859 protein-coding genes, 5 tRNA genes, 19 pseudogenes and 3 riboswitches (2 of these 886 cut by a window edge) are annotated in these 903,797 nt (G+C 69.0%); of the genes and pseudogenes, 363 read left to right on the forward strand and 520 right to left on the reverse strand.

From position 1 onward, the window contains the following. From ACEL92_RS20320 to nuoN, 9 genes and pseudogenes are all read left to right on the forward strand, one after another. A protein-coding gene (locus ACEL92_RS20320; protein WP_374022456.1) for an NADH-quinone oxidoreductase subunit G crosses the window boundary here: on the forward strand, positions 1 to 2,106 show its 3' portion. 312 nt of this gene lie to the left of the window's left edge; 2,106 of the gene's 2,418 nt are visible here — the last part of the coding sequence; the start codon falls outside the window, past its left edge; the stop codon is at positions 2,104 to 2,106. 11 nt (positions 2,107 to 2,117) lie between these two features. Next, positions 2,118 to 3,380 carry an NADH-quinone oxidoreductase subunit NuoH gene (gene nuoH, locus ACEL92_RS20325; protein ID WP_374026301.1) on the forward strand — a complete coding sequence of 421 codons (1,263 nt, stop codon included), beginning with the start codon at positions 2,118 to 2,120 and terminating at the stop codon, positions 3,378 to 3,380. Further along, positions 3,373 to 3,918 (forward strand): NADH-quinone oxidoreductase subunit NuoI, encoded by a 546-nt coding sequence (gene nuoI / locus ACEL92_RS20330; RefSeq protein WP_374022457.1) that lies wholly within the window; start codon positions 3,373 to 3,375, stop codon positions 3,916 to 3,918. Before nuoH ends, nuoI begins: the two co-directional genes overlap by 8 nt. A gap of 20 nt (positions 3,919 to 3,938) precedes the next feature. Further along, positions 3,939 to 4,727, forward strand: coding sequence for an NADH-quinone oxidoreductase subunit J (locus ACEL92_RS20335; RefSeq protein ID WP_374026302.1), 789 nt, complete (start codon positions 3,939 to 3,941; stop codon positions 4,725 to 4,727). Continuing rightward, positions 4,724 to 5,023 (forward strand): NADH-quinone oxidoreductase subunit NuoK, encoded by a 300-nt coding sequence (gene nuoK / locus ACEL92_RS20340; protein ID WP_007168303.1) that lies wholly within the window; start codon positions 4,724 to 4,726, stop codon positions 5,021 to 5,023. Before ACEL92_RS20335 ends, nuoK begins: the two co-directional genes overlap by 4 nt. 21 nt (positions 5,024 to 5,044) lie before the next feature. Beyond that, positions 5,045 to 6,931, forward strand: coding sequence for an NADH-quinone oxidoreductase subunit L (nuoL, locus tag ACEL92_RS20345; RefSeq protein ID WP_374022458.1), 1,887 nt, complete (start codon positions 5,045 to 5,047; stop codon positions 6,929 to 6,931). Continuing rightward, a pseudogene (locus tag ACEL92_RS20350) lies at positions 6,931 to 7,008 on the forward strand (16S rRNA (guanine(966)-N(2))-methyltransferase RsmD); the annotation flags it as partial. The gene nuoL and the pseudogene ACEL92_RS20350, both read left to right, overlap by 1 nt. Beyond that, entirely contained in the window at positions 7,005 to 8,606 is a 1,602-nt protein-coding gene (locus tag ACEL92_RS20355) for an NADH-quinone oxidoreductase subunit M (RefSeq protein WP_374022459.1), read from the forward strand. The pseudogene ACEL92_RS20350 and the gene ACEL92_RS20355, both read left to right, overlap by 4 nt. Next, positions 8,603 to 10,192 (forward strand): NADH-quinone oxidoreductase subunit NuoN, encoded by a 1,590-nt coding sequence (gene nuoN, locus ACEL92_RS20360; protein ID WP_374022460.1) that lies wholly within the window; start codon positions 8,603 to 8,605, stop codon positions 10,190 to 10,192. Before ACEL92_RS20355 ends, nuoN begins: the two co-directional genes overlap by 4 nt. Before the next feature lie 2 nt (positions 10,193 to 10,194). Here nuoN and ACEL92_RS20365 read toward each other — a convergent pair whose 3' ends face one another. Genes ACEL92_RS20365 through ACEL92_RS20385 form a run of 5 tightly spaced genes read right to left on the reverse strand, consistent with a single transcriptional unit; the run spans position 10,195 to position 14,322 of the window. Further along, entirely contained in the window at positions 10,195 to 10,644 is a 450-nt protein-coding gene (locus ACEL92_RS20365; protein WP_374026303.1) for a hypothetical protein, read from the reverse strand. A 7-nt stretch (positions 10,645 to 10,651) separates the two neighbouring features. After that, positions 10,652 to 11,917, reverse strand: a complete 1,266-nt coding sequence (locus tag ACEL92_RS20370; RefSeq protein WP_374022461.1) for a DUF58 domain-containing protein — start codon at positions 11,915 to 11,917, stop codon at positions 10,652 to 10,654. Between the two features lie 7 nt (positions 11,918 to 11,924). Beyond that, positions 11,925 to 12,899, reverse strand: coding sequence for an AAA family ATPase (locus ACEL92_RS20375; protein WP_374022462.1), 975 nt, complete (start codon positions 12,897 to 12,899; stop codon positions 11,925 to 11,927). Then, entirely contained in the window at positions 12,896 to 13,378 is a 483-nt protein-coding gene (locus ACEL92_RS20380; RefSeq protein WP_374022463.1) for a hypothetical protein, read from the reverse strand. Before ACEL92_RS20380 ends, ACEL92_RS20375 begins: the two co-directional genes overlap by 4 nt. Continuing rightward, positions 13,375 to 14,322, reverse strand: a complete 948-nt coding sequence (locus ACEL92_RS20385; protein WP_374022464.1) for a DUF4129 domain-containing protein — start codon at positions 14,320 to 14,322, stop codon at positions 13,375 to 13,377. Before ACEL92_RS20385 ends, ACEL92_RS20380 begins: the two co-directional genes overlap by 4 nt. A gap of 145 nt (positions 14,323 to 14,467) precedes the next feature. Between ACEL92_RS20385 and ACEL92_RS20390 the strand changes: the two genes are divergently transcribed. Beyond that, the gene (locus ACEL92_RS20390) at positions 14,468 to 15,853 is read left to right on the forward strand and encodes a 13E12 repeat family protein (protein WP_374022465.1); all 1,386 of its coding nucleotides are present in this window, start codon (positions 14,468 to 14,470) and stop codon (positions 15,851 to 15,853) included. A 40-nt stretch (positions 15,854 to 15,893) separates the two neighbouring features. Further along, positions 15,894 to 16,499 carry a class I SAM-dependent methyltransferase gene (locus tag ACEL92_RS20395; protein WP_374022466.1) on the forward strand — a complete coding sequence of 202 codons (606 nt, stop codon included), beginning with the start codon at positions 15,894 to 15,896 and terminating at the stop codon, positions 16,497 to 16,499. A gap of 25 nt (positions 16,500 to 16,524) precedes the next feature. Here ACEL92_RS20395 and ACEL92_RS20400 read toward each other — a convergent pair whose 3' ends face one another. Together ACEL92_RS20400 and ACEL92_RS20405 are read right to left on the reverse strand one after the other, a co-directional pair. Further along, positions 16,525 to 17,397, reverse strand: a complete 873-nt coding sequence (locus ACEL92_RS20400) for an SDR family NAD(P)-dependent oxidoreductase (RefSeq protein WP_374022467.1) — start codon at positions 17,395 to 17,397, stop codon at positions 16,525 to 16,527. Continuing rightward, positions 17,394 to 17,996, reverse strand: a complete 603-nt coding sequence (locus ACEL92_RS20405) for a TetR/AcrR family transcriptional regulator (RefSeq protein ID WP_374022468.1) — start codon at positions 17,994 to 17,996, stop codon at positions 17,394 to 17,396. Before ACEL92_RS20405 ends, ACEL92_RS20400 begins: the two co-directional genes overlap by 4 nt. A gap of 75 nt (positions 17,997 to 18,071) precedes the next feature. Between ACEL92_RS20405 and ACEL92_RS20410 the strand changes: the two genes are divergently transcribed. Together ACEL92_RS20410 and ACEL92_RS20415 are read left to right on the forward strand one after the other, a co-directional pair. Further along, positions 18,072 to 19,208, forward strand: a complete 1,137-nt coding sequence (locus ACEL92_RS20410; RefSeq protein WP_374022469.1) for a phosphotransferase family protein — start codon at positions 18,072 to 18,074, stop codon at positions 19,206 to 19,208. Then, the gene (locus ACEL92_RS20415) at positions 19,208 to 20,323 is read left to right on the forward strand and encodes a hypothetical protein (protein ID WP_374022470.1); all 1,116 of its coding nucleotides are present in this window, start codon (positions 19,208 to 19,210) and stop codon (positions 20,321 to 20,323) included. The genes ACEL92_RS20410 and ACEL92_RS20415 overlap by 1 nt, the downstream gene beginning before the upstream one ends. Positions 20,324 to 20,326: 3 nt before the next feature. On the opposite strand, the gene ACEL92_RS20420 is transcribed toward ACEL92_RS20415, so the two are convergent. The 4 genes from ACEL92_RS20420 to ACEL92_RS20435 form a co-directional block, all read right to left on the reverse strand. Next, complete coding sequence (locus ACEL92_RS20420; RefSeq protein WP_374022471.1) at positions 20,327 to 20,950, reverse strand: GntR family transcriptional regulator; 624 nt, start codon at positions 20,948 to 20,950, stop codon at positions 20,327 to 20,329. Positions 20,951 to 20,998: 48 nt separating this feature from the next. Beyond that, complete coding sequence (nnhA, locus tag ACEL92_RS20425) at positions 20,999 to 22,144, reverse strand: 2-nitroimidazole nitrohydrolase (protein WP_374022472.1); 1,146 nt, start codon at positions 22,142 to 22,144, stop codon at positions 20,999 to 21,001. A 96-nt stretch (positions 22,145 to 22,240) separates the two neighbouring features. Continuing rightward, on the reverse strand, positions 22,241 to 23,602 hold the full coding sequence (locus tag ACEL92_RS20430; RefSeq protein WP_374022473.1) for an LLM class flavin-dependent oxidoreductase: 1,362 nt from the start codon (positions 23,600 to 23,602) through the stop codon (positions 22,241 to 22,243). Next, entirely contained in the window at positions 23,599 to 24,840 is a 1,242-nt protein-coding gene (locus tag ACEL92_RS20435; RefSeq protein ID WP_374022474.1) for an MFS transporter, read from the reverse strand. The genes ACEL92_RS20430 and ACEL92_RS20435 overlap by 4 nt, the downstream gene beginning before the upstream one ends. 186 nt (positions 24,841 to 25,026) lie before the next feature. Between ACEL92_RS20435 and ACEL92_RS20440 the strand changes: the two genes are divergently transcribed. Beyond that, complete coding sequence (locus ACEL92_RS20440; protein ID WP_374022475.1) at positions 25,027 to 26,373, forward strand: flavin monoamine oxidase family protein; 1,347 nt, start codon at positions 25,027 to 25,029, stop codon at positions 26,371 to 26,373. Here ACEL92_RS20440 and ACEL92_RS20445 read toward each other — a convergent pair. Beyond that, positions 26,368 to 27,324, reverse strand: coding sequence for an alpha/beta fold hydrolase (locus ACEL92_RS20445; protein ID WP_374022476.1), 957 nt, complete (start codon positions 27,322 to 27,324; stop codon positions 26,368 to 26,370). The two genes, ACEL92_RS20440 and ACEL92_RS20445, sit on opposite strands and share 6 nt — an antisense overlap. A 123-nt stretch (positions 27,325 to 27,447) precedes the next feature. Here ACEL92_RS20445 and ACEL92_RS20450 point away from each other — a divergent pair, with 123 nt between their 5' ends. Next, positions 27,448 to 28,803 carry a flavin monoamine oxidase family protein gene (locus ACEL92_RS20450; protein ID WP_374022477.1) on the forward strand — a complete coding sequence of 452 codons (1,356 nt, stop codon included), beginning with the start codon at positions 27,448 to 27,450 and terminating at the stop codon, positions 28,801 to 28,803. Here the strand turns inward: ACEL92_RS20450 and ACEL92_RS20455 are convergent. The 3 genes from ACEL92_RS20455 to ACEL92_RS20465 form a co-directional block, all read right to left on the reverse strand. After that, a complete protein-coding gene (locus ACEL92_RS20455) occupies positions 28,800 to 29,207 on the reverse strand; it encodes an STAS domain-containing protein (protein ID WP_374022478.1) in 408 nt (135 codons plus the stop codon). The genes ACEL92_RS20450 and ACEL92_RS20455 overlap by 4 nt on opposite strands. Positions 29,208 to 29,617: 410 nt before the next feature. Next, complete coding sequence (locus tag ACEL92_RS20460) at positions 29,618 to 30,706, reverse strand: helix-turn-helix transcriptional regulator (protein WP_374022479.1); 1,089 nt, start codon at positions 30,704 to 30,706, stop codon at positions 29,618 to 29,620. 42 nt (positions 30,707 to 30,748) lie between these two features. Then, a complete protein-coding gene (locus tag ACEL92_RS20465) occupies positions 30,749 to 31,930 on the reverse strand; it encodes a glycosyltransferase (RefSeq protein ID WP_374022480.1) in 1,182 nt (393 codons plus the stop codon). A gap of 171 nt (positions 31,931 to 32,101) precedes the next feature. Between ACEL92_RS20465 and ACEL92_RS20470 the strand changes: the two genes are divergently transcribed. Continuing rightward, positions 32,102 to 32,971 (forward strand): chemotaxis protein CheB, encoded by an 870-nt coding sequence (locus ACEL92_RS20470; protein ID WP_374022481.1) that lies wholly within the window; start codon positions 32,102 to 32,104, stop codon positions 32,969 to 32,971. Between the two features lie 5 nt (positions 32,972 to 32,976). Here the strand turns inward: ACEL92_RS20470 and ACEL92_RS20475 are convergent, their stop codons facing one another. From ACEL92_RS20475 to ACEL92_RS20485, 3 genes and pseudogenes are all read right to left on the reverse strand, one after another. Further along, positions 32,977 to 34,818, reverse strand: coding sequence for a CheR family methyltransferase (locus ACEL92_RS20475; protein ID WP_374022482.1), 1,842 nt, complete (start codon positions 34,816 to 34,818; stop codon positions 32,977 to 32,979). 47 nt (positions 34,819 to 34,865) lie between these two features. After that, on the reverse strand, positions 34,866 to 35,624 hold the full coding sequence (locus ACEL92_RS20480) for an STAS domain-containing protein (protein ID WP_374022483.1): 759 nt from the start codon (positions 35,622 to 35,624) through the stop codon (positions 34,866 to 34,868). After that, positions 35,617 to 36,622: pseudogene (locus ACEL92_RS20485) on the reverse strand (chemotaxis protein CheB). The gene ACEL92_RS20480 and the pseudogene ACEL92_RS20485 overlap by 8 nt, the downstream one beginning before the upstream one ends. Positions 36,623 to 36,757: 135 nt before the next feature. Here ACEL92_RS20485 and ACEL92_RS20490 point away from each other — a divergent pair. Beyond that, entirely contained in the window at positions 36,758 to 37,015 is a 258-nt protein-coding gene (locus tag ACEL92_RS20490) for a Rho termination factor (protein ID WP_374022484.1), read from the forward strand. Here the strand turns inward: ACEL92_RS20490 and ACEL92_RS20495 are convergent. Continuing rightward, positions 37,009 to 37,587: a nucleotidyltransferase family protein gene (locus ACEL92_RS20495; RefSeq protein WP_374022485.1), complete on the reverse strand. Its 579-nt coding sequence runs from the start codon at positions 37,585 to 37,587 to the stop codon at positions 37,009 to 37,011. The genes ACEL92_RS20490 and ACEL92_RS20495 overlap by 7 nt on opposite strands. A gap of 316 nt (positions 37,588 to 37,903) precedes the next feature. Here ACEL92_RS20495 and ACEL92_RS20500 point away from each other — a divergent pair, with 316 nt between their 5' ends. The 3 genes from ACEL92_RS20500 to ACEL92_RS20510 are packed head-to-tail and all read left to right on the forward strand — an operon-like array spanning position 37,904 to position 40,451. Then, on the forward strand, positions 37,904 to 38,845 hold the full coding sequence (locus ACEL92_RS20500) for an acyl-CoA dehydrogenase (RefSeq protein ID WP_374022486.1): 942 nt from the start codon (positions 37,904 to 37,906) through the stop codon (positions 38,843 to 38,845). Between the two features lie 7 nt (positions 38,846 to 38,852). Further along, on the forward strand, positions 38,853 to 39,626 hold the full coding sequence (locus ACEL92_RS20505; protein WP_374022487.1) for a PIG-L deacetylase family protein: 774 nt from the start codon (positions 38,853 to 38,855) through the stop codon (positions 39,624 to 39,626). A gap of 60 nt (positions 39,627 to 39,686) precedes the next feature. Continuing rightward, the gene (locus ACEL92_RS20510; RefSeq protein ID WP_374022488.1) at positions 39,687 to 40,451 is read left to right on the forward strand and encodes an endonuclease/exonuclease/phosphatase family protein; all 765 of its coding nucleotides are present in this window, start codon (positions 39,687 to 39,689) and stop codon (positions 40,449 to 40,451) included. 13 nt (positions 40,452 to 40,464) lie between these two features. Here the strand turns inward: ACEL92_RS20510 and ACEL92_RS20515 are convergent, their stop codons facing one another. Together ACEL92_RS20515 and ACEL92_RS20520 are read right to left on the reverse strand one after the other, a co-directional pair. Beyond that, entirely contained in the window at positions 40,465 to 40,740 is a 276-nt protein-coding gene (locus tag ACEL92_RS20515; RefSeq protein ID WP_374022489.1) for a DUF3349 domain-containing protein, read from the reverse strand. A gap of 136 nt (positions 40,741 to 40,876) precedes the next feature. Then, entirely contained in the window at positions 40,877 to 41,113 is a 237-nt protein-coding gene (locus ACEL92_RS20520; protein ID WP_374022490.1) for a CsbD family protein, read from the reverse strand. 182 nt (positions 41,114 to 41,295) lie between these two features. On the opposite strand from ACEL92_RS20520, the gene ACEL92_RS20525 reads away from it, so the two are divergent. From ACEL92_RS20525 to ACEL92_RS20550, 6 genes are all read left to right on the forward strand, one after another. After that, positions 41,296 to 42,105, forward strand: a complete 810-nt coding sequence (locus ACEL92_RS20525; RefSeq protein ID WP_374022491.1) for an SDR family oxidoreductase — start codon at positions 41,296 to 41,298, stop codon at positions 42,103 to 42,105. Positions 42,106 to 42,414: 309 nt separating this feature from the next. Next, on the forward strand, positions 42,415 to 42,786 hold the full coding sequence (locus ACEL92_RS20530; RefSeq protein ID WP_374022492.1) for an STAS domain-containing protein: 372 nt from the start codon (positions 42,415 to 42,417) through the stop codon (positions 42,784 to 42,786). Between the two features lie 233 nt (positions 42,787 to 43,019). Then, positions 43,020 to 43,418, forward strand: coding sequence for a heme-binding protein (locus tag ACEL92_RS20535; RefSeq protein ID WP_374022493.1), 399 nt, complete (start codon positions 43,020 to 43,022; stop codon positions 43,416 to 43,418). Positions 43,419 to 43,524: 106 nt separating this feature from the next. Then, positions 43,525 to 44,580 (forward strand): DNA topoisomerase IB, encoded by a 1,056-nt coding sequence (locus ACEL92_RS20540; protein WP_374022494.1) that lies wholly within the window; start codon positions 43,525 to 43,527, stop codon positions 44,578 to 44,580. 224 nt (positions 44,581 to 44,804) lie between these two features. Further along, complete coding sequence (locus tag ACEL92_RS20545; RefSeq protein WP_374022495.1) at positions 44,805 to 45,773, forward strand: glycosyltransferase; 969 nt, start codon at positions 44,805 to 44,807, stop codon at positions 45,771 to 45,773. Between the two features lie 16 nt (positions 45,774 to 45,789). Then, on the forward strand, positions 45,790 to 47,010 hold the full coding sequence (locus ACEL92_RS20550) for a glycosyltransferase (protein WP_374022496.1): 1,221 nt from the start codon (positions 45,790 to 45,792) through the stop codon (positions 47,008 to 47,010). A gap of 9 nt (positions 47,011 to 47,019) precedes the next feature. On the opposite strand, the gene ACEL92_RS20555 is transcribed toward ACEL92_RS20550, so the two are convergent. Continuing rightward, positions 47,020 to 47,898, reverse strand: a complete 879-nt coding sequence (locus ACEL92_RS20555; protein ID WP_374022497.1) for a glycosyltransferase family 2 protein — start codon at positions 47,896 to 47,898, stop codon at positions 47,020 to 47,022. Between ACEL92_RS20555 and ACEL92_RS20560 the strand changes: the two genes are divergently transcribed. The 10 genes from ACEL92_RS20560 (at position 47,897) to ACEL92_RS20605 (ending at position 60,072) form a co-directional block, all read left to right on the forward strand. Next, a complete protein-coding gene (locus tag ACEL92_RS20560) occupies positions 47,897 to 48,970 on the forward strand; it encodes a UDP-glucuronic acid decarboxylase family protein (protein WP_374022498.1) in 1,074 nt (357 codons plus the stop codon). The two genes, ACEL92_RS20555 and ACEL92_RS20560, sit on opposite strands and share 2 nt — an antisense overlap. An 8-nt stretch (positions 48,971 to 48,978) precedes the next feature. After that, a complete protein-coding gene (locus tag ACEL92_RS20565) occupies positions 48,979 to 50,619 on the forward strand; it encodes a carbamoyltransferase (protein ID WP_374022499.1) in 1,641 nt (546 codons plus the stop codon). Next, the gene (locus tag ACEL92_RS20570; RefSeq protein WP_374022500.1) at positions 50,616 to 52,109 is read left to right on the forward strand and encodes an HAD-IIIA family hydrolase; all 1,494 of its coding nucleotides are present in this window, start codon (positions 50,616 to 50,618) and stop codon (positions 52,107 to 52,109) included. Before ACEL92_RS20565 ends, ACEL92_RS20570 begins: the two co-directional genes overlap by 4 nt. After that, entirely contained in the window at positions 52,106 to 53,122 is a 1,017-nt protein-coding gene (locus ACEL92_RS20575) for a glycosyltransferase family 9 protein (protein ID WP_374022501.1), read from the forward strand. Before ACEL92_RS20570 ends, ACEL92_RS20575 begins: the two co-directional genes overlap by 4 nt. Then, complete coding sequence (locus ACEL92_RS20580) at positions 53,119 to 53,688, forward strand: SIS domain-containing protein (RefSeq protein WP_374022502.1); 570 nt, start codon at positions 53,119 to 53,121, stop codon at positions 53,686 to 53,688. Before ACEL92_RS20575 ends, ACEL92_RS20580 begins: the two co-directional genes overlap by 4 nt. Further along, entirely contained in the window at positions 53,688 to 55,091 is a 1,404-nt protein-coding gene (locus tag ACEL92_RS20585; RefSeq protein WP_374022503.1) for a PfkB family carbohydrate kinase, read from the forward strand. The genes ACEL92_RS20580 and ACEL92_RS20585 overlap by 1 nt, the downstream gene beginning before the upstream one ends. Position 55,092: 1 nt before the next feature. After that, positions 55,093 to 55,788: an SDR family oxidoreductase gene (locus ACEL92_RS20590; RefSeq protein WP_374022504.1), complete on the forward strand. Its 696-nt coding sequence runs from the start codon at positions 55,093 to 55,095 to the stop codon at positions 55,786 to 55,788. Then, a complete protein-coding gene (locus ACEL92_RS20595) occupies positions 55,779 to 56,750 on the forward strand; it encodes a glycosyltransferase family 9 protein (RefSeq protein ID WP_374022505.1) in 972 nt (323 codons plus the stop codon). The genes ACEL92_RS20590 and ACEL92_RS20595 overlap by 10 nt, the downstream gene beginning before the upstream one ends. After that, positions 56,747 to 58,048 carry a UDP-glucose/GDP-mannose dehydrogenase family protein gene (locus ACEL92_RS20600; RefSeq protein ID WP_374022506.1) on the forward strand — a complete coding sequence of 434 codons (1,302 nt, stop codon included), beginning with the start codon at positions 56,747 to 56,749 and terminating at the stop codon, positions 58,046 to 58,048. The genes ACEL92_RS20595 and ACEL92_RS20600 overlap by 4 nt, the downstream gene beginning before the upstream one ends. Positions 58,049 to 58,278: 230 nt before the next feature. After that, positions 58,279 to 60,072, forward strand: coding sequence for a thiamine pyrophosphate-requiring protein (locus tag ACEL92_RS20605; protein WP_374022507.1), 1,794 nt, complete (start codon positions 58,279 to 58,281; stop codon positions 60,070 to 60,072). A gap of 111 nt (positions 60,073 to 60,183) precedes the next feature. Here ACEL92_RS20605 and ACEL92_RS20610 read toward each other — a convergent pair whose 3' ends face one another. Beyond that, the gene (locus tag ACEL92_RS20610; RefSeq protein ID WP_374022508.1) at positions 60,184 to 60,834 is read right to left on the reverse strand and encodes a UdgX family uracil-DNA binding protein; all 651 of its coding nucleotides are present in this window, start codon (positions 60,832 to 60,834) and stop codon (positions 60,184 to 60,186) included. A gap of 76 nt (positions 60,835 to 60,910) precedes the next feature. Further along, the gene (locus ACEL92_RS20615) at positions 60,911 to 61,471 is read right to left on the reverse strand and encodes a hemerythrin domain-containing protein (RefSeq protein ID WP_374022509.1); all 561 of its coding nucleotides are present in this window, start codon (positions 61,469 to 61,471) and stop codon (positions 60,911 to 60,913) included. A gap of 325 nt (positions 61,472 to 61,796) precedes the next feature. Between ACEL92_RS20615 and ACEL92_RS20620 the strand changes: the two genes are divergently transcribed. Together ACEL92_RS20620 and ACEL92_RS20625 are read left to right on the forward strand one after the other, a co-directional pair. Beyond that, the gene (locus ACEL92_RS20620) at positions 61,797 to 62,801 is read left to right on the forward strand and encodes a sensor domain-containing protein (RefSeq protein WP_374022510.1); all 1,005 of its coding nucleotides are present in this window, start codon (positions 61,797 to 61,799) and stop codon (positions 62,799 to 62,801) included. Positions 62,802 to 62,810: 9 nt separating this feature from the next. Next, positions 62,811 to 63,779, forward strand: coding sequence for an aldo/keto reductase (locus tag ACEL92_RS20625; RefSeq protein ID WP_374022511.1), 969 nt, complete (start codon positions 62,811 to 62,813; stop codon positions 63,777 to 63,779). A 53-nt stretch (positions 63,780 to 63,832) separates the two neighbouring features. Here ACEL92_RS20625 and ACEL92_RS20630 read toward each other — a convergent pair whose 3' ends face one another. The 4 genes from ACEL92_RS20630 to ACEL92_RS20645 form a co-directional block, all read right to left on the reverse strand. Then, on the reverse strand, positions 63,833 to 64,618 hold the full coding sequence (locus ACEL92_RS20630) for an SDR family oxidoreductase (RefSeq protein ID WP_374022512.1): 786 nt from the start codon (positions 64,616 to 64,618) through the stop codon (positions 63,833 to 63,835). A gap of 202 nt (positions 64,619 to 64,820) precedes the next feature. Continuing rightward, the gene (gene glgX / locus ACEL92_RS20635; protein WP_374022513.1) at positions 64,821 to 66,971 is read right to left on the reverse strand and encodes a glycogen debranching protein GlgX; all 2,151 of its coding nucleotides are present in this window, start codon (positions 66,969 to 66,971) and stop codon (positions 64,821 to 64,823) included. A 69-nt stretch (positions 66,972 to 67,040) separates the two neighbouring features. Beyond that, a complete protein-coding gene (locus ACEL92_RS20640; RefSeq protein ID WP_374022514.1) occupies positions 67,041 to 68,222 on the reverse strand; it encodes a zinc-dependent alcohol dehydrogenase in 1,182 nt (393 codons plus the stop codon). 60 nt (positions 68,223 to 68,282) lie between these two features. Next, on the reverse strand, positions 68,283 to 68,990 hold the full coding sequence (locus ACEL92_RS20645) for a GAF and ANTAR domain-containing protein (protein WP_374022515.1): 708 nt from the start codon (positions 68,988 to 68,990) through the stop codon (positions 68,283 to 68,285). Between the two features lie 314 nt (positions 68,991 to 69,304). On the opposite strand from ACEL92_RS20645, the gene ACEL92_RS20650 reads away from it, so the two are divergent. Continuing rightward, positions 69,305 to 70,615, forward strand: coding sequence for an NAD(P)/FAD-dependent oxidoreductase (locus ACEL92_RS20650; RefSeq protein WP_374022516.1), 1,311 nt, complete (start codon positions 69,305 to 69,307; stop codon positions 70,613 to 70,615). Between the two features lie 6 nt (positions 70,616 to 70,621). Here the strand turns inward: ACEL92_RS20650 and ACEL92_RS20655 are convergent, their stop codons facing one another. The 3 genes from ACEL92_RS20655 to ACEL92_RS20665 form a co-directional block, all read right to left on the reverse strand. After that, on the reverse strand, positions 70,622 to 71,614 hold the full coding sequence (locus ACEL92_RS20655; protein ID WP_374026304.1) for an IS481 family transposase: 993 nt from the start codon (positions 71,612 to 71,614) through the stop codon (positions 70,622 to 70,624). A 267-nt stretch (positions 71,615 to 71,881) separates the two neighbouring features. Beyond that, a complete protein-coding gene (locus ACEL92_RS20660; protein WP_374022517.1) occupies positions 71,882 to 72,418 on the reverse strand; it encodes a DUF1360 domain-containing protein in 537 nt (178 codons plus the stop codon). 73 nt (positions 72,419 to 72,491) lie between these two features. Beyond that, positions 72,492 to 72,854 carry a helix-turn-helix transcriptional regulator gene (locus ACEL92_RS20665; RefSeq protein ID WP_374022518.1) on the reverse strand — a complete coding sequence of 121 codons (363 nt, stop codon included), beginning with the start codon at positions 72,852 to 72,854 and terminating at the stop codon, positions 72,492 to 72,494. A gap of 146 nt (positions 72,855 to 73,000) precedes the next feature. Between ACEL92_RS20665 and ACEL92_RS20670 the strand changes: the two genes are divergently transcribed. Next, complete coding sequence (locus ACEL92_RS20670) at positions 73,001 to 73,450, forward strand: Hsp20/alpha crystallin family protein (RefSeq protein ID WP_374026305.1); 450 nt, start codon at positions 73,001 to 73,003, stop codon at positions 73,448 to 73,450. Between the two features lie 87 nt (positions 73,451 to 73,537). Then, positions 73,538 to 74,218 carry a PAS and ANTAR domain-containing protein gene (locus ACEL92_RS20675; RefSeq protein ID WP_374022519.1) on the forward strand — a complete coding sequence of 227 codons (681 nt, stop codon included), beginning with the start codon at positions 73,538 to 73,540 and terminating at the stop codon, positions 74,216 to 74,218. Here the strand turns inward: ACEL92_RS20675 and ACEL92_RS20680 are convergent. Beyond that, positions 74,213 to 75,589, reverse strand: a complete 1,377-nt coding sequence (locus ACEL92_RS20680) for a wax ester/triacylglycerol synthase family O-acyltransferase (RefSeq protein WP_374022520.1) — start codon at positions 75,587 to 75,589, stop codon at positions 74,213 to 74,215. The two genes, ACEL92_RS20675 and ACEL92_RS20680, sit on opposite strands and share 6 nt — an antisense overlap. A 230-nt stretch (positions 75,590 to 75,819) precedes the next feature. Here ACEL92_RS20680 and ppsA point away from each other — a divergent pair, with 230 nt between their 5' ends. Then, entirely contained in the window at positions 75,820 to 78,240 is a 2,421-nt protein-coding gene (gene ppsA / locus ACEL92_RS20685) for a phosphoenolpyruvate synthase (RefSeq protein WP_374022521.1), read from the forward strand. A gap of 41 nt (positions 78,241 to 78,281) precedes the next feature. Here the strand turns inward: ppsA and ACEL92_RS20690 are convergent, their stop codons facing one another. The 4 genes from ACEL92_RS20690 to ACEL92_RS20705 form a co-directional block, all read right to left on the reverse strand. Beyond that, positions 78,282 to 79,169, reverse strand: coding sequence for a 3-oxoacyl-ACP synthase (locus tag ACEL92_RS20690; RefSeq protein ID WP_374022522.1), 888 nt, complete (start codon positions 79,167 to 79,169; stop codon positions 78,282 to 78,284). Beyond that, positions 79,153 to 80,259, reverse strand: coding sequence for a 3-oxoacyl-ACP synthase III family protein (locus ACEL92_RS20695; protein WP_374022523.1), 1,107 nt, complete (start codon positions 80,257 to 80,259; stop codon positions 79,153 to 79,155). The genes ACEL92_RS20690 and ACEL92_RS20695 overlap by 17 nt, the downstream gene beginning before the upstream one ends. A gap of 268 nt (positions 80,260 to 80,527) precedes the next feature. Beyond that, positions 80,528 to 81,988, reverse strand: coding sequence for an AAA family ATPase (locus ACEL92_RS20700; RefSeq protein WP_374022524.1), 1,461 nt, complete (start codon positions 81,986 to 81,988; stop codon positions 80,528 to 80,530). Between the two features lie 15 nt (positions 81,989 to 82,003). After that, a complete protein-coding gene (locus ACEL92_RS20705; protein WP_374022525.1) occupies positions 82,004 to 82,891 on the reverse strand; it encodes a universal stress protein in 888 nt (295 codons plus the stop codon). A gap of 188 nt (positions 82,892 to 83,079) precedes the next feature. Here ACEL92_RS20705 and otsB (ACEL92_RS20710) point away from each other — a divergent pair, with 188 nt between their 5' ends. After that, positions 83,080 to 86,715: a trehalose-phosphatase gene (gene otsB, locus ACEL92_RS20710; protein WP_374026306.1), complete on the forward strand. Its 3,636-nt coding sequence runs from the start codon at positions 83,080 to 83,082 to the stop codon at positions 86,713 to 86,715. A 121-nt stretch (positions 86,716 to 86,836) separates the two neighbouring features. Beyond that, complete coding sequence (locus ACEL92_RS20715) at positions 86,837 to 87,628, forward strand: universal stress protein (protein ID WP_374022526.1); 792 nt, start codon at positions 86,837 to 86,839, stop codon at positions 87,626 to 87,628. A 7-nt stretch (positions 87,629 to 87,635) separates the two neighbouring features. Here ACEL92_RS20715 and ACEL92_RS20720 read toward each other — a convergent pair whose 3' ends face one another. From ACEL92_RS20720 to ACEL92_RS20770, 11 genes are all read right to left on the reverse strand, one after another. After that, positions 87,636 to 88,004, reverse strand: coding sequence for an STAS/SEC14 domain-containing protein (locus ACEL92_RS20720; protein ID WP_374022527.1), 369 nt, complete (start codon positions 88,002 to 88,004; stop codon positions 87,636 to 87,638). Positions 88,005 to 88,038: 34 nt separating this feature from the next. Then, a complete protein-coding gene (locus ACEL92_RS20725; RefSeq protein ID WP_374022528.1) occupies positions 88,039 to 88,917 on the reverse strand; it encodes a universal stress protein in 879 nt (292 codons plus the stop codon). Between the two features lie 12 nt (positions 88,918 to 88,929). Next, the gene (locus ACEL92_RS20730; RefSeq protein WP_374022529.1) at positions 88,930 to 89,451 is read right to left on the reverse strand and encodes an N-acetyltransferase family protein; all 522 of its coding nucleotides are present in this window, start codon (positions 89,449 to 89,451) and stop codon (positions 88,930 to 88,932) included. Positions 89,452 to 89,537: 86 nt separating this feature from the next. Continuing rightward, complete coding sequence (locus ACEL92_RS20735) at positions 89,538 to 91,187, reverse strand: GAF domain-containing protein (protein WP_374026307.1); 1,650 nt, start codon at positions 91,185 to 91,187, stop codon at positions 89,538 to 89,540. 176 nt (positions 91,188 to 91,363) lie between these two features. After that, positions 91,364 to 92,035 (reverse strand): response regulator, encoded by a 672-nt coding sequence (locus ACEL92_RS20740; protein ID WP_374022530.1) that lies wholly within the window; start codon positions 92,033 to 92,035, stop codon positions 91,364 to 91,366. Between the two features lie 58 nt (positions 92,036 to 92,093). Beyond that, a complete protein-coding gene (locus ACEL92_RS20745) occupies positions 92,094 to 92,918 on the reverse strand; it encodes a universal stress protein (protein WP_374022531.1) in 825 nt (274 codons plus the stop codon). A 1-nt stretch (position 92,919) separates the two neighbouring features. Beyond that, positions 92,920 to 93,684: a universal stress protein gene (locus ACEL92_RS20750; protein WP_374022532.1), complete on the reverse strand. Its 765-nt coding sequence runs from the start codon at positions 93,682 to 93,684 to the stop codon at positions 92,920 to 92,922. 64 nt (positions 93,685 to 93,748) lie between these two features. After that, the gene (locus tag ACEL92_RS20755) at positions 93,749 to 94,741 is read right to left on the reverse strand and encodes a 1-phosphofructokinase family hexose kinase (RefSeq protein ID WP_374026308.1); all 993 of its coding nucleotides are present in this window, start codon (positions 94,739 to 94,741) and stop codon (positions 93,749 to 93,751) included. Between the two features lie 11 nt (positions 94,742 to 94,752). Next, on the reverse strand, positions 94,753 to 95,100 hold the full coding sequence (locus ACEL92_RS20760) for a hypothetical protein (RefSeq protein ID WP_374022533.1): 348 nt from the start codon (positions 95,098 to 95,100) through the stop codon (positions 94,753 to 94,755). A gap of 8 nt (positions 95,101 to 95,108) precedes the next feature. Beyond that, positions 95,109 to 95,378: a DUF1918 domain-containing protein gene (locus ACEL92_RS20765; protein WP_374022534.1), complete on the reverse strand. Its 270-nt coding sequence runs from the start codon at positions 95,376 to 95,378 to the stop codon at positions 95,109 to 95,111. Between the two features lie 43 nt (positions 95,379 to 95,421). After that, the gene (locus ACEL92_RS20770) at positions 95,422 to 96,408 is read right to left on the reverse strand and encodes an NAD(P)H nitroreductase (RefSeq protein ID WP_374022535.1); all 987 of its coding nucleotides are present in this window, start codon (positions 96,406 to 96,408) and stop codon (positions 95,422 to 95,424) included. 389 nt (positions 96,409 to 96,797) lie between these two features. Here ACEL92_RS20770 and ACEL92_RS20775 point away from each other — a divergent pair, with 389 nt between their 5' ends. Together ACEL92_RS20775 and ACEL92_RS20780 are read left to right on the forward strand one after the other, a co-directional pair. After that, on the forward strand, positions 96,798 to 97,778 hold the full coding sequence (locus ACEL92_RS20775; RefSeq protein WP_374022536.1) for an NAD(P)H nitroreductase: 981 nt from the start codon (positions 96,798 to 96,800) through the stop codon (positions 97,776 to 97,778). 102 nt (positions 97,779 to 97,880) lie between these two features. Beyond that, positions 97,881 to 98,297 (forward strand): pyridoxamine 5'-phosphate oxidase family protein, encoded by a 417-nt coding sequence (locus tag ACEL92_RS20780; RefSeq protein ID WP_374022537.1) that lies wholly within the window; start codon positions 97,881 to 97,883, stop codon positions 98,295 to 98,297. Here ACEL92_RS20780 and ACEL92_RS20785 read toward each other — a convergent pair. From ACEL92_RS20785 to ACEL92_RS20805, 5 genes are all read right to left on the reverse strand, one after another. Further along, positions 98,257 to 99,711, reverse strand: a complete 1,455-nt coding sequence (locus tag ACEL92_RS20785; RefSeq protein ID WP_374022538.1) for a bifunctional lysylphosphatidylglycerol flippase/synthetase MprF — start codon at positions 99,709 to 99,711, stop codon at positions 98,257 to 98,259. The two genes, ACEL92_RS20780 and ACEL92_RS20785, sit on opposite strands and share 41 nt — an antisense overlap. 8 nt (positions 99,712 to 99,719) lie before the next feature. Next, entirely contained in the window at positions 99,720 to 100,511 is a 792-nt protein-coding gene (locus tag ACEL92_RS20790; RefSeq protein WP_374022539.1) for a universal stress protein, read from the reverse strand. Between the two features lie 29 nt (positions 100,512 to 100,540). Continuing rightward, positions 100,541 to 101,182, reverse strand: coding sequence for an SRPBCC family protein (locus ACEL92_RS20795; RefSeq protein WP_374022540.1), 642 nt, complete (start codon positions 101,180 to 101,182; stop codon positions 100,541 to 100,543). A 96-nt stretch (positions 101,183 to 101,278) separates the two neighbouring features. Beyond that, positions 101,279 to 102,073 carry an HPF/RaiA family ribosome-associated protein gene (locus ACEL92_RS20800; protein WP_374022541.1) on the reverse strand — a complete coding sequence of 265 codons (795 nt, stop codon included), beginning with the start codon at positions 102,071 to 102,073 and terminating at the stop codon, positions 101,279 to 101,281. A 63-nt stretch (positions 102,074 to 102,136) separates the two neighbouring features. Next, on the reverse strand, positions 102,137 to 102,622 hold the full coding sequence (locus ACEL92_RS20805; RefSeq protein WP_374022542.1) for a flavodoxin family protein: 486 nt from the start codon (positions 102,620 to 102,622) through the stop codon (positions 102,137 to 102,139). Between the two features lie 340 nt (positions 102,623 to 102,962). On the opposite strand from ACEL92_RS20805, the gene ACEL92_RS20810 reads away from it, so the two are divergent. Next, on the forward strand, positions 102,963 to 104,360 hold the full coding sequence (locus tag ACEL92_RS20810) for a trypsin-like peptidase domain-containing protein (protein ID WP_374022543.1): 1,398 nt from the start codon (positions 102,963 to 102,965) through the stop codon (positions 104,358 to 104,360). Between the two features lie 56 nt (positions 104,361 to 104,416). Here the strand turns inward: ACEL92_RS20810 and ACEL92_RS20815 are convergent, their stop codons facing one another. The 9 genes from ACEL92_RS20815 to ACEL92_RS20855 all read right to left on the reverse strand — a co-directional run bounded on the left by ACEL92_RS20815 (position 104,417) and on the right by ACEL92_RS20855 (position 112,909). Then, positions 104,417 to 105,025, reverse strand: a complete 609-nt coding sequence (locus ACEL92_RS20815) for a hydrogenase maturation protease (RefSeq protein ID WP_374022544.1) — start codon at positions 105,023 to 105,025, stop codon at positions 104,417 to 104,419. Then, on the reverse strand, positions 105,022 to 106,314 hold the full coding sequence (locus ACEL92_RS20820) for a Ni/Fe hydrogenase subunit alpha (protein WP_374022545.1): 1,293 nt from the start codon (positions 106,312 to 106,314) through the stop codon (positions 105,022 to 105,024). Before ACEL92_RS20820 ends, ACEL92_RS20815 begins: the two co-directional genes overlap by 4 nt. Then, the gene (locus ACEL92_RS20825; protein WP_374022546.1) at positions 106,311 to 107,069 is read right to left on the reverse strand and encodes an oxidoreductase; all 759 of its coding nucleotides are present in this window, start codon (positions 107,067 to 107,069) and stop codon (positions 106,311 to 106,313) included. The genes ACEL92_RS20820 and ACEL92_RS20825 overlap by 4 nt, the downstream gene beginning before the upstream one ends. Beyond that, complete coding sequence (locus ACEL92_RS20830) at positions 107,069 to 107,923, reverse strand: FAD/NAD(P)-binding protein (RefSeq protein ID WP_374022547.1); 855 nt, start codon at positions 107,921 to 107,923, stop codon at positions 107,069 to 107,071. The genes ACEL92_RS20825 and ACEL92_RS20830 overlap by 1 nt, the downstream gene beginning before the upstream one ends. Continuing rightward, positions 107,916 to 109,040, reverse strand: a complete 1,125-nt coding sequence (locus tag ACEL92_RS20835; RefSeq protein ID WP_374022548.1) for a 4Fe-4S dicluster domain-containing protein — start codon at positions 109,038 to 109,040, stop codon at positions 107,916 to 107,918. Before ACEL92_RS20835 ends, ACEL92_RS20830 begins: the two co-directional genes overlap by 8 nt. A gap of 57 nt (positions 109,041 to 109,097) precedes the next feature. Next, a complete protein-coding gene (locus ACEL92_RS20840) occupies positions 109,098 to 109,226 on the reverse strand; it encodes a hypothetical protein (RefSeq protein ID WP_374022549.1) in 129 nt (42 codons plus the stop codon). Between the two features lie 32 nt (positions 109,227 to 109,258). Continuing rightward, complete coding sequence (locus ACEL92_RS20845; RefSeq protein ID WP_374022550.1) at positions 109,259 to 110,257, reverse strand: NAD(P)H nitroreductase; 999 nt, start codon at positions 110,255 to 110,257, stop codon at positions 109,259 to 109,261. 124 nt (positions 110,258 to 110,381) lie between these two features. Then, the gene (locus ACEL92_RS20850) at positions 110,382 to 111,560 is read right to left on the reverse strand and encodes a cation:proton antiporter (RefSeq protein WP_374022551.1); all 1,179 of its coding nucleotides are present in this window, start codon (positions 111,558 to 111,560) and stop codon (positions 110,382 to 110,384) included. A gap of 56 nt (positions 111,561 to 111,616) precedes the next feature. Then, positions 111,617 to 112,909, reverse strand: a complete 1,293-nt coding sequence (locus ACEL92_RS20855) for an MCE family protein (RefSeq protein ID WP_374026309.1) — start codon at positions 112,907 to 112,909, stop codon at positions 111,617 to 111,619. A 164-nt stretch (positions 112,910 to 113,073) separates the two neighbouring features. Here ACEL92_RS20855 and ACEL92_RS20860 point away from each other — a divergent pair, with 164 nt between their 5' ends. Then, complete coding sequence (locus ACEL92_RS20860) at positions 113,074 to 113,562, forward strand: glutathione peroxidase (RefSeq protein WP_374022552.1); 489 nt, start codon at positions 113,074 to 113,076, stop codon at positions 113,560 to 113,562. Positions 113,563 to 113,742: 180 nt separating this feature from the next. Then, positions 113,743 to 114,765 carry a methyltransferase gene (locus tag ACEL92_RS20865; protein WP_374026310.1) on the forward strand — a complete coding sequence of 341 codons (1,023 nt, stop codon included), beginning with the start codon at positions 113,743 to 113,745 and terminating at the stop codon, positions 114,763 to 114,765. A gap of 91 nt (positions 114,766 to 114,856) precedes the next feature. Here the strand turns inward: ACEL92_RS20865 and ACEL92_RS20870 are convergent, their stop codons facing one another. Both ACEL92_RS20870 and ACEL92_RS20875 read right to left on the reverse strand, forming a co-directional pair. After that, positions 114,857 to 116,161 carry an EAL domain-containing protein gene (locus tag ACEL92_RS20870; protein WP_374022553.1) on the reverse strand — a complete coding sequence of 435 codons (1,305 nt, stop codon included), beginning with the start codon at positions 116,159 to 116,161 and terminating at the stop codon, positions 114,857 to 114,859. Between the two features lie 102 nt (positions 116,162 to 116,263). Continuing rightward, on the reverse strand, positions 116,264 to 117,490 hold the full coding sequence (locus ACEL92_RS20875) for a PucR family transcriptional regulator (protein ID WP_374022554.1): 1,227 nt from the start codon (positions 117,488 to 117,490) through the stop codon (positions 116,264 to 116,266). Between the two features lie 112 nt (positions 117,491 to 117,602). Between ACEL92_RS20875 and ACEL92_RS20880 the strand changes: the two genes are divergently transcribed. From ACEL92_RS20880 to ACEL92_RS20905, 6 genes and pseudogenes are all read left to right on the forward strand, one after another. Further along, positions 117,603 to 118,430, forward strand: a complete 828-nt coding sequence (locus ACEL92_RS20880) for an alpha/beta hydrolase (RefSeq protein ID WP_374022555.1) — start codon at positions 117,603 to 117,605, stop codon at positions 118,428 to 118,430. A 33-nt stretch (positions 118,431 to 118,463) separates the two neighbouring features. After that, positions 118,464 to 120,077, forward strand: coding sequence for a benzoylformate decarboxylase (gene mdlC, locus ACEL92_RS20885; RefSeq protein ID WP_374022556.1), 1,614 nt, complete (start codon positions 118,464 to 118,466; stop codon positions 120,075 to 120,077). Between the two features lie 10 nt (positions 120,078 to 120,087). Then, entirely contained in the window at positions 120,088 to 121,914 is a 1,827-nt protein-coding gene (locus ACEL92_RS20890; RefSeq protein ID WP_374022557.1) for an FAD-binding oxidoreductase, read from the forward strand. A gap of 240 nt (positions 121,915 to 122,154) precedes the next feature. Further along, positions 122,155 to 122,826, forward strand: a complete 672-nt coding sequence (locus ACEL92_RS20895) for an alpha/beta hydrolase fold domain-containing protein (RefSeq protein WP_374022558.1) — start codon at positions 122,155 to 122,157, stop codon at positions 122,824 to 122,826. A gap of 62 nt (positions 122,827 to 122,888) precedes the next feature. Beyond that, positions 122,889 to 123,269, forward strand: a pseudogene (locus ACEL92_RS20900) (cytochrome P450); the annotation flags it as partial. A gap of 27 nt (positions 123,270 to 123,296) precedes the next feature. Further along, entirely contained in the window at positions 123,297 to 124,124 is an 828-nt protein-coding gene (locus ACEL92_RS20905; RefSeq protein WP_374026311.1) for a cytochrome P450, read from the forward strand. 127 nt (positions 124,125 to 124,251) lie between these two features. Here the strand turns inward: ACEL92_RS20905 and ACEL92_RS20910 are convergent. From ACEL92_RS20910 to ACEL92_RS20935, 6 genes are all read right to left on the reverse strand, one after another. Next, positions 124,252 to 124,328 (reverse strand) — tRNA-Met (locus ACEL92_RS20910). A 139-nt stretch (positions 124,329 to 124,467) separates the two neighbouring features. After that, positions 124,468 to 125,004 carry a cupin domain-containing protein gene (locus tag ACEL92_RS20915; protein ID WP_374022559.1) on the reverse strand — a complete coding sequence of 179 codons (537 nt, stop codon included), beginning with the start codon at positions 125,002 to 125,004 and terminating at the stop codon, positions 124,468 to 124,470. A gap of 217 nt (positions 125,005 to 125,221) precedes the next feature. After that, positions 125,222 to 125,926 carry a nitroreductase family protein gene (locus tag ACEL92_RS20920; protein ID WP_374022560.1) on the reverse strand — a complete coding sequence of 235 codons (705 nt, stop codon included), beginning with the start codon at positions 125,924 to 125,926 and terminating at the stop codon, positions 125,222 to 125,224. A gap of 18 nt (positions 125,927 to 125,944) precedes the next feature. After that, positions 125,945 to 126,595, reverse strand: a complete 651-nt coding sequence (locus tag ACEL92_RS20925; RefSeq protein ID WP_374022561.1) for an HD domain-containing protein — start codon at positions 126,593 to 126,595, stop codon at positions 125,945 to 125,947. A gap of 186 nt (positions 126,596 to 126,781) precedes the next feature. After that, positions 126,782 to 128,218 carry an FAD-dependent oxidoreductase gene (locus ACEL92_RS20930; RefSeq protein WP_374022562.1) on the reverse strand — a complete coding sequence of 479 codons (1,437 nt, stop codon included), beginning with the start codon at positions 128,216 to 128,218 and terminating at the stop codon, positions 126,782 to 126,784. A gap of 114 nt (positions 128,219 to 128,332) precedes the next feature. Further along, entirely contained in the window at positions 128,333 to 128,983 is a 651-nt protein-coding gene (locus ACEL92_RS20935) for an HD domain-containing protein (RefSeq protein ID WP_374022563.1), read from the reverse strand. A gap of 199 nt (positions 128,984 to 129,182) precedes the next feature. Between ACEL92_RS20935 and ACEL92_RS20940 the strand changes: the two genes are divergently transcribed. Beyond that, positions 129,183 to 130,133: a GlxA family transcriptional regulator gene (locus ACEL92_RS20940; RefSeq protein ID WP_374026312.1), complete on the forward strand. Its 951-nt coding sequence runs from the start codon at positions 129,183 to 129,185 to the stop codon at positions 130,131 to 130,133. Between the two features lie 3 nt (positions 130,134 to 130,136). Here ACEL92_RS20940 and ACEL92_RS20945 read toward each other — a convergent pair whose 3' ends face one another. Further along, entirely contained in the window at positions 130,137 to 133,118 is a 2,982-nt protein-coding gene (locus ACEL92_RS20945; protein WP_374022564.1) for a UPF0182 family protein, read from the reverse strand. Positions 133,119 to 133,196: 78 nt separating this feature from the next. Next, complete coding sequence (locus ACEL92_RS20950; protein ID WP_374022565.1) at positions 133,197 to 134,219, reverse strand: PDZ domain-containing protein; 1,023 nt, start codon at positions 134,217 to 134,219, stop codon at positions 133,197 to 133,199. A gap of 77 nt (positions 134,220 to 134,296) precedes the next feature. Here ACEL92_RS20950 and ACEL92_RS20955 point away from each other — a divergent pair, with 77 nt between their 5' ends. The 3 genes from ACEL92_RS20955 to ACEL92_RS20965 all read left to right on the forward strand — a co-directional run bounded on the left by ACEL92_RS20955 (position 134,297) and on the right by ACEL92_RS20965 (position 138,028). Beyond that, the gene (locus tag ACEL92_RS20955) at positions 134,297 to 135,676 is read left to right on the forward strand and encodes a zinc-dependent metalloprotease (RefSeq protein ID WP_374022566.1); all 1,380 of its coding nucleotides are present in this window, start codon (positions 134,297 to 134,299) and stop codon (positions 135,674 to 135,676) included. A 78-nt stretch (positions 135,677 to 135,754) separates the two neighbouring features. Beyond that, positions 135,755 to 136,558: a TOMM precursor leader peptide-binding protein gene (locus ACEL92_RS20960; protein ID WP_374026313.1), complete on the forward strand. Its 804-nt coding sequence runs from the start codon at positions 135,755 to 135,757 to the stop codon at positions 136,556 to 136,558. 126 nt (positions 136,559 to 136,684) lie between these two features. Continuing rightward, positions 136,685 to 138,028, forward strand: coding sequence for an ABC1 kinase family protein (locus tag ACEL92_RS20965; RefSeq protein ID WP_374022567.1), 1,344 nt, complete (start codon positions 136,685 to 136,687; stop codon positions 138,026 to 138,028). Here ACEL92_RS20965 and ACEL92_RS20970 read toward each other — a convergent pair. The 3 genes from ACEL92_RS20970 to ACEL92_RS20980 all read right to left on the reverse strand — a co-directional run bounded on the left by ACEL92_RS20970 (position 138,025) and on the right by ACEL92_RS20980 (position 140,781). Then, positions 138,025 to 138,294, reverse strand: a complete 270-nt coding sequence (locus ACEL92_RS20970) for a WhiB family transcriptional regulator (RefSeq protein WP_374022568.1) — start codon at positions 138,292 to 138,294, stop codon at positions 138,025 to 138,027. The two genes, ACEL92_RS20965 and ACEL92_RS20970, sit on opposite strands and share 4 nt — an antisense overlap. Before the next feature lie 137 nt (positions 138,295 to 138,431). Then, on the reverse strand, positions 138,432 to 138,587 hold the full coding sequence (locus tag ACEL92_RS20975; RefSeq protein ID WP_374022569.1) for a hypothetical protein: 156 nt from the start codon (positions 138,585 to 138,587) through the stop codon (positions 138,432 to 138,434). A gap of 94 nt (positions 138,588 to 138,681) precedes the next feature. Further along, on the reverse strand, positions 138,682 to 140,781 hold the full coding sequence (locus ACEL92_RS20980) for an ATP-dependent DNA helicase UvrD2 (protein WP_374026314.1): 2,100 nt from the start codon (positions 140,779 to 140,781) through the stop codon (positions 138,682 to 138,684). A gap of 115 nt (positions 140,782 to 140,896) precedes the next feature. Between ACEL92_RS20980 and mrx1 the strand changes: the two genes are divergently transcribed. After that, the gene (gene mrx1 / locus ACEL92_RS20985) at positions 140,897 to 141,151 is read left to right on the forward strand and encodes a mycoredoxin Mrx1 (RefSeq protein ID WP_374022570.1); all 255 of its coding nucleotides are present in this window, start codon (positions 140,897 to 140,899) and stop codon (positions 141,149 to 141,151) included. Positions 141,152 to 141,289: 138 nt separating this feature from the next. On the opposite strand, the gene nudC is transcribed toward mrx1, so the two are convergent. The 4 genes from nudC to ACEL92_RS21005 all read right to left on the reverse strand — a co-directional run bounded on the left by nudC (position 141,290) and on the right by ACEL92_RS21005 (position 149,946). Further along, positions 141,290 to 142,186: an NAD(+) diphosphatase gene (gene nudC / locus ACEL92_RS20990; protein ID WP_374026315.1), complete on the reverse strand. Its 897-nt coding sequence runs from the start codon at positions 142,184 to 142,186 to the stop codon at positions 141,290 to 141,292. A 196-nt stretch (positions 142,187 to 142,382) separates the two neighbouring features. Further along, the gene (locus ACEL92_RS20995) at positions 142,383 to 143,453 is read right to left on the reverse strand and encodes a TrkA family potassium uptake protein (RefSeq protein ID WP_374026316.1); all 1,071 of its coding nucleotides are present in this window, start codon (positions 143,451 to 143,453) and stop codon (positions 142,383 to 142,385) included. Positions 143,454 to 143,542: 89 nt separating this feature from the next. Continuing rightward, positions 143,543 to 146,845, reverse strand: a complete 3,303-nt coding sequence (locus ACEL92_RS21000) for an ATP-dependent helicase (protein ID WP_374022571.1) — start codon at positions 146,843 to 146,845, stop codon at positions 143,543 to 143,545. Then, on the reverse strand, positions 146,812 to 149,946 hold the full coding sequence (locus tag ACEL92_RS21005; protein ID WP_374022572.1) for an ATP-dependent helicase: 3,135 nt from the start codon (positions 149,944 to 149,946) through the stop codon (positions 146,812 to 146,814). The genes ACEL92_RS21000 and ACEL92_RS21005 overlap by 34 nt, the downstream gene beginning before the upstream one ends. 108 nt (positions 149,947 to 150,054) lie before the next feature. On the opposite strand from ACEL92_RS21005, the gene ACEL92_RS21010 reads away from it, so the two are divergent. The 3 genes from ACEL92_RS21010 to ACEL92_RS21020 are packed head-to-tail and all read left to right on the forward strand — an operon-like array spanning position 150,055 to position 151,387. Beyond that, positions 150,055 to 150,249 (forward strand): hypothetical protein, encoded by a 195-nt coding sequence (locus ACEL92_RS21010; protein WP_374022573.1) that lies wholly within the window; start codon positions 150,055 to 150,057, stop codon positions 150,247 to 150,249. Between the two features lie 47 nt (positions 150,250 to 150,296). After that, positions 150,297 to 151,082 carry an alpha/beta fold hydrolase gene (locus ACEL92_RS21015; protein WP_374022574.1) on the forward strand — a complete coding sequence of 262 codons (786 nt, stop codon included), beginning with the start codon at positions 150,297 to 150,299 and terminating at the stop codon, positions 151,080 to 151,082. A 2-nt stretch (positions 151,083 to 151,084) separates the two neighbouring features. After that, positions 151,085 to 151,387, forward strand: a complete 303-nt coding sequence (locus ACEL92_RS21020) for an MGMT family protein (protein ID WP_374022575.1) — start codon at positions 151,085 to 151,087, stop codon at positions 151,385 to 151,387. Here the strand turns inward: ACEL92_RS21020 and ACEL92_RS21025 are convergent. From ACEL92_RS21025 to ACEL92_RS21035, 3 genes are all read right to left on the reverse strand, one after another. Continuing rightward, positions 151,384 to 152,238 carry a TIGR02569 family protein gene (locus ACEL92_RS21025; protein WP_374022576.1) on the reverse strand — a complete coding sequence of 285 codons (855 nt, stop codon included), beginning with the start codon at positions 152,236 to 152,238 and terminating at the stop codon, positions 151,384 to 151,386. The two genes, ACEL92_RS21020 and ACEL92_RS21025, sit on opposite strands and share 4 nt — an antisense overlap. 36 nt (positions 152,239 to 152,274) lie before the next feature. Further along, a complete protein-coding gene (gene moeZ / locus ACEL92_RS21030; RefSeq protein ID WP_374022577.1) occupies positions 152,275 to 153,453 on the reverse strand; it encodes an adenylyltransferase/sulfurtransferase MoeZ in 1,179 nt (392 codons plus the stop codon). 248 nt (positions 153,454 to 153,701) lie between these two features. Next, a complete protein-coding gene (locus tag ACEL92_RS21035) occupies positions 153,702 to 154,727 on the reverse strand; it encodes a DUF3152 domain-containing protein (protein WP_374022578.1) in 1,026 nt (341 codons plus the stop codon). Positions 154,728 to 154,927: 200 nt separating this feature from the next. Here ACEL92_RS21035 and ACEL92_RS21040 point away from each other — a divergent pair, with 200 nt between their 5' ends. Then, the gene (locus ACEL92_RS21040) at positions 154,928 to 155,614 is read left to right on the forward strand and encodes a TetR/AcrR family transcriptional regulator (protein WP_374022579.1); all 687 of its coding nucleotides are present in this window, start codon (positions 154,928 to 154,930) and stop codon (positions 155,612 to 155,614) included. Here ACEL92_RS21040 and ACEL92_RS21045 read toward each other — a convergent pair. Beyond that, complete coding sequence (locus ACEL92_RS21045; RefSeq protein WP_374022580.1) at positions 155,601 to 155,870, reverse strand: DUF3107 domain-containing protein; 270 nt, start codon at positions 155,868 to 155,870, stop codon at positions 155,601 to 155,603. The two genes, ACEL92_RS21040 and ACEL92_RS21045, sit on opposite strands and share 14 nt — an antisense overlap. A gap of 206 nt (positions 155,871 to 156,076) precedes the next feature. On the opposite strand from ACEL92_RS21045, the gene ACEL92_RS21050 reads away from it, so the two are divergent. Beyond that, positions 156,077 to 156,790 carry an MmpS family transport accessory protein gene (locus ACEL92_RS21050; protein ID WP_374022581.1) on the forward strand — a complete coding sequence of 238 codons (714 nt, stop codon included), beginning with the start codon at positions 156,077 to 156,079 and terminating at the stop codon, positions 156,788 to 156,790. 75 nt (positions 156,791 to 156,865) lie between these two features. On the opposite strand, the gene ACEL92_RS21055 is transcribed toward ACEL92_RS21050, so the two are convergent. Next, positions 156,866 to 157,585, reverse strand: a complete 720-nt coding sequence (locus ACEL92_RS21055) for a ferritin-like fold-containing protein (RefSeq protein WP_374022582.1) — start codon at positions 157,583 to 157,585, stop codon at positions 156,866 to 156,868. A gap of 254 nt (positions 157,586 to 157,839) precedes the next feature. On the opposite strand from ACEL92_RS21055, the gene ACEL92_RS21060 reads away from it, so the two are divergent. Then, positions 157,840 to 159,336 (forward strand): DEAD/DEAH box helicase, encoded by a 1,497-nt coding sequence (locus tag ACEL92_RS21060; protein ID WP_374022583.1) that lies wholly within the window; start codon positions 157,840 to 157,842, stop codon positions 159,334 to 159,336. Between the two features lie 17 nt (positions 159,337 to 159,353). Then, positions 159,354 to 160,574, forward strand: a complete 1,221-nt coding sequence (locus ACEL92_RS21065; RefSeq protein ID WP_374022584.1) for a hypothetical protein — start codon at positions 159,354 to 159,356, stop codon at positions 160,572 to 160,574. Positions 160,575 to 160,682: 108 nt separating this feature from the next. Here the strand turns inward: ACEL92_RS21065 and ACEL92_RS21070 are convergent, their stop codons facing one another. Then, positions 160,683 to 161,483, reverse strand: coding sequence for a ParA family protein (locus ACEL92_RS21070; protein ID WP_374022585.1), 801 nt, complete (start codon positions 161,481 to 161,483; stop codon positions 160,683 to 160,685). Between the two features lie 110 nt (positions 161,484 to 161,593). Here ACEL92_RS21070 and ACEL92_RS21075 point away from each other — a divergent pair, with 110 nt between their 5' ends. Genes ACEL92_RS21075 through ACEL92_RS21085 form a run of 3 tightly spaced genes read left to right on the forward strand, consistent with a single transcriptional unit; the run spans position 161,594 to position 163,772 of the window. Then, a complete protein-coding gene (locus ACEL92_RS21075) occupies positions 161,594 to 162,205 on the forward strand; it encodes an acid phosphatase (protein WP_374022586.1) in 612 nt (203 codons plus the stop codon). Continuing rightward, positions 162,202 to 163,299 (forward strand): isochorismate synthase MenF, encoded by a 1,098-nt coding sequence (locus ACEL92_RS21080; protein WP_374022587.1) that lies wholly within the window; start codon positions 162,202 to 162,204, stop codon positions 163,297 to 163,299. The genes ACEL92_RS21075 and ACEL92_RS21080 overlap by 4 nt, the downstream gene beginning before the upstream one ends. Beyond that, positions 163,296 to 163,772: an N-acetyltransferase family protein gene (locus tag ACEL92_RS21085; RefSeq protein WP_374022588.1), complete on the forward strand. Its 477-nt coding sequence runs from the start codon at positions 163,296 to 163,298 to the stop codon at positions 163,770 to 163,772. Before ACEL92_RS21080 ends, ACEL92_RS21085 begins: the two co-directional genes overlap by 4 nt. Here the strand turns inward: ACEL92_RS21085 and ACEL92_RS21090 are convergent. Continuing rightward, a complete protein-coding gene (locus ACEL92_RS21090) occupies positions 163,724 to 164,167 on the reverse strand; it encodes a hypothetical protein (protein WP_374026317.1) in 444 nt (147 codons plus the stop codon). The genes ACEL92_RS21085 and ACEL92_RS21090 overlap by 49 nt on opposite strands. Before the next feature lie 85 nt (positions 164,168 to 164,252). Between ACEL92_RS21090 and ACEL92_RS21095 the strand changes: the two genes are divergently transcribed. Both ACEL92_RS21095 and whiB1 read left to right on the forward strand, forming a co-directional pair. Beyond that, positions 164,253 to 165,233: a diacylglycerol kinase family protein gene (locus tag ACEL92_RS21095; RefSeq protein WP_374022589.1), complete on the forward strand. Its 981-nt coding sequence runs from the start codon at positions 164,253 to 164,255 to the stop codon at positions 165,231 to 165,233. A gap of 271 nt (positions 165,234 to 165,504) precedes the next feature. Further along, a complete protein-coding gene (gene whiB1 / locus ACEL92_RS21100; protein ID WP_007168139.1) occupies positions 165,505 to 165,759 on the forward strand; it encodes a transcriptional regulator WhiB1 in 255 nt (84 codons plus the stop codon). 66 nt (positions 165,760 to 165,825) lie between these two features. On the opposite strand, the gene ACEL92_RS21105 is transcribed toward whiB1, so the two are convergent. Together ACEL92_RS21105 and ACEL92_RS21110 are read right to left on the reverse strand one after the other, a co-directional pair. Beyond that, entirely contained in the window at positions 165,826 to 167,325 is a 1,500-nt protein-coding gene (locus ACEL92_RS21105) for a sensor histidine kinase (protein ID WP_374022590.1), read from the reverse strand. A 56-nt stretch (positions 167,326 to 167,381) separates the two neighbouring features. Beyond that, the gene (locus tag ACEL92_RS21110) at positions 167,382 to 167,597 is read right to left on the reverse strand and encodes a biotin/lipoyl-binding carrier protein (RefSeq protein WP_044512934.1); all 216 of its coding nucleotides are present in this window, start codon (positions 167,595 to 167,597) and stop codon (positions 167,382 to 167,384) included. 194 nt (positions 167,598 to 167,791) lie between these two features. Between ACEL92_RS21110 and ACEL92_RS21115 the strand changes: the two genes are divergently transcribed. Continuing rightward, positions 167,792 to 167,866 carry a 50S ribosomal protein bL37 gene (locus ACEL92_RS21115; protein WP_011728008.1) on the forward strand — a complete coding sequence of 25 codons (75 nt, stop codon included), beginning with the start codon at positions 167,792 to 167,794 and terminating at the stop codon, positions 167,864 to 167,866. A 7-nt stretch (positions 167,867 to 167,873) separates the two neighbouring features. On the opposite strand, the gene rsrA is transcribed toward ACEL92_RS21115, so the two are convergent. Together rsrA and ACEL92_RS21125 are read right to left on the reverse strand one after the other, a co-directional pair. Continuing rightward, a complete protein-coding gene (gene rsrA / locus ACEL92_RS21120; RefSeq protein ID WP_374022591.1) occupies positions 167,874 to 168,176 on the reverse strand; it encodes a mycothiol system anti-sigma-R factor in 303 nt (100 codons plus the stop codon). Continuing rightward, complete coding sequence (locus ACEL92_RS21125) at positions 168,173 to 168,820, reverse strand: sigma-70 family RNA polymerase sigma factor (RefSeq protein ID WP_374026318.1); 648 nt, start codon at positions 168,818 to 168,820, stop codon at positions 168,173 to 168,175. The genes rsrA and ACEL92_RS21125 overlap by 4 nt, the downstream gene beginning before the upstream one ends. A gap of 305 nt (positions 168,821 to 169,125) precedes the next feature. Between ACEL92_RS21125 and ACEL92_RS21130 the strand changes: the two genes are divergently transcribed. Next, positions 169,126 to 169,974 (forward strand): SDR family oxidoreductase, encoded by an 849-nt coding sequence (locus ACEL92_RS21130; protein ID WP_374022592.1) that lies wholly within the window; start codon positions 169,126 to 169,128, stop codon positions 169,972 to 169,974. Then, a complete protein-coding gene (locus ACEL92_RS21135; RefSeq protein WP_374022593.1) occupies positions 169,974 to 170,453 on the forward strand; it encodes a YbaK/EbsC family protein in 480 nt (159 codons plus the stop codon). The genes ACEL92_RS21130 and ACEL92_RS21135 overlap by 1 nt, the downstream gene beginning before the upstream one ends. Before the next feature lie 182 nt (positions 170,454 to 170,635). Here ACEL92_RS21135 and ACEL92_RS21140 read toward each other — a convergent pair whose 3' ends face one another. Next, complete coding sequence (locus ACEL92_RS21140) at positions 170,636 to 171,760, reverse strand: oxygenase MpaB family protein (RefSeq protein ID WP_374022594.1); 1,125 nt, start codon at positions 171,758 to 171,760, stop codon at positions 170,636 to 170,638. A gap of 47 nt (positions 171,761 to 171,807) precedes the next feature. Then, positions 171,808 to 172,065, reverse strand: a complete 258-nt coding sequence (locus ACEL92_RS21145) for a hypothetical protein (protein WP_374022595.1) — start codon at positions 172,063 to 172,065, stop codon at positions 171,808 to 171,810. Here ACEL92_RS21145 and ACEL92_RS21150 point away from each other — a divergent pair. After that, positions 172,052 to 173,005 carry a hypothetical protein gene (locus ACEL92_RS21150; RefSeq protein WP_374022596.1) on the forward strand — a complete coding sequence of 318 codons (954 nt, stop codon included), beginning with the start codon at positions 172,052 to 172,054 and terminating at the stop codon, positions 173,003 to 173,005. The genes ACEL92_RS21145 and ACEL92_RS21150 overlap by 14 nt on opposite strands. Here the strand turns inward: ACEL92_RS21150 and ACEL92_RS21155 are convergent. The 4 genes from ACEL92_RS21155 to ACEL92_RS21170 form a co-directional block, all read right to left on the reverse strand. Further along, positions 173,002 to 176,178, reverse strand: a complete 3,177-nt coding sequence (locus ACEL92_RS21155) for an adenylate/guanylate cyclase domain-containing protein (RefSeq protein ID WP_374022597.1) — start codon at positions 176,176 to 176,178, stop codon at positions 173,002 to 173,004. The two genes, ACEL92_RS21150 and ACEL92_RS21155, sit on opposite strands and share 4 nt — an antisense overlap. Before the next feature lie 174 nt (positions 176,179 to 176,352). Further along, the gene (locus ACEL92_RS21160; protein ID WP_374022598.1) at positions 176,353 to 177,174 is read right to left on the reverse strand and encodes an alpha/beta fold hydrolase; all 822 of its coding nucleotides are present in this window, start codon (positions 177,172 to 177,174) and stop codon (positions 176,353 to 176,355) included. Positions 177,175 to 177,207: 33 nt separating this feature from the next. Next, positions 177,208 to 178,899 (reverse strand): PHA/PHB synthase family protein, encoded by a 1,692-nt coding sequence (locus ACEL92_RS21165; RefSeq protein WP_374022599.1) that lies wholly within the window; start codon positions 178,897 to 178,899, stop codon positions 177,208 to 177,210. Next, positions 178,896 to 180,413, reverse strand: a complete 1,518-nt coding sequence (locus tag ACEL92_RS21170; protein WP_374022600.1) for a long-chain fatty acid--CoA ligase — start codon at positions 180,411 to 180,413, stop codon at positions 178,896 to 178,898. Before ACEL92_RS21170 ends, ACEL92_RS21165 begins: the two co-directional genes overlap by 4 nt. A 142-nt stretch (positions 180,414 to 180,555) precedes the next feature. On the opposite strand from ACEL92_RS21170, the gene ACEL92_RS21175 reads away from it, so the two are divergent. Further along, complete coding sequence (locus tag ACEL92_RS21175; protein WP_374022601.1) at positions 180,556 to 181,779, forward strand: PucR family transcriptional regulator; 1,224 nt, start codon at positions 180,556 to 180,558, stop codon at positions 181,777 to 181,779. Here ACEL92_RS21175 and ACEL92_RS21180 read toward each other — a convergent pair. Continuing rightward, entirely contained in the window at positions 181,776 to 182,357 is a 582-nt protein-coding gene (locus ACEL92_RS21180; RefSeq protein WP_374022602.1) for an HdeD family acid-resistance protein, read from the reverse strand. The genes ACEL92_RS21175 and ACEL92_RS21180 overlap by 4 nt on opposite strands. 260 nt (positions 182,358 to 182,617) lie before the next feature. Here ACEL92_RS21180 and ACEL92_RS21185 point away from each other — a divergent pair, with 260 nt between their 5' ends. Continuing rightward, positions 182,618 to 182,812: a hypothetical protein gene (locus ACEL92_RS21185; RefSeq protein ID WP_068181865.1), complete on the forward strand. Its 195-nt coding sequence runs from the start codon at positions 182,618 to 182,620 to the stop codon at positions 182,810 to 182,812. Between the two features lie 3 nt (positions 182,813 to 182,815). Here the strand turns inward: ACEL92_RS21185 and ACEL92_RS21190 are convergent, their stop codons facing one another. Continuing rightward, complete coding sequence (locus ACEL92_RS21190) at positions 182,816 to 184,126, reverse strand: PucR family transcriptional regulator (protein WP_374022603.1); 1,311 nt, start codon at positions 184,124 to 184,126, stop codon at positions 182,816 to 182,818. A gap of 138 nt (positions 184,127 to 184,264) precedes the next feature. Between ACEL92_RS21190 and ACEL92_RS21195 the strand changes: the two genes are divergently transcribed. Then, on the forward strand, positions 184,265 to 186,049 hold the full coding sequence (locus ACEL92_RS21195; protein WP_374022604.1) for a DUF3556 domain-containing protein: 1,785 nt from the start codon (positions 184,265 to 184,267) through the stop codon (positions 186,047 to 186,049). Beyond that, entirely contained in the window at positions 186,046 to 187,467 is a 1,422-nt protein-coding gene (locus ACEL92_RS21200) for a phytoene desaturase family protein (protein ID WP_374022605.1), read from the forward strand. Before ACEL92_RS21195 ends, ACEL92_RS21200 begins: the two co-directional genes overlap by 4 nt. 241 nt (positions 187,468 to 187,708) lie before the next feature. Here ACEL92_RS21200 and ACEL92_RS21205 read toward each other — a convergent pair whose 3' ends face one another. Beyond that, entirely contained in the window at positions 187,709 to 188,575 is an 867-nt protein-coding gene (locus ACEL92_RS21205; RefSeq protein ID WP_374022606.1) for a 3-hydroxyacyl-CoA dehydrogenase family protein, read from the reverse strand. Positions 188,576 to 188,738: 163 nt separating this feature from the next. Between ACEL92_RS21205 and ACEL92_RS21210 the strand changes: the two genes are divergently transcribed. Then, entirely contained in the window at positions 188,739 to 190,151 is a 1,413-nt protein-coding gene (locus ACEL92_RS21210) for an HNH endonuclease signature motif containing protein (protein WP_374022607.1), read from the forward strand. Positions 190,152 to 190,166: 15 nt separating this feature from the next. Here ACEL92_RS21210 and ACEL92_RS21215 read toward each other — a convergent pair whose 3' ends face one another. Next, positions 190,167 to 190,931 (reverse strand): SOS response-associated peptidase, encoded by a 765-nt coding sequence (locus ACEL92_RS21215; protein WP_374022608.1) that lies wholly within the window; start codon positions 190,929 to 190,931, stop codon positions 190,167 to 190,169. Positions 190,932 to 191,124: 193 nt separating this feature from the next. On the opposite strand from ACEL92_RS21215, the gene aroA reads away from it, so the two are divergent. Then, the gene (aroA, locus tag ACEL92_RS21220) at positions 191,125 to 192,408 is read left to right on the forward strand and encodes a 3-phosphoshikimate 1-carboxyvinyltransferase (protein WP_374022609.1); all 1,284 of its coding nucleotides are present in this window, start codon (positions 191,125 to 191,127) and stop codon (positions 192,406 to 192,408) included. Next, positions 192,405 to 193,385, forward strand: coding sequence for a ribosome small subunit-dependent GTPase A (gene rsgA, locus ACEL92_RS21225; RefSeq protein WP_374022610.1), 981 nt, complete (start codon positions 192,405 to 192,407; stop codon positions 193,383 to 193,385). The genes aroA and rsgA overlap by 4 nt, the downstream gene beginning before the upstream one ends. Here rsgA and ACEL92_RS21230 read toward each other — a convergent pair. Continuing rightward, positions 193,372 to 193,845, reverse strand: coding sequence for a winged helix-turn-helix transcriptional regulator (locus tag ACEL92_RS21230; RefSeq protein WP_374022611.1), 474 nt, complete (start codon positions 193,843 to 193,845; stop codon positions 193,372 to 193,374). The genes rsgA and ACEL92_RS21230 overlap by 14 nt on opposite strands. 94 nt (positions 193,846 to 193,939) lie before the next feature. On the opposite strand from ACEL92_RS21230, the gene ACEL92_RS21235 reads away from it, so the two are divergent. The 3 genes from ACEL92_RS21235 to ACEL92_RS21245 are packed head-to-tail and all read left to right on the forward strand — an operon-like array spanning position 193,940 to position 196,679. Continuing rightward, a complete protein-coding gene (locus ACEL92_RS21235; RefSeq protein ID WP_374022612.1) occupies positions 193,940 to 195,112 on the forward strand; it encodes an acetyl-CoA C-acyltransferase in 1,173 nt (390 codons plus the stop codon). Further along, positions 195,112 to 196,194 carry an NmrA family NAD(P)-binding protein gene (locus ACEL92_RS21240; RefSeq protein ID WP_374022613.1) on the forward strand — a complete coding sequence of 361 codons (1,083 nt, stop codon included), beginning with the start codon at positions 195,112 to 195,114 and terminating at the stop codon, positions 196,192 to 196,194. The genes ACEL92_RS21235 and ACEL92_RS21240 overlap by 1 nt, the downstream gene beginning before the upstream one ends. Beyond that, positions 196,191 to 196,679 carry a DUF302 domain-containing protein gene (locus ACEL92_RS21245; protein WP_374022614.1) on the forward strand — a complete coding sequence of 163 codons (489 nt, stop codon included), beginning with the start codon at positions 196,191 to 196,193 and terminating at the stop codon, positions 196,677 to 196,679. Before ACEL92_RS21240 ends, ACEL92_RS21245 begins: the two co-directional genes overlap by 4 nt. On the opposite strand, the gene ACEL92_RS21250 is transcribed toward ACEL92_RS21245, so the two are convergent. Beyond that, complete coding sequence (locus ACEL92_RS21250; protein WP_374022615.1) at positions 196,676 to 196,861, reverse strand: hypothetical protein; 186 nt, start codon at positions 196,859 to 196,861, stop codon at positions 196,676 to 196,678. The two genes, ACEL92_RS21245 and ACEL92_RS21250, sit on opposite strands and share 4 nt — an antisense overlap. Positions 196,862 to 197,165: 304 nt before the next feature. On the opposite strand from ACEL92_RS21250, the gene ACEL92_RS21255 reads away from it, so the two are divergent. The 4 genes from ACEL92_RS21255 (at position 197,166) to ACEL92_RS21270 (ending at position 200,330) form a co-directional block, all read left to right on the forward strand. Beyond that, entirely contained in the window at positions 197,166 to 198,008 is an 843-nt protein-coding gene (locus tag ACEL92_RS21255; RefSeq protein WP_374022616.1) for a TetR/AcrR family transcriptional regulator, read from the forward strand. Between the two features lie 46 nt (positions 198,009 to 198,054). Further along, positions 198,055 to 198,423, forward strand: a complete 369-nt coding sequence (locus ACEL92_RS21260) for a hypothetical protein (protein ID WP_374022617.1) — start codon at positions 198,055 to 198,057, stop codon at positions 198,421 to 198,423. Between the two features lie 41 nt (positions 198,424 to 198,464). After that, complete coding sequence (locus tag ACEL92_RS21265) at positions 198,465 to 199,700, forward strand: FAD-dependent oxidoreductase (RefSeq protein ID WP_374022618.1); 1,236 nt, start codon at positions 198,465 to 198,467, stop codon at positions 199,698 to 199,700. Positions 199,701 to 199,829: 129 nt separating this feature from the next. After that, a complete protein-coding gene (locus ACEL92_RS21270; RefSeq protein WP_374022619.1) occupies positions 199,830 to 200,330 on the forward strand; it encodes a nitroreductase/quinone reductase family protein in 501 nt (166 codons plus the stop codon). Positions 200,331 to 200,358: 28 nt separating this feature from the next. Here ACEL92_RS21270 and ACEL92_RS21275 read toward each other — a convergent pair whose 3' ends face one another. The 6 genes from ACEL92_RS21275 to ACEL92_RS21300 form a co-directional block, all read right to left on the reverse strand. Further along, positions 200,359 to 200,895, reverse strand: a complete 537-nt coding sequence (locus ACEL92_RS21275) for a hypothetical protein (protein ID WP_374022620.1) — start codon at positions 200,893 to 200,895, stop codon at positions 200,359 to 200,361. Between the two features lie 195 nt (positions 200,896 to 201,090). Beyond that, positions 201,091 to 202,374, reverse strand: a complete 1,284-nt coding sequence (locus ACEL92_RS21280; protein ID WP_374022621.1) for a fatty acid desaturase — start codon at positions 202,372 to 202,374, stop codon at positions 201,091 to 201,093. 98 nt (positions 202,375 to 202,472) lie between these two features. Next, the gene (locus ACEL92_RS21285) at positions 202,473 to 203,666 is read right to left on the reverse strand and encodes a ferredoxin reductase (protein WP_374026319.1); all 1,194 of its coding nucleotides are present in this window, start codon (positions 203,664 to 203,666) and stop codon (positions 202,473 to 202,475) included. A gap of 96 nt (positions 203,667 to 203,762) precedes the next feature. Continuing rightward, positions 203,763 to 204,266: a hypothetical protein gene (locus ACEL92_RS21290; RefSeq protein ID WP_374022622.1), complete on the reverse strand. Its 504-nt coding sequence runs from the start codon at positions 204,264 to 204,266 to the stop codon at positions 203,763 to 203,765. Beyond that, complete coding sequence (ppk2, locus tag ACEL92_RS21295; protein ID WP_374022623.1) at positions 204,263 to 205,123, reverse strand: polyphosphate kinase 2; 861 nt, start codon at positions 205,121 to 205,123, stop codon at positions 204,263 to 204,265. The genes ACEL92_RS21290 and ppk2 overlap by 4 nt, the downstream gene beginning before the upstream one ends. A gap of 40 nt (positions 205,124 to 205,163) precedes the next feature. Beyond that, a complete protein-coding gene (locus ACEL92_RS21300) occupies positions 205,164 to 206,585 on the reverse strand; it encodes a wax ester/triacylglycerol synthase family O-acyltransferase (RefSeq protein WP_374022624.1) in 1,422 nt (473 codons plus the stop codon). 182 nt (positions 206,586 to 206,767) lie between these two features. On the opposite strand from ACEL92_RS21300, the gene ACEL92_RS21305 reads away from it, so the two are divergent. Next, complete coding sequence (locus ACEL92_RS21305; protein ID WP_374022625.1) at positions 206,768 to 207,307, forward strand: Rv3235 family protein; 540 nt, start codon at positions 206,768 to 206,770, stop codon at positions 207,305 to 207,307. Between the two features lie 9 nt (positions 207,308 to 207,316). Here ACEL92_RS21305 and ACEL92_RS21310 read toward each other — a convergent pair whose 3' ends face one another. From ACEL92_RS21310 to secA, 6 genes are all read right to left on the reverse strand, one after another. After that, a complete protein-coding gene (locus ACEL92_RS21310) occupies positions 207,317 to 208,468 on the reverse strand; it encodes a cation:proton antiporter (protein ID WP_374022626.1) in 1,152 nt (383 codons plus the stop codon). 4 nt (positions 208,469 to 208,472) lie between these two features. Beyond that, positions 208,473 to 208,955 carry a cation:proton antiporter regulatory subunit gene (locus ACEL92_RS21315; protein ID WP_374022627.1) on the reverse strand — a complete coding sequence of 161 codons (483 nt, stop codon included), beginning with the start codon at positions 208,953 to 208,955 and terminating at the stop codon, positions 208,473 to 208,475. A gap of 72 nt (positions 208,956 to 209,027) precedes the next feature. Next, positions 209,028 to 209,783: a methanethiol S-methyltransferase gene (mddA, locus tag ACEL92_RS21320; RefSeq protein WP_374022628.1), complete on the reverse strand. Its 756-nt coding sequence runs from the start codon at positions 209,781 to 209,783 to the stop codon at positions 209,028 to 209,030. 69 nt (positions 209,784 to 209,852) lie between these two features. After that, positions 209,853 to 211,403, reverse strand: coding sequence for an HD domain-containing phosphohydrolase (locus ACEL92_RS21325; RefSeq protein ID WP_374022629.1), 1,551 nt, complete (start codon positions 211,401 to 211,403; stop codon positions 209,853 to 209,855). Positions 211,404 to 211,436: 33 nt separating this feature from the next. After that, positions 211,437 to 212,183 carry a hypothetical protein gene (locus tag ACEL92_RS21330; protein WP_374022630.1) on the reverse strand — a complete coding sequence of 249 codons (747 nt, stop codon included), beginning with the start codon at positions 212,181 to 212,183 and terminating at the stop codon, positions 211,437 to 211,439. Between the two features lie 144 nt (positions 212,184 to 212,327). After that, complete coding sequence (secA, locus tag ACEL92_RS21335) at positions 212,328 to 215,153, reverse strand: preprotein translocase subunit SecA (protein ID WP_374022631.1); 2,826 nt, start codon at positions 215,151 to 215,153, stop codon at positions 212,328 to 212,330. Between the two features lie 69 nt (positions 215,154 to 215,222). On the opposite strand from secA, the gene ACEL92_RS21340 reads away from it, so the two are divergent. Then, positions 215,223 to 215,474 (forward strand): hypothetical protein, encoded by a 252-nt coding sequence (locus ACEL92_RS21340; RefSeq protein ID WP_374022632.1) that lies wholly within the window; start codon positions 215,223 to 215,225, stop codon positions 215,472 to 215,474. On the opposite strand, the gene hpf is transcribed toward ACEL92_RS21340, so the two are convergent. The 12 genes from hpf to ACEL92_RS21400 form a co-directional block, all read right to left on the reverse strand. After that, on the reverse strand, positions 215,450 to 216,118 hold the full coding sequence (hpf, locus tag ACEL92_RS21345) for a ribosome hibernation-promoting factor, HPF/YfiA family (protein WP_374022633.1): 669 nt from the start codon (positions 216,116 to 216,118) through the stop codon (positions 215,450 to 215,452). The genes ACEL92_RS21340 and hpf overlap by 25 nt on opposite strands. Before the next feature lie 323 nt (positions 216,119 to 216,441). Further along, the gene (locus ACEL92_RS21350) at positions 216,442 to 217,074 is read right to left on the reverse strand and encodes a ComF family protein (RefSeq protein WP_374022634.1); all 633 of its coding nucleotides are present in this window, start codon (positions 217,072 to 217,074) and stop codon (positions 216,442 to 216,444) included. A gap of 156 nt (positions 217,075 to 217,230) precedes the next feature. Next, on the reverse strand, positions 217,231 to 218,991 hold the full coding sequence (lpqB, locus tag ACEL92_RS21355; RefSeq protein ID WP_374022635.1) for an MtrAB system accessory lipoprotein LpqB: 1,761 nt from the start codon (positions 218,989 to 218,991) through the stop codon (positions 217,231 to 217,233). Beyond that, complete coding sequence (gene mtrB / locus ACEL92_RS21360; RefSeq protein ID WP_374022636.1) at positions 218,988 to 220,661, reverse strand: MtrAB system histidine kinase MtrB; 1,674 nt, start codon at positions 220,659 to 220,661, stop codon at positions 218,988 to 218,990. Before mtrB ends, lpqB begins: the two co-directional genes overlap by 4 nt. Positions 220,662 to 220,674: 13 nt before the next feature. Next, on the reverse strand, positions 220,675 to 221,361 hold the full coding sequence (mtrA, locus tag ACEL92_RS21365) for a two-component system response regulator MtrA (protein ID WP_007168097.1): 687 nt from the start codon (positions 221,359 to 221,361) through the stop codon (positions 220,675 to 220,677). An 80-nt stretch (positions 221,362 to 221,441) separates the two neighbouring features. Continuing rightward, positions 221,442 to 222,131 carry a dTMP kinase gene (locus ACEL92_RS21370; RefSeq protein ID WP_374022637.1) on the reverse strand — a complete coding sequence of 230 codons (690 nt, stop codon included), beginning with the start codon at positions 222,129 to 222,131 and terminating at the stop codon, positions 221,442 to 221,444. 92 nt (positions 222,132 to 222,223) lie between these two features. Further along, positions 222,224 to 223,696, reverse strand: coding sequence for an adenosylhomocysteinase (gene ahcY, locus ACEL92_RS21375; protein WP_374022638.1), 1,473 nt, complete (start codon positions 223,694 to 223,696; stop codon positions 222,224 to 222,226). 102 nt (positions 223,697 to 223,798) lie between these two features. Then, a complete protein-coding gene (locus ACEL92_RS21380; protein WP_374026320.1) occupies positions 223,799 to 224,431 on the reverse strand; it encodes a TetR family transcriptional regulator in 633 nt (210 codons plus the stop codon). A gap of 14 nt (positions 224,432 to 224,445) precedes the next feature. Further along, positions 224,446 to 224,628 carry a rubredoxin gene (locus ACEL92_RS21385; RefSeq protein WP_374022639.1) on the reverse strand — a complete coding sequence of 61 codons (183 nt, stop codon included), beginning with the start codon at positions 224,626 to 224,628 and terminating at the stop codon, positions 224,446 to 224,448. Next, positions 224,625 to 224,798: a rubredoxin gene (locus ACEL92_RS21390; protein ID WP_374022640.1), complete on the reverse strand. Its 174-nt coding sequence runs from the start codon at positions 224,796 to 224,798 to the stop codon at positions 224,625 to 224,627. The genes ACEL92_RS21385 and ACEL92_RS21390 overlap by 4 nt, the downstream gene beginning before the upstream one ends. Then, complete coding sequence (locus ACEL92_RS21395; RefSeq protein ID WP_374022641.1) at positions 224,795 to 226,060, reverse strand: alkane 1-monooxygenase; 1,266 nt, start codon at positions 226,058 to 226,060, stop codon at positions 224,795 to 224,797. The genes ACEL92_RS21390 and ACEL92_RS21395 overlap by 4 nt, the downstream gene beginning before the upstream one ends. A gap of 262 nt (positions 226,061 to 226,322) precedes the next feature. Further along, positions 226,323 to 227,834, reverse strand: a complete 1,512-nt coding sequence (locus ACEL92_RS21400) for an amino acid permease (protein ID WP_374022642.1) — start codon at positions 227,832 to 227,834, stop codon at positions 226,323 to 226,325. 101 nt (positions 227,835 to 227,935) lie between these two features. On the opposite strand from ACEL92_RS21400, the gene ACEL92_RS21405 reads away from it, so the two are divergent. Beyond that, a complete protein-coding gene (locus ACEL92_RS21405) occupies positions 227,936 to 229,327 on the forward strand; it encodes an FAD-dependent oxidoreductase (RefSeq protein WP_374026321.1) in 1,392 nt (463 codons plus the stop codon). A gap of 16 nt (positions 229,328 to 229,343) precedes the next feature. On the opposite strand, the gene manA is transcribed toward ACEL92_RS21405, so the two are convergent. The 4 genes from manA to ACEL92_RS21425 form a co-directional block, all read right to left on the reverse strand. Next, positions 229,344 to 230,570: a mannose-6-phosphate isomerase, class I gene (manA, locus tag ACEL92_RS21410; protein WP_374022643.1), complete on the reverse strand. Its 1,227-nt coding sequence runs from the start codon at positions 230,568 to 230,570 to the stop codon at positions 229,344 to 229,346. A gap of 9 nt (positions 230,571 to 230,579) precedes the next feature. Further along, on the reverse strand, positions 230,580 to 231,680 hold the full coding sequence (locus ACEL92_RS21415) for a TobH protein (RefSeq protein WP_374022644.1): 1,101 nt from the start codon (positions 231,678 to 231,680) through the stop codon (positions 230,580 to 230,582). Beyond that, positions 231,677 to 233,074, reverse strand: a complete 1,398-nt coding sequence (locus tag ACEL92_RS21420) for a phosphomannomutase/phosphoglucomutase (protein WP_374022645.1) — start codon at positions 233,072 to 233,074, stop codon at positions 231,677 to 231,679. The genes ACEL92_RS21415 and ACEL92_RS21420 overlap by 4 nt, the downstream gene beginning before the upstream one ends. A 121-nt stretch (positions 233,075 to 233,195) precedes the next feature. Continuing rightward, complete coding sequence (locus ACEL92_RS21425; protein WP_374022646.1) at positions 233,196 to 233,645, reverse strand: DUF3499 domain-containing protein; 450 nt, start codon at positions 233,643 to 233,645, stop codon at positions 233,196 to 233,198. Positions 233,646 to 233,818: 173 nt separating this feature from the next. Between ACEL92_RS21425 and ACEL92_RS21430 the strand changes: the two genes are divergently transcribed. Next, positions 233,819 to 234,241 (forward strand): metallopeptidase family protein, encoded by a 423-nt coding sequence (locus tag ACEL92_RS21430; protein ID WP_374026322.1) that lies wholly within the window; start codon positions 233,819 to 233,821, stop codon positions 234,239 to 234,241. Positions 234,242 to 234,268: 27 nt separating this feature from the next. On the opposite strand, the gene ACEL92_RS21435 is transcribed toward ACEL92_RS21430, so the two are convergent. After that, positions 234,269 to 234,607, reverse strand: a complete 339-nt coding sequence (locus ACEL92_RS21435; protein ID WP_007168083.1) for a WhiB family transcriptional regulator — start codon at positions 234,605 to 234,607, stop codon at positions 234,269 to 234,271. Positions 234,608 to 234,960: 353 nt separating this feature from the next. Here ACEL92_RS21435 and cofD point away from each other — a divergent pair, with 353 nt between their 5' ends. The 4 genes from cofD to ACEL92_RS21455 are packed head-to-tail and all read left to right on the forward strand — an operon-like array spanning position 234,961 to position 239,420. Next, complete coding sequence (gene cofD, locus ACEL92_RS21440; RefSeq protein WP_374022647.1) at positions 234,961 to 235,962, forward strand: 2-phospho-L-lactate transferase; 1,002 nt, start codon at positions 234,961 to 234,963, stop codon at positions 235,960 to 235,962. Beyond that, on the forward strand, positions 235,959 to 237,299 hold the full coding sequence (locus tag ACEL92_RS21445) for a coenzyme F420-0:L-glutamate ligase (RefSeq protein ID WP_374022648.1): 1,341 nt from the start codon (positions 235,959 to 235,961) through the stop codon (positions 237,297 to 237,299). Before cofD ends, ACEL92_RS21445 begins: the two co-directional genes overlap by 4 nt. A 10-nt stretch (positions 237,300 to 237,309) precedes the next feature. Continuing rightward, positions 237,310 to 238,884 carry an Eco57I restriction-modification methylase domain-containing protein gene (locus ACEL92_RS21450; RefSeq protein ID WP_374022649.1) on the forward strand — a complete coding sequence of 525 codons (1,575 nt, stop codon included), beginning with the start codon at positions 237,310 to 237,312 and terminating at the stop codon, positions 238,882 to 238,884. Beyond that, positions 238,881 to 239,420 (forward strand): NUDIX hydrolase, encoded by a 540-nt coding sequence (locus tag ACEL92_RS21455; protein WP_374022650.1) that lies wholly within the window; start codon positions 238,881 to 238,883, stop codon positions 239,418 to 239,420. Before ACEL92_RS21450 ends, ACEL92_RS21455 begins: the two co-directional genes overlap by 4 nt. 22 nt (positions 239,421 to 239,442) lie before the next feature. Here the strand turns inward: ACEL92_RS21455 and ACEL92_RS21460 are convergent, their stop codons facing one another. From ACEL92_RS21460 to rfbD, 3 genes are read right to left on the reverse strand one after another with little or no spacing between them, the layout of a single operon-like run. Next, the gene (locus tag ACEL92_RS21460) at positions 239,443 to 240,522 is read right to left on the reverse strand and encodes a sugar phosphate nucleotidyltransferase (RefSeq protein WP_374022651.1); all 1,080 of its coding nucleotides are present in this window, start codon (positions 240,520 to 240,522) and stop codon (positions 239,443 to 239,445) included. Then, on the reverse strand, positions 240,515 to 241,423 hold the full coding sequence (locus ACEL92_RS21465) for a glycosyltransferase family 2 protein (RefSeq protein WP_374022652.1): 909 nt from the start codon (positions 241,421 to 241,423) through the stop codon (positions 240,515 to 240,517). The genes ACEL92_RS21460 and ACEL92_RS21465 overlap by 8 nt, the downstream gene beginning before the upstream one ends. Then, positions 241,416 to 242,303: a dTDP-4-dehydrorhamnose reductase gene (rfbD, locus tag ACEL92_RS21470; protein WP_374022653.1), complete on the reverse strand. Its 888-nt coding sequence runs from the start codon at positions 242,301 to 242,303 to the stop codon at positions 241,416 to 241,418. Before rfbD ends, ACEL92_RS21465 begins: the two co-directional genes overlap by 8 nt. 98 nt (positions 242,304 to 242,401) lie before the next feature. Between rfbD and ACEL92_RS21475 the strand changes: the two genes are divergently transcribed. The 4 genes from ACEL92_RS21475 (at position 242,402) to ctpC (ending at position 247,130) form a co-directional block, all read left to right on the forward strand. After that, complete coding sequence (locus tag ACEL92_RS21475; protein WP_374022654.1) at positions 242,402 to 243,874, forward strand: LCP family protein; 1,473 nt, start codon at positions 242,402 to 242,404, stop codon at positions 243,872 to 243,874. Continuing rightward, a complete protein-coding gene (locus ACEL92_RS21480) occupies positions 243,862 to 244,575 on the forward strand; it encodes a TIGR03089 family protein (protein WP_374022655.1) in 714 nt (237 codons plus the stop codon). The genes ACEL92_RS21475 and ACEL92_RS21480 overlap by 13 nt, the downstream gene beginning before the upstream one ends. A gap of 87 nt (positions 244,576 to 244,662) precedes the next feature. Continuing rightward, a complete protein-coding gene (locus ACEL92_RS21485; RefSeq protein WP_066949897.1) occupies positions 244,663 to 244,944 on the forward strand; it encodes a DUF1490 family protein in 282 nt (93 codons plus the stop codon). A gap of 11 nt (positions 244,945 to 244,955) precedes the next feature. Then, positions 244,956 to 247,130, forward strand: coding sequence for a manganese-exporting P-type ATPase CtpC (gene ctpC, locus ACEL92_RS21490; protein WP_374022656.1), 2,175 nt, complete (start codon positions 244,956 to 244,958; stop codon positions 247,128 to 247,130). 5 nt (positions 247,131 to 247,135) lie between these two features. Here the strand turns inward: ctpC and ACEL92_RS21495 are convergent, their stop codons facing one another. Further along, positions 247,136 to 247,795, reverse strand: a complete 660-nt coding sequence (locus tag ACEL92_RS21495; RefSeq protein WP_374022657.1) for a cation transporter — start codon at positions 247,793 to 247,795, stop codon at positions 247,136 to 247,138. Positions 247,796 to 247,860: 65 nt separating this feature from the next. Further along, positions 247,861 to 249,465 (reverse strand): AMP-binding protein, encoded by a 1,605-nt coding sequence (locus ACEL92_RS21500; RefSeq protein ID WP_374022658.1) that lies wholly within the window; start codon positions 249,463 to 249,465, stop codon positions 247,861 to 247,863. 117 nt (positions 249,466 to 249,582) lie between these two features. Here ACEL92_RS21500 and ACEL92_RS21505 point away from each other — a divergent pair, with 117 nt between their 5' ends. Both ACEL92_RS21505 and ACEL92_RS21510 read left to right on the forward strand, forming a co-directional pair. Continuing rightward, a complete protein-coding gene (locus ACEL92_RS21505) occupies positions 249,583 to 250,497 on the forward strand; it encodes a class I SAM-dependent methyltransferase (protein WP_374022659.1) in 915 nt (304 codons plus the stop codon). Between the two features lie 13 nt (positions 250,498 to 250,510). Next, entirely contained in the window at positions 250,511 to 251,704 is a 1,194-nt protein-coding gene (locus tag ACEL92_RS21510) for a CoA transferase (protein WP_374022660.1), read from the forward strand. Positions 251,705 to 251,708: 4 nt separating this feature from the next. On the opposite strand, the gene ACEL92_RS21515 is transcribed toward ACEL92_RS21510, so the two are convergent. From ACEL92_RS21515 to ACEL92_RS21540, 6 genes are all read right to left on the reverse strand, one after another. Next, complete coding sequence (locus ACEL92_RS21515) at positions 251,709 to 252,149, reverse strand: response regulator (RefSeq protein WP_374022661.1); 441 nt, start codon at positions 252,147 to 252,149, stop codon at positions 251,709 to 251,711. Further along, positions 252,146 to 253,687: a CHASE3 domain-containing protein gene (locus tag ACEL92_RS21520; protein WP_374026323.1), complete on the reverse strand. Its 1,542-nt coding sequence runs from the start codon at positions 253,685 to 253,687 to the stop codon at positions 252,146 to 252,148. The genes ACEL92_RS21515 and ACEL92_RS21520 overlap by 4 nt, the downstream gene beginning before the upstream one ends. Positions 253,688 to 253,758: 71 nt before the next feature. After that, complete coding sequence (locus tag ACEL92_RS21525; protein WP_374022662.1) at positions 253,759 to 254,952, reverse strand: PP2C family protein-serine/threonine phosphatase; 1,194 nt, start codon at positions 254,950 to 254,952, stop codon at positions 253,759 to 253,761. A gap of 136 nt (positions 254,953 to 255,088) precedes the next feature. Beyond that, entirely contained in the window at positions 255,089 to 256,258 is a 1,170-nt protein-coding gene (locus ACEL92_RS21530; protein ID WP_374022663.1) for an acyl-CoA dehydrogenase, read from the reverse strand. Positions 256,259 to 256,273: 15 nt separating this feature from the next. After that, positions 256,274 to 256,792 carry a 5-(carboxyamino)imidazole ribonucleotide mutase gene (gene purE / locus ACEL92_RS21535; protein WP_374022664.1) on the reverse strand — a complete coding sequence of 173 codons (519 nt, stop codon included), beginning with the start codon at positions 256,790 to 256,792 and terminating at the stop codon, positions 256,274 to 256,276. Continuing rightward, positions 256,783 to 258,057 (reverse strand): 5-(carboxyamino)imidazole ribonucleotide synthase, encoded by a 1,275-nt coding sequence (locus tag ACEL92_RS21540; RefSeq protein WP_374022665.1) that lies wholly within the window; start codon positions 258,055 to 258,057, stop codon positions 256,783 to 256,785. Before ACEL92_RS21540 ends, purE begins: the two co-directional genes overlap by 10 nt. Positions 258,058 to 258,154: 97 nt before the next feature. Here ACEL92_RS21540 and ACEL92_RS21545 point away from each other — a divergent pair, with 97 nt between their 5' ends. Next, positions 258,155 to 258,814: a GtrA family protein gene (locus ACEL92_RS21545; RefSeq protein WP_374022666.1), complete on the forward strand. Its 660-nt coding sequence runs from the start codon at positions 258,155 to 258,157 to the stop codon at positions 258,812 to 258,814. Here ACEL92_RS21545 and ACEL92_RS21550 read toward each other — a convergent pair. Genes ACEL92_RS21550 through ACEL92_RS21560 form a run of 3 tightly spaced genes read right to left on the reverse strand, consistent with a single transcriptional unit; the run spans position 258,769 to position 261,678 of the window. After that, positions 258,769 to 259,287 carry a PH domain-containing protein gene (locus tag ACEL92_RS21550; protein ID WP_073876268.1) on the reverse strand — a complete coding sequence of 173 codons (519 nt, stop codon included), beginning with the start codon at positions 259,285 to 259,287 and terminating at the stop codon, positions 258,769 to 258,771. The genes ACEL92_RS21545 and ACEL92_RS21550 overlap by 46 nt on opposite strands. A 10-nt stretch (positions 259,288 to 259,297) precedes the next feature. After that, positions 259,298 to 260,104 (reverse strand): biotin--[acetyl-CoA-carboxylase] ligase, encoded by an 807-nt coding sequence (locus ACEL92_RS21555; protein ID WP_374022667.1) that lies wholly within the window; start codon positions 260,102 to 260,104, stop codon positions 259,298 to 259,300. A gap of 17 nt (positions 260,105 to 260,121) precedes the next feature. Further along, the gene (locus ACEL92_RS21560) at positions 260,122 to 261,678 is read right to left on the reverse strand and encodes an FAD-binding protein (protein ID WP_374022668.1); all 1,557 of its coding nucleotides are present in this window, start codon (positions 261,676 to 261,678) and stop codon (positions 260,122 to 260,124) included. Positions 261,679 to 261,713: 35 nt separating this feature from the next. Here ACEL92_RS21560 and ACEL92_RS21565 point away from each other — a divergent pair, with 35 nt between their 5' ends. The 7 genes from ACEL92_RS21565 (at position 261,714) to ACEL92_RS21595 (ending at position 268,270) form a co-directional block, all read left to right on the forward strand. Continuing rightward, a complete protein-coding gene (locus ACEL92_RS21565) occupies positions 261,714 to 263,354 on the forward strand; it encodes an acyl-CoA carboxylase subunit beta (protein ID WP_374022669.1) in 1,641 nt (546 codons plus the stop codon). A 68-nt stretch (positions 263,355 to 263,422) separates the two neighbouring features. Next, positions 263,423 to 263,680, forward strand: coding sequence for an acyl-CoA carboxylase subunit epsilon (locus ACEL92_RS21570; protein WP_374026324.1), 258 nt, complete (start codon positions 263,423 to 263,425; stop codon positions 263,678 to 263,680). Then, positions 263,677 to 264,309 carry a nucleoside triphosphate pyrophosphatase gene (locus ACEL92_RS21575; protein WP_374022670.1) on the forward strand — a complete coding sequence of 211 codons (633 nt, stop codon included), beginning with the start codon at positions 263,677 to 263,679 and terminating at the stop codon, positions 264,307 to 264,309. The genes ACEL92_RS21570 and ACEL92_RS21575 overlap by 4 nt, the downstream gene beginning before the upstream one ends. A gap of 124 nt (positions 264,310 to 264,433) precedes the next feature. Further along, positions 264,434 to 265,327 carry a sulfurtransferase gene (locus ACEL92_RS21580; RefSeq protein WP_374022671.1) on the forward strand — a complete coding sequence of 298 codons (894 nt, stop codon included), beginning with the start codon at positions 264,434 to 264,436 and terminating at the stop codon, positions 265,325 to 265,327. Further along, on the forward strand, positions 265,324 to 265,761 hold the full coding sequence (locus ACEL92_RS21585; RefSeq protein ID WP_374022672.1) for a SufE family protein: 438 nt from the start codon (positions 265,324 to 265,326) through the stop codon (positions 265,759 to 265,761). Before ACEL92_RS21580 ends, ACEL92_RS21585 begins: the two co-directional genes overlap by 4 nt. Before the next feature lie 108 nt (positions 265,762 to 265,869). Continuing rightward, on the forward strand, positions 265,870 to 267,669 hold the full coding sequence (locus ACEL92_RS21590) for a biotin carboxylase N-terminal domain-containing protein (RefSeq protein ID WP_374022673.1): 1,800 nt from the start codon (positions 265,870 to 265,872) through the stop codon (positions 267,667 to 267,669). Between the two features lie 178 nt (positions 267,670 to 267,847). Next, a complete protein-coding gene (locus ACEL92_RS21595) occupies positions 267,848 to 268,270 on the forward strand; it encodes an STAS domain-containing protein (protein ID WP_374022674.1) in 423 nt (140 codons plus the stop codon). Here the strand turns inward: ACEL92_RS21595 and ACEL92_RS21600 are convergent. The 4 genes from ACEL92_RS21600 to ACEL92_RS21615 form a co-directional block, all read right to left on the reverse strand. After that, on the reverse strand, positions 268,241 to 269,029 hold the full coding sequence (locus ACEL92_RS21600; RefSeq protein WP_073876198.1) for an RNA polymerase sigma factor SigF: 789 nt from the start codon (positions 269,027 to 269,029) through the stop codon (positions 268,241 to 268,243). The genes ACEL92_RS21595 and ACEL92_RS21600 overlap by 30 nt on opposite strands. Then, positions 269,026 to 269,463 carry an ATP-binding protein gene (locus tag ACEL92_RS21605; RefSeq protein WP_374022675.1) on the reverse strand — a complete coding sequence of 146 codons (438 nt, stop codon included), beginning with the start codon at positions 269,461 to 269,463 and terminating at the stop codon, positions 269,026 to 269,028. Before ACEL92_RS21605 ends, ACEL92_RS21600 begins: the two co-directional genes overlap by 4 nt. Before the next feature lie 383 nt (positions 269,464 to 269,846). After that, positions 269,847 to 270,158 carry a protein UsfY gene (usfY, locus tag ACEL92_RS21610; RefSeq protein WP_374022676.1) on the reverse strand — a complete coding sequence of 104 codons (312 nt, stop codon included), beginning with the start codon at positions 270,156 to 270,158 and terminating at the stop codon, positions 269,847 to 269,849. Positions 270,159 to 270,254: 96 nt separating this feature from the next. Next, positions 270,255 to 270,638, reverse strand: a complete 384-nt coding sequence (locus tag ACEL92_RS21615; protein ID WP_374022677.1) for a hypothetical protein — start codon at positions 270,636 to 270,638, stop codon at positions 270,255 to 270,257. A gap of 298 nt (positions 270,639 to 270,936) precedes the next feature. Between ACEL92_RS21615 and ACEL92_RS21620 the strand changes: the two genes are divergently transcribed. Genes ACEL92_RS21620 through nei2 form a run of 3 tightly spaced genes read left to right on the forward strand, consistent with a single transcriptional unit; the run spans position 270,937 to position 276,958 of the window. Beyond that, positions 270,937 to 271,608 (forward strand): TetR/AcrR family transcriptional regulator, encoded by a 672-nt coding sequence (locus ACEL92_RS21620; protein WP_374022678.1) that lies wholly within the window; start codon positions 270,937 to 270,939, stop codon positions 271,606 to 271,608. 36 nt (positions 271,609 to 271,644) lie between these two features. Beyond that, positions 271,645 to 276,189: an ATP-dependent helicase gene (locus ACEL92_RS21625; RefSeq protein ID WP_374022679.1), complete on the forward strand. Its 4,545-nt coding sequence runs from the start codon at positions 271,645 to 271,647 to the stop codon at positions 276,187 to 276,189. A 13-nt stretch (positions 276,190 to 276,202) separates the two neighbouring features. Next, a complete protein-coding gene (nei2, locus tag ACEL92_RS21630) occupies positions 276,203 to 276,958 on the forward strand; it encodes an endonuclease VIII Nei2 (protein WP_374022680.1) in 756 nt (251 codons plus the stop codon). Positions 276,959 to 276,961: 3 nt separating this feature from the next. Here nei2 and ACEL92_RS21635 read toward each other — a convergent pair whose 3' ends face one another. Beyond that, complete coding sequence (locus ACEL92_RS21635; RefSeq protein ID WP_374022681.1) at positions 276,962 to 277,879, reverse strand: PHB depolymerase family esterase; 918 nt, start codon at positions 277,877 to 277,879, stop codon at positions 276,962 to 276,964. Between the two features lie 167 nt (positions 277,880 to 278,046). Between ACEL92_RS21635 and ACEL92_RS21640 the strand changes: the two genes are divergently transcribed. Further along, positions 278,047 to 278,397, forward strand: coding sequence for a DUF732 domain-containing protein (locus ACEL92_RS21640; RefSeq protein WP_374022682.1), 351 nt, complete (start codon positions 278,047 to 278,049; stop codon positions 278,395 to 278,397). Positions 278,398 to 278,700: 303 nt separating this feature from the next. Here the strand turns inward: ACEL92_RS21640 and mgtA are convergent, their stop codons facing one another. The 3 genes and pseudogenes from mgtA to ACEL92_RS21655 form a co-directional block, all read right to left on the reverse strand. After that, positions 278,701 to 281,331 (reverse strand): magnesium-translocating P-type ATPase, encoded by a 2,631-nt coding sequence (gene mgtA / locus ACEL92_RS21645; protein ID WP_374022683.1) that lies wholly within the window; start codon positions 281,329 to 281,331, stop codon positions 278,701 to 278,703. Continuing rightward, a complete protein-coding gene (locus ACEL92_RS21650; RefSeq protein WP_374022684.1) occupies positions 281,328 to 282,320 on the reverse strand; it encodes a magnesium transporter CorA family protein in 993 nt (330 codons plus the stop codon). The genes mgtA and ACEL92_RS21650 overlap by 4 nt, the downstream gene beginning before the upstream one ends. Before the next feature lie 36 nt (positions 282,321 to 282,356). Further along, a pseudogene (locus ACEL92_RS21655) lies at positions 282,357 to 282,647 on the reverse strand (phosphate uptake regulator PhoU); the annotation flags it as partial. A gap of 466 nt (positions 282,648 to 283,113) precedes the next feature. Between ACEL92_RS21655 and ACEL92_RS21660 the strand changes: the two are divergent. After that, positions 283,114 to 283,731 (forward strand): DUF5994 family protein, encoded by a 618-nt coding sequence (locus tag ACEL92_RS21660; protein ID WP_374022685.1) that lies wholly within the window; start codon positions 283,114 to 283,116, stop codon positions 283,729 to 283,731. A gap of 299 nt (positions 283,732 to 284,030) precedes the next feature. Next, positions 284,031 to 286,379 (forward strand): heavy metal translocating P-type ATPase, encoded by a 2,349-nt coding sequence (locus tag ACEL92_RS21665; protein ID WP_374022686.1) that lies wholly within the window; start codon positions 284,031 to 284,033, stop codon positions 286,377 to 286,379. Here the strand turns inward: ACEL92_RS21665 and ACEL92_RS21670 are convergent. The 4 genes and pseudogenes from ACEL92_RS21670 to ACEL92_RS21685 form a co-directional block, all read right to left on the reverse strand. Continuing rightward, positions 286,368 to 287,525, reverse strand: a complete 1,158-nt coding sequence (locus ACEL92_RS21670; RefSeq protein ID WP_374026325.1) for a PPE family protein — start codon at positions 287,523 to 287,525, stop codon at positions 286,368 to 286,370. The two genes, ACEL92_RS21665 and ACEL92_RS21670, sit on opposite strands and share 12 nt — an antisense overlap. Before the next feature lie 104 nt (positions 287,526 to 287,629). Then, positions 287,630 to 288,769 carry a PPE family protein gene (locus ACEL92_RS21675; RefSeq protein ID WP_374026326.1) on the reverse strand — a complete coding sequence of 380 codons (1,140 nt, stop codon included), beginning with the start codon at positions 288,767 to 288,769 and terminating at the stop codon, positions 287,630 to 287,632. A gap of 210 nt (positions 288,770 to 288,979) precedes the next feature. Beyond that, positions 288,980 to 289,786 (reverse strand): annotated as a pseudogene (locus tag ACEL92_RS21680) (MBL fold metallo-hydrolase). A gap of 34 nt (positions 289,787 to 289,820) precedes the next feature. Beyond that, on the reverse strand, positions 289,821 to 290,135 hold the full coding sequence (locus ACEL92_RS21685; RefSeq protein WP_374022687.1) for a hypothetical protein: 315 nt from the start codon (positions 290,133 to 290,135) through the stop codon (positions 289,821 to 289,823). Here ACEL92_RS21685 and ACEL92_RS21690 point away from each other — a divergent pair. The 3 genes from ACEL92_RS21690 to ACEL92_RS21700 all read left to right on the forward strand — a co-directional run bounded on the left by ACEL92_RS21690 (position 290,128) and on the right by ACEL92_RS21700 (position 292,034). After that, complete coding sequence (locus ACEL92_RS21690; RefSeq protein WP_374022688.1) at positions 290,128 to 290,772, forward strand: ester cyclase; 645 nt, start codon at positions 290,128 to 290,130, stop codon at positions 290,770 to 290,772. The two genes, ACEL92_RS21685 and ACEL92_RS21690, sit on opposite strands and share 8 nt — an antisense overlap. An 11-nt stretch (positions 290,773 to 290,783) precedes the next feature. Beyond that, positions 290,784 to 291,239, forward strand: a complete 456-nt coding sequence (locus ACEL92_RS21695; RefSeq protein WP_374022689.1) for an SRPBCC family protein — start codon at positions 290,784 to 290,786, stop codon at positions 291,237 to 291,239. A 207-nt stretch (positions 291,240 to 291,446) separates the two neighbouring features. Next, positions 291,447 to 292,034, forward strand: a complete 588-nt coding sequence (locus tag ACEL92_RS21700) for a hypothetical protein (protein WP_374022690.1) — start codon at positions 291,447 to 291,449, stop codon at positions 292,032 to 292,034. Between the two features lie 312 nt (positions 292,035 to 292,346). Here the strand turns inward: ACEL92_RS21700 and ACEL92_RS21705 are convergent, their stop codons facing one another. The 3 genes from ACEL92_RS21705 to ACEL92_RS21715 form a co-directional block, all read right to left on the reverse strand. Beyond that, positions 292,347 to 293,207, reverse strand: coding sequence for a pseudouridine synthase (locus ACEL92_RS21705; RefSeq protein ID WP_374022691.1), 861 nt, complete (start codon positions 293,205 to 293,207; stop codon positions 292,347 to 292,349). Between the two features lie 7 nt (positions 293,208 to 293,214). Then, positions 293,215 to 294,957 carry a glycerol-3-phosphate dehydrogenase/oxidase gene (locus ACEL92_RS21710; protein WP_374026327.1) on the reverse strand — a complete coding sequence of 581 codons (1,743 nt, stop codon included), beginning with the start codon at positions 294,955 to 294,957 and terminating at the stop codon, positions 293,215 to 293,217. Positions 294,958 to 295,022: 65 nt separating this feature from the next. Continuing rightward, the gene (locus tag ACEL92_RS21715) at positions 295,023 to 296,438 is read right to left on the reverse strand and encodes an NAD(P)H-quinone dehydrogenase (protein WP_374022692.1); all 1,416 of its coding nucleotides are present in this window, start codon (positions 296,436 to 296,438) and stop codon (positions 295,023 to 295,025) included. 93 nt (positions 296,439 to 296,531) lie between these two features. Here ACEL92_RS21715 and ACEL92_RS21720 point away from each other — a divergent pair, with 93 nt between their 5' ends. Together ACEL92_RS21720 and ACEL92_RS21725 are read left to right on the forward strand one after the other, a co-directional pair. Continuing rightward, complete coding sequence (locus ACEL92_RS21720) at positions 296,532 to 297,011, forward strand: gamma-glutamylcyclotransferase (RefSeq protein ID WP_374022693.1); 480 nt, start codon at positions 296,532 to 296,534, stop codon at positions 297,009 to 297,011. Between the two features lie 62 nt (positions 297,012 to 297,073). Beyond that, the gene (locus tag ACEL92_RS21725) at positions 297,074 to 297,919 is read left to right on the forward strand and encodes an alpha/beta hydrolase (protein WP_374026328.1); all 846 of its coding nucleotides are present in this window, start codon (positions 297,074 to 297,076) and stop codon (positions 297,917 to 297,919) included. Here ACEL92_RS21725 and ACEL92_RS21730 read toward each other — a convergent pair. Genes ACEL92_RS21730 through ACEL92_RS21740 form a run of 3 tightly spaced genes read right to left on the reverse strand, consistent with a single transcriptional unit; the run spans position 297,916 to position 300,985 of the window. After that, positions 297,916 to 299,094: an amidohydrolase gene (locus tag ACEL92_RS21730; protein WP_374022694.1), complete on the reverse strand. Its 1,179-nt coding sequence runs from the start codon at positions 299,092 to 299,094 to the stop codon at positions 297,916 to 297,918. The two genes, ACEL92_RS21725 and ACEL92_RS21730, sit on opposite strands and share 4 nt — an antisense overlap. Continuing rightward, positions 299,091 to 300,284 carry a M20 family metallopeptidase gene (locus ACEL92_RS21735; RefSeq protein WP_374022695.1) on the reverse strand — a complete coding sequence of 398 codons (1,194 nt, stop codon included), beginning with the start codon at positions 300,282 to 300,284 and terminating at the stop codon, positions 299,091 to 299,093. Before ACEL92_RS21735 ends, ACEL92_RS21730 begins: the two co-directional genes overlap by 4 nt. Positions 300,285 to 300,319: 35 nt before the next feature. Next, positions 300,320 to 300,985 (reverse strand): cutinase family protein, encoded by a 666-nt coding sequence (locus tag ACEL92_RS21740; RefSeq protein ID WP_374022696.1) that lies wholly within the window; start codon positions 300,983 to 300,985, stop codon positions 300,320 to 300,322. Positions 300,986 to 301,041: 56 nt separating this feature from the next. On the opposite strand from ACEL92_RS21740, the gene ACEL92_RS21745 reads away from it, so the two are divergent. After that, the gene (locus ACEL92_RS21745; protein WP_374022697.1) at positions 301,042 to 301,848 is read left to right on the forward strand and encodes a purine-nucleoside phosphorylase; all 807 of its coding nucleotides are present in this window, start codon (positions 301,042 to 301,044) and stop codon (positions 301,846 to 301,848) included. Further along, entirely contained in the window at positions 301,849 to 303,477 is a 1,629-nt protein-coding gene (locus ACEL92_RS21750) for a phospho-sugar mutase (RefSeq protein ID WP_374022698.1), read from the forward strand. It begins immediately after the preceding gene. A gap of 3 nt (positions 303,478 to 303,480) precedes the next feature. On the opposite strand, the gene upp is transcribed toward ACEL92_RS21750, so the two are convergent. Beyond that, a complete protein-coding gene (gene upp, locus ACEL92_RS21755) occupies positions 303,481 to 304,104 on the reverse strand; it encodes a uracil phosphoribosyltransferase (RefSeq protein ID WP_374022699.1) in 624 nt (207 codons plus the stop codon). A 185-nt stretch (positions 304,105 to 304,289) separates the two neighbouring features. Between upp and ACEL92_RS21760 the strand changes: the two genes are divergently transcribed. Genes ACEL92_RS21760 through ACEL92_RS21770 form a run of 3 tightly spaced genes read left to right on the forward strand, consistent with a single transcriptional unit; the run spans position 304,290 to position 307,467 of the window. After that, complete coding sequence (locus tag ACEL92_RS21760) at positions 304,290 to 305,099, forward strand: alkaline phosphatase family protein (RefSeq protein WP_374026329.1); 810 nt, start codon at positions 304,290 to 304,292, stop codon at positions 305,097 to 305,099. A 44-nt stretch (positions 305,100 to 305,143) separates the two neighbouring features. Next, positions 305,144 to 306,442, forward strand: coding sequence for a primosomal protein (locus tag ACEL92_RS21765; RefSeq protein WP_374022700.1), 1,299 nt, complete (start codon positions 305,144 to 305,146; stop codon positions 306,440 to 306,442). 41 nt (positions 306,443 to 306,483) lie between these two features. Then, on the forward strand, positions 306,484 to 307,467 hold the full coding sequence (locus tag ACEL92_RS21770; protein ID WP_374022701.1) for a VWA domain-containing protein: 984 nt from the start codon (positions 306,484 to 306,486) through the stop codon (positions 307,465 to 307,467). 4 nt (positions 307,468 to 307,471) lie between these two features. On the opposite strand, the gene ACEL92_RS21775 is transcribed toward ACEL92_RS21770, so the two are convergent. After that, positions 307,472 to 308,479, reverse strand: a complete 1,008-nt coding sequence (locus ACEL92_RS21775) for a VWA domain-containing protein (RefSeq protein WP_374022702.1) — start codon at positions 308,477 to 308,479, stop codon at positions 307,472 to 307,474. A 49-nt stretch (positions 308,480 to 308,528) separates the two neighbouring features. After that, positions 308,529 to 309,557: a cupin domain-containing protein gene (locus ACEL92_RS21780; protein WP_374022703.1), complete on the reverse strand. Its 1,029-nt coding sequence runs from the start codon at positions 309,555 to 309,557 to the stop codon at positions 308,529 to 308,531. A 151-nt stretch (positions 309,558 to 309,708) separates the two neighbouring features. Here ACEL92_RS21780 and ACEL92_RS21785 point away from each other — a divergent pair, with 151 nt between their 5' ends. Beyond that, a complete protein-coding gene (locus ACEL92_RS21785) occupies positions 309,709 to 310,380 on the forward strand; it encodes a GntR family transcriptional regulator (protein WP_374022704.1) in 672 nt (223 codons plus the stop codon). A gap of 92 nt (positions 310,381 to 310,472) precedes the next feature. After that, the gene (locus tag ACEL92_RS21790) at positions 310,473 to 310,757 is read left to right on the forward strand and encodes a GlsB/YeaQ/YmgE family stress response membrane protein (protein ID WP_374022705.1); all 285 of its coding nucleotides are present in this window, start codon (positions 310,473 to 310,475) and stop codon (positions 310,755 to 310,757) included. A 49-nt stretch (positions 310,758 to 310,806) separates the two neighbouring features. Here ACEL92_RS21790 and ACEL92_RS21795 read toward each other — a convergent pair whose 3' ends face one another. From ACEL92_RS21795 to ACEL92_RS21810, 4 genes are all read right to left on the reverse strand, one after another. After that, complete coding sequence (locus ACEL92_RS21795) at positions 310,807 to 311,898, reverse strand: adenosine deaminase (protein WP_374022706.1); 1,092 nt, start codon at positions 311,896 to 311,898, stop codon at positions 310,807 to 310,809. Continuing rightward, complete coding sequence (locus ACEL92_RS21800) at positions 311,895 to 313,181, reverse strand: thymidine phosphorylase (RefSeq protein WP_374022707.1); 1,287 nt, start codon at positions 313,179 to 313,181, stop codon at positions 311,895 to 311,897. Before ACEL92_RS21800 ends, ACEL92_RS21795 begins: the two co-directional genes overlap by 4 nt. 15 nt (positions 313,182 to 313,196) lie before the next feature. Further along, the gene (locus ACEL92_RS21805; RefSeq protein ID WP_374022708.1) at positions 313,197 to 314,336 is read right to left on the reverse strand and encodes an alpha/beta hydrolase family protein; all 1,140 of its coding nucleotides are present in this window, start codon (positions 314,334 to 314,336) and stop codon (positions 313,197 to 313,199) included. 65 nt (positions 314,337 to 314,401) lie between these two features. Continuing rightward, positions 314,402 to 314,803, reverse strand: coding sequence for a cytidine deaminase (locus ACEL92_RS21810; RefSeq protein WP_374022709.1), 402 nt, complete (start codon positions 314,801 to 314,803; stop codon positions 314,402 to 314,404). A 242-nt stretch (positions 314,804 to 315,045) separates the two neighbouring features. Between ACEL92_RS21810 and sdhC the strand changes: the two genes are divergently transcribed. The 4 genes from sdhC to ACEL92_RS21830 are packed head-to-tail and all read left to right on the forward strand — an operon-like array spanning position 315,046 to position 318,428. After that, the gene (gene sdhC, locus ACEL92_RS21815) at positions 315,046 to 315,384 is read left to right on the forward strand and encodes a succinate dehydrogenase, cytochrome b556 subunit (RefSeq protein ID WP_374026330.1); all 339 of its coding nucleotides are present in this window, start codon (positions 315,046 to 315,048) and stop codon (positions 315,382 to 315,384) included. After that, on the forward strand, positions 315,381 to 315,851 hold the full coding sequence (locus ACEL92_RS21820; protein ID WP_374022710.1) for a succinate dehydrogenase hydrophobic membrane anchor subunit: 471 nt from the start codon (positions 315,381 to 315,383) through the stop codon (positions 315,849 to 315,851). The genes sdhC and ACEL92_RS21820 overlap by 4 nt, the downstream gene beginning before the upstream one ends. Before the next feature lie 4 nt (positions 315,852 to 315,855). Further along, the gene (gene sdhA, locus ACEL92_RS21825) at positions 315,856 to 317,628 is read left to right on the forward strand and encodes a succinate dehydrogenase flavoprotein subunit (protein ID WP_374022711.1); all 1,773 of its coding nucleotides are present in this window, start codon (positions 315,856 to 315,858) and stop codon (positions 317,626 to 317,628) included. Further along, positions 317,628 to 318,428: a succinate dehydrogenase iron-sulfur subunit gene (locus ACEL92_RS21830; protein WP_374022712.1), complete on the forward strand. Its 801-nt coding sequence runs from the start codon at positions 317,628 to 317,630 to the stop codon at positions 318,426 to 318,428. Before sdhA ends, ACEL92_RS21830 begins: the two co-directional genes overlap by 1 nt. Here ACEL92_RS21830 and ACEL92_RS21835 read toward each other — a convergent pair whose 3' ends face one another. Beyond that, a complete protein-coding gene (locus ACEL92_RS21835; protein WP_374022713.1) occupies positions 318,429 to 319,502 on the reverse strand; it encodes a diguanylate cyclase domain-containing protein in 1,074 nt (357 codons plus the stop codon). It abuts the gene before it with no gap. Positions 319,503 to 319,642: 140 nt separating this feature from the next. Here ACEL92_RS21835 and ACEL92_RS21840 point away from each other — a divergent pair, with 140 nt between their 5' ends. Beyond that, positions 319,643 to 320,248 (forward strand): carboxymuconolactone decarboxylase family protein, encoded by a 606-nt coding sequence (locus ACEL92_RS21840; RefSeq protein WP_374022714.1) that lies wholly within the window; start codon positions 319,643 to 319,645, stop codon positions 320,246 to 320,248. On the opposite strand, the gene ACEL92_RS21845 is transcribed toward ACEL92_RS21840, so the two are convergent. After that, positions 320,220 to 321,122: a sigma-70 family RNA polymerase sigma factor gene (locus ACEL92_RS21845; protein ID WP_374022715.1), complete on the reverse strand. Its 903-nt coding sequence runs from the start codon at positions 321,120 to 321,122 to the stop codon at positions 320,220 to 320,222. The two genes, ACEL92_RS21840 and ACEL92_RS21845, sit on opposite strands and share 29 nt — an antisense overlap. 90 nt (positions 321,123 to 321,212) lie before the next feature. Here ACEL92_RS21845 and ACEL92_RS21850 point away from each other — a divergent pair, with 90 nt between their 5' ends. Further along, positions 321,213 to 322,547: an aspartate aminotransferase family protein gene (locus ACEL92_RS21850; protein ID WP_374022716.1), complete on the forward strand. Its 1,335-nt coding sequence runs from the start codon at positions 321,213 to 321,215 to the stop codon at positions 322,545 to 322,547. Here the strand turns inward: ACEL92_RS21850 and ACEL92_RS21855 are convergent. Next, positions 322,522 to 322,767, reverse strand: a complete 246-nt coding sequence (locus ACEL92_RS21855; RefSeq protein ID WP_374026331.1) for a hypothetical protein — start codon at positions 322,765 to 322,767, stop codon at positions 322,522 to 322,524. The genes ACEL92_RS21850 and ACEL92_RS21855 overlap by 26 nt on opposite strands. Before the next feature lie 226 nt (positions 322,768 to 322,993). Between ACEL92_RS21855 and ACEL92_RS21860 the strand changes: the two genes are divergently transcribed. From ACEL92_RS21860 to nagA, 3 genes are read left to right on the forward strand one after another with little or no spacing between them, the layout of a single operon-like run. Then, complete coding sequence (locus ACEL92_RS21860) at positions 322,994 to 324,235, forward strand: D-alanyl-D-alanine carboxypeptidase family protein (RefSeq protein WP_374022717.1); 1,242 nt, start codon at positions 322,994 to 322,996, stop codon at positions 324,233 to 324,235. Positions 324,236 to 324,255: 20 nt separating this feature from the next. Next, on the forward strand, positions 324,256 to 325,572 hold the full coding sequence (locus tag ACEL92_RS21865) for a sugar porter family MFS transporter (protein ID WP_374026332.1): 1,317 nt from the start codon (positions 324,256 to 324,258) through the stop codon (positions 325,570 to 325,572). Further along, on the forward strand, positions 325,563 to 326,696 hold the full coding sequence (gene nagA, locus ACEL92_RS21870) for an N-acetylglucosamine-6-phosphate deacetylase (RefSeq protein WP_374022718.1): 1,134 nt from the start codon (positions 325,563 to 325,565) through the stop codon (positions 326,694 to 326,696). Before ACEL92_RS21865 ends, nagA begins: the two co-directional genes overlap by 10 nt. Here nagA and yhjD read toward each other — a convergent pair. Both yhjD and trpS read right to left on the reverse strand, forming a co-directional pair. Beyond that, a complete protein-coding gene (gene yhjD / locus ACEL92_RS21875; protein ID WP_374022719.1) occupies positions 326,693 to 327,721 on the reverse strand; it encodes an inner membrane protein YhjD in 1,029 nt (342 codons plus the stop codon). The genes nagA and yhjD overlap by 4 nt on opposite strands. Before the next feature lie 7 nt (positions 327,722 to 327,728). Continuing rightward, complete coding sequence (gene trpS, locus ACEL92_RS21880) at positions 327,729 to 328,748, reverse strand: tryptophan--tRNA ligase (RefSeq protein ID WP_374022720.1); 1,020 nt, start codon at positions 328,746 to 328,748, stop codon at positions 327,729 to 327,731. A 269-nt stretch (positions 328,749 to 329,017) separates the two neighbouring features. Between trpS and ACEL92_RS21885 the strand changes: the two genes are divergently transcribed. Next, positions 329,018 to 329,815, forward strand: a complete 798-nt coding sequence (locus ACEL92_RS21885) for an alpha/beta fold hydrolase (protein ID WP_374026333.1) — start codon at positions 329,018 to 329,020, stop codon at positions 329,813 to 329,815. Here the strand turns inward: ACEL92_RS21885 and ACEL92_RS21890 are convergent. Both ACEL92_RS21890 and ACEL92_RS21895 read right to left on the reverse strand, forming a co-directional pair. Then, entirely contained in the window at positions 329,808 to 331,034 is a 1,227-nt protein-coding gene (locus ACEL92_RS21890; RefSeq protein ID WP_374022721.1) for an NADP-dependent isocitrate dehydrogenase, read from the reverse strand. The genes ACEL92_RS21885 and ACEL92_RS21890 overlap by 8 nt on opposite strands. A gap of 43 nt (positions 331,035 to 331,077) precedes the next feature. Continuing rightward, on the reverse strand, positions 331,078 to 333,315 hold the full coding sequence (locus tag ACEL92_RS21895; RefSeq protein WP_374022722.1) for an NADP-dependent isocitrate dehydrogenase: 2,238 nt from the start codon (positions 333,313 to 333,315) through the stop codon (positions 331,078 to 331,080). Between the two features lie 147 nt (positions 333,316 to 333,462). Then, a riboswitch (SAM riboswitch) is annotated at positions 333,463 to 333,579 on the forward strand. 165 nt (positions 333,580 to 333,744) lie between these two features. Between ACEL92_RS21895 and ACEL92_RS21900 the strand changes: the two genes are divergently transcribed. From ACEL92_RS21900 to ACEL92_RS21910, 3 genes are read left to right on the forward strand one after another with little or no spacing between them, the layout of a single operon-like run. Beyond that, positions 333,745 to 335,124, forward strand: coding sequence for a bifunctional o-acetylhomoserine/o-acetylserine sulfhydrylase (locus tag ACEL92_RS21900; RefSeq protein WP_374022723.1), 1,380 nt, complete (start codon positions 333,745 to 333,747; stop codon positions 335,122 to 335,124). An 11-nt stretch (positions 335,125 to 335,135) separates the two neighbouring features. Next, complete coding sequence (locus ACEL92_RS21905) at positions 335,136 to 336,269, forward strand: homoserine O-acetyltransferase (protein ID WP_374022724.1); 1,134 nt, start codon at positions 335,136 to 335,138, stop codon at positions 336,267 to 336,269. Further along, positions 336,266 to 337,000: a class I SAM-dependent methyltransferase gene (locus ACEL92_RS21910; RefSeq protein WP_374022725.1), complete on the forward strand. Its 735-nt coding sequence runs from the start codon at positions 336,266 to 336,268 to the stop codon at positions 336,998 to 337,000. The genes ACEL92_RS21905 and ACEL92_RS21910 overlap by 4 nt, the downstream gene beginning before the upstream one ends. A gap of 108 nt (positions 337,001 to 337,108) precedes the next feature. Here the strand turns inward: ACEL92_RS21910 and ACEL92_RS21915 are convergent. Further along, positions 337,109 to 339,070 (reverse strand): annotated as a pseudogene (locus tag ACEL92_RS21915) (APC family permease); the annotation flags it as partial. Positions 339,071 to 339,117: 47 nt separating this feature from the next. Next, positions 339,118 to 341,046: pseudogene (locus ACEL92_RS21920) on the reverse strand (APC family permease); the annotation flags it as partial. 649 nt (positions 341,047 to 341,695) lie between these two features. Between ACEL92_RS21920 and ACEL92_RS21925 the strand changes: the two are divergent. Next, positions 341,696 to 343,432 (forward strand): annotated as a pseudogene (locus tag ACEL92_RS21925) (NAD-binding protein); the annotation flags it as partial. Between the two features lie 187 nt (positions 343,433 to 343,619). On the opposite strand, the gene ACEL92_RS21930 reads toward ACEL92_RS21925, so the two are convergent. Next, positions 343,620 to 345,086 carry an FAD-binding protein gene (locus tag ACEL92_RS21930; protein ID WP_374022726.1) on the reverse strand — a complete coding sequence of 489 codons (1,467 nt, stop codon included), beginning with the start codon at positions 345,084 to 345,086 and terminating at the stop codon, positions 343,620 to 343,622. A 257-nt stretch (positions 345,087 to 345,343) separates the two neighbouring features. Here ACEL92_RS21930 and ACEL92_RS21935 point away from each other — a divergent pair, with 257 nt between their 5' ends. Then, on the forward strand, positions 345,344 to 345,829 hold the full coding sequence (locus ACEL92_RS21935; protein ID WP_374022727.1) for a DUF732 domain-containing protein: 486 nt from the start codon (positions 345,344 to 345,346) through the stop codon (positions 345,827 to 345,829). A gap of 7 nt (positions 345,830 to 345,836) precedes the next feature. Here ACEL92_RS21935 and ACEL92_RS21940 read toward each other — a convergent pair whose 3' ends face one another. Continuing rightward, positions 345,837 to 346,118, reverse strand: coding sequence for a DUF3017 domain-containing protein (locus ACEL92_RS21940; protein ID WP_374022728.1), 282 nt, complete (start codon positions 346,116 to 346,118; stop codon positions 345,837 to 345,839). Continuing rightward, positions 346,115 to 346,960, reverse strand: a complete 846-nt coding sequence (locus tag ACEL92_RS21945; protein ID WP_374022729.1) for a bifunctional methylenetetrahydrofolate dehydrogenase/methenyltetrahydrofolate cyclohydrolase — start codon at positions 346,958 to 346,960, stop codon at positions 346,115 to 346,117. Before ACEL92_RS21945 ends, ACEL92_RS21940 begins: the two co-directional genes overlap by 4 nt. 251 nt (positions 346,961 to 347,211) lie before the next feature. Here ACEL92_RS21945 and ACEL92_RS21950 point away from each other — a divergent pair, with 251 nt between their 5' ends. From ACEL92_RS21950 to ACEL92_RS21960, 3 genes are all read left to right on the forward strand, one after another. Then, the gene (locus ACEL92_RS21950; RefSeq protein WP_374022730.1) at positions 347,212 to 348,420 is read left to right on the forward strand and encodes an NADH:flavin oxidoreductase; all 1,209 of its coding nucleotides are present in this window, start codon (positions 347,212 to 347,214) and stop codon (positions 348,418 to 348,420) included. Between the two features lie 70 nt (positions 348,421 to 348,490). Beyond that, positions 348,491 to 351,133 (forward strand): FHA domain-containing protein, encoded by a 2,643-nt coding sequence (locus tag ACEL92_RS21955; protein WP_374022731.1) that lies wholly within the window; start codon positions 348,491 to 348,493, stop codon positions 351,131 to 351,133. Between the two features lies 1 nt (position 351,134). Continuing rightward, positions 351,135 to 353,696 (forward strand): ATP-binding cassette domain-containing protein, encoded by a 2,562-nt coding sequence (locus ACEL92_RS21960; protein WP_374022732.1) that lies wholly within the window; start codon positions 351,135 to 351,137, stop codon positions 353,694 to 353,696. Positions 353,697 to 353,698: 2 nt separating this feature from the next. On the opposite strand, the gene ACEL92_RS21965 is transcribed toward ACEL92_RS21960, so the two are convergent. From ACEL92_RS21965 to ACEL92_RS21990, 6 genes are all read right to left on the reverse strand, one after another. Further along, entirely contained in the window at positions 353,699 to 354,250 is a 552-nt protein-coding gene (locus tag ACEL92_RS21965; RefSeq protein ID WP_374022733.1) for a pentapeptide repeat-containing protein, read from the reverse strand. Beyond that, entirely contained in the window at positions 354,247 to 354,843 is a 597-nt protein-coding gene (locus ACEL92_RS21970) for an ATP/GTP-binding protein (RefSeq protein WP_374022734.1), read from the reverse strand. The genes ACEL92_RS21965 and ACEL92_RS21970 overlap by 4 nt, the downstream gene beginning before the upstream one ends. Next, the gene (locus ACEL92_RS21975) at positions 354,824 to 355,210 is read right to left on the reverse strand and encodes a DUF742 domain-containing protein (RefSeq protein WP_374022735.1); all 387 of its coding nucleotides are present in this window, start codon (positions 355,208 to 355,210) and stop codon (positions 354,824 to 354,826) included. The genes ACEL92_RS21970 and ACEL92_RS21975 overlap by 20 nt, the downstream gene beginning before the upstream one ends. Before the next feature lie 6 nt (positions 355,211 to 355,216). Beyond that, positions 355,217 to 355,615, reverse strand: a complete 399-nt coding sequence (locus ACEL92_RS21980; RefSeq protein ID WP_067280579.1) for a serine protease inhibitor — start codon at positions 355,613 to 355,615, stop codon at positions 355,217 to 355,219. After that, positions 355,612 to 358,389 carry an ATP-binding protein gene (locus ACEL92_RS21985; RefSeq protein WP_374022736.1) on the reverse strand — a complete coding sequence of 926 codons (2,778 nt, stop codon included), beginning with the start codon at positions 358,387 to 358,389 and terminating at the stop codon, positions 355,612 to 355,614. Before ACEL92_RS21985 ends, ACEL92_RS21980 begins: the two co-directional genes overlap by 4 nt. Positions 358,390 to 358,624: 235 nt before the next feature. Then, complete coding sequence (locus ACEL92_RS21990) at positions 358,625 to 359,230, reverse strand: trans-aconitate 2-methyltransferase (protein WP_374022737.1); 606 nt, start codon at positions 359,228 to 359,230, stop codon at positions 358,625 to 358,627. Positions 359,231 to 359,247: 17 nt separating this feature from the next. On the opposite strand from ACEL92_RS21990, the gene ACEL92_RS21995 reads away from it, so the two are divergent. Further along, complete coding sequence (locus ACEL92_RS21995; protein ID WP_374022738.1) at positions 359,248 to 359,712, forward strand: tRNA (cytidine(34)-2'-O)-methyltransferase; 465 nt, start codon at positions 359,248 to 359,250, stop codon at positions 359,710 to 359,712. Positions 359,713 to 359,748: 36 nt separating this feature from the next. Then, positions 359,749 to 360,075, forward strand: coding sequence for a YciI family protein (locus ACEL92_RS22000; RefSeq protein WP_374022739.1), 327 nt, complete (start codon positions 359,749 to 359,751; stop codon positions 360,073 to 360,075). Here ACEL92_RS22000 and ACEL92_RS22005 read toward each other — a convergent pair whose 3' ends face one another. Continuing rightward, complete coding sequence (locus ACEL92_RS22005; RefSeq protein WP_374022740.1) at positions 360,076 to 360,720, reverse strand: nitroreductase family protein; 645 nt, start codon at positions 360,718 to 360,720, stop codon at positions 360,076 to 360,078. It lies immediately after the preceding gene. Positions 360,721 to 360,742: 22 nt separating this feature from the next. On the opposite strand from ACEL92_RS22005, the gene ACEL92_RS22010 reads away from it, so the two are divergent. Then, positions 360,743 to 361,153, forward strand: coding sequence for a TIGR03667 family PPOX class F420-dependent oxidoreductase (locus tag ACEL92_RS22010; protein WP_374022741.1), 411 nt, complete (start codon positions 360,743 to 360,745; stop codon positions 361,151 to 361,153). A gap of 9 nt (positions 361,154 to 361,162) precedes the next feature. Here the strand turns inward: ACEL92_RS22010 and ACEL92_RS22015 are convergent, their stop codons facing one another. Continuing rightward, a complete protein-coding gene (locus ACEL92_RS22015) occupies positions 361,163 to 364,453 on the reverse strand; it encodes an error-prone DNA polymerase (RefSeq protein ID WP_374022742.1) in 3,291 nt (1,096 codons plus the stop codon). Between the two features lie 175 nt (positions 364,454 to 364,628). On the opposite strand from ACEL92_RS22015, the gene ACEL92_RS22020 reads away from it, so the two are divergent. Next, positions 364,629 to 365,975, forward strand: coding sequence for a wax ester/triacylglycerol synthase domain-containing protein (locus ACEL92_RS22020; protein WP_374022743.1), 1,347 nt, complete (start codon positions 364,629 to 364,631; stop codon positions 365,973 to 365,975). Positions 365,976 to 366,016: 41 nt separating this feature from the next. Continuing rightward, entirely contained in the window at positions 366,017 to 367,144 is a 1,128-nt protein-coding gene (otsB, locus tag ACEL92_RS22025; RefSeq protein WP_374022744.1) for a trehalose-phosphatase, read from the forward strand. Here the strand turns inward: otsB (ACEL92_RS22025) and ACEL92_RS22030 are convergent. Then, positions 367,141 to 368,016, reverse strand: a complete 876-nt coding sequence (locus tag ACEL92_RS22030) for a MaoC/PaaZ C-terminal domain-containing protein (RefSeq protein WP_374022745.1) — start codon at positions 368,014 to 368,016, stop codon at positions 367,141 to 367,143. The genes otsB (ACEL92_RS22025) and ACEL92_RS22030 overlap by 4 nt on opposite strands. A gap of 83 nt (positions 368,017 to 368,099) precedes the next feature. On the opposite strand from ACEL92_RS22030, the gene ACEL92_RS22035 reads away from it, so the two are divergent. From ACEL92_RS22035 to ACEL92_RS22045, 3 genes are all read left to right on the forward strand, one after another. After that, entirely contained in the window at positions 368,100 to 368,813 is a 714-nt protein-coding gene (locus ACEL92_RS22035; protein WP_374022746.1) for a histidine phosphatase family protein, read from the forward strand. A gap of 104 nt (positions 368,814 to 368,917) precedes the next feature. Beyond that, positions 368,918 to 370,921 (forward strand): SDR family oxidoreductase, encoded by a 2,004-nt coding sequence (locus tag ACEL92_RS22040; protein ID WP_374022747.1) that lies wholly within the window; start codon positions 368,918 to 368,920, stop codon positions 370,919 to 370,921. 42 nt (positions 370,922 to 370,963) lie between these two features. Next, positions 370,964 to 371,707 carry a 2OG-Fe dioxygenase family protein gene (locus tag ACEL92_RS22045; RefSeq protein WP_374022748.1) on the forward strand — a complete coding sequence of 248 codons (744 nt, stop codon included), beginning with the start codon at positions 370,964 to 370,966 and terminating at the stop codon, positions 371,705 to 371,707. A gap of 25 nt (positions 371,708 to 371,732) precedes the next feature. Here the strand turns inward: ACEL92_RS22045 and cmaA1 are convergent, their stop codons facing one another. Further along, the gene (gene cmaA1 / locus ACEL92_RS22050) at positions 371,733 to 372,611 is read right to left on the reverse strand and encodes a cyclopropane mycolic acid synthase CmaA1 (RefSeq protein WP_374022749.1); all 879 of its coding nucleotides are present in this window, start codon (positions 372,609 to 372,611) and stop codon (positions 371,733 to 371,735) included. Between the two features lie 39 nt (positions 372,612 to 372,650). On the opposite strand from cmaA1, the gene ACEL92_RS22055 reads away from it, so the two are divergent. Genes ACEL92_RS22055 through ACEL92_RS22065 form a run of 3 tightly spaced genes read left to right on the forward strand, consistent with a single transcriptional unit; the run spans position 372,651 to position 375,334 of the window. After that, positions 372,651 to 373,679, forward strand: coding sequence for a nucleoside hydrolase (locus ACEL92_RS22055; protein ID WP_374022750.1), 1,029 nt, complete (start codon positions 372,651 to 372,653; stop codon positions 373,677 to 373,679). Next, entirely contained in the window at positions 373,676 to 374,134 is a 459-nt protein-coding gene (locus tag ACEL92_RS22060; RefSeq protein ID WP_374022751.1) for a hypothetical protein, read from the forward strand. Before ACEL92_RS22055 ends, ACEL92_RS22060 begins: the two co-directional genes overlap by 4 nt. A gap of 45 nt (positions 374,135 to 374,179) precedes the next feature. Further along, on the forward strand, positions 374,180 to 375,334 hold the full coding sequence (locus tag ACEL92_RS22065) for an alpha-hydroxy-acid oxidizing protein (RefSeq protein ID WP_374022752.1): 1,155 nt from the start codon (positions 374,180 to 374,182) through the stop codon (positions 375,332 to 375,334). Positions 375,335 to 375,487: 153 nt separating this feature from the next. On the opposite strand, the gene ACEL92_RS22070 is transcribed toward ACEL92_RS22065, so the two are convergent. After that, positions 375,488 to 376,351, reverse strand: a complete 864-nt coding sequence (locus tag ACEL92_RS22070; protein WP_374022753.1) for an LLM class F420-dependent oxidoreductase — start codon at positions 376,349 to 376,351, stop codon at positions 375,488 to 375,490. An 87-nt stretch (positions 376,352 to 376,438) separates the two neighbouring features. On the opposite strand from ACEL92_RS22070, the gene ACEL92_RS22075 reads away from it, so the two are divergent. Further along, entirely contained in the window at positions 376,439 to 377,026 is a 588-nt protein-coding gene (locus tag ACEL92_RS22075) for a TetR/AcrR family transcriptional regulator (protein ID WP_374022754.1), read from the forward strand. 86 nt (positions 377,027 to 377,112) lie between these two features. Here the strand turns inward: ACEL92_RS22075 and ACEL92_RS22080 are convergent, their stop codons facing one another. Both ACEL92_RS22080 and ACEL92_RS22085 read right to left on the reverse strand, forming a co-directional pair. After that, positions 377,113 to 378,645, reverse strand: coding sequence for a DNA polymerase Y family protein (locus ACEL92_RS22080; RefSeq protein ID WP_374026334.1), 1,533 nt, complete (start codon positions 378,643 to 378,645; stop codon positions 377,113 to 377,115). A 38-nt stretch (positions 378,646 to 378,683) separates the two neighbouring features. After that, positions 378,684 to 379,352, reverse strand: a complete 669-nt coding sequence (locus ACEL92_RS22085) for a hypothetical protein (protein ID WP_374022755.1) — start codon at positions 379,350 to 379,352, stop codon at positions 378,684 to 378,686. Positions 379,353 to 379,441: 89 nt separating this feature from the next. Between ACEL92_RS22085 and ACEL92_RS22090 the strand changes: the two genes are divergently transcribed. Beyond that, positions 379,442 to 380,032 (forward strand): hypothetical protein, encoded by a 591-nt coding sequence (locus ACEL92_RS22090; protein ID WP_374022756.1) that lies wholly within the window; start codon positions 379,442 to 379,444, stop codon positions 380,030 to 380,032. Between the two features lie 60 nt (positions 380,033 to 380,092). Here ACEL92_RS22090 and guaA read toward each other — a convergent pair whose 3' ends face one another. The 4 genes from guaA to ACEL92_RS22110 are packed head-to-tail and all read right to left on the reverse strand — an operon-like array spanning position 380,093 to position 385,366. Beyond that, on the reverse strand, positions 380,093 to 381,676 hold the full coding sequence (gene guaA / locus ACEL92_RS22095; RefSeq protein WP_374022757.1) for a glutamine-hydrolyzing GMP synthase: 1,584 nt from the start codon (positions 381,674 to 381,676) through the stop codon (positions 380,093 to 380,095). Positions 381,677 to 381,723: 47 nt separating this feature from the next. Further along, positions 381,724 to 382,104, reverse strand: coding sequence for an SRPBCC domain-containing protein (locus tag ACEL92_RS22100; RefSeq protein ID WP_374022758.1), 381 nt, complete (start codon positions 382,102 to 382,104; stop codon positions 381,724 to 381,726). Beyond that, positions 382,101 to 384,941 (reverse strand): RND family transporter, encoded by a 2,841-nt coding sequence (locus ACEL92_RS22105; protein WP_374022759.1) that lies wholly within the window; start codon positions 384,939 to 384,941, stop codon positions 382,101 to 382,103. Before ACEL92_RS22105 ends, ACEL92_RS22100 begins: the two co-directional genes overlap by 4 nt. Then, entirely contained in the window at positions 384,938 to 385,366 is a 429-nt protein-coding gene (locus ACEL92_RS22110) for an MmpS family transport accessory protein (protein WP_374022760.1), read from the reverse strand. The genes ACEL92_RS22105 and ACEL92_RS22110 overlap by 4 nt, the downstream gene beginning before the upstream one ends. A gap of 183 nt (positions 385,367 to 385,549) precedes the next feature. Here ACEL92_RS22110 and ACEL92_RS22115 point away from each other — a divergent pair, with 183 nt between their 5' ends. The 3 genes from ACEL92_RS22115 to ACEL92_RS22125 are packed head-to-tail and all read left to right on the forward strand — an operon-like array spanning position 385,550 to position 387,771. Then, positions 385,550 to 386,353: an SDR family NAD(P)-dependent oxidoreductase gene (locus tag ACEL92_RS22115; RefSeq protein ID WP_374022761.1), complete on the forward strand. Its 804-nt coding sequence runs from the start codon at positions 385,550 to 385,552 to the stop codon at positions 386,351 to 386,353. Between the two features lie 2 nt (positions 386,354 to 386,355). Then, the gene (locus ACEL92_RS22120) at positions 386,356 to 387,192 is read left to right on the forward strand and encodes an SDR family oxidoreductase (protein ID WP_374026335.1); all 837 of its coding nucleotides are present in this window, start codon (positions 386,356 to 386,358) and stop codon (positions 387,190 to 387,192) included. A 12-nt stretch (positions 387,193 to 387,204) separates the two neighbouring features. Beyond that, positions 387,205 to 387,771, forward strand: a complete 567-nt coding sequence (locus tag ACEL92_RS22125; protein WP_374022762.1) for a TetR/AcrR family transcriptional regulator — start codon at positions 387,205 to 387,207, stop codon at positions 387,769 to 387,771. Positions 387,772 to 387,798: 27 nt separating this feature from the next. Here ACEL92_RS22125 and ACEL92_RS22130 read toward each other — a convergent pair whose 3' ends face one another. Further along, positions 387,799 to 388,995, reverse strand: a complete 1,197-nt coding sequence (locus ACEL92_RS22130) for an acyl-CoA dehydrogenase family protein (RefSeq protein WP_374022763.1) — start codon at positions 388,993 to 388,995, stop codon at positions 387,799 to 387,801. A gap of 61 nt (positions 388,996 to 389,056) precedes the next feature. Here ACEL92_RS22130 and ACEL92_RS22135 point away from each other — a divergent pair, with 61 nt between their 5' ends. From ACEL92_RS22135 to ACEL92_RS22160, 6 genes are all read left to right on the forward strand, one after another. Beyond that, the gene (locus ACEL92_RS22135) at positions 389,057 to 389,704 is read left to right on the forward strand and encodes a TetR/AcrR family transcriptional regulator (protein WP_374022764.1); all 648 of its coding nucleotides are present in this window, start codon (positions 389,057 to 389,059) and stop codon (positions 389,702 to 389,704) included. Between the two features lie 233 nt (positions 389,705 to 389,937). Then, entirely contained in the window at positions 389,938 to 391,014 is a 1,077-nt protein-coding gene (locus ACEL92_RS22140) for an NmrA family NAD(P)-binding protein (protein ID WP_374022765.1), read from the forward strand. Next, positions 391,011 to 391,829 (forward strand): class I SAM-dependent methyltransferase, encoded by an 819-nt coding sequence (locus tag ACEL92_RS22145; RefSeq protein WP_374022766.1) that lies wholly within the window; start codon positions 391,011 to 391,013, stop codon positions 391,827 to 391,829. Before ACEL92_RS22140 ends, ACEL92_RS22145 begins: the two co-directional genes overlap by 4 nt. Further along, positions 391,826 to 392,629: a class I SAM-dependent methyltransferase gene (locus tag ACEL92_RS22150; RefSeq protein WP_374022767.1), complete on the forward strand. Its 804-nt coding sequence runs from the start codon at positions 391,826 to 391,828 to the stop codon at positions 392,627 to 392,629. Before ACEL92_RS22145 ends, ACEL92_RS22150 begins: the two co-directional genes overlap by 4 nt. Before the next feature lie 93 nt (positions 392,630 to 392,722). Next, complete coding sequence (locus ACEL92_RS22155) at positions 392,723 to 393,463, forward strand: beta-phosphoglucomutase family hydrolase (protein WP_374022768.1); 741 nt, start codon at positions 392,723 to 392,725, stop codon at positions 393,461 to 393,463. Next, positions 393,460 to 395,826, forward strand: a complete 2,367-nt coding sequence (locus ACEL92_RS22160) for a glycoside hydrolase family 65 protein (protein WP_374022769.1) — start codon at positions 393,460 to 393,462, stop codon at positions 395,824 to 395,826. The genes ACEL92_RS22155 and ACEL92_RS22160 overlap by 4 nt, the downstream gene beginning before the upstream one ends. Positions 395,827 to 395,829: 3 nt before the next feature. Here ACEL92_RS22160 and ACEL92_RS22165 read toward each other — a convergent pair whose 3' ends face one another. Continuing rightward, positions 395,830 to 396,396: a TetR/AcrR family transcriptional regulator gene (locus ACEL92_RS22165; protein WP_374022770.1), complete on the reverse strand. Its 567-nt coding sequence runs from the start codon at positions 396,394 to 396,396 to the stop codon at positions 395,830 to 395,832. 61 nt (positions 396,397 to 396,457) lie between these two features. Here ACEL92_RS22165 and ACEL92_RS22170 point away from each other — a divergent pair, with 61 nt between their 5' ends. Next, the gene (locus ACEL92_RS22170) at positions 396,458 to 397,351 is read left to right on the forward strand and encodes a TauD/TfdA dioxygenase family protein (RefSeq protein WP_374022771.1); all 894 of its coding nucleotides are present in this window, start codon (positions 396,458 to 396,460) and stop codon (positions 397,349 to 397,351) included. A gap of 6 nt (positions 397,352 to 397,357) precedes the next feature. On the opposite strand, the gene ACEL92_RS22175 is transcribed toward ACEL92_RS22170, so the two are convergent. Genes ACEL92_RS22175 through guaB form a run of 3 tightly spaced genes read right to left on the reverse strand, consistent with a single transcriptional unit; the run spans position 397,358 to position 401,881 of the window. Beyond that, a complete protein-coding gene (locus ACEL92_RS22175) occupies positions 397,358 to 399,103 on the reverse strand; it encodes a GMC oxidoreductase (protein WP_374022772.1) in 1,746 nt (581 codons plus the stop codon). A gap of 53 nt (positions 399,104 to 399,156) precedes the next feature. Beyond that, positions 399,157 to 400,284: a GuaB3 family IMP dehydrogenase-related protein gene (locus ACEL92_RS22180; protein ID WP_374022773.1), complete on the reverse strand. Its 1,128-nt coding sequence runs from the start codon at positions 400,282 to 400,284 to the stop codon at positions 399,157 to 399,159. A 7-nt stretch (positions 400,285 to 400,291) separates the two neighbouring features. After that, on the reverse strand, positions 400,292 to 401,881 hold the full coding sequence (gene guaB, locus ACEL92_RS22185; RefSeq protein ID WP_374022774.1) for an IMP dehydrogenase: 1,590 nt from the start codon (positions 401,879 to 401,881) through the stop codon (positions 400,292 to 400,294). Positions 401,882 to 402,043: 162 nt separating this feature from the next. Between guaB and ACEL92_RS22190 the strand changes: the two genes are divergently transcribed. Then, complete coding sequence (locus ACEL92_RS22190) at positions 402,044 to 402,454, forward strand: DUF5319 domain-containing protein (RefSeq protein ID WP_067280469.1); 411 nt, start codon at positions 402,044 to 402,046, stop codon at positions 402,452 to 402,454. On the opposite strand, the gene ACEL92_RS22195 is transcribed toward ACEL92_RS22190, so the two are convergent. From ACEL92_RS22195 to ACEL92_RS22205, 3 genes are all read right to left on the reverse strand, one after another. Beyond that, positions 402,451 to 403,209: an anti-sigma-D factor RsdA gene (locus tag ACEL92_RS22195; protein ID WP_374022775.1), complete on the reverse strand. Its 759-nt coding sequence runs from the start codon at positions 403,207 to 403,209 to the stop codon at positions 402,451 to 402,453. The genes ACEL92_RS22190 and ACEL92_RS22195 overlap by 4 nt on opposite strands. Next, positions 403,196 to 403,771, reverse strand: coding sequence for a sigma-70 family RNA polymerase sigma factor (locus ACEL92_RS22200; RefSeq protein ID WP_066945594.1), 576 nt, complete (start codon positions 403,769 to 403,771; stop codon positions 403,196 to 403,198). The genes ACEL92_RS22195 and ACEL92_RS22200 overlap by 14 nt, the downstream gene beginning before the upstream one ends. 90 nt (positions 403,772 to 403,861) lie before the next feature. After that, positions 403,862 to 404,680 (reverse strand): tetratricopeptide repeat protein, encoded by an 819-nt coding sequence (locus tag ACEL92_RS22205; protein ID WP_374022776.1) that lies wholly within the window; start codon positions 404,678 to 404,680, stop codon positions 403,862 to 403,864. Positions 404,681 to 405,034: 354 nt separating this feature from the next. On the opposite strand from ACEL92_RS22205, the gene ACEL92_RS22210 reads away from it, so the two are divergent. The 3 genes from ACEL92_RS22210 to ACEL92_RS22220 all read left to right on the forward strand — a co-directional run bounded on the left by ACEL92_RS22210 (position 405,035) and on the right by ACEL92_RS22220 (position 406,798). Next, on the forward strand, positions 405,035 to 405,343 hold the full coding sequence (locus ACEL92_RS22210) for a WhiB family transcriptional regulator (RefSeq protein ID WP_046184677.1): 309 nt from the start codon (positions 405,035 to 405,037) through the stop codon (positions 405,341 to 405,343). A gap of 77 nt (positions 405,344 to 405,420) precedes the next feature. After that, positions 405,421 to 406,152, forward strand: coding sequence for a superoxide dismutase family protein (locus tag ACEL92_RS22215; protein ID WP_374022777.1), 732 nt, complete (start codon positions 405,421 to 405,423; stop codon positions 406,150 to 406,152). Positions 406,153 to 406,396: 244 nt separating this feature from the next. After that, on the forward strand, positions 406,397 to 406,798 hold the full coding sequence (locus ACEL92_RS22220) for a hydrogenase (protein WP_374022778.1): 402 nt from the start codon (positions 406,397 to 406,399) through the stop codon (positions 406,796 to 406,798). 40 nt (positions 406,799 to 406,838) lie between these two features. Here ACEL92_RS22220 and ACEL92_RS22225 read toward each other — a convergent pair whose 3' ends face one another. The 6 genes from ACEL92_RS22225 to ACEL92_RS22250 all read right to left on the reverse strand — a co-directional run bounded on the left by ACEL92_RS22225 (position 406,839) and on the right by ACEL92_RS22250 (position 412,526). Next, positions 406,839 to 407,231 (reverse strand): ester cyclase, encoded by a 393-nt coding sequence (locus tag ACEL92_RS22225; protein ID WP_374022779.1) that lies wholly within the window; start codon positions 407,229 to 407,231, stop codon positions 406,839 to 406,841. 56 nt (positions 407,232 to 407,287) lie between these two features. Continuing rightward, entirely contained in the window at positions 407,288 to 408,010 is a 723-nt protein-coding gene (locus tag ACEL92_RS22230) for a hypothetical protein (RefSeq protein WP_374022780.1), read from the reverse strand. A gap of 66 nt (positions 408,011 to 408,076) precedes the next feature. Then, positions 408,077 to 409,606 carry an adenylate/guanylate cyclase domain-containing protein gene (locus tag ACEL92_RS22235; RefSeq protein ID WP_374022781.1) on the reverse strand — a complete coding sequence of 510 codons (1,530 nt, stop codon included), beginning with the start codon at positions 409,604 to 409,606 and terminating at the stop codon, positions 408,077 to 408,079. A gap of 72 nt (positions 409,607 to 409,678) precedes the next feature. Continuing rightward, on the reverse strand, positions 409,679 to 410,035 hold the full coding sequence (locus tag ACEL92_RS22240) for a hypothetical protein (protein ID WP_374022782.1): 357 nt from the start codon (positions 410,033 to 410,035) through the stop codon (positions 409,679 to 409,681). 159 nt (positions 410,036 to 410,194) lie between these two features. Beyond that, entirely contained in the window at positions 410,195 to 411,280 is a 1,086-nt protein-coding gene (locus ACEL92_RS22245) for an IS630 family transposase (RefSeq protein ID WP_374021365.1), read from the reverse strand. 43 nt (positions 411,281 to 411,323) lie between these two features. Continuing rightward, on the reverse strand, positions 411,324 to 412,526 hold the full coding sequence (locus ACEL92_RS22250; protein ID WP_374022783.1) for a cytochrome P450: 1,203 nt from the start codon (positions 412,524 to 412,526) through the stop codon (positions 411,324 to 411,326). Between the two features lie 301 nt (positions 412,527 to 412,827). Here ACEL92_RS22250 and ACEL92_RS22255 point away from each other — a divergent pair, with 301 nt between their 5' ends. Beyond that, the gene (locus ACEL92_RS22255; RefSeq protein ID WP_374022784.1) at positions 412,828 to 413,511 is read left to right on the forward strand and encodes a TetR family transcriptional regulator; all 684 of its coding nucleotides are present in this window, start codon (positions 412,828 to 412,830) and stop codon (positions 413,509 to 413,511) included. Positions 413,512 to 413,748: 237 nt separating this feature from the next. Here the strand turns inward: ACEL92_RS22255 and groL (ACEL92_RS22260) are convergent, their stop codons facing one another. The 15 genes from groL (ACEL92_RS22260) to glmS form a co-directional block, all read right to left on the reverse strand. Then, positions 413,749 to 415,371 carry a chaperonin GroEL gene (gene groL, locus ACEL92_RS22260; RefSeq protein WP_374022785.1) on the reverse strand — a complete coding sequence of 541 codons (1,623 nt, stop codon included), beginning with the start codon at positions 415,369 to 415,371 and terminating at the stop codon, positions 413,749 to 413,751. Between the two features lie 85 nt (positions 415,372 to 415,456). Next, positions 415,457 to 415,759 (reverse strand): co-chaperone GroES, encoded by a 303-nt coding sequence (gene groES / locus ACEL92_RS22265; protein WP_007167930.1) that lies wholly within the window; start codon positions 415,757 to 415,759, stop codon positions 415,457 to 415,459. Positions 415,760 to 415,959: 200 nt separating this feature from the next. Further along, positions 415,960 to 416,985 carry a tRNA (adenosine(37)-N6)-threonylcarbamoyltransferase complex transferase subunit TsaD gene (gene tsaD / locus ACEL92_RS22270; RefSeq protein WP_374022786.1) on the reverse strand — a complete coding sequence of 342 codons (1,026 nt, stop codon included), beginning with the start codon at positions 416,983 to 416,985 and terminating at the stop codon, positions 415,960 to 415,962. After that, a complete protein-coding gene (rimI, locus tag ACEL92_RS22275; protein ID WP_374022787.1) occupies positions 416,982 to 417,452 on the reverse strand; it encodes a ribosomal protein S18-alanine N-acetyltransferase in 471 nt (156 codons plus the stop codon). Before rimI ends, tsaD begins: the two co-directional genes overlap by 4 nt. Continuing rightward, positions 417,449 to 418,072, reverse strand: a complete 624-nt coding sequence (gene tsaB / locus ACEL92_RS22280; RefSeq protein WP_374026336.1) for a tRNA (adenosine(37)-N6)-threonylcarbamoyltransferase complex dimerization subunit type 1 TsaB — start codon at positions 418,070 to 418,072, stop codon at positions 417,449 to 417,451. Before tsaB ends, rimI begins: the two co-directional genes overlap by 4 nt. Next, the gene (gene tsaE / locus ACEL92_RS22285; RefSeq protein ID WP_374026337.1) at positions 418,069 to 418,539 is read right to left on the reverse strand and encodes a tRNA (adenosine(37)-N6)-threonylcarbamoyltransferase complex ATPase subunit type 1 TsaE; all 471 of its coding nucleotides are present in this window, start codon (positions 418,537 to 418,539) and stop codon (positions 418,069 to 418,071) included. Before tsaE ends, tsaB begins: the two co-directional genes overlap by 4 nt. A gap of 40 nt (positions 418,540 to 418,579) precedes the next feature. After that, positions 418,580 to 419,632 (reverse strand): alpha/beta fold hydrolase, encoded by a 1,053-nt coding sequence (locus tag ACEL92_RS22290; RefSeq protein ID WP_374022788.1) that lies wholly within the window; start codon positions 419,630 to 419,632, stop codon positions 418,580 to 418,582. Positions 419,633 to 419,684: 52 nt separating this feature from the next. Beyond that, positions 419,685 to 420,860, reverse strand: coding sequence for an alanine racemase (gene alr, locus ACEL92_RS22295; protein WP_374022789.1), 1,176 nt, complete (start codon positions 420,858 to 420,860; stop codon positions 419,685 to 419,687). Between the two features lie 47 nt (positions 420,861 to 420,907). Then, the gene (locus ACEL92_RS22300; protein WP_374022790.1) at positions 420,908 to 421,498 is read right to left on the reverse strand and encodes a sensor domain-containing protein; all 591 of its coding nucleotides are present in this window, start codon (positions 421,496 to 421,498) and stop codon (positions 420,908 to 420,910) included. 77 nt (positions 421,499 to 421,575) lie between these two features. Next, positions 421,576 to 422,958, reverse strand: a complete 1,383-nt coding sequence (locus ACEL92_RS22305) for a glutamate decarboxylase (RefSeq protein ID WP_374022791.1) — start codon at positions 422,956 to 422,958, stop codon at positions 421,576 to 421,578. Between the two features lie 14 nt (positions 422,959 to 422,972). Beyond that, positions 422,973 to 424,403 carry an NAD(P)H-hydrate dehydratase gene (locus ACEL92_RS22310; RefSeq protein ID WP_374022792.1) on the reverse strand — a complete coding sequence of 477 codons (1,431 nt, stop codon included), beginning with the start codon at positions 424,401 to 424,403 and terminating at the stop codon, positions 422,973 to 422,975. 33 nt (positions 424,404 to 424,436) lie between these two features. Then, entirely contained in the window at positions 424,437 to 425,114 is a 678-nt protein-coding gene (locus ACEL92_RS22315; RefSeq protein ID WP_374026338.1) for a rhomboid-like protein, read from the reverse strand. A gap of 74 nt (positions 425,115 to 425,188) precedes the next feature. Beyond that, positions 425,189 to 426,019 (reverse strand): DUF4436 domain-containing protein, encoded by an 831-nt coding sequence (locus ACEL92_RS22320; protein ID WP_374026339.1) that lies wholly within the window; start codon positions 426,017 to 426,019, stop codon positions 425,189 to 425,191. A 47-nt stretch (positions 426,020 to 426,066) separates the two neighbouring features. Then, the gene (locus tag ACEL92_RS22325) at positions 426,067 to 426,963 is read right to left on the reverse strand and encodes a DUF4436 domain-containing protein (protein WP_374022793.1); all 897 of its coding nucleotides are present in this window, start codon (positions 426,961 to 426,963) and stop codon (positions 426,067 to 426,069) included. A 258-nt stretch (positions 426,964 to 427,221) separates the two neighbouring features. Further along, on the reverse strand, positions 427,222 to 429,087 hold the full coding sequence (gene glmS / locus ACEL92_RS22330) for a glutamine--fructose-6-phosphate transaminase (isomerizing) (RefSeq protein WP_374022794.1): 1,866 nt from the start codon (positions 429,085 to 429,087) through the stop codon (positions 427,222 to 427,224). A 615-nt stretch (positions 429,088 to 429,702) separates the two neighbouring features. Between glmS and ACEL92_RS22335 the strand changes: the two genes are divergently transcribed. The 4 genes from ACEL92_RS22335 to ACEL92_RS22350 are packed head-to-tail and all read left to right on the forward strand — an operon-like array spanning position 429,703 to position 432,256. After that, positions 429,703 to 429,924, forward strand: coding sequence for an Rv1535 family protein (locus ACEL92_RS22335; RefSeq protein WP_374022795.1), 222 nt, complete (start codon positions 429,703 to 429,705; stop codon positions 429,922 to 429,924). Between the two features lie 23 nt (positions 429,925 to 429,947). Beyond that, a complete protein-coding gene (locus ACEL92_RS22340; protein ID WP_374022796.1) occupies positions 429,948 to 430,787 on the forward strand; it encodes a dienelactone hydrolase family protein in 840 nt (279 codons plus the stop codon). A gap of 25 nt (positions 430,788 to 430,812) precedes the next feature. Beyond that, on the forward strand, positions 430,813 to 431,163 hold the full coding sequence (locus tag ACEL92_RS22345) for an ester cyclase (protein ID WP_374026340.1): 351 nt from the start codon (positions 430,813 to 430,815) through the stop codon (positions 431,161 to 431,163). Between the two features lie 49 nt (positions 431,164 to 431,212). Further along, complete coding sequence (locus tag ACEL92_RS22350; protein ID WP_374022797.1) at positions 431,213 to 432,256, forward strand: LLM class F420-dependent oxidoreductase; 1,044 nt, start codon at positions 431,213 to 431,215, stop codon at positions 432,254 to 432,256. A gap of 4 nt (positions 432,257 to 432,260) precedes the next feature. On the opposite strand, the gene ACEL92_RS22355 is transcribed toward ACEL92_RS22350, so the two are convergent. The 11 genes from ACEL92_RS22355 to eccCa form a co-directional block, all read right to left on the reverse strand. After that, positions 432,261 to 433,637, reverse strand: coding sequence for a hypothetical protein (locus ACEL92_RS22355; RefSeq protein ID WP_374022798.1), 1,377 nt, complete (start codon positions 433,635 to 433,637; stop codon positions 432,261 to 432,263). 2 nt (positions 433,638 to 433,639) lie between these two features. Beyond that, positions 433,640 to 433,969: a hypothetical protein gene (locus tag ACEL92_RS22360; protein ID WP_374022799.1), complete on the reverse strand. Its 330-nt coding sequence runs from the start codon at positions 433,967 to 433,969 to the stop codon at positions 433,640 to 433,642. A 108-nt stretch (positions 433,970 to 434,077) separates the two neighbouring features. Next, positions 434,078 to 434,722 carry a hypothetical protein gene (locus ACEL92_RS22365; protein ID WP_374022800.1) on the reverse strand — a complete coding sequence of 215 codons (645 nt, stop codon included), beginning with the start codon at positions 434,720 to 434,722 and terminating at the stop codon, positions 434,078 to 434,080. Positions 434,723 to 434,904: 182 nt separating this feature from the next. Beyond that, a complete protein-coding gene (locus ACEL92_RS22370) occupies positions 434,905 to 437,244 on the reverse strand; it encodes a hypothetical protein (RefSeq protein ID WP_374022801.1) in 2,340 nt (779 codons plus the stop codon). A 170-nt stretch (positions 437,245 to 437,414) separates the two neighbouring features. Next, a complete protein-coding gene (gene glmM / locus ACEL92_RS22375) occupies positions 437,415 to 438,761 on the reverse strand; it encodes a phosphoglucosamine mutase (RefSeq protein WP_374022802.1) in 1,347 nt (448 codons plus the stop codon). Positions 438,762 to 438,910: 149 nt separating this feature from the next. Continuing rightward, on the reverse strand, positions 438,911 to 439,375 hold the full coding sequence (gene rpsI / locus ACEL92_RS22380) for a 30S ribosomal protein S9 (protein ID WP_374026341.1): 465 nt from the start codon (positions 439,373 to 439,375) through the stop codon (positions 438,911 to 438,913). A gap of 17 nt (positions 439,376 to 439,392) precedes the next feature. Next, positions 439,393 to 439,836 carry a 50S ribosomal protein L13 gene (gene rplM, locus ACEL92_RS22385; protein WP_374022803.1) on the reverse strand — a complete coding sequence of 148 codons (444 nt, stop codon included), beginning with the start codon at positions 439,834 to 439,836 and terminating at the stop codon, positions 439,393 to 439,395. A gap of 220 nt (positions 439,837 to 440,056) precedes the next feature. Next, a complete protein-coding gene (locus ACEL92_RS22390) occupies positions 440,057 to 440,353 on the reverse strand; it encodes a WXG100 family type VII secretion target (RefSeq protein WP_374022804.1) in 297 nt (98 codons plus the stop codon). Positions 440,354 to 440,367: 14 nt separating this feature from the next. Next, positions 440,368 to 440,685 (reverse strand): WXG100 family type VII secretion target, encoded by a 318-nt coding sequence (locus tag ACEL92_RS22395; RefSeq protein ID WP_374022805.1) that lies wholly within the window; start codon positions 440,683 to 440,685, stop codon positions 440,368 to 440,370. A gap of 51 nt (positions 440,686 to 440,736) precedes the next feature. Beyond that, positions 440,737 to 441,963 carry a type VII secretion-associated protein gene (locus ACEL92_RS22400; protein WP_374022806.1) on the reverse strand — a complete coding sequence of 409 codons (1,227 nt, stop codon included), beginning with the start codon at positions 441,961 to 441,963 and terminating at the stop codon, positions 440,737 to 440,739. Beyond that, the gene (gene eccCa, locus ACEL92_RS22405; protein WP_374022807.1) at positions 441,960 to 445,661 is read right to left on the reverse strand and encodes a type VII secretion protein EccCa; all 3,702 of its coding nucleotides are present in this window, start codon (positions 445,659 to 445,661) and stop codon (positions 441,960 to 441,962) included. Before eccCa ends, ACEL92_RS22400 begins: the two co-directional genes overlap by 4 nt. Before the next feature lie 148 nt (positions 445,662 to 445,809). Between eccCa and eccD the strand changes: the two genes are divergently transcribed. Together eccD and mycP are read left to right on the forward strand one after the other, a co-directional pair. After that, positions 445,810 to 447,177, forward strand: a complete 1,368-nt coding sequence (eccD, locus tag ACEL92_RS22410) for a type VII secretion integral membrane protein EccD (RefSeq protein WP_374026342.1) — start codon at positions 445,810 to 445,812, stop codon at positions 447,175 to 447,177. Beyond that, positions 447,174 to 448,466 (forward strand): type VII secretion-associated serine protease mycosin, encoded by a 1,293-nt coding sequence (gene mycP, locus ACEL92_RS22415; protein WP_374022808.1) that lies wholly within the window; start codon positions 447,174 to 447,176, stop codon positions 448,464 to 448,466. Before eccD ends, mycP begins: the two co-directional genes overlap by 4 nt. Here mycP and eccB read toward each other — a convergent pair. After that, positions 448,434 to 449,801, reverse strand: a complete 1,368-nt coding sequence (gene eccB / locus ACEL92_RS22420; RefSeq protein ID WP_374022809.1) for a type VII secretion protein EccB — start codon at positions 449,799 to 449,801, stop codon at positions 448,434 to 448,436. The two genes, mycP and eccB, sit on opposite strands and share 33 nt — an antisense overlap. Before the next feature lie 120 nt (positions 449,802 to 449,921). Here eccB and ACEL92_RS22425 point away from each other — a divergent pair, with 120 nt between their 5' ends. Both ACEL92_RS22425 and ACEL92_RS22430 read left to right on the forward strand, forming a co-directional pair. Then, a complete protein-coding gene (locus ACEL92_RS22425) occupies positions 449,922 to 450,767 on the forward strand; it encodes a cutinase family protein (protein WP_374022810.1) in 846 nt (281 codons plus the stop codon). A gap of 57 nt (positions 450,768 to 450,824) precedes the next feature. Next, positions 450,825 to 451,445: a cutinase family protein gene (locus tag ACEL92_RS22430; RefSeq protein WP_374026343.1), complete on the forward strand. Its 621-nt coding sequence runs from the start codon at positions 450,825 to 450,827 to the stop codon at positions 451,443 to 451,445. Here ACEL92_RS22430 and truA read toward each other — a convergent pair. From truA to infA, 8 genes are all read right to left on the reverse strand, one after another. Further along, positions 451,442 to 452,311 (reverse strand): tRNA pseudouridine(38-40) synthase TruA, encoded by an 870-nt coding sequence (truA, locus tag ACEL92_RS22435; protein WP_374026344.1) that lies wholly within the window; start codon positions 452,309 to 452,311, stop codon positions 451,442 to 451,444. The two genes, ACEL92_RS22430 and truA, sit on opposite strands and share 4 nt — an antisense overlap. Continuing rightward, positions 452,289 to 452,927, reverse strand: coding sequence for a 50S ribosomal protein L17 (rplQ, locus tag ACEL92_RS22440; protein WP_374022811.1), 639 nt, complete (start codon positions 452,925 to 452,927; stop codon positions 452,289 to 452,291). Before rplQ ends, truA begins: the two co-directional genes overlap by 23 nt. A 59-nt stretch (positions 452,928 to 452,986) precedes the next feature. Next, entirely contained in the window at positions 452,987 to 454,030 is a 1,044-nt protein-coding gene (locus tag ACEL92_RS22445; protein WP_055403402.1) for a DNA-directed RNA polymerase subunit alpha, read from the reverse strand. Between the two features lie 186 nt (positions 454,031 to 454,216). Further along, positions 454,217 to 454,822: a 30S ribosomal protein S4 gene (gene rpsD, locus ACEL92_RS22450; protein ID WP_067273257.1), complete on the reverse strand. Its 606-nt coding sequence runs from the start codon at positions 454,820 to 454,822 to the stop codon at positions 454,217 to 454,219. A gap of 11 nt (positions 454,823 to 454,833) precedes the next feature. Next, positions 454,834 to 455,250, reverse strand: coding sequence for a 30S ribosomal protein S11 (rpsK, locus tag ACEL92_RS22455; protein WP_046182344.1), 417 nt, complete (start codon positions 455,248 to 455,250; stop codon positions 454,834 to 454,836). Positions 455,251 to 455,256: 6 nt separating this feature from the next. After that, on the reverse strand, positions 455,257 to 455,631 hold the full coding sequence (gene rpsM / locus ACEL92_RS22460; protein WP_007167900.1) for a 30S ribosomal protein S13: 375 nt from the start codon (positions 455,629 to 455,631) through the stop codon (positions 455,257 to 455,259). 208 nt (positions 455,632 to 455,839) lie between these two features. After that, the gene (rpmJ, locus tag ACEL92_RS22465) at positions 455,840 to 455,953 is read right to left on the reverse strand and encodes a 50S ribosomal protein L36 (RefSeq protein ID WP_003879483.1); all 114 of its coding nucleotides are present in this window, start codon (positions 455,951 to 455,953) and stop codon (positions 455,840 to 455,842) included. 40 nt (positions 455,954 to 455,993) lie between these two features. Beyond that, entirely contained in the window at positions 455,994 to 456,215 is a 222-nt protein-coding gene (gene infA / locus ACEL92_RS22470; RefSeq protein ID WP_003418601.1) for a translation initiation factor IF-1, read from the reverse strand. Between the two features lie 254 nt (positions 456,216 to 456,469). Here infA and ACEL92_RS22475 point away from each other — a divergent pair, with 254 nt between their 5' ends. From ACEL92_RS22475 to ACEL92_RS22515, 9 genes and pseudogenes are all read left to right on the forward strand, one after another. Continuing rightward, on the forward strand, positions 456,470 to 458,155 hold the full coding sequence (locus tag ACEL92_RS22475; protein ID WP_374022812.1) for an FAD-dependent oxidoreductase: 1,686 nt from the start codon (positions 456,470 to 456,472) through the stop codon (positions 458,153 to 458,155). 7 nt (positions 458,156 to 458,162) lie between these two features. After that, positions 458,163 to 458,522, forward strand: a pseudogene (locus ACEL92_RS22480) (cyclic nucleotide-binding domain-containing protein); the annotation flags it as partial. A gap of 783 nt (positions 458,523 to 459,305) precedes the next feature. Then, positions 459,306 to 459,668 (forward strand): annotated as a pseudogene (locus tag ACEL92_RS22485) (sensor histidine kinase); the annotation flags it as partial. 627 nt (positions 459,669 to 460,295) lie between these two features. Beyond that, positions 460,296 to 460,868 (forward strand): exonuclease domain-containing protein, encoded by a 573-nt coding sequence (locus ACEL92_RS22490; RefSeq protein ID WP_374022813.1) that lies wholly within the window; start codon positions 460,296 to 460,298, stop codon positions 460,866 to 460,868. 169 nt (positions 460,869 to 461,037) lie between these two features. Next, positions 461,038 to 461,895: an LLM class F420-dependent oxidoreductase gene (locus ACEL92_RS22495; RefSeq protein WP_374022814.1), complete on the forward strand. Its 858-nt coding sequence runs from the start codon at positions 461,038 to 461,040 to the stop codon at positions 461,893 to 461,895. A gap of 21 nt (positions 461,896 to 461,916) precedes the next feature. Beyond that, positions 461,917 to 462,783 (forward strand): LLM class F420-dependent oxidoreductase, encoded by an 867-nt coding sequence (locus tag ACEL92_RS22500; protein ID WP_374022815.1) that lies wholly within the window; start codon positions 461,917 to 461,919, stop codon positions 462,781 to 462,783. 26 nt (positions 462,784 to 462,809) lie between these two features. Further along, positions 462,810 to 463,805 carry a dTDP-glucose 4,6-dehydratase gene (rfbB, locus tag ACEL92_RS22505; protein ID WP_374022816.1) on the forward strand — a complete coding sequence of 332 codons (996 nt, stop codon included), beginning with the start codon at positions 462,810 to 462,812 and terminating at the stop codon, positions 463,803 to 463,805. 1 nt (position 463,806) lies between these two features. Beyond that, a complete protein-coding gene (gene rfbC / locus ACEL92_RS22510) occupies positions 463,807 to 464,415 on the forward strand; it encodes a dTDP-4-dehydrorhamnose 3,5-epimerase (protein ID WP_374022817.1) in 609 nt (202 codons plus the stop codon). A gap of 230 nt (positions 464,416 to 464,645) precedes the next feature. Next, on the forward strand, positions 464,646 to 465,785 hold the full coding sequence (locus ACEL92_RS22515; protein ID WP_374022818.1) for an acyltransferase family protein: 1,140 nt from the start codon (positions 464,646 to 464,648) through the stop codon (positions 465,783 to 465,785). Between the two features lie 111 nt (positions 465,786 to 465,896). Here ACEL92_RS22515 and ACEL92_RS22520 read toward each other — a convergent pair whose 3' ends face one another. The 7 genes from ACEL92_RS22520 to ACEL92_RS22550 are packed head-to-tail and all read right to left on the reverse strand — an operon-like array spanning position 465,897 to position 470,935. Next, positions 465,897 to 466,289 carry a hypothetical protein gene (locus ACEL92_RS22520; protein ID WP_374022819.1) on the reverse strand — a complete coding sequence of 131 codons (393 nt, stop codon included), beginning with the start codon at positions 466,287 to 466,289 and terminating at the stop codon, positions 465,897 to 465,899. Further along, positions 466,286 to 467,203, reverse strand: a complete 918-nt coding sequence (locus ACEL92_RS22525; RefSeq protein WP_374022820.1) for a metallophosphoesterase — start codon at positions 467,201 to 467,203, stop codon at positions 466,286 to 466,288. The genes ACEL92_RS22520 and ACEL92_RS22525 overlap by 4 nt, the downstream gene beginning before the upstream one ends. After that, positions 467,200 to 467,598, reverse strand: a complete 399-nt coding sequence (locus ACEL92_RS22530) for a cupredoxin family copper-binding protein (protein ID WP_374022821.1) — start codon at positions 467,596 to 467,598, stop codon at positions 467,200 to 467,202. The genes ACEL92_RS22525 and ACEL92_RS22530 overlap by 4 nt, the downstream gene beginning before the upstream one ends. Before the next feature lie 24 nt (positions 467,599 to 467,622). Beyond that, on the reverse strand, positions 467,623 to 468,324 hold the full coding sequence (locus ACEL92_RS22535) for a Rieske (2Fe-2S) protein (RefSeq protein WP_374022822.1): 702 nt from the start codon (positions 468,322 to 468,324) through the stop codon (positions 467,623 to 467,625). Then, positions 468,321 to 468,869: an RNA polymerase sigma factor gene (locus ACEL92_RS22540; RefSeq protein ID WP_374022823.1), complete on the reverse strand. Its 549-nt coding sequence runs from the start codon at positions 468,867 to 468,869 to the stop codon at positions 468,321 to 468,323. Before ACEL92_RS22540 ends, ACEL92_RS22535 begins: the two co-directional genes overlap by 4 nt. 33 nt (positions 468,870 to 468,902) lie before the next feature. Then, positions 468,903 to 470,342, reverse strand: a complete 1,440-nt coding sequence (locus ACEL92_RS22545; protein ID WP_374022824.1) for an NAD(P)/FAD-dependent oxidoreductase — start codon at positions 470,340 to 470,342, stop codon at positions 468,903 to 468,905. A 20-nt stretch (positions 470,343 to 470,362) separates the two neighbouring features. Then, positions 470,363 to 470,935, reverse strand: coding sequence for a TetR/AcrR family transcriptional regulator (locus ACEL92_RS22550; RefSeq protein WP_374022825.1), 573 nt, complete (start codon positions 470,933 to 470,935; stop codon positions 470,363 to 470,365). Between the two features lie 83 nt (positions 470,936 to 471,018). Between ACEL92_RS22550 and ACEL92_RS22555 the strand changes: the two genes are divergently transcribed. The 5 genes from ACEL92_RS22555 (at position 471,019) to mmsB (ending at position 476,051) form a co-directional block, all read left to right on the forward strand. Further along, on the forward strand, positions 471,019 to 471,897 hold the full coding sequence (locus tag ACEL92_RS22555) for an SDR family oxidoreductase (RefSeq protein ID WP_374022826.1): 879 nt from the start codon (positions 471,019 to 471,021) through the stop codon (positions 471,895 to 471,897). Between the two features lie 15 nt (positions 471,898 to 471,912). Next, complete coding sequence (locus ACEL92_RS22560; protein ID WP_374022827.1) at positions 471,913 to 472,404, forward strand: pyridoxamine 5'-phosphate oxidase family protein; 492 nt, start codon at positions 471,913 to 471,915, stop codon at positions 472,402 to 472,404. Positions 472,405 to 472,477: 73 nt separating this feature from the next. Further along, positions 472,478 to 473,998 (forward strand): CoA-acylating methylmalonate-semialdehyde dehydrogenase, encoded by a 1,521-nt coding sequence (locus tag ACEL92_RS22565; RefSeq protein ID WP_374022828.1) that lies wholly within the window; start codon positions 472,478 to 472,480, stop codon positions 473,996 to 473,998. Between the two features lie 6 nt (positions 473,999 to 474,004). Continuing rightward, positions 474,005 to 475,165 carry an acyl-CoA dehydrogenase family protein gene (locus ACEL92_RS22570; protein WP_374022829.1) on the forward strand — a complete coding sequence of 387 codons (1,161 nt, stop codon included), beginning with the start codon at positions 474,005 to 474,007 and terminating at the stop codon, positions 475,163 to 475,165. Between the two features lie 10 nt (positions 475,166 to 475,175). Then, positions 475,176 to 476,051 (forward strand): 3-hydroxyisobutyrate dehydrogenase, encoded by an 876-nt coding sequence (gene mmsB, locus ACEL92_RS22575; protein WP_374022830.1) that lies wholly within the window; start codon positions 475,176 to 475,178, stop codon positions 476,049 to 476,051. On the opposite strand, the gene ACEL92_RS22580 is transcribed toward mmsB, so the two are convergent. Next, the gene (locus tag ACEL92_RS22580) at positions 476,048 to 476,746 is read right to left on the reverse strand and encodes a TetR/AcrR family transcriptional regulator (protein WP_374022831.1); all 699 of its coding nucleotides are present in this window, start codon (positions 476,744 to 476,746) and stop codon (positions 476,048 to 476,050) included. The two genes, mmsB and ACEL92_RS22580, sit on opposite strands and share 4 nt — an antisense overlap. Positions 476,747 to 476,778: 32 nt before the next feature. Between ACEL92_RS22580 and ACEL92_RS22585 the strand changes: the two genes are divergently transcribed. Continuing rightward, the gene (locus ACEL92_RS22585) at positions 476,779 to 477,648 is read left to right on the forward strand and encodes an alpha/beta fold hydrolase (protein WP_374022832.1); all 870 of its coding nucleotides are present in this window, start codon (positions 476,779 to 476,781) and stop codon (positions 477,646 to 477,648) included. A 2-nt stretch (positions 477,649 to 477,650) separates the two neighbouring features. Here ACEL92_RS22585 and ACEL92_RS22590 read toward each other — a convergent pair whose 3' ends face one another. From ACEL92_RS22590 to ACEL92_RS22610, 5 genes are read right to left on the reverse strand one after another with little or no spacing between them, the layout of a single operon-like run. Then, positions 477,651 to 478,157, reverse strand: a complete 507-nt coding sequence (locus ACEL92_RS22590; protein WP_374022833.1) for a MarR family transcriptional regulator — start codon at positions 478,155 to 478,157, stop codon at positions 477,651 to 477,653. A gap of 6 nt (positions 478,158 to 478,163) precedes the next feature. After that, complete coding sequence (locus ACEL92_RS22595) at positions 478,164 to 479,219, reverse strand: histidinol-phosphate transaminase (RefSeq protein ID WP_374022834.1); 1,056 nt, start codon at positions 479,217 to 479,219, stop codon at positions 478,164 to 478,166. Next, positions 479,219 to 480,229, reverse strand: coding sequence for a 3-oxoacyl-ACP synthase III family protein (locus ACEL92_RS22600; protein ID WP_374022835.1), 1,011 nt, complete (start codon positions 480,227 to 480,229; stop codon positions 479,219 to 479,221). Before ACEL92_RS22600 ends, ACEL92_RS22595 begins: the two co-directional genes overlap by 1 nt. 4 nt (positions 480,230 to 480,233) lie before the next feature. Beyond that, a complete protein-coding gene (locus ACEL92_RS22605; RefSeq protein ID WP_374022836.1) occupies positions 480,234 to 480,881 on the reverse strand; it encodes an SRPBCC family protein in 648 nt (215 codons plus the stop codon). Continuing rightward, the gene (locus ACEL92_RS22610) at positions 480,862 to 482,607 is read right to left on the reverse strand and encodes a thiamine pyrophosphate-binding protein (RefSeq protein WP_374026345.1); all 1,746 of its coding nucleotides are present in this window, start codon (positions 482,605 to 482,607) and stop codon (positions 480,862 to 480,864) included. The genes ACEL92_RS22605 and ACEL92_RS22610 overlap by 20 nt, the downstream gene beginning before the upstream one ends. A gap of 79 nt (positions 482,608 to 482,686) precedes the next feature. On the opposite strand from ACEL92_RS22610, the gene ACEL92_RS22615 reads away from it, so the two are divergent. Further along, the gene (locus ACEL92_RS22615; protein WP_374022837.1) at positions 482,687 to 483,382 is read left to right on the forward strand and encodes an ABC transporter ATP-binding protein; all 696 of its coding nucleotides are present in this window, start codon (positions 482,687 to 482,689) and stop codon (positions 483,380 to 483,382) included. Continuing rightward, positions 483,382 to 485,871, forward strand: a complete 2,490-nt coding sequence (locus tag ACEL92_RS22620) for an ABC transporter permease (RefSeq protein WP_374022838.1) — start codon at positions 483,382 to 483,384, stop codon at positions 485,869 to 485,871. Before ACEL92_RS22615 ends, ACEL92_RS22620 begins: the two co-directional genes overlap by 1 nt. On the opposite strand, the gene ACEL92_RS22625 is transcribed toward ACEL92_RS22620, so the two are convergent. From ACEL92_RS22625 to secY, 8 genes are all read right to left on the reverse strand, one after another. Then, complete coding sequence (locus ACEL92_RS22625; protein ID WP_374022839.1) at positions 485,858 to 486,484, reverse strand: class I SAM-dependent methyltransferase; 627 nt, start codon at positions 486,482 to 486,484, stop codon at positions 485,858 to 485,860. The two genes, ACEL92_RS22620 and ACEL92_RS22625, sit on opposite strands and share 14 nt — an antisense overlap. Next, on the reverse strand, positions 486,481 to 487,068 hold the full coding sequence (locus tag ACEL92_RS22630; RefSeq protein WP_374022840.1) for a DUF4389 domain-containing protein: 588 nt from the start codon (positions 487,066 to 487,068) through the stop codon (positions 486,481 to 486,483). Before ACEL92_RS22630 ends, ACEL92_RS22625 begins: the two co-directional genes overlap by 4 nt. Further along, positions 487,065 to 488,267 carry an FAD-dependent monooxygenase gene (locus ACEL92_RS22635; protein WP_374022841.1) on the reverse strand — a complete coding sequence of 401 codons (1,203 nt, stop codon included), beginning with the start codon at positions 488,265 to 488,267 and terminating at the stop codon, positions 487,065 to 487,067. The genes ACEL92_RS22630 and ACEL92_RS22635 overlap by 4 nt, the downstream gene beginning before the upstream one ends. An 8-nt stretch (positions 488,268 to 488,275) precedes the next feature. Further along, positions 488,276 to 489,010 (reverse strand): anti-sigma factor, encoded by a 735-nt coding sequence (locus ACEL92_RS22640; protein ID WP_374022842.1) that lies wholly within the window; start codon positions 489,008 to 489,010, stop codon positions 488,276 to 488,278. 32 nt (positions 489,011 to 489,042) lie between these two features. Beyond that, entirely contained in the window at positions 489,043 to 489,579 is a 537-nt protein-coding gene (locus ACEL92_RS22645) for a sigma-70 family RNA polymerase sigma factor (protein WP_374022843.1), read from the reverse strand. 162 nt (positions 489,580 to 489,741) lie between these two features. Then, on the reverse strand, positions 489,742 to 490,542 hold the full coding sequence (map, locus tag ACEL92_RS22650; protein ID WP_374022844.1) for a type I methionyl aminopeptidase: 801 nt from the start codon (positions 490,540 to 490,542) through the stop codon (positions 489,742 to 489,744). 2 nt (positions 490,543 to 490,544) lie between these two features. Continuing rightward, positions 490,545 to 491,090, reverse strand: coding sequence for an adenylate kinase (locus ACEL92_RS22655; protein ID WP_374022845.1), 546 nt, complete (start codon positions 491,088 to 491,090; stop codon positions 490,545 to 490,547). Next, positions 491,087 to 492,412, reverse strand: a complete 1,326-nt coding sequence (gene secY, locus ACEL92_RS22660; protein WP_073879353.1) for a preprotein translocase subunit SecY — start codon at positions 492,410 to 492,412, stop codon at positions 491,087 to 491,089. The genes ACEL92_RS22655 and secY overlap by 4 nt, the downstream gene beginning before the upstream one ends. A 232-nt stretch (positions 492,413 to 492,644) precedes the next feature. On the opposite strand from secY, the gene ACEL92_RS22665 reads away from it, so the two are divergent. Then, a complete protein-coding gene (locus tag ACEL92_RS22665; protein ID WP_374022846.1) occupies positions 492,645 to 493,547 on the forward strand; it encodes a class I SAM-dependent methyltransferase in 903 nt (300 codons plus the stop codon). A 57-nt stretch (positions 493,548 to 493,604) separates the two neighbouring features. Here the strand turns inward: ACEL92_RS22665 and ACEL92_RS22670 are convergent, their stop codons facing one another. Next, the gene (locus ACEL92_RS22670) at positions 493,605 to 494,270 is read right to left on the reverse strand and encodes a GNAT family N-acetyltransferase (RefSeq protein WP_374022847.1); all 666 of its coding nucleotides are present in this window, start codon (positions 494,268 to 494,270) and stop codon (positions 493,605 to 493,607) included. Between the two features lie 9 nt (positions 494,271 to 494,279). Continuing rightward, entirely contained in the window at positions 494,280 to 495,641 is a 1,362-nt protein-coding gene (locus ACEL92_RS22675; RefSeq protein WP_374022848.1) for an FGGY-family carbohydrate kinase, read from the reverse strand. 30 nt (positions 495,642 to 495,671) lie between these two features. Between ACEL92_RS22675 and ACEL92_RS22680 the strand changes: the two genes are divergently transcribed. Genes ACEL92_RS22680 through ACEL92_RS22695 form a run of 4 tightly spaced genes read left to right on the forward strand, consistent with a single transcriptional unit; the run spans position 495,672 to position 499,261 of the window. Continuing rightward, positions 495,672 to 496,652, forward strand: a complete 981-nt coding sequence (locus ACEL92_RS22680) for an NAD(P)-dependent oxidoreductase (RefSeq protein ID WP_374022849.1) — start codon at positions 495,672 to 495,674, stop codon at positions 496,650 to 496,652. Further along, positions 496,649 to 497,302: an L-fuculose-phosphate aldolase gene (locus ACEL92_RS22685; protein ID WP_374022850.1), complete on the forward strand. Its 654-nt coding sequence runs from the start codon at positions 496,649 to 496,651 to the stop codon at positions 497,300 to 497,302. Before ACEL92_RS22680 ends, ACEL92_RS22685 begins: the two co-directional genes overlap by 4 nt. Continuing rightward, positions 497,303 to 498,220, forward strand: coding sequence for an MBL fold metallo-hydrolase (locus ACEL92_RS22690; RefSeq protein ID WP_374022851.1), 918 nt, complete (start codon positions 497,303 to 497,305; stop codon positions 498,218 to 498,220). A 3-nt stretch (positions 498,221 to 498,223) separates the two neighbouring features. Beyond that, complete coding sequence (locus ACEL92_RS22695; protein WP_374022852.1) at positions 498,224 to 499,261, forward strand: dihydrodipicolinate reductase; 1,038 nt, start codon at positions 498,224 to 498,226, stop codon at positions 499,259 to 499,261. A 10-nt stretch (positions 499,262 to 499,271) separates the two neighbouring features. Here the strand turns inward: ACEL92_RS22695 and ACEL92_RS22700 are convergent, their stop codons facing one another. Next, a complete protein-coding gene (locus tag ACEL92_RS22700) occupies positions 499,272 to 500,126 on the reverse strand; it encodes a helix-turn-helix transcriptional regulator (RefSeq protein ID WP_374022853.1) in 855 nt (284 codons plus the stop codon). Positions 500,127 to 500,200: 74 nt separating this feature from the next. Here ACEL92_RS22700 and ACEL92_RS22705 point away from each other — a divergent pair, with 74 nt between their 5' ends. Beyond that, positions 500,201 to 500,839, forward strand: a complete 639-nt coding sequence (locus tag ACEL92_RS22705; protein WP_374022854.1) for a class I SAM-dependent methyltransferase — start codon at positions 500,201 to 500,203, stop codon at positions 500,837 to 500,839. On the opposite strand, the gene ACEL92_RS22710 is transcribed toward ACEL92_RS22705, so the two are convergent. Beyond that, entirely contained in the window at positions 500,836 to 502,068 is a 1,233-nt protein-coding gene (locus ACEL92_RS22710; protein ID WP_374022855.1) for a zinc-binding dehydrogenase, read from the reverse strand. The genes ACEL92_RS22705 and ACEL92_RS22710 overlap by 4 nt on opposite strands. Before the next feature lie 191 nt (positions 502,069 to 502,259). Between ACEL92_RS22710 and ACEL92_RS22715 the strand changes: the two genes are divergently transcribed. From ACEL92_RS22715 to ACEL92_RS22725, 3 genes are read left to right on the forward strand one after another with little or no spacing between them, the layout of a single operon-like run. After that, the gene (locus ACEL92_RS22715; RefSeq protein ID WP_374022856.1) at positions 502,260 to 503,204 is read left to right on the forward strand and encodes a class I SAM-dependent methyltransferase; all 945 of its coding nucleotides are present in this window, start codon (positions 502,260 to 502,262) and stop codon (positions 503,202 to 503,204) included. Next, a complete protein-coding gene (locus ACEL92_RS22720; protein ID WP_374022857.1) occupies positions 503,201 to 504,109 on the forward strand; it encodes a class I SAM-dependent methyltransferase in 909 nt (302 codons plus the stop codon). Before ACEL92_RS22715 ends, ACEL92_RS22720 begins: the two co-directional genes overlap by 4 nt. A 22-nt stretch (positions 504,110 to 504,131) precedes the next feature. Continuing rightward, positions 504,132 to 505,046 (forward strand): class I SAM-dependent methyltransferase, encoded by a 915-nt coding sequence (locus ACEL92_RS22725; protein WP_374022858.1) that lies wholly within the window; start codon positions 504,132 to 504,134, stop codon positions 505,044 to 505,046. Between the two features lie 3 nt (positions 505,047 to 505,049). Here ACEL92_RS22725 and sppA read toward each other — a convergent pair whose 3' ends face one another. After that, positions 505,050 to 506,822, reverse strand: a complete 1,773-nt coding sequence (gene sppA, locus ACEL92_RS22730; RefSeq protein ID WP_374022859.1) for a signal peptide peptidase SppA — start codon at positions 506,820 to 506,822, stop codon at positions 505,050 to 505,052. A gap of 39 nt (positions 506,823 to 506,861) precedes the next feature. Between sppA and ACEL92_RS22735 the strand changes: the two genes are divergently transcribed. Beyond that, on the forward strand, positions 506,862 to 507,788 hold the full coding sequence (locus ACEL92_RS22735; RefSeq protein ID WP_374022860.1) for an LLM class flavin-dependent oxidoreductase: 927 nt from the start codon (positions 506,862 to 506,864) through the stop codon (positions 507,786 to 507,788). On the opposite strand, the gene rplO is transcribed toward ACEL92_RS22735, so the two are convergent. The 11 genes from rplO to ACEL92_RS22790 form a co-directional block, all read right to left on the reverse strand. Further along, entirely contained in the window at positions 507,789 to 508,229 is a 441-nt protein-coding gene (gene rplO, locus ACEL92_RS22740; RefSeq protein ID WP_374022861.1) for a 50S ribosomal protein L15, read from the reverse strand. Then, positions 508,226 to 508,423: a 50S ribosomal protein L30 gene (rpmD, locus tag ACEL92_RS22745; protein WP_374022862.1), complete on the reverse strand. Its 198-nt coding sequence runs from the start codon at positions 508,421 to 508,423 to the stop codon at positions 508,226 to 508,228. The genes rplO and rpmD overlap by 4 nt, the downstream gene beginning before the upstream one ends. Next, positions 508,423 to 509,100, reverse strand: a complete 678-nt coding sequence (gene rpsE / locus ACEL92_RS22750) for a 30S ribosomal protein S5 (protein WP_067779045.1) — start codon at positions 509,098 to 509,100, stop codon at positions 508,423 to 508,425. The genes rpmD and rpsE overlap by 1 nt, the downstream gene beginning before the upstream one ends. Positions 509,101 to 509,138: 38 nt before the next feature. After that, positions 509,139 to 509,507, reverse strand: coding sequence for a 50S ribosomal protein L18 (rplR, locus tag ACEL92_RS22755; RefSeq protein ID WP_073879405.1), 369 nt, complete (start codon positions 509,505 to 509,507; stop codon positions 509,139 to 509,141). A 41-nt stretch (positions 509,508 to 509,548) separates the two neighbouring features. Next, positions 509,549 to 510,088, reverse strand: a complete 540-nt coding sequence (gene rplF, locus ACEL92_RS22760) for a 50S ribosomal protein L6 (protein WP_374022863.1) — start codon at positions 510,086 to 510,088, stop codon at positions 509,549 to 509,551. A 10-nt stretch (positions 510,089 to 510,098) separates the two neighbouring features. Then, entirely contained in the window at positions 510,099 to 510,497 is a 399-nt protein-coding gene (gene rpsH, locus ACEL92_RS22765; RefSeq protein ID WP_260744019.1) for a 30S ribosomal protein S8, read from the reverse strand. Positions 510,498 to 510,581: 84 nt separating this feature from the next. Continuing rightward, positions 510,582 to 510,767 (reverse strand): type Z 30S ribosomal protein S14, encoded by a 186-nt coding sequence (locus tag ACEL92_RS22770; protein WP_003873499.1) that lies wholly within the window; start codon positions 510,765 to 510,767, stop codon positions 510,582 to 510,584. A gap of 4 nt (positions 510,768 to 510,771) precedes the next feature. Next, entirely contained in the window at positions 510,772 to 511,335 is a 564-nt protein-coding gene (rplE, locus tag ACEL92_RS22775) for a 50S ribosomal protein L5 (protein WP_374022864.1), read from the reverse strand. A 1-nt stretch (position 511,336) separates the two neighbouring features. Next, a complete protein-coding gene (rplX, locus tag ACEL92_RS22780; protein WP_067273078.1) occupies positions 511,337 to 511,654 on the reverse strand; it encodes a 50S ribosomal protein L24 in 318 nt (105 codons plus the stop codon). After that, the gene (gene rplN / locus ACEL92_RS22785) at positions 511,655 to 512,023 is read right to left on the reverse strand and encodes a 50S ribosomal protein L14 (protein WP_003403649.1); all 369 of its coding nucleotides are present in this window, start codon (positions 512,021 to 512,023) and stop codon (positions 511,655 to 511,657) included. Between the two features lie 189 nt (positions 512,024 to 512,212). Then, complete coding sequence (locus ACEL92_RS22790) at positions 512,213 to 512,761, reverse strand: DinB family protein (RefSeq protein ID WP_374022865.1); 549 nt, start codon at positions 512,759 to 512,761, stop codon at positions 512,213 to 512,215. Positions 512,762 to 512,830: 69 nt separating this feature from the next. Between ACEL92_RS22790 and ACEL92_RS22795 the strand changes: the two genes are divergently transcribed. Next, on the forward strand, positions 512,831 to 512,953 hold the full coding sequence (locus tag ACEL92_RS22795; protein WP_374022866.1) for a hypothetical protein: 123 nt from the start codon (positions 512,831 to 512,833) through the stop codon (positions 512,951 to 512,953). Between the two features lie 13 nt (positions 512,954 to 512,966). Here ACEL92_RS22795 and ACEL92_RS22800 read toward each other — a convergent pair whose 3' ends face one another. After that, complete coding sequence (locus ACEL92_RS22800; RefSeq protein ID WP_374022867.1) at positions 512,967 to 514,475, reverse strand: HNH endonuclease signature motif containing protein; 1,509 nt, start codon at positions 514,473 to 514,475, stop codon at positions 512,967 to 512,969. A 176-nt stretch (positions 514,476 to 514,651) separates the two neighbouring features. Between ACEL92_RS22800 and ACEL92_RS22805 the strand changes: the two are divergent. Then, positions 514,652 to 515,920: pseudogene (locus tag ACEL92_RS22805) on the forward strand (integrase core domain-containing protein). Positions 515,921 to 515,998: 78 nt separating this feature from the next. On the opposite strand, the gene ACEL92_RS22810 reads toward ACEL92_RS22805, so the two are convergent. From ACEL92_RS22810 to ACEL92_RS22820, 3 genes and pseudogenes are all read right to left on the reverse strand, one after another. Continuing rightward, positions 515,999 to 516,961, reverse strand: a complete 963-nt coding sequence (locus ACEL92_RS22810; protein ID WP_374026346.1) for a DUF4436 domain-containing protein — start codon at positions 516,959 to 516,961, stop codon at positions 515,999 to 516,001. Positions 516,962 to 517,135: 174 nt separating this feature from the next. Next, a pseudogene (locus ACEL92_RS22815) lies at positions 517,136 to 517,243 on the reverse strand (SUMF1/EgtB/PvdO family nonheme iron enzyme); the annotation flags it as partial. Between the two features lie 100 nt (positions 517,244 to 517,343). Further along, positions 517,344 to 518,294 (reverse strand): DUF4436 domain-containing protein, encoded by a 951-nt coding sequence (locus ACEL92_RS22820; protein ID WP_374022868.1) that lies wholly within the window; start codon positions 518,292 to 518,294, stop codon positions 517,344 to 517,346. 344 nt (positions 518,295 to 518,638) lie between these two features. On the opposite strand from ACEL92_RS22820, the gene pstS reads away from it, so the two are divergent. After that, positions 518,639 to 519,769 (forward strand): phosphate ABC transporter substrate-binding protein PstS, encoded by a 1,131-nt coding sequence (gene pstS / locus ACEL92_RS22825; RefSeq protein WP_374022869.1) that lies wholly within the window; start codon positions 518,639 to 518,641, stop codon positions 519,767 to 519,769. 8 nt (positions 519,770 to 519,777) lie between these two features. Here the strand turns inward: pstS and ACEL92_RS22830 are convergent, their stop codons facing one another. The 15 genes from ACEL92_RS22830 to ACEL92_RS22900 form a co-directional block, all read right to left on the reverse strand. Next, the gene (locus tag ACEL92_RS22830) at positions 519,778 to 520,707 is read right to left on the reverse strand and encodes a DUF4436 domain-containing protein (protein WP_374022870.1); all 930 of its coding nucleotides are present in this window, start codon (positions 520,705 to 520,707) and stop codon (positions 519,778 to 519,780) included. A gap of 43 nt (positions 520,708 to 520,750) precedes the next feature. After that, positions 520,751 to 521,431, reverse strand: a complete 681-nt coding sequence (locus ACEL92_RS22835) for a hypothetical protein (protein ID WP_374022871.1) — start codon at positions 521,429 to 521,431, stop codon at positions 520,751 to 520,753. Then, entirely contained in the window at positions 521,412 to 523,772 is a 2,361-nt protein-coding gene (locus ACEL92_RS22840) for an arylsulfatase (RefSeq protein ID WP_374022872.1), read from the reverse strand. The genes ACEL92_RS22835 and ACEL92_RS22840 overlap by 20 nt, the downstream gene beginning before the upstream one ends. Positions 523,773 to 523,887: 115 nt before the next feature. Further along, a complete protein-coding gene (rpsQ, locus tag ACEL92_RS22845; protein WP_374022873.1) occupies positions 523,888 to 524,220 on the reverse strand; it encodes a 30S ribosomal protein S17 in 333 nt (110 codons plus the stop codon). Next, entirely contained in the window at positions 524,220 to 524,453 is a 234-nt protein-coding gene (gene rpmC, locus ACEL92_RS22850) for a 50S ribosomal protein L29 (RefSeq protein ID WP_067274850.1), read from the reverse strand. The genes rpsQ and rpmC overlap by 1 nt, the downstream gene beginning before the upstream one ends. Next, positions 524,453 to 524,869, reverse strand: a complete 417-nt coding sequence (gene rplP / locus ACEL92_RS22855; protein WP_374022874.1) for a 50S ribosomal protein L16 — start codon at positions 524,867 to 524,869, stop codon at positions 524,453 to 524,455. Before rplP ends, rpmC begins: the two co-directional genes overlap by 1 nt. 3 nt (positions 524,870 to 524,872) lie before the next feature. Further along, on the reverse strand, positions 524,873 to 525,706 hold the full coding sequence (rpsC, locus tag ACEL92_RS22860; protein WP_374022875.1) for a 30S ribosomal protein S3: 834 nt from the start codon (positions 525,704 to 525,706) through the stop codon (positions 524,873 to 524,875). After that, positions 525,706 to 526,254, reverse strand: a complete 549-nt coding sequence (gene rplV, locus ACEL92_RS22865) for a 50S ribosomal protein L22 (protein WP_374022876.1) — start codon at positions 526,252 to 526,254, stop codon at positions 525,706 to 525,708. The genes rpsC and rplV overlap by 1 nt, the downstream gene beginning before the upstream one ends. Continuing rightward, complete coding sequence (rpsS, locus tag ACEL92_RS22870; RefSeq protein WP_007167837.1) at positions 526,251 to 526,532, reverse strand: 30S ribosomal protein S19; 282 nt, start codon at positions 526,530 to 526,532, stop codon at positions 526,251 to 526,253. Before rpsS ends, rplV begins: the two co-directional genes overlap by 4 nt. Positions 526,533 to 526,541: 9 nt before the next feature. Then, a complete protein-coding gene (gene rplB / locus ACEL92_RS22875; protein ID WP_083176347.1) occupies positions 526,542 to 527,384 on the reverse strand; it encodes a 50S ribosomal protein L2 in 843 nt (280 codons plus the stop codon). Positions 527,385 to 527,406: 22 nt separating this feature from the next. Beyond that, on the reverse strand, positions 527,407 to 527,709 hold the full coding sequence (rplW, locus tag ACEL92_RS22880) for a 50S ribosomal protein L23 (protein WP_046183668.1): 303 nt from the start codon (positions 527,707 to 527,709) through the stop codon (positions 527,407 to 527,409). After that, positions 527,710 to 528,366 carry a 50S ribosomal protein L4 gene (gene rplD / locus ACEL92_RS22885; RefSeq protein ID WP_374022877.1) on the reverse strand — a complete coding sequence of 219 codons (657 nt, stop codon included), beginning with the start codon at positions 528,364 to 528,366 and terminating at the stop codon, positions 527,710 to 527,712. It abuts the gene before it with no gap. Further along, positions 528,366 to 529,019, reverse strand: a complete 654-nt coding sequence (gene rplC / locus ACEL92_RS22890) for a 50S ribosomal protein L3 (RefSeq protein ID WP_067753501.1) — start codon at positions 529,017 to 529,019, stop codon at positions 528,366 to 528,368. Before rplC ends, rplD begins: the two co-directional genes overlap by 1 nt. 14 nt (positions 529,020 to 529,033) lie before the next feature. Continuing rightward, positions 529,034 to 529,339, reverse strand: a complete 306-nt coding sequence (gene rpsJ / locus ACEL92_RS22895; protein WP_003873519.1) for a 30S ribosomal protein S10 — start codon at positions 529,337 to 529,339, stop codon at positions 529,034 to 529,036. A gap of 337 nt (positions 529,340 to 529,676) precedes the next feature. Next, a complete protein-coding gene (locus ACEL92_RS22900) occupies positions 529,677 to 530,282 on the reverse strand; it encodes a TetR/AcrR family transcriptional regulator (RefSeq protein ID WP_374022878.1) in 606 nt (201 codons plus the stop codon). 143 nt (positions 530,283 to 530,425) lie between these two features. Between ACEL92_RS22900 and ACEL92_RS22905 the strand changes: the two genes are divergently transcribed. Further along, positions 530,426 to 532,021 (forward strand): MFS transporter, encoded by a 1,596-nt coding sequence (locus ACEL92_RS22905; protein ID WP_374022879.1) that lies wholly within the window; start codon positions 530,426 to 530,428, stop codon positions 532,019 to 532,021. A gap of 651 nt (positions 532,022 to 532,672) precedes the next feature. On the opposite strand, the gene mftG is transcribed toward ACEL92_RS22905, so the two are convergent. The 7 genes from mftG to mftA all read right to left on the reverse strand — a co-directional run bounded on the left by mftG (position 532,673) and on the right by mftA (position 539,217). After that, positions 532,673 to 534,112: a mycofactocin system GMC family oxidoreductase MftG gene (mftG, locus tag ACEL92_RS22910; RefSeq protein ID WP_374022880.1), complete on the reverse strand. Its 1,440-nt coding sequence runs from the start codon at positions 534,110 to 534,112 to the stop codon at positions 532,673 to 532,675. Positions 534,113 to 534,120: 8 nt separating this feature from the next. After that, positions 534,121 to 535,533, reverse strand: a complete 1,413-nt coding sequence (gene mftF / locus ACEL92_RS22915) for a mycofactocin biosynthesis glycosyltransferase MftF (RefSeq protein WP_374022881.1) — start codon at positions 535,531 to 535,533, stop codon at positions 534,121 to 534,123. 49 nt (positions 535,534 to 535,582) lie between these two features. After that, a complete protein-coding gene (mftE, locus tag ACEL92_RS22920) occupies positions 535,583 to 536,314 on the reverse strand; it encodes a mycofactocin biosynthesis peptidyl-dipeptidase MftE (protein ID WP_374022882.1) in 732 nt (243 codons plus the stop codon). Between the two features lie 166 nt (positions 536,315 to 536,480). Beyond that, positions 536,481 to 537,671 carry a pre-mycofactocin synthase MftD gene (gene mftD, locus ACEL92_RS22925; RefSeq protein WP_374022883.1) on the reverse strand — a complete coding sequence of 397 codons (1,191 nt, stop codon included), beginning with the start codon at positions 537,669 to 537,671 and terminating at the stop codon, positions 536,481 to 536,483. A gap of 3 nt (positions 537,672 to 537,674) precedes the next feature. After that, a complete protein-coding gene (mftC, locus tag ACEL92_RS22930) occupies positions 537,675 to 538,841 on the reverse strand; it encodes a mycofactocin radical SAM maturase (protein WP_374022884.1) in 1,167 nt (388 codons plus the stop codon). Beyond that, a complete protein-coding gene (gene mftB / locus ACEL92_RS22935; RefSeq protein ID WP_374022885.1) occupies positions 538,838 to 539,131 on the reverse strand; it encodes a mycofactocin biosynthesis chaperone MftB in 294 nt (97 codons plus the stop codon). Before mftB ends, mftC begins: the two co-directional genes overlap by 4 nt. Next, positions 539,116 to 539,217: a mycofactocin precursor MftA gene (gene mftA, locus ACEL92_RS22940; protein WP_374022886.1), complete on the reverse strand. Its 102-nt coding sequence runs from the start codon at positions 539,215 to 539,217 to the stop codon at positions 539,116 to 539,118. The genes mftB and mftA overlap by 16 nt, the downstream gene beginning before the upstream one ends. A 91-nt stretch (positions 539,218 to 539,308) precedes the next feature. Here mftA and mftR point away from each other — a divergent pair, with 91 nt between their 5' ends. Together mftR and ACEL92_RS22950 are read left to right on the forward strand one after the other, a co-directional pair. After that, the gene (gene mftR / locus ACEL92_RS22945; protein WP_374022887.1) at positions 539,309 to 539,905 is read left to right on the forward strand and encodes a mycofactocin system transcriptional regulator; all 597 of its coding nucleotides are present in this window, start codon (positions 539,309 to 539,311) and stop codon (positions 539,903 to 539,905) included. Then, a complete protein-coding gene (locus tag ACEL92_RS22950; protein ID WP_374022888.1) occupies positions 539,902 to 540,948 on the forward strand; it encodes a DUF2332 domain-containing protein in 1,047 nt (348 codons plus the stop codon). The genes mftR and ACEL92_RS22950 overlap by 4 nt, the downstream gene beginning before the upstream one ends. 3 nt (positions 540,949 to 540,951) lie before the next feature. On the opposite strand, the gene ACEL92_RS22955 is transcribed toward ACEL92_RS22950, so the two are convergent. From ACEL92_RS22955 to rpsL, 8 genes are all read right to left on the reverse strand, one after another. Next, entirely contained in the window at positions 540,952 to 542,130 is a 1,179-nt protein-coding gene (locus ACEL92_RS22955; RefSeq protein ID WP_374022889.1) for an NAD(P)/FAD-dependent oxidoreductase, read from the reverse strand. Positions 542,131 to 542,155: 25 nt separating this feature from the next. After that, positions 542,156 to 542,974 (reverse strand): mycofactocin-coupled SDR family oxidoreductase, encoded by an 819-nt coding sequence (locus ACEL92_RS22960; protein WP_374022890.1) that lies wholly within the window; start codon positions 542,972 to 542,974, stop codon positions 542,156 to 542,158. 49 nt (positions 542,975 to 543,023) lie between these two features. After that, positions 543,024 to 543,860 (reverse strand): SHOCT domain-containing protein, encoded by an 837-nt coding sequence (locus tag ACEL92_RS22965; RefSeq protein WP_374022891.1) that lies wholly within the window; start codon positions 543,858 to 543,860, stop codon positions 543,024 to 543,026. A gap of 90 nt (positions 543,861 to 543,950) precedes the next feature. Next, positions 543,951 to 544,706: a PE family protein gene (locus ACEL92_RS22970; protein WP_374022892.1), complete on the reverse strand. Its 756-nt coding sequence runs from the start codon at positions 544,704 to 544,706 to the stop codon at positions 543,951 to 543,953. 131 nt (positions 544,707 to 544,837) lie between these two features. After that, positions 544,838 to 546,028, reverse strand: a complete 1,191-nt coding sequence (gene tuf, locus ACEL92_RS22975) for an elongation factor Tu (RefSeq protein WP_007167815.1) — start codon at positions 546,026 to 546,028, stop codon at positions 544,838 to 544,840. A 169-nt stretch (positions 546,029 to 546,197) separates the two neighbouring features. Beyond that, entirely contained in the window at positions 546,198 to 548,303 is a 2,106-nt protein-coding gene (gene fusA / locus ACEL92_RS22980) for an elongation factor G (protein ID WP_073880591.1), read from the reverse strand. A 72-nt stretch (positions 548,304 to 548,375) separates the two neighbouring features. Beyond that, the gene (gene rpsG / locus ACEL92_RS22985) at positions 548,376 to 548,846 is read right to left on the reverse strand and encodes a 30S ribosomal protein S7 (protein ID WP_067274907.1); all 471 of its coding nucleotides are present in this window, start codon (positions 548,844 to 548,846) and stop codon (positions 548,376 to 548,378) included. Beyond that, positions 548,846 to 549,220: a 30S ribosomal protein S12 gene (gene rpsL, locus ACEL92_RS22990; RefSeq protein WP_007167812.1), complete on the reverse strand. Its 375-nt coding sequence runs from the start codon at positions 549,218 to 549,220 to the stop codon at positions 548,846 to 548,848. The genes rpsG and rpsL overlap by 1 nt, the downstream gene beginning before the upstream one ends. A gap of 256 nt (positions 549,221 to 549,476) precedes the next feature. Between rpsL and ACEL92_RS22995 the strand changes: the two are divergent. Continuing rightward, positions 549,477 to 549,568 (forward strand): annotated as a pseudogene (locus tag ACEL92_RS22995) (hypothetical protein); the annotation flags it as partial. A 61-nt stretch (positions 549,569 to 549,629) separates the two neighbouring features. Here ACEL92_RS22995 and ACEL92_RS23000 read toward each other — a convergent pair. Continuing rightward, complete coding sequence (locus tag ACEL92_RS23000) at positions 549,630 to 550,280, reverse strand: TetR/AcrR family transcriptional regulator (RefSeq protein WP_374022893.1); 651 nt, start codon at positions 550,278 to 550,280, stop codon at positions 549,630 to 549,632. 137 nt (positions 550,281 to 550,417) lie between these two features. On the opposite strand from ACEL92_RS23000, the gene ACEL92_RS23005 reads away from it, so the two are divergent. The 3 genes from ACEL92_RS23005 to ACEL92_RS23015 all read left to right on the forward strand — a co-directional run bounded on the left by ACEL92_RS23005 (position 550,418) and on the right by ACEL92_RS23015 (position 552,268). Beyond that, a complete protein-coding gene (locus tag ACEL92_RS23005; RefSeq protein WP_374022894.1) occupies positions 550,418 to 550,786 on the forward strand; it encodes a DUF3060 domain-containing protein in 369 nt (122 codons plus the stop codon). Between the two features lie 77 nt (positions 550,787 to 550,863). Next, the gene (locus ACEL92_RS23010) at positions 550,864 to 551,319 is read left to right on the forward strand and encodes a DUF3060 domain-containing protein (protein ID WP_374026347.1); all 456 of its coding nucleotides are present in this window, start codon (positions 550,864 to 550,866) and stop codon (positions 551,317 to 551,319) included. A 178-nt stretch (positions 551,320 to 551,497) separates the two neighbouring features. Beyond that, complete coding sequence (locus ACEL92_RS23015) at positions 551,498 to 552,268, forward strand: DUF732 domain-containing protein (RefSeq protein WP_374022895.1); 771 nt, start codon at positions 551,498 to 551,500, stop codon at positions 552,266 to 552,268. Between the two features lie 8 nt (positions 552,269 to 552,276). Here ACEL92_RS23015 and ACEL92_RS23020 read toward each other — a convergent pair whose 3' ends face one another. From ACEL92_RS23020 to ACEL92_RS23065, 10 genes are all read right to left on the reverse strand, one after another. Beyond that, a complete protein-coding gene (locus ACEL92_RS23020; protein WP_374022896.1) occupies positions 552,277 to 553,044 on the reverse strand; it encodes a crotonase/enoyl-CoA hydratase family protein in 768 nt (255 codons plus the stop codon). After that, on the reverse strand, positions 553,041 to 553,760 hold the full coding sequence (locus ACEL92_RS23025) for a PaaX family transcriptional regulator C-terminal domain-containing protein (protein WP_374022897.1): 720 nt from the start codon (positions 553,758 to 553,760) through the stop codon (positions 553,041 to 553,043). The genes ACEL92_RS23020 and ACEL92_RS23025 overlap by 4 nt, the downstream gene beginning before the upstream one ends. A gap of 2 nt (positions 553,761 to 553,762) precedes the next feature. Then, positions 553,763 to 554,701, reverse strand: a complete 939-nt coding sequence (locus ACEL92_RS23030; RefSeq protein ID WP_374022898.1) for a crotonase/enoyl-CoA hydratase family protein — start codon at positions 554,699 to 554,701, stop codon at positions 553,763 to 553,765. Between the two features lie 46 nt (positions 554,702 to 554,747). Then, complete coding sequence (locus ACEL92_RS23035) at positions 554,748 to 556,376, reverse strand: acyl-CoA dehydrogenase family protein (protein WP_374022899.1); 1,629 nt, start codon at positions 556,374 to 556,376, stop codon at positions 554,748 to 554,750. 51 nt (positions 556,377 to 556,427) lie between these two features. Then, positions 556,428 to 557,258 carry a PHB depolymerase family esterase gene (locus tag ACEL92_RS23040; RefSeq protein ID WP_374022900.1) on the reverse strand — a complete coding sequence of 277 codons (831 nt, stop codon included), beginning with the start codon at positions 557,256 to 557,258 and terminating at the stop codon, positions 556,428 to 556,430. A gap of 11 nt (positions 557,259 to 557,269) precedes the next feature. Further along, positions 557,270 to 558,025 (reverse strand): deoxyribonuclease IV, encoded by a 756-nt coding sequence (locus ACEL92_RS23045; RefSeq protein ID WP_374022901.1) that lies wholly within the window; start codon positions 558,023 to 558,025, stop codon positions 557,270 to 557,272. Between the two features lie 133 nt (positions 558,026 to 558,158). Further along, positions 558,159 to 562,109: a DNA-directed RNA polymerase subunit beta' gene (locus ACEL92_RS23050; protein ID WP_374022902.1), complete on the reverse strand. Its 3,951-nt coding sequence runs from the start codon at positions 562,107 to 562,109 to the stop codon at positions 558,159 to 558,161. A gap of 41 nt (positions 562,110 to 562,150) precedes the next feature. After that, positions 562,151 to 565,672 carry a DNA-directed RNA polymerase subunit beta gene (locus ACEL92_RS23055; RefSeq protein ID WP_374022903.1) on the reverse strand — a complete coding sequence of 1,174 codons (3,522 nt, stop codon included), beginning with the start codon at positions 565,670 to 565,672 and terminating at the stop codon, positions 562,151 to 562,153. 394 nt (positions 565,673 to 566,066) lie between these two features. Then, positions 566,067 to 567,077, reverse strand: a complete 1,011-nt coding sequence (locus ACEL92_RS23060) for an ABC transporter ATP-binding protein (RefSeq protein WP_067274942.1) — start codon at positions 567,075 to 567,077, stop codon at positions 566,067 to 566,069. 169 nt (positions 567,078 to 567,246) lie between these two features. Then, positions 567,247 to 568,740, reverse strand: a complete 1,494-nt coding sequence (locus tag ACEL92_RS23065; protein WP_374022904.1) for a carotenoid oxygenase family protein — start codon at positions 568,738 to 568,740, stop codon at positions 567,247 to 567,249. Between the two features lie 71 nt (positions 568,741 to 568,811). Here ACEL92_RS23065 and ACEL92_RS23070 point away from each other — a divergent pair, with 71 nt between their 5' ends. Then, positions 568,812 to 569,498, forward strand: a complete 687-nt coding sequence (locus tag ACEL92_RS23070) for a TetR/AcrR family transcriptional regulator (protein ID WP_374022905.1) — start codon at positions 568,812 to 568,814, stop codon at positions 569,496 to 569,498. Positions 569,499 to 569,547: 49 nt separating this feature from the next. Here the strand turns inward: ACEL92_RS23070 and rplL are convergent, their stop codons facing one another. The 6 genes from rplL to ACEL92_RS23100 all read right to left on the reverse strand — a co-directional run bounded on the left by rplL (position 569,548) and on the right by ACEL92_RS23100 (position 576,682). Beyond that, positions 569,548 to 569,940: a 50S ribosomal protein L7/L12 gene (gene rplL, locus ACEL92_RS23075; RefSeq protein WP_374022906.1), complete on the reverse strand. Its 393-nt coding sequence runs from the start codon at positions 569,938 to 569,940 to the stop codon at positions 569,548 to 569,550. A gap of 43 nt (positions 569,941 to 569,983) precedes the next feature. Further along, a complete protein-coding gene (gene rplJ / locus ACEL92_RS23080) occupies positions 569,984 to 570,598 on the reverse strand; it encodes a 50S ribosomal protein L10 (protein ID WP_374022907.1) in 615 nt (204 codons plus the stop codon). Positions 570,599 to 570,856: 258 nt separating this feature from the next. Next, positions 570,857 to 571,762 (reverse strand): ROK family protein, encoded by a 906-nt coding sequence (locus ACEL92_RS23085; RefSeq protein WP_374022908.1) that lies wholly within the window; start codon positions 571,760 to 571,762, stop codon positions 570,857 to 570,859. A 5-nt stretch (positions 571,763 to 571,767) separates the two neighbouring features. Next, the gene (locus ACEL92_RS23090; protein WP_374022909.1) at positions 571,768 to 572,379 is read right to left on the reverse strand and encodes a malonyl CoA-ACP transacylase; all 612 of its coding nucleotides are present in this window, start codon (positions 572,377 to 572,379) and stop codon (positions 571,768 to 571,770) included. Then, positions 572,376 to 576,530 carry an NEW3 domain-containing protein gene (locus ACEL92_RS23095; protein ID WP_374022910.1) on the reverse strand — a complete coding sequence of 1,385 codons (4,155 nt, stop codon included), beginning with the start codon at positions 576,528 to 576,530 and terminating at the stop codon, positions 572,376 to 572,378. Before ACEL92_RS23095 ends, ACEL92_RS23090 begins: the two co-directional genes overlap by 4 nt. Beyond that, positions 576,521 to 576,682: a hypothetical protein gene (locus tag ACEL92_RS23100; RefSeq protein ID WP_374022911.1), complete on the reverse strand. Its 162-nt coding sequence runs from the start codon at positions 576,680 to 576,682 to the stop codon at positions 576,521 to 576,523. Before ACEL92_RS23100 ends, ACEL92_RS23095 begins: the two co-directional genes overlap by 10 nt. 103 nt (positions 576,683 to 576,785) lie before the next feature. On the opposite strand from ACEL92_RS23100, the gene ACEL92_RS23105 reads away from it, so the two are divergent. The 8 genes from ACEL92_RS23105 to ACEL92_RS23140 all read left to right on the forward strand — a co-directional run bounded on the left by ACEL92_RS23105 (position 576,786) and on the right by ACEL92_RS23140 (position 584,711). Then, positions 576,786 to 577,358 carry a DinB family protein gene (locus tag ACEL92_RS23105; protein WP_374026349.1) on the forward strand — a complete coding sequence of 191 codons (573 nt, stop codon included), beginning with the start codon at positions 576,786 to 576,788 and terminating at the stop codon, positions 577,356 to 577,358. 146 nt (positions 577,359 to 577,504) lie between these two features. Then, positions 577,505 to 578,848 (forward strand): ABC1 kinase family protein, encoded by a 1,344-nt coding sequence (locus ACEL92_RS23110; protein WP_374022912.1) that lies wholly within the window; start codon positions 577,505 to 577,507, stop codon positions 578,846 to 578,848. Beyond that, complete coding sequence (locus ACEL92_RS23115; RefSeq protein WP_374022913.1) at positions 578,848 to 579,765, forward strand: alpha/beta fold hydrolase; 918 nt, start codon at positions 578,848 to 578,850, stop codon at positions 579,763 to 579,765. The genes ACEL92_RS23110 and ACEL92_RS23115 overlap by 1 nt, the downstream gene beginning before the upstream one ends. A gap of 87 nt (positions 579,766 to 579,852) precedes the next feature. Then, complete coding sequence (locus ACEL92_RS23120) at positions 579,853 to 580,713, forward strand: cyclopropane mycolic acid synthase family methyltransferase (protein ID WP_374022914.1); 861 nt, start codon at positions 579,853 to 579,855, stop codon at positions 580,711 to 580,713. A gap of 120 nt (positions 580,714 to 580,833) precedes the next feature. Next, positions 580,834 to 581,715, forward strand: coding sequence for a cyclopropane mycolic acid synthase family methyltransferase (locus ACEL92_RS23125; RefSeq protein WP_374022915.1), 882 nt, complete (start codon positions 580,834 to 580,836; stop codon positions 581,713 to 581,715). Between the two features lie 82 nt (positions 581,716 to 581,797). Then, the gene (gene mmaA4, locus ACEL92_RS23130; RefSeq protein WP_374022916.1) at positions 581,798 to 582,694 is read left to right on the forward strand and encodes a hydroxymycolate synthase MmaA4; all 897 of its coding nucleotides are present in this window, start codon (positions 581,798 to 581,800) and stop codon (positions 582,692 to 582,694) included. Between the two features lie 94 nt (positions 582,695 to 582,788). Beyond that, the gene (locus ACEL92_RS23135) at positions 582,789 to 583,484 is read left to right on the forward strand and encodes a YciI family protein (RefSeq protein ID WP_374022917.1); all 696 of its coding nucleotides are present in this window, start codon (positions 582,789 to 582,791) and stop codon (positions 583,482 to 583,484) included. Positions 583,485 to 583,493: 9 nt separating this feature from the next. Beyond that, the gene (locus tag ACEL92_RS23140) at positions 583,494 to 584,711 is read left to right on the forward strand and encodes an RNA polymerase sigma factor (protein ID WP_374022918.1); all 1,218 of its coding nucleotides are present in this window, start codon (positions 583,494 to 583,496) and stop codon (positions 584,709 to 584,711) included. A 12-nt stretch (positions 584,712 to 584,723) separates the two neighbouring features. Here the strand turns inward: ACEL92_RS23140 and rplA are convergent, their stop codons facing one another. From rplA to ACEL92_RS23200, 12 genes are all read right to left on the reverse strand, one after another. Continuing rightward, positions 584,724 to 585,431, reverse strand: a complete 708-nt coding sequence (rplA, locus tag ACEL92_RS23145) for a 50S ribosomal protein L1 (protein ID WP_374022919.1) — start codon at positions 585,429 to 585,431, stop codon at positions 584,724 to 584,726. A gap of 72 nt (positions 585,432 to 585,503) precedes the next feature. Then, positions 585,504 to 585,932, reverse strand: a complete 429-nt coding sequence (rplK, locus tag ACEL92_RS23150) for a 50S ribosomal protein L11 (RefSeq protein ID WP_066952006.1) — start codon at positions 585,930 to 585,932, stop codon at positions 585,504 to 585,506. Positions 585,933 to 585,962: 30 nt separating this feature from the next. Then, positions 585,963 to 586,706, reverse strand: a complete 744-nt coding sequence (nusG, locus tag ACEL92_RS23155) for a transcription termination/antitermination protein NusG (protein WP_374022920.1) — start codon at positions 586,704 to 586,706, stop codon at positions 585,963 to 585,965. Between the two features lie 26 nt (positions 586,707 to 586,732). Beyond that, positions 586,733 to 587,185 (reverse strand): preprotein translocase subunit SecE, encoded by a 453-nt coding sequence (secE, locus tag ACEL92_RS23160; protein ID WP_374022921.1) that lies wholly within the window; start codon positions 587,183 to 587,185, stop codon positions 586,733 to 586,735. Between the two features lie 146 nt (positions 587,186 to 587,331). Then, positions 587,332 to 587,404, reverse strand: a tRNA-Trp gene (locus ACEL92_RS23165). A 144-nt stretch (positions 587,405 to 587,548) separates the two neighbouring features. Then, positions 587,549 to 588,049 carry a (3R)-hydroxyacyl-ACP dehydratase subunit HadC gene (hadC, locus tag ACEL92_RS23170; RefSeq protein ID WP_374022922.1) on the reverse strand — a complete coding sequence of 167 codons (501 nt, stop codon included), beginning with the start codon at positions 588,047 to 588,049 and terminating at the stop codon, positions 587,549 to 587,551. Positions 588,050 to 588,063: 14 nt separating this feature from the next. Further along, entirely contained in the window at positions 588,064 to 588,492 is a 429-nt protein-coding gene (gene hadB, locus ACEL92_RS23175; protein ID WP_374022923.1) for a (3R)-hydroxyacyl-ACP dehydratase subunit HadB, read from the reverse strand. Beyond that, positions 588,479 to 588,958: a (3R)-hydroxyacyl-ACP dehydratase subunit HadA gene (gene hadA / locus ACEL92_RS23180; protein WP_374022924.1), complete on the reverse strand. Its 480-nt coding sequence runs from the start codon at positions 588,956 to 588,958 to the stop codon at positions 588,479 to 588,481. Before hadA ends, hadB begins: the two co-directional genes overlap by 14 nt. 51 nt (positions 588,959 to 589,009) lie before the next feature. Beyond that, a complete protein-coding gene (gene rpmG, locus ACEL92_RS23185) occupies positions 589,010 to 589,177 on the reverse strand; it encodes a 50S ribosomal protein L33 (protein WP_007167776.1) in 168 nt (55 codons plus the stop codon). Positions 589,178 to 589,222: 45 nt separating this feature from the next. Continuing rightward, a tRNA-Met gene (locus tag ACEL92_RS23190) sits at positions 589,223 to 589,296 on the reverse strand. 52 nt (positions 589,297 to 589,348) lie between these two features. Further along, a tRNA-Thr gene (locus ACEL92_RS23195) sits at positions 589,349 to 589,421 on the reverse strand. A 79-nt stretch (positions 589,422 to 589,500) separates the two neighbouring features. Beyond that, the gene (locus ACEL92_RS23200) at positions 589,501 to 589,710 is read right to left on the reverse strand and encodes a type II toxin-antitoxin system VapB family antitoxin (RefSeq protein WP_374022925.1); all 210 of its coding nucleotides are present in this window, start codon (positions 589,708 to 589,710) and stop codon (positions 589,501 to 589,503) included. Positions 589,711 to 589,820: 110 nt separating this feature from the next. Here ACEL92_RS23200 and ACEL92_RS23205 point away from each other — a divergent pair, with 110 nt between their 5' ends. Genes ACEL92_RS23205 through ACEL92_RS23215 form a run of 3 tightly spaced genes read left to right on the forward strand, consistent with a single transcriptional unit; the run spans position 589,821 to position 592,143 of the window. Continuing rightward, positions 589,821 to 590,534: an MBL fold metallo-hydrolase gene (locus tag ACEL92_RS23205; protein ID WP_374022926.1), complete on the forward strand. Its 714-nt coding sequence runs from the start codon at positions 589,821 to 589,823 to the stop codon at positions 590,532 to 590,534. Positions 590,535 to 590,594: 60 nt separating this feature from the next. Further along, the gene (locus ACEL92_RS23210; protein ID WP_374022927.1) at positions 590,595 to 591,428 is read left to right on the forward strand and encodes a hypothetical protein; all 834 of its coding nucleotides are present in this window, start codon (positions 590,595 to 590,597) and stop codon (positions 591,426 to 591,428) included. A 19-nt stretch (positions 591,429 to 591,447) separates the two neighbouring features. Next, entirely contained in the window at positions 591,448 to 592,143 is a 696-nt protein-coding gene (locus ACEL92_RS23215; RefSeq protein WP_374022928.1) for a crotonase/enoyl-CoA hydratase family protein, read from the forward strand. A 220-nt stretch (positions 592,144 to 592,363) separates the two neighbouring features. Here the strand turns inward: ACEL92_RS23215 and cynS are convergent, their stop codons facing one another. Further along, positions 592,364 to 592,819 carry a cyanase gene (cynS, locus tag ACEL92_RS23220; RefSeq protein WP_374022930.1) on the reverse strand — a complete coding sequence of 152 codons (456 nt, stop codon included), beginning with the start codon at positions 592,817 to 592,819 and terminating at the stop codon, positions 592,364 to 592,366. 39 nt (positions 592,820 to 592,858) lie between these two features. Beyond that, complete coding sequence (locus ACEL92_RS23225) at positions 592,859 to 593,374, reverse strand: nitroreductase family protein (RefSeq protein ID WP_374022932.1); 516 nt, start codon at positions 593,372 to 593,374, stop codon at positions 592,859 to 592,861. Between the two features lie 178 nt (positions 593,375 to 593,552). Between ACEL92_RS23225 and ACEL92_RS23230 the strand changes: the two genes are divergently transcribed. Genes ACEL92_RS23230 through recD form a run of 4 tightly spaced genes read left to right on the forward strand, consistent with a single transcriptional unit; the run spans position 593,553 to position 602,701 of the window. Next, positions 593,553 to 594,419 carry a cyclopropane mycolic acid synthase family methyltransferase gene (locus ACEL92_RS23230; RefSeq protein WP_374022934.1) on the forward strand — a complete coding sequence of 289 codons (867 nt, stop codon included), beginning with the start codon at positions 593,553 to 593,555 and terminating at the stop codon, positions 594,417 to 594,419. 39 nt (positions 594,420 to 594,458) lie between these two features. Continuing rightward, positions 594,459 to 597,731 (forward strand): exodeoxyribonuclease V subunit gamma, encoded by a 3,273-nt coding sequence (gene recC, locus ACEL92_RS23235; protein WP_374022935.1) that lies wholly within the window; start codon positions 594,459 to 594,461, stop codon positions 597,729 to 597,731. Positions 597,732 to 597,740: 9 nt separating this feature from the next. Next, positions 597,741 to 600,995 (forward strand): exodeoxyribonuclease V subunit beta, encoded by a 3,255-nt coding sequence (gene recB / locus ACEL92_RS23240; RefSeq protein ID WP_374026350.1) that lies wholly within the window; start codon positions 597,741 to 597,743, stop codon positions 600,993 to 600,995. Continuing rightward, positions 600,992 to 602,701, forward strand: coding sequence for an exodeoxyribonuclease V subunit alpha (recD, locus tag ACEL92_RS23245; RefSeq protein WP_374022937.1), 1,710 nt, complete (start codon positions 600,992 to 600,994; stop codon positions 602,699 to 602,701). The genes recB and recD overlap by 4 nt, the downstream gene beginning before the upstream one ends. A gap of 11 nt (positions 602,702 to 602,712) precedes the next feature. Here recD and ACEL92_RS23250 read toward each other — a convergent pair whose 3' ends face one another. Beyond that, the gene (locus ACEL92_RS23250) at positions 602,713 to 603,273 is read right to left on the reverse strand and encodes a phospholipase D-like domain-containing protein (RefSeq protein WP_374022939.1); all 561 of its coding nucleotides are present in this window, start codon (positions 603,271 to 603,273) and stop codon (positions 602,713 to 602,715) included. Between the two features lie 13 nt (positions 603,274 to 603,286). Continuing rightward, positions 603,287 to 604,405, reverse strand: coding sequence for a DUF2235 domain-containing protein (locus tag ACEL92_RS23255; protein WP_374022941.1), 1,119 nt, complete (start codon positions 604,403 to 604,405; stop codon positions 603,287 to 603,289). Between the two features lie 88 nt (positions 604,406 to 604,493). Between ACEL92_RS23255 and ACEL92_RS23260 the strand changes: the two genes are divergently transcribed. Further along, positions 604,494 to 605,252, forward strand: a complete 759-nt coding sequence (locus tag ACEL92_RS23260; RefSeq protein ID WP_374022943.1) for a TVP38/TMEM64 family protein — start codon at positions 604,494 to 604,496, stop codon at positions 605,250 to 605,252. 146 nt (positions 605,253 to 605,398) lie between these two features. Here ACEL92_RS23260 and ACEL92_RS23265 read toward each other — a convergent pair whose 3' ends face one another. Beyond that, positions 605,399 to 606,013 (reverse strand): TetR/AcrR family transcriptional regulator, encoded by a 615-nt coding sequence (locus tag ACEL92_RS23265; protein WP_374022945.1) that lies wholly within the window; start codon positions 606,011 to 606,013, stop codon positions 605,399 to 605,401. Between the two features lie 110 nt (positions 606,014 to 606,123). On the opposite strand from ACEL92_RS23265, the gene ACEL92_RS23270 reads away from it, so the two are divergent. Both ACEL92_RS23270 and ACEL92_RS23275 read left to right on the forward strand, forming a co-directional pair. Next, positions 606,124 to 606,696: a carboxymuconolactone decarboxylase family protein gene (locus tag ACEL92_RS23270; RefSeq protein WP_374022946.1), complete on the forward strand. Its 573-nt coding sequence runs from the start codon at positions 606,124 to 606,126 to the stop codon at positions 606,694 to 606,696. A gap of 37 nt (positions 606,697 to 606,733) precedes the next feature. After that, entirely contained in the window at positions 606,734 to 607,726 is a 993-nt protein-coding gene (locus ACEL92_RS23275) for a hypothetical protein (protein ID WP_374022948.1), read from the forward strand. 81 nt (positions 607,727 to 607,807) lie between these two features. Here ACEL92_RS23275 and ACEL92_RS23280 read toward each other — a convergent pair whose 3' ends face one another. Continuing rightward, complete coding sequence (locus ACEL92_RS23280; RefSeq protein WP_374022949.1) at positions 607,808 to 608,761, reverse strand: class I SAM-dependent methyltransferase; 954 nt, start codon at positions 608,759 to 608,761, stop codon at positions 607,808 to 607,810. Between the two features lie 7 nt (positions 608,762 to 608,768). Beyond that, positions 608,769 to 609,719 carry a class I SAM-dependent methyltransferase gene (locus ACEL92_RS23285; RefSeq protein WP_374022950.1) on the reverse strand — a complete coding sequence of 317 codons (951 nt, stop codon included), beginning with the start codon at positions 609,717 to 609,719 and terminating at the stop codon, positions 608,769 to 608,771. Between the two features lie 154 nt (positions 609,720 to 609,873). Between ACEL92_RS23285 and ACEL92_RS23290 the strand changes: the two genes are divergently transcribed. Next, positions 609,874 to 612,249: a YbhN family protein gene (locus tag ACEL92_RS23290; RefSeq protein WP_374022951.1), complete on the forward strand. Its 2,376-nt coding sequence runs from the start codon at positions 609,874 to 609,876 to the stop codon at positions 612,247 to 612,249. Between the two features lie 15 nt (positions 612,250 to 612,264). On the opposite strand, the gene ACEL92_RS23295 is transcribed toward ACEL92_RS23290, so the two are convergent. Next, the gene (locus ACEL92_RS23295) at positions 612,265 to 614,892 is read right to left on the reverse strand and encodes a GH92 family glycosyl hydrolase (protein ID WP_374022952.1); all 2,628 of its coding nucleotides are present in this window, start codon (positions 614,890 to 614,892) and stop codon (positions 612,265 to 612,267) included. A gap of 191 nt (positions 614,893 to 615,083) precedes the next feature. Here ACEL92_RS23295 and ACEL92_RS23300 point away from each other — a divergent pair, with 191 nt between their 5' ends. Next, positions 615,084 to 615,758, forward strand: coding sequence for an LpqN/LpqT family lipoprotein (locus ACEL92_RS23300; protein ID WP_374022953.1), 675 nt, complete (start codon positions 615,084 to 615,086; stop codon positions 615,756 to 615,758). Positions 615,759 to 615,846: 88 nt separating this feature from the next. Beyond that, positions 615,847 to 616,332 (forward strand): hypothetical protein, encoded by a 486-nt coding sequence (locus tag ACEL92_RS23305; RefSeq protein WP_374022954.1) that lies wholly within the window; start codon positions 615,847 to 615,849, stop codon positions 616,330 to 616,332. Between the two features lie 4 nt (positions 616,333 to 616,336). On the opposite strand, the gene ACEL92_RS23310 is transcribed toward ACEL92_RS23305, so the two are convergent. Genes ACEL92_RS23310 through ACEL92_RS23325 form a run of 4 tightly spaced genes read right to left on the reverse strand, consistent with a single transcriptional unit; the run spans position 616,337 to position 618,764 of the window. Then, complete coding sequence (locus tag ACEL92_RS23310; RefSeq protein WP_374022955.1) at positions 616,337 to 617,017, reverse strand: PAS and ANTAR domain-containing protein; 681 nt, start codon at positions 617,015 to 617,017, stop codon at positions 616,337 to 616,339. Then, positions 617,002 to 617,370 (reverse strand): hypothetical protein, encoded by a 369-nt coding sequence (locus ACEL92_RS23315; protein WP_374022956.1) that lies wholly within the window; start codon positions 617,368 to 617,370, stop codon positions 617,002 to 617,004. Before ACEL92_RS23315 ends, ACEL92_RS23310 begins: the two co-directional genes overlap by 16 nt. Positions 617,371 to 617,406: 36 nt before the next feature. Further along, entirely contained in the window at positions 617,407 to 618,054 is a 648-nt protein-coding gene (locus ACEL92_RS23320; protein WP_374022957.1) for an NAD(P)-dependent oxidoreductase, read from the reverse strand. Then, positions 618,051 to 618,764: a hypothetical protein gene (locus ACEL92_RS23325; protein WP_374022958.1), complete on the reverse strand. Its 714-nt coding sequence runs from the start codon at positions 618,762 to 618,764 to the stop codon at positions 618,051 to 618,053. The genes ACEL92_RS23320 and ACEL92_RS23325 overlap by 4 nt, the downstream gene beginning before the upstream one ends. A 133-nt stretch (positions 618,765 to 618,897) precedes the next feature. Between ACEL92_RS23325 and ACEL92_RS23330 the strand changes: the two genes are divergently transcribed. The 4 genes from ACEL92_RS23330 to ACEL92_RS23345 all read left to right on the forward strand — a co-directional run bounded on the left by ACEL92_RS23330 (position 618,898) and on the right by ACEL92_RS23345 (position 621,626). After that, positions 618,898 to 619,344, forward strand: a complete 447-nt coding sequence (locus ACEL92_RS23330; protein WP_374022959.1) for a MarR family winged helix-turn-helix transcriptional regulator — start codon at positions 618,898 to 618,900, stop codon at positions 619,342 to 619,344. A gap of 248 nt (positions 619,345 to 619,592) precedes the next feature. Continuing rightward, complete coding sequence (locus ACEL92_RS23335; protein ID WP_374022960.1) at positions 619,593 to 620,408, forward strand: SDR family NAD(P)-dependent oxidoreductase; 816 nt, start codon at positions 619,593 to 619,595, stop codon at positions 620,406 to 620,408. Positions 620,409 to 620,517: 109 nt separating this feature from the next. After that, complete coding sequence (locus ACEL92_RS23340; RefSeq protein ID WP_374022961.1) at positions 620,518 to 621,030, forward strand: MarR family winged helix-turn-helix transcriptional regulator; 513 nt, start codon at positions 620,518 to 620,520, stop codon at positions 621,028 to 621,030. An 86-nt stretch (positions 621,031 to 621,116) separates the two neighbouring features. Further along, positions 621,117 to 621,626, forward strand: a complete 510-nt coding sequence (locus ACEL92_RS23345; protein WP_374022962.1) for a hypothetical protein — start codon at positions 621,117 to 621,119, stop codon at positions 621,624 to 621,626. Positions 621,627 to 621,635: 9 nt separating this feature from the next. Here the strand turns inward: ACEL92_RS23345 and ACEL92_RS23350 are convergent, their stop codons facing one another. The 3 genes from ACEL92_RS23350 to ACEL92_RS23360 are packed head-to-tail and all read right to left on the reverse strand — an operon-like array spanning position 621,636 to position 623,883. After that, the gene (locus ACEL92_RS23350; protein WP_374022963.1) at positions 621,636 to 622,172 is read right to left on the reverse strand and encodes a VOC family protein; all 537 of its coding nucleotides are present in this window, start codon (positions 622,170 to 622,172) and stop codon (positions 621,636 to 621,638) included. Between the two features lie 24 nt (positions 622,173 to 622,196). Continuing rightward, a complete protein-coding gene (locus tag ACEL92_RS23355) occupies positions 622,197 to 622,970 on the reverse strand; it encodes an SDR family oxidoreductase (RefSeq protein ID WP_374022964.1) in 774 nt (257 codons plus the stop codon). Positions 622,971 to 622,989: 19 nt separating this feature from the next. Then, on the reverse strand, positions 622,990 to 623,883 hold the full coding sequence (locus tag ACEL92_RS23360) for an NAD(P)-dependent oxidoreductase (RefSeq protein WP_374022965.1): 894 nt from the start codon (positions 623,881 to 623,883) through the stop codon (positions 622,990 to 622,992). Between the two features lie 203 nt (positions 623,884 to 624,086). Between ACEL92_RS23360 and ACEL92_RS23365 the strand changes: the two genes are divergently transcribed. Continuing rightward, positions 624,087 to 624,773, forward strand: coding sequence for a helix-turn-helix domain-containing protein (locus ACEL92_RS23365; protein WP_374022966.1), 687 nt, complete (start codon positions 624,087 to 624,089; stop codon positions 624,771 to 624,773). On the opposite strand, the gene ACEL92_RS23370 is transcribed toward ACEL92_RS23365, so the two are convergent. Continuing rightward, the gene (locus ACEL92_RS23370) at positions 624,741 to 625,889 is read right to left on the reverse strand and encodes a galactokinase (protein ID WP_374022967.1); all 1,149 of its coding nucleotides are present in this window, start codon (positions 625,887 to 625,889) and stop codon (positions 624,741 to 624,743) included. The genes ACEL92_RS23365 and ACEL92_RS23370 overlap by 33 nt on opposite strands. Continuing rightward, positions 625,886 to 626,965: a galactose-1-phosphate uridylyltransferase gene (gene galT / locus ACEL92_RS23375; protein WP_374022968.1), complete on the reverse strand. Its 1,080-nt coding sequence runs from the start codon at positions 626,963 to 626,965 to the stop codon at positions 625,886 to 625,888. The genes ACEL92_RS23370 and galT overlap by 4 nt, the downstream gene beginning before the upstream one ends. A gap of 107 nt (positions 626,966 to 627,072) precedes the next feature. On the opposite strand from galT, the gene ACEL92_RS23380 reads away from it, so the two are divergent. Then, complete coding sequence (locus ACEL92_RS23380) at positions 627,073 to 629,328, forward strand: FUSC family protein (protein WP_374026351.1); 2,256 nt, start codon at positions 627,073 to 627,075, stop codon at positions 629,326 to 629,328. Here ACEL92_RS23380 and ACEL92_RS23385 read toward each other — a convergent pair. Further along, positions 629,298 to 629,705 carry a hypothetical protein gene (locus ACEL92_RS23385; RefSeq protein ID WP_374022969.1) on the reverse strand — a complete coding sequence of 136 codons (408 nt, stop codon included), beginning with the start codon at positions 629,703 to 629,705 and terminating at the stop codon, positions 629,298 to 629,300. The genes ACEL92_RS23380 and ACEL92_RS23385 overlap by 31 nt on opposite strands. 271 nt (positions 629,706 to 629,976) lie before the next feature. After that, complete coding sequence (locus ACEL92_RS23390) at positions 629,977 to 630,849, reverse strand: alpha/beta fold hydrolase (RefSeq protein ID WP_374022970.1); 873 nt, start codon at positions 630,847 to 630,849, stop codon at positions 629,977 to 629,979. 110 nt (positions 630,850 to 630,959) lie between these two features. Here ACEL92_RS23390 and ACEL92_RS23395 point away from each other — a divergent pair, with 110 nt between their 5' ends. From ACEL92_RS23395 to ACEL92_RS23410, 4 genes are all read left to right on the forward strand, one after another. Further along, positions 630,960 to 631,856 carry an NYN domain-containing protein gene (locus ACEL92_RS23395; protein WP_374022971.1) on the forward strand — a complete coding sequence of 299 codons (897 nt, stop codon included), beginning with the start codon at positions 630,960 to 630,962 and terminating at the stop codon, positions 631,854 to 631,856. After that, entirely contained in the window at positions 631,843 to 633,036 is a 1,194-nt protein-coding gene (locus tag ACEL92_RS23400; protein WP_374022972.1) for an MFS transporter, read from the forward strand. Before ACEL92_RS23395 ends, ACEL92_RS23400 begins: the two co-directional genes overlap by 14 nt. 153 nt (positions 633,037 to 633,189) lie before the next feature. Beyond that, positions 633,190 to 634,428, forward strand: coding sequence for a cytochrome P450 (locus ACEL92_RS23405; RefSeq protein WP_374022973.1), 1,239 nt, complete (start codon positions 633,190 to 633,192; stop codon positions 634,426 to 634,428). 103 nt (positions 634,429 to 634,531) lie between these two features. After that, a complete protein-coding gene (locus tag ACEL92_RS23410; RefSeq protein WP_374022974.1) occupies positions 634,532 to 635,881 on the forward strand; it encodes a hypothetical protein in 1,350 nt (449 codons plus the stop codon). A 17-nt stretch (positions 635,882 to 635,898) separates the two neighbouring features. Here the strand turns inward: ACEL92_RS23410 and ACEL92_RS23415 are convergent, their stop codons facing one another. The 5 genes from ACEL92_RS23415 to ACEL92_RS23435 all read right to left on the reverse strand — a co-directional run bounded on the left by ACEL92_RS23415 (position 635,899) and on the right by ACEL92_RS23435 (position 643,504). Beyond that, complete coding sequence (locus tag ACEL92_RS23415; RefSeq protein WP_374026352.1) at positions 635,899 to 636,981, reverse strand: 2Fe-2S iron-sulfur cluster-binding protein; 1,083 nt, start codon at positions 636,979 to 636,981, stop codon at positions 635,899 to 635,901. 3 nt (positions 636,982 to 636,984) lie between these two features. Continuing rightward, positions 636,985 to 637,887, reverse strand: a complete 903-nt coding sequence (locus tag ACEL92_RS23420) for an alpha/beta fold hydrolase (protein WP_374022975.1) — start codon at positions 637,885 to 637,887, stop codon at positions 636,985 to 636,987. 15 nt (positions 637,888 to 637,902) lie between these two features. Further along, positions 637,903 to 638,811, reverse strand: a complete 909-nt coding sequence (locus ACEL92_RS23425) for a metal-dependent hydrolase (RefSeq protein ID WP_374022976.1) — start codon at positions 638,809 to 638,811, stop codon at positions 637,903 to 637,905. Between the two features lie 19 nt (positions 638,812 to 638,830). After that, positions 638,831 to 642,070, reverse strand: a complete 3,240-nt coding sequence (locus ACEL92_RS23430; protein WP_374022977.1) for a thioester reductase domain-containing protein — start codon at positions 642,068 to 642,070, stop codon at positions 638,831 to 638,833. 447 nt (positions 642,071 to 642,517) lie between these two features. Beyond that, positions 642,518 to 643,504, reverse strand: a complete 987-nt coding sequence (locus ACEL92_RS23435) for a retinol dehydrogenase (RefSeq protein ID WP_374026353.1) — start codon at positions 643,502 to 643,504, stop codon at positions 642,518 to 642,520. Positions 643,505 to 643,590: 86 nt separating this feature from the next. On the opposite strand from ACEL92_RS23435, the gene ACEL92_RS23440 reads away from it, so the two are divergent. Then, complete coding sequence (locus tag ACEL92_RS23440; protein WP_374022978.1) at positions 643,591 to 644,460, forward strand: oxidoreductase; 870 nt, start codon at positions 643,591 to 643,593, stop codon at positions 644,458 to 644,460. Positions 644,461 to 644,542: 82 nt separating this feature from the next. Beyond that, positions 644,543 to 645,463, forward strand: coding sequence for a DMT family transporter (locus tag ACEL92_RS23445; RefSeq protein ID WP_374022979.1), 921 nt, complete (start codon positions 644,543 to 644,545; stop codon positions 645,461 to 645,463). Positions 645,464 to 645,471: 8 nt separating this feature from the next. Here the strand turns inward: ACEL92_RS23445 and ACEL92_RS23450 are convergent. Then, positions 645,472 to 645,555: transfer RNA gene (locus ACEL92_RS23450), tRNA-Tyr, on the reverse strand. Positions 645,556 to 645,624: 69 nt separating this feature from the next. Here ACEL92_RS23450 and ACEL92_RS23455 point away from each other — a divergent pair. The 4 genes from ACEL92_RS23455 to ACEL92_RS23470 all read left to right on the forward strand — a co-directional run bounded on the left by ACEL92_RS23455 (position 645,625) and on the right by ACEL92_RS23470 (position 650,501). Then, the gene (locus ACEL92_RS23455) at positions 645,625 to 646,116 is read left to right on the forward strand and encodes a YajQ family cyclic di-GMP-binding protein (protein ID WP_067749264.1); all 492 of its coding nucleotides are present in this window, start codon (positions 645,625 to 645,627) and stop codon (positions 646,114 to 646,116) included. A gap of 24 nt (positions 646,117 to 646,140) precedes the next feature. Continuing rightward, the gene (locus tag ACEL92_RS23460; RefSeq protein ID WP_374022980.1) at positions 646,141 to 647,625 is read left to right on the forward strand and encodes a flavin-containing monooxygenase; all 1,485 of its coding nucleotides are present in this window, start codon (positions 646,141 to 646,143) and stop codon (positions 647,623 to 647,625) included. A 41-nt stretch (positions 647,626 to 647,666) separates the two neighbouring features. After that, the gene (locus ACEL92_RS23465) at positions 647,667 to 648,692 is read left to right on the forward strand and encodes an NAD(P)H-dependent glycerol-3-phosphate dehydrogenase (protein ID WP_374022981.1); all 1,026 of its coding nucleotides are present in this window, start codon (positions 647,667 to 647,669) and stop codon (positions 648,690 to 648,692) included. A gap of 246 nt (positions 648,693 to 648,938) precedes the next feature. Next, positions 648,939 to 650,501 (forward strand): SulP family inorganic anion transporter, encoded by a 1,563-nt coding sequence (locus ACEL92_RS23470; protein WP_374022982.1) that lies wholly within the window; start codon positions 648,939 to 648,941, stop codon positions 650,499 to 650,501. Here ACEL92_RS23470 and ACEL92_RS23475 read toward each other — a convergent pair. The 3 genes from ACEL92_RS23475 to grcC1 form a co-directional block, all read right to left on the reverse strand. Then, positions 650,467 to 650,868: a type II toxin-antitoxin system HicB family antitoxin gene (locus tag ACEL92_RS23475; protein WP_374022983.1), complete on the reverse strand. Its 402-nt coding sequence runs from the start codon at positions 650,866 to 650,868 to the stop codon at positions 650,467 to 650,469. The two genes, ACEL92_RS23470 and ACEL92_RS23475, sit on opposite strands and share 35 nt — an antisense overlap. Before the next feature lie 139 nt (positions 650,869 to 651,007). Then, a complete protein-coding gene (gene htpX, locus ACEL92_RS23480) occupies positions 651,008 to 651,862 on the reverse strand; it encodes a zinc metalloprotease HtpX (RefSeq protein ID WP_374022984.1) in 855 nt (284 codons plus the stop codon). Between the two features lie 72 nt (positions 651,863 to 651,934). After that, a complete protein-coding gene (gene grcC1 / locus ACEL92_RS23485) occupies positions 651,935 to 652,951 on the reverse strand; it encodes a nonaprenyl/(2E,6E)-farnesyl/geranylgeranyl diphosphat synthase (RefSeq protein ID WP_374022985.1) in 1,017 nt (338 codons plus the stop codon). 15 nt (positions 652,952 to 652,966) lie between these two features. On the opposite strand from grcC1, the gene menJ reads away from it, so the two are divergent. Continuing rightward, positions 652,967 to 654,214, forward strand: coding sequence for a menaquinone reductase (menJ, locus tag ACEL92_RS23490; protein ID WP_374022986.1), 1,248 nt, complete (start codon positions 652,967 to 652,969; stop codon positions 654,212 to 654,214). A 91-nt stretch (positions 654,215 to 654,305) separates the two neighbouring features. Continuing rightward, positions 654,306 to 654,659 carry a DUF732 domain-containing protein gene (locus tag ACEL92_RS23495; protein WP_067213104.1) on the forward strand — a complete coding sequence of 118 codons (354 nt, stop codon included), beginning with the start codon at positions 654,306 to 654,308 and terminating at the stop codon, positions 654,657 to 654,659. A gap of 7 nt (positions 654,660 to 654,666) precedes the next feature. Here the strand turns inward: ACEL92_RS23495 and ACEL92_RS23500 are convergent, their stop codons facing one another. Continuing rightward, a complete protein-coding gene (locus ACEL92_RS23500) occupies positions 654,667 to 655,359 on the reverse strand; it encodes a demethylmenaquinone methyltransferase (protein WP_374022987.1) in 693 nt (230 codons plus the stop codon). A 56-nt stretch (positions 655,360 to 655,415) separates the two neighbouring features. Here ACEL92_RS23500 and ACEL92_RS23505 point away from each other — a divergent pair, with 56 nt between their 5' ends. The 4 genes from ACEL92_RS23505 to ACEL92_RS23520 all read left to right on the forward strand — a co-directional run bounded on the left by ACEL92_RS23505 (position 655,416) and on the right by ACEL92_RS23520 (position 660,194). Then, positions 655,416 to 656,240 carry an SDR family oxidoreductase gene (locus ACEL92_RS23505; protein ID WP_374022988.1) on the forward strand — a complete coding sequence of 275 codons (825 nt, stop codon included), beginning with the start codon at positions 655,416 to 655,418 and terminating at the stop codon, positions 656,238 to 656,240. A 99-nt stretch (positions 656,241 to 656,339) separates the two neighbouring features. Then, positions 656,340 to 657,803, forward strand: a complete 1,464-nt coding sequence (locus tag ACEL92_RS23510; protein ID WP_374022989.1) for an FAD-dependent oxidoreductase — start codon at positions 656,340 to 656,342, stop codon at positions 657,801 to 657,803. A 238-nt stretch (positions 657,804 to 658,041) separates the two neighbouring features. Beyond that, positions 658,042 to 659,280 (forward strand): cytochrome P450, encoded by a 1,239-nt coding sequence (locus tag ACEL92_RS23515; protein WP_374022990.1) that lies wholly within the window; start codon positions 658,042 to 658,044, stop codon positions 659,278 to 659,280. A 122-nt stretch (positions 659,281 to 659,402) separates the two neighbouring features. Then, entirely contained in the window at positions 659,403 to 660,194 is a 792-nt protein-coding gene (locus ACEL92_RS23520; protein ID WP_374022991.1) for an RNA polymerase sigma factor, read from the forward strand. On the opposite strand, the gene ACEL92_RS23525 is transcribed toward ACEL92_RS23520, so the two are convergent. From ACEL92_RS23525 to ACEL92_RS23555, 7 genes are all read right to left on the reverse strand, one after another. Next, complete coding sequence (locus ACEL92_RS23525; RefSeq protein WP_374022992.1) at positions 660,168 to 660,785, reverse strand: FHA domain-containing protein; 618 nt, start codon at positions 660,783 to 660,785, stop codon at positions 660,168 to 660,170. The genes ACEL92_RS23520 and ACEL92_RS23525 overlap by 27 nt on opposite strands. A gap of 139 nt (positions 660,786 to 660,924) precedes the next feature. Further along, on the reverse strand, positions 660,925 to 662,079 hold the full coding sequence (locus ACEL92_RS23530; protein ID WP_374022993.1) for a glycosyltransferase family 4 protein: 1,155 nt from the start codon (positions 662,077 to 662,079) through the stop codon (positions 660,925 to 660,927). Between the two features lie 88 nt (positions 662,080 to 662,167). After that, complete coding sequence (locus ACEL92_RS23535) at positions 662,168 to 662,683, reverse strand: hypothetical protein (RefSeq protein ID WP_374022994.1); 516 nt, start codon at positions 662,681 to 662,683, stop codon at positions 662,168 to 662,170. A 7-nt stretch (positions 662,684 to 662,690) separates the two neighbouring features. Next, positions 662,691 to 664,316 (reverse strand): 2-succinyl-5-enolpyruvyl-6-hydroxy-3-cyclohexene-1-carboxylic-acid synthase, encoded by a 1,626-nt coding sequence (gene menD, locus ACEL92_RS23540; protein WP_374022995.1) that lies wholly within the window; start codon positions 664,314 to 664,316, stop codon positions 662,691 to 662,693. A 100-nt stretch (positions 664,317 to 664,416) separates the two neighbouring features. Continuing rightward, positions 664,417 to 665,199, reverse strand: a complete 783-nt coding sequence (locus ACEL92_RS23545) for an alpha/beta fold hydrolase (RefSeq protein ID WP_374022996.1) — start codon at positions 665,197 to 665,199, stop codon at positions 664,417 to 664,419. After that, positions 665,196 to 666,122, reverse strand: a complete 927-nt coding sequence (locus tag ACEL92_RS23550; protein ID WP_374026354.1) for an o-succinylbenzoate synthase — start codon at positions 666,120 to 666,122, stop codon at positions 665,196 to 665,198. Before ACEL92_RS23550 ends, ACEL92_RS23545 begins: the two co-directional genes overlap by 4 nt. Before the next feature lie 50 nt (positions 666,123 to 666,172). Then, positions 666,173 to 667,777, reverse strand: a complete 1,605-nt coding sequence (locus ACEL92_RS23555; RefSeq protein WP_374022997.1) for an amidohydrolase — start codon at positions 667,775 to 667,777, stop codon at positions 666,173 to 666,175. 66 nt (positions 667,778 to 667,843) lie between these two features. On the opposite strand from ACEL92_RS23555, the gene fadD8 reads away from it, so the two are divergent. After that, entirely contained in the window at positions 667,844 to 669,445 is a 1,602-nt protein-coding gene (gene fadD8, locus ACEL92_RS23560; RefSeq protein ID WP_374022998.1) for a fatty-acid--CoA ligase FadD8, read from the forward strand. A gap of 4 nt (positions 669,446 to 669,449) precedes the next feature. On the opposite strand, the gene ACEL92_RS23565 is transcribed toward fadD8, so the two are convergent. Then, positions 669,450 to 669,995, reverse strand: coding sequence for a TetR/AcrR family transcriptional regulator (locus ACEL92_RS23565; RefSeq protein WP_374022999.1), 546 nt, complete (start codon positions 669,993 to 669,995; stop codon positions 669,450 to 669,452). Between the two features lie 82 nt (positions 669,996 to 670,077). Between ACEL92_RS23565 and ACEL92_RS23570 the strand changes: the two genes are divergently transcribed. The 10 genes from ACEL92_RS23570 to ACEL92_RS23615 all read left to right on the forward strand — a co-directional run bounded on the left by ACEL92_RS23570 (position 670,078) and on the right by ACEL92_RS23615 (position 678,367). Next, positions 670,078 to 670,956: an aldo/keto reductase gene (locus ACEL92_RS23570; RefSeq protein WP_374023000.1), complete on the forward strand. Its 879-nt coding sequence runs from the start codon at positions 670,078 to 670,080 to the stop codon at positions 670,954 to 670,956. A gap of 103 nt (positions 670,957 to 671,059) precedes the next feature. Further along, positions 671,060 to 671,515 carry a nitroreductase family deazaflavin-dependent oxidoreductase gene (locus ACEL92_RS23575; protein ID WP_374023001.1) on the forward strand — a complete coding sequence of 152 codons (456 nt, stop codon included), beginning with the start codon at positions 671,060 to 671,062 and terminating at the stop codon, positions 671,513 to 671,515. 13 nt (positions 671,516 to 671,528) lie between these two features. After that, positions 671,529 to 672,431, forward strand: a complete 903-nt coding sequence (locus ACEL92_RS23580) for a 1,4-dihydroxy-2-naphthoyl-CoA synthase (protein ID WP_374023002.1) — start codon at positions 671,529 to 671,531, stop codon at positions 672,429 to 672,431. An 86-nt stretch (positions 672,432 to 672,517) separates the two neighbouring features. Continuing rightward, positions 672,518 to 673,411 (forward strand): SDR family oxidoreductase, encoded by an 894-nt coding sequence (locus ACEL92_RS23585; protein WP_374023003.1) that lies wholly within the window; start codon positions 672,518 to 672,520, stop codon positions 673,409 to 673,411. Positions 673,412 to 673,441: 30 nt separating this feature from the next. Then, a complete protein-coding gene (locus ACEL92_RS23590; protein ID WP_374023004.1) occupies positions 673,442 to 673,849 on the forward strand; it encodes a VOC family protein in 408 nt (135 codons plus the stop codon). A 97-nt stretch (positions 673,850 to 673,946) separates the two neighbouring features. Continuing rightward, positions 673,947 to 675,194: an anion permease gene (locus tag ACEL92_RS23595; protein WP_374023005.1), complete on the forward strand. Its 1,248-nt coding sequence runs from the start codon at positions 673,947 to 673,949 to the stop codon at positions 675,192 to 675,194. After that, on the forward strand, positions 675,194 to 675,493 hold the full coding sequence (locus ACEL92_RS23600) for a hypothetical protein (protein ID WP_374023006.1): 300 nt from the start codon (positions 675,194 to 675,196) through the stop codon (positions 675,491 to 675,493). The genes ACEL92_RS23595 and ACEL92_RS23600 overlap by 1 nt, the downstream gene beginning before the upstream one ends. A gap of 56 nt (positions 675,494 to 675,549) precedes the next feature. Further along, positions 675,550 to 675,852 (forward strand): DUF3349 domain-containing protein, encoded by a 303-nt coding sequence (locus ACEL92_RS23605; RefSeq protein WP_374023007.1) that lies wholly within the window; start codon positions 675,550 to 675,552, stop codon positions 675,850 to 675,852. A 68-nt stretch (positions 675,853 to 675,920) separates the two neighbouring features. Beyond that, positions 675,921 to 677,003, forward strand: coding sequence for an o-succinylbenzoate--CoA ligase (menE, locus tag ACEL92_RS23610; protein WP_374023008.1), 1,083 nt, complete (start codon positions 675,921 to 675,923; stop codon positions 677,001 to 677,003). Positions 677,004 to 677,014: 11 nt separating this feature from the next. Then, positions 677,015 to 678,367, forward strand: coding sequence for a hypothetical protein (locus ACEL92_RS23615; protein WP_374023009.1), 1,353 nt, complete (start codon positions 677,015 to 677,017; stop codon positions 678,365 to 678,367). Positions 678,368 to 678,371: 4 nt separating this feature from the next. Here ACEL92_RS23615 and ACEL92_RS23620 read toward each other — a convergent pair whose 3' ends face one another. Genes ACEL92_RS23620 through ACEL92_RS23630 form a run of 3 tightly spaced genes read right to left on the reverse strand, consistent with a single transcriptional unit; the run spans position 678,372 to position 681,302 of the window. After that, complete coding sequence (locus ACEL92_RS23620; RefSeq protein WP_374023010.1) at positions 678,372 to 679,031, reverse strand: DUF2064 domain-containing protein; 660 nt, start codon at positions 679,029 to 679,031, stop codon at positions 678,372 to 678,374. Continuing rightward, the gene (locus ACEL92_RS23625; protein ID WP_374023011.1) at positions 679,028 to 679,681 is read right to left on the reverse strand and encodes a glycosyltransferase family 2 protein; all 654 of its coding nucleotides are present in this window, start codon (positions 679,679 to 679,681) and stop codon (positions 679,028 to 679,030) included. The genes ACEL92_RS23620 and ACEL92_RS23625 overlap by 4 nt, the downstream gene beginning before the upstream one ends. Before the next feature lie 7 nt (positions 679,682 to 679,688). After that, positions 679,689 to 681,302, reverse strand: a complete 1,614-nt coding sequence (locus ACEL92_RS23630; RefSeq protein WP_374023012.1) for a hypothetical protein — start codon at positions 681,300 to 681,302, stop codon at positions 679,689 to 679,691. A 279-nt stretch (positions 681,303 to 681,581) separates the two neighbouring features. Here ACEL92_RS23630 and ACEL92_RS23635 point away from each other — a divergent pair, with 279 nt between their 5' ends. Then, positions 681,582 to 683,240, forward strand: coding sequence for a hypothetical protein (locus tag ACEL92_RS23635; RefSeq protein WP_374023013.1), 1,659 nt, complete (start codon positions 681,582 to 681,584; stop codon positions 683,238 to 683,240). A gap of 5 nt (positions 683,241 to 683,245) precedes the next feature. Here the strand turns inward: ACEL92_RS23635 and ACEL92_RS23640 are convergent, their stop codons facing one another. Then, positions 683,246 to 684,274 (reverse strand): NAD-dependent epimerase/dehydratase family protein, encoded by a 1,029-nt coding sequence (locus tag ACEL92_RS23640; RefSeq protein ID WP_374023014.1) that lies wholly within the window; start codon positions 684,272 to 684,274, stop codon positions 683,246 to 683,248. Beyond that, positions 684,271 to 685,048, reverse strand: a pseudogene (locus ACEL92_RS23645) (S-methyl-5'-thioadenosine phosphorylase). The gene ACEL92_RS23640 and the pseudogene ACEL92_RS23645 overlap by 4 nt, the downstream one beginning before the upstream one ends. A 75-nt stretch (positions 685,049 to 685,123) precedes the next feature. Between ACEL92_RS23645 and ACEL92_RS23650 the strand changes: the two are divergent. Further along, positions 685,124 to 685,996, forward strand: coding sequence for a 1,4-dihydroxy-2-naphthoate polyprenyltransferase (locus ACEL92_RS23650; RefSeq protein ID WP_374023015.1), 873 nt, complete (start codon positions 685,124 to 685,126; stop codon positions 685,994 to 685,996). A 108-nt stretch (positions 685,997 to 686,104) separates the two neighbouring features. Further along, positions 686,105 to 687,112 carry a beta-ketoacyl-ACP synthase III gene (locus tag ACEL92_RS23655; protein WP_374023016.1) on the forward strand — a complete coding sequence of 336 codons (1,008 nt, stop codon included), beginning with the start codon at positions 686,105 to 686,107 and terminating at the stop codon, positions 687,110 to 687,112. Here ACEL92_RS23655 and ACEL92_RS23660 read toward each other — a convergent pair. Beyond that, on the reverse strand, positions 687,106 to 687,471 hold the full coding sequence (locus ACEL92_RS23660; RefSeq protein WP_374023017.1) for a DUF4229 domain-containing protein: 366 nt from the start codon (positions 687,469 to 687,471) through the stop codon (positions 687,106 to 687,108). The two genes, ACEL92_RS23655 and ACEL92_RS23660, sit on opposite strands and share 7 nt — an antisense overlap. A 46-nt stretch (positions 687,472 to 687,517) precedes the next feature. Between ACEL92_RS23660 and ACEL92_RS23665 the strand changes: the two genes are divergently transcribed. After that, positions 687,518 to 687,679: a hypothetical protein gene (locus ACEL92_RS23665; RefSeq protein ID WP_374023018.1), complete on the forward strand. Its 162-nt coding sequence runs from the start codon at positions 687,518 to 687,520 to the stop codon at positions 687,677 to 687,679. A 4-nt stretch (positions 687,680 to 687,683) separates the two neighbouring features. On the opposite strand, the gene ACEL92_RS23670 is transcribed toward ACEL92_RS23665, so the two are convergent. Genes ACEL92_RS23670 through ACEL92_RS23705 form a run of 8 tightly spaced genes read right to left on the reverse strand, consistent with a single transcriptional unit; the run spans position 687,684 to position 695,328 of the window. After that, the gene (locus ACEL92_RS23670; RefSeq protein WP_374023019.1) at positions 687,684 to 688,973 is read right to left on the reverse strand and encodes a MinD/ParA family protein; all 1,290 of its coding nucleotides are present in this window, start codon (positions 688,971 to 688,973) and stop codon (positions 687,684 to 687,686) included. A gap of 36 nt (positions 688,974 to 689,009) precedes the next feature. Then, positions 689,010 to 689,987 carry a c-type cytochrome biogenesis protein CcsB gene (ccsB, locus tag ACEL92_RS23675; RefSeq protein ID WP_374023020.1) on the reverse strand — a complete coding sequence of 326 codons (978 nt, stop codon included), beginning with the start codon at positions 689,985 to 689,987 and terminating at the stop codon, positions 689,010 to 689,012. Beyond that, complete coding sequence (locus tag ACEL92_RS23680) at positions 689,984 to 691,573, reverse strand: cytochrome c biogenesis protein ResB (protein ID WP_374026355.1); 1,590 nt, start codon at positions 691,571 to 691,573, stop codon at positions 689,984 to 689,986. Before ACEL92_RS23680 ends, ccsB begins: the two co-directional genes overlap by 4 nt. Positions 691,574 to 691,620: 47 nt before the next feature. Continuing rightward, complete coding sequence (locus tag ACEL92_RS23685) at positions 691,621 to 692,400, reverse strand: cytochrome c biogenesis CcdA family protein (protein WP_374023021.1); 780 nt, start codon at positions 692,398 to 692,400, stop codon at positions 691,621 to 691,623. Continuing rightward, a complete protein-coding gene (locus tag ACEL92_RS23690; protein ID WP_084187684.1) occupies positions 692,397 to 692,969 on the reverse strand; it encodes a TlpA disulfide reductase family protein in 573 nt (190 codons plus the stop codon). The genes ACEL92_RS23685 and ACEL92_RS23690 overlap by 4 nt, the downstream gene beginning before the upstream one ends. Before the next feature lie 17 nt (positions 692,970 to 692,986). Further along, on the reverse strand, positions 692,987 to 693,595 hold the full coding sequence (locus ACEL92_RS23695; protein ID WP_374023022.1) for a histidine phosphatase family protein: 609 nt from the start codon (positions 693,593 to 693,595) through the stop codon (positions 692,987 to 692,989). Next, positions 693,595 to 694,926: a glutamate-1-semialdehyde 2,1-aminomutase gene (gene hemL / locus ACEL92_RS23700; RefSeq protein ID WP_374023023.1), complete on the reverse strand. Its 1,332-nt coding sequence runs from the start codon at positions 694,924 to 694,926 to the stop codon at positions 693,595 to 693,597. The genes ACEL92_RS23695 and hemL overlap by 1 nt, the downstream gene beginning before the upstream one ends. A gap of 57 nt (positions 694,927 to 694,983) precedes the next feature. Further along, the gene (locus tag ACEL92_RS23705) at positions 694,984 to 695,328 is read right to left on the reverse strand and encodes a hypothetical protein (protein WP_374023024.1); all 345 of its coding nucleotides are present in this window, start codon (positions 695,326 to 695,328) and stop codon (positions 694,984 to 694,986) included. A gap of 73 nt (positions 695,329 to 695,401) precedes the next feature. Here ACEL92_RS23705 and ACEL92_RS23710 point away from each other — a divergent pair, with 73 nt between their 5' ends. After that, complete coding sequence (locus ACEL92_RS23710; RefSeq protein ID WP_374023025.1) at positions 695,402 to 695,797, forward strand: nitroreductase family deazaflavin-dependent oxidoreductase; 396 nt, start codon at positions 695,402 to 695,404, stop codon at positions 695,795 to 695,797. Positions 695,798 to 695,866: 69 nt separating this feature from the next. Beyond that, a complete protein-coding gene (car, locus tag ACEL92_RS23715) occupies positions 695,867 to 699,427 on the forward strand; it encodes a carboxylic acid reductase (protein ID WP_374023026.1) in 3,561 nt (1,186 codons plus the stop codon). Between the two features lie 4 nt (positions 699,428 to 699,431). Here car and ACEL92_RS23720 read toward each other — a convergent pair whose 3' ends face one another. From ACEL92_RS23720 to ACEL92_RS23735, 4 genes are read right to left on the reverse strand one after another with little or no spacing between them, the layout of a single operon-like run. After that, positions 699,432 to 700,784, reverse strand: a complete 1,353-nt coding sequence (locus tag ACEL92_RS23720; protein ID WP_374023027.1) for an amino acid permease — start codon at positions 700,782 to 700,784, stop codon at positions 699,432 to 699,434. Positions 700,785 to 700,813: 29 nt separating this feature from the next. Further along, positions 700,814 to 700,942 (reverse strand): hypothetical protein, encoded by a 129-nt coding sequence (locus ACEL92_RS23725; protein ID WP_374023028.1) that lies wholly within the window; start codon positions 700,940 to 700,942, stop codon positions 700,814 to 700,816. A gap of 53 nt (positions 700,943 to 700,995) precedes the next feature. Continuing rightward, positions 700,996 to 702,351 carry an MFS transporter gene (locus ACEL92_RS23730; RefSeq protein WP_374023029.1) on the reverse strand — a complete coding sequence of 452 codons (1,356 nt, stop codon included), beginning with the start codon at positions 702,349 to 702,351 and terminating at the stop codon, positions 700,996 to 700,998. A 4-nt stretch (positions 702,352 to 702,355) separates the two neighbouring features. Beyond that, the gene (locus ACEL92_RS23735; RefSeq protein ID WP_374023030.1) at positions 702,356 to 703,510 is read right to left on the reverse strand and encodes an LLM class flavin-dependent oxidoreductase; all 1,155 of its coding nucleotides are present in this window, start codon (positions 703,508 to 703,510) and stop codon (positions 702,356 to 702,358) included. Between the two features lie 421 nt (positions 703,511 to 703,931). Here ACEL92_RS23735 and ACEL92_RS23740 point away from each other — a divergent pair, with 421 nt between their 5' ends. Then, complete coding sequence (locus ACEL92_RS23740; RefSeq protein ID WP_374023031.1) at positions 703,932 to 704,798, forward strand: alpha/beta hydrolase; 867 nt, start codon at positions 703,932 to 703,934, stop codon at positions 704,796 to 704,798. 9 nt (positions 704,799 to 704,807) lie between these two features. Then, a complete protein-coding gene (locus tag ACEL92_RS23745; RefSeq protein ID WP_374023032.1) occupies positions 704,808 to 706,955 on the forward strand; it encodes an acyltransferase family protein in 2,148 nt (715 codons plus the stop codon). Between the two features lie 325 nt (positions 706,956 to 707,280). Here the strand turns inward: ACEL92_RS23745 and ACEL92_RS23750 are convergent, their stop codons facing one another. Next, positions 707,281 to 707,967 (reverse strand): Rv0518 family GDSL lipase, encoded by a 687-nt coding sequence (locus ACEL92_RS23750; protein WP_374023033.1) that lies wholly within the window; start codon positions 707,965 to 707,967, stop codon positions 707,281 to 707,283. 93 nt (positions 707,968 to 708,060) lie between these two features. Beyond that, positions 708,061 to 709,299, reverse strand: coding sequence for an acyltransferase family protein (locus ACEL92_RS23755; RefSeq protein WP_374023034.1), 1,239 nt, complete (start codon positions 709,297 to 709,299; stop codon positions 708,061 to 708,063). A gap of 315 nt (positions 709,300 to 709,614) precedes the next feature. Between ACEL92_RS23755 and ACEL92_RS23760 the strand changes: the two genes are divergently transcribed. Next, entirely contained in the window at positions 709,615 to 710,040 is a 426-nt protein-coding gene (locus ACEL92_RS23760) for an STAS domain-containing protein (protein ID WP_374023035.1), read from the forward strand. Here ACEL92_RS23760 and ACEL92_RS23765 read toward each other — a convergent pair. The 7 genes and pseudogenes from ACEL92_RS23765 to ACEL92_RS23795 all read right to left on the reverse strand — a co-directional run bounded on the left by ACEL92_RS23765 (position 710,027) and on the right by ACEL92_RS23795 (position 716,348). Beyond that, entirely contained in the window at positions 710,027 to 710,290 is a 264-nt protein-coding gene (locus ACEL92_RS23765; protein WP_374023036.1) for a hypothetical protein, read from the reverse strand. The two genes, ACEL92_RS23760 and ACEL92_RS23765, sit on opposite strands and share 14 nt — an antisense overlap. Next, on the reverse strand, positions 710,287 to 710,799 hold the full coding sequence (locus tag ACEL92_RS23770; RefSeq protein ID WP_374026356.1) for a DUF3093 domain-containing protein: 513 nt from the start codon (positions 710,797 to 710,799) through the stop codon (positions 710,287 to 710,289). Before ACEL92_RS23770 ends, ACEL92_RS23765 begins: the two co-directional genes overlap by 4 nt. A gap of 49 nt (positions 710,800 to 710,848) precedes the next feature. Then, positions 710,849 to 711,835, reverse strand: coding sequence for a porphobilinogen synthase (gene hemB, locus ACEL92_RS23775; RefSeq protein ID WP_374023037.1), 987 nt, complete (start codon positions 711,833 to 711,835; stop codon positions 710,849 to 710,851). Positions 711,836 to 711,941: 106 nt separating this feature from the next. After that, positions 711,942 to 713,600 (reverse strand): uroporphyrinogen-III synthase, encoded by a 1,659-nt coding sequence (locus ACEL92_RS23780; protein WP_374023038.1) that lies wholly within the window; start codon positions 713,598 to 713,600, stop codon positions 711,942 to 711,944. A gap of 23 nt (positions 713,601 to 713,623) precedes the next feature. Then, the gene (gene hemC / locus ACEL92_RS23785) at positions 713,624 to 714,568 is read right to left on the reverse strand and encodes a hydroxymethylbilane synthase (RefSeq protein ID WP_374026357.1); all 945 of its coding nucleotides are present in this window, start codon (positions 714,566 to 714,568) and stop codon (positions 713,624 to 713,626) included. 13 nt (positions 714,569 to 714,581) lie between these two features. Further along, on the reverse strand, positions 714,582 to 715,952 hold the full coding sequence (locus ACEL92_RS23790; protein WP_374023039.1) for a glutamyl-tRNA reductase: 1,371 nt from the start codon (positions 715,950 to 715,952) through the stop codon (positions 714,582 to 714,584). Positions 715,953 to 715,959: 7 nt separating this feature from the next. Continuing rightward, positions 715,960 to 716,348 (reverse strand): annotated as a pseudogene (locus ACEL92_RS23795) (glutaredoxin family protein). 59 nt (positions 716,349 to 716,407) lie between these two features. Here ACEL92_RS23795 and ACEL92_RS23800 point away from each other — a divergent pair. The 7 genes from ACEL92_RS23800 (at position 716,408) to ACEL92_RS23830 (ending at position 722,845) form a co-directional block, all read left to right on the forward strand. After that, positions 716,408 to 716,716, forward strand: a complete 309-nt coding sequence (locus ACEL92_RS23800; protein ID WP_374023040.1) for a WXG100 family type VII secretion target — start codon at positions 716,408 to 716,410, stop codon at positions 716,714 to 716,716. After that, positions 716,709 to 716,999: a WXG100 family type VII secretion target gene (locus tag ACEL92_RS23805; protein WP_374023041.1), complete on the forward strand. Its 291-nt coding sequence runs from the start codon at positions 716,709 to 716,711 to the stop codon at positions 716,997 to 716,999. Before ACEL92_RS23800 ends, ACEL92_RS23805 begins: the two co-directional genes overlap by 8 nt. Positions 717,000 to 717,003: 4 nt before the next feature. Continuing rightward, a complete protein-coding gene (locus ACEL92_RS23810) occupies positions 717,004 to 719,463 on the forward strand; it encodes a putative adhesin (protein WP_374023042.1) in 2,460 nt (819 codons plus the stop codon). Beyond that, a complete protein-coding gene (locus ACEL92_RS23815) occupies positions 719,460 to 720,257 on the forward strand; it encodes a hypothetical protein (protein WP_374023043.1) in 798 nt (265 codons plus the stop codon). Before ACEL92_RS23810 ends, ACEL92_RS23815 begins: the two co-directional genes overlap by 4 nt. Positions 720,258 to 720,438: 181 nt before the next feature. Beyond that, the gene (locus tag ACEL92_RS23820) at positions 720,439 to 721,350 is read left to right on the forward strand and encodes an HAD family hydrolase (protein ID WP_374023044.1); all 912 of its coding nucleotides are present in this window, start codon (positions 720,439 to 720,441) and stop codon (positions 721,348 to 721,350) included. 45 nt (positions 721,351 to 721,395) lie between these two features. Then, entirely contained in the window at positions 721,396 to 721,908 is a 513-nt protein-coding gene (locus ACEL92_RS23825; RefSeq protein ID WP_374023045.1) for a MaoC family dehydratase N-terminal domain-containing protein, read from the forward strand. Between the two features lie 10 nt (positions 721,909 to 721,918). Next, positions 721,919 to 722,845: a cyclopropane mycolic acid synthase family methyltransferase gene (locus ACEL92_RS23830; protein WP_374023046.1), complete on the forward strand. Its 927-nt coding sequence runs from the start codon at positions 721,919 to 721,921 to the stop codon at positions 722,843 to 722,845. A 99-nt stretch (positions 722,846 to 722,944) separates the two neighbouring features. On the opposite strand, the gene ACEL92_RS23835 is transcribed toward ACEL92_RS23830, so the two are convergent. From ACEL92_RS23835 to ACEL92_RS23875, 9 genes are all read right to left on the reverse strand, one after another. Then, on the reverse strand, positions 722,945 to 724,030 hold the full coding sequence (locus ACEL92_RS23835) for a lysophospholipid acyltransferase family protein (protein ID WP_374023047.1): 1,086 nt from the start codon (positions 724,028 to 724,030) through the stop codon (positions 722,945 to 722,947). Then, on the reverse strand, positions 724,012 to 725,139 hold the full coding sequence (locus tag ACEL92_RS23840) for an SDR family oxidoreductase (RefSeq protein WP_374023048.1): 1,128 nt from the start codon (positions 725,137 to 725,139) through the stop codon (positions 724,012 to 724,014). The genes ACEL92_RS23835 and ACEL92_RS23840 overlap by 19 nt, the downstream gene beginning before the upstream one ends. Before the next feature lie 51 nt (positions 725,140 to 725,190). Continuing rightward, positions 725,191 to 725,292 carry a 30S ribosomal protein bS22 gene (locus tag ACEL92_RS23845; RefSeq protein ID WP_003402602.1) on the reverse strand — a complete coding sequence of 34 codons (102 nt, stop codon included), beginning with the start codon at positions 725,290 to 725,292 and terminating at the stop codon, positions 725,191 to 725,193. 123 nt (positions 725,293 to 725,415) lie between these two features. Continuing rightward, positions 725,416 to 725,670 carry a cell division/environmental response transcriptional regulator gene (locus tag ACEL92_RS23850; RefSeq protein ID WP_046185670.1) on the reverse strand — a complete coding sequence of 85 codons (255 nt, stop codon included), beginning with the start codon at positions 725,668 to 725,670 and terminating at the stop codon, positions 725,416 to 725,418. Positions 725,671 to 725,810: 140 nt separating this feature from the next. Then, positions 725,811 to 726,686, reverse strand: coding sequence for a pyrroline-5-carboxylate reductase (gene proC, locus ACEL92_RS23855; RefSeq protein ID WP_374023049.1), 876 nt, complete (start codon positions 726,684 to 726,686; stop codon positions 725,811 to 725,813). A gap of 27 nt (positions 726,687 to 726,713) precedes the next feature. Continuing rightward, complete coding sequence (locus ACEL92_RS23860; RefSeq protein ID WP_374023050.1) at positions 726,714 to 727,556, reverse strand: thioesterase family protein; 843 nt, start codon at positions 727,554 to 727,556, stop codon at positions 726,714 to 726,716. A 15-nt stretch (positions 727,557 to 727,571) separates the two neighbouring features. Next, positions 727,572 to 728,414: a sugar phosphate isomerase/epimerase family protein gene (locus tag ACEL92_RS23865; protein WP_374023051.1), complete on the reverse strand. Its 843-nt coding sequence runs from the start codon at positions 728,412 to 728,414 to the stop codon at positions 727,572 to 727,574. Between the two features lie 23 nt (positions 728,415 to 728,437). Next, the gene (locus ACEL92_RS23870; protein WP_374023052.1) at positions 728,438 to 729,370 is read right to left on the reverse strand and encodes a hypothetical protein; all 933 of its coding nucleotides are present in this window, start codon (positions 729,368 to 729,370) and stop codon (positions 728,438 to 728,440) included. After that, on the reverse strand, positions 729,367 to 730,383 hold the full coding sequence (locus tag ACEL92_RS23875) for a Ppx/GppA phosphatase family protein (RefSeq protein WP_067306251.1): 1,017 nt from the start codon (positions 730,381 to 730,383) through the stop codon (positions 729,367 to 729,369). The genes ACEL92_RS23870 and ACEL92_RS23875 overlap by 4 nt, the downstream gene beginning before the upstream one ends. A gap of 120 nt (positions 730,384 to 730,503) precedes the next feature. Here ACEL92_RS23875 and ACEL92_RS23880 point away from each other — a divergent pair, with 120 nt between their 5' ends. Next, positions 730,504 to 731,298: a hypothetical protein gene (locus ACEL92_RS23880; RefSeq protein WP_374026359.1), complete on the forward strand. Its 795-nt coding sequence runs from the start codon at positions 730,504 to 730,506 to the stop codon at positions 731,296 to 731,298. A 260-nt stretch (positions 731,299 to 731,558) separates the two neighbouring features. Here ACEL92_RS23880 and ACEL92_RS23885 read toward each other — a convergent pair whose 3' ends face one another. Both ACEL92_RS23885 and ACEL92_RS23890 read right to left on the reverse strand, forming a co-directional pair. Continuing rightward, on the reverse strand, positions 731,559 to 734,498 hold the full coding sequence (locus tag ACEL92_RS23885) for an RND family transporter (RefSeq protein ID WP_374023053.1): 2,940 nt from the start codon (positions 734,496 to 734,498) through the stop codon (positions 731,559 to 731,561). Continuing rightward, positions 734,495 to 734,917, reverse strand: a complete 423-nt coding sequence (locus ACEL92_RS23890) for an MmpS family transport accessory protein (protein ID WP_374026360.1) — start codon at positions 734,915 to 734,917, stop codon at positions 734,495 to 734,497. The genes ACEL92_RS23885 and ACEL92_RS23890 overlap by 4 nt, the downstream gene beginning before the upstream one ends. A gap of 477 nt (positions 734,918 to 735,394) precedes the next feature. Here ACEL92_RS23890 and ACEL92_RS23895 point away from each other — a divergent pair, with 477 nt between their 5' ends. Further along, on the forward strand, positions 735,395 to 735,607 hold the full coding sequence (locus ACEL92_RS23895) for a ferric uptake regulation protein (protein WP_374023054.1): 213 nt from the start codon (positions 735,395 to 735,397) through the stop codon (positions 735,605 to 735,607). Positions 735,608 to 735,629: 22 nt separating this feature from the next. On the opposite strand, the gene regX is transcribed toward ACEL92_RS23895, so the two are convergent. The 6 genes from regX to ACEL92_RS23925 all read right to left on the reverse strand — a co-directional run bounded on the left by regX (position 735,630) and on the right by ACEL92_RS23925 (position 741,627). Beyond that, positions 735,630 to 736,313, reverse strand: coding sequence for a two-component sensory transduction protein RegX (regX, locus tag ACEL92_RS23900; protein WP_007167631.1), 684 nt, complete (start codon positions 736,311 to 736,313; stop codon positions 735,630 to 735,632). A gap of 94 nt (positions 736,314 to 736,407) precedes the next feature. After that, positions 736,408 to 737,628, reverse strand: a complete 1,221-nt coding sequence (locus ACEL92_RS23905) for a sensor histidine kinase (protein ID WP_374023055.1) — start codon at positions 737,626 to 737,628, stop codon at positions 736,408 to 736,410. A gap of 151 nt (positions 737,629 to 737,779) precedes the next feature. Further along, positions 737,780 to 738,529: a phosphoglyceromutase gene (locus ACEL92_RS23910; RefSeq protein WP_374023056.1), complete on the reverse strand. Its 750-nt coding sequence runs from the start codon at positions 738,527 to 738,529 to the stop codon at positions 737,780 to 737,782. A gap of 10 nt (positions 738,530 to 738,539) precedes the next feature. Continuing rightward, positions 738,540 to 739,049, reverse strand: coding sequence for a YbjN domain-containing protein (locus ACEL92_RS23915; protein WP_374023057.1), 510 nt, complete (start codon positions 739,047 to 739,049; stop codon positions 738,540 to 738,542). Further along, the gene (gene mshA / locus ACEL92_RS23920) at positions 739,046 to 740,347 is read right to left on the reverse strand and encodes a D-inositol-3-phosphate glycosyltransferase (RefSeq protein WP_374023058.1); all 1,302 of its coding nucleotides are present in this window, start codon (positions 740,345 to 740,347) and stop codon (positions 739,046 to 739,048) included. The genes ACEL92_RS23915 and mshA overlap by 4 nt, the downstream gene beginning before the upstream one ends. A 29-nt stretch (positions 740,348 to 740,376) precedes the next feature. After that, positions 740,377 to 741,627 carry an ROK family protein gene (locus tag ACEL92_RS23925; RefSeq protein WP_374026361.1) on the reverse strand — a complete coding sequence of 417 codons (1,251 nt, stop codon included), beginning with the start codon at positions 741,625 to 741,627 and terminating at the stop codon, positions 740,377 to 740,379. Positions 741,628 to 741,869: 242 nt separating this feature from the next. On the opposite strand from ACEL92_RS23925, the gene ACEL92_RS23930 reads away from it, so the two are divergent. Next, on the forward strand, positions 741,870 to 742,631 hold the full coding sequence (locus tag ACEL92_RS23930; protein WP_374023059.1) for an SDR family NAD(P)-dependent oxidoreductase: 762 nt from the start codon (positions 741,870 to 741,872) through the stop codon (positions 742,629 to 742,631). On the opposite strand, the gene ACEL92_RS23935 is transcribed toward ACEL92_RS23930, so the two are convergent. After that, entirely contained in the window at positions 742,603 to 743,979 is a 1,377-nt protein-coding gene (locus tag ACEL92_RS23935) for an Ig-like domain-containing protein (RefSeq protein ID WP_374026362.1), read from the reverse strand. The genes ACEL92_RS23930 and ACEL92_RS23935 overlap by 29 nt on opposite strands. A 21-nt stretch (positions 743,980 to 744,000) precedes the next feature. Then, positions 744,001 to 745,107, reverse strand: a complete 1,107-nt coding sequence (locus tag ACEL92_RS23940) for a UDP-N-acetylmuramate dehydrogenase (protein WP_374023060.1) — start codon at positions 745,105 to 745,107, stop codon at positions 744,001 to 744,003. A 26-nt stretch (positions 745,108 to 745,133) separates the two neighbouring features. Between ACEL92_RS23940 and ACEL92_RS23945 the strand changes: the two genes are divergently transcribed. From ACEL92_RS23945 to ACEL92_RS23955, 3 genes are read left to right on the forward strand one after another with little or no spacing between them, the layout of a single operon-like run. Beyond that, on the forward strand, positions 745,134 to 745,658 hold the full coding sequence (locus ACEL92_RS23945; RefSeq protein ID WP_374023061.1) for a DUF2505 domain-containing protein: 525 nt from the start codon (positions 745,134 to 745,136) through the stop codon (positions 745,656 to 745,658). A gap of 26 nt (positions 745,659 to 745,684) precedes the next feature. Continuing rightward, complete coding sequence (locus ACEL92_RS23950; RefSeq protein WP_374023062.1) at positions 745,685 to 746,515, forward strand: carbon-nitrogen hydrolase family protein; 831 nt, start codon at positions 745,685 to 745,687, stop codon at positions 746,513 to 746,515. Next, a complete protein-coding gene (locus tag ACEL92_RS23955; protein WP_374023063.1) occupies positions 746,512 to 747,555 on the forward strand; it encodes a DUF2993 domain-containing protein in 1,044 nt (347 codons plus the stop codon). The genes ACEL92_RS23950 and ACEL92_RS23955 overlap by 4 nt, the downstream gene beginning before the upstream one ends. Before the next feature lie 7 nt (positions 747,556 to 747,562). On the opposite strand, the gene deoC is transcribed toward ACEL92_RS23955, so the two are convergent. The 6 genes from deoC to ACEL92_RS23985 all read right to left on the reverse strand — a co-directional run bounded on the left by deoC (position 747,563) and on the right by ACEL92_RS23985 (position 751,676). Beyond that, complete coding sequence (deoC, locus tag ACEL92_RS23960) at positions 747,563 to 748,249, reverse strand: deoxyribose-phosphate aldolase (protein WP_374023064.1); 687 nt, start codon at positions 748,247 to 748,249, stop codon at positions 747,563 to 747,565. Next, positions 748,249 to 748,665, reverse strand: a complete 417-nt coding sequence (locus ACEL92_RS23965; RefSeq protein WP_374023065.1) for a DUF2599 domain-containing protein — start codon at positions 748,663 to 748,665, stop codon at positions 748,249 to 748,251. Before ACEL92_RS23965 ends, deoC begins: the two co-directional genes overlap by 1 nt. A gap of 4 nt (positions 748,666 to 748,669) precedes the next feature. Then, a complete protein-coding gene (locus ACEL92_RS23970) occupies positions 748,670 to 748,957 on the reverse strand; it encodes a DUF2516 family protein (protein ID WP_067282206.1) in 288 nt (95 codons plus the stop codon). A 78-nt stretch (positions 748,958 to 749,035) separates the two neighbouring features. Continuing rightward, positions 749,036 to 749,641, reverse strand: a complete 606-nt coding sequence (locus ACEL92_RS23975; RefSeq protein WP_374023066.1) for a heparin-binding hemagglutinin — start codon at positions 749,639 to 749,641, stop codon at positions 749,036 to 749,038. 146 nt (positions 749,642 to 749,787) lie between these two features. Beyond that, on the reverse strand, positions 749,788 to 750,210 hold the full coding sequence (locus ACEL92_RS23980; protein WP_374023067.1) for a helix-turn-helix domain-containing protein: 423 nt from the start codon (positions 750,208 to 750,210) through the stop codon (positions 749,788 to 749,790). Positions 750,211 to 750,293: 83 nt separating this feature from the next. Further along, the gene (locus ACEL92_RS23985) at positions 750,294 to 751,676 is read right to left on the reverse strand and encodes a DUF445 domain-containing protein (protein ID WP_374023068.1); all 1,383 of its coding nucleotides are present in this window, start codon (positions 751,674 to 751,676) and stop codon (positions 750,294 to 750,296) included. 133 nt (positions 751,677 to 751,809) lie between these two features. On the opposite strand from ACEL92_RS23985, the gene ACEL92_RS23990 reads away from it, so the two are divergent. Together ACEL92_RS23990 and pcaA are read left to right on the forward strand one after the other, a co-directional pair. After that, complete coding sequence (locus ACEL92_RS23990) at positions 751,810 to 752,529, forward strand: TetR/AcrR family transcriptional regulator (RefSeq protein ID WP_374023069.1); 720 nt, start codon at positions 751,810 to 751,812, stop codon at positions 752,527 to 752,529. A gap of 189 nt (positions 752,530 to 752,718) precedes the next feature. Then, positions 752,719 to 753,582, forward strand: coding sequence for a cyclopropane mycolic acid synthase PcaA (gene pcaA / locus ACEL92_RS23995; protein ID WP_374023070.1), 864 nt, complete (start codon positions 752,719 to 752,721; stop codon positions 753,580 to 753,582). A 39-nt stretch (positions 753,583 to 753,621) separates the two neighbouring features. On the opposite strand, the gene ACEL92_RS24000 is transcribed toward pcaA, so the two are convergent. The 3 genes from ACEL92_RS24000 to ACEL92_RS24010 form a co-directional block, all read right to left on the reverse strand. Next, on the reverse strand, positions 753,622 to 754,485 hold the full coding sequence (locus ACEL92_RS24000) for a 3-hydroxybutyryl-CoA dehydrogenase (protein ID WP_374023071.1): 864 nt from the start codon (positions 754,483 to 754,485) through the stop codon (positions 753,622 to 753,624). 188 nt (positions 754,486 to 754,673) lie between these two features. Further along, on the reverse strand, positions 754,674 to 755,960 hold the full coding sequence (aceA, locus tag ACEL92_RS24005; RefSeq protein ID WP_374023072.1) for an isocitrate lyase: 1,287 nt from the start codon (positions 755,958 to 755,960) through the stop codon (positions 754,674 to 754,676). Between the two features lie 271 nt (positions 755,961 to 756,231). Then, complete coding sequence (locus tag ACEL92_RS24010) at positions 756,232 to 757,026, reverse strand: acyl-ACP thioesterase domain-containing protein (protein ID WP_374023073.1); 795 nt, start codon at positions 757,024 to 757,026, stop codon at positions 756,232 to 756,234. A gap of 160 nt (positions 757,027 to 757,186) precedes the next feature. On the opposite strand from ACEL92_RS24010, the gene ramB reads away from it, so the two are divergent. Beyond that, positions 757,187 to 758,611 carry an acetate metabolism transcriptional regulator RamB gene (gene ramB / locus ACEL92_RS24015; protein ID WP_374023074.1) on the forward strand — a complete coding sequence of 475 codons (1,425 nt, stop codon included), beginning with the start codon at positions 757,187 to 757,189 and terminating at the stop codon, positions 758,609 to 758,611. Next, a complete protein-coding gene (locus tag ACEL92_RS24020; protein ID WP_374023075.1) occupies positions 758,608 to 759,198 on the forward strand; it encodes a carboxymuconolactone decarboxylase family protein in 591 nt (196 codons plus the stop codon). The genes ramB and ACEL92_RS24020 overlap by 4 nt, the downstream gene beginning before the upstream one ends. On the opposite strand, the gene ACEL92_RS24025 is transcribed toward ACEL92_RS24020, so the two are convergent. The 6 genes from ACEL92_RS24025 to ACEL92_RS24050 are packed head-to-tail and all read right to left on the reverse strand — an operon-like array spanning position 759,189 to position 763,741. Continuing rightward, a complete protein-coding gene (locus ACEL92_RS24025) occupies positions 759,189 to 759,461 on the reverse strand; it encodes a hypothetical protein (protein ID WP_374023076.1) in 273 nt (90 codons plus the stop codon). The two genes, ACEL92_RS24020 and ACEL92_RS24025, sit on opposite strands and share 10 nt — an antisense overlap. Positions 759,462 to 759,468: 7 nt before the next feature. After that, on the reverse strand, positions 759,469 to 760,863 hold the full coding sequence (gene lpdA, locus ACEL92_RS24030) for a dihydrolipoyl dehydrogenase (RefSeq protein WP_374023077.1): 1,395 nt from the start codon (positions 760,861 to 760,863) through the stop codon (positions 759,469 to 759,471). A gap of 33 nt (positions 760,864 to 760,896) precedes the next feature. Next, complete coding sequence (locus tag ACEL92_RS24035) at positions 760,897 to 761,460, reverse strand: hypothetical protein (RefSeq protein ID WP_374023078.1); 564 nt, start codon at positions 761,458 to 761,460, stop codon at positions 760,897 to 760,899. Beyond that, positions 761,453 to 761,731, reverse strand: a complete 279-nt coding sequence (locus tag ACEL92_RS24040; RefSeq protein WP_374023079.1) for a putative holin — start codon at positions 761,729 to 761,731, stop codon at positions 761,453 to 761,455. The genes ACEL92_RS24035 and ACEL92_RS24040 overlap by 8 nt, the downstream gene beginning before the upstream one ends. A gap of 19 nt (positions 761,732 to 761,750) precedes the next feature. Then, on the reverse strand, positions 761,751 to 762,218 hold the full coding sequence (locus ACEL92_RS24045) for a DUF779 domain-containing protein (protein WP_374023080.1): 468 nt from the start codon (positions 762,216 to 762,218) through the stop codon (positions 761,751 to 761,753). Further along, positions 762,218 to 763,741, reverse strand: a complete 1,524-nt coding sequence (locus ACEL92_RS24050; RefSeq protein WP_374023081.1) for an aldehyde dehydrogenase family protein — start codon at positions 763,739 to 763,741, stop codon at positions 762,218 to 762,220. The genes ACEL92_RS24045 and ACEL92_RS24050 overlap by 1 nt, the downstream gene beginning before the upstream one ends. A 66-nt stretch (positions 763,742 to 763,807) precedes the next feature. Here ACEL92_RS24050 and ACEL92_RS24055 point away from each other — a divergent pair, with 66 nt between their 5' ends. The 4 genes from ACEL92_RS24055 to ACEL92_RS24070 are packed head-to-tail and all read left to right on the forward strand — an operon-like array spanning position 763,808 to position 767,623. Continuing rightward, positions 763,808 to 765,877, forward strand: a complete 2,070-nt coding sequence (locus ACEL92_RS24055; RefSeq protein ID WP_374023082.1) for a prolyl oligopeptidase family protein — start codon at positions 763,808 to 763,810, stop codon at positions 765,875 to 765,877. Positions 765,878 to 765,887: 10 nt separating this feature from the next. Next, on the forward strand, positions 765,888 to 766,199 hold the full coding sequence (locus tag ACEL92_RS24060) for a hypothetical protein (protein WP_374023083.1): 312 nt from the start codon (positions 765,888 to 765,890) through the stop codon (positions 766,197 to 766,199). Positions 766,200 to 766,206: 7 nt separating this feature from the next. Beyond that, positions 766,207 to 767,124 (forward strand): crotonase/enoyl-CoA hydratase family protein, encoded by a 918-nt coding sequence (locus ACEL92_RS24065; protein ID WP_374023084.1) that lies wholly within the window; start codon positions 766,207 to 766,209, stop codon positions 767,122 to 767,124. A 52-nt stretch (positions 767,125 to 767,176) separates the two neighbouring features. Beyond that, complete coding sequence (locus tag ACEL92_RS24070) at positions 767,177 to 767,623, forward strand: DUF5078 domain-containing protein (RefSeq protein ID WP_374023085.1); 447 nt, start codon at positions 767,177 to 767,179, stop codon at positions 767,621 to 767,623. A 62-nt stretch (positions 767,624 to 767,685) separates the two neighbouring features. Here ACEL92_RS24070 and ACEL92_RS24075 read toward each other — a convergent pair whose 3' ends face one another. The 3 genes from ACEL92_RS24075 to ACEL92_RS24085 all read right to left on the reverse strand — a co-directional run bounded on the left by ACEL92_RS24075 (position 767,686) and on the right by ACEL92_RS24085 (position 771,916). Further along, positions 767,686 to 770,616 carry an RND family transporter gene (locus tag ACEL92_RS24075; RefSeq protein ID WP_374023086.1) on the reverse strand — a complete coding sequence of 977 codons (2,931 nt, stop codon included), beginning with the start codon at positions 770,614 to 770,616 and terminating at the stop codon, positions 767,686 to 767,688. Further along, a complete protein-coding gene (locus ACEL92_RS24080; protein WP_374023087.1) occupies positions 770,613 to 771,161 on the reverse strand; it encodes an MmpS family transport accessory protein in 549 nt (182 codons plus the stop codon). Before ACEL92_RS24080 ends, ACEL92_RS24075 begins: the two co-directional genes overlap by 4 nt. Positions 771,162 to 771,229: 68 nt before the next feature. Next, the gene (locus tag ACEL92_RS24085) at positions 771,230 to 771,916 is read right to left on the reverse strand and encodes a TetR family transcriptional regulator (protein WP_374023088.1); all 687 of its coding nucleotides are present in this window, start codon (positions 771,914 to 771,916) and stop codon (positions 771,230 to 771,232) included. An 83-nt stretch (positions 771,917 to 771,999) separates the two neighbouring features. On the opposite strand from ACEL92_RS24085, the gene ACEL92_RS24090 reads away from it, so the two are divergent. Further along, the gene (locus ACEL92_RS24090) at positions 772,000 to 773,727 is read left to right on the forward strand and encodes a cytochrome c biogenesis protein CcdA (RefSeq protein WP_374023089.1); all 1,728 of its coding nucleotides are present in this window, start codon (positions 772,000 to 772,002) and stop codon (positions 773,725 to 773,727) included. On the opposite strand, the gene ACEL92_RS24095 is transcribed toward ACEL92_RS24090, so the two are convergent. Together ACEL92_RS24095 and ACEL92_RS24100 are read right to left on the reverse strand one after the other, a co-directional pair. Beyond that, positions 773,724 to 774,593, reverse strand: a complete 870-nt coding sequence (locus tag ACEL92_RS24095) for a hypothetical protein (protein ID WP_374023090.1) — start codon at positions 774,591 to 774,593, stop codon at positions 773,724 to 773,726. The genes ACEL92_RS24090 and ACEL92_RS24095 overlap by 4 nt on opposite strands. Positions 774,594 to 774,605: 12 nt before the next feature. Then, entirely contained in the window at positions 774,606 to 775,130 is a 525-nt protein-coding gene (locus ACEL92_RS24100) for a mycothiol transferase (RefSeq protein WP_374023091.1), read from the reverse strand. A gap of 54 nt (positions 775,131 to 775,184) precedes the next feature. Here ACEL92_RS24100 and ACEL92_RS24105 point away from each other — a divergent pair, with 54 nt between their 5' ends. From ACEL92_RS24105 to ACEL92_RS24115, 3 genes and pseudogenes are all read left to right on the forward strand, one after another. Then, positions 775,185 to 776,936 (forward strand): amidohydrolase family protein, encoded by a 1,752-nt coding sequence (locus ACEL92_RS24105; RefSeq protein ID WP_374023092.1) that lies wholly within the window; start codon positions 775,185 to 775,187, stop codon positions 776,934 to 776,936. A gap of 38 nt (positions 776,937 to 776,974) precedes the next feature. Then, positions 776,975 to 777,547 (forward strand): annotated as a pseudogene (locus ACEL92_RS24110) (PPE family protein); the annotation flags it as partial. A gap of 63 nt (positions 777,548 to 777,610) precedes the next feature. Beyond that, positions 777,611 to 778,003 carry a pyridoxamine 5'-phosphate oxidase family protein gene (locus tag ACEL92_RS24115; RefSeq protein WP_374023093.1) on the forward strand — a complete coding sequence of 131 codons (393 nt, stop codon included), beginning with the start codon at positions 777,611 to 777,613 and terminating at the stop codon, positions 778,001 to 778,003. Between the two features lie 157 nt (positions 778,004 to 778,160). Here ACEL92_RS24115 and groL (ACEL92_RS24120) read toward each other — a convergent pair whose 3' ends face one another. Next, positions 778,161 to 779,786, reverse strand: coding sequence for a chaperonin GroEL (groL, locus tag ACEL92_RS24120; RefSeq protein ID WP_068083393.1), 1,626 nt, complete (start codon positions 779,784 to 779,786; stop codon positions 778,161 to 778,163). A 204-nt stretch (positions 779,787 to 779,990) separates the two neighbouring features. After that, entirely contained in the window at positions 779,991 to 780,557 is a 567-nt protein-coding gene (locus ACEL92_RS24125) for a TetR/AcrR family transcriptional regulator (RefSeq protein ID WP_374023094.1), read from the reverse strand. A 103-nt stretch (positions 780,558 to 780,660) separates the two neighbouring features. Between ACEL92_RS24125 and ACEL92_RS24130 the strand changes: the two genes are divergently transcribed. Beyond that, on the forward strand, positions 780,661 to 781,575 hold the full coding sequence (locus ACEL92_RS24130; RefSeq protein WP_374023095.1) for an SDR family NAD(P)-dependent oxidoreductase: 915 nt from the start codon (positions 780,661 to 780,663) through the stop codon (positions 781,573 to 781,575). 54 nt (positions 781,576 to 781,629) lie between these two features. On the opposite strand, the gene ACEL92_RS24135 is transcribed toward ACEL92_RS24130, so the two are convergent. Continuing rightward, a complete protein-coding gene (locus ACEL92_RS24135; protein ID WP_374023096.1) occupies positions 781,630 to 782,319 on the reverse strand; it encodes a M24 family metallopeptidase in 690 nt (229 codons plus the stop codon). A 31-nt stretch (positions 782,320 to 782,350) separates the two neighbouring features. Here ACEL92_RS24135 and ACEL92_RS24140 point away from each other — a divergent pair, with 31 nt between their 5' ends. Next, on the forward strand, positions 782,351 to 782,854 hold the full coding sequence (locus ACEL92_RS24140; RefSeq protein WP_374023097.1) for a cupin domain-containing protein: 504 nt from the start codon (positions 782,351 to 782,353) through the stop codon (positions 782,852 to 782,854). Here ACEL92_RS24140 and ACEL92_RS24145 read toward each other — a convergent pair. The 3 genes from ACEL92_RS24145 to ACEL92_RS24155 form a co-directional block, all read right to left on the reverse strand. Next, positions 782,851 to 783,009 (reverse strand): hypothetical protein, encoded by a 159-nt coding sequence (locus tag ACEL92_RS24145; protein ID WP_374023098.1) that lies wholly within the window; start codon positions 783,007 to 783,009, stop codon positions 782,851 to 782,853. The genes ACEL92_RS24140 and ACEL92_RS24145 overlap by 4 nt on opposite strands. An 81-nt stretch (positions 783,010 to 783,090) precedes the next feature. Further along, positions 783,091 to 784,533, reverse strand: coding sequence for a flavin-containing monooxygenase (locus ACEL92_RS24150; RefSeq protein WP_374026363.1), 1,443 nt, complete (start codon positions 784,531 to 784,533; stop codon positions 783,091 to 783,093). Continuing rightward, complete coding sequence (locus ACEL92_RS24155) at positions 784,533 to 785,015, reverse strand: VOC family protein (protein WP_374023099.1); 483 nt, start codon at positions 785,013 to 785,015, stop codon at positions 784,533 to 784,535. The genes ACEL92_RS24150 and ACEL92_RS24155 overlap by 1 nt, the downstream gene beginning before the upstream one ends. 74 nt (positions 785,016 to 785,089) lie before the next feature. Here ACEL92_RS24155 and glp point away from each other — a divergent pair, with 74 nt between their 5' ends. Then, a complete protein-coding gene (gene glp / locus ACEL92_RS24160) occupies positions 785,090 to 786,295 on the forward strand; it encodes a gephyrin-like molybdotransferase Glp (RefSeq protein ID WP_374023100.1) in 1,206 nt (401 codons plus the stop codon). Position 786,296: 1 nt separating this feature from the next. Here glp and ACEL92_RS24165 read toward each other — a convergent pair whose 3' ends face one another. After that, positions 786,297 to 787,493 carry an MFS transporter gene (locus ACEL92_RS24165; protein ID WP_374023101.1) on the reverse strand — a complete coding sequence of 399 codons (1,197 nt, stop codon included), beginning with the start codon at positions 787,491 to 787,493 and terminating at the stop codon, positions 786,297 to 786,299. Between the two features lie 65 nt (positions 787,494 to 787,558). On the opposite strand from ACEL92_RS24165, the gene ACEL92_RS24170 reads away from it, so the two are divergent. The 3 genes from ACEL92_RS24170 to ACEL92_RS24180 are packed head-to-tail and all read left to right on the forward strand — an operon-like array spanning position 787,559 to position 791,318. Then, positions 787,559 to 788,281 carry a phosphatidylserine decarboxylase gene (locus ACEL92_RS24170; RefSeq protein ID WP_374023102.1) on the forward strand — a complete coding sequence of 241 codons (723 nt, stop codon included), beginning with the start codon at positions 787,559 to 787,561 and terminating at the stop codon, positions 788,279 to 788,281. Beyond that, positions 788,278 to 789,141 (forward strand): CDP-diacylglycerol--serine O-phosphatidyltransferase, encoded by an 864-nt coding sequence (gene pssA / locus ACEL92_RS24175; RefSeq protein ID WP_374023103.1) that lies wholly within the window; start codon positions 788,278 to 788,280, stop codon positions 789,139 to 789,141. Before ACEL92_RS24170 ends, pssA begins: the two co-directional genes overlap by 4 nt. After that, positions 789,138 to 791,318, forward strand: a complete 2,181-nt coding sequence (locus ACEL92_RS24180; RefSeq protein WP_374023104.1) for an AAA family ATPase — start codon at positions 789,138 to 789,140, stop codon at positions 791,316 to 791,318. Before pssA ends, ACEL92_RS24180 begins: the two co-directional genes overlap by 4 nt. On the opposite strand, the gene ACEL92_RS24185 is transcribed toward ACEL92_RS24180, so the two are convergent. Beyond that, positions 791,292 to 791,888 carry a TetR/AcrR family transcriptional regulator gene (locus tag ACEL92_RS24185; RefSeq protein WP_374023105.1) on the reverse strand — a complete coding sequence of 199 codons (597 nt, stop codon included), beginning with the start codon at positions 791,886 to 791,888 and terminating at the stop codon, positions 791,292 to 791,294. The two genes, ACEL92_RS24180 and ACEL92_RS24185, sit on opposite strands and share 27 nt — an antisense overlap. A gap of 21 nt (positions 791,889 to 791,909) precedes the next feature. On the opposite strand from ACEL92_RS24185, the gene ACEL92_RS24190 reads away from it, so the two are divergent. Next, positions 791,910 to 792,731: a hypothetical protein gene (locus ACEL92_RS24190; protein ID WP_374023106.1), complete on the forward strand. Its 822-nt coding sequence runs from the start codon at positions 791,910 to 791,912 to the stop codon at positions 792,729 to 792,731. Positions 792,732 to 792,854: 123 nt separating this feature from the next. Beyond that, positions 792,855 to 794,309 carry an MFS transporter gene (locus ACEL92_RS24195; protein WP_374023107.1) on the forward strand — a complete coding sequence of 485 codons (1,455 nt, stop codon included), beginning with the start codon at positions 792,855 to 792,857 and terminating at the stop codon, positions 794,307 to 794,309. A gap of 54 nt (positions 794,310 to 794,363) precedes the next feature. On the opposite strand, the gene ACEL92_RS24200 is transcribed toward ACEL92_RS24195, so the two are convergent. From ACEL92_RS24200 to ACEL92_RS24230, 7 genes are read right to left on the reverse strand one after another with little or no spacing between them, the layout of a single operon-like run. Further along, positions 794,364 to 795,179, reverse strand: a complete 816-nt coding sequence (locus ACEL92_RS24200) for an enoyl-CoA hydratase/isomerase family protein (RefSeq protein ID WP_374023108.1) — start codon at positions 795,177 to 795,179, stop codon at positions 794,364 to 794,366. Beyond that, positions 795,176 to 796,198, reverse strand: coding sequence for a TIGR03617 family F420-dependent LLM class oxidoreductase (locus tag ACEL92_RS24205; RefSeq protein WP_374023109.1), 1,023 nt, complete (start codon positions 796,196 to 796,198; stop codon positions 795,176 to 795,178). Before ACEL92_RS24205 ends, ACEL92_RS24200 begins: the two co-directional genes overlap by 4 nt. A 16-nt stretch (positions 796,199 to 796,214) precedes the next feature. After that, the gene (locus ACEL92_RS24210; RefSeq protein WP_374023110.1) at positions 796,215 to 796,841 is read right to left on the reverse strand and encodes an LON peptidase substrate-binding domain-containing protein; all 627 of its coding nucleotides are present in this window, start codon (positions 796,839 to 796,841) and stop codon (positions 796,215 to 796,217) included. Next, on the reverse strand, positions 796,841 to 797,971 hold the full coding sequence (locus ACEL92_RS24215; RefSeq protein ID WP_374023111.1) for a glutamate--cysteine ligase: 1,131 nt from the start codon (positions 797,969 to 797,971) through the stop codon (positions 796,841 to 796,843). Before ACEL92_RS24215 ends, ACEL92_RS24210 begins: the two co-directional genes overlap by 1 nt. Beyond that, the gene (locus ACEL92_RS24220) at positions 797,961 to 798,680 is read right to left on the reverse strand and encodes a superoxide dismutase family protein (RefSeq protein ID WP_374023112.1); all 720 of its coding nucleotides are present in this window, start codon (positions 798,678 to 798,680) and stop codon (positions 797,961 to 797,963) included. Before ACEL92_RS24220 ends, ACEL92_RS24215 begins: the two co-directional genes overlap by 11 nt. A 24-nt stretch (positions 798,681 to 798,704) precedes the next feature. After that, positions 798,705 to 799,181, reverse strand: coding sequence for a LytR C-terminal domain-containing protein (locus tag ACEL92_RS24225; protein ID WP_374023113.1), 477 nt, complete (start codon positions 799,179 to 799,181; stop codon positions 798,705 to 798,707). Between the two features lie 18 nt (positions 799,182 to 799,199). Next, positions 799,200 to 799,508: a DUF3263 domain-containing protein gene (locus ACEL92_RS24230; protein ID WP_007167558.1), complete on the reverse strand. Its 309-nt coding sequence runs from the start codon at positions 799,506 to 799,508 to the stop codon at positions 799,200 to 799,202. Between the two features lie 201 nt (positions 799,509 to 799,709). On the opposite strand from ACEL92_RS24230, the gene ACEL92_RS24235 reads away from it, so the two are divergent. From ACEL92_RS24235 to ACEL92_RS24255, 5 genes are all read left to right on the forward strand, one after another. Beyond that, positions 799,710 to 800,303, forward strand: a complete 594-nt coding sequence (locus tag ACEL92_RS24235) for a peptide deformylase (RefSeq protein WP_374023114.1) — start codon at positions 799,710 to 799,712, stop codon at positions 800,301 to 800,303. Further along, entirely contained in the window at positions 800,303 to 801,073 is a 771-nt protein-coding gene (locus tag ACEL92_RS24240) for a GNAT family N-acetyltransferase (protein ID WP_374023115.1), read from the forward strand. Before ACEL92_RS24235 ends, ACEL92_RS24240 begins: the two co-directional genes overlap by 1 nt. Before the next feature lie 26 nt (positions 801,074 to 801,099). Continuing rightward, a complete protein-coding gene (locus ACEL92_RS24245) occupies positions 801,100 to 801,906 on the forward strand; it encodes an exodeoxyribonuclease III (RefSeq protein WP_374026364.1) in 807 nt (268 codons plus the stop codon). Positions 801,907 to 802,120: 214 nt separating this feature from the next. Beyond that, the gene (locus ACEL92_RS24250; RefSeq protein WP_374023116.1) at positions 802,121 to 802,582 is read left to right on the forward strand and encodes a hypothetical protein; all 462 of its coding nucleotides are present in this window, start codon (positions 802,121 to 802,123) and stop codon (positions 802,580 to 802,582) included. 50 nt (positions 802,583 to 802,632) lie between these two features. Then, the gene (locus ACEL92_RS24255) at positions 802,633 to 807,027 is read left to right on the forward strand and encodes an HAD-IC family P-type ATPase (RefSeq protein ID WP_374026365.1); all 4,395 of its coding nucleotides are present in this window, start codon (positions 802,633 to 802,635) and stop codon (positions 807,025 to 807,027) included. Here ACEL92_RS24255 and ACEL92_RS24260 read toward each other — a convergent pair. Beyond that, positions 806,993 to 807,070: pseudogene (locus ACEL92_RS24260) on the reverse strand (hypothetical protein); the annotation flags it as partial. The gene ACEL92_RS24255 and the pseudogene ACEL92_RS24260 sit on opposite strands and share 35 nt — an antisense overlap. A gap of 63 nt (positions 807,071 to 807,133) precedes the next feature. Between ACEL92_RS24260 and ACEL92_RS24265 the strand changes: the two are divergent. Beyond that, entirely contained in the window at positions 807,134 to 807,409 is a 276-nt protein-coding gene (locus tag ACEL92_RS24265; RefSeq protein WP_139273001.1) for a hypothetical protein, read from the forward strand. Here ACEL92_RS24265 and ACEL92_RS24270 read toward each other — a convergent pair. From ACEL92_RS24270 to ACEL92_RS24280, 3 genes are all read right to left on the reverse strand, one after another. Continuing rightward, positions 807,406 to 811,254, reverse strand: coding sequence for an ATP-binding protein (locus tag ACEL92_RS24270; protein ID WP_374023117.1), 3,849 nt, complete (start codon positions 811,252 to 811,254; stop codon positions 807,406 to 807,408). The two genes, ACEL92_RS24265 and ACEL92_RS24270, sit on opposite strands and share 4 nt — an antisense overlap. Then, a complete protein-coding gene (locus ACEL92_RS24275) occupies positions 811,251 to 811,607 on the reverse strand; it encodes an STAS domain-containing protein (RefSeq protein WP_374023118.1) in 357 nt (118 codons plus the stop codon). Before ACEL92_RS24275 ends, ACEL92_RS24270 begins: the two co-directional genes overlap by 4 nt. An 85-nt stretch (positions 811,608 to 811,692) precedes the next feature. Next, positions 811,693 to 812,382, reverse strand: a complete 690-nt coding sequence (locus ACEL92_RS24280) for a PAS and ANTAR domain-containing protein (RefSeq protein ID WP_374026366.1) — start codon at positions 812,380 to 812,382, stop codon at positions 811,693 to 811,695. Between the two features lie 121 nt (positions 812,383 to 812,503). Next, positions 812,504 to 812,614, forward strand: a riboswitch (TPP riboswitch). On the opposite strand from ACEL92_RS24280, the gene thiC reads away from it, so the two are divergent. From thiC to ACEL92_RS24305, 5 genes are all read left to right on the forward strand, one after another. Next, positions 812,607 to 814,247, forward strand: a complete 1,641-nt coding sequence (thiC, locus tag ACEL92_RS24285) for a phosphomethylpyrimidine synthase ThiC (RefSeq protein ID WP_374023119.1) — start codon at positions 812,607 to 812,609, stop codon at positions 814,245 to 814,247. It overlaps the preceding riboswitch by 8 nt. Continuing rightward, positions 814,244 to 815,092, forward strand: a complete 849-nt coding sequence (gene thiD, locus ACEL92_RS24290) for a bifunctional hydroxymethylpyrimidine kinase/phosphomethylpyrimidine kinase (protein WP_374023120.1) — start codon at positions 814,244 to 814,246, stop codon at positions 815,090 to 815,092. Before thiC ends, thiD begins: the two co-directional genes overlap by 4 nt. 73 nt (positions 815,093 to 815,165) lie before the next feature. Next, a complete protein-coding gene (locus ACEL92_RS24295; protein WP_374023121.1) occupies positions 815,166 to 815,798 on the forward strand; it encodes an alpha/beta family hydrolase in 633 nt (210 codons plus the stop codon). A gap of 83 nt (positions 815,799 to 815,881) precedes the next feature. Further along, entirely contained in the window at positions 815,882 to 816,265 is a 384-nt protein-coding gene (locus tag ACEL92_RS24300; RefSeq protein ID WP_374026367.1) for a MarR family winged helix-turn-helix transcriptional regulator, read from the forward strand. Between the two features lie 19 nt (positions 816,266 to 816,284). Next, positions 816,285 to 817,154: an LLM class F420-dependent oxidoreductase gene (locus ACEL92_RS24305; protein ID WP_374023122.1), complete on the forward strand. Its 870-nt coding sequence runs from the start codon at positions 816,285 to 816,287 to the stop codon at positions 817,152 to 817,154. A gap of 16 nt (positions 817,155 to 817,170) precedes the next feature. Here the strand turns inward: ACEL92_RS24305 and ACEL92_RS24310 are convergent, their stop codons facing one another. The 7 genes and pseudogenes from ACEL92_RS24310 to ACEL92_RS24340 form a co-directional block, all read right to left on the reverse strand. Beyond that, the gene (locus tag ACEL92_RS24310; protein ID WP_374023123.1) at positions 817,171 to 818,670 is read right to left on the reverse strand and encodes a peptidase; all 1,500 of its coding nucleotides are present in this window, start codon (positions 818,668 to 818,670) and stop codon (positions 817,171 to 817,173) included. 217 nt (positions 818,671 to 818,887) lie between these two features. Beyond that, positions 818,888 to 819,229, reverse strand: a complete 342-nt coding sequence (locus ACEL92_RS24315; protein ID WP_374023124.1) for a hypothetical protein — start codon at positions 819,227 to 819,229, stop codon at positions 818,888 to 818,890. A 911-nt stretch (positions 819,230 to 820,140) separates the two neighbouring features. After that, a pseudogene (locus tag ACEL92_RS24320) lies at positions 820,141 to 821,609 on the reverse strand (HNH endonuclease signature motif containing protein). Positions 821,610 to 821,642: 33 nt separating this feature from the next. After that, positions 821,643 to 823,115: a M28 family peptidase gene (locus ACEL92_RS24325; RefSeq protein ID WP_374023125.1), complete on the reverse strand. Its 1,473-nt coding sequence runs from the start codon at positions 823,113 to 823,115 to the stop codon at positions 821,643 to 821,645. Next, complete coding sequence (locus tag ACEL92_RS24330; RefSeq protein ID WP_374023126.1) at positions 823,112 to 824,614, reverse strand: M28 family metallopeptidase; 1,503 nt, start codon at positions 824,612 to 824,614, stop codon at positions 823,112 to 823,114. Before ACEL92_RS24330 ends, ACEL92_RS24325 begins: the two co-directional genes overlap by 4 nt. Before the next feature lie 52 nt (positions 824,615 to 824,666). Beyond that, positions 824,667 to 825,092 (reverse strand): DUF2752 domain-containing protein, encoded by a 426-nt coding sequence (locus tag ACEL92_RS24335; RefSeq protein ID WP_374023127.1) that lies wholly within the window; start codon positions 825,090 to 825,092, stop codon positions 824,667 to 824,669. Positions 825,093 to 825,108: 16 nt separating this feature from the next. Further along, a complete protein-coding gene (locus ACEL92_RS24340) occupies positions 825,109 to 825,444 on the reverse strand; it encodes a CD225/dispanin family protein (RefSeq protein WP_046183018.1) in 336 nt (111 codons plus the stop codon). Between the two features lie 380 nt (positions 825,445 to 825,824). On the opposite strand from ACEL92_RS24340, the gene ACEL92_RS24345 reads away from it, so the two are divergent. Both ACEL92_RS24345 and ACEL92_RS24350 read left to right on the forward strand, forming a co-directional pair. After that, positions 825,825 to 826,349, forward strand: coding sequence for a serine/threonine protein kinase (locus tag ACEL92_RS24345; protein ID WP_374023128.1), 525 nt, complete (start codon positions 825,825 to 825,827; stop codon positions 826,347 to 826,349). A gap of 63 nt (positions 826,350 to 826,412) precedes the next feature. After that, on the forward strand, positions 826,413 to 826,934 hold the full coding sequence (locus tag ACEL92_RS24350) for a serine/threonine protein kinase (RefSeq protein WP_374023129.1): 522 nt from the start codon (positions 826,413 to 826,415) through the stop codon (positions 826,932 to 826,934). Between the two features lie 4 nt (positions 826,935 to 826,938). On the opposite strand, the gene ACEL92_RS24355 is transcribed toward ACEL92_RS24350, so the two are convergent. The 4 genes from ACEL92_RS24355 to thiO are packed head-to-tail and all read right to left on the reverse strand — an operon-like array spanning position 826,939 to position 829,652. Then, positions 826,939 to 827,697, reverse strand: coding sequence for an SGNH/GDSL hydrolase family protein (locus ACEL92_RS24355; protein WP_374023130.1), 759 nt, complete (start codon positions 827,695 to 827,697; stop codon positions 826,939 to 826,941). Beyond that, positions 827,694 to 828,452 (reverse strand): thiazole synthase, encoded by a 759-nt coding sequence (locus ACEL92_RS24360; protein ID WP_374023131.1) that lies wholly within the window; start codon positions 828,450 to 828,452, stop codon positions 827,694 to 827,696. The genes ACEL92_RS24355 and ACEL92_RS24360 overlap by 4 nt, the downstream gene beginning before the upstream one ends. Then, the gene (thiS, locus tag ACEL92_RS24365) at positions 828,445 to 828,642 is read right to left on the reverse strand and encodes a sulfur carrier protein ThiS (RefSeq protein WP_374023132.1); all 198 of its coding nucleotides are present in this window, start codon (positions 828,640 to 828,642) and stop codon (positions 828,445 to 828,447) included. Before thiS ends, ACEL92_RS24360 begins: the two co-directional genes overlap by 8 nt. Beyond that, a complete protein-coding gene (gene thiO / locus ACEL92_RS24370) occupies positions 828,639 to 829,652 on the reverse strand; it encodes a glycine oxidase ThiO (protein ID WP_374026368.1) in 1,014 nt (337 codons plus the stop codon). Before thiO ends, thiS begins: the two co-directional genes overlap by 4 nt. Before the next feature lies 1 nt (position 829,653). Next, positions 829,654 to 829,762, reverse strand: a riboswitch (TPP riboswitch). A gap of 36 nt (positions 829,763 to 829,798) precedes the next feature. Between thiO and thiE the strand changes: the two genes are divergently transcribed. Next, positions 829,799 to 830,470, forward strand: a complete 672-nt coding sequence (gene thiE, locus ACEL92_RS24375) for a thiamine phosphate synthase (protein WP_374023133.1) — start codon at positions 829,799 to 829,801, stop codon at positions 830,468 to 830,470. Here thiE and ACEL92_RS24380 read toward each other — a convergent pair. After that, positions 830,442 to 831,068 carry an NUDIX domain-containing protein gene (locus ACEL92_RS24380; RefSeq protein ID WP_374023134.1) on the reverse strand — a complete coding sequence of 209 codons (627 nt, stop codon included), beginning with the start codon at positions 831,066 to 831,068 and terminating at the stop codon, positions 830,442 to 830,444. The genes thiE and ACEL92_RS24380 overlap by 29 nt on opposite strands. A gap of 134 nt (positions 831,069 to 831,202) precedes the next feature. On the opposite strand from ACEL92_RS24380, the gene glnX reads away from it, so the two are divergent. Genes glnX through ACEL92_RS24395 form a run of 3 tightly spaced genes read left to right on the forward strand, consistent with a single transcriptional unit; the run spans position 831,203 to position 835,769 of the window. Next, entirely contained in the window at positions 831,203 to 832,522 is a 1,320-nt protein-coding gene (gene glnX / locus ACEL92_RS24385; RefSeq protein ID WP_374023135.1) for a protein kinase G-activating protein GlnX, read from the forward strand. Continuing rightward, positions 832,519 to 833,499 (forward strand): glutamate ABC transporter substrate-binding protein, encoded by a 981-nt coding sequence (locus ACEL92_RS24390; protein WP_374023136.1) that lies wholly within the window; start codon positions 832,519 to 832,521, stop codon positions 833,497 to 833,499. The genes glnX and ACEL92_RS24390 overlap by 4 nt, the downstream gene beginning before the upstream one ends. After that, a complete protein-coding gene (locus ACEL92_RS24395; protein ID WP_374023138.1) occupies positions 833,499 to 835,769 on the forward strand; it encodes a serine/threonine-protein kinase PknG in 2,271 nt (756 codons plus the stop codon). Before ACEL92_RS24390 ends, ACEL92_RS24395 begins: the two co-directional genes overlap by 1 nt. 117 nt (positions 835,770 to 835,886) lie before the next feature. Here the strand turns inward: ACEL92_RS24395 and ACEL92_RS24400 are convergent, their stop codons facing one another. Further along, positions 835,887 to 836,747, reverse strand: a complete 861-nt coding sequence (locus ACEL92_RS24400) for a DUF559 domain-containing protein (RefSeq protein WP_374026369.1) — start codon at positions 836,745 to 836,747, stop codon at positions 835,887 to 835,889. 84 nt (positions 836,748 to 836,831) lie between these two features. Here ACEL92_RS24400 and ACEL92_RS24405 point away from each other — a divergent pair, with 84 nt between their 5' ends. After that, the gene (locus ACEL92_RS24405) at positions 836,832 to 838,145 is read left to right on the forward strand and encodes a DUF1800 domain-containing protein (RefSeq protein ID WP_374023140.1); all 1,314 of its coding nucleotides are present in this window, start codon (positions 836,832 to 836,834) and stop codon (positions 838,143 to 838,145) included. 10 nt (positions 838,146 to 838,155) lie between these two features. Further along, a complete protein-coding gene (locus ACEL92_RS24410) occupies positions 838,156 to 839,337 on the forward strand; it encodes a DUF1501 domain-containing protein (protein ID WP_374023141.1) in 1,182 nt (393 codons plus the stop codon). Here the strand turns inward: ACEL92_RS24410 and ACEL92_RS24415 are convergent. From ACEL92_RS24415 to fgd, 3 genes are read right to left on the reverse strand one after another with little or no spacing between them, the layout of a single operon-like run. Further along, positions 839,326 to 840,483, reverse strand: coding sequence for an acetate kinase (locus ACEL92_RS24415; RefSeq protein WP_374023143.1), 1,158 nt, complete (start codon positions 840,481 to 840,483; stop codon positions 839,326 to 839,328). The genes ACEL92_RS24410 and ACEL92_RS24415 overlap by 12 nt on opposite strands. Continuing rightward, positions 840,476 to 842,557, reverse strand: a complete 2,082-nt coding sequence (gene pta, locus ACEL92_RS24420; protein WP_374023145.1) for a phosphate acetyltransferase — start codon at positions 842,555 to 842,557, stop codon at positions 840,476 to 840,478. The genes ACEL92_RS24415 and pta overlap by 8 nt, the downstream gene beginning before the upstream one ends. Beyond that, complete coding sequence (gene fgd, locus ACEL92_RS24425; RefSeq protein ID WP_374023147.1) at positions 842,550 to 843,560, reverse strand: glucose-6-phosphate dehydrogenase (coenzyme-F420); 1,011 nt, start codon at positions 843,558 to 843,560, stop codon at positions 842,550 to 842,552. The genes pta and fgd overlap by 8 nt, the downstream gene beginning before the upstream one ends. 34 nt (positions 843,561 to 843,594) lie before the next feature. Here fgd and ACEL92_RS24430 point away from each other — a divergent pair, with 34 nt between their 5' ends. Further along, the gene (locus ACEL92_RS24430) at positions 843,595 to 844,338 is read left to right on the forward strand and encodes an MBL fold metallo-hydrolase (RefSeq protein ID WP_374023149.1); all 744 of its coding nucleotides are present in this window, start codon (positions 843,595 to 843,597) and stop codon (positions 844,336 to 844,338) included. A 42-nt stretch (positions 844,339 to 844,380) separates the two neighbouring features. Here the strand turns inward: ACEL92_RS24430 and ACEL92_RS24435 are convergent, their stop codons facing one another. From ACEL92_RS24435 to ACEL92_RS24445, 3 genes are read right to left on the reverse strand one after another with little or no spacing between them, the layout of a single operon-like run. After that, the gene (locus ACEL92_RS24435) at positions 844,381 to 844,890 is read right to left on the reverse strand and encodes a GNAT family N-acetyltransferase (protein ID WP_374023150.1); all 510 of its coding nucleotides are present in this window, start codon (positions 844,888 to 844,890) and stop codon (positions 844,381 to 844,383) included. A gap of 7 nt (positions 844,891 to 844,897) precedes the next feature. After that, the gene (locus ACEL92_RS24440; protein ID WP_374023152.1) at positions 844,898 to 845,761 is read right to left on the reverse strand and encodes an SAM-dependent methyltransferase; all 864 of its coding nucleotides are present in this window, start codon (positions 845,759 to 845,761) and stop codon (positions 844,898 to 844,900) included. 4 nt (positions 845,762 to 845,765) lie between these two features. After that, a complete protein-coding gene (locus ACEL92_RS24445; protein ID WP_374023153.1) occupies positions 845,766 to 846,128 on the reverse strand; it encodes a DUF3054 domain-containing protein in 363 nt (120 codons plus the stop codon). Positions 846,129 to 846,197: 69 nt separating this feature from the next. Between ACEL92_RS24445 and ACEL92_RS24450 the strand changes: the two genes are divergently transcribed. The 6 genes from ACEL92_RS24450 to ACEL92_RS24475 are packed head-to-tail and all read left to right on the forward strand — an operon-like array spanning position 846,198 to position 851,975. Then, positions 846,198 to 846,944, forward strand: coding sequence for an SDR family NAD(P)-dependent oxidoreductase (locus tag ACEL92_RS24450; RefSeq protein WP_374023154.1), 747 nt, complete (start codon positions 846,198 to 846,200; stop codon positions 846,942 to 846,944). Between the two features lie 4 nt (positions 846,945 to 846,948). After that, entirely contained in the window at positions 846,949 to 848,133 is a 1,185-nt protein-coding gene (locus tag ACEL92_RS24455; protein WP_374023155.1) for an acyl-CoA dehydrogenase family protein, read from the forward strand. After that, on the forward strand, positions 848,134 to 849,282 hold the full coding sequence (locus ACEL92_RS24460; protein WP_374023156.1) for an acyl-CoA dehydrogenase family protein: 1,149 nt from the start codon (positions 848,134 to 848,136) through the stop codon (positions 849,280 to 849,282). It abuts the gene before it with no gap. Next, a complete protein-coding gene (locus ACEL92_RS24465) occupies positions 849,282 to 849,944 on the forward strand; it encodes a TetR/AcrR family transcriptional regulator (RefSeq protein WP_374023157.1) in 663 nt (220 codons plus the stop codon). The genes ACEL92_RS24460 and ACEL92_RS24465 overlap by 1 nt, the downstream gene beginning before the upstream one ends. Before the next feature lie 5 nt (positions 849,945 to 849,949). Next, a complete protein-coding gene (locus ACEL92_RS24470; RefSeq protein WP_374023158.1) occupies positions 849,950 to 850,558 on the forward strand; it encodes a hypothetical protein in 609 nt (202 codons plus the stop codon). Positions 850,559 to 850,595: 37 nt separating this feature from the next. Next, positions 850,596 to 851,975 carry an NAD(P)/FAD-dependent oxidoreductase gene (locus ACEL92_RS24475; RefSeq protein WP_374026370.1) on the forward strand — a complete coding sequence of 460 codons (1,380 nt, stop codon included), beginning with the start codon at positions 850,596 to 850,598 and terminating at the stop codon, positions 851,973 to 851,975. A gap of 8 nt (positions 851,976 to 851,983) precedes the next feature. Here the strand turns inward: ACEL92_RS24475 and ACEL92_RS24480 are convergent, their stop codons facing one another. The 6 genes from ACEL92_RS24480 to ACEL92_RS24505 all read right to left on the reverse strand — a co-directional run bounded on the left by ACEL92_RS24480 (position 851,984) and on the right by ACEL92_RS24505 (position 857,969). Beyond that, positions 851,984 to 853,210, reverse strand: a complete 1,227-nt coding sequence (locus tag ACEL92_RS24480) for an O-succinylhomoserine sulfhydrylase (RefSeq protein ID WP_374023159.1) — start codon at positions 853,208 to 853,210, stop codon at positions 851,984 to 851,986. Further along, the gene (locus tag ACEL92_RS24485; RefSeq protein WP_374023160.1) at positions 853,207 to 853,638 is read right to left on the reverse strand and encodes a rhodanese-like domain-containing protein; all 432 of its coding nucleotides are present in this window, start codon (positions 853,636 to 853,638) and stop codon (positions 853,207 to 853,209) included. The genes ACEL92_RS24480 and ACEL92_RS24485 overlap by 4 nt, the downstream gene beginning before the upstream one ends. Then, positions 853,635 to 854,840: a formate-dependent phosphoribosylglycinamide formyltransferase gene (purT, locus tag ACEL92_RS24490; protein WP_374023161.1), complete on the reverse strand. Its 1,206-nt coding sequence runs from the start codon at positions 854,838 to 854,840 to the stop codon at positions 853,635 to 853,637. The genes ACEL92_RS24485 and purT overlap by 4 nt, the downstream gene beginning before the upstream one ends. 29 nt (positions 854,841 to 854,869) lie before the next feature. Continuing rightward, on the reverse strand, positions 854,870 to 855,508 hold the full coding sequence (locus tag ACEL92_RS24495; protein WP_374023162.1) for a PaaI family thioesterase: 639 nt from the start codon (positions 855,506 to 855,508) through the stop codon (positions 854,870 to 854,872). Continuing rightward, a complete protein-coding gene (locus ACEL92_RS24500) occupies positions 855,505 to 856,803 on the reverse strand; it encodes an adenylosuccinate synthase (protein ID WP_374023163.1) in 1,299 nt (432 codons plus the stop codon). The genes ACEL92_RS24495 and ACEL92_RS24500 overlap by 4 nt, the downstream gene beginning before the upstream one ends. 254 nt (positions 856,804 to 857,057) lie before the next feature. Then, on the reverse strand, positions 857,058 to 857,969 hold the full coding sequence (locus ACEL92_RS24505; protein ID WP_374026371.1) for a histidine phosphatase family protein: 912 nt from the start codon (positions 857,967 to 857,969) through the stop codon (positions 857,058 to 857,060). Positions 857,970 to 858,207: 238 nt separating this feature from the next. Between ACEL92_RS24505 and ACEL92_RS24510 the strand changes: the two genes are divergently transcribed. The 3 genes from ACEL92_RS24510 to ACEL92_RS24520 are packed head-to-tail and all read left to right on the forward strand — an operon-like array spanning position 858,208 to position 860,564. Continuing rightward, entirely contained in the window at positions 858,208 to 858,843 is a 636-nt protein-coding gene (locus tag ACEL92_RS24510) for a peptidase M50 (RefSeq protein ID WP_374023164.1), read from the forward strand. Between the two features lie 9 nt (positions 858,844 to 858,852). After that, the gene (locus ACEL92_RS24515; protein WP_374023165.1) at positions 858,853 to 859,626 is read left to right on the forward strand and encodes a site-2 protease family protein; all 774 of its coding nucleotides are present in this window, start codon (positions 858,853 to 858,855) and stop codon (positions 859,624 to 859,626) included. Positions 859,627 to 859,667: 41 nt separating this feature from the next. Next, on the forward strand, positions 859,668 to 860,564 hold the full coding sequence (locus ACEL92_RS24520; RefSeq protein ID WP_374023166.1) for a cation diffusion facilitator family transporter: 897 nt from the start codon (positions 859,668 to 859,670) through the stop codon (positions 860,562 to 860,564). Here the strand turns inward: ACEL92_RS24520 and ACEL92_RS24525 are convergent. Beyond that, positions 860,561 to 860,983 carry a DUF3151 domain-containing protein gene (locus tag ACEL92_RS24525; RefSeq protein ID WP_374023167.1) on the reverse strand — a complete coding sequence of 141 codons (423 nt, stop codon included), beginning with the start codon at positions 860,981 to 860,983 and terminating at the stop codon, positions 860,561 to 860,563. The genes ACEL92_RS24520 and ACEL92_RS24525 overlap by 4 nt on opposite strands. A gap of 123 nt (positions 860,984 to 861,106) precedes the next feature. Between ACEL92_RS24525 and ACEL92_RS24530 the strand changes: the two genes are divergently transcribed. Next, a complete protein-coding gene (locus tag ACEL92_RS24530; RefSeq protein WP_374023168.1) occupies positions 861,107 to 861,937 on the forward strand; it encodes a hypothetical protein in 831 nt (276 codons plus the stop codon). Here ACEL92_RS24530 and fbaA read toward each other — a convergent pair. Continuing rightward, complete coding sequence (gene fbaA / locus ACEL92_RS24535) at positions 861,934 to 862,968, reverse strand: class II fructose-bisphosphate aldolase (RefSeq protein WP_374023169.1); 1,035 nt, start codon at positions 862,966 to 862,968, stop codon at positions 861,934 to 861,936. The genes ACEL92_RS24530 and fbaA overlap by 4 nt on opposite strands. 86 nt (positions 862,969 to 863,054) lie before the next feature. Between fbaA and ACEL92_RS24540 the strand changes: the two genes are divergently transcribed. Further along, entirely contained in the window at positions 863,055 to 863,765 is a 711-nt protein-coding gene (locus tag ACEL92_RS24540; RefSeq protein ID WP_374023170.1) for a DedA family protein, read from the forward strand. Here the strand turns inward: ACEL92_RS24540 and ACEL92_RS24545 are convergent. Both ACEL92_RS24545 and ACEL92_RS24550 read right to left on the reverse strand, forming a co-directional pair. Next, positions 863,724 to 865,673: an acetoacetate--CoA ligase gene (locus ACEL92_RS24545; protein WP_374023171.1), complete on the reverse strand. Its 1,950-nt coding sequence runs from the start codon at positions 865,671 to 865,673 to the stop codon at positions 863,724 to 863,726. The two genes, ACEL92_RS24540 and ACEL92_RS24545, sit on opposite strands and share 42 nt — an antisense overlap. Further along, the gene (locus tag ACEL92_RS24550) at positions 865,670 to 866,791 is read right to left on the reverse strand and encodes a glycoside hydrolase family 76 protein (RefSeq protein ID WP_374023172.1); all 1,122 of its coding nucleotides are present in this window, start codon (positions 866,789 to 866,791) and stop codon (positions 865,670 to 865,672) included. Before ACEL92_RS24550 ends, ACEL92_RS24545 begins: the two co-directional genes overlap by 4 nt. Before the next feature lie 28 nt (positions 866,792 to 866,819). Between ACEL92_RS24550 and ACEL92_RS24555 the strand changes: the two genes are divergently transcribed. Both ACEL92_RS24555 and eutC read left to right on the forward strand, forming a co-directional pair. Beyond that, positions 866,820 to 868,229, forward strand: a complete 1,410-nt coding sequence (locus tag ACEL92_RS24555; protein ID WP_374023173.1) for an ethanolamine ammonia-lyase subunit EutB — start codon at positions 866,820 to 866,822, stop codon at positions 868,227 to 868,229. Then, positions 868,226 to 868,960: pseudogene (gene eutC, locus ACEL92_RS24560) on the forward strand (ethanolamine ammonia-lyase subunit EutC); the annotation flags it as partial. The gene ACEL92_RS24555 and the pseudogene eutC, both read left to right, overlap by 4 nt. Here the strand turns inward: eutC and ACEL92_RS24565 are convergent. The 8 genes from ACEL92_RS24565 to ACEL92_RS24600 are packed head-to-tail and all read right to left on the reverse strand — an operon-like array spanning position 868,935 to position 877,543. Next, a complete protein-coding gene (locus ACEL92_RS24565) occupies positions 868,935 to 870,125 on the reverse strand; it encodes a VWA domain-containing protein (protein ID WP_374023174.1) in 1,191 nt (396 codons plus the stop codon). The pseudogene eutC and the gene ACEL92_RS24565 sit on opposite strands and share 26 nt — an antisense overlap. A 6-nt stretch (positions 870,126 to 870,131) precedes the next feature. Further along, on the reverse strand, positions 870,132 to 870,776 hold the full coding sequence (locus tag ACEL92_RS24570; RefSeq protein ID WP_374023175.1) for an SRPBCC family protein: 645 nt from the start codon (positions 870,774 to 870,776) through the stop codon (positions 870,132 to 870,134). A gap of 13 nt (positions 870,777 to 870,789) precedes the next feature. Next, positions 870,790 to 871,668 carry an AAA family ATPase gene (locus ACEL92_RS24575; RefSeq protein ID WP_374023176.1) on the reverse strand — a complete coding sequence of 293 codons (879 nt, stop codon included), beginning with the start codon at positions 871,666 to 871,668 and terminating at the stop codon, positions 870,790 to 870,792. Continuing rightward, the gene (locus ACEL92_RS24580; protein ID WP_374026372.1) at positions 871,665 to 872,534 is read right to left on the reverse strand and encodes an XdhC family protein; all 870 of its coding nucleotides are present in this window, start codon (positions 872,532 to 872,534) and stop codon (positions 871,665 to 871,667) included. Before ACEL92_RS24580 ends, ACEL92_RS24575 begins: the two co-directional genes overlap by 4 nt. A 51-nt stretch (positions 872,535 to 872,585) precedes the next feature. Next, a complete protein-coding gene (locus ACEL92_RS24585) occupies positions 872,586 to 874,985 on the reverse strand; it encodes an aerobic carbon-monoxide dehydrogenase large subunit (protein ID WP_374023177.1) in 2,400 nt (799 codons plus the stop codon). Beyond that, positions 874,982 to 875,458 (reverse strand): (2Fe-2S)-binding protein, encoded by a 477-nt coding sequence (locus ACEL92_RS24590; protein WP_374023178.1) that lies wholly within the window; start codon positions 875,456 to 875,458, stop codon positions 874,982 to 874,984. Before ACEL92_RS24590 ends, ACEL92_RS24585 begins: the two co-directional genes overlap by 4 nt. 2 nt (positions 875,459 to 875,460) lie before the next feature. Then, positions 875,461 to 876,339, reverse strand: a complete 879-nt coding sequence (locus ACEL92_RS24595; protein ID WP_374023179.1) for a xanthine dehydrogenase family protein subunit M — start codon at positions 876,337 to 876,339, stop codon at positions 875,461 to 875,463. A 43-nt stretch (positions 876,340 to 876,382) separates the two neighbouring features. Continuing rightward, positions 876,383 to 877,543, reverse strand: coding sequence for an XdhC family protein (locus ACEL92_RS24600; protein ID WP_374023180.1), 1,161 nt, complete (start codon positions 877,541 to 877,543; stop codon positions 876,383 to 876,385). Positions 877,544 to 877,565: 22 nt separating this feature from the next. Between ACEL92_RS24600 and ACEL92_RS24605 the strand changes: the two genes are divergently transcribed. Next, complete coding sequence (locus tag ACEL92_RS24605; protein ID WP_374023181.1) at positions 877,566 to 878,531, forward strand: LysR family transcriptional regulator; 966 nt, start codon at positions 877,566 to 877,568, stop codon at positions 878,529 to 878,531. A gap of 130 nt (positions 878,532 to 878,661) precedes the next feature. Here ACEL92_RS24605 and ACEL92_RS24610 read toward each other — a convergent pair whose 3' ends face one another. From ACEL92_RS24610 to clpB, 6 genes are all read right to left on the reverse strand, one after another. Continuing rightward, the gene (locus ACEL92_RS24610; protein WP_374023182.1) at positions 878,662 to 879,312 is read right to left on the reverse strand and encodes a TrmH family RNA methyltransferase; all 651 of its coding nucleotides are present in this window, start codon (positions 879,310 to 879,312) and stop codon (positions 878,662 to 878,664) included. Further along, positions 879,309 to 880,163: a hypothetical protein gene (locus tag ACEL92_RS24615; RefSeq protein ID WP_374023183.1), complete on the reverse strand. Its 855-nt coding sequence runs from the start codon at positions 880,161 to 880,163 to the stop codon at positions 879,309 to 879,311. Before ACEL92_RS24615 ends, ACEL92_RS24610 begins: the two co-directional genes overlap by 4 nt. Positions 880,164 to 880,218: 55 nt before the next feature. Further along, the gene (pyrE, locus tag ACEL92_RS24620; RefSeq protein WP_374023184.1) at positions 880,219 to 880,782 is read right to left on the reverse strand and encodes an orotate phosphoribosyltransferase; all 564 of its coding nucleotides are present in this window, start codon (positions 880,780 to 880,782) and stop codon (positions 880,219 to 880,221) included. Next, positions 880,760 to 881,533, reverse strand: a complete 774-nt coding sequence (locus tag ACEL92_RS24625) for an SDR family NAD(P)-dependent oxidoreductase (RefSeq protein ID WP_374023185.1) — start codon at positions 881,531 to 881,533, stop codon at positions 880,760 to 880,762. Before ACEL92_RS24625 ends, pyrE begins: the two co-directional genes overlap by 23 nt. Positions 881,534 to 881,587: 54 nt before the next feature. Further along, positions 881,588 to 882,448, reverse strand: a complete 861-nt coding sequence (gene ttfA, locus ACEL92_RS24630; RefSeq protein WP_374023186.1) for a trehalose monomycolate transport factor TtfA — start codon at positions 882,446 to 882,448, stop codon at positions 881,588 to 881,590. 157 nt (positions 882,449 to 882,605) lie between these two features. Next, positions 882,606 to 885,152, reverse strand: coding sequence for an ATP-dependent chaperone ClpB (gene clpB / locus ACEL92_RS24635; protein ID WP_374023187.1), 2,547 nt, complete (start codon positions 885,150 to 885,152; stop codon positions 882,606 to 882,608). A 133-nt stretch (positions 885,153 to 885,285) separates the two neighbouring features. Here clpB and ACEL92_RS24640 point away from each other — a divergent pair, with 133 nt between their 5' ends. Beyond that, on the forward strand, positions 885,286 to 885,699 hold the full coding sequence (locus ACEL92_RS24640; RefSeq protein ID WP_374023188.1) for a DUF3060 domain-containing protein: 414 nt from the start codon (positions 885,286 to 885,288) through the stop codon (positions 885,697 to 885,699). A 6-nt stretch (positions 885,700 to 885,705) separates the two neighbouring features. Here ACEL92_RS24640 and ACEL92_RS24645 read toward each other — a convergent pair whose 3' ends face one another. Further along, positions 885,706 to 886,386, reverse strand: coding sequence for a TetR family transcriptional regulator (locus ACEL92_RS24645; RefSeq protein WP_374023189.1), 681 nt, complete (start codon positions 886,384 to 886,386; stop codon positions 885,706 to 885,708). 73 nt (positions 886,387 to 886,459) lie between these two features. On the opposite strand from ACEL92_RS24645, the gene ACEL92_RS24650 reads away from it, so the two are divergent. Together ACEL92_RS24650 and ACEL92_RS24655 are read left to right on the forward strand one after the other, a co-directional pair. Then, positions 886,460 to 887,632: an FAD-binding oxidoreductase gene (locus ACEL92_RS24650; protein ID WP_374023190.1), complete on the forward strand. Its 1,173-nt coding sequence runs from the start codon at positions 886,460 to 886,462 to the stop codon at positions 887,630 to 887,632. A 2-nt stretch (positions 887,633 to 887,634) separates the two neighbouring features. Then, positions 887,635 to 888,537 carry an aldose 1-epimerase gene (locus ACEL92_RS24655; RefSeq protein WP_374023191.1) on the forward strand — a complete coding sequence of 301 codons (903 nt, stop codon included), beginning with the start codon at positions 887,635 to 887,637 and terminating at the stop codon, positions 888,535 to 888,537. 69 nt (positions 888,538 to 888,606) lie between these two features. Here the strand turns inward: ACEL92_RS24655 and ACEL92_RS24660 are convergent, their stop codons facing one another. From ACEL92_RS24660 to ACEL92_RS24680, 5 genes are all read right to left on the reverse strand, one after another. After that, positions 888,607 to 888,990 (reverse strand): heat shock protein transcriptional repressor HspR, encoded by a 384-nt coding sequence (locus ACEL92_RS24660; RefSeq protein ID WP_067268708.1) that lies wholly within the window; start codon positions 888,988 to 888,990, stop codon positions 888,607 to 888,609. Further along, positions 888,990 to 890,168, reverse strand: a complete 1,179-nt coding sequence (gene dnaJ / locus ACEL92_RS24665) for a molecular chaperone DnaJ (protein WP_374023192.1) — start codon at positions 890,166 to 890,168, stop codon at positions 888,990 to 888,992. The genes ACEL92_RS24660 and dnaJ overlap by 1 nt, the downstream gene beginning before the upstream one ends. A 53-nt stretch (positions 890,169 to 890,221) precedes the next feature. After that, a complete protein-coding gene (gene grpE / locus ACEL92_RS24670; protein ID WP_374023193.1) occupies positions 890,222 to 890,884 on the reverse strand; it encodes a nucleotide exchange factor GrpE in 663 nt (220 codons plus the stop codon). Beyond that, positions 890,881 to 892,743: a molecular chaperone DnaK gene (dnaK, locus tag ACEL92_RS24675; RefSeq protein ID WP_374023194.1), complete on the reverse strand. Its 1,863-nt coding sequence runs from the start codon at positions 892,741 to 892,743 to the stop codon at positions 890,881 to 890,883. Before dnaK ends, grpE begins: the two co-directional genes overlap by 4 nt. Before the next feature lie 239 nt (positions 892,744 to 892,982). Continuing rightward, positions 892,983 to 893,483 carry a winged helix-turn-helix transcriptional regulator gene (locus tag ACEL92_RS24680; RefSeq protein WP_374023195.1) on the reverse strand — a complete coding sequence of 167 codons (501 nt, stop codon included), beginning with the start codon at positions 893,481 to 893,483 and terminating at the stop codon, positions 892,983 to 892,985. 74 nt (positions 893,484 to 893,557) lie between these two features. On the opposite strand from ACEL92_RS24680, the gene ACEL92_RS24685 reads away from it, so the two are divergent. After that, a complete protein-coding gene (locus tag ACEL92_RS24685; protein WP_374023196.1) occupies positions 893,558 to 893,950 on the forward strand; it encodes a nuclear transport factor 2 family protein in 393 nt (130 codons plus the stop codon). A gap of 160 nt (positions 893,951 to 894,110) precedes the next feature. Further along, positions 894,111 to 895,559 carry an amino acid permease gene (locus ACEL92_RS24690; protein WP_374023197.1) on the forward strand — a complete coding sequence of 483 codons (1,449 nt, stop codon included), beginning with the start codon at positions 894,111 to 894,113 and terminating at the stop codon, positions 895,557 to 895,559. Here ACEL92_RS24690 and ACEL92_RS24695 read toward each other — a convergent pair. Next, positions 895,556 to 896,119, reverse strand: a complete 564-nt coding sequence (locus ACEL92_RS24695) for an NTP transferase domain-containing protein (protein ID WP_374023198.1) — start codon at positions 896,117 to 896,119, stop codon at positions 895,556 to 895,558. The genes ACEL92_RS24690 and ACEL92_RS24695 overlap by 4 nt on opposite strands. Before the next feature lie 51 nt (positions 896,120 to 896,170). Between ACEL92_RS24695 and ACEL92_RS24700 the strand changes: the two genes are divergently transcribed. The 4 genes from ACEL92_RS24700 (at position 896,171) to ACEL92_RS24715 (ending at position 900,564) form a co-directional block, all read left to right on the forward strand. Continuing rightward, on the forward strand, positions 896,171 to 898,504 hold the full coding sequence (locus ACEL92_RS24700) for a xanthine dehydrogenase family protein molybdopterin-binding subunit (RefSeq protein ID WP_374023199.1): 2,334 nt from the start codon (positions 896,171 to 896,173) through the stop codon (positions 898,502 to 898,504). Continuing rightward, positions 898,501 to 899,388, forward strand: coding sequence for a xanthine dehydrogenase family protein subunit M (locus ACEL92_RS24705; RefSeq protein WP_374023200.1), 888 nt, complete (start codon positions 898,501 to 898,503; stop codon positions 899,386 to 899,388). Before ACEL92_RS24700 ends, ACEL92_RS24705 begins: the two co-directional genes overlap by 4 nt. After that, the gene (locus ACEL92_RS24710; protein WP_374023201.1) at positions 899,381 to 899,866 is read left to right on the forward strand and encodes a (2Fe-2S)-binding protein; all 486 of its coding nucleotides are present in this window, start codon (positions 899,381 to 899,383) and stop codon (positions 899,864 to 899,866) included. The genes ACEL92_RS24705 and ACEL92_RS24710 overlap by 8 nt, the downstream gene beginning before the upstream one ends. Positions 899,867 to 900,015: 149 nt before the next feature. Continuing rightward, entirely contained in the window at positions 900,016 to 900,564 is a 549-nt protein-coding gene (locus tag ACEL92_RS24715) for a hypothetical protein (protein WP_374026373.1), read from the forward strand. Positions 900,565 to 900,589: 25 nt separating this feature from the next. Here the strand turns inward: ACEL92_RS24715 and ACEL92_RS24720 are convergent, their stop codons facing one another. Further along, a complete protein-coding gene (locus ACEL92_RS24720) occupies positions 900,590 to 901,774 on the reverse strand; it encodes a tyrosine-type recombinase/integrase (protein ID WP_374023202.1) in 1,185 nt (394 codons plus the stop codon). Positions 901,775 to 902,229: 455 nt separating this feature from the next. Between ACEL92_RS24720 and ACEL92_RS24725 the strand changes: the two genes are divergently transcribed. Both ACEL92_RS24725 and ACEL92_RS24730 read left to right on the forward strand, forming a co-directional pair. Continuing rightward, positions 902,230 to 902,634 carry a hypothetical protein gene (locus ACEL92_RS24725; protein WP_374023203.1) on the forward strand — a complete coding sequence of 135 codons (405 nt, stop codon included), beginning with the start codon at positions 902,230 to 902,232 and terminating at the stop codon, positions 902,632 to 902,634. A gap of 381 nt (positions 902,635 to 903,015) precedes the next feature. Next, positions 903,016 to 903,797 carry the 5' end (the start) of a hypothetical protein gene (locus tag ACEL92_RS24730; protein WP_374023204.1) on the forward strand. The gene runs 1,222 nt beyond the window's last position, so only the first 782 of its 2,004 coding nucleotides appear in the window; it begins with the start codon at positions 903,016 to 903,018; its stop codon lies off the right edge, out of view.

Raw genomic sequence — 903,797 nt, forward strand, 5'->3', positions numbered from 1 at the left:
GTGATGGAGCTGCTGCTCATCAACCACCCGCTGGATTGCCCGATGTGCGACAAGGGCGGTGAGTGCCCGCTGCAGAACCAGGCGATGTCCAACGGCCGCGCCGATTCTCGCTTCACCGACGTCAAGCGCACCTTCGCCAAGCCGATCAACATCTCCGCCCAGGTGCTGCTGGACCGCGAGCGCTGCATCCTGTGCGCCCGCTGCACCCGGTTCTCCGAGCAGATCGCCGGCGACCCCTTCATCGACATGCAGGAGCGGGGCGCCCTGCAACAGGTCGGCATCTACGCCAACGAGCCGTTCGACTCGTACTTCTCGGGCAACACGGTGCAGATCTGCCCAGTCGGCGCGCTGACCGGAACGGCCTACCGCTTCCGCGCCCGCCCGTTCGACCTGGTGTCCAGCCCCAGCGTCTGCGAGCACTGCGCGTCCGGCTGCGCCCAGCGCACCGACCACCGGCGCGGCAAGGTGCTGCGCCGGCTGGCCGGTGACGACCCCGAGGTCAACGAGGAGTGGAACTGCGACAAGGGCCGGTGGGCGTTCACCTACGCGACCCGACCCGACGTGATCACCACTCCCCTGATCCGCGACGCGGACGGCGCTCTGGTGCCCGCGTCGTGGTCGCACGCGATGGCGACGGCGATCCGCGGCCTCGAGGCCGCGCGCGGACGCACGGGTGTGCTGGTCGGCGGCCGGGCGACGCTAGAGGACGCCTACGCCTACTCGAAGTTCGCCCGAATCGTGTTGGACAGCAACAACATCGACTTTCGGGCCCGCCCGACCTCGGCCGAGGAGGCCGGCTTCCTGGCGTCACACATCGCCGGACGGCGCAACGTCAGCTATTCCGATCTGGAGTCGGCGCCGGTCGTGGTGCTCGTCGGGTTCGAGCCCGAGGACGAGTCCCCCATCGTGTTCCTGCGACTGCGCAAGGCCGCCCGCAAGCGCGGGCTGCCGGTGTACGCGGTCGCGCCGTTCGCCACCCGGGCGCTGGTGAAGATGTCCGGGCATCTGATCAAGACCGCTCCCGGGAGCGAGGCCGCGGCGCTGGACGGGCTGGCCACCGGCGAGGTGGGCGACCTGCTGTCCTCGCCCGGCGCGGTCATCATGGTCGGCGAAAGGCTGGCCACCGTGCCCGGCGGATTGTCCGCCGCGGCGCGGCTCGCCGGAACCACCGGGGCCGCGCTGGCGTGGGTGCCGCGCCGGGCCGGCGAGCGCGGCGCGCTGGAGGCCGGCGCGCTGCCCACCCTGCTGCCCGGCGGCCGCCCGCTTGACGACGAGACCGCCCGCGCCCAGATCGCGGCGGCGTGGCACGTCTCCGAATTGCCCTCCGCCGGTGGGCGTGACGTCGAGGGCATCCTCGCCGGCGCCGCCGACGGGTCGCTGGGCGCCTTGCTGGTGGGCGGTGTCGAACCCGACGACTTCCCCGATCCAGAAGCCGTACTGGCCGCGCTGGACGCCGCGGGCTTCGTGGTGAGCCTGGAGCTGCGGCAGAGCGCGGTGACCGAGCGCGCCGACGTGGTGTTCCCGGTCGCGCCGACGGTGCAGAAGGCCGGCGCCTTCGTCAACTGGGAGGGCCGCTACCGCCCCTTCGAGCCGGCGCTGCGGGGCACCATCGCGCAAGCCAGCCAGTCCGACCACCAGGTGCTCGACGCGCTGGCCGAGGAGATGGGCGTCTATCTGGGGCTCTCGACCGCCGAAGCCGCCCGCACGGAACTGGCCGGGCTGGGCACCTGGGACGGCGGCTGGGCGGCCGGCCCGTCCGTCGCGACGCCGGAGCCGGCCACGTCGCCGGAAAAAGGACAAGCTGTGCTCACCGGCTGGCGGATGCTGCTCGACAACGGCCGGATGCAAGACGGCGAACCGCATTTGGCCGGCACCGCACGCACACCCGCGGTTCGGCTGTCCGCCGACACGGCCGCCGAAATCGGCGCCCGCGACGGCGACGCGGTGACCGTCAGCACGCCGCGGGGATCGATCAGCCTGCCGCTGCTCATCACCGACATGCCCGACCGGGTGGTGTGGCTCCCGCTGAACTCGCCGGGTTGTGCCGTGCACCGGCAGCTGGGCGTAACCCTGGGCAGCACGGTGAACATCGGAGTGGGATCATGACGACGAACCCCCTGTCCGACTTCGGACACGACACCTGGTGGCTGGTGCTGGGCAAGGCGCTGGCCATCTTCGTGTTCCTCATGCTCAACGTGCTGGTCGCGATCCTGCTGGAGCGCAAGATCCTCGGCTGGATGCAGCTGCGACCCGGTCCCAACCGCGCGGGGCCGTGGGGCACGCTGCAGAGCCTGGCCGACGGAATCAAGTTGGCGCTCAAGGAAACCATCACCCCCGGCGGCGTCGACAAGTTCGTCTACTTCGCGGCGCCGGTCATCTCGACGATCCCGGCGTTCACCGCGTTCGCGTTCATCCCGTTCGGCCCGGTGGTGTCGGTGTTCGGCCACCGCACCCCGCTGCAGCTGACCGACCTGCCGGTCGCCGTGCTGTTCATTCTCGGGCTGTCGGCGATCGGGGTGTACGGGATCGTGTTGGGCGGCTGGGCATCCGGGTCCACCTACCCACTGCTGGGCGGCGTGCGCTCCACCGCCCAGGTGATCTCCTACGAGGTGGCGATGGGACTGTCGTTCGCGGCGGTGTTCCTCTACGCCGGCTCCATGTCCACGTCGGAGATCGTCGCCGCGCAGGACCGGGTCTGGTACGTGTTCCTGCTGCTGCCGTCCTTCGTGATCTACCTGATCTCGATGGTCGGTGAAACCAACCGCGCCCCCTTCGATTTGCCCGAGGCCGAGGGCGAGCTGGTCGCCGGCTTCCACACCGAGTACTCGTCGCTGAAGTTCGCCATGTTCATGCTCGCCGAGTACGTCAACATGATGACGGTCTCGTCGCTGGCCACCGCGTTGTTCTTCGGGGGCTGGCACGCGCCCTGGCCGATCGACATGTGGGCGGGCGCCAACACCGGATGGTGGCCGGTGCTCTGGTTCACCGCCAAGATGTGGACCTTCCTGTTCATCTACTTCTGGCTGCGCGCCTCGCTGCCCCGGCTGCGCTACGACCAGTTCATGGCGCTGGGCTGGAAGCTGCTGATCCCCGCCTCGCTGGTCTGGGTGTTGATCGCGGCCGTGATTCGCACCATGCAGAACCAGGGGTATGCGCACTGGACCCCGGTGCTGGTGGTCAGCAGCATCGTGTTCGCCACGGCGCTGGTGCTGTTGCTGCGAAAACCGTTCGCCACGCCGGGCATTCGCGCGCTGGAGCGACAGCTCCGCCGCCAGGCCAAGCAGCTGCCCGCCGGACAGACCTCCACACCCGTATTCCCGACACCGCCGCTGCCGATGAAGTCCCTGGCGGCTGCGAGCAAGGAGAAAGCACGTGGCTAGATTCTTGGACGCCGTGGCCGGCTTCGGCGTGACGTTCGGATCGATGTTCAAAAAGAACGTCACCGAGGAGTATCCGGAGAAGCCGGGCCCCGTCGCGCCGCGCTATCACGGCCGTCACCAGCTCAACCGGTACCCGGACGGCCTGGAGAAGTGCATCGGTTGCGAGCTGTGCGCGTGGGCCTGCCCGGCCGACGCGATCTACGTCGAGGGCGCGGACAACACCGAGGAACTCAGGTATTCGCCCGGGGAACGCTACGGCCGGGTCTATCAGATCAACTATTTGCGCTGCATCGGCTGCGGCCTGTGCATCGAGGCCTGCCCGACCCGCGCGCTGACGATGACCAACGACTACGAGATGGCAGACGACAACCGCGCCGACCTGATCTACGAGAAGGACCGGCTGCTGGCCCCCCTGCTGCCCGGCATGACCGCGCCGCCGCACCCGCGCGCGCCCGGCGCCACCGACAAGGACTACTACCAGGGCAATGTCACCGCGGACGGCCTGCGGGAGACCGAGAAGGCCGGGGAATCCCGGTGACTGGGTCCACGGGCCAGCTCCTGGCCGCCAACCTGGCTTCCGACACCATCATCCGCACCTCCACCGGTGAAGCGGTGGCGTTCTGGGTGCTGGGCGCGCTGGCGCTGATCGGCGCGATCGGGGTGGTGCTCGCCGTCAACGCCGTGTACTCGGCGATGTTCCTGGCGATGACGATGATCATCCTGGCGGTGTTCTACATGATCCAGGACGCGCTGTTTCTGGGTGTCGTCCAGGTCGTGGTCTACACCGGCGCGGTGATGATGCTGTTCTTGTTCGTGCTGATGCTGATCGGCGTGGATTCCGCAGAATCCCTGAAGGAGACGCTGCACGGTCAGCGCATCGCCGCGGCGCTGGCCGGGATCGGCTTCGGTGTCCTGCTGATCGCGGCGATCGGCACCGCCGCGACCGGCGGCTTCGCGGGCCTGACCACCGCCAACGCCAACGGCAACGTGGAAGGGCTTGCGGCGCTGATCTTCTCCCGTTACCTCTGGGCGTTCGAACTCACCAGCGCGCTGCTCATCACCGCCGCCATCGGGGCGATGGTGCTGGCCCACCGCGAACGCTTCGAGCGCCGCAAGACGCAGCGGGAGCTGTCGCAGGAGCGATTCCAGCCCGGCGGGCACCCGACCCCGATGCCCAGCCCCGGTGTCTACGCGCGCCACAACGCCGTCGACGTGGCCGCGCTGCTGCCGGACGGGTCGTACTCGGAGCTGTCGGTGTCGCCGATCCTGCGCAGCCGCGGCGCCGACGGCAAGGCAACTCCCTCCCGTCAGGCGAGCCCCTCCCTATCGCAAGGTGGCACCTCGTGAATCCGGCCAATTACCTGTATCTTTCGGCCCTGCTGTTCACCATCGGAGCCTCGGGCGTGCTGCTGCGCCGCAACGCCATCGTGATGTTCATGTGCGTCGAGCTGATGCTGAACGCGGTCAACCTGGCGTTCGTCACGTTCGCGCGGATGCACGGCCACCTGGACGGGCAGATGATCGCGTTCTTCACGATGGTGGTGGCCGCGTGCGAGGTCGTCGTCGGGCTGGCCATCATCATGACGATTTTCCGTGCCCGCAAATCGGCGTCGGTGGACGACGCGAACCTACTCAAAGGCTGACATCGCCAATATGGGGCCAACATGACTCACTACACCTGGCTGCTGGTGGCGCTGCCACTGGCGGGTGCCGCGATCCTGTTGTTCGGCGGCCGACGCACCGACCCGTGGGGGCATTGGCTGGGCTGCGCCACCGCGCTCGCGGCGTTCGGCGTCGGCCTGAGCCTGCTGAGCGAGCTGCTCGGCCGCGGCGCCGAGGACCGCGCCATCCACCAGAAGGTGTTCACGTGGATCCCGGTCGGCCAACTGCAGGTCGACCTCGGCCTGCAAATCGACCAGCTGTCGGTGTGTTTCGTGCTGCTGATCTCCGGAGTCGGGTCGCTCATCCACATCTATTCGGTCGCCTACATGGCCGAAGACCCCGACCGGCGAAGGTTTTTCGGCTACCTCAACCTGTTCCTGGCCTCGATGCTGTTGCTGGTGGTCGCCGACAACTACGTGGTGCTCTACGTCGGCTGGGAAGGCGTGGGCCTGGCGTCCTACCTGCTGATCGGGTTCTGGTACCACAAGCCCACGGCGGCGACGGCGGCGAAAAAGGCGTTCGTGATGAACCGCGTCGGGGACGCCGGGCTGGCGCTGGGAATGTTCTTGATGTTCAGCACCTTCGGCACGCTGTCCTACGCCGGGGTGTTCGCCGGGGCGCCCGCTGCGAGCCGCGGCGCGCTGACGGCGATGGGCTTGCTGCTGCTGTTGGGCGCCTGCGCCAAGTCCGCGCAGGTCCCGCTGCAGGCGTGGCTGGGTGACGCCATGGAGGGCCCCACCCCGGTGTCCGCGCTGATCCACGCCGCCACCATGGTGACCGCCGGCGTGTACCTGATCGTGCGGTCCAACCCGCTCTACAACCTGGCGCCTGACGCGCAAACCGCGGTCGTGATCGTCGGCGCCGTCACGCTGCTGCTCGGCGCGTTCATCGGCTGCGCCAAGGACGACATCAAGCGCGCGTTGGCGGCATCCACGATGAGCCAGATCGGCTACATGGTGCTGGCCGCCGGGCTGGGCCCGGCCGGGTACGCGTTCGCGATCATGCACCTGCTCACCCACGGCTTCTTCAAGGCCGGGCTGTTCCTCGGCTCCGGCGCGGTCATCCACGCCATGCACGAGGAACAGGACATGCGCCGCTACGGCGGATTGCGCGCGGCGCTGCCGATCACCTTCGCCACCTTCGGTCTCGGCTATCTGGCGATCATCGGCGTGCCGCCGTTCGCGGGCTTCTTCTCCAAGGATGCGATCATCGAGGCCGCGCTGGGCGCCGGTGACGCCCGTGGTTACGTGCTGGGCGGGGCCGCGCTGCTGGGCGCGGGCGTCACCGCGTTCTACATGACCCGCGTGATGCTGATGACCTTCTTCGGCAAAAAGCGTTGGGGCCCAGGCATCCATCCCCATGAGGCGCCCGGCCTGATGGCGTGGCCGATGATCCTGCTCGCCGTCGGCTCGGTGTTCTCGGGTGGGTTGCTGGCGTGGCGGGGCACCCTGCAGCGCTGGCTCGAGCCGGTCGTCGGGAAACACGAAGAGGTGACGCACGCCTTCCCGGTGTGGATCAACACCGCCCTGGCGCTGGGCGTCGTCGCCGTCGGGATCGCGGTGGCCTACCGGTTGTACGCCACGGCGGAAATCCCCCGGGTGGCACCGCTCGCCGTTTCGCCGGTCACGACGGCCGCGCGCAGGGACTTCTACGGCGACGCCTTCAACGAGGAGGTGTTCATGCGCCCCGGAGCCGAACTGACCCAAGCGCTCGTCGACGTCGACAACGCGGGCGTGGACGGCTCGGTGAACGCGCTGGCCGCGCTGGTGGGCCGGACTTCGAATCGCCTGCGGGGGCTGCAAACCGGCTTCGCCCGCAACTACGCATTGTCGATGCTGACGGGCGCGGTACTGGTGATCGCGCTGATCCTGGCGGTGAAGCTGTGGTGAATCGCGCCGGCGACGACGCAGTGGGGGCACCACCCGCTTGCGGGGGACGGAGCGATGAGGAGGAGTGGCGCCGATGAACACCGTTCCGTGGCTGAGCGTCCTGTGGCTGGTGCCGTTGGCCGGCTCGGTGCTCGTCATCCTGCTGCCTCCGGGGCTGCGCCGGCTCGCCAAGTGGACGGGCCTGGTCTTCGGCGTCCTGACGCTGGCCGTCGCGATCGTCGTCGCCCTCGGCTTCAAATCCGGTGGCAGCACGTACCAATTCGTCGAAAGCCATTCCTGGATACCGGCTTTCGGCGCGACCTACTCCCTGGGTGTCGACGGCATCGCCGTGGTGCTGGTGCTGCTCACCGCGGTGCTGATCCCGGTGCTGCAGGTGGCCGGCTGGAACGACGGGGATGGTGACGACTCGTCTCGAAGCGGCGAACGCAGCCCGCGCGGCGTGCACGCCTACGTCGCCCTGACGCTGGCGATCGAGTCGATGGTGCTGATCTCCGTGGTCGCGCTCGACGTGCTGCTGTTCTACGTGTTCTTCGAGGCCATGCTCATCCCGATGTACTTCCTGATCGGGGGCTTCGGCGGCGGTCCGGGCAGGTCACGCGCGGCGGTGAAGTTCTTGCTGTACAACCTGTTCGGCGGGTTGATCATGCTGGCCGCGGTGATCGGGCTGTACGTGGTCACCGCGCAGCACGGATCGGGCACCTTCGACTTCCGCGAGATCGTGGCCGGCGTCGCCTCCGGCCGCTACGGCGCCGACTCCGCGGTGTTCAAGGCGCTATTCCTGGGCTTCATGTTCGCGTTCGCCATCAAGGCGCCGCTGTGGCCCTTCCACCGGTGGCTGCCCGACGCCGCGGTCGAGGCCACCCCCGCGACAGCGGTGCTGATGATGGCCGTGATGGACAAGGTCGGCACCTTCGGCATGCTGCGCTACTGCCTGCAGCTGTTCCCCGGCGCCTCAACGTATTTCCGCCCCCTGATCATCGTTCTGGCGGTCATCGGGGTCATCTACGGAGCGATCGTGGCCATCGGGCAGACCGACGTCATGCGCCTGATCGCCTACACCTCCATTTCCCACTTCGGGTTCATCATCCTGGGCATCTTCGTGATGACGAGTCAGGGCCAGAGCGGGTCGACGCTGTACATGCTCAACCACGGCCTGTCCACGGCGGCGGTGTTCTTGATCGCGGGATTCCTGATATCCCGGCACGGCAGCCGGAAGATCGCCGACTACGGCGGGGTGCAGAAGGTGGCGCCCATCCTGGCGGGCACGTTCCTCGTCTCGGCCATGGCCACCCTCTCGCTGCCCGGCCTGGCGCCGTTCATCAGCGAATTCCTGGTGCTGCTGGGCACTTTCAACCGGTACTGGCTGGCCGCCGCGTTCGGTGTGACCGCGCTGGTGCTGTCCGCCATCTACATGCTCTGGCTCTACCAGCGCATGATGACCGGCCCGGTGGCCACCGGCAACGAGAAGATCGGTGACCTGCGGGCGCGCGAATTGGTCGTGGTGGCACCGCTGATCGCCCTGCTTTTCGTGCTCGGTGTCTACCCCAAGCCGGTGCTCGACATCATCAACCCCGCCGTCGAGAGCACCATGACCACGATCGGCCAGCACGATCCCGCGCCGAGCGTGCCGGCCGTCAACCGCGCACCCCGGACAGCCGAAGGACCGCGACGATGACACTCCCCACGCCCAGCATCGAGTACTTCCTGCTCTGCCCGACGCTAATCGTGTTCGGCGTCGCCGTGGTGGGAGTCCTCGCGGAGGCGTTCCTGCCCAGGCGGGTTCGCTACGGCGCGCAAGTGACGCTGGCCCTCGCCGGTCTGGTCGCGGCGTTCCTGGCGACCGTAAAGGTGGCCCAGTCAATTCCGGCCTCTGGCCGCGCGACGGTGTTAGGCGCCATGGCCATCGACCGCACAACCCTGTACCTGCAAGGCACGGTTCTGCTGGTCGCGGTGCTGGCGGTGATCTTCATCGCCGAGCGCACGCAGGCCAAGGCGGAGAACAAGGTTGCCGCGGGCGTGGGGGCCGCCCGCCCGGCCGGTCTGGACTCGTTCACCCCGCAGGCCTCCGCGGTTCCCGGCAGCGACGCCGAGCGCGACGCGGAGCGGGCCGGGGCCGCGCAGACCGAGCTGTTCCCGCTGGCGATGCTGTCCGTCGGCGGCATGATGGTGTTCCCGGCGTCCAATGACCTGTTGACGATGTTCGTTGCGCTCGAAGTGCTTTCGTTGCCCCTGTATCTGATGTGCGGCCTGGCCCGGCATCGGCGCCTGCTGTCCCAAGAGGCGGCGATGAAGTACTTCCTGCTGGGCGCGTTCTCGTCGGCGTTCTTCCTGTACGGCGTGGCGCTGCTGTACGGCGCGACCGGCACGCTGCTGCTGACCGGAATCCGGGATGCACTGGCGGCGCACGGGGACACCTCGATGGCGTTGGTGGGTGTCGCGCTGCTGGCGGTGGGCCTGCTGTTCAAAGTCGGTGCGGTGCCGTTCCATTCGTGGATTCCGGACGTCTATCAGGGCGCGCCCACCCCCATCACCGGGTTCATGGCGGCGGCCACCAAGGTCGCGGCCTTCGGCGCCCTGCTCCGCGTGGTCTACGTCGCGCTGCCGCCGCTGCACGATCAGTGGCGCCCGGTGCTGTGGACCATCTCGATTCTCACCATGGCGGTGGGGACCATCACCGCGGTGAACCAGACCGACGTCAAGCGCATGCTGGCCTATTCGTCGGTCGCCCACGTCGGGTTCATCCTCACCGGCGTCATCGCCGACAACCAGGCCGGCCTCTCGTCCACGCTGTTCTACCTGCTGGCCTACAGCTTCAGCACCGTCGGCGCCTTCGCCATCGTGAGCCTGATCCGCGACGCCGACGGCGTCGAGGACGCCACGCTGTCGCACTGGGCTGGGCTCGGACAGCGCTCACCCATTGTGGGCGTGATGTTTTCGATGTTCCTGCTGGCCTTCGCCGGCATCCCGCTGACGAGCGGATTCGTCAGCAAGCTCGCCGTGTTCAAGGCCGCCGCCCAGGGGGGCGCGGCACCGCTGGTGATCATCGGTGTGGTCGCCAGTGGTATCGCCGCGTACTTCTACGTGCGGGTGATCGTGTCGATGTTCTTCACCGAGGCGACCGACGACACCCCGCACGTGGTGGAGCCGGGCATTCTGAGCAAGGCGGCGATCGCGGTGTGCGCCGTGATCACCGTGGCCTTGGGCATCTTCCCGCAGCCGCTGCTCGACCTGGCCGACCAGGCCGCCCAACTGCTGCACTGAGCTCAGCCCAGGAACGGGCGCACCGCCAGCACGTAGACCGCCAGCGCCGCCAGCGGCGCGGCCAAGGGCAACCACGGCAAGTGCATCGGGAACCACGTCGCGACCAACCCGGCGAACGTAAAGCTCACGGCCCCAACCATGGTCGGCCAACTGCCCAGCACCGCCACGGCCGACGCACCGGCCGCGTGGCGGCACACCAGATACGCGGCCGCGCACAGCCCGGACAGCGCAACGAACACCAGCGGCGGGTCGGACAGCGCGATGGTGGCCACCGACAGCAACACGGCAAGCGTTGCTGCAGGGCGAAATGCCGCTCCCCCGATCACCGCGATCAGCGCCGCCACCCACGCGGCCACCGCCGGCCCGCGCGATCCTTCGGCGGCCAACCCCACCATCAGCAACCCGAACGCGGCCGAGAACACCGGGGCCCACAGCCGCGGCAGTGTGCCCATGTCGGCGCTAGACACGGAGCCGTCCTCGCACCCGCCGTCGGCGGTCCGGCAGCACACCCATGGATTGCTCCAATCCGCCGTCCTGATGCCACAGCACGATGTCGACGCCGACGGTGGCCATGTCGCGGTACATGGCGGACCGCTGCAGCGCCCACATCCGGTTCACCAGCGGATCCTGCTCGCCCTCGAACGGGGTGCGGTCCAGGATATCGACGGCGATGACGACATGGCCGCGCCTGCGCAGATCGATCAGCGCGAGCGCGAATTCGGTATCCAGCAACGTGGAGAACGCGATGACGATCGCGCCGGCGGGGACGGCCGCGCGGGGCGCCAAAGTGCCCGTGGTGTTTTCGAATCGATCGCCGGCGCCGAGCACCGTGTCGAGCACCCGATAAAACTGGCGCTGCCCGATGTCGGCGCCCAGCCAGCGCGGGTGGTTGCCGCCCAGGGCGACGATCCCGGCGCGATCACCGTGCCGAAGGGCGGTCTGCACGACCTGCGCGGCCCCGCGCACGACGCGCTCGGTGGCGGCGGTCGCCGGGCCCGCCGGCTGCCGATACGTGTCGATCAGCACCACCACGTCGGCGGCGCGGTCGGTGAGGCGCTGCGTGACATGCAGCTGGCCGCGGCGCGCGCTCACCGGCCAATTCACCGCGCGCAGTTGGTCTCCCGGCACGTAGGCGCGGATGTCGGCATACTCGACGCCCGGGCCGACGTGCCGGGTGAGATGGGCGCCCAGGCGGTCGAGCAGCTCGGTCTGCGGGATGGGCGTCGACTGCGGCGGCGTCAGCGGAAACACGATGACTTCCGCGGCGTCGACGACGGCCGTGCCAGACAGCAGCCCGCCCCGCGCCACCGCGTCCACGCGGGCCCGGATGAAGTACCGGCCCCAGCGTTGCGCCGTCGCCGCAACCGTTTTGGCGTCGCGGGAATCGGCGTCGAGAATGTCGAGCTGCATCCCCTCGACGGGCGGAATCGTGACCTCGATCGCGGAGGTTCCCGGTGCCGCGTCGTCCTCCGTCACCCAAATGCGCAGCCGCGCCCGGTCGTCTTCGAAGCATCGCTGCGCATCGGGGTCACCGTGCACGCGGACCGTCGGCACGGGTCGTTGCCAGCTGATGGAGCACAGCACGCCGAGCAGCGGCGCCGCGAATGCGATCAGCTGCCACCGCGCGCCGATCACCGCGGCCGCCAGCGCCAACCCCGCGCAGGTCGCGATGGCCCGCGTCAATGATGATGCACGCCACCGGAATTCGACCTCACGGGCGGTCACGCCGCACTCATCCGGGACCTCCCTGGCCGCCGGTCCGCGGTACCGGCAGGCGGCGCAGCAACTCGGCGACGACGTCGGCGCCCTGAATTTTTCGCACCCACATCTCCGGGCGCAGGGTGATCCGGTGCGCGACCGCCGGGATGGCGAGCGCCTTGACGTCTTCGGGGATGACATAGTCGCGGCCGAGCAACAGCGCGCGGGCGCGGGCGAGTTGGACCAGGTCGAGTTCGGCGCGCGGGCTGGCGCCCACGGCCACCTGCGGATGATGCCGGGTGGCGTTGGCGAGCGAGACCACGTAGTGCAGCACGTCTTCATGCACGGTCACCTGCTCGACCGATTCCCGCATCGCGAGCAGGTCGCGCGCATCGACGACCTGGTTCACGGTCGGCTCGTTGGACCCGCGGTCGAGGCGGCGGCGCAGCATCGCGGTCTCGTCGCGCTCGGAGAGGTAGCGCAGTTCCAGGCGGATCGCGAAGCGGTCGAGCTGCGCTTCGGGCAGCGGGTAGGTGCCTTCGTACTCGATCGGGTTGTCGGTCGCGAGCACGATGAACGGCTTTGGCAGCTGGTGTGTTTCGCCGTCGATGCTCACCTGGCCCTCGGCCATCGCCTCCAGCAGCGCCGCCTGTGTCTTGGGCGGTGTGCGGTTGATCTCGTCGGCGAGCAACAGGTTGGTGAAGATCGGTCCGGGTCGGAAGGCGAAACGGCCCGATTGCATGTCGTAGATGGTCGAGCCGAGCAGGTCCGCCGGCAGCAGGTCCGGGGTGAACTGCACGCGGGTGAACTGCAGACCCAACGCGGCGGCGAACGACCTGGCGATCAGCGTCTTGCCCAGACCGGGCAGGTCCTCGATCAGGACGTGGCCGCGCGCGAGCACCGCGGTAAGGATGAGCGTGAGCGCGGAACGCTTACCCACCACCACGCGCTCGATCTCGTCGAGCACCGCCTCGCAGTGCGCTGTGGTTGTTGCCGCCGGCAGCGTCATACCTGTTCCAACTTTCGCAGAATCTCTTCCAGCGCCGCGCGGCCGGGGCCGGGCCGGCGGTCGCCGGTCGGTGCGACGTTGTTCGGGTTAACCCATTCCCACAGGTCGGTCCCGAAGAGCATCTGACCGCTCGCCTGATACGCCACGGGATCTTTGGATCGCCGTTCCCCCGTGGCCATCTCGTACCTGCGCGCGAGCATCGGACGCAGGTGCCGGTCCCAGTCCACGCGGGTCGACTCCGACCACCGGATCGTCGTCGCGGTGTTGGACAGCCAGCGACGCAACGAATCGCCGAGCTCGTCGGGCTCTTCTTCGCCCTCGAACTGCATTCCGCGTCCCAGCACGCGTCGGACGGTGAGCAACACCAGCGCCAGCGCGCCACCGGAGGCGGCCAACACCAGCCGCCGATCGTCTTGGATCAGGGCCAGCAGCTCGATCCCGACGATCAGGCAGACGCCAAGGGCCAGAGTCTTTTTCATGCGGGACTCCGGGATCTCAGTTCATCGAGCACCAACTTCAGAACGCGCACGGCCACGTCACGGTGGCCCTCGTTCATGACGTGCGGGCTGAACCGCGCCTCGGCGAACAGGCTTACCAATTGCACTGCGTTGTCGGCGTGCAGCGCATGGTGCTCGACCGCCCGGGCCAACACCTCGGTCGGGGTGTCGAAGTCCTGCGGGGCGGCGCCGGGAACATTGGCGAGCTCGCGCTCCATCGCCGCGTAACAGGCGATGATCGCCTCGCGCGGTTCACGGCTGAGGTCGGTCATCGCGGCCAGCCCGCGTTCGGCCGCGCGCGCCAGCGATTCCGAACGGGTCGGCGGCGCCGCGGATTCCACAAAGTCGTCGCCGGCGGTGGCCGGGGTCGACGCGCGCCCGCGGCGCCGCGACATGACGACCGTCCCGGCGGCGATGATCAACATCGTCGGGACGGTCGCGGCGAGCAGGATGCCGAACATGTCCCCGTTGGGCGGATGTGGGCGCCGCGGCGCCGGTGCGTTGGCGTGCTCGCCGGATGCAGCAGCGGTCGCCGGCGAGGGCGGCGCCTGGGCGTCGCCGTGGGCGGACAGCAGGCGGGACCCGACCAGCACGATCGACAGCCACGCGGCCAGGACCGCCAGCCCGATGATCACCACGCGCCAGCTCGGCCGGCCCCTGCCGGTGCCCAGCATCTCGGACAGCTGGCCGGCCTGCGGGGCCGCCGCGCGGGGGTCCCGCAACCGCGCGATGACCGCGATCGCCACCAGCGTGAGCGCCGCCCCGAGGATCGCCACCACGAATATCAGCGCCGCACCGCTGCTCGCGGGTTCGTCGCGCGGCCCGCGCGGGGAGGCCGGTAGGTAGCCGCGGAGGGCGGCCGAGATGACGAGCAGCAGCACGATCAGGGCGACGACCCGCCCCGTGGCCTTGTCCACACCAGGCATTGGCACACCACTCGACCGGTTGGCTTTGCCTCATCCTGGCACGTCAGGCCGGGGGTTATCCACAGTCCGCAGTTCATCCACAAATCTCGATTCGACTGATGATGTTCGAATGTGCGTTCGATAGCGTGAGGGGGTGGGTCTCCGGATGAGCGCCGAACAGGCTCGAGAGCAGATCGCCGCCGCTCTCGACGCGATCGACGCCGCCCACGACGTGCTGCGGGAGACCTCCTCGGACGTGGTCGGCAACGACTTCCGCCTCGGCGTCGCCGAACGGCTGGAGACGCAGGAGCGCACCAACCGGGGGTTGATGTACCGGTTCTTCGCGGAAATCGCCGACCCGCCCGACGGCGGCGGGTTCGTCCCGGCGGTCCGCGACACGCTGTGGGCGCGGCTACGCATCACGCCCAACGAGATCACCCGCCGCTTCCGGCTCGCGGCCCGGATCCGGCCGCGGCGCTCGCTGACCGGGCCGCCCGTGCCCCCGGAGCTACCGGAATTGGCGGCCGCCGTGGCGGCGGGTGCGGTCGGCGAAGACCACATCAGGACGGTATGCGCGGCCGTGGATGTGCTGCCAACCTGTGTGTCACCCCTGGAAGTGGCCGACGCCGAGCGCGCGCTGGTGCGGCACGCGGCCAAACTCGACGCCGGGGTCGTCGCCAAGCTCGGCCGGCGGATCGCCGACCACCTCAATCCCGACGGCCTCTTCAACGACCGGGACCGGGCCCGCCGCCGCGGATTGCACCTAGGCCCACAGGGTCCCGACGGCATGTCGCCGCTGTCCGGCCTGCTCGACCCCGAGGCCCGCGCCTACTTCGAGGCCGTCCAAGCGGCCGTGCGGCCCGGGCGCCACGAACCGGACTCCGCGGCCGACGACCCGGCGGCGCGCGACCGGCGCACACCGGCGCAGCGCCGCCACGACGCATTCAAATGGGGACTCGAGACCGCCGTGGCCTCCGGCCGGCTCGGGACGCACCGCGGTCACCCCGTGACCGTGGTCGCCACGACCACGTTGGCCGAACTCGACCGCGCCGCACACGCGGTCGTCGACTCGTCGATACCGATGCCGGCGCCCGCCAGGACGGGTGGCGATTCGAGCCTGCCGATGCGGGACCTGATCCGGATGGCCGCCAAGGCAATTCACTACCTGGCGGTGTTCGACGAGCACACCGGCCGCCCGCTGTACCTGGGCCGCCAGAAACGTCTCGCCACCGCCGACCAGAGGCTCATCTGTTACGCCCGCGACCACGGTTGCACACGGCCCAACTGCCTCGAACCCGGCTACCACTGCGAGGTCCACCATTGCCCGGATTGGGCGGGCGGTGGTCAAACCGACGCGGACAAGCTCTTCTTCGCCTGCGGGTGCGACCACGCCGCGGCGAGCCGGGGCGACTGGCGCACCGAGGTGACCGACGACGGGCGGCTCGGCTGGACGGATGGCGACGGGCCACCCGAGGTGAACCGGGCTCACCATCCGGACGAGCTCCTCCGCGGCGATCCCGACCCGCCGGACGGCCACCAATCGGGCCGCTGAACTGCTCGCCAAGTGGGACGCCCGGTGAGACACTCAGCGGGTGCCGCCGCATCGGGATGTCGCCGCGTTCGACGAACGCGCCGCCGGCTACGACCGCGGCTGGCGCGGCCGGCTGCACCACGAAATCGCCTATCGCACCGCGCACCTGGCCGTGGCGACCGTCACCGCTCCCGAGTACGTGCTCGACGTCGGATGCGGCACAGGCTACCTGTTAGGGCTGCTGGCCCGCCGCTACCCGAACGCCAAACACCTCAGCGGGATCGACGCCGCCCCGCAGATGGTCGCCGTCGCAAGGGCTCTCGCCCGCGACCCGCGGTTGAGCTTCAACCGCGGGGTGGCCGAAGAGATCAATTATGCCGACCGCGTTTTCGATCTGGTCGTCGGCAGCACGTCATTCGATCACTGGTCCGACCAGCTGGCCGGGCTGACGGAGTGCGCTCGGGTGCTGCGGCCCGGCGGACGCCTGGTGCTCGTCGACCAGTTTTCGCTGGGGCTGCTGCCGACCCTCGCCATCGGCCGTCGCGGCAAGGCCCGCACCCGGCGCCGCGCCGAACGCCTGCTGCTGCAGGCGGGATTCCGCTCGCCGAAATGGCAGCGCCTGCACGCCGTGATCGTCAACGCCGTCACGGCGACCAAGCCCGCCTAGTCGTGGCCTGCAGCGACCAGCCCGCCTAGTCCAGCTGGAAGGGCCGGAAACTGCCGTCGAGCACCTGCAGATGGCCGATCGTGCGGCCCGTGACCTGCCCGGGATCGACCAACGCTAATTGGACTGCCGCCCTTGCGAATTCGTCGGCGGCCGCGGTCTCGTCGAACTCGCGGGCATAATAGGCCAGCCCGGGGGTGAGGATCGGCTTCGACGGCGACAGGGCGTTCACCGCGATGCGGTGGTCGGCCAGATCGTAAGCCGCGCACTGGGTCAGGTGCTCGAGCGCCGCCTTGGACCCACCGTATCCCGGCAGCACCCCGCCGCTGCGGCCCGGGTACGGGCCGTCGCCGGGGATCCTTGACGCGACCGAGGTGATGTTGATGATCGTCCCGCCACCGGCATCGATCATGTCGGGACAGACCAGCTGCATCAGCTCGTAGGCGGCGAACACGGCGATCTCGAAATGCCTGCGGTACGCCGCCAGCGGGATGCTGACGAACCCCGGCCAGCCGGCTTTGGCGGCGCCGCTGGCCGGCTTGGCGGACTTGGCGCGCCGCTCGGCGCCCGGCGTCGGCGGGCGGCCAGGGGCGGTGAAGGCAGCATTGTTGACCAGAATCGTGATGGGCCCCAGGGCTTCTCGCGCGGCGCCCACCAGTCGCGCGATGTCGTCCCGGTCGGTCAGATCGGCGCGGACAGCCACCGCGCGCCCGGCCGCCGCCTCGATTTCGGCGACGGTCTCGCCGATGGTGCCGGGCAACCGCTCATCCCACACCTGCTCGGTGCGCCCGGCCACCGCCACGGCGGCGCCCTCGGCAGCGAGGGCCAGCGCGATCGCCCGGCCCAGCCCGCGACTGGCGCCGGTGACGATCGCGGCCCGCCCCGACAGGCGCCCCGTCATCGCGTCACCCCGTGCACCACGATGGCGGTCGTCTGCTCCACCCACGCATCGTCGAGCTCGTCCTCCGGGCGCAGCAGCATGCGCAGCATCGTCGCTCCGCCGATCAGCTCGATCAACCGGTCCGGGTCCACGTCGGGATGGGCTTCACCCCGGTCGACGGCGTCACTGAGCCGCACCCGCACCGTCGCGAACAGGTCCGCGAAGCGGGACATCACCCGGGCGTTCAGCGCGGGGTCGGCCGTCATGTCGGCCACCAGCCCCGGCAGGGCGGCCCGGACGACCGGGGTGGTGAAGACGTCGCGGGTGGCCTTGATCATCATGCGGATGTCGGCGGCGATGTCCCCGGCCGGCGCCTCCAGCGCGGTCGGCGCCACCGGAAAGGCCGCCTCGTGCACCAATTCCGCCTTACTTGACCACCGCCGGTACAGCGCGGATTTCGTGGTTCCCGCCCGCTCGGCGACCGCCGCCAGGCTCAGGTTCGAATAGCCCATTTGGACAAGCAGTTCCGCGGTGGCAGATAGGATGGCCGAGTCGATACGCGGGTCCCGCGGGCGACCGGCGCCGGGGGCCTTGTCAATGGCGGACTGGTCTGCTTTCATAACGCTACCTACCGTATCGTAATTGCCGCGCCGAAGTCTCGAAGAGAACTGAAGTCTCAAAGAATGGAGGCACCCGTGGCCAACGAACCCGTGCTCGACAAGGTCGACCGACTTCAGCGCTCCAGCCGAGACGTCACGACACTACCCGCGGTGATGTCGAAATGGCTGTCGACCGTGCTGCCGGCCGGCGCCAACCCGGAGGTCACCGTCGAAAGCGGCGTCGACTCGACAGGCATGTCCTCGGAAACCATCATCCTGACCGCCCGCTGGCAGCAGGACGGCGAGCCGATTGAGCAGAAGCTGGTGACCCGGGTTGCCCCCGCCCCCGAAGACGTGCAGGTCTTCCCCACCTATCGGCTTGACCACCAGTTCGAGGTGATCCGCAAGGTCGGCGAAATCACCGACGTCCCGGTCCCGCCGGTGCGCTGGCTCGAACCCACCGGTGACGTGCTGGGGACGCCCTTCTTCGTCATGGACTACGTCGACGGTGTGGTGCCCCCCGACGTCATGCCCTACACGTTCGGCAACAACTGGTTCGCCGACGCCCCCGCCGAACGCCAGCGCCAACTGCAGGACGCGACCGTCGGGGTGCTGGCCAAACTGCATTCAATTCCTAACGCGCAGAACATGTTCGGATTCCTGTCCGAAGGCCAAGAGGGCGACACCGCGCTGCGCCGGCACTTCAACTGGGTGCGGTCCTGGTACGACTTCGCGGTGCCCGACATCGGCCGCTCACCGCTGCTGGAGCGGACCTTCGCCTGGCTGGAGGACCACTGGCCGGCCGACGAGGCCGGCCGCGAGCCGGTACTGCTCTGGGGCGACGCGCGGGTGGGCAACGTGTTGTACCGCGACTTCTCCCCGGTGGCGGTGCTCGACTGGGAAATGGTCACGCTCGGGCCGCGCGAGCTGGATGTAGCGTGGATGATCTACGCCCACATGGTGTTTCAACAACTGACCGGTCTGGCCGGCCTGCCCGGCCTGCCGGAGGTGATGCGCGAGGACGACGTCCGCGGCACCTACCAGCGGCTGACCGGCGTGGAAGTCGGCGACCTGCGCTGGTTCTATGTCTACTCGGGCGTCATGTGGGCCTGCGTGTTCATGCGCACCGGCGCGCGCCGGGTGCACTTCGGCGAAACCGAGAAACCCGACGATGTCGAGTCGCTGTTCTACCACGCCGGGTTGATGAGACGTCTTATCGGAGAGGACAACTAATGCTCGGACCGCTCGACGAGTTCCCGGTACATCAGATCCCCCAGCCGATCGCGTGGCCGGGCTCCTCGGACCGCAACTTCTACGATCGCTCCTACTTCAACGCCCACGACCGCACCGGCGACATCTTCGTCATCAGCGGCATCGGCTACTACCCCAACCTCGGTGTCAAGGACGCGTTCTTCCTCGTCCGGCGCGGGGATATCCAGACCGCGGTGCACCTGTGCGATGCCATCGACCAAGATCGGCTCAACCAGAAGGTCAACGGCTACCGGATCGAGGTCATCGAGCCGCTGCACAAGCTGCGGCTGGTCCTCGACGAAACCGAAGGTGTGGCAGCCGATCTCACCTGGGACGGCCTGTTCGACGTCGTGCAGGAACAGCCGCACGTCCTGCGGTCCGGCAACCGGGTGACGCTGGACGCCCAGCGGTTCGCGCAGCTGGGCAGCTGGAGCGGTCGCATCGCCATCGACGGCGAGGAGATCTCCGTCGACCCCGCGACCTGGCTCGGCAGCCGTGACCGGTCCTGGGGCATCAGGCCGATCGGCGAACCCGAACCCGCGGGCCGGCCCGCCGACCCTCCCTTCGAGGGCATGTGGTGGCTCTACGTGCCCATGGCGTTCGACGACTTCGCCATCGTGCTGATCATCCAGGAGGAGCCCAACGGCTTCCGCTCGCTCAACGACTGCACCCGGATCTGGCGCGACGGCCGCGTCGAGCAGCTGGGCTGGCCGCGGGTCAAGATCCACTACCGGTCCGGCACCCGCATCCCCACCGGCGCGACCATCGACGCCACCGCCCCCGACGGCACACCGGTCCACTTCGACGTGGAGTCCAAGCTGCCGGTGCCCATCCACGTCGGCGGCGGCTACGGCGGCGACTCGGACTGGCTGCACGGCACGTGGAAGGGCGAGAAGTTCGTCGAGCGGTTGACCTACGACATGACCGACCCGGCAATCGTCGCGCGGTCGGGTTTCGGTGTCATCGACCACGTCGGCCGCGCGCTGTGCCGCGACGGCGACGGCGAACCCGTGGAGGGCTGGGGGCTCTACGAGCACGGCGCGCTGGGCCGCCACGACCCCTCGGGCTTCACAGACTGGCTCACCGTCGCGCCGTAGCCCTTACGACCCGACGTCGGTCGGGCTCCCGTGGCAGTACGACAGCACATGCTCGCGTACCAGCTCGCCGACATTCGGATCGCGCCTGGCGAAGGCGTCGACGATTGCGGTGTGATCGTCGACGTTGTCGTGTAATCCGGTGCGAAGTAGGCGGAGCGACAGGTTTGTCCACACTTCGATGCCGAGCGATTCCCACACCGCGAGCAACACTGCGTTGCCCGAACTCGCGACGATCTCGCGGTGGAACGCGACGCCGGCCCGAACCTGCATGCCGACGTCACCCAACTCCGCGGCTCGCCGGATCTCGTCGGTATGCCGCTGCAATGCCGTCACATCACCGGCCAGCTTGTCGACCGCAAGTGAGGCCGCGAGGCCTTCCAGAGCTGCTCGCACGGGGTACATCTCGAGCAGGTCGCCGGCACCGATGTCGCGCACCCGCGCGCCCTTGTTCGGTTCCGAGCTGACCAGCCGCAGTGCTTCCAGATCGCGCAGCGCCTCGCGCACGGGCGCTTGGCTGACGTTCAGCTCGGTGGCGACCTGGCGTTCCACGATACGGTCACCGGGTTGCCACCGACCGCTGATCAGCCCGTCGAGCAGCACACCCAGAATCTGTTCGCGAAGCGGCATGCCCCGAACTTCAGGCCGCCCGTCGGACGCGTTGGACACCGCCTAACTCTAGGCCTGCCGCCAGACCCGGTTGCGGACATCGGCGAGAGTCGGCCCGGGCTCCCGGTCTATCTGCATCACCCGACACTTGATGCCGCCACACGCCTTCCGGATCTCAGTACCGGTTACTTCGATAACCTGCACGCCGGCGGCCCGGATTTTCTCGTTCGTCCGGTGGCAGTCCGCGTGGGCGATCACCTTGCCGGGCTCGAGCAACAGCACATTGCACGGCGCGAGGAAGTCGCGCTGCTCTTCTGGATCCGCTTCGATCAGCTCGAAGTTGTTGTCGTACAACCAGGTACGCGCCTCCCAGTCCAGCGCTGCCGGTGAGACGATGAGCTTTCCCACGTCGATCGCGTTGATGTTGATGTCCGGATGCGCGCAGGCACCGGTGGCTTTGTTGAAGAAGCCTTCCACGGCGGGCCGCAGTTGCAGGTTGTGAAACTCCTCGGTGCCGCTGGTTCTGGATATAGCGTCGACGAATTGGTCCGTTCCACGCTGGTCGTACGAGGCCGATAAACAGGTGACCAGCACCTCCTCGGCGATCATGTTGCAGGCGCCTGGCTCCATTGCGCCTTCGGTGATCGCGACAAGCGGCGGAATGTTCAACGTGTTCCACGCCCACTTGGCGAGGTACTCGGTGACGCCGACCATGCCGGGCAGGAATCCGAAACGCGAAATGACCGATCCGCCGCGCCAAATCGAGCCCCAGGACAAGAACACATGGCCCATCAGTGGCCCGTAGGCATTGGTCGGCTCGTCGGGGTAATCGATCCAGTGCACCGTGATGCCATTGCTCTGCAAAGCCGTTGCCAATTCCTCGGTTTCGCGTTGAAACGCGGCCAGGTCGACCGGGCCACGGTCCGGGACACCCATCAGGCCTTGGAAAAACGCCGGGTTCTGCCGGTATTGCGGGCTCTGATCGTGGATGGTGTGTTCGGTCGGCATGTGCAGGGCAACCTCGGTCAATCGGCCGATGCCGTTGAAACCGAACGAACGCCCCGCTACCGCCTCGGCCTGGTACGTCCGGTAGTCCGCCTGATGTGTGGCGCGCACGAACTCGTAGGTGCTGATGCCGTCCCGATAGTGCGGGATGTCCGCCAGCCGCCAATCCTGGTAGGCGCGGGCAGATTTGGGTGCGTCGATGGCTGTCATCTGATTCCTCCGGCGTAAGTGGACTCGCTCCATGTCAATCTGATCGATGATCGATCATTTGTCAAATGGGTATATCGCTCGCTCCGGAGCCCACCGCTAGCCTCGCCGGTGTCGCGCACCGGGGTGGTCGTCAGCCAGCAACGGGCCGGCGCCGCCGAGCCGCTCGCGCAGCGTGGCACGCGGCACGCTCTCGGGCACCCGACCGCGGCGCCGCAACTCCGGGACCACCAGGTCGGCGAAGTCGGCGAAGGTGCCCGGCGTCGTCACGTAGGCGACGTTGAACCCGTCGACGTCGGCCTCCTCGACCCACCGCTCCAACTCGTCGGCCACCTCGGTCGGCGAACCGACGAGCACCGGCCCGCGGCCGCCGATACCGATCTCGTCGGCGAGTTCCCGGACCGTCCAGGCGCGGTCGGGGTCAGCGGTGGTGAAGGATGCCAGCGCGGAGCGGTTCGCGTCCGTCTCGACGTAGCGCAGCGGCTCGTCCGGGTCGAGCTCGGCCAGATCGACCCCCGTCCAGCCGCCGAACAGGGCCAGCGCGCCGTCCGGGCTGACGAAGCGCCGGTAGTCGGCCAGCTTGGCCTCGGCGGCCGCGCGGGTCTCGGCGACCACCGGGGTAACCATGGTGAACACCTTGATGGACCGCGGATCACGCCCCAACTCCGCGGCGGCGCCGCGCAGTGCGGCGACCGGACGCCGCACGATCTGCGGCGTCGGCCCGGACACGAACACCGCCTCGGCGTGGGCCGCGGCGAACCGGACGCCGCGCGGCGACGCGCCGGCCTGGAACAGCACCGGGGTGCGTTGCGGCGACGGCTCGCACAGGAAGGGGCCGGGCACCGAGAAGTAGCGGCCCTTGTGCTCGATGTCGTGCACCTTCGCCGGGTCGGTGAACACCCCGCGCCGCGGGTCGCGCACCACGGCGTCGGCCTCCCACGACGCCTCCCACAGCTTGTAGCAGACCTCGACGTACTCCTCGGCGATCTCGTAGCGCCGGTCGTGCGGGATCTGCGCGTCCAGGCCCAGGTTTCGCGCGGCGCTGTCCAGGTACGAGGTGACGATGTTCCACGCCACCCGCCCGCCGGTGAGGTGATCGAGGGTGGTCAGCCGGCGGGCCAACGCGTAGGGCTGCTCGTAAGTCAGCGACAGGGTGATGCCGAAGCCGAGGGTGTCGGTGACCGCCGCCATCGCCGACACGGCGGCGGTAGGGTCGTTGACCGGGAACTGCGCGGCGTCGCGCACCGCCGCGTCCCGCGAGCCGCCGTACACGTCGTAGACGCCCAGCACGTCGGCGAGGAACAGCGCGTCGAAGCCGCCGGCCTGAAGGATGCGCGCCAGGTCCGTCCAATACCCGAGCTCGCGATAGCGGTGGCCCTGATCGTCGGGATGGCGCCACAGTCCCGCCGACTGATGCCCCACGCAGGCCATGTCGAAGGCGTTGAGGTAGATCCTGCTCACAGGCTCGCCCGGTCCGCGCCGGTTTCGCGCGCCGCGTAGGCCGACGCGAAGGTGAGGGCCGCCAGCACCGCGAAGTAGCCGACGATCAGCCAGGGGCTGCCGCCGCCGGCGGCCAGCAGCGCCGCGGCGATCAACGGCGCGAAGCCCCCGGACAGCACCGCGCCGATCTGGTAGCCCAGCGACGAGCCGCTGTAGCGCACCCGGGTGTCGAACAGCTCAGCGAACCACGCGGCCTGCGGCCCGTACATGGCGTCGTGAACGACGTTGACGCCGAAGACGATTGCGGCCACCACGGCGATCGACGAGCCGCTGCCGGCCGCCACGAAGAACAACGCGAGCGCCAAGACGCCGGCGAGCGCGCCGAACAGGTAGGGCGGGCGCCGCCCCACCCGGTCCGACAGCAGCGCCCAGCCGGGGGTGCTGAGGAACCCCAGCGCCGACGAGATCGACACCGCGATCAGGCCGATCGAGCTGCCCTTACCGAACGAATCCTGAAGGTAGGTAAGCGAATACGTGGTCAGCAGCACGAACAGTGCAATCTGCGACAGGCGCAGGCCCGTCGTGATCAGCACGTTGCGCGGTTGGGTGCGCAGCACCTCGAGCACCGGCAACCGCAACAGGTCGTCGCCCTCCCTGAGCCGTTCGAAGATCTCCGCGTCGGTGAGCTTCAAGCGCAGAACCAGCCCGAGCGCCACCAGAACCGCGCTGAGCAAGAAGGGAATTCGCCATCCGAAGGCCAAGAAGCCGGCCGCGCCGGTCGCGCTGCGGGTGACGTAGAACACCGACGTCGCGAGCAGCATGCCGGCCGGGGAGCCGAGCTGGGTGAAGCTGCCGAGCAACCCGCGCCGGCCCGGCGGCGCGTGCTCCACCGACAACACGGCCGCGCCGCCCCACTCGGCCCCCACGGCAAGCCCCTGCAGCACCCGCAGCCCCGCCAGCAGCACCGGGGCCAGCAGACCCGCCTCGGCATACGTCGGCAGCAGGCCGATCGCCGTCGTGACCAGACCCATCACCAGCAACGCGGCCACCAACACGGCCTTGCGGCCCAGCCGGTCCCCGAAATGCCCGGAGACGATCGCGCCGATCGGCCGGGCGCCGAATCCGGCCGCGTAGGTCGCGAAGGTCGCCAGGGTCCCGGCCGTCGCGGACACGTGCGGGAAGAACAGCGGCTTGAAGACGAGGGCGGAGGCGGTGGCGTAGAGGTAGAAGTCGTACCACTCAATGGTGGTGCCGACCATGCTGCCTAGGGCTACCGTTCGCAGATTCGGCCGGGTTTGAAGTGCCGAGGCGGTGGCAATCACGTGGACGCAGCGTAGCCAATGTGCCGACGTCAGCGTATGTTTGCCCTCGCCGTGATGCGAACGCCGGAATCGGCGGCGGCATTCGGCCTACGAAATCGCAAGAATTGCGGTTGACTGTTCCCCGTGCCAAATCCGCCGTGGATCGTCGACGTGGTCGTGGTCGGTGCGGGGTTTGCGGGGCTTGCCGCCGCGCGTGAGCTGGCACGCCAGGGCCATGACGTGGTGGTCTTCGAGGGCCGCGACCGCGTCGGCGGTCGGTCCTTCACCGGCAGCGTGGCGGGGCTGCCCGCCGATCTGGGGGGCACGTTCGTCGGGCCCACCCAGGACGCCGTCCTGGCGTTGGCGGCCGAGCTCGACGTCCCGACCATTCCGACCCACCACGACGGCAAGAACGTGATCCACTGGCGCGGCTGGACGCATTCCTACCGCGGCACCATCCCCAAGCTTTCGCTGACCGGGCTGCTCGACATCGGCCGGTTGCGGTGGCAATTCGACCGGATCGCCCGCAGCATCCCGGTGGACGCCCCATGGGAGGCGCGCCGGGCGCGCGAACTCGACGACGTCTCGCTCGGCGGCTGGCTGCGCTCGGTGCGCGCCACCGCGTCGTCGCGTGACCTGCTCGCGATCGTGTCCCGGGTGACCTGGGGGTGTGAGCCCGACGAGGTATCGATGCTGCACGCGGCCCGCTACACGCACGCCGCCGGCGGCCTAGACCGGCTGCTCGACGTCGAAAACGGCGCCCAGCAGGATCGTTTTCCGGGCGGCACCCAGCAGATCGCCGAGGCCGCGGCCGCCGAGCTCGGCACCCGCGTCGTGCTGGACGCGCCGGTCCGCCGCATCGACCGGCACGGCGCGGGGGTCACGGTCACCACCGACGTCGGCCAGGCAGAGGCCGGGTTTGTGGTGGTCGCGGTCCCGCCCGCCCACCGCGCGTCGATCGAGTTCGCTCCGCCACTGCCCACCGAATATCACCAACTCGCGCGGCATTGGCCCCAAGGCCAGCTCAGCAAGGCCTATGCGGCGTACTCCACGCCGTTTTGGCGCGCCAACGGCTTCTCCGGCCAGGCGCTGTCGGACACGGGGCCGGTGTTCATCACCTTCGACGTCAGTCCGCACGCCGACGGGCCGGGCATCCTGATGGGGTTCGTCGACGCCCGCGAGTTCGACGAGCTCGCCCCCCAGCAACGTCGGCACGCGGCATTGACCTGCTTCGCCAGGCTGTTTGGCGACGACGCGCTCAAACCGCTCGACTACGTCGACCACCGTTGGGGTGCAGAGCAATTCGCGCCCGGCGGCCCCACCGCCGCGGTTCCTCCGGGATCGTGGACACGATTCGGGCCGTTCCTGCGCGAGCCCGTCGGCCCGATTCACTGGGCCGGCACCGAGACGGCAGACGAATGGACGGGATTCCTCGACGGCGCTGTTCGGTCCGGCCAGCGGGCGGCCGCCGAAATCACCGCCTTGCTATGAACTGATCGCCACGTCGTGGATCACCGATTCGGCGAGCGCCCGCAGGTGCCGATTCACCTCGCGCGGGTGTTCCAGCATCGAGCAGTGGCCGCCCGGCAGCTCGACCAGGCCGACGACGTTGGGCGCCGTGCTTGCGATCCTGCGGGCCTGGCTGATCGGGGTCAGCCGATCACGTTCGCTGCCGATGACCAGCGTCGGAACCGTCAAACCGTCCAGCTCCAGGTATCGCGACCCCAACGCGGCGACCAGCATCCTGGCGCAGCCGGCGCGTCCCGCGGGTGACGTCTGTTCGAAGAGCTGGTGGACGATCCTGGCCACGCCCGGGTCGGCGTCCTTGCCCACCGCCAGCATCCCGACCAGGTAACGGCTCGGAATCCGGGCGGCGGTCGGGATCGGGAACCCACCGAACGCGTTGATCAGCGCGCGGGCTGCGACGACTCGCGCGGGCGAAAGCCCTTGCGGCACCGAGAGCAACTGCACCTTGCGGACCAGATCCCCGGTGGTGGTGTTGATCAGCGCGACGGCGTCGGCGCGCCGGCGAACCATGTGCCGGTACCGCGCCGACCACGCGGCGATGGTGATGCCCCCCATCGAATGCCCGGCCAGCACGGCGCGCTCGTGCGGCGCCAAGGTCGCATCCAGCACCGAATTAAGGTCGGAGGCAAGGTATTTCAGGCTGTAACCGCCGCGGCGCGGCATGCCGCTGCGCCCATGGCCGCGATGGTCGAAGGCGATCACGCGGTAGTCGTTGGCCAGATCCGCGATCTGGTACGCCCAGGCCCGGATGGCGCAGGTGATGCCATGCGTCAGGACGATGGGGTAACCGTCGGCGGGCCCGAAGACCTCGGCGTGCAGGCGGGTGCCGTCGGTGGCCTTGACGCTCACGGTCTGGCTGGGGGGCAACACGTCGGGATAGGGGTCGACCGCGCGAGCCGATCGCCGAGCACTCATCGCCGCTCCCCCATTCAACTCGGCCTCGTCGCCGCAGTTAAGGACTGTCGCAAGTTTATCCCCAAGGTCCGTTCGGATTCGGCAATTCCGGCAAACCGTTTCTCGTATGAGACGCTAACACCCGTGTACCCGATGTCCCGTCGGGAATTCATCGCGGCGACGGGCGGCGGACTGTTGGCCTCCTGCGCCCCACGTCGTCCGCCGCCCGTACGGCCGCCCCCACCGGACACCCGGTCGATCCTCGTCATCGGGGCGGGAATGGCCGGCCTGTCCGCCGCTCGCGCCCTGGCCGACGCGGGATGGCCGGTACGGGTGATCGAGGCCCGCGACCGCATCGGCGGCCGGATCCACACCGACCGAGACTGGGGCGCACCGCTGGAGATGGGAGCGTCCTGGATCCACGGCACGGCGGACAACCCGTTGCGCGAGTTGGCGCGGCAGGCTCAGGCCCAATTGGTCACGACCGACTACTACGGCTGGGCCAAGCTGGTCATCGATCCCAAACTCCCACGGCTGGACTACGACCCGACGCCGTGGCGCGCTTTCGTGGAGCAGGCCCGCTACCAAGTCGGCGGCGGCAGCCTGGCGGCGGCGGTCGACGCCGCGGCCGGCGCCGAAGGTCTCTCGGACGCCGACCGCGCCCAGTTGGCCTTCTACCTCACCACCGAGATCGAGGACGAATTCGCCGCCGACGCGGATCAACTGTCCGCCATCACTTTTGACGAGGGCGACTACACCGGCGGCGACCAGGACGTCATCACGAACGGCTACGACGCCCTGCCGAGGCTCCTCGCCAGCGGGCTTCAGGTCGACCTCGACACGCCGGTGACCGGGATCGCGCAGCGGGACGACTCCGTCACCATCCGCGCAAAAGATCGGTCGTTCCAGGGCCCCGCCGTGATCGTCACCGTCCCGCTCGGCGTGCTGAAAGCCCGTGCCATTTCCTTCGATCCGCCCCTGCCGAGCCGCCACAGCCGCGCGGTTGACGCCCTAGGCTTCGGGGTGTTGTCCAAGAGTTTCTTCCGCTTCGACCGGCGCGGCTGGACGGTGGACAGCGCCTTCTATCAATACCTCGCCGCCGAAGGCGGCATGTGGGCCCAGTGGTTCACCCTGTCCGCGGCGGCAGGCCCAATCGTCATGGCGTTCAACGCCGGCGAGCGCGGCCGTGCCGTGGAATCCTCGACCCCGCAGGATTTGATCGCCACCGCCCAGCCGGTGGCTCGCCGCCTGTTCGGCGGCGCCGTGCCCGTGGAGGTCAAGACATCGAACTGGAACGCCGACCCGTATGCGCGCGGGGCCTACTCGTTTCACGCGCCCGGCTCCGGCCTCGACGACCGGCGCCGGTTGCAAGAACCGATCGGCGACCGGCTCTACCTGGCCGGCGAGGCGGTCGGAATCAACAACCCGGCCACCGTGCACGGCGCCATGGCCAGCGGTCGCCGCGCCGCGGACCAGTTGATGCACCGGCTGGGCCGCTAGGATGCGAGCTCGCGGAGTCGCGCAGCCCGGCGCTGCGGCTCGTGCTGGCGGGCCGGGCCCGAAACCAACCGCCGACGGGCAGTGGTCGAAGCTTCGATGTGCGCCAGTGCCGCATCGACCGAGTCGGCGATCGGCAGGCCGTGGTCGGGCAACAGCCGCGTGAGCCGGCGCAGCGCCGCGCCGCTGACTATGCTGCACCGCAGCTGGGCCTTCCGATGCTCCTCGTTGAGGTCGAGCAGCGCTCGAAGGCCCGAACCGGCAAGGAAATCCAGGCCGCTGAGGTCGAGGACCAACGGGGCCCTCAACCGCGAGAAACGGCGAATCACATCGGCGACCAGGTCGGTGTTGGCCGCGTCGACCTCACCGTCGATGCGCAACACCGTGGCGGTGCTGCGGGCGTGCACATGGACTTGGGCTCCGGCGCAATCGATTTGGTAGCGGCTACGAGGTTCTCCGAGCAGCTCGGGCTTATGTCGATTGAGTGGTCGATCGGGTGTACGTAGATCAGGTGAAGCAGTCATGGAGATGCGCCCTTCTGGCTTGACAAGGCAGGGCAAGCGACGACGGTGTCCGTTTGGCGCCCGTTGATACGGCAGCTGGGGACTCAACCTGACCCAAGCCTACCGGCAATATCGGCCGCCGGTGCGCTTCAGCGCCAACCCAAGTTCGCTCGCACGAGGAGAATCGGCCTTCAACCAGGCGGTTTCGCCTGCGGCTCGCCGTGCGAAAAATGCTGTCCGGCGTGTTCGTTCGGCGACCTGGCCCGGAACTGCTGCGCAGCGGGTGTGACCTGCGGCTCAGCGGCGTGTCGCGGTCATGACCCCGCGGTCATGTGCCGGAGGGTGGTGTGCGGGCTCTGGCCGTACGTCTGCCGGTACAGCACCGCGAATCGGCCGGTGTGCGCGAATCCCCACCGCTGGGCGATTTCGGTGACGGTGCTGTGGGACGGCGTGCCGGCCAGCAATTCTTGATGCGCCCGGCTGAGGCGAACGCGGCGAATGTATTCCGTTGGCGTGCTACCTAGTTGGCGGCGGAAGAGGTACTGCACCGCCCTGGGCGTGAGGTGCACCGCGGCCGCGACGTCGTTGATGCTGACGTCCCCGGCGGCATGCCGATGGATGAAAGAGACTGCGTCCTTGAGCGTTTCGGGCAGCTCGGGTTCGTTGGCCAGGTCAAGCTCCGTGACGTTGGACGGGTAACACTCCAGCAGCGCGCCGGCCAGCAGTGGGGCCAGCCCCGCCACCACGAGTGGCTGGTGGGGGGTGTCCGGGCCGGCCAGGGTCAGTGCAACGTAATCCAGCGCCCGATGCCACGCTCGCACGGCCGCCCGCGAACGCGGACGCCAATCGAGGAAGTGGATCTGCCGGGGCAGCGGCGCATGCAAATCCGCGGCGACCCTGTGCAGCACATCCGCGGCGACGCTCACCACGTCGAACCGTGCGCCGTTGCAGTGCAACACGCATGGCATGCCATGGGCGACCAGCACCGGGAAGTCCGCCGTGGCGGGCGGACCGCCGGCAAAGCTCATCGAGCCGCCCCGGGGCTGGACCACGACGACGTTGTCGGAGGCCGCGATCTCCAACGCGGCGCGCCCCTGGATCATCACGTCGTCGACCGCCACGGCGGCCCCCTCGCACCGCCGATGGGATACGGCCGAGCGGCTCGTGAGTCCGGCGATGCGCCAGGCGGGGTTGTAGGCGCCGGCGAAGAACTGCCGCGCGGCCTGCGGATCGACGGTGCGGAATTGGTCGTGCCGAAGCGCCGAACCCGCACCCCGAGCGTGCCGCCCTGCGTCGCCGCCGGTGCGGGGAAGGTCGGCTTGGCCCGCACAGGGCAGTCGGCCCACCGCACCGGCAACCGCACCGGGGCCGGTGTTATCGGTAACGCTCGTCAAGGCGGTCATAGTCGGCGCTCCCCCAGGGTCTTGCGCGCTGCTCTCATTGCATCACCGCAGGCCCGATGACTGCAAGCGCTGCGGCGACCAAGATGGGGAGCCCGCCCGTTGGTAGATGTTGAGGCAGTCGAGCGCGATCCGGTCCCAGGCATAACGAGACAGTGCGCGGCTGCGGCCCGCCGAACCCATGCTTTGACACTGAAAGCGCTGGGCGAGAAGAGTTCTCAACGTCGCGGATAATCCGGCGGGGGCGTCCGGTGGCAGCAGTAGGCCGGTGACGTTGTCCACCACGGCGTCACTGAGCACCCCGAGGTCGTAGGCGACCACCGCAACGCCACTGGCCATCGCCTGTAGCGCCGCGGTGCCGCGCGGAGGCTGCCGCGGGGTACAGGCGAGCACGTCGGCGGATCGCAGCAGCATCGGCAGTTCGTCACCGGAAACGGTGCCCGCGAACTGGACCCGCTCGGACACCCCTAACGCGGCGGCCAGAAGTTGTAGCCGGACCCGCGCCTCGTCGTGCTCATGAATTTGGTTTTCCGTCTCCGCCAGCACCAGCTCCGTGGCCGGGAGCCTGGGCAAGGCTCGGATGAGGATGTCGAACCCGTTGCGCGGCAGCGGGTTTGGCGCAAGGCAAAGGATGCGATGCAGGTCGGTGCGGGCCAGCGCCGGGCCGCAGGAGTTGTATCGCTCGACGTCCACCCCGCTGGTCAAGGCTGACACTCGCGCGCGGCTGTGGCGCAACCGCGCGAGCGCATCGACGTCATCGGAACTCTCACCCGTCACCCACGTCGCGCTGCGCGCCAGGAGCGATTCGACGCGCAGCCGTGCGACCTCTTGCGGCGTTTCCCCGCCGGTTCTGGTTCCGCACGTTGCCGCCAGCCCCAGGAAGCTCTGGACGGTCGGTATTTCTCGCCGCCAGGCGGCCAGCTGGGCGGCCAAACCGCCGAGCCAGCCGTAGGCGTGCACGACGTCTGGCAACTCAGCGGACCACTCTGCTGCAAGCGCCCCCGCCCAGTCGCCGACGTAGGGCAGCACGTCCAGGGCTGACTTCGGCGCGCACGGACCGGCGGACACCATCACCGTGCGGTGGGTGTCGGAGCCGGTTCCGTCGCGGCGGTGACCCCTGCCACGGACGAATCTAGTGACCTCATTGCCACGGGCCGCCAGCGCGGCGGACAGTTCCTGTGGGTCGTCAGCGACGATGTCGTCGCCACTGACGATCGCAATCCTCACCTCAACCCCCTTGCGTCGCCCATGGCTGGGCGTACCCGGCCCGGTACCCGCGAAACTGTGGCGGCGCGGCGGTTTCGCCTGACACACCGTCGTTTCGCATACCGGATAGGCGCACTGGGCCGGATCGCTCGCCGGACTGTTGTTGGGGCCTCGGTTTGGAAGACTGGAGCGGTGGCGAGCGACCCGTATCGGCCCGCCGTCGAGTTGGTAGTCCTGCTGGCGTCGGCGGGGGGTTTGGCCGCGTTGTCGACGGTTCTGCGTGATCTGCCGGGCGACCTTCCGGCCGCCATCGTCGTGCAGCAACACCTCGGTGACCACGACAGCGTGCTGCCGGCGATTCTTCGGCGGCAGACCGCGCGGCGGGTGAGTTGGGCGCGCGACGGCCAGCCGCTGGGGCCCGGCCAAACGATCATCTGTCCTCCGGGAATGTGCCTGGTCCTGACCCCGGATGGCCGCTGCCGCCTGCGTACGTTGCGGGACCCCGGTGTTCGTCGCTTCGACCTGATGCTGCGCTCGGTCGCGGAATCGTATGGGCCGCGCAGCGTGGCGGCGGTGTTGTCCGGCTCCGGGCAGGACGGGGCGGCGGGCACCGCGGCGATGAAGCGCGCCGGCGCGATCGTGATCGCGGAGAGCCCGGACACCGCCCAGTATTCGTCGATGCCGGTCGCCGCGGCGCGGGCCGGCGCCGACCTGGTGCTGCCGATCCACCGGATCGGGCGGGTGTTGGCAGACGTCGTCGAGGGCGGGCCGCTGCCGGACGAAGATCGCGGTTTGAGCTGGGCCCCGCCGGCCGAAGAAGTCGGCGCCGTGGCCCCACCCGCGCCGTGGGAGCATGATCCCGAGAACACCGCGGCGGGCCGGGCCGAACTCGCCGGATTGCGCGCCGCCGAACTCAGCCGGAGGCGTAAAGACCTTTCCGCGGGAATGCGCGCCACCGCCCAGTCGGTGGCGATGGCCCGGCGCAGGGCGGCGGAGTCGCGGCGCCGCGCGCAACTGGCGCACCAGGCGGCCGAGGAAGCGGCCGCGCGGTGGGAACAGTGACGCGGCTAGCTCACGACCTCCATGAGCAACAGGGCGCCCGCGACCGTTCCCTCGCCCGACCGAAACGACGTGCACGTGACGCGCACCCGGGTCGATCGCCCCCGGCGGTTGATCGCGTCGACTTCCGTCTCACCGGAGCTGTCGGCGTCCACGAACGCATTGCCAATCAACGGCCGCACTCCGTCCAGCGGCAGGCCGATGTCCAACGCGGTCAGTCGGTTTCCCACCGTCTCATCGGACCGCAGGCCCCACAGCTCTTCGCAGCCGCGGTTCCACAGGATCACCTTCATCTCGCGGTCGACCACCACCATGCCCATCTGGACCGAGTCGACCAGCGAATCCAGGACGACCTTCGCCTCGTCGAGTTCGAGGCTGCGTTCCCGCAACATGTCGTTGATGGTGTGCAGTTCGTCGTTGGTGGACTGCAGTTCCTCGTTCATCGTCTCGAGCTCTTCGTTGGTGGACTGCAGCTCCTCGTTCGTGGTCTCCAATTCCTCGACGGTGGACTGTAGTTCCTCGTTGGTGGTCTCGAGTTCCGCGTTGGTCGACTGCAATTCCTCGTAGGCCGCTTCCAGCTGGCGATTGGTCTGGACCACCTTGTCCAGCAGGGCCCGCGTCGCGCTGACGTCGAAGAACACGATCGACACGCCCAGCAGCCCGTTCTCGGCGTCGACCAGCGGATTGACGTGGATCTCGAACCACACCGTCTCGGCGCCCGGGCGCTGCCATTTGACGTCCTGGATGCGCGCCGAGCGCCGCTCCACCTTGGCCTGCTCCAGGTAGGCGCGCAGTTCGACCGGACGGTAGGACACCTCGAGGTCGCGCAGCAGCCGACCGATGTCGCGGGCCGAGAGCCCGAACAGCGTCTCGGCCTGCTGGTTGATCATCGCGACGGTGTCCTCACCGGTCACCACGATCTGAGCCACCGGGCTGGCGCGGAAAGCCAGGTCGCGCACCGTCGTCAGGCCCGTCAGATCGACATTGCGGTCGTAGAAAGCCCCGGTGGGGTCGAAGCGCTCCACGCCGGTGTGGCTTCCGACCGCCTTCCGAAAGATCCGGTGTTTGAGGTTCAACGGGGTGAACCGATCCCCGTGGCTGAGCAGCATCTCGGCGTGCCCGAGGAACAGCGCGCCCTGCGGTGCGAGCGCAAAATGCAAGCGGCCCAGGACGTTTCGTTGGGTCTCGGCGTTGAGGTACATCAGGGTGTTGCGGCACACCAGCAGATCGACGCGGGAGATCGGCGCATCCTTGACCAGGTCGTTGCGACCGAAGATCACCGCGCGGCGCAGATCCTTGTGAAACACGTAGCGTCCGTTGACCTGTTCGAAATAGCGTGACAGCAGGTCGGGCGGCACCGCCTCGACGGCCTTGGCGTCATAGGACGCGGTGCGCGCCTCGGTCAGCGCGTCCTCGTCGATGTCGGTGGCGTAGATCTTGACCCGTTGCCGGAAGCTCTCCGCGCCCAGCACCTCGGCCAGCAGTATGGCCAGCGTGTAGGCCTCCTCGCCCGACGCGCATCCCGCGCTCCACACCCGAATCGGATCGCTGGGACCGCGCTCGGCCAGCATCCGCGGGATGACCTCGGAGCCGATGTACTCCCAGGCCTCCGGGTCGCGGAAGAAGGCGGTGACGTTGATCAGGATGGTGTTGAAGAGCGCCGCGAATTCGTCCGAGCTAGCCTGCAGGAAGTCGAGGTATTCCTCGAAGGCGCTGTAGCCTGCCTGATCCATGCGGCGGCGGACGCGGCGCATCAGCGACGTGCGCTTGTACCCGGTGAAGTCGAAGCCGCGGGAATCCCGCATGTAGCGCAGCAGGGCCTCGAAAGCCTCATCGGTCGTGCCATCCATGCAAGTCCCGTCCAAATCGAGCGAAGACTTGAACACTACTCGCGGCGTCAGATCCGATCTTCGCGACCGACCATCGCCCAGACGGTCTTGCCCGACGAGGTGGGGGTGGCGCCCCACGTCCGACACAGCGCGGAAACGATGGCCAGGCCGGACACGATTTCGGCACCTCGCCGGGCGTCCTCGTGCCGCAAGGGCAGCTGGTCGTTGCCATCCTCGACGGCGACGGTGACGGCCCCGCGATGGCTTTCGACGATCAGCACCGGCGCGCTCTCGGTGTGGTCGAGCGTGTTTTCGATGAAGACGGTGGCCACTGTGGTCGCGACGGGAGCCAACACGCGTTGGTCCCATTCGGTGAGCCAGTCGGTGACGACGGTCCGGGCCATCGCGAGGGTGCCGTTCGAGCGGGGCAGCTCCGTGCGCGCGCGGCGCCGGACGTGCCGAGACGTTCCGCGGGCGGCGTCCAGCGCCAACCCGCGGCTCGCGTACACGGGCACGTACCGGGTCACGCCGGTCTTCATAATCGCCCGCCGGACGGACGGCTTGGTGGACACCAGCAGGATGGGGACGTCCGGCCAGGTGCTGACGTGCCAGCGGGCGCTGGTGAAGACGGTCCAGGCCGTTTCCGTCGGCACAGTGAGCTGGTCGACGTCGACGACCACCGCGGCGGGCTGGTCCAGCGCGGCCTTGATCACGGTGTCGCGCAGGCCTCGATACGTCGAGCTGTCCAGCACGCCATCCACCACCAGGATCGGGACGTCGAGTTGCGGGTCCGTGTCGACACGGATGGCCGGGCTCCGCTTAACCACCGCGTTCACCATCGCTCGACAGCCGGTCGCTGAGCACCCTGAGCGCGCGTTCGGATTCTTCGGCGAGGCCGGTGTAACGCACGTTGAGCGGACCGGGCCCCGCCTTCTGCGCCATCCCCCGCGCCAGTCGGGCCTTCTCCTGCAGGCTGCGCAGGGCCACCCACAGCGCACCCTCGACCTCGCTGTCCCGCGCGGCGAGCAACGCGTCGGTCGTCCAGGCGTGCCCGACCTGGCAGCGGAAGTTGCCCTCGCTGATGGAGACCAGGGAGCCGTTGCAGTCCGGGCAGGTGTACCCGGATGGGGTGCCCAGTTGTTGGGTGTCGAAGTCGGTCGAAATCCGCGCCATCATGGCGATCCGATTCTCGAGTTCCATGCCGACGTCGCGTTCCACGTTGGTTTCCTTCGTCTTCTGGTGCGACAGCTCCTTGAGGATCGCGCCAATGTCGGCAGCCGCCGCCTCACGGTCCAGCACGCCGGCGTCGCGCGCGTTGGCCGGCATCGCCGGGAACAGCGCGTCGTCGGGTGATTGGCCGATGGTGACGCCGCCGCGGGACCGAATGGCGCCCAAGCCCAGCACGCCGTCGTCCAGCACGCCCGAGAGCAGGACGCCGATCGCGCGGGGGCCGAACTCCAGGGCGACCGAGCGGAACAGCGCGTTGATCGCCGGCCGGTGCCCGTTCTCGGTCGGCCCCTGGGACAGCACCACGCGATGGTCGGCGGCCAGTAGGTGACGGTCCGGCGGGGCGACGTAGATGCGCGCCGGTTCGAGATTCGCGCCGTCCTGGGCGGTGACGGCCGGCAGCGGGCCGCTGCGGTCGACGATCCGCGCCAGAACGCTCGGCGCGCCCGGGGGTATGTGCAACGTGATCAGGTAGGCGTACGGCACGTCCGGCGACAGCCCCGCCACCAGCTTCGACAGCGCCTCCACTCCCCCCCGCGGAGGCGCCAACCGCCACCACGCCCCGCAATTCGCCGTTTTCGCCAGTCGCCCCGATCACCACTTTCGACTACCCGTCTCAATGGTAGGTAACCCACCGCGTCGGGATAGCTGTCGACGATGTCGCAGACCTGGGGTTTTCACGACGGTCACCGCGGGCACCCTGAGGTGTCTGATTTGGACAGGAGGGTGAACGATGCCGAACTCGTCGATCAAGAACGAAAAGCTGTACGAGGACCTACGCAAGCAGGGCAACTCCAAAGAGAAAGCGGCCCGGATTTCCAACGCGGCGGCCGCGCGGGGCAAGTCCTCGGTTTCGCGCAAGGGCGGCAAGTCGGGCTCATATCAGGACTGGACGGTTCCGCAGTTGCGCAAGCGGGCGAAAGAACTTGGCATGTCGGGGTATTCGAGCCTGACGAAGGACAAGCTGGTAGCCAAGCTGCGCAATCACTGAGCGGTGAGGCCGAGCCGCTCGACGAGCACCAGGAAGGCGACCGCGTAATCGTTGTCGGCGGTGCACGCCCGAATCCGGTCCCAGTCCAGCTGCTCACGGACGGCACGCACGGCCGGTAATAGCTTGGCGAAGTCGCAGTAGTGCTCGCCCAGCGAACGCAGTTGCTGGATGAGCACCATCGTCGGCGGCAGCACGGGCATCCTGATGGCCAGCACGTCGTGCTCCTCGGCGCAGTCCAGCGTCGACGATTCCACCCGTACGCCGTTGAGGCGGTGCAGCACATCCACCACCGTCTCGCCGTTGCGTGCCTTGAACAGCCAGTCCTCCGGGGGACGCTCGACCGCGAAGCCCGCGTCGCGCAGCGTGGCCACCGCCTCGTCCACGTCGGACTCGGCCACCACCAGATCCACGTCGTGCGTGGGCTCCGGCGCGCCGTAGGCCCACAACGCGTAGCTGCCCGCCAGCGCGAAGCGTGGGCCGTTCTCCTTGAGCGCCGACGCCGCACCGCGCAGCGCTTCCCGCAGCTGCGTGTTGGATGCGGGCGCGTCGAGGTGGGTCTCGATGGGTGCCATGGTGCATAGGTCATACCCCGCTCGCGGCCGCTACAACCTGCGCTAATGCGGCGAAAGATTGGTAAGTCCGTTTAACTTGCGGCCAATTGGGCAAGTCCTTCGGGGTGTCAACTGCTTGGCTCAGCGCCTACGAAGCCGCTGTAGTGATCCCCGCCCGCAACGAGCGGGCGGAGTCGACTCGCCTGCACAGGGGCGACCGCTTGCCTCGCACCACCGGCCTTTCCGCCACTATGTCGGCACGAACCCGGGCTCGGGCGCCACAAGGGTTCGCTCAGCACCTCAGGCAACTGGGGAGATCGGCGGCGGGTGATTACGCGTGACGGCGGGACTGGTCAGGCATTGGCTGGAGTCGGGACGACTCGAGCTGCCACTGCCCGCCTCGGGACGCACCGCGGAACGCTGGCAACGCCTTTCGTCCTTGGCGGAGGAGAACATCGTGGCGGCCAGGGTCGCCGAATCGCATCTCGACGCGGTGGCAATCCTGCACGAATTGGGCGGTAAGCCGCCGGAATCGGGCCAGCTGTGGGGCGTCTGGGCGGCCGAATCCCCGGACGCGGTGCTCACCGCTACCGACACCAACGGCGCCTTCACGCTGACGGGCACCAAGGTGTGGTGCTCGGGCGCCGGATTCTGCACCCACGCCCTGGTGACCGCCCGCCTCGAAGACGGCACCCGGGGGCTGTTCGCCGTGCAGGTGACCGACGCGAGCGTCAAACCGCTGCCGAGCACCTGGTGGAACGCCGGCATGGCCGGCAGCGACACCCGGCCGGTCCAGTTCACCAATACTCACGCCGTCGCGGTGGGCGATCCGGGCGATTACGTGAATCGGCCGGGGTTCTGGCACGGCGCGATCGGTGTGGCCGCCTGCTGGCTCGGCGGCGCCCGCCGGGTGGCCGATCCGCTGTACCGTTGCGCCAGAAGCGAATCCGCCGACGCCTATTCGTTGGCGCACCTCGGCGCCGTGGACGCCGCGCTGGCCGCCAGCGACGCGATCTTGACCGCCGCCGCGGCGCAGGTCGACTCCGACCCGTTCGACCGGACCGGCACCGTCCAACTGCTGGCCCGCCGCGTCCGCACGGTGGTTGAACACGCTGTCGACGAGGCCATCACCCGCACCGGCCGCGCGCTGGGACCGGGGCCGCTCTGCCAGGACGGCCGGCACGCCCAGCGCGTCGCCGACCTGAGCATCTACATTCGGCAAAGCCACGCCGAGCGCGACCTCGCCGAGCTCGGTCAGCTCGCGGGTCGCCAGCGCTGAGGACGCCGTGAGGACCGCGCCGATCAGCAACCGCGCCCGGTTCGCGGCCAAGCCGCTGACCCACGGCGGTACCCCGGCGCCATTGTGGCTGGCCGCTTTTGAGCGTGCTCCCCTGCCGCCACTCGACCTCACGGGCTGTCGCCGCCTGATCGTCGTGGCGGCCCACCCGCACGACGAGACCCTGGGCCTGGGTGCGACGATCGCGGCGCTGACCGCGTCCGGCGTCGACGTCCGGGTGGTGTCGGTCAGCGACGGCGGCGCTGCTGCGCCCGGCGCGACGCTGTCCGGCCGGATTCGGCTGTCGACGACTCGTCGATACGAACTGCGCAGGGCCGCAAGCATTCTGGGGGTCGCTCAGCCGATGCGGCTGGGATTGCCCGACGGCGAACTGGCCAACCACGAGGACCGGCTGACCGGAGCCCTGGCCAAGATACTGCAGTCCACCGGTCCCGAAACCTGGTGTGCCGCCACCTGGCGGGGCGACGGGCATCCCGACTACGAGGCGGTGGGACGCGCCGCCGCGGCGGCATGCGCGCGCACCGGCGTCGCACTGTTGGAATATCCGGTCTGGATGTGGCACTGGGCCACCCCGGGTGACCCCGTGGTGCCGTGGGACCGCGCCCGCTCGGTCCCCGCGACCGGCTTGGCCATAAATCGCAAACGCCAGGCGGCGCAATGTTATCGGAGCCAAATGCGGCCCGGTCGCGATGACACGCCGGCCATTCTGCCGCCGTTCGTCCTGCAGCGGCTGCTAACGGTCGGAGAAGTCGTCTTCCGCTGACGTCCGGTTGTCCGAGCCGCCCATGACTGCGCGGTCTTGAAAGTGGGTAGGAGAAACCCTATGCGTGTGGCGACCTTCAACATTTTGCACGGTCGCACCGTCGGCGACGGCGTCCAGGTGCAGCGGTTGCGGGACTGCGTGCGCCGGCTGGATCCCGACGTGCTCAGCCTGCAAGAGGTCGACTGTGATCAGCCGCGGTCCGAGCGGGCCGACCTCACCGCCGTAGCGGCCGACGCGATGGGCGCCGTCGAGCACCGGTTCGTGGCCGCGATCTCCGGCACGCCCGGGGCGACGTGGATGGCCGCCACGGGTCGCGAACAACCCGGGACCGCGGCCTACGGAATCGCGCTGCTGTCCCGGTACCCGGTGGCCAGCTGGCAGGTGGTGCGGCTGCCGCGCATCCCGATGCGCTTCCCCATGTACCTGCCGGGCCCCAACCGGGTCATGGTGGTCGACGAGGAACCCAGGGCGGCCGTCATCGCGCGGCTGCGCACCCCGATGGGCGAGCTGACCGTGGCCAACACGCACCTGTCGTTCGTCCCGGGCTGGAATCGGCGCCAGCTGCGCCAGCTGGTGCACGACCTGCGCGGCTTCCCGGGCCCGCGGCTGCTGACCGGCGACCTCAACATGACACCCAAATCCGTGCGGCGCTGGTCGGGCATGCGGGCGTTGGCCGCCGCCGCGACGTTTCCCGCGCACGCCCCCGACCGCCAGCTGGATCACATCCTGACCGACGATCGCCGCCTGCGCGGCAAGGCCGTCACGGCCGAGCCCATGGACATTTCCGACCACCGGCCGCTGGTCGTCGACCTCGAACACGCGTGACTCGGCGTGACGGCTATCCCAGCGCGCTGAGCCGGTCCTTGACCCGCGCGATCTCGTCCACCGAGGGCAGCGCGTCGATGACCCGGGTGATTTCCACCCCGACGTCGACGTTGGAGATCGAACGACCCTTTCCGACTTGCAGCTTCGTCGCGATGGTGGCGACCTCGCCGTCGGACACCCGGCGCGGCAGCAGCGCCAAGACCGGCGCGTAGCCGCATGCGGGTGCGCCCGTGGGGTATCCCGCGCGCAGGAACGCGACGATGTTCAAGACGCGATCGTTCAGGCCCATCTTCCACCTCGCTCATCCGGTCGTAGCCAGGAATAGCCGGACCGGACGGTTTGAAACCCGCCACGGCGCCGAAGCTAAAAAGGGAAGCGAAAAAGGGGCCCGGCCCCTGGTGGGACCGGACCCCTTCGTCAACGTGCTACTGGTTGTCCTTCTGACGCTCCTCGGCGGCCTTCGCGCCGGCCCGGGCGGACTCCGCTTCGGCCTCCTTCTTGCCGGCGTCGCGCTGAGCGTCGGCCTTATCCTGCTGAGCCTGACCCTCTTCGACCAGGTCGTTGCGGCCGAGGACGGCCCCGCCGGCCTCCTTGACCTTGCCCTTCAGGCCTTCGACGGCGCCCGTGACGGCTTCCTGTGGTCCGCTCTTCTGATCCCCCATGGATCAACCTCCCTTTGATTGCTGTGCGTCTCGCTCCTATGGCGTTCCCGGCGGTGGCCGCGCCAAACGCGCTAGCCGGTGTGCGTGCGGTCACGGAATGATTCCAGCTTCGAGATCGACCGTTTGGGATGCGATCGGCTGGGTGGTAATGAGCGACCACCAACGAAAGCGGGTGAGGTCTCTTGACCACCGTCGCCGTGATCGGTGCGACCGGCACCGCCGGCGCCCGCGTCGTCGCCAGGCTCAAGGCCCGGGGCGTCGCGGTCGTCGAGCTGTCGCGCGCGCAGGGCGTCGACGTCCTCGACGGGGAGAGTCTGTACCGGGCGCTCAAGGGCGTCGACGTCGCGATCGACGTCACCAAGCCGACGCCGCACGACGGCTACCCCACTATCACCGAGGCCCTGACCACCGCCTCTCGCAACGTCATGGGTGTCTGCTCCGCGCGCGGCGTCCAGCGTCTGGTGGTGTCGACGATGGCCGGCATCGACTATCCGGTGTTCGACGGCCTGCCCTACTTCGAAGGCAAGCGGGCGGCAAAAGAGACCCTGCTCGAGGGCCCGGTCCCGACCACGGTCGTGAAGTCGACCCCGTGGTACGAATCCGCCACCGGCCCCGCGGGGCCGGTGAATTGTGACAGGGACGAGGTGATCGTGGAGGACTGGCTGATTCAGCCCGTCGCGGCCGACACGGTCGCCGACGTCCTGGTCGAGGCGGCCCTGGGACAGACGCACACCCCACGCACCATCGCCGGCCCGAATGCCATCCGGTTGCCCGAGTTGACCTCGAAAGTGCTTGCCCAGCAAGGTGATAACCGCCCCGTGCGGGTGGTTCAGCCTGCGGTTCCCGCGCTCGCCTCGGGAGCGCTGCTGGCTCCCGAGCGCGCGGTGATCGTCGGGCCCGACGTCGAGACCTGGCTCCAGACGGTGAAAACGGCCGGCACCGACGGCGACGACGGCGCGACGCTGCAGAAGCCGGATTTCTCCCGGACCTGACCGGTCGTCCCCAGCCAGAAAACGAAGAGTTGCCGGCGGGGGAGGGCCATTGGGCACCAAACGCGCTGGTCGGGGGCGTGACCCACGCCAGGTCACTACGGGGCGAACTCATTCCCCCTATCCCACTGGCGGCAAAGGCGTTACGGCCACCCTCACGTTGAAATCCACAGCTGCCCTCACGTGAGCGGCCGTGGGAATCGGTCGCTCTCCACATTCCTTGAGATTTCGACGGGCGACGATATGACTGCTCAACCCTACGAACACCGGCTCCATTGCTACGAAATCGACTGTGCCGGAGCAAGACTGGACGTGCAGGCGCACGGCCTGGCCACCGTGCTCTGCGTCACTGGCGAGATCGACGCGTCCAACGCCGACCTCATCGCCCAGGCGATCCGCCGCTTCGTGCGGCTGGGGGCCCCGCTGATCCTGGACTTCAGCCGCGTGGAGTACATGGGAAGCGCCGGTCTTCGTGTGCTGCTGCTCCTCCAGGACGAGTGTCAGCTCGCCCTGCTGCACTGCAGCGTGATCGGCGGCGTCACCCTGCGACGGCTCACCCGTCTGGTCACCGGCCTCGGCCTGCCCTTGGTCGATTCGGTCGGCGAGGCGCTCCAACTCATCCACGGAACCGAAAAGGGCCGCAGCGGCGGTGACTTAAGGTCACGATTAAGTCACGATCGGTGATCACGAATCCTTAAGAATTGCCCTCCTGTTCCTAAGATTTCTCAGCATCGCCCGACGGATTTGACCGTTCGCTTAGTGAACGCCCACGTTCCGTGGCCGCATCGATCGATTCGCCGTCCTTTCGGGTGTCGCGAACGAAACGGCCGCCGTTGACTTTCCGCTACCTTGGTTTTCGAGGATCGGGAGCCTCTTCTGGCAAGCATCAATTCGCAATTTCGAAGGACACACTGATCATGAAAATCAGCAGTATCGTCGCGCGCCGGCGTCTGGCCGGCATCAGCGCCGGCTGCCTGCTCGGGGGAATCACGATGGGTATCGTCGGCGCGCCGTCGGCGGCCGCGGCGCCCGACTGCAGCCCGGGCGGGGTCAACGCCACCGTCTCCTCGGTGCAGGGCTCGGCCGAGCAGTACCTGGCGGCACACCCTGGCGCCAACGACGTGGTCAGGGCCGCCTACGGCCAGCCGCGCCCGGAGGCCGAGTCCAACCTGCGGGGCTACTTCACCGCCCACCCCCAGGAGTACTTCGACCTGCGCGGCATCCTGGCACCGATCGGCGACACGGAACGACAGTGCAACGTCAAGGCCCTGCCGCCGACGCTGGAGTCGGCCTATCAGGAGTTCATGGCCGGCTGATACCGGCTCGAAGCGACCCGCCACAGCGCTGTGGCGGGTCGTTTCGCATCACGTGTGAACGGCCCGTACGGCGGGTATTGAGCACTCAACGTGACTGGAGGGAAAGATGCGGCTGCGTCGCAGTGTGCTGAACAAGCCGGGGATCGCGCGCAAGCGCAGGGGCAAGGGCTTCGCCTACTACGGTCCCGACGGCGAGCTGCTGTCCGACCCCCAAACCCTGCAGCGCGTCAAGGATCTCGTCATCCCGCCGGCCTGGAAGAACGTGTGGATCTCGCCGCATCCAAACGGCCACATCCAGGCCGTCGGCGTGGACGCCGCAGGCCGCCGCCAGTACCTCTACCACACCGCATGGCAGCAGGAACGCGCCGAAGAGAAGTTCGACCGCGTCCTGGAACTGTCCACGCGGCTGCCACACTGGCGCGCGGTCATCGCAAACGATCTGGGGCGCAACGGCTTAACCCGTAAGCGGGTGCTCGCGGTGGCGTTGCGGCTGCTCGATCGCGGCTACTTCCGCGCCGGCAGCGAGCAGTATGCCGAAGAGAACGAGTCGTACGGTCTGGCCACCCTGCTGTGTGAGCACGTGCAGGTCCGGCGCGAAGCGGTGGCATTCGACTTTCCCGCCAAGAGCGGCGTGCGTCGCACGGTGGAAATCGAAGACCCCGAAGTGGTCAGGGCCGTGCGCGCCCTGATGCGCCGGCCCAACCGGACCGAACGACTGCTCGTGTGCCGCACCGCAACCGGGTGGCTCGACGTTCGGTCCGACGACCTCAACGTCCGCTTCAAGGAGCTGGTCGGCAACGAATTCACGGTCAAGGACCTGCGCACCTGGCACGGGACGGTGCTGGCGGCCACGGCGTTCGCCGATGCCGATCCTGCCGTCTCGCAGCGGGTGGCCAAGCGCGTCGAGTCCGCCGTCATGAAAGAGGTTGCCGAAGAGCTCGGTAACACCCCGGCGGTGGCCCGCGGCTCTTATGTGGATCCTCGCGTCGTCACCGGGTACGAGCAGGGGCTCACGATCGCCGCGGCGGCGCGGCGCGCCGAACGCGCGCGTGATCCCGACGCGGCTCAGGAAATTCTGGACAAGGCCACCCGCATGCTGATCCGTCGAGTGGCCAAGGGCCACAGTGCTGCAACGACCTCCGCGCTGCCGAAGAGCGCCTGACCCACGCCGGCAAACCGCTTCTCGCCCGCGGCTTTTCGTCGCACGTCCTTGACAGTTCGCTTCACGGATACCGCGAGGGCCCGAAGGCGAGGCGCGACGCTATGAGTCAATTCGACTGGACGCTAAGGCCCGACGATCGCGGCGGCGCGGCAGATCCGCGGGGCGAAGTGCTTCTCTCGGAAAAGTACCGTTTAACGAAGTACCTATAGGGTATTTCGCCCGCCATGGCTGATCCGGGGCGAGCAAAGAATGTGCTGGTGTGGCACGTCCATGGCTCCTGGACCGAATCGTTCGTTGCGGGCGGCCACCGCTACCTGGTGCCGGTGGCAGGCGACGGCGGCGAAGGGGGCATCGGGCTCGCGGGACGGTTCTGGCCCAACGCTCAGGAGGTCCCGCTCGAAGACTTGGGGCGCGAAGACATCGATCTGGTTGTGCTGCAACGCCCGCACGAGGCCGCGCTCGTCGCTCGCTGGGCGGGCCGCCGGCCCGGCTCCGAGCTGCCCGCCGTCTACGTCGAGCACAACGCGCCCCGCCCCAGCCCCGCACAGAGCCGCCATGTGGTCGCCGACCGCACCGACATCCCGCTGGTGCACGTCACCGACTTCAACCGGCTGATGTGGGACAACGGCCGGGCCGCGACCCGGGTGATCGACCACGGCATCGCCGACCCGGGCCCTCGCTACACCGGCGACATCCTGCGGGCGGCCACCATGATCAACGAGCCGCTGCGCCGCAACCGCGTGGTCGGCGCCGACCTGCTCGCACCGTTGTCGGCGTACGCGCAGATCGACGTGTGGGGCATCGGCACCAAAGACCTTCGCACCGACCAGGGGGGCGTGACCGGCCGCGGCGACCTCGCCGCGCCGGCGCTCTGGGATCAGATCGCCCGCAGACGCGTCTACCTGCATACCGCCCGCTGGACCTCACTGGGGCTCTCGCTCATCGAGGCGATGTTTCTTTCGATGCCCGTGGTGGCCGTCGGCACGACGATGGCCCCGCTCGTAATCCCTTGCGAGGCGGGTGTTGTCAGCGCTGACGTCGACACCTTGGGGGCTGGCCTGCGCGACTTCATCAACGATGCGGCCACTGCGGCTGCGGCCGGCAAGGCGGCGCGCGAATTTGCCTCAGCCCGGTTCGAGCTGGGGCGCTTTCTCGCCGATTGGGACCAAGTGATCGAGGAGCAGTGCAGATGACCGGAAGGGAGCCCGCATGAGGATCGCGATGATCTCCGAACACGCCAGCCCGCTGGCACACCTGGGCGGCGTGGACGCGGGTGGCCAGAACGTCCACGTCGCCGAACTGTCGTCCGCGTTGGCGCGGCGCGGCCACGACGTGGTGGTGTACACCCGCCGCGACGATCCGCACCTGCCGGAATGCGTCGAGACCGAGCACGGCTACTCGGTCGTGCACGTCCCGGCGGGACCGGCCCGTGTGTTGCCCAAAGACGAACTGCTGCAATACATGTACGCGTTCGCCCGGCTCCTCGACGCGCAGTGGGTCGCCGATCGCCCCGACGTGGCCCACGGCCACTTCTGGATGTCGGGGGTGGCCACCCAGCGTGCTGCCCGACCGTACGACATCCCGACCGTGCAGACGTTCCACGCGTTGGGCCTCGTCAAGCGGTTACACCAGGGACTCGACGACACCAGCCCGGACTGCCGCGTCAGCGTGGAGGCCAGGATCGCCCGCGACGCCGACTGGGTGACCGCCACCAGCACGGATGAAGTCTTCGAGCTGGTGCGCATGGGCCGGGCCCGGTCGCGGACCTCCGTGGTGCCCTGCGGCGTGAACATCGACACGTTCACCCCGGACGGTCCGATCGCGCCGCGCGGCGACCAACCGCGCATCGTATCGGTCGGACGGCTGGTGCCGCGCAAGGGCTTTGATACGTTGATCCGGGCCTTGCCGCGTGTCCCGGGCGCCGAGTTGGTGGTCGTGGGCGGCCCGGCGCAGGCGGATTTGGCCGATGACCCCGAGGCGCAGCAGTTGCAACGGTTGGCCGCCCAGCTGGGCGTGGCCGACCGGGTCCGGCTGCTTGGCGCCGTCACCCGCCACGAAATGCCCGCGTTGCTGCGGTCCGCCGACGTGGTGGCGTGTACGCCCTGGTACGAGCCGTTCGGGATCGTGCCGCTGGAGGCCATGGCCTGCGGCGTCCCGGTGGTTGCCACCGCGGTCGGCGGGATCCGGGACTCGGTGGTCGACGATGTCACCGGGCGGCTGGTGCCGCCCAAAGACCCGGCCACGCTGGGCGACGCCATCGCAGCGCTGCTCGACGATCGCGCACGCCGCCGGGCACTGGGTGCGGCCGGCCGCGAGCGCGCCCGCGCGCGTTACACCTGGGACCGGGTGGCGGCCGACACCGAGCGCGTTTACGAAAAGCTGGCACCGGCGCGCCGTGAAGTGAGCGCCCCGAGCAAGCGCTCCGGGTGACGTTGTGGTTCAGTCGCTTTCCAGCATCCGCAGCGACCGCTCGACGTCGTCGGACAGACGCCGGCGCGCGCGCAACGCGGCCGGAAGCGCGACCAGCGCCTCGAACAACGCCCGCGCGTGTGCCGTGTCACGAGCGGCGGCCCAGGCCAACGTGGCGGTCGTGCTTACGCACCGACCGGCGGGCCGGCGCAGGCACGCGGTGAGCATGGCGTTGCGCACCTCGCGGGCATGCTGGACGGCGCTGGATGAACGCGTTTCCGAGGGTTGGTGGTACGCCACCAACGCGGGGCAGAAGCACAGATCCCAACCCGCCGCGGCCAAATCCCAAGCCAAGAGGCTCTCCTCACCCCGGAAATGCAGGATGGGGCTGAACCCGCCGACCGCTTCGAAGGCGGCCTTGCGCACCACCGCCGAGCACGATTGGAACCCCAGGATCGACGGTCCGGGCAGGTTTGGGTGCCTGCCCAGCGGACTGTCGGCCAGCTTGGCGACGAAGGGATCGTCGCGCTGCTGCGGCCACATGACGGTGCGGGCGGCCAAAACCGCTACGGTGGGGAACTTTTCGAACACTCCCTCGGCGATCGGGACGGCGTCCGGCGCCCACCACGAGTCGTCATCGCAGAAGGCCACATATGGCGTGCCACATCGCGCCACCCCGGTGTTGCGCGCGACCGCGCCCTCGTTGCGGTCCAGCGGGATGACGGTGATCCGACCCGCCGAACGCGCCGCGATCCGAGTGACCTCCCGCACAGAATCATCGCGAGAAGCGTTGTCCACCACCATGATCGGGCACGCTGTGGTGTCCAGCAGGCGGTCTAGCACGGTGCAGAGTTCGTGCGCGCGGTCCCGCGTCGCGATGACAAAGGAAGTTAGGGGCTTGGTCGCCATGACTGGTGCAGCTACCCGAAATGCGCTCGGTGAAACACAGTTTCGCCACCAGGACAGCGGGTATGAGGGCCCGGTGCGTTCGCTTTCTCGAGTGTTGATCACCGGCGGTGCCGGGTTCTTGGGCGCCCACCTGTGTAACAGGTTGCTCGACGCAGGCGCGGAGGTGGTCAGCGTCGACGACCTGTCCACCAGTTCGCCGGCCGCGACGGACCGATTGGCCGGGCTTCCCGGATACCGGTTCGTCAGGCACGACGTGTGCGATCGTTCCGTGATCGACCGGGTCGGCACCTCTTTCGACACCGTCTTCCACCTGGCGTCACCGGCCTCCCCCGTCGACTATCAGCGACGGCCGATCGAGACGCTGCGCGCCGGGTCCGCGGGCACCGCGACGGCGCTGGAGATCGCCGAACGCGGCGACGCCCGGTTCGTCCTGGCGTCGACCAGCGAGGTGTACGGCGACCCTGAGGTACATCCGCAGCACGAAAGCTACTGGGGCAACGTGAATCCGGTGGGTCCGCGCAGCGTGTACGACGAGGCGAAGCGGTTCGCGGAGGCCCTGACGTTCGCCCATCATCGTCTCGGCCGGGTTGACGTCGGAGTGGCGCGCATCTTCAACACCTACGGCCCGGGCATGCGCGCCGACGACGGCCGGATGGTCCCAACATTCTGCTATCAGGCGCTGCGCGGCGAGCCGATGACCGTGTCCGGCACGGGGCTGCAGACCCGCTCGCTGTGCTACGTCGACGACACCGTTGCGGGGTTGATCGCCCTGGCGCGCAGGGATTTCAGCGGGCCGGTCAACATCGGAAATCCCGCCGAGCTGACGGTGCTGGCGGCCGCCGAGCTACTCCGGGAATTGGCCGGCAGCAGGTCGACCATCCAGTTCACCCCGCCGGCGCAGGACGACCCGCAGCGCCGCTGCCCCGACATCACCGTCGCCCGCGACCGGTTGGGCTGGGAGCCGCGAGTGGACTACCGGACCGGGCTCGCCGCCACCGTGGCGTGGTTCCGCGCGGCGGCCGATGACCCGGGCCGGGCCCTCGTCTCGGCCGCTGACCAGTTGGCACAGTAGGAGGTGCGGTGCGAATTCTCGGTGTCAATGCGGTGTTTCATGACCCCGCCGCGGCGTTGGTGGTCGACGGCCGGGTAGTGGCCGCGGCCGAAGAGGAGCGGTTCTCCCGGCGCAAGCACGGCAAGCAGGCGGTCCCCTTCTCGACCTGGGAGGTGCCCGCCGCGGCAATCCGATGGTGCCTAAAGCAGGCCGGCGTCGCCGCCGAAGAGATCGATGCCATCGGCTACTCCTACGACCCGGCCCTGATGCACGAGGAGCCGGTCGACCCGCGGGGCCTGGACCAAGACTGGGAGTACCTGCGCACCATGTACGCGGAGCGCGCACCCCGGTTCCTGACTTCTGCCGTGCCGGGCCTCAATCCGGCCGTGGTGCGCCACGTCCGCCATCACGTCGCGCACGCCGCGTCGACCGCGCTCGCCTCCCCGCACCCCGACACCGCGGTGCTGGTGGTGGACGGCCGCGGGGAACGCACCTCCATGCTGGCCGGCGTGTACCGCGACCACAAGCTCGACGTGCTGGCCTCTCAGCCGCTGCCGCACTCACTGGGGTTGCTCTACGAAAGCCTCACCGAGCATTTGGGTTTCGCGCGGTCCAGCGACGAGTACAAGGTGATGGCGATGGCCTCCTACGGCGAGCCGCGCTTCGCCGAGCAGCTTCGTGAGCGCGTCTACGCCTGCGGCGACGGCGGGTTTCGCACCGAGCCGATCGCGTGGAAGGAGCTGGCACCGCCCCGCCGGCCGCATGACGAGACGCTCGACCCGGTGCACGCCGATCTGGCCTGCAGCGTGCAGCGGGTGATCGAAGACGTGCTGCTGGACCTGGTCGCCTGGCTGCGGGAGCGGGCCGACGGCGACGCACTGTGCCTGGCCGGCGGCGTGGCGCTCAATTGCGTTGCCAATACCCGCATCCACGCCGAGAGCGGGTTCGATCGCGTGTGGGTGCAGCCCGCCTCCGGTGACTCCGGCACGGCGCTCGGTGCGGCGCTGAGCCTGGCCGCGTCGTTCGGCGAACCGATCGCGCCGATGCCGTCGGCGCAGCTGGGCCGCGGCTGGTCGGACGAACAGATCGAGGCCTCGCTGCGGGAAGCGGGCGTCAGCTTCGAGCGCCCGCACGATGTGGCCGCCGCGATCGGTGACGCACTGGCCGAAAACCGGTTGGTGGGCTGGTTTCAGGGCCGCGCCGAATTCGGGCCCCGGGCCCTCGGCGGGCGCTCGCTGCTCGCCGATCCGCGGCACGCCGCCAATCTGGAGCGCCTCAACGCCGTCAAGGGCCGCGAGCAGTTCCGGCCCGTCGCGCCCATGGTGCTGGCCGAGCGCGCCGCCGAAATCTTCTCCCGCGGGCCGCTTCCCAGCCCATACATGTTGTTCGTCCACGACGTCGCCGAGGGCTGGCGTGACCGCATCCCCGCGGTCACCCACGTCGACGGGACCGCCAGGATCCAGACCGTCGACGCGGCCGCCGATCCACGACTACACGCGACCATCGGCCGGTTCGCCGAGCGCACCGGCGTCCCCGTGGTGGTGAACACCAGCTTCAACACCGCGGGGCGGCCCATGGTGGACAGCCCGCGCGACGCCCTGGAGGTGTTCGGCAGTTCCCCGATCGACGTGCTGGCCTTGGGCTCGTACGTGGTCAGGCGGCGCCGATGACCACCTACTACGCGATCGTGATACCGACCGTCGGCCGGGACTCGCTGCGGCGCTTGCTCATTGCGCTGGAGCAGGGATCCGGGCCAGGGCCCGCGGAGGTGGTGGTGGTCGATGACCGGCCGCGGCCCGCCACCGAACTACCGGTGGGCGGCGGCCTGCCGGTCCGCGTGCTGCGCAGCGGTGGGCGCGGGCCGGCGGCGGCGCGCAACGTGGGCTGGCGCGCCGCCGGCACGCCGTGGGTGTGCTTTCTGGACGACGACGTGGAGCCGGGCCCGGACTGGAAGTCGGCGTTGGCCATCGACCTCAAGGCCGCCGACGCCGCCGACGCCGCCGGCTCTCAGGCGGTGATCGAGGTGCCCGCGCACCGATCCCGCCGACCCACCGACGACGAGCGCCGCACCCTGCGGCTGTCGCAGGCGCAATGGATCACCGCCGACATGGCGTACCGGCGCGACATGCTGGTGTCGGTCGGCGGTTTCGATGACCGGTTCCCGCGCGCCTTTCGCGAGGATTCCGACCTGGCGGTGCGGATCGTGGCGGCCGGCGGGGCGATCGTGCGCGGTGAGCGTCGCTCGACCCATCCCGTGGCGGCGGCGACCTGGTGGTCGAGCGTGCGCGCGCAGGTCGGCAACCGCGACAACGCGCTGATGAGCCGCAAGTACGGCCGCACATGGCGGGCCATGATCGGCGAGGGGCCGGGCAGGATGCCGGCGCACGCGGGCACCACGCTGGCGGGCGGCGCCGCCGTCCTGGCCGGTCTGCTGGGCCGCGGCCGCGTTTGCCGCGCCGCGGCGTGGGCCTGGCTGCTGCTGACGGCGGAATTCGCCACCCGGCGCTGGCTCGCCGGCCCTCGCAACCTCCTTGAGGCCGCACGCCTTTCGGTGACCAGCGCGGTCATTCCGCCGGTCGCCGTCGCGCACCGGCTTGCCGGCGAGTGGGCGTTTCGCAACGCCCGGCGCGATCCGCCGCTCGCCGTGCTCCTCGACCGCGACGACACCCTGATCGTCGACCGGCCCTACCTCAACGATCCCGGGGGCGTCCGGCCCACCCACGGGGCCCAGCGCGCACTCGACCGGCTGCGCCGGCGCGGCTTGTTGCTGGCCATCGTGACCAACCAGTCCGGCGTGGCGAGGGGGCTGATCAGCCCGCAACAACTCGCCGCGGTCAACGCCCGGGTGAACCAGCTTCTCGGCCCGTTCGATTCCTGGCAGGTGTGCGTGCACGGCGAAGCGGACGGCTGTGCGTGCCGCAAGCCGCGCCCCGGCCTGGTGCTGGCGGCCGCCGACGCGCTGGCGGTGCCGCCCCAACGATGCGTGCTGATCGGCGACGTCGGCAGCGACGTGCAGGCCGCCCTGTCCGCCGGCGCCGGGGCGGTGCTGGTGCCGACCGGCCGCACCCTGGTCGACGAGGTCGACCACGCGCGGGCCCACGCCCGGGTCGCCGCAACCCTGGGCGACGCCGTGTCGTTGGTGCTGCGGGAGTGCCGATGAGCACGGCGGTGGTGGCGCGGCTGGACAGCGCCGGCGACGTCTTGATCACCGGACCCGCGGTGCGAGCGGTGGCCGCCCACCACGACCGGGTCACCATGCTGGTGGGGCCGCGGGGCCGCGACGCGGCCGGACTGCTCGTCGGGGTCGACGAGATCGTCGAATGGCAAGCGCCCTGGGTGGATTTCGCATCACCCGAGCTGACCGCCGCGCACGCCGACGCGCTGATCAAGCAGCTGCGCGACATCGCGCCCGCCAAGATGTACATCTTCACGTCGTTCCATCAGTCCCCGCTGCCGCTGGCGCTGCTGGCCCGGATGGCGGGCGTGGGTTGGGTGGGCGCGATCTGCGTCGACTACCCCGGCACCCTGCTCGACCTGCGCCACCCGGTGCCCGACGGGATTCCCGAACCGGAGCGGGCGCTGTCGTTGGCACAGGCGGCCGGTTGCCGCCTGCCACCCGGCGACGACGGCGCCCTGCGGATCCGCGCCGTCGACCCGCTGCCCCCCAGACTGGCGAAAAGCGTTGGCACGCAGCCGTTCGTCGTCTTCCATCCCGGCGCCGCGGTGCCGGCGCGCCGACCCAGCACGAAGCGCAGCGCGGCGATGGTCGCGGCGTTGACCAACGCGGGCTACCGGGTGCTGGTCACCGGCGGCCCCGACGAGGCGGAACTGACGGCGGCGGTCGCCGACGGCCGGGCGCTGGACCTCGGCGGGCGGACCAGCTTCGCCGAACTGGCGGCGCTCTTTTCGAAAGCGCGGGTGGTCGTTGTTCCCAACACCGGGCCGGCGCACCTGGCCGCCGCCGTGGGCACGCCGGTCGTGTCGTTGTTCGCGCCCGTGGTGCCGGCCGCCCAGTGGCGCCCCTACGCCCGGCAAGTGCGCGTGCTCGGTGACCAGTCCGCGCCGTGTCGCGCCAGCCGGGCCCGGGTCTGTCCGGTGCCGGGACATCCCTGCCTGGACCACATCACCGACGCCGACCTGCTCGACGCGGTGCGACAAGGAGGACAGCCATGATCGAGGCGCACTTCGCCGCGTTGCGTGAGGCGGTGGGCCGCAACAGCGCCGAGGCGACCCGGCTGCGCGGCTGGGGCGGTCACCTGGCCGCGGTGCTCTCCGCCGGCGGCCGGCTGCTGGCGTGCGGAAACGGCGGCAGCGCCGCCGAGGCGCAGCACCTCACCGCCGAACTGGTCGGGCGATTTCAGGAAGAACGAAATCCCATGTCGGCGATCGCGTTACACGCCGACACCTCGGCGCTGACGGCGATCGGCAACGACTACGGCCTCGAGGAGGTGTTCGCGCGCGGCGTGCGGGCGCACGGCCGGCCCGGTGACGTCCTGGTGGCCCTGTCGACCAGCGGCACGAGCCGAAACGTGGTGGCCGCGGTCAAGGCGGCGCACGACGCGGGCATGGTGACGTGGGCGCTGACCGGCCGCGGGCCCAACGAGCTGGCGGCCATGTGTCACGACGCGATCTGCGTGGACGCCCCCAGCACGGCCACCGTCCAGGAGGTCCACCTGATGCTGGTGCACGGACTGTGCATGGCGCTCGACGACGTCTTGCTGCGACGGGAGGCGTCGTGATGCCCAAACCCCTTGTCATCGTGGGTGATTCGATTCTCGACGTCGACATCCTGGGCTCCGCGTCCCGGCTCAGCCCGGAGGCGCCGGTGCCGGTGGTCGACGCCGAAAGCCAGGTGCAGCGGCCGGGGGGCGCCGGCCTGGCGGCCCTGCTGGCGGCCAGGAGCGAGACTCCGGTGGTGTTGATCACCGGCATCGCCTCGGACGGCGCGGGGCGACGGCTGCACGACCTGCTGGTCGTCGCGGGGGTCAGCGTCCTGCCGTTGCCGATGAGCGGAACCACCGTGACCAAGACCAGGATTCGGGCGCGCGGTCAGTCGATGCTGCGCGTGGACCGGGGGGACGCCGCCCCGGTCGACGGTCCGCTTCCCGTGGAGGCGGTGCAGGCCCTGGCCCGCGCCCGGGCGATCTGCGTGGCCGACTACGGCGCCGGTGTCACCGCGCTGCCCGCCCTCCGGGCGGCGCTGACCGAATCGGCGGCCCGGACCCCGGTGGTGTGGGACCCGCACCCGCGGGGCGCCGCCCCCGTGCCCGGCTGCGCGCTGGTGACGCCCAATCACGAAGAGGCGCAGCTTTTCTGCGGCGGGGCCGGCGATGGCGGGGAGGCGCTGCTGCGTCGATGGGAGGCCGGCGCGGTGTGCATCACCCGTGGCGCCCAGGGCGCCCGCCTGTACGGGCCGGGGGTGACCGCACGGCACATCGGCATCCCGGCGGGATCGACCGCCGGGGCGGCCGACGTCTGTGGGGCCGGCGACCGATTCGCCGTCGCCGCGGCCGTGGCCCTCGGCACCGGCGCCGACCCCGTCGCCGCGGTGCAGGCGGCGGTCGCCGACGCGGCCCGATTCGTCGCCGCAGGCGGCGCCGCGGCGGTATCAACCCCTCTGCCCACCAACGGTTTCGACGTCCTGGGCGAGGACAGCCGGGCCGACGACCCGATCGACGCGGTCGCCCTGGCCGCGCGGCTGCGGCGCGAGGGACGCGTGTTGGTGGCCACCGGGGGATGCTTCGATCTGCTGCACACCGGCCACATCCGGTTGCTGCGGCAGGCCCGCGAACTCGGCGACGCCCTGATCGTGCTGGTCAATTCGGACGCGTCCGTGCGGGCGCTGAAGGGGGCCGGACGCCCGGTGATGCGCGACGTCGACCGCGCCCGCGTCCTGGCGGCGCTGGCCTGCGTCGACGGGGTGACGATCTTCGACGGCCTCACCCCGGAACGGATGCTGGAAACGCTGCGGCCCGACATCTGGGTCAAGGGCGGCGACTACGTCACTGCCGAGCTGCCCGAGGCCGACGTGGTGTACCGCCACGGCGGCGAGGTGATCATCCTGCCAACGGTGGCGGGTTACTCGTCCTCCCGTTTGATCGCCGCGGCGTCTTCCCGCGGCCCGACAACCGAAAGGTCTTGATATGACGTCACGTTCGCTCGGCGGTGTACTGATCTCCGGCGGCTCATCGGGGCTGGGGGCGGCCACGGTGGCCGCCGTGGCGCGACAAGGCGGCCTGCCGCTGGTGATCGACAAGAAGCCGCCCGCCGCCGACGTGCCCTATGCCGCTTGCGATCTGGCCGACACCAGCGCCGTCGCGGCCGCGGTCGAGTCGCTGGCCGAGCAGGCCGGCGGTCGGCTCACCGGTGTCTTCACCGCGGCAGGCATCGACTCCTGCGGCACGCTCGAACAGGTTCCGGCCAAGGAGTGGGAGCAGGTCATCGCCGTGAATCTGGTCGGCACCGCGGCCGTCGTCCGGGCCGCCCTGCCCTACCTGCGGGCGGCGCAGGGGCGCATCGTCACCTGCGCCTCGACCCTGGGCATCAAGGCGGTCGGGGACGCCACCGCCTACTGCGCGTCCAAATTCGGGGTCGTCGGCTTCACCCGCGCCCTGGCGGCCGAACTGGCGGGCGAGGTGGGCGTGACGCTGCTGATCCCCGGCGGCATGCACACCCCGTTCTTCGACGGGCGCGCTGAGCAATACAAGCCGCCGGCGGACGCCAAGCTGAACCAACCCGGCGACGTCGCCGAGACGGTGCTGTTCACCCTTTCTCAGCCCGCCGGGTGCGAGGTGCGCGAGCTCGTGGTGTGCGCCTCGACGGAGTCGTCGTGGCCTTAGGGCTCGAGCCCGCCCCGGACGTCGACGGGGCCGACAGCATCGTCGTGCTGCGCGCCCTGGGGCTCGGTGACCTGCTCACGGCGGTGCCCGCCCTGCGCGGGCTGCGCCGGCGATACCCTCAGGCCCGCGTCATGCTCGCCGCCCCCGACCGCTACCGCGACCTGGCCATGCTCACCGGCGCGATCGACGAACTCCTGCCCACCACCTGCCTGGGCGACGTGCAGCCGTTGCCGGTCCCGCCCGGGCTGGGCATCAACCTGCACGGCTGCGGACCGGAAAGCATCGAGCACCTGCTTGCCTGGGCGCCGCGGGCGGTGCTGACCCACCACCACCAACGCCACCCCACGCTCAAGGGACCGCCCTGGGAGCCGGACCTGCACGAGGTCAACCGCTGGTGCGCGCTGCTCGAGTGGGCCGGAATCCCCTGCGACGCCGGTGATGTGCTGATACCGCGGCCCGCGGGGATTCCGTTCGACCAGACCGGCGCCGTCGTGATTCATCCGGGCGCCTCCGCGCCGGCGCGGCAGTGGCCCGCGGACCGTTTCGCCGCGGTCGCCGCGGCGCTCAGCGACGACGGCTACGAGGTGATCATCACCGGATCGGCTTCCGAATTCGGTCTCGCGCACCAGGTTGCCCGTGCGGCAGGCCTGCCCCGCACCGCGGTGGTGTCCGGGCTGCTCGACCTTCCCGCGTTGACGGCGCTGGTGTCCGATAGCCGGCTGGTGATCTGCGGGGACACCGGCCTGGCACACCTGTCCGCCGCGACGGGCACGGCGTCGGTGGTCCTGTTCGGGCCCACCGCCCCCGCCCGGTGGGGCCCGCGCGGCCCGGCACCGCACATCGCGCTGTGGACCGGCGGCGTCGGCGATCCGCACGCCGCCGTGCCGCACGAGGGGTTGCTGTTGATCACGGTCGCGCGGGTGCTGTCCGCGAGCCGGCAGATTTTGAGGGAGGGCGCATGAGCGAGCCGCTCGTCGGCGTGGTGGGTGTCGGCTACGTCGGGCTGACCACCGCCGTCTGCGTGGCCGACCGCGGGCGGAACACGGTCGCCGTGGACATCGACCCCGCGCGCGTGCGCAGGCTGTCGGCCGGCGTCGCGGTGATCGACGAACCCCAGTTGCCCGACATGTTGCGGGCGGGGCTGGCCCGCGGCCTGCTGGCATTCAGCGCCGACTTCGGCGCGCTGGCCGAGCGCGACGTCGTGTTCGTCTGCGTGCCCACCCCCAGCGCCGACGGGGGGGAGGCGGACCTGGGCGCGGTGGAATCGGTGATCGAACGGCTGGGCGGCGTCCTGCGGCCCGGCGCAGTGGTGGCGCTGAAATCGACGGTGCCGGTCGGCACCACGTCTTCGATGGCGAAGCGCTTGCGCCACAAGGATATTCGTGTCGTCTCCGCCCCCGAGTTCCTCCGGGAGGGGCGGGCCGTCCATGATTTCCGCCACCCGGACCGGTTGGTCATCGGAACCCTCGACGAAGCGGCGGCCCGGCTGGTGCAGCGGTCCTATGGGCTCGGCGCCGACCGCGTGCTGCGGATGAGCCCGGAGAGCGCGGAGCTGGCCAAGTACGCCAGCAACGCCTTCCTCGCGGTCAAGCTGTCGTACACGAATTCGCTGGCGGCGCTGTGCGCGCGGGTCGGCGCGGACATCGACGACGTCACGGGCTGCATGGGGGCCGACCGCCGGATCGGACCGGAATTCCTGCGACCCGGCCCGGGCTGGGGCGGTTCCTGCCTGCCCAAGGACACCGCGGCGCTGGTGCACACCGCGCGCCGGCACGGCGTGCCATTCGCCGAGGTCGAGGCGGCTCGGCAAACCAATACCGCTCAGGCGCAACGCATCGCCGCGGCGCTGCGGCAAATCATTGGCCGGCCGCTCTCGGCGTGCCGGATCACCGCCTTCGGCCTGACCTTCAAGGCCGCCACCAGCGACACCCGCGACTCCCCCGCGCTCGCGGCGTGCCTGGAACTGTCGACGGCCGCGGCGCAGGTCATGGGTTACGACCCGCAATTGCCCAACATCGACCAAGCCGTCTTGCAGGGCAGCCGGGTGACCGCCGTCGACGATGCGTACCTCGCGGCCAAGGCGGCCGACGCGATCGTGGTCCTGACCGAGTGGCCGCAGTTCCGCGACCTCGACTGGGGCGTCATTGCGCGAGACGCGCCGCAGGCCGTGGTGTTTGACACCAGGAACGCCCTCGATCCGGCCGTCGTGGCGGCCGCGGGCCTGAGCTACGTCGGAAACGGTGCGCCGCACGGCTTTTAGCCGATGGCCGCCGACCGGCGGCGCGTTCACAGGAAACCCGACGAATAACGGCGGCGATCTCGGGTATGCACCGTTCGGTGGGAAGCGCTTCAGCCTGCCCATTCTCGCCACTGCGGTCGAAACGGACGGCCGTGGGCCTTCGCGGCAAACCGCACGCCCCCGTGGATCTAGGGCCGGCAGGCGTAGGTAGCGAATCGTCATCGAAAACCGTCTGTCTAGGAGGAACACCAATGGCTAAGCAAGAGGTCTCGGACTACCTACTGGAGCGCTTGCGCGCCTGGGGTGTCGAGCACGTGTTCGGCTACCCCGGTGACGGCATCAACGGACTGCTCGGCGCGTGGGGCCGCGCGGAGAACAAGCCGAAATTCATCCAGTCGCGCCACGAGGAGATGAGCGCTTTCCAGGCGGTCGGCTACGCCAAATTCACCGGTCGGGTCGGGGTCTGCGCGGCCACGTCGGGACCGGGCGCCATCCACCTGCTCAACGGCCTCTACGACGCCAAGCTCGACCACGTCCCGGTGGTGGCCATCGTCGGCCAGACCAACCGCACCGCCATGGGCGGCAACTACCAGCAAGAGGTCGACCTGCTGAACCTGTTCAAGGACGTCGCCAGCGACTACGTCCAAATGGTCACGGTCCCCGAGCAATTGCCCAATGTGCTGGACCGCGCCATCCGGATCGCCATGACCCAGCGCGCCCCGACGGCGTTGATCATCCCGAGCGACGTGCAGGAGCTGCCGTATTCGCCGCCCGAGCACGCGTTCAAGATGGTGCCCTCCAGCCTGGGCATCGAATACCCCGAGATCGCGCCCGGCGACGCGGCCGTCGCGCGTGCGGCCGACATCCTCAACGCGGGCAAGAAGGTCGCCATCCTGGCCGGCACCGGGGCGCGCGGGGCGCACCAAGAGCTCAGCGAGGTCGCCGACCTGCTGGGCGCCGGGGCGGCCAAGGCGCTGTTGGGCAAGGACGTGCTCTCCGACGAATTGCCTTGGGTCACCGGCTCTATCGGCTTGCTCGGCACCCGGCCCAGCTACGAGCTGATGCGCGACTGCGACACGCTGCTCACCGTGGGCTCCAGCTTCCCCTACACCCAGTTCCTGCCCGAATTCGGCCAAGCCCGCGCGGTGCAGATCGATGTCGACGGCCGGCTCATCGGGATGCGCTACCCGTACGAGGTGAACTTGGTCGCCGACGCGAAATCCGCGCTGCGCGCGCTGATTCCGCACCTGCGCCGCAAGGACGACCGGTCCTGGCGGGAGACGATCGAGAAGAACGTTGCCCGCTGGTGGGAGACCATGGACAAGGAGGCCCACGTCAGCGCCGATCCGATCAACCCGATGCGGCTGTACTCCGAACTTTCCCCGCAGCTGCCCGACGACGCGATCGTGACGGCCGATTCCGGCTCGGCGGCCAACTGGTACGCCCGCAACCTGCGCTTCCGGGGCCAGATGCGGGGTTCGCTGTCCGGCACCCTGGGCACGATGGGTCCCGGCGTGCCGTACGCGATCGGTGCGAAATTCGGCAACCCGGGGCGGCCCGTCATCGCGTTCGTGGGCGACGGCGCCATGCAGATGAACGGCATGGCCGAACTGATCACGATCAAGCGGTACTGGCCTGAGTGGGACGACCCGCGACTGGTCATCGCGATCCTGCACAACAACGACCTCAACCAGGTCACCTGGGAGATGCGCGCGATGGCCGGATCGCCGAAATTCCATGAGTCCCAAGCGCTTCCGGATGTCGACTTCGCGGCCTTCGCGGGCGGACTGGGCCTGAATGCGATGGCCATCAAGGATCCGGACGAGCTTGCGGACGCCTGGCGCCACGCGCTGTCGGCGGACCGGCCGACCGTGCTCGACGTATTCACCGATCCGAACATGCCGCCCATCCCGCCGCACGCCACCTGGGATCAGTTCAAGTCCGCCACGGCCGCCGTGCTGTCCGGTGACGAGGACCGCGTCGGCTTCGTCAAGGTCGGCCTGAAAACCAAGGCGCAGGAGTTCATGCCGCACAAGAAGCCATGACGGGTCGCCGAGCGTGCACTGACTGCGATTTCTCGGCGATTTTTCGACGATTTTTCGCGGAGGCTACACGCTCGGTGATCGGCGGCCCGAATGCCTGGCAGCTCGAAGCTCTCACAGGTTGGAGGCAGCGCTGCGCAGGTCGTCGACGAAGAGCCGATAGGCCTCCTCGCGTCCATCACTGCGATCGCGCAGCACGGCCGACGGATGAACCGTCGCCACCACGGTCGGCTCGGGCTCGACATCGACGACGGAGGCGGGCAGCCTCAACTCGCGGCCGCGCTGGGCGGAGACCCGAAAGTCGGCTCCCAGCAACGATTGTGCCGCGGTCGCGCCGAGACACACGACGACCTGCGGTCGCACCGCCTCGATCTCGGCGATGAGCCAGGGCCGGCAGGCGACCACTTCGGTGCGGCCCGGCTTCTGGTGGATCCGTCGTTTGCCGCCCTTGCGGGTGAACTTGAAGTGCTTGACCGCGTTCGTCTCGTACGTCACCGCGGGATCGATGCCGGCGTCTTCGAGGGCGCGGGCCAGCAGTCGCCCCGCCGGCCCGACGAACGGCTCACCCGCGCGATCCTCCTGGTCGCCAGGCTGCTCTCCCACCAGCATGATCGGCGCGCCCGGATGCCCGCGGCCGAAAACGGTCTGGGTGGCGTCGGCGAAAAGCGGGCAACCGCGGCAACATTGCGCCGCGGACCGAAGCGAATCCAGCCCCCGCTCGACGGGCAGATAATGCGCGGCACCCGGCGCCTTGGTTGCGGTCATAGCGCCTCCTCACCTAACCGGCGGAGGGCTGGGGCGCCCCCACCCGCGTCGAGCGGGGGCGCCCCATCGAGTCGTGCTAGCCCTTGCCGACGATGGCGTCGCGGGCTCGGTCGAGCATCGCCGCGAACGGTCCCGCGGCCAGGTTGGCCGCCTGCGACTCGACCCCGGCGTGCGGCCGGGTCGGCGCGATCGCCTCGGCGAGCTTGGCCGCGCGGCCCATCCGCGCGAGCTCCTCGCCGCTCAATTCCTGGCCCAGCTTGGAGAACTCGTCGTGCTCCTCGTGCTCGGCATGCTCGACGACCGCATCGCGCAGCTGAGTCAACAGGCTGGTGAACTCCGCGCTGTCCACGTCGAGTTTCTCCAGCTTCTGCAGGACCGTCTTGGCCTCGTGCTCCTCGTGCAGTCGCTCGTCGACCACCGCTTCCCCGTCGGAAAGCTTCCGCTTGGCCCGCGGGTGCACGATTTCCTCCTCGGCCGTTTCGTGGACGGCCAGCAGTCGCCGCAGCGCGACGAACGCCTTTTCGCGTTCTTTGCCCGTCGCCGCCAAGGTTTCGGCGAACAACGACTTGATCTGCTGGTGTTGACTGACAAGAAAGTCGACCACATCGGTGGGCGACTTGATGGCGCTCCGAGCCATGGTGTCCTTCCCATCTATTCCGCGCGCGGGCTGTTGCGCGCTCCCGGTCGGCTACCCGACGAAACCGGCGACCAAACGGTAGGGCCCACTACCGGTGGGGTAGTTCCTCATCACGTCGCGAACGAGGAGAACGCTTGTGGCCACCGGAATGCGCAGGCGTGCGGCGATCCTGGCAGCGCTGGTCGTGCCGGCTGGCGGTGCGGCGCCGGGGGATGTAGCTGACCTCGGCCGACGTGCCGGATGTGGGGGCCGTCGCCAACCTGCGCCTGCGACGCCCCGGCTTCGGCTACATTTCGGGCAGGTTGGCCGGTAAGGAGGCGCTGGCGTGACCAACCCGCAGGACCCGTATTGGCAGAACCCCTATACGTACGACCCGCTCGGTCGGGTTCCGCCCACACCGCCCCCGGTGGAACCGCCGCCCGCCCTCGCACCCCCGCCCGCCCTGCCCTACCGGCCGCCGGTCAACGTGTTGGCGACGCTGTCGCTGGTGTTCGCGTTCGTGTTCGCGCCCGTCGGGGCGATTCTGGGCCACGCCGGGCTGGCGCAGATCCGCCGCACCGGGGAGCTCGGCCGCGACCGCGCCCGGGTGGGGCTGGCGCTGTCGTATGCGTTCATGACCCTCGCCGTGGTCGCCGTCGTCGCGTGGGCCACCCTGGGCGCGGCGCCGTCCACCCAAACCGCCGAGCCCGACACCACGACCAGCGCGGCACCCCCGGCGCCCCCGGGCCCGGTCGCGCCGGACGCCCTGCCGGCGTTACTGCCCGGTGCCGACGCCCTGCGCACCATCACGTCCGATCAGAACCTTGAGGCCGGCCAGACGTGGGACAACCCGGGCCGCTCCAGCGCGCAGGGAGCCATCGACCGGCCGGAATGCTGGGGCAGCATCGCGCCCGGAACGCCCGACGCTTACGCCGACGGCGGCAGCACCGGATACCGCGCGGCGGAGTTCCGCGACTCGCGCAGCTTCCTGAAGTCCACCCAGGTCATCGAGGCGGTCGTGGCCTTCCACGACCCGGCGGCCGCGCGGGCGCAGCTGGCGAATTTGCTGGCGGGATGGCGCCAATGCGGCGGCACGACCGTGACGCTGACTCCCCCCAACGGGGAGGCGCTGACGTTTTCGGTGGGCGCACCCGCCGACGCGGGTGACGGCGTCACCACGCTGGATCTGACGCCCCGGGGACTGCAGATCCGCTCGGCCCGCGTGATCGCGGCCAAGGCCAACGTGATCGTCGACCTGATGGTCTCCTGCAGCGGCACGACGGACGCCGCCCAGCCGCGGCTGGGCGGGCTGGGCATCGCCAACTACGTCCTGGGAAAGGTGCCTGGCTAGGCTTGCCCCATGAGGTATGTCGACGTCGACGGAGTGGGCCGGGTCAGCCGGATCGGCCTGGGCACCTGGCAGTTCGGGTCACGCGAGTGGGGCTACGGGGAGAGCTACGCCGCCGGCGACGCGGGTGAGATCGTGCGCCGCGCGCTGGCGCTTGGGGTGACGCTGTTCGACACCGCCGAGGTCTACGGGCTCGGCAAAAGCGAGCGCATCCTCGGCGCGGCGCTCGGCGACCAGCGCACCAACGTCGCCGTGGCCAGCAAGATCATGCCGGTGGCGCCGTTCCCCGCCGTGGTCAAGCAGCGCGAGCGCGCCAGCGCGGAGCGGCTGGGCCTCGACCGCATCCCGCTCTACCAGATCCACCAGCCCAATCCGGTGGTTCCCGATTCGGTGATCATGCCGGGCATGCGCGACCTGCTCGACGCCGGCAAGATCGGCGCGGTCGGCGTCTCCAACTACTCGCTCGCGCGGTGGCGAAAGGCCGACGCCGCGCTCGGCCGACCGGTGATCAGCAATCAGGTGCACTTTTCGCTGGCCCACGCCGGAGCGCTGGAGGACCTGGTGCCCTTCGCCGAGCGCGAGAACCGCATCGTGATCGCCTGGAGCCCGCTCGAGCAGGGGCTGCTGGGCGGTAAGTACGGCGTGGACAACCGGCCCGGCGGCATCCGCGCGGTGAACCGCTACTTCGGCACCGAGAATCTGCGCCGCGTCGAGCCGCTGCTGCAGACGTTGCGTGACGTCGCGACCACCGTCGGTGCCAAGCCGGCGCAGGTGGCGCTGGCCTGGCTGATCAGCCTGCCCGGCGTCGTGGCCATCCCCGGCGCGTCCAGCGTCGAGCAGCTCGAGTTCAACGTGGCCGCCGCCGACATCGACCTGCCCCCGGACGCCCGCGAGGCGCTCACCGGGGCGGCCCGCGCCTTCCGCCCTACCTCGGCCCGGCGGTTCGTGACCGACCTGGTCCGCGAGAAGCTTCGCCGCTAGGTCTCAGGCGGCGACCCGCCACGCCCGGGCTACGCCCGCGCTTGCGATCGCCGCTAGGACCCGCCGACGGCGGAGTCGGCGAACGCGGCCGGGCTGGCCGGCGCGCCCCTGGCCACCACCACCGGCATCGAGGTCGCCGCGTTGGTCCGCAGGATCGTGTGCACCACGTCGATCAGGTCCTCGACCGGCATCAGCTTGCCGGGCATGCACCCGCGGGCGGCCCACAGCGGGACGGCCTTCATGGCGAGGTCCATGTCCCAGTCGATGTTCATCCCCGTCGCGGCGTCCCCCTCGCCGCCCGCGCACTCGCCGACGATCAGCGTGGTGAAGCCGATGTCGGGGTGCTCGGCCCGCCACGCGTCGACCATCCGTTCCAGGGCCGCCTTGCTGACGCCGTAGGCGCCCAGGCCGGGCCACGGCGGGCCGAAGGTGCCCGCGTCGGACGACAGGTAGACCGCCTTGCCCGCGGAGACCGTCAGGTGCGGCACCGCCGCGGCGGTCACCAGCGCCGCCCCGATCACGTTGGTGTCGAAGATGCGCCGCCAGGTGGCGGCGTCGGTGTCGACCATGCGAACCAACGGCCCGACGGCCGGCGTGTACACGATGTTGTCGATGCCGCCCAGGGCGTCAGTGGCGGAGGCGATCGCCGACCGGCACGACGCCTCGTCGGTGACGTCGCATTCGATGGCCACCGCGCCCGGGCCCGCCTCCCTGGCCGCCGACTCGATGCGCTCGCGGCGCCGGGCCAGCAGCGCGACCTGATCGCCCCGCTCGGCGAGGCCGATACCAATGCAGCGGCCGAGCCCGCTCGAGGCGCCCACCACGACTGTCCTTGACATATTTGCCCTCTCTTGTAACGAGCTGCCGTGGGCAAAAACCTACCGGATATCACCCGGCGCATGTCGATGGCTGGGCAGCTTAATTCCGGACGACGGTGTTCCGGTCCCCCGGACATGGCTTCGTCCGCCGGGCCGGATCGCGTCAACCGAGTCGCCGGGAAGGGCGGTCGAGCGCCACCGCTCGACGATGGTCGGGGGCGGATCAGCCCCCGTCGGGGGCCTTCAGCACCACCGCGGTGTGCGCGTCGACGGTGAGGGTGCCCCCGCCGGGCACCTCTTCCGCGGGCGTCTCCTCCTCCGGGCCGGTGAAGACCACGAGTTGCCAGGCAGCGCCGAATTCCTTTGGCGGCAAAGTGAACTCGATCGACTCGTAGTGGGCGTTGAAGCAGAGCAGGAAGGAGTCATCGAGTACCCGCTGTCCCCGGGCGTCGCGGTCCGGGATGCCGTGGCCGTTGAGGAACACCGCGACGGACTTCGCGAATCCGGCGCCCCAATCCTCCTCGGTCATCTCGGTGCCCTCGGGGGTGAACCAGGCGATGTCGGGTAGCCCGTCCTGGCCGCGGCGTCCCAGCGGCTTGCCCGAGAAGAACCGGCGCCGGCGGAACACCGGGTGGTTGGCGCGCAGCGCGGACACCAGGCGGGTGAACTCCAGCAGGCCGTTGTCGGCCTTCGACCAGTCGATCCAGGTGATCTCGTTGTCCTGGCAGTACCCGTTGTTGTTGCCGTTTTGCGTGCGGCCCAGCTCATCGCCGTGGCAGATCATCGGCACACCCTGCGACAGCAGCAGCGTGGTGAGGAAGTTGCGCTGTTGGCGGGCGCGCAGCGCGTTGACCTCCGGGTCGTCGGTGGGGCCCTCCACACCGCAGTTCCACGACCGGTTGTGGCTCTCGCCGTCGTTGTTGTCCTCGCCGTTGGCCTCGTTGTGTTTCTCGTTGTAGGACACCAGGTCACGCAGCGTGAACCCGTCGTGGGCGATGACGAAGTTGATCGACGCGACCGGGCGGCGCGCGGTGTGCTCGTAAAGGTCGGCCGAACCGGTCAGCCGGTAGGCGAACTCGTCGAGGGTCGACGGCTCGCCGCGCCAGAAGTCCCGGACCGCGTCGCGGTATTTACCGTTCCATTCCGTCCACTGCGGCGGGAAATTGCCCACCTGGTAGCCACCCGGGCCGACGTCCCACGGCTCGGCGATCAGCTTGACCTGGCTCACCGTCGGATCCTGTTGCACCAGTTCGAAAAAGGCCGCCAACCGGTCCACATCGAAGAATTCGCGGGCCAGCGTCGCGGCCAGGTCGAACCGGAAGCCGTCGACGTGCATCTCGGTCACCCAGTAGCGCAGCGAGTCCATGATCAGTTGCAGCGCGTGCGGGTGCCCGACGTTGAGGCTGTTTCCCGTGCCGGTGTAGTCCATGTAGTAGCGCTTGTCGTCGTCGACCAGCCGGTAATAGGCCGGGTTGTCGATGCCGCGCATCGACAGCGTCGGGCCCATGTGGTTGCCCTCGGCCGTGTGGTTGTAGACGACGTCGAGGATGACCTCGATGCCGGCCTCGTGTAGGGCCCGCACCATGGCCTTGAACTCCTGCACCTGACCGCCGGGCGAGGTGGCGCTGGAGTACTTGAAGTCGGGGGCGAAGAACCCGATCGTGTTGTAGCCCCAGTAATTCGACAGACCCTTGTCCACCAACGTCGAGTCGTTGGCGAAGTGGTGCACCGGCATCAGCTCGATGGCGGTGACGCCGATGCTCTTGAGGTGCTCGATGATCACCGGGTGCGCGACGCCCGCGTAGGTGCCGCGCAGCTGTTCGGGGATGTCGGGGTGGGTTTGCGTCAGGCCCTTGACGTGCGCCTCGTAGATGACCGTGTCGGCGTATTGGTGGTCCGGCGGCCGGTCGTTGCCCCAGTCGAAGTAAGGGTTGATCACCACCGACTTGGGCATGAACGCGGCCGAGTCGTCGTCGTTGCGGCTGTCCGGGTCACCGAAGTTGTAGCTGAACAGGGCCTGGTCCCATTCGAACGAGCCGTCGATGGCCTTCGAGTACGGGTCCACCAGCAGTTTGTTCGGGTTGCACCGCAAGCCGTTCTGCGGGTCGTACGGCCCGTATACGCGGTAGCCGTAGCGCTGGCCGGGTTCGATGTTGGGGATGTAGGCGTGCCAGACGAACCCGTCGACCTCGGGCAGCGCCACGCGGCTCTCGGTGCCGTCGGCGTCGAACAGGCACAGCTCCACCCGCTCGGCCACTTCGCTGAAGACGGCGAAATTGGTGCCCGCCCCGTCGTAAGTGGCGCCCAGGGGGTAGGCGCGGCCCGGCCACACCTCTCCAGTGGGTGTGGGGGCGGAAGCTTCAGCGGATGTCATGGCGCAATCAATACCCTACCCAGGCCTCCCCCAAACGGCGGTTCGGAAGGCCTTGCGGCTAAACGGTTTTCAAGGCCGCAACATGACCTTCACCGCCCCGTCCTGCTTCTTCTGGAAAATTTCGTAGGCGTGCGGGGCCTGGTCCAGCGGCAGCACGTGGGAGGCGAACGCGTCGACTCCCAGCGGGTCGTCGTCGGTCAGCAGCGGCATGATGTCGTCCACCCAGCGCTTGACGTTGGCCTGGCCCATCCGCAGGGTCACCTGCTTGTCGAACAGGGTCAGCATCGGCAGCGGGTCGGCCATCCCGCCGTACACGCCGATCAGCGATATCGTGCCGCCGCGGCGCACGACGTCGATGGCGGAGTACAGGGCGTGCAGCCGGTCGACACCGGCGGTCTGCATGAGCCGCTTGCCGATGAAGTCCGGCAACATGCCGGTGGCCTGCTGGGCGAACTTGGCCGCCGGGGAACCGTGCGCTTCCATGCCCACCGCGTCGATCACGGAGTCGGAGCCCCGCCCGTCGGTCAGGTCCCGGATCACGTCCCCAAGCGGGGAATCGAGCCGCTCCAGATCGATGGTGTGGATGCCGCGCTGCGCGGCGCGGCCCAGGCGCTCGGCCACCAGGTCGACCGCGATCACCCGATATCCCAGGTGATCGGCGATGCGCGCGGCCATGTCACCGATGGGGCCCAGGCCGAGCACGGTGACCGTGCCGCCGTCCGGGATGTCGGCGTAGGCCACCGCCTGCCAGGCCGTGGGCAGCACGTCGGATAGGTAGACGAACCGCGAATCTGGCGGTCCCACAGGGACTTTGATGTGGGTGAACTGTGCTTGGGGGACGCGCAGCAGTTCGGCTTGCCCGCCGGGTACCTCACCGTAGAGCTCCGAGTAGCCGAACAGCGCAGCCCCCATGCCCTGCTCGCGCACCTGGGTGGTCTCGCACTGGGTGTAGAGCTGTTGGCCACACATGTAGCAACTGCCGCAGGAGATTTGGAACGGGATGACGACCCGGTCCCCCACCCGCAGGTCGCCCGTTTCGCCGCCGACCTCTCGCACGATCCCCATGGGTTCGTGCCCGAGGACGTCCCCGGGTTTCATGAACGCACCGAGAATCTCGTACAGGTGCAGGTCCGACCCGCAGATGTTGGTCGACGTGACCTCGATGATGGCGTCGGAGGGCTTCTCGATCTTCGGGTCGGGCACCGACTCCACCCGCACATCGCGCTTGCCGTGCCACGTGACAGCCCTCATGTGCGTGGCGCATACCCGCCGGGCGCGGTCCGAAACGCGGCGTCCCGTCGCCGGCCTGCGTCAGCGGTGCCGGCGCTTGAGGGGATGCTCGTTGTCGACGAGCGACTTCGCGATGTCGATCAGCCGGGTGTTGGATTTCTGCGAGAGCCGGGTGAGCAGCTCGAACGCCTCGACCGCGTCCAGATTGAACCGCTCCATGATGATGCCCTTGGCCTGGCCGATCATGTCCCGCGACGCGAGGGCGCTGCGGAATTGGTCCTGGCGGCGAAACATCGACCACGCCAGCGCGATGTGCGTGGCGAAGACCGCGCCCAGCTCCACCGAATCATCGGGGAATGCGTGTGGCCGCTCGGCGTAGAAGTTGAGCGCGGCCATGGTGCCGCGGTCCACGAACAACTCGTAGGACAGGATGGACCGGATCGGCGTCTGCTCGATCGCGTACCGCCGATACCGCGGCCATCGCTGGTCCTCGGCAAGGTCTTCCACATGCATTACGTGGTGTCGCCATGCGGCGTCCAGGCAAGGCCCTTCCCCGTAGCGGTCCTGGATGACGTCCAAGATGACCGGGTAACGGTGCGTGGCGGCCACGTTGACGACCGACTTGCTGCGTTCGGCCAGGGTGATCCCGGCGTATTGGGAGCCCGCCACGTGCATGACGCCGTTACCGATGAGTTGGTTGAGCCCCGCGGTGGTATCGGTCTCCTGGCGCTCGAGGCTGGACACCAGTACGGCCAGCTGAGTGACCACCACTGCATTGCCGTCTTGCATGGCACCCCCTCTCGAAGGTCTGCCCCCCCGGCTACGCCTGGGCGACGAATCTGGGCAGGCCGCTTTCCGAGAGCAATGCCCCGTTGATTCAAGCTTCCGGACGGCATTTCGGTGCGTCAACCCACCAAACGAAGTCTAGGGGCCACAATACGAAGCGCAACCCGCCGCTCGGTGGGCGGCCGCATCGCGCGATTATCTTCCGCCCCACCGCGTACACGTAATGCAATCGCGCTCAACGGTTTTCGCGGCGGCCGCCGACGGTCCCGCCGCGACGACTCGGGTCTTCGCGCGCAAGCCGTCCTACACTCGGATTGGTGACCTCAATCGTGATCGTTGGCAGCGGCTTCACCGGATTCACTTGCGCACACCGTTTGGCCCGCATCCTGCGGCGACGGCGCGCGGAGGTCGACATCACGATCATCTCCCCGGTGGACTACATGCTGTACACGCCGTTGTTGCCCGACGTCGCCGGCGGTGTGGTGGACGCCCGGTTCGTCGCGATCCCGCTGGCCAACACCCTCAAAGGCGTGCACGCCGTGCGCGGGCGCGTGGACGGCGTGGACTTCGACCGGCGCACGCTGACCTGGTGCGATCCGGAGGAACGCAACCACACCATGTCCTGGGACCGGCTGGTGCTCACGCCCGGTTCGGTGACACGGTTGTTCGACGTGCCGGGGTTGGCGACCTACGCGCGCGGGTTGAAGACCACGGCCGAGGCCCTCTACCTGCGAGACCATTTCGTGGAGCAGCTCGAGCTGGCCAACATCGAGGACGACCCTCAGGTTGCGGCGGCGCGGCGCACGGTCGTCGTGGTCGGCGCCTCCTATTCGGGCACCGAGCTGGTGGCACAACTGCGCGCGCTGGCCGACGCGGCGGCCAAGCAGATGCGCTTCGACCCGGCCGACGTCGAGTTCTTGCTCCTCGACCTGGCGGAACAGGTGATGCCGGAGGTGGGCAAGAAACTGGGTGACGCCGCGCAGAAGGTGCTCCGCCGGCGCGGCATCGACGTCCGGCTCGGCGTGACACTCAAGGAGGCGCACGCCGATCACGTTGTGCTCAGCGATGATTCGCGCGTCGATACCCGCACGATCGCGTGGGTGACCGGTGTCACGGGGGCGCCGTTGATCCAGGAGCTGGGCTTGCCGACCGAGCGGGGCCGGCTCAAGGTCGGGGCGGATCTTCGGGTACCGGAGCAGCCGGACGTGTTTGCGGCCGGTGACGCGGCCGCCGTCCCCGACCTGACCCAGTCCGGCAAAATCACGCCGCCGACCGCCCAGCACGCCACACGCCAAGGCAAGGTGCTGGCGCGCAATGTGGCCGCCAGCCTCGGCTACGGCAGCCCGAAGGAGTACAAGCACCGCAACCTCGGTCTGGTGGTCGACCTGGGGCCGTGGCATGCGGTGGCCAATCCGCTGAACATCCACCTGTCCGGGCTGCCCGCGAAGTTCGTGACCCGGTCCTACCACCTGTACGCGATCCCGCGCGGGGTCAACCGGTGGGCGGTTTCCCTGGCCTACCTGACTGACCTACTGTTCGACCGGTCGGTGGTGTCCATCGGGTTGACGTCCGAGGAGGACGCGCAGTTCGCGGCCAGCGAGGGCATCCCCATGCCGAAGACCGGCTGAGCGCGTCTAGGTGTACTGCCCAGGCAGGTTGGTCAACCGTGTGATGGGTGGGACCTTTCCGATCGCTGAGTGTTGCCGGTGGTGATTGTAGGTGTGCAGCCAAGCCGGTAGGGCTGAGCGGCGGGTGCGTTCATTGGGGTAGTGCCTGGTAAAGGCCCATTCGGCGGCCATGGTGCGGTGGAATCTTTCGATTTTGCCGTTGGTCTGGGGACGGTAGGGCCTCGTCCGCTTGTGGAGAATGTTGAGTTCAGTGCAGGCGGCCTGCCAGGCGCGAGAGCGGTAGCAGGAGCCGTTGTCGGACAAGACGCTTGCGACGAGGACCCCGCGGGCTGCGAACCAATCCACCGCGCGACGTAGCACCGCGATGGCTGTTTGTGCGGTCTCGTCGTCGTGGATCTCGGCGTAAGCGACCCGGGAGTGATCATCGATGACGGTATGGACAAAGGCATGTCCTAACAGCACGTCACGGTGTCGGTTGCGGGGCACATCCGGGGTTGCGGCGCGGTTCTTCTTGCCTTGGCCACGGCCAACGAATCGCCAACCCCCACCGGTGGGAATGTTGCCGAGCTTTTTGACATCGACATGGACCAGTGCACCAGGAAGATCATGTTCGTAGCGACGGATCGGCTCGCCAGTGCGGATATCGATGTGCGACAACCGGTTCAGCCGGCAGCGCACTAGCACCGCGTGCACCGTGGACGCCGACATCGACAACCTTGAGGCGATGGCGATCGGTGAGAGTCGGTGCCGCCACCGCAACTCCACAATCCGGCGCACCATCACCTGCGACGTGCGATTCGGACTGTGATGAGGCCGGCTGGACCGATCGCTCATCCCGGTGGCACCCATCGCCGCGTACCGCGATGCCCAGCGTTTGGCGGTCGGCCAGGACACGTGAAAATACTCGGCGGCCCGAGAAATCGGCCAGCCCTCTTCAACGACACGGCGCGCGAGCAACAACCGCCCGCGCGGAGTCAAAACGGCATTAGCGTGGACCACGAAGGTCTCCTGTTCGTTGTGGGTGCAGTGGTAGCAGCTCCACTCCACGACAGGAGACCTTCACCCATCAACGACCGCTACAGCGTGTCGTCACACTTCCTCAACCAACCTGCCTGGGCAGTACATCTAGGACGGGCTCGCTCCGACTGACGGGTCCGGCGCGAGATCGCGAGATATAAGTGAGTGCGGCGCGCGCCGGCGCGGCGTCGCAACCGTTTATATGTCGTGGATGCAGCCGGGCGGACCGGCTGAGCGCGCCTAGGCGCGTCAGCCCTCGGCCGACTGCTGCGCCATGGCGTAGGCGAGCTGCAGAAAGTCGGCGCCGGTCAACACGGTGAAGACGCCGGCGACGAGGCGGGTGAACCGCGGCGCGAACACCAGGCCGATGGCGAAGCCCGTCGCCACCCACATGTCCAGGCAGAACGGGCAGGTCAGCAACTCGCCGAGGCTGTGCCGAAGCGGGCTTTCGTCGCGGACCTCCTCCATGACCTCCGCCGGCCCGCCGCTGCCGGTGAACCGGGTGAACGGCGCCCGCAACGGACTCGTCACCGCGTCCTTGCTAAGGGTCCGCGAGAGCTTGTGGGTGCCGAGGGTCACGGTGACCAGGTCCTGGATGCGCCACCGCGTCGGCAACGTGCGCCCGGTGAGCAGCGCGGCCACGGTCGCGACGACCACCACGGCGCCGTAGATCGCCAGCACCACCAGGTAGCCGCCCAGCGGCCGCGGCTCGTCGCCCCGGTACTCGTCCGCTGCGCGCCGTGCGCCGTCGACCACCTGGCTCTTGGCCTCCGCCACCTCTGCCATTGCCTCTCCTTCGCTAGGGACAGGTGGCTGGGTACCCGATGTGGGTAAACGCAATCGGCGGACCGCAGCCGCCTCAGGCGTCCAGGCGCGAGGACTTCCCGGTTTTCGCGGCCTGCCGCAGCGTCCGGTTGGTGGACCGCAGGTCGGTGTTGGCCGCCGAAAGCGTCGCGTTGTGGTCCTCGAGCTCTAGGATGCGCGCGATGCCGGCGAGGTTGACGCCGGCGTCGACCAGCTCGCTGATGCGTTTGAGCCTGGCCAGGTCGTCGGCGCTGTAGCGCCGCGTCCCGCCGCCGCTTCGCGCCGGCGTGATCAGCCCATATCGTTCGTACAGGCGCAACGACTGCACCGCGATGCCGGAGAGTTCGGCGGCCACCGAGATGCCGTACACGCCGTGATTGGGCGCCGGGGCGCCGAAATCGCCGCGTTGATCGGTCATCACGCGTCTCCTCGAGAAGCTACGGGGTCAGAAAATCTGTTTATCATACTTGCGACATTTGTGTCGACGGTGCTATATAAAATCTATGTCATTGGACATAGGTAATTGCCAGACCACAGCCTAGATTGGAGTGAGAGGTGACCACCATGCTGATGCGTTCCGATCCGTTCCGTGACCTCGACCGCTTCGCCCACCAAGTGTTCGGCACCGCCGCCCGGCCGGCGGTGATGCCGATGGACGCCTGGCGCCAGGGCGAAGAATTCGTCGTCGAGTTCGACCTGCCCGGCATCAACGCCGACTCGCTCGACATCGACATCGAGCGCAACGTCGTGACCGTGCGGGCCGAGCGGCCGGCCGTCGACCCCAACCGGGAGATGCTGGCCACCGAGCGCCCCCGCGGGGTATTCAGCCGGCAGCTGGTTCTCGGCGACAACCTCGACACCGACAAGATCGAGGCCTCCTACCGCGAAGGCGTTCTGCAACTGAAGATTCCGGTGGCCGAGAAGGCCAAGCCGCGCAAGATCACCGTCGGTCGCAGCGACACGCACAAGGCCATCGACGAGAACGCCTCGCACCGCGAGGTCATCAACGCCTGATATCCCGGCGGGGGCGGCGGCTCGGGTCCGCGTGATCCGCACGGGCCGCCGCCCTCCGCCGGCTCAACGGCATGGAGCCCGGGTGCGATGAAGTGGGAACTCGACGGTCAAGCGGCCAGCGTCGAAGAGGCGTTGGCCGGCGGTGCCGCGCAACCCGCCGGCTGGTTCCGCTTCTACTTCACCGATCAGCGCTGGGAGTGGTCGGAACAGGTGCAGCGGATGCACGGCTATGAGCCGGGCACCGTCACGCCCACCACCGAACTGGTGCTCTCACACAAGCATCCGGAGGATCGCGGCCAGGTCGCGGCCACCATCGACCAGATCGTGCACGCCCGGCAGGCGTTCAGTACACGCCATCGCATCGTCGACACCGCCGGCAACGTGCACCACGTCGTCGTGGTGGGCGACCGGATCTTCGACGATGACGGCGACGTGGTGGGAACGCACGGGTTCTACATCGACGTCACCCCGGCCCCGGGGCAGTCGAAGGAGGAGCTGGTCAGCGAGAAGCTGGCCGCGATCAGCGAGAACCGGGCCGGCATCGAGCAGGCCAAGGGCATGCTGATGCTGGTCTACGGCCTCAGCGCCGACGCGGCTTTCGAGCTGCTGAAATGGCTTTCACAGGAGGCCAATATCAAGCTGCGCCCACTCGCCGAGCAAATCGCCGAGGACTTTCGTCGCGCCGGCGCGCGCCTCGACGCCCAGTCGGAGTTGGACCACTTGCTGTTGACCGCGCACCAGCGCGTCGCCCCACCCGACAGGTCATGACGATTTGCGGCGCCTCTTGCGGGCGGCCGCGACCAGCTGCGCCATGCCCTCCTCGATGCCGGCGGCCAGCGCGTCGATGTCGGGAGCGGTGTCGTAATCGGCGGTGATGCCGAAGACGAACGTGTCGGCGTAGCTGAGCATGGCGACGCCGGTGCGCACCTGAAGGGCGATCGGCGGGATCGGCAACAACTCCAGCACTCGGCGGCCCATCAGCCGCTGCCGGCTCCGCGGACCCGGCACGTTGGTTGCCAGCGCGACCACCGCTCGCTGCGGTATCCGGGAGAGCAGACGAATAGCCCACGCGGACAGGGCAAATGGGGTGCGCTTGGCTGCCACCACCATCGCGCTGCCGCCCGCGCTCTGTCCGCTGGCCTTGGCGTGGCTGAGTCGATCGTGCACCAGCTTGAGCTGCTGCACCGGGTCCGCCTCGTCAACCGGAAGCAACGGCAACATCGCCGACACCCGGTTGCCGGCGACGTTGAAGTGATCCACCGCCCGGACCGAAACCGGAACGAGGGTGCGCAGCGAGTCGGGGCCCGGGTGCTCACCGCGCGCCAGCAAGACGCCGCGATAGCTGTTGGTGATAACCGCCAGCGCAACGTCATTCAGCGTGACCCCGAAGGTCCGTGCCACCTTTCGCATGTCCGTCAGCCGGGCGCGGGCAGCGCTGTAGCGCCGCATCGTGGTCACCGGCCCGTGCAGCGACGATTCGGGCGCGGGGTGTAACAGCCCGGCGGCGAGCTCGGCCGCGCCGATCGCCGCGTGTTCGGCGACGGCCACCGCACCGAATGCGTCGCGTCCGATGCCGCTCGCCCACCTCAACGGGTTGAGGCTCACCTTCGCCGGATCCGAGCGGGCCGGCGACCTGCCGGCGCCGACGTCGGCGGCGAAGGTGTCACCGTCCCCGTCGTCGCTGAACTTCGACAACAGCTGCGTGGTTGCGATGCCGTCGGCGATGCAGTGGTGAATCTTGGTCAGCACCGCCCACCGATTTCGGCTGAGCCCCTCGATGATCCAGCACTCCCACAGCGGGCGCTCGCGATCGAGCCGGCGCTCCATCAACGACGCGATCAACTCGAACAGCTCCGCGTCGCCACCGGGACGCGGCAGCGCAATGCGGTGCAGATGGCGCGCGAGGTCGAAGTGCGGATCGTCCACCCAGTTCGGCGGGCGCAGGTCGAGCGGATGGGTCCGCAGCACCTGCCGGCAGCGCGGGATCGTCGCGACCCGTTCGGAAAACGACGCGAAGAACTCCTCATACGTCGGGGCCGGCCCCTCCACGATCGACACCCCGCCCACCGCGAGGCTCACGTGCGGATCCGAATCCTCGACCTCCAGGAAGCCGGCGTCCAGAGCGGTCAATTGGTCCACGGTGCTACTTTCCGCGGCGCAACGCGCTGCTGGCAGGGCCGTAAGTCCTCAACTACTGAGGCCAAACGGCGGCTGTGGCGGCACGCCGCCGCGCATATCGTGAGCGGGGTGACAGGAGAGCAATTGAGCAGCGAGGCAGGTGCTTTCGCCGCCGCCTCCCGCCGGATCTACGTCGATCTGCAGTCGTATCAACGAAGCGCGCTGATGTGGCCCACCGGAGGAAGAACACCATGAGCGATTACACCTACGTCCGCTTCTTCGAAGAGATCGGCATCTCCGATGTCCCGCTGGTCGGCGGGAAGAACGCCTCGCTGGGGGAGATGTTCCAGAAGCTGACCGGTCAGGGCGTGCGGGTCCCGCACGGGTTCGCGATCACCGCAGAGGCCTACCGGCACGTGCTGGACAGCGCCGGCGCCTGGGACGCGTTGCACGCCGCGCTGGACGACCTCGACCCCGACGACGTCACCGCGCTGGCACGCAAGGGCAAGCGGGCCCGCGAAATCGTCTACGGCGCAGGCCTTCCCCCGGAGCTGGCCGCCGAGATCACGGCCGCCTACCGGCAGCTGCAGGAGGAATACGGAGAAGATGTCAGCCTGGCCGTGCGCAGCTCGGCGACCGCCGAAGACCTGCCGACCGCCAGCTTCGCCGGCCAGCAGGAAACCTTCCTCAACATCAAGGGCACCGAGAGCCTGCTGGACGCCTGCCGCCGCTGCTTCGCGAGCCTGTTCACCGACCGCGCCATCCACTACCGGATCGACCAGGACTTCGACCACTTCAAGGTGTCGCTGTCGATCGGCGTCATGAAGATGGTGCGCTCCGACCTGGCCTCGTCGGGGGTGATGTTCACCCTGGACACCGAATCCGGCTTCCACGACGTCGTTTTCATCACCGGCGCCTACGGGCTCGGCGAGAACGTGGTCCAGGGCGCCGTCGACCCCGACGAGTTCTACGTCCACAAGCCGACGTATCAGGCCGGCCACCGGGCGGTGCTGCGCCGGCTGATCGGGGACAAGGCGGTCAAGATGGTCTTCGTCGAGGGCGAAACGAAGAACACCACCCGCAACATCCCGACGCCCAAGGCCGACCGGGCCCGGTTCTGCGTCACCGACGACGACGTCCTCGAGCTGGCCGGCTACGCCTGCGCAATCGAGGACCACTACGGGCGGCCGATGGACATCGAATGGGCCAAGGACGGTCTCGACGGACGGCTCTACATCGTCCAGGCGCGCCCCGAAACCGCCGCCTCGCAACGCAGCCAGACGGTGATCGAAAACTACGTGCTCGAGGGCAAGGGCGCCCAGCGCAAAGACGTGCTGGCCGAGGGCCGCTCGGTCGGCGAGAAGGTCGCCACGGGCGCCGCCAGGCGGATGGACAACCTCGGCAGGCTGTCGGAGTTCCAGCCCGGAGACGTGCTGGTCGCCGACATCACCACGCCCGACTGGGAACCCATCATGAAGATCGCCGCGGCCATCGTCACCAATCGCGGCGGACGCACCTGCCACGCGGCGATCATCGCCCGCGAGCTCGGCATCCCCGCCGTCGTCGGCGCGGGCGACGCCACCACGAGCGTGCCCGACGGCGAGCTGGTCACGGTGTCGTGCGTGGAGGGCGACACCGGGCGGGTTTACCGGGGACAGTTGGGCTTTCGCGTCGATCACACGGAGGTGTCCGACCAGGAGCGTCCGCACACCCAGATCATGCTCAACCTCGGCAACCCGGACCTGGCGTTCAAGACGTCGTTTTTGCCCAACGATGGCGTGGGGCTGGCCCGGATGGAGTTCATCATCAGCGAGTACATCCGGGTGCACCCGCTGGCCCTGCTGCACCCCGACCGGGTGGACGATCCCGAGGCCCGGCGGACCATCGACACGCTGACGTACGCATATTCCGACGGCGCCGAATTCTTCGTGGAGCGCCTGTCGGAAGGGATCGGCACCATCGCCGCCGCCTTCTGGCCCAAGCCCGTCGTCGTGCGGATGTCGGACTTCAAGACGAACGAGTACGCCAGCCTGGTCGGCGGCAGCGGCTTCGAGGCGACCGAGAGCAACCCGATGATCGGCTTCCGCGGCGCCTCGCGTTATGCGCACCCGGCCTACGCCGAGGGATTCGCGCTGGAGTGCCGGGCGATGAAGCGGGTGCGCGAACAGATGGGGCTGACCAACGTCGTGCTGATGGTGCCGTTCGTGCGTCGGGTGGCCGAGGCGGACCTGGTGCTGGCGGAGATGGCCAAACACGGTCTGCGCCGGGGGGACAACGGGCTCAAGGTGTACGCGATGTGCGAGATCCCCAACAACGTCATCCTCATCGACGAGTTCGCCAAGCGCTTCGACGGGTTCTCCATCGGGTCCAACGACCTCACCCAGCTGACTCTCGGCGTCGACCGGGACAGCGAGATCGTGGCCTTCGACTACGACGAACGCGACGAGGGCGTCAAGGAGATGATCCGTCTGGCCGTCGAGGGCTGCCGCCGCAACGGGATTCACTCCGGGTTGTGTGGTCAGGCACCGTCGGACTACCCCGACATGGCCGAGTTCCTGGTGCGCTGCGGCATCGACTCGATCAGCCTCAACCCCGACGTGGTGGTCAAGACCACCCGGCGGGTCCTGGACCTCGAGCGTGCGGCGCAATTGCCGAGCGTCACGCCAGCGTGACGCCTGGGCTCGAGCGTCACGCCAGCGTGACGCTCGAGCCGTCAGGGCCGGGGCGGCTGGCGATACAGGGCGGCGCCGGCGACAACGTCGGCCCCTGCCGCGACGAACAGGACCCGCGCGCCCGCCGGCAATCGCTCGGCCCGCCGCCCGAACGCGGCGGCCAGGGCCGCGGTGTGCATGCGTTCGTCGTCGGCGACACCAATGTCCTCGACCGGCACGCCCAGCCGGGCGGCCAGCGCGGCGCGGTATCCGGGCCGGGCGGGGGCGGCGACGATCGCGTCCACGTCCGACAACCGCACCGACTGCTCGGCAAGGCACGCCGACACCGCCCGCCCGGCCGCCGCGGCGAACCGCTCGTCCATCGTCGCCGACTCGGAGAAGCGCAGGACGTTGCGGGAGTCGGCGAAACCTACCGTGGCAGTGAAGGTTTCGTCGCCCGCTTCACTCGGGTCGTGCACCCAGGAGACCCGGCTGAGGCCGCAGTCGCCGTCGTACCAGCCGCACAGCATCGCCGCGCCGGCGGCCGAGAATCCGAAGTGCTCGCTCATCCCGTGCCCGGGGTCGGCGTCGCTGGCGACCACCAGCGCGCGCCGGATGGCGCGGCTGCGCATGAACCCGTCGACGATCTGGAGCGCCGTCAGCAGCCCGCACGTGCCGTTGGCGATGTCGAAGGAGAAGGTGCCGTGGGCGCCCGCGTGCGGGTCCTCCGGGTTGGCGCCGATGTCGTCCTGAATCAGCGCGGCGAGCGCCGGCTCACCGAGGTTGCGGTCGCGGTAAATGCCGGCGTTGACGACGAGGTCGAGGTCCGCGGCATCACATCCGGCCCGCTTGAGGCAGTCCTTGGCGGCGGCGACGGCCAGGTGCAACGCGCTGTGGCGCCCCCGTAGCCGCGGATGCGAGACGTCGATCCGATCAATCACCGTGCCCATAGCGGTTCACCACATCCTCGTCCAGGGTCAACAAGACCACGCCGATTTCCAGCCCGGAGGCCAACGCCAGCAACGCGATTCGCTCTCCGGGTCTGATCCGTCCTGCCTCGAGTTCCTCGACGAGCGCCACCGTGTGGGTGGTGGAGGCGGTGTTGCCGTAGCGGTCGACGGTGATCACCGCGTCGTGGCGTGGGCCGTCGCCGAACACCTCCGACATCCGGGCCATTCCCTTGCGGATGGCGCGTGCAGACGTCTGGTGGGTGATGACGTGGTCGATGTCGTGGATGGAAAGGCCCACGGTGTCAAGCACTTCGCTCAACAGCAGCGGGGTGTTCGCGATCGCGGCCTTCTGGATGGCGCGGGAATTGGTGAACATCCGGGCGCCCGGGTCATCCCCCTGCGGATACGCCAGGCAGAGCCGGCTGTAGTCGGCAACGGTGGTGAATCCCGCCAGGGCGATGCCGGCCGAACCGGCCGGCGCCCGCTCCAGCAGCAGCGCCGCGCCGGCGTCGCCCAGCGTCAGGCAGGCCAGCTCCTTGCTCATGATGTTGCGGATGTGCCGAGCGGCATTGTTGGAAAGCTGCGAGATGTACTCGCCGCTGACGACGAGCCCCCGCTCGACGACGCCCTGGCGAATCCAGTTGTTCAAAATCGTTACGCCCGTGAGCATTCCGGCGCACGCGTTGGAGACGTCGAACGTCATCGCGTTCACCGCCCCGATCCCCCGCGCCACGGCGCTGCTCATGGTCGGCTCGAGCCACTGGGTCAGCCCGTCGCGAAACTTGGTGATGCTGCAGCTGAGCACCACGTCCAGCTCCCCCGGATCCTGCTGCGCGGTGGCCAGGCAGTTCAGCGCCGCCGAAGTGGCCAAGGTGTAGGAATCCTCGTCGCCCACCGACACCCGGCGTTCGCGGATCCCGGTCAGCCGTTCCAGGTCGATGTGGGTGCGGTGGCGGGTGGACGCCATGAGCTCGTCGGTGCTCAGGTGAGTCCCGGGCAGGTGCCGGCCCGCGGCCGCGACCCGCGCGACGAAGGGGGTTGCCTCGGCGCTCCTCTCGGTTGCTTCCATCACCAGCCAGTGCCGAGTCATCGGTCGCATCTCCTTGGCATGTCGGTCACCCCCGCATCTCGAGGACTTCGGTTACCGGACGCCGGGCGGTGGGTTGCGGGTGTGCGTTGCAGCGAAGGCGCACGGCACACGAGCGCCACCGCATCCCGGATGACCTGCTGGGTCGGCACTTTCGCGTCCATCTGCACCATCTCGTCGATTTCGGTGAGCCAAACTGTATGCCCGATGCGCCACGTGCGGGCAGGGCCGTTGGTCCCCGACGGCCGGGACGTTGGAATCCTGAGGACGGTTACGTCGAGCGCGCCCAGAGGTCGTGCGCCTTGCGAGCGACGAGGTCGGGGCCGCGCGAGGTGTCGACGATGTGTGCGCTGTCCCAACCGGCGCGCTGGGCCGCCAGCACGGCGGCGATCTCCGGGGTTACCTCCGAGTTGCCCGGGGGCCTGGTCGCGATCCGTCCGCCGGCCGCCTGGGGCTGCACGGAGCACATGAGTTCGACCATGACCGAACGGGTTTCCTCGGCCAGCCAGCGGGCCCCCGCCCGCGCGTCGGGATCCCGCCAGGTGCCGTCCAGGATCACCGATTGTCCGCCCCTCAGCAACGGGCGCGCACGGTTCAGGACTGACTCGTAAACCACCGCCACGTTGTCGGCGCTGTACAGCCCGGCATCGAGCACGCCCGAGTCTCCGCCGATGGCACCCACGTCGCGCAGCTCCCGGCGCACGTCGTCGGTGGAGATGACCTGGGCGCCAACGCGCTCCGCCAGCCCGCGCGCGAGGGTCGACTTGCCGGTGCCCGGGTTGCCACCGACGAGCGCCAGCCGGATTGCGCCGCTTTCCAGGTGGCCGGCCGCCATCGCGAGGTGGCGGTTCGCGTCCTGGGCCGCGGCGGGTTTGCCCTGCGACAGACGGACGCAGTCCACTTTCGCCCTGACCACCGCGCGGTAAGCGATGTAGAAGTGACACAGCGACAACGGCGGCCGATCGCCCGAGTGCGTGGCGTAACGCTCGAGGAAGAGGTCGGCGAGGTCCTTACGCCCGAGGAACTCGAGATCCATTGCGAGGAAAGCCGCGTCGTCGACGCCATCCACGTAACGGAGTTCGTCGTCGAACTCCAGGCAGTCGAGCAGCGCCGGCTTTCCGTCCACCCAGAAGATGTCGTCGGTGAGCAGGTCCCCGTGCCCGTCGACGATGCGCCCCTCCTCCACGCGGCGGTCGAACAGGGGCGCGCGACCCGAGATGTATTCGCCCGCAAGGCGCTCGATGCGTGCCACGGCCTCCGGAGACACCCCGGGCATCGACGCATCCGCGTAGCGCCGAAGTTCCGCCAGGTTGTCGCGCCAGCGGCGTTCGATCGCAGCCGGCGCGCCGTGTGCGCTGACAACCGGGCTCCGCTGGGCGTGGTGGTGAAAGCGGGCCAAGACGTCCGCGATGGCGTCCAGCGCGTCCCGAACGGATTCCTCCGGGCCGCGAAGGGCGATGGCGGCCAGCCGATCTTCGTCGCGGTAGCGCCGCATGACCACGACCGGTTCGGGTGGCCCGCCCGCCGGATCGGACAGGTGCGCGACCCCGAGGTAACTGTCGGGCGACAGCCGGCTGTTCAGCTCGACTTCCCGTTGGCAGGCGCGTTCGCGCTGCTGCGGCGCGCGGAAATCGAGGAAGTCGGTCCGCACGGGCTTCTTCGCCTTGTAGGCCCGGTCCCCGGCCAAAATGACGACGCCGGTGTGGGTCTCGTGCAGATCGAGGAACGGCACGGCGGCGGCGCTACCCTAGGACGGCCGCGCGACGATCACCGGCATGCGGACCGAGTGCACGACGGCGTTGCTGACCGACCCCAGCAGCACCCCGGTCAGGCCGCCCCGGCCGTGGCTGCCCACGACGACGAGTTGGGCGGACTCCGACTGCTCGGCGAGCTGCCGGGCCGGGCGGTCGGACACGACGACCCGGTGCACGGTGACGTCGGGATAGCGCTCCTGCCAGCCGGCCAGCTGTTCGGCCAGGCTCCGCTCGGCTTCGCCCTTGACCGCCGCCCAGTCCACTCCGGGCAGTTCGAAGACGTCGACGTCACTCCACGCGTGTACCGCGGTCAGGGCGACACCGCGACGCGAAGCCTCGTCGAACGCGACGGCCACCGCCACCTCGGAGGCGGGCGAGCCGTCGACGCCCACCAGGACCGGCGCCTGCTGGGGATGTTCCATGAGCGGATCCTCGTCGCGGATGACGGCGACCGGGCAGCGCGCGCCGCGGACCACGCTGCTGCTCACCGAACCCAGCAGCAGCCTGCCAATCGCCCCGCGTCCGTTGCTGCCGACGACGACCAGCTCGGCCTCTTTGGACATCTCGACCAGTGTGGGCACCGGGGGCGCACAGCGCAGCTCGCTTCGGACGTCGATCTTGCGGCCCGTGGTGACGGCGTCCTCGGCGATCTTGACCGCCTGCTCGAGCACCTCCCGCCCTTGCTCCTCCTGCCAGACGGCCACGCCGGTCGACAGCGGAAGGGCCGGATACATCGGCACCATCGCATTCACCATGTGGACGACGGTCAGCGGGACGTTTCGCAGCGCCGCGTCACGGGCCGCCCAACAGGCGGCGGCATTCGAGGCCGGTGATCCGTCTACTCCGACGACGATGCCGTGGCGGTTTGCGAGTGCGGACATGATGTTCTCCCTCTCCTCGCCGAAAACGCTATGGCGCGACCGACCGTCGATCATGAGGCTTTTGTCACCAACCACATGGACATGAGGCCCCCTTGCGCCGCCGAGCCTTGACGGGCACCTGGCGCTGGAACATCGTCAGAGGCGTGACTGAATGGCCTGTCACCGTCGATGGGCGTTACCACGACGCGGTGATTCTCGGGCTCGACTGTGTGATCGAACACACGGCGCCGGACGGCGTCGAGGCCCGCGATTCGACCGCGGTGTTGCTGCGGCGGCTGCGCGAGGCCGGCATCGCCGCCGCCGTCTATTCTTCGGGCCGCGACTGCGCACCCCTGTTGCACGCCGCGGGAATTGGGGAATTGGTCGGCGTCGCCGTCTGCCCGGCCGAAGCCGCCGTGCCCGCCGATGCGGCGCTGACCGTGGCGCCGGCCCGCCTAGGGGTGCGCCCGGTCCGCTGCGTCCTTGTCGACTGCGACGCAACGGGAATCGCGGCCGGCCGTGAGCACGGCTTCGGGCTCGTGATCGGGCTCGAGCGCAACGGGGGCGGAGACGAGTTGGTAACCCGCGGGGCCGACGTCGTGGTCGCCGACTTCGCCGAGATCACGGTCCGGCGCGGCGGCGCCCCGCTGTCGACCATCCCGGACGCGACGGGTGTCTACAGCCAGCTGAAGGAACTGGTGGCCAGCCGGCGGCCGGCGGTGTTTCTCGACTTCGACGGCACGCTGTCCGAGATTGTCGCCCACCCGGCGGCCGCCGCGCCGGTCGAGGGTGCGCCCGAGGCGCTGCGCGCGCTCGCGGCACAGTGCCCCGTCGCGGTGATCAGCGGCCGCGAAGTGGGTGATCTGCGCGACCGCGTGCGGGTCGACGGGATCTGGTACGCGGGCAGCCACGGCTTCGAGCTCGTCGCACCCGACGGGACCCACCACGAGAACGCCGATGCCCTCGGCGCCATCGACGCGCTGGCGCGGGCGGCCGACCGCTTGACGGGGCTGCTCACCGACGTCCCGGGGATCCACTTGGAGCACAAGAGGTTTGCGGTCGCTGTACACTATCGCCACGTCGACGCGGAACAGGTCGACGGGGTGATCGCGACGGTACGCAAGCTCGCGCGGACGGAATGCCTGCATATCACGATGGGTCGCAGGGTTATTGAAATTCGCCCCAGCGTCGACTGGGACAAGGGCGCGACGCTCAACTGGATCCTCCAACAAATCCAGGGATCGGCCGGTGGCGCGGTGCTGCCGATCTACGTCGGCGACGACATCACCGACGAAGATGCCTTCGATGCGGTCGAATTCGACGGGGTAGGAATTGCGGTGCGGCACAACGAGGATGGTGATCGCCCGTCCGCGGCATTCGCCAGCCTGGCGGATCCGTCCGCGGTGCGCGACTTCGTCCGGCGGCTGGCCGACGACCTGCACGAGGCGACGTCCGAGCCGAACGACGCCTGGGAACTGGTCTACGAAGGTTACGATCCGGCCTACGAGCGGCTGCGCGAAACGCTGTGCACCGTCGGCAACGGCTATGTCGCCACCCGCGGCTGCGCGCCCGAAGCGACCGCATCCGAGGCGCATTACCCGGGGACCTATGTGGCGGGCGTCTACAACACCCTGGCCGACCGCGTCGCCGGCCGGACGATCGAGAACGAAAGCCTCGTCAACCTGCCCAACTGGCTGCCGCTGACCTTCCGGATCAACAGGGGACGCTGGTTTCACATCGATGACGCCGAATTGTTGTCCTATCGCCAGACCTTCGACCTGCGACACGCGACGCTGACGCGCACGCTGCGATTCTCCGACGGTGCGGGCCGGATCACGACAATGACCCAGCAGCGGTTCGCATCCATGCACCAACCGCATCTGCTGGCCATGCAGACCACCATCCTTGCGGAGAACTGGTCTGGCACCGTCGAGTTCCGGTCCCTGCTGGACGGCAGCGTGGGCAACACCATGGTCGAGCGCTACCGGTCGCTGTCGAGCAGGCACCTCACCTCATCGGCGATCGACGAATTCGCCGACGAGTCAGTGATTTTGCGGACCGAGACGTCGCAGTCGCGCATCGCCATCGCGGTGGCCGCCCGCACCACCGTGTGGTGTGATGACGCCCGGGCAGTAGCGCAGTACAACACCGTGGCCGAACCCGACCGCGGCGGTCACGACATCCAGGTGAGGCTCGCCGCGGGCCAATCCGTGAGCTGCGAGAAAATCGCGGCCGTCTTCACCGGCCGGGACAACGCGATATCTGAGCCGGCGAGCACCGCGCAGCTGCACCTGGACGCCGCCGGCCGCTACGCTGAGCTGCATCGTCAACACGCCCGGTCCTGGGACCTGTTGTGGGAACAGTGCGCCATCGGCCTGACCGACGGCGCCGACGCGCTGCGGATCCTGCGGTTGCACCTGGTGCACCTGCTGCAGACACTCTCGCCGCACACAGCCGAACTCGACGCCGGGGTGCCGGCCCGGGGCCTGCATGGCGAGGCCTACCGCGGACACGTTTTCTGGGACTCGCTGTTCGTTTCCCCGGTGCTGAGCGTGCGCATGCCCAATGTGGCACGCTCGCTGCTGATTTACCGGTATCGGCGGCTGCCGGAGGCCCGCCGGGCGGCACACCGGGCCGGCTATCTGGGCGCGATGTACCCCTGGCAGTCGGGCAGCGACGGGCGCGAAGTCAGCCAGGAAGTGCACCTCAATCCGGAGTCCGGCCGCTGGAATCCGGATGCCAGCGCCCGGGCGCACCACGTGGGTCTGGCCATCGCCTACAACACCTGGCAGCACTACCAGGTGACCGGCGACCGGCAGTTCCTCGTCGACTACGGCGCCGAGATGCTCGTGGAGATCGCGCGTTTCTGGGTGGGGCTGGCCAGCTTCGACGAGTCCCGTGGACGCTACACGATCAAGGGCATCGTCGGGCCCGACGAGTTCCATTCGGGCTATCCGGGCAAGGAATACGACGGCATCGACAACAACGCGTACACCAACGTCATGGCGGTCTGGGCCATCCTGCGGGCGATGGACGCGTTGGACCTGCTGCCGCTGCGGGACCGCCTGGACCTCGTCGGCAAGATCGGCCTGGCGAGCGACGAGCTCGGCCGGTGGGAGCACGTGACGCGGCGCATGTTCGTTCCCTTCCACGACAACGTGATCAGCCAGTTCGAGGGCTATTCCCAACTGGCGGAGCTGGATTGGGACGGATACCGGCAACGCTACGGCAACATCCAGCGGCTCGACCGCATCCTGGAGGCCGAGAACGACAGCGTGAACGACTACAAGGCTTCCAAGCAGGCCGACGTGTTGATGCTGTTCTACCTGCTGTCGTCGGACGAGTTGCTGGCCCTGTTCGGCCGGCTCGGGTACCGCTTTGCGCCCGAGCGGATTCCGGAGACGGTGGACTATTACCTCGCGCGCACCTCGGAGGGGTCGACGCTTTCCGCCCTGGTTCATTCGTGGGTGCTCACCCGCGCCAACCGGCACCACGCGATGAAGTACTTCGTGCAGGTGCTCGCCTCCGACATCGTCGACATCCAGGGCGGCACCACCGCGGAGGGCATCCACCTGGCGGCGATGGCCGGCAGCATCGATCTGCTGCAACGGTGTTTCACCGGGCTGGAGACCCGTGACGACCGGCTGATCCTGAGCCCGCAATGGCCGAACGCGCTGGACCCGATCGAGTTCCCGTTCGTCTATCGCGGCCAGCGGCTGCACCTTCGGGTCAGCGGGCGCGCGGCCGAACTGACCTCCGAGGCCGGCAACAGCGCAGCGGTCACGGTGGAATGCCGTGGCCGCGTGCACCAGCTGCTGCCCGGGCGCACGGTCGGGGTCGCCTGAGGCCGGTGACCTATGCCCGCGAACGGGGGCCGAACGGCCCTGCTGAACCGCGCCGCGCCCCCAATAACGTGACCAGTGCCGGGCCCTCAGGGCACGCCAGCCAGTCTCCCAGGAGGAAGCGATGAACAATCCGCAGCAGCGGATCGTGGTGGGTATCGACGGCTCGGACGCCGCGATCAACGCGGCCAAGTGGGCCGCCGCAGAGGCCGTCAGCCGTGACGTCCCGCTTCGGCTGATCCACGCCATCCCCCGGCGGACCGCCGGTGACGACAGCCTGGATGTCGAATACGCCCAATCCGCGCTGCGCGCCGCCGACGCGGCGCTTGCGGCCACCGATCAGCCGGTGAAGGTCGAATGCGACATCGTGCGCGGTTCCTCGGAGGACGCGCTGATCGACGAATCACGGGATGCGGCAATGGTTTGCGTCGGTTCGGTGGGTACGGACTGGATGGCCCGCAAGGTGCTGGGCTCGACCGCGGACTCCTTGGCGCATAAGGCGCACTGCCCGGTGGCCGTGATCCGCCACGGCGCCAAGCCGGGCGACGCATTCGTCGCCGTCGCCGTCGGTGAATCGGACAGCAGCGACGCCGTGCTCGAGCACGGGTTCCGCGAGGCGCGGCTGCGTGCGGCGCCGATCCTGGCGATGGGTGTCTGGCGGTGGGGACTCGGTGAGATTCCGTACAGCCAGCTGAACCATCGGCTCGGCCCCTGGGTGGCGCAGCACCGCGACATCCATGTCCAGCCCGCCGCGGCCAGACGCGGCGCGGCTGAATTCCTTACCCACACAGCCGAACCCGTTCAGCTCGCGGTGGTGGGCGGCGAGGATGCGGACAAGGTCGCCCGCATCGTGGGCCCGATCGCCGCGCACCCGAGCGGGAACGCGGGGTGCTCGGTGCTCGTCGTGCGTGACTGACGCCGAACTACCCGGCCGCCCACTGGGTCGCGCTGTCGAGCTCGTCCAGCGAGAACAGGGCGAACTCGCCTGGGACCAGCCACGCCACGGCGTGCAGGACGTGAGCGACCCAGTCTTTATCTGAGACCACCGCGATCCGCTTGAACGCCGCATGGTGCGGCAGCACGGTGCCCAAACCCAGCTTGAGGTCCTCGAGGAAACCGCCCGGCCCGAATCCCTCGTAGTCGGGGGCGATCACCTCCACGATCCGGACCTCGCCCGCCTCAAGCACACGCTCGATCTCGGGTTTGAAGTCACGCAGCTCGTCGCCGCGCAGCCGGCCCGACACCCGGATGCCGATCACGTTCTCCGGCATGTCCGGCAGCAGTTCGATCATGTCCCAGCCTCCTTCACGGGCACGCCTGTCTTCGTCAACGGACAACCAACACGGGCACTCGCGCCGACTGCGCCACGGCGGAGCTCACCGAGCCGAGCAACATTCCCGGAAATCCGCCACGGCCGCGGCTACCGACCAAAACCAGCTGAGCGTGCTCGGATTCCTTCAGCAGCCATTCGGAAGGCTTGTCGCAGCACACCTTTCGCTCGACGTGCACGTCGGGGTAGCGGTCATGCCAGCCGGCCAGGCGTTCGGCCAGGGTTTCCTGCGCTTGGATCTCGCGGTCGTGCCAGTCCATGCCGAGGATCGGGAACACCCCCACGTCGCTCCAAACGTGCACCGCCACCAGCCCGACCCCCCGGCGCGAGGCCTCGTCGAAGGCCAGGGCGGTCGCGTTCTCCGACGCGGGAGATCCGTCGATGCCGAGCACCGCCGGCGCGGCGGGATCCGGCACCGCCCCGTCGGCGGAGTGAATGACGGCGACGGGGCAGTGGGCGTAGTGCACGAGTCCCGCGGTCACCGACCCCAACAGCAGGCGACCCACCGCGCCGAGCCCCTGGCTGCCGGCGACGATCATCCCGGCGTCCTTGGAGGCCTCGATGAGCGCCGGGACGATGGCGGAATACACCGTCTCCGTGCGAATTTCGGGAGGTTTGGAGCCGCCGACGCTGCCATTGAGCGTCTTGCGGGCCTGGTCGATGACGTGCTGAGCGCTGTCCTGCTGCCATTCGGGCATGTCGGCGTACAGCTGCCCCACCGGCCAGCCGACCACGACGGGGGGCACCGCGTGCACCAGCGTGACGGGCAGGTCACGCATCAGGGCCTCCCGTGTCCCCCAGGCCACGGCGGCATCGGATGCCGCCGAACCGTCGACACACACCAGTACGCCGTGTTTCTTCGCACCTCGCGTCATTGTCCCGCTCCTTTACACGTCGTCGGGCAGCTCGATCTCGAGATGGCGCACCGAGCCGTAACCGATTGGCCGGCAAGGCCAGCCGAGATCGATGAAGACCGTCAGCATCGGGTGGTTCTCCGTGAGGACATCGGCGATGAACCGTTCGATGCCGTGTGCCCGTGCGACCTCGGCCAGGTGCTTGAGCAGGGCCGTGCCCACGCCCACCGAATGATCCTCGTGCGCAACGATGATCGCCACCTCCGCCACCCGCGGATCGTCGACGACGACGCAGTGCGCCACGCCGATCAACCGGTCGGCGTCGAAGGCGCCGAGGGCGTACAGCCCGTCGGCCGGCTCGGTGAGCTTCGCGGCGAGCTCGTGCAGCGGCGACGGCCGCAGCGTGAAGAAGCGGAAGTACCGGTCATGATCCGACAGGTGCTCGTGCAGCGCCAAAACGGCCTCGGCGTCTCCAAGGGTCAGGCAACGCAACGACACCACGCGTCCGTCGAGCAACCGAGCAGTATCCGTGGCCTCCACCGACCGATCACTCACGACATCGACGCTAACCCGGGGCGGCGCGGTCGGGCAGGGTCGTTAGACCCGAAGGCCGCTCCCTTTGGTCCCGCTGGGGCTATCCGTTATTGATCGATGAGCGGGGCGACCCAGTGCACCCGGGTGCCGCCCTCCGGTGGGCCGGTGATTTCGCAGGCACCGCCAAGTTGTTCTGCGCGGCGCCTCATGTTGGTCAGGCCGCTGCTGCGCGTGTTGGCGTCGGGAATGCCTGAGCCGTTGTCGGAGACATCCAGGACGAACATGTCGGCGACGCTGATGTCGACGGTCAGCCGCGACCCGCCGGAATGCCGCATCGCGTTGCTGACGGCTTCCGCGGTCACCGCTTCGGCGTGGTCGGCAAGCTCCCCGCCGACGGCGGTCATCGGTCCGTGCATGCGCACGGTGGTCACGATGTCGCGGTTCTCCGTCAGGTCGGCGACCACCTGTTGGATGCGGCGCCGGAAGTCCCCGCTCTTACCCAGCGGGGACTTCAGCTGGAAGATCGTCGTGCGGATCTCCTCGATGATGGTCTGCAGATCGTCGAGCGTGCGGTTGAGCCGGTCGGCAACCTCCGGGGAGCGCGCCCGCGCCAGGGTTCCCTGTAGGTCCATGCCGGCGGCGAAAAGCCGCTGGATGACGTGGTCGTGCAGATCGTGCGCGATGCGTTCCCGCTCGGCCAGGATGGTGACCTGCCGCGCGTCGTCTCGTGCCGCCGCGAGCACCAGCGCCATCGCGGCGTGCGTGGCGAAATCGTTGACCAGATCGAGGTAACTGTCGTCGAACGGCGGCTGGTCGGCGCCGCGGGCGATGGCGATGACGCCGACGACCTCGTCGCGGGCGCGCAGCGGCATCAGGATCGCCGGTCGCTGCCCGACATCGGTGAAGGCCTGTATCGGGTACCGCAGTGTCTCGGTGATGAGCGGTTCGCCGGAGCGGAACACGGTGCCGCTGGTGGAGGCGTCGACCGGTACCCGTTGGCCGACCACCTCGTCGGCGTGCAGGCCGACTGCCGCGGAGACGACCAGCGTGTCGACCTCGTCGGCGGGCGTGTCGGGATCGTCAGGCACCAGGACGATCGCCTGCTCGGCATCGGTCAGGATGCGGGCCTGTTCGGCGATCAGCTGCATCGGGCGCCGGTGCGGGGCGGCGCTGGACAGCAGCGCGGTGGTGATCTCGCGGCTGGCCTCCATCCACTTGACGGCCGTCCGCTCGCGCTGGAATACCTGCGCGTTGTCGATGGCGACCGCGGCGGCGAACGCCAGCGCGCGGGCCGCCACCTCGTCGGAGTCGGAGAACACCCGCTTGGGGTCGACGTGGGTGAGATAGAGGTTGCCGAATACGGTGCCGCGGATGGTGATCGGCACCGCGAGGAAGGCCCGCATCGGGGGGTGATGTTCGGGGAACCCGACCGCGGCCGGATGGGCGGTCAGATCCGCCATCCGCAGGGCCGGCGTGTCCAGCAGCGACAAGCTGAGCAGTCCCTTGCCCACCGGCAGGTGTCCGATGCGGGCGGCCGTGTCGGCGTCCATGCCCTCGTGGACGAACCTGACGAGGTTGCCGTCGGGATCGCGGATGGCCAGGGCACCGTAGGGCGCCGAGGTCAGCTTCCGGGCCGCGCCGATGATCCGGTGCAGCGTGGCGTCGAGGTCGAGGCCCGCGCCGATCTCGACGATGACGCGGAGCAAGAGCTCCATCTGGTCGCGGGCGGCCAGCAATTCGTCGAGCTGCTCGTGCATCCGCCCGACCAGTCCACGCTGGCCGAGTCCTGCGAATGCCGAGCCGCTGTCCTCGCTCGTCAACCCGTCCTACCTCCCCGACACTTTTGCTCAATGTCAGATGGCAAGATCAGCGTAGTCGCACTTTGTCAAGCGCCCAAGCGAAGATTCCGCGTCGATGACGTGACGCTTGGCGGCTAGTTGGCCGGCGCTTCGTTCGGCGGTTGGGAACGGCCGGGCCGTTGGTCGAGCTTCGACGCGAACACCGCCGCCTGGGTGCGGCGTTCCATGCCGAGTTTGGCGAGCAGCCGCGACACGTAGTTCTTCACCGTCTTCTCGGCGAGGAACATCCGGGCGGCGATCTGCCTGTTGGTCAGGCCCTCGCTGAGCAGGCCCAGCAGCGTTCGCTCCTGCTCGGTGAGGCCGGACAGCGGGTCTTCGCGTTCGGCCGCGCCGCGAAGCTTCGCCATCAGCGCGGCCGCCGCCCGATTGTCCAGCAGCGACTTGCCCGCCCCCACCTCCTTGATGGCGTGGGCCAGCTCCATGCCCTTGATGTCCTTGACCACGTAGCCGCTGGCGCCGGCCAGGATGGCCTCCAGCATCGCCTCGTCGGAGGTGAACGACGTCAACATCAGGCAGCGCAGGTCGGGATGATCCGAAACGAGGTCCCGGCACAATTCGATGCCGTTGCCGTCCGGGAGCCGCACGTCGAGCACGGCCACGTCGGGCCGCAGGGCCGGGATGCGCGCCTTCGCTTCCGAGACGGAGCCCGCCTCGCCGACGATTTCGAGCTCGGGGTCCGAGGCCAGGAGGTCGGCGAGACCGCGTCGGACCACCTCGTGGTCGTCGACCAGGAAAACCTTGACCATTGAGAACCCTTCCGCCGGTCGTACGACCTCAATATCACACATTCGTCATCGCCCGAGCTCACAAATGTTGCCGATTCACGACCAACAGCGAACAGCGGGCGTCCTGCATCACCGAGCTGCCGACCGGTCCCACGAGTTCGGCCACATGCTGACGGTTGTGCGCACCGACGATCACTAATCCGACCGGCCCATGCGGGGCGGCCAGGTAGTCGAGCAGTCCCCCGTGGATTGCCACGGATTCGACGCGCAGGCGAGGATGGCGTCGCTTCCAGTGGGCCAGCCGGCGGTCCAGGTCGGCGAGTGCCCGGCGATCAGCCTCGCTGCCCCACACGCCGTGTTCGCTCGGTGGGGTCCGCCGCGACACGACCGCCTGAAGGGCGGCCCCGCGCAGCAGGGCCTCGTCGACGGCGGCGTCCAGCAACACCGAGTCCGGGGATCCGTCGATCTCGACGACCGCCTTCTCTTCGGATCTCGGGCGGTGGTCGTCGCGGCCGCGGACGATCGCCGCCGGGCAATGCGCCGAGACGGCCAGCGCCGCGGCGGTGGAGCCGACCCGGCCCGGTTGAAAGTGGCGCAGCCCGACCGCGCCCACGCAGACCATGGCCGCCGACGCCGAGGAGCGAATCAGCGACCCGACCGCGGGTCCGTGGGCGATCTCCGTCTCGATCGCCACCGGCCTTCCGGTGGCCCGGATCGCGGTCACCGCCTGGGCGATCGCGAGCTCCGCCGGCTGTTCACCGTCGGCGGCCTCCGTCGCGTAGAGCAGGCGCAGCGGGACGTCACGACTCACCGCCTCGTCGACCGCCCACAGGGCCGCGCGAATCGCCGCCTTGGAACCATCGATGCCGGCGACGATCGACTTGGGTCGGGCGGGCGAATTCATCTCAGTGGCGGACCACGAGCACCGAGCAGTCGGGGTAGCCGACGATCGGATGGCAGTTCGGGGTGACCAGCCCCGCGATCTCTTCGGCATCGGCACTGCCGACAACCGCGAGTTCGATTGTGCCGCCCGGCTTTTCGCTCGGCTTGGCGCCGGTGCCCGCGGCGACGGTCTGGACGTGGACGTCCGGATAGCGACGTACCCAGCTGTCCAGCCGCCGGTCGATCTGCCGGACGGTGGCGTGGCGGCGCCGCCCTTCCTCCATGGCCTGGTGGACCACCTCGTCGTTGTCGGGCTCGTCGTTGAGGACGACGGCGATCACCCCGAGCTCCGTCGGCGATCCGTCCGGGTTGGTGCGGATGATCGCGACCGGGCAGTGCGCGCGCGCCACCAGGCCGGCCGCGGTGGGGCCCAACAGCCCGTCGGACGCCCATCCCCGCCTGGCGGTGCCGACACAGACCAGGGCCGCGTCCTGCGACTGGTCGATCAACGCCTGCGCGGGATCCCCGGAGACGATCGCCGTCTCGATCTCGACCGCCTTGCGCTCGGCGTGAATGGCGCATTCCGCTTCGGACAGCGCGATTTCGCCGCGTTCGACTTCCCATTCGGAGGTGGGGCCCGATCCGGCGCGGCGCGGGGGGATGACATAGACCAGGCGCAGCGGCAGCTGCCGGCCGATCGCCTCGTCGATCGCCCACTTCGCCGCGTTGACCGCGGCTTTCGAGCCGTTGACGCCCACCACCACGGCCTTGGCGTCCAGCTGGTTCATGTCGGCTCCTGATGGTTGCGGTCGCTTCCAGGCTATTGCGCCGATGCCCGCGCAGGAGGGGCCGTTAGGCCCCAGCCGCGAAGTCGTTCGGCCCCACCTCCGCCGGTTCGGCGACCAGCTCGAACAACCGCTCCACGTCGGCACGCTCGAAGACCGCCGTCCCGGGCGTCATCAGCATCGCCGCGCCCGCCGCGATCCCGTATCGAACCGACTTGGCGAGCGGCCACCCGTGCGTGATGCCCACCGTGATCGCGGCGACCATCGCGTCGCCGGCCCCGACGCCGCTGCCGCTTCGCATCGGGACCGCCGGAAAGCGTTGGCTCGCATGGCGTGTCGCGAGCAGCGCGCCGTAGGACCCCAGGGACACCACGACGACCAGCGCGCGGCCGTTGTCGATCAACTGATGGGCGGCGGCCAATTGCTCGGACTCGGTGGCGAGCCGGCGACCGAGGCATTCCCTCAACTCGCGCACGCTCGCCTTGAGCAGGTACACGCCCGAGGAGATGTGCTGCAAGCCGCCGCCGGAGGTGTCCAGAATCAGCTTCACGCCCAGCTGCCCGCAGATGTCGGCGACCCGCTGGTAGTAGTCCGCTGGCACCCCCGGCGGCAGACTGCCGCTTGCCACAACGACTTCGGCCGAGCGGGCGGCCGACGCCAGTTCCTCGAGGCATTGCTTCTGCTCGAACGTGTTCAGCTCCGGCCCCGGCAGGACGAACCGGTATTGCTGGCCCGTGCTGGTCTCGTTGACGGTGAAACTCTCGCGGGTCTGGGCGGCGATCGGGATCTCTCGGAACGGCACCTCCGCCTCACCGAGCAGCGTGGTGACGAGACCACCGTGCGACCCGCCCGCCGGGAACACCGCCAGCACCGGGCTGCCGAGGACCTTCGCGATCCGCGCGACGTTGATGCCGCCACCGCCCGGGTCGTAACGCGTCGCCGAGCAACGCAGTTTGTCGGTCGGCCGCACGACGCCGACGCTCGTGGTGATGTCGAGCGCCGGATTCATGGTCAGCGTGACGATCCTTCGGCTCAGCGCCCGATCGGCCGGCATCCCCATCTCCCTCGCGGCTAGAGACCTCTCCTGGATCCCTTGCACCATTGACGGATTTCATCCGACCAGTACGCCGTAATCGGCGGTAGGGACCGAAGTCCCAGGCTTGCGGGTCGTTCGGCGGGTCGGCGTTTGCGGCGCAGCTCGGCCATGTAGGCCAGCACCCGGTTGAGGATGAGGCCGTAGGCATCGCCGTCTTCGGTGAGCCGCACCAGGCCGCGGTGGCGCAGGAAGCCATCCAGGCGCTGATCCAGGCGCCAGTCGACGTAGGCGTGGCCGGCGTAGGGCGAGTGCAGGAATTCGAACGCGAGCTCGTCGACGTCGGCATCGGTGATCGACGGGCAGCCGTCAGTGGTGGAAGGCATTTGGCTGTTCACCTGACTCGGGGGTGATCCCGAATGGCGGCCTGCACCGCGGCGAATCGTGATCGCGCCCGCTCGTCGGCGGCCCGCTGCTCGGCGGCGGTGACGACGATGGCGTCCGGGCCCGGGAACACGGTCGCCTCCTCCCCGGTTGCCAGCCACCGCACGCGGTAGGGCGGTTCACCGCCGGGGGAACGCACGGAGGTGATCAGCCCGCGCAGATCCGGGCGCCCGATTGTGCCGCTCTTGATGACGAGCCAGTCTCCGGCCTCGGCAATCATCGTCGACTCCCTTCGAAACCCTTGGGCCACAATCCGAGCCGCGCTAGCGGCGTATCTCCAGCACGTCGCCGAGGGGCCGCCGCGGCGTCGGTTCCGGGCCGCCCTTGCCCGCCAAGGCGGTGCCCACCCGGATCAAAACCTGGGGCACCGCTTCGGCGTCGGCGATCAGCTCGCGGACCATGTCGCGGCTCGCCGGCAGCTCCGTCACTTGGGTTACGGTGCACGTAGCCAGCCCGGCGATGGTGCATTCCAGCAGGATCGCCGAAAGCGCCTGGCCGCAACGGAACGCGTCGGCGCGGGTGTCGCCGGGGGTGGACAGCACGAGCACCTCCGCTTGATCCTGCAGGCCCGCCGAATTCGGCTGGGCATTTGCGTCGGCCGGAAACCGACGGTTCACGTCGACGGCGCGGCGCTGCGCGTCGCTGGCGAGCGCGGCCGTGGGAATGCCGTCGTCGTGCCGGCCCGGCGCTGTCCACCAACGCAATTCGTGGTGGTATACGTCGTCGTAGCGGCGCAGCGCCTCGGTGAGGCGTGCCGCCTCCACCAGCCGCGGCCGCGCCTCGTCGGCCAGCACGTCGAGGAATACCAGGCCGGGATCGAAGGCGCTGCGCAACATCGGCTCGAACGACGCCCAGTCCCGCGGTGTGCCGAACGGCCGCCGGTCGGTCCTGCGCCGCAGTATCGCCGCCGCACGATCGCGCCGGGCCGTGGCGACGTAGTCGGTCGGGAAGAAGTCGATCGAGGCCAGGTGGTCGAGGTTGTTCGGGTTGGGAAACTCGTCGGCGCCCGTCCCCCACCCGTCGGCCGCCATCGCGACCCGAAAATGGTCGAGCACCGCGCCGCAGCTGATGATCGACTCGCGGCCGGAGCCGTCGGCTGAGGGCACGATGCGGTCCGGGTCGGCAAACAGGTCGACGGTCGGGCCGCCGGCGACCCATCGCCATGGCTGGGTGTTGTGCAGTGAGGGGGCGCGGCAGGCGAGCTCCACCGCCCTGGTGAGCACCTTGGTGTCGACCGTTGTCGGAGTCATCGCTCGTCGCCTCTCCTTTCCTACCAGGACCCTCGGGCATGCGGGCGGCGGGCGCCAGGGTCCTTGGTCCCCGGTCATTGGATCCGCGGGTCGACTGATGACCTTCGTCTCTATTGCGGCGCTGGCCCTGGGCAAACGATGAAGGCGACCGCGCAGCCCGATGGCGCCACCTCTTTCCGCCATCAACGAGCTGCTGGACCAGGCCACACCCAGCGAAGTGAGGCGCGACGACCAATGGGACAGCCCACATGCGACGGCTTGTTGAGGTTACGGAGTCGGATTCCGCATCGCTGCGAACAGCGACCTACATGGAGAAGAACGCGTCCACTGTGTGAGCCGCCAATTGCTAAGTGGGCAGGGTTTTTCGAGGGAACGGAAAGGGGGTCGGCATGAGGGGCACGACGCCGGGCATCGAGGTGCTCGAGAAGGCGGTGCTGCTCGCCTGCCGCGCCCCCTCGGTGCACAACAGTCAGCCCTGGCGCTGGGTGACCGAGGACGGCGTTTTGCGGCTGTTCGTCGACCGTCGCCGGGCGACACCGGCGACCGACCGTTCGGGCCGGGAAGTGATCCTGAGTTGTGGTGCCGTGCTGGACCACCTCTGCGTCGCCATGACCGCCGCGGGCTGGAAACCGAACGTCCGGCGGCTTCCCGACCCGGACGACCCCGACCAACTGGCGGCGGTCACCTTCAGCCCGCTCGAGCACGTCACCGACGCCCAGCACCGCCGCGCGGAGGCGATGCTGCAGCGTCGCACCGACCGGCTTCCGCTGGGCAGACCCACCTATTGGAAGCTGTTCGAGCCCGCCCTGGCCGAGGCCATCGACGGCACCGTGGTCAGCCTGGACGTGCTCGCCGAAGAGGTGCGCCCGCTGCTGGTGGAGGCGTCACAGCTCACCGAGGAGCTGCGCCGCGACGACTCGTACTATCACGCCGAACTCGATTGGTGGACTTCGTCCTTCGTGTTGGCCGAGGGGATGCCGCCCAGCGCCCTGGCCTCCGACAAGGAAAGCTGGCGGGTGGACGTGGCCCGCGGCTTTCCGGTCAGGAGCCACGCGGACCGCCGCGGCGACGTCAAGGTCGACTGGGCGAAAATCCTGGTGCTGTCGACGCCCGGGGACACCACGCCGGAGGTGTTGCGGTGCGGCGAGGCGCTGTCGACGGTGTTGCTGGAATGCACGGTGGCCGGGATGGCGACCTGCCCGCTCACCCATCTGATCGAGCTCGAGGAGAGCCGGGACATCGTGCGCGAACTGGTCGGTCGGTATGGCGAGCCGCAGGTGCTGATCCGCGTGGGGATCGCGCCGCCACTGGAGCAACTCCCGCCGGCGACCCCGCGGCGCCCGTTGGCCGATGTCCTGCAGATCCGGTAAACGATCGTTGGTCCCCGGTTCGCGGGACTTTCGGCCGGTGCTCGGGGTCGGCCGGCGCAATACCATCGGGGGTGTAGCGCTTTTCGATGAAGGGGATCACCGATGTCACTGCTCGATGATGGGGTTTCCATCCTGCCGGTGAACGAATGCTGGGACCTGATGGCGGGCGTGACGCTGGGTCGGCTGGTCACCAGCGTCGGTAATCAGCCCGAGATCTTCCCGGTCAACTACGTCGTGCAGCGCCACACGGTGCTGTTTCGCACCGCCGAGGGGACCAAGTTGGTCAGCACCGCGATCAACAACCGGGTGCTGTTCGAGGTCGACGACCACAACGTCGCCGAGGGGTGGAGCGTGATCGTCAAGGGCGTGGCGCGCTCCCTGCGCAGCAACGAGGACATCGAGGAGGCCGAACGCGCCCAGGTGCTGCCCTGGACGGCCTCGGAGAAGTCACATTTCGTGCGGATCATTCCCGAGATCGTCACGGGCCGCCGGTTCCGCTTCGGCGTCCCGGTGGAATGATCCGCGGCGAAGTCGACCGGATCCGGCGCGGGCGCGGCACGAACTCCAGGGACAGCAGCACCAGCAGCGCCGCCGGAATGTGGTGGGCGCACAGCACCACGTAGCGCCGCTGCGACAGCGCGTGGAACTTGCGCAGGTACCGGTACAGGGACTCCAGCCGGATCAGCGGGTCCAGCAGGTGGATGAGCCGCAGCGCGGACCGTTGCAGTGGGCCGGGCCTCGCCGCTTCAAAAATTTCCGGGAACGCCGCGAAGGCGAGGGAAAGACGCTCTCCCCCAGCCTTTTCCGCATGGGCGATCATGTCGACGCTGAGCCGCTCGTCGACGCCGTTGGGGGCCTCCGGGCGGCGGAACGGCACGTCGAGGCTGACTTCGGATCCCCCGCCGGCGGTGAGGTATCGGTGAAAGGCGACCGCCCGCCCGTTCCGGTCCCGCGCGACGGCCAGCGTGAAGCCCGGGTAGCGGCCCTGCAGCGCGCCGTCGAGGTTCATGCAGAAGCCGCGGTCGGTGCGCGCGGCCCGGTGTGCGGTGTACAGCACCTCGGTCAACTCGGCCAGCACGGCGCCGCCGAGGTGTTGTTCGTCGAACATCTCGGTAGTGACGCCGCAGTTGCGGGTGCGCTGCACCGCCTGGCGCAGGTTACGGAAGCGGCGCCCCCTCAGGGTGAAGTGGCGGATGTCGACGACGACATCGCGACCGATCGGCACCGACAGCATCGGCTGGCCGACCGTCTCCCTGCGCCACAACCCAAGGTGGCCTTCGCCGGCGGCCAACACGATGATCTGCCAGCCGTGGGCCCGGCACATGCGGACGAAATCGGCTGTCAGCGCGTCGAATCGGGTCGCGTCACCGATCGGGTCGCCGCTGACCACGGCGAAACCCAACCGCGTGCGGTAGGCGATGGCCGCGGTGCCCTCGGCGTTGAAGTGATAGCTCTTGCTCGACTGCATCGCGAACGGCGCCAACGGATCTCCGCGCGTGGCGTCGACCAGGCCCCACACCCGACCCAACAGCTCCGGCTGCGCCCTCGCCGTGGTGGGCAGCATCAGCGTGAGCCCGCTGCTGGCGATCAGCACATTGCCCAGCACCGTCCAGGACACGACATGCGCCCCGAGGCCGGCCGCCACCGCGGCGGCGGCGTACATCGCGTGGGCGGTGGTCACCGGGCGGCCCAGGAAGACGCCGCGGGCGATCATGGCGGCCGCCGCCAGCAGCGCCACCGACCAGCCGAACCGGCCCGGAGCGACGCGTTCGTAGCCCAGATGTTGGCGGGCGACCAGCACCACCAGCCAGAGCAGGACGCACAGCAGCATCAGCACACTGACGCGGCGCGCCGCCGGCACATCGGCGCCGACCAAGATCCGTTCCCCGCCGCGCGCCGTGTTGGCGCCGTGGCCCCTGGGACTGCTGCTCACCGCGCGCTCTAGCGGACCACGAGCACGGAGCATTCGGGGTGGCGGAACAGCGGATGCCCTTGGGGGCCGACCAATTCCGCCAGCTGCCGGGCCTCGTCGCCGCCGATGACGGCGAGCTGCACCCGCTCGTCGTTGGCGCTCAGGTAGCCGGTGATGGCCTGCCGCGTGGTGATCGGATAGACCCGCACCTCGGGGTATTGCCGGCCCCATTCCGCCACCCGGCGTTCGAACGCGCCGTCGCCGTGCTCGGTGAGTTCCTCGGGGCGGCCCCCGAGGACAAGCATGGGGGCGCGGCGCAGTTTCGCTTCCGCCGCGGCGAAACTCACGACGGCGTCGTTGTCCGGCGCGTCCGTCATGCGGACCACGAGCCAATTGATGTCCGGTGGCGGCCGATCGGAGCCGGTCCGCATGACCGCGACTGGGCATTGCGCCTTCTCGGCGAGCTCGGTCGCCGTCGAACCCACGATTGAGCGCGCGTAGCGCCCGATGCCGACGCAACCGACGCAGATCAGCTCGGCGTCCGAGGACGCCTCCAGCAGCACCGAGCTCGCGGGGCCCCGCGACACTTCCGTTTCCACCGAGACGGCCTTCTTCGTGGCCTCTACCGCCAGTCGCGCCTCCACGAGCGACTTCTCGGCGTGTGCGAAGTCGCGCTCGTAGTCTTCCGGCGACTCGTGCGTCGGCTTGATGACCGAGACCAGACGCAGTGGCGCGCTGCGGATGACGGCCTCGTCTATGCCCCACAGCGCGGCCGCGATCGCGGCCGATGAACCATCGATTCCCACCAGGATTGGTTTCATCGTCAGACCCTTTCCGCTGTAGAAGTGTGTCAACGCGTTTGGACGGACGGGCGGATCGGCACCGCCGGGGCGAGCCGCTCTGCCCGTCGCTTGACGGTGAGCAACACCGCGCGTGTCCCGAGTGAGATCAGCGGCCTGGCCAGTTCGAGGGCGAACACCTCGCCGGGGTAGCGCAAGCCGAGTCGGGCGCGCGCGAGGAGCCGGACCCGGTCTTGCCAATGTGGTTGCAGGTGAAACGACACGACCGCGTTCCAGGGCGGTTCGGATCGCGTGGCAGTGAGCACGACGTAGTTTTCGGGCGCGATCTCCGTGACCTGTAACGTCACCCCGTCCGGCAGTCCCAGCCAGCCTTCGGAAGCCAGGCGGATCACGTCGCCCACCCGGAGCCCCTCATTAGCAGGTTGGTTTGCAACGGTTTCCGGCCGCGGGACACCGCCCGCAGCCCTGTTCCGGCCCATCTGCATCAGCCACGACCACACCGCGGGCGCGGTCGCGTCGATGTCGACCGCCTCGGTCGTCTGCACGGCCGGATCGCCCACCACGGTGTCCCCCGGGACTCGCATCTGCGACTCGGCCTTGGTGGCGCCCCAATTGCGGTAGTACCTGCGCGCGCAGTAGAGCACGGTGAGCAGCGCCGCCGTTTGGGCGAAGCGCTTTCTCGTGTTGGCCATGGCGCCAGTGTGCGTGGGGCGTCGTGATGCCTGCGAGGGTCCTAGGTCCTTGGTGCGGCCGCCAATATGCCCTGTGCACCCACCCGGAGCGCCGCCCTAGGCGGCCGGGGTGATCAGGCCGTAATGCCCGTCGTACCGGTGGTACAACACGCTGGCGCAACCGTAGGCGGCGTGGATGAAGAACAGGAACGGCAGGCCGAGCATGGCCAGCCGGTCTTCGGCTCCCTCTTCGGTGAGACAGGGCAGGGGTTGCCGGCTGATGGTGACGGGCAGCGTGTGCCGACTCACCTGATCGGCCAGCGCCGGCGCGGCCAGCGCGAGGCGGTAGCCCGTCGGTCCGCCGCGGTACAGCACGCCTGCGGTGCCGGTGCCCTTCTCGGTGAATAGGTGGAAGTCGTAGTCGAGCAGCTCCATTTCGCGGGCGGCCTCGTCGAGGGTGCAAGGCGCCAGCGTGAACGACTTGCGGCGGATGACGCGGCGCTGGTTCGCCTGGCGGGGAAAGTGGTTCGGCCGGTGCGCCGGCTCGGGCTCGCGGCGCCATTCGTCGGCCGCCGCCGCACCCGGGCGCGCCTCCCAGTGTTCGGCGGCGCGTTCCAGGCGGCGTCGCAGCCGCGCCGCGACAAGGTCGACGGCTTCCCGCGCCGTGTCGGCCTGGACCTGGGCGCGGATCAGCCGGCCGCCGACATCGAGGTTGACCTGGGCGACGACGGGCCGCTGCACGGCCGGATCGCGGTGCCGGGTCAGCCGCACCCGGGCGTGCAGCACCGGCCGGCTCGCATACCGCGTGAGCTCACCGATCTTGCGGCGGGCGTATTCGGCCGCGGCGGGATGTTCGTCACGGGCGGTGACCTGGACGTCGATCTCCTGTGGCGCTTGCATGCTGTGGCTCATAGGTCAGTGTTACGTCACGGAAACTGTTGCGGGGCAGGGTCAAAGGTCACCGGATCGCCGTCGTCAGGACGCCGCCTGGGAGCCCCCGGCACGCTTGCGCATCCGAGCGGCGAACGCCGCGGCCCGGCCGAGGTCGTGCTCGTTGGGCCGCCCACGGTTGATGCCGCCGATGAACCCGAAGGGTCCCACCGTGTCGAACCCCCGGCACGAGAACGATCCGATCACCTCGAAGCCCTTCTGCTCGAGCTTGTCCCGAATGGGCCTGTGGTAGCCCAACAATGGAATCTCGCGCGCGCCGCTGGTGAAGAACGTGAAGGCCGCGGTGTGGTGGTCGGCAACAGGGAGCTGACGGATCAATCTCCGCAGCCTCGCATCGGCCATCATGTAATAGATGCCGGTGCCGAACCCGACGAGGTCGTAGTCGTGAACGATGTCGGGTCCGACCGACTCGGGCGTGACGACCTCGGCATCCAAGACCTCGGCCATCCGGTTGGCGACCAGGCGAGTGTTTCCGTGTGATCGGGAAGCGCACACGATGAGCGACCTCATGGCCCACTCCTTTGCGCGAACGTGGCTGGGACGATTCCATGCTGCGTAGCGACGGGTGCCCGGAGAAGGGTGCAAAGGCACCCCGGCTCGGGGCCTTGGTCACTTTTCGAACGGAGGTCCCTCGCGGTCGGGACTTCGGTCCCTATCGGCGTGTCCGGCGAACCGGTCAAATGAGTGTTGTGACTGTGACAGTTCCGAGAGCGAAGCGCAATACCGTGGAAAGCGTTGTCGGGGCGGAGGTAATCAAACTCGAGTCGCATCCGGCGTGGATTTCGGCGCGGCGATACGAAGCTGAGCTGCTCGAGTCGATGCGCCGTCACCCGTCATCGATGGCCGGTTCGTGATCCGCCGCATAGCGGACGCGCCGGCCCGCAGGATGACGGCGGTGGTGGCGGCGGCGCTGCTGCTTGCCGGTGCGCCGGGCGTCGCTGCCGCCGACAGCGGGCGGCCGCAGGCCAAGCCGGAGGAACGGGCGGCGGCCCTGATCCGGCCGTCGATCATGTATCTCGCAGGTGAGGGCTACGGTCTGGTCCGGTTGCCCAGCGGGGAGATCCTGTCGCAATTCGGGCGGGGATCCAGCATGCCGTTCCTGGCGACGTGGAACTGCACCGCCTTCGTCGTCAACCCCGACGGCTGGGTGGCGACGGCAGGTCACTGCGTCGACCCGGCGAGCGCCACCGAACTGATACTCAAGCGGGCCGTCGAGGAATATCGAAGCGACTTTCCGAATGCGCCCGAGTCGAGCGATCCCGCGGCCACGTTGGAGTGGTTGCAGAAGAACGCGCGGGTGGAAGGGGACGCCGTCGGCCAGGGCCCCCATGTGGGTGTCGCGCTGATGTCCGGTACGGGAACCAAACTCGCGGACAAGATCGTCGCCAACGTCGTAGAATTCCGGCCCCTCGGAAAGGGCGACGCCGCTCTTCTCAAGGTGGCCAAGCACAACCTTCCGTCGTCCGAGCTCGCCACCGACGCCGAGGTCGCCATCGGAACGCCCGTCCTCGCGGTCGGCTTCCCCGAGAGCACCCAAAGCGTCACCGGCGCATCGCTCGACCCCACCTATAAGAGCGGCAAAATCAGCAAGAAGTCGATGTCGGGAACCAATCCCGCATACGAGATCGACGCCGCGATGACCGAAGGCATGAGCGGTGGCCCCACAATCGGGTTGAACGGCAAGGTGATCGGCGTGAACAGCTTCGCGCCCGCCGGCGAGACGCAGCCGTTCAACTTCATCGGCCCGGCCGACGGTGTGGCCGCGATCTTGGCCGGCAAGGGCGTCAAGCCGATGCTCGGGCCCGCCGACCAGTTCTATCGCAAGGGGCTGAGCGCCTTCTACGCCGGTCACTACACCGACGCGATCAGCGAGTTCGACCAGACTCTGGCGATGTCACCCGGCTACCCGGGTCTGGAGGACCTCAAGACAACCGCGGTCAACCTGCGCCAGCAGTACGGGGACTCCTCGTCGCTGAGCGGTGCGAATCTGTTGTGGTACATCGTCATCAGCGTCGTGTCGGTAATCGTCCTTGCCGCCGGAGTGGCCGTGCTCGGGCGGCGGAGGCGCCGGCCCCCGGCGCCCGACGTGCAGCCGCTGCGCCTGATGCCCCGACACGAGGAGGTCGAGGAACCGCACTTCTGCGCGCAGTGCGGAGCCGAGCACCATCCGACGGAACGGTTCTGCCCCAACTGCGGCAAGCACATCGACCTCCCCGCGGCGACGCGGGGTACCGGGTTGAGATCTTGACCGCTCGCACATCGCCGTAAAGGCCCGCACCCGGGAAGCCCTTGCCCGGCAAGGCTTCAGCGTCCTGACCCAAATCGACGTCCGGGCGAGGCTGCAGGCGCAGCTCGGCGTGGAGCTGGAGCGGGCCGGCCCTCATCGCCATCGCTGCCGAAATCACCGAGAATCTCCGTGCTGCGATCGCGTTGTCGACGAAAGCGATTGATCTCGGTGGCCACCATGCCGACCAGCACCGGCACGGCCCGGGCGACGCGAGGGGTTAGCCCGGCACCCTGGCCGGTATCCGCGGCCTCGACGGCGAAGACCACGATCGCGTCGGGTACCCGTTCGAGCTCTCGAGCCAGGGCGCGGGTGCGGCCGATGTCGATGTGGTGGGAGCTCAAGCCCCGGGGTTGGGTGGGCACGCCGTTGACGTCATAGCGGTGGATGCGACCCGGGTACGCCGGGTCGGCGAGCGCCGCGTCGATGACCACCGCCAGCCCCGCCCCCGTCCACGCCTCGACCAGTCCCATCGGCTCGGCGATACCCGTTCGCACAACGACATTCGGCCAGGCGAGATCGCGCAACGCGTCGGCGGCGGCGACGCCGACGCCGTCGTCGCGCCGGTAGCCGTTGCCGAGCCCGATGATCGCCACCCGGTGGGCGGCGGCGCCGCCGTTCGCGGTCATCCTCGCTCCACCGTCAGCTTCAAGAAGTGCGCCGAACACGAGATACAGGGGTCGTGGCTGCGGATCAGCCGCTCGCACAGCTCGGTCAACGCGGCATCGTCGAGCGAAAGGTGGCCCGAAACGAGATGGGCCAGGTCGGCTTCGATGGCCCCCTGGTTCTGCGACGTCGGCGGGATCATCGTCGCCGCCGACACCAACCCGTCCTCGTCGATTCGGTAGCGATGGTACAGCAGCCCGCGGGGCGCCTCGCTGACCCCGTGGCCGACGCCCGCTCGCGCCGGGACGTCGACGAACGGCCGCGAGGGGCGCCGGTATTCGGCGATGATGCGCAGCGACTCCTCGATCGCGTACACGACTTCGACGGCACGGACGACGATGCTGCGGAACGGGTTTCGGCATTCGTCCGAGAGGCCGGCCTCGGCGGCCGCTTGCGCGGCGATCGGTGACAGCGCGGAAGCGTTCAGCGAGTACCGGGCCAGCGGGCCGGTCAAATAGCGACCACCGTCGAGCGTCGCATGCAGGGCGGTGGAGTGCGGCAGCTGCGATTCGGCGACGTGCGCGGTGAAGTCGGCGACGGGGAACACCGGGCCGGCGCTGCGCGCGATGACGCCGTTCTCGATCGGGTAGGCGTCCGGCGCGGTGAGGGCCAGGAACTCGTGGTCCACCTCGAGATCGGGGAATTCGAATCCCGACACCCACAGGACCGTCGCCACCGCGTCGTCCAGCGCGCGGCGCAACTGCTCTTCGATCGGCGCGAAGTCCGATCTCGTTGGCACGGAGTAGAATCCGCCGAGGCGCACGTTGACCGGATGGATGGCCCGGCCCCCCACGAACTCCATCAGCCGGTTGCCCGCCTTCTTCAGCGCGAGCCCCCGCTCGACGACCTCCCGATGGTCGCGCGCCATGCCGACGATGTCGGGGTAGCCGAGGAAGTCCGGTGCGTGCAGCAGGTAGATGTGCAGCGCGTGACTGTTGATCCACTCGCCGCAGTACAGCAGCCGCCGCAGGGCGACGAGCTCCTCGTCCACCCGAACCCCGCAGGCGTCCTCGATCGCGTTGCAGGCGCTGACCTGATAGGCGACCGGGCAGATGCCGCAGACCCGGGCCGTCAGGTCGGGCGGCTCGGTATGGGCGCGTCCGCGCAGGAACGCCTCGAAGAAGCGGGGCGGCTCATAGATGTTGAGCTGCACGCTGTGCAACGCACCGTCACGCAGCGTGACGTGAAGCGCGCCTTCGCCTTCCACCCGCGTCAACGCGCCGACGCTGAGCGTGCGTTCGGACGAGTTCATGGGCGGTCCCGTTCGGCGGCGAACGCGGCCACGTTGAACGTCGAGAACACCCGGTCGACGCCGCCGTCTGACATCCCGTCGCGGCGCAGCAGCGGGATCAGTGTCGCGGTTCGCGGCGCCGCGGAGGGGCCGAAGCAGCCGTAGCAACCGCGATGGTGGCTGGGGCACAACGCCCCACAGCCGGCGTGGGTGACCGGCCCCAGGCACGGAATCCCCTCGGCGACAACCACGCACGTCACCCCGCGCAGCTTGCACTCGGTGCACACCGTCTTGGCCGGCAGCCGCGGCTTGCGCCCGATCAGCAGGGCCGCCAGGGTGTCGAGCAGCTGGCCCCGGTCGATCGGGCAGCCCGGCAACTGGTAGTCGACCTTGACGTGTGCCGACGCCGGCGTGGACGTCGCCAGGGTGTCGATGTATTCCGGCCTGGCGTAGACGACGGAGGTGAACTCGGTGATGTCGGCGAAGTTGCGCAGCGCCTGCACTCCCCCGGCCGTGGCGCAGGCTCCGATGCTGACCAGCACCTTCGACTGCTGCCGGATCTCCCGGATGCGTTGCTCGTCATGCCGGGTGGTGACCGAGCCCTCGACCAGCGACACGTCGTAGGGGCCGCCGACCGTCGCGCTCGAGGCCTCGGCGAAGTTGGCGATCTGCACCTGGCCGGCGAGGGTGAGCAGTTCGTCCTCGCAGTCCAGTAGGGTCAGCTGACATCCGTCGCAGGAGGCGAACTTCCACACGGCCAGCGTGGGTCGGCTCATCACAGCTCCTTCACCCGCAGCAGCGGTCCGGCGACGTCGTAGCCGACCACCGGGCCGTCGCGGCACAGCAGCAGCGGCCCCAGTTGGCAATGCCCGCACAATCCCGCACCGCACTGCATGTTCCGCTCCAGGGAGACGCGGATATTCTCGGCCGCAACGCCTTTCGCAAGCAGGGCCTCGGCGCCAAACCGCAGCATCGGCTCGGGGCCGCACAGGAACGCGGTCGTCCGATCGGGGTCAAGGACGAGCCGCCCCAGCGGCTCGGTGACCAGGCCGACCTCGCCGTCCCAGCCCGGGGTCTTGGCGTCGACGATCAGATGCAATTCGATCTGGGGGTCCTGCGCCCACTTTTCGAGCTGAGCGGCAAAGACGAAGTCGGCCTGTGAGCGGGCGCCCACGACGAGCGTCACCTTGCCGTAGCGTGACCGATCGGCCAGCGCCCCAAGTATCGCCGGGCGCAACGGGCACAGCCCGACGCCGCCGGCGACCAGCACCAAATCGCGGCCGACGGCTTCGGCGAGCCCCCACGTGGTGCCGAACGGGCCCCGCACCCCGATGACCGTCCCCGGCTGCGCGTCGTGCAGGGCGCGACTGACCGCGCCGACCGCGCGAATGGTGTGCGTGATCGAGCCGTCGGTGACCGTGGGATCGCCACTGATCGAAATCGCGGCCTCGCCGACGCCAAACGCGTAGAGCATCATGAACTCTCCGGGCTGCGGTGCGCGCAACACCCCACCGAGCGGTTCCAGGCACAGGGTCGCCGAGTCCGGGCTTTCCACCACGCGGCTGCGCACCCGGTACGGGTTGGGCGCCATCACCGACGAGGGCGCGGCGACGGCCGCCGCGTCAGTCATCGCGGGCCATCTTGTTCATCTCCTCGGTGATGTCGATCCCGGTGGGACACCAGGCGATGCACCGCCCGCAGCCGACGCACCCGGACATGTCGAACTGGTCATGCCAGGTGCCGAGCTTGTGCGTCAGCCAATGCCGGTACCGCGAGGCGCCGGACTGGCGGACGCTGCCGCCGCCATGGATGTAGGTGAAATCCGGCTCGAAGCACGAGGCCCAGTGCAGCCAGCGCTCCGCGTGCTCACCGGTCAGATCGCTGACGTCTTCGGTGCTGGTGCAGAAGCAGGTTGGGCACACCATGGTGCAGTTGCCACACGTCAGGCAGCGGCTGGCGACCTCGTCCCACTGCGGCGATTCGCGCGAACGGACCAGCAGATCACGCAAATTCAAGTCGGGCATCTGGCGACCCTTGCGATGCGACGCGGCTTCCACCGCGGCACGCGCCGCACTGAACTCCGCGTCGTCGGCCGTCCGGTGTGGGACGGCCGCGAGGACGTCGGCGCCCTCCGGGGTACCCACCTCGACCACGTAGGTCACGTCGTCACCGTCGAGTCGCTCGGTCAGCGCCAAGTCGTAGCCCGGGCCGGCCGCGGGACCCGTACCCATCGAGGCGCAAAAGCACAGCCCCCCAGGCTCGGTGCAGTTGACCGCGATCACGAAGATCTGCCGATGCCGGCGCACGAAGGAACCGTCGCGAAACTCGCCGCGGCCGAGGACGCGATCAAGCGTCGCGATCGCCGCCAGGTCACATCCGCGCACACCGAGGAACGCGTAGCGCGGAATCTCCTCCTCCGCCCCGCCATCGGAGAAGCCGTCCCGGGTGCCCGCCCACAGCCGGCGCCGCGCCGGGTGCAGAAACTGCTTCCAGGACTGCGGCCCGGCCGAGTGCCCGAACGCGGCGTCGTCGTCGCGGCGGCGCACCCGATAATGCCCGGGAGCCACCTCGACGCCCCACCCCCGCGGTAGGTCGGCGGCAGAATGCAATTGATCGAGGACAATCGCGTTGTCCCGCAACGTCGGACCGATCACGCGGTATCCCCGCTCGATCAGTACCTCGACGAGGCGATGTAACCCGGCGGTGCCGAATGAGGCGGCACCGTAATCCTCGCCGCATCCGCCCATCGGCTCACCATCTCCAGTTCGGCTGTGCTGTATAGGGGTTCGCCACGGTGACACCAGCTACGACGCCTCGGCCCGCGCGACCAGGACGACCAGCGCCTCGATGCGGTCCGAGCGGCGCAGCAACGGGTTGCGGTCGAAAACGCGCGCCAATCGCCAGCGGCGGGGGTTGAAGGTGAATGTGTCCATGGTTTCCTCTGCGCCACAACGGTTTCGCCGATTCAGAGGGTGACCCGGCGCTCGTGATCGGTCATCCATTCGACGAAGTCTCCCAGCTCGCGCCGCGGCGTGGCCGGCAACGGGTCCGCGTTGATCGGCGCCCACCCGACGCGCAGCAGCATCTGCGGGTAGTGGCTGTCGCCGAAGATGTCGGATTGGACCGCCGCGCGAGTGCCGGGCGTTTCCAGCGGTTCGGTCACCGGGCAACTGACCAGCCCCAGCGACGTCGCGGTGAGCAGCACGACGCTGGTCGCCTCACCGGCGCGCAGCTGGGCGAGACGGTCGTCGTCGCGGGTGCCCAGCGCCAGCACCACGGCGTTGTCGTCGGCCGGCGAGGAGTCGGGCGGCATCGGCAGCACCGGGCCGGCGAAGAAGCGACCCGGGATCTTCGCGGCCGGGTCCGGCGCGGGCGTGTTGCGGGCGGGAACGCCGGCCACCGACGCGTAGCGGCCGCTCCACGCCGCCAGCTCGGCCAGATAGTCCTGGTTCAGGTGATCCCGGACGGACTGCGCGACGATCTTCCGCAGGTTGTCGAGGTCTTCGACCTGGCACAGCGTCACCCCGTTGCGCGCCGCCCGCGCCGCCATCAGGGCGACGTCTCCCACCGGCACAGGCCACGAGCTGTAGTTGCGCCGGTCGGTTCGCCGTCGCGGGATGGCGGCGGCCAGCGCGATGTCGACGGAGTCGGCCCCATGCGGCGAAAGTTCAAGCGCGGCAAGATGACTCGGGTCGGCGGGATTCGGCAACCGGGTCACCTTGGACAGCCACCCGACCGCCGCCAGCGCGACGACGCAATGATGCAGCGCCGCACCGCAACTCAGCATCAGGTCCCGACCGTCCGGGTCGATGTTGGGCAGTTGGCGGCTGTCATCGGAGTACAGGTGCAGGCTCGTCGCGTCCACCCGCCACCGCCAGGGTTGCGAGTTGTGCACCGAGGGCGCCCGAGATGCCAGGCTAAGGACCGTCCGGACCATGCCGGCATCCGGAAAGCGGGCGTTCATGGGTCGTTCCCCTTCGGTCTTGCGTCGTCTTACCACGATCGCGGATCCCCGCCCGTCCGACGAGGGCACGACGGCTCTAGCGCAAGGGACTTTGGGCCAATCGCGCAGCTGGGCGGGCGACGCTTCAGTCGTGCCTTCGAGGCTCCGGATGTCCCACGGCGGTGGGGTCGTTGGTCACCTGGCTTCGCGACGCAAACGCGCCCGCGATCGAGGTGGCGGCGATCGTCAGCAGGGCGCCGAACATCAGCGCCGACGCTTCGCCCGCGACCAGGAGGTGTTCCTCGGTGCCGATTGTCGCCGCAGCCACCGGCACGCCGAGCTGCGCGGCCGACAGCACCGCCAGGGTCAGCGGTTGGCCGAGCAGCCTGCCGGCGCAGTGGGCCAGGACGGCGCCGAGGCCGAGCCCCGCGCCGAGCAGGATGAGTTTCGGGTGCGACCCCAGTTCGCGCACCTGCAGCGAAGCGCCGAGCCAGACGAAGAACAGCGGGCTGAAAAACCCCTCGGTGATGCCGAACAGCTGACGCGCCAACCGTCGCGGTTCGCCGACCATGCCGACCACCAGGCCCACCGCGAAGCCCGCCAGCATGACGGACACCCGCGCGCTCACGGCGAGCGCCGCCAGGCCGAACAGCACGATGAGGCTGGTCCGCAACTCCAATGCGAACCGGCGCTTCTCGGAGTAGACGTGCAGACGGCGGCGCCAACCGTCGGATCGGCGCAGCAGCAGGTACAACACCACCGCGCAACCCCCGATCGCCAGCGCACCCAGCGCGGCCGTCGGCGCGTGGCGTAGATCAATCACCAACGGCAGCAACACGATACATGCGGCATCGGCGACCGCTACCTGTGCGGTCACGGCGATCACCTGCGGCCCCTGCAGTTTCAGCGAGTCGATCACCGGCAGCGCCAAGGCCGCCGATGACGAGGCCATCAAGACCCCGTACATCGCCGCGTGCCCGGTCCCGAAGGCCGCCGCCAGGCCGACACCGAGCGCCACCGCGACGGCGCCGGCCAACCCCGCGCGCGCCAGCGCCCGCGGTAGCGACGAGCGCAACGCGCCGGCGCGCACCGGGACGTGCGTGCCGACGACGAACATGACCAGCGCGAAGCCGATGTTGGCGAGTAACTGGAACGTCGGGTTGGTGACGTCGACGAGGCCCAGCCCGGTTCGGCCGACGACCAGGCCCGCAATCAGCTCACCGATGATCACCGGGATCCGCAGGCGCGGCAGCGCGGCCAACAGCGGGCCGGCCAGCCCGATGGCGGTCAGCAGCGCCAGGGTGTGGAACCCAAACCCGGCCACGTCACCAGTCCCTGTCCGCCAGCACGAAGTTATTCTGCATTCTTCGCGCCGCGGTGCTAGGGATTGATCGTGTTGTCCCCCACCTGGCGGCCCCAGACGTATTCGATCGCGTACGGCGAGCCGGTGTCGAGATGGTTGTACGGGGCGATGCTGTTCCCGGTGTCCATCACCAATTCCGGTGCCGGCCACAGGTGACGGGTGATGGGCTGCCAGCACCCCGGGGCGCCGCCCGGCCCGCCGCGCGCGTTTACCCGCGGCAGGTTTTCGGGGTAGGTATACGGGTTCGGCGCGCCGCCGACGACGCCGGCCAGGCCGCCGACCAGACTGGCGATGGTGGCCACCGCCGACACGGGATTGGCCAACAGTCCCAGCCCGGACAGCGCCTCGGTGTTCATGTTCAGCGAGTAGCCGTTGAAACCGCCCTCGGAGGCGCCGGTGAGGGGCACCACGTCGTGGTAGTTGCGCAGCGTGCAGTAGATCGCCGGGCTGTAGGTGTCCAGCAGCTGCGCCGACGGCACCAGGTCCTGCGCGCCGCGCGCCAGGTACGGGCCGCCCTTGTTGAAGATGTCGGCGCCGGTGTTGCCGAACCCGGCCGCCGAGAGCAAGGCCTGATCCAAGTCCTTCTGCTGCCGGTTGATGGTGCGCGACGTGATCACCGCGTTGTTCAGGAAATCGAACAGATCGGGTGCGGCGTCGGCGTAGGTGTCCCCCAGCCCGGCCAGCAGCTGGACGTCGCGGCGCGCCTGCGGCATCTGCGGATTGACGTCATCGAGGACCGCGTTGGCGTTCACCACCGATTGGCCGAATTTGTCGCCGAGGCCGGTCAGCGCCTGGGCGGCGGCGCTCAACGTCAGGTTGAGTTTGACCGGATCGACCTTCTCGTTGATCGACACGATCGTCTGGAACAGCGTGTTGATCTCGGTGGTCACCGACCGCGCGTCGATCACCGTATGCGGGCTGATTCGTTGCGGTGACGGGTCTTTCGGCGTCGTCAGCGACACGTACTTGCCGCCGAACACCGTGGTCGCCTTGATGTCGGCGTCGACGTTGGCCGGGATGAGCGACAAATAACGCGGGTACACCTCGAGCGTGAACTTGGCGGCCGGCTTGCCGTCGCGCACCGTCTCGGAGATGTTGCCGACGCGGCCGATCTCCACCCCGTTATAGGTGACCTTCGAGCCGGGATCCATCACCAGCCCGGCCCGTGACGCCAGCATCGTCAGCTTCGTCTTCGCGGTGAACCCGCCGCGGAACTGCACGTATACCAGGGTGAAAACGATGGCCAGGATGATCAGCACGCCCACCGCGATCCATCGGTACGGCGGGAGCCGTTGGGAGTTGATCTGCACCGGCGAAGACGTTGGCACCAGCGCCTCACACCCCCCTGCGTCTCGTTCCCGGCCCCGCACGCGTATTCAATAACGAAGTCCACAGGAATCTACCTTGGGGGCGGTCATTATGCGAACCGCCGTTTGCAGAATCAGGAGCCGGGATTTGCGTTAGCGTCGTCGGCGTGACCCTCAAAGACATCCCCTTGACCACCCTCGACGGCCGGCCGACCACGCTGGCCGAATTGGCCGACGGCGCAACGCTGGTTGTCAACGTCGCCTCGAAGTGTGGACTCACTCCGCAATACACCGCCCTGGAGAAGCTCGCCGAGGACTATGGCGAGCGCGGCTTGACCGTCGTCGGCGTGCCCTGCAACCAGTTCATGGGCCAGGAGCCGGGCACAGCCGAGGAGATCCAGGAGTTCTGTTCGACGACGTACGGCGTGACGTTCCCGCTGCTGGCCAAGGCCGACGTCAACGGCGACGACCGGCATCCGCTCTACGCCGAGCTGACCAAGGCCGCCGATTCCGCCGGCGAGGCCGGCGACATCCAGTGGAATTTCGAGAAGTTCCTGATCGCGCCCGACGGTCAGGTGGTGCAGCGGTTCCGGCCCCGTACCGCACCGGACGCGCCCGAGGTGATCAGCGCCATCGAGGCCGTGCTGCCCGGATAGGGGCATATCAGCTACCACCCTGGGCGAAGATGCGCCACGCGAACGATCGGTCAGACGCCCACTGCCGCGACTGCCACGGCCCCGAGCCCAAGGAGAACGATGCCGCCGAATCCACCGACATCGACCCCGAAGCTGCCACCCGCCCGGGTGGCTCGCGCTGTCGAGCGCGTCCGCCATCACGTGGGGCGCTTATACCAGCGACTGGCACCTCCGCCGATCACGGTCGTTGACATCATCTTCGGGGCCTTTCTGTCGCAGGCCGTCGCCGCGTCCGCCCAACTCGGTGTCGCCGACGCGCTTGCTGCGGGCCCATTGACCAAGGAGGAGCTGGCGCAGCGCGTCGGGGCCGACCCGGACAGCCTGGCGCGGCTAATGCGGTTGCTGATCAGCCGCGGCGTGTTTCGTAGGCGCCGCGACGGCCGTTACGCGCTCAACGCGCTGGCCGACACGTTGCGCACTGACTCACCTGTCTCCATGCGTGGGATTGCCCTGTTGTACGGCTCGCCGCAGCATCGGGCGAACTGGACGCGGCTGGCGGATGCAGTCCGGACCGGGGAGCCGAACCCGCCGAAAGTGTTAGGAAAGGACCTCTTCGCCTACCTCTCCGATGACCCCGAGTTCGCTGAGATATTCAACGATGCGATGACCTCAACGTCGTCGGTGTTAGAAGCAGCGGTGGTCGCGGCATACGACTTCGCCAATTTCGGCGTCATCGCCGACATTGGTGGCGGCCACGGCCGGCTACTGTCGTCCCTCCTCGCCGCCGCACCCAATGCCCGCGGTGTGCTGTTCGACCTCCCGCAGGCTGTCGAGGGAGCACCGCCGGTGTTGACCGCACACGGTGTCGCCGACCGCGTGACAGTGGTCGGCGGGTCGTTCTTCGAAAGCGTGCCGTCCGCTGATGCCTACGTGATGAAGAACGTCATCCACGACTGGCCCGATGACAAAGCCATCGCGATCCTCGGCACCATCAAAGCCGCGGCCCCTGCGGGGGCGAAATTGCTGCTGCTGGAGATGGTCGTCCCCGATCACAACCGCGAATACCTCGGCCACTATGCCGATATAGAGATGCTGGTTTTGGCGGGCGCCTTGGAACGCGGCCTCGAGCAGTGGACCGACCTCCTGCGGCGCGGGGGCTTCCGGTTGCAGCGCGTGGTGCAGACGGCGGGCCCCCTGTGCGTCATCGAAGCCGTGCCCACTTAGAGGCGCCGGGACACCGCCCGGCATGCCTCATCGTCGTTCCTTCTTTGGGGCACGAAGACGCCCCCGGCGTTCCGTTGTGTCGGCGAGCGGATCACCCCGACACCAGGGGGCGCCGCGCGGCACGCTCGCGCGGGCTGACTCGCCCGGCGCGGCATGGCCGGGCGTCTGGGTGAGGTCGTCCAAGGTAGAAGCCTTGGCCGTATTCGACACCGAGACGGATCAGCGTCTGTAACTGGCCGGCTGTCTCCACAGCTTCAGCCACTACCTTCGCGTGGAGCTCGGATGCCAGCGTGTTCAGTGCAATCGTCAACGCACGTTTGGCGGGATCGTCGTCCACGCCGGTGATCAACTCCCCGTCGATCTTGATGACGTCTGGACGGAGTCGCAGCAGTTGGGTGAAGCTGGCATATCCGGCGCCGGCATCGTCGACTGCCAGCTGTATCCCGCGGCGACGAAGACGTTGCAGACCCGCGGCTAGGTCATCGGGAAAGGGTTCGTGCTCGGTGATTTCCACGATCAGCGCCCGGCCCTGGCTCGCCAGCACGTCGTGAATCGCCGGCTCCAGCGCTGCGCGGGGACTCAGGTTGACGGCGACCGGACAATCAGTGGCGATACGGCGAGCGGCGGCCAGGACTGCGCAAAGCGCGGCATGTTCCAAGTCGACACCCCGGCCCAGGCGGCGGGCAGCGCTGAACCATTGCGTCGGGGTCAACTCCGGCGATGCGGGAAAACGTGTCAACCCTTCGTACGCAAATGTCGCACCACTTGCCAGATGGACGATGGGTTGGAAGGCGGCGCGCATGGCCTCCGGTTGCGCCATCACAGCGTCCAGCCGATCTTGCAGCCCCTTGAGCTCCACCGCTTCCGGTAGCATCACCGAAGCGACGAATTGCGCCGTGATGGCGTGCTGCCCGGGCTCGCCGTTGTCGGCCATCACGTAGGTCAAGGCGGAAACGAATTCACTGATCGCGCGCATCAGGTCGACATCTGCCTCGTTGAATGCATTCGGGGCTTTCGCGGCCAGCAACAGCGAGCCGATGGTGTCGTCGTTGTGCATCAGCGGAATCACCGCCCATGACCGGGTGCCCCACTGGGCGTTCATCGCGCGGACGCGTTGCGACAGTCGTGGGTCGACCTGCGCATCGTCGATGAGTTTCGGTCGTTTCTCCCGCGCGACGAGGCCCTGAAAACTGCTCTGCTTGGGCACCACGAAACCCGGCGTATTCGCAAGCACGCCGTGCCCGGAAACTGCCACGTACTCGTTATCGCTGGCACGCAGCAGCGTAATGGCCGCTCCATCAGCTTTGGGTAACAGGGCGCAGGCCTGTTCAGCGATGCGGCTCATCAACGACACTGGATCCGTCAACGTGGCCAGCGTCTGAACCAACCTCTCCACTTCACCGCCTCACCCAGGCCATCCGAGGGACGTTGTCGTCAGCAAGGACGATACCGATGTGCGCGCGAACGCGTGGGACCTTCAAAGACTGAATAAAAACCCTTAAGGAGCCGGCGGCCCAGCGGTCGTGGGCGGTGTCGACTGTGCGCCTGAAGCTTCGAGCGCCAGCGCGACTTGGGCCAGCCAGATGTTGTCGGTTAATGGCTTTCCGGTGAGCTCGGCGAATCGCCGCAGTCGGTAATTCACGGTATTGCGATGACAATGCATTTTTTTTGCCGTTGCCGCTACCGACTGGCCGAGTTGTAACCAACTTTGGACGGTGCTGATCAGCGGTTGGGCTCGCTCGGCCGGTAGCTGGAGCACCGGTCCTAAGGTGGCGGTCACGACAGCCTCGGCCACGTCGGGTGAGCTGGCGAGTAATACGGCCAGCACGTCGCGGTTGTAGCGAGTCGTCGGTCGGTCGTTGGTGGAGGCGGACATGGCGACTAGTGCCTGCGCGCGGGCTTTCGAGCAGTCCGCGATCGCGGTGAAGGGGCTGCTGAGGCCGATCAGGATCGGGACGTTGGCGCAGGCGTTCTCGGCGATGCTGTCCAGCGCGTCGGCGCGGCTCGGTCGAAGGGCCACGATCCCCAGTTGCGAATGAGATGCGAGGCGAAACCACGAACCTTGGACGGCGGGGTGCGCAGAGATCAGTGTTTCGATGTCGGGGGGCGCCGGCGCGGCCACAGGCGCGGCGGTGGCGGCCGCCATCACCGATAGCTGGCCTGTCCGGGGCAGGCCGAGGGCGGCGACAGCGTCCCAGAACGCCGCTCCGATGCTGGATTCGTTGAAGAGCACCGTATCGAGTAGGGCGGCTCGCACCTGTTCGTTGCGCCGCGCATCGCGGATCTCTATTTCACGGAAAACCGCATGCGCGCGAAGCGAATTGGTGTTCATCCACGCGAAGATGGACGGTGTCGCAGCGATGAGAGCTTCGTTGTCGAGTTCGTCGGTGACCGCCAGTTGTGCGAGCTCGTCCCAGATAGCCGCCGCGCCGAGGCGGTAGGCGTGCAACAAACTCGACAGTGTCAGGCCCTGGCTGGCACGATGACGCATTCGATTTGCGGTGTCGAGATCCCAGTGACCAGGATCGGCGCCGAGTTCAATCCAGGCGAGCATTTCCGCCAGGTAATCGGCGATGTTGTCGCGGACAGCGTCAGCGCTGTATTCACCGCTGGGAAGGTAGTCAGGGACTTCAGTGCCAAGCCGCGCGAGCACCTTCGTCACGATCTTGTCCGACTGTTGCCGCACGCGATCGACGAGCCCTGTTTGCGGTCGCTGCTGCAACATGTATCGAATCGTAAAGCGCCGCACGCCGTTGTGCCGGGGCACAAGGTGCGAGATTGCTACTTTGGGCTGCCGTTCATTGTGAAGCGCGCTTGCGGCAGCCACGATTCATGTCATGAACGCCGCCCCTGAGCAAACCATCGTTTTGGTCCACGGCCTGTGGATGACGCCGCTTGCGTGGGAGGACTGGGTAGCGCGTTACCGAGCCCGCGGGTTCACCGTCCTGACGCCGGGTTACCCGGGCGTGGCCCCGGGCCCGGCCGGGGTCGCAGCGCTTCGAGAGGACCCCTCACCGTTGGCCGACCTCGGGGTGCGGGAGGTCATGGATCATCTCGCCGAGCTCATCGGCGAACTCACCGAACCGCCGATCCTGATGGGCCATTCCTTCGGCGGTACTTTCGTGCAGCTCCTGCTTGACGCCGGTTATGGGCGAGCCGGAGTGTCCATCGACGGCGCGGCCGTCAAGGGCATCAAAGCGCTGCCGTTCTCCGAGATTCGGGCTACGTTTCCGGTATTGAAAAACCCTGCCAACCTGCGCCGCGCTGTGCCCATCACGGCAGCGCAATTCCACTACGCGTTCACCAACACACTCACCGAATCGGACTCCCAGGTCGCCTATGAGCGTTACGCGGTGCCGGTACCGGCGCGAATCTTGTTCCAGGGAGGCCTGGCCAATTTCACGCACGACGCGGCCACCACCTACAACTTCGCCAACGACGATCGCGCGCCGTTGCTGTTCATCGCCGGTGGCCACGACCACATTCTGCCGCCCGCGGTGCAGCATGAGAACTACACGAAGAACACCGAGCACTCGGCCGCGATCACCGCCTACAAGCTCTTCCCTGAGCGAGACCATTTCACTTGCGGCGCACCGGGATGGGAAGAAGTCGCCGACTTCGCCTTGAACTGGGCGCTGAATCCCGTAGCCGGGGAACTCGACTAACTCTTCTTTTCACTCACACGAAAGCGGCCACCCATGACCACAGTGCGCGACGCCATCCTCGACCTGTTCCGCTCACACAATCTGACCACCTGGTTCGGCAACCCCGGCTCATCGGAATTGGCTCTGCTGCAAGACTTTCCCGACGACTTCCGCTACTTCTTGGGTCTGCAGGAAATGATCCCGGTCGGGATGGCCGACGCCTACGCGCAAATAACCCGCCGTCCCGCGGTGGTCAATCTGCACACCGCCCCTGGCATGGGTAACGCGCAAGGCCAGATCTACAACGCCTACGTCAACAAAACCCCGCTGATCATCACCGCGGGCAACCAGCGCCGCAACATGCAAAACCAGTACTGCCTGCTGACCAATCACGAACCCACCGCGGTGCCTAAGCCGTTCATCAAGTGGGCAGCCGAACCCGCAATCGCCAGTGAGTCCCCGGCCGTGCTTGCCCGCGCGATCCACGTGGCCACCACCCCGCCGATGGGCCCGGTGTTCGTCTCCCTGCCGATGGACGACATGCCGATCGAACTGACCGACGACCAACTCGCCGACATCGCGGTGGTGCGCGATCGCACCGTGACCCACGCGGCCGGCTTCCCGACCGAGCTGGCGGAGCAGGTCGGCGCACAACTCGACGCCGCCACCTCGCCGGCGATCATCGTCGGCGGCGATATCGACCGCTACGACGCCTACGACGCGGTGATCGAGCTGGCCGAGCGCACCGAATCACCCGTGTACACCGCACCTTTGACCGGTTGGAGCGGCTTCCCGGAGAATCACCGGCTCTATCACGGCGCACTGCCCCCCGGGGCGGGCTGGATCTCCGGACTTCTCGGGGGCCATGACCTGATCCTCACGATCGGGACGCCGGTGTTCCGCTACTACCCGTTGGTACCGGGGCCCTACCTGCCCAGCGGCGCACGTTTGATCCAGATCACCAACGATCCCGACGAGGCCGCCCGCGCCCCCGTCGGCGACGCGATCGTCGCGGATATTCGCACCGCGGCGCGAGCCTTGGCGGCGGCGGTCAAACCCACCCAGCGCTCCGCACCCGCGCCGCGCGCCGCGGTCCCGCAACGGGTCTCGGAGCAGGTGCCGCTCAAGCCCGCGGATCTCTGGACCACCGTCGGTCATGCCGCGCCCGCGGACACACTGTGGGTGAGCGAGGCCGGCAGTAACGAGATTGCAATTACGGAGAGCATCCGTCCGGGAAATCCGCTCTCGCATCTGTCCTCCGCAGGCGGCGGACTCGGCTGGGGCTTGCCGGCATCCGTCGGTGCTCAAATCGCGGCGCCCGACCGCCCGGTCGTGTCGTTGATGGGCGACGGCTCGATCCAGTACGCGATCACCGCGCTGTGGAGCGCGGCACGCTACAACGTCCCGCTCACCATTGTCGTCGCGTCCAACGCCGAGTACGGCGTGGTCAAAGAGTTCGGCGTGTGGGAGAAGACCCCGAACGTCCCCGGGCTCGACATCCCCGGCCTCGACATCGTCGCGACCGCGGCCAGCTACGGCGTCGACGCCCACGAAGCACACAGCTCTGACGAGGTATTCGAGTTGGTGAAGGCCGGCATCGCCGACCGCGACCGACCCACCCTGATCAACGCCCGCACGACACCCGTGCCCGGCGGATTCGGCAGCTAGGAGACATCTGGTGGATGACACGATCGTTGCGGCGTTTGCCGAAGCGCTTCATGGCGGTGACGCGGTGGCCAGTGACGATGCCGCGTTAGCCGAAAATAGCAAGGACTATTGGGGTTTCGGCCAACAACCGGGCCTCGTGTTGCGCCCGCGCAGTCGCGACGACATCGTCGCCGCAGTCAAAGTCGCGGCCGAACATCATGTTTCGTTGGTTACCCGCGCCGGCGCTTCGAACTGCAGTGCCGGAGTCATGGCCGCCGCGGACCGCGTGGTGATCGATCTAACCCAGATGAACCGGGTCCTCGATATCAACCCGACAGCTCGCACCGCCCGGGTCCAGCCCGGTGTCATCAACTTCGATCTGCAGCAGCAGCTAGCCCCGCACAAACTGGTGTTCTCCCCCGACCCGGTCTCGGCACACCTGGCGAGCATCGGCGGCAACATCATCGAAAACGCTGGTGGCCCGCACGCTCTCAAATACGGCGTCACCTACAACCACGTCCTGAGCGTCGAAGCGGTTCTGGCTGATGGCTCAGTGATCAATGTCAACGCGGGCGACGACGGCCCGGACCTGCTCGGGATTTTGATCGGCTCCGAAGGCACTCTGGCGATCCTCACGGAGGCGACCGTCGCGTTGCGCCCCATCGCGCCGGTCACTCGCAGCCTGATGGGCAGCTTCACCACCGCCCGGGAGGCAGCCGAAACCATCTCCGCGATCATCCGGACCGGGACCGTGCCCGCGGCCGTCGAATGGCTCGACCGAGCCGGCATCAACGGCCTGCAGCAGTTCACCGACACCGGCTATCCCACCGACGCCGACGCGATCGTGCTCATCGACGTCGACGGAACCGCCGCCGAGGTCGATCGCGACGCCGCGATCGTCGAAAAGGTCTTGCGACAACACGCCACCGAGGTGCGCCGCGCCGATGACGACGATGCCCGCGCCAAGCTCTGGTATGGACGCCTCCACGCCCCGGACGCCGTAGTGCACAGCGGCAAAGGCTTCTTCATCGGCGACGTCACCGTTCCACGCCAACACATTCCGGAGATGCAGCAGGCAATCCAGGACGCCGCCAAACGACACTCGGACGCCCTGTTGTTCATCGCCGTGACCGGACATGCCGGCGACGGGGATCTACACCCGACCACCTTCTACGACAAGGAGAACCCCGACGCGCCCGCGGCGTTGGAGGCCGCCAACAACGAAATCATCGAAGCGGCACTAAAACTGGATGGCACCATCACCGGCGAGCACGGCGTCGGCACCGAGAAGATCCAATTCATGACCAAACGCTTCACCCCGGTCGAGATCGCCGCCCAACGCGTCCTCAAGCAGGTCTTCGATCCCGCGCACACCTTCAACCCCGGCATCATGCTGCCCGAACCTTCACCAGAAGAACCCGCGCTGCCCGCGTTCGAAGCCGCCGTGCGCGCGGCGCTCGAAGGTCATCCGACCTTCGCGGCGCACGCCGACGGCGAGGACACCACGGTCGAGGTCAACACCGGCAACTTGAACCTGGTGGTCGGCGCCGCGGTCACCCTCGGCGACCTCTCACGCAGACTCGACGAGCAGGGTGTGACCTGCCCGGCCGTCCCAACCGAGGGCCTCGACCGCACCGTCGGCGAGCTGATCGCCAACGCCACCGGCGAGGAACGTCTAGAGGTCCGCCACGGGCTGCTCGGCGTCGAGGTCGTCCTGCCCGACGGCGCCGCGGCCCGCTTCGGCGGCCAAAACATGAAAGACGTCGCGGGCTACGACACCAAACGGCTATTCATCGGCGGCAGAAACGCATTCGGCACCGTCACCAGCGCTGTCTTCAAGATTGCGGTCGTACGGTAGCCAATGTCCTGGCAGATGCATGCCATCGCGACCTACGGGCGACTCGTCCGTCGACCTCGCACCTATGCCACGGAGCGGAGTGCGCGCGCTTTTCTCAACCGGCCCAAGAAAAGCGGTGAACCGCCCCCGCGGCTCGCCACCTCAGGTCGCTACCATCTGACCAGTGCCACCGTGGGCGGGTTCGATTGCTACACAGTACAATCAGCGAGCGGTGAGCCCACGTCTGCCCGCGGCCCGTCGGTGATCTACGTCCACGGGGGCGCCTACGTCAACCAGATCCAACCCGCGCATTGGAAGCTCGTCTGCGCGATCGCCGACGCAACCCGGCACCCCGTACACGTCCCCCTCTACGGACTCGCGCCGCAGCACCACGCCGAGGAAGCGATCGACTTCCTAGGACAGGTGATCAGCCAGGCCGCGCATGATGGGCCCACCTATCTGGCCGGAGACTCCTCCGGCGCGGGCCTGGCGCTCGCCGCGACCCAGGCGACCATCAGCGCCGGAGCCACCCCGCCGCTCGGGCTCACGCTGATCAGCCCCTGGCTTGACATCGCACTGACCAATCCCGCCATCCCAAGCCTCGCCAACCGCGACCCCTGGCTCGCGGTCCCCGGCCTACGCGAATGCGGCCGCGTATGGGCCGGACGCCTCCCGGCGGACGACTACCGGGTCAGCCCCATCTTCGGTGCGCTGCAAGACCTTCCACCCATCGACCTCTACATCGGCGACCGCGACATCTTCGTCGCCGACTGTCGTCGGCTGCGGGATAGCCTCGGCACCGGCCGCATCACCTACCACGAGCAGCCCGGGGCAATCCACGTCTACCCGCTGCTGCCCGTTCCTGAAGCCAAGCCCGCACGCCGCGGACTGCTCAGCCACATCGACGCCCTCGTGAAAAGTGACGAACTTTGACCCGTCGCACAGTGGCCCTGCCGCACACCACCACACTCGAAAGCCTGCGTTTCACGGCGCTGGTGGCGCTGCCCAACCTTGCCGAGGGCCTCTTCAGCCGCCGGCCCGCGGTAACCGCTGCGCTCGACCGAGCCCGTGTCGCCCGTCGCGCACACCGGCTGCTCACCGCGCTGCACCGGCGTTACGGTGATGGACCGATCTGGGTGAAAGTGGGCGGCAAACCCGCGCTGCTCGTCTTCGGGCCCGACCAGATCCGGTTCGTACTCTCCCGCGCGCCAGAGCCGTTCGCGTCCGATCCCGAACCAAAACGCTCCGGAATGACCAAGTTTCAGCCGCACGCCCTGACCATCTCTCGAGGCAGCCATTGGTCGGACCGTCGCCGATTCACCGACGCCGTGCTGGCGCACGCCACGGGTGGCGGCGCGATCGCGGATCGATGCGACGGGGTCGCTCGTGAGGAAGCACGGTCTATGCCCGACACGCTTACGTGGCCGCAGTTCCACGGCGCGATACAACGAGTCGCGCGGCGAATCATTCTCGGCGACAAAGCAACCGACGACAAGCAAATCTCGGCGCAACTCGTGACGCTGATGGCCAAAGCCAACCCACCCGGCAAGGGAGACCCCGAGCTTTTCGACACCTTCCTGACCGCGCTGGACCGCTACGTGAAGGCCGCGGACGCACACAGTCTCGTCGGACAATTCGCCGCGGCGCCCGCCTCCGACATCACGTACCCGACCCACCAAGTCATTCACTGGATGTTCGCGATGGGTGACACCCTGGCCATCAACCTCTGGCGCTGCCTGATGCTGCTGGCCACTCACCCCGCCATCCTCGCGAAGGCGCAGAACGGGATCAATGAAGGAAGCGGCCGCGACTACTTGGCCGGCTGCCTCTCCGAAGCGATGCGCCTGTGGCCCACCACGCCGATGCTGGCGCGAACCCTGACCCGGGCCACCGCGTGGGATGGTGCGACGGTGCCAGGAGGAACACAAATCATGATCGTCAACACCTTCAACCACCGCGACACCACCCGGTTCCCGGGGGCCGATCGCTTCGATCCTGCTGATTGGACCGAAGGAGCCGCTCGCACATCCTGGTCGTTCAACTTTTTCAGTCACGGCCCGCAGGGCTGCCCCGGTGCCGATCTTGCGCTCCAGCTCGGCACCGTCATATTGACCGAACTACTGGGCGAGCGCAGCCCTGCGGCTACCGGCGCCAGACTCAACCCAGACCAACCGCTGCCTTTGGCGCTCGACCATACGCGGGTCGAGATTCGGTTCACTCGCCGCGACTGATAGCACCACGACACAATTCAACGGTTGTGGGCGCTCGTTTTCGCAGCTGCGGCCCAGAGCTAGCCAGCGTATGTTGCCATACGGCATGAAAATGACCCCCAGGCTTACGCCTGAGGGCCATTTCCGCTGGTAGCGGGGACAGGATTCGAACCTGCGACCTCTGGGTTATGAGCCCAGCGAGCTACCGAGCTGCTCCACCCCGCGTTGGTGAATGCCAGGTTACCGAACCCGCATCACGGCGACCAAATCGCCCTGTCAACGGCCTTTCGGCGGCGAGATTGCCGCCACGGTCGCGGATCGTGCGACGAGCACAGCCGGCACGGCGACCTCGGCGAGGCCGGTCTCAGTGCGACGGCGGGTTCAGGCCGTACCGCCGCGCGATGTCGTCCATCCAGCCGGGCGACCCGTAAGTCAGCCCGTACTTGTCGGCCAGCTCAGCGAACTCGGGCAGCTCGTGCAGGACCTTGCCGACCGGGTCGTCGGCGTGCTCGACGAGCAGCTCCCCGAGCTCGCGGAAATAGTTCTCGAAACCGCCCGGCGTGATGACCTCGATGATGCGGCCGGGCTCGCTGCCGGCGTTCCACATCGCGTGCATCTGCCCGCGGGGCTTGGTGATGTAGCCCCCGGGCCCCAGCACCACTTCGCTGTCGTCGGAGCGGAAGCCGATCTCACCGGCCAGCACGATCGAGTGCTCGTCCTCGCGGGTGTGCATGTGCGCCGCCGTGAGCAGGCCGACCTCGAACGGGTGCTCGACGATCGACACCTCACCCCCGTTGGTCTCACTGGTCAGTTTGAACACCGCCCCGAAACCCGGGAGGGCCACATACTCACCCTCCCCGGGCTGCACGACGGTGACGCCGATTTCACCCGCACCGGCCATGTGACCCACCTCCCGGACCTGTTATACCGCGGCGCGGCCAGCCACGCCCCTTATCGGGCCCGGTCATCCTGAGGACGCCCGCGCCATTCCGGTTTGCCGTCGCCGCTCTCGACCACGTGCGGCGGGGTCATGAATTCCACGACGGGTCGGAAACCTCCAGCATGTCCCGACTGTCGGCTGGTGTCATGGTCCGGGGAACGGATGGCTCACCGCACCGCTATCCGACAGCGGCCAGGCCGGTCGTCGCGACCTCTTGAGGCGACCATAGCGGCTCCGGCACCTCGACACCGAACGGGGCGTCCCAGCGGTTGCGGGACGAAACCTCGTGCACGGGGCGACGATTGGCCGCCACGCCCCACTTTCCCAGTGGGTAGCCCAGGGTCAGCATGGCCGACATCTTCCAGCCTTCTTCGACGGGCACGCCCAGCATCTCGTTGACCTTGTCTCGGAAATTGTTGAGCACCATCGTCATGACGCCACCGACGCCCTCGGCGCGTGCGGCGAGCAGGGCGCTCCAGATCGCGGGGTAGATGTTGGCGCCGCCGAGATCGTCGATCGCGAACACGAAGAGCAGTAGGGGAACTTCGTCGAAGTGGTCGGCCAGGTAGTTGCCGGAGCCTTTGATCCGGCGCATCGTCTCGGCGTGAGCGGTGAGGTCCGCGCCGGGCCCGGGCACGACCATCGGTCCCTGCCCCGTCTGGAACTTCTCGTATTCGAGGGCGCGGGCCTGCCGGAACAGTTCGCCGAACTCGTGGATGAGTTGCGGATCGTCGACGGCGACGAAGTGCCAGCGTTGGGTGTTGCCGCCGTTGGGTGCGCGGACGGCCGCATCGAGTATGCGGGCCTGCACGTCCAGCGGGATCTTGTCCGGCCGCAACCTGCGCATCATCCTGGTGGTGTACAGCGCCTCGTGAATCTCCATTTTTCCACTCCCTTCCGGTTATTCGGGCCAATTGCTGTTGAGAACGAAGTCGACCATGTTTCCCGGCTTGAACGTGGGGTCGAAGTGCGCCAACACGTCGGCGTTCATCGTCCCGAAAGTCGTATCGGGGCGGTGCTTCATGCCGTCGTTGAAGGCCGCCAGGATCCGGTTCTTGAAGTCGGGGCGCGGGTGGGCGGCGGTCACCGCATCGACGACTTCCGGGTCCAGCGCCTCGAGCCCGACACCGACCACGTCGGTCTTGACGCCGGCCGCCAGCAAGGCGGTTTCGGGGTCGAGGCGTGCGGGGACTTCGGGCGTCGAGTGCAGGGCGATGCCAAGCCAAACCTTGTCGGCGTCGGATTGTCCGACGCCGCGCTCGAGCAGGAAGTCGCGCGCCGCGTCGGCGCCGTCCAGCTCGAAGCGCTGCGTCGACGTGCCGTATCGCGCGGTGAGGCCGAGGTCGTGGAACATTGCCGCGACGTAGAGCAGTTCGGGGTCCGGCGTCAGGCCGAGGCGGCGACCGTGCAGCGCGCCGAACAGGAACACCCGCCGGGAATGGTGGAAAAGCACATCCTCTTCGGCGCCGTTGATGAAGTCGGTAGCGTCCCGGACGAGTGCCGTGTCGGGGATGTCGATGCCGGCTATGGTCTCGACGGACTGGGTTGCCATGACCGCTTCTCCTTCGGTGGACTGGCTCCATCTTCCGGCTGGGCGCGGTCATTCACCGGTGCCGTTCCGGCCGTCTTTCCCACAGAATCCGCCGTCGTCGGTGATTCGTCTCGCCCCGGGCGCTACGCACCGCGGTCAAGGATGGCGGTCACCCCCACGCCAGAGGTCAGATCCCAAGCGTCGTTCTCACTTCGTTGCATGGAGTTCTTTGTTCGGTGCGCGCATGCGCCTTCCGGGTTTGGCGATCATCTGCAGCATCGTCGCCGGATGGAACAACTCGGCGCGAGGGCTGACCATGTTCATCATCCGCAGGAACTTCTGGACCATCACCGGCTCGGTCTCCGCGGCGGACAGCACGTGGTCCAAGAAGGCGTTGCGGAGCCGCACGGACACCGTTCGATTCCCAGATATCTGCGGCAACGCCAGATCAGAACTCACTGCGGCCCGCCATGCCACCCCAATCTCTTTGGCGGACAGGCTGAAGAACCGCCGCGGCAGGCCCTGTTCGCCTTCCTCGAGACAGTCGCGTAGGACCATCGCCTCGATGGCGGCGACCGACATTCCCTGCCCGTAAAGAGGATTGAAGTTGCACATGGCATCTCCCATCACGATCAGGCCGTCGGGCGTGCGCTCCAGGTTGTCGTAGCGCCGCCACCGGTTAGAGGGGAACTTGTACTGCGCGACGCCTGAGAGTGGTTCGGCGGACCGCGCGGCGGCCAGGGCATGCGGGGGCGCGATATCGGTCAGGCTGTTAAGCAAAGTGGCGCGATCGGTGGGCGCCGGCCGCCCGGCCAGCGTTTGCACCGCGAGCACGTAGGTGTCGTTTTCTCCCCCGAACATCGCGAATGCCCTGGGGCGGCCCGGCTCGGCAGCGTTGATCGTGAAGTTTTCCCGCAACGTGCCCGTCGCTACATGGACGCGCATGCTGGCGTACGTGACGTGCACCAGCAATGTGTCTTCGCGCGGACGCCGATAGCCAAGTTGCTCGAGAAACAATGGGGTGCGTGAGCCACGCCCGGTGGTATCCACGACAAGATCCGCCGTGATGGTCCGTTCGGCCCCGGAGTCGCGCGGAGCCAACACCACACCGGTCACGCGGGAACACTGCGGGGTCGAACTCAGCCGCACGACGTCGTGGGCATCCAGGAACGTCACGTTGGGAATGCCGCGAACGCGGCGACGCAAATTCCACTCGAGAAATGGCCGGTGCGCGTGATGAATAACGATCGACTCCGGCTCGGGAACCTGGCCGGAACGAAGCAGCGGGTGCCCGGCGAAGGTCAAGTAGAGCCGCGATAAATCGCCGTCGTTCCAGACGCGCGCGCCGCCGGCGACCAAATCGTCGAGGAAGCCGGGGAATAGCTGGTCCATGATCCCTGCCGCCCGGGTTGGCAGGGTGTGAGGCTGGGCGCCCTGCGGCACCCCCCGGCGGGTCACCGGACCGTCCGGGAGGACGTCGCGTTCGACCACGGTCACGGTGGCGTAGAAGTCGGAAAGCACCCGCGCGGCCAGCAGCCCACTGATGCTGGCCCCGAGAATTACTGCGGTGCCTCTAGATTCAGGCAAGCTCATCTCCAAACTGTGTTTGACGGGCGTCGGCCACGTGGTCGGCGTCGTCGCCACGAAACACGTTTAGCCGCAACCCTTTAGCGGTACACGGCAAGTATCCGGCGGGGACCGCTGTGATATCGATGCGATTTCGGACCGCTATCGCACAGTTCGCGACATCACCGGCGCCTATTCGGGCCAGGTGTTGTCGAGGATGATCTCGACGAAGTCGTCACGGCGGAATGTCGGGTCGAAGTGCTGCAGCACGTCGGCGTTGACCGTGCCGAACGTGCTCTGCGGGCGATGCTTCATGCCTTCGTTGAAGGCGGCCAGGATTCGCCGCTTGAAATCGGGCCGGGGGTGCACCGCAGTGACGGCGCCGAGGGCTTCGGCGGAAAGGTCGTCACGTCCGATGCCCAGCACATCGGTTTCGACACCGGCTGTGACCAAGGCGATTTCGGGCTCGAGGAACTCGGGGATGCCGGGGGTGGTGTGCAGCGCGATGCTCAGCCACACTTTGGCGGCGTCGGCCTCGTCGACGCCCCGTTCCAGCAGGAAAGCGCGCGCCGCGTTGGCGCTGTCTACCTCGAAGCGCAGGGTCGAAGTGCGGTAACGGTCGGTGAGGCCCAGGTCGTGGAACATCGCCCCGGCGTACAGCAGTTCCGGGTCCGGTTCCAGGCCCCGGCGGCGGCCCTGCAGGACGCCGAACAGGAACACCCGCCGCGAATGGTCGAAGAGCAGGTCGTCCTCGGCGGCGCGGATGAACTCGGTGATGTCGCGCACGAGTGGGGTATCCGGTATGACGACGTCGGCGATACTTTCGGCGTGTGGGGTGACCATGATCAACCTCCTGTATGGGGTGGGCAGTGATCAGTATTCGCGCTCGCGGCCCAGGCCGCCCTGGTCTTTGAGCCGTCTCCACCACAGAAAGCGACGCGGTCGCGGTCGCCCGCCGGCCCGCTAGGCGCCCAGGCGCCATGTTTCCCACGAATTGCGACACAATGAGTCCGTGGCTCAAGCCGGTGTGCCAGCGCGAGTAATGGTGATGGTCGTCTTCGACGACGTGACGCTCTTGGATGTCGCGGGCGCGGGTGAGGTATTCGCCGAGGCCAACCGGTTCGGCGCCGATTACCGGCTCAAGATCGCCTCGGTGGACGGGCGCGACGTCACAACTTCGATCGGGACCCGACTGGGCGTCACCGACGCCCTCTCGTCGATCGAGTCCGCCGACACCGTCATGGTCGCCGGCAGCGACAACCTGCCCCGGCGAGCGATCGCTCCCGAGCTCGTCGAGGCGATCAAGTCGCTCGCGGGCCGCACCCGGCGGCTGGCCTCGATCTGCACGGGTTCGTTCATCCTGGCGCAGGCGGGCCTGCTCAACGGGCGGCGCGCCACCACCCACTGGCACGACGCCCGGCTATTCGCGCGCGCCTTCCCCGATATCACCGTCGATCCCGACGCGATCTTCGTCCGCGACGGCCACGTGTTCACCTCGGCTGGGATCTCGTCCGGCATCGACCTGGCGCTGGCGTTGGTCGAAATGGACTACGGGACCGAACTGGTCCGCAACGTGGCCCGGTGGCTGGTGGTTTACCTCAAGCGCGCGGGGGGCCAATCACAATTCTCCGTGCTGGTCGAAGCCGACCCGCCGCCGCAGTCGCCGCTGCGCGCGGTCATCGACGCGGTCGCGGCCAACCCGGCCGGCAACCACAGCGTGCAGTCCCTTGCGGCCAGGGCGTCTCTGAGCACGCGTCAGCTGACCCGGCTCTTCCAATCCGAGCTGGGGATGACCCCGGCCCGCTACGTCGAGCTGGTTCGAATCGACTTCGCCCGCGGCGCACTCGAATCCGGCCGGTCCGTCAGCGAGACCGCGGGCATGGCCGGCTTCGGCAGCAGCGAGACGCTGCGGCGGGTGTTCGTCAACCATCTGGGCATCAGCCCGAAGGCCTACCGGGAACGGTTCCGAACGGCCGGATTGGCCGGGGCATGAGGTCTACTTGGTGTTGTTGTACTTGGTGATCGCGTCGTCCAGCCGCTGCAGCGCGGCGCCGTAGCCGGCGAAGTCGCCCTTCTTCTGGGCGTCCTTGGCCGCGCCCAGTGCGGCCTGAATCTCTTGCAGCGCAGCGGATTTGGCTGGTGACAGCGTCACCGACCCGTCCGGCACCGGCGGAACCGCCGCCGGCGGAGGCACCCCCGGCGGCCCGGCGGGCGGGGGCGGCGTAGCAGGCGGGGCCGCCTGCGGATTACCGGCGTCGGTCGGCTGGATGCCCGTCGCCGCCGCGCCCGCGCCCGGACCGAACAGCCCCGTCAACGCGTCACGCACCGTCGGGCCGTACCCGATCTTGTCGTTGTACATCATCGCCACCCGAATCAGCCGCGGGTACGACGACGCGGCGTCGCTGGCCCCCGGGGACGCGTAGACGGGCTCGACATACAGCAGGCCGCCCTGACCCACCGGCAGGGTGAGCAGGTTGCCCCAGCGGATGCGGTTCTGGTTGTCGCGCCCGATCACGCCGAGGTCCTGTGACACCGCCGGGTCGGTGGTGATGGCGTTGTTGGCCAGCTTGGGGCCGTTCACCTGACCCGGAATGGTCAGCACGGTGATCCTGCCGTAGGTCGCCGGGTCGGAGCTCGCGCTGATGTAGGCGGCCAGATAGTCGCGTTTGAACCTGTTCATCGCGCTCGTCAGCTGATACGACGACGAATTATCGTTCTTGGCAATGTTTTTCGCCACGATGTAATAGGGCGGCTGATAGCTGCTGGCGGTCGGGTTCGGGTCCAGCGGCACGTCCCAGAAGTCCGAGGTGGAGAAGAACGTCACCGGGTCGTTGACGTGATACTTGGCAAGCAGCATCCGCTGCACCTTGAACAGGTCCTCGGGATAGCGCAGGTGCTCGGCCAGCTCGGGGGTGATGTCGCTCTTCGGCTTCACGGTTCCCGGGAACACCTGCATCCACGCCTTGAGCACCGGGTCCTGCTCGTCCTGCTGGTACAGCGTCACGGTGCCGTCGTAGGCGTCCACCGTGGCCTTCACCGAGTTGCGGATGTAGGAGACCTGCTTGTCAGGGGCCAGCTTGTTGAACGCCACCTCGTTCGAGTCGGCGGTGGCCGATTCCAGCGAGGTGAGCTCGGAATAGGGGTAGTTGTCCAACGTGGTGTAGCCGTCGATAATCCACACCAGTCGCTTGTTCACGATCGCCGGATACACCGAACTGTCGGTGGTCAACCAGGGCGCCACCGCCTCCACCCGGCGGGCCGGGTCGCGGTTGAACAGGATCCTGCTGTTGGCGCCGATCACGTTGGAGAACAAGAAGTTTCGCTCCGCGAACTTCGCGGCGAACACGCTGCGGGACAGCCAATCCCCCACGGGCACTCCCCCGAGCCCAGTGTAGGTGTAGTTCTTGGTGTCGCTGCTGGTTTCGTAGTCGTATTCGCGGTCGGCGCCGTTGCGCCCGACAATCGCGTAGTCGGCGGACGTGTTGGAGATGACGGGCCCGTAGTAGATGCGCGGCTGCTCCAGCGGCGCGGGGCCGTCGGACACCACGTTGCCGTTGGCGCCGACGACGTTCACCAGAAACTCGGGATAGCCGCCGTTCTGGTTGGGGTCGTTGGCGACGCCGCGCACCGTGTTCGCCGGGGAGGCGATGAACCCGTTGCCGTGGGTGTAGACGCTGTGCCGGTTGATCCAGTCGCGCTGGTTCTCGATCAGCCGGTCGGGGTTGAGCTCGCGGGCCGCGACGACGTAGTCGCGCAGCGAGCCGTTGCGGTCCACGTACCGGTCGATGGACAGCTGGTCGGGGAAGTAGTAGAAGTTCTTGCCCTGCTGGAACTGCGTGAACGCCGGGCTGACGATGGTCGGGTCGAGCAACCGGATGTTGGAGGTGGTCGCGCGGTCGTCGGCGACCTGCTGGGCGGTGGCCTGCGTGTCACCGGCATAGGTGCGGTAGGTGACGACGTCCGACGTCAGGCCGTACGCCTGCCGGGTCGCCGCGATGCTGCGGCTGATGTATTCGCTTTCCTTCTGCGCGGCATTGGGTTTGACGCTGATCTGCTCGACGATCAACGGCCACCCGGCGCCCACGATCAGCGACGACAGCAGCAGCAATACCAAGCCGATGGCGGGAATGCGCAAGTCGCGCAGCACGATCGCGGAGAACACGGCGGCGGCGCAGATCAGCGCGATCGCCATGAGGATCAGCTTGGCCGGCAGCACCGCGTTGATGTCGGTGTACCCGGCACCGGTGAAGGGCTTTCCGCCGCGGGTGTGCGACAGCAACTCGTAGCGGTCCAGCCAGTACGCGACCGCCTTGAGCAGCACCAGCAGCCCCACCACGGTGACCAGCTGGATGCGCGCCGAGCGGCTCAGCGCGCCGGTGCGCCCGGACAGCCGGATCCCGCCAAAGATGTAGTGGGCCAGCAGGTTCGCCACGAACGCCAGGAAAACGGCGACGAACAGGTAGCTGAGCAGCAGCCGGTAGAACGGCAGCTCGAACGCGTAGAAGCCGAGGTCCTTGCCGAACTGCGGGTCCCGGATGCCGAAGTCCCCGCCGTGCATGAACAGCTGGATGCGCACCCAATAGCTCTGCGCGATGATGCCGGCCAGCAGGCCGATCGCGACCGGAACCCCGATGCCCACCAACCGCAACCGGGAAAGGACCACGGCGCGGTACCGCGCGACCGGGTCGTTGTCGTTGCTGGGCACGAACACCGGGCGGGTGCGGTAGGCCACCGCGAGACCGGCGAACACGATGCCGCCGACCAGCAGGCCGGCCACCAGGAAAACCACGAACCGGGTGACCAGGACGGTGGAAAACACCGAGCGATAGCCGAGCTCGCCGAACCACAGCCAGTCCACGTACGCGTCGACCAGCCGCGGACCGGCGAGCAGCAAAGCGATCACGCCCAGGGCGATCAGGATCAGAATCCGGCTACGCCGGGTCAGCTTCGGCATCCGTGCGGTGGGCCGCATCCCCACTGGCTACGCTCCCTGCTCGATTGATCGACGGTGACAACTCTACGCATCGCGCGACCTGCGATCCGGCCCGCTCAGCTTCTAACAGCTCGGCGCCTGACCCCCCGAACTGATCGCGTGCAGGGCGTCGACCGCCTGGCTGAGGGTCTCCACCTTCACCAGGCGCAGGCCGGACGGATTATCCGAGTTCGCCTCGTAGCAGTTCTTGGCCGGCACCAAGAAGACCGTCGCGCCCGCCGCGTGGGCGGCGACCATCTTGTGGGTGATGCCGCCGATCTGGCCGACCTTCCCATCGGCGGATATGGTGCCGGTCCCCGCGATGAACTTCGACCCGGTGAGGTCACCGGTGGTCAGCTTGTCGACCACCGCCAGGCTGAACATCAGGCCGGCCGACGGCCCCCCGACGTTGGCCAGGTTGAAGTCGACGACGAAGGGCGCCCAGGGGGCGGTGAGCACGGCGACGCCAAGGAAGCCGTAGTCGCGATCCTTGTTCGCGCCCAGCGTAATTTGGGCCACTCCGGCCGGCTCGTTCTTGCGCCGGTAATCGATGGTCACCGCCTGGCCGGGTTTGGTGTTCTTGAGCAGCCCGGTGAACTGGTCGACGTCGGCCACCGGGATGCCGTTGACCGCGTCGATGGCGTCGCCGTCCTTCAGCTTGCCCGCCGACGGACCCGGATCGGTGACCTTGGCGACCGTGACCGCGGCCGGATACTTCAGATATCCCAGCGCGGCGTACTCGGCGCTGTCCTCGGACTCCTTGAAGTCCGCGTTGTTGGCCTTGTCGACCTCGTCCCGCGACTTGCCCGGCGGGTAGATCAGGTCGCGCGGCACCAGCTGCTCCTGGCCCGAAAGCCACAGCGTCAGCGCTTCGCCGAGGGTGAGCTGGTCGCGCTGGGACACCGTCGTCATGTTGAGGTGGCCGGTGGTCGGATGCGTCGCGGTGCCCTCGATCGCCACCACCTGCTTGCCGTCGACTTCGCCGAGCGTGTCGAAGGTGGGGCCGGGGCCCAGCGAGACGAACGGAACCGTCACCACCGCGAGCAACACGCCGAAGACCAGGATCGGCACCAGCGCGACCATCAAGGTCAGAATCCGCCTGTTCACGCCGATTACACTAGACGGAGCCCGCCGCCCCGGTTCAGCCACAAGCTGACCCCGAGGGCACCCACCCTGTTCCCCCGGTGAGTACCGTTGACGGTATGGCTGACCTGCCTTTCGGCTTCTCCCACGGGGAAGACCCCGACAAACCCGGGAAGAAAGATCCCAATTCGGGCTCTGGCGGCTCCGATCCGTTCGGCGCTTTCGGCATGAGCGGTGATTTCGGCATGGGCGACCTGGGGCAGATCTTCACCCAGCTGGGTCAGATGTTCTCCAGCGCGGGCGCCGGGATGGCCGGGGGTGGACAGTCGGGTCCGGTCAACTACGAGCTGGCGCGCCGGGTGGCGACGAACTCGATCGGGTTCGTGGCGCCGATCCCGGCCACGACACACTCGGCGATCGCCGACGCCGTGCACCTGGCCGAGACCTGGCTGGACGGCGCCACGGCGCTGCCCGCCGGCACCAGCAAGGCGGTGGGTTGGAGCCCGGCCGACTGGGTCGACAACAGCCTGGATACCTGGAAGCGGTTGTGCGACCCGATGGCACAACAGATTTCGACGGTGTGGGCGTCGTCGCTGCCCGAGGAGGCCAAGAGCATGGCCGGCCCGCTGATGGCGATGATGTCGCAGATGGGCGGGATGGCCTTCGGCTCCCAGCTGGGGCAGGCGCTGGGCCGGTTGTCGCGCGAGGTGCTGACGTCCACCGACATCGGATTGCCGTTGGGCCCCAAGGGGATTGCGGCGATCCTGCCCGACGCGCTCGAGTCGTTCGCGGCCGGCCTCGAGCAGCCCCGCAGCGAGATCCTGACGTTCCTGGCCGCCCGCGAGGCCGCCCACCACCGGTTGTTCAGCCACGTGCCGTGGCTCTCCAGCCAGCTGTTGGGCGCCGTCGAGGCCTACGCGAGGGGCATGCAGATCGACATGAGCGGAATCGAGGAACTGGCCCGCGACTTCAACCCGGCGACGCTGTCCGACCCCGCGGCCATCGAAAACCTGTTGGGGCAAGGCGTTTTCGAGCCCAAGGCCACCCCGGCGCAGACGCAGGCGCTGGAACGCCTCGAGACGCTGCTCGCGCTGATCGAGGGCTGGGTGCAGGTGGTGGTCACCGCGGCCCTGGGCGACCGGATCCCGGGGGCGGCCGCGCTGAGCGAGACGCTGCGCCGCCGCCGCGCCACCGGCGGCCCGGCCGAACAGACCTTCGCGACGCTGGTGGGCCTGGAGCTGCGGCCCCGCAAGATGCGCGAAGCCGCCGCGCTGTGGGAGCGCCTAACCGAGGCCGCCGGCGTGGATGCTCGCGACGCCATTTGGCAACACCCCGACCTGCTGCCCGAGGCCGAAGACCTCGACGAGCCGGCCGGCTTCATCGACCGCGTCGTCGGCGGCGACACCAGCGGGATCGACGAGGCGATCGCCAAGCTCGAGGAGAACCCCGAGGGCCCCGGCCCTGGCCCTGTGGATAGCTGACCGGGGCACTTACCCCCGGCGTGGCACAGTGCAGCCGTGTCACCGGCCGCGCTTTCCACCTATGCGCTGAACCCCGCCATGCCGGTGCTGCTGCGGCCCGACGGCGCGGTCCAGGTCGGCTGGGATCCCCGCCGCGCGGTGCTGGTGCGGCCACCGGGCGGCCTGGCCGCCGCGGAGCTGGCGGCGTTGCTGCGAACCATGCGATCACCCACACCCCTGGCCGAGCTGCGGCGGCGCGCCGTCGACCGCGGTTTGCGGGACGCCGACGGCCTGACGGACCTGGTCGACCAGCTGGTCGGTGCGGGCGTCGCGACCGAATGCGTGAACTCCCGCGGCCGGGCGCCGTCCATCCGGGTCCACGGCCGCGGCCCGCTGTCGGAGCTGCTCGTCGAGGCGTTGCGCTGCTCGGGCGCCCGGATCGCCCGCAGCAGTCAGCCGCACGCCGCCGTGTCGGCCACCGCCGTCGACCTGGTGGTGCTGTCCGATTACCTGGTGGCCGACCCGCGCATGGTCCGCGACCTGCACGCCCAGGGCGTGCCCCACCTGCCGGTGCGGGTCCGCGACGGCGTCGGGCTGGTCGGCCCGCTGGTCATTCCCGGCACGACCAGCTGCCTGGGCTGCGCCGATCTGCATCGGCGGGACCGTGACGCGGCCTGGCCCGCGATCTCGGCCCAGCTGCGCGAAACCGTCGGGGTGGCCGACCGGGCCACGCTGCTGGCGACCGCGGCGCTGGCGCTCAGCCAGGTGAACCGGGTGATCGCCGCCGTGCGCCAACAGGACGCGGTCCCACCCCAGACGTTGAACGCCACGTTGGAATTCGATCTCAACGCGGGCGCCATCGTCGCGCGGCGTTGGACCCGGCACCCGCTGTGCTCGTGCTGACGGGCCAGCTGGCCGACGTTGCGGTGCTTGTCCAGCTGCCCTGCGGGGGCGACCTGGAGGCGCCGCGCCGTGCGCCGCCCGCGAGCGGGGTGTTGCGAAGATCAACCACGAGGCGCGTGGAACGTCATGGATGATGGATACGTGGCAGACATCAAACGCGGCCGGGCGGCGCGCAACGCGAAGCTGGCCAGCATCCCGGTCGGCTTCGCCGGCCGCGCGGCGCTCGGCTTCGGCAAGCGGCTGACCGGGAAATCGAGGGACGAAGTCCAAGCCGAGCTGATGGAGAAAGCCGCCAACCAGCTGTTCACCGTCCTAGGCGAGCTCAAGGGCGGCGCGATGAAGGTCGGCCAGGCCTTGTCGGTCATGGAAGCCGCCATCCCGGACGAGTACGGCGAGCCCTACCGCGAGGCGCTGACCAAGCTGCAGAAGGACGCCCCGCCGCTGCCCGCCAACAAGGTGCACCGGGTGCTCGACGCCCAGCTGGGCACCAAGTGGCGGGAACGGTTCAGTTCGTTCGACGACAAACCCATCGCCTCGGCCAGCATCGGGCAGGTGCACAAGGCGGTCTGGGCCGACGGCCGCCCCGTGGCCGTCAAGATCCAATACCCCGGCGCCGATGAGGCGTTGCGCGCCGACCTGAAGACCATGCAGCGAATGGTCGGCGTGGTCAAACAACTCGCTCCGGGCGCCGACGTCCAGGGCATCGTCGACGAACTGGTCGAGCGCACCGAGATGGAGCTCGATTACCGGCTGGAGGCCGACAACCAGCGCGCCTTCGCCAAGGCCTACGAGGGCCACCCCCACTTTGCGATACCCCACGTCGTCGCCAGCGCGCCCAAGGTCGTCGTCCAAGAATGGATCGACGGGCTGCCGCTGGCGGAGATCATCCGCGACGGGACCCGCGAGCAACGTGACCTGATCGGCACCCGGCTGCTCGAACTCACCTTCGACGCGCCCCGGCGGCTGGGAATGCTGCACGGCGACGCGCACCCGGGGAACTTCATGCTGCTCCCCGACGACCGGATGGGTGTCATCGACTTCGGCGCGGTCGCACCGCTGCCCGGCGGCTACCCCATCGAGCTCGGCATGACGATCCGCCTGGCCCGCGACAAGAACTACGACCTGCTGCTGCCGACGATGGAGAAGGTCGGCTTCATCCAGAAGGGCCAGCAGGTGTCGGTGCGCGACATCGACGAAATGCTGCGCCAGTACGTCGAACCCATCGAGGTCGACGAGTTCCACTACACCCGCAAGTGGCTGCAGCGCATGACCGTGGGCCAGATCGACCGGTCGGTGTCCCAGATCAAGACGGCCCGGCAGATGGACCTGCCGCCCAAGCTGGCCATCCCGATGCGCGTCATCGCGTCGGTGGCCGCGATCCTGTGCCAGCTCGACGCGCGGGTGCCGATCAAGGCGCTCTCCGAGGAGCTGATCCCCGGCTTCGCCGAGCCAGACACCGCGGTCATCTAGGCGGCGACCTCGTTCTTGCGCGGGCGCCCGCGCGGTCGTTTGAAGCTCAGGATCGCGCCGCGGTCGAGGATTTCGCCGCCCCACACCCCCCACGGCTCGGCCCGCTCCAGCGCCGCCGCCAGGCACTGGCGCCGGATCGGGCAGCCCGCGCAGAGCGCCTTGGCGCGCTCGAGGTCGGCCGGGGTCTCGGCGAACCAGAGATCGGGATCGCCGGCGTGACACGGCAACGCCGGCGACGGCTGTCTGGGGACTGTCAGTGCCGACATGTCCTGCTCACCTGCTTCCTGGTCGGGGCTTGCCTATTTCGGTGATCCGGACCAGGGAGCGGGCTTTCGCCCGAAAAGACTGTGGCCACGGATCCTTGACTTCGGGTCCGTGGCCATTCGGTATGAAAACCGGGGAGTTACGTAGCCATTCGGTGGACCTCGAGTCCTGCGGACGCGTTCGTCGCGGCGGCGGCGCGATGCTTCAACGCGGCCGCCGGCACGGCGGTGGCGGCATGCTTGAGCGTGGCCGCCGCGGCGGCCACGTCCACACCGAACGCGTCGTTGATCATCATGGCCACCTCCCTTCGTCGTGCCAGAACGCAGCTTCGAGGGTAAACCGTCGCCGACATGCGGCACAAACGATTTTCTGACCTGCGCCTTTGCCGGTCAGCGGCCGCGCACCAAATCCAGCACGTCGGGCCCGTACTGCTCCAGCTTGCGCGCGCCGATGCCCGGGATCGCGATCAGCGCGTCCTCGTCCCCGGGCCGCAACTCGGCGATCGCGATCAGCGTGTTGTCGGTGAAGACGACGTAGGCGGGCACCTGCTGCTCCTTGGCGACGTCAAGCCGCCACGCCTTGAGCCGCAGCAGCAACTCTTCGTCGACGTCGGCGGCACACGTCTCGCACCGCCGCAGCATGACCGCCGCCGCGGTGGCCAGGTCCTTGTTGCAGATCCGGCAGCGCGCCGCGGGCCCCCGGCTGCGCCGGGTTCTGTTGGGGGCGGCGTCGGCGCGCGCCTGCGGCGCGATGCCGTTGAGGAACCGCGACGGCTTGCGGCCCTGCCGTCCACCCGGGTTGCGGGCCAGCGCCCAGCTGAGTGCCAAATGTATTCGGGCCCTAGTGATTCCGACGTAGAGCAGCCGTCGCTCCTCCTCGACCGCCTCGCTTTCGGGGCCGTGCGCCAACGCGTGCGAGATGGGCAGCGTGCCGTCGGCCAGCCCGACCAAAAACACCGCATCCCACTCGAGCCCCTTGGCGGCGTGCAGCGAGGCCAGCGTGACGCCCTGCACCACCGGCGGGTGCCGCGCGTCGGCGCGCAAGCGGAGCTCGGCGAGCAGGCCGGCGAGGTCCAGCTGCGGACGCTGCGCCACCTCCGCGTCGACCAGCTCCGCCAGCGCGGTCAGCGCGTCCCAGCGCTCCCGTGCGCGGGTGCCCACCGGCGGCTCGGCCGTGAGCCCCAGCGGCTCCAGGACGGCCCGCACCACGTCGGGCAGCGGCCCGTCGGCGCCGCGCTCGGCCGCCCGCTGCAGCGCCAACAGCGCCTGCTTGATCTCCTGCCGGGTGAAAAAGCCCTCGCCGCCGCGGACCTGATAGGGGATGCCCGCCTCGGTCAGCGCCTCCTCGTAGGCCTCGGACTGCGCGTTGACCCGGTACAGCACGGCGATCTCCGACGCCGGGGTGCCCGCCTCGATCAGCCGGGCGATGGACGCCGCGACGGCGGCGGCCTCGGCGGGTTCGTCGGGATGCTCGTGGAACGACGGCGCCGGGCCCGGCGGGCGCTGCCCGGTCAGGTGCAGCTTGCTGCCGGCGACCCGGCCGCGGGCCGCGGCGATCACCTGGTTGGCCAGCGACACCACCTGCGGGGTGGAGCGGTAGTCGCGCTCCAGGCGTACGACGGTGGCGTCGGGATAGCGCCGCGAGAAGTCCAGCAAATACCGCGGTGAGGCCCCGGTGAACGAGTAGATGGTCTGGTTGGCGTCGCCGACCACGGTCAGGTCGTCCCGGTCGCCCAGCCACGCCGTCAGCACCCGCTGCTGGAGCGGCGTGACGTCCTGGTATTCGTCGACGACGAAACAGCGGTAGCGGTCCCGGAATTCGTCGGCCACGGCGGCGTCGTTCTCGATCGCGGCCGCGGTGTGCAGCAGCAGGTCGTCGAAGTCGAGCAGCGTCACCGATTCGTCGCGGGCCTTCAGCGCCTCGTACGCGGCGTAGACCGTCGCGACCCGGGCGGCGTCGAGCGGGATGTCCCGCCCGGCCGCGGCCACGGCGGCCGGGTACTCCTCGGGGGTGATCAGCGACGCCTTGGCCCACTCGATCTCGCCCGCCAGGTCGCGGACGTCGTCGGTGCTGGCGTTGATCCGGGAGCGGCTGGCCGCCCGCGCCACCACGGCGAACTTGGTGTCCAGCAGCTGCCAGCCGGTGTCGCCGACCACCCGCGGCCAGAAGTACCGCAGCTGCCGGTGCGCCGCGGCGTGAAACGTCAGGGCCTGCACCCCGCCCACGCCGGTGTCCGCGCCCGCGGCGGCGCCCAGCGTGCGCAGCCGGGACCGCATCTCCCCCGCCGCCCGCTGGGTGAACGTGACGGCCAGCACCTGTGCGGCGGCCACATGACCGCTCGCCACCAGCTGCGCGATCCGGTGCGTGATGGTGCGGGTCTTGCCCGTTCCGGCGCCCGCGAGCACGCAGACCGGGCCGCGGGGAGCCAGCACGGCCTCGCGCTGCTCGTCGTCCAGTCCGGCGGTCAAGGCGTCGGCGACCATCGGCATGGCGTCCATCTTGGCAGCGATGGGCGACAAACCGCGGCCCCGGCCGGCGCGCGTCGGGATATGGGTGTGGTGTTCCGGCGCGGAACACATCGCCGCCGGGCTACGTTAACGAGCTATGACCACTGCCCCGATCACCGTCTACACGACCTCATGGTGTGGCTATTGCCACCGCCTCATGACTGTGTTGAAGTCCAACGGAATTCCGTACGAGGCGGTCGACATCGAGCATGACCCCGCGGCGGCGGAATTCGTCGGGTCGGTCAACGGCGGCAACAGGACGGTCCCGACGGTCAAGTTCCCCGACGGGTCGACGCTGACGAACCCGAGCGCCGCCGAGGTCAAGGCCAAGCTGGCCGAGGCCGGCGCCTGAGCGGCCGCCGCCGCGTGGCGGCCTGCTCGGCACTCACCTGGCTATGACGAGCATCACATCCAATTTGATAGGCCTGCAACCCTATTCGTACGCCAGCGCAGTCCTGCAGACCTCGACCCGCGTCAACTAGCGCGCGGGTCAGTCGATCGCCGCCCAGGATTCGATGATCACGCGTGCGATCGAGATCGACCCGGGCAGCAGCAGTTTCGAATCCGCCGAGCTGGACCAGTCGCCCGCCGCGAGCGCCGCGCGCACTTCGTCGCGGGTGAACCACGCCGCCTCGGCGATCTCGCCGTCGTTGAACGCGAATTCCTCGCTCGGGTCCGCGACGGCGTGGAAGCCGACCATGAGCGAGCGCGGGAACGGCCAGGGCTGGCTACCCAGGTAGCGCACGTCGCGCACGGTGAGGCCGATCTCCTCGCGGATCTCGCGGGCGACGCAGACTTCGAACGATTCACCGGCCTCGACGAATCCGGCCAACAGCGAGAACATCCGCTCCGGCCACACCGCCTGGCGGGCCAGCACCGCGCGGTCGCCGCCGTCGTGGACCAGGCAGATCACGGCCGGGTCGATGCGCGGAAACTCCTCGTGCCCGGTGACCGGGTTGACCCGCGCCCAGCCCGCCCGGGCCGGGCGGGTCGGCGAGCCGTCGACCGAGCTGAACCGCGCGGAATCGTGCCAATTGAGCAGCGCGACCGCCGAGGGGACCAGCTGGCTGCTGGTGTCGTCGAGGATCGACGCCAGGCCGCGCAGGTTCACCACCTCGGCGTGCACATGTTCGTCTTCCGGAGCCTCCAGCGCGCCGCGAATCGCCCACACGTGACGGCCGTTGTCGATGCGGCCCAGAAACACCGCGTCCGGTGGCGGCTTGTCGGCCAGCTTGGCCGCGGAGCCCAGCACCACCCGGCCGTCGGCGACCAGCACCTGACTGCGTGAATCCACGCGCAGCAGCGCCGCGTCCGCCCAGCCGGCCGCGGCCGCGTCGACGTCGGTGCGCAACTGGTCGGCCCGGTCGGCGCCGACGCGCGACAGCATCGGAACGTTCCGCAGCTGAAAGTCCGCGATGCCCACTAGCCCCTGCCTCCGTGGCGACCCGCCGCGACCGGCTCCGCCGCTCTTGCGATCGCCCTGCCTGCGTGGCGACCCGCCGCGACCGGCTCCGCCGCTCTTGCGATCGCCCTGCCTGCGTGGCGACCCGCCGCGACCGGCTCCGCCGCTCTTGCGATCGCCACTAGTGCCCCGCGTGCCGGATGTAGAGCAGCCGGTCGTTGGCTTCGACGGCGTCCACCTCGGGCGCGCCGATGCGCAGCAGGTGGCCGTCGCGCACGACGCCGAGCACGATGTCGCGCAGATGCCGCGGGGAGCCGCCGACCTCGGCCGGCTCCACCTCGCGTTCAGCGATCGCCAGCCCGAAGTCCGGCGTGAGCAGGTCCTCGATCATCTCCACCACGCTGGGCGTGGTGGTGGCCAGCCCCAGCAGCCGGCCGGCGGTCGCCGAGGAGACCACCACCGAGTCCGCGCCCGATTGCTGCAGCAGGTGCTGGTTTTCCGCCTCCCGGATGGAGGCCACGATCTTGGCGTTGGGGGCGATCTCCCGGGCGGTCAGTGTGACCAGCACCGCCGTGTCGTCGCGGCTGGTGGCAACGACGATCGACGCCGCGTGTTGCGCCCCGGCCAGCCGCAGCACGTCGGCCTTGGTGGCGTCGCCGTGCACGGTGACCAGGCCCGCGGTCGCGGCGTGCTCAAGGGTGCTGCGATCCGTGTCGACGACGACAACCTCGCCCTGAGCGGCCTCGTCGCTGAGGATCGCGGCGACCGCCGTCTTCCCCTTGGTGCCGTAGCCGATCACGATCGTGTGGTTGCGCACTCTGCTCCTCCAACGCTGAATCTTCCACCCCTGCCGGGACCGCTCGGAGAGCACCTCGAGGGTCGTGCCGACCAAGACGGCCAGGAACGCGATCCGCAGCGCGGTGAAGATCAGGGTGTGAACCAAACGCGCGGTTTCGGTGTACGGGGTGATGTCGCCGTAACCGGTCGTCGACAGTGACACCGCGGAGAAGTACACGCAGTCCAGAAAGGTCAGCGGCGCGCCGCGCACGTCGCGGTATCCGGTGCGGTCCGCGTAGACGATGACGGCGGCCGCGAACAGCACCACCAGCGCGATGGCCACCCGGCGCGTGATCACCCGGATGGGGCTGGCGTGGTCCTCGGGGATGCGCACCACGCCGACCAACTGGTGGCCTCGCTGGGCGGTCAGCGTCTCTTCGAGACCGCTCAGTTGCCGCGACCTACCGTTGCGCACGGCGGTCCGTGATCGGCTCAACGCCAGCGCAGGAGACACGCACGACTCAATGTAACCACGATCGCGACCCCGGTACCCGGCAGCGCGAGTCACCCGACGGCGGGCTCGGCCAGCAGCCCGGCCAGTTCGGCGGGGGCGGGCAGATCGTCGGGAGCGACCGTGGTGCGCGCGCGCACGTAATAGAAGGCCGTGTGCACCGACGATTCCGGGACACCGGACAGGGCGGCCCACGCCAGGCGGTAGACGGCGAGCTGGACGGCGGCCTGCCGCATGGCTTCCGGCCCGCGGGGCGGTTCGCCGGTCTTCCAGTCGACGACCGTGGCGCCGCCGTCGGGGTCGGCGAACACCGCGTCGATGCGGCCGCGCACCAGGGTGTCGCCGATCGGCATCTCGAAGGGCACCTCGACGGCGATCGGAGTGCGTGCCGCCCATGGTGATTCGGTGAACGCGGTCTGCAATGCGGCCAGCTCCCGGGTGTCGCCGACGTCGGAATCCGCCGCACCCGGTAGGTCCGCGAGGTCGAACAGGCACTCGGCGCCGTAGAACTGCTGCACCCACGCGTGAAATGCGTTGCCCAGCAACGCATGCGGGTCGGGCCGCGTCGGCAGCCGATGGCGCAGCCGCTGCGCCGCGCCCGCCGGGTCGCGGGCCAGGTCGACCAGGCCGCTGACCGACAACTGGCTGGGCAACGCCGCGGGCGGCGGCTGGACCGCCCGCGCCCGCTCGGCGAGCAGCGCGTCGACGTCGGAGGCCCAGCCCTCGATGTCGGCGCCTTCGTCACCGGCGTCGCCCGACATCGCCCGGGAGACCAGCGCGGCGCCGCGCTCGACATCGCCGCGCCGGCCGGCCAGCGGATCGGCGGGCCAGACGGCTTCCAGGGCGTTGTCGCGCAACGGATTCCGGTCACCGTCGGCCGGCGCCGGCGCCCATTGATCCACCATGCCGCAGGGGTCCCCGGCCGCGGCTGAACGCTCGATGACGTCCTTGATCTCGCACAGGAAATCCGACGGCCCGCGCGGTTTGATGCCGGTGGCCCCCCAGTGGTGGCCGGACACCAGCAGGGTGTCCTCGGCCCGGGTGACGGCGACATAGAGCAGCCGGCGCTCCTCGTCGACGCGCCGCTGCTCGAGCCGGCGGCGGTGCTCGGAGATCTTGTCGGACAGCTGCTTTCGGTTGGTGACGGCCGAGGTGTCCAGCACCGGGATGCCCAGCGCGCCTGCGGAGGCACGGTCGCCGCGCAGCAGCGGCGGCAGCTCCGCCGCGTCGGTGAGCCAGGTGCTTCGGGACGCGGTCGACGGAAAGATCCCGCCCGACAGGTGCGCCACCGCGACCACCTGCCACTCCAGCCCCTTCGCGGAGTGCACCGTGAGCACCTGGACGCGGTCGCGCGCGGCCACCACCGGAGCGGGCGGCAGCCCGTTCTCGACCGAATCGGCCACATCCAGAAAGGCCAGCAGACCCGATACCGACGCCGTTGCCGAACGGTCGGCCGTGGTCACGACGTCCGCTCGTTCAGCGTAGCTGGCGACGACGTCGGCGAACGCGTCGAGGTGTTCGGTGCCGCTCCAGCCCGCGTGCACCCCGGTCGCGGCGCGGACGTCGCAGTCGACGCCGAGCACCCGGCGCACCTCGGCGACCAGGTCGGGCAGGGCATGGCCGAGGTGGCCGCGCAGCGCGCGCAGCTCGGCGGCCAGCGCGGTGATGCGCTGATACCCCACGGCCGAATACCCTTCGGCCGGACCGGGATCCGCGATGGCGTCCGCCAGGCAGGCGGTGTCGGCATCCGGGCCGGCCGCCATCGCGATCTCTTCCGGCGCGGACGCCCCGCCCCCGCCGTCGCACAGCGTCCGCGCGCGCCGCCAGAGCGCGGCGACGTCGCGGCCGCCGAGGCGCCAGCGCGGACCCGTGAGCACCCGCATCGCCGCCGCGCCGGCGGTCGGGTCGGCGACAAGCCGCAGCATGGCCACGACGTCGGCGACCTCAGGGACCGACAGCAGCCCGGCCAACCCGACAACCTCGACCGGCACGCCGCGGGCGCGCAGCGCGTCGGCGATGGGCGCGGCGTCGGCGTTGCGACGGACCAGCACCGCGGCGGTCGGCGGCCCCGCGCCGTCGGCCCGCCGGTACCGGGAGGCGAGCTCGTCGGCGATCCACTCCCGTTCGGCCTGCACATCGGGCAGCAAGGCGCAGCGGACCGTCCCCGGCGGGGCGTCCGGGCGCGGCCGCAGCGCGTGCACCGCGACGGACCTGCGGCGCGCCTCCGCCGAGATGGCGTTGGCCAGCCGCAGGGTGCTCGGCGGGTTGCGCCAGCTGGTCCGCAGCTCCAGGACCGGCGCGGGCGTGCCGTCGGACAGCGGGAAGTCGGTGCTGAAGCGCGGCAAGTTGGTCGCCGAGGCCCCGCGCCAGCCGTAGATCGACTGGATCGGGTCGCCGACGGCCGTCAGCGCCAGCCCGTCGTCGACCCCACCGCCGAAGAGTGCCGACAGGGCGACCCGCTGGGCGTGCCCGGTGTCCTGGTACTCGTCGAGCAGCACCACCCGGTACCGGCCGCGCAGTTCCTCGCCGACCCGCGGGTGATCGGCCGCCAGCCGTGCCGCGCAGGCCATCTGGACGCCGAAGTCCATCGCCTTGGCGGTCCGCATCCGCTCAGCCAGCGCGTCGAGCAGGGGCACCAGCTCGGCGCGCTGGGTCTGGGTGTCCGACAGCCGCAGCAACCACTGGCTGGGGCCGCGGTCGCGCTGATAGGGGCCCGCCGGCAGGGTGTGGATCAGCCGCTCCAGCTCCACGTGGGTGTCGCCGAGCTGGCGGGTGTCCACCAGGTGTTCGGCCAGCTGACCCCACAGCCGCAGCACCATCGACGTCACCGCGGCGGGGGTCTTGTCGGTGTGCAGGTCCCCGCGGTACCCGCTCACGACGTCGAAGGCCAGCTGCCACAGCTCGGTCTCGCCGAGCAGCCGGGTATCGGGCTCGATGGGCAGCAGCAGCCCGTAGTCGCGGATCAAGGAGCCGGCGAAGGCGTGGTAGGTGCTGACCGTCGGGGCGCCCGCCGGTTCCGCGGGCGCCGCGCCGTCGGGACCCAAACCGACGCCGGCCAGCCGGGCGAGGCGGGACCGCACGCGGCGCAGCAGCTGGCCGGCGGCCTTGCGGGTGAACGTGAGTCCGAGCACCTGGCCGGGTTCGGCGTAGCCGTTGGCGACGAGCCACACCACCCGCGCGGCCATGGTCTCGGTTTTGCCCGCACCGGCGCCGGCGATCACGACCAACGGTCCGGGCGGGGCCGCGATGACGGCGGCCTGCTCGTCGGTGGGCGGGAAAAGCCCGAGCGCGCAGGCCAATTCGGCCGGGCTGTAGCGCGCGGTCACCGCGCCGCCCCGTCCGCGTGGGCCGGGCACGAGGGCCGTATCGGGCAATGTGAGCAGCCATCGTTGCGCCGGGCGACGAACCGGGGACCGGCGGTCGCCTCGGCGGCGCGAATCACCAGCCGGCGCCATTCGTCGCGCGCGGCCGGCGTCAGCGGATCCTGTTCGCGCTCCGTGGCACCCGAGGCCCCGGCCTTGCCGACGTAGACCAGCCGCGCGCCGCCGGGCTCCTCACCGGCCGCGACCATGCCCTCGGCCACCGCCAGCTGATACATCGCCAGCTGGGCGTGCTGCTGGGCGTCGTCCTTGCTGACCGGCGTCTTACCGGTCTTGACGTCGACGATCACCAGGCGGCCGGCGGCGTCGCGTTCCAACCGGTCGACCCGGCCGCGCAGCCGGACCTCGCCGCCGCCGTCGCGGGATGCGGCCAGGGTCCCGTCGATCTCGACCTCGACGCCGACCTCGGTCAGCGCGCCCCGGGTCTGCGCCCGCCACTCGACGAAGGCCTCGATCATCGCGCGGTGCCGCGCCAACTCGTTGGCCGAATGCCACTCCGCCTCGAAGGGCAGGTGCCGCCAGGCGCGCTCCAGATCGGCCAGCAATTCCGTTGCGCTTCTCCGTGATTGGGCCACCAGGGCGTGCACCACCGAACCGATGGTCGAGCGCAGATCGCGCGGGTTGGTGCCGCCATGCCGTTCGGCCAGCCAGCGCAGCGGGCAGTCGTTGAGCGTCTGCAGGGTCGACGGGGTCAAGGTGACGGCATCGCCGTCGCCGTGCAGCGGTTCGCTGGTGCTGACCGGGGTCAGGCCGTGCCAGCCGGCCGGGTCGGCGCCGGGCACCCCGGCCCGGGCGAGCCGCGCCAATTGCGTTGCCGCACAGGCCCTGGTGGCGTCGTCGACCGCCCCGTCGGGCGCACACACGACACCGCGCAGCCGGCCCACCACGGCCGCCGCGGACAACACCCGCGGCGCCGAGGGGGGTTGTGCGGCAGCAGGATTCGCGCCGGCGTCGGACCACTGCGCGAGCTCGTAGAAAAACGCCGAGGGGAGCGCGGCCTCGTTGTCCCCGCCGCCCGCGTCGCCGTCCACGGCGGTCACCAGCAGCCGGCGGCGGGCCCGGCCCATCGCGGCCACCAGCAGCCGACGCTCCTCGGCCAGCAGCGGCGCCCGCACCGACGCGTCCTCGGTGACGCCGTCCAGCACGTCCAGCAACCGCTGGGTGCCCAGCACACCGCCGCGCGGAACGGTGTTGGGCCACAGGCCCTCCTGCAACCCGGCGATGACGACCATGTCCCACTCGTGGCCCAGGGCGGCGTGGGCGCTGAGCACCCGCACCTGCTCCACCGCCGACACCGGCTCCTGGTTCACGCTCGGCAGGTGCAGCGCGGCGACGTGGTCGACGAGCCCGCGCAGCGACGCGCCCGACGTGCGGGAGACGTACTGATCGGTGATGTCGAACAGCGCCGTCACCGCCTGCAGGTCCCGGGTGGCCTGCGCGCCGGCGGGGCCGCCGCGCTCGGCCGCCGACAGCCAACGGCGCTGCAGGCCGGAACGCTGCCAGGCCGCCCACAGGGTGTAGCGCGGGTCTTGGCCCGCGCGATGGCAGCTCGCGGCCGCGTCCAGCACCGCGCGCACCCGCTGCACCGGGCGAAGCTGCGGTCCCGAAAGCGGGGTGGCGCCCGACAGCGCGCCGGCCAGCAGGTCCGCGACATCGCGCGGCGCACGATCGGCGTTGGCGCGCTGCAGCGTTCGGCGCAGCTGTCGCAGCGAGACCGGGTCGACGCGGCCGATGGGACCGGCCAGCAGCGCCAGGGCCCGTTCGCCGTCCAGCCCGTCGGCGGTGGCCGCCAGGACGGTGAGCAGGGCGCGGGCCGCCGGCTCGTCGGACAGCGATCCGCTGGCCCCCGGCGCGGCCACCGGCACCCCGGCGGCGGCCAGCGCGCGCGGCAAGCGGGCGCCGGCCCGCGGCACCGAACGGACGATGACCGCCATCTGCGACCACGGCACGCCGTCGACCAGGTGCGCACGCCGCAGCGCGTCGGCGATCATCGTGGCCTCCGCGTGCGCCGACGCCGCCAGGCGCACCATGACCGAGCCCTCCTCGGGCCCGGCGCCCTCGATCCGCCTGCCGGGACTGTGGCCGGGCAGCCGGCCCGCGACGCCGCTGACGGCGCGCGCCACCGCCGGTGCGCAGCGATGCGAGACCGTCAACGTCACCGACGGCGAATCCTCGTCGAGGAGGCCGGCGGATTCGCCGCCCCGGAAGCCGAACACCGCCTGATTGGGGTCGCCGCCGATCACGGCCAGCTCGGCACCCGCCGCGAGCACCCGAACCAGGCGGGCCGCCTGCGGGTCGAGCTGCTGGGCATCGTCGACCAACAAGACCCGCACCCGGGCCCGCTCGGCGGCCAGCAGTTCGGGATCGACCGCGAAAACCTCCAGGGCGGCGCCCACCAGTTCCGCGGCGCCCAGCGCGGGCGTCGTCGCCTGGGGCGAGGCCGTCCCGACCGCCGCCCGCAGCAGCATCACCTGCTCGTACTGGCGCGCAAACCGGCCGGCGGCGGCCCATTCCGGACGCCCGCACCGACGACCCAGCCGCTCCAGCTCCAGCGGGTCCACACCACGTTCCGCGCAGCGCGCCAACATGTTTCGCAGTTCGGTGGCGAAGCCCACGGTGGCCAGCGCGGGCTGCAGGTGGGCGGGCCACGCCGTCGCCGCGCGCGGCCCATCCTCGAGGTCACCGGCCAGCAACTCCCGGATGATGGCGTCCTGCTCAGCGCTGGTAACCAGTCGCGGCGGCGCATCGCCGGCGCGCTCGGCGGCCCGGCGCAGCACCGCGTACGCGTAGCCGTGCACGGTGCGGACCAGCGGTTCGCGGACGGCGGCGCGTCCGGGCCCCGCGGAGCGCGGCCGCAGCAACGCCTTCGTCAACGTGCTGCGCGCCCGCATCCCCAGCCGGCCCGAACCGGTAAGCAGCAGAACCGATTCCGGGCCCAGGCCGGCGGCGATCTGGGCCACCGCGGCCTCGATCAGCAGGCTGCTCTTGCCGGTGCCGGGCCCGCCCAGCACCCGCACCGGCCCACCCACGCCGGGCGCCAGCAGGGCACGCGCCTCGGTGTCCCAGGTGAACGACATGGCTGCATGCAATCACCAGGGTCTGACAAGTCGGCCCGACCCGCGCCGCCGCAGGCCCCTACGCTGGAGGCCGCGAACAGCCCGACGAACGGTGAGGAGGTAGAAATCGTGACGGACGTCTTTCCCAGCGACGAAGCGCCCGAAGGTGACGCCGCGGAACAATTGCAGCCGGTCGACGTCGACGACGAAGCCGGCTTGGACACCGAATACCTGACCGCGGCCGAGCGCGAGGCGAACGAGGCCGATGTGATCGAGCAGGCCTACATCGTCCCCACCGAGGACGAGTGGGAAGACGAACGCTGAACCGCCCGCCCGCGAGCGGCCGTGGCGGCGGCTGGCACGATCGACGCGTGACCGTTGATCTGCATGTGCACCGCTACGGCCCGGCGGGCCCGGTGCGGGTGCTGGCGCTGCACGGGTTGACCGGCCACGGGCAGCGGTGGCAGCAGCTGGCCGGCCTGCTCCCCGAAATCGCTTTCGCCGCACCAGATCTGATCGGCCACGGCAGGTCGACCTGGGCGGCGCCGTGGACTATCGACGCCAACGTCGCGGCGATGGCCGCGCTGCTCGACGACGAGGCCGACGGGCCGGTGCTGGTGGTCGGGCACTCCTTCGGGGGCGGGCTCGGCATGCAGCTGGCCGCGGCACGGCCGGACCTGGTGGCGGCTCTCTTGCTGCTCGACCCGGCGGTCGGACTGGACGGCGAGTGGATGCGCCAGATCGCCGACGCGATGCTGGCCTCGCCCGACTACCCCGACGCCGAGGAAGCGCGCCTGGAAAAGGTGCACGGCTCCTGGTCGGACGTCGACCCGGCGCTGCTGGCCGCGGAGATCGACGAGCATCTGATCGCGCTGCCCGGCGGCCGGTACGGCTGGCGCGTCAGCCTGCCGGCGATGATGTCGTACTGGAGCGAGCTGGCCCGCGACATCGTGTTCCCGCCCGCCGGGACGCCGACGATCCTGGTGCGCGCCAAGCGCACCTCGCCGCCGTACGTCGGCGACCGACTGATCGCCGGGCTGCAGGATCGGTTGGGATCTGCTTTCCGGCTGCTGGATTTCGACTGCAACCACATGGTTCCCTACGCCGCGCCGACGGAAGTCGCCGCGCTGACGCGCGAGCTGCTCGGGGCTGGCTGATCGTGGCGCCGGTGACCGAGGAGCAGGTCGAGCGGGTGCGCGCGCTGGTCGCGGCGATCCCGTCCGGCCGGGTCGCCACCTACGGCGACATCGCCGACGTCGCAGGCCTTCCCAGCCCGCGCATCGTCGGCTGGATCATGCGGACCGACTCGTCGGACCTGCCGTGGCACCGGGTGATCACCGCCTCCGGGCGCCCCGCCCGTCACCTGACCACCCGGCAGCTCGAGCTGCTGCGCGCCGAAGGGGTGCTGGCCACCGACGGCAAAATCGCCCTGCGCGACGTCCGCTACGACTTCGGGCGCTAGACGATCAGCCGGACCAGTGCCGCGGTGCGGGCCAGGCCGGGAAAGGCCTCTGCGGTCGACCGTGGGTGCAGCGCATGGACCGCCAGGCGAAACATCAAGGCCCGCAACAACATCTGCGGCCATTCCGGCAACGCGTTCCAGCGTTCGATGAGCCCGTCATCGGCCTCACCCCAGGACAGCGCGTCGACGACGACGACACCGGCCGCCCACGACGCGGGCCGCCAGTAGGGGGTGATGTCGGTGATCCCGGGAGCGGCCGTGCCGACGAAAAGCACTGTGCCGTAAAGATCTCCGTGCACCAACTGGTTCGGGCTCTTGGTCGGCCGACGCAGGGTGGCCAGCTGGTTGATCAGCTCCACCGACCGCTCGGCGTCGGCCGTCGGCGGGGCGGTCCGCGCGCCCGGGGGCACCGAGGCCAACGGCCGTTCCTCCCACGCGGCGCGGTCGGCGGCTATGAAGATGTCCACGTCGCCCCAGGGCGCGCTCGGGCCCTGCGTCAGGAAGCGCGGGCGTTCCAGTTTGCCGGTCGCCTCGTGCAGGCGCACCGCCGCCGAAACCACCTCGTCGTGCCGCGGTTCGGGTGTGCCGGCGACGAAGGTGTCCGCCCGCCATCCCGAAACCACGTACCGTCCGTCCGTCGAGCGAACCGGTCGGGCCAGCCGGACACCGTCGACGAACAACGTTTCGCGCACCCGGGCCGACCAAGCCGCCCTGGCGTGGTCGGCCACCAGCGACAGGACGACCTCGCCGCAGCGCCAGCCGCCTTCCCAGCTGGCCCCCAAATAGACGGGCTTGACGCCGGTCAAACCAAACGCCGCCAGCACATGCTCCGGCGGTGGCTCGACATTCACACGGGTAGCCTAGACGAGGCCATCTGCCGTACCGGGTCAGTACATCACCATGTCGGGTTGCATTTGCTGCGCCCACGCCACGATGCCCCCCTGCAGATGGACCGCGTCGGAGAATCCGGCCTTCTTCACCGCCGCCAGCGCCTCGGCCGAACGCACCCCGGTCTTGCAGTACAGCACCGGCATGCGGTCGTGCGGCAGCTTTGCCAGACCCTCGCCCGAGTCGATCGACGACTGCGGGATCAGCTGGGCGCCGTCGATGTGATTGATCTCCCACTCGACGGGCTCGCGGACGTCGATCAGGGCCAGCTTCGTGCCGGAGTCCAGCAGCGCGCGCAGCTCGTGCGGGGTGATCGTCGACCCGCCGGCGAGATCGCCGGGCGCCCCGCCGCAGAACTCCTCGTAGTCGGTCAGCCCGGTGATCGCGGGCGCCGTCGGATCCTTGCGGATCTTGATGGTGCGGTAGGACATTTCGAGCGCGTCGTAGATCATCAGCCGGCCCAGCAGCGATTCGCCGATGCCGGTGATGAGTTTGATCGCCTCGGTCCCCATCACCGACGCGACGGAGGCGCATACGATACCCAGCACGCCGCCCTCGGCGCACGACGGGACCGTGCCGGGTGGCGGCGGTTCCGGGTAGAGGTCGCGGTAGTTGAGGCCCCGCCCGCCGGGAGCGTCCTCCCAGAACACCGACACCTGGCCCTCGAAGCGATAAATCGAGCCCCACACGTACGGCTTGCCCGCCAGCACGGCGGCGTCGTTGACCAGATAGCGGGTGGCGAAGTTGTCCGTGCCGTCCAGGATCAGGTCGTACTGCCCGAACAGGTCGACGGCGTTGTTGGAATCCAGCCGGAACTCGTGCAGCCGCACGCGAACCAACGGGTTGATCGCGGCGATCGACTCTCGCGCCGACTGGGCTTTCGGGCGCCCGACGTCGGCCACGCCGTGGATGACCTGGCGCTGCAGGTTGGACTCGTCGACGACGTCGAAGTCGACGATGCCGATCGTCCCGACCCCGGCCGCGGCCAGGTACAGCAGGGTGGGCGCCCCGAGCCCCCCGGCGCCGATCACCAGCACGCGAGCGTTCTTGAGCCGCTTCTGCCCGTCGACGCCCAGGCCCGGAATGATCAGGTGGCGGCTGTAGCGGGCCACCTCATCGCGGGTCAGCTCACCTGCCGGCGCCACGAGCGGCGGCAGCGCTGTCGGCGATGTCGACACGGCCGGACATCCTCCTCGGTCTTCGCGGATGTGGTTCGTCGTCCACCACCATCACAGCAGCCGCCGTGGTGGACGGCAATGAACGCAACCCGCCGGGCGCCACGCTGGGGCTTCAACGCGCGGGCCGTCACGCTGGCGTGACGCTCGGGGCGCCTCCTCCTCACGCCGCTGCGCGGCGCGCATCGTCGCCGGGCTAGGTTCGACTGCCCGCCTCCTCACGCCGCTACGCGGCGTGCATCGTCGCCGGGCTAGGCGATCGGGAACGGCCAGGGGTTGAATCGGCAGGTCTTGCCGTCCGCCTTCACGAAATCGGGGTCGAACTTGGCGGCATCGTCATTCGACGTGGAGAACGTCTGCTGCATCATCACCGGCGCCAAAGCCCCCTGCTGCTCGCACGGCTCGTGGCGGACGTACCCGATGGCGTGACCGACCTCGTGGTTGATCACGTATTGGCGATAGGAGCCAATGTCGCCCTCGAACGGCACGGCTCCGCGCACCCAGCGCGCCTCGTTGATGAAGACCCGCGACTGCCGATCCTGGCCAAAGGACGGGTTGTAGCACGAGGTTTCCAGGCGGAATTCGTAGCCGCAGCCCTCGCGGACCGTGACCGGCGACACCAGGGAGATCCGAAAGTCGGGCTTGCCGTTATCGATCCGGATGAACGCGAATTGCGGGTTGTGGGTCCAGCCCTTGGGATTGGCCAGCGTCTGGTCGACCATCTCGGCGAAAGCGTTGTCGCCGCCGAACATTGTGGGGTCGATGCCGTCCTCCACCTCGACGGTGTACCGAAACACCCGCACGGTGCCCTGACCGACCTGCGGCGTCGTGCCGGGCACCACGTGCCACGTCTTATCGCCCGCCTCGGTGAACGGGCCGCCGTCCGGCAGCGTGCCGGCCGGCAAGTTGGCGTCGAACGCGGCGAGCCCGCGCGGCGGCGCGTCGATGATCGAGGTGCCCATGGCCTCCATCGCCTGCGGGCTCTGGATGGGTTGATTGGCCGTCGGCCTGGTCGCGGCGGTGCCGGTCATCGTCTGGTAGACGACCACCGCGGTGAGCACCGACAAGGCCGGCAACGCGTACGCGCGCCAGCCGTAAGTGGAGACGAACCGCCCCAGCCATGTCTGTTTGCGCCACTGGCGCGGCCGCTCCCGGTCGGCCCGGGTGCGTCCGCCCTCGCGGGCGGTCGGGTCGCGCAGGGCGCGAAGGGGTTCCCGCCACTCGTCTCGCAGCACCGGGACGCGCCCGGTGCCGCGCGAGGGCCGCTGGGAAGTCATTTCCCCAGGATTACACAGCCGAGACCGGCACCGTCCTTGGCGCGCCCGAATGCACCGCCCAACACCACTTTCTGCCGGCGGCGACGGCGGCGACGACGATCACCGCAGCGGCTCGAGTAGTAATGTCTGTCGCAACGAGCCGCGCGCGGCCGGCCCCCTGGTGCCGGCGGCCGGTTGCCAACGCACCAGATGGGGACTCGATGAGCGAACTCGCCAAACCCGCGGCGCGGCGCGCTGTCAGGTCGGCCGACCGCAGTCGGCCGGGGGACGGCATCGCGGCTTCGAGCCGGCGGGGCAACCGGTTGCCCCGCGACGAGCGTCGCGGTCAGTTGCTCATCGTCGCCAGCGACGTGTTCGTCGATCGCGGCTACCACGCCGCCGGCATGGACGAAATCGCCGATCGCGCGGGTGTTAGCAAACCGGTCCTGTATCAACACTTTTCGAGCAAGCTCGAGCTCTACCTGGCCGTGCTGGCCCGGCACGTGGAGAACCTGGTCTCGGGTGTGCAGCAGGCGTTGAACACCACCACCGACAACCGCCGGCGGTTGCACGCGGCGGTCCAGGCATTCTTCGACTTCATTGAGCACGACAGCCAGGGTTACCGGCTCATCTTCGAGAACGACTACGTCACCGAACCGGAGGTGGCCGCGCAGGTGCGGGTCGCCACGGAATCGTGCATCGACGCGGTGTTCGCGTTGATCAGCGCCGATTCGGGCCTGGACCCGCACCGCGCCCGGATGATCGCCGTGGGGCTGGTCGGCATCAGCGTCGACTGCGCCCGGTACTGGCTCGACTCCGACCGCCCGATCTCCAAGGCGGACGCCGTCGAGGGCACCGTGCAGTTCGCCTGGGGCGGGCTATCCCACGTGCCCCTTACTCGCCTTTAGCGCCCTTGCCCGGGAGTTTGGTGACCTCGGCGCCGATGCCGAAGCCGACCCGGCGTCCGTCCGCTGGACCGATCTCGACGTAGGCGATCTTGCTGGTGTGGACCAGGAAACGCCGCCCTCGCTCGTCGTTCAGCCTCAGCAGGCCCGTTGCCTCGCTCAGCGCGGCGCTGACCAGCTCTTCGACTTCGGCGGGTGTCTGTGCGCTGGCGATGACCAGCTCGCGCGGACTGTCCGTGATACCGATCTTGACCTCCACGGTCACCCCTTTCGTAGGCAGTGAAGTCGACAGACCTGTCAGCTGCAGGCTAGTGGACGCGGCGGTCCGGCATCCGCGACAGCCCCCCACCGCGGGTTCGCGCTGAGCGAAACGATGGTCGCGAGCGGATAACGATTCGCTTGCAGCTGGGTCCAGAGCCGGGTTGGAGGGGCGGTTCGTGTTTTCACATCGCTAACTTCGGCAACATGGGTACCACACTGGCCGATCTCGACAGGGTCCGGGATTACCCCGACGACGACACCGACGAGCTCTACAGCTCCGACAGCTACCCCGAGGGCGACTACACCTGGACCGGGTGGCCGACCGAGCTGCGCTGGCGCCCCGTCACGGCGATCGTCGGCGCGGTGGTGGCCGTTGGCGCGATCGCCACCGCCGTCATCATCAACAGCGGCGACAGCGACACGACCAAGGCCACCGTGGCGCCGGCGCCACAACCGGTGACGTCGGCGCCCGCCACGACGAAGAGCTCCGTTCCGCCCAGCGCGCAGCCCAGCCCCTCGAGCACCTCACTGCCGCCCGAGACGGTTACCACCGTGACCACGCCCAGCGCCGCGCCGAGCCCGGCGCCGACGGCTACGCCCACCGCGGCGCCGCCCCTGACGCTGACGCCGCCGCCCGCCGCGCTGAACCCGCGCACGGTCGTCTACAGCGTGACCGGCACCAAGCAGCTGCTGGACCTGGTGAACATCGTCTACACCGACGGCAGCGGTGCTTCCCAGACGGAGTTCAACGTGTCGCTGCCATGGACCAAGGCGGTGATCCTGAATCCGGGCGTGCAGACCCCGTCGGTCGTCGCCACCAGCTTCTACGGCCGGCTTAACTGCTCGATCGTCAACGCGGCCGGCCAACTGGTGGCCGCGTCGACCACCAATTCGAGCCTGGCGACCTGCGCCCGCTGAGTCCGACGGCCGTGACCGGCAGCGCCCGGCAGCGCCGCGCTTGCGATCACGGCTGAGTCCGACGGCCGTGACCCGTCAGCTCAGGCCGAGCTCGCGCATCCGCCGGTCGTGCGTCTGCTGTAACCGGTCGAAGAACGCGTTGAGCTGGCCCAGGCCGCCTGCCCCTGACATCACCAGGTCCACCAGCTCGTCGTGGTCGGCCAGCAGGTATTGAGCCTGCGTGAGCGCCTCGCCGAACAGCCGCCGCGACCACAGCGCCAGCCGGCTGCGCTGCTTGCCGCTGGCCGTCACTGCGGCGCGCACCTCGGCGACGACGAACTGCGAGTGCCCGGTCTCCGACAGCGCCGCGCGCACCACATCGGCGATCTCGTCGGGCAGCCCGTCGGCGATCTCCAGGTACAGGTCGGCGGCAAGGGCGTCGCCGACATAGGTCTTCACCAACGCCTCCAGCCAGGTGCTGGGCATCGTCAGCCGGTGGTAATTCTCCAGCGCCGAGACGTACTTCGACATCGCCGCCACGACGTCAACGCCCCGGCGCTCCAGGGCGTCGCGCAGCAGCTCGTAGTGCTGCATCTCGGCGGCGGCCATGCTCGCCATCGAGATCCGTCCGCGCAGGTCGGGGGCCATCCGGGCCTCGTCGGTGAGGCGGTAGAACGCGGCGATCTCGCCGTAGGCCAGGACCGCGAACAACTCGTTGACACCGGGGTGATCGGCCGACAGCCGGGAGGCGGGCGAATCGCCCGCCTGGTGGGCGTCCAGGTCGGCTTCCGAGGGCTCGCAAGGGGGCCGGGTCATGGCAACACTGTAGTCGGCGGACCCGGCACAAACCGGGGGCCAGCGCTAGACCAGCTATCATGTATGTAGATAGCGGCTGTATTTCTTCTCCAAAGCCGCTATCGGCGAAATGTGCGTGCACAGCTGGCCCGCCCAAATTGAGCGGGGGCCCGCGACTCGGCGACGTATTCGAAGTCGGAACTCGTGCGCGCGTGACCGCGACAGAGAAACACCGACACAACCGGATATGTCACCGAAAGGCTTACTACCCACGCATGAGCGCACTCACCAACACAACTGAACTGACTTTTGCCAACCTCGGCGTTCGTGACGAAATCGTCCGAGCCCTCGCGGAAAAGGGCATCGAGCGCCCGTTCGCGATCCAAGAGCTGACCCTGCCGCTGGCGCTCGCCGGCGACGACCTGATCGGCCAGGCCCGCACCGGCATGGGCAAGACCTTCGCGTTCGGCGTGCCGCTGCTGAACCGCATTACGTCCGGAGTCGGTGTGCGGGAACTCAACGGCACACCGCGGGCCCTGGTCGTGGTGCCGACCCGCGAGCTGTGTGTGCAGGTCACCGAGGACCTTGCCGCCGCGGCCCAGTACCTGACGGCCGAGGGCGGCCGCCCGCTCTCCGTGATTTCTATCTACGGCGGACGCGCCTACGAGCCGCAGATCGAGGCGCTGCGCGCCGGCGCCGACGTCGTCGTGGGTACCCCCGGCCGGCTGCTCGACCTGGCCCAGCAGGGCCACCTGCAGCTCGGCGGACTGTCGGTGCTGGTGCTCGACGAGGCCGACGAGATGCTCGACCTGGGCTTCCTGCCCGACATCGAGCGCATCCTGCGCCAGATCCCGGAGGACCGGCAATCCATGCTGTTCTCGGCCACCATGCCGGGCCCGATCATCACGCTGGCCCGCACCTTCATGAACCAGCCCACCCACATCCGGGCGGAGGCGCCGCACTCGGCGGCCACGCACGACACCACCGAGCAGTTCGTCTACCGGGCCCACGCGCTGGACAAGGTGGAGCTGGTGAGCCGAGTGCTGCAGGCCGAGGGCCGCGGCGCGACGATGATCTTCACCCGCACCAAGCGCACCGCGCAAAAGGTCGCCGACGAACTGGCTGAGCGCGGCTTCAAGGTCGGCGCCGTGCACGGCGACCTGGGGCAGATCGCCCGCGAGAAGGCGCTGAAGGCCTTCCGCAGCGGTGACATCGACGTGCTGGTGGCCACCGATGTGGCCGCCCGCGGTATCGACATCGACGACATCACCCACGTCATCAACTACCAGATTCCCGAGGACGAACAGGCCTACGTGCACCGCATCGGTCGCACCGGTCGCGCCGGCAAGACCGGCATCGCGGTCACCCTGGTGGACTGGGACGAGCTGCCCCGCTGGTCGATGATCGATAAGGCGCTGGGCCTGGACACCCCCGAACCGGCCGAGACGTACTCGAACTCACCGCACCTCTACGAGGAGCTGGGCATCCCCGCCGGGGCTGGTGGCACCGTCGGCACGCCGAAGAAGCCGCAGGGCCAACGCCGCAGCAGCGAGCGTGACGGCCAGACGGTGGAGCGGTCCGCGCGTGTCCGCTCGGGCGCCCCGCGCCGACGCACCCGCGGCGGCCAGCCCGTCACCGGCCACCCCAACGGGAACGCCACGGCCGGTAACACCAGCGGCGACGCCGCCGCGGAGGCGTCCGGCAAGTCTGGCACCAGCCGGCGCCGGCGTCGGCGCCGCAAGCCCGCCGAAACCGGCGCGCACACCAACTAAGGCCGCGCGCCGAGGAGATGGTCAGACCCGAACGCCGGACCAAGGGCGATGTCATGGCCGCCGTCGCCATCGCCGTCGTCGTCGCCGCCGTCGCGTCCCTGATCTGGTGGACCAGCGACGCCCGCGCCACCATCAGCCGGCCGGCCGCCGTTCCGGCGCCTAACCAGAACCCCGCCCGACAGGTGCCGGCCACGCTCAAGGAGCTGTGGACCGCGGCCAGCCCGGCCACCACCGCCCCCGTGACGGTCGGCGGGACGGTCGTGACCGGCGACGGCCGCCGGGTCGACGGGCGCGACCCCGGTTCCGGCCAGTCCCTGTGGAGCTACCAGCGCGACAGCGACCTGTGCGGGGTCTCATGGGTCTACCACTTCGCCGTCACCGTCTTTTCTGACGACCGCGGGTGCGGGCAGGTGAGCACCCTCGACGGGTCCACCGGTCGCCGCGGGCCCGCCCGCAGCGGCTACGCCGACCCGCGCGTGCGGCTGTCCTCCGACGGCACGACGGTGTTGTCGGCCGGCGACACCCGGCTGGAGCTCTGGCGCTCGGACATGGTCCGCATGGTGGCCTACGGCGAGACCGATGCGCGCGTGAAACCCTCGGCACGCGGCCTGCATTCCGGCTGCAAGCTGGTCTCCGCGGCGGCCAGCTCGTCGGCCGTGTCGGTGCTGGAGAGTTGCGTCAACGAGGCCGACCTGCGGCTGGTGCTGCTGCGCCCGGGCAAGGACGACGACGAACCGCAGCAACGCATCGTGGCCGAACCCGGGGTCAGGGCGGGCTCCGGCGCCCGGGTGCTCACGGTGTGGGAGAACAACACCGCGGTGTACCTGCCCTCCCCGCGGCCGCGGGTCGACGTGATCGACGAAACCGGCACCACCGTGTCCAGCAACCTGCTGGCAAAACCCGCGCCGGGCCCGGGGGCGGTCTCACACGCGGGCAGCCTGATCACGTGGTGGACGGGCGATTCCGTCATGGTCTTCGAGACGGGCAACCTGACGCTGCGCTACACCATCGCCGCCGGCGGCACGACCGCGCCGCTGGGGCCCGGCGCGATGATGGCCGGTCGCCTGCTGGTCCCGGTCACCGGCGCGATCGGCGTCTACGACCCGGTCAGCGGCGCCTCCGAGCGCTACATCCCGGTGAACCGGGCGCCCAGCGCGCCCGGGCGGGCGGTGGTCCCCGCCGTCGCGGGACCTCGGGTGTTCGAGCAGCGCGGCGACACCGTGGTGGCCCTCGGCTGATCGCCGCGCGCGCTCCAGGCATCGCGGGTGCGGTCTTCGGCGGCGACTCGCCGATGCGCCGCGCCACAGCCGCACGCTCTAAAGCCGCGGACGCACAATCGGGTCCGGCTACACCTCGACGGCGAACGTCGGCAGCGGCTTGCCGGTCTTCCAGTGCTTGAGCAGCGCCTTCGCCAGCTCGCCGTAGGCCGACGAGCCCTTGTTCTTGCGGCCGGACATTACCGACGAGCCCGACGCGCTGGCCTCGGCGAAGCGGACAGTGCGCGGGATCGGCGGCGCCAGCACCGGCATGTTGTAGCGGTCGGCGACGTCCATCAGCACGTCGCGGGTGTGGGTGGTCCGCGAGTCGTACAGCGTCGGCAACGCGCCGAGCAGCCGCAGCTCCGGGTTGGTGATCTGCTGGACGTCGGCGACGGTGCGCAGGAACTGGCCGACGCCGCGGTGCGCCAGCGTCTCGCACTGCAGCGGCACGATCACCTCGTCGGCGGCGGTCAGCCCGTTGAGGGTGAGCACGCCCAACGACGGCGGGCAGTCGATGATGACCACGTCGAAGTCGTCGGAGACCTTGGCCAGCGCGCGCTTGAGCGCGTACTCGCGGCCGGCGCGCATCAACAGCATCGCCTCGGCGCCCGCCAGGTCGATGTTGGCCGGCAGCAGCGTCATGCCCTCCATCGTGGTGACCAGCGCGGCGTTGGGCTCGACCTCACCGAGCAGCACCTCGTGCACCGAGACCGGCAGCTTGTCCGGGTCCTGGCCCAGCGAGAACGTCAGGCAGCCCTGCGGATCCAGGTCGACCAGGAGCACCCGCTGACGCGCGTCCATCATCGCCGCCCCCAGCGAGGCAACCGTTGTCGTCTTGGCCACGCCGCCCTTCTGGTTGGCCACCGCCAATACCCGGGTCTTAGTCACCAGCGCCCGCCCCTCCTTGTTGCCACGGTCACAGTGCCCATCCTGGCATGTTCGATCGCGCCGCGCCGCGGCCGACGGGCCCGGGGTGTCGTCCGGCAGAATCGGTCGATATGGGCCTGCACAACCACCGACTTGTACTGCTCCGCCACGGCGAGACCGAGTGGTCGAAATCCGGCCAGCACACCAGTCGAACCGACCTCGAGCTCACCGACACCGGCCGCGTCCAGGCCGAGCTTGCCGGCCGCGTCCTGCGTGAACTCAACCTCACCGACCCGTTGGTGGTCAGCAGCCCGCGTATCCGGGCCCTGACCACGGCGAAGTTGGCCGGGCTCGCGGTCGACGAGGTCACTCCCCTGCTCGCCGAATGGGACTACGGATCCTACGAGGGGCTGACGACGCAGCAGATCCACGAGTCGGTGCCCGATTGGCTGGTATGGACGCACGGATGCCCCGGCGGCGAGAGCGTGGCGCAGGTCAGCGAACGCGCCGATCGGGCCGTGGCATTCGCGCTCGAGCACATGAGCGACCGCGACGTGGTGTTCGCGGGTCACAGCCACTTCTCGCGTTCGATCATCACGCGCTGGGTGGAGCTGCCGCTCGTCGAGGGCAGCCGCTTCTGGATGCTGGCCGGTTCGCTCGCCGTGTGCGGCTTCGAACACGGGGTGCGACAGCTCGCCGCGCTCGGCCTGACCGCGCAGCCACAGGCGATCAAACCCGGGTGAGCGCCCAACCGCCGTTCGCGCTGTGCGGACCGAAGCAGACCCTGCTCGCCGAGGGGGTGCGGGAACGCTACCGCGACGTGGCAGCGGCGCAGGACGCCCTGAGGTCAGGGGCCGCCCCAATTGTGTTGGGCGCGTTGCCATTTGACGTGAGTCGGCCCGCGGCGCTACTGACACCCGAGACCGTGCGCCGCGCCGACGGGCCGCCGGGCTGGCCGGCGGGCCCGCTGCCACCGGTGCGCATCGCCGCCGCCGACCCGCCACCCGACGACTACCGCCGCCGCATCGTCCGGGCCCGTGATCAGCTCACCGCCCCCGACAGCCCGCTAAGCAAGGTGGTGCTGTCCCGCGCGCTGCGGCTGGTCGCCGACGCCCCCCTGGACACGCGCGTCATCCTGCGCCGGCTCATCGCCGCGGATCCTGCCGCCTACGGCTATCTGGTCGACCTGACCGCGGCCGGCGACGACTACGCCGGTGTGGCGCTGGTAGGCGCCAGCCCGGAACTGCTGGTGGCGCGCTCCGGGGACCGCGTCACCTGTCAGCCGTTCGCCGGATCGGCCCCCCGCGCGGCCGACCCGGACGTCGACGCGGCCAGCGGCGCCGCGCTGGCCCGCTCGGCCAAGGACCGGCACGAACATCAGCTGGTGGTCGAGACGATCCGGGCGGCCCTGGAGCCGCTGTGCGACGAGCTGACGATCGCCGCCGAGCCCGAGTTGAGCCGCACCGCGGCGGTCTGGCACCTGTGTACGCCGATCATCGGCCGGCTGGGCGACAGCTCCACCAGTGCAATCGATCTGGCCCTGGCGTTACATCCCACCCCCGCCGTCGGCGGAGTGCCGACCAAGGCCGCGGTCGAGCTCATCGCCGAGCTGGAGGGTGACCGCGGGTTCTACGCGGGGGCGGTGGGCTGGTGCGACGCCGCCGGCGACGGCCGCTGGGTGGTGGCGATCCGCTGCGCGCAGCTGTCGGCGGACCGCCGCAGCGCGCTGGCCCGCTCCGGGGGCGGCATCGTCGCCCAATCCGATCCCGACGAGGAAGTCGCGGAAACCACAACAAAATTCGCCACCATCCTCAACGCATTGGGCGTCGAGCGATGACCATTCGCCGGGCCACACCCGAAGACGCCGCCGCCATCACCGAAATGATCCACGCGCTGGCCGAATTCGAAAACGCCGCCGACCAATGCACGGTCACCGAAAAGCAGATTGCCGCAGCGCTTTTCGGTTCCGGCCCGACATTGCACGGGCACGTCGCGGAAGTCGACGGCGAGGTCGCCGCGATGGCGCTGTGGTTCCTCAACTTCTCCACGTGGGACGGCGTGGCGGGCATCTACCTCGAAGACCTGTTCGTGCGTCCGGGTTTTCGCCGTCGCGGCCTGGCCCGGGCGCTGCTGGCGACGCTGGCGGCCGAATGCCTCGACAACGGCTACACGCGGTTGTCCTGGGCGGTGCTGAATTGGAACGCCGACGCGATCGCGCTCTACGACGGAATCGGCGGCGATCCGCAGGGCGAGTGGACCACCTATCGGGTGTCGGGCCGCCGGTTGGCCGAGCTGGCCGAGTCCCGCTGAGCGCCGCTGCCGGCCCAGCGCAGGCCGGCGGGGCTGAAGAGCAGGCCGAGGACGGCCAGCGCCGCGATCCCCGCGGGAATCCCGAAGCCGGGTCGGTGCGAGTCTACGGTCAGGTACCACGCCACGGGCAGCAACAGCAGCTGGGTGAAGACGGCCAGCCCGCGGCCCCAGCGCTTGCCGAGGATCAGCGCGCGCCCGGCGGCCAGCACCACCGCCCCAACCAGGACGAAGAAGACCGCCGTGCCCAAACCGTTGACCACGCGCTGGTCGGCCCCGGCGGCGCCCCGCACCACCAGCACCGCCGCCATGACCAGGGCCGCCGCCCCCTGCACCGCCACGAGCAGCCCGGCGGCGCGCACGGCGGCCGGGGCGGACCCAGGGTTGCGGCGAAACACGGTCACCCGCGTCAGCGTAGTCACCCCACCGCCGGGACAGTTCCCCACAGCGCGGCCTTAACCGGCCCGCATAAGCTCGTGCACCATGCGCGCCGTGCTGATCGTGAACCCGACCGCCACCTCCACGACCCCGGCCGGTCGCGACCTGCTGGCGCACGCGCTCAAGAGCCGCCTGCAGCTCACCGTCGAACACACCCACCACCGCGGTCACGGCAGCGAACTCGCTGAGAAGGCGGTCGCGGACGGCGTCGACCTGGTCGTGGTGCACGGGGGCGACGGCACGGTCAGCGGGGTGGTCAACGGCCTGCTCGGCCGTCCGGGCTCGACTTCGGCGCCCACCGGGCCGGTGCCGGCGGTCGCGGTGGTTCCCGGCGGTTCGGCGAACGTCCTGGCGCGCTCGCTGGGGATCTCGCGCGACCCGGTGGCCGCGACCAACCAGCTCATCCAGCTGATCGACGATTACCGCCACCACCACACCTGGCGCCGCATCGGGCTGATCGACTGCGGTGAGCGGTGGGCCGTCTTCAACACCGGGATGGGCGTCGACGCGGAAGTGGTCGCCGCGGTCGAGGCCGAACGCGACAAGGGCGGCAAGGTCACGGCGTGGCGCTACATCCGCGCGGCGGTGCCCGCCGTGTGGGGCTACACGCGCCGCGAGCCGATGCTGCAGCTCGAATTGCCCGGCCGCGAACCCATCGCGGGGGTGAGCTTCGTGTTCGTCTCCAACTCCAGCCCGTGGACGTTCGCCAACGAGCGGCCGGTGTGGACCAATCCCGGCTGCGCCTTCGAGTCAGGGCTGGGTGTGTTCGCGCCGAAGAGCATGAAACCGATTCCGACGCTGCGCATCGTGCGGCAGATGTTCGCCAAACGGCCCAAGTTCGCGTTCGACCACCTCGTCACCGAGGACGACCTGCCCTGTTTGCGGGTGACCTCGGCCGCGGGCCCGGTTGCCTGCCAGTTCGACGGGGATTACCTCGGCGTGCGCGAAAGCATGACGTTTCGCTCGGTCCCGGACGCGCTGGCCGTGGTCGCGCCTCCGCGAAAAACCCACTCTGAGCTGCCGTAACGAAGTCCCCGATAGCCAGGCGGCGAATATTTTGTGCCAGATCGGCCAGCCAGCGTAGTACAACGGAGTAATGGTCCGGCTACGGAACGGTCAAAGTGAGATTGCCCACGAGGTAACGCACGCTATTGACTTCTGTTGGGCCTGTGAAACGATCAAAAGGTTGCATGCAGAAATTTAGATGGGGGTACGGCCCCTTTTCTTGTGCACGCGTTAACAGCCGAAGAAAATTGGCCGTGCGCCTTGCTGCGCACTCAGTGAGGAGTAACAACTTATGGATTGGCGCCACAAGGCGGTCTGTCGCGACGAAGACCCGGAGCTGTTCTTCCCGGTAGGGAACAGCGGCCCGGCGCTCGCGCAGATCGCTGACGCGAAACTGGTCTGCAATCGGTGCCCGGTGACCACAGACTGCCTTTCCTGGGCCCTGAATACCGGCCAGGACTCGGGCGTCTGGGGCGGCATGAGCGAAGACGAGCGGCGCGCACTCAAGCGTCGCAACGCCCGGACGAAGGCCCGTAGCGGAGTCTGACTCGGTTTAGACCACACAGCGCGGCCTCGACGAAAGTCGGGGCCGCGCTGTTGTGTCGGGCGCAGGCTATAACGTCAATCGGGTTCGCCGGCCGATCGGCACCCGCAAGACCACATCGGTGCCACGCGACGGCGCCTCGCGCATGCCCAGCGTCCCGTCCAGTTCGGCCGACACCAGCGTCCGCACGATCTGCAGGCCCAGGCTGTCGGACGTCTCCAGGCTGAAGCCTTCCGGCAAGCCGCGGCCGTCGTCGTGCACGACGACGTCGAGCCAGCGCGCCGACCGCTCGGCGCGGATGGTCACCGAGCCCTCTTGGGCGGCGGGGTCGAAGGCGTGCTCGATCGCGTTCTGGACCAGTTCGGTGATCACCATGATCAGCGCGGTCGCGCGGTCGGAGTCCAGCACACCCAGGTCGCCCACCCGGTTGATGCGGATCGGCCGGTCGACCGACGCGACGTCGTTCATGATCGGCAGGATCCGGTCGATGACCTCGTCGAGGTTGACCTGCTCGTCCACCGACATCGACAGCGCGTCGTGCACCAACGCGATGGACGAGACCCGGCGCACGGACTCGATCAGGGCCTCCCGGCCCTCGTCGTTGGCGGTCCGGCGGGCCTGCAGGCGCAGCAGGGCCGCGACCGTCTGCAGGTTGTTCTTCACCCGGTGGTGGATTTCGCGGATCGTGGCGTCCTTCGAGATCAGCGCCCGGTCGCGGCGCTTCACCTCGGTGACGTCGCGGATCAGCACCGCGGCGCCGGCGCTGGCGCCGTCGACCACCAGCGGCAGCGTCCGCAACAGCACCGTGGCGCCGCCGGCGTCCACCTCCATCCGCATGCTGCGCCCGCCGGCCAGCAGGTCGAGCACGTGCTCGGCCAACTCCTGCGCCTCGAACGGGTCGGAAACCAGCGGCCGCGTGACCTTGACCAGGTTGCGGCCCTCCAGCTCGGTGGTCAGGCCCATCCGGTGGTAGGCCGACACCGCGTTGGGGCTGGCGTAGGCGACCACCCCGTTGACGTCCAACCGGATGAAGCCATCGCCGGCCCGCGGCGTGGAACGCGACATGACCACGTCGCCGACGTCGGGGAAGGTGCCCTCCGCGAGCATGGCCACCAGATCCCGGGCGCAGTCCCGGTAGGCGGTCTCCAGCTGGCCGGACGCGCGGTCGGCCGCGACGGCGGTTTGATGCCGGGTGAGCACGGCCACCACCCTGCCGCCGTAGCGCACCGGGGACGCCTCGACGTGCGGGCCGGGCAGCCACGAATCCTGGTGCGCCACTTCGCCATCCCGCTGGGCGACGCCGGAGTCGAAGGTCTCGGCGACGAGCGGCAGCCGGTCGGCGGCGACGACGCTGCCCACCGAGTCGGTCAGCAGCACCGTGGGCGCGGTGTTCGGCCGGCACTGCGCCACGCACACCAACATGCCGTCGTCGCGGCGCACCCACATCAGGTAGTCGGCGAAGGACAGGTCCGCCAGCAGCTGCCACTCCCCCACCACCGCGTGCAGGTGATCCACGGCGTTGCCGGGCAGCACGGTGTGTTCGGCAAGCAGGTCACCGAGAGTCGACATCGCTCACTCCCCGGGCGATTCCCCGGCAGCGGAGGGGTTCACAGGTTTTTCGGGCCCTAGCTGATCACGGCAATCAGGTCACCCGCCTGGATGACATCGCCCACCGAGACGCTCACCTTGCTGACCGTGCCGTCGACCTCAGCCAGAACCGGGATCTCCATCTTCATCGACTCCAGCAGCACTACGACGTCGCCTTTGCCGATCTGGTCACCCTCGTTGACTACGACTTCGAGCACGCTGGCCACGATCTCGGCGCGCACATCCTCGGCCATCTTCACCCCACTCGTTTCGGCCATTGCGCAGGCTGGCTGCTGGTCCACTAGCTTCCGTCAGGCTCGGTGTATATCGAACCACAGGCCCCCGACCCACCGCGGCGCACGGCCCCCCGACAGGCCGTGCGAGAATGTGAGGCACGCTAACGGGCGCGGGGCGCCCGGTTCTGATCAATCAACGGAGGTTTTCCGAAATGGCCAAACGGGGCCGGAAGAAGCGCGACCGCAAGCACAGCAAGGCCAACCACGGCAAGCGACCCAACGCCTGAGGAACCGCTACCGCGTCTCCCGGATGATGGTGGTGCGGCGGATCTCCAGCCGTAGCCGCTCGCGCAGGCCCTCGGGGGCCTTCTCGCCTTTGCACTTGCTGGCGATCAACGCCTTGATCCGCTCCTCGAGGCCGTAATGCTTGAAGCAGCCGGGGCACGCCTCGAGGTGGCGGCGCAGCTGGTCCCGCGACTCGGGCGTGCATTCGCCGTCGAGCAGCAGCCAGACCTGGCGGATCACCTCGGCACAGCCGACAGCGCCATGGGCGTCGTCATTGGGGCACGTGTCGCCGGGGGTGGAAAGCTCGCTCATGACGACACCTCCTCATGCGCCTGCTGGCCGCGGTTGAAACCCCGCTCCTTGGCGACGTCAGCCAGCAGCGCCCGCAGTTGACGCCTGCCGCGGTGCAGCCGTGACATTACCGTCCCGATGGGCGTATCCATGATTTCCGCGATTTCCTTGTACGGGAAACCCTCGACATCGGCGTAGTAAACGGCCATCCGGAATTCCTCGGGCAACGCCTGCAGCGCCTCTTTGATCTCGGTATCCGGCAGCGACTCCAGCGCCTCCACCTCGGCCGAGCGCAAGCCGGTGGACGAGTGCTCCGCATTGGACGCCAGCTGCCAGTCGGTGATTTCCTCGGTCGGGTACTCGGCCGGCTGGCGCTGCCTCTTCCGGTAGCTGTTGATGTAAGTGTTGGTCAAGATCCGGTACAGCCAGGCCTTGAGGTTGGTGCCAGCCCGGAACGACCGGAAGCCCGCATAGGCCTTGACCATCGTCTCTTGCAGCAGGTCTTCTGCGTCGGCGGGATTACGGGTCATGCGCAGGGCGCCGCCGTACAGCTGGTCCAGCAGCGGAATCGCGTCGCGCTCGAAGCGCGCCATCAGCTCCGCATCCGTCTCTTGCGGGCCCGGCTCGGCGATCTCCTGTGCTGTCGCGCCGTCGCTGTCGGCCATGTCGATTACCCCGGTCCCTTCTGCTGCGGTGTCACCGGACAGCACCGGAAGCGCCAGCGGGCCTGCCAGAACGCAAGCCAACTGCTCTGCACCCATTGGACGGTCCAACAGGCTCGTCGCCGCTGACACCAAACCGCTCCTCCCAATCTAGAGGCTGCCACCGACACTGTCTGCCCGGGTGGCGCCCACTGGAACTTCGAGACCGATTGCTTCAACAGTCGCGGCCGACGTGCTATTTCCCGGCGGGATCCGTGGCCGCCCGTCCCCCGATCCGACCGGGAGCAGGCGGACGTTAGTGTGACGCCATGTCCCTGAACGGCAAGACCATGTTCATCTCCGGTGCCAGCCGCGGCATCGGCCTGGCGATCGCCAAGCGCGCCGCCCAAGACGGCGCCAACATCGCCCTGATCGCCAAGACCGCCGAGCCCCACCCCAAGCTGCCAGGCACGGTGTACACCGCCGCCAAGGAGCTCGAAGAGGCGGGCGGGCAGGCGCTGCCGATCGTCGGGGACGTCCGCGATCCGGAGTCGGTCCAGGCCGCGGTGGCCAAGACCGTCGAGCAGTTCGGCGGCATCGACATCTGCGTCAACAACGCGTCGGCGATAAACCTGGGGTCCATCACCGAGGTGCCGATGAAGCGGTTCGACCTGATGAACGGCATCCAGGTGCGCGGCACGTACGCGGTGTCGCAGGCCTGCATCCCGCACCTGAAGTCCGCGGACAACCCGCACATCCTGACGTTGTCGCCGCCCGTACTGCTCGGCAAGGAATGGCTGAAGCCGACGGCGTACATGATGGCCAAGTTCGGCATGACGCTGTGCGCGCTGGGCATCGCCGAGGAGATGCGCGAGGCGGGCATCGCGTCGAACACGTTGTGGCCGCGCACCCTGGTGGCCACCGCGGCGGTGCAGAACCTGCTCGGCGGCGACGAGGCGATGGGCCGCGCCCGCAAGCCGGAGGTGTACTCCGACGCGGCCTACGTGATCCTCAACAAGCCCGCCCGCGAGTACACCGGCAACACCCTGCTGTGCGAGGACGTACTGCTGGAGTCCGGGGTCACCGACCTGTCGGTCTACAACTGCGTGCCGGGCGGGCAGCTCGGTGTCGATTTCTGGGTCGACGGAGTGAACCCGCCGGGGTACACCGGGCCCTAGTGGCTGCCACACCCGCGCTGGCCGTGTTGGTGAAAGCTGGTGTGCCGCATGAGGTTGTGACGTTCGACCACGATCCGCGCGAGCGCTCGTTCGGCGCCGAGGCGGTCCACGCGCTGACCGAGCGCGGCATCGCACCCGACCAGATCTTCAAGACCCTCGTCATCGCGGTGCCCGGCGGGCTCTCCGTCGCGATACTGCCTGTGGCCGAGCGGCTTTCGCTGAAGGCGGCGGCCGCGGCGTTGGGGGTGGGCAAAGCGAGCATGGCCGAGTCGGCTGCCGCCGAGCGCGCCACCGGCTACGTGCTGGGCGCCGTGTCGCCGTTCGGGCAGCGCAGGACGTTGCCGACCGTCGTCGACGCTGGCGCACTGGCCTGGGACCGGGTGTACTGCAGCGCGGGCCGGCGGGGCTGGGACGTCGGCGTCTCGCCACAAGATCTGATCCGGTTGACGAATGCGGTCACCGCGGACATCCGCGCCTAGGCCCGTTCGCCTGCCTCGCTCAGAAAGCCCTCGATCACGGGGCGAGCCCGGTCGCGTTGTGCACGATGTCGATGTGACCGCCTGATCACCCGGTACGCGTCGAAACCCCAATCCCGTTGCCGCTTTTGCGGAATGCGCCAGGAGATGACGAACACCTGCTGCCCCCGCGCGACGAAGTGCTCTTACGGGCGGGAGGGCTTCGAAATCTCCCATTTGCGGGCCAGGTGATCGGGCATGTCGAACGACGCCCGCACGCCACCCCGCTCGAACTCGAACGCACTCTCCAACAGTTCGCGCCCGAACACCGGAGCCAGCTCCTTGACGAAGTGGTAGCGCGGCAAGGCGCGGCCGATCCGGCTCAGCACGTTGGTGGAGAACCAGTCGGCGACCCGCGCGAGCTGTTCGAGTTCGCGGCGGTGCTGCACAGGCGGCACGAGCAGCAGGTCCGCGGTCTTGTCGCCGATCAGGTGGCGGATCAGCGGCGGGATCGTCTTATCGAACTCCTTGGTGGGCGTGAGTTGGTCGAGCAGCGCGAGGAGCGCGCGGGTCATGTGCTGCCCCTCGAGGGATGCCGTGAAGCGCCGACGCTTGATGGTCTCGAGCAGCGCGTTGGCGTCGGCGACGTTGTGCGGACGCATCTCGTCGAGCACGCCCATCAGGTGGCCGATGACGGTCCAGAGATGGAGGTACGCATCCCTATCGTCGTCGGACAGGTTCACGCCGAGGCGGCCCATCGGGTCGCCGACGACGTACCAGAAAGAGAGGATGGTCCCGGCCATGTCCTCCTGGTTGATCGGTTGGCCCCAACGGGGGTAGTTCCACAGGCCGGGGTGCTTACCGGCGCGGTCCTTGATCAGGTGACGCACCGCGGCATGCATCAGGCGGACGTGCTGGATCGCGCGCAGGCCCTTGCCCTTTGGATCAAGCCCGCCGGTGGTGCATGCGTCGATCAGGAACTGGCCGGTCTCCATCACTCGCCGCCGTGCGTCCGTGTCGAGCTGGCCGGTCAGATACAGCACCTTCACGGCGTAACTGTCCGCGTAAGCCGACGGCAGCGACGCGCAAAACAGGCAGAGCGTGATGAGCAGGCCGTTCTCCTCGAACACCTGCTGCCCTCGCTTGATCTTGTCCGGGTCGGCCCACTTGGGAAGGGAGAGCGAAGTTTTCAGGTAGCCCCGGAGCTCCTTTGGCAAATCCGTTGGCACCGGCTGGTCATTGCGCACGAGTGTGCGCATGATCCGATTGACCTCGTTAACGTCCCGTTTGAACACTTTCTCGACCACGTCGTCGACGGGCGTATCACCCACCTGTCGCATGCTCTCGAGGTGCCCGTTTGTCCATCTGGAGCTTCCATTCATGCCCGCCATTCGCACAGCATCGCAGATTTGGCGTCGTTGGCGAAGGCCCAATCTGCCATGAGAATTGTTAGAAAAGCGATGCGATCCGGGCCAAAGGCGGTGCGCCGCACCAAGAAGTTATCGATCAACGCCGAGACCGTAACGCGGTGGGGTGCATACATTTCACGTACTCTTTTTAGATTCTTGTCGCCACCAATTTGCATCCGTGTTATTTGGCCCCGATTCGCGAGGATGGACACGATGGTCGACGTCAACGACGAATTCCTGCACGAGGCCGGGTCGCACCCGGATTGGCAGGAAAGCTTCTTTTTCAGTTGGTTCGACGCCGAGTCGGACGCGGTGGGCCTGGCCCGCATCGGATACCGGCCCAGCAATCACACTGCCGATGCGATCTTGTACACGATGCGCAACGGCCGTGTCGAGGGCGGCTACGCCAAGCTCCACGCCCGCTACCCCGGCACCCCGGATCCCCGCCACCTCGAGGTGGGGGCTCTGAAGTTCCAGATGATCGAACCGATGTCGAAGTGGCGGCTAGTGCTGGAGGGCCGCCACGAGGTCGACCTGACATGGACGGCGCTGCATGCGCCGTTCGACTATCACGCTGAAGCGCCCCCTGGGGTATACCTGCCTTCCGGCATCGCCGACACCCATATGGAGCAGTCCGGGTGGGTCACGGGCCGGGTGAAGATCAACGGATCGACCTACCCGATCGACGGACTCGGTCAGCGAGACAAGTCGTGGGGGATCCGCCGGTGGAGCAGCATCGAGCGCTGGGACTGGAACACGGTGTTGCTAAGCCCCGACTTCACCATGAACTGCACGCATTTGTTCAGCGGTGGCCAGGCCTACCCCACCGGCTACATCTTCCACGACGGCGCGTGCCACGCGGTGGCGCAGCTGAGCGTGGACCACCAGTGGTCCGGCCATCAGGTTCCCTGCGCCTCGCGCATGGTCGTCACCGACGTCAGCGGCTTGCGGCTCGAGGTTCACGGCCGCGTGATCGCCCAATCCTGCTTGTGGAAAAGGGGTTTGGTGATCCAGGAGTCGTCGACACGCTTTGAAACTATCGTCGATGGTCGACGTTTCGCCGGCGCGGGTCTGACCGAGCACGCCTGGCACGCCGGCCTGGTGGGCTCGCTGCGGGTGCTGCCGCGGATGGGGCCGGCGGCAAGGATGGTCATGTCTTTGATCTAGGGCATGGCCGCCGCCCAGGCGATGTGCCCGGCAAACTCCAGCGACCTGGCCATCTCGCCGTAGCGATCCTTCAAGTCCGCATACGCCGCGGTGTCGCCGCGGGCATGCGCCACAAGAGCTTTCAGTCGCAACAGCCAGATGTCGCGCATGGCCGAGCCGTCGGTCGGCGCCGCAGCCAACCGCTCGATCGCGGCCTCGGCCTCGGCGACGTCGGCGTCGGTCCCGCGGTCCAGCAGCGTCTCCACCAGGACCCCCGTCGCCGGAAAGCCCCAGGATCCGCACATCTGCTGCCCGTCGCGGAACAGATCGTTGACGGCGGTGCGCACCAGCAATACGGCTTCGTCGCGATCTCCACTCCGCGCCCGCTCCCGCGCCAAATACGCGTCGACGAAACGCAATTCGCCCAGGTTCGCCCTGCGGCGCCGGAACATATCGCTGAGCTCCGCCAGCAGCTTCTGGCCGCGCTCACGGTCGGCAGCCGCCGGGCCGTGTACCAGTGCGACGCCCGGCGCCATCTTGGTGAACGCCAGCGCGACGTCGTCGCCGGATCGCTCGACGAGTCTCAGGGCCTCTTCCGTTTCGGTCACCGCCCGATCGTCGGCCGTCAGGACTCCCAGCGGTATCCCCGGGTTGTAGATGTATGCAACGACCAACGCGTACGACATCGGGTCGGCCTTGCTCGCCATGGCGAGGCCCTGCTGCTGGTCGTCTTGCCATCCGGGAAGACCTAAGGAGTACCGGGCGATCGCCCGCGTCGTAAGGGCGACCGCCAGCGGGGACCCGATGATGAAGTTTCCTTTGGACGGGTCGCCGTCGGCCATGTCGATGACCGTCTGTGACCACCGCAAGACGTCCGACCAGTTGTTGTTCTCCATCTTGGCGAAGATCAGCGAAACGGACAGCCCCACCGTCAGGGTCGGATCGCCGAGCGCCTCGGCGAGGGTCCAGGCCTCCGACGCCAGCTGCGCGGCCTCACGCGCCCGGGCCTGATGCGCGTGCTCCATCACCAGCCCCGCCATCCCGATGGCCAGCGACACCTTGTCCCCCACGGCGGCGCACAATTCCCGCAGTTCGTCGAAGCGGTCGGCCACCGCATGTGCATGGATTCGCCAGGCGATTCCGCACAACATGGTGCGCGGGGCGATGCGCATGGTTGCCCGGTTGGGGTCCTCCGGGGGGAGGCGGTCGGCGATCGCTTGGGCGCGCTCCCAGCTCAGTCGGGCGGCGTTGATGTCGCGGTTGGTGGCCCACGTCGCCGCGCGCATGTGCCAGTTGAATGCGGCGTGCGGATCACCGGCGGCCTCCAGGTGTTCGGCGATCATCGCCGCGTTCTGGTCGACCGCTGCCTGGTCGCGCGATTCCATCGCGGCAGCGACGCGCCGGTGCAGCTCGGCGCGATCCGATTTGAGCTGTGATTCGTAGGCCACGGTACGAATCAGCGGATGGTGGAACACATACGCGGGTTGTCCGGTGAACCTGATCTGGTCGATCAGCTCGGCCGCCACCAGGTCGTCCAGGCTGGGATGGATGTCCAGCATTTCCAGCAGGCTCCGGGTGAACCGCGAGCCGATCACCGCTGCGGCGCTCAGGGTGCGCTTGGCCGCCCAGTCCAGGCGGTCGATACGCGCGGCGATCGTCGCCTGCAGGGTGACCGGGACGCTGACCTCGGTGACCGCCGCCGCCGAGACGTAAGCGCAGCGGCTGCCAAGCAGCACACCGCGCTCGGCCAGTTCCCGCACCATCTCCTCGACGAAGAACGGATTGCCGGCGGCGCGCTCGGCGATCATGGCGGCCAGGCCGTTGACCGAGGGGTCCGGCCCGAGTAGCTCGCCGGCCAATGCCGCGGCTTCCGAATCACTAAGTGGCGCAAGGGCGATGGTCTGAGCGCCGGTCACCCTGCTCAGCGGACCCCGGTATTCGGGGCGGTAGGTGAGCAGCACCAGAGCGGGGGTCTGTGGGGTCACCGTGACGAAGTCGGCCAGCATCGAGCCGCTGACCTGGTCGATCCAGTGCACGTCCTCAATGACATAGACCGCGGGCGCTTGGCGGGCCAGCGACGCCGCATTGATCAGCACAGTCAACCGCCGCCGTCGCGCATCCGGGTCGATCGTCGGCAGCGCAATGCCGGGATCGGCGATGCCCAGCAAGTCGTCGAGGAGCAACATGTCGTCCGGCTCGGCGTCGGGCACCCGGGACCGTAGCTGCGCGCGGGCCTCTGGCGCCTCGAGACCCGCCACCCTGAAACTCGAGCGCAGCAAGCGCGCCACCAAATGGAAGGGAACGTCGCTGGCGTGCGATTCGCAGAAGGCGGTGAACACTTCGACACCCCGGGCCGCCGCCATCGCGGCGACCTCGCGCGCCAGCCGGCTCTTGCCGATACCCGGTAACCCCACGATGCTGACGACGGTGCCGTGGACGGCGATGGCGCGCTCCAGCAAGCCCTCGATGGCGGTCATTTCCCACTGCCGGCCGACCAGATTCGACTCGGCGCGGCGGACGGAACGGTGCTCGTCGCCCGCGCCGAGTAGTCGACGCGCGGGCACCGGCGCGTCGACACCCTTGATCTGAACCAGCTCGGATTCGCCGAGGGCCACGGCGCCCTCGACGAGTCGTGCGGTCGACACGCTGAGCATCACCGCGCCCGGCGGGGCCGCCGATTCCATCCGCTGGGCCAGGCCGACCTGCTCACCGATGGCGGTGTAACCCAACGGCCCCGAACCGATTTCACCGGCGACCACCTGACCGGAATTGAGTCCCACGCGCAACCGCAGTTCGATGCGGTCTCGGTTGTCGACCTCGGCGGCCAGCCGTGCGGTTTCCTCCTGGATGCCAAGCGCCGCAAGACAAGCGCGGATGGCGTGGTCCTCCAACGCAACCGGGGCACCGAACACGGCCATGATGCCGTCGCCGGTGAACTTGTCCACCGTCCCGCCGTACCGCTCAACGACCGCGGCGCAACGGTCGGCGAGGTCGGCCATGATTTGCAGCAGCCGCTCCGCACCGACCGCGGCAGCGATCTCCATCGAGCCGACCACCTCGGCGAATAGGACCGTGACCTGCTTGTACTCCGCGAGAGCGTCGCCGTCTTGGACCGCCGAACCACAGCTGTGGCAGAACCCGGCGTCCTTGAAGAGCTCGGCGCCACACGTCCGACATGCTGCTCCGGTCGCCATCCGACCTCCGCCAGTCCAGGCCCCCGCTTGCTGGGTGATCTAAGGATAAGTTCCAGGGTTCGCAAGGGCACCTTTCATACCGATCGACAAATTTGACCTGCGGGGACGCGCATCGGTAAGCACCCGGCGAGCGCGGTCGGACAGGCCGGCGCCGTCGCCGTGGTCGGGCGCGACCTAGGCGCGTTCCCCCGGTTCGTCGAGGAATTCCTCGATGACGGGCGCGAGTTTGACCGCGTTGTGTACGAGGTCGATGTGGCCGCCGGTATGCAGGTGCAGTAGCGAATGAGGCAACAACGCGTGCATGATCCGCGCGTTGATCACCGGAATGATCGGGTCGTCGGTGCCTGCCACGATCAACGTCTGCTGCCGCACGGCCGGCAGGGCGAACAGGCTGGTCCAGACGGAACCCGCCAGCAGCTGATGCAGGTAGCCGACCTTCGATCCGGCGTGCAGCTGCCGCACAAACAGCCGCGCCACGTCTTCACCGTGAGCGCGGACGGTACCGCCGTAGAGCTCACTGGCGATGGCGGCGGCATAGTCGGGATCCGAGAACCTTCGTGGCGTGGCCATTTTCGCCAGCACCGACGGGCGGGCCGGCACCATCAAGACGCCAGTGCCGGTCGCCACCAGCACCATCCGCCGGCACCGGCGCGGATTCTGGAACGCGAACTGCTGGGCGAGCGCGCCGCCCCAGGACAGCCCCAGAACGTCCACCACGCCGACGCCCAGCTTCGTCAGCACGCGGCCCAACACCCACGCCAGGTAGGGGAAGCCGTACGGGAGCAGCGACGTCGGCGATCCCCCGGTCCCGGGCACGTCGAACCTGATGACCGTGCACTCCAACCGCTCCACCAGCGGATCGAGCACCTCCAGGCTGGCCCCGATGCCGTTGCACAGCACCAGCGGTACGCCCCTTCCCTGTCGCACGTTGACCCGGATCCGCTGGCCGCCTGCGGTGACATAGCGCTGTTCGCCGATCGTGCTGGGCGTTATCACGCGGAGGCGCCTTTGCGGTGCACTGCGCTTCACTCACTTCTCCATCACGTAGCCGCCGGGGGCCGGCCCGAGCGGCGGGAGGCCTTCTGCCCCAAGGGTTGTCGGTGCATCGACCTGCGCGCCGCTGCGCTCGGCGAGCCAGCCGGCGTAGTCCGGCCACCAGGAGTCGCTGGCCTTCTGCGACGACTCCAGCCACTGCTTCGGGTCTTCGGCATCGACGGGACCGGTTCGGAAGGACGCCTTGGGGTTGCCGGGCGGGTTGACCAACGCGGCGATGTGGCCGCTGGTCGACAGCACAAAGCGGTTGTCCTTGCTGCCCAGCAGTCGCGCGCTGCGATAGGTGGCCTGCCACGGGCAGATGTGGTCGGCGATGCCCCCGACGACGTACGCGTCGGCGGTGACGTTCCCCAGGTCGACCGGGCTGCCCAGCATGGTGAGCGCACCCGGGGTGACCAGGGCGTTGCGCTGCGCCATCAGGATCATGTCGCGGTGCAACGCGGCGGTCATCCGGGTGGTGTCGGCGTTCCAGAACAAGACGTCGAAAGCCGCCGGCTTGCGGCCCTGCACATAGTTGTTCACCCAGTAGCGCCAGACCAGGTCGGTGGGCCGCAGCCAGGCGAACATCTCCGCCATGTCGCGCCCGTCCAGGTAGCCCTTCCGGCGCGAGACCCGGATCGCCGCCTGGGCCGCGCGGTCGCTCATCATGGCGGCCGCGAAACCGGCCCGAGTCTCGTCGAGCACGGTGACCGACAGGTTGAGGCCCGCGATCCGGTCGCCCTCTCCGATGTCGGCGAGGTGGGCCGCCGTCATCGCGGCCAGGATGCCACCCGAGCAGGTGGCCAGTAGGTGGGTGCTGTCGGTCCCGGCGATCTTCTGCACCGCATCCATCGCCTCGACGATCGCGGCGCCGTACGCGTCGAAGCCCCAATCCCGGTGCCGCTTTTGCGGATTGCGCCAGGAAATCGCGAAGACCTGTTGCCCTTGCTGGACGAAGTACTCGATCATGCTGCGCCCGGGGGCGATGTCCATGATGTAGAACTTGTTGATCACCGGCGGCACCATCAGCAACGGGATCTCGTTGACCTTCGGCGTTTGCGGCGCGTATTGGATCAGCTCGAACATCGACGTCCGCAGGACGACCGCCCCCTTCGTGACGGCCACCGTCTCGCCCACCACGAACGCGTCGGGCTCGACCATCGCGGGCACCCTGGGCTTCGAAAGCATGTCCCGCGCAAAGGCTTTCAGTCCCCGCACGGCGCTAAGCCCGCCGGTGTCGATCATCGCCTTCCAGCCCAGCGGGCTGATCAGCGGGTTGTTGCTCGGGGCCAGGCCCTCGACCAGGTTGTCGATGACGAACCGCATTCTCTCGTTGTCCCGCCAGTCCAGCTGGGCGTCGGCGAGCAGCCCCTCGGCGGCCTCGGCCGCCGCGAGGTAGGCCTGCATGATCCGGTGCAGGACGGGGTTGTCCTGCCAGGCGGGGTCGCTGAAGCGCTTGTCGGCTCGGGCCGGGACGCGCTCCGAATTGCCCGCCGCGACGGCGCCGAGCTCACGCGTGAGCGCACCGACCCGGCCGGCGACCGCGCCGGGTTGCTTGGCGAGGTTGACACCGAAGCGGGTCCAGGTGTCGTCGGGCATCATCCGGCTGGCGAACGGCTTGGTGGCGCTGGTCAGCAGGAGATCGAGCGGGGCGGCGAGCTCGTCGGGTTTGGTCGTTTGGGTAGTCATGGGTATCGCGTGCTTTCGGTTGTCGGTGCGGTGATTTCGCGTTTGAGGAGCTTGCCGGTCGGCCCCTTGGGCAGCGCGTCGACGAGCCACACCAGGCGCGGGTACTTGTACGCGGCCACCCGGGCTTTGACGTAGTCGCGCAACTCTTCCGGCGTCGCGACCGCGCCCTGCTTGAGCGCGACCGCGGCGCCGACGTCCTCGCCGAGGGAATCGTGCGGGACGCCGATGACGGCGGCCTCGGCCACCGCGGGGTGCTCGTAGAGCACCTCCTCGATCTCGCGGGGATAGACGTTGTACCCGCCGCGGATGATCATGTCCTTGGTGCGGTCGACGATGTAGAAATAGCCGTCTTCGTCGACGCGCCCGACGTCGCCGGTGTTGAGCCAGCCGTCGGCGGTGACCGCGGCCCTGGTCGCGTCCGGAAGCTTCCAGTAGCCCTTCATCACGTTGTGGCCGCGGATCTGGATCTCGCCCGTCTCCCCCCGCGGGACCTCGACGCCGTCGGGGCCGACCACCCGCATCTCGACGCCCTCGATCGGGGTGCCGATGGAGCCCGCCTTGCGGGGCCGGTCCGGATGGTTGAACGCCGCCGCCGGGGAACTCTCGGAAAGCCCGTACCCCTCGAGAACCGTGCACCCGAAGGCCTTCTCGAAGTCCGTGAGGACCTGCAGAGGCAGTGCTGCGCCGCCCGAGACGCAGGTGCGTAGGCTTCGGGTGACCTCCGGTTCGGCCTCGTCGGCGACGCTCAGTAGCGCCGAATACATCGTCGGCACCCCCTCGAAGACCGTCACCCCGTCGCGCTGGATCACCTCGAGGGCCTTGCGCGGGTCGAACCGGGGAATGAGGGTCAACATCGCGCCGGCGAGGACAGCGCTGTTGAGCCCGCACGTCAACCCGAAGACGTGGAACAACGGCAGGCAGCCCATCACCACGTCGTCGGGCCCGAGCTTGACCAGCGTCCGGACACTGACTTCGGCGTTGCGCCCGAGGTTGGCGTGGGTCAGCGTGGCGCCCTTGGGTTTACCGGTGGTTCCCGACGTGTGCAGGATGACCGCGACGTCGTCCTCGTCGCGCGGCACCGGGGAGGTTTGGGCGGGCAGGTCGGCGATCAGGTCCGCCAGCGCGGCGTCGTCGACGATCCAGCAGTGCGCCCCGGCCTCGGCCGCCCCGGCGGTCGCCTCCTCGGCGAAGGCCGGGGCGGCGAACATGGCCTTGGCGGCGGTGTTGGACAGGTAGTAGGAGACCTCGCGGGCCTTGAGCAACGGGTTCATCGGGACCGCGACGGCGCCCCGATACATGATGCCGTAGAACGCGACGGCGAACGCCGGTGTATTGGGCAGCATCACGCCTACCCGGTCGCCCGGCCCTACTCCCGCGCGCTCGAGCAGCGTCGCGACCCGGGCCGCGGCGGCGTCGAATTCGGCGTAGGTCAACCGCAAGTCGTCGCAGCGCAGCGCCACCCGTTGCGGGTGACGATCTTTCGATGCGACGAGGTTGGCGCTCAACGAGGTCATAGGGTGCCTCCGGGTCGTGGTTTCCTGCGTGCATCAAGCGTGATCCGGTCGGCTCGGGGGGACAATGTTTGCGGAAACAACGACCGTGCCGGTTGGCTGTGACCGGTCACATTCGCCGGCGCCCGGGCATAAGGTTTGCGGTATGGGCGTGGCATCGAAAACCAGCAGCGTCCGGCCGGGCGCAGCGGTGGACCCGGACGTCGTTGAGCTCGGCAGGCTCATGCTGGCCCGCGCCCCGGCGTTGGGGACGGCGATGGCCGACCTGCTGTGCCGCGAGATCGCGGCCTACCGCGACGGCAGCGTCGTGACGAAGGAGCAAGTGGCCGAAAGCTGCGTCGCGAACGTGACGTTCATCTTCGACTCGCTCACCGGCGGCACCCACGTCGACGTCTCGCCCGCGGAGCGCACGGGCACCGAGCGCGCGCTCGCCGGTGTGCCGCTGCCGGCGGTGATGACCGCTTACCGTATCGGTTTTCGCTCCGTGTGGGAGGAGACCCTGTCCGTCGCCCGCGCCGCAGCGATACCGACCGACGCCATCCTGGATGCCACCGCCCGGATCTTCTTCGCGCAGGACACCTTCACCCAGGCGATGGCCACCGCCTACCGCCAGCAGCTCACCACGCAGATTCTCGAGCGCGAGGAAGAACGGTCGGCGTTGGTGGAAGCGCTGCTGGCTCACCGGATCACCGACAGCCAAAGCCTCTGGGAGGCAGCGGATTTGCTGCGACTACCCACTTCGGGACCCTATGTCGTGGTGGCGGCCGAGCTGCCCGCGATAGGGAAGCTGGGATTGCCGGCGATCGAAAACAAGCTGTCGGCCCGCGACATCCGGTCGGCGTGGCGGCTGCTGCCCGACCTGCAGGTGGGCATCGTCCACCTTCGGGGCGCGGAACCGACCGACGGGCTCAACACCCTCGTCGAGGTGCTCGACCAAGCCGCGACCGCGAGGGTCGGCATCAGTCCAGCGTTTCGCGAGCTGGCCGACACCAGCGACGCGCTGCGACTGGCCAGGGTCGCGGTCACCGGCAAGCCCTCCAGTGAATCGCTGGTCTCCCTTTTCGACGACACCCCGCTCGCCGTCGCGGCGGTCAGCGCGCCCGAAGCGATGACCAAGATCAAATCGATGGTGCTGTCGCGTGTAGACGAACTGCCCGAGGAGGAACGCACCATCCTGATCGACACGTTCCGGGCCTGGGTCGAGGCGGGCGGATCGGCCAACGACACCGCGACGAAGATCTTCTGCCACCCCAACACGGTGCGGCACCGGCTGCGCCGCATCGAGGAGTTGACCGACCGATCCCTCTCACGCCCAAAAGATCTCGCCGAGCTGTGCCTGGCCTTCGAGGTCGAGCGGCGACTGCCCTAGCCGGTCAATGCCTTCGCCCGGCTGCGGGTTTGGAACGCCGTGATGACGTCCATGATGCCGATGACTATCAGCCACCACCCGGCCACCAGGGTCAGGACCGCCATCGAATCGATCGGCGAGATGATCAGCACGCCACCGCCGATCACGAGGATCACACCGGAGAGTGCCTGCCAGCCGCGTCCGGGCATGTGATCGAAGGACAGCGCAGCGACGAGCAGGGTCATCCCGCGGAACACCCAGCCAATGCCGATCCACAGCGCCAAAAGCCAGATCGCCTCGAATTTGTCGCGGAAGCAGAAGAATCCCAGCACCAGCGACACGACGCCGGTGAGGAATGCCAGCACTCGCATTGCCGCGCCGGCGTGTGTGCCAAATGCAGCAAACATGTATCCAACTCCGGACACCACTAGGTAGATGCCGAACAGGACACCCGCCACGAACAGTGTCTTGCCAGGCCAGACCAGCACTACGACACCCAGCGCCACCGCGGCGACGCCGATGAACAGGAGCAGCTGCCACGCACTGCGGGCAAGCTGCCGCAATGGACCTTCAAACACGGTCTGATCGGTATTCGTCATGACAATATGATTCGCCCCCGTCGGCGCAAAGAAAATGTCTTTGGCAACACAATTCGGTATCGCACAATGGCGCGGCCAATATCGTGCAGCGCTCTGTGATAACGAATCGTCCGCGGCGCCCCATTGTTCCCGGAAGACAACAACGCGCCGCAAGTTCGTCGCTCGGCGACATCCCTGCGGCGCCGCGGCGCCGTTAAGTTCTGCCGCGAGTCAGACCGCAACATCTTCGATTCCGCTCAGCGGGGAAAAGCAGGCACATCATGTTCGAATCAATGTTGGTGATCGCCAGCTACGTGACGGCGGTCTTCGCCCCCGTGCTGATTCCAGTGACCGTCCACGCCGTCCACTTCTTCCGCGACCTGCGACCGACCTACCGGCCGATCCGTGCGGTCTCGGCGGTTCGCCTCCCGCGGCTCGCGGTGCCTCGTCGCGTCGCCGCTCCCGCCATGGGCTGACCCTCAGGGCTGGCGCAGCACCGCGCTTCCGTACCAGTGGCAGGCGAGCAGCGCCACCTCCACGTCGAGCCGGTCGGCGCCGATCTCCCGCCCGCGCCTCGCGACGGCACGTCCGACCCGGTACTTGACCGAGTTGAAGTGCATGTTCAATTCCTCGGCGGCCAGCTTGTAGCTGGAACCGCACCCCAGAAAGACACGCAACGTCTCCCTCAGTCGCGCGTCGTTGTCGTTGTCGCTGGCGAGATCGCCGAGCACCGTGGCGACCCAGCCCCGCATCCGGTCGACGTCGCCGCCCAATCCCGCCACGACCGACAGCCCCGGATCGGTGGCGGCGATTACCGTCGGAGCCGAAGCGTTCGGCCGCCGCCCGGCTGCCGCGACGCCGCGGGCCTCCATCGCGTCCCGGTGGGTGCGGCGAAAACCTTCGACACCGGCTCCCATCGACCCGAGCGCCACGTTCGGCGAGTCCGGACGGGTCAACGCAAACCGTCGGATCTTCGCGACCACGTCGGCGGCGCCGATCGGCGCGGCACGGTAGGGCAACCACCCCCATGCGCAACTTTGGTCGGCGGCCACGAACAGCGGACCGGCGTCGACGGCGACGGCTTCGCCCAGCTCGCGCAGGAATCGTTGCAGCCTGGCCAGTTCGTCACCCGCGCCGTCCCGCTCCGGGTACCACATGACGAGCCCCAGGTGGTACCAGCGCAGCGGATAGCGGATCACCGTGGTGGCCGCGTCGGCGTCGACGGCCTTGGTGGCGGCCAATACCTCGCGCACCCGCAGCCCGCGCAGGCTGTTCTGGTTCTCCAGCCACCGCTCGCGTTCGTCTTCGTAGACGCCGACGACCTGTTGCGACATCCAGTCGATGTAGGAGAACATCGCGGCGCTCATCGTCTCGATGACCGCCACCCGCAACCCGTCCGGGATATCGACCTCGCGCAACTCGGCGAAGATCAGCTCGTTCATCCGGCGCTGGCCGAGCCGGTAGGCGCGGACCAGCGCGTTGACGGGCACCCCGTGCTGCGCCAACCGGCGGGCATACTCCAGCGCCGCGGTCGGCGCCTCGACGCGCTCGACCGCGATGTCGTAACGCAACGCGCGCAACATCGTGTCGACGTTTCCCTCGATGCTGGCACCGAGCAGCTCCATGATCCGAGGTTCCCGCGGCAGGTCCGGAATCTGGTTTTCCAGGGCGCGATGGATCTCCGCCGTCGCGTCGGCCAACCGCCCGTGCAATCGGCCGGCGACCTCGGCGACGCAACCCCTCACCCCGACGACGTCGGCGTCCGGGGCGTCGACGTGCGATTTCTTCACCTCAATGACGTTAGACGCGACGTTGTCTTCTGGCGATAACTCCGGCGAGCGGTTTTGTCGATCGGCGACTGTGTCCCGCCGCACACGGAACCTAGCGTTGCGGCCACGCTTACTCCCGACGCCGAAGGAGCGAAGGAAATGGGATTCACCAAGCCGATTCTCCCAGCGGTCGACCCGGATAGCTTCCCCGGGAAGCCACTGATGGAGCGAATGCGGATCCTCGTCCTCGATTGGGCCGAGAACGGTTTCGGCGCACCGCGAATGGTCCACGCTATCTACATCGTGAAACTGGTCGCGTTCTTCGCGATCGGTGGTGTCACCGTCGCGACGTTGACGTCGGGGCTGCCCGCCTTCTGGCACGTGAGCCAATGGTGGAACCAACCGATCGTCTATCAGAAGGTCATCCTGTGGACCGTGCTGTTGGAGACCATCGGCGTGGCCGGCTCCTGGGGGCCGTTGGCCGGCAAGATCAAGCCGATGACAGGCGGCATCCTGTTCTGGGCCCGGCCGGGAACCATCCGGCTGCGCCCGTGGAAGTGGGTACCGCTCACCCGCGGAGACCGGCGCACGTGGTCCGATATCGCACTGTATCTGGCACTGCTGGCGAGCCTGGCGGTCCCGCTGCTGTCACATGGCGTGCACAGCAACTCGCTCTCAAACGCGTTGCCGGGCAACACATCCGGTCTGGTCAACCCCGCCCTGCTGATCGCGCCGATCGGACTGCTGGTGCTGATCGGCCTGCGGGACAAAACCATCTTCCTCGCCGCCCGCGGCGAACAGTACCTGCCGGCGCTGTTCTTCTTCGCCGCATTGCCGTTCGTCAACATGATCATCGCGTGCAAGATGCTCATCGTGGTGGTGTGGATCGGCGCCGGGTTCTCGAAATTCGGCAAGCACTTCTCCAACGTCATCCCGCCGATGGTTTCCAACACGATATTCGCCCCCAGATGGGTGCGGCGGGCGCACTATCGCGACTTCGGGCGCGACATGCGGCCGTCGCGGCTGGCGGACTTTATGGCACACGTGAACGGCACCACCGTCGAGATCATTGCGCCGCTGGTCCTGTTCTTCTCGACGAACAAGTGGCTGACGCTGGCGGCGGCGATGCTGATGGTGGGTTTCCACCTGTTCATCATCTCGACGTTCCCGCTGGCGGTGCCGCTGGAATGGAACGTGGTGTTCGCGTACACCACGATCTTCCTGTTCCTCGGGTTCCCGAACTGGAACGGTTACGCCCCGTGGGACATGACCCCACCGTGGCTGGCCCTCGTGATCGCCGCCGCCCTGCTCGTCTACCCGGTGCTGGGCAACCTGCGGCCGGACAAGGTGTCGTTCCTGCCGTCGATGCGGCAGTACGCGGGCAACTGGGCCTCGGCGTTGTGGACCTTCGCTCCCGGTACCGAGCAGAAGCTGGACAAGGTCACGCGCTCGGCGGGGAACCAGGTCGACCAGTTCGTCGCGTTCGGCTACGAGCCCGCGTGGGCCGAGATCACGTCTCAAAAGACGATCGCGTGGCGGAGTATGCACAGCCAGGGGCGCGGTCTGTACTCCTTGCTGCTCAGCCACCTGCCGGACATCGACACCCGCACCGTGCGGGAGGGTGAGTTCGTGTGCAACTCGATCATCGGATTCAACTTTGGCGACGGTCACCTGCACGACGCGGCCATGATCAAGGCCGTGCAGGACGAAGCCGGTTTTGAGCCGGGTGAGTGCGTCATCGCCTGGGTCGAGTCCGAGGCATTCGGCAGCGGCGTCCAGCACTACCAGCTGATCGACGCAGCGTTGGGGGTGATCGAGCGCGGCACCTGGAAGGTCGCGGACGCGGTCGCCGAGCAGCCGTGGCTGCCCAACGGCCCGATCCCGCTTCAAGTCGGCTGGTCGCTGCTCGGCGCGGCGGCGGTCAAGGCGGGCGCGCCGGCATGACGACCGCAGTGGTGGTGGGGGGCGGGCCGAACGGGCTCGCCGCCGCCATCTGCCTGGCCGCCGAGGGTGTGCAGGTCACCGTGCTCGAGGCCGCCGACGAGGTCGGCGGCGGCGCCCGCAGCAGCGGGGCGATTTTGCCGGGCCTGCTGCACGACCACTGCTCGGCCATTCACCCGATGGCCGTCGGCTCGCCGTTCCTGAGCCGTTTCGAGTTGGAGCGGTACGGCCTGACATGGCGGTGGCCCGCAATCGATTGCGTGCATCCCCTCGACGGCGGCGGCGCCGGCGTCCTGCACCGCTCGGTGGCGCGGACCGCGGCCGGTCTCGGACGCGACGGATCGCGCTGGCGGCTCGCGTTCGGCCATTCGGCGGCCCGGTTCGACACCCTGAGCGAGGACATCATGGGGCCGCTGCTGCGGCCGCCGCATCACCCGTTGATGCTGGCCCGGTTCGGCGCGCCCACCGTGCTTCCGGGGTCGACGTTCGCCCGCTTCTTCCGCACCGACGAAGGCCGGGCGTTGTTCGGAGGCGTTGCGGCGCATGCCTTCCGGCCCCTGCACTACCCGATGACGTCGGCCATCGGGATGGGCATCCTCGCCGCCGGTCACCGGTACGGCTGGGCGGTCGCCGAAGGGGGGTCGCAGTCGATCACCAACGCGATGGTGGCGCTGCTGACCGACCTGGGCGGCAAGATCGAGACCGACGTCCGGGTCCAGGCGGCGTCGGAGCTGCCGCCGGCGGACGTCACGATGTTCGATCTGGCACCTGAGGCGGTGGCGGGTATTTTGGGCGACCGGCTGCCGCGTCGAGTCTCACGCGCCTTCACCAGGTTTCGCCGCGGGCCGGGCGCGTTCAAGGTCGACTTCGCCGTCGAGGGCGGGGTGCCATGGACGAACCCCGACGCCCGTCGGGCGGGCACCGTTCACCTCGCCGGCACCTACGCCGAACTGGCGGCGACCGAGCGGGACATCCATGCCGGGCGCATGCCCGAGCGGCCGTTCGTGTTGGTGGGCCAGCAGTACCTGGCGGATCCACAACGCTCGGTGGGCAATACGCATCCCGTGTGGAGCTACGCCCACGTGCCCAACGGCTATGCCGGCGACGCGACCGAGGCGATCATCGCCCAGATCGAGCGCTTCGCACCCGGCTTCCGGGAGCGCATCGTCGGGTTGACGATTCGATCGACCACCCAGATGGCCACCTACAACCTCAACTATGACGGCGGCGACATCATGACCGGCGCCAAGGACATCCGGCAGCTCACGTTCGGGCCGCGAATCACGCTCTCGCCCTACACCATTGGCGTGCCGGGCATGTACATCTGCTCGGCGGCAACACCACCCGGACCGGGCGCCCACGGCATGTGCGGCGCCAACGCCGCCCAACTGGCGCTCTCCTACCTGGCCCGGCGGGCGTAATCCCAGGCCTAAGCGATTTGTCGCCGCCGGCACGCTGGCCCACGCGGGGTTTGATGACCACCGGCGTGGGCATCAGCAACGCTGACACCATCCAGACCGAAGGCAGTTATCCGATTCGGGAGGCCTGTCAGGGCGCGGGCCCGGGCGTGAAGGCATCGACGCCAGGGAACTGAAACAACTTCTGGTGCGTCCCGGACCGTACGGCCGCCGGAAAGTCGCCGCTAAGCAACTGAGCGCCAATTCAATACGTGTAGAAGCCCTCGCCCGTCTTGACGCCGAGCTTGCCGGCGTCGACGTAAGACTGCAGCAACTCGCGCACGTGCTTCGGCAGGTGCGGAAACTCTTGGGCATAGTGGTTTTCGATGTCGAGTACCACGTCGAGGCCCACCAGGTCCATCATCTGGAACGGCCCGGCAGGCACGCCCCAGTTGACCTTGAACATCCCGTCGACGTCCTCGGGCCGGGCGACGCCCTCGGCGACCACGGCCAGCGATTCGCGCTTGATGGCCGCCCAAATCCGGTTGAAGATGAAGCCGGTGGATTCCTTGCGCGCCTCGAAGGGGAAGACGCCGAATTCCGGCAGCACGGCCAGCAGCGTGTCGAGGAGCCCCCGGTCGGTCTGACCGTCCGACATCAGGTCGACCGCGTTGACCTCCGGTGGCATGTAGAAGTGCATGTTGCACAAACGGGTTTTGTCGCGCACGTTTTCGGCCATCAGGCGCGAAGGGTACGACGACGAGTTGGTTGCGAAGATCGTGCCCGGCGGCGCCGCCCGGTCGATCTGGTCCCACGTCGCAATCTTTATCTCGAGCTTCTCCGGGACGGACTCAACGACAAGCCACGCATCGTCTAAGGCCTCTTCGAGTGACCCGGCACTGTCCGCAGCACCCACTTCACCGAAACCTCTGTCGGCCACCATCTTCGGCAGCGTTTCCGTCACGTAAGACACCGCGGCGGCGCGCTGTTCGCGGCGGGGCGCGAAAATGCGCACGGTTCCGCCACGACTCGCGAACATCAGCGCTATGCGGCGACCCAGTGTTCCGGCCCCGATCACCGCGACTGGGCGGCTGCGGATGTCCTCGAACGTGTAGGTGTAGGAGCCGGTCACAGTCGCATATTAATTTGCGCCCGCTGGCATGCGTCCGTCGCCGAACCACAAAGGTGCGCCGATGTGTTGTCTCGCACCGACAGATCCAAACAACTTGCGCCACTTTAGTTTCAGTGGTCCCAACGCGGCCGGTTTTGTCGTACCCCCTGACTAGCTTGGGAGCATGAGTTCTGGCAGCGTCGGTGATCGGGAGGCGATCGCGGCTGCCTTTGAGGCGCTGGACGCCGCGATGGACACGGTGATCGGGCTGGACTGCGAGGCGTTGACCACCAAAGAATGGTTGGCATTGCTCGGGCGGTGCGAGAAGGTGCGCCGGCGGCTGCCGGCCGTGGAGCATCCGATGATCAATTGCCTGGCGCGTCAGGCGACCGCCGAGGAGTTGGGTGGCAAGCTTTCCCATGCGATCGCCGAGGCGGCGTTGATCACCCGCGCCGAGGCCTCCCGGCGCATCAAGGAGGCCGCCGACCTGGGCCCGCGTCACGGCCTGACCGGAGAGCGGTTGCCGCCGGTGCTGGCCGCGACGGCCGCCGCGCAACGCGCCGGTGAGCTGGGAGCCGGGCAGGTGGCGGTGATTCGCAAGTTTTGGCATCAGCTGCCCGGCTGGATCGATCACGGCACCCGCGAACACGCCGAAGCCAAGCTGGCCAGCGAGGCCACCCGGTTTCGTCCCGAACAACTGGGCGCGCTGGCCGACACGCTGGCCGATTGCCTCAACCCCGACGGCACCTACACCGACGCCGACCGCGCCCGGCGGCGAGGGCTCACATTGGGCAACCAGCAATCCGACGGCATGTCGGAGCTGCGCGGGCTGATCACCCCCGAGCTGCGCGCCACGATCGAGGCGGTGTTGGCCAAGCTGGCCGCCCCCGGCATGTGCAACCCCCTCGACGACACCCCCACCGTCGACGGCCCACCGTCTCAGGACGCCATCGACAAAGACGCCCGCTCGGCATCCCAACGCAACCACGACGCGCTGACCGCCGCGCTGCGCGCGCTGCTCGCCTCGGGCAAGCTCGGCCAACACAACGGGCTTCCCGCCTCCATCATCGTCACCACCACCTTGGCCGAACTCGAAGCCGCCGCCGGCAGGGCGTTGACCGGCGGGGGCAGCATCTTGCCCATGAGCGACGTCATCCGCCTCGCCCGCCACGCCCGGCACTACCTGGCCATCTTCGACAACAACGGCAAAGCCCTGGCGCTCTATCACACCAAACGCCTAGCCTCCCCCGCGCAACGAATCGTGTTGTACGGCAAGGAACACGGCTGCACCGCACCGGGGTGCACCGTGGCCGGCTACTACAGCGAAGTCCACCACGTCACCGACTACGCGCAATGCCACACCACCGATGTCAACGACCTCACCTTCGCCTGCGGCTGCCAACACCGCATGCTCCACCCCGACGGCTGGACCACCCGCAAAAACACCAAGGGCGAAACCGAATGGATCCCCCCACCCCACCTCGACCGCGGCCAACCCCGCACCAACAGCTACTGGCACCCCGAAAAACTTCTGCGCACCGACGACGACGAAGAAGAAGACGACGAAGACGAAAGCGACAGTCCGGGCGCGGCGTGACCGCCGCGCACACCGCTAGAGCAGCTTCATCTGCTCCGACTGCTCTTCGACTGGCTCAAGCAGTTCGGGTCCGTTGTTGCGCACGCTGTTGACCAACGTCGACACCTCGCGCATGCGAATGCCGCTCACGTCCGGCGGCCTGGTGAGCAGCTCGTCGTCGATCGGGGCGTCCGGGTCCAACCACCGGTCCCAGTCGCGTTCGGGCAGCGCCAGCGGCATGCGGTCGTGGATCTCGGCCAGCTCGCCGGGCGCGTCGGTGGTGATGATCGTGCAGCTCAGTAGCGGCGAGCCCGCTTTGGCCGGCTTCCAGACCGACCACAGGCCCGCCATGAACAGCGGCTCGCCGTCCTCCCGGTACATGAAGAAGGGCGTCTTGCGGGACTTCTTGCCGTCGGCCGCGTCGGGGTTGACGCGCCATTCGTAGTAGCCGTCCATCGGGATCAGGCAGCGCTTCGACTTGGCGCTCGACCGGAACGCGGGCGAGGTGGTGACCTTGTCCGCGCGGGCGTTGATCAGCATCGGGCCCTTGGTCTCCGGCGCCCCGTCGGCATCGGCCTTGACCCACGGCGGCACCAGGCCCCAGCGCATCAGCCGCACCCGGCGGGTGGGCTCGTCGTCGGGATCGGTGTGGCGGCTCACGACGGTCGCGATGGTGGACGTCGGGGCCACGTTGTAGTTGGGCGCGCCGGCGCCCTCGGCGGCGCCGGTGGCCTCGTCGATCGCCTTGATCTTCTGGGCGAGCAGCGCCGGGTCGGTGGTGACCGCGAACCGTCCACACATAAGTCCATGGTGGCAGAGCCACGGAGTCCGATTGGTGGCAGAGCCACGGAGCCCCATCGGTGGCAGAGCCACGGAGCCCCATCGGTGGCAGAGCCACGGAGCCCCATCGGTGGCAGAGCCACGGAGCCCCATCGGTGGCAGAGCCACGGAGTCCTATTGGTGGCAGAACAGGCCGACACGCCATGATGGACCGGTGAGTATGTGGACGGCCCCCAGCGCGGAAAAACCGGTGCAGGCGACCGTGACCGTTCCGGGCTCGAAGTCGCAGACGAATCGGGCGCTGGTGCTCGCCGCGTTGGCGGCCGCGCGGGGACACGGCACCCCCACCATCAGCGGGGCGCTGCGCAGCCGGGACACCGATTTGATGATCAGCGCGCTGCGCACTCTCGGCCTGCGCGTCGACGGCGCAGGCTCCGAGCTGACGGTCGGCGGCCGGATCTCCCCGGGACCCGAGGCGCAGGTGGATTGCGGCCTGGCCGGCACGGTCCTGCGGTTCGTCCCGCCGCTGGCGGCGCTGGCCCAGTCGGTGGTCGAGTTCGACGGCGACGAGCAAGCCCGGGCGCGGCCGATCGCGCCGCTGCTCGACGCGTTGCGCGGCCTGGGCGTGCCGATCGAGGGCTCGGGCCTGCCCTTCCGCGTCCACGGCGCCGGGTCGGTCGCCGGTGGGACCGTGGACATCGACGCCTCGGCGTCCTCGCAGTTCGTGTCGGGGCTGCTGCTGTGCGCGCCCTCGTTCACCGACGGCCTGACCGTGCGGCACACCGGGGCGACGCTGCCGTCGGCGCCACACATCGCCATGACGGTAGTCATGCTGCGCCAGGCCGGGGTCGAAGTCGACGACTCGGTTCGCAACAGCTGGCGGGTGCAACCCGGCCCGGTCGCGGCCCGGCATTGGCAGGTCGAACCGGACCTGACCAACGCCGTCCCGTTCCTGGCGGCGGCCGTGGTCACCGGCGGGGCGGTGCGCATCACCGGTTGGCCGGAGGCCAGCGTGCAACCGGCGGAGCACATCCTGACGGTGCTGGGCAAGCTGAATGCCGTTGTCACCCAAGGCGATTCGTTCCTCGAGGTGCGTGGGTCCGCCGAATACGACGGTTTCGATGTCGACCTGCGCGACGTCGGCGAGTTGGCCCCGTCGGTGGCGGCGCTGGCCGCGCTGGCGACCCCGGGCTCGGTGTCGCGCCTTTCGGGCATCGGCCACCTCCGGGGCCACGAGACCGACCGCCTCGCCGCGCTGCGCACCGAGATCACCAACCTCGGCGGCGACTGCACCGAGACGCCCGACGGCCTGGTGATCACCGCGACACCGCTGCACCCCAGGGTCTGGCGGGCCTACGCCGACCACCGGATGGCGATGGCGGGTGCGATCGTCGGGCTGCGGGTGGCGGGGCTCGTGGTCGACGACATCGGCTCCACCTCCAAGACGCTGCCGCAGTTTCCGCAGCTGTGGGCGCACATGCTGGGGTCCGATATTTGAGGCCCGGCGATTACGACGAATCCGACGTCAAGGTCCGCTCCGGCAGGGGCTCGCGACCGCGCACCAAGACTCGTCCCGAGCACGCCGACGCCGAGGCCGCGATGGTGGTCAGCGTCGACCGGGGCCGCTGGGGGTGCGTGCTGGGCGGCGACCCCGAACGCCGGATCACGGCCATGCGGGCGCGCGAACTCGGCCGCACGCCGATCGTGGTCGGTGACGACGTCGACGTGGTGGGCGATCTGTCCGGGCGGCTGGACACCCTGGCCCGCATCATCCGGCGCGGGGAGCGGCGAACGGTGTTGCGCCGCACCGCCGATGACACCGATCCGACCGAACGGGTGGTCGTGGCCAACGCCGACCAGCTGCTGATCGTGGTGGCGCTGGCCGACCCGCCGCCGCGCACCGGATTGGTCGACCGGGCACTGATCGCCGCGTACGCCGGCGGTCTCACGCCCATCCTGTGCCTGACCAAGACCGACCTGGCCCCGCCGGAGCCATTCGCCGAGCAGTTCGTCGACCTGGAACTCACGGTGGTGGCCGCGGGTCGCGACGACCCGCTGCTCGCGGTGGCCGACCTGCTCGACGGCAAGATCACCGTGCTGCTCGGGCACTCCGGCGTCGGCAAGTCGACGTTGGTGAATCGCCTTGTTCCCGAAGCGGAACGGGCCGTCGGTGAGGTCACCGACATCGGCAGGGGGCGCCACACCTCCACCCAGTCGGTCGCGCTGCCGCTGGCGACGTCGGGATGGGTCATCGACACCCCGGGCATCCGGTCCTTCGGGCTGGCGCACATCCAACCCGACGACGTGCTGATGGCGTTCTCCGACCTGGCGGAGGCGATCGAGGACTGCCCGCGCGGCTGCGGGCACATGGGCCCGCCGGCCGATCCGGAATGCGCGCTGGACGCGCTGTCCGGCCCGGCCGCCCGCCGCGTGGCCGCGGCCCGGCGGCTGCTGGCCGCGCTCAACCAGACTTAGCCAGCCGCACACCGAGCTCGTCGGGCGGCACCGGATGCCCTTCGGTGCAACGCATTTGGACCTCAGCATCGGCGCCGCAGCCGAGGTGGGTGAGGCGAAGCCGGTGGCGGCCCGGCAGGTGGCGCCGGCCCCACTCGAACATCGCCCACACCACCGGCATGAACTCGACGCCGGCCTCGGTGAGCACGTATTCCTCACGACGGCGCTGCCCCGGCTCGTGGTAGGGCTGCCGCTTCAGCAGGCCAAGCTCGACCAGTTCGGACAGCCGTGCCGAGGTGGCGGCCTTGGTGATACCGACACGGCGGGCGAAGTCGTCGAAGCGCGTGGTGCCGTAGTAGGCCTCGCGCATGATGAGCATCGCGGACTTGGTGCCCACCACGGCCATCGTCTTCTCGATTGCGCACTCGCCGACGGCCGACCAGGTGTCGCGGTCGGCGAGCGGTCCCTGTAGCAGTGTCATAAATCACTCTCCCGGCTGGGTTGCTTTTAGTGTACCTAGATGTTTACCTGGGTACAGCGATCTATACCTAGATCGTGGGACTCAAGGAGGAGCCATGAACCGCGATGCCGTCATCGTCGGAGCCGTCCGCACCCCGATCGGCAAGGGCAAGCCCAGCGGCGCGCTGCACGACGTCTTGCCCGCCGACCTGCTGGCGCACAGCCTGCGCGAGCTGGTGGCGCGCACGGGCGTGGATCCCGCGCAGATCGACGACGTCATCGCCGGCGCGGTCGCCCAGGTCGGCGACCAGGCGGTCAACATCGCCCGCAACGCGCTGCTCGGCGCCGGATTCCCCGAGTCGGTTCCCGGGGTCACGATCGACCGCCAATGCGGCAGCAGCCAGCAGGCCATCAGCTTCGCCGCCCAGGGCGTGCTCTCCGGCGCCTACGACCTCGTCGTCGCCGCCGGCGTGGAGTCGATGGGCCGCGTCCCGATGGGCACCTCGGTGCTGCCCGGCAGCAATCCCTTCGGTGCGGACATGACGCGGCGCTATCCCGACGGGCTGGTGCCGCAGGGCATCAGCGCCGAACTGATCGCCGCCCGGTGGGGATTCTCGCGCACCCAGCTCGACGAGTTCTCCGCCGCCAGCCACGACAAGGCAGCCCGCGCCACCAAGGACGGGCTCTTCGAGAACGAGCTGGTCCCGATTGCCGGCTTGTCCACCGACGAATTCATCCGGCCCGGCACTACGGTCGAGACGCTGTCCGGTTTGCGGCCGGCGTTCTACAACGAGGCGATGAAAGCCCGCTTCCCGCAGATCAATTGGGAGATCACCGCCGGTAACTCCTCACCGCTCTCCGACGGCAGCGCCGCGGTTTTGATCACCACCAGCGACGTCGCCAACAAGCTCGGCCTGCGCCCGCTGGCCCGCATCCACACCACCACCGTGGTGGGCTCGGATCCGCTGTACATGCTGACCGGGGTCATCCCCGCCACCGAAAAGGTGCTCCATCGCGCGGGATTGACGCTGGCCGACATCGACCTGTTCGAGGTCAACGAGGCCTTCGCGCCCGTCGTGCTCGCCTGGGCGCACGACACCGGCGCCGACCTGGCCAAGACGAACGTCAACGGCGGCGCCATCGCGATCGGCCACCCGCTGGGCGCCAGCGGCGCCCGCATCATGACCACGCTCGTGAACGCTTTGGAGCAGCGCGGCGGTCGGTACGGGCTGCAGACGATGTGCGAGGGCGGCGGCATGGCCAACGCCACCATCATCGAGCGACTCTGATGTCCACCGTCTCGCGGGTCTTCGTCGTCGGCGGCACCGGGGCCCAGGGCATGCCCATCGTCCGGACCCTGGTCGCCGACAACAGGTACTCGGTGCGATTCCTCAGCCGCGACCCCGGCTCCCGACGGGCCAAGGAGCTGCTCGCACTGGACAACGTCTCGGTCCAGGAAGGCTCGTTCGCCGACGAGGCCGTCCTCCGCGAAGGATTCCGCGGGTGTGACGCGGCATTCGTCAACATCGACGGATTCAACACCGGCGAAAAGACCGAAATGTATTGGGCGATCCGCAGTTACGAGATCGCTCTCGAGGAGGGTGTCAAGTTCTTCGTCTACGGGAACCTCGACTACGGGCTCAAGAAGTCGGGATACGATTCCCGCTTCCGCACCGGCCACTATGACGGCAAGGGCCGGGTGGGCGAATGGATCTTGTTCCAGAATCGGGAGAACGGTGATCGGATGGGGGCGGCCGTGTTCACCACGGGCCCATACATCGAGATGGCGATCTCGACCGGGACGCCCATGGCGCCTACCGTCGAGGACGGTGTCGTGACATGGCGGGTTCCGCTCGGTGCGGGCGCCGTTCCCCATGTGGCTCTCGAAGATTGCGGATTTTACGTCCGCTGGCTCTTCGACCATCCCGAGCGCGCGAACGGCATGGATCTCGAAGTCGCGATCGGCCAGATCCGCTACGCGGACCTGGCCGCGGCGTTCGAGAAGGTCACCGGGCATCCAGCCCGGTACATCGACACCGATCTGGAGACGTACTGGCGCGAGGGCCCCTTGAGCAGAGCCGCCGATGCGCCCGCCGGATACAACGCCGACCCCAACGACAAGAGCACCATGAACATCCGCGACAACTTCACGGGATTCTGGAACCTGTGGAAATACGAAGTTATCAACCGCGATTACGACCTGCTCGACGGAATTCACCCGAACCGGATCAGGAACGCCGAGGAGTGGTTCCGCAGAGAGGACCGGCTGGGACGGGAGCTGGGCAAGGGCGGCTTGTGGGAGCGGGTTCAACCGGAGAACCGGACCCCGATCCTCAAGATCGGCGAGGACCGAAGGACAGGGAGATTATGACCGAACAGGTTTTCAAGGGCGTGCGGCTGCGCTACGACAGCGCCAAGAGCTACGACGAGCTGCTCGCCGCGCTGCTCGCCGACATCGGCGAGCGGCCCGTCGCGATCAACGACATCGCGGCAACGAGCTACAGCTGGGATTCTTACCAGCGGAGCGTCGAACCACACGTCGGCCCAAGCGGATTCATGTTGTTCGGATTGTTCGACCACGGCGCGTGGATTCCCAAGGCCGGCATCGACCGCAAGGCGATCCGCGTCATCCTGGGCAACCCGTTGATCGCGATCACGATGCTGCGCCACGACGTGACGGCCGGCCTGTTCGCCCCGGTCGAAGTCTTGATCACCGACGAGCCGGCCGGCAGCAGCCTGGCCTACGTCAAGCCGTCATCGCTGATGGTCGTCGAGCCCAATCCCGAATTGCTCACCGCCGCAGAGCGACTCGACGCCAAGCTGGCTGCGCTGGCCGAAAAGGTGACGAGCGGCTAACGGCGCGGCGGTCGCGACGGGCTGGCGGTGCGTTTGCCGGCGAGGCGGATGAAGCCGTCGGTGAAAATATCGCACACGGTGTCGATGTCAGGCAGGTCGATTCCTGACAGGTGCTCCGTGTTGAGCCGCAGCAGCATGTGTATCACCATCGGCGCGACCAATTCCTGGATCAGCAGCGGCACGGGGAGATCGCGGATCCTGCCAGCCTCGATTTCGGCGGTGAGCCATTGGCCGACAACGGCAACGACCTGTGGGACCTTTGTATCCGCCTGCAAACACCCGTCAGCTCGCCGAGGGGTGGCCAACGGACTGAGCGAACAAGACTCGTTGCTCCGGTCTCAGTTGAAGTTCCTGAGTCAAGCCGGCCTTGTCACAGTTGTGAAACCACGCCGCAAGCCCGTGGGCGGCGGCGAACAGGTACACATTGCCGGCGATGAGACCGGTGTCGACGAAGTAGTACGGCGCGCAGAGTCTGCGTTGATGCACATGCCGACCAAAACCAAAGAGCCACAATCGAGTGCACCCGACGACACGAACGGGGTCGGTGACGACCTCGTGCAGGCCGCGCTGCGAGCCGCCCGGAATTTGGGCAAAGACGTCGCCGACGTGCCGGTGATCGCGATCGCACGCGAGGCGGGCGTATCACGCAGCACCTTGATCCGGCGCCTCGGCGGTTCCCGCGCGTCGCTCGACGCGGCCGTGCGAGCCGCCGGCGTCGACCCGGGCGGCCAAGCCCCGGTGCGCACCCGAGCCCTCGACGCCGCCGCCACACTCATCGACAAGTCGGGCCTGGCCTCCGCCACGCTGGAGGCGATCGCCGCCGCCACCCCCTGCTCCGTCCACAGCCTCTACGCGGTCTTCGGCGGCCGCGACGAATTGTTACGCGCCTTATTCGAACGCCACAGCCCGCTGTTGCAGATCGAGGACTTCTTCGACGGCGACCACGGCGACCTGCCCGCCAGCGTGCGCAGCCTCTATGACCTGATTGCGCACACCCTCGACCGTGAGCCGCGGGTCGCGCCGGCGCTGCTGGCCGAGGCGCTGGCCCGTCCGGACAGCCCCGCCATCCGGAACTTGCTGGGGCACAACGCCCCTCGTCTCCTGGCTAGTCTGGGCGCCTGGCTCACAAACGAAATGCAATCCGGGCGGATCCGCGAGATCCCACTGCCGCTGCTGATCCAGCAACTGCTGGCCCCGGTCGTCATTCACATGCTGCTGCGCCCGGCGGCGAATTACGTACCTGGCATCGAATTGCCCGACCTCGACGCCACCTGCGCGACGTTCGCCGACAACTTCCTTCGCGCAGTCGCCACCCAACCGCCGAACTAGGGAGTGCAGCGTGGCAGGCGCGGAGCGACCCCGTAACGTCCGATTGTTGCTCGGATTCGCCTTCACGGCCGCAGGAGTCGCCCACGTCGTCGAACACGAGTGGTTCGAGAGGCTGGTACCCGAATCGTTATCGCAATGGCGCAAGTCGATCAGCGCGGCGACGGCCGCCATTCAGATCGTCGGCGGCACAGCGATGTTCGTCCCACGGTTGCGCGTGCTGGCACGCTGGACGAATCTGGCGCTTTTGGTGTCGACGCTTCCGGCCGCCGTCGCTCAGATAGACCATCCCGATGTGTTGCGCCGAGCGGGGATAGTTCCGGCCCTGGCGCCGGTGCGCGTCGTCGCGCAGGTCGTTCTGACCGGGCTGACGTGGTGGGCGACCAGGCCAACGCGGCCACGCGATCATCGTCCGTGACGGCGATATGCTGTCAAGCCGGCTGAAGAACGGAGAGCGCCATGACCCCGTCCGGTTCGACGACGTGCGCTATCGCCGGGGGCGGACCCGCCGGCATGGTGCTCGGGCTGCTGTTGGCCCGCGCCGGGGTGCAGGTCACCGTGTTCGAGAAGCATGCGGATTTCCTGCGGGACTTTCGCGGTGACACGGTGCACCCGGTCACCCTGCGTCTGCTGGACGACCTCGGCCTGTATCCCGAGTTCGATGCGTTACCCCACAGCGAGGTGGAGCACGCCGATTTCGACATCGCCGGGCGCAACGTCACCGTCGTCGACTTCCGGCGCCTGCGGCAACCGCACCCCGTCCTCGCGCTGGTTCCGCAATGGGATCTGCTCAACCTGCTAGCCGACACCGCCCGCCAGGAGCCGACCTTCACGCTGCGGATGCAGACCGAAGTCACCGGGCTGCTCCACGACGGTGACACCGTCACCGGCGTGCGCTACCGCGGCCCCGACGGGGATGGTGAACTGCGCGCCGACCTCACGGTGGCGTGCGACGGCCGTACCTCGACCGTGCGGCGCGAGGCCGGCCTGACCGCTCGGGAGTTTCCCGTCCCGTTCGACGTCGGCTGGTTTCGGCTCAACGCCATTGGCGCGATCAAATATCAACTGACGCCGCGATTTTCGCCGGGGCTTGCGCTGGTACTCATTCCGCGGGAAGGCTATTTCCAGGTCGGGTGTTTCCTGCCCAAGGGCGGGGAGAAGAAGCTCAAAGAACGCGGACTCGAATCGTTCCGGTCGCAGGTCGCCGAAGCGGTCCCCGAGGCGTCCGTCGAGTCCTTGACGTCGTGGGATGGCGTCAAGGTCCTCGATGTCCGAGTCAACCGCTTGCGGCGGTGGCACAAGCCCGGTCTGCTGTGCATCGGGGACGCGGCGCACGCGATGTCCCCGGCCGGCGGCGTCGGCATCAATCTCGCCGTCGCCGACGCGGTGGCCGCCGCGGGCATTCTCGCCCGGCCGCTGCTGGAACATCGACTCAGCGAGGGGGACCTGGCCGCGGTGCAACGCCGGCGAAACCTGCCCGCTGTCGTCACGCAGCAAGCCCAACGCCTCATGCACCGGGCCATGCGCCCCGTCCTGCTCGGTGGCGAAATGCCGACGCTGCCACCGGTTCTTGCGAAATTCATCGCCTTGGCGTTGAGCCGAGTGCCCGCGCTGTCCGTATTGCCCGGCTACCTGGTCGGCGTGGGGCTGCGGCCCGAACGCGCGCCGCAGTTCGCGTGCCGACCGCCGCGGTGATCTTGCCGGCCACTCGACGAGGCCGGCAGCGGTTTGAGTCGGCGCACGGCTGGCCGGTGAGCCTGGCATAGTCAGGCGACGGAAGCCGTCATCCAAAGGCCCTCGCCTCGCTTACGTTAGGAGTCACCGATGAGCGACGCCGACGCCGCATCGATCCGAGCCGCGCGCAGCGACTGGATCGCCGAGCACCTCGAGACGTATTTGTCCTCCGGCGGCGCGCGCGGCCACATCGTGGATGTGAGCGCGGTCGGGGGCAGGGTGTTGACCACCCACTGCCTGATCAGGTGCGTGGGCCGCAAGTCGGGGAAGAGCTACGTCAGGCCGCTGATCTACGGCAACGTCGGTGGCGAGATCGTGGTCGTCGCGTCCAAGGGAGGTGCCGACACGCACCCACAGTGGTACTTGAACGTCTTGCAGAGCAACACGATCGGCGTCCAGATCGCGACCCAAGCGTTCGAGGCCACTTGGCGGGAGCCCGAGGCCGAGGAACGCCACCAGGTGTGGGCGTACATGGCGCACCTGTATCCGCCGTACCTCACCTATCAGCAGTCAACCAGCCGCCAGATCCCGCTGGTGATGTTGACGCCCGTGCGAGCGATCGACGTCTTTTCCGTCGAAGACTCCCGGTAGCCGTTGCCAGGCAACCGAACTCGAGAAGTCACAGCCAGCCGGTGCGGGCCGCGGCGACCGGCTCGGGCGGCGACGGGGCCAATTCCCCGTCGCGCACGCCGTCGAGCATGCGTTTGACCGCCGCCACGATCTCCGGCGCGGCCGCGGCCAGGCCGGCCTTATCGGCGTCGGGAACCTGGTCGGGATCGACCCCCGCCCGCGCCAGCACGGCGGCCGGGTCGGCAAGCTGATCGGCCAGCCAGGCGACCGGATCGGCGGACAGCTCAGGGACGAAGTGCCGGCGTCCGGGCTCCCACCCGTCGAACTTCGGGTGGTGATGGGCTCGGTCCAGGGTCCCGGGCGGGCTTTCGGTGGAGCCGAAGAGGTCCACCCGCCATACCGGACGGTTGAAGCCGATCGGGACGCCAGCGTAGATCGACCCTTGCGGCTCGTCCCGGTCGACGAGGCGCAGTTCGAGCCGGACGCCCCGCTCAGGGGTTTCCTGACCTTCCAGCGGGCGCGGGTCGACGAAGAACATGTCGCCGACGACGACACCAAGAGTTTCAAATCCGAACGCTGCGAGCATGCCGTCGAGCCTAGTCCCGGCGACCGCTACGGGTCAGGCGCTGAGCTCCCGGGCATGCGACCTGTATGGCCAACGGCGTAGGCGCCGAACGTGCACTCACTGCGAGAATGATCACGAAAAGTCGCACTGAGTACACGCTGGGCGCGGAAGGCTAGGCAGCCAGGTCGCCGGCGCTAGGCCGCCAGGTCGCCGGCGCTAGGCCGCCAGGTCGTCGGCGCGCCGCGCGTCGCGCTGCGTCCGCTTCCCGCGCCGCCAGCCGCGCACGGTCTCGATGGCGGTCTTCAGCCCGCGCCGCCGGCCGGTCTGCGGGTCGGTGCCCGCGAAACCGGGCTCCAGTTCCGCGAACATCCGCTCGCTGCGGGTTTCCGGCGCATTGTCGGCGTCGTCGCGCAGGTAGGAGTTCGGCAGCGAGAGCTTGGCCAGCGTGCGCCAGGTCTTCGCGTACTGGACCAGGAACGAGCCGGTGGTGTAGGGCAGGTCGTACTTGTCGCAGACCTCGCGCACCCGCACCGAGATCTCGTGCAACCGGTTGCTCGGCAGGTCCGGGTAGAGGTGATGCTCGATCTGGTGGCACAGGTTGCCGCTCATGAACCGCAGCGCGGGGCCGGCCTCGAAGTTGGCGCTGCCCAGCATCTGGCGCAGGTACCACTGCCCCTTCGTCTCGCCGATCATGTCGGTCTTGGTGAATTTCTCTGCGCCGTCGGGGAAATGGCCGCAGAAGATGACCGCATTGGCCCACACGTTGCGGATGATGTTGGCTACCGCGTTGGCCTTCAACGTGGATCGGTACGTAGCGCCGGGCGACAACGCGGTCAGCGCCGGGAACGCGACGTAGTCCTTGACCACCTGCCGGCCGGCCTTGGCCAGGAACTCGTCGACCCGCTGCCGCGCGTCGTCATGCTCCATGCGCTTCTTGACGATCTTGCCGATCTCCACGTGCTGCAGGCCGACGCCCCACTCGAAGAGCAGCGCGAGCATGGTGTTGTAGACCAGGTTGAGGCTGTTGAAGCGCTTCCAGCGCTGGTCGCGGGTGACGCGCAGCAGGCCGTAGCCGACGTCGTCGTCCATCCCGAGGATGTTGGTGTACTTGTGGTGCACAAAGTTGTGGGTGTAACGCCAGTGCTTGGACGACCCGCTCATGTCCCACTCCCACGTCGAGGAGTGAATCTCCGGGTCGTTCATCCAGTCCCACTGGCCGTGCATGACGTTGTGGCCGATCTCCATGTTCTCGATGATCTTGGCCACGCCCAGCGTTACGGCGCCGGCCCACCAGGCCGAGCGGCGAGAACTGGCGGCCAGCAGCAGCCGGCCGGATACCTCCAGGGCCCGCTGGGCCGCGATGGTGCGGCGGATGTAGCGGGCATCCCGCTCGCCCCGCGAGTCTTCGATGTCCTGGCGGATGGCGTCCAGCTCAACGGCCAGGTTTTCGATGTCGGCGTCCGTCAGATGGGCGAATACGTCGACGTCGGTGATCGCCATCGTCTTCTTCTCCCTACGGTTCGATTGGTCCGTCCTAAAACAGGTCCAGACCTACGCTATCGTAACCTACGAATCCGTAGGTTACCTGTGAGTAGCATTTAGATGTCTAGCACGCAGTCACCCGAGGCGGCCGAGACACACGTCTGAATCCGGGTGCCCGGGTCGTGTTCCGCGCCGGTGCGCAGGTCGCGAACGTGACCCTCGACCAGACCCACCACGCACGACTGACATATACCCATCCGGCAGCCGAACGGCATCTGCACGCCGGCCCCCTCCCCCGCGTCCATCAACGACGTGGCGGCGTCGGCGGCGACCGCGCGGCCGCTCCGGGCGAAGGTGACCGTTCCGCCCGCGCCGGTCGGCGCGGCCTTGGACACCGCGAACCGCTCCAGGTGCAGCCGGTCGCCGATGCCCGCCGCCGACCAGATCTTCTCGGCCTGGGTAAGCATGCCCTCCGGCCCGCAGGCCCACGTGTGACGTTCGCGCCAGTCCGGCACCTCGTGGTCGAGCAGGGCGAGGTCGAGCCGGCCCTGCGAGCGGGTTTCCCGCAGCTTCAGTCGGTAGCCCGGGTGCTCGGCGGCCAGCGCGCCCAGCTCGGCGCGAAACATCACGTCGGATTCGGTGGGCGCCGAATGCACGTGCGCAACGTCACCAATCTGGTTGCGCCGCACCAGGGTTCGCAGCATCGACATCACCGGCGTGATCCCGGACCCTGCGGTGAGGAACAGGATCGACGACGGCGCCGGGTCGGGCAGCACGAAGTTGCCCTGGGGCGCGGCCAGCCGGACGATGGTGCCGCGCGCGACGCCGGCCACCAGGTGGGTCGAGAGGAATCCCTCGGGCATCGCCTTGACGGTGATGGTCACGGTGCGCGCGGAGCCGGACCCGGACGTCGCGGCGGGGCTGGACGTCAGCGAATACGACCGCCAGCGCCAGCGTCCGTCGATCAACAGGCCGATTCCGATGTATTGGCCCGGCTGGTAGTCGAAGTCGAAGCCCCAACCCGGCTTGATCACCAGGGTCGCGGAATCCTCTGTCTCGCGGCGCACCTCGAGGACGCGGCCCCGCAGCTCACGCGCGGACCACAGCGGGTTCGCCAAATGCAGGTAGTCGTCGGGCAGCAACGGTGTGGTGATGCGCGCGGCGATCTTGCGCAGCGCGTGCCAGCCGGGATGCCGGTCCGCGCCCGCGACAACGGGTCGCTTGGTTTCGACGACGTTGCCCTTGATGGAGGGGTTACGTCTACCCAGCGGAAGCTCCTGCTCACTACGCGGCGTCTTGGTTGCGCTCACCATTGTGGTCGATTCCCGGGGCCTCACGAAACCTACGGTACCGTAACCTACGGTTGCGTAGCTAGGGGTGGCGCGCCCGAACGCGTCACATCGGCGTCAGAGCAGCTCCAGCAGAAACGGCAGCTCCTGGTTGGCGTACCAGGCCAGGTCGTGGTCCTGAGCGTCGCCGACGATCAGCTCGGCGTCCTCGTCGCCCAGATCGGCGGCGTCGATGGCCTCGATCGCCTTCGTCACATCCGGCTCGGCCGCGGCGTTGTCGACGTAGGCGGCGACCACATCCTCGAGCGCGACGGGTGCGCCGAGTCGCACCACGGCGTCGTCGAGGTCCGGGCGGTAGCGCACGTCGCCGACCTCGGCGGCCAGCACCGCGCGCCGCGGCGGCAGGGCCGTCTGCGCTTCCGAGTCGGCCAGCAGGCGCAGCGACGCCAGCGCCGCCTCGCGCAGCGCGACCTCGGCGAGCTCGTCGTCGTCGCCCTCGGCGTAGGACTCCCGCAACGCCGGCGTCAGGGCGAACGCCGTGCCGTTGACGGGCATCAACGAGCCGTCGGCGACCAAGCGCTGCAACATGGCCAGCGTGGCCGGAATGTAGACCAGTGTCACGAATCCCCCAATAGTGTGGCCGCGAAGTCGTCGACGTAGTTGGACAGCTCACGCGGCGGGCGCTGGTAGTTCCCGCTCACCACCGGGGTCTTGGGCAGTTTGACGTGGGATCGCTCGACGTCGTGATACTCGATGGTGGCCAGCAGATGGGCCATCATGTTCAGCCGCGCGTGCTTCTTGATGTCCGATTCCACGACGTACCAAGGGCTGGCCGGTGTATCGGTGTGCACCATCATCTCGTCCTTGGCGCGCGAATAGTCCTCCCACCGATAAAGCGATTCGGTATCCATGGGGCTGAGTTTCCATTGCCGCACAGGGTCATTCAGCCGCGCTTTGAAGCGGCGCAGTTGCTCTGTAGCGGAGACCGAGAACCAATATTTGCGCAGCAGAATCCCGTCGTCGATCAGCATCTGCTCGAAAATCGGGGTCTGCCGCAAGAAGCGCGCATGCTCTTGCGGCGTGCAGAATCCCATGACTTTTTCCACGCCGGCGCGGTTGTACCACGACCGGTCGAACAGCACGATCTCCCCTTTCGCGGGCAGGTGGGCGATGTAGCGCTGGTAGTACCACTGGCCGCGTTCCCGGTCGGTCGGCGATGGCAGCGCAACGATGCGGGCGACACGCGGATTGAGATATTCCGTGATCCGTTTGATGGTGCCGCCCTTGCCCGCTCCGTCGCGGCCCTCGAAGATCACCACCAGCCGCTGGCCGGTATGCCGCACCCACTCCTGCAGCTTCACGAATTCCGTTTGCAGGCGGAACAATTCGGCGTGGTACACCTCGTCGGAAATCTTGGGCGCTTTCGGCTCCGCCGATTTCGCGGGTTTCGCCTTGGGGCTTTTCGTCGCGGTGCTCACATCAACGAATGATAGAACCGGCCACCGCCTTTCACCCGGACTAATTACTGGAAGCTTCCAGCAATTCCTCGAGCGATTGGCTCAACAGGCCGGGCAGCAGATCCACGTCGCTCATCGCCTCGCGGTCGGCGTTGATGCCGAAATACAGCATGCCGTTGTAGGAGGTCACGCTGATGGCCACCGCCTGATTGTGCAGCAGCGGCGGCACGGCGTAGGTCTCCAGCAGCTTGGTGCCCGCGATGTACATCTGCGACTGGGCCCCGGGCGCGTTGGTGATCAGCAGGTTGAACGTCCGCCTGGAAAAGGTGGGGTAACTGGTGGCGACGCGGATACCCATGGCGTGCAGCGTGGGTGGCGCGAACCCGGACAGCGTGACGATGGTCCTGGCGTCCACCAGGCGGGCACCCGTCGGATTCGACTCGGTGGCGTGGGCGATCTGGGACAGCCGCACCACCGCGTTCGGCTCCCCCACCGGCAGATCGACCAGGAAGGGGGCGACCTGGCTGATGGCCTGGCCGGGGCCGGTCGAATCGAGCTGACCGTCGGCGTAAACCGGCAACGGCGCCATGGCCCGCACCGTCGCGGTCGGCGACACCGCCACCCCGCGTGACATCAGCCAGCTACCCAGCGCGCCGGCGATCACCGCGAGCACCACGTCGTTGACGTCGCAGTCGTACCGCGCGCGCACCGCGCGGTAGTCGTCGAGGTTGCCGCACGCCACCGTGAACCGCCGGTGGCGCGAAACGGTGGCGTTGAGCGGGCTGCTGGGCGCGGTGCCGCGCGCGACGGAGCGGGCGAAATCGAGGGCCCGGCGGCCCGCGGCGAGCAGTTCGCCGTTATTGGTCACCAGCCCGCCGATGGCCGACCCGACGGCCTGCAGCTGGGTCCCCGGCCCCACGAACCAGTCGCCGATGGCGCCGAAGATCAGGCGCGCGTCACCCGGGTCGCGCTCCGGGACCCAGATGTCCTCCGGAAAGGCGGGCGGCCGTTTCGTGCGGTCGGCGATGACGTGGTTGATTTCCAGCGCCGTCATGCCGTTGATCAGGGCTTGGTGCGATTTGGTGTAGATGGCGACCCGGTTCTTGGACAGGCCCTCGACCAGATACATCTCCCACAGCGGCCGCGTCTTGTCCAACGGCCGGGCGGCCAGGCGGGCGATCAGCTCGTGCAGCTGTTCGTCGCTGCCGGGCGACGGCAACGCGGAGCGCCGCACGTGGTAGGTGATGTCGAAGTCGCCGTCGTCGACCCACACCGGACGGGACGGGCCGACCCGGACTTCCCGCACCTTCTGCCGATAGCGCGGGATCTGAGGTAACCGGTGCTCGACGGTGGCCAGCAGCGTCTCGTAGCTCAACCCCGCGCGCGGCCGGCGCAGGATCGACAGCGATCCGACGTACATCGGCGTGGCCGTATTTTCCAATCGAAAAAACGCCGCGTCCGATGGGGACAGCCGGGTCACCATAAGGGCGCAGTCCTCCTCCGTCGAATCGCCCTGTTGCTTAAGGAGATGCCCCGCCCACGGTAACCGTCTCGCCGCGTCCCGGCCGAGCGCGGGTACACGCGAGCCGCGGTTGTGCCATGATGACCACTGCCTGCCACTCTCCAGCGGGCTCACGGTTCGACCGACGAGTTGGAGAGTGCGTGATGAACACCAGTCCTGTCGCGGGTCCATCCGACGCCTTCGCCGTCTTGCCCGTCGTCGACTACGAGCCTCCCCCGCAAGACGTCCCGCGCCACGTTCCCGCGTGCCGGCCATCGGCGCGCGCACCGCTGCGCCGGCGCGGCGCCCACCCCTACCCGCCCGGGCGGCAACCGGCGGAGCCGGCACGCGCCGCCATGTCGCCGCAGATGCGCCAGGCGGCGGCGTTCGCCGACGTCGCGCTGCGCCGGGTGCTGGAGGTCATCGACCGCCGGCGACCGGCCGCGCAGCTGCGCCCGTTGTTGACGCCCAGCCTGGTGGATTCCGTGGTCGCGGTCGGGCGTTCGGCCGCCGTGCACGCCGGCGCCGCGGTGCTGCGGCGGGTGCGGCTGCAGCCGGCCGGTCACCGCGACCCGGAGGCCGCCGCCGAGGTCTCCGGCTCCTACAGCCGCGGGAACCGGATGCACGCAATCGCGTGCCGTGTCGAACGGGTGCCCGCCGACGCCGGCGCCCGCTGGCAGGTGGTGGCCCTCCACATCGGGTGACCGCCGCGCTCAGGACCCCGCGGTGGACGCCAGCGGACCGCCCGTGTAGCGGGTGAGCACGGGACCCAGGATCGCCATGATGAACACGTACGACGTCGCCAGCGCGGCGACCGCGGGGATCGACGAGCCGGCCAATCCGATGATGATCAGCGAGAACTCCCCCCGGGCGATCAAAGCGGTGCCCGCTCGCAGCTGCCCTCGCCGGGCCACCCCGTCGCGCCGGGCGGCGAAGATCCCGGTGGCCACCTTGGTCGCCGCGGTCACCGCGGCCAGGATCAGCGCCGCAGGAAGCATCGGGACGAGCGCGTGCGGGTCGACGGTAAAGCCGATCGCCAGGAAGAAGATCGCGGCGAACAGGTCGCGCAGCGGGCCCAGCACGCGACGCGCGCGTTCCGCCGTCTCTCCGGTCAGCGTCAGCCCCACCAGGAACGCGCCCACGGCGGCGGATGCGTGCAGGGACTCGGCCATCGCCGCCACGATCAGGGTGATCCCGAGCACCCGGAGCAGCAGCTGTTCGGAATCGGGGTGTTCGACCAGGCGGCCGACGTGGTGGCCCCAACGGAAGGACGCAGCGAACGCCGCCAGCAGCGCGGCCACCGCCACCACCATGCCGCCGACGGCGTGCAGCCAGCCGCCGCCGGCGGCCAGCACGGCGAACAGCGGCAGGTAGGCCGCCATCGCGAAGTCTTCGAGCACCAGCACGGACAGCACCGCCGGCGTCTCGCGGTTACCGAGGCGGTGCAGGTCCTCCAGCAGGCGCGCGATGACACCCGACGAGGAAATGTAGGTGACGCCGGCCAGGCACAGGATCGCCACGCCGTGCAGTCCGAGCAGCCAGCCCGCGACCGCGCCGGGCGCCGCGTTGAGCACGATGTCGACGCCCGCAGAGGGCAGGTGGCGGCGTAGGCTGGCGGCGAACTCCGCCGCGGAGAACTCCAGGCCCAGGGTCAACAGCAGCAGCACCACGCCGATCGGCGCGCTCGTCGTGATGAACTGGCCGCCGGCGGCCAGCGGCAGGATCCCGCCCTTGCCCAGTGACAAGCCCGCCAAAAGGTAGACCGGTATCGGCGACAACGCGAATCGGCGTGCGACCGCGCCCAATACGGCCAGCGTGGCGAGGAGGGCGCCGAGTTGTAGCAGCAGCGCCCACGAAACTTGCACCGGCTCAGCCCTTGTCGATTATCTGCTCGACGCCGGCGATGCCGTCATGGGTTCCGATGACGATCAAAACGTCTCGCGCGTACAGCATTTCGGACGGCCCGGGCGAGGCGAGCACTTCCTCGTTGCGCACGATCGCGACGATGGAGGCCCCGGTGCGGGTGCGGGCGTGGGTGTCGCCGAGGGGGTGCCCGACGAAGGGGCTGTCGGCCAGGATGGCGACCTGTCCCGTCTCGAGCCCCGGGATTTCGCGGGCGAGCTCGGTGAACCGCTCCGCGATCCGGGGCGCCCCCAGAATCTGGGCCACCGCCTCGGCCTCCTCATCGCTGAGGTGCAGGAGCGGCCGGGCCTTGTCGGGATCGTCCTGGGCGTACACGACGACCTCGAAGTCGCCACTTCGCCGGGCGATGATGCCGATGCGGTCGCCCTTGTGATCGATGAATTCGTAGCGAAGGCCGACGCCCGGCAGCAGCACCTCCTTGACATCCATACCGTCAATCCTGACAGGTGGGACGGAGGCGCCGGCACCGGATCGCCGACCTCCTACGGAACTGCTAGAGAATCAGCCCTGCCGCGCCATCCCGGCCGGGCGGTGGCGCGGAATCGGCACCAGCATCGGCACTTCGCGGCGGTAGTCGAGGTATTGGTGGCCCAGGGCCGCGACCAGGTCCCTCTCCTCCAGCTGAGTGGCGACCAGGATGTAGAGGGTCATGCCGGCCGAAAACAGCAGATGCCCGGCCGTCATGACGGGCGCAGCCCAGAACGCGATGCCCATCCCGAGCATCAAAGGGTGACGCACCACGCGGTAGAGGAGCCGGACGCGGAATTCGATGCTGGTGTAGGGCCGTTGGCGCGACGCCAGGTACACCTGTCGGAGTCCGAACAGGTCGAAGTGGTTGATCAGGAACGTCGCCAGCAGCGCGATCGCCCAGCCGAGCCAGAACAGCGTCCACAGGACCGCGCGAGCCGCCGGCATCCGCACATCCCAGATGACCGTGGGCATCGTCCGCCATTGCCAGTACATCAGGGCGAGCACCACGCTCGAGAACACCACGTAGGTGCTGCGCTCGATCGACGACGGCACCAGGCGTGCCCACCACCGCTTGAACGCGGGCCGGGCCATCACGCTGTGCTGCACCCCGAACAGGGCAACCAACGCCGCGTTGATTCCGATGGCCTGGGCGATGGGCGCGGCGAGCCCACGATCGACGCTTCGGGGCACCGCGAGATTACCCACGAAACCGATGAGATACAGAAAGGCCGCGAGAAAGAGCAGGTACGCCGCGGCACCGTAACCAAGCGTCAGATATCGCTTCATGGGCCAAGTGTCCGCCGCGTGGAGGAGCTCGACTATAGGTCGTTTGCCTCATCTTTGGCGGGCGCGGGACTAGGTATTTTTGACCAGTCCGTTGCGCAGCGCGTACATGCTGGCGCCGATGCGGTTCGACACGCCGATCTTGGCGTAAGTGCGCTCAACGTGGTTGCGCGCGGTCTTCTCGCTGATCACCAGCGACGCCGCGATGTCCTTGTTGGAAGCGCCGCGCGCGACCAGGCAGAGCACTTCGAGCTCTCTTGGCGTCAACCCGTCCGGCCGAACGTTGGGCCGCCGCACGGGTTGCCCCGCCGCGTGCAGCACCGCTTCGACGGCGACCGATTCGAGTTCACCGGCCTGCGCCCGGCCGCGCAGCCGCCGGGCCGCCGCGTCCGGGGACATCTGTTCGCGATACGGCCTGGGCTCGCAGGCGGACTGATAGCAGACCGCGGCGGCCAGGATGCGGTCCGGCAGGCCGAGCGCAGCGCCGGAGAGCCCCCGCGGATATCCCGAACCGTCCAGGCATTCATGGTGATTGCCCGCGACCTCCGCGAGCTGCCGCAGCCCCGGCACCTGGTTGAGGATGCGCACCGTCAAGTACGGGTGCAGCCGGACGCGTTCGAATTCCGAGGCCGTCAAGGGCCCTTCCCGGGACCAGATCTGGTTGGACACCCCGATGCGGCCCAGATCGTGGACATGACCCGCGCGTCGAGTGAGAGCCACCCCGTCGGCGTCGACGCCCGCGGCCCGCGCGGCGTCCCCGGCGAGCCGGGCCACCGCCCGCGAATGCCCAAGAGTGAATGGGCATTTCAGGTCGACGAAGTCGCCGAGGGCCACGAGCAGGGTGTCCAGCGATTGATCGTCGAGCCGCTCATGCCGATCGGGCGCGGCGGCCAGTGCGGCGGCCCACGCGTCGCCGGGCGTCGGGCCGGCCAGGATTTCGTCGGCATGGCGCAGGAATGCGTCGGCGACCTGGGGGTCGAATTGGCCGCCGCGCCGGTCTCGCACCATCGCCTCGGCCCCCGCGACACCGTAGGTGCGGTGGTGCACCTCGACCATGTCGGCCAGCTGAGCGATGCGCATCTGGATCGGGATCTCGTCGCCCCGGGCGCCGGCGGGCAGCCCGCCGCCGTCGTAGCGCTCGAACGCGAACGCCACGGCCGCCTGCACGTTGGGCCCCAGGCCCATCCGGTCGGCCAGGACGGCCGCCGAGGTGCAATGCGAGTGGATCAGGCGAGAGATGTGGCCTCGCGCGTTGGCGAAGAGCGTTGCCATGACGCTCAACCGGTGCGCCAGCGGTTGGCCGCGGCCCACGTTGCCGGCCAGGAACCGCAGGTAGGGCAGCCCGGACCAGTCGACGAGATACGAGTCGTGACGCACGGCGATGTCGTCGCCGAACCACCGCGCGTACTCGTGGGAGTCGGCGTGACAGCCGATCCACATGATCAGCGTCGTGTAGTAGGTGCAGTCCCGTCCAGGTTTGTCGAGCCCGATCCGGTCGGCGAGCCTGGTCGCGATGAGCGCCGCCCGCAGCATGTGCTCGGCGGGCTGGCCCAGGCCGAGGTCGATCGCCACCGACAGCGCCGCCAGCAGCTCCGCCCGGGTCGGTAGTTCGGGCTCCGACATGGGCCTCATTGTGCCCAGCTCATCGGTCCGCGGTCAGCCGATTGGCACAGTGCGTCCGACGGCATGATGGCGGCCGGCGTCGAAGGTTTCGAAACGACCCGAGCCCACCACGAACAGGCCGCGCTGCGGCGGCCGGAAACCGGCCAGCCGCGGTTGGTGCGGCAGCGGCCCGAGCGGCCCAAGGTCCGCCCCACGCCACGCCGCGCGGGAACCCGCTACCGCCCACACCCGCGCCGGGGCGATCATGAATCGCTGCCCGTTGGGCGCGGTGCCGCAGAGGCGGACGCGGCCGGCCCGCAGCGTCGGGCCCGCGGCCCGGCCCAGGGCGGCCAGCACCGCGCGATTGGTCCACGCCCGCGCCGGCAACCGCCCGCCGACCGCGCTCATCAGCCTTGTGGACGCCGTGGTGCCGATGTCGACGTGCCAGGCGAGCAGCCCCGGGATCTCGACGAACAGCGACCACGGCGTGACCCAGGCGACGTCGACGTCGCACTGCACCGCATCGTTGGCGGTCGCCGAGCTGAAGAAGCGGGCGCAGCTTTGCGGGCCCGGCGTCGTCGCGTAGAAGGTCCACGCGCCGTCGGGGTCCCGGTGCCACACCGACCGGTAGCCCGGCGAGAACGACGTGGCCGGAAAGACCCGCAGCGCCAGATAGTGGCCGCCGGCGAAGGGAAGCCCCATCACGCCGAAGCCGACGAACCGTTCGTCGTCTCCGGATGGCAGGCGGGGGTTCTGCAGGACGGCCGTGGCGGCCGACAGGGGGGTGCTCGAGGTGATCATGCGTCGATCGTGCGCGCCGGTGGCTCGCCGACGCGTGGGGCGGCTGCCTCAAATCCGCGGGCCCGGTCGCCGAGTGTGAAGCTGGGCGCACACTCGGCGCCGAGTGTGAAGCTGGGCGCACACTCGGCGGAAAGGCGAAGGCGCCTAGCGGCGCTTGACCGACTTCGGCGGCTTGGCGCCGCGGCCCTGCTGCCTGGCTGCCGCGCGCCGCTCGCGCCGGGAGCCTCCCCCGGCCACGCCCGCCGGCGTCCGCTTACCGTCGCCGCCGTTGCGCTGCACCTGCGCCGAGCCGTCCTCCGACGGGCCAGAGTAGGTCATGGCCGGCGCCTCATTGTCAATCCCCTTGGCGCGCAACTGGGTTGGCGGCTCTTCGCGCGGGGGCGGGGTGGTGTCGCCTTGCTCAGCCGCGGTTCCGAGCTCCTTGAGTCCCTCGGGCGTTTCCACCGGCACGACCTGGGGGGTGGGCACCGCCTCGACGGTGACGTTGAACAGGAATCCGACCGACTCCTCTTTCATGCCGTCGAGCATGGCCATGAACATGTCGTAGCCCTCGCGCTGGTACTCCACCAGTGGGTCGCGCTGCGCCATCGCGCGCAGGCCGATGCCCTCCTTGAGGTAGTCCATCTCGTAGAGATGCTCGCGCCACTTGCGGTCGATAACGTTGAGCAGCACGTTGCGTTCCAGCTGCCGCATGGCGCCCTCGCCGGCGATCTCTTCGAGCTCGGCTTCCCTTGCGGCATAAGCCCGTTCGGCGTCTTTGAGCAGCTCGTCGAGCAGCTCCTCGCGGGTGAGGTCGTCACGGTCGGAGTCGGCGTCCACGCGCATCAACGTCTCGTGGTCGATGCCGACCGGGTACAGGGTCTTGAGCGCGGTCCACAACGCCTCGAGGTCCCAGTCCTCGGCGTAGCCGTCGGCGGTCGCGCCGTTGACGTAGGCGGTGACCACGTCGCGGACCATGTCCAGCGCCTGCTCCTTGAGGTTCTCGCCTTCCAAGATCCGGCGGCGCTCGGCGTAGATCACCTTGCGCTGCTGGTTCATCACCTCGTCGTACTTGAGGACGTTCTTTCTGACCTCGAAGTTCTGCTGCTCCACCTGGGTCTGGGCGCTCTTGATGGCGCGGGTGACCATCTTGGCCTCGATGGGCACGTCGTCGGGCAGGTTCAGCCGGTTGAGCATCGCCTCCAGCGCGGCGCCGTTGAACCGGCGCATGAGCTCGTCGCCCAGCGACAGATAGAAGCGGGACTCGCCGGGGTCACCCTGCCGGCCGGAGCGGCCGCGCAACTGGTTGTCGATGCGCCGCGACTCGTGCCGCTCGGTGCCCAGCACGTACAGGCCGCCGGCCTCGACCACCTCGGCGGCCTCCTTGCCGGCCTCCTCCTTGACCTTGGGCAGCTCCTCGTGCCAGGCCGCCTCGTATTCTTCCGGGGTTTCCACCGGGTCCAGGCCGCGCTCGCGCAGCCGCTGGTCGGTGAGGAAGTCGACGTTGCCGCCCAGCACGATGTCGGTGCCGCGGCCGGCCATGTTGGTGGCCACGGTGACCCCGCCGCGGCGGCCCGCCACCGCGACGATGCCGGCCTCCTGCTCGTGGTACTTGGCGTTGAGCACGTTGTGCGGCACGCGGCGCTTCTGGAACTGCCGCGACAGGTACTCCGAGCGCTCGACGCTGGTGGTACCGATCAGGACGGGCTGCCCCTTCTCGTAGCGCTCGACGACGTCGTCGACCACCGCGATGTACTTGGCCTCCTCGGTCTTGTAGATCAGGTCGGACTGGTCGGTGCGGACCATCGGCTTGTTGGTCGGGATGGGCACCACGCCCAGCTTGTAGATCTCGTGCAGCTCGGCCGCCTCCGTCTGGGCGGTACCGGTCATGCCGGCGAGTTTGTCGTAGAGCCGGAAGTAGTTCTGCAGCGTGATGGTGGCCAGCGTCTGGTTCTCGGCCTTGATCTCGACGTGCTCCTTGGCCTCGATGGCCTGGTGCATGCCCTCGTTGTAACGGCGACCGTAGAGCACGCGGCCGGTGAACTCGTCGACGATCAGCACCTCGCCGTCGCGGACGATGTAGTCCTTGTCGCGGTTGAATAGCTCCTTGGCCTTCAGCGCGTTGTTGAGGTAGCTGACCAGCGGCGAGTTGGCGGCCTCGTAGAGGTTGTCGATGCCGAGCTGGTCCTCGACGAACTCCACCCCGAGCTCGTGCACCCCAACGGTGCGCTTGCGCAGGTCCACCTCGTAGTGGACGTCCTTCTCCATCAGCGGCGCCAGCCGCGCGAACTCGAGGTACCAGTTGGAGGCGCCGTCGGCGGGACCGGAGATGATCAGCGGGGTGCGGGCCTCGTCGATCAGGATGGAATCAACCTCGTCGACGATGGCGAAGTTGTGCCCGCGCTGCACCAGGTCATCGAGCGAATGCGCCATGTTGTCGCGCAGGTAGTCGAAGCCGAATTCGTTGTTGGTGCCGTAGGTGATGTCGGCGTTATAGGCGACCCGGCGCTCGTCGGGCGTCATCTGCGCGAGGATCACACCGACCTCCAGGCCGAGGAAGCGGTGCACGCGGCCCATCCACTCACTGTCGCGTTTGGCCAGGTAATCGTTGACGGTGACGACGTGCACGCCCTTGCCGCCGATGCCGTTGAGGTAGGCCGGCAACACCGAGGTCAGGGTCTTGCCCTCACCGGTCTTCATCTCCGCGACGTTGCCGAAATGCAGCGCCGCCGCGCCCATCACCTGCACATCGAAGGGGCGCTGGTCGAGCACCCGCCAGGCCGCCTCGCGGGCCACCGCGAAGGCCTCGGGCAGCAGGTCGTCGAGGCTTTCGCCGTCGGCGTGCCGCTTCTTGAACTCGTCGGTCTTGGCCCGCAGCTCCGCGTCGGTCAGCTTTTCGACCTCGTCGGACAGGGTGTTGACGTAGTCAGCCACCCGCTTGAGACGCTTGAGCATGCGACCTTCGCCAAGGCGCAGCAACTTCGACAGCACAGCTATGTCCCCTGTTTGTTAGGAGTCTCTTCTCTTAAGGCGACTCCCATCGTAGGTGACGACGCCGCAATGACCGTCGTAGCGGCGATCGCAAGCGCGGCATTTGCCGGGCGCGGCGGGTCGCCGCCAAACCGTCATGCGGCGATCGCAAGCGCGGCATTTGCCGGGCGCGGCGGGTCGCCGCCAAACCGTCATGCGGCGATCGCAAGCGCGGCATTTGCCGGGCGCGGCGGGTCGCCGCCAAACCGTCATGCGGCGATCGCAAGCGCGGCATTTGCCGCCGCCAAACTGCCCCGTTACGAGAGCCTGATCAGCCCGTAATCGTAGGCGTGCCGGCGATAGACCACGCAGGGCCGCTCGGTCTGCTTGTCGTGGAAGAGGAAGAAGTCGTGCCCGACGAGCTCCATCTCGTAGAGCGCGTCGTCGACCGTCATCGGTGTGGCCGGGTGTTCTTTGGTCCGCACGATCCGGCCGGGCTCATGGTCAGCCTGGGCGCCGTCGTGCTCGGCCGGCGGCTCGGGCAGTCGTTCCTGCGCCGGCGGTGGCACGACCGCGGTGGCGGCGGCCAGCGACACCGGCGTCTTGTCGCCGTAGTGGACCTTGCGGCGATCCTTGACACGGCGTAGCCGGTTCTCCAGCTTGTCGACCGCGGACTCGAACGCCGCGTAGAAGCTGTCGGCGCAGGCCTCCGCCCGGCTTACCGGCCCGCGACCGCGGGCGGTGATCTCGACGCGTTGACACGATTTACGCTGTCGCCGGTTGGGCGCGTGCTTGAGCTCGACATCGAAAAGATAGATGGAGCGATCGAAGCGCTCGAGGCGGGCGAGTTTCTGGGAGACGTACACCCGATAGTGGTCGGGGATTTCTACGTTGCGGCCCTTGAAGACGACTTCGGCGTTGGTCATCGGTTGAACTTGGCCGTCGATTTGCGTCGGCGGTTGGTCGAGAATTTGACCGGAATCCACGGATAGCCTTGACATACGTGACAACTCGTTTCTCTTTCACGTCGCACGCGCCCTGCGTGCCCGGCTTGCTGACGACGCGCCGACGAGGTGGGGAGAGCGGGTCTTTCGATAAATCACCGCTGCAGGCTGCTCGCCGATGCAAGGTGTCGAATACTCACCCCTTCCCGCGAGTGGGGTCTCAACCTGGGAATGTCGCGACCAGTGAGTCAGACCAGTGAGTTGATTAACGTTGTTCTCGACGTTAGCTCTTGTTCGCCTCGCCATGCCACTGATTTCGCGGAGCTGTTGCGAGTTCTTCACATACTCTTGGCGGCCGCACAGCCTCACGCGGCGGCGACCGCCAGGACGGCCGTGACCCGAACGCCCGCCGCCCGCAATACCCGCACCGACTCGCGGGCCGTGGCGCCGGTGGTGACGATGTCGTCGACGATCACGACCTCGCTGCGCGGCGGCGCGCGGCGCAGCCGCACCCGGCCCGCGATGTTGCGTTCGCGGGCGGCGGTGCCGAGGCCGACCGAGTCGCGAACCAGTGCCCTCATCCGCAATGCCGGAGCGACAGCGATCGCGGGGTGGCCCGCCACCGCCGCGCGGGCGAGCCGGGTGACCGGGTCGCCGCCGCGGCGGCGCGCGGCCGAGCGGCGGGTCGGGGCCGGCACGACCGTCAGCGGGAGCTCGACGATGCCCCAAGTCAGCAACCGGTGCACACCGGTGGCCAGCGCACCCGCCAGCGGCCCGACCAGATCCGTGCGGCCGTGCTCCTTGAGCCCGAGGATCGCCGCCCGCCGCGTGCCGGCGTAGCGGCCGAGCGCGAAGACCGGCACCTGCGGATCGATGCGAGGGTTCACGACATGCGGCTGGTCGGCGGCCACCGACAGCTCGCGGGCGCACGCGGCGCACCAGCGGCTCGACGGCGCCCCGCAGCCGCCGCACTGCAGCGGCAGGATGAGATCAAGCATGGGTGTCAGTGTGGCCGTTGGGGCCGACAACCCGGGAAGGGCAAGATCAACCCGACGGTGACGACCCGCTGCGCCCGGCTCCGCCGCGCTTGCGATCGTCACTAGCCCGACGGTGACGACCCGCTGCGCCCGGCTCCGCCGCGCTTGCGATCGTCACTAGCCGGGTAACACCGGCGCCGCGCCGAACACCATCAGCCCTGGCACGTCCGACCACCCCTGTTGGCTTTCGGCGGCGGCCGCCGAATACTGCAGCACCCCTTGGGGAGCGCCGACGTAGACCGTCGACGGGTTGGCGGCGACCGTCAGTACCGGCATCTGCAGGCCGCGGGCGGGCGCGTCGGAGTTCACCCCGTCGAGGTTGACGTAGGACACCGGATGGCTGGCGTCGGTGCGGGTGACCACGATGTCGTCGCCGGTGCGCCAGGACAGCGACACCACCGAGTTGCCCAAGCCGAAGCCGAGCCGCCGCGGGTAGGTCAGGGCGTACTGGCCGGCCTGGGTCTGCTCGACGCTGGCCATGATCACCTGGCCGCCGATCACCATCGCGGCGCGCGTGCTGTCGCGGGACAGCTGCAGGTCGGTGATCGGCCCGGGGAAGCGGGTCGACACGGCAACGGAGTCGACGGGGATACGGGCGGGTTGGCCCGACGCCGGTTCCTGGATCGCGCGCAACACGTTGTTGCCGTCCACCACCACCCACACCGCGTCGTCCAGCGACCAACTCGGCCGCGTCAGGCCGTGCCCGTCGGCGGACTGCACGGCCTCGCCGCCGAGGTCACCGATCCACAGCGAGGCCGCCTCGTCCGGCGCGCCGCGGTGCAGGGTGACGACGGAGGCGACCTGCCGGCCATTGCGCGACAACGCGGCGCCGGTCTGGTCCCCCATCCGCCCGAAGGCCCCGGCCACGTTGGCGAAGTGCTGGCCGTCCAGGGAGACCAGCGAGCCGTTCACCAGAGCGTGCAGCCCGGCGCCCGCGCCGTCGGCGACGCCCGGGTCGGTCGCGGCGACGTCGGAGGTCGTCCAGCCCTCGGCAAACCTGTCGTCCAGCGGGGCGCCGTCGGCGTTGATCACGTACGGCCCCCGGATGTCGGCCCGCGCCAGCGTCCAAATGATTTGCGCGGCAAGCAAAGCCCTGCTGTGCGGATCGGTGGTGGACAGCTTCTCCAGGTCGATGCGCGCGCCGCCGTAACCGCGCCCGATCCCGTTCTTGCCACCGTCGGCCCGGGTCACCGGCCCGCGCAGCCGCAGCGGCGGGGCGAGCAGGTTACGCACGGTGTGCGCCATCTCGGGGCGCGGCCCGGCGATCAGCTTGGAGACCAGCTCGGTCGCCAACTGGTCGTGGTCGGCCACCGCCACGTAGCGCGGATCGGGAACCACCGTCTTGCCGGTCGGGTCGGCGAAGTAGAGCGTGTTGCGTTTGTACGTCGACTGGAACTGCTGCCAGTCCAGGAACACCCCATTGGGCAGGCGGTCGATCCGCCACCCGCCCGAGGTCTTGACCAACTCGATCGGGCCGGGATCCGGCAGCACCCCCTCGGCGGTTTCGAACACCCCCATGTCCGACAGCGAACCCAGGATGTCCGCCCGCATCGTCGCCGAGACCCGTTCGGCGGCACGGGTTTCCACGAACACCACGTGGTCGATCAGCAGCGCGCTACCGGCGTCGTCCCAGGCGTTGGACGCCGCCTGGGTGAGGAACTGGCGGGCCGCCAGGTGCCGGTTCGCGGGATCGGCTGTGGCCTTGAGGAATTCGCGCAGCAGGACGTCGGGATCCATGCCGGGGGTCGGCTTGGGCAGGTTCGACGGCGCGGGCCGTTCGACCGTGCCGATGGCCTGGGGCGCCGACGAGCTGGGCACGCCCGCGCAGCCGGCCAGCAGCGCGGCCAGCATCAGCAGGCCCAGCAGCCGCCGCATCATCCGCTCCTCTCCGCGTGTTCGCGCTGCCGCGAACGCTCTTTGGGCTGCGGGCCGGTGTTGGCGGTCGGCGGGATGGGCTTCATGGGCAGCGGGCTGGTGGTCACCTTGTGGCCGCGAACCAGCGGCAGCGTGAGCCGGAAGCACGAGCCCTCGCCGGGCTCGCCCCACGCCTCCAGCCGGCCCTGGTGCAGGCGGGCGTCCTCGACGCTGATCGCCAGCCCCAGGCCGGTGCCGCCCGAGCGGCGCACCCGCGACGGGTCGGCGCGCCAGAACCGGCTGAACACCAGCTTCTCCTCGCCGGGCCGCAGCCCCACCCCGTAGTCGCGGACGGTGACGGCGACGGTGTCCTCGTCGGCGCCCATCCGGATCTGCACCGGCTTGTGTTCGGCGTGGTCGATGGCGTTGGCGATCAGGTTGCGCAGGATCCGCTCCACCCGGCGGGTGTCGACCTCGGCGATCACCTCTTCGTCGGGCAGGTCGACGAGCAACTCGATGCCGGCGTCCTCGGCCAGGTGGCCCACGTTGCCGAGCGCGCTCTGCACGGTGGTGCGCAGATCCACTGCCTCGACGGACAATTCGGCCACCCCCGCGTCGTGGCGGGAGATCTCCAGCAGGTCGTTGAGCAGCGACTCGAACCGGTCGAGTTCGTTGACCATCAGCTCGGTGGAACGCGCCAGGGTGGGGTCGAGGTCGGCGCTGTGGTCATAGATGAGGTCGGCGGCCATCCGCACGGTGGTCAGCGGGGTGCGGAGCTCGTGGCTGACGTCGGAGGTGAACCGGCGCTGCAGGTTGCCGAACTCCTCGAGCTGGGTGATCTGGCGGGACAGGCTTTCGGCCATGTCGTTGAACGACACCGCGAGCCGGGCCATGTCGTCCTCGCCGCGCACCGGCATCCGTTCGGACAGATGCCCCTCGGCGAACCGTTCGGCGATCCGCGACGCCGACCGCACCGGCACCACCACCTGGCGCGAGACCAGCAGCGCGATCCCGGCGAGCAGCACCAGCAGCACGGCGCCGCCGGTGATCATGGTGCCGCGGACCAGCGTGATGGTGGCCTGCTCGTTCTTCAGCGGGAAGATCAGGTACAGCTCCAGGTTGGCCACCTGCGACGACGCCGGCGTACCCATGATCAGCGCGGGCCCGGAAAATCCGTCGGTGTGCACGGTCGCGTACTGGTAGGACGCCTGCCCGGCCTTGACGAAGCCGCGCAGCGAATTGGGCACCTGGTCGACGGGCCCGGCTGTGGTCGCCGCGCGCGGCCCGTCGCCCGGCACGATCAGCACCGCGTCGAACGCTCCGGCCAGCCCGGCGCCCGACGCGGAATCGGTCTTGGACGTCAGCGTGTTGCGGGCCAGCTGCAGGCTGCTGTCGAGCGAGCGCGTCTCCTCACCGCTGACGATCCCGCCGACGGTGGTGCGCGCGCGTTCGATCTGCTCGATACCGGCCTTGACCTTGACGTCGAGCACCCGATTGGTGACCTGAGAAGTCAGCACGAAGCCGAGCGCGAGGATCACCGCCAGGGACAGCCCGAGCGTCAGCGCGACCACGCGCAGCTGCAATGACCGGCGCCACGCGGTACCCACCACTCGACTCAAGGCACCCATGCCGCGAGTCATGGGCCCCGAGCGCCCCCACCGACTCCTAGTGCGTCGCCGAGAGCCCCAGATCACCTACACCGTCCGGTCACGGAGGTCCGGCCTTGTAACCCACTCCTCGAACGGTCAACACCACGGTCGGGTTTTCGGGATCCTTCTCAACCTTGGCCCGCAGACGTTGGACGTGCACGTTCACCAAGCGGGTGTCCGCCGGGTGCCGGTATCCCCACACCTGTTCGAGCAGCACATCACGAGTAAACACCTGCCGCGGTTTGCGCGCCAACGCGACCAGCAGGTCGAACTCGAGCGGCGTCAGGGAGATCTGCTCGCCGTTGCGGGTGACCTTGTGCGCCGGCACGTCGATCTCGACGTCGGCGATGGACAGCATCTCGGCCGGCTCGTCGTCGTTGCGCCGCAGCCGCGCCCGCACCCGGGCCACCAGCTCCTTGGGCTTGAACGGCTTCATGATGTAGTCGTCGGCGCCCGACTCGAGGCCGAGGACGACGTCCACGGTGTCGGTCTTCGCGGTGAGCATGACGATCGGGACGCCCGAGTCGGCGCGCAGCACGCGACAGACGTCGATACCGTTCATGCCCGGCAGCATCAGGTCCAACAACACCAGATCGGGGCGCAGTTCGCGCACCGCAGTCAGGGCCTGGGTACCGTCACCGATGACCGCGGTGTCGAAACCCTCCCCACGCAACACGATGGTGAGCATCTCGGCCAGCGAAGCGTCGTCATCGACGACCAAAATCCTTTGCCTCATGGAGTCCATGGTGTCACCAGAACGGGACAAACCCGGCGCGCCACACGGGCGTTTCTTGCTCCGAGCCGCAAATATGGACGCAAAACCGGTCAAATTCCGGTGCTCGGCGGCCCCGGCGTGCCCTCCCGGACCGTTGTGCGGACGTCCTTCGCGCCGATGAGGGTGGCGGCCAGCCGGCCCGGGTCGACGTCCGCGTCGGCCACCAGCCAGGGCCCGCCCCAGCCCGAGGCGGCCAGCTCCGCGTACACCGCGCCGGTGCGCAGCTGCAGTTCGTCGTCGCGTTCGTAGCTGTCGCGGGCCCGTCCGGGGTCGGCCTCCGCCCGGCTGCGGGCGCGCTGCCCGGCCAGCTGCGCGGGCACCGCGAGCAGCACCTGCCAGTCGGGCGCGGGCAGGCGCAACCGCCGGTATTCGAGCTCGAGCACCCAGTCGGCCGCCGCCCCGGCCGCGCCCTCGCGCAGGCGTGCGGCGCTGTAGGCCGCGTTCGACGCGACGTAGCGGTCCAGGATCACGACGTCGTGGTCGCGGCGTAGCGCCTCGATGTCCTCGACGGCCCCGGCCCGGTCGAGCGCGAACAGCATGGCCATCCCGTAGACCGACGACGACAGGTCGCCGTGCCCGCCGTGCAGGGCCTCGGCCGCGATGTCGGCGGTCACCGATTTCCCGTAGCGCGGGAAGGCCGTGATCGCCACCGACTTCCCGGCCGCCTGGAAGGCCTTGCGCAGGCCCTCGGACAGCGTCCGCTTGCCCGCCCCGTCGACCCCTTCGATCGCGATCAGCACGGCGCCGAGCCTATCCCCGCCCGCGAGCGCCACGCTGGCGTGACACTCGAGGCCGAGCGCCACACTGGCGTGACGCTCGGCGATTCAGCGACTCAGTAGCGGTAGTGGTCGGCCTTGTAGGGGCCGTCGACATCGACGCCGATGTACTCGGCCTGCTCCTTGGTCAGCTTGGTCAGCTTGCCGCCGAGCGCCTCGACGTGGATGCGGGCCACCTTCTCGTCGAGGTGCTTGGGCAGCCGGTACACCTCGTTGTCGTACTCGTCGTTCTTGGTCCACAGCTCGATCTGCGCGATCACCTGGTTGGAGAAGCTGTTGCTCATGACGAACGACGGGTGGCCGGTGGCGTTGCCCAGGTTCAGCAGCCGGCCCTCGGAGAGCAGGATGATCGACTTGCCGCTGTCGGGGAACGTCCACACGTCGACCTGCGGTCGGATGTTGGTCTTGGTCGCGCCGGAGCGCTCCAGCTGGGCGACCTGGATCTCGTTGTCGAAGTGCCCGATGTTGCCCAGCACCGCGTAGTCCTTCATCGCCTTCATGTGCGCCAGCGTGATGATGTCCTTGTTCCCGGTGGCGGTGATGACGATGTCCGCCGTGCCGATCGCGTCCTCGACGGTCTCCACGTCGTAGCCCTCCATCAGCGCCTGCAGGGCGTTGATCGGGTCGATCTCGGTGACGACCACGCGCGCGCCCTGGCCCTTGACCGACTCGGCGCAGCCCTTGCCGACGTCGCCGTAGCCGCAGACCAGCACCTTCTTGCCGCCGATCAGCACGTCGGTGCCGCGGTTGATGCCGTCGATCAGGGAGTGGCGGCAGCCGTACTTGTTGTCGAACTTGGACTTGGTGACCGAGTCGTTGACGTTGATCGCCGGGAAGGCCAGGTCGCCGGCCGCGGCGAACTGGTAGAGCCGCAGCACGCCGGTGGTGGTCTCCTCGGTGACGCCCTTGACCGACTCCGAGATCTTGGTCCACTTGTCCTTGTCGGTCTCGAAGCGCTTGCGCAGCAGCTCCAGGAAGACCTTCCATTCGGTGGGGTCGTCGTCCTCCGCGGGCGGCACCACGCCGGCCTTCTCGTACTGCGCGCCGCGCAGCACCAGCATGGTGGCGTCACCGCCGTCGTCGAGGATCATGTTGGCCGGTTCGTCGGGCCAAGTCAGCATCTGCTCGGCGGCCCACCAGTACTCCTCGAGCGTCTCGCCCTTCCAGGCGAACACCGGGACACCCTTGGGCTCCTCGGGCGTGCCGTGCGGGCCGACCACCACCGCGGCGGCGGCGTGGTCCTGGGTGGAGAAGATGTTGCACGACGCCCAGCGGACCTGCGCGCCCAGCGAGACGAGGGTCTCGATGAGCACCGCGGTCTGCACGGTCATGTGCAGCGAGCCCGAGATCCGCGCCCCCTTGAGCGGTTGCACGTCGGCGTACTCGCGGCGCAGCGACATCAGGCCCGGCATCTCCTGCTCGGAGAGCTCGATGTCCCGGCGACCGTAGTCCGCCAGCGACAGGTCGGCGACCTTGAAGTCGATGCCGTTGCGGACGTCGGCGGTCAGCGAACTTTCAGGCGTCGTCATTAACGTTCCATTCCTTTTGCGGCTTGGGTTCGGAAGAGGATTACTTAGCTTAGGTATGTGCTCTTGGGCCACTGTAGTCGGCGGCCCAGGCGCCGGCAGTCGTCAGGGGACGTTGACGACGCCATGACGCTCCGCGAACGGCGTCATCAGCCGCGCCAAGTCCGCCGCCACATCGTGATCCGCCTCGGGCGGCATCGACACGTAGCTCAGCGCCAGCCGCACGATGGCCCGCGCCAGCACGCCGGCGTCCTCGTCGCTGGTGGCCACCCAACTCTGGGTGAACGCCGTGCTCAGCCGTTCCGACGCCCGCGTGATGATGGGCCCGCTGTCGGTGGTGATGATCTGCAGCAGGTCCGGTTTGGCCACCCCGGTCAGCAGCGAGATCACCAGCGGGTCCGCCGCCGACTCGGCGAAGAAGGCCCGAAAGCCCTGCAGGAACGCCTCGTAGATCTTGCCGACGTTGGCGACGATCGCGGTGTGCACGGCGTCGACCAGCCGGTCGGCCAGGCGCAGGGCGTATCCCTGCGCCAGGCCCTGCCGCGATCCGAACTCGTTGTAGATGGTCTGCCGGCTGATACCCGCGGCGCGGGCCACGTCCGAGAGCGTGATGGCGGACCAGTCGCGGGTCAGCAGCAGCTCCCGCATCGCGTCCAGCACCGAGTCGCGCAGCAGGGCGCGCGACGCCTCGGGGTAGGGCATCCGCTTCACAGGCGCGACAATAGCCGCTTGGGCCATGCCGTTGGTGCCGATCACGCGCGGGCTGTCTCGACCATCTCGAAGTCGGATTTCGCCGCGCCGCAGTCCGGGCAGCTCCAGTCCTCGGGAATGTCGTCCCAGCGGGTCCCGGGCGCGATGCCGTCCTCCGGCCAGCCCTTGGCCTCGTCGTATTCGAATCCGCACTGCACGCAGACGAAGAGTTTGTAGTCGGTCATCGGATTGCTCCTATCTCTTGGAAATCGACCTTCTCGCGCACCGCGCAATCGGGGCAGGACCAGTCGTCGGGAATCTCACCGAACGGCGTTCCCGCGGGAAATCCTTCCCGCGGAGCGCCTTTCGCCTCGTCGTAGGTGTAGTCGCATCCCGGGCAGCGGTAGGCGCTCATGCCGTTGCCCCGTAGCGGGCGAGCACCCGCTCGCGCACCCGCGGGTGGATGTTGACCTTGGTGATGTCGCCGTCGTAGTGCTCGAGCACCCGGTGGTCCATCACCTTGCGCCACAGCGGCGGCACGTAGGTGAGCGAGATCATCGACGCGTAGCCGCTGGGCAGGTTGGGGGCGCCCGCCATGCTGCGCAGCGTCTGGTAGCGGCGAGTGGGGTTGGCGTGGTGATCGCTGTGCCGCTGCAGGTGGTACAGGAACAGGTTGGTGACGACGTGGTCGGAGTTCCAGCTGTGCACCGGCGCGCACCGTTCGTAGCGGGCTTTCCCCGTAGGCGAGTCGAGCTTCTGCCGCAGCAGCCCGTAGTGCTCCAGGTAGTTGACGGACTCGAGCAGGCTGAAGCCGAACACGGCCTGGATGATCACGAACGGGATGAGCGCCGGGCCGAAGACCGCGATCAGCGCGCCCCACAACACGATCGACAGCAGCCAGGCGTTGAGCACGTCGTTGGACAGATACGTCGCGGGGTTCCACGGATTCTTGTCCAGCCGGCGCAGGCGTTGGGCCTCCAGCCGCAGCGACGAGCGCAGGCTGCCGAAGACGCTGCGCGGCAGGAACTCCCAGAAGGTTTCCCCGAAGCGCGCCGACGCTGGGTCTTCCGGCGTGGACACCCGCACGTGGTGGCCGCGGTTGTGCTCGATGTAGAAGTGGCCGTAACAGGTCTGCGCCAGGGTGATCTTGGACAGCCACCGCTCCAGCGAGTCCTTCTTGTGGCCCATCTCGTGGGCGGTGTTGATGCCGACGCCGCCGAGCACGCCGACCGACAGCGCCACGCCCAGCTTGCCCACCCAGCCCAGCGCGCCGCCTGAACCAGCCGGGAAGCCCAGCCAGCTCAGGTCCGAGGCGGTGAACAGGTACGCGCCGAAGACCACGCTGAGGTATTGGAAGGGAATGAAAATGTAGGTGCAGTAGCGGTAGTACTTGTCGTTCTCCAGCTGCTCCATCACCTCGTCGGGCGGGTCCTGCCCGTCGGGCCCGAAGCGCAGGTCGAGGATCGGCAGCAGGACGTAGACGAGGATCGGCCCGATCCACAGCGGCGCCTGCGCGGCGGCGTGCCAGCCGAGCTGGTTGAGCCCCCAGACGATCGGCAGCATCACCAAGAGCGCCGTCGGGGCGATCAGTCCCATCAGCCAGAGGCGCCGCTTCTTGTCCCGCCAGACGGGCGGCTCGACCGCGTCGGAGTCCGCCTGCCGTTCGAGTGTGGTCATATGTCGAACCTCCTTGTGAGTCACACCACGTCGGTGGTTGACAATATCGCTATCAGCGTCCGCTGTCTAGACATATGAGGTGGTTTTGTAAACTAAGGGAGCCGCCCGGGTGGGCAGCGGCGGCGAGCGCGCATCCCGGCGTTGAGCGTGCGTCCACGCCCTTGAATGCGCGGTCAGGTCCCGCGAATCGCCCGTTTTCCACCCTGGATGCGCCGCCAAAGCCGCAAGCCTCGACGCATCGGACTTCCGTGAGCTGGACGGCCTATGCCGCCGTGGAAGTCGCGTCGGGATCGGGTTCTTTCTCGGGATGCCCCCCATCGCGGCGGCCCTGCACGGAGTGCCGGTAGCCGTAGCCGACGTAGATCGCGGTGCCCACCACCAGCCAGACGCCGAATCGCACCCAGGTCAGCGCCGTCAGGTTGACCATCAGCCAGACGCACGCGGCGATCGAGGCGATCGGCAGGACCGGCACCCACGGGGCGCGGAAGCCGCGCTCGAGGTCCGGGCGGGTGCGGCGCAACACCATGACGCCGGCCGACACCAGGACGAACGCGAACAGCGTGCCGACGTTGACCATCTCCTCGAGCTTGGCGATCGGGAACACCGACGCCGTCGCGGCCACCACCACCGCGACCAGCGCGGTGATCCGCACCGGGGTGCCGCGTGAGCCGGTCTTCGCCAGCTGCCGCGGCAGCAAGCCGTCGCGCGCCATCGCGAACAGCACGCGGCACTGGCCGAGCATCAGCACCATCACCACGGTGGTCAATCCGGCCAGCGCCCCGATCGCGATGATCTTGCTGGCCCAGTGGATGCCGTTCGCCGTGAAGGCCGTCGCCAGGTTGGCCGGCTTGTGGCCCGGCACGGTCTTGAGCTGGGTGTAGGAGACCATCCCGGACAGCACCACCGAGACCGCCACGTAGAGCACGGTCACGATCGCCAGCGACGCCAGGATCCCCCGGGGCACGTCGCGCTGGGGCGTCTTGGTCTCCTCGGCCATGGTCGCGACGATGTCGAACCCGATGAACGCGAAGAACACGATCGATGCGCCCGCCAGCACGCCGTACCAGCCGTAGTGGCTGCTGTGCGCCCCGGTCAGCAACGACAGCACCGACTGGTTGACGCCCGACGCCTCGTGCCCCGCCTCGGGCTTGGGGATGAACGGCGAATAGTTCGAGCCCTTGATGTAGAAGGCGCCGACGACGACCACCAGCAGCACCACCGACACCTTGATGCCGGTGATCACCGCGGAGAACCGCGACGACAGCTTGGTGCCCAGCGCGATCAGCACCGCAACGGCGGTGACGATCAGCAGCGCGCCCCAGTCCAGGGTGACCGAGCCGAGCTGCGCTGTGCCACCGGCAAACCCGAAGACGTTGCCCAGGTAGCTCGACCACCCCTTGGCCACCACCGCCGCGCCGATCGCCAGCTCCAGCAGCAGGTTCCAGCCGATGATCCAGGCGAGGAACTCTCCGAAGGTGGCATAGGAAAAGGTGTAGGCGCTGCCGGCGACCGGCAGCGTCGAGGCGAACTCGGCGTAGCACAGCGCCGCGAGCGCGCAGGTGACCGCCGCGATCACGAACGAAATCCAGATCGCCGGGCCGGTGATGTCACCGGTCGTCGACGCGGTGACCGTGAAGATACCGGCGCCGATCACCACCGCGACGCCGAAGACCACCAGGTCCAACCAGGTCAGGTCCTTGCGTAACCGGGTGTCTGGCTCGTCGGTGTCGGCGATCGATTGTTCGACCGACTTCATGCGCCATCGGTTGGCCATCCGTCGCTCTTTCCCTCTACGAATGGGACCCATTGGTCCGTCACAGTACTGGGTACCCTGCCGAGATGGCGGACAGCAAAGCAAACACCAGGGACCATGCGGTGGTCATCGGCGGCAGCATCGCCGGGCTGTGCGCCGCGCAGGTGCTCTCGGATGTCTTCTCGCGGGTCACCGTCTACGAGCGCGACGAGGTGCCGAGCACACCGTCGAACCGGACGGCCGTTCCGCAGGACCGGCACCTGCACATGCTGATGGCCCGCGGGGCAATGGAGTTCGAGAGTCTCTTCCCCGGGCTGCTGCAAGACATGGTGGCCGCGGGCGTGCCCATGCTTGAGAACCGGCCCGACTGCATTCACCTCGGCGCCGCAGGCCACCTGCTCGGCACCGGACACACCCTGCGCGACGAATTCACCGCGTACGTGCCCAGCCGGCCGCACCTGGAGTGGCAGCTGCGCAGACGCGTCCGCGACACCGACAATGTCACGATGGTGCGGCGCTCCGTGGCCGAACCGCGGTTCGACCCGGCGCGCCAGCGGGTGACCGGGGTGCTGCTGGATCCCGTCGACGGCGGGGGTCCGGAATTTGTCGCGGCCGACCTCGTCGTCGACGCGGCCGGCCGGGGCACCCGGCTGCCGACGTGGCTGACGCAGTGGGGGTACGAGCGTCCGCGCGAAGACCTCCTCGACATCGGCATCCATTACGCGACCCAGCAATTCCGCATCCCGGACGGATTGATCGCGGAGAAGGTGGTGGTCGCCGGCGCCTCGCACGACAAGTCGCTGGGGCTCGGCATGCTCTGCTACGAGGACCGCACCTGGGTGCTGACGACGTTCGGGGTGGCGAATGTCAAGCCGCCGCAGACGTTTCCGGAGATGCTGGAACTGGCCGAGGAGCTGGTCCCCGCGCACGTCAACGCGGCGTTGAAGCAGGCCGATCCCGTCGGCGAGCCGGCCTTCCACGCCTTTCCGGCCAGCAAGTGGCGCCGCTACGACAAGCTGGACCGCTTCCCCACCGGCATCATCCCCCTCGGTGACGCCGTCGCCAGCTTCAACCCCACCTTCGGGCAGGGCATGACGATGACTTCACTGCAGGCCGGGCACCTGCGGCGTGCGCTGAAACTCCCCGACGACCAGCTGGCCGCCGAACTGAGCCGCGCCACCGCCAAGTCGACCTTCCCGGTCTGGACGATGAACGCCATCGGCGACGTCACCTTCCACCACGCCGGGACCAAGGGGCCCATCCCCTGGTGGTGGCGGCCCTCGGGCGCGCTGTTCGACCAGTTTCTCGGCGCCGCGGAAACCGATCCCATTCTGGCCGAATGGTTTTTGCGCCGATTCTCGCTGCTCGACAGCCTCTACATGGTTCCGCCGCCGCGCATCGTCGGGCGGGCCATCGCCCACAACTTGCGGCTGTGGCTGGGCGAACGCCGTCAGGCCGCCCGTCGCGATCGCGAGCGTCGCGGCGAAGCCGGGCGATGCGGGTCGCCACGATAAGGCCGCCGTAGGGCCGTCACAGCCCGACGGTCGCCCTGAACAGCTTGGTGGGCTCGCGCGCGACCAGCCGGATCGGGGCGTCGTCGGCCGCCACCCAGGCGGCCCTCCCCCGCTGCAGCGTCAGCGAGCCGGACTTGCCGTGCACCGTCGTGCATCCCTCGGTGCACAGCAGGATTTGCGGTCCCTCGTGGCTGCACGAGGCGTCGACCTCGTGGCCCAGGTAGTCGCCGTCGAGCTCCAGCAGGGCGACCGCGAACTCCTCGGCCGGGGTCTCGTAGATCAGGCCGAAGCCCTCGCGGCGCACGGGCGGGCGCACGTCCGCCTCGGTGGTCGGGGTGAAGTCGAGCACCCGCAACAGCTCGGGGACGTCGACGTGCTTGGGGGTCAGGCCGCCGCGTAACACGTTGTCGGAGTTGGCCATGACCTCCAGGGCGAAACCGCGCAGATAGGTGTGCAGGCTGCCGGCCGACACGAAGATCGCCTCGCCCGGGGCCAGCGTGATGCGGTTCAGCAACAGGGCGGCCAGCACCCCGGCATCGCCGGGATAGCGTTCCCCGAGTTCCAGCACCGTCTTGACCTCGCCCGCGAATTCCGTTGCCCCGGAACTGATGTACTGGATGGCGCCGTCCAGCACGGCGGGCACCAGCACGTCGATGTCGGGCTGCGGCGCGGTGATCCAGGTGGTGAACAGGGCCCGCAGGCCGTCGGCGTCCGACTGGTCGTTGAGCAGGTCGATGAAGGGGTCGAGGTCGGAGACGGACAGCGCCCGCAGCAGCTCCACGGTGCGCGAGGCCTGCCGGAAACCGGCAAGCGCCTCGAAAGGCTGCAGCGCCACCAGCAATTCGGGTTTGTGCGAGGTGTCGCGGTAGTTGCGCACCGGCGAGTTCAGCGGAATGCCCAGCCGCTCCTCACGCAGGTAACCCTCGGCCGCCTGCGCCGCGCTCGGATGCGCCTGCAACGACAGCGGCTCGTCGGCGGCGAGCACCTTGACCAGGAATGGCAGCACGTCACCGAAACGGGCGCGGGCGCCGGGCCCGAGCTGGCCCTCCGGGTCGGCGACCAGCGCCTCGAGCAACGAGATCTCGCCCGCGCCCGTTTCCAGCCAGGCCGGGTCGCCCGGATGCGCGCCGAACCAGAGTTCGGCCTCCGGATGGGCAGCCGGGACCGTACGCCCGGTGAATTCCGCTATGGCGGTACGCGATCCCCAGGCGTACGTCCGTACGGCCCCGCGAAGCAGCTCCACTGTCGTTATCTATCCCCGCGCCAGGCGCGCGTAAACCGCGGCCATCTCCAGTCGAACGGCCAATACTGCCAGTTGCTGCTCGGCGCTGATGGCGCCGCCCAACGCCGGCGCGACCGTCGACCCGGCCGAGCCGCCCGGCCCGTCGGGCACGTCCTCGGCGGCGAGCAGGTAGATGTCGTCGAGCCCGGCGGTCCGGGCCGCCACGATCGTCTGTTCGCCGGACAACGTCAGGGCCAACACCAGCAGCCGCTGCGGCAGCGGCCCGTCGATCTGTTCGTCGTGGAAGAGCGCGTCGGCGGGGTCGGCGAAGCCGCCGGAGATGCCGGCGCGCAGCGCGACGACGGCGTCCGACAGCCCGGTGGCCGCGACCACCTGATGGGCGATCCGCAGCAGGACCGAACTGCCGTGCCGGGCCAGCGCGAGCGTCGCGGCGCAGTCGCCGGCCAGCGCCACCTGCCGGTCGGCGATGCGCGCGGCGATCGTCTTGGCGGGATTGGTGAACAGCTCGCGGGCCGCGCTGTTGCGCAGCGCCTCGGCGTCCAGCTCGTCGGCCAGCGCCCGCAGGTCGACGCTGGGTCGCTGGTCCACCGCCTGCACGACGGCCAGGGCGGCGGCCAGGTAGCGGCACAGCCCGAACTCGTCGGGGATCGGCAGCCGCGGCGCCAGCACCGCCGCGCGACCCGCGGTGGCGTCCCGCAGCGGACCCTCGTACGGCGCGGCGACGACGACCCTCGCCCCGCGGCGCACCCCCGTCGCGGCCGCGCTGACCAGCGCCGGATCGCCGGGGTCGTCGCCCGCGACGATCAGCACGTCCAGCGGGCCGATCCACGGCGGGACCTCGGCGGTCAGCGTGATCGGCTCGGAGGCCGCACCGGCCACCGTCGCGGCGACCATCGCGCCGGCGTTGTCGGCGGTCCCGCGGCCGGCGACCCAGATCAGGCTGCGTGGCCGGTCGTCGGACCGCAGCGGATCCAGCGCGCCCTCGTCGACGGCGGCGGCGATCGCCCTGACCTGCGCGCCGGCCGACGACGCCGCGCGCAGCAGCCCGTCCCGGTCGGCGGCGAGCAGGCCCTCGGTGTCTTCGAGATCAATCGCCCGGACGGCGTTCACGGGGCGGCCCCGGCCGGGGCCGACTGGGCCCGGATCTCGGCGCTGATCTGCGCGACCACCGCGTCGACGTCCTCGGTGCTGCGAGCCTCGACGTTGAGCCGCAGCAACGGCTCGGTGTTGGAGCTGCGCAGGTTGAACCAGCTGCCGTCGCCCAGGTCGACGGTCACGCCGTCCACGTGATCGAGCGATTGGATGCGGCTGCCGAAGGATTTCAGCACCGCCTCCGTGCACAGCGCGGCGTCGGCCACGGTGAAGTTGATCTCGCCGGACGATTCGTAGCGCTGGTAGTCGGCGGTCAGCTCCGACAACGGCCGGTCCTGCTCGCCCAACGCCGCAAGCACGTACAGCGCCGCCAGCATCCCGGAGTCCGCGCCCCAGAAGTCACGGAAGTAATAGTGCGCCGAATGCTCGCCGCCGAAGATGGCGCCGGTGTCGGCCATCATCGCCTTGATATAGGAGTGACCGACGCGCGAGCGCAGCGGTGTGCCGCCGCGTTCGGTGACCAGCTCCGGCACCGCCCGCGACGTGATCACGTTGTGGATGATGGTGGCGCCGATCTCGCGGCCCAGCTCGCGGGCGGCCACCAAGCTGGTCACCGTCGAGGGCGACACCGGCCAACCGCGTTCGTCGACCACGAAGCAGCGGTCGGCGTCGCCGTCGAAGGCCAGGCCGATGTCGGCACCCGTCTGGCGAACGTAGTCCTGCAGGTCGACCAGGTTGGCCGGGTCGAGCGGGTTGGCCTCGTGATTGGGAAACGAGCCGTCGAGCTCGAAATACAACGGCAGCAAGGTGATCGAGTCGATCGCCCCGAGCACGGCGGGCGCGGTGAGCCCGGCCATGCCGTTGCCCGCGTCCACCGCCACCCGCAGGGGACGCAGCCCCGAGGTGCTCACCAGCGAGCGCAAAAATTTGCCGTACTCGTCGAGCACGTCACGGTCGGTCACGGTGCCGGGCTGTCCGTTATAGCGCTCGACCCCGGCGATGACGGACTCGCTGACGGTGCGCAGACCGCTGTCGGCGCCGACCGGTTTGGCGGCCGCCCGGCACAGCTTGATGCCGTTGTAGGCCGCCGGGTTATGACTCGCGGTGAACATCGCGCCCGGGCAGTCCAGCAACCCGGAGGCGAAGTACAGCTGATCGGTGGAGGCGAGACCGATCCGCACCACGTCCAGCCCCTGCCCCGTCACCCCGGAAGCGAAGGAGGCGGCCAGCGCGGGCGAACTGTCCCGCATGTCGTAGCCGATCACCACCTGCCGGGCGCCCTCGCCGCGCATCAGCGCGGCGAACGCCGCACCCAAAGCGGTGACCAGCGGCTCGTCGAGTTCTTCGCCGACCAACCCTCGTACGTCGTAAGCCTTGACGACGCGGTGCACGGTCGCGGCGAGCCGAGACATGCGGGGCCTCCTGACGCCTTAAAGGGTTCGCGTTCCTTCGCCTCTCGGCCGCCAGCCTATCGGCCCCCGGGAAACCCGGGCCGCAGCGGTGCGCGGGGATCCGCACGCAACACCCGGCCCGCTAGTCCTTGGGGTCGGGCAGCACCCGCAGATGCCCCCGGCGCCGGCCCGAACGATGCTCGGGTGGCGCCAGCACACTGCTGCTGGGGGCGGTGGCCCCCCCGTGATGAATGTGCGGGTCCGCGAAGCCGTTCAGCGGCGTGCCGGTGCCGCCGTAGGGCACGGCGCGCTGGACCTGGCCGCCTTCGCGCACCGCGTCGGCGAGGGCGACCAGGTCGTCCTCGTCGGGGTGCGTGGGCTCGGCATGGAGGGGACCGGCGTGGCGCACGAGATCCCATCCGCGGGGGGCCGTGATCCGGCCGGCATGGCCGACGCACAGGTCCCACGAATGCGGTTCCCGCGCGGTCGCGAGTGGCCCCACCACCGCCGTCGAGTCCGAGTAGACGAACGTCAAGGTCGCCACGGCGTAGTGCGGACACCCGGGCCGGCAACAGCGACGGGGAACGTTCACGAGCGAAAGGCTATCGTGCACAAACGCCGGTGAAGCGCCGGACACGCGCAACCGGCGGCCTCCCGATGTTCAACCGTTACCATCGGCGCGTGGGCGATTCGCGCAGCTTCCCGCGGAGGGATCGGCCCCAGGGCCGATTCGCTTCCCACCGGTCCTCCCGGCGGGGCCGCGACGTGCGCGGCCCGCTGCTGCCGCCGACGGTGCCCGGCTGGCGCAGCCGGGCCGAGCGGTTCGACATGGCGGTGCTGGAGGCCTACGAACCCATCGAGCGCAATTGGCAGGCGCGCCTGGGCGACCTCGACGTGGCGGTCGACGAGATCCCCCGCATCGCGGCCAAGGATCCCGACAGTGTGCAGTGGCCGCCGGAGGTCATCGCCGACGGGCCGATCCCGCTGGCGCGATTGATTCCGGCGGGCGTCGACGTCCGCGGCAACGCCACGCGGGCGCGAATAGTCCTGTTTCGCAAGCCTATTGAGCGACGGGCCAAGGACACCGTCGAACTCGGTGATTTGCTGCACGAAATATTGGTGGCCCAGGTGGCCATCTACCTCGACGTGGAGCCGTCGGTCATCGACCCGACGATCGACGACGAATAGCCCTGGCGTTCAGGCGCCTTCGGCGCCTCAGATGATGCCGCGCTTGAGGCGCCGGCGCTCGCGCTCGGAGAGCCCGCCCCAAATGCCGAAGCGCTCGTCGTGCTCCAGGGCGTACTCCAGGCACTCGTGGCGTACCTCGCACCCCAGGCAGATCTTCTTGGCCTCGCGGGTGGAGCCGCCCTTCTCCGGGAAGAACGCCTCGGGATCGGTTTGGGCACACAGCGCCCGGTCCTGCCACTGGTCCGCGACGGGGGCCGGCATCGGCTCGGGCTCGAATGCGACTGGCGCATCAGGAACCACGGTCAAGTGCGGCCGGGCCGGTCGGACCGGCGCCGAGACGATGGGGGTGTGCGGCGTGCTCGCCATGACTCCTCGAAGATGTTCGTAAGACATACGGTCGTCCGCCTCCTCAGTTTGATTGAGAGAGTGAGTGGTTCCCACTATTTCTGATGTGTACAGACAATTCGAACAAGTGATCGAATCTCGGTCTGCGACACCGGAACCGGCCGGCCAACCGGGAAATGACACTGTTGTGATTAGACACGGGTTGACCTGCCGGGTCAAGCGTTACGGCGCATTTCCATACCATCTCGTGATCGAATTACGGCGTTTCCGTTGTTTTGCGCGTTCGGCGTGTCGATCACATCGCACACGACTATGCTTAAGGGCCGCGTAACGGCCCCGCCACCGCAAGGTCGCCGGGCAGTACTGTCGTCCACGTGAAGGTCACCGTTCTGGTCGGCGGGGTTGGCGGCGCCCGATTCCTGCTGGGTATTCAACAGCTGCTCGGGCTCGGTCAGTTCGGATCGCAACAGCACCCAGACGCGGGAGCCGGCACCCACGAACTTAACGCAATCGTCAACATCGGCGACGACGCTTGGATTCATGGACTGCGGGTCTGCCCGGATTTGGACACCTGCATGTACACCTTAGGTGGAGGGGTAGACCCGGAGCGCGGGTGGGGTCATCGCGACGAAACCTGGCACGCCAAAGAGGAATTGGCACGCTACGGCGTGCAGCCGGACTGGTTCGGGCTCGGCGACCGGGATATCGCCACCCACCTGGTGCGCACCCAAATGCTGAACGCCGGCTACCCGCTGTCACAGATCACCACCGCCTTGTGCGACCGCTGGCAGCCCGGCGCTCGGTTGCTGCCGGCGAGCGACGACCGCTGCGAGACACACGTGGTGATCACCGATCCCGACGACGGCACGCGCCGCGCGATCCACTTCCAGGAGTGGTGGGTGCGCTACCGGGCCGAGGTGCCCACGCACGGCTTCGCCTTCGTCGGCGCCGAAAAAGCCACCGCCACAAGCGAAGCGGTGGCGGCCATCGCCGACGCCGACGCCATCCTGCTGGCGCCCTCCAACCCGGTGGTGAGCGTCGGCGCCATCCTGGCCGTCCCCGGGATTCGCGCCGCGTTGCGCTCGGCGACCGCCCCGATCGTCGGCTACTCCCCGATCATCGGGGGAAAACCCTTGCGCGGCATGGCAGATGCGTGCCTGTCGGTGATCGGGGTGGAATCCACCGCGGAGGCGGTCGGACGGCACTACGGGGGGCGCAGCGGCACCGGGATCCTGGACTGCTGGCTGGTGCACGAGGGGGATCACGCCGACATCGAGGGCGTGGCGGTGGCCGCCGTGCCGCTGTTGATGACCGACCCCAAAGCGACCGCCGAGATGGTGCGGGCGGGCCTCGAACTCGCGGGCGTGGCCCCGTGACGGAACACGGCACCGGCGCGGCGATCGAGATCCTGCCCGTCCCCGGGCTTCCCGAATTCCGGCCCGGTGACGACCTGAGCGCGGCGCTGGCCGCGGCCGCGCCTTGGCTGCGCGACCGCGACGTCGTGGTGGTGACCAGCAAGGTGGTGTCCAAGTGCGAGGGGCGGCTGGTGCCGGCGCCGCAGGACGCCGAGGAGCGGGACCAACTGAGGCGCAAGCTCGTCGACGACGAGGCGGTGCGGGTGCTGGCGCGCAAGGGCCGCACGCTGATCACCGAGAACCGCATCGGCCTCATCCAGGCCGCCGCGGGCGTGGACGGATCCAACGTGGGCCGCGACGAACTCGCGCTGCTGCCGGTCGACCCGGACGCCAGCGCCGCGGCGCTGCGGGCCGGGCTTCGCGAGCGGCTGGGCGTCGAAGTGGCCGTGGTCATCACCGACACGATGGGCCGCGCGTGGCGCAACGGCCAGATCGACGCCGCGGTGGGTTCGTCGGGTCTGGCTGTGCTGCATGGGTATTCGGGTGCCGTCGACCGGCACGGCAACGAGTTGGTGGTCACCGAGATCGCGGTGGCCGACGAGGTGGCGGCCGCAGCCGATCTGGTGAAGGGCAAGCTGACCGCCATGCCGGTGGCCGTGGTGCGCGGCCTCACCGTGGCCGACGACGGGTCGACCGCCCGGCAGCTGTTGCGGCCCGGCGAGGAGGACCTGTTCTGGCTCGGCACCGCCGAGGCTCTCGACATGGGGCGCCGGCAGGCGCAGCTGTTGCGCCGGTCGGTGCGCCAGTTCAGCGCCGAGCCCGTCGCGCCCGAGCTGATCGAAGCCGCCGTCGCCGAGGCCCTCACCGCGCCGGCCCCGCACCACACCCGCCCGGTCCGCTTCGTGTGGTTGCAGACTCCCGACGTCCGGCGGCGGCTGCTGGACCGCATGAAGGACAAGTGGCGATCCGACCTCGCCGGCGACGGCCGGCCCGCCGACTCGGTGGAACGCCGGGTGGCGCGCGGCCAGATCCTCTACGACGCGCCCGAGGTCGTCATCCCGATGCTGGTCCTCGACGGCGCGCACACCTATCCTGACGCCGCCCGCACCGAGGCGGAGCACACCATGTTCACCGTCGCCGTCGGGGCGGCCGTGCAGGCCCTGCTCGTCGCGCTGGCCGTGCGGGGGGTGGGCAGCTGCTGGATCGGCTCGACGATCTTCGCCCCCGACCTGGTGCGCGCCGAACTCGACTTGCCCGCCGACTGGGAGCCGTTGGGCGCCGTCGCGATCGGTTACCCCGACGAGCCCGCCGGCCCGCGCGACGCCGCGGACACCGGGGATTTGTTGATCCGCAAGTGATACTGGCCCCATGAGATTCGCGGGCAAGACGGCGGCGTCCGCCGAGAAGGCCCGCGGCGGCTACTACACGCCCGCGCCCGTCGCCCGCTTCCTGGCCCGCTGGGTTCGCGAAGCCGGACCCCGCATCGTCGAACCCTCCTGCGGCGACGGCGCCATTCTGCGCGAGCTGGCCGCCCTCGGCGGACGGCCCCGCGGCGTCGAGCTGGTCGCCGAAGAGGCGGCCAAGGCAAGCGAATTCGCGCCCGTCGACACCGCGGACCTGTTCGGCTGGCTCGCCACCGGCGAGCCCGGCGGCTGGGACGGCGTCGCCGGCAACCCGCCCTACATCCGGTTCGGCAACTGGGTGGCCGAGCAACGCGATCCGGCGCTGGAACTGATGCGGCGCGCCGGATTACGGCCCAGCCGCCTGACCAACGCCTGGGTCCCCTTCGTGGTGGCCAGCTCGATCCTGGTGCGCGATGGCGGCCGGGTGGGCCTGGTGCTGCCGGCCGAGTTGCTTCAGGTCTCCTACGCCGCCCAGCTGCGCGAGTTCCTGCTGCGCCGGTTCAGCGACATCACCCTGGTGACGTTCGAGCGCCTGGTGTTCGACGGCGTCCTGCAGGAGGTCGTGTTGTTCTGCGGGGTCGCGGGCGCCGGGCCGGCCCGCATCCGCACCCTGCACCTGACCGACGCGCACGCGCTCGCGCGCGCGGACTTCAACGTCGACTGGGCTCCGGCGCTGTTGCACGAGAACGAGAAGTGGACCAAGTACTTTCTGCGCCCGGACGCGATCCGGCTGCTGCGATCGCTCAAGGGCTCGACGGCCATGACGCGGCTCGGTTTGGTCGCCGACGTCGACGTCGGCATCGTCACGGGCCGCAACAGCTTTTTCACGTTCGCCGACGCGCAGGCCCGCGAACTCGGGCTGCTGTCGCACTGCGTGCCGCTCGTCTCGCGCAGCGCGCAGCTGTCCGGGCTGGTCTACGACAGCGACTGCCGGGCAGGCGATGTCGCGGCGGGGCGTCGGACCTGGCTGCTGGACGCGCCGCGCGACCCCGGCGACCCCGCGCTGGTCGCACACATCCGGGCCGGGGAGTCCGCCGGCGTGCACCGGGGCTACAAGTGCTCGATCCGCACGCCATGGTGGGGCACGCCGTCGCTGTGGATCCCGGACCTGTTCCTGCTGCGGCAGATTCACCTGGCGCCGCGGCTGACCGTCAACGCCGCCGCCGCGACGAGCACCGACACGGTGCACCGGGTCCGCCTCGCCGCCGGGGTCGACGCGACCGCGCTGGCGACGGTCTTCCACAACAGCGTGACGTTCGCCTTCGCCGAGATCATCGGCCGCAGTTACGGCGGCGGGATCTTGGAGCTGGAACCCCGCGAGGCCGAGCAGCTGCCCATCCCCCCACCGCCCCTGGCCGGCCCGGAGCTGGCCGGCGACGTCGACCTGCTGTTGAAGGCCAACGAGACCGAGAAGGCGCTGGACCTCGTCGACCGCCACGTCCTGATCGACGGCCTGGGGCTGCAGCCCGAGGTGGTGGAGCAGTGCCGCGCGGCGTGGGCCGCGCTGCGGGATCGCCGGACGCGGCGGGGTGCCCGGTGAGCGTTCGGGAGTCGGCGATCGCGCTGCTGTCCGACTGGCAGGCACCCGACGCCGAGCAGGATTCGTTGCGGCACGCGGTCCTGGCCTTCGCGCTCGCCCGTCCCGACGCGTGCCGCCGCGAGTGCGTGCCGGGCCACGTCACCGCGTCGGCGCTGGTGCTCGACCACACCGCCGCCCGGGTGCTGCTGACGCTGCATCCGCGGCTGGGCCGCTGGGTGCAGCTGGGCGGGCACTGCGACGACGACGACGCCGACATCGTCGCCGCCGCCCTGCGCGAGGCCACCGAGGAGTCCGGCGTCGACGGCCTGCGCATCGAACCGCGGCTGGCCGCGGTGCACGTCCACCCGGTCACCTGTTCGCTGGGCGTGCCCACCCGTCACCTGGACCTGCAGTTCGTGGCGCGCGCGCCGGCCGGCGCGCGGATCGCGATCAGCGACGAGTCGGAGGACCTGCGGTGGTGGCCGGCCGACGGGTTGCCCGACGGCACCGACCATGCGCTGGCGTATTTGGTGGGCCAAGCCCTGCGCCGCGCGTGACGCTCGGCGGCGGGAGCCGCGCCTAGACGTCGCTCGAGTACCGGATCCCGCCGTCGGGAATCGAGACGCCCGGCCAGACCCGGGCGCCACGCAGCAGCTCGCAGCGCGCGCCGATGTCGGCGCCGTCGCCGATCACGCCGTCGCGGATGAGCGCCCGCGGGCCGATGCGCGCGCCGAAGCCGATGATCGAGCGCTCGATCACGCTGCCGGCCTCGACCTTGACGCCGTCGAAGATCACCGCGCCGTCCAGCCGCACACCGGGCCCGATCTCGGCGCCCCGGCCGACGACGGTGCCGCCGACCAGCACCGCGCCGGGCGACACCGCCGCGCCGTCGTGCACCAGCTGCTCGCCGCGGTGGCCGTGCAGCGCCGGCGACGGCGCGATGCCGCGCACCAGGTCCGCCGACCCCCGAACGAAGTCCTCCGGTGTGCCCATGTCCCGCCAGTAGGTGGCGTCGACGTAGCCGCAGACCTTGACGTCGGGGTCCTTGAGCAGGGCCGGGAACACCTCGCGTTCGACCGACACCTCGCGGCCGCGTGGGATCCGGTCGATGATGGCGCGTTCGAAGACGTAGCAGCCGGCGTTGATCTGGTCGGTCGGCGGGTCCTGCGTCTTCTCGACGAACGCGGTGACCCGGCCGTTCTCGTCGGTGGTGACGCAGCCGAACGCCCGCGGGTCGCCGACCCGCACCAGGTGCAGGGTGACGTCGGAGTGCTGGGCCCGGTGGAAGTCGATCATCTGGTTGAGGTCGGAACCCGACAGCACGTCGCCGTTGAACACCAGCACGGTGTCGTGGCGCAGGTGACCGGCGACGTTGGCGATGCCGCCGGCGGTCCCCAGCGGGCTGTCCTCGGTGACGTAGTCGATCTGCAGGCCCAGCTTGGACCCGTCGCCGAACTCCGCCTCGAACACCGCGGCCTGATACGACGTGCTCAGGATGACGTGCTCGATGCCCGCGGCGGCGATCCTCGACAGCAGGTGGGTCAAGAACGGCAGCCCCGCGGTGGGCAGCATCGGCTTGGGCGCCGACAGCGTCAGCGGCCGCAGCCGGGTGCCCTTGCCGCCGACCAGGATCACCGCATCGACTTGCGGGTTAGCCATGTGCGCGCCGCCCTTCCGCCAGTTTCCGTCTCCGATCCCGTAGCGCGCCGCGCACCATCAGCCGGGACCGAACCGCCAACGAGCCCCGCAGCACCCAGCGCAGCGGCGCCCGCCACCAGCCCGCGTGCCGGTCGGCCAGGAACAGGTAGGTGCTCGCGTGATGGGCCGCCAGGTGGCTCGCCGGGTCGTGCCCGGTGGAGTGGCCCTTGTGGTGCAGCACCTCCGCCGACGGCACGTAGACGCTCAGCCAGCCGGCCCGGCCGAGCCGGTCCCCGAGGTCGACGTCCTCCATGTACATGAAGTAGCGCTCGTCGAACCCGCCGACCTGGGCGAAGGCGGACCGGCGGACCAGCAGGCAGGAGCCGGACAACCAGCCGACCGGGCGTTCGCTGGGCGCCAACCGCTCCTGGCGGTAGGCCGCCGACCACGGGTTGCGCTTCCAGACCGGCCCGACGACCGCGTGCATGCCGCCCCGGACCAGGCTCGGCAGGTGCCGCGCCGACGGGTACACCGACCCGTCCGGGTCGCGGATGAGCGGACCGAGGGCGCCGGCGCGGGGCCAGCGGGTGGCGGCGTCCAGCAGGGCGTCGATGCTGCCCGGGCCCCACTGCACGTCCGGGTTGGCCACGATCACCCAGTCGTCGTCGACCTCCCCCGAATCGGCGAGCTGCGCGACCGCGCGATTCACCGCGGTGCCGTACCCGAGGTTGGCCCCGGTGTGGAACAGCCGCACATTCGGGTAGCGCTCGACGGCGGCCTGCGGCGTCCCGTCGGTGGAGCCGTTGTCGGCCATCAGGACGCACACGGGCCGCTCGGTGGCCAGCGACAGCGAGGCCAGGAAGCGCTCGAGGTGAGGGCCCGGTGAGTAGGTCACCGTCACGACCGGCAGGACGTCAGTCACGCGTCGAGGGTAACGGTCGATCGGCCCTCGCGAGCGCCGCGACAAGCGCGGGGCGCCAGGGCCGTAACGGCCGCAGGCCCGCCGCGGCGGACTCACGGCCCGAAAGCGCGGAGTAGGTGGGGCGCGGCGCCGGCCGGGGAAACTCCGCGGTGCTGACCGGCCGCACGCGCTCGGGGTCGGCGCCGCATTCGGAGAAGATCGCGCGGGTCTGCTCGAAGCGGGACACCGCGCCCTCGTTGGCGGCATGCAGGATCGGCCCTGGCACGCCGTCGTCGGCGATCTGCAGCAGCGCCTCCGCCAGGTCGCCGACGTAGGTGGGCGACCCGACCTGGTCGTCGACCACGTTGACGGGGCCGTCCCCGGCGGCCAGGCGGCGCATGACGGCGACGAAGTCCTTGCCGTCGGCGCCGGTGTAGACCCAGGCGGTGCGGACGATGACGGCGTCGGGCAGCGCCGCCAGCGCGGCCTCTTCCCCGGCGAGCTTGCTGCGCCCGTACACGCCCGACGGCGCGGTGGGGTCGCTGGGCTCGTACGGACGCGGGTCGGCGCCACCGAAGTCGCCGTTGAAGACGTAGTCGGTGGAGACGTGGATGAACCGGGCGCCGGCGCGCGCGCAGGCGCGGGCGATGTTCTCCGGCCCGGTCGCGTTGACGGCGAAGGCGGCGGCCTCGTCGCTCTCGGCGCCGTCGACGTCGGTGTAGGCCGCGCAGTTGATCACCACGTCGCCGCGGGAGACGATCCGTTCGGCGGCGGCGGGGTCGGTGATGTCCCACTCCGACGACGTCATGGCCAGCACGTCACGGCCCTGACCGGCCGCGAGGGAGCGCAAATAGCGGCCCAGTTGCCCCCCGGCACCGGCGATCACGATCCTGCTCGACATGGTTTGAGTTTGGCATGCGTGGAAACGCACGGGCGACGGCCGGGGCGCGCGGGGCTTCGCTACCCGCGAAGCGCCTGTGCCGCAAGTAACCTAGTGGGATGCCTGTGCAACGTGTGGTTCGTGTGATTGCCACTGCGCTCACGCTCGTTGTCGTCCTCGGCACCGGGCTCGCCTGGAGCAACGTCCGCTCCTTCGAGGACGGCATCTTCCACATGTCCGCACCCTCGCTCGGCAAGGGCGGCGACGACGGCGCGATCGACATCCTGCTGGTCGGCCTCGACAGCCGCACCGACGCGCACGGCAACCCGCTCTCCCAGGAGGAACTGGCCACCCTGCGGGCCGGCGACGAGGAAGCGACCAACACCGACACGATCATCCTGATCCGCATCCCCAACAACGGGAAGTCGGCGACCGCCATCTCGATCCCCCGCGACTCCTACGTCGCGGCCCCCGGCCTGGGCAAGACGAAGATCAACGGCGTCTACGGCCAGACCCGCGAGGCCAAACGCACCAGCCTGGTCAAGGCCGGCGACTCGGCCGAGGACGCCGCCGCGCAGGGCACCGAGGCCGGGCGCGAGGCGCTGATCAAGACCGTCGCCGACCTCACCGGCGTCACCGTCGACCACTACGCCGAAATCGGGCTGCTCGGCTTCTCCTTGATCACCGACGCGCTCGGTGGCGTGGACGTCTGCCTCAAAGAGCCGGTGTTCGAACCGCTTTCGGGCGCCGACTTCCCGGCCGGCCCGCAGCGGCTCGACGGGCCGGAGGCGCTCAGCTTCGTCCGTCAGCGCCACGAGCTGCCGCGCGGTGACCTGGACCGGGTGGTGCGCCAGCAGGTGGTGATGGCCTCGCTGGCCCACCGGGTGATCTCCGGCAAGACGCTGTCCAGCCCCACGACGCTGAAACGTCTGGAGGCGGCCGTGCAGCGCTCGGTGGTGATCTCCTCCGGTTGGGACGTCATGGATTTCGTGCAGCAGATGCAGAAACTGGCCGGCGGCAACGTCGCGTTCGCCACCATCCCGGTGCTGGACGGCGCGGGCTGGAGCGACGACGGCATGCAGAGCGTGGTACGGGTGGACCCGCACCAGGTCCAGGACTGGGTTAGCGGGCTGCTGCACGACCAGGAGCAGGGCAAGACCGAGGAGATCGCCTACACCCCGGCCAAGACGACCGCCAGCGTGGTCAACGACACCGACATCAACGGGCTGGCGTCGGCGGTGTCCCAGGTGTTGACGTCCAAGGGATTTGGCGCCGGCACCGTCGGCAACAACGACGGCGGCCACGTCAAGGGCAGCCAGGTGCGGGCCGCCAAGACCGACGATCTGGGCGCCCAGGAGGTGTCCAAGGAGCTGGGCGGATTGCCGGTGGTCGCCGACCCCTCCGTCGCGCCGGGCTCGGTCCGGGTGGTGTTGGGCAACGACTACAGCGGGCCGGGCTCGGGCCTGTCCGGCACCGGGACGGTGATGCCCGCCAAGGTGTCCAACGTCGGTGCGGTGGCGGCCGACCCCAACGTCCCGGCCCCCTCGCCGATCCTGACCGCCGGATCCGACAAGCCCGAGTGCATCAACTGAGCACGCTCTCCGGCGCCATCCTGGACCCGATACTGCGGGCCGATCCGGTAGGACCGCGCATCACCTACTACGACGACGCCAGCGGCGAGCGCATCGAGCTATCCGCGGTGACGCTGGCCAACTGGGCGGCCAAGACCGGCAACCTGTTGCGCGACGAGCTGGGCGCGGGCCCGGGCAGCCGGGTCGCGATCCTGCTGCCGGCGCACTGGCAGACGGCGGCCGTGTTGTTCGGCGTGTGGTGGATCGGCGCCGAGGCCGCGCTCGAACCTGGCGCGGCGGACCTCGCGCTGTGCACTGCCGAGCGGCTGGACGAGGCCGACTCGATGGCCGGCGAGGTGGCCGTGCTGTCGCTGGACCCGTTCGGCCGCCCGGCCGCCGACCTGCCGATCGGCGTCACCGATTACGCCACCGCCGTGCGCGTGCACGGCGACCAGATCGTCGCCGAACGCCATCCCGGGCCGGCGCTGGCCGGCCGGTCGGTCGGCGAGGTGCTGGCCGATTGCCAAAGCTCGGCCGCCGCAAGGGGATTGACGGCCAAGGACCGGGTCCTGTCCACCGCCGCGTGGTCGAGTCCCCAGGAACTGGTGGACGGCCTGCTGGCGGTCCTGGCTGTCGGCGCGTCGCTGGTGCAGGTGGCCCATCCCGACCCGTCGGCGCTGCCGCGCCGGATCGAGACCGAAAAGGTCACCCGGGTACTCTAGGGGCCGATTCATATTGATATCGCTATATTTCGATGTTAACGTCGAGCGAGCATCAGCTGACGCTGCGACGACAAGGAGGTCCGGGCAATGGCGGGGTACGCGCTCTTGGCAAAGGCGGCATCGACGGTGGTCACCGGCCTCGTCGGCGTGACGGCCTACGAGGTGGTGCGTAAGGCCGTGGCCAAGGCGCCGCTGCACGAGACCGCGGTGTCGGCGGCCGAGCTCGGACTGCGTGGCACCCGCAAGGCCGAGGAGGCCGCCGAGTCGGCCCGGCTCAAAATCGCCGACGTCATGGCCGAAGCCCGCGAGCGCATCGGCGAGGAAGCGCCCACCCCTGCCGTCGCCGACGTCCACCAGCACGACCACTGATCCCCGCTTCGATGGCGCTCGCCACCGACCTTGAGCCGGTCCGCCCGAAAGACCCTGCGCTGCAGGTGATCTCGGATGCGGCCGGGCGCATGCGGGTTTCCGTCGACTGGCTGCGGGGCAACTCCCGGCGCGCGGTGGCGGTCGAGGAGGCCGTCGCCAAGGAGGACGGCGTGCGCGTGGTGCACGCCTATCCGCGGACCGGATCGGTGGTCGTCTGGTACTCGCCCCGGCGCTGCGATCGCGCCGCGGTGCTGGCGGCGATCGGCTCCGCCGCGCACGTCGCCGCCGAGCTGATCCCGGCCCGCGCGCCGCATTCGTCGGAGATCCGCAACACCGACGTGCTGCGGATGGTCGTCGGCGGTGCGGCGCTGGCCCTGCTCGGCGTGCGCCGCTACGTGTTCGCCCGGCCGCCGCTGTTAGGCCCGAACGGCCGGATCCTGGCCACCGGCGTCACCATCTTCACCGGCTACCCCTTCCTGCGCGGGGCGCTGCGGTCGTTGCGCTCGGGCCGGGCCGGCACCGACGCCCTGGTGTCGGCGGCGACGGTCGCCAGCCTGGTGCTGCGCGAGAACGTGGTGGCGCTCACGGTGCTGTGGCTGCTCAACATCGGTGAGTACCTGCAGGACCTGACCCTGCGCCGCACCCGGCGGGCGATCTCGGAGTTGCTGCGCGGCAGCCAGGACACGGCCTGGATCCGGCTGGCCGACGGAGCAGAAGTCCAGGTTCCCATCGACACCGTGGAGATCGGCGACGAGGTGATCATCCACGACCACGTCGCGATACCGGTCGACGGCGAGGTCGTCGACGGCGAGGCCATTGTCAACCAGTCCGCGATCACCGGCGAGAACCTGCCCGTTTCCGTCGTGGCCGGCGCGCATGTGCACGCCGGGTCGGTCGTGGTGCGCGGGCGCCTGGTAGTGCGTGCGGAGGCCGTCGGCAACCAGACGGCGATCGGGCGCATCATCACCCGCGTCGAGGAGGCGCAGCACGACCGGGCGCCCATCCAGACCGTCGGCGAAAACTTCTCCCGCCGTTTCGTTCCCACCTCGTTCATCGTCTCGGCCCTCACCCTGGCGGTCACCGGAGACGTGCGCCGCGCAATGACCATGCTGCTGATCGCCTGCCCCTGCGCGGTGGGCCTGTCCACCCCGACGGCCATCAGCGCCGCGATCGGCAACGGCGCGCGCCGCGGCATCCTGATCAAGGGCGGATCGCACCTCGAGCAGGCCGGCCGGGTGGACGCGATCGTGTTCGACAAGACCGGCACGCTGACGGTCGGCCGCCCCGTCGTCACCAACATCATTGCCCTACACAAGGATTGGGAGCCAGAGCAGGTGCTGGCGTACGCGGCCAGCTCGGAGATCCACTCCCGTCATCCGTTGGCCGAGGCGGTGATCCGCTCGACGGAGGAGCGCCATATCACCATCCCGCCGCACGAGGAGTGCGAGGTGCTGGTCGGCCTGGGCATGCGCACCTGGGCCGACGGCCGCACCCTGTTGCTCGGCAGCCCCGGGCTGTTACGCGCCGAGAAGGTGCGGGTGTCGAAGAAGGCCTCGGAGTGGGTGGACAGGCTGCGGCGCCAGGCCGAGACCCCGCTGCTACTGGCCGTCGACGGCAAGCTGGTGGGCTTGATCAGCCTGCGCGACGAGGTGCGCCCCGAAGCGATCGAGGTGCTCAAACAGTTGCGGGACAACGGGATTCGTCGCATCGTCATGCTGACCGGCGACCATCCCGACATCGCCCAGGTGGTTGCCGAGGAGCTGGGCATCGACGAGTGGCGCGCCGAGGTGATGCCGGAGGACAAGCTCGAGGTGGTGCGCGGTCTGCAGAACGACGGCTACGTGGTCGGCATGGTCGGCGACGGCATCAACGACGCCCCGGCGCTGGCGGCCGCCGACATCGGGATCGCCATGGGCCTCGCCGGAACCGACGTCGCGGTGGAGACCGCCGACGTGGCGCTGGCCAACGACGACCTGCATCGCCTGCTCGACGTGCGGGACCTGGGCGCCCGCGCCGTGGACGTCATCCGGGAGAACTACGGCATGTCGATCGCGGTCAACGCCGCCGGGCTGATCATCGGCGCGGGCGGCGCACTGTCCCCCGTGCTGGCCGCAATCCTGCACAACGCGTCGTCGGTCGCGGTGGTGGCCAACAGCTCCCGGCTGATCCGGTACCGGCTCGACTAGGCAGCTCAGCAGCAGCCGCACTCGTGGCCGCGCCAGGCCCGCACACCCTGCCAGGCCGCGACGCCGGCGACGCCGAGCCCGATCGCCGGGTCGATCCACCAGCCGCCGGACCACAGCGCCACCGTCGCCAGCCCGACGAGCACCCCGCCCGCCTGCGCGGCGCACAGGTAGTTCTGCATGCCCTCGGCCTCGGTGGCGCCCGAATCGAGCCGCGCGCCCAGGCGGCGGTTGGCCCGACCGAGGATCGGCATCAGAAGCAATCCGGCGGCGGTCAGCGCGAGCCCGATCGCCGAGGCCTCGGCGTGGTGGTCACCGGTCAGCTCGCGCACGGATTCCGCGGCGATGTACGGGGCGGTCAGCCAGAACGACACCGCGACACCGCGCCCGGCGCGCCGCTCGGCGTCCGCCGAGAAGGTGCGAGCCCCGCTGAACCGCCACACCACCATCGCGCTGCCCAGCGCCTCGGACACCCCGCCGAGCGCCCACCCGGTCAGGGCCACCGACCCGACCGCCAGGCCCTGCCACAGCCCGACGCCGCCCTCGACGAGCACCGCGACCAGGCTGAGCCACGCCAGGCGCCGCGCCCACTGGGCGCTGCGCCGCCAACCGGCGTCCCGCGTCGCGGCAAGCGCGCGGCCTTCGACGGTGAGCGAGAACGTGGTCATTGCGCGAGGCTAGCCGCGATCTCGTCCGGCGGCGGGCCGGGACACCAGCTAGTAACACAACCGTGTCAAACGCGACCAATCAGTACGCGCTTGAGCACCTTTCCGCCCGCATTGCGGGGCAGCGCGTCGACGAACAGCACGTCGCGGGGAACCTTGAAGCGGGCCAACCGGTTGTGCACGTACTCCCTGACGTCGTCCTCGGTCAGCGTCACACCCGGCCGCACCACGACGTAGGCGCGCAACCGCTGCCCGAACTCCTCGTCGTCGACGCCGACGACCGCGACGTCGGAGACGCCGGGGTGGTGTGAGAGCGCCTCCTCGACCTCGCCCGGGTAGACGTTCTCCCCACCGGACACGATCATCTCGTCGTCGCGCCCGTCGATGAAGAGTCGGCCCTCGGCATCGAAGTGACCGACGTCGCCGGTGGACATCAGGCCCCGGATCGACTCCTTGGTACCGCCCCCGGTGTAGCCCTCGAAGGCCAGCACGTTGCCCACGAAGATGCGCCCCGGCGTCCCCGGCGGCGCCTCGCGCCCGTCGTCGGTGAAGACCTTGACGATCGAGCCGGGCACCACCGCGCCCACGCAGCCCGGCGCGACGGCCAGGTCCGCGGGCGTGGCGATGGTGGCGTAGGCGACCTCGGTCGACCCGTACATGTTGTAAACCAGGGGCCCGAGCGCCTCGAGCGCCCGGGTGGCCAGCGCGGCGCCCAGCTGGGAGCCGCCGACGAATACGATGCGCAGCGCCGACAGGTCGTGCGCGGCCAGGGCCGCAGGGCCCAGATCGAGGATGCGCCGCAACATGATCGGCACCACGATCATGGCGCTGGCCCGGTGCTCGACCAGGCTCACCAGCGTCTGCCGGGCGTCGAAGTGCCGGCGCAGCACCAGAGTCGAGCCCAGCACCATCGCGTACATCGCGTGGCTGAATCCCATCGAATGAAACAGCGGCACACAGCATTCGGTGACTTCCCGCCCCCGGAACGGGACCTTCCCGAGCAGGCCGCCGACCGGTATCAGCGAGTACGGCTCCGACCGTGCGGCGCCCTTCGGCGTTCCGGTCGTCCCGCTGGTCGAAATGACGATCTTGGGCCGCCCGCCGGAGGCCGGCGGCGCGCTGGGATCACCCCGTTGGATCAGCGCGTCGAGCGAGTCGGGATCGGGCGTCTCCGTCCAGGCCCGGAACCGGCCGAGCGGCGGCCGGGCGGCGGCGACGACGGCGCCGTACTCCTCGTCGTAGACCAGGAGATCGGCGCGTTCGGAGGCCAGCATCCCGGCCAGCTGCGGGGCGCCGAACCCGGTGTTGAGCAGCAGGACACCGGCACCGCACTTGCCGGCGGCGTAGACGGCTTCCAGAAACCCGCGGTGGTTGCCGACCAGGATGGCCACGCCGTGACCCGGGCCCAGGCCGCGCCGGCGCCACTCGTTGGCCAGCGCGTTGGTCCGGCGGTCCAGCTCTCCGAACGTCAGCGGGCCGCGCTCGTCGATCAGCGCCACCCCGTGGGGGTCCCGGCCGGCGGCGATGGCCGTCGCCGCCCCCAGGATGCCGTAGCGCCGAACGGCACCCAGCACCGGCACGACGCGGCCGGGCGGTATCCACCGCAATCCCCCGGACCGGGCATAGAGAAGCAGTGACCGGGCTTCCGCATCCGCTCGCCGAAGAATTCGCACATGTCGATGCTGCCGCCCCGCCCCGCGTCGAATAAGGGCGCAACGCCACTACGGGCGGAGGTCTTTGGTCACCATCGTTATTCTGGCTAACGACTACACGGAAAGGGACGATTGCCGATGACGCGCACCGATAACGACAGCTGGGACCTGGCCACGAGCGTGGGGGCGACCGCGACCATGGTGGCCGCCGGACGGGCACGGGCCACCCGGGACGCGCTGATCAACGACCCGTTCGCCGAGCCGCTGGTGCGGGCGGTCGGGGTGGACTTCATGACGCGCTGGGCTGCCGGCGAACTGGACTCCGCCGACGTCGACGAGCCCGGGGCGCCGTGGGGCATGCAACGGATGACCGACATGCTGGCCGCCCGCACGCGCTACATCGACGCCTTCTTCGACGAGGCGGGTGCCGCGGGGATACGCCAGGTGGTGATCCTGGCCTCGGGCCTGGACGCGCGCGCCTACCGGCTGCCCTGGCCGGCGGGCACCACGGTCTACGAGATCGACCAACCGCAGGTGATCGAGTTCAAGACCGCCACCATCGCCGAGCTCGGCGCCCAACCCACCGCCGAGGTGCGGGCCGTCCCGATCGACCTGCGCCACGATTGGCCGTCGGCGCTGCGCCAGGCCGGGTTCGACACCGCGCAGCCGACCGCATGGGCCGCCGAGGGACTGCTCGGCTTCCTGCCGCCCGAGGCGCAGGACCGGCTGCTCGACGACATCACCGCGCTGAGCGCCACCGGCAGCCGGCTGGTGGCCGAGGTCTTCATCAACTCCGGCGCCAACGGGGACGCCCTGAACGCGGCCAGCCAGAAGTGGCGGGACAACGGCCTGGACATCGCGCTGGGCGACCTCGGCTTCCCAGGCGAGCGCAACGACGCGGCGACCTACCTGGAGCGGCACGGCTGGCGCCCGACTCGCACACCCCTGAATCAGCTGTTGGCCGACAACGGGTTACCTTTGCAGCGCACCGACCCCGGTGCGCCGTTCGCCCAGAACTACTACTGCATCGCAGAGTTGCACGGGGCCCGTTGACGGGAGGCCACCCATGGCAGACAGCACGCCCGCCAAGCCACTTGACGGATTCCGGGTGCTCGATTTCACCCAGAACATCGCCGGGCCGCTGGCCGGGCAGGTACTGGCCGACCTGGGCGCCGAGGTGATCAAGGTAGAGGCGCCCCACGGTGAGGCGGCCCGGCAGATCACCGCGGTGCTGCCCGGCCGCCCGCCGCTGCCCACGCTGTTTCTGCCGCACAACCGGGGCAAGAAGTCGGTGGCGGTGGACCTCACCGACGACGAGGCCAAGCAGCAGATCCTGCGGCTGGTCGACACGGCCGACGTCGTACTGGAGGGCTTTCGGCCCGGCGTGATGGAACGGATGGGCCTGGGCCCCGACGCCCTGCGCGCCCGCAACCCGAGGCTGATCTACGCGCGGCTGTCGGCCTACGGCGGCAACGGCCCGCACGGCAGCAGGCCGGGCGTCGACCTGATGGTCGCGGCCGAGTCGGGCATGACCACCGGGATGCCCACACCGACCGGCAAGCCCCAGATCATCCCCTTCCAGCTGGTCGACGCCGCCAGCGGTCACGTGCTGGCCCAGGCGGTGCTGGCCGCGCTGCTCAACCGCGAGCGCCACGGGGTCGCCGACGTGGTGCGGGTGGCCATGTACGACGTTGCGGTCAACCTGCAGGCCAGCCAGCTCACGATCCACCTGAACAAGCCGAGCGAGGCGCCCAAGCCCGACGCGGCACCGAAAGCCAAGAAGCGCAAGGGAGTTGGCTTCGCCACGCAACCCTCGGACGCGTTCAAGGCCGCCGACGGGTACCTGGTGATCAGCGCGTACGTGCCGAAGCACTGGGCGAAGCTGTGTGAGATCATCGGCCGTCCCGACCTGCTGACCGATGAGCGGTTCGCCGACCAGCGTTCGCGCGCAATGAATTACCCCGAGCTGACCGAGGAGCTCGAGTCGGCGCTGGCGGCCAAGCCCGCCGCCGAATGGGTTGAGCTGCTTCAAGAGGGCGGCCTGATGGCCTGCCTGGCCTACACCTGGAAGCAGGTGGTGGACACCCCGCTGTTCGCGGAGAACGAGCTCGCCCTGCGGGTGGGCAGCGGCGAGGACACCCTCACGGTGGTCCGCATGCCCGCGCGCTACTCGAGCTTCGACGCGGTGGCCGCCGAGCCGCCGCCCGCGCCAGGTCAGCACAACGACGAGTTCCTCACCGCGCCGCAGCCCACGTCGTAAACCATCACTGGTTGGGCAGCCGCACCACCTGGACGAAGAACTCGTCGATCTGCCGGACGGCCTTCATGAACTGGTCCAGGTCAACGGGTTTGGTGACATAGGCGTTGGCGTGCAGCTTGTAGCTGCGCAGGATGTCCTCCTCCGCCGAGGAGGTGGTGAGCACGACCACCGGGATGCGGGCCAGGTCGGGGTCGGACTTGACCTTCTCCAGCAGCTGACGGCCGTCGTATTTCGGCAGGTTCAGGTCCAGCAGGATCAGGTCGGGCCGCGGGGCGTCGGCGAACTGACCGCGCCGATAGAGGTAGTCGAGGCCCTCCTCGCCGTCGTGCGCGACGTGGAGCCGGTTGTTGAGTTTGTTGTGCTCGAACGCTTCTCGCGTGATCAGCTCGTCCCCCGGGTCGTCCTCGACGAGCAGGATGTCGATCGCTCTACCGGGTGATGTCATTCGTGCGCTCCTTCCAAAGCGGCCGTGCGTGGCGCCTCCGCGTCCGTCTCCTGCTCGGGCTCGATCATGGGCAACGTGAACTCGAACCGCGTCCCCTCGGTGCGGGTCGTATCAATTCGAATGGTGCCGCCGTGGTGCTCGACGATCTTCTTGACCAGTGCCAGGCCAACACCGGTTCCGGTGTACACATCGCGGCCGTGCAGGCGCTGGAAGATGACGAAGACCTTGTCGGCGAATTCCGCCGGGATCCCAATGCCGTTGTCCGACACGGTGATCACCCATTCATGCTCATGAGTGTCGGTGCCCGGTGCGCACTCGATAACGACGCGGGGCGTGCGGTCCTTGTGCCGGAATTTCACCGCGTTGCCGATGAGGTTCTGCCACAGCATGGTCAGCAGCATCGGGTCGCCCTTGATCCGCGGCAGGGAGTCGGGCCGGACGATCTCGGCGTCGGACTCCTCGATCGCGACGGCCAGGTTGGCCAGGCCGGAGTCCAGCGTGGTGTCGAGGTTCACGTCGGTTTCCGTGGTGCCCAGCCGCCCGACACGCGAAAAGGTGAGCAGGTCGTTGATCAGCGCCTGCATCCGTTTGGCCCCGTCGACCGCGAAGCCGATGTATTCGATGCCACGCTCGTCGAGCTGGTCGCCGTAGCGCCGCTCCAGCAGCTGGCAGAACGAGGCGACCTTGCGCAGCGGCTCCTGCAGGTCATGCGACGCCACGTAGGCGAACTGCTCGAGTTCGGTGTTGGACCGGCGCAATTCGGCCGCCTGTTCGTCCAGTTGCGCCTGGGCCGAACGTGAGATCTCCAGCTCCTCGACCATCCGCTTGCGCATGTTTTCCACGTCGATCGCCATGTCGCGTACGTCCTTGGGCCGCTTCGGTGCCGCGATGCGTTCCTCGAAGCTGCCCTCCGTGATCCGCCGGCAGGCTGCGGCCAGCGCCGCGAGCGGCCGGGCGACGGTGTCCCGGATCAAGAACCCCAGCAGCCCGGCGGTGACGAAGAACAACAACACCATGGCGCCGAGAGCCCTGTCGCGCCAGGCGTCGACGCGTTTGAGTTCGTCCGACGCGGTCGATCGGGCGGCGGCTAGGTTCACGTCCTGCCTGTCGAAAAGCATTCGCAGATGGTCGAATTGGGCTTTGCCGCGCTCCGCCGACGGCTTGCTGTTGACGTTCTTGCCGTTGGGCAGCACGGTGGCGATCACCGGTTCGGCATAGCTTTCCCGCCACCTGGCCGCGGCGTCCTCGATCGCGTCCAGGTCACCGATCAAGTCCGGGCGCTGGCCCAGCCTGCGCCGGATCTCTGCCGCCGCAGCCTGTTCGCTGTGCTGCCCGTCGTAGTACGGCGTGAGGAATTGCCGATCCCCGGCGATCAGGTAGCCGCGGATGCCGGTCTCCTGGTCGCGCAGAGCCGCCTGCAGCTGGAAGGCGGCCACGCGCGCCGGTTGGATGTTGTCGGCGAGCTCGCGCGTCATCTGGTCCGTGCGGTTCAGCAGCAGCGCCCCGACCACCGCGCCGGCCAGCACCATCACGCCCATGCTGACCAGGACGAGGGCCTGCCATCCGCGCACGGTGAGCTCCGAGAACCGCAGGCGGCGCAACCTTGGGGTCACGCAATGGTCCTTTCCACCCGCAGCACGGCGATGTCGTCGGTGAGTCCCCCATGCGACTGGGCCAGCTCCTGCGCGCCGTCGATGAGCGCGTCGACGAACTCCGGGCCGGGCTTGGCCGCGTGCGACCGCGCGAGCGCGAGCAGACCGTCCTCGCCGAGGCGTCGGTTGCCCTCTCCGGAATACCCCTCGAACAGCCCGTCGGTCAGCAGCAGCAGGCCCTGACCCGCGGGCAGATCCATCTCGAACCGCGGCCACTCGTCGTCGGCGCGCAGGCCCAGCGCGGGACCGCCCGGCGGCTCCACCCACTCCACGGCGCCGTCGTGCTGCAACAGCACCCCCGGATGGCCGGCGCGGATGGCGGTGATGCGCGTGCTGTCGGCCGGGATCTCCAGGCTGAGCACGGTCGCGAAAACGCCTGTGTCCGTTCGCTCCGAGTGCAGCACCCGCTCGAGCTGCCGCATCAGCTCCACCCCGTGCACGCCGGCGAGGGTGAGCGCGCGGAACGCGATCCGCAAGGCCGCACCCAAGGCGGCCTCGTGCGGCCCGTGGCCCGCCACGTCGCCGATCAGCACGTGCACGACCCGATCCGTCGTCTGGACCACGTCGTAGAAGTCCCCGCACAGCAACGCGTCCTCGCGGCTCGGCCGGTACCGAGCGACGATGTCGACGCCCGGATTGTCCAGCAGCAGCGGGGAGGGCAGCAGCCCGCGCTCCAGCAGCGCGTTCTCCCGGGCCCGCAGCCGGGTCGCGTGCAGGTCGGCCGCGATGAGCTCGGCCCGCTTGCGCTCGATCGCGTACAGCAGCGCGCGCCGCAGCATCTCCGGCTCGACCCGGCCCTTGACCAGATAGTCCTGGGCGCCCGCCGCGACCGCGGACGCCCCGAAGTACTCGTCGTTCAGTCCGGTCAGCACCACGATCGGGACGGTGGCGTCGTGCTTGGCGATGCGGTCCAGCGCGTCGATGCCGTTGGCGTCGGGCAGGTGCAGGTCCAGCAGCACGCAGTCGGGCCGGGCGGAGGCCAGCTCGCGTTCGGCGTGGGCCATCGACTGCGCCCACACGACCCGGATATCGGCGACGGCGTCGGCGATCAGGTCTTCAACCAGCACGGCGTCGGCGCGGTCGTCCTCGACCAACAGCAACGACAATGACTGCCAATTCGTCGCCGGGGTCACTGGTGCGCGCACGGGCATCAATTCCCGGTCATTCGTGGATGCGCGTAGGAAGTCGCCCTGTTCACTGTTGACCCCCTGCCGCCGGCAAGACCCATCGAACGACTCTACGTCCGGCCCACCACCCCGAATGGCGAACCGGTGGAGATCCTATCGGTCAGCGCAGCAGCGCCCTCGACATGACCACGCGTTGGATCTGATTGGTGCCCTCGTAGATCTGGGTGATCTTGGCGTCGCGCATCATCCGCTCCACCGGGAAGTCCTGCGTGTAGCCGTAGCCGCCGAACAGCTGCACCGCGTCGGTGGTCACCTCCATCGCGACGTCGGAGGCCCAGCACTTGGACGCCGCGGAGATGAAGCCCAGGTCGGATTCGCCGCGCTCGGCGCGAGCGGCCGCGTGGTAGACCATCAGCCGGGCGGACTCGAGCTTCATGGCCATGTCGGCGAGCATGAACTGCACGCCCTGGTTGTCGCTGACCGGGCGGCCGAACTGCTTGCGCTCCTTGGTGTAGGCGATCGCGGCGTCCAGCGCCCCCTGCGCGATGCCGACGGCCTGGGCCCCGATCGTGGGCCGGGTGTGGTCCAGCGTCGCCAGCGCGGTCTTGAAACCGGTGCCCGGCTCGCCGATGATCCGATCGCCCGGGATCCGGCAGTTCTCGAAGTACAGCTCGGTGGTCGGCGAGCCTTTGATGCCCAGCTTGCGCTCCTTGGGTCCGACCGTGAACCCCTCGTCGTCGGCGTGCACCATGAACGACGAGATGCCGTTGGCGCCCTTGTCCGGGTCGGTCACCGCCATCACGGTGTACCAGCTCGACTTGCCGCCGTTGGTGATCCAGCACTTGGCGCCGTTGAGAATCCAGTCGTCCCCGTCGGCCTTGGCGCGGGTGCGCATCGAGGCCGCGTCGCTACCGGCCTCCCGCTCGGACAGCGCGTAGGACGCCATCGCGGTGCCGTCGGCGATCGAGGGCAGCACCTGCTTCTTGAGCTCGTCGGAGCCGCGCAGGATCAGCCCCATGGTGCCCAGCTTGTTCACCGCCGGAATCAGCGACGCCGAGGCGTCGACGCGGGCCACCTCCTCGATCACGATGCACGCCGCCACCGAATCCGCGCCCTGCCCGCCGTACTCCTCGGGCACGTGCACGGCGTTGAACCCCGACGCGTTCAGCGCCGCCAGCGCCTCGTCGGGAAACCGCGAATTCTCGTCGACATCGGCGGCGTGCGGCGCGATCTCCTTCTCCGCCAGCGCGCGAATCGCCGCCCGCAACTCCTGGTGTTCCTCGGGCAATTGGAACAGATCAAACGTGGGGTCTCCGGCCCAACCAGCCATCGTGGCCTCCTATTACTACTCGCCGGTAACTTTACCCTGACGCTTTTGCAGCGCCTCATCCTTGGCCCGCACGCTCTCGGCCAGCTGGCCCTGAAACGCGACGATGCGCGCCCGCAGCGCCGGGTCGGACGACCCGAGCATGCGCACGGCGAGCAGGCCCGCGTTGCGGGCGCCGCCGATCGAGACCGTGGCCACCGGCACGCCCGCCGGCATCTGCACGATCGACAGCAGCGAGTCGAGGCCGTCCAGCCGCGCCAGGGGCACGGGCACCCCGATCACCGGCAGCGGCGTAGCAGACGCGACCATCCCGGGCAGGTGTGCGGCGCCGCCGGCGCCGGCGATGATCACCTCGATGCCGCGGTCGGCCGCGGCGCGCGCGTAGTCGAACATCACCTGGGGCGTCCGGTGCGCGGAGACCACCCGAACCTCGGCCGGTATCTCGAACTCGGCCAGCGCCTCGGCGGCGTCCTTCATCACCGACCAGTCGCTGTCGCTGCCCATGATCACGCCGACGCGAGGCTCACTCATGGCCATTGATGCCGCTCCTCATCGCTCCGCTTTGCATGGTCGCCGGCATGCGGATCCCATCCGTCCGTCCACTGCCCGTGTGACAACCAGTGTGCCGCGAGCTCGGCGCGCTGCCGCAGCGCAGCCAGCTCCGCCATGTCGGCGCCCAGGAAGTTGACGTGGCCGACCTTGCGGCCGGGCCGTTCCTCCTTGCCGTAGAGGTGAACCCGGGCGTCGGGCATCCGCGCGAACAGGTGGTGCAACCGCTCGTCGACGGTCATCGTCGGTCGCTGCGGGGCGCCCAGGACGTTCGCCATCACCGTCACCGCAGCGATGGCATCGGTGTCACCGAGCGGGTAGTCCAGCACCGCCCGCACGTGCTGTTCGAACTGGCTGGTGCGCGCCCCGTCCATGGTCCAGTGCCCGGAGTTGTGCGGCCGCATCGCGAGCTCGTTGACCAGCAGCTCACCCTCGACGGTCTCGAAGAGCTCCACCGCGAGCACCCCGACCACGTCGAGTTCGGCGGCCAGCCGCAGCGCCAGTTGCTGCGCGGCCGCGGCCACGTGCTCGGGCAGGTTCGGTGCGGGGGCGACCACCTGGACGCAGATCCCGTCTTGCTGCACCGTCTCCACCACCGGCCAGGCCGCCCCCTGGCCGAACGGTGACCGCGCCACCAACGCCGACAGTTCGCGGCGCAGGTTCACCTGTTCCTCGGCCATCACCGGCACCCCATCGGCCAGGAAGCTGGCCGCGATATCGCGGGCGTGCGAAGGGTCGCGCGCCATCCGCACCCCGCGCCCGTCGTAGCCGCCGCGGACGGCTTTCACCACCACCGGGCCACCTACCAGCCGCGCGAAGGCGTCCAGCTCCTCGAGGTTCCCGATGCCCGCGTAGCGCGGGACCGGGACGCCCATCGCGTCCAGCCGTCGGCGCATCACCAGCTTGTCCTGGGCGTGCACCAGCGCCTGCGGCGGCGGCGCGACGTTGACCCCCTCGGCGACCAGCTTCTCCAGCAGCTCGTTCGGCACGTGCTCGTGGTCGAACGTCAGCACATGGGCCCCGGCCGCCACCCGGCGCAGGTCGTCCAGTTCGGTGTGCGAACCGATCACGACGTCGGGCGTGACCTGCGCGGCCGGCTCGTCGGCCGCGGTGGCCAGCACGCGCAGCGTCTGCCCGAGGGCGATCGCGGCCTGGTGGGTCATCCGGGCCAGTTGTCCGCCGCCGACCATGGCGACCACCGGCGCTACTGTGGGTGCGGCCCCGGGAGGGCGTGTGTTCGGCACGGCCATCATGGTGTCACGGCGCCGGTGGCGTGTTGACCGGCGGTGACGCCGAATCGTTATGTACGATTTTGCGTCGATTTTGTGTCCGTCCGTACACTGACGACTTGTGCCCTTCGCCGAAGCCGCAATCGAGCGCATGCCCGGGTTTATTCAGCCCTATTTGCTGCGCCACCACGAACTGATCAAATTCGCCATCGTCGGCGGCACCACGTTCGTGATCGACTCGGCGATTTTCTACACGCTGAAACTGACAATTCTGGACTCCAAGCCGGTCACCGCCAAGGTCATCGCAGGCATCGTCGCGGTCATCGCGTCCTACGTGCTGAACCGGGAATGGAGCTTCCGCGATCGCGGCGGCCGGGAGCGTCACCATGAGGCGCTGCTGTTCTTCGCGTTCAGCGGGGTGGGCGTGCTGCTGTCCATGGCGCCGCTGTGGTTCTCCAGCTACGTCCTGCAGCTGCGGGAGCCGATGGTGTCGCTGACCGTGGAGAACATCGCCGACTTCATCTCGGCCTACATCATCGGCAACCTGCTGCAGATGGCGTTCCGCTTCTATGCCTTCCGGCGCTGGGTGTTCCCCGACGAGTTCGCGCGCAACCCCGACAAGGCGCTGGAATCCGCCCTCACCGCCGGCGGCATCGCCGAGATGCTCGAGGACGAGATCGAGGGCGGCAACGTGACGCTGCTGCGGTCCTGGCGCCACCGGGCCGGCCGGCTGACTCAGCCGGGCGACTCCTCGGAACCCAGGGTGTCGAAGACTTCGTGATACAGCAGCGCGTGCACCTCGCGCAGCCGCGGAATGTCGTAGAACTCCAACGGGTCTTGTGACGCCGATTCGATAATCAGCGTCCCGGTGCGAAACATCCGCTCGGTGATTCGGTCGCGGAATTCCACGCTGTTGATCCGTGCCAGCGGGATATCGATCCCGGTCCGGGTCAGCACCCCGTGCCGGAACATCACCCGCCGGTTCGTCACGACGAAATGGGTGGTCAGCCAGCTCAAGAACGGCCACAGTGTCAGCCAGCCGACGATCACCAGCCAGATGCCCCAGATGACGCCGTAGATGATGTTCTTGGCCAGCTGGCTCCAATGAGTCGAGTTGAGGTATCCGGACCCGAACGACGCGATCGCGGTCACCAGCAGAAGGACCACCACCGGCCAGATCAGCCGCTTCCAGTGCGGGTGGCGATGGATGATCACCTGCTCGCCGGCGGCCAGGACGTTATCCGGATAGCTCACCTGCCAGAAGCTACCGCAAATGCACCACGTCACCGGCCGAAACAACGACCGTCTGTCCCCCGGTTTCGATGCACAATCTGCCCTGATCGTCGACCGCGTTCGCCTCCCCGACCACCTCCTTGCCGCCCGGCAGATGCGCCCGGACCCGGGCGCCGATGGTCAGGCTGCGCGCCCGGTAGTCGGCGGCCAGCGCCCAGTCGGCCCCGCGCGCGGCGCGCCAGGCCACGATCCGCCGCCCGAGTTCGGCCAACAGCCCGCACACCAGCCGGGTGCGATCGGGCGTCCGCACGCCCAGGTCGACCAGCGAGACGGCCCCCTCTACCCCGGCGGGAGCCTCAAATACGTTGAGCCCCAAGCCGATTACCACCACCGGCCGCGCCACCTCGGCAAGGATGCCCGCCAGTTTGCCCGGCGGGTCGCCCGCCAGCACGTCGTTGGGCCACTTGAGCCCCACCCGAACGCCCTCGAGCAGCGGGGCCAGCGTGTCCACCACCGCCACCCCGGTGGCCAGCGGCAGCCAGCCCCACCCGGCCGCCGGCACGTCGACGATGCTGACGGCGACCGACATGGTGAGCTGGGCCCGCGGGGTTGCCGACCAGCCGCGGCCGTGGCGCCCGCGCCCGGCGGTCTGGTGCTCGGCGATCAGCACGGACCCGGCGACGTCGGTTCCCGACGCGGCGCGGGCCAGCAGGTCGGCGTTGGTGGAGCCGGTTTCATCGACGACGTCGAGCCGGCGCCAGCCCAGCCCGGTGCCGATCAGCTCGGCGCGTAATGCGGCCTGGTCCAACGGCGCTGGCAGCTGGTCTCGGTCTGTCACTGGACCCAGCCTAGGACTCAGTGCCGCCGGCGGCCCATGACGTCGAGCATGTCCAGGACGGCCAGGTGGCTGAACAGCATGCTGGTCCCGATCGGGTTGCCGCCGCCGGGATAGGCGGTGCCGCTGGGCGCGGCCATCGTGTTGCCGGCGGCGTAGAGGCCGGGAATGGGGTTGCCGGACGTGTCGAGCACCCGGGCGGCGGCGTCGGTGCGCAGGCCGCCCTTGGTGCCCAGATCGGAGATGCCGAACGCCGCGGCGTGATACGGCGGTGAGTCGATGGGCACCAGTGGCGACGCGCCCCCCGAGAACGCGCGATCGAAAGCCTCGTCGCCCCTGCCGAAGTCCTCGTCGACGCCGGAGGCGGCAAACCCGTTGAACCGGGCCACCGTCGCCGCCAGCCGCCCACCCGGCACCCCGATCTTGTCCGCCAGTTCCTCCAGGGTGTCCGCCGTGTGCCAGAGGCCCGCGGCGACGTACTTCTCGGTCTCGACGATCGAGACGTTGGCCGCCTTCACCGGCGGGACCTCGCCCTCTTTGTCGTCGTAAATCATCCAGTACGGCAACGTGATTGAGCCGTCCTGCAGTTGGGCGATGATCTCGCGCCCGGCCCGGTCATACGCTCGCGATTCGTTGACGAACCGGTTGCCGTCCTGGTTGACGAAGATGCCGCCGGTGAACCACAACGCGAACGCCGACCGGCCGTCGGGATGAGTCATGCCCGGCGACCACCACGCCTGGTCCAGCAGGTCGGTGTCGGCGCCGGCGGCGATGCCGGCCCGCAGCGCCAGACCGCGGCTTCCCGGGCCGCCCATGGTGTCTCGCGCCGTGCCGGGAACCCCGAATTCGCGGCGCATCTCCTCGTTGTTCTCGAAACCACCGGCGGCCAGCAGCACGCCCAGCCGGGCGCGCACGGCCCGCCGCTGGCCGTGGCTCTCCACGATCGCCCCTGTCACCGCCCCGTCGGACAGGACGAGCTCGACCAGGGCGGTGTCCCGGCGCAGCGCCGCGTTCGGGTATTGACCGATGGCCGCGAGGAACCGCGCGATCAGGGCCCGACCCCCGAGGTAGTAGTCCGAGGGCGGTTCCGCGCCGAGCCGGTCGGTGTCCAACGGCCCGCGGATCACCTCCCGCAGCTCCGGGGCGGCGGCCACCTTCCAGGGCTTCGCGGCGATGTGGCGCTGACCGTCCAGCCGCGCCTTGGGCGCCTTCCCGTAGTAGTCGGGCCACGGCAGCGGCACGAACTTCAGCGTGGGGTCGGCCTCCAGATATTCGATCAGCCGGGCGCCGCCGCGGACATAGGTCTCTTGCAGCTCGCGCGGGGTGCGGTCACCGACCACGGCGTGGTAGTAGGTCAGCGCGTCCTCGATGGTGTCCTCGACGCCGGCCCGCAGCAGCACCGGATTACACGGGAACCAGACACCGCCGCCACCGGAGTAGGCGGTGGTCCCACCGAATTTCGACGTCGCCTCCACAAGCAGCACGTCCAGGTCCTCGCGCGCCGCGGTGTAGGCGCCGGTGACGCCGCCGCCGCCCGACCCGGCGACCAGTACGTCGCATTCGGTCGCCCAGTCCATCAGCGGAGACTAGCGCGCCGCTAAGCTCGGATCCCATGACAAGCGTTACCGACCACACCGCGGAGCCGGCCGCTGAGCACACCATCGACATCCACACCACCGCAGGCAAGCTGGCCGAGCTGCACAAGCGCCGCGAGGAATCGCTGCACCCGGTGGGTGAAGAGGCCGTCGAGAAGGTGCACGCCAAGGGCAAGCTGACCGCCCGCGAGCGCATCCTCGCCCTGCTCGACGAGGACTCGTTCGTCGAGCTCGACGCGCTGGCCCGGCACCGCAGCAAGAACTTCGGCCTGGAGAACAACCGCCCGCTGGGCGACGGCGTCATCACCGGCTACGGCACCATCGACGGCCGCGAAGTGTGCATCTTCAGCCAGGACGCCACCGTGTTCGGCGGCAGCCTCGGCGAGGTGTACGGCGAGAAGATCGTCAAGGTCCAGGAGCTGGCGATCAAGACCGGCCGCCCGCTGATCGGCATCAACGACGGCGCCGGGGCGCGCATTCAGGAGGGCGTCGTCTCGCTCGGCCTGTACAGCAAGATCTTCCGCAACAACATCCTGGCCTCCGGCGTGATCCCGCAGATCTCGCTGATCATGGGCGCGGCCGCCGGCGGGCACGTCTACTCCCCCGCCCTGACCGACTTCGTGGTCATGGTCGACCAGACCAGCCAGATGTTCATCACCGGGCCGGACGTCATCAAGACGGTCACCGGCGAGGACGTCACGATGGAGGAGCTCGGCGGGGCCCACACCCACATGGCCAAGTCGGGCACTCTGCACTACGTCGCCTCCGGCGAGCAGGACGCCTTCGACTGGGTGCGCGACCTGCTGAGCTACTTGCCGCCCAACAACGCCACCGACGCGCCCCGCTACGCGGAGCCCGTCCCGGAGGGCGCGATCGAGGACAACCTCACCGAGGAGGACCTCGAGCTGGACACGCTGATCCCGGACTCGGCCAACCAGCCGTACGACATGCACGAGGTGATCACCCGCATCCTCGACGACGACGAGTTCCTGGAGATCCAGAACGGCTACGCCACCAACATCATCGTCGGGTTCGGCCGCATCGAGGGCAGGCCCGTGGGGATCGTGGCCAACCAGCCGACCCAGTTCGCGGGCTGCCTCGACATCAATGCCTCGGAGAAGGCGGCGCGGTTCGTGCGGACCTGCGACTGCTTCAATATCCCGATCATCATGCTGGTGGACGTTCCGGGCTTCCTGCCGGGCACCGGCCAGGAATACAACGGCATCATCCGGCGCGGCGCCAAGCTGTTGTTCGCCTACGGCGAGGCCACCGTTCCGAAGATCACCGTGATCACCCGCAAGGCATACGGCGGCGCGTACTGCGTCATGGGCTCCAAGGACATGGGCTGCGACGTCAACATCGCCTGGCCGACCGCACAGATCGCGGTGATGGGCGCCTCCGGGGCCGTCGGCTTCGTCTATCGCAAGCAGCTGGCCGAGGCGGCCAAGGAGGGCAAGGACGTCGACGCCCTGCGGCTCGAGCTTCAGCAGGAGTACGAGGACACCCTGGTCAACCCGTACGTCGCCGCCGAGCGGGGATACGTCGACGCGGTAATCCCGCCGTCGCACACCCGCGGCTACATCGGCACCGCGCTGCGGCTGCTGGAACGCAAGATCGCGCACCTGCCGCCCAAGAAGCACGGGAACATTCCGCTGTGAGTCGAACGAGCGGAGCGAACGCAGTGAGCGACGGGAGTGAGACGACCAATCAGGCTGTGAGTGACGAGATGAACGACGAAAAGGGTTCCGAGACAATCGAAACCGCGCACGGGCCGCAGGAGCCGCACATCCAGATCCTCAAGGGTCAACCCACCGACGCGGAGCTGGCCGCGCTGGTCGCCGCCCTCGGCGTCGTGGGCGGCCCCGCCCCCGAGCCCGGCGAGCCCGAGCGCACGCGCTGGGGCCTGCCGGTGGACCGGCTGCGGTTTGCGATGTCCAACTACCAGCGGCTCACCTTTCAGCAGATGACACACATGAAGCATTGACCCGCCTGGTCCTCGGGTCGGCGTCGTCGGGCCGCCGCAAGGTGCTGCGCCAGGCCGGCATCGACCCGCTGGTCGTGGTCTCCGGCGTGGACGAGGACGCGCTGGTCGCCGCCCTGGGCTCCGACGCTGCTCCGGCGGACGTGGTGTGCGCGCTGGCGGAAGCCAAGGCCGAGCAGGTGGCGGCAGGGCTGGACGGCGAGCTCGCCGCCGATTGCGTTGTCCTCGGCTGTGATTCGATGCTGGAGCTCGACGGCGAGCTGTGCGGCAAGCCCGGCTCGGCCGAGGCCGCGACGGCCCAGTGGCGCCGGATGGGCGGCCGGTCCGGCCGGCTTTACACCGGGCATTGCCTGCTGCGGCTGAGCGACGGCGCGATCACCCACCGCGAAGTGGAATCGGGTTGCACCACAGTGCATTTCGCCGCCCCCACGGACGCCGATCTGCGGGCTTACGTCGCCGCGGGCGAGCCGCTACAGGTGGCCGGCGGATTCACCCTCGACGGGCTGGGCGGCTGGTTCGTCGACGGGGTCGAGGGCGACCCGTCGAACGTGATCGGCGTGAGCCTGCCGCTGCTGCGGTCCCTGCTCGGCCGGGTGGGCCTGGCGGTGAGCGCGCTGTGGGCGGCGGATTAGCCTTCCGTCGGTCCGCGAGGCATAAACCTCGCACACCCGCGCCGGCGCGTCGTCGCCAACGTTTACGTGTCGCGACGGCCGATGGCGCTGGGGCCTCCTTCGTAGCTGACGGTAGGCTCGGGTCGTGGCATTACCCCCGGATCCGAGCCCGACCCTGAGCGACTACGCCCACCCCGAACGGCTGGTCACCGCCGACTGGGTCTCCGCCCACCTCGGCACCCCCGGCCTGGTGATCGTCGAGTCCGACGAGGACGTCCTGCTCTACGACGTCGGCCACATCCCGGGCGCGGTCAAGATCGACTGGCACACCGACCTCAACGACCCAACGGTCCGCGACTACATCAACGGCGAGCAGTTCGCCGAATTGATGGACCGCAAAGGGATCTCGCGCGACGACACCGTGGTGATCTACGGCGACAAGAGCAACTGGTGGGCGGCGTATGCGCTCTGGGTCTTCACGCTGTTCGGCCACCCCGACGTTCGCCTCCTCAACGGCGGCCGCGACCTGTGGCTGGCCGAGCGCCGCGAGACCACCCTGGACGTGCCGACCAAGACGTCGACCGGCTATCCCGTCGTCGCGCGCAACGACGCGCCCATCCGGGCGTACAAGGACGACGTGCTCGCCATCCTGGGCAGCCAGCCGCTGATCGACGTGCGCTCACCGGACGAGTACACCGGCAAGCGCACCCACATGCCCGAATACCCCGAGGAGGGCGTGCTGCGCGGCGGCCACATCCCCACCGCCCGGTCCATCCCCTGGGCCAAGGCCGTCGACGAGAGCGGGCGATTCCGCAGCCGCGAGGAGCTCGAGGAGCTCTACGGCTTCATCGAGCCCGACGACAAGACCGTCGTGTACTGCCGCATCGGCGAGCGGTCCAGCCACACCTGGTTCGTGCTCACCCACCTGCTGGGCAAGCCCGGGGTGCGCAACTACGACGGATCGTGGACGGAGTGGGGCAACAGCGTGCGGACGCCGATCGTCGCCGGCGAAGAGCCCGGGGCCGTTCCGGTCCGATGAGTCTGCCCGCGCCCCTGGCCGAGGTGGTGTCCGACTTCGCCGAAGTCGAGGGCCAGGACAAGCTGGCCTTGCTGCTCGAATTCGCCAACGACCTGCCGCCCCTGCCGCCCGAACTCGAACAGGGGGCCATGGAGCCCGTCCCCGAGTGCCAGACCCCGCTGTTCCTGCACGTCGACGCCAGCGACCCGGACCGCGTGCGGTTGCACTTCAGCGCGCCCGCCGAGGCGCCCACCACGCGCGGGTTCGCGTCGATCCTCGCCACCGGCCTGGACGAGCAACCCGCCGCCGACATTTTGGCGGTGCCCGAGGATTTCTACACCGACCTGGGGCTGGCCGCCCTGATCAGCCCGCTGCGATTGCGCGGCATGTCGGCGATGCTCGCCCGCATCAAGCGGCGGCTGCGCGAGTCAGGTCAAAATTCCGGCACCGCCTGATCGGCCCGACGGCGCGGCGCTTAGACTTCCCTGGAGTTGTAAGAAACTCTCTTAAAGAAGCCCACGGCGGAAACACGTCCGCTTCAGATCTGCCAAACAGGAGGCGCAGTGGCTAGTCACGCCAGCTCGAGGATCTCCAAAGTGCTTGTCGCCAACCGCGGCGAGATCGCTGTCCGGGTGATCCGCGCGGCCCGCGATGCGGGCCTGGCCAGCGTGGCGGTGTACGCCGAGCCCGATGCCGACGCGCCGCACGTGCGCCTGGCCGATGAGGCGTTCGCCCTGGGCGGCCAGACCTCCGCCGAGTCCTACCTGGACTTCGGCAAGCTCCTCGACGCGGCGGCCAAGTCGGGCGCCAACGCCGTGCACCCCGGCTACGGCTTCCTCTCGGAGAACGCCGATTTCGCGCAGGCGGTCATCGACGCCGGCCTGATCTGGATCGGTCCGAGCCCCCAGTCGATCCGCGACCTCGGTGACAAGGTCACCGCCCGCCACATCGCGGCCCGCGCCCAGGCTCCGCTGGTTCCGGGCACCCCGGAGCCGGTCAAGGACGCCGACGAGGTGGTGGCCTTCGCCCAGGAGTACGGCGTGCCGATCGCCATCAAGGCGGCCTTCGGTGGTGGCGGCCGCGGCATGAAGGTGGCGCGCACCATCGAGGAGATCCCGCACCTCTACGAGTCGGCGGTGCGCGAAGCCGTCGCCGCCTTCGGCCGCGGCGAGTGCTTCGTCGAGCGCTACCTGGACAAGCCCCGCCACGTCGAGGCGCAGGTGATCGCGGACCAGCACGGCAACGTGATCGTGGCCGGCACCCGGGACTGCTCCCTGCAGCGCCGCTTCCAGAAGCTGGTGGAGGAGGCGCCCGCGCCGTTCCTCACCGACGCGCAGCGCAAGGAGATCCACGAGTCGGCCAAGCGCATCTGCAAGGAGGCGCACTACTACGGCGCCGGCACGGTCGAATACCTGGTCGGACAGGACGGCCTGATCTCGTTCCTGGAGGTCAACACCCGGCTGCAGGTCGAGCACCCGGTCACCGAGGAGACCGCGGGCATCGACCTGGTGTTGCAGCAGTTCAAGATCGCCAACGGCGAAAAGCTGGACATCACCGAGGATCCCACGCCGCGCGGTCACGCCATCGAGTTCCGGATCAACGGCGAGGACGCCGGCCGCGGCTTCCTGCCGGCGCCCGGTCCGGTCACCCGGTACGACACGCCCAGCGGGCCGGGGGTCCGGCTGGATTCCGGTGTAGAAGCCGGATCGGTGATCGGCGGCCAGTTCGACTCCATGCTGGCCAAGCTGATCGTGTACGGCGCCACCCGCGAGGAAGCACTGGCCCGCTCGCGGCGCGCCCTCGACGAATTCCACGTGGAGGGGCTGGCCACCGTGATCCCCTTCCACCGTGCCGTGGTCTCCGACCCGGCGTTCATCGGCGACGGCGACAGCTTCTCGGTGCACACGCGCTGGATCGAGACCGAATGGAACAACACCATCGAGCCGTTCACCGGCGCGGAGCCGCTGTCCGACGATGACGCGGACGCCCGGCCCCGGCAGACGGTGGTCGTGGAGGTCGGCGGCCGCCGGCTCGAGGTGTCGCTGCCCGGCGATTTGGCGCTGTCCAACGGTTCCGCCGACCCGGCCGGCGTCATCCGCAAGAAGCCCAAGCCGCGCAAGCGGGGGGCACACTCGGGTGCGGCCGCCTCGGGCGACGCGGTGACCGCGCCAATGCAGGGCACCGTGGTCAAGGTCGCCGTGGAGGAGGGCCAGGAGGTCGCCGCCGGCGACCTGGTTGTGGTCCTCGAGGCGATGAAGATGGAGAACCCGGTCACCGCGCACAAGGACGGCGTCATCACCGGGCTCGCGGTCGAGGCCGGCGCCGCCATCACCCAGGGCACGGTGCTCGCCGAGATCAAATAGCCGGTCGGACAATATTCTTGGGAAACAGTTGTCGACCCGGTCCGGCGCGGGTACCGTTCGGGTCAGGTTGAGTTCACAGCCGTCCGGATCACGTCGAGGGGCGCGGGAAGGTGGACTCACTTGTTCTCAGCTTCGTTCCACGACTGACGTCTTCCGCAGCACACATCCTGTTCTACGGATGGAGTCAGTAATGTCTGTGGCCCAAACTTGGCAACACAACCGCTCGGCGCAGTTCACCGCGCACTGGTACCCGTCGGGGACGCTCATCAAGGTGGACGGCGAGCTCGACGCCGCCAACGCCGATCAGCTCGCCGCGTACGTGCGAAACGCGATCGCCCGCTCCCGGCGCGTGGTCCTGGACCTGCGCGGCCTGAAGTTCATTGGCACGGCTGGATTTTCGGCACTGCACCGGATCAACGTCGTGTGCTCGGGCGCCCAGGCGGATTGGGCGATGGCGCCGAGCGCGGCGGTGGCGCGGTTGCTGCGCATCTGCGACCCCGACGGCACCCTCCCGGTGACCACTCCCGCGGCCGAGCCGCTGCTGGGGCCCGGCGACGACGAGCCGGAGTCCCTATTGCAACTGGTCGCGCAGCCGCGTTAGCGACTTCGCCAGCAGGCGGGACACGTGCATCTGCGAGATGCCCACCCGTTCGGCGATCTGGGTCTGCGTCATCGACTCGAAGAACCTGAGCACCAACACCGTTCGCTCCCGCTCCGGCAGCGCCTCGAGCAGCGGGCGCAACGACTCCTGGTCCTCGATCCGGTCCAGCCCGGTGTCGACGTCGCCCAGGGTGTCGGCGATCGCGCGGGCCTCGTCCTCTTCGCTGCCACCACCGCTGTCGATGGACAGGGTGTTGTACGAGCTGCCCGCCACCAGACCCTCGACGACCTCCTCACGGTCCATGCCGAGTTCGGCGGCAAGCTCAGTGGCCGTGGGCGCCCGGCCCAACCGCTGCGACAGCTCGGCGGTGGCGGTGCCGAGGCGCAGGTGCAGTTCCTTCAGGCGCCGGGGCACCTTCACCGACCAGCTGTTGTCGCGGAAGTGCCGGCGGACCTCGCCCATGATCGTGGGGACCGCGAACGACACGAAGTCGGACCCGGCCTCGACGTCGAACCGCACCACCGCGTTCACCAGTCCGACCCGCGCCACCTGGACGAGGTCGTCGCGCGGTTCGCCGCGGCCCTCGAACCGGCGGGCGATATGGTCGGCCAGGGGCAGGCAGCGCTCGACGATCTTGTCCCGTTGACGCTGAAATTCCATCGAGTCCGGGTCGACGTCGGCCAACTCGCGGAACATCTCCGGGACATCGGCGTATTCGTTCGGTCGCGAGACGGAACCGCCGGCAGCTGGTGGGGTCACCTGCTGGAGGCCGCCCGTCGCGCCGTCAGCGTGATACCGAATACGCTGCCGGTTTGGTTGGGTTCGCGACCATCGTGGAAAGTCTGGACGTCGTCGGCCAGGGATGTCAGCACGTGCCAGCTGAAGCTGCCGGGCGCCACCACGTCGTGCGTGTCGCACGCCGCGGAAGCCTCCACGACCAACTGCTCGTCCTGTGGGTCGACGACGACGACCAGCGTCGCCTCGGGGGTGGCGCAGCGGATCAACCGGGTGCACACTTCGTCGACCGCCAGTCGCAGGTCCGCCACCGCGTCGAAATCCAGGTCCTCGAAGGTGCCGATCGCACCGACCAGCGTCCGCAGCATCGCCAGGTTCTCCAGGCGCGCCGCCACGTGCAATTCGACGGCGCGGTTACCGCGCTGGCGCCTGGTGGTGCGCACTCCCGCATCGTTCATCTGGTCTCCCGGCAATGGTTGACTACCACTACTACCATCCCTCAGCCCGCCGTGGACCGTGCGCTCGAGCCGATTAGTCATGGCTGCCGCCGGGTACTCGCACCGCTGTGGACGGGCCGGGGACCACCGAAACGGTTCGGGCGCGGCGGCTCGAGCGCGTGGCGGTGCTCGCCGGAAGCGCGCTGACTGTGTTGGTTTCTCTGGCTAAAAGCATCTATATCGGCGTATTCGTGATGTCCCCCATGATCGGGTGACCACGCTAACGCAACCGTTCCGGCACTCATCATGGTGCACACTTGATACCCACTCGACGATGCCGGTAACCCCCGCGTTTTGCCTCCTGGCGAAGCTGCGGCGCTCAGGGGCGCTCGGTGGGCGGATTCTCAGCTCGCGGGCCACTGCCGGTAGACCTCGGGGTGCTCGGCGTACCAGCGATCCGCGATCCGGCGGATCCGCCGGTGCTCGACGGCTACCCACACCAGCCCCAGGACCGTGGCGATGATCGCCAGCGCGCCCGCGGTCATGCCCTCGTGGTGATGTCCGGTGGCGAAGGCCGCCAGGCTGGCGCACGCCCCGATCACTCCGGCAACCACCAGCAGGTACCCGGGCCAGTGCAATACGTCGATCAACGACTCGCCGGCGAGCGGCCGCGTGGTCCTCAGATGGTCGACGGGGTCATGAAAGGTGTCTCCCATGGCTGCTCCTAGTGGAGAACATATGACTCATGCGCAGCTCAAATCGGGTTGCACCATCAACGGTAGATCCCCCGGAAGGCTTTTGGCGAGACCCGATCAAAAGGGCAGCGCCGGGCCCGCGATCGGGGCCACGCCCATGGCCACCATCAGCACCATCAGCGTGAAAAGGAACCACCCGGCGCCATGCCATCCCCACCAGGTGCCCTCCGCCTTCCATACCCGGTAGGTCCGCAGGAACGCCCAGATCCCGGCGACCAGCAAGATGACCGGTCCGCCCACCGCCAGCAACGTCCGCTGGGGGGCCCCGCAGGCCGCCGTGTCGATACCGGTGCCCGGGCAGGTGCTTACCCACAGCGCCGCCAGGACCAGAAAACCGACCGCCGCGATCGCGGCGAGCACCGCGAACCGGATGGCGGCGCGGACTTCGCCGTCCTCCTGTCCCAAGCGATCACCACCCGATCGCTCATCCGCTTTATGCATCCGTGCCCCCATATCCCCCGTGCGGCCAGCGCCTTATTCATCGTTTGCTACGTCGCAATAGTTACCGCGCAATGACAAATGTCCAGCGATCGGGCGCTGCAATCGCGCTGGCACTTCACGGAAAGCGCATGGAGACAAATACCCAGCGGCAAACCCGGTAAAACTCGGCGCAGACTTCTGCGGCGGGTCGCGTCAACGACACCGTCAATTTTTCCGGCAATACCGCTGGCCAGAGGCGGAAAGCGCTGATAGCCACGATTTGGTCGGTGTCTCAGCACCGATGAGTACTATCTCTGACATGCCGACAGCCCGAAGGCGCCTATCCCCCGAGGATCGACGCGCTGAGCTGCTCGCTTTGGGGGCGGAAGTCTTCGGAAAGCGACCCTACGACGAGGTGCGAATCGACGAGATCGCCGAGCGCGCCGGAGTGTCGCGGGCGTTGATGTATCACTACTTCCCCGACAAGCGGGCCTTCTTCGCCGCGGTGGTCAAGGACGAGGCCGACCGGCTGTACGAGACCACCAATATGGACGACGCCACCGGCCTCACGATGTACGAAGAGGTGCGCCTCGGCGTCATGGCCTACATGGCCTACCACGAGCAGAACCCCGAGGCCGCGTGGGCGGCCTACGTGGGGCTGGGCCGGTCGGACCCGGTTCTGCTGGGCGTCGACGACGAGGCCAAGAACCGCCAGCTCGAACACATCATGAGCCGCATCCACGACCTGGTGGCCAATATCTCCGGGGCAAAGCTGGACCCCGACGTCGAGCGGGACCTCCGGGTGATCTGCCACGGCTGGCTGGCGTTCACCTTCGAGCTGTGCCGGCAGCGCATCATCGACCCCACTATCAACGCCGAGCGCCTCGCCGATGCGTGCGCGCATTCGCTGTTCGACGCCATCGCCCGGGTGCCGGAGATCCCCGAGGAGCTGTCCAACGCGATGGCAACGGCCCGGATCCAGCCGCGCTAGCCCGTACTTGTCGGTGGGCCTTGGCACCATGGTTAGGTGACCACCCGTGACCCGTTAGGCCGGTTCAGCGCGACCACGCGCGAATGGTTCACCAGCACGTTCGCCGGCCCCACCACCGCGCAGGCCCAGGCGTGGGACGCCATCGCCGACGGCGACAACACGCTGGTGATCGCGCCGACCGGATCCGGCAAGACGCTCGCCGCCTTCCTGTGGGCCCTGGATTCGCTCGCCGGCCAGGCCGAGCGGCCCGCCGGCACCCGCGTTTTGTACGTGTCCCCGCTCAAGGCGCTGGCCGTCGACGTCGAGCGCAACCTGCGCACCCCGCTGGCGGGGCTCACCCGCATCGCCGAGCGGCAGGGCCTGCCGCCGCCCGCCATCAGCGTCGGTGTCCGGTCCGGCGACACCCCGCCGGCCGAACGCCGCCAGCTCATCGCGCGGCCCCCCGACGTGCTGATCACCACGCCGGAATCGCTGTTCCTGATGCTCACCTCGGCCGCCCGCGAGACCCTGGCGGGCGTGCAGACGGTGATCGTCGACGAGATCCACGCCATCGCCGCGGGCAAGCGCGGCGCGCACCTGGCGCTGTCGCTGGAGCGGCTGCAGGATTTGTCTCAAGAGCTGCGGGGAGGCCCGCCCGCGCAGCGCATCGGGCTGTCGGCGACGGTGCGCCCGCCCGAGGAGCTCGCCCGGTTCCTGTCCGGTCAGCAACTGACCACCATCGTGGCGCCCCGGACGGCCAAGACCGTCGAGCTGACGGTCCAGGTGCCGGTGCCCGACATGGCAAACCTCGCCAACAACAGCATCTGGCCCGACGTCGAGGCGCGGCTGGTCGACCTGATCGAGGCGCACAACTCGACGATCGTGTTCGCCAACTCGCGGCGGCTGGCCGAGCGGCTCACCGCGCGGCTCAACGAGATCCACGCCGAACGCTGCGGCCTGGGCCTGTCCGGCGAGATCAACCCCAAGGTGGCGGGCGGGGCGCCCGCGCACCTCATGGGCAGCGGCCAGACTTACGGCGCCGAGCCGCTGCTGGCGCGCGCCCACCACGGGTCGGTCAGCAAGGAACAGCGTGCCCTAGTCGAAGAGGACCTCAAGCGCGGCCTGCTCAAGGCCGTGGTCGCGACGTCGAGCCTGGAACTCGGTATCGACATGGGCGCGGTCGACCTGGTGATCCAGGTCGAGGCGCCGCCGTCGGTGGCCAGCGGCCTGCAACGCATCGGGCGGGCCGGCCACCAGGTCGGCGAGGTGTCGCAGGGTGTGCTGTTCCCCAAGCACCGCACGGACCTGATCGGCTGCGCGGTGACCGTGCAGCGGATGCTCGCCGGCGAAATCGAGACGATGCGGGTGCCCGCCAACCCGCTGGACATCCTGGCGCAACAGACGGTCGCGGCGGCGGCGCTGGAGCCGCTGGACGCCGACCGGTGGTTCGACACCGTGCGCCGCAGCGCCCCCTTCGCCACGCTGCCGCGCAGCGTGTACGAGGCCACTCTCGACCTGCTGTCGGGCAAGTACCCGTCCACCGAGTTCGCCGAGCTGCGGCCCCGCCTGGTCTACGACCGCGACACCGGCACCCTGACCGCGCGGCCCGGCGCGCAGCGGCTGGCCGTCACCTCCGGCGGCGCCATCCCCGATCGCGGCATGTTCACCGTCTATCTCGCCAGCGAGGCGGAGAAGCCGTCGCGAGTGGGCGAACTGGACGAGGAGATGGTGTACGAATCCCGACCCGGCGACGTCATCTCGCTGGGCGCCACCAGCTGGCGAATCACCGAGATAACCCACGACCGGGTGCTGGTGATCCCCGCGCCGGGCCAGCCGGCCCGGTTGCCGTTCTGGCGCGGCGACGACGCGGGCCGCCCGGCGGAGCTGGGCGCCGCGCTGGGCGCGTTCACCGGCGAGCTGACGGCACTGGACCGCGACGCCTTCGACGCCCGGTGCGCGGGCCTGGGTTTCGACGCCTACGCGACCGACAACATGTGGGCGCTGCTGGACGAGCAGCGCACCGCGGCCGGGGTGGTGCCCACCGACACCACCCTGCTTGTCGAGCGGTTCCGCGACGAACTGGGCGACTGGCGGGTGATTCTGCACTCGCCGTACGGGCTGCGGGTGAACGGCCCGCTGGCGCTGGCGGTGGGCCGCCGGCTGCGGGAACGCTACGGCCTCGACGAGAAGCCGACCGCCTCCGACGACGGCATCGTGGTGCGGTTGCCGGACATGCTCTCGGACGCCGGCGAAAACCCGCCGGGCGCCGAGCTGTTCGTCTTCGACGCCGACGAGATCGACCCGATTGTCACCGCCGAGGTGGGCGGTTCGGCGCTGTTCGCGTCGCGGTTCCGGGAGTGCGCCGCCCGCGCGCTCCTGCTGCCGCGCCGGCACCCGGGTAAGCGCTCGCCGCTGTGGCACCAGCGCCAGCGGGCCGCCCAATTGCTGGACGTGGCCCGCAAATACCCCGACTTCCCGGTGGTCCTGGAGACCATCCGCGAATGCCTGCAGGACGTCTACGACGTCCCCGCGCTGACCGCCCTGATGGCAGGCATCGCTCAGCGCAAGGTGCGGGTCGCCGAAGCCGAGACGGCGCGGCCGTCCCCGTTCGCGGCCTCCCTTTTGTTCGGTTACGTCGGCGCGTTCATGTACGAGGGCGACACCCCGCTGGCCGAGCGCCGGGCCGCGGCGCTGTCGCTGGACAGCACGCTGCTGGCGGAGCTGCTCGGCCGCGTCGAGTTGCGCGAGCTGCTCGACCCCGACGTCATCGCCGCGACCGGCCGCCAGTTGCAGCACCTGACCGAGGACCGCGCGGCGCGCGACGCCGAAGGCGTCGCCGACCTGCTGCGGCTGCTGGGCCCGATGACCGAGGACGAGATCGCCGCCCGGGCCGGCGGCGCCGAGGTGGGCGGCTGGCTCGAGGGCCTGCTGGGCGCGCGGCGAGCGCTGACGGTGTCGTTCGCCGGCCGCAACTGGTGGGTGGCCATCGAGGACATCGGCCGGCTGCGCGACGGGGTCGGCGCGCCGGTTCCGGTAGGCGTGCCGGCCGCCTTCACCGAGGCGGTGGCCGACCCGCTCGGCGAGCTGCTGGGCCGCTACGCGCGCACGCACACCCCGTTCACCACGGCGGAGGCGGCGGCCCGGTTCGGGCTCGGGCTGCGGGTGACGGCCGACGTGCTGGGCCGGCTGGCCGCCGACGGCCGCCTGGTGCGCGGTGACTTCGTCGCCGCCACCGAGGTCGCCTCCGGCAGCGAACAGTGGTGCGACGCCGACGTGTTGCGCGTCTTGCGGCGCCGATCGCTCGCCGCGCTGCGCGCGCAGGTGGAGCCCGTGAGCACCGCCGCCTACGGGCGGTTCCTGCCGGCCTGGCACCGGGTGCCCGCCCAGAATTCGGGGGTGGACGGCCTGATGTCGGTGATCGACCAGCTGGCCGGGGTGCGGATGCCGGCCTCGGCGATCGAGCCGCTGGTGCTCGGCCCGCGGGTGCGCGACTATTCGCCCGCGATGCTCGACGAGCTGCTCGCCACCGGCGAGGTGACGTGGTCGGGTGCTGGGTCGATCTCGGCCAGCGACGGCTGGGTCGCGCTGCACGTGAGCGACTCGGCGCCGCTCACCTTGGCCGGGCCCGCCGAGATCGACCTCACCGACGCGCACCGCGCGATTCTGGACACGCTGGCCGGCGGGGGCGCCTACTTCTTCCGCCAGCTGGCCCAGAGCGGGTTTCCCGACGCCGATCTCAAAGCCGCGCTGTGGGAGCTGATCTGGGCCGGCTGGGTCACCGGCGACACGTTCGCCCCGGTGCGCGCCGTGCTCGGCGGGGTGGGCAGCCGCAAACGCGCGGCGCCGGCGCACCGGACGCACCGGCCGCCGCGGCTGAGCCGATACAGCGTCGCGCACGCACAATCGCGGCCCGCCGACCCGACGGTCGCGGGCCGGTGGTCTGCCCTGCCGCCACCCGAACCCGATTCCACAGTGCGCGCCCACTACCAGGCGGAGCTGCTGCTGGGTCGTCACGGCGTGCTGACCAAGGGCGCGGTCGCGGCCGAGGGCATCACCGGCGGCTTCGCCACGCTCTACAAGGTGCTGAGCACCTTCGAGGAGGCCGGCCGATGCCAGCGCGGCTACTTCGTCGAGTCGTTGGGCGGCGCGCAGTTCGCGGTCGCGTCGACCGTCGACCGGCTGCGCAGCTACAGCGACGGCATCGACCCCGAACGGCCGGAATACCGGGCGATCGTGCTGGCCGCCGCCGACCCAGCCAACCCCTACGGGGCGGCGCTGCCCTGGCCCGCCTCGGGCGGCGAGGGGGCGCGGCCGGGCCGCAAGGCCGGCGCGCTCGTCGTGCTGGTCGACGGCCACCTGGGCTGGTTCCTCGAGCGCGGCGGGCGGTCCCTGCTGACCTTCACCGACGACCCCGCGGCCCACGCCGCGGCGGCCGCGGCGCTGGCCGACCTGGTCGCCTCCCGGCGCGTCGCGTCGATCCTGGTCGAGCGCATCGACGGGGCGCCGGCGCTGCAGCCGCAGCCTGGAGGGCCGAGCCCGGTCGCCGAGGCGCTGGCCGAGGCCGGGTTCGCCCGCACGCCGCGCGGACTTCGGCTCCGGTGAGGCCGCGCTAGCCATGCCCGAGGGAGACACCGTCTGGCACACCGCCGCAGTCCTGCGCCAGCACCTGCTTGGGCGCACCCTGACGCGCTGTGATGTCCGCGTCCCGCGGTACGCGACGGTCGACCTCACCGGGGAGGCGGTCGACGAGGTGCTCAGCCGCGGCAAGCACCTGTTCATCCGGGTCGGCCCGGCGAGCATCCACTCGCACCTGAAGATGGACGGCAGCTGGCGGGTCAGCGATCGGCCGGTGCGGGTCGACCACCGGGCGCGCATCGTCCTGGAAGCCGGAACCGTCCGTGCCGTCGGCGTGGACCTGGGCGTGCTGGAGATTTTGGAACGCGACCGCGACGCGGACGCCGTCGCGCACCTGGGGCCCGACCTGCTGGGCGAGGACTGGGACGCCGGGTTGGCCGCCGCCAACCTGGCGGCGCACCCCGGCCGCCCGCTCGCCGAGACGCTGCTGGACCAGCGCGTCCTGGCCGGCATCGGCAACGTCTATGCCAACGAGCTGTGTTTCCTCAGCGGGCATCTGCCCACGGCGCCGGTGAGCGCGGTGACCAACCCGCAGCGGCTGGTCGCGCGTGCCCGGGACATGTTGTGGCTCAACCGGTTCCGGTGGGACCGTTGCACCACCGGCGACACCCGCGCCGGCCGGCAGCTGTGGGTCTACGGGCGAGCGGGCCGGGGCTGCCGTCGTTGCGGCACCCGCATCGCCTACGACGGCTCCGGGGACCGGGTCACCTACTGGTGCCCGTCATGCCAGCGCTGACGCTCAGTCCCGCGCGTGCGCCAAGAAGAACTGCGCGATGGCCTCCGAACCGTCGAGCGCGCGGGTGGTGGGCCCGATGATCGCTTTGGGCAGGTATTGTCTGCCGCCCGGCCAGGTGTGTCCGCCGCTGTCGATCTGGTAGAAAATCACCTCGGTCGACGCCGCGCACCCCGTGGAGTCGAAGCGGCGCACGACGGTCCCGTCCCCGACGTTGGGCAGGGCCTGGACGGACGGGGCGCCCTGGCAGCGATCGGCGGAACGCCACGTGTTCACCATGCTGTCGGCGGAGATGGCGTGGCTGACCCCGCCGCGACCGCGCACCGTCCCGCCCTTGAACGGCACCAGCGGGTCGGCGGTGCCGTGGGCCTCCCACACCGACACGGGCCGCGATGGCGTGCACGCCACGCCCACGCCCAGCGTGCCCGCCACTGGCGCGGCGGCGGCGAACACGTCGGCGCGGTCGCACGCCAGCCGGTTGGACATGAATCCGCCATTAGACATCCCGGTGACGAAAATGTGCCCCGGCGCGATGTCGTAGTCGTTTTGCAGCTTGCCCACGAGCCCCACCAGGAAGCCGACATCGTCGATGTGCCGACGATCCGCCGGCGACGCCCCCCGCCCGTCGGCCCAGCTTTTGTCGTAACCGTCGGGATAGACCACCAGTAGGTTGTGGGCGTCGGCGACGGAGTCGAACCCGGTCAGCCCGCGCTGTCCGTTCCCGGTCCCGCCGCCGCCGTGCAGGCTCAAGACCAGGCCGACCGGGCTGCCCGGCGGCACGTGCAGCAGGTAAGTTCGGTCCATGCCGCCGGAACGGAACGTCCCGGACGCATCCCGAGCGGTGGCCGCCGACACGTGCCGCTCACCACAAGCCATCAAGCACACCGCAACGAGGATCAGAGACAACAAACGCGCGTGCGGCATGTCGTCAGGACCCCGGCAACGCCGACGGCCGAGCAAACCGCACTCTGGGTGTGGCGATGATCGCAATATGATTGATCCCGCACCGAGCGGCGTCGCAACGTGCGAATATTCGGGCAGCCCCCGCTGTCAGCGAGCAACGGCACATCGATGTCACGGGAGTATCAGAAATGACGAGGACCCAGATACGCAACCCCAGCCTTCTGCTGTTGCTGATCGCTGCCGGCGTCGTCCCGGCCGCCGGGCTGCTGGACGCGCTCGGCTCGACCCCGGCCGCCCACGCCAGCGCCGCCGATGACGCGTTCCTCGCCGCGCTGACGGCCAAGGGCATCAACTACGAATCGCCCGAAACCGCGATCCGGTCCGGCCACCTGGTGTGCCAGGAACTCGACTCCGGCGAAGCGCCGCAACAGGTGGCAAACGACGTGATGACCAACAGCCACCTCGACGGCTACCACGCCGGCTACTTCGTCGGCGTGAGCATCCGGGCGTACTGCCCGAAGTACGGCGCCCAGGCCTGAAAGTTAACAACCAGTTGACAGGTTCGTGACAAGCACGCCGGTAAAATCTGAATTCGGAAACAATTCCTGAGAACTCTCGAAGGCCAAATGATTCCTAGACTTTTGGTCGGCGTGGCACTCGCTCTCGGCGCTGTCGGTTGGACGGCCGCCACCGCCACCGCCGACCCAAGCCCCTTCAACACCCTCAGCTGCAGTTGCGAAGAGACGGCACCCGCGGACAGCGCGGCCCTAACGGATAAGATCGAGCGGGGCATCCAGCACGGTCTTGCCGACCAGTCCACGGTGCAAATTCATCACTGAGGTTCAGTTGGTTCTCCGCGTTCGCCGCCCGGCGTAATGGTGGTAGCGGGCGGCCCGCCGGCGGATGCGATCTGCGCTGCCACGGGTGCGATGCGGTTGTCCGGCAAGGTGTATCGGCTCGCTGTAGAAAAGCATCTTGGCCAGTTCCACCAAAACCAGGTAGCAGATCACGAACATGCCCAGCACGGCGAAGAATTGCCATGGCAGCGGCGTGAACCCCAAGGTCCGCGCCAGCGGCGAGATCGTCAGCCCGGCGCCGACGGCGACCACGGTGATGCTGGTGACGGTCAGCAGCGCGCTGGGCCGGCTGCGGAAGAACGGCACCCTGCGGGTGCGGATCACGAAGATGATCAGCGTCTGCGTCGCGAGCGATTCCACGAACCAGCCGGTGCGGAACTCGACTGCCCCGGCGTGTAGTACGCCCAGCATCAGCCCGAACGTCAGGAAGTCGAACAGCGAACTGATGGGACCGAAGATCAGCATGAACCGGCGGATGAACGCGACGTTCCAGTGCGATGGAGCATGCAGCTGCTCGGCGTCGACCCGGTCGGTCGGGATCGCCAGTTGTGAGGTGTCGTAGAGCAGGTTGTTCAGCAGGATCTGGCTGGGCAGCATCGGCAGGAACGGCAACAGCGCCGACGCGGCCGCGGCGCTGAACATATTGCCGAAGTTGCTCGAGGTGCCCATCAGCACGTACTTGATGGTGTTGGCGAAGATGCGCCGGCCCTGCGCCACCCCGGTGGCCAGCACCCCGAGATCCTTTTCCAGCAGCACCACGTCGGCAGCATCCTTGGCCACGTCGGTGGCGCTGTCTACGGAGATTCCCACGTCGGCGGCGTGTAGGGCCAGCGCGTCGTTGACGCCGTCGCCCAGGAAGCCGACCGAGCGCCCCTTGCGCCGCAGCGCGGTGATCAGCCGCGCCTTCTGCTCGGGGGAGATGCGCGCGAAGATGGTGTGATCCTGCGCGACGCCGGCGAACGCGTCGTCGTCCAGCGCGTCCAGCTGTGCGCCCGTGATAGTGCCCTTGGACGCCAAACCCAGGTCGCCGCAGACCTTTTCGGCGACCCGCGGGTTGTCCCCGGTGGCGATCTTCAGCTCGATGCCCAGGTCGGCCAGCTCCGAAAGTGATTGCCGCGCGGCGGCTTTGGGTTCGTCGGCGAAGACCAGGAAGCCCGCGAGCGTCAGCTCGCATTCGTCCGCGCGGGTGAGCGACGTCAGCCCCGACGCCGGTTTGGCGGCCACGGCCACCACCCGGCGCCCGGCGGCGAACAACGCCCCGAGGGTCTCCTCGGCCACCGCGGCGACGCTTCGGCATTGGGCCAGCACCTGCTCGGGCGCACCCTTGACCACCAGCATCCGAGTGCCGCCGTCGTCGACCAACACCGACGTCGCCCGGCGCTCATGGTCGAACGGCAGCACCGCGACTCGTGCGGCGCCGGCCACCGACTCGTGCGCCTGCGGGGACTCCCACAGCGCTGCGTCGAGCGGATTAGCGCTGGCCCCACCGGTTTCCGGGTCCACATCGGTGGCCAGCAGACCCAGCCGGCGCACCGCGTCGCTGGGGCCACCGGTGGCGTCGAGGGCGTCGACCAGCCGCAGCCGGCCTTCCGTCAGGGTGCCGGTCTTGTCGGTGATCAGGATGTCGATGTCGCCTAGGTCTTCGATGCACACCAACCGCTTGACGAGCACCTTGGCCTTGGCCAGCTGCCGTGACCCGGCGGCCAGGCCGGTGCTCACGACGGCGGGCAGCAGCTGCGGCGTGATGCCGACCGCGATCGCCAGCGAGAAGAGCACGGAGTCGATGATGGGCTTCGCCAACAGCAGGTTGCTGATCAAAATAACGACCATCAGCGCGACGGCCACCTGTAGCAGCAAATAGGAGAATCGGCGCAGCCCCACCTGGAAGCCGGTTTCCGGCTGGCGTTCGTCCAAACCCGCTGCGATGCGGCCGAATTCGGCGTTCCTTCCGGTGGCATACACCACGCCGGTGCCCTCACCGGCGCTGACGATGGTGCCCATGAACGCCAGGTCGGTCGCGTCAGCCAGGTCGGTTCCGGGGGGCACGGGTTCGGGTGATTTCTCGGAGCCGGTGGACTCCCCGGTCAGGATGCTTTCGTTGCATTCCAAACCGCTGACCTCGATCAGCCGTACGTCGGCCGGCACCGCCTCCCCCAGCGACAGCCGGATCACATCCCCCGGCACCAGCGCGGTGACGGCGAGCGTGACGAACTCCCCGTCGCGGCGCACCACGGCGTTGTGGTGCACGCTGGCATGCAGGTCGGCGGCGGCGCGCTCGGCGCGGTACTCGTTGATGAAGCCCAGTCCGATGCTGGCCACCAGGATGATGCCGATGATCACGGCCTGCATGCTGTCGCCCAGGAAGTACGAGACGACCGCGGTGCCGGCCAGCAGGATGAGCACCGCGTTGCGCAGCTGACGACCCAGCACCGCAAGGACATTGACGCGGTGGGTTCGCACCGCGTTGGCGCCGTAGCGCGTGAGCCGGGCCGTCGCCTCGGCACTGGACAACCCGGCGGCCGAGCTGTCCAGCGAGCGCAGCACCTCGTCGACCCGGGCCGCCGCCACCGACGTCGTCGTCGCGACCGCGGACTCCGGTAACACCTGCGCGGTCATAGCCAGTCCCGGCGCTTGAACATCAGGTAGATCACCACCATCAAGACGGCTATCAGGCTGGTGCTGGCGATGAACCCGGCGAGGTGACCGAAGCCCGGGTACGGCACGTTCTGGCCGTAGAACCCCGTGATCGCCGTGGGCACGGCGATGATGGCCGCCCATCCGGTCAGCTTTTTCATGATGGTGTTCAGCCGGGCGTCCTGCAGCGATAGGTTGGTCTCGAAAATCGTTGTGACCATGTCTCGCAAAGATTCCGTCCATTCGGACACGCGCAGTACGTGGTCGTACAGGTCGGCGTACAGCGGGTCGAGTTCCGGGGCGGTACCCACTTCGTGCCGGTGGTGCTGGATCGAGTTGACCACCTCCCGCATCGGCAGCGCCACGCGCCGCAGACCCACCAGGTCCCGCCGCATCTGGAATGTCCGGCGCTGAAAGCCGGGCTGGCGCGGGGTGCCGTCGAACAGCTCGTCCTCGATGGATTCGACGCAGTCGTCCAGGGCCTCCACCGCCGCGAAATGACTGTCCACCACGACGTCGAGCAGGCCGTGCACCAGGGCGCCCACCCCGTACTGTTGGGCGCCGATCTCCTCCCATCGCCGGGTGACCGCGGCGATGTCGAAGTCGGGCGTCAGACGCACGGTGATCAGGCCGCGCGGCAGCACGAACGCCGAAATCCGGTGCATGGACAGCATTCGCCGCGGCTCGTCGGTGGCCTCCGCCGCGACTTCGACCGCATAGACCGTGAAGAAGGTGTGCGTCTCGTAGGCGGTGGCCTTGACCCGCTCGGCGGCCGCCACGGCGTCTTCGACGGCCCACGAGTTGAGGCCGAGTTCGGCGGCCAGGTCACACAGCGCGTCGTGGTCGGGGACGCACAGGTCCACCCACACGAGGGTGTCGGGTTCACGGAGGTACTCCGAGATGTCGGCAAAAGTGAAGTCGTCCTGCGGCTTACCGTGGCGCCAGACGCGGCCCTGGATGTTGCCCTGCACGACGTTATCTTCTCAGCCCGGTCCACCCGCCACCCATCAGTAGGTGGAGATCTCGTCCTGCTCGGGCAGATCGCCGCTGGCCATGAAGACGACGCGGCGTCCGATTTCCACGGCATGGTCGGCGAAGCGTTCGTAGAACCGGCCCAGCAGCGCGGCGTCCACGGCGGTGGGAATGTTGTCCGTCCAGTTCTGGTCCAGCAACACGCTGAACAGCTGCCGGTAAAGCTCGTCCATCGCGTCGTCTTGTTCGCGAAGCCGCGCGGCCTGTTCCTGGTCGCGCGACGTCAGCACCTGTTTCGCGTTGTCGCCCAACGCGATTGCCACCTTGGCCGCACATCTCGCCGAGCTGGACGCTCAATTCCTCCAGCCGGTGGTGGTAAGCCGTTCGCATAGCGCAACGGTGGCCAATGCGAGCGCTTTTCACAAGGGACGAAAGGCACCCGAAAAGGGCCTGAACGGCTCCTCCCCCGAGCGCTGCCGCCGGTTAACCTGCCGCTGTCACCCTATCGAGGACAATCCACCCGAGCCAAGAGAACACGGTGAGCACACGACGCGGTCTCCCCGGGCTGGGCCTGCAGATCGACGAGATGGCGCGCGACGGGCTACGGATACTGGCGGTGGCCCAGCGGCTTACCTGTCGACGCAGGATGGCGGCTCCGAATCCCGTTGGCAGCACTGGTTGTTCACGTCTGGTAAACCCCGCGGTCACTTCTTCGGGTCGCGGGTCGGTCACGCCGGCCGTACCGTTTGCGGTACGGCGGCTAACTCGAAAGTAAGCGAGCAGGTGGTTGAAATGGAGCGCGACAATCGGTTGCGGCTCAAGCCGTATCGGTCGGTCTCGGAGCACATCGACGGCGCCTGGTGGCCGCAGTCGACCAACCTGGTCGAGGAGCTGCCGAAGTTGCTGACGGCACTGTCGGAACGGATGGGGCAGGTCGTGATGGTGGGGTACCGCCGCAACGGCTGGGACGACACGCCCGCGCTGATAGAGGTCGCCGGGCACACCGTCGAACTGCTTGGCTTCACCAGCGACGAGCCGACCAGTGTCATCCTGATCGGCGAGAACGGCCGCCACGTCACGCTGCAGGTGATCCGGCCGGACACCTGCGAGGAGGCGGCCCGCCAGGCACTCGAACGCGCGGGCAGACCAGCCGACGCCGACGCCGCCAGGGCCGGCCGCTCGACTGTGGCCCGGTCGGTGGCCGACGTCGCCGACAAGCTGGCCCTTCACGAAGGCTTGGACGACGCGGCCCGGACCGCCCAGATCAAGCGCTGGAGCGAGGAGGCGGCCCTGCAGTTCGTCGATGCGCCGGTGCAGACCTTCGTCCCGATCCTGGTCGAACACATCGTGCGCAACCGCATGCTGGAATCGCGCCCGCACGATCATCGGCGACCGTCGTTAAGCGCGTAGGCCGGTCAGGTTCGTGATCGGCTCGATGTCGGCTGAGCCCGGCAGCCCCCAGTCGGGCTGCTAGCCCAGCAACTCGTCGATCCGATCGTGTGCCGGCGCCTCGGCAGGTCCACTCCGTCAGCCCGGCTTGACGGGATCGCCGGTGATGGTGGGCGATCGGGAGGGACCCCGCGGAAGATATGTCAGCCACGTCCACCATGCTCGTCAGCCGGTGCCGGCCGTTTCTAGTGACCTGAGTCCTCAAACCGCGTCCATCCGGCCCTAGCCGTCACCATGACCACGGGATGAGGCTGGCACGCATGGGCGCTGTGACACGCGAGCGGCTGGGCCGTTGGCTGGAGCCGGCGCTGGCCGCGGCGACCGTCGTCGCGCTGGCGGCCGGGGGGATCGCCTGGCTGGCCGGGGCGGCGCGGGTCGCCGACGGTTGCTGGATCGCGGGCACGGTGGTGGCGGTTATCCCCGCGGCGGTCTGGGTGATGGCCGCGCTGCGCCGGGGCCGGTTCGGGGTCGACCTGATCGCGGTGTTGTCGTTGGTCGGCACGCTGCTCGTCGGCGAGTACCTCGCGGGCGCGCTGATCGCGGTGATGCTGGCCGGCGGGCGGGCGCTGGAGGCCGCGGCCGAGCGCCGCGCGTCCCACGACCTGCGGGCGCTGCTCGAACACGCGCCCAGGTTCGCCCGCCGCCGGACGGGATCGGCGGTCGACGTCATCGCGCTCGCGGACGTGGCGATCGACGACGTGCTGGTGGTCGGCCCGGGCGAGGTGGTGCCCGTCGATGGGCGCATCGTCGGTGGGGTGGCCGTGCTGGACGAATCGGTCCTGACCGGCGAACCGCTGCAGGTGGAACGCGGCGACGGCGAGGCCGTGCGCAGCGGGGTGGTCAACGCCGGCAGCGCCTTCGAGATGCGGGCCACGGCCACCGCCACCGCCAGCACTTACGCGCAGATCGTTCGCCTGGCCGCCGAGGCCGGGGCCCAGAACGCGCCGGTAATACGGCTGGCCGACCGGTACGCGGCGTGGTTCCTGCCGCTGACCCTGCTGGTGGCCGGGGCGGCGTGGCTGGCCAGCGGGTCGCCGGTGCGGGCGGTCGCGGTGCTGGTGGTTGCGACGCCGTGCCCGCTGTTGCTGGCCGCGCCCGTCGCGATCGTGTCCGGGCTGTCGCGGGCGTCGCGGCGGGGTGTGGTGATTCGTAGCGGCGGCGCTCTGGAAAACCTCGGGCACGCAACGACTTTGGTGATGGACAAGACCGGCACCCTGACGATGGGAAGCCCCACCGTCATCGACGTCGCCACCGCGCCGGGCCGCGACGCGATGGAGATCCTGCGGGTGGCGGCATCGGTGGATCAGATGTCCCCGCACGTGCTGGCCGAGGCGATCGTCACCGCGGCGCGCGCCCGCGGTCTTCAGCTCTCGCTGCCCACCGAGGCGGTGGAAGAACCCGGCCAGGGCGTCACCGCCACGCTGGACGGCCGGCGGGTCCACGTCGGCAAGCTCACCCAAGCGACCGCGAACGCGGAATGGGCGCGCGCGGTGGTGAATCGCGCCCTGCTGGACGGGGCCGCCATCGCGTGGGTGTCCGTCGACGGCCGCGCAGTCGGCGCCGTGCTGCTGCGCGACCCGCTGCGTCGTCACGCGCCCCGCACCCTGCGCCGGCTCCGCGAGGCCGGGCTGAACCGATTGGTCATGCTGACCGGGGACCGCGCCGGGCCCGCCCGTGAGGTCGCCGACGTATTGGGTCTCGACGAGGTGTACGCGGAACAAACCCCGGCCGACAAGGTGGCCGCCGTGCGCGCCGAGTGCGACCGCGCGGTGACCGTCATGGTCGGCGACGGCGTCAACGACGCGCCCGCCCTGGCCGCGGCCACCGTCGGCGTGGCGATGGGCGCCCGCGGCGCCACCGCGTCCTCGGAGGCCGCCGCCATCGTGTTGACCACCGACCGGCTCGAGCGGCTCGCCGATGCGATGGACATCGCCCGCTGGTCGCGGCGCATCGCCGTGCAGAGCGCCGTCGTCGGCATGATCCTGTCGCTGGCCGCGATGGGCATCGCCGCCCTCGGCTGGCTACCACCCGCAGTCGGGGCGCTGGTGCAGGAGGGCATCGACGTCGCCGTGATCCTCAACGCGCTGCGCGCCCTGCGCGGCAATCCCGACATCGAGGTCGACCTTCCCGCGCCGACGGAACAGCTGTTGCGGCGCTTCGACGCCGAACACGACGAGCTGCGCGACGCCGTGGACCTGCTGCGGGGCGCCGCCGACCGGTTGGCCGCCGCGGCCGATCAGTCGGCCCTGGACGAGATCGGCCGGGCGCACACCGTGCTCGTCGAGCGGATCATCCCGCACGAGCGCGCCGAGGAGACGCAGCTCTACCCGGCGCTGGCCCACCCGCTGGGCACCACCGAGGCGACGGCCCCGATGAGCCGAACCCACGCGGAGATTCAGCGCCTGTCCGACCGGATCGGCGCCCAGCTGGCCCTGGCCCGAAGCAGCGGGGCGATCGCCGCCGACCAGGTCGACGACCTGCTCGCGTGCCTCTACGGCCTGCATGCCCTGCTACGCCTGCATTTCCTGCAGGAGGAGGAAAGCTATTTCACCCTGGCCAACGACGAACCCGCCGAACCAAAGCCTCTGGCGCACAAGCTATCCCGCTGACGGCGGCCGATTCATGACCGTGCCGGGCAGCTCCGCGCCGATTTCGATGTCGTCGTAGTCGCGCCCGGCGCCGCCGCCCTTGCCGCCCAGCGGCGGCCGCACCGGGACCATCGGGAGACCGGACGGCTGGGCTGCCCCCGGGGGAAGCGGCGACACCGCGGCGGCCAGCTGCACCGGCGGCTGCGCGCCGGGCAACATGCCCACCGTGGCGGGCGGCATGCTCAGCTTGCCCACCAGCACGGACACACCCATCGCCCCGCGGGGCGCCAGCCCCAACCCGCCGGAGCTGAGCGCGTTCGCCAGGTTCACCTCCGCCGAGCTCAACGCGGCCGACCCCTCCGCGAGGCCCTGGCCGATGTCGGAGCTGACGCCCTGCAGCGCCTGGGCCGCATTGATCTGCGCGATGTAGCTGAGCATGTTGATGGGGAAGCCCCCGGCGATGAACTGGTAGCCCCAGGTGCTGAAATACCCGAACCAGCCCTTGTTCGGGTCGAACGGGGTGACGCCGAGCGCGTCAAGTATGGTCCCGTCGGTCGTCGACGAAGCGGCCAGCAGGTTGGCCGTGGTCTGGGTGGTACCCGTCGCGGCGGGCAGCACCGCGGCCTGGGTGGAGACGCCGGAGGGGTTGGCGACGGGCGGGGGCGCCGAGAACTGCGACAGCTTCACGGCGTTCAGCGAGGTCACGCCGTAGCGGTACATCGCCGTCGAGTTGTTCACCCACATCGCGTTGTACTCGGCTTCCGTTTCGGCGATGGCCGGGGCGTTGATGCCGAAGAAGTTGGTGGCCAACAACATCGCCAGGCGCGCGCGGTTGGCCGCGACGACCGAGGGATGCACCACCGCCCAGTGGGTCAATTCGAAAGCCGCCGTGACGGTTTCGACCGAGGCGGCGATCTCCTGGCACTGCGCCGCGGTGGTGCGCAACCATGCCAGGTACGGCTCGAACGCCTGGGCCATCGCCATCGCCGACGGCCCCTGCCAGGTCCCGGCCAGCGACGCCAGCTCCGCGGTATAGCTGTTGGCCGCCGCCTCCAATTCCGCGCTGAGTTCCTGCCACATGCCGGCGGCTTCGATCATCGACCAGGCACCGGGTCCGGAGTGGATCAGCGCCGAGGTGATCTCGGGCGGCAACAGCCCAAAATCGATCACGTCTCGGCCAATGGGACGGCGGAGCGGACGGCGAGTTGCGCCGTCGACCTATCCGGCGGCGAACTTCTGCTTCCGGAGTGGTGAGGAACCATCGTCGTTCCTCATCCCCCGCTGGGCGGTCGGTGTATCACCTTCTTCGGGAGGTCCGCCCCGTATTCAAGGTCCTCGAACTTCTGCTGCTTGCGCTTGCGCCAGCCGCTGCCGGCCGAGCTGCCCGGAGGCACCGGCATCATCGGCATCAGCGGCATCCCGGTAAGCCCCGGTTCGGCGGGCAGCGGCGACACCGACGATGCGAGTTGCACCGGGGTTTGCGTCGCCGGCAACAGTCCCACCACCGCGGGCGGGGCGGTGAGCTTGCCCAGCGAGACCCCGACGCCCATCGCCCCCGTGGCTGCGCCGCCCGGCGCGGCCGAGACGGCGCCGGCCAGCCTGGTGATCGACGACGCCAGCGCGCCCTCGCCCTCCGAGAGCCCCAGGCCGATGTCGCTGCCCACACCCTGCAGCGCCTGCGCCGAGGTGTTTTGCGCCAGGTAGCTGAGCAGGTTGATGGGGAAGCCGGACGAGATGAACTGGTTGCCCCAGGTGCTCGCGTAGCTGAACCAACCGGAGTTGGGGTCGAAGGGGGTGACGCCCAACTGGTCGATGATGTTCCCGGTGCTCGAGGCGCCGAGCAACGACGCATTCGACACCGCAAGCTGTTGCTGGCCGGTCCCCGACGGGTTCGCGATGGCCAGCGGCGAATTGAACTGGGACAGCGACGTGGTCGCTTGTGACGACGTCGCCTGGTAGCGGCTCATCGCAGCCGAGTTGTTCGCCCACATGGTCTGGTATTCGTCTTGCGTCTGCGCGATCGCCGCGGTGTTCTGGCCGAATCGGTTGGTGGCCAGCAGTTGGGCGAGCCGCGTGCGGTTGGCCGCCACCACCGCGGGCGGAACCACCGCCGCGCGGACGGCGGTGAACGCCGCGGCGGCCGACTCCGCAGAGGTGGCCAGCTGGTGGGCCTGCTGCGCGGTGGTGCGAAGCCAGATGAGGTAGGGCTGCACGGCCTGCAGCATCGCCATGGAGGACGGTCCGTCCCACGACTCGATCAACGACGACAGCACGGACGCGTACACGGAGACTGAGTTCTCCAACTCGACGGCCAGGCTCTGCCACGCGCCGGCAGCCTCGACCAACGAACCCGCTCCGGGACCGGAGTGGATCAGGGTCGAGGTGACCTCAGGTGGCGCGAATAGGTCCATCACATCTCACATTGTCTACGGCGAGTACGCGGCCGGAAAATTTCGTTTACTAGGTTGCAAAGAGACCGGAAACATTAGGCATTCACCCCCCAGGGTGCGTCTCAATTCCTTCCCCGTCGAGTTCCGGCCGTGACGAACGATATACCCGTGACGTTAGGGTAACCAAAGTGTCGGCCTACGTGGCCTTTATTTGCCCGGCCGGCGGCTCTCTCAGACGGTCACCGACGCGCCGCGTGCGACCTCGATGATCCGATCGGACATGCCGCGGCGCTGCATCTCCCCGGTGAAGTCGGCAAGCGGGGACGCGAAGACGCCGTAGTCGTCGAAGTGCACCGGGATGGCCTTCGGCAGGGTCAGCATGGCCACCAGTTCCGCGCCCTGGCGGCCGTCCATGGTTACCGTCAGCCCGAACGGAAGCCGGGGCCCGGCCGGCAGGCGGGTTCCGCCGAGGTGCAGCACGCCCACGTCGATGGCGTCGAACCGGGCGGGGATCTCTTTGAGTTCCTCGACCAGCACGGTGTCGCCCGAGATGTAGAGGCGGCGCCGGGGCGATCCGTCGTCGGCGGCGAATTCCAGCATGGTGCCCATCACCGGCGGCAGCAGCCGCTGCGTCCATCCCGGTCCATGCCGGCCCGGCAGCGACGTCATGGTGATGGTGGTGCCGCCCTTGGTGAGCTTGTGCTGGCCCTAGGTCGACAGCCCGTGCGCGTTGGGGAAGCCGCGACGGTGCAATCGGGTGGCGGCGTGCGGGGTGGTGACGACGGGGAGGTGGTGGTCGAGGCCCTTCTGCGACACCCGGTCCCAGTGGTCGCCGTGCATATGGGACAGCACGATGGCGTCGACGGGCGGGAGTTCGTCGATGCGTAACGCCGGCTCCTTGAGGCGCCTGGACACCAGCCCGTGCCCGAGGTAAGCGTGTTGCCCCCGGTGCAGGAAGTTGGGATCGGTCAGCAACGTTAGGCCGCCCGCGGCGATCAGGGTGGTGGCGTTGCCAACGAAGGTCACGGTGATGTCCATACCCGCGGGCTACCCGATCGCGGGCGGCTCACGCCTACAGGCCGGGCAAGCAGATGGGGGCGCCGTAACAGGGCGGCGGACCGAGCGGCCGACGGGGTGCGTCGCCCTCCCAGACGAATTGGCCGACGTTGCCCATGCCGCCGACGGGGACCCAGTACCAGTGGTGGCAGACGCCCATGTCCCACCGGACATCGGGCATCGGCAACGGTTGGCCGGGGCACCAGTCGTGCGGGACGGTGAAGTTGTCAGCCTGGGCCGGGCCCGAGCCCAGCCCCAGACCGGCCAGCGCCATGCCGCCGGACAGTAGCGCTCCGGTGATGACTTTCCTGACTGTGGAATTGTTGGACATCGCCTCGCGCCTTTCCTCGACGCCGGATGCTGGGGATCAGTATCCGCTCGCGCCGCTCGAATCAGCAGACAATGACCCGACCGCTACCGATCCCAGGAACGGGAGGAGTCTTCCGCGGGCAAAGCTCCCCACGCTTTTCGCCGGTGGTCTAGAGTGGCGCCCTACCGGGGGATTCATCGACACATCGAGGAGGCCCCCGATGACAGCGATCGAGGACATCACCAGCCTCCGCCAGCGCCGCGAGGCAATCGTCAATGAGCACGCCGAGGCGGAAAACCGGCACGATATCGAGGCGACAATCGCGACCTTCGCCCATCCACGTTACGAGGTGAACGGCGTCCCGAGCGACGGCGAGGAGGCCGTCCGAGAACTACTGCAGGGCCTCATGGCTGGACTACCCGACCTGCAGGCCGAACTCGGCAAGATGCGCCATGCCGACGACGCGGTGTTCGGCGAAGGGCTGATCACCGGAACCCACGACGGGGAATGGTCGGGTATCCCGCCAACGGGACGCCACGTCGAGATTCCGATAGTGGGGATTTTCGAATTCGACGGCGATCGACTCTTATGCGAGAAGGTCTACTTTGACATGGCCGGCGTGCTGATTCAGATGGGTGTTCTCCCGCCTATCAGCTAACTTCCAGTGTCATGCCCTCCCGTGAATCAATCACGGTTGAACAACTGTCGTCGGCAACCGCCGTCTCGGTGTACGACGCGCTTATGGATCTCGGCCGATGGTCAGATTTCATGCCGGGGGTGTCTTCTGCGTCGTGGGAAGTGCGGGGAGCACCCGACACGGCAGTCGGCGGTATCAGAAGAATGCGCATTGGACGGGGCGTGACCCGCGACCGGATCGTCGACGGAATGAAACCGCACCATCAGGCTTACACCGCAACGCTTCCGTGGTATCAGGCCTTGCTTCTGAAAGATTACCGAGGCGACATCCGTATCGAAGACCGACCGAATGGGTCGCTCATCGTATGGACGGCATCATGTACGCCTCGCATACCGGGGATTAAAAATCTAAGTCGGACGCTCCAACAAAGCTATGCGGAGATAACGGAGGCATTGGCAAGAGAGGCTGAACGCCGCGCGGCTCGCTGATTTAGAGACCACAACCGTGGTGGCCTTTTGGATCACATGGCAGCGAGTGAGCGAAGGACATTTCATGGCTCACGTTTCGCTCGGCTGATCAGGCGCAAGACACATGTTTGCCCCCTTCTCGGCTCGACGCTGAGACAGTGGCGCCAGCATCGTGTAGAGCGACGAAACACGCGTCAAGCCATATCGCGCCGGCTTACGATTCGGTGCATGTCAACCACCGCCGATGCGTTGCCCCACGACGCCAACCTTGCCATGCAGTCCGGCGTTCCAATTCCACTGCGAGAACGCAAACTTGACTGGTTCTTCGTCACGGTGTTCGCGATATTCGCGTCAACGTCGTTCCTGATCGACACCGCCAATATGACGGGCCGTCCGGACCCGCACTCGGCTAACCCCATGGCCAGGTTCGTATACGCACACATGGTCAGCATCGATCCTGTCCTGATCGCCAACCCGCGCGCTGTGCAACTGATCGTCGGGTTCGTATCGGCACTGCTCTTCGGCGCCTTCTACCTCGTGCTCGTCTACGCCTTCGCGCGAGGCCTTGACTGGATCCGGCTTCCGGCCATTTTCTTTGCCGGGATGGTTGTCATGGGTACGGGTCTATATCTAGCCGTCGGAATCCTGGGTGATGCTCCCCTGTTTGCGCTGGCATGTGGCCCTGGCGCTGGGTTCGATTACAAGGCGCCGAACGCCTTGACGAGTGTGGCGGTGAACGCGTTCTACCCACTGGTTGCGCTGCTACTCGCGGCGCGTATGTGGCGAGCACATCCGTTCACACGGCACGCACACTGAGGCTTCCCCTATTGAATCAAGCGGGGGGACCGTCACCTGCGTCGAAGGCCCTGCAATGGTGATGAGTGCGGCTATCACACTTAGGTTGGCCGCACAGGTGGGCCCACTTCGGCTGTGCGCCAACAATTCCGCAGACTCCGGCGTCACCGACGGATCGCGCCACTCCACGTGCTGATCCATCGCGGCGATCACCGCCACCGACGGGGCCCTCGAATCGAACACACTTTGGTGCATGCCGCCGCAGACCAACGCCGCCAGCCGAACATTTCAGCCTCTGGATAACCCGCCGGCGTCTCACGGACCGATCCGAATCTACGGTCCCGGTCGCCGGCTGACGAACTCGCGGCGCGCGCCGGTCACCGGATCGTCGAACTCGATGCGCTGCGCCAGCAACCGCAGCGGCGTGCTGAAATCGTCGGCAGGCACGTCGGTGATGTTGGGGTACAACGGATCACCGTCGATCGGCACTCCCAGCGAGTTCATGTGCACGCGCAGTTGGTGGGTGCGGCCGGTGCGTGGGGTGAGCCGGTAGAGGCCGTCCGGGGAAACCAGTTCCACCAGCGTCTCGGCGTTGGGCGGCCCGGGTTCGCAGGTGGCCTGTAAGACGCCGCGGCGCTTGATGATTCGGCTGCGCACCACCCGCGGCAACTCCAGCGCCGGATCCACGGCGGCGCGCGCCAGATACGTCTTGCGCACCAAACCCCGGGAAAACAACGTCTGGTATGCGCCGCGCACCTCGCGGCGGGCGGTGAACACCAGCACCCCCGCGGTCAGCCGGTCCAGGCGGTGGGCGGGGCTCAGCTCCGGCAGTCCCAACTCCCGGCGCAGCCGCACCAGCGCCGTCTGCGCCACGTGCCGGCCGCGGGGCATGGTGGCCAGGAAATGCGGCTTGTCGACCACCACGACGTCCGCGTCGCGATGCAGCACCGGGACGTCGAAGGGAACCGGCACCTCGTCGGGCAGTTCGCGATAGAGGTAGACGCTGGCACCGGCGGGCAGCACGGTGGCCTCGTCGACCACCGCGCCGCCGGCGTCGACCACCTCCCCCGCGAGCACCTTCGACCGCGCCGCGGCACCGAACCGGGCGGTCAGCTCGGCCAGGACCGGCCCGCCGCGCAGCCGCACCCGCGCCGGGCCGAGCCCGTCGCGAACGGGAAGCGGCGCCGGCCTCACCACACGCTCAATTCAAAGGCACCGGCTCGAGGATCTCGGCGCGCGCCTCGGGCGCGCTGGCCCGCAACTCGTCGGCCGACACGTCGTCGGGTTGGGCCTGCGACAGGATCTCGGCCTCCACGCGCGCGCAGTAGTTCGACACCTCGCGCTCGACGTCTTGCGCCGTCCAACCGAGCACCGGCGCGACCACGTCGGCGACCTCGCGGGCGCAGTCGACGCCGCGGTGCGAGTACTCGATGGAGATGCGCATCCGGCGCGCCAGGATGTCCTCCAGGTGCAGTGCGCCCTCGGCGGTGACGGCGTACAGGGCCTCCACCTTGAGGTAGCCGGGCGCCTCCTTGATCGGGCTCAGCAGGTCGGCGTTGTCGGTCGCCAGGCCCAGCACGTCGCCGATCAGCGAGCCGTAGCGGTCCAGCAGGTGCCGCACCCGGTAGGGATGCAAACCCTGAAGCGCCGCAACGTGTTCCGCCTGATTCACCAGTGCGAAGTAGCCGTCGGCGCCCAGTAGGCTGACCTTCTCGGTGATGGACGGCGCCACCCGGGCCGGGACGAACTGCGCCGCGGCGTCGATCGCGTCGGCGGCCATCACGCGGTAGGTGGTGTACTTGCCGCCGGCGATGGCCACCAGGCCCGGGGCGGGCACCGCCACGGCGTGCTCGCGCGACAGCTTGGAGGTCTCCTCGCTCTCACCCGCCAGCAGCGGCCGCAGCCCGGCGTAGACGCCGTCGATGTCGGCGTGGGTCAGCGGGATGGCCAGCACGGTGTTGACGGTGCGCAGGATGTAGTCGATGTCGGCCTTGGTGGCCGCGGGGTGGGCCAGGTCCAGGTTCCAGTCGGTGTCGGTGGTGCCGATGATCCAGTGACTGCCCCACGGGATGACGAACATCACCGATTTCTCGGTGCGCAGGATGATCGCGACGTCGCTGACGATGCGGTCACGCGGCACCACCACGTGCACGCCCTTGGACGCGCGCACCTGAAACCGCCCGCGCTGCTTGGACAACGCCTGGATCTCGTCCGTCCACACCCCGGTCGCGTTGACGACGACGTGGCCGCGGACTTCGGTGACGGCGCCGTCCTCGGAGTCGCGGACCCGCACGCCGGTCACCCGGTCGCCCTCGCGCAGCATCGCGACCACCTGGGTGGAGGAGCGCACCACCGCGCCGTAGTGGGCGGCCGTGCGCGCGACGGACATGGTGTGCCGGGCGTCATCGACGACGGTGTCGTAGTAGCGGATCCCGCCGATCAGCGCGCTGCGCTTGAGGCCCGGGCTCAACCGCAAGGCACCGGCCCGGGTCAAATGCTTTTGCGCCGGCACGGATTTCGCGCCGCCCATCCGGTCATAGAGGAAGATGCCCGCGGCGACGTAGGGCCGCTCCCACACGCGGTTGGTGAGCGGAAACAGGAACGGCATCGGCTTGACCAGATGCGGCGCCAGGGTGGTCAGCGACAGCTCACGCTCGTAGAGCGCCTCGCGGACCAGCCCGAACTCCAGCTGCTCGAGGTACCGCAACCCGCCGTGGAACATCTTCGACGAGCGGCTCGAGGTGCCCGACGCGAAATCGCGCGCCTCGACCAGCGCCACCTTCAGCCCGCGGGTGGCGGCGTCGAGCGCGCAACCGGATCCCACCACGCCGCCACCGATGACGACGACGTCGAACTGCTCGGTGCCGAGCCGCTCCCAGGCCACCTGGCGGTGCTGCGGTCCCAGCACGGACGCCGGCGAGCCCAACTCGGTGGGCGCGTGCATCGGATCGGTCACGGCAGAGGACTCCTCACCTGGTTACTCGCCAGTAGGACGGTGTCGAACCCAGGCTAGTCCAGATCGTCGCGGGCCATCAGGCGACGAGCGGCCTCGGTGATCGATCCGGACAACGACGGGTAGACGGCCAGCGTCTGGGCCAGCTCGTTGACGGTGATGCGGTTCTGCACGGCCACCGCGATCGGCAGGATCAGCTCGGAGGCGATCGGGGCCACCACCACGCCGCCGATCACCACGCCGGTGGATTTGCGGCAGAACATCTTCACAAAACCCTGCCGCAGGCCGGACATCTTGGCCCGCGCGTTGGTGCGCAGCGGCAGCATGATCGTGCGGGCCGACACCGACCCGTCGTCGATCATGGTCTGCGGCACGCCGACGGCCGCGATCTCGGGCCTGGTGAAGACCGTCGCCGCCACCGTGCGCAGCCGGATCGGGCTGACGCCCTCGCCCAGCGCGTGGTACATCGCGATCCGGCCCTGCATGGCGGCCACCGACGCCAGCGGCAGCAAGCCGGTGCAGTCACCCGCGGCGTAGATACCGGCCACCGAGGTCCGCGACACCCGGTCCACGGTCAGGTAGCCGCCGCGCCCCAGCTCGATGCCCACCCGGTCCAGCCCCAGGCCCCGGGTGTTGGGCACCGAGCCGATGGTCATCAGGGCGTGGCTGCCCTCGACGGTGCGCCCGTCGGCGAGGGTGACCAGGACGCCGCCCTCGGTGCGGGTGACCGACTGGGCCCGGGCGTTTTTGACCAGTTCGACACCGCGTTCGGAGAACGCCTCCTCCAGGACCGCCGCGGCGTCGGCGTCCTCGTAGGGCAACACCCGGTCCCGGCTGGCGACCACCGTCACCGGAACGCCCAGCTCGGTGTAGGCGTGCACGAACTCGGCGCCGGTGACGCCCGACCCGACCACGATGAGGCGCTCGGGCAGCGCCTCCAGGTTGTACAGCTGCCGCCAGGTCAGGATGCGCTCGCCGTCGGGCTCGGCCGACGGCAGGACCCGGGGGCTGGCACCGGTCGCGATCAGCACGACGTCGGCCTCGAACTCCCTGGTGGTGCCGTCGGGGGCGGTCGCCTTGATGCGATGGCAGGCCAGCCCGGGGGTGGGGTCGATCAGCTCGCCGTGACCGGCCACCACGTGCACACCCACGCCGAGCAGCTGCTCGGCGATGTCGGCCGACTGATCGGTGGCGAGCCGTTTGACCCGGGCGTGGATCCGCGGCAGCGAGATCTTGGCGTCGTCGATGTCGATGTCGAACCCCAGCCGCGGCGCCCGGCGCAGCTCGGTGCGCAGCCAGGTCGAGGCGATGAACGTCTTGGAGGGCACGCAGTCGTCCAGCACGGCCGCGCCGCCGATGCCCTCGGAGTCGATCACGGTGACGTGCGTGGTATCGGGGTGGGAGGTCGCGGCCACCAGCGCGGCTTCGTAACCGGCCGGGCCGCCACCGAGGATCACGATGCGGGTCACCACAGCCCCCAACCTAGCGGGGGACCCGGTCACCGTGCAGCGCGGCGAAACGCTTGGGAGAAGACCGCTCGTGCGGGTGACGTCTAAGATTTCCCCGTGCCGCTCTACGCCGCCTACGGGTCGAACATGGATCCTGAGCAGATGCTCAAGCGGGCACCCCATTCGCCGATGGCCGGAACCGGCTGGCTGCACGGCTGGCGCCTGACCTTCGGGGGCGAGGACATCGGCTGGGAAGGCGCGCTGGCCACGGTGGTCGAAGACCCGACCTCCAAGGTGTTCGTCGTCCTCTACGACATGACCCCGGCCGACGAGAACAACCTCGACCGATGGGAGGGCTCGGAGTTCGGCGTCCACAAGAAGATCCGCTGCCGGGTGGAGCGGATCTCGTCGGACACCAGCACCGACCCCGTGCTGGCGTGGCTGTACGTGCTCGACGCCTGGGAGGGCGGCCTGCCGTCGGCACGCTACCTGGGCGTGATGGCCGACGCGGCCGAAATCGCCGGAGCGCCAGCCGATTACGTGCACAACCTGCGCACCAGGCCGGCCCGCAACATCGGTCCGGGAACGGGCTCCTAAGGCCCGTGTCGATTCTCTCCACCCCAGTCGTCGCCGACGCACTGGCCCGCACGTTCGCGGCCATCGTTAACCCGGCCCCCAAGGCTGCCGTACGCTTCCCCGAATTCCGCAGCCGGACCTCCGAAGTCGCCATCCCCACCCGGCACGGTCCGGTAGCGGCAACCGTCTACCACCCGCCGGCCGGCACGGCGAACCCGGCGGTCTACGTCAACGTGCACGGCGGCGGCTTCGTGATCGGGCACCCCGAACAGGACGACCCCTGGTGCCGGTACCTGGCCGCCACCGCCGGCGTGGTGGTGATCAACCCCGACTACGTGCTGGCACCGCGGCACCGCTTCCCCGCGGCGCCGAACCAGGTCTATGACGTCGTGTGCTGGGCGGCCGCCGCCGATCGCGACTGGGACGGCGGACGGCTCTGCGTCGGCGGCCAGAGCGCGGGCGGCAACCTCAGCGCCGCTGCGGCGCGGCTAGCCCTGGAGAACGGCGGCCCCCGCGTCGCGCTGCAGGTGCTGCACTACGCGCCGCTCGACCTGGTGACGCCCGCCCGCGACAAGACGTCCAGCGTGGGCGGCCGCGCCGTCCTGAAGCCGTGGATGGGCGAGGTCTTCGACACCGCCTACGTGCCCGACGCCGCGCGGCGGCGCGACCGGCTGGCCTCGCCCGCCTGGGGCGACAACGCCGACGGAATCCGCGGCATCGCACCCGCGCTGGTCGTGGCGGCCGAGCACGATCGACTACGCGACGAAGCCCGCCGCTACGCCGAAAAGCTCGACGCCGTCGGGGCATTAACCGAGTACTACGAGGTGGCCGGGGTCGACCACGGCTACAACATCATGAGCGACGCGGCCGACGTCACCCGCCGCAGCTACGCCCGCATCGCCGAGCACGTGGTGCGGGCCACGCGCTAGGGCCGCGAGAACGCGGCCGACTGCTCGACGATGTTGACCATCGCCCGCAGGCCGATCGCCAGGGCCCGCTCGTCGAGGTCGAACGTCGGCTGGTGCAGGTCCAGCTGCGGCCCGTGGCCCGGCCAGACGCCCAAGCGCGCCATCGCGCCGGGAATCTCCTCGAGGTACCAGGAGAAGTCCTCGCCGCCGCCGGACTGGCGGGTATCGGCCAGCGCGTCGGGGCCGATGGCCTCGATCGCGTGGGTGAGGATGCGGGTGGAGACGTCCTCGTTGACCACCGGCGGCACGCCGCGCCGGTACTGCAGCGTGTGTTCGATGCCCAGCGGCGCCAGCAGCGCCGAGACCGTCTCGCGGATGATGTCTTCCAGCCCGACCCAGGTCTGCCGGCTCGCGGTGCGCACGGTGCCGCCCAGCACCCCGGACTGCGGGATGGCGTTGGCGGCCACCCCGGCGTTGACTGCGCCCCACACCAGCACGGTCGCGTTGCGCGGGTCGATCCGGCGGGACAGGACGCCGGGCACCCCGGTGATCAGCGTGCCCAGCCCGTAGACCAGGTCGGCGGTCAGGTGCGGGCGCGACGTGTGCCCGCCCGGCGAGTGCAGCGTGATCTCGATCTGGTCGGCGGCCGAGGTGATCGGGCCGTGCCGGATCGCGATCTTGCCGACCTCGAGCCGCGGGTCGCAGTGCAGGGCGAAGATGCGCGACACCCCGGTGATGGCTCCTGCGGCGATGGCGTCGATCGCGCCCCCGGGCATCAGCTCCTCGGCGGCCTGGAAGATCAGTCGCACGCCGATGGGCAGTTCCGGCGCCGACGCCAGGCTCAGCGCGGTGCCCAGCAGGATGGCGGTGTGGGCGTCGTGCCCGCAGGCGTGCGCGACGTTGGGCATGGTCGAGGTGTAGGGCGCGCCGGTCCGCTCGGCCATGGGCAGCGCGTCCATGTCGGCCCGCAGCGCGATCCTGGGCTCGTGCTCGGGGCCCAGGTCGCAGACCAGTCCGGTGCCGCCGGGCAGCACCTTGGGGTTCAGCCCGGCGTCGGCCAGCCGCTCGGCGACGAACTGGGTGGTGGCGTACTCCTGGCGGCCCAGCTCAGGGTAGCGGTGGATGTGCCTGCGCCACTCGATGAGGTCGTCGTGGTGTGCGGCCAGCCAGGACGTGGCGGCGTCGGCCAGGCTCATGCGTGCGCCCGCCGATCTTGCGCGGCCATCACCCGTTCCCGTTGGGCGGGTGTCTGGGCCAGCTGAACGACCGTGCGGGCCAACATGATCGCGCCCTCGACGACGGCGCGGTCGGCGCTGGGGCTGGCGGCGGCGGCGGTGAACGCGCGCTGGTGGACCATCGCCCCGCCCGCGTCGACCCCGACCACCGGATGGATCCCCGGCAGCACCTGGGTCACGTTGCCCATGTCCGTGCTGCCCATCGGCAGCGTCGCCTCGAACTCGCGGGCCACCGGCTCGCGCCCGAGCCGGCGCATCTCCTCGCGGAAGACGTCGGCCAGCCACTCGTCGGGAACCAGTTCGTCGTAAGCGGGTGCGGGGTTGTCGATTTCGTACTCGCAGCCGGTGGCCAGCGCGCCCGCGGCGAAGCACGCGTACATCCTGCCCTCCAGCTGTCTCAGCGAATCCGACTCGACCGCCCGCATCGCATACTGCAGCGTCGCGTGCCCGGGGATGACGTTGACCGCCTGCCCGCCATCGGTGACGATCCCATGCACCATTTGACCCGGGGCCAGTTGCTGCCGCAACAGCCCGACGGACACCTGCGCGACGGTCACGGCGTCGGCGGCGTTGATCCCCTGATGGGGCGCGACGGCGGCGTGGGATTCCTTGCCGCGGTAGTGCACGATCGCCTCCGACAGCGCCAGCGAGCGGGCCGCGGCGATGTCGGCCGGGCCCGGGTGCAGCATCACCGCCGCCGCCACGTCGTCGAACACCCCCGCCCGCAGCAGCAGCGCCTTGCCACCGCCCGCCTCCTCGGCGGGAGTGCCGATCAGCGCCACCCGCAAGCCCAGGTCGTCGGCCACCTCGGCCAGCGCCAGCGCCGCGCCGACGGCCGAGGCGGCGATGATGTTGTGGCCGCAGGCGTGGCCGATCTCGGGCAGCGCGTCGTACTCGGCGCACACCCCGATGGTCAGCGGCCCGCCGCCGAAGTCGGCGCGAAAGGCGGTGTCCAGGCCGCCGGCGGGCGCGGTGATCTCGAAACCGCGCTCGGCGACCAGCGCCTGGGTCTTGGCGCAGCTGCGATGCTCGGCGAACGCCAGCTCGGGCTCGGCATGGATGGCATGCGACAGCTCAATCAGGTCGGAGCCACGTCGCCGCACGACATCCTCGACCCTGTCTGAGGGGTGGTCCAATGCGGTGGTGGGCATCCTCGCAGTATCCCACCGCGCCCTGAGGGCCCGGGCTACACCAGTCCGGCGATGAATCCCGCGGCCTGTCCGGGGTAGGGCGGGTCACCGTAATCGTGGTGCGCGTCGCGGTCGCGACCGCCGACGACGCACACCGGATCACCGGGGCTGCAGAGGTCGATGGCCCGGCCGGCGAACAGACCCGTCGTCGAAAGCGGCGTGTTGAAGCGGTTGCCGGGATTGCCGAACACCGCGACGGCCGCAACCTTGTTCGCCAACCCGGGATCCAGCGCCGGAGCCGATCCGAAGTTGCCGATGGTCTGGCCCAGCGGCGGCACCCCGGCCAGCATGGAGACCGCGGCCGCGCCCTGCGAAAAACCGCCGAGCACCAGCCGCGTGGCGGGGCACTGATCGACCATCTGCGCGATGTGGTCGCGTGCGTCGTTGGCCCCGTCGGCGGTGGTCAGAAAGTTGTAGCTGGCCGGATAGTTCACCGGGTAGGCGTCAACGCTGCGCGAGCCGAGGGCCGGCCGAAGGGCGTCGAGCAGCGCGTCGCCGGCGACCCCCAGGCCGGGCGGCTCGGCGGTGCCGCGGGCGAAGATGAGTTGGACATCGGGGCATCCGTCCGCCCGCGCCGCCGGCAGCCGGCCACCCGCGATCGAAAACAGTGACGCCGCAACGGCGACGGCCAGGCCCACCACCTGCCACCTATGAAGTTTCATGCGGCAGATTTTCACATATGCCGGCGCGGGCTAGCGCGGCGCTAAGCTCCCCGACTGTGAGCGACCCCGCGTCCGACCCCACCGAACTGGCACGACTGGCGGCGCAGGTCATCGCGCAGCGCACCGGAGTGCCCGAGCACGACGTGGCCATCGTGCTCGGGTCGGGATGGCGCCCGGCGGTCACCGCCCTCGGCTCGCCGACCGCCGTGCTGCCCCAGGCCGATGTGCCCGGGTTCGCGCCGCCGACCGCCGTCGGGCACACCGGCGAGCTGATGTCGACGCGCATCGGCGAGCGCCGGGTGCTGGTGCTGGTCGGTCGGGTGCACGCCTACGAGGGCCACGACCTGTGCCACGTGGTGCATCCGGTGCGGGCGGCGTGCGCGGCGGGAGCGCGCATCGTCGTGCTCACCAACGCGGCCGGCGGCCTGCGGCCGGACCTGGCGGTCGGCCAGCCGGTGCTGATCAGCGACCACCTCAACCTGACCGCCCGCTCGCCGCTGGTCGGCCCGCAGTTCGTGGACCTGACCGACGCCTACGCGCCGCGGCTACGGGACCTGGCCCGCCAGGGCGACCCCGGGCTGGCCGAGGGTGTCTATGCCGGCCTGCCGGGGCCGCACTACGAGACCCCCGCGGAGGTGCGGATGCTGGGGGCGCTGGGCGCCGACCTGGTCGGCATGTCAACCGTGCACGAGACCATCGCCGCGCGGGCGGCCGGCGCCGAGGTGCTCGGGGTGTCGCTGGTGACCAACCTGGCCGCCGGGATCAGCGGCGAGCCGCTCAGCCACGCCGAGGTGCTCGCCGCCGGTGCCGCGTCGGCGAGCCGGATGGGCGCGCTGCTGGCCGACGTCGTGGCGCGGTTCTAGATGACGCCCGCGCGGCCCGGGGCGCCCGGCGACGACGCCGGACTGGCGAGCGCTGCGGCGGAGTGGATCGCGCACGATCCCGACCCGGCGACGGCCGCCGAGCTCGCCGCCTGCGACCCCGGCGAGCTGGCGACGCGTTTCGCGCGACCGCTCAGGTTCGGCACCGCGGGGCTGCGCGGCCCGGTGCGCGGCGGACCGGACGCCATGAACGTGGCGGTGGTGTCGCGCGCCACCTGGGCGGTGGCGCGGGTGCTGCGCGGGCGCGGCCTGGCCGGCGCGCCGGTGATCGTCGGCCGCGACGCCCGGCACGGCTCCGCCATTTTCGCCACCGTTGCCGCCGAAGTGCTTGCCGCCCAAGGCTTTTCCGTGCAGCTGCTACCGGGCCCGGTGCCGACGCCGGTGGTCGCGTACGCCGTACGCACCGGCGCCGCGGCCGGCATCCAGATCACCGCGTCGCACAACCCGCCGACCGACAACGGCTACAAGGTCTACGCCGACGGCGGCATCCAGATCGTCTCCCCCACCGACCGCGAGATCGAGGCCGCGATGGCCGTCGCTCCCCCGGCCGACGAAATCGTCCGGGCGCCGGTGCAACCCGCCGTCACCGATGTGGTCGAGCGCTACACCGCGCGCGCCGCCGCGGTGCGGCGCGGCACCGGATCGGTGCGGGTGGCGCTCACCCCGCTGCACGGGGTTGGCGGTGCCATGGCCGTGGAAGCGTTGCAGCGCGCCGGCTTCGAGCGGGTGCACACGGTCGGCGCGCAGTTCGCGCCCGACCCCGACTTCCCGACCGTCGCCTTCCCCAACCCCGAGGAGCCCGGCGCCACCGACGCGCTGCTCACCCTGGCCGCCGACGTCACGGCCGACGTCGCGATCGCGCTGGATCCCGACGCCGACCGCTGCGCGGTCGCCATCCCCACCGCGTCGGGCTGGCGGATGCTGTCCGGTGACGAAACCGGTTGGCTGCTCGGCGATTACATCTTGTCGCGCAGCGCCGAGCCACGGACGGCGGTAGTGGCCAGCACCGTGGTGTCGTCGCGGATGCTGGCGGCCGTCGCGCGTCATTATGGGGCCACCCACGTCGAAACCCTCACCGGCTTCAAGTGGTTGGCGCGCGCCGACGCCGGCGTGCCCGGCGGCACGCTGGTCTACGCCTACGAGGAGGCGATCGGGCACTGCGTCGACCCGGACGCCGTGCGGGACAAGGATGGCATCAGCGCGGCGGTGCTGGTGTGCGATCTGGTGGCCGCGCTCAAGGACCGGGGCAGTTCGGCGGTTGACGCGCTCGACGAACTGGCCCGGCGGTACGGCGTGCACGACGTCGCCGCGGTGTCGCGCCGCGTCGCCGACACCGCGGAAGCGGGCGAACTGATGCGCCGGCTGCGGGCGGCGCCACCGGAAACGCTGGCCGGGTTCACCGCCACGGTCACCGACATCACCGACGCGTTGATCGTCACCGGCGGCGACGACGCCACGTCGGTCAGGTTGGTCGTGCGCCCGTCCGGGACCGAGCCGAAGCTGAAGTGCTACATCGAGGTTCGTTGCGCGGTGACCGGCGGACTCGACGATGCCCGGCGGCGCGCCGGCGCCTTGCGCGACGAGCTGGTGTCCGTCGCGCGCGGCTTGTAGCGACTACCGGGGCCCGTACTGACGGTCCCCGGCATCGCCGAGGCCCGGGACGATGTAGGCCGTCTCGTTGAGCCCGTCGTCGATCGCCACCGTGAAAAGGCGAGCCGCGGGCACCGTTTCCTCAAGCGCCGCAACGCCTTCGGGGGCGGCCACCGCGCACAACACCGTGATGTCGGTGGCGCCGCGCTCGAGCAGCAGGCCGACGGTGTACTTCAGCGACCCCCCGGTGGCCAGCATCGGATCGAGCACCAGCACCGGCAGGTCGGTCAGTTCGTCGGGCAGCGACTCGAAATATCCTGCGGGCCGGTGGGTTTCCTCGTTGCGGGCCACGCCGACGAACCCGACGCGGGCCTGCGGCAACAGCGCCAGCGCCTGATCGACCATGCCCAGTCCGGCCCGCAGCACCGGCACCAGCAGGGGCGGCCGGGCCAGCCGCACCCCCAGCGTGTCGCCCACCGGTGTGCGGATCGGGAAGGTCTCGCGTGGCGCGTCCCGGGTGGCCTCGTAGATCAGCATCGCGGTCACGTCGCGCAGCGCCGCCCGGAAGCCGTCGTCGGCGGTGCGTTCGTCGCGCATCGTCGTCAGCCGGGCAACCGCCAGCGGGTGATCGACAACGCGCACGTCCACGGTGATCGACCCTATATAACAATCCGGCCGCATTTCGTTAAACGCCCGGCCGAAACCGGCCGCGTCGGCGCCATGCGCGCCGTACGTCCCCCTATGCTCCCGTGGTGCCGGGCGCAATGGTGGCTGCAATGGGGTTGACGGACAGGGCATTTCGCGTACTGTGCCTGCTCGGCGCGGTCGCGCTGATGGGTCTGGCGGCCGGGCCGATGACCGCGCGCTTCGGCCTTGCGGCTGCGGCGATTCCGCAGCCCGCGCACATCGTGATCGTGGTGGAGGAGAACCGCTCCGAGGCCAACATCATCGGCAACAAGTCGGCGCCCTTCATCACCGCCCTGGCCGCGAGCGGCGCCAACATGGTGCAGTCGTTCGCGGAAACCCACCCCAGCGAGCCCAATTACCTCGCGATGTTCGCCGGCAGCACCTTCGGCGTGACCAGCGACCGGTGCCCCGTCAACGCCGGCGACGCCCCCAACCTGGGTTCCGAATTGCTCGCCGCGGGCCACACCTTCGCCGGTTTCGCCGAAGGCCTGCCGGCGGCCGGCTCGCCGGCGTGCACCGCCGGCAAGTACGCGCGCAAGCATGTGCCCTGGGCCAACTTCACCAACATCCCGCCGGCGTACTCCCTGCCGTTCTCCGCGTTCCCGATGGGCAACTACGCGAGCCTGCCCACCGTGTCCTTCGTCATCCCCAACAACGACGACAACATGCACGACGGGTCGATCGCGCAGGCCGACACCTGGCTCAACCGCCAGCTGTCGGGCTACGCGAACTGGGCGGTGACCAACAACAGCTTGCTGATCGTGACGTGGGACGAGGACGACAATTCCAGCCGCAACCAGATTCCGACCATCTTCTACGGCGCCCACGTGGTCCCCGGCAACTACCCCGAGCGGATCAACCACTACAACCTGCTCTCCACGATCGAGCAGATGTACGGGTTGCCCAAGACCGGCTACGCGGCCGGCGCGCCCCCGATCACCGATATCTGGGGCTAGCCCAATGGCCCGCGTATTCGGCCGCCGTCGCTATTGTGTGCCGCATGGCTGCTGACCTCGTGCCCATCCGCCTGAGCCTGTCCGACGGTGACCGCTACACCGTGTGGGCGCCCCGCTGGCGCGACGCCGGCGACGAGTGGGAGGCCTTCCTGGGCAAGGACGAGGACCTCTACGTCTTCGAGACCGTCGCCGACCTGGTCGCCTTCGTGCGCTCCGATAACGACAACGACCTGGTCGACCACCCGGCGTGGAAGGACCTGACGTCGGCGCACGCGCACAAGTTCGCGCCTACCGAGGACAAGCAGTTCGATCTGGTCGCGGTCGAGGAGCTGGTGTCGGAGAAGCCGACCGAGGAGTCGGTGACCGGCCTGGCCCGCACGCTGTCGCTCGTCTCATCCATCGGGTCGGTGTGCGAGCTCCCCGCGGTGTCGAAATTCTTTAACGGCAACCCCACGCTGGGCACCGTGTCGGGCGGGATCGACCACTTCGCCGGCAAGGCCGGCCTCAAACGCTGGAACGCGATCGGCGAGATCATCGGCCGGGGCTGGGACGACGTGCTGAGCGCCATCGAAGGCATCGTCACCACGCCCGAGGTGGACGAAAAGCTGTCGGCCAAGGCGGCCGACGAGCTGGCCGAGGAGCCCGAGGAAGAAGAGGCGGAAGACACCGAGGCCGCCGCCGAGGCGGACGAGGACGCCGCCGACGATGCCGACGATGCGGCGGACGCCTTGGAGGATGAGGTCGAGGCCGACGAGGAGCCCCGCGCGGCCGGCGACACCGTCATCCTCGGCAGCGACGAGGATTTCTGGCTGCAGGTCGGCATCGACCCCATTCGGATCATGACGAGTTCGGGCACCTTCTACACGCTGCGGTGCTACCTGGACGACCGGCCGATCTTCCTCGGCCGCAACGGGCGCATCAGCGTGTTCACCTCCGAGCGGGCGCTGGCCCGCTACCTCGCCGACGAACACGACCACGACCTGGCCGACCTGAGCACCTACGACGACATCCGCACCGCCGCCACCGACGGCTCGCTGGAAGTCAAGGTCACCGAGGACAACATCTACGTGCTCAGCGGGCTGGCCGACGACATTGCCGACGGCCCCGACGCGGTGGACCGCGACCAGCTGGACCTGGCCGTCGAGCTGCTCCGCGACATCGGCGACTACTCGGAGGAGAGCACGGTCGACAAGGCGCTCGAGACGGGACGCCCGCTCGGCAAGCTGGTGGCCTACGTGCTCGAGCCCGGCTCGGTCGGCAAGCCGTCGGCCCCGTACGCGGCGGCGGTGCGGGAGTGGGAGAACCTGGAGCAGTTCGTCGACGGGCGGCTGCGCAGGGAGTAGTCCCCGTTTGACGGGCCCGCGAGTCTCCTCTTTACTGGCGGGTGTCGCTTCCCGGGATAGGCCCGTTGCCCCTGTACGGCTTTCAGCGCCCGGGCATGCTCTTGTTCGGTTTGCTGCCGCTCGGCCTGTTGGCGATCTACATCGGTGTCCAGGCCCGCCGCCGGCGGCGGCTGCGCCGGTTCACCGAGGCGACCGTGCCGCAGTCGCCGAGGCGGCACATCCCGATCGCGGTGGCGCTGCTCAGCCTGATCCTGTTGACCATCGCGCTGGCCACGCCCACCCACGACATGCGCATCCCGCGCAACCGGGCCGTCGTCGTGCTGGTCATCGACATGTCGCAGTCGATGCGCGCGACCGACGTCCCGCCGAACCGGCTCAAGGCCGCGGAGGAGGCGGCCAGCCAGTTCGCCAGCCAGCTCACCCCGGGCATCAACCTGGGCCTGGTCGGCTTCGCCGGCACGCCGTATCTGCTGGTGTCGCCGACCCCGCAGCACCAGGCTACGATCGATGCGCTCAAGAAGCTCGACTTCGCCGACAGCACAGCCACCGGCGAGGCCATCTTCACCGCCCTGCACGCGGTGAGCGCCCTGGCCATTACGGGCGGCGACACCCCGCCCCCGGCCCGCATCGTGCTGCTGTCCGACGGCGGGGAGAACAAGCCGTCCAATCCCAGCGATCCGCACGACGGGGCCTATACGGCTGCGCGGCTGGCCCGCGACGAGGGCGTGCCCATCTCGACGATCTCGTTCGGCACCAAGACCGGCGAGATCGAGATGGACGGGCAGCGCGTCGCCGTCCCGGTCTCGACGGACCAGATGAAGACCATCGCCAAGCTGTCGGGCGGGCAGTCCTACACCGCCAGCAACGTCGCCGAGCTCAACAAGAGCTACAACGCCATCGAGAAGGACATCGGCTATCGCACGGTGCCGGGGCCGGGCAGCGCCGGATGGCTGCGACTGGGCGTGATCACCGCCTTGATCGCGACGACGCTGGCGCTGCTGATCAACCGGCGGCTGCCGGTCTGAGCGCTCAGGAGGGCAGTCGGCGGTTCAGGAACAGGCCGGCCAGGATCGCGCCGGCCAACGCGACCGCGCCCAGCAGCATCCACGCCATGCTGGCGTCGCCCTTGACGGTTTCGTAGCCGATCTGGCGCTGCAGGGTCGAGTAGACGTTTTTCAGCGACTCCAGGCTGTCGGCGTGGAACGCCTGGCCGTCGGTGATCTCGCAGATCTTCTGCAGCGTCTGGTCGTCGACGGGGACCGGGATGGTGGCGCCCTCGTACTCGACGGTGCCGTACGGCGTCCCGAAGGAGATCGTCGAGATCTGCACGCCCGCGGCCTTGGCGGCCCGGGCGGCGGTGAAGGCCCCCTGCGGCGCGTTGGCGTCCAGCGGCACGTTCTCCGCGCCGTCGGACTCCAGCACGATGCGCGCCGGCGGCGGCCCGTCGCCGCCGCCCATCACCGAGCCCACCGTCGCGATCGCCTGCAGGGCGGTGAACAGGCCCTCGCCCGTCGCGGTCTTGGGGGCCGGCTTGAGGGAGTCGATCGCCGCCTTTACCGCCTCACGGTTGGTGGTCGGCGAGACCAGCAGCGACGCGTTGGCCGCGAACTCCACCAGCCCCAAGTTGATGGCTGGCGTGAGCTCGTCGGCGAACTGCTTGCCGGCCACTTTCGCGGCGGTCAGCCGGTCGGGGGGAACGTCGGTGGACGCCATGGACTCCGAGACGTCGATGACCAGCATCACGACCGCGCGGTTGAGCGGGATCCGCACGTCGGACGTCGGCCCGGCCATCGCGGTGGTCAGCAGCACCAGCGACGTGGCCAGCAGGATCGTCGGCACGTGCCGCCAGCGGCTGGGTCGCGCCGGCGCGACCCGCTCCAGCACCTCCATGTTGGCGAACCGCAGCACCCGCCGGCGGCGGGCGAACTGGAGCACGACGTAGATGCCCAGGACCAGCAGGACGGCCAGCAGGAACAGGAAGAACCACGCGTTCTGGAAGCCGGTGACCGACACGGGGCCCAGCAGCGGCAGCTTCATGTGCAGCCACACTATGCGCGAAGCGGGCCCCGTGCACTCCTCCGCCGGGTCAGCCCGCGACGAGGTCGCGGCGCTGCGTGAACTTGATGTCGAGGCTGCGGAGGTGGGTCTGCAGCCCGGCGTCCTGGATCGGGATCAAGTGTGCGGGCTGGTCGGTCTCGTTGTAATGCGCGTGCCACATGCCCGGCGGCGTGGTGAAGGCGCAGCCGGCGCGCCAGTCCACGCGGGTGGGGTCGACGATGTCGCCGCGCTCGTCGAGGCGGGTGCCCAGCAGCGTGTAGCACCCGCTTGCCGGCGCGTCGAGGATCAGGTCCAGGGCCACCGACTGGTGCCGGTGGGGGCGCTGGACCTGGTTCGGCGGCAAGACGCCGAACATGGCCCACAGCACGTGAGTGATGGTCAGTGTCTGCTCCTGGTTGGCGTTGGCCAGCAACACGCTGACCCGGCTTTTCTCGTTGGCGCCCGGTCGCGACGCGATCTCCTCCAGCTTCGCGACGGCATCCGAGCGGCGGAACTTGGTGGCGCGGAACCGCGGCCGGGTGGCGTCGGCGCCCAGGTAGCGCATCAGCGGCTCGTCGTGCACCCAGTACATGGCCGTGTCGGCGGCCGCGTAGAACACAGAATGGGTGCCGGCGGGCAGGGTCAGGAAGTCCCCCTTCTCCCACTGCACCAGCTGGCCGTTGACGGCGGCGAAGCCCCGCCCGTACAGCACGTAGTACAGCTGCGAGGTGGCGTTGGGGCTGGTGTCGACCTGCTCACCCGGGTGGATGCGCACGAAGTTGGCCAGCAGCGCGGGGCTGGTCGCGGCGCCGGTCTCGATGCCCAGCTCCTTGGACAGATCCAGCGGGATCACGCCGGTCGGCTTGTCGGTGTAGACATCCGCGTCGAACCGGGTAACCGGGACCGGGGGGACGTGGCCCGAGCCGATCGGGTTGGCGGCCTTGGAGTACTCGAAGTACTCGGCGTCGGAGGCCCATTCCTGGAAGCGACCTTCGAAGCCGTATTCGGCCACGTTGACCATCGGCGCGGGGATCGTCGGATCCAGGTTCGGGGTCACGGCTTGTTCGGTGACGGGCATTTTCGCGGCTCCTTCGACCTGCTCGGGGCTTCTTCGGCGCTTCTCATGTTTCTCTCGTATCTATCTTGTATCTCAGTTGTGGTCCTGTCAAGCGATCCGGTGGTGTACCGTCACCACACTGCTGGGATACGACTTAGCTACGGAAGGCTGGATGGCAACGATCGACCCGCGGCCGGCCACGGCCAAGGACCGCGCGCTGGACTACGTCAAGACGCAGGTGCTCACCGGCGCGTTCCCGGGCGGGGAGCTGATCAGCGAGGGCGACGTCGCCACGGCGCTGGGAATGTCACGCACGCCGGTGCGCGAGGCGTTCCTGCGCCTGGAGGCCGAGGGGCTGCTGCGCCTGTACCCGCAGCGGGGAGCCCTGGTCGTTCCCGTGTCTCCGGACGAGGTCCGGTCGGTGATGGAGGCGCGGCTGGTCCTGGAGCAGTTCGCGGCGGCCAAGGTGGTGGGTCGCGGGTCCGCCTCGTGCGCCGCCATTTTCGAGCGGCTGTCGGGCGAGCTTCGGCGGCAGCGCGCCGCCGCCGACCGCTCCGATTGGCCCGAGTTTCTCGACGCCGACCGGGCCTTCCACGCCATCACCCTGGCCGAGTCGGGGAACGCCATTCTGGCGGGCTTCCATGCGTCCTTGCGGGACCGGCAGATGCGGATGATCGGTGAATCGGCGCTGCGTGATCCGCAGCGCGTGACGACCATCCTCGACGAGCACCGCGAGATCGCCGAGGCGCTGCGTGACGGCGACGGGCCGCGGGCATCGCGCGCGGTCCAGACGCATTTGGCCAGCACCGTGCGCGCCATCGGGTTGGCTTTCGATCTGATTTGACCTAAGGCGAATTGTGTTAGAAGTCGCCTGATTCGGGGAAGTCCCGTCAAAGATGGCGCCCACCCCGGGCGCCGCTACGACAGGAGCTCGAAGTGATCACCTCCATAATCCTCGCCCTCATCGTGGGCGCGATCATCGGTTTGGTCGCCCGCCTCGTGATGCCTGGAAGGCAGAACGTCGGCATGATCATGACGGTCGTGCTCGGTGCCGTCGGCGGCCTGATCGGCTCATGGGCCGCCAGCCAATTCGGATACCACAACGCCAACGGCGGGGTGGCCTGGGTTCCGTTCTTCATCGGTGTGGGCGCCGCCATCGTCTTGATCGCGCTGTACGAAGCGCTGACCGGTCGCCGCACCGGCACCCGGCTGACCCGTTAGCCCCTCGGCCGAAAGCTGCGCCGCTCACCCGGATTTCGGGCGGGCGGCGTCAGCCTGCGATCAGCACCGCATAGCGCGGCTTGATCACGTCGTCGATGATCGCCAGTCGCTCGTCGAACGGAAGGAACGCCGACTTCATCGCGTTGATGGTGAACCGCTCGAGATCGCTCCAGCCGTAGCCGAAAGCCTCGACCAGGCGGCACATTTCGAGGCTCATCGTGGTATCGCTCATCAGGCGGTTGTCGGTGTTGACGGTCACCCGGAACCGGGTGCGGGCCAACAGGTCGAACGGGTGATCCGCGATGCTTTGCACTGCGCCGGTCTGCACGTTGGAACTCGGGCACAGCTCCAGCGGAATCCGCTTGTCCCGCAAGATCGCCGCCAGCCGGCCCAGGCGCACCTCGCCGTCGGCGAGGACGTCGATGTCGTCGACGATGCGCACCCCGTGGCCCAGGCGGTCGGCGCCGCAGAACGCGATCGCCTCGTGGATCGACGGCAGCCCGAACGCCTCGCCCGCGTGAATGGTGAAGCGCGCGTTATGGTCCCGCATGTACTCGAAGGCGTCCAGGTGCCGTGTCGGCGGGTTGCCGGCCTCGGCACCGGCGATGTCGAACCCCACAACACCCTTGTCGCGGAACCGGATTGCCAGCTCGGCGATCTCCCGCGACACCGCGGCGTGCCGCATGGCGGTGACCAGCAGCCGCACCACGATTGGTCGGCCCGCGGCGGCGCTGGCCTTCTCGCCGTCGGCGAAACCGGCCAGCACGGCATCCACGATCTCATCGAACGACAGGCCCCGGTCGATGTGTAGCTCCGGGGCGAACCGGATCTCGGCGTAGACCACCGAATCGGAGGCCAGGTCTTCCACGCATTCGTAGGCGACGCGATGCAGCGCGTCGGCCGTTTGCATGACGGCCACGGTGTGCGAGAAGGGCTCCAGGTAGCGCTCCAGCGAGCCGCTGTGCGACCGGGTGCGAAACCAGGTGGCCAGCTCGTCGACGTCGGTGGTCGGCAGCCCGTCATAGCCGGTCTGGCCGGCGATTTCGACCACGGTCGACGGGCGCAGGCCCCCGTCGAGGTGATCATGCAGCAGGGCCTTGGGCGCCCTCTTGATCTGCTCGAGGCCCAGCGGTGTTCTCACGTCATGATCCGATCGATGATCAGCGGTCGCGGATCCGGTGCCGCGTCGCCGACGCGGTAGCCGCCGGCCAGCTCGGCCAGCGCGGCGCCGATGCGCTCCGGGGTGTCGGTGTAGAGCGTGAACAGCGGGGCGCCGGGCGCCACGGGATCGCCGGGGCGGCGGTGGATCAGGATGCCCGCGCCGGCCTGCACCCGTTCGCCCGGACGGGATCTGCCCGCACCGAGCCGCCAAGCCGCCTGCCCCACTGCCATCGCGTCGATATCGCCCATTGTGCCGCCCCGGTCCGCGGTCACGGTGTCGGAATGCGTACCGATCGGCAACGGAATCGACAAATCCCCGCCTTGAGCCGCGACGAGCCTGCGGAAGCGGTCCATCGCGCTGCCGTCGCGCAGCGTCTCGGCGGGGTCGCGGCCGTCGATCCCGGCCAGCTCGAGCATCTCGCCGGCGAGCCGCACCGTCAGCTCCACCACGTCGGGCGGCCCGCCCCCGGCGAGCACGTCCAACGCCTCGGCGACCTCCAGGGCGTTGCCGACGGTCGCGCCCAGCGGGGCGTTCATGTCGGTCAGGAGCGCGCGGGTGGGCACGCCGTGTGCGGCGCCCAGCGCCACCATGGTGTGGGCCAGCTCGCGGCAGCGGTCCGCAGAACCCAGCAGCGAGCCGGAACCCACCTTGACGTCGAGCACCAGCGCTGCGGTCCCCTCGGCCAGCTTCTTGCTCATCACCGAGCTGGCGATCAGCGGCAGTGACTCGACGGTGGCGGTGACGTCGCGCAGCGCGTACAGCTTGGCATCGGCCGGCGCCAGCTCGCCGGCGGCGAAGATGGCCGCGCCGACGTCGAGAAGTTGCTCGCGCACTCGCCGGCCGGACAGCGCGGGGCTGAACCCGGCGATCGCCTCGAGCTTGTCCAGGGTGCCGCCGGTATGCCCGAGCCCGCGCCCCGACGCCTGGGGCACCGCCGCGCCGCAGGCGGCGACGACGGCCACCAGGGGCAGGGTGATCTTGTCCCCGACGCCGCCGGTGGAGTGCTTGTCCACGGTGGGTGACGGCAGGTCGCGAAAGTCCAGCCGCGGGCCCGAGGCCAGCATGGCCGCCGTCCAGCTGGCGGTCTCGCCGCGGTCCATGCCGCGCAGGAAGATCGCCATCAGCAGCGCCGACATCTGCTCCTCGGCCACCCGGCCGTGGGTGTAGGCGTCGACGACCCACGCGATGGCGGCGTCGGACAGCCGGCCGCCGTCGCGCTTGGTTCGGATCACCGTCGGCGCGTCGAATGCGGGTTCAGTCAAGTCGGTCCCCGCAGCTCAGGGTGTAATCCCGTTCTCTTTGATGAACGACGCGAGCGCGCCGGCGAGCTGGGCGGAAAACGGCAGGTCCTTCGCGTAGTTGGCCGGCGTTCTGCTGGCGTCCTCCTTCAGGACGTGGTTCACACCGGTCAGGTGGACGTAATCGGTTTTGGTGCCCGCCCCGGTCAGGGCGGACACCAGGGAGTCGACGTCCTGGCAGGTGATCTGCAGATCGGCGTCGCTGCAGGTGACCAACACCGGCATCGCGCGCGGCAGCTTGGCGGCCAACGCCGCCGGGTCGATTGCGTCTTCCTGCGACAGAGCGTGGGCGTTGGCGGCATTGATCACCGATCTCAGCGCCGGCGGTTCGTCGGGCGGGACGTTCCCGGTCGTGCGGAACTCTTGTATCGCGTTGTCAATTGCCGCCGTGCTCTGGGCGGCCTGCGCGGCGGTGAGGCGCCCGGACCGGACCGCCGCGTCGGCCTGGGCATGGACCTGTTCGGACACCAGGTCGAGGATGCGGCGGCTCGCCGGCTCGACCAGCCCGAGCGCCCGCACCACGGGACCGGTCGCGGGTGCGGCGGTGGCCAGCATCATCGCGTAGAGGGCGCCCTCGCTGTGACCGAGCACCATGAGGTGATCCCGGTCGACGCCGGATTGGCCGGCCAGGAAGTTCAGGGCGCCGGTCGCCTCGTCCTGGAACACGCCGATATCGACCTTCGTCGGGTCCGTCGCGTAGTGGCCGAGCCCGGTCTGACCGGTACCGAGCTTGTCGTAGCGCAAGCTGGCGACGCCGTCGTCGGAAAGGGTCTGCGCCAGATTGCGCAGCGTGTCGATCTGGCCCGGCATGACGGCCGAGTCACCGTTGCGATCCGTCGGCCCGCTGCCGGCGATCAACAGCGCTCCCGGCACGGCGCGGCCCTGCCCCGCCGGGTGGCGAAACGTGCCGTAGATCGTCATATCCGCCACCGTGAATGAGACGGGGTCCTCAACCCACGACGCCGACGCCGCGGACGACGACGGCGGCTTCGCGGTGGGTGGTTGCGACGCGCAGCCCGACATCCCCACGCCCGCCGCGATCAGCACCGCACTCAAGAGTCTGGGCAGTGGCCGGGGCAACGATCCCGCCGGCGCCATCGGCGCGCTCCCCCGTTGCACACGGATGACGGTAAGCCGACCGCCAACCGCTCAGCAAGCGGCGGCGGCCCGGCCGGTGCGGGCGTTCAGCTCCGTCCCGCGGCCAGGTCGTCGGGGCCGAAGGCGTCGGGCAGCAGTTCGCCGAGGCGGCGGGGCCCGGCCGGGTGATCGATCAACAGCTCGGGTCCGCCGTGCTCGAGGAGCAGCTGGCGGCACCGCCCGCACGGCATCAGCGGGGCCCCGCGACCGTCCACGCAGGCCAGCGCGACCAGCCGGCCGCCCCCGGTCGCGTGCAGGGCGCACACGACGCCGCATTCGGCACAGAGACCAAGGCCATATGAGACGTTCTCCACATTGCAGCCGGTGACCAACCGCCCGTCGTCCACCAGCGCGGCCGCCCCCACCGGGAACCGCGAGTAGGGCGCGTAGGCCGCCGCCGCGGCACCGATTGCCATGCGGCGCAGCGCTTTCCAATCGACATCAGGCATACCCGACCCCGCTCAGCAGTTGCCACGTGAGACTGCCACCCTAACCCCGTCGGGCGAGTTCGCTTGGCGGACCGCTCGGCGCGGGCCGTCCCCGCGCCGGGTTAGGCTGAACTGCGTCGATGTCAGAAGGCGGTGAGGACTGGGTGACCACACAACCGACAACCGCGGATCCGGCGGCACCGGTATCGGCTCCCTCGCGCAGGCGGCGACCACCCCGGACCCTGTATCGGGGCGACCCGGGCATGTGGTCGTGGGTGCTGCACCGCATCAGCGGCGCGACAATCTTCTTCTTCCTGTTCGTCCACGTGCTGGACGCCGCGATGCTGCGGGTGAGCCCGCAGACCTACAACGCGGTGATCCACGACTACCAGACCCCGGTCGTCGGCCTGATGGAGTACGGGCTGGTGGCCGCGGTCCTCTTCCACGGGCTGAACGGGATCCGCGTCATCCTGATCGACTTCTGGTCGGAGGGCACCCGCTACCAGAAGCTGATGTTCTGGATCGTGGGCGTCGTCTTCCTGCTGCTCATGGTTCCCGCCGGCGTGGTGACCGGCATTCACATCTGGGAGCACGTCCGATGAGCTCGCCCGACCTGCAGCTGGGCCGCGGCGAGGTGGCCCCGGTGCACCAGCGCAGCCACGACCGGCCGGCCAGTCTGGACAACCCGCGCTCGCCGCGGCGCCGCGCCGGCATCCCCAACTTCGAGAAGTTCGCCTGGCTGTTCATGCGGTTCTCCGGCATCGCCCTGATCGTCCTGGCGGTCGGGCACCTGTTCATCATGCTGATGTGGGACAACGGCGTGTACCGCATCGACTTCAACTACGTCGCCCAGCGGTGGGCCTCGCCGTTCTGGCAGTTCTGGGATCTGGCGCTGTTGTGGCTGGCGCAGCTGCACGGCGGCAACGGCCTGCGCACCATCATCGATGATTACAGCCGCAAGGACAGCACCCGGTTCTGGCTCAACAGCCTGCTGCTGTTGTCGATGGGGTTCACGTTGGTGCTGGGCACCTACGTGCTGGTGACATTCGACCCGAATATCGGAGGGTGACCCCGTGATCCAGCAACACCGCTACGACGTGGTCATCGTCGGCGCCGGCGGTGCCGGCATGCGCGCCGCGGTGGAGGCCGGCCCGCGGGTACGGACCGCCGTGCTCACCAAGCTCTACCCCACCCGCAGCCACACCGGCGCCGCCCAGGGTGGCATGTGCGCGGCGCTGGCCAACGTCGAGGACGACAACTGGGAGTGGCACACCTTCGACACCGTCAAGGGCGGCGATTACCTCGCCGACCAGGACGCGGTGGAGATCATGTGCAAGGAAGCCATCGACGCGGTGCTCGACCTGGAGAAGATGGGGATGCCGTTCAACCGCACCCCCGAGGGCCGCATCGACCAGCGCCGCTTCGGCGGGCACACCCGCGAACACGGCAAGGCCCCCGTGCGCCGGGCGTGCTACGCCGCCGACCGCACCGGCCACATGATCCTGCAGACGCTCTACCAGAACTGCGTCAAGCACGACGTGCAGTTCTTCAACGAGTTCTACGCGCTGGACCTGGTCTTGACGCAGACACCGAGCGGCCCGGTGGCCACCGGTGTGGTGGCCTACGAGCTGGCCACCGGCGAGATCCACGTCTTCCATGCCAAGGCCGTGGTGCTGGCGACCGGCGGCTCCGGCCGGATGTACAAGACCACCTCCAACGCGCACACGCTGACCGGCGACGGCATCGGCATCGTGTTCCGCAAGGGACTTCCGTTGGAGGACATGGAGTTTCACCAGTTCCATCCCACCGGCCTGGCCGGGCTGGGCATCCTGATCTCCGAGGCCGTGCGCGGCGAGGGCGGGCGGCTGCTCAACGGTGAGGGCGAGCGCTTCATGGAGCGCTATGCGCCGACCATCGTCGACCTGGCTCCGCGCGACATCGTCGCCCGCTCAATGGTTTTGGAGGTGCTGGAGGGCCGGGGCGCCGGTCCGCACAAGGATTACGTCTACATCGACGTGCGCCACCTCGGCGAAGACGTGCTCGAGGCCAAGCTGCCCGACATCACCGAGTTCGCCCGCACTTACCTGGGCGTCGACCCGGTGCACGAGCTGGTCCCGGTCTACCCGACGTGTCACTACGTGATGGGCGGCATTCCCACCACGGTCACCGGGCAGGTGTTGCGGGACAACACCTCCACCGTGCCGGGCCTGTATGCGGCCGGCGAGTGCGCGTGCGTTTCGGTGCACGGCGCCAACCGGCTGGGCACCAATTCGCTGTTGGACATCAATGTGTTCGGCCGTCGCGCCGGGATCGCCGCCGCGGACTACGCCGACGGACACGACTTCGTCGACATGCCGCCCAGCCCGGAGGCGATGGTCGTCGGCTGGGTCGCCGACATCCTGAGCGAGCACGGCAACGAGCGGGTGGCCGACATCCGCGGCGCGCTGCAGCAGTCCATGGACAACAACGCCGCCGTGTTCCGCACCGAGGAGACGCTCAAGCAGGCGCTGACCGACATTCACGCGCTGAAGGAGCGGTACTCCCGAATCACGGTGCATGACAAGGGGAAGCGTTTCAACAGCGACCTGCTGGAGGCCATCGAGCTGGGCTTCCTGCTGGAGCTGGCCGAGGTCACCGTGGTCGGCGCGCTGAACCGCAAGGAATCCCGCGGCGGGCACGCCCGGGAGGACTACCCGAACCGCGACGACGTCAACTACATGCGCCACACGATGGCCTACAAGGAAATTGGGGCCGATAAGCAGGGCACCGATCTGCTGAGCGACATCGCGCTGGACTTCAAGCCCGTCGTGCAGACCCGCTACGAACCGAAGGAACGGAAGTACTGATGTCCGACACCGTCGAAGTCGAGGTCGAGCGGGGACCCGAGCCGCCCTTGCCGCCCATCCCCGAGGGCGCGGTGCTGGTGACCCTCAAGATCGCCCGGTTCAACCCCGACAACCCCGACGCCTTCGCGGAAACCGGTGGCTGGCAGAGCTTTCGGGTGCCCTGCCTACCCAGCGACCGCCTGCTGAACCTGCTGATCTACATCAAGAGTTACCTGGACGGGACGCTGACGTTCCGGCGCTCCTGCGCCCACGGGGTGTGCGGGTCGGACGCCATGCGCATCAACGGCGTCAACCGGCTGGCCTGCAAGGTGTTGATGCGCGACCTGCTGCCCGAGAAGAAGGGCAAGCAACTCACCATTACGGTCGAACCGATCCGCGGACTGCCGGTGGAGAAAGACCTGGTGGTCAACATGGAGCCGTTCTTCGACGCCTACCGCGCGGTCAAGCCGTACCTGGTCACCAGCGGCAATCCCCCTACACGGGAACGCATTCAGAGCCCCACCGACCGCGCCCGCTACGACGACACCACCAAGTGCATCCTGTGCGCGGCGTGCACCACCAGCTGCCCGGTGTTCTGGCACGAGGGCAGCTACTACGGCCCGGCAGCGATCGTCAACGCGCACCGCTTCATCTTCGACAGCCGCGACGAGGCCGCCGCCGAGCGGCTCGACATTCTCAACGAGGTGGACGGCGTGTGGCGCTGCCGCACCACCTTCAACTGCACCGAGTGCTGCCCGCGCGGCATCCAGATCACCAAGGCGATCCAGGAGGTCAAGCGCGCGTTGATGTTCACGCGTTGATCATCTGGTCGGGTCACACAGCTCGCCATGACCGCCCTGGTTGCCGCCCAACCGTTTGGCCTGGTACATCGCCGCGTCGGCAACGGTGATCAATTCCGCCAGGAGTGATTGCGGTTCGGCCGCAATGTCGTCGAGATCGGCGCAGGCCGTGCCGATGCTGGCTGTCACTCCCGCCCCGGACGCCGCGATGACGTCACACATCCTCGCGGCCAGCGACTCGGCATTGCAGGTCTTCGATGTGCTGGCCAACAGAAACTCCTCACCACCGCTGCGCGCCACCACCGAGTCGTCGCAAGCAGCCAGCAGTGCTTGGGCGACCTGAACCAGCGCGCGGTCGCCCGCGGCGTGACCGAGCCGGTCGTTGATCGCCTTGAAATCGTCGATGTCGATCAGCATGACCACCAGGTGGGAGTCGATGCCGCGTCGGGCCAAGATCATCCCAAACGTCTCGTGCTGGAATGTGCGCCTGTTCAGCAGACCGGTCAACGGATCCCGGTCGGCCCGCAGCAGATCTCCCGTCAAGGCGCGCATCAAGATCCGAATGGCCAGCGGTAGCGCGATGTTGACTTCGATCACCAACCACAGATCCACCCCGGCGAGACTGGGATGCCCGAATCTGGCGAGCGACAAGGCCTCCCAAGACCCAACCCCGGCGGCCACCGCGAAGTTGTACAGCACCAACCCGGTGGTGTGGAAGAACGCCATGTAGGCGCCGAAGGTCGCGAAGGCGATGCAGCCGATCAACGCGGCCAGCGGGTTCGGGTGCGCCAGGCATGCCAACGCTACGGCGGTGTTGCAGGTCAGCGCAAACACGATCGACTGCCTGCGCGTCGGCCAGCGCCAGGTCCACAACAGCACGGCCGCGACTCCGCCGGTGAGGGCGACCCACGTCATCGCCACCGGCACCGATCCGCGGGGACCGTCCGAGCCGGCCAGCAAGGCGATGAGGCACAACACCATCGACGCCGAAATGAGCGCCATCATCGCCCGAGTGGCACCGCCGATGCCCCGCGAAGCAAGGTAGCCGGAGAGCCAGTCGTACTGATCGGCCCGCCGGCTAGGCACCGCGGTCATCGTTGACTCGCAATCACATCACCGTTCATCGATTCGAAAAGCTAGCCGCATACTACGGCGTTCGCGCTGCTCACGAGGCAGATTGTCGCCGCCGCGCGTGCGGCCGTCACACTTTCGCGGCCCATCCCGTCTTCAGGGGTATGACACAGAGAACCCGCATCGAGCCCCTGTCCCCCCGGCGCGCCGGGCTGCTGGCCCGCGCGATGTACCGGATCGCCAAGCGGCGCTACGGCCAGGTCCCCGAACCGTTCGCCGTGGCAGCACACCATCGCAAGCTGATGATCGCCGGCGCCGTGCACGAGACGATGATCGACCGGGCGTCCAAGGCGCTGCCGGTCAGCGTGCGCGAGCTGGCGGTGTTGTGGACCGCGCGCAGCATCGGCTGCTCGTGGTGCGTCGACTTCGGGTCCATGCTGCAGCGCCTCGACGGCCTGGACATCGAGCGGCTGAAAGACATCGACAGTTACGCCACCTCACCGCTTTTCACCGACGACGAGCGCGCCGCGATCCGCTACGCCGACGCGATGAGCACCGATCCACACACCGTCACCGACGAACAGGTCGCCGACCTGCGCGCCCGGTTCGGTAATGCCGGCCTGTTCGAGTTGACCTATCAGATTGGCGTGGAGAACATGCGCGCGCGGATGAACACCGCGCTCGGCATCACCGAGCAGGGCTTCAATTCCGGTGACGCGTGTCGGGTTCCGTGGGCCGACACTAACCCCGCCGCAGCGGAGAGCCGCTGAACTTCTCGGGGTTGGCGATATCCCATAGCGCACAGACCTTTCCGTCGCTGACCGTCAACGCGGTGATTCGCGGCAGCATCTCCCGATACCCCTCGGAAGCGGGCAAACCGGCGGTGTAGATGCCCAACTCGCCGTTGACCAGCGCCAGCTCGTAGGAGGTGAACATCGCCGGCCCATACCGCTGCGCCAGGCCCTGCATGAACCGAACCACTTTGTCCGGGCCGCGAATGGTTTGAACGGCCGTGGGCGCCTTGCCATTCGAATCGCCGGTGAAGGTCACGTCCGGGTGCAGCAGCGAGACCACGGTGTTCAGGTCGCCGGCGGCCATGGCCGCCATCAGCCGGCCAACCACCTCGTCGTGCGACGGGTCGGGCTTGGGCGGCGGGTCCGCGCTGACGGCCTTGCGGGCCCGCGACGCCAGCTGCCGGGCGGCGGCCTCGCTGACACCGAGCACGCCGGCGACTTCGGCGAACGGCACCGCGAACCCGTCGTGCAGCACGAAGGCCACCCGCTGATCCGGCGACAGCCGCTCCAACACCACCATTGCCGCGAACCGGGCGTCCTCGCGCGAAACCACGGCCGACAGCGGGTCCGCCCGGTCGAGCCCGGTCACCACCGGCTCCGGCAGCCAGTTCCCGGTGTAGGTCTCGCGTCGGTGCGCTGCCGAGCGCAACCTGTCCAGGCCCAGCCGACTCACCACCGTGGTCAGCCAGGCCCGCGGGTCGGTGATCTCGGCATCTTGCCGGTCCCAGCGCAGCCACGCCTCCTGCACGACGTCCTCGGCGTCGGCGACCGTGCCGGTCAGCCGGTAGGCGACCGCCATCAGGTGGGGTCGCAGGGCTTCGAATTGTGAGACCTGTTCGGTCTCGGTCATAGCGCGAGCCTAGCGCGGCGACGTCGAGCGCCGAAACGGCGCGAGTGAGGAGCCGCGCCATCGAAGCGAGCGGCTAGTCTCGCAGGCACCATGTCAGAGCACCTGTGGCTGCACTTCGCCCGGCACGGCGCCGGCATCACGCCGCCGATCATCGTCCGCGGCGAGGGTGTCACCATCTTCGACGACCGCGGCAAGAGCTACCTCGACGCGCTGTCGGGGCTGTTCACCGTCCAGGTCGGCCACGGCCGCACGGAACTCGCCGAGGTCGCCGCCCGGCAGGCGAGCACGCTGGCGTACTTCCCGTTGTGGGGCTATGCCACCCCGACCGCCATCGAGCTCGCCGAGCGCCTCGCCCGCTATGCCCCGGGCCATCTCAACCGGGTGTTCTTCACCACCGGCGGGACCGAGGCCGTGGAGACCGCGTGGAAACTGGCCAAGCAATACTTCAAACTGACCGGCAAACCCGGTAAGCACAAGGTGATTTCGCGGTCGATCGCCTACCACGGCACCACTCAGGGCGCCCTGGCGATCACCGGGCTGCCCGCCTACAAGGCGCCGTTCGAACCGGTGACGCCCGGCGGCTTCCGGGTGCCCAACACGAATTTCTACCGGGCACCCGAGCCGTTCGCCAACGACCCCAAGGCCTTCGGGCGATGGGCCGCCGACCGGATCGCCGAGGCCATCGAGTTCGAGGGTCCCGAGACCGTCGCCGCGGTGTTCCTGGAGCCGGTGCAGAACGCGGGCGGCGCCATCCCCCCTCCCCCGGGGTATTTCGAGCGGGTCCGCGAGATCTGCGACTCCTATGACGTGCTGCTGGTCTCCGACGAGGTGATCTGCGCGTTCGGCCGGATCGGGTCGATGTTCGCCTGTGACGACTTCGGCTACGTGCCCGACATGATCACCTGCGCCAAGGGCCTGACGTCGGGGTATTCGCCGTTGGGCGCGATGATCGCCAGCGAGAGATTGTTCGAGCCCTTCAGCGACGGCGCCACCGTCTTCCCGCACGGCTATACCTTTGGCGGGCACCCGGTTTCGACGGCCGTGGGGCTGGCCAACCTCGACATCTTCGAACGCGAGGGCCTCAACGACCACGTCAAGCAATACGCGTCCGCCTTGCGTGCCACTTTGGAGAAGTTGTACGACCTGCCCATCGTCGGCGACGTCCGCGGCGAGGGGTTCTTCTACGGCATCGAGCTGGTGAAGGACAAGGCGACCAAGGAAACGTTCACCGCGCAGGAGTGCGAACGGGTGCTGCACGGCTACGTGTCGCCCGCGCTCTTCGAGGCGGGCCTGTACTGCCGCGCCGACGACCGCGGCGATCCCGTGGTTCAGGTGGCGCCACCGCTGATCAGCGGTCAGCCCGAGTTCGACACCATCGAACGCATCTTGCGCGACGTGCTCAGCCAGGCGTCTGAACGGCTTTAGCGCGCTTCACCGCGTCGGCCGCGATTAGGACCTCCCGCGAATGCGCCGCGTTCGGGTTGTTCACCATCCGCGACACCGCGTTGCACAGGTACCTGAGCGCTTCGCGCACGCCTACGTCGGACGCCGCGTCGCGATGCTGCCGCAGTTCGGTCAGCACGCCTTCCAGGCCGGAACGCCGGACCTGCGACGCCTTCTCCACTTCCTTGAGCAGCTGCTGCAGCGACCGCGGGGCGTCGCGGTCGCGTCGCCAGCGGGACCAGAAACGATCGTTGTGAATGGCAAGCCTTCGGTATTCGGCGGGAGGATGGGTCGCAATCAGCTGACGGCATGTTCAGCGTAGTGGCTCGGCGACGTTCGCGCCGGTCGGCAGGATGGTAACTTCCGTCCCACCAGTCACAGCGCGGCTCCCTCGAATCCGGCCCACGATCGCCTAGTCTGCACAAGCAATGAACTTCTTACGCTCCACATCGTGCCTGGCAGCGGCCGCTTTCCTGGCGGCGGCCCCGGTGACGCTCGCCGCTCCCACGGCCCGTGCGGAGCCCGGCGCTGAACCCAACGCCGCCCCCGCAAACTGCCCCTTCAAGGTCAACACCCCGCCCGCGGTGGATTCGTCGGAGGTTCCCCAGGCGGGTGACCCCCCGATACCGCTGGCGGTGCCCCCTAAGCCGGTCGGTGGCGAGGCGCTGGGCGGCTGCGGCATCGTCGCCGCCCCGGACACGCCGCCGCTGCCCACCGACGTGTCCGCTGACGCGTGGCTGGTGGCGGACCTGGACAGCGGCGCGGTGATCGCGGCCAAGGACCCGCACGGCCGGCACCGACCCGCCAGCATCATCAAGGTGCTGATCGCCATGGCATCGATCAACGCGCTCAACCTGAACAAGGCGGTGCCCGGAACCGCCGACGACGCGGCCGCCGAGGGCACCAAGGTCGGCGTCGAGGAAGGCGGCGTGTTCACCGTCAACCAGTTGCTGCACGGCCTGCTGATGCACTCCGGCAACGACGCCGCGCACGCGCTGGCCATGCAGCTCGGCGGGATGCAGCAAGCGGTGGAGAAGATCAACGTGCTGGCCGCCAAGCTCGGCGGCAAGGACACCCGGGTGGCCACGCCGTCGGGGCTGGACGGCCCTGGCATGAGCACGTCGGCCTACGACATCAGCCTGTTCTACCGCTACGCCTGGCAGAACCCGACCTTCGCCGACATCGTCGCGACGCGCACCTTCGACTTCCCCGGCCACGGCGACCACCCCGGCTACGAACTGGAAAACGACAACCAGCTGCTCTACAAGTATCCCGGCGCCTTGGGCGGCAAGACCGGATACACCGACGACGCAGGCCAGACGTTCGTGGGCGCGGCCAACCATGACGGGCGACGCTTGATGGCGGTGCTGCTGCACGGGACGCGGCAGCCGATCGCCCCTTGGGAGCAGGCGGCGCACCTGCTGGACTACGGCTTCAGCACGCCGCAGGGCACCCAGGTCGGCAACCTGATCGAACCCGACCCCTCGCTGGCGCCCGCCAAACGCGGCAGCGCCGCCGACCGGCAGGCCAACGCAGCGCAGGCCGCCGGGCTTATCCCCTCGGCGGACGCGCTGCCGATCCGGGTGGGTGTCGCCGTCATCGGAACGATCATCGTGTTTAGTTTGATGATGGTCGCACGCTCGATGAACCGCCGACCTCAACACCGTTGACCGCCCGACCGCGCGGCCTGATGGTCGCGTTGACGGCCGCGAGCGTGGGCCTCATCTATGGCTACGACTTGTCCATCATCGCCGGCGCGCAGCTGTACGTGACCGAGGACTTCGGGCTGTCGACGCGGCAGCAGGAACTGCTGACGACGATGGTCGTGATCGGGCAGATCGCTGGGGCGCTCGGCGCGGGCGTGCTGGCGAACGCGATCGGGCGGAAGAAGTCGGTGGTGTTGCTCCTGGTGGCCTACGCGGCGTTCGCTCTCCTGGGGGCGCTGTCGGTGTCCCTGCCGATGCTGCTGGCGGCCCGGCTCCTGCTGGGCCTGACGCTTGGCGTGGCGGTGGTGGTGGTGCCGGTGTACGTGGCGGAGTCCGCCCCGACCGCGGTGCGTGGCTCGCTGCTGACTGCCTATCAGCTGGCCATCGTCAGCGGGCTCATCGTCGGCTACCTGACCGGCTACCTGCTGGCCGGGTCGCACAGTTGGCGCTGGATGCTGGGATTGGCCGTCGTGCCCGCGATGGTATTGCTGCCGTTGCTGATTCGCGCGCCCGACACGGCGCGGTGGTACGTACTCAAGGGCCGGCTCGACGAGGCCCGCCGGGCACTGCTGCGGGTCGAGCCCACCGCCCGGGTCGACGAGGAACTCGCCGAGATCGGCCGTGCACTCGACGAAGGCAGCAGCGGCGGCTGGTCAGAGATGTTGCGGCCGCCTTATTCGCGCGCCACCGCCTTCGTGATCACGCTCGGCTTCCTGATCCAGATCACCGGCATCAACGCGATCATCTATTACAGCCCACGGATCTTCCAGGCCATGGGCTTCACCGGAAACTTCGCGCTGCTGGCGCTGCCGGCCCTGGTCCAGGTCGCCGGGCTGGCAGCCGTGGGCGCGTCGCTGCTGCTGGTCGACCGGCTGGGCCGGCGCCCAATCCTGTTGTCCGGCATCGCCATGATGGTCGCCGCCGACGTCATGCTGATGGCCGTGTTCGGGCGGGGCATCGGCGGCGCGATCCTCGGATTCGCCGGCATCGTGCTGTTCATCATCGGCTACACGATGGGCTTCGGCTCCCTGGGCTGGGTGTACGCCAGCGAGAGCTTCCCGTCCCGGCTGCGGTCCATCGGGTCGAGCACCATGCTCACCTCGAACCTGGTGGCCAACGCGATCATCGCCGCCGTCTTCCTCACCATGCTGCATTCGCTCGGCGGGGCAGGGACTTTCGCGGTGTTCGCATCCCTGGCACTAGTGGCGTTCGTCGTCGTCTACCGGTACGCGCCGGAGACCAAGGGACGCCAGCTCGAGGAGATCCGGCAGTTCTGGGAAAACGGCGGCCGATGGGACTGATCGCCGCGGGCACGATGGTGCTCGACGGGTGGGTCCGGCGGCCCGGATGGCTTGAGACGGACGGGCCCCGGATCGTGGCGTGCGGGGCCGGGCCCCCGCCCCTCCCGGCCGACGCGGACTTCCCCGACGGCACCGTGGTGCCCGGCTTCATCGACATGCACGTGCACGGCGGCGGCGGGGCGTCCTACACCGACGCCCCGACCGACGGTGCCGGGATCGCCCGTGCGGCGGAATTCCACCTGCGACACGGCACCACGACGACCCTCGCCAGCCTGGTGACCGCCCCGCCGGCGGAGTTGCTCGCCGGGGTGCGCGCGCTCGCCGAAGCCACCCGGCACGGCACCGTCGCGGGCATCCACCTGGAAGGGCCGTGGCTGAGCCGGGCCCGCTGCGGGGCGCACGACCCCGCCCACCTGCGCGGCCCCGATCCGGCCGAGATCGACGCCGTGCTGGACGCGGGCGGTGGGGCGATCCGGATGGTCACGCTGGCCCCGGAACTGCCCGGATCCGAGGAAGCGATCCGGCGCTTTCGCGACGCCGGAGTGGTTGTGGCGGTGGGACATACGGACGCCACCTACGAGCAGGCCGAACACGCCATCGCGCTGGGCGCCACGGTCGGCACCCACCTGTTCAACGCGATGCCGCCGCTGCACCACCGCGAGCCCGGGCCGGCCCTCGCCCTGCTCCGCCACCCGGAGGTCACCGTCGAGCTGATCGCCGACGGTGTGCACCTGCACCCGGCCGTCGTGGACGCGGTGCTCGCGGCCGCGGGGCCCGACCGGGTCGCGATGGTCACCGACGCCATCGCCGCGGCAGGCCGCAGCGACGGGGCGTTTCGCCTCGGCGCGGTGGCCGTCGACGTCGTCTCCGGGGTGGCACGGGTGCGCGGGACGCAGACGATCGCGGGCAGCACCGCCACCATGGACCGGCTCTTTCGCAACGTCAACGCCGGTGCGGGGCTGGCCGCCGCGGCGCTGGCGACCTCGGGGACACCGGCGCGGGCGCTCGGCCTGAAGCGGGTGGGCCGCCTGCGCGCCGGTTACGACGCGAATCTGGTTGTGCTGGACGGCGATTTGCGGGTGGCGGCGGTCATGGTCGCCGGCCGTTGGCGGGTGGGCGGCTAACGCGGCCGCCGTGTGACGCGCGAAAGGGCCAGCGCCCCAACCGCTCCCATCGCCATCGCGGTCAGCGTCTGACGCGTGCTGATCCCGTCGTCGAGTTGCACCCGCGGGGTGATGATCGCCGGCGGGGGCGGGGCGACGTGACGGGTGCGCGGGTGATCGGAGGCCGTCGCCGCCCACGCCGTGCAGAAGAGCACGAGATAGGAGGTGATGTAGGCGAATACCATCAGTCCCAGCACCGGTCCGAAGGTCGCGCCCGCGGGACTGCGCAGCACCGCCCGCAGGTACAGCGATCCCACCTGCTTGAAAACCTCGAACCCGACCGCCGCGATCAACGCGGCTCGCATCGAATCGCTCAGGCTCACCTTCTCGCGCGGCAGCCGCGCGATCATCCAGGCGAACAGCAACCACGACACCGCCGTCGAGATCACGATCGACAGCAGCCAGAAGAACCAGTCGAACACCACGAGTTGCGGTATGCCAAGCCATTTGAGCAACGCCGCCAACGGCGCGTCATGGCCGATGGTGGTCAGGCCGACGGTGGCCATGATCACCGCGAACGTCCCAAGCATGGCCAACAGATCGGAGAGCTTGTTGCGGACGAAGCCGGGCGACTCGATGCGCTCGTCCCACCACATTTCCGTCAACGCCTGCCGCAGATGCGATATCCAACCGAGACCGGCCCAGAGCGCGGTGGCCAGGCCGATGACGCCCACCGACGCCCGCGCCGCGATCGCGGTGTTCATCAGGTCCAGCAGCTGGTCCCCCAGCGCGCCCGTGACCTGGGACCGGACGTGGTCGTCGATCGTCTTCAGCAGCTCCGGGCGCCGAGCCAGGGCGAACCCGAAGGCCGCGAAACCGACCATCAGCAAAGGGAATAGCGCGAAGATCGTGTAGTAGGTCAGGCCGGCCGCGAAGAACCCGCCGTTGCGGTCGTCGAAGCGCCGGTAGGCGCGAATGACGTGGTCCAGCCAGCTGTACCGGGCCCGCAGCCGGTCGACGAGGCCCACCTTGGCCGGCTCGGTCATGGTGAACTCATCCTCGCTGCGGAAGGAACCCTAGCCGATCGTAAACCCGCCGAACGGTTTTGCCGGCCACATCCTCTGCGCGCTCCGCCCCGGCCGCGAGCACACCCTCCAATTCGGCTGGGTCGGCCAGCAATTCGTCGACGCGCGCCTTGATCGGGCCGACGAACTCGACGACCGCCTCGGCGGTGTCCTTCTTCAGGTCGCCGTAACCCCGTCCGGCGTAACCCTTCACGAGCTTGTCGATGCCCACGCCGGTGACCGCCGACTGGATGGTCAGCAGGTTCGACACGCCCGCCTTGGCCTCGGTGTCGAAGCGGATCTCGCGCTCGCTGTCGGTCACCGCCGAACGAATCTTCTTGGCGGACGCAGCGGGGTCGTCGAGCAGATTGATCAAGCCCGCGTCGGTGGCCGCGGATTTGCTCATCTTCGATGTGGGGTCTTGCAGGTCGTAGATCTTGGCGGTGGCCTTGGGGATCAGCAGGTCGGGCACCACGAAGGTGTCGGGGAATCGGCTGTTGAACCGCTGCGCCACGTCGCGCGCCAGCTCCAGGTGCTGGCGCTGGTCCTCGCCCACCGGAACCAGCTCGGCGTCGTAGGCCAGGACGTCGGCGGCCTGCAGCACCGGATAGGTGAACAGGCCCACGGTGGTGGAGTCGCCGCCCTGGCGGGCCGACTTGTCCTTGAACTGCGTCATCCGCGACGCCTGCCCGAAGCCGGTGAAGCAGCCCAGCACCCAGGCCAGCTGGGAGTGTGCGGGCACGTGGCTCTGCACGAAGATGGTGCTGCGGGTGGGGTCGATGCCCAGCGCCAAATACTGGGCCGCCGTGACCAGGGTCCGGCGGCGCAGCGCCTCGGGATCCTGGGGGATGGTGATGGCGTGCAGGTCGACCACGCAGAAGAAGCACTCGTGGTCGTCCTGCAGCGCGACCCACTGGGTGACGGCCCCCAGCGCGTTCCCCAGGTGGAGCGAGTCGGAGGTGGGCTGCACGCCGGAGAAGATTCGGCCGGATCCGGTAGCGGTGCTCATGATGCACCGATCTTTTCACGCGGGCCTTTGCGGGCACCCCGCCACCGGCCTTTGCGGGCACCCGCCACCGCCGAGCGTGCGGCCAGCTTCACACTCGCGGCCGAATGTGCGGCCAGCTTCACGTTCGCGAGCGGGCGGTGCCCACCCGCGCCGCGCTCGCTTGCGGTACCGGCGGTACCGCATTTAATGTCGGCGGTATGGGGAGCAAGAGGACGAACAGCAACACGGGGACGCGGGCACCGATCCACCTGGGTTCCGGCGAGCCGGTCGTGCTGCTGCACCCGTTCCTGCTGTCCCAGGCGGTCTGGGACGACGTCGCCCGGCGGCTGGCCGACACCGGGCGGTATGAGGTGTTCGCCCCGACGATGGCCGGCCACAACGGCGGGCCCCCCGCAGGGACCTGGTTCCTGTCCTCGGCGGTCCTGGCCGACCACGTGGAACAGCAGATGGATGAGCTGGGCTGGGACACCGCCCACATCGTGGGCAACTCGCTGGGCGGCTGGGTCGCGTTCGAACTCGAGCGGCGCGGGCGGGCGCGCAGCGTCATGGGCATCGCCCCCGCCGGCGGGTGGACGCGCTGGAGCCCGGCGAAGTTCGAGGTGATCGCCAAGTTCGTCCTGGGCATTCCGCTGCTGGTGCTGGCGTGGCTGTTCGGCCCCAAGGTGATGCGTCTGCCGTTCAGCCGTCAGCTGGCCACCTACGCGATCAGCGCACGGCCCGACGGGGTCACCGACGAGCAGCTGCTCGGCTGCATCGACGACGTCGCCCACTGCCCCGCCTATTTCCAGCTGCTGGTCAAGTCGCTGCTGCTGCCTGGCCTGCAGGAGCTGGCCCACAACGCCGTCCCGGCGCACTTGGTGATCTGCGAAAAGGACCGCGTCGTGCCCGCGCCCCGGTTCAGCAGGCATTTCACCACCCACCTGCCCGAGGACCACCAGGTCACCGAGCTCGACGGCGTGGGGCACATCCCAATGTTCGAGGCGCCTGAGCGCGTCGCCGAACTGATCCTTAGGTTCCTCGACGAGTGCACCGCGGCCAGCCGGGGCGCCAAGCCCTCGGCTAGCTGACCAGCTCCTTCTCCAGGTTTTCGGCGATCGAGTTGAGGAACTCCTCGCTCTGTTGCCATTCCTGATCGGGCCCGATCAGGATGGCCAGGTCCTTGGTCATCTTCCCGCTCTCGACCGTCGAAACCACGACGTCCTCGAGCGTCTGCGCGAACTCGACCACCTCGGGGGTGCCATCCAGCTTGCCGCGGTGCTGCAGCCCGCGCGTCCAGGCGAAGATCGAGGCGATCGGGTTGGTCGACGTCGGCTTGCCGGCCTGGTACTGGCGGAAGTGCCGGGTGACGGTGCCGTGCGCGGCCTCGGCCTCCACCGTCTTCCCGTCGGCGGTCATCAGCACCGACGTCATCAGCCCCAGCGAGCCGTAGCCCTGCGCGACGAGGTCCGATTGGACGTCACCGTCGTAGTTCTTGCAGGCCCACACGTAGCCGCCCTCCCACTTGAGGCAGGCGGCCACCATGTCGTCGATCAGCCGGTGCTCGTAGGTGAGCCCCTCGGCCTCGAACTTGTCCTTGAACTCCTCGTCGTAGATGCGCTGGAACTCGTCCTTGAACATGCCGTCGTAGGCCTTGAGGATGGTGTTCTTCGTGGACAGGTAGACCGGCCACTTGGCGTTCAGGCCGTACGAAAGCGAGGCGCGGGCGAAGTCCCGGACGGATTTTTTGAAGTTGTACATGCCCATCACGACGCCGCCGTCGTCGGGAATCGACACCACCTCGTGCACCATCGGCTCGCTGCCGTCGGACGGCGTGAACGTGATCGACACGGTGCCGGGCTTGTCGACCTTGAAGTTGGTCGCCCGGTACTGGTCGCCGAACGCGTGCCGGCCGATCACGATCGGCTTGGTCCAGCCGGGCACCAGGCGCGGCACGTTGGAGATCACGATGGGCTCGCGGAAGATGGTGCCGCCCAAGATGTTTCGGATCGTGCCGTTGGGCGAGAGCCACATCTTCTTCAGGTTGAACTCGGAGACTCGGGCCTCGTCGGGGGTGATGGTCGCGCACTTGACGCCCACGCCGTGCCTCTTGATGGCGTACGCGGCGTCGATGGTCACCTGGTCGTTGGTGCGGTCGCGGTTCTCGATGCCGAGGTCGTAGTAGTCCAGGTGGATGTCCAGGTGCGGCAAGATCAGCAGGTCTTTGATGAACTTCCAGATGACGCGGGTCATCTCGTCGCCGTCGAGCTCTACGACCGGGCCCTTGACCTTGATCTTGTCGGTGGACATCGGGTCAACTCCCTATCTCGCGGCATCTCGCGGCCCTGAAAACCTACGAGCTCTGCGAAGCTTCTAGCGCTTCGTTGAACGTCTTGCTGGGCCGCATCACTGCCGTCGTCTTCTCGCTGTCCGGGTAGTAGTACCCACCGATGTCGACGGTCTCGCCCTGCGCCTTGGCGAGTTCGGCCACGATGGTCTCCTCGTTGCGGCTCAACTCGTCGGCCAGCGCGGCGAAGTGCTCGCGCAGCTCTTCGTCGTCGGATTGCGCGAGTTCGGCCGCCCAGTACAGCGCCAGGTAGAACTGGCTGCCGCGGTTGTCGAGCTCGCCGGCCTTGCGCGACGGGCTCTTGTTGTTCTCCAGCAGCTTGCCGATCGCGGCGTCCAGCGTCTTGCCCAAGATCTTGGCGCGCTGGTTGTCGGTCTTGATGCCGATGTCTTCGAAACACGCTCCCAGAGCCAGGAATTCACCGAGGGAATCCCAGCGCAGGTGGTTCTCTTCGAGCAACTGGTGGACGTGCTTGGGCGCCGAACCGCCCGCCCCGGTTTCATACATGCCGCCGCCGGCCATCAACGGCACGATGGACAGCATCTTGGCGCTGGTGCCCAGCTCCAGAATGGGGAACAGGTCGGTGAGGTAGTCGCGCAGGATGTTACCGGTCACGGCGATGGTGTCTTGCCCGCGCACCGCGCGCTCCAGCGTGTACCGCATGGCCCACACCTGCGGCATGATCTGGATCTCCAGGCCCTCGGTGTCGTGCTCCTTGAGGTAGGCCTTGACCTTCTTGCGCAGCTCGACCTCGTGCGGCCGTTCGGTGTCCAGCCAGAACACCGCCGTCATGCCCGAATTACGCGCCCGGGTGACGGCCAGCTTGACCCAGTCCCGGATCGCTTCGTCGGTGACGACCGGCATCCTCCAGATGTCGCCCTCCTCCACGTTCTGGGTGAGCAAGACCTCCCCGCTGTCGAGGTCGACGATGTTGGCGACGCCGTCTTCGGGGATCTCGAAGGTCTTGTCGTGCGAGCCGTACTCCTCGGCCTGCTGCGCCATCAGGCCGACGTTGGGGACGGTGCCCATCGTCGTCGGATCGAACTGGCCGTGGGTCTTGCAGAAGTTGATGATCTCTTGGTAGATGCGGGAGAAGGTCGACTCCGGGTTGACGGCCTTGGTGTCCTTCTGCCGCCCGTCGGCGCCCCACATCTTGCCGCCCGCACGGATCATCGCCGGCATCGACGCGTCCACGATCACGTCGCTGGGCGAATGAAAGTTGGTGATGCCCTTGGCCGAATCGACCATCGCCAGCTCCGGGCGGTGTTCGTGGCAGGCGTGCAGGTCGCGGATGATCTCCTCGTGCAGCGACGCGGGCAGCGACTCGATCTTGTTGTAGAGGTCGACCAGCCCGTTGTTGACGTCCACGCCGAGCTCGTCGAAGAGCTCCTGGTGTTTGGCGAACGCATCCTTGTAGAAGACCTTGACGGCGTGGCCGAACACGATCGGGTGCGAGACCTTCATCATCGTCGCCTTGACGTGCAGCGAGAACATCACGCCGGTCTCGTAGGCGTCCTGCATCTGTTCCTCGTAGAACTCGACCAGGGCCTTCTTGCTCATGAACATGGAGTCGATGACGTCGCCCTCGCGCAGTTCCACCTTGGGCTTGAGCTCAAGGGTCTTCCCACCCTTGGTCTCCAGCACCATCTTCACGTTGCGCGCGCGATCCAGCGTCATCGACTTCTCGCCGTGGTAGAAGTCGCCCTTGCGCATGGTGGCCACGTGAGTGCGCGAGGCCGGCGACCACTCCCCCATGCTGTGGGGGTGCCGGCGCGCGTACTCCTTGACCGCCTTGGGCGCGCGCCGGTCCGAGTTGCCTTGCCGCAGCACCGGATTGACCGCGCTACCCAGGCATTTGCCGTAACGGGCGCGGATTTCCTTGTCCTCGTCGGTCTTCGGGCTCTGCGGGAAGTCCGGGATCTTGTATCCCTTGCCCTGCAGCTCCTTGACGGCGGCGATCAGCTGGGGCACCGAGGCACTGATGTTCGGCAGCTTGATGATGTTGGTGTCGGGCAGCTTCGTCAGCTTGCCCAGTTCCCCCAGGTTGTCCGGAACCCGCTGTTCTTCGGTCAGTTCGTCGGGAAACTCCGCGAGGATTCGGGCGGCCACGGAGATGTCACTGGTCTCGATCTTGATGCCCGCCGGCTCGGCGAACGCGCGCACGATCGGCAGGAAGGCGTAGGTCGCCAGCAACGGCGCCTCGTCGGTCAGTGTGTAGATGACTGTCGGCTCTTCGGCGCTCACGGTCCCTCTTCCCGGCGTCAAAATCCTCGAATATCGGTCAGATCTTTGGGGGGCTCAGCGTTCTTCCTGCCACGTTATCAAGGGCGTTTGGGCAGGTGTCGACCTGCCGTTGGCATCCGGTCGGCACAGTAAGCTAATCTTCGTATCGGTCATGAGTGCCAGCATCAAGCCCCGGCTTGCTGGCCGGCAACCCTCCAACCGCGGTGGGGTGCCCCGGGTGATGACCAGGTCTAGTAGCCACAGGCTGCGCGGCAAGCGCGGGTCCGCCATAACGGACCCCTGACTAGAGGGGAAGACGTGATGCGCACATATCCAGCTCCTTCGGATCGGCTCATGTGTCGACTCGTGTTTCGCTGCTAACCCGCGGCCGCCCAGCCGCCAGCAACCCGATACCCGATTCGCCCGCCTCGAAGCAGAAAGCAAACCCACGTGAGCCCCGACAACAGCGCCACCAGCAACGACGACACCGATCCGACCGCGAACTGGTCGTTTGAGACCAGGCAGGTGCACGCCGGTCAGCACCCGGATCCGGCCACCAACGCCCGCGCCCTGCCGATCTACCAGACCACGTCGTACACCTTCGACGACACCACCCACGCCGCCGCCCTGTTCGGGCTCGAGGTGCCGGGCAACATCTATACCCGGATCGGCAACCCGACCACCGACGTGGTCGAGCAGCGCATCGCCGCCCTCGAGGGTGGCGTGGCCGCGCTCTTCCTGAGCTCCGGGCAGGCCGCGGAGACCTTCGCCATCCTGAACCTCGCGTGTGCCGGAGATCACATCGTCTCCAGCCCGCGGCTCTACGGCGGCACGTACAACTTGTTCCACTACTCGCTGGCCAAGCTCGGCATCGAGGTCAGCTTCGTCGACGATCCCGACGATCTGGACTCCTGGCAGGCCGCGGTGCGGCCCAACACCAAGGCGTTCTTCGGCGAGACGATCTCCAACCCGCAGATCGACCTGCTGGACATTCCCGGGGTGGCCGGCGTCGCCCACGCCAACGGGATCCCCCTGATCGTCGACAACACCATCGCCACGCCGTACCTGATCCAGCCGTTCGCCCACGGCGCCGACATCGTGGTGCACTCGGCCACCAAGTACCTCGGCGGGCACGGCTCGGCGATCGCCGGCGTCATCGTCGACGGCGGCACCTTCGACTGGACGCAGGGCCGGTTCCCCGGCTTCACCACTCCCGACCCGAGCTACCACGGCGTGGTGTTCGCCGAGCTCGGGCCGCCGGCGTACGCGCTCAAGGCGCGCGTACAGCTGCTCCGCGACCTCGGGTCGGCTGCCTCGCCGTTCAACGCGTTCCTGGTCGCCCAGGGCATCGAGACGCTCAGCCTGCGCGTCGAGCGGCACGTCGCCAACGCGCAGCGGGTCGCCGAATTCCTCGAGGGTCACGACGGCGTGCTGTCGGTGAACTACGCAGGGCTGCCCAGCTCGCCATGGCATGAGCGGGCGAAGAAGCTGGCGCCCAAGGGAACCGGCGCCGTGCTGGCCTTCGAGCTGGCCGGTGGCGTCGAGGCCGGCAAGGCGTTCGTGAACGCGCTGAAGCTGCACAGCCACGTCGCCAACATCGGCGACGTGCGCTCGCTGGTGATCCACCCGGCGTCCACCACGCACGCCCAACTGAGCCCGCAGGAGCAGCTGGCGACCGGCGTCACGCCGGGGCTGGTGCGGCTGGCCGTCGGGATCGAGGGCATCGACGACATCCTGGCCGACCTGGAGCTCGGTTTCGCGGCGGCCCGCAAGTACGGCGCGAACGCCGAAACCTCCGGCGCCGACCCGCAAGCCGTGGCGGCGTTCTAAGGGGCCCCGGCATGACGATCTCGGACGTTCCCACCCAGGCGCTGCCCGCCGAAGGCGAGATCGGCCTGGTGCACATCGGCTCGCTGACCACCGAAAGCGGCGCGGTGATCGACGATGTGTGCATCGCCGTTCAGCGCTGGGGCGAGCTGTCGCCGACGCGCGACAACGTGGTGGTGGTGCTGCACGCGCTGACCGGTGACTCGCACATCACCGGGCCCGCCGGACCGGAACATCCCACCGGCGGCTGGTGGGACGGGGTGGCCGGGCCGGGCGCGCCGATCGACACCGACCGTTGGTGCGCCGTGGCCACCAACGTGTTGGGCGGTTGCCGCGGCTCCACCGGCCCCAGCTCGCTGGCCCGCGATGGAAAGCCTTGGGGCTCACGGTTTCCGATGATCACCGTGCGCGACCAGGTGGAGGCCGACATCGCCGCGCTGGCCGCGCTGGGAATCAACGAGGTCGCCGCGGTTGTTGGTGGATCTATGGGCGGTGCGCGGGCTTTGGAGTGGATGGTCGGTCACCCGAGCCGGGTGCGGGCCGGACTGCTGCTGGCGGTCGGCGCGCGCGCCACCGCCGACCAGATCGGCACCCAGACCACGCAGATCGCGGCCATCAAGGCCGACCCGAACTGGCAGGGCGGCGATTACCACGAGACCGGCCGCACCCCGGACACCGGCCTGACGATCGCCCGCCGCTTCGCCCACCTGACCTACCGCGGCGAGACGGAGCTCGACACCCGGTTCGGCAACGACAGGCAGGGCGGCGCGGACAGCCGCTATGCCGTGCAGAGCTACCTGGAGCATCAGGGCGACAAGCTGTTGGCCCGCTTCGACGCGGGCAGCTACGTAACCCTGACCGAGGCGCTGAACAGCCACGACGTCGGGCGCGGCCGCGGCGGCGTGCGCAAGGCCCTGACCAGTTGCCCGGTGCCGGCCGTGGTCGGCGGCATCACGTCCGACCGGCTCTACCCGCTGCGGTTGCAGGAGGAGCTCGCCGAGCTGCTGCCGGGCTGCGACGGCCTGGAAGTCGTCGAGTCGATCTGCGGGCACGACGGCTTCCTGGTGGAATCCGAGGCGGTCGGCGAGCTGATTCGCAAGACGCTGGATCTGGCCGCGGGCGAGGCCGAAGGCACGTGTCGACGGTGACCCGCTCTCGCCACGACCGCTCGCTGTCGTTCGGTTCGGCGGCGGCCGCCTATGAGCGGGGGCGCCCGTCCTATCCCCCGGAGGCCATCGACTGGCTGCTGCCGCGCGGCGCGCGCCAAGTGCTGGACCTGGGTGCGGGCACCGGCAAGCTGACCACCCGGCTGGTGGAGCGCGGGCTGGACGTCGTGGCCGTCGACCCGATTCCCGACATGCTGGAGGTGTTGCGCTCCTCGCTGCCCGAGACCCGCGCGCTGCTGGGTACCGCGGAGGAGATTCCCTTGCCGGACAACAGCGTTGACGTCGTGCTGGTCGCGCAGGCGTGGCACTGGGTGGATGCCGAGCGCGCCATTCCCGAGGTGGCCCGCGTGCTGCGGCCCGGTGGGCGACTGGGCCTGGTGTGGAACACCCGCGACGAACGGTTGGGCTGGGTGCGAGAGCTGGGCGAGATCATCGGTTCCGACGGCGACCGCGGCCGCTTCGACGTCACGCTGTCCGAGTCGTTCAGCGAGCCGGAGCGCCACCAGGTCGAGTGGACGAATTACCTTACGCCGCAAGCGCTGATCGACTTGGTCGCATCGCGTAGCTACTGCATCACGTCGCCGACCGAGGTCCGCACCAGGACCCTGGACCGGGTGCGTGAACTGCTGGCCACCCATCCGGCGCTGACGAATTCGACGGGCCTCGCGCTCCCCTACGTCACCGAGTGCATCCGGGCGACGCTGGCCGCGTAACTATGCGGCGTCGTCATCGTCGTCGCCGTTGTGCAGCAGTTTTTCGGGAGCCGGCCAGACGGACCGGCCCCCGGACTAGTCGCCCACCAGACTCGAAATCGGTGTCACCACTTCCTCCGCGCCGTCGACCTCATAGCCGTTGGGCGCAAGCCGTCTGATCCGCGACTCGATGTCGTACGGGACGATGATGGCGGTCGCGCCGCGGATGCGGCTGACGGTGCGGGCCATCTTGTCCGCGGTGCGGTCGTGCAGCAGCCGGCCCAAGAGGGGCGAGTATGTGCGGCGCGGCAACAGCACCGTCACCCTGGTGTCCGGGTGGTCCTTGAGCACACGCAGCACCAATTCGTGTGCGGCCCGGCTCAAATGACGATCGGGGCAATTGATCAACCACAATGGTGTGTCGTGCTCGAAGCGATCCCACCGCTCGCGCAGCCGGACGGCATGGTCGACGTCGATGACGAAGTGCACGGCGGTCAGTTCGTCCGCGTGCAGCCCATATCCGAGGCGCACCGCCTCGATCTCGGCCAGGTCGATCGTGTCCACGAAGACCAGCACCTGCAGTCGCGGATGCCGCGCCAGGTCGAGGTCTTCGGCGCGCGACATCTCCAGGACCGAGGCCTCGTCGCGGTATTTCCGGTTGAGCCGCGTCAGCGCGAGCACCAGCAGCGGAAAGATGACCACGATGAGCCAGGCGCCCTCGGTGAACTTGGCCACCACAAAGATCCCCACCACGATCGTCGACATGACCCCCGCTGCCAAATTCACCGCCAGCTTGACTCGCCAGCCCGGCTCGCGCCGGGTCGAATGATGCTTGGCCATGCCGTAGCCGGCCATCGCGAAGGCGGTGAAGACGCCGATGGCGAAGAAGGGCACCAGCGCGCTCACCTTCGCCTCGGTGATGACGAGCAGCACCATCGCCAGCGCGGTCAACACGAAGATGCCGTTGGAGAACACCAGGCGGTGGCCGCGTTTTGTCAGCGGGCGGGGCAGAAAGCGGTCCTCGGCAACGAAACTGGCCAGCGCGGGGAAGCCGTTGAAGCTGGTGTTGCAACCCGTGAACAGGATCGCCGCGGTCGACGCCTGGACCAAGAAGTAGAGGACGTTGCCCGTGACCCCGTGGCCGAAGACCGCCCGGGCGATCTCGGACAGCATGGACGGATATTCGTCGAGATAGGCCACGGCGTGGGTGACGTGGGTCAGCCACGCCACGCCCGCCAGCAGGAACCCCAGGATGCAGGCCATCCACGTCAGAACCCGACGGGCGTTCGGTCCCTCCGGCTTCTGAAAGACGTTGACAGTGTTGGATACTGCCTCGACCCCGGTCAGCGAGGTGCCGCCGTTGGCGAACGCACGCAGCACGATCAAGACGGTCGCGCCCATCACCAGGCCGCCGCCCTGGTGGACCGGAACCGCCCCGGCTATGTGGTGCGGGTCGTATTTCGGTAAGCCCCAGAACATTTCACGCACGAAGCCGGTCAGGATGGTCAGGGTGATCATGCCGACGAAGGCGTAGGTGGTGATCGCGAACGTGCGGCCGGACCGTCGCAGCCCGCGCAGGTTGGCCAGGCAGATCAACACCACCGCCGCCAGCGTGATCTCCAAGTGATAGGGCCGTAGCGGCGGAATCGCCGACACCACCGCCACCGTCGCCGCGGCCGGTTGCACCGCCACGGTCACCACGTAGTCGATCAGCAGCGCCGCCGCGGCGACCTGCGCCACACGCGGACCGAAGTTCTCGCGCGCGACCGTGTAGGAACCGCCGGCCCGGGTGTAGGCCATCACGACCTGTCGATACGACGCGCACACCAGCGCGAGAATCACCAGGATGACACCGGTGATCGGAAGCACCAACGCGTACGCCGCCATGCCGGCCGCCGGGAGCAGCTCGATCATGATCTGCTCAGCGCCGTACGCGGTCGAAGAGATCGCGTCCGGCGAAAGCGCCCCGAGCGCAATGTGATTCGGCAATCGCTCGCCGTCCAGCTGATCGGTGGTCAGCGGTTCTCCCAGGAAGAGCCGCTTGCACTTGTCGGTAAAGGAGAGCGGTATTCCGTCACTCAATTGCGTCACAGCATCCCTTCCTTGAGGACCTGATTGCCTCATCGCGCGCGGGTGACCTCCGCGATGCGGGACTCGATGTCATAGGGCACGATCTGAGCGGCCGCTCCCGGAATGCGGCTGACCGCGCGTGCGATCTTGTCCGCGGTGCGATCGTGCAGCAGCCGGCCGACGAGCGCCGAGTAGGTCCGGCGTGGCAGCAGCACGGTGGCCTTGGTGTCCGGATGCTCGTTGAGCACCCCGCGCACCAACTCGTGCGCGGCCCGCCCCAGGTGGCGATCGGGACAGTCGATCAGCCGCAGCGGCGTGTCGTGTTCGAAGACCTCCCAACGCTTTTGCAGCCGGGCGGCATGTTCGGCGTCGATCACGAAATGCACGACGGTGAGCTCGTCCGCGTGCAGGCCGTTTGCGTACCGCATCGCCTCCACCTCGGCGAGGTCGATGGAGTCGACGAAGACGAAGACCCGGTGACGGGTGTACCGGTCCAGGACGGGCTTTTCCGTGCGTGACATCTCCAGCACCGACGCCTCCACGCGATACTGCCGGTTGAGTCGCATCAACGCCAGCACCAGCAACGGGAAGACCACGACGATGAGCCAGGCCCCCTCGGTGAACTTGGCCACCGCGAAAATCCCCACCACGATCGTCGACAGGACCCCCGCCGACAGGTTGATCAACACCTTTCGCCGCCAGCCCGAACCGCGCTCGGACAGATAGTGTTTGGTCATGCCGTAGCCGGCCATCGAGAATCCGGTGAACACCCCGATCGCGTAGAAGGGCACCAGCGCGTCGACCGAGCCCCCGGTGATGATCAGCAGCGCGATCGATAGCGCCGTCAGGGCCAGGATGCCGTTGGAGAAGACCAGGCGGTGACCGCGCTTCATCAGCGGGCGTGGCAGGAACCGGTCTCCGGCAACGAAACTCGCCAATGCGGGGAAGCCGTTGAAGCTGGTGTTGCCGCCCGTGTAGAGGATCGCCGCGGTCGACGCCTGCACCAGGATGTAAAGCACGTTGCCGATCACGCCGTGGCCGAAGACGGCCCGGGCGATCTCGGACAACATCGACGGGTATCCATCCGTGTACGGGACGGCGTGAGTCACGTGGGTCAGCCACGCCACGCCCGCGAGCAGGAACGCAAGGATGCAGGCCATGATGGTCATCACCCGGCGCGCGTTGACACCTTCCGGCTTGCGGAACGTGGTGACCGTGTTGGAGATGGCCTCAACTCCGGTCAGTGACGAACCGCCGTTTGCGAACGCGCGCAACACAACCAGGACCGTCGCGCCCATCACCAGTCCGCTGCCGTGATGAACCGGCACCGCGCCCGCGATGTGCTGGGGATCGTAGATCGGCAGGTTCCCGCACAGTTCCCGGATGACCCCGACGACGATCGTCAGCGAAACCATGGCCACGAAAGCGTAGGTGGGCACCGCGAACCGCGCTCCCGCTTCCCTCAGCCCGCGCAGGTTGGCAAAGCACATCAACAGCACCATGCCGACGGTGATCTCCAAGCTGTAGGGCCCCAGGACCGGGAGCGCCGAGGCCACCGCGACCGTGCCGGCCGCGCATTGCACCGCGACGGTCACCACATAGTCGATCAGTAGCGCCGCCGCGGCGACCTGCGCCACTCGAGGGCCGAAGTTCTCGCGCGCGACCACATACGACCCGCCGGACCGGGTGTAGACCATGACGACCTGGCGATACGACGCCGCGACCAGCACCAGGATCAAGAGGATCACGCCGGTGATCGGAAGTAGGAGGGCGAACGCAGCCATCCCGGCCGCGGGCAGCAGTTCGATCATGATCTGCTCGGAGCCGTAGGCGGTGGAGGAGATCGCGTCGGGTGAGAGCACGCCGAGCGCGACCGGGTTCGACAACTTCTCGTGCTCGAGCTGCGAGTTGATCAATGGCTTGCCCAGCAACCCCCGCTTGCAGACGTCCGAGAACGATGACCATGCCTTGTGCTCGGCAGCCGGCCGTTCAGCCAGAGGTGTTGCCACAGCAGATATCCCTTCCCCCAACGCATGCACTTGTCACAGGGCGGTGCGGCCCGCCGAAAGCCTAGCCGCCGCAATTGCATTTGTCGCACCTCGCTTTTTGGTCGGCGACCATAACCACAGGACATTGTCAGAAGAATTGTCAGGACACTCTCAGCGAGGTGACCTCGGTGTAACAAAGGAGCGCCAATCGGTAATGATGGCTTGGAATTCCGGCGGGTTCGGCGCCGGTAGTGGCTCGCACGAAACCTGTTGTTACATCTGGCACTTCGGCTCGCAACGGTTGATTGGGGCCGGGTGGCGAGCTTACCAGCAGATCCACAGGTAAACCAAAGGTGTTGCACAGCCGCATTTCTGGGATGGCCTGAGTTTGGTTGCGCTCCGGCATATTAGCTGTGCAGATCTGCGCCCGTCCGATGTCCGTTCTATGCGCGACACAATGGGCAACGCTCGCCGCGCCGCGAATCTGTCTGTTAGCATTGAATTAGATCTCCATTTCCTTGGAGTAGCGCGTGACACCCGCTTCAGCAAATGAGCGCTTGTGCCACACGGGTTTCGCGTCTCTGCCCCGCCGGAAGTATTGAGGCCGAATCAAGGTTCGACGGAAAGGCAGCGGTGTTTTGCGGAGGGGTGGACAGTCATGAACCAGTGCATCATCGTCAGCGGTGATGACGCGCTGGCGTCGATCATCGTCGAAGAGCTGAGAAGAGCCGGGGCACGCGTCGCAAGGCTCCTGGACGCCGACCTGGCCGGCACCCGCGTGAAGACCGAACTCGCCAAAGCGGGAGTCGCGACGGCTTCAGCCGTGGTGTGCGCAGGTGTCGACGACGCGACCAACCTGGAGATCGCGTTGCTGGCGCGCAAAGCCAACCCGAACATTCGCGTGGTGGCGCGCGTGGCCAATGACGTGCTACGTGAAGCGGTCGCGGCCGACGAGGGGCCGAACGCGATCCTGGGTGTAGCCGATCTCGCGGCCTCGGCGGTCGTCGAGGCCTGCCTGGCGCGCACCACCCATCCCGTCGAGGTGGCCGGCATCGAATTCGTCGTCTTCGGCGCCGAAGCGCCGTTCGACGCATCGCTGCGGGAGATCTACGGCGACCTCGCCCCCGTCGCGGTGGTCCGCAACGAGGACGCCTCCGATGCCGGCGAAGTGACGGTATGCCCGGGCCGAGACGTCCGGGTCAGCGCCGGCGACGGGACTTGGATGATCGGTACCGCCGAGGAGGTCGCCGCCTGCGGCGTCAAGATTCCGCGTCAGGACCGAACGCGTTCTCGCCAGTCACGATTGCGCCGCATCCTCTATGCCGTCCGCGCCCTGCCCAACGAAGTCAACCCCGCGTTCTACCCCTTGATCCTCGCCCTGATCTTCCTGGTCATCGGCTCGACTACGTTGCTGCACTTTTCCTACACCCACCCGGGGATGTCCTGGACCGACGCGTTCTATTTCACCAACGAAACGATCACGACAACGGGGTACGGCGACTTCAGCTTCGCCAAGCAACCGACATGGCTGCGGCTCTACGCCGCGGTGCTGATGCTGGCCGGCGTGACCACCACCGCGCTCCTGGTCGCCTTCATCGCCGACGTGCTGCTGTCGCAGCGATTCCTGATGTCCTCCGCGCGCCCCTGGGCGCGCCATCTGCGCAACCACATCATCGTCGTCGGGCTGAGCGCGCTTGGGGTTCGGGTCGTCACCGACCTGACCGAAGCCGGATACGACGTCGCGGTCATCGAGCGGGACTCGAACAACCCATTCCTCTCCGCGACGGCCGAGCTCGACGTACCGGTGATCTTCGGCGACGCGACGTTGCGTCAGACGATGGAAGCGGCGCGGGTCGACACGGCCCGCGCTGTCGCGGTGCTGACCAGAGACGACATGGTCAACATCGAGACGGGGATCGTGGTCCGCGAGGTCTTGGGCTCTGCTGCGCCACCCGTCGGCAATCGGTGGGGCAAGGTCCCGCTCGTCCTGCGTGTCTACGACCACGATCTGGCGTCCGCGGTGTCCCAGCGGTTCGGCTTCGAAAACGTCCGCTCCACGGTCGAGCTTGCCGCGCCATGGTTCATCGGCGCTGCGATGGGCCTGCAGGTGCTCGGCACGTTCTCGGTGGGCAACCGATCGTTTCTGGTCGGAGGAATGTATGTGCAGGCCGGTAGCGAACTCGACGGGCTGCAGATGTTCGAAGTCTCGACGCAGACTCGCGTGATCGCGATTACCCGAGAGGACGCCCCGGTTCGACTGCACCCGCGCCGCGACGCCAGGCTCAGCGCCGGCGACACCGTCTATCTGGTCGGCCCCTACCGAGAGCTCATCGCCACCCTGCGTAAAGGGCAGCCGCTACCGCAGCCGGCTGCCGACGATGCGCCCTCCGACCGGGAATGCGAGTCGTGCGGAGAGCCGGCAACCGAGGCGAAGACGGCGAATGAAGACAACGTTCGACGTCTCCAACCGGTCCGCGAGGGACGCGGTGTAGCGAGCCACTGACTTCGCAAAACACTCAAGAGTTCGTCGACCGAAGCACGAGATTCCGACCCGGTCGATCATCCGCTCGGTCGCTGACCCGCTAAAAGTTGAGCCCGGAGAACATGATCCGGTTCGGGTCGTACTTCTGCCGGACGGTCGTCAGCCGTGACAGGTTCGAGCCGAAGTAGCGCGCCGAGGCGGCGTTGGCCTCCAGGTAGTTGACGTATCCCCCGACCGAGATCTGTTGCACCGCTTGATGTGCGGAGGTCAGCCAGGTGTTCGCGGCCGCGACCTGGCTGCCCGTGGGTTCGACGTACCACTGTAGGACGGCCGACTGGTTGCGCCATGGGAACGCGGTGTCGCCGGCGGCGACGTCCGCGACGGCGCCACCGAGGGGGTCGACGAGGACCGACGCCTGTCCGGCGCCCGCGGGCCACTGCCCGATCGCGGTGGCAATGGCGTGCGCCGCAACCGAATCCACCGGACCGATGACGTCCGACCCGGCCACGAACGAGCGCGCCGGAGGGTTGGAACTCCCGCCGGCCAGGAACATCACCAGATCGGTGCGGTTCATCGTCTTGTTCGAAACCGCGGTCGGGGCCACCCCCACCGCGGACTTGATCGCGTCGACCACACCGGACCCCGCACCCGCGGGGCAGGTTGCCAGCACGTGGCAGTTCGGGGCCGAGCCGATCATGAGATCCACGATGCCCCAGGTGTTTCGGTCCGCGCCGTTGAGCCACGACTGCCAGCCGACGAGCACCTGAGTGGCCGACGCGGGCGGGAAGTCGAGCCGCACGACGTCGCTGTCCGAGGTGGCGAAGGTGGAGAACGTCATCGACGTGGTCACGCCGAAGTTGCCGCCGCCGCCCCCTCGAAGCGCCCAGAACAGATCCGGGTTGTCGTTGGCGGAGGCGGTCACCACGTCACCGCTGGGCAACACCACCGTGGCGGACTGCAGCGCGTCGCAGGTCAGGCCCGCGTGCCGGGTGTCGGGCCCGATGCCGCCACCGAGCGCGAGCCCCGCGACGCCGACGGTCGGGCAGGTGCCGCTCGGTATCGCGCGCCCGGCCCCGGCCAACGCCTGGTGGATGGCATACAGGGTGGTCGCGGGGGTCACGGTGAGGTTGTTGCCGTCGAAGTTGGCGGCACCGGGAAGCCCACGCAAGTCGAGCACCATCGTGCCGTTCGCCGCGGAGGCACCGACGTAGGAATGGCCACCGCCGCGGGGAGCGATCTTGAGGTTATTGGCCGTCGCGAACGCAATCGCCTTCTGCACATCCGCCTGCGACGAGACCGTGACCACCGCGGCGGGGGTGGAACTGTCGTAGAACGAATTGAAAACCTTTTTGCTGGTGGAGAATTGGCCGCCGTTGGCGGGCAGGACGACGCTGCCGCCGATCGACGACGCCAGGCCGCCCCAGCCGGTCGGGGGATCGGCGGCAGCCCGGGCGGTGCCCAAAACCGCGCCGGTGGCCAACATTCCGACGGCGCTGCGCAGAAACGCCTGACGCGAGATGCCGCGCTGCGACGACGGGTCCAGGGGACGGCTACGATTAGTCGTCATGTGCGGAGATTCTTGAACATTTCTCACGCAAAAGCGCGGCACCCGCGCCCGTGTCAGATCACAGTGTGGAATCGATCCGCCGAGCGGCTTGACGATGGGCCGGGCCCAATAATCGACGGCGCGACCGCCCCGGGGCACAAAACGCTTATTTGTGCGAACCTTTACCCCACCGTGTCGCAAACGTGACAGTGATAGCGCAGAGTTCACAACGTGATTCGAGTGCATACGGCGCACTCCACGACCGAGGGGGAGGCCGCATGAAGGCACTGGCACGAACGAACCGCTGGATCTGGTTGTTCCGGAACCAGCCCCTTACCGTTCGCCTGTTGGCCGCGGCCGCCGTCCTGCTCACCGCGGCGTCGGCGTTCGCCGCGCCGGTGCGGGCCGACAACCCCGACGACAACTTCATCGACGCGCTCAACCACGCCGGCATCGACTTCGGCGAACCCGGAAACGCGATGTCCGTGGGTCAGTCCATCTGCCCGATGCTCGCCCAGCCGGGCGGCAACTTCGCCGCGGCGGCGTCCAGCGTCTCCGGCCGGGGCATGTCACCCGCCATGGCGCGGATATTCACCACGATCGCGATACAGACCTACTGCCCGGAGCAGATGGCGAACCTGGCCAGCGGCAATCTGTCCGTCCCGCAGCTGCCTGGCATGCCCGGGATGGCGGGGCAGCTGCCCGGAATGGCCGGGCAAGTGCCCGGGCTGCCGCGGCAAATCCCGGCGGTGCCGGGCATCTAACCGGTTTCTAACCGGTGCCCAGCGGGTCGATGGTCCACGCGATGTAGACCATCGCCGCGGCGACCGTCGCGGTGGTGACGAAATCAATTCCCTTGCTGCGCACCACCAGAAGGCCGGACCGCTCATCGGGGAGAACCAGCCGCAGCGCGGCCGCCAGGCCGACGCCGATGCCGATGAGCAGCGAACCGCGACGCCAGAAGTTGGCCCCCACCAGCGCGAATGCGGCGGCAAAAGTCAAGACCACCAGCAAGATTGGCCACTGGGCCCTGACGACGGACCGCGCGCTCATGCCCGTTCGGCGAGCTCGACGACATTGCTCAGCAGGAAGGCCCGGGTCAACGGGCCGACACCACCGGGGTTCGGCGACACGTGTCCGGCGACCTCCCACACGTCGGGGTGCACGTCGCCGACCAACCCACTCTCGGTGCGGCTGACGCCCACGTCGACGACCGCGGCGCCCGGACGCACCATGTCGGCGGTCAGCATGTGCGGCACCCCCACGGCGGCCACCACGATGTCCGCCTGCCTGGTATACGCGGCCAGATCGCGAGTTCCGGTGTGGCACAACGTCACTGTTGCGTTCTCGGACCGGCGCGTCAGCAGCAGCCCCAGCGGCCGGCCGACCGTCACACCGCGGCCGATGATCACCACATGCGCCCCCGCGATCTCGACGTCGTAGCGGCGCAGCAGGTGGACGATCCCCCGGGCGGTACATGGCAGCGGCGCCGGAACGCTTAGCACCAACCGGCCCAGGTTGGTCGGGTGCAATCCGTCGGCGTCCTTGTTCGGGTCGACCCGCTCCAGCGCCGCGTTCTCGTCGAGGTGCTTCGGCAGCGGCAGCTGCACGATGTAGCCGGTGCACTCGGGGTTCGCGTTCAGCTCGTCGATGGTTTCGTCCAGCGTCGCGGTACTGATGTCGGCGGGCAGGTCCCGGCGGATCGACGTGATCCCCACCTTGGCGCAGTCCGCGTGCTTGCCCCGGACATAGGCCTGCGACCCCGGATCGTCACCTACCAGGATGGTGCCCAGCCCGGGGGTGCGGCCCGACGCGGTCAGCGCGGCGACCCGTTGTTTGAGGTCGACGAAGATCTCGTCGCGGGTGGCCTTGCCGTCCAGTGTGATTGCGCCCACGCCTGACAGTCTGGCAGACACCGATGATGGTGACCCGCCACGCCCGGCTTCGCCGCGCTTGCGGTCACCGCTGTACCCGATGATGGTGACCCGCCACGCCCGGCTTCGCCGCGCTTGCGGTCACCGCTGTACCCGATGATGGTGACCCGCCACGCCCGGCTTCGCCGCGCTTGCGGTCACCGCTGTACCCGATGATGGTGACCCGCCACGCCCGGCTTCGCCGCGCTTGCGGTCACCATTAAGCTCCCGATATGTCAACCCCTCCGGACGTGTTCAGCCCGGCCAAGCTCGGCCCGATCACGCTGCGCAACCGCACCATCAAATCGGCGACGTTCGAGGCCCGCACGCCTGACACCCTGGTGACCGACGACCTGATCGAATACCACCGCCTGCCCGCCGCGGGCGGCGTGGGCATGACGACCGTCGCCTATTGCGCCATCTCCCCCGGCGGCCGCACCGAGGGCAACGGGATCTGGCTGCGCCCGGAGGCGGTGCCGGGATTCCGGCGGCTCACCGACGCGATCCACGCCGAGGGCGCGGCGGTGAGCGCGCAGATCGGCCACGCCGGTCCTGTCGCCAACGCCAAGACCAACAAGGCCAAGGCGCTCGCACCGGTGCGATTTTTCAACCCGATCGGGATGCGGTTCGCCAAGAAGGCGAGCCGTGAGGACATCAACGACGTCATCGAGGGCCACGCCAACGCGGCGCGGCTGGCCATCGAGGCCGGCTTCGACGCGGTCGAAATCCATTTGGGCCACAACTACTTGGCCAGTTCGTTCCTGTCCCCGCTGATCAACCGCCGCACCGACGAGTTCGGCGGATCGCTGGAAAACCGGGCGAAGGTGGCCCGCGGCATCGTCATGGCCGTGCGCCGCGCGGTGGAAAAGGAGGGCACGCCCATAGCGGTCACCGCCAAGCTCAACATGACCGACGGCGTCCGCGGCGGCATCTCCACCGAGGAATCGCTGACCACCGCCAAGTGGCTGCAGGACGACGGCGGCCTGGACGCGATCGAACTCACCGCGGGCAGCTCGCTGGTGAACCCGATGTACCTGTTCCACGGCGACGCGCCGCTCAAGGAGTTCGCCGGGGCGTTCAAGCCGCCGCTGAGTTGGGGCATGCGCATGACCGGCAAGAAGTTCCTGCGCGAGTACCCCTACCGCGAGGCCTATTTGTTGCGGCACGCCAAGCTGTTCCGCGCCGAGCTGACGATGCCGCTGATCCTGCTCGGCGGCATCACCAACCGGGAAACGATGGACCTCGCGATGGCCGAAGGGTTCCAATTCGTCGCAATGGGCCGGGCGCTGCTGGCCGAACCCGACCTGATCAATCGGATCGCGGCCGACGGCCCCGCGCACAGCGTGCATTCCGCGTGCACGCACTGCAACAAGTGCATGGCCACCATCTACACCCGCACCCGGTGCGTGGTCACAGGCGCCCCCGATCTGCTAGCGCGCTGACGAGAGCGGGCTCGCAAACGCACATTTGGGCCTCAGGGCGGCCTTGGTTTCACGCGATACAGTTGGTTCGATGAGTGCACCAGCCCCGCCCGTCTTGACCGTCCGTTATGACGGGTCAGAACGCACCTTTGCCGCCGGTCACGACGTGGTGGTCGGGCGCGACCTGCGCGCCGACATGCGCATCACCCACCCACTGATCTCCCGCGCGCACCTCTTGCTGCGCTTCGACCAGGGCCGGTGGCTGGCGATCGACAACGGTTCGCTTAACGGCACTTTCGTGAACGGCCGGCGGGTGCCGGTGGTCGACATCCACGACGGCCAGTGCGTCAACATCGGGAACCCCGACGGGCCCCAGCTGGTGTTCGAGGTCGGGCGGCACCAAGGCATGGCCGGGCGCCCCCCGCAAACCGAGTCGATGGGCATCCCGGTGGCGGCGCACCCGTCCGGGACGGCGTGGTCGGCCGCGCCGGCAGGCCCGCCCGGCCCCCCGCCCGGGCCGGCTGGCCGCCCGCCGAACTGGGCGGCGCCGTCGCGGCGGCCGCATCCCGGCCCGCCGGGGCCGCGTCCGGGCCCCCCGCCCGGCCAACCGATGTACGCCGGCGCAGGGCGCGCACCCGCTCCCCCGCCCGCCGCGCCCCCGCCGGCCAACTTCCCGCCGCACCCCCAGCTGGCCGGCGTGGCGTCGCCGCAGACCGAGATGAGCCCCGCGGCCGCCAAGCCGCCCGAGGTGGCCAACCTCGCGACGAAGATGTTCCAGGCGCTCATGCCGTCGCGGTCCGGGGCGATCCAGAAGCCCTCCGGCGCGCTGACGATCGGCCGGGCCACCGACAACGACGTCGTCATCCAGGACGTCCTGGCGTCTCGCCACCACGCGTTTCTGACCCAGACGCCGCTGGGCACCGAGATCCGCGACGCGCACAGCGTCAACGGAACCTTCGTCAACGGCGTGCGGGTCGGATCCGCCGTGCTGACCGAGGGCGACGTGGTCACCATCGGCAACGTCGACCTGGTGTTCACCCGCGGCGAGCTGCTTCGGCGCACCGAGGCCGCGACCCGCACGGGCGGCCTGGAGGTCAACTCGGTCTGCTACACCGTCGACCAGAACAAGCAGCTGCTCGACCACATCTCGCTGACCGCGCGGCCCGGCACGCTGACGGCCATCATCGGCGGCTCGGGCGCCGGCAAGACCACGCTGTCGCGGGTGATCGTCGGTTACACCAGCCCCACCTCGGGCTCGGTGACCTTCGAGGGTCACGACATCCACGCCGAGTACGCGACCATGCGCAGCAGGATCGGGATGGTTCCGCAGGACGACGTCGTGCACCGCCAGCTCACCGTCAACCAGGCCCTCAATTACGCCGCCGAGCTGCGGCTGCCACCCGACACCAGCAAGGCCGAGCGCGCCCAGGTCGTCGCCCAGGTGCTCGAGGAACTGGACATGACCAAGCACGCCGAGACCCGGGTGGACAAACTGTCCGGCGGCCAGCGCAAGCGGGCCTCGGTGGCCCTCGAGCTGCTCACCCAGCCGTCGCTGCTACTCCTCGACGAACCGACCTCCGGCCTGGACCCGGCGCTGGACCGACAGGTCATGCTGATGCTGCGCCAGCTCGCCGACGCGGGCCGCACCGTGCTGGTGGTGACCCACTCGGTCTCGTACCTGGACGTCTGCGACCAGATCCTGCTGGTCGCGCCGGGCGGCAAGACGGCCTTCTGCGGCCCACCCGACCAGGTCGAGGCGGCCATGGGCACCCGCAACTGGGCCGACATCTTCGCCAAGGTCGGCGCCGACCCCGACGAGGCCAATCGCCGCTTCAAGGAGCGCGACCAGCAGTCGTCGCGGCCGCCCACCCCGCAAAGCCCCGCCGACCTGGGCGAGCCGCCGAAGACGGACCTGTGGCGGCAGCTGTCCACGATCGCCCGCCGCCAGGTCCGCCTCGTCGTATCCGACCGCGGCTACACGATCTTCCTGGCGATCCTGCCGTTCCTCATCGGGGCGTTGTCGCTGACGGTGAAGGGGCCCCATCCCGGCCTCGGGCCGGCGGACCCGCTCGGGCCGGCGCCCACGCAGCCGCAATACATCATGGTGCTGTTGAACATCGGCGCCGTCTTCATGGGCACCGCGCTGACCATCCGCGACCTGATCGGCGAGCGCCCGATCTTCCGGCGCGAGCAGGCCGTCGGCCTGTCCACCACGGCCTACCTGCTGGCCAAGATCGCCGTGTTCTGCGTCTTCGCGACGCTGCAGGCGGCGATCGCGACCATCATCGTGCGGCTGGGCAAGGGCGCGCCGACGGCGCACCCGCCCTTCTTCGGGAACTCCACCTTCTCGCTGTTCGTCACCGTCGCCGGGACCTGTGTGGCTTCGGCGATGCTGGGCTTGCTGTTGTCCGCCTGCGCGCAGTCCAACGAACAGATCATGCCGCTGCTCGTGGTGTCGATCATGTCGCAGCTGGTGTTCTCCAGCGGCATGATCCCCGTCTACCAGCGCTTCGGCCTCGAGGAGCTCGCCTGGCTGACGCCGGCGCGATGGGGCTACGCCGCCGGCGCCTCGTCGATCGACTTTCCGTCGCTGGTGAAGGTCAAACAGATCCCGACCAACGATCCGATCTGGCAGCACTCCAAGCACATCTTCGTGTTCGACATGGCGATGCTGGCGTTCCTGTCCATCGCCTACACCGGCTTCGTCCGGTGGCACATCCGCCTGAAACGCTGAGATGACCCAAGCCGCCGAGCCCGTCCTGACTGTTCGATCCGACCGATCGAAGGGCAGCTTCGCGGCCGGGCGCGACGTGGTCGTCGGCAGCGACCTGCGGGCGGACCTGCGGGTGGCACACCCGCTGATCGCCCGCTCGCACCTGCTGCTGCGCTTCGATCGCGGCAAATGGATTGCGCTGGACAACAATTCGCTCAACGGGGTCTTCCTCAACGGCCAGCGGGTGCCGCTGGTCGACATCGAAGACGGCCAGACCATCAATATCGGCAAACCCGACGGGCCCCGGATCACCTTCGAGATCGGCCACCACACCGGCAGCGTGGGCATGCTTCCGCCCACCACGGAGTCGATCCCGGTGATCACGCCGCCCATGGACGCCCAGCCGGCGCCCGCGCCGTCGACCGGGTTCCGGCGTCAGGCCCCGCCGGGGCAACGCCCGGCTCGGCCGCTGCGCCCACGCCCCTGGGCGGGCCCCCAGCGCACCACCGCGGTCCCGATCGTCCGACCGGACGCCGCCACCCGATCGGTGCCACAGTCGGGCGGGCCGCCCGACACCAATCCGCCCACCCGGATCGGCGTGAGCGGCCAGGTGGCGGAGTTCCCCACCACGCGGGTGAAGACCGTGGGCCCGGATTCCCACCGCCCGACAGAGCGGCCGGGGCGCGCCGCCTGGATCGGGCGGGCGCTCGACAACGACATCGTCATCCACGACGTGCTGGCGTCGCGCCATCACGCGTTTCTCACCCCGACCCCGGCGGGCCCCGAGATCCGCGACGCCAACAGCAGCAACGGCACCTTCGTCAACGGGGTCAAGGTCGCGTCCGCCGTGCTGTCCGAGGGCGACGTGGTGACCATCGGCAACGTCGACCTGGTGCTGTCCGGCGCCATCCTGGTTCGCCGCCAGGAGGCCGCGGCGCGCACCGGTGGCCTGGAAGTGCACGGCGTCGACTTCAGCGTCAACGGCAAGAACCTGCTCGAGAAGATCACGCTCACGGCCCGCCCGGGCACGCTGACCGCCCTCATCGGCGGGTCCGGCGCGGGCAAGACCACGTTGTCGCGGCTGATCGCCGGCTACGCGACGCCGACCTCCGGCGTGGTCACCTTCGAGGGCCACAACATCCACACCGAGTACGCGTCGCTGCGCACCCGGATCGGGATGGTGCCCCAGGACGACGTGGTGCACCGCCAGCTCACGGTCAACCAGGCGCTGGGTTACGCGGCGGAACTGCGGCTGCCGCCCGACACCAGCAAGGCCGACCGCGAACAGGTCGTCGCGCAGGTGCTCGACGAGCTGGGGCTGACCCAGCACGCGGATACCCGGGTGGACAAGTTGTCGGGCGGGCAGCGCAAGCGCGCCTCGGTGGCACTCGAGCTACTCACCGGGCCGTCGCTGCTGATCCTCGACGAGCCGACCTCCGGCCTGGACCCGGCCCTGGACCTGCAGGTCATGACGATGCTGCGCCAGCTCGCCGACGCCGGCCGGGTGGTGCTGGTGGTCACCCACTCCCTGACCTACCTCGACGTCTGCGACCAGGTGCTGCTGATGGCGCCCGGCGGAAAGACCGCCTTCCTCGGGCCGCCCGACCAGATCGGGGCGGCCATGGGGACCACCAACTGGGCCCAGATCTTCGCGAAGGTCGGCGCCGACCCCGACGAAGCCAACCGCCGCTTCCTGGCGCAGAACAAACCGCCGCCGCCGGCGCAGACCGAGGCGCCCGCCGACCTCGGCGTCCCGCCGCGCACCAGCATGCGCCACCAGTTCTCCACCATCGCCCGCCGGCAGGTCCGTCTGGTGGTCGCCGACCGCGCCTACTTCGTCTTCCTGGCGCTGCTGCCATTCGTGATGGGCGCTCTGTCGCTGACCGTCCCCGGCCACACCGGTTTCGGCTACGCCGATCCGACCAGCGAGTCGGCCGGCGAGGCCGGGACGATCCTGACCCTGCTCACCATGGCCGCGGCGTTCATGGGTACCGCGCTGACCATCCGCGACCTGATCGGCGAGCGCCCGATCTTCCGGCGCGAGCAGGCGGTCGGGCTGTCGACCACCGCGTACCTGCTGGCCAAGATCGCGGTGTTCTGCGTGTTCGCCGTCGTCCAAGCGGCGGTCGCGACGGCGATCGTGGTGGTGGGCAAGGGGCCGCCGAAGCGGCCGGCCGTCCTGCTCGGCAACGCGACCCTCGAGCTGTTCGTCGCCGTCGCCGCCACGTGCGTGGCCGCGGCGATGCTGGGCCTGTTGCTGTCGGCGCTGGCGCGCTCCAACGAGCAGATCATGCCGCTGCTGGTGGTGTCGCTGATGATGCAGATGGTGCTGTCCGGCGGGATGGTGCCGGTCACCAACCGGATCTTCCTCGACCAGCTGTCCTGGGCGGTGCCCTCGCGGTGGGGATACGCCGCGCAGGCGTCGACGGTCGACCTGTGGACCGTGGCCCCCGGCCCGCAGAGCCCGCGGGACAGCCACTTCCAGCACACGTCGGGCACCTGGCTGTTCGACATGGGCATGCTCGCGCTGCTGTCGGTCAGCTACGCCACCGTGGTGCGCTGGCGCATCCGGCTCAAACAGTGACTTCAGCCGTCCAGGCGCAGGCCCTGAGCGGCCGCGAAGGCCACCGCCTGCCCCACGTCGACGCGGGCACCCGTCAGCGAGGCGGTCCGCCACAACGCGGGATCCACCGTCGCGCCGCGCAGGTCGGCGTCGTCCAGCCGGGCTGCCGTCGCCCGCGCGCCGGACAGGTCGGCGCCGCGTAGCACCGCGTTGCGCAGGTCGGCCTCCACCAGGCTGGCCTCCCGCAGCCGGCAGCCACTCAGGTCGACGCCCCGCAGGTCGTTACCCCCCAACACCGCCAGCGTGAAGTCGACCTCGTCAAAGGAGATCGGCCGCATCCGGCACTGCACGAACACCGAGCCCAGCATGCTGCACTGCGCGAAAGTACTGTGCCACAACGAGGTTCGCCGGAAGGTGCAGTTGCGGAACGCCGACCCGCGGTGCCGGGACTCGGCCAGGTTGGCGCCGCTGAAGTCGCATCCGTCGAACACGGTCCGTTCGGTGTCCAGCCGGCTCAGGTCCTCGTCGGTAAAGTCGTGGCCCTCGAAGTGGCGATCGGCCCACCGCTCGGTCAATTGGCCGTCAGGCTGGCCAGTGCGTATTCGCTGACGGCGATCAGGGCGTCGGTCGCCGACCGGCGATCCCGGGCGTCGACCGTGATCACCGGGATGTGCGCGGGCAGGGTGAGCGCCTCGCGCACCTCCGCGACCGGGTAGCGCGGGGCGCCGTCGAACTCGTTGACCGCGATCAGGAACGGCAGGTTGCGGTGCTCGAAGAAGTCGACCGCGGCGAAGCTGTCCTCCAGCCGCCGGCAGTCCACCAGCACGATCGCCCCGATGGCGCCGCGCACCAGGTCGTCCCACATGAACCAGAACCGGCGTTGGCCCGGCGTGCCGAACAGGTAGAGCACCAGGTCCTCGTCCAGCGTGATCCGGCCGAAGTCCATCGCGACGGTGGTGGTCCGCTTGTCCGGGGTGGCCTCCAGCGCGTCGACGGCGGTGGAGGCGTCGGTGAGCATCGCCTCGGTGCGCAACGGCATGATCTCCGACACCGCGCCGACGAAGGTCGTCTTGCCGGCACCGAATCCGCCGGCGATGACGATCTTCGTCGAGGCGTGGGCGGAATCGGAATACACCTCGGACTGCGCCTCAGAGTGCCTTAAGGCCACGCAGCGTCCTTCCTATCAGTTCGTGGCGCTCATCCCTGGTCGAACGCTCGGACAACGTCGTATGCACCCGAAGGTAGCCGGACAAGACCAGATCGCCGACCAGGACGCGCGTGACACCGAGGGGCAGATCCAGCCGGGCCGAGATCTCGGCGACCGACGGGCTGCCGACGCACAGGTGGATGATCTTGCCTTTCGCGTCGTCGGGAGCCCAGCGGTGAGCCAGCCCGGCATGCAACGTCTGGATCGGCGCCTCCACCGGAAGGTCGACGTCGGTGTCGGTCCGCCCCGACGTCAGGGTGTACGGGCGGACCAGGTTCCCTCGACGTGCGGTCGGCTCAGCAAGGTGCCGGGGCTCGCGTTCGTCCATCGCCGCTCACGAGACGCCGGACCGGCGGGTGGACTGCACCACGCCCCCGACCCGTTCGACCAGGATGGCCATCTCGTAACCGATTTGACCGATGTCACACGACGTCGCGGCCAGCGTCGCCAGGTGCGAGCCGTCGCCGACGCGCATCAGCAGTAGGTAGCCGTTCTGCATTTCCACCACCGACTGCAGCACCTGGCCGCCCTCGAACAGCTGCGCGGCGCCGGTCGCGAGGCTGGCCAGCCCGGAGGCCACCGCGGCGAGCTGGTCGGCGCGCTCGCGCGGGAGGTGCTCGCTGGCCGCGATGGGCAGACCGTCGACGGAGACCAGCAGCGCGTGCGCCACGCCGGGGACCTCGCGGGCGAACCGCGTGACCAGCCAGTCCAGGGAATTAGCGGGTGCGGTCATTCCTGATCGGGCCCCTGGGTGTCGCGGGCGTGCGACCGGCCGGTGCGCACGCCGCCGAAGTGGCTACTGAACGAGGCGCGCACCGCCTCGGGGTCGCGCGCGGCGGCCGCGTGCTGCGGTTCGCGGTGGGAGTGCAGGCCGCCGTTGGGTTCTTGGCCCTCGTCGTCGGCCCCGGCCGTCCCGTTGGCCGCGCCGGGCACCAGCCGGGCGCCGGGCGTGCGGACCGGCAGCCCGTGCTCGGCGGTGCGCGACTCGACGGGCTTGTCCTCGGCCGCCGCGGCCAGCGTCCAGCCGCGGTCCCACACCGACTGCCAGTCCAGGTCGGGGCTGTTGACGAGGTCGTGCGGGTCGCCGAGCATCTCCGACAGCATCCGCCGGTAGATGACGTCGTCGTCGGCCGGCGTCGCGCTCTTCGGAGCGGCCGGGATCGACGGTCCGGGCGCGCTCGGGGCAGGCGGTTCGTCGGCCGTCTTGTCGACCGTCTCGTCGGGCTGCCGCGACCGTGCGGCGAAGAACGCCGACGTGTCCGAAGCCCGGACGGGTTTCGGCTCAGGTTTCGGTTCCGGGGCGCTCGGTGCGGCCGGGGTCCCGCTTTCCCACCACGGGGTGGGCAGTTCGCGCCGCTGCCGCTGCGGCAGCGGATCGGCGGGTTCGGCGGGCACCTCGGTGATGCCGCTCGACCCGGGATTGCGGCGCGGTAGCAGCGTCACCGGCGGGGCGGGCTCCGCGGCGTGGGCGTTTTGGGCCGCCGGCTCGGGCCGGCGTTCCTCCTCGGGCGCGGCAAGCGCGGCGGCGAGCTGCGCGCTGGGCGATGAGACCGCCCGGATCCGGGCGACTCGGGCCTGCGGGGCCGAGCCCTCGAGAATCGTTGGCGGCAGGTAGATCTCGGCGGTGGTGCCGGAGCCCGTCTCGTTGGCCGCCGGGCCGCGCAGCCCCACCCGGATGCCGTGCTGGGCCGCGATCCGGCCGACCACGAACAGGCCCATGTGGCGGGCGTTGCCGGGGCTGACCTCGCCGCCGGCCTGCAGCCGCATGTTGGCGATGCGCCGATCGGCGTCGTTCATGCCCAGGCCGGAGTCGGCGATCCGTACCACGACTCCGCCTTGAGGATCCGAGCCGCCGCGGGCCGCCGAAACCCGCACCGGCGTCGCGGGCGGCGAATAGCGCAGGGCGTTGTCGATCAGCTCGGCGAACAGGTGGATGGCGCCGCCCGCGGCCGCGCCGATCAGGGTGCTGTTGTCGGGCAGCTCGGCGATCTCGACGCGGCGGTAGTCCTCGACCTCGGACACCGCGGCGCCCAGCACCGTCGACAGCGGCACCGGGTCGCGCTGGTCGCGGGCGAGCTGCGCCCCGGCCAGCACCAACAGGTTGGCGCTGTTGCGGCGCAGCCGGGCGGCGAGATGATCCAGCCGAAACAGGCTGTCCAGGCGCTCGGGGTCCTCCTCGTCGCGCTCCAGCCGGTCGATGAGTGACAGCTGCTGGTCGACCAGCGAGCGGCTGCGCCGCGACATGGTCTCGAACATGTCGTTGACCAGCAGCCGCAACCGGGCCTCGTCACCGGCGAGCAACAGGGCCTGGGTGTGCAGCTCGTCGACCGCGTGGGCGACCTGGCCGATCTCCTCGGTGGTGTACACCGGCAGCGGCTCGGGCGTCGGCTCGGCGCCGCCGGCCTTGACCCGGGCGATCTCCTCCTCGAGGTCGGTGTGGGCAACCTTGAGGGCGCCGTCACGCAGGACCCGCAGCGGCCGCACCAGCGCGCGCGCCACCAGCAGCACCACGACCAGCGCGATCACGATGGCGGACAGCACCAGGACGGTGTCGATGATGGCGGCGTTGCGCCGGTCGGCGGCCTGGGCGTGCACGGATTTGGTCACCGAGGCGGTGGCGTCCTTGATGATCTGGTCGGCGATGTCGTCGGTGGTCTGTATCGAGCGCAGCAGGTCGGCGTTGTCGACGAGCACGCTGGCGGGGTCGGACATGATCGCCATCCGGGTGACCAGCTGCTGCTGCAGCGTCTTGGCCTCGGGCGAGCCGGCGCCGAGGACCTCGCTCATCCCGAACAGCGTCGACGGCTCGGTCCCGGCCAGGGTGATCATCGAGGTCCGCAATTGCGGCTCGGGCAAGTCGGCGCCCCGGGTGACGAGAATTTTCTGCATCGTCATCTGCCCGCGGGCCCCGACCGCCCGGCTGAGGCCCTGGGTCTGGGCGCGGATCTTCTCGTCGTCGACGCGGACCGACGCGTTGATGACGTCCTCGGCCGTCAACAGGATCGGCGCGTAGAGGGTCACCCGCTCCCGCAAACCGAGGCCGTTGTCGGCCACCTTGCTCACCAGCATCTGACCGCCGTCGAGCAGGTTGGCCACGCCGGACCGCACCTCGGGGGTCACGTCGGTGTCGCGCAGCCGGGTGTCCAGTTCGTATTTGCGGGCCTCGAAGTTCTTCTTCGCGCCCTCCACGTCGCGCCCGGTGCTGCCCGCCAGCAGGGCGACGTCGAGGGCCGACATGTACTTGGTGATCACCGGGACCAGGTCGGCGCGGGCGGCGGCCAGCCGCAGTCCGCCGGAGTTCGCCATCGCGCCCTGGATGCGCAGCCCCCCGAACACCGTCGCCAGCACCAGTGGCACCAGCACAATCGCCAGGACCTTCCAGCGGACCGGCCAGTTGGCCGGCGACCAGGTAGGTGGACGTTTGGCCGGTGCCCCCTCGGCGGCGCGGGGCTGCGCGGACTCGGAGACCGCCTCGGCGGGGGTGGCCGGGCGGGCGAACATGGTCACGTCGGCTCGGCCGCGCGACCGGCCGCTGCGCTGATGCTCAGCGCTCGAGAAAACGAGAGGCTCATGAGACTTCCTGCTTTATCCACCCGTGCCACGCCAGATGGGCGCGAGCGCGTCAACGTGGCAATCCGACGAGTATGACAGCCCGAGAGCCAGGTCACCAGAATCCGTACTGAGCAGACAGGGCCCTCCAAGGTGGGTTCGCGCGGAGGCCGGCGATCCTGGCAAACCCTCGTTACGCGCGGCGGAGGACGGCGACCAGGAAATCCGAGTCATCGGTGAACGGGCGCAGGTCCCAGGTGGACAGCAGCAGATCGGGCTCGAGCCCCGCGGCGGCCGCGTCGTCGAGGAACTCGGCGAACGCGTAGTCGCGGCCCGCGCCGAAGCCGATCGCTGCGCGACCGTTGTCCTTGAGGTGGGCCCGGAACCGACCCAGCACCCGGCGCCGGGTGCTCGGCGCCAGGAAAGTCATCACGTTGCCGGCCGACACGATCACGTCGAACGGCTCGGTGACGCCGCGGGCGGGCAGGTCGAGCTCGGCGAGGTCGCCGACGAGCCAACGCGGCCCGGGATGATCCTGCTGGGCCGCTTCGATCAGCGCCGGGTCGACGTCGACGCCGACAACCTGGTGACCGGCGGCGGCCAGGTAGCCGCCCAGCCGGCCCGGACCGCAGCCGGCGTCGAGGATGCGGGCGCCGCGGGGCGACATCGCATCCACGAAGCGCGCCTCGCCGGCCAGGTCGTCACCGGCGCGGGCCATGGCGCGGAACCGCTCGATGTACCAGTGCGAATGCCCGGGATCGGCAGCGACTTTCTGCATCCAGAGGCTCTGCTCGACCATGCGACCATTATCGCGTTGTGTTCAAGCTGATGTTTTTCTCCCCGCGCATCGCCCCCAACACGGGCAACGCCATCCGGACGGCGGCGGCCACCGGATGCGAACTGCACCTGGTCGAGCCGATGGGCTTCGACCTGTCCGAGCCCAAACTGCGGCGGGCCGGGCTGGACTATCACGACCTGGCGTCGGTCACCGTGCATCCGTCGCTGCCGGCCGCGTGGGAAGCGCTGTCGCCCGAACGGGTGATCGCGTTCACCTCGCACGCGCCCACCTCGTTCGCCGAAGTCCGCTACGGGCCGGGCGACGTGCTGTTGTTCGGTCCCGAACCGACCGGGCTGGACGCGGCGACGCTGGCCGACGAGCACATCACCGAGCAGGTGCGCATCCCGATGCTGGCGGGCCGGCGCTCGCTGAACCTGTCTAACGCCGCCGCCGTCGCCGTCTACGAAGCCTGGCGGCAGCACGGCTATCCGGGCGCCGTGTAGCGGTGAGTTTCAGGTTCGCCGGGAGTCAGCATCGGTATGCCTACCTTCATCACGATCGGTTACGGCGAAGAGGCCGGCTACCACCGGCTGGCCGACGACCGCAAGCAAGCGGCGCACGCCCGTGACGACGAACTCAGCGCGGCCGGCGCGCTCGTCGGCCGGGCGGGCGACCCCGTCCAGGTGCGCAACCCGGACGGCGCGGGCGTACGCACCGAGCCGGGCCCGTTCCTTCGGTCACAGCTGCCGATCGCGGGGTTCGCCGTGTTCGAGGCCGAGGATCTGGACGCGGCGGTTGAGCGGGTGAGTCAGACGCCGTGCGCGGTCGCGCACGGCGTCGTCGAGGTTTGGCCCCTTCAGGCCTGATTACCAGGTGTTCCAGTGGGTGAGCTGCTCGGCGGGCAGCCGCTTGGCCGGACGAAAGTCGGTGCCCTTGGTGTAGGCGATGGGGAACAGGCCGCCCTGGCTGTACTTGTCGTACGGGATGCCCACCACGTCGGCGACCTGTTTCTCGCCGTCGCCGAGCAGGTGCAGCGTCGTCCAGCACGACCCCAGCCCGCGGGACCGCAGCGCCAGGCAGAAGCTCCACACCGCCGGGAACAGCGACGCCCAGAACGACACGCCACCCAGCGGCTGCTTGTCCTCGCGGCCAAAGATGCAGGGAATCAACAACACCGGCGCCTCGTGCATGTGCTCGGCGAGGTAGGTCGCGGAGTCGCGCACCTTGTCCATCCGCTCCCCGCGGGTGTCCCCCTCGGCGTATTCGGGAGCGGGCGAGCTCAGGTAGGCCCGCGCGTTTTTCAGGTAGACGTCGCCGATCGCCTTCTTCTTGTCCGCGTCCTCGACGAACACCCACTGCCAGCCCTGCGAATTGGATCCGGTGGGCGCCTGCAGCGCCAGGTCGAGGCATTCCATCAGTACCTCGCGGCCGACCGGCTTGTCGAAGTCCAGGCGTTTGCGGACCGAACGGGTGGTGGTGAGGACTTCGTCGAAGGACAGGTTGAGGGTCATGGTTGGAGACTACCGTTGCGCTATGAGCGTCGAACTGACACAAGAAGTTTCCGAGCGGCTGAAATCGGACTATTACGGCTGGCTGACCACGGTGGCCAAGTCCGGGCTGCCGGTGCCGCGGCTGATCTGGTTTCACTTTGACGGCGCCGGCCTAACGGTCTATTCCATGCCGCAGGCCGCCAAGGTCGGCCACATCAAGGCGCACCCCGAGGTGAGCCTGACCCTGGATTCCGACGGCAACGGCGGCGGAATCGTCGTCATCGGCGGCATCGCGGCGGTGGACGCGACGGACGTCGACTGTCGTGATGACGGCCCGTACTGGGCCAAGTACGAGGACCTCGCCGCGAAATTCGGCCTTGCCGAGGCGATGGCGAGTTACAGCACCCGGCTGAGGATCACGCCGACGAAGGTGTGGACGACGCCGACCGCGTAGCGTGACCCATCACCGGAAGTCGCGCGATTTCGAGCCGACCGCCAGGGTGATGCGGCCCAGCCGCTCGGCGACGACGGTGACTGCGCCGCTGGCGTTTTGGACCTGTCCCCGCACCAGCATCGCCGGCGCGGAGTTGGCCAGCTTGCGGTGCCGCGCCCACACCGCCGGTGTGCACAGCACGTTGACCATCCCGGTCTCGTCCTCGAGGTTGAGAAAGGTCACCCCCTGCGCCGTTCCGGGCCGCTGGCGGTGGGTCACCGCGCCGGCGATCAGCACCCGGTCGCCGTCGGGCACGCTAAGCAGCTTCTCGGCGGGCACTACCCCCATCGCATCCAGGTCCGCCCGCAGAAACTGCGTGGGATAGCTGTCCGGGGACACGCCGGTGGCCCATACGTCGGCGGCGGCCAGTTCCAGCTCGCTCATCCCGGGCAGCGCGGGGACGTGTGACGACGAGCCGACGCCGGGCAGGCGGTCCGGGCGTTGGGTGGCGGCCGCCCCGGCCGCCCACAGCGCCTCGCGCCGCGACATGGAAAAGCAGCCGAGCGCCCCGGCCGTCGCCAGCGCCTCGGTCTGCGGCACCGACAGCTGCAGCCGGGTGGTCAAATCCAGCAGGGAGGTGAACGGGCCGTTGGCTTTTCGTTCCTCCACCAGCCGCTCGGCGAGGTCGTCGCCGATGTGACGCACGGCGCCCAGACCGAGGCGGACCTCGGTCCCCGCGTTCTCGAGGGTGGCGTGGGCCAGGCTGGCATTGACGTCCGGGCCGTGCACCGTCACGCCGTGCCGGCGCGCGTCGGCCACCAGCGACTGCGGTGAATAGAAGCCCATCGGCTGCGCGCGCAGCAGCGCCGCGCAGAAGGCCGCCGGGTGGTGCAGCTTGAACCACGACGAATAGAACACCAGCGAGGCGAAGGACAGCGCATGGCTTTCCGGGAAGCCGAAATTGGCGAACGCCTCCAGCTTTTCGTAGGTCCGGTCGATCACCTCGTCCGGGGCGCCGTGCAGCGCGCGCATGCCGTCGTAGAACCGACCGCGCAGCCGGCGCATGCGCTCGGTCGAACGCTTTGAGCCCATCGCGCGGCGCAACTGGTCGGCCTCAGCGGCGGAGAACCCGGCGCAGTCGACCGCGAGCTGCATCAGCTGTTCCTGAAACAGCGGCACTCCCAGCGTCTTTCGCAGCGCCGGCTCCATGGACGGGTGGTCGTAGACGATCGGGTCGAGGCCGTTGCGCCGCCGGATGTAGGGATGCACCGACCCGCCCTGAATGGGCCCGGGGCGGATCAGCGCGACCTCCACCACCAGGTCGTAGAAGATCCGCGGCCGCAGCCTGGGCAGGGTGGCCATCTGGGCCCGCGACTCCACCTGGAACACGCCGACGGAATCGGCGCGGGCCAGCATCTCGTACACCGCCGGCTCGGAGAGGTCGAGCCGGGCCAGGTCCACCTCGATCCCCTTGTGCTCGGCCACCAAGTCGATGGCATAGTGCAGCGCCGAGAGCATGCCCAGCCCGAGCAGATCGAACTTCACCAAACCGATTGCTGCGCAGTCGTCCTTGTCCCACTGCAACACGCTGCGGTTCTCCATGCGCGCCCACTCCACCGGGCACACGTCGGCGATCGGGCGGTCGCAAATCACCATGCCGCCGGAGTGAATGCCCATGTGCCGCGGCAGGTTCCGGATCTGGTTGGCCAGGTCGACCACCTGCTCGGGGATGCCCTCGACGTCGGGCGAATCGGCGAGCCCGTTCCAGTGGCTGATCTGCTTGCTCCACGCGTCCTGCTGTCCCTGGGAGAAGCCCAGCGCGCGGGCCATGTCCCGCACCGCGATCCGGCCCCGGTAGGTGATGACGTTGGCGACCTGGGCGGCGTAGTCGCGGCCGTATTTGTCGTAGACGTACTGAATGACCTTCTCACGCTGGTCGGACTCGATGTCCATGTCGATGTCGGGCGGTCCGTCGCGGGCGGGCGACAAAAACCGCTCGAACAGCAGCTCGTTGGCCACCGGGTCCACCGCGGTGACACCGAGGGCATAGCAGACCGCGGAGTTGGCGGCCGATCCCCTGCCCTGACACAGAATGTTGTTCTGGCGGCAGAACCGGGCGATGTCGTGCACCACCAGGAAGTAGCCCGGAAACGTCAGCTGCTCAATGACTTTCAGTTCGTGCTCGATCTGCGCGTACGCGCGCGGCGCGGCGTCGGCCGGCCCGTAGCGGTCGCGCGCGCCCACCATGGTCAGCTGCCGCAGCCAGCTGTCCTCGGTGTGCCCGGTGGGCACGTCGAAGGGCGGCAGCTGCGGGGCGATCAGCGCCAGCCCGAACGCGCATTGCTCGCCGAGCTCGGCGGCGGCGCTCACCGCGTCGGGGCCCCCAAAAGGCACCTGCGCGAACAGCCGGGCCATCTCCTCCCCGGACCGCAGGTGCGAACCACCCAGGGGCGCAAGCCATCCGGCGGCGGCGTCCAGGGACTGCCGCGCCCGAATGGCACCCATGGCCATGGCCAACCGGCGCCGCGGCGGTCCCGCGAAATGCGCGCCGGTGGTGGCGACCACGCCGACGCCGAAGCGGGGCGCCAACCCGGCCAGCACCGCGTTGCGTTCGTCGTCGAGCGGGTGACCGTGGTGGGTCAACTCGACGCTGACCCGGTCCGCGCCGAACCGGTCCACCAGGTCGGCCAGTGCCCGCCCCGCGGCCTCCGGCCCTTGCGACAATGCCTGTCGGACATGGCCTTTGCGGCACCCGGTCAGGATGTGCCAGTGCCCACCTGCGGCCTCGGTCAGCGCGTCGAAGTCGTAGCGCGGCTTGCCCTTCTCCCCGCCGGCCAGGTGCGCCGCGGCCAGCTGCCGCGACAGCCGGCGGTAACCTTCCGGGCCGCGGGCCAGCACCAGCAGGTGCGGGCCGGGCGGATCCGGCGTCTCGGTGCGGGCCCCGGGACCCAAGGACAGTTCGGCGCCGAACACGGTGCGCAGCTCGAGCTCGGCGGCCGCCTCGGCAAACCGCACGGCCCCGTACAGGCCGTCGTGGTCGGTGAGCGCCAGGGCGCGCAGGCCCAGCCGGGAAGCCTCCTCCACCAGCTCCTCCGGCGTGCTGGCCCCGTCGAGGAAGCTGAACGCCGAATGCGCGTGCAGTTCGGCATAGGGAACGGACGAGCGGGCCGCCCTGGCGCCATCCGGTGGCCGGTAGGTTGCACGCTTGGGCGACAGGGGGGCGTCCTCCCCGGGCACCACCGGCACGCCGGCATGGCGCGGCTTGCTGTCGAGCACCCGCTCCATTTCCGCCCAGGTCGGCGGGCCATTAAACCAACTCATACCAGCCCACCACCGCAGTCTATCGAATGTTTGTTCGAATCGCCTCCGGTGCAGGACAACCGTTGTTAAACCGATCTTCAACTCATAAACAAGGTCTTAACGTCGCGGGCCTACCGCGCGCACAGGGTTCGGCAGAGACTGGTTACCAGGGCAGAAAATGATGGCGGGGACGAGCATGGCGCAGGTGAGGGCACTGGATACGGCATTCCTGAAAACTCACGACCCCGACCAGCACACCGGCCTGGCGATCGGCGCGGTGGCTGTCGTCGAGGGCGGCGCACCCGACCGTCAGCGCCTCGAAGCCCTTCTGGCGGAACGCATTCGAACGATACCGCGTTGCACGCAACTGCTGCGGGCGCACCCGACGCACGGCGCCTGGGTCGACTGCCCGGAATTCGACGTCGCCCAGCATGTGCGCCCGGTGGCGATCTCCCGCCCGGGTGACGACACCGAGTTGGCCCGCGCCATCGCCCACGCCCTAGAGCGGCCACTGAGCCCGGACCGCCCACCGTGGGAGTGCTGGGTGATCGAGGGCCTCAAGGGCAACCGGTGGGCGATCTTGATCAAGACCCATCCCAGCCTGCTGGACGGCAACTCCCCCGCGCACCTGCTCACCAGGCTTTGCGACGACGCCGACGACACCGCCTTCGCCAATGCCCCTGCGGCCAAACCGGTTTCGCGGCCCTCGGCGCGGCGGACCGGCTGGACCGATGCGCTGTGGCGGGCATCCTGGACCGCGACCGGCGCCGTCGTCGGCGCGGTCTGGCCCGCGCTGCAGGCACACGACCGCGCCGCCACGCCGCGGCGCTATGCCACGGTGCGGGTCCCGATCGCCGACGTCGACCGCGTCTGCCGCAGGTTCGGTGCCACCGTCAACGATGTCGCGGTGGCCGCCGCCACCGAAGGCTTCCGGACGGTGCTGCTCGGCCGCGGCGAGGAGCCGCAAGCGGACTCGCTGCCGGCCCTGGCGCCGACACCGATCCGGTCGCCGTACCTGCCGGTCGAGCACGACGACCCGGTCCAGCGCTTGCGGACCGTGCAAACTCGATGGAGTGACACGCCCGCGGGCGCGACGCAATCCGGCGGCATCGTCGAGTCGGCGCTCAATTCTTTGCCGCCGGTCCTGCGGGACGGCGTCGTGGCGCTGCTGTCGCTGCTCCCGCAGCGCGCCATCGTCGCGCTGGCCACCCACGCGCCCGGGCCCCGTCACCAGCTGCGCTTGATGGGAAAGACGATAGAGCGCCTGCTGCCCATCCCCCCGATCGCCGTCCAGTTGAGCACTGGAGTCGCGGTGCTGAGTTACGGCGACGAACTGGTGTTCGGCATCACCGCCGAACCCGGCACCGCATTCGACGTCAAGCAACTGGCCGCCGGAATCGAACTGGGCATCGAGCGGCTGGTGGCGCTCAGCCAGGATTCGGTGTTGTTGTTCGGCGATCGCCGCCGCAAGCGGTCGCCGCGCGCCTTCCCCGGCCGCCCGCCGGGCACCCGGCCGCGCGTGCCGGGCCAAGTCCGGCACTGACCCGCTCCCCGACCGGCCGACCACCGTGAGAAGGTGGGGTCGTGCCACAGTCGGGATCGGTAGTCATCGACCCGCGCCGCCATGACGCGGTGCTGTTCCACGCCCCGGACCCCACCCTGGAGGGCAAGCTGCGCGAAGCCGGTGTGGGCACCGCCGCCTACACCGAGGACCCGTTGGAGGCGGCCCGCCGGCTGCAGGTCCGGCCCGACCGATGCGCGGTCGTCGCTGCCGACGAAGCGGCCGTGGCGGCCGCGCGCGCCGGCGGATTCGCACTGGTCGTCGGCGTCGGTACGGGGCGTAGCGACGCCCTGCGAGACGCCGGCGCGGACGCGGTGGTCGCCGACCTGGGCGAGGTCACCGTGCGCACCGGGGACCGCCGGATCTCGCAGCTGCCCGATGCGCTGACGGCGCTCGACGACCTGGCGGCGCGGCGGCCCGCGGTGTTCTTCGACTTCGACGGCACGCTGTCCGACATCGTCAACGACCCGGACGCGGCCGTCCCGGTCGACGGCGCCACCGAGGCGCTGCGGCAGTTGGCGGCCGGCTGCCCGGTGGCGGTGCTGTCCGGCCGCGACCTGGCCGATGTGACGAAACGTGTTGGTGTTTCCGGGATCTGGTATGCCGGCAGTCACGGGTTCGAATTGACCGCGCCCGACGGCGCGCACCATCAGAACGACGACGCCGCCGCGGCCATCCCGGTGCTTCAGGCCGCGGCCGGCGAGCTGCGCGAGCGACTCGGCTCGATCCCGGGGGTGGTGGTGGAGCACAAGCGCTTTGGGGTCGCCGTGCACTACCGCAACGCCGGGCGCGACCGCATCGGCGAGGTGGCTGCCGCGGTGCGCGCTGCGGGGCGCCGCGACGGCCTACGGGTGACCACCGGCCGGGAGGTCATCGAGCTGCGCCCGGATCTGGACTGGGACAAGGGCAAAACGCTGCGCTGGGTGCTCGATCACCTGACCGAGGCCGAGCCCGGCGCCCGGACCCCGGTCTACCTGGGCGACGACATCACCGACGAGGACGCGTTCGACGCGGTGGCCGACGGCGGCGTGCCAATCCTGGTGCGGCACTACGACGACGGCGACCGCGCCACCGCGGCGCGACTCGCGCTGGACAGCCCCGCACAGGCCGGCGAGTTCGCCGCCCGCCTGGCGCGCCGGCTGTCATCCTAGGGCTGGACGTATTCCACGGCGCCGTCGTCGAGCACCACCCGACCGGCCTCGGCGCCTTCGGCTCCCGACGCCTCGGTGCGAAACACCGCCTTGCCGGGCTCGGTGCGCCAGATCAGCGTGGTCAGCGTTTCGCCGGGGAACACCGGCGAGGTGAACCGTGACGCGATCGAGGTGATGTTGGCCGCAACGCCGCCGCCGAGCTCGGCGACCAGCGCGCGACCCGCCACGCCATAACTGCACAGCCCGTGCAGGATCGGCTTGGGGAACCCGGCCAGCTCGCGGGCGAACCACGGGTCGCTGTGCAGCGGGTTGCGGTCACCGGAGAGCCGGTAGATCAGCGCCTGGTCCTCCCGGGTGGGCAGCGCGACCCGGGCGTCGGGCTCGCGGTCCGGTATCTCCGGGGCCACCGGGCGCTGGCCCGGCACCCCGCCAAACCCGCCCTCGCCGCGGATCACCAGCGTGGTGAGCGTCTCGGCGATCAGCTTCTCCGAATCCGGATCGGTGCCCCGGCCGCGCAACACCAGGATCGCGTTCTTGCCCTCACCCTTGTCCTGGATGTCGGCGACCTCGGTCACCACCGACAGCTTCCCCGCCGGAGGCAGCGGCGCGTGCAGCCGGATTTCCTGCGAGCCGTGTAACAGCATGGCCCAGTTGAACGTTCCGACCTTGCCGGCCGCCCCGAAGGCCGGGCAGCAGATCACCGCGTAGGTGGGCAGCACCTGCTGCTCGATGCCGTGGCTGTTCTCGGTGGTGAACGACAGGTCGTCGAGGCCGGCGCCGACGCCGAGCGCGTAGAGCAGCGTGTCGCGGTCGGTCCACTCGAACAGCATCGGTTCGGTCACCGCGCCGACGGCACTCGGGTCAATCGCCATCTGAGTCTCCTTCGGAAGTAATTTCTCCACTCAACCATCGCAAACCCTTCCCCCCGACGCCGTCGGCAGGGCAGGCTATCGACATGCCGAAGCGCAGCTTGGTCTCCAACGTCTCGAAGGCGGTCGCGGCGCTCACCGCGGTTCTCGTCGTCGGTGCCTGCGGCGGATCGCCACAGGCGCGCAGCATCACGGTGACGTTCATCCGGCACGCCCAGTCCGAATCCAACGCCAGCGGCGTCATCGACACCTCGGTGCCGGGCCCCGGCCTGACCCCGGAGGGCCAGGGGCAGGCACAACAGGTCGCGCATCAAGCGGGTCACAAGGACTACGACGGCATCTACGCCTCGACCATGGTCAGGACGCAGCAGACCGCCGCACCTTTGGCCTCGGAACTGGGTAAGCAAGTCCAGGTGCTGCAAGGCATTCAGGAGATCAACGCGGGCTGGTTCGAGGGCAAGCCGATCGCCGAGGAGGCCTCGACGTTCCTGCTGGCGCCGTCGGATTGGCTCAGGGGCGACGTGCAGAACAGAATCCCCGGGTCGATCAGCGGCAAGGAATTCAACGAACAATTCACCTCCGCCATCGCAAAGGTCTACAACAGCGGCCAGCACGACCCGGTGGTGTTCTCGCACAAATTCGCCATCGAGTACTGGACGCTGATGAACGCGAGGAACGCCAAGGACTCGCTGCTCACCAGCCACCCGTTGCCCAACATCGGGCGCGTGGTGATCACCGGCAACCCGGTGAACGGCTGGACCCTGGTCGACTGGGACGGCATCCGCGACTTCCACAACTGAGCTTCCAGTCAGTTCCACGGTGCGACCCGCCGCGCCCGGCTCTCGCCGCGCTCGCGATCGCCGTCAGGTTGACGCGGGCGGTCGCGACCGCCACGATGGCTTGCATGCGGTATGTCGTTACCGGCGGTACCGGGTTTATTGGTCGCCGCGTCGTCGCCCGGCTGCTGGACACCCAACCCGATGCGCAGGTGTGGGTGCTGGTCCGTCGGCAGTCGCTGGGCCGTTTCGAGCGGCTCGCGGCCGACTGGGGTGAGCGGGCCAAACCGCTGGTCGGCGGGCTGCCGGCGCTGGAACTGACCGACGAGACCATCGCCGAGCTGGGCAGCATCGATCACGTCGTGCACTGCGCGGCCATCTACGACATCACCGCCGGTGAAGCCGAGCAGCGGGCCACCAACGTCGAAGGGACCCGCGCCGTCATCGAACTGGCGCGACGGCTGGGCGCGACGCTGCACCACGTCTCCTCGATCGCCGTGGCCGGCGACTTCCCCGGCGAGTACACCGAAGACGACTTCGACGTCGGCCAGCCGTTGCCCACCCCGTACCACCAGACGAAGTTCGAGGCGGAGTTGCTGGTGCGGTCGGCGGCCGGGCTGCGCCATCGGATCTACCGTCCGGCGGTGGTGGTGGGCGACTCGCGCACCGGCGAGATGGACAAGGTCGACGGGCCGTATTACTTCTTCGGCGTGCTGGCCAAGCTGGCGGTGCTGCCCAAGCTGACGCCCATCCTGCTGCCCGACATCGGGCGCACCAACATCGTGCCCGTCGACTACGTCGTCGATGCGCTCGTCGCGCTCATGCATGCCGAGGGCCTGGACGGTCGCACATTCCACCTCACCGCCCCGAAAACCGTTGGGCTGCGCGGCATTTACCGCGGCGTCGCCAAGGCGGCCGGGCTCCCGCCCGCGCGCGGGTCGCTACCCGGCTCGGTGGCCGCCCCGGTGCTGACGGCGCGCGGCCGGGCCAGGGTGCTGCGCAACATGGCGGCCACCCAGCTCGGTATCCCGGCCGAGGTCTTCGACCTCGTCGACCTCAAGCCCACCTTCATCAGCGACCAGACCCGGGAAGCCTTGCGCGGCACGGGCATCGAGGTGCCCGAGTTCTCCCGCTACGCGCCCAAGCTGTGGCGGTACTGGGCCGAACACCTCGACCCGGACCGGGCGCGCCGCGACGACCCGCAGGGGCCGCTGCACGGCCGGCACGTCATCATCACCGGGGCGTCCAGCGGCATCGGCCGGGCGGCGGCCATCGCCGTCGCCGAGCGCGGGGCGACGGTGTTCGCCCTGGCCCGCAACGCCGACGCGCTGGATCAACTGGTCGCCGAGATCCGCGCGGCCGGCGGTGACGCCCACGCCTTCACCTGCGACGTCACCGACTCCACGTCGGTCGAGCACACCATCAAGGACATCCTGGGCCGGTTCGACCACGTCGACTACCTGGTGAACAACGCCGGCCGGTCGATCCGGCGGTCGGTGATCAACTCGACCGACCGGCTGCACGACTACGAGCGGGTGATGGCGGTCAATTACTTCGGCGCGGTGCGGATGGTGCTGGCGCTGCTGCCGCACTGGCGCGAGCGCCGCTTCGGTCACGTGGTCAACGTCTCCAGCGCCGGCGTGCAGGCCCGCAACCCCAAGTACAGCTCGTACCTGCCCACGAAGGCGGCGCTGGACGCGTTCGCCGACGTGGTCGGCTCGGAGACGCTGTCCGACCACATCACGTTCACCAATATCCATATGCCACTGGTCCGTACGCCGATGATCGCGCCGTCACACCGGCTCAACCCGGTGCCGGCGATCAGCCCGGAGCGCGCGGCCGCCATGGTGGTGCGCGGCCTGGTCGAGAAGCCGGCCCGCATCGACACCCCGCTGGGCACGCTGGCCGAGGCCGGAAACTACTTCGCGCCGCGGACCTCCCGGCGGATCCTGCACCAGCTCTACCTCGGTTACCCCGACTCGGCCGCCGCCCGCGGGCTGCCCACCGAGCCGGCCGCCGCTCACCCGCCACGGCGCAAGCCGAGGCGGCCCGTCCGCGCGGTCACCGGCGGCATCCGGACGCCGCGGGGAGTCAAACGGTTGGTGCGGTTGGTGCCCGGGCTGCACTGGTAGGCGCGGCGTTTCGGCCGCGCCCGATTGCGGTATTCCGGCGCGATGACCCGGATTGTCTCCGCCAAGCGGGCGGATGCCGACCCCGTGGCCGCCGCGGCCCGGCTGGTCGCCACGACGGGCGCGGCGGTGATGTCCTCCTTCGAGGTGACCCGAAGCCTGGGCGCGGGACGCGAGGAGTGGACCCGATTCGCCCGGCATTGGCAGCGGTTGGGCCCCGACCCGTACGCCGCGGAGCAGGGGGTGCAGCGGCTGCGCCGGTACGGCCAGTACTCCCTGCGCGACGGCGCGCTGCGCCCGGTGCCCAGGAGCACGTTCGTGCAGCCCGAGGACTCGAACCCGCTCTACATCGGCAAGGACCGCGACTTCGAGCCGCTGACCGACGCGTTCTCCCGGGATCCCTTGCTGCGCAAGATCATCGACCTGCTGGCGCGGGTGGCGGCGGCGCTGGACGACGTGGCGGACTGGAACGTCAAGGTGCATCCGTTCCGGGTCCGGTCGTTGTCCGAGGACGGCGGCCTTCCGACACCCGAGGGCATGCACCGCGACGGCGTCACCCTGGTCAGCTCGCTGCTGGTCGGGCGGCGCAACGCGATCGGCGGCGAGAGCACCGTGTGCGACCTCGACGGTAGGCGCCTGCTCGCGACGACCCTGGCCGAGCCCGGCACGCTGATGCTGGGCGACGACCGCCGTACCCTGCACGGCGTCTCCCCGATCCGGCCGATCGACCACTCGGGCCCCGCCCAGCGCGACGTCTTGGTGGTCACCTTCGCCTCGGCCTGGCCCTGAGCCGGCACCGCCCGAAGGCGCTGGATCATTTCAAGAGGGTGAACTGGTTGACATCGACGTATCCGATGCGGAACATCTCGGCGCAACCGGTCAGGTATTTCATGTACCGCTCGTAGACCTCCTCGGACTGCACCGCGATAGCCTCGTCTTTGTGAGCTTGCAACGCCGCGGCCCAGATGTCGAGCGTTTTCGCATAGTGCGGTTGCAGCGATTGAACGCGGCCCACCGTGAAGCCGTTCGCCGTGGCGCGCTCTTGCACCATCGGTATCGACGGCAACCGCCCACCCGGAAAGATCTCGGTAACAATGAATTTGACGAAGCGGGCAAACAGAAACGATATCGGCATGCCACGTTCGACCATCTCAGTCGGGTGCAGCCCGGTGATGGTGTGCAGCAGCATTACCCCGTCGTCGGGCAGCAGGCCATGGGTAAGGGTGAAGAACTTGTCGTAGCGCTCGTGCCCGAAGTGCTCGAAGGCCCCGATGCTGACGATCCGGTCGACAGGCTCATCGAACTGTTCCCAGCCTTGCAGCAGAATGCGCATCGAGCGGGGGCTGTCGGACCGGGCGATCAGCTGCTCGACGTGTTTGGCCTGGTTTCGGCTCAGGGTGAGGCCCACGACGTCGACGTCGTACTTTTGCACGGCGCGCATCATGGTCGCGCCCCACCCGCAGCCGATGTCGAGCAATGTCATGCCAGACTGCAGCCCGAGTTTGCCGAGGGCCAGGTCGATCTTGGCGATCTGCGCTTCTTCCAGCGTCATGTCGTCGCGCTCGAAGTAGGCGCAGCTGTACGTCTGGGTCGGATCGAGGAACAGCCGGAAGAAATCGTCGGACAGGTCGTAGTGGGCCTGCACGTCGTCGAAGTGCGGCGTTAAATCGGGGGGCTCCGACGTCGGTGGCATCGTGACAGCCTAGCCGCCCCTCTGAGTATCTTGGACACAATGAAGTCGCCCGTATTCGTCGACGTCGACACCGGCGTCGACGACGCGCTGGCACTGATGTACCTGTTCGCCAGCCCGGACGCGGACGTGGTCGGCATCGCCTCCACCGAGGGAAACGTTGCGGTGCAGCAGGTTTGCGAGAACAATTTGGGCCTGCTCGAACTGTGCGGCCGCACCGGCGTGCCGGTGTCCAAAGGCTCCGAGGAGACCCTGAGCGGGCCGATGAGCCTGCCGTCGAAGGTCCACGGCCCCCGCGGATTGGGCTACGCCGACCTGCCGCCCACCGATCGCCGGCTCACCGACCACGACTCGGCGACCGCCTGGGTACGCGCCGCGCAGGCGCATCCCGGTGAGCTCATCGGGGTGGTGACCGGCCCGCTGACCAATCTGGCGCTGGCCCTGCGCGCCGAGCCGGCGCTGCCGACGCTGCTGCGCCGGCTGGTCGTGATGGGCGGTTCTTACGATCACCGGGGCAACACCACCGCGGTGGCCGAGTGGAACATCAGCGTGGATCCCGAGGCCGCGGCCGAGGTCCTGGAGGCCTGGGCACCCGTTGAGCCGCAACGGCTTCCGATCCTGTGCGGCCTGGACCTCACCCGCAAGGTGGCGATGACGCCCGATCACCTCACCCGGCTGGCGGCCGCGGCCGGGTCGACCTCGACGCCGATGAGCGCGGACGACGAGCCCGGCACGCGGTCGACCGCGTCCAACGCGTTGATCCGGGTGATCGAGGACGCGATGCGGTTCTACCTGGAGGCCTACCACGACATCGGGCACGGTTTCCAGGCGCACCTGCATGATCCGCTGGCCGCCGCCGCGGCGCTGGACCCGGGGCTGGTCACCACCCGGGCCGCGACGGTGGACATCGAGCTGACGGGGACGCTGACCCGCGCCATGACGGTGACCGACTGGTCGGGGCGCCGAGAACCCAACGCGCTGATCGGGATCGACGTGGACGCGGCGGCCTTCTTCGACCGGTTCATCGAACGGGTTGGGGCCTTCGCGCGCCGGTCATCCAATACCCCATGAAGATTCGTCTCATCGAAGTCCTGCGCGGCGGGTGGGGCGCGGTGCTGCTGACCGCCCCGTCCGACGTGCTGGGCCACATCCACGGTGTGCAGGTCGACCGCAAAGCGCTCATCGTCACCCGGATCCTGGGCGGGCGCCACCTGGTGCAGGCGCTGCTGTCGGGCATCGATCCCGGCCCGGAGGTGCTGGCGGCCGGCGTGTGGGTCGACATGGTGCACTCCGTGACGGCGCTCGGCCTGGCCGTGGCCGACCGGCGCCGCGCCCGCGGCGGGGTGACCGACGCCGCCGTCGCGGCGTCGTGGGCGGGCCTGGGCTGGCGCCACCTGCGCGACGGTAAGTCCAGAACCGACGGCGTCCGGGGCCGCGACCGCCTGGCCCGCGCGGTGTTGGGCGCGCTGCCCGGCGGCGCCCGTCTGATGGCGCGGGCGCAGGCGGTCCGCGCGCGCCAACCCTGAGCCGCGGGGCGTTTGACCCTCCAGACGTCGGGTACTGCCACGGGCATGGCCTTCGCCGACTACCAAACCGAGCTGTACGACCAATCGCTGCACGGCAATCAGCCGCAATACCCGATCAGGTTCGACGAGCTGGAGAAGAAGGCGTCGGCGGCGATGCCGCCGAAAGTGCTGGGATACGTCGCGGGCGGCGCCGGCGACGAACATACCCAGCGCGCCAACTGCGAGGCCTTCAAGCGGTGGGGCCTGTATCCGCGCATGGGGATCGCTCCCGAGCAGCGCGACATGTCGATCGAGTTGTTCGGAATGAGATTTCCGTCGCCGATCTTCATGGCGCCGATCGGCGTTATCGGGGTGTGCGACCCGGACGGCCACGGGGACCTGGCCTGCGCCCGAGCTTCGGTCCGCACGGGCGTTCCCTTCTTCGTCGGGACGCTGACGGCCGACCCGATGGAAGACCTCGCCGTCGAATTGGGCGATACCCCGGCGTTCTTCCAGCTGTACACGCCGCCGAACCGAAAGATGGCCGCCAGCCTGGTGCACCGCGCCGAGGCGGCCGGCTTCAAGGGCATCGCCGTCACGCTCGACACCTGGGTGACCGGCTGGCGACCCCGCGACCTGAGCGGGGGCAATTACCCGCAGGTGCCCAGCGGATGCCTGGCCAACTACACCAGCGATCCGGTTTTTCGGGCCACCCTGAGTCGCGGCGAAGACGCCACCGAGGCGGCGGTGCGGAAACTGCCGATCTTCGGCGGGCCGTTCCGGTGGGACGACCTGGAGTGGCTGCGGTCGGAGACCAGCCTGCCGCTGATGGTCAAGGGCGTCTGCCACCCTGACGACGTCCGGCGCGCGAAAGACCTTGGCGTCGACGGCATTTACTGTTCCAACCACGGCGGCCGGCAGGCCAACGGCGGGCTGCCGACGCTGGATTGCCTGCCGGGCGTGCTCGAGGCCGCCGACGGTCTTCCGGTGCTGTTCGACTCGGGCGTGCGCAGCGGCCCCGACATCATCAAGGCCCTGGCGATGGGGGCGACCGCGGTGGGCATCGGTCGCCCGTACGCCTACGGCCTGGCGCTCGGCGGCGTCGACGGCGTCGTGCACGTGCTGCGCTCGCTGCTGGCCGAGGCGGACCTGATCATGGCCGTCGACGGGTATCCGTCCCTGAAGGATCTGACCCCGGACGCGTTGCGGCCCACTGGATAGCCGTCACCTCACCCACAGCCCGACCCCACCGACCTTCTCGACGCAGATGCGGGTCACGAATCCCGGCGGCGCGGGTGCTGGTGCGCGCCCCCGCGTGACGAAGGGGGGCTGCTGATTGCCAACCGCGCCGACGCAAGGACTGGCGCAGCGCCATTAACCTATTGCGGCAAGCTTGGGCAGCAGATCGTCGCAGACACGTTGGATGAAGCCGATGGGGTCGGGGTTGCCGGGCATCACGCCGACGTGGATTAGTGAGATCCCCTGCTTGGCATAGGCTTCGGCGTCGCTAAGGTACCCGTCGAGGTCGTCGAACGGATCACGGAAGAAGAAGCCGGCGGTTTTTTCGATATCGTCGGGGTTGCGACCGATGGCATCGCAGTGCCGCTTGAACACGCCCATCTTGTGCTCGAGCTCTTCGGCTGATTCTGCGGCGCCGGACCAGATGTCAGCGTACTTCGCGATCAGCGGCAGCGTTTTCTTCTCGCCACGGCCGGCGATGAGGATCGGCGTGCGTCGAGGTTGTCGCGGTTCGCAGATCGTCTCGCCGAGCTGATAGTGCTTGCCGGTGTACGGGCCGTCGTCGTCGCTCCACATCTGCGTGCAGATCTGGAGCGTTTCCTCGAGAATCTCGAATCGTTCCCGCACCGGAGGGAAGGGCAAACCCAGCGCCGTGTGTCCGCGCTCGTACCACCCCACGCCGATACCGAGCATGGCCCGTCCTTCCGAAAGCACATCGAGGGTGCTGACGGTTTTGGCAAGCGCGCCGGCGTGGCGGTACGTCACCCCGGTGACCAACGCGCTCAGCCTGATTGCGTCCGTCTGACCCGCCAGGAAGCCCAAAGAGGTGTAGCACTCGAGAAACGGGTTGTGGGCATCACCGACTCCCAGGAAGTGGTCGGGAAGTGTGAACATCGAGACGCCGGCGGCGTCGGCGAGGGCAGCGGCCCGCGCCAAAGTGGGGCCGATGCGCTCGCCGGGAGGCGGTGAATAGTTGACGAAGTGCACACCTAATCGCATGGCAGAGCTCCCCTTTCAGGTGATAAGACTTAGTATCGTCACTATAGCACTGCAATGCGACTTAGTCTTATCAAGTAGCCTTTGGCTATGGCCCGGTGGGAACCGAACGCGCGCCAACGGCTTGAACGAGCCGCCCTGGAGTTGTTCGCAGAGCAGGGGTACGACGCGACGTCGGTTGCCCAGATCGCCGACCGAGCCGGACTGACAAAAAGCAGCTTCTTTCGGCATTTTGCCGACAAGCGCGAGGTCCTCTCGGCCGGTCAGGAAATCCTTGCCGATCGCATTAGCGAGGGCGTGCGCGCGGCAAGCCCGTCGGCCGCGCCGATCGAATGCGTCGCGGCCGCCCTCCAGTCGGCGGCAGCCGTGTTCACCCCAGAGCGACACGAGATCCTGCCGCTGCGTCAAGCGGTCATCGTCGCCAACAGCGAACTGCACGAACGCGAACTGCTCAAGCGCGCCCGGCTTGCCGCCGCGCTGGCGGATGCGCTGCGCGCACGCGGAACCGATGAGACAGCCGCACGCCTGGCCGCCGAAATCGGCATGCTTGCGTTCGACATCACCTGCGCACGTTGGGCAGATCGTGGCAATGCGGAACCGTTCGGCGAGATAGCCGATGCCGCACTAAAGCAACTGCTTACCAGCGCGACAACGCTCGGTATCGGTACGGACGGATGAACCGGATACGTTGCTTACGTCGACACCAAACCGGGGAGACCGCTCATGACAGAAGCAAAGACCTAACTCCCGCAAGGCGTTGGATATCACTCGTAACTTCCCTCCAGATACCACCTCCTTTGCCGGTAGCACAGCAGAAACGCCCGCTCGCTTTCCAGCAGGACCTGAGCCCGTGCAGTGCGGCCCCTTCCCACGTCGGGATCCCACCACCGCTCGTCGACCGGCCACGGCCCGGCCCACCAGTCCAGCCGCTCGTCCCGGCCGCGGGCGACCAGGCGAGCCGGGTCGGCCGAGAACATCCCCCGGCCGGTCACCCGCACCGGATTGCCTTGGGCGTCAAGCAGTTCCACCGGGTCGTCCAGCAACACCGCGGGTGACGGCTCGGGCAGCCGCCCGGGCCACGGCAGGCCCGGGTCGGCCCGCGGCACCGGCTCGTCACCCAGCGGGGTCAGCGTGATGCGCTCGGCCGGCCCGCGCCCGCCGGACAACACCGGCACCCGCACCGCCTCCGGGCCGAGCAGGCCCTGCACCCGCACCAGGGCGCGCCGGGCCCGCAGCCGGTCCTCCTCGCCGAGGCCGCCCCACAGCGGCAGCTGCAGCGCCTCGGCCGACACCACCTCGACCGCCTGCAGCCGCAGCAGGGTCACCGGTGCCGTCGGCCGGGGATTGCGCGCGGTCCGGCTGCTCAACCAGCCGTCCAGTTGCCAGCGCACCCGGTCGGCGGTGGCGTCCTCGGTCAACGGCTCGGCGCACCGCCACACCCGGTGCAGTTCTTCGCCGCCCTCGGTGACGGCGTGAATGGCCAGCCGGGTGCAGCCGACCCCCGCGCCCATCAGCGTCCGATGCAGCGCGGCGGCCAGCGAACGCCCGGCGAACGCCGCGGCGTCGACCCGGTCGATCGGCGGGTCGCAGTCCAGCACGGCCTCCAGTTCCTCCGGCGGCTCGCGCCCGGAAAGGCCCCGCTCGGGTTCACCGCGGGCCAACCGATGCGCGGCCATCCCGTCGGCGCCGAACCGGGACGTCACGTCGGTGGCCGACAACGCGGCGAACTGGCCGATGGTGCGAATACCCATGCGCCACAACAGGTCCGTCAGCTCTTGGCGTCCCGGACCACACAGGCTGGGTTCGGTGGCCAGTTGGCGGATCGACAGCACCGACAGGAACTTCGCGTCACCGCCCGCCGGGACGATCCGGCCGGCCCGCGCGGCGAAGACCGCGGTGGACAACCGGTCGGCGATCCCGACCTGGCACTCGGCGCCGGCCGCGGCGACCGCGTCGGTCAGCCGCTCGGCGGCGTCGGCCTCGGAGCCGAAATAGCGGGCCGCCCCGCGCACCGGCAACACCAAGAGCCCGGGCCGCAGCACCTCGGCGCGCGGCACCAGGTCGTCCACCGCCGCGATGACCGACTCGAAGAAGCGGGCGTCGCGGTCCGCGTCGGCGGTGGTGACGTGCAGCTGTGGGCAGCGGGCCGCCGCCTCCCGGCGCCGCAGCCCCCGCCGCACCCCCGCCGCGCGGGCGGCCGCCGAGCAGGCGATCACCCGATTGGCCAGCGTGACCGCCACCGGGGCGGTCGCGGGCACGCCCGCGGCCGCGGCCGCCGCGACCGCCGGCCAGTCCATGCACCAGATGGCCAGCACCCGGGATGCCACTGGAGAATTCACCCGGCGCGCGCCTGGGCGGTCACCCGCCGTCCCGCGCACACCCCGCTCACCTGCAGCCGCACCCGGCCGATCCGGCCGAATCCGGGGCGGCCACCCGCAGTGAGCTCGTAGCCGCAGACCCGGGCCTCCAGCCGGGTGGGCGCCCCCTGCCAATCACCGTCGGTGACCAGGACGGTGCACCCCTTACTGCGTGCCCGCGCCACCACCGCGCGCGCCCGGGTCTGCGGCACCCGGCGCCCGCCCAGGCCGAGGACCACCAGATCCATGCCGTCGACGAGCACCGCGGCCACCTCCACCGGGTCGGTGCCGGGATCCGGGATCACCGCGACCCGGCTCAGATCCGCCCCCATCTCGGCGGCGGCCAGCAGCCCGATGTCCGGCTGGCCGACGATTGCCACGTTGCCGCCCGCCGCCGTCACCGCGGCCACCATGCTCAACAGCAGCGACCGGGCCCCCGAGAGCACCGCCACCGTTCCGCGCGGCAGGGGCGCCGGCAGCGACTCCGCCAGCCACCGCGGCAGCGCCAGCTGGGCTTCCGATTCCGGCAGCAGGTCGTCGGGGCGGGTGGTGGCGGGCCCCGGCGACTTCCCGGTGATCACGGCCATCCGCCGGCGAAGCGATTCGAGCTGTTCAGCGCGGTTATCGGAGGCCAAAGCCGCGGTCATGACTGCCCCCTGTTCGAATGTATGTTCGATACATTTGGAAGTAAACACGCACCCTCCGACAAGCGTCAAGAAACGTGAGAGGCTGCTTTATGCGCTCGGTGCTGGTGTGGCTGATGGTGCTTTTTTGCTGTACTTTTCCCGCGCCAAGTGCCGCCGCGCCCTGCCGACCGGCGGAACTGTTCACCACCGACAACACCGATCCACTGTTCGAGGCGCAGGCCAACGCGACGATCGCGCTGAGCGGCGCGACGGTGACGGGGTCGACCCCGCTCGACGGGGTGTACTGGTCGAGCGCGCTGCAACGGAGCACCCGGGAGCGCTCGCGGGAGTTTCACCTGTGCGGCGCCGACGGCTCGTTGCACACCGCCGCCGAGGCGCTGCGCCGCCAGTTCGACCAGGAGGCGGTGCTGACCTTCGCCTACGACCACGCCCCGGATGAGGACGCGATCATCATCGCGGTGCCGGACGTCGACGTCGCCCGCTTCGGCGACGCGCTGGCGGGCGACCCGGTCGCCCGCGACCGCATCCGGGGCGGATCCGTCACCACGACCGACCACACCCTGATCCTGGTCGCCGACAACGACGATCGAGACGTCGCCGGCCGACTCGTCGCCGAGGCCGGCGGGAACTGGGGTGCGGCCACGATCGTCCACGGCCGGCGCGAATTCGTCCAGACTTAAATCTCTGCGATTCCCGTCGGCGTGTCTTCGCAACTGGTTATATGTCGCGAAAGCGCCCGGTCACTCCCACTCGATGGTGCCGGGGGGTTTGCTGGTGATGTCCAGCACCACGCGGTTGACCTCACGGACCTCGTTGGTGATGCGGGTCGAGATGCGCTCCAGCACCTCGTAGGGCACCCGGGTCCAGTCGGCGGTCATCGCGTCCTCGCTGGACACCGGCCGCAGCACGATCGGGTGCCCATAGGTCCGGCCGTCACCCTGCACCCCGACCGAGCGGACATCGGCAAGCAGCACCACCGGGCATTGCCAGATCAGGTTGTCCAGGCCGGCGGCGGTGAGCTCCTCGCGCGCGATCGAGTCGGCGCGCCGCAGGGTCTCCAACCGCGCCGCGGTGACCTCGCCGACGATCCGGATGCCCAGGCCGGGCCCTGGAAAGGGTTGGCGCGCAACGATTTCCTCCGGTAGGCCCAGCTCGCGCCCGACGGCGCGCACCTCGTCCTTGAACAGCAGCCGCAACGGCTCGACGAGCCGGAACTTCAGGTCGTCGGGCAGGCCGCCGACGTTGTGGTGGCTCTTGATGTTGGCGGTCCCGCTGCCCCCACCGGATTCCACCACGTCGGGATACAGCGTGCCCTGCACCAGGAAATCGACCTCAGACCCGGTGTCGCTCAGGATGTCTCGCACCGCGCCCTCGAAGGCACGGATGAACTGGCGGCCGATGATCTTGCGCTTGCCCTCGGGATTGGTCACCCCCGACAGCGCCCGCAGGAAGGTGTCCGCGGCGTCGACGGTGACCAGGTTGGCGCCGGTGGCGGCCACGAAGTCGCGCTGCACCTGCGCGCGCTCGCCGGCGCGAAGCAGCCCGTGGTCGACGAAGACGCAGGTCAATCGGTCACCGATGGCGCGCTGCACCAGTGCGGCCGCCACCGCCGAGTCCACGCCGCCGGACAGCCCGCAGATCGCGTGCCCGTCACCGATCTGTTCGCGCACCTGCTCGACCAGCGCGCTGGCAATGTTGGCGGGCGTCCACTCCGCGCCCAGCCCGGCGAAGTCGTGCAGGAACCGGCTGAGCACCTGCTGCCCGTGCGGGGTGTGCATGACCTCCGGGTGGTACTGCACCCCGGCCAGGCGGCGGCCCCGGTTCTCGAAGGCGGCCACCGTCGCGCCCGCGCTGCTGGCGACCACGTCGAACCCCTCCGGCGCGGCCGTGACCGCGTCACCGTGGCTCATCCAGACCGGCTGGACGCTTGGCAGTCCCGAATGCAAGTCGCCGCCAACCACTTTCAGCTCGGTGCGGCCGTACTCACTGGTGCCCGTGTGGGCGACCGTCCCGCCCAGTGCCTGCGCCATGGCCTGGAATCCGTAGCAGATGCCGAATACCGGCACCCCGAGGTCGAACACCGCCGGATCGAGTTGCGGGGCGCCCTCTTCGTAGACGCTGGACGGCCCCCCCGAGAGCACCAGCGCCGACGGCCGCCTGGCCTTGATCTCGTCGATCGACGCCGTGTGGGGAATGACCTCGGAGAAGACCCGCGCCTCCCGGACGCGCCGGGCGATCAGCTGCGCATACTGGGCGCCGAAGTCGACGACGAGCACCGGTCGCGGCGGTGCCGCATGGCCTTCGACGTCAGCAGGTTCGGTCACGGCAGTGAGTGTAGTAGGAGCGGGCAGCGACCCCTCTGCCGAGCACATCAGGGAGCCATGGGTTCGATCCAGCTCCTGGTGTGCCTCAGCAGCGTGCCGGCAGCACGGTTGGTCTCGGGCACCAGATGGAACTCGACCGACATGGTGGGTTGGTGCGGGCCGTACTGCACCCAGCACAATCGTCTGGGCGGTTCCAACGAGGTCACGCGGCACAGCGCGGTGCTGTCCCTGCCGCGACCGTGGCGACTCAGCCGAAACGACGTGCCCACCCGGAGTCGTTCGTGATCGGCGGCGTCGACCGCCTCCCAGGTGTCATACCACTGCGCGATGCTCGTCACCGTCGTGATCAGCTCCCATACTTCCTCGGGCGGTGCGGCGATCCGTATCGAGTCGGACAGTGTTTGCATAGTGGGGCCACGGAAATTCATGCTGGTTGGCTCTCTGCGCTGGGCGATGCCGGAAGGGATTCGGGCACTTGGGATCTCGGGATACTGAGCCGGGCATCCACTCGTCGCGGCCACCAGAACCAGCGGCCCAGCAGGGCGGCAATCGACGGTGTCATCAGCGACCGTACGACCAGCGTGTCGAAAAGCAATCCGATGCCGACGGTGGTGCCGAATTGGCCGATGATCCGTAGATCACTGAACACGAACGAAGACATGGTGAACGCGAAGACCAGGCCGGCGGAGGTCACCACGGCCCCCGTTCCCCCCATCGCGCGGATGATGCCCGTTTTGATGCCGGCGCCGATCTCCTCTTTGAACCGCGATACCAGTAGCAGGTTGTAGTCCGATCCGACGGCCAGCAGGATGATGACGGCCATCGCTATGACCAACCAGTGCAACGGAATACCAAGGATGTCCTGCCACACCAGCACCGACAGGCCGAACGACGCGCCGAGCGAGAGCACCACCGTGCCGATGATGACCAGGGCCGCGATGGGGCTTCCGGTGATGACCAGCATGATGACGAATATCAGGCAGGCGGCCGCGGTGGCCGCGATCAGCAGGTCGTATTTGGCCGCGTGGCTCATGTCGTTGTAGGTCGGAGCGGTCCCGCCCAGGTAGATCTTGGCGTCTTCCAAAGGGGTTCCCTTGACGGCCTTCACCGCGGCCTTTCGGATCGCCTCGACGTGCGAAACCCCTTGGGGGGTAGCGGGATCGCCGTCATGGGTGATCACGAAGCGGGCGGCCTTGCCGTCGGGCGAGAGGAACATCGCCAGGCCGCGTTTGAAGTCGGGGTTGTCGAAGACCTCCGGCGGCAGGTAGAAGGAATCGTCGTTCCTGGCGGCGTCGAAGGCTTGTCCCATCGCGGAGGCGCCTTGCTGCGCGGCGTCCATTTGATCCAGCAGGCCAGTAAAGGTGCTGTACATCGTCAGCGTCATATCGCGCATGGTCGTCGTGGCGTCGATGATGGGCGGCAGCAATGAAATGAGCTGCGGCATCAGGCTGTCCAGTCGGTCGGTCTCGTTGACCAGCCCGCCCAGGTCATCGGTGAGCTTGTCGACGCCGTCGAGGGCATCGAATGCCGATCGCAGCGCCCAGCAGACGGGGATGTCGAAGCAATGCCGCTCCCAGTGCAGGTAGCCGCGCAGCGGTCGGAAGAAGTCGTCGAAATCGGCGACACGGTCCCGCACTTCGGTGGTGTCGGCGACGATCTCTCGCGTTTGGCCCGCGACGTCGTGGGTGGTGCCGGCAAGCTGGCGCATCAGCGCGAGCATGCGTTGCATGGTGTCGATGACGCCGGTCATTTGATCGGCGACGGCGCGCATGTCGGCCATGCGGTCGTGCAGGTACTTCATGTTCTCGGTCAGCGTGGCGCCCTGCATGCTGATCTGAAAAGGAATGGAGGTGTGTGCGATCGGGGCACCCAGCGGCCTGGTGATGGACTGGACCCGCGCCACGCCGTCGGCTTGAAAGAGGCCCTTGGCCATCCTGTCCAGGACCAGCATGTCGGCGGGATTGCGCATGTCGTGGTCGGTCTGGACCAACATCAGGTCGGGATTGAGCCGTGCGGACGAGAAGTGCCGATCGGCGGTGGCGTAGCCGATGTTGGATGGTGTGGTCGGCGGCAGGTACTTGCGATCGTTGTAGCTGGTCGTGAAGGACGGCAGAGCCAGCAGTCCGACGAGGGCGGTTGCGCTCGCGGCGGCCAGTATCGGTGCGGGCCACCGGACGACGGCGGCACCCAGCCGCCGCCACCCGCGTGTCTTGATTTTCCGTTTGGGGTCGAACAGGCCGAATCGACCGCCCACCGTGATGATGGCCGGGCCGAGTGTGAGCGCGCCCGCGACCATCGTCAACATCCCGATGGCGCACGGTGCGCCAAGGGTTTGAAAATAGGGCAGCCTGGTGAAGCTGAGGCAGAACATCGCCCCGGCGATCGTCAGGCCCGACCCGAGGACGACGTGGGCACTCCCGCGGAACATGGTGTAGTAGGCCGCGTCACGGTCTTCGCCGGCCTGGCGGGCCTCTTGGTATCGGCCGACGAGGAAGATCGCATAATCGGTTCCCGCGGCGATCGCGAGTATTGGCAGGATTTGCACCGCGAAGGTCGAGAGCCCAAGGACGCCGTGGTCCCCGAGAAACGCGATCACCCCTTGCACGGCGGGCAGTTCGATACCGACCATCAGCAGCGTCAGCAGCGCGGTGACCAGCGAGCGGTACACGGCGAGCAGCATGAGGACGATGACCCCGACGGTCACCCCCATCACCTTGCGGGCGCTCTTGTTGCCGAATTCGAGTTCATCGGTCGTCACTGCGGCGGGGCCCGCTACGTAGGCCCTGATTCCGTTGGGCGCCTGCGTGTTTGTCACGGTGCGCCGCACGGCGTCGACGGACTCGTTGGCCAGCGTCTCACCCTGGCGGCCGGCGAGGAAAACCTGGGCGTAGGCGGCTTTGCCGTCAGCGCTCTGCGAGCCGGCCGCCGTGAGCGGATCACCCCAGAAGTCCTGGACGTGCTGGACGTGTTTGTGGTCCTTGACGAGCTTGCCCACCAGCTCGTCGTAGAACCGGTGCGCCGCGTCGCCCAACGGCGCTTGGCCTTCGAGGACGACCATAACCGCGCTGTCGGTGTCGAATTCGTTGAACACCTGGCCGATGCGCTTCATGGCCTGGACCGCCGGGGCGTCGTCCGGGCTCATCGACACCGCATGCGCCTCCCCGACCGCTTCCAGTTGCGGGACAACGGTATTGGTGACGGCGGCCAGTGCCAGCCAGCAGAGCAAAATGGGTACCGAAAGCCGGCGCACCGTTCGCGCGATCACGCGGACTTCACCAGGCAGAAGGTTTGCGGGTGGGTCCCCGCCACCGTGCGCTGGACCTTGACGTCGCCGTTCACGGTGATTCGGCAGCCGATGATCGCCTCGTCGCCCTGCGCAACGACATTGACGCTCACGGCGGGGGCCGTCGTGGCCGCGCTGTAGGTCCACGGCAGCCGCATCGCATCGGCTCGCTGGGGCGCGGCATCGACGTCGAGATAGTTGATGTCGGCCGCGCTTCCGGCCGGCCCGAAGACTTCCAGGGTCACGAGCTTGGGGTTGACGGGCTTGATTTCATCTGCGCGGCGGTCGCCTGCGGACGCGGCACCCCACGCGCCGAAGACCCCATGCAGCCGGTAGACGGCGAATGCGGACAGGGTGACCACGACCAGGACCAGCAGCGGAATCCACGCGCGTTTGACGAAAGCCATCCTCGCCCTCGGTTCACTCGATGGACTAAGTCAGTTGACCAACACAATAGATTCTTATGGCGTCCACCGCAATCAGCATTTAACAGCGCATTTTGTCCGACACTAGGCCATTGTCTTGCTTCCGTGCGGGTGAGAATAGTAAGTTATACAACTAAGTCGCCGTCACAGAGAGGTCAAAACACCATGGGTATCAACGCGGATCGATTCGGCCCTTGGGCCGTCGTGACGGGGGCGTCGTCGGGGATTGGACGCGAGTTCGCGCAGCAGCTGGCCGAAGGGGGCATCAACGTGGTCCTGGTCGCTCGGCGCCTGCCCGTACTACAGGAGCTCGGCGCCGCTTTAGCCCGGGATTACGGGGTCGACTATCGCGCCGTCGGCGTCGACCTGTCCGATCCGGGCATGCTGGCCCCAATCACCGAGGCCTCCAACGATATCGACGTCGGCCTGCTGGTATCGAACGCCGGCGCCGCCCTGCCCGGGCCCTTCCTGGACTCAGACCTGCAGGCGCAGCGGGCGATCCTCCGGCTCAACACCGCCGCACATTTGGGCCTCACGCATCACTTCGGTGCGCGGCTGGCACGGAGGGGTCGCGGCGGCATCCTGCTGGTCTCCGCCTTGGGGGCGAAACATGGAGTGCCTTATCTGGCGCATACGGCAGCGACCAAGGCGTATATCGCCAGCCTCGGCGCCGGCCTGCACGGCGAGCTGGCCCGGCGCGGGGTGCACGTCACCGTGCTACACCCGGGACCCACCCGCACGCCGGCGATAGCCGAACTGGGCCTGGACCCCGACAGATTGCCGATGCCGCCCATGGCCCCGGACGATTGCGCGCGCGAGGCGCTGCGCGCATTGGCGCGCAATCGAACCCATTGCATACCGGGTCGGCTCAACCGGGTGACCACCGCGCTGGTGCCCGCGGCGATCACCCGCTCGATGATGTCGCGCATGTTGGCGAGACCCAGCCAGCTCAAGACCGCCGCCCAGTGAAAATGGACAAGCCGATCTGCCTGATCACCGGTGCCACCGACGGGATCGGCAAGGTCACCGCGACCGCGCTGGCCCGCGAGGGCTACACCGTCGTGCTGGCCGCGCGCAGCGAGGCCAAGGCGGCAACCGTCACCTCCCAAATCGTGGCGGCCACCGGCAACCGCGACGTCGAATACCTCACCGCCGATCTCCGGTCGCTTGCCCAGCTGCAGCGGCTGGCCGGCAACCTCATGGCGCGCTACCCGCGCGTGGACGTTCTGGTCAACAACGCCGGCGTCGTAATGCCGCAACGGGAGTTGACCGAGGACGGCTACGAGACGACGTTTCAGGTCAACTACCTCGCGCAGTTCTATCTGACCCACCTGCTGCTCGACGCACTGCAAGCCAGCCCGCAGGGCAGGGTGATCAACCTGAGCTCCAGCGTGTATCGCGGTGGCAAGTTCGACCCGGACAACCTCCAAGGCGAGCGCCGGTTCTCCACCATCGGCGCATATGCCGCGTCCAAACTGCACGTCCTGCTTTTCACCATCGAACTGGCGCAGCGACTGGCTCCGACGCGCGTCACCGCGAATGCCGTGCATCCCGGGATCGTCAGGACACCGATGATGCGCGGGGCGGAAGGGATCTTCCGGGCGATCTCCTATGCGGCCCTGCCGTTTTCACGATCGGCGGACCAGGGGGCCGCCACGTCGGTCTTCCTCGCCACCTCTCCAGGCGCGTCGCAGGTCTCCGGGAAATACTTCGCGAACGCCAGGCCGAGAAAGGTCAGGACCCCACATAACACGCCGGAGAACCGGGACCTGCTGTGGAACCTGAGCATGGCCGCGTGCCGTCTATAGTCCGTGAGTGATATGGCTGACTCAACCGGCAAGCGAGAGCGACTGATCGCGGCCGCATGCGACCTGTTTTACCGCCAGGGCATCGCGGGCACCACGCTCGCGCACATCGCCCAGGCCGCCGAGGTCCCCCTGGGCAACGTGTACTACTACTTCAAGACCAAGGACGACATCGTGGCCGCCGTCGTCGAGGCGCGCACCGAGGAAGTCCGGTCCGCGACCGCGGCGTTGCAGCGCCGGCACGGCAGCCCCAAGGCCCGCCTCAAAGCGCTCGTGGGGATGTTGTCCGAATCGCGCGACACGATCGCCGAGCACGGCTGTCCGCTGGGAAGCCTGTGCACCGAACTCGGCAACCAGCCGGGCCAATCGCCCGCCCTGACCGCTCCCATCATGCAAACCCTGCTGGAGTGGACCGAGCAGCAATTCCAGGCCATGGGTCGTCGGGACGCCCACGATTTGGCGCTCGAACTCGTCATCGCCTATGAGGGCAGCGCGGTCCTCACCAACGCGCTGGCCCAGCCGGAAGTCATGGCCCACCAGGCCCGCCGGCTCGAAAAGTGGATCAACGCGATGCAAGCCTGACGCGGCGCTCGGTCCTGCGCGTCGGTATCACATCAGGTGCGTGGGCTCCGCGATGCCCAATCGGGTGCCGGCGTAGCGCTTGAGGGCCGCCGGGCTGAAGTACACGTGCTGGCCCGCGGTGTGCAGATCGCGGAAGCACCGTTGCAACGGATGGCCCGCCTGCACCGCGCCCGCCCCGGTGAGGCCGAAGGCCGTATCGACCGCCTGCCGTGCCGCGCGCATCGCCTGTTGGGCGGCGAGCTGAAAGCTCGCGCGCTGCTGCCGCGAGGGCGGGTCACCGGCGCGGGCGGTTTCCCACAGTCCACCGGCCTCGTCGAGGACGAACGCGCGCGCCGACCTCAAACCGGCTTCGGCGCGGGCGAACTCGACTTGGGCGGCGGGGTCCTGCGCGAGCGGCTCGAACGTGCCGGCGCGCGTCTTCGTCACCGCCAGCTCGCGGAATTCGTCGAGTGCGCGCCGCGCGATCCCCAGCGGGACACCGACTAGGCCCACTCCGACGAGCGTGAAGAACGGTAGCCGCCACAACGCGCCGTCCTGGCGGGCCGACCGGAAGAAGGGGCTGATGGTGTGTTCTTCGGCGACGTGCAACCCTCGGGCGACCACGTCGTTGCTGCCGGTGGCGCGCAGACCCAGCACGTCCCAGTTGTCGACGATTTCGGCTTCGGCGCGGGGAAAGAACGCGAGGCGCCAGTCCGGGCCCTGCTCGGCGATCATGCGCGGGGCGTCACCATCGAAGACGAACATCCCGCCCAGCATCCATTCGGCGTGGCGACAGCCGCTGGCGAACGGCCACCGGCCGTCGATGCCGAACCTTCCATCGCCGTCCGGGGCGGCACGCCCGGTGGGGGTGAATACCGTCGCCGCGAGGAAGTCGGCGTCCGGGCCGAACAGCGCTGCGGCGACTGCGGGTTCGAGCCACGCGGTGAACGCGGGCGCGCCCGCCCCAATGGCCGCGACCCAGCCCACCGAACCGTCGGCGCGCGCCAGTTCCTCGACCATCTCGATGAAGTCGACCGGGGCCACCTCGAATCCACCGAGCGAACGCGGTTGCACGGCACGGAAGATACCGGCGGCGCGCATCCGCTCGACCAGATCGATCGGCAAGGTGCCGAGCGCCTCCGCCTCGTCGGCGCGCCGCGTGATCTCAGGTGCCAGGGCGCGCGCCACGTCAGTGGGGCGGCCACCGTCGGAAAGGCCGACGGCGTGGCAGGTTGCGGTTGTCATGTCGCGCTCCCAACTTCTGATACAGTCTACTGTAATAGATATAGGAGAATGTATTCAAATAATGGGATCTGTCAAGGACCAGCCTCCGCGCCGCTACGACTCGACCCGTCGTCGCGAACAGGCGCAGCACAACCGGCGGGCGGTGTTGGCGGCCGCCCGGCGACGCTTCCTGGCTCAGGGCTACGCGACGACGACGATCGCGGAGATCGCCCGCGACGCGGGCGTGTCAGTCGAGACGGTGTACAAGGCCTTCTCGACGAAAGCTGGCGTGCTGAAAGCGCTTTTCGACGTGTCGGTGGCCGGCGACGACGAACCGATCCCGATGGTCGAGCGAGACGTCATCCAGAATGTGGCCAAGGCGCCAGACGCCGCCGAAAAGCTGGAGCTGTATGCCAAACACCTGGCCGCCAGCATGCCGCGCAGCGCACCGGTGCAGCTGCTCGCGCGCGACGGCGCCGCGGTCTCGCCGGATGCCGCGGAAGTGTGGAAGCAGATCAGGGACGAAACCCTGACCGGTATGACGATGTTCGCCTCCGATCTGGCCCGCACCGGACAGCTCCGCGTCAGCGCCAGACAGGCGCGCGACATCTTGTGGACGTATCACGCCCCCGAGTTGTACGAGCTACTCGTCCTCGAACGCGGCTGGTCGGTCACCCGCTACGGCAAGTTCGTCGCGCAAGCGTGGGTCGACGCCCTGCTCGAACGGTGAGTTCTACAGCGCGAAGGCCTGCCGCACCGCGCTGACTATCTGTGGGTCGCCGGGCCACCTCGTCCGATTACCGGACTTCGGACATCTTTTTCAACTTTATACTTGATTTATTTGTTTGACAGTTTTAGCGTCTTGTTCATGAGGACCGAACCCCTCCTCCGGAACCGCCCGATTGCCGCGCTCGCCGTCATCGGCTGGTTATTGCCGACCCGTCAAATCGAAAGGGAAATGCCATGAGCAATCGCGTGCTGGTGACCGGCTCGACGGGCAGAATCGGCGGTGCCGTCGCCGCCCAACTGTTAGAGAGGGGCGTCGCCACCAGGGCGATGGTCCACCGCGAGGACGCGCGCAGCGCACGGCTGCGCGAGCTGGGGGCCGAGGTCGTCGTCGCCGATATGTTTGATATCCAACAGGTTTCGGCCGCGATGGACGGTATCGACCGGCTGTACTTCAACCCGCCGTACCATCCCCACGCGCTCGATAGCGCCGTTGCATTTGCCGTCGCCGCGCGGCGGGCCGGGGTCCAGGCGGTGGTGGCGCTCGGGCAGTGGACGGCCAGCCCGGAGCACCCCTCGCTGATGACGCGCCAAGCCTGGCTGACGGACAAGCTGTTCGAGCTGCTGCCGGACACCGCCCATGTGGCCGTCGACCCCGGGTACTTCGCCGACAACTATCTGCAGCTGGCCGGAATGGCGGCCCAACTGGGTGTGCTGCCGACGCCGACCGGAGCGCGCCGAAACGCGCCTCCCTCCAACGAGGACATCGCGCGCGTGGCGGTCGGCGCGCTGCTTGACCCGCACCGTCACGACGGTCGCGCCTACCGCCCGACCGGCCCGGCGCTGCTATCGGGACCCGAGATCGCCGACGCGGTGGGCGAGGCCCTGGGCCGGCGCGTGCGCCACATCGAGATTCCCCCATGGATGTTCATGCGCGCCGTGCGCGTCAGCGCCAGGCGGCTGGGCGCCGACCTGTTCTTCCAGTCCAGCCTGCGGCACTACCTGCCCGAATACGCCCTGGGCACCTGGGAGGTAAGCGCCCCGACCACGCATGTCCGCGACGTCGCCGGTGTCGAGCCCGAAGATTTCCTGACCATCGCACGCCGCTATGTCGGCCCCGAAACACGGCGCACCCCAGGCAATTTCCTGCACCAGCTGGGCAATTTCCTGTTGACCGGACTGGTGCCCATGCACCGCCTGGACAAGTTCGACCGGCTCCAGCAACATCCGCGACCCGCCCGACCCCGACTCTCCGGTGAATCCGCGGTGTGGCGGACGGAGCACACCACACCAGAAAGGATCGGAACACGATGAGCGGCAGCACGTATATCCTCGGCCACGCCGACGCGGAGGTGCGGCGGCTCCTCCTGCAGGGCAGGCTCTACAACGACTACACCGAGCACGCGCTGCGCCTCGCCGGGTTGCGCCCGGGGATGCGGGTGCTCGATATCGGCAGCGGACCGGGTGACGTCTCGTTGGTCGCCGCCCGGCTGGTCGGCCCGACCGGCAGCGTCCTCGGGGTGGACGCCGCGGCAGAGATGGTCGAGCTCGCCGGTGCCCGCGCGGCCGAACAGGGCCTGCGCACAGTCGCTTTCACGCAGGGCGCCATCGACGCCATCACACTGGACGAACCGGTGGACGCGGTGATCGGCCGGCTGATCCTGATGCACCTGCCGGACCCGGCCGCCACCCTGCGGCACCTGAGTTCCTTCGTCCGCCCCGGCGGCGTCATCGCGTTCTCCGAGAACGACATTGCGGCGGGGCGCAGCGTCCCGGAGATACCGCTGTTCGGTCAGGTGATATCGGGGATCGTGCGGGCCTTCGAGGCCATGGGCCTGTCCGCGCGGTTCGGCACCACGCTGCACAAGGTCTTCGCCGAGGCCGGCCTGGGCTCGCCGCGGCTGACCGTCGGCGCTCCGATCGGCACGGCCGCCGACACCGACATCCTCGCCTACGCGGCGGAGGTCTGGCGGCTGGTCTCCCCCGTCGCGCAACAGGGCGGCTTCGCCATCGACGAGGTCGCCGACATCGACAACTTCGTGCCGCGCTTCCGCGAGGAGGCGGCCGCGGCCAACGCACTGATCACCATGCCCCCGCTGATCACGGCCTGGGCCGAGGTGCGGCCGTGAACGACACCATCACGACCCAGTACTCGACCGGCCTGTCCCGCCGCAACATCGAGCGGGCGCTGATCTCCGCCGGCAAGGACCTCGACCGGCTGGCACCCGCTGACCTGGGCCTGCTGGAGGACTTCCACACGATGGGCCGCGTGGCGACCGGCCAGCTGGTGGACCTGGTCGGGATCACCGGTGACGACGAAGTCCTCGACGCCGGCAGCGGGGTGGGCGGCACCGCCCGCTATATCGCGGACCGCTATGGCTGCCACGTCACCGCGGTGGACCTCACCGCCGAATATTGCGAGACGCACCGCTGGCTCAATCGACTCGTCGGGCTCGATGACCGGATCTCCGTGCACCAATCCGACGTCACCGAACTGCCGTTCGCCGACGGCACTTTCGACGTCGTCATCAGCCAGCACGTCCAGATGAACGTGGCCGACAAGGCGCGCCTCTACGCCGAAGCGCACCGGGTGCTCGCCGAGGGCGGGCGGCTCGGCCTGTGGGACATCACAACCGCCGAAGCGGGCGCGCTCGACTTTCCCATGCCGTGGGCCGACGGCCCCGCACGCAGCCAACTGGTGACGCCCGACGGGCTGCGCGCCGCCGCGCAGTCCGCGGGGTTCACCGTCGAGCGCTGGAACGATCTGACCGAGCAGGCGGCCGCGTTCATGCAGGCGATCCTCGCCCAGCCGCCCAACCCGCTGGGCCTGCACGCCTTCGTCACCGACTTCGACCGCAAGGCCGGCAACCTCACCCGAGCACTGGCCGACGGAAGGCTTCGCGCCATCCAGGCTGTGTGTGTGAGGTGAATGCGGCAGGCCAGGTGGCGCGCGGATTGCTCGGCGTGGTGGAGTGGGTATCGCTTAACTAGTCGTCTTCAGACCAGGAAGCGAGGTCCGCCCGTGCTGGGTCTGCCCGAGAAGGTGCACGCCTGTCTGTTCGACCTCGACGGGGTCCTCACCGACACCGCGAGCGTGCATACCAAGGCCTGGAAGGCCATGTTCGACGACTACCTGTCGGAGCGGGCCAAGCGCACCGGGGACGAATTCGTCCCCTTCGATGCCGCCGCCGACTACCGCCAATACGTGGACGGCAAGAAGCGCGAGGACGGCGTCCGCTCGTTCCTGCAGAGCCGCGGGATCGAGCTGCCCGACGGCAGCCCCGACGACGCGGCGGACGCCGAGACGGTGTACGGCCTGGGCAACCGCAAGAACGACATGTTCCAAAAGGTCCTGCGCGAAGACGGCGTCGAGGTGTTCGAGGGCTCGCGGCGATACCTGGAGGCGGTCTCGGCAGCGGGACTGGGAATCGCCGTGGTGTCCTCGAGCGCCAACACCCGCGACGTCCTAGAGATCACCGGCCTGGACCGGTTCATCCAGCAGCGGGTCGACGGCGTCACACTGCGCGATGAACACATCGCCGGCAAGCCCGCGCCGGACTCCTACCTGCGGGGCGCCGAACTGCTCGGCGTCGACGCCGACGCCGCCGCCGTGTTCGAGGACGCGATCTCCGGCGTGCAGGCCGGCCACGCCGGCAACTTCGGCTACGTGGTGGGCGTCGACCGGGTGGGCCAGGCCGACGACCTACGCCGCAACGGCGCAAACGTCGTGGTCACCGACCTCGCCGAGCTGTTGCCCTCATGATCACCGACGAATCGTTCCCCGTCGATCCCTGGCACGTCAGCGAAACCCAGCTCGACCTGAACATCCTGGCCCAGTCGGAGTCGCTTTTCACCTTGTCCAACGGGCACATCGGGCTGCGCGGCAACCTCGATGAGGGCGAACCGTACGGCCTGCCCGGGACCTACCTGAACTCCTTCTACGAAATCCGGCCGCTGCCCTACGCCGAGGCCGGCTACGGCTACCCGGAGGCCGGGCAGACGATCGTCGACGTAACCAACGGCAAGATCATCCGCCTGCTGGTCGAGGACGAGCCGTTCGACGTCCGCTACGGCGAATTGATCTCGCACGAGCGGGTTCTCGACCTGCGCGCCGGCACGATGACCCGCCGCGCGCACTGGCGCTCCCCCGCCGGCAAGGAGATCAAGCTCGTGTCCACCCGGCTGGTGTCGCTGGCCCAGCGCGGCGTGGCCGCCATCGAATACGTCGTGGAAGCGGTCGGTGACTTCGTCCGCGTGACGGTGCAGTCCGAGCTGGTCACCAACGAGGACCAACCCCAGACCTCGGGCGACCCGCGGGTGTCGGCCATCCTGGAGAGCCCGCTGGTGGCCGTCGACCACGAAAATACCGACACCGGAGCGCTTCTCATGCACCGCACCCGCAGCAGCGCCCTGATGATGTCGGCGGCGATGGACCACGAGATCGAGGTGCCCGGGCGCGTCGAGTTCAGCACCGACGCCCGCGACGACCTGGCGCGGACCACCGTGATCTGCGGGCTGCGGGCCGGACAGAAGCTGCGCATCGTCAAGTACCTGGCGTACGGCTGGTCCAGCATGCGTTCCCGCCCGGCGCTGCGCGACCAGGCCGCCGCCGCCATTCACAGCGCGCGCTACAGCGGGTGGCAGGGGCTGCTGGAAGCGCAACGCGCCTACCTGGACGACTTCTGGGACTGCGCCGATGTCGAGGTCGAGGGCGATCCCGAATCCCAGCAGGCGGTGCGGTTCGGCCTCTTTCACCTGTTGCAGGCCAGCGCGCGCGCCGAGCGCCGCGCGATCGCGGCGAAGGGACTCACCGGAACCGGCTACGACGGCCACGCCTTCTGGGACACCGAGGGCTACGTGCTGCCGGTGCTGACCTACACCGCGCCGCATGCGGTCGCCGACGCCTTGCGCTGGCGCGCCTCGACGCTTGACCTCGCTAAGGAGCGGGCGGCTGAACTCGGCCTCGAGGGCGCCAGCTTCCCCTGGCGCACCATCCGCGGACAGGAGTGCTCGGCCTACTGGCCTGCCGGCACCGCGGCCTGGCACATCAACGCCGACATCGCCATGGCATTCGAGCGCTACCGCATCGTCACCGGCGACGACGAGCTCGAAAAGCATTGCGGCCTGCAAGTTCTCGTCGAGACCGCCCGGTTATGGGTCTCGCTCGGCCACCACGACCGGCACGGCGTTTGGCACCTCGACGGCGTCACGGGACCCGATGAATACACCGCGATCGTGCGGGACAACGTCTTCACCAACCTGATGGCCGCCCACAACCTGCGCACCGCCGCCGAGGCCTGCAACCGCCATCCCGAGGCGGCGGAGGCCCTGGGGGTCACCACCGAGGAGACGGCGGCCTGGCGCGACGCGGCCGACGCCGCCAACATCCCCTATGACGAAGGCCTGGGGGTCCACCAACAGTGCGAGGGGTTCACCACGCTGGCGGAGTGGGACTTCCAGGAAAACCACTCCTACCCGTTGCTGTTGCATGACCCGTACGTGCGGCTCTACCCGGCGCAGGTGATCAAGCAGGCCGACCTGGTGCTGGCGATGCAGTGGCAGAGCCACGCGTTCACCCCGGAGCAGAAGGCCCGGAACGTCGATTACTACGAGCGGCGCATGGTGCGCGATTCGTCGCTGTCCGCGTGCACCCAGGCGGTGATGTGCGCCGAGGTCGGCCATCTGGAATTGGCGCACGACTACGCCTATGAGGCCGGGCTGATCGACCTGCGCGATCTGCACCACAACACCCGCGACGGCCTGCACATGGCCTCGCTGGCCGGCGCCTGGACGGCGCTGGTGGGCGGCTTCGGCGGGCTGCGCGACGACGAGGGCATCCTGTCGCTGGATCCCGCACTCCCCGACGGCATTTCGCGGTTGCGGTTCCGGCTCCGATGGCGCGATTTCCGGGTCACGGTCGACGTCAACCATTCCGACGTCACCTACACGGTGCGCGACGGGCCGGGCGGCCAGCTCACTATCCGGCATGCGGGTGAAGACGTCACCCTGAGCACCGATACGCCGAAAACCATTGCCGTGCGGCCGCGCAAGCCTCTGCTGGCGCCCCCGCAGCAACCCCCGGGCCGCGAGCCCCTGCACCGGCGGGCGCTGACCCGGAAAAAGTGAGCGTCAGCCGGGGTTGAGGATCCGCTCCACCTCGGTCTGCGCGGCCTCGCGTATCTCGTCGTCCGTCAGGTCGTCAAGCCCGGTGGCCGTGCGCAGGATCGGCGCAAAGAGCCGCCAGCCGAATTGCAGCGCAAGCGCATTGGCGACGGCGAGCCTTCCCTCCGTCTCGTTGTCGTGGAGCGGCAGCACCCATTCGAGCAGCGTCGCGATGGTGGGAAAGCGCGTCTGCAGCTGGCCCGCCGGATACCCGTCGAGCACGGTCCGGGCCATCACGCGCATCTGCCGGTCGAGCGCCCGGTCCAGCACGTCGGCGGGCGGCTCGGCGCTCAGCAGGTCGCTCAGGTTGGCGCCCAGGTGATCGAGCACGGCGCCCACGAGTTTGTCCTTGGTGCCGAAGTGACGAAACACCAGCCCGTGGTTGACGTTGGATCGCGCCGCGATGTCGCGGATCGAGGTCGCGGCCGGACCGCGCTCGGCGAACAGGTCGGTGGCGGCCTCCAGGATCGCCGCCGCGACCTCCTCGCGCCCGGTGGGCATGTTTCCGCGGCCACTTGCGCGCGCTGTAGTCATCTGTCTACACTAACGCATGTAGTCAGTTGACTACACACCTTTCACACGAGGACTGATGAAAATGATTGGTCAGATAACCGTCACCAAGCTGGGAAGCCGCATCGGCGCGCGGGTCGACGGAGTGCGCCTCGGGGGCGACCTGGATCCGGCTGCGGTGGAGAAGATCCACCAGGCGCTATTGACCCACAAGGTGATCTTCTTCCGGCACCAGCACCACCTCGATGATGCGCAGCAACTGGCGTTCGCCGGCCTGCTGGGCACGCCCGTCGGCCACCCGGCCGCCGAGATGCTCGCCGCCAAGAACGCGCCGGTCATCACCCCGATCAACTCCGAGTACGGCAAGGCGAACCGCTGGCACACCGACGTCACCTTCGTCGCGAACTACCCGGCGGCGTCGATCCTGCGCGCCGTCACCCTGCCGCGCTACGGCGGATCGACGCTGTGGACCAGCACCGCGGCGGCGTATGAAGACCTGCCCGAGCCGCTCACGTGGCTCGTCGACGACCTGTGGGCGCTGCACACCAACCGCTATGACTACATCACCCCCGAGGCATTGACCGACACGCAGCGCGCGTTCCGGCAGGCCTTCGAGAAGCCCGATTTCCGGACCGAGCATCCGGTGGTGCGGGTGCACCCGGAGACCGGCGAGCGCACGCTGCTGCTGGGAGACTTCGTCCGCGGGTTCGTTGGCCTGGACAGCTACGAATCGAGCGTGCTATTCGAAATGCTGCAACGGCGAATCACCATGCCGGAGAACACCATTCGCTGGAACTGGGCGCCGGGTGACGTTGCCATCTGGGACAACCGGGCCACCCAGCACCGGGCGGTCGACGACTACGACGACCAGCCCCGGCTGATGCACCGGGTCACGTTGATGGGCGACGTGCCGTTCAACATCCACCGGGAACGCAGCCGGGTGGTCAGCGGCGCCCCGCTCGAGGCGATCGCAAGCTAGCTGGCGCTAGCCGGCGTCAGCCGTCGAACTCACCGGGGTGATCGGCAACCAGCGCAGCGCGCCCGGCGCGGTAGCAGGCACCACCGGGTGCTCCGGCGCAATCGGATCCAGCCGGCGGTATGGCTGGTCCTGCGGCGGGCGCTCATCTTTCTCCCCCTTGTTCGGCCACAGGGAGGCGGCCCGCTCGGCCTGCGCGGTGATGGACAGCGACGGGTTGACGCCCAGGTTCGCCGAGATCGCCGCGCCGTCGACCACGAACAACGTCGGGTAGCCGTAGACCCGGTGGTAGGGGTCGATGACCCCGCGTTCGGGGCTGTCACCGATCGCCGCGCCGCCGAGGAAGTGCGCGGTCAGCGGGATGTTGAACAGCTCGCCCCAGGTGCCGCCGGCCACGCCGTCGACCTTTTCGGCGATGCGCCGGGTGACCCTGTTGCCTACCGGGATCCAGCTCGGGTTCGGCTCGCCGTGCCCCTGCTTGCTGGTGTACCAGCGGATGCCGAGCTTGCCGCGCTTGGTGTAGGTGGTGATCGAGTTGTCCAGGTGCTGCATCACCAGGGCGATCAGCGTCCGCTCGCTCCACTGGCGGACGTTGAGCATCCGCACCATGCGGCGCGGGTCCTCGCGGGCCTGGTCCAGCAGCTGCTTCCAACGCGCCACGTCGGTGCCCTCCGGGCCGGCGCCGTCGGTCATCAGCGTCTGCAGCAGCCCCATCGCGTTGGAGCCCTTGCCGTAGCGGACCGGTTCGATGTGGGTGTCCGAGGTCGGGTGGATCGACGACGTGATGGCCACGCCGTGCGTCAGGTCCAGGTTCGGGTCGACCTCGAGCTTGCCGGCGCCGACGATGGACTCGGAGTTGGTGCGGGTCAGCACGCCGAGCCGCTCGGACAGCCGCGGCAACTTGCCACTGTCGCGCATCTTGAACAGCAGATGCTGGGTTCCCCAGGTGCCGGCCGCCAGGATCAGGTGTGTGGCGGTGAAGGTGCGCCGGTCCCGGCGCAGCCAGCTTCCGGTGCGCACGGTGCGGACCTCCCAGAGCCCGTCGGAGCGCTGCTGGAAGCCCTTGACGGTGGTCATCGGAATGACCTGTGCCCCAGCCGATTCGGCGAGGCCGAGGTAGTTCTTCAGCAGCGTGTTCTTGGCGCCGTACCGACAGCCCGTCATGCAACATCCGCACTCCAGGCAGCCGGTGCGCTCCGGTCCCGCGCCACCGAAATACGGGTCGGGCACGGTCTTGCCGGGCGTCTTGGTGTCTTCGGGACCGAAGAACACCCCCACCGGGGTGGGCACGAAGGTGTCACCGCAGCCCATCTCGTCCGCGACTTCCTTGAGGATGCGGTCCGCGTCGGTGAAGGTCGGGTTCGTGACCACCCCGAGCATCCGTTTCGCCTGCTCGTAGTGCGGCATCAACTCGTCGCGCCAGTTCGTGATGTGTGACCACTGCCGATCCTTGAAGAACGGCTCCGGCGGCACGTACAGCGTGTTGGCGTAGTTCAGGGAGCCGCCGCCCACCCCGGCCCCGGCCAAAATCAGCACGTTCTTCAGGGGGTGGATCCGCTGAATGCCGTAGCAACCCAGCCTGGGGGCCCAGAGGAACTTGCGCAGGTCCCACGACGTCTCGGCGAAATCCTCGTCGGCGAAGCGCCGCCCCGCCTCCAATACGCCTACGCGGTAGCCCTTTTCGGTCAGCCGCAACGCGCTGACGCTGCCCCCGAATCCCGAACCGATGATCAGTACGTCGTAATCCGGCCTCATCGCACCAGTATGGCCTTACTGACGGGTAACGAGCCAGTGACCCCCGGGTGCCGTCAGCTCCCGACCGTAAGCCCGACCTTCTGGAACTCTTTGAGGTCGCAATAGCCGGCTTTGGCCATCGATCGGCGCAGGCCACCGACCAGGTTCAGCGACCCGAACGGGTCGTCCGACGGCCCGTTGAGCACGCGTTCCAGCGGCGGCCGCTCACCGAGGGCGATCTGCAACAACGCCCCGCGCGGCAACGACGGGTGCGCCGCCGCGGCCGGCCAGAACCAGCCCTCGCCGAGCGCCTCGGCGGCCTCGGCGAGCGGCGTGCCGAGCACCACCGCGTCGGCGCCGCACGCGATCGCCTTGGCCAGCTCGCCGGAGGTGTGGATGTCGCCGTCGGCCAACACGTGCACGTAGCGGCCACCGGTCTCGTCGAGGTATTCGCGCCGCGCGGCGGCGGCGTCGGCGATCGCGGTGGCCATCGGCACGCTGATGCCCAGCACCTCGTCGCTGGTGGTGACGCCGCGGGTGGAGCCGTAGCCGACGATGACGCCGGCGGCCCCGGTGCGCATCAGGTGCAGCGCGGTGCGGTGGTCGAGCACCCCGCCGGCCACCACCGGGATGTCGAGCTCGGCGATGAAGGTCTTGAGGTTCAGAGGCTCGCCGTCGCTGGCGACCCGTTCGGCGGAGACGATCGTGCCCTGGATAACCAGCAGGTCGATACCGGCCTGCACCAGCACCGGGGTCAGCGCCTGCGCGTTCTGCGGGCTCACCCGCACCGCCGTGGTCACCCCGGCCTCCCGGATGCGCGCGACCGCGGCGCCCAGCAGGTCGGGGTTCAGCGGCGCGGCGTGCAGTTCCTGCAGCAGCCGGATCGACGCCGACGGTTCGGGCTCCTTGCTGGCGGCCTCGACGAGCTGGGCGATCTTGCCCTGCACGTCGGCGTGCCGGCCGATCAGGCCCTCGCCGTTGAGCACGCCCAGCCCACCGAGGCGACCGAGCTCGATGGCGAACTCCGGTGACACCAGCGCGTCGGTCGGGTGGGCCACCACCGGGATCTCGAAGCGGTAGGCGTCCAGCTGCCAGGCCGTGGACACGTCCTGGGAGGATCGGGTGCGCCGCGACGGCACGATGCTGACTTCACTCAGTTCATAGGTGCGACGGGCGTTGCGGCCCATCCCGATTTCCACCATCGCGGACTCAGCGCGTGAAGTAGTTGGGCGCTTCGACGGTCATGGCGACGTCGTGCGGATGGCTTTCGCGCAGTCCGGCCGAGGTGATCCGGACGAACTGCGCCTGCTGCAGCGCCTCGATGGTGGGCGACCCGGTGTAACCCATCGCGGCGCGCAGGCCGCCGGTGAGTTGGTGGATTACCGAGGACAGCGGGCCGCGGAACGGCACCCGACCCTCGATGCCCTCGGGCACCAGCTTGTCCTCGCTCAACGCGTCGTCGGCGAAGTAGCGGTCCTTGGAGTAGGACTTCGCCCCGCCACGACCCTGCATGGCGCCCAGCGACCCCATGCCACGGTAGCTCTTGAACTGCTTGCCGTTGACGAAGATCAGCTCGCCGGGGGCCTCGGCGGTGCCGGCCAGCAGCGAGCCCAGCATGGCCGTCGACGCGCCGGCGGCCAGCGCCTTGGCGATGTCACCGGAATACTGCAGGCCGCCGTCGGCGATCACGGGCACGCCCGCGGGCCCGCAGGCCGCGACCGCCTCTAGGATCGCCGTGATTTGTGGCGCGCCGACCCCGGCCACCACCCGGGTGGTGCAGATCGAGCCCGGCCCGACGCCGACCTTCACCGCGTCGGCGCCGGCGTCGACCAGCGCCAGGGCCGCGGACCGGGTGGCGACGTTCCCGCCGATCACCTCGACCTTCTCGCCCACCTCCGCCTTGAGCTTGCCGACCATGTCGAGCACCAGCCGGTTGTGCGCATGGGCGGTGTCCACGATCAAGACGTCGGCACCAGCGTCGACCAGCATCATCGCGCGCACCCAGGCGTCACCGCCGACGCCGACGGCGGCGCCGACCAGCAGCCGCCCGTCGCTGTCCTTGGTGGCCAGCGGGTGCTGTTCGGTCTTGACGAAGTCCTTGACGGTGATCAGGCCGGTGAGCCGGCCGTGGCCGTCGACGACGGGCAGCTTCTCGATCTTGTTGCGGCGCAACAGGCCCAGCGCCGCGTCGGCGCTCACCCCCTCCTGGGCGGTGATCAGCGGGGCCTTGGTCATCACCTCGGCGACCTTGCGGGTCTGGTCGACCTCGAACCGCATGTCGCGGTTGGTGATGATGCCGACCAGCGCCCCGGTGTCGTCGACCACCGGCAGGCCCGAGATCCGGAACCGGGCGCACAGCGCGTCGACCTGGGCCAGGGTGTTGTCCGGACGACAGGTGACCGGGTCGGTGACCATGCCGGCCTCCGAGCGCTTCACCATCTCGACCTGGCCGGCCTGCTCGGCGACGGGCAGGTTGCGGTGCAGCACGCCCATGCCGCCGGCCCGGGCCATCGCGATGGCCATCCGCGACTCGGTGACCGTGTCCATCGCGGAGCTGACCAGCGGCACCTTGAGCCTGATCTTCTTGGTGAGCTGGCTGGAGGTGTCCGCGGTGGCGGGGACCACATCGGACGCCGCGGGCAGCAACAAGACGTCGTCGAAGGTGAGCCCGAGCATCGCGACCTTGTGCGGGTTGTCACCCCCGGTGGGCACCGCGTCGTCGACCAGCCCGCCAACGCGCACGTAGGGGCTGCCGACGAGGTCGGAGCTGTCTTCCAGGTGGGACATGCCACGGGTCATCGGCGGGGCCCTCCATACGATGCGGCGTGAGGACTCCATCCTATCGGCACGCGCGCCTCTCGAGCCGCTGGCCGGGCCGCGCCGCGGATGGCAAACGACGCGGAAACGACGGGCGGCTTCCCTGCTGGCGTTATCCGGGCCGGGCTGCGTAGGCTAGTGTGCGTGCGCGATCACCTCCCACCGGGTTTGCCGCCCGATCCTTTCGCCGACGACCCCTGCGATCCGTCGGCTGCGCTGGAAGCCGTAGAGCCTGGACAACCCCTGGACGCCCAAGAGCGGATGGCGGTCGAGGCGGACCTGGCCGACCTGGCGGTATATGAGGCCCTCTTGGCGCACAAGGGCATCCGCGGGCTCGTGGTGTGCTGCGACGAATGCCAGCAGGATCATTACCACGACTGGGACATGCTGCGGGCCAACCTGTTGCAGCTGCTGATCGACGGCACCGTGCGCCCGCACGAGCCGGCCTACGACCCGGAACCGGACGCCTACGTCACGTGGGATTACTGCCGGGGATACGCGGACGCCTCGCTGAACGAGGCCACCTCCTCCGACGCCGACGGATACCGCCGCTAGGGACTGTTCGGCGCGACCGCCGACGGGGCGGACGTCTGGCCGTGATGCCGGTGCTTGCTCCACGACTGACTCGGTGACGGCGCGACGGACAGGCTCGGGGAGGCCTCCGACGGGGCCGGGGCCGCCGTCGGGACCGGGGTGGTCGGGGTAGACCACGCCGACGGTGTGTTCGCGGGCAGCGTCGCATTCGGGTTGCGCGACTGCACCTTGGCGTTCAACAGATTCAGCTGATTCGTCAGCTCCTGTTTGCTGGCCGGGTCCTCGATGGACTGGACCAAGCTGCTCACCTCGGTCAGCTGATTGCGGGCCTGGTCCCACTCACCCCGGTCGATCGACTCCTGCACCTTGGCCAGATCGGCGCGGGCGGACAGCAACGCCTGATGCTTCTCGTTGACGCGCGGCTGGTCGAAGAACATCGCGTGCAGCCCATACAGCGTGGTGCCGGGGCGGGCCTCGACCACCATGGCGCCAAAGCCGCTCATCACCAACAGCGCCGCGGCGACCGATCCGATCGTCGCCAGACCCCGCCGGCTGCGGCGGCGGTCGGCCAATCCGGTGCGCAGCGCCGCGACGGCCTCCTCGGCCGACACCAGGGCGCTGGCCGGTGGCCAGCGCAGGTTGTCGCGCCAGTCCTCCAGCAGAGTGGCCATCGCGTCCGTGTCGGGGTCGCCGACGTGCACCGGCCGGCGCTCGGCGAGCGCATCGAGTAGCAGCTCGGTGCGGGCGAATTCGTCCAGGGATTCAGGCACAGTCACCTGCCGCGATCATCTCGGATTTGAGGCGGGACAGCGCACGATGCTGGGCCACGCGGACGGCTCCCGTGGTGCTGCCCACGGCGGACGCGGTCTCCTCGGCCGACAGGCCGACGACGACACGCAGGATCAGGATCTCGCGCTGCTTGGCGGGCAGGATCTCGAGCAGTTCGCTCATCCGGCTGACCGAGTCGGCCTCGATGGCCCGCTGTTCCGGCCCGGCGTCCGAGGACCAACGCTCGGGGATCACTTCGGTGGGGTAGGAGAGATCGCGGCCGGCGGCGCGATGGGCGTCGGCGACCTTGTGGGCCGCAATGCCGTACAGGAAAGCGAGAAAGGGGCGTCCCCGGTCCCGGTAACGCGGCAGCGCCGTGATAGTCGCCAAGCACACCTCCTGTGCCACGTCATCCGCTGACAGCCCACCCCGCTCCACTGTCCCGACCCGCGCGCGGCAATATCGCACGACAATCGGACGGATGGTCTCCAGCACCTCCCGTAGTGCGTTACTGTCTCCCGCCACGGCCTTGGCAACCACAGCGTCGAGACGATCCCCTTGAATTGTCATCGACGGCGGTATCTCCAACGTTACGAACCGGACACATCGCGGGCTAACCGGGCTAACTAACGAACTGACAATAACGGGCGCGAGGCCATTTCAAGCGGAACGCCACGTCGCACCGGCGCGCCGCACGTGGCCTGCGGAGACATCGCGAATTTCCCGCAGCTGTTGTGTCGAAAAGGTGACGCTTCCGAGATCAATCAGCAAGCGCGCCAACGCCCACCGCAGCGGGACCAAGCCGAGCGCCCCGGTCGCGTCCAGCGCGGACTCGGCCACTGCTCGGGCGCGGTCGACGGCGCCGGCGCTGCACAGGGCGGCCGCCAGCACGACTTGGCTCTTGACCGCGTGCCGCACCGACGCGACGGCCATGGCCCCCGCCAGGTCCACCGCTTCGTTCGCCTGGCGGACGGCGGTTTCGCCGTCGCCCTGAACCATCGCCAGCTCGGCGGCCACCCACCGTCGCCGCACCGGCATCCGGTCGGGCACCGCCCCGGCAGCCAGCACGGAATCCGCGCGCCGCAACAACGTCGCCGCGGCGGGGAAGCGGCCGACGCCCAGCGCGTCGGCCGCCAGCCCGATGAGGGCGTCACCGCGCGCCTCGGGGTCCCCGCCGTCCAGTGCCAGGGCACGGCCGTCCCAGCCGCGCGCCAGAGCGTGCCAACCGAGTTGGCGCAGAAAGGATCCTTGTGTGCTGTGGGCCAGGGAGACCAGCCGCCCGGCGGGGGCGCTGCGCCGCAGCCGCGCCAGGTCGCGGTAGGCGCTGCCGTAGCGGCCCTGCCCGCCGGCCGCGACGGCCCGCAGCCACAATTCCTCCGGCGTGGCCGCCGTCGGCAGCGGCCAGGTGCCGGGCTGGTCGCCGAAAGCGGCGGCGGCCAACGTCTGGCCAATCACGAAAGTGTGACGAGTTTCAATCACGGCGATGGTAGTAAACAGTTTGTGCTGTTCGCGTTACCGAATTGTTAATCACAACAGGCCATGTACTAATCGCGGCCGACCCTCCCCCGCCCCGTGAACTGGGAAATCTCGTTTCGGTCAAGTGCCTGGTAGCACGGAGCGTGTTTCGCCAACGGTTGACGTATGAACGCGACGTTAATTCTTTTATAACCATTACATACTTTGTCGGGCTAAGTGGCTATTGACGCAAATTCGCCGTCCGCCCTAACGTCTACGCATGACGGGTAGTCATCGGTGACGCCGCTTCATTTCAGTTGCACAATCGCTTCGCGAACATGACCTTACTGGGCGTGCCGTGCAGAGAGGGAGACACCAATGCCACAGCCGGAGCAGCTACCTGGACCCAACGCCGACATCTGGAACTGGCAACTGCAGGGCTTGTGCCGGGGCGTTGACTCGTCGATGTTCTTCCATCCCGACGGCGAACGCGGCCGCGCCCGCATGCAGCGCGAGCAGCGCGCGAAGGAGATGTGCCGCCAGTGCCCGGTCATTCAGGAGTGCCGGTCGCACGCCCTGGAAGTTGGTGAGCCGTACGGGGTTTGGGGCGGCCTCTCGGAATCCGAGCGCGATCTGCTGCTGAAGGGCGACATCGGCCGCACCCGCGGCATCCGCCGCTCGGCCTGAGTCTCGGCGCCGACGGGTCGGCCGCTTCGGCGGCCGGGCCCCGTTTCGATTGCGGGCAATTGGGGTAGGCCCGGCCCATGAATAAGGGCGTATCCTTCGCAGCCGTGGCGCTCGCCGCGACCATCGCACCGTTGGCAGCATGCGCAAACCAGCAGGGTGGCCAATCCGGCACGTCGACGTCCTCGAGCGCACCCCCGGGCACGGAGCGGATGACCACGCAGCTCAAGGGCACCGACGGCAGCCAGGTCGGCACCGCCACCGTCGATTTCGCGAACGGGTACGCGACCGTGACCGTCGAGGCCGGACCCAACCAGGTGCTGAGCCCGGGTTTCCACGCGCTGATGATCCACGCGGCCGGCAAATGCGAGGGGGACTTCGAGTCCGCCGGAAGCGTCTACCAGGCACCGAACCACACCGGTTTTCCCGCCAGCGGTGACCTGACCGCATTGCAGGTGCGCAACGACGGCTCGGCGAAACTCGTCACCACCACCAGCTTGCTCACCGCCTCGGACCTCAGGAACAGCTCGGGCACCGCGCTGATCGTCCACCAGAACGCGGACAACCTGAGCGGAGCTTCGACCGGCGAGTCGGGCAAGCGGGTGGCCTGCGGCGTGCTCGCCGCTGCGTCCGCGACGACGACGTCGTCCACCTCGACGACGACCAGCGTCACGACGATCACGACGACGACCGAGGTGCCGCCGCCGTCCACCAGCACCAGCACCGTCACCGTCACCAGCAGCCCGGGGTACACGTCCGCACCGACCACGACGGTAACGACGCCGCCCAGCCTTCCGCCGGGAACCCGCTGACCCGCCGTCGACGGGGATCACGAGCCGCCGCGACACACCCGCCGTCGATGCAGTCTCCGCCGCCACGACACGTACGTCGCCGATGCGGTCGCCGCCGCCGCGACACGTACGTCGCCGATGCGGTCGCCGCCGCCGCGACACGTAAAACTTTGCGACGACACGCCGAGAAGGCCCGCAGCCGTTTATATCTCGCGGGCAAAGCAAATCGCCATAACGACGGACGGCCGCAGCTTAGTCTTCTGACATGCAGACGCTGCTGTTCACGCTGGGCCTCGCCCTCTTTCTGATCGGCCTGCTGACCGGATTTGCCGTAGCGGCGCTGAAGAATCCGCGGATGGCGCTGTCGAGCCATCTCGAGGCCGTCCTCAACGGGATGTTCCTCGTGCTGATCGGTCTGCTCTGGCCGCATCTGCACCTGCCCCAGGCCTGGGGGGTTACGGCCGTCGTGCTGATCGTATACGCCGCTTACGCGAACTGGCTCGCGACTCTGCTCGCGGCGGCGTGGGGCGCCGGCCGCAGGCTCGCGCCGATCGCGGCGGCCGACCACGAGGCCTCGGCGGCCAAGGAGTGGGTCGTCAGCTTCCTGTTGCTGTCACTGGCCGCCGCGATTATAGCGGGCGTGATCATCGTCATCCTCGGGCTCTAAAACGCGAAAGTCACAGGCCGCCAACGCTTATGTGCGAGCCTCAACTGATCTGGTTGATCAACGCGGCCATGTCCACGAGGTCCCACACCTCCGCGAACTTGCCGTCCTCGACGCGGTACAGGGTGAATTCCGAAATGCTCACCCGCCGGCCGGTCGCCTCAATCCCCTGGAACGTTCCCCGGTGGGTGCCGGTGACCTGGAAGTGCACAACGATGTTCTCGTCGTCGACGACGATGTGCCTCATCTCCCAGTGCCAGTCGGGGAACGCGGCGATCAAGGGTGCGAATTGCGCGGTGACCGAGGCGGCGTCCATCGGGACGCCGTTGATGTTGATGGTCGGTGTGTAGAACGAGGCCATTGAATCGAAATCGTGCTGGTTGCAGTATTCGAGATAGGACTTGTACAGCGATCGGTAGTCGTTAGGCCGCGTCACCGCACCATGATCCACTGCCCACCGGTTCTGTGTACAGCCCAGAACGCGTTTACCGCCTACCTGTGCGCGAATTCCGCGAGTTCGGCGTCGAGCGCCGCGGCGTCCGGCCTCGCATACGCCTTGGGCTCGCGCTTGTTGACCCAAACCAAAAATGGGCAGCCGGTTACCCGACCATCCACCGTTCCCAGTTGTTCGATGCGCCTACCGGTTCTCGCCTCACGCAGTTCGACGTCGTACTGCGCGGAGTAGTAGTCAACGGCTACCCGCTCGCCCGAGTCGGTCTTCAGGTCGCAGGTGCGTGACTTCACCTCGCTGCCGGGTTTGCGGGTAAGGCACGCAACCACATTCGCTGACTGGAAGTCGTTGGGACTCACCGCGTAATCGGCGCGGGAGTCAAGTGTCACCTCGTTCCAGTGGGTGTTTGACAACTCGTTCATCGGGTCTGGCTCCTCGATCGCAGCGAACGCCAGAATCTTGTACGGCCTCGCGTATGCCGCGGCATTACTAATCGATCCGCGGTCGCACACCACGTCGAAGCTCATGACGGAGGTGGCTTTCTGGACTCCGCCGCGCCCGTCGAGGCCGTCGTGAGCCACGTCGCGGATCACGAAAAAACCGACGATCGCCCCCGGTACGAGTACGACGATCGCCGCGACCGTAAGCACGACGATCAGCGCGACATTGGTCTTGCGCGGCGCAGGCGCCGGGGGCGAGTACGGCGGGGGCCATTGGTGAGGGTACTGCGGTGGTTGCGCTGGCCACTGCTGCGGATAACTCACGCTCGCGCCCCCCGTGTCATAGTGCCGCGAGCTTAGCAATCAGCGCGCCTGACCACAGTTCGGCAGTTAGCCGACGAGATGCGAAGGCGTGCCCGTCGGGTCGAGTCCGAAGAGCTTTGTCGGGGCCGACTTGCCCTTCAGCGCGTGGGAACCCCGGTCGACGAGTGCGGGCGCTCGAGAAGCCAAGGCGGCGACGGTTTCCTGAGTTATGAGGATCGCATCGCCCGTGCTTTTGGTGAGCTGTTCGACGCGAGCCGCCACATTGACGGCGTCACCAATTAGCGTGAACTCGAGTTTGCCGCCGCCGCCGATGGTTCCGGCGATCACCACACCGGTGTTGATGCCGATACCGATGCGAAGCTCCTCACCGAATCGTTCGGCGACCAGGCGGCTGATCAATGCCGCGGCGCTGACTGCGGCGTCGGCATGCTTCACGAGTTCGTTGGGGGCGCCGAAGACGGCCAGGGCGCCGTCGCCGAGGAACTTGTTCACGTGGCCGCCGGCGTCGACGACGGCAGGCACGACGATCTCGAACAATGCATTGAGGCGAGCGACGGTTTCCTCGGCGGTATGCGCCTCGGCGAACGGCGTGAAATCGCGCACGTCGATGAACATCACGCTCACCTCGCGGCGCTCGCCGGTGAACACATCGTCGCCCTGCTCGAGCAGCCGCGCCGCCAAGGACGGGTCGACGTAGGTCCCAAATGCCGCGTGAAGTCGTTCCCGTTCCGCCAATCCCGCCTGCATGCGGTTGAACGACGCCGCCAACACGCCGAGGTCGTCGTCTTGAACCACCGGCAGGCGCCGCGAATAGTCGCCCGCCGCAACGCGTTTGGTGCCTTCCGCGAGATCACGAATCGGCTGCAAAGACGGCGAAAATGCGGTGGCGACGGTGATCGGCACACCGAAGCCCAGCGTCAACGCGCATCCGATGAGCACCCACGCCATGGGTTGCTGACTCGCGGGCTCAAAAACGGCCGAGAACATCGCGCCCACGACAGCAAACGACAACGCGGCCGCGAGAATTGCCAGATTCGACCACATGGCGAAGGTCGGCCGTGAGCGAGGCAGGGAATCGCCGATACCCGCGTCACCGGCGAGGGCGATCCGCAACGGCCTCATCGGCGATTCCGCCAAGGTGTGAACCCCGATCAGATGGGCGCCAACCCCGAAAATGCCGCCCAAAACGGCGTATTGGACCAGGCGCATCCCCGTCGCGCCGACTAAGGCACCGACGCCCGCCGCTAAGAAGGCCCCGAACATGCCGAGGACCACCAACGCTCGGGCGATACCACGCCGCGCCCAGTCGTAGGTCGCTTCTAGAGCCTCAACCCGATCTACCCGACCGCCCGCGGCCCACAGCTCCGCAGTACGCCACGCCCCGCGACGGGGTAGCGGCACTGCGTAGGCGATCACCAACGCATGAACGACGGCCGCCCCGGCCGCAGCCCAGTAACGACCGGAGTGTTCGACGGCCACGATGGCGAACGAGACGATAAGGTAAATCGGCAGCACCACCGCAAAGGCCCACGCCGAGATCACCCACGAGTACCTCGCTCCATGGTGGTCCCATGCCCACTGAAAGAAGCGGTCCATTCCGGGAGACTAAATGCCCAGAGCTGCTGAGACAGGAAAACACCCCGGCCAGATGGCCGGGGCGCTTGGGCTCTAGGGGCACATGAAGCTGATCGGCGGGCAATGCCTGATGGTGATCGCCTCGATCGGCGGGTTGTCGCCGTCCCAGATCGAGGTCGGCCGGCCCTGCATGGTGACGTTGCCCATGCCGTATTGGGTGGGATACCAGGTGTGGCAGACATTCCAGTCCCAGTCGATGTACTGGTTCACGACGTAGGGCATCTGCTTCGGGTTGCCCGGGCACCAGCGGTGCGGTGCCATCGTGTCCGCGTGCGCGACGCCCACACCCCACCCGGTGAGCGCGGCACCCCCCGCCAGCAGTGCGGCAGCGATGAGCCTCTTCGCCATGTGGGCAAACAGCACGATGGCGGTCCTCTCTGGTGCATTCATGGCAACCAGTGCACAATCCCCACCTGACTACCGATCCCAACAAACCGAATCCGGGGATCAGCACCCCAAAGCGCATGTCCACACCGGTGCGAGGTCACCCAACGCTGCAGCGGTTCGACAATGTGGAGATCACCGTCCCCCGGAACCGATGCGTCTGAACTAGTGTCCTGAGTCATTAATTCGTCGGCAGTAGTTGGCGACGGATTCGAGGATTTGGTCGGCGGTTTTGGTCCAGACGTAGGGGCGGGGGTTGTCGTTCCAGGTTTGGATCCAGGCACGGATGTCGGTGTTGAGTTGGCGCACCGAGGTGTGGGTGCCGCGGCGCAGTTTCTTGGTGGTCAGTTCGGCGAACCACCGTTCGACCAGGTTCAGCCACGATGAGCTGGTCGGGGTGAAGTGCAGGACGAATCGCGGATGTGCTGTGAGCCAACGCTTCACCGCTGGGGTCTTGTGCGTGGAGGCGTTATCCAAGACCAGGTGCACGTCGAGATCGGTGGGTACTTCGGCGTCGATCTTGCGGAGAAACGCCAAGAACTCGGTGGCCCGGTGCCGCGAATGAAGGGCTCCGATGACCTTTCCGGTGGTGAGGTCGAGTGCGGCATACAGGCTGGAGGTGCCGTGACGAACGTAGTCGTGGCTGGCGCGCGCGGGGGTGCCCGGCAGCATCGGGAACACTGGCTGGGTCCGGTTCAAGGCTTGGATCTGAGTCTTTTCATCCACGCACAGCACCAGGGCCCGCTCGGGTGGATTTAGATACAGCCCGACGACGTCGCGGACCTTGGCCACGAACAACGGGTCCTTGGACAGTTTCCACGAATCCTGTTTGTGCGGAGCCAATCCGAACGCTCGCCATACCCGCGAGACCATCGACTGGCTCAGCCCGAGATGCTCGGCCATCGATCGGGTCGACCAGTGCGTGGCATCCGCTGGGGTGGTCTCCAACGTCGCAGTGATCAACGCTTCGATCTGCTCATCGCCCACCAGCCGTGGCCGGCCAGGACGCGGCTCATCGAGCAACCCGTCAAGCCGGTCGGTCACAAACCGCGTCCGCCACTTACGAGCACTGGAAATGTTGATATCGAGCTTGTCAGCGATCGCGGTATTGCTCAGCCCATCGGCAGCGGCCAGCACGATCCGCGACCGCATTGCCAACGCATTGGCACTGTTGGATCGCCTCGACCACGACAACAACTCAGACCGCTCGTCTTCGGTCAGATCCACCACGGGTGCGACAGGATTCGGCACCCACCAAGCTTAAACGCTAATGATGAATTAACGACTCACGACACTAGATGAACGCGGGCATCGATTCCCAGCCTCGGACAGCCGACGCCGATGATAAGTGTGCGTCCTGGGTGTCGATGTCCCATTCGGGGAAGCGTTTGAGGATTTCCTCGAGCGCGATTCGTGCCTCCAGCCTGGCGAGTGCCGCTCCTAGGCAGAAGTGAGCTCCCACGCTGAATGCCAGGTGCTGACGCGGCTGGCGGTGGATGTCGAATCGGTCTCCGTCAGGCGGGAACTGGCGATGGTCACGGCAAGCCGCTGCGATCAGCGGCATCATGACGCTGCCTTCGGGCACTGTGTGGCCGTACCACTCGGTATCACGGGTGACGTAGCGGGCGAGGTGCGGTACGGGGGATTCGTAGCGCAGGAGTTCCTCGATCGTCTGTGGAATCAACCGATGATTGGCTGCGATTTCGCGCCGCTGGTCGGGATGGTCGGCGAGAACTTTTCCGGCCCAGCCGAGGAGCCGGGTGGTGGTCTCGTTGCCTGCGGAGGCGACGAGGCCGATGTAAAGCAGGATTTCGTCGCGGGTCAGGGTTCGGCGGACTCCTGTCTCGTCGTCGAATTCGACGTTGAGGAGTTCAGTCGTGATGTCGTCGGAGGGGTGTTCGGCGCGCCAGTCGAGATAGGCGGCGAACACCTCGTCGTAGTTGTTGATGCCCTCCGAGGCCAGGCTCATGGGTTGGCCGGCCTCGGTGAGCAACGAGGCATTCGAGCGTTCTCGGACACGTTCTTGGTCGTCTTCGGGAATGCCGACCAGCATTCCGATGACTCTCATCGGCATCTGAGCGCCGAGATCGGCGATGAAATCGAAACGTCCAGTGCCGACGACGGGGTCGAGACATTGTGCGCAAAACGCGCGAATCTTGTCCTCGAGTTCGGCGATCTTGCGGGGGGTGAACATCCTCGCGAGCAATTTACGATGGATGTCATGAACCGGTGGGTCTTCGAAAACGATGATGCCGGGCGGTATCTCGATGTTGGCCTTGATCACTTCGAGGATCATTCCGCGGGCTGAACTGAACGTGCCGGTGTCGACAAGCGCACGACTCACGTCCTGGAAACGACTGAGCGCATAGAAATCGTATTGCTCGTTGTAGTACAGCGGCGACTCCTCGCGCAGCCGCCGGAACGTTGGGTAGGGATCGGCCAGAAGTTCCACATCGTAGGGGTCGTACCGAATGTCGTTGACCTCAGTTACGGTCATGGCCCGTCCTCCTGGTGCAGTGGAACCTGCCGCGATTCCTCGATGTATCACAGCAGACCTAGCGCCAACTGACAAGACAAATCAGAGCAGGATGTTGCGTCATCGTTGACCGTTGCGGATCAGCGTGGTGTGGTCACAAAGAACTCTTGCGTGGCAGTCGCGCGGTGAATGCCGGAATTTCGTAGTGAAATGGGACGTGTGATGCGACAAGATACCGTTGACCTCAGCCGCAAGTTGGCAATACTTCTCGCTAAAGGTTGTCACGCCACACCGAACGGGAGCACCATGATGGGCCGTACCCTTGCGTAGCCATGGATGGTCGGGCCACACGCCGGCCTCCGATGAGGAAGCCGTCAACAGGATTCTGGACGCGGTTGACTCCATGGTTGCCGAAGGCGGATCGGCCATCCGCGTCAGCGACGTGGCTCGCGTTCTGGGAGTGAGCCGCCAGACCATCTACCGTTACTTTCCCGGGGCTGAAGCGCTGCTGGTGGGTAGCCAGATGCGTTCGGCTAACGGCTTTCTCGATCGTTTAGCCGATCACCTGCGTGGGTGGACAAATCCGGCGGCTGCCGTCGTCGAGGGCGTAGCCTTCGCGGCCGAGGAGTTCGCCGACGACCCGCTGATGGCGCGCGTCCTCGACGCACGGTTACCGGGCGGCGCATCGGCGTCGTTCACCGCCGGCGCGGCATTCAGTCTGGGACGAGAAATGTTCCGTCGATATGACGTCGACTGGGCCGCCCACGGCTTCGATCACGCTGCGATCGACGACCTCATCGAACTCGCTGTACGCACACTTCAGTCGGTTCTGGTCGATCCTCCCGAGCGGCCACTCGACCCGGTTGCACTCCGCAGCCTCGTGGGCAGATGGCTTGGACCTGCCGTCCTCTACCACCATCTGACCCGCGACATCGATGCACTAACCGCTCTCACGCATGCCAGCCAACCGGCGTCCAGCGCTCGCGGATCAGCCAAATTGGCGTGACCAGAGCGCATCGAGCCACCGGAGCCATTAACCCCTGACCCCCTACGCTGCCGGCTGTACCTACCGATGAACCGCGGGCATCCGTGGTGCGGGAACTAAGCCAACCGCGGCACTTAAACCACGCACACGACCCCGAGACGGGCGTGCGTAGGTTAAGTCTCGAGTAGCAAGCCAGCAAGCCCATCGCCGACGCAAAACGCCCCCGACGATCAGGTCGGGGGCGTTTCGCTTCGCTAACTAGTGGTGATGATGGCCGTGACCGTGGCCGTGGTCATCGTGTTCGTCGGCGGGCTTGTCGACGACCGCCGTCTCCGTGGTGAGCACCATGCGCGCGACGGACGCCGCGTTGAGCACGGCGGACCGGGTCACCTTGACCGGGTCGATCACGCCCTCGCCGACCAGGTCGCCGTAGGTGAGCTTGGCCGCGTTGAGCCCATGCCCGGCCGGCAACTCGCTGACCTTGCTCACCGCAACCGCGCCGTCCAGGCCGGCGTTGGTGGCGATCCAGTACAGCGGTGCCGCCAGTGCCTCGGCGAACACGTCGACGCCCGCGGCCTGATCACCGGACAGCGATCCGCGCAGCTCCTTCAGCGCCTTGCGCGCCCCGATGAGGGCCGAACCGCCGCCCGCGACGATGCCCTCCTCGACGGCGGCCTTGGCCGCCGCGACGGCATCCTCGACGCTTTCCTTGCGTTCCTTGAGCGCGGTCTCGGTGGCGGCACCCACCTTGATCACGGCCACGCCGCCGGCCAGCTTGGCCAGCCGCTCCTGCAGCTTCTCGCGGTCCCAGTCGGAGTCACTCGCCTCGATCTCGGCGCGCAACTGCTTGATGCGCGCATCGACCGCGTCCTTGGAGCCGCCGCCGTCGACGATGATGGTGTCGTCCTTGCTGACCACCACGCGACGGGCCGAGCCCAGCACGTCGGTGCCGACCTCGCGCAGCAGCAGGCCGGCGTCGGGGTTGATCACCTGCCCGCCGGTCACCACCGCCAGGTCCTCGAGGAAGGCCTTACGCCGGTCGCCGAAGAACGGCGCCTTGACCGCAACCGCCTTGAGCGTCTTGCGAATCGAGTTGACCACCAGCGTGGCCAGGGCCTCGCCCTCGATGTCCTCGGCGATGATCAGCAGCGGCTTGCCCGACTCGGCGACCTTCTCCAGCATCGGCAGCAGGTCGGGCAGCGAGCTGATCTTCTCCTGGTGCAGCAGGATCACCGGGTCGTCGAGCACGGCCTCCTGGGAGTCGAAGTCGGTCACGAAATACGCCGACAGGAAACCCTTGTCGAAGCCGACGCCCTCGGTGAACTCCAGCTCGGTGTTCAGCGTCGAGGACTCTTCGACGCTGACCACGCCGTCGGCGCCGACCTTGGTCATCGCCTCCCCGACCAGCTCGCCGAGCTGCTCGTCACGCGACGACACCGTCGCCACCTGAGCGATGCCGTCCTTTCCGGACACCGGGGTGGCCGCGGCGAGCAGCGCCTCGGACACCGCGTCGGCCGCCTTCGAAATCCCGAGGCCGAGCTCGATCGGGTTGGCACCGGCCGCGACCAGGCGCAGGCCGCCCTTGACCAGCGCCTGAGCCAGCACGGTCGCGGTGGTGGTGCCGTCGCCCGCCACGTCGTTGGTCTTGGTGGCCACCGACTTGACCAGCTGGGCGCCCAGGTTCTCGAACGGGTCTTCCAGCTCGATCTCGCGCGCGACGGTCACGCCGTCGTTGGTGACCGCGGGCCCGCCAAAGGCCTTGGCCAGCACCACATGCCGGCCGCGCGGCCCCAGGGTCACCCGGACCGCGTCGGCGAGCGCATTGACGCCGGCCTCGATCGCGCGGCGCGCGGTCTCGTCGTACTCAATTACCTTGCTCATCAGGCTCCTTTAGGGGCGCTAACGCGTGCCGCCCCGGAAATCGCCCGCGGCCATGCGCGGGGATCGCCGGGGCGGACCACGGTGCTTACTTCGATACGACGGCCAGCACGTCACGCGCCGACAGGATCAGGTACTCCTCGCCGTTGTACTTGATCTCGGTGCCGCCGTACTTGCTGTAGATGACGGTGTCGCCTTCCGAGACGTCGAGCGGAATCCGCTTCTCGCCGTCCTCGTCCCAGCGGCCGGGACCGACTGCGACGACGGTGCCTTCCTGCGGCTTCTCCTTGGCGGTGTCAGGAATGACCAGACCGGACGCGGTCGTGGTCTCGGCCTCGTTGGCCTGCACGAGAATCTTGTCCTCGAGTGGCTTGATGTTCACCTTCGCCACGATTGGAGCCTCCACTAGTTAGATCGGGTCCGGGGCGGGGTGCCCCAGAATTATCAAGGGATTCGGCAGTCGTCCGTGCCCGAGCGCCGTCGTCGCGGGTGCCGGCACAGGGTTTGGCCGATTGCCACCTAGCACTCTATACACGAGAGTGCTAGCACTCAAGGGCGCCCCGCTGCGTATCGCGAATTCGCCACAAGCGATCACGTCACCTGGGCTTTTATCACCGGCAGGCCCGGGTCGCTCGGCGCGTCCAGCGGTGACTGCGGCGCCCCGGCGGCCACCAGGTGCGCGGCGAAGGACGCGATCATGGCCCCGTTGTCGGTGCAGAGCCGAGGGCGGGGGATCCGCAGCGCCAGCCCGGCCGCCGCGCAGCGCTGCTCGGCCAGCTCCCGCAGCCGCGAATTGGCGGCCACTCCCCCGGCGATCAGCAGCGTCGAGACGCCGAGCCCCGTCGCCGCCCGCACCGCCTTCATGGTCAGCACGTCGGCGACAGCCTCCTGGAACCCCGCGGCCACATCAGCGTTTACCGCGTCCGGGTGGCTCTCCAGGTAGCGGGCGACAGCCGTCTTGAGCCCCGAGAAGCTGAAGGCGTACGGGTCGTCACCGGGCCCCGTCATGCCGCGCGGAAAGCTGACGGCGTCGCGATCGCCGGTGCGGGCCAGGTCGTCGAGCACCTTGCCGCCCGGATAGCCCAGCCCGAGCAGGCGGGCCACCTTGTCGTAGGCCTCGCCGGCGGCGTCGTCGACGGTGCTACCGAGCTCGACGATCGGCTCGCCGAGGGAACGCACGTGCAGCAGGTGGGTGTGCCCGCCGGACACCAGCAGCGCCACACATTCGGGCAGCGGGCCATGCTCGTAGACGTCGGCGGCCAGGTGCCCGCCCAGGTGGTTGACGGCGTAGAACGGCACCCCCCACGCGGCCGAATAAGCCTTGGCCGCAGCGACTCCCACCAGCAGCGCGCCGGCAAGCCCGGGCCCGATGGTGGCGGCGACGATGTCGGGCTTGCGCACGCCGGCCGTCGCCAGCGCCCGGCGCATGGCGGGTCCGAGCGCTTCCAGGTGCGCCCGCGACGCAATCTCGGGGACCACGCCGCCGAAGCGGACGTGCTCGTCGACGCTGGAGGCCAGCTCGTCGGCCAGCAGCGTGACGGTGCCCTCGGCGTCAAGCCGCGCGATGCCGACTCCCGTTTCGTCGCAAGAGGTTTCGATGGCCAGAATCGTCGTCATCGGCGGGCCCCCCGGCGCATCGTGTAGGCGTCGGCGCCGCTGGCGCGGTAATAGCGCCGGCGCAGGCCGATCTGTTCGAATCCCACACTGCGGTACAGCCCGATGGCCGCCTCGTTGTCGGTGCGCACCTCCAGGAAGACGACGCCCCCGTCGGCGAAGACCAGCAGCTCGTCGAGCAACCGGCGGCCGATGCCCTGCCCCTGATACGCGGGGTCGACGCCGATGGTGTGGACCTCGTACTCGAACGGTGGAGTGCGGCCCAGCCGCGAGATTCCGGCGTACCCGACCAGGGTGTCGCCGGCGCGCGCGCCCACATAGTGGTTGTGCGCGCTGGCCAGTTCCCGGTTGAAGGCCGCCGCGGGCCACGGGTCGTCGCCGTCGAACAGCTGCCGTTCGAGTTCGGCGCAGCGCGCCGCGTCGGCGGGGGTCAACGCGCCGAGCGTCACGGGCTCGCGGGTGGTGGTCACTGCCGCGCCGCCATCGGCTTGGCGTCCGGGCGGCGAAGGTACAACGCCACCAGCGGCAGCGGGCGCTGCGACCAGTCGGGCACCGCGGCGACGAGCCCGGCCGGCGTGGGATACACCGGCCCGCGGTGTGGCAGACCGAACAGTGCCGCGTGCTCTTTCGAGCCGGCCACCGCCTGGGCCGGGCCCGGATCGACGTCGGCCGGGGCGTTGACCCCCGGTCCGTCGATCCGGAAACCGTCGCGGTAGCGGGCCCAGTAGATCTCGCGCCGGCGGGCGTCGGTGACCACCAGCGTTTCGCCGGTGGTGCGCACCCCGATGGCGTCCAGGCTGCACACACCGCGCACCGGGATGTCCAGGGCGTGCCCGTAGGCGGCGGCGGTCGCCATTCCGGCCCGCAGTCCGGTGAACGGGCCGGGGCCGCAGCCGACCACGACGGCTTCGAGGTCGCCCATCGTCAGCCCCGCGTCGGCCAGGGCGGCCACCACGTTCGGCGTGAGCCGCTCGGCGTGCGCCCGGGCGTCGACGGTGACCCGCTCGGCGAGCACGGTCAGGTCGTCGCGCCGCACGATCCCCGCCGTCACGGCGGGGGTCGCGGTGTCGAGCGCCAGGACGAACGTCATGCCCGAACCCACTGCCACGACGCGATCCGCACGTCCGATCCGCTGAGGCGTTCCAGGCGAATGTCGAGGTGCCGCTCGGCGAGGCGTTCGACGATACCCTCGCCCCACTCCACGACCACCACCGCGTCGTCGAGGTCGGTGTCCAGGTCGAGCGAGTCGAGCTCGCCGAGCAGGTCGGCGCCGTCTTGATCCAGAAGCCGGTACATGTCGACATGAATCATCGTCGGTGTACCGGGCCGCCTCGGCGGGTGCACCCGCGCCAGCACGTACGACGGCGAGGTCACCGGGCCGTCGACGTCCATGGCGGCGGCAATTCCTTTGGCCAGCACGGTCTTTCCCGCACCGAGCGGGCCGGTGAGCACCACGACGTCGCCCGCCTTCAGCTGCTCGCCGAGCCGCGACCCCAGCGCGACGGTGTCCTCGACCCGTTCGAGGGTGGCCGTGCCCCCAGGCTGGGGTGATCGCAAGCGCGGCGAAGCCGGGCGCGGCGGGTCACCGCCATCGGGGCTAGCCACGGCGCCGCAACCTGTCTTCCATCCACCGCGCAGCCAGGGCGGCACGGCCCGGGGTGGCCCGCTTGACCAGCCGGACCAGCCCGTCGTTGATCGCCTCGGGCTTGTCCAGCAGCGCGAGGTGGCTGGCGCCGCGGACGATGACCAGCTCGGATCGCGGCAGCGAGGCCGCCATCCTGCGCGAGTATTCGTCCGGTGTCAGCAGGTCGTGGTCACCACAGGCGATCAGCGTGGGTATGCGCAGCAGTGTCCACAGGCCGGCGGTCTCGTCGTGGGCTTCGAGGGCATCCAGGAACTCCACCATGGTCGGGATCGGTGTGCCGTTCATCATCCGCTGCGAGAACGCGTCCAGGCTGCGGCTGACGTGCAGGTCGCTGTAGGAGGCGGCCCGCAGGACCGGCCCGATCAGCGAGCGGGACACGTTGCGGCCGCGGTGCATCAGCTTGGGCGCGCTGCGTGCGGTGAACCGGAACGCTTCCAGCGCAGGGTTTTTCAGGATCTCCCCGAGCGGGGACCTGGCGACGCCTTCGGCCGCCGAGGAGATCAGCGCGGCGCCGACGATCCGGCGCCCATACTGGTCGGGGAATTGGCGGGCGTGGGACAACACCGTCATGCCGCCCATGGAGTGGCCGACCAGCACGACCATTCCGCGCGGGGCCACCACCTGCAGCACGCTTTGCAGGTCTTTACCGAGTTGGGTCAGCGTGTAGCTCTCGGGCGGGGCTTCCTCGGACTGCCCGTGCCCGCGCTGGTCGTAGAAGACCATCCTGACGCGGGGCCCCAGTTGCTGCGGCAGCCGCGTCCGCTGGAAATGAAAGGCGCCCATCCGCAGGCAGAATCCGTGGACGAAGACCATGGTCAGCGGGGCATCCGCGGGGCCGGCCTCGCGAATCGCCAACGACACCCCGTCCGGGGTGGTCACCACCGAGCGACGGTCGTCGTCGATCCGGTCGAAATCCTCGTCGGCGTAAGGGTCTTCGAGGCCTCGGGTGCGCTGGACCATCGAGCGGCGGGCCGAGGCTCCGACGATGGTGGCGAGGGCCGTCACCCCCGCCCCTCCCGCGAACCAAGCCCTCCCACGTTGGCGCCTGCGAGTTGTCTCACGGCTCAATGGTTTGCGCCTCGCGGTAGGTACGGGTGATGCGCCCGCGCGGGCTGGTCACCACTTCGTAGTGGATGGTGCCGAGCAGGTCGGCCCAGTCCTGCGCGGTGGGTTCCCCGCCGCCGCCGGGCCCGAACAGGATCGCCTCGTCGCCCTCGGTCACGTCGGTGCGACCGGGGCCGAGGTCGACGACGAACTGGTCCATGCAGATCCGGCCGACGCCGGGCCGCCGCTTGCCGTTGATCAACACCTCCAAACGTCCCCCCAGCGACCGGAACACGCCGTCCGCGTAGCCGACCGGCAGCAGCGCCAGGGTGGTGTCGCGCTCCGCGGTCCAGGTGTGCCCATACGACACGCTCTCGCCGGCGTGGATCGACTTTACCAGCGCCACAGGGCATTTCACCGTCATCGCGGGGATCAGACCCATGTCGCCGAGTTCGGGCACCGGGCTCAGGCCGTACACAGCGACGCCGGGCCGCACCAGGTCGAAGGCCAGGTCGGGACGCGACATGGTGGCCGACGAGTTCGCCAGGTGCGCGACCTCGAACCGCACCCCCTCCGCGCCCGCCTGCGCCAGCATCTCGCTGAACCGTTGGGCCTGAAGGTCATTGAGCGGGTTGGCCGGTTGATCGGCGAACACCATGTGTGACATCAGCCCGCGCAGCCGGATCGCCTCCTCGGCGACGGCGCGGCGCAGCGCGGCCAGCATCGACGGGTACTGCGACGCGTGGACGCCGTTGCGGTTCAGCCCGGTGTCCACCTTGACGGTGACCGTCGCCCTCCGGCCGGTGCGGCGGGCGGCGTCCAGCAGCTCGTCGAGCTGGCGTTCCGAGGACACGGCGATCTCGACGTCGGCGAGCAGCGCGGGTCCGAAGTCCATGCCGGGCGGGTGCAGCCACGCCAGCACCGGTGCGGCGATGCCGTCGGCGCGCAGCGCCAGCGCCTCGGCGACGGTGGCGACGCCCAACTCGGCCGCCCCGCCGGCCAGCGCCGCGCGGGCGGCCTGGGTTGCGCCGTGGCCGTAGCCGTCGGCCTTGACGACGGCCATCACCTGCGCGCGGCCGGCGTGCTCGCACAGCAACCGCACGTTGTGCTCAATGGCGCCGAGGTCCACCAGGGCCTCGGCGACGAGGCCCGGCGTCAGGGATATCGGCGTAACGGCCCACCCTTTCATGGCCGCCATTGTCCCAGAAGCGGCGTGCGAGGCCTTATTCTCGCAGCTCAGTGGATGCGATCGCTGATGTGCTGGAGGACTTCCGACCTCACCTGCCCGGCGTCCGGTAGCCGCAGCGCCGTCACTTTCACCAGGACGGTTGCCTTCACCCGGTAACCAAACGGCGCCGAATCGGCGCTTCCATAGAGCGTCGCATCGTCCGGTTTGTAGACCCCGTAGTCGAAACTCGGGTCACCCAACGCGGCGCAGGCCTTCAATAACGACTCCACTCGATCGAATTGTGCTCGTGCCGCGCCGGCATCCTGATAGACGGCGACTGACTGCAGGATGTCGGCCATCACGTTCGCCTGGCCTGGTCCCGGGCTGGTCGCGCCGGCATACGCTTCAGCCCGATACTGCATCCACCCCGTGGCGAACGAGAGATCGTCCTGATAGGGCGGCTGACATGGTGGGGGCGCACCCGCCTTCGGGTAGTGACTGGGCTGGTGTTTCGTCGGCGAAGCACGCAAATCGTCGACGCCGGCGATTTGTGCTACCTCGTCGATGCCGATGATGAGGGCGTTGACGTCGACCGGCGCCGACGAGGTTTTGCCGGCGGTCGTCGTGGCGTGGCCGCAGCCTGACGCGACGACCGCCACGCAGCAACCAATCCCCAACGGCGTGCGCACTCGCCTGAACAACCCAATCGACATCGCCGAGTGACCCCCAGCGTTCGTCAGTGCGCGAAGTGCTGCGCTTGGTAGTGGCCACCCGGCTTGAGCTTGTCCAGCGAGGTCAGGGCGGAGGCCGCGTCGTCGTGCAACGCGCGGGCCAGGTCGGCCGACAGCCCCTCGCGCACCACGATGCGCAGCACCGAGACGTCGGTGGCGTTGTCGGGCATGGTGTAGGCGGGCACCTGCCAGCCGTAGGTGCGCAGCTCGTGCGAGACGTCGAACTCGGTGTAGCCGCGGTCCCCGGCGAGCCGGAAGGCGACCACCGGGATCGCCGATCCGTCCGAGATCAGCTCGCAGCGGTCGCTGACCCGCAGCTGCTCGCCCAGCCAGCGGGCCGTCCCGGACAGCGCCTGCATCACCTTGGTGTAGCCGTCGCGGCCCAGCCGCAGGAAGTTGTAGTACTGGCCCACCACCTGGTTGCCGGGCCGGGAGAAGTTCAGCGTGAAGGTGGGCATGTCGCCGCCGAGGTAGTTGACCCGGAACACCAGCTCCTCGGGCAAGTATTCCTTGCTGCGCCACACCACGAATCCCACACCGGGGTAGGTCAACCCGTATTTGTGCCCGCTGACGTTAATCGACACCACCCGCGGCAGCCGGAAGTCCCACTTCAGCTCGGGGTGCAGGAAGGGCACCACAAACCCGCCGCTGGCGGCGTCGACGTGCACGGGGACGTCCACCCCGCCGCCGGCCGCCAGCTTGTCCAGCGCGCCGCAGATGTCGGCGACGGGTTCCAGCTCACCGGTGTAGGTGGTGCCCAGGATCGCCACCACGCCGATGGTGTCCTCGTCGACGGCGTCGACGACCTGTTCGGGGGTGATGACGTAGCGCCCCTCCTCCATCGGCAAGTAGCGGGGTTCGACGTCGAAGTAGCGGCAGAACTTCTCCCAGACGACCTGCACGTTGGAACCCATCACCAGGTTGGGGGTGCGGCCCTTCCAGTCCTTGCCGACCTTCTGCCGCCACCGCCACTTCATGGCCAGCCCGCCGAGCATGACGGCCTCGCTGGAGCCGATCGTGGACACCCCGCACGCGCTGTAGGGGTCGGCGTCGTTCAGGCCGTCCGCATGGAACAGGTCGGCCACCATGCACACGCAGCGCTGCTCGATGGCCGCGGTCGCCGGGTATTCGTCCTTGTCGATCATGTTCTTGTCGAACGTCTCGGCCATCAGCCGGCCGGCCTCGGGGTCCATCCAGGTGGTCACGAAGGTCGCCAGGTTCAGCCGCGAGCTGCCGTCGAGCATCAGCTCGTCGTGGATGAAGCGGTAGGCGGCCTCGGGGTCCATCGATTCGTCGGGCATGCGCAGCGCGGGCACCGGGGCGGTGAACAGGCGGCCGGTGTAGGCGGGGGCGATCGAGTGCGCGGGCAGGGACGGGTGTTGGGGCACTTACAGAATCCTTCCTAGAGGGCGGCCAGCGCCGCCCTGATGTGCGGAACCATGCGGGACGACGACGTCGGCGCGTCACCGGGGCCCGGGTCGGCGGCCGACAACGCCGCCGCCCGCGCGTGGACGAACGCGGCCGCCGCGGCCGCCTCCCCCGCCGGCAGGCCCGCCGCGAGCAGCGCGCCGATCATGCCGGACAGCACGTCCCCGGAGCCCGCGGTGGCCGCCCAGGATTGCCCGGCCGGGTTGAGGTACACCGGGCCGCCCGGGTCGGCGACGACGGTGACGTTGCCCTTGAGCAACACGGTGGCGCCGAAGGTGTCGGCCAGCTTCCGGCACGCGCCCAGGCGGTCGTCCCCGGGGGCGCTACCCGCCAGGCGGGCGAATTCACCGGCGTGCGGCGTCAGCACGGTCGGCGCGGTGCGGTTGGCGACCAGATCGGGGTGCGCCGCCAGGATGGTCAGCCCGTCGGCGTCCACGATCACCGGCAGGTCGGTCTCCAGCGCGAACCACAGCGCGGCGGCCCCGGTGGCTTCAGTCTCCGAGGTGCCTATCCCTGGCCCGACGACCCAGGATTGGACGCGCCCGGCCGACGCGGGCGTGGGTGACGCGATCACCTCCGGCCAGTGCGCGAGCACCTCGCGGTGCGCGCTGCCGGCGTAGCGGACCATGCCGGAGGTCGCCGCGACGGCCGCCCCGGTGCACAGCACCGCCGCCCCGGGATACGTCGAGGAGCCGGCCATCACACCGGTCACGCCCTGGGTGTACTTGTCGTCGTGGGGTCCGGGCACCGGCCAGCGCGCGGCCACGTCGGCCGCCTCGAACCCCAGCACGTCCGTCTCCGGTAGATCGAGCCCGATGTCGATCAACGTGACCCGTCCGCAGTCGCCGAGCGCGTGCACCGGCTTGAGGCCGCCGAAGGTCACGGTCGCCGCGGCGTGCACCGCGGGCCCGGCGATCGCCCCGGTCGCCACGTCGACGCCGCTGGGGATATCGACCGCGACCACCGGGATCCCGGCATCGTCGACCGCGGCGAACACCTCGGCCGCGGCTGGGCGCAGCGACCCGGAGCCGGAGATGCCCACCACCCCGTCGATAACGAGATCGGTTGTCGGCGAGACGCTTTCGACGATCCGCCCGCCCGCTTTCCGGAACGCCGCCAGCCCCTTGCGGTGGGTGCGGTCCGGGTTGAGCAGCACCGCGTCGGCGGCCGCGCCGCGGCGGCGCACGAAAGTGGCGGCCCACAGCGCGTCGCCACCGTTGTCGCCCGAGCCGACGACCGCGCACACCCGGCGGCCGGCCACCCCGCCGGTGCGGGCCCGCAACTCGGCGACGATCTCGGCGGCGAGCCCGAAGGCCGCGCGCCTCATCAGCGCCCCGTCGGGCAGGCTGGCCAGCAGCGGCGCTTCGGCCTGGCGGATCGCGTCTACGGAGTAGTAGTGCCGCACCCTAGCCACACTACGGGTCAGCGGCCGCGCTGCTCAGGCCGATGCCTCGGGCGATCGGGGCCGTCGCGCCATGGCCCGCAGGCGCGCGGGGCTCAGCTGCCGGGCGTCCTGATGCCGCGTCATCGGGTAGAAGCAGAGGCCGACGAGGATCGAGGTGAAATGCCCGATTGCGGTGAAGTTCAGCTCAATACGGTCCATCGTGATCAACGGGAAACCGAAGACGATGAAGAGCACGCCCAAATAGCCCCAGCGCCATGGCCGCGCGATGTGATAGGCCAGCACGGCCATCACCCCGACCAGGAAGTAGCTCACGCCGATGTCGCGGGCGTGCACCAGCCGTTCCGAGGCGTCGTGCTGCTCGATGGCGAAATACAGCAGGCCCTCGCTGAAATAGGTGGACAGGATGTGCGCGCTCAATCCCACTGTCAGCCAGCGCAACTGGCCCAGCCAGTGTTCGGCCGGCGCCAGGAACAACGAGAACAGGATCAGGTACGGGGTCAGGTTGTCACCGTCGATCCACAGCAGGCTGGAGAACAGCACGTCGAGCGGATCGCGTGCCAGTCCGTGGATGTTGGTGGAATGGTGCATCAGCATCGAGTGCAGTTGTCGCTGTGGCAGCCAGTGCTGGATGAGCGTCGTGATGAACAGGACGAGCAGCCAGCCGTACGTCAGCGGCGCGCCGCTGACGTAGTGCCAGACCGCCAGCCCCATGCTGCGCAGCCGGGACTGTACCGGCGCTTTCGTCACCTCATTACCTTCGCACGCGAACCGTTGGGTTGCTGCACCTAAGCGAAGGGCTGCGGGGCGTCGGGCCGCAGATGCCTCCACCAGCAGGCGACGTAGAGCAGCATCGATATCACCAGGACGACGAGTACCCACAACACGAGGGTGATGTCGATCCAGCCGCCGAAGGGTGGGGAGCCGGGAAGCGCGTTGCGCAACGGCACCACCGCGAACAGCATCGCCGCATACCACGTGGTCATCGGCGGCTGAAACTTCCGCCGGTCACGCAGGGTCTGGACGGCAACGAACAGGCCGACCACGGCGATGGCGATCAGCACGCCGCAGATGACGATGCCGAACGCCGCCGCGCTCAGGGAGCGGTGCACGCTCACCCGGTAGGGGCCGGACCCATCGGTGGACACCTGCCACCCCGCAAGGTGGTTGACGAAGGTCACCGGTAGGCGCTCGGCGACGGTTTCGCTGCCGCCGCGCATGAGCTCGATCTCTATCGGTCCCGAACCGTAGCGGTCGAACGGCCAATTCTCGATCTCGCCCGCGATGGTCAGCGGGACGGGGAAGACGCCGGGGAGCATGCCCTTGGTCCAGGTGCGCCGGGTCGGCGTCGCCACGGATCGCACCCGAAGGCCGAGGTCTTGGTTGAGGTGCCCGGTTTGCGGGTCCAGCAGACCCGACCCCGGCGAGATGGACAGGTTGGCCACCAGCACGCTGTAGTTCGACTGGATGTCCTCGATTACCAACGTTGCCGTGCTGCGGTCAGCCCCGGCCGCCGTCTGGGGGTGTTGATGGTGCCCCCCACTGTTGGCATACAGCGCGACCGAGGCGACGTAGGCCCCGATGACGCCCACGATCAACGCTATGACGCCGAGCTTCACGGCCACCCCCCACTCGATAACGAAATGTGTCGAAAAGCAACGGGATATCAGCCCGATGGCACCGGGACGGGATCCACCGACGGCGCGACAACCTGAGGCTCCGGCCTCAAGTGGCGCCACCAGCACACGATGTAGAGCAGCATCGCCGACACCAACGCGACGATCACCCAGAGCACGATGGTCACATCGATCCACGCCCCGAATGGGGGCAGGCCGGGAAGCGCGTTGCGCAGTGGCACGACCGCGAACAGCATTGCCGCGTACCACGTCGTCATCGGGGGTTGGAACTTGCGCCGGTTGCGCAGTGTTTGGACCGCGACGACGACGGCGAGGCTGGCGATCGCGATGAGCACGCCGCAAATGACGACACCGAACAGCGCGGTGCTCAGCGCGCGCCGCACGTGCATGCGGTACGCCTCGTGGCCCGGGACCTTGGCCATGGTGACCTTGAAACCCGACAGATGGTCGATGAGTCGCACCGGGATCAGCAACGGCGGCTTCGTCGTATCGCCCCCGGAGAAGAGCTGCACCTCGATCGGACCCGACTCGTAGCTGTCGAACGGCCAACGTTCCACGTGACCCGCGATGGTCAGCGGGAGCGGGAAGACGCCGGGAAGCATGCCCGGCGAATATTCGCGACGACTGGGCTGGGCCGAAGACCGAACGCGCAGCACGAGATCGTCCTTGAGGCGGTGGGTGACCGGATCCAGCAGCGAGGGTCCCGGCGCGACAGCCACGTTGGCGACGACGGCGCTGTAGTTGGACTGCATCTCCTCCACAGTCAACGTGGCCATGCTCTGAGCGGCCGTCTCCGGATTGTCGCTCAGGGTGCCGGGGGCGGACCCTTCGACGGTGTCCCTGTAGAGCCCGACCAACGCGACATAAGTTCCGAGAATGAGCACGATCAGGCCCACAATGGCGAATCTTCTGACCGCCGATCGCATGCTGCTCCTACCGTGGAGTGGCTTGTTACCGAAAGCAATCTAACGGAATCGCGGCGCATCTCGCGGCGATACGGGCAAAGCGCCGAAACTACGCGACGGTTGCGGACGTGGCCGGGCTCACCGGCGTCGTGGCCGCGGGCGAGGCTGCGAACACATCTCGACCCGCGACGCCGCAAAGTGTTGACGCCGAGTGGTTTTCGATCAGCTCGCGGCGATCGCAAGCGCGGCGAAGCCGGGCGCCGCCGTCAGCCGCGGCGGCTATTCCACGGTGACGGACTTGGCGAGGTTTCGGGGTTTGTCAACGTCGTAACCTCGGGCCTGGGCGACCGACGCGGCGAACACCTGAAGCGGGATGGTCGACAGCAGCGGCTGCAAAAGGGTTGACACCGGCGGGATCTCGATCAAGTGGTCGGCGTAGGGCCGCACGGTGTCGTCGCCCTCCTCGGCGATCACGATGGTGATCGCGCCGCGGGCCTGGATCTCCCGGATGTTGGACAGCAGCTTCGCGTGCAACGTGGCCGACCCCTTGGGCGAGGGCATGACGACGATGACGGGCAGGTCGTCCTCGATCAGCGCGATGGGCCCATGCTTGAGCTCCCCGGCGGCGAATCCTTCGGCGTGCATGTAGGCCAGTTCTTTGAGCTTGAGCGCGCCTTCCAGCGCCACCGGGTAGCCGACGTGGCGGCCCAGGAACAGCACGGTCGAGGACTGGGCGAAGCGGTACGCCAGGACGGCCACCGGCTCGATCATCGCGAGCACGCGGGCGACGAGGTCCGGCATAGCTTCCAGTTCCCGGTATTCGCGCTCCACCTCGTCGGGGTATTTGGTGCCGCGGGCCTGGGCCAGCGCGAGGCCCACCAGGTAGTTGGCGGTGATCTGGGCCAGGAACGTCTTCGTTGAGGCGACGCCGATTTCGGGGCCGGCGCGGGTGTAGAGCACGGCATCGCATTCGCGCGGGATCTGCGACCCGTTGGTGTTGCAGATGGCCAGCACCTTGGCCTTCTGTTCCTTGGCGTGCCGGACGGCCTCCAGCGTGTCGGCGGTTTCGCCGGACTGCGAGATGGCGACCACCAGGGTGCTGCGGTCGAGCACCGGGTCCCGGTAACGGAATTCGCTGGCCAGCTCCACTTCCACCGGCAGCCGGGTCCAGTGTTCGATCGCGTACTTCGCGAGCAGTCCGGAGTGATACGCGGTGCCGCACGCCACGACGAACACCTTGTCGATCTCGCGGAGCTCTTGATCGGAGAGCCGCTGCTCGTCGAGCACGATCCGCCCGTCGATGAAATGCCCGAGCAGGGTGTCGGCGACCGCGGTGGGCTGCTCGGCGATCTCCTTGAGCATGAAGTACTCGTAGCCGCCCTTTTCCGCGGCGGCCAGGTCCCAGTCGATGTGGAACTCGCGGTACTCGACGTCGGCGTTCCCGTCGAAGTCGGTGATGCGGTAACCGTCCGCGGTGATCACCACGGCCTGGTCCTGGCCGAGCTCGATGGCGTTGCGGGTGTGCGGGATGAACGCCGCGACGTCGGAGCCGACGAACATCTCGCCGTCACCGATCCCGATGACCAGCGGGGTGGAGCGCCGGGCGGCCACGATGGTGCCGGGGTCGTCGGCGTTGGTGAACACCAGTGTGAAGTGGCCCTCCAGCCGGCGCAGCACCGAAAGCACCGAGCCGGCGAAGTCGCCGGCGGTCGGCCCGTGCCGGTAGGCCTGCGCCACCAAATGCACCGCCACCTCGGTGTCGGTGTCGCTGGTGAACTCCACGCCGTAGGCCTCCAGCTCGTGGCGCAGGCTCGGGTAGTTCTCGATGATGCCGTTGTGGACGACGGCGATCTTGCCTGCGGCGTCGCTGTGCGGGTGCGCGTTGCGATCTGTGGGGCGCCCGTGGGTAGCCCAGCGGGTGTGGCCCAGGCCGGTGGCGCCGCCCAGCGACTCCGGCGGCATCTGCGCGACCGCTTCCTCCAGATTGGCCAGCCGACCGGCGCGCCGGCACACGGTGAGCGTTCCGGCGCCGTTGACCAGTGCGAGGCCCGACGAGTCGTAGCCGCGGTACTCCATGCGGCGGAGGGCATCTATGACGACCTTGCAGGCAGGCTGCTGCCCGACGTAGCCGACGATTCCGCACATTCGAACCAGGGTAGTGCAGGTGGGCCCCCAACCGCGCACTCCGCGGTGATGGTTAGGCCGCCCACCTGCACGGAAGGCCGGCTTTGCCCGATCCGTAGCCACCCGGTCTCCGGGGCCGGGGCTCCGGTACGCCGACGGAGTCAGCTGGATGTAGTGGACCTATCCGCCCGGCTTTGCGCCGCAGGGTCGCTGACCATCCCCTTTACATCGTCTTCATAAATGGCAGGAACGCTTTTCACCTGATGTATTTGTGGCGTTTTCGTTTGCGTCATCGCTGTACCAATTTGCCTACTTAGAATTCTTGGAATCGGCTACCACCGGCAACCGCCGAAGCCCCCAGAAAGGATAGCTCGTTGACGCCCGCCTGATCACTACCGCCTGGTAAGTAGCACGTTTACCAGTGCATATGCGCATCGCGCGACCGTATCTTCGTAGCAATTGCCCCTTTATGTAGACATCAATGATGATAGTCCAGCTACCCGGTATTTGAGTTAGACGGCCCGCTTGAGAATTTGACCTAGGTATATCGAATCGAGCATTGCTTAAGGCACCGGATAGCTAACCGTAAATGAATGTTAATCCGAAATTCCGCACCCCTTCTTTCAGGAGAGAAAAATGACCGCTGTTCTGTTTGACGATGTGATGACCGAGCTGCCCGCGCCCAGCCTTAAGCTCGCGCCGGCGCCCGCCCCCAAGCCCGCGCCCCAGCGGCGGCACCGCGAGCCGATCGCCAGCGGCGACCCGATGGTCGACACGGCCGCCCGGTTGCTGAGCTTCCCGCTTCGCCACATGTATGCGGCGCTGTGGCGGGTGGGCGTCATCGAAGTCACGGCCTGAGCGGGATGCGCTAACGTCGACGGGTGGCCCGCACCCGCAAGCTGTTCGCAGCCCTCACCCGCCGTGGTCCGCACCGGGTTTTGCGTGGTGACCTGGCCTTCGCCGGCTTGCCCGGGGTGGTGTACACGCCGGAGGCCGGGCTGGGTCTGCCCGGCGTCGCGTTCGGGCACGACTGGCTGGCCAAGGCCGGTCGCTATGCGGGTCTGCTCGAACACCTGGCGTCCTGGGGCATCGTCGCCGGCGCTCCCGACACCGAGCGCGGCGTGGCCCCGTCCGTCCTGAACTTCGCCTTCGACCTCGGCACCGCGCTGGACATCGTGTCGGGCGTGCGGCTCGGGCCGGGCAAGATCAGCGTGAATCCCGCCAAGCTCGGCGTGGTCGGGCACGGTTTCGGCGGCTCGGCCGCAGTGTTTGCCGCGGCCGGCATGCCGAACAAGCTCGCCGCCGCGGCGGCGTTGTTTCCCGCCGCCACCAGCCCCCCGGCCGAGGCCCCGGCGACGACGCTGAAGCTCCCTGGGTTGATCCTGACCGCGCCGGCTGATCCGAGGTCGCTGACGTCGAACGCGCTGTCGCTGTCCCGCGCGTGGGATGCCGCCACCCTGCGCGTCGTCAGCAAGGCCCAGCCGGGCGGCCTGGTGGAGGGCCGGCGGCTGACGAAGGTGTTCGGCCTGGCCAGCCCGCACCGGCGCACGCAGCGGACGGTACGTGCGCTGCTCACCGGCTACCTGCTCTACACGCTGGGCGGCGACAAGACCTACCGCGACTTCGCCGATCGCGACGTGCAGCTGCCCAAGACGGAGCCGCTGGATCCCGAGGCCGCCGCCGTGCCGCTCGAGGAGAAGATCGTCGCGCTGTTGAAGTGACGCGGTAACGGGGTAAATGCTCACTGTGTCGACCGTGCGAGCGCTATACGAACGCTGGATCAACGAGCTCTGGGCCGGAAAGCCCGTCGCGTCCGAGATCGTGACCGACGACTTTGCGGGTCATTGGCCGGGCCGGGATGTCCACGGCCCCGATGAGCTTACGGCGATCATCGAGGAGACCCGAAACATGATGGCCGACTTAACGTTTCGTATCGAACTAGGCCCCCTGTCCGAGGGCGACCTGGTGGCGGGCCGCTGGGTGGGCACGGGCACCGGACCCGACGGGCCGGTGTCCTTCACCGGCAACGACATCCTGCGGCTGTCCGCGGACGGTCGGCGGTTCGCGGAGTACTGGACGGGCACCTCGGCGAGCTGACTTCCCGAGCCCCCGCGGCGCACGGGTGCCGTCGTGGTATCTGTCGTTGATGCGAATCGGGATCGCGCTGGACTATTCGGGCGGCTTTCACCAGGCCGTCGATCGCGTGGTGGAACTCGAGAAGGCCGGCATCGACATCGCCGTGGTGGCCGAGGCGTACGCCTTCGACGCCGTGAGCCAGCTCGGGTACCTGGCGGCCAGGACGAACACCGTCGAGCTGGCCTCGGGGGTGTTTCCGATCTACATCCGCACCCCCTCGCTGCTGGCGATGACGGCCGCGGGGCTGGATTTCGTGTCCGACGGGCGCTTCCGGTTGGGGATCGGCACGTCCGGGCCGCAGGTGATCGAGGGCTTTCACGGCGTCGAGTTCGACGCGCCGCTGGGCCGCACCCGCGAGATCGTGGAGATCTGCCGCAAGGTGTGGCGGCGGGAACGCCTGCAGCACAACGGCAAGCACTACCAGGTCCCCCTGCCGCGCGACCGCGGAACGGGCCTGGGCAAGGCGCTGCAGCTCATCAATCATCCGGTGCGCGAACGCATTCCGATCACGATCGCCGCGCTGGGCCCCAAGAACGTCGAGCTGACCGCCGAGATCGCCGAGGGCTGGCACCCGGTCTTCTATCTGCCGGACAAGGCCGCGTCGGTGTGGGGCGACGCGCTGGCGGCGGGCATGGCCAAGCGGGACGCCGCGCTGGGGCCGTTGGACGTGATGGTGCACGCGTCGGTGGCCATCGGCGACGACGTCGACGAGCGGCTGGCGTGGGTGAAGCCGCAGCTGGGCCTGTACCTCGGCGGGATGGGCGCCAGGGGCCGCAACTTCTACCACGCCCTGGCGACGCGCTACGGGTTCGGCGAGGTCGCCGACCGCATCCAGGAGCTGTACCTGTCGGGTCGCAAGCGCGAAGCCATCGACGCGGTGCCCGACGAGCTGGTGCGCGGCATGTCGCTGGTGGGCCCGCGCGGGTACGTCGCCGAACGCCTGGCCGCCTTCGCCGAGGCCGGCGTGACGACGCTGCTGCTCAGCCCGTTGGCCACTGACCGAGCCGAATCCGTGCGCTTCGTCGAGGACGTGCTGCAGCTCCGTCCGGCTTGAGCCGTCACCGGCCCGCCTGCGGCAGTTGGTCCGCCGCGATTTCGCAGGGCGTTTTGCCGTCAGTGGACGGGGGTGGCTCGCCCGCCGCGGGCGCGGCGGCCGGTGGCGGTCCGTCGATCGGTGGCGGCGGCGGGTGCTCCGGCTCCGCGTCGACCGGCTCCGGGGCATTCGGCGGTGGCGGGCCCCCCGGCACCGGAGCATCGACCTGCCGAGCCGCCTCGTCGGGCGTGGCCTGTTCGGTGTCCGCGACGGCCTCTTCCTTCGCCGGCTCGTCGGGCTTGAAGGGATCCTCGTCGTCGGGCTTGAAGGGATCCTCGTCGTCGGGCTTGAAGGGATCCTCGTCGTACGCGTCGCCCTCGCCGAAGCCGTCGCTGCCGGACCCGTCGCCGGCCGAGCCGATCAGCCCGCCGACCGCGTCGACGATCCTGCTGGCCAACCCGAGCAGACCAGCACCGCCGCCGCTGCCGAGCCCGCCGCCGAATCCACCACCCAGGTCGCCCGCCGGCATGCCGGCGGCGTCGCCCAGCGCGGCGCCCCAATCCGGTTGCGGCACGGCGGGAATCGGAGTGGGCGCGAGCGTGGTTGCCGTCGGCGCCGGTTCCGGCGGCGGGCTCGGGGCCGCGGCCGCGGGCGCCACCGCGACCGGAGGGGCAGCCGGCGGTGCCGACCGCAACGGCTGGTACCCCGGGCCCAAGTCGCCGGGGGCTTCAAAGCGTGCCACCGGCGCGGCGGCCATCCGGTCGGTGACCATGTCGTAGGCGGTGTCGATACCGTCGCGCGTCGCGCGCATCGCCGTCAGCCAGTCGTCGTGAACCTCGTTGTCGACGTAGGGCGTCACCTGCTCGCGCACCACCTCCTCTGCGGCGCGCCGGTCCCCCGCCCCGGCCGTCACCGTGGCGGCCGCTGCCAGCCACGCCGACCGCTGCGCCTGGGCGCGGTCGTCCACGGCGATGGCGGTGGCGACCTTGGAATCGACCAGGTACCACAGGTTGTCGCGCAGTGACTCGCACCGTTGGGCTGCCGCCCGCAGTTCGGTGGCGACCGCGCCGGCGGCGTCACAGTGGCGTTCGACAAACCGCACCGCGGCGTCGCCGGCGGGCCCGGTCCATGCCGCGGCCAGCTCGGCGACCTGGGCGCGCTGTATGCGCAGCGCCTCGGCGACCGCCTCGCCCGCCGCCCGCAGCTCCGCGCAGTCACGGTCGAGGGCGTGCAGATCGAGGCCGTCTTCGGTGTCATACCAGTCGCGGATCTGCGCGGGACGCACAGTCAGGTCGGGATGTTGGTAGCCCAGGGCGTGGCAGGCCCGCACGTAAATCTGGGTGTGATCGACGGCGGGCAGGCCCTCGGCGAGGCGCCCGGCGACGTCCAACCGCTGGGCCACCGTCAGGCGATCCGTTCCGCGGCATACGCCTCGGCGTCGGCGTAGCGGTCGGCGCTGACGCGCAGGGCGGCGGCGATCTCGCCGGACGCGCGCGACCACTGGGCCACTTCGGCGGTCAGCCGCTCCAACTCGACGCGCAGCGCGTCGCCCCGCGCGGCGTGCGCCCTCCCGGCGGCGGCGCCGCCGAAAGCCAACCTGCCCAGCTGATCGCTCAGGGTGCGGTCGAGAAGGTCGGCGGCGGCGCGGAACTGGTCGGCGATGCGGTGCGTCGCCGCGACGTCGATCTCGGTGCGGGCCACGGTGACGGGTCGTATTCCCCTGTCGAATCTCATGCCTAATCCGACGCCCAGACACGCGCCCGGGTTCCGGGGACATTCGGCGCATTCCGCGTCGGCCGGTGCGGGATGGTGAAAAGCCTTGCGGGCGAACCCTATTGGTCGCTACGATGCCGGACTCGCGGCCGGCCAGCCCGGAGCCGGCGCCAAGGTGGGAAAGTCGGCGCGGGGATATTCGCCGCCGCGTATCAGATCTGGGTGTGCGGGCGCCTTGGCGCGACAGGCATCGGTGTCCTGAGCAACATCAGGCCATTCGGGTGCGAGCCCGTATCCGGCGAAATACCCACCCTGATGGCTGGTGATCCGCCAACCGCCGAACACATCGATCGAGGGCGCGCGCGCCGGCCCCGACTGCGGGGGAAGCTGTGGGCCGGCAGTCGCCGGAGCGGTCATCGTGATCCGCATCGGATAGATGCCCGAATCTGGCGGTGGCTGGGCGATGATCGGACTGTAGCCCCGGTGGTGGCCCTCGTCGGCGGCGCCGAACAGATACTCGCAAGTCACCACTGTGACGTCGCGACCGGATCTTGCAATCGACAGGATATGGGCCTGCTCAGTGCCCACCCACGGGCGTTGGGGATCCTTGAGCTTGGGCCACAGGAATTGGGTGCCGGTCGGATGATCAGCGGGCTGGTTGCGATCGACCGCCTGCTGGAACCCCGGGTACAGGTATCTGTCATCACCAGTGAGCCGGGTGAGCAAGTAGGACTCGGCGTACGCCCGTACCGCCACCGCGGGCCAAGTGGTCACGTCGATCCCGGGTTCGGCCGTCCAAACTACGGTGAAGTCGCTGAGGGTCGCGGGCCATCCCGCTGGCTTCGGCGGTGTAGGCGTTGGCTGCTGAGACTGGTGGTTCGAGCTGCAACCGGCCAAAATCAGCACCGCGGTTATTGAGTGTGCTGCGAAACGGCGCAACGCGCGTCGGGTACCTGTCATTTGTGGCCCGGGGGCTCTGGCACGCCGATGACTTCGTTGTAGCGGTCGACCATGTACTGGTCTGGCGACATCTTCTCGTTGGGCGGCAAGGCAAGTGCCTGAGACAGCGCCGGGCCAATCACGCTGTTGTACTGGCCAGCGGTCAGGCCGGGATATTTCGATTGCAGTTCGTCGAGGGTTGCTATTCGTCCATTCGGGTGGTCGTGGTCGTGGACAACATATTCGGGCGGCAACCCTGAGATGGGCTGATTTGCCCCGAGCAACGCATCAAGCATCTCTTGATCGGCGCTTCCGATGTCCATGGGCTGGATGGCAGTTTGACCCGGAGCGGTGGGCGCCGGTCCGAGTATGTCGTTTTCAAGGCTGTGGCCGAGGATCCCGATGGTGGGTCCGGCGACCTTGCCCACTCCTGGCACCCATCCACCGGCTGTGGAGGCGGCTTGCACGCCGTCCTCGTAGGCCAACTTCTTCGAGTCGTATTCCGAAAGCTGTTGGTGGTAGCCGTTTTGTTCGTTGGCTTGGTAGGCGTTGTGTGTTCCGACATCGACCAGTCCCCTGAGCGTGGCAGCGTCGTAGAGCTGGTCGCTGTAGCCGTCACGGTGGGGATTCAGCGCAAATTGAGAATCGTGCAGAACAGCCTGTGCATAGGCGTGGCCGTTGAAGTCTTTGGCGGCGGTGGGGTCGCTATCGATCACCGAGAAGACGCCTTTGGCCACCGGTAGCGCACCGGACCGCTGATCCGGCCACTTGTCGACGGGATCACCGAATTCGGGTAGCCGGTTGGATGTTCCAGCGATGTTGTTTATGTAGGGATCCAGACCGTGTCCCATAGCCTGCACGAGATTGGGATTCACCTGGCCCAGCGTGTGGTTACCCGGAAGGTGAAGTAGCTCCTGCTGATGGCCGCCGATGTAGGTGCTGTAGGCACGGGCGGTTTCACCCGCGATCTTGGCTTCCGGCCCCTGCGCGGCGTCGCCGGTCCAGGAGAACAGCGAACCGACCGCCTGGCCGTTGTCCTTCCAGGCGTGATGGGTCAGATTCTGCAGGAACTTGTCGTGATCGCCGCCGGTCATGGTGTCGTGGACGACCTGGTGATCCGGCGACACCGCGGACAGCACGTTGGACACCGCAGGGTCCATGGCGGGATCGCGCTCGACGTTTTGGCCCTGGCTCGCCGGGTCGTGCTGCCACAGCGGGGTGTCCATCATGGCGCCCGCCTTACGGATCATCGCCCGGTCCAGATCCGTGTTCGTCTGGAAGGACTTGTCGCCGTCCTTGACGATGTTGGCGATGTCGTTGGTTTGGCGCATGTATTCCAGGCCGGACGAATTCAGCGCCTGCTGCACACTTTCGGGCAGCTGCGCGGCCCCACCCTTCACGGTGTCGGTGCCTTGCTTCGCGCCGATCTGCAGCGGCGTCTTGGGGAACGTGAGGTTGGGATTGCTCATCAGCTGCCACGAGTTGCCGATCATGCCCTTCTCGTCGCCGAGCCGTTGTTCGGCGGTGTTGAGCGCGTCGATCGACATGCCGTGTTCTTGGGCTTGTAGCTGGCTCAACACCGACGCCTGTTCGGCGGTCAACGGAACCTTTCCCGCCCGCTGATCGGGCGTGATCGAGTTCAGCAACCCGTTCACGCGGGCGGCGGCCCCCTTGTCACCGGCCAGCGCGCCCTTGACGTCCTGTTCGGCCTGCTCGGGTGTCTCGGCCTCATGACCGTCGACACCCAGGACCCGGCCCGGGTCGTACCCGTCGTTGGCCAGATTGGTCTGCGCCTGGTGCAGCGAGTCCGAGTAGTTGTGACGTGTCGCCTGCAGCAGGTCGAGCGCGTCTTTGGTGTCATTCACCGCGGCGCCTTTGAGCACGCTGATGATCGACTGCAGCTCCTGTTGGCTCGCCGCGTCCGGATGGTCCTGCAGATCCAGCATCGCCAGATCGATCAGGTGATCGAGCTGCTCCAACTTGGCTTCCAAGGAGGCAATCTCTCCCGCGCCGGTTTTTTGCGCCTCGGCCAGCGTGGCGGCGATGTTTTCCAGGTCGGCGCCGATCTTGGGCAATTGCTCGGACTGGGCTCCCAGCGCCTGGGCGGTGCGCTGCACCTCGGCGGAGCTGTTGATCGGGTGATCGCCGTTCTGGTGATTCCAGGCCGCATCGAAACGCTTGCGCGCCTGCTCGAACGCATGGTCTGCCTCGGCCGTGGAGCGTCCCGCGCCATGAAATGCGGTGGCCAGGCTGGCGATCTGCCCCGGCTGGCCCGCCTGCAGGGTTCGGTTGACCTCCCACGGATCACCGCCGGCCCCGGCGACGAGCTCACCGATGGTGAGATGCTTTAGCTGCACCGCTTTCCCCCGCCGCGTCCCACACCCCGACCAGCCAAGCGGACCGCGACCTGCGGCGAACCGCCACCGACAACCATCACCACCCCCGTTTCGGCGCTGGCGACAAGATTACTGGCACGGGCCTACTGATCAACTCAGTCGCGGACCGCGCCGCCAGGCTGAGCGGGCGTTCAGTGCGCAGAGCTGACGGCCTCGGCGACCCGGTTCGCCACGCGCTGGGCGACGTCGGCCTCGGGCGCTTCGACCATGACCCGGATGACGGGCTCGGTTCCCGACGGGCGCAACAGGATTCGGCCCGTGTCGCCGAGTTCGGCCTCGGCGGCGCCGACCGCGGTGCGCACGGCGGGCGCGGCGGCAGCGGTGTCCTTATCGGCGACCCGGACGTTGATCAGCACCTGCGGCAGCGTCTGCATCGGCGCGGCGAGCTCGGTCAGCGACGAACCGGTCTGCACCATGCGCGTCATCAGCCGCAGCCCGGTGACGATGCCGTCCCCGGTGGAGCCCAGCGCGGGCATCACGATGTGGCCGGACTGCTCGCCGCCCAGGCTGTACTCGCCCGCCCGCAGCTCCTCGAGGACGTAGCGGTCGCCGACACCGGTGGTGCGCACGGTGATCCCGGCGGCGCGCATGGCCAGGTGCAGCCCGAGGTTGCTCATCACGGTGGCCACCAGCGTGTCGGAGGCCAGCTCGCCGGCCTCGCGCATGGCCAGCGCGAGCACGACCATGATGGCGTCGCCGTCGACCAGCTCGCCGTTGGCGTCGATGGCCAGGCAGCGGTCGGCGTCGCCGTCGTGGGCCAGGCCCAGGTCGGCGCGGTGGTCGATGACCGCGGCGCGCAGCGAATCCAGATGGGTGGAGCCGCAGTTGTCGTTGATGTTCAGGCCGTTGGGGTCGGCGTTGATCGCGATGACCCGGGCCCCGGCCGCGCGGTAGGCGCGCGGCGCCACCGATGAGGCCGCGCCGTGGGCGCAGTCGACCACCACGGTCAGGCCGTCGAGCCGCAGCGTGGCGGCCTTGCTCAGGTGGCGCAGGTAGCGGTCGTCGGCGTCCTCGGCGTCGATGACGCGGCCGATGCCGGCGCCGACGGGGCGCATCCCCACTTCCGCGGAGGTGTCAGCGACCAGCGCCTCGATCCGGTCCTCAGTGTCATCGTCGAGCTTGCGGCCGCGGGGGCCGAAGATCTTGATGCCGTTGTCGGGCATCGGGTTGTGCGACGCCGAGATCATCACGCCGAAATCGGCGTCGTACGCGCCGGTCAGGTAGGCCACCGCGGGTGTGGGGAGGACCCCGACCCGCAGCGCGTCGACGCCCTGGCTGGTCAGCCCGGCGATCACCGCGGCCTCCAGCATCTCGCCGCTGGCGCGAGGGTCGCGCCCGATCACGGCGACGCGCCGACCGGGCCCGCCCGCGCTCGCCAGGTGCCGCGCGGCGGCGGCGCCCAACTCGAGCGCCAGCTCCGCCGTCAACTCGCGATTGGCGACCCCGCGGACACCGTCGGTGCCGAATAGTCGACCCATGCGGACAAACCTCTCACAGTTGACGGTTCAGCACCTAACGTGCCCGTTCTTTTCTGACCGAAACGGGGCGCGTTTGGGCGCAGACACGCCGATACGGGCGCGGAACGTCCCAGTTTGAGGCCCCGTTGCGGCCAGAAAGTGATGGTTGATCAGCGCTTGCTGTACTGAGGCGCCTTGCGGGCCTTCTTCAGGCCGTACTTCTTGCGCTCGGTGGCACGGGGGTCACGGGTGAGGAAGCCGGCCTTCTTCAGCGCGGGCCGGTCCTCGGGCTGCGCCAGGATCAGCGCCCGGGCGATGCCCAGCCGCAGCGCACCGGCTTGGCCCGACGGGCCGCCGCCGTGCAGCAGGGCGAAGATGTCGAAGTTGTCCACCCGGTCGACCGTGACCAGCGGGGCCTTGATGAGCTGCTGGTGCACCTTGTTGGGGAAGTAGTCCTCCAGGCTGCGGCCGTTGAGGTCGAACTTGCCGGTGCCGGGCACCAGGCGCACCCGCACCACGGCCTCCTTGCGGCGGCCGACGGTCTGGATGGGCCGGTCGAAGACGAAGGACTCGGCGGCCGCGGGGGCGGGCGCCTCGGCCGGGACGTCCGGGGTTTCGGTGGCCGTGGGGTCCAGGGCCTCGGTCGTTTCGGTCACTGGGCCACCTGCTTGATCTCGTACGGAACCGGCTTCTGAGCGGCGTGCGGGTGCTCCGGGCCGGCGTAGACGTGGAGTTTGCGCTGGATCTGACGGCTGAGCTTGTTCTTGGGCAGCATGCCGACGATCGCCTTCTCGACGACCCGGTCGGGGTGCTTCTCCATCAGCTCGCCGGTCGTGCGCGAGCGCAGGCCGCCGGGGTACCCCGAGTGGCGGTAAGCCAGCTTGCTCTGCAGTTTGTCGCCGGACAGGGCGACCTTGTCGGCGTTGATGACGATGACGAAGTCACCGCCATCGACGTTGGGGGCGAACGTCGGCTTGTGCTTGCCGCGCAGCAGGGTGGCTGCCGCGACGGCAAGGCGGCCAAGCACCACGTCCGTGGCGTCGATGACGTACCACGACCGCGTGGTGTCACCCGCCTTTGGCGCGTAGGTGGGCACAGCGCTTACCTTTTCTTTCTCGAGGTGGATCCCGGGTCGAGCCGGGTGCCGGTCAGGCAATTGCGGTAAGGCTGATCTCGGCGACCGACGTTGACCCGAGGCCCTGGCGTACCGCACGCCAACCGAGCAGCTTACCGATGCGCGTCCCCGCAGGTCAAAACGACTGTGTGGTCCCAGCGGCTCTCCTCCGCCAGGACCACACAGACGACTATGGGCGCGGCTAGCGGCCCCAGGCGCTCGCCGCCCGCCGATCGGCGTCCGCTACCTGGTCCGCTCCGTCGCGCACCGCGTTGCCCAGATCGACCAGGATCTCGTTGAGGGCGGTCGCCGACTGGTGCCATTTCTGTTGTTCGACCTGGTAGGCGGCCGCAGCCTCGCGGGTCCAGAGCTGCTGCAACGGGGCGATCTGCGCCCGCAGTTCATCCAGCGCCGCGTTCAGGCGGGCGGATGTGGTGTGGATTTCCTGCCGCACCGAATACTCGATCTCGCCGAAGTTGTAGGACAGCGCCGATTCCATGGATGATCCCCCGGCTACAGGTTTCCTACGGCGGCGGCGATGTGGGCCGCGTGGTCGTGGCCGGCCTCCTGCAGGGTGGCCGCGTTGTGCCGAATGGTCTCGCCGATCGCGTGCAGGACGTGATAGAGCCGCAACGACTCGGCATTCCAGCGATCGACCACATCTTTGAACCGCGCGGCCGCGGCCCCGCCCCACACCGACGCGGGCACCGCACCCATGCGGCCGATGAACGCCTGCAGCATGGCCCGGATCTCCTCGTTGCGGGCGTCCGTGGCGCCCGCAACCGATCGCATCAGGTCGAAGTCGGTGCTCAGTGTGTTGGATGCACTCATACCAAGTTCGACCCGGGCAACGCTCATTTGGTTCCACCGACTTTTCCCGGTTCATCCGACCGCGTGGGCAGACCGCACCGCCTGCTCGCAGGGGCCGCGCACGGCCTCTTCCCCGCCGGGCCGGCTCTGACATCCGAGGCTGATCCGCACCGGGCCGTCCAGCAGCACCGTCCACCACACGTGATGGGTGGCGCGGACTTCGCGGTAGGTCACCGCCGGCCTGCCGGCACTGGTGCCCGAGGGGTTGAAATCGACGAACACGCCCGCGGGCTCCGCGTCGATCGCCTGCTTCAACCGCTCGGCGGTGCCGCTCAGCGTCTCACCGACGACCGGCGACTGCGTGACGTGCAACGCCACCTCGGGATCGGACGGGGAGGTGACCTGGACCCGCGCCGAACCCGGCCCGGCGACCACCCGCTGGGTGGGCCAACCGGCGGGCACCGTCACTGCCACCCGGCCTTCCACCAGAAACGCGGCGGGCACGGCCGGGACCAGCGGCGCGCTCACCGCGCGGTGCCGATCCGCGTTGAGCACGGCCGGGGCCGCCGCGGCCAGCACGATGGCGGCCGCGCCGATGCCGGCGAGCGTCCGCGCGCGGGGCCGGCCACGATCGTCACCCCCCTTGGGTGGCCGGTCGAGATCCGACACCGCCAGCCGGGCCAACCGAACCAGCCGGGCGTCGTCGATTCGGACCACGGCCTGCCCGGTGCCGCGCACCGCGTCCACGATCGCCGCCGCAAGGGTCGACGACCCGGCGACGGTGCCCGGCGCGTCGATGAGCAGGACGCCCGCGCAGCGGCCGGCGATCGCGGCCACCACCTCGTCGGCGACGGCGCACGGCTGCGCCCTGCGCCCGATGGCGACGACGTCGACACCACCGACCACCGCCATCCGGTCGACGATCTCCACCACGATCGCCGCTTCCGGATCGGTGCCCGCGGCCCGCGCCAGCAACCATGACCGGGGCCGCACCAACACGTCGTCGGACACGGTGGCGGCCGCACTGCTCACCACCCCGACGCGCGAGGATGACCACCAGGACGGGTGCACCACGACCATGCCCTTACCGCCCGCACAGGCCACGGACCGCAACGCGCTCGCCCACACCGACGCAACGGCGATCGGACGTTCGCTCACCAGCGCAGTCCGATCATCGATCGCACTCAGGGCCGTCGCGATGATGTCGGAGGTTCGCTCGTCGACGACTGCGCTTGTCCGGCAACATAATCGGCGAATCGTGCCAGGGCCCGCTTCGATGACGACGCGATGTTCGCTCATGGAGCGCTCCAGGCCACCTGGATGAGCTGTTCGTCGCCCGCGCGGGTGAACAGGACTCCGCGGCCAGGCGGCAACCGCCCCGGGCGACTCGAGCCGAAAGGGGCGTCCCCGCCGGGGGATCCACTCATCATCAGGGTCATGCAGCCGAAGTCACGCACACCCGCCAGCAGGGGTTCGAAGAACGCGCGCTCGGCGCCGCCGCTGCGGCGCGCGATGACCAGATGCAAGCCCAGATCCGGTGCGTACGGCAGGTATTCGGTGATCGGCGCAAGCGGATTGCCGGCCGGGCCGGCCACCACGTCGTAATCGTCGACCACGACAAAGACGTCGGGCCCGGACCACCAGGACCGGGCTCGCAGCTGCGCCTGGCTCGCGTCGGCCGGGGGCATTCGCCGCTCCAGCAGGTCAAGCAGATCCGGCAGCATGCCGGCGAGCGCGCCCGGCGACATGGCGTACCCCGCCAGGTGCTCTGACTCGACGACGCCGAGCAGGGAGCGCCGAAAGTCGACGATGAGCAGCTGCGCTTGCGCCGGGCTCTTGGTTCGGACGATCTCGCGGCACAGCGTTCGTAGCGTCGACGTCTTGCCGCACTCCTTGTCGCCCACCACGAGAAGGTGGGCAAGCCGGTCGAGCTCGCACGCCACCGGCTGCAGCCGGCGCTCGTCGAGCCCGAGGAGGATACGGTCGCCGAGACCGGCACCCGCCGCTTCGACGACGCCGCGGCAATCGATCAGCTCGGGGAGCAACGGTATCGGCGGCGCCACCGGTTCGGCGGTGTCGATCTCGGCGATGGGCAAGCCGATCATCATCTGGGACCCATCGGCGCAAAGACCCCGGCCCGGCCTGCCGTGCGGAACGTGTTGCGCCGCTTTTCGGTCCAGTTCGGAATCGGCGGGATCACCCAGTCTCAGCTCGATGCGTGTGCCGATCTGGTCACGCAGCGCCGGCCTGATCTCCGCCCACCGCGACGCGGACAACACCGCATGCACACCGAACGAAAGCCCCCGGGAGGCAACCGCGGTGACCGACGACTCCAATCCACCGAAGTCCTGGCATAGGCTCGCCCAGCCGTCGACGACCAGGAAGACGTCCCCGAACGGATCGGTGTCCGGCGCCCGGCCCTGCGCGCGCAGCTCGCGGTACTCGGCGATCGACCCGAGAGCAAGGTCGCCGAAAAGGGTTTCCCGCGACCGGATGATCGACTCGCATTCGGCAACGATCCGCGCGACCAGTCGTGGTTCGGCCCTGCCGGCGACGGCCCCGACATGCGGGATGGTCCGTGTCGAGGTCAGCGCACCGCCGCCGAAGTCCAGGCAGTAGACCTGCACCTGCTGCGGCGAGTGGGTTGCCGCCAGCGCGGTGATCATTGTGCGGATCGCCGTCGACTTGCCCGTCTGCGGCGCCCCGACGATCGCCACATTGCCTGCGGCGCCGCGCAAATCGACCAGCAACGGCGTTCGCCGCTGCTCGAAGGGCCGGTCGACGAGGCCGAGCGGTACCGTCAGGGCGCCTCGCGCGGGTGCAACGTCGCGGAGCAGGGTGTGCAGCGCGGGCGCCGGGCCCAGCGGTGGCAGCCAGACCTGGTGCGCAGGCGGGCCATGCCGACACAGCCGGTCCAGGACCGCGTGCAGGGTCGTCCGCGGCGGCGATGCCCCGGTCTCGGCGGGGCGGGTGATGGCCCCGACGCTTCGAGTGCCGAACGTGCGCACGGAAGAATTCGTCACGGACGCCGAGGCTGGCCCGATGCACGGTGCCGGTCCCGACACGTAAGCGGCGGCGAAGCGAACAAGATCTCCGCCGCTCGTACGCAGGTATCCCACCCCGGGGTCGTTGGGTAACTCGTATGCATCCGGAGCGCCCAGCACGGCTCGTGATTCGGCGGCGGACAACGTCTTCAAGCAGATTCGGTAGGACAGGTGGGCGTCGAGTCCACGCAGTCGGCCCTCGTCGAGTCGTTGGCTGGCCAGCAGCAAATGCATGCCCAATGACCGGCCGAGACGTCCGATCGCCACGAACATGTCGGCGAAATCCGGGTGCTGACTGAGTAATTCGGAGAACTCGTCGACGATGATGAACAGGCTGGGCAGGGCGGTCGACGTGGCCCCCATCCGGCGCGCTTGCTCGTACGCCGCGGCGCTGACACGGCCGGACGCCCGCAGCAGCCGTTGCCGGCGATTCATTTCACCGGCCAGCGCGTCGCGCATCCTGGCGACCAGCGGCGCCTCGTCGGCGAGGTTGGTGATTACCGCGGCCACGTGCGGGGCTCGGGCGTAATCGAGAAACGTTGCCCCGCCTTTGAAGTCGATGAGCAGCAGATTGAGCACCTCGGGGGAGTTGCGCGCCATCATGCCCAATGCGATCGTGCGCAACAGCTCCGACTTGCCCGATCCGGTGGCCCCCACGCACAGCCCATGTGGACCCATGCCGCTTTCCGCGGCCTCCTTGATGTCCAGCTCCACGGATGTCCCATCGGCTCGGCTCCCGATCGGGACGCGGAGCCGGTCGCGGTGATCTTGGCTTTGCCACAGCGTGAGCGGGTCAAACCCCGCCACATCGCCGATGCCCGCCAGGTTCGGCCAGCCCGCTGCATCGCCGCGACGAAATGCGGTGCCGGCCCGGTACATCGCCAAGCGGCGGGCACATACCAGCGCCTCCAGGGGGTCCAGCCGGTCGGGGCACGCCGGGACCTGGGTTTCGCCGGCGCCGGTGATGGTCACCGGGGTGTCGTCGCGGTCCGCGCCGATCTGGACGACGGTCGCGCCGGCAAATCCTTCGGCATCCCGGTCCGAGTCCGCGACCACCACCGTATGCGCCGCTCGCACGCCGTCCAGCGCGTCTCGCGCCTCGTCCGTGCTGCGGTACACCATGCGCACCGGGCCCGCCCCGTCGACCAGCGTCGGGTGTTGGTTGTGCGGCAACCATTTCAGCCACTCCCACTGACAACGGTCTCGTTCGCCGATGACGGCGACGATCAGCAATTGATCGGGAGGGTGTAAGACCGCGAGCTGGCAAACCATCGCCCGCAACATCCCGCGGGCGGCGGCCGCGTCACCGTCGACGGTGACGCGCGGGCTTTCGCGCAGCGTCACGGTGATCGGTCCGACGATCGTCGCATGCGCGCGCACGAAGCGATCCAACGCGGCGGCGGTGACCGGGTCGGCGGGCTCCGGCGGCTGCGGAGCCACCAGCCGAGTGGCAAGCGGCTGGGGTCCCGTACCGACTCGGACAAGGCAGAAGTCGGGATCGGTGACCCGCCGCTCCCACATTCTCCGACCCCCGACCAATGTCCACAGCGTGTCGGGGTCGGGATGATTCCACGTCAGTGAGTGATGCTGTGCGGCAGCGGTTTCGACGACCGCGTTACGCAGCCGGCCGAGGTACGCGAGGTAGCGCAGGCGATCGGCATTGACCCCGCCGCGCCGGCGGCGGATGCGTCCGGACAGGGCTGTCACCAACGTGGAGCCCAACAGCATCATAGGGAGGGCTAGGAACATGGGTGTGCGGGCCGCGCCCGACCCGGGTGTGAATGCCGCCGCCATCGCGCCCATCCCGGCGACCGCCAACGCGGCCGGCAGCAACCGGGACAGCAGGCCCGGCTCCGCCGGCGACGGCGGCTCAGGCGGTGCGTCCACGACGAGGTCCGCGGTCGGCACCGCCGGCGCCCGCCGCCGTGCCTCGGGCACGAATTCCTGGGCCATCTCGTCCCCTCCCGTCCGACGACCGTAGGCAGCACGGCATTCGACGACAACTCACCTGTGGACAGGCGCACACCGCAAGACCGAATGGTGGCTATGTTCTTTCGAATTCCGACTGAAAGGGTCGCCTTTGCCTGCAACCGATTTGGGGATGCGCCGGGTGTCGATTCATGCCGGCTCGGCCGTCGCCGACCTCGCACTGCCGTCCGAAGTACCCGTCGCCGTACTGACGCCGTCGATCGTCGACATGCTGCACGTCCGGGACGGCGATGGCGGTTTGACCGCGAAGCGCTATCACCTATCGCGCCCCGGATCCTCTGCCTTGGATCCGTCGAAGACGCTGGCGCAGAGCGGGATCGGAGACGGCGCCGTTCTGGTGCTCAGCCAGCGGTCGACGCCGCCGCCCGCTCCTCGTCACCACGACGCCGCGGAGGCAGTGTCGGAGGCGCTGGCGGATTCCGGAGTTTCGGCAGCTTCGGGGCACCCACTGGCGGTGCGGCTCACCGGTGCGCTGGCGGCGAATGCCCTGAGCGCCATCGGCCTGTTGGTCCTGGTCCGAAATGCCCTCAGCGGCAGCATCGACCGCGATCGTCATGCGACAGTGGGTGTGTTGGTGATGGTCGGCGTGATCGCTCTGCTATCGGCTGCCGCGACGCACCGACTCCACCGGGATGCGGTCGCCGAGCTGGCGCTCAACGCGATGGCGACCACGTTCGCCGCGGTCGCCGGCTTTTTGGCGGTGCCGGGCGGGCCTGGGGTTTACAACGTCTTGCTGGCCGCGACGGCGGCGGCGGTCACCTGCGTCTTGGCGATCCGGGCCTCGCCCCGCGCCGTGGTCGTGCTCACCGCCGTGTCGTGCGCCGCAACGGTTGTCGCGACCGCCGCCTTCGTGGGGGCGATCACCGGCGCACCGCCGTACGCGATCGGCGCGGCATCGACGCTGGTATCGCTTGGTTTGCTTGGCGTGGGGGCCCGGGTGTCCGTCGTGTTGGCGGGGCTATCACCATGGGTACGGCCGGGCGCGGATGACACCGAAGCAGACGGGTCCGGCCTGGCGGCGCGTGCGCTGCGCGCCGACGCCTGGTTGTCCAGCCTGCTTGGCGGGTTTGCGTCGTCGGCGGCCGTCGGCGCCGTCGTCACCGTCCTGGCCGGTGCGCCGCGCCTGTCTTGCATCGCGTTTGGCGGCGTCACCGGCGCGTTGTTATTACTGCGTGCGCGTAGTGGTGACAGCGTCAGGATGCTGACGTTCGTGACCGCCGGAATCGCCGTCGTGGGAACGACATTCGGGGTAGCCGCCACCTCGAGCACACCGGGACGCGGGCCGTGGGTGGCCGCGGCAGCGGGAACGCTGGCCGCCGGGGCCATCTGCTTGGGCTGCTTCGCGCCCACCATGTCGACTCGCCCCTTGTTGCGCCGAACGGTCGATGCCCTGGAGTGGCTCGCTCTGGTAGCGAGCGTCCCGCTGACTTGCTGGCTGTGTGGAATTTATGGCGCCGCCCGGGGACTGCACCTCCGATGAGGAGGTCTCCCGCCGGGCGCGTCCTGTTGGCCTGGGCGCTGGTATCACTGGCTGGAACCCCGCCCGCACAGGCGGTTTCGCCGCCGCAGATCGACGACAAGTGGTTACCGAAGCCGGCGCGGCCGGCGCCGGCCGCTCCGACCGTGCAACGCGAGGTGTGCGCGACCATGACGACCGGACCGGCGCCCTACCGCCCGCCGGACATCCTCGACCTGGCGCGAGTTTGGCCCCTGACCCGCGGTGCCGGACAACGGGTCGCGGTCATCGACACCGGCATTTCGCGGCAGCGCCTGCTAGCTGATGTGGTGCCGGGCGGCGACTACGTCTCCACCGGCGACGGCACCCAGGATTGCGACGCACACGGCACACTGGTCGCGGGAATCATTGCGGCGGCCCCGGATTCGAACGGCGCTGGCTTCGGCGGGGTGGCGCCCGAAGCCACCCTGATCAGCATTCGCCAGTCCAGCGCGAAGTTCTCCCCCGTCAGCGATCGGTCCCGGACCGGCGTCGGCGACGTCGACACCATGGCCAGAGCCATCCGCACCGCCGCGGATCTGGGTGCCTCGGTGATCAACATCTCCTCGGTCGCCTGCGTCCCGGCCGCCTCCCCGCTCGATGACCGCGCGCTCGGCGCCGCGCTGGCCTACGCCGTGGATGTCAAGAACGTCGTCGTCGTCGCCGCGGCCGGCAACACCGGCGGCGCAGCGCAGTGTCCTGCCCAGCGCTCGGATGCCACTTGGGAAACCGTCACGGTGGTGGCCAGTCCGGCGTGGTACGACGACTACGTACTCACCGTCGGTTCGGTGGACAGCCAGGGGGCGCCGTCGGCCTTCACACTCGCCGGGCCCTGGGTCGACGTCGCCGCGCCCGGTGAGGCCGTCACGCCGCTGGGCTCGGAACCGGTGTCAGGCACCAGTTACGCCGCGCCGGTCGTCAGTGGGCTGGCCGCCCTGATCCGCGCCCGGTTTCCGGTTTTGACCGCCCGGCAGGTGATGCAGCGAATCGAGTCGACGGCGCATCACCCCCCGGCCGGGTGGGATCCGCTCGTCGGCCACGGCACCATCGACGCGCTGGCGGCGGTCAGCACCGATGCCGGTGGGCCGGAGACATCGCCGACACCGCCCCCGGCCGCTATCGCCGCTCCGCCGGCGCTGGCGCCGCCGAACCCGCACGCCCGACACACCGCGCTGAGCGGCGTCGCCATCTGCCTCGCGGCACTGGGGATAGCGCTGGCCGTTGGGGTGGCCCGGGGTCGACTACGGGGCCGGGACCAAGTCGCGGGCGGTTGACGCCTTTTCTCTGCTGAGCTCCGGGCCGGCGGGAAGGGTCTGCAGGATCGGCCACGGCGCCGGGATCGCCGTCGTCAGCCCGAGGGCCCGGGCGGCGTCCTCGTCGTGGATCGGAAACCGCGCTCCGGTGTCGGTGACCAGGTATCGCGTGCCGGTTTGCACGTAGGCGCTTCGGCCGGGCGGCACGTACACCGCGTCCAGCGCGGGGCCGGGCCCGTCGGACCTCGACAAGGTCACCGCCGCTTGGCCGGGCGGCAGGGGCAACCGGTCACCGCCGAGAAGCGTGACGCCGGCGTGACCCGATGGCGCCGCCCGCCACCCGACGCAGAATGTGCCGCTGTCGTCCGACAGGATGGGCGTCCGGTCGGGGAGTCCGGCCACCGGCAGGACGTCGACCGTCCGAGCTGCGCGGATCGCGTCCGGCGCGACCGTCGGGGCATTCGTGGTGCCCTGGGAGTTGCTGAACCGCAGCAGATCGGCGGCCACCTGTCCGATTCGCTGTATCCCGGTCGCCAGCACCGCGTAATACTCGTCACCGCCGGACCGCGCGATGCGCACCACACTGCCAACTGTGAACCCCGGCAATGCCGCCGCCTTCTCGCCCGCACCCCGGATCCGTGGCGCCCTGATCGGTGGCGCCTCGGGGATGGCGTTCAGCAACGCCGGTGAAACGGGCCGCGGTGCGCGGCCCTCCAGCCGGAACGCGCGCGTCACCGCGGGGTCGGCGAGGTCCACGATGGCCCGCTGGCCGTCGTAAAGCAGGTACGCGGGCGAAGCCTGGCCGGCCGCGACCAGGGCCGCCTGGCCGGTACCGAGACGACGGGCCGCCGCGTCGTCCGTGCGGCCCACGATGACCGTCGTCGTGCCGGCGCGGTCCGCGTCGCAGATCGTCCAGGCCGACTCGTCGGCCGGCAACGGCTCACCGATCAGCTGCGGTGCTCCCGGGATGCCCAGCGGTGGCCCGCGTTTGGTGCGGGCCAGGTCCGCCTCGGGCACCGGCTTGGGTTTGGCGGCCGTCGCCGCGACCAACCGCGCCGACGCCAGGTTCAGCACCGGATGCCAGGTGTCGCCCACCCGCACGTACAGCGCCCCGGATTCTTGCCCCATCACCAGTTGGGTGCCATCCAGCGTCACCCGCGGGCGTAGCAAAGCGACGACCGCGGCCACGGCGATCGCGATCGCGGCGAGCAGGCATCCAATCGTCAGCGCCGCCCTTTGCGCCCGCGGGCGATCGGTGAGGGTGTGGACATCGCCGCCCAGCAACGCGCACTCGACGCGACGCAGCTCGAACAGGTAGTCGCCCACCTGCAGGCCGGTGGTCGGCTGACGCGGCACTTAGCCCCCTCCCCTGCGGACCTGTTGCGGCAACGGTAAACCGTCGCGTCATCGAGCCGCTTAACTCATCCACAGGTCAGCGAACTTTCGAACCGTGCTTAGGGTAGGTAAAGTTACGGCGTGTTTTCTCACCGGATAGGTCGCTGCGTCGGGCTCGGGGCCTCTGCCTTGGTCACCGCGGCTGGCCTGCTCGTATCCCCCGCCGGGGCGCCGACGGCCTCCGCCTTCGACTGCCCGGACGTCGAGGTCATCTTCGCGCGTGGCACCAACGAGCCCCCGGGCCTGGGCCGCGTGGGCGACGCATTGGTCGACTCGCTGCGCGAGCAGACCCACCTGAACATCCTGCCCTATGGGGTGAACTACGCCGCCAGCAAGCTGCAGCTGCACGGCGGTGACGGCGCCAACGACACCATCGACCGGGTCAAGAAGAGCGTGGAAACCTGCCCGAACACCAAGATCGTGCTGGGCGGCTACTCGCAGGGCGCGTCGGTGATGGACATCGTGGCCGGCGTCCCGATCGGCGGCATCAGCTGGGGCAACAAGCTGCCCGAGCAGTACGCCAACAACATCGCGGCCGTCGTCACGTTCGGTGACGTCGCCGACCGCGCCGGCGGTACGCTGCCAAGCCAAAGCGCGTTGCTGGGCTCGAAGGCCGCCGACTACTGCAACCCCAACGACCCAATCTGCCACGCCGGGCCGGGTAACGAGTGGAGCGGTCACACCGAGGGCTACGTCCCCGTCTACACCACCCAGGCCGCGGCGTTCGTCGCGCAGAAGCTCGCCGGCTCGAGCCCCGCGTTCGGGCCGCCGCTGGGCCCCGTGCCCAACCAGCCCGGTGCCACGCCGTCACCGGTTTACGGGCAGCAGACCCCGCCCGGCTCGCCGCCGTCGATCCACGGCGGAACCGGTCCCGCGCCCACGCCGGCGGCCCCGAGCACGGTGACTCCGCAAGCACCTCTCGTCTGAATCGTTACCGGCCCGCGATCAACGCGCCCCTAACATCGTGGGGTGCGGCTCATTCCACTGACACTGGGCGCCGGGCTGCTCGCGGGCGCCGCGATAGTGGTTGCTCCCCAACTGCTTCCGCAGGCCTTCGCCTCCTGCCCCGGCGTTGAGGTGGTCTTCGCCCGCGGCACCGACGAGCCGCCCGGCGTCGGCAAGGTCGGCGGCGCCTTCGTCAACGCGCTGCGCCAGCAGACTTCCAAAAGCGTTGGCTCCTATGGGGTGAACTACCCGGCCAATAAGGATTTCCTGGCTGCGGCCGACGGTGCCAACGACGCCAGCACCCACATCCAGCAGATGGCCGGCAACTGCCCCAACACCAAGCTGGTGCTCGGCGGGTACTCGCAGGGCGCGGCCGTCATCGACATCGTCACGGCCGCACCGCTACCCGGGCTCGGTTTCCGCCAGCCGCTGCCGGCGACCGCCGCCGATCACGTGGCCGCCGTGGCGCTGTTCGGCAACCCGTCCGCCCGGGCGGGTCAGCTGATGAGCGCGCTGACACCGGAATTCGGCGGCAAGACCATCGACCTGTGCAACCCGGGCGACCCGATCTGCTCGAGCGGCACCCGCTGGGCCTCGCACCTGAGCTATGTGCCCGGACTGACCAATCAGGCCGCGAATTTCGTCGCCAAGAAGATTTAGCGGGTACGCAGGTCCCGGGTGACCAGATTGCGCGCTTCGAGCTGATCGTCGGGCGGATAGTCGACGCTCACCAGCGTCAGCCCGTGCGGTGGGGCGGCCGCGAAGTCACTGGATCGGCTTGTGGCACTGAGCAATTCGCGGCACCACGACACCGGTCGCCGGTGCTCGCCCACGGCCAGCAGCGCCCCGACCAGCGAGCGCACCATCGACCAGCAGAACGCGTCGGCGGTGACGTGCGCGGTGATGAGGTCGCCGTCGCGGGACCACTGAAGGCGCTGCAGGTCGCGAATGGTGGTGGCGTTCGGCCGATGCCGGCAGAATCCGGCGAAGTCGTGCAGCCCCACCAGCTCTCGCGAAGCGGCGGCCATCGCGTCGACGTCCAGCGGTCTGGGCCAGGCGGTGACGTAGCGGGCCAGCTGCGGCTGCACCCCGTAGGGCGCGGTCGACAGCCGGTACGCATAATGGCGCCGTAGGGCCGAGAACCGGGCATCGAAACCCGCCGGGGCGCGCCGGATATCGAGCACCCGCACATCGGTGGGCAGAAACCGGCCGAGCCGACGCACCAGCGGCCGGAACTCGGGCTCGCCGACGTGTGGCGAGCGCGGATAGGCGTTCGGCAGCGCGTCCAGCGGCACATCGGCGTGGGTGACCTGCCCGGTGGCGTGCACGCCCGTGTCGGTGCGCCCGGCGGCCCGCAGCCGAACCGGCGTGCGGAAGAGGGTGGTCAGCGCCTCGTCGAGCACACCAGCGACGGTGCGCTGACCCGCCTGCGCCGCCCAGCCCGCGAATTCCGTCCCGTCATAGGCGATGTCGAGCCGCAGACGGACCGCAGAATCCGGGTCGTTAACTCTCGTCAGCCTCGTCAGCCTCGTCGGCTCTTTCGGCCTCGGCCCGCGCCGCGATGGCCTCGTCGTGCTTTTCCTCAGCGGCCGCCTCGGCCTCCGCGGACTCCGAAACCTCTGGCGTCTCGGTGGCCTCGGACTCGGCCGGCTCGGTCACCTCGTCGGCCGTCGGACCGACGGCTTCCTCAGGCTCAACCGCCGCCTGAGGTGCCGCCGCCGCCGCAACCGGAGCCTTCTTGGGCGTCTTCGCCCGGCGCGCCCGCTCGGCCTCCGAGGTCACCGTCTTCTCCAGCACCAGCTGGATCACCGCCATCGGGGCGTTGTCGCCCTTGCGCGGCTCGACCTTGATGATGCGGGTGTAGCCGCCGTTGCGGTCGGCGAAGAACGGCCCGATCTCGTCGAACAGCTTGTGCACGACGTCCTTGTCGCGGATCTTCTTGAGCACCTCGCGACGGTTGTGCAGCGTGCCCTTCTTCGCGTGCGTGATCAGCTTCTCCGCGTACGGACGCAGCGCGCGCGCCTTCGGCTCCGTGGTCTTGATCTGGTTGTGCTCGAACAGCGACGTCGCCAGGTTGGCCAGCAGAGCCTTCTGGTGCGAAGACGACCCGCCGAGGCGAGGACCCTTGGTGGGCTTGGGCATTGCACTATCTCCTAAGTGGGGCCGGCCCCCGTATCAGGTAGGGCCGGGACGGACGTCTCTTACAGCTGTTCGGTTTCCGCGTAGTCCTGGTCGTCGTACGCGCCCTCGGTCGACCACGTGCCCGTGGCCACGTCGTACCCGGCGACCTGCGACGGGTCGAAGCTCGGCGGGCTGTCCTTGAGCGACAGGCCCAGCTGGTGCAGCTTGACCTTCACCTCGTCGATGGACTTCTGACCGAAGTTGCGGATGTCGAGCAGGTCGGACTCGGTGCGGCTCACCAGCTCGCCGACGGTGTGCACGCCCTCGCGCTTGAGGCAGTTGTACGACCGCACCGTGAGGTCCAGGTCGTCGATCGGCAGCGCGAACGACGCGATGTGGTCGGCCTCGGCCGGCGACGGCCCGATCTCGATGCCCTCGGCCTCGACGTTGAGTTCGCGTGCCAGGCCGAACAATTCGACCAGGGTCTTACCGGCCGACGCCAGCGCGTCACGCGGGGTGATCGAGCTCTTGGTCTCGACGTCCAGGATCAGCTTGTCGAAGTCGGTGCGCTGCTCGACACGGGTCGCGTCGACCTTGTAGGTCACCTTGAGCACCGGCGAGTAGATGGAATCGACCGGGATGCGGCCGATTTCGGCGCCGGAGGCCCGGTTCTGCACCGCCGGCACGTAGCCGCGGCCACGCTCGACGACGAGCTCAACCTCGAGCTTGCCCTTGTCGTTGAGGGTCGCGATGTGCATGTCGGGGTTGTGCACCGTGACACCCGCGGGCGGCACGATGTCACCGGCAGTGACCGCGCCCGGCCCCTGCTTGCGCAGGTACATGGTGACCGGCTCGTCCTCCTCCGAGGACACCACGAGGCCCTTGAGGTTCAGGATGATCGCGGTGACGTCTTCCTTCACCCCGGCGACTGTGGTGAACTCGTGCAGCACGCCGTCGATGCGGATGCTGGTCACGGCTGCGCCGGGAATCGACGACAGCAGCGTGCGCCGCAGCGAGTTGCCCAGGGTGTAACCGAATCCGGGCTCGAGGGGCTCGATGACGAACTGCGAGCGGTTGTCGGTGAGGACTTCCTCCGACAGGGTGGGTCGCTGAGAGATCAGCATGGTGTTTCTTCTTCTCCTTCTCGGCACCCGCTATTTGATGCCGCTGTGTTTCCCGCGGCGACCCGCTGCGCCCGGCTTCGCCGCGCTTGCGATCGCCGCTGTGTTTCCCGCGGCGACCCGCTGCGCCCGGCTTCGCCGCGCTTGCGATCGCCGAGGATTTCGAGCCAGGGCTGGCTCGAAAGTCTCTTACTTCGAGTAGAACTCGACGATCAGCTGCTCGGCGAGCGGCACGTCGATCTGCGCCCGCTCGGGCAGCTGGTGGATCAGGATGCGCTGGCGCTCGCCGACCACCTGCAACCAGCTCGGGATCGGACGGTCGCCCGCCGTCTCTCGCGCGATCTGGAACGGCACGGTGTTCAGCGAGCCGTCCCGCACGTCGATGATGTCGTACTGCGACACCCGGTAGCTGGGCACGTTGACGTGCACGCCGTTAACGCTGAAGTGACCGTGGCTGACCAACTGGCGGGCCATCCGGCGCGTGCGGGCCAGCCCGGCGCGGTACACGACGTTGTCCAGCCGGCTCTCCAGGATCTTGAGCAGCTCCTCACCCGTCTTGCCGGGCTGCCGGGTGGCCTCTTCGTAGTAGCGGCGGAACTGCTTCTCCATGACGCCGTAGGTGAAGCGGGCCTTCTGCTTCTCCTGCAGCTGCTGCAGGTATTCGCTTTCCTTGATCCGCGCGCGCCCGTGCTGGCCGGGCGGGTAGGGACGCTTCTCGAACGCCTGGTCGCCCCCGACCAGGTCGGTGCGCAGCCGGCGTGACTTGCGGGTGATGGGTCCGGTGTAACGAGCCATGATCTGTTCTCCTAGACCCTTCTGCGCTTCGGCGGACGGCAGCCGTTGTGGGGCTGCGGGGTGACGTCGGAGATCGCGCCGACCTCGAGGCCCGCGGCCTGCAGCGAGCGAATGGCCGTCTCGCGGCCGGAGCCCGGGCCCTTCACGAACACGTCGACCTTGCGCACGCCGTGCTCCTGCGCCTTGCGCGCCGCGTTCTCGGCGGCCAGCTGGGCGGCGAACGGGGTCGACTTACGCGAACCCTTGAAGCCGACGTGGCCCGACGACGCCCAGGCGATGACGTTGCCCTGGGGGTCGGTGATGCTCACGATCGTGTTGTTGAAGGTGCTCTTGATGTGGGCGGCACCGTGCGGGATGTTCTTCTTTTCCCGCTTGCGGGTCTTCTGCCCCTTCTTGGGCGCAGAGGCTGCCTTCTTGGCTGGTGGCATGGGCGATTACCTGGCCTTCTTCTTGCCGGCGATGGTGCGCTTCGGGCCCTTGCGGGTGCGCGCATTGGTCTTGGTCCGCTGGCCGCGCACCGGCAGGCCGCGGCGGTGCCGCAGGCCCTGGTAGCAGCCGATCTCGATCTTGCGGCGAATGTCGGCCTGCACCTCGCGGCGCAGGTCACCCTCAACCTTGAGGTTCGCTTCGATGTAGTCGCGCAAGTGGGTCAGCTGGTCGTCGGTCAGGTCCCTGGTGCGCAGGTCCTTGTCGATCCCCGTAGCTGCCAGGATCTCGTTCGACCGGGTGCGGCCGACGCCGAAGATGTAGGTCAGCGCGATCTCCATCCGCTTGTCGCGCGGCAGATCGACGCCTACTAGTCGAGCCATAGGTGGCGTTTCCTCTTTATCTAGGCGGAGGTCTGATCCCAGTCCGTTCCCGCCGTTGAGGCGGGGCCCGGCCTCCGTCCGGGCGTAGCTGAACGGCCTATCCGCTCAGTGGTACTGGGAGGTCTGCATTCAGTTGTGGTGCAAGTGCTTGGGCCGATTACACGCCTGCTACCCGCTGGGCCCGGGCGCGCCGGGCTTGCGGTCGCCGCTAGCCCTGGCGCTGCTTGTGGCGCGGATCGGAGCAGATCACCATGACCCGCCCATGCCGACGGATCACCCTGCACTTGTCACAGATTGGCTTGACGCTGGGGTTCACCTTCACGGCTGTTCGATCCTGTTCTTTCTCGTTGTCTGATGCGGGCTTACTTGTACCGGTACACGATGCGGCCCCGGGACAGGTCGTAGGGAGACAACTCCACCACCACCCGGTCCTCGGGCAGGATGCGGATGTAGTGCTGCCGCATCTTGCCGCTGATGTGGGCGAGCACCTTGTGACCGTTCTCCAGCTCAATGCGGAACATCGCATTGGGCAGGGGCTCGACCACGCGGCCCTCAACCTCTATGGCACCGTCCTTCTTGGCCATAACTTTTCAGTAATCCTCGTCTTTGGTTTCGTATCCTTTATGTGCGCCGTTGGCGGCGCAGCATTCGCCCGACTAGAAACGTGAGCCGGTTACAGGAAATTCCTCAGACAGGGCACGCAAAAAGTCGGCGCGGATGACGCACCGTTGACCCACGATACCTGGTCAGGCCCCCTGACCCAAAATCGCCCGCAGCGAAATCCGGCCAACCTACTCAACCTGCCGCGGGGCCCCTGACGAGGGCATACTTAACCCCAATGACGAGCCCCGCGAGCCCCGCAGAACCCGCTACTCAGCCTCGCAAGCCGGTGTTGCTGACCGTCGACGACGATCCGTCAGTCTCGCGGGCGGTCGCCCGCGACCTGCGCCGCCAATACGGCGACCGGCATCGGATCGTGCGCGCCGAGTCGGGCCCGGACGCCCTGGACACGCTCAAAGAGCTCAAGCTGCGCGGTGAGACCGTTGCGGTCCTCATCGCCGACTACCGGATGCCGCAGATGAGCGGCATCGAATTCCTCGAGCGGGCGATGGACCTCTACCCCGCCGCGCGGCGGGTGCTGCTGACCGCGTACGCCGACACGCACGCCGCCATCGACGCGATCAACGTCGTCGACCTGGACCACTACCTGCTCAAGCCGTGGGACCCGCCGCAGGAGAAGTTCTACCCCGTCATCGACGGCCTGCTGGATGCCTGGCGGTCGGCGCCCGAACACCCGATCCCGCACACCAAAGTGATCGGGCACCGCTGGTCGGAGCGGTCCTGGCAGGTGCGCGACTTCCTGGCCCGCAACGGCCTGCACTACTCGTGGTTCATGGCCGACGATCCCGACGGCGAGCGGCTGCTGAAGGCCGCCGGCGAGGACGGCCTGCGACTGCCCGTCGTCGTCACCGAACGCGGCGATACCCTGGTCGAACCCACCGACGCGCAGCTGGCCGACACCCTTGGCCTGACCACCACCCCGTCGCAGGAGTTCTACGACCTGATCGTCATCGGCGGCGGCCCGGCGGGCCTGGCCGCCGCCGTCTACGGCGCCTCCGAGGGGTTGCGCACGGTGCTGATCGAACGCACCGCGACCGGTGGCCAAGCGGGCCAGAGCTCACGCATCGAGAACTACCTCGGCTTCCCCGATGGCGTGTCGGGCGGCCAGTTGGCCGACCGCGCGCGCAGGCAGGCCGAGAAGTTCGGCGCCGAGCTGATCACCGCGCGCACCGCCACCGCGCTGGAGGTCAACGGCCCCAAGCGCACCGTGCGATTCGCCGACGGCGGCTCAATCGACGCGCACGCCGTCATCCTGGCCACCGGCGTCGCCTACCGCCAGCTCCCGGCGGAGGGCTGCGGCGAGCTGACCGGCAAGGGCGTCTACTACGGTGCGGCCGTCTCCATCGCCTCGGAATGCGCGGGCGAGGAGGTCTACGTGGTGGGCGGGGCCAACTCCGCCGGCCAGGCCGCCATGTACCTGTCCCGCGAGGCCAAGTCGGTGACCATCGTGGTCCGGGCCCCGTCACTGGACGCATCGATGTCCTACTACCTCATCCAGCAGATCCAGCAGCGCCCCAACATCACCGTGCGCACCTGCACCGAGGTGCGCCGCGCCGTCGGGGCCGATCACCTGGAGCGACTGATCCTGGTCGACAACCAGACCGGCGAGACCGAGGACGTCACCTGCGCCCGCATGTTCATCTTCATCGGCGCCGCGCCGCGCACCGAGTGGCTGGACGGGGTGCTGGCCCGCGACGACCACGGTTTCGTGCTGACCGGGCCGGACCTGCGCAACGTGTGCGGGTGGACGCTCGACCGCCCGCCGCACCACCTGGAGACCAGCGTGCCGGGCGTCTTCGCCACCGGCGACGTGCGGGCCGAGTCCGCCAAGCGCGTCGCGGCCGCGGTCGGCGAGGGGTCGATGGCAGTCATGCTGGTGCACCGCTACCTGGCCGAAAGCTAGGAGGGCCATGACCGCCAAGACGCCGTGTCAGCCCGACGAGCTGCGCAGCCTGTTCCTGTTCGAGGCGCTCACCGACGAGCAGCTGGCCGTGTTGTGCGCCAACGGGCACATCGAGAACTACGAACCGGGCCCGATCTGCGTCGAGGGCGAACCGGCGACCTGTTTCTACGTCCTCATCGAGGGCGAGCTGACGATGTCCAAGCTCTCCGGCGGCCAGGACATCGAAACCAACCGCACCTCTCAGCGCGGCGTGTACGCGGGCGCCTGGCGTGCCTTCACCGGCGGGAACCAGAAGAGCTACGACGCCTCGGTGCACGTGACCAAGCCGTCGCGGTTCTTCGTGATGGACGCGCCCGTCTTCGCCCAGTTCATGCGCGACCAATTCCCGATGGCCGTCCACCTGCTCGATGGCATCGCCGTCGGCACCGACCGGACCCGGCGGATCATTGACAACCGGGAGAAGCTGCTGGCGCTGGGCCGGCTGTCAGCCGGACTCACCCATCAGCTGAACAACCCCGCGGCGGCCATCGCCCGTGCGGCGGCCGACCTGCGCGGCCGGGTCGCCGGCATGCGGGGCAAGCTGGCCATGCTCGCCGACGGCACCGTCAGCCCCGAAGCGCTCAGCGCCCTGGTCCACCTCCAGCAAGGGGTGGCCGAGCAGGTCGCCAAGTCGGCGGCGGAACACCTGAGCGCGATGGAAACCGCCGACCGCGAGGACGCGGTCGGCGACTGGCTTGAAGAGCACGGCGTCGAAGGGGGTTGGGACATCGCGCCGACCTTTGTCGAGGGCGGCGTCGACACCGACTGGCTGGAACGGATTTCCACGGTCAGCGAGGAACTCGCGTCGACGTCGTTGGAGGAGGCGATCCGGTGGATCAACTACACCATCGAGAGCGAGCTCCTGATGAACCAGATTCTGGAAGCGAGCAAACGGATTTCGGCCTTGGTGGCCGACGCCAAGCAGTATTCGCAGCTCGACCGGGCCCCGTTCCAGGTGGCCAACGTCCACGAGCTGCTGCGCAGCACGCTGGTGATGTTCGCCGACCGGTTGACCAAGGACGCTAGCAAGGACGCCAAATCGATCACCCTGGTGAAGGATTTCGACCAGTCGCTTCCCGAAATCGCTTGCTATCCGGGTGATCTCAACCAGGTTTGGACAAACATCATCGACAACGCCATCGCCGCGATGCGCGAGGCGGGCGGCACGCTGACCGTCCGCACCTGCCGGGAGGGCGAGAACATGGCCCGCGTCGAAATCTGCGATACCGGGCCGGGAATTCCCGCCGATATTCGCGAGCACATCTTCGAGCCGTTCTTCACCACCAAGCCGTTCGGCGAGGGCACCGGGCTGGGCCTGGATTTGGCGTTCAACATCGTCGTCAAGAAGCATCGCGGGGATCTGCGGGTGGAGTCGGTGCCCGGCGACACCCGGTTCATCGTGCTGCTGCCGCTGGAGCCCCCGCCGGCCCCCGACGTCGCCGCCGCCGAACTCGACGACGTCGAAGAGGACTAGGGCCGACTTCAATCCCGGCTATTCGGTCGACCGCGACTCCCTTAATCTAAGGAGGCGCAACGAGTTTCGAGCGCCGGCTCCCCATGCGTGGATCGGCGATGGACGGCCGCCTGCTGCGCACCGACGACCATGATCGCGGAACCCGTGACCACCCGCCAAAGATATGGACAGCCGGGTGGCTAGGAACACCCTGCGATCGGATCCAGAAGCAGTCGAACGACTCTCCTCCGATTAGAGGATGAAGAGCGCCGCGACCTGGGCCCGACCGCCGCTTGCGTTGCGACGAGTACGGTTGCGCCACAAGGAATATCGATCGCGTGACGACATACGCCGGTCGGTCGCGGGACTCTCGGTTCGAGGTGGAATTCGAAGAACAGCCCGGAGTCGGCGGCCGTCGCGCGACACCACACAGCTGGTCTTGACGCTCGACACGAACCGGGCGTAACCCCCTACGGGGATTCACGCCCCTCGGTTCCGATCCTGGGCCCATCCTTCATTCGTAGGAGCCTGCATCGTCAGCCAATCGGTCAGATCAGCGGACTGTCTGCGCCCGGCGTTTCGGCAATAGTTGCTGCCATCACCGACGCGTAAACAAGCCACGCGGCAGCCACACGAAAGGCAGCGGCCATGACAGAGGTCGTATTTCTCGACACCGAGTGCACCGGACTGGGTCACGACGCCGACATCTGGGAGTTCGCCGCCGTGCGCCGCCATGTGGGCGGCTCCCGATCCGAATTGCACATGTTCATCGAGCACGACAAAGCCAAAGCGGCCCGACTGCCGAAGGCTTTCCACGCCGACTACGCCGCCCGCTGCCCCGTGGACACCGCCGAACTGGTGCCACAACGGACAGCAGCGAGACGGATCTGGGAATTCATCGGCTACGACGCTGTCATCGTGGGCGCGGTCGTCGCCTTTGACAGTCAGCGGCTCGCGGCGCTTTTTTCCCGTCACCGGATGCCGCCCCCGCCGTGGCTGTACACCGTTGTCGACGTGTGCGCCCTCGGCGCGGGTTACCTACGCGCCAGAGGCGAGGCTGTCGAATTCCCGGCCCAGGTCGAAGAGATCGGTCGGCGTCTGGGCATCGACGTCGACGGCTACGAGCGCCACACGGCGATGGGCGACGCTTTGTTTGTCGAAGATATTTTCGACCGTTGCACCCTGCGCCGCGCACCGGCACAGCTGAGGACTGCCGCCTAACAGGTTCCACTGCAAAGGTTTTCGCCAGTTCCCATGCATTCGGCACCTCGGCACGGGGCATGACAGGTATGCCTTTCCTGGCCCCACGGATGGACACCTTTCCGTGACATGCCCAAACATCACCCGGATCTGTCGGAATAGCGCGCTCTGAACCTGGGTTGCAGACGGGGTGACCGATGCGCATACCAGCTCCGCTGAAAGCAAGCCCAACCTAGGCCGGTTCGGATCGTTCGGACGCGGCGTCACGCCTGGGCAAGCGAAAGACATCGAAGCCCTGGGCTACGGGGCCGTCTGGGTGGGCGGCTCGCCGCCGGCCGAGCTGGCCTGGGTGGAGCCCATCCTCGAAGCGACGACCACCCTGCAGGTGGCCACCGGCATCGTCAACATCTGGACGGCCGCGGCCAAACCGGTGGCCGAGTCGTTCCACCGCATCGACAAGGCCTACCCCGGCCGCTTCCTGCTGGGCATCGGCGTCGGCCATCCCGAGGCGCACACCGAGTACCGCAAGCCCTATGACGCGCTGACGGAGTACCTGCAGCAGCTTGACGACTACGGCGTGCCCGCCAACCGCCGCGTGGTGGCCGCGCTCGGACCGCGCGTGCTCAAGCTGTCCGCGGAGCGCGCCGCCGGGGCACACCCGTACCTCACCACCCCGGAGCACACCGCGCGGGCGCGCGAGCTGATCGGCCCGTCGGCGTTCCTGGCGCCCGAGCACAAGGCCGTGCTGACCACCGACGTCGAGAAGGCCCGTACGGTGGGCCGCAGGGCGCTCGACATTTATTTCCAGCTCGCCAACTACCGCAACAACTGGAAACGGCTCGGATTCACCGACGAGGAAGTCACCAAGCCGGGCAGCGACCGCCTGATCGACGCGGTGGTCGCCTACGGTACTCCGGAGGCGATCGCGGCCCGGTTGAAAGAACACCTGGACGCGGGCGCCAACCACGTGCCGGTGCAGGTCCTGACGAAGGACGAGAACCTGGTGCCGGCGTTGGCCGAATTGGCGGGGCCGCTCGGACTGAGCTAGCACCCGCGGGAGGGGACGTACATGACCGAGGCAGTAGCACTCAAACCCGACCTGGGCCGGTTCGGCGTATGGCTGCCCAACCGATCGATCACCCCGGAGTTGGCGGCTCGAATCGAGTCGCTCGGCTACGGCGCCGCGTGGATCGGCGGTTCACCGGACGCCGAGCTGTCGTGGGTGGAACCGGCCCTGGCCCAGACCACCTCGCTGCAGCTGGCCACCGGGATCATCAACATCTGGACGGCGCCGGCCGCGGCCGCCGCGCGGTCCTTCCAGCGCATCGAAAAGGCTTATCCCGGAAGGTTTTTGCTCGGGGTTGGGGTGGGGCATCCCGAGCATACTCAGGAGTACGTCAAGCCGTACGACGCGCTGGCCTCCTACCTCGACGAGCTCGACGCCGCGATGGTTCCCACCAGCCGCCGCGTGCTCGCGGCGCTCGGGCCGCGCGTGTTGCGGCTGGCGGCCCAGCGCAGCGCCGGCGCGCACCCGTATCTGACCACGCCGGAACACACGGCCAAGGCGCGTGAACTGGTCGGCAAGTCCGTCTTCCTGGCACCCGAACACAAGGTGGTGCTCACGACGGACGCGGAGAAAGCCCGCGCCATCGGCCGCCGGTACGCCGACTTCTACCTTGACCTGAGCAATTACGTGAACAACTGGCTGCGGCTCGGGTTCACCGAAGCCGACGTCCGCAAGCCGGGCAGCGACCGGCTGATCGACGCGGTGGTCGCCTACGGCACACCGGAGGCCATCGCGCACCGACTCCGCGAACACTACGACGCCGGGGCCGACCACGTGGCCATCCAGGTGCTGGACAGCCAGGATGACGACGCGCTGATTTCGGCGCTGAGCGAACTGGCCGGGCCGCTGGGGCTGACGCGCGGCAGCTGACCGATCCACTCGGCTAGGGTTTGACCATGCGGTTACTGGTCACCGGCGGCGCCGGGTTCATCGGCGCGAATTTCGTGCACAGCACCGTCCGCGAACACCCCGAGGACTCTGTGACCGTGCTCGACGCCTTCACCTACGCAGGGCGGCGGGAGTCGCTGGCCGACGTCGAGGACGCCATCCGGCTGGTGGTCGGCGACATCTGCGACACCGAGCTGGTCTCCCGGCTGGTGGCCGAGTCCGACGCGGTCGTGCACTTCGCCGCGGAGAGCCACGTCGACAACGCGCTGGACGACCCGGGTCCGTTTCTGCACACCAACGTGGTCGGCACGTTCACCATCCTGGAAGCCGTCCGCCGCCATGGCGTGCGGCTGCACCACATTTCGACCGACGAGGTCTACGGCGACCTCGAGCTCGACGACCCCAACCGGTTCACCGAGTCGACGCCCTACAACCCGTCGAGCCCGTATTCGGCCACCAAGGCCGGCGCCGACATGCTGGTCCGGGCCTGGGTCCGCTCCTACGGCGTGCGCGCGACGATCTCGAACTGTTCCAACAACTACGGCCCGTATCAGCACGTCGAGAAGTTCATCCCCCGCCAGATCACCAACATCCTCACCGGCCGGCGGCCCAAGCTGTACGGCAGCGGCGCCAACGTCCGCGACTGGATCCATGTCGATGATCACAACAGCGCCGTGCGGCGCATCCTGGAGAAGGGCGAAATCGGCCGCACATACCTGATCAGCTCCGAGGGCGAACGCGACAACCTCAGCGTGCTGCGCACCCTGCTGAAGATGATGGGGCGCGCACCCGACGACTTCGACCACGTGACCGACCGCGTCGGCCACGACCTGCGCTACGCCATCGACCCGTCCATGCTGTACGACGAATTATGCTGGGCGCCAAAGCATACCGATTTCGAGGAGGGCTTGAGCGCCACGATCGACTGGTATCGTGCGAACGAATCGTGGTGGCGCCCTTTGAAGGATGCCGCGGAAGCCCGTTATGAAGGACGTGGTCAATAAGATGAAGGTTCGCGAACTCGATATCCCCGGCACCTGGGAGATCACCCCTGCCCTTCATGGCGACTCCCGGGGGCTGCTGTTCGAGTGGCTCACCGACCACGACTTCACCGGCTTCGCCGGTCACCGCCTGGACGTCCGGCAAGCCAACTGTTCGGTGTCGTCCGCCGGCGTGTTACGTGGCCTGCACTTCGCCCAGGTTCCCCCGAGCCAGGCCAAGTACGTGACCTGCGTATCCGGGTCGGTCTTCGATGTCGTGGTCGACATCCGCGTGGGCTCACCCACATTCGGCCAGTGGGATTCGGTTCTGCTCGACGACCTGAACCACAAGACGATCTACATCTCGGAGGGCTTGGCGCACGGCTTCCTTGCGCTCCAAGACAATTCGACGGTGATGTACCTGTGCTCGGCCGAATACAACCCGCAGCGCGAACACACCATCTGCCCCACGGATCCGGTGCTGGCGATCGACTGGCCACTGGTCAACGGCGCCGCCCCGAACTTGTCCGACCGCGATGCGGCGGCCCCAAGCTTCGAAGAGGTCCGCGCCTCGGGCCTGCTGCCCTCCTGGGAGGAGACCCAGCGGTTCATCAACGCCAAGCGCGACGGGTAGCCGCCCGCACACCGGGGCGTTGCGGGGCGACCCTGTCACGGAGTCTTTTATGGCGTCTGCTGATCGTGTTCGCACAAGTGCCGGCGAGCGACGTTATGCTTCAGCAGATACGGGGCGGTAGCTGTTTTGCCACCGAGAAATCCCTCAGGTAGCTTTAATTCGCCCGCTTTGGCGATCTGTGACGAGACGGGGACACCCGCAGCGCCCTATGCGGACGACTGGGGAGGCGGATGAAGCTCGGGCAGGTATTCGATCCGCGCAATAACGCACTCAATGCGTGGCGCTTGGCGTTGGCCGCCGAAGTGATCTTCTGGCACACCTTTTCCGCAAGGAGTCATCTCCCGTCGTCCCGGGCGGTGCTGCAGCTGCTCCTTTGCATAGGGGTCGACGGGTTCTTCGCGATCTCCGGATTCCTGATCACCGCGAGTTGGCTGAGCAACCCGAGGCTGCGCGACTATCTCGCCGCTCGAGCTCTTCGCATCCTGCCCGGCTTTTACGTGTGCCTGCTGGTGACCGCCTTTGTGATAGCTCCGATCAGCGTGGCGATCCAGGGCGGGTCGCCCAGCAAGCTCATATCCTCGGGCGCGCCGCTCGAATACGTTTTGAAGAACAGCGCCGTTGCCCTGGTCAAATTCGATATCGGTGGCACACCGCGCGGCATTCCCAATGCGGGGATGTGGAACGGTTCGCTGTGGTCCCTCATTTGGGAAATCATGTGCTACCTCGTCGTTGCGGTGATCGGGATAGTCGGACTCGCCAAGTATCGGTGGGTTTCCCTGGCGATTTTTTTGCCGGCGACGGTTGGGGCCGCGATGCTGCCGCCGCTGAAATTTCCCGATGTGCTCAATCAACACGAGGGGGGCGGTGGTGACGTCCGTACCGCCCTGCTTTTCTTGGTTTGCCGCTCCGCGATCATGTTCGCGGCCGGGGCATTCCTTTACCAGTGGCGCGACGTGATTCCCGCGCGATGGTGGCTCGTCGCAGTGAGCGTCGCCATCGTCCTGGCGGCCGGTTCGCTCCCCGACTACCGGGTCGTCGCCGCCCTCCCCCTCGCCTACGCCGTCATCGTCTCGGGCTCGTTGATCCACAACAAACGGCTGAGGCTGCGGACCGACCTGTCCTACGGCGCTTACATCTACGCGTATCCCACCCAGCAACTGCTCGCCGTCAGCGGACTTCTCAGCCTGCCTTCGATCGTGTTCACGCTGGTCGTCGCGGCGGCCACCTTGCCCCTTGCGGGGGCGAGCTGGTTTTTCGTCGAGAAGCCGGCGAGATCCCTCAAGTATCGCTTCAAGAGCAGGTCGGCCGCCCCCCTCCCCGACGCAACCGGCGGGGATCGGTCCACCCGGGAGGCGCGGGATACCGCCTAGTCATCGGCCTGACCAGCGTCGGAAGATAGGGCCTTCACTTCATAGAGTGGTTTATGATTCCGCCGGGCCTCGGGGGACCATAGCCACGCTGCCGTTGGCCGCGCTGGGACCTCATCCTTGACGAACCGATTGACGAGGTTGCCGATCCCGCCTGGCCGCCAGCTCGCCCACCCACAGCAGCACCGTCAGCACCTCCGCGGTCACCGTGATCACCGCGTGCGGTGACGGTTCCCAGCCCCGCTCGACAAACCCTTGCAGCCCAACGGTCCTCGACAGCGTGAACGCGACCAGCGAGCCGCCCGCCATGGCGGCCGCGGCCCAATGGAGCCATTCGGGACCGCCGAGCAGGATCAGCAGGGCGATGGCGAACGAGGCGCTGGCCTGAACCAGGAATGCGGCGCCGATGTCCGGGATGTGGCGATAGCCGTGGACATACAGGTAGGCGTGGCTGGCGGCGCTGACGGCCAGTGTCACGGCCAGGCCGATGCGAATCAGAAGAGTCATTGCAGGGCCTGCTCTTTCAACGCCAGGACGGTCTCGCCCTTGGTATAGCTGACCTCGCGGATACCGAGCGCTTCGCGGAGCTTGCCAGCGGGCAGCGTGACCGGCTTGGGCGCGGGCCCGTCGCCGGGCTTCGGCAGCGGGTACGCGGTCGTCGTCCCGCTGTAGAACGCCACGTTGCCCTCCGTCTTGGAAAACAATTGGTGCACATGCCCGTTCAGGCACGTGACCGACGAGAACCGGCGCAGGTAGGACAGCGCCTGGGCCGCATCGTCGGTGCCCCAGCCCCAGTTCGGGTACATCGCGAACAAGGGGATGTGGCTGAACACGATGATGGGGGTATCGCTCGACAGCCGCGCGACGTCCTTCTCGACGAACTCCAGCTGGTCGGTGCCCAGATGCCCGAGTTTGTGCAGGTTCAGCGTGTTGACCAGGGCGATCACGTGGACGCCCGCGGTGTCGAAGCTGTACCACCCGTCGCCCACGGAACCGGCACCGAAGGCGCTGCGGTACTTCTGGCCCGCGTCGTCGACCGAGTCGTGCTCGCCGGGCACGGTGAACACGTGCGGCGTCTTCAGGACGGTCATCATCTGCTTCACCTGGTCGAACTGCTCGGGGCTGGACAGGTGCGTGAGGTCGCCGGTGTGCACCACGAAATCCGGTGTGTAGCCGAGGTTGTTGACCTGGTCGATCGCGTGGGCGAACGTGCCGGCGACGTCCGGGTTGGGCGCGCCGGCGAAGCCGATGTGGCTGTCGCTGATCTGCGCGAACCGCAGGGCGGGCCGGGCGTGGGTGTGCTCGGCCGCCGCGCCGGCGACGTGCGAGATCACCTCGCCGCCAACCACGGAGAAGCCGACCGCCGCACCGAACCACGCCGTGTGCCGCATCAGCTGGCGGCGACTCATGTTCGGGTTCATCGGGTCACCACCACGGTTCCGTGCATCATCGGGTGGATCGAGCACACGTAGTCGAAAGTGCCGGGGTCGGTGAAGGTGTGGGTGAAGGTGGCCCCGGTCCCCATCCCGGGCGAATGGAACGAACCGTCGCTCGCGGCCACGGTGTGCGGCTCTTCGTCGCGGTTGGTCCACGTGACCGTGGTGCCCGCGGCGACGGTCAACGTGGCGGGCGCGAACGCGAAGCCATCGATGTTGACCTGATTGCCGCTCGCCGGCGCCGCCGGCGCGGTGAGGGACGCCGAACCTATGGACATGCTGGTGCCGGGTCCGGCCGCGGGCCGCGAAGCCGAGCAGCCGGCCAGCAGCGTGGCGGCGGCCAGCGCGGCGGCCGAAAGTTTGGTAAGCATCATGCCCATAGATAGGGCGACGCGTTACACCGCTCAGGCGGGCTGGTCGGGACGCGGGGGCGCGAACACCTCGATGGCGCCGTCGACCTCGCGAACCAGCAACGGCGGCAAAGGTTTCGGGGCGATCGGCAGCTGATGGGTCAGCACCTGCCCGCTCGGCGAGAAGGACGTCGAGTGGCAGGGGCAGCGCAGCGTGTCGTCGGGCGCGTCGAACCACAACCGGCACCCCTGGTGGGTGCACACCCCGGAGATGGCCTGCGGCTTGCCGTCGACACGGCGCACGAATCCGCTGACCGAACCGAGGTCGAACGGGTGCATGACCCCGTCGGGCACCTGCGAGCTGGCCGCCACCCGCTGCCAGGTCCCGGCGTTCGGCGTGAGCGGCGCGTTGTCGGCGGCCGGGACGCCGCCGGTTTGACCGGGGAGCACGGCTCGGTCGATGGACACCGCGGTGACCGCGGCTGCCGCGGCGGCGGACGTGCCGACGATGACCTGGCGGCGGGTGCTGGTGTGCCTGGGCGCGGATTCCCCGCGGGTGTCGGACATCTGTTCGGCGATGCGGCGATGCAGATCGTCGAGGAACTCCGGGCGCGGCGCCTCGCCCCTGCGCCCGGCCGCGCGCAGCTCGATCGCCGTGCGCAGCTGCGCCGCCTCGAAGTCGTCCGGCGCGAACGGCCTGGGCCGCCGGCCGCGCAGCAGGTCGTCGACGTATCGGCGTAACCCCCGAGCGTTCATGGTGCGCCCCCCTCGCTCACCTGCGCCGCCAGCCGCAGCGCGCGATGCTGCAGGACCTTGGCGTTGGCGACGCTGACCCCGAGCTCCGCCGCGGCGTCCTTGATCGAATGACCCTGCAGGAAACGCAATTCCAGGATGTGCCGGTAGCGGTCCGGGAGGTTGTCCAGGACCCGGGCGACACGCTGCGGCGCCGTGCTGATCGCCTCCTCGCTCTCCGGTGGCTGTTCGATGTCGTCGATCGAGGTTATCTCCCGACCCAGCGTCTCGCGCCAATGCGCGGCCAGCACCGTTCGCGCCGTGACCCGCAGATACGCGCGCACCTCGCCCACGCTCGCGGTCAGCCGCAGCGGTCGCAGCGCCGCGAGGAAGACCTCGGCGGTGAGGTCCTCGGCGTCGGCCCGGTTGCCGACCCGCGCGAACAGCGTGCGGTATACCCAGGACGCGTTGTCCTGGTACACCGCTTCCCAATCGGGATAGCCATCGTCAAAGCCGCTGTCGGGCACCGCCCGCAGCGGCCGTTTGACGGGTTCGTTTCCTGCCGCCACGTGCCTCCTCCACCCGATGAATATCGAGCCGGGTTACACCGGGTACGACGGCGCGGCAAGCGAGCTTTGTTCACTGAGCAGCTCGTCGAGTTTGGCGGCGGTGGCGCAGAACACCGACTTGGCGATGCCCACTAACCGCTCGCGCACTCGGGGCTTCGCCGATGCGGGCGGCAGCAGGTGGCCGATCAGGTGGCCGAACAGATCCAGGCGCGCCGCGGACATCCAGGCGGTCAGGTCCGGGTCGTCGAGCCAGCGCAATTGATTGGCGTAGTCGGCCCGTGCCAGCCGAAGCCAGTCGGTGTCGGTGTCGGGGTGCGGCAGCGGGACGCACAGCTCGTTTTTCACCGGGTCGTCGTGGTACGCGGCTTCGACGTGGGCGATCAGCGCGGCGCTGAAGATCTGCTGGCAGCCGCGCACGGCTTGCAGCGTGATGCGGCCGGCGCCGAAAATGGCTGTGGCGGGCCGTTTTTCGGCGCCGTCGGCGGTGCAGTCGATATACAGGGTGTCACCGTCGCGTGTCAGCGTGCCGCCGTCGAGGACCATCCGGTCCGCGTCGACGCGCTGCAGGTGGCCCATCCGGACCACGTCGCCGATGCGCCGGAGCTGATCGAGTTCCAGCCGGGTGACGGTCGCGCAACGGTACATGGTCGGGCGCACCGCGGGGTCGATGCGCAGCAGCAGGCCGGCGTCCTCCTGCCGCGCGAACAGGTCCTCGACCGACGTGGCGTCCCGGATGGCGCGCAGCTGGGCGGTGAAGCTGTTCTTGATGACGTCGGCGAACAACGCCCCAGGCTGCATCGTCGCGCGGTCCAGCAGCCAGGAGTCGCGGGGCATGATCCAGGTCATCCGGTCCGGCGCGATGCCCTGGCCGAGCAGCCACAGGCACGTGTCGATGCCGGTCTTGCCGGCCCCGACGATCACGTAACGCTCGCGGGCGCCGAGTTTCGGCAGGTCTCCGGGGGGCACGCAGCTGACGCCGGGCGCGACCGCGTAGGGCGGCGGGCGCATGGCCGGTACCGTCACGCGCATGTAGGTGGCGTCGACGATGCGGCGCGCCACGGTGACCGTGTAGTCGTCGCCCGCGAGCGTGGTGAAGCGGGCTTCACCGTCTTGGAGGCCGCGGTACTCGCTCATCGGGAAGTAGGTGACCCGTCCGCTGGCCAACAGCTGCCGGCGCAGAACGTGGTCGTAGTAGGCGCACACCTCCCCGGCGGTGGCCAACTCGTAAAGCCCTTGGTTCCAACCGTTTTGGTCGATCGAGTCGCTGCCCAGCGGCAGCGAGTTGACGCCGTAGAACGCCGAGGGCTGATGCAGGCGGACGAACGGGTAGGCCATGGTCCAGTGCCCGCCCGGTTGGTGGTAGCGGTCGACCAGCACCACGCGGGCGTCCGTTTCGGATACCAGCGTGTCGAGGAACGCCATGCCCATGGCGCCCGCACCGACCACCAGGTAGTCGGCCTCGATGGTGCGCATACGCCTTGAGGCTAGCGCGGTCAGCCGATGTCGGCGGCCGCGGCGCGGAGGTCATCCAGGGCCTTGCGGGCCAATTTGCCGAGGTCTTGTTCGTCGTCCGCGGCAAGCCACTCGGCGTAGGCCTCCTTGAACGCGAGCACGCCCAACTCGGCCGCCAGGGCCGCCGCCCGGTCCGGCACACCCCGCGCGCGCAAGGCGTCCGCCATCGCCGCGGCGAGGCCGACCTGTTTGAGGGCGTCGCGCTCCTGCAATTCGGTGCTGCTGGCGATGACGGCCTGCAGCCGGGGACCCAGCTCGCGATTGAACGGCGTCATCGGCCCGGCGGCCCGCTGCAGCCCGGCGGCCACCGCGGCGAGCGGGCTCGCACCCGGGGGCGCGGAGGCTATGCCCTCCGTCAGGAGCCGCGCGAGGGTCTCCTGCCCTGCCGCCAGCACCTCGCGCTTATCGGGGAAGTACCGGAAGAAGGTGCTCTTCGTCAGGCCGGCCTCATCGGCGATCTCGGCGACGGTGGTCCGGTCGTAGCCCTGCTCGGCGAACAGCTGCAAGGCGGCGACGACCAACCGCGCGCGCGCATCCGGTTCCCAGCGTGGCATTCGGTCATCGTAGCGATGGGACATTTGTCCCATCGCTCTGCTAGCGTGATGAGACATAAGTCCCATCACTCGAGGAGATGCTCATGCGCGTTTTCGTCACCGGCGCCACCGGCGGGATCGGTTCGGCCGTCGTGCCCGAGCTCATCGGCGCGGGCCACGAGGTCCTGGCGCTGGCGCGCTCCGACGCGTCGGCGCGGACCGCCAAGTCGCTGGGAGCCGACGTGCTGCCCGGCGATCTCGACGATCCGGAGAGCCTGCGCGCGGGCGCCATGGAGTCCGACGGAGTCGTTCACCTCGCCTTCCTGCACTTCGACGATTTCGAGAAGGCGGTCGCCCAGGAGGCCGGTGCCGTAGAGGCTTTCGGCGCCGCACTCGACGGGACCGGCAAGCCCTTCGTGATGGCCTCCGGCACGCCTGCCATTCCCGGCCGCATCTCCACCGAGCGCGACACGATGCCGACCGAGGGGCCCGTCGGCGGGCGCGCCCGCAACGCGCAGGCCGCTCTGGAATTGGCGGCCCGAGGGGTCCGCTCGGCGGTCGTCCGCCTCCCCCGCTCCGTCCATCGGGCCGGCGGGCCCTGTGGCTTCGCCTCGCTGCTCGTCGAGGCCGCCCGACGGACCGGGGTGTCCGGATACGTCGGTGACGGCACCCAGCGCTGGCCGGCCGTGCACGTCCTCGATGCAGCCCACCTGTTCCGCCTCGTCCTCGAAGGGGCACAGCCGGGCACGGTGGCGCACGCCGTCGGCGACGAGGGCGACCCGATGCGCGCACTCGCCGAGGCCATCGGCCGCCGGCTCGATCTGCCGACCGCGTCGGTGCCCGCGGAGCATTTCGGGTTCCTCGGCGCGATCTTCGCCCTGGACCAGCCGGCCTCGAGTGAGCTGACACGCGAGACGTTCGGCTGGCGCCCCACCCACCCGAGCCTGCTGGCGGACCTGGAGGCCGGGAACTACCCCACGTGAGGCTACGGTCGCGCCATGATCAGCTGGAGAGAGTTCACGCATGTCGCCCCGCGAATCGCGGCCGTCTTCACCCGCCGCCACGCCGCGACCGGCAACCTGTGCATGCTGGCCACGCTTCGCTCGGACGGATTTCCCCGGATCAGCCCGATCGAGCCGAGGATCTTCGAGGATCAGCTCTGGATCGTCGGCATGCCGGGTACGACCAAATTCCGTGACCTGTCTCGCGATCCGCGCTTCTGCCTGCACACCGCCACGGTCGACACCGAGGTCAAAGACGGCGACGCGAAGTTGTTCGGCGTCGTCGAAGACGTCGCCGACGGGGCCTTGCGTCGACGGTTCGCCGAGGCGCTCTACGAAGAGACCGGCCTGGACATTCGAGGGCAGGAGTTCGACCACTTCTACCGGGCCGACGTGACCGGTGGGTCCGCAGTCGAGGTGACCGATGGCCACCTGGACATCACCATCTGGAAGCGCGGCGAAGCCGAGCGCGTCGTACGCAAACACTGAACGCCTTGCCACGCCCGAGCCATGTTACTAGGATATCCAAGTATTCGCTGGGTAACGACGACTCGAGGGCACCATGACCACACAGATCCCGCACTTCATCGACGGGCAGCGCACCGCCGGCCAGTCCAGCCGCACCGCCGACGTCTTCAACCCGAGCACCGGCGAGGTGCAGGCGCAGGTCGCGATGGCCGGCAAGGCCGACGTCGACGCGGCGGTGGCCTCGGCCGTCGAGGCCCAAAAGGGTTGGGCCGCATGGAATCCGCAGCGCCGTGCGCGGGTGATGATGCGCTTCATCGACCTGGTCAACGACCAAATGGACTCCCTCGCCGAGCTCCTGTCCCTCGAGCACGGCAAGACGCTGGCCGACGCGCGCGGTGACATCCAGCGCGGCATCGAGGTCATCGAGTTCGCCGTCGGCATCCCCCACCTGCTCAAGGGCGAGTACAGCGAGGGCGCCGGCCCCGGCATCGACGTCTACTCGCTGCGCCAGCCGCTCGGCGTGGTCGCGGGCATCACCCCGTTCAACTTCCCGGCCATGATCCCGCTGTGGAAGGCCGGACCCGCCCTGGCATGCGGGAACGCGTTCGTCCTCAAGCCCAGCGAGCGCGACCCCTCGGTTCCCGTGCGGCTCGCCGAGCTGTTCGTAGAGGCGGGCCTGCCGCCCGGCGTCTTCCAGGTGGTGCACGGCGACAAGGAGGCCGTCGACGCCATCCTGCACCACCCCGACATCGAAGCCGTGGGCTTCGTCGGCAGTTCCGACATCGCGCAGTACATCTACGCGACGGCCGCGGCCACCGGCAAGCGCTCACAGTGCTTCGGCGGCGCCAAGAACCACATGATCGTGATGCCCGACGCGGACCTCGACCAGGCCGTCGACGCGTTGATCGGCGCCGGATACGGCAGCGCCGGCGAACGATGCATGGCGATCAGCGTCGCGGTGCCGGTCGGCGAACAGACCGCGAACCGGTTGCGTGCCAGGCTCGTTGACCGGATCAACAACTTGCGGGTGGGTCACAGCCTGGATCCCAAGGCCGACTATGGTCCGCTGGTCACCGAGGCCGCGCTGGCGCGCGTGCGCGACTACATCGAGCAGGGTGTGGCCGCGGGCGCGGAGATCGTGATCGACGGGCGGGAACGCCGCAGCGACGACCTGACCTTCGACGACGCCAGCCTCGAGGGCGGATTCTTCGTCGGCCCAACGCTGTTCGACCACGTCACCCCGGAGATGTCGATCTACACCGACGAGATCTTCGGGCCCGTGCTGTGCATCGTAAGGGCCGAGACCTACGAAGAAGCACTGGCGCTTCCTTCTCAGCACGAATACGGCAACGGCGTCGCGATCTTCACCCGTGACGGCGACGCCGCGCGTGACTTCGTGTCCCGGGTGCAGGTGGGCATGGTCGGCGTCAACGTGCCGATCCCGGTTCCGGTGGCCTACCACACCTTCGGCGGTTGGAAACGCTCGGGCTTCGGCGACCTCAACCAGCACGGCCCGGCGTCGATCCAGTTCTACACCAAGGTCAAGACCGTCACGTCGCGGTGGCCCTCCGGCATCAAGGACGGCGCCGAATTCGTGATCCCCACGATGGATTAGGGCGCCATGTTCACCCTGAACGAAGACGAGCGGGTCATCACCGAGACGGCGGCCGCGTTCGCCGCCAAACGCCTGGCCCCGCACGCCCTGGAATGGGATGCCGCCAAACACTTTGCGACCGACGTGTTGCGGGAGTCGGCCGAGCTCGGCATGGCCGCGATCTACTGCCGCGAGGACGTCGGCGGCAGCGGGCTGCGCCGGCTCGACGGCGTCCGCATCTTCGAGCAGCTGGCCATCGCCGACCCGACCACCGCCGCGTTCCTGTCCATCCACAACATGTGCGCGTGGATGATCGACACGTTCGGCACCGCCGAACAGCGCAAGCAATGGGTGCCGCGGCTGGCCGCGATGGACGTCATCGCCAGCTACTGCCTCACCGAACCGGGCGCGGGGTCGGACGCCAGCGCCCTGAGCACCAGGGCCGTCAGGCAGGGTGGCGACTACGTGCTCGACGGTGTCAAGCAGTTCATCTCCGGCGCGGGCGCCTCGGATGTCTATGTCGTGATGGCCAGGACCGGCGGTGAGGGTCCGCGCGGCATCTCGGCCTTTGTCATCGAAAAGGGTTCAGCGGGGCTGAGTTTCGGGGCGCTGGAAGAGAAGATGGGCTGGCACGCGCAGCCGACCGCGCAGGTGATCCTCGAGGGTGTGCGGGTGCCCGCCGAGGCCATGCTGGGCGGCGCCGACGGCGAGGGCGCCGGTTTCGGCATCGCGATGAACGGCCTCAACGGCGGCCGGCTCAACATCGCGGCGTGCTCGCTGGGCGGCGCCCAGTCCGCCTTCGACAAGGCGGGCGCCTACGTCCGGGACCGGGCGGCGTTCGGCAAGCCACTGCTCGACGAGCCCACCGTCCGGTTCACGCTGGCTGACATGGCCACCGGGCTGGAAACGTCGCGAATGATGTTGTGGCGGGCCGCGGACGCGTTGGACAACGATGACCCCGACAAGGTCGAGTTGTGCGCGATGGCCAAGCGCTACGTCACCGACACCTGCTTCGAGGTGGCCGACAAGGCGCTGCAACTACACGGTGGCTACGGCTACCTGCGGGAGTACGGTCTGGAGAAGATCGTTCGCGACCTGCGCGTGCACCGCATCCTCGAGGGCACCAACGAGATCATGCGGGTGGTCATCGGCCGGGCCGAGGCCGCGCGGGTGCGGGCGAGCGCGTAGAAAGGCGACCATGACGAGCATCGCTTTTCTCGGCCTGGGCAACATGGGCGGGCCGATGTCGGCGAACCTGGTGGCCGCGGGCCACACCGTGCGCGGCTTCGACCCGGTGCCCGCGGCCGTCGCCGCCGCGGCCGGCAACGGTGTCGCGACGTTCGACAGCGCCGCCGACGCCGTGGCCGGGGCCGACGTGGTGATCACCATGCTGCCCAACGGCGACCTGGTGAAGCGTTGCTACGCCGACATCCTGCCGGCCGCCAAACCGGGTGCGTTGTTCGTCGACAGCTCGACCATTTCGGTCAACGACGCCCGCGAGGTGCACGCGCTCGCGGAGTCGCACGGGGTGTCCCAGCTGGACGCGCCGGTCTCCGGCGGCGTGAAGGGCGCCGTCGCCGGGACGCTGGCGTTCATGGTGGGCGGCGAGGACGACGCCCTACAGCGGGCTCGGCCCGTGCTGGAACCCATGGCGGGCAAGGTCATTCACTGCGGCGCGGCGGGTGCCGGGCAGGCCGCCAAGGTGTGCAACAACATGGTGCTGGCGGTGCAGCAGATTGCCATCGGCGAGGCGTTCGTCCTCGCCGAGAAGCTCGGGTTGTCGGCGCAGTCCCTCTTCGACGTCATCACCGGTGCGACCGGCAACTGCTGGGCCGTGCACACCAACTGCCCGGTGCCGGGACCGGTCCCGACGTCGCCGGCCAACAACGACTTCAAGCCCGGTTTCGCGACCGCCCTGATGAACAAGGACCTGGGCCTGGCCATGGACGCGGTGGCGTCCACCGGGTCGGCGGCCCCGCTGGGCAAGCACGCCGCCGAGATCTACGCCAAGTTCGCGACCGACCACGCCGACAAGGACTTCAGCGCGGTCATCGAGATACTGCGCAACGGCTAACGGCCCGATCGGCGTTCGGCGAGGGCTCCCCGGACGAACGTGGCGAGGGCGCGGGCCGGCAGGTTAGCTTTCAGGGATCCGTTCGCAGCCCGCTGCAGGGCCAACCCGTGCGAGAGCGCGATCTGCGAGACACCGAATTCGTATGGCGTGAGTGTTGATTCGATGCCGAGACGGTCGAAGTGGATGGCGATGAGCTCGCCGAGCCGGCGTCGGTAGGACTCGTAGATCGTCGCGAACTCGTCAGCCTTGGCGCCCCCGCGCATGGTGTAAAGCTGGAACTCGGTGGTCAGCAAGCACCAGCCGCTGTCTTCGCCGAGAACCTGGTAGCGGCGCTCGATCGCCGGGGCGAGGTCGGAAGCGGACTTGACGCGATCGAGGGAGCGGCCAAGGGTCTCGATCTCCGCGTCGAGGTGATGGCGGATGAGTTCTAAGAACAACTCGTCCTTGGACGCGAAGTTCGAGTAGAAGGCGCCGCGGGAGAAGCCGGCTTCTTCGGCGATGACGTCGATGGGCGCCGCTTCGAATCCGACTCGGCAGAACACTTTTCCGGCCGACTCGACGAGCCGTTGCCGCGTTTGTTCCCGTTGCTCACTGCGGGTCAAGCGAGCCACCGCGGCCTCCTCATCCGTGCGCTTGACACGAGCCTGACATACCTGCATTCTAATACGCAAATGTATTTGGATGTGGTAGTGCATTTAGAAATCGTGTCGAAGACCGAGGTGGCATCGTGACCGACCGAACGGAAGCGCCCCGGGCGGCCGCGTGGATTCAGGAAAACGAAACGCTGATAAGCCGGCGGGGCCATCACATCGCGTTCCGGCGACGTGGGGCGGGCCCGCCGGTGCTATTGCTGCACGGCTTCCCCACCTGGTCCTATGACTACGCAGCGGTGGCGGCCGACCTGGCTACCGACCACCACGTCATCACGCTGGACTTCCTCGGCTACGGGGCCTCGGACAAGCCCAACCCTTACGACTACTCCGTGGCCGAATCAGCCGACACCGTAGAGGATCTCGTGACGCACCTGGGCGTCGGTTCGCTGCGCTTGGTGGTTCACGACTACGGCGGGATCGTCGGCCAGGAACTCATCGACCGGGCCAACCGGGGGCGGCTCGGCTTCGGCATCGACGGGCTCGTCGTGATGAACTCCGGCATTGTTTACAGCGCCTACCGCCCGACACGTCTGCAGCGATTGCTGATGTTGCCGGTCGTCGGCAAGCTGCTGGCCGCGCGTATCGGCGCCGCGAGGGTTCGCTCCGGGCTGGATGCGGTGCGCGGATCGCAGCTCATGGACGCTGAATTCGACGACCTGTGGCTCGGGGTGTCCCGAGAAAACGGTCACAGGCTCGCGCACCGGCTGATCAAGTACAACGCCGAGCGCGCGGTCCATCACCGTCGTTGGGAGGCGGCTCTGGCCAATTGGAACGGCCCACTGCATCTGGTTTGGGGGCTCGATGATCCGGTATCGGGTCGTCACGTCCTCGAACAGGCCACCGAGGCGCTGCCGCAGGCCAGGATCACCGAGCTTCCCGGTGTCGGCCATTACCCGCAATCCGAAGCCCCACAAAGCGTCGCCGCGGCCGTCCGGAGCGGCTGAACTCAGAAATCGCCCGCGTCGCGGCGCAGCGACTCGATCGACGAAACCAGCGCGCGCGCTTCGCCTTCCGACATGCCGATGTCGGCGAATACCTGCTCGTTGAGCGTCACCGTGGCATCCTCGACCGTCGAGCGGCCCAGGTCGGTGATCTGTACCAGCGTGGTGCGCCCGTCGGTCGGATGCGGCACCCGCTGCACGAGCCCGTCGGCCTCGAGCCGGCGGATCGCGTGGGTCACGCTGGTGACGTGGACCTGCAGCCGGTCTGACGCCTTGGTGATCGGCAGCGCGCCGGTGCGGCTGAACGCCAACAGCCGCAGCAACTCATAGCGGGAGAAGCTCAGGTCGTAGGGACGCAACGCCGTCTCGACGCGGGCCAGAAAAATCTGGTGCGCCCGCATCACCGACGTCACCGCCACCATGCCCTGCGCGACGTCGGCCCACCCGGAGCGCTCCCAGTTGTCGCGCGCCGCGGCGATCGGGTCACGCTTCGGCGGTCGTGAGGCAGCCACGCCCCTTCATACCGCACTCGGCGCGCGGGCGCGGCCTTTCCCCAGCGCGGACAGCACCGCCAGCGTCGATGCGCGGTTGCCCACGGTGATCCGCGCGCCGCCGTCCGGGTAGCAGCGCACCCGCGGGCCGCCGCCGGTGAAAACCTCATGCCACGGCCCACCCCTCGGAGGCAGGTACATGAAGTTCGCGTGCGAGTCGGTGGTGTAGATCCCCAGCGCGCTCAGCCGCATCCGGAGGTAACCGCGTTCGGCGTTGATCATCCGGACCCGTTGCACCAGTTGGTCTTCGGCCCCGTATGAGGCGGCGACCGCGACCAGACTGGTGATCGGGGCGCCGAACGGCGGTTGCTGGGACCACAGTGTGGCGGCCAGCTCCCGCGACGCCACCGCGTAACCGATCCGCAGCCCCGCCAGGCCGTACGCCTTCGAGAAGGTCCGCACCACCACCACATTGGGAAAGCGGGTGAGCAACGCCGACACGGCGATGCGATGCTCGGGCGCGGTGAACTCGACGTACGCCTCGTCGAGCAGGACGACGGTGTCGCGCGGCACGCGGCGCAGGAACGCCGACACGGCGGCCGCGGACTCCAGCGTTCCGGTGGGGTTGTGCGGGCGGCACAGCGCCACCACCCGGGCGTCGTCGGCGGCGCGGGCAAGGCCATCGAGGTCGTTGTGACCGCGCTCGTCCAGGGGAACCGCCCGCGGCCTCAGCCGCGCCATCCGCGCCAGGATCGGGTAACCGTCGAAGGTGGGTGCCGACATCGCGATCACTTCGCCCGGGGCGGTCAGCGCCTGCAGGGCCTGCAGCACGACGCCCGTCGCGCCGGCGCCCGGCACCACCCACTCGGCGGGCACCCCGATGTGGTCGGCGATCACGCCGCGCAGCTTCTCGGGCAGGAATTCCGGGTAGCGGTGCGCCGTCTGCACCGACCGCATCAGCGCCGATCGCACCTCCGGTAGCGGCGGGAACGGATTCTCGTTGAGCGACAACGCAAGCGGATCCAGCGCGGTGGGCAGCGCGTCACAGACGTCGCCGGCGGCCGGGCTCGGAACGGCCTGCATCAGCCCCGCCCGCCCCACCGCACCGCCGCCGCCCCGGCGAAGTCGCCGGCGTGGGCGAATGCGGCCATCATGACGACGTCGCCGGGCTCGACCTGACCGTCGGTGATCGCGCGATCGAGGTTGATCGGGATCCCGGCGCCGAACAGGTTGCCGCACTCGTCGAAGGTGTCTCGATGCCGTTCGGGGGGCAACTCGAGCGCCTCGCGCCAGTTGCGCAGAAACACCCGGTTCGGCTGGTTGGTGACCAGCAGATCGATCTCCTTCGGTGGCAGGCCTATTCGGTCGCACACCGCCAGCGCCACCTCGGGAACCTGGCGGTTGCCGCGGGCCAGCACCTTGGTGATCTTGCTCTCGGTGAAGCCGATGCTGCCCTCGCCGGAGCCGGCCTGCCACCACTTGCGGGGCGGGTCGTAGGACAGGGTCATCTCACCGGCGTACTCGCCGTAGGTTCGGCACTCGACGTCGAGGATCGGTGATCGGTCATCCAGCGTGACCAGGCCCACCGCCGCGCCGTCACCGGGCACCGCGGACTGCGCCTTGCGGCGAATCGTCGGCTGATCGAAGAACTGCCCCGCGGCGTTCTGCGCGATGGCGATCAGCGCGGTCCGCCCCGCGCCGGAGGCCAACAGTTTGCGAGCGACGTTGAGCGCCAACACGAACGCCGCGCAGCCGCCGTTGTTCAGGTCGAGCACCCAGGAGGGCCGCAGGCCCAACCGGTGCGCGATGCCGCCGCCCTGGCCGTAGAAGGCCATGTCCGGCACCTGGGTGTGGGTGATGAGCACGTCGGCGCCCTCCACCGCGTCGTGGCCGTGCCGCTCGATCAGGCCCTGCGCCGCTCGTTCGATCATGTCGATGGAACTCTCGTCCGGCCCGACGTGGTGGCGAAACTTCGGAGCCCGGAACATGACGTTCTCGCGCAGGTCGTCCGATTCGGCGAATTGCGCGTAGTAGTCGGTGCCGATCGGCTCGCCGGGCAGATAGGTGGACACGTCGATCAGACTGACGCTCATGGGGTCACCTCATCCATTTCGGCGTCACCGGCAGGCCGTTGCGGTGCCGGTATTCGGCGATCGCCTTGAGGTTCTGCAGCTCCAGCGCATGCCCGGCGCCGAACATGTCCCAGAAGTCGCCCACCCACACCGGGCGCTGCGCCGGGGCAGTCTCCGGGTACGGGTTGTGGTCGTAGAACGGGTGGTGGCAATTCGTCCACAGCACAACCGATCCCGGCTTGTCCAGGACCACCTGCGCATCGATGACGCGCATCAGATAGACCATCCACAGGTGCTTGCCCTGATCCCACGCGCAGTAATAGTCGACGGTCCGCGCCTGCGCGTTGGCGACGGTCCGCGTGTAGATCTCGGTCTCCGAACCCAGCCGGTCGTAGGCCAGCCAGAGGCCGGGCTCGTCGGTGGTGGTGAAGCCGCGCAAGCTGTAGGTCCACTCCTCGAGGCTGCGGGTGTCCGACATGTACTCGTAAAGCTCGTCGGGCGGGCACGCGACGTAATCGTTGACCGTGCAGTACTGGCCGAAGACCTGGTCATGCGGGTACACCGACCGCATCATCTCCATGATGATCGGGGTCGCCTGTTCCCGTGGGCTGGTCTCGATGCGGATCACCCCGTCGATGGGGGTGGGGATATCCTCAAGCGCTGGCAGCGACATCGGCCCGGTTCTCCTTTGCGGTCGAAACCTGTTCTGTGACAGCCGCGTTGCTCGGCAGCTCGGTGAGAAAGGGTGCAAACGGCGGGATTTCGTCGGCGGCGCACTGCACACTGACCACCGCCGGGCCCGCAACGCCCAGCGCCATCCGCAGCGCCGCGGCCAGTTGGGCGGGCTCGCTGACATCGACCGATGTCAGCCCCGGGAACATTGCCGCCAGGCCGGTTCCCAGCGCGCTGGGCCGGAAACGGTTGTAGCTATAGCGGTCGTCGTAGAACAGCTGCTCGCGGGTCACGCACATGGCGTGGGCGTTGTTGTTGAACAGGACGAACGTCACGGGAAGCCGGTACTGCACCGCCGTGTGCACCTCCATGCCGTGCATGAAGAACGCGCCATCCCCGGCGATCACCACGGTGCGGCCGCCGGCCCTACCGCCGTTCGCACGCCCGAACGCCATCCCGATCCCGGCCCCGAAGCTGTACCCCATGCCGCCCATGCCGAGCGCGACCACGAACCTGCCCCCGCGCCGCACGGGCAGGTAATGGATGGCGGCGGCGCCGGTGTTGCCGGCGTCGACCACGATGTCGGCCCCGTCGGGCAAGGTTTCGTCCAGCACCGCCATGGCGTCGCGGTACCGCACGCCCGGGCCGGGGCAGGGCGGCGGCGTCAGCTCGGTGCGCCGCACCACGTCCGGCACGCGCAGTCCGTTCGGCCGACCGTGACCGCGCAGCGCCTGGGTCAGCAGGCGCAGTGAACCACGCAGGTCGTCGGTGTGCACGTGGGTGCAGCGCGGATAGGGCCGCGCCGACCCGAGCGATAGCGTTCGCACGCCGGCCAGCGCGTCGTCCAGGCCGCCGCGGGCGGTGACCGTCAGCCGGGTGCCGACGATCAGGCATACGGAACTGGCGGCCACGGCTTCGGCCACGCTCGGGTGGCCCATCACGCCGGTCACCCCGAGCGCCGACGACGACCCGAACCCCGGCGTGCCGGCCACGTCCTTGGCGTCGGGGACGGTGGCCACCCGCGCCCGCAGCAGCGCGCGCAGGTGCTCGAGCTCGGTCCGGGCGTCGTCGCGGGCCACCTGCTCGCCGGCGATGATCGTGACCGGACCGGAGACACGACGCAGTTCGGCCGCGATGACCTGCGGGTTGCCGATCGGCGCGCCGAGGTCGGCCGGGCGCTCGGCGCCATCCTCGATGGCGACGTGGGCCTGCTGAATGTCCTTGGGCAGCAACAACACCGCGGGACCGCCGGTGCGCGCCGCGGAGACCGCCCGGGGCAGCGCCGACACGATGTCGGCCGGCGCGAGCACCCGCTCGCATGACACCGACACCGCGGAGAACAGCGCCTGGGCGTCCAGCGAGCCGTTGCGCCCGCTGGTGTCCTGGAAGCTGCCCCGGCCGTCCATCGTGGTGGCGGGCTGGCCGACCAGCGCCAGCACCGGAACCCGGCTGGTGAACGACTCGCCCAGACCGGCGACAAGGTTCAGCGCCCCACCACCCGACGTCGACGCCACCACGCCCAGGCCGGCGCCGCTGCGGCTGTACCCGTCGGCCATGGTGGCCGCCGAGAACTCGTGCTTGGCCAGCACCGCGGTCACCTCGGGCCGGTAGTGCGCGGCGTCGTAGAGATCCTCGATGTTGGCGCCGTCGACACCGAAAATGTGGTCCACCCCGAGCGCCGCCAGTTGGCCGACGACGTGATCGACCACCCGGTAGTTGCCGAACATGTTTTCAGACACGAGCCCGGCTCTTGATCGGTTCACCCCGGCGGGTGAACCGTTTGCCGGCGGCGATCGTGATGCCTAGATGACCATCGAACTGCGCGACGTGGTGCGCGAGTACCGGGTCGGCGGTCAAACGGTGCGGGCGCTCGACGGGATCAGCCTGCGGCTCGCGGGCGGCCAGTTCGTGTCCGTGGTCGGCCCCTCTGGCGCCGGCAAGAGCACCTTGTTGCATCTGCTCGGCGCGCTCGACTCCCCGGATTCGGGCTCGATCACCTTCGACGGCGCGGAGATCGGCCGCCTGGGCGACGAAGAGCAGTCGCGGTTCCGTCATCACCGGGTGGGCTTCATCTTTCAGTTCTTCAATCTGCTGCCGACGCTGTCGGCATGGGAGAACGTCGCGGTGCCCAAGCTGCTCGACGGCGTCCGGCTGGGCAGGGCCAAACCGGAGGCGATCCGGTTGCTGGACCGCGTCGGGCTGGGCAACCGGACCGAGCACCGGCCGGCGGAACTGTCCGGCGGCCAGATGCAACGGGTGGCGGTGGCGCGGGCGTTGATGATGGATCCGCCGCTCATCCTCGCCGACGAGCCCACGGGCAACCTCGATTCGGCGACGGGCGCCGCGATCCTGGGGCTACTCGCGGGGGTGGCCCACGAGGACGGCCGCGGCCGGCTGGTGGTGATGGTGACGCACAATGCGGACGCCGCGGCGGCGACCGATCGGGTGATCACGCTGCAGGACGGGCGGGTCGGTTCCGACGTACCTGCGGTCCCCGCGTAATGATCACGGCGGCCGCGAGCCGACTGCGCGTGTTCAGCCTGCGCGAGCTCGCCGTGCACCGCCGCCGCACGTTCGCGTCGATCGCCGTAATGGCCGTATCCGCAACCTATCTGGTCGCCATCATCGGCATCTTCGGATCGATCACCGGCTCGGTCAACCGGCTGGCCGACGGGATCGCCGGTGTGGCCGCACTCGAGGTATCGGGCAGCACCGACACCGGGTTCCCCGACGTGGTACTGGCCGACGTGGCCGCGGTGCCCGGCGTCGCCACCGCGGCGCCGATGATCCGGACCTCCGCGTCCACGCCGACCGGCCCGGTGCTGCTACTCGGCGCGGACGCGAGCACCGCCGCGCTGGGCGGCGCCCTGAAGGACGCGGTCGCACGACCGGTGCAGGCGCTGTCCTCGACGCCCACCGGGGTCCAGGTCGGGCCGCGGGTCGGCTACGCGAAAGGCCAGACACTGCAACTGGGTTCGGGTGAGGTCACGGTCAGCGAGGTGCTCGCGGGCAAGCAGTTCGCCGACCTCAACGGCGGGCACTACGTGCTCGCGCCGCTCGCGCTGGCGCAGAGCGTCACCGGTCGCCCCGGTCAGCTCGACTCGATACTGATCACCACCAAACCAGGGGCCGACCTGGCCACCGTCCGCGCCGCGGTCACCGCCGCGGTGAACGGCCGCGCCCTGGTGGCCGCGCCGAGCGTTCGGGCCGCCCGCGCCGGCGACGGCGTCAAGCTGATGAACTACATGGCCCTGCTGGGGGCCGCGGTCGCGCTGGTGGTCGGCGCGTTCCTGATCTACACCACGATGACCATGGCGATCACCGCGCGCCGGCCGGTGATCTCCATGCTGCGCGCCATCGGCGGCCGGCGCACCACCATCGTCGGTGACATGCTCGGGGAGGCGGCGATCCTGGGCATCATCGGCGGGGCCATCGGGTCGGGGTTGGGAATCCTGTTCGGCCACATCGCGATTCGCCGATTGCCCCCGGCGATGACCCAGGGGCTCGAGGCCAGAGTTGAGTATTGGCTGCCCGGTTACGCCGTCCCGCTGGCCCTCGCGGCGACGGCGCTCACCAGCGTGGCCGCGTCCGCGATGGCCGCGCGTCAGGTATACAAGGTCGCGCCGATCGAGGCGCTGGCGCCCGTCGGCGTGTCGGCGGCGGATGTCGTGCCGCGATGGTTACGCGTGGCCGCCGGGGCCGGCGCCGTCGGCGTGTTCGCGGCGTCGATCGGCGTCGTCATCGGCCAGCGGGGCACGCTGGCGTTCGCCGCGATGGCCGCGCTGCTGAGCGCCGAGATCGCGCTCGGCTTCGCGCTCAGCGCCGCGATCGTCAAGGGCACGGCCGCCACGGCCCGCCTGTTCGGGTCGGTCGGGGCGCTCGCGGCGGCCACCATCGAACGCGCGCCGCGGCGGGTGTGGGCGACGGTGATGACCGTGCTCATCGGCGTGGTCACCACCGTGGTGATCACCGGCACCAACGCCGACATGATCCGTTCGGCCCGCGGCATGTTCTCCCCCGCCGCCGACGTCGACGTCTGGGTGAGCGCGGATCCCCCCGACAGCTACCCCACCGACCCTCTCCCGCAAGGCCTTCCGGGGAAGCTGGCCGCCGTGCCCGGGGTGGCACGGGTGACCGAGGGTGCGCTCGGGTTCGCCGTCGTCGGGGGCACCCGCGTCCTGCTCGACGGCTTCTCCGGCGGGACCCACGATGCGCTCTTCCGCGCGCTCGGCGAACAGTTGCGCGCCGACGTGCTCGCCGGTCGGGGCGTGGTGCTCACCCAGAACCTCGGTGCGACGCTGCACGTCCGCGCCGGCGACCGGCTGCAGCTGCAGACGCCGCACGGCCCGCGGCAGGCCGTCGTGCTCGCCCTGGTGCCGTTCTTCTCCACCGTCATCGGCACCATCGGCATCGATCTCGATCACCTGCGCGCCTGGTTCGATCGCCCGGCCGCGACGACGCTGCAGATCACCGCGGCCCCCGGGACGGATCCGAAGCGGCTGCTGGCCGGGGTCCGCGCTGCGGTGCCGGCGCCGAACCACGTGTACGACGGCCGCGCGGCGTTGGCCGGGCTAGAGGCCCCGCTGCACCAGAGCATGTTCATCGCCAACGCCGTGTGGGTCATCGTCGTCGCCGTGGCCGCCGTCGCGCTGCTCAACACGCTGACCCTCTCGGTGACCGAGCGCCGCCGCGAGATCGGCGTGTTGCGGGCGATGGGGTCCAGCCGCCGGTTCACCCTGCGGACCGTCCTGGCCGAGGCGGCCGGAATCGGTTTCGTGGGCGGCCTTTTGGGGCTGCTGTTCGGCCTGACCGACCAGTGGCTGTTCAGCCTGATCAGCGGGGACATCATGAACTTTCCGGTCGGCTTCCGCCTGAGCCCGATGGCCCTGGCCTTCACCGCGGGGGCGCTGACGATCTGCCTGCTCGGCTCGCTGCCGCCCGCGCGGCGGGCGGCCCGGCTGAACATCATCGAGGCCGTCAGCGTGGACTGAGCGTGGCGAACCCCTGCAGGTGGGGCTTGCAGGGGAACGGGACCGGCGTGCGCGGGATGGTGTGTAGCGCGGTGGTGTCGAACCCGGCCGCGGCGATGGCGTCCAGGGTCCGCCGGTTCGGCTCGCAGCCGCCGGACAGCCACGACCACGGCTTGGCGACCAGGTCCTGGCAGCGGCCGGTCGCGCCGTTCCCACGCACATGCTCGAGAACTACCAGCCTGCCCCCGGGTACGAGCACGCGGCGGATCTCACCCAGGGTGGCGGCCACGTCGTCGACCGAGCACAACACCAGACCGATGTGGACCGAGTCGAAGCTGTCGTCCGGGAATGGAATCGACTCGCCCGTCCCCTCGACGATGTCGGCGGCGATGCCGTGGCGACCGGCGAGCCGGGACGCCATCCGCCGGAACGACGCCTCCGGCTCCACGGCGGCCACCGACGTGACCGCCGCGGGCAGGAACCTCAGGTCGGTGCCGGGGCCCAGGCCGAGCATCAACAGCCGCCCGGTCGCGTTGCGCAGCGCCGCGCGCCGATACCGGTGGTAGAACAGCCGGTCGAAGACGGGCTGGCCGAACCGGTATATGTACGGGAACAACGGGTTTCGGCGCGTCACCGGCCCTCCAGGTCCATTCGGAACGGCGGGTATTCGTCGCGCATCAGGGACACGTACACGGCCACCCGGTAGCGCCAGCGGACGATGCCGAGCAACATATCGGACATGCCCGGCGGGATAGTCCCGGTGCACAACAGCGTCACCGCGGTGATCACGCACAGCACCTGCAGCAGCGGCTCCATCGACCAGCAGAGCAGGACCTGCGGGATGGCCAGCAGCCACTTCACCAGCACGGCCCAGTTCTTCAGCCGCTCCGGATAGTCGACCTGCAGATCGCCCGGATAGTCCGGCCGCGACGCGAGCGTGAACGGTGGATACCTGTCCGTGCTGTTCATCGGAAACCGGAAATTCATCACCCGCCACGACCAGCGCAGCACCCCGACGTTGAAGTCGAATATCGGCCGCGGAAATCGCCCGGTGAACAGGATGGCGACGCCCGCGACGACCGTCGAGAGAGGGTAGATCAGATACAGCCCAATCAGGATCGGGTAGTGCGGAACCGCCAACACGCACCACTTCACCAGCCAAAGCCAACGCGACGGGGCATCGAATTCGCCTCGGACCCTGACGGATTCGTCGTTCATGGGCTGGATCGGCTGGTCGTCGCTGCCCCGATCCCGCGGTCGATCTCCGCGGACATCCGGCGGTGGCTCGTCCACAACAGAAACATCGTCAGGGCGCGGGCCTGCAGCCGATCCGGGATCAGCGCCGCCGGGCGCAGCACCACCTCGCCGTGCGACACCGGCAGCGATGCCACCCGCGACACGGCCATCACCCTGCGCCGGCGGGTCCGCTCGTACCAGCGCAGCGCGCTCGGCACGCCCCCACTACCCGCCCGGTCCGAGAGGGCCTTGCACAGCACCATGGTGTCGAGCAGGGCCTGGTTGGTCCCCTGCGCCAGGGTGGGCGGCATCGTGTGCGCGGCGTCGCCGAGCAAGGTGACCGGGCCGCGGCCCGCGGGCGGGATCGGATGCCGGAAGTGCGGGTAGGGCGAGTGCACCAGGTCCTCGTCGGTCAGCGCCGCCAACACCCGATCGACGGCGTCGGACCATCCGGTGAAATGGGAACGGATCGTCTCGATCGGACGGTGCGGCCGCACGAAGTCGTGCGACCACGGCAGGTCGAACCACCACTGCACGTCCGAACCCCCGGCCGGCCACAGGCCCAGGTTCCCCCGCTCGCCGATGACCATCAGCGCGGTGTCGCGGTGATCGATCTCCGCGAGGCTGATCAGCCCCTGCCAACTGCACCAGCCGGTGGGCTTGGCCGCGCCGCCACCGACGGCGTTGCGGACCATCGAGTGCAGGCCGTCCGCGCCGATCAGCAGGTCGCCCTCGACCGAGCGGCCGTCAGCGAACTCGACCCGCACGCCCTCGCGCGATCCGGTGAACGCGATCGCGCGCGAATCGCAGCGGATGCGGTCGGCCGGGAAGCCGTCCAGCAACCGCTGCAGCAGGACCCGGCGCGGGACCATCCGGACGGGCGCGCCCAGCCGCTCGGCCAACGCGGACACGTCCAGCGTGGCCAGCGGGCGGCCGGTGGAGGTCACGGCCCGCACGGTGGACAGCAGCTGACCGGCTCCGTGCATGTCGACGCCCAGCTGCCGGAGCACCGTCTCGCCGTTGGACCAGACCGTGACCGCGCCGCCGGCCGCCCGAACCCCGTGCCGCCGCTCGAAGACGGTGACATCGTGCCCATCCCGCAACAACCCCCGGGCGACCGAGATACCGCCGACGCCGGCGCCCACCACCAGGACCCGCAGGGAGCGCCCGTCGCCAGACACGTCAGGCCTTACATCGAGCGCTGCAGCAGAACTTGGCCGCTGTCGGCGGCGACCACCTGCACGGCGGCGATCTGGTCGACCGGCGTCGAGATGCTGCCCGCAGGCGTCGCGGTGTGGCCCGGCACGGCCACCCAGGTCGCCAGCCGGGTCTGGCTGCCGTCGCGACCCACCACCACCATCGCCAGCGTGTCGTGGTGCGCGTTCAACGGCGCCAGGCACACGCACCGCAGGTTGATCGACGTGCCCCAGTGCTGGCTGGACAGCTCCACCGAGGAGGTCAGCAGCGTCGTGCCCACCTGCGCCATCGGTTCCGCGGACGCGGCCACCTGCTGCGACGAGGACGACGAATACCCCTGCACGCCGACGAACACACCGAACGCCAGCACCACGGCCGCGGCCGACGAGGCCACCCACGTCACGATGCGCGTGCGGCGCCGGCGCCAGCTCACCTTGGCCAGCAACGACGTCAACAGCTCCGGCGAAATATCCGGTGTCGCCGCCAACGGCTGCGCGGCCGGGTCGTTCATCGCGGTGACCTCGTCGCGGCTCAGCTGCGAGAGCAGGCCCGGCACACCGCTCAGGTCGGCGACGGCCTCCCGGCAGGCCGGGCAGTGCGCGAGGTGCGCCTCGAATTCGCGTCGCTCGGCCGCCGACAGCGAGCCCAAGACGTATGCGGCATCCCACATCACGTACGGGTCGTCGGGCGGCCCGATCCCCCGTAGCGGCGTCTTCATGTCATCCATTTCCTCTTCACCCTTCAAGCTTTCGGAGCCCCTCAGCGGGTGACTCCAAGTTCCTGCAGAGTGAGCCGCAACGCCCGCACGGCGTAGTGTAGTCGCGACTTCACCGTTCCCTCGGCGATGCCGAGGTCTGCAGCAATCTGTGCGGTGGTCCAGCCGCGGTAGTAGGACCGCTCGATCACGGCCCGGTGCTCCGCGGATAGTTGCGCCATCGCGTCGGCGATCAGCAGCTTGTCCAGCGCCGCGTTCACCTCGTCGGGCGTCGACCGTTCGGGCGCCCCGGCCTCGTCCGTCGAGGCGACGACGTTGCGGAAACGGGCGCTGCGCCGGTCGTCGATGATCATGTTGCGCGCGACCGTGAACAGCCAGGCTCGCGCCGAGCGCTCGGTGTCCCCGACGACCTCCGGATGCTGCCAGGCTCGCAACAACGTCTCCTGGACCACGTCCTCGGACTGGCTCGCGTCGCCCGTCAACCGAAGCGCGTAGCGCCACAACACCGCTGCGTGTTCGTCGTAGAGCGCCTTCATCAGGGCGGCTTCGGCAGTTCCCGACGCGCCACGAGTGCCTGTCACACGGGCCACTCCATCACCTCCGACTACTGAAACGAGTCGAATGGCCGGTCGGTTCAACTGCCGCGACCCGCCGCGCCCGGCTCCGCCGCGCTTGCGATCGCGGTCGGTTCAACCGCCGCGACCCGCCGCGCCCGGCTTCGCCGCGCTTGCGATCGCGGCCCGTTAGGCCAGCGTCAGGATCCGGGGCCCCGCGTCGGTGACCGCCACGGTGTGCTCCCAGTGTGCCGCACGCGACCCGTCGGAGGTGGTGACGGTCCACTCATCGTCGAGCACGACGGTCTTGCCCGACCCCAGCGTCAGCATCGGTTCGATCGCCAGCACCGACCCGGGGGCCAGCAGCGGGCCGCGACCGGGCGAGCCCTCGTTGGGCAGGAACGGGTCCATGTGCATATGCCGGCCGATCCCGTGGCCGCCGTAGCCCTCCACAATGCCGAACGCGAGCCCGTGCCGGACCTCGGCCGCGCGCGTGCCCGTTTCGATGGCGTGCGAGACGTCGGTCAGCCGGTTGCCGGGGACCATCGCCGCGATCCCGGCCTCCAGCGATTCCCTGGTGGCGTCGCAAAGCGCCTGGTCGGCCGCGTCGAGGGTCCCGACGCCGAACGTGATCGCGGCGTCGCCGTGCCAGCCGTCCAGCACCGCGCCGCAGTCGATGGACACCAAGTCGCCCGGCGCCAGGATCTCTCCGGCCGACGGGATGCCGTGCACCACGCGCTCGTTCACCGAGGCGCAGATCGAGGCGGGGTAACCGTGATAGCCCAGGAACGACGGGATCGCGCCGGCCTCCCGGATCACCGACTCGGCAATCTGGTCCAGGCCCAGGGTCGACACCCCTGGGACCGCCGCCGCCCGCACCGCCTGCAGCGCCGAAGCGACCACGGCCCCGGCCGCCGCCATCGCGTCGAGCTCGTCGGGGGTGCGCTGCGGCACGACCTTGCGACTCCGCAGCCGGGCCAGCGGGCGCACGACTACTTGCCCAGCGCTTGCAGGGCGCGGGCGAACACCTCGTCCATAGAGCCGACGGCGTCGACCGTCTTGAGTTCGTCGCGGTAATACTCCAGCAACGGCGCGGTCTCGTCGCGGTAGACCTTCATCCGGTTCAGGATCACGTCGTCGGTGTCGTCGGCGCGGCCACGGGCCTTCAGCCGTTGCAGCAGTTCGTCCTCCGAGACGCGGAACTCGAGCACCGCGTCGATGTCGGTGCCGCGGCGTTCGAGCATCCGGTGCAGCGCCTCGGCCTGCTCGGTCGACCGGGGGTACCCGTCGAGGACGAACCCCCCGGCCGCGTCGGAATCGCTGAGGCGGTCGTCGACGAGCTGGTTGGTCAGCTCGGAGGGCACCAGATCGCCGGCATCCAGGTAGCGCTTGGCCTCCAGGCCCAGCTTGGTCCCGTTCTCGATGTTGCTGCGGAACAGCTCACCGGTGGAAATGTGCGGGATCCCGAGCTTTTCGGAGAGCTTCTGGGCCTGCGTTCCCTTGCCCGCCCCCGGCGGCCCGAGCAAAACGACTCTCACTTCAGGAACCCTTCATAGTTGCGCTGCATCAGCTGGCTCTCGATCTGCTTGACCGTATCCAAACCGACACCAATCATGATCAAAACCGCAGTACCGCCGAACGGCAAATTCTGAACCGCTCCACCGTTGCCGATCTGCAGGAACAGGTTCGGCAGCACCGAGATCGCGCCGAGGTAGATCGAGCCCGGCAGGGTGATCCGGCTCAGCACATAACGCAGGTAGTCTGCGGTCGGCTTGCCCGGCCGGATACCGGGAATGAACCCGCCGAACTTCTTCATCTCGTCGGCACGTTCGTCGGGGTTGAACGTGATCGACACGTAGAAGTACGTGAAGAAGATGATCAGCCCGAAGTAGATGCTGATGTAGATCGGGTCGCTCGGGTCGGACAAATAACTACCGACGAACTTGTCCCACCAGCTGTTGCCGACACCGCCGCTGCCGCTGCGGATCAGCTGCGTGATCAGGTGCGGGATGTAGATCAGCGACGAGGCGAAGATGACCGGGATGACGCCGGCCTGGTTGACCTTCAGCGGCAGGTAGGTCGACGTTCCGCCGTACATGCGCCGGCCCACCATGCGCTTGGCGTATTGCACCGGGATCCGCCGCTGGCCCTGCTCGACGAAGACCACGCCGACGATGATCGCCAGGGCGGCGACGCAGACGGCGGCGAAGATCGCCCCGCCGCGGCTGTCCAGGATTGTCTTGCCCTCGGACGGGATGCGCGCCGCGATGCCCACGAAGATCAGCAGCGACATGCCGTTCCCGATGCCCCGCTCGGTGATCAGCTCACCCATCCACATGACCAGCGCCGCGCCGGCCGTCATCACCATCACGATCACGACGAGGGTGAAGATGCTCTGGTCGGCGATGATGTCCAGCGAGCAGCCCTGCAGCAGCCCGCCGTTGGCCGCCAGCGCCACGATGCTGGTCGCCTGCAGGATGGCCAGCGCGATGGCCAGGTAACGCGTGTACTGCGTCATCTTGGCCTGGCCGGACTGGCCCTCCTTGCGCAGTTCCTCGAACCGCGGGATGACCACCGTGAGCAGCTGCACGATGATGCTGGCGGTGATGTAGGGCATCACCCCCACCGCGAACACCGTGAGTTTCAGCAGCGCACCGCCGGAGAACAGGTTGATCAGCGAGTAGATCTGGCCTGCGGCGCCGCCGCTGGCCTCCTTGATGCACTGCTGGACGTTCGGGAAATTGACGCCAGGGGATGGCAAGGCGGCGCCCAGCCGATAGAGAACGACGATGCCCAGCGTGAAGAGGATCTTCCGTCTCAGGTCGACTGTCCGCAGCGATGAGATGAAAGCCGAAAGCACTCTTCCTCCTGCGCAGCCGGGGGGTCTCCTGCATTCCGCGCCCAACACCCGCAGGCCAGGACGTACGGCCGCTTTTTCTAAAGCGCGTAAAACCGTGTACGAGACTAACAGCTGGACTGGGTGGCTCCGTCCACGGCCGTCGGCGACCGCCCAGGAAAGCACAGGAAGCCGTAAGCCACAGAAGGTAGAGTGCTGTTGGCTCGTTGCATTTGCTAAATAAATAGGAGCAACCATGACACGCACTGACCAAGACAGCTGGGACTTGGCGTCCAGCGTCGGTGCCACGGCCACCATGGTCGCCGCGGCCCGCGCGCTGGCCAGCGAGGGCACCGACCGGATCATCGACGACCCGTTCGCGGCCCCCCTCGTGCGAGCGGTCGGGCTGGACTTCTTCCGCCGCCTCGTCGACGGCGAGACGTCGGGGGACACCCCGGGCAGCGAACGGGACCTGCAGCTGGAAACCGATTCGATCGCGGTGCGCACCCGCTTCTTCGACGACTTCTTCCTCAACGGCGCCCGGGACGGAATCCGCCAGTCGGTGATTCTGGCCGCCGGCCTCGACGCCCGCGCGTACCGGCTGAGCTGGCCGCGCGGAAGCGTCGTCTACGAGGTCGACCAGCCCAAGGTCGTCGAATTCAAGACCGCCACCATGGCCGAGCTAGGCGCCACCCCCACGGCCGAACGCCGGACCGTCAGCGTCGACCTGCGCGACGACTGGCCGGAAGCGTTGCGGCGCAGTGGATTTGACCCGACACAACCCACGTCGTGGAGCGCCGAGGGACTGCTCATGTACCTGCCGCCCGAAGCCCAGGACAAGCTGTTCGACAACATCACCGAGCTCAGCGCCCCCGGCAGCAAGCTGGCGACCGAGTTCCACGGCGACTCGAGCCGGACGATGACCGAACGCGCCAAGCAGTTCAACGACCGGTGGGCCAACATCGGCTGCGACATCGACCTTTCGGGCCTGTTCTTCGAAGGCGAGCGCAGCAACGTGGTGGATTACCTGACCGGCCGGGGCTGGCACGTCACCACCCGGCAGCGCCGCGAGTACTTCGCCGATTACGGCCTGACCTTCCCCGACGACGAGACGTCCCAGCTGCGCAACATCGTCACCGTCACCGCGACGCTGAGCTAGCCGTAACCTCCGCCGCTAGCCGGGCTTGGCGGCGACCCGCCGCGCTTGCGATCGCCGCTAGCCAGGCTTGGCGGCCGGGGCGCGCACCACCATCGGCACCGCCGGGAAGCACCACGCCATCTCGGTGCGCGACTTGCGCAGCGCGGCGGTGCCGTACCCCTTCTTGCGGTGCTCGGGGTGAATCCAGATCCGCACGTTCACCTCGCCCCCAAGCAACTCGCCGAACACCATTCCGACCTTCTCGCCGGAGTCGACGGCCACAAACCAGGCGGCCTCCTCGTCGTCGAGGCGCCCGAGCGCCGCGCTGATCTCGTCGTCGAGGTTGCCGGCCGGCCCACCGGACCCGTCGCCGGCGGCGCCCATGTCCTCGGTGCGGGCGGCGAAGATGTCGCGGTCCCTCTCGGCGGAGAAGGGCCGCAGTTCCAGGGTCTCCCCCGAGCTGGCCGGCCGCTCGCCGAGGGTGAAGCTCAGCTGCTTGTTCAGGTCGTCGAGTTCGGCCAGGATCTTGCGGCGCGAGTCGATGGTGAGCTGATCGAACGACATCCCCATCACTGCTTCGGCGGCCACGTGCGAAGTGTCGAGCAACCGGACGATCGCCTCGACGGCGGCCGCCTTGTTCTCGGACTCCACCACCACATCGGCGATTTCATGCCGCCGTTCAAGGGCTTTCAGCAGGGCATTGGCGATCTCGCGTCGGGCGGCTTTGCGGTCGTGGTCGGTCATTGCACCAGCCTAGAACGCCGGTGGGGGTAGCGCGCTACATCGTCGGTTTCCCAGCTCCAGGAACCGTTGGTAGCGGTCGGTGACCGGCGCCGCCCACGCGGGATCGGGTTCGACGACGCGGTCGGTGCGCGCCCACCGCGCGGCGTCGGCGATCGAGGTCTCCAGGCCCGCGGCGATCCGCGCGAGGAAGGCCGCGCCCAGCGCCGCCCCCTCGGGGACGCCGGACACCTCGACCGGCCGACCGGTCGCGTCGGCGATGGCCTGCATCCACGGGCCGACCCGGGTGCCGCCGCCCGTGGCGACGATCCGGGCGGCGGGCGCCCCGCTGAGCTCGATGAGCTGGCGGACCACGAAGCCCGACGCCTCGTAGGCGGCCCGGCGCAGCGCGGCGGCGTCGTGGGTGAGGTCCAGGGCGTCGAGCACGGCCCGGCGGTCCGGGTCGTGGAACGGGGTGCGCTCCCCCCGGATGTAGGGCGACCACACCGGCACCCGCCCGGGCAGCGCCGCGGCCGGGTCGGCGGGTGCGACGACGCGGTCCACCCAGCCGAGGAACAGCCCGCCGGCGTTGCTGGCCCCGCCGATCTGGTTCTTGCCCGCGGCCGTGTGCGGGATGGTCCACAGCCCCGGGACCTGCCGGGGCTCGGAGATGGTGGTCCATACGATCAGGGTGGTGCCGCACAGCACCAGCACGTCGCCGTCGCGGTCGGCGCCCGCCACGATCTGTTCGCACAACGCGTCGATCGCGCCGATCCCCAGCGCGGCGCCGCTGCCCCGCACCCGCCCGACGGCGGCCCCCATGGTCTCCACCCGCGGCATCTGGTCGGGCCGCGCGCCGCGCTCGGCGCACGCCTCGGGGTTCCAGCCCGTGCCGTCGAACAGCGGGTAGGCGGTGGCGGCGGTGGCGAAGTCGATCACCGCCTCGCCCGCCAGCGCATGGTTGGCCACCGCAGGTGCCGGCCAGTACCCGGACGCGCCGGGCGCCCGGGCGGCGGTCCAGCGCAGGAATTCGGCGGCCTCGCCCAGCGCGGGCAGCGGCTGCGTCTGTTGTTCGGGCGTTCGGCCGCGTTCGTCGCCGTACAGCAGCCCCGGCGTCGTCGGCACGCCCGCGGCATCGACGGCGGTCAGCGACGGCACCATCGCCGACACGGCCACCGCGCGGACGTTCGGCCCGGGGGTCAGCCGGTCGAGCGCCGACACGGGTCCCCGCCGCCACGCCTCGTCGGCGTCGTGCTCCAGGCGCCCGGGGGTCGCCACCCGCAACTCATGCGGGATCCGCGCCCGCGCGGTCACCCGACCGTCGGCGTCCGCGGCAACCGCCTTGACCGAGGTGCTGCCGACGTCGATGCCGATTGTGACGCCATCACGTGACACGGGCGTCACCGTACGCCAGCATTGGGGTTCGTGACGTCAAGACCGCGCGCCCTGGTGACCGCCCCGCTGCGCGGCCCAGGATTCGAAAAGCTGCGCGAACTGGCCGACGTGGTCTACGACCCCTGGATCGAACAGAGCCCGCTGCGGATCTACGGCGCCGAACAACTGGCCGAGCGGATCACCGCCGAGGCCGCCGATGTCGTTGTGGTGGAAAGCGACTCGGTGGGCGGCCCGGTGTTCGAGCAGGGCCTGCGGGTGATCGCCTCCACCCGCGGCGATCCCAACAACGTCGACATCACGGGGGCCACCGCCGCCGGCATACCGGTGCTCAACACCCCGGGCCGCAACGCCGACGCGGTCGCCGAGATGACGGTGGCGCTGCTGCTGGCCGCTACCCGCCAACTGCTGCCCGCGGACGCTGATGTCCGCAGCGGCAACATCTTTCGCGATGGCAGCATCCCCTATCAGCGGTTCCGCGGCTGGGAGATCGCCGGGCGCACCGCCGGGCTGGTGGGCCTAGGCGCCGTCGGCCGTGCCACCGCGTGGCGGCTTACGGGGCTGGGCCTGCGGGTCATCGCCCACGACCCGTACAACGACGACGCCCGGCACGGCCTGGACCAGCTGCTCGCCGAGGCCGACGTCGTCTCCCTGCACGCGCCCGTCACCGACGACACGGCCGGGATGATCGGGGCGCCGCAATTCGCCGCCATGCGCGACGGCGTGGTGTTCCTCAACACCGCCCGCGCCCAGCTGCACGACACCGACGCGCTCGTCGACGCGCTGCGCGGCGGCAAGGTGGCCGCCGCCGGCCTGGACCACTTCGTCGGCGAATGGCTGCCCACCGACCACCCACTGGTCGGCATGCCCAACGTCGTGCTGACGCCCCACATCGGCGGCGCCACGTGGAACACTGAGGCTCGGCAGGCACAGATGGTGGCCGACGACCTGGAAGCGCTGCTGGCCGGCGTGACGCCCGCCCACATCGTCAACCCGGAGGTGCTCGGCCCATGAGATCCGTAGACAACCCCGAGACGGCCGTACTGGACGCGGCCAAGGACATGCTGCGCCGGGGCCTGGTCGAGGGAACCGCGGGCAACATCTCCGCGCGCCGTTCCGACGGCAACATCGTGATCACGCCGTCGTCGGTCGACTACCGCGACATGCAGCTCGATGACCTGGTGCTGATCGACCCGGACGGCGCCGTGCTGCAGGCGGCGGACGGCCGCTCGCCGTCGTCGGAGCTACAGCTGCACCTGGCCTGCTACCACGCGTTCGACGACATCGGCAGCGTCATTCACAGCCATCCGGTGTGGGCGACCATGTTCGCCATTGCGCACCAAGCGATTCCGGCGTGCATTGACGAGTTCGCCGTGTACTGCGGCGGGGACGTCCGGTGCAGCGACTACGCCGCGTCGGGCACCCCCGAGGTCGGCGCCAACGCAGTCAAGGCGCTCGAGGGCCGGGGCGCCGCATTGATCGCCAACCATGGGCTGGTGGCCGTGGGGCCGCGCCCGGACAAGGTGCTGCACATCACCGCCCTGGTGGAGCGGACCGCCCAAATCGTTTGGGGTGCAAGGGCTCTCGGCGGTCCGGTATCCATCCCCGACGAGGTGAACCGCAACTTCGCCGGCGTCTACGGCTACCTGCGCGCGAACGCCTAGATGCGCCGGGTCCGGTTCGGCCGTGCGAGCGTGGCGCGGATCCTCGAACTCCAATTCGACCTGGCAACACGGCTTTTCGCGCAGACGCCGCCGTCCGGTTGGCGGGACAACGCCGACCTGCTGGTGCCGGACTTCTTCGACCCCGCGACCGACCAGTGGCACATCGCGATCCAGAGTTGGGTGATCGAGGTGGACGGGCTGACCGTGGTGGTGGACACCGGGGTCGGCAACGATCGCGAGCGCCCGCACATGCCACCGCTGGACCACCTCAACACCGGGTTCCTGGCGGCGCTGGCCGCGGCGGGTGTCGACCGCAACGCCGTCGACGTCGTGGTCAACACCCACGTCCACTCCGATCACGTCGGGTGGAACACCATGCTCGAGGACGGCGCGTGGGTGCCGACGTTCCCCAACGCCCGATACCTGGTGCCGGCCGCCGACTACCGCCACTTCTCCCCCGACGGGCTCGCGGCCACGCGAACGCCGCGCAGCGAGGAGGAAGCGGCCCAGCAGCGCGGTGACCGGCTGGTGTTCGCGGACAGCGTCGCGCCCATCGACGAGGCAGGCCAGCTCGTCCTGTGGTCGGACGACTGCCAGATCAGCCCGTCGCTGCGCCTACGGCCCGCCCCCGGGCACACGCCGGGATCGTCGGTGCTGTGGCTCGACGCGGGCCGGCCGGCCGTGTTCGTCGGCGACCTCACCCACAGCCCGCTGCAACTGCGCCGGCCGGCCGATGCCTGCGCCTTTGACATCGACGCGCCGGCCGCCGCGGTGACCCGTCGCCGGATCTTCTCCAAGGCGGTTCAGGCGAAGGCCGCCGTGATCCCCGCGCACTACCCCGGCCGCGGCGGCGCCACGATCCGCGCGCTCGCCGACCAATTCGACGTCGAGGACTGGCTCGACATCGATACGGTGTGAGGCATGGCGCCGTACCGAGTGGTCCAGTGGTCGACCGGCAACATCGGCAAGCGAGCGCTCGGCGTCCTGCTGGACCGCGACGACTTCGATGTGGTCGGCGTCCACGCCTTCGGGCCCGACAAGGTGGGCCGCGACGCGGGCGAGTTGGCGGAGCAGGCCGCCGTCGGAGTCTCCGCCACCGACGATGCCGACGTGCTGATCGGGCTTCGACCCGATTGCGTGTGCTACATGCCGCGAGCCATCGACTACGACCTGGTGCTCAGGATGCTGCGCGCCGGCATCAACGTCGTCACCACGGGTGACTTCCTGACCGGCACCCACCACCCGGTCGAACTGCCTGCGCTCGAGGAGGCGGCGCAACGGGGCGGCGCAACCTTCCTCGGAACGGGATTCGAACCCGGCTTCATCAACGTTGTCGCCGGCTTCCTCACCGGCGCCTGCCGGCGGGTCGGCAAGGTCACACTCGTCGAAACATTGGACTGCACAACCTATCCCGTCTGGGACGTGTGGAAAGTGCTGGGATTCGGCAAGACACCTCGGGAGCCTGTGACGCACATCGACCCGGCGACCCAGCGATACGGCCTCGGTTACTTCGAGACACTGGACATGGTCGCCGCCATGCTCGGCGTCGAACTCGACGCCAAGGAGGCGTTCGTCGAGCCGGCGGTGCTGACCCGGGATCTCGAACTGGGGTGGGTGGACTTCACCGCCGGCACCATCGGGGGGCAGCGCCGCACCTATCGCGGCCTGCTCGGCGGCCGGCCGGTGGTCGAGCTCGCCATCTGCTGGACCATGAGCAACGACGCGCTCGATCCCCAGTGGAGCGACCCCGAAGGTTTCAGCGTGGTGATCGAGGGCAGGCCGCGCGTCGACGCGACGATCCGGTTCGGCGAGCCCGGGCAGGACGCGATGACGGTGCTGATGGACAGCACCGCCGTGGCCGCGGTCAACGCCATTCCCTTCCTGTGCGACGCGCGGCCCGGCGTTATCACCCCGATCGACCTGCCGATCACGGGATCCCTGGGGGCGCTGAGGCTTTGAGCCGTGGCGGTCAGGCCGCCCGGCCGCGCCACTCGCGTGGCGAGATGCCGTGGATCCGGCCGAAGACCCGGCTGAAATAGCCCGCGTCGGCGATCCCGACCCGCCCAGCGACCTCGGCGATCGGGAGGTCGGTTTCGGCCAGCAGCGTCCGCGCCTCGGCCATGCGACGTTCGGTGATCCACTCCCCGACCGTGCGCCCGGTGCGGCGCCGCACCACGGTGGTCAGGTGTCCCGGGGTGATGCCCAGTTCGGCCGCCACATCGCGCAGCGACACCTGGTCGGCATGCCGCCGGTCGATCACGTCGAACACCTCGGCCAGCAGCGGTTCGCCGCTGCGCCGGAGTTCGGCCGCCACCGGACCGGCCAGGCGCGCGAGGTCGATCAACAGCAGGGTCAGGTGGGCCAGCGCCGCCTGCCGGTAACCGTCCTGACGCGCCTCGAGTTCGGTTTCGATCGAACGGATCGCGGCGTCCCACGCCGATCGGCGGGCCGCGGGCAGGTCCAGGCGCAGGATCCCCCCGGCCTGCCCGTGCAGGAACGGGAAGAGCAGCGGGTGTGCCCGCCACGCCGGCCACGGCGATCGCGCGTCCTCGCCGAGCGCGGCGGGGTCGAAGAACACCGCCACACCGGCGTCGCGAAGCTCCAGCCGCCCGGGGTCGAGCACCCGCCCCGCGGCGGCCACGTAGACCCGCCCGGCGGCGGGTAGATACCACAACGCCGGGAAGTCGTGAATGTGGCGACCCCGGTCGACGAAATCCTGCGGAACCCACCGCACCACCGACACCGGCGGGTTGTCGGGAGCGCTGCGGTATTCGTAGATCGGCACGCCCGCGCGCCACCGAGCCATCCGAGCCGGCTGTGTCATGCTGCCAAAGATAGTCCTATTTTTACCGAGGATCGCCTAACACTTCTGCGATTAAACGACTCACCATGGACGACGTGACAAAACATCATCCACATGACTACTTGCCCGCCACTGGCCACGACGCGCTGCTGCCCTGCTACGACCTGATCTCGCGGCTGCTTGACATCAAGCGGGTCCACCAGGCCCTGATCGCCCAGGCCGGGCTGGCCGACTGCCGTCGCGTCCTGGAAATCGGCTGCGGCACCGGCAATCTCATCGTCCGGGTCAAACGGGGCTATTCCCACCTGGAGGCGGTCGGATGCGACCCCGACCCGCGGGTGCTCGACCGGGCGCGACGGAAGGCGAACGACGTCCGTTTCGAGCAGGGCTACGCCGAGCGGTTGCCCTACGCCGACGGCGAATTCGACCGGGTGCTGTCCTCAATGATGCTGCACCACATCGAGGCCGAGGCGAAACCCGCTGCGGCGGCCGAGATCTTCCGGGTCCTGCGTCCCGGCGGCAGCCTCCACTTGGTCGACATCGGCGGCGACCCGACGGCCGACCACGGCGTGCTGGCCCGGCTCATCCGGCGCAATCCGCACGCGGCGGGAAATCTCGGGGATGCGATTCCCCGGCTGCTCACGGCGGCCGGCTTCGATTGCACCGAGGTCGCCTCGACGCGACACCGGGTTCTTGGGCGATTGAACTACTACCGCGCCACCCGGCCCGCCTAGCGCTGGTCGATCGCGACCTTCACGGCGCCGCTGTCGGCCTGGTTGGCGATCGCGAGGAACGCGTCGCGCCACCGCTCCAGCGGGAAGGTGTGGGTGAGCATCGGGCGCAGGTCGACCCGGCCGTCGGCGGCCAGGTCCAGGTAGTGGGCAATGGCGTGCTTGCGCTGCCCGCCCATCTCCTCGACGCCGAAGGCGTTGGAGCCCACCAGGGCAATCTCCTTGAAATACAAGGGACTCCACTCCCAGCGGCCCGGCGCGTGCACACCGGCTTTCACCAGCGTCCCGCGGGAGCGCAGCACCCGCACGCCCACCTCGAACGTCTCCGGCTTGCCGACGGTGTCGTAGACGACGTCCACGGCACCGGGATGCGCCATCGGCAGCCCCAGCAGCGGCTGCCGCAGGCGGCCGCCACCCCACGCGACCACTTCCTCGATCACGGCCTGGCGCGGCTCGTGATCCAAAACCAAGGCGGCCCCGAACCGGCGGGCCATTTCCTGTTGCGCCTCGAACCGTGCCACCACCGCGACGGCCACGTCCGGGTGCAGCGCCCGCAGGATGGCGACCGCGCACAACCCCAGCGAGCCGGCCCCGTACACCAGGGCGCGGCCGGAGCGCGGCGGCGGATGGCGGGTGATCGCGTGCAGGGACACCGAGAACGGGTCGGCGAACACGGCCACCTCGTCCGGGATGGAATCCGGCACGCCGAACAGCATGCTGTCATGGGCGGGCATCGATTCGGCGTAGCCGCCGGTCACATCGGCGGACACCCCGGTGTGGATGCCGGGCTTGATGTCGCCGTCGGTGAAGCTCCAGCACAGGCTGTAGTCGCCGTCCTCGCATGCCGGGCAGGGCGGGGAGATGCCGCGGGGCCCGCACGACAGCCACGGGTTGAGCACCACCCGCTGCCCCACTTCCAGCCCGCGGGCCTTCGGGCCCAGCGCCACCACGTCGGCGACCACCTCGTGGCCCATCACCTGCGGGAAGGAACAGAAGGACGACATGGCGTTGTCGGTGTCACCCTCGCCGAAATCCATCAGGATCTGCTTGGAGTCCGAGCCGCAGATGCCGGTCAGCCGCGGCCGGGTGAGCACCCAATCGTCATGCGGCAGTCGCGGTTCCGGCACCTCGCGCAGCGCGGTCGGGGTGCGGCCCAGATTCGCCGTGAGCGTGTTGGCGCCGTCGGGAACCTCGAACGGCTCCGGCGGCACGCCGTACACCAGCGCCCTCATCGGGAAGCCATCCCCGCGACGAACGCACCGAGGTCAGCATTCTTGGCCGCGCCCAGCCCAAAGGACGCGCCTGTGACGAGCACCCGATCGGCCATCAGTCAAGGTTGCCGCGGATCGCGGGACGCGTACAGTGGTAGAAGCTTGTTAAATCGACTAAATATTAGCTTAACTACTTCTGTAGAGGGGCCGACATGACTTCCACCAGATACGAGGGCGACACCTGGGACCTGGCGTCCAGCGTCGGGGTGACCGCGACGATGGTCGCCGCCGCCCGCGCCGTGGCGACCCGGGCCGACCGTCCGCTGATCAACGACCAGTTCGCCGAGCCGCTGGTCCGGGCCGTCGGCGTGGACCTGCTCACCCGGCTGGCGACCGGCGAAGTCAACCCGGACGAGCTCAACGACGTGCACGACGGCGCGACCGGGTCCACCGGCGCGATGTCGCGCATGGCGGACAACATGGCGGTGCGGACCAAGTTCTTCGACGAGTTCTTCCTCGACGCGACGCGGTCGGGCGTCAAGCAGGCCGTGATCCTGGCCTCGGGGCTGGACGCCCGCGCCTACCGGCTGGACTGGCCGGCCGGGACCGTCGTGTACGAGGTCGACCAGCCACAGGTGATCGACTTCAAGTCGCGCACCCTGGCCGAGCTGGGCGCCACGCCCACCGCCGACCGGCGCGTGGTGGCCGTCGACCTGCGCGACGACTGGCCCGCCGCGTTGCGGGCCGCCGGATTCGACCCGGCTCAGCCGACCGCGTGGAGCGCCGAGGGCCTGCTCGGCTACCTGCCGCCGGAGGCCCAGGACCGCCTGCTGGACACCATCACCGACCTCAGCGCGCCGGGCAGCCGCCTGGCCGTCGAAAGCGCTCCCACCCCGGAACCCGGGGACGAGGACAAGATGAAGGAACGCATGCAACGCATCTCGGAACGTTGGCGTGCGCACGGTTTCAACCTGGACATGGCGGGCCTCGTCTACTTCGGGGACCGCAATGAGGCGGCGCCCTACCTCGCCGACCACGGGTGGCAGCTGAACAAGGTCAGCATCCGGGAGTTGTTCGCGGCCAACGGCCTTCCGCCGCTCGAGGACGACGACGACATGCGCATGGGCGAGGTGCTTTACGTGAGCGGCACCCGATGAGCGTGGGACGTAGCGAAGGCGACAGCTGGGGACCCGGGTCCAGCGTGGGCGCCACGGCCACCATGGTGGCGGCGTCGCGCGCCGTGGCCTCACAGGGACCCAACGCGCTGCTCGACGATCCGCTCGCCGAGCCACTGGTCCGCGCCGTCGGCCTGGAGCCCTTCATCCGCATCGTCGACGGGCAGGTCGACTTCGAGGACGACCCGCTGTTCAACCGCAAGGCGCGGGCCGAGCAGATCACGGTTCGCACCCGGTTCTTCGACGCCTTCTTCACCGACGCTACCAAAGACGGCGTGCGACAAGCGGTCATCCTGGCGTCCGGCCTGGACACCCGCGCCTACCGGCTGCGGTGGCCGGCGGGCACGGTCGTCTACGAGATCGACCAGCCGCAGGTCATCGCGTTCAAGACCGACACGCTGGCCGGTCTCGGCGCCGCACCGACCGCCGAGCGCCGCGCGATCGCCATCGACCTGCGCGACGACTGGCCGGCGGCCTTGCGCGACGGCGGATTTGACGTAACCCGGCCGACCGCGTGGAGCGCCGAGGGGCTGCTGCCCTACCTGCCGCCCGAGGCCCAGGACCGGTTGTTCGACAACATCACGGCGCTCAGCGCGCCGGGCAGCCGGCTGGCCACCGAACACGTGCCCGAGCCCAACCTGTTCTCCGAGGAGCGGTTGCGGCGCATCAGCGAACGGTGGCAGCGCTTAGGTTTGAACCTCAACGCGGCCGACCTGTTTTACGGGGGCGAACGCAACGTCGTCGTCGACTACCTGCGCACCCACGGCTGGCAGGTGACGACCCACCCGGCGCGAGACCTCTATGCGCAGAACGGATTCGACTTCCCCGAGGACGAGATGGCCGCCACCTTCGGCGAGTTGAGCTACGTCGCCGCGACGCTCGCGTAGCGGGTTGGCTAGGGTTGCGCCTATGTCACGCGCTCACGACGACGAGTGGGATCTGGCGTCCAGTGTGGGCGCGACCGCGACCATGGTGGCCGCCGGGCGCGCCATGGCCACGAAGGATCCCCGCGGCCTGATCCACGACCCATTCGCCGCACCGCTGGTACGTGCGGTGGGTGTGGATTTCTTCACCAAGATGATGGACGGCGAGCTCGACCTCGACGCGATGGAGGACATGTCGCAGGTCCGCATGCAGGCGATCGTTGACGGAATGGCCGTGCGCACCAAGTATTTCGACGACTACTTCCTCGACGCGACCACCGCTGGAGTCCGGCAAGTGGTCATCCTCGCATCGGGATTGGACGCGCGCGCCTACCGGCTGCCGTGGCCCGCCGGCACGGTGGTCTACGAGATCGACCAGCCCCGCGTCATCGAATTCAAGACGGGCACGTTGGCCGGCATCGGGGCCGAACCGACCGCGACGCGGCGCACCGTGCCGATCGACCTGCGCGCCGACTGGCCGGCCGCCCTGAAGGCGTCCGGGTTCGACCCGACGGCACCGACCGCGTGGCTGGCCGAGGGCCTGCTGATCTACCTACCGCCCGAAGCCCAGGACCGGTTGTTCGACAACATCACCGCGCTGAGCGTGCCCGGTAGCGCCATCGCCACCGAATTCGTGCCCGGCATCGTCGATTTCGATGCCGACAGGGTGCGGGAGATGTCCGGATCCTTCCGCGAGCACGGCGTGGACATCGACATGGCGTCGCTGGTCTATCCCGGCGAACGCAACCACGTCCTGGACTACCTGCGGTCCAAGCGGTGGGACGTCGAGGGGATCACACGGACGGAACTGTTCCGCCGCCAGGGCATCGAGGTGCCGCCCCCGGAAAACGATGACCCGCTCGGCGAGATCATCTTCATCAGCGGCGGGCTCGCCGGTTAGGCCTTAAAACCGCGACGGCCCGGGCCACAGCGCGCTGGCGCCGCCCAGCGCCTGCTCGACGTTGTCCACGATCCCGGTGACCGTGCGGCCGAGCAGCGCGGCCAGCGCGTCGGGCAGCGATGCGGCGGCCGGTTGCGACGAGGCCCGGGGTCGCACCATGTCCAGCAGCGACGAGCTCGGATAGCTCACCACGCGGACATCGGTGTCCGCGTCCAGGCCGGCCAGGATCTTGGCCCGGCGTACCGCGGTGCGGAAGCCGCCAAGTTCGTCGACCAGGCCGCGCTCGAGGGCGTCGGCGCCGGTCCAGATCCGGCCCTGCGCAACGCGATCGACGGCTTCGGCGGTCAGGTTGCGCGCCTCGGCGACCCGCTGCACGAAGTCCGCGTAGAACAGGTCCGCCTCGGCCTCCCGGTGCGCCTGCTGTTCGGGCGTGAACGGCGCGTCGATCGACCAGGCGTCGGCATTGGCGTTGGTGCGCACCGTGTCCGACCCGACGCCCAGCCGGTCCAACAGGTCACGGATCACCAGCTTGCCGGTGATGACACCGATCGATCCGGTGACCGTCGCCGGGTTGGCGACGATCGCGTCGGCCCCCATCGAGACGTAGTAGCCGCCGGAAGCGGCAACCGCGCCCATAGAAGCCACCACCGGCTTGCCGCGCTTGCGGGCCTGGGTCACCTCGCGCCAGATGCTCTCTGACGCGGTGATGGTGCCGCCGGGACTGTTCACCCGCAGCACGATCGCGGACACCGAGTCGTCGGCGGCGGCCTCCCGCAGCGCCGCGCCGATGGTGTCGCCGCCCGCGGTCGCGGTGCCCAACGGCAGGAGCTGCGGCCCGCCGCGGCCGTCGACGATCATGCCGTCGAGCGTGACGACGGCCAGGGTCGGCTTGGGCCGGCGACCGGGAACCGGCGGCCTGGGCGGGGCCAGCCGCGAACGGGCCGCCCCCGCGTAGCGCGCCAGGAACAGCCGCGGAGGGGTGGTCTCGTCCGAAACATCCTTCACGCCAACCAGTTCCGCTATGCGCGCGTAGGCCTCGTCGCGGAACCCGATCCGGTCGACCAGGCCCGCGGCGACGGCGTCGTCACGCAAGAGCGGGGCCCGGTCGGCCAGCGCGTCGAGCGCGCCCGGGTCGAGCTTGCGCGATTCGGCGATCGCCCGCCACGCCTGCTCCTGCAGGCTTTCCAGCATCCGGGTGACGGCCTCGCGGTGCGCCGTCGTGAAGCCGTGCTCGGTGAAACGGTTTGCCGCCGACTTGTATTGGCCGCGCGCGACGAATTGGGGTTCGATGCCCGCCTTGTCGAACGCGTCGCGCAGGAACGTGGCGTTGCTGGCGAAGCCGATCAGCCCGACGCTGCCCGACGGCTGCATCCACACCTCGCCGAACGCGGAGGCCAGGTAGTACGACAGCGTGCCCGGGTAGGTCTCCGCCCAGGCCAGTGACGGCTTGGCGGCGGTGAAAGCGGCGATGGCCTCGCGCAGTTCCTGCACGGCCGCCGGCGGCGACGCGGCCAGTTGCACGCGGGCGATCAGCCCGGCGATGCGGGGGTCCTCGGCCGCGCGGTGGATGGCGGCGATCGCGTCGCGCAGCGCCATCGGTCTGCCGCCGGTGATGATCGCCAGTGGGTCGAACCCCGTCGCCTCGGGCGGCGCCGAGCGCAGGTCGAGCTCGAGCACGCAGCCGTTGGGAACGCCGTGGTGGCGGGCGGTGTCGATGCGCCCGGCCAGCGCGCGGACGTCATCGACCCCGGGAAGCGAGGGCAGGAAGGCGAACATGTCTGCAGCGTACCGACACCACCGCCGTACGGTGGTGGGGTGAGGTTCGCCATCGCCATCCCCCAGTTCGACTACGACCGGTTCGACGACGAGGGGCTGCGCGCCTACCTGCTGCGCGCCGAGGAACTCGGATTCGAGGGCGGCTGGGTGCTCGAGCAGATCATCGGGGAAGCGCCGCTCCTGGCGCCGCTGGAGCTGCTGGCCTACTGCGCGGCCTGCACCAAACGCCTTCGCCTGGGGGTGGCCGTCCTGGTGACATCACTGCACGATCCGCTGCAGCTGGCGTCATCCGTCACGGCGGTCGACCGGCTCAGCCACGGTCGGCTTGACGTCGGTGTCGGGACCGGCGGGGGCTTTCGCAGGTTCGCGGCGTTCGGCGTCGAAAAGGACACGTATATTTCGTATTTCACCGAGGGCCTGAAGCTGATGAAGGCCGGGTGGTCCGACGAGCCCCGGGTGACGTTCCACGGCCGGTTCCGCGACGTCGACGACGTGCCGATTGCGCCGAAGCCGGTGCAGCGGCCGCACCCGCCCATCTGGTTCGGCGGACTGGCGCCTAAGGCACTGGCCAGGGCGGTGCGCCACGGCGACTCGTTCCTGGGCGCCGGTTCGTCCACCACCGCGGCGTTCGCCGGGGCGGTCGCGGTGGTGCGCCGCGAACTCGGCGAACAGCAAAAGGACCCGGCGCATTTCACCATCGGCAAGCGCGTCTACCTCATGGTCGACGACGACGCGGCGCGCGCCCGCGAGCGTGTGCTCGCGGGGCTGCGCCGGATCTACGGCACGATGCCCGGGGTCGAGGACGTGCCGGTGTCCGGCACGCCCGACGACGTGGCGCGCGGGCTGCGTCAGGTGATCGACGCGGGCGCCGAGTACCTGTTGCTCAATCCCGTCGGCGTCGACGTCGGCGAGAACCGCGAGCAGATGGAACGCCTTGCCGCGGAGGTCATTCCGCGGCTGGGTTGATCAGAGCTCGGTGACCGAGCCGCCCGCGGCGGTGATCTTCTCGCGGGCGCTGCCGCTGAACTTGTGCGCCGTCAGGTCGACCTTGACGCTCAGCTTGCCGTCGCCGAGGACCTTGACCAACGCGTTCTTGCGGACCGCACCCTTGGCCACCAGGTCGTCCACGCCGATCGAACCGCCCTGCGGGAACAGCCGATTGATGTCGCCGACGTTCACGACTTCGTATTCAGTGCGGAACCGGTTCCGGAATCCCTTGAGCTTGGGCAGCCGCATGTGAATCGGCATCTGCCCACCCTCGAAGGTGGCCGGCACGTTCTTGCGGGCCTTGGTGCCCTTGGTGCCGCGGCCGGCGGTCTTGCCCTTCGACCCCTCACCGCGGCCGACGCGGGTGCGGGCCGTCTTGGACCCGGGCGCCGGCTTCAGGTCGTGCAGCTTGATGGTCACTGTGTCTTCCCTTCGGGCGCCAACTCCACCTCAACGAGGTGATTGACCACCGCGATGAGACCGCGAGTCTGTGGGTTGTCCTCACGGATCACCGAGTGGCGGATCCGTCGCAGGCCCAGCGTGCGCAGGCTCTCCCGCTGCTTCCAGCGGGCCCCGATGGTGCTGCGCACCTGGGTGATCTTCAGCTGGCTCATTACGGTGCCGTTCCCTCGCGCGCGGCACTGGCGGCCAGCGCTTCGCTTTCACGTCGCGCCCTCAGCATTCCGGCCGGGGCGACATCCTCGATGGGCAGGCCACGCCGGGCGGCCACCTCCTCGGGACGCTGCAGCAGCTTGAGCGCGGTGACGGTGGCGTGCACCACGTTGATCGCGTTGTCGCTGCCCAATGACTTGGCCAGGATGTCGCGCACCCCAGCGCATTCCAGCACGGCACGCGCCGCGCCGCCGGCGATCACACCGGTACCCGGGCTGGCCGGGCGCAGCAGCACCACACCGGCGGCCGCCTCACCCTGCACCGGGTGGGTGATGGTGCCGCCGATCAACGGCACCCGGAAGAAGCCCTTGCGCGCCTCTTCCACGCCCTTGGCGATAGCGGCCGGGACTTCTTTGGCCTTGCCGTAGCCGACGCCGACCATGCCGTTGCCGTCGCCCACGATGACCAACGCGGTGAAGCTGAAGCGCCTACCGCCCTTGACCACCTTGGAGACACGGTTGATGGCGACGACCCGCTCCAGGTAGTTGCTCTTGTCGCCGTCGCGGTCGCGGCCACCGCGGCCGCCGCCGTCGCGCCGACCGCGGCTGTCGCGGTTGTCGCCGCGCGAGTCGCGGTTGTCGCCGCGGGCTTCGGGGCCGCCGGCTGACTGTTCCGCCATTATGCGGTCCTTCCGGTCTTGTTCAGGCTCTTGATCATCTAGAAACTCAATCCGTTCTCGCGCGCGGCATCGGCCAGCGCCGCGATCCGTCCGCCGTAGGTGTACCCGCCGCGGTCGAAGACGACGGAGTCGACGCCGGCGGCCTTGGCGCGCTCGGCGATCAATTGCCCCACCCGCACGCTGCGGGCCTTCTTGTCGCCCTGCAGTCCGCGCACGTCGTCCTCGATCGACGACGCGGCGGCCACGGTGGTGCCGTTCTCGTCGTTGACCAGTTGCACGTGGATGTGTCGTGCGGACCGGTTGATGACCAGCCGCGGACGCTCCGGGGTGCCCGCGATCTTCTTGCGCAGTCGGGCGTGCCTGCGCAGCCGAGAGACCCGGCGAGTTGCGGACACGCTCTGCCCCACCGGCTTTCGCGCGGCGGTGTCAGCTTGTTTTTGCGCCATGACTACTTACCTGTCTTTCCGACCTTGCGGCGGATCTGCTCACCCTCGTAGCGCACGCCCTTGCCCTTGTACGGGTCGGGACGGCGCAGGCGGCGGATGTTCGCCGAGATCTGGCCGACCTTCTGCTTGTCGATGCCGGAGATCGAGAACTTCGTCGGCGACTGGACCGCGAAGGTGATGCCCTCGGGGGCCTCGATCACCACGGGATGGCTGTATCCCAGCGCGAACTCGAGGTTGGCGCCCTTGAGCTGCACGCGGTAACCGACCCCGAAGATCTCCATCTTGGTGGTGTAGCCCTCGGTCACGCCGGTGACCAGGTTGGACACCAGCGTGCGGGACAGCCCGTGCAGCGAGCGGTTGCGCCGCTCGTCGTTGGGGCGGGCGACCACGATCGCGCCGTCCTCGTTGCGCTCCACCGTGATCGGTTCGGCCACTGTCAGGTTCAGGCTGCCCTTGGGCCCCTTCACCGAGACGTTCTGACCGTCGATCGTTACGTCGACCCCGGCGGGAACCGGAACCGGCTGCTTACCAATGCGCGACATGTCTACTCCCTCACCACACGTACGCGAGGACTTCGCCGCCCACGCCCTGTCTGGCTGCCTGGCGATCCGTCAGCAGGCCCGAGGAGGTCGAGATGATCGCCACGCCCAGGCCGCCGAGCACGCGCGGCAGGTTGGTGGATTTCGCGTACACCCGCAGACCGGGCTTGGACACGCGCCGCAGCCCGGCGATGCTCCGCTCCCGGCTCGGTCCGTACTTCAGCTGGACGATCAGCGACTTGCCCACCCGAGCATCTTCGGTCCGGTAATCGCTGATGTAGCCCTCGTTCTTGAGGATCTGGGCGATGTTGGCCTTGATCTTGGAGTGCGGCAACGTCACCTCGTCGTGATACGCCGAATTGGCGTTGCGCAGACGTGTCAAGAAGTCTGCGATCGGGTCCGTCATCGTCATGACAGCGTTGGTACCTTCCTCGCGGTGGTTCCCGGTTCGGGCCTGTCGCGCACCTGTTCTGGGTTGGTCTTGGGGTGCTGGCTCTTACCAGCTGCTCTTCTGCACGCCGGGCAGCTCGCCCGCGTGCGCCATCTCGCGCAGGCAGATCCTGCACAGGCCGAACTTGCGGAACACCGCGCGGGGGCGGCCGCACTTGTTACAGCGCGTGTAGCCGCGCACCGCGAACTTCGGCTTGCGTGCGGCCTTGTTGACCAGTGCCTTCTTCGCCATCTACTCAGTTCTCCTTGAAGGGAAAGCCGAGGGCCCGCAACAGCGCTCGTCCTTCGTCGTCGGTCGTCGCCGAGGTGACGACGTTGATGTCCATGCCGCGGATCCGGTCGATCTTGTCCACGTCAATCTCGTGGAACACCGACTGCTCGGCCAGGCCGAACGTGTAGTTGCCGACACCGTCGAACTGCTTGGGCGACAGGCCACGGAAGTCGCGGATACGCGGCAGCGCGATCGAGGTGAGGCGGTCGAGGAACTCCCACATCCGGTCCCCACGCAGGGTGACGCGGGCGCCGATCGGCATGCCCTCGCGCAGTTTGAACTGCGCGATGGACTTTCGCGCCCTGCGGATCTCCGGCCGTTGCCCGGTGATCAGCGCCAGGTCGTTGACCGCGCCGTTGATCAGCTTCGCGTCCCGTGCCGCGTCGCCGACACCCATGTTGACGACGACCTTGGTGACAGTCGGAATCTGCATGACGTTCCCGTAGCCGAACTGCTGCTGCAGCGAGTCACGAATCTCGTTGCGGTAACGCTCTTTCAGGCGCGGTTGCACCTTCTCAGTCGTCGTCATGCTAGATGTCCTTGCCGTTGCGCTTGGAGATGCGGACCCGCTTGCCGGTCTCCTCGTCGACCCGGTAGCCGACGCGGGCGGGCTTGCCGTCCGAGTCGACGACCATCACGTTCGAGACGTGGATCGGGGCTTCCTGGGTGACGATTCCGCCCGACTGGGCTCCGCGCTGGTTGCTCGAGATCGCGGTGTGCTTCTTGATCCGGTTGACGCCCTCGACCAGCACCCGGTTGCGTTCCGGGTAGGCCTGCAGGACCTTGCCCTTGGCGCCCTTGTCCTTGCCGGCGATGACCAGGACGGTGTCGCCTTTGCGGACCTTCATTTACAACACCTCCGGGGCGAGCGAGATGATCTTCATGAACCGCTTCTCACGCAGCTCCCGGCCGACCGGCCCGAAAATGCGCGTGCCGCGCGGGTCGTTGTCCGGCTTGATGATCACCGCGGCGTTCTCATCGAACTTGATGTAGCTGCCGTCCGGGCGGCGGCGCTCCTTGACCGTGCGTACCACGACGGCCTTGACGACGTCCCCACGCTTGACGTTGCCGCCGGGGATGGCGTCCTTGACGGTGGCGACGATGACATCACCGATGCCGGCGTAGCGTCGCGACGAACCACCGAGCACCCGGATGCACAAGATCTCCTTGGCGCCGGTGTTGTCGGCGACCTTCAGCCGCGATTCCTGCTGAATCACTCGATCTCCTGACCTGGTTGCGTGTGCACGGCAGGACGCAGGCCGAAGCCCACCAAAAAACCTGACATGCGCGGTCTTTGTCACCGAAGGGCACGCGGGGCCGATTCACACCGGCCGAGGTCTGCCCAAGGCAACCCCTAGAGTCTAGGGGACGACCAGCTCAGAGCCAAATTCGCGGCCGAGCCGGGTTCAGGGCCGGTCGAAGGGAGCGCTTTCCCCAATTCTCCGGATATCGCCGAGGTGGTGCACTCCCTCGTGCATCGCCTGGCGTACCAGCCAGCGGGCGGTGCGCCGCTCGTCCGGCAGCCGGCTCCCGGTGCGGTCCCAGTCGTGGTCTTTGGCCCGCGCGACCTCGTCGCGGAAGCCCGCCACGGCGGCCGCCAGCTCGGCGAGCGTGGCGTCGATGTCGCAGTCGTTGTACCTGAAGCGGCGGGCCCGCAGGTCATTGAGCATCGGCTCCCAGGCGGGCTGGTCCTCGGTGCGGACGCGGTGCAGCCGGATGGTGAAGCTGACGTAGACGTCGCGCAGGTGACAGAGGTATTCGGCGACCGACCACACGCCGGGGCCGGGCCGCACCCGTCGCGCCTGGGGTGGAATCTCGGACACGGCCTCCCGGGCGGCGTCCGGCAGGCCGGCGATCGCGCCGATCGCGTCGTCGAGTGGAGTATCGGAGTAACTCAGCCCACAATCGGCGCAGACATGGTCCTCGCCGGCCAGCGGGGGCAGCGACGTATGCATGGAGCAATCCTCCTGCGCCTGGACGGAAACCGCCGCGGGAAACCCCGGCCCGGCGTTACGATTCCGCCCATGACCAGGGGGAAGAAGGTTCTGTTCGCGCTGCTGCTGGCGTTCGCCGTCTCGACGACCTCGGTGAGCTGCACACCGACCATCGTCACCTGCCCGGCCGGCGGCGGTCCGGTCGGCTGCTGAGCGCGGCCGCCCGTCAGAAGGGCGGCGGATCGTCATTGCTGTCGGGTGGGGCCGGTCCGCTGTAGCTCACCGGCTCGGCGCGTCGGGCGGTGCGGGCGTCGCGGTTGTGGCGGCGTTCGGTGGCCACCCGGTAGGTCCGGTCTTGGGTGCGGGTGCGGCGCCGTTTGGGCATCATCGCGGTGCGGTCGGTGCAGTAGTCCTGTTGGTCGGCTTCGGGGGCCGCGATCGCCCCGGTGGCCGCGCACAGGCTGGGAAACAGCAGGGCGCTGCCTGGGGTGGTGACGTAGGTGCGTCCGGCCGGGGAGGTCAGGATCAGCGTCGCGTCGGGCAGTTGCTGTTCGGTCCAGCCCCAGAACGTCTTCACCAAATGATGGGTGCGGCAATAGCATTTCAGGTTGCTCGCATGGGTTGGCCCGCCGGCGCTGTAGGGGATGGTGTGGTCGAGGTCGCAGGCCACCGCCGGGCAGTCACAGCCGGGCCAGCGGCAGGTCAAATCCCGGCATCGCACGAAATCGGCCAACGCCTGGGAGGGCACATACCCCGGTTCGGGCGGGGCGTCGCCGGGATGCACCAGCGGCACCAGCGTGGCCGCGTCGGCCAACTGCGCAATCAGCTCCGGGGGGATCAGCCCATCGGCCTGCAGTTGGCTGGCCCTCCCCGTCCCGCGATCAACGGCGGCCTGCTCGGCGAGCACATGAATCACCACCGCACCGGCCGCCGGCCGGGTGCCGGCCGCGCAATCCGGGCGCCCGCAGCGACACCCCAGCCGATCAGCCCCGGCCGCCAGCGCCCCCAACGCATCAGCGCGGCGCTGCTCACGGCTGCGCGGATCATGGGCGCACACCGTGGCCGCCAACCCGTCCAGCCGCTTGTCCAGGACGGCGGCATCCGGGCTGAACAGCACACCTTCGAGGCGGGCCAACCCCTCACCCATGTCACCGATCCACACCTCGCGCCCGGCCGCGTGCTCCCGGCGCCGCCGCACCGCATCCGCATCAGCGCGGGCGACAATCTTGTCCACCTGGGCGCCCAGCCGACCCCGGGTCATCGAGGGCCACCGCGCCACATTCGCGGCCAGCGTCGCGTCCACGGCCGCCACCACCTCGGGATCGGTGATCAGATCGGTGCGATACACCAGCGTCTGCACCATCTGGTAGTCGATATCCCCGGCGGCGAACACCTCGGCCACCTTCGGTAGCCGCTCGCGCAGCGCCCGCGCATACCGCACCCGGCTGGCCGCCAACCCCTGACTGATCCGCAACTCCGCGGCCACCTCGGCAGCCACCGCCGCCTCGGTATCCACCGCCCACTGCTCACACTCGCCACAGCGCGACAACCGGTAGGCAAACAACTCCCCGATCGCCGCCAACTGCCCGGCCGCCGCCCGATTCTCCGCCCGCGCCAAACCCGACACCCGCTCCAGCAACGCCGACGACTCCGGCGTCACCGACGGATACCGCCGTTCAAAATGCTCATCCATCGCGGCGATCACCTCCGCCGACGACACCCGAGATTCGAACATACATTCGAGTATGCCACTCGGCTGCGACATTTGAGCCTGTTATCTCTCAGGACATCGGTGACAGTTCTGTATCAGGACATCGGTGACAGTTCGGGTGGTCTTGGTGGTGACACTTTTAGGCCGACGCTCGGGCGGTGGCTGTCAATGAACCCATCGATCCTCGTGTTCGCCTCGCGATCTCGCAGTGGCCCGATGACGCCCCCCGCGGGGCGGTCTCGACGTTTTGCGCCGAGCACGGCATCTCCCGAAAGTCGTTCTATGAATTGCGTAAACGCGCCAAGACCGCCGGGCCGGCCGCTGTACTGGAACCCAGGACCCGCCGACCGAAGTCGAGCCCGTCGACGTTCAGCGATGAGGTCAAGGCGCAGGCCGTGGCAGTACGTGCCGCTTTGGAAGCTTCCGGTTTAGACCACGGCCCGATCAGTGTGTACGACAAGATGCGGGCGATGGGCCTAGAACAGGTCCCGTCCACGGCGTCGCTGGCACGCATCTTCCGCGAGGCCGGTGTGGCTCGTCTTGAGCCGAAGAAGAAGCCCCGTTCGGCGTGGCGGCGGTTTGTCTATCCCGCACCGAACGCATGCTGGCAGTTGGATGCCACCGGGTACGTGCTGACCGGTGGGCGCACGTGCGTGATCTTGCAGCTCATCGACGACCACTCCCGCTACGCGCTCGCCTCCCATGTGGCGGGCAGTGAGACCGCCCACGCGGCGATCGCGGTGTTCGACAAGGCTGTCGCCGCCCACGGTGTGCCCCAACGACTGCTGTCCGACAATGGGATCGCTCTGAAACCCTTCGCGGCGTGGATTCCTGGGTCAGCTCGTCGAACACGTCGGACGGTGGGGGGTGGAGGCGATCACCGGCAAGCCGTACAAGCCGACGACTCAGGGCAAAAACGAACGCTTCCACCAGACCCTGTTCCGCTACCTCGATAAGCAGCCTCTGGCGAGCACGCTGGCCGAGCTGCAGGCCCAGGTCGACACTTTCGACCACATCTACAACACCGAACGACCCCACCAAGGACTCCCTGGGCGCGTCACCCCGCTGACGGCGTGGGAAGCGACACCGAAGATCGAGGCTCCACGCCCCACGCCCGTTGTGCCACTGTTCGAACGGCCCACGCCACGCCCGCGGCCGGCACCACCAATGCAGCCGGACCTGCCCGCCGGCACCCGCGTCAGAAAGGTGAGCACCGCGGGCACCATCGGGCTAAACCAGGTCAGCTACATGGTCGATGTGCAACGCGCCTTCGAACACGTCCTGGTCTTTAGCGACGGCGACAAGATCATCGTGACCGACACCCACGGCGAGGTCCTTGCCGAGCACACTCGACCCGCCCCCGGAGTGAGATACGTCGGCAACGGAAGACCCCGCGGCCCGCGCTCAGCCTCCAAGCCTGAGAAACCGTCACCGAAGTCCTGATGCAGCAAGTGTCACCGATGTCCTGATACAGAACTGTCACCGAAGTCCTGAGACATCACACTGCGACATTTGAGCCCCAATCTTCTGGGGCTGTGGATAACCCGCTAGTCGCCTTGCCGGACCCAGGCGAAGATGTACAGGCTCATCGCCGTCACGAGCGCGATCAGCACCCACTGCACGATGGCCTGGTCGATCCACGAACCGGGCGGCGGCGCGCCGGGAAGGATATTGCGCAGCGGGACGATCGCGAACAGATTCGCGGCGTACCACGTCGCGAACGGCGGCAGGAACTTCCTTCTGCCCAGCGCCATCGGTATGGCGACCAGCAGTGCCAGCGTCGGCAAGCTGATCAGGACCAGGCAGATGCCCAGGTCGAAGATCAGTGGGCCCTTGGCCCGCTTCAGCGTGATGACCACGTTCCCGTTGTCGGTGCCGCGCTGCGTCGGCAGCGCACCGGGGTCGTGCACGCGGTTGACGCTGATGTCCCACCCGTCCAGCTCCCCGGTCACCTCGACCCGCGCGGGGACCTTCTTGAGGTTGTCGCCCGACCCGACGAAGGCGTCGGCCGAGATGGGCTCGGTCTTATAGGAATCGAACGGCCAGTTGCCCGGGTCACCGTGCGCCACGACCGTGGTGCTGAGTTGCGCCGGTGCCTTGCCCTTCGGGTAGTGCAGGTCACCGAGGTCGCTTGTCGGGTACAGCCGCACTGCGACGTCGGTCCCCAGCACGTCGAATCGGTTGTCGTAGGCCGAAATACCCGGATAGACAAGCACATTCACCCCGAGGCGCTTGGCGACCGGCTTCAGCTCCTCCACCTGCAGTTGCACGATGGTCGCATCGCCGCCGCCCTGGCTCAGGTCGAGCGGCGGGAGCGGCCCCTCCGATCGTTCGAGCCAGTGGACGCCGAACAGCGACAGCATGTAGGCCGTGACGACGACGGCCAGGACGGCGACGCCGATGACGATGCGCGGCCGCTTCGCCATGTGTTTGCCACTGCGCGGCGCAGAGGGCACCGGCGCGTCCGACGGGGGCGGCGGAGCCGGCGTCGCGGGGGCCTCGGCGGTCATTGGCAGGCCACTGGTGAACCGGGGCTGGTCGAGGGCCACACGTGGTCAGATGCTAGCGAACTCACGCGAGCCGTGCGCGCTTACGAACGCCCCGTCACTCGCCGTCCATGCTGCGGTTACCCGCTCGTCGCTTCGGCGCCGGGCGCCGCCGCCATGAACAAGGTCAGTTTGCTGCGCGACGCACCGGAACCCGATGTGGGTGGCAGCGGTGTCCTGTGACTGCGGCGATCGGGCGGCAGGACGATGTCAGTGGCAGTACCCCGGCGCGCGCAGGTGCGAACCGGGCCCCGTCGAGGCCCCACAGGCCTTGGGCGTCGAGCCCATGCGGAACGACCCGCCGGTAGGTCGACCGGCTCGGTGAGCACTCCACCCCACGAGCACCTCAGTCGGACTGGCGGTACCACGTGAGCATGTACAGCCCCATCGCCCCGACCAGCGCGAGCAGCACCCAGATCACCAGCGCTTGGTCGATCCAGGCCCCCGGCGGTGGAGAACCGGGAAGGAAGTTGCGGATGGGTATGGCGGCGAACAGCATCGCCGCGAACCACGTCACGAAGGGCGGCACGAATTTGCGCCTGCCCAAGGCGATCTGGATGGCCACCGCGAACGCCAGCGCGGGCAAGGCGAACAGGACCAGGCAGATGCCGAGGTCGAAGATCAGCGGGCCCTTGGCGCGGTGCAGCGTGATGACCACGTTGTCCGGCCGGTCGGATTCCTGGCTGGCTTCACCGACGCGCTGCACGCTCACGTCCCAGCCGTCCAACGCGCCGGCGACCTCGACCCGAGCCGGGATGTATTGGCGGGCGTCGCCCTGGCCGACGAGGACATCGGCCGAGAGGGTGTCGGTGCGGTAAGAGTCGAACGGCCAGTTGTTGGGATCACCGTGGGCCTCGATCGTGGTGGCGACCTGCGCCGGTGACTTCCCCGCCGGGTATTGCAGGTCGCCCAGGTCGTTGGGCGGATCCATGCGGACCGCGGTATCGGTCTTCAACACGTCAAGGCGTTTGTCGAACATCGAGTCTTCGGGAATCACAAGCACTTTCACCGTTAGGCGATTGGCGACGGTGTCGAGCTTCTCGAGCCGGACCAGCACGACGGTGTCGCCGGTTGCGTTCAGGTCCGGTGGATTGAGTGGCTTTCCGGAGCTGGCCAGCAGGTGGAAGCCGAACAGGGATAACAGGTAAAGCACCACGAAGCCCAGCAGGGCGCCGATGCCGACGATCAAGCGCCGCCTGGGCTTCCGCGGCGACGTGCCGGGCGCCGGCGTGGCGCCGGGCGCCGGCGTTGCTGGCGCTGCGGGTTGTTGCTGAGGGACAGCCGCATGACTGGCCATCATTCTCCTTGGTAGAGATTGATCGATGAGCCACCCTGAGGCGACATGAGCGAGATCGTAGCGAACTTCGGTCCGCCCGGGCGTCGAATCACATTTATCGGGGTGAATCAGGCGGTTTAGCCCACCGCGACTCGCACAGATCGCCTCGGCAGCGAACGTTGTCGGCGCACTGCGGCCGCGCCCGCGCCGGCCGTCGCCATTCATCCGGCCGGGGCCGCCAGTTCATCGGATGTTTGTTTGCTTGCGGCCCGGGATCGCGGTAAGTCTCGACGTGTATCGAAACGGGACTCGGCCGCCACCAATGACGCCTGCGCCGAAACCGGAGTCTCCAGGAGCCAACCACCGTGAAACGCAACCCACCGGCGACCGCCATCAGCCTGCTCGCCGCGGCGGCAGTGGCGATCTCAGCCTGCAGCAGCGACCCCAACCCGACGTTGGCTTACGCTGCGGGCGCCAAGGTGGACTGCGGCGGCAAGCAGACCCTGACGGCCAGCGGCTCGACCGCACAGGCCAACGCCATGACGAAGTTCGTCGCGGCCTACGGCAAGGTGTGCGCCGGGCAGACGCTCAACTACACCGCCAACGGGTCGGGCGCCGGGATCAGCGACTTCCTTGCCGGCAGAACGGATTTCGGCGGATCGGACACGCCGCTGTCCGGAAACCAGTACGCCGCGGCCAAACAGCGCTGCGGTGGCGCCGACGCCTGGGACCTGCCCGTCGTGTTCGGCCCGCTGGCGATCACCTACAACCTGGGCTCGGTGGACTCGTTGGTGCTCGACGCGTCGACGATCGCCAAGATCTTCGACGGCACCATCACGCGCTGGGATGACCCGGCCCTCACCGCACTCAACGCGTCCATGCCGGCCGAAGAGATCCGCGTCATCTATCGCAGCGACGCGTCCGGAACTACCGACAACTTCCAGTCCTACTTGCAGGCGGCATCCGGCGGGGCCTGGACGAAGGGCACGGGCAAGGCCTTCAACGGCGGCGTCGGCACCGGCGCCCAGGGTAACAACGGCACCGCGGCGCTGGTGAAATCCACCGAGGGTGCGATCAGTTACAACGAGCTGTCTTTCGCGCTGCAGCAAGGCCTTTACGCCGCCGAGATCAAAACCCCGGCCAGCCGCAGGTCGTTGCGGCCGGTGCGCATCGGTACCGACACGGTCGGCAAGACCATCACCGGCGCCAAGATCATCGGCAGCGGCAATGACCTTGTCCTCGACATCTCGTCGTTCTACAACCCCGCGCAGCCCGACGTCTATCCGATCGTGCTGGCCACCTACGAGATCGTCTGCTCCAAATACCCCACCCTGGAGGTGGCCAAGGCGGTCAAGGCGTTCCTCCAGGCGGCGATCGGGCCCGGACAGGTCGAGCTGGCGAGAAACGGCTACATCCCGCTGTCGCCCGACTTCCAGTCCCGGGTCTCGAGCGCCGTCGACGCGATCAGCTCCGTGGAGGCACCGAATCCCGAGTAATTCCCAGCCTAATTCGGCTTCTTGCGTTCGCGGGATCGCCACCAGGCGACGATGAACAGGGACATTGCGGTAACGAGCCCGATCAACACCCATAGCACGACGGCCTGGTCGATCCACGAACCGGGCGGCGGGGATCCGGGCAGGAAGTTGCGCAGCGGGACGACGGCGAACAGCAGCGCCGCGAACCACGTTCCCAGCGGCGGCAAGAACGTCGTCCGACCCAATGCCATCGGAATGGCCACCCACAGCGCCAGCACCGGCAGGGCGATCAGGACCAAACAGATGCCGACGTCGAAGATCAGCGGACCCTTGGACCTCTGCAGCGTGATGATCACGTTGTCCTGGACGTCCGGGTTGGCGTCGTCGGGGTCGTGGACGCGGGTCACCGTGGCGTCCCAGCCGTCGAGCCTTCCGGTGACTTCGACACGGGCGGGCACCTTTTCGCGGTTTTGGCCGGTGCCTGTGAACACGTCGGCCGCGATGACTTCCGTCTTGTAGGAGTCGAACGGCCAGTTACCGGGATCGCCGTGGGCCACCAGCGCGGTGCTGACTTGAGCGGGCGCCTTCCCCACCGGGTATTGCAAGTCGCCCAGGTCGTTCTCCGGATACAGCCGCACCGCCGCGTCGGTGGTCAGCACGCCGAAGTTCTTGTCGTAGAGCGAATCCTTCGGGTAAACAAGCACATTCACGGTCAGCCGATTCGCTACGGTATCCAGCTTCTCGATGTGCACCTGAACGATGCTGTCCTCGGCTTCGAGCTTGCTGAAATCCACCGGGGGCAGCGGGGGCGCCGACTTGGCCAGCAGGTGCACGGCGATCAGGGACAGGACATAGATGACGATGACGGCGACGACGATCCCGAAAGCGATCGCGATTTGCCGGCCCCTTGAGTTGGTCGGCGCTGGCGGTGCGGGCGGCGCCGGAGTACCGGCGGTCATTGAGGCATCACGGGCCAGATGCTAGCAGTGGAAACGGCAAGTTTCAGGGGATAATGACGGCAAATTGCTGCATTAGTGTGGATTTCGCCGCGTCGAACCCCGGGGCTTTGCCGGGCCCCTCCAGATGGACGACGACCAGATACTTTTGGGTGTTCGTCCAGACGTGGGTGATGCGGTCGGCGAAGTCGTTCGCGCCCACGCCGCCAAAGGTGCCGCTGAGTAACTGGCTGCTGTAACCGCAGAACTGGGCGGCGGTGACGGTGACTTTGACTCCCGGATTGGCCGTCCGCAAGTCGGTGGCGTAGCGCAGGAAGGCACCGCCCGGTTCGAGGTCGGTGCGGGTGATGCTGACCCGCGCCGCCATGCCGTCGGGGCCGTTCGCCGTCAACGCGACGTCGCCGGCGCCCGGGGAAGACGGCCAGCCGTCCGGCACCGGGACCGTGAGGACCGGCGCCGCCGGATCCGCCACCGAGGCCTTGGTCGTGAAACCACTGGCGGGCGGCGGCGGGAAGCACACCAGCGCATTGGGTGGAATGTGGTCGGGCAGCGTGGTTTCGACGCCGGGTACCGGTTCGGCCGGGTCGGGCGCTCTCGTCGTCGAAGTCGTGGCGGCGGTCGGCGATGAGCCCGCGCCCGTGGCCGTGCCGGCGATGGTCTTCTCGCAGCCCACCGCAACGGCCGCCAGCAGGCACAGCGCTAAGGCGTCAGTCGCGCGAAAACGCAAGGGCGATCTCGGCTTCCACGTCCACGTAGGGCCGGCCGGACAGGTCGACGGTGACCTGCGCGATGGTGCCGCCGGTGAACGAGAACGGGGCCTTGTAGCGGCTGGACACTCCAGACCCGCCGTTGCGCCCGACGGTGATCCCCGCACCGGCGAGCCCGAACGTGCCGGGTTGGGTTTGCACGTCCACGAGGGTGCCGACCACTTCGTCGTCGATGAACAGCGTGACATCACCGAGCGGGGTGTGGCTGTTCTCCACGGTGCCGGTCCGCGAATAGCTCGCTCCGAGCAGGTGTTTGCCCAGCGGCACCGCGCCCGACGAAGAGACCACCTGCTGGCGCTCGCCCAGGAAGTTGTAGACGTAATGCAGCCGCCCATCCTGGATGAACAGCACGTGCCCGCCGTGCGCGCCACCCTGCTTGTACAGCACCCCTTCCGCGCCGGTGGTATCGACGGTCACCTCGGCCAGCAGCGAGAACGACCTGCCCTGGATTTCGGCGGCGGCGCCGATGCCCACGTCCGCGCAGTCGGGATAGTAGACGTAGCTGGTCCGGTTGCCGCCGAGGTACGGGCGAGACCGCGTCATAGTCTCCAAGATGTTCAGGTCCGAGAGCGGCAGCCCGTTGTACTTGGCGGCCTCAGAGAACCACAGCGCCTTGAGCTCTTCCAGTTTGTCCGGGTGCTCAGCGGCCAGATCATGGCACTGGCTGCGGTCGGCCTCGATGTGGAACAGCTCCCAGCGGTCGGCGTCGAAATGCGACCACCCGGCCGGCGTTGCCGCGTGGACGGTGTTGGCGAACCAGCCCTGATGCCAGATGCCGCGGGTGCCGAGCATGGAGTAGAACTGCGTCCGCTTGCCGGTGTCGGCGGCCGGATCGGCAAGGGCCGCTTTGAAACTCACGCCGTCCAGCGGCTTTTGGGTAATGCCCCGTACGGTTTCGGGTGGCGCCATGCCGAGCAGGTCGTAGACGGTGGGCGTGACGTCGCAGACGTTGACGTAGGTGTCGCGGATCTCACCATGTGCGGCAACACCATTGGGCCAGGAGATAATGGCCGTGTCGGCGATGCCGCCCTCGTGCGAGGCGTACCGCTTGTACAGCTTGTAGGGGGTGTTGAACGCCATCGCCCAGCCGATCGGGTAATGGTTGTAGGTTTCCGGACCGCCCAGGTGGTCGAACAGCTTCATGCTCTCTTCGACGGTGTCGATGTAGCCGTTGAAGAACTTGCCTTCGTTCACCGATCCGTTGGGGCCGCCCTCCCCGCTGGCGCCGTTGTCGGAGATCACCACGATAATGGTGTTGTTCAGCTGACCGGATTCCTCCAAATAGTCCAGGATCCGGCCGATTTGGGCGTCGGTGTAACTCAAGAAGCCGGCGAACACCTCCGCCATGCGGGCGAACAGCCGCTGCTCCTCGGGGTTCAGTGAGTCCCAGGGCCGCACCGTGTCCTGCAGCGGCCAGGGCTCCCCCTTCGGCCCCGTCACGTCCGCATACGGGTTGACCGGCGACAGCTCGGTGTCCGGCGGAACGATGCCCATCGACTTCTGGTTTTCCAGCACGATCTCGCGGTACCGCTCGTAGCCCATGTCGAAGCGGCCGGCGTAGCGGTCGGCCCATTCCTTGAAGACGTGGTGCGGCGCGTGCCCGGCGCCCGGGCACACGTAGCTGAACCACGGCTTGTCCGGCGCGATCACCTTGGCGTCGCGGATGAACTCGATCGTCTTGTCGGCGAGGTCCTTCGAAAGGTGGTAGCCGTCCTCCGGTGTGCCCGGCGGGTTGACCGGATGGTTGTCGTACACCAGGTCGGGATACCACTGGTCGGTCTCGCCGCCCATGAATCCGTAGAACCGCTCGAAGCCGCGCGACGTCGGCCAATGTCGTTTGGTCGAGGCCAGATTCGATTCCTCGAGCGGCGTCAGGTGCCACTTGCCAACGCAGTACGTGTTGTAGCCGCGCTCGGCGAGCACTTCGGAGAGCAGCGCGGTGTCGAACGGGATGCGGCCGTTGGCGTTGGGGAACGCGTCGGTGAACTCTTCGATGGTGGCCATGCCGACCGTGGTGGCGTTGCGCCCGGTGAGCAGCGACGCGCGGGTCGGCGAGCACAGCGCGGTCGTGTGGAACTGCGACAGCCGGACGCCTCGCTCGGCGATGCGGGTCATCGCGGGCATCTCGACCAGGCCGCCGAAACAGTCCCACGTCGCGATGCCGGTGTCGTCCCAAACCAGGTACAGGATGTTGGGCGAGTTCTCCGGTGCGGTCGGGGCGGCGTAGGGTCCCCAGTCCGGCTCGGAATCCCGGATGTCCAGCTCGATCTTGCCCTCGAAGGCGCGGGAGTCAGGCGACATGCGCCGAGAGTAACGCGGCCGCGAAAATTCCGATCGCTTTTCGCGGACCGTCACCCCCGGTAAAGCAAAACGCCCGGGACCACCAGGGCCCGGGCGTTTCGACGTCGCTTCCTGGCTACTTGGCCTTCTCCAGGATTTCGACGAGCCGCCACCGCTTGGTTGCCGACGTCGGACGCGTCTCCATCAGGGAGACGCGGTCGCCGATGCCCGCGGTGCTGTTCTCGTCATGCGCCTTCACCTTCTTGGTGGTACGGATGATCTTGCCGTACAGCGGGTGGCGCACGCGGTCTTCGAGCTCGACAACGATGGTCTTCTGCATCTTGTCACTCACCACGTAGCCGATGCGCACCTTGCGCCGGCCACGCACCTTGGGGTTGGCCGGAGTGTGCTTGGGGCCCTTCTCCTTTGAGCCGGCGTCCGTCGCGGCCGCCTTCTTCGCTTCTGCCATCACGATTCCTTACCATCGGGCCCGGAAGCCAGGCCCAGTTCTCGTTCGCGCAGCACGGTGTAGACGCGCGCGATCTCCTGACGCACCGTGCGCAGCCGGCGGTTGTTCGACAGCTGCCCGGTCGCCATCTGGAAACGGAGGTTGAACAGCTCCTCCTTCGATTCGCGCAGACGCTCGGTCAGCTCCTCGTCGGTGAGCTCACGCAGTTCACCAGGCGAAATTCCCACTGCCATCAGAACTGCTCCTCTCGAGTCACGATGCGTGCCTTGATCGGCAACTTGTGGATTGCACGGGTGAGTGCCGCCCGGGCCACCTGCTCGTTGGGGTAGCTCAGCTCGAACAGCACGCGGCCCGGCTTGACGTTGACGACCCACCATTCCGGAGAGCCCTTACCCGAACCCATCCGGGTCTCGGCGGGCTTCTTGGTCAGCGGGCGGTCCGGGAAGACGTTGATCCACACCTTGCCGCCACGCTTGATGTGGCGGTTGATGGCGATACGGGCGGACTCGATCTGCCGGTTGGTGACGTAGGCGTGCTCGAGCGCCTGAATGCCGTAGTCGCCGAAGTTCACCGCCGTGCCGCCGCTGGCGATGCCGCGCTGGCGGGGGTGGTGCTGCTTACGGTGTTTAACCCTGCGGGGAATCAACATGATTCAGCTCTCCGTGCTCTGCGGTTCTTCAGCGGGCGGGGCCTCGACCGCGGCGGCCTGTTCCTCGGCGCCCGCGGCGGCGCGGCCGGCCTCGGTGCTGGTCGCCGTGGTGCCCGACGCACCGCTCCGCCGGGGGCGGGTGCCCGAAGGACGCTCGCGGCGCGGGCGGTCGGCGCCCGCCGGCGCGGCTGCGGCCAACTCCCGCTTCCCGCCGACGATGTCGCCCTTATAGATCCACACCTTCACACCGATCCGGCCGAAGGTGGTCTTGGCCTCGTACAGGCCGTAGTCGATGTCGGCGCGCAGCGTGTGCAGCGGCACCCGACCCTCGCGGTAGAACTCCGAACGGCTCATCTCCGCACCGCCGAGACGACCCGAGCACTGCACCCGGATGCCCTTGACGTTGGGCTGGCGCATCGCCGACTGGATGGCCTTACGCATGGCGCGGCGGAACGCCACCCGGTTGCTCAGCTGCTCGGCGACGCCCTGCGCCACCAGCTGGGCCTGCGACTCGGGGTTTCTGACCTCGAGGATGTTGAGCTGAACCTGCTTGCCGGTCAGCTTCTCCAGGTCCGCGCGGATGCGGTCGGCCTCGGTCCCCCGACGGCCGATCACGATGCCGGGCCGCGCGGTGTGGATGTCGACCCGCACCCGGTCGCGAGTGCGCTCGATCTCCACGTCGGCGATGCCGGCGCGCTCCAGACCGGTGGACAGCAGCCGCCGGATCGCGACGTCTTCCTTGACGTAGTCCGCGTACTGCTTGTCGGCATACCAGCGGGACTTCCAGTCCGTGGTAATGCCCAGCCGGAAGCCGTGCGGATTGATCTTCTGGCCCACTAGTCTGAGCCTCCCTTCGCCTCAGAAGTCTCAGACGTAGTTTTCTTCGCCGGGGCGGACTTCGCCGCGGCGTTCTTGGCGGGTGCCTTCTTCGCGGGCGCCTTCGACGCGGCCTTCTTCGCCGGCGCCTTCGCGGCCGCCTTGCTGGCCTCGGCGCGGCGGGCCCGCGTCGACTTCGCCGAACGCTGGTCCTTGGCCGGCCGGCTCTCCACCACGACCGTGATGTGGCTGGTGCGCTTGCGGATCCGGAACGCGCGGCCCTGGGCGCGCGGGCGGATGCGCTTGGCGGTCGGGCCCTCGTCGGCGTAGACCGTGGCCACCACCAGGGTGGCCGGGTCCAGCCCGTTGTTGTTCTGCGCGTTGGCGGCGGCGCTCGCGATCACCTTGGCCACCGGCTCACTGGCTGCCTGCGGCGCCCAGCGCAGGATGTCGAGCGCGTCGGACACCGACCGTCCGCGCACCAGGTCGATCACCCGGCGCGCCTTCGTCGGTGAGACCCGCACGAACCGCGCCTTGGCGACCGCCGACGGGAATTCAGTTGAGGTCATCGCCGTTTGGCCTTCCGGTCGTCCTTGATGTGTCCCTTGAAGGTGCGCGTCGGGGCGAATTCACCAAGCTTGTGACCGACCATCGCCTCGGTGACGAACACCGGGACGTGCTTGCGCCCGTCGTGGACGGCGAAGGTGTGGCCGATGAAGTCCGGGATGATCGTCGAACGCCGGGACCAGGTCTTGATGACCTGCTTGGTGTTCTTCTCGTTCTGCGCGTCCACCTTCTTCAGCAGGTGGTCGTCGACGAACGGGCCCTTCTTCAGGCTGCGTGGCATGTCTTACTCCTACCGGCCGTGCTTCTTGCCGGTGCGACGGCGCCGGACGATGAGTTTGTTGCTGGCCTTGTTCGGGTGGCGGGTGCGGCCCTCCGGCTTACCCCACGGGCTCACCGGGTGCCGGCCACCGGAGGTCTTACCCTCACCACCACCGTGCGGGTGGTCCACCGGGTTCATGACCACACCGCGGACCGAGGGGCGCTTGCCCTTCCACCGCATCCGGCCGGCCTTGCCCCAGTTGATGTTCGCCTGCTCGGCATTTCCCACCTCGCCGACGGTGGCGCGGCAGCGCACGTCGACGCGGCGGATCTCACCGCTGGGCATACGCAGCGACGCGTAGGTGCCCTCCTTGCCGAGCAGCTGGATGCTCGAGCCGGCGGACCGCGCCAGCTTGGCGCCACCGCCCGGCCGCAGCTCCACGGCGTGGATCACGGTACCGGCCGGGATGTTGCGCAGCGGCAGGTTGTTGCCCGGCTTGATGTCGGCGTTCGCGCCCGACTCCACCACGTCGCCCTGCGAAAGTCCTTGCGGCGCGATGATGTAACGCTTCTCGCCGTCGAGGTAGTGCAGCAGCGCGATGTTGGCGGTGCGGTTGGGGTCGTACTCGATGTGCGCGACCTTGGCGTTGACCCCGTCCTTGTCGTTGCGACGGAAGTCGACCACCCGGTAGGCGCGCTTGTGGCCGCCGCCCTTGTGGCGGGTGGTGATGCGGCCGTGCGCGTTACGGCCACCGTGGCCGTGCAGCGGGCGCACCAGGGACTTCTCCGGCTCCGACCGGGTGACCTCGGCGAAGTCGGACACGCTGGAGCCGCGGCGGCCCGGGCTCGTCGGCTTGTACTTACGAATTGCCATGTCTAATCAGGTCTTTCTCTCGCTAGGCCGGGGCCCCGAACAGGTCGATCGGCTTGCTGCCCGGCGCCAGCGTGACGATGGCCCGCTTGGTGCCCTTGCGCTTGCCGTATCCGGTCCTGGTGCGCTTGCGCTTGCCCTGCCGGTTCGCGGTGTTCACCGACGCGACCTTGACGGAGAAGATCTTCTCGATGGCGATCTTGATCTGCGTCTTGTTCGAATCGGGGTGCACCACAAAGGTGTATACGTTCTCATCCAGCAGCCCGTAGGACTTCTCCGAGATGACCGGGGCCAGGATGATGTCGCGGGGGTCGGTGATGGTCGCCATCTACGCCGAAACCTCCTCGGTGCTAGCCGTGTTGCCACCGATGTAGGCGTTGAGGGCCTCGACGCTGAAGACCACGTCGTCGGAGCGCAGCACGTCATAGGTGTTGAGCTGATCGGGCGTCAGGATGTGCACGCCCGGCAGGTTGCGCACGCTCTTGGCGCCGGCCTCGTCGCTGCGGCCGATCACGACCAGCACCTTCTTGCGGTCGGTCAGCGTGCCCAGGAACGCCCTGGCGTTCTTTGTCGAAGGGGTTTGGCCGGCGACGATTTCGGTGACCGCGTGGATGCGGCCGTTGCGGGCCCGGTCGGACAACGCCCCGCGCAGCGCCGCGACGATCATCTTCTTCGGGGTGCGCTGGGAGTAATCGCGCGGCTTGGGACCGTGCACCACACCACCCCCGGTGAACTGGGGGGCCCGCGTCGAACCCTGGCGGGCGCGACCGGTTCCCTTCTGCCGGTAGGGCTTCCGCCCACCGCCACTGACCTCGCCGCGGGTCTTGGTCGAGTGCGTGCCTTGCCGCGCCGCCGCCCGCTGCGCGGTGACCACTTGGTGCATCAGCGCGATATTGGCCGGGGCATCGAACAATTCGGCCGGCAACTCGATGGAGCCCTCGACCTTGCCGTCGGGCGTCTTAACGTCGATCTTGAGTGCTGCCATTACTTCTCACCTCGTTTGATCGCGCTGCGGACCACCACGAGCCCACCGGTGCGGCCGGGGACCGCGCCCTTGATCAACAGCACGCCGTTCTCGGCATCGACCTTGTGCACCACCAGGTTCTGCACCGTCACCCGGTCGTTGCCCATCCGGCCCGCCATCCGGGTGCCCTTGAACACCCGCGCGGGGGTGGCGCAGCCGCCGATGGAACCGGGCCGGCGGTGGACCGCCTGCGCACCGTGGCTGGCGCCCTGGCCGCGGAAGCCGTGGCGCTTCATGGTGCCGGCGAAGCCCTTGCCCTTGGAGGTTCCGGTCACGTCGACGTAGCTGCCGTCGGCGAAGATCTCCGCGGTCAGCTCCTGGCCGACCTCGTATTCGCTTGCCGCGGCCTCGTCATCGAGCCGCAACTCGGCGAGGTGCCGGCGCGGGTTGACGCCCGCGGCGCTGTACTGCCCGGTCACCGGCTTGTTCACCTTGCGCGGGCTGATCTCGCCGTACGCCAGCTGAACGGCGCTGTAACCGTCGCGCTCGGGGGTGCGGATCCGGGTGACCACATTGGGCCCTGCTTTGACCACCGTCACCGGGACGACCCGGTTGTTCTCGTCGAACACCTGCGTCATGCCCAGCTTGGTACCCAGAATGCCTTTTCTTGCCATGAGCTCTGGATCTCCTACTGGATGTTGACGTCGACACTGGCCGGAAGGTCGATGCGCATCAGCGCGTCGACGGTCTTCGGCGTCGGGTCGAGGATGTCGATCAGCCGCTTGTGAGTACGCATCTCGAAGTGCTCCCGCGAGTCCTTGTACTTATGCGGGGAGCGGATGACGCAATACACGTTCTTCTCAGTCGGCAGCGGCACCGGACCTACGACACTGGCACCCGTGCGGACGACGGTCTCGACGATTTTGCGCGCCGATGCGTCGATGGCCTCATGGTCGTAGGCCTTGAGCCTGATGCGGATCTTCTGTCCCGCCACGCTTCTCCTACCCTCACTCCACTTACAAAAATCCGTGTCCGGACCTGGTGCTCCCAGCGCGCTGATCGGGCTGGCCGATCAAGCGTCGCGCCGGATACTGCGCCGCTGTTTACCTGTCGTGGTCCACCGGCCCCCGCGGTCGGGTGTGTCACCCTCACGCAGCCTGGATCGTGACGAAATTGTCGCGCTCCAAGGATGGGACCGGACGCGCCCGTTTTGGGCGCTGGTCGTATGCCCGACCAGGCGCGAACCCGGCCCAAGGCAACCTGAACAGTATGCCCTAGATCATGGGATTGGCCAAATCCCGGGCGGAGGCCGCCGACCTGCCTTTTTAGCCTCAGGCACCGGCCCGTTCGGCGCTCGCGGCGCCCGCCCGGCCGTCTGCGCGCTGTACATAGAGGAAACCGTCGACCGCGGCGAGCGCGCACTCGCGGTAATCGAAGTCGGGAAGCGTGGACAGGCGGCCCAGTACAAGGGGCCCGATGAGCAGCGCGATGGCGCGCGACCGGTCCACCTCGCCCAGTTCGGCGGCCTCGGGGCTATCGAAGATGGCGTCGAACGGCGCGGCGTACTGCTGGGCGATGCGCTCACGCAGCGTGGTGATCGCCGTGCTGTCGGCGGCGCAGTCGCGGGGACCCGGCATCTCATCCAGGTCCCGACCCATGGACAACCACGACATGGCCGTCATCAGCGCGGGCGCCTGCGCCACCGACTCGGCCTGGGCCAGCACCACCGCCACCAGGCGATCCCGCAGCGAACCCTCGGCCGGCGGCGTCGGGGACGGCGGGATGAGGCTGTTGAAAGCCGCCGCCAGCAGATCGTTTCCACTCGGGAAGTGGCGATACAGCGTGGCCCTGGCTACGTTGGCGGTACGGGTGACCGCGTCGACGGTCACCGCGCTGGGACCGCCCGAACGCAGCAGCGTGGCGGCGGCCTCGAGCAAACGGGCCCGCGAGCGCGCGGGACGGGGATCGGTAGTGCCGCCGGTAATTGTGACCCACCTCCCTGTTTGGGAACGAGACTATCGGTCTACCTACAAGACCATTGGTCTCGAAACTTCCCAACGCCGCCGTGAGGAGGCGCATCATGCCCGAAACCCTGGTCCGGCCCGACCAGCGTACTGATCCAGTCAGCATTGGCGGTAGCCCCCGAGCGCGAAACTGGACGCTGACCGTCGCCTGCATGGGCGTCGCGCTGGTCGTCGCCTCGATGACGGCGTTGAACACCGCGCTGGGGGACCTGGCGGTGGCCACCTCGGCCACGCAATCCCAGCTCAACTGGGTCGTCGACGGCTACACCGTGGCCCTGGCCTGCCTGCTGCTGCCCGCGGGTGCGATCGGTGACCGCTATGGCAGGCGCGGCGCCCTGTTGATCGGGCTGGTGGTGTTCTCGGCCGGGTCGATGGCGCCGGCGATGCTGCACAGCCCGGCGCAGATCATCGCCGGGCGCGCGCTGGCCGGGATCGGCGCCGCCTTCGTGATGCCGGCGACGCTCTCGCTGCTGACCGTGGCCTACCCGAAGGACGACCGCACCAAGGCGGTCGGGATCTGGGCCGGCACGGCCGGATCCGGCGGCGTGCTGGGCATGCTCGGATCCGGCCTGCTGCTGCGGTTCTGGGACTGGCACGCGATCTTTTGGTCCCTGGGTGCCGCCGGATTGGTGATCTTCGCGCTGGCCTGCACCGTCGCCTCGTCGCGGGACAGCCGCGCGCCGCGGATCGACTCGCTGGGCGCCGTCCTCATCGGCGCCGCCGTGGCGATCGCGGTAGCCGCGATCCTGGAGGCACCTACCCGCGGGTGGAATGACCCGCTGGTCTGGGGTGGGCTGGCAGTTGGCGCGGTGCTCGCCGCGGCATTCGGCGCCGTGCAGCTGCGGCTCGCCGGGCGCGGCCGCCAACCGCTGCTCGACGTCCGGCTGTTCGCCGACCCGAACTTCGCCACCGGCGTCGCCGCGATCGTCATCCTCTTCGGCGCGACGTTCGGGTTCTTCTACATCGGCATGCAATACGTGCAGCAGATCATGGGCTACTCGGCCCTCGCGACGGCCATCTCGTTCGGCCCGTTCATGGTGCCGCTGGGCATCTTCTCGGCGCTGTCGTTCTGGTACGTGCCCAAACTGGGCCTGCGGCTTGTGCTGTTCATCGGCACGCTGCTGATGGCGGTCGGCTTCGCCTGCATGTACCGGCTCGGTCTGCACTCCTCCTATCTGGAATTCGCCTGGCCGACATTGATCTTGGCCACGGGCATCGGCATCTGCACGGCGCCGACGACGTCAGCGATCATGGGCGCGGTGCCCGACGAGAAGCAGGGCGTCGCCTCCGCGGTGAACGACACCTCGCGGGAGATGGGCGGCGCGTTGGGCATCGCGGTGGCCGGCTCCATTCTGGCCGGCCGCTATTCGCACGAGCTCGCGCCGAAGTTGGCCGGCTTTCCCGAGCCGGTCCGGGGCCAGGCCACCGATTCGCTGGCCAAGGCTGTCGAGGTCGCCGGCCGGCTGGGGCCCCAAGGTCACCAGCTCGCCGAGGCCAGCAAGTCCGCATTCCTGGCGGCCCTGCACGCGTCGACCATCACGATGGCCGTGATCGTCGCCGTCGCCGCGATGCTGGTCGGCGTTTGGGCCCCCGGCCGCGACGGCCGGCAGCTGCGGCCGGTCCGCGGCCTGCTCGCCCATCGCCGGCGCTGACCCGATGCGGAGCTCCAATGCCGTTGTCCGACATGGGTTCACGGATTCGGCGCCCCCGGGAGCGCTTGAAAACGCCCCTCGGTTCTGGTATCACCAGATGTATATCGACAGATACAGGTCATCTCTGTAAGCGCGAGGTGGATGTGGTGTTGATAGGTGATACGAGCGTGGTCGAGCCGGGTTGCCCGGCGCTGAGCGAGGCGGCGGCGATCGTGGAGGCCGAATGGATACGCCTGTCGCGACCGAGCGAGCCGGCCCGACACCCCACCTGCGAATTGCCCTCGGCGCGGGGGTGCCGCCGCGGGACGGGCACCATCGTGTCCACCGAGCCGACGGGGACCGCGCGCTCGACGCGCGGCCGCGGAAGCCGAACTCGCTGGCCGGTCTCCCCGGTGTGGGCGCGGGAGCGTTCTCCTCCGCGGCAGGCGTGATGCCAAGCCGCTGAACCGTTTTAGACACTCGAAGGGAGGTTGAACAAGCGAGATCGCGGTCGTGCCGTCCACGAATATTGCGACGCATCGTTCGCGCGACGCACTCTTGCGCGCGCACAGCCACTTGTCGTGGCCATCTACGTGGACCGCATGAACATGAACCGCTCACGGGGCGGGCCCCATGCCTCACCGTGGGGCCCGCCCCACACCACTTCGAGTTTCAATCAACGAATTCCGCGGCCCGGTGCCCGAGCATCACGATGGTGGCGTGCGGACCGCGGCTGGTGATGGTGGGCAGGATCGAGCCGTCGATCACCCACAGGTTGTCGATGCCGTGCACCCGGCAGCGCGGGTCGACGACGGCCCGCGGGTCGGTGTCGGGGCCCATCGGCGTTGTGCCGCACAGGTGTTGCGAGGTGGACCACACCGGCGCGCCGACATCTGTTGCGCCACCGATTAATTCGCGCGCCATTTCCGCCCCCGCGCGCAAAGCCGCGACGTCGTCGGGCTCGCTGTCGTAACGATGCTCGATGCGGGGCGCCACGTCCGGATCCGCCGATGCCAGCGTCATGCGCCCACGCGCCCGGGGCTGCATCAGCGCGACCCCGATGTGCGGCCAGTCGGCATGCCCGGCGGTGCCGTCCCCGGTCATCGCGACGAATCCGCCCGTGTAGGGCCTGATCTCGAGGTCGTCGGCGGTGCTGAGAACGACCTCGAGCACCGGCCGGCCGGGGGCCACTGCCCAGTCGGTGGACAACACCCACTCGGGGTGATCGCTGAACGACACCCCCACCGGTAACGGGGCCACCACCGGCACTCCGACGGCCCGCAGGCCTTCCTCCGCCCCGATGCCGGAGAGCATGAGCAGCTGCGCCGTTTGGATGGCGCCGGCGGACAAAACGATTCGGTCCGCGGTGAAGGTCACGGGTCCGTGCGGCCCGATCGCGTCGACGCCGACCGCCGCCGTCCCGTCGAATCGCAGACGCAGCGCGCGCGTCCGTGCGCGCAACGTCAGGGTCGGCCGACCCAGGGCCGGGAGCAGGAAGCCGGCGCCGGATCCGGTGCGCACCCCGTCGACGATGTTGAGCGGCACGGCTCCCATTCCCGAAACCGGTTCGGGCCCAACGTCGTTGAGGTCGTCGATCCAGGAGAACCCCGCGCGCCGCGCGGCGGTGATGAAACGCTCGGTGGTTCCGGTCATGTCATGGGTGCGGCGCACCCGGATGGGGCCGGAATCGCCGTGGGCGGGGCCGCGGAAATCCAGGTCCGTCTCGATGGCGCGAAAGCTGCCGAGGAGATCGGACCAGGCCCAGCCGGGCAGCCCCAGGCGATCGAAATCGCGGGGCAGGCCTCGACAGAAGTAGCCGCCGTTGATCGCGCCCGACCCCCCGACCGTAGCCCCCCGCACGATCGGATGCCGGCGCATGGGCCGATCCGTGAGGTTGGTCTGGTAACGCCGCACCAGTGGGCTGCCGACCCCGATCGGCAGTTGCCACCCGTTGGCGGTCTGAGCGAGCAATCCCGGGTCGTCGAGGGCAGGCCCCGCCTCCAGGACGGTCACCGTGCGGCGGGGATCGGCGGAAAGACGTTCGGCGACAACCGATCCAGCACTGCCGGCACCGACGATCAGCACGTCGCTGTGCGGGGCGGCCGTGATCAAGGTCGCGGCTAGCTCCGAATCTGCGGTTTCAGCGCGCGCAGGTTGCGCTCCCGCAGCACACCCCACCACAATCCGAGCCCGTATGCCAGGTCGTCGACACGCTTGAGCAACAGATAGGTCGGCAGGCCGATCGGCTCGGTGTCGTCGCCGACGGCGTCCCGGCGGCGCAGCCAGTCCACCACGCCGTCCATGACCGCCGCGACCAGCACGACATGTCTGAAATGCCGCGACAGCGTCGCGGCCAGCAACGCCAACGGCCAATAGTGGCGGCACAGGGCCGACGCCAGCTGCAGTGCCGCCGACCACAGGCCGCGGCCCGCGATCAGTACGACGTCGGTGATCGACGTCTCGGCACCCCGCATGGCCCTGGCGATCCGCCGGCCGGTCAGCACGGCGATGATTACGGACGCCAGCTGGGACAGGCTGGTCCCGAACGCCATCAGGATCCAGGTCATCAACGCCCAGCCGGAAATCACGACCGGCGCGGTCTTGTCTGGGTGGCGGACGGACAGCGGGGCCGCCGAACCGCCATAGAATGCCTTGCGCGCGAGCCAATCCCGCAGTTCGGTGCGGTGGTCGTGGGCGACCAGCGCGATGGGCTCGTAGCGTAGCCGGGCGCCCGCTTCGATGAGCCGCCAGCACAGGTCGACGTCCTCGCCCGATTGCAGGGTCTCGTCGAACCCGCCGACGTCGCGCAGGGCCGCGCAGCGACAGATGATCGCCGCGCTGGGTACGTAGGACACCGTGCTGTGGGGCAGCACCGGCGCTTCGCGCTCGCCGAGGTCGAGCGACGAGTGCACCGCCTCGTACCGCGCCACCACGTTCTCGCTGTGCGACGGACCGACGATGCGCGGCGCGGCCAGGGCGACGGTGGGGTCGCAGAAATGGCCGAGCAGCGCCTCCAACCACCCGCGCCGGGGCGCGACGTCGGAATCCAGGAAGGCGACGTAGTCGGTGGTGCAGGCGGCCAGCCCGGTGTTGCGGGCGGCGGCCGGGCCCTTGCTCCGGGAGTGCCGCAACACCTCGACGTCGCAGTGCGCGCCGACGAAGTCGGCCGGCTCGATCGGCGGAATTGAACCGTCGTCGACCACGATGACCCGCAGGCCGCGCAGCGAGCTCACCAGGCGGCGCACACCGGAAAGGTTGTCCCGCACGGGGATTACCACCGTCACGTCGTGGTGCGACGGGCCGCCCGCGGGCCGCGGATGTGCGACCGTGGCGTCCAGCAGGGTGCGGGCGAGCTGCGCGCTCACGTCGTCGCGCACCTTCAGGCGACCGTCGCAGAGCATGTCCTGGGCGGCCGGCGCCAGCTTCAGCAACCGGGTCGGCGAACCACCCAGCAGCGCCGCGCCGTCGCCCAGCACCCGGACACGGCGATCGACCTGGACGGCGAAGCCGTCGGGCAGCCGGGGCTGGCTCATGTGCGCCGCTCCTCCGCATCGCATTCGCTCTGCATCGTCGCCGGCGCGCTCATGTCAGCATTCCGTCGCGCCCGGGCGACCAGCGTGCCACTCGACGCACACAGGTGTCCACCATCTCGGCCAGGATGCGCTCGCCCTCGGCGGCGGTCGCGGTGGTCGGGTCCCCCAGCACACCGACGGGGCTGACCGCGGCGACTCCCCCGCGGCGCATGGACGGCAGCAATTCGGGCAGGGGCGCCCGGTTGCCGGCCACCCACCGGTCGGTCAGCACGTCGGCGGGCGAGATGTGCAGCACCAGCGAGGTTTCGGTGTGGCCGGCGTGGGCGTCGCCGTCGTCGGCCAGGCATGGGCACCAGCCGGCGTCGCGGCCCTCGGCCCGCAGGCGGGTCACGGCGGCGGTCAGGGCGGCGGTGTTGCCGCCGTGGCCGTTGACGAAGACCAGGCGCCGGGCCCAGCCTGTGGCCGACCGGCCGTACTCCACCAGCAGCGTGGTCAGGGCTTCGGTACCGATGGAGACCGTCCCGGCGAAGCTCTGGTGCTCGCCGCTGGCGCCGTAGGCGAGCGCCGGCGCCACCCACCAGTCGCCGTCCAGACCGGCCCGGGCGCCGCGCGCTACCGCGGTGGCGATGCGGGTGTCGGTGTCCAACGGCAGGTGTGGACCGTGCTGTTCGGTGGACCCGAGCGGGATCAATATCGACGGCGAGGTGCCCGCTAGCTGGCTTGACGTCGCCACCGCTAATTCGCCGAGTACGGGCACTCGGTGATGGTAGGACGAATTCACCTGGCGTGCACCAATTGTTGTCTCGTGAAAACTATTTTTTTTCTGGCTGGTTCATCAGAGGTTCGAAATTTGTGCTCGTTCGTCACGGCCACCACGCTTGTACCACGGTTTGCGGGCCGTCAATCATTCCCGGACAAATCCGCCCGGGATATCCGTAATTAGCTGCTCAGGCGTTCCCGGCGGGCGGCACACCGAGGGCCCGGGTGAAGCCGGGCGGCACCAGGACGTCGTCCGGGCCGAGGTCTGCGACGCCGGCGTGGCCCAGCCCCATCAGCGCCGAGTCGATGCCGCCGCGCAGGATGTCGAGGACGTTCTCAACGCCGGCCTGGCCGGCGGCCGCCAGCCCCCACAGGTAGGCGCGGCCGATCATCACCGCGCGCGCACCCAGCGCCACGGCCTTGACCACGTCGCTTCCCCGGCGGATGCCACCGTCTAGCAGCACCTCCACCTGATCGCCGACCGCGGCGGCCACCGCGGGCAGGGCCCGGATCGACGCCGGCGTGCCGTCTAGGTTATTGCCACCGTGGTTCGACACCGAGATCGCGGAAACCCCCGCGTCCACTGCCCTTTTCGCGTCGTCAACGCGCATCACGCCCTTGAGCATGAACGGCCCGCCCCACAGTTCGCGCAGCCAGGCGATGTCCTCCCACGTCGGTGGCGGTGTGCCCATCCACTCGCCGTAGGCCGCGAAGAACGGCGGGCCCGGCTCCCCCCGGCGCCCCTGGTTGGGCACCCGCAGCTCGGGCGGGTGCAGGGTCTTGCCGAACTTCCAGAGCCACCGCGGACGCGTGATCGCCTCGGGCGACAGCCGCAGGATGGTCCGCAGGTTCATCTCCTCGGGGATCTGCGGGCTGCCCCAGTCGCGGCCGTGGGAGAAGGTCCAGTCGGTGGTGACGATCAGTCCGACCGCGCCGGCCTGGCGGGCCCGCTCCACCCGCTCGGCGATCGCGTCCCGCCCGCCGAGCCAGTACACCTGGAAGAAGACCTTGGGGTTGGCGGCGATGACCTCCTCGATCGGTTTGCTCGCGAACGAGGACAGTCCCATCGCCGTTCCGCGCGCCGCGGCGGCCCGCGCCACGGCCACTTCCCCGTCCGGATCGACTGCCTGGACACCGGTGGGCGAAATGATCACCGGCAATGAAATATCTTGGCCCATAACCGTGGTCGACAGGTCGCGCTTTTCTTGCGCGCCGACGACGTGGGGCGCGAAACCGAGTTCGCTGAACGCCGCGACATTGTCGCCGACCGTGACCCCTTTTTCACTCGCGGAAATCAGGGACGAATAGACGGATTTAGGCAGCCGCCGTTTCGCGCGTTCCTGCGCGATGGCGACGGTTTCGAACCACTGACCGGCCACGGTCTACACGGGGCTCTCGTTGCACAGCCGCGCGGGTGGTCGAGACAGCGTCAAGGGTACGGGGCCGCCGGACCTGCGGGAGTGGTCCGCCCGGGGGCGCGGTGTCCGCCGCCGCTGGGCCAGCGCCGCCGCGCTGTGGCCCTGGACGCACTCGGGGTCCGGCCCGTCCATCGGCAGGCCGGTGAAGAACTTGGCCGCCATGCAGCCGCCCCGGCAGGCGTCGTAGTGCCCACAGCTGCCGCAGGCGCCGGCGGACTGCGGCTCGCGCAGCTCGCGGAACAGCGGGGCGTTCTTCCAGACGTTGTCGAAGCCGTTGTCCGTCAACACGTTCCCGGCCAGGAAGCGGTCGTGGATGGCGAAGGGGCAGGCGTAAACGTCGCCCACCGGGTCGATCAGGCACACCACCCGCCCGGCGCCGCACATGTTCAGGCCGGCTAGCGCCCCGGAGGAGCCCAGCGGCGCCAAGTGGAAGAAGGAGTCGCCGGTGAGCACCCGCTCACCCTTGGCCACCAGCCACTCGTACAGCTGGACCTGCTGGGCCGCGGTGGGGTGCAGATCGTCCCAGACGTCGGCGCCCCGACCCGAGGGCCGCAGCCGGGTGATCCGCAGGGTGGCGCCGTAACGGCTTGCGAGCGAGGCGAATTCGTCGAGCTGGTCGACGTTGTTGCGGGTCACCACGACGGAGATCTTCGCGTCGGAGAAACCGGCGGCGGCGAGGTTCTCCAGCGCGCGCACGGCCATGGCGAACGATCCCGGACCGCGGACCGCGTCGTTGACTTCCGCGGTGGCGCCGTCGAGTGAGATCTGGACGTCGACGTAGTCGCTGGCGGCCAGCCGGGCGGCGACCTCTTCGGTGATGCGGACGCCGTTGGTGGAGAACTTCACCCCGACGTGGTGCGCGGTCGCGTAGTCGACCAGCTCCCAGAAGTCCGGGCGGACGGTGGGCTCCCCGCCGCCGATGTTGACGTAGAACACCTGCATGCGTTCCAGCTCGTCGATGATGTCCATGCACTGACGGGTGGAGAGCTCTCGCGGATCGCGTTTACCCGAGGACGAAAGGCAGTGCACGCAGGCCAGGTTGCACGCATACGTCAGCTCCCACGTCAGGCAGATGGGTGCGTCCAGGCCGCTCTCGAACTGCTCGATGAGCCGCGGCACGGTGGCTGTCATGGGGTCTCCTGGGGTACCAACATCTTCGAATCGGCCAACACGCGCAGGGCGTGCAGGTAGGGCGCCTCCCCGGCGTCGTCCACGCCTGCCGCGCGGCAGGCCGAGTGAACGTCGGCATGATCGGCCAGCGACCGCACCACCGTGAGGATGGTGCGGTTCTTCAGAAAGGACAGCTTGCGGGTGCCGAAGTGGTAGAGCAGCGCCCCGAACGGTTCGGGTCGAACCGCCACCTGCGGGTGCAACCGCCAGCCGCGGTCGGGGTCGAACACGGAGGTCAGTAGACCCCGCACATGCCGTCGATGGACACCTCTTCGACCAGGGTCTCGGTGACGAGCTGGGTCTCGGTTTCGGTTTCGGTTTCGTGGTCCACGGTCATTGCCTTTCGTCGGTTCTTGACAACGATAGGGATCGAGTCACAAGCTTCGTCAGAATATGGCATCGAGTGCCGAAATGGAAGGGCGGGTCTCATGGTGCCGCAGCCGCGGGTGGGCCGTCGCCGCTCGACCACGCCGCACCACATCACCGACGTCGCCATCGAGCTGTTCAGCGCCCGCGGCTTCGCCGACGTCAGCGTCGACGACGTCGCCCAGGCCGCCGGCATCTCCCGGCGAACGCTGTTCCGCTACTACGCATCCAAAAACGCCATCCCGTGGGGTGACTTCGACACCCACCTCGCGCGCCTGCGCGACCTGCTCGACAACGTCGATCCGCGCGTGCCGCTGGGTCAGGCGCTGCGCGATGCCTTGTTGGCGTTCAACACCTTTGACGAATCCGAGACGGCGCGGCACCGCCAGCGTATGCGGGTGATCCTGCAAACCGCCGAGCTCCAGGCGTACTCGATGACGATGTACGCGGGCTGGCGCGAGGTGATCGCCGGGTTCGTGGCGCGCCGGTCGGAGCTCAAGACGACGGACCTGGTACCCCAGACCGCGGCCTGGACGATGCTCGGGGTGGCGCTGGCCGCCTACGAGCACTGGCTCGGTGACGGGTCCGTCCCGCTGCCGACCGCGCTGGGCCACGCGTTCGATGTCGTGGGCGCCGGGCTGGACGGGCTGGATCGGTGACCGCCGATCACCTGCTGCACACGCTGCGCGCGCAGGGGCGGTTCTGCGCGCGCTCCGGGTCCCCGATGTACGGCGAGCTTTTGGAGTTGGTGGCCGTCGACGTCGAGCACGGAGGCGTCTTCGCAACGATCCTGTCCGGGCACGAGGAGGACCCAGCGCCCTTGGCGGTGCCGCTGCGTCTGCTCGGCGGGTTGCACCGATTGGTGCTCGACGGACGGGCGCCGCGACTGCGCCGGTGGTACCCCAGCACCGCGGGCAGCTGGGACGCCGAGGCGGCCTGGCCGGAAATCGAGGGCGTGGCGGCCGAGCACGCCGACGCGCTGCGCGCCGCCCTGCGCCAACCGCCGCAGACCAACGAGGTCGGCCGATCCGCCGCGCTGATCGGTGGCTTGCTGCGCGCCAACAGTGAATCAGGTTTGCCGATAAGGCTTTTCGAGATCGGCTCCAGCGCGGGGCTGAACCTGCGCGCCGACCATTACCGCTACCGGTTCGACGACGGCCAGTGGGGGCCGGGTGACTCGCCCGTGACCATCGAGGACGCGTGGCGCGGCGCGCTGCCGCCCGACGGCGGGTTGCGGATCGTCGAGCGGCACGGCTTCGACATCGCGCCCATCGACGTCACCGCGACCGACGGGGAGCTCACGGTGTTGAGCTACGTCTGGCCGGACCAGACGGCCCGGCTCGAACGCCTACGCGGCGCGGTCGAGGTCGCCCGGCGGGTGCCGGCGCGGCTGCACCGCCAATCGGCGGCCGACGCCGTGGCGGGGCTGACGCTGACCGAGGGGACACTGACGGTGCTGTGGCACTCGATCACGTGGCAGTACCTGACCCGCGAGGAGCGGGACACGGTCCGCACCAGGATCCGCGCGCTGAGCGAGCACGCCGACGAACGCTCGCCGCTCGTCCACCTCACGCTGGAGCCGGCGCGTGACGCGCCCGAGGCGCCGATCCGGTTCCTGGTCCGGGCGCGTCGCTGGCCGGGCGGCGACCTCGAAATCCTCGGCGAATGCCACCCGCACGGCCCGCCGGTGCACTGGCGCTAGGGGTCAGCCCAGCACCTCCGAGATGGGCGCGCCGGTGGCGATCTTCGCGCGCACCTTCATGACCTTGCCGGGCATCCCGCCGCCGACCACGCCCACGAGCACCCCGTCGCGCTCGTAGTAGGCCAGGAACTTGCGCCCGTCGTCCTCGACGAGGTGGACGGTGTCGGTGGATTCGGGTTCGCCCAGGCACTGGATTTTGACGTCGTACTGGTCGCTCCAGAAGTAGGGGACGACGACGGCTGACGACGACACGTCCTGTCCCAGCATCGCGGGCACTACGACGCGCGTCTGGTCGGCAACGTTGCTCCAATGTTCCACGCGCGCTTGGTGTCCCGTGGCGTCGCGCCAGGAGGCGACATCGCCGAGCGCCCACACGTTGGGCGCGCTGGTCCGCCCGGCCTCGTCACAGAGGACACCGTTGTCGACCGCGACGCCGCTGCCCTCGAGCCAACCGGTCGCGGGGTGCGACCCGATGCCGATGACCACCAGGTCGGCCGCCAGCTCGGCGCCATCCGTCAGCACCACGGTGTCCACCCGCCCGTCGCCGCGCACCTCCGCCACCCCGACGCCGAGGCGGACGTCGACCCCCTCCTCGCGGTGCAGGCGCGCGACCAGCTCGCCGATCCGCTCGCCGAGCACCGACGCCAACGGCGTCGGCTGCGGCTCGACCAACACGACATCCACGCCGAGGTTGCGCAGGCTGGCCGCCACCTCGCAGCCGATGAACCCGGCTCCGATGACGACGGCTCGCTGCGCGGAGGATGCGTGCTCACGCAGCGCCAGGCTCTCGTCGAGGTTGCGCAGGACGCGGATGCCCTCGAGGTCCGGCAGCGTCGGGATGCGCCGCGGCACCAAGCCGGTAGCGATGACGAGTTCGTCGTAACCGATCACGGACCCGTCGGCCAGCGTCACCGTCTGCGCCGCGGTGTCCAGGGCGGTGGCCGCAGCGCCCAGCCGCAGCGTGATGTCGTTCTCGTCGTACCACTCCCGGGGCTTGAGGGCGACGTCGTCGACCTCCTTGCGCAGCACCTCTTTTGACAGTGGGGGGCGATCGTAGGGCAAATGCACTTCGTCGCTGACGATCGTGACGCGGCCGGTGTACTCCGCTCGGCGAAGTTGCTCGGCGGTCCGGGCGGCGGCCAGACCGCCGCCCACGATCACTATTCCGTTGCTAGCGGTCACGTGGAGTTCATACCACGATCGCCGATCAGTACTTCAATGCGCCCTTGTCGACGGGGACCTGCGTGCCCGTCACCGTGGCCGACCCGTCACCAGCGAGCCACGCGACGACGTCGGCCACCTCGTCGGGCGCCATGAACCCGTTGGGCTGCAACGGCATCGGGGGGAAGCTGTGCACGAAGCTGGGGTGCCGGGCAAATATCTCCATCATGGCCTCCGGCTCGATCATCGGCGTGTCGATGGAGTACGGATGGATGGAGTTGACCCGGATGTTGTATTCGCCGAGTTCGAGGGCCAGCGTATTGGTCAGCGCGGTGAGCCCGTGCTTGCTGGCCGAGTAGTGGCCGTTGCCCGGGGTGGCTTTCAGCCCCGCCGACGAGCTGACCACGACGATCGAGCCCCCGTTGCCCGCCTCGATCATCGCGGGCACGGTGGCCCGCAGCGTGCGCCAGGTGCCGGTCAGGTTGACGCCGATCACGGTGTCCCACTGCTCGTCGGTGAGCTCCCAGAGCCGGCCCCAGCTCAACACCCCGGCGTTGGCCACCACGATGTCGAGCCGGCCGAATTGCTCGACGCCGTCGGCCACCAGTTGGCGCAGCGCGGCGTCGTCCCGGATGTCGGCCTCGCGGGCCAAGACCTTGCGGCCCTCGGCCTCCACCAGCCGGACGGTCTCGTTGAGGTCTGCCGGCGTGGCGGGCGTATAGGTGATGCTCTCCGACACGGGCGCGCAGATGTCGAGCGCAATGATGTCGGCGCCTTCGCGGGCGAGCCGCACCGCGTGCGAGCGGCCCTGGGCGCGGGCGGCGCCGGTGATGAACGCCACCCGGCCTTGCAATGAGTCAGCCACGAGGCAAGGCTAGCAGCGAAACTGAAACCTGTTCTAAGTCGCCCGCCGGTCAGATTTCGGCGATGATCTGGGCCCGCCGGCTGTTGTATTCCTGGTCGGTCAGCGCGCCGCTGGCGCGCAGGGTCTCGAGTTCCTGGAGCCGCTGGGCGATCGACGGTTGCGGGGGCGTCGCCACCGGTGCCGGCCCTCCGGCGGTGGCCGGCTGGGGCTGGGCGGCCGGCGCCTGTTGTTGGGCCGCCCGGCGCACCACCGCCTGGACCTGTTGGCGCAGCGCCGGGTTCGACCGAATGTCGACCATCCGGTTGAGCGGAACGTTGTTGGCCTTGAGGATCTGGAGGATCTCCATCAGCGGGCCGGCCTGGCCGCTCAGGTCGTAGGTCTTGTTGTCTTCGGCCACGGTGAACTGCGCGGGCACCAGGCCGTTGACCAAAGCGCTTCGCTCCCAGTCGATCCGGTACTCGTTGGTGGTGGGGTTGACCAGCACCACCAGCTTTCGGGCGGACAGGTTGCCGAGCCGGGTCACGCTGGCGATCACCCGGTCTTCGCTGTCGAACGGCAGGATGCCGGGCCCCGCGATGTGCAGGTGCACCTTCACCACCTGCTGGTTGTTGATCCAGGTGCCCGTCTCGGTGACGCCGGTGATCTGGGCCAGCGCCAGCACGCCACTCTGCTCGAGCTCCGCGTTCTTCGCCGACGACTTCGCGCCGTAGTTGGCCAGCGCAAGCGCGATCAGCACGTCGGCGACCGTGATGAGCAGGCCGACGTAGAACATCCACTGCAGCAGGCTGCCGAACCCGAGGGTGAAGTAGACGACCAGGAAGATCGGCCCGACGAGGCCGCCACACAGCAAAACCACCAACTGTGCCTTGAGATAGCGCGCCAACACGAAAGTCTCCTTACCCTTGCTGGGGATTTTCGTGTCAGGTTAGCTTCCGCGGTGTCGCGGCGCGCGCCATACGCGCAAACCGAACCGGGGTCAGTCGAACTTGGGTATGACGGCCGGCGCCGGGCGCTCGGAAGACCCGGCGGCCGGCGCCGCGGCGGTCGAATGGGCCGATACCATCTTCACCGGCGTGCCGGTCGACACCGGCATGGCCGGGGCCGCCGCGGCCTGCGGAGCCTCGACCTGCGCCGGCGCGGTCGCGAGCGGGTTCATCGGTGCCGGTGCCGTCGGAGCGGTCTGGGTGGCGGCGGCCGGGGTGTAGGCGGGCGTCACCATCTGCACCGGCGTCGCCGATGTGGTGGCCGGGGCCACCGCCGCCGGCCCCGCGGTGGCCGCGGCCGCGGTCTGGCCGACCTGCGCCTGCGCGCCCGCGAGCGCCGAAGCGGGCGCGATCGCCGACGCCACGGGCCCCGCCGGGACGCCCGGCGCCGATCCACCCGCGGCCGCCACCGCGGGCAGCTGCGCCGCCATCGAGGCGGGGGCCGCCGCGCTCTGCAGCGGCGAGGTGTTGGCCGCCTCGGCGGCGAGATACTGCGCCGCGCCACCGTTCATCAGCTGCACGAACTGTTGGTGGAACGCCGCCGCTTGCGCGCTGAGCGCTTGGTACACCTGCGAATGCGCGCCGAACAGCGTGGCGATGCTGGCCGACACCTCGTCGGCGCCCGGCGCCAGCACGTTCGACGTCGGACCCAGCGCCATCGAGTTGGCGGACGTGATCGTCCAGCCGATCCTGGCGAGGTCCGACGCGGCGGCGGCGACGTACTCAGGCGTCGTGAATACGAAGGACATCCAACCTCCCGGTCATCTTCCCCCGACTCCCTTGTCAGGGAATCGTAGCGGAGCCGCCCGCGTCGGGCCCGGTAAAACGCATAAAGCCCGGATTGCCGAAGGCGGCAATCCGGGCTTTATGGCGAACTGGACTACTTGATGATCTTGACGACCCGGCCGGCGCCGACGGTGCGGCCACCCTCGCGGATGGCGAACCGCAGACCCTCGTCCATGGCGACGGGCTGGATCAGCTTGACCGAGATGTTGGTGTTGTCACCGGGCATCACCATCTCGGTGCCCTCCGGCAGCGTCACCACACCGGTCACGTCCGTGGTGCGGAAGTAGAACTGCGGACGGTAGTTGTTGAAGAACGGCGTGTGCCGACCGCCCTCGTCCTTGGACAGGATGTAGACCTGGCCCTCGAACTCGGTGTGCGGCGTGGTGGTGCCGGGCTTCGTGACGACCTGACCGCGCTCGACGTCCTCGCGCTTGATACCGCGGAGCAGCAGACCGACGTTGTCACCAGCCTGGCCCTGGTCCAGCAGCTTGCGGAACATCTCCACACCGGTGACCGTGGTCTTGGTGCTGGCGGGGCGGATCCCGACGATCTCGACTTCCTCGTTCACGTTGATCACGCCGCGCTCGACACGACCGGTGACCACCGTGCCACGACCGGTGATCGTGAAGACGTCCTCCACCGGCATCAGGAACGGCTTGTCGGTCTCGCGGACCGGGTCCGGGATGGACTCGTCCACGGCCTCCATCAGCTGCTCGACGGACTCGACCCACTTGGCGTCGCCCTCGAGCGCCTTGAGCGCCGAGACCCGCACGACCGGGGCGTCCTCGTCGAACTCCTGGGCGGCCAGCAGCTCGCGGACCTCCATCTCGACGAGCTCGAGGAGCTCCTCGTCGTCGACCATGTCCGCCTTGTTCAGCGCGACCAGGATGTAGGGCACACCGACCTGACGCGCCAGCAGCACGTGCTCGCGGGTCTGCGGCATCGGGCCGTCGGTGGCGGCGACCACCAGGATCGCGCCGTCCATCTGGGCGGCGCCGGTGATCATGTTCTTGATGTAGTCGGCGTGACCGGGGGCGTCGACGTGGGCGTAGTGCCGCTTGTCGGTCTGGTACTCCACGTGGGAGATGTTGATGGTGATACCGCGCTGACGCTCCTCGGGCGCGTTGTCGATCTGGTCGAACGCGCGGGACTCGTTCAGGTCGGGGTACTTGTCGTGCAGAACCTTGGTGATAGCCGCGGTCAGCGTCGTCTTGCCGTGGTCAACGTGACCGATGGTCCCAATGTTGACGTGCGGCTTCGTCCGCTCGAACTTCGCCTTCGCCACTTCGTTGTCCTCCTGGACTTGTTGGTGCTCGTTAAAGCAGTGTTGGTGTTTTCAGTTGTGCCGCGCCCAAGGCTTTGCAATGACCCGGCAAGATTACTCCGAGGGGATTTTTACTGACCCGTCGCCTTCGCCGATCCTATGGCTCGGCTCGGGGTCAGCGAGTTGACACTCACTGACCCGTCGCCTTCGCGATGATCTCCTTCGACACGTTGGCCGGCACTTCGGCGTACGAGTCGAACACCATGGAGTAGTTCGCCCGGCCTTGGGTCTTGGACCTCAGGTCGCCGACGTAGCCGAACATCTCCGACAGCGGCACGTGCGCCCTAACGACGCGTGCACCGCTCCGCTCCTCCATGGCCTGGATCTGGCCACGGCGGGAGTTCAGGTCGCCGATCACGTCGCCCATGTAGTCCTCGGGCGTGGTGACCTCGACGGCCATGATCGGTTCCAGGATCACCGGTTGCGCTTGCTGCGCAGCCTTTTTCAGGACCTGCGAACCGGCGATCTTGAACGCCATCTCGGAGGAGTCGACCTCGTGGAAGGCACCGTCGAGCAGGGTGACCTTGAGGTTCACCAGCGGATAGCCGGCCAGCACGCCGTATTGCATGGCGTCCTGCGCCCCGGCGTCCACCGACGGGATGTACTCCCGGGGGATGCGGCCACCGGTGACCTTGTTCTCGAACTCATAGGTCGCACCGTCCTCGCCGGTGAACGGCTCGAGGTTGATGATCACCTTCGCGAACTGGCCCGAGCCACCCGTCTGCTTCTTGTGGGTGAACTCGACGTTGTTCGCGGCGCGCTTGATGGTCTCCTTGTAGGCCACCTGCGGCTTACCGACGTTGGCCTCGACCTTGAACTCGCGGCGCATGCGGTCGACCAGGATGTCCAGGTGCAGCTCGCCCATCCCGCCGATGACGGTCTGGCCGGTCTCCTGATCCAGGTGCACCTTGAACGTCGGGTCTTCCTCGGCGAGCTTCTGGATCGACAGCGACAGTTTCTCCTGGTCGCTCTTCGTCTTGGGCTCGATGGCCACCTCGATGACCGGGTCCGGGAAGGTCATGGACTCGAGCACGACCTGGTCGTTCGGGTCACACAGGGTGTCGCCCGTGGTGGTGTCCTTCAGGCCGATCACCGCGTAGATGTGACCCGCCGACGCGGTCTCCACCGGGTTCTCCTTGTTGGAGTGCATCTGGAACAGCTTGCCCAGCCGCTCCTTCTTGCCCTTGGTGGCGTTGATGACCTGGCTGCCGGAGTCGACCTTGCCCGAGTAGACCCGGACGTAGGTCAGCTTGCCGAAGAACGGGTGGGTGGCCACCTTGAACGCCAGCGCGGCGAACGGCTCGTCGGTCGACGGCTTGCGGATGACCTCGACGTCTTCCTTGCCCGGCGCGTGGCCGACGGCCGGCGGCACGTCCAGCGGCGAGGGCAGGTAGTCGATGACCGCGTCCAGCATCGGCTGGACACCCTTGTTCTTGAACGCGCTGCCGCACAGCACCGGGTACGCCTCCGAGCTGATCGTCAGCTTGCGGATCGCGCCCTTGATCTCCTCGACGGTGAGCTCCTCGCCGCCCAGGTACTTGTCCAGTAGCGCCTCGTCCGTCTCCGCGACGGCCTCGAGCAGCTTGGTGCGGTACTCGTCGGCCTTTTCCTGCAGGTCGGCGGGGATGTCGACGACGTCGTACTTCTCGCCCAGCTTCGCCTCGGCGCTCCACACCTTGGCCTTCATCTCGACCAGGTCGACGACGCCCTCGAAGTCACCCTCGGAGCCGACGGGCAGCTGGATCGGGATGACGTTGGCGCCCAGCCGCTCCTCCATGGTGCGCACGGAGAAGTAGAAGTCGGCGCCGATCTTGTCCATCTTATTGACGAAGCAGATCCGCGGGACGTCGTACTTGTCGGCCTGCCGCCACACCTGCTCGGACTGCGGCTCGACACCCTCCTTGCCGTCGAAGACGGCGACGGCACCGTCGAGCACGCGCAGGCTGCGCTCCACCTCGACGGTGAAGTCGACGTGGCCCGGGGTGTCGATGATGTTGATCTGGTTGTCGTTCCAGAAGCAGGTGGTAGCCGCGGAGGTGATGGTGATGCCCCGCTCCTGCTCCTGCTCCATCCAGTCCATGGTGGCGGCGCCGTCGTGCACCTCACCGATCTTGTAGCTGATACCGGTGTAGTAGAGGATGCGCTCGGTCGTCGTCGTCTTGCCGGCGTCGATGTGCGCCATGATGCCGATGTTGCGGACCTTGGTCAGGTCGGTCAGCACGTCCTTCTGTGCCACAGAAGTCTTCCCACTCTTTCGATTGCTTGGTAGTTCGCTGTCAGTTCACGCCCGGCACCGTCGCCGGCCGTCTCACCAGCGATAGTGCGCGAAGGCGCGGTTTGCCTCGGCCATCTTGTGGGTGTCCTCACGCCGCTTGACGGAGGCCCCCAGGCCGTTGCTGGCGTCCAGGATCTCGTTCGCCAGCCGCTCGACCATCGTCTTCTCCCGGCGCTGCCGCGAGAAGCTGACAAGCCAGCGCAGCGCCAGCGTGGTGGACCGGTCCGGACGGACCTCGACCGGCACCTGGTAGGTCGCACCGCCGACGCGGCGACTGCGCACTTCCAGCGCGGGCTTGACGTTGTCGAGAGCGCGCTTGAGCGTGATCACCGGGTCCGTACCTGTCTTTTCCCGGGCGTTCTCGAGCGCACCATAAACAATGCGCTCGGCCAGCGATTTCTTCCCCTGCAGCAGAACTTTGTTCACCAGCTGGGTGACCAGCTGCGATCCGTACACCGGGTCGTTGACCAGCGGACGCTTGGGCGCGGGCCCCTTGCGCGGCATTAGCTCTTCTCCTTCTTGGCACCGTAACGGCTGCGAGCCTGCTTGCGGTTCTTCACCCCCTGGGTGTCGAGCGAACCGCGGATGATCTTGTAGCGCACGCCGGGCAGGTCCTTGACTCGGCCACCGCGCACCAGCACCATCGAGTGCTCCTGCAGGTTGTGGCCCTCGCCCGGGATGTAGGCGGTGACCTCGACCTGGCTCGTCAGCTTCACGCGAGCGACCTTCCGAAGCGCCGAGTTCGGCTTCTTCGGGGTGGTGGTGTACACGCGAGTGCATACGCCACGGCGCTGCGGGCTGCCCTTCAGGGCCGCGGTCTTGACCTTGGCGATCTTGTCGCGGCGACCCTTGCGGACCAGCTGCTGAATGGTTGGCATCTAGGAGGCTTTCTGTGCTCGTGTTGGGTGTTTGTCGGCGGTTCTCAAGTCTTCGTACTGCAGTTATGTCCGGTCGCACTACCCCGCGGCCGGGTGTGTCGCACGCGTTGCGCACCGGAGAAGGATCCGATGCATCGTGGACATGCGAATTTGCCCGGCATCCACTTCCTTACGGTTAGGCGCCGTAAGCCGCCAGGCACGAGCCTCCACAATACCCGCCGCCGGTCTCGCAGGTCAAAGCGGCGGCCCAGCGGTGATCGCGAGCCCGGCACGGCCGGGCGAAGCGGGTCGCCGCCATCAAGCCCAGCGGTGATCGCGAGCCCGGCACGGCCGGGCGAAGCGGGTCGCCGCCATCAAGCCCAGCGGTGATCGCGGGCCCGGCACGGCCGGGCGAAGCGGGTCGCCGCCATCAAACCGAGCCCACGGCGCCGCCGTGGGTGACGCGCCGCTCCATCCCCGCCGCCAGGCGCAGCACCATGTCCGAAAACAGCGCGTCGGTGTCGATGTCGTCCATGACACCGGTCATCTCCAACAGCACGAAGCCGTGCAGCGCCGACCAGAACTCCAGGGCCGCGTAGAAAGCCTCGTCGCCGTCGAGACCGTAGGAGGACAGCACCGCTATCACCGGCGCGGCCGCGCCCCTGGTCGCCGAGGCGTACTCCGGGTCTTCGCCGCCCAACGGCATCCGGGTGAATGCCGAGTACCGGCCGGGGTGGTGATGCGCGTAGCTGCGGTACGCGCCCGCCATCACCAGCACCGCGTCGTCGCGGGCGCGGCCCTCGCCGACCCTGTTCAGCATCGTGATGATGTCGTCGATGACCCGGATCCGCACGGCGCGGCGCAGGTCCTCCAGGCTGTCCACGTGGTTGTAGAGCGACGGGCCCTTGGTGCCCAGCTGCGTCGCCAGCGCGTTGATGGTCAGCGCGTCCCACCCTTCCCGGTCCAGGAAGGTCAGCGCGCCGTCGATGATGCCCTCGCGGCTCAGCTTGGCCGGTCGAGAGCCGGTCCTCCCCGCGCGCGGGCGCCCGGCCGCCGTCGGCGTTTCGGGCGGAGCTGCCATGGCGGGGCCCTTCGCTCGGAATGTTCGGGATGCTTAACTAATGACTCTAGTTGACGCCGGTCGCGAAACCATGTCAGCCATGGCCGGATCGACGTAATCTCAGTCCAGCCGATCACCCGTCATCAAGGGGGCCCGCAGTGCACTGGACAACCGTCGCGGGGTCGTTGGCTACCTGTGTCATCACCGTCGCCGCAAGCCCCGCCCCCGCCGCGTATGCCAAGAACGGCGACACCCATGTCGTGGGGCAGGGCCTCCAGCAGACGCTGGACTGCAACGACGCCACGTTGTTCGTCAACGGCTCGTTCAACAATGTCACGGCGCTGGGCAACTGTTACGCGGTGACGGTGATGGGCTCGTCCAACACGGTCGTCGCCGACTCCGTCTCGCACGACATCACCGTCTACGGCTACGACCAGACGGTGTTCTTCCACAACGGCGCGCCGGTCCTTTGGGACCGCGGCCGCGAACTGGGCATGACCAACCGGCTCCAGCAGGTGCCCGGCTAGGCCCGACACCACATCACCATCCGACCGAGGGGAATCGAGGAACATTGTCCGCCCGCATTTTTGACCGCCCCTCGGGGCTGATCGCGCTCACCGTGGCCCCGGCCGTCGCGGCCGTGTTGGTGGCCGGCTGCAGTTCGACGGCCAACCCGCCTGCGGGTTCCGGAACGACGACCAAGAGCAGCCCGACGACGACGACAAGCGCCGGCGCGGCGACCACGACCCAGTCGGGCGGGGCCAGCACCACCGCGTCGGTCGAGATCGGCAACACGCTCAACTACGGGTCGATGGGCACCACCGCGACGCTTGACTGCGCCAGCGGCAAGTCGCTGAACGTGGGCGGTTCGGACAACACCCTCACCATCACCGGCTCGTGCGCGACGGTGACCGTCGGCGGCGCGAACAACAAGATCACCATGGACAAGGTCGACACCCGGATCAGGGTGATCGGGTTCAACAACACCATCACCTACAAGGACGGCGAGCCCAAGGTGGACAACCTCGGCTCGGGCAACACGATCACCAAGGGCGGCTGACCGCCGATTCTTCGCCGGCACCAATCGGCTGTGAGCGTATCTCGTTGCGCCACAACCAGTTGCTTGCCTGACGGCTTCGGGGCCGAGGCACGTGCCGCGTTCCCGCTGCACCCCGCCTGCCGAGGTGCCCTGAGCGGGGTGCGGGCATATGATGATGCGGGGCAGAACGGAATCAAGCATGTTCACCAGTACCACCATTCGCGCCGGCGCACTGGTCGCGGCCGTCGTCGTGGTACTGACCGGCGTCATGTTGCTCCCCCACGGCGTCGCGGCGGCCGACCCCAACCCCGACGACCAGTTCGTGGCGCTGCTCGACCAGAAGGGCATCCCCGCCCTCGACAACGTGCCCAGCCTCATCGCCACGGCGCATCGAGTCTGTCGCCAGCTGGACGGCGGGATGCCGGTGGACGGCGTGGTCAACGACATGAGGGAAAGGGCGTTCAAAGCCAACTCGCCGGACGGCCAATACCCGGCCGACCGCGTCCACCGCACGATTGCCCGGTTCATCTCCGCCGCGGTCGAGGCCTACTGCCCGAACAATGAGCCGAAGATCGCTTCGTTGCAAGGCGTCGCGAATATCCTGCCCGGCTCGGGCGGGCCGGCGCAGCGGGTCAGCGTGGTGCACGCGATCGGTGTCGCCTCGCAAGCACCGAGGGGCGCCGCCTGCCCGGCGGGCTGCGGCGCGTTGCCCTTGGGGGAAACCGCCCAGCCGGAGCCACCGCAACTGCCACCGCCACCGCCGCCCACCGCCCAGAACTTGACGCCGCCAAAGCCGATCGTGACGCCGTCTCCCCCGCAGAAACCGCCGCCGCCGCAGCAGCAGGGGCCGCTACCGGGGACGCAAGAGGGGCCGCCCGCCGCGCCTGCTCCCGGGGGCCCTCCCGGCGGTGGCGGCGCCGACCCGGAACCGCCGCCAGGGCCGCCCGGCAGGGTGCGGCTCGCACCGTAACGCGTCGGCTAACTCGCGGGAGCGCCGTGCCGGCCCGCGCCCGCGGCGAACCGCCCCGCCCCCTCGTTCGCCTCGGCGGCGACGCGGGAGATGCTGGCGAATTCGAAGTCGATTGCCTCGGATTCCGTTGTCCCCCATTGATGCAGCGCCGAGAGCCGGTCGGACCGCAGGCACTGTTGCGGCAGCGCGGCCAGTTGCGCCGCCAGTTCCTCCGCCGCGTGCCGCGCCTGACCTTTCGGCACGACGCGGTTGGCCAGACCCATCGCGAACGCTTCGTCGGCCTTGACCCCGCGGCCGGTGAGGATCATGTCCATCGCGCGGCTGTGTCCGATCAGCCGCGGCAGCCGCACCGTGCCGCCGTCGATCAGCGGCACGCCCCAGCGGCGGCAGTACACCCCGAACACGGCGTCCTCCTCGGCCACCCGGAGGTCGCACCAGACGGCCAATTCCAGACCACCGGCGACGGCGAAGCCGCTGACGGCGGCGATCACCGGCTTGGACAGCACCATTCGCGTCGGCCCCATCGGGCCCGGGCCCGTCCGGTGCACGGCGTTGGCGTCGGGTGTGCCGAAGGCCTTCAAATCGGCGCCGGCGCAGAAGGTTCCACCGTCCCCCCACAGCACGGCAACCGAGGCGGTGTCGTCGCGGTCGAATTCGTCGAAGGCCGCGTACAACGCGGCGGCCGTGGGGCCGTTGACCGCGTTGCGCGCGGCCGGCCGGTTCAGGATCACCGTGGTCACCGGGCCGTTGCGTTCGACGCGCACTGGGTCGCTCATTCTGCCTCCGCGAATAGTGGTTCCCGCCGCCGCAGCAACTCGGTGGCGAAGTCGTGGTAGGCCGCGCGCAACCGCGCGCCCGGCCAGTCGGCGGGCAGCAGTTCGTCGGGCAACACCGGGTCGGTGAGCAGGTGGCGCACCGTCGCGGCGGCCACCACGAACCGGGCGGGAATGTCCGGCGCGGCGGCCATCTCGTCGAGCAGGCGGTTACCGGCCCGGGCCCACGCGGGCAGGTCCCACAGCTGGGCGGCGAGCTCGGCGGCGTCGTCGACGCGCGCCCGCAAAACCCGCACCCGGGCGTCGATCTCGGGATCGAGGTCGGTCTCCAGGTTGTCGGGGCGCATCCACACGCCCTCGCGCAGTTCGCCGAAGCGCTTGCCGTGCATGGTGTTCCGCAGCGCGGCCCGGGTGCGCGCGTCGCCGCCCACGCTGGTCACGATCAGCGTGACCCACTCCCCGCCCCACGGGCGGACCCGCGGGTCGATGGCGTCGTCCTGGCGGCGCTGCCGGGCCAGCAGGCGATCGGAGAGCCGATAGCCGTCGGCGGAGCGGATCAGGTCACCGGCACTGACCATGCGGGTCAGCGCCACCCGCAGGGTCGTCTCTTTGATGCCGAAATCCGAAGTCAGCCTGACCAGTTCGCTGGCCCGCGCGTGCGCCGGGTGGGCCCCCAGCAGCACACTGAGCACCACCGACCGGGCCGTCATGGTGGCCATGGCTACACCTGTGACGCGCGGCGGCCGTAGTCACCGAAGGGCTCGTCGCGATGGCGCACCGCTTCCCGGAACCCGTGCTCGGTGGCGTCGGCAACGAAGGCGTGGCCTTCCGGGGTGTGCCGGGCGACACCGTCGAACACGGTGCTGACCATCCTGCTGGTCGCCACACCCTGTTGCAGCAGGGCCGAATTCAGCGCGAGCTTGACCATGATCAGCTGGTTGACCGGCACCGCGGCGATCCGCTGCACCAGCCGCTCGGTGCGCTCGTCGAGATCTTCGGGTTGCGGCGCCTCGACCGCCAGGCCCCATTCGGCGGCTTGGGCGCCGGTGATGCAGTCGCCGGTGAACAGCAGGCGCTTGGCGCGCTGGTCGCCCAGCCGGTGCGCCCACAGGCCCGCCGCGGGGACGCCCCACACCCGCGTCGGCGGGTAGCCGATCTTGGCGTCGGCGGCGGCGATCACCTGGTCGGCGTGCAGCGCGATGTCGGTGCCCCCGGCCACGCAGTAGCCGTGGATCTTGACCACCGTCGGCTTGTCGGCGTGCATCAGGCTGGAGAACCCGCGCACGAACCGGCTCATCATCTGGTAGTCGATCATCGGGTCCCACGGCCGATCCGGTAAGTGGTTGACCGCCTGGGTTTTTCCGCTGAGCACGGTGCCCGCGTATGCGCCGGTCCCGCCCGCCGAGCCGGTGCGGTCGGCGTAGGCACTCAGGTCGAAACCGGCGCAGAAGCCCTCACCGCGGCCCGACACCAGGATCACGTGCACATCGGGATCCAGGTCGGCGCGCTCCACCAGCGCCGAGAGCTCCAGCGGGGTGTCCGCGACGATCGCGTTGCCCTTCTCCGGCCGGTTGAAGGTGATTCGGGCAACCCGATCGGTGACCTCATAGGTCATGGTCTTCAGGTTGTCGAAGTCGACCGGCCTAATCGCGTGAGTCAATGGCGCCACTCCTCATCGCTCCGCTCTGCTTGGTCGCCGGCGCGGGTCATCCCTTTACTAGAGCACGCTCGAGAATGGGAGCCAGGTCCAGCCCGGTCGGCATGGTGCCGTATGCCCCGCCCCACTGGCGGTCGAGCCGGGTGGTCAGGAAGGCCTCGGCGACCGCGGGGTGGCCGTGGCGCACCAGCAGGGAGCCCTGCAGCGCCAGGCAGATGTCCTCGGCAACCTTGCGGGCCCGGTGGGTGATGGTGTCCAGCTCGGCCAGGTCTGCCCGCAGCCGGTCGACGTGGGCACCCAGTCGCGGGTCGGCCGCGGCGCTCTCGGACAGTTCGGCGAACAGCACCTCGACGCATTCCGGACGCGTTGCCATGGCGCGCAACGTATCCAGCGCGCTGACGTTGCCCGAGCCCTCCCAGATGCCCATCAGCGGCGCCTCCCGGAACAGTCGCGGCATGCCCGAGTCCTCGACGTAGCCGTTGCCGCCCAGGCATTCCAGCGCCTCGGCGGCGTGCGGGGTGGCGCGCTTGCACACCCAGTACTTGCTGGCGGCCAGACCGATGCGGCGCAGCAGCGCCTCCCGATCGTCGCCGCGCAACGCCTTGTCGGTGGCACCGGCCATCCGCATCGCGACGATCGTCGCCGCCTCGGCCTCCACGGCCAGGTCCGCCAGCACGTTGCGCATCAGCGGCTGGTCGATCAGGTAGGCGCCGAACGCCTTTCGATGCTGGGTGTGGTGGATCGCACGGGTCAGGCCGGTGCGCATGCTGGTGGCACTGCCCAGCGTGCAGTCCAGCCGGGTCAGGTTGACCATCTCGATGATGGTCGGCACGCCGCGACCCTCCTCGCCCACCAGCCACGCGGTGGCGCCGTCGTATTCGACCTCACTGGACGCGTTGGCGTGGTTGCCCAGCTTGTCCTTGAGGCGCTGCAACAACATTCGGTTGCGGCTGCCGTCGGGCAGCACCCGCGGCAGCAGGAAGCACGACAGCCCGCCCGGGGCCTGCGCCAGCACCAGGAAGATGTCGCACATCGGCGCCGAGGTGAACCACTTGTGACCGGTCAGGCTGTAGCTGCCGTCGCCGTTCGGGGTCGCCTGCGTGGTCCCGGCGCGCACATCGGAGCCGCCCTGCTTCTCGGTCATCGACATGCCGGCGGTGATGCCGCGTTTGGTGGTGGCCAGCTTGAGCTCGGGATCATATTCACGGCTGGTGAGCAGCGGCTCGTAAACCTCCGCCAACTCGGGGTTGTAACGCAGCGCGGGGACGACCGCATACGTCATCGAGATCGGGCAGGTGTGGCCGGGCTCGACGTTCCAGACCGACATCTTGGCCGCCCGCACCACGTGCGCGCCCGGGCGCCCGTCGGCCCACGGCGCCGCGTGGATGCCGTGCGCGATCGCGGTGCGCATCAGCTCGTGGTAGGCCGGGTCGTACTCGACCTCGTCGACCCGGTGGCCGTAGCGGTCGTGGGTGTGCAGGACGGGCCGGTTGCGGTCGGCGAGCTCACCCCAGCGCTGCGCTTGCGAGCCCCCGGCGATCGCGCCCACCTCGGTCACCTCTTCCAAGCCCCATTCCCCACCCTCGCGGATCAGGGCCTCCACGAGCACCGAGGACGTCGCGGGGTTGTAGTTCTCCAGCGGAGGAACCTGGTTGGTGACGACATGCGTATCCGACATGCCCCTCATGTTACATTTTTTCGACAGCCGCACAAGAGGTGTAATGCGCCGTCACCGCGGGTGCGCAGCGAAGAACTCCCACAGGGTGCGGGCGGCGAACGGCGGCCACTCGTGCCCGCCCGCCTCGATCGTGATGAGCGTTACGCCACGGTTGCCGGCGCATGCCGCCGTCGACGTGGTGATCGGGCCGTTGCTGGTGGTGGTCGGGTTCGCGCACCGATCGACGTTGCGCCAGAACGCATTCACCTCGGGCACCGCCGGGCCGTTGATGACGCTGAAACCCTGCCCGCCGCCGTAGGGCACCAGCCGGTCCGCCGTGCCGTGGAGGTGCATGATCGACGCCGGACGCGGGTTGGGACATCGGTTCAGCTGCGTGCCGGCGACCGGGCCGATCGCGGCGAAGATGTCGGTGGCGCAGGCCAGCGTGTAGGACATGATGGCGCCGTTGCTCATCCCGGAGACGTAGGTGCGGGCGGCGTCGGTGCCGAGGTGCTTGGCGACGTCGGCGACGACCGCGCTGACGAACGTGACGTCGTCGACGCCCTCCCGCCCCGGCCGGCCGCAGCAGGTTTCCCCGTCGACGTTCCAGGCCCGGTCCAGCCCGTCCGGGTAGGCGACGACGAACTTGGCCGAATCGGCCAATTCGTCCCAGCCATAATCCCTTTCGACCTGCCGAGCGCTCCCGGAGTAGCCGTGCAACACGACGACCAGCGGCGGCGAAGCCGGTTTGCCCGCCGGCTCGTAGAGCCGATAGCTGCGGTCGTGTCCGCCCACCTCGAGGTGGTGCAGGCTGGTCCCGGTGACGAAGCCCGAGGGCGGCGTCGGCGAACAGCTGACGACCAGGAGGACGATCCCGAGAAGCGTTGCGAGCCGACCGAGCACGCGCGGAGGTCTCAGCCGCCGGTCTTTTCCCGCAGGAACGCGATGTCGTCCTTGCGTCCCTCGTCGGCGGTCTCGCAGATGACGGGCGCATCGGCCGCCGTCACCACCGCGACGAGCAACTCGGGGTCGATCTGGCCGGTGCCGAAGTTGGCGTGCCGGTCGGCACCCGAGCCGGCCGCGTCCCTCGAGTCGTTGCAGTGCACCAGGTCGATGCGTCCGGTCAGCGCCCTGATCCTGTCGACCGCGTCGACCAGCGCCTCACCCGCGGCCCACGCGTGACAGGTGTCCAGGCAGAAGCCGATTCCCTTGTCGCCGATATGATCCCAGAGTCTGCCGATGGTGTCGAAGTGGCGGGCCATCGCGTGGTCGCCGCCCGCGGTGTTCTCCAGGTACACGGGCACATCGGTTTCCAGGTAGTCCAGCGCCTTGACCCACCGCTGGAACCCGGCGTCCATGTCGTCATCGTCGGCGTGGCCGCCGTGCACGATCACGGCAGTCGCGCCGATCTCCGCGGCCGCGTCGCAGGTGTCTTGCAGGATCTTGCGCGACGGGATGCGGATGCGGTTGTTCGCCGAGGCCACGTTGATGAGGTACGGCGCGTGAACGTAGAGCGGCACGGCCGACGCCTTGAGCGTCGGGGCGTCGTCGTGGGGCTTCGGCTTCTTCCAGCTCTGCGGATTGCCGAGGAAGAACTGCACCACGTCGGCCCCGTCCGCCTGAGCCGCGGCCAGCGGGTCGTCGTTGTGGACGTGTGAACCGATGAGCACGCGGCCAGTCTAGTGGTGCCTTCCGACGCGAGCGTCACGCCAGCGTGACACGAGGCGGCCTGAGCCACGCTGGCGTGACGCCGGGCGCAACGAAAAAGCCCCGGGCCGAAACCCGGGGCTTTTTCTGTGTGGACTAGCGATAGTCGCTGTAGCCGTAGTCGTCCAGCGGAACCGCGGCTCCGGTGGCCTGGCCGAAGTCCGGGCTGTAGTACTGATCCTCGTAGGACGGGATCGTGTACGCGGCGGCCCGGGCCTCCTCGGTCGGCTGCACCTGGATGTTGCGGTACCGGTTGATGCCGGTACCGGCCGGGATCAGCTTTCCGATGATCACGTTCTCCTTCAGACCGTTCAGCTTGTCGCTGCGGCAGTTGATCGCCGCATCGGTCAGCACTCGCGTGGTCTCCTGGAACGACGCCGCACTCAGCCAAGAGTCGGTGGCCAGCGACGCCTTCGTGATACCCATCAGCACCGGGCGCCCGGCGGCGGGCTCGCCGCCCTCGGCCACCACCCGACGGTTCTCCGCCTCGAACTCCGCGCGGTCGATCAGCGAGCCGGGCAGGAACTCCGTCGCACCCGAGTCGATGATGGTGACGCGGCGCAGCATCTGGCGGACGATCACCTCGATGTGCTTGTCGTGGATCGACACACCCTGGGCGCGGTAGACCTCCTGGACCTCGCGGACCAGGTGGATCTGCACCTCGCGGGGGCCCTGCACGCGCAGCACCTCGTGCGGGTCGGCCGAACCCTCCATCAGCTGCTGGCCCACCTCGACGTGGTCGCCGTCGGACAGCACCCGCTCGGAACCGTCCTCGTGCTTGAACACGCGCAGCCGCTGGCGCTTGGAGAGCTTGTCGTACACGACCTCCTCGCTCCCGTCGTCGGGAACGATGGTGATCTTGTAGAAGCGCTCACCCTCCTCGAGCTGCACCCGCCCGGTGACGTCGGCGATCGGCGCCTTACCGCGCGGGACGCGGGCCTCGAACAGCTCCTGCACCCGGGGCAGACCGCCGGTGATGTCCTCACCGACACCACCCTGGTGGAAGGTACGCATGGTCAGCTGCGTGCCCGGCTCACCGATGGACTGGGCCGCGACGATGCCGACGGCCTCGCCGATGTCGACCAGCTTGCCGGTCGCCATCGAACGCCCGTAGCAGGTCGCGCACACGCCGGTGCCCGTGGTGCAGGTCAGCACCGAGCGCACCTTGACCTGTGTGATGCCGGCCGCCAGCAGGGCGTCGATCTCCGGGTCACCCAGGTCCTCGCCGCGCGCGACGACGACGTTGCCGGCCTCATCGACCGCGTCGGTGCCCAGGGTCCGCGCGTACGCCGAGGTTTCGATGTACGGATCGCGGATCAGGGTGCCGTCGGGCTGACGCTCGGCGAGCTCGACGATGATGCCGCGCTCGGTCTCGCAGTCGTGCTCGCGGACGATGACGTCCTGGCTCACGTCCACCAGACGACGGGTCAGGTAACCCGAGTCGGCGGTACGCAACGCGGTGTCCGCCAGCCCCTTTCGGGCGCCGTGCGTGTTGATGAAGTACTCCAGCACGGTCAGGCCCTCGCGGAACGACGACTTGACCGGACGCGGAATGAACTCACCCTTCGGGTTGGTCACCAGACCCTTCATGCCGGCCAGCGTCCGGGTCTGGGTGAAGTTACCCGTGGCACCGGAGTCGACGATCGTGATGATCGGGTTGTCGCTGGGGTAGTGCTCGCGGAGCGCCTGACCGACCTCGTCGGTGGCTTCCTTCCAGATCTCCACCAACGCCTCGTTGCGCTCGTCGTGGTTCAAAGCGCCGCGCTGGAACTGCTTTTCGACCTTCTCGGCCCGCTCCTCGTACTGGTCGAGGATCTCCTTCTTGCGCGGGGGCACCAGCACGTCGGCCATCGACACGGTGACACCACTGCGGGTGGCCCAGTAGAAGCCGGCGTCCTTGAGCTTGTCGACGGTCTGCGCGACCACGATCATCGGGTACCGCTCGGCGAGGTCGTTGATGATCGCGGCCTGCACCTTCTTGTGCATCTGCTTGTTCACGAACGGGTAGCCCACCGGCAGCAGCTCGTTGAACAGCACGCGGCCCAGCGTGGTCTCGGCCATCCAGGCGTCGCCCGGCTGCCAGCCGTTGGCACCGAACACCTCGGCCTCGACCTCGGCCGGCGGACGCAGCTGCGTCAGTCGCACCTTGATCTTGGCCCGCACCGAGAGCACGCCGCGGTCGGCGGCCATGATCGCCTCGGCCGGCGAGGAGTACACGCCGACCTCCGGCTGATCCTTTGTGGCGGTCTGGAATTCGCCCTTGTCGCCGTCAACCTCGGTGGTCAGGAAGTACAGCCCGGTCACCATGTCCAGTCGCGGCATGGCCAGCGGACGGCCGGATGCGGGTGACAGGATGTTGTTACTCGACAGCATCAGGATGCGCGCCTCGGCCTGCGCCTCGGCACTCAACGGCAGGTGCACCGCCATCTGGTCACCGTCGAAGTCGGCGTTGAACGCCTCACACACCAACGGGTGCAGCTGAATCGCCTTGCCCTCCACCAGCATTGGCTCGAAAGCCTGGATGCCCAGCCGGTGCAGGGTGGGTGCGCGGTTCAGCAGCACCGGGTGCTCGGCGATGACCTCTTCCAGCACGTCCCACACCTGGGGACGCTGCCGCTCCACCATGCGCTTGGCGCTCTTGATGTTCTGCGCGTGGTTGAGGTCGACGAGCCGCTTCATCACGAACGGCTTGAACAGCTCCAGCGCCATCAGCTTGGGCAGGCCGCACTGGTGCAGCTTGAGCTGCGGGCCGACCACGATGACCGAACGGCCCGAGTAGTCGACGCGCTTACCGAGCAGGTTCTGGCGGAACCGACCCTGCTTGCCCTTCAACAGATCCGACAGCGACTTGAGCGGACGGTTGCCCGGCCCGGTGACCGGGCGGCCGCGGCGGCCGTTGTCGAACAGCGCGTCGACGGATTCCTGCAGCATCCGCTTCTCGTTGTTGACGATGATCTCGGGCGCGCCGAGGTCGATCAGTCTCTTGAGGCGGTTGTTGCGGTTGATGACCCGGCGGTACAGGTCGTTCAGGTCGCTGGTGGCGAAGCGGCCACCGTCCAGCTGCACCATCGGGCGCAGCTCCGGCGGGATCACCGGGACGGCGTCGAGCACCATACCCATCGGCGAGTTGCCCGACTGCTGGAAGGCGGCGACCACCTTCAGCCGCTTGAGGGCGCGAAGCTTCTTCTGCCCCTTGCCGTTTCGGATGACGTCGCGCAGCGAGTCGGCCTCGGCGTCGATGTCGAAGTTCTCGATGAGCTTCTGAATCGACTCCGCGCCCATGGCGCCGGTGAAGTACTCGCCGTAGCGGTCGACGAGCTCGCGGTAGAGGTTCTCGTCGACAATCAGCTGCTTGGGGGCCAGCTTGGTGAAGGTGTTCCAGATGTCCTCGAGCCGATCCAGCTCGCGCTGGGCACGGTCGCGGAGCTGGCGCATCTCCCGCTCGCCGCCGTCGCGCACCTTGCGGCGGGCGTCGGCCTTGGCGCCCTCGGCCTCCAGCTCGGCCAGGTCGGCCTCCAGCTTCTGCGCGCGGGCCTCCAGGTCGGCGTCGCGCTGGTCCTCAACGGCCTTGCGCTCCACCATCATTTCGGCCTCGAGCGTGGACAGCTCGTTGTGCCGCATCTCGTCGTCGACCGACGTGATCACGTACGCCGCGAAGTAGATGATCTTCTCGAGATCCTTCGGGGCGAGGTCGAGCAGGTAACCGAGCCGGCTCGGCACACCCTTGAAGTACCAGATGTGCGTGACCGGCGCGGCCAGCTCGATGTGGCCCATCCGCTCGCGGCGCACCTTGGCGCGGGTCACCTCGACGCCGCAGCGCTCACAGATGATGCCCTTGAAGCGGACGCGCTTGTACTTGCCGCAGTAGCACTCCCAGTCGCGAGTCGGTCCGAAGATCTTCTCGCAGAACAGGCCGTCCTTCTCCGGCTTCAGCGTGCGGTAGTTGATCGTCTCCGGCTTCTTGACCTCGCCGTAAGACCATTGCCTGATGTCCTCCGCTGTGGCCAGGCCGATACGGAGTTCATCGAAGAAGTTGACGTCGAGCACGTAACTCCCTTTCCCCTTGCGGGTTTAGTAACTAAAAGTGATTAAGCCAGGTCCTCAACAGAGGCGGACTCGTTGCGCGACAAGTTGATTCCCAGGTTGGCCGCAGCCCGCTCCAGGTCCTCGTCCTCGCCTTCGCGCAGTTCGATCGCCGCGCCGTCCGACGAGAGCACCTCGACGTTCAGGCACAGCGACTGCAGCTCCTTGAGCAGCACCTTGAACGACTCGGGGATGCCCGGCTCGGGGATGTTCTCGCCCTTGACGATCGCCTCGTACACCTTGACCCGGCCGACCGTGTCGTCGGACTTGATGGTCAACAGCTCCTGCAGCGTGTACGCCGCGCCGTAGGCCTGCATGGCCCAGCACTCCATCTCACCGAACCGCTGGCCACCGAACTGCGCCTTACCACCCAGCGGCTGCTGGGTGATCATCGAGTACGGGCCGGTGGAGCGGGCGTGGATCTTGTCGTCCACCAGGTGGTGCAGCTTCATGATGTACATGAAGCCAACCGTCACCGGGTACGGGAACGGTTCACCGCTGCGGCCGTCGAAGAGCACCGCCTTGCCGTCGCCGTCCACCATCACCTCGTTGTCCCGGTTGGGCAGCGTGCAGGACAGCAAGCCCTGCAGCTCCGCCTCCCGGGCGCCGTCGAACACCGGCGTCGACACGATGGCGTTCGGCTCCGCGCTCTGCAGTTCCTTCGGCAGGTTGGCGGCCCACTCGGGGGAACCCTCGATGTTCCAGCCGGACTTGGCCACCCACCCGAGGTGGGTCTCCAGGATCTGGCCGATGTTCATCCGTCGCGGCACACCGTGGGTGTTCAGGATGATGTCCACCGGGGTGCCGTCCGGCAGGAACGGCATGTCCTCGACGGGCAGGATCTTGCCGATCACGCCCTTGTTGCCGTGGCGGCCGGCGAGCTTGTCACCGTCGGAGATCTTGCGCTTCTGGGCCACGTAGACGCGGACCAGTTCGTTGACACCGGCCGGCAGCTCGTCGTCGTCCTCGCGGGAGAACACCCGGATGCCGATGACCTTGCCGGACTCGCCGTGCGGCACCTTCAGCGAGGTGTCGCGGACCTCACGCGCCTTCTCGCCGAAGATCGCGCGCAGCAGCCGCTCCTCCGGGGTCAGCTCGGTCTCACCCTTCGGGGTGACCTTGCCGACCAGGATGTCGCCGTCGCGGACCTCGGCGCCGATGCGGACGATGCCGCGCTCGTCGAGGTCGGCCAGCACCTCGTCGGAGACGTTCGGGATGTCCCGGGTGATCTCCTCGGCGCCCAGCTTGGTGTCGCGAGCGTCGATCTCGTGCTCCTCGATGTGGATCGAGGTGAGCACGTCCTCCTCAACCAGGCGGTTGGACAGGATGATCGCGTCCTCGTAGTTGTGGCCCTCCCACGGCATGATCGCCACCAGCAGGTTCTTGCCCAGCGCCATCTCACCGTTCTCGGTGCAGGGACCGTCGGCGATGACCTGGCCGGCCTCGACCCGGTCCCCGGCGTCCACGATCGGCGACTGGTTGGCGCACGTGCCGTGGTTGGACCGCTCGAACTTGCGCATCCGGTAGGTGTGCCGGGTGCCGTCGTCGGCCATCACGGTGACGTAGTCGGCGGAGACCTCCTCGATCACCCCGGCCTTGTCCGCGACGACGACGTCGCCGGCGTCGATCGCGGCGCGCAACTCCATGCCGGTGCCCACCAGCGGCGCCTCGCTGCGCACCAGCGGAACCGCCTGACGCTGCATGTTGGCGCCCATCAGGGCACGGTTGGCGTCGTCGTGCTCGAGGAACGGGATCATGGCGGTGGCCACCGACACCATCTGGCGCGGCGACACGTCCATGTAGTCCACCTCGGACGACGGCACGTACTCGACCTCACCCGCCTTCCGGCGGACCAGGACGCGCGACTCCTCGAACCGGCCGTTCGCGTCGATCGGCGAGTTGGCCTGCGCCACCACGTGGCGGTCCTCCTCGTCGGCGGTCAGGTAGTGGATCTCGTCGGTGACCACACCGTCGACCACCTTGCGGTACGGCGTCTCGATGAAGCCGAACGGGTTGACCCGGGCGTACACCGACAGCGAGCCGATCAGACCGATGTTCGGCCCCTCCGGGGTCTCGATCGGGCACATCCGGCCGTAGTGCGACGGGTGCACGTCGCGGACCTCCAGCCCGGCCCGCTCACGGGACAGACCGCCGGGGCCCAGCGCCGACAGGCGGCGCTTGTGGGTCAGGCCCGACAGCGGGTTGTTCTGGTCCATGAACTGTGAGAGCTGGCTGGTGCCGAAGAACTCCTTGATCGCGGCGACCACCGGGCGGATGTTGATCAGCGTCTGCGGCGTGATCGCCTCGACGTCCTGAGTGGTCATCCGCTCGCGGACCACGCGCTCCATCCGCGACATGCCGACCCGGATCTGGTTCTGGATCAACTCACCGACCGTGCGCAGGCGGCGGTTACCGAAGTGGTCGATGTCGTCGGTCTCCACCGGCACCTCGATGCCGCCGGGGACAGTCATGACAGCGGCCTGGCCATCCGTACGGGCGTGGTGCAGGCGCACCAGGTATTCGATGGTCGCGACGACGTCTTCCTCGGTCAGCGTGGACGACGTGATCGGCTCGCCGGCGTGCAGGCCCAGCTTCTTGTTGACCTTGTAGCGGCCGACGCGGGCCAGGTCGTAGCGCTTCTCCTTGAAGAACAGGTTCTCCAGCAGGGTCTGCGCGGACTCCTTGGTCGGCGGCTCGCCCGGGCGCAGCTTGCGGTAGATGTCCAGCAGCGCCTCGTCGGTGCCCGCCGTGTTGTCCTTCTCCAGCGTGCTCATCATGATCTCGGAGAAGCCGAACCGCTCGTGGATCTGCTCGTTGGTCCAGCCCAGCGCCTTGAGCAGCACGGTGACGGGCTGGCGGCGCTTGCGGTCGATGCGCACACCGACGGTGTCGCGCTTGTCGACGTCGAACTCCAGCCACGCACCGCGGCTGGGGATCACCTTGACGCTGTGCAGCAGCTTCTCGGTCGACTTGTCGATGGTCTCGTCGAAGTACACGCCCGGCGAGCGCACCAGCTGGCTGACGACCACACGCTCGGTCCCGTTGATGATGAAGGTGCCCTTCTCGGTCATCATCGGGAAGTCACCCATGAACACCGTCTGGCTCTTGATCTCGCCGGTGTTGTTGTTGATGAACTCGGCCGTGACGAACAGCGGGGCCGCGTACGTCATGTCCTTGTCTTTGCACTCGTCGACCGGCGCCTTGACCTCGTCGAAACGGGGGTCGGAGAACGACAGCGACATCGAGCCGGAGAAGTCCTCGATCGGCGAGAGCTCGTACAGCACCTCTTCGAGGCCGCCCACGGGGCTGGGCTCGCCACGATCGATGGCGGCCTCGCGCCAGCGCGGTGAGCCGATCAACCACTCGAAAGAGTCGATCTGCACGTCGAGCAGGCCGGGAACCTCGAGCGGTTCGCGGAGCTTGGCGAAGGAAACTCGGTTGGGCGCTCCGGGGACGGAGCTGTTTAGGGAACTTCCATTAGAGGAACTTTGTGGGCGATCCGTTTTGCTCTGGCGGGAATCAGCCAAGATGCATCCTTCCAGCACCTCGTGCGACTCACGAAGACCGGGACCACCGGTTGCGTTCGCCGCGAATTGTGTCGGTTAGGCCGGCGAACGAACTGTCCGGATCTCACGCGCACGAGTAAAGAACTAAGCCGCTTACAGGGGGCTCAGGCTTAGACCACGGTGTCAGGTGGCGGGTGAGGTGGGCAGGAAGTAGCCAGCGCAACGTCCAACAATAGCGTAGGGCGGCGCATTCCTCAACTGTCCAGCACAGGACATCCAGGGACATCGGCGCTGGCTGGCATCTCGACTTTCCGCTGGATACATGCTGCCCAACAGACTGGCCCGTTTACGGCCCGTCGTCAAGAGGGCGGGCCGGGAGTTACGCGAAGTTATCGCGAACTTCGGGCCGAGCGCGCTAGTCGCCGACCTCGTGCGCCCGGTACTTGTGGGTGCCCTCCATGTCGTCGATGATCGCGGCTTGCGCCTTCTGCGGCAGGGTGTGCAGGATCTCGCGCACCCGCGCCTGGCGCCGGGCGACGGCCTTGCGCTCGGGCATCCCGGGGGACGCGACGATCTGCGGCGGCACGCCCTCGATCTCCTCCACACCGCCGGCGTGCTGGCCGGCCTCGAGGGCGGCCTGCTCTTCGGCCATCGTCGCCTCGTCCTTTTCCTCGGACATGCCGATCGGGCCGATGCGGCGGCCGTTGAGGAACTGGCGCACCACCGGCTCGTCGCTGGTCAGCAGCACCTCGCGGGGGCCGAACATGACCAGCTTGCGCCGGAAGAGCATGCCCATGTTGTCCGGCACGGTGCGGGCGATGTTGATGTTGTGCGTGACGATGAGGACGGTGGCGTCGATCTGGGCGTTGATGTCGAGGATCAGCTGGCTCAGGTAGGCGGTGCGGACCGGGTCCAGACCGGAGTCGGGCTCGTCGCAGAGGATGATCTGCGGGTCCATCACCAGGGCGCGGGCCAGGCTGGCGCGCTTGCGCATACCGCCGGAGATCTCGCCGGGGAACTTCTTCTCGTCGCCGCCCAGACCCACCATCTGCAGCTTCTCCATGACGATGTCACGGATCTCGCTTTCCTTCTTCTTGGTGTGCTCGCGCAGCGGGAAGGCGGCATTGTCGAACAGGTTCATCGAACCGAACAGGGCACCGTCCTGGAACATGACGCCGAACAGCGTGCGGATCTCGTAGAGCTCCTTGGCCGAGCACTGCAGGATGTCGGTGCCGTCGATGACGACCGAGCCGCGCTCGGGGCGCAGCAGACCGATCAGCGACTTCAGGAACACCGATTTGCCGGTACCCGACGGCCCCAGCAGGACGCTCACCTCCCCGGCGGGGATCTCCAGGGTCACGTCTTCCCAAATTCTCGACGATCCGAAGGACTTCGTGAGGCCGTTCACCTCAATAGCGACACCCATGGGAGATCCTTCCGTCGACACTCATGCCCGCCACCTGCCCTTTTATGTGGCTTGAGTCACTGTAGCGCACGCTTGCTGCACGGCATCAGGGTTGCGTGGCGCCGCCGGGAAATATTGGCTGACCTGAGATCCCGCCGTCGCCGGCGACCGCCATCCTATTCGACGCGCGTTAGCCAGTGGGCGCCCAATTGCCGTGAAAGCCCATCGGCACGCGCTGCGGCAAATGCACGGTGGCCACGGACTCGAGCGTCTCGGCGTCCAGCAACACCAACTGGCCTTCGTCGCGGCCCCGGTGGTAGCCATAGCCCATCAGAACGCCGTCGTCCTCGGCTCGTTCTTTCTCGGAGGCGCCGGGGTTGGGCACAAAGGACATCTCGCCGAGCAAAAGGTCGGGGTCGAGCGGCGCGACCTCGCTGGCACCGGTCGCGTAGTCGTGCTTGTACAACGCCGAGGCGCCGCCGACGAAGTACGCCCCCACGGTGTAGCCGAACCGGTGCGGGCTGCCCAGCAGGTCCTCGTTGATCCGCGGAAACTCCTGCGGCCGATCGTCGCGGCATTCGGTGGCCACGGCCCCGGTCGTCAGGTTGATGGTCCACCGGTCCAGCGTCGGCGGCGTCTCGCCGGGCCCGCGCCGGTCGCGGTCGAACATCCGCGCGTAGCGCACCACGTCGAGCACCAAAACCTCGGCGCCGTCCCGCATCTCGGAGTAGGCGTTGAGGGGGTGGTAGACGTAGCAGGGTTCGATGTCGAACCAGCGGACGGCATCCTTGCCCGCCTCGCGCGGCAGGACGCCGACGCGCGCCGGGTAGCGGGGGTCCCAGGCGTACGGCAGGCGGTCGGAGTGCTTCGGGTTCCGGTTCATCACGGCGTTGATCGGGCTCGGCACCCGCACCCGCCCGATCAGCGACTGCAGCGCCAGCCGCGCGGGCAGGCCGAGCCAGCGGGGCATGGCCTGCGGCAGCGCCTGCACCGGGTCGAAGGTCACCGGCAGGTCATAGATGACGACGTACTTCTCGGTCAGCGAGAAGTCGTGCATCATCGGCGACCCCGACACCTCGATGTCGACGGTGCGGCGGGCCCGCCCCCGGGTGTCGATGACCGAGTACTGCACGGTCCGCCCGCGGGCGAAGGAGTAGGAGACGGCGTGCAGTTCGCCGGTGCGCGGGTCGCGGTGCGGATGGGCGGTGTAGCCGCCGGCCAGGGTGCCGTCGAAGTCGCAGGTCCCCACGGTCTCCAGCTCGTCGGTCAGCTCGTAGTTGGCCACCCCGCCCTCGACCAGCGCCAGGGTGCGCCCGGCGTGGGTCAGGACGTTGGTGTTGGCGCCGAGCGAGAGCATGCCCGCCCGCGGGTCGAGCCGGCCCGGGGTCGGCTCGCCCAGCGCCGCGCACACCGACGGGCTGCGCACCCAGCGGTTGCGGTACCAGCGCGCCCCGCCCTCGCTCAGCGCGACGCCGTGCACCATGCCGTCGCCGCTGAACCAGTGGTAGGTGGCCGGGTCGACCTCCTCGGCGGGGTTGGGACCGTTGCGCAGGTACCGGCCGTCGAGGTGTTCGGGGATGTGTCCGGTGACCGGCAGGTCAGTCGCGGTCACCTCGGCGGCCACCGGCGCCAGCAGGTCCTCGAGATACGGGTTCCGGATTTCGGCTTGGTGCGTGACCGTCATCGCTGAGCTCCTATAACATTGATATGACGTTGTTATAGGGACCCTACGCCGCGGATGGGAGGATGGCAACGATGACTTCGGAATTGCCGCGAGGGCAGCGCAGCGTCCGCGACGAGATGCTGCGCGCCGCCGTCGACCTGCTGCACGAGCACGGCCCGGATGCGCTGCAGACCCGCAAGGTCGCCGCCGCGGCCGGAACGTCGACGATGGCCGTGTACACCCACTTCGGCGGGATGCGCGGCCTGATCGCCGAGGTGGCCGAAGAGGGCTTGCGCCAGTTCGACGCCGCGCTGGCCGTTCCCGGAACCGACGATCCGGTCGCCGACCTGTTCGTCCTCGGTGCGGCCTACCGGCGCTATGCGATCAAGCACCCGCACATGTACCGGCTGATGTTCGGCAGCACCAGCGCGCACGGCATCAACGCCCCGGCGGGCAACGTCTTGACGCTGACGGTGGCCGAGGTCGAACGCGATATCCCCAGCTTCGCCCACGTGGTCCGCGCCGTACAACGGTCGATGCTCGCGGGCCGGATCACGGCCGGCGCGGCGGATGATGACCCCGCCGTCGTCAGTACAGCGGCCCAGTTCTGGGCGTTACTGCACGGGTTCGTGATGCTGGAGCTGGCCGGCTTCTACGGCGAGGACGGCGCAGCCGTCGAATCGATGCTGGGCGAGACGAAGTCGGGTTTGGTTGTCGCACTGGGAGATTCGCCTGAGCTCGCCAGACAGTCGCTGCGGTCGGCGAGCGCAGCCCGCTGAACGCACGAAACCCCCGGAAGGTCGCTTCCGGGGGTTTCGCGAAGGGGAGCTACTTGACGGTGACGGTGGCGCCTGCGGCCTCGAGCTTGGCCTTGGCCTCGTCGGCGGCCTCCTTGGCGACCTTCTCCAGCAGCGGCTTGGGCGCGCTGTCGACCAGGTCCTTGGCCTCCTTGAGGCCCAGGCCGGAGACGATCTCGCGGACCACCTTGATGACGCCGATCTTCTTGTCGCCGGCGGCCTCGAGGATTACGTCGAACTCCGACTGCTCCTCGGCTGCCTCGGCGGGAGCGCCACCGGCGGCTGGGCCGGCCGCGGCGACGGCGACCGGGGCGGCCGCGGTGACCTCGAAGGTGTCCTCGAACTTCTTGACGAAGTCGGAGAGCTCCAACAGGGTCATTTCCTTGAAGGCGTCAAGCAGGTCGTCGGTAGAAATTTTCGCCATGGTGCGGGTCCTTCCTTGTTTTCCCAGGTTTGCGGGGTTGGTTTTATTCGGCTTCGGCCGGTGCCTCGGCCGTTTCGGCCGGTGCCTCGGGGGTCTCTTCGGCGGGTGCCGCCGCCGCCGCGACCGGAGCGGCGGGCTCCGGCTCGGCGGGCTTCTTCTCCTGCAGCGCGGCCAACAGGCGGGCCATCTGCGAGGTTGGGGCGGCGAACAGGCCGGCCGCCTTGGCGAGGTTGCCCTTCATGGCGCCGGCCAGCTTGGCCAGCAGCACCTCGCGCGACTCCAGGTCGGCGATGCGCTCGACCTCGGCGACGGTCAGCGCGCGACCGTCCATGTAGCCGCCCTTGATGACCAGCGCCTTGTGGTCCTTGGCGAAGGTCTTGATGGCCTTGGCGGCGTCGACCGGCTCGCCGGTGACGAACGCGATCGCGGTCGGCCCGGCGAACAGCTCGTCGAGGCCTTCCACGCCGGCCTCAGACGCCGCCCGTTTGATCAGCGTGTTTTTGGCCACCGAGTAGGTGGCCGAGCCGTTCAGCGACCGGCGCAGCTCGGCCAGGTTCGCCACGGTCAACCCGCGGTACTCGGTGATCAGGGTCGCGGTCGCGTCCCTGAACTGTTCGGCGATGTCTGCAACGGCGGTGGCTTTGTCAGCCCTGGCCATGCGTACCTCCTGAAGTGAAAGCCATGCGACGTGTCGTCTGTGATCACCCGGAGAACGACGAACGCCCCGGCGCAGGATGCGGCCGGGGCGTGAATGCGCGCCGGCGCGTGCCGGCGCTACTGCCTCGTCCTCCTGCGTGGGCCGCCGGGATGCTCCCGGACCTTCAACCGATTGCTCGGTGACCGACGGTCTTCGGTGGATCGGGCACCAGGATAGCCTGACCCGTCCCCGTCAGCCAAAACGGCGGCCGCCCGGCGGTTAGCGCAGGCCGGCCAGCCGCGCCGCGCCCACCAGGCCCGCCCCGCCGCCGAGTTCGGCGGGCACCACCCGCAGACCGGCCAGGAAGTCCAGCCGGGCGTACTCGGCCAGCTTCTCCCGCACGGGGTCGAAGAGCAGGCCACCGGAGTTGGCGACGCCTCCCCCGACGACGACGAGGTCCAGGTCGCAGACCGCGCCCACCGAGGCGATCATCGCCGCGAGCGCGGTGGCACCCCGGCGGAACGCCCGGGCGGCCAACGGATCCCCGTCCGCGGCGGCGGCGGCCAGGTCGCGGGCGCCGGCCGTGGGTGGGGCGGACCACCCGTTGGCCCGCGCCCAGCGGACCATGGCCGGCCCGGAGGCGATCGCCTCGACGCAGCCGCGCCCGCCGCACACGCAGGGCGGGCCGCCGTCCTCCACCACCACGTGCCCGACGTGGCCGGCGTTGCCGGTGCGGCCGGTGTACGGAACGCCGCCGAGCACCAGCCCGCCGCCCACCCCGGTGGACACCACCATGCCCAGCAGGAAGTCCGCGCCGCGGCCCGCGCCGCGCCAGTGCTCCCCCAGCGCCATGCACAGGCCGTCGCCGCCGAGCCGTACGGGGACGCCCGGCAGCGCGGCCGCGACCCGGTCGCGCAGCGGGAAGCGTTGCCACCCTTTGATGTTGACGGGGCTGACGGTTCCGGCGCGCAGGTCGATGGGGCCGGCCGACCCGATGCCCACGGCGGCCACCGCACCGTCGGCCGCGCGCAGGGCGTCGGCGATCGTTGCGTCGACCGCGGCCCACACCTCCTCCGCCCCGCCGCCGGGTGTGGGCCGGATGACGGTGTGCACCAGCGCGCCGTCGGGATCGGCGAGGCCGGCGGCGACCTTGGTGCCGCCGATGTCCAGGCAGAGGGTGAGCATCGCGATCAGTGGCGGTGGGTGTTGTCGGGTTGGCGCGGGTCGCCGGGATGCTCGTAGCCGGGGGCGAGCCGCACGAGCGCCGCCCGCCGCGCGTCCAGCCACACCCGGAAGGCGCGGCGCCGCGCGGCACCGAGCAGATGGCCGGCGATCGCCGACCGCACGTCGTCCAGCGGCGGCCCGGCCGTCGGCGGAACCCGCCAGCCGTGCGAATCGCGGCGCGGCTCGGCGAACCGCAGCGGGTTGCGGGCGTGGTAGGCGGCCACCTCCTCGTCGCCGACCCTGATCGCGGCGGTGACGTCGGCGAACAGCGCCCGCGCGCGGGGATCGGCCAGCGCGGCCGCCGTGACACTGCCGAGCTCCAGCCGGGCCGTCGCGTCGGGCAGCAGCTCCTCCTCGCCCGGCGCGCCCCGCCCGCTCAGGCCGCGGGCCTGCGCCTCGGCGGCGACCACCCGCTCGGTCACGATCAGCTGGGTCAACCAGCGCCGCAGCTGGCGCCCTTCGGCGGTGCCTCCGGCCGGCAGCGCGGCCGCGCCCCGCCGGCCACGCAGCCGCCTTTCGGCCGCATCGACCTCGTCGACCCGGACCGCAACGCCGGCGACCGTCGCGACCACGCTCATCTCACCGTCACCTTGACCGCCGGGGTGTAGAGCAGCCGCCCGGCGCAGCCGACCCGGGCCAGGGCCCACCACTGGCCCGGCTCCAGCCACGCCGGGGGAGTCACCGAGAAACGGAGGTCGGCGGAGCCGCCGGCGGGCAGGACAGCGCCCGCCGCGGCGGGGCCCAGCCACTCCCACGTGCCCCACGGGCTGATCAGATGCGCCTCGAGCGCCAGGTCCGCCCCCGCCCGGCTGCCAACCGTGACGGTCAGCGCCGCCGCCGCGCCGGCGGCCACCTCGATGTCGGCCGGCCCCTCGGCGAGGTAGATCAACTCTTCGTCGGTCGCGCCGACCTCGAGGATGCACACGTCCTCGACCGTCTGTCGCCACGCGGCCGGGGCCTCGTCACCGGTGATGCGGAGCTGGGCCCGCACCGGGTACTGCCCCGGCCCGGCGTGGGCGGGCACCGACACCGCCACCTCGGCCTCCCGGAAGTCGCCGGCGCGCAGCGTGAGGGGCAGCTCGTCGGGCTTGGCCGACCAGCCCCGCGGGCACACCAGGGTGACCGTGCCGGTCAGGGTGTCATCGCTGCAGTCGCTGGCCGCGGTGAGGCGCAGCACGACCTCGCCACCCGGCTCGGCGGGCACCCGCGCGGGATGCAGATGCGCGACGGCCGGCAGCCCGCCCAGCGGCGCGGGGCCCCGGTTGTGCAGCCAGTAGCGCGCGTACAACGGCTGGGCGGCTTCGGCGTCCGGGGCCAGCGCGACGGACGCCGCCCGCGGGTGCGGCGTATCGAACCGGGCCAGGACGGTGGCCACCTGGTATCCGTGCAGGTCGAACGCGCGGTGGCCGGCGCGCGCGGTCTCGAGCAGGTCGGCCGGGCGGACGTCGGCGAGCTCGCCGATGTCCGAGCCGATCACCACGGCGGCCCCGGCCCCCGTGGTCTCCACGAGGCGCAGCGCCACCGCGCGCGGGTCGACCGGCCGGGCGCTGCCCGCCGTCAGCGGGTTGCCGGCCGCCTTCAGGGCGGCCAGCTGCACCCGGCCCGCGGGTTCGACGCGCAGCAGGGACCCGGCGGCGGGCGCCGCGCCGCCCGCGGCGCCGGCGGTGACAACGAGCAGCGGGTGGCCGAACTGCGCGCTGAGGCTGGGGATCTCGGCGCGCCGCCAGTCGCCGTCGCCGCAGACCAGCGCGTAGTCGAAGGCGTGCGTCCAGTGCTGGAGCTGGAAGTTCGAGCCGTCCGGGGCGGTGCGGCGCGGGTCGTCGATCCAGGTGCCCGACGGCCATCCGGTGCAGGACCGCATCAGCGCGGTGTGCAGCGTGCCCTCGGCGTCGACGGCGAAGCTGGGCACGCCGCGATTGAGCAGGGCGACGGTGCGGTCCTCGAACTCGTCGGTGCCCGCGGGTGCGCGCTGGGTGACGACGATTTCGGCGTCGCCGAGGTCGTCGGCCACCGCCGCGATCGCGGCGGCCAGGCTCTCCTCGTCGCGTCCGGCGATCACCAGCACCGGCAGCACCGCCGGCGCGCGCAGGTCGGCGCCGGGCACCCACACCGCCGCCAACGGCGCGGCGGCCGGCACCCAGACCGTGGCCCGGCCCGTCGCCGCCAACTGGCGGTCGAGCTCGTCGGCGTAGGCCGGATGGGCCTGCGCCAGCACCGTCTCGGTGAAGGCGTTGCGGGCCGGCCCGCCCAGCGCGATCCGCACGTCGGGCAGGTTCGAATCGACGTCGAGGTCGCCGTAGCGAGACTTGTCCGCGCCGCTGCAGGTGGCCGTCACCCCGGCGCGCACCATGGCGACCATCAGATCCCGCGCCAGCGGCCCCGACCCCGCCTCGTCCGGCGTCACCACCTCGGCCACCGAGATCGCCCGCACGGCTTGGCCGTGCGGCGGGCCCACCCGAACCCGCGCCGCCGAGGACAGGCCGAACCAGCCGTAGGCCGGGTTGTCCAGGGTCCAGAGGTGCCGCGCGGTGTCCACCGACCGCGCCCCGTCGTGCAGCAGGGCGAAGCCCCGCCCCACCACAGCGTCGCCGACCTCGCTGACCGGCATGGCGCCGGGCACCGGGCAGGGCCAGCGCAGCCGCACCAGCCGGTCGGCACCGGTGAACTCGTCGATGGTGGTGCGGCAGTCGACCCGCGGCACGCCGTGCCACAGGGTGAGGGTCTGGGTGTAGCGCAGCAGCCCGCCGATCCGGCCGGTGACGACGATCCGCTGCCCCAGCGGGCCGCGGTAGGCCTGCGCCCGGGCCCTCGACTCCGAGGAGCACACCACCGGCCCCCTCGGCAGCAGGTGCCACGGGCCCTCGCCCTGCGTCGGGTGCGCCGGGTACTCCTCGTAGACGGCCAGCTCGTTGCCCACCCGGCCGTCGGCGATCAGCTCCCGGCCGTCGGAGATCAAGGACACCACTCCCCCGCCGCGCGCCGGGTCGACCTCGAGGCGGTAACGCTCGTTGGCGATCGCGGCGCCGGCAACTTCCTGCCAGCCGGCCGGGCCGCCGCCGGGAACGAGCCGGTAGGCCCGCCAGCCCAGCGAAGGAACGTCGCGCGCCAGCCAGCTGACCGACCGGCCGCCGTGTTCGACGTGCGCGGGCACCTCGGCGCCGTCGGTGTCCAGCACCCGCACCCCGGCCCCGACGGGCGGGTCGAGTCGCGCGGTGACGACGTCGGTGCGCTGCTGGGCCAGCGGGTTCCACACCACCACGTCCCCGCCGAGCGCGCGGGACAGCAGCGCCAGCGCGGCGTCGCGGGTCGCGCGGCCCAGCTCCCACGCGTCCCGCCAACCGGTCAGCAGGTCGAGGTACACCTGGTCGGACTCCGACCCGGTGATGGCGTCGTGGTGCGCGCCGTAGGCCAGCTGCACCCACGCCTTGGCCAGGGCGGCTTGCGGGTACTCGGCGCCGGCGGTCAGCCCGGCGAACACGGCGAACCGCTCGGCTTCCAGGACGGCGTTCTCCGCGGCCCGGTTGGCTTGCTTGGTGTCGATGTAGGACACGTCCTTGCCGGTGTAGATCGGGTTCATGTCGCGGGTCTGCGGGGACGGCTCGCGGCCGCGCTCGGCCAGCTCGGCGCGCACGGCCGCGAAGAACTCCCGCGGCAGCGCGCACACGAAGCGCGGCCAGGCGTAGCGCGCGGCCCAGTCGCGGTGGATGGCGGTGACCCACTTGTTCGGCGGCGTGTAGTCGGTGCCGACGGGCAGCAGCACGTTGCGCGTCAGCGCTACCCGCTTGAGCCGACGGAACAGCGCGTAGGTGGCGTCCTCCGCCTCGGCGAGCGAGGCCGACTCGTCCATCCCCCAGCCCGCCCCGTAGTGCGCGGGCATGTAGTGGGTCAGCAGGCCGCGACCCGACGGCGCGATCCACTCGAACTCGCTGCAGAACTGCATGCGGTCGACGTCACCGCCCGGGCCCCACTGGTGGTGCGGGCCCCGCGCCCACGAGCTCGACGTCAGCCCGGCGTCGGCGGCCATCCCGGGGAATTGGGGGTCGTGGCCGAACACGTCGAGCTGCCAGGCGGTGGCCGGGTCCGCCCCCAGCACGTGACGCTGAAACCCTATGCCGTGCACCAGGTTTCGGATCGTCGTCTCCGGGCTGGTGAGGTTGGTGTTGGGTTCGTTGTAGGTGCCGCCCATCACCTCCACGCGGCCCTGCGCCAGGAAGCGGCGCAGGTCGGCGCGGTCCTCGGGGTGGGTGTCCCAATACGGCTTGAGGTAGTCGACCTCGGCCAGCACGAACTTGTATTCCGGCTCGCGGCGGGCCATCTCCAGGTGCGCGTGGACCAGCTCGAAGCTGTTGGTCTGCCGGCCCGGCGGGTCCGAGACCCACTCACTGGTGTAGGCGCCCTGGGTGTTCCACCACACCGGGTCGTAGTGGAAGTGGCTGACCATGAACATGGTCCAGCCGGGCTCGGCGACGACGAACTCGAACGTGATCTGGGCACCGTCGGCGTGTGCCCGGGCGACCCGGCGCTGGCCCGTGATTGGACGGTCGACGGCGACCGGGACCTCGACCACCTCACCGCCGCTCTCGGCTATCGCCTCGCCGCTCATGCCGTCGCCGTCGATCCGGACGCTGATCGGCTCCGCGACCCCGGCCAGCGTGACGCGCGCCACCTGCAGCGGCGCCTCCGGCGGCCCGACGAACAGCTCGGTGGACTCCGCCAAGATCAGCTGCATGAGCCGTCGCGCGTGAGAAAGCCGTCGATTCTGCTGATCAATCGGGCGTTGTAGTCGGCGGCGCCGATCGCCAGCGTTTCGGAAAGCTCCGCTTCGATCAGACCCTTGGCAGCAGCAAACTCTCCGGCGGATAGTGGGAGTTCCGGCGTCATACCGCCCCCACTCCGTCCCAAACCACCTGCATCCCCGCACTTTACGGCGCTCACCCGCTTGGGGCCGGGTTAACATCCTTCAGTGCCCGCCCTCGCACCGCCCGTGGCCGACGAGCGCAGCGCCCTGCGCGAGTACCTGGCGTTCCACCAGAGCGCGTATTTCGCCGTCTCCTTCGGCCTCTCCGACGAACAGGCCCGGTCCACCCCCTCGGTCAGCGCGCTGTCGATCGGCGGGCTGGTCAAGCACGCCACCGCCATGCAGCGCAGCTGGATGAGACGGGTCGCCGCCGCGCCGGGCGCGCCGCCGAAGGACCCGAGACCGTTCGAGCAGATCACGCAGGAATTCGCGGATCAGCACGTGATGCGGTCCGACGAGACGCTGGACGGGTTGCTGCGGGCCTTCGAAGAACAGAACGCGGAGTCGCTGCGGCTGGTGGAGACCGCTGACCTCGACGCCGCGGTGCCCGTGCCCAAGGACATCCCCTGGTTCCCGAAGAACCAGGAGGCCTGGTCGGTGCGCTGGGTGATTCTGCACGTCATCAACGAGCTGGCCCGGCACGCCGGGCACGCCGACATCATCCGCGAATCCATCGACGGCGCCACCATGTACGAGCTGATCGCGGCGCTGGAGGGCTGGGCGATCCAGGGCTGGGTGCAGCCATGGGCGAAACCCTGAGCCCCAAGCCCCCACCGAGCGTGTACTCACAGCGAATTTCGGGCCCGTTTTTCGCGGAGAATGCACGCTGGGCGCTCGGCAATTTGCGGTGAGGGCGGTCACAGCGAATTGGGCCTCGGCACCACCGATTTGGCAGACTGCTTTAAATGAGCTCCACCAAGCATCGAGACGTGGCCAGGCTCGACCGGGTGCCGCTGCCGATCGAGGCGGCCCGGGTGGCCGTCACCGGCTGGCAGGTCACCCGCACGGCGGCGCGCGTCGTCACCAAGCTGCCGGGCAAGGGCCCGTGGCAGCAGAAGGTGATCAAGCAGCTCCCGCAGACGTTCGCCGACCTCGGCCCGACCTACGTGAAATTCGGGCAGATCATCGCCTCCAGCCCCGGCGCGTTCGGCGAATCGCTGTCCCGCGAGTTCCGCGGTCTGCTCGACCGGGTGCCGCCCGCCGACACCCGCGAGGTGCACAAGCTGCTGGTCGAGGAGCTCGGCGGCGACCCCGCGGAGCTGTTCGCCAAGTGGGAGGAGACGCCGTTCGCGTCGGCGTCCATCGCGCAGGTGCACTACGCGACGCTGCACACCGGGGAGGAGGTCGTCGTCAAGATCCAGCGCCCGGGCATCCGCCGCCGGGTCGCGGCCGACCTGCAGATCCTCAAGCGCTTCGCCCAGGCCGTCGAGCTGGCCAAGCTGGGCCGGCGGCTCTCGGCCCAGGACGTGGTCGCTGACTTCTCCGACAATCTCGCCGAAGAGCTGGACTTCCGCCTCGAGGCGCAGTCGATGGACGCCTGGGTCTCGCACCTGCACGCCTCGCCGCTGGGCCGCAACATCCGGGTGCCGCAAGTGCACTGGGACTTCACCTCCGAGCGGGTGCTGACGATGGAGCGGGTGCACGGCATCCGCATCGACGACGTCGCCGCCATCCGCAAGGCCGGGTTCGACGGGACCGAACTGGTCAAGGCGCTGCTGTTCTCGCTCTTCGAGGGTGGGCTGCGGCACGGCCTGTTCCACGGGGACCTGCACGCGGGCAACCTCTACGTCGACGAGGCGGGCCGCATCGTGTTCTTCGACTTCGGGATCATGGGCCGCATCGATCCGCGCACCCGCTGGTTGCTGCGCGAGCTGGTGTACGCGCTGCTGGTCAAGAAGGACCACGCGGCGGCGGGCAAGATCGTGGTGCTGATGGGCGCCGTGGGTACCACGAAGCCCGAGGCCCAGGCCGCCAAGGACCTGGAGAAATTCGCCACCCCGCTGACCATGCAGACGCTGGGCGACATGTCCTACGCCGACATCGGGCGGCAGCTGTCGGCCCTGGCCGACGCCTATGACGTCAAGCTGCCCCGCGAGCTGGTGCTGATCGGCAAGCAGTTCCTCTACGTCGAGCGGTACATGAAGCTGTTGGCGCCCAAGTGGCAGATGATGTCCGACCCCCAGCTGACCGGCTACTTCGCGAACTTCATGGTCGAGGTCAGCCGCGAGCACCAAGCGGAAGAGGTCTGATGGAGGTCCGCACCGGACACGCCACTGTCTTCGATCCCAGGGGCGACCTGAAGCTGTACTACGAGGACATGGGCGACATCGACGACCCACCCGTGCTGCTCATCATGGGGCTGGGCGCCCAGCTGTTGCTGTGGCGGACCGCCTTCTGCGAGCGGTTGGTTGGCCACGGGCTGCGCGTGATCCGCTACGACAACCGGGATGTCGGCCTGTCGACTAAGACGCAGCATCGCGGGTCCGGCCAGCCGCTGGTGGCGCGGTTGGCCCGGTCCTTTCTGGGACTGCCGAGCGACGCCCCGTACAAGCTCGAGGACATGGCCGACGACGCCGCGGCCGTGCTGGATCACCTGGGGATCGAGGACGCGCACATCGTGGGCGCGTCGATGGGCGGCATGATCGCCCAGATCTTCGCCGCACGGTTCCGCGAGCGGACCAAGACGCTCGGGGTCATCTTCTCCAGCAACAATTCGGCGTTCCTGCCGCCGCCGGGCCCCCGCCAGTTGCTGGCGCTCATCAAGGGCCCGGCGCCGAACTCGCCGCGCGAGGTGATCGTCGACAACGCGATCCGGGTGAGCAAGATCATCGGCAGCCGGCGCTTCTTGGCGCCCGAGGAGCAGCTTCGGGCGGAGGCCATCGAAAGCTACGAACGCAGCTATTACCCGTGGGGCGTCGCCCGGCATTTCGACGCCGTGCTGGGCAGCGGCAGCCTGAAGCGCTACAACCGGCGGACCACCGCGCCGACCGTGGTGATCCACGGCCGCGCCGACAAGCTGATGCGGCCCTCCGGCGGGCGCGCGGTGGCCAGGGCCATCGACGGCGCTCGATTGGTGTTATTCGACGGGATGGGCCATGATCTGCCACAGCAGTTGTGGGATCAGGTGATCAGCGTGCTGACGAGCAACTTCGCCAAGGCGGCCTAAGCCAAAAACACTCGAACGAAACGCTTCCCCTACGATCTCACTCCAGACCGCGGAGTTGTACGGTTGTCCAAGGAGGTGGGTCCACCAATGGCCAAGCTGAAGCCGTATTACGAAGAGTCGCAGGCAACCTACGACATTTCAGACGACTTCTTCGCCCTGTTTCTCGACCCCAACATGGTGTACACCTGCGCGTACTACAAGAACGACGACATGACGCTGGAAGAGGCGCAGCTGGCCAAGCTCGACCTGGGGCTGGACAAGCTGAAGCTCGAGCCGGGTATGACGGTGCTCGACGTCGGTTGCGGCTGGGGCGGCGCGGTGGTCCGCGCGGTGGAGAAGTACGACGTCAACGTCATCGGCATCACGCTGAGCCGCAACCATTACGCCCGCACCAAGGAGAGGCTGGCCGCGATCGGAACGACGCGGCGGGCCGAGGCCCGACTGCAGGGCTGGGAGGAATTCGACGAGCAGGTCGACCGGATCATCAGCTTCGAGGCCTTCGACGCCTTCAAAAAGGAACGCTGGCCGGCATTCTGGGATTGGGCGTACAAGACCCTGCCCGATAACAGCCGGATGATGATGCACAGCATTTTCACCTACCCGCAGTCGTCGTGGAAGGATCGCGGCATTCAAATCACGATGTCGGATCTGCGTTTCTTCCATTTCCTGGGCAAGGAAATCTTTCCCGGCGGGCAGATGTGCGGCGAGCCCGATATCGTCGACCTCGCGCAAGCCAGCGGTTTCTCGATCGAGCAGATCCAATATCTGCAGCCGCATTACGCGCGGACGCTGGACACCTGGGCGGCCAACCTGGAGGCCAACCGCGAACAGGCCATCGCCATCCAGTCCGTCGAGGTCTACGACCGCTTCATGCGCTACCTGACCGGCTGCGCGGACCTGTTCCGCAAGGGCATCTCGAACGTCGCCCAGTACACGCTCACCAAGTAGCGCGCCCCGCCCGCAAAAACTCCGGCGAACGCGCGCGCAAATGCGCCGTTTTGAGCCCCCGGCGAGTACCGTGCCCGAGTGGGCGGCCACCTCTGTCGTGCCCGCCCCTCGGGAGGACAGATGTCTGACAACCCGGCCGGCGCTGCGCGTACGCGATCCAATTCGGACGACGTACGGGCGCACTACGACCTCTCGAACGAATTCTTCGCGCTCTTCCAGGATCCGACCCGGACCTACAGCTGCGCGTACTTCCCTCGCGAGGGCATGACCCTTCAGGAAGCGCAGCTGGCCAAGCTCGACCTGACGCTGGACAAGCTCGGGCTGCAGCCGGGAATGACCCTGCTCGACATCGGCTGCGGCTGGGGTTCGGCGCTCAAACGCGCCGTGGAGCGCTACGACGTCAACGTCGTCGGGCTGACCCTGTCCAGGAACCAGCACGCCTACTGCCAGCAGGTGCTCGACGGGATCGACAGCCGCCGGTCGCGGCGGGCGCTGCTGTGCGACTGGTCGGAGTTCACCGAGCCGGTGGACCGCATCGTCACCATCGAGGCGTTGGAGCACTTCGGCTTTCACCGCTACGACGAATTCTTCAAGTTCGCCTACACGTCGCTGCCCCGCGGCGGCGTGGTGCTGCTGCACTCGATCACGGGTTTGCACGGCCGGCAGGTGATCGAGCGCGGCCTGCCGCTCACGATCGAGGTCGCCAAGTTCATCAGGTTCATCGTGACCGAGATCTTCCCGGGCGGCCGGCTGCCGATGATCGAGACCATCGAGGAGCACTCGGCGAAGGTCGGCTTCCGGGTAACCCGCGTGCAGTCGCTGCAGACCGACTTCGCCAGGACCCTCGACCTGTGGGCCCAGGCCCTGCAGGCGCGCAGGGACGAGGCCATCAGGATCCAGTCGGAGGAGGTCTACGAGCGCTACGTCAGGTACCTGACCGGCTGCGCCAGGGCTTTCCGCGCGGGCTACATCGACTGCAACCAATTCACGCTGGAAAAGTAGAGTTGGGTATGGTGGCACGTCACACCCGAGGCAAGTGCGCAGGGATCACGCAGTGAACTTCATCCAGGAGAACAAGACAAAAATGGCTGATCAACCGGCTAGCCCGACGAAGATTCGGACGGCTCCCGAGGACATCCAGGCGCACTACGACGTCTCCGACGACTTCTTCGCCCTGTTTCAGGACCCGACGCGGACCTACAGCTGCGCCTACTTCGCGCGCGACGACATGACGCTGGAAGAGGCGCAGTACGCCAAGATCGACCTGAACCTGGACCAGCTTGACCTCAAGCCGGGCATGACCCTGCTGGACATCGGCTGCGGTTGGGGCACCACCATGAAGCGCGCCGTCGAGCGGTTCGACGTCAACGTCATCGGCCTGACGCTGTCCAAGAACCAGCACGCCCGCTGCGAGCAGGTGCTGGCGTCGATCGACAGCGACCGTTCGCGCGAGGTCCGGCTGCAGAACTGGGAGGACTTCACCGAGCCCGTCGACCGCATCGTGTCGATCGAGGCCTTCGAGCACTTCGGACACGAGAACTACGACGACTTCTTCAAGCGGACGTTCGACATCATGCCCGACGACGGCCGGATGACCGTGCAGAGCAGTGTCAGTTACCACCCGTACGACCTGGCGGCCCGCGGCAAGAAGCTGACCTTCGCGACGGCGCGGTTCATCAAGTTCATCATCACCGAGATCTTCCCGGGCGGGCGGCTGCCGTCCACCCAGATGATGGTCGACCATGGCGAGAAGGCGGGATTTGTTGTGCCCGAACCACTTTCGCTGCGGCCGCACTACATCAAGACGCTGCACATCTGGGGTGACAACCTCGAGGCCAACAAGGACAAGGCCATCGAGGTCACCTCCGAAGAGGTCTACAACCGCTACATCAAGTACCTGCGCGGGTGCGAGCACTACTTCACCGACGAGGCGCTCGACGTCAGCCTGGTGACCTACCTCAAGCCCGGCGCCGTCGGCTGACTTCGCCGCCGCTGTCGGATTAGGGCTGCGTCGTTCGTCGGATAGGTAGAGAGTGGAGCACGGGGCTTCGCTCGCTATCTGGAGGTGACGAGACATGCAGTACTTCGCCTTGTTGATCAGCAGGGAACAGGACCGCGCGCCCGAAAACCCGGACGCGATGGCAGCCTGGGGGAAGTTTCACGCCAAGGCCGGCCCGGCGATCAAATCCGGGGACGCCCTGGCGCCCGCCGCCGCCGCGGCGGTCATCACAGGGGGCCCGGATGCGCCGGTGGTCACCGACGGCCCCTTCGCCGAATCCGCCGAGGTCGCCTGCGGCTTCTACCTGTTCGAAGCCGAAAACCTCGACGAGGCGCTGGCGTTGGCGCGTGACGTCCCCCTCGCCACGTTCGGCGCGGTGGAGGTCTGGCCCACGGTGCACTCGGTCGAGCTGTCCCGCGGGCTCACCGGCAACGACTGGCTCGCGCTGCTGCTAGAGCCGGCCGAATCCGCGCACACGCCGGGCACCCCGGAGTGGGAGGCGGTGGCGGCAAAGCACGCCGATCTCCACGCGGCCGCGGGTGACCACATCATCGGCGGCGCCGCACTGCACGACCGGTCCACGGCGACGACCGTGCGGGTGCGCGACGGCGAGGTTCTGATCACCGACGGGCCCTATGTGGAAGGCGCCGAAATCGCCACCGGGATCTACCTGTTGAGTGCCGCCGACCGCGAGGAGGCCGTCAAGCTGGCGTCGATGATCCCCGCCTCGACGGTGCAGGTGCGGCAGCTGGCCGGGCTCTCGGAGCTCTGAGCGTCGCCGGTGTCCGACCTGGACGGCGTCTTTCGTCGGGAATGGGGGCCCGCCGTCGCCGCGCTCGCGCGGTGGTCCGGCGACCTCACCATCGCGGAGGACGCCGTCCAGGAAGCCTGCGCCGAGGCGCTGCGCAGCTGGGGCCGTGACGGCCCGCCGGACAATCCCGGCGGATGGCTGGTGACCGTCGCCCGCAATCGGGCGCGCGATCGCCTGCGTCGCGAAACCGTCCGTCCCGGAAAGGAATTGGCGGCCGTGATCGACGAAATCCGGGCGCGCACCGACCACACCGACCCCTCTCCGGTGCGCGACGACGAACTGCGGATGATGTTCACCTGCGCGCACCCGGCCCTGGACCGCCAGTCGCAACTGGCGCTCACCCTGCGGCTGGTGTCGGGGTTGACCGTCCCCGAGATCGCCCGCGCGCTGCTGCAGACCGACGCGGCGGTCGGCCAGCGGATAACGCGCGCCAAGAGCAAGATTCGGCACGCGAACATCCCGCTGCGGGTGCCGCCCGCCGAGCTGCTGCCCGAACGAACTCCGCACGTGCTGAGTTGCGTGTATTCGGTGTTCACCGAAGGGTATTGGTCGACGGCCGGCCCGTCGGCGATCCGCGACGAACTGTGCGACGAGGGGATCCGGCTGGCCGGTGAGCTGTGCGCGCTGATGCCGCAGGAGCCGGAGGCCCACGCGCTGGCCGCCCTGATGCTGCTGCACGATTCGCGGCGAGCCACCCGTGTCGACGACACCGGGATGCTGGTGCCGCTCGAGGAGCAGGACCGCCGCCGGTGGGACCGCGGCCGCATCGCCCGGGGCCTGGATCGGCTCCGGCTGGCGGAGGGATCGGCGGGCCCCTACCTGCCGCAGGCGGTGATCGCCGCGGTGCACGCGACGGCGCCGTCCTGGGAGCAGACGGACTGGGTCACCATCTGCGCGGCCTACGACCGGTTGGTGTCGATGACGGACTCCCCGGTGGCCCGCGCCAACCGGGCGATCGCGGTCGGCTTCCGCGACGGGCCCGACGCGGGCCTGGCGGCGCTGGACAGGGCGGCGGACGATCCGCGGTTGGGCCGCTCGAATCTCGTGGCGACGCTGCGCGCCGATCTGCTTCGGCGCGCGGGACGGCCCGCCGAAGCCGTGCGGTGGTACCGAACGGCGTTGCAGTCGAACGGCTCCGAGCCGGGCCGCGAGTTTCTGCGGCGCCGAATCGCCGAGTGCGGCGGGTAGCCGCCGCGGCGGTTAGGCCTCGGCGAAGTTCCGGGTGACGGTCGGGTCCACCGGGATGCCCGGGCCCGTGGTCGTCGACACGGTGATCTTCTTCAGGTAACGGCCCTTGGAGGCGGACGGCTTGAGCCGCAGCACCTCGTCGAGGGCGGCACCGTAGTTCTCCGCGAGGGCCTTCTCGTCGAAGGACGCCTTGCCGATGACGAAGTGCAGGTTGGCCTGCTTGTCGATGCGGAAGTTGATCTTGCCGCCCTTGATGTCGGCCACGGCCTTGGCGACGTCCGGGGTGACGGTGCCCGTCTTGGGGTTGGGCATCAGGCCGCGCGGACCCAGGATCCGGGCGATCCGCCCGACTTTGGCCATCTGGTCCGGCGTCGCGATCGCGGCGTCGAAGTCCAGGAAGCCGCCCTGGATCTTCTCGATCAGGTCGTCGCTGCCGACGATGTCGGCGCCGGCGGCCTGCGCCTGCTCGGCCTTGTCGCCGACCGCGAACACCGCGACGCGGGCGGTCTTACCGGTGCCGTGCGGCAGGTTGACCGTGCCGCGGACCATCTGGTCCGCCTTGCGCGGGTCGACGCCGAGCCGGATCGCCACCTCGACCGTCGCGTCCTGCTTGGCCGACGACGTCTCCTTCGCGAGCTTGGCCGCCTCCAGCGGGCTGTACAGGTTGTCGCGGTCCACCTTCTCGGCGGCGGCGCGATATGCCTTGCTGTTCTTGCTCATTGATTCATCCAATCTGGTGTTGGGTCGTGGTCGGCGGGCCGAAGCTGGCCCTCCCACGCTTGCTTGTCGTGCTTATTCGACGGTGATGCCCATCGACCGGGCGGTGCCGGCGATGATCTTGGCGGCCGCGTCGATGTCGTTGGCGTTGAGGTCGGTCTTCTTGGTCTCGGCGATCTCGCGGACCTGGTCCCAGGTGACCTTGGCGACCTTGGTCTTGTGCGGCTCGGCCGAGCCCTTGCCCACGCCGGCGGCCTTGAGCAGCAGCTTGGCGGCGGGCGGCGTCTTGAGCGCAAAGGTGAAGCTGCGGTCCTCGTAGACCGTGATCTCCACCGGGATGACCTGGCCGCGCTGGTTCTCCGTGGCGGCGTTGTAGGCCTTGCAGAACTCCATGATGTTGACGCCGTGCTGGCCGAGGGCGGGTCCCACCGGCGGCGCGGGGTTGGCCTGCCCGGCCACGATCTGCAGCTTGATCAGCCCAACGACTTTCTTCTTCGGGGCCATGGGTGTTGGTGTTCCTTCCTAGCTGACGTTCTAAATCTTCGACACTTGGCTGAAGGTCAATTCGACCGGCGTCTCGCGGCCGAAGATCGACACCAGCACCTTGAGCTTCTGCTGTTCGCCGTTGACCTCGCTGATGGTCGCGGGCAACGTGGCGAACGGCCCGTCCATGACGGTCACCGACTCGCCGACCTCGTAGTCAACCTCGACGGCCGGCCGCTCCAGCCCACCGGCCTCGGCGGCGGCGGCGGTGGTGGCCGCACCCTTGGCGGCCTTCTTGGTCGCGCCACGCGGCAGCAGGAACTTGACCACGTCGTCCAGGGTCAGGGCCGACGGCCGCGATGTCGCGCCGACGAACCCGGTGACACCCGGGGTGTTGCGCACCGCGGCCCACGAGTCGTCGGTCAGGTCCATGCGCACCAGGATGTAGCCGGGCAGCACCTTGCGGTTGACCTGCTTGCGCTGGCCGTTCTTGATCTCGGTGACCTCTTCGGTGGGCACCTCGACCTGAAAGATGTAGTCGCCGACGTCCAGGTTCTGCACGCGGGTCTCGAGATTGGCTTTGACCTTGTTCTCGTATCCCGCGTAGGAGTGGATCACGTACCAGTCACCCGGCTTGCTGCGCAGCTCCGCCTTGAGCGCGGCCGCGGGGTCGACCTCTTCGGTCGCCTCCCCGGGGGCTTCACCCGCTGAGGTTTCGGTGGTCTCAGCGTCCTCGGTGCGCTCTTCTACGTCGACCGCTTCACCCGCGGACGTGTCACCGTCGAAGGTAGTCACGGTTTTCAGTCCTCTCTATCTATCGCTCAGCCGAACACCAGCAGCACGAGCTTGGTGAGGCCGAAATCCGCGAGGCCGACCAGCGCCACCATGAAGGCCAGGAACGCCAGCACCACCGACGTGTAGGTGATCATCTGCTTGCGGTTAGGCCAGATGACCTTCCGCATCTCGGCAACCACCTGCTTGAGGTAGTTGAAGACGAAGACGAACGGGTTGGCCGAACGGTCTCCGGGCCTCTTCGGCTTCTTGCTCTTCTTGGCCTTCTTGGCTTTGGCGCCCTTGTCCTCCTTGGCGGCCTCGGCCTCGTCCGCCGACTCTACGTCGGCGTCCTCGCCCGCGTCGGCCACTCGCTGCCGGGATCGTTTGCCGGTCGGGCGTTGCGGCCGCGTCACCACAGCGGTCCGACCGCTCGCGCGGTCGTCCTCCCTGTCGGCGCCGTCGCTTGTGGCGTCGTTGGCAGCGTCGCCTTCGTCGCTCACCGCATGCTCCTTAAGTCTGCTTGTGTCCCGCGGGCCGTCCCGTGGTGGACGGCCACTATTCCAGTGTCCACCATGGCACGCCTTCCTATTGTCCGGCTCCTCCTCGGGCCGTTCCGGCCCGCATCGTCACCGGACGTCGCGTTCAGCAGGGGCGACAGGACTTGAACCTGCAACCTGCGGTTTTGGAGACCGCTGCTCTGCCAGTTGAGCTACGCCCCTTCGCGGTTGGCAGGCCAACCTGCGCTTACCTGCCGGGGCTTACATGACACGCGCGCCTTCCGATTGCTCGAATCCCGGAAAGCGCGCTGATGCTGGGAAAACCCCGAGGTCCGAGTGTACATCGACGCGCGAGCCAGATACTAATTACGCCGTCCTCATGACCTGGCCGGACTCCGGGTCCCATTTGAGACCTTCCGACCGGTCGGCGTACTGGCCCATCAGCGTGGTGTAGGCCTCCAGGACCAATTCACCCTGGTCATTGGTGCAGATGTTCTTGGTGACGACGATGTCGGCGCCGAACCGCTCGTCCACCGAAACGATGTCCATCCGGGCCCACAACTTGTCGCCGGCCTTGATCGGCTTGGAGAACACGAACCGCTGGTCGACCTGGACGATCACCAGGGTTTCCATCCCGATGTCGACGTGCCGGAAGAAATCGAGCTGGACGAGCTTTGCGAAGATGGTCGCAAACGTCAGCGGCGCCAGGATCGCGTCGTGGCCGAGCTCGGCGGCCGCGTCCTCGCTGTAATGGGCGGGGTGGCGGTCCTTGACGGACTGCGCGAACTGCCGGAGCTGTTCACGGCCCACGACGAAATAGTCCGGGTACCGCCAGATCATTCCGCGGATATCGGTCTTGAGTGCCATTAACCAGGCCCCGCCTATGCGAGGGTCGCGGACGCGATGGCCCTACCGAAGATCTTCTTGCCGCCGGTGGTGGCCGTCAACGCGATGGTCACCGACTTGGTATCGGGGTCGACGGACTTCACCCGGCCGTTGAACACCAACTCGGCTCCCTTGCCGTCGTTGGGCACCGGCACCACCGCGGTGAACCGCACGTTGTACTCGGTGACCGCACCCGGGTCGCCGATCCACGCGGTGACATAGCCGCCACCGATGCCCATGGTGAGCATGCCGTGCGCGATCGCGGTATCCAGCCCGACGACCTTGGCCATTTCGTCATCCCAGTGGATCGGGTTCAGGTCGCCCGAGACGCCCGCGTAGTTCACCAGATCCTGACGGGTCAGCGGGTAGGTCCGCTCGGGGAGCTGGTCACCCACCTTCACCGAGCTGAACTCACGCAGTGGCATCAGAAAATCCCTCTTCTCCATCCTCACCGGCACGGCCCGCCAGGGTCGTGTAGGTCTCTTGCACGACGTCACCGGCATCGTTGGTGATGATGTTCTTGGTGACGATGATCTGGGTACCGTGTGACTTCCGCATCGAGTCGACGTAGACGTCGCAGTACAGCTTGTCACCCGCCACGATCGGCGCCATGAATTTCAGCACCTGGTCGACCTGCACGATCTGCGCGTCGTGGACCGCGACGTTTGCGTGCTTGAAGAACGCCGTCTGCGCCTTGTAGCCGAACACGCAGATGAACGTCAGCGGCGCGGGCAGGCCCTCGTAGCCGAGCTCCGCGGCCGCCTTCTCCTCGAGAAACATGGCGTCGTCGTTCTGGACGGCGACGGCGTATTCACGGATCTTTTCCCGCTCCACGACGTAATGGTCGGGATAGCGGTAATGCATCCCGACGATGCTCTCGCTTAACGGCACAGCTCTAAAATCTACCTAGTCAGTGGCGAATAACCGGTCGCGGGTGGCCCGCTAGCGCGTTTCCCGGTGGGCCTGGTGCTTGCCGCAGTTCGGGCAGAACTTCTTCAGCTCCATGCGGTCCGGGTCGTTCCGGCGGTTCTTCTTGGTGATGTAGTTGCGGTGCTTGCACACCTCGCAGGCCAAGGTGATCTTCGGCCGCACGTCGGTACTGGAAGCCATAACGGTTCTCTCTCAACTCTCTAAAAAGTGCGCGTTGTTGTGTTGTAGCGATGGCCGGACTCGAACCGGCGACCTAACGATTATGAGTCGTTCGCTCTAACCGACTGAGCTACATCGCCTCTGACCACCCCGTTCGGGGTAGTGCCGCCCACGCCTGCTCGGCGTCCGCCGAGCCCCCTAACGGAATCGAACCGTTGACCTTTTCCTTACCATGGAAACGCTCTACCGACTGAGCTAAGGGGGCCGTTCACCCGAATCGGACGCGGTGCCGCGGGCCTAAAAGAGGGTACAGCCTGGCCCGCAACCGGACCAAACCACGGGCGTTACGGTGCGGCGCCGCCGCCGGGGCGGAGCTGCCAGGCGCCGAGGTCGCTGAACTCGTCGTACTCCTCGGCCGGTTCGTCGGCGTCGGCCTCGGTGAGCAGCGTGCGCAATGCCAGGTTGACGGCCTCGCGGGCGTCGGCCAGACGGAAGCGGCGGATCGCCTCGTCGATCAGATCGACGTCGATCTCGATTTCGACCTTCTTCCTCATGCGCCCACAATACCCAGCGGACGGGAGCCCAATCGCTGCTCGCGGGCGACGTTCGGCAAAGTTCAAGGCGGCGCTGCGGACGCCGGCCGAGCACGCCCTAGTCTGGTCACGTGTCAACGGATCGGCTGTATTTTCGCCAACTGCTCGCCGGCCGCGACTTCGCTGCCGGCGATATGTTCGCGACCCAGATGCGCAACTTCGCCTACCTGATCGGCGACCGCCAGACGGGCGACTGCGTGGTGGTCGACCCCGCGTACGCGGCCGGTGATCTCCTCGACACGCTCGAGGCCGACGGCATGCACCTGTCCGGCGTGCTGGTGACCCACCACCATCCCGACCACGTCGGTGGATCGATGATGGGCTTTTCGCTGCAGGGCCTGGCCGAGCTGCTCGAACGCCAAGCCGTGCCGGTGCACGTCAATACCCATGAGGCGCAATGGGTTTCGCGAGTCACCGGGATCAGCCTCGGGGACCTGACCGCCCACGACAATCACGACAAGGTCGGCGTCGGCGACATCGAAATCGAATTGCTGCACACTCCCGGCCACACGCCCGGCAGCCAGTGCTTCCTGCTCGACGGCCGGCTGGTCGCCGGTGACACCTTGTTCCTGGAGGGCTGCGGGCGCACCGACTTTCCCGGCGGCGACTCCGACGAGATGTACCGCAGCCTGCAGCAACTCGCGACGCTGCCCGGTGACCCGACCGTCTTTCCCGGGCACTGGTATTCGGCGGAGCCGAGCGCTTCGCTCTCGGAAGTCAAGCGATCCAACTACGTGTACCGGGCCGCGGACCTCGCGCAATGGCGCATGTTGATGGGTGGCTGAGGGTCGCTCGTCCACAATGGGCCGGCAACCGGCCTGTGATATAAGCGGAGGGTGGATTCCATGGGGTGGATCCAGGACAGCTGGCACGGGATCACACACGTCGGCTCCAGCACCTGGATTGCGTGGGCGGCGTGGGCGGCGATTGCGCTCGCCATCATCACCTTGGTCTTCACCAACAGGCAGATCGCCCGCAACCGCCAACTGGCCGCGGAGCAGACGCGCCCGCAGGTCTCGATGTTCATGGAACCGCATCCCGCCGACTGGCATGTGATCGAGCTGGTGGTCAGGAACTTCGGTCAGACCGCGGCCTACGACATCACGTTCTCATTCGTCAACCCGCCGACGGTGGCCGAATACGAGAGCGCCACCGACGGCTACGCCGACGTCGTCGAGCTGCGGCTCCCCCGCGAGTTGCCGTACCTGGCCCCCGGCCAGGAATGGCGGATGGTGTGGGATTCGGCGCTGGACCGCGCCGAGATCGGCAGCGGCATCGAATCCCGCTTCACCGGCACGATCAGCTACTTCGACCAGCCCGAACACCCACGCGGGTGGCGGTTCTGGGAACGCGACCGCCTTCCGCTGGAAACCCAGGTGGTGCTCGACTGGGATTCCTTGCCGCCGGTCCAGCGCATCGAGCTGATGACCACGCACGACCTGGCGAAGCGGGAGAAGCAGAAGCTCGAGCTGCTGCGCGGCCTGCTCACCTACTTCCACTACGCGAGCAAGGAAACCCGCCCCGAGGTGTTCCGCAGCGAGATCGAACGGATCAACGGCGCCGTGCGGGAAACGCAGGACAGGTGGCGCACCCGCCAGCTCGACGACCCCACCGATGTCAGCCTGCGCTGGAGTGAGGCCCCGGACGAGCTGGGCAAACACCACAGTCAATCGGCGTGACGGCAAGGAGCCAGCAACCATGAGCGGCCCGGTCCACTACAGCCTCAAGGATTCCGTCGCCGTCATCCGGATGGACGACGGCAAGGTCAACGCCCTGGGCCCGACGATGCAGCAGGCGCTGGGCGAGGCGATCGACCGGGCCGAGGCGGACAACGCCGGGGCGCTGGTGATCACGGGCAACGAGCGGGTGTTCAGCGGCGGGTTCGACCTGAAAATCCTCACCTCCGGGGAGGCGCAGCCGGCGATCGACATGCTGCGCGGCGGCTTCGAGCTGTCCTACCGGCTGTTGTCGCATCCCAAGCCGGTGGTGATGGCCTGCACCGGCCACGCCATCGCGATGGGGGCGTTCCTGCTGGCGTCGGGCGATCACCGGGTGGCCGCGCACGCCTACAACATTCAGGCCAACGAGGTGGCGATCGGCATGGTCATCCCGTACGCCGCCCTGGAGATCATGAAGCTGCGGTTGACCCAGTCGGCGTACCAGCAGGCCGCCGGGCTGGCCAAGACGTTCTTCGGCGAGACCGCGCTGGCCGCCGGTTTCGTCGACGAGATCGTGCTGCCGGAGATGGTGGTCAGCCGCGCGGAGGAGGCCGCCCGCGAATTCGCCGGTCTGCGCCAGCACGCCCACGCCGCAACCAAACTCCGCGCCCGCGCCGATGCGCTCAAGGCCATCCGCGCGGGGATCGACGGCATCGAAGCCGAGTTCGGCGCCTAGGCGCGCAGATTCGCTGGGCCGACGCGATGCGCGCGCCAAGGAGTTCTCACCGCAGGCGTTGATGAGCTGAACGGCGAACGCGGTGGCCGCCGCCAGCCGCCACCGCGTTCCTTCGCCTCCTCGTCGCCAGTGTGACACGCGCGCGAAGCGTCGTCACTTCGCCGGTTCAACGCCGCCGTCGGAGAGCAGCAAGCCTACCGGTCTGGCCGCTGAGGTCGTTCTAGCTTTCCGCCGAAACCCATTGATAGGGAAGGAATTTCCCGTCCAGGGTCACCACCACGCGGTCGCCCGACGGGTGTGACTTCTTCTGCAGATCGAGGCTGAAGTTGATCGCGCTCATGATGCCGTCGCCAAATTTTTCGTGGATCAGCTCCTTGATCGCGCCGCCATAGACCTGCAGCGCCTCGTAGAGGCGGTAGATGGTGGGGTCGGTCGGCACCGCCGTAGGCAGCCCGCCCCGCATCGGCGGGGCAGCCAGCACGGGCACCACCGACTCGTCCAGGCCGAGCTTTTCCACGAGAACCTTTGCCTGCTCGGGGGGAATGGGGTGTTGGCCCAGCAGCGCCGCGGTGGTCCATACCACCGGCCGGTCGATGGCGTCGGCCAGCTCCTGCCAGGTCAGTCCGAGCCTCAGGCGAGCCAGGACGATCTGCTCGGTGATCTCATGTCTGTTCATAGCCCCCAAGCATGCACGCACCGGGCGGCACGGGCTGGTTCACCAGCGTCCGTGGTGGACCACCTCGGCGAAGGGGCGCCGGTTCGGCTTGCGGATCGGTCTGAGCGGACGGTCGGCGGGATACCCGACACCGAGCAGGAAGGCCACCAGCCGGTCCTCGGGGACACCCAGGATGGCGCGGGCCTTCTCCTGATCCCCCACCGACGAGTGGCCCGTCCCGATCCCCAGGTCCGTGGCAGCGATCATCATCGCCATGGTGGCCTGGCCGACGTCGTAGTTGTCGGTGATCACGCGGCGCTCGTCGGGCGGGACGGGCACGACGATCGCGATCGCGGCCGGGGCGGCGGCGATGTGACCGGCCCCCTGCCAGACGGTCGACAGCTCCTGCAGCTGCGCCCGGTCGGTGACGATCACAAAGTCCCACGGCTGCCGGTTTTTCGCCGACGGCGCGCGCCATCCGGCCTCGGCGATGCGGTTCAAGTCCTCTTCGGAAACCGGCTCCGGCTTGTACTGCCGGACGTTGCGCCGGGCGCATATCGCGTCCCAAGCCTGCATGTGTCCCTCCTCGTTTTCCACCTGACGCCCGGTAAACGGGCGTAAGGTCGTCGGCATTCCCCGCGCACGGGTCCGCCGAGTTTTATTCCGGCCCATCCGGGAAGCCATGGTGAACCAGCTGCGTCGCGCGCTCGTGTACAGCTGAATGGCCCCGGATTGAGAAAGGCGCGTAGCCGCCATGACTGAGAACCTGACGCCGCACTTCGAAGACGTCCAGGCGCACTATGACCTGTCCGACGACTTCTTCCGGCTCTTCCTCGACCCCACGATGACCTACAGCTGCGCGTACTTCGATCGGATGCGCGATATCCCGCTGGAAGAGGCGCAGCTACGCAAGATGGACCTGGCACTGGGCAAGCTCGGCCTGCGGCCCGGGATGACACTGCTGGACGTCGGCTGCGGCTGGGGTGGCACGATGCGGCGCGCGATCGAGAAATACGACGTGGACGTCATCGGTCTGACCCTGTCCGAGCACCAGGCCGCCCACGTGCAGAAGATGTTCGACGCGATGAACACCACGCACAGCAGGCGGGTGCTGCTGCAGGGCTGGGAACAGTTCGACGAGCCCGTCGACCGGATCGTCTCCATCGGCGCGTTCGAGCACTTCGGCTACGACCGCTACGACGACTTTTTCGAGAAGGCCTACCGCATCCTGCCCGACGACGGCGTGATGCTGCTGCACACGATCACCATGCTGACGCCGGAGCAGATCGTCGAGCACGGCCTGCCGATGACCGAAGAACAGACGAGCTTCAACAACTTCATCGCCACCGAGATCTTCCCGGGCGGCCAGCTGCCGCCGATCGAGATGGTGGAGTTCCACGCGTCGAAGATGGGGTTCAACCTGGCCCGCAGGCAGTCGCTGCAGCTGCACTACGCCCGCACCCTCGACCTGTGGGCCGCGGCGCTGGAAGCCCGCCACAGCGAGGCCGTCGCGATCCAGTCCGAAGAGGTCTACCAGCGCTACATGAGGTACCTGACCGGTTGCGCCAAGGCGTTCCGGGACGGCTACATCGACATCAACCAGTTCACGCTGGCCAAGTAACGCACTCCTGTCGGTGTCCGGGGCTATCGTGGCACCGCGATGCCGCTTCATCTCCACCGTGCCGAGCGCACCGACCTCCTTGCCGACGGCCTCGGCGCCCTGCTGGCCAACCCGCCGACCGACCCCTTCACCGAGGAACTGGTCCTGGTGCCTGCGCGCGGCGTCGAACGTTGGCTCAGCCAGCGGTTGTCACACGTGCTCGGCCGCGACCGCGGCGGCGACGGCGTGTGCGCCGGGGTCTCGTTTCGCAGCCCGGCTTCCCTGATCGCCGAGCTCACCGGCACTGCCGATGAGGACCCGTGGTCGCCGGACGCGATGGCGTGGCCGCTGTTGCAGGTGATCGACTGCTCGCTGGACGAGCCGTGGTGCCGCACGCTGGCAACGCATTTGGGTCAGTTCGCGTCGACGGAGGCGGAGGCCGAGCTCCGCCGCGGCCGCCGCTACTCGGTGGCGCGCCGGCTGGCCGGCCTGTTCGCCTCGTACGCCAGGCAGCGTCCGGGCCTGCTCGCCGGTTGGCTGGCCGGCGAGCAGGGTGACCTCGACCCCGACCTGGCCTGGCAGCCCGAGCTCTGGCGTGCGCTGGTGGCCGCGGTGCCCGCCGATCCCCCGCACGTCCGCCATCAGCGGACCGTGACCCGGCTCCGCGCGGGCCCGGCCGACCTGCCGGAGCGGCTGTCGCTGTTCGGGCACACCCGGTTGGCGAGCACCGACGTGGAGCTGCTGGACGCATTATCCGCCCACCACGACCTGCACCTGTGGCTGCCGCATCCCAGCGACGCACTGTGGGGCGCGCTGGCCGGCGCCCGCGGGGCGATCCCGCGCCGCGCCGACACCGGCCACCGCGCCGTGAACCATCCGCTGCTGGCGACGCTCGGGCGTGACCTGCGCGAGCTGCAACGTTCCCTGCCCCCCGCCCCGCACACCGACGAGTACCTGCCCGCGCCGGCGCGGCCCGACACCCTGCTCGGCTGGCTGCAGTCCGACATCGCCGCGAATGCCCTTCGGCCACAAGGGCGTACGCTTGCCGACGACGACCGCTCGGTGCAGGTGCACAACTGTCACGGCCCGGCGCGCCAGGTCGACGTGCTGCGCGAGGTGCTGCTGGGCCTGCTCCAAGACGACCCGACGCTTGAGCCGCGCGACATCCTGGTGATGTGTCCGGACATCGAGACGTACGCGCCGCTGATCGTCGCCGACTTCGGCCTCGGCGACGTGGTGCGCGGCGCGCATCCCGCGCACCGGTTGCGGGTGCGGCTCGCGGATCGCTCACCGCTGCAAACCAATCCGCTGCTCGCGGTCGCCTCGCAATTGCTGGGGCTGGCGGCCAGCCGGGTGACCGCCAGCGAGGTGCTCGACTTCGCCGAGGCCGCACCGGTGCGGGCCCGCTTCGGTTTCACCGACGACGACCTGGAGGCCATCACCCGCTGGGTGCGTCAGGCGAACATCCGCTGGGGGTTCGACCAGGAGCATCGGCGTCCCTACCACGTCGACTTCGTGCACAACACTTGGCGTTTCGGCATCGACCGGGTGCTGGCCGGCGTCGCGATGTCCGACGATTCGCACGCCTGGATCGACGCGACACTGCCGCTGGACGATGTCAGCAGCAACCGCGTCCAGTTGGCCGGCCAGCTCGCCGAATTCGTGTCCCGGCTGCAGCGCGTCGTCGACTCGCTCACCGGCACCAGGCCGTTGCGCGACTGGTTGGCCGCGCTGGCCGACGGGATCGAGCTGTTGACCCGAGTCGACGACGCGGATGAGTGGCAGACCGGCCAGCTGCAAAGGGAATTCGCTTCGACGTTGGCCGACGCCGGGCCGCGGGCCGACACCCCGCTGCGGCTGCCCGACATCCGGGCGCTGCTGCACGGGCGGCTGGCGGGACGCCCGACCCGGGCCAACTTCCGCACCGGCACCCTGACCGTGTGCACGATGGTCCCGATGCGCTCGGTGCCGCACCGGGTGGTGTGCCTGGTCGGCCTCGACGACGGGGTGTTCCCCCGGCTCGGCGTCGTCGACGGCGACGACGCGCTGGCCCGCGACCCGATGACCGGCGAACGCGACATTCGTTCCGAGGACCGGCAATTGCTGCTCGACGCCATCGGCGCGGCCACCGAGAAGCTGGTGATCACCTACACCGGCGCCAACGAGTACTCGGGCCAGCCGCGTCCGCCGGCGGTGCCGCTGGCCGAACTGCTGGACACGCTGGACATGACGGTGTCGGGCAACCAGGTTCGCGAGCGCATCGTGGTCGAACATCCGTTGCAGCCCTTCGACGTTCGCAACGTCATCCCGGGCAGGCTGGTGCCGACGGTGCCCTTCAGCTTCGACCCGACCGTGCTGCGGGCGGCCCGGGTCGCGGCGGGCGAGCGGGGCGAACCACCCCGGTTCATCGCGGGACCGCTGCCGCCACCGCCCGCGGACGACGTCGTCCTGGCCGACCTCGTCGGCTTCTTCAAAGATCCGGTCAAGGGCTTCTTCCGCGCGCTGGACTTCACGCTGCCGAGGGATGTCGACGGCGTGCAGGACGCCATGCCCGTCGACCTCGACGCCCTCGAGGAGTGGACCGTCGGCGACCGGATGCTGGGCGACATCCTGCGCGGGTGGACCCCGGACGATGCCCGGCAGGCCGAGTGGCGGCGGGGCACGCTGCCGCCCGGCCAGCTGGGCTGGCGCACCGCGACTCAGGTCCGCGACCAGGCCGCGCTGCTGGCGTCCGCGGCGCAGCAATACCGCCGGGCCGACGGCCGCGCGTATGACGTCGACGTCGACCTCGGCTCCGGACGGCGGCTCGCGGGCACGGTGTCGCCGGTGTACGGCGAGCGGCTGGTGTCGGTGACGTACTCGAAGCTGGACGGCAAGCACCTGCTCGAGTCGTGGATCCCCTTGCTGGCCTTGATAGTTCACGACCCGGGCCGCGACTGGTCGGCGGTGTGCATCGGCCGCCCGAAACGGGGCACCACCCCGCGGGTCGAGGGGCTGGGACGGCCACCCGACGACGCCCTGGCGCTGCTGCGCGAGCTGGTGGCAGTCTACGACGCGGGCCGGCGGGAGCCGATTCCGTTGCCGATCAAGACGTCCTACGCGTGGGCGGCCGCACGGTACTGCGGCGACGATCCCCTGCGCGAGGCGCAGTACCGGTGGAAGTACGAGCACGAGGAGCCGGCCCAGTTGCGGGCCTGGGGCAAGAACACCCGGTTCACCGACCTGATGCGGCCCGCGCGCCCGGGCGAAGAGTTCGACGGCGAGGACACCCGGTTGGGCGCCTACGCCGCGCGGGTCTGGCTGCCGATGCTGCGGGCCGAAAGGAAGCCTTAAGTGAGGCAGGTGACAGAGCGCTTCGATCTGCTCGGCCCGCTGCCCGCCGACCGGTCGACCACGGTGCTGCAGGCCAGCGCGGGCACCGGCAAGACGTTCGCGTTGGCCGGCCTGGTGACCCGGTACCTCGCCGAGGGCGCCGCGACGCTGGACCAGATGCTGCTGATAACGTTCGGCCGGGCCGCCAGCCAGGAGTTGCGCGAACGGGTGCGCGGCCAAATGGTGGCGTACCTGCTGGACGGCACCGACGACGAACGCGCCGCGCGCAGGCAGCGGCTTCGCGACGGCCTGGCGGGCTTCGATGCGGCGACCATCGCCACCACCCACCAGTTCTGCCAGCTGGTGTTGAAGTCACTGGGCGTGGCCGGCGACACCGCCGCGAACGTCACGCTGCTGGAAAGCCTCGACGAGTTGATCGTCGAGATCGTCGACGATCTGTACCTTGCCCACTTCGGGCGTGAGCGCGACGATCCGGCGCTGGCCTACCGCGAGGCGCTGCGCCTGGCGCGCGAGGTCGTCAGGAACCCGTCGACGCAGCTGCGCCCGCTTGACCCCGAGCCCGGTTCGCGGGCCGCCGTCTGCGTGACGTTCGCGAAACACGTTCTGGCGGAGCTGGATACTCGCAAGCGCCGGCTGGGCGTCCTGGACTACGACGACCTGCTGAGCCGGCTCGCCGACGCGCTGGCCACCGAGGATTCCCCCGCGCGGGTGCGCATGCATCACCGCTGGCCCATCGTCATGGTCGACGAGTTCCAGGACACCGACCCGGTGCAATGGCAGGTGATCGACCGCGCGTTCAGCGGCCGCTCCACGCTGATCCTGATCGGCGATCCCAAGCAGGCCATCTACGCGTTTCGCGGCGGCGACATCGTGACGTATCTGCGGGCCGCCGAGACGGCGGGTGAGCGCAAGACGCTGGCCACCAATTGGCGCAGCGACGCCGCGCTCATCGACCGCCTGCAGGTGGTGCTGCGCGGCGCCCAACTCGGCGATCCCGCGATCGTTGTCGACGGCGTCGACGCCTACCACCGGGGCCACCGGCTCGCCGGCGCCCCGCACAACGATCCGTTCCGGCTGCGGGTGGTCCAGCGAGAAACCCTGGGGCGCAGCGGGATTCAGAACCTGCCCATCGAAGAGCTGCGCGCCCACATCGGCGCCGACCTGGCCGCCGACATCCGCGCCCTGCTGGCGGCCGGCGCGACGTTCGCGGGCAGGCCGCTGCAGGCCCGCGACATCGCCGTGATCGTGGAGAAGCACAAGGACGCGGCCGCCTGCTTCAGGGCGCTGTGCGACGCGGGCGTGCCGGCGGTGTACACCGGCGACTCCGACGTGTTCGGCTCGGACGCGGCCGAGGACTGGTTCTGTCTGCTGGAGGCGTTCGACCAACCGCACCGCCCCGGCATGGTGCGCGCCGCGGCGGCCACCATGTTCTTCGGCGAGACCGCGGAATCGCTGGCGGCCGGCGGCGACGCGCTGACCGACCGGGTCGCGGAAACCCTGCGGGAGTGGGCCGGCCACGCCCGCGAGCGCGGCGTCGCCGCTATCTTCGAGGCCGCACAGCTCTCGGGCATGGCCGACCGGGTGCTGTCCGCGCGCGGCGGCGAACGCCACATGACCGACCTGGCGCACATCGCGCAGTTGCTGCAGGACGTCGCCCACCGCGAACGCTCCGGCCTGCCGGCGCTGCGCGACTGGCTGCGCAGGCAGCGCGAGGAACGCGCCGGCGCGCCCGAACGCAACCGGCGCCTGGACAGCGACGCGGCCGCCGTGCAGATCATGACGGTGTTCGTCAGCAAGGGACTGCAATACCCGATCGTGTATCTGCCGTTCGCGTTCAACCGCAACACCCAGGAGCGCGATGTGGTGTTGTTCCACGACGCCGGCGTGCGCTGCCTGCACATCGGCGGCAAGGACAGCCCGGACTTCAAGGCCGTCGAGGTACTGGGCCGCAAGGAGGACGCCAGCGACGACAGCCGGCTGACCTATGTGGCGCTGACCCGGGCCCAGTCGCAGGTCGTCGCGTGGTGGTCGCCTGCGTTCGACGAACCCAACGGCGGGCTGTCGCGGCTGCTGCGCGGCCGACGGCCGGGCGAGCCGTGCGTGCCCGACCGATGCGAGCCGGCGAAGATTTCCGACGACGACGCCCTTGACCGCTTGCGCGAATGGGAGGCGGCGGGCGGCCCGGTGATCGAGCGGTCGGTGGTGGCCGCCGCGCCGTCGGTGCCGCCGCAGCCGGTGCCAACCAACCTCGACAGCCGGCACTTCCACCGCGCCATCGACACCGGGTGGCGGCGCACCTCCTACTCCGGACTCATCCGGGTCGCGGAAAACTCCGCGACCGCCGGGGTCAGCAGCGAGCCGGAGGTCACCGAGCTGGACGACGAGGTCGGCGAAATACCGTTGGTGCGTGCCGCATCCGGGGCTGAGCTGCCGTCGCCGATGGCCGACCTGCCGATGGGCGCGAAGTTCGGCACGCTGGTGCACGCCGTGCTCGAAACCGCCGACCCGCTGGCGGCCGACCTGGCCGCCGAGCTCGAGGCGAACATCCGCACCCACTCGGCGTGGTGGCCGGTCGACGTGCCTCCCGACGCGCTCGCGGCGGCCATGGTGCCGATGCACGACACCCCGCTGGGACCGCTGGCCGGCGACCTGACATTGCGGCGCATCGGGCTCTCGGACCGGCTGCGCGAGCTGGACTTCGAATTCCCCCTCGCCGGTGGGGATCTGCGTGCCGCGGCGCCCGAGGTCCGGCTGGCGGACATGGGCGCGTTGCTGCGTGCGCACCTACCGGCCGACGACGCGCTGGCGTCCTATGCCGACCGCCTGGCGGGCCGGCCGCTCGGCGACCAGCCGTTGCGCGGCTACCTGAGCGGCTCGGTCGACGCCGTGCTGCGCGTGCCCGACGGGGCGGGGCATCGCTATTTGGTGGTCGACTACAAAACCAACTGGCTCGGTGACCCGGACCGGCCGCTGACATCGGCCGACTACGACCGGCCGCGCTTGGTCGAGGCGATGCTGCATTCGGACTATCCGCTGCAGGCGCTGCTGTACAGCGTTGTGCTGCACCGGTTTCTGCGATGGCGGGTGCCGGGCTACGACCCGGACGCGCACCTTGGTGGTGTCCTCTACCTGTTCGTGCGCGGCATGTGCGGCGCGGCCACGCCGCGGGTCGACGGTCACCCGTCGGGGGTGTTCAGCTGGCGGCCGCCCTCGTCGTTGATAGCCGAGCTGTCCGGCCTGCTCGACGGGAGGGCGGTCGCGTGACGCTGGAGGCGATCGCCGCCGAGGGTCTGCTGCGGGCCTTCACCGATGCCGGCGTATTCGAGGCCGCCGATGTCCATGTGGCGCAGCGGCTTACGGCGCTCGCCGGTGAACCCGACGAGGCCGTGGCGCTGGCGGTTGCGCTGCTGGTGCGGGCGCTGCGCAGCGGCTCGGTCTGCGTGGACCTGCGGGCGGTTGCGGCGCAAGTCGGCGTCGCCGACCTGCCGTGGCCCGACCCCGCCGGGTGGATGGCCGCCGTGCGCGCCAGCCCGCTGCTCGGATCCCCACCGGTGCTTCGGCTGTTCGGCGAGCTGGTGTACCTGGACCGGTACTGGCTCGAGGAACAGCAGGTGTGCGCCGACCTGCTCGCGCTTTCCGCGCCGGGAGCAAGGGGCGACGCGCCGGACTTGGATCGGCTGTTCCCGCCGGGTTATGAGGAACAGCGGGCGGCCGCGGAAATCGCTGTCTCGCAAGCGGTTACCGTGCTGACGGGTGGTCCGGGAACCGGCAAGACCACCACGGTGGCGCGGTTGCTTGCGCTGCTCGCCGGGCAGGCCGAGAGCGCCGGGCAGCCGCGGCCCCGGATGGCGCTGGCCGCACCCACCGGCAAGGCCGCGGCGCGGCTCGCCGAGGCGGTGGCCGCCGAGGTGCGCAGGCTCGACGCGGCGGACCGGGGCCGGCTGGCGGGCCTGCCGGCGACGACGCTGCACCGGCTGCTGGGTTCGCGGCCGGATACGTCGGTGCGGTTCAAGCACAATCGCGGCAACCGGCTCCCCCACGACGTGATCGTCGTGGACGAGACGTCGATGGTGTCGCTGACGATGATGGCCCGGCTGCTGGAGGCGGTGCGCCCCGACACGCGGCTGATCCTGGTGGGCGATCCCGACCAGCTGGCCTCGGTGGAGGCCGGTGCAGTGCTGGCCGACCTGGTGGACGGGCTGACGGCGCGAGCCGACGTGCGGGTGGCGGCGCTGCGCACACCGCATCGATTCGGCGAGTCGATCGGCGCGCTGGCCGAGGCGATCCGGCTCGGCGACGCCGACCGCGTGCTGGGGCTGCTGCGGGCCGGCGGTGAGCACATCGAGTGGCTCGATTCCGACGGGCCGACCGAGCGGTTGCGCGCGGTGCTGGTCGCGCACGCACTGCGGGTGCGGCAGGCCGCGGTCCTCGGCGCCCCCGAGGCGGCGTTGGCCTCGCTCGACGAGCACCGGCTGTTGTGCGCGCACCGGCGCGGCCCCTTCGGGGTGTCGCGCTGGAACCGGCAGGTGGAGCGCTGGCTCACGGAGGAGACGGGTCAGCAGCCATCGTCGCCGTGGTACGCGGGCCGGCCATTGTTGGTGACGGCCAACGACTATGGGCTCAAGGTCTACAACGGCGATACCGGGGTGGTGGTGGCGGGGGGCGACGGGTTGCGGGCCGTCATCGCCGGCGCCGGCGGAACGTTGAACTTCGCGACCAGCCGGCTCACGGACATCGAGACCATGCACGCCATGACGATCCACAAGAGTCAGGGCAGCCAGGCCGACGAGGTGACGGTGCTGATGCCGCCGGAGGATTCGCGGCTGCTGACCCGGGAGTTGTTCTACACGGCCGTGACCCGGGCCAAGGCCAAGGTCCGGGTGGCCGGAACCGAGGCGTCGGTGCGGGCGGCCATCGAGCGCCGGGCGGTGCGGGCGACCGGACTGGCCAAGCGGCTACAGACGTCCTGAGGGCGGCCGCGCTAGTGCGCACCACCGGCTTGCGCCCTGGCGGCCATCTGCTTGAGCATGACGTCGTGGATGATGTCGATCCGCGAACGGGCCTCCGCGCAGACATACGGGTCCCGGATCACGGTGAGTTGGTTGTCCTGCTTGGATTCTCCACCGGTGGACCAGTTGGTCGAACCGGTGACGACGTCGACGCCGTCGATGATGACCATCTTCAAATGCATGATCGCCGACTTCTCGCTGTGTCCGATGGCGATGCTGTTGCCGATCTTGTCGTTGAGCCACGGCGCGAGCAGGGCGTGCTCGGACTTCCCCGCGGCCTGAGTGGAGTCGAGACTCATTTGCACGTACATCTTTTCGTCCTTCAGCGCGGACTGCAGCACCGAATTCAGTTCGGCGTCGTCGTAGCCGTACATCGCCACCACGATGCTTTTGTTGGCCGACGTCAGCAAGGCCTTGAGCGCCTCGTGCACCCGGTCGACCGGACTGTAGAAGGTTCGCGTGCCGTCGGGGTAGCCGGGCGGAAACGGCGCGGCCTTGTATTGGTCCAGCTCGGTCAGCGAACTGAGTGCCATGGCGGTTTCTCCTTTACAACGCGGGAGACGTCCAGTCGGTCGGCTCGGCGCTGAGCCGCTGCTCCTCTTCGGTCAGATTCGGCAGATAGCCGGGGTTGCGGCGACGGCGCACCAGCACGCTCGGATGCACCAGCGCGTCGGCACCCATCGGCCGCCGCCGGGAACCGACCAGGTACCAGAGCTTGCCGTTGTGGTGGATCGGCGCGTCCGCGAAGTCTTCGGTCACCGCGCACTGCTGCAGGTAGGCCGCGGCGTCGATCGCCAGTTCGCCGGCGACTCCGTCGGTGACCCACTTCAGCGCGATCGTGGCGAGCCGGTGGTCGGGCATGAACGTGCCGCCGACGTCGGCGTGCACGCCGGCGAACCAGCGTTCCTCCAGCCCCAGCGGATGGCGTTCGACGAGGTATTCGCGGTAGGGCCGGCGACGTTCGTCGATCGAGACGGCGTGGCGGATGCGCGCGACATTGGGCAGCGCGCGGGTGTAGGGCCAGCGCAGGTTGCCGAACCGCAGGAACCCGGCCGCCTTGACGGTGTCCCAGAGGCCGAGATACGCCACCGGCACCGCGTGTTGCCAGACCTGATTCGGGCTGTTCTGCCGCACGGTCGAAAACAGCGGCTCGCCCTCGGTGCGCCAGCAGAACGCGCGGGCGAACTCCGCCCAGTGGGCGTACTCGTCCGGGCTGAAATACCGGTTGATGGCGTACTTTTCGACCGCGTACGGCAGCAGGTTCTCCGAGCCGGGCCGCAGCAATCCCGGCCGCAGCAACATGCCGGCCAACGCGCGCGCGGTGTAGGCGCCGCGGCTGAAGCCGAAAATGTAGAGCGCGTCACCCGGGCGCCAGTGCTGCATCACGTACCGGTAGGCCTGCGCCACATTGCCTTTCAGGCCCAATCCGAAGGCCTTCTCGATCAGCAGATCGATCGTGCGCGACAGCGACGAGTGCGCCGATGCGGGCGCCAGCGTGCCGACGCCAGGGTCGTAGTAGGCAAGTTGGGCGGCCGGATCGTCCTTGTCCAGCATCTCGAACAGCTTGGCGACATTGGTGAGGTTGCCCGACCCGATCTGGTTGGCGGTGCCGTCGAGGCAGACGACGATCCGCTTGCCCCGCGGCGGCTCAGGGTGCTCGGACATCTCGAAGAACGCCTCTCACAGGTACGCGACTCCCTGATGTGTGGCACTCTACGACGGCCGAGCACGGTGCGGAAGAATCGCCGTCAGCATGGACAACAACGACGACGACGACGCGCCGACATCGGCACCGGCATCCCGGCGCGGCCACATCGTGCGGCTTGGCGTGTTCGTCGCCTTCCTGCTGCTGATGTTCTACCTGGTGGCCGTCGCGCGCGTCATCCACGTGGAGGAGGTGCGGCGCGTGGTCTCGGCGACGGGGCCGGCCGCGCCGCTGACCTACGTGGTCGCGTCGGCCGCGCTCGGCGCTGTGTTCGTGCCCGGCTCGATCCTGGCCGCGGCGAGCGGGCTGCTGTTCGGTCCCCTCCTCGGCATCTTTGTCACGCTGGGCGCGACGGTCGGCACCGCGATCGTCGCAAGCCTCATCGGCCGGCGGGCCGGGCGCGACAGCGCCCGGGCGCTGCTGGGAACCAAACGCAGCGACCGCATCGACGCGCTGATCGAGCGCCGCGGGCTGTGGGCGGTCGTCGGCCAGCGATTCGTCCCGGGCATCTCCGATGCGCTCGCGTCCTACGCCTTCGGGGCGTTCGGGGTGCCCTTGTGGCAGATGGTCATTGGCTCGTTCGTCGGTTCCGTGCCGCGCGCGTTCGTCTACACCGCGCTGGGCGCGTCGCTCGGCAACCGGTCGTCGCCATTGGCGTACGCGGCGGTCGCGGTGTGGTGCGTGACCGCCATCGTCGGCGCGTTCGCCGCGCGGCGGGGATTCCAGAAGTGGCGCGCGCACGCGCGCGGCGCCCCAGCGGGGGCCGGTGACGACGATGCACCCGAGCAGTGCGGCCGTCAGCGGTAGATGACAACGCCGCGGTGGTCACCGGCTCGAGGCACCCAGAGACCACGACGCTCGTCAGCCCACTCGGATGACGAGCTTGGCGAGGTGCTCGCCTTCCGCGAGGCGGTTGAATGGCGCTGCGGCATCGTCGAATTCGAAATCCGGTCTCAAGCGGGGCGCGGCGACGGTGACACGGCGAGCACCGTGGCAACGGCGCCGGGAACGTTGGCGACCGCATGCGGTCCCCCTACCGCCAAACGCATGAGGTAACCGGGCAGCACGCATAACAACACGTCGGCGAGCGCCGCGGCTTCGCTTTCCGCGTTCGTGTCGCCACCCGTTCCCGGCGTGCGGGCTCTGGTGCCGCGCCCGCTCAATGCGGCCAGAGCGGTCCCGATCGCGCCGCGCAGCTGCGCGGCCAAGGCGGGGTTGCGCAGAGCCTCGGACCACACCAGTACGGCTACAGCAGCAAAGCCATCCTGGTCGTGGCGACCGGTGACGAATTCGAGCACCTCCGCGATGGCCGCTTGCGGGCTGGCACCGGCCTCGATTGCGCCTGCCAGGACGGCGACCACCTGATCGAGGTTGTCCGCCGCGATCGCCTCGATGACCGCTTCCTTGCTGGGGAAATAGCGATACAGCGCACCGGACGACATCCCGGCTTCCGCGACGAGGTCCTGCATCGACGAGGCGTGAAACCCGTTGCGGACAAAGCAGCGGCGGGCCGCGGCCATGATCTGCGCGCGCCGCTCCGCGCGATACTCGTCCGTCACCTTGGGCATGGAGGAATCGTATCAAAAAAACACGAACATTCGCGTTTGACAAAGCCTGGCCGGACCGCCCACACTAAAGAAACGCGAACGTTCATCCGCGTATAAGGACGGGGGATGCGATGGAGCCCGGAACAGGCGACTTCGGTACGTTCGGCCGGTTCGTGGAGACGCCGGTTGAGCAGATGCCGGCGGCGATGAAAAGCGCCTACGACCTCACCCTCGAGCTGCGCGGGTTGGTGCCCGGGCCGCATCGGATCTGGCTGGCCAACCCCGCGCTTTCGAAGACGATTGTGCCGACGGGAGCATACTTTCAGCGCGAGTCGACGTTGTCCAAACCCGAGATCGAGATCGCGACCACTATCGTCAACGCGCACTGGCGCAGCGCGTACGCCACCTACGAGCACGAGATCATCGCTGAGCGTGACGGCCACCTTGATCCGCACCGTGTCCAGGCGCTGATCGCTGGATTGCCAACGTCATTCGAGGACCAGCGTCAGCAGGTGATCTACGAGCTGTCCTCCACGCTGGTGGCTGCTCGGATCGTCCCGCTCGGCTTGTACCGACGCGCACGGCACCTGCTCGGGGATGCCGGCATCGTCGATGTCGCGGTACTGCTGGGCTGGTTCACGATGGTATGCATGACTCTGGGCGCCTACGACGTGCCGGCCAACGCACGGGGTTTGGACCAGTGAGTGCCGCCGGCCACAGCCCCGGCATTCCAGGATCGTCGTGACCCTCGCGCCGCTGCCCGCCGTCACCATGACCCCGGTGGCCCACTTCCCGCCGGGGTACTTCCTGGAGAACCTTGCGGTGCGCGCCGACCAATCCATCCTGATCACGGCGGTCCTGCAGAAGGAACTGTGGTGGGTCCCAGCGGCGATGCCGGGTGCGGTGGTCGAGCCGGTGTTGGTGCACACCTTCGATCACCCGGTGACCGGGATCGCCGAGGTCGCCCCCGACGTGTTCGTGCTCAGCCTCACCGAGGGCTACACGACCCACGAATCATGGTTGGTCCGTGTCGATTTCACCGCCTGGACGCCGGGAACCGCGGTTTCCCCACAGGTCATTTACGCCTTCGATGACCGGGCGCGCGGCCTCAACGGCAGCTGTCTTCTCGGGCGGAACGTCATGGCGATCGCCGATTGCTTCGCCGGGCTCATCTGGCGTGTCGACCTGGGCGACGACGCCCGCAACGCCACCGCGCGGGTGTGGCTCTCCGACGACACCATGGCGTTCGACCCGGACAGCGAAGTCGCTCCCCCACCCCAGCCGGGAGTGAACGGCGTGCGCTATGGACAGCGGACCGGCCACCTCTACTACACCTCCACTGCGCAAAAAGTGTTCATGCGTGTACCCGTCGAGGCGTCCACCCTCGATCCGGCCGGGCCGGCGCAGTTCGTGGCGGCCATCGACAACGCCGATGACTTCTGCATCGACGAAGACGCCGGGTTCGCCTACGTCACGCGACACCGTGCGAACACCGTCGACCGTGTGCCGCTGACACCCCGACACGGCAGCGAAGTCCGCCACCTCGCCGGCGATCCGTTCGACGAAACCCTCGTCGGGCCGTCCAGCGCCGCGTGGGGGCGACGCGCGGCCGACCACGGTCGCATCGCTTACGTCACCACCGACGGCGGGACCACCGCTTCCCCCGACGGCATCGCCCGCCCCGCGACGTTGCTGCGCGTCGAGCTGACCTACGAAGCATGCGACACGTCGTGAACACCGTTTTTCAAACACGCGATGCACTACCGCGAGATGACGACCGCATCGTTCACGCGGATGACGGGTCACCGAGTCACGCTAGCTCTGCGGCCGCTCCGCGGCCACGAACAGGTTCGCCGGCACCGCGTCCGCGACCTCCTTGGCCGCCGTGCGTCCGTAACCGGCCATCAGCTCGTCGGCCGGCGTGACGGTCACGCTCCAGCCGTGGCGGCGGAACCAGTCGCCGACGTCCTCGCGCTCCTCGAAGTACCACAGCTCGTCGGTCCTCGGCACCTGCCGGTCGGGGTCCACGCGCGCCATCAGCGCGCGCACCCGGTCCATCCGCTCGCGGCGCTTCGCGCGGAACTCGGGGTCACAGAACTTCGGTCCCAGCGCCTCCACGACCACCCGGCTGCCGGGGGCGGTGAGCGCGTGCACGCGGTCGAACAGCAGCTCCTGGGCGGCGGCCGGCAGGTAGGGCATCAGCCCCTCGGCCGACCACGCGCTGGGGGCCGACGGGTCAAAACCCGCCTCGCGCAAGGCCGTCGGCCAATCGTGGCGCAGGTCCACCGGGACGGCGACCCGATTGCACGCGGGCTCTGCCCCGTGTTCGGTCAGCGTCGACAATTTGAAGTCCAGCACCCTGGGCTGATCCAGCTCGTAGACCGTCGTGCCGTCCGGCCAGGACAGCCGCCACGCCCGCGCGTCCAGGCCCGAGGCCAGGATCACCGCCTGGCGGATGCCGGCGCGCGTCGCGGCGAGGAAGAACTCGTCGAAAAACGCTGTCCGCGAGGCCATGTAGCCGACCATCGCCTGCATCTGCAGGGGCAACTCGGGTTCGGCCTCGATGAGTTCGTCCGGCAGCTCGGGGGCCGAATGCCAGTTCCACACCCCGTCGCCGGCGGCGTCGATGAAGACCTGCGCGAACGGGTCGGAGATCAACGGGTTCTCGCTTCGCGTCTCGGCGGCGCGCGCCGACGCCACACCCAGCGCGGTGGCCCCGACGCTCTCGGTGATCTCCCAGCTGTCGTCTTCGCTTCTGGCTGTGCTCATCTGAGGTTCAATTCCTTTCGGTCCGCTCGGCCGCCACGAACAGTGTCTGGGGTGTGGCGCCTTCGATGTCACGCGGGGGTCTGCGGTCGTAGCCGGCCATCAGCTCCTCGGCCGGGGTCACCGTCACGTCCCAGCCGTGGCGGGACAGCCATTCGCCGACGTCCTCGCGCTCCTCGAAGTACCACAGGTCGGCCACGTCGGGGATGTCGCGCTCCGGCTCCAGTTCGGCCATCAGGTCGCGAATCCGCTGCATCGTCTGCCGCTGCCGCTCGCGGCCGGCCTCGTCGAGGAAGTCGGGGCCCGGCGCCTCCACGGCGATTCGGCTGCCGACAGTGGCCAGCGCCTGGACCCGCTCGAACAGCAGCTCCTGGGCGGCCGCCGGTAGGAACGGCAACAAACCCTCGGCCGACCAGACGCTCGGCGCGGAGGGATCAAACCCGGCCTGCCGCAGGGCCGCCGGCCAGTCGTGGCGCAGGTCGACGGGGACGGGCACCAGGCGGCAGGCCGGCTCGGCGCCGTTGTCCTGCAATGTCGACAGCTTCCAGTCCAGCACCCGGGGCTGGTCCAGTTCGTAGACCGTGGTGCCGTCGGGCCACGCCAGCCGCCAGGCCCGCGAGTCCAGCCCGGCGGCCAGGATCACCACCTGCCGCGCGCCGGCCCGGGTGGCGTCGGTGAAGAACGTGTCGAAGAACGCCGTCCGCGCGGCCATGTAGTCGACCATCCCCTGCATCCGCGGCTTCAGGTCGGGTTCGGCCTGGGCGATCTGGTCGGGCAGGTTGGGAGCGGCGAACCAGTTCCACACGCCCTCACCGGCGGCGTGCAGGAACACCCGCGCGAACTGGTCGGAAATCAGTGGGTTCTCGCTGTCGGTCTCCGCGGCGCGCGCCGCCGCCACCCCCAGCGCCGTCGCCCCCACGCTCTCGGTGATCTCCCAGCTGTCGTTCTCGGTCCTGGCCACGCGTGTCCCCTCGATTCGATAGTTCGCCTACCTACTCGACCGTACGCGCGCCGGATGGGTGGGAGCTGTCGCGGAACCGGCTATCCGGTTAAGTTGTCGGCGAGCCGGCAAGCGGCAATTGTTTGCGGCGCCGAACGGATCCGGAAGGATCACCATGCGAGTCGACGGGCGCGAGGTCAGCGTTTCGGGCAGCTTGCTGCAGCCACTGACCCGGCGCACCAACGACATTCTGCGCCTCGCGGCCAGCGCCACCTTCCTCGCCGTGGTGATCACGAGTTCGCTGATCACCCGGCCGCAGTGGGACGCGTTGGAAAAGTCCATCTCGCAGATCGTCGGCGTCCTCTCCCCGCGGCAGTCCGACCTGGTGTACCTGGGCTACGGCCTGGCGATCCTGGCCCTGCCGTTCATGATCCTGATCGGCCTGGTCGTCGGCCGGCAGTGGAAGCTGCTCGGGGCGTACGCGGCCGCCGCGGTGCTCGCGGCGCTGCCGCTGTCGATTGGTGGCAACGGGTTTTCGGCGCCGCGCTGGCACTTCGACCTGTCCGAACGGCTGCAGACCGTGCTGGGCCAGTTCCTCGACGACCCGCGCTGGATCGGCATGCTGGCCGCGGTGCTGACCGTCTCGGGGCCGTGGCTGCCCGCCCGCTGGCGGCGTTGGTGGTGGGCGCTACTGCTGGCCTTCGTGCCGATCCACCTGGTGGTCAGCGCCATCGTGCCGGCGCGCGCCCTGTTGGGCCTGGCGGTCGGGTGGCTCGTCGGCTCGCTGGTGGTGCTGGTGGTCGGGACCCCCGCGCTCGAGGTGCCGCTGGAGGCCGCGGTGCGCGCGATGTCCCGGCGCGGGTTCGTCGTCACCCGGCTCACCGTGGTCCGGCCGGCCGGCCGCGGCCCACTGGTTCTCTCGGCCGGATGCGAGGAGCCCGACAGCGCCGCGGTCATCGAGTTGTACGGACCGCATCAGCGCAGCGGCGGCACACTGCGGCAACTCTGGATAAAGCTGCGGCTGCGCGATACCGAGACCGCGCCCCTGGTGACCTCGATGCGCCGCGCCGTCGAGCACCGCGCGCTGATGACGATCGCGATCGGGGAGGTGGACCTGGCCAACACCTCGACGATCGCCGTCGCCACCCTCGACCGCGGCTGGATTCTCTACTCGCACAAGCCCCCCCACGGCCTGCCGCTCACCCGCTGCGCGCAGTCGACGCCGGTGGACCGGGTGTGGGACGCGTTGCGCAGCCTCAACGCCCAGCAGATCGCGCACGGCGACCTGCGCGGCAACGAAATCACCGTCGACGGCGGCGCCGTGCGCTTCGGTGGCTTCCACAACGCCGAATACGGCGCCACCGACGCTCAACTGCAATCCGACATCGCGCAGCTGCTGGTGACCACCTCCGCCCTCTACGACCCCAAATCGGCGGTGGCCGCGGCGATCGACGCGTTCGACAGGGACATCATCCTGAGCGCGTCGCGGCGATTGACGAAAGTGGCCGTGCCGCGGCTCATTCGGAGGTCGGTCCCGGATGCGGGGGCCGTCATCTCGGCCGCCCGCGCGGAGGTGAAACGTCAGACCGGCGCCGACCAGATCAAGACCGAGACCATCACCCGGTTCACTCGCAGCCAGCTGATCCAGCTGGTGCTCTTCGGCGCGCTGGTCTACGTCGCCTACCCCTTCGTCAGCACCGCGCCCACGTTCTTCTCCCAGCTGAGGTCCGCCAACTGGTGGTATGCGCTGCTCGGACTGGCGGTGTCGGCCCTGACGTACCTGGGCGCGGCCGCGGCCTTGTGGGCCTGCACCGACGGGTCGGTCAACTATTGGCGGCTGTCATTCGTACAGGTGGCCAACACCTTTGCCGCGACCACCACGCCCGCCGGCGTCGGCGGGCTCGCGCTATCCACCCGGTATCTGCAAAAGAGCGGCCTGTCGGCGATGCGGGCCACCGCGGCGGTCGCGCTGCAGCAGGCCGTGCAGGTGATCGTGCACCTGTTGCTGTTGATCTTCTTCAGTGTGGTCGCGGGCGCGTCGATGCACCTGTCGCACTTCGTGCCGAGCGCCACCATGCTGTACCTGATCGGGGGCGTGGCGCTGGGCATTGTCGGCACGTTGCTGTTCGTGCCGAAGTCGCGGCGCTGGCTGGCCGCCGAGGTGCGTCCCAAGCTGAACGAGGTGACCGGCGACCTGGTCAAGCTCGCCCGCGAGCCGCGGCGACTGGCGGTCATCCTGCTCGGTTGCGCGGGAACGACTCTCGGAGCGGCGCTGGCGTTGTGGGCCAGCGTCGAAGCCTTCGGTGGCGGGACGACGTTCGTCACCGTCACCGTGGTCACGATGGTCGGCGGCACCCTGGCTTCGGCCGCGCCGACACCCGGCGGCGTCGGCGCCGTCGAGGCGGCGCTGATCGGTGGCCTGGCCGCCTTCGGGGTGCCGGCGGCCGTCGGGGTGCCCTCCGTGTTGCTGTACCGGGTGCTCACCTGTTGGTTGCCCGTATTCGTCGGCTGGCCGGTCATGCGGTGGCTGACCAAGAACGAGATGATCTAACGGGCGCTCGGCGCCTCACTCGCTTCCGGCCTGCACGACCACGAGAACCGGTGACGTCCGCGCGCTTTCACCGACCGTGGTTGTCAAGCTCACCACGTAGTACTCCTCGGGCACCGACCGTGCGACCACGATCGGAACGTCGACGCTCGCCGACCCGTCGCCGGAGAACTGGCCCGCCGTTGGCGTCACGGTGATCCCGCGGTCCGAGGCGGCGCCGGTGACCGTGTAACCCCCGTCGCCGAGCATCCGTTGCGCATCGAGTCGCACCGTGCCCGTGCTTCCCGGCGCGATCGTGACGACCGGGTTGGCGACGTTGGCGGTCACCGCCGAACCGCCCGCGCCGAAGGACGGTGGCGCGGAGGATTCGCTTGTGCCCCAATGCCTGTCCGGGTAGGCGGCCAGCGAGAAGGCCAGTTCACCACCCGTGCGAATGAACGACTCGGGCAGCCAGGTGTCATCGGTGGCGCGGCCGTCGACGCGCAGGCCGTTGATGTACTTGAGGTGGTACGGGCCCGACGCGCCGGGCGCCGCGATCCGGATGGTTTTGCCGCCCGGGAGTGCGATCACCGCGCGGTCGAAAAGCGGTGCGCCGACGGTGAGTATCGCCGTTCCGGGTGTGCTCGGATAGAGGCCCAGCGCCGCCCAGACGTACCAGCTGGCCATCGCGCCGAGGTCGTCGTTGCCGGGCTCGCCGTCGGGCGTCGGGCCGAAGAGGCCCCGCACCCGGTCGACGGTGCGCTGTGTCTTCCACGGCTGACCGACGTAGTTGTACAGCCATGGCACCCCGAAGCCCGGTTCGTTGCCGGCCCACAGATAGGGCTCGTTGGGCCCGACGTTGAGTTGCTCGGTGAAGGCGTCGAGGCGCGCGGCCACCGCAGCACGGCCGTGCAGGGCGGCCACCAGGCCCGCCACGTTGTGTGGCACCCACCAGACGTATTGCGCGGCGTTGCCCTCGTCGTAGCCGATCTGACCGAAACTCGACTGCGGCTCGACGAAACCCGGGCCGTCGCGGAAGAATCCGGTCCAGCTGCGCGGTGAGACGTAACCGGTGCTCGGGTTGAACAGGTTCTGCCAATACTGCGACCGGACTTGGAATTCGGCGGCCGTGGTGTCTTCGCCGAGCGAGTCGGCGAATCGCGAGATGGCGAAGTCGTCGACCGACCATTCGAGGGTGATCGACGCGTCGGCGATCCAGCCGTCGAGACCGAATTCCAGCGTGAACGGCGCGTAGCCCCGCTCCAGGTAGGTGGCGATGCCCGGGCGTTCCACATACTTGTTCAGCCCGACCCCGCCCTTGGTGGCGGCATTCACCATGTAGCGCAAGGCCGTTCGGGTATCGAAGCCCTCGGCCCCGAACGCGCGGAAGTTCACGATGAGCGGCACGACGTTGTCTCCACTCATCTCCGCGGTCGCGGCGTTGGCGAACGCCCAGCGCGGCAGCGCGCCGTTCTGCTCGGCGTCGTTCACCAGCGACTGGGCCATGTCGGCGGCACGGTCCGGGAAGAGGAGCGCCTGCAACGCCGCAAGGCAGCGGTAGGTGTCCCAGTCGGAGAAGTTGGCGTACTGCGTGCGCCCCGCGGCCACGGTGTGCACGGCGTTGTCGAACCCGATGTAGCGCCCGTCCGCGTCGTTGAAGGTGTTGGGGTGCAGGAGGGATCGGTACAGCGAGGTGTAGAAGGTGTTCAGGTCATCGACGTTCCGGCCGGCGACGGCGACGCGTGACAGGGCGGCGTTCCATTCGCTGGCCGCCGCGGCGCGCACGCCGTCGAAGCTCGCGCCGCCCTCGGCCGCCAAATTCGCCCGCGCCCCGTCGATGCCGACGTAGGAGATCGCGGTTCGCACCTCGAGCACCGCGCCGGCCGGAAATTGCACATATCCGCCGCTGTACGGCGAATTCGCGCTGCGAGCACCGGGATAAACCGCGAGGCCGTCCCATGCGCCGTAGGCGGTGAACGGCTGGTTGAACTTCATCGCGAAATAGACGGTGTATGTGTTGTTCTTGCCACAGAATCCACCGCTGGTGGCCCAGCCCGTGATTGTCGTGTTGTCCTCGCCGATCTGGATGGTCGCACGGGAGTTGCCCGCCAGCGACGCGCCGGACCGCACCTGCAGCAGGGCCGGGCGGCCGTTGCGCGGGTAGCTGAACCGGCCGACACCGGTGCGCGTCGTGGCGGTGAGTTCGGCCTTCACCCCGGTCTCCGGGAACCGCACCGCGTAATAGCCCGGCACGCCCTGTTCGGTGTCGTCGTGGGCGATTCGCTCCCAGGACGTCCAGGGTTGCCCGCCAATTCGGTGGCCGGTGGGCAGCATTGAGATGTCACCGAACGCCGCGCAGCCCACCGAGGCGTGGGTCATGCTGAACCCGCTTGCCCGCGGGTTGTCGTAGTTGTAGCCGGCGTAGTTGCCTACGGTGTCCGGCGAGTACTGCACCATTCCGAACGGCACGGTGGCGCCCGGGAAGTTGTTGATCTCGCCTACCGTCCGGCCGCCCGTCCCGGTGCCGATGAGCGTGGCGACGTGGTCGACGGGGTTGGTCACCATTGCGGGCTCGCCGTCGTAGGCCATCGGTGGGGCCGCGGCGATGAACGCTATGAAGACGACCGACGCCGCGAGTATCGCGACGATCGTCCTTCGTGCCCGCATACCTGTCTCTTACTGGACAACTGCGCATTGAGTGGGCGTTTTCCGACCGAATTAAATAACGATTTGCGGGGCGATCACGGGAGGCCCGAAAAGATAAAAAAGATACCGGCAAACACGCGCGCCATTTCGGCTACTGTCATCTCGGCGTGGCCGGCGCTGGTACCGGCCCCAATTTTCGGGAGATTGGATCGATGAAACATTTGACAACAGCAACCATTTCTGTGGCGCTGAGTTTGGCGCTCGTCGGCTGCGGCAGCGACCACAAATCCGGCAATCAATCGACGACATCGACGACCACATCCACCTCGACGTCCACCGCGTCGTCCGGGACCAGCGCGGCGCCGGCGGCCAAAGCCAAATACACCATCGCCGACTACGTGAAGGACAACAACATCACGGAGACCCCCGTTCATCACGGCGATCCCGGCCCGAGCGTCGACCTGCCGGTGCCGAACGGTTGGCAGATCAACCAGAACGCCGGCACGTCGTATGGCGGCATCGTCTTGACCCAGCCCACCAATCCCTCGGACCCGCCCACCGTTTCGGCGCTGTTCTCCAAGCTGGCGGGCAACGTCGACCCGGCGAAGATCATTCAGTACGCCCCGGGAGAGGTGCAGAACCTGCCCGGGTACCAAGGCAGCGGCGACGGCGTCGCGTCCACGCTCGGCGGTTTCCAGGCGTGGCAGCTCAGCGGCACATATCAGAGGGATGGCGCCACCCGCGTCATCGCGCAGAAGACGGTGGTGATTCCCAGCCAGGGCGCGGTCTATGTGCTCCAGCTCAACGCCGAGGGCCCGCAGGCCGACCAGGGCCCGTTGATGGACGCCACCAACATCATCGACGACCAGACCACGATCACGCCCTGACGAGGACCGTGCTGCCGTCGCGGGGGCCCTCCGCGACGGCGTCGCCTGGGTTCTAGGCGGCGCAACCCGATTGGCTTACGGTGAGCGCATGGCCGAGCAGTCGTACCAGATAGAGGCGGGGCATCCCCCGTCGGCGCTGATGCGCATCGTCAACCCGATCATGGGTGTCCTGCTGCGCACCCCGCTCGCCGGTCCCGCCCGCAAGCAGCTGATGGTGCTGAGCTTCACCGGGCGAAAAACGGGCCGGCCGTTTTCAATTCCGTTGAGTGCCCACGTGATTGACGGTCAGCTCTACGCGCTGACCGGCGCACCCTGGAAACAGAACTTCCGCGACGGTGCACCGGCTCAAGTCGTCTACGACGGCAAGACGACCGCGATGCGGGGCGAGCTCATCCGTGACCGCGCCGTCGTGTCCGACCTCTTCCTGCGCTGCGCCGAGTCCTACGGCGTCCAGCGCGCGCAGCGGATGACCGGACTCAAGTTTCGCGATCACCGCATACCCACGCGCGACGAGTTCGCCGAAGCGGTCGGCCGAATGCACCTGGGCGCGGTCCGTCTGACCCCGGTGGGATAGCCGCTCAGTCGTGGGTGCCGGAGACCCGCTCGTGCGCGGTGAGCAGGCGCTGGTCGAACCGTGCGCGCGACGTGATGACTTCCCTGCCCACCTCGGAGAAGTCCTTCGCGATCTGCTCGGCGAGCGCGCTCAGCTTCATGTTGCGCACCTGGGACAGGGATTTGAGCAGGTTGAACGCCGCCAGCTCGTCGACGTCGTAGACCAACATCAACATGCCCTTGGTCCGGTCGATGGCGCCGCGACGCTCGGCGATCTCGGCCACCTGCTCGCTGATGCGCTCCTCGCGCTTGCGGCTTTGTGTCGGGGTGACATCCACGTAGAAGCCGTGGGTGCCGACGACCTCGCCGGTGCTGTCGCAGAACTGATCGCCCACCACGACCACCTCGTGGGTGTTGCCGCGCGTGTCCACGATGCGGTGCCTGGTGCTGAACGCTTGCCGGCGTTCGACCATGTCGCTGATGGTCGCGGCGACCTGGTTACGGTCGGCCGGGTGCTTGTGGGCGATCACCAGCTCCGTCGTCGGGGTCACCGTCCCTGGTTCATAGCCATGCATCCGGTGCACCTGTTCGGACCATTCCCAACGCTGGTCCTCGAAATAGAAGCGAAACCAGCCGGCCCGCTGCGGGGTGCCGCCTGCGAGCGCCTGCTCAACCGCCGCGGTCTGGCCGTCTAGTTCCCACGCCACCACAGTGCACGCCCCGTGTCTGACTTCGCCGATCGCCGCTCCTGCGACGCCTGCAAGATGGCGTCGCATTCCTTTAGCCGCACCTCGGACACGCGGCACAGTTCGCGTGATCGGTCGAGCTGCTGCTGGGAGCGCTGCATGGCGCTGGCGACCGAACGCTGCAGCGACCTCGCGGCGGTCCTGTACGTGCCCGCGCCCGTCACGGAGCCGCGCCGCAGGGTTTCCCGCAGCGCGGTCATGCGGCGCGCCGCTCGAACGCGATGGGCCTTCTGCCGGCAGGCCGACGAGCAATAGACCGCGTCGGACCGGGCCGAGAAGCCCGCCCCGCACACCGCGCACGTCATCCCCCGCATAGCCGTTACGTTACACCTAACTGTCCCGCGTTACGCCTAGTACGCCACGGTCGGGGTGCGCCCGATCCACTCAGGCGTCTCCAACTCGTCGAGGATGAACGCCGCGAGGTCGGCGCGGGACAGCGTCCAGCCTCCCCGCGGGTTGCGTCCGTCTTCGACGCGGTAGTCGCCGGTCGCACGGGCGTCGGTCAAGCGGGCCGCGCGGACCAGGGTCCACCGCAGGTCGCTCTCCCGCACGATGGCCTCCATGTCACGCATGTCGGCGTACACCTCGCGTAGGAACAGCGGGCGAATCACTGCGCGGTAGACAAGAGGCAGCCCCGGGTCATGAAAATTGACGCCGCGCGAGGAGACGCAGATGAATCGGCGAATCTGTTGGCGCCGTAGGGAATTGACAATATTGCGGGTGCCTGCCGAGAACAACCGATTGGGATGACGCCCCGCACTGGCGATGGCCGAGATGACGGCCTCTGACTCGTGGACCGCGGCATCCACCGCAGCCGGGTCGCGGACGTCAGCGGCGGCGGTGCTGAATCGCCCGGTACCCGACCACTTCGCCGCGATGCCGGTGAGCGCCTCTGGATCCCGCGCGACAGCGGTGACGTGGTGCCCCCGCGTCAGCGCTTGATCGACGATGTGCGCCCCGGTTCGACCGGTGGCGCCGAATACCGTCACGGCACTCACCGTCGTACCTTGATTCGCTCCAGGGTCCGATCGACGCGATACACAGCGAGATCGGATGTCGAGCAGTCGTTTACAACATCGATGTGTTCGCGGAACCGGTCGTCTTGGAAAGCCGCGGTGAAGTGATCCGTCGATGCCCACTGCACGAATTCGGCGAGGAGCGGATCGCGTTCGGCGGTCAGGAAGCTAGCCGAGACGAAGCCCGGGAGGTACTGGATGTAGTCACGCGTTTCGCTCTGGTTGTATGCGTTGAGCCAGCCTTGCTTGCCCGGCACGGGTTCAATGGTGATGATGCCGGTGAGCAGTTGGCTGCCCGGTTGCGGCACCTGAATGACGGCGCGGCCGAGGCCGTCGCCGCTCACCACGGCATCGACCCGATAGAGCTGGGTGCTGATCACGTTGAGCTGCCGGGTTTCCCGATGCCGGGCAGCCGGATGGCCCACGGCTGTCGGGTCCTCGAGCAGGGCCCTGGCGTCGGCCCCGTCGTCCCATTGCAGGTACTCCACGACGCGCTCGGTGCCGGGTGTGGCCGGCGCCCCCGCCGCGGCCACCCTGGTGAACCAGACCCCGCCGGCGAAATCGGTCCTGCCCGTGGCGAATTCCTCGGCAGTGGCACCCAAGGATGCCAGCACCGAACCGTGCGCCTGGGGTACCACGTCGAATGTTGTCAGCACACCCAGAGCCATCGGCGTGGCGGTCTCGATGATCATCGGAATTCGCCGTGAGCCGCGTCGGCGAAGAACCGCGACTCCGCCGGAGGTTCAGGGATCGCCATCACAAGACTCCGCTCCTAGTGTCAGGTTCCTTACATATAGACCGTAGCACACATGTAAGGTTCCTAACATGACGGAAGTAGAGCGCGGTCCGGGATACCTCGTCAAACGGGTGCAACAGTCCCTGCGACGACGTTGCGATTCGGCGCTGAAGCCGACGGGACTGTCGATGGCTCAGTACTCCGTACTGCGGGCACTTGCCGCCCATCCCGAGGCGTCGGCAGCGGAACTGGCGCGTCTCTGCTTCGTCACGCGGCAGTCCCTGCAGGACGTGCTGAAAACACTGCGGGCTGAGGGACACGTGGAGCCATCCAGCGCACCGGTGCGCGGTCGCGCACGCTCACTGCAACTCACGCCGCGGGGTGCACGACTCCTCGCAGGCGGGGACTCGGCGGTGAACCAGGTCGAATCGATGATGCTGCAGGGAATGTCGGTCGCAACGCGCAACCGACTCGCTGAGCTCTTGATGCAATGCGCCGAGAACCTCGAAGCCGCAGATGCCGCCACCGTCGAGTGACGCACCCTAAGTGACCTCGCCCCTCAGGCGACGCTTCTCAGCGAGAGCCATTAGGGCCCACTACAAGTCGTCGCGCCCCGCTGCGCATCACGACAAAGAAGGAGCCACGCCGACGTGCCGTTGCGCGCCAGCCACCTCGGCGCTATGGTCGTGATTACTCAAGCTACCTTGATCAAGTTCGGCTGATTGAAGATGAGAGACCCAGCCGGGCCTTCAGGATTCAACGATCGCCGAAAGAGGCAACTGTCATGACACATCCCGTCGCTGGTCTGCAGGGCAGAAGTGCCCTAATTACCGGATCAACCCGCGGCATTGGAGAGACGATCGCACAGCGATTTGCCGATGCCGGCGCGCAAGTGGTGATCACAGGTCGCACCGAATCGGCAGGCGCGGCCACCCAAGAACGGATTCGCGCGTCCGGCGGTGAGGCGACCTTTGTCGCTATGGACATCGGGATCGAAGGCGACGTTGCCCGCGCCGTCGAGGTCGCGGTCAGCACCTACGGACGACTTGACATTCTGGTCAACAACGCCGCTCCGACCGATGTGGTCGTCGGCGGCGACAATGACGTCGCAACGCTGAGTACCGACAAGCTGAGCGCGATCATCACCCCGGGAATTTTCGGACAATTCTGGGCCTGCAAGTACGCTCTGCCACATCTGATCAAGACGGGCGCAGGCGTGATCGTCAACGTCTCCGCGTCGAGTTCCCTGATCGGCGTGCCCAAATCGGCCGGATATTCCGCGGTAAAGGGCGCAATGAACGCACTGAGCCGTCAGATCGCGGTCGATTTCGCCTCGGCGGGGGTGCGGTCCAACACCATCATCACCGGGCCGATCCTCACCGATAACGCGCAGGCCCTGCTGGATGCGAATCCCGAAGCCGCAGAGGCTTTCGCATCGATGTTGCTGACGCGGCCCGGACGACCCGTTGACATCGCCGAGGCGGTTGTGTTCTTGGCCTCCGACGCCGCTGGTTTCATCACAGGCATCGAGTTGCCGGTCAACGGAGGACTGCTGGCCACCCGCAACATTCCTGCGGTCAGTCAGTTGCAGCGGAAATAGCGGGGCCAACAGCGAAACACGGTTCTGGTTCCAAAGGTGGCGGCCATGCGATTCGCGACTCGGGGCTGCTGACTTCCGGTAGCCGCCGGGAAGAATAACTCAAGCGGCTTTGATCAAGACGGCTTGGGGAAGCCCTGCTGCGGATATCCTGCGACCTGTGACTGCTGACGACACCTACCGATCAGCCGCCCGCGCCGCGCATGATTTGCGGGTGGTATTCAGCCGGCTGCGTCGCCAACTTCTGGCGAGCGCAGACGATTCGGAACTGACTGCCCCACAGCTGGCCATACTCAGTCGGCTCGGCAAAGAGGGACCAATGTCAGCCGCCGATCTCGCCCACCTCGAGAAGGTGCGACCGCAAGCCATCACACCCATCCTGAGTGCGCTTGCGGCCAAGCGGCTCATCAAACGACGGCCCGATCCGACCGACCGCAGGCGAATAGTGGTGTCGCTCAGCGCCGCCGGACAGAACGTGATCACCGGGCGAAACCGGATCGCTGATGAGTGGTTGACCAACGCACTTTCTCGCCACTGCACCCAACGCGAGCGACAAGCCATTATCGACGCGATGGCTGTGCTAGACCGGGTGACCACCGCCGCGGCGACCGAACCGCAGAACTGAGCAGCGATTGAGCCCGTTCTACTACAACCCAGTGCCGTCCATCAGGTGAGATTGACAGCCTGGTTTGATCAAGCTACCTTTATTATATGCCTGCCGAGCCATTCGCTGACCCAAACTCCCTGGCACGGAATGCTCGCGTCGTCGTTGTCGGGACTGCCGACAATGGCCGTTCGGGAATCCTGACTGACCAAACGGTGCAACCCGAAGCGATATCCTTCACCGACGCGGTGACCAGAGCCGCGCTCGAGTGGAGATCAGCCGACCAACCTCCGCGCGAGGCCGCCGTGCTCTTCTGCCAGCTATGGCCGCTCAGCAAGGCCACCGCGCCCGAAGGTTCACCCCCGGCCACTGGCGATGGCGAAATCAGCTGGAGCATCACCTCGGTCGGGCCGAACAGCTACATTCCCTTGCATGCGACGTCCAGCGTGGACCACTGCCTGGTACTCAGCGGCACCGTCGCGATCGAATCCGAGACCGGCGAAGCGTGGCTTCGAACCGGCCACGCCGTGACCATCATGGCCGCGTCCCACGCGTGGCGTGCGGGACAGAACGGCTGCACGATCGCCACCCTGAGCCGGCACATCGCACGGCGCTAGGCACCGCGGTCACATGAGCGTAGGTGGCGACAACTGCCCCGGCTGAGGCCAATTGCTGAACGCCTCGGCATAGCTATGGCTCATCACCTCGAGCACGGTGCCCCACGGATCGGTGGTGTATGCCAGCATCCAGGGCCGGCCGGGCACGAAATGGTATGGCGCCGTCAGCAACGTGCCGCCCTGGTCGACGATGCGGTCGACCATGCCCGCGACGTCCGGGTGGGTGATGCATAAGTGCCACAGTCCGCGATCGAGCCAGGGCGCCGACTCCTCCGGCGACCGCGGTCCGCGCGTGGGCGGGTCAACGAACTGGAAGAGCTCGATACCAACCGAATTCGCGCTCAGCAGATGGGCTTGCCAGGCGCGGCGAAACGCGCTGCCGAACACGCCGGCGGCCTCTGGGTGCCCGCCGGAGTCAAGCTCCCGCGGGCCCATGATGCAGCGGAAGCCGAAGACCGCCCCGTACCAGTCGATCGCCGCGTTGATATCAGGGACGGTCACCCCCACGTGATTGACGGCAAGGCCGGCCATTGGTTCCAGTGACATCAGTGATTCCTTTCGCCTGAGTAGTCACCAGGGCACATCGCCGGCGTCCCAGCGTTTTTGAACGTCGGGGTACAGCGAAGCGAGGTCGTGGGGCAGCGACGCCTTGACGTGCCGGGTCCTGTCGTCGGTCAGCACCTCCTCGTCACCGCGCTGAATCGCAGCCAGCGTCTGGGAAGCGACGTCGCCAGGCGAAAGCTTCGCTTCCGCCACGGCGTCCGCCATGTCGGTGTCGATCCACCCCGCGTGCACGCCGACGACGAGGGTTCCCTGCGCGCGCAGCTCGACGCGAATCGCGTTGGTCAGGGCCCACTCGGCAGATTTCGACGCCCCGTAAGAACCGTTGAACGGATTGGCGAACCAACTGGCGATCGACAGCATGTTGACCAGCGCGCCGCCGCCTTGACGGGCAAGCACAGGTGCGAATGCGCGGCACATCGCCAGTGTGCCAAAGTAATTGGTTTCCATCTCGCTGCGCGCCGCGCTCAGGTCCGGCGAGGCTAGCAGGGGACTTCGCAGCATCGCCCCGGCGTTGTTGATCAGCACTGTGACGTCTGGGCACCCGGATGCCGCGCGTCGGATGTCATCCGAGTTAGTGATGTCCAGGCTGATCGGGACGACCCGGGCACCGTCGAAGTCGACCGCGTCAGGATTTCGTGCCGCCGCGTAAACGCGGGCCGCGCCCCGGTCGAGCAGCTCTTGCACGAACGCCTTCCCGAGACCGCGGTTAGCCCCGGTCACCAATGCGCGCGCCCCCGCGATGGCAACGCCACCGCGCGAATTGACTGTCCCCTCGTTCATGTCCAGTTCTCCCTTCGAGTTACGAGCCGGTGGCAAGCCCGGCGCCGTGGGCCGCCATCGCGTACAGCGCGACGTAGTCAGACTCGCCGTATCCGTGGCCGATTGCGGTCTGGAGCAGTTGGTGGGTGCTCGCGGCGATCGGCATCGGAACCTCCAGCGCCCGCGCCGCTGCCAACCCAAGGTCGAAGTCTTTGCGCATGCCCGCGGTGGTGAAGGTGGGTTCGTAGTCGCGGGCGCGAATCGCTTTGCCCTTGGCCGAAACCAACTTCGAGCCCAGAACCGAGCCGTCGATGAAATCGAGAAACACAGCGGGTGCCACGCCCCCCTTCTCCGTGAGAGTCGTCGCCTCGGCCAATGCTTCGGTGATGATGCCCACCAGAAGGTTATGGGCAAACTTGACCAGTAGCGCCTCCTCGCCCGTACCGGCGTAGGTCACGCCGGATGCCACCGCCTCCAGATAGGGCCGCGCGGCATCGAAGACATCCGCTGGGCCCGAAGCAACAATGGACCCGGATCCGCTCGCAATCGCTTCCGGGTTGCCGCTGACGGGTGCCGACAGAAACCCGACGTTGTGTAGTGCGGCCTCGGTTCTGACCTCGGCGGCGGCCTCGGCGGACACCGTCGAACAATTCACGATGATGCGCGGCGCGGGCCGGCGGCTCAACAACCCATCGGGGCCGACCGTGACGGCCAGAAGGTCTGCTGAAGACATCACGGTGACAAACACCATGTCGCAACGGCCCAACGCGCCCAGAGTGTCCGCGCGGGAAGCGCCCAAGTTCACCAGCGGCGCGGTTTTCGATGCCGTCCGATTCCAGACGGTCACCGCGACGCCACTCGAGATCATGCGGGCCGCCAGAGCACTCCCCAACCGGCCGGTACCCAGCCAACCTATCCGAATGTCGGGATCCATGCTGTCTCAACTCCTCGTCGGTTGCCATCGCCTTGTCTGTTTTACAGTACGCTTCTGTACAGGATACTGCACATCACGCCATGGGCAGCATTGTGCCAAAACGCGACTCTGCCGCGCTTGACGAAGTATTCCCCCCGGACCACGGCCGCTGTTGTGTACCCTGACCCGGAAGCTGCCGTACAAGATAGTGGACGGTCGGAGCAATGGTGACAGAAGAAGAATCAACGCCGCACGTGGCCGATGGGGCGCCAGGACTCGGCCCGCGGCTTCGACAGCTCCGGAATGCGCGGGGTCTCTCAGTGCGGGAACTGGCGCGCCGGGCCGGCTGCTCCGCGAGCCTGGTCTCGCAGGTGGAACGCGGAGTCACCACACCGTCCGCCAGCGTCGTCTACGCACTGGCCAACGAGCTTGGCATCTCGCTGGACTTCCTGTTCGGCGCCGGCGACCCACCAACTCCCCGCCGGGCATCGTCCGCGCCCGGCGATGCGCTTGCGGCGCCACCCGCTGCATTCCACCAATGGGGTCGTGCCAGCGGCGCCAACGGAACGGGGATCGTGCAACGAGCCGGCGATCGCAGCGTCATCGAACTCTCGACGGGGGTCCGCTGGGAGCGACTCACACCGACGCACGACGAGTGGGTCGACTTTCTCGAGGTGATCTACACCCCCGGTGGCCAATCGAGCGATGGCGGTCAGGCCGTACGGCACGACGGCCGCGAGTACCTTTACGTTCTGCAAGGAGAGTTGGAAGCCGTCATCGGCTTCGACACCCTGCAACTGCATGCGGGCGACTCGCTCGCCTTCGACCCCGCGACGCCACACCAATACCGCAACCGCACAACCGAAATTGCGCGCGCTTTATCCGTCGTCGTGCACAACCCCACGAGGTGAGGTGTCCGCAACAATTTCAGCGCCGATCTGGTGGGGTCCCGCGCCGGCGGCGGCGCGGGTGCGGGTGATGACCGGCGGCTCGAAGCCGGCGTCGCGCACCGCGTGTCGCACCGCCTCATCAACGGCGCCGATCCGGGCGGCCGGCACCAGCGCGATCACGCAGCCGCCGAACCCGCCGCCGGTCATCCGTGCGCCCAGCGCGCCGGCCCGCACCGCGGTGTCGGCGATCAGGTCGATGTGTCCGGTGGTGATCTCGAAGTCCTCCCGCATGGACGCGTGTGAGGCGGAAAAGATCCGCCCGGCTTCGCCGAAGTCCGAATCACGCAGTGCCGCAACGCAGTCGAGCACCCGCTGATTCTCGGTCAGCACGTGGCGGGCCCGGCGGGCGTCGACCGGGTCGCGGACGGCGGCGGTGCTCGACGGCCCGCGGTCGCCGACCTCGCGCAACGACGACGCCCCGAGGTCCGCGGCCGCCCGCTCGCACGACGCGCGGCGCGCGGCATAGTCGCCGCCGGCGTGACTGTGGCGGGCGCGGGAGTCGATCAGAAGTAGCGCGACACCGGCGGCGTCCGGGTCGAAGGCCACCGGGTGGACCGTCACGTCGCGGAAATCGATCAGCAGCGCCGTCGCCGGCCGGCCGAACAGTGAGGCCAGCTGGTCCAGCAAACCCGTTGGGGCGCCGACGTACTCGTTCTCGGCGCGCTGGGCCAGCCGCGCCTGTCCGATGCGGTCGATGCGCGCCCCTGCGGCCGTAGCGATCGCCCCCAGCGCCGCGCACTCCAGCGCCGCCGACGACGACAGGCCAGACCCCATTTCCACATCGCTGGTGACGCGCATCGCGCCGCCGGGCACCGGGTGGCCTGCCTGTCGCAGCGCCCACACCACCCCGGCCACGTAGGCGGCCCAGCCCGACACGTCGCCAGGGGTGGTGTCCAGCGCAATGCGCACCGACCCGGCCACGCGGTCGCTGCCCACAGTGATGGCGTCGCCGCCGTCGGGCGTGAACGTCACCACCGTGCGCTGCGGCAGCGCGATCGGCAGCGCGAACCCCAGGTTGTAGTCGGTGTGCTCCCCGATCAGGTTGACCCGTCCGGGCGCGGCGTAGCGGACGGTCATCCGAGCTCGCGCAGCCGCCGGGCCACGCTTTCGGGCGTGACATCGCTGATGAACGCGTCCATCGCCGACTCGGAGGCGGCCAGGTACTTGAGCTTGGTGGCGCTGCGGCGGATCGACAGCAGCTCGACGTGGAAGTAGCCGTCGGCCTGGGCCTCGGTGTCGGCGTACTGGTGCAGCGCCGAAATATAGGGCAGCGGCGCCGAATACATCCGGTCGAATCGCCTCAGCACGTCCAGGTAGATCCGCGCGAAGCCGTCCCGTTCGTCCTCGTCGAGCTCGGTGATGTTGCGCACGAACCTGTTCGGGTAGATGTGCACCTCGACCGGCCACCGCGCGGCGAAGGGCACGAACGCGGTGAACCGGTCATCGCGCGCGACGATTCGGCTGCCGTCGGCGGTTTCGGCGGCGAGTAGGTCGCCGAAGAGGTTGCTGCCGTGGCGCATTCGGTGCTCGCGGGCCTGCCCGAGCATGGCGGCGGTGCGCGGCGTCAGGTACGGGTAGCCGTAGATCTGGCCGTGCGGATGGGTCAACGTCACCCCGATTTCCTCGCCGCGGTTCTCGAAGCAGAACACCTGCTCGACGCCCGGGGTGGCCAACAGATCGGCGGTGCGGTGCCGCCACGCCTCGATGACCAGCCGGGCGTGCGCGGTGTGCAGCCCCGCGAAGGAGCCGGTGTGGTCGCTGGAGAAGCAGATCACTTCGCTGCGGCCGTGCCCCGGTGCGGACACGAAACCGTCACCGGCGGACGCGAGCGCCGGGCCGGCACCGGACAGGCTGGGGAACCGGTTCTCGAACACCACCACGTCGTAGTCCGGCGCGGGCACCTCGCTGGTCAGCCCGGTCGGGCCCGGGCACAGCGGGCACTGGTCCGGGGGCGGCTTGTAGGTGCGATCCTGGCGCAGCGCCGCGACGATCACCCACTGCCCCGTGGTGTGATCGAACCGCAGCTCGGACTGCTGGCCGCCGCGCGCCGGCAGCGGCCTGCGGTCTTCGACCGGCGCGGGTCGGTGCCCGGGCAGCGCGAAGAAAAGCAGGTCACGGCCGTCGGCCAGCCTCGCCCGCGTCGGCGCTGTCACGATGTCGAAGACTAGCTGGTGCCGAAGTTCGGGTAACCATGATGCGTTCAGCAGGACAGAAGGGGGGCGCGGCGATCACCGACTTCTACGAACAGGCCCGCAACTGGTTGATCGGCTCCGATCCCGGTCTGCTACGGCTGAGCATGGCGACGCGGACGACGGCCGCGCTCGGCTGTTCCCTGCTGGCCCTGTACGCGCTGACTCGGGCGACCGGACAACCGCTGACCGTGGCGTTGCTGGGCGTCGTCATCACGATGGTCGCCTCGCGGTCGGTCAACGAGCCGGACCCGCGGCAGCAGCGGATCACCATGGCGCTGCTGCCCGTACCCGCCGCCGTGTCCATCACGGCCGCGGCGGCGCTCGCGCCGCACCAGGTGGTCAGCGACGCGGTGTTCGTGCTCGTCGTGTTCACCGCCGCCTACATCCGCCGCTTCGGGGCGCGTGGCCGGGCGCTGGGCATGGTCGCGTTCATGTCCTACTTCTTCACGCTGTATCTGCGCGCCAGCCTCTCGGAGCTGCCCTGGCTGATCGGGGCGGTCGCAGTGGGCACGGTGTGCACGTTCGTGATGACCACCTACGTCATGCCCGATCGGCCGGAGCGCGTGTTGCGGGCGACCATCCGGGCGTTGCGGGCGCGGATGGCGATCGTCGTCGACACCACCGCCGACGCCGTCCGCACCGGCCGCCTCGACGAACGGCGCCGGCGCCGCATGCGGGCGCGCACCACCCGGCTCAACGAGACCGCCCTGATGGTGCAGAGCCAGATCGAGGACAAGGCCGACCCCGCCGTGCTGTGGCCGGGCGTCACCGCCGAACAATTGGCCCCCTGGCTGCTGGACGCCGAGCTGGCCATCGAATGGGTGGCCACGGCCGGGCGGCGGGCCGCCGCGCTCATGTTTGAGGACCCGAGCGCGATACCCGCAGCGACGCGGGCCGCGCTGGTCGACGCGCTCTCCCGGCTGGCGCGGGCTATCCGCCTGCCCGAGCCCGACGGCCTCCGGCAGGCCGCCGCGCGGGCGCAACGACTGCTGGACGAGCAATGCGGCGCCGCCGGTGACGACCCGGGCAGCGCCGCCGTGCGCCGCCTCGCCCTGGCGATCATCAACGCCGCCACGGCGACTTCCGACGTGCGGGCCATCGTCGACCGCGCGGCGACCGGCGGGGCGGGCGCCCTGGAAAGCCCGGACAGCGAGCGGCCGCCGGCCGCCGACGCCGCACCGCCGGACACCCCCGCCGAGGCCGCCGACGACGCACCTTCGCAGGGCCTGCGGCCGACCACCCGGCAAGCCATCCAGGTTGCCGTCGCCGCGTCGCTCGCCATCGTCACGGGCGAGCTGGTGTCGCCCGCCCGCTGGTACTGGGCGGTGATCGCCGCGTTCGTCATCTTCGCCGGCACCAACTCATGGGGCGAAACCCTGACCAAAGGTTGGCAGCGCCTGCTCGGCACCATGCTCGGCGTGCCGTGCGGCGTGCTGGTGGCCACCCTGCTGGCCGGTGACAAGACGGCCGCGCTCGCCGGCATCTTCGTCTGCCTGTTCTGCGCCTTCTATTTCATGACGGTCACCTACAGCCTGATGACCTTCTGGATCACCACCATGCTGGCATTGTTGTACGGCCTGCTCGGGCAGTTCTCGTTCGGCGTGCTGATGTTGCGAATCGAAGAGACCGCCCTCGGCGCGGTCATCGGAGCGACGGTGGCCGTCGTCGTGTTGCCGACGCACACCAGGGAAGCGATCCGCGACGACACCCGCACGTTCCTGGCCAGCCTGGCGGAACTCATCGAGGCGTCCACCGCGACGATGCTCGGCGAGGACGCGAGCAGCAGCCCGTCCGAGCAGGCTCGCCAGCTGGACCGGGACCTGCAGCAGTTCCGCGTGACCGCCAAGCCGCTGCTGGCGGGCGTCGCCGGCCTCGCGGGCCGGCGCAGCATTCGCCGCGCCCTGCGCATCTTCGCGGCGTGCGACCGGTACGGGCGCAGTCTGGCGCGCAGCAGCGAGCGATACCAGGACCCGGTGGGAGCGCAACCGCTCACCTTCGAACTGGCCCAGGCCTTCTCGGCAGCCGCGGCCCAGACGCGGCGCAACATCGACACGCTGGCTGCCGCCATCGGCAGTGGCCGCGCGCCGACCATGGTGTCGGCGGCCGACGAGCTCGACGCCGCCGAAACGCTGGCCCGGCAGCGCGACGGCGAGGCCGGGTCACCGGCGCCCGACACCCGGCGACTCCTCACCGCGGTGCACGCGCTGCGGCAGATCGAGCGGGCCATCGTGACCGCGGCCACCAACCTCGGCGGGCGCGAAACCGCCGCGGCCGAGTTTCACACCGACGGGTTTTACAGGCCTGGCAGGCACGCGGGGAAATAGCACGGCTGGTTGGGCCCCTGGGCCTTTCGGACCAGGTCGAACAGCGCGAGCATGGTTTGCAACAGCCGCAGTTCGACGCCGGGCCGTTGCGCGGGAGGCAGGTTCTGCACGTCGTTGGACACCGTGGTGGACTGCTGCTGCAGCTGCGTCAGCCGTTGCTGGCGTTGCGCCGGGGTGAGGGTGTCCCAGTTGTCGTGCAGGTCGTTCACCTGCCGCTGCAGTTCCGCGACCTCCGCCTCGGGATCGGCTTGCGGGGCGGGGGCCGACGCGTAGAACCGGCTTCCGACGGGCGCCGCCGCGACCTCGGCCTGCGCGCAGCCGGCCGTCGCCAGCGCGCCGGCGACAAGGCCGGTCGCCACCATTGCGGTGATTTTCATGAAGTGTCTTTTCGTTATGGCTCGGCTTTATTGCTCTCAGTAAGACACCTCGGGTTTGCTACCGATCCCAAAAATTGCCACGCGCATCCGATGGCCCACCCAGCCGGCCGCCGGTGCAGGAGTTCGCCGAAGCTGCGCGCCACGGAGCCGATCAAGAACCGGCAGGAGCCATACGGGCGGTCTCGGCGACGGCCGCGGTCGTCGTTCGTCGACGGCATCAAGCACTGGCAGGTGGATCACCGCGGCGCGCGACCGCCGGCGGCGCGCAGAGTCACATGTGCAGCTGGGTGCTGCCCGTGTCGTGGCGGTCGCCGGTCGCGATGAAGTCTTCGATCAGCTCCACCACCTGGTTCGGCGCCTCGACCTGGGCGAAGTGGCCCACGTCGGGCAGGATCTCGAGCCGGGCGTCGGTGCGGGCCTCGTGCGCCGCGTACGCGTGGTCGACGGGGATGATGCCGTCCCGCTCGCCCCAGATCGCCATGACCGGCAAGTCCTCCCGCAGCCGCAGCCTGCTGAGCGCGCTGACCGCCTGCCCGCGGTAGTCCACCACGGACCGCAGCGTCCGCAGGAACGACTGCCGCGTCTCGCCGTCGGACAGCGACGAGTAGGCGCTCCACAGCTCGGCCCCACGCGGCGACTGGATGCCGGCGCTCTTCAGCCACGACCTCAGCCGGTTACCGACCGACAGCACCGGCTTGGGCGCGATGATCGGCAACACCAGTTCCGCCCCGGGCGCCGACAGCAACCGCAGCACCCAGCCGACGTCGGGGCCCAGGCCGCCGCTGCTGATCAGGATCAACCGCTTGGCGTAGTCGGGGTGCTGATAGACGAACTGCATCGCCACCCCGCCGCCGAGCGATTGACCGACCAGGGTGGCCTGGCTGACGCCCAGTTCGTCGAGCAGATCCCGAAGCCAGACCGCGAACGCACCCAGCGAATAGTCGGTGCGCGGTTTCGCCGATTCGCCGTGGCCGAGCAGGTCCGGGGCGATGACCCGGTACTTCTTGGCCAGCGGCGGAATGATCGACCGCCACGTCTCCGAGCTGCCCGCCATGCCGTGGATGAGCAGGAGCACCTCCCCCTCGCCCTCGTCGCGGTAGGCGACCCGGTCGCCGTGCAACTCCAAAAACTTCAACTGGCTCATGGCCCTCTTGTACCCGCTCTGGCGTCGTTTAGGGGCCTGTGGGGCCCAATCTGTGAGGGAAAACGCTTCCGGCCGCCGCAGTGCCGGGGGCCTCAGCAATGATCTAGGGCATGACCGAACCGGTTGCGGCCCGCGTGGCCGTCTACCTCGACTTCGACAACATCGTGATTTCGCGATATGACCAGGTCCACGGTCGTAACTCGTTCCAGCGGGACAAGGCCAAGGGGCTCGAACAGTACGGCGAGCGGCTGGGGCGGGCCACCGTGGACGTCGGCGCCGTCCTCGACTTCGCGTCGTCGTTCGGGACGCTGGTGCTCACCCGCGCCTACGCGGACTGGTCGGCCGACATCAACGTGGGGTATCGCGGACAGCTGGTGGCCCGCGCGGTCGACCTGGTGCAGTTGTTCCCCGCGGCGGCCTACGGCAAGAACGGCGCCGACATCCGGCTGGCCGTCGACGCGGTCGAAGACATGTTCCGGCTGCCCGACCTCACCCATGTGGTGATCGTGGCCGGTGACTCCGACTACATCCCGCTGGCGCAGCGTTGCAAAAGGCTCGGCCGCTACGTGGTGGGGATCGGGGTGGCCGGCGCGTCGAGCCGGGCGCTGGCGGCGGCCTGCGACGAGTTCGTCATCTACGACTCGCTGCCGGGCGTGCCGGCTTTGGAACCAGCCCCCGCCGCCGCGGACGACGCCGAGGCCAAGCCGGCGAAGCGGCGCTCCGGGCGCGCCAAGGAGGCGCCGCCCGGGGAACCCGAGCCGGACGATCCGCAGGCCGCCGCCACGGCGCTGCTGACGCGCGCGCTGCAAATCGGCCTCGAGAGGGACGACGTCGACTGGCTGCACAACTCCGCGGTGAAGGCCCAGATGAAGCGGATGGACCCGTCGTTCAGCGAACGGGCGCTGGGATTCCGGTCGTTCAGCGATTTCCTGCGGTCGCGGTCCGACGTCGTCGAGCTCGACGAGACGTCGACGACGCGGAAGGTGCGGCTGCGTGCGCACGACTGACACCGACGCGACGCCGCACTGGCTCACCCGCAACGTCGGGGTGCTCTCCGGGGTGTCGTTCCTGCAGGACGCCGCCAGCGAACTGTTGTATCCCCTGTTGCCGATTTACCTGACGGCCGTCCTGGGTGCGCCCCCGTCGGTGGTGGGGGCCGTCGAGGGGGCGGCCGAAGGCGCCGCCTCGTTGACGAAACTCGCGTCGGGGCCGCTCGGTGACAGGTTCGCCCGACGCCCGCTGATCGCCACCGGCTACGGCATGGCCGCGCTCGGCAAGGTCATCGTCGCGGTGGCCGGGGCGTGGCCGGGCGTGCTGGCAGGTCGCGTCGTCGACCGGCTCGGCAAGGGCATTCGTGGCGCACCGCGCGACGCGCTACTGGTCGATGGCGTCGACGACGCCTTGCGCGGGAGGGTTTTCGGCTTCCACCGCGCGATGGACACCCTCGGCGCCGTCGTCGGTCCGTTGCTCGGGCTGGTGGGTTACCAGCTGCTGGACCACCGGATCGCGCCGTTGCTGTATGTCGCCATCGTGCCCGCCATCCTGTCGGCGGCGCTCGTCTTCGGCGTGCGCGAGCGGGGGCGCCCCGCCCCCCGGGAGCGGCGGCAGTCAATGTGGGCGGGTGTGCGCTCGCTGCCGCGACCATACTGGCGGGTGACCGCACTCCTGGTGGCCTTCAGCGTGGTCAATTTCCCAGACGCGCTGTTGTTGTTGCGACTCAACGAGATTGGCTTCTCGGTGGTCGGGGTGATCCTGGCCTACGTCGGCTGCAACGCGGTGTATGCGCTGGCCAGCTACCCGGCCGGAGCGCTTGCCGACCGCATCGGCAGGCCGGCGCTGTTCGGCATCGGGCTGGCCTTCTTCGCGGTGGGTTACGTCGGGTTGGGGCTGACCACCGACGCCGTGACGGCATGGCTGCTGATCGGCGCCTACGGGCTGTTCACCGGGTGCACTGACGGCGTCGGCAAGGCGTGGATTTCAGGGCTGGTCGACCCGGGGCATCAGGCGAGCGCGCAGGGCGTCTTCCAGGGTGCCGTGGGCCTGGCCGTCCTGGTGGCCGGGTTGTGGGCGGGCGCCCTGTGGGGTTCGAACGGCCAACTGCCACTGCTCATTTCGGGGATCGCCGGCGGCGTGTTCGCGGTCCTGCTGATCGGCGGCCGGCTGGTCGGCGTGACGCGAAACGCGTAACCCATCCGACCACGACCACCACACACATTGGCCCCAGTGTATGGCGGGCGCCTAGTCCTGGCCCGCAATATCGTTGACACCCCCGTAGTCCGGTCATACATTGTGTGAAAGTTGTCGCGAGCGCGTTGCTCGCGCGACCTCGAGGAGACCGTCATGGCCGTCGGTACCGCCCCCACAAGCGTTTTCGACGCCGACCTGCCGACGCTGGCGTACCTCGCCGAGGAAACCCCCGCCGAGGTCTACCCCCGCCTCCAGGCGGCGCAGCGGCACGCCCCGGTCGCCATGGGCCCGCACGGTCCCGAGATCCTCTCCTACCATCTGGTCCGCTCCGTTCTCCGCGATGCGCGATTCCAAATCCCGCCGGGAATCAACCTGCTCGCCCAGGGCGTGACGTCCGGTCCGTTGTGGGACAAGGTGGTCAACAGCCTGCTGTGCCTGGAGGGCGACGCGCACCACCGGCTGCGCAGCCTGACGTCCAAGGCGTTCACCCCCCGCGCGACCCTGCGGCTACACGACACCATGGTCACCGTGATGAATGGGCTCGTCGACGCCGTCATCGACGCGGGCCGGTGCGACGTCGTCGCCGACCTCGCCCGCCCCTACCCCGTGCCGATCATCTGCGCCTTGCTCGGCGCCCCGCGCGAGGACTGGCACCTGTTCTCCTCGTGGGCGGACGACGTCTTCAAGGCCTTCAGCTTCAGCGTCGACATCCGGGAGGTCGAGCCCGTCGTGATGCGCGCGTGGGGCGAGCTCGACCACTACGTCGACGACATGGTGGCCCGGCGGCGGCACAGCCTGACCGACGACCTGCTCTCCGACCTGATCCGCGCCGAGGACCCGACCCTTCCAGGCGACCGGCTCGACACCGCCGAACTGCGAATGCTCGCGGGCGGCCTGCTCCTGGCGGGGACGGATACCACCCGCAACCAGGTGGCGGCGTCGGTGCACGTCCTCTGCGAGCACCCCGAGCAATGGGCACTGCTCAAAGAGCACCCGGAGCTGGCGATGCGCGCCGTCGAAGAGACGATGCGCCACTCGCCGATCGCGGGCGGAACCCTGCGCCTGGTGGTCGAGGACGCCGAGCTGGACGGCTACCTCTTTCCCGCCGGCACGATGGTCCTGGTCAACACCGCCGCCGCCAACCGCGACCCCGCGGTGTACGTCGACCCCGACCGGGTGGACATCACCCGCGAGGGCGCCCCGCCCATCTTGACCTTCGGCGGGGGTGTGCACTACTGCCTGGGCGCCAACCTGGCCCGCCGCGAGATCGCCGAAGCGCTGACCGTCATCGCGGGCCGCCTGCTCGACCCGCGCACCGCCGGGCCCGTCCCGTGGAAGCCGATGGTGAGCCTCAGCGGCCCGAAGAGCCTGCCCATCGAGTTCGACCGATAACCGGCCGGCGGGCGCGGTGTGACGTAGACCGCCGGACCCGACTCGCGGTTGCTGCCGGCCCGCTTTACGCTCACTGGTTACACGAACTTAACGGGGGTTTTTGATGCGTGCGTCTCCTGGGCAAACTGTGCTCAAATGTGGGCCTGCCCTCGCCGCGCTGGTCGCCTGCCTGGCCCTCGGGTCGTGTTCGGAAACCGCGTCGCCTCCCGCGGCGACGCCCACCACCTCGACTTCTTCGGCGAAAACCGCCCCCAGCGCCGTCGCCGCGCCCGCTCCCATCACCGGTCCGTTGGAGAAGGATTGGAAGATCTACGGCGGAACGGCGTACTTCGGATGCCCGGAGAAATTCTCCGCCAGCAAATCCGCGCTCGACGACATCCGCCCGAAAATATTCGATACGAAGACCGGGCAATACGTCGCGCCGGCCCTCCCGGTCGTTCCCGCCGGCGAGAACCTGACCGGCGCGATCTGCGCGCTCACGGGCACGGCGGAGGACATGCGCGTCGTCTACATCGTCACGACCGTCAAGCCCGCCCAGGCCCAACAAGCCGCCGTCACCAAGGCGACCGCGTACGCCTACGACTTCAAGGCGGGCCAACCGCTGGCGACCAAGGAGCTGCAGCCGCCGACACCGGATTTGAAGCTGACCGCGCCGAAGGACTGGTCGTTGTCCTCGACCGCGTCGGGCGTGGCGTGGATCAACGCCTTCACCGACGGGCACGCCCCCAATTCGCCTCCGCGGACCGTCATCCTGTCCGGCACCGACCTGTCGATGCCGTGGAACGATCCGCAATCGGGGCGCGCCTGGCAGGACGTCCTCGCGTTCCAGCGCAACACCGACCCCGCCAAGAGTTCGGGCGCCGAGCTGCGCCGGCCCAGCGGGGAGGCGATCTATCAGGACAACGACATCCGCAGCGTGGACGCCGAATTATCCGACGGCCCAAACAGATTGGTCAAGATCACGCGCTGGGATTCCTACAACCCGCCGGTCCTGTCGACGATGTTCTACGACCTGAACGCGAAGGCCGTCATCAAGGTCGGCGACTCCGACCGCATTCCCGGCGGCGGGCTGTCCGCGACCTTGTCCGACGGGAAACTGTTTGTCGACGGCCATGATTCGGACAGTTCCCCGTTCGGCTTCGGGGTGTGGAACCTGCGCAGCCAGCAGTGGGATTTCCTGAAGACCCGCGACGACGCGAAAAAGATGTCGATCGCCAAGGTGGCGTTCTTCGAAGACCACCTCTATATCACCAACGTCGGCAACACGTTCGCCGTCCTCGCGCTGCCCGCCACCGATCCGATCGCGACCACCTGGTCGGTCCGGCCCTTCGCGCGGATCTCTGGCTGGACGTTGATATGCCGCGGCGAGAATGCCGTGGCGCTGAACGGCGATTGCAAGGACATCGTGATGGTGCAGGACCAGGACGGGCACTTCCCCGGACCCTGGACCTGAGGCCGGCTGCAGCGACTTCAGGCGTCGATCACCAAGCGACCGCCGTTGGCCCGCGAGACGCAGACCAGCATTTCGCCGTCGCCCTCCGCGGCGCGTCCGCGGCGATCGACCTCCCCGGCAAGCACTTTCACCTTGCAGGTGCCGCAGAAGCCTTGCTGGCAGGAGTAGGCGGTCGTCGGGTCGCCGTCGAGCATGACGTCGAGCGCAGAGCGGTTCGCCGGCACGCTGAGCACGCGCCGCGAACGGGCGAGCTCCAGCTCGAACGGGACGCCGTCGACGACGGGCGGCGGCCCGAATCGTTCGTAATGCAGTGGCGCGTCGGCGTATTGGTCGCGCACCGTGCGCACCGACTCCAGCATGGCCGTCGGGCCGCAGACGTAGACGGCCGTCGTCGGCCCGGCATCGGCGAGCAATTCGGAGGCGGCGGGCATGCGGCCGCGTTCGTCGTCGGCCCACACGGTGACCCGCTCCGGCGCGACAGCCAACACCTCGTCGAGCAGCGGCATGTACTCCCGGCTTCGGCCGGCATACACGGCGCGCCAATCAATCCCGCGCTGCTGGGCGAGTGAGATCATGGGCAGGATCGGTGTCACGCCAATGCCGCCGATCACGAACAGCACCTCGCGCTCGTCGGTGACCAGATAGAACGCGTTGCGGGGCCCCTCGAATTCGATCGTGTCGCCCACATCGAAGGTGTCGTGCATTTCGATCGAGCCGCCGCCGCCATCGGCGATCCGGCGCACCGCAACGCGGTAGTCGGTGCGCCGCCCGGGGGGGCCGCACAGCGAGTACTGGCGCCGGCGCCCCGAAGCCAGCCGAATGTCGATGTGCGCGCCGGGAGTCCACGACGGCAACAACCCGCCATGTGCGTCGGCGATCGTCAGCGCGACGACGTCGGGCGAAAGCAGTTCGCGCTTGGTGACCACCGCGGTGGTGGCCCGCCGCACCGGCACCACCCGCGACGGGTCCCAGCGCGACGCCGACGCCAAGCCCCCGAACAGGGTGCCCACCCCCCACAACGCCGTATAGAGGCGGTCGCGCTTGCGGCGACCGTACAAATCGGCGGGCCTGCTGCTCCAAATCGTCTGTGCCACAGCAATATCCTATGTCTGCCCAATGGCGTATTGATCGACCCATTCGCTCGTGAGCCGGGCGATGACCTCGGGATGGGAGGACACCACCCAATGCCCGCCCTCGATTTCGACGACCCTGCCGTTGGGCGGTATCGAGCCGGTGAACCGCTGCAGGGGTGGCGAGACGAAATAGTCGCGGCGCGCCACCAGCACCTGCACCGGCGCCTTGGTCTGGGGCAGCTCATTCCCGGGCGCCAGGAACGGCCCGGGCATGTTGGCGCGGTACAGGTTGAGCCCGTTGACGTAGTCGCGGGTCGACCGGGTGGCCGCCGCGCGCCGTCGACCGGTCCGGCGCGGCCGGCCGATCAGTTCGACCGCCGCGAAGACCGCCACGGTCGCCCGGGACCAGATCGCCAACTCCGGCACGCCCGGGCACAGGAAGAACCAGATGTAGGTGGAGGCGACCGCCTGCTTGAGGACGTCGAACGCGCCGCGGGGTGAGCGGGCGGACCGCAAGAATTTGCCCGCATAGTTCAGGTGCGGGCCGGAGATCGACGTGAACGAAGCGACCTTGCCCATCACCGACTCGTCGGTGACCGCCGCCCAGGCCTGGATGGAACCCCAGTCGTGGGCGATCAGGTGTACCTCGCCCACCCCGAGGCTGTCGATCACCGCGTCGATGTCCGAAACCAGTTGCGACAGGCGGTATGCCGCGCGCCTCGCCGGCTTCGATGAATCGCCGGCGCCCCGGACGTCGAAGGCCACGAAGTTGTAGCATCCACCGAGCGCGTCGGCGACGCCGTCCCACACGTGGTGGTTGTCGGGGTAGCCGTGGACCGCCAGAATCGTCGGGCGGTCCGGGTGGATCTGCGAGTAGGGGTGGACGGCCAGCGACACGCCGTCGGACGCGATTACGGTGCTGCACTGGGTCATTCGTGCCTCCGAAGCTCAGTGCGCCGCGCGGGCCGCGGGCGAGCGGGCCAGGTAGTCAACCGCGCGGCCCACCCCGCCAAGCTTGGACGGGTGGAAACTCGGCGTGTAGTAGGCGCCGATGACCCGCAGGAATTGGAACGGCCCGGGCACCAGGCCTCGCCGCGCCGCGCTGAAATAGTCGCGCCAGCGGGGTTTGGTGCCCGGCGGCAGGTAGGGGTCGACCGAGTACATGAACCGCACGCCCCGGATGAACAGCCACAGCAGCGCCGGCGTCACCAGCAGCTGGGTGCGCACCTGGCGCCAGTAGCCGCCGCGCAGGTGCTTCATGGTGTCGAACGCGACCGCCTTGTGTTCCACCTCTTCCGCGCCGTGCCAGCGCAGCAGGTCCAGCATCACCGGGTCGGTGCCGAAGGCGTCGTGCTGCGGGGTGTCCAGGATCCACTCGCCCAGGATGGCGGTGTAGTGCTCGAGGGCCGCCACCATCGACACCCGCTCGAGCAGCCAGCTCTGTCGGCGCCGCCGGCCCCACCCGGGCCGGTCCCCGATGAGTTGGGAGAACAGCCAGGCCATCTGGTCGGTGAAGGGCGTGACGTCGACGCCCTTGGCCGCGAAGTGGTCCAGCACCCCGGCATGTGCCTGCGAGTGCATGGCCTCCTGGCTGATGAAGCCCTGCACGTCCAGCCGCAGCTGATCGTCTTTGATCAGCGGCAACGCGTTCTTGAACGCGTCGACGATGAACTCCTCGCCTGCGGGCAGCAGCAAGTGCAGCACGTTGCAGAAGTGGGTGGTGAAGGGCTCATTGGGCACGTAGTAGAACGGCAGTGTCGCCCAGTCGAACTCGACGTCGCGCGCCTGCAGGACGATCCGCTCGTGGTCGAGCGATGCGTCATGCGGGCCCGTCGCCTGGTCGTCGACGGTGAACATGGAAGACCCCCTTGGGTGATTAAGCGCTGCGTTGCGCCTCGACCTCAGCCTCGGTGATCAGGCGCTCACTGCGCAAGAACCGGACAAGGTTCTCGACCGTGTCGGTGAGCGCCGGCTCACGCAGGCGGACCGAGGCCAGCTCGCGCGCACGTTGGTACTGGGAGTTGCCGTAGCGCTTGTCCCGCATCGCCGCGATCTTGTCCGCCGACCGGGTGAGGAAGTCGACCAGCGGATAGATCGGGTCCCGCGTCGTGCATCGACGGTTCATCTCGGCGGCGAACGCCGGGATGTCGTGGTAGTCGAAGCGGTAGCCGTAGCGCTCGGACAACACCCGGGTGATGTCCATCAGGTTGTAGTAGTCGTCCGCGGTCATGTTGAACACCGTGCCCGCATCAGACGGCAGATCCATCATCGCGACGATGTGATCGGCGATCAGGTCGGCCGGCAGCAGGCTGAGCTGGTTGAGCGCGTTGGCGGCGATGCCGTGCTCGATCATGAACGCCACGGTGCGCACCAGGATGTCGTCCTGGCTGCCGAAACCAGCGCTGGTCGGCGAGATCAGCGACGGCCGGAAGATGCGCACGTCGAGCCCCTGCCGCTGCGCGGCGAAGGCCAGCTGCTCGGCCACCCACTTGGTCTGCGAGTAGCCGAAGTCCAGGGCGTTCATCTCCAGGTTGGCGTCGGACTCCCCGACCACCGGCTTGACGCTCCACCCGTAGATGAAGGTGCTGGAGACCAGGTGGAAGGTCTTGCGGTGCGCGGTCATCGCGAGGCGCAGCAGCTCGTGCGTCCCGAGCACGTTGGCCGGGCGCAGGGCGTCGTAGGTCCGGACGTAGTTGACCAGGGCGCCGTTGTGCAGGATGGCGTCGACGCTCTCGGCCAGGTCGCGGAACCCCTCCTCGCCGATGCCGAGCTGCGGCTCGGCGAGGTCGCCGCAAACCACGCGCACCCGCGCGCGGACCTGCGCTTCCAGGGCCGGTGTCCACAGCCGGGCCCTGCGCAGCGACGCGACGATCCGGTCCAGCCCGTGCGCGGAATCCGTGGCGCGGATCAGCGCGTGGACGGTCAGGGACGTCCGGCCCAGCAGGCTGGCGGCCAGGAACGGCCCCAGGAACCCCGTCGCGCCCGTCAACAGGATGTCGCTGGGCGCGCCGGAGCGCGCTGGCGGCAACGCCGGCAGGGGCAGCTGGGCGTCGGCCCGCATCCGGGCGACCTCGTAGGCCTCATACTCCGTCGAAATCTGATCCAGCGCTTGGCGCAGCGCATCGAGCGGCTGGCCCGACTCCTCACCGAATTGCCGGATGAGCCGGAAGAATTCGGCCACCGTGAGGCGCTGGAGCAGGCGCGTGTTGACCTCCTCGGCCAGCTGCCCCGCACCGTGCTCTTCCAGCAGGGCCTGCAGGTCGGCACGCAGCTCGGCGAGCGCCAGGGAGTCGATGCCGAGATCGGCGAAGGAGCAGTCCTCTTCGCCGGTGAGGTCGTAGCTCTCGATCAGGTTGCGGAACCGGTCCAGCGGGCCCGGATCGGTCTCCGTCCGTTCGTGGGCCTGATGCGTGTAGCTCGACAGGACGGGCAGCTCGCCGTCCAGCCAGAGCTGACGCGTCGAGGACCGCCTGATCTTCCCCGAGGTGGTCTTGGGGATGCTGTGCGGCGGCACGAAGGCAATGGTGTGCGGGTCGATGTGGCCGTGCCGGCGGATGGCCCGCGCCAGCGCCTTGCCGTCCGGCAGCGCGTTCGCGTCCCGGACCTCGGCCACCACCGTCAACACCTCCTGGTCGTCGCGCTCCACCGCGAACGCGGCGACGCAGCCGCCGCGAACCTGCGGCGCCGAGCGCTCCACGATGCCCTCGATGTCCGAGGGGTAGCAGTTGACGCCACGCACAATGATGAGGTCCTTGCTGCGGCCGCATACGAACAGCTCGCCCTCGTAGAGGAAGCCGAGGTCGCCGGTTCGCAGAAAGCTGTGCTCGGTGTCGCCGGCGATACGAGCCGCGAACGCCTCGGCGGTGAGCTCGGGGCGGTTCCAGTAGCCGCCGCCCTTGGACGGCCCGTCCAGCCAGACCTCGCCGACGCGGCCCTCCCCGAGTGCCTCGCCGGTTTCGGGATCGACGATGCGGACCACGTTGCCGTCGATCGGTTTACCGCAGCTCACCACCGGGGCCTGGTTGTTGTTCTCCGGCTGAGCCTTCTCGACCCGGGCGAGGTTGCGCTCCAGCGCGCGCTTGTTCAGCGCCAGGGTCTGGCGCCCGCGAAGCGAGACGATCAGGGTGTTCTCGGCCATGCCGTAGGCGCCGGTGAGCGCGTTGGGATCCAGGCCGTAGGGGGCGAAACGCTCCCTGAAGCGCGCAAAGGTGCTGGCGCGCAACGGCTCCGCGCCGACGACGATGTTCTCCAAGCTGCTCAGGTCGAGTCCGGCGAGCTCGGATGTCGGCAGCTTGTCCTCGCGCAGGCACAACTCGAGGGCGAAGTTGGGCACCGGCGTGTGGGTGGCGCGCACATCGCTGATGAGCCGCAGCCACGACGACGGCCGCTTGAGGAAGTCCAGCGGCGACATGGCGTGCGTGGTGCCGCCGACCAGCAGGATGAAGAGGTAGGCGGAGATCAGGCCCATGTCATGGTGCTGCGGAAGCCAGCTCACCAGCACTTCGCCGCCCGCGAAGGCCGAAGCGTTGGCGATGACGTTCGCGTGGCTGACCACCACACCCTTCGGGTCGCTGGTGGAGCCGGAGGTGTACTGCAGGAAGAGCACGGGCCCCGGGGTGTCGGGGACGTGGGCGCCGCCGAACTCCTGCGTCCCGTCCGTTCCGAACCAGGGCAGCTCAGGCGGCCGCTGGGCGTCGGGCCATGGCGAGCCGCCGTCGAGGTGGTTGAGCAGCAGGCGGTAGTCGTACTCGAACTGCTTGGTCGACAGCACCGCCTTCGCCTGGCAGTCCCGGGCGATGAAGCTCAGCTTGGCCAGACCCGACTCGAACGACATCGGCAGCGGCGGGCTGACCGGCACCGCGATCACCCCGATGCGCGCGCAGGCGTAGAACGCCGCGATCATTTCGAGCCCGGGCGGGTAGACCAGCAGCGCTCGATCACCCGGCCGCAGGCCGGCTTCCGTCGACAGGTACGCGGCCAGCTCGCGCGTCCGCTCGGAGAAACCCCGGTAGGTGTAGTGCTCCAGTTCGCGGCCCTCGTCGTCGACGAAGCGGAAGAGGGTCTTGTCCGGTGTTTGGGCCTCGCGCAGGTGCAGATGGTCTATGAGCGTCTCCATCGCAGGAGCCACCCCCTTCCGGGTCAACTATGAGCGATAAGAACTTTTGGAGCAATTGGTAACGCCCAATGTAACGCCGCACCTATATATCAGGCAAAGGCTGACAACCATTTTTGACCACCACACATTAATCTCACAGGATAGGCTTTACCGCCGTCCAGTCCGGCAGGTCATGGAATCCGTGACTACGGACTTCAGTATTTCAGTTGCCGCATTGACCAGCTTTTTTATGCTGTGTGGTGTCCGTAAAAGTGCGAGTACTGAGTTACGTATTTCCAATTATCATGAATTGTCGTGCGACACATCCTGCGCCATGCCAAGTCCGTTTCGTATCCGCACCGCAAAGGCGATTAGGGCGCCAATACCGAGCTGGGCATTCCCCGGGCGAAAGTGAGATGCGCCACGGTGAACGCGTTGTCCCCGCTGCTGACCTACTGAGCTACGGAGTCAGCCCGCCTGGGCGACCCGGATGCGGGGGCCGGCCCGGGCCACCAGTCGGGTGATGCCGACGAACCGTTCGCCGTCGATGATCGGCGAGAGCGGCTCCCCGTCGGCCTCGATGATCATTTCGCGGCCATTGACGTCGCGGACCCCGCGGCCGCGCAGCGTGCCGTGGGTGAGCGCCGCGGGCAGCTGGACCACGATCCTGGAGGGGCGTATCTCGCCGGCCTGGAAATGCAGCGCGCCGGGATTCTCGGCCTTCGGGAAAAGCCGGAACGGTCCCCCGATCCGCAGGTCGATCGCGCCCGCGTGGAGCACCCGGTGCGTCCGCGACGGCACCTCCTCGCCGTCGATGACGACCCGGGCGTGCGTGGGGGTGAACAGCACCGACGAGTAACTGGAGGCCGGAGAACGGCCGACCTTGGACGCGAGGTAATCGCGGAACGAGCGACCGATCACCCGGGCGACCTCTGTCCGGCCGTGGTCGGGCTTTCCGTAATACATGTCGTAGAAGCGGTTGCCGACTCCCCCGGCGGCCAGCCCGAAACACAGGCGGTGAAACGCCGCGCCGTCCGCGGTCTCGCCGTCGAGCTGCAGGGTGTCCAAACGTGTTTCGGGCGGCGGCCGGTCGGCCTCGGCGGCGGCCACCAGCGCGCGGACGATGGCATCGGGCCGCCCCCGCACCCGCGCCTTGCGCGCGACGGCGTTGACGCTGCCGCCGTTGGACGGCACGAATGCCGGCCAGCGCTCCGGATCGCCTTCGCAGCGCTCGATTTCGTTGATCAGCCAGTGCAGCGCGCCGTCGCCGCCGTCGCCGACGAGGTGCGTGACCCGCGGGTAGAGCCCGTCCAGGGTCTTGCCCAGTTCCTCGATCGAGGCGGTCTCGTGAACCTCGCCCCACGGGCCGACGATGCGGCGCAACTCGGCGACGCGATCGCCCGGCGCCCCGCGGTTCCGGCGCGCGAGGGGATTGACGATGACCCCTAAATACATCCGCGGCGTCGGAGTTCCATTGGCCATCCCACGCACGATACCTGCGGTGTTCCGGTGGGTGGCATCGCGTAGTTAGGGTGGGCTGCATGCCTGGTTGGACCGCAGCAGACCTGCCCTCCTTCGTCGGACGCACCGTCGTGGTCACCGGCGCCAACGCCGGACTGGGGGAAGTGACCGCCCGCGAATTGGCCCGGGTCGGCGCCCGCGTCGTCTTGGCCGTGCGCAACACCGAGAAGGGCAAGACCGCCGCGGAGAGGATGGCCGGTGACGTCGACGTGCGCCACCTCGACCTGCAGGACCTGGGCTCGGTGCGGCGCTTCGCCGACGAAATGGACACGGTCGACGTGCTGGTCAACAACGCCGGCATCATGGCCACCAAGCACGCGGTGACCGTCGACGGCTTCGAGGGCCAGATCGGCACCAACCACCTCGGCCACTTCGCGTTGACCAACCTGCTGCTGCCCAGGCTCACCGACCGGGTGGTGACGGTGTCCTCGCTGATGCACCATTTCGGCTACGTCAGCCTCAAAGACCTGAACTGGCGATCCCGGCCGTATTCGGCGTGGCTGGCCTACAGCCAGTCGAAGCTGGCCAACCTGCTGTTCACCAGCGAGCTGCAGCGACGCCTGGACTCCGTCGGTTCTGCGCTGCGCGCGCTGGCCGCCCACCCCGGCTGGTCGCACACGAACCTGCAGGGCAACTCCGGACGCAAGCTGGGCGACGCGGCGGTGCTGGCCGTCGACCGCATCGTGTCCACCGACGCCGACTTCGGGGCCAGGCAGACGCTGTTTGCGGTCTCGCAGGATCTGCCCGGCGACACCTTCGTGGGCCCGCGCTTCGGTCTGTATGGCCGCACCCAGCCGACCTGGCGTAACTGGCCGGCCAAGCGGGCGGGCACCGCCGCGGCGCTGTGGAACCTGTCCGAGCAGCTCACGGGCACCGCCTTCCCGCTATGAACGCGCTCGGCGGGCGGTTTGCCGTAGCCCGACTAGATTGGTGACAAGTCAGTGACGCGTCGTCGCCGCAAGGAGGTGCCCCATGTCCAGGGCTGATATTGCGGCGATCCTTGCGCTGTGCGCCGCGCTGGCGTCGGCGGTCGGCAACGTGGTTCGCCAGCGGTCGGCGCAGGAGGTGACCGACAAACCCGTCGGCCACCTCGCCCTGTTCGGCATGCTGTTGCGCGATACCCGGTGGTGGATGGGCGGTCTCGGCGACATCGCCAGCTACGTGTTGCTGGCCGCCGCCCTGGACCAGGGCTCCGTGCTGTTGGTGATGTCGCTTCAGGTGACGTCACTGCTGTTCGCGCTGCCGATCTACGCGCGGATGAGCCGCCACCCGGTCACCCGCCCCGAGTGGCTGTGGGCGGTGGTGCTGACCGCGGCGCTGGTGGTCGTCATCGCGGTCGGCCAGCCGGCGGGCGGTCAGGAGCGCGCCGCCGCCCACGTATGGCTGATCGTGGCCCTGGCCATGGCCCCGCCGCTGCTCTTGGCAATGGCCGGCGCCCGGATCTGGTCGGACCGCCCGGTGGCGGCGTTGTTGCTCGCGGCGGTCGCCGGTTCGTTGCTGGCCGTCTTCGCGGTGCTGATGAAGGGCGTCGTCGACATCCTCGAACACAACCCAGACCAGTTGTGGACCAGACCGGAGGTGTACGGCTGGGTGTTCTGCGGGGCGGCCGGGATGGTGATCCACCAGTCGGCGTACCGCGCCGGCGCCTTGACCGCCTCCTTGCCGACGATCATCGCCGCGAAGCCGATCGTGGGCGCGGTCCTCGGCATCACCGTGCTCGGTGAGACGCTGGACGCCCACGGCTTCGACTGGGTGGTGTTGGCGGTGGCCGCGGCGCTGGTGATCGTCGCGACGGTGGGGCTGGCTCGCGGCGAGGCCGCCACCGTGTCGGCGGGCGCCGGGCGCGACGTCAGAATCGCCGACGAGCCGAAAGCCGTGAAACCCGCCCTCTGAGTGAAGCTTGGTGGCAGGTACAGGATTCGAACCTGTGAAGCTTTCGCGACGGATTTACAGTCCGCTCCCATTGGCCGCTCGGGCAACCTGCCGCCAGACAGGTTACAACGAGGGGGTAGACAAAGCACAAACGGCCATCACCGGATGAAGGGACGGATCGAATGGCGGACTCATCGTTCGACATTGTCAGCAAAGTCGAGCGCCAGGAGGTCGACAACGCACTCAACCAGGCCGCCAAGGAGCTGGCCACCCGCTTCGACTTTCGCGGCACCGACACCACGATCGCGTGGAAGGGCGACGAGGCAATCGAGCTGACATCGTCCACCGAGGAACGCGTCAAGGCGGCCGTCGACGTCTTCAAGGAGAAGCTGATCCGCCGCGACATCTCGATGAAGGCCTTCGACGCCGGCGAACCGCAGTCCTCCGGCAAGACGTACAAGGTCAGCGGCACCATCAAGCAGGGCATCAGCAGCGAGAACGCCAAGAAGATCACCAAGCTGATCCGCGACGAGGGGCCCAAGAGCGTCAAGACGCAGATCCAGGGCGACGAGATCCGCGTCACGAGCAAGAAACGCGACGACCTGCAGGCCGTCCAAGCGCTGCTCAAGCAGGCCGACCTGGACGTCGCGCTGCAGTTCGTGAACTACCGGTAGCCCGCGAGAAAAGCGAGGTTCTCAATGGCGATGACCCCAACCGAAGCCGATTACTCCGACGTCATCATCGTCGGCGCCGGCATCTCCGGCATCGATGCGGCCTACCGGATCAGCGAACGCAACCCGCAGCTGAGCTACACCATCCTGGAGCGGCGGGCGCAGATCGGCGGCACGTGGGACCTGTTCCGCTACCCCGGGGTGCGCTCGGACAGCAGCATCTTCACGCTGTCCTTCCCGTTCGAGCCGTGGACCCGTAAGGAGGGCGTCGCCGACGGCGTGCACATCCGCGAGTACCTGGCCGCCACGGCGCGCAAGTACGGCATTGACCGCCACATCCGGTTCGACAGCCATGTCCGCTCGGCCGACTGGGATTCGTCGACCGACACCTGGACGGTCACCGTCGAGCAGGACGGCGCACGCAAGCTCTACCGCGGCCGGTTCCTGTTCTTCGGCAGCGGCTACTACAACTACGACGAGGGGTACACCCCCGAGTTCCCGGGCATCGAAGCCTTCGGCGGCACCGTGGTCCATCCCCAGCACTGGCCCGAAGGCCTGGACTACACCGGCAAGAAGATCGTGGTGATCGGCAGCGGGGCCACGGCGGTCACGCTGCTCCCGTCGCTGTCGGACCGGGCCGCGAAGGTCACCATGCTGCAGCGCTCGCCCACCTATCTGGTCTCGGCATCGAAATACGGCAAGGTCGCCGCCGTCGCGCGGAAAGTGCTGCCGCGCAAGCCCGCCCACCTGGTTGTCCGGTTGTACAGCGCGCTGACCGAGGCGGTGTTCTTCGCCTTGTCCCGCAAGGCGCCCGGGTTGGTGCGGTGGCTGCTGCGGCGCAAGGCGATCGCCAGCCTGCCGCCCGGCTACGACGTCGACACCCACTTCAAACCGCGGTACAACCCGTGGGACCAGCGGATGTGCCTGATCCCCGACGCCGACCTGTACAACGCCATCAGCGCCGGGCGCGCCGAGGTGGTGACCGACCATATCGACCATTTCGACGCAACGGGCATCGCGCTCACATCCGGCGGGCACCTCGACGCCGACATCGTCGTCACCGCCACCGGGCTGCAGCTGCATGCCTTGGGCGGCACCGCGATCAGCCTGGACGGCAACGAGATCAAGACCAACGACCGCTTCGTCTACAAGGCGCACATGCTCGAGGACGTGCCCAACCTGTTCTGGTGCGTCGGCTATACCAACGCGTCGTGGACGCTGCGCGCCGACATCACCGCCCGGGCGACCGCAAAGCTGCTGGCGCACATGGCCGCTCACGGCTACACGCATGCCTACCCGCACCGCGGTAACGAGCCGATGACCGAGAAGCCGTCGTGGGACATCAACGCCGGCTACGTGCTGCGCTCGGTGCATGCGCTCCCGAAGTCGGGAACCAAGCGACCCTGGAACGTGCGGCAGAACTACCTGGCCGACGCCATCGATTACCGCTTCGACCGCATCGAGGAGTCGATGGTGTTCGGCCGGACGTCCGACCGGGCACTCGCCGGGTGAACTGCTTCTAAATCTTCGATGTCGGCAATACGCTGATCGCCATGGCCGCACAGAAGCGTGAACCCAACGTCGTTGTCCTCGGTGGCGGCTCCTGGGGGACCACGGTGGCGTCCATCTGTGCGCGCCGCGGACCGACGCTGCAGTGGGTGCGCTCCGAGAAGACCGCGAACGACATCAACGAGCACCACCGCAACAGCCGCTACCTCGGCAACGACGTGATTCTCAGCGAGACGCTGCGCGCCACCACCGACTTCGCCGAGGCGGCGAACTGCGCCGACGTGCTCGTCATGGGGGTGCCCTCGCACGGCTTTCGCGGCGTCCTCACGGAGCTTGCCAAGGAGCTGCGGCCCTGGGTCCCGGTGGTGTCACTGGTCAAGGGGCTCGAGCAGGGCACCAACATGCGGATGTCGCAGATCGTCGAGGAGGTGCTGCCCGGTCACCCGGCGGGCATCCTGGCCGGGCCGAACATCGCCCGCGAGGTCGGCGAGGGCTACGCGGCCGCGGCGGTGCTGGCGATGCCCGACCAGCACCTGGCAACCCGGCTGTCTGGGCTGTTCCGCACCCGGCGATTCCGCGTGTACACCACCGACGACGTGATCGGGGTGGAGATGGCGGGCGCGCTGAAGAACGTCTATGCGATCGCCGTCGGCATGAGCTACTCGATCGGCATCGGAGAGAACACGCGGGCGATGGTGATCGCCCGCGCGCTGCGCGAGATGACCAAGCTGGGAGTGGCCGTGGGCGGCAACCCCGAGACCTTCCCGGGCCTGGCCGGCCTGGGCGACCTCATCGTCACCTGCACCAGCCAACGCAGCCGCAACCGGCACGTTGGTGAACAACTCGGTGCGGGCAAGCCGATCGAGGAGATCATCGCCTCGATGAACCAGGTCGCCGAGGGCGTCAAGGCCGCGAGCGTGATCATGGAATTCGCCAACGAGTTCGGTCTGAACATGCCGATCGCGCGCGAGGTCGACGGGGTCATCAATCACGGCTCGACCGTCGAGCAGGCGTACAGCGGCCTGATCGCCGAAGTCCCGGGCCACGAGGTGCACGGTTCGGGCTTCTGACGTGGCCGTCTGACACCGGGCAAATTCAAATCTTTGCATTCCATATGGGCCCAGCCCCTCCGCTTGACCCTCGGTTTGCCAGCAAAATACCGTCGATGCAGCAGCCAGGGGTTCCCGGTCGTGCCAGAGTGGGTCCGGCCGGGTCGTAACCGTTTGTGCGCCAAGAGTTTACGCCGACGTAATACAGCGCAAGACGGTGCGGATATCGGAACGTCCCCCGCTAACACCTAACGAGGGAAGCGACCGATGCAGAACATCGAAAAGCTCGGCAACCAACCTCACGATCAGGGTGAGCGCTCACGCAAAGACCGCAAAGACAAGGTGCGATCGATCATCCGGCACGACCTGCCTTCGTCGCTGGTCGTCTTCCTGGTCGCCCTCCCGTTGTCCTTGGGGATCGCGATCGCGTCCAACGCGCCGGTCCTGGCCGGCCTGATCGCCGCCATCGTCGGCGGCATCGTGGTGGGCGCCATCGGCGGGTCGCCGCTACAGGTCAGCGGCCCGGCGGCCGGGCTGACGGTGGTGGTCGCCGACTTGGTGTCGGATTTCGGTTGGGGCGTAACGTGTTTCATCACGGTAGCCGCGGGCGCCGTGCAGGTGCTGTTGGGGCTCAGCCGCGTCGCGCGGGCGGCGCTGGCGATCTCACCGGTGGTCGTGCACGCCATGCTGGCCGGCATCGGCATCACGATCGCCCTGCAACAGGCGCATGTCTTGCTGGGCGGAAAATCCAAGAGCACGGCATGGCACAACGTCATCGAGCTGCCGGGCCAGATCATCGGCGCGCACCGGCCCGGGGTCATCCTGGGCGCACTGGTGATCGCCATCCTCGTGTGCTGGCGGTGGGTTCCCGACAAGGTGCGCCGCGTTCCCGGACCGCTGGTCGCGATCGTGGTCGTGACTGTGGTTTCGGTCGTCTTTCCGTTCCACGTGCGCCGGATCGACCTCGAGGGGTCGCCGCTGGACGCGCTGCAGCTGCCCGACCTTCCGCACGACGGCTGGGGCGCGGTGGCGATCGGCGTGATCACCGTCGCGCTCATCGCCAGCGTCGAGAGCCTGCTGTCGGCGGTGTCGGTCGACCGGATGCACAACGGGCCCCGCACCGACTTCAACCGCGAGCTGTTCGGGCAGGGCGCCGCCAACATGGTGTCGGGCACCATCGGCGGCCTGCCGGTCACCGGCGTGATCGTCCGCAGCTCGACCAACGTCAACGCCGGCGCCAAGTCGCGGGCATCGGCCTTCCTGCACGGCGTGTGGATCCTGCTGTTCACGGTTCCCTTCGCCGAGCTGGTCGAGGAGATTCCCACCGCCGCGCTCGCCGGCCTGCTCATCGTCATCGGCGTTCAGCTGCTCAAGCCCGCCCACATCGAAACCGCGAGCAAGCACGGCGATCTCGCCGTGTACCTGGTGACCGCCGTCAGCGTCGTCTTCCTCAATCTGCTGCACGGGGTGATGATCGGCCTGGCGCTGGCGATTGCGCTGACCGGTTGGCGGGTGATCCGGGCCAAGGTGGAGGCCACCTCCGTCAACGACGAGTGGCGGGTGCAGATCGAGGGCGCCGCCTGCACCTTCCTGGCGCTGCCGAGGCTCACCCGCGTGCTGGCGTCGGTTCCCGCTGGAACCGTTGTCACGGTGGCCCTTTCGGTGCATTACCTGGACCACGCGGCGCATCAGACGATCAGCGACTGGCAGCTCCAGCACGAGGCCAACGGCGGCACCGTCAACATCCGCGGAACGTTCGCGACGGGCCATGCCGCTCGAGGGAATGCGAGCGACGTCATCGACCCCGAACGGCCGGAGGCCGCCGCCTGATTGGCGTGCTCAATCCCACCCGGAGAGCCCGAAGGTGCTGCTGGGCGCCCTCCCGCTCAGCTTCTTCGACGATCCACTGGTTCATCGGCACACCCTGCTCGGTGGCTTCCAGCGCGAGGCGGCCATGCAATTCCGGTGAGGTCCGCACCAGGAATCTCCCGCTGTAGCGGCGCTGCGACAGCGGTTCCGGTATGGAATCGCCGCAGGCGCGCAGAACCTCCACATGCTCGGTGACGGCCTCCTCGATGGCGGCCACGGCCTGAGGGGCTGTTGGTGCCTCACGCCTCAGGTACGGCAATTCCACACAGACGCCTAGGTATTCGTTGTAGTCGGGCAACCACTGGGCTCGGTAAGTGTAGTGGCTCACGCGGGATTTGATAGCACGGGCGCTATCAAATCCGGGAGTCACTCATCCCCAGACACTCGGCTGTCTCCGGAACCATTAGGTGCTCGTCGAATTTGATATCGCGGGCGATATCAAATTGCGCGAAGCGATCATGCGTCGGCTAACCGCGCGCCATCGCCTCCAGCCGGCGGATGCGGTCCTCGATCGGCGGGTGCGTCGAGAACAGCGACCCGATCCGCTCGCCCGCGCGGAACGGGTTGGCGATCATCAAGTGCGCCTGGCTGGCAAGCTGCGGCTCCGGCGGCAACGGGGCGGACTGGACGCCGCCCGAGATCTTGCGCAGGGCCGACGCCAAGGCCAGCGGGTCGCCCGTCAGCACCGCACCCGATTCGTCCGCCTGGTACTCGCGCGACCGTGACACCGCCAAGCGCACCACGGTGGCGGCGATCGGGCCCAGCAACGAAACCAGCAGCAGCGCAAAGGGATTGCCGTCGTCGTCGCGGTTGCCGCCGAAGAACATCGCCACGTAGGACAGGGCGGTGATGATCGACGCCATCGCTCCGGCGATGCAGGAGATCAGGATGTCGCGGTTGTAGACGTGGGACAGCTCGTGTCCCAGGACCGCGCGCAGCTCACGTTCGTTGAGGATCTCCAAAATGCCGGTGGTGCAACACACGGCGGCGTTGCGCGGGTTGCGGCCGGTCGCGAACGCGTTGGGCGCGTTGGTGTCGCTGATGTACAGCCGGGGCATCGGCTGGTGCGCAGCGGTGGCGAGCTCGCGCACGATCCGGTACATCACCGGCGCTTGCAGCTCGGATACCGGCTGTGCGTGCATGGCGCGCAGCGCCAGCTTGTCGCTGTTGTAGTAGGTGTAGACGTTCATGCCGATGGCGAACAGCACCGCCAGGAACATCGCCGTCCTGCCGAACAGCGAGCCCGCAAACACGATCAACGCGGACATACCGACCAACAGGGCGAAGGTCTTCAGCCTGTTGGCATGGGGATGCCAGGTCATCGGTGTCCTCCTTGGAGCGTCAACTATCGCTCATTGAACGCTTGAACCTGCGGGCAAGGTTCCCCCGACGCGCTAACCGTGCCGGCTGATCGTGTAGTCGACCAGCGTCTGCAGCGCCTGCCGGCCGGGGACATCGGGCAGCAGGGCCAGCTCGTCGCGCGCCTGCCCCGCGTATTCGGCCAGCGTCTGCTTGGCCTTGGCCATCCCCGGGGACGCCCGCAACAGCGCCAGCGCCTCGGCCACCGCCTCGTCGTCGTCGATGGGCCCGGCCAGCAGCTGGCGTAGCCGCGCCGCGTCGGGCCCGGGTTCGCGCAGCGCGTAGACCATCGGCAGCGTGTGCACGCCCTCACGCACGTCGGTGCCGGGCAGCTTGCCGGACTCGTGCGAGTCGCTGTCGATGTCGATGATGTCGTCGGAGATCTGGAAGGCGGTGCCCACGATGCCGCCGAGCCGGCTCAGCCGCTCCACCTGCTCGGCGTCGGCGCCGGAGAACATGGCGCCGAACCGGCCCGCCGCGGCGATCAGGCAGGCGGTCTTCTCGTACACCACCTTCAGGTAGTGCTCGATCGGGTCCGTCCCTTCGGCCGGTCCGGTCAGGCCGCGCGTCTCCCGCATCTGCCCGGTCACCAGTTGGGCGAACGTCTCGGCGATCAGCCGCACCGCCTCGGGCCCCAGCCGCGACACCAACCGCGACGCCGTGGCAAACAGGTAGTCGCCTGCCAGGATCGCGACGTTGTTCCCCCAGCGGACGTTCGCGGTGGGCGCGCCGCGGCGCACCTCCGCCTCGTCCATCACGTCGTCGTGGTAGAGCGTCGCCAGGTGCACCAGCTCGATCACCGAGCCGGCGATCGTCACGTCGTGCGCGTCGGGGTTCGGCCCGATCTGGGCGGACAGGACGGTGAACAGCGGCCGGAATCGCTTGCCGCCGGCCTTGAACAGGTGCGTCAGCGAGTCGGTCATCACCTCGTCGGCGCTGCGCAGCTCGGTGTCCATGAGCTGTTCGATCCGCCCGACACCATCGCGCACCGTCGCGGCGAAGCCCGGGTCGCCGAAGTCGATGCCCGCCACCACCGTCGCCGGAGTACTCACCCGACCAACATACTGGTGAGCGTGGAGACGAAAGCCGACCTGGTGGTCGCGGGCGCCGGACCCGCCGGTTCGGCCGCGGCCGCGTGGGCCGCGCGCGCCGGCCACGACGTGCTGGTGATCGACTCCGCGAGCTTTCCCCGGGACAAGGCGTGCGGTGACGGGCTGACGCCGCGCGCGGTCGCCGAATGCGAGCGCCTCGGCCTGGGCGACTGGCTGGACACGCGCATCCGGCATCGCGGCCTGCGGATGAGCGGGTTCGGCGGCCAGGTGGAGGTCGACTGGCCGGGCCGGTCGTTTCCGTCGACCGGCAGCGCGGTGGCCAGACTCGAGCTGGACGACCGGATCCGCAAAGTCGCCGAGGAGTCCGGCGCCCGGATGATGTTGGGGACCAAAGCCGTTGCGGCACAACATGACTCGTCCGGGCGCGTGGTGTCGCTGACGTTGGCCGACGGGGCGGAGGTTAGTTGCCGGCGGTTGATCGTGGCCGACGGGGCCCGGTCATCGCTGGGCCGCAAGCTGGGCCGGCGCTGGCATCAGGAGACCGTGTACGGCGTCGCGGCCCGCGGGTATCTGGCCACTCCGCGCGCCGACGATCCGTGGCTGACGTCGCACCTGGAACTGCGCGGACCCGACGGTTCCAAGGACAACGTCCTGCCCGGTTACGGCTGGATCTTCCCCCTGGGCAACGGGGAGGTGAACATCGGCGTCGGGGCGTTGTCGACGTCGAAGCGACCGGCCGACCTGGCGCTGCGGCCGCTGATCGACTACTACACCGAGCTGCGCCGCGAGGAGTGGGGCTTTGACGGGCCGCCGCGGGCGGTGTCGTCAGCGCTGTTGCCGATGGGCGGCGCGGTGTCCGGGGTGGCGGGCCCCAACTGGATGCTGATCGGCGACGCCGCGGCCTGCGTCAATCCCCTCAACGGGGAGGGCATCGACTACGGGATGGAGACGGGGCGGCTGGCCGCCGAGCTGCTGGACTGCGGTGGGCCGTCTCAAGACCTCTCGCGGGTGTGGCCGTCGCTGCTGCAACAGCACTACGGCCGGGGATTCTCGGTCGCGCGCAGGCTGGCGCTGTTGCTGACCTTCCAGCGTTTCCTGCCCGCGACCGGACCGATCGCGATGCGCTCCCCGACGCTGATGACGATCGCCGTGCGGGTGATGGCCAACCTGGTCACCGACGACGACGCCGACTGGGTCGCGCGGGCGTGGCGCGGCGGCGGCCGGTTGTCGCGGCTGATCGATCGCCGGGTGCCGTTCAGCTGAGCCAGCTGACCTGCGCAAACGGTCATCGGTCCCGATTGGGGCCGCGGACATTTTTCCGCGCGCTTCGGGTGAGCGGTGTATAGTCCGGCTAATGAAGGGAACGAAGCTGGCTACTATCGGCGGCCTGGCCGCCGCCGCCATCGCGCTGGCCGCGCCGGCGCTGGCCTCGCCGCCGCCGTCGAACGACTACGACGCCCCGTTCAAGAACACGGTCAACGGCTTTGGCATCTATCAGCCGCAGGACCAGCTCGCGTGGCTGGGCAAGATCACCTGCGACCGGATCGGCCGCGGCGTGGACGGCGACCCGTACAAGTCGGCCAACTTCATCCAGCACAACCTGCCGCGGGGCACCACCCAGGGCCAGGCGTTCCAGTTCCTCGGGGCCGCGGTGGACCACTACTGCCCGGATCAGGTCGGCTTCGTTCAGCGGGCCGGCACCCACTAGCGCGTTCTCAGCGCAGGGGCTTGTAGGCGGCGTGTAGCGCCACGATGCCGCCGGTCAGGTTGCGCCACCGCACCGCCGCCCACCCGGCCCGGGAAATGTCGTGCGCCAGCTGCGACTGGTCCGGCCATGCCCTGATCGACTCCGCGAGGTACACGTAGGCGTCCGGATTGCTGGACACCGCGCGGGCCACCCGCGGCAGCGCCCGCATCAGGTACTCCTTGTAGGCGGTGGCGAACAGTCCATTGGTCGGCGTGGAGAATTCGCACACCACCAATCGGCCGCCCGGCCGGGTCACGCGCGCCATCTCACGCAGCGCCGCCTGCGGGTCGACGACGTTGCGCAATCCGAAACTGATTGTCACGGCATCGAATACGTCGTCACCGAACGGCAGTTGGGTGGCGTCGGCGGCGACCTTCGGGACGTTGCGCGCGGCGCCCGCGGCGAGCATCCCGACCGAGAAGTCCGCCGCCACGCACCACGCCCCCGATTTCCTCAGCTCGACGGTGGATACCGCGGTACCGGCCGCCAAGTCCAGCACCCGCTGGCCGGGGCCGATCGCGAGCGCCGAGCGGGTGGCGGTCCGCCAGTATCGGTCCTGCCCCAGCGACAGCACGGTGTTGGTCAGGTCGTAGCGGCGGGCGACGCCGTCGAACATGGACGCGACATCCCGGGGATCCTTGTCCAACGCCGCGCGACTCACGAGGGAAACGCTACCGGGGCGGGAATTAGGCGGTGACATCGGCGTTGCAACACAGCGTGACTGAAAAAGTTTGGTTTATCACCGGTACATCGCGAGGATTCGGGCGCGCATGGGCGACCGCGGCGCTCGAGCGCGGCGACAAGGTCGCCGCGACGGCCCGCAACACGACATCGCTTGACGACTTGGCCGAGAAGTACGGCGACGCGCTGCTGCCCATCCGGTTGGACGTCACCGATCGGGACGCCGACTTCGCCGCCGTCAAGCAGGCGCACGACCACTTCGGCCGCCTGGACATCGTGGTCAACAACGCCGGCTACGGGCAGTTCGGGTTCGTCGAGGAGCTGTCCGAGCAAGACGCCCGGGATCAGATCGAGACCAACGTCTTCGGGGCGCTGTGGGTCACCCAGGCCGCGCTGCCGTACCTGCGCGACCAGGGCAGCGGCCACATCATCCAGGTCTCCTCGATCGGGGGCATCACCGCGTTCCCGTTGGTCGGCATCTACCACGCGTCCAAGTGGGCGCTGGAAGGCTTTTCGCAGGCGCTGGCCCAAGAGGTCGCCCCGTTCGGCGTGCACGTCACGCTGATCGAGCCGGGTGGCTTCGACACCGACTGGGCCGGCGATTCGGCCAGGCACGCCGATCCGCTACCGGCGTACGACGACATCCGCGCCGCCGTGCAGGCCGAGCGCAGCAGGCGCTGGGCCAGCCCCGGCAATCCGGAGGCATCGGCCGCCGCGCTGCTGAAGGTGGTCGACGCCGAAAACCCGCCGCTGCGAGTCTTTTTCGGCGCGTCGCCACTGGCGACGGCTAAGGCCGACTACGAGAGCCGCCTGCGCACCTGGGAGGAATGGCAGCCCATCGCCGAGCTGGCCCAGGGGTAGCCGCGAACGTCGGCACCCACAAAAGAGGTAGTCGAATACGTATGTCGGCCGCCCGGTGCGGACCCATAATTGTGGGCATCTGCCAGGAAAGGCGGTCCGATGTCCGCACCCCAGTCCGCGCCGGTGGAGACTAGCGACGTTTGCATCGTCGGAGCCGGCATCGCCGGCCTGAATGCGATGTTCGCCGCTAGCCGATATCTGTCGCGTGAGCAGAAGGTGATTTTGATCGATCGCCGGACACGCGTGGGCGGCATGTGGGTCGACGTCTACCCGTATGTCCGCCTGCACCAGCCGCACCCCATGTTCACGGCGGGCAACATCGAGTGGACGCTCGGTAAGGATCGCAGTTATCTGGCGAGCAAGGGCGAGGTGCTCGCCCACTTCGAGCACTGCATCGACGTGATCAGGGATCGGGTCGGCGTCGAAGAGTATCTCGGCTGGGACTTCGAGTCCGCAGAAGAGGCGAACGGGATGGTGCAGGTCACCTGCAGGGCCGCCGACGGTCGGGCGCTCGTCATCGACACCGAGCGCTTGATCAAGGCCTACGGCCTTGGCATCACGCCCAACGAACCGCTCGACATCTCGAGCAAGCGCGTCCATTCGGTGTCGCCCGACTACTGCGACGTGCGGGCGGGCGACATCAGGGAAAGCGATGCGCCCGTGTGGATCGTCGGCGGCGGAAAAACCGCGATGGACACCGCGCACACGCTGATCACGACATACCCCGGCCGCGAGGTCAACCTGGTCGCCGGCCGTGGCACGTTCTTCTCCTGCCGCGACGACCTGTTGCCGAGCGGCGCGCGCCGCTGGTGGGCGGGAACACCGCCGAGCGCAGTCGCCACACAGCTGGGTCACCGCTACGACGGCACGAACGAAGCAGAGGTGCAGGATTGGTATCGCGCCACGCATGGCACATTCCTGACCCGCCAGGCGGACAACTTTGTGTTGGGAGTGTTGTCCGAGGCCGAGAACCGCACGATTTCCGCAGGGCTGAACGACCTCGTGATGGACTACTTCGAGGATGCGGTGGACCGAAACGGGACAACCGAATTGATACTCCAGAGCGGATCGACGAAGTCGATCGAACCGGGCAGCTGGATCGTCAATTGCACAGGCTACGTCAAATTCCCCGACGAATACCCGTACGAGCCGTACGTTTCACCCAGTGGCGCAATCGTTTCCATCAATGTGCGGTCGGCCATGCTGCACTTGCCGGCGTTCATGGGGTATTTCCTGGGCCACCTGATGTTCCTTGGCAAGCTCAGGGATATCCCGCTCTACGAAATAGACTGGATGAACCTGCGGCAGAAGGCGCCGCTGGCATTTCCATACGCGCTCTTCGCGCTAGTTCAGCACAACCTCAGCCTGATCTACGACAACGTTCCCAGGCGCGTATTCACCGACAACGCCCTCGATTTCGATAAGTGGTACCCGCTGCCGCGGCGGCTTCCGGGCATGGCACGGTTCATGCTCACCCACCGCCGGGAGTGCGAGCGCCAACGTCGTGTTCTGGACACCGTGCGGGAGCGTTTCGACATCCGTTGCGGCCCGCTCAGCGCGTAGCGGGCATACCCGGACCCTCCGCCATTCCCGGCACCTAAGTTCAAGCGTCCAACTCAGTACGCTAATTTCTCGTCGCCCTGGGCGCTATCGTTTTTCACCCGCCGGCCCGGTGGGCCGAACCGCTTCGCGAAAGTACCGATGCCACAAGGCAGGTAGTCCACTACGCGTGTGGGGCGGTCTGGCACCCAGAAGACTTGGTGACGCAAGTACTCCACCGACGCCCTTCGGGAGCACCACCATGACACTCACGGTTGACGCGTCGACCTGCCCGAGCGTCTTCGATGCCGGCCTGCCGACGATTGATTACGAGCATTGCCAGAGCCCCGAGGAGGCTCACCTGATTCTCCACGAGGCGCGCCGCCTGGCACCGATCGCGATCGGCCCGCACGGGCCGGAAGTGCTGACCTACGAACTGGTCCGAACTGTGCTGCGCGACCCGCGATTTCGCCTACCCCAGGGCATGTTCCTTGCCTCCCAAGGCATCACCGCCGGCCCATTGTGGGAGCGCGTCGCCACCAACCTGATCAGTCTCGACGGGGCCGAGCACCACCGGCTGCGCCGGCTGGTGTCCAAGGCGTTCACACCGCGCGCCACCGCGCGGCTGGGCACGACGATCACCGAGGTGATCAACGGACTGTTGGACCACCACACCGCAATCGGTCGCTGCGATGTGGTCGCCGACGTGGCCCGGCAATACCCGATCCCGATCATCTGTGCGCTGTTGGGCGCCCCGGCGCAGGATTGGAGGCTGTTCTCGGAATGGACCGACGACATCTTCAAGGCCTTCAGCTGGGAGGTCGCCGCCCATCAGCACACCATCTTGGCCGCGTGGGACGAGCTCGACGCCTACATCGACGACATGGTCGCGCAGCGACGCCATCGGCTGACCGATGACCTCATCTCCGACCTGATCCGCGCCGAGGACGACGGCGATCACCTCGACGCCGACGAGCTACGCATGCTGGCCGCGGGCCTGCTGGTGGCCGGCACCGACACCACCCGTAACCAGCTGGCCGCCTCCGTGCACGTGCTGTGCGACCGTCCCGACCAGTGGCAGTTGCTGGGCGAGCACCCAGAACTCGCCAACAGCGCGGTCGAAGAGACGATGAGGCATTCACCCATCGCGGGCGCCACCTTGCGCATCGCGCTCGAGGACGTCGAAATCGGCGGGGTGGTGATCCCCACGGGCACCGTGGTCATCGCAAACACCGCCGCCGCCAACCGCGACCCCGCCGTCTACGACGACCCGGACCGGCTCGACATCACCCGCGTGGGAGCCCCGCCGATGCAGACGTTCGGCGCCGGCATGCATTACTGCCTGGGCGCCAACCTGGCCCGACTCGAGCTCGCCGAAGCCCTGGCTGCCATGGCGCGGCGCATGCCCAACGCACACCGCACCGGACCCGCGCCATGGAAGCCGCTCACCGGGCTCAGCGGACCGGCCACGCTGCCAGTCGAATTCACGCCGGGGAGGTAAGCACCGCGATCAGCGCGCCTTACCAAACGGGTAGGAAACCCTTCCCTTCCGGGAGGAGAAACTGGCTTCCGCGGTAATTACCAGATCACCCACAATCCTCGAGCATTTCAGGCATGACTTGCATGACACTGCCGAACAGCCGCATCGTCAGCGACGCGGCGCTCGCCCGGGCCGCGGCGGCCGGCGATCGCGCGGCGCTGGCCGATATCTACCACCGCTACGCCGCCCCACTGCACGCCTACTGCGTCGGCATGCTGCGTGATCGCCACGCCGCCTCCGACTGCGTCCAGGATGTCTTCTGCACCGCCGCCACACAGCTGCCGAAGCTGCGAGAGGCGGACAAGCTCCGGCCGTGGCTCTACGCCATCGCCCGCCGCAGCGCGCTGCGGGTCCTGTCGGAACGCCGCCGCGAGGCGGTCTGCGACGAGCTGCCCGACGATGTGGCGACCGGTCCGGGGCCGTTCACGCTGACGGCCCAGAACGAACTCCGTCGCCTGATCACCCAGGCGGCCGACGGATTGTGCGAGCGGGACCGACGGGTGCTGGAGCTTGCCTACCGTCACGGCGCGACCGGAGCCGAGCTCGCACAAGCGCTGGGCATCAGCTACGACTCCACCAAGAAGGTGCTGCAGCGGCTGCGCGACACCATCGAACGCTCACTGGGTGCGCTGTTGGTGGCCCGCCACGCGTCCCAGCACGGGTGCCCGCAGCTCGCCGCGGAGCTGGCCGGCTGGGACAACCAATTCACCGTCCTGATGCGGAAACGCATTGCGCGCCACATCGAGTCGTGCCCCACATGCGACGGATACCGCCGCAGTGCCCTCAACGTCGTGGCCGTCCTCGGCGGCGGGCTACTCGACGAGGTGTCCCCGTCACGTTCAGTCTTGTTACGTACGACGATCACGCAGCATTGAACGGTTGACGGCACCGAGCCGGATGGCCGCATTGGCCAGCCGGACCCGGCGGTCTCCCTCGGTGTTGATGCCGAACTTGTCGTACAGGTGCTGCAAATGTTGCTTGACGGCCGCCTCCGTGACGAACAGCTCCTGGGCCATCCGACGAACAGATGCGGGCTCGGGAAACGGGTCGTCGGACACGAAGGGGCGACACAAAACCTTCAGGACGTCGAGTTCGCGCGCGGTCATGCGGGGCGGCCGCAGTACGGACCTGCCGGTTTCCGTCTCTTGATCACCCGGTCCTTCACCAGCCCCTTGTGCCATCCAGAAGACCAATCGTGAACTACCCAAACGCAATTCGTCGCCGGACCGCAGAATCCGTTCCGCGGCGATCTTTTCGCCGTTGACGAAGGTGCCGTTGCGGCTACCCAGGTCCCGCACCGACCAGGCTTGCCCGAAGTTCTCCAGGACCGCGTGTACCCGGGACACGGTCGGGTCGTGCTCGAACGAGACCGCGTTGGTCAAGGATTTGCCGAGGGTCACCCGTTCACCGCTGAGCGCGACGAGCTCCCGCCCCGACGGCTTCCACACTTCCAAATGGGACGACATATGGACCCTCCTATCAGGCCCATTCTGACCCCGCGGCTCAGAAAATGACCGGGGAACAGCCCGCTGAGCCGAAAACGCGCCCTCGAGCAGCCAAGCACGCGCGTCGAGATGGTCTGGCCGGAGCGGGACCGGCCGTGGGTTACTCCCCCTGCGCGTACCGCTTGGCGAACATCCGCCTGCGCGAGAACGGCGACAGCACCGCCTCATAATGGCCGAGCAGCTCGTCACAGATCACCGGCCAACTGCGGCCGAGCACGCTGCGCCGCGCCGCCAGTGCGTAGCGGTGGCGTTCGTCGATCAGATGGGTGACGGCGGCCGGCAACCTCGCCTCGAACTCGTGGACGCCCAGTAACAGACCGGTGCGCCACGGCGTGACGAGGTCGCGTGGGCCGCCGGCGTCGGGGGCGATCACCGGCAACCCCGACGCCAGCGCTTCCTGCACGACTTGGCAAAACGTCTCATGCTCACCGGGATGCACGAAGACATCCATGCTGGCGTACGCCACGGCAAGTTCGTGGCCGTACAGGGCGCCGGTGAAAACCGCTGTCGGCATTGACTTTTGCAGCTTGGCGCGGTCGACACCGTCGCCGACGATGACCAGTTGGACGTCACCGCGCGCCGCCAGAGGGATCAGCCGCTCCACGTGCTTCTCCGGAGCCAACCGGCCCACGAAGCCGACGATCGGCTTGCCTCGCGGCGACCATCGGCGCCGGAGCGCCTCGTCCCGCCCCGACGGGGCGAACCGCAGCACGTCGACACCGCGCGCCCAGCGGTGCACCCGTGGGAAGCGGTGCTGCACAAGCGATTCCATCGTCACCGTGGACGGCGCCAGGGTGCGGTCGGCGAGGCTGTGCAGATGCCGAAACCAGGCCCACGCGGCCCGCGACGTCATCGGGATGCCATAGCTCGCCGCGAAACCCGGTACGTCCGTTTGGTACACGGCGACGGTCGGCACCCCCAGCCAGCGCGCCGCCTTGACGCCGCCGTAACCCAATAACGCCGGCGAGGCCAAATGCACCACGTGCGGGTCGAATCCGCGCAGCACGCTGACCAACCTGGGCGTCGGCACCCCGAGCGGCAACGTGGTCACCTTCGGAAACATCCGCGAGGGAACGCGATGCACGCGGATTCCGTCGTGAACCCGATCCGCGGGGGTCACTCCGGGAGGGGTGTCCGGGGCGATGACGAGGGCTTCGTGACCGGTCCGGCGCAAATGCTCGAGTACCCGGAGCACCGAGTTGCTGACACCATTGACTTCCGGCAGGAACGATTCGGCGACGATGGCAACGCGCACATCACTACGGTGTCAGCGCCGGCTGTCGCGAAGGTTGCCTGCGAGCATACGTCGCGCGAAATCTGCTGGTCGGACGCTTCCAACCCGGCTAAGCCGGTGTCGCCGCGGCCTCGTCGCGGCGATCGAGCAACTTGTCCAGCACCGCCAGCCCGATCAGCAGGGCCGTCGCGGCCAGCCAGCACACCACCGCGATGGAGCCGGCAGGGATGATGGCCAGCCCGGCATTGCGGTGCTGCACCCGAACCAGATTCGGATCGTTCTTGTTGTACTCGACGTAAATCCGCATGCCCGTGGCCAGATGGGACGGATACAGCACGCCCAGCTCCGGGCGGTACGTGACCCGCTCCGGTGTCACGAACTCGATGGTGGAGCGGCGCGGCCCGGCGCTGAGCACCTCGGCCTGCGCCACCCCCATGTTGTGTTGAATCGCAAGGTCATCGCGCCAGGCGCCGGCCACCAGCAGGATCGACTGCAGGGTGACCAGGCCGGTCACGATGAGCACCGTGACGCGGGCCCAGCGCAACGCGATCCGGGAACGGGTGTTGGGCGGCCTGTCGCTACGACCGTGAATCAGTATGTGCAGCAACCTTTTCAGGTGGTTCACGAGATCCTCAAAGGGCCGCCTTGATGGCCACATGCAGCTGCCGCAGCGACGACCGGTCGGCCTTGACCTCCAGCACCCGCATACCGGCCGCGGGTTCGTCGAGCGCCGCGCCGAGCTGGTCGACCTCGATCTGCCGGCTCTCGACGTGATAGGCGCGACACAGCGCACCCACGTCGACGTCGTGCGGCGTCCCGAAGATTCGCGACGACACGTCGGAGAACCGCGGATCGCCCTGTTCGAGCAGTTCGAAGATGCCACCGCCGTTGTCGTTGGACACCACGATGGTCAGCTGCCGCGGGGTCGGCTCGGTGGGCCCGATCAGCAGCCCGGAGCTGTCGTGGACGAACGTCATGTCACCGATCAGCGCGACGGTGCGTCCCTCATAGGCGAGCGCGGCCCCGATCGCGGTGGACACCGTGCCGTCGATGCCGGCCACGCCCCGGTTGGAGCGGACCCGGATCCCGTGGGTGTCCAGGCCGACCAGGGCCGCGTCGCGGACCGGGTTGGACGCCCCCAGCACCAGCTGGTCACCGGGCCGCAGGGCGTCGGCCACGGCCGCCGCCACGTGCAGGCCGGTGGTCAGCGGGTGCGCCTCGAGCTGGCCGCGCACCGCTTCGTTGGCGTGCCGGTTGGCCTCCGCGCAGCGCCTCAGCCAGGCCGGATTCGGGGCGCCGGTGGTGACCGCCCTGGTCCCCGTCGCCTGCGAGTTGCCCGAGACGTCGGGCCAGCGCGGTCCGGTGGTCAACGCGTACACCGGCACCTGCGGATCGGCCAGCAGCGCCGACACCGGCCGGTGCAGGGTGGGCCGCCCCAGCATGATCACCTGCTTCGGGCGCAGCAGGGGCAGGGCCAGCGGGTGCAGCGGGTTTTCCGGGGCGGGCGCCGTCGATTCGGCGACGGTCGGCAACTGCGCGAGGTTGGGGTGCGCGCCAGCGCCGTGCCCGGCGATGACGACGGTGTCGGGCGACAGGTCGATGTCCAACGGCTGGTCGAACGTGACCGGCGGCGTGTAGGTCCACGGCCGCCCGCCGGGCCGCCCCGCCGGCACGGCGGCGCCCTGGTGTTCGGGATCGGGGACCAGGGGTTCGCGCAGCGGGATGTCGAACTGCACCGGCCCGGCGTTGGCGGTGCGAGATCCGGTGGCGGCCACCAGGACTCGACAGGTGGCCGATCGCCAGGTGGCGTTCATGGCGTCCAGCCGTTCGGGCGCGTCCTCGGCCAGGCCCAGGCTGATGGCGGCGCGGACCTGCGTGCCGAAATAGCCCAGCTGCTCCATGGTCTGGTTGGCCCCTGTGCCCAGCATCTCGTAGGGCCGGTTGGCCGACAGCACGATCAGCGGCACCCGCGCGTAGTTGGCCTCCACCACGGCCGGCCCGAGGTTGGCCACGGCGGTGCCCGACGTCATCGCCACACACACCGGGGCGCCGGCGGCGATCGCCAGCCCGATGGCCAGGTAGCCGGCGGTGCGCTCGTCGATGCGGACGTGCAGCCGGATCCGTCCGGCGCGGTCGGCGTCGTGCAGCGCGAAGGCCAGCGGCGCGTTGCGTGACCCGGGGCACAGCACCACGTCGCGGACGCCGCCGCGAATCAGCTCGTCAACGACGACGCGGGCCTGGGTCGTCGAGGGGTTCACTCCTACAGCCTGTCACAACCCGCCGGCCGGGCGCCGACCGTGGAGAGGGCGGGCTCATTCGCCCGGACTTCGCCCGGAAAGTCGACGTTGGGCGCGGGTACTAGTTGCTGGCGAAGAACTTCAGCGCCGCGTCGTTGACGGCGTCGGGGCGCTCGAAGAACCCGAGGTGGCCCGCGTCGGGGATCTGCACGTAGCGCCCATTGGGCAGCGCGTCGGCGACCTCGCGCCCCAGGTAAGGCGGAGTCAGCACGTCGTCGGAGAAGCCGATCACCAGCACCGGCGTCGCGATGCTGCGGTAGGCCGGCAGCCGGTTGGTGTGCGGGGCGACGTCGAGCTGGCAGCGCGTGCCGGGGGTGGACTTGATCGGCCACATGGAAAACATCGCGATCCAGTCGGCGACGGCGACGTCGTCGTTGAGCGTCTTGCGCGAAAAGTTTTCCAGCAGACGGATTTTCGCGTCGTAGGAGTTCGGCAGCTGGACCCCGGCGTCGGTGAGCTCGGCCTCGGCGTCGCGAAAGAACTGGCGCGCCTTGTCCATGCGGCCTCGGGTGCCCATCAGCACCGCGGAGTGCACCAGTTCCGGCCGCGCCAGCATGAGCTCCTGGGCGATGAACGCGCCCATCGACATGCCGACGACGCGGGCCGGTGCGGCGTTCAGCCCCTCGATGAGTGCCGCGGTGTCGGCCACCATCGTCTGTGTCGTGAAACCCTGCGCGTTCTCGGTGGCGCCGATCCCGCGGTTGTCGAAGGTGATGACGCGGTAGCCGGCCGCCAGGAACGCGGGGAGCTGATACGGGTGCCACGTCCGCCCGGCACCGCCGTGGCCGCTGATGAACACCACAGGCTCGCCGGAGCCGCGGTCGTCGTAAGCCAGGTTGATCACTCGGACGACGGTACAAGGAGCGGGTGGCAGGCCCTGACCCGGTCGACCCACCACTGCCGCCGCTCCGGGGGCGCGGCCAGGGTCCGCAGCCGCGCCGGATCGGGGGTCACCGGCCCGACCGCCAGGGCGCCGTCGACGGGAGCGGCGACCTCGGCCACGTCTTCGACGAACAACCCGCCGGTGCCCAGCCCGCACGCGTAGCCCAACACCGGGAGGGCCGCCGCGGCGGCCAGCCCGGCCGCGATGCCCACCGCCGAGTCGATCGCGCTGGAGACCACGACCGGGATGTCGATCTGCGCGGCGATCGCCAGCATGGCCGAAATACCGCCCAGCGGAGCGACTTTGAGGACGGCGATGTCGGCGGCGCGGGCGCGGACCACGGCGAGCGGATCGTCGGCCTTGCGGATGCTCTCGTCGGCGGCGATCGGCACGTCTGGCATCTCTGGCCGCCGGCGCAGCGCGGCGAGCTCCTCGACCGTCGCGCAGGGTTGTTCGAGGTATTCCAGCGGGCCGTCGGCGGTCAGGGCGGCCGCCGCCCGCACCGCCTGCTCGACGCTCCAGCCGCCGTTGGCGTCGACCCGCACGGTCGGCACGAGTTCGCGGACGGCGTTGACCCGGTCGACGTCGTCGGCCAGGGTCTGGCCGGGCTCGGCGACCTTCACCTTGGCCGTGCGGGCGCCCGGGAACCGGGCCAGCACCTCGCCCACCCGGGCGGCGTCGACGGCCGGGACGGTGGCGTTGATCGGGATGCGGTCGCGCCGCGGCTGCGGCGGCGGGCGGTAGGCGGCCTCGATCCCGGCGGCCAGCCAGTGCGCGGCCTCGGGCGGCGCGTACTCCAGGAAGGCCCCGAACTCCCCCCAGCCCGCGGGACCCTCGATCAGCGCGACCTCCCGGGTGGTGATGCCGCGGAACCGCACCCGCATCGGCAATGCGACCACGTGCAGGCGGTGCAGAAGGTCCTCCAGCGTGGGCGTCACCGGCCGTAGACCTGGCGGCCCGCCAGGAACGTCGCGCGCACCTGAAGGTCGGCGATCTCCTCGGGCGGCACGGTCCGCGGATCGGCCGACAGCACCACCAGGTCGGCGTACTTGCCCACCTCCAGCGAGCCGATGACGTCGTCGGCGAACAACTGCCAGGCCGCGTCGATGGTCTGCGCGCGGATCGCCTGCTCGACCGTCAGCCGCTCCTCGGGCGCCAGCACCCGGCCGCTGGGCGCCGTGCGCGTGACCGCGACGCTGATGTTGCGCAACGGCTCCTCGGGCGTGACCGGCGGGTCGTTGTGCAACGAGATGCGCATGCCGGTGGCGACCGCCGAACCCGCTGGCATCCAACGGGATCCGCGTTCGGGTCCAAACAGCCCGTCGACGATGATGTCGCCCCAGTAGTGGATCTGGTCCACGAAGATGCTGCAGGTGACCCCAAGGTCGGCGGCGCGCTGCAGCTGCTCGGGCCGGATGGCGCCGACGTGCTCGAGCCGCAGCCGGTGGTCGTCGCGCGGGTGGCGCTTGAGCGCCTCTTCGTAGACGTCGAGGATGGTGTCCACCCCGGCGTCGCCCTGCACGTGGCAGGCCATGGGCCAGCCCAGCGGGAAGTAGGCGCCCACGATCTCGTGCAACTGCTCGGCGGTGTAGTTGGCGCATCCACACGAGCCGGGCACCACGCCGATGATCCGGGTGGCATCGGTGTCCAGATACGGGAAGGACAGGTCGATGTTGCCGATCCACGGCGAGCCGTCGACCCAGATCTTGATGCCGACCTGGCGCAACATGTCGTCGCCCTGGCCGGGGGTGGCGTCGGTGTGCATCTGCGGGTTGGAGATCTCATAGGTGCGCAGCCGGACGGTAAGCCGCGAACGCAGCTGTTCGACCAGCGGCCGGAAGCCGGGGTCGAACGCCATCTCCGAGCAGGTGGTCAGGCCGGCCCGGTTGAGTCGGGCGCACTCGGCGAGCAGCATCGCCGGGTAGTCGGCCATGTCGATGGCCCCACCGAGCAGCGGGAACACCGCGCCGGTCTCCTCGGCGGTGCCGTCGAGCTCACCGTCAGCGTCGCGGCCGTACTTGGCGCCCTTGGGGTCCGGGGTGTCGCGGGTCAGGCCGTGCGCCTTCGCGGCGGTGGAGTTGAAGAACGCCTTGTGGCCCGAGTTGTGCAGGATCACCAGCGGGCTGGCCGGGGCGACCTCGTCGAGCCAACTCAGCGTGGGTTCCGGCAGACCGTTCTGCAGCAGCGGGTCCCAGCCGTTGAGGTAGGCGCCTTCGGCACCGCGACGGGAGACCTCGGCGTGGATCGCGGCGACGACGTCGTCGGCGGCGCGCAGGGTGACCGGACGGATGTCGACGAAACGGTCCGACAGCGCGACCGCCTCCATCAGCGGATGGCCGTGCGCCTCAACGAAACCGGGCATCACGCAGCCGTCGCCGACGTCGACGGTCGCCGTGTCGGGCCCGATGTACGCGTCGATTTCGGAGCGGGTGCCGACGGCGACGATGCGGCCGTCGGCGACGGCGAGCGCCTCGGCCGTGGGCCGGTTCTCGTCGACGGTCAATAGGGTCCCGGTGACGACGAGATTTGCGGCAGCCATGTGCAGGGATGGTAGCGGCCGGAGGGGGTGGCTGACTAAAACTGCAACACGTTCTAGTCTTGGCGCATGAGTGATGATCTCCTGCGCCATCCCATTCATTCCGGACACCTGACCGTCGGTGCGCTCAAGCGCAACAAGAACAAGCCGGTGCTGCATCTCGGCGACACCACGCTGACCGGTGGACAGCTCGCCGAGCGCATCAGCCAGTACATCCAGGCGTTCGAGGCGCTCGGTGCGGGCACCGGCGCGACCGTCGGGCTGCTGTCGCTGAACCGGCCCGAGGTGCTGATGATCATCGGCGCCGGCCAGACCCAGGGCTATCGGCGCGTGGCACTGCACCCGCTGGGCTCCCTGGACGACCACGCCTACGTTCTGGGCGACGCCGGCGTGACGTCGCTGATCATCGACCCGAACCCGATGTTCGTCGAGCGGGCGCAGGGCCTGCTGGAGAAGGTGCCCGGCCTCAAGCAGGTCCTGACCATCGGCCCGGTCCCCGAGGCGCTCGGCGATTCGGCGGTGGACCTGGTGGCCGAGGCGGCCAAGTATCCGCCGAAGCCGTTGGTGGCGGCCGATCTTCCGCCCGACCACATCGGCGGGATGGCCTACACCGGCGGCACCACCGGCAAGCCCAAGGGCGTGCTGGGCACCGCGCAGTCGATCACCACGATGACCACGATCCAGTTGGCCGAGTGGGAGTGGCCCGACAACCCGCGGTTCTTGATGTGCACGCCGCTGTCGCATGCCGGGGCGGCGTTCTTCGTGCCGACCATCATCAAGGGCGGGGAGCTGGTGGTGCTGACCAAGTTCGACCCGGCCGAGGTGCTGCGCGTGATCGAGGAGCAGAAGATCACCGCGACCATGCTGGTGCCGTCGATGATCTACGCGCTGATGGACCACCCGGATTCGCACACCCGCGACCTGTCCTCGCTGGAGACGGTTTATTACGGCGCCTCGGCGATGAACCCGGTGCGGCTTGCCGAGGCCATCCGCCGCTTCGGGCCGATCTTCGCCCAGTACTACGGGCAGTCCGAGGCCCCGATGGTGATCTCGTACCTGGCCAAGAAGGACCACGACGAGAAGCGGCTCACCTCCTGCGGGCGGCCCACCCTGTTCGCCCGCACGGCGCTGCTGGGCGCCGACGGCGAGCCGGTGCCGCAGGGCGAGGTCGGCGAGATCTGCGTGTCCGGGCCGCTTTTGAGCGGCGGGTACTGGAACCTGCCGGAGGAGACGGCCAAGACCTTCAAGGACGGGTGGCTGCACACCGGCGACATGGCCCGCGAGGACGAGGATGGCTTCTGGTTCATCGTCGACCGGGTCAAGGACATGATCGTCACGGGCGGGTTCAACGTGTTCCCGCGCGAGGTCGAGGACGTGGTCGCCGAGCACCCGGCCGTCGCGCAGGTGTGCGTGATCGGCACGCCGGACGAGAAGTGGGGCGAAGCCGTCACCGCGGTGATCGTGCTGCGGCCCGACCATCCCTCCGACGAGGAGGCGGTGGCCAAGGTCACCGTCGAGATCCAGGCGGCCGTCAAGGAGCGCAAGGGTTCGGTGCAATCGCCCAAGCAGGTGATCGTCGTCGACTCGGTGCCGGTGACCGCGCTGGGCAAGCCCGACAAGAAAGCCGTGCGCGCGCAGTTCTGGGAGGGCGCCGGCCGCGCGGTCGGCTGAGTCGTCAGGCGGCGATCCCGGCGACCAGCAGGTCGAGCATGCGGCCGGTCTGCTCGGGCGAGCCGCTGGCCAGAAAGATGCCGATCAGGCTGGACACCACGTCGTCGGCCTGCACGTCGGCGCGCAGGCTGCCGTCCTCGGCCCCGGCCCGCAACAGCAGCTCGACGGCGCCGACGATGCTGTCCCGGGTCTGGCCGGCCTGCATGGCACCTGAGGCGAAGATCGCCTGCAGCGACTCGGCCATGCCGCGCTTGGCGGCCACGAATGACGCGTAGCGATCCATCCAGCGGCGCAGCGCCGTCTGGGGTGGGTGGCGCTTGAGCAGCCGCCCGGCCGCCGCGGCCACTTCGGCGAGCTCCGCGCGGTAGATCGCCTCGACGAGCGCCTCTCGATTCGGGAAATGGCGGTACAGCGTGCCGATCCCCACGCCGGCCTCGCGCGCGATGGCCTCCAGCGACACCGGTCGCCCGTCGGCGGTGGCGAACGCCGCCGCCGCCACCTCGAGCAGGCGCTCGCGATTCCGGCGCGCGTCCGATCGGATCCCGGCCAAGCGGAGGCTCCTCCACTTCTGTTACGCTCTCGGACAAGCGGAGGACCCTCCGCATTTCTCCAGTGTGACACGAGGGAGCACCATGACGGACAAACCACGGCCCGGCGGTCTCGGCAGGATCGGCACGTCGACCGTCGCGCGCATGGGCTACGGCGCCATGCAACTGTTCGAGGCCGCGCCGGAAGACGCGGCCACCGTGCTGCGCCGCGCGGTCGAGCTCGGCGTCAACCACATCGACACGGCATCGTTCTACGGCCCCGGCGAGGTGAACCGCCGGATCCGGGCGGCGCTGGCCCCCTACGCCGACGACCTCGTCATCGTCAGCAAGGTCGGCGCCCGCTACACCGGCGAACAGCCCATGCCCCTGGCGGCGGCACAAAAGCCCGCGGAGCTGCGCGCCGCGGTCGAGGACGACCTGCGTCAGCTCGGCCTGGACTGCGTCCCGGTGGTCAACCTTCGGCGCATGGACCTCGGCCCCGGCGTGGCCGCCGAGGGCGATCAGAAGGTGGACGTCGACGACCAGCTCGCCGAGATGATCGCGCTGCGCGACGAGGGCAAAATCGGCGCGATCGGCATCAGCGCCGTGCCGGTGGACGTGGTGCGGCGCGCGCTGCCGGCGGGAATAGTCTGCGTGCAGAACGCGTACAGCGCGCTCGACCGCTCGCAGGAAGACACGTTGCGACTGTGCGCCGCAGAGGGTGTCGCGTGGGTGCCCTACTTCCCGCTGGGATCGTCGTTTCCCGGTTTCCCGAAGGTCGCCGACCATCCGGTGGTGGTCGAGATCGCCGGCCGGCTCGGGGTCACCGGCGCCCAGGTCGGCCTGGCGTGGCTGCTGGCGCATACGCCGAACACGTTGCTGATCCCCGGCACGCGATCCGTCGGGCACCTGGAAGAGAACCTGGGCGCGGGTGACGTCAGCCTGGATGCCGAGGCGCTGGAAAAACTCGACGCCGTCGGCTAGCTGATTACTGCGCCGAGCATGCGGCTGGCCGCACACTCGCGTTCGAATGCACGGCTGGGCGCACACTCGGCGCCTCAATCGGCGCGAGGTAACGTCGCGGGGTATGGGAAGCGGCAAACCGATCAAGCCGCCGTGGTGGCTGAAGCCGGCCAACAAGGTCTTCATCCAGATGTCGCGGCTGGGAATGAGTTTCGGCGGCGAGAGCCCCGTCGTGTTGACGGTGGCCGGCCGCAAGTCCGGCGCGCCGCGCTCGACCCCGGTGACCCCCATGACCGTCGACGGCCGGCAGTACGTCGTCGCGGGGTTCCCGGGCGCCGACTGGGTGGCCAACGTGCGGGCCGCCGGCGAGGCGACGATCGCGCGCGGGCGGCGCGCCCAGAGGGTGCGGATGGCCGAGCTGCCGGCCGCGGAAGCGCGGCCGATCCTGCGACTCTTCCCCACCGAGGTGCCGACGGGCGTCGGCTTCATGAAGCGGGCGGGGCTCGTCACCGAGGGCCGTCCCGAGGAGTTCGAGGCCCTGGCCGGCCGCTGCGCCGTGTTCCGACTGGACCCGGCTTAGGAGTTCAAACACCTTGACTGACAATCCATTTGACGAGCAGGCCTGGCGGCCCGTTGACGGGTTCGACGGCCTGACCGACATCACCTATCACCGCCACGTCACCGACGCGACGGTCCGGGTGGCCTTCGACCGCCCCGAGGTGCGCAACGCGTTTCGCCCGCACACCGTCGACGAGCTCTACCGGGTGCTCGACCACGCGCGGATGTCGCCCGACGTGGGGGTGGTGCTGCTGACCGGCAACGGGCCGTCGCCGAAGGACGGCGGCTGGGCGTTCTGCTCCGGCGGCGACCAGCGCATCCGCGGGCGCAGCGGGTACCAGTACGCGAGCGGTGACACGGCGGACACCGTGGACACCGCCCGCGCCGGGCGGCTGCACATCCTCGAGGTGCAGCGGCTGATCCGGTTCATGCCCAAGGTGGTCATCTGCCTGGTCAACGGGTGGGCCGCCGGCGGCGGGCACAGCCTGCACGTGGTGTGCGACCTCACCCTGGCCAGCCGCGAGCACGCCCGGTTCAAGCAGACCGACGCCGACGTCGGCAGCTTCGACGGCGGCTACGGCAGCGCGTACCTGGCGCGCCAGGTGGGCCAGAAGTTCGCCCGCGAGATCTTCTTCCTGGGCCGTGCGTACACCGCCGAGCAGATGCACCACATGGGCGCGGTCAACGCGGTCATCGACCACGCCGACCTGGAACGGGCGGGCATCGAGTGGGCGGCCGAGATCAACGCCAAATCGCCTCAGGCGCAACGGATGCTCAAGTTCGCCTTCAACCTGCTCGACGACGGGCTGGTGGGTCAGCAGCTGTTCGCCGGCGAGGCCACCCGGCTCGCGTACATGACCGACGAGGCCGTCGAGGGCCGCGACGCCTTCCTGGAGAAGCGGCCGCCGGACTGGAGCCGGTTCCCCCGCTACTTCTAGGGGGGTCACGCTGGCGTGACACTCGGCGCCGAACGTCACGCTGGCGTGACGCTCGTCGGATTCGAGCCCGCCCCTAGACTCCCCACGTGAGCAAGAGCCCCCTTCGCCGTTTCACCGACCAGCTGGTGCTGGCCACCATGCGGCCGCCGATGGCCCCGCAGGTGCTGGTCAACCGCCCCGCCATCAAGCCCGTCGACCTCGCCGGCAAGCGCATCCTGCTCACCGGGGCGTCTTCGGGCATCGGGGAGGCCGCGGCGGAACTGCTCGCCCGCGAGGGCGCGACGGTGGTGGTCGTCGCCCGGCGTCAGGACCTGCTCGACGCGCTCGCGCAGCGGATCACCGCGGCGGGCGGCAGCGCGCTCGCCCTGCCGTGCGACGTCTCCGACCTGGACGCCGTCGACGCGTTGGTCGCCGACGTCGAGAAGCGCCTCGGCGGGGTGGACATCCTGATCAACAACGCCGGCCGGTCCATCCGGCGCCCGCTGGCCGAGTCGCTGGAACGCTGGCACGACGTCGAGCGGACCATCGCGCTCAACTACTACGCGCCGCTGCGACTGATCCGCGGGCTGGCGCCCGGGATGCTCGAGCGCGGCGACGGACACGTCATCAACGTCTCCACGTGGGGGGTGCTGTCGGAGGCCTCGCCGCTGTTCGCGGTCTACAACGCGTCGAAGGCCGCGCTGTCGGCGGTGAGCCGCGTCGTGGAGACCGAGTGGGGCCAGCGGGGCGTGCATTCGACGACGCTGTACTACCCGCTGGTGGCCACGCCGATGATCGCGCCGACGAAGGCCTACGAGGGCATGCCCGCGCTCACGTCGGCGGAGGCCGCCGAATGGATGCTGACCGCCGCCCGCACCCGGCCGGTGCGGATCGCGCCGCGGATGGCGATCGCCGCCAAGGCGCTGGACACCTTCGGCCCCCGCTTCGTCAACGCGATCATGCAACGCCAAAGCATCCAGCCCAACCGCGCTGAGCAGTAGCTGACCGGCTCGTGTGATAGACACGACACCATGGAGATCCTGGCCAGCCGGATGCTGTTCCGGCCGGCGGACTATCAGCAGTCGTTGGCGTTTTACCGGGACCAGATCGGGCTCGCGATAGCCCGCGAGTATGGCGCGGGCACAGTCTTTTTCGCCGGCCAGTCGTTGCTGGAGCTGGCCGGCTACGGCTCTCCGGACCACTCCCGCGGCCCCTTCCCCGGCGCGCTGTGGCTCCAGGTGCGCGACATCGAGGCCACCCAAGCCGATTTGCAAAGCCGGGGCGTGGCGATCGCGCGCGAGGCGCGCCAAGAGCCCTGGGGCCTATACGAAATGCACGTGACGGACCCGGACGGCATCACGCTGATCTTCGTTCAGATCCCTCCGGACCACCCGTTACGGCGCGACACCCGGGGTGAACGACAGGCAAAGTCCGGTTAACTGAGAGGTAACATCTGGCGACGACTCTAGGTACATCCGCGATTCGGGTCTTGCTGCATTCGACAATGGAATCCCCCTACCACCAGAATCGGGCGCTGTGAACATCCAATTGTTCCTTCTGATCATTGTCGTAATCACGGCACTGGCTTTCGATTTCACGAACGGCTTCCACGACACCGGCAACGCGATGGCGACCTCGATCGCCAGCGGTGCGCTCAAGCCCAAGGTGGCCGTCGCGCTGTCCGCGGTGCTCAATCTCGTGGGCGCGTTCATGTCCACCGCCGTCGCCGCCACGATTGCCAAGGGCCTGATCGACGGGCACATCGTGACGCTGGAGCTGGTCTTCGCCGGCCTGGTCGGCGGCATCGTGTGGAACCTGCTTACCTGGCTCCTCGGCATCCCGTCGAGTTCCTCGCACGCCCTGATCGGCGGCATCGTCGGCGCCACGATCGCGGCCGTCGGCGGGCACGGCGTGATCTGGAAGGGGCTGGTGTCCCACGTGCTCATCCCCGCCGTCGTCGCCGCGATCCTGGCCATCGTGGTCGGGGCCATCGCGACCTGGCTGGTCTACCGGGTCACCCGGGGCCTCGACACCAGCCGCACCGAGGCCGGCTTTCGGTACGGCCAGTGGGGCTCGGCGTCGCTGGTGTCGCTGGCGCACGGCACCGGCGACGCACAGAAGACAATGGGCATCATCTTCCTGGCCCTGATGTCCTACGGGTCGATCAGCAAGAGCACCGCCGCGCCGCCGCTGTGGGTCATCGGGGCCTGCGCGCTGGCGATGGCGGCGGGCACCTACCTGGGCGGCTGGCGCATCATCCGCACCTTGGGCAAGGGGCTGGTCGAGATCCAGTCGCCGCAGGGCATGGCCGCCGAATCGTCCTCTGCCGCGGTCATTCTGCTGTCCACCCACTTCGGCTACGCGCTGTCGACCACCCAGGTCTGCACGGGCTCGGTGCTCGGCAGCGGGCTCGGCAAGCCCGGCGGCGAGGTCCGCTGGGGCGTCGCCGGCCGCATGGGCGTCGCCTGGCTGGTGACGCTGCCGCTGGCCGGGTTCGTCGGCGCGCTCACCTATTGGATCGTGCACCTGATCGGCGGCTACCCGGGCGCCATCGTCGGTTTCGCGATGCTGGTCGCGGTCTCCGCCACCATCTACATCCGGTCGCGCAAGGTCAAGGTCGACCACAACAACGTCAACGCCGAATGGAAGGGCGACCTGACCGCCGGGCTCGAAGCCGAGGATGCCCACCACCACCACCCGCCAACGGACGTTCACCCGCCGAATGGCAGCGGCAAGTCCCGCCGGTATGACTCCGACGACCCCACGATGAAGGCGAACGCCTGATGAGTCACTTCAGCGATTGGTTCAACTACCAGGCCTCCCTGAAGATCCTGCTCTTCTCCATGCTGGCCGGAGCCGCCTTGCCGGGGCTGTTCGCCCTGGGGTTGCGGTTCCACGCGGTGGGCGCCGGGCAGGTCAGCACCCAGGGCGGCTCGCCACAGAAGAACCCGGCACTGCTGGCGCTCGCCTGGTTGATCTATGCGCTGGTCGTCGTGGTGATCGGCTTCGCCTTGGCGTACATCTCGCGCGACTTCATCGCCCACCACACCGGAGTGGCCTTCCTCGGAGCCAAACCCAAGTAGCATCGAGTGATGCCCACCGCGTTACCGAGCCGGACACCGGGGGGAGCTGGACCAGCGTGAACGGATTTCTCAACTCGATCGTCTCGTGGCTGCGCGCGGGATACCCCGAAGGCGTCCCGGCCACGGACACCTTCCCGGTGCTCGCGCTGCTGGCCCGCCGGCTGTCCAACGACGAGGTCAAGGCCGTCGCCTGCGAGCTGGTCAACCGGGGCGAATTCGACAACGTCGACATCGGGGTGCTGATCACCCAGATCACCGACAACCTGCCCTCGCCCGACGACGTGGAGCGGGTGCGGGTGCGGTTGGCCGCGCAGGGCTGGCCGTTCGACGACGCGGACGAGGTCGAGGACCCCGCATAGCCCTACTGCGCGCACTCACGGTCCCGCCGGGCTCGGCCGTCGCGTCGTTGCTACCCGCCCTGGAACGCGTGCTGGACGGGCGCGACCCCGCTCTGGTCGCCCTCGCGCCCGGCTCGGAGGCGCTGGCGGCGGGGCTGCGGGTCGGCGAGCCCATCGACGACGACGTGGCCCTGGTCGTGACGACGTCGGGGACCACGGGCGCCCCCAAGGGCGCGCTGCTCACCGCCGCCGCGCTGACCGCCAGCGCGACGGCCACCCATGACCGCCTCGGCGGCCCTGGCCGCTGGCTGCTGGCGCTGCCGCCGCATCACATCGCGGGCCTGCAGGTGCTGGTGCGCAGCGCGCTCGCCGGCTCGCCGCCCGTCGAGCTGGATGTCTCCGCAGGCTTCGATATCACCGAATTACCAAGCGCAATAAGGCGATTGGGGCCAGGGCGGCGGTACACGTCGCTGGTGGCCGCGCAGCTGGCCAAGGCGCTGACCGACCCGTCGGCCACGGCCGCGCTCGCCGAACTGGACGCCGTGTTGCTCGGCGGCGGCCCCGCCCCGCAGGGCGTGCTCGACGCCGCCGCGGCGGCCGGTGTCGCCGTGGTCCGCACCTACGGGATGAGCGAGACCGCGGGGGGCTGCGTCTACGACGGCGTGGCGCTGGGCGGTGTCCTGGTCCGGATCGCGGCCGACGGGCGCGTCGTCCTCGGCGGCGCGACGCTGGCCAAGGGCTACCGCAACCCGGTGCAGCCCGACCCGTTCGCCGAACCGGGCTGGTTCCGCACCGACGACCTCGGTGTCGTCGACCAGGCCGGCGTGCTGACCGTGCTGGGCCGCGCCGACGACGCGATCAGCACGGGCGGGCTGACCGTGCTGCCGCAACTGGTCGAGGCCGCGCTGGACACCCATCCCGCCGTCGGGGACTGCGTGGTGTTCGGCGTGCCCGACGACCGGCTTGGCCAGCGGGTGGTCGCCGCGATCGTGGTGGCCGACGGACGACCGGCCCCGGCGCTGGACGCCCTGCGCGCCCACGTGGCGCGGACCCTCGACGCCACCGCCGCGCCGCGCGAAGTGCACGTCGTCGATGCGCTGCCGCGGCGCGGCATCGGCAAGGTCGACCGGGCCGCGCTGGTGCGCCGGTTCGCCGGTCTCGCCGATCAATAGGCTGGTCGACCGTGAGGGTGGCACGCCGGGAGTCCGTGGCCGTCGCGGTCGGGGCGGCGCTGGTGGCGGCGGCGTTCGTGCTGCCGCGGCTGCCCTGGGGTGTGCGCCCGCGGACCGACGTCGGCCAGGAGCGGTTCGGCACGCACGCCGGGGCCGCGCCGATCTTCGGCGCATGGGAGATCCACGCCAGCTGGGGCACCGGGCCCGCCATCGCGATCGCGGCCGCCGCCGTACTATGGGGACCGATTCTGGCGCAACGCCTTTCGTGGCGGATCCTGGCGCTGGGCACCTGGGCAACCGCCTGCGGGTGGGCGTTCGCGCTGGCGATGATCGACGGCTGGCAGCGCGGTTTCGCCGGCCGGCTGACCACCCGCGACGAGTATCTGTCGCAGGTGCCGGGCATCACCGACATCCCCGCCACGCTGCGCACGTTCGCGAGCCGGATCGTCGACTACCAACCGAACTCGTGGACCACCCACGTCTCCGGGCATCCGCCCGGCGCGCTGCTCACGTTCGTCTGGCTGGACCGGATCGGGCTGCACGGCGGCGCCTGGGCGGGGCTGTTGTGCCTGCTGGCCGGCTCCAGCGCGGCGGCCGCGGTGCTGGTCGCCGTCCGCGCGCTGGCCGACGAACGGACCGCCCGGCGGGCCGCGCCGTTCGTGGCGGTGGCGCCGACGGCGATCTGGATCGCGGTCTCGGCCGACGGCTACTTCGCCGGGGTGGCGGCGTGGGGCATCGCGCTGCTGGCCGTGGCGGTGCACCGAGGAGTCCGCTTCCCCGCGCTGACGGCTGCCGCCGCCGGGCTGCTCCTGGGCTGGGGCGTGTTCTGCAACTACGGGCTGACGCTGATGGGCCTGCCGGCGCTGGCGGTGCTGGCATCGGCCGCCGACTGGCGCGCGGCGCTGCGGGCGCTCGGCCCGGCGACGCTGGCGGCCGTTGCCGTGGCGTCAACCTTCGCGGTGGCGGGGTTCTACTGGTTCGACGGCTACCACCTTGTGCAGCAACGCTATTGGCAGGGCATCGCCAAGGACCGCCCATTTCAGTACTGGAGCTGGGCCAACCTGGCGTCCGTCGTCTGCGCGATCGGGTTGGGCAGCGTCGCCGGCGTCAGCCGGGTGTTCGACGCGGCGGCCATCCGTCGCCGCTCCGGGTTTCACCTGCTGCTGCTGGGCATGCTTGCCGCCATCGCGTGCGCCGATCTGAGCATGCTGAGCAAGGCGGAGGTGGAGCGGATCTGGCTGCCCTTCACCGTCTGGCTCACGGCGGCGCCCGCGCTGCTTCCGGCCCGGTCACACCGGATGTGGCTGGCGCTCAACGCCGCCGGCGCGGTGTTGCTGAACACCGTCATCGTCACCAACTGGTGATCGGCTACAGGCCGGCCGCGCGGGTGACCTCGGCGAAGCGGCTGGACGGGCGGCAGGCCGCGCGCACGGCGGCAACGTCCTCGGCGAAGTCGAAGTCGGCCAGCACCGGGGCCGCGTAGGGCTCAATTCCCAAGTCGTGCAACGCCCGGTAGGTCAGCAAGCCGGTATCCGGCTGCGACATCGGGACGGTGCGCAGGCATTCGGCCGCCGCCGGGCTCCGTAAACCCAGCACCCACCAGCCGCCGTCGACGGCCGGCCCGAGCACAGCCGCCGCCTCCCGCAGCCGGTGGGCGCAATCGGTCAACATGTCGGCGGTCACCTGCGGCGTGTCCATCCCGATCTGCACCACCGGGTAGCCGTCGGCGGCATCGGCATGAGCGTTGGCCAGCCGGTCGGCGAAGTCCACCCCACGCTGGGGAATCACCGTAAAGGCCCGCAGCCGTCGCCGGATCTCGGAGGCGCCGGCCGCCGCGTCCAGGTCGCCGGTCATGGCCACCACCCGGTTCGCCGCCGCCGCGGCGGCCACCGCGTCCAGCGTGTCCAGCAGCGCGGCCGCGGCGATCTCGGCGGCCACCACGTCCCCCACCGTCGCGGCGAGCCGGGTCTTGGCCCGGCCCGGCTCCGGCGCCTTGGCGACCACCAGCAGCGTCACCGGAAGGGTCACGAAATCACCTTCCAGAAGTCGAGGATCGCGGTGACGCTCCCCCGCAGCGAACCGCTGACCTTCGACTTGCCGCCGGTGCGGGGACCGTAGCTGACGTCCAGCTCGACCACGTGCCAACCGGCGGCCGCCGCGCGCACCAGCAGCTCCAGCGGATACCCCGAGCGGCGGTCGGTGACGCCCAGGTTCAGCAGCGCCTCGCGCCGCGCCACCCGCATCGGTGCGATGTCGTGCACCGGCAACCCGTGGCGGGTGCGCAGCCGCCAGCTCATCACCACGGTGCCGACCCGGGCGACCCACGGCCAGTGCAGCCCGGCCACCGGCCGGCGCCTTCCGATCACCAGGTCGGCGCCCTGCTCGAGCGCGGCGACCAGTCGCGGCAGGTCGCCGGGGTCCATCGAGCCGTCGGCGTCGATGACCGCGACGATCGGGGTGGTCGCGGCGACCACGCCCGCGTGCACCGCCGAGCCGTACCCGGCCCGCGGCTCGGCCACGACATCGGCGCCATGGCGCCGCGCCACCGCGGCGGTGTCGTCGGTGCTGTTGTTGTCGACCACCAACGCCCGGTAGCCGGCGGGGATGGCCGCCAGCACCGCCGGCAGCGACTCCTCCTCGTTCAGGCAGGGCAGCACCACCGTGACGGCGTCGGGCATCGCCGGCTCAGAACCCGCGATGGGGGTGGGGCTGCTGCGGGACGAGGGTCTGCGGCTGCTGGGTCTGCGTGTGCGGCGGCGCCACCGTCGTTTCGTGCGTGCTGGGCGGCGGCGCCGCGGTGGTCGGCGCCTGCGTCGACGTGAACGGCGTCTTGGTGTTCGACGGCGGCGTCGTCGTCACCGGCGGTTGGGTGGTGGTCGTCGGCATCGTCGTGGTGGACGGCGTCGTCGTGGTGGGCGTGGTCGGGGTGGGCGTCGTCGTGGTGGTGATCGTCGGCGTCGTCGTGGTGGTGGTGATCGTCGGCGTCGTGGTGGTCGGCGGGTTGTAGGGCGGCGGCGGATATACCGGGACCGGAACGATGACCGGGATCGGAAGCGGCACAGCGGGATTGGGGTTGGGCACGACGCCGGGGGTGGCGGGCGCCACCGGGGCGGGCGCGGCCGGGACACCCGCACCGGGCGACGTGCCCTGCGCCGGAAGGAGACCGTTGGCATCCGGAATGACGCCGCCCTGGAAACCGGCGTTGGGCTGGTCGGCCGGGGGCGGGGGCACCGGCGCCTGCTGCTGCGTCGGCAACAGCGGCAAGAACTTGCCCGGGGCGGCGTTCTGATGGCCCACCACCGGCTGCTGGCTCGCGGCGGGGCGGACCGCGATGGCCACCGCGGCGGCCAGCGACGCGAAACCGATGACTGCGAAGGCGATCACGGCGTTGCCGACCACCAGGGACCGGCGGCTGAGCCGCGAGGGGATGGCCTCGGTCTCGTCGAAGTCGTCGTACCCGTCGTAGTCGGGGTCGTACTCGTCGCCGGGGAACGGCTCGGCGTCCTCGGTCATCGAATACGCCAGCTGCGGTTCCTCGACGGCCGGCGGGGGCACGACGGTCGTCTCGTCCCCGGTGGGCCCCGCGGCCGGCGCCATCGCGGTCTCGTCGCCGGTGAGCCCCACCGCTGGAGCCAGCGCGGTCGCGTCCCCGGCGGACAACGCCGTCTGCGCCGCGGCGGCCATGGCGGCGCCCCGGGCGACCGCGAACGACGGGTCCTCGGCGACCTGCACCCGCATGGTCGACGCATCGCGCAACTGGTCGGCGACCTGGGTCAGCTCGGGGGATGCGCCCACCAGGTACACCTCGCCCGGCGCGTCCGGACTGGCGGTGAGCTGGGCCAACATGGTGTCGAACGCGGCGGTGGCGTCGCCGCCGGCGAGCGGCTGCTGGGCCAGCACGGTCGGCGGTGCGTCCGGGTCCGCACCGGCTCCGGGCACCGACAGCGTCGCCGTCGCGTCGTTCATCACCAGCGCGGCGCCGGGCCGGCCGGCCGCGCGCATCAAGGCGGTCACCGCCTGCGACTCGGAGAGCACCGCGACGTTGGGGACCCCGGAGTTCTCCAGGGCCTGCCGCAACTGGCCGGCGAGCGGAGCGTCGCTCCAGCACAGCCGGGCGCCAACCAGTCGGTGGTTCTCGTCCGCGAGGAGCCGATTGGTGCCGACCACCGTCTCGGTGAGTTTGCCGACCGGGTTGTCCTCCAGGTCGACGACGGACTGGTCGATCACGTCGGCGCCCGGACCGACGAGCGCCAAGCGGGCGACGGGGCCCGTGACCGCGACCCCCAACACGACGTCCATCCCGGTTCTCCTTCGGCCGGCCACCCCACGGCCAGCAATGTCCCGGCATCATTACACTTGCGATACCGTTGGCAGTATCCGTTATTCGGGCGAACAAGGTTTGCCTATAGCGCAGCGTAACCAGCTTCTCGAACGACAGGACGGTCGCCGGGGAATCCGCCACGGCGTCCGAACGGAGATTATGTTCGCAAGCGAGCAGTGCGGCCGCCCCGGCAGGGTATTCGCCCGGCGCGCAACCGAACCTGCGCCGCATGTAATCGTCCTTGATTTGCGGGGGGCATGGTGAGCCAGAGCAGTGACGACACGCCTACCGGCCCCATCCGCGGACAGGCGCAGGCGACCACTCGCATCGTGCGGCCCGCCCCGAGCGCTCCGGCCGCGCCGCCCGACCCGACCCGACGCCGGTGGGTCAGCGACCTGACCGCCGTCGCGCTGCTCGTCATCGCCGTGTTCCTGCCGTGGAATCTGTACTTCGGCGTCGGGATTCCCGGCAGCAACCCGATCCTGTTCGCCGTATTGCTGGCGGTGACCGTGCTCTCCGTCGTCGCCGTCGCGGTAGCCGGTTCCTGGAGGGCGTCCGGCGCGCGGTTCAACCCGGGCACGGCGGGCCGCCTACGCCTGGCGCTCAACATCCCCTACACGCTGCTGGTGCTGGCTTTCGTCGGGTTCGACGCGTTCGAGACCGTCCGGTTCGGGGGCACGGTCAACGTGCCGGGCGGCGTGGGGCCCGGGGCGTGGGTGGGCATCGCCGGCTGCATGCTGAGTGCGCAAGCCGTGACCGCGGGCGCCCGGTCGGGACCGGTCCCCGAGGGCGACGAGCACTCCGGCTGGCTGCGGTCCGCCCGTTTCATCGGCTACGCGTCGATGGCGTTGGCGATGCTCAGCTTCGGTGTCAACCTGTACTGGCGGGTGCGCTATGCGCTGCAAAGCGCCGGGGGCGCAGGCGAGTTCGGCAAGCAGAACGTCGCGGTCATCGTTACGGCGGTGGTCTACGGCGTGGTGGCGTTGGTCGCCGTGCTGGTGGCCGCCAGGTGGTTGCTCCGCGGCACCAGGGCCGCCCGGCTGGCCACCGTCGCGCTCGGCGCTTCGACGCTGGTCGCCGGAATCGGGGTGTGGATCCTGCCGCTGGGTCGCGACATCGACGCGTTCCACGGCATCGCACAGAACACGTCGACCGCCGGGGTCGGCTTCGAGGGCTACCTGGCGTGGGCCGCGGCGGCGGTGTTCGCGCCGGCGACGCTGTTCGGTCACCGCAACACCACCGGCGCCGAGGAGAGCGCCTGGCGGGCGGCGGCCCGAAATGGCTTGCTGCTCATCGCCGTATGGGGCCTGGGTTCGATGGTGATGCGACTGACCGACCTGTTCGTCTCCGTGAGCCTGAACTACCCCTTCTCGCGCTACGACAGCGTGGTGCTTGCCGGGTTCGATCTGGCCACCGCGCTGCTGGCGATCTGGCTGCGCATCAACCTGGCCGACGCCACCCGCTCCGCGCGCCTGATCTCGTCGCTGTGCGGGCTGGTCGCCACGCTGAGCGTCGCGCGCGTGGTGGTGGGCGTGGTGCTGGCGCCGCGATTCGCGGATTCGCCGGCGTCCCCGGCGCGGCACCCGGTCTACGGGAACAACCTCGCCCAGCAGATCACCAGCACCTTCGACGTGGCCCTGTGCGGCCTTGCGCTGTGCATCCTGGGGGCGGCCATCGTCACCGGGCAGCTGCACGGCCGGCGCCTGCGCCGCCGCCGTGCCGCCCGCAAGGCCCCCGCCCCGACGGGCGCTCCCCCCGGGCCGAGGGCACGCGTCCCGGTGGGCCGCGCCGCCGCGCCGTCGGCCGCGGCGACCACCCGGATCAACACCGGCCCCCGGATCTTCCGGGGCGACGATTCCGCGACGCGGCAGATACCCCTGCAGAAACCCAAGATCTACCGGCCGCCGCAGGCGTAGCGCGCTCAGCGCAGCGGGGCGAACGCGAATTCCCGCAAGCCCTCGGCCGGGCCGATGCGCGCCCGGAACCCCAGCACCTCGGCCGCCCGTGACGGGTCGGCAACGATGTGGCGCACGTCGCCGCTGCGGTACTGGCCGGTGATCACCGGTGCCAGCGATCCGCCGCGCGCGTCGCAGAGCGCGCCGGCCACCTGCAGGATCGAGACCGGCCGCCCCGAACAGACGTTGACTGCGGTGAACCCGTCGGTGTGCTGGGTGGCCGCCAGGTTGGCGGCGGCCACGTCGTCGACGTGGACGAAGTCCCGCATCTGGCCCCCGTCCTCGAAAACCCTTGGCGGCTGGCCCTTTTCGAGTGACGACCGGAAGATGGCCGCCACCCCGGAATACGGGGTGTCGCGCGGCATACCGGGACCGTAGACGTTGTGGTAGCGCAGCGCCACCACCGACCCGCCGGTCGACTCCGACCAGGCCAAGGCGTAGTGCTCCTGGGCCGTCTTGCTCGCCGCGTACAGGCTGCGCGGCCGCAGCGCCGCGTCCTCGTCGACGAGGCGCCAAGCCAGTTCCTCGCCCCCGATCGGGCAGCGGTGTTCGAAGACCCCGGCGTCGAGGTCTTCGCGCCGCCGCGGCAGCGGGTCGACGTCCCCGTGCCGCCCACAGTGGTAGCGACCCTGCCCGTACACCACCATCGACGAGGCCAGCACCAGGCGGCGCACTCCCGCGGCGAACATCCGCGCCAGCAGCACCGTCGTGGCGAAATCGTTGTGGCCGCCGTAGGCGGGCGCGTCGGCGGCGTCCACGCCCGCACCGACCATCGCCGCCTGATGACAAACCAGGTCCACCCCGTCCAGCAGGGGCGCCAGCGCCCCGGCGTCGCGGACGTCGACGCGGTGACAACCCCGCGGCAGCACGGGATTCGGGCCGTGCGCTGCGGGCAGCAACGCATCGACGCCAACCACGTCGTGGCCCGCCACGCGCAGCGCCGCGTCCACCCGCGAACCGATGAAGCCGGCCGCCCCGGTGAGCAACACCCTCATGGCAGCTCGACGGGCAGCGTGACCCCGGTGTGCGGCAGGCAGTGCGTGCAGTCGCGTTCGCCGGCGACGCGGCCGATAGCCTGGCGCACCAGCTCTTTGAATCCGCCGATGTTCTTCTCGAATTCGGCGAACACCTCGACGGCGGTCACCCCCTGCCCGGCGATCACCCCGGCGTCCAGGTCGGTGACCAAAGCGATTGCGGCATAACACATTTCCAGTTCGCGGGCCAACACCGCCTCCGGGTAGCCCGTCATGTTCACCAGCGAGAACCCCCGCCGAGGCGAACCACCGGCTCTCCGCCCGGGTGGAAAACCGCGGCCCCTGGATCACCACCATGGTGCCGCCGTCGACCACACCCGGCAGGCCGGTCACCGCGGCGCGCAGGCTGGGACAGTACGGGTCGGCGAAGTCGACGTGGATGCCGCCGGAATCGAAGTAGGTGTCGGCCCGGCCGCTGGTGCGATCGACCAGCTGATCGGGCACCACGACGGCGCCCGGGCCGTTCCCGGGCTCGAGGCTGCCGACGGCGCAGGGCGCGAAGATCCGTCGCACCCCGAGCTTGCGCAGGGCCCACATGTTGGCCCGATACGGCACGGTGTGCGCCGAGAACTGGTGGCTGGTCCCGTGCCGGGGCAAAAACGCCACCTCGTGACCCCCGACGGCGCCGACGGTGAGCGGCGCGCTCGGCGGCCCGTACGGGGTGTCGACGTCGACGGCGCGGGTGTCGGACTCGAAGAACGTGTAAAAACCGCTGCCGCCGATGACTCCGAGCATCCGCCCATTGTGGTGCATGGCCCGCGCCGGATCGTGGGCGCGGGGCGCGGGGCGGGGTACTGGCAGGATGTCCTCGTGGCCAATTTCGGGCAGTGGATCTCCGGTGCGCGGCCGCGGACGCTGCCCAACGCGGTGGCGCCGGTGGTTGCGGGCACCGGCGCGGCGGCGTGGCTGGGATCCGCGGTGTGGTGGAAGGCGCTGTTGGCGCTGGCCGTCGCGGTCGCGCTGACCGTCGGCGTCAACTACGCCAACGACTACTCCGACGGCGTCCGCGGCACCGACGACGAGCGGGCCGGCCCGATGCGCCTGGTGGGCTCGCGGCTGGCCACCCCGCGGTCGGTGCTCGCCGCCGCGGTGGCGAGCCTGACGGTCGGGGCGGCCGCCGGCCTGGCCCTCGCGCTCGTCAGCGCGCCGTGGCTGATCGCCGTGGGCGCGGTGTGCATCGCCGGCGCGTGGCTGTACACGGGCGGCTCGAAACCCTACGGCTACGCCGGTTTCGGCGAGGTCGCGGTGTTCGTCTTCTTCGGGCTGGTGGCCGTGCTCGGCACCGAGTACACCCAGGCGCTGCAGGTGGACTGGGTGGGGCTGGCGCTGGCGGTGTCGATCGGGGCGCTGTCGTCGTCGGTGCTGGTGGCCAACAACCTGCGCGACATTCCGACCGACGCGCAATCGGGGAAGATCACCCTGGCGGTGCGGCTGGGCGATGCCCGCACCCGCATCCTGTACCAGGCGCTGCTCGCGACCGCCGGGCTGCTGACACTGGTGCTGATGGCCGCGACACCGTGGTGCGCCGTCGGATTGGTGGCCACGCCGCTGGCGCTGCGGGCGGCGGGCCCGGTGCGGTCGGGACGCGGCGGCCCGGAGCTCATTCCCGTGCTGCGCGACACCGGGCTGGCCATGGTCGCCTGGGCGATCGCGGTGGCGGCGGCCCTGGCGCTGGCCGGCTGACTCGCCCGGATGTGTCGGTACCGCCCGCGCCCGCGACGGATCGGATAACAATGGGTGGTCGGCCCGCGATCAACGGCCGGTCATGGACAACACCGATCGGGGACAGCAGTGAAGCAGATCGCCGCGACCAGTGGACCGCGGAACATCGGATTGCTCAGCGTCGGGGCGTACCGCCCCGAACGGGTCGTCACCAACGACGAGATTTGCCAGAACATCGACTCGTCCGATGAGTGGATCTTCACCCGCACCGGGATCAAGACCCGCCGGTTCGCCGCCCGCGACGAATCCGCCGCGTCCATGGCCACCGAGGCCGGTCGGCAGGCGATCGCGACCGCGGGGCTGACGCCGTCGGACATCGACTGCGTGATCGTCGCGACCAGCACGCATTTCCTGCAGACGCCGGCGTGCGGCCCGGCGGTTGCCGCCGCCTTGGGCGCCACGGGCGTGCCGGCGTTCGACGTCTCGGCGGGGTGCGCCGGCTTCGGCTACGCGCTGGGCCTCGCGGCCGACATGATCCGCGGCGGGACCGCCGCCAAGGTGCTCGTCCTGGGTTCGGAGAAGCTGTCCCCCACGGTGGACATGCAGGACCGCACCAACTGCTTCATCTTCGCCGACGGCGCGGCGGGGGTGGTGGTGGGCGAGACGCCCGATCAGGGCATCGGCCCGACCATCTGGGGCAGCGACGGCGAACAGGCGCTGGCGATACGGCAGGACATCGACTGGATCGACTACATGGACGCCCCCACCGGGCCCCGCCCGTTCCTGCGGCTCGAGGGCAGCGCGGTGTTCCGGTGGGCGGCGTTCGAGATGGGCAAGGTCGGCCGGCAGGCGATGGACGCGGCCGGCATCAGGCCCGACGAGATCGACGTGTTCGTGCCCCACCAGGCCAACAGCCGCATCAACGAGGTCCTGGCGAAGAGCCTGGAGTTGCGGCCCGACGCCGTCGTCGCCAACGACATCGAGCACACCGGCAACACCTCGGCGGCCTCCATCCCCCTCGCGATGGCCGAGCTGCTGGAAACCGGGGCGGCCAGGCCCGGCGACCTGGCCCTGCTGATCGGTTACGGCGCGGGCCTCAGTTATGCCGCGCAGGTCGTGCGGATGCCCAACTACTGATCGGCCGCCGGCCCGTCGGGGTCGCCATGCAGCCGGGCCCGCAATTGTTCGCGCTCCCGGCGCCGGCGCTCACCGGCCGTCGCCAGCGACGCGGTGGCGCGGCGGCGCAGCGGGCCGAACAGCCAGATGCCCAGGGGCATCGCCATGATCAGCGCGAACAACGCGGCGACCACGATCGGGAACTGGCTGACCCCCATCAGCCGCCCCACCCCGTAGATCGCGGCGGCGAGCGCCACCGCCAGCAGCAGCCGCGCCGCCGCGTAGAGCAGGACGTCGACCACCACCCGGCGGCCACCACCCGGCGCCCGGCCCCCGTCCGCGCCGTCCCTCGGGCTGTTGTCGCTGGCTCCTTCTGACACAGGAGAGAGCCTACGGCGCGGGTATATTCGTCCGAGGAGGTGTTGAGTGCTCTACCTGCTGCTCGTCCTGATTTTGGGGACGCTGATCTACGTTGGCTGGCGCGCGGCGCGGTCGCAGATGAACCGGCCGAAGACTCGCGTCATCGGGCCGGACGACGATCCAGACTTCTTGCGGCGGTTAGGCCACGGGGACAACAACCCCCGCTGAGGCGCTATGCGATCCCGGGGCTGCGCTGCTCCCCCGGAAACCCGTCGGCGACGATGGCCGCCAGCTCGGTGAGCGCCTCGCGCGTCGGCCTCTTCAGCCTGTCCAGCTCGATCTCGGCGCCCTCTTCCAGGTGCGGGTCGAACGGCACCACCTGGACCGCGCGGCAGCGGCGGGCGAAGTGGTCGACCACCTTGTTCATGTCGACCTTGCCGGTGCGCGGCCGCACGCCGTTGATCACCGCGACCGCGTTGCGCACCATGTCCTCGTGGCCGTGCGCGTCCAGCCAGTCCAGTGTCGCCGACGCGCTGCGCGCCCCGTCGATGGATCCCGAACTCACCACGACAAGGACGTCGGCCTTGTCCAGCACCGAGGACATCACCGAGTGCAGCAGGCCCGGGCCGCAGTCGGTGAGGACCAGACCGTAGAACCGTTCCAGCACGTCCAGGACGCGCGTGTAGTCCTCGGCGCTGAACGCCTCCGAGACGGCCGGGTCGGTTTCCGAGGCCAGCACCTCAAGGCCGCTCGGGCCCTTCGAGGTGTAGCGGCGGACATCGCTGTAGCGCTCGATGCTGCCGGCGTCGTGCAGCAGCTGGCGCACCGTCGCCGCGGTCTCCAGCGGGATCTTCTGGCTCAGCGTGCCGCGGTCGGGGTTGGCGTCGACCGCGACCACCCGATCACCGCGGATCGAGGCGAAGGTGGCGCCCATCGTCGCGGCGATCGTCGTCTTGCCGACGCCGCCCTTCAGTGACACCAGCGCGATCCGGTAGCAGCCGCGCAACGGCCGGTTCACCTGCGCCACCAGGTTGTTGTAGCGGGCGGCCCGCGGGCTCTCGCCGAGGTTGATCAGGTGACCGGACAGCTCGTAGAGCAGCCGGCGCCAGCCCTCCGACGGCGGCGGCTTGACCGGCCGCAGCAACATGCCGGTGGACAGCTCCGGGTACGGCGTGTGCGGCACCGGCTCGGGCCGCGGCGGGGCCTGCGGGGGCGGCGCGTCAGCCGGGCCGGTGTAGTAGGCGCCGTACGCGGTCGGGTCGACCCGCGGGATCCCGGTCACCGGGGTGGAATCCCAGGGCGGCATCCCGGCGGGCCTGGGCGTGGTCGGTGGCGCCATGTCCCGCCGCTCGGGCCGCCGTTCGGTGCGGAATCCGGCGAAGGCGCGGGTCGGCGCTTCGCCCCCGTCGGCATGCGGTGCGTCGGCGGTCACGGGCGAGGCCGGCGGCCCCGGTGGAGGCATTTGCGTGGTCGGCTCCTCGGGCGCCCCCACGCCCGTCGTCGGATGGTCGGACACGTGCACTCCCCCTTGCTGCGTTACTTGGGTCGGTCGCTGCGGTCACCCCACGCCCGCATACGAATGCAGGCCCACGGTCACCAGGTTAACGAAGAACAGATTGAAGACCATGGCCACGAACCCCGCGACGTTGATCCACGCCGCCTTGCGGTCCCGCCATCCCGCCGTCGACCTGGCGTGCAGGTAGGCGGCGTAGATAACCCAGGCGACGAAGGACACGGTCTCCTTGGGGTCCCAGCCCCAGTACCGCCCCCACGCCTCCTCCGCCCAGATCGCGCCGAAAATGACGCCGAAGCCGAAGACCGGGAAGGCGAAGATCGTGGTCCGGTAGGCGACGCGGTCCAGCGTCTGCGCGTCGGGGAAGCGCCGCACCACCCGCGCCAGGGCGCCCTCGGCGCCCGGTTCGCCCAGGCGCGAGGTGCGCAGCAGGAACAGGATGCTGGCGATGCCGGCGACCATGAAGACCCCCGAGCCCAGGCTGACCACCGACACGTGGATGGGCAGCCAGTAGGACTGCAGCGCGGGCATCACCGGCGCGGCGTTGGTGTAGAGCCAGCGCCCGGACACCGTGAGCAGGATCAGCACCGGCACCAGCAGGAAGACCCACAGCGGGCGGTATTGCGGGCGGCGCAACACGAACGCCCCGGCGAGCAACCCGCACATGCAGGTCAGGTTGATGAACTCGTACATGTTGCCCCACGGCACCCGCACGGTGGCCAGGCCGCGCAGCACGATGCAGGCGAACAGCAGCCCGATGCCGAGGTAGGCCACGGCCAGCCCGCCCCGCCCGACGCGTTGGTCCAGCGGCCGTCCGGGGACGTCCTCGACGATGCCGGGGGCACCGCGGTCCCCGGCGACCGCGCCGGCCAACACCCGCTCGCGCCGGTCCACGCGGCGGCCGCCGGCGTACGCCAGCTCGAAGGCCAGCAACAGCAACGCGATGACGAGCGCCACCACCGCCGACGTGAACGCCCAGTCGGAGTAGCGCGCCAGCCCGACGTTGACGTGCACCGTGTTCATTTGACGTCCACCTCAGAACTCCTTCTGGACGCGGGGGGCTCGAGTGCCTGAGTGCCGTCGGGCCGGCCCAGGCCGTCCAGCACCCGCTCGGTCAACCGCTCGAACTCGTCGCCCCACCCGGAGTTGTCGGTGCGGGCCAGCCCGCCCAACTCGACGTTCACCGTACCGGCCCCCGGAGTGAGCCGGACCCACACCCGGCGACGGCGCACCAGCAGCGACACCAGCAGTCCACCCATCATCGTGATGGCGAACACCAGCACCCAGACCTGGCCCGGGTCGTGCGAAACCTGAAGGTTGACGAACGGCACGGCGCCGTCGAAGCGGACGACGGTGCCGGCCGCCGGGCCCGCCGCGATCCGGACCTCCTGCCCGGCCCGCAGGTTGACGCGCTTCTCCTTGGTCAGCCGGCCCTGCTGGATCAGCCGCGGGTCCAGGGTGAACAGCGATTGGGGCCGCCCGGTGTCCAGGCCGGTGTCGCCGCGATAGATGTCGACGGCCACCGCGGGGGCGTTCAGGGCCGGGAACCGCGACGACAACAGGGCGCCGTCGAGCTGCTCGGTCGGCGCCAGCAGGCCCTGAATCGCGATCTCGTGCTGGCGGCGGTCCACGGCGTTGGGATAGCTGCCGGCGGGCGGGTCGATGCGCACCACCCCCGACGAGAGCAGGGTCTGCGGGTTGTCGGGCCGCCATTGCACGGTCGAGGTGCGCGTCTGCCCGTCCGGGAACGTCACGGTGAAGGTGGGCGCGTAGCCGTGGCCCTGCAGGTAGACGCGGTCGCCGCCGACCCGCAGCGGGTGGTTGACCTCCAGCAGGTAGGGCCGCCAGTTGTTGGCCGCCAGGTCACGGCCGGCCTGGTAGTCGATATCGGCGGCGAACGAGGTGGCCTGCCCAGAGGGCAGGTAGTGCGCCTGAAAGTCGTTGACGCGGATGCAGATCGGGTTCAGCGATGTGCCGTCGACGGTGTTGCCCGCACGGAACGAGTCGAACGCGGCCGGCGAGGCCGAGCAGAAGCCCGGCCCGGAGTCGGCGATGACGATGACGTTGCCCTCGTATCCGAACAGCTTGCCGACGGCCACCGCGACCAGCAGGCCCAGCAAGGAGAAGTGGAAGACGATGTTGCCGAACTCGCGCAGGTAGCCCTTCTCGGCGGACACCTCGACCAGGCTGGCCTCGCCCTCGTCCGGGTGCCGGATCGCGGTGCGCCAGCCGCGCAGCCGCCCGGTGATGGTGTTCGCCAGGGCGTTGAGCTCGTCGGGGTCGGCCGGCAGCTGCGCGCTGGCGTGCTTGGGCAGCCGGGCCAGGTTGCGCGGGGCGGCCACCGGGGTGGCGCGCAGGCTGCGGGCGTGCTCGATCATCCGCGGCGTCAGGCAGCCGACCAGCGACACGAACAGCAGGACGTAGATGGCGGTGAACCAGAAGCTGGAGAACACGTTGAACGCCTGCAGCCGATCCAGCCAGGGCCCGATGACCGGGTGAGCCTTCAGGTAGTCGTCGACCTTGCCGGCGTTGAGGCTGCGCTGCGGCAGCAGCGCCCCGGGTATGGCGCCCAGCGCGAGCAGGAACAGCAGCACCAGCGCGGTGCCCATCGAGGTCAACGCGCGCCAGGTTTTGCGCCCCCAGGCGAGTGCTTGCCTCAAATCGGCAGCCTCACGTCGGACACGAAGGCGTCGCGCAGCCAGGAGACGAAGTCGTTCCACACGCCGGTGACCAGCAGGATGCCCACCGCGATCAGCAGCGCGCCGCCGAAGACCTGGATGGCCCGGGTGTGGCGTCGCAGCCAGCCCAGCGCGCCCACGGCGCCGGCCGAGCCGAACGCCAGCAGCACGAACGGGATGCCCAGCCCCAGGCAGTACGCGATCACCAGGACGATCCCGCGGGCCACGCTCGCGCCGTCGGTGGCCGAGGCGATGGTGATCACGCCGGCCAGCGTCGGACCCAGGCACGGCGTCCAGCCCAACGCGAAGACCGCGCCCAGCAGCGGCGCCCCGGCGACGGTGGTCAGCTGGCGCGGGCTGAACCGGGCCTGCCGTTGCAGCGCCGGGATCAGGCCGACGAACGCAAGCCCCATCACGATCGTCAGCACGCCCCCGACCCGCTGCAGCAGCAGCTGGTTGGTGATCAGCGTCGTCGTCATCCCGAGGACCGCCACCGTGCCCAGCACGAAGATCGTGGTGAAGCCGGCGACGAACAACGCCGCCGAGCCGGCCACCCGCCAGCGCGCCGACGGCGGGGCCTTGACCTGGCCGGGCAGCGGCTGCTCGTCGACGCCGACGACGGCGGCCAGGTACGACAGGTAGCCGGGCACCAGCGGCACCACGCACGGCGAGGCGAAGGACACCAGCCCCGCCAGCAGGCACACGCCGAGGGCCACCAGCAGCGGTCCGGCGGCGGCGATCTGGGTGAACCCGGTCACTCGCGGGCCAGCTTCTGCACCACGGGCTGCAGGTCGGCCGCCAGCAATTCGCGCAGGAACACCGCCGCGACCCGGTGCTGGCGGTCCAGGACGAGCGTGGACGGGATCACGGTGGTGGGGTACTTGCCGCCGAACGCGATCAAGGTGCGCATCGCCGGGTCGTAGATCGAGGGGAACGTCACGTGGCGGTCGTTGACGAAGTCCAGCGCGGCCTGCCGGTTGCTGTCGCGCACGTCGATGCCGAGGAAGGACACCCCCGCGTCGCGGGTGGCGTCGTACACCTGCTGCAGCTGGCCGACCTCGGCGCGACACGGCCCGCACCATTGGCCCCAGATATTGATGACGACGACACGGCCGGCGAAGATCGGGTCGTCCAGCGACAGCGGGTGGGCGGGGTCGGCCAGGTCGGGCCCGGTCAGCGGGCCGGGGTGGCCGCGGCTGGACGGCGGGTCGTAGTAGATGTCGGTCTTCCCGCCCGGGGAGACGAACTCGAAGGTGCCGCCCTGGGCCACCGCGTCGCGACCGGACGAGCAGCCGGCAACGAGGGTCGTCACCACGACCCCGGCCATCGCCAGTCGCCATGCAATCAAAGCGCCGCGGGCTCCTGATACTCGACGTCGGCCAGCTGGTCGCCCTCGTACACCAGGGTGGTGATCGAGCACAGCCCGCACTCCCGCCGGCGCGGGTCATGCCACAGCCGCCGGCCGGTGAGGTGCAGCCGCAGCGTCCACACCGGCAGCTGGTGGCTGACGCAGACCACTTCGTGGCCGGCGCCGCGGGCGCGGGCCTTATCCACCGCGGTCGTCATGCGGGCGGCGATCTCGGCGTAGGGCTCACCCCACGACGGCCGGAAGGGGTTGCGCAGCTGCCACCAGAACCGCGGGTCGCGCCACGCCCCGTCACCGGGGCCCACGGGTTTGCCCTCGAAGAAGTTCGCCGACTCGATCAGGTCCGGGTCGGTGTCCACGGGCAGGCCGTGTTCGGCGGCGATCGGCGCGGCGGTCTCCTGGGCGCGTTGCAGTGGGGAGGCGATGACGGCGACGATGTCGCGGTCGGCCAGCGCAGCGGCGACGGCGTCGGCCTGCGCCCTGCCCTTGTCGGACAGGTGGAAGCCGGGCAGCCGGCCGTAGAGGACGCCGTCGGGGTTGTACACCTCGCCGTGGCGGATGACGTGGACCCGGGTCTGATCGGCCATCAGGGCTTGTCCTCTCCGGCGGCCGCGCGGGCCGCGATGGGCAGCGCTTGGGCGATCCGGTCGAACGCCGCGTCGTCGAGCGCGGCCGAGACGAACCATGCCTCGAAGGCGCTGCACGGCGGGTAGACGCCCGCGTCCAGCAGGGCGTGGAAGAACGGCGGATAGCGCCAGGTCTGGCTGGCCCGCGCGGACGCGAAATCGGTCACCGGCGCGTCGGTGAAGAACACGCTGAGCATGTTGCCGGCCCGTGAAAGTTGGTGCGGCACAGAGGCATTGGTCAACGATTCGGAGAGCAGCGCGGCCAGCCGGTCGGCGTTGGCGTCCAGCGCGGCGTAGACGGCGGCGTCGGCGGCGCGCAGCGTCGCCAGGCCGGCGGCCACGGCCACCGGGTTACCGGACAGCGTGCCGGCCTGATACACCGGCCCCAGCGGCGCCAGCCGCTCCATCACCTCGGTGCGGCCGCCGAACGCCGCGGCGGGCAACCCGCCGCTCATCACCTTGCCGAATGTGAACAGGTCGGCGTCGACGGGATCGATTCCATACCAACCGCTTCGGCTTACCCGGAAGCCGGTCATCACCTCGTCGACGATCAGCAGCGCGCCGTGCTCGGCGGTGATCGCGCGCAGCGCGGCGTTGTAACCTTCCGCGGGTGCGACGACGCCCATGTTGCCCGGGCTGGCCTCGGTGATCACCGCGGCGATCTGGTCGCCCAGCTCCGCGAAGGCCTGTCGCACCGCGTCAATGTCGTTGTAGGGCAACACGATCGTGTCGGCCGCCGCCGCGCCGGTGACCCCGGGCGAGGACGGCAGCCCCAGCGTCGCAACGCCGGATCCCGCGTCGGCGAGCAGCGCATCGGCGTGGCCGTGGTAGCAGCCGGAGAACTTGACGATCTTGGGCCTACCGGTGAACCCGCGGGCCAGCCGGATCGCGCTCATCGTGGCCTCGGTGCCGGAGTTGACCAGCCGGATCCGCTCGACGGGCGCCACCCGCCCGATGATCTCAGCGGCCAGCTGACTCTCCGCCGGAGTGGGCGCGCCGAACGACAGGCCCGACGCGGCGGCCCGGGTGACGGCGTCGACCACGGCGGGGTGCGCGTGCCCCAGGATCATCGGGCCCCAGGAGCAGACCAGGTCGACGTAGCGATTGCCGTCGGCGTCGGTGAGCCAGTACCCGTTGGCCTCGGTGATGAAGCGCGGGGTCCCGCCCACCGCGGTGAACGCCCGCACCGGGGAGTTCACCCCGCCCGGGATGACGGCGCAGGCGTCGGCGAACAGCCGGGCCGACGCCGCGGTCGTCGCGGCGTGTGCGGTCGCCTGGTCACTGCTTCCCATGACAACCAGTGTCCCAGCCCGCGCGGCCGGTACAACTACAGGGTGTAGCAGGACGGGTCAGGCGTTGCCTTGGCGCTCGGCTTCCTGCGCGGCCTGGAAATGATGCTGGGCGGCGTTGCGTTCCCTTTCCGCCGCCCGCCGGTGCGCCTCGACGTCCCCGAGGCGCTCCTCGACCGCCCGCTCGTGCACCGCGGCGGCGCGGTCGTGCGCGACGGCGGCCTCGTAGTGGCGGTGCACATCGCGGAGGTGCGCCTCCTGGTCCCGCTCGTGGGCCTGCCCGGCCCGCTCGGTCGCGCGCTCGACGTCTTCGGGGGTGATGGGCTTGCGGGCGGCCAGGGCTTCGCCCCTGCGTCTGAGCTCGGCGGCGCGCCGGGCCGCTTCGTTACCCGGCGAATCGCCCATCTTCAGACAGTAGACCTGTTCGCCGCGCAGAGTGGGGTTGATGCCGGGGCGCGCAAGCGAGTTGGATGGCGGTATGCAGATGCCTCAGGGGCTCGCCCGGTTCAACCGTCACGTCACCAACCCGATTCAGCGGCTGTGGGCCGGCTGGCTGCCGCCGTTCGCGATCGTGGAACACGTCGGCCGCCGCTCGGGCAAGCCGTACCGCACCCCGGTCAATGTGTTCAGCGCCGACATCGACGGCAGTCCCGGGGTGGCGATCCTGCTGACCTACGGCCCGGACCGGGACTGGTTGAAGAACCTGACCGCCGCGGGCGGCGGACGGATGCGCCGCAACGGCAAAACGTTCGGTATCGTGGACCCGCGGGTTGTCACCAAGGCCGAAGCGGCGGTCCACGTAAGCCCCGGCGCGCGGCGGGTTTTCGCGCGGCTGCCGTTCGATGACGCGGTGCTGCTGACGAAAACCGGCTGACTGGTCGCGGCCAGGGCGGGTATACGGCTGCGGCATGCGCGACATTGACGTGACCACAGGAGGCCGCCGGTGACTGGCAGCGACCTTGCCCGACAACAGCGACTGGCCGAGCGGGTCGATCAGTTGTACGCCAGCGACCCGCAGTTCCGGGCCGCGGCGCCGGTGCCGGACGTGACCGAGGCCGCCCAGCGCCCGGGGCTGCGTCTTGCCCAGGTGGTCGACATCTACCTGGACGCGTACGCCGCCCGGCCCGCGCTCGGGCAGCGCGCTTGCGAGGTGCTCGGAGACCCTGCGACCGGAACGGCGAAGACCGCCCTGCTGTCCGGCTTCGAGACCATCACCTACCGCGAGCTCGGTGACCGGGCGGCGGCACTGGCCGGCGCGTGGCAGTCGGGCCTGCCGGGCGGTTTTCGCCCCGGGGATTTCGTCAGTGTGCTGGGCTTCACCAGCATCGACTACGTCGTGCAGTACCTGGCCTGCCTCCGGCTCGGCGGAGTGTTCGTGCCGCTGCAGACCAGTTCGACGGCGGCCCAGCTCGCCCCGATCGTCGCCGAGACGGAACCACGGATCCTCGCGGTGAGCATCGAGTCCCTGGACACCGCGGTCGACGTCGTCGTCGACGCGCCCTCGATCCAGCGGCTGGTGGTGTTCGACTACACCAGCGACGACGATGAGCAGCGCGACCGCTATGACTACGCCCGCGCGCGGCTGGGCGCCGCCGGGCACCGGGCGGACGTCGTGCCGCTGTTCGCCGAGCTGGAGGCGGGCCGGGGCCTGACGGCCACGCCGGCGTACGTCCCGGCCGACGGCGAAAACCCCTTGGCCACTTTGATTTACACGTCGGGCAGCACCGGCGCCCCCAAAGGGGCGATGTACACCACCGACATGATGACCCGGACGTGGCAGCGGCCGCACAGCCCCTCGGTGGACATCGGCAGGCTGATCCCCGCGATCCACCTGCAGTACATGCCGCTGTCCCACGTCTACGGCCTCGAATGGCTCATCGCCACGCTGGCCTCCGGTGGTATCGGCTACTTCGCCGCCAAGAGCGACATGTCCACGCTGTTCGACGACATCGGCCTGGTCCGCCCCACCGCGCTGAATTTGGTGCCGCGGGTATGCGACATGTTCTTTCGGCGCTACCGCAAGGAACTCGACCAGCGCTCCGCCGGGCAGCTGAGCGCCCAACAGCTTGACGAAATGGTCAAAGCCGAACTGCGGCAAGACTTTATCGGCGGACGGGTCATCTCCGCGATGTGCGGCAGCGCCCCGCTGTCCCACCAGATGCACGCCTTCATGGAGTCGCTGCTCGACGTCCCGGTGGCCGACGGCTACGGCGCCACCGAAACCGGCGGCGGGATCATGCGCAGCGGCCGGATCAGGCGCCCGCCGGTGACCGACTACAAGCTGGTCGACGTGCCGGAGCTGGGCTACTACACCACCGACCGGCCGTACCCGCGCGGCGAGCTGTACCTCAAGGCCGCCAACGTGATTCCCGGATACTTCAAGCACCCGGAGCTGTCGGCGAAGATCTTCGACGATGACGGGTTCTACAAGACCGGTGACATCATGGCCGAGCTGGGACCGGACCAACTGAAGTACCTGGATCGCTCCAACAACGTCATCAAGCTCTCGCAGGGCGAGTTCGTCGCCGTCTCCCAGCTGGAGGCGGCCTTCTCCACCAGCCCGTACATCCGGCAGATCTTCCTGTACGGCAGCAGCGAGCAGCCGTTCCTGCTTGCGGTGATCGTGCCGAACGACGACGCCATCGGCGACCGGGACGCGCGCGCCCTGATCGCCGACTCGCTGCAGCGGATCGCCGCCGACGCGCGCCTGCAACCGTACGAGATCCCACGCGACTTCCTGCTGGAGCCGCGGCGTTTCACCCGCGACAACGGGCTGCTCTCCGGGGTGGGAAAGTTGCTACGCCCGGCGCTCAAGGCGCACTACGGCGAACGCCTCGACGCCATGTACGCCGATATCGAAGCCGGCCAAGGTAATCAACTCGACGAGCTGCGCGCCGCCAGTCGTGAGCTGCCCACCATCGACACCGTTCGCCGGGCCGCCGCGGCCACCCTCGGGCTGCCGAGCGACTCCACCCTGAGCCCCGAGGCGAAATTCATTGAACTGGGCGGTGATTCGCTGTCAGCGTTCTCGTTCGCCACGCTGCTCGAAGAGGTCTTCGGCATCGACCTGCCCGTGCAGACGATCGTCAGCCCCACCTCGACCCTGATGACCGTCGCGAACTACGTCGACGGCGAGCGGACTTCGGTGTCGACGCGCCCGACCTTCGCCTCGGTGCACGGGCGCGGCGCCACCGTGGCCCGCGCCGCCGACCTCACCCTCGACAGGTTCATCGACGCCGAGACGCTGGCCGCCGCGACCCGCCTCGCCGCGCCGGCCGGCACCGTCGACACCGTCCTGCTGACCGGGGCCAACGGCTATCTCGGCCGGTTCCTGTGCCTGGACTGGCTGGAACGGCTGGCACCCACCGGCGGGACGGTGATCTGCCTGGCCCGCGGCGCCGACCCGGTCGCCGGACGCCAGCGCATCGAGGCCGCGATCGACAGCGGCGACGCCGAACTGTCCGACCGCTTCCGGCGGCTGGCGGACAAGCATCTGCAGGTGCTCGTCGGCGACGTGGGGGCGCCCAATCTGGGGCTGGACACCCCCACCTACCGCCGGCTCGCGCAGTCGGTGGATCTGATCGTGCATTCGGCGGCCCTGGTGAACCACGTGCTGCCGTACAGCCAGCTGTTCGGACCCAATGTCGTCGGCACCGCCGAGATCATCAAGCTGGCGATCACCCAGCGGCTCAAGGCGATCAACTACATCTCGACGGTAGCGGTGACGACACTGCCCGACGGCACCTTCCTCGGCGAGGACGCGGACGTGCGTTCGGCGAGCCCGTCCCGGTCCCTCGGCGAGGCCTACGCCAGCGGCTACGCGACGAGCAAGTGGGCGGGTGAGGTGCTGCTGCGCGAGGCACACGATCTCTGTGGCCTGCCGGTGGCGGTGTTCCGGTCCGACATGATCCTGGCGCACAGCCGGTTCGCCGGTCAGCTCAACGTGCCCGACATGTTCACCCGGCTGATCCTGAGCGTGGTGGCCACCGGGATGGCACCGCGGTCGTTCTATCGGCTCGACCCGTCGGGCCGGCCGCAGCGCGCCCATTACGACGGCCTCCCAGCGGATTTCACCGCGGAGGCCATCACCACGCTGGGTGGGCAGGTCAGCGGCGGCTACCACACCTACAACGTGCTCAACACGCACGACGACGGCGTCTCACTGGACACCTTCGTCGACTGGCTGATCGCCGCGGGTCACCCGATCGAACGGATCGACGACTACGACGAATGGCTGACCCGGTTCACGGCGGCCATGAATGCGCTCCCGGACGCCGTGCGCAAGAGTTCGATGCTGCCGCTGATGACCGCCTACGCCACCCCCGGCGAGCCGACGCAGGGGACGCGGATGCCCGCCGAAAACTTCCGCGCCGCTGTGCAATCCGCCGGGATCGGCAGCGCCCGAGACGTCCCGCACGTCACGGAGGCGCTGATCGACAAGTACGTCACCGACCTGCGCCGGCTCGGCCTGTTGGAGGAGCGCAGCGAGGCGCAGGTGGGCTGAGGCGTCAATCCCCCACGGACAGCCGCCCGCGGGCCCGGGCCGCGAAGTACAGCCCGATCACCACGGCCCAGGACAGCAGGCTGAGCCAGATCTGGCTGCGCGCCGAGCGGTCGAACGCCATCTGCACCAGCACGGCGGTGATTCCGGCCAGGGTGAGGAGGGAAAGCACCGGGAAGAACCACATCTTCACCCGCAGCTTTTCGGCGGGGGTGCGGCGGCGCAAAACGATCTGCGACAGCGCAATCAGCCAGTAGACGAACAGGATGACGGCGCCCGAGGAGTTGAGCAGGAACAGGAACACGGTGTCGGGCGCGACGCGCGCCATGACGACGCAACCGAACCCGACCGCCGAGGAGCACAGGATGGCGATGTGCGGAACGCCCCGCCCGCTGAGCCTGACCAACCGCGCCGGGGCCTCGCCGCGGTCGGCGAGCACGAACAGCATGCGGGACGCCGTGTAGAGCCCCGAATTCAGACAGGACAGCACCGCGGTGAGTACCACGGCGTTCATCACCTGATCAGCGCCGCGCAGTCCCAGGTGGTGCAGCGCGGCCACATAGGGCGAGGCCCCGAGTTCCACTGAGTCCCAGGGCAATATCGCCACCAGCAGGAAGACCGAGCCGACGAAGAAGACGCCGATCCGAGCCACCACCGACCTCGTCGCCTTCTGCACCGCGAGTGCAGGGTCGCGGCTTTCGGCGGCGGCCACGGTGACAATCTCGGCGCCCACCATGGAGAAGATCACCACCACGATCGCGGCGAAGACGGCCCCCACGCCCTTGGGAAAGAACCCACCGTGCGCGGTGAGATTGCCCAGACCCCCGGGATGCCCGGGCACCAGGCCCAGGACGAACGCGGCGCCGACGCCGAGAAAGACCACGATGGTCGCGACTTTGATTCCGGCGAACCAGAATTCGAACTCACCGAAGGACGATACCGAGAACAGGTTGGTCGCGGTCATCAACACCATCAGGCAAAGCGACAGCAGCCACAGCGGGGCGTGAAACCAGTAGTCGAGGACCTTCCCGCCGGCGACGGCCTCGAAGCCGACCACGATCACCCAGAAGTACCAGTACAGCCAGGCGACCGAAAAGCCCGCCCAGCCGCCCAGCGCCCTGCCCGCGTAATCGGCGAACGACCCGGTCGACGGGTTCGCCGCCGCCATTTCGCCCAGCATGCGCATCACCAGGACGATGAGCAGGCCGCACAGCGCGTACGTCAGAAACGCCGCGGGGCCGGTGTCCTTGATCACCACGCCGGAGCCGACGAACAGGCCTGCGCCGATCACCCCGCCGAGCGCGATCATGCTGAGATGGCGCTGCGACAACCCTTGGCGCAGTTGCCCAGTGGCGGCCATCGAACCTCGCGTCGCCCGGTGAACCGGCGTCAGTCCAGCCGGGTGGCCAGCACGGACCACGCCGGGAGGTGCACCCGGTGGTCTGCCTGCACCGCCGGCTGCGGGCCACCGATGTCCCACGGGATCCGTTCGAAACCGGCGACGTTCGCGTCCGTCATGTGTTCTCGCTTCCTCGCGCCTGCCGACGGGACGAGACTAACGCGCGGACGGCTCAGAGGTGCAGGTCTTGCTCGCGGATCGCCGCCGTGGCGAGCACGCTGATGACGGCCGTCGCCACCAGATAGCCACACGCCAGCCACGGCGCGCCACCGAGGGCCGCGATCAGCGCGGTCATGATCATCGGGGTGACCCCGGAGGCGTAGATGCCCGAGAACTGATAGACGAACGACAAACCGGTGTAGCGGGTGCTGGTGGGGTACAGCGACGAGTACAGCGTGCCCTGGGCCCCGTAGAACAGGGCGTGCACCACCCCGAACACGACGATCAGGCCCACGGCGAACCAGACCAGGTTCCTGGTGCCGAACAGCGCGAAGGCGGGAAACGCCACGATGCCGTAGCAGGCCACCCCGGCCAGATACACCCGGCGGGCGCCGAACCGGTCGGTCAGCGCGCCGGACACCGGCAGCAGCACCGCCATCAGCAGGGCCGCGAAGGTCACCACCACCAGCACCGACACCCGGTTGAAGCCCAGCACCCCGGTGGCGTAGCTGATGGCGAACACGCCCCAGGTGTTGAACGCCGAGCCTTCGGCCCAGCGGGACAGCAAGCCCAACACGGTGTTTCGCCGCGACCGCGGTTCGCGCACGATCTCGCGGATCGGCACGGTGGCCGTGGCCTCGAGGTCACGCAGCTCCCGAAAAGCCGGTGTCTCCTCCACCCGCAGCCGCACCACGACGCCGATCACGACGAGCACCAGGCTGAGCAGGAAACCGATCCGCCAGCCGTAGGCGAGGAATCGGGCCGGGCCGAGCGCGATCTGTAGGAACGCGAATATTCCTGTGCCCAAAGCCAATCCGAGCGCCAGGCCGACCTGGGGAATGGCCCCGAACCGGCCGCGGCGGCCTTCGGGGCTGTGCTCCACCGCCAGCAGGACCGCACCCGCCCATTCACCGCCGAGGGCGAACCCCTGCAGGATCCGCAGCGCCAACAACAGCAGCGGCGCCCACACCCCGATTTGGGCGGCGGTGGGCAGCACCCCGATCAGCGCCGTGGCGACGCCCATGATCAGCATGGTCAGCGCCAGGCTGCGCTTGCGGCCGATCCGGTCGCCGATGTGGCCGAACACCAGCCCACCGACCGGCCGCATGACGAACCCGACGGCGAAGGTGGCGAACGCCAGCAGCGTGCCGACCAGCGAGCTCTCGCTGGGGAAGAAGACCTTGTTGAACACCAGGCCCGCCGCCGTCGCGTAGAGGAAGAAGTCGTACCACTCCACGGTGGTGCCCAACAGGCTGGCCGCGACGACGACGCGCAGCCGCCGGCGTTGCTGCCCGCCGGACTCGTCGCCCGCGCCGGCGATCCCGTTCAGCCCTGTGCCGGTCGGGGGCGCCGGCAAGGTGGCCGCCATGACCTTAGTGGGCCGAGGCGACCGCGAACGGCGTCGCCGATACCGGGCGTGACGGGCGGTCGGACCGGTTGGGGTGGCGCCACAGGCGCATCCGCTCCAGCAACGGCAGCACACCCTCGCCGAACCAGTAGGCCTCTTCCAGGTGCGGATACCCCGACAGGATGAAATGGGTGATGCCGAGTTGGGCGTATTCGGCCAGCCGCTCGGCCACCTCGGCGTGCGAGCCGACCAACGCGGTGCCCGCACCGCCGCGGACCAGGCCCACCCCCGCCCACAGGTTGGGGCCGACCAGCAGCCGGTTGCTGCTGCCGCCGTGCAGGTCCAGCATGCGGCGCTGCCCCTCCGATTCGCTGCGGGCCAGGCTGGCCTGCACGCGCTCCACGTCGGCCGGGTCGACGGCGGCCAGCAACCGGTCGGCCTCGGCCCACGCCTGCTCGGAGGTGTCGCGGCTGATGACGTGAATGCGCAAGCCGTACTGCAGAATTCGGCCGGCGTCGACGGCCTGGCCCCGGATCCAATCCAGCTTCTGGGCGACCGCCTTGGCCGGCTCGCCCCAGGTGAGGTACACGTCGGAATACTTGGCCGCGACCGGGCCGGCCGACGCGGACGATCCGCCGAAGAACACCGCCGGTATCGGGTCGGGCGGATTGTTCAGCTGCGCGCCCTCGACACGAATGTGTTCGCCGGCAAAGGTCACCGGCGTCTTGGACGTCCACAGTTGGCGCACCACGTCCAAGAATTCGGCGGTGCGCGCATACCGCGCCTCCTTGTCCAGGAAGTCCCCGTAGGCCCGCTGCTCGTGCGGTTCGCCGCCGGTGACGACGTTGAGCAGCAGCCGCCCACCCGAGTGGCGCTGGTAGGTCCCGGCCATCTGGGCGGCCAGGGTGGGGCTCAGCAGCCCGGGCCGGAAGGCCACCAGGAACTTCAGGGTTTCGGTGGCCTCGACCAGCGTCGCCGTCGTCAACCAGGCGTCCTCACACCACAACCCCGTGGGGGTGAGCACCGCCTCGAAGCCGTTGTCCTCGGCGGCCGCGCAGATCTGGCGCAGGTAGCGCAGGGTGGCTGGCCGGTCGCCGGACATCGGCGTGCCGTGTCCGCCCGCCACCAGGTTCCGGGAATCGCCATAGGTCGGCAGAAACCAGTGGAACGCGAGACTCATCCTCAATCCTCTTTCAATCAACGACGCGAAGCACGAAAGCTCCATCCTGCGAAACTTGCTTCCGCCGCGCGAGGGTTGAAACCGCCGAGATTGCATCCCCGGCCGGCAGCCGTGGCACCGCGGCGAGCGCGCGGTGCGCGTGGTCGGTTCGACCGCCGGTCGGGCCACCACGTTTGACTGTTGTTCCGTTGGGGCGCAAGGGGCTACGATCGGTCCGATCCCGCGTTGGCACACCGGCCGGGGCCATGATGATGGCCGTACCACGAGGCCGCAACTCGGCCGCCGGGCGCGGCCCGAGGCGGCGAACGGGTGCACCCCAGGTAACCGGTTGGAGACCGGCAGGTCACGCCAGATCACACAATGCTTCCAGTTCGGCGTGGCTCGGCAGGTAATCACCGGTCAGGGCGGCATTATTGCGATCATGCCTGACCTGACACGCCGGGCGGTGCTGCGGATGGGAGCCAGCGCCGGCCTGGGAGCCGCTGGCGTGTTCGCCTTGAGTGGCCTGCTCGATCCGGTCAGGCCGCGGGCCGCGACGCTGCCGCAAGCTCCGGCCCCGTTCGAGCCGTCCGCGGCGAGCAGCAACCTGCCGACCAAGCTCACCGGTTCGTTCGTCTCCGCCGCACGCGGGGGCGTGAAGACGAATTACGTGATTGCCCTGCCGCCCGGCCAAGTCGGGATGCTGCGACCCGTGATCGCGCTGCACGGCAAGGATGGCGACGCGAACATGATGCTCGACTGCGGCGTCGAACACGGCCTGGCCCAGCTGGTCAAGGAGGGCAAGCCGCCGTTCGCGGTGGTGGGCGTCGACGGCGGCAGCGACTCCTACTGGCACAAACGGGCCGACGGCACCGACTCCGGCGCGATGGTGCTCGACGAGCTGCTGCCGGTGCTGTCCTCGATGGGCTTCGACACCTCGCGGGTGGGATTCATGGGCTGGTCGATGGGGGGCTACGGGGCGCTGCACCTGGGCGCCAAGCTGGGGCCGGCGCGGACCGCGGGGATCTGCGCGATCAGCCCGGCGCTGTACACCTCGTTCGCCGACAGCGCCCCCAAGGCGTTCGACAGCAACGACGACTGGGTGCAAAACAGTGTGCTGGGTGTGCCGGCGCTGTCGCAGATTCCGCTGCGGGTGGATTGCGGCACCTTCGACCGCTTCTATCCCGCCACCCGCGAATTCGTCAGCCAACTCAAAACGCCGCCGACCGTCAGCTTCACGGTCGGCGGGCACGACATGACCTGGTGGCGTCTCATGTTGCCCAGCGAGCTCGCCTGGATGGCGACCTAGCGCAAAGCGATGAGCATCCGGCAAAGCGAACTCCCCACCCGCCAAACCGAGCGGGCGGTCAAGCGGACCGGATTCCGACCCGACATCGAGGGCCTGCGGGCGGTCGCGGTCGTCGCGGTGGTGCTCTACCACGCGGGCATCCCGGGGATCACCGGCGGATACATCGGCGTGGACGTGTTTTTCGTCATCTCCGGCTTCCTGATCACCGGGTTGTTGTTCCGGGAGGTGACCTCCACCGGCACCGTCGCGCTGGGGCGCTTCTACGGGGCGCGGGCCCGTCGCCTGCTGCCGGCCGCCGCCGTCGTCGGCGTCCTCACCGCCATCGGCGCGGCCGTCGTGCTGCCGCCGCTGCAGGCGCGCAGCGTGTTCCTCGACGGCATCGCCAGCGCCCTCTACGTCGGCAACTACCGATTCGCCACCCAGGGCACCGACTACCTGACCCCGCACCTGGAGTCGCCGTTTCAGCACTACTGGTCGCTGGGCGTGGAGGAACAGTTCTACCTGGCGTGGCCGGTGCTGATCATCGGCACGGCCTGGCTGGTTCGGCGCGTCCCGGCACCGCGGGGCGCCACACCGTATGCGGTGGTCCTGGGCCTGGTCGCGGCGATGTCGCTGGCGGCGGCCGTGCTGTGCAGCCGGACCTCGCCGTCCTGGGCGTTCTTCTCCCTGCCGACCCGCGCCTGGGAACTGGCCGCGGGCGGCCTGCTGGCCCTGTCCATCCAGTACTGGCGCCACCTGTCGCTGCGTACGGCGTCGATCGCCGGGTGGGGCGGGCTGGCGCTGATTGTGCTGACCTGCACGCAACTGGACGCGCGCACCCCCTACCCCGGCACCGCGGCGCTGCTGCCCGTGCTGGGAACAGCGCTCGTCATCGGCGGCGGCAGCGCCACCCGCGGCCTGGGGGCCGGCCGGCTGCTGTGCCGGCCGGCGATGCGCGCGATCGGCCGGATCTCTTATTCCTGGTACCTGTGGCACTGGCCGGTGCTGCTGCTGATGCCGGCGCTGCTCGGGGAGCCCGCCGGCCTGCCGGCCCGGCTCACCGCGACGGCCGTGTCCGCCGGTCTGGCGATCATCACCCTGCACCTCGTCGAAAACCCCGGCCGGTTCGCCGCCGCCCTGCGCCGGTCGGCGAGGGCCAGCCTGGCCGTCGCCGGGGCCGCCAGCGCCGTCGCGGCCTGCGCGTGTGTGCTGCTGCTGAACGTGGTGCCGGTGCCGGTCGGTCACGGGGCGGCCGTCCCGCGGGCCAACATCGTGGCGGCAACGCCCAGCGCCGCCCCCACCGTCAGTGCGCCAGAGGCGGCGGTCCGTGCGGCGTTCGCGCAGGCGCGCGCAGCCGTCGCCGCATCGGCGAACCTGAAAGCCGTTCCCGCCAATCTCGATCCCCCGCTCGCCAAGGCGCCCGCCGACAAGGCCGCGGTCTTCGTCAACGGGTGCGTGCGCTCCTGGCGCGAGGTCGGGCAAAACGAGTGCGCGACGGGCGATCTCGCCTCGCCGACGAGGGTCACGCTGATCGGCGACTCGCACGCCGCCATGTGGGACCCGGCCTTTGCGCAGGTCGCCGAGGGACGCCACTGGCGGCTGGAGACGCTGGCCAAGGTGACCTGCCCCATCCAGGACCTGCACATCGTCAGCCCGTATCTGGGCCGCGAGTACACCGAGTGCGAACAGTGGCGCGGCCAGGTCATGGACCGGGTGGCCGCCGAACATCCGCGCCTGGTGGTGGTGGACATGAGCCGGCGCTACGCCGCGGACTTCGGCTTCACCTCCTACGACCCGGCGTGGATCGACACCCTGGGCCGCACCGTCGCGCGGTTGCGCGGCACCGGCGCGGCGGTGTTGGTCCTGGGACCCGCCCCGGATCCCCAATCCTCGCTGCCCACTTGCCTTTCCGCGCACCTCGACGACGCCGGCGCCTGCACGCCGACGCGGTCCGCCGCGGTCAACGACGACGGCATCGCCGCCGAGCGTGCGGCAACCACCGCCGGCGGCGGCCAATACGCCGATCTCACCGACCTGTTCTGCACCCCCGAGCGCTGCCCGATGGTCGTCGGCAACACCCTGGTGTTCCGCGACGACAACCACGTGACGACCGAGTACGCGCAGTTGCTGGCGCCGGTGATGGGCGCGCTCGCCGACCGCGCCCTGGCGGGTGGGTGAGGCGACATTGAACTTCTGGTGGTTGACGAACGTCATATCAGCGAAGGGTTTTGGGAGGTTGTAGGGGATGACTCCGCTGCTGCTGGCCTGCATTGCGGCCGCCGCTCCAGTCGCCGGGTTCGGCTTGCTGAATTTGCAGGCCCGCCTGGAGCGATGGGACTACGAGCGACACGCCGAGGACTGAACGTCCTTCGTAGATCCGCGCGGCCGCAGGCGCTTCGCCGCCTTCTAAGCCGACTACGCAGCGTCGCTACAGCAGCTGTGAGAATCGTTCCCGGACAACGCTTTCGCGGGTGCAGCTCGCTCAGGAAGCCGCCCGGCACGCCTAGGTCGACAGCTGGGTCCGGATGAGCGGCGCGATCTTGTCCGCCATGTACTGATGCCCCGCGTCGTTCGGGTGCACGCCGTCCGCTCCGATCAGGTCGGGCCTGCCCACGAACCAGTGTTCGGCGATCGGGTCGACCCACGTCGCCCCGGCGGCCCCCGCGGCCGCGGCGAGCGCATCGCGAATCTGCAGAATCGGCAGGGGCACGTCGGCCGTCGGCCATGGCGGCCCGATCACCAGAAATCGGGCGGACGGCGCCAGCCGGCGGGCCAAATCGAATGTGCTGCGGGCCTTTTGACCGATCACACCCGCATCGATCGGCTCGTCGTTGCGGGAGCCGAAGAACACCACCAGCACATCGTCGGGCTGCACCGCCCGGGAAGTCAGGTCCTCGAACACGCTGCCGTGGTCACCCGGCATGCCGTAACCGGCCCTGCCCTCGGCCGCGACGTCAGCCGAGATCCGCTCGCCCCGCGCGGCGAGGCCGTCCCACGCGCGGGCCGGCCACGACCTCGGGCCCAACCCGCCCTCGCTGGTGCCGGTGGTGTAGGAATCCCCGACGACGGCCAGGTGGTTCAACCGGAAATCCAGGGTCAGCGTGTCGTAGGTGCGCACCTGGGCGGGATAGGCGATGCCGACGCCGACCAGGAAGGTCAGGCTGATGACGAAAGTGGCCAGACGACTCACCACTACCTCCCTCCCCTGTCAACGGCATCGCCATGTGCCACTGCATTCCATCGATTATCGCCCGCGATTCGCGGCGGGGCGTTAAGACAACCGTCACACGGCGCGGGCTGAAAGCTTTTCCAGCGGACGGTCGATCGGATGCACCTTGCCACCCGGGGCATCTTCGGGATCGCTTCTCGCGGTGACCGCTTTGACATCCACCATCTTGCGCATCCAGCGGCGGGCGGGCTCTTCGACGAAGTGATACATCGCGATCGAGATCAACACGGCGATCGCGAGCAGGCCGATGACGTTCCACTTCCACGGATTGTCCTGCGGCCGCAGGTCGAATTGCTCGACGGACCATCCCCAGGCGGTGTGCACCAGCTCGTGAACCATGTAGAGGCAGAACGAGACCTGCCCGCCGTACACCATCAACCGGGTTGAGAGCACCCTCGGCAGGCTGCCGACGCCGATCGCCAGCGTGATCACCAGCGGAATGAACAGGATGTCGACCACGCCGCCGCTGTCGTTCTCCACGACGCCGGAGATCGGGTGCGCATCAAACCAATACAGCACGCCCACCATGGCGGCCAGCAGCAGCAGGGACAGGTACCCGGCCACGCGGCGGCCGCGATCGGTCAGCCGCAGCCGGCGCACGGCGGCGCACGCCAGCGCGCCCGCCACGAACTGCGTGACGATCCGCGGCAGCCAGCTCCACGGGGTGTAGAAGTGGCCGCTGGCCAGCAGCATGATCACCGGCGGCAGCGCAGCCGCGAAGGCCAACACCATCAGGCTGCGCGCCCGCGTGGCCTGCTTCATCCGCAGGATCACCAGCACCAGAAGGCCGAAGAGCAGGTATGCCAGCCACTCGGCGCTGATCGACCAGGCCGGCCCGTCCCAGCTGGAGTCGTCGAAAAACGGCACGAACCACAGCTGCACCAGCAGGATCTGACGGACGTAGCTGATCGCGGTGAGCTGGCCGGCGTCGGGCGACGGCACGTGGCCGACGTGCAGGGTGAAGATCACCCACAGGGCGGCGAGGTGCAGGGTGACCAGGTACACCGGCCACACCCGGGCCAGCCGCAGCCACAGGAAGTGCAGGGTCGCGCGCGTCGACCACGACCGGCCCATCCGGTCCAGGTAATTCCAGGTCAGGACGAACCCGCTGAGGATGAAGAAGAGGTCGACGCCCTGGGCGCCGCAGTTGAGCACGGGCGCGAGGGCGTCGCGGAAGTCTGGCCCGACGTCGCCCAGCATCGGCCGGAAATGGAACAGCACGACCCACAGGGCGGCGACGATGCGGAGTCCCGTCAGGGCCTTGATCTCTCCCCTGATCTCTGCGCCGCGCACGATGCTCTTTCCGCCTGGACTTCACGTTCGCCTGGTAGCTCGGCTGACCGGGCGACCTCGCGCTGTCACAGGCCCCCGCCTCGCAACCGGTAGCCCTGGCAGCCTAGCAGCGCAATCGCTCTGACGCGCGGACGGTTGTGGTGTGGCACGCGGACTTTCGCCGCGAATCCCAGCTGGACCAACTTTGCTCGCATCGGCGCGAAATGGCGGCGAAAATCGCTTCTTAACAAAAAGTTAGATGCGGCTTTCACCCTCCTTAAGCTTGCGGTTTAGCGTCAAAGCCATAGCGAGCGCCACGGAGAGTGAGGGGTGCCCATGACGATCGTCGATGTGCAAACACGGGATCAGAACGGCATCTTTGAGTGCGGCGGTGCATGGGTTCGGGCTCACCGCCGCCAACTGGCGACCGTGGTGACGATCCGGGGTGAAATCGACGCCTGCAACGCCGACGTGGTTGGCGAGCACATTCGGCGTTTCATCCTCGGAGAGGACCGCGTGGTGCTCGATATGGGCGGCGTAAGCGAATTTGCTACAGCGGGCATTTCCCTTCTGGAAACCTTCGACGACGCGTGCCGCGCCGAGGGGGTGCAGTGGACCTTGGTGGCGAGCCCGGCGGTCGCCGCACTGGTCGCTGACGGCGGGTTCTCCGACAATTACTCGGTACCCGAGGCGCTGCACGACTTGGCCGACGCCATCGCCAGCCGCCGCCGGATGGCGTTGCCGCTGATCAGGACGTCTTAGCGCGCCGTTCGCGGCGCTGCCTGGCGATTCCCACCACCGCCAGCACGCCTGCGCTGGTCACCAGCAACAGCGTCAGCAGCAGCAACTGCGGGTCATAAACCGTCGATGTGGTGAACGGCTGCCCGTCCGCGATCGGCGCCACCGCCACCGTGTGGTGCGAACCCGCCCAGCTGACGCCCGCACCGATCAGCGCCGCGCAGGCCAGGGCCAGTTCGACCCACGCCCTCTTGCTCCCGTAGCGGGCGCTCACTGCGCGGACCCGGCGTCGTCGTCACGGTCGAAGTCGGTGACGTCGGCGGGTTCGACCCGCTCCTGGACCAGTGGGGTCAGGGCTGCGCGGAGCTCGCGGTGCCGGCGCGCCCACGCCTGCGCGTAGCGCGCTCCGGTCAGCTTCAGACCGATGCCGATCCGGCCGCGGGGCACCCCCACCAATTCGCCGAGGGCTCGCGCCGACTGCCAGCGCGCCAACTCCTTGCCGGATGCCTCGTGGTTCTGCGGTTCCGGATACACCTTGAGGATCTCGCGCACCAGGATGGTTTCGGTGCCTTGGCGCAGCGCGTCCTCGGTCAGCTCGACCGAGACGTGGATCCGCGCCGCCTTGACCTGCAACCCGACGAACCCCGACACCAGGACCAAAAAGATGAGCGGGATCACGAACGACACGGGGGCGCCGCTCCAGATCTCGATCAGGATCATCGCGCCCGCGGCCACCGGACCCCACAGCACCCATATCCAGCTGGCGCCCGGTTCGTAGAACAACGGCTTCCGTTCCGCGGCCGTCGACTCGGAATTCACAGCAAGTCCCATCTCACGACAGCCAACCCGCCACGTCGGCGGCCCAGTAGGTCAGCACAATATCGGCTCCGGCCCGGCGGATGCTCGTCAACGACTCGAGCGCCGCCGCCCGCTCGTCGATCCAATTGTTGGCGGCCGCAGCGCAAATCATGGCGTACTCCCCCGAAACCTGGTAGGCGGCCACCGGCACCGGCGACACGTCCGCCGCGGCGGCCACCACGTCCAGGTAACCCAGGGCGGGCTTGACCATCAAAATGTCCGCGCCCTCATCAAGGTCCAGCCGGATCTCACGCAGCGCCTCGCGGAAGTTGCCGGGCTCCTGCTGGTACGTGCGCCGGTCCCCGGACAGGCTGGAGCTGACCGCCTCGCGGAACGGGCCGTAGAACGCCGAGGCGAACTTCGCGGCGTAGGCCAGGATGACCACGTCGGTGTAGCCCGCGGCGTCCAGGCCGTCGCGGATCGCGGCCACCTGGCCATCCATCATCCCGCTCGGGCCAACCACGTGCGCACCCGATTCCGCCTGTGCCACCGCCAGTTTCACGTAGCGGGCCAACGTGGCGTCGTTGTCCACCCGGCCCCTGGCGTCCAGGACGCCGCAGTGGCCGTGGTCGGTGAATTCGTCCAGGCACGTGTCGGCCATCAACACCGTCGCGTCGCCGAGGTCCTTGGCCAGATCGCGCAGCGCGAGGTTGAGGATGCCGTCGGGATCGGTGCCTGCCGACCCCGTCGCATCCTTATCCTCGTCGCGGGGCACCCCGAACAGCATCAGCCCACCCACCCCGGCGGCGACGGCGTCGGCCGCCGCGCTGCGCAGCGAATCGCGGGTGTGCTGCACCACGCCCGGCATCGACGCGATGGGCCGTGGTTCGTCGATCCCGTCGGCGACGAACATCGGCAACACCAAATGCCTTGGCTCCAAGGATGTTTGCGCCACCAAGCGACGCATCGCGGGGGTGGAACGGAGCCGGCGCGGGCGCTGCCGCGGGTATGCCATGCTCATCCGTCGCCGCGGGCGTGTCCAGAAGGCCAGCCGAGACGGCGTGTCGGTGTGCTGGGGGCGCCTCCCGCTTGCGGGGGAACGCGCACGCTCGCCCGTCTGACGCTCACTAGCGCCTGCGGCTCTTTTTACGCGGCGGCGGCAGCGCGCCCTCGGCGCGCAACCGGGCGGCGTGCTCGGCTAGGGCGTCGACCAGCGGACCGACAGCGGCAGTCTCGGGCTGCACGTCCACCCGCAGGCCGAACTCCGCGGCGGTCTCGGCGGTTTTCGGGCCGATGCAGGCGATGATCGTCCGTGCGTGCGGCTTGCCGGCGATGCCGACCAGGTTGCGCACGGTCGAGCTGGAAGTGAAGCACACCGCGTCGAAGCCGCCGGTCTTGATCATCTCCCGCGTCTCCGCCGGCGGCGGCGCGGCCCGCACCGTCCGGTAGGCGGTGACATCCTCGATCTCCCAGCCGCGTTCGCGCAACCCCTCCGCCAGCGTCTCGGTGGCGATGTCGGCCCGCGGCAGCAGCACCCGGTTCACCGGGTCGAAAATGCTGTCGTAGTCCGGGAAGTCGTCCAGCAGGCCGAGCGAGGACTGCTCGCCCGCCGGCACCAGCTCGGGGCTGATACCGAACGCCCGGACCCGGTCGGCCGTCGACTCGCCGACACAGGCGATCTTCACGCCCGAGAACGCCCGTGCATCCAAACCGAATTCGCCGAACTTCTCCCACACCGCACGCACCGCGTTGGTGGAGGTGAACACCACCCATTGGAAGCGGCCATCGACCAGACCCTTGACGGCCCGTTCCATCTGGGCGGGGCTACGCGGCGGCTCGACGGCGATGGTCGGCACCTCGATCGGCAGCGCGCCATAGGACGTCAGCCGCTCGCTCATCTCGCCGGCCTGGTCCTTGGTGCGGGGCACCAGCACCGTCCAGCCGTACAGCGCGCGGCTCTCCCACCAGTTCAGCTTCGCCCGGCTGGCCACCGTCTTGCCGATGGTCACCACCAGCGGCCCGGTCAACGGGCCCGCCGGGTCCGTCCCGCCGAGCACGGCGGAGTCGGTCAGACCGCTCAGCGTCGTCTCGATCGACCGCTGCTGGCAGGTGGTGCCGTGCGCGGTCACCACGCACGGCGTGCTCTCGGCCAGCTCGTGCTCGATCAGGGTGCGTGCCGCGTCGGCCAGATGCGACGTGGTGGCCTGCAGGATCAGCGGGCCGGGCGCCGCGGCCAGGGCGTCCCAATCCACATTCGGGTCACGCACGTCGGCGACCGTGTGCGACGAGCCCAACGGCAGCCCCGCGTAGGTGGGCACGGCGTCGGTCGGCGCCAGGCCGGGCACGATCTCGATGTGCAGGTGGCTCCGCGCGACCGCGTTCACCTCGGTGATCACCGCGTCGACCGTCAGCGGGTCACCGGCCACCAGCCGCACCACGTCGACACCGATACGGGCCTCGGCGGTCAGCGTCTTGGCCACCTCGGCCGGCTCGCCCAGCGCCGGGCGGACATCGGGACCGGCCGATATCACCGCGGACTGCTCGGCTCCGTCGGTGGCCGCGTCGCCGTTGCCGGCGGCGGCGTCGGCCGGCGCCGGGCCGGAAACGGGTGGTAGATCCTTGCCGATCAGCGCCAGCACCGGCTCCGGCACGTCGGGGTCGGTGAACACCAGCGCGGCGTTCGCCAAGACCGTCGCGGCCCGGGTGGTCAGCAGACCCGGATCGCCGGGCCCGGAACCCACGTAGGTGATGCGGCCGGGTCTCGGCTTACGCCCTCGCGTCGTCATTGTCGCTCCCACGTCACTCGCAATTAACTTCCTCGGTTCGGGTCCTGCCGCGCTTCGGCCATCAGCTCTCGGGCGCCGAGTTCGAACAACTCCGCGGCGACCGAAACCCCCAGCTCCCGCGCCCGGTCGGCGGTGCCGATGCCGGACGCGCGTATCACGTCGGACCCGTCCAGCGCCGCCACGCAACCGCGCAGCGACAGCTCTTCGAAGACACGGCCGTCCTCATCGATGGACTCGACCACCTCGGCGATCGCGCCCACCGGTGCGGAGCAACCCGCCTCCAGTTCGGCCAACAGGGCTCGCTCCGCGGTGACCGACGCTCGTGTGTCGGCGTCGTCCAGCTCCGCCAGCACCGCCGCCAACTCATCACCCGCGCGGCATTCGACGGCGAGCGCGCCCTGAGCCGGTGCTGGCAACATCTGCACCGGCTCTAGCGTCTCGGTGACATCGTCGAGGCGACCGAGCCGGGCCAGTCCGGCCCGAGCCACCACGATCGCGTCGAGATCACCATTGCTTACCCTGTTCAACCTGGTATCTAGGTTGCCTCGTAGGGGGCGGATTTCCAAACCGAGACCCAATGCTCTAAGCTGCGCGGCCCGGCGCGGGGACGACGTGCCCACCAGCGAACCCGGCGGCAACTCCCCCAGCACCAGCCCGTCGCGGGCCACCACCACGTCACGGGGGTCGTGGCGGGGCGGTATCGCCGCGATCGTGAACCGCGGGTCGTCCGCGGTGGGCAAATCCTTGTGCGAGTGCACCGCGGCGTCCACCCGGCCGTCGTTCATGGCCTCGCGCAGCGCGGTGGTGAAGGCGCCGACGCCCAGGGTCTCGATGGGGGCCGACGAGCGGTCGCCGGCGGTGGTGATGATCACCAACTCCGCGGGGTGGCCGTTGGCGATCAAGGCGTCCCTGACGACGCCGGCCTGGGTGGTGGCCAACAGACTGCCCCGGGTGCCTATCCGGATCACATTCGCCAATCGGCTACTCGGCGGCGGATTCTTGCGTGCCGGCGTCGAATCCCGTTGATATGACCGGCAATTCGCCCGCAGCGACGGCGTCGACGGCGGTCTGGTCGAGTTCGAAGAGTTCGCGCAGGGCCTCGGCGTAGCTGTCGCCGCCGGGGGCGCTGGCGAGTTGTTTGATCCGCACCGTAGGCGCGTGCAGCAGCTTGTCCACCACCCGCCGCACGGTGCGCGCCACCTCCTCGCGGTGGGCGCTCTCCATGCCGGGCAGCCGGTTGTCCAGGCGCAGCAGCTCCGCCTCCACCACGTCGGCGGCACGCTGGCGCAGCGCGGTTACCGTCGGGGTGACCTCGGCCATACGCTGGCCGGCCAGGTAGGCCGCGACTTCCGCCGCCACGATGTGGCGCGCGTGGTGCACGTCGGACGCCGCGGCGTGCGCCGACGGCTCGTGTTGCACACGGTCGACGTCGACGACCCATACCCCGGGCAGCCCGGCGACCGCCGGATCCACGTCACGCGGCATGCCCAGGTCGCAGATGACCAGCGGCCGGGTCGACTCGTCGCGGCGCGCGGCGGCCAGCGCGTAGTGCACGTCGGCCAGCGTCACCACCGGGCTCACCGCGCCGGTGCAGCTGACCATGACATCGGCGTCGGCCACCGCGTCGGCCAGGCGATCGAGGGACATCGCGTCGGCCTGCACACCGGATTCGCGGATCTTGCGGGCCAGCCGCTGCGCGCGGGACAACGATCGATTCAGGACGTGCACCCGCCCGACGCCGGAACGGGTCAGGTGGGCCGCGGCCAGGGCGCCCATCGCGCCGGCGCCGACCAGCGCGGCCGTCTTGCCTTCCAGGCCGCCCAGCCGGCGGTCGGCCATGTCGAGGGCGACCGACACCACCGAGGCGCCGGCCGCGTCGATGGCGGTCTCGGAATGCACGCGCTTGCCCACCGACAGCGCCCGCTGGGCCAGCTCGTGCAGCACCCGGCCGACGGTGCGATTGCTTTCCGCGGTGGCGTACGCGCGCCGGACCTGGCCGAGCACCTGCTGCTCACCGACCACCGCGGAGTCCAGGCCGCTGGCCACCGCGAACAAGTGCTCGACGGCGGCCTCGCTGTAGCGGACGTACGCGTACTTGGTCAGATCCCCCATCGACATTCCGGAGTGATCCGACAGCACCTGCCCAATGGCCGCCAACCCGCCGTGGAACGCGTCCACCACCGCATAGACCTCGACCCGGTTGCATGTCGACAGCACCATCGCCTCGGTCACCAGCGGCGACTGCAACACTCGGTCAACGATCTTGCCCTGATCGGATTCGTCGATGCTGAGTTGTTCCAGGACGGAGACCGGCGCACTGCGGTGCGAAACCCCGAAGAGCAAGACGCTCACGGCAGCATCACCTGGCCAGCTCCCTTGCTTCCTCCAGTAACTGAACTGGTTTCCACGGTAATCGTTTATCAGGTGGGCTACCAAATAATTGCCCAGCGTCACAGCGGCCCGCCGCCTGCCGCACCGTCATCGACCGAGATCCGCGCGCAGCCGGGGCTCGTCAAGCTCCCAGTAGCTGTGCTCGCGGCCGTCGAGCAGGATCACGGGCAGCCGGTCACCGAATTCGGCGCGCAACGCGGGGTTGCCGGCGGCCGCGGCGGCGTCGACGTCGGTGGTCGACAGGTCGAAACCGAGCTCGGGCGCCAGTTCCCGAAGCCGGTCATGCACCCGCACGCAGATGGTGCAGCCGTCGCGGGTCAGCAGTTCCACCTGCGGCCTTCGGGGGGCGTCGGTCATGGCCATCAGTCTGGCACCGGTGACTTGTGGGGGCATTTGGCTGGCGTTATTTTCCGGTCATGGCCGACGAGACCGTGCGCGTTGACCCCGTGGTGATGCAGAGTCACGCCGCGTCCATCGCTGGCGCGGCCGAGCACCTCTCGAGCCGCCTCGCCCAGCTGGACGATCAGGTGGGGCAGCTGCTGGGCGGCTGGCAAGGCGCCTCCGGGACGGCGTATTCCTCGGCGTGGGAGCTCTGGCACCGGGGCGCTCGCGAGGTGCAGCTGGGGTTGTCGATGTTGGGGCATCTGGTGGGTCAGGCCGGCGAGGGATATCAGGCCAACGAGGCCGGGTCCGCCGCGGCGGAGCGGGCGGTGTTCGGTGGCTGAGGCGTTTCGGGTAGATCCGCAGGCGTTGGCCGACGCGGTGCAGCGAATGGCCGATTTTCAGCGCTACGCCGAGGACGTGATCACCGAAATCGATTCCCGCGTAAGGCGTTTGCACACGACGTGGACGGGCGAGGCGGCGGCCGCGCACGCCGAGGCACATCAGCACTGGGCGCGCGGTGAGGCCATGATGCGCGAGGCGCTGGCGCAACTCGAGAAGGTGGCCGCGACCGCGCACGGCAACTACACCGGGGCAATGTCGACGAATCTCGGCATGTGGTCGTGACCAGATGTCGCCGCTGGCGTGTGACCCGACTGCGCTAGACCGCGCCGGCGCCACGGTGCTGGCCACGGGCGAGTCACTGGGATCGGTGATTTCGGCGTTGACGGCGGCGCTGGCCGGCAGCGCGGGCATGGCCGGCGACGACCCGGTTGGCGCGGAGTTGGGCCGCTCGTACGACGGTGCGGCGGCCAAGGCGATCGAGGCGATGGCCAGCACCCGTAACGGGCTGTGCAGCATCGGCGACGGGGTGCGGGTGTCGGCCTACAACTATGCGCTGGTCGAGGCGCAGTCGGATGTCACCGGCGGGGCCACTGCCCTGCCGACGCCGCAGGTGACCGCGCCGTTGACCGTTGGGGTGAAGCCGCCGTCGGCGGTGGGCGCCGGCACCGGCGCGCCGGCGGGGTGGGGCTGGGTGGCTCCGTACATCGGAATGATCTGGCCCACTGGCGATTCGGCGAAACTGCGGGCCGCCGCGGCGGCGTGGGCCAGCGCGGGCGCGAACTTCATGGCCACCGAGACCGCTGCGGGCGGCGGGACGATGGCCACGGTTGCCTCCCAACAGATCCCGGAGGGGGCCGCCATCAACAAGGCGTTGACCGACGCCTCCGAGTCCGCCATCAACGTGGCACGCCAGTGCCAAGCGATCGCCGCGCAGCTCGACAGTTATGCCGCGAAGGTCGACAAGGTACACGCGGCGATTCTGGATCTGTTGTCCCGCATCTGTGACCCCCTCACGGGGATCAAAGAGGTCTGGGAGTGGCTCACCGACGAGGACGAAGACGAGATCAAGAAGATCGCCGACGACATCCGCACGGTGGTCAACAACTTCGCCCAGGAAGCCGAGACGCTGGGCGCTCAACTCAACGCCGCCATGACGGCCGCCGCCGCGGCTGCCGCTGCCATGGGCCGGTGGGCGGGAAAGGACTGGGACCACTTCCTACACGGCACGGAGGTGGGCAGGGTCCTCAACCACGTTGGTCAGACCCTGAAGGGCGTCGGTGTGGAGGGTTACGACTTCCTCGAGGGCCTCAACCAATTCAGCCCGACCCGCCTTCAATCCGATCCGGTGGGCTTCGTCAAAGACGCGGTGGGAATGGTCGAAGGGGAAGCCACGCTGGCGGGGTTGGGCCCCGACGGTCTACACGGTGCCGGCCAGGCGTGGAAAGAGTTGGGTAAAGACCTCATCCACTGGGACGATTGGGCCTCACACCCGGACGAAGCCTTCGGAAAGACCCTCTTCGACGTGGGAACCTTGGCGCTGCCCGGGGGACCGCTGTCCAAGCTCGGGAAGCTCGGTCGCGGTATGGGCGATGCGCTGAAGGGCTTGAGGGGCGAACGGCTGCCGGAAGGTGTGAAACCGCCCTCGGTGAAGCCGCCGTCGGAGCCACCGCCGACGGTTCCCAAGCCGCCGGAATCGGGAGCACCCGCGCCGCCGGGCAAGCCGGAGCCGGGCAGGCCCGCACCCCCCGCCTCGGGCAAGCCCGTGCCCGGGCCTGCTGACGGCCCCCTTCCGCACAGCCCGACGGAGTCGAAGCCGCCGGTCGGCGACAAGCCCCCCGCCGGTGAGGCACCCAAGCCGGCCGCCGCGCCGCCTGGGTCGGCTGGCAAACCGGCGGTGCCCACGCCGGCCGAGCAGGCGCCACTACCTCACTCGAAGCCGGCCGAGCCGGTGCCAACCCACGCGCCGGCTGCTCCCAGTGGCGAATCGGCCGCGCCTGCCAACGCGGGTCCGCCATCCCCGCCGGCGCCGCACCTGCCGACGCCGCCGTCGGTGCCGATGGGTGGCGGACCTGCCGAAGCAACACCTCCTGGCCTCGGTGAAATGCCGCACGCCCAGGGGCGGGGCCTCCACCCGCCCGAGCCGCAGCTGCCGCACGACGCGGGGCCGCCGCATCCAGTCGAAGGCGGTGGGCCGCCGTCAGACCCGATGCCCGCAGAAGCAAAACCGACGGAGTCACCAAACGATAGTCCGTCGCCCAATCACGAGGGTAACCAATTAGCGGATTCGGCGGATCAAGCGCTTCCGCATGACGAAACGCCGGCGGCTGGTCGACAGATAATCAGTGGTCATGGCAGCTACGATCCGGATAATGGTTTCTTCGTTGTACCAAAAGGGTCGAGCATCACGACTTTTGCCAAGCATGGTTCGACGATCACCGATTCACTCGGAAATTTGATCGAGACTGGCGGCGATACCTCTGGGGTATTCTCTGAAACCTTTCAGGCCGGAGAATCTATACCGAACTACACCATTCATCCACCTGATGGATTAAATATCTTGGGATCGCCCTTAACGGTGACGCAGGCTACGTTAATTAGCGAACTCATACATGAAGGCATGGGACCTATCGACCTTGCGGTATGCACTTACGACCCGTTTAATCCGTCAGGCATGGTTTACCACCTGACGGGAATATACGATAGACTTAACGACAAGTTCACGCCTTACGAAAGGTCTCGATCTTGACTTCGCCGCATGCCGCTGGTGTAGAGGAATTAATCGACATCGCCGCCGAGCAGAAGTCCCATGAGGCAGCTGAGCAGCTCTTCTCCGTGCTTAAAGATGTCGAACTATTCTTTCCGAGAACAACAGTGCTGCGCCAAGGCAAGCAGCTCAATGCAACTCCCCTGCTCCGCCTTCCTGACGGCACAAATGCCATGATGCTATATACATCGAAGGATCACCCGGATCTGCCGGAAAAATTTGCAGGCGGTGCCTTCAAAGACGCTCTTAGAGCCGCACTGGAAATGCCGGATCTTGACTGGGTGATCGTTTCCAATCTCGCCTCGAAATGGGTTGCAATGAATAAGCAACAAATCCTATTCATCCTCCACAGCGAGCAACCGGAGATGCTGGCTGATAACAACGTGACTGATAACAACTTTGTCGAACCATCACGGGCTGCCGGGAATCTGCTCGAGGATCTGATCACTCGTGCCGTCCTGACGCCGCAAGAGCAGCTTCTCGCTCAGATCGCGTCTGCATTACAAGGCCGTGAGGTATTCGTGGAGTTAGCGGAAATACGAGGTGAAAATGGCCAACCGGTCATGAAGACCTTTGAAATTGAGCATCTACCTCGTGTGTTACGTGCGTATACCACTCGAGCGCGTCCGGAGATCAGATATGGGGGCATGCAATGGGAGGCACTGAAAGGATTGGTCACGACGGCCGCCCAAATCGACGGCATTCAAATTATAAATGAAGCCGACGACTGGGTTGTGTTTGACCGAAACGCATTAAAGCTCGATGCAGGCGACTGAACTCGATGAGGAGATTCTCCTGACTTCGCCAGTTCCCACGCCTAGCTACCCCACCCTCCCAGCCAGTCGGGCGTAGCTCTGAGGCTCACGGGCAATAGAGCTGTCCACCCCCTCCCCGATAGGGTTGAATACCGGGGCCCACTGGGTCGCCAGGCAGCACAGCGATCTAGGAGGTTTGGCGATGACTTCCTCTGACCCGGCCAACGGAGACGTCAGTCGCGCTGACCTGGAGTCCCTGGCCGCCGAGGCCAGCGCCGCCCGCGCGCTGGAGGGCCTCCAAGCCGAGAAAGCCGCCACCGACGAGGACCGCCCCCAGCCGCCGATTGACCTGACCGCGGCCGCCTTCTTCGACGTGGACAACACCCTGGTGCAGGGCTCCTCGGCGGTGCACTTCGGCCGCGGGCTGGCGGCGCGCAACTACTTCACCTACCGCGACGTGCTCGGCTTCATCTATGCCCAGGCCAAATTCCAGGTTCTCGGCAAGGAGAACAGCAACGACGTCGCCGCCGGCCGCCGCAAAGCGCTCGCCTTCATCGAGGGCAGGTCGGTCGAACAGCTGGTGGCGCTGGGCGAGGAGATCTACGACGAGATCATCGCGGACAAGATCTGGCCGGGCACCCGCGAGCTCACGCAGATGCACCTCGACGCGGGCCAGCAGGTGTGGCTGATCACCGCCACGCCTTACGAACTCGCGGCGACCATCGCGCGGCGGCTCGGCCTGACCGGCGCCCTGGGCACCGTCGCGGAGTCCGTCGACGGGGTGTTCACCGGCCGGCTCGTCGGCGACATCCTGCACGGGACCGGAAAGGCGCACGCCGTGCGGTCGCTGGCGATCCGCGAGGGCCTGAACCTCAAGCGCTGCACCGCCTACTCCGACAGCTTCAACGACGTGCCCATGCTCTCGTTGGTGGGCACCGCGGTCGCCATCAACCCGGACGCGCGTCTGCGCACCCTGGCCCGCGAACGCGGATGGGAGATCCGCGACTTTCGCACCGCCCGCAAGGCCGCCCGGATCGGGGTTCCGTCGGCCCTGGCGCTGGGGGCGGCCGGTGGCGCACTGGCCGCGGTGGCATCCCGGCGGCAATCGCGCTGATAGGCTGCGCCGCTGAGACCTATTCGAGCGGAGAGCGGCAGCGGTATGACAATCCCTAAAGGAGCCGAAGGGCTCATCGGCAGCCATTACCGGGCGCCGGATTACTTCCTCGTCGGCCGAGAGAAGATCCGGGAGTTCGCGCTCGCCATCAGGAACGACCATCCGACGCACTTCAACGAGGCCGATGCCGCCGCCGCAGGGTACGACGCGCTGGTCGCTCCGCTCACATTCCTCGCCATCGCGGGGCGGCGGGTGCAGCTGGAAATCTTCACCAAGTTCAGCATTCCGATCAACATCGCGCGGGTCATGCACCGCGACCAGAAATTCAAGTTTCACCGGCCGGTCGTCGCCGGGGATAGGCTTTACTTCGACACCTATCTAGACTCTGTCATTGAGTCCCATGGCGCCGTGATCACAGAGATCCGCAGCGAGGTCACGGACGCCGAGGGCAAACCGGTGATCACCAGTACAGTCACGATGCTGGGGGAAGCCGCAAACCACGAAGCCGACCACGAAGCAACCGTCGCGGCAGTCGCGTCCATATCAGCGGGAAAGTAGGTTTGAATCTATGACGTCACAGGGGGAAGCCGGTAGCACCCAGCTGAAGCCGCCGGTCGAGAAGGTGCGGTCGCACTACGACAAGTCGAACGAGTTCTTCAAGCTCTGGCTCGACCCGTCGATGACCTACAGCTGCGCCTACTTCGACGAGGATCCGGACCCGCAGAATCTGACCAAGACGCTGGAAGAGGCGCAGTACGCCAAGCGCAAGCTGGCGCTGGACAAGCTGAACCTCGAGCCCGGCATGACGCTGCTCGACATCGGCTCGGGGTGGGGTTCGACGATGCGGCACGCGGTGGCCGAGTACGACGTGAACGTCATCGGCCTGACGCTCAGCGAGAACCAGTACGCGCACTGTGTGGCCGAGTTCGACAAGATGGACAGCCCCCGCCGCAAAGAAGTGCGGATCCAGGGCTGGGAGGAATTCCCCGACGAACCGATCGACCGCATCGTGTCGTTGGGCGCGTTCGAGCACTTCGCCGACGGTGCGGGTGACGCGGGGTACGAGCGGTACGCCACCTTCTTCAAGAAGTACTACGACCTGCTGCCCGACGACGGCCGCATGCTGCTGCACTCGATCGTGGTGCCCTCCGCCGAAGAGGGCAAGAAGATGGGCTTGCAGGTGAACATGACCCTGCTGCGGTTCATCAGCTTCATCTTGAAGGAGATCTACCCGGGTGGGAAGTTGCCGCAGGTGGACCTGGTCGACAAGTACGCCACCGACGCGGGCTTCAAGATCGAGCGCCATCACTTCATCGGCAAGAACTATGTCCCGACGCTGACCGCCTGGGCCGACGCGCTCGAGGCGCACAAGGAAGAGGCGATCGCCCTGAAGGGGCAGGAAACCTACGACATCTACCTCAAGTACTTGCGCGGCTGCTCCGACCTTTTCCGCGACGGCTACACCAACGTCTGCCAGTTCACCATGGTCAAGTAACTTGCTCGAAAAACGCCCCGGACGCCATTGGCTCCGGGGCGTTTTCGCGTCGGTACCAGGCCGAATACCGAACCCGGCTGGGCCGCGAAGCGACCAGGGTCAGCCGAAGAAGATGTTGCGCCGGCCGGCGAGCAACCGGTACAGCGTCTGCTGAATGGTCTCGCGCACCTGGTCGGTCAGCTCGAAGGTGACCATCGGGTCCTCGGCGTCCGACGCCGCGTAGTCGTTGGTGTAGATCGGCTCGCCGAACGCGATGCGCCACTTCGACGGCAGCGGCACCAGGCCCGCGGGCCCCGCCAGCGGGAACAGCGGCGTGATCGGGAAGTAAGGCAGCCCGAACAGCCGCGCCAGCAGCTTCACGTCGGTCAGCATCGGGTAGATCTCTTCCGAGCCGATGATCGAGCACGGAATGATCGGCGCCTTGGTGCGCAGGGCCGCGGTGACGAACCCGCCGCGCCCGAAGCGCTGCAACCGATAACGGTCCTCGAAGCGTTTGCCCAGCCCCTTGTAGCCCTCGGGGAACACGGCGGTCAGCTCGCCGGCGGCAAGCAGGCGGTGCGCGTCGGTAGTGCAGGCCATGGTGTGGCCGGCCTTGCGGGCGGCTTCGCCCACGACCGGCAGGTCGAACACCATGTCGGCGGCGAGCAGCCGCAGGTCGCGCTGCGCGGGGTGCTCGTCGTGCACCGCCACCGACAGCATCAACCCGTCGAACGGCAAGACCCCGGCATGGTTGGCCACCACCAGCGCGGCGCCCTCACTGGGCAGGTTTTCGACACCGCTGACCTCGACGCGGAACCACGACCGGAAGAAGAACCTCAGCAACGGCCGAACGATCGCGCTGTTGAAGTGTGGATCGAAACCGAATTCGTCGACGGTGTAGTCACCGGTGAGCCGCTGGCGCAGGAACCCGGCGACCGCGGCGACGCGCTGGGCCAGATCGTTGAGCGGCGCGTCCGACGACCCGGAGCCGGCCGTGCGCCGGTGCTCATCGATCTCGCGGACGACGGCGGCGATCTGCTCGGCCGACGCCCGACCGTGCGGATCGAGTAAGGAGGGATGCTGGCGGGCCGACTCCGCGCGCTGGTCGGCTCTTCGGCGTGCCGCTACCCGACCCCGATTCGTATGCAGCGGAATAACATTCGCTCTGTTTTCACCCGCCACGATACCTACCTGACCCCACCCCACGGAATTGGATTTCGGCTGCCCCAGCGCTGAGCTAGGGATATGGCGCGACCCTCCAAGGAGCGTACCCGATGCGGGTCGATAATGGGAGTCATGCCGCGGCCGCGAACGTAGTCGTCGAAAGCCTCGGCGGTCGTCCACTTCGGCTGATAGCCCAACTCCACGCGCATCCGGGTGGTGTCCATGACGCGGCCGTAACTTAGGTACGCGAACTGATCGCGGCTGATCTCGTTGTAACGGTTAGCCCTTCTCAGCGAATCGAGGGCCCACACGCCAAAACCGGGAACTGGCAAGGGAATCCGGCCGGCCCGGCGGATCGCCTGGGACAGCATGATGATGCCGTCGGCGCCGATGTTGAAGGTGCCGGCCTTGCCGGCCATCGCCGCGCGTTCCAGCGCGCCCAGGGCATCCTGCTCGTGCAACAACTGCAGCCGCGCGTCGCGGCCGAACATGGTGGGCACCAACGGCCCGGCCAGGTACCGCGACAGCGTGGTGTCCATCGCCGGCCCGATCATGTTGGCCAGCCGCAGGATTGTCACGGCGATGTCGGGCCGGCGCCGACCCAGTCCGCGGGCGTAGGCCTCGATGTCCAGGCTGTCCTTGGCGAAACCGCCGCGCAGGGGCCGGCGGCTGGTGCTGTCCTCGGTGAACATCACCGGATCGTGCGCGCTGGACCCATACACCTCAGACGTCGACTTGAGCACCACGCGTCGCACCGAGGGTGCCTTCTGACAGGCCGCGAACAGCTGCATCGCGCCCATCACGTTGATTTCCTTCAGCGCCGCGGTGCCACCGGACCGCGGGGCGTACGACGCCGCGGCCGCGTGCACCACGGTGTCGACTTCGCCGTTGCGAATCACCTTGGCTATGAAGGGATTACGGATGTCGGCGCGGACGAACTCCGCGCGCCCCATCCGGCGCAGCATGTCCTTGCTGGGCGCGATCGCGTCCACCGCGATGACCGTGTTGATCATCGGGTTCTGCGCGAGCCGGGCCGTCAGGTAGCCGCCCAGGAAGCGGCACGCACCGGTGACCAGCACCACCTTGGGGTAGTGCACCGTGTTGGTCGCGGTGTCGCCGGTGCCGACGCCATCCCCGCTCGACTGATCCACCCAAACAGCCTATCGACTCCGGAGAGCGCAGCACGACGCCGCGGGCGGGCCCTACTTGCCGAGTTTTCTGCGCTGCACCCGAGTGCGGCGCAACAACTTGCGGTGCTTCTTCTTCGACATGCGCTTGCGCCGCTTCTTGATTACTGAACCCATGAACTCCGCTATCTGACCCGTGACCTGCTTGCAGGATTGACCCGGACACTTTACCCGGCGGGACGCACCGAACACCAAACGGCGTCGATCACCGCCGAGCGAAGAGCGAAGTGCGGTTTCGGGTCAGCCCGCGTCGAAGTAGGACGTCTCCAGCATGTCGTGCACCGCCTTGGCGTGTACCCGGAACGACCGCCCGACCCGGACCGCGGGCAGCTCGCCGTTGTGCACCAGCCGGTACACCGTCATCTTGGAGACCCGCATCAACGCGGCCACTTCGGCGACGGTCAAGAATTGTGTCCTGCCCTGCTGGCCCTCGCCGGAACCGGTGTCCCGCTTACCAGCAGAATCGCGCGCCGATGGCCCGTTCGTAGACGTCATCGCAACCCAATCGTGTCAGGCACGCGCAATGCCAGCGGCTTCCCCTCCGCTGGCACCCACACGTGCATACAAAGAGGAGAATAGCGGGACTGATGGGGTTACTGGTACTGGTGGGGGACAATCAGTTCAAATTTCTTGGATTACTCCGATGTAATTCTTAGCTGCTCAGAGCGCGTTTTGGCGGCCTGAACGGCCGCGTCGACGGCGGCCCGCAAGCCGCCCCGTTCCAGTTCCCGCAGCCCCGCGGCGGTGGTGCCGCCGGGCGAGGTGATGGTCGCCCGCAGCTGCGTCGCCGTGGCGTCCACGCGCGGCCCCGGGGCCTCGCCTTCCCCCGGCCGCCGGTCGGCGTCCATCCGTTCCAGGAGCATGGCCGCCGATCCGGCCATCGTCTGCGCCGTCAGGTCGGTGGCCACCTCGCGGCTCAGCCCGGCGGCCACCCCGGCATCCACCAGCGCCTCGACCATCAGGAAGAAGTAGGCCGGGCCGGACCCCGACAGCGCGGTCACGGCGTCCATCTGGGCTTCCGGCACGGTCAGCACGCCACCGACGGAGTCGAACAGGGCCGAGACGCCCTCGAGCTGCGGGGCGGTTACGAACCGGCCGGTGGCCAGCGCGGTCACCCCCGCGCCGACGAGCGCCGCCGCGTTGGGCATCGCCCGGACCACCGGCGTCCCGGCGGGCAGCTTCGATTCGAAGTACGAGATGCCGATCCCCGCGGCGACGGTGACGAACACCTGCTCGGCGGTGTCGCTCTCGGACGCGGCCGCCACCCGGGCCAGCTCCGCGAGCACCGGCTCGACGTCGCTGGGCTTCACCGCGACCACGACGAAGGACGCGTTCTCCACCGCGTCGGCCACCGAGGTGATCAACACCGAATAGGTGTCGGCCAGGTAATGGGCGCGCTCGGGAACGCGTTCGGCCACCACCAGGTCTTTGACCTGCCGGCCCGCGCGCAGCAGACCCGACAGCAGCGCCTCCCCGATGCTGCCGCCACCGATGATCGCGATTCTTGCCATGCCCGACAGCATCGCAGACCCCGGCGCCTAACCAGCGGCAGGGACCAGCGCCAGTTGGCGGGCTTGCACGACGAGGCGGCCCAGGCTGTCGACGACGGTGTGGTCCTCGTCAAACCAGTCGTGCCCGATCTCGGTGCACGTCGCGATGATTCGCAGCCACCCGTCGGCGGGCAGGCCGCGCAGGAAGGCCGTCAGCTGGACGGTGGGCGCCCAGCCGGTGCGTTCCACCGCGAAGGTCACCGGGGCCGACAGGTCCCCGCACATCAGCGCGAACAGGGCGTCCGGGGCGACGTCGCGGGGGCGCGCCCACATCTGGATGATCGGAGGGCCGCCGTCGGCCGTCGGGCCCAGCGTCGACAGCGCCGGTCGCACGTCGCAGCCCTCGCCGAGATGGACCAGGCCGGCCAGCGGGTGGCCCGGCCCGATCGGGGCGATGTCGTCGGGCGGCTCGGGCGCCATCAGGCCCACCACCGGGTTGGCCGACAGCAGCGGCTTGGCGTCACCGTCCGGCGGAAAGTGTTCGGGCTCGCCGAGGTTGACCACGGCGTGCACGGCGGTCCGGTCACCCTGGGTGAGCTCGACGTCGACGACGCTGATCCGGCGGCCGCGCTTGCGGATGGACGTCGCCAACCGCATTGGCCCCGGATCCGGCGCCCACAGGAAGCTCGCCGACACCGCCACCGGCTGCTGAACCGCGTCGAAGGCGGTCGATGGCCCCGCGCAGGCGGTGCGCGCGGCGTTGGCGCAGAGCGCCAGCATGGCGCCCCCGTGCACCTTGGGGCCGATGGTCCAGTGCTCGTCGAGCTCGCCGTCAAAGACGCCGGGGCCGACCTCCCGCAATGCCATTGCGGTGGTGAACAACGCGTTCATGGTCTCCTGGGGTGGTCAGCGCAGCAGGTGCGTGCGGGCGAACTGCAACGATTCGGCGAGCATGCTTTCGCGCTCGTTGGCTGAGCGCGCGCTGGACGTGGAGACTTCCAGGATGACGTGGCCGGCGAAGTGGCTGCCGGCCAGCATCTGGCACACCTCGGCGGTCGGCTGCGTGCCGCGGCCGGGCACCAGGTGCTCGTCGGCGGGCAGGCCGCTGCCGTCGCAGAGGTGCAGGTGCACCAGTCCGCCGCCCATGCGCTGCGCCATGTCCAGCGAGTCGCTCCCCGCGGTCGCGGTGTGGGACAGGTCCAGCGTGTAGTGGGCGTGGTTGCCGTCCAGCGGGTCGTAGGAGGGCGCGAACGCCGAGATCGCCGGGCCGGGGCCACCGCCGCGCTTGCGCATCCGCTCCAGCGATTGGCCCGAGCCGAAGAACCGGTCAGCCCGGAACGGGAACATGTTCTCCACCGCGATCAGCACGTCGCTCGAGGCTTCCAGCTCGGCGACCTGGTCGCTGAACCCCTCGGCGTAGCGCCGCTGCCAGCGAAACGGCGGGTGCACGACGACGGTCTGCGCGTCGAGCTGTTCGGCGGCCCGCACGCTGCGGTCCAGCTTGGGGATCGGGTTGGCGCCCCACACCCGCTGCGAGATCAGCAGGCATGGCGCGTGCACGGACAACACCGGGACCCGATAGCGCCGGGACAGCTTCGCGATGGCGTCGATGTCCTGGCTGACCGACTCGGCCCACACCATCAGCTCGACGCCGTCATAGCCGAGCCGGGCCGCGTACTCGAACGCGGCCTCGGCCCGCAATGGGTACACCGAAGCCGTTGAGAGTCCGACTTTGATAGCTGGGCGCAAGGGTCTGTGTGGTCCCGGGCCGCCTAGCCCGACTGCAACGACAGCGCCAACGGTCCCAGGGTGATCAGCGCCCCCACCGCGACCGCGATCAGCGTGCTCGCGATGTCCTCGGTCTTGCGCACCACCCGGACGCCGACGACCAGGCCGAGGATCACCAGCACCGAGAGCACCAGCGCCACGATGCTGTTCCAGCGCCACAGCTCGTCGAAGGCGACGAACAGCCCGGCGCCGAAGGCCACCGCCAGGATCGACTGGAACACGACCAGGCTGCCGCGCCACACCGCCTCGAACCTGCCCTGGGCCGCGTGGGCGTCGGTGGCCGTGGCCGCCCCCTCGGTCGCGTCGTCGAGGTGCTCCTCGTCGCGCTCCTCGTGCGGCACCAATGCGGCGAACGGGTCCTCCGCGTCTTCGTCCTCGTCGGCCTCGGTCTGCAGGTAGGAGCGCACGTAGGCGGAATCCTCCAGCGCGGGCTCGGCGTCGCGCACCTCCGAATCCATCACGTCCACCGGCAAATCGGTGTAGTGGTCCAGCGGGTCGGGATTCATGTCCTCGGCACCCGATTGCCCGGTGCCGTTGGTCTCCCCCGCCGCGCCACGGCTCAGGGGGCGCGGGTAGGGGCTGCGCTCCGGCCCGGGCGCCTTCGCGGGCTGCGACTTGGGCCAGCGCGGTTCGGGCTGCGACCAGTACGCGGCCGCGGGCTTGTCTTCGGTTTGCTGCTCGGGCCCGGTTTCCTCGGCGGCCGGCCGTTCCGCCGTGCGCGGGTCCTCGTCGTCGTCGCGGATGATCGGGATCTCGCCGGTCAGCTCGGCGACGGTCACCGCGTCACTGTCGCCGCGCCGGCGGCGCCTGCGCCGCGTCACCGCGGGGGCGCCGATCGTCCCGTTCTTGGCCAGGAGCTCGGCCACCGAGATCGGCCGAGTCCCGGGGCTCTCGGCCTCGGAGTGTGGTCCGGTCATGCTTTGTCGCCTCTCGATCGGTTGCCGTCCCGATCACCTGCCTGACCTCCAGCATCGCGCACGGATCGCTTCATGAGGGGCGTTCCGTCGGCTTCGCTGTCGAGTTTGCGCAAGATGAGACCTTCCCGTAATGCCCACGGGCAGATATCCACCGATTCGATCGACAGCGCTCGCATACTCGCCTCCGCCACCAGCGCACCCGCCACGATCTGTGGCGCGCGCTCGGCGCTCACCCCTTCCAGTTCTGCCCGGTCAGCGGTCGTCATCCTAGAGATGAAAGATATGAGTTGCCTGAGGCCGTTTGCTGTGAGCGTCCGCTTCACCCGCGGCCCCGCGGCCGACGGCGCCGCGCCGGTGAGCCGGGCGAGCGAGCGAAACGTCTTCGACGTCGCCACCGCCAGGTCGGGCGCGCCGGCGTCGAGCACCTGCTCGCTGGCCTCGGCGAGCTCGGCGTCCAGCCAGTCCCGCAGCATCCCGACCCGCCGCCGCCCGGGCGGGTCGTCGGGCAGCCATTCGCGGGTCAGCCGGCCGGCGCCCAGCGGCAGCGACAGCGCCACCTCTGGCTCCTCGTCGACACCGCTGGACATCTCCAGCGAGCCGCCGCCGATGTCGAGGTTGATGATTCGCCCCGCGCTCCAGCCGTACCACCGGCGCACCGCCAGGAAGGTCAGCCGCGACTCGTCGACGCCGCTCAGCGCCTCCAGCTCGACACCCGTTTCCTTGCGGACCCGCGCCAGCACGTCGTCGGAGTTCACCGCGTCGCGGAGCGCGGAGGTGGCGAACGCCATCAGCTCGGCGCACCCGGAGCTGTCCGCGATCTTGGCGAACTCGTCGATCGTGGAGATCAGCTTCTCGGCGCCGCGCTTGGTGATCTTGCCCGAGCTGTCGATCGACTCGGCCAGTCGCAGCGTGGCCTTCGTCGAACTCATGGGCGTGGGATGCCCACCACGGTGCGCATCAACCACCAAGAGGTGAACCGTGTTGCTGCCCACGTCCAGCACGCCCAATCGCACGGGAAATAACCTAGTCGGATGTGGGCGGGCCCCGCGTTGCGGCCCGCTGCGGGGGTTGCCGATCTTGATCCGCCGGGCCCCGAGTGTCAGCGGGTCGAAGAGCCGGATGTGTCGACTAACGTGGACACCGTGGCGAATTCCTACCCCGAGCCCGGACACGAGGTCGAACTGGACTTCGCCCGTGAGTGGGTGGAGTTCTACGACCCGGACAATCCCGAGCACCTGATCGCGGCCGACCTCACCTGGTTGCTGTCGCGGTGGACCTGCGTTTTCGGCACGCCCGCCTGCCACGGCACGGTGGCGGGCCGCCCGGACGACGGCTGCTGCTCGCACGGGGCGTTTCTGTCCGACGACGACGACCGCGCCCGGCTCGACGACGCCGTGCAGCAGCTGACCGACGAGGACTGGCAATTCCGCGAAAAGGGATTGGGCCGCAAGGGGTATCTGGAGCTCGACGAGCACGACGGGCAGCCGCAGTACCGCACGCGCAAACACAAGGACGCCTGCATTTTCCTGAACCGGCCCGGCTTCCCGGGTGGCGTCGGATGTGCGCTGCACAGTAAGGCCCTCAAGCTCGGCGTCGCGCCGTTGACCATGAAGCCCGACGTCTGCTGGCAGCTGCCGATCCGGCGCAGCCAGGAGTGGGTGACCCGGCCCGACGGCACCGAGATCCTCAAGACCTGGGTCACCGAATACGACCGCCGCGGTTGGGGTTCCGGCGGTGCCGACCTGCACTGGTACTGCACCGGCGACCCCGGTGCCCACGTCGGCGCCAAGCAGGTGTGGGAGAACATGGCCGACGAGCTCACCGAGTTGCTCGGCGCCAAGGCCTATGCGGAGCTGGCCTCGATGTGCAAGCGCCGCAACAAGCTGGGGCTCATTGCGGTCCATCCGGCGACTCGCCTCGCGGAGTAGCACCAGTTTTTCTGTAGGACAAGAGCATTCGCTGCGCGCTGGCCAGCAGGTAGGCCTCGACCGCCGCGGCGGCTCTCGCCTCGTCGCCGGCCGGCGCGGGCGCGGCGTCGTTACAGGCGGTCGGCTCGCGCTCCCGGCCGCCGAAACCGTGCTCGAGTGATCGCGTGTGCGGTCAGGGCTTTGCGCGTGCGTCCCGGGCGACGACACGCCGATGAGCTCCGGCCTCAGCGCACGCTCAATCGTCGGAAAGCCAAGGGGTGCTACGTCTGCGGATCCGATGCCCCGGCCGCGTGCCGCGGTTGGTAGAGCAGCGCACGAACCAGGGGGCGGGGCCCGACGGACCGAAGCATCTGGCTCGCCGGACGCACCCGTACCCGCTTCGGCCACCAGAACCAGCGTCCCATCAAGGTCATGATCGACGGAGTGATGAGCGATCGGACGACGAAGGTGTCGAACATCAGGCCGAGCCCGATCGTCGTACCGAACTGACCGATCGCCCGCAGGTCGCTGGAGAGCATCGTGGCCATCGTCACGGCGAACACCACACCGGCCGCGGACACCACCGGGCCCGTCACGCCGACGCCGCGGATGAGTCCGGTGTTCAGGCCGGCCCCGATTTCCTCCTCGATCCGCGACACCAGCATCAGGTTGTAGTCGGACCCCACCGCCAGTAGCACAATCAACGCGAATTCCGTTGCCACCCAGTGCAATTGGAAGTGGCCCAGGTGCTGCCAGATCAATGTCGAGAATCCGAACGCCGCGCCTAACGACAGCACGATCGTGCCGACGATGACGCCTGCTGCTACCAGGGCGCGGGTGACGATCACCATGATGATGAAGATCAGCACGATCGACGCCACCGCGGCGATCAGCAGGTCGTACCAGGCGCCGGTGGCGATGTCGTGGAATGTCGCGGCGGTGCCGCCGAGGTAGATGTCGGCGTTCTCCAGCGAGGTGAGCTTCAGCGCCTCCTTGGCCGCGTTGCGCTCTTGCTCGACGGACTTGATGCCTTCCGCGGTTGCCGGGTCCAGGGCGTGAGTGATGATGAAGCGCGCGGCCTTTCCGTCGGGCGACACCATCAGGCTCAACCCGAACTGGAAATCGGAGTTCTGGAAGATCTCCGGCGGCAGGTAAAACAGGCTTTCCACCCGAGCGTCGTTGAACGACTTACCCATCACAGCGTTGGTGTCGGTGAGCCGGTCGAACTGGTCGATCAGACTGTCGAACGAGCTGTAGATGGTCAGCGTCGTATCCCGGATCGCCTTCGACACGGCGATGTTCTCGGGAATGATCGCCAACAGTTCGCGCGTGGCCGCGGCCGTGTTGGTGAGATCACGGGTGAGGGCGTGGAACTTCTCGGCGAGCTGATCAAACCCGTCCAAGGCATCGAACAGGCTACGCAGCGACCAGCAGATCGGGATGTCGTAGCAGTGCCTCTCCCAGTAGAAGTAGCTGCGGATCGGTCGCCAGAAGTCATCGAAATCCGCGATGTGGTCTCGGATTTGGTCCGTGATGGCCGCCGTCTCACCCGTGGTTTTCGAGCTGTCGTCCGCGGCGTCCGCGAGCCGCTTAGTCACCTCGTACTGGCGTTCCAGCAGGGAGATCTGGGTGTCGAGGAACCCGGTGATCTTCTTGATGTCGCCGACGCGGTCTCTCAGGTAGTTGAGGTTGTCACGGATCGGCGCGGTTTGCACGCTGAGCTGGAACGGAATTGACCCGTCTTCGATCGGTGGGCCGAGCGGTCGGGTGATGCTCTGCACCCGTTCGATGCCCGGCACCCGGAAGATGGCACCGGCCACCTTGTCCAGCACCAGCATGTCTCGGGGATTGCGCAGGTCGTGGTCCGATTCGATCATCAGCAGGTCCGGGTTGAGACGGGCCTGGGTGAAGTGCCGATCGGCCGCGTCGTAGGCCTGCACCGAGGCGGCACTATGCGGCAGGTAGTAGAGGTCGTTGTAGCGGGGGGTGAAGCCCGCGAGACCAAGGGCGCCAACGATGGCAAGAATGACAGAGGTAGCAAGGATGGGCGCCGGCCAGCGCACGATGGCCGTCGCCAGGCGGCGCCACCGGGTGTAGTTGAACTTGCGCTTGGGGTCCAAAAGACCGAAGCCACTGGCGACTGCGATGAGAGCGGGCGTCAGCGTGACCCCGGCCGCCACCACCACCAGCAGACCTATCGCGCACGGGAACGCCAGCGAACTGAAGTAAGGCAGCCGGGTGAACTTCAAGCAGGCCAGCGCCCCAACAATGGTCAGACCCGAGCCCAGCACCACCTTGCTGACACCGGCGAAGGTGTCGTAATAGGCGGCTTCCCGGTCCAGACCGCGTTCACGGCCCTCCTGGTAGCGGCCCACCATGAAAATCGCGTAATCGGTACCCGCCGCGATCGCGAGTGAGGTCAGCAGGTTTACGGCGAAGGTCGACAACCCCAGGACGCCGGTTTCGCCCAGCAGCGACACCACGCCGCGGCCGGCCAGCAGCCCAATGAAGAGGATGAACATGGTCAGCAACACGGTGCTGATGGACCGGTAAACGAACATCAGCATGATCGCGATGATGACGACCGTGATAATGGTGATCTTGGCCAGGCTCTTGTCACCGACAACGATCACGTCGGCGGTCAGCGCTCCCTGGCCCGCGACGTAGGCCTTGACGCCGGCGGGCGGTTTGGAGTCCGCGACGATCTTGCGCACCGCGGCAACGGATGCGTCGCCGACCGCCCCTCCCTGATCGCCTTTGAGGTTGACCTGGACGTAGGCGGCCTTATGGTCGTAGCTCTCCACACCTGAGGACGTGAAGCGCTGTCCCCAGAAGTTCAGCGCGTGCTCGACGTGTTCGTGGTCGGCCTGGATCTTTTTGACCAGGTCGTCGTAGAACCGGTGCGCGTCCTCGCCCAGCGGTTTGTCACCGACCAAGGTGACCAGGACGAGGTTGTCGGAGTCGTACTCCTTGAACTTCTCGCCGATGTGCTTCATCCCGGTGACCGACGGTGCGTCGGACGGCGAGAGCGGAACGGAGATCTCCTCGGCAACCTTCTCCAACTGTGGGACGAAGACGTTGACGCCGACCGCGATCAGCACCCAGCAGACGACGATCGGCAGCGCCAGGACGCGGACGGCGCGGGCGATACGCGGCTTGTGCTCGACTTCGGTGGGTTGTGCGGCGGGTATTTCGTCGGTGTCGCTGGTGTTGTCGGTCATGCGGACTTGTCCAGGCAGGAGACCTGCGCATTGCGCGTCTCGGCTTGCCGTTGATCGACCAACTTCCCGTCGACCGTGATCCGGCAGCCGATGGAGGGGCTGTCACCTTGCGCGACGACGTAGGCGAAGATGCCGGGCATCTGGGCGACGATCGTCTTCGACCACGGCAACGTGGAGAAGTTGGCCTTCTGCGGTTGCGCGTCCGCGTCCATCCAGTTCACGACGCCGGTCGTCCCGGGCGGTCCCAGGATTTCGTAGATGGCGGTCTTGGGCGCATACGGGGGGGTCGCGTCCCGCGGATCGGGCTTGGGCAGGCCAGGTCCCGGGAAGACGCCGTTGAGGCGGTCCACCGCAACGCCGCCGATGATCACCGCCACGACCACGACCAGCAGGACCCATGCCCGCCTGAGCAACGTCAACACCGTTCCCCCTGATCACGTTTGCCCACCGGGCTGATGCTAAGACACTTCATCTGTTCGAGCATTTCGTCGCGTGAGCCACGGCTACCCCGAACGCCATCGCCGCCGATTTAATTCCTGCGGTGTGCCGTCGTGCCGCGGCCGCGTCGCCGCCCATGGCGCGGTGGCCGCACTGCTCGTCGCATCCCGCGTGGGCCACCCGCCGACGCAGGCTGGCGGGGCAGACATCGAAGTACCGACGCTGCAAGTCATTTCGCCGGCGGGCTCCGACCTAGGGGCTACTGACCTGTCGCACCAACGAATTCATCGAATTGACCGTCTCGGACCGCGGCGCAATCGACAACGGGCATACCCTCGAGTTAGTTACGAAAAGTAATTCGCTGGAGTAGGGAATTGTCGGTTGAATTGCGCGCGTGGCCATTGTGCGAAATGCGGAAAACAGCACCGATCGAGGGGCGCCGAGCGTACCCTGGCGACATGGCTACCAAGGTCAGGACCTGCGTGCATTGCGGCCACACGTTCGATCCCAACGACCGACCGCGCGACCTGTCCGACCCGGACTGGCTTCCGGCCGCGTCAATTTATTGTTCACATGAATGCAGTGACCAGTTTCATTGCGATATGTCGCATTGCTGCTCGACGCATGCGAAAAAGAAGGATCATCGCGAAGCCGTCAAGGCGGCGCGATAACCCGCGCCGTCACGACTCGGCCCTAGCCCTCCAACTTGTAGCCCAGCCCCCGCACCGTCACCAGGTGGACCGGGTTGGCCGGGTCGGCTTCGATCTTGGACCGGAGACGCTTGACGTGTACGTCGAGCGTCTTGGTGTCGCCGACGTAGTCGGCGCCCCATACCCGATCGATCAACTGCCCGCGGGTCAGCACCCGACCGCTGTTGCGCATCAGGTACTCGAGTAGGTCGAACTCCTTGAGCGGCAACGTGATCGTGTCACCGTTGACCGAGACGACGTGTCGCTCGACGTCCATGCGCACCGGTCCGGACTCGAGCACACCGTCGCTGATCTCGGAGTCGTCGTCACCGCCACGGCGGAGCACCGCCCGAATCCGGGCGATCAACTCGCGCGCCGAATACGGCTTGGTCACGTAGTCGTCGGCGCCGAGTTCCAGCCCGACGACCTTGTCGATCTCGCTGTCCCGCGCGGTCACCATGATCACCGGCACGCTCGAACGAGCGCGCAGCTGCTTGCACACGTCGGTGCCCGACATGCCGGGCAGCATCAAGTCGAGCAGCACGATGTCAGCGCCGCCACGGTCGAACTCGGCCAGCGCGGCCTGTCCGTCCGTCACAACGGTGGCCTCGAAGCCCTCCTTGCGCAACAGGAATGCCAGCGGGTCGGCCAGCGACTCCTCATCCTCCACGATCAGCACGCTGGTCATCGGCGCGACTCCTTTCCCCCGCAAGCGGGTGGGGCACCCGCGGAGCTGGGGAGAACCCCCACATCGCTGCGCTTTGCATCGTCGTACGCACGGGTCATCGACTCAGTTCTTCCTCTCGTTGTGACCTGTTGGGCCGCACCTCGCGGCCCTGCGGTTGCTCGGGTTCGTCGTCGTTGTCCTTATAGGCCGGAATGGACAGCGTGAACGTGGAACCTGTCCCCGGCTTGCTCCACACCCCGATACTGCCGTTGTGATTGGCCGCGACATGTTTGACGATGGCCAGGCCCAGCCCGCTGCCGCCAGTGGCGCGCGAGCGAGCCTTGTCCCCCCGGAAGAACCGCTCGAAGACCCGCTCCTGATCCTCCAGCGCGATCCCGATGCCCCGGTCGGTGACGGCGATCTCGATGTTGTCGCCGCGGCGGCGGCGGCTGATCGAGACGGGCGAACCGGGCGGCGAATAGGCGATCGCATTGGAGACCAGGTTGGCCAGGGCGGTGACCAGAAGCGTTTCGTCGCCCAACACCCGCAGGCCGCTGGGCGCATCGGTGCGCACCTCGATCTGAGCGTTGTCGGCGGCCACTTTATGACGTGAAATCGCCTCGGACACAACGGTATCGACGTCGACCTCGGTCACATTGGGCAACCGTTCGGCGCCCTGCAGCCGGGACAGCTCGATCAGCTCGGCGACCATGTCCCCCAGCCGGTTGGCTTCGACGAGCACCCGCTCGGCAAACCGGCGGACGGTTTCGGAGTCGTCCGAGGAAGCCAGCAGCGCCTCGGCGAGCAGGGCCATGGCGCCCACCGGCGTTTTGAGCTCGTGGCTGACGTTGGCAACGAAGTCGCGCCTGGTGGCCTCCATGCGCGCGTAGTCGGACTGGTCGTGGGCGAACACCACGGCGAACCGTCGGTCCTCCTCACTGAGCAGCCGCGCCTGGCCGTGCACCGACAGCCCGGACCGGCCGGCCGCCCGTTTGGCCGGCCGCAGGTCGAATTCGATGTCGACGCCGCCGAGCGCCTGCTGTGCCGCCTCCCACGCCTGGTCGTCGAGCTGGCGGTCGCGCACCAGGCCCAGTTCCCTGGCGCGATCGTTGAGGTAGACGACGTCGCGGTGGGAGTCGACCACCGCCACCCCCAGCGGCATCAGCGCGACGATGCGTTGCAGCATCTGCGCGACCGTGATCCCGGTCCACTCGGTGCTCACCCGCTGCCTGCGGTGAGCGGCTTTCGGCGACAGCCGGGTCCCGGCTGCTACCCCTACGGCCAGCCCCAGCACGGACAAGACCCCGGCCAGCAACAGCGCCGAGAACACAGTCACATAGCAAATCCTACAAATCTTCGGAAACGCTGCCCTAGCGGAACGAGGCCAAAATCGGACAAGTCACACTTTCCGCTTCAGGTGTTCCGCTCCCGTTCACGCGATGTTCGGCAAACAGGTCTTTGAGACTCGTTTTGGGCCAGCGCCGGTTTTACCGGCGCCCCTGGCTGGCAACCGCCGCGGCGCCCGCCGCGGCGGCCTCCGGGTCCAGGTAGGTGCCGCCCGGAACCACCGGCCGCAGGTCGGCGCCCAGGTCGTAGCGCAGCGGGATCCCGGTCGGAATGTTGAGCCCGACGACGTCCTCGTCGGACATCTGGTCGAGGTACTTGACCAGGGCCCGCAGCGAGTTGCCGTGCGCGACGATCAGCACCGTCTTGCCACTGCGCAGGTCCGGGACGATGACGTCGGTGAAGTACGGCAGGAACCGCACGACCACGTCGGCCAGGCATTCGGTGAGCGGGCCGCCACCGATGTCGGCGTAGCGGGGGTCGGTGTCCTGGCTGAACTGGCTGCCCTTCTCGATCGGCGGCGGCGGCGTGTCGTAGCTGCGCCGCCAGGTCATGAACTGCTCCTCGCCGTAGCGGTCCTTGGTCTCCGCCTTGTTGAGGCCCTGCAGCGCCCCGTAGTGCCGCTCGTTGAGCCGCCAGCTGCGCCGCACCGGGATCCACAACCGGTCCGCGGCGTCCAGGGCCAGGTGCGCCGTGGTGATCGCGCGGCGCAGCAGCGACGTGTAGAGGACGTCGGGCAACAGGCCCTGCTCGGCCAGCAACTCGCCGCTGCGCACGGCCTCGGCCCGGCCCTTCTCGGTCAGGTCCACGTCGACCCACCCGGTGAACTGGTTGCTTGCGTTCCATTCGCTCTCGCCGTGGCGGAGCAGCACCAACGTGCCGGTATCTCCCATGCCGGCTAGCTTATTCGTCCTCGTCGTCGATCAAATGGGCGAACGCCTGCAGGTTCTTCAGCGACTCGCCGCGAGACACCCGCCACTCCCATTCTTTCTGAATCGACGAGCGAAATCCCAACTCCAACAACGTATTAAAGTCCGCGTCCACCGCTTCGAGCACCTGCCCGAGCACCCGGTCGATCTCGTCGGCGTCCACCGATGCCAGCGACATGCGGCCGACCAGGTAGATGTCGCCGACGTTGTCCAGCGTGTAGGCCACGCCGTAGAGGCGGCGGTTCCGCTTGAGCAGGAAGCGGTAGACCCCTTCGTGGTTCTCGTCGGGCTTGCGACACACGAACGCCTCGACGCGCACCGAGTGCTCGCCGACGCTCAGGATGGTGTTGGTCTTGAGCTTGCGCTCGCCGGGCAGCTCCACCACCAATCCGGACGGACCGCCGTGCGCGCCATCGTGTTTCGAGTACACAAGACCGCTGTCCTGCAGGGCATCCTCGATCACCCGCTCGACCGTGGGGCTCACGCGCCGACCCCGCGGCGCTCGGTGGTGTAGGCGCTGATCGCGCGGCGATAGCTGGCCAGCAGCGCGTCGGTGGTGTTCTCCCAGGAGAACGTGGCCGCGTGCGCGGCCGCCGCCCGGCTCATCGCGTCGGCCTGCGGCGCCGGCAGGCGCAGCATCCGGTCGAGCGCGTCCGCCCACCGATCGACGTCGTGGCCGGCCACCAGCGTGCCGGTGATCCCGTTCCGCACGGCAACCGGAAGCCCGCCGACCGCGGCGGCCACCACCGGGGTGCCACACGCCTGGGCCTCGACGGCGACCAGGCCGAACGACTCCGAATAGCTCGGCACCGCGACCAGGCTGGCGGCCTGGAACAGGGTGGCCAGGTCGGAGCGGGACTGCGGGGGCAGGAAAGTCACCCGCGCGGCGATGCCGAGTTCGTCGGCGAGCCGCCGCAGCCCGTCCGGGGAGGCCAGGCCGCTGCCCGACGGGCCGCCGGCGACCACGATGCGCACGCCGGGCAGTTTCGCGGCGGCGCGCAGCACGATGTCGGGCGCCTTCAGCGGCTGGATGCGCCCGACGAACGCCACCACGTCCTCGTCGAGCGGCAGCCCCAGGGCGGCCCGGGCCGCGCGGCGATCACCGGGATGGAACACCTCGAGATCCACGCCGGGGTGGACCACGTCGATGCGGGCCGGGTCGGCGCCGTGGATCGAGATCAATTGTCTGGCTTCGTCGTCGGTGTTGACGATCAGCCGGTCGGCCTCGTCGACCACCTGCTGCTCGCCGACCGTGCGCAGCGGCGGCTCGGGCGCGTCACCCGCGGCCAGCGCCGCATTCTTGACCGCGGCGAGCGTGTGCGCGGTGTGCACCAGCGGCACCGCCCAGCGGTCGCGGGCCAGCCAGCCGACCTGTCCGGACAGCCAGTAGTGCGAATGCACGATGTCGTAGTAACCCGGCTCGTGCGAGGCTTCGGCGCGCAGCACTCCGGCGGCGAACGCGCACAGCTGGGTGGGCAGGTCGTATTTGTCCAACCCCTCGAACGGGCCGGCCGCCACGTTGCGCACCAGCACGCCGGGCGCCACCCGCGCGACGGGAGGATCTGCGGAGGCGGTGGCCCGGGTGAAGATCTCCACCTCGATGCCGCGGCGCGCCAGGTGCAACGCGGTCTGCAGCACGTAGACGTTCATGCCGCCGGCGTCGCCGGTGCCCGGCTGCGCCAAGGGCGAGGTGTGCACCGCCAACACTGCGACGCGGCGCGGTTTCAGCCGAAAGACGTCGTCGTGCCGCACTCTCTCATCTTTACAGGACGTTCGACCCACGAGCCCAACGCCCCGGACCCGGCTTCGCGTTAAGCGGAAGACTCGTCGGCGGCCACGTCGCGCAGCCGGGGGCCCAGCGCCCCCGCGCGGCGCATCGCTCCGAGCGGGTCGGCATACAGCCCGCCCAGCGACACGGTCCCCGCGCCGGCCTCCTGCACCCGGTTCCCGAAGACGGTGACGCGGATGTCGCGGGGCGGCAGCACCGAGTGCTCGCCGAACGCCGCCTCGACGTGCTCCATGCCCTCGGGATACTCGGTGAAGGCCTGGCCACCGACCACCAGTTCGTCGGGGTTGAGCATGTCGCGCAGCAATGCCACCGCCTGCCCGAGGACCCGGCCCCGCTCATTCAGCAGCTCTTTGGCCTGCTCGTTGCCGCCGCGGGCCAGCCGCAGCAGGTCGTTGATGCCGGCGGCCGACGCGTTCGGCCGGCCCGCGGGCACGAACGGCAGGATCCGCAGCCGGCGGGCGGCGGCCAGAACCGCCTCGTCGCTGACGGTGGATTCCAGCTGGCCGGTGCCGCCGAGCAGCTCGGAGTGTGCGGGCAGGGCGGCGATGGTGCCCGGGCCGCTGGCCGGGCAGTGCACCCGGCCGCCGATCACCAGGGCGTAGCCCACGGTCTCGCGGGCGTACACGTACAGGCTGGTGGGCGAGCTGGGCAGGAATCGCCGCATGCCGAGCAGTAGCTCGGCCCCGGCCATGGCGTCGACGTGCGAGGCCACCGACACGGGCAGCCCCAGCGCGTCGGCCAGCACGGGGCCGACCGGCGCCTGCCGCCAGCCGAGCCGCGGGTGGTCGACGTTCCCGGTCGCGCTGTCGACGGTGCCACCGATCGCGACGCCGACCCACAGCGGGCGCCGCCGATGCCAGCGCTGCAGGTAGCGGGCGGCGCTCTCGGCCAGCGTCGTCAAGGCGGGCCCGGCGGGGCTCAGCGGTGTCGGCGTCTCGACGGTGTCGAGCGTGCGACCGAACAGGTCGGTGGCCACGATGCTGGTGGTGCGGGCCCCGACGTGGATGCCCAGCGTCACGAACGGTTCGTGGTTGATCTCGACCGGCACGCGGGGGCGACCGATCGCGCCGGAGACGGCCAGGTCGGCGCGTTCCCGCAGCAAACCGGCCTCGAGCAGGGCGATAACCTGGCGGTTGACCGTCGCGATGCTCAGCGAGGTGACGCCGGCGATGACGTCACGGCCGACGGGGCCGCGCAAGCGGACGGCCCGGAACACCGATGCCGCCGCCGAGTCGGCGATGTGCAGGGCCGGCGGCACGATCTGGCGGCGCACCGACCGATGGCCCCGGTAGGTGGCACGGGTGGGCGAATGATGAGTCTGGGTGAGGGTATTCGAGCGCACGAGCGTCCTTTGTCCGAGTCTTTGTTGGCCGTCACTGGCCACACCTGAAAGTCAGGAGCGGCAAAGTGCGCGACAACAACACGCACCCGCCGCGCAGAGACACGCGGTGGTGGTGCTGGACAGGGCGCTGAGGTGCACCTCGAAAATTTAGCACGCTCACTAAGGTTGTTTCTATGGTTGGAAATGTCAGGAATGAGCGGGTCGCGGTGGTCACGGGCGCCAGCTCCGGGATCGGCGAGGCGACGGCCCAGACCCTTGCTGCGCAGGGCTTTCACGTGGTGGCGGTCGCGCGCCGCGCGGAGCGGATCAACGCCCTGGCGAGGGAGCTCGGCGGAACCGCCATTGTGGCTGACGTCACAGACGACGCGGCGGTCGCCGCGCTCGCCGACGAGTTGAGCCGGGTCGACGTGCTGGTCAACAACGCCGGAGGCGCCCGCGGCCTGGCACCGGTCGCCGATTCCGACTTCGAGCACTGGCGGTGGATGTGGGAGACCAATGTGATGGGCACGCTGCGGGTCACCCGCGCGCTGCTGCCCAAGCTCATCGACTCCGGCGACGGCCTCATTGTCACGGTGACTTCGGTTGCCGCACTTGAGGTTTACGACGGGGGCGCCGGGTACACGGCGGCCAAACACGCACAGGGTGCGCTGCACCGCACGCTGCGCGGCGAGCTGCTGGGCAAGCCGGTACGGCTGACCGAGATCGCGCCGGGCGCGGTCGAGACGGAGTTTTCGCTGGTCCGCTTCGACGGCGATCAGCAACGCGCGGACGCCGTGTACACCGGCCTCACGCCGTTGGTGGCCGCCGATGTCGCCGAGGTGATCGGTTTCGTGGCCTCGCGGCCGCCCCACGTGGACCTCGACCTGATCGTGATGAAGCCGCGCGACCAGGCGTCGGCCACCCGCTTTAACCGCCGGGGCCAGTCGCCGGGCTAGGCGAGGTGGTAGTCGTCGTCGTCGGCGTCCCGGACAGGCTCGGGGCGGTCGACGGCGTCACCGGCGCGGTCACCGGGATCTGCGTCGACGGCGGGCGCGCGGTGGGCGGCGGCAGCGCCGACATGGCGACCCAGGTGTCCCAGTCGACGGCCCAGTCCCAGATGTCGCCGTCGGAGTAGGACAGCTGAATGGTGCTGCCCGTCACCTCCACCGGGTCGCCGTAGATCGCCGACTGGAAGTATTGCTCGGCGTCGCCCGTCGACAGGTTGATGCAGCCGTTGGTGACGTTGGTGTTGCCCTGTGCGCCCGCGCTCGCCGGGTTGGCGTGGATGAACTCGCCGTTGTTGGAGATCCGGACGGCCCAGCGCTCGTGCACGTGGCTGTAGCCGGCGGCGGGGTTGGACATGTAGAAGTCCGAGTACTTCTCGGTGACCACGTGGATGCCGTTGCGGGTGACGTTGCGCGCCTTGTCGGCCTCGCCGTAGCTGCACGGGAAGTCCATGATCACGCCCTCGTCCCTGACCACCTGAATGCGGTGCGACGAGACCTCGGCCTTCACCACCTGCCGGCGGCCGATCTGGATGTTCAACGAGATGTCCTCGGCGCCGTAGGCGCTGTCGCCGAACGGCAGCCCGTACAGCTTGGCGTCGACGTTGACGGTGGTGCCCGCCGGGTAGTACTCGCGGGTGCGGTAGTGCACGCGGGCGCCCTGCGCCTCGTCGGGCAGCCAGGCCCAGCTGCCCTCGACCGGCGGGTTCGTGGTGACGGTCAACGCCTTCTCGACGGCGGCCTTATCGGTGATCGGCGCGTCGAACTGGATGATGATCGGCGCCGCAACCCCGACGGTCTGGCCGTCGGCCAGCTGGAATGCCCCACCGATCTTCTTGGTGGGCGTCACCGTGGTGAACTTGCCCGTCACCGGGATGGCCTTGCCGTCGTGCCCGACGGCCGAGCCGCTCCAGGTGTAGGTCGCGTCGTAGCCCAGCGGCTCGGTGGTGCTGTAGACGGTGCGGTCGGAGTTGAACTTGCCCGCGACGGCCTTGCCCGCGGAATTCGTCAGGGCCACGTGCTGGAACCAGCCGTCGGTGATCTCGACGCTGATCGGCGCGATCGGCACCACGTTCTCGGTGGCGTCGGCCGGTGAGAATTTCAGCTTCGGCGCGGGCTGCTCTTTCTTCTCGGCCTGCTTGGCCGACGGGCCACCGCACGCAGCCAAGACGCTAGGGGCGAACACCCCCAGTCCGAGGGTCGCCAATGCCACGCGCCGGTTGATCGGCTGCGGGTCGCGCGACGTGCTCACGAAAGTCAAAGATACCGGGCAAAATCCACCAACCCCGCCGCGACGAATCGGGCGTCGAGGGATTCGGAGCTACAGCCTGCAGCCGAGCAGGACCGGCTCGGGTTTCAATGTGACACCAAACACATCACGAACTCCGTCGCGGATGACGCGGGCCAGCGTGATCACCTCTTCGGTGGTGGCGCCACCGCGGTTGGTCAGCGCGAGGGCGTGCTTGGTGGACAGCCTGCACCGAGCCGCCGGATCGTCCGGATAGCCCTTGGCGAAGCCGGCGCGCTCCACCAGCCAGCCGGCGGCCAGCTTGACACCGTCGGGGGCCGGGTAGTGCGGGACCGGGCCCCGGTCACCGCCAAACCTGCTGGCGAGCCGCTCGTACACCTCGGGCGCGACCACGGGGTTGGTGAAGAACGAACCCACGCTCCAGGTGTCGTGGTCGTCCGGGTCGAGCACCATCCCTTTGCGGCCCCGCAACGTCAGCACCGCCTCGCGGACCGCGCGCGGGTCGACCCGATCGCCGCCGCCCGCCCCCAGCGCGGCCGCCAGCTCGCCGTAGCGCAGCGGCGCGCTGCGGCCCGACGCGTCCAGCGCGAACTCGACTTCCAGTACCACCCAAGGCATTTCGGGGCCCGCCTGCTTGAACACGCTGGTGCGGTAACCGAAGCCGAGCTCGCCGCCCGGCACCCAGCGCACCTCCCCGCTGGCGCGGTCCAGGATCTTGACCCGGGTGATGGTGTCGGAGACCTCGGCACCGTAGGCCCCGACGTTTTGCACCGGGGTGGCCCCGGCCGAACCGGGGATCCCGGACAGGCATTCCAGCCCACCCAGACCGTGCTCGATGGCGGCGACCACGACGTCGTCCCACACCGCGCCCGCCTCCGCGCGCACCACGGCGTCGTCGATCGTGATGCCGCTGTTGGCCAACCGCACGGCGGTCAGGTCGGTCACTGTGTCCGCGATCACCAGGTTGGACCCGCCGGCGAACACCAACACCGGGGAGCGTTGTCCGGCACGGCTTTCGGCGTCCAGCTCGCCCACCACGGCGACCACCTGCTCGGTGCTGGTGCAGGTGATCAGGCGGCGCGCGACCGGCCCGACCCGCAACGTCGTCAGCGGCGCGAGCGACACCTCTTCGGCGACCTGCGCGCCGGCGAAGGCCGGACCGGCGTCGCTGGATTTCATGGCCCGTAACGGTAGCCTCACCTGCTATGCCGCGTTCATTCGACTTGTCGGCCGACTACGACGGCAGCGTTGAAGAGGTGCATCGGGCGTTCACCGACGAAACCTACTGGCGGGCACGGCTGGCCGGATCCGGTGTCGACGTCGCCACGCTGGAATCGATGCGGGTCGGCGGCGAAACCGGGGACGACGACACCGTCGAGGTCGTCACCGTGCAGGTGATCCACAGCCACAAGCTGCCCGGGATGGTGACCCAGCTGCACAGCGGCGACCTGCGGATCCGGCGCGAGGAAGTATGGGGACCGGTCGCCGACGGCACCGCGCAGGGCACCGTCGTCGGCTCGATCCTGGACGCCCCGGTCAACCTGACCGGCACCGCGACGCTGCTGCCGATCCTGGAGACCGGCGGCGCCCGCCTGACGTTCCGGGCCACCGTCCAGGTACGCGTCCCGATCATCGGCGGCAAGTTGGAGAACATCATCGGCACCCAGTTGGCCGAGCTGGTGGCGGCGGAGCAACGGTTCACCACGGAGTGGATCGCCAAAACGGCGTGAGGGCGCCGAAGCCTAAGCTGGCGCCCATGCGAATCGCGTTGGCCCAAATCCTGAGCGGCACCGATCCGGCCGCCAACCTGGGGCTGGTCCGCGAGTACAGCGCGCGGGCAGCCGAGGCGGGCGCGAAATTAGTGGTGTTTCCGGAGGCGACCATGTGCCGGTTCGGCGTCCCACTGGCGCCCGTCGCGGAGCCGGTCGACGGGCCGTGGGCGACGGGTGTGCGGCGGATCGCGGCCGGCTGCGGCATCACGGTGGTCGCCGGCATGTTCACCCCGGGCGGCGACGGCCGGGTGAAGAACACGCTGATCGCGGCCGGTCCGGGGCGCCCCAACGAGCCGGACGCCCACTACGACAAGATCCACCTCTACGACGCCTTCGGCTTCACCGAGTCGCGCACCGTGGCGCCCGGCCGCGAGCCGGTGGTGATCACCGTGGCCGGCGTCCGGGTAGGCCTGACCGTCTGCTACGACATCCGCTTCCCGGCGCTGTACACGGAGCTGGCCCGCCGCGGCGCCCAGCTGATCGCCGTGTGCGCCTCCTGGGGCTCGGGGCCCGGCAAGCTCGACCAGTGGACGCTCCTGGCCCGGGCCCGCGCCCTCGACTCGATGAGCTACGTCGCCGCGGCCGGCCAGGCCGACCCGGGCGCCCCCCTGACGGAGTCGGGAGCGCCCACCGGGGTGGGAGGCAGCCTGGTGGCCTCCCCGTTCGGCGAAGTCGTCGCATCGGCAGGGTCCGGGCCGCAGCTGGTAGTGGCCGACATCGACGTCGACCGGGTCGCCAAGGCCCGCGAGAGCATCGCAGTGCTGCGCAACCACTCAGATTTCGCTCAGCTCGATAGGGCAGAATCAGTCGGGTGACGAACCCACAAGGACCACCGAACCAGGACCCTTCGACGTGGGGCCGTCCCGGCAACCAAGGCTCGTTCGGCCAGCCCCCGACCGAGCGGCCGACCGAACGGATCAACACCGGTGGTCCGGCGCCCGCGCCGCCGCCGCCGGCCGCCGGTCCGCCGCCCGGTCAGACCGAACGGATCGCGACGCCGCCGCCGAACATGCACCGGCCCGACTACGCGCCGCCGCCTCCGCCCACCCCGCCCGCGGGGCCGACGGAGAAGCTGCCCACCCCGGGCGAGGAACCGGCGCAGGGCAAGAAGAAGCGTCGCTTCCTGCGCGACCCGCTCTCGGTGGTGCTGGTCTGCATCATCGTGGTCTGCCTGGTGATCGCCGGCCTCGTCGGCGCGGAGCTGTACGTCCGCCACGTCGCCAACAGCAAGGTCGCCCAGGCGGTGGCCTGCGAGGTCAAGGACCAGGCCACCGCGTCCTTCGGGGTGGCGCCGTTGATGCTGTGGCAGCAGCTCACCAAGCACTACACCAACATCTCGGTGCAGACCGCCGGTAATCAGATCCGCGACGCCAAGGGCATGAAGCTCGACCTCAACATCAGGGACGTGCAGCTGAAGGACACGCAGGACTCCAAGGGCACCATCGGGTCGCTGGACGCGACCATCACCTGGACGTCCGACGGGATCAAGGAATCGGTCCAGAACGCGATTCCGGTGCTGGGCCCCTTCGTCACCAACACCGTGACCACCCACCCCGCCGACGGGACCATCGAGCTCAAGGGCATGTTGGACAACCTGACCACCAAGCCGGTGGTGTCTGGCACGGGGCTGCAGCTGCAGATCGTCAGCTTCAACGCGCTCGGCTTCACGATGCCCAAGGAATCGGTGCAGTCGACGCTGGACGACTTCACGTCGAACTTCACCAAGAACTACCCGCTGGGCATCCACGCGGACAGCGTGCAGGTCACCAACGACGGTGTGACCAGCCACTTCTCGACGCGGAACGCGAGCATTCCGACCGGCAACAACAACGACCCGTGCTTCGCCAACCTGTGACGCCGGTTTAGCCGAGCCCGTCGAGCACCGCCCGGGTGCCCGATAGTCCGAGCCGGGTGGCGCCGGCGTCCAGCATCGCGAGCGCGTCGGCGGCGGCGCGGATGCCGCCGCTGGCCTTCACGCCCAACCGGCCGCCGACGGTCTGACTCATCACGGTGACCGCTCGCACCGAGGCGCCGCCCGCGGGATGGAACCCGGTCGAGGTCTTGACGAAGTCGGCCCCGGCGTCCTCGGCCGCGCGACACACCCCGACCAGCGTGCTTTCGTCGGTCCCCGAGAACAGCACCGCCGATTCGACGATCACCTTCAGCACCGACCCGGCATCGACCTCGTTCATGGCGGCCCGCACGGTCGCGATGTCGGCCCGCACCGCGTCGATGTCGCCGGCCAGCGCGGCGCCGATGTCGATGACCATGTCCACCTCGGCGGCGCCGGACGCCACGGCCCGCTGCGCCTCGTGCGCCTTGACCGCCGAAACGTGCTTGCCCGACGGGAAACCCGCGACGCTCGCCACCCGAACGCCCCCGGCGCGCACCGCGACCGGGACCATCGACGGCGACACGCACACCGCGTAGACGCCCAATTCGGCGGCCTCGGCGACGAGCGCGGCAACGTCCGCCTCGGTGGCCTCCGGCTTGAGCAGGGTGTGGTCGACCGTTGCCGCCAGCTGTGCCCGGGTGGGTTTGCTTGCCACTAGAACCTTTCCTCAGGGCCGCCGGGATTGCATCCCGCCGCCACCATCTCGGCGTCGTCGACGACCGGGCGCCACGGCTCCAGGTTCCAGCTGGTCTTGCCGGGCTGGGCCATCTCGGCGAACTGCCAGTGACAGATGAACTGCGCGCGCATGCCTGGGGTGTCCGCGTCCGGCGAGAGCGCCAACACCTCGCCCCACGCCTCGTCGGCGAGCGCGACGTTTCCGGGCTGCCCGGCGGCGGCCGCCCGCCCCGAGGGTGTCGGGAAGACGCGCAGGCTGCTCAGGCCGTGCCACTGCCCCCACTCGGTGTGGTCGATGAACGGCGGGGAGGCCGTGACCGGACCGGCCGCCGCGGTACCCGCCGGGACCCACAGCGCGACCAGCGCCACGGCGGGCGCCGTCAGCAGCGCCTTCATCCGGTTAGCGCGACTTACCTTGGATTTCCAGAAGTTTCGGCCGCACGTCGACGAGATAGACGCCGGCCGCGCACGCGGCGATCGCCATCCCGAGTACCCCGAAAACAAAACTCAGGATGGATGTCAGCGCGACAGCCAGTCCGAGGATCACCAGCCACACCGGCTTGGTCAGCTTTTCCGCGGCCGTGTACGCGTCGGGCCGCTGCAGCGCGGCGTGTACGAACGCGTATACCGCCGTGACCAAGACGGCGATCTGCAAGACCAACATGACGGTTCCCACGAGGTGGCTCACGCCTTAAGCGTATGCGGGCGCCGTCGGAAACGTCGACCCGGAGCTGCCCGAGGGACAACTCCGAGTCGACCGTCGGACTTACTTCTGGGTGACCTTCTTTGCCGACGCCTTCTTGGCCGGAGCCTTCTTGGCGGGAGCCTTCTTGGCGGGAGCCTTCTTCGCGACAGCCTTCTGGGCCTTCTTGGCCGTCTCGTCGGACTTCTTGGGCAGTTCGATGCCGACCAGCTTGGCCGCCCGCTCGCCGACCGCGCGGGTCTGCGAGGCCACGGTGCCCAGCGCTTCCTGGGTCAGCTCGACGGCCTGGTCCACGTAGCCCTCGGCGCGCGCGGAGGCGTCGTCCAGGCCCGTCTGGCTGCGCAGCCGCTGCAGGGCGGCCTCGCCCCGCTCGACCAGCTCGTTGTAGCGGTTGGTCGCCGCGTCCAGGTAGCCCTCGGCCGCCTTGCGGAGCTCGTCGCTGGTGAAGCGCTCGCGCAGCCCGCCGAGCTGCTCGGGCAGGTCTTCCTGCAACTTGGTCAGGCGAGCGCGGCTCTCCTCCACCCGGGTGCGGGTGTCGGCGCGCGTCTCTTCGGCGCGATCACGCAGGTTGGCGATCAGCTCGTTGACCGTGGCCAGGGCCAGGTCGGCCGCGCCGAGGGCCGCGAGCAGCGGAGCCCGCAGATCTTCGATGTTGGTGTTGTCCGCCATGATGATTCCTTTCGTTAACGGCGTTCTTGACTGTTTGTGATGGGAGCGACGGCGAAGGTCCCGTTCTGTCCGGCGGCCGCCGGGTCGTCCTTGCCCGGGCAATCCCACGCCGTCGGTGGTTGATGCGTGCCGGCCAGGCGGCGCGCTCACTCGACGGATTCGGTGGGACACTCCTGGTCGGTTGGTTCGGTTATTTCGTTTTGCTGGGTGAACGATGTGTAGATGTCGAGCAGAACCTGCTTTTGGCGCTCGGTGATCGCGGTGTCGGTGATGATGGCGTCGCGGACCTGGCTCTTGTCGCTCGGCTCCAAAATCCCGGCCCGCACATAGAGGACCTCCGCGGACACCCGCAAGGCCTTCGCGATTTGATTGAGCACGTCGGCGGACGGCTTGCGCAAGCCACGTTCCACCTGGCTCAGATACGGGTTGCTGACCCCGGACTTCTCGGCGAGTTGACGCACCGAGACCTGCGCGAGTTCGCGCTGGCTGCGGATGAAGCTGCCGATGTCCGAGGCCATGTCGGAGGCGGCGTTGGACACCTTCGCGGAGAGCTTCTCCTCGGGCGCCATGGCGTGCTCCTGGTCGGATGGTCGGTGCTGACGGCCATCAGACTACTACAAGTGCTTGCTATTGCAAGCACTTGTTAGCACTACTAGAAAAGTGCCTGCGCGACCGCGTAGATCACCAGACCCGCCAGCGAGCCGACCACCGTCCCGTTGATCCGGATGAACTGCAGGTCGCGACCCACGTGCAGCTCGATGCGCCGGCTGGCCTCCTCGGCATCCCAGCGCTCGACCGTGTCGGTGATGATCGCCGTGATCTCCACCCCATACTGCGAAACCAGGTGCTGGGCCGCGCGCACGATCCAGTTGTCCACCTTGTCGCGCAGGTCGGCGTCGTCGCGCAGGGACTCCCCGATGCGGACCACCGCGTCGGCGATGCGGGTGCGCAGCGTGCTCGACGGGTCGTCCACGCCCTCGAGCACCAGCCGTTTCAGCGTCTTCCAGGCCGTCGCGGCCGCGTTGGCGATCTCGTCGCGCGCCATCAGCTGCTCCTTGATCGCGTCGGCGCGCGCGATGGTGTCCGCGTCGTGTTGTAGGTCGTCGGCGAATTCGAACAGGAACCGGGTCGCCGACCGGCGCAGCTCGTGATCGGGATTTCGGCGCACCTTGTCGGTGAAATCCATCAGCTCGCGGTGGATGCGGTCGCCCACCAGGTGGTCGATGAAACGCGGTGACCACGTAGGCGAGTCGCGCTCGACCACCCGCTGGATCACCTCGCCGGCGTTCAGCGACCACTGGAAGGCCCGGTCGGCCAGCAGCTGGATCAGCGCCTCCTGCCGGTTCTCGGCCAGCAGCGACGCCAGGACCCGCCCCACCGGCGGCCCCCATTGCGGCTCGGCGATGCGGCGCACGATCATCCGGTCGATCACCTGCTGAACGTCCTCGTCGCGCAGCAGCTCGACCAGCACCCGCAGCACCGTGGCCGTCTCACCGGCCACCCGCTCGGCGTGCGAGGCCTCCGACAGCCACTTGCCGAGCCGTCCGGGCACCTGGGCGTCGCGCAGCTTGGTCTCCACCACCGGGGGCGACAGGAAGTTTTCCCGCACAAAGGTCCCCAGCCCCTCGCCGAGCTGATCCTTCTTGCGCTTGATGATCGCGGTGTGCGGGATGGGGATGCCCAGCGGATGCCGGAACAACGCGGTCACCGCGAACCAGTCGGCCAGCGCCCCCACCATCCCGGCCTCGGAAGCGGCGCCGACATAGCCGACCCAGGCGCCCAGGTGGGCGTGGGCCTGGGCCCACCGGCAGCCGAGGAACAGGCCGGTGGCTCCGATCAGGAAGCTCAGCGCCACCGCCTTCATCCGGCGCAGCGCCACCCGGCGCTCGGCGTCGGCCTGCGGGTCGGCGCCGGCGAAGGATTCGGCGAGCGAGGGCTGCGGGCGCCCGGTGTCGCTCAACGGGGACGTCGAGTCCGGGCCCGCCGCGGGCGGGCCCGGTGCTTCGCCTCGGGGCGAGGCCCTGTGTACCACCACTCCATCATTCATCGTCGTGGGCGTTTGGTGTGACCGCACTGTTCACAAGCCCGCGGGGGCGCGCGGTCAACGTTCGAAACAGGGCCGCACGCCGTAGTATCGAGGGCGTCTAGTGAATGGGATATCGGCGACAGTGGCAGAGCGAACGTTGGCGGTGGCGGCCAAGACGGATGGTCGCAAGCGGCGCTGGCACCAACACAAGGTGGAGCGCCGCAACGAGTTGGTAGACGGCACGATCGACGCGATCCGGCGGCACGGCGGCACCCTGAGCATGGATGACATCGCCGCGGATATCGGCGTATCCAAGACGGTGCTGTATCGCTACTTCGTCGACAAGAACGACCTGACGACCGCCGTGATGATGCGGTTCACCCAGACCACGCTGATTCCCAATCTGGCCGCTGCGCTGACGTCCAATCTGGACGGCTTCGACCTGACCCGGGAGGTCATCCGGGTGTACGTCGAAACGGTCGCGAATGAACCAGAGCCGTACCGCTTCGTGATGTCGAACAGCTCGGCCAGCAAGAGCAAGGTGATCGCCGACTCCGAGCGGATCATCGCCCGCATGCTCGCGGTGCTGATGCGCCGCCGCATGCAGCAGGCGGGGATGGATACCGGCGGGGCCGAGCCGTGGGCCTACCTGATCGTCGGCGGCGTGCAGCTGGCCACGCACTCCTGGATGTCTTTCCCGCGCATGAGCCGCGACGAATTGATCGACTACCTGACGATGCTGAGCTGGAACGCGTTGAAGGGCATCGTCGAGGTCGGCGGATCGCTGGAGAAGTTCCGCGAAGAGCCCCATCCGTCGCCGATCGTTCCGCCCCGCGGGCAGCAGGATCGGTCCCCGCTATAGGGCGGCGATACCGCGTGGTGAATCTCATTTTGTCAATTCGGCCCGTCTCGTGTGACGCTATGAGCCGCTAGTGAGAACGACGTGCATCGCCCGCAGCGACTAGCATGCAGGGGGTGCTTCGGGGGCGACGCACATGCGCCGTGCCGGCAGGGCGTCTCTGCCTCCACGTAACGAAAGGCTCTTCTCGACATGTCTGTGCAGCTGACGCCGCATTTTGGAAACGTGCAAGCCCACTACGACTTGTCCGATGACTTCTTCCGGCTGTTCCTCGACCCGACCCAGACGTACAGCTGCGCCTACTTCGAGCGCGACGACATGACCCTGGAAGAGGCGCAGCTCGCCAAGATCGACCTGGCGCTGGGCAAGCTAAAGCTCGAACCGGGCATGACGCTGCTGGACATCGGCTGCGGCTGGGGCGCGACCATGCGCCGGGCCATCGAGAAATACGACGTCAACGTCGTGGGGCTGACGTTGTCGGAGAACCAGGCCGAGCACGTGCAGAAGACGTTCGACGAGATGGACACCCCCCGCAGCCGGCGGGTGCTGTTGGAGGGTTGGGAGAAGTTCCACGAGCCCGTCGACCGCATCGTCTCCATCGGTGCCTTCGAGCACTTCGGCCGCCAGCGCTACGGCCGCTTCTTCAAGATGGCCTACCAGGCGCTGCCGTCCGACGGAATCATGTTGCTGCACACCATCGTTCGCCCGTCCTTCAAGGAGGCCAGGGCGCGGGGCATGAGGCTGACCCACGAGATCGTGCACTTCTCGCAGTTCATCCTCACCGAGATCTTCCCCGGGGGCTGGCTGCCGACCCCCCAGACCGTCGGGGAGTACGCCGTCACGGCCGGCTTCGAGCTGACCCGGGTGCACTCGCTGCAGCTGCACTACGCGCGGACCCTCGAGATGTGGGCGGCCGCCCTCCAGGCGAACCGCGAGCAGGCCATCGCCATCCAGTCGCAAGAGGTCTACGACCGCTACATGAAGTACCTGACCGGTTGCGCGAAGCTGTTCCGCCAGGGCTACACCGACGTCGACCAGTTCACCCTGGAAAAGTAGCGGCGCCCGGCGGCCTCGCCGTCAGCGGGCGCTCCGCGGTCAGTAGGTGTAGAAACCCTGGCCGGTTTTCTTGCCGAGCCGGCCCGCCTCCACCATGCGCAGCAACAGCGGCGGCGGAGCATACTGCGGTTCCTTGAATTCCTCGAACATCTTGTCCGCGATCAGTTTCAGGGTGTCCAGGCCCACCAGGTCGGACAGCCGCAGCGGTCCCATCGGGTGCGACAGCCCGGCGACAACCGCCTTGTCGACGTCTTCGGTGGTGGCGAAACCCGCCTCCACCATGCGAATCGCCGACAGCAGATAGGGCACCAGCAGGGCGTTGACGACGAAGCCCGACCGGTCCGAGCAACGCACCACCTGCTTGCCCAGCACCGCGCTGGCGAATTCCTCGGTGCGCGCGGCGGCGGCCTCGTCGGTGACCAGCGTGCTGACCAACTCGACCAGGGGCAGCACCGGCACCGGGTTGAAGAAGTGCAGGCCAAGCACCCGCTGCGGGTTCTTGGTGGCCGCAGCGATCTTCATGATCGGAATGCTGGACGTGTTGGACGCCAGCACCGCGTCGGGATCGGTGACGACGGCGTCGAGCTCGGCGAACACCTGCGCCTTGATGGCATCGTCCTCGATGATCGCCTCGATGACCAGCTGGCGGTCGGCGAGGTCCTTCAGATCGGTCGTGAAGGTGAGCTGGCTCAACGCGCGGTCGCGTTCCCGCTCGGTCACCTTGCCGGCGCTGACGCCGCGCTCCAGCGACTTCACGATGCGGTTACGTCCGGCCGTGATCAGCGCCTCGGTGGTCTCGAACACCGTCACGTCGACGCCGGCGCGGACCGCGACCTCGGCGATGCCGGATCCCATCTGGCCGGCCCCGACCACCCCTACCCGCTGAATCGCTGCGTCGCTCACTGTCATCTCTTTCGGGTGTCGTATCGTCGTGCACCGCAATAGGCCCCGCCCAGGTTCGCTGGGCGGGGCCTATGCTACTTCAGCCGATCTTCACTGCTCCGAGCGTGTACTCACTGCGAAAATTCGGTTGGAATCTCGCAACAGATGCACGTTCGGCGACGGACGGGCCGGTCAAGGCCCGCTCGGCCTCAGTGAAACTGACCCTCTTCGGTGGAGCCGGTCAGCGCGGTGGTCGACGAAGTGGGGTCGACCGTGGTGGCGATGCGGTCGAAGTAACCCGCACCGACCTCACGCTGGTGCTTGGTCGCGGTGTAACCGCGCTCCTCGGCGGCGAACTCCCGCTCCTGCAGTTCCACGTACGCGGTCATCTGGTTGCGGGCGTAGCCGTAGGCCAGATCGAACATCGAGTAGTTCAGCGCGTGGAAGCCGGCCAGCGTGATGAACTGGAACTTGAAGCCCATTGCGGCAAGCTCCTTTTGGAACTTCGCGATGGTCGAGTCGTCCAGGTGCTTCTTCCAGTTGAACGACGGCGAGCAGTTGTAGGCCAGCATCTGGTCGGGGAACTCGGCCTTGACGCCCTCGGCGAACTTGGCGGCCAGCTCGAGGTCCGGCGTGCCGGTCTCCATCCAGATCAGGTCGGAGTACGGCGCGTAGGCCTTGGCGCGGGCGATGCAGGGCTCCAGGCCGTTGCGGACCCGGTAGAAGCCTTCCTTGGTCCGCTCACCGGTGATGAACGGCTGGTCGCGCTCGTCGACGTCGGAGGTGATCAGGGTGGCCGCCTCGGCGTCGGTGCGGGCGATGACCACGGTCGGCACGTCGGCCACGTCGGCCGCCAGACGGGCCGAGGTCAGCGTGCGGATGTGCTGCTGGGTGGGGATGAGCACCTTGCCACCGAGGTGACCGCACTTCTTCTCCGACGCGAGCTGGTCCTCCCAGTGCGAGCCCGCGACGCCCGCGGCGATCATCGCCTTCTGCAGCTCGTAGACGTTCAGCGCACCGCCGAAGCCGGCCTCGCCGTCGGCGACGATCGGGGCCAGCCAGTTCTCCACCGAGGTGTCGCCCTCGACCCGGGCGATCTCGTCGGCGCGCAGCAGCGCGTTGTTGATGCGGCGGATGACCTGGGGCACCGAGTTGGCCGGGTACAGGCTCTGGTCCGGGTAGGTGTGGCCGGACAGGTTGGCGTCACCGGCGACCTGCCAACCCGACAGGTAGATGGCCTTCAGGCCGGCGCGGACCTGCTGGACGGCCATGTTGCCGGTCAGCGCGCCCAGCGCGTTGATCCACTCCAGGTCGTGCAGCTGCTCCCACAGCACCTCGGCGCCGCGACGGGCCAGCGTGTGCTCCTCGACCACGCTGCCCTGCAGGGCGACGACGTCCTGGGCGGTGTAGGTACGGCTGACGTCCTTCCACCGGGGGTTGGTGTCCCAGTCCTTCTGGATCTGTTCGGCGCTCTTCGGGGTGCCAACGGCAGACATTGGGCATGCTCCTTAACGAATCTTCACTACTACTGAGTTGGTGAACGCTGCACCGGCGGTAGCTAGAGGCTCAACTTCGCTGGTGTGCTAATTCGAAGATGGCACAGCCCGACCTCGCATTTCCACCCATTTCATTTGCCAATTTCGGTAACGACCGGGCCAGATTTAGCAAACGTTGCGAAGATGAACGCGAACTGAACCGTTTCAGAAACTACCGGCCAGTAACCGGAATCCGCAGGTCAGCCGGGAAATTAGCGGGACGCTTGTCCGGTTAGCGGGAGAAGATCGCGGCGACCGCTTTGGTCTCGTCACCGACGGCATATGTGAGCGTTGTAACAGTGCGATCGGTGAGGTTGGGACCGAACTGATCGGTCGAGCCGGGCGGGTGGACGTGCGAGATGATCTCCAACTTGTCGCCCAGCGCCACCGGCGCCTCGTGCTCGATCGTGATGCGCAGCGGCAGCTGCATCAGCTCCAGGTGCGAGGCCAGGTAGTCCTCGATCACGCTCCAATACACCGAGTTGTTCATGTGGTCGAACAGGTCGATATCGGTGACCCGGACCGGGAACTCGTGGATCTCCGCGGCGTCATCGCGGCTGCCCGGCTTCAGATAACCCTTCCAGCGCAGCCGGTCGATGGAGGTCGTCTTGTGCAGGCCGGCCAGGAAGTCGTCGGAGATGCGCGACGGCATCTGGGTCTCCCGGTTGATGTTGATCCAGAAGGCCTCGGATTCGATCAGTCCACCCTTGCGCCCGTCGACCCGGACCCTCATCTCACACCACCGGTTCGACGTGCCCGAACACCACCGACGGCACCGCAGCATGTCCTGAAACTCGATCGGCCGGATCAGGTCAAGCATCGTGCGGCGCACGATCCACAGCGGGTGGGTCTCCTCGAAGCCCATCTCGCGCAGCTGGTCCTGCCCGATGTCCTGGATGTGCCGGCACGCGGCGTCCAGCCGCAACCGACCCGTGCGGTCAATGTCGGCCACCCGCAGCGGCCATTCGCGGTCGAAGACATCGGGGTGCCCGTCGGGAACCGGCATCAGTTCTTTGTCCAGGCTCACGGCTTGACTCCCCGTTTCCTCCTCGTGGGCACCCCAGGCTAGTCCTGCGGTCTCGTTGCGAATCATGCCAACGACCTATGCCAAAAACCAATCGCAACGCGTCCGCGGCCGCGTGCGAACCATGCCAACTTCGGCTTAACAAGCCGCTATCCTGGGCAAAGTGTCCAAGACCTTCGTCGGCTCCCGCGTCCGCCAGCTCCGCAACGAACGCGGGTTCTCCCAGGCCGCCCTGGCCCAGATGCTGGAGATCTCGCCGAGCTACCTCAACCAGATCGAGCATGACGTGCGGCCCCTGACAGTGGCGGTGCTGCTGCGGATCACCGAGGTGTTCGGCGTCGACGCGACGTTCTTCGCCTCCCAGGACGACACCCGGCTGGTGGCCGAGCTGCGCGAGGTCACCATGGACCGCGACCTGGACATCGACGTCGACCCGGCCGAGGTGGCCGAGATGGTCGGATCCCACCCCGCGCTGGCCCGCGCGGTGGTCAACCTGCACCGGCGCTACCGGATCACCACGGCGCAACTGGCCGCCGCCACCGAGGAGCGGTACTCCGACGGCAGCGGCACGGGATCGATCACCATGCCGCACGAGGAGGTGCGCGACTACTTCTACCAGCGGCAGAACTACCTGCACGAGCTGGACACCGCCGCCGAGGACCTCACGATCCAGATGCGACTGCACCACGGCGACTTGGCCCGGGAACTGAATCGCCGGCTGACCGAGGTGCACGGCGTGCACATCAACCGGCGGATCGATCTGGGTGACACCGTGCTGCACCGTTATGACCCCGCGACCAAGACGCTGGAGATCAGCAACCACCTCTCGCTCGGGCAGCAGGTGTTCAAGATGGCCGCCGAGCTGGCCTACCTCGAGTACGGCGATCTGATCGACGCTCTGGTGGAGGAGGGCAAGTTCACCAGCGACGAATCGCACACGCTGGCCCGGCTGGGGCTGGCCAACTACTTCGCCGCGGCCGCGGTGCTGCCGTATCGCCAATTCCACGACGTCGCAGAGAATTTCCGCTACGACGTCGAGCGGTTGTCTTCCTTCTACTCGGTGAGCTATGAGACCATCGCGCACCGGCTCTCGACCCTGCAGCGGCCGTCGATGCGCGGCGTGCCGTTCTCCTTCGTCCGGGTGGACCGGGCCGGCAACATGTCAAAACGCCAGTCCGCCACCGGGTTTCACTTCTCCTCCAGCGGAGGCACCTGCCCGCTGTGGAACGTGTACGAAACGTTCGCCAACCCGGGCAAGATCCTGGTGCAGATCGCCCAGATGCCCGACGGGCGCAACTACATGTGGGTGGCCCGCACAGTGGAGCGCCGCGCCGCCCGGTATGGTCAGCCGGGTAAAACCTTCGCGATCGGCCTGGGCTGCGAGCTCCGCCACGCGCACCGGCTCGTCTACTCCGAAGGACTCGACGTCTCGGGAGGACCAGGAACAGTGGCAACACCAATCGGCGCCGGTTGCCGGGTGTGCGAACGCGACAACTGCCCGCAGCGGGCCTTCCCGGCCCTGGGGCGCGCGCTGGATCTGGACGAGCACCGCAGCACGGTCTCCCCGTATCTGGTGAAGCAGCCGTGACCGCCGGCCAAGCGGGCCAAGGTGGCCGCATCCCGTCGGGGCGGTTCCGCGAACTCGGGCTGATCAACTGGATTCTCGCGAAGTCGGCCGCGCGCAAGGTCCACGCACCCGAGATGCACCTGTTCACCACGCTGGGCCAGAACAAGTTCCTCTTCCTGGTGTGGAGCATCTACAGCGGCCGGGTGCTGCGCGGCCGCCTGCCGGCGATCGACACCGAGCTGGTGATCCTGCGGGTCGCGCATCTGCGCGCCTGCGAGTACGAGCTGCAGCACCATCGCCGGATGGCCGCCGAGCAGGGACTCGACGCGGACCTGCAGGCCGCCATCTTCGCGTGGCCCGAGCGCCTGGACCGCGTGGAGGCGCGCCTGACCGTGCGCCAGCAGGCGCTGCTGGCCGCGACGGACGAGTTCGTCAAGGACCGCACCATCACCGACGCCACCTGGCAGCAGCTCGCCCAGCACCTGGACCGGCGTCAGCTCATCGAATTCTGCTTGCTGGCAAGCCAATACGATGGCCTCGCCGCGACCATGTCGGCCCTGGCCATCCCGCTGGACAACCCGCGCCAGACCGGCCCCGCTCAGAGATAGACGTTGGCCAGGACGGCCAGCGTCAGCAGCAGCGGCGGCACGGGCAGCCCGAACCCGAACCCCGACCACGCGTATTTGCGCCGGCGCCGCAGAAACGACGCCCACATCGTCGCGCAGACCGCCAGCGCGAGCGAGAGCAACAACACCGTTGGCGCCCACTGGCCCACGGCCGCGTTGTCGTCGGCGATCGAGAAGGCCACCAGCCACAGGACGTAGCCCGCGGCGAGGCCGCCGACGGCCCCCAGAATGATGTCGCTACGCATAGGGCTTTTAGAAGTTGATCATGTGGCCGGTCAGGCCGTGGAAGCACTCCTGGAGCGCCTCGGACAAGGTCGGATGCGTGTGCACGTTGCGGGCCAGCTCGGTGGCGGTCAGGTCCCACTTCTGCGCCAGGGTCAGCTCGGGCAGCAGCTCGGACACGTCGTGGCCGATGAGGTGTCCGCCCAGCAGCTCAAGGTATTTCGCGTCGGCGATCAGCTTGACGAACCCGGTGGGGTCGCCCAGCCCATGCGCCTTGCCGTTGGCGGTGAACGGGAACTTGGCCACCACCACGTCGTAGCCCTCGTCGCGGGCCTGCTGCTCGGTCAGCCCGAAGCTGGCCACCTGGGGCTGGCAGAACGTCGCGCGTGGCAGCATCCGGTAGTCACCCAGGGCCAAAGTCTCTGCGCCGGCGATGGTTTCGGCCGCCACGACGCCCTGCGCCTCGGCGACGTGGGCGAGCTGCAGCAGCCCGGTGACATCACCGATGGCGTAGATGTGCGGCACGCTGGTCATCATGTAGTCGTTGACGCCGATGGCCTTGCGGTCGGTCAGCGCGACGCCGGCCTTCTCCAGGCCGTAGCCTTCGACGTTGGGCGCAAAGCCGATGGCCTGCAACACTTTAGCGGCCTTGAGTTCCTGCGCGTTGCCGTCCTTGCTGACGGCGACGGTGACCTCGGAACCGTTGTCGGAGATCGACTCCACCTTGGTGCCGGTAAGGATCTTGATGCCCAGCTTCTTGAACTGCCGCTCGATCTCCTTGGACACGTCGGCGTCCTCGTTGGGCAGCGCCCGCGGCAAGAACTCCACGATGGTCACGTCGACGCCGTAATTCTTCAGCACGTAGCCAAACTCCATGCCGATCGCACCCGCGCCGGCGATCACGATCGACTCGGGCAGCTCGCGGGAAAGGATCTGCTCCTCGTAGGTGACCACGTTGGCCGACAGCGACGTCCCGGGCACCAGCCGCGTGCTGCTGCCGGTGGCGATGATGGCGTGGTCGAACGTCACGGTGTCGGTGCCGCCGTCGTTGAGGTCGACGGACAGCGTGTTGGCGTCGGTGAACCGGCCGTACCCGTGGATCTCGGTGATCTTGTTCTTCTTCATCAGGAAGTGCACGCCCGCGACCCGGCCCTCGGCCACCTTGCGGCTGCGGTCGAAGGCGGCGCCGTAGTCGAAGGTCGCCTCGCCGTTCATCCCGAACGTCGCGGCCTCCTTGGTGAAAATGTGCACCAGCTCGGCATTGCGCAGCAACGCCTTGGACGGGATGCAGCCGACATTGAGGCAGACTCCGCCCCAGTACTTCGGCTCGACGACTGCGGTGTTGAGGCCAAGCTGCGCGGCGCGGATGGCTGCGACATATCCGCCGGGACCGGCCCCGAGGACGACGACGTCAAAATGGGTCACGGCCACTACCCTAGTGGCCGCCCGGCCGGGGCGTTAATACGGAATGAGGCCGACGAGGCAGTGGCCCACCCGCGCGCAGTGGTAATAACCGAGCAGGGGCGCCGCGGCGAACAGCGAGGCGAAGGGTCCCGACATCACCGCCAGCGCCAGCGCCGAGACCAGCGGCCTGCCCTCGACCATCGCGAGCAGGACGCCGGCGACGGCGCACGCCACCACGTAGACCAGCACCACGAACAGCGCCGGGGTCGCATCCGTCGAGTGATACCACCAATAGAACAGGCCGAGCCCGACGACGGCGGCCACGCACCACACGGCGAAGGCGACCAGCAGCAGCTTCCACCATTTCAGGTACAGGTAGCGCCCGGGAACGGTGACCGGTTGCACCGGCGCGGCGGCGGACTCGGCGGCCGTATCGTCCTCGTCGGCGGGCGGCTCGGACGCCTCCGGCTCGTCGTGGGCGGCCGCCGGGCGCGCGCCCGTCTCCTCGTCAGAATCCGAGAAATCCGGCTTCCACGCCTGGGTGCCCGGGTCGTCGTCGGAGAAGTCGGGCTTCCACGCCTGGGTGCCCGGGCTCGACGGGGTGTCGTCGTCAACCACGGGACGTCACCTGGAGGGCGACCAGGACACCGAACCAGCCCGGGGCCACCGCCAAGGCGAACGCGCCGAGCATCGTCACCCACCGACGTCCGGAGAACAGGATCGTCACCAGCCCGGCGACGCTGGGAACCCCCACCACCAGCGCGAGGGCGAAGGCCGGGCGGATGCTCCCGTGCACGGTCCCGGCGAATCCCACGCCCGCCAACAGCCCGACGGCGGCGCCGATCAGCATGGCGCCGGCCAACAGCCGCGGGCGCGGAAGGGGGATCACGCCTTCGAGGTTACTGCCGTCATCGACCCGGAGGGCACGTTGGCAAGGCCGTGTCAGTCACCACCCGACCGCGGGCCGAAGGGCGTTCGCCGCGTTCATAATCGGCGCCGGTGACGACCGGCGCGGCCCGCAACTCGGCCTGTTCCTCCTCGGTGAAGACGCGGCCGCGGGACAAAAAGCGCAGCCCCTCGGGAGCCTCCACGCTGAACCCGCCGCCACGGCCCGGGACCACGTCGATGACCAGCTGGGTGTGCTTCCAGGCCTCGTACTGCGGGCCCGAGATCCAGACCGGCACCCCGTCCCCGACGTCGAGCACGCCCAGCAACACGTCGCGGTCGCCCACCACGAAGTCCCCGGATGGATAGCACATCGGCGACGACCCGTCGCAGCAGCCGCCGGACTGGTGGAACATCAGCGGCCCGTGCCGGTCCTGCAGGCGCGCCAGCAGTTCGGCGGCGCCGGCGGTGATGACAACACCCGGGACCATTAGAAGAAGCCCTGCGCCTTGTCGGAGTAGGACACCATCAGGTTCTTGGTCTGCTGGTAATGGTCGAGCATCATCTTATGGTTCTCCCGGCCGATGCCGGACTGCTTGTAGCCGCCGAACGCGGCGTGCGCGGGATAGGCGTGATAGCAGTTGACCCACACCCGGCCGGCCTGGATGTCGCGCCCGGCGCGATAGGCGGTGTTTCCGTCGCGGCTCCACACCCCGGCACCCAGGCCGTAGAGGGTGTCGTTGGCGATCGAGATCGCGTCGTCGTAGTCGGCGAACGACGTCACGGTGACGACGGGACCGAAGATCTCCTCCTGGAAGATCCGCATCTTGTTGTTGCCGGCGAAGATGGTGGGCTGCATGTAGTAACCGCCGGACAGGTCGCCGCCCAGCTCGGCGCGCTCGCCCCCGGTGATGATCTTGGCGCCCTCGTCCTTGCCAATCTCGATGTAGGACAACACCTTTTCCAGCTGGTCGTTGGAGGCCTGGGAACCCAGCATCGTCTCGGAGTCCAGCGGGTCGCCCTGCCGGATCGCCTTGGTGCGGATGGCGGCCAGCTCGAGGAATTCGTCGTAGATGTCGGACTGGATCAGGCTGCGGGACGGGCAGGTGCACACCTCGCCCTGGTTCAAGGCGAACATGGTGAAGCCCTCGAGGGCCTTGTCGCAGAAGTCGTCACCCTTGGCCATCACGTCGGAGAAGAAGATGTTGGGGCTCTTGCCGCCCAGTTCCAGCGTGACCGGGATCAGGTTCTGCGAGGCGTACTGCATGATCAACCGGCCGGTGGTGGTCTCGCCGGTGAACGCCACCTTGGCGATGCGGTTGCTCGACGCCAGCGGCTTGCCCGCTTCGGCGCCGAATCCGTTGACGACGTTGACCACGCCCGCCGGCAACAGGTCGCCGATGAGCGACATCAGGTAGAGCACCGAGACCGGTGTCTGCTCGGCCGGTTTGAGCACCACGGCGTTACCCGCCGCCAACGCCGGGGCCAGCTTCCAGGTGGCCATCAGGATCGGGAAGTTCCACGGGATGATCTGCCCGACCACCCCGAGCGGCTCGTGGAAGTGGTAGGCCACGGTGTTCTCGTCGATCTGCGACAGCGAGCCCTCTTGCGCCCGGATGGCGCCGGCGAAGTAGCGGAAATGGTCCACCGCCAGTGTGATGTCGGCGCCGAGCGCCTCGCGGATCGGTTTGCCGTTGTCCCAGACTTCGGCGACCGCCAGCGCGGCCTTGTTGTCCTCGATGCGGTCCGCGATCTTGTTCAGGATCAGCGCCCGTTCCGCGGGAGCGGTCTTGCCCCACGCCTTGGCCGCCCCGTGGGCGGCGTCGAGCGCCTTCTCGACGTCGTCCTCATCCGACCGCGCCACCTCGCAGAACGGCTGGCCGGTCACCGGTGTCGGGTTCTCGAAATAGCGGCCCTGCACGGGCGGCACCCACTGCCCCCCGATGAAGTTGTCGTAGCGGGATTCGTACGACATCAAGGCCCCGGCGGAACCTGGACGTGCGAAAACAGTCATCAGCTCGGCCCTTCGCTCGTCGGTGTAATACACCTCACACTACCGCCGGAGGCCACAATGGCGTCCATGACCTCACACGCCGCCGCCGATCGCGAAGACGCCCAAGACCCGTACCTGTGGCTCGAGGATGTCACCGGCGACGAGGCGCTGGATTGGGTGCGGGCGCGCAACGAACCGACGCTGGCGGCGTTCCGCGACGCGGAATTCGAGCGGATGCGTGCCGAGGCGCTCGAGGTGCTCGACACCGACGCCCGCATCCCGTACGTGGTCCGCCGCGGCGAGTACCTTTACAACTTCTGGCGCGACGCCGCCAACCCGCGCGGGCTGTGGCGGCGCACCACGCTGGACAGCTATCGCACCGATGCCCCCGAGTGGGACGTGCTGATCGACATAGACGAGCTAGGGCGAGCCGACGACGAGAAGTGGGTGTGGGCCGGCGCCGGCGTCATCGAACCCGAATACACGCGCGCGCTGGTCGCGTTGTCCAGGGGCGGCTCGGACGCCTCGATCGTGCGCGAATTGGACATGGCGACACGCCAATTCGTCGCCGACGGGTTCGCACTACCGGAGGCCAAGTCGCAGATCGCCTGGGTGGACCTCGACACGGTACTCGTCGGCACTGATTTCGGCGACGGCTCGCTCACCGACTCGGGCTACCCCAGGGTGATCAAGCGGTGGCGCCGGGGCACCCCGCTGACCGATGCGGAAACCGTGTTCTCCGGCGACCGCACCGACGTGCGCGTGTCCGCGTCGGTGGACCGCACCGAGGGCTTCGAGCGCACGCTGCTGGGGCGGGCCCTGGACTTCTGGAACGAAGAGGTCTACGAACTGCGGGGCCGGCAAGGAAACACCGAGCTCATCCGGATCGATGCGCCGACCGACGCGAGCCTGTCGATACACCGCGAATGGCTGTTGATCGAGCTGCGCACCGACTGGTTTTATGGTGCACAGAGCTACCCGGCCGGTTCCCTGCTGGCGGCCAAATACGACGAATTTCTCGCGGGCACAGCCGAATTGAGTGTGGTGTTCTCGCCCGACGAGCACACCGCGTTGAACCACTACGCGTGGACGCGCGACCGGCTGTTGATGGTCACCCTCGCCGACGTGGCCAGCCGCGTGGAGATCCTCACGCCCCCTTCGTCACGGGACGGCTGGCTCCGGGAGCCGGTGGCCGGCATTCCGGAGGCGACCAACACCGTCGTCGTCGCCGCCGACGACACCGGCGACGAGTTCTTCCTCGACTCCAGCGGATTCGTCACGCCCTCGCGGCTCCTGCGCGGCACCGGCGCCGGCCCGCTGGAGCAGGTGAAGTCGGCGGCCGCCTTCTTCGATGCCGAGAACCTTACGGTGGCACAGTATTTCGTGGACTCCGCGGATGGCACGCCAATCCCCTACTTCGTGGTGCGGTCGGCCGATGCGCGGGGCCCGGGCCCGACCATGCTCTACGGCTACGGCGGCTTCGAAGCCGCGAACACCCCCGCGTACAGCGGCGTGCTCGGCCGGCTCTGGCTGGCCCGGGGCGGCACCTACGCGCTCGCCAACATCCGCGGCGGCGGCGAGTACGGCCCCCGCTGGCACACCCAGGCCATGCGCGAGAACCGGCACAAGGTGGCCGAGGATTTCGCCGCGGTGGCAACGGATTTGGTGAACCGCGGCATCACGACCGTGGACCAGCTCGGAGCGCAGGGCGGCAGCAACGGCGGCCTGCTGATGGGCATCATGCTCACCCAGTACCCCGACAGATTCGGCGCGCTGGTGTGCAGCGTCCCGCTGCTGGACATGAAGCGCTACCACCTGCTGCTCGCCGGCGCCTCGTGGATGGCCGAGTACGGCGACCCCGACAACCCCCAGGACTGGGCGTTCATCTCCGAATATTCGCCGTACCAGAACATTTCGGCGACGCGCCACTACCCGCCGGTGCTGATGACCACCTCCACCCGCGACGATCGGGTGCATCCGGGCCACGCGCGCAAGATGACGGCCGCCCTCGAGGCGGCCGGACACCCGGTCTTCTATTACGAAAACATCGAGGGCGGCCACGCCGGCGCGGCCGACAACCAGCAGGTCGCGTTCAAGTCGGCGCTCACCTATTCGTTCCTGTGGCGGATGCTGGCAGGCCCTGTGACCGGGTCCTAAGATCGTCGACGTGTCCGCGACCCAACGCATCGAACTCACCCTGCTGGCGACCGGACTGATCTTCGTGCTGGTTTCGGCGGCGCAGGCGCGCTACCGCTTCATCGGTGACCGCCGGGCCGGGCGGCGGTTCTACTGGGCGACCGCGGTGATCGGCACCGTGTGTTTCGCGGCCGGCACGGGCAAGCTCTGGCCCAACGCCGTCTGCGTGGCGGCGATCTTCTCCGGCCTGGTCGCGATGTCGGCGTACCTGACGACGCCGTATCTCAAGATCGGGGACCGCATCTACGCGTCGTCGCCGGAAAACCGCCAGCCCGACCCCTAAGGAAGCCATGCCAGGTAGCGACTTCGAGACGCTGCTATACACGACGTCCGGGCCGGTGGCCACCATCACGCTGAACCGTCCGGAGCAGCTCAACACCATCGTGCCGCCCATGCCCGACGAGATCGAGGCGGCCGTCGGGCTGGCGGAGCGCGACCCGGAGATCAAGGTCATCGTCCTGCGCGGCGCCGGCCGCGCCTTCTCCGGCGGCTACGACTTCGGCGGCGGCTTCCAGCAGTGGGGCGAGGCCATGATGACCGACGGCCGCTGGGACCCCGGCAAGGACTTCGCGATGGTCACCGCCCGCGAGACGGCGCCGACGCAGAAGTTCATGGCCATCTGGCGGGCGTCCAAGCCGGTCATCGCCCAGGTGCACGGCTGGTGCGTCGGCGGCGCCAGCGACTACGCGCTGTGCGCGGACCTGGTGATCGCCAGCGAGGACGCGGTGATCGGCACCCCGTACAGTCGGATGTGGGGCGCCTACCTGAGCGGGATGTGGCTCTACCGGCTCAGCTTCGCCAAGGTGAAGTGGCATTCGCTGACCGGGCGACCGCTGACCGGCGTCCAGGCGGCCGAGATCGAGCTGATCAACGAGGCGGTGCCGTTCGAGCGCCTGCAGGCCCGGGTCGCCGAGGTCGCCGCCGAGCTGGCCCGCATCCCGCTGTCGCAGCTGCGGGCGCAGAAGCTGATCGTCAACCAGGCCTACGAGAACATGGGGCTGGCGTCCACCCAGACGCTCGGCGGCATCCTCGACGGCCTGATGCGCAACACCCCCGACGCCCTCGACTTCATCAAGACCGCAGAAACCCAGGGCGTGCGGGCGGCGGTCGAGCGCCGCGACGGCCCGTTCGGCGACTACAGCCAGGCCCCACCGGAGCTGCGGCCCGACCCCGCACATGTCATCGTGCCTGATCGGGACCAATGCTGAGACCAACTAGGAACCTGGTCGCCGACGCACAAAAAGTGTTACCGTTACAGCTATGTCTCGGCTGAACACTGGCCTGCGCGCAGGCGTCGCCTTCCTCGCCCTCGGCATCGCCGCGGCGGTCTTCCCGAAGACCGCCGTCGCCGATTCGACCGAGGACTTCCCGATTCCACGCAGGATGATCAACACCACCTGCGACGCCGAACAGATCATGGCGGCCACCCGCGATACCAGCCCGGTGTACTACCAGCGCTACATGATCGACTTCAACAACCACCCGAACGTCCAGCAGGCGACGATCGACAAGGTGCACTGGTTCTACTCGCTGTCGCCGGAGGACCGCCGCACCTACTCCGAGAACTTCTACAACAACGACCCGCTGTGGTACGCGTGGCCCAACCACATGAAGCTCTTCTTCAACAACAAGGGCGTCGTCGCCAAGGCCACCGACGTCTGCGCCCAATACCCGCCCGGCGACATGTCGGTGTGGAACTGGGCCTAACGCCTTAAAAAAATCCGCGCGTCCGCAGAGGAAGGGGACGCGCGGATTTTTTGTCCGCAGGGTCAGCGCGGCTGGACCAATCCGCCCGGCGGGCGCTCGTCGACGTTCTTGAGGAGCAGTTCGCGCACGGCGGGACGCGGTCCGTACGGGCGCAGCATGGTGCTGGCCGGGCGTGGACGCACGTGCTGCGGCCACCAGAACCAGCGCCCGAGCAGGGTGGCCAGCGACGGCGTCATGAACGACCGCACGATCAAGGTGTCGAACAACAGACCCAGCGCGATCGTCGTACCCACCTGGGCCATCACCATCAGCGGGCTGAACGCGAACGTGGCCATGGTGGCGGCGAACACCAGACCGGCGGAGGTCACCACCGAGCCGGAACCGGCCATCGCGCGGATCGTCCCGGTCCTGAGCCCGGCGTGAATTTCCTCCTTGAACCGCGATATCAACAGCAGGTTGTAGTCCGAGCCGACCGCCAGCAGCAGGATGATCGCCATCGCCAGCACCATCCAGTGCAACTTCAAGCCCAGGATGTACTGCCATAGGAGCACCGAGAGTCCGAACGACGCGCCCAGTGACAGCAACACCGTACCGACGATCACAAAGGCCGCCACGACGCTTCGGGTGATCACCAGCATGATGATGAAAATCAGTGTCGCTGCGGCAATTCCAGCGATCATCAGGTCGATGTTGGAGCCGTCGTGCATGTCCTTGTACGTCGCGGCGGTGCCGCCGAGGTAGACCTTGGCACCCTCCCACGGCGTGCCCTTGATCGCCTCGTGCACGGCCTGCTTGATCGGTTCGATGTGGTTGATGCCTTCAGGGGTCGCCGGGTCGCCTTCATGCGAAATGATCAGCCGGACCGAGTGCCCGTCCGGCGAGATGAACTGTTTGAGCCCCCGGGCGAAATCTGGGCTCTTGAACGCCTCCGGCGGGAGGTAGAACGTGTCGTCGTTCTTCGCCTTGTCGAAGGCGTCGCCCTGGGCGGTGGCATTGTCGGACTGCGCTCTGGCCTGTTCGTTGAGCCCCATCGTGGTCGCGTAGTTCGACATGATGGTGTCGAGGTTGCGCTGCTGGCTCTCGATCTGCGGCGGTATCAGCGCCACCAGCTTCGGCTGGATCTGATCCAGCTTGTCCAGGTTCGCGCTGAGGTTCACGATGTTCTGGGCCACCTGGTCGATGCCGTCGAGCGCGTTGAAGATCGACCGCAGCGCCCAGCAGGCGGGGATGTCGTAGCAGTGCCTCTCCCAGTAGAAGAAGCTGCGGATCGGCCGGAAGAAGTCGTCGAACGTCGCGATGTCGTCGCGCAACGATTCGGTGATCTGCACGGTCTCCTTGGTGAGCCTGGTGGTTTCGTGCGTCGTGTTGCTGAGGTCCTGGGTCACCTGCATCTGCTCGTGCAACGTCGCCATGGTCTTGCGCAGCTCGTCCGCCTGCTTGAGCAGGTTCGCCGCCTGTTCGTCTTGATAGTGCTGGGTCTGGATCCGCCCCGCGGCTTGTGCACTCATCTGAAAGCCGAGGGTGCTGTGGTCGAGCGGCGTGCCCAACGGCCGGGTGATGGTCTGCACCCGGCCGATACCGGGGATGTGGAAGACCGCCTTGGCGACCTTGTCCAGGACCAGGAAATCGGCCGGATTCCGCAGGTCGTGATCGGTCTCGATCATCAACAGCTCGGGATTGAGTCGGGCTTGGTCGAAGTGCCGATCCGCGGCGGCATAACCGACATTGGCCGGGGTGTCCGCCGGCAGAAAGTGGCGGTTGTCGTAGTCGGTCTTGTAACCGGGCAGTGCGAGCAGACCAACCAAGGCAATCCCGATGGTCACCGCGAGAACCGGTGCCGGCCAGCGGACGATCGCGGTGCCGATGCGACGCCAGCCCCGGGTCGCCAGCTTGCGCTTCGGGTCCATGAGCTTGAAGAACGACGCCACCGTCAACATCGCTGGAGCCAAGGTCAAAGCCGCGAACACCGCGACCAGCATGCCGACCGCGCACGGCACCCCGAGTGACTGGAAGTACGGCAGCCGGCAGAAGCTCAGGCAGTACATCGCGCCGGCGATCGTCAGGCCCGATCCCAGCACGACATGCGCGGTGCTGTGGAACATGGTGTAGAACGCTTGCTCGCGGGTCTCGCCCAGACCGCGGGCCTCGTGGTAGCGGCCGACCACGAAGATCGCGTAATCCGTTCCGGCTGCTATCGCCATGAGCACCAGCATGTTGTTGGCGAAGGTCGACAGCCCCATGATGCCGTAGTTACCGAGCGTCGCGACGACACCGCGGGCCGCCGCCAGCTCGATGAACACCATCCCCAGCATGATCAGCATCGTGACGACCGAGCGGTAGACGAACAGCAGCATCAGCACGATGACCAAAAAAGTGATGAGAGTGACGACCATGACGCCCTTCTCACCCGCGTGGGACTGATCGGCGAACAGCGGCCCCGGGCCCGTGACGTATGCCTTGATCCCCGGCGGCGCGGGCACCGAGTCCACGATCTTGCGCAGCGCCAGGGCAGACTCGTTCGCCAGCCCGCCACCCATGTTGCCGGCGAGATAGACCTGGACGTAGGCGGCCTTCTGGTCGTGGCTCTGGGAACCCGCGGCGGTCAGCGGATCGCTCCAGAAGTCCTGGACGTGCTGAACGTGTTTCTTGTCTTGCTCGGCGCGCCTGACGATCTCGTCGTAGTAGCGGTGCGCGTCGGCGCCGAGCGGCTTGTCACCTTCCAGCAGGATCATGGCCGAGTTGTCGGAGTTGAACTCTTTGAACGTCGATCCGACCTTCATCGTCGACTGGAAGGATGCCGCGGCCGTCGGGCTCATCGACACGGAGTGGGTTTTGGAGACGACCTCGAGCTGCGGGGAAATGGTGTTGGTTATGAACACGATGGCCAACCACACCAGGACGATCGGCAGCGCAAGCCGATGGATCATCCGCGGCAGGAACGGCGGGATCAGCGGCTGGTCGACGCGGGGCGGAGCCTCGCCTGGCTCGCTCATGCGGACTTGTCCAGGCAATAGACGAACGGATTCACGGTTTCGATGGCATCCGAGCGATTCGGAGCCTTGATGACGTCACCGTGCCCGTCGTGGTTGTTCACGACGAATCGGCAGGCGATCCAACTGCCGTCGCCTTGCGCCACCAGGTTTGCCGGGATGCCGGGCTTCGTTGAACTCAAAACAATGCTCCAGGGCAAGGGCACGTTCAATGCCTGCTGCGGATGGGAGTTTTCGTCGAGGTAGTTGATGGTTGCCGTGCTGCCCGGTGAACCCCAGACCTCGAGCGTGATCGTCTTGGCGTTGAACTGGTCGAGGACCTCGCCTGAGGTGCCACCACCGAACGAACCCTTGTGAACGCCGAAGACGCCGTGCAATCGGTATACGACGAATCCCGACAGCGCGACGACGGCTGCGATCGTGAGCACCAACCAGAACCGCGCCAACAGGCCCTTTTTCCTGCGGCGCTGCGGAGCGACGTTGTCGCCCTCCCCGCCGGCGGAGCCCTGGTTCTCCAGCGGCTCCGTCCTTGGCTCAGTCGTCGTCATGGGCACTCCAAGTCCTTCCCGTCTTCCACCAGTCGCCAAGCCATGGCCCCCCGGCCGCCCCTGCTCGTTCATGGCAATCCCGAGATGAGCCCGACGCACGTCGCGGTCAGCAAGCGAGTGAGGGCGGAGGCGAAGTCCAGGTTCCACTCGGGGGGAACGACTTCCGGCTCCTCGGCGTAGGCGTCGGTGAGGCGTTCCGGCGGGTTGGCCACCTGCCACAACGTCGCGGCCAGCGAGTACGCGGCCAGCAGGATGTCCAGTGATCCCGACCGCCCCAACTCGGGCAGCGCGTGCTCGATCGCGTCGGCGAGGGAGAGGGTCGCGGCGGTACTGATCCGCTTGACCTCGATCACCCGCTCGGCGTCCACCTCGTGTTCCAGGTGCAGGTGCAGGTTGGCGAGCAGGTCGCAGAACAGCGGGTCCTCGGCCAGGGCGTTGGCCAGCGTCTCGGCGATTTGTGACGGCGACTTGGGGCCGGGCTCGGCCAGCTTCTCCGATACCGTGTTGGACCAGCGCACCCAGCCCTCGGCCGAGAGGTGCAGCAACACTTCCTTGTGCGAGGTGAAGTAGCGACGGACGGCGGAGTAGTGAATGCCGGCCCGGCTGGCGACGGCGGTCAACGTGACCGAGGCGACGCCGGTCTCGAGCGCCAGTGAACGCGCGGCTTCCACGAGTGCCTCCGCACGTTGGCGCTTTTTCTCCTCGGTGCGGGCGCGTTGGAAGGTTAACTGCGCCACCGATGGAGCGTAACGCACGGCGTGTGATTTGTATAACGCACGGAGCGTGATTTGTGCTGGGTCACGTGAACCATTGGGGGCAGGTAGAGGTGTAAGTAGCTATGCACACCATCGCGCTCATCGGATTCCTCGGCGGACTCATCACCGGCATCTCACCGTGCATCCTGCCCGTGCTGCCGGTCGTCCTGCTGTCCGGCGCGAGCGGCTCACGCGGCCTCGGTTCGACCGCCCGGCCGTACCTGCTGATCGCGGGCCTGGTGTGCAGCTTCTCGGTGGCCACGTTGATCGGCTCGGCGCTGCTGACCGCGCTGCACCTGCCGCAGGACGCCATCAGGTGGGCGGCGCTGGTGGTGCTGGTGCTGATCGGGCTGGGGCTGATCTTTCCGCCGCTGCAGCACCTGATCGAGCGGCCGTTCGCGCACCTCCCACAGCCCCAGGTCGGGCCCGGCGCCGACGGTTTCGGGCTGGGCCTGACGCTGGGCGCGCTGTATGTGCCCTGCGCTGGTCCGGTGCTCGCCGCGATCGTGGTCGCCGGCGGCACGCAGTCGATCGGGGCCGGCACGCTGGTGTTGACCGGCACCTTCGCCCTGGGCAACGCGGTGCCGCTGCTGGCGTTCGCGCTGGCGGGGCGGCGCGTCGCCGAACGCGTCGCCGCGTTCCGCCGTCGGCAGCGCGTGATCCAGGTCGCCGGCGGCATCATGATGGTCGTGCTGGCCGTCGCGCTGGTCTTCAACCTGCCGGCGATGCTGCAGCGCGCCATCCCCGACTACACGACGGCGATGCAGAGCAAGATCGGCGCCGACGACATCCAGCGCGCGCTCAAGGCCGGCACGGCGACGCCGCCCCCGCCCGGGGCCGGCGGGCTGCAACTCAGCCCGAGCGGGGGCAGCATCAACGGCGCGCTGACCGACTGCCTGGACGGCGCCACCCAGTTGCAGCAGTGCGGCCCGGCACCCGCCATCGGCGGGATCTCCGGGTGGCTCAACACCCCGGACGGCAAACCGCTGGATCCGGCGGCGGTGCGGGGCAAGGTGGTGCTGATCGATTTCTGGGCGTACTCGTGCATCAACTGCCAGCGCGCCATCCCGCACGTAATCGATTGGTACAACCGGTATCACGACGCGGGGTTCGTCGCCATCGGCGTCCACACCCCCGAGTACGCCTTCGAACGGGTACCCGCCAACGTGGCCAGCGGCGCCGCCGCGCTGCACATCCCTTACCCCGTCGCGCTGGACAACGGCTACACCACCTGGAACAACTACCAAAACCTGTATTGGCCGGCCGAATACCTGATCGACGCCAACGGAACGGTGCGGCACACGAAGTTCGGCGAGGGCGACTACGACGGCACCGAAAAGCTGATCCGCCAACTGCTCGTCGACGCCCATCCCGACGCACGGCTGCCCGGCCCAACGCATTCGCCGGACACCACACCGCAGACCCGGCTCACGCCCGAGACGTATCTAGGGGTCGACCGGGCCCGAAGCTACGGCGGCGCAGGCGATTACAAGTCGGGCACGTTCGCCTACCCGCCACAGCTGGCAGCCGACACGTTCGCGCTGCACGGCCGGTGGAAGCTGGACGACCAGGGCGCCACCGCCGACAGCGACGACGCCGGCATCCGGCTGAACTACACCGCCAAAGACGTCTACGTCGTCGTCGGCGGCACGGGCACCCTGACCGTGTCCCGCGACGGCAGGACGACGACGACGGCGATCGGCGGGCCACCCACGCTGCACCCGATCGTGGCCGATGAGGCGGCGCGCAGCGACCAGCTCGACATGAGGGTCAGCCCTGGGCTGCAAGTGTTTTCGTTTACCTTCGGCTAGCCGGCCGGGTTCTTGGCCAGCCTGCCGAGCATCGCGACCAGCGCACCGCCGATCACCAGCGCCACGCCCACGAGCAGCGTGAGGTTGAGCCATTCGTGCAGACCCGCCTCGGCGTGGCCGACCATCACCTCGGCGACGCGGCGGATGTCGTCGGTGGTGCGGTTGAGCGCGTCGCCGACGTGACGGCCGGCGACCTCGATGCCCGCCCAGCCGGCGCCGCCGACCAGCAGCGCGGTGACCCCGAGGCTGGTGAGCGCCTTCCCGCGGCGGCGCGCCGTGGCCACCATCAGCACGGCGCAGACGACGCTGAGTGCGACCGCGCCAACGCTCACCCACGGGCCCCACGTGGCGAGCGGGCTCAGCCGCCCCGGCCGAAGCGACCCGTGGGCCGACGGCGCGGACGCCGTCAACGGAACCGTCAGCGTCGCAGGCACTTTCACGTTGTGGCGGCTCAGGATCCCCTGCATCGAGGTGTCCTTGAGCATCGGCGCCACGTCGATCGCCCACGACCCCCCGGCGCCGCCGGCGGTGAACAGCCAGCGGTGCGCCGCCCGGTTCGCCTCCGCGAACAGCGCCGGGAAGGCGGGCCCCGCCGTGAACGCGACGGCGGCCAGGTGCACCTCGGCGCCCTCGACCGGCTGGCGCCCGCCGTTGTGCTCCGCGATCAGCGCCATCGCGCGGTTGGCCAGTTCGTCGGCGGCGGCGGACTGCAGCGCTGGGTCGCCGGCGGCCCGCTGGGCCAGCGCGACGTAGCCGCCCTCGCTGATCACGTTCAGCTGCAGCCACGCCGCGGGTATGGCCACGGCCAGCGCGACGGTGGTCGCCAGCCACAGCACCGCCCGGAAGACGGCGGCCACGATGCGCACGCCGGAAAACCCCTAGGGCGCGATTCCGCGAACGTAGGCGGCCTGCCCGAGGTGTTGGGCGCAGTCGTCGATGATGCTCACCAACCGGGCGCTGGCCGTCACCGGCGGATCCCAGTTGGTGTCGACCACCCGCTGAAGCTCGGCGGCGGTCACGCCGGCGATGTATTCGAGCGTGAGCTTGTGCACCGCGTGGTAGTAGCCGGACAGCAGATCCGCGGGCGCCTTGACCTTGGCGACCTGTTCGGGGCCGTGCCCGTAGCCGGTGTCGTTGCGCGGCAGGTCGAGGGCGAACCGGTCCACCCAGCCGTCGCGCAGCCAGACCTGCTCGACCCCCGCCACGTCCGCCAGCTGGAGGTCCTGCACCCGCGCGCTATGCCAGAGCAGCCAGGCGATGCTGTTGGCGCTGGGAGTCACCCGGTACTGCGCGACCGCGTCGGTCAGGCCGTCGATGATGTCGTCGACGTGTTCGATCAACCGGGTGAACGCGTCGCGGAGCAGTTCTTGGACGGCGGCATCGGGGCTGGAGGTGTTGGCCATACCAGCGACACTAGATCCTGGCACGACCGGCGGGCGCGGTCGTAGATTATTTGCATGACTTACGACCTGATCATCCGCAACGGCACCATCGTCGACGGGCTGGGTGGTGAGCCGTACGTCGGCGACGTCGCGGTGCGCGACGGCGTCATCAAGAAGGTGGGAGCCGTCGGATCCGTGAACGGCGAGCGCGCCGAGCGGGAGATCGACGCCACCGGCCTCCTGGTCACCCCGGGCTTCGTCGACCTACACACCCACTACGACGGCCAGTCCATCTGGTCGGAACGCCTGACGCCGTCGTCGGCGCACGGCGTGACCACGGTGGTGATGGGCAACTGCGGCGTCGGCTTCGCCCCGTGCCGCCAGTCCGACCACGACGTCCTGGTCGACGTGATGGCCGGGGTCGAGGACATTCCCGGCGTCGTGATGACCGACGGCCTGCCCTGGACGTGGGAGACGTTCCCCGAATACCTGGACGCGCTGGACGCCGGCAAGCGGGACATCGACGTCGCCGCGTACCTGCCGCACTCGCCGCTGCGGGTCTATGTGATGGGCCAGCGCGGCGCCGACCGCGAGCCGGCCACCGCCGAGGACCTCGCCAAGATGCGGGCGCTGGCCAAGGAGGCGGTCGAGGTGGGGGCGCTCGGCTTCGCGTCGTCACGGCTGACCATCCACAAGACCGAAAGCGGTTCGCCCATCCCGAGCTACGACGCCGCGCGGGAGGAGATCGAGGAGATCGCCCGCGGTGTCGTCGACGGCGGCGGCGGCCTGCTGCAGTTCGTGCCGGACATCCCCGCCGGCGGCTACGAGCCCGTGCTGCAGACGGTGTTCGACGTGGCCGAGGACGTCGGCCTGCCGCTGACCTTCACGCTGGTGGTCGCCAACTCGGGCGACCCGACGTGGGAAGACGCCATCACGATGATCGAGAAGGCGAATTCCCGGGCCGGCGACGCCGACCCCCGAATCACCGCGCAGCTACTGCCGCGCCCGATCGGGCTGATCATCGGCCTGCAGCTGTCGGCCAACCCGTTCGTGCTCTACCCGAGCTACCGCGAAATCGCGCACCTGCCGCTGGCCGAGCGGGTCGCCGAGATGCGCAAGCCGGAGGTGCGCGCCCGCATCCTGGCCGACAAGCCGGGCCAGGGTCACCCGATCCTGTACGTGGCCCAAATGTGGGACTGGATCTACCCGCTGGGCGACACACCCGACTACGAGCCGGACCCGTCGACCTCCATCGGCGCCCGGGCGCGGGCCCGCGGGGTGAACCCGATGGAGGAGGCCTACGACCGGCTGCTTGACGACGACGGCCGCGCCATGCTGCTGGTGGCGACCAGCAACCTGCAGGGCAACTCGCTGGACACCGTGGGCAAGCTGCTGCACCGCGACGACGTGGTGCTGGGGCTGGGTGACGGCGGCGCGCACTACGGGATGATCTGCGACGCCAGCTACTCGACGTACTTCCTGACGCACTGGGCGCGCGACCGCAAGTCGGGCCGGTTCACCGTGCCGGAGGCCGTCCGCGAACTCACGTCGGTGCCTGCGCGCATCGCCGGGCTGGGCGACCGGGGGCGCATCGACGTCGGCTATAAGGCCGACCTCAACGTCATCGATCACGCAGCGTTGCGCCTGCACAAGCCGGTCATCACCTACGATCTGCCGGCCGGGGGCCGGCGCCTGGATCAGACGGCCGATGGCTACGTGGCGACGATCGTGGCAGGGGAAGTGATCGCCGAGAACGGCGTGCCCACCGACGCGCGTCCAGGCAAGTTGGTCCGCGGTCGGCAACCGCGGCCGGTAGCCGCGCAATAACGCCACCAAAACGGCCAGATCCCGGGTAAGTTGAGCCGGTGACGAGCCCGCATTTTGCGTGGTTGCCGCCAGAAGTCAACTCGGCACGAATCTTCTCGGGTCCCGGAGCCGGGCCGCTGCTTGCTGCCGCGGAAGCCTGGGACGGACTGGCCGAGGACTTGGCATCGTCAGCATCGTCGTTTTCTTCGGTTACGTCAAATCTCGCCAGCGGATCCTGGCAGGGCCCCTCGTCAGCGGCGATGATGGCCCTCGCCACGCACTACGTCAGCTGGCTCACCGCTGCGGCGGCCCAGGCCCAGGCGGTGTCCAGCCAGGCCTCGGCCGTGGCAGCCGCGTTCGAGGGGGCGCTGGCGGCCACGGTGCAGCCCGCGGTGGTCGCGGCCAACCGCGCGCTGGCGCAGGCGTTGTCGGCCACCAACTGGCTGGGCCAGAACACCCCCGCGATCGCCGACATCGAGGCCGCCTACGACCAGATGTGGGCCTCGGACGTCGAGGCGATGTACGGCTACCACGCCGACGCGTCGGCGGCCGTGGAGAAGCTGGCGCCATGGCAGCAGGTGCTGCAGAACCTCGGTTTCCACTTCAGCAGCAGCGGTCAGCTCACGTTCGGCCTGCCGGCGGCGCGGGTTCCGCGCACGCTGTAGCGGCCCGGCCCGCGCCTATCCTGGAGGGTCATGCGCACCAAGAAGCAGGTGGACGTCGAGCGCCTGGCCGCCGCCCTTCCCGACTACCCGTTCGCCTACCTGGTCACCGTCGACGACGACTATCGCGTGCACACCGTGACGGTCGAGCCGCGGCTACGCGAGGCGACCCTGGACGTCGGCCTCATCGGCGGGCGCACGCGCCAGAATCTGGCGCAGCGCCGCGACGTCACCCTGTTGTGGCCCCCGACCGAGCCCGGCGGCTATTCGCTGATCGTCGACGGCACGGCCGAGGTCAGTGACGCCGGCGACGCCGTTCGCCTGGAAGTCGTGCCGACCCGCGCCCTGTTGCACCGCGAGGCCGATCCCGGCTCCCCCGGTGCGGCGAAGGGCTGCCTGCACGACTGCGTGGTGTTCTCCCGCTGACCCCGCCGCACTTTTGCCCGCCCGGAGCGAGGAAGGCGCGGCCTCGGGTGTGCGGCTGGCCGCACACTCGGCGGCGTTGCTGGAGGCACCAGCGGGCACCGGCACACGAAAAAACCCGGCCCCCAAGGGGAGCCGGGTTTTCCCGTAGCTGTTGGACTTAGAAGTCCATACCGCCCATGCCGCCGGTCGGGTCGCCCGCGGGAGCGGCCGCCTTCTCCGGCTTGTCGGCGACGACGGCCTCGGTCGTCAGGAACAGCCCGGCGATCGACGCCGCGTTCTGCAGCGCCGAGCGGGTGACCTTGACCGGGTCGGCAACGCCGGCCTTGAGCAGGTCCTCGTACTCACCGGTGGCGGCGTTCAGGCCGGTGCCGGCGGGCGAGTTGCGGACCTTCTCGGCCACAACGCCGGGCTCCAGCCCGGAGTTGAAGGCGATCTGCTTCAGCGGGGCCTCGAGCGCAACGCGCACGATGTTGGCGCCGGTCGCCTCGTCGCCGGTGAGCTTCAGCTCGTCCAGCGCCGGGGTCGCGTGCAGCAGGGCCACGCCACCACCGGCGACGATGCCCTCCTCGACGGCGGCCTTGGCGTTGCGCACCGCGTCCTCGATGCGGTGCTTGCGCTCCTTGAGCTCCACCTCGGTGGCCGCGCCGGCCTTGATCACCGCAACACCGCCGGCCAGCTTGGCCAGGCGCTCCTGCAGCTTCTCGCGGTCGTAGTCGGAGTCGCTGTTCTCGATCTCCTGGCGGATCTGGGCCACGCGCCCGGCGATGGCGTCGGTGTCACCGGCGCCCTCGACGATGGTGGTCTCGTCCTTGGTGACGACGACCTTGCGGGCCTTACCGAGCAGCGCGACGTCGGCGCTTTCAAGCGACAGGCCGACCTCTTCGCTGATGACCTGGCCACCGGTGAGGATCGCCATGTCCTGCAGCATCGCCTTGCGGCGGTCACCGAAGCCGGGGGCCTTGACGGCAACCGACTTGAAGGTGCCGCGGATCTTGTTGACGACCAGGGTGCTCAAAGCCTCGCCCTCGACGTCCTCGGCGATGATCAGCAGCGGCTTGCCGGCCTGGATGACCTTCTCCAGCAACGGGAGCAGGTCCTTGACCGTCGACACCTTGGAGCTGACCAGCAGGATGAACGGGTCCTCCAGGACCGCTTCCTGACGCTCGGCGTCGGTGACGAAGTAGCCCGAGATGTAGCCCTTGTCGAACCGCATGCCCTCGGTGAGCTCGAGCTGCAGCCCGAAGGTGTTGGACTCTTCGACGGTGATGACGCCCTCGTTGCCGACCTTGTCCATCGCCTCGGCGATCAGGTCGCCGATCGACTGGTCGCCCGCGGAAATCGCTGCGGTGGCGGCGATCTGCTCCTTGGTCTCGACCTCCTTGGCCTGCTTCAGCAGGGTCTCGGTGACCTTCTCGACGGCCTTTTCGATGCCGCGCTTGAGGCCCAGCGGGTTGGCGCCGGCCGCCACGTTGCGCAGGCCCTCCCGGACCAGCGCCTGGGCCAGCACGGTGGCCGTCGTCGTGCCGTCACCGGCGACGTCGTCGGTCTTCTTGGCGACTTCCTTGACCAGCTCGGCGCCGATCTTCTCGTACGGGTCCTCCAGCTCGATCTCCTTGGCGATGGACACGCCATCGTTGGTGATCGTGGGGGCACCCCACTTCTTCTCTAGGACGACGTTGCGGCCCTTGGGACCCAACGTCACCTTTACCGCGTCGGCGAGGGCGTTCAGCCCCCGCTCGAGGCCGCGACGGGCCTCTTCGTCGTACGCAATTGTCTTGGCCATTGCGAAGTGATTCCTCCGGATCGGGAATGACACCGGGTGGCCATGGGTGGCCACCCCATTACTTACGCTGGCCGGGTGCAGTGCCCGCGACGGACGACCCCAGGTGTCTGCTGGTCTCACCGTCCCGACCTAGCACTCGCCTGTCGCGAGTGCCAACGTCATTCTTAGCACTCGCCTATGCCGAGTGCAAGAACACGGCAAGCCTTATCGCCGGACGCGTAAACCGTCGATGACGACGTCGGTCGCCCGCTCAGCCAGCGCCGAGTCGTAGGCCTGCATCGCCTGGCAGCCGACCAGGATCGCCTTGACATCCCGCATGTCGACGTCGCGCCGCGCGGTGCCCGCTTCCTGCGCGGCGCGAAGCAGCTCGCCCAGCATGGCCTTGAACGCGTCCTCGGCGCCGGGGGCGGCGCAGGCGATGTCGATCCCATATCCGGCCAGCGCGTCGACCAGGCCGCGATCCGCGGCCCCCCACTGCAGCACCATCGAGCGCAGGAAGGCGAACAGCGCCTCGCCCGGGCCCTCCGAGTCCAACAGGGCGTGCCCGTCGTCGACCAGGCGCCGCATCCGGTCCTCGATCACGGCCGTGAACAGAGCTTCCTTCGTCGGGAAGTGCCGGTAGACGGTGCCGGCCCCGACTCCGGCGCGGCGGGCGACGTCGTCGATGGGCACCGACAGGCCTTCGGCCGCGAAGGTCTCGTAGGCGACCTCGAGGACGCGCGCGCGGTTGCGCGCCGCGTCGGCGCGCAGCGGCCTTGCGGGTTCGGTCAAGTGTTCACCACCATCCGTCTCGACAAAACGGGGCGCGCGTTCCGTATAGTCGAATCAACCGGAGCGCTCGCCCCGTTTACCTTACTACTTTGAGGAGCTTCCGATGGCCAAATGGACCGCACAAGACATTCCCGACCAGGCCGGACGGGTCGCCGTCATCACCGGGGCCAACACCGGTCTCGGCTACGAGACCGCCGCCGCGCTGGCCGACCACGGCGCCCGGGTCGTACTCGCCGTGCGCAACCTCGACAAGGGAAAGGACGCCGCCGAGCGGATCGCCGCCAAGAGCCCCGGCGCCGACGTGACCCTGCAGGAGCTCGACCTGACGTCGCTGGATTCCGTCCGCGCGGCGGCCGAGCAGCTCAAGTCCGAGTACGACCGCATCGACCTGCTGATCAACAACGCGGGCGTGATGTGGACGCCGAAGTCCACCACCAAGGACGGCTTCGAGCTGCAGTTCGGCACCAACCACCTGGGCCACTTCGCCTTCACCGGCCTGCTGCTGGAGCGGCTGCTGCCGGTCGCAGGTTCGCGGGTCGTGACCGTCAGCAGCACCGGTCACCGCATCCTGGCCGACATCCACTTCGACGACCTGCAGTGGGAACGCAACTACAACCGGGTCGCGGCCTACGGCCAGGCCAAGCTGGCCAATCTGCTGTTCACCTACGAGCTGCAGCGGCGGCTCGCTCCGCACGGAACCACCATCGCCGTCGCCGCCCACCCCGGCGGCTCGCGCACCGAGCTGACGCGCAACCTGCCCCCGCTGCTCGAGCGCGTGATCACTCCCTTGCTGAACCCGCTCATGCAAGACGCCGCCGCGGGCGCCCTGCCGACGCTGCGCGCCGCCACCGACCGGGGCGTGCTCGGTGGCCAGTACTACGGCCCGGACGGTTTCGGCGAAGTGCGCGGCTATCCCAAGCTTGTCGGGTCCAGCGAGAAGTCCCACGACGTCGACGTGCAGCGGAGGTTGTGGGAGGTCTCGGAGGAGCTCACCGGCGTCACGTATCCCCTCGGCTGAGTCGATGGTGCCGACCCGCAGCGCCCGGCGCATGCGCCGCGCTCGCGATCGGCGCTAGAGGTCGAGCAGCTGTTCGTAGAAGCCGCCGATGCCGCGGGCCCGGTCGGCCAGGTGGATCTCGAGGATCCAATGGCACAGGCGGCCGGCCGGGTCCCTGCGGCGCATCGGCTTGGTCGATCCGGGCGCGATGTACCACTGGACGCCGGGGCCGGCGATTTTCTTGTGCGGGAACTCCCCCACCAGGTGACCGGCGATAGAACCGGCGAACTCGAAACCCTCCGCGTGGGCCAGGCCGACGACGAAGTCGAAGAGCTCGGCCCCGGTGACGTCCGGGCGCCCGTCGAAGTACTCGCGGCCGGCCCGCCACACCCGGGGCAGCGCGTCGCGCAGGGCCGCCTTGGCCGGGTCGTCGCCGAGCACGAACGTGCGGCCGAAGTCGGCCTCCCATTCGGCGAAGATCGGCCCGAAATCGAGGAAGACGATGTCGCCGTCGTCGACCATCCGGTCCGGCGGGCGCTCGCTGAAGGGTTGCAGCGTGTTCTCGCCCGCCCGCACGATGCGCCGATGCCAGTGCCGGGTCACCCCGAACAGCTGGGCCGCCAGCCGGTTGATCTCGTCGGACAACTGCCGCTCGGAAACACCGGGGCGGATGATGCCGCGCCGCTCGACCTCGTCAAACAACTGCGCCGCCTTCTCCTGGGCGTCGAGCAGCCGTTGCGCGCGCACATCCTCCGGGGTCTCCACTCCCGCGATGCTAACTGGCAGGCTGGAAACCATGTCTCTCGTCGTGCCGCCCTATCCGCCGCCCCGGTACACCAAGGACGAGCCGGGAATCAGCGCCTGGCTCAAGCGGGCCGACGAGCCACCCGACTACGAAGCCGGGGGCGTCAAGTACCGCTACCTGGCCAACCAGCACGCCACCGACGGCGACTACGGGCTGTACCGGGTCGACATCCCGGCGGCCGGCGGCGGCCCCGGGCCGCACTTTCACCGGGCGATGTCCGAGGCGTTCTTCGTGCTTTCCGGGACGATGAGGCTCTACGACGGCACCCAGTGGACCGACGGGCATCCGGGTGACTTCCTCTACGTGCCGCCGGGCGGCGTGCACGGCTTCCGCAACGGGGCCGACGAGCCGGCGTCGATCCTGATGCTGTTCGCACCGGGCGCGCCGCGCGAGGCCTATTTCGAGGGCTTCGCGGCGCTGGCCGACATGACCGACGACGAACGCCGGGAGTGGTTCGTTCGGCACGACAACTACTGGGTGCCGGAGTCGGGTTAACGATGAGCGAACTTTGCGAGCCGCTCGCCGGTACGCGGCGCCTGCGCGACGTAGGGTTTGGCGGTGCAGGTGAGGTCGAAGCGCGCCGCGGCGTGGTTGCGGATGAAGGTCGAGACGGCGTACAGCGCCCCGGTCAGGACCGCTGAGCGAGTCAAACGACCGAGGCGCCCGGGCCTGAGGCGCGTGCCGAGCGCGTCCGCCAGGGTGCGCGGTCGTCGGCTCAGGCCGCCGACCGGTCACCGACCGAAGCGGTAGTCGGCGTCGACCAGCTCGCGGGTGCGCTCGAAGAACGTCCGCCCGCTGTACGGCAATTGGGTGACCACCTTGCCGCTCGGATGCCGGAAGTAGTTGTCGCACGCGAGCCAGACCTTGCCCTCCATGGCGGCCTGTATCTCCTCGTTGTAGCGGCGTTGCGCGTCGCGGGTCACCTGCACGGTGCGCGCGCCCCGCGCGGTCAGCACGTCCAGGATGTGGCGGACGAAGGTCGTTTGCGCCTCGTGGATGTAGATGATCGAGTTGACGCCGTTGGTGTTGGGGCCGTACAGCGTGAAGAAGTTGGGATAGCCGGCCACCAGGGTGCCCAGGTAGGCCTCGGCCCCGTCGCTCCAGTCGTCGGCGAGGCGGCGCCCGCCGGTCCCGTGGACGTCGACGCTGGCCAGGTAGTCAGCGGCCTTGAACCCGGTGCCGTAGATGACGGTGTCGACGCGGTGCTCGACGCCGTCGACGGTGCGCACGCCGTGCTCGGTGAGCTCCGCAATGGCGGCCGTCTCCAAGGTGACGTTGGGCAACCCCAACGTCGGATACCACTCGCGCGACATCAGCGGCCGTTTGCAGCCGGCGGGGTAGTCCGGCATCAGCTTCGCGCGCAGCTCCGGGTCGGCCACCTTGCGCATCAGGTAGCTGCGGGCAAGCTCGGTCGCTTCCCGCGTCTGCGCGGCGTCGACGTCGAAGCTGGACGACTCGTAGGCGTCGAAGGCCTCGTCGCGCAGCTTGAGCGCCATCTCGGGGTGGCGTTCGAACAGCTCCTGCTGCTCGGGCGTGAACGGGAAGTCGAAGCGGGGCGCGATCCAGATCGGGCTCCGCTGAAACACGGTCAGGTGGGCGGTTTCTCGCGCGATCGCCGGAACGTACTGGATGGCGCTGGCGCCCGTGCCGATGGACGCGACCCGTTCCCCGGCCGTCGACTTGCTGTGATCCCAGCGGGACGAGTGGAATTGGCGGCCGCGGAATCGATGTCCGCCGCGGATGTCCGGGACGTGGGGAACGTCGAGCATCCCGACGGCGCTGACCACCACGTCGAAATCGTGCTCGCGACCGGCGTCGTCGGTCAGGGTCCAGCGGCGCCCGGTGTCCGACCAGCGCGCGGAAGCCACCGCGGAGTTCGCCCGCAGGTGTGACCCGAGCCCGTGGTCGGTCGCGACCCTTTCCAGATAGGCCAGGATCTCGGGCTGGTTGGCATACGTCTTGCTCCACCGCGGGTTGGGCGCAAAGGAATACGAGTACAGGTGTGACGGGACGTCGCACGCCGCGCCCGGAAAGGTGTTGTGGCGCCAGGTCCCGCCGAATCCGTCGGCCCGGTCGAAGATGGTGAAGTCGTACCCGCCCTCGGCCAGCTGGATGCCCATGGCGATGCCGCCGGCACCGGCGCCGATGATCCCGACGGTGAGTTTTCGGGGCATCACGCCCCGTATTGGGCAAAGTAGGGCCGCTGCGGCCGGCTCTTTTCCACCAGGATGAACACCACGCCCCACGGGTCGACGAACCAGGTGGTGCGGACCCGCGCGACCTCCGCGATCCCGCTGACCAGAAAGCGCACCCCCCTGCTTTCCAGCTCCGCCCGGGTGGCGTCGAGGTCCTCACAGATCAGCCCGACGTGAGACAGCCCCGGCTCGGTGAGGGCGGCGCGGCCCGGCCGATCGGAGCCGGGCGCCCCGAGGTATTCGATCACCTCGAGCACCCGGTCGCCGTCGCCGTCGAACCCGACGATGGCCGCCTTCATGCTCGGGTCCGCCACCAGCTCGCCCATGTCGTCGCGAATGGCGTTACCGGCCATGACATACGGCGGCGAGAGCACACGCAGGCCCAACACGTCACGGTAGAACGCCACGGCCGCCTCGCAATCCGGAACGCACACCCCGGTGTGGGCCACCCCGGTAATCACGTTCTCGACTCTACGTCTGCGCGAAGGGCTCACCGGGCTCGGTTGGGAAAATCCGACCGGCCGATAATGGTCCGGTGCGGTCGGTCCAAGAACACCAGCGCGTCGTAGCCGAACTGATCCGTCCCCGCCCGGTGGCCACCGCGGCGCTGGCCGAGGCGCAGGGACTGGCGCTGGCCGAGGACGTGGTCGCGCGCCTGGCGCTGCCGGTCTTCGACAACTCCGCGATGGACGGATACGCGGTGCGCGCCGAGGACACGTCCGGCGCCTCACCCGAACACCCGGTGGTCCTCACGGTCGCCGAGGACATTCCCGCCGGCCGCACCGACGAGCTGACGCTGCAACCGAACACCGCGCACCGCATCATGACCGGCGCGCCGCTGCCCGCCGGGGCGACAGCCGTCGTGCCGGTCGAGGACACCGACGGCGGCGTGGACGTCGTGTCGATCCGCGCGCCCCGCGAGGCCGGCAAGCACATCCGGCGCGCGGGCGAGGACGTGGCTCCCGGCACGACGGTGTTGCGGCGCGGCCAGGTGGTGACGCCGGCCGTGCTCGGCCTGGCCGCCGCGCTGGGAATGGCCGAGCTGCCGGTGCTGCCGCGCCAGCGGGTGCTGGTCATGTCGACCGGGTCGGAGCTGGTGGCGCCCGGCAATCCGCTGCGGCCGGGACAGATCTACGAGTCGAATTCGATCATGCTGGCGGGGGCCGTCCGCGACGCCGGCGCCGACGTGATCGCGGTGGCGACCGCGGAAGACGATGTGGCGCAGTTCAGTTCGATCCTCGATCGCTACGCGGCCGACTGCGACCTGATCATCACCAGCGGCGGGGTCAGCGCCGGCGCCTACGAGGTGGTCAAGGACGCCTTCGGCCGTCAGGGCGACCAGGGCGTCGAGTTCGTCAAGGTGGCGATGCAGCCCGGCATGCCGCAGGGCATCGGCCGGGTGGCCGGGGCGACGATCGTCACCCTGCCCGGCAACCCGGTCAGCGCCCTGGTGTCCTTCGAGGTATTCATCCGGCCCGCGCTGCGCCGGGCCATGGGGCTGCCTGACCCCGAGCGCCCGCGCCGGGCGGCCGTCCTCAGCGATTCGTTGACCTCGCCGCGCGGCAAGCGGCAGTTCCGCCGCGCCGTGCTGGACCGCGACACCGCCACCGTCACCAGTTACGGCCCGCCGGCCTCACACCACCTGCGGTGGCTGGCGTCGGCGAACGCGCTGCTGGACATCCCCGAGGACGTGACCGAGGTGCCCGAGGGGACCGAGCTGCAGGTCTGGGACCTGAGCTAACTCAGCCCGCCGGGGTGGCGACCTGCCGATGGAAATCGTCGGCCCGGTCGAACGCGGCGGCGCAGCGGATGGCGACCGCGACGACCGACATCAGCACCGGAACGGTCACCAGCGCCGCCGCCAGCCCGACCCGGTCGGCCAGGTGACCGATCAGCGGCGGCCCGAGCAGGTAGCCCAGCCAGCCCGTCGCAGCGACGGTCGCGATCGCCGAGCCCGGGCCGCCCGCGCCGTAGGCGGCGCTGAACGCCGTCGGCACCAGCAGCGCCACACCGACCCCCAGCGCGGCGAAACCGGCCACGGCGACAACAGGATCGGCGGTCGCCAGCGCCACGCCGATGCCGGCCGCACCGAACAACGCCAGCGCCGGCAGCAACCGGCGGGCCGAGACCCGCGCGTGCAGGCGTATCGCGCCCAGCCGGGTCAGGACCATCGTCAGCGTGTAGGCCGCATAGCTCAGCGCGGCGACCCCGGGCCCGGCGCCGACGACGTTGCGCAGGTAGTTGGCCGACCAGTCGGTGGCGGCGCCCTCGCACAGGAAGGACACGAACGCCACCGCCGCCAGGATCGCCACCGTCGGCGTCAGCCAGCCCTGCCCGGACCGCTGCCGAGGCGACTCCGCCGCCGGGTCGGGGATGAGCCCGCGCGCCAGCGCCCCGACGACGATCAGGACCACCAGCCCGACCGCCGCGAGCTGGGGCGTCAGCCCGACGCCGGCCCCGACGCACGCCGCACCGATCACGGCGCCCAGCAACGCGCCGAGGCTCCACATGCCGTGGAAGCGGGCCATGATCGGTGCGCGCGCCAGGCGCTCGACCGTGCCGGCCTGGGTGTTCATCGCGACGTCCAGCCCACCCTGGAACATCCCCCACAACGCCAGCGCCACGAACAGCGCCGGCCCGGACCGGGCCAGCCCCACCGTCGTCCCCGCGAGGGCGTAGCCGGCGGCCGTCACCGGAACCAACCGGTGACTCCCCCAGCGCGGCAACGCCCAGTGGCTGCCCACGGTGGCCAGCACCGAGCCCAGCGGCGCGCCGAACAGCGCCGTCCCCAGCGCGGCGTCGGACAGGCCGAGCCCGGCCTTGACCGCCGGAATGTGCGCGGCCCACGACGAGAACCCCACGGCGTGGGCGATGAACACGGCGGTGACGGCGATCTTCGCGCGGCGCAGCCGCGGCGCCCGGTCCTCATTGGGATGCATGTCGAAGGTGGGCGTTCCCCCTGCGGCCCGGAACCAACCAGGCGCGGCTTTCGTAAGATGGCCGCGTGGCACGCCGCCCCCGCCCTGTCGGCCCTACCGCCGAGGATCCCAGCTTCAGCCCGCAGCACGCGTTGGAGTTGGTGCGCTCGACGATTCCGCCGGTACACCCGGCCGGCCGCCCCTTCATCGCGGGCGGCCTGGCGGTGGCGCTGGCCGGCCGCAGGCACCGGTGGATCCGCCGGGCCGGCCTGCTGGCGGCGGGCGCCTGCGCCGGATTCTTCCGCCACCCGCCCCGGGTGCCGCCGACCCGGCCGGGCGCCATCGTCGCGCCCGCCGACGGATTGGTGTGCGTGATCGACGCCGCCGCGCCGCCGGCCGAGCTCGGGATGGGTGACGCGCCGCTGCCCAGGGTCAGCATTTTCCTGTCGCTGCTGGACGCCCACGTGCAGCGGGCCCCGGTGAGCGGCGAGGTGATCGCCATGCAGCACCGGCCCGGCCGGTTCGGCTCGGCCGATCTGGCCGCGGCCAGCACCGAGAACGAGCGCACCAGCCTGCGCATCCGGACGCCCAGCGGCGCGGAGGTGGTGGCGGTGCAGGTCGCCGGGCTGCTGGCGCGGCGCATCATCTGCGATGCGCAGGTCGGCGACAAGCTGACGATCGGCGACACCTACGGGCTGATCCGGTTCGGCTCCCGGCTCGACACCTACCTGCCGGCGGGCGCCGAACCGCTGGTCCGCGAGGGCCAGCGCGCGATCGCCGGCGAAACCGTGCTGGCCGAGCTGCCATGATCAGCAAGCCGCGCGGCCGGCCGTCGGTGAACCTGCAGATCCTGCCCAGCGCGATGACTGTGCTGTCCATCTGCGCGGGCCTGACCTCCATCCGGTTCGCCCTCGAGCACCAGCCCAAGGCCGCGATGGCGCTGATCGCCGCCGCCGCCATCCTGGACGGCCTGGACGGCCGGGTGGCCCGCATCCTGGACGCCCAGTCGCGCATGGGCGAGGAGATCGACTCGCTGGCCGACGCGGTGAACTTCGGGGTGACGCCGGCGATCGTGCTCTACGTGACGATGCTGACGACGTCGCCGGCCGGCTGGGTGGCGATCCTGCTCTACGCGGTGTGCGTCGTGCTGCGGCTGGCGCGGTACAACGCGCTGCAAAGCGACGGCAGCCAGCCCGCCTACACCCACGAGTTCTTCGTCGGCATGCCGGCGCCGGCGGGCGCGGTGTCGATGATCGGGCTGATCGGGCTCAAACTGCAGTTCGGTGCGGGTTGGTGGACGTCGACGACATTCCTGTGCATCTGGATCACCGGGACGTCGATGCTGATGATCAGCAAGATCCCGATGCGCAAGATGCACGCCGCGGCCGTGCCCCCCAGCTGGGCGGCGCCGCTGCTGGCGCTGCTGGCCATCTGCGCGGCCGCGGCGGTGCTGGCCCCCTACGTCCTGATCTGGGTCATCATCATCGCCTACCTGTGCCACGTCCCGTTCGCGGTCCGCAACCAGCGCTGGCTGGCCGCGCACCCCGAGGCGTGGGCCGACGAACCGAGGCAGCGCCGCGCCGCGCGACGCGCGATCCGCCGGGCGCAGCCGCACCGGCGGTCGATGGCGCGGCTCGGGCTGCGCAAACCGGGTGGGCGCCTGCCATGAGCCGGCCGGGCGAGGATGCGGCCCGTCAGCTCACGCTCACCGCGCGGTTGAACACCTCCGCCGTCGACTCGCGCCGCGGCGTCGTCCGCCTGCACCCGAGCGTGGTTGCTGCGCTTGGGATTCGGGAGTGGGACGCGGTGGCGCTGACCGGCTCGCGGACCACGGCGGCGGTGGCGGGCCTGGCCGGGCCGGACACCCCGGTCGGCACCGCGCTGCTCGACGACGTGACGCTGTCCAACGCCGGGCTGCGCGAGGGCGCCGCGGTGATCGTCGGCGCGGTCACCGTCTGCGGCGCGCGGTCGGTGACGCTGTCGGGCTCGTCGCTGGCCAGCCAGTCCATTTCGCCGGTGACCCTGCGGCAGGCCCTGCTGGGCAAGGTGCTGACCGTCGGCGACGCCGTGTCGCTGTTGCCCCGCGATCTCGGCCCGGGCACCTCGACGTCGGCGGCCACCCGTGCGCTGGCCGCGTCGGTCGGCATCAGCTGGACCTCGGAGCTGCTGACCGTCACCGGCGTCGACCCGCGGGGGCCGGTCAGCGTGCAGCCCAACTCACTGGTCACCTGGGGCGTGGGCGTGCCGTCCGGCGGCGCGACACCGTCCACCGACCTGGTCGACGTCGCCAGCCCGGAGACTGTCGTCGAGGAACTCAAGGGCTCCCAGCCGCAGGCCGCCAAGCTCACCGAATGGCTCAAGCTGGCGCTCGACGAGCCGCACCTGCTCAAGACCCTGGGCGCCGGCGCGAACCTGGGCGTGCTGGTGTCCGGCCCCGCCGGGGTGGGCAAGGTGACGCTGGTGCGCGCGGTGTGCGACGGCCGCAGGATGGTCAAGCTGGACGGCCCGGAGGTGGGCGCGCTGACGCCGGAGGACCGGCTCAAGACCGTGAGCTCGGCGGTGCGGGCCGTCCGCGACGGCGGCGGCGTCCTGCTGATCACCGATGTCGACGCCCTGCTGCCGGCCACGCCCGAACCGGTGGCGGCGCTGATCCTGGGCGAGCTGCGCACCGCCGTGGCGACCGAGGGTGTCGCGTTGATCGCGACCTCGGCGCGGCCCGACCAGCTCGACGCCCGGCTGCGGGCGCCGGACCTGTGCGACCGGGAGCTCAGCCTGCCGCTGCCCGACGCCGGCACCCGCAAGGCGTTGCTGGAGTCGCTGCTCAAATCCGTGCCCGCCGGCGGCCTGAATCTGGACGAGATCGCGGCTCGCACACCGGGTTTCGTGGTCGCCGACCTGGCCGCGCTGCTGCGGGAGGCCGCGCTGCGGGCGGCGTCACGCGCCAGCACCGACGGGCGCCCGCCCGAGCTGAACCAGGAGGACCTCGTCGGTGCGCTGACCGTCATCCGGCCGCTGTCCCGTTCGGCCAGCGAGGAGGTGACCGTCGGCAACATCACCCTCGACGACGTCGGCGACATGGCCGAGGCCCGGCAGGCGCTGACCGAGGCCGTGCTGTGGCCGCTGCAGCACCCGGACACCTTCGCCCGGTTGGGTGTCGAACCGCCTCGCGGCGTGCTGCTGTATGGGCCGCCCGGCTGCGGCAAGACGTTCGTCGTGCGCGCGCTGGCCAGTACCGGGCAGCTGTCCGTGCACTCGGTCAAGGGGTCGGAGCTGATGGACAAGTGGGTGGGCAGCTCGGAAAAGGCCGTCCGCGAACTGTTTCGGCGTGCCCGCGATTCCGCCCCGGCGCTGGTTTTCCTCGACGAGATCGACGCGCTGGCGCCGCGGCGCGGGCAGAGCTTCGACTCGGGCGTAACCGACCGGGTGGTGGCCGCGCTGCTGACCGAACTCGACGGCGTCAACCCGCTGCGCGACGTCGTCGTGCTGGGGGCCACCAACCGGCCGGAGCTGATCGACCCGGCACTGCTGCGCCCGGGCCGGCTGGAGCGGCACGTGTTCATCGAACCGCCCGACGCCGCCGCCCGACGCGAGATCCTGCGCACCGCGGGCAAATCCGTCCCGCTCAGCGACGACGTCGACCTCGACGAGGTGGCCGCCGGGCTCGACGGTTACAGCGCCGCCGACTGCGTGGCGCTGCTGCGCGAGGCGGCGCTGACGGCGATGCGGCGATCGATCGATGCCACCGACGTGACCGCCTCCGACATCGCGGCGGCGCGCCAAATCGTGCGCCCCTCGCTGGATGCCGCGCAGGTCGATGCGCTACGCGCGTTTGGCAAAGCTGTCTAGCATCGCCCGCACCGACGCGGCGACGTCGGCCTCGAGCCAGGGCGGCATGGGCTCGTCGTGCGCGTGCCGGCGCACCACGGCATAGGGCAGGTCGGCGACCGCGCGAGCGACCGCATCGACCGATCGGGAGTCCTTGCGCCCATAGAGCTTTCGTGCCAGTACGCCGAGCCGCCGGGTCAGGGGCGCGTTCATCGCGGCCACCGTGTCCTGGAACGCCGCGTCCGGCTCGCCGTCGAGCAGGTCTCCGGGCCGGATGGTCAGCAGCAGGCGCGCGTCCTGCGGGAGCTCACGGGCGAAGCCGATGGCCGAAACCGCCATCGCGACCGCCGTTTCCCGGGGCGTATCCGCCTCGGCGTCCATCGCCCTGGACTGGAAGCGTTCCAGTGCGCGCAGCCACGCCGCGGTGAGAATGCCGTCGCGGTTGCCGAATCGGTGATACAGCGTGCCGGCGGGCGCGCCGCTGGCCTTGGCGATCGCCGCGACGCTGGCCGCGCGCGGGCCGCCCTCGAGCACCAGCGTTCGGGCGGCGTCGAGGATCACATCGGTTTCGTGCTTCCGTGGAGGGGCCATGATCTAGTACATTCCTTCTATATGGAACGATTATCCTATATCGACGAGCATGCCATAACCATCGACGCGAATCGCGCCGACACGTGGTCCGCGCTGCTGCGGGTGATGTGCCGCAATCCGGACGAACCCGCCACCGTGCCAATCGGTTTCGTCCTCGACGAGGCACTGCCACCGGAGCGGTTCGCGCTGAAAGGTCGTCACCCGTTCGCGGTGTATCGGTGGGTGTTCGAGCTGGATGAACAAACGCGGGACCGCACCCGGCTGCGCGCCACCACATGGGCGGCCTTCCCCGGACTGCGCGGACGGATCTATCGCGGTCTCGTCATCGGCACCGGCGGTCATGCGGTGGTGACCCGCGCGACGCTGAAACGCGTTGCGGCTGCGGTACTTACCGAGCGGTCCAGCGCAACCGCGGCCGACTACACCGACGTTTTCGAGGCCACGATCCAACCCGGTGACACACGCTCGGCCGAGCAGATGTTCCGCGACGCGCTGGGCCGCGAATCCGACGGAGGCGCCGTGCGGTGGATCCACCGCCACGTCCTGAGATTCAACCTGGCGCCGCACCCATCGCCCGATCACCTGATCGGCTGGTCGGTCGCCCGCTCGGACCACGACGAGATCGTCCTTAGGACGAGCGGGCCGCTGATGCGGGGCGAACTGGCGTTGCGACGCCAGGACGGCCTGCGGGCCACACTCACCACTCGCGTGCACTACCACCGCAAGACGGCCGCCCGGACGGTCTGGGCAGTCGTTGCTCCCGTGCATAGGGTCATCGCGCCGCAGCTGGTGCAACGGGCCGCCCGCGACGGCGGACGGCGGGCGCACGCACACCACAGCTGATTCCCAGTCGGCATGTAACCCCGTCGAATACCTCTTCTCGACGAGGTTGCCGGATCACCGGATCGGCGGCCGTCAAGGGAGGAACCGCATGAACGACGACGGCCGCCGCACCGTAAGACCGACATGATTGCAATACAGCCGCCTCCCGCGGTCGTTCTCGCCGCGCCCGAGGCCCGGCTGCACAAGCTGCGGAACGTCGCTCCGACGACCCGGGTCATGGTGGTGGCAACCATGGTCTCGATGGTCGCCTTCCTCGACACGACGGTGGTGAACCTGGCGCTGCCGGCCACCGCGCGCGACCTCGGCGGCGGGCTCTGCCTGCAGCAGTGGATCGTCGATGGTTATCTACTGGCGCAGGCGGCCACGATCCTGCCGGGCGGTTCCCTGTCCGACCTGTTCGGGCGGGTGCCGGTGATCCGCCTGGGACTGGTGGCCTTCGGGACGGGTTCGGTGCTCGCGGCCAGCGCCCCCACGCCGGTCCTGCTGATCGCCGGGCGCGTCGTCCAGGGTCTCGGCGCGGCGTTTCTGGTGCCCGGGTCGCTGGCGTTGATCAATTCGACGTTCGCTCGCGCGGAGCGCGCAACGGCCATCGGCACCTGGACCGCGTGGACGGGCACGGCGTTCGCGCTCGGCCCGCTGCTGGGCGGCCTGGCGGTGGACTTGCTGAGTTGGCGATGGATCTACGTCTTGTCGGCCGTTCCGATGGTCATCGGTTTCGCGTTGACGTTCTGGCTGCACCCGACGCCGCGGCCGGCCCAGCGCGTCCGCCTCGACGTCGCCGGTGCCGTCCTGTCGGCCGTGGGCCTGGCCGCCACGGTGTATGCCCTGATCGAATCGCGCGAGCACGGCTGGTCGGATCCCCGCGTCGCCGCCTCGCTGTGTGTGGGCGTCGCCGCGCTGGTCGCGTTTGCGGCCTGGCAGCGCCGCGCCCCGCACCCGCTGGTGCCGCTCGGGCTGTTCCGGATTCGCAATTTCGCGGGTGCCAATGTGACCACCGGCTTCGTCTACGGCGCCATCACGATGGGCGCCCTGGCGGTCGCTCTGTATACGCAGGAGGTCGCCGGTTATTGCGCAACCGTCGCGGGATTGGCCACGCTGCCCACCCCGATCATCTCGTTCCTGTTCGCCAAACGCGTCGGCAGGCTGGCCGCGCGCATCGGGCCTCGGATTTTTTTGACGGTCGGGCCACTGTTGGCCGGGTCGGGGCTGCTGCTCATCCGTCCCGGTCACGGGTTCAACATCGTCACGCACCTGCTGCCCGGGACGATCGTGGTGGCCATCGGTTCGGTGCTCACCCTGACGCCGCTGGCCGCGCTCAATCTGTCCTCGGTCGACGCGGCCCGCAGCGGCGTCGCGGCGGCGCTGCAAAACGCGGTGGGAAGAACGTCGGCGCTGGGCTCCGTTGCCTGCGTGGGCCTGATCGCGGCCGGCACGCTGACAGACGCCAGTTTCGCGCGGCTGCTGCACGTCGCCGCCGGCCTGTACTTCGTCGGCGCGCTGGTGGCCGGCCTCGTGGTCACCGGCCGTATCCATCCCGTAGCGGAGGCCCCCGGCAAGGTCGCCGTCGGCGTGGCCTGACCGCATACACCGTGGCCGCATGGCCGAACGATCGCCCACCTCGACGATGCGGGATCACCGGCTTGGCGGCAGCGGCTCCCACTCGCGGGACAGCCGAGCGGTGAACCGCGGCGGCCGCTTCTCGACGAACGCCGCCACGCCCTCGGCCGCGTCGGCGGTGCCCATCACCCGTTGGTGCAGTTGGGTTTCCAGCGCGGCGACCTGCCGCGGGGTGTAGCCGTTGATCGCGGTGTCCCAGAGCAGCCGCTTGCACAGCGCCGCCGACATCGGTGCCACGTTGACCGCGATGTCGCGCGCCAGCTCGAGCGCGTGGTCGAGCACCCGGTCGGCGGGCAGCGCCCGGTTCGCGATCCCGAGCGCGGCGACCTCGTTCCCGGTGAACGTCCGGCCGGTCAGCAGCACCTCGGCCGCCACCCCGAGGGTGGTCAGGTGCGCCAACGTCCAGTGCGACATGCAGTCTCCGATGACGCCCCGGCGGACCTGCACCACACCGTATTTCGCGTCGTCGGCCACGATGCGCAGGTCCGCCTGCAAGGCGATGGTCAGCCCGATGCCGATCGCGTGGCCGTTGACGGCGGCGATCACCGGCTTGCGCAGCTCGAAGGCCGCCGGGGTGATCGGCGACGCCGAGAACTCCTCGCCCGGGGCGTCGAAAGGGCTTGTCTCGCCGGAGAAATCCGCGCCGGCGCAGAAGGCGCTCCCGGCCCCGGTCACGACGATGGCGCGGACGTCGTCGTCACCGTCGCAGTCGGAGTATGCCCGGCTCAGCAGCGCGCCCATCTCGGCGGTGTAGGCGTTGAGCCGCTCGGGCCGATTGAGCGTGAGCACCGCCACGCCCGCGTCGACGTCGACGGTGAGGTCGGCGCTCATCGCAGCGCCGGAACCCGATGCAGCGCGCCGATCAGGTCGGCGATGTCGGCGCCACGCGGCTCGTAGCCCGGGAAGTAGCAACACACTTCGGCGGCGTGCCCGCCGAACCGCTCGGCGATCTGCCGCGCGCATTCCTCGGGCGTGCCGACGATCCCGATCCGGGCCACCACCTCGTCGCTGATCAGCCGGCGCATCTGCGGGAAGCGGCCCTGTTTGGACAGGGCGTTGAGCTCGGGTTGGACGTCGGCCCAGCCCTCGGCCTCGAGCACCGGCAGGTAGGCGGGCGTCGAGCCGTAGAACGAAATCAGCGACGCCACACCGTCGATCGCGGCGGTCAGGTCGGCCTCGTCGCGGCCGACGGCGACCATGGCCTGGACAATGATTTCGAAGTCCTCGGCGGATCGACCCGAGCGCCGCAGGCCCTCGCCGACGGCGGGCAGCGTGCGTTCGGCGAAGTGGCGGGCGCTGTTGAACGGCATCACCAGCAGCCCGTCGGCGACCTGCGCGGCGGTGCGCGTCATCACCGGGCCCAGCGCCCCCAGCAGCACCGGCGGCGGCCCGAACGGGTTGGGGCCGGGATTGAAGTTGGGCGCCATGATCGTGTGCGTGTAGAACTCGCCGCGAAAGTCCAAGCGACCGTGGCCTTCCCAGGCCGCGAAGATCGCCTTGATGGCCCCGATGGTTTCGGCCATCCGGGCCGCGGGCCGCTCCCACACACCGCCGTAACGCTTTTCGATGTGGGCCTTAACCTGCGAGCCGAGGCCGAGCCGGAACCGCCCCCCGCTGTAGAGCTGCAGGTCGTAGGCGGCGTGGGCCAGGTGCAGCGGGCTGCGCGGCGGCGCGATCGCCACGTTGGTCATCAGGTCCAGGCCGGTGGTGCCGGCGGCGAGGATCAGCGGGAAGAACACATCGTGCTGGCCCTCGAAGGTGAACAGGCCGTCGGCGCCCGTCGCCGCGATCTCGGCGGCGCTCGCCGCGGCGTTCACCGGTGACCCGTCGACCTGCAGATGTACCTTCATCCAGTCCCCTGTCGAACTATTCGGAAAGCTGAAACTCCACCACCTCGGCGAGCGACTCGACCGCCTCGCGCAGCGCCTCGAGCCGCTGGCCGGCCGACGGCGCCGACAGCACCGAGTAGGCGTCGGCCGTGCCGATGGGGATGCGAGAGGCCAACGCGTACAGGCGTTTCCCGGGGTCGGCGGCCGGGTCCTGGCCCAGCAGCGCCGCACGGTCCGGCAGCGCGACGCCGCGCGCGTCGGCGATCCGCTCGAACAGGGCCATCACATCGTCCTCGAGCTCGACCAGCTGGGCGGCGGTGACCGGATCGCCGGGCTCGTCGGGCCACACGGTCACGGTCGCCCGCGGATAGGGATCGTCGGGCAACCATTCGGTGACCCGGATCCGCTCGCCGGTCCGGCACCGCATGGAGTACCGGCCGGCGCCGTGGTCGACGCATTCGGTGATCGCAGACAACACGCCGACGTCGCAACGCGCCTCGCCGCCGCCGACCTCGCGCCCGCGCGAGATCAGCACGACGCCGAACGGGTCGCCGGTGTCCAGGCAGTGCCGGACCAGCGCGCCGTAGCGTGGCTCGAAGATCCGCAGGGGCAGGTCCTGGTCGGGCAGCAGCGCCGACTCCAGCGGGAACATCGCCAGTTCCATCAGATCTCCAGCTCGGCGACCAGCGCGTCGACCACCGCCCGCAGGTCGCCGTCGTGTTCCTCGGCCACCCGGCGCTGCCGCTGATACGAGGCGCCCAGCGTGGGGATGTCGGCCACCGCGGCCAGCTCGTCGACACAGTTCAACGACTTCGCCACGGGCTCAAGCCGATTCAGCACCTCGTCGAGGTCCTCGGTGACGAGCCGCTCGTTGCTGTCGGCGTCCTGGATGATGATGGCGTCCAGGCCGTAGCGGGCGGCGCGCCACTTGTTCTCCTGGTTGTGCCACGGCGGCATGGTCGGCAAGGTCTCGTCGGCTTCCAGCCTGCGGTCCAGGTCCACCACCAGGCAGTGCGTCAGCGCCACCAACGCGCCCAGCTCGCGCAGGTTGGACACGCCATCGCAGATCCGTACCTCCAGGGTGCCCAGGTGCGGCGAAGGCCTGATGTCCCAACGGACTTCGTCGACGTGATCGATGATGCCGGTCTTCTTCTGGTCGTAGACGAAGCCCTCGAACTCCGACCAGGTCTGGAACTGGAACGGCAGGCCGGCGGTCGGCAACTGCTGGAACATCATCGCGCGGTTGCTGGCGTACCCGGTGTCCACGCCGGTCCACCACGGGGAGGACGCCGACAGCGCCAACAGGTGCGGGTAGTACTTCAGCAGGGACGTCATGATCGGCATCACCTTGTGCGCCGAGGAGATTCCGACGTGCACGTGCACGCCCCAGATCAACATCTGCCGGCCCCACCACTGCGTGCGCTTGATCAGTTCGGCGTAGCGGGGCGCGTCGGTGAGCTTCTGGGCGGACCACTGCGCGAACGGGTGCGCGCCGGCGCTGAAGAACTCCATGCCCCGGTCGCGGACGATTCGCTGCGCCGGGCCCAGGGTTTCCCGTAGATCCTCCATCGCCTCGGGGGTGGACCTGCAGACACCGCTGACGACCTCGACCGTGTTGCGCAGCAACTCCTTGTGTACGCGCGGGTTTTCGCCGATCTCGGCGATCACCGCGGTGGCCTCGTTGCTCAGGTCGCGGGTCTGCGCGTCGACGAGCGCGAACTCCCACTCCACGCCGAGGGTCGGCCTCGGTGACCGGGCGAAATCGATGCGCGCGTGGGCCCTGTTAGCCGGCACCGATCACACCGCATGCGACCCGCTTGCCGGCGTCACCGGTGCTCATCGTCATCTGGTCGGGGCCCGGGGTGCCGTTGGTCTGGTTGTAGCGCTCCGGCGGGATGTTGGCGAAGTTGTCGGCGCCGGCGTGGATGATGATCGCGGTCTTCTCGCCGCTGAGCAGGTCGTCCATGGCGAAGGCGTCCGTCGTGGTCATCAGCATCCCCGACCCGTCCTTGCGAACCTGAAGCGAGGTCAGGTCACCGCTGGCGGGCTCGGCGGCGTGCCCGGGCGCCTGGAAGTGTCCGCCGGCGGACAGGAAATCGCCCGGCGCTCCACCCGTCGGGGCGACGGAGTTGGGCTCGCACTTGCCGACCTTGTGGATGTGGACCCCGTGGAAGCCGGGCGAGAGCACCCCGTTGGCGGTGGTCTCGATGGTGACGGTGGCGTAGCCGTTGTTGAACTGAAACGTGGCGGTGGCGACCTGGGTGCCGTCGGGCGCCTTCAGGTGGGTGACGACGCTCGGCCCCGACGGCGCGGCGGCGGGCCCGCCCTCCGGCGTCCCGGTTCCGGCCGGTGCCGGTGAGCCGGTCCACACCGCCGGCGTGGTGCCCGGGGACGTGGAGGCGTGCTGCGGCGACGAGCACGCGCCGAGCAGGGCGGCCGAAGTTGCTGCGGAGAGCGCGGAAACGGTGACGGCGGCAGTGCGGTAACCAGCGAGCTGAGGCATAGCGGAAGCCTAGCCGCTGACGGGTCAACCCGTAACGAGGACGATGACCCCGGGCGGTTGTCCGCTTAGGGCCGGGATGCGCGGTTCGACCGGGGCGCCCAGGATTTTGCCGACCGCGTCGGCGGTGGCGTGCTCGTCGTCGGCGTCGGTGTAATACACGGTGGTGGCCGAGACGTCGGGCACGGTCAGGTTGTCGACTTTGGTGACGTTGAAACCGCCGGCCGTGAGCTGATCCTTGGTGCGGGAGGCGACGCCCTCTCTCGTCGAGATGTTGTACACCTGCACCTCGGACCGGTTGGCCGCGGGTTTAGTGCTCGTCGGCGTGGTCGAGGTGCTGGTGGCGGACGACGTGGAGACCGCCGAGGCCGAGTCGTCGTCGGAGCTGCCGGACGACCCCAGCGCCTGCCAGCCGAGCAGCAGGAAAATGACGCCTAAGAACAACAGCACCATCACCATCGCCCGCAGGGGCAGCCCCGTGGAGTCGGGGACTCGCTCTTTCATCGAGCCCACTGTAGCGAGTCAGGTCACCTCGAAGCCGAGGCGCCGCGCCGCCCGCGCCTTCTGGCGGCTGGCACGCAGCCGCCGCAGCCGCTTCACCAGCATCGGGTCGGCGGCGAGCGCTTCCGGCCGGTCGACGAGCGCGTTGAGCACCTGGTAGTAGCGCGTCGCCGACATCGAGAACAGCTCTTTGATCGCTTCTTCTTTTACGCCCGCGAATTTCCACCACTGACGTTCGAAGGCGAGGATGTCGTGTTCGCGGCGGGTGAGGCCATCTGCGATCTCGGCATCGTCCCCCGATCGATTTGCCCGCGCCATGGCGCTGTCCATATAGCTTCCCCTGGACCCTTCCGGCGAATTCGGCTGCTGTAGATGACTTGACTTACCTGAGGGCGTGTTTCGGCGAATATTGAACCACGGCGCAAACCCTCAAGCCGTGATCCAGACCCGCGAGTCGGCCGATTGGCTCAGATTGCCCGGGCGAACACGGCCGGCTTCGACCCCCGCGGGCGTGCGGTAGCTTAGCCGACCATGGCAGTCGTACCGATCCGGATCGTCGGCGATCCGGTCTTGCACACCCCGACACAGCCGGTGCCCGTCGGCGCCGACGGCTCGCTGCCGGCCGAGCTGGCGGAGCTGATCGCCAACATGTACGACACCATGGACGCCGCGCACGGAGTCGGCCTGGCCGCCAACCAGATCGGCGTCGGGTTGCGGGTCTTCGTCTACGACTGCGCCGACGACCGGGGCCGGGCGGACCGGCGCCGCGGCGTGGTCGTCAACCCGGTGCTTCAGACCTCCGAGATACCGGAGACCATGCCCGATCCGGACAACGACGACGAGGGCTGCCTCTCGGTCCCCGGTGAGTCGTTTCCCACCGGCCGCGCCACCTGGGCGCGGGTCACCGGCCTCGACGCCGACGGAAAGCCGGTCGAGATCGAGGGCACCGGCCTGTTCGCGCGCATGCTGCAGCACGAGACCGGGCATCTGGATGGCTTCCTGTACCTGGACCGGTTGATCGGTCGCCACGCCCGCAGCGCGAAGCGCGCCGTCAAGGCGCACGGCTGGGGTGTGCCCGGGCTGTCGTGGCTGCCGGGCGAAGGGCCGGACCCCTTCGGTCACTGATGTTCTCGTGGCCGGAGTTGGGCACGCGGGTGACGCTGCGCTACCGGCGGCCCCCCGGCTCGGTCCCGCCCCTGACCGACGCGGTCGGACACCTGCTGGCGGTCGACCCGGTGGTGCGGGTCCGGACCAAGACGGGCGCGGTCGCCGAAGTGCTGCCCGACGACGTGGTCGCGCTGCGGGTGCTGACCGACGCCCCGGTGCGCACCTCGGAGATCCGGGCCGTCGAGCATGCGGCCGCCGCGGCGTCGCCCGGGGCGGAACACCTTTGGCTCGAGGGCTGGCTGCTGCGGGCCGGGGGCGGGGTCGATTTCGCTGTGCCGCTGGACGTTTCGGCCCGTGCTGGCACGGTCGCGGTGATCGCGGACTGGTACGAGCGCCGCGGCATCACGCCGCGACTGGCGATCCCCGATCGCTTGTTGCCGCTGCCGCCGGGGCTGAGCGCCGAACGCACGGAACGCGTTTTGGTGCGCGACGTCTCGGCGCCGGCGGAGGCGGACGGGCCCGACTCGGGCGTCACGGCCCTCGCACGCGCGGCCGTGACCGACGCGCCCGACGGCACGCGCTGGGTGGGGCTGTCGGCGGCCGGGGAGGACCCGGCCACGTACGAGGGGCTGCTGACCGGGGCCGCGGCACGCGGCGCGACCCGCGCCTATCTGGTCGTCGCGGGCGACGACACCGGCCTGCTGCGGCTCGCCGACGCGCTGGGCTTCCGGGCGCATCACAGCCGCCGCTACTTTCCGGCCCGCTCGCCCGCCTGGGATACCGTCTAGCGATGGTTGATGACGGCGGCGACCCGCTGCGGCTGGCCACCTGGAACGTGAATTCGATCCGCAGCCGCCTGCCCCGCGTCCTCGACTGGCTCGCGCGGGCCCAGGTCGACGTGCTGGCCATGCAGGAGACGAAATGTTCCGACAGCCAATTTCCCACCCTGCCGTTTTTCGAACTCGGCTACGAGGTGGCGCATGTCGGCTTCAATCAATGGAACGGCGTGGCGATCGCCTCGCGGGTGGGCCTCGACGACGTCCAGATCGGCTTCGACGGCCAGCCCAGCTGGAGCAGCAAGCCGGAGGTGGCCGCGACGGCCGAGGCCCGCGCGCTCGGCGCCTCCTGCGGCGGCGTCCGGGTCTGGAGCCTGTATGTGCCCAACGGGCGCGCGCTGGGCGATCCCCACTACACCTACAAGCTGGAATGGCTTGCCGCGCTGCGTGATACGGCGACCGGCTGGTTGCGCGACGACCCCGCCGCGCAGATCGCGTTGGCCGGCGACTGGAACATCGCCCCGACCGACGACGACGTCTGGAGCACCGACTTCTACGTCGGCTCCACCCACGTCTCCGAGCCTGAGCGCCGCGCGTTCGCCGCCATCGTCGATGCCCAATTCACAGACGTGGTAAGGCCTTTCGCGCCCGGGCCGGGGGTGTACACGTACTGGGACTACACCCAGCTGCGGTTCCCGAAAAGGCAAGGCATGCGCATCGATTTCATCCTGGCTTCACCGGAGCTGGCCGCGCGCGTGACGGGCGCCGAGATCGTGCGCGAGGAGCGCAAGGGCAAGGCCGCCAGCGATCACGCACCGGTGCAAATCGACGTAAGGCGAGACTAAATCGCGTTGACCTCGTTCGCGCCGCTCCCATGACCAGGTTAAGCTCAGGCAAATTAAATGCGGCCGCTCGTTGTCTGCGCGTTTGCAAGGTGGCAGGCTTTGATTTTGTTAGAAGCGACAAGCAGTGTTTTTTTGCTGTTAACGATGCGTTCAGCGGGTACACCTCACCCGTGAGCCGCGTTCGCGGCAAGGGCAGGAAAGCCAGGGAGTCATGATGAGTGTCATCGGCGGGGCAGTCCGAGGGGTGGGTCAAGCGGTGAATCGCGCGGCAAGCGCGACGACCGCGACCGCCGGCGCCGTGGGCGGCGCGGCGGTGAACGGCGTCATCGGCGGCGTCACCGGCGCCGCCGAGGGCGTCAAGAAGGGACTCAGCAGCGGCAGCCACTCGGCGCCGGCGGCCGCGGTGGCCATCGGCGCGCTGGGCGTCGCGGGGCTGGTCGAGTGGCCGGTGCTGCTGGCCGTCGGCGGCGGCGCGCTGTTGCTGCAACGGCTGAGCCACCGAAACGGGTCGGGCACGTCGGCGCCCAAGACCAGCCTCAAAGCCGTGCCCGCCGAACCGGCGGAGCAGAAGCCGGCGCCGCGGAAGTCCGCGCCGCAGAAGGCGGCCGGCAAGTCGACGGCCAAGAAGGCCGCCGGGCGCCGGGCCGGCGGCACCGCGCTGCGCAGCACCAACTAACGGGACTGTACGAATCCGCTTTGAGCATTGCGACAGCGATACAACGATCCATGCCGTTGCGCGCCGTCGCGACGGGCATCCAGGCCACCATCTCGCTCGTCGAGGCCGGCGTCACCATCGCCGCGATTCCGCTGCGCGAGGGCGCGCGGGCGATCTCGGGCGAACTGCCCCAGGGCAGCCCGGCAACACTGAGCCGCCGGTGCTGGCGTGGCGCCGAACGCGCCTGGATCGAGGTGCGGGGGCTGGACGGCGCGTCGGGTGACGAACTCGGACGCTCGGTGCTCGACGCGCTGCTGGCCCATCCGGGGGTCGCGTCCGCCGGCCTGAACTACCCGCTGTCGCGCGTGGTGGTCACCTTCGGCGACGCGGACACCTCGCTGCGCGACCTGTGCCGCATCGTCGACGCGGCCGAGAAGCGGTGCGCGCCAAGCCAGGTCGCGACACCGCTGGCGCCCCCGACGAGCCTGCCGGGCGACGGGCTGGTGCTGGCCACCCGGGCCGCCACCGCAGCCGCCAGCGCGGCCGGGCTGGGGATCGCGCTGACCGGCCGCGCGCTGCGCTGGCCGCGCATGCCCATCGGCGTCCTGGCGGGCGTGGTCGCCGTCGACTACCAACCGTGGCTGCGCCGCGTGCTCGAGGACCGCATCGGCCGGCCCGCGACCGACACCGTGTTGACCCTGGCCGTGACGGCCGCGGAAACCGTTACCCAGTCCCCCGCCTCGTTGTCGGTGGGCCTGTTGATGCAATCGCTGAAGGCCGCCGAATGCCGCGCGGAGGCGCGCGCCTGGGTCCGTCACGAACCGCAGCTGGCCGTCCACGCCGACCACCCGCGGGTTGACCCGGCGGCGGCGGCCAAGCCGCCGCGCGGCCGGCCCGACGACCACCACGCCGGCCGGTTCGCGCTCGTCCAGGCGGTCAGCGCCGGGATCGTCGGCGCCACCACCCGCAACCTCAACCAGGCGGCCCTGGCGGCCCTGGTGACCACGCCCGCGGCCAACCGCACCACGCCGGAGGCCTTCGCCGCTGCGCTGGGCCAGGGGCTGGCCGACCGGCACGCGGTCCTGTCCCTGCGCCCGGAGGCGCTGCGCCGCCTGGACCGGGTCGACGCGATCGTGATCGATCCCCGGGTGCTGTGCACCAAGAGCTTGCGGGTGTCGCTGATTCGCGGCGCCTCCGAAGCCGAGCTGCCCGCCGCGTGGTCGCGCGCCCAGCTCATGCTGGAGAACGATCGGTTACGCCCGGGCTGGCATCCGGTGCCCGCGATATCGCCCAGCAAGCCGAACACCCAAGTGGAGGCGCTGTTCTGCTTCACGCACGATCCGTTGGCGTCGGCCGTTGTCGGCGAGGCGCACCGGACGGGATCCGAACTGGTTTCGGTCGAGGACGATTCGCTGGGTGAACTGCGGCCCGCGTTCGACGAGATCAGGCCGTTGGGGCGGGGTTCCATCGACGACGCGTTGGCCCGCGCCGTGGCGGACCTGCAAGAGGCGGGCCGCACCGTCGCCGTGCTGTCATCGCCTGGGGCGCGGGCGATCTGGTCGGCCGACGTGGCGCTGGGCATGATGCCCGAGCCCGGCGACGGTCCCCCGCCGTGGTATGCCGACCTGCTGCTGCCCGACCTGGGGGCGGCCTGGCGCGTGCTGCACGCCTTGCCGGCTGCCCGGGCTGCCGCCCAACGCGGCGTCGGGATCTCGGCCGGCGCAACGGCGATGGGCTCGCTGCTGATGATCCCCGGTGTCCGCGGCATCGGGCGCGGCCCGGTGACCAGCGGCGCGGCGGCCGGTGCGCTGTCGGGGTACCTGTTGGCGCGCGGCATCATCAGGGCGGACACCCCCCGCCCGGCTCCGGTCCAGGAGTGGCATGCCATGGCCGTCGAGCACGTCCGCCGGGCGCTGCCGCCGCCCGATTCGGAGCCGGCCGGCGACCCGAGGCGCCTGGCGCTGGCCACGCTCGGGGCCCCGCAGCCGGCAACGCGCGCGCACGCCTTCCTGCAGTTCGTGGCCGCCGTCCGCGCCGAGCTGACCGACCCACTGACCCCTGTGCTGGCGCTCGGCTCGGCGGCCAGCGCGGTGCTCGGCTCACCGGTCGACGCCGTCCTGGTCTTCTCGGTGCTGGCCGGCAACTCCATGTTGGCGGCCAGCCAGCGGTTGCGCGCCGAAAACCGACTGAATCGTCTGCTCGCCCAACAGATCCCGCCGGCCCGTAAGGTGCTCTCCGACGGAGCCGGACAGCGGGAGTACGCCGACGTCATCGCGGCGCAACTACAGCCCGGTGACGTCATCGAGGTGCGCACTCACGAGGTGGTGCCCGCCGACGCCCGGATCATCGAGGAGGTCGACGTCGAGGTCGACGAGTCGACGCTGACCGGTGAGTCGCTGTCGGTGGAGAAGCAGGTGGAACCCACGCCGGGCGCCGCGCTCGCCGAACGCCGCTGCATGCTGTACGCCGGGACGACCGTGGTGGCGGGCACCGCGGTGGCGGTGGTGACCGCGGTCGGGGCCGACACCCAACAGCGCCGCGCCGCCGAGCTGGTATCCGGCGACCTCTCGTCGGACATCGGCCTGCAGCATCAGCTCAGCCAGCTCACCAACCGCGCCTTCCCCGTCAGCATGGCCGGCGGCGCACTGGTCAGCGGTCTCGCGCTGTTGCGGGGCTCGGTCCTGCGCCAGGCGGTGGCCAGCGGCATCGCGATCGCCGTCGCGGCGGTACCCGAGGGCATGCCGTTGGTGGCGACCCTGGCCCAGGCGGCGTCGGCGCGGCGGCTCACCAAGTTCGGCGCGCTGGTGCGCGTTCCGCGTTCGGTGGAGGCGCTCGGCCGCATCGACGTGGTCTGTTTCGACAAGACCGGGACGCTCAGCCAGAACCGGTTGCGGGTGGCCGAAGTGGTTGCGGCGCCGGGTACTTCGCGCGAGGCGGTGCTGCGGTGTGCCGCGCACGCCGCGCCGCCGTCCAACGGCGGCCCGCACGCGCACGCCACGGATGTCGCGATCGTCGATGCCGCCGCGTCGGTCAACGGCCACGGCGCGAGCGCACCCGTCGCACACCTGCCGTTCCGCTCCGGCCGGTCGTTCTCGGCCTCCGTGACCGACACCGAGCTGGCCATCAAGGGCGCCCCCGAGGTGGTGCTGGCCGCCTGCGCGGGCATGAGCCCCGAGCTGGCGGAGACGGTAGCCCAGATGGCCGGCCGCGGGCTGCGCGTCATCGCGGTGGCGCGGCGGCAGCTGAATCCCGCTCAGGCCCAAGCCATTCGGCAGGATCCCGACGACATCGCCGACTTCGCACGCGACGGGCTGACGCTGACCGGGTTCCTCGGCCTGTCGGACACCCCGCGGGCCGAGGCGGCTGGCCTGCTCGCGGATCTGCGCCGGCTTTCGGTGGACGTAAAGCTGATCACGGGCGACCACCCGATCACCGCCCAGGCCATCGCCGAAGAGCTCGGGCTCAGTGTGACCGCCGAGCAGGTGATCAGCGGCACCGAGTGGGATGCGTTGTCCCGCAAAGATCAAGAGCGCGTGGTGACCGAGCGGGTGATCTTCGCCCGGATGACACCGGAGAACAAGGTGCAGGTCGTTCAGACCCTCGAGAGCGCGGGCGTGCGCACCGCGATGGTCGGGGATGGGGCCAACGACGCCGCCGCGATCCGCGCCGCCACGGTCGGCATCGGCGTCGTCGCCGGGGGCAGCGACCCGGCGCACATGGCCGCCGACGTGGTGCTGGTCGACGCCCGCATCGAAGGCCTGTTGCACGCCATCCAAGAGGGACGCCAACTCTGGCAACGCGTGCAGGCCGCGGTGTCCGTGCTGCTCGGCGGCAACGCCGGCGAGGTGTTGTTCGCCATCGTCGGTAGTGCGATCACCGGGACATCACCGCTGAACACGCGGCAGCTGCTCTTGGTGAACATGATGACCGACGCGCTGCCGGCCGCGGCCCTGGCGGTGAGCAAGCCCAGCGGCCCGGTCGACCCGGGCATCCGGGGCCCGGATCAGCCCGCCTTGTGGCGCGCCGTCGCCATCCGCGGCGTCACCACCGCCGCCGCGACGACGGCCGCGTGGGCGATGGGCAGCGTCACCGGCCGCCCGCAGCGCGCGTCCACCGTGGCGCTGGTCGCCCTGGTCGGCGCTGAACTCGGTCAAACGCTGCTGGATTCACACGCCCCGTTGGTGGTGTTCACCGCGGTGGGATCGCTGGCCGCGATGGGCACGCTGATCAGCATCCCCGTGGTCAGCCAACTGCTGGGATGCACTCCGCTGGGTCCCGTCGGCTGGGCGCAGGGGCTGGGATCCGCCGCCGCGGCGACCGTCGCGATCGGGATTGCGAATCGTGCGCTGACGGGTCCGGACAGATCTGCCGCGGCCCCCGTTGAGGTGGGTGAACCTCTACGACCCCGGCCCGCCACAGCAGCGCATAGAGTTCCTGTAACGGCACCTTCAGCACCCGAGCAATAGAGGAAACTAGCGGATCGCCCCCGGCGTCGGTCATCGTCGACATAGGTCCGACGGTGATCGCAGCACCCGGCGAGGCGGCAAACCCTTCGTTACTGAAAGGCAAATGATGGCGGAAAAGAAGTCGCGCAGGGGGACGTCGCAGCGCGAAGCGGTGGAAAAGATCCGCGAAGGCGAGACGTTCGTCGTCAACCTTCCGGTCGTCGGCCAGATGGAGATTCCGCGGCCGGAGCAGTTGGCCTATTTCGGGGGGCTGGCCGCCCTCGCGGCGTTCGAACTCATCGACTGGCCGGTCGCCGTGGTCATCGCCGCGGGACACTTCCTGGCGGCCAACCACCACAACAAGCTCCTGGAGGAACTCGGCGAGGCGATGGAAGAGGCCTAACCGGTCGGCACGGCGCGGTCGAACCGCAACGTAACCCGGGTTCCTCCCGTGGTACGCAGCGTGTCGACATGGTCGGCCAGCCCGCCGATCAGGGTCAGACCCCGCCCGCGCCGACGGCTGCGCAGGCTGGCCGAGGAGTCGCCCACCCACCGGCCGGTGTCGCTGACCGTGACCGCTAGCGTCTGTTCGCGCAGGAAGGCTTCCACGGATACCGTCCGGCGCGCCTCGCCGTCGCTGCCGTGCTCGATCGCGTTGGTCACGGCTTCGCCGGTCGCCAGCAGGATGTCGAGCTCGCGCTTCGGGTCGGCGCCGATCCCGGCCAGCCAGTTGCGTAGCCGGTCGCGCGCGACGGGGATCTGCCCCGGCGCGGCCGTGACCACCGTGGCGAAGCTGCGCGGCGTTTCGTGGCTCGCCCGCAGCGCCAGCAGGACCACGTCGTCGCGGTAGCCGGTGGGCGGGGCCAGCCGGGATAGCACCTCGGCGCAGACCGACTCGACGGGGAGGTCGACGCAGTCCGCGGCGGCGGACCGCAGCCGGGCCAGGCCGTCGTCCAGCGTCTCCCCGGCCCGCTCGATGAGTCCGTCGGTGTACAGCAGGATCAGGGTCCCCGGCGGCAGGTTCGCCGTCGCGGTGGCGTCGGCCGGGTAGCTTTCGGCGTCGTGTTCCTTGATGGCGACCGGGAGACGCCGGCCGGCCGTCAGGAACAGCGCGCGATGGTCGGGAAACACCAGCAGCGGGTAGGGGTGGCCCGCACAGCTGTAGCTCAGCGTCGCGCAACCGGTCTCCGGCTCCGTCTCGACGAGCGCGTAGGCCACCGTCGCGCAGCGCGCCCCCGCGACGCTGGCCCCATACCGGTCCAGCGCGCCCAGCACCGCGCCCGGTTCGCCCGCCGTCAGGGCCGAGGCCGCCACCGCGGCGCGCAGCCTGCTCATCACGATCGCGGCGGCCAACCCATGTCCGACGACGTCGCCCACCGAGATCGCCAACCGGTGGGTGCGATCCAGCGCGGTGACCGAATACCAGTCCCCGCCGACGCGCATCGCCTCCCCCGCCGGCTGATACACGGCCGCCACGACCGCGGCCGTCGAGCCGCGGTCCAGGTCCAGCAGCTGTTCCTGGAAGTCGACCGCGATGCGGTGCTCGCGCGCCATGACCCGGACGCGGTCCAGAGCCGAGGACGTCAGCGCCGCCATCCGGCTGAACGCGTCGAGTTCGGCGACGTCGAACTCTCGCGGCGTGGGCCACAGCAGGGCCAGCACCCCGACCACGCGGTCCGAGTGATCCCGCAGCGGGTGGGCGACGCAGGCGCGGACGCTGCCCGCGGTGTCCTGCACCGCGTGTTGATAGCGCGGAGGCAGGTCGAACGTGTCCGTGATGACCATCGGCTGGCCGGTGCGCACGACGTCGGCTCCGACCACCGGGGAGTCGAGCGTTGTCACGTGGTAGCGGTCCCGCAGTTCGCCGGGCAGGTGGCCGGCGTATTCGAACCGGATGTGGCGCTCGCCGTCGAAGACGCCGATGGTGACGGTGGCGCCGTCGGCGGAGCCGAACGAGGATTCCAGCAAGGCGCCGAGAATCCCGGCGACCGAGTCGGTGGCCTGCAGCGCGGCGTCGAGTAGCACCAGGTCCGAGGCCGCCGCGCGACGCTGGCGGGCGCGCTCACGCGCGACCGCCGCCAACCGTGACTTCACCCGGTCGACCAGCTCCTGGGAGCGGAACGGCTTGGGCAGGTAGTCGTCGGCGCCCCCGGCGTAGCCCTCGTCGATGGCCTCCGAGCCCGCCCGGGCCGACAGCATGAGGACCGGCGTGGCCGCCAGTTCCGGATCCGCGCGGATGGCGGCCAGCAGCCCGAAGCCGTCGATGCCCGGCATCATGACGTCGGTGACGACGGCGTCCGGGCGCAGGTTTTTGACCGCCGCCAGGGCCGACTCACCGTCGGCGGCGAGCACGGTCTCCCAGTGGGGCGACAGCACCCGATCGAGATGGTGTCGCATGTCGGCGTTGTCGTCGGCGATGAGCACCAGCTGGCGCGACCTCTCGGGCGCGGGGGCCGGCCCGTCGTCTGCCGGAACGGGCGTCAGCCATTGCCCGGCCTCGGCGACGTACGGATTCGTCTCGTCCAGCTGGCCTGCGGCGGCCTGGTCGGTTGCGGTGCCGATCGATTGCGGCAGCCGGACGGTCACCGTGGTCCCGCGGTCCAACTCGCTGTCGATCTCCACGGTCCCGTTGTGCAGCTCGACGAGCCCGCGCACCAGCGAGAGCCCGATGCCAGTGCCCTCCACGCTGCGGCCCCGGAGGTTGTCGGCTCGGTAGAAGCGGTCGAACAGGCGGTCCAGGTCTTCGGGCGCGATCCCCACCCCGGTGTCGCGCATGGTGACGACGCAGTACCCGGGCTCGGCGCGCACCCGGATCGAAATGGAGCCGCGCAGAGTGTATTTCACCGCGTTGGATAGCAGGTTGAGGACGATCGTCTCCCACATGCCCGCGTCGACGTCGGCCAGCACCGGGGAGCAGTCCACGACGAGCTCGAGCCCCGCCCGGCGGCACAGCTCGGTGAAGGACGACGCGATGTAGGCGGTCAGCGCGCCGACGTCGGTACACGCCAACTTCGCGTTCTCGCGGCCGGCCTCGATGCGGGAGAAGTCGAGCAGCGAGTCGACCAGGCGCTGCAGGCGACGCGCGTTGCGGGCCGCGGTGCTCAGCCGGTCCGCCAGCGCGCTGTCCGGCGCCGCTTCGGACAGCGCATCGTCGAGCGGCCCGAGCAGCAACGTCAGCGGCGTGCGGAATTCGTGGCTGACATTGGTCAGGAACGCCGTCTTCGCCCGGTCCAGCTCGGCCAGCGCGTCGGCCCGCTGTCGCTGCTGCTCGTAGGAGACGGCGGAGGCAAAGGCCGCCGACAGCTGGTCGGCCAGCAGCTGGCAGAACCCCCGGTACATCGAATCGAGGGGACGCCGCGGACTGATCCCGATGACCACCGCCCCGACGTTCGAGCTGTCGCCGAGCGGCAACACCAGTGCCTGTCGGGGACAATTTTCGCCGAAAAGCTCCGTGATACCAGGGATCACGTCCTCGAGCCGCTCGATGACGCGCGCGGCCCGGGCCCGTGGCGTCGTATTCCAACCGGTGAGCTCGACCAGCGAGCGCGGCAGCAACGGGCGGACGGTGGGCGTCGCCCCGCGCAACGTGCTGTCGCGCGCGCCCTCCCCGTCCTCCGCCACATACACGGCGACGAACGGTAGGTCCAGCGGTTGCGTCTCGCAGACCCCGACGGCGCTGGTCACCGCGTCGTCGATGGCGTGCGCGTCCATCACGGCGGTCGCTACCGCGTTGAGCAGGTGCAGTCGGCGCTCACTGAGCACCCGGTCGGTCGTTTCGATCACCGCGCAGAAAACTGCGGTGACCCCGCCATCGCCGCCGATGATGGGGCTGTAGGTGAACGTGAAGTAGCGCTCCTGGGACTGGCCGGCGGTCATCAGCGGCAACATCAGGTCGTCGGACCAGGTCGCGACGCCGGTCTGCATCACGCTGGTAAGCATCGGCGAAATCTGCGGCCAGATCTCCGCCCACACCCGCTCGGCGCGGGCCCCCAGGGCGTCCGGGTGTTTGTCTCCCAGGATTTGGGCGTAGCCGTCGTTGTACATCAGGAACAGGTCGCCGGGGCACAACCAGAGCACGATCGGAAACCGGGATGTCAGCGCCACCACCACGGCGACTCGCACCTCTGCCGACCAGCCCTGCGGCGGGCCCAGCGGGTGAGCGTCCCAGTCGAATTCGGCGAACCGGCGGCCCATCTCCCCGCCCAGCGTGACCGCAGCCGCCAGATCGGCCGGCAGCGCCGGATTCATTGCTGTCGCTTGTGTTGCAGCGCCTCGGGCAGCGTGGGGTAGACGTCGAAGATGCGGTCGAGCTCGGTCACCTGGATCGGGCGAAGCACCGGATCGTGGTCGGCGACCAGCCGGACCGACGTACCCATTTCCTTGCCTTCGTCGTGACACTCGAGCATCGCGTTCAGCGCGGCGCTTCCGAAGAAGTCGACTGCTTGCAGGTCGACGACGACCAGCCGCGCCGGATGGGTCTCGGCCAGCTTGAGTGCGGCGTCCAGGTGAACGGTGACCTCCGCGACGGTGCTGGAGTCGACGGCGCCCTTGACGCGCACGACTACAGCATCCTCTAGAGCCTCGTGTTCGACCGCCAACACCTTGAGTGCCTTTCGCTGCTGGGCCCACGCCCCAGTGTCTAGGAACACTAACTGCGGGCGGGTTGCCGCGTTCACGTAATACGGGTTACCCAGCGGACTCGTCGGATATCCGTTCGTGCACCGTCAGCAGCACGTGATCAAACTGACTCTGCAGCGTGGATGTGGCGCCGTCCAAAGCGCTGACATCGGCGAGCAGTTGGCGCGCCAGCGCCCGCAACTTCACGTTGGTCTCCTGCGACCGCCACTGCAGCACGCGGAAAGCCTGCTCGGCGCTGACCCGATACACGTACATCAGCACGCCCTTCGCCTGCTCGATCGCCGCGCGGCTTTCGAAAAGGTCGGGCAACGCCTCGTCGAGCGCCTCCTGCCGGGTCTCGTCCAAGGTGTTGGTGAGGTCGATGTAATACCCGGCGGTGCCCACCACGGCGCCCGACTCGTCGTGCATGCGGTCGGCCACCACGATCGCGTCGTGCACGTTGCCGCCGGTGTCCAGGAACCGGTGCCGGCTGGAGAACGATTCCGCGGACTCGAGGGCGTAGTCGAGGACCTCCTGGACGTGCCGACGGTCGTCGGGGTGCTTGTGCGACAACAAGAGCTTCGTCGTCGGCTCGACGGTCCCCGGTTCGTAACCGTGCATCCTGGCGACCTCGTCGGACCACTCCCAGCGCTGGCCGATGAACCAGAACCGGAAGGCGCCGACGTTGAGATCGCGGCCGACCGCCTCGACCGGACCCAGTCGTTGGCCGCGGGCACCGGCGGGTATCAACCCCGCCATCTCCCCTTGCTCTTGCACGTTTGCATTTTTCCATTCAGGGGATACACCCGGCTACTGCCCCGGCAGATTGGCCGCCCGCCTGCCGATGGGCCCGGGGTGGGGGTAACGTCGCTTGCGGAACATCCAGATACGCGGGAGCGCACGTCGAATGCGCTGAGAGGACGGCTTGCGGCCGTCGACCGTACGAACCTGACCGGGTAATGCCGGCGTAGGGAGATGAAGAAATGACCGATGTGCTTTCCAAGGCCGTCGAGGCGTCCGTAACCACCGGACCCATCGCGGGCAGCAGCAAGGTCTACCGCGAGCTGGACGGCGGTGCGCGCGTGCCGTTCCGGCGGGTGCACCTGTCCACCGGGGACCACTTCGACCTGTACGACACCTCCGGCCCCTACACCGACCCGGACGCGGTGATCGATGTGACGGCCGGCCTGCCGCCGCGGCCCGGGGTGGTGCGCGACCGCGGCACCCAGTTGCAGCGGGCCCGGGCCGGCGAGATCACCGCCGAGATGGCATACATCGCCGCCCGCGAGGACATGCCCGCCGAGCTGGTGCGCGACGAGGTCGCCCGTGGCCGCGCGGTGATCCCGGCCAACCACAACCACCCCGAGAGCGAGCCGATGATCATCGGCAAGGCCTTTGCGGTGAAGGTCAACGCCAACATCGGCAACTCCGCGGTCACGTCGTCGATCGCCGAGGAGGTCGACAAGATGGTGTGGGCCACCCGCTGGGGCGCGGACACGATCATGGACCTGTCCACCGGCAAGAACATCCACGAGACCCGCGAGTGGATCCTGCGCAACTCCCCGGTGCCGGTCGGCACGGTGCCGATCTACCAGGCGCTTGAGAAGGTCAAGGGCGACCCGACCGAGCTGACCTGGGAGATCTACCGCGACACCGTGATCGAGCAATGCGAGCAGGGCGTGGACTACATGACCGTGCACGCCGGCGTGCTGCTCCGGTACGTGCCACTGACCGCCAAGCGGGTCACCGGGATCGTGTCCCGCGGCGGCTCGATCATGGCGGCCTGGTGCCTGGCCCATCACCGGGAGTCGTTCCTCTACACCAACTTCGAGGAGCTCTGCGACATCTTCGCCCGCTACGACGTCACCTTCTCGCTCGGTGACGGGTTGCGGCCCGGGTCGATCGCCGACGCCAACGACGCCGCGCAGTTCGCCGAGCTGCGCACGCTGGGCGAACTGACCAAGATCGCGAAAGCCCATGGCGCGCAGGTGATGATCGAGGGGCCAGGGCACGTCCCGATGCACAAGATCGTCGAGAACGTGCGGCTGGAAGAGGAGTTGTGCGAGGAGGCTCCGTTCTACACGCTGGGTCCGCTGGCCACCGACATCGCGCCGGCCTATGACCACATCACGTCGGCGATCGGCGCGGCGATCATCGCCCAGGCCGGCACAGCGATGCTGTGCTATGTAACCCCCAAGGAACACCTGGGGCTGCCGGACCGCAAGGACGTCAAGGACGGGGTGATCGCCTACAAGATCGCCGCCCACTCCGCCGATTTGGCCAAGGGTCATCCGCGCGCCCAGGAGCGCGACGACGCGTTGAGCACCGCACGCTTCGAGTTCCGATGGAACGACCAGTTCGCGCTGTCGCTGGATCCCGACACGGCACGGGAATTCCATGACGAGACTTTGCCTGCCGAACCCGCCAAGACGGCGCACTTCTGCTCGATGTGCGGGCCCAAGTTCTGCTCCATGCGGATCACCGCCGACGTTCGGGCCTACGCCGCCGAGCACGGGCTCGACAGCGAGGAGGCGATCGAGGCGGTCATGAACGAGGGCATGGCGGAAAAGTCGCGCGAGTTCGCCGAGCACGGCAATCGGGTGTACCTGCCCATTACCCAGTGAGCCAACCGCTCCCAGTTCTGCCGCTGGCACCGGCGGGCGCCACGCCGTTGCGCGTGCTGTCCATCGCCGGGTCGGACTCGGGGGGCGGCGCCGGCATCCAGGCCGACATGCGCACCATGGCGCTGCTGGGGGTGCACGCCTGCGTCGCGGTCTCCGCGGTCACCGTGCAGAACACCGTGGGCGTCAAGGGTTTTCACGAGGTGCCCGACGACGTCGTGGCCGCGCAGATTGAAGCGGTGGTCACCGACATCGGCGTCCAGGCCGCCAAGACCGGGATGCTGGCGTCATCGGGCATCATCGCCGCGGTGGCCGCCACTTGGAGTCGCCTGGGCCTGACGCGGTCGTCGGTCCCGCTCGTCGTCGATCCGGTGTGCGCGTCGATGCACGGCGACCCGCTGCTGGAGGCGTCGGCCCTGGATTCGCTTCGCGGCCAACTATTTCCGTTGGCCACCCTGGTGACGCCGAACCTCGACGAGGTGCGGCTGCTGGTGGGCGTCGACGTCGTGGATGTGGCGTCGCAGCGGGAGGCTGCCAAGGCGCTGCACGCGCTGGGGCCGCAGTGGGCGCTGGTCAAGGGCGGCCACCTGCGGTCGTCCGATCGCAGCTGCGACCTGCTCTACGACGGTGCGTCCTGGTATGAGTTCGACGCCGAACGGCTGCCCGGCGGCAACGACCACGGCGGCGGGGACACGCTGGCCACCGCGATCGCGTGCGCGCTGGCGCACGGCTACACCGTGCCCGACGCGGTCGGCTTCGGGAAGCGGTGGGTCACCGAGTGCCTGCGCGCCTCCTATCCCCTGGGCCACGGGCACGGCCCCGTCTCACCCCTGTTTCGGCTCTCGTGAACGCCCGCCTCTCCCCCGCAAGCGGGAGGTACCCCCACCTCAGTCCGAACCGGACCGCATCGTCGGCGGGCGCGTGAACCTCGACCAGATCGCCGGTGTGGCGCACGAACCCGACGGAACGCCCGCCGGGGTGGTGGTACTGACTCACGGCGCGGGCGGTAACCGGGATTCACCACTGCTGCAACAGGTTTGCGGCGAGTGGGCTCGGCGTGGCTGGCTCGCGGTCCGCTACAACCTGCCCTATCGGCGACGGCGACCCAGCGGACCGCCGTCCGGCTCGGCGGCCACCGACCGCGCCGGAATCGTCGAGGCGATCGCGCTGTGCCGCGGCCTCGCGGACGGCCCGCTCATCGCCGGCGGGCATTCCTATGGCGGCCGGCTGACGTCCATGGTGGTGGCCGGCCGGGAGGCTTTTCCCGTTGAAGTGGACCTGTTGACGTTGTTCTCGTATCCGGCGCATCCGCCGGGGAAGCCGGAGCGCGCCCGCACCGAGCACCTGCCCGCCATCAGGGTGCCGACCGTGTTCACGCACGGGACCTCGGATCCCTTCGGCACGCCCGACGAACTGCGCGCCGCCGCCGCGCTTGTCACCGGCACCACGGCGGTGGTCGAGATCGCCGGGGCCCGGCACGATCTGCGGTCCAAGACGCTGAACGTGGCGGCGCTGGCGGTCGACGCCGCCCTGCAGCTACTCGGCAGAAATTAGACAGCTTGGGCTGATAAGTCTACACTGGCGTTGTGGGCGACATCGCGGAATCAGCGGCGGCGGCGGCCCGCGACCTGCGGGTGATGTTCAGCCGGTTGCGGCGTCAGTTGAGGGAACTCGCCACCGACGAGGACCTGACTCCCTCGCAGACCGCGGTGCTGAACCGGCTCTGGAAAGACGGGGCCTCATCGGCGAGCGTCCTGGCTTCGGCCGAACGGGTACGTCCACAATCCATGGCCACGATAGTGGCCGCCCTCGAGCAGCGGAGTCTCATCGAGCGCACGCCCGATCCGGAAGATGGGCGACGTCAACTCATTTCATTGACCGCGGCGGGCCGGCGACGCGCCGAAAGCAACCGTCTGGTCCGTGAGGAGTGGCTGGCGCGCGCCATCCACGAGCGGTATTCCGAACGGGAGCGTCGCGTCATCCTCGATGCGCTGACGCTGCTCGAGCGCTTGACCGAGTAATGAAAGGGCAAGGGCTGTAATGGAATTAGGAGTGCACTTCATCGATTTTCTGCCCGGCGACCCGGCGGCGCTGGGTCCGACGCTGGCCGACGCGGCCAAGGCCGCCGAACAGGGCGGCGCAACGCTGTTCACACTGGCCGACCACTTCTTTCAGATGGAGGCCGTGGGACGCGCGGAGGACCCGTTCCTCGAGGGCTACACATCACTGGGCTTTCTGGCCGGACAGACGACCAAGATCGACCTGAGCCTGCTGGTCACCGGCGTCACCTATCGCTATCCGGGATTGCTGGCCAAGGCGGTCACCACGTTGGACGTGCTGTCGCAGGGCCGTGCGGCGCTGGGGCTCGGCGCGGCGTGGTACGACCGCGAACACGTCGCCCTCGGCTTCCCGTATCCACCCGTCAGCCAGCGCTTCGAAATGCTCGAGGAAACGCTGCAGATCTGCCTTCAGATGTGGAGCGAGAACGACGGTGCCTACCGGGGCAGGCACTACCAGTTGGCCGAGACAATCTGTGAGCCGCAACCGATTCGCCGGCCGCCGATCCTGATCGGCGGCGACGGCGAGAAGAAGACGCTACGACTGGTCGCACAGTACGCCGACATCTGGAACAGCACCGTCACCGAGCCCGATGAGCTCAAGCACAAGATCGAGGTGCTGCACCGGCATTGTGACACCGTCGGCCGCGACCCGGGCGAAATCCGAAAGACCGTGGGCCTCTTCGTCAATCCGTTCGATGACCTCGACGGGTACTTTGGGACAGTCGAGGCCTTCGCCGAACTGGGCGTCGAGCTGATCAACGCCGGCCCGTTCCCCGGCAACCCCGATCCCGTCGGCTTCATCCGCCGCCTCGGCGACGAGGTGATCCCCAGGCTCGCCCAAATCGGTTGACGGAACGGCCGGCCTGTCAGCCCGGGTAGCGGGAGTAGCAGGCGTCCATGTTGCCGGCCACGCCGCCGCGGAAGGCCGCTATCCGGGTGAAGCCGGCGGGCACGCTGGTGCCGTCCGCGTCGCTGGCGACGAGGTGGTTGGTGAGCAACCCGGCCACCGCCTCGTCGAGGTCGCCGGCCGTCAACAGCAGCTGCTTCTGCGACGACAGCTCGATGGGTTCGGCCATCTTGCGGTGCACCACGCCGGTCAGGCACGCGGTGCGCAGCGCGGTCCATGGGCTCTGCATGGCCAGCCCGCGTTCGTGCTGCACGGCGAGCGCGTAGCGCGACATCACGACCGACAGGGCGGTGTCGTCGCCTTGCGGCAGGGTTTGTTCGTTTTCGTCGGCGACCTTGCCCATCGCCGCGAGCTTGGGCAGGTCGACCACGATCGTGTTGGTGGCCGGGCAGTAGGACGCCGGCGGGCTGGTCTTGGCGTCGGGACATTCGGCGGGCTGGTAGGACAGCGCCGGTGGACTCTTCGGGGAGAAGATCTTTCCCAGCAGCTCCATCAATGTCGACAGGGTGTCCTGGTCGATCGGGACCTCACCGGTCTCGGGGTTTCCGGTGCTGCTGTCGACGCGCAGGGCGTTGGGCAGATCGCCGCGGCGCTGCTCGATCTCCTTCTTGTCGATCCCCGCGCAGGCCGAGGCCCCGTTGATGAAACCCATTTGGAAGGCACTGATTCGGTCCAGGGCGGACCCGTGTTCGTCGTCGTTCTCGCTCTCGCTGTCGATCACGGGGTCGCGGGTGGTGATGATTCCGGCGAGTACGTGGTCGAGCCCGTCGGCGGTGCTCAGCGTGAACCGCGGCGACTTTCCGTCGGCGACCCAGAACAGATAGACGCCCGCGAAGCAGTCGGCCTGCTGCTCGTGCACGATCGTCGGGTCGCGTTTGGTCACCAAGTGCGCCATGTTCTGCAGGGCGTGGCCGAATTCGTGGGCCAGCACGCCGTTGACCGACATGTCGCCGAAATACCGTTGCGCGACCGGCATGAATACCCCGCGGTCCCAGGCGATCAGGTTGCAGCGCGACGTGTAGAAGGCGTTGACGAGCTTGTAGGTGTCGTTGTGGCAAACGATGGGGCTGGACGGATCCTTCGAGTTGTACGACACCATCTTGCCGACGGGGACGAAGGTTCCTTTCAGGGATTGCCCGTACACCGACTTCCAATATTCCTCGATGTCGTTGACCGACAGCAACGACAACTTGTCGATGGCGCCGTCGTCCGTGTTCACCACCGTGCCGGTAGCGGCGGGGGCGTTCGAGCGAATGCCGCTGGGGCCGTCGGTCGCGGGCAACCCGCCCACCCGGAACGGATCGTTGAGCATCGACAGCGCCCGGCCGTCGACGAAGGAAGCGCACCCGGCCACCAGGATTGCCGCCGCCGCGCAGCTCAACACCGCCCTCAGCAAGGCGGCCGCCCTGCGCGGACGGCCGCCGGCCTGCTGACGTCGATTAAGCGCACGGCTTCTCATACCCACCTCATCCCGACCGACTACAGGGCAGACCAAAGCGTCTCATTCTAGAGCGGACGGCTAACTATGACAGCCCGAATGGGAAGCCGGTCGAGCGCGCGCGCCGACGAAGTGGGTGCGCGGTTGCGCGCAATTTCGGCGATTGCCGAACGAGAGATGCCGGGCGGATTGGCCTACGGCAATAGCGAACTTCGTGCGCCCTAGGGCGCGCTGTGCGCTACGGGCGCGGCGCCGTCGGTGCCGGCGTCTGCTGAGGCCCCACCGGACCCCCGGGGCCCATCCCGCCGGGGCCCATCGTGCCCGGCCCCATCATGCCGCCGGGCTGCATCATCGGGCAGGTGCCGGCACGCCCGGCGCCATAACCGTGGCGCCAACCGTAGTGATCACCCGAGGACCAGCCCAAGAACAGTCCGGTGAAGAAGATGACCGCGACGACGAACACGACACCGGCGACGATGACCACCCACGCGGCCACGCGGCCTAGCCGGCTGCCCGCGTACGGCCCGTCCCCGTACTGGCCGGTCACCGGTCCGACGCTGGATTCAGGAGTTTCCGTCATGCTCGAAACGATGTCACACATATACCCACCGGGGGTAGGGACCATTGGCCCTAGAAAGCGGCATGCGAAAGCAGGCGTTCGGCGCCCAGGGCGTGGGCGGCGGTTCGGCGGTGTGGGTCGGCGGGTTGTGCATTTCCAGCAGATGTCTGCCCAGAACGACAAATCCCGAATTTTCTGCGAGATCATCCCGGGCCGTGTAGAACTTGTGAGGTAGCCGTCTCCGCTCCAGGTACGCGCTACATTGCGGAGCCGCAAGGCGCTGACAGGGAAAGAATCGTTGAGCAAGACGAGCAGATTGCTTGGGGCACTGGGCGTTACCCCGTGGGTAATCCTCGGTTGCCCTGTGGCTTGGGCCGGACCGGGCGGCAACGTTCCAGGCCCCGGTGTTTGCGATTATCCCGGTGTTGGGGGAAGCACTTTCGAGGCGGGGGCAACGACGTACTACTGCGATTTTCCGGTCGAGGAGAACAGCACACACTGGCACTGTGAATACGGCGGATGGAGCATGGGCGGCCCGGCCGGCAACGGCCCCATCGGTGGGTCTTTCATGGGTTTTGGATTGACCCTCCCCGCAGGCGATTTCGGAGGTGCCAGCGGTAGTTGTTCATGGCGCTGGCCGGACAACACGATTGGCCCCGCGCCGAATCCACCGGGCGCGTGGAAGAACTACCTGGTGCCCACGCCGCCACCACCCGAACATCGGGCACCCGAGGCTCCCCCGGCTGAGCAGGAGCCGAAACCACCACCCGTGGCGCATCCGGATTCGGGTGATGAGCCGCAGACCCCGGCCTACACCAATCCGCTCTTTCCGAATCCCGGTAGGACCGCGAACCCGCGGAGCTAGTTCTGTCAGCGCGCCAGGGCCGTGAGGACTGCTGGCCGTAGCTTCCACGTAAGCCGTTGAACGCCAGTCAAAACGGCGGTGGGTCGTCGTCGGGGGGTGCGGGGCCCGCGGGCGACGAACTGGTCGGCGCTGCGGGTTGGGCGGCCAGCCGGGCCTGGCGGTTGCGGTGGCGTTCGGTGGTGATGCGCTGGGCCCGGTTCTGGGCGCGGGTGCGGCTGCGCCGCGGCATCATCGCGGTGCGCTCGGCGCACCGCTCGACCGGTGTCGGGGTGGCCGGCGGGTGGCCGGTGGGGGCGCACAGGCTGGGGAACAGCAGCGCGCTGCCCGGGGTGGTCACATAGGTGTGCCCGTCGGGCAGCCGCCAGATCAAGGTGCCGTCGGGTAGCTGTTCGTCACACCAACCCCAAAACGTTTTCAGCAAATGATGTTGGCGACACAGGGCTTTCAAGTTCGACGGATGCGTCGCACCGCCCTGGGAGTAGGGCACCGTGTGGTCAAGGTCGCAGTCGACGGCCGGGCGATCACACCCCGGCGCCCGACACGTCAGGCCCCGGCACCGCACGAAATCGGCCAGCCCCGTCGACGGGGTGTAGCGCCGCTCCGCGGCGCCCGGGACGGCCAAGGGCCACCAGCGTGGCCGACCCGGCCAACTCGGCCGCCACCTCGGCCGTGATCAGCGCGTCCGACGCCGGTGCCGACCCGCTGCCGTCGATGCTGGCCTGCTCGGCGATCACGTGAATGACGACAGGCGTTGCGCCGGGCCGCTTTCCGGCCGCACAGTTGGGCCGCTCACAGCGGCAGCCCAGCCGGTCCGCGCCGGCGGCCAGCGCGCCCAGCGCGTCGGCGCGCCGCTGGTCGACGCTGCGCGGGTCGTGCTCACACACCGTAGCCGCCAACGCATCCAGCCGCCGGTCCAACGCGTGGGCGTCGGGACTGAACAGGGCTCCCGCGGATCTCGGACATGCCGCCCTCGAGGTCCTCGACCCCGTCCCAGCGCTCGGCCTGCGACTGGTCGCGGCGGCGCACGGCATCGACGTCGGCCTTCGCCACGATCTTGTCCACCTCACCGGCCAACCGGCCTCGAGTCATGGAGGGCCACCGCGCCGCGCGCACCGCCAGCTCGGCGTCCCCAGCGGCCAACACGGCGTCGTCGGTGATCAAATCGGTGCGGTACACGATCGTCTGGAACAACCGGTAGCTGATGCCGCCCGCGCGGAACACCTCGGCCACCCGCGGCAGGCGCTCACGCATCGCCAGCACGTAGCGCATGAAGCTGCCGGCAATGGCCAGGCTCACCCGAAACGCCGCGGCCACTTAGCCCACCGCGGCCCAGGTGTCCACCGCCCAATCCGACTCTTCACCGCGCTGCGCGTGGCGCAGCTCGAACAGCTCCCCGATGGAGTCCAGCCGGCCCGCGACTATCTGCGCCTCCGGCCGCCACGAGGCGCACATCCGGTCGACCAGCTCGCGTGACCGCTCGCACCGAGGGGGTTCCCAGTACTCGTGCAGCCTTCCACCGAACATGTGTTCGATCATAGCGCGGCCCGGCGACAACTTGTCTAGCAGCGGCTATGGCACCCGAGCCCGATGCCGCTTGTCGTGCGCCGGCACGCCGTTGACGCCTCCGATGGATTCCGCATAGCTGCCCACCGCGTATCCGACGCCAGAGCCCATGACGGCCAACGCGTCGCGGTTGATGCTGTCGACGGTCTCGCGGGGGCCTTGATAGTTGGGGTCGAACGGGGCGCCCGCCTGCCCGCCCCACAGCCGCGCCTGCACCGTGGTTTTCGGCTGCGAGGCCCCGGCCGTCATGCCCCCGACCGGCACGCCCGCGACCATGAAGGGGTGGTAGTCGGCGAGCGTGTTCAGCGGCATGTCCGCGGGCCGCTTCCCGGCCAGGTTGAGATAGCCGGCGAGGGTGCGCTCGATGCCGGCCGACCCCTCGGGGACGTCCGCGTACGCCACCCCGCGCGACGGCGGACCGGACTGGTCGCCGTCGTCGGTGAAGAAGCCGGGGTTCGGCGAACCCAGCGTGGTGAAGTTGAGGTACATCGCGACGTCGTTGAGCTGATCGTCGTTGAGGCCGAACACGTAATCCATGACGCCGTTGAGCCCGTCCTCGTCGGCGCCCCAGAACGCGAACCGCACCGCGTTGTTCACCGGCGCAAGGGGGCCCAGCTGCAGCGCCGTCTCCAGCACCGCGGCCACCCCGGTTCCGTCGTCGTTGATGCCAGGGCCGCCGCGGGGGCTGTCGAGGTGCGCACCCACCACGATCACGTCGTGCGGCGAGCCGGTCTTGGTCTGCGCCAGCACGTTTCGGGAGGTGATCTTGACGTTTTGCGCGTCCAGCACGAGGCGGATGGGCGCGGTCGCGCCGGCGAGCGCGGTAGCGGTGGAGGGGTTGGCGACGGCGACGGGGACGGTCAGCTGCTTGAAGTATCCGGGGGTGAACAGGGTGGGCGGGGCGCCTTGGCCGGCGGGCGCACTGAGCACGACGAGCCCCGCCGCGCCCTTGGCCACCGCGCTGTTTTGCTTGTCGACCACCGAGCAACGCGTGTCGTCGACGACGGCGATCGAACCCTTGGGCAGGACGGCCGGATAATCGCCCGCCGCACAGCCCGACGGTTGGGTGGGCCGGACCGGCGGTCCGGTCAGGCCGCCGGGCGGTGTCTGAACCAACAGCGAGGCTTGGTCGACGGTGTAGCTGCGGCCGGCCACCATCATCGACGGCTTACCCGGGGAGACGGTGTAGAGCCGGTCGAACTGCGGCGTTAGAACCTCGAACCCCTTGTCGCGCAAGGCTTTAGCCACGTAGTCGACGCTGGCGTCGTAACCCGGCGTGCCATCGGCGCGGTTTCCCTTGTTCGCGTTGGCGATGTTCTGCAGCGCGCGCAGGTGGGCGAACATCGCCTCGGCGGTCATCTTGCCGGCCAGGCCGTGCGCCAAATCCGGTGCGGCGGTCGGGGATCCCGGCCGCGCCGACGTGCACGACGCCAGCAGCACGGTCACCAGCAGCATTGCCGCGCTCAGCCGAGGGGTCATGGCTTGGTTAGCACGTGACGCGTGCGGTCCTCCATCGTGGGCACCCCGTTGTGGCCGCCGAGGTCCTGCGCGTACAGGCCCACCGCGTAGGCGACGCCGCCGCCGTTGATGCCCAAAGCGGTTTGGTCAATGTGGTCGAGGGTGTCCGTCTTTTGGTGATAGTTGGGGTCGAAGGGCTGATCCGCGGTCCCGCCCCACAGCTTCGCCTGGTCCGCGGACATCTTCACCTCGGCGCCGGAGAACAGGCCCCCGGCGGGGACGCCCGCCAGGGTGAATCCGTCGTAGTCGGAACGGCCGTCGAACGAGGTGTCCTGCGCGGTCTTACCGGCGGACTTCAAATAGGCGACCAGGGTGCGCTCGATACCGGCCGAACCTTCCGGCACCACCGGCTGGCCGCGGACATCCGCGGGCAGCGACTGGTCCCCGTCATAGGTGAAATAGCCGGGGTTCGGCGACGCGAGCATGTCGAAGTTCAGGTACAGCGCGATGCTTTTGAGCGCGGTCAAGTCCAACGACTCCACGTAGTTGCGCGACCCGATCAGCCCGAGTTCCTCCGCACCCCAGAACCCGAACCGCACCGCGTTACGCACCAGAGGCGAATTACCGAGCCGCACAGCAGTTTCCAGAACCGCGGCGACGCCCGAACCGTTGTCGTTGATGCCCGGGCCTTCCGGCACGCTGTCCAGGTGTGCGCCGGCCATCACGACGTTGGTGGTCGAGCCGGTCTTGGTCTGGGCGATCACGTTGCGCGCCTTGAAGCTCTGGACGCTCGCGTTCAGCTTGATGGTGACGGCCCCCGGCTGGGTGCGCAATTGCACGCCGACCGACTTGGTGACGCTCACCACCGGGATCTTGACGTTGGTGTCCGGACCCAACGTGCCACCCATCTGTTGCTCGTCGACGTTGTCGGCGACGATCATCGCGACCGCCCCGCGCTGCGCCGCGGCATCTTCCTTCTGAGCGAAGGGGCAACCGCCGCGGTCCACCAGTACCACGGCCCCCTGCGAGGGCAGGCTGCCGTAATCCGGAGGAGCGCAGCCGGGGCCGTTGCTGGCGGGCACGGCCACCAGCGGCCCGCTCACCCCGCCCGGCGGGGTGCCGAGGCTGAAGTCCAGCGCGTGCGCCTCCACCGATTTACCGCCGACGGTCACCTCCGGCTTGTCCCCATGGAATACACGCGCCGAAAATTCGGGGGTTTGCACGTCGAAACCGCTGCCGCGCAACGTGTTCACCACGTAGTCGACGCTGGCTTCATAACCCGGTGTGCCCACCGCCCGGGTGCCGTTGTTGGCGTTGGCAATGTCCTGGAGCTTTGCCAGGTGCACCATCATCGCGTCACTCGTCACCTTGTCATGCAAGTCGCTGGCGAACCGGGCCGCCGCGGCGGCGTCGCCCGTTCCCTGTTGCGAGTTCGCCGACCTGTGGAAGCAGCCGGTCGAGAATGCGGTCAGCGCGAGCACGACGAGCGCCACGGGGACCGTCGTGAATTTGTTCACCATCGGGCCCCAGGTTAGACCGCGGCGCCACCGCGCGGGATCAGGACACGGCGTATCAGACGTACAGGGCGTTGAACGGTGCAAAGGGGATGTTGCGCACCACAAACCACGCGGCGACCAACACCATGGTCACCACGGCGGACCAGCGAGTGTGTTGCCAGCTACGGATCCGCCTGCCCGCGAGCCGCCCGTAGGTCCAGGCGAAGTACGCCCAGACCAAGAGCACGACAGCAGCCAGGCCCAACGCGTTGAACCTGGCGGCCGCCGTGATGTTGCCGTGCATCAGGGAATACAGCATGCGCAAGCTGCCGCATCCCGGACAGTCGACACCCAACAGCGCCTTGGTGGGACACACCGGCAGCGGACCGTTCGGGGTGGTCGGGTCACCCGCCCAGATGGCGGCGCACATCACCGTCGTGGACGCGGCCACCAACAGTGGCGCGCCCAGACTCAGCGGCGCCGACCCGTGGCGGGTCACCATGGTCGCCGAACCCGGCTCAGAACATCGCGGCAAGTGCCGCATTGGTGTTCGTGTTCAGCGCGCCGACCGCCATCAGGATGCCGTAGATGATGCCCACGACGACACCGATGACCGCCGACCAGATCACCCATTTCTTCGCGCTGTCGGCGGACGCCTGAGCCTCGGCGTAACGGCCCTGCGCCCAGAGCCCGTTGACCTGGCTGGATTTGACGATCGCCACAATCCCGAAGGGGAGACAGCAGAACAGCGTCACCAGGATGGACCACACCAAATAGTTATTCGGCGCTTGCCCGGCGGGCTGCTGCGGCGGATAACCAGGCGGCGGAGGGGGCGGTGCCGGTGGCTGTGTCATGGATTCTCCAGTCCCGAGAAGTTAGCTGGCGTGAAGCGGTGCTAACCATACCCGAGCACAGTCGCGGCGGCACTAGCAATGTGAAAATCCCCTTTTGACCCGCTGACGTGCTTCGCGGCGTTCAGCCCCCGTTCTCCTGCCCGCCCATTCCGCCACACCAGGCCGACGGCCAGCAGTCGCGCGAAAGCTATTGACCAGCAATGCTTTTCAGACCGAACGACAGAATGCCGGCCGGCCTGCGTCGGCGAAAAAGATGCCCAGACAGACAATTTCCAGCGGAATGTATTGCTTTGTCACGACATAGCCCTACGATCCCTACTTAGCGGAAGCATCTTTTCCGGTGAGCGACGCCGGTACGACAACCGCCTAGGAGTCATGAGATGTCCTATCTCAGTAACGCGTTGCGAGCCGTCGCGGCCGCGGCGCTCGCGGGCGGATCCGCTTTAGCCGGCACGGCCAGCGCTGCCGCGGATCCCGCGAACACCGGCAACCCGTCGGACATCAACGCGCTTGCGGCGTCGCTGTCAAAGGGCTACGGCCTGAACAACTGCACGGCCCAGAGCATCACGACCGGCGAACTGGCGTCGCTGGCCTGCGGGCAGAGCCCCGACCCGAGCGGCCCCGTCCAGGCGAAGTACATCTTGTTCAACAACGGCGAGAACCTGGTCGGTTCGTTCAAGGCCAGCATCAAGGACGACGTGCTGAGCACGTGCGGCGACAGCGGCCAGTCGCCCACCAGCTGGCACCAGGGCAGCAACGGCAATGCCGGCCAGGTGGCCTGCGGGACGTATCAGAACGCCGCCGAGATCATCTGGACCACCGACGCCAAGAACACATTGAGCTACATCCGCGGGCCGAACAACGACGCCGCGGCACTGTATCAATGGTGGCGAGCTAATGGCTGACATTTTGTTGGGGGGCAACGGATTTCTGCATTACCCACTCAACAACCGCAGGGAGGCAACAAAATGTCACATCTGATCAGCGCGCTGCGAGGCGTGTCGGCCGCGGCATTCACCGGATGTCTGGCTTTCGCGGGTAGCGCCATCGCGGTGGCAGAACCCAACACCGGCAGCGCCGCCGACATGAACACGCTGGCCGCCAACCTGTCGAAGGGCTACGGCCTCAACAATTGCAAGCCGCAGGAGCTGACCGAATCCGGCGAACTGGCCGAGCTCCTGTGCGGGCAGAGCCCAGATTCCAGCGGACCGGGTTCCGGCGTCTACGCGCTGTTCTCCAACGGCACGAACCTGGGCGCCGCGTTCAGCTCCACCATCAAGGACGTGTCCCTGGCCGCCTGCGGCGACGCCGGGCAGTCACCGGGAACCTGGAAGCAGAACGGCCAGACGGGTGGCCAGATCGCCTGCGGCACCTACAAGAACTACGCGACGCTGACCTGGACCACCGACGCCAAGAACGTGTTGGGTCACCTCACCGCGTCGAACTCCGATGTCAACGCCCTCTACCAGTGGTGGCGTACGAACGGCTGATACGTCACCACAGCGCGGACACCAGCTCGGCCACGGCGCGCATCCCGGCAGCGTTCGGGTGCAACGGCGCCGCCCGGCCAGGCAGCGGCACACCGGGTCTCGTGGTCCACGGGTCGCCAGACCATGCGTGATGCTCGCGACCGGCCGCGGCGGCCCCGACGATCTCGCAGCCAATCGCCATCGCCGCATCGGCCGTGAGTCGTTCCAGCGTCGCGGCCACGTGGCGGCCGAGATCGGCATCGGCTTGCAAAAGCGGGGCTGCCGGCGTGCCCGCGGGCGGCAGGACGGTCAGGTAGTCGACGAAGAGGACCCGCGCCCGCGGTGCGCGCTCGCGCACCGCGCGACCGACCGCGCACAACGATTCGAACACCGCGTCGAGCGCGGAGATCCGCGCATCGCGGTCCAGCAGCTCGGCAATGCGAGCGCCCAGCAGTGGCAGCCGGCGGACGGGGCGCGGGACCGAGGCGGCCATCAGCAGCGGAATGTAGCCGACGTCGTTGCCGCCGATGGTGATGGTTACCAGGCTTTCCGAGCCGTTCAGGGCGGTGATCTGGGGCGGAGCGCCGCGCTGGCGATCGGCCAGCACGTGGGCGGTGGTCGCGCCGGAAAACGTGACGTCTACCAGATCCAGGCCGCATCGGTGCGCGACCAGGTGCGGATAGTTGCGCGCCGACCGACCCGAGCCCCAGGGAGCGCCCGCGGCGCGGGGCCGGATGCCCGGGCCCGCGGCCATCGAACTGCCAAGCGCCACATACCGTTTCATCGCTGAGGGCTGGACGCCTGCGCCCAGAAGCGCTTGGGAATCCGCCCCGCACGGCGGGCCAGATGGCCCGCGGTGACGGCGGCGGCCATCGCCGCCGCCATCGTCGCTGGATCGGCGGCCCGGGTCACCGCGGTGGCCAAAAGCACCGCGTCGCAACCCAACTCCATCGCCAGCGCGGCGTCGCTCGCGGTGCCGATGCCAGCGTCGAGCACCACCGGAACGCCGGCCCGTGCCACGATCATTTCGATGTTGTGCGGGTTGGTGATGCCCAGGCCGGTGCCGATCGGCGACCCCAGCGGCATGACCGCCGCGCAGCCGGCGTCCTCGAGCCGACGGGCCAACACCGGGTCGTCGTTCGTGTAGGGCAGCACGACGAACCCCTCGTCGACCAATTGCTCGGCCGCCCGGACCAATTCGACCGCGTCCGGCAGCAGCGTGCGCTCGTCGGCGATCACCTCCAGCTTGACCCAATTGGTGTTCAACGCCTCGCGGGCCAGCTGGGCGGTGAGCACCGCCTCCGCGGCGCTGCGGCAGCCCGCGGTGTTGGGCAGCGGCGTGATGCCGAGCCGGTTGAGCAGGTCGAGCAGGCCGGTCCCACCCTCCGCGTCGACCCGCCGCATCGCGACGGTGGTCAGCTCGGTGCCCGACGCGACCAGCGCCTCCTCAAGGGCGGCCAGGCTGGTCGCTCCCCCGGTGCCCATGATGAGCCGCGAGGCGAAGCTGCGATCGCCGATGGTGAGCTTGGTGTCAGCCACCCTGCACCGCCGTCAGCACCTCGAGCCGATCACCGTCGGAAAGCGTTGCGGTCCAACGGGATCGGGGTAGCACGGCGTCGTCCATCGCCACCGCGACGCCCCGGTCCGGGTAGCCGAGTGTCTTCAGCAGGGCGGCCACCGTGGTCTGCTCGTCGACCTCGACCTTTTGCTCGTTGACCACGACGATCATGACCGCGCTCCCACCGGGGCCAGTTCGGACACGATCTGTTCCGCGGTCCACGGCGCCAGCAGGAAGCCCGACCGGCCGTGGCCGACGGCCACCAATGTTCGGTCGTCCAGGCGGTGCACCAGGGGCAGGTTGTCGGGCGTCATCGGGCGCAGCCCGGCGGCGCACTCGGCCAATTCGTATTCGCCGAGCGCCGGTAACACCGCGCAGGCGTCGTCGAGCAGGTCCCGCACCCCCGACACCACCGGGGCGGTGTCGCGGCCGTGTTCGTACTGGGTGGCGCCGACCACCACGCCGTCGGCGCGCGGAACCAGGTACACCTGGCGCCCGTGGACGCGGGCCCGGATGACGCGCTGCGGCACCGGCATACACCCGCGCCGCCAGCGCAGCCGCAGCACCTCGCCCTTGACCGGGCGGACCGGCAGGCCCGGGCACAGCGCGGGCGCGTCGATGCCGTTGGCGATCACCACCGCGTCGCCGTCGATCGACAGGTCGCGCGCCGGCGGCGCCCAGCGCACCCCGAGGCGCTCGCACTCCGCGGACAGGCCGTCCAGCACCGCGCGGTTGTCCACGGCCAGCTCGGTGGGTGCCCGAAATCCGTGCCGGATCCCCTGCGCCAGCAGCGGTTCCAGCTCGCGCGCGGCCGACTCCCAGACCACCGGGTGCCCCTGCGCGGACAGCCAGTCGGCGACGGTGCGCAGATCGGCGACGTCGGCCCGGTCGACCGCCACCACCAGCGACTCGCGGGCGGTCACCACCTGCGGCGGCAGCCCGTCGAGGAAGCCGCCCTCGCGCCACAGCCGCAGCGACTCGAGGCCGAGCCGCAGCAGCCGCTCCTCACCGGGCCAGCCTTCGCTGTGCGGGGCCAGCATGCCGCCGGCGACCCACGACGCACCCTTCTCGGCGGTGCGATGCACCCGCACCGACCACCCGGCCTGCGCCGCGCGGCGCGCCACGGCCAAGCCGATGACGCCGCCGCCGATGACGGCCAGCGACCCGAGCTCCGATGTCATCCGGTCCATCCCGGGGCCTCCCTTCGCCGGCATGACCCGGATCAGGTGTGACGGTAAGGGCGGCGCGCCCACTCTCAGACCCCGTTCCCGGGACTCCCGTGTCTGCAAGTTCTTCGGCCTCCACGCTAGCGCGCTAGCGTCGCGGTGTGCATCAGCGAGTTACCCGCCTGGCGGCCGCGCGGCTATATCTGTGCACCGACGCGCGCCGCGAGCGCGGCGATTTGGCCCAGTTCGCCGACGCCGCCCTGGCCGGCGGAGTCGACATCATCCAGCTGCGCGACAAGGGATCGCCAGGTGAGCAGCGGTTCGGGCCCCTGGAGGCGCGCGACGAGCTGGCCGCCTGCGAGATCCTGGCCGACGCCGCCCGCCGCCACGGCGCGCTGTTCGCGGTCAACGACCGGGCCGACATCGCCCGCGCGGCCGGCGCCGACGTGCTGCACCTCGGGCAGGGCGACCTGCCGCTGGGCGTGGCCCGGGAATTCGTCGGTCCGGACACGCTGCTCGGCCTGTCCAGCCACGACACCGACCAGGCCAAGGACGCCGCCGAGGGCGAGGCTGATTACTTCTGCGTCGGCCCGTGCTGGCCCACCCCGACCAAGCCGGGCCGGCAGGCCCCGGGCCTGGAGCTGGTGCGGGCGGCGGCCCAGTTCGGCGGGGACAAGCCCTGGTTCGCGATCGGCGGCATCGACGAACAGCGGCTGCCCGAGGTGCTCGCCGCCGGCGCCCGGCGCATCGTGGTGGTCCGGGCGATCACCGCGGCCCCCGACCCGCGCGCCGCGGCGCAGCGGCTCAGCTCAGCGCTTGCAGCAGCGAGTTGATGCGGGGATGAAGCGGCGCCTCATCGGCGTCCCCCGGCATGCACCAGACGAAGACGCCGTCCTCGATTTCGATCGTGCGCGGCAGGTGACGCCGTCGTTCGTCGCCCTGCCCCAGCGGCACCAGCGCTGTGGCGGTGCGCAGCCGTTGCCAGCTCGCCGCGAAGCCGGGATGCAGCGGCAGCTCGGCGACCTCGTCCTCGGCGACCCAGCGCATCTCGGCGCTCTCCCGGTTGGGCACGGTGTGCAGCTGCTCTGCGGCGTCGGCGACGACCGTGGTGTAGGTCCAGCGCGCGCCGCCGAGCCCGGCGACCTCGGCGGTGACCACCGTCGACCGCACGGTCACCAGCTCCCCCGGCAGGCCGGCCTCCTCGTGCGCCTCGCGGACGGCGGTCTCCTCCGGCGTCTCGTGGCTGTCGCGCGCCCCGCCGGGCAGGCCCCAGGTCCCGCCCTGGTGGCTCCACACCGCGCGGTGCTGCAGCAGCACCGCCGGGGTGCCGTCCGGAAGCGGGGCCCGCAGCAGCAGACCCGCCGCGCCGTATCGGCCCCAATAGTGAGCGCCGCTGTCGGAAACCACCCAGCCGTCACCGTCGCCCTGCACGCGTTCAGGATATGCACGTGATCGGCTGGTCAATTGGTCTACCTCCACCCATCCGCCGCAACATTCTCTTAGAATTCGCTTATAGAGTTTCGTGCAGCGTTCCAGTGGTCGCGAAAGATGAGGGCTGATTCGACGTGACGGTTGAGCTGGCGCACCCCTCGACGGAACCGCAGGGGTCGCGGTCGCCGGCGGAACCAGCCCACCCGCGCTGGTGGTTCATCTCCACCACACCCGGCCGCATCCTGAGCATCGGAATCGTGCTGGCCGTGCTCGGCGGCATCTGCGCCTTCGCCACCTCGACCACCATCAACCACCGGCAGCAGGTGCTGACCACGGTGCTCAATCACACCGAGCCGCTGTCATTCGCCGCCGGACGGCTCTACACCACCCTCTCGGTGGCCGACGCCGCGGCGGCCACCGCGTTCATCGCGGAGGCCGAGCCGCCGCCCGTCCGGCAGCGCTACGAGCAGGCCATCACCGACGCGGCGGTGGCGGTCACCCGGGCGTCCAGCGGGCTCACCGACGAACCGCTGGTGCAGCTGCTGGGCCGGATCAACGCGGAGCTGGCCGTCTACACCGGCCTGATCGAAATCGCCCGCACCAACAACCGGGAGGGCAACCCGGTCGGGTCGTCGTACCTGTCGGAGGCCTCGGGGCTGATGCAGTCGACGATCCTGCCCGACGCGGCGCAGCTGTATCAGGCGACGTCGGAGCGGGTGGACGCGGAAACCACCGCGTCCACGCAGATCCCGGCGCCGGTCATCCTGGTGGTCACCGCCACCGCGGTCTTCGGCGTCTTCTCCCATCGGTGGCTGGCCCGGCGCACCCGGCGCCGGATCAACCCCGGGCTGGTCGTGGGCGGCCTCGCTATTCTCGTCATGGTGGTATGGGTCGGAACCGCGCTGACGATTTCCACGGCCGCCAGCCGTAGCGCCAAGAACACCGCAGCGGACTCGCTGCGGATCGTGACCAACGTCGCGATCACCGCCCAGCAGGCGCGCGCCGACGAGACGCTGTCGCTGATCCGCCGTGGGGACGAGGAGAAGCGCAAGCAGTCGTTCTATCAGCGCATCGACTCCATGCACTCCCAGCTCGACCAGTACATGCTCCGCAGCGACGCCGTCGACAAACCTGACCTGGAGGGCGCCGACCAGCTGCTGCTGCGCTGGCGGCAGGCCAACGACCGGATCACCTCCTACATCTCGGTGGGCAACTACCGGGCGGCCACGCAGGTGGCCCTCGGCAGCAGCGAGGACGACTCCACCCCGGCGTTCGACAAGCTCGAGGACCAGTTGGTCAAGGCCATCGACCAGAGCCGCAACCACCTGCGCAACGACGTCCTGAGCGCGCGCAGCGGGCTGTCCGGCGCCCAGGTTGGCGGCGTCGTGCTCAGCCTCGGCGCCGCCATCGCGGTGGCGCTGGGCCTGTGGCCCCGGCTGAGGGAGTATCGATGACGACGCGGCCGGGCCGGTTGCGGCGGGCGGGCGCCGTGCTCGCCGCCGTGGCCGCGGTTGCGGGCTGCTCGCACACGGAATCGCTGACGGTGGCCAACGTGCCGACGCTGCCGCCGCCCACCCCGGTCGGCATGCAACAGTTGCCGCCGGAGCCGCCGCTGCCGGCCGACGACGTTAGCCAGAGCTGCGACCTGACGGCGAGCCTGCGGCCCTTCCCCACCAAGGCCGAGGCGGACGCCGCGGTCGCCGACATCCGCGCGCGCGGCCGGCTGATCGTCGGGCTCGACATCGGCAGCAACCTGTTCAGCTTCCGCGACCCGATCACCGGCGAGATCACCGGTTTCGACGTCGACATCGCCGGGGAGATCGCCCGCGACATCTTCGGCGCCCCGTCGCACGTCGAATACCGCATCCTGTCGTCCGACGAGCGCGTCACGGCCCTGCAGCACTCGGAGGTCGACGTGGTGGTCAAGACCATGACCATCACGTGTGAACGGCGCAAGGAGGTCAACTTCTCGACCGTCTACCTCGACGCCAACCAGCGCATCCTGGCCCCGCGGGACTCGACCATCGCCAAGGTGAGCGACCTGTCCGGCAAGCGCGTCTGCGTGGCCAAGGGGACGACGTCGCTGCACCGGATCCGCCAGATCGACCCGCCGCCCGTCGTGGTGTCGGTGGTCAACTGGGCCGACTGCCTGGTGGCCATGCAGCAGCGCGAGATCGACGCCGTGTCCACCGACGACTCGATCCTGGCCGGGCTGGTCGAGGAGGACCCCTACCTGCACATCGTCGGGCCCAACATGGCCACTCAGCCCTACGGCATCGGGGTCAACCTCACCAACACCGGGCTGGTTCGGTTCGTCAACGGCACCCTGGAGCGGATCCGCCGGGACGGCACGTGGAACACGTTGTACCGCAAGTGGTTGACGGTGTTGGGGCCCGCGCCCGCCCCGCCCACGCCGAGGTATCTGGACTGATGGCCGAGTCGGAGAAGATCGAGCAGCCCGAAACCGCTGCCGACGAGAGCCCGGGCACCCAACCGCCGGACACCCAGGGCGGTGGCCCGACGACGGGGCGCATCCAGGCCACCCAGGCGCTGTTCCGGCCCGACTTCGACGATGACGACGACGACTTTCCGCACATCTCCCTGGGCACGCTGGACAGTGAACCGCAGGTGAGCGCGGGGACGCGGGTGCTGCCACCGGTCAGGCACCTCGGTGGCGGCCTGGTCGAGATTCCGCGGGTGCGCGACATCGACCCGCTCGAGGCACTGATGACCAACCCGGTGGTGCCGGAGAGCAAGCGATTCTGCTGGAACTGTGGGAAACCGGTCGGCCGGTCCGGCGGGGAGGGCAAGGGCCAATCGGAGGGCTGGTGCCCCGCCTGCGGCAGCGCGTATTCGTTTCTGCCACAGCTGAATCCGGGTGACATCGTCGCCAACCAATACGAGGTGAAGGGCTGCATCGCGCACGGCGGCCTGGGTTGGGTGTACCTGGCGGTCGACCACAACGTCAACGACCGCCCGGTGGTGCTCAAAGGCTTGGTGCACTCCGGCGACGCCGAGGCGCAGGCGATCGCGATGGCCGAGCGGCAGTTCCTCGCCGAGGTGGTTCACCCGCAGATCGTGCAGATCTTCAACTTCGTCGAGCACAAGGACCGCAGCGGCAACCCGGTCGGCTACATCGTCATGGAGTACATCGGCGGGCAGCCGCTCAAGCACGGCAAGGATAAGAAGCTGCCCGTCGCCGAGGCCATCGCCTACCTGCTGGAGATCCTGCCGGCGCTGACCTATCTGCACTCGATCGGCTTGGTGTACAACGACCTCAAGCCGGAGAACATCATGCTGACCGAGGAGCAGCTGAAGCTGATCGACCTGGGCGCGGTGTCGCGGGTCAACTCGTTCGGCTACCTCTACGGGACGCCGGGCTTCCAGGCGCCGGAGATCGTGCGGACCGGCCCGACAGTCGCGACCGACATCTACACCGTGGGGCGCACCCTCGCGGCGCTGACGGTGAACCTGCCCACCCGTAACGGCCGCTACGTCGACGGCCTGCCCGAAGACGATCCGGTGCTGTTGACCTACGACTCGTACCGCCGGTTGCTGCGCCGCGCCACCGACCCCGACCCGCGGCGCCGGTTCTCCAGCACCGAGGAGCTGTCCGCCCAGCTGATGGGCGTGCTGCGGGAGGTCGTCGCCCAGGACACCGGCGTGCCGCGGCCAGGGCTCTCGACCATCTTCAGCCCGAGCCGCTCGACGTTCGGGGTGGACCTGCTGGTCGCGCACACCGATGTCTACCTCGACGGCCAGGTCCACTCGGAGCGGCTGACGGCCCGCGAGATCGTCACGGCGCTGCAGGTGCCGCTGGTGGATCCGGCCGACGTCGCGGCGCCCGTGCTGCAGGCGACGGTGCTCTCGCAGCCGGTGCAGACCCTGGACTCGTTGCGCGCGGCCCGCCACGGCACGCTGGACGCCGACGGCGTCGAGGTGTCCGAGTCGACCGAGTTGCCGCTGATGGAGGTTCGCGCGCTGCTGGACCTGGGCGACGTGGCCAAGGCCACCCGGAAGCTGGACGACCTGGCCCAGCGGGTGGGCTGGCAGTGGCGGCTGGTCTGGTACAAGGCCGTCGCGGAGCTGCTCACCGGCGACTACGCTTCCGCCACAACGCATTTCACCGAGGTTCTGGACACCTTTCCCGGCGAGCTGGCACCCAAACTGGCGTTGGCCGCCACCGCCGAGCTGGCCGGCAATGTCGACGAGCAGAAGTACTACCAGACGGTGTGGAAGACCAACGACGGCGTGATCTCGGCGGCCTTCGGGTTGGCCAGATGGTTGTCGGCCGAGGGCGATCGTGCCGGCGCGGTGCGCACGCTGGACGAGGTGCCGCCCACCTCAAGGCATTTCACCACCGCGCGGCTGACGAGCGCGGTGACCCTGCTGTCCGGGCGGTCGAAGAGCGAGATCACCGAGGAGGACATCCGCGACGCCGCCCGGCGCGTGGAGGCGCTGCCGCCGACCGAGCCGCGGGTGCTGCAGATTCGCGCGCTGGTGCTGGGCTGCGCGATGGACTGGCTGGAGGACAACAAGGCCAGCACCAATCACATCCTGGGCTTCCCGTTCACCGAGCACGGGCTGCGGCTGGGCGTCGAGGCCGCGCTGCGCAACCTGGCCCGGGTCGCGCCCACCCAACGCCACCGCTACGCGCTGGTGGACATGGCGAACAGGGTGCGGCCGACGAGCACGTTCTAGGTTGCGCCCCGCCCGCTTCGCTCTTTCGCCCGCTGCGCCCTTTCGCCCGCTGCGCCCTTTCGCCCGCTTCGCGTGTGCGTCCAGGGCGGCGACACGCCGACAAAGGCCACCACCAGCTCACGCGCGATGCCGAGGATTCACTGCCGATTTCGTCATCGCCGCCCGCACCCGGCGGACGATGCTTGCGGGGCGGTCCTCGGCGACGACGCGTACGACGATCCACCCCATCCGTTCCAGCATTTCGGTCCGGCGAAGGTCTTTGATGTACTGCCGCCGGTCGGTGCGGTGTTGGTCGCCGTCGTATTCGACGGCGACCATCGACTCCTCCCAGCCCAAATCCAGGAAGGCGAACGGGATCCCGTCGTCGCCCAGCACCGGTATCTGGGTCCGCGGCCGCGGCAGGCCCGCGTCGATCAGGAGCAGCCGCAGGTAGGTCTCCCTGGGCGATTGGGCACCCGGGTCGACCAACTCCAGCGCGGCTTCCAGCCGCCGCAGGCCGGGTGAGCCGGGATGGCAGCGCGCGACGCTCAGCACGTCGTCAACCTTGAAACCCGTCGCCCGGGCCAGCGCGTCCAGCCGCGCCACGGCCGAGCGCACGGCTCCACGCCGGCCGATGTCGAAGGCGGTGCGCTCGGGCGTGCTCACCGGATAGCCGCCGATCATCTGCGTCTCGCCGTCCAGCAGGGCGCCGCGCCGCGTCAGCACGCCGGGCGGCGGGCGACCGTTGGTGTGCGCCAGCTCGACGGGCACATCGTCGGGAATCCATTCGGCGCCATGCAATCTGGCGGCTGCCGCCCCGACCACCGTGCCTCGGCGCCCCGACCACAGCCAGGCCGCCCGGATGCGCTGCTCCAGCGAGAGACGGGCGTCATTCGATACGTAGACGTTCGGAAAGACGGCGCAATAACGCGCCCGCAGTTCGTGGCGGCTCAGCGCGCGTGACCGCAGGGCCTCGCTGCCGATGAAGGGTTGTTCCATGCCGGGCAGGTTCGCACCGCGCCGGCGGGCGGCGTGTGCGGCCATCCACAGGGAAAACATAGGTCCGTGCCGCAGAGTTGACGCATGCCTGGGCAGTCCACCGCATGGGTCACCACGGCCCGCGCGCTGCGCCGGGCCGGGTTCGGGGTGACCGGACCCGAGGTGGACGCCGCGCTGAGCGGCGACTGGCCCACGTATGTCGACGCCATGCTGGCCGCGGATCCCGAGGCCGACCCGGGAGCGATCGCCAGCCCGATGCCGACGTTGCCGCCGCCCCGACCGCCCGGAAAAGGCGCCGCGCCCGCGGCCCGCAAGCAATACAACCAGGACCTCTCCGATCAGCAGCGCGCGCTCTCCGACTGGTGGCTGCGCCGCATGATCAGTGTGCGGCAGCCGCTCGGGGAGAAGCTGACCCTGTTGTGGCACAACCACTTTGCCACCTCCGCGCAGAAGGTCCGGGTCGCGGCGTACATGGCCGCACAGAACCAGAAGCTGCGCACCCTGTCGCTGGGCGATTTCCGCACCCTGGCTTACGCGATGCTGACCGACGCCGCGACGCTGCGCTGGCTGGACGGGCAGGCCAGCACCGCCAAGGCGCCGAATGAGAACCTCGCGCGGGAGTTCATGGAGCTGTTCGCACTGGGCCACGGCAACGGCTACACGGAGGACGACGTGCGCAACGGTGCCCGGGCGCTGACGGGGTGGGTGATCGGCGCCGACGGTGGCACGTCACTGGCGCCCAAACGCCATGACGGCGCGGCGAAGACGCTGTTCGGGCAGACCCGCGACTTCGACGCCGCCGGGTTCTGCGATGTCGTGCTGGCGCAACCGAAGTCGGCGGAGTACGTCGCGGCGCGGCTGTGGCGACAGCTGGCCTCCGACGATCCGCCGTCGCGCGCCGCGCTCGACAGGCTGGTCTCCGCGTACGGCCCGGGCCGGAACCTGCGCGCGCTGACCCGGGCCATCCTCACTGACGACGAGTTCGTCCGCGGGCGGGCCACCGTCGTCAACCCGCCGGTCGAATGGCTCGTCGGCGTCATGCGCGCGCTGCGGGTGCCGCTCGACCCGTCCACCCGAAAGGTCGCCGACGCGACGTTGCACGCGCTCGGGCAGCGGCCGTTCTACCCGCCGAGCGTCGGCGGCTGGCCGCGGGGCCAGGTGTGGCTGTCCACCGCCAGCGCCGAGGCGCGGCTGCGGGCCGCCGGCCGGCTCGCGCAGGCCGGTGACCTGTCCGGCGTCGAGAGCGCCGCCGTCGGCGACCGCATCGACGCGGTCGGCTACCTGATCGGCGTCGGCGACTGGTCGGACCGGAGCGCCGACGCGCTGCAGCCCCTGGTGCGCAACCCGCCGCAACTGGTCGCGGCCGCGGTCAACACCCCCGAATACCTGACGTCTTAGCGAGAACACGATGCCCGAGATGAACCGTCGCAGATTCCTGGTCGCCAGCGCGGGTGTGGGCGCGGCCGGCCTGTTGTCGACGGCGGTGGCGGTCAGCTGGCCCGACCTGATGCGCGCGGCGCAGGATCGGCCGCTGGCCGACGGCGCGGGCGTGCTGGTGCTGATCACGCTCTACGGCGGCAACGACGGGATCAACACCTTGATCCCCTACGCGGACAACGCCTATCACGACGCCCGTCCCGAATTGGCCTACGCCCCGGGCGACGTCCTGCACCTCGACGAGGCCCTGGGCCTCAACCCCGCGCTGAAGGGCCTGGCACAGTTGTGGGGGCACCGCCAACTCGCCATCGTGCGTGGCGTCGGCTATCCGCGGCCCGACCACAGCCACTTCCGGTCCATGGACATCTGGCAGACGGCGTCGCCCGCCGAGCCGGTGCCGACGGGCTGGATCGGTCGCTGGCTCGACGCCACCGGTGACGACCCGCTGCGGGCGGTCAACATCGGACCGGTGCTTCCGCCACTCGCTGTGGGTGAAAAACACACGGCCGCAGCGCTTTCCATGGCTCCAGAGCCGATGGGGCAGGGCCTCGACACGCTGATGGGCGCGTTGGGCGCCGACGACCCCGACGACACCCCCGCGATGGCCGCGGTGTGCAAAGCCTACCGGGCCGCCCGCACCACCGCGCACACCTTCGAAACGGTGAAAGCCGCCGTAAGCCAACGCAACTCCCTGTCCGCTCAGCTGCACCTGGTGGCCGAGGCGGTGCGGGCCCGCGTGCCGACGCGGGTGTACACGGCGCAGTTGGGCGGTTTCGACACGCACGCCGGGGAGCGGGGCACCCAGCAGCGCCTGCTTGCGGCGTTCGACGAGGCGGTGGCCTCGTTCCTGCAGCAGGTCGCGGGCCGTAACGTCGTCGTCGTGGCGTACTCGGAGTTCGGGCGTCGGGTGCGCGCCAACGCGTCGCAGGGCACCGATCACGGGACGGCCGGTCCGGTCTTCGTCGCGGGCGCGCCCGTTCGGGGCGGCTTCTATGGCGACGAACCCAGCCTGACCGACCTCGACAACGGGGACTTGAAGTACACCACCGACTTTCGCGATGTGTACCACGAGCTCCTCGCGGGGACGGTCGGGACGGATCCCGCGCCGTCGGTGGGCGCCGGACGCAAGAGCCTTGGCTTCCTAACCGCTTAGCGCGCTGACACAGTCGCGGGCGATGGCCAATTCCTCGTTGGTCGGGATCACCAGCACGGCGATCGGCGATTCCTCGGCGGAGATCTGCCGGGCGCCCTTGCCGCCGACCAGGTTACGGCGCTCGTCGAGCACGATGCCCAACTCCCGCAGGCCGGCCACCGCGTCGCGGCGCACGGCAGCGTCGTTCTCCCCGATGCCGGCGGTGAAGCTGATGACGTCGGTGTGCCCCAGCACCGCCAGGTAGGCCCCGATGTATTTGCGCAACCGGTGGGTGAACACGTCGTAGGCCAATTGCGCTGCGGCGTCGCCGGATTCGATCATGGTGCGCAGCCGCCGGAAGTCGCGCTCCCCCGACAGCCCGACCACCCCGGACCGCTGGTTCAGCATGGACTCGACCTCCTCGACGCCCATCTTCGCGGTGTGGCAGAGGTAGCTGACGATGCTGGGGTCGATGTCGCCGCTGCGGGTTCCCATCACCAAGCCCTCCAGCGGCGTCAGGCCCATCGACGTGTCGAGGGGCCTGCCGCCGGCGATCGCCGAGGCCGAGCAGCCGTTACCCAGGTGCAGCACAATCTGTTTCAGACCATCCAGCGGTCGATCCAGGAAGGCGGCGGCCTGCTGGCTCACATAGCGGTGTGATGTGCCGTGGAACCCGTAACGGCGGATCTTCCAGTGTCGGGCCAAGTCGCGGTCGACGGCATATGTCGCGGCCGCGGGCGGCAGGTCGTGAAAGAACGCCGTGTCGAAGATCGCGATGTGCGGGATGTCGGGCAGCAGCTTACGCGCCACCTCGATTCCCTTGATCGCGGGCGGGTTGTGCAGGGGCGCCAGTTCCGACAATTCGTCGAGCTTGCGGACCACCGCGTCGTCCACCGGGGTCGGCTTGTAGAAGGTGTTGCCGCCGTGCACCACTCGATGACCCACCGCCACCAGACCGCAGTCGCCTAGGTCGATGCCCTGCTCCGAGAGCGCGTCGAACGCTTGGCGCAGGGCAGCGTCGTGGTCGCGAACCGGTGACGACTCCTCCCCGATCCGCTCGACGTTGCCGGTCGCGCGGGCCACACCCGAGTCCGGGTCCACCAATTGGTATTTCAGCGACGACGAGCCAGAGTTGATCACCAGCACGGCCCGCTTCGCGCTAGCCACGGACGTCCTGCGCCTGGATCGCCGTGATGGCAACGGTGTTCACGATGTCCTCGACCAGCGCCCCGCGGGACAGGTCGTTCACCGGCTTGCGCAAACCCTGCAGCACCGGCCCGATGGCGATCGCCCCGGCGCTGCGCTGCACGGCCTTATAGGTGTTGTTGCCGGTGTTCAGGTCGGGGAACACCAGCACGGTGGCGCGGCCGGCCACCGGCGAGCCGCGCAGCTTGGTGGCCGCGACGGACGGTTCGATCGCGGCGTCGTATTGAATGGGGCCCTCGACCGGTAGCCGCGGCGCCCGCTTCCGCACCAATTCCGTTGCGGCCCTGACCTTGTCGACGTCGGCCCCGGTGCCGGATTCACCAGTCGAGTACGACAGCATCGCCACCCGCGGCTCGATGCCGAACTGGGCCGCGGTGCGCGCGGAGCTGATCGCGATGTCGGCCAGCTGCTCGGGCGTCGGGTTCGGGATGATCGCGCAGTCGCCGTAGGCCAGCACCCGGTCGGGCAGGCACATTAGGAAGATGCTGGACACCGTGGACACGTCGGGCACGGTCTTGATGATCTCGAAGGCCGGGCGGACGGTGTGTGCCGTGGTGTGGGCGGCGCCCGACACCATGCCGTCGACCATGCCGTTGTAGACCATCATCGTGCCGAAATACGTGGTGTCGCGCATGATCTCGCGGGCGTGCTCGGCGGTGACGCCCTTGGCCTTGCGCAGTTCGGCGTACTGGTCGGCGAACCGGAAGCGCAGGTCGCTGGTGCGCGGGTCGATCAGCTGCGCGCCGTCGAGGTCGACCCCGAGCTCCCCCGCGCGCTGCCGGATCTGCGCCTCGTCGCCCAGCACGGTGAGGTCGGCGACGCGGCGCTGCAGCACCCGGCCGGCGGATTTGATGATGCGGTCGTCGTCCCCCTCCGGTAGGACGATGTGCTTGCGGTCCGCCCGCGCCTGCAGCGTGAGCCGGTGGATGAACATCTGCGGCGTCGTCACGGTGGGGATCGGAATAGCAAGCTGCTCAAGCAGATCCGGGACGTCGACGTAGCGGTCCATCAGCTCCAGCGCGGTGTCGATCTTGCGCTGCGAATTCGCCGTGACGCGGCCGCGGGCCGCGGCGGCCGCGCTGGCGGCGTCGTAGGTGCCCAGCGTGGTGGCGACGATCGGCAGCCGCAGCCGCAGCCCGGCGACCAGGGCCGCGATGGACGGGTGCAGCTGGAAGCCGCCGTTGAGCACGATGCACGACAGCGACGGAAAGCCCTCGGCCCCATGGGCGCTCGCCACGGCCAGCACCACGTCCGACCGGTCGCCGGGGGTGATCACCGCCATGCCGTCGCTCAGGCGCTCCAGCACGTGGTCGGCGGTCATGCCGGCGACCAGGATGCCGGTGACCTCACGATCGCGCAGCGACGCCTCACCGCTGACCGGGGTTCCGCCGACCGCCTTTTCGAGTTCGGCCACCGTCGGGGCGGACAGCAGCGGCTCTTCGGGCAGCACGTAGCTGCGCGGGGTGAAGGCCTCCAGCGCCTCGGCGACCTCGTCCAGCTGAGCCGGTTCGCAGCGGTTGGCGACCACCGCGGCGGCGTGGGCGCGCTGGGTGGTCAGCTCGGCCAGGCATGCCTCCACAACGCGGGCCACCTCGTCGGGGGTGCGGCCGCGACCGCTGACGGTGAGCAGCACCGGCGCGCCGAGGTTGACGGCGATCCGGGCGTTGATCGTGAGCTCGGCCGGCCGCGCAACGTCGGTGTAGTCGCTGCCCACGATCACCACTGCGTCGCAGTCGTCGGCCATCGCGTGATAGGCGTCGACGATGGTCGCGATCGCGCCGTCGGTGTCGGCGTGCAGCTGCTGGTACGTGACGCCGACGCACTGCTCGTAGGGCACGCCCGCGGTGGTGTGGTGCAACAGCAGGTCGAGGATGTAGTCGCGGTCCTCGTGATCGCCTGAAACGCGCGTGATGGGCCGGAACACGCCGACCTTGGCGACGGTCGCGGTCAGCCGATGCAGCAGCCCGAGCGCGAGCGTCGACTTGCCGGTCTCCGGTTCGGGAGCGGCGATGTAGATGGCCGAGGGTTCAGCCAAGTCGCCGCAGCCTGGGGGCCAGGTCCTTTTCGAAGAGCTCCAGGAACCGGCGCTGGTCGTGGCCCGGTGCGTGGAACACCAGGTGGTTGAGCCCCCAGTCGACGTAGTCCTTGACCTTCGCGACGGCCTCGTCGGGGTCGGACGCGACGATCCAGCGCTTGGCGACCTGCTCGATCGGCAGGGCGTCGGCGGCTTTCTCCATCTCGATCGGGTCGTCGATGCTGTGCTTCTGCTCGGCGGTCAGCGACAGCGGGGCCCAGAACCGGGTGTTCTCCAGCGCCAGCTCGGGGTCCGGGTCGTAGGAGATCTTGATCTCGATCATCTTGTCGATCTCGTCGACGTTGCGGTCGTTGGCCGCCGCGCCCTCCTTGACCGCAGGGATCAGCTTGTCCTTGTACAGCTCCTCGCCCTTGCCCGAGGTGCAGATGAAGCCGTCGCCGGCCCGCCCGGCGTATTTGGCCACCGCCGGCCCGCCGGCGGCGACGTAGATCGGGACGCCGCCCTCGGGCACGTCGTAGATCGAGGCGCCCTTGAGGCGGTAGTACTCACCGTCGAAATCGACGCGGTCGCCGCGCCAGAGTTCGCGCATCAGGCGCACCGACTCGCGCAGCCGGGCGAACCGCTCCTTGAACTCCGGCCATTCGCCCTCGTATCCGGTGGCGATCTCGTTCAGCGCCTCGCCGGTGCCCACGCCGAGGAAGATGCGGTCGGGGTACAGGCACGCCATGGTGGCGAACGCCTGGGCGATGACGGCGGGGTTGTAGCGGAAGGTCGGGGTGAGCACCGAGGTGCCCAGCACGATCCGCTTGGTGCGTTCGCCGACGGCGGTCATCCAGGCCAGCGAGAAGGGCGCATGCCCGCCCTCGTGCCGCCACGGCTGGAAATGGTCGCTGACGGTTGCGCTGTCCATGCCGTGACCTTCGGCGGCGACAGCGAGTTCGACGAGCTCGCGCGGTGCGAATTGTTCGGCGGATGCCTTGTATCCAAGTTTCAGTTCAGCCACGGGTCATTTCTACTCCCCGAATACACTCGCGGGCATGGCGGAGCTAGTTCAGGTCACCGATCGGGTGCACCTCGCCCGGGGTGACGCGGTCAACTGGACGCTGGTCACCGACGACACCGGCGTGATGCTGATCGACGCCGGCTATCCCGGGGACCGACAGGACGTGCTCGCCTCGCTGTCCGCGCTGGGCTACGGGCCCGACGACGTGCGCGCCATCGTGCTGACGCACGCCCACATCGACCACCTGGGCACCGCGATCTGGTTCGCCGACGCGCACGGCATCCCGGTGTACTGCCATGCCGACGAGGTGGGGCACGCCAAGCGCGAGTACCTGGAGCAGGTGTCCACTATCGATGTCGCGCTGCGGATCTGGCGGCCCCGGTGGGCCAAGTGGACGGCCCATGTGGTCCGCAGCGGCGGCCTGATCCGCGACGGCATCCCGACGGCTCAGCCGCTGACCGCCGAGCTGGCCGCGAGCCTGCCCGGCCAGCCGGCGCCGGTCTTCAGTCCCGGCCACACCAACGGGCACTGCTCGTATCTGGTCGACGGGCTGCTGGTCAGCGGCGACGCCCTGATCACCGGGCACCCGCTGCTGCGCCGGAGCGGGCCGCAGCTGCTGCCGGCGATCTTCAGCTACAGCCAGCAGGACTGCATCCGCACCCTGTCCGCGCTGGCGCTGCTCGAGACCGAGGTGCTGCTGCCGGGGCACGGCGACGTGTGGCGCGGACCGATTCGGGAGGCGGCCGAGGCGGCCCTCGCGCTCGCGACGGATCGCTAGGCCGGCGTTCGAGCGCCCAAACTGTTGCGACCCACGGCCGGTTCACCGGCCGTCGGGAACCAGCCACTTCTCGAACGCGATCGGCACGAACGGGCCCCACGACGGCAGCGGGTCGGCGGGCACCCGGGTGTACCCGGTCGCGTCGTACAGCGCCTCGGCCTCGGGTTGCCGGTTGCCGGTGATCAGGTAGAGCCGCCGGTACCCCCGCGCGGCGGTCTCGGCCTCGAGGGCGGCGAGGAGGATCCGGGCGTACCCGCGGCGCCGGTACGCGCGGTCGGTCCAGATCCGCTTCAGCTCGGCCGTCTGGGCGTCGTAACGCCGGAACGCGCCGCCGGTGACGGGCACCCCGTCCAGCACGCCGATCAGCAGGCCGCCATCCGGCGGCGCCAACTCGGCCTGCGGCACCGGCAACCAGGACAGGTGCGTGCTGGGCGTGCCGCCGTAGCGCTGCGCATACTCCTCGGCCAGCTCGGCCAGCAGCGGCTGCGCCAGCGGATCGTCGTGCGTGGCCGACACGAACCGCAGCTGCTCGCCTGGGACCGACTGGGACATCACGACTTCAAACCCGCGTCGCGGTCAGGTATTCCGGGACGAACTCGCCCTCGCCCCGCGGCCGGTCGGGCAGCCCCACCGCACCCAGCACATCGGCGACGTTCCGCCGCACCGTCTGCCAGCCGGCGCCGGCCAGATACTCGGGGACGTAATGGTATTGGCCCGCGTGGGTCAGGCTGGCCAGGTCCACGTCCAGGCCGTGCCGGCGCCAGCCGTCGACGAACGACCGCTCCGCCTCCAGCTGCAGCGGGGTCCAGGTCGGCAGGTGATCGGCGGCCAGCCGGCTGTCGACCGCACTCATCGCGGTGACCCCCTGCAGCAAGCGGTCCTGCGCCGCGGGCGTCAGGTACCCGATCAGCAACTGCTCGGCGACCCACACCGAGGGGGCGGCGGCGTCGAAACCGACCCGCCGCAGCGCGGCCGGCCAATCCCACTGCAGGTCGGCGCCGACCGCGCGGCGGCTCGCCCGCAGGTCGGCGCCCAGCCCGCGCAGCACGTCGGCCTTGAGGTCGAGCACCTCGGGCCGATCGATCTCGAAAACCGTTGTGCCGGGCGGCCACCACAGCCGGTACGGCCGGGTGTCCAGCCCGGACGCCAGGATCACCACCTGGCGCAGGCCCGCGCGCCCGGACGCGGCGAGAAACTCGTCGACGAAGCGGGTGTGCGCCGCGCAGATCTTCAGGAACCTGCCACCGCCGGCGTCGTCGGCGGCGAACCGGGCGTCGTCGACCACGCGGACCAAGTGGTCGACCCCGGCGGCGCGCACCAACGGCTCGGCGAACGGGTCGTTCAGCAGCCCCGCGTTGGTGGCGACGGCCCGGGCGGCGGCGCCGAATGCCGCGCTCACCGCCACGCCCACCGTTGTCGCCATGGTCCTACGCGCGGGACCGGCGCCGCAGCATCAGCGCGACGACCGCCCGCCAGCCGAGCAACAACACCGCGGTGACCGACGCCGCCACCACGACGAAACTGGCCGCGACACCGGCGGAACTGGCCTTGCGCAACACCATGCCGACGACGACGGTGCACAGCCAGACCACCACCCCGGTCGGCGCCACCGCGGTGGGGCGCCGCCAGGCGCGGGCCGCCAGCCAGCCGACGACGGTTCCGGTGAGGAAAGGCCACGCGGTCGTGGCGACGCCGCTGATGTTGAGCCCCTCGTCGTGGCTGCGACGCCCGACGGCGCAGAAGACCAGCACGCCGATGACGTCCAGGCCCAGCCACACCAGCCGCCGCATGCCGCGAGACTACCGGGCGGGCCGGTCGTCCTTGACCCTGCCGCCGCGCCGAACCTAGATTCGTCGGCAATGAACGCTCATTCAAAAAGCCGCCTCGCGGTGGTGACGGGGGCCGGTTCGGGCATCGGCAAGGCGATCGCGCTGGCCTTCGCCGCCCAGGGCGACCGGGTGATCGCCGCCGACCTCGACGAGGCCGCGGCGGCCGCCACCGCCAAGGAGCGCCCGGAGCTGATCACCGCGCTGCCGGTGGACGTCGCCGACCCGGCCCAGGTCGACGCGCTGCGGGACGCGACGCACGCCGAGGCCGGGGTGCCCGACATCGTGGTCAACGCCGCCGGCTGGGATCGCACCGACCAATTCCTCAACGCCACACCGCAATTCGCGGCCAAGGTGGTGGCCATCAACTACCTCGGACCGGTGCACGTCTGCGCCGCGTTCCTGCCGGGCATGATCGCGACCCACGCCGGCGGCCGCGTCGTCAACCTGGCCAGCGACGCGGGCCGCGTCGGCAGCGCCGGGGAATCCATCTACGCCGGCGCCAAGGGCGGGGTGATCGCGCTGACCAAGTCGCTGGCCCGGGAGATGGCCCGCCACCAGATCACGGTCAACTGCGTGTGTCCGGGCCCCACCGACACGCCGCTGTTTCACGCCCAGCCGGAGAAGCTGAAAGAGGCGCTGGTCAAGGCCATCCCGTTTCGCCGCCTGGCGCGCCCCGAGGAGGTCGCCGCGCCGGTGCTGTTCTTCGCCTCGCCCGCCGCCTCGTTCATCACCGGACAGGTGATCAGCGTCAGCGGCGGCCTAACGATGGCAGGCTGAGACCATGAGCACCCACAAACCTCCCGCCTTCGACCGGTACGACCCGCTGGGCCTGGACGCCTCCCTGTCCAGCGACGAGCTCGCGGTGCGCGACACCGTCAGAGAGTTCTGCGCCGAGCACGTCCTGCCCCACATCGCCGAGTGGTTCGAGATCGGTGACCTGCCGGTGCGCGAACTCGCCAAGGGGTTCGGCCAGCTCGGCCTGCTTGGCATGCACCTGGAGGGCTACGGGTGCGGCGGGGCCTCGGCCGTGCACTACGGGCTGGCCTGCACCGAACTCGAGGCGGCCGACTCCGGAATCCGGTCGATGGTCTCGGTGCAGGGGTCGCTGGCGATGTTCGCGATCTGGAACTTCGGCTCCGAGGAGCAGAAGCAGGAGTGGCTGCCCGCGATGGCCTCGGGTGAACTGCTGGGGTGTTTCGGGCTGACCGAGCCCGACGTGGGGTCCGATCCCGCCGCGATGAAAACCCGCGCGCGGCGCGACGGTTCGGATTGGGTGCTCAGCGGACGCAAACTGTGGATCACCAACGGCTCGGTCGCCGACGTCGCGGTCGTGTGGGCCGTCACCGACGATGGCGTCCGCGGGTTCGTCGTGCCCACCAAGACTCCGGGCTTTTCGGCCAACACCATCCACCACAAGCTGTCGCTGCGGGCCTCGATCACCAGCGAGCTGGTGCTCGACGACGTGCGGCTACCCGCCGACGCCATGCTGCCCGGGGCCACCGGCCTGCGCGGGCCGCTGTCGTGCCTGTCGGAGGCGCGCTACGGCATCATCTGGGGTTCGATGGGCGCCGCGCGCTCGGCGTGGCAGGCCGCGCTCGACTACGCCACGCAGCGCACCCAGTTCGGCCGCCCGATCGCCGGATTCCAGCTGACCCAGGCGAAACTCGTCGACATGGCCGTCGAGCTGCACAAGGGGAAGCTGCTGTCGCTGCACCTGGGCCGCCTCAAGGACGGCGTCGGGCTGCGCCCCGAACAGGTCAGCTTCGGCAAGCTGAACAACACCCGGGAGGCCATCAAGATCTGCCGGACCGCCCGAACCATCCTGGGCGGCAACGGCATATCGCTGGAATACCCCGTCATCCGGCACATGGTCAACCTGGAGTCGGTGCTGACTTACGAGGGCACCCCCGAGATGCACCAGCTGGTGCTCGGCCAGGCCTTCACCGGCAGCGACGCCTTCCGGTAAATGACCGCGCGGCTTCAGTACACGCCCGAGCACGGGCAGTTCCGCGCGCTCGTACGGGATTTCGTGCAGCGGGTGGTGGTCCCCGCGCACGAGCGGGCCGAAGTCCGGGGCCAGTGGGACCGCTCGCTGTTTCTCCAAGCGGGAAAGCTTGGGCTGCTTGGCTTTTCGGTGCCCGAGCACCTGGGCGGCCCGGGAGTCCACGACTTTCGGTACAACGCGATCGTGATCGACGAACTGCAACGCGCCGGGGCGGCGGCCGAGGCGATCGCGTTCACCCTGCAGAACGACGTGGTGCTGCCCTACCTCACCGACCTGACCACGCCCGAGCAACAGCGGCGCTGGCTGCCCGGCGTGGTGACCGGCGAGACGGTGCTGGGCATCGCGATGACCGAACCCGGCACGGGCAGCGACCTGGCCGGGATCCGCACGGCGGCGGTCCCCGACGGCGACCACTACGTCGTCAACGGCGCCAAGACGTTCATCTCCAACGGCCAGTGCGGCGATTTGTTCGTGGTCGCGGTGCGGACATCACCCGATCGGCACCAGGGGCTCTCGCTGCTGGTGGTCGACGCGGACACCCCGGGTTTCTCGCGGGGCCGCAACCTGGAAAAGATCGGCCTGCACGCCCAGGACACCAGCGAGCTGACCTTCACCGACATGCGGGTGCCGGTGGCCAACCTGCTCGGCGAGCAGGGTGCCGGCTTCTACCAGCTGATGCAGAACCTGCCGCAGGAGCGCCTCGCGCTCGGGGTGGGCGCGGTGGCCGCCGCCGAGGCCATCCTGGCCGAGACGCTGGAATACGTTAAGCAGCGCACGGTGTTCGGGGCGCCGATCGCCGGCTTCCAGCACAGCCAATTCGTGCTCGCCGAGGTGGCAACCGAAATCGACGTCGCGCGAACGTATCTCGATGACTGCCTGGCCCAGCACCTCGACGGCGAGCTGACCGCCGCACGGGCCGCGCGGCTCAAATGGTGGACCACCGACCTGCAGGTGCGCACCGCCGACCGCTGCCTGCAGCTGCACGGCGGCTACGGCTACATGCGCGAATACAGCGTGGCGCGCGCGTTCGTCGACGCCCGCATCCAGACCATCTACGGCGGCACCAACGAGATCATGAAGACGATCGTCGCGAAAGACCTGGGCATCTGATGGCCGTCGACTACGGCGCCCTGCCCGTCGGGGACGCGGTGCGCGCGGCCCGGGCCAGCTCGCGGCGCCGCCAGGTGCTCGACGCCGCGGTGAAAGTCATGGGCAGGCGCGGCTTCCATCAGATGTCGATGCAGGAGCTGGCCACCGAGGCCAACGTCAGCGTCGGCCTCATCTACACCTATTTCGGCGGCAAGGAAGACCTGCTGCTCGCCACGATCGTGCGGATCCTCGACGTGTTCCGCGATCAGCTGGCGCCGGTCATGGAGGCCGCCGGCGACGACGTCGTCGAGCAGTTGACAGCCGGCATCCGCCGCTACATCGAGATCGTGGACGAGAACCTCGACGGCGTGGTGCTGACCTACCGGGAGAGCCGCACGCTGAAGGCGCCCGACCGGACGCGCATCAAGGAACTCGAAATCGCCACCGCCGCACCGCTACGCGCGGTCGTCGAGGCCGGCGTCGCCCGGGGCGTCTTCCGCGACGTCGACGTCGACCTGACCGTGTTCGACATCATGCTGCTCGCGCACGGCTGGGCGCTCAAGCACTGGCACTTCGGGCCGCTGTACAGCCGCGACGAGTACATCCGGCTGCAGACCCGCCACGTGCTGGACGCGTTGGTGCGGGAGGACCGTCGCGCCGGCTACGCGCACGTGCTGGAATGAAGGGCATGAAAGGCACCGCGCTCCGCAGCCTGGCCGCCGCCCTGGCGCTGGCCGTTGCCACCGGCATCCCGGCGGCCGGCGCCGATCCCGCCGCGCTGCCCCCGATGACGTCGAGTGGCGCCGGCCCCATCATCGGTGGCGGCAGCAACGCCGGGATCGCGCAGCAGCTGTTCAGCTTCGGCACCCCGAACGTCCAGGAGGTCGACGGCTCGGACGCCGCGCAATTCATCACGGCCGCCGCCGCGAGCCCCAATTCCCAACTGGCGGCGCCCTTCTCGCTGATGCGACGGGCGCTGGTGTGCCAGACCAACAACGCCGGATTCGGGGCGCGCGCCTTCCGGCGCAACGACGGCCAATGGGGAGGCGCGATGGTGGTCGCCGCCAAGACCGCGACGCCCAACGTCGACGCCCTCGCCGGCTGCGCCAAGACGAACTGGCGCCGGGCCACGGCCGGCACCCAGACCTCGCTGTGCAACAGCGGCTGGAGCACCCCCAACACCTACGAGAGCCGCCACGGCGAGACCTACTACGTGCTGCTGGCCGGCACCTCCGACGACTTCTGCACCGCGGTCAACGGCAAATTCAAGAACAACTCCAGCGGGTGGCCGTTCTAGCCGCGTCCCGGCGGCGTCGTACGGTAGGGGGGTGAGCATGTCGCGCCATCGCGTCGTCATCATCGGAAGCGGATTCGGTGGCCTGAACGCGGCCAGGGCACTCAAGCGCGCCGACGTGGACGTCACCCTGATCTCCAAGACCACTACCCACCTGTTCCAGCCGTTGCTGTACCAGGTGGCCACCGGCATCCTCTCCGAGGGCGACATCGCCCCGACCACCCGGCTGATCCTGCGCAGGCAGAAGAACGTCCGGGTGCTGTGGGGCGACGTCGGCGGCATCGACCTGACGGCCAAGACCGTGACGTCCCACCTGATGGGCATGGAGACGGTGACGCCCTTCGACAGCCTCATCGTCGCCGCCGGCGCGCAGCAGTCCTACTTCGGCCATGACGAGTACGCCGCCTTCGCGCCGGGCATGAAAAGCGTCGACGACGCCCTCGAGCTGCGGGCCCGGATCCTCGGCGCGTTCGAGGCGGCCGAAGTCGCCACCGATCCGGCCGAGCGGCAGCGCCGCCTGACGTTCGTGGTGGTGGGCGCCGGCCCGACCGGGGTCGAGCTGGCCGGTGAGATCGTGCAGCTCGCCGAGCGCACCCTGGCCGGGGCGTTCCGGACGATCACGCCCAGCGAATGCCGGGTCATCCTGCTCGACGCCGCGCCCGCGGTGCTGCCACCGATGGGTGAGAACCTGGGCCTCAAGGCCAAACGGCGGCTGGAGAAGATGGATGTCGAGGTGCAGCTGAACGCCATGGTGACCTCGGTGGACTACATGGGCATCACCATCAAGGAGAAGGACGGCGGCGAGCGGCGCATCGAATGCGCGTGCAAGGTGTGGGCCGCAGGCGTGCAGGCCAGCGAGCTGGGCAAGATGGTCGCCGAACAGTCCGACGGAACCGAAACCGACCGCGCCGGGCGGGTGATCGTCGAGCCCGACCTCACCGTCAAGGGCCATCCGTACGTGTTCGTCATCGGCGACCTGATGTCGGTGCCCGGCGTCCCGGGAATGGCCCAGGGCGCCATCCAGGGCGCGCACTACGTCACCAAGCTGATCAAGCAGGCGGTGAAGGGCCAGGACGACCCGGCCAACCGCAAGCCGTTCAACTACTTCGACAAGGGCAGCATGGCGCTCATCTCGCGGTACAGCGCCGTCGCGAAGGTCGGCAAGCTGGAGTTCGGCGGCTTCATCGCCTGGCTGGCCTGGCTGTTGCTGCACCTGTTGTACCTGGTTGGGTTCCGCAACCGCATCGCCGCCATGTTCTCCTGGGGGATCTCCTTTTTGGGCCGTACCCGCGGCCAGATGGCCATCACCAGCCAGATGATGTACGCCCGGCCGGTGGTGGACTGGGTGGAGCGGCAGGCGCAGGAGGGAACGCTGGCGGCGGCCGAACGCATCGAGGCGGCCGAGAAGCAGGCCGGTTAGCTCTTCAACTAGCTCAGCGCCTGGTCGATATCGGCGATCAGGTCGTCGGTGCCCTCGAGCCCGACGGAGATCCGCACCACGCCGTCACCCAGCCCGATCGCCGCTCGGCCCTCGGGGCCCATCGCCCGGTGAGTAGTCGTCGCCGGATGTGTGACAAGGGATTTCGCGTCGCCCAGGTTGTTGGAGATGTCGATCAGCCGCAGCTTGTCCAGCACCTCGAACGCCCGCCGCTTGGCCATGTCGTCGGGGCAGTCGAGCGCGAAGGTGATCACCGTCCCCCCGCCCGACATCTGCCGCTTCGCCAGGTCGTATTGCGGGTGCGACGGCAGGAACGGGTAGCGCACCCAGCTGACGGCCGGATGGGTCTCGAGGAACTCCGCGATCCGGTGCGCCGAAGAATTGCTGTGCTCCACCCGGACCGCCAGCGTCTCAAGGCCTTTCACCAACACCCAGGCGTTGAACGCGCTCAGCGCCGGCCCGGTGTGCCGCATCAGCTTCTGCACCGGGCCGTCGATGTACTCCTTATCGCCCAGGATCGCGCCGCCCAGCACCCGGCCCTGACCGTCGATGTGCTTGGTGCCCGAGTACACCACCACGTCGACACCCAGCGGAATGCCCTGCTGCAGCAGCGGGGTGGCGAACACGTTGTCCAACACCACTTTTGCGCCCGCGGCGTGCGCCAGTTCGACCACCGCGGCGATGTCCACCAGCGACTGCATCGGGTTGGACGGCGTCTCGAAGAACACCGCCTGCGTGGGCTTGGACAGGGCCTCCTCCCACTGCGCCAGGTCGTCGCCGTCGACGAAGACGGTCTCGACGCCCCAGCGCGGCAGGATCTCGTTGCACACCACGAAACACGACCCGAACAGGCTGCGCGAGGCGACCAGCCGGTCCCCGGCGGCAACCAGCGCGCCGAGGGAGGTGAACACCGCCGCCATGCCGCTCGCGGTGGCGAACGCGGCCGGCGCGCCCTCGATCAGGCGCAACCGCTCCTCGAACATCGTCACGGTCGGGTTGCCGTACCGCGAATACACGAAGTGGTCCAGCTCGCCGGTGAACGACTTCTCGGCGACGGCCGCGGAATCGTAGACATAGCCCGACGTCAGGAACATCGCCTCGGCGGTCTCGTCGAACCCGGAGCGCAGCAGGCCGCCGCGCACGCCGATGGTGGCCGGACTGACGCCGTCGGGCAACGCCTTGGGCACCCGGACGGAATCCCCCGACGGGGAACTCATAGCTGCTTCCAGGGCAATCCGGTTGCGCGCCATCCCGATTCGCCGCGATGCCCCTGCGCGTTCAGCTGGCCCTCGAACCCGTCCAGCACGTTGTAGGCCGGGGTGATGCCCGCGCGGGTGGCGAGCTCCGCGGCGCCGATGGAGCGGTTGCCCGAGCGACACAGGAAGACCACCGGCCGTTCGGCCTCGGTCTCGGGCACCCGCTGGCGCAGTTCGTCGGCGAAGTTGGCGTTGTAGGTGCCGTCGGAGGTGTTCCACTCGATGAAGACCACCTCGCGGCCCAGGCTGGACAGGTCGGGCACCCCGACGAACCGCCACTCGGCGTCGGTGCGCACGTCGACCAGTACGGCGTCGGGGTTGTCGCTGAGCAGCTTCCATGCCTCCAGCGGCGTGATGTCTCCGGCGTAGGAACCGCGCTCTGTGCTCATGACCTCGGATCGTAACGAGGTCGTTGGGTCAGCCGGTTCGCGACCTCGCGGGCGCGGTCCCGCGCCGCCGACACCTCCGGCGCCGTGGCCAGCGCCTGGAATCCCCGCCCGAGCGCGCGAAGGTCGCTTTCCGGCACTTCCAGCGCCGCGGCCAGCGCGGCGGGCGCCGGGTCGGCGCGTTCCGCCCGGTGGGCCGCGCCCGGCGAGACCATCATGGTGTCCACCGGCAGGCCGAGGATGGTGCGGGCCTGCAGTTCGAAGGCCGACAGCCGCTGGCTGCACACGGTGGCCCAGGCGCTGTCGGCCGGGCGGGGCGTGGCGTCGACGAAGTAGACCTCGTCGCCGTTGATCATCAGCTCGACGCCGAAGACGCCGCGCCCGCCGAGCGCCTTGACGATCCGGGCGGCAATCGATCTGGCGGCGTCCAAGGCCGCGGTGCTCAGCTGCTGGGGTTGCCAGGATTCCAGCACGTCGGGGGTGGGCTCGCGGTGGCCGACGGGCGAGCAGAACTCGATCCGCGGCCCCTGCGGACCGTCGGTGCGCACCGCCAGCAGGGTGACGTAGAACTCGACCTCCACCACGGTCTCGGCCAGCACGCGGTGCTGCCCGCCGTGGCCCCCCGTCGCGCGCTGCCAGGCCGGCGCGATGTCGTCGGGTCCCGACGCCACCGACTGCCCCCGCCCGGCGCCCGCGAGCACCGGCTTGACCAGCAGCGGGTACCCGGCGTGGGCGCCCACCGCCTCGAGTTCGCCGACGGACCCGACGAACCAGAACGGCGCGGTGGGCAGACCCAACTCGTCGGCGGCCAGGCGGCGCAGGCCCTCCCGGTCGGCGGCCAGCCGGACGGCGCGCGCGCTGGGCACCAGCTGCGGGCCGTCGAGCCCCTCGAGGGCTTGGGTCGCGACCGCGTCGGTGGTGGTGACCACGAAGTCGGGCTGCAGCCCGCGGATCGCCTTGGTCAGCTCGTCGGCGTCGGTCATCGGGACCACCACCGCCTGCTCGGCCACCGAGTGCGCGGGCGCGTCCGCGCGCTCGTCGACGGCGATCACCCGCGCGCCGAGGCGCCCGAGCGCGACCGCCAGTTCCCGGGCGAGTTCACCGGAACCCAGCAACGCCACCCGCGGCCGGACGTCGGCCACCTCGGTGGGCGCTTGCGAGGGCACGGCGAGCACGCTCGTCTTGTCGTCTGGTCCGTCGGTCACCGCTCAAGGATAGGTGCGCTGCCGGGAACTCAAGGCTGACCGGGAAGCAGCCGCACCATCAGCCCGTTGGCCTCGGCCAGCACCGCCTCGTCACCGTCGCGGAGTTCGGCGGCGACGAACGCCTTGCGGCCCTCGGTGCTCGTGACCCGGCCGCGCACCACCAGCGGCGCATCGATCGGGGTGATCTTGCGGTAGTCGACGTGCAGGAAGGCGGTGCGGCTGATCGGCCGCCCCGCGGCGTGCGACACCATGCCGAACATGTGGTCGAACAACAGCGGCAGCACACCCCCGTGCACGGCGTGGTTGCCGCCGACGTGGAACCGGGTGAAATAGCCGGTCATCTCGACGCCGTCCGGCGCGTACTTGGTCAACGTCCAGGGCGGCAGCAGCAGGCTGCCCATGCCGGGCAGGTCGGGCGTCCGCCCGGCCGGCGCCTTGCCTTCGTCGGCCTGAAACTGGCCCAGCAACTCCACCAGGTTCGCGGCGCGGTCGGCCGCGTCGTCCCACACGTCGTCACCGGGGTCGGCGGACACCGCCAGGTCCTGCAGCGCACGCATGGCGACGACGAACCGGCCGAACCCCGGGCCCGGGCTGGCCGGGCCGTATTCGGGGAAGCCGCCGTGGTGTTCGTAGTCGGGATCGAGTTCTTTCGGGTCGGCTTCCGTCACGGGCGCGCCGCCAGCACGTCGCGGCGCACGATCGTCTGTTCCCGTCCCGGACCGACACCGATGCACGAAACATGGGCCCCGGCAAGCTCTTCCAGCCGCAGCACGTAGTCACGCGCCTTGGCGGGCAGGTCGTCGAATTCGCGTGCGCCGGAGATGTCCTCCCACCAGCCGGGCAGCTCCTCGTAGATCGGCTCGGCGCGGGCCAGGTCGCTCTGCGTCATCGGCATGTCGTTGGTGCGGTCGCCGTCGATGCGATAACCGACGCAGATGGGAACCGTCTCCAGGCTGGAGAGCACGTCGAGCTTGGTCAGGAAGAAGTCGGTGATGCCGTTGACCCGCGTGGCGTAGCGCGCGATCACGGCGTCGAACCAGCCGCAGCGCCGCCGCCGCCCGGTGGTGACACCGAACTCGCCGCCCGTCTTGGACAGGTATTCGCCGTTCTCGTCGAACAGCTCGGTGGGGAACGGCCCGGACCCCACGCGGGTGGTGTAGGCCTTGAGGATCCCGAGGACGGTGGTGATGCGGGTGGGGCCGATGCCGGACCCGACGGCCGCGCCGCCAGCGGTCGGATTCGACGACGTGACATAGGGATACGTGCCGTGGTCGACGTCGAGCAGGGTGCCCTGCGAGCCCTCCAGCAGCACCGTCTCGCCGGTCTCGAGCGCGGTGTTGAGCAGCCGCCGGGTGTCGCGGATGCGGTGCCGGAAGCCCTCGGCCTGGTGCAGCAGGGCGTCGACGACCTGGTGCGGGTCCAGCGCCTTGCGGTTGTAGATCTTGACCAGGATCTGGTTCTTCAGTTCCAGCGCCGCCTCGATCTTGTGGGTCAACTGGTCGGGGTCGAGCACGTCGGCGACGCGGATGCCCTGGCGTGCGATCTTGTCCTGGTAGCACGGCCCGATGCCGCGGCCGGTGGTGCCGATCTTCTTGTTGCCCATGTAGCGCTCGGTGACCTTGTCGATGGCGACGTGGTAGGGCAACAGCAGGTGCGCGTCGGCGGAGATCAGCAGCTTGGTGGTGTCCACGCCGCGGTCCTCGAGGCCCTTGACCTCGTCGAGCAGCACTGCGGGGTCGACGACCACACCGTTGCCGATGACGTTGGTGACGCCGGGGGTCAGCACGCCCGAGGGGATCAGATGCAGCGCGAAATTCTCGCCGCTGGGCAGGACGACGGTGTGCCCGGCGTTGTTGCCCCCCTGGTAGCGCACCACCCACTGCACGCGCCCACCGAGCAGGTCAGTGGCTTTCCCTTTGCCCTCGTCGCCCCACTGGGCGCCGATGAGGACGATTGCCGGCATGACTTGCTCCCGCCTGCTTACTGTGGTTCGACTGGCAGCGCACCGTATCTTGCAGCGCTGCAACGGCTTGCGGCAGCACCCGGTGGCTCGAGCTGCCGGCCCGCATCAGGGTCTCGGTTGAGCGCTCCGGGACCGTGCGCGTAGCTGGAGGCATCTTTGCTTGACGCGCTCACGTGGCGATCCTAGACGTCGGGGAGCGGCGTACCCGCGCCAAGGGCCGTTTGATCGCGACTCGTGTCCCGCACGGCCGCGGCTCACGGCGTCGCGCGCGGTTCGGCGGCGCATACGCCGCCGGCAGTGGGTGCGTCCAACATCAGGCACAGGGGTTGCTTGGGGTCGCGGTTGGTCTTCTTGGCCGCCCACCCCGGCCACACCGGTTTCCCGTTCCAGCTGACCAGCGTCCAGCCATCGTGCGGGTTGCCCGCGATCACCACCACGCCGGCGTTGGGCAACGGGTCGAACAGCAGGAGCAGCGGGTCGGGGTTTCTGACGCTCATCATCGTCCCGACGCCGATGGCGAACTCGCTGGAGAACGCGACCTCGGTGATCTTGCCGCCCGCGGACCGGACCGGGTTGGCCATGGCATTGCCGTAGATCGTTTGCAGGGAGTCGTTGAAGCGACCCGCGTCGGTCGCCGCGTTGCCGTACATCGTCTGCAGCGCGCCGTTGAAGCGTTTGTGGAATTCGAATCCGTTGGTGTCGGTGGAGCCCGGAGCCAACATCGGCACGATGCGCAGTCCCAGCAACCACGCCACCGGGCCAAGCAGGTACGCCAGCCCCGCAAGGCTGAACTGCGGTTGCCCGTTGAACGCGCCGGCGTCGATCTCGTTGAGGCCGGGCAGTGTCTGGACGTTCATCCCCAGCGCGGCCGCCAACGGCGCCGCGGTCTGCTGCGTCCTGGTCAGCTGCGACGCGAAGATCCCCGCGAACGGACCCTGCGCGGCCAGCGCGTTGGCGATGTTCTGTGCCTGTTGCTGGCCGAGGGCGGTGAGCACCGTTCCGGGCACCGCGGTGTCGATCACGCCCGCCGCATTGCCCTCGGATTGGCCATGCCGTACCAAGTCGATCACGATCGACTCGTCGGCCGAGGCGGTCGCCGGCGCGACGCACAGCAGGGCAGCCGAAACCGCTAGGGCGCCAACGCGGCGGAATTGCCTGGTCAGCAATGGAGGCGCGCGGGTGAGAAGAAGGCGGTGAGTCGGCGAATGGCAGTTCTCCGTTCTCTTGGCCACCCATCCCTTGACCCCGTGGCAGGAGTAAAGTATCCGGTTGCCGTCAGGCCGTGGCGCAACAACTTTCGCAGTCCGAGATCGAGTTGTGACTGTGTCGTTATGACGAGATCGTCCGGCCCCCAGCGGGTCTGGCCGCCGGACAGACGACAAGCGTTGGAAGACAAGGGTATTGGTGAGGCAGAAGGATCGCGCCGTGGCGGTGGTGCTGTGCGGTGATCGGCGCGTGCCCCGCCCGCTGACCGGCCTGCCGGTCCACACGGCCGATCTCGACACCGCGATCGGCCCGTACCGGCGGCTGGTGGTCGTCGGCGCCGACGCCGATTTGGGCGCCGTGCTGACCCGGCTGCTGCGCGCGGACCGGCTCGACGTCGAGGTTGCCTACGCGCCGCGACGGCGCACCCGCGCGACCCGGATTTACCGGCTGCCGGCCGGGCGGCGCGCGGCGCGACGAGCCGTGCGGGGTTCCGCGCGGCGGGTGACGCTGGTCCGCGACGAGACCGGGGTGGTGGTCGTCGGGCGGGCCGGGTGGGCGCCGCCCGAGGGCGAGCCGGCCATCCGGGGCGAGGCGGTGGTCGACGACGCGGTGTTGTTCGACGGCGCCGCCCCGGCCGTCGACGTCGAGCCGACGCTCGCCGTGCCGGGCCTGCGCGCCCGCGTGCCCACCGGCTGGCGCCGCTGGCTTGCCGGCCGCGCGGTCCAGCTCGGCAGCACCGGTGTCACGGTGGTGCGCGACGGCGTTCCCGCGCCGCGCGCGGCGCGCCGGTCGACGTTCTACCGCAACGTCGAAGGGTGGCTGGCGGTCCGGTAGTTTCGACCGGTGAGCCTGCCCGCCCGGCGCGAATCGGTGCGACCCAGTCCCCTGTTCCTGCTCCTGCTGGCCGTGACGGCGGCCGGCGGCGCGCTGGCCTGGCTGGCCGGCACGAGCGCGCGGCCGCTGGCGTACGTCGGGGTGTTCACCTTCGTCATCGCCGGCTGGTTGGTGTCGCTGTGCCTGCACGAATTCGGGCACGCGGTGACCGCCTGGCGATTCGGCGACCACGACGCCGCCGTGCGCGGCTACCTGACGCTGGACCCGCGGCGATACAGCAATCCCGCGCTGTCGCTCCTGCTGCCGATGGTGGTGATCGTGCTGGGCGGCATCGGGCTGCCGGGCGCCGCCGTGTATCTGCGGACGTGGTTCATGACGCCGAACCGCCGCACCCTGGTCAGCCTCGCGGGCCCGGCGGCCAACCTGGTGCTGGCGGTGCTGCTGCTGACGCTCACCCGGTTGTTCTACGACCCGGCCCACCCGGTGCTGTGGGCCGGGGTGGCGTTCCTGGGCTTCCTGCAGCTGACCGCGGTGGTGCTGAACGTGCTGCCCATCCCGGGGCTGGACGGGTACGACGCGCTGGAACCGCACCTGAGCCCCGAGACCCAGCGCGCGGTCGCGCCGGCCAAGCAATGGGGCCTGTTCATCCTGCTGTTCCTGCTGCTGGCGGCGGGCCACTGGTTCTTCGGGGCCGTGCTCTGGCTCTTCCAGTTCTCGGGGGTGCCGACCTGGCTGGTGTCGGCGGGCAACCTGCTGACCCGCTTCTGGATCCGCTGGTTCTGACCCCTTGCCATATATGCGTGAATCCGCATATATTTCTGGCTATGGGCGCCGGCCACAATCACAGTCCCGCCGAGACCGACGGGTCCCGCCTGATCCCCCGCATGGTCGTCGCCGTCGCCATCCTGGCGGCGTTCTTCGTGATCGAGCTGACCACCTCGTTGCTGATCAACTCGATCGCACTGCTGGCCGACGCGGGCCACATGCTGACCGACGTCGTCGCCGTCTTCATGGGCCTGGCCGCCGTCACCCTGGCCCGCCGCGGCAGCTCGTCCCCGTCGCGGACCTACGGCTGGCACCGCGCCGAGGTGTTCACGGCGGTCGCCAACGCGGGACTGCTGATGGGGGTCGCCCTGTTCATCCTGTGGGAGGCGATCCAGCGGCTCCGCGAAACGCCGTCGGTCCCCGGCGTGCCGATGATCGTGGTCGCGCTGGCCGGCCTGCTCGCCAACCTCGTGGTCGCGCTGCTGCTGCGGTCGCACTCCGGGCAGAGCCTGGCGGTCAAGGGCGCCTACATGGAGGTGGTCGCCGACAGCGTCGGCAGCCTCGGCGTGCTCATCGCCGGCATCGTCACCGTCACGACGCGCTGGCCGTACGCCGACGTGGTGGTGGCGGTGCTGGTCGCGCTGTGGGTGTTGCCACGGGCGATCTCGCTGGCGCGCGACGCATTGCGGATCCTCTCCGAATCGTCGCCGACCCACATCGACGTCGAGGAGCTGCGCTCGGCGCTGGGCGCCGTCGACGGCGTGACCGACGTGCACGACCTGCACGTGTGGACGCTGTCGCCCGGCAAGGACATGTGCACCGCGCATCTGCGCAGCACGGGCGACTCCGCCCGGGTGCTGCAGGACGCCCGTACCGTGCTGTCAGCGCGCGGGCTTCAGCATGCCACCGTGCAGATCGACGGGCCGGGCGAAGCGGAGTGTTCGGAAAGCTTCTAGCTCTCCTGAAGCCCCAGCGCCGGCCGCGCCTGCGGGTCGCAATCGTCGAGCAGGTCCAGGCAGCGCAGGTACTCCTCGGGTTCGCCGATGGTGTCGGCGGCCCGGGCCAGCGCCGCCACGCAGCGCAGGAACCCGCGGTTGGGCTCGTGCGAATACGGCACCGGGCCGAAGCCCTTCCAGCCGTTCCGGCGCAGCTGGTCCAGCCCGCGGTGGTAGCCGGTGCGGGCGTACGCGTACGCGGTGATGGCCTGCTCGTCGGCCAGCGCCTGCTCGGCCAGCGCCGCCCAGGCCACCGACGCCGACGGGTGCGCGGCCGCGACGATCGCGGGTTTCTCGCCGGCGAGCAGTTCCGCCTCGGCGTCGGGATCGCCCGGCAACAGGGTCGGGTCGGGTCCGAGGAGGTCTCGTGGCGGCGTCATGGGTCCCATTCTGCAGCTGCCGCATTTCGCCGGAGCGGCGGACCTCGACCATCACCCCATCGAGGGGGGCGGGTCGCTAAGCTCTCCAACTATCCCACCCGATAGCGGAGGACAGCAGTACTCATGCCCCAGCCACCCGAGCCCGACCACGGCGGCACGCCGAACGCGCCTGGGCACGAATGGGCCGCGCAATCAGGCGAAGACGCGACCGAGGCCGTTCCGCTGGTACCGAGCGACGCCGAGACCGAGACCGTCGTGATCCGGCCCGATTCGGCCGGCGGCGCCCGAGGCCCCGGCGACGACGCCGACGCCTCGCAGCGCGAACGCCGCTTCACCGCGCCCGGTTTCGACGCCAAAGAGACCACGGTGATCGCCACCACCCCGGAGCCCGCCACCGAGGTCTTCTCCACACCCGGGGAAGGCCAGCCCGCGCAGTTCGGAGCACCCGCCAAAGCCGCTGTGCCGCAATCGATTCCGCCCCGCCTCGGTGGAAAGCTGCGCACCTCCCGGCAGGTCAACTGGGGCTGGGTGCTGGCGCTGGTGGTCATCGTGCTGGCGCTGGCCGCAATCGCGATCCTGGGCACCGTGCTGCTCACCCGCGGCAAGCACACGAAGGCGTCGCAGGAGGACCTGGTCCGCACGACCATCCAAAGCTTCGACACCGCGATCCAAAAGGGCGACCTGACGACGCTGCGCACCATCACCTGCGGCACCACCCGCGACGGGTACGCCGACTACGACGAGCACTCGTGGGACGAGACCTACCGCCGGGTGTCGGCGGCCAGGCAGTATCCGGTGATCGCCAGCATCGACCAGGTGGTGGTCAACGGCCAGCACGCCGAGGCCAACGTCACCACGTTCATGGCCTACGACCCGCAGGTCCGTTCCACCCGCAGCCTGGACCTGCAGTACCGCGACGATCAGTGGAAGATCTGCCAGTCGCCCAGCGGCTAGGCGCTCACGGACTTGCCGGCGCAGTGCAGGTCCTCGCAGGCCTCCACCACGCGCTCGCTCATCGACGCCTCGGCCTTCTTGAGGTAGCTGCGCGGGTCGTAGACCTTCTTGTTGCCGACCTCGCCGTCGACCTTGAGCACGCCGTCGTAGTTGCTGAACATGTGCCCGGCGATGGGGCGGGTGAACGCGTACTGGGTGTCGGTGTCGACGTTCATCTTCACCACGCCGTAGCGCAGCGACTCCTCGATCTCGGATTTCAGCGAACCCGACCCGCCGTGGAAGACGAAGTCGAACGGCTTGGCGCCGTCGGGCAGGCCCAGCTTGGCGGCGGCCACCTTTTGCCCCTGGGCCAGGATGTCCGGGCGCAGCTTGACGTTGCCGGGCTTGTAGACGCCGTGCACGTTGCCGAACGTCGCGGCCAGCAGGTACTTGCCGTGCTCGCCGTGGCCCAGCGCCTCGATGGTCTTCTCGAAGTCCTCGGGCGTGGTGTACAGCTTGTCGTTGATCTCGTGGGCGACGCCGTCCTCTTCGCCGCCGACGACGCCGATCTCGATCTCCAGGATGATCTTGGCGGCCGCGGCCTCTTTGAGCAGTTCCTGCGCGATCGTCAGGTTCTCGTCGATCGGCACGGCCGAGCCGTCCCACATGTGCGATCCGAACAGCGGATCCCGCCCCGCGGCCACCCGCTCGGCGGAGATCCGCAGCAGCGGCCGCACGTAGCTGTCCAGCTTGTCCTTGGGGCAGTGGTCGGTGTGCAGAGCGACGTTGATCGGGTACCTGGCCGCGATCACCCGGGTGAACTCGGCCAGCGCCACCGCGCCAGTCACCATGTCCTTCACCCCCAGGCCGGACGCGAACTCCGCACCGCCGGTGGAGAACTGGATGATGCCGTCGCTGCCGGCGTCGGCGAAGCCCCTGATCGCGGCGTTCACCGTCTCCGAGGAGGTGCAGTTGATGGCCGGGAAGGCGTACGAGTTTTCCTTGGCGCGGCCCAGCATCTCGGCGTACACCTCGGGCGTGGCGATGGGCATTGCGAACTCCTCTGCTGCGGCCGGGTGCACCCAGTATCGTCCAGGATGGTCAAGGGCTCACCCCGAAGCCGGTATCTTGAGGAATCATGAGCAGCACCGCCGTGACGGCCCTGCCCCACATCTTCGACCCGATGTACTGGTTGGGCGCCGACGGGGTCTTCGGCTCCGCGGTACTGCCCGGCATCCTGGTCATCGTCTTCATCGAGACCGGGCTGCTGTTTCCGCTGCTGCCGGGCGAGTCGCTGCTGTTCACCGGCGGCCTGCTGGCCGCGCACCCGAATCCGCCTGCGCCCATCTGGGTGCTGGCCCCCGCCGTCGCGCTGGTGGCGATACTGGGCGATCAGACCGGCTATTTCATCGGCCGGCGGATCGGCCCGGCCCTGTTCAAGAAGGAAGACTCCCGGTTCTTCAAGAAGCACTACGTGACCGAGTCGCACGCCTTCTTCGAGAAATACGGGCCGTGGGCGATCATCCTGGCCCGGTTCGCGCCGTTCGTGCGGACGTTCGTGCCGCCGGTCGCCGGGGTGTCCTACATGCGCTACCCGGTGTTCCTCGGCTTCGACATCGTCGGCGGCATCCTGTGGGGCGGCGGCGTGACACTGGCGGGCTACTTCCTGGGCAACGTGCCGCTCGTACACCACAACCTGCAGAAGATCCTGCTGGTCATCCTGTTCGTGTCGCTGATGCCGGCGTTCATCGCGGCCGTGAAAAGCTACCGGGCGCGCCGACGGGCCCCGGCTCCGGCGGAGCCGGACTCAGGACACGCGGCTCCTGCGGTACGCAACGAAAGCGTCTAGCAGTTCGGGCCGGTCGATCGAACTCTGCTGCACGGCCTCGCCCGGCGCCGCGCCCAGCAGGATCCGCTTGATCGGTATCTCCAGCCGCTTGCCAGTCAGCGTGCGCGGTATGCCCGGCACCGCCAGGATGTCGTCGGGCACGTGGCGCGGGGAGGCGTGCTGGCGGATGGCCGCGACGATCCTGGACCGCAACCCGTCGTCGAGTTCGGCGCCGTTGGCCAGGGCCACGAACAGTGGCATCCAGTAGCCGCCGTCGTCCTGCTCGACACCGACCACGAGGCAGTCGCCGATCTCCGGCATGCCCTCCACCGCGGTGTAGATCTCGGCGCTGCCCATCCGCACGCCCATCCGGTTCAGGGTGGCGTCCGAACGGCCGTGGACCACAACGGATCCCCGGTCGGAGATGGTGATCCAGTCGCCGTGGCACCACACGCCCGGATACTTCTCGAAGTAGGCGGCGCGGTAGCGGCTGCCGTCGTCGTCGTTCCAGAAGAAGACCGGCATCGAGGGCATCGGCTTGGTGATCACCAACTCACCCTCCTCGCCGATCACGGGATGGTTTGCGCCGGTCCAGGATTCGATGGCCGCGCCAAGGCAGATGCAGGACAGCTCGCCGGCGACCACCGGCAGAATGGCGCAGCCGCCGATGAATGCGGTGCAGACGTCGGTGCCGCCGCTCATCGAGATCACCGGGACCGGCCGGCCGAGTCCCTCGTGCACCCATCGGAATCCGGAGGCGGGCAGCGGCGACCCGGTGGAACCCACGGCACGCAGCCCGTCCAGCGGGTACGTGGCCCCGGGCTTGAGCCCCTTCTTCGCGCAGGCCAGCAGGTAACCAGCGCCGGCGCCGAGCACGTTGACGTGCGCCTCGGCGGCGACCCGCCACAGCCCGTCGGTGCCCAAATGCGTTGGGCTGCCGTCGTAGAGCACGATCGTGGTGTCCACCAGCAGCCCGGACAGCAGCAGGTTCCACATCATCCAGCTGGTCGACGAGTACCAGAGGAAGCGCTCGCCCTCGTGCAGGTCCAGTTGCAGGCTCAGGTATTTCAGGTGCTCGATCACCGTGCCGCCGTGCCCGTGCACGATGCCCTTCGGCTTGCCGGTGGTGCCGGAGGAGAACATCACCCACAGCGGGTGCGCGAACGGCACGGCCGTGATCTCCAACTCGGCGTCGGCTTCCACCGCCGTTGCCCATCCGACGGTGTCGCCGTCGATCGCCAGCCCGAGCCGCGGCACCACCACGGTGGCCCGCAGGCTGGGCATCGCCCGCCGGATGGTGTCCAGCTCCGCGCGCCGGTCGATGCGCTTGCCGTCGTACACCGACCCGTCGGTGGCCACCAGCACGGCCGGCTCTACCTGGCCCAGCCGCGCGATCACGCCGTCGACGGCCACGTCCTGGTTGCACACCGCCCAGATGGCGCCGACGCTGGCGGCGGCCAGGGCGGCGACGGCGGCCTCGCCGACGTTGGGCAGGTAGCCGACGACGGCGTCCCCGGGCCGCACCCCGAGGCCGCGCAGGTAGGCCGCGAACGCCGCGGTCTCGCGCCGCAGCCGGGCCCACGACCACTCGCGGGCGCCGTCCTCGCCGACGACGATCATCGCCGGGCGCTCGTCGGTGGCGTGCCGGAAGATCTCGGTGGCGTAGTTGAGCGTGGCGCCGGGGAACCACTCGGCGCCGGGCATGGCGGGATTGCCCAGCACCGCGTGCGGCGGGCTGTCCGCCTGGATGTCGAAGTAGTGCCAGACGGCGTCCCAGAACCACTCGATGTCGTCGACGGACTTGCGCCGCAGCGCGTGGTAGTCACCGAACTGGCCGCGGCCCGTCTCGGCGAGCCACGCCATGAAGTGGGTAAGGTTCGCTCGGGCCAGCGTGGCCTCGTCGGGAATCCAGCTGCCGGGTTCGGTCATGTCGCGCTCCCTGCGGTCACGGCGGTGACGTTACAGGCGGCCTCCATCAGCATCCAGCCCGACAGCTGCACCGACAGGTCCCGCTCGGCGACCTCGGAGCTGTTCACCGCGCCCTCGACGAACTGCGCCTCCCCGCCCTCAGCGCCGGGCAGCTGGGCGTCGCGGTCCCAGAACGGGCCGAACAGCGGCAGCCCGTCGATCGTTTGGCGGTAGTCCCAGGCCGACTTCGCGCTGGCCAGCACGATCCGCCGGGCGGTGTCGCGGGCCGCGGCGTCGCCGGCCGAGTCCCCCGGCAGGGTGGTGGCGACCAGCGCCAGGTATCGAGCGGTGATGCCGGAGAACAGGCCGCCGTCCCCGCCGCCGGCGCCGGTCAACACGCCGGTCGGCGCCATGTGGTCGGCGACGGCCGCAACCAGCCGATGCACCCGCGGGGCATGCCGATCGTCATGGGTGCGAGCCGCGAGTTCCGTTTCCAGGCCGAGCACCACGCCCTGGCAATACGTGTACTGGGCGCGCACCAGGGACCCGGCCTTGATGCCGTCGAACACCAGATGCGTCTCCGGGTCGATCAGGGTCTCGTCGATCCAGTCGGCCATCTGCTGGGCGCGCCGCAGCCGGTCGCCGTAGCGGGCCAAGAAGATTCCCGCCGGGCCGTTGGCGGGGGCGTTGAAGAACTGGTCCTGCTTGCGCCACGGGATGCCGCCGCCGTCCTCGGGCACCCACGCGGTCAGGAATTGGTCGGCGAGCTTGGGCAGCGCGCGATGTCGCTCGACCCCGGCGATCCGGGCGGCGCGTTCGAGCGCCAGCGCCAGCCAGGCCATGTCGTCGTAGTAGCTGTTGGTCCAGCGAAAGTTGTTGCGCAGCCGGTGCGAACGGACCTGCCGGTTGATCCTGGCGTGCCGCTGGGGCTGCGGGTCGCGCGACTGCGCGTCGACCAGGCAGTCCAGCAGGTGCGCTTGCCACCAGTAGTGCCAGGTGCCGAACATCCGGTCGCGCCGCGTCGACGGCCACGCCACCACGCCCAGCTGCGTCGCGGGCAGCCCCCAGAGGTGCCTGAGGTGCCGTTGCGTGACGGCGGCCTCGGAGCTGGCCGCCCGGTTGACCCACAGCTGATCCATAGCCCCCGATCCTGCCTCATACTGATATATGCGCTACCGGCAAACCATTTCGGGCACCATGCACACCTTTGACGGGCTGGTCGACGTGATGGCCAAGGCGACGCCGCTGCGCTCCGGCGACCAGCTCGCGGGCTGTGCTGCGGGGTCGGACGCCGAACGGGCCGCGGCCGCGTGGGTGCTGGCCGACATACCCCTGGCGACCTTCCTCACCGACGTGGTGGTGCCATACGAGACCGACGAGGTCACCCGGCTCATCATCGACGGCCACGACCGCGACGCGTTCGGCCCGATCGCCGGCCTGACCGTCGGCGGCTTCCGCGACTGGTTGCTGGACGCGGCGTCCCGCGACGACGGCGCCGCGCGGATCGCCGCGGTCTCCCCGGGGCTGACGCCGGAAATGGTTGCCGCGGTGTCGAAGATCATGCGCAACCAGGACCTGATCCTGGTCGCCGCCGCGGCGACGGCGTCCGCGGCCTTCCGGACCACGATCGGGTTGCCGGGCACGCTGGCCACCCGGCTGCAACCCAACCACCCCACCGACGACCCGCGCGGGATCGCCGCCGCGCTGCTCGATGGGCTGCTGATGGGCTGCGGCGACGCGGTGATCGGCATCAACCCGGCGACCGATTCGCCGCATGCGGCGTCCGACCTGCTGCACCTGCTCGACGACGTCCGGCAGCGGTTCGCGATCCCGGTCCAGTCGTGCGTGCTGTGCCACGTCACGACCACGATGGAGCTGATCGAGCGGGGCGCGCCCGTCGACCTGGTGTTCCAGTCGATCGCCGGCACCGAGGGCGCCAACTCCTCGTTCGGCACCTCGATTCCGATGCTGCTGGAGGCCAACGAGGCGGCCCGCTCGCTGCGCCGCGGGACCGTCGGCGACAACGTCATGTACCTGGAGACGGGGCAGGGTGCGGCGCTGTCGGCCGGGGCCCATCTCGGCGTGGGCGGCCGGCCGGTCGACCAGCAGACGCTGGAGGCGCGGGCCTACGCGGTGGCCCGGGCGCTGCAGCCGCTGCTGATCGACACCGTGGTCGGCTTCATCGGGCCGGAATACCTCTACGACGGCAAGCAGATCATCCGCGCCGGGCTGGAAGACAACTTCTGCGGAAAACTGCTCGGCCTGCCGATGGGCGTCGACGTCTGCTACACCAACCACGCCGAGGCCGACCAGGACGACATGGACACGCTGCTCACCCTGCTGGGCGTGGCGGGCACCGCGTTCGTCATCACCGTCCCCGGCGCCGACGACATCATGCTGGGCTATCAGAGCCTGTCCTTTCACGACGCGCTGTACGTGCGAAAAGCGTTGGGGCTGCGGCCCGCTCCGGAATTCGAGACATGGCTGGCCGGCCTGGGGATGGCCGACGCCGACGGCCGGGTTCTGCCCGTCGACCCTGCGACGTCGCCGCTGCGCGCGCTGGCAGCCGGCCGATGACCGACCCGGAACCCCCGGACGTCTGGGCTCCGCTGCGGGCGAGAACGCAGGCGCGGATCGGGCTCGGGCGGGCGGGGGACTCGCTGCCGACCCGGCGCGTCCTGGAGTTCCAGGCCGCGCACGCCGCGGCGCGCGACGCCGTGCACGACCCGCTCGACGTCGACGACCTCGTCCAGCGGCTCCGGGCCGTCGGCATCGAGGAGCCGCTGCGGGTGCGCAGCCGGGCCACCTCACGCGGCGAATACCTGCGCCGGCCCGACCTCGGCCGCAGCCCGGACGACCTGTCCGGTCTGCCGAAAACCCAGGCGGACATCGGTTTTGTGCTCGCTGACGGCCTCTCGCCCCGGGCCCTGACCGACCACGCCGCGGGCATGGTCGAGGCCCTGGTCCGCGAATTCGACGGCCGGTACACGATCGCCCCGGTGGTCGTCGCGACCCAGGCGCGCGTCGCGCTGGGCGACCACATCGGTGAATCCCTCGGCGTCACAACGCTCCTCGTGCTTATCGGTGAACGCCCGGGGCTGTCGGTCGCCGACAGTCTGGGCATCTATCTGACACACCGGCCGGCGCCGGGGCGCTCTGACGCCGACCGCAACTGCGTCTCCAACATCCACCCGCCCGACGGCCTGGACTACCCGACGGCCGCGGCGGTGACCGCCGCGCTGGTCGCCGGCGCCCGCGAACTCGGCCGGTCGGGGGTCGCCCTCAAAGACACAACGCGAGCAGCAATTGGCGGATCCCGGCCAGCGAGTGCGCCGGAAGAAATAGATCGCAGTACGGCAGGGCCGCGGTCATCGAGCCGGCCAGCGGCCGGAAGTCATCCTGCGCCGCACGGGGATTGAGCCAGACCACTACCTCGGCGCGCCGCCGCACCCGGGCCATCGCGTGCGCGAGCACGTCGGGGGGATCGCTGTCCCAGCCGTCGGAGGCAATGATCACCACGGCGCCGCGCAGCGCGTTGCCGTACGGCGGGGCCAGCAGTCCGTTCACGCTGCGCCCGATGAACGTGCCGCCGTACCGGTCGGCGACCTTGGTGTTGGCCCGCTGCAACGCCACCTCGGCGGACCGGTGGGCGAGCACCGACGTGAGCCGCGTCAGGGAGGTCGCGAAGGCGTAAACCTCGGGGCGGGTTCCGGCCTGGCGCGACACCGCCCGCATCAGATGCAGGTACACGGTGGCGTACGGCCGCATCGAGCGGCTCACGTCGCAGACCAGAACGACCCGCCGGGGCCGGCGTCGCGGCCGGGTTCGCGCCAGGGCCATCGCTTCCCAGCCGGTGTTGCGCGACGCGTTCATGGTGGCCCGCAGGTCGATTCGCTTGCCGGCGGGGCTGCGCTCGAACCGCCGGCTGCGCCGCCGCGGCCAGCGCGCGACGGTCGCCTCCAGCCATCCGCCGAGCAGGCGGAGGTCTTGGGTGTCGAAGCGGTCGAACGGTTCGTCGGCCAGCGCGGCGATCCGGCTCGGCAGCACGTCCGGCAGCAGCAGGCTCGGGCCCGCCGCATCGTCCGCGGTGGCCAGCGCTCGGGTCACCCAGGGCAGGCTCTGGGCGGACGCGGACGCGTTTCCGGCGGGCCGCAGGGTGCCGGCCGCGGGCGTCTTCGGGCCCGGCAGCGGCAGGCGCGGGGCGGGGCGGCCGCTGCCGTCGGGGGCGGCGGCGCCGAAGACCTCCGCGAAGACGGCGTCGAAGGCGCCGAGATCTTCCATCCGGTTGACCAGCGTCACCCTGGCCGCCCAATAGAGCGCGGTCGTGTTGTCGGGCAGCAGCTTCCGCAGCGCCTGCACGAAGGCGGCCGGGCCACCGGCGGAGACGTGGACGCCGGCGGCGCGCAACCGCGAAACCAGTGCCGCCGCGAACGCCGCCAGGTCGACGCCCCGCAATAGCACCGGCGTGCCCACGGGTCGCTAACGCCTCCGGCCGAGCACCCAGCCCAGCACCAGCCCGGCGACCGCGGCCAGCAGCAGCGGGGCGTACTTCTTGAACTGGTCGGCCCCGGCGAGTTCGAGCAGGTCGATGGGCTCGGGCTCGGCGGCCGGGGCGACGTGTTGCGGCTCCGGGACACGCCCGATCTGCGCGGGCCCCTCGGGTGTGGCCGGGGCGGCGAGCTCGGCGGCCAGCTTGGCCTCGAGCGAGTCGACGAACTGCCCCAGCAGCTTCTCGGACACCTGCTGCAGCATGCCGCTGCCGAACTGGGCCAGCTTGCCGACGATCTTCAGGTCGGTGTCCACGGTGACGTGGGTCTTGTCGCCGTCCGCCTGCAGCTGGGCGGTGACCGTCGCGGCCGCGTTCCCGGTGCCCCGCGTCTCCTTGCCCTTGGCGTCGATCACGGCGCGGTACTGGCCCCGGTCCTGCTCGACGAAGCGCACCTTTCCGCTGAACTCGCTGGTGACCGGCCCCACCTTGACCTTGACCTTGCCGGAGTAGTCCTCCCCCTCGTGGCCGGTGAGCTGCGCGCCGGGCATCAGCGGAATCACCTGCTCCAGGTCGGACAGCACGTCCCAGGCTTGGTCGACGGGCGCGCTGACGGTGAACTGGTTGGCGATCTTCATCCGGGGGGTCCTCTCAGGTGTGGCTGTATTCCACGAACGCGTCGCGAATGAGCGTACGGTCGTCGGGGGTCTTGGCCAGCGCCCCCAGGCTCGCCAGGGCGGCCGGGTCCACCAGATCGGCCACGCCGAGCGACACCAGGGCGGCGACCCAATCGATGGTCTCGGCCACGCCCGGCGGCTTGTCCAGGTCGAGATCCCTTGCGGAGCCCACGAATTGGGTGACGTGTTCGATCAGCGGGGCCGCGGCGCCCGGGACCGTGCGCCGCACGATCGCGGCGGCGCGCGCAGCCTCGGGATAGTCGATCCAGTGGTACAGGCAGCGGCGGCGCAGCGCGTCGTGCAGGTCGCGGCTGCGGTTGGAGGTGAGCACGGCGATGGGCGGGCGCTCGGCGACGAAGGTGCCCAGTTCGGGCACGGTGACCGCGGCCTCACCGAGAAACTCCAACAGCAGCGCCTCGAATTCGTCGTCGGCGCGATCGATCTCGTCGATCAGCAACACCGGCGGGGTGGGCCCGCGGTGGCGCACGCAGCGAAGGATCGGCCGGTCGACCAAATAGGCCTCGGTGTACAGGTCGGCCTCGGCGATCTCCGTGTGCTGGGCTTCGGCCAGCCGGATGGACAGCAGCTGGCGTTGGTAGTTCCAGTCGTAGAGCGCCTCGCCGGCGGTCAGCCCCTCGTAGCATTGCAGCCGCACCAGCGGGGTATCCAGCACGCCCGCAAGGGTTTTCGCGGCGGTGGTCTTGCCCACCCCCGGCTCGCCCTCCAGCAGGAGGGGGCGGCCCAGCGTGACCGCCAGGTAGATCGCGGACGCGGTCCCGACGTCCAGCAGGTAGTCCCGCGCGTCGAACCGGGCGATCACGTCGTCGACGTCGCTGAACACCGCAGGCGTCATGCGCCGGCTTTCTCCGCGAACGCCGTACGGCAGCCGGGGCCGCAGAACCAGTAGTCGGTGCCGGCCAGCCGCAGGTGCTCGACGGCCGGGCCGGTCGGCACGGTCATTCCGCAGACCGGGTCGACCGCGTCGGCGGGGGCCGGCACGGAAACGGCGCGGGCGACGTCGCCGGCGCGGATGCCGGCGATCAGCTCGGCGGCGATCGACACCGCGATCTCCGCCGGCGTCTTGGCGCCGATGCGCAACCCGACCGGGGTGTGGATGCGGGCCCGCTCGGCGTCGGAGAGCTCGAGCGGGCCCAGGATCGAGGCGCCGCGCACCCGGCTGGCGACCAGGCCGATGTAGCCGACGCCGTGGTCCAGTGCGGCGCGGACGATGTCGGCCTCCGGCCCGCCGTGGCTGGCGATCACGATGGCGGTGGCGTCGGTCATGTGCGCGTCGCGACGAACTTCGTAACCAAGCACGACGCAGATTTGGGCCAGGGCGTCGGCGATCGGCGTCTCGCCGTAGATCTGGATCATCGGCGGCGGCAGCTGCGGCGTCAGGAAGATCTCCAGCGACCCGCCGGACAGGCACGGGTTGACCACGACGCAGGCGCCGGGCGCCTCGGGGAAGTGGACGTCGCCGTCGGGAAGCACGCGCAGCAGCACGCTTTCGCCCGCCTGCAGCGCGCCCAGCGCGGCCTTGCGGACCGAGTTCTGCGCGCACTGGCCGCCGACGAAGCCCTCGATGGTGCCGTCCGCCAACAGGATCGCCTCGTCGCCGGGGTACGCCGAGGCGGGCGGTTGGGCGCGTACCACCGTCGCGCGCACGAACGGCGTGCGCGCGGCCAGGAGCTGTTGAGCCCGTTCGCTGATGGCGGTCATCTGCTGATTGCGCCCCTCCTCTCGTTCCTCGCTCTGCATCGTCACGGCGCGCTAAATCGGGGGCCTCGCCCTGCCCTGCATGGCCTCCCACACCCGCGACGGGGTCAGCGGCATGTCGGCGTGCCGGACCCCGAAGGGCGCCAACGCATCCACCACCGCGTTCACCACGGCGGGCGGCGAGCCCACGGTGGCCGATTCGCCGATGCCCTTCGCGCCGATCGGGTGGTGCGGCGAGGGCGTCACCGTGAAACCGGTCTCCAGGTGCGGCACTTCCACCGCGGTCGGGATCAGGTAGTCCATCAGCGACCCGCCCAGGCAGTTGCCGTCGGCGTCGAACGCGATCATCTCCATCAGGGCCATGCCGATGCCGTCGACGATGCCGCCGTGCACCTGGCCCTCGATGATCATCGGGTTGATGCGGGTGCCGCAGTCGTCGACCGCCAGGAAGCGCCGCACCTTGACCACCGCCGTGCCCGGATCCACGTCCACCACACAGAAATACGCGCCGTAGGGGTAGGTGAGGTTCTCGGGGTTGTAACAGACTTCGGCGTCCAGGCCGCCCTCGATGCCCTCGGGCAGGTCGCCGGCGCCATGCGCGCGCATCGCGATGTCGGCGATGGTCACCGACGCAGACGGGTCGCCCTTGACTCTGAAGGTGCCCTTCTCCCATTCCAGGTCGGCGACCGACACCTCGAGCATGCCCGAGGCGATGATCTTCGCCTTGTCACGCACCTTGCGGGCGACCAGCGCCGCGGCCGCGCCCGAGACCGGCGTGGACCGGCTGCCGTAGGTGCCCAGCCCGAACGGGGTCTGGTCGGTGTCGCCGTGCACCACGTCGATGTCGTCGGGCGGGATGCCGAGCTCCTCGGCGACGATCTGCGCGAACGTCGTCTCGTGCCCCTGGCCCTGGGTCTGAACCGACAGCCGCACAACGGCTTTGCCGGTCGGGTGCACCCGCAGCTCGCAGCCGTCGGCCATGCCCAGGCCCAGGATGTCCATGTCCTTGCGGGGGCCCGCGCCGACCGCCTCGGTGAAGAAGGCCATGCCGATGCCCATCAGCTCGCCGCGCTCGCGCTTGGTGGCCTGCTCGGCGCGCAGCGCGTCGTACCCGATCATCTCCATGGCCTTGCGCATGGTGGCCTCGTAGTCACCCGAGTCGTACGTCCAGCCGGTCTTGCTCTTGTACGGGAATTGCTCGGGCCGCAGCAGGTTTCGCAACCGGAGCTCGGCGGGGTCCATCTTGAGCTCGAAGGCCAGGCAGTCGACCAGCCGCTCGACGAAGTACACCGCCTCGGTGATGCGGAACGAGCACGCGTAGGCCACCCCGCCGGGCGCCTTGTTGGTGTACACCGCGGTCATGTGGCAGTAGGCGGCCTCCAGGTCGTAGCTGCCGGTGAACACGCCGAAGAACCCGGCCGGGTATTTCGTCGGCGCCGCCTGACCGTTGAACGCGCCGTGGTCGGCGAGCACGTTGGAGCGCAAGGCCAGGATCTTGCCGTCGTGCGTGGCGGCGATCTCGCCGACCATGATGTAGTCGCGGGCGAAGCTGGTGGACGTCAGGTTCTCGCTGCGGTCCTCCATCCACTTCACCGGCTTGCCCAGCAGCAGCGAGCCGACGATGGCGCACACGTAGCCGGGATAGATCGGCACCTTGTTGCCGAAGCCGCCGCCGATGTCGGGCGAGATCACCCGGATCTTGTGTTCGGGCAGCCCGGCCACCAACGCGTACAGGGTGCGGTGGGCATGCGGCGCCTGCGAGGTGGTCCACAGCGTGAGCTTGCCGGTCACCGGGTCCAAATCGGCCACGGCGCCGCAGGTTTCCATCGGTGCCGGGTGCACCCTCGGGTACACGATCTCCTGCTTGACCACGACGTCGGCGCGCGCGAACACCGCCTCGGTGGCGGCGGCGTCGCCGGTCTCCCAGTCGAAGATGTGGTTGTCTTTCTTGCCGTCGAGGTCGGTGCGAATGACCGGCGCCGACGGGTCGAGCGCCCGCCGGACGTCGACGACGGGATCCAGGGGGTCGTAGTCGACGTCGATCAGCTCCAGCGCGTCACGCGCCGAATACCGGTCCTCGGCGACGACGAACGCCACCTCCTGGCCCTGGAATCGCACCTTGTCGGTGGCCAGCACCGCCTGCACGTCGTTGGACAGCGTCGGCATCCACGCCAGGCCCTTCTCGGCCAGGTCCGCGCCGGTGACCACCGCCTTGACCTTGGGGTGCGCCATCGCCGCGGTCACGTCGATGCTCGCGATGCGGGCGTGCGCGTACGGCGAGCGCAGGATCGCCAGGTGCAGCATGCCCGGCAGCGCCACGTCGTCGACGTAGGTGCCGCGGCCGCGGATGAAGCGCGGATCCTCTTTGCGCAGCATCCGGCCGTGGCCGCAGGGCTTTTGGTCGTTGTCAGCGGTGTCTTCGGGCGAGGGCGGCCTGGATTCGATGGTGGTCATGACTGCGCCTGCGCCGCAGCGTGATTGGCCGCCCACTGGATGGACCGCACGATCGTGGTGTATCCGGTGCAGCGGCAGATCTGCCCGGAGATCGCCTCGCGGATGGTCTGCTCGTCGGGATCGGGATCGCGGTCGAGCAGCGCCCGGGCGGTGATCATCATCCCCGGCGTGCAGAACCCGCATTGCAACCCGTGACAGCGCATGAACCCTTCCTGCACCGGATCCAGTTGACCGTTCACTGCGAGCCCTTCGACCGTCCGGACGCTGTGGCCGGAGGCCATCACGGCGAGCATGGTGCAGGACTTCACCGGCACACCGTCGACGTCGACGACGCAGGTGCCGCAGTTGCTGGTGTCGCAACCCCAGTGGGTCCCGGTGAGCCGCAACTGATCTCGCAGGAAGTGCACCAGCAGCATCCGGGGTTCGACGTCGGCGCTCACCTGCTCACCGTTGACCGTCATGTTCACCTGCATGGTCAGTTCCCTTCTGCGCGCACGCGCTCGGCGGCGGTGCGCAGCGTGCGGATGGTCAGCTCGGAGGCCAGGTGCCGCTTGTATTCGGCGCTGCCGCGGACATCGGTGGCCGGGTCGCAGGCCTGCGCGGCGCGCCGGCCCGCTTCGGCGAATACGCTCTCGGTGGCCGGCTGGCCGACCAGCGCCGCCGACAGTTCGGCCAGACCGGCGGGATCGGAATTCACCGCCGTCAAATCCACCCGCGCGGCGGCGGTCTGGTCGCCGTCGAGGGTGAGACTGGCCCCGGCGGCCGCGACCGCCCAGTCGCCCACCCGGCGCTCCACCTTCGCATACGCGCTGGAGCTGTTGTGCCGCACCGGGATCCGGACCTCGATGAGTATCTCGTTGGGGGACAGCGTGGTCTCGTACGGTCCGGCCAGGAAGTCGTCGATCGCGATCTCGCGTTCACCGGACGGCCCCCGGGCCAGGCACACCGCGTCCAGCACCGTGCACACCGTCGACAGGTCCTCGGCCGGATCCGCCTGGCAGAGCGAGCCGCCGAGGGTGCCGCGGTTGCGCACCACCGGGTCGGCGATCACGCGCTCGGCGTCCCGGAAGATCGGGCAGACCGCGGCCAGGGTGTCGGACTCCAGGATCTCCCGGTGCCGGGTCATCGCGCCGATGCGCACCAGCGTCGGGTCGGTGATCACGTAGCCGAGCTCGAGCGCGAGGTCGTTGATGTCGACGAGGTATTCGGGGTTGGCGATGCGCAGCTTCATCATCGGCAGCAGGCTGTGCCCACCGGCGACGACGCGCGCCCCCTCCCCCAACCGATCCAGCAGTCCGATGGCGTGGTCGACGCTGGTGGCGCGTTCGTATTCGAAGGGTCCGGGTACTTGCATGCGCCACAGTGTCAGCCGCCCTGACAGGGGCGTCAATGGCGAGTTAAGTAATCCCTGAACTCGCCGTGAAGTCGTCGTCTGCCTGCGCGTCGTGGTGGATCCGGCCGACGATGTGGGCCAGCGGCCGCCCCCCGCCGCCCCAGCGTTTGGCGATGATGTCGGCGGCGATCGACACCGCGGTCTCCTCGGGGGTGCGCGCGCCAAGGTCCAGGCCGATGGGACTGGACAGTCGGCCCAGCTCGGCGTCGGTCAGCCCGGCGGCCTTGAGCCGGTTCATCCGGTCGCCGTGGGTGCGGCGCGACCCCATCGCCCCGACGTAGCCGACCTGGGGCAGCCGCAGCGCCACCTCGAGCACCGGCACGTCGAACTTCGGGTCGTGGGTCAGCACGCAGATCACCGTGTCGCGATCGATGGCGCCCGCCTCGGCCTGGGCGGCGAGGTAGCGGTGGGGCCAATCGACGACGACGTCATCGGCCGTCGGGAACCGCGCCGGGGTGGCGAACACCGGCCGCGCGTCGCACACGGTGACCCGGTAGCCGAGGAACGAACCCTGCCGCGCCAGCGCCGCGGCGAAGTCGATCGCCCCGAACACCAGCATCCGCGGCGGCGGCGCGTAGCTGGACACGAAGACCTCCATGCCGTCGCCGAGCCGCTGCCCGTCGGGTCCGTACTTGAGCACCTCGCTGCGGCCCAGGGCCAGCAGGCCGCGCGCGTCGTCGGCGACCGCGGCGTCGGCGCGCGCCGAACCGAGCGACCCCGCCATCCCGTCGGGCCGGATCACGACCCGCCGGCCGACCCAGGCCGGGTCGGGGTGGGCGATGACGGTGGCGGTGGCCACCGCGCGGCGCTCGGCGATGTCGTCGGCCACCTCGCCCAGGTCGGGAAACGACGCGCGGGAGACCGGCTCGACGAACACGTCGATCACGCCGCCACACGTCAGGCCGACGGCGAACGCGTCGTCGTCGCTGACGCCGTAGCGTTCCAGCCGCGGCGCGCCGGTTTTCGCCGCCTCGGTGGCCAGGTCGTAGACCGCCCCTTCCACGCAGCCGCCCGACACCGACCCGGTGACCGAGCCGTCCGGAGCGACCACCATCGCGGCGCCGGGCGGCCGCGGCGCGGACCGGAAGGTGCGCACCACCGTGCCGAGCCCCGCGGTGTCACCGGCGCGCCAGATCGACATCAGCTGGGCGAGCACGTCACGCACCCTTTTAAATTAGGCTGACTCCATGACTCCGGCTCAACTTCGGGCCTATTCGGCGGTGGTTCGCCTCGGCTCGGTGCGGGCGGCGGCCGCGGAGCTGGGTGTTTCCGACGCCGGCGTCTCGATGCTCGTGACGGCGCTGCGCAAGGAGCTCGACGACCCGTTGTTCACCCGGACGGGCGCCGGGTTGGCGTTCACGCCCGGCGGCCTGCGACTGGCCAGCCGCGCGGTCGAAATCCTGGGCCTGCAACAGCAAACCGCCATCGAGGTGACCGAGGCCGCCCACGGGCGCCGGCTGCTGCGGATCGCCGCGTCCACCGCGTTCGCCGAGCACGCGGCGCCCGGGCTGATCGAGCTCTTCTCGTCGCGCGCCGACGACCTGTCGGTCGAGCTGAGCGTGCATCCCACGAGCCGGTTTCGCGACCTGATCTGTTCACGCGCGGTGGACATCGCGATCGGCCCGGCGAGCGAGAGTTCGATCGGCGCGGACGACGCGCTGTTCGTCCGGCCCTTCCTGAAGTATCAGATCATCGCCGTCGCGGCACCCAAAAGCCCACTGGCGCTTGGCGTTCCGACGCCCGCGTTGCTGCGCCAGCAGCAGTGGATGCTGGGGCCGTCGGCGGGTGGGGTGGACGGTGAGATCGCGACCATGTTGCGCGACTTGGCGATCCCGGAGTCGCAGCAGCGGATCTTCCAGAGTGACGCGGCCGCCCTCGAGGAGGTACAGCGGGTCGGCGGGGTCACGTTGACCATCGGCTTCGCGGTCGGCAAGGACCTGGCGGCCGGGCGGCTGACGCACGTGCACGGCCCCGGGCTGGACCGGTCGGGCGAGTGGTGCGCGGCGACGCTGGCGCCCTCGGCCCGTCAGCCCGCCGTCTCCGAACTGGTCCGCTTCATCACCACCCCGCGCTGCACCCAGGCGATGATCCGCGGGTCCGGCGTGGGGGTGACACGATTTCGGCCGAAGGTGCACGTGACGCTGTGGAGCTGACCGGGTGTGGACTCAGGTCCGGACGCCTCTTCGCGAGTGCGGCGTTGGCCTTGCGCGTGCGCGCAGGGCGGCGACACGCCGAAAAACCGCACCCTGAACGCACATTCGATGGGAAGGGAAACGGACGCGGCTACCACGCGTCTGACAGGTCCGCGTGCTGGCGGATCCAGGCGTGCATGGCGATGCCGGCGGCGACGCCGGCGTTGATGCTGCGGGTGGAGCCGAACTGGGCGATCGACACCGCCATCGCGGCGCCCGCGCGGATGTCGTCGGTGATGCCCGGGCCCTCCTGACCGAACACCAGCAGGCAGTCCCGCGGCAGCGCGGTCTCCTCGAGCCGCGTGGCCCCCGGGACGTTGTCCACCGCGACCACCGTCAGCCCGGCATCGGCGGCGAAGCCGAGCAGTTCTTCGGTGCTGTCGTGATGGCACAGCCGCTGATAGCGGTCGGTCACCATGGCGCCGCGGCGATTCCACCGGCGCCGGCCCACGATGTGCACGGTGTGCACCGCGAAGGCGTTGGCGGTGCGCACCACCGAGCCGATGTTGGCGTCGTGCCCGAAGTTTTCGATCGCGACGTGCAGGGAATGCCGGCGCCGATCGATGTCGGCGATGATCGCCTCGCGCGTCCAGTACCGATAGGCGTCGACGACGTTGCGAGTGTCGCCCTCTCGCAACAGGACTGGGTCATACCGCGGGTCGTCGGGCGGCTCACCCGGCCACGGCCCCACCCCGGCGGCGGGTGCGGCCCATTCGGTCGGCCCGGGCCCCGGTTCGCTCATCGCGGCGTCCACACCCCGGCGTGCGTGCCGTCGACCGCCACCGTCGCGTAGAGCAGCGCCTCGTTGATCTCGCCCTGCGTGCACAACGACGCGCTGACGCGCACCGCGTCCAGCGAGGCGTCGGGCAGGACCAGCACCGACGACCCGTACACCGAGCACGCCGGGTTCAGCCCGGCGCCGGGCAGCGTCGGGGACGCGAGCAGCATCAGTGGACCGCCGCGGTCGGCCGATTCGTCGCGATACCGGGCGGCGAGCCCGTCGGCCTCCAGGCCCAGCAGCATGTAGCCGGCGCCGTTGAACGCCGCGGGATCGCCGAGCTGCTCCTTGGCGATCGGCGCCCCGTCGGCGCGCCAGGCCGACAGGCTGACGGTCCTCACCGACAGGCCGGTGTCGTTGGCGTTGGTGGGCATCAACCCCACCGGGAACGCGGCCGGGTAGGCCGCCGAGCTGTTCGGGATCCGGTCGCGCGGCGAGTAGGTGTACACGCCGCGGACCTGGCTGCGATCCTTAAGCGGCCCAAGGCAAACCGTCCCGGCGAGCCGATCGCCGGAAGCCGCCAACGGCGAGTGGACGTCGGGCGCCTTGCCGGTCGGGCGGTCGCAACTGCCCAGCCCGTTGGACTCCATCGGATGCGACAGCGCGCCGTAGAGCCCGAACCGGATGTCCTCGGGTTTGGCGTGCGGGGCCTGCGGGTTCGCCGCCGAGGCGTCGACGTCGACTAGCACATAGTCGTCGTCCCAGCGCAGGTTCGACACCGCCATGTTCCAGCCCAGCAGCGAAAGCGATTCCCCGAACCGCGCGCCCTGGGCGCCGTAGGGGCGGGCCGGCTGGCCCGGGTCCGTACAGCCCATCAGGAGCACCAGCAGGCAGGCCGCTATCGCGAGAAGCTGCGCGCGGCAATGCAAACTAGCTCAACCCCAGATCGGTGAGGCCCAGCACGCTTCGGTACGGCAGGCCCTCGGCCTCGATGGCTTCGGCCGCGCCGGTCGAGCGGTCCACGACCGTGGCCACACCGACCACGTGTCCGCCGGCGTCTTGGACGGCGCGCACCGCGGTCAGCGCCGACGCGCCCGTGGTGCTGGTGTCCTCGACGACCAATGCGCGCTTACCGGCCACCTCCGAGCCCTCGATAAGGCGTTGCAGCCCATGGGTTTTCGCCGACTTACGCACGACGAACGCGTCGATCGGGCGGCCCGGCGCGTGCATGACTGCCGTGGCGACCGGGTCGGCGCCCAGGGTGAGGCCGCCGACCACCGCGTAATCCCAGTCGCGGGTGAGGTCGCGCATCAGCGTGCCGATCAAGGCCGAGGCCCGGTGGTGCAGGGTCGCGCGGCGCAGGTCGACGTAGTAGTCGGCCTCCTTGCCCGACGACAGCGTCACCTTGCCGTGCACCACCGACAGCCGGCGCACCAGCTCGGCCAGCTCGTCGCGGGAGTCGGTGTGCGGGTCAGGTCCGGCCACGGCCGCCACCGATTCGCTTGGTCACGGCCCGCATCAGGGTCCGCGGAATCATCCGCTCCGCGGCGATGACCGCCTTGTACTGCAGGCCGGGGATGCTGATCACCTTGCCGCGCGCGACGTCGGCCAGGCTCTGGTTCACCACGTCGTCCACCTCGAGCCATAGGAACGACGGCGACTTGGCCATGTCGATCCCCGCGCGGGCGTGAAACTCGGTGTGCACGTAGCCCGGACACACGGCATGCACCCCCACGCCGGTGCCTTGCAGGCCGACGGACAGGCCTTCGCTGAACGAGATCACCCACGCCTTGGAGGCGGAGTAGGTGGATCCGCGCCCGGGCACCAGCCCGGCCACGCTGGCGATGTTGATGACGGTCCCGGCGCCGGCGTCGAGCATGGGCGGCAGGGCCGCCCGGGTGAGGTGCATAACCGCGGTGACGTTGACGTCCAGCTGGGATTGCAGCAGCGCGGGGTCGGTCGTCCAGAAGTCGCCGGAGGTGGCGAAGCCGGCGTTGTTCACCAGGACGCGCACCCCGCGGGACAGGCGTTCGCAGACCCGGTCGCGGCCGGCGCCATCAGCCAGGTCGGCGGGCAGCACCTCGATGTCGCCGGCCCGGCCCTGCAATTCGCCGGCGAGGTCCGTCAACCGGTCGACGTCGCGGGCGACCAGGACCAGGTCGTAGCCGTCGTTGGCATAGCGTCGCGCATAGCCGGCACCGATCCCGGAAGTGGGCCCGGTGATCAGGGCTACGGGACGAGGCATGAGCGACATCCTAATGACGGCGGCCACGCCGCCCACCCGGCGCCTGGCGCGCCGTCAGTGTTGATAGTTGGTGGCCTGGTGGCCGTTGCGGCCCGCCGGCGGCGGCCGGCGAACGGCGTCCGGGCCGTGCTGCTCGCGGCGGATCGGCTCGGCGGGCCGGCGCGCGGACGCGTCACCCAGCAGCCCGGCCACGTCTTGCTGCGGGCGCCGGGGCGGCAGCTCGGCCCGGCCGGCGGGCGCCAGCGGGCGGCTCGGCGCCGCGCTGCGCGGCCCGGGGGGCGCGCCCGCCTCCTGCTGGGTCTCCTCGGGCAGCGGCGGCAGCACCCGCAACAGGTCGTTGAACTGGCGCACGGTGCGCAGGCCCTCGTCCCACTGGGTGCGGGTGCTGGTGATGGGCATGGCGACCAGCGTCCAGTTCTGCTCGTTCCACATGATCTCGGCGCAGTCCGGGGCGGTGTGCGCGAAAGTGACCATGCGGCGATCGCACGCCCGCCGGGCGGCGTCCAGGTTGGTGGAGTACACCATCCGCGGGCCGATCGCGCCCAGCAGCCAAATGTCGCTCTCCCGTGGCTCTTTGAGGCCCTTGAGCCGCAGGTCCACCACGACGTTGGTGCCCACCTTGCGGTGCAGCGCGATCACGGTGGCGACTTCCTCGAGGTCGAAGATGTACACGGCCTCACCGCGGATCTGACCCAGCACGACGTTCTCGGCGGCGATGTCGCCCACCGTCGAGATCACCCCGCGCTTCCAGCGCTTGAGGATGTCGGCCGATTCCCGCTCGTAGTCGAACCCGTGCGAGCGCGCCCACGATTTGCGGCGCCTGCTGCGGCCGCGGCGTCGATCGAGGTCGACGTACAGCAACACGCCCGCGCCGACGAAGCACAGCGCGGAGAGCGTGAACCAAAGGGGGACCATCCCACACAGGGTATCTGCATTTGCTCCGGAATAAAGAAGTCCGGTCGGTCACAACCCAATCACAGCGTGGCGACCGCGAGCGCGGCGTAGCCGGGCGAAGCGGGTCGCCACCCACGGGACGAAATGTCCGCCCCGTGGGATGGTCCCAATTTCGGGGTCAGCCCAGGATCAGCGAATCGCCGTCCGGGCTGACGTTCACCGGCACGGTGTCGCCGTCGTGAACGTCACCCGCCAGCAGCAGCTTGGCCAGCTGGTCGCCGATGGCCTGCTGCACCAGCCGGCGCAACGGCCGCGCGCCGTACATCGGGTCGAACCCGCGCTGCGCCAGCCACTGCTTGGCCGGAAGCGACACCTCCAGCGTGAGGCGGCGCTGCGCCAGCCGCTTCTGCAGCTGCGCCAGCTGGATGTCGACGATCGACACCAGCTCGCCGGGCTCGAGGCCGTCGAAGATGATCACGTCGTCCAGCCGGTTGATGAACTCCGGCTTGAACGCCGACCGCACCGCGGCCATCACCTGCTCCTCGCTGCCGCCCGACCCGAGGTTGGACGTCAGGATCAGGATGGTGTTGCGGAAATCGACCGTGCGGCCCTGGCCGTCGGTCAACCGGCCCTCGTCGAGGACCTGCAGCAGCACGTCGAACACGTCCGGATGCGCCTTTTCGATCTCGTCGAACAGGATCACCGTGTAGGGACGCCGGCGCACCGCCTCGGTCAGCTGGCCGCCCTGGTCGTATCCGATGTATCCGGGCGGGGCGCCGACCAGCCGGGCGACCGAGTGCTTCTCGCCGTACTCGCTCATGTCGATACGCACCATCGCGCGCTCGTCGTCGAACAAGAACTCCGCCAGCGCCTTGGCCAGCTCGGTCTTACCGACACCGGTCGGCCCGAGGAACATGAATGACCCGGTCGGCCGGTTCGGGTCGGCGACCCCGGCCCGGCTGCGACGCACCGCGTCGGAGACGGCCGTCACCGCGCGCTTCTGGCCGATGACGCGCTTGCCCAGCTCGTCCTCCATGCGCAGCAGCTTGGCGGTCTCGCCCTCGAGCATCCGGCCGGCGGGGATGCCGGTCCACGCCGACACCACCTCGGCGATGTCGTCCGGTCCGACCTCCTCCTTGAGCATCACGTTCTCCCGCGCCTCGGCCTGGGGCAACGCCGCGTCGAGCTTCTTCTCGACCTCGGGGATGCGGCCGTAGCGGAGCTCGGCGGCCTTGGCCAGGTCGCCGTCGCGCTCGGCGCGCTCCGATTCCCCACGCAGCGCCTCGAGCTGCTCCTTGAGCTCGCGGACGACGTCGATCGCGCTTTTCTCGTTCTGCCAGCGGGTGGTCAGCTCGGCCAGCTTCTCCTTCTGGTCGGCCAGCTCGGAGCGCAGCTTCTCCAGCCGCTCCTTGGACGCCTCGTCCTCCTCCTTTTCCAGCGCCATCTCCTCGATCTCGAGGCGGCGGACCAGCCGCTCGACCTCGTCGATTTCGACGGGCCGGGAGTCGATCTCCATCTTCAGCCGGCTGGCGGCCTCGTCGACCAGGTCGATGGCCTTGTCCGGCAGGAAGCGGGCGGTGATGTAGCGGTCGGACAGCGTGGCCGCGGCCACCAGGGCCGAGTCGGTGATGCGCACCCCGTGGTGCACCTCGTAGCGGTCCTTCAGGCCGCGCAGGATGCCGACGGTGTCCTCCACCGACGGCTCGCCGACCAGCACCTGCTGGAAGCGCCGCTCCAGGGCGGCGTCCTTCTCGATGTACTTGCGGTACTCGTCGAGCGTGGTGGCGCCGACCAGGCGCAGCTCGCCGCGGGCCAGCATCGGCTTGATCATGTTGCCGGCGTCCATGGCGCCCTCGCCGGTCGCGCCGGCGCCGACGATGGTGTGCAGCTCGTCGATGAACGTGATGATCTGGCCGGCGGAGTTCTTGATGTCGTCGAGGACGGCCTTAAGCCGCTCCTCGAATTCGCCGCGGTACTTGGCGCCGGCCACCATCGAGCCCAGGTCCAGGCTGATGACGGTCTTGTCGCGCAGGCTCTCGGGCACGTCGCCGGCCACGATGCGCTGGGCCAGGCCCTCCACGATCGCGGTCTTGCCGACGCCGGGCTCACCGATCAGCACGGGGTTGTTCTTGGTGCGCCGCGACAGCACCTGCACGACGCGGCGGATTTCGTTGTCCCGCCCGATGACCGGGTCGAGCTTGCCCTCGCGGGCGCGGCCGGTCAGGTCGGTCGAATACTTCTCCAGCGCCTGATAGGTGGCCTCCGGCTCGGGGCTGGTAACCCGGGCGCTGCCGCGCACCTTGACGAAGCCGTCGCGCAGCGCCTGCGGCGACGCGCCGTGGCCCGTCAGCAGCTTGGCCACGTCGGAATCGCCGGTGGCCAGGCCGACCAGCAGGTGCTCGGTGGAGACGTACTCGTCGTCCATCTCCGTGGCCAGTTGCTGGGCGGCGGTGATGGCGGCCAGCGATTCGCGCGAGAGCTGGGGCTGCGAGCTGGCGCCGCTGGCCTGAGGCAGCCGCTCGACCAGGCGCTCCGCCTCGGCGCGGATGGTCGCGGGCTGGACGCCGACAGCCTCCAGCAGCGGTCCCGCGATCCCGTCGGCCTGCGTCAGCAGGGCCATCAGCAGGTGCGCGGGCCGGATCTCGGGGTTACCGGCGGCCGAGGCAGCCTGGAGCGCCGAGGTCAGCGCCGCTTGCGTCTTGGTTGTCGGGTTGAAAGAGTCCACGACGACCTCCGTTCAGTTACCAAAGGTTTGCGGAAAATGCTTGTCGGGATGTTCAACGTCGTCAAGGTTGAGTGTGTTCCGCTCAACTCTAACTAGTTTTGGGCGATACTGTGCACCGGGTACCCGGGTAACGATGACGCAGACAGAACGGCTCCAGAACGAAGCCTCCCCGCGTCGGGTTTCCGGCGCCGTCAGGGGGGCCATCGTGGTCGGCGGGTTGGCGCTGGCGGGTCTGGCCGTCGCCGGATTTTGCACGGACAGCCCGTCAGCGACGGTCCCCGAGGCCGGAACATTGCAGGTCAATGGCACCGGCACGACGAAGACCATCCGCTGCCAGGGCGGCTACCTCTCGGTCAGCGGCCAGACGAACACGGTCACGGTCACCGGCCACTGCACCAGCGTCAGCGTCTCCGGCCACAGCAACCGCGTCGCCGTCGACAGTACGGACGCGGTGAGCACCTCCGGAACCGGCAACGCGGTGACGTACCACTGGGGCTCACCCAACGTCGCCAACGCCGGGACGGCCAACACCGTCAAGCAGGGCTGAGCCCGGTCACGGGCGATAGGCCGCCGGCAGGCCGAGTTCGTCCGCGTCCCCGGTCAGGTAGCGCTGCACGCTCGGCGCGATCAGCCCGACGACCTCCTCGGCGTCAAGCTCGGCCAGCGGCCCCACCCGCATCACGTAGCGGAACAACGCCGTGCCCACCAGGTTCGTCCCAGCCAGGTTCGCCCGCAGCACGGTGTCGGGCCCCTCGCCCAGGACACCGGAGATGGCCGCCATCACGTAGCCGCGCATGAACTCGCGGAAGGCCTCGTACGCGTCGGAGTTCAGCATCGCCGAGTGCAGCATGGCGACCATGGTCGGGCCGGTCTCCGGCTCTTCCCAGATCCGCAAATAGGCCCGGACCAACCGGATCCCGACGTCCTCGCGCGGCCCGTGGGTCATCGCGGCGACCAGCACGTCGCCGTCCAAGATGAGCCGCATCGACTCACGGAACAGCTCGGCCTTGGAACCGAACAGGTACAGCACCATCGCGGCGTCCACGTGGGCGTCGTCCGCGATCTGACGCAGCGTCGTCTTCTCGAAGCCCTGGGCGGCGAACCGCCGCTTGGCCGCGCGGAGCACGGCGTCCTTGGAGACCGGTTCGCCCTGGCGACGACCCCTCCGCTTTTGCGCGCCTCCGGCGCCGGGGGCTTTTTGCGCGCCTCCGGCGCCAGCGGCAGGTGGCGGCATACGACGACGGTATCATTTCATTGAGTGTTGAAAAATATCGCACGGCGCAGCGACCCGCCTAGAATCGGGCCCCGTGGGGCTCGAGGACACCGACGCGTTGCGGTTGCTGCGCGACGCGTTCGCGCAGGACGAGGCCGGGCCCGACAACGAGGTGGTCCGGCGGTTCTACACCCAATGGTTCGGCCTCGACGTCTCGGTGCGCGATCTGTTCCCGCCCGACATGGGTGATCAGCGCACCGCTTTCGCCCACGCCCTGCGCTGGGTGTACGGCGAACTCGTCGACCAGCGCGCCCAGGAACCGGTGGCCTTCCTCGCCCAACTCGGCCGGGATCACCGCAAATACGGTGTGCTGCCACAGCATTACGACACGTTGCGGCAGGCGTTGTTCTCGTCGCTGCGGACCCACCTCGGCGACGCCTGGACCGACGCCGTCGACGAAGCCGCCACCCAGTCGCTCAACCTGATCACCGGGGTGATGCGGGGCGCGGCCGACGCCGAGGAGGGCCCCGCCTGGTGGGACGGCACGGTGATCGAGCACATGCGGGTGTCCCGCGACCTCGCCGTCGTCCGGCTGCAGCTCGACCGGCCGATGGACTATCACGCCGGCCAGTACGTCAACGTCCACGTCCCGCAATGCCCGCGCCGCTGGCGCTACCTGTCCCCGGCCATCCCGGCGGACCCGGGCGGCGGCATCGAATTCCACGTCCGCGTCGTGCCCGGGGGCCTGGTCAGCACCGCCATCGTCCACGAGACGCGGCCCGGCGACCGGTGGCGGATGTCCAGCCCGCACGGCGGCCTGCGGGTGGACCGGGACGGCGGCGACGTGCTGATGGTCGCCGGCAGCACGGGCCTGGCACCCCTGCGGGCGCTGATCATGGATTTGTGCCGATACGCGGTGAACCCGCGCGTGCACCTGTTCTTCGGCGCCCGTTACCGCTGCGAGCTCTACGACCTGCCCACCCTGTGGCAGGTGGCCTCCCACAATCCGTGGCTGTCGGTCTCGCCGGTGTCCGAATACGGCGCCGACCCGGCGTGGGCCGCCGACTATCCCGACTGCACGCCGCCGCGCGGCCTGCACGTGCGCCAAACCGGCCGGCTCCCCGAGGTCGTCACCAAGTACGGCGGGTGGGGCGACCGGCAGGTCCTGATCTGCGGCGGTCCCTCGATGGTGCGAGCCACCAAGGCCGCCCTGATCGCCAAAGGCGCTCCCCCGGAACGGATTCAGCACGACCCACTATGGAGGTAGGCATGCGCGTCGTCACCCTGCGCGACCAGGCATCGGCGTTGGCCGCGGAATTCGTGCCCGAGGCCGGCATGATCGGTACCTCGCTGAGCGATGGCGGCGTGGAGCTGCTCGGGCAGCGGCGCGGGCTGGACGCCTATGTGACGGCGGGCAAGACGATGGGAATCCCGATCCTGTATCCCTGGGCAAATCGGTTGGGCGCGAACAGCTATACCGCCGAAGGCGTGACGACGACGCTCACGCCGGGCCAGAACGGGGTTCGCGCGGATCCCAACGGCCTGCCGATCCACGGCGTGCTGGCCGCTTACCCGGGCTGGCGGGTGACGGCCGAGTCGGCCGACGAGTTGGTCGCCGAGTTGGATTTTGCCGCCGATCCGCAATTGCTGGCCAGCTTCCCCTACCCGCATCTGCTGACGGTGGCGGTGCGGCTGGCCGAGCGGACCTTAACGGTGCGCACCACGGTAACTGCGACCGGCGGTCGCGCCGTCCCGCTGTGCTTCGGGTTCCACCCCTACCTGCAGCTGCCCGACGTGCCGCGCGCCGAGTGGGTGATCGAGACGCCGCCACTGCGTCATCTGCGGCTCGACGACGTCGGGCTGCCCACCGGTCAATCCGAACCCCAACCGGCGCTGTCGGAGCCCCTGGGGGACAGAGCTTTTGACGATGCCTACGACCAGGTTCCCGACGGCGCGGTGTTCGCGGTTTCAGGCGGCGGCCGGCGCGTCGAGGTGCACTTCGAACGTGGGTATCGCGCGACGCAGATCTTCGCGCCCACCGGAGACGACCCCGCGACACGAATCGTCTGCTTCGAACCGATGACCGCGCCGACCGACGCGCTGCGCCGCGGCGGCTATCGCCGCGCGCGGCCCGGCGAGCCCGCGGTGGCGCAATTCTCCATCCACGCATAGGGATTCGACCCGCAAATGAACACGACGTCTATCGGGCAAGGCGGCGGGCAAGACCCCGAGGACCAGACGCTAACGTCCCCGGCGCGGTTGCCACACCACCACGGCGGTGCTCTTGGGCACCACCGCCAGGTCGCGGCGCTGGCCGGCGCGCACCTGCGCCAGCTCCTCGGTGAGCTCCTTGACCCGCGCCTGCAGCGCCTCGACCTGGTTGGTCAGCTCGATGATGCGCTTGATGCCGGCCAGGTTGACGCCCTCGTCCTGGGACAGCCGCTGCACCTCGCGCAGCAGGTCGACGTCGTGTTCCGAATAACGGCGTCCCCCACCGGAAGTGCGGCGCGGACTGACCAGGCCGAGGCGATCGTAGGTGCGCAGGGTCTGGGCGTGCATGCCGGCCAGCTCGGCGGCCACCGAGATCAGGAACGTCCGGGATTCCTCCCGTGAATTCTTCGCCATCAGCGGTTACCTGCCCATCCCGCTCGCGGATCGAACCCACTGGCCCGCTCGGCGGCCGCGTAGGCCTCCAGCGCCTCGGCCGCGGCGCCCTCCAGGTTGGGCGGCACGGCGACCTTGACGGTGACCAGCAGGTCACCGTTGCCGCCGCTTCGCTTGGGAACACCCCGACCGCGCACCCGCAGGATGCGGCCGTCGGAGGTGCCCTTGGGCACCCGGACGCCAACCTTGCCGTCCAGCGTCGGCACCGAAATCGTTGAGCCCAAAGCCAACTCGGCGAAGCTGACCGGAACGGTCACGGTGAGGTCATCGCCGTCGCGGCCAAACACCTTGTCGGGCCGCACATGTACCGTCACGTACAGGTCGCCCGACGGGGCCCCGCGTAACCCGGCCTCGCCCTGCCCGGGCAGCCGGATGCGTTGCCCGTCCTCGACGCCCGGCGGGATCCGCACGTTGATGGTGCGGGTCCTGGTGGTGACCCCGGTGCCCTTGCACTCCTCACAGGGGTGCTCGATGATCGAGCCGCTGCCCCGGCAGTCGGTGCAGGGTTCGGAGAAGCCGAACGCCCCCTGGTTGCGGCTGATCACGCCGGAACCGTTGCACGTGGGGCACACCTTGGGGCTGGTGCCCGGCCGCGCTCCGCTGCCGTGGCAGTTGGTGCACGGTGCCGGGCTGGTCAGCCGCAACGGCATGGCCACACCCTTGGCGGCCTCGATGAAGTCCAGTTGCGTCTCGGTTTCCAGGTCGTTGCCGCGTCGCGGCCGGCTGGGACGGGCGCTGGCGCCGCGCCCGAACAAGCCGCCGAACAGGTCACCGATGTTGGTGCCGCCGCTTCGGCCGGCGGCATCGAACAAATCGTTGAGGTTGAACTCGGCGCCGTCACCACCGACGTTGAAGCCACCGAAGCCACCGGTGTCGAACCGGCGACCGCCGAAACCGCCGCCCGCGAACAGGCGGCGGGTTTCGTCGTACTCCTTGCGCTTCGCCGGATCCGACAACACGTTGTGCGCTTCCGAGACCGCCTTGAATCGCTCGCCGGCGGCTGGATTGTCGGGATTGGCGTCCGGATGCAGGTCGCGCGCTAGCTTCCGGTATGCGCGTTTGATCTCTTCGGGACTGGCGTCGGAGGAGACGCCCAGCTCCTTATAGAAGTCCTTTTCGACCCATTCACGCTGGGCCATGTCGCGTCACCCCCTCCCACCTTTCTGGTCCGTTGTTGTGCTGATTGTGTGGTCTATTCACCGGATGCGCCGGGGTTATCGCCCGATTCGCCCGGGTCGGCCGCCGGGGCGGTCTCGTCTGCCACCGTGTCGATGACACCGACCAGGGCGTGCCGCAGGACCTGGTCGCCCAGTTTGTAACCCTGCCGCATGACGGTGCCGATCACCGGCTTGGAGCCGTCGCCACCGTCGCCCTCGTGCTGCACCGCCTCGTGCAACACCGGGTCGAAGTCCTCGCCTTCCTCGCCGAACGCGATCAGGCCGAGCCCGGTCAGGGCGCCGGTGAGCTTGTCGGCCACCGACTTCAGCGGGCCGGACTCCAGGTCGCCGTGCTTGCGGGCCCGCTCGAGATCGTCGAGCACGCCCAGCAATTGGGTGACGACGCCGGCCTTGGCCCGGTCCGCCGCGGCCTGCTGGTCGCGCAGCGCGCGCTTGCGGTAGTTGGCGAAGTCGGCCTGGACCCGTTGCAAGTCGCCCAACAGTTCGGCGGCCCTGCCGGCCTCCTCGGGTGATTCACCCGAGGAGTCGCCCGGTACAGCCCCTCCCGGCGCCCCGGATGCTTCGGGGCCGGGAGAGGACTGCCGGGCTTCGCCGGTTTCGGGATCGATCCGCCGCTTGTCGGTGACGGTCACCGGTTCGTGGGGGCTGCCATCCGGTTGGTGAAATCCCTCCGTCACTTGGCCTCCCGGTCGTCGTCGACCACCTCCGCGTCCACCACGTCGTCAGCGGAACCGGCTTGTGAGCCACCGGCCCCGTCGCCACCAGCGCCGCCGGCCGCTTGGGTGGCCTCGTAGATGGCCTGGCCGAGCGCCTGGGACTCCTGGCCCAGCTTCTCCATCGCCGACTTGATCGCGGAGATGTCGGTGCCGGCCAGCGCCGACTTGGCCTCGGCCACCGCGGCGTCCACCTTGTTCAGGGTGTCCTCGGGAACCTTCGAGCCGCCCTCGGCCTCGCGCTGTTCCTTGACGAACTTTTCCGTCTGGTAGACCAGCGTCTCGGCCTGGTTGCGGATGTCGGCTTCCTCGCGGCGCTGACGGTCCTCCTCGGCGTGCGCCTCGGCGTCCTTGATCATCCGGTCGATCTCCTCCTTGGACAGGCCGGAGCCCTCCTGGATCTTGATCGTGTTCTCCTTGCCGGTGCCCTTGTCCTTGGCCGTGACGTGCACGATGCCGTTGGCGTCGATGTCGAACGTGACCTCGATCTGCGGGACGCCGCGCGGAGCCGGCGGGATGCCGGTCAACTCGAACGAGCCGAGCAGCTTGTTGTGCGAAGCGATTTCGCGCTCACCCTGGAAGACCTGGATTTGCACCGACGGCTGGTTGTCGTCGGCGGTGGTGAAGGTCTCCGACCGCTTGGTCGGAATGGTGGTGTTGCGCTCGATCAGCTTGGTCATCACGCCACCCTTGGTCTCGATACCGAGGCTCAGCGGCGTGACGTCCAGCAGCAGAACGTCTTTCACCTCACCCTTGAGCACACCCGCCTGAAGAGCCGCTCCCACCGCTACAACTTCATCGGGGTTGACGCCCTTGTTGGGCTCCTTGCCGCCGGTGAGCTCCTTGACCAGGTCGGTGACCGCGGGCATGCGGGTGGAACCACCCACCAGCACGACGTGGTCGATCTCGGAGACCGAGATGCCGGCGTCCTTGATGACCGACTGGAACGGCTGACGGGTGCGGTCCAGCAGATCTTGGGTGATGCGCTGGAACTCGGCGCGGGTCAGCTGCTCGTCGAGGAACAGCGGGTTCTTGTCCGCGTCGACGGTGATGTAGGGCAGGTTGATCGAGGTGCTCTGCGAACTCGAGAGCTCGATCTTGGCCTTCTCGGCGGCTTCACGCAGCCGCTGCATCGCCATCTTGTCCTTGGTCAGGTCGATGCCGCTGGTGCCCTTGAACTTGTCGACGAGCCAGTTGACGATCCGGTCGTCCCAGTCGTCCCCACCGAGGTGGTTGTCACCACTGGTGGCTCGGACCTCGACCACGCCCTCGCCGATCTCCAGCAGCGACACGTCGAAGGTGCCACCGCCGAGGTCGAAGACCAGGATGGTCTGTTCCTTCTCGCCCTTGTCCAGGCCGTACGCCAGCGCCGCCGCGGTGGGCTCGTTGACGATGCGCAGCACGTTGAGGCCGGCGATCTGGCCGGCTTCCTTGGTCGCCTGCCGCTGGGCGTCGTTGAAGTACGCCGGCACGGTGATGACGGCGTCGGTGATGTCCTCACCCAGGTACGCCTCCGCGTCGCGCTTCAGCTTCATCAGCACCCGGGCGCTGATCTCCTGCGCGGTGTATTTCTTGTCATCGATCTCGATGGACCAATCCGTGCCCATGTGCCGCTTGACCGAACGGATGGTGCGGTCGACGTTGGTCACCGCCTGGTTCTTGGCGGGCTGACCGACGAGCACCTCGCCGTTGCGCGCGAACGCGACGATGGACGGGGTCGTCCGTGAGCCCTCGGAGTTGGCGACGACGACGGGGTCACCGCCCTCGAGAACTGCGACGACGGAGTTGGTGGTCCCGAGGTCGATACCGACCGCACGAGCCATAGTGATTCCTCCTGCTGATTGATTAGAGCTTCTTTGGTGCCACTATGCTGAGTGAACCCCGCTCAAGACTGCTCCCGCCGACACCGTGGTGTCAACTGAGCATTGAGTGTGGTCCGCTCAACTTGTTGATCATGCTAACGGCGGTCGTCGCCGCCTTGTTCCCCGGACCCCGGCCCGTGTGGGGTGCGAAGACGAACCGGCAGGTCCGCGACGGTTGAGTAGTGGCCGTGAGTGCCCGATCACCCCTGGACTGCAGCGGGGCGCCCGGCGTAGCGGTCCCGGAACGGCTTGCTGGCCGCAGGGCCCGCGGTGAACACGAAGTCAGGGCCGTCGACCCGGCGTCCCGAAACACGATCAACCAAGACCGGTTCGGCCTCGACTCCGGTCTCCGCGTCGACGAGCACCATGCTGCGCTCGCCCGGTTGGAGTCGCGCGTTGCCCCACGCGGCCAACGCGACGATGACGGGACGCAGCGAGCGTCCGAGATCCGTCAAAACGTATTCGTGCCGAACGGGTTTCGTCTGATACGGACGACGTTCGAGGATGCCGGCTTCGACCAGTCGTTTCAACCGGGCCGCCAGCAGACTCGACGACACCCCCAGGTTCTCCTGGAACTCGTCGAAGCGCGTGTAGCCGTCAAAGGCGTCGTGCAGGATCAGCAGGGTCCACCACTCGCCGACCAGCCCCAGCGTCGCCGACAGTGGGCACTCGCGGTCCTCGAGTCGGATCTTCTCAGCCATTCCGCCACCTTGACTTCTAAATCAGAAGTTAGTAACTTCGGTTTCAGAAGTAAGTCTACTCGCAGGAGAAGCTTATGAGTCAAGAGCCGCTGCCCCAAGCCATTTCGGACTATCTGACCGCATCTGAACAGCGCGATGTCGACGCGGTGGTCGCGTGTTTCAGCGACAACGCCAGCGTGTTCGACGAGGGCAAACGCCGGACCGGTCCGGCCGAGATACGTCGATGGCGCGAAGACGTCGACACCGCATTCGAATACACCTCCACGGTCACTGGTGCGAGGGCGCTCGGCGAAGCCGACGGTACGCAGCGTTACGACGTCTACCTGCATCTCGAGGGCAACTTCCCCGGCGGCGAGGTTGACTTGGTCAACAGCTTCGCCATTCGCGACGGCCAGATCGTGGACCTGCGCATCGTGCCGGCGACCACCTCGCCGCCGGCGCCAACCACGTCGCAATCCAGGTCCTGACCGCGGAGGGCGCCAGCCCTATGCCCGGTTACCGGGCGCTGGCATCCGTCCTGTTCGGCCCGTGAAGCCGCCGAATCCGGGTTTGCGGGCACTGACCGAGCGGATCGGCGGAGCGGTGGGTTAGCCTGAGCTTTCCCCGGAGCCAACACGGCAGGACCCCATGTCATCGCAAGACAGCGCCGCCGCGCGGCTCGCCCGCGAAGAGTCGGGCTATCACAAGGGCCTGAACAACCGCCAGATACAGATGATCGGCCTCGGCGGCGCCATCGGCACCGGCCTGTTCCTCGGCGCCGGCGGAAGGCTCGCGTCGGCGGGCCCGGGGCTTTTTCTGGTGTACGGGGTCTGCGGCATCTTCGTCTTCTTGATCCTGCGCGCCCTTGGGGAGCTGGTGCTGTACCGCCCCTCCTCGGGGTCCTTCGTGTCGTACGCGCGTGAGTTCTTCGGTGAGAAGGCCGCGTTCGCGGCGGGCTGGTTGTACTTCGTCAACTGGGCGATGACCGGCATCGTGGACACCACCGCGATCGCGCACTACTGCCACTACTGGACGACGTTGCAGGCCGTGCCGCAGTGGACGTTGGCGCTGATCGCGCTGATCCTCGTACTGGCGATGAACCTGATTTCCGTCAGGCTGTTCGGCGAGCTCGAATTCTGGGCATCGCTGATCAAAGTCCTCGCGCTGGTGACGTTCCTGGTCGTCGGCACGGTGTTTCTAATCGGCCGCTTCAAGGTCGACGGTCACGATCCCGGTATGTCGCTCTGGGATAGCCACGGCGGGTTCTTGCCGGCCGGCTTGCTGCCCCTGGTACTGGTCACCTCGGGGGTGGTCTTCGCCTATGCCGCGGTCGAGCTCGTCGGCATCGCGGCCGGCGAGACCGCGAATCCGCACAAGATCATGCCGCGGGCGATCAACTCCGTTGTCTTTCGCATCGCCATCTTCTATATCGGGTCGACGGTCCTGCTGGCGCTGCTGCTGCCACACACCGCTTATCGCGACCACGTGAGCCCGTTTGTCACCTTCTTCTCGAAGGTCGGCTTCGGCGGGGCCGGCAGCGTGATGAACCTCGTCGTGCTCACCGCCGCGCTCTCGAGCCTGAACGCCGGGCTGTACTCCACGGGCCGCATCCTGCGGTCCATGGCGATCAACGGCAGCGGCCCGAAATTCACCGCGCCCATGACCAAGAACGGCGTGCCGTACGGGGGGATCCTGCTCACCGCCGTGGTCGGCCTGCTGGGCATCGTGCTCAACGCCGTCAAACCGAGCCAGGCGTTCGAAATCGTGCTCCACATCGCCGCCGTGGGTGTCGTGGTCGCCTGGGGGACGATCGTGGCCAGCCAGCTGCGGTTCTACCGGCTGTCCCGCGCCGGGGCGGTGCAACGGCCGCACTTCCGGATGCCGCTGGCGCCCTACAGCGGCTACCTGACGCTGGCCTTCCTGGCCGGTGTCCTGGTCCTGATGTTGTTGGACAAGGTCCAGGGCCCGTGGTTGCTCGGCGCGATGGCCCTGGGCATCCCCGGGCTGATCGGCGGCTGGTATCTCGTCCGCCATCGCGTGCACGCCGCCGCCCAAGAGGCCGCGCTGCCCGCGGCCGACCCGCCCGCGGCGGCCTAGGGCTCGTCGATGTCCTGACCGCCGGCCAAATCCGCGCAGTCGACGATCTCGACGTCGTTGCGGGTGCGCAGGAACTCGCCGGCGCCCCGGTCGCCGGAGATGCTCGCCAAGACCTCGGGCCAGTGCCGGCGGGCGATGACCACGGGATGTCCCGGGCGGTCGCCGAATGAGGCCCGCGCCAGCCCGCCCGGCGACGCGATCGCGCGGTCGAGGACCCGCGCCACCACCGCGGGCCCGACGTCGGGGGTGTCGATGACGTGCAGCACCGCGTAGTCCGCGCGCAGGCGGTCGGCATGCTCCAGGCCGGCGCGGACCGAGGCGCTCAGCCCGTCGCGCCACCGCCCAGCGGTCACCGCGGTGGACCCGGCCGGAACCGCGACCTGGGCGGCGCCCAGCACGACGACCACGTCCGCGCAGCCGCCGGCGCACAGGGCGTCGACCGCCACCTGAAGCCAACCCTCGACCAGCACCTTCGGCTTGCCGTAGCGCCGGCCCGCGCCCGCGGCCAGCAGCACCCCGACGCTGTGGGGCGCCGGGCCGCTCGACTGCGATAACGGCACTCTCCTATGATGACATTCAGCTTCTCGCCTAGCGACAACCGATGGAGCACGATGACTCAGGACGTGCAGGCGGCCTCCCCGGCCCCCAGGTATGCGGGCACCCGCGTCCAACGGGTCGAGGACGGCCGGCTGCTGACCGGCCGCGGCAGCTTCGTCGACGACATCTCGCGACCCGGCATGCTGCACGCCTGCTTCGTGCGCAGCCCGTTCGCGCGGGCGCGGATCAACGGCATCGACGCCTCGGCCGCGTTGGCGCTGCCCGGCGTGCGCGCGGTATTCACCGCCGCCGACCTCAACCCGGACTTACGGGAGGCCTGGCACGCCGTCGCCGGCAAGGATGTCCCCGACACCCCACGGCCGCCGCTGGCCGAGGGTGAGGCGAAGTTCGTCGGTGACCCCGTCGCGCTCGTCGTCGCCGAGAGCCGGTACATCGCCGAGGACGCGTTGGAGCTCATCGACGTGGACTACGAGCCGCTGCCCGCCGTCACCGATTTCACCCGGGCGCAGTCCTCCGACGTGCTGGTGCACGACGCCTACCCGAACAACGTCGCGGGCGGGATGAGCGGCGCCCCGCCGGACGAAGAGCTGTTCGCGGGTGCGCCGTGCGTCGTCAAAGAGCGGATCTACCAACAGATCTACGCGCCGGTTCCGATCGAAACCCGCGGCCTGGTCGTCGAATGGACTGCCGCCACCGGAGAACTCACCATGTGGGCGTCCACTCAGACCCCGCACGAGCTGCGGGCGTTCTGCGCCCGGCTGTTAGGCATTGCGGCCCAACGTGTTCGGGTCATCATGCGCGACACCGGCGGCGGCTTCGGCCAGAAGGTCGTCCCGATGCGGGAGGACATGTGCATCATGCTGGCCGCCCGCAAGGTGCCGGCGGCGCTGAAGTGGATCGAGGACCGGCGCGAAAACCTGATGTCGGCCGGGCAGGCCCGGCACGTCGACGGCACGGCGCGCATGGCCTTCGACGACGAGGGCAACATCGCGGCGGCCGACATCGACTTCGTCCAGGACATCGGCGCCTACCCGACGCCGTACCCGGTGCTGACCACGGCCGCCATCGGCATGTTCTTCCCCGGGCCCTACCGGGTGCCCAAGGCCAGCTTCAACTACAAGACGGTCTTCTCCAACACCAGCGGCCTGGCCGCCTATCGCGGCCCCTGGCAGTACGAGACGCTGGCCCGCGAGATTCTGCTGGACATCGCCGCGCGCAGGCTGAACATGGACCCGGTCGAGTTGCGCCGGCGAAACCTGTTGCGCCGCGACGAGATGCCCTACGTCAACCCCAACGGCATGCCGTATGACCACGTCGCCCCGATCGATACGTTCGAGCAGGCCGTGAAAATCCTTGACCACGAAGGGTTTCGCAAGGAGCAGGCCGAGGCGCTGGCGCGGGGCCGCTACCTGGGGCTCGGATTTTCCGCCTATATCGAGCCGACGGGCGCGGCGACCGGCCACCTGGCCACCGAGGGCGCGACCATCCGCATGGAGCCCACCGGCAAGATCAACGTGTACGTCAACGGCGGATCGAGTGGAAACAGCATCGAGACCACGGTAGTCCAGTTGACCGCCGACGCGCTGGGTGCCGACATCGATGACGTGGCAACCATCCAGGGCGACACCGCGATCACCCCGTACGGGGCCGGAACGCAGGGCAGCCGCAGCGCGCCGATGACCGCGGGGGCCGTCAACGAGGCGGGGACGCTGTTGCGCGAGAAGATCGTGGCGCTGGCCGCCCACCACCTGAAGGTCGCCGAATCGGAAGTGGAATTGGCCTTTTCGGTGGCCAGCGTGCGCGGCGAACTCGACAGGTCGGTGTCGTTCGGCGAGCTGGCGTACGTCGCGTACTACTCGCCGCAGCAGTTGCCGCCGGGGCTGTCGACCAACCTGGAGGCGACCGCCCGGTTCAATTCGACCAATCCCATCCACTGGTCCAACGCGACGCACGCGTGCACGTGCGAGGTGGACGTGGCGACCGGCAAGGTGACCCTGCTGCGCTACATCGTCAGCGAGGACGTCGGGCCCATGATCAACCCCTCGGTGGTCGAGGGCCAGGTCGCCGGCGGGACGGTGCAGGGCATCGGCGGCGCCCTGATGGAGGACATGGTCTACGACGACGACGGCAACCCGCTGGCAACGACTTTCGTCGACTACCTGCTGCCCACGGCCACCGAGGTGCCGCCGATCGAGTTCGGCCACGTCGAGATACCCGGACCGGGGCCCGGCGGCTACAAGGGCGCCGGCGAGGGCGGGGCCATCGGCTCGACGCCGGCGGTGATCAACGCCATCAACGACGCGCTCGCGCCGCTGGGCGTGACCGTCACGCGGTTGCCGGCCAGCCCGGCGTCGATCGCCGCCCTGCTGGAAGCGGCGCAACGGTGAAGCCCGCCGCATTCGACTATCACCGCCCCGCCAGCATCGACGAGGCCGTGGGCCTGCTGGCCGAGCTGGGCGACGACGCGAAGATCCTCGCGGGCGGTCAGAGCCTGGTGCCGATGCTGGCGATGCGGCTGGCCTACTTCGACCACCTGATCGACATCTCCCGCCTGCCCGAGTTGCAGGGCATCGAGCGCAGGGGCTCGGAACTGTGGATCGGCGCCGGCACCACCGAGGCGGTCGTGGGCTCTGATGAGCAAGTGCGCCAATCAGTTCCGCTGTTGACCCGGGTGACGCCGTTCGTCGGGCACTTTCAGATCCGCAACCGCGGCACCCTGGGTGGCTCAATCGCCCACGCCGACGCTGCCGGCGAATACCCTGCGGTCGCCCTGACCCTGGACGCGGTGATGGAGGTCGCCTCGCCGCGCGGGCGGCGCGAGATCGCGGCCGCCGACTTCTTCGCCGGGGTCTGGGAAACCACGATGGCGTCCGATGAGGTGCTGACCGGGGTGCGGTTCCCGATATGGGACGGCCGATGCGGGTTCGCGGTCGAGGAATTCTCGCGCCGGCACGGCGATTTCGCGATCGCCGGGGCGCTGGTCGCCGTCCGGCTCGACGACAAGGATCGGGTGTCGCGCTGCGCGATCGGGCTGCTGGGCATGGGGTCCACGGTCCGGCGGGCGACGGCGGCGGAGGTCGCGGCCGTCGGAAAACCGGTCGGCGAGCTGGATCCGGACGAGATCGGCCGGGCCGCCATGAAGGGGCTCGACGACGTTCCCAGCGACCTGCAGGGCACGGCCTCCTACCGGTTGAAGGTGGGCGCCACGATGGCCGCCCGCGCCTGGACACGAGCGACAGCCGAAGCAGCCACGGGGGCCGGCAATGCGTGAACACGCAATCGAGCTGTCCGTCAACGCAACCCCGATCACCGCGAGTGTCGAACCGCGGATGACGCTGGCCGACTTCCTGCGCGAGAAGTGCGGGCTGACCGGCACCCACCTGGGCTGCGAGCACGGGGCGTGCGGGGCCTGCACGGTGCTGGTGGACGGCGCGGCCGTGCGCTCGTGCCTGCTGTTCGCGGTGCAGGCCGACGGGACCGAGGTGACGACGGTCGAAGGCGTCGCCGAGCCGGACGGCACGCTGTCGCCGGTGCAGTCGGCGCTGCGTGAGTGTCACGGTCTGCAATGCGGCTTCTGCACGCCGGGTTTCGTGATGTCGCTGACTGCGCTGCTGCGCGACAACCCCGATCCCAGTGAGCATGAGATCCGGGAGGGCCTGTCCGGCAACTTCTGCCGATGCACCGGCTACCAGGGCATCGTCGCCGCCGCGCGCCGGGCCGCCGAGACCCAGTCGGTCACGCAGCGGTAAAGGTTCACCATCGGCGTGGTATCGACAGCTGCGCGGTTGCACGGGATTTCGTTACGGCGCGCGTAATCTGATTTCGCAATATTGCTGATAATCGGGAGTGGCGCGTGCGGTTTTCGCAAAGGGCACGGTGGAGTCTTGCCGGTGGGTCCCTGCTGATTGCGCCCGTGCTGGTCAGTCCGGCGCTGCTCGACGCCTGTTCCAACACAATCGCCGGCCGGCCGGTCGCCGCGCCCGGCGCGGGCCCGGTCGAACCCACGTTCCCCACGCCCAGGCCGTCGACGGCGCCGCCGGCGCCCACCGCCAGCCCGGCCCCCGGCCTCCCGACGACGCCGGCCAATCCGACCGCACCGGCCGGCGCCATCCCGCTGCCGCCCGACCAGAACGGCTACGTCTTCATCGAGACCAAGTCGGGCAGCACCCGCTGCCAGATCAACAAGGACACCGTCGGCTGCGAGGCGCCGTTCACCAACTCCCCGCTGCAGGACGGCGAACACGCCAACGGCGTCAGCGTGAACTCGGCCGGCAAAGTGCAGTGGGTGCTGGGCAACCTGGGAGCCATCCCGACCCTGCAGATCGACTACAAGACCTACAACGCCGCCGGCTGGACGATCAACGCCACCGCCGACGGCACCCGCTTCACCAACGACCACACCGGCCACGGGATGTTCGTCAGCCTCGACAAGGTCAACACGTTCTAGGGGCCTGGAAACCCAGGTAGCGGGCTTATTGTGCAGGTATCGTCCGCAGTGCGTCCGCAGCAGATTTGATCGCCACGTCCAGGCTGGCGGCCACACCGTCTAGATCGTCATCGAACAGGTCTGCATACACGTCCAGCGTCATCGACGCCTTGGCGTGCCCTAGCATCCGCTGAAGGGCCTTGACGTTGGCCCCTGCGCTGACCGCCAAACTGGCCGCTGTGTGCCGAAGGTCGTGCGGCGTGATCATGGGAAACGCCTTGTCGGCGGCTTTGCATTTCTCAACGGCTGCCGCGAAGAATCGCTTGCGGTAGTTAGACACTCGCAACACATCGCCTCGCTGGCTGGTGAAAACGAGATCATCCCGCGCCTTTCCAACCATCAGCGCCGATAGCTCGGCGGCCAACACCGCCGGGAATGGCACCGAGCGGCGCTCCCACGACTTCGGCGTCGACCACACGAGCCCGTTGAATTCGGTGACGGACCGTGACACGTTCACCCGGCGGCGAAGCATGTCAAAATCACCGACCCGCAGGGCGGCCATCTCACCCCAGCGCAGACCGGTGTAGGCAAGGAACCGCACAACTTCGGGCCGATACTCGGCGGCGGAGGCCAACGCAACCACCTGGGCGTGGGTGAGGTAGCCGCGATCGGCGTGCTTGCGCCTGGGCAACTGGATGCCATCACACGGGTTGCGGGGAATACGGTTGTCGTCCAGCGCCGCATCCATGACCTGGCGCAGGACACCGAATGCGTTCTCGATGGTCGGCACCCCTAGCTCGTCGGTCACCATGGATGCTACCCAGGCCCGCACCGCCGAGGTCTTCACGTCGATCACCGGCACATCGGCCCACACCAGGGCTACATGGTTCTTCCAGACGCCGCGTCGCGCCGCAGCGGTACGGGCCTTTATGTGGCCCTGCGAGCGCTCCCAGGACTTGTAGACCTCCTCAACCGTCGCCTTCCCGGCGCCGGGCGCGATGTATGTCCCGTTCGCGAGCTTCGCGGTGATCTCGCTGTCGAGCCACTGTTGAGCGTCGACCTTACGCGCGAAGGCTTTGGAGTGCTCGCGACCGTCGTCGTCGACATACCTTGCCCGCCAACGGCTTCCTTTGCCGTAGTTGGAGCTTGCGACACTACGAGTATTTCCGTACCCATCGCGGATGGTTCGGTACCAGCGATCTTCGACACCGGCCCTGCGGTTGCGTTTCATGGAAGCGAGGGTAAGCCCACCACCCGACAAAACCTCTGCCGAGCAGCATCCCAAAACTTTTTCCTGAGAGTTTTTTCGAACTTGGTATATCCAGTGTTATCTGCAGCGTTCCTACCTGCACTTTTGTGCATGAAATGGCCCGGTTTTGCGCGAGGCTTCGGAAAAACACGTACCTCTTCTCAGGAATGTCAGTTGCACGTCATTGGTAACGTCTGGATCATTCGAGTTAAGTCAAGAGTTACTTGGTACTTGAAACGGATGAGACTCGTGCTGGAAGACGAATTTCTAACCGCCATGGACCTGGAAAAGTGGACTGGCACCAAGGCGAGCACCTGGCGGTACTGGGCCCACGTCGGCCAGGGCCCGGACAGTTTCAAGCTGGGTAGGAGAAGGTTGTGGAGACGATCTGTAGTCGAAACGTGGATTCGAGAACAGGAGGTAAAAGGAGCATGAAGATGTCCAAGGATGAGATGAGCGGTAAGCCGAAGATTAGGCGATGCAGCGGGTGCGATAAGCGGATGCGCAATCCAAACGGGTGGAACGTTGAAATGATTGCGGGCATCGAGGCGGGCTATCGCTGCCCTAAGTGCCAAACCTCCGAAGAAGACCTAGAGGCAGAACTGAACCTAACGCTTGGGCGATCGGCGGTGGGCAAGCGGATCGCCGTTAACAGCGCTCGAGACCTCACTACCGAGGTGCTGACCGAGATCGTCAACCGCTTAATTGATACCTATCCGACACCAGAAATCATGCGGGATAAGGCCGATCGGCTCGCCCGGGCTTGCGGTGATCGGTTTTGGATGGTGGGGATAATGCGAATGACGGCCGACGATATGCAATCAGGCGCCTTCAACGAATGATTCTTGGGGCTGTCTGTCTTCGTGGCGATCGCCGTGTGAGTGACTATTACCCGCCCATTCTGTTCTGAACAGCGCCAAATCCAAGCCCGGGATCGTATGCTCATTGAGCCACCAGGGCATCCTCGGCCACGTCGTTACCAATAAAGTCTCGTAAAATCCTGTAGGTGCAGTGATCAATAAAACCGGTGCACCAACGGGGACCGCAAAACAGGATCTCGAAACCTGTGTGCATGTCCATGCATTATTTCTGGTATGCGAATGTAGTATGGTGAATATTTAACGGGGCCTCGCCGAATAATCAACGAGGCCCCGAGAATTGAGTGGTGTGGTGACTAATTTAGCGGCCAATGCTGCCCCTGCGCAATCTGCCGGGGGGCGCTGATGGCATTCCGCAGACTCCCGATCGATGAGCTATTTGATTTCGATCTGCGCCTTTGGGATCAGCACACACGCTATGACGGACGCTGGACTGATGAACAGCTCAAAGCCATTGTCGAGCGGTTAGATCTGCCCGCCGATAAGAAGCTTTCTTACGCCATTGCTTCCTTCGCCAGATCGGTGGTGCTCGATGGCAAGACCGATAATTTCGGTATCCATTTCAGTCGAGATAGGAATAAATATGCGGATCGTTACCTCGCCGACGGCGACCCGTACAACACCTACTACTTCACGACCAAGGCGGCCGACTGGCTACAAACCCATTATGGCTGTGAGCAGCTCAAGGGCACCCACATTCCCAACGTCCCCGGGCGAGAATCAGCGGAATATTGCAGCCAAGAGCTGATGGACACCATCGGCGATCTGGTCGACCCGCTAGAGGCCCGGGCCCGGGCCCAACGGCCAGAGGTCATCATTCTGCGGCACGCCAACAAGAAGAACGCCCGCTACTCCGATACCCCCGAAACCAGGGCCATGCGGAACCAGCTCTGGGTATTCAATGACCACCTGGCTCAGCGAGATATCCGACGCCAGGGCCATATGGTTGAAATCCCCCTTCTCCGCAGGGTCTTCAACCTTTCTTTTGACCGGGGCGGTCGCCTGTATTGCTGGGGTGAGTCTTACCAGGGCTTACCAAAAGAGCAGCGGCTCGAATTCACCGAGGTTGTCGACGGTGCGGTCCAACCCCTTGTGGAAATCGACTATTCCGCTCACCACTTCCACCT

It is taken from the genome of Mycobacterium hainanense (genome assembly GCF_041890355.1).
Taxonomy (GTDB): Bacteria; Actinomycetota; Actinomycetes; order Mycobacteriales; family Mycobacteriaceae; genus Mycobacterium; species Mycobacterium hainanense.

What these genes read in the sequence shown, in the direction of transcription:
- nuoL (WP_374022458.1), top strand. Translation starts at nt 5,045, where the DNA reads ATGACTCACTACACCTGGCTGCTGGTGGCGCTGCCACTGGCGGGTGCC.
- ACEL92_RS20355 (WP_374022459.1), top strand. Translation starts at nt 7,005, where the DNA reads ATGAACACCGTTCCGTGGCTGAGCGTCCTGTGGCTGGTGCCGTTGGCC.
- nuoN (WP_374022460.1), top strand. Translation starts at nt 8,603, where the DNA reads ATGACACTCCCCACGCCCAGCATCGAGTACTTCCTGCTCTGCCCGACG.
- ACEL92_RS20365 (WP_374026303.1), bottom strand. Translation starts at nt 10,644, where the DNA reads ATGGGCACACTGCCGCGGCTGTGGGCCCCGGTGTTCTCGGCCGCGTTC.
- ACEL92_RS20375 (WP_374022462.1), bottom strand. Translation starts at nt 12,899, where the DNA reads ATGACGCTGCCGGCGGCAACAACCACAGCGCACTGCGAGGCGGTGCTC.
- ACEL92_RS20380 (WP_374022463.1), bottom strand. Translation starts at nt 13,378, where the DNA reads ATGAAAAAGACTCTGGCCCTTGGCGTCTGCCTGATCGTCGGGATCGAG.
- ACEL92_RS20385 (WP_374022464.1), bottom strand. Translation starts at nt 14,322, where the DNA reads ATGCCTGGTGTGGACAAGGCCACGGGGCGGGTCGTCGCCCTGATCGTG.
- ACEL92_RS20390 (WP_374022465.1), top strand. Translation starts at nt 14,468, where the DNA reads ATGAGCGCCGAACAGGCTCGAGAGCAGATCGCCGCCGCTCTCGACGCG.
- ACEL92_RS20400 (WP_374022467.1), bottom strand. Translation starts at nt 17,397, where the DNA reads ATGACGGGGCGCCTGTCGGGGCGGGCCGCGATCGTCACCGGCGCCAGT.
- ACEL92_RS20405 (WP_374022468.1), bottom strand. Translation starts at nt 17,996, where the DNA reads ATGAAAGCAGACCAGTCCGCCATTGACAAGGCCCCCGGCGCCGGTCGC.
- ACEL92_RS20415 (WP_374022470.1), top strand. Translation starts at nt 19,208, where the DNA reads ATGCTCGGACCGCTCGACGAGTTCCCGGTACATCAGATCCCCCAGCCG.
- ACEL92_RS20420 (WP_374022471.1), bottom strand. Translation starts at nt 20,950, where the DNA reads ATGCCGCTTCGCGAACAGATTCTGGGTGTGCTGCTCGACGGGCTGATC.
- nnhA (WP_374022472.1), bottom strand. Translation starts at nt 22,144, where the DNA reads ATGACAGCCATCGACGCACCCAAATCTGCCCGCGCCTACCAGGATTGG.
- ACEL92_RS20435 (WP_374022474.1), bottom strand. Translation starts at nt 24,840, where the DNA reads ATGGTCGGCACCACCATTGAGTGGTACGACTTCTACCTCTACGCCACC.
- ACEL92_RS20445 (WP_374022476.1), bottom strand. Translation starts at nt 27,324, where the DNA reads ATGAGTGCTCGGCGATCGGCTCGCGCGGTCGACCCCTATCCCGACGTG.
- ACEL92_RS20460 (WP_374022479.1), bottom strand. Translation starts at nt 30,706, where the DNA reads ATGACCGCCTTGACGAGCGTTACCGATAACACCGGCCCCGGTGCGGTT.
- ACEL92_RS20475 (WP_374022482.1), bottom strand. Translation starts at nt 34,818, where the DNA reads ATGGATGGCACGACCGATGAGGCTTTCGAGGCCCTGCTGCGCTACATG.
- ACEL92_RS20490 (WP_374022484.1), top strand. Translation starts at nt 36,758, where the DNA reads ATGCCGAACTCGTCGATCAAGAACGAAAAGCTGTACGAGGACCTACGC.
- ACEL92_RS20495 (WP_374022485.1), bottom strand. Translation starts at nt 37,587, where the DNA reads ATGGCACCCATCGAGACCCACCTCGACGCGCCCGCATCCAACACGCAG.
- ACEL92_RS20510 (WP_374022488.1), top strand. Translation starts at nt 39,687, where the DNA reads ATGCGTGTGGCGACCTTCAACATTTTGCACGGTCGCACCGTCGGCGAC.
- ACEL92_RS20515 (WP_374022489.1), bottom strand. Translation starts at nt 40,740, where the DNA reads ATGGGCCTGAACGATCGCGTCTTGAACATCGTCGCGTTCCTGCGCGCG.
- ACEL92_RS20520 (WP_374022490.1), bottom strand. Translation starts at nt 41,113, where the DNA reads ATGGGGGATCAGAAGAGCGGACCACAGGAAGCCGTCACGGGCGCCGTC.
- ACEL92_RS20535 (WP_374022493.1), top strand. Translation starts at nt 43,020, where the DNA reads ATGAAAATCAGCAGTATCGTCGCGCGCCGGCGTCTGGCCGGCATCAGC.
- ACEL92_RS20540 (WP_374022494.1), top strand. Translation starts at nt 43,525, where the DNA reads ATGCGGCTGCGTCGCAGTGTGCTGAACAAGCCGGGGATCGCGCGCAAG.
- ACEL92_RS20545 (WP_374022495.1), top strand. Translation starts at nt 44,805, where the DNA reads ATGGCTGATCCGGGGCGAGCAAAGAATGTGCTGGTGTGGCACGTCCAT.
- ACEL92_RS20550 (WP_374022496.1), top strand. Translation starts at nt 45,790, where the DNA reads ATGAGGATCGCGATGATCTCCGAACACGCCAGCCCGCTGGCACACCTG.
- ACEL92_RS20560 (WP_374022498.1), top strand. Translation starts at nt 47,897, where the DNA reads ATGACTGGTGCAGCTACCCGAAATGCGCTCGGTGAAACACAGTTTCGC.
- ACEL92_RS20555 (WP_374022497.1), bottom strand. Translation starts at nt 47,898, where the DNA reads ATGGCGACCAAGCCCCTAACTTCCTTTGTCATCGCGACGCGGGACCGC.
- ACEL92_RS20570 (WP_374022500.1), top strand. Translation starts at nt 50,616, where the DNA reads ATGACCACCTACTACGCGATCGTGATACCGACCGTCGGCCGGGACTCG.
- ACEL92_RS20575 (WP_374022501.1), top strand. Translation starts at nt 52,106, where the DNA reads ATGAGCACGGCGGTGGTGGCGCGGCTGGACAGCGCCGGCGACGTCTTG.
- ACEL92_RS20580 (WP_374022502.1), top strand. Translation starts at nt 53,119, where the DNA reads ATGATCGAGGCGCACTTCGCCGCGTTGCGTGAGGCGGTGGGCCGCAAC.
- ACEL92_RS20585 (WP_374022503.1), top strand. Translation starts at nt 53,688, where the DNA reads ATGCCCAAACCCCTTGTCATCGTGGGTGATTCGATTCTCGACGTCGAC.
- ACEL92_RS20590 (WP_374022504.1), top strand. Translation starts at nt 55,093, where the DNA reads ATGACGTCACGTTCGCTCGGCGGTGTACTGATCTCCGGCGGCTCATCG.
- ACEL92_RS20600 (WP_374022506.1), top strand. Translation starts at nt 56,747, where the DNA reads ATGAGCGAGCCGCTCGTCGGCGTGGTGGGTGTCGGCTACGTCGGGCTG.
- ACEL92_RS20605 (WP_374022507.1), top strand. Translation starts at nt 58,279, where the DNA reads ATGGCTAAGCAAGAGGTCTCGGACTACCTACTGGAGCGCTTGCGCGCC.
- ACEL92_RS20610 (WP_374022508.1), bottom strand. Translation starts at nt 60,834, where the DNA reads ATGACCGCAACCAAGGCGCCGGGTGCCGCGCATTATCTGCCCGTCGAG.
- ACEL92_RS20615 (WP_374022509.1), bottom strand. Translation starts at nt 61,471, where the DNA reads ATGGCTCGGAGCGCCATCAAGTCGCCCACCGATGTGGTCGACTTTCTT.
- ACEL92_RS20625 (WP_374022511.1), top strand. Translation starts at nt 62,811, where the DNA reads ATGAGGTATGTCGACGTCGACGGAGTGGGCCGGGTCAGCCGGATCGGC.
- ACEL92_RS20630 (WP_374022512.1), bottom strand. Translation starts at nt 64,618, where the DNA reads ATGTCAAGGACAGTCGTGGTGGGCGCCTCGAGCGGGCTCGGCCGCTGC.
- glgX (WP_374022513.1), bottom strand. Translation starts at nt 66,971, where the DNA reads ATGACATCCGCTGAAGCTTCCGCCCCCACACCCACTGGAGAGGTGTGG.
- ACEL92_RS20640 (WP_374022514.1), bottom strand. Translation starts at nt 68,222, where the DNA reads ATGAGGGCTGTCACGTGGCACGGCAAGCGCGATGTGCGGGTGGAGTCG.
- ACEL92_RS20645 (WP_374022515.1), bottom strand. Translation starts at nt 68,990, where the DNA reads ATGCAAGACGGCAATGCAGTGGTGGTCACTCAGCTGGCCGTACTGGTG.
- ACEL92_RS20660 (WP_374022517.1), bottom strand. Translation starts at nt 72,418, where the DNA reads ATGGCAGAGGTGGCGGAGGCCAAGAGCCAGGTGGTCGACGGCGCACGG.
- ACEL92_RS20665 (WP_374022518.1), bottom strand. Translation starts at nt 72,854, where the DNA reads ATGACCGATCAACGCGGCGATTTCGGCGCCCCGGCGCCCAATCACGGC.
- ACEL92_RS20670 (WP_374026305.1), top strand. Translation starts at nt 73,001, where the DNA reads ATGCTGATGCGTTCCGATCCGTTCCGTGACCTCGACCGCTTCGCCCAC.
- ACEL92_RS20675 (WP_374022519.1), top strand. Translation starts at nt 73,538, where the DNA reads ATGAAGTGGGAACTCGACGGTCAAGCGGCCAGCGTCGAAGAGGCGTTG.
- ppsA (WP_374022521.1), top strand. Translation starts at nt 75,820, where the DNA reads ATGAGCGATTACACCTACGTCCGCTTCTTCGAAGAGATCGGCATCTCC.
- ACEL92_RS20690 (WP_374022522.1), bottom strand. Translation starts at nt 79,169, where the DNA reads ATGGGCACGGTGATTGATCGGATCGACGTCTCGCATCCGCGGCTACGG.
- ACEL92_RS20695 (WP_374022523.1), bottom strand. Translation starts at nt 80,259, where the DNA reads ATGACTCGGCACTGGCTGGTGATGGAAGCAACCGAGAGGAGCGCCGAG.
- ACEL92_RS20705 (WP_374022525.1), bottom strand. Translation starts at nt 82,891, where the DNA reads ATGTCCGCACTCGCAAACCGCCACGGCATCGTCGTCGGAGTAGACGGA.
- ACEL92_RS20715 (WP_374022526.1), top strand. Translation starts at nt 86,837, where the DNA reads ATGAACAATCCGCAGCAGCGGATCGTGGTGGGTATCGACGGCTCGGAC.
- ACEL92_RS20720 (WP_374022527.1), bottom strand. Translation starts at nt 88,004, where the DNA reads ATGATCGAACTGCTGCCGGACATGCCGGAGAACGTGATCGGCATCCGG.
- ACEL92_RS20725 (WP_374022528.1), bottom strand. Translation starts at nt 88,917, where the DNA reads ATGACGCGAGGTGCGAAGAAACACGGCGTACTGGTGTGTGTCGACGGT.
- ACEL92_RS20735 (WP_374026307.1), bottom strand. Translation starts at nt 91,187, where the DNA reads ATGCACGAGCAGCTCGACGAATTGCTGGCCGCCCGCGACCAGATGGAG.
- ACEL92_RS20740 (WP_374022530.1), bottom strand. Translation starts at nt 92,035, where the DNA reads ATGGTCAAGGTTTTCCTGGTCGACGACCACGAGGTGGTCCGACGCGGT.
- ACEL92_RS20745 (WP_374022531.1), bottom strand. Translation starts at nt 92,918, where the DNA reads ATGAATTCGCCCGCCCGACCCAAGTCGATCGTCGCCGGCATCGATGGT.
- ACEL92_RS20750 (WP_374022532.1), bottom strand. Translation starts at nt 93,684, where the DNA reads ATGAACCAGCTGGACGCCAAGGCCGTGGTGGTGGGCGTCAACGGCTCG.
- ACEL92_RS20755 (WP_374026308.1), bottom strand. Translation starts at nt 94,741, where the DNA reads ATGGGGATGCCGGCCGATCGGGCGCTGAGCCGAAGGATCGTCACGCTG.
- ACEL92_RS20760 (WP_374022533.1), bottom strand. Translation starts at nt 95,100, where the DNA reads ATGCCTTCCACCACTGACGGCTGCCCGTCGATCACCGATGCCGACGTC.
- ACEL92_RS20765 (WP_374022534.1), bottom strand. Translation starts at nt 95,378, where the DNA reads ATGATTGCCGAGGCCGGAGACTGGCTCGTCATCAAGAGCGGCACAATC.
- ACEL92_RS20770 (WP_374022535.1), bottom strand. Translation starts at nt 96,408, where the DNA reads ATGACTCCGACAACGGTCGACACCAAGGTGCTCACCAGGGCGGTGGAG.
- ACEL92_RS20775 (WP_374022536.1), top strand. Translation starts at nt 96,798, where the DNA reads ATGAGGGGCACGACGCCGGGCATCGAGGTGCTCGAGAAGGCGGTGCTG.
- ACEL92_RS20780 (WP_374022537.1), top strand. Translation starts at nt 97,881, where the DNA reads ATGTCACTGCTCGATGATGGGGTTTCCATCCTGCCGGTGAACGAATGC.
- ACEL92_RS20790 (WP_374022539.1), bottom strand. Translation starts at nt 100,511, where the DNA reads ATGAAACCAATCCTGGTGGGAATCGATGGTTCATCGGCCGCGATCGCG.
- ACEL92_RS20795 (WP_374022540.1), bottom strand. Translation starts at nt 101,182, where the DNA reads ATGGCCAACACGAGAAAGCGCTTCGCCCAAACGGCGGCGCTGCTCACC.
- ACEL92_RS20800 (WP_374022541.1), bottom strand. Translation starts at nt 102,073, where the DNA reads ATGAGCCACAGCATGCAAGCGCCACAGGAGATCGACGTCCAGGTCACC.
- ACEL92_RS20805 (WP_374022542.1), bottom strand. Translation starts at nt 102,622, where the DNA reads ATGAGGTCGCTCATCGTGTGCGCTTCCCGATCACACGGAAACACTCGC.
- ACEL92_RS20815 (WP_374022544.1), bottom strand. Translation starts at nt 105,025, where the DNA reads ATGACCGCGAACGGCGGCGCCGCCGCCCACCGGGTGGCGATCATCGGG.
- ACEL92_RS20820 (WP_374022545.1), bottom strand. Translation starts at nt 106,314, where the DNA reads ATGAACTCGTCCGAACGCACGCTCAGCGTCGGCGCGTTGACGCGGGTG.
- ACEL92_RS20825 (WP_374022546.1), bottom strand. Translation starts at nt 107,069, where the DNA reads ATGAGCCGACCCACGCTGGCCGTGTGGAAGTTCGCCTCCTGCGACGGA.
- ACEL92_RS20830 (WP_374022547.1), bottom strand. Translation starts at nt 107,923, where the DNA reads ATGACTGACGCGGCGGCCGTCGCCGCGCCCTCGTCGGTGATGGCGCCC.
- ACEL92_RS20835 (WP_374022548.1), bottom strand. Translation starts at nt 109,040, where the DNA reads ATGGGCGGATGCGGCGAGGATTACGGTGCCGCCTCATTCGGCACCGCC.
- ACEL92_RS20840 (WP_374022549.1), bottom strand. Translation starts at nt 109,226, where the DNA reads ATGGACACATTCACCTTCAACCCCCGCCGCTGGCGATTGGCGCGCGTT.
- ACEL92_RS20845 (WP_374022550.1), bottom strand. Translation starts at nt 110,257, where the DNA reads ATGAACGCCCGCTTTCCGGATGCCGGCATGGTCCGGACGGTCCTTAGC.
- ACEL92_RS20875 (WP_374022554.1), bottom strand. Translation starts at nt 117,490, where the DNA reads ATGTTGCAGCAGCGACCGCAAACAGGGCTCGTCGATCGCGTGCGGCAA.
- ACEL92_RS20880 (WP_374022555.1), top strand. Translation starts at nt 117,603, where the DNA reads ATGAACGCCGCCCCTGAGCAAACCATCGTTTTGGTCCACGGCCTGTGG.
- mdlC (WP_374022556.1), top strand. Translation starts at nt 118,464, where the DNA reads ATGACCACAGTGCGCGACGCCATCCTCGACCTGTTCCGCTCACACAAT.
- ACEL92_RS20905 (WP_374026311.1), top strand. Translation starts at nt 123,297, where the DNA reads ATGCCCGACACGCTTACGTGGCCGCAGTTCCACGGCGCGATACAACGA.
- ACEL92_RS20915 (WP_374022559.1), bottom strand. Translation starts at nt 125,004, where the DNA reads ATGGCCGGTGCGGGTGAAATCGGCGTCACCGTCGTGCAGCCCGGGGAG.
- ACEL92_RS20920 (WP_374022560.1), bottom strand. Translation starts at nt 125,926, where the DNA reads ATGGAGATTCACGAGGCGCTGTACACCACCAGGATGATGCGCAGGTTG.
- ACEL92_RS20925 (WP_374022561.1), bottom strand. Translation starts at nt 126,595, where the DNA reads ATGGCAACCCAGTCCGTCGAGACCATAGCCGGCATCGACATCCCCGAC.
- ACEL92_RS20935 (WP_374022563.1), bottom strand. Translation starts at nt 128,983, where the DNA reads ATGGTCACCCCACACGCCGAAAGTATCGCCGACGTCGTCATACCGGAT.
- ACEL92_RS20940 (WP_374026312.1), top strand. Translation starts at nt 129,183, where the DNA reads ATGGTGATGGTCGTCTTCGACGACGTGACGCTCTTGGATGTCGCGGGC.
- ACEL92_RS20960 (WP_374026313.1), top strand. Translation starts at nt 135,755, where the DNA reads ATGCCGGTGCTGCTGCGGCCCGACGGCGCGGTCCAGGTCGGCTGGGAT.
- ACEL92_RS20965 (WP_374022567.1), top strand. Translation starts at nt 136,685, where the DNA reads ATGGATGATGGATACGTGGCAGACATCAAACGCGGCCGGGCGGCGCGC.
- ACEL92_RS20970 (WP_374022568.1), bottom strand. Translation starts at nt 138,294, where the DNA reads ATGTCGGCACTGACAGTCCCCAGACAGCCGTCGCCGGCGTTGCCGTGT.
- ACEL92_RS20975 (WP_374022569.1), bottom strand. Translation starts at nt 138,587, where the DNA reads ATGATGATCAACGACGCGTTCGGTGTGGACGTGGCCGCCGCGGCGGCC.
- ACEL92_RS20980 (WP_374026314.1), bottom strand. Translation starts at nt 140,781, where the DNA reads ATGCCGATGGTCGCCGACGCCTTGACCGCCGGACTGGACGACGAGCAG.
- mrx1 (WP_374022570.1), top strand. Translation starts at nt 140,897, where the DNA reads ATGACCACTGCCCCGATCACCGTCTACACGACCTCATGGTGTGGCTAT.
- nudC (WP_374026315.1), bottom strand. Translation starts at nt 142,186, where the DNA reads ATGCTGTCGCGCGTCGGCGCCGACCGGGCCGACCAGTTGCGCACCGAC.
- ACEL92_RS21005 (WP_374022572.1), bottom strand. Translation starts at nt 149,946, where the DNA reads ATGTCGTTCACCTGGGACACCGAGGCGCGTGCCCTGCTGGCGCCCGGC.
- ACEL92_RS21035 (WP_374022578.1), bottom strand. Translation starts at nt 154,727, where the DNA reads ATGACTTCCCAGCGGCCCTCGCGCGGCACCGGGCGCGTCCCGGTGCTG.
- ACEL92_RS21040 (WP_374022579.1), top strand. Translation starts at nt 154,928, where the DNA reads ATGAGCGAACTCGCCAAACCCGCGGCGCGGCGCGCTGTCAGGTCGGCC.
- ACEL92_RS21050 (WP_374022581.1), top strand. Translation starts at nt 156,077, where the DNA reads ATGGGTACCACACTGGCCGATCTCGACAGGGTCCGGGATTACCCCGAC.
- ACEL92_RS21055 (WP_374022582.1), bottom strand. Translation starts at nt 157,585, where the DNA reads ATGACCCGGCCCCCTTGCGAGCCCTCGGAAGCCGACCTGGACGCCCAC.
- ACEL92_RS21060 (WP_374022583.1), top strand. Translation starts at nt 157,840, where the DNA reads ATGAGCGCACTCACCAACACAACTGAACTGACTTTTGCCAACCTCGGC.
- ACEL92_RS21065 (WP_374022584.1), top strand. Translation starts at nt 159,354, where the DNA reads ATGGTCAGACCCGAACGCCGGACCAAGGGCGATGTCATGGCCGCCGTC.
- ACEL92_RS21075 (WP_374022586.1), top strand. Translation starts at nt 161,594, where the DNA reads ATGGGCCTGCACAACCACCGACTTGTACTGCTCCGCCACGGCGAGACC.
- ACEL92_RS21085 (WP_374022588.1), top strand. Translation starts at nt 163,296, where the DNA reads ATGACCATTCGCCGGGCCACACCCGAAGACGCCGCCGCCATCACCGAA.
- ACEL92_RS21095 (WP_374022589.1), top strand. Translation starts at nt 164,253, where the DNA reads ATGCGCGCCGTGCTGATCGTGAACCCGACCGCCACCTCCACGACCCCG.
- whiB1 (WP_007168139.1), top strand. Translation starts at nt 165,505, where the DNA reads ATGGATTGGCGCCACAAGGCGGTCTGTCGCGACGAAGACCCGGAGCTG.
- ACEL92_RS21105 (WP_374022590.1), bottom strand. Translation starts at nt 167,325, where the DNA reads ATGTCGACTCTCGGTGACCTGCTTGCCGAACACACCGTGCTGCCCGGC.
- ACEL92_RS21110 (WP_044512934.1), bottom strand. Translation starts at nt 167,597, where the DNA reads ATGGCCGAGGATGTGCGCGCCGAGATCGTGGCCAGCGTGCTCGAAGTC.
- rsrA (WP_374022591.1), bottom strand. Translation starts at nt 168,176, where the DNA reads ATGAGCGAGCTTTCCACCCCCGGCGACACGTGCCCCAATGACGACGCC.
- ACEL92_RS21125 (WP_374026318.1), bottom strand. Translation starts at nt 168,820, where the DNA reads ATGGCCGACAGCGACGGCGCGACAGCACAGGAGATCGCCGAGCCGGGC.
- ACEL92_RS21130 (WP_374022592.1), top strand. Translation starts at nt 169,126, where the DNA reads ATGTCCCTGAACGGCAAGACCATGTTCATCTCCGGTGCCAGCCGCGGC.
- ACEL92_RS21150 (WP_374022596.1), top strand. Translation starts at nt 172,052, where the DNA reads ATGGTCGACGTCAACGACGAATTCCTGCACGAGGCCGGGTCGCACCCG.
- ACEL92_RS21155 (WP_374022597.1), bottom strand. Translation starts at nt 176,178, where the DNA reads ATGGCGACCGGAGCAGCATGTCGGACGTGTGGCGCCGAGCTCTTCAAG.
- ACEL92_RS21165 (WP_374022599.1), bottom strand. Translation starts at nt 178,899, where the DNA reads ATGACTACCCAAACGACCAAACCCGACGAGCTCGCCGCCCCGCTCGAT.
- ACEL92_RS21170 (WP_374022600.1), bottom strand. Translation starts at nt 180,413, where the DNA reads ATGACCTCGTTGAGCGCCAACCTCGTCGCATCGAAAGATCGTCACCCG.
- ACEL92_RS21175 (WP_374022601.1), top strand. Translation starts at nt 180,556, where the DNA reads ATGGGCGTGGCATCGAAAACCAGCAGCGTCCGGCCGGGCGCAGCGGTG.
- ACEL92_RS21180 (WP_374022602.1), bottom strand. Translation starts at nt 182,357, where the DNA reads ATGACGAATACCGATCAGACCGTGTTTGAAGGTCCATTGCGGCAGCTT.
- ACEL92_RS21185 (WP_068181865.1), top strand. Translation starts at nt 182,618, where the DNA reads ATGTTCGAATCAATGTTGGTGATCGCCAGCTACGTGACGGCGGTCTTC.
- ACEL92_RS21195 (WP_374022604.1), top strand. Translation starts at nt 184,265, where the DNA reads ATGGGATTCACCAAGCCGATTCTCCCAGCGGTCGACCCGGATAGCTTC.
- ACEL92_RS21200 (WP_374022605.1), top strand. Translation starts at nt 186,046, where the DNA reads ATGACGACCGCAGTGGTGGTGGGGGGCGGGCCGAACGGGCTCGCCGCC.
- ACEL92_RS21210 (WP_374022607.1), top strand. Translation starts at nt 188,739, where the DNA reads ATGAGTTCTGGCAGCGTCGGTGATCGGGAGGCGATCGCGGCTGCCTTT.
- ACEL92_RS21215 (WP_374022608.1), bottom strand. Translation starts at nt 190,931, where the DNA reads ATGTGTGGACGGTTCGCGGTCACCACCGACCCGGCGCTGCTCGCCCAG.
- ACEL92_RS21230 (WP_374022611.1), bottom strand. Translation starts at nt 193,845, where the DNA reads ATGACACTGCTACAGGGACCGCTCGCCGACCGCGACACCTGGTCGGCC.
- ACEL92_RS21235 (WP_374022612.1), top strand. Translation starts at nt 193,940, where the DNA reads ATGAACCGCGATGCCGTCATCGTCGGAGCCGTCCGCACCCCGATCGGC.
- ACEL92_RS21240 (WP_374022613.1), top strand. Translation starts at nt 195,112, where the DNA reads ATGTCCACCGTCTCGCGGGTCTTCGTCGTCGGCGGCACCGGGGCCCAG.
- ACEL92_RS21245 (WP_374022614.1), top strand. Translation starts at nt 196,191, where the DNA reads ATGACCGAACAGGTTTTCAAGGGCGTGCGGCTGCGCTACGACAGCGCC.
- ACEL92_RS21255 (WP_374022616.1), top strand. Translation starts at nt 197,166, where the DNA reads ATGCCGACCAAAACCAAAGAGCCACAATCGAGTGCACCCGACGACACG.
- ACEL92_RS21265 (WP_374022618.1), top strand. Translation starts at nt 198,465, where the DNA reads ATGACCCCGTCCGGTTCGACGACGTGCGCTATCGCCGGGGGCGGACCC.
- ACEL92_RS21270 (WP_374022619.1), top strand. Translation starts at nt 199,830, where the DNA reads ATGAGCGACGCCGACGCCGCATCGATCCGAGCCGCGCGCAGCGACTGG.
- ACEL92_RS21275 (WP_374022620.1), bottom strand. Translation starts at nt 200,895, where the DNA reads ATGCTCGCAGCGTTCGGATTTGAAACTCTTGGTGTCGTCGTCGGCGAC.
- ACEL92_RS21280 (WP_374022621.1), bottom strand. Translation starts at nt 202,374, where the DNA reads ATGGCGATCACCGACGTCGACGTATTCGCCCATCTGACGGACGCCGAC.
- ACEL92_RS21300 (WP_374022624.1), bottom strand. Translation starts at nt 206,585, where the DNA reads ATGGTGACCCGGCTGTCCCCATCGGACGCGGCGTTTTTTCGATTGGAA.
- ACEL92_RS21305 (WP_374022625.1), top strand. Translation starts at nt 206,768, where the DNA reads ATGAACACCAGTCCTGTCGCGGGTCCATCCGACGCCTTCGCCGTCTTG.
- ACEL92_RS21315 (WP_374022627.1), bottom strand. Translation starts at nt 208,955, where the DNA reads ATGGATGTCAAGGAGGTGCTGCTGCCGGGCGTCGGCCTTCGCTACGAA.
- mddA (WP_374022628.1), bottom strand. Translation starts at nt 209,783, where the DNA reads ATGAAGCGATATCTGACGCTTGGTTACGGTGCCGCGGCGTACCTGCTC.
- ACEL92_RS21325 (WP_374022629.1), bottom strand. Translation starts at nt 211,403, where the DNA reads ATGTCGGAGCCCGAACTACCGACCCGGGCGGAGCTGCTGGCGGCGCTG.
- ACEL92_RS21330 (WP_374022630.1), bottom strand. Translation starts at nt 212,183, where the DNA reads ATGATCACCTCGAGCACCCCCCTGTCGGCCGCCACGGCCGTCCTGCAG.
- ACEL92_RS21340 (WP_374022632.1), top strand. Translation starts at nt 215,223, where the DNA reads ATGACCGTCGTAGCGGCGATCGCAAGCGCGGCATTTGCCGGGCGCGGC.
- ACEL92_RS21350 (WP_374022634.1), bottom strand. Translation starts at nt 217,074, where the DNA reads ATGCTTGATCTCATCCTGCCGCTGCAGTGCGGCGGCTGCGGGGCGCCG.
- lpqB (WP_374022635.1), bottom strand. Translation starts at nt 218,991, where the DNA reads ATGATGCGGCGGCTGCTGGGCCTGCTGATGCTGGCCGCGCTGCTGGCC.
- mtrA (WP_007168097.1), bottom strand. Translation starts at nt 221,361, where the DNA reads ATGGACTCCATGAGGCAAAGGATTTTGGTCGTCGATGACGACGCTTCG.
- ahcY (WP_374022638.1), bottom strand. Translation starts at nt 223,696, where the DNA reads ATGACGACGCCTGAAAGTTCGCTGACCGCCGACGTCCGCAACGGCATC.
- ACEL92_RS21380 (WP_374026320.1), bottom strand. Translation starts at nt 224,431, where the DNA reads ATGGCCCAAGCGGCTATTGTCGCGCCTGTGAAGCGGATGCCCTACCCC.
- ACEL92_RS21385 (WP_374022639.1), bottom strand. Translation starts at nt 224,628, where the DNA reads ATGACCGACTACAAACTCTTCGTCTGCGTGCAGTGCGGATTCGAATAC.
- ACEL92_RS21390 (WP_374022640.1), bottom strand. Translation starts at nt 224,798, where the DNA reads ATGAGCGCCTACCGCTGCCCGGGATGCGACTACACCTACGACGAGGCG.
- ACEL92_RS21395 (WP_374022641.1), bottom strand. Translation starts at nt 226,060, where the DNA reads ATGACCACACTCGAACGGCAGGCGGACTCCGACGCGGTCGAGCCGCCC.
- ACEL92_RS21400 (WP_374022642.1), bottom strand. Translation starts at nt 227,834, where the DNA reads ATGGCCAACCGATGGCGCATGAAGTCGGTCGAACAATCGATCGCCGAC.
- ACEL92_RS21420 (WP_374022645.1), bottom strand. Translation starts at nt 233,074, where the DNA reads ATGTCTCGGCTCGCCGCGACCGTGCACCGCGTCGTCAAGGCTTACGAC.
- ACEL92_RS21435 (WP_007168083.1), bottom strand. Translation starts at nt 234,607, where the DNA reads ATGGCGAGCACGCCGCACACCCCCATCGTCTCGGCGCCGGTCCGACCG.
- ACEL92_RS21450 (WP_374022649.1), top strand. Translation starts at nt 237,310, where the DNA reads ATGAGATTCGCGGGCAAGACGGCGGCGTCCGCCGAGAAGGCCCGCGGC.
- ACEL92_RS21460 (WP_374022651.1), bottom strand. Translation starts at nt 240,522, where the DNA reads ATGGCTAACCCGCAAGTCGATGCGGTGATCCTGGTCGGCGGCAAGGGC.
- rfbD (WP_374022653.1), bottom strand. Translation starts at nt 242,303, where the DNA reads ATGTCGAGCAGGATCGTGATCGCCGGTGCCGGGGGGCAACTGGGCCGC.
- ACEL92_RS21475 (WP_374022654.1), top strand. Translation starts at nt 242,402, where the DNA reads ATGCCTGTGCAACGTGTGGTTCGTGTGATTGCCACTGCGCTCACGCTC.
- ACEL92_RS21485 (WP_066949897.1), top strand. Translation starts at nt 244,663, where the DNA reads ATGGCGGGGTACGCGCTCTTGGCAAAGGCGGCATCGACGGTGGTCACC.
- ctpC (WP_374022656.1), top strand. Translation starts at nt 244,956, where the DNA reads ATGGCGCTCGCCACCGACCTTGAGCCGGTCCGCCCGAAAGACCCTGCG.
- ACEL92_RS21495 (WP_374022657.1), bottom strand. Translation starts at nt 247,795, where the DNA reads ATGACCACGTTCTCGCTCACCGTCGAAGGCCGCGCGCTTGCCGCGACG.
- ACEL92_RS21505 (WP_374022659.1), top strand. Translation starts at nt 249,583, where the DNA reads ATGACGCGCACCGATAACGACAGCTGGGACCTGGCCACGAGCGTGGGG.
- ACEL92_RS21510 (WP_374022660.1), top strand. Translation starts at nt 250,511, where the DNA reads ATGGCAGACAGCACGCCCGCCAAGCCACTTGACGGATTCCGGGTGCTC.
- ACEL92_RS21515 (WP_374022661.1), bottom strand. Translation starts at nt 252,149, where the DNA reads ATGACATCACCCGGTAGAGCGATCGACATCCTGCTCGTCGAGGACGAC.
- ACEL92_RS21520 (WP_374026323.1), bottom strand. Translation starts at nt 253,687, where the DNA reads ATGGGCGTGATGGTGCTGGCCGGCGCGGTGGTCGGGGCGCTGCTGCTG.
- ACEL92_RS21525 (WP_374022662.1), bottom strand. Translation starts at nt 254,952, where the DNA reads ATGCCCGTGCGCGCACCAGTGACCCCGGCGACGAATTGGCAGTCATTG.
- ACEL92_RS21530 (WP_374022663.1), bottom strand. Translation starts at nt 256,258, where the DNA reads ATGGCTGGTTGGGCCGGAGACCCCACGTTTGATCTGTTCCAATTGCCC.
- purE (WP_374022664.1), bottom strand. Translation starts at nt 256,792, where the DNA reads ATGGCCATGAGTGAGCCTCGCGTCGGCGTGATCATGGGCAGCGACAGC.
- ACEL92_RS21540 (WP_374022665.1), bottom strand. Translation starts at nt 258,057, where the DNA reads ATGATGGCCGTGCCGAACACACGCCCTCCCGGGGCCGCACCCACAGTA.
- ACEL92_RS21560 (WP_374022668.1), bottom strand. Translation starts at nt 261,678, where the DNA reads ATGGACTGGGCGACCGAATGCGACGTACTGGTCGCCGGGTCGGGCGGC.
- ACEL92_RS21565 (WP_374022669.1), top strand. Translation starts at nt 261,714, where the DNA reads ATGACAAGCGTTACCGACCACACCGCGGAGCCGGCCGCTGAGCACACC.
- ACEL92_RS21570 (WP_374026324.1), top strand. Translation starts at nt 263,423, where the DNA reads ATGAACGACGAAAAGGGTTCCGAGACAATCGAAACCGCGCACGGGCCG.
- ACEL92_RS21585 (WP_374022672.1), top strand. Translation starts at nt 265,324, where the DNA reads ATGAGTCTGCCCGCGCCCCTGGCCGAGGTGGTGTCCGACTTCGCCGAA.
- ACEL92_RS21595 (WP_374022674.1), top strand. Translation starts at nt 267,848, where the DNA reads ATGGAGTCAGTAATGTCTGTGGCCCAAACTTGGCAACACAACCGCTCG.
- ACEL92_RS21605 (WP_374022675.1), bottom strand. Translation starts at nt 269,463, where the DNA reads ATGAACGATGCGGGAGTGCGCACCACCAGGCGCCAGCGCGGTAACCGC.
- usfY (WP_374022676.1), bottom strand. Translation starts at nt 270,158, where the DNA reads ATGGGAGACACCTTTCATGACCCCGTCGACCATCTGAGGACCACGCGG.
- ACEL92_RS21615 (WP_374022677.1), bottom strand. Translation starts at nt 270,638, where the DNA reads ATGCATAAAGCGGATGAGCGATCGGGTGGTGATCGCTTGGGACAGGAG.
- ACEL92_RS21620 (WP_374022678.1), top strand. Translation starts at nt 270,937, where the DNA reads ATGCCGACAGCCCGAAGGCGCCTATCCCCCGAGGATCGACGCGCTGAG.
- nei2 (WP_374022680.1), top strand. Translation starts at nt 276,203, where the DNA reads ATGCCCGAGGGAGACACCGTCTGGCACACCGCCGCAGTCCTGCGCCAG.
- ACEL92_RS21635 (WP_374022681.1), bottom strand. Translation starts at nt 277,879, where the DNA reads ATGCCGCACGCGCGTTTGTTGTCTCTGATCCTCGTTGCGGTGTGCTTG.
- ACEL92_RS21640 (WP_374022682.1), top strand. Translation starts at nt 278,047, where the DNA reads ATGACGAGGACCCAGATACGCAACCCCAGCCTTCTGCTGTTGCTGATC.
- mgtA (WP_374022683.1), bottom strand. Translation starts at nt 281,331, where the DNA reads ATGACCGCGCAGGTGTTACCGGAGTCCGCGGTCGCGACGACGACGTCG.
- ACEL92_RS21660 (WP_374022685.1), top strand. Translation starts at nt 283,114, where the DNA reads ATGGAGCGCGACAATCGGTTGCGGCTCAAGCCGTATCGGTCGGTCTCG.
- ACEL92_RS21665 (WP_374022686.1), top strand. Translation starts at nt 284,031, where the DNA reads ATGGGCGCTGTGACACGCGAGCGGCTGGGCCGTTGGCTGGAGCCGGCG.
- ACEL92_RS21675 (WP_374026326.1), bottom strand. Translation starts at nt 288,769, where the DNA reads ATGGACCTATTCGCGCCACCTGAGGTCACCTCGACCCTGATCCACTCC.
- ACEL92_RS21685 (WP_374022687.1), bottom strand. Translation starts at nt 290,135, where the DNA reads ATGTCCAACAATTCCACAGTCAGGAAAGTCATCACCGGAGCGCTACTG.
- ACEL92_RS21695 (WP_374022689.1), top strand. Translation starts at nt 290,784, where the DNA reads ATGCCCTCCCGTGAATCAATCACGGTTGAACAACTGTCGTCGGCAACC.
- ACEL92_RS21700 (WP_374022690.1), top strand. Translation starts at nt 291,447, where the DNA reads ATGTCAACCACCGCCGATGCGTTGCCCCACGACGCCAACCTTGCCATG.
- ACEL92_RS21710 (WP_374026327.1), bottom strand. Translation starts at nt 294,957, where the DNA reads ATGCACGCGCCCACCGAGTTGGGCTCGCCGGCGTCCGTGCTGGGACCG.
- ACEL92_RS21730 (WP_374022694.1), bottom strand. Translation starts at nt 299,094, where the DNA reads ATGAGCCTGGCCGACGCCGCCACGTCCTGGCTGGCCGCACACCACGAC.
- ACEL92_RS21735 (WP_374022695.1), bottom strand. Translation starts at nt 300,284, where the DNA reads ATGCCCACCACCGCATTGGACCACCCCTCAGACAGGGTCGAGGATGTC.
- ACEL92_RS21740 (WP_374022696.1), bottom strand. Translation starts at nt 300,985, where the DNA reads ATGAAACTTCATAGGTGGCAGGTGGTGGGCCTGGCCGTCGCCGTTGCG.
- ACEL92_RS21750 (WP_374022698.1), top strand. Translation starts at nt 301,849, where the DNA reads ATGACGCCCGCGCGGCCCGGGGCGCCCGGCGACGACGCCGGACTGGCG.
- ACEL92_RS21760 (WP_374026329.1), top strand. Translation starts at nt 304,290, where the DNA reads ATGGGTCTGGCGGCCGGGCCGATGACCGCGCGCTTCGGCCTTGCGGCT.
- ACEL92_RS21765 (WP_374022700.1), top strand. Translation starts at nt 305,144, where the DNA reads ATGGCTGCTGACCTCGTGCCCATCCGCCTGAGCCTGTCCGACGGTGAC.
- ACEL92_RS21775 (WP_374022702.1), bottom strand. Translation starts at nt 308,479, where the DNA reads ATGAAGCTGCCGCTGCTGGGCCCCGTGTCGGTCACCGGCTTCCAGAAC.
- ACEL92_RS21780 (WP_374022703.1), bottom strand. Translation starts at nt 309,557, where the DNA reads ATGCCCGTCACCGAACAAGCCGTGACCCCGAACCTGGATCCGACGATC.
- ACEL92_RS21785 (WP_374022704.1), top strand. Translation starts at nt 309,709, where the DNA reads ATGGCAACGATCGACCCGCGGCCGGCCACGGCCAAGGACCGCGCGCTG.
- ACEL92_RS21810 (WP_374022709.1), bottom strand. Translation starts at nt 314,803, where the DNA reads ATGCCTGATGTCGATTGGAAAGCGCTGCGCCGCATGGCAATCGGTGCC.
- sdhC (WP_374026330.1), top strand. Translation starts at nt 315,046, where the DNA reads ATGTGGTCGTGGGTGCTGCACCGCATCAGCGGCGCGACAATCTTCTTC.
- ACEL92_RS21820 (WP_374022710.1), top strand. Translation starts at nt 315,381, where the DNA reads ATGAGCTCGCCCGACCTGCAGCTGGGCCGCGGCGAGGTGGCCCCGGTG.
- ACEL92_RS21830 (WP_374022712.1), top strand. Translation starts at nt 317,628, where the DNA reads ATGTCCGACACCGTCGAAGTCGAGGTCGAGCGGGGACCCGAGCCGCCC.
- ACEL92_RS21835 (WP_374022713.1), bottom strand. Translation starts at nt 319,502, where the DNA reads ATGACCGCGGTGCCTAGCCGGCGGGCCGATCAGTACGACTGGCTCTCC.
- ACEL92_RS21840 (WP_374022714.1), top strand. Translation starts at nt 319,643, where the DNA reads ATGACACAGAGAACCCGCATCGAGCCCCTGTCCCCCCGGCGCGCCGGG.
- ACEL92_RS21845 (WP_374022715.1), bottom strand. Translation starts at nt 321,122, where the DNA reads ATGACCGAGACCGAACAGGTCTCACAATTCGAAGCCCTGCGACCCCAC.
- ACEL92_RS21850 (WP_374022716.1), top strand. Translation starts at nt 321,213, where the DNA reads ATGTCAGAGCACCTGTGGCTGCACTTCGCCCGGCACGGCGCCGGCATC.
- ACEL92_RS21860 (WP_374022717.1), top strand. Translation starts at nt 322,994, where the DNA reads ATGAACTTCTTACGCTCCACATCGTGCCTGGCAGCGGCCGCTTTCCTG.
- ACEL92_RS21865 (WP_374026332.1), top strand. Translation starts at nt 324,256, where the DNA reads ATGGTCGCGTTGACGGCCGCGAGCGTGGGCCTCATCTATGGCTACGAC.
- nagA (WP_374022718.1), top strand. Translation starts at nt 325,563, where the DNA reads ATGGGACTGATCGCCGCGGGCACGATGGTGCTCGACGGGTGGGTCCGG.
- yhjD (WP_374022719.1), bottom strand. Translation starts at nt 327,721, where the DNA reads ATGACCGAGCCGGCCAAGGTGGGCCTCGTCGACCGGCTGCGGGCCCGG.
- trpS (WP_374022720.1), bottom strand. Translation starts at nt 328,748, where the DNA reads ATGAGCACCGCTACCGGATCCGGCCGAATCTTCTCCGGCGTGCAGCCC.
- ACEL92_RS21890 (WP_374022721.1), bottom strand. Translation starts at nt 331,034, where the DNA reads ATGTCCACCGACAAGATCAAGGTCAAGGGCCCGGTCGTAGAGCTCGAC.
- ACEL92_RS21905 (WP_374022724.1), top strand. Translation starts at nt 335,136, where the DNA reads ATGACGATCTCGGACGTTCCCACCCAGGCGCTGCCCGCCGAAGGCGAG.
- ACEL92_RS21930 (WP_374022726.1), bottom strand. Translation starts at nt 345,086, where the DNA reads ATGACGACTAATCGTAGCCGTCCCCTGGACCCGTCGTCGCAGCGCGGC.
- ACEL92_RS21935 (WP_374022727.1), top strand. Translation starts at nt 345,344, where the DNA reads ATGAAGGCACTGGCACGAACGAACCGCTGGATCTGGTTGTTCCGGAAC.
- ACEL92_RS21940 (WP_374022728.1), bottom strand. Translation starts at nt 346,118, where the DNA reads ATGAGCGCGCGGTCCGTCGTCAGGGCCCAGTGGCCAATCTTGCTGGTG.
- ACEL92_RS21950 (WP_374022730.1), top strand. Translation starts at nt 347,212, where the DNA reads ATGTCAACCCCTCCGGACGTGTTCAGCCCGGCCAAGCTCGGCCCGATC.
- ACEL92_RS21955 (WP_374022731.1), top strand. Translation starts at nt 348,491, where the DNA reads ATGAGTGCACCAGCCCCGCCCGTCTTGACCGTCCGTTATGACGGGTCA.
- ACEL92_RS21960 (WP_374022732.1), top strand. Translation starts at nt 351,135, where the DNA reads ATGACCCAAGCCGCCGAGCCCGTCCTGACTGTTCGATCCGACCGATCG.
- ACEL92_RS21975 (WP_374022735.1), bottom strand. Translation starts at nt 355,210, where the DNA reads ATGGACGAACGCGAGCCCCGGCACCTTGCTGAGCCGACCGCACGTCGA.
- ACEL92_RS21980 (WP_067280579.1), bottom strand. Translation starts at nt 355,615, where the DNA reads ATGACCGCACCCGCTAATTCCCTGGACTGGCTGGTCACGCGGTTCGCC.
- ACEL92_RS21990 (WP_374022737.1), bottom strand. Translation starts at nt 359,230, where the DNA reads ATGGTCGAGCAGAGCCTCTGGATGCAGAAAGTCGCTGCCGATCCCGGG.
- ACEL92_RS22000 (WP_374022739.1), top strand. Translation starts at nt 359,749, where the DNA reads ATGCCTACCTTCATCACGATCGGTTACGGCGAAGAGGCCGGCTACCAC.
- ACEL92_RS22005 (WP_374022740.1), bottom strand. Translation starts at nt 360,720, where the DNA reads ATGACCCTCAACCTGTCCTTCGACGAAGTCCTCACCACCACCCGTTCG.
- ACEL92_RS22010 (WP_374022741.1), top strand. Translation starts at nt 360,743, where the DNA reads ATGAGCGTCGAACTGACACAAGAAGTTTCCGAGCGGCTGAAATCGGAC.
- ACEL92_RS22015 (WP_374022742.1), bottom strand. Translation starts at nt 364,453, where the DNA reads ATGAGTTGGTTTAATGGCCCGCCGACCTGGGCGGAAATGGAGCGGGTG.
- ACEL92_RS22020 (WP_374022743.1), top strand. Translation starts at nt 364,629, where the DNA reads ATGGCGCAGGTGAGGGCACTGGATACGGCATTCCTGAAAACTCACGAC.
- ACEL92_RS22030 (WP_374022745.1), bottom strand. Translation starts at nt 368,016, where the DNA reads ATGGCGATTGACCCGAGTGCCGTCGGCGCGGTGACCGAACCGATGCTG.
- ACEL92_RS22035 (WP_374022746.1), top strand. Translation starts at nt 368,100, where the DNA reads ATGCCGAAGCGCAGCTTGGTCTCCAACGTCTCGAAGGCGGTCGCGGCG.
- ACEL92_RS22040 (WP_374022747.1), top strand. Translation starts at nt 368,918, where the DNA reads ATGCGGTATGTCGTTACCGGCGGTACCGGGTTTATTGGTCGCCGCGTC.
- ACEL92_RS22045 (WP_374022748.1), top strand. Translation starts at nt 370,964, where the DNA reads ATGACCCGGATTGTCTCCGCCAAGCGGGCGGATGCCGACCCCGTGGCC.
- cmaA1 (WP_374022749.1), bottom strand. Translation starts at nt 372,611, where the DNA reads ATGCCACCGACGTCGGAGCCCCCCGATTTAACGCCGCACTTCGACGAC.
- ACEL92_RS22055 (WP_374022750.1), top strand. Translation starts at nt 372,651, where the DNA reads ATGAAGTCGCCCGTATTCGTCGACGTCGACACCGGCGTCGACGACGCG.
- ACEL92_RS22060 (WP_374022751.1), top strand. Translation starts at nt 373,676, where the DNA reads ATGAAGATTCGTCTCATCGAAGTCCTGCGCGGCGGGTGGGGCGCGGTG.
- ACEL92_RS22065 (WP_374022752.1), top strand. Translation starts at nt 374,180, where the DNA reads ATGGCCTTCGCCGACTACCAAACCGAGCTGTACGACCAATCGCTGCAC.
- ACEL92_RS22070 (WP_374022753.1), bottom strand. Translation starts at nt 376,351, where the DNA reads ATGCGATTAGGTGTGCACTTCGTCAACTATTCACCGCCTCCCGGCGAG.
- ACEL92_RS22075 (WP_374022754.1), top strand. Translation starts at nt 376,439, where the DNA reads ATGGCCCGGTGGGAACCGAACGCGCGCCAACGGCTTGAACGAGCCGCC.
- ACEL92_RS22080 (WP_374026334.1), bottom strand. Translation starts at nt 378,645, where the DNA reads ATGGACTGGCCGGCGGTCGCGGCGGCCGCGGCCGCGGGCGTGCCCGCG.
- ACEL92_RS22085 (WP_374022755.1), bottom strand. Translation starts at nt 379,352, where the DNA reads ATGACCGCGGCTTTGGCCTCCGATAACCGCGCTGAACAGCTCGAATCG.
- ACEL92_RS22090 (WP_374022756.1), top strand. Translation starts at nt 379,442, where the DNA reads ATGCGCTCGGTGCTGGTGTGGCTGATGGTGCTTTTTTGCTGTACTTTT.
- ACEL92_RS22100 (WP_374022758.1), bottom strand. Translation starts at nt 382,104, where the DNA reads ATGAATTTCCGTGGCCCCACTATGCAAACACTGTCCGACTCGATACGG.
- ACEL92_RS22110 (WP_374022760.1), bottom strand. Translation starts at nt 385,366, where the DNA reads ATGGCTTTCGTCAAACGCGCGTGGATTCCGCTGCTGGTCCTGGTCGTG.
- ACEL92_RS22115 (WP_374022761.1), top strand. Translation starts at nt 385,550, where the DNA reads ATGGGTATCAACGCGGATCGATTCGGCCCTTGGGCCGTCGTGACGGGG.
- ACEL92_RS22120 (WP_374026335.1), top strand. Translation starts at nt 386,356, where the DNA reads ATGGACAAGCCGATCTGCCTGATCACCGGTGCCACCGACGGGATCGGC.
- ACEL92_RS22125 (WP_374022762.1), top strand. Translation starts at nt 387,205, where the DNA reads ATGGCTGACTCAACCGGCAAGCGAGAGCGACTGATCGCGGCCGCATGC.
- ACEL92_RS22130 (WP_374022763.1), bottom strand. Translation starts at nt 388,995, where the DNA reads ATGACAACCGCAACCTGCCACGCCGTCGGCCTTTCCGACGGTGGCCGC.
- ACEL92_RS22135 (WP_374022764.1), top strand. Translation starts at nt 389,057, where the DNA reads ATGGGATCTGTCAAGGACCAGCCTCCGCGCCGCTACGACTCGACCCGT.
- ACEL92_RS22140 (WP_374022765.1), top strand. Translation starts at nt 389,938, where the DNA reads ATGAGCAATCGCGTGCTGGTGACCGGCTCGACGGGCAGAATCGGCGGT.
- ACEL92_RS22145 (WP_374022766.1), top strand. Translation starts at nt 391,011, where the DNA reads ATGAGCGGCAGCACGTATATCCTCGGCCACGCCGACGCGGAGGTGCGG.
- ACEL92_RS22160 (WP_374022769.1), top strand. Translation starts at nt 393,460, where the DNA reads ATGATCACCGACGAATCGTTCCCCGTCGATCCCTGGCACGTCAGCGAA.
- ACEL92_RS22165 (WP_374022770.1), bottom strand. Translation starts at nt 396,396, where the DNA reads ATGACTACAGCGCGCGCAAGTGGCCGCGGAAACATGCCCACCGGGCGC.
- ACEL92_RS22170 (WP_374022771.1), top strand. Translation starts at nt 396,458, where the DNA reads ATGATTGGTCAGATAACCGTCACCAAGCTGGGAAGCCGCATCGGCGCG.
- ACEL92_RS22175 (WP_374022772.1), bottom strand. Translation starts at nt 399,103, where the DNA reads ATGAGGCCGGATTACGACGTACTGATCATCGGTTCGGGATTCGGGGGC.
- ACEL92_RS22180 (WP_374022773.1), bottom strand. Translation starts at nt 400,284, where the DNA reads ATGGTGGAAATCGGGATGGGCCGCAACGCCCGTCGCACCTATGAACTG.
- guaB (WP_374022774.1), bottom strand. Translation starts at nt 401,881, where the DNA reads ATGACCCGTGGCATGTCCCACCTGGAAGACAGCTCCGACCTCGTCGGC.
- ACEL92_RS22200 (WP_066945594.1), bottom strand. Translation starts at nt 403,771, where the DNA reads ATGACAATTCAAGGGGATCGTCTCGACGCTGTGGTTGCCAAGGCCGTG.
- ACEL92_RS22210 (WP_046184677.1), top strand. Translation starts at nt 405,035, where the DNA reads ATGCCACAGCCGGAGCAGCTACCTGGACCCAACGCCGACATCTGGAAC.
- ACEL92_RS22215 (WP_374022777.1), top strand. Translation starts at nt 405,421, where the DNA reads ATGAATAAGGGCGTATCCTTCGCAGCCGTGGCGCTCGCCGCGACCATC.
- ACEL92_RS22220 (WP_374022778.1), top strand. Translation starts at nt 406,397, where the DNA reads ATGCAGACGCTGCTGTTCACGCTGGGCCTCGCCCTCTTTCTGATCGGC.
- ACEL92_RS22235 (WP_374022781.1), bottom strand. Translation starts at nt 409,606, where the DNA reads ATGGACCGCTTCTTTCAGTGGGCATGGGACCACCATGGAGCGAGGTAC.
- ACEL92_RS22240 (WP_374022782.1), bottom strand. Translation starts at nt 410,035, where the DNA reads ATGAATGCACCAGAGAGGACCGCCATCGTGCTGTTTGCCCACATGGCG.
- ACEL92_RS22250 (WP_374022783.1), bottom strand. Translation starts at nt 412,526, where the DNA reads ATGACCGTAACTGAGGTCAACGACATTCGGTACGACCCCTACGATGTG.
- groL (WP_374022785.1), bottom strand. Translation starts at nt 415,371, where the DNA reads ATGAGCAAGGTAATTGAGTACGACGAGACCGCGCGCCGCGCGATCGAG.
- tsaD (WP_374022786.1), bottom strand. Translation starts at nt 416,985, where the DNA reads ATGACGACGATTCTGGCCATCGAAACCTCTTGCGACGAAACGGGAGTC.
- tsaB (WP_374026336.1), bottom strand. Translation starts at nt 418,072, where the DNA reads ATGACGTTCGTCCTGGCGCTCGACACCGCGACCCCCGCCGTGACGGCG.
- alr (WP_374022789.1), bottom strand. Translation starts at nt 420,860, where the DNA reads ATGAAAGGGTGGGCCGTTACGCCGATATCCCTGACGCCGGGCCTCGTC.
- ACEL92_RS22315 (WP_374026338.1), bottom strand. Translation starts at nt 425,114, where the DNA reads ATGGGGCTGGCGGTCTGGCACTACGTCAGCGGCGCGCCGCTGACGTAC.
- ACEL92_RS22325 (WP_374022793.1), bottom strand. Translation starts at nt 426,963, where the DNA reads ATGCGATCGGCGGTCAGAAGATTCGCCATTGTGGGCCTGATCGTGCTC.
- glmS (WP_374022794.1), bottom strand. Translation starts at nt 429,087, where the DNA reads ATGTGCGGAATCGTCGGCTACGTCGGGCAGCAGCCTGCCTGCAAGGTC.
- ACEL92_RS22335 (WP_374022795.1), top strand. Translation starts at nt 429,703, where the DNA reads ATGACCGCTGTTCTGTTTGACGATGTGATGACCGAGCTGCCCGCGCCC.
- ACEL92_RS22350 (WP_374022797.1), top strand. Translation starts at nt 431,213, where the DNA reads ATGCGAATCGGGATCGCGCTGGACTATTCGGGCGGCTTTCACCAGGCC.
- ACEL92_RS22360 (WP_374022799.1), bottom strand. Translation starts at nt 433,969, where the DNA reads ATGAGATTCGACAGGGGAATACGACCCGTCACCGTGGCCCGCACCGAG.
- glmM (WP_374022802.1), bottom strand. Translation starts at nt 438,761, where the DNA reads ATGGGTCGACTATTCGGCACCGACGGTGTCCGCGGGGTCGCCAATCGC.
- ACEL92_RS22390 (WP_374022804.1), bottom strand. Translation starts at nt 440,353, where the DNA reads ATGGAATCGGCGCTGTCCTACAACTTCGGCGAGATCGAGTATTCGGTG.
- ACEL92_RS22395 (WP_374022805.1), bottom strand. Translation starts at nt 440,685, where the DNA reads ATGAGTGCATCCAACACACTGAGCACCGACTTCGACCTGATGCGATCG.
- ACEL92_RS22400 (WP_374022806.1), bottom strand. Translation starts at nt 441,963, where the DNA reads ATGAGCGAACATCGCGTCGTCATCGAAGCGGGCCCTGGCACGATTCGC.
- eccCa (WP_374022807.1), bottom strand. Translation starts at nt 445,661, where the DNA reads ATGGCCCAGGAATTCGTGCCCGAGGCACGGCGGCGGGCGCCGGCGGTG.
- eccD (WP_374026342.1), top strand. Translation starts at nt 445,810, where the DNA reads ATGCGCCGGGTGTCGATTCATGCCGGCTCGGCCGTCGCCGACCTCGCA.
- mycP (WP_374022808.1), top strand. Translation starts at nt 447,174, where the DNA reads ATGAGGAGGTCTCCCGCCGGGCGCGTCCTGTTGGCCTGGGCGCTGGTA.
- rplQ (WP_374022811.1), bottom strand. Translation starts at nt 452,927, where the DNA reads ATGCCCAAGCCCACCAAGGGTCCTCGCCTCGGCGGGTCGTCTTCGCAC.
- ACEL92_RS22445 (WP_055403402.1), bottom strand. Translation starts at nt 454,030, where the DNA reads ATGCTGATCTCTCAGCGACCCACCCTGTCGGAGGAAGTCCTCACCGAC.
- rpsD (WP_067273257.1), bottom strand. Translation starts at nt 454,822, where the DNA reads ATGGCTCGTTACACCGGACCCATCACCCGCAAGTCACGCCGGCTGCGC.
- rpsK (WP_046182344.1), bottom strand. Translation starts at nt 455,250, where the DNA reads ATGCCACCAGCCAAGAAGGCAGCCTCTGCGCCCAAGAAGGGGCAGAAG.
- rpsM (WP_007167900.1), bottom strand. Translation starts at nt 455,631, where the DNA reads ATGGCTCGACTAGTAGGCGTCGATCTGCCGCGCGACAAGCGGATGGAG.
- infA (WP_003418601.1), bottom strand. Translation starts at nt 456,215, where the DNA reads ATGGCCAAGAAGGACGGTGCCATAGAGGTTGAGGGCCGCGTGGTCGAG.
- ACEL92_RS22475 (WP_374022812.1), top strand. Translation starts at nt 456,470, where the DNA reads ATGACGAGCCCCGCGAGCCCCGCAGAACCCGCTACTCAGCCTCGCAAG.
- ACEL92_RS22490 (WP_374022813.1), top strand. Translation starts at nt 460,296, where the DNA reads ATGACAGAGGTCGTATTTCTCGACACCGAGTGCACCGGACTGGGTCAC.
- ACEL92_RS22500 (WP_374022815.1), top strand. Translation starts at nt 461,917, where the DNA reads ATGACCGAGGCAGTAGCACTCAAACCCGACCTGGGCCGGTTCGGCGTA.
- rfbB (WP_374022816.1), top strand. Translation starts at nt 462,810, where the DNA reads ATGCGGTTACTGGTCACCGGCGGCGCCGGGTTCATCGGCGCGAATTTC.
- rfbC (WP_374022817.1), top strand. Translation starts at nt 463,807, where the DNA reads ATGAAGGTTCGCGAACTCGATATCCCCGGCACCTGGGAGATCACCCCT.
- ACEL92_RS22515 (WP_374022818.1), top strand. Translation starts at nt 464,646, where the DNA reads ATGAAGCTCGGGCAGGTATTCGATCCGCGCAATAACGCACTCAATGCG.
- ACEL92_RS22520 (WP_374022819.1), bottom strand. Translation starts at nt 466,289, where the DNA reads ATGACTCTTCTGATTCGCATCGGCCTGGCCGTGACACTGGCCGTCAGC.
- ACEL92_RS22525 (WP_374022820.1), bottom strand. Translation starts at nt 467,203, where the DNA reads ATGAACCCGAACATGAGTCGCCGCCAGCTGATGCGGCACACGGCGTGG.
- ACEL92_RS22530 (WP_374022821.1), bottom strand. Translation starts at nt 467,598, where the DNA reads ATGGGCATGATGCTTACCAAACTTTCGGCCGCCGCGCTGGCCGCCGCC.
- ACEL92_RS22535 (WP_374022822.1), bottom strand. Translation starts at nt 468,324, where the DNA reads ATGAACGCTCGGGGGTTACGCCGATACGTCGACGACCTGCTGCGCGGC.
- ACEL92_RS22545 (WP_374022824.1), bottom strand. Translation starts at nt 470,342, where the DNA reads ATGCGCACCATCGAGGCCGACTACCTGGTGGTCGGTGCGGGCGCCATG.
- ACEL92_RS22550 (WP_374022825.1), bottom strand. Translation starts at nt 470,935, where the DNA reads ATGCCACGCTGGGAACCGGATGCGCGCGCGCGGTTGGTCGTCGCCGCC.
- ACEL92_RS22555 (WP_374022826.1), top strand. Translation starts at nt 471,019, where the DNA reads ATGCGCGTTTTCGTCACCGGCGCCACCGGCGGGATCGGTTCGGCCGTC.
- ACEL92_RS22560 (WP_374022827.1), top strand. Translation starts at nt 471,913, where the DNA reads ATGATCAGCTGGAGAGAGTTCACGCATGTCGCCCCGCGAATCGCGGCC.
- ACEL92_RS22565 (WP_374022828.1), top strand. Translation starts at nt 472,478, where the DNA reads ATGACCACACAGATCCCGCACTTCATCGACGGGCAGCGCACCGCCGGC.
- ACEL92_RS22570 (WP_374022829.1), top strand. Translation starts at nt 474,005, where the DNA reads ATGTTCACCCTGAACGAAGACGAGCGGGTCATCACCGAGACGGCGGCC.
- mmsB (WP_374022830.1), top strand. Translation starts at nt 475,176, where the DNA reads ATGACGAGCATCGCTTTTCTCGGCCTGGGCAACATGGGCGGGCCGATG.
- ACEL92_RS22580 (WP_374022831.1), bottom strand. Translation starts at nt 476,746, where the DNA reads ATGCACTACCACATCCAAATACATTTGCGTATTAGAATGCAGGTATGT.
- ACEL92_RS22595 (WP_374022834.1), bottom strand. Translation starts at nt 479,219, where the DNA reads ATGCAGGCCGTTCCGAGCCCGGCCGCCGGCGACGTCTGTGACGCGCTG.
- ACEL92_RS22600 (WP_374022835.1), bottom strand. Translation starts at nt 480,229, where the DNA reads ATGAGCGTCAGTCTGATCGACGTGTCCACCTATCTGCCCGGCGAGCCG.
- ACEL92_RS22605 (WP_374022836.1), bottom strand. Translation starts at nt 480,881, where the DNA reads ATGTCGCTGCCAGCGCTTGAGGATATCCCCACCCCCATCGACGGGGTG.
- ACEL92_RS22610 (WP_374026345.1), bottom strand. Translation starts at nt 482,607, where the DNA reads ATGTTCGGCAACTACCGGGTGGTCGATCACGTCGTCGGCCAACTGGCG.
- ACEL92_RS22615 (WP_374022837.1), top strand. Translation starts at nt 482,687, where the DNA reads ATGACCATCGAACTGCGCGACGTGGTGCGCGAGTACCGGGTCGGCGGT.
- ACEL92_RS22620 (WP_374022838.1), top strand. Translation starts at nt 483,382, where the DNA reads ATGATCACGGCGGCCGCGAGCCGACTGCGCGTGTTCAGCCTGCGCGAG.
- ACEL92_RS22630 (WP_374022840.1), bottom strand. Translation starts at nt 487,068, where the DNA reads ATGAACGACGAATCCGTCAGGGTCCGAGGCGAATTCGATGCCCCGTCG.
- ACEL92_RS22640 (WP_374022842.1), bottom strand. Translation starts at nt 489,010, where the DNA reads ATGGATGACATGAAGACGCCGCTACGGGGGATCGGGCCGCCCGACGAC.
- ACEL92_RS22665 (WP_374022846.1), top strand. Translation starts at nt 492,645, where the DNA reads ATGACACGCACTGACCAAGACAGCTGGGACTTGGCGTCCAGCGTCGGT.
- ACEL92_RS22670 (WP_374022847.1), bottom strand. Translation starts at nt 494,270, where the DNA reads ATGACCGACCACGACCGCAAAGCCGCCCGACGCGAGATCGCCAATGCC.
- ACEL92_RS22685 (WP_374022850.1), top strand. Translation starts at nt 496,649, where the DNA reads ATGAGATCCGTAGACAACCCCGAGACGGCCGTACTGGACGCGGCCAAG.
- ACEL92_RS22690 (WP_374022851.1), top strand. Translation starts at nt 497,303, where the DNA reads ATGCGCCGGGTCCGGTTCGGCCGTGCGAGCGTGGCGCGGATCCTCGAA.
- ACEL92_RS22695 (WP_374022852.1), top strand. Translation starts at nt 498,224, where the DNA reads ATGGCGCCGTACCGAGTGGTCCAGTGGTCGACCGGCAACATCGGCAAG.
- ACEL92_RS22700 (WP_374022853.1), bottom strand. Translation starts at nt 500,126, where the DNA reads ATGACACAGCCGGCTCGGATGGCTCGGTGGCGCGCGGGCGTGCCGATC.
- ACEL92_RS22710 (WP_374022855.1), bottom strand. Translation starts at nt 502,068, where the DNA reads ATGAGGGCGCTGGTGTACGGCGTGCCGCCGGAGCCGTTCGAGGTTCCC.
- ACEL92_RS22715 (WP_374022856.1), top strand. Translation starts at nt 502,260, where the DNA reads ATGACTTCCACCAGATACGAGGGCGACACCTGGGACCTGGCGTCCAGC.
- ACEL92_RS22720 (WP_374022857.1), top strand. Translation starts at nt 503,201, where the DNA reads ATGAGCGTGGGACGTAGCGAAGGCGACAGCTGGGGACCCGGGTCCAGC.
- ACEL92_RS22725 (WP_374022858.1), top strand. Translation starts at nt 504,132, where the DNA reads ATGTCACGCGCTCACGACGACGAGTGGGATCTGGCGTCCAGTGTGGGC.
- sppA (WP_374022859.1), bottom strand. Translation starts at nt 506,822, where the DNA reads ATGTTCGCCTTCCTGCCCTCGCTTCCCGGGGTCGATGACGTCCGCGCG.
- rpmD (WP_374022862.1), bottom strand. Translation starts at nt 508,423, where the DNA reads ATGAGCCAGCTGAAGATCACCCAGGTGCGCAGCACCATCGGGGCCCGC.
- rpsE (WP_067779045.1), bottom strand. Translation starts at nt 509,100, where the DNA reads ATGGCGGAACAGTCAGCCGGCGGCCCCGAAGCCCGCGGCGACAACCGC.
- rplF (WP_374022863.1), bottom strand. Translation starts at nt 510,088, where the DNA reads ATGTCGCGCATTGGTAAGCAGCCGGTTCCGGTTCCCGCCGGGGTCGAC.
- rpsH (WP_260744019.1), bottom strand. Translation starts at nt 510,497, where the DNA reads ATGACGATGACGGACCCGATCGCAGACTTCTTGACACGTCTGCGCAAC.
- ACEL92_RS22770 (WP_003873499.1), bottom strand. Translation starts at nt 510,767, where the DNA reads ATGGCGAAGAAGGCACTGGTCAACAAGGCCGCACGCAAGCCGAAGTTC.
- rplE (WP_374022864.1), bottom strand. Translation starts at nt 511,335, where the DNA reads ATGACGACGACTGAGAAGGTGCAACCGCGCCTGAAAGAGCGTTACCGC.
- rplX (WP_067273078.1), bottom strand. Translation starts at nt 511,654, where the DNA reads ATGAAGGTCCGCAAAGGCGACACCGTCCTGGTCATCGCCGGCAAGGAC.
- ACEL92_RS22790 (WP_374022865.1), bottom strand. Translation starts at nt 512,761, where the DNA reads ATGCATACGTCGCTGCCCCCGCTGGCCGGCGAGGACCATGTCTGCGCC.
- ACEL92_RS22795 (WP_374022866.1), top strand. Translation starts at nt 512,831, where the DNA reads ATGACCAGGGGGAAGAAGGTTCTGTTCGCGCTGCTGCTGGCGTTCGCC.
- ACEL92_RS22800 (WP_374022867.1), bottom strand. Translation starts at nt 514,475, where the DNA reads ATGTTCGAATCTCGGGTGTCGTCGGCGGAGGTGATCGCCGCGATGGAT.
- ACEL92_RS22810 (WP_374026346.1), bottom strand. Translation starts at nt 516,961, where the DNA reads ATGACCGCCGAGGCCCCCGCGACGCCGGCTCCGCCGCCCCCGTCGGAC.
- ACEL92_RS22820 (WP_374022868.1), bottom strand. Translation starts at nt 518,294, where the DNA reads ATGGCCAGTCATGCGGCTGTCCCTCAGCAACAACCCGCAGCGCCAGCA.
- ACEL92_RS22830 (WP_374022870.1), bottom strand. Translation starts at nt 520,707, where the DNA reads ATGACCGCCGGTACTCCGGCGCCGCCCGCACCGCCAGCGCCGACCAAC.
- ACEL92_RS22840 (WP_374022872.1), bottom strand. Translation starts at nt 523,772, where the DNA reads ATGTCGCCTGACTCCCGCGCCTTCGAGGGCAAGATCGAGCTGGACATC.
- rpsQ (WP_374022873.1), bottom strand. Translation starts at nt 524,220, where the DNA reads ATGGCAGAAGCGAAGAAGGCGGCCGCGACGGACGCCGGCTCAAAGGAG.
- rpmC (WP_067274850.1), bottom strand. Translation starts at nt 524,453, where the DNA reads ATGGCAGTGGGAATTTCGCCTGGTGAACTGCGTGAGCTCACCGACGAG.
- rplP (WP_374022874.1), bottom strand. Translation starts at nt 524,869, where the DNA reads ATGTTGATTCCCCGCAGGGTTAAACACCGTAAGCAGCACCACCCCCGC.
- rplV (WP_374022876.1), bottom strand. Translation starts at nt 526,254, where the DNA reads ATGACCTCAACTGAATTCCCGTCGGCGGTCGCCAAGGCGCGGTTCGTG.
- rpsS (WP_007167837.1), bottom strand. Translation starts at nt 526,532, where the DNA reads ATGCCACGCAGCCTGAAGAAGGGCCCGTTCGTCGACGACCACCTGCTG.
- rplB (WP_083176347.1), bottom strand. Translation starts at nt 527,384, where the DNA reads ATGGCAATTCGTAAGTACAAGCCGACGAGCCCGGGCCGCCGCGGCTCC.
- rplW (WP_046183668.1), bottom strand. Translation starts at nt 527,709, where the DNA reads ATGGCGACCATCACCGACCCCCGCGACATCATCCTGGCCCCGGTCATC.
- rplD (WP_374022877.1), bottom strand. Translation starts at nt 528,366, where the DNA reads ATGGCAGCACTCAAGATCGACGTTAAGACGCCCGACGGCAAGGTCGAG.
- rplC (WP_067753501.1), bottom strand. Translation starts at nt 529,019, where the DNA reads ATGGCAAGAAAAGGCATTCTGGGTACCAAGCTGGGCATGACGCAGGTG.
- ACEL92_RS22905 (WP_374022879.1), top strand. Translation starts at nt 530,426, where the DNA reads ATGCCCGAAACCCTGGTCCGGCCCGACCAGCGTACTGATCCAGTCAGC.
- mftF (WP_374022881.1), bottom strand. Translation starts at nt 535,533, where the DNA reads ATGAGCCAGCCCCGGCTGCCCGACGGCTTCGCCGTCCAGGTCGATCGC.
- mftC (WP_374022884.1), bottom strand. Translation starts at nt 538,841, where the DNA reads ATGACAGCCACCGTGCCGCGGCTCATCGAGCAGTTCGAGAGCGGCCTG.
- mftA (WP_374022886.1), bottom strand. Translation starts at nt 539,217, where the DNA reads ATGACCGTGGACCACGAAACCGAAACCGAAACCGAGACCCAGCTCGTC.
- mftR (WP_374022887.1), top strand. Translation starts at nt 539,309, where the DNA reads ATGGTGCCGCAGCCGCGGGTGGGCCGTCGCCGCTCGACCACGCCGCAC.
- ACEL92_RS22970 (WP_374022892.1), bottom strand. Translation starts at nt 544,706, where the DNA reads ATGTCCTTCGTATTCACGACGCCTGAGTACGTCGCCGCCGCCGCGTCG.
- rpsG (WP_067274907.1), bottom strand. Translation starts at nt 548,846, where the DNA reads ATGCCGCGCAAGGGGCCCGCGCCCAAGCGTCCGCTGGTCAACGACCCG.
- rpsL (WP_007167812.1), bottom strand. Translation starts at nt 549,220, where the DNA reads ATGCCAACCATTCAGCAGCTGGTCCGCAAGGGTCGCCGCGACAAGATC.
- ACEL92_RS23000 (WP_374022893.1), bottom strand. Translation starts at nt 550,280, where the DNA reads ATGGCAGCTCCGCCCGAAACGCCGACGGCGGCCGGGCGCCCGCGCGCG.
- ACEL92_RS23015 (WP_374022895.1), top strand. Translation starts at nt 551,498, where the DNA reads ATGTTCACCAGTACCACCATTCGCGCCGGCGCACTGGTCGCGGCCGTC.
- ACEL92_RS23020 (WP_374022896.1), bottom strand. Translation starts at nt 553,044, where the DNA reads ATGAGCGACCCAGTGCGCGTCGAACGCAACGGCCCGGTGACCACGGTG.
- ACEL92_RS23025 (WP_374022897.1), bottom strand. Translation starts at nt 553,760, where the DNA reads ATGGCCACCATGACGGCCCGGTCGGTGGTGCTCAGTGTGCTGCTGGGG.
- ACEL92_RS23035 (WP_374022899.1), bottom strand. Translation starts at nt 556,376, where the DNA reads ATGTCGGATACGCATGTCGTCACCAACCAGGTTCCTCCGCTGGAGAAC.
- ACEL92_RS23060 (WP_067274942.1), bottom strand. Translation starts at nt 567,077, where the DNA reads ATGGGTGTCGCTATTGAGGTGAACGGCCTCACGAAGTCCTTCGGATCG.
- ACEL92_RS23065 (WP_374022904.1), bottom strand. Translation starts at nt 568,740, where the DNA reads ATGACGGTCACGCACCAAGCCGAAATCCGGAACCCGTATCTCGAGGAC.
- ACEL92_RS23070 (WP_374022905.1), top strand. Translation starts at nt 568,812, where the DNA reads ATGACTTCGGAATTGCCGCGAGGGCAGCGCAGCGTCCGCGACGAGATG.
- rplL (WP_374022906.1), bottom strand. Translation starts at nt 569,940, where the DNA reads ATGGCGAAAATTTCTACCGACGACCTGCTTGACGCCTTCAAGGAAATG.
- rplJ (WP_374022907.1), bottom strand. Translation starts at nt 570,598, where the DNA reads ATGGCCAGGGCTGACAAAGCCACCGCCGTTGCAGACATCGCCGAACAG.
- ACEL92_RS23085 (WP_374022908.1), bottom strand. Translation starts at nt 571,762, where the DNA reads ATGCTCACCCTCTGCCTGGACATCGGCGGCACCAAGGTCGCCGCCGGC.
- ACEL92_RS23090 (WP_374022909.1), bottom strand. Translation starts at nt 572,379, where the DNA reads ATGAGCGTGGTCGCGACGGTCGCCGGCGTTGCGGTCCGGGTCGACGAG.
- ACEL92_RS23095 (WP_374022910.1), bottom strand. Translation starts at nt 576,530, where the DNA reads ATGCAGCTGATCTTGGCGGAGTCCACCGAGCTGTTCGTCGGGCCGCCG.
- ACEL92_RS23100 (WP_374022911.1), bottom strand. Translation starts at nt 576,682, where the DNA reads ATGACGCCGGAACTCCCACTATCCGCCGGAGAGTTTGCTGCTGCCAAG.
- ACEL92_RS23110 (WP_374022912.1), top strand. Translation starts at nt 577,505, where the DNA reads ATGAGCTCCACCAAGCATCGAGACGTGGCCAGGCTCGACCGGGTGCCG.
- ACEL92_RS23115 (WP_374022913.1), top strand. Translation starts at nt 578,848, where the DNA reads ATGGAGGTCCGCACCGGACACGCCACTGTCTTCGATCCCAGGGGCGAC.
- ACEL92_RS23120 (WP_374022914.1), top strand. Translation starts at nt 579,853, where the DNA reads ATGGCCAAGCTGAAGCCGTATTACGAAGAGTCGCAGGCAACCTACGAC.
- ACEL92_RS23125 (WP_374022915.1), top strand. Translation starts at nt 580,834, where the DNA reads ATGTCTGACAACCCGGCCGGCGCTGCGCGTACGCGATCCAATTCGGAC.
- mmaA4 (WP_374022916.1), top strand. Translation starts at nt 581,798, where the DNA reads ATGGCTGATCAACCGGCTAGCCCGACGAAGATTCGGACGGCTCCCGAG.
- ACEL92_RS23135 (WP_374022917.1), top strand. Translation starts at nt 582,789, where the DNA reads ATGCAGTACTTCGCCTTGTTGATCAGCAGGGAACAGGACCGCGCGCCC.
- rplA (WP_374022919.1), bottom strand. Translation starts at nt 585,431, where the DNA reads ATGAGCAAGAACAGCAAGGCATATCGCGCCGCCGCCGAGAAGGTGGAC.
- rplK (WP_066952006.1), bottom strand. Translation starts at nt 585,932, where the DNA reads ATGGCCCCGAAGAAGAAAGTCGTTGGGCTGATCAAGCTGCAGATCGTG.
- hadC (WP_374022922.1), bottom strand. Translation starts at nt 588,049, where the DNA reads ATGGCACTCAAGACCGATATCCGCGGAATGATCTGGCGGTACCCGGAC.
- hadB (WP_374022923.1), bottom strand. Translation starts at nt 588,492, where the DNA reads ATGCCACTGCGTGAGTTCAGCTCGGTGAAGGTGGGTGACCAGCTCCCC.
- rpmG (WP_007167776.1), bottom strand. Translation starts at nt 589,177, where the DNA reads ATGGCTTCCAGTACCGACGTGCGGCCGAAGATCACCTTGGCCTGCGAG.
- ACEL92_RS23200 (WP_374022925.1), bottom strand. Translation starts at nt 589,710, where the DNA reads ATGAGGAAGAAGGTCGAAATCGAGATCGACGTCGATCTGATCGACGAG.
- ACEL92_RS23210 (WP_374022927.1), top strand. Translation starts at nt 590,595, where the DNA reads ATGGGGTGGATCCAGGACAGCTGGCACGGGATCACACACGTCGGCTCC.
- ACEL92_RS23215 (WP_374022928.1), top strand. Translation starts at nt 591,448, where the DNA reads ATGAGCGGCCCGGTCCACTACAGCCTCAAGGATTCCGTCGCCGTCATC.
- cynS (WP_374022930.1), bottom strand. Translation starts at nt 592,819, where the DNA reads ATGAACAGACATGAGATCACCGAGCAGATCGTCCTGGCTCGCCTGAGG.
- ACEL92_RS23225 (WP_374022932.1), bottom strand. Translation starts at nt 593,374, where the DNA reads ATGCAGGCTTGGGACGCGATATGCGCCCGGCGCAACGTCCGGCAGTAC.
- ACEL92_RS23230 (WP_374022934.1), top strand. Translation starts at nt 593,553, where the DNA reads ATGACTGAGAACCTGACGCCGCACTTCGAAGACGTCCAGGCGCACTAT.
- recC (WP_374022935.1), top strand. Translation starts at nt 594,459, where the DNA reads ATGCCGCTTCATCTCCACCGTGCCGAGCGCACCGACCTCCTTGCCGAC.
- ACEL92_RS23250 (WP_374022939.1), bottom strand. Translation starts at nt 603,273, where the DNA reads ATGGCACTCAGTTCGCTGACCGAGCTGGACCAATACAAGGCCGCGCCG.
- ACEL92_RS23255 (WP_374022941.1), bottom strand. Translation starts at nt 604,405, where the DNA reads ATGTCCGAGCACCCTGAGCCGCCGCGGGGCAAGCGGATCGTCGTCTGC.
- ACEL92_RS23260 (WP_374022943.1), top strand. Translation starts at nt 604,494, where the DNA reads ATGGACAACAACGACGACGACGACGCGCCGACATCGGCACCGGCATCC.
- ACEL92_RS23265 (WP_374022945.1), bottom strand. Translation starts at nt 606,013, where the DNA reads ATGCCCAAGGTGACGGACGAGTATCGCGCGGAGCGGCGCGCGCAGATC.
- ACEL92_RS23270 (WP_374022946.1), top strand. Translation starts at nt 606,124, where the DNA reads ATGGAGCCCGGAACAGGCGACTTCGGTACGTTCGGCCGGTTCGTGGAG.
- ACEL92_RS23280 (WP_374022949.1), bottom strand. Translation starts at nt 608,761, where the DNA reads ATGAGCACAGCCAGAAGCGAAGACGACAGCTGGGAGATCACCGAGAGC.
- ACEL92_RS23290 (WP_374022951.1), top strand. Translation starts at nt 609,874, where the DNA reads ATGCGAGTCGACGGGCGCGAGGTCAGCGTTTCGGGCAGCTTGCTGCAG.
- ACEL92_RS23295 (WP_374022952.1), bottom strand. Translation starts at nt 614,892, where the DNA reads ATGCGGGCACGAAGGACGATCGTCGCGATACTCGCGGCGTCGGTCGTC.
- ACEL92_RS23300 (WP_374022953.1), top strand. Translation starts at nt 615,084, where the DNA reads ATGAAACATTTGACAACAGCAACCATTTCTGTGGCGCTGAGTTTGGCG.
- ACEL92_RS23305 (WP_374022954.1), top strand. Translation starts at nt 615,847, where the DNA reads ATGGCCGAGCAGTCGTACCAGATAGAGGCGGGGCATCCCCCGTCGGCG.
- ACEL92_RS23315 (WP_374022956.1), bottom strand. Translation starts at nt 617,370, where the DNA reads ATGCGGGGGATGACGTGCGCGGTGTGCGGGGCGGGCTTCTCGGCCCGG.
- ACEL92_RS23325 (WP_374022958.1), bottom strand. Translation starts at nt 618,764, where the DNA reads ATGATCATCGAGACCGCCACGCCGATGGCTCTGGGTGTGCTGACAACA.
- ACEL92_RS23330 (WP_374022959.1), top strand. Translation starts at nt 618,898, where the DNA reads ATGACGGAAGTAGAGCGCGGTCCGGGATACCTCGTCAAACGGGTGCAA.
- ACEL92_RS23335 (WP_374022960.1), top strand. Translation starts at nt 619,593, where the DNA reads ATGACACATCCCGTCGCTGGTCTGCAGGGCAGAAGTGCCCTAATTACC.
- ACEL92_RS23345 (WP_374022962.1), top strand. Translation starts at nt 621,117, where the DNA reads ATGCCTGCCGAGCCATTCGCTGACCCAAACTCCCTGGCACGGAATGCT.
- ACEL92_RS23350 (WP_374022963.1), bottom strand. Translation starts at nt 622,172, where the DNA reads ATGTCACTGGAACCAATGGCCGGCCTTGCCGTCAATCACGTGGGGGTG.
- ACEL92_RS23355 (WP_374022964.1), bottom strand. Translation starts at nt 622,970, where the DNA reads ATGAACGAGGGGACAGTCAATTCGCGCGGTGGCGTTGCCATCGCGGGG.
- ACEL92_RS23360 (WP_374022965.1), bottom strand. Translation starts at nt 623,883, where the DNA reads ATGGATCCCGACATTCGGATAGGTTGGCTGGGTACCGGCCGGTTGGGG.
- ACEL92_RS23365 (WP_374022966.1), top strand. Translation starts at nt 624,087, where the DNA reads ATGGTGACAGAAGAAGAATCAACGCCGCACGTGGCCGATGGGGCGCCA.
- ACEL92_RS23370 (WP_374022967.1), bottom strand. Translation starts at nt 625,889, where the DNA reads ATGACCGTCCGCTACGCCGCGCCCGGACGGGTCAACCTGATCGGGGAG.
- ACEL92_RS23385 (WP_374022969.1), bottom strand. Translation starts at nt 629,705, where the DNA reads ATGAAAATCACCGCAATGGTGGCGACCGGCCTTGTCGCCGGCGCGCTG.
- ACEL92_RS23390 (WP_374022970.1), bottom strand. Translation starts at nt 630,849, where the DNA reads ATGAGCCAGTTGAAGTTTTTGGAGTTGCACGGCGACCGGGTCGCCTAC.
- ACEL92_RS23395 (WP_374022971.1), top strand. Translation starts at nt 630,960, where the DNA reads ATGACCGAACCGGTTGCGGCCCGCGTGGCCGTCTACCTCGACTTCGAC.
- ACEL92_RS23405 (WP_374022973.1), top strand. Translation starts at nt 633,190, where the DNA reads ATGGCCGTCGGTACCGCCCCCACAAGCGTTTTCGACGCCGACCTGCCG.
- ACEL92_RS23410 (WP_374022974.1), top strand. Translation starts at nt 634,532, where the DNA reads ATGCGTGCGTCTCCTGGGCAAACTGTGCTCAAATGTGGGCCTGCCCTC.
- ACEL92_RS23420 (WP_374022975.1), bottom strand. Translation starts at nt 637,887, where the DNA reads ATGACCCAGTGCAGCACCGTAATCGCGTCCGACGGCGTGTCGCTGGCC.
- ACEL92_RS23425 (WP_374022976.1), bottom strand. Translation starts at nt 638,811, where the DNA reads ATGTTCACCGTCGACGACCAGGCGACGGGCCCGCATGACGCATCGCTC.
- ACEL92_RS23430 (WP_374022977.1), bottom strand. Translation starts at nt 642,070, where the DNA reads ATGGAGACGCTCATAGACCATCTGCACCTGCGCGAGGCCCAAACACCG.
- ACEL92_RS23435 (WP_374026353.1), bottom strand. Translation starts at nt 643,504, where the DNA reads ATGTATTTAGGGGTCATCGTCAATCCCCTCGCGCGCCGGAACCGCGGG.
- ACEL92_RS23440 (WP_374022978.1), top strand. Translation starts at nt 643,591, where the DNA reads ATGCCTGGTTGGACCGCAGCAGACCTGCCCTCCTTCGTCGGACGCACC.
- ACEL92_RS23445 (WP_374022979.1), top strand. Translation starts at nt 644,543, where the DNA reads ATGTCCAGGGCTGATATTGCGGCGATCCTTGCGCTGTGCGCCGCGCTG.
- ACEL92_RS23455 (WP_067749264.1), top strand. Translation starts at nt 645,625, where the DNA reads ATGGCGGACTCATCGTTCGACATTGTCAGCAAAGTCGAGCGCCAGGAG.
- ACEL92_RS23460 (WP_374022980.1), top strand. Translation starts at nt 646,141, where the DNA reads ATGGCGATGACCCCAACCGAAGCCGATTACTCCGACGTCATCATCGTC.
- ACEL92_RS23465 (WP_374022981.1), top strand. Translation starts at nt 647,667, where the DNA reads ATGGCCGCACAGAAGCGTGAACCCAACGTCGTTGTCCTCGGTGGCGGC.
- ACEL92_RS23470 (WP_374022982.1), top strand. Translation starts at nt 648,939, where the DNA reads ATGCAGAACATCGAAAAGCTCGGCAACCAACCTCACGATCAGGGTGAG.
- htpX (WP_374022984.1), bottom strand. Translation starts at nt 651,862, where the DNA reads ATGACCTGGCATCCCCATGCCAACAGGCTGAAGACCTTCGCCCTGTTG.
- ACEL92_RS23495 (WP_067213104.1), top strand. Translation starts at nt 654,306, where the DNA reads ATGAAGGGAACGAAGCTGGCTACTATCGGCGGCCTGGCCGCCGCCGCC.
- ACEL92_RS23510 (WP_374022989.1), top strand. Translation starts at nt 656,340, where the DNA reads ATGTCCGCACCCCAGTCCGCGCCGGTGGAGACTAGCGACGTTTGCATC.
- ACEL92_RS23515 (WP_374022990.1), top strand. Translation starts at nt 658,042, where the DNA reads ATGACACTCACGGTTGACGCGTCGACCTGCCCGAGCGTCTTCGATGCC.
- ACEL92_RS23520 (WP_374022991.1), top strand. Translation starts at nt 659,403, where the DNA reads ATGACACTGCCGAACAGCCGCATCGTCAGCGACGCGGCGCTCGCCCGG.
- ACEL92_RS23525 (WP_374022992.1), bottom strand. Translation starts at nt 660,785, where the DNA reads ATGTCGTCCCATTTGGAAGTGTGGAAGCCGTCGGGGCGGGAGCTCGTC.
- ACEL92_RS23550 (WP_374026354.1), bottom strand. Translation starts at nt 666,122, where the DNA reads ATGCGGGTGCGGTTCCGCGGCATCACCACCCGGGAGGTCGCGCTGATC.
- ACEL92_RS23555 (WP_374022997.1), bottom strand. Translation starts at nt 667,777, where the DNA reads ATGGCTGCCGCAAATCTCGTCGTCACCGGGACCCTATTGACCGTCGAC.
- fadD8 (WP_374022998.1), top strand. Translation starts at nt 667,844, where the DNA reads ATGAGTGATGATCTCCTGCGCCATCCCATTCATTCCGGACACCTGACC.
- ACEL92_RS23570 (WP_374023000.1), top strand. Translation starts at nt 670,078, where the DNA reads ATGACGGACAAACCACGGCCCGGCGGTCTCGGCAGGATCGGCACGTCG.
- ACEL92_RS23575 (WP_374023001.1), top strand. Translation starts at nt 671,060, where the DNA reads ATGGGAAGCGGCAAACCGATCAAGCCGCCGTGGTGGCTGAAGCCGGCC.
- ACEL92_RS23590 (WP_374023004.1), top strand. Translation starts at nt 673,442, where the DNA reads ATGGAGATCCTGGCCAGCCGGATGCTGTTCCGGCCGGCGGACTATCAG.
- ACEL92_RS23600 (WP_374023006.1), top strand. Translation starts at nt 675,194, where the DNA reads ATGAGTCACTTCAGCGATTGGTTCAACTACCAGGCCTCCCTGAAGATC.
- ACEL92_RS23625 (WP_374023011.1), bottom strand. Translation starts at nt 679,681, where the DNA reads ATGCCCGACGCCGTCACGGTGGTGCTGCCCTGCCTGAACGAGGAGGAG.
- ACEL92_RS23630 (WP_374023012.1), bottom strand. Translation starts at nt 681,302, where the DNA reads ATGGACGTCGTGTTGGGGGTCGCGGTCACGGGCCCCGTCGCCCGCTTG.
- ACEL92_RS23635 (WP_374023013.1), top strand. Translation starts at nt 681,582, where the DNA reads ATGGTGAGCCAGAGCAGTGACGACACGCCTACCGGCCCCATCCGCGGA.
- ACEL92_RS23640 (WP_374023014.1), bottom strand. Translation starts at nt 684,274, where the DNA reads ATGAGGGTGTTGCTCACCGGGGCGGCCGGCTTCATCGGTTCGCGGGTG.
- ccsB (WP_374023020.1), bottom strand. Translation starts at nt 689,987, where the DNA reads ATGAACACGGTGCACGTCAACGTCGGGCTGGCGCGCTACTCCGACTGG.
- ACEL92_RS23680 (WP_374026355.1), bottom strand. Translation starts at nt 691,573, where the DNA reads ATGGGCACCGCGCTGGTGCTGCTGTTCCTGCTCGCGCTGGGCGCCATA.
- ACEL92_RS23690 (WP_084187684.1), bottom strand. Translation starts at nt 692,969, where the DNA reads ATGGCCGGGGTCGTGGTGACGACCCTCGTTGCCGGCTGCTCGTCCGGT.
- ACEL92_RS23695 (WP_374023022.1), bottom strand. Translation starts at nt 693,595, where the DNA reads ATGGCCGATCAGACCCGGGTCCACGTCATCCGCCACGGCGAGGTGTAC.
- hemL (WP_374023023.1), bottom strand. Translation starts at nt 694,926, where the DNA reads ATGGGAAGCAGTGACCAGGCGACCGCACACGCCGCGACGACCGCGGCG.
- ACEL92_RS23705 (WP_374023024.1), bottom strand. Translation starts at nt 695,328, where the DNA reads ATGGGCGATTCGCCGGGTAACGAAGCGGCCCGGCGCGCCGCCGAGCTC.
- ACEL92_RS23710 (WP_374023025.1), top strand. Translation starts at nt 695,402, where the DNA reads ATGCAGATGCCTCAGGGGCTCGCCCGGTTCAACCGTCACGTCACCAAC.
- ACEL92_RS23720 (WP_374023027.1), bottom strand. Translation starts at nt 700,784, where the DNA reads ATGGCCGCCACTGGGCAACTGCGCCAAGGGTTGTCGCAGCGCCATCTC.
- ACEL92_RS23725 (WP_374023028.1), bottom strand. Translation starts at nt 700,942, where the DNA reads ATGACGGACGCGAACGTCGCCGGTTTCGAACGGATCCCGTGGGACATC.
- ACEL92_RS23730 (WP_374023029.1), bottom strand. Translation starts at nt 702,351, where the DNA reads ATGGCGGCCACCTTGCCGGCGCCCCCGACCGGCACAGGGCTGAACGGG.
- ACEL92_RS23735 (WP_374023030.1), bottom strand. Translation starts at nt 703,510, where the DNA reads ATGAGTCTCGCGTTCCACTGGTTTCTGCCGACCTATGGCGATTCCCGG.
- ACEL92_RS23740 (WP_374023031.1), top strand. Translation starts at nt 703,932, where the DNA reads ATGCCTGACCTGACACGCCGGGCGGTGCTGCGGATGGGAGCCAGCGCC.
- ACEL92_RS23745 (WP_374023032.1), top strand. Translation starts at nt 704,808, where the DNA reads ATGAGCATCCGGCAAAGCGAACTCCCCACCCGCCAAACCGAGCGGGCG.
- ACEL92_RS23760 (WP_374023035.1), top strand. Translation starts at nt 709,615, where the DNA reads ATGACGATCGTCGATGTGCAAACACGGGATCAGAACGGCATCTTTGAG.
- hemB (WP_374023037.1), bottom strand. Translation starts at nt 711,835, where the DNA reads ATGAGCATGGCATACCCGCGGCAGCGCCCGCGCCGGCTCCGTTCCACC.
- ACEL92_RS23780 (WP_374023038.1), bottom strand. Translation starts at nt 713,600, where the DNA reads ATGACGACGCGAGGGCGTAAGCCGAGACCCGGCCGCATCACCTACGTG.
- ACEL92_RS23800 (WP_374023040.1), top strand. Translation starts at nt 716,408, where the DNA reads ATGGCCGACGAGACCGTGCGCGTTGACCCCGTGGTGATGCAGAGTCAC.
- ACEL92_RS23810 (WP_374023042.1), top strand. Translation starts at nt 717,004, where the DNA reads ATGTCGCCGCTGGCGTGTGACCCGACTGCGCTAGACCGCGCCGGCGCC.
- ACEL92_RS23820 (WP_374023044.1), top strand. Translation starts at nt 720,439, where the DNA reads ATGACTTCCTCTGACCCGGCCAACGGAGACGTCAGTCGCGCTGACCTG.
- ACEL92_RS23825 (WP_374023045.1), top strand. Translation starts at nt 721,396, where the DNA reads ATGACAATCCCTAAAGGAGCCGAAGGGCTCATCGGCAGCCATTACCGG.
- ACEL92_RS23830 (WP_374023046.1), top strand. Translation starts at nt 721,919, where the DNA reads ATGACGTCACAGGGGGAAGCCGGTAGCACCCAGCTGAAGCCGCCGGTC.
- ACEL92_RS23845 (WP_003402602.1), bottom strand. Translation starts at nt 725,292, where the DNA reads ATGGGTTCAGTAATCAAGAAGCGGCGCAAGCGCATGTCGAAGAAGAAG.
- ACEL92_RS23850 (WP_046185670.1), bottom strand. Translation starts at nt 725,670, where the DNA reads ATGACGTCTACGAACGGGCCATCGGCGCGCGATTCTGCTGGTAAGCGG.
- proC (WP_374023049.1), bottom strand. Translation starts at nt 726,686, where the DNA reads ATGGCAAGAATCGCGATCATCGGTGGCGGCAGCATCGGGGAGGCGCTG.
- ACEL92_RS23860 (WP_374023050.1), bottom strand. Translation starts at nt 727,556, where the DNA reads ATGAACGCGTTGTTCACCACCGCAATGGCATTGCGGGAGGTCGGCCCC.
- ACEL92_RS23870 (WP_374023052.1), bottom strand. Translation starts at nt 729,370, where the DNA reads ATGACCGGACCACACTCCGAGGCCGAGAGCCCCGGGACTCGGCCGATC.
- ACEL92_RS23885 (WP_374023053.1), bottom strand. Translation starts at nt 734,498, where the DNA reads ATGACCGACAACACCAGCGACACCGACGAAATACCCGCCGCACAACCC.
- ACEL92_RS23895 (WP_374023054.1), top strand. Translation starts at nt 735,395, where the DNA reads ATGGCTACCAAGGTCAGGACCTGCGTGCATTGCGGCCACACGTTCGAT.
- regX (WP_007167631.1), bottom strand. Translation starts at nt 736,313, where the DNA reads ATGACCAGCGTGCTGATCGTGGAGGATGAGGAGTCGCTGGCCGACCCG.
- ACEL92_RS23910 (WP_374023056.1), bottom strand. Translation starts at nt 738,529, where the DNA reads ATGGGAGATACCGGCACGTTGGTGCTGCTCCGCCACGGCGAGAGCGAA.
- ACEL92_RS23930 (WP_374023059.1), top strand. Translation starts at nt 741,870, where the DNA reads ATGGTTGGAAATGTCAGGAATGAGCGGGTCGCGGTGGTCACGGGCGCC.
- ACEL92_RS23940 (WP_374023060.1), bottom strand. Translation starts at nt 745,107, where the DNA reads ATGAAATCCAGCGACGCCGGTCCGGCCTTCGCCGGCGCGCAGGTCGCC.
- ACEL92_RS23945 (WP_374023061.1), top strand. Translation starts at nt 745,134, where the DNA reads ATGCCGCGTTCATTCGACTTGTCGGCCGACTACGACGGCAGCGTTGAA.
- ACEL92_RS23950 (WP_374023062.1), top strand. Translation starts at nt 745,685, where the DNA reads ATGCGAATCGCGTTGGCCCAAATCCTGAGCGGCACCGATCCGGCCGCC.
- ACEL92_RS23965 (WP_374023065.1), bottom strand. Translation starts at nt 748,665, where the DNA reads ATGAAGGCGCTGCTGACGGCGCCCGCCGTGGCGCTGGTCGCGCTGTGG.
- ACEL92_RS23975 (WP_374023066.1), bottom strand. Translation starts at nt 749,641, where the DNA reads ATGGCGGACAACACCAACATCGAAGATCTGCGGGCTCCGCTGCTCGCG.
- ACEL92_RS23980 (WP_374023067.1), bottom strand. Translation starts at nt 750,210, where the DNA reads ATGGCGCCCGAGGAGAAGCTCTCCGCGAAGGTGTCCAACGCCGCCTCC.
- pcaA (WP_374023070.1), top strand. Translation starts at nt 752,719, where the DNA reads ATGTCTGTGCAGCTGACGCCGCATTTTGGAAACGTGCAAGCCCACTAC.
- aceA (WP_374023072.1), bottom strand. Translation starts at nt 755,960, where the DNA reads ATGTCTGCCGTTGGCACCCCGAAGAGCGCCGAACAGATCCAGAAGGAC.
- ACEL92_RS24025 (WP_374023076.1), bottom strand. Translation starts at nt 759,461, where the DNA reads ATGCGTAGCGACATCATTCTGGGGGCCGTCGGCGGCCTCGCCGCGGGC.
- ACEL92_RS24045 (WP_374023080.1), bottom strand. Translation starts at nt 762,218, where the DNA reads ATGGTCCCGGGTGTTGTCATCACCGCCGGCGCCGCCGAACTGCTGGCG.
- ACEL92_RS24050 (WP_374023081.1), bottom strand. Translation starts at nt 763,741, where the DNA reads ATGACTGTTTTCGCACGTCCAGGTTCCGCCGGGGCCTTGATGTCGTAC.
- ACEL92_RS24055 (WP_374023082.1), top strand. Translation starts at nt 763,808, where the DNA reads ATGACCTCACACGCCGCCGCCGATCGCGAAGACGCCCAAGACCCGTAC.
- ACEL92_RS24065 (WP_374023084.1), top strand. Translation starts at nt 766,207, where the DNA reads ATGCCAGGTAGCGACTTCGAGACGCTGCTATACACGACGTCCGGGCCG.
- ACEL92_RS24070 (WP_374023085.1), top strand. Translation starts at nt 767,177, where the DNA reads ATGTCTCGGCTGAACACTGGCCTGCGCGCAGGCGTCGCCTTCCTCGCC.
- ACEL92_RS24075 (WP_374023086.1), bottom strand. Translation starts at nt 770,616, where the DNA reads ATGAGCGAGCCAGGCGAGGCTCCGCCCCGCGTCGACCAGCCGCTGATC.
- ACEL92_RS24080 (WP_374023087.1), bottom strand. Translation starts at nt 771,161, where the DNA reads ATGACGACGACTGAGCCAAGGACGGAGCCGCTGGAGAACCAGGGCTCC.
- ACEL92_RS24090 (WP_374023089.1), top strand. Translation starts at nt 772,000, where the DNA reads ATGCACACCATCGCGCTCATCGGATTCCTCGGCGGACTCATCACCGGC.
- ACEL92_RS24100 (WP_374023091.1), bottom strand. Translation starts at nt 775,130, where the DNA reads ATGGCCAACACCTCCAGCCCCGATGCCGCCGTCCAAGAACTGCTCCGC.
- ACEL92_RS24105 (WP_374023092.1), top strand. Translation starts at nt 775,185, where the DNA reads ATGACTTACGACCTGATCATCCGCAACGGCACCATCGTCGACGGGCTG.
- ACEL92_RS24115 (WP_374023093.1), top strand. Translation starts at nt 777,611, where the DNA reads ATGCGCACCAAGAAGCAGGTGGACGTCGAGCGCCTGGCCGCCGCCCTT.
- groL (WP_068083393.1), bottom strand. Translation starts at nt 779,786, where the DNA reads ATGGCCAAGACAATTGCGTACGACGAAGAGGCCCGTCGCGGCCTCGAG.
- ACEL92_RS24130 (WP_374023095.1), top strand. Translation starts at nt 780,661, where the DNA reads ATGGCCAAATGGACCGCACAAGACATTCCCGACCAGGCCGGACGGGTC.
- ACEL92_RS24140 (WP_374023097.1), top strand. Translation starts at nt 782,351, where the DNA reads ATGTCTCTCGTCGTGCCGCCCTATCCGCCGCCCCGGTACACCAAGGAC.
- ACEL92_RS24150 (WP_374026363.1), bottom strand. Translation starts at nt 784,533, where the DNA reads ATGCCCCGAAAACTCACCGTCGGGATCATCGGCGCCGGTGCCGGCGGC.
- ACEL92_RS24165 (WP_374023101.1), bottom strand. Translation starts at nt 787,493, where the DNA reads ATGCATCCCAATGAGGACCGGGCGCCGCGGCTGCGCCGCGCGAAGATC.
- pssA (WP_374023103.1), top strand. Translation starts at nt 788,278, where the DNA reads ATGATCAGCAAGCCGCGCGGCCGGCCGTCGGTGAACCTGCAGATCCTG.
- ACEL92_RS24180 (WP_374023104.1), top strand. Translation starts at nt 789,138, where the DNA reads ATGAGCCGGCCGGGCGAGGATGCGGCCCGTCAGCTCACGCTCACCGCG.
- ACEL92_RS24185 (WP_374023105.1), bottom strand. Translation starts at nt 791,888, where the DNA reads ATGGCCCCTCCACGGAAGCACGAAACCGATGTGATCCTCGACGCCGCC.
- ACEL92_RS24190 (WP_374023106.1), top strand. Translation starts at nt 791,910, where the DNA reads ATGGAACGATTATCCTATATCGACGAGCATGCCATAACCATCGACGCG.
- ACEL92_RS24195 (WP_374023107.1), top strand. Translation starts at nt 792,855, where the DNA reads ATGATTGCAATACAGCCGCCTCCCGCGGTCGTTCTCGCCGCGCCCGAG.
- ACEL92_RS24200 (WP_374023108.1), bottom strand. Translation starts at nt 795,179, where the DNA reads ATGAGCGCCGACCTCACCGTCGACGTCGACGCGGGCGTGGCGGTGCTC.
- ACEL92_RS24205 (WP_374023109.1), bottom strand. Translation starts at nt 796,198, where the DNA reads ATGAAGGTACATCTGCAGGTCGACGGGTCACCGGTGAACGCCGCGGCG.
- ACEL92_RS24210 (WP_374023110.1), bottom strand. Translation starts at nt 796,841, where the DNA reads ATGGAACTGGCGATGTTCCCGCTGGAGTCGGCGCTGCTGCCCGACCAG.
- ACEL92_RS24220 (WP_374023112.1), bottom strand. Translation starts at nt 798,680, where the DNA reads ATGCCTCAGCTCGCTGGTTACCGCACTGCCGCCGTCACCGTTTCCGCG.
- ACEL92_RS24225 (WP_374023113.1), bottom strand. Translation starts at nt 799,181, where the DNA reads ATGAAAGAGCGAGTCCCCGACTCCACGGGGCTGCCCCTGCGGGCGATG.
- ACEL92_RS24230 (WP_007167558.1), bottom strand. Translation starts at nt 799,508, where the DNA reads ATGGACAGCGCCATGGCGCGGGCAAATCGATCGGGGGACGATGCCGAG.
- ACEL92_RS24235 (WP_374023114.1), top strand. Translation starts at nt 799,710, where the DNA reads ATGGCAGTCGTACCGATCCGGATCGTCGGCGATCCGGTCTTGCACACC.
- ACEL92_RS24240 (WP_374023115.1), top strand. Translation starts at nt 800,303, where the DNA reads ATGTTCTCGTGGCCGGAGTTGGGCACGCGGGTGACGCTGCGCTACCGG.
- ACEL92_RS24250 (WP_374023116.1), top strand. Translation starts at nt 802,121, where the DNA reads ATGAGTGTCATCGGCGGGGCAGTCCGAGGGGTGGGTCAAGCGGTGAAT.
- ACEL92_RS24255 (WP_374026365.1), top strand. Translation starts at nt 802,633, where the DNA reads ATGCCGTTGCGCGCCGTCGCGACGGGCATCCAGGCCACCATCTCGCTC.
- ACEL92_RS24265 (WP_139273001.1), top strand. Translation starts at nt 807,134, where the DNA reads ATGGCGGAAAAGAAGTCGCGCAGGGGGACGTCGCAGCGCGAAGCGGTG.
- ACEL92_RS24270 (WP_374023117.1), bottom strand. Translation starts at nt 811,254, where the DNA reads ATGAATCCGGCGCTGCCGGCCGATCTGGCGGCTGCGGTCACGCTGGGC.
- ACEL92_RS24280 (WP_374026366.1), bottom strand. Translation starts at nt 812,382, where the DNA reads ATGGCGGGGTTGATACCCGCCGGTGCCCGCGGCCAACGACTGGGTCCG.
- thiC (WP_374023119.1), top strand. Translation starts at nt 812,607, where the DNA reads ATGACCGATGTGCTTTCCAAGGCCGTCGAGGCGTCCGTAACCACCGGA.
- ACEL92_RS24300 (WP_374026367.1), top strand. Translation starts at nt 815,882, where the DNA reads ATGTTCAGCCGGTTGCGGCGTCAGTTGAGGGAACTCGCCACCGACGAG.
- ACEL92_RS24305 (WP_374023122.1), top strand. Translation starts at nt 816,285, where the DNA reads ATGGAATTAGGAGTGCACTTCATCGATTTTCTGCCCGGCGACCCGGCG.
- ACEL92_RS24310 (WP_374023123.1), bottom strand. Translation starts at nt 818,670, where the DNA reads ATGAGAAGCCGTGCGCTTAATCGACGTCAGCAGGCCGGCGGCCGTCCG.
- ACEL92_RS24315 (WP_374023124.1), bottom strand. Translation starts at nt 819,229, where the DNA reads ATGACGGAAACTCCTGAATCCAGCGTCGGACCGGTGACCGGCCAGTAC.
- ACEL92_RS24325 (WP_374023125.1), bottom strand. Translation starts at nt 823,115, where the DNA reads ATGACCCCTCGGCTGAGCGCGGCAATGCTGCTGGTGACCGTGCTGCTG.
- ACEL92_RS24330 (WP_374023126.1), bottom strand. Translation starts at nt 824,614, where the DNA reads ATGGTGAACAAATTCACGACGGTCCCCGTGGCGCTCGTCGTGCTCGCG.
- ACEL92_RS24335 (WP_374023127.1), bottom strand. Translation starts at nt 825,092, where the DNA reads ATGGTGACCCGCCACGGGTCGGCGCCGCTGAGTCTGGGCGCGCCACTG.
- ACEL92_RS24340 (WP_046183018.1), bottom strand. Translation starts at nt 825,444, where the DNA reads ATGACACAGCCACCGGCACCGCCCCCTCCGCCGCCTGGTTATCCGCCG.
- ACEL92_RS24345 (WP_374023128.1), top strand. Translation starts at nt 825,825, where the DNA reads ATGTCCTATCTCAGTAACGCGTTGCGAGCCGTCGCGGCCGCGGCGCTC.
- ACEL92_RS24350 (WP_374023129.1), top strand. Translation starts at nt 826,413, where the DNA reads ATGTCACATCTGATCAGCGCGCTGCGAGGCGTGTCGGCCGCGGCATTC.
- ACEL92_RS24355 (WP_374023130.1), bottom strand. Translation starts at nt 827,697, where the DNA reads ATGAAACGGTATGTGGCGCTTGGCAGTTCGATGGCCGCGGGCCCGGGC.
- thiS (WP_374023132.1), bottom strand. Translation starts at nt 828,642, where the DNA reads ATGATCGTCGTGGTCAACGAGCAAAAGGTCGAGGTCGACGAGCAGACC.
- thiO (WP_374026368.1), bottom strand. Translation starts at nt 829,652, where the DNA reads ATGACATCGGAGCTCGGGTCGCTGGCCGTCATCGGCGGCGGCGTCATC.
- ACEL92_RS24390 (WP_374023136.1), top strand. Translation starts at nt 832,519, where the DNA reads ATGACGACGCGGCCGGGCCGGTTGCGGCGGGCGGGCGCCGTGCTCGCC.
- ACEL92_RS24395 (WP_374023138.1), top strand. Translation starts at nt 833,499, where the DNA reads ATGGCCGAGTCGGAGAAGATCGAGCAGCCCGAAACCGCTGCCGACGAG.
- ACEL92_RS24400 (WP_374026369.1), bottom strand. Translation starts at nt 836,747, where the DNA reads ATGGAACAACCCTTCATCGGCAGCGAGGCCCTGCGGTCACGCGCGCTG.
- ACEL92_RS24405 (WP_374023140.1), top strand. Translation starts at nt 836,832, where the DNA reads ATGCCTGGGCAGTCCACCGCATGGGTCACCACGGCCCGCGCGCTGCGC.
- ACEL92_RS24410 (WP_374023141.1), top strand. Translation starts at nt 838,156, where the DNA reads ATGCCCGAGATGAACCGTCGCAGATTCCTGGTCGCCAGCGCGGGTGTG.
- ACEL92_RS24430 (WP_374023149.1), top strand. Translation starts at nt 843,595, where the DNA reads ATGGCGGAGCTAGTTCAGGTCACCGATCGGGTGCACCTCGCCCGGGGT.
- ACEL92_RS24435 (WP_374023150.1), bottom strand. Translation starts at nt 844,890, where the DNA reads ATGTCCCAGTCGGTCCCAGGCGAGCAGCTGCGGTTCGTGTCGGCCACG.
- ACEL92_RS24440 (WP_374023152.1), bottom strand. Translation starts at nt 845,761, where the DNA reads ATGGCGACAACGGTGGGCGTGGCGGTGAGCGCGGCATTCGGCGCCGCC.
- ACEL92_RS24445 (WP_374023153.1), bottom strand. Translation starts at nt 846,128, where the DNA reads ATGCGGCGGCTGGTGTGGCTGGGCCTGGACGTCATCGGCGTGCTGGTC.
- ACEL92_RS24450 (WP_374023154.1), top strand. Translation starts at nt 846,198, where the DNA reads ATGAACGCTCATTCAAAAAGCCGCCTCGCGGTGGTGACGGGGGCCGGT.
- ACEL92_RS24455 (WP_374023155.1), top strand. Translation starts at nt 846,949, where the DNA reads ATGAGCACCCACAAACCTCCCGCCTTCGACCGGTACGACCCGCTGGGC.
- ACEL92_RS24460 (WP_374023156.1), top strand. Translation starts at nt 848,134, where the DNA reads ATGACCGCGCGGCTTCAGTACACGCCCGAGCACGGGCAGTTCCGCGCG.
- ACEL92_RS24465 (WP_374023157.1), top strand. Translation starts at nt 849,282, where the DNA reads ATGGCCGTCGACTACGGCGCCCTGCCCGTCGGGGACGCGGTGCGCGCG.
- ACEL92_RS24470 (WP_374023158.1), top strand. Translation starts at nt 849,950, where the DNA reads ATGAAAGGCACCGCGCTCCGCAGCCTGGCCGCCGCCCTGGCGCTGGCC.
- ACEL92_RS24475 (WP_374026370.1), top strand. Translation starts at nt 850,596, where the DNA reads ATGTCGCGCCATCGCGTCGTCATCATCGGAAGCGGATTCGGTGGCCTG.
- ACEL92_RS24480 (WP_374023159.1), bottom strand. Translation starts at nt 853,210, where the DNA reads ATGAGTTCCCCGTCGGGGGATTCCGTCCGGGTGCCCAAGGCGTTGCCC.
- ACEL92_RS24485 (WP_374023160.1), bottom strand. Translation starts at nt 853,638, where the DNA reads ATGAGCACAGAGCGCGGTTCCTACGCCGGAGACATCACGCCGCTGGAG.
- ACEL92_RS24500 (WP_374023163.1), bottom strand. Translation starts at nt 856,803, where the DNA reads ATGCCGGCAATCGTCCTCATCGGCGCCCAGTGGGGCGACGAGGGCAAA.
- ACEL92_RS24520 (WP_374023166.1), top strand. Translation starts at nt 859,668, where the DNA reads ATGGGCGCCGGCCACAATCACAGTCCCGCCGAGACCGACGGGTCCCGC.
- ACEL92_RS24525 (WP_374023167.1), bottom strand. Translation starts at nt 860,983, where the DNA reads ATGACGCCGCCACGAGACCTCCTCGGACCCGACCCGACCCTGTTGCCG.
- ACEL92_RS24530 (WP_374023168.1), top strand. Translation starts at nt 861,107, where the DNA reads ATGCCCCAGCCACCCGAGCCCGACCACGGCGGCACGCCGAACGCGCCT.
- fbaA (WP_374023169.1), bottom strand. Translation starts at nt 862,968, where the DNA reads ATGCCCATCGCCACGCCCGAGGTGTACGCCGAGATGCTGGGCCGCGCC.
- ACEL92_RS24540 (WP_374023170.1), top strand. Translation starts at nt 863,055, where the DNA reads ATGAGCAGCACCGCCGTGACGGCCCTGCCCCACATCTTCGACCCGATG.
- ACEL92_RS24545 (WP_374023171.1), bottom strand. Translation starts at nt 865,673, where the DNA reads ATGACCGAACCCGGCAGCTGGATTCCCGACGAGGCCACGCTGGCCCGA.
- ACEL92_RS24550 (WP_374023172.1), bottom strand. Translation starts at nt 866,791, where the DNA reads ATGGATCAGCTGTGGGTCAACCGGGCGGCCAGCTCCGAGGCCGCCGTC.
- ACEL92_RS24555 (WP_374023173.1), top strand. Translation starts at nt 866,820, where the DNA reads ATGCGCTACCGGCAAACCATTTCGGGCACCATGCACACCTTTGACGGG.
- ACEL92_RS24570 (WP_374023175.1), bottom strand. Translation starts at nt 870,776, where the DNA reads ATGAAGATCGCCAACCAGTTCACCGTCAGCGCGCCCGTCGACCAAGCC.
- ACEL92_RS24575 (WP_374023176.1), bottom strand. Translation starts at nt 871,668, where the DNA reads ATGACGCCTGCGGTGTTCAGCGACGTCGACGACGTGATCGCCCGGTTC.
- ACEL92_RS24580 (WP_374026372.1), bottom strand. Translation starts at nt 872,534, where the DNA reads ATGACCGCCATCAGCGAACGGGCTCAACAGCTCCTGGCCGCGCGCACG.
- ACEL92_RS24585 (WP_374023177.1), bottom strand. Translation starts at nt 874,985, where the DNA reads ATGACCACCATCGAATCCAGGCCGCCCTCGCCCGAAGACACCGCTGAC.
- ACEL92_RS24590 (WP_374023178.1), bottom strand. Translation starts at nt 875,458, where the DNA reads ATGCAGGTGAACATGACGGTCAACGGTGAGCAGGTGAGCGCCGACGTC.
- ACEL92_RS24595 (WP_374023179.1), bottom strand. Translation starts at nt 876,339, where the DNA reads ATGCAAGTACCCGGACCCTTCGAATACGAACGCGCCACCAGCGTCGAC.
- ACEL92_RS24605 (WP_374023181.1), top strand. Translation starts at nt 877,566, where the DNA reads ATGACTCCGGCTCAACTTCGGGCCTATTCGGCGGTGGTTCGCCTCGGC.
- ACEL92_RS24610 (WP_374023182.1), bottom strand. Translation starts at nt 879,312, where the DNA reads ATGAGCGAACCGGGGCCCGGGCCGACCGAATGGGCCGCACCCGCCGCC.
- ACEL92_RS24615 (WP_374023183.1), bottom strand. Translation starts at nt 880,163, where the DNA reads ATGGGCTGTACGGACCCGGGCCAGCCGGCCCGCCCCTACGGCGCCCAG.
- ACEL92_RS24625 (WP_374023185.1), bottom strand. Translation starts at nt 881,533, where the DNA reads ATGCCTCGTCCCGTAGCCCTGATCACCGGGCCCACTTCCGGGATCGGT.
- ttfA (WP_374023186.1), bottom strand. Translation starts at nt 882,448, where the DNA reads ATGGTCCCCCTTTGGTTCACGCTCTCCGCGCTGTGCTTCGTCGGCGCG.
- ACEL92_RS24640 (WP_374023188.1), top strand. Translation starts at nt 885,286, where the DNA reads ATGACGCAGACAGAACGGCTCCAGAACGAAGCCTCCCCGCGTCGGGTT.
- ACEL92_RS24645 (WP_374023189.1), bottom strand. Translation starts at nt 886,386, where the DNA reads ATGCCGCCACCTGCCGCTGGCGCCGGAGGCGCGCAAAAAGCCCCCGGC.
- ACEL92_RS24655 (WP_374023191.1), top strand. Translation starts at nt 887,635, where the DNA reads ATGCGCGTCGTCACCCTGCGCGACCAGGCATCGGCGTTGGCCGCGGAA.
- ACEL92_RS24660 (WP_067268708.1), bottom strand. Translation starts at nt 888,990, where the DNA reads ATGGCGAAGAATTCACGGGAGGAATCCCGGACGTTCCTGATCTCGGTG.
- dnaJ (WP_374023192.1), bottom strand. Translation starts at nt 890,168, where the DNA reads ATGGCCCAGCGTGAATGGGTCGAAAAGGACTTCTATAAGGAGCTGGGC.
- dnaK (WP_374023194.1), bottom strand. Translation starts at nt 892,743, where the DNA reads ATGGCTCGTGCGGTCGGTATCGACCTCGGGACCACCAACTCCGTCGTC.
- ACEL92_RS24680 (WP_374023195.1), bottom strand. Translation starts at nt 893,483, where the DNA reads ATGGCTGAGAAGATCCGACTCGAGGACCGCGAGTGCCCACTGTCGGCG.
- ACEL92_RS24685 (WP_374023196.1), top strand. Translation starts at nt 893,558, where the DNA reads ATGAGTCAAGAGCCGCTGCCCCAAGCCATTTCGGACTATCTGACCGCA.
- ACEL92_RS24690 (WP_374023197.1), top strand. Translation starts at nt 894,111, where the DNA reads ATGTCATCGCAAGACAGCGCCGCCGCGCGGCTCGCCCGCGAAGAGTCG.
- ACEL92_RS24700 (WP_374023199.1), top strand. Translation starts at nt 896,171, where the DNA reads ATGACTCAGGACGTGCAGGCGGCCTCCCCGGCCCCCAGGTATGCGGGC.
- ACEL92_RS24710 (WP_374023201.1), top strand. Translation starts at nt 899,381, where the DNA reads ATGCGTGAACACGCAATCGAGCTGTCCGTCAACGCAACCCCGATCACC.
- ACEL92_RS24720 (WP_374023202.1), bottom strand. Translation starts at nt 901,774, where the DNA reads ATGAAACGCAACCGCAGGGCCGGTGTCGAAGATCGCTGGTACCGAACC.
- ACEL92_RS24725 (WP_374023203.1), top strand. Translation starts at nt 902,230, where the DNA reads ATGTCCAAGGATGAGATGAGCGGTAAGCCGAAGATTAGGCGATGCAGC.